The 688,732-nt window shown below is 45.8% G+C and carries 577 protein-coding genes, 3 tRNA genes, 1 pseudogene and 2 riboswitches (1 of these 583 only partly in view); of the genes and pseudogenes, 297 read left to right on the top strand and 284 right to left on the bottom strand.

Annotated features, from left to right (window positions below; genetic code table 11):
* Positions 1 to 318: 318 nt before the first annotated feature.
* Positions 319 to 807: a GNAT family N-acetyltransferase gene (locus tag AC1XUF_RS11930; RefSeq protein WP_483342015.1), complete on the bottom strand. Its 489-nt coding sequence runs from the start codon at positions 805 to 807 to the stop codon at positions 319 to 321.
* Positions 808 to 933: 126 nt separating this feature from the next.
* Between AC1XUF_RS11930 and AC1XUF_RS11925 the strand changes: the two genes are divergently transcribed.
* Positions 934 to 1,647 (top strand): YebC/PmpR family DNA-binding transcriptional regulator, encoded by a 714-nt coding sequence (locus AC1XUF_RS11925; RefSeq protein ID WP_483342014.1) that lies wholly within the window; start codon positions 934 to 936, stop codon positions 1,645 to 1,647.
* Positions 1,648 to 1,649: 2 nt separating this feature from the next.
* Here the strand turns inward: AC1XUF_RS11925 and AC1XUF_RS11920 are convergent, their stop codons facing one another.
* Both AC1XUF_RS11920 and AC1XUF_RS11915 read right to left on the bottom strand, forming a co-directional pair.
* The gene (locus AC1XUF_RS11920) at positions 1,650 to 2,096 is read right to left on the bottom strand and encodes a transcription elongation factor (protein ID WP_483342013.1); all 447 of its coding nucleotides are present in this window, start codon (positions 2,094 to 2,096) and stop codon (positions 1,650 to 1,652) included.
* 83 nt (positions 2,097 to 2,179) lie between these two features.
* Positions 2,180 to 3,892 (bottom strand): T9SS type A sorting domain-containing protein, encoded by a 1,713-nt coding sequence (locus AC1XUF_RS11915; RefSeq protein WP_483342012.1) that lies wholly within the window; start codon positions 3,890 to 3,892, stop codon positions 2,180 to 2,182.
* A 407-nt stretch (positions 3,893 to 4,299) separates the two neighbouring features.
* Between AC1XUF_RS11915 and AC1XUF_RS11910 the strand changes: the two genes are divergently transcribed.
* From AC1XUF_RS11910 to rlmB, 4 genes are all read left to right on the top strand, one after another.
* On the top strand, positions 4,300 to 5,220 hold the full coding sequence (locus AC1XUF_RS11910) for an aspartate carbamoyltransferase catalytic subunit (protein WP_483342011.1): 921 nt from the start codon (positions 4,300 to 4,302) through the stop codon (positions 5,218 to 5,220).
* A 48-nt stretch (positions 5,221 to 5,268) separates the two neighbouring features.
* A complete protein-coding gene (locus AC1XUF_RS11905; protein ID WP_483342010.1) occupies positions 5,269 to 6,159 on the top strand; it encodes an SDR family oxidoreductase in 891 nt (296 codons plus the stop codon).
* A 150-nt stretch (positions 6,160 to 6,309) separates the two neighbouring features.
* A complete protein-coding gene (locus AC1XUF_RS11900) occupies positions 6,310 to 7,524 on the top strand; it encodes a GWxTD domain-containing protein (RefSeq protein WP_483342009.1) in 1,215 nt (404 codons plus the stop codon).
* Positions 7,500 to 8,270 carry a 23S rRNA (guanosine(2251)-2'-O)-methyltransferase RlmB gene (rlmB, locus tag AC1XUF_RS11895; protein ID WP_483342008.1) on the top strand — a complete coding sequence of 257 codons (771 nt, stop codon included), beginning with the start codon at positions 7,500 to 7,502 and terminating at the stop codon, positions 8,268 to 8,270. Before AC1XUF_RS11900 ends, rlmB begins: the two co-directional genes overlap by 25 nt.
* A 105-nt stretch (positions 8,271 to 8,375) precedes the next feature.
* Here rlmB and mnmA read toward each other — a convergent pair whose 3' ends face one another.
* Together mnmA and AC1XUF_RS11885 are read right to left on the bottom strand one after the other, a co-directional pair.
* Positions 8,376 to 9,479 (bottom strand): tRNA 2-thiouridine(34) synthase MnmA, encoded by a 1,104-nt coding sequence (mnmA, locus tag AC1XUF_RS11890; protein WP_483342007.1) that lies wholly within the window; start codon positions 9,477 to 9,479, stop codon positions 8,376 to 8,378.
* A 251-nt stretch (positions 9,480 to 9,730) separates the two neighbouring features.
* Positions 9,731 to 10,774 (bottom strand): hypothetical protein, encoded by a 1,044-nt coding sequence (locus AC1XUF_RS11885; protein WP_483342006.1) that lies wholly within the window; start codon positions 10,772 to 10,774, stop codon positions 9,731 to 9,733.
* A 60-nt stretch (positions 10,775 to 10,834) separates the two neighbouring features.
* Here AC1XUF_RS11885 and mobA point away from each other — a divergent pair, with 60 nt between their 5' ends.
* The 5 genes from mobA (at position 10,835) to AC1XUF_RS11860 (ending at position 15,830) form a co-directional block, all read left to right on the top strand.
* Positions 10,835 to 11,422, top strand: coding sequence for a molybdenum cofactor guanylyltransferase (gene mobA, locus AC1XUF_RS11880; RefSeq protein WP_483342005.1), 588 nt, complete (start codon positions 10,835 to 10,837; stop codon positions 11,420 to 11,422).
* 2 nt (positions 11,423 to 11,424) lie between these two features.
* Complete coding sequence (gene fdhD, locus AC1XUF_RS11875) at positions 11,425 to 12,258, top strand: formate dehydrogenase accessory sulfurtransferase FdhD (RefSeq protein WP_483342004.1); 834 nt, start codon at positions 11,425 to 11,427, stop codon at positions 12,256 to 12,258.
* Complete coding sequence (locus tag AC1XUF_RS11870) at positions 12,255 to 12,623, top strand: DUF7009 family protein (RefSeq protein ID WP_483342003.1); 369 nt, start codon at positions 12,255 to 12,257, stop codon at positions 12,621 to 12,623. The genes fdhD and AC1XUF_RS11870 overlap by 4 nt, the downstream gene beginning before the upstream one ends.
* 2 nt (positions 12,624 to 12,625) lie before the next feature.
* Complete coding sequence (locus AC1XUF_RS11865; RefSeq protein WP_483342002.1) at positions 12,626 to 14,929, top strand: FdhF/YdeP family oxidoreductase; 2,304 nt, start codon at positions 12,626 to 12,628, stop codon at positions 14,927 to 14,929.
* A gap of 133 nt (positions 14,930 to 15,062) precedes the next feature.
* Positions 15,063 to 15,830 (top strand): glycerophosphodiester phosphodiesterase, encoded by a 768-nt coding sequence (locus AC1XUF_RS11860; protein WP_483342001.1) that lies wholly within the window; start codon positions 15,063 to 15,065, stop codon positions 15,828 to 15,830.
* Positions 15,831 to 15,895: 65 nt separating this feature from the next.
* Here AC1XUF_RS11860 and metX read toward each other — a convergent pair whose 3' ends face one another.
* On the bottom strand, positions 15,896 to 16,945 hold the full coding sequence (gene metX, locus AC1XUF_RS11855) for a homoserine O-acetyltransferase MetX (protein ID WP_483342000.1): 1,050 nt from the start codon (positions 16,943 to 16,945) through the stop codon (positions 15,896 to 15,898).
* Positions 16,946 to 17,118: 173 nt separating this feature from the next.
* Positions 17,119 to 17,225, bottom strand: a riboswitch (SAM riboswitch).
* A 165-nt stretch (positions 17,226 to 17,390) separates the two neighbouring features.
* Here metX and treA point away from each other — a divergent pair.
* Positions 17,391 to 18,941, top strand: a complete 1,551-nt coding sequence (treA, locus tag AC1XUF_RS11850; RefSeq protein ID WP_483341999.1) for an alpha,alpha-trehalase TreA — start codon at positions 17,391 to 17,393, stop codon at positions 18,939 to 18,941.
* A 124-nt stretch (positions 18,942 to 19,065) separates the two neighbouring features.
* Positions 19,066 to 19,854, top strand: coding sequence for a PhzF family phenazine biosynthesis protein (locus tag AC1XUF_RS11845; RefSeq protein ID WP_483341998.1), 789 nt, complete (start codon positions 19,066 to 19,068; stop codon positions 19,852 to 19,854).
* 9 nt (positions 19,855 to 19,863) lie between these two features.
* Here AC1XUF_RS11845 and AC1XUF_RS11840 read toward each other — a convergent pair whose 3' ends face one another.
* Complete coding sequence (locus AC1XUF_RS11840; RefSeq protein ID WP_483341997.1) at positions 19,864 to 20,748, bottom strand: DMT family transporter; 885 nt, start codon at positions 20,746 to 20,748, stop codon at positions 19,864 to 19,866.
* Positions 20,749 to 20,821: 73 nt separating this feature from the next.
* Between AC1XUF_RS11840 and AC1XUF_RS11835 the strand changes: the two genes are divergently transcribed.
* Positions 20,822 to 22,210, top strand: a complete 1,389-nt coding sequence (locus AC1XUF_RS11835; protein WP_483341996.1) for an OmpA family protein — start codon at positions 20,822 to 20,824, stop codon at positions 22,208 to 22,210.
* A gap of 576 nt (positions 22,211 to 22,786) precedes the next feature.
* Here AC1XUF_RS11835 and pth read toward each other — a convergent pair.
* Entirely contained in the window at positions 22,787 to 23,347 is a 561-nt protein-coding gene (gene pth, locus AC1XUF_RS11830; RefSeq protein ID WP_483341995.1) for an aminoacyl-tRNA hydrolase, read from the bottom strand.
* A gap of 65 nt (positions 23,348 to 23,412) precedes the next feature.
* Between pth and pyrR the strand changes: the two genes are divergently transcribed.
* Complete coding sequence (gene pyrR, locus AC1XUF_RS11825) at positions 23,413 to 23,952, top strand: bifunctional pyr operon transcriptional regulator/uracil phosphoribosyltransferase PyrR (protein WP_483342028.1); 540 nt, start codon at positions 23,413 to 23,415, stop codon at positions 23,950 to 23,952.
* Here the strand turns inward: pyrR and AC1XUF_RS11820 are convergent, their stop codons facing one another.
* A complete protein-coding gene (locus AC1XUF_RS11820) occupies positions 23,953 to 25,464 on the bottom strand; it encodes a hypothetical protein (RefSeq protein ID WP_483341994.1) in 1,512 nt (503 codons plus the stop codon). It abuts the gene before it with no gap.
* 203 nt (positions 25,465 to 25,667) lie between these two features.
* On the opposite strand from AC1XUF_RS11820, the gene argS reads away from it, so the two are divergent.
* The 4 genes from argS to AC1XUF_RS11800 all read left to right on the top strand — a co-directional run bounded on the left by argS (position 25,668) and on the right by AC1XUF_RS11800 (position 29,389).
* A complete protein-coding gene (gene argS, locus AC1XUF_RS11815) occupies positions 25,668 to 27,446 on the top strand; it encodes an arginine--tRNA ligase (RefSeq protein ID WP_483341993.1) in 1,779 nt (592 codons plus the stop codon).
* Positions 27,447 to 27,548: 102 nt separating this feature from the next.
* Positions 27,549 to 28,106, top strand: coding sequence for a glutathione peroxidase (locus AC1XUF_RS11810; protein WP_483341992.1), 558 nt, complete (start codon positions 27,549 to 27,551; stop codon positions 28,104 to 28,106).
* 174 nt (positions 28,107 to 28,280) lie between these two features.
* Positions 28,281 to 28,478: a DUF5618 family protein gene (locus AC1XUF_RS11805; RefSeq protein ID WP_483341991.1), complete on the top strand. Its 198-nt coding sequence runs from the start codon at positions 28,281 to 28,283 to the stop codon at positions 28,476 to 28,478.
* A gap of 17 nt (positions 28,479 to 28,495) precedes the next feature.
* The gene (locus AC1XUF_RS11800; RefSeq protein ID WP_483341990.1) at positions 28,496 to 29,389 is read left to right on the top strand and encodes a 1,4-dihydroxy-2-naphthoate polyprenyltransferase; all 894 of its coding nucleotides are present in this window, start codon (positions 28,496 to 28,498) and stop codon (positions 29,387 to 29,389) included.
* 114 nt (positions 29,390 to 29,503) lie between these two features.
* On the opposite strand, the gene AC1XUF_RS11795 is transcribed toward AC1XUF_RS11800, so the two are convergent.
* From AC1XUF_RS11795 to AC1XUF_RS11760, 8 genes are all read right to left on the bottom strand, one after another.
* Positions 29,504 to 29,962, bottom strand: coding sequence for a hypothetical protein (locus AC1XUF_RS11795; protein ID WP_483341989.1), 459 nt, complete (start codon positions 29,960 to 29,962; stop codon positions 29,504 to 29,506).
* Between the two features lie 252 nt (positions 29,963 to 30,214).
* Entirely contained in the window at positions 30,215 to 31,999 is a 1,785-nt protein-coding gene (locus tag AC1XUF_RS11790) for an SGNH/GDSL hydrolase family protein (RefSeq protein ID WP_483341988.1), read from the bottom strand.
* Between the two features lie 67 nt (positions 32,000 to 32,066).
* Positions 32,067 to 32,516 (bottom strand): DUF4920 domain-containing protein, encoded by a 450-nt coding sequence (locus AC1XUF_RS11785; protein ID WP_483341987.1) that lies wholly within the window; start codon positions 32,514 to 32,516, stop codon positions 32,067 to 32,069.
* A gap of 75 nt (positions 32,517 to 32,591) precedes the next feature.
* Entirely contained in the window at positions 32,592 to 36,047 is a 3,456-nt protein-coding gene (locus AC1XUF_RS11780; protein WP_483341986.1) for a DUF7948 domain-containing protein, read from the bottom strand.
* A 17-nt stretch (positions 36,048 to 36,064) separates the two neighbouring features.
* On the bottom strand, positions 36,065 to 36,682 hold the full coding sequence (locus AC1XUF_RS11775; RefSeq protein WP_483341985.1) for an ABC transporter ATP-binding protein: 618 nt from the start codon (positions 36,680 to 36,682) through the stop codon (positions 36,065 to 36,067).
* A gap of 26 nt (positions 36,683 to 36,708) precedes the next feature.
* Entirely contained in the window at positions 36,709 to 37,623 is a 915-nt protein-coding gene (gene bla, locus AC1XUF_RS11770) for a class A beta-lactamase, subclass A2 (protein ID WP_483341984.1), read from the bottom strand.
* A 25-nt stretch (positions 37,624 to 37,648) separates the two neighbouring features.
* Positions 37,649 to 38,848, bottom strand: coding sequence for a hemolysin family protein (locus AC1XUF_RS11765; protein ID WP_483341983.1), 1,200 nt, complete (start codon positions 38,846 to 38,848; stop codon positions 37,649 to 37,651).
* 1 nt (position 38,849) lies between these two features.
* Complete coding sequence (locus AC1XUF_RS11760; protein ID WP_483341982.1) at positions 38,850 to 39,089, bottom strand: hypothetical protein; 240 nt, start codon at positions 39,087 to 39,089, stop codon at positions 38,850 to 38,852.
* 237 nt (positions 39,090 to 39,326) lie between these two features.
* Here AC1XUF_RS11760 and fbaA point away from each other — a divergent pair, with 237 nt between their 5' ends.
* From fbaA to AC1XUF_RS11735, 5 genes are all read left to right on the top strand, one after another.
* Complete coding sequence (gene fbaA, locus AC1XUF_RS11755; RefSeq protein ID WP_483341981.1) at positions 39,327 to 40,406, top strand: class II fructose-bisphosphate aldolase; 1,080 nt, start codon at positions 39,327 to 39,329, stop codon at positions 40,404 to 40,406.
* A 205-nt stretch (positions 40,407 to 40,611) separates the two neighbouring features.
* Positions 40,612 to 46,767 (top strand): SpvB/TcaC N-terminal domain-containing protein, encoded by a 6,156-nt coding sequence (locus AC1XUF_RS11750; protein ID WP_483341980.1) that lies wholly within the window; start codon positions 40,612 to 40,614, stop codon positions 46,765 to 46,767.
* Positions 46,768 to 47,175 (top strand): DUF3997 domain-containing protein, encoded by a 408-nt coding sequence (locus AC1XUF_RS11745; protein WP_483341979.1) that lies wholly within the window; start codon positions 46,768 to 46,770, stop codon positions 47,173 to 47,175.
* Between the two features lie 184 nt (positions 47,176 to 47,359).
* The gene (locus AC1XUF_RS11740) at positions 47,360 to 47,881 is read left to right on the top strand and encodes a hypothetical protein (protein WP_483341978.1); all 522 of its coding nucleotides are present in this window, start codon (positions 47,360 to 47,362) and stop codon (positions 47,879 to 47,881) included.
* 26 nt (positions 47,882 to 47,907) lie between these two features.
* Positions 47,908 to 48,558 carry a T9SS type A sorting domain-containing protein gene (locus tag AC1XUF_RS11735; RefSeq protein ID WP_483341977.1) on the top strand — a complete coding sequence of 217 codons (651 nt, stop codon included), beginning with the start codon at positions 47,908 to 47,910 and terminating at the stop codon, positions 48,556 to 48,558.
* Between the two features lie 599 nt (positions 48,559 to 49,157).
* Here AC1XUF_RS11735 and AC1XUF_RS11730 read toward each other — a convergent pair.
* Positions 49,158 to 49,526 (bottom strand): winged helix-turn-helix transcriptional regulator, encoded by a 369-nt coding sequence (locus AC1XUF_RS11730; RefSeq protein WP_483341976.1) that lies wholly within the window; start codon positions 49,524 to 49,526, stop codon positions 49,158 to 49,160.
* 101 nt (positions 49,527 to 49,627) lie between these two features.
* Here AC1XUF_RS11730 and AC1XUF_RS11725 point away from each other — a divergent pair, with 101 nt between their 5' ends.
* The 3 genes from AC1XUF_RS11725 (at position 49,628) to AC1XUF_RS11715 (ending at position 53,730) form a co-directional block, all read left to right on the top strand.
* Positions 49,628 to 50,260 (top strand): NAD(P)H-dependent oxidoreductase, encoded by a 633-nt coding sequence (locus AC1XUF_RS11725; protein WP_483341975.1) that lies wholly within the window; start codon positions 49,628 to 49,630, stop codon positions 50,258 to 50,260.
* A gap of 20 nt (positions 50,261 to 50,280) precedes the next feature.
* Positions 50,281 to 50,988, top strand: coding sequence for a DsbA family oxidoreductase (locus AC1XUF_RS11720; RefSeq protein ID WP_483341974.1), 708 nt, complete (start codon positions 50,281 to 50,283; stop codon positions 50,986 to 50,988).
* A 174-nt stretch (positions 50,989 to 51,162) separates the two neighbouring features.
* Positions 51,163 to 53,730, top strand: a complete 2,568-nt coding sequence (locus AC1XUF_RS11715) for a DUF5686 and carboxypeptidase regulatory-like domain-containing protein (RefSeq protein WP_483341973.1) — start codon at positions 51,163 to 51,165, stop codon at positions 53,728 to 53,730.
* A gap of 1 nt (position 53,731) precedes the next feature.
* Here AC1XUF_RS11715 and AC1XUF_RS11710 read toward each other — a convergent pair whose 3' ends face one another.
* Positions 53,732 to 55,588: a M1 family metallopeptidase gene (locus tag AC1XUF_RS11710; protein WP_483341972.1), complete on the bottom strand. Its 1,857-nt coding sequence runs from the start codon at positions 55,586 to 55,588 to the stop codon at positions 53,732 to 53,734.
* 643 nt (positions 55,589 to 56,231) lie between these two features.
* Here AC1XUF_RS11710 and AC1XUF_RS11705 point away from each other — a divergent pair.
* The gene (locus AC1XUF_RS11705; protein ID WP_138367535.1) at positions 56,232 to 56,396 is read left to right on the top strand and encodes a DUF1328 family protein; all 165 of its coding nucleotides are present in this window, start codon (positions 56,232 to 56,234) and stop codon (positions 56,394 to 56,396) included.
* A 71-nt stretch (positions 56,397 to 56,467) separates the two neighbouring features.
* Here the strand turns inward: AC1XUF_RS11705 and guaA are convergent, their stop codons facing one another.
* Positions 56,468 to 57,997, bottom strand: coding sequence for a glutamine-hydrolyzing GMP synthase (gene guaA / locus AC1XUF_RS11700; protein WP_483341971.1), 1,530 nt, complete (start codon positions 57,995 to 57,997; stop codon positions 56,468 to 56,470).
* Positions 57,998 to 58,338: 341 nt separating this feature from the next.
* Between guaA and AC1XUF_RS11695 the strand changes: the two genes are divergently transcribed.
* Entirely contained in the window at positions 58,339 to 60,792 is a 2,454-nt protein-coding gene (locus AC1XUF_RS11695) for a TonB-dependent receptor (protein ID WP_483341970.1), read from the top strand.
* 119 nt (positions 60,793 to 60,911) lie between these two features.
* Here the strand turns inward: AC1XUF_RS11695 and AC1XUF_RS11690 are convergent, their stop codons facing one another.
* Positions 60,912 to 62,102, bottom strand: coding sequence for a phosphoglycerate kinase (locus tag AC1XUF_RS11690; protein WP_483341969.1), 1,191 nt, complete (start codon positions 62,100 to 62,102; stop codon positions 60,912 to 60,914).
* A 215-nt stretch (positions 62,103 to 62,317) separates the two neighbouring features.
* Between AC1XUF_RS11690 and AC1XUF_RS11685 the strand changes: the two genes are divergently transcribed.
* The gene (locus tag AC1XUF_RS11685) at positions 62,318 to 64,057 is read left to right on the top strand and encodes a VRR-NUC domain-containing protein (protein WP_483342027.1); all 1,740 of its coding nucleotides are present in this window, start codon (positions 62,318 to 62,320) and stop codon (positions 64,055 to 64,057) included.
* Here AC1XUF_RS11685 and AC1XUF_RS11680 read toward each other — a convergent pair.
* Complete coding sequence (locus AC1XUF_RS11680) at positions 64,025 to 64,834, bottom strand: endonuclease/exonuclease/phosphatase family protein (RefSeq protein ID WP_483341968.1); 810 nt, start codon at positions 64,832 to 64,834, stop codon at positions 64,025 to 64,027. The genes AC1XUF_RS11685 and AC1XUF_RS11680 overlap by 33 nt on opposite strands.
* 90 nt (positions 64,835 to 64,924) lie before the next feature.
* On the opposite strand from AC1XUF_RS11680, the gene AC1XUF_RS11675 reads away from it, so the two are divergent.
* Positions 64,925 to 66,247: a M16 family metallopeptidase gene (locus tag AC1XUF_RS11675; RefSeq protein WP_483341967.1), complete on the top strand. Its 1,323-nt coding sequence runs from the start codon at positions 64,925 to 64,927 to the stop codon at positions 66,245 to 66,247.
* A 38-nt stretch (positions 66,248 to 66,285) separates the two neighbouring features.
* Positions 66,286 to 67,662 (top strand): M16 family metallopeptidase, encoded by a 1,377-nt coding sequence (locus tag AC1XUF_RS11670; RefSeq protein ID WP_483341966.1) that lies wholly within the window; start codon positions 66,286 to 66,288, stop codon positions 67,660 to 67,662.
* 65 nt (positions 67,663 to 67,727) lie between these two features.
* On the opposite strand, the gene AC1XUF_RS11665 is transcribed toward AC1XUF_RS11670, so the two are convergent.
* Positions 67,728 to 69,368: a RagB/SusD family nutrient uptake outer membrane protein gene (locus AC1XUF_RS11665; RefSeq protein ID WP_483341965.1), complete on the bottom strand. Its 1,641-nt coding sequence runs from the start codon at positions 69,366 to 69,368 to the stop codon at positions 67,728 to 67,730.
* Positions 69,369 to 69,401: 33 nt separating this feature from the next.
* Positions 69,402 to 72,569, bottom strand: a complete 3,168-nt coding sequence (locus AC1XUF_RS11660) for a SusC/RagA family TonB-linked outer membrane protein (protein ID WP_483341964.1) — start codon at positions 72,567 to 72,569, stop codon at positions 69,402 to 69,404.
* Positions 72,570 to 73,229: 660 nt separating this feature from the next.
* On the opposite strand from AC1XUF_RS11660, the gene AC1XUF_RS11655 reads away from it, so the two are divergent.
* From AC1XUF_RS11655 to AC1XUF_RS11625, 7 genes are all read left to right on the top strand, one after another.
* Positions 73,230 to 74,084, top strand: a complete 855-nt coding sequence (locus AC1XUF_RS11655) for a sugar phosphate isomerase/epimerase family protein (RefSeq protein ID WP_483341963.1) — start codon at positions 73,230 to 73,232, stop codon at positions 74,082 to 74,084.
* Positions 74,085 to 74,245: 161 nt separating this feature from the next.
* Entirely contained in the window at positions 74,246 to 75,202 is a 957-nt protein-coding gene (locus AC1XUF_RS11650; protein WP_483341962.1) for an isopenicillin N synthase family dioxygenase, read from the top strand.
* Between the two features lie 58 nt (positions 75,203 to 75,260).
* Positions 75,261 to 76,403, top strand: coding sequence for a chromate efflux transporter (gene chrA, locus AC1XUF_RS11645; protein ID WP_483342026.1), 1,143 nt, complete (start codon positions 75,261 to 75,263; stop codon positions 76,401 to 76,403).
* A 77-nt stretch (positions 76,404 to 76,480) separates the two neighbouring features.
* A complete protein-coding gene (locus tag AC1XUF_RS11640) occupies positions 76,481 to 79,444 on the top strand; it encodes a serine hydrolase domain-containing protein (protein ID WP_483341961.1) in 2,964 nt (987 codons plus the stop codon).
* Between the two features lie 60 nt (positions 79,445 to 79,504).
* The gene (locus AC1XUF_RS11635) at positions 79,505 to 79,831 is read left to right on the top strand and encodes a DciA family protein (protein ID WP_483341960.1); all 327 of its coding nucleotides are present in this window, start codon (positions 79,505 to 79,507) and stop codon (positions 79,829 to 79,831) included.
* 16 nt (positions 79,832 to 79,847) lie between these two features.
* The gene (locus AC1XUF_RS11630; protein ID WP_483341959.1) at positions 79,848 to 80,777 is read left to right on the top strand and encodes a S66 peptidase family protein; all 930 of its coding nucleotides are present in this window, start codon (positions 79,848 to 79,850) and stop codon (positions 80,775 to 80,777) included.
* 9 nt (positions 80,778 to 80,786) lie between these two features.
* The gene (locus tag AC1XUF_RS11625) at positions 80,787 to 81,587 is read left to right on the top strand and encodes an SDR family oxidoreductase (RefSeq protein ID WP_483341958.1); all 801 of its coding nucleotides are present in this window, start codon (positions 80,787 to 80,789) and stop codon (positions 81,585 to 81,587) included.
* Positions 81,588 to 81,593: 6 nt separating this feature from the next.
* Here AC1XUF_RS11625 and AC1XUF_RS11620 read toward each other — a convergent pair whose 3' ends face one another.
* Entirely contained in the window at positions 81,594 to 82,931 is a 1,338-nt protein-coding gene (locus AC1XUF_RS11620; RefSeq protein ID WP_483341957.1) for an amidohydrolase, read from the bottom strand.
* A 424-nt stretch (positions 82,932 to 83,355) separates the two neighbouring features.
* On the opposite strand from AC1XUF_RS11620, the gene AC1XUF_RS11615 reads away from it, so the two are divergent.
* From AC1XUF_RS11615 to AC1XUF_RS11585, 7 genes are all read left to right on the top strand, one after another.
* Positions 83,356 to 86,619 carry a SusC/RagA family TonB-linked outer membrane protein gene (locus tag AC1XUF_RS11615; RefSeq protein WP_483341956.1) on the top strand — a complete coding sequence of 1,088 codons (3,264 nt, stop codon included), beginning with the start codon at positions 83,356 to 83,358 and terminating at the stop codon, positions 86,617 to 86,619.
* A gap of 7 nt (positions 86,620 to 86,626) precedes the next feature.
* Entirely contained in the window at positions 86,627 to 88,069 is a 1,443-nt protein-coding gene (locus tag AC1XUF_RS11610) for a SusD/RagB family nutrient-binding outer membrane lipoprotein (RefSeq protein ID WP_483341955.1), read from the top strand.
* A 265-nt stretch (positions 88,070 to 88,334) separates the two neighbouring features.
* Positions 88,335 to 91,487 carry a SusC/RagA family TonB-linked outer membrane protein gene (locus tag AC1XUF_RS11605; RefSeq protein ID WP_483341954.1) on the top strand — a complete coding sequence of 1,051 codons (3,153 nt, stop codon included), beginning with the start codon at positions 88,335 to 88,337 and terminating at the stop codon, positions 91,485 to 91,487.
* 11 nt (positions 91,488 to 91,498) lie between these two features.
* On the top strand, positions 91,499 to 93,073 hold the full coding sequence (locus tag AC1XUF_RS11600; RefSeq protein ID WP_483341953.1) for a SusD/RagB family nutrient-binding outer membrane lipoprotein: 1,575 nt from the start codon (positions 91,499 to 91,501) through the stop codon (positions 93,071 to 93,073).
* A gap of 9 nt (positions 93,074 to 93,082) precedes the next feature.
* Positions 93,083 to 93,988 carry a BT_3987 domain-containing protein gene (locus AC1XUF_RS11595; protein WP_483341952.1) on the top strand — a complete coding sequence of 302 codons (906 nt, stop codon included), beginning with the start codon at positions 93,083 to 93,085 and terminating at the stop codon, positions 93,986 to 93,988.
* A 147-nt stretch (positions 93,989 to 94,135) separates the two neighbouring features.
* Positions 94,136 to 95,380: a pyridoxal phosphate-dependent aminotransferase gene (locus tag AC1XUF_RS11590; RefSeq protein WP_483341951.1), complete on the top strand. Its 1,245-nt coding sequence runs from the start codon at positions 94,136 to 94,138 to the stop codon at positions 95,378 to 95,380.
* 53 nt (positions 95,381 to 95,433) lie between these two features.
* Positions 95,434 to 96,222 (top strand): queuosine precursor transporter, encoded by a 789-nt coding sequence (locus tag AC1XUF_RS11585; RefSeq protein ID WP_483341950.1) that lies wholly within the window; start codon positions 95,434 to 95,436, stop codon positions 96,220 to 96,222.
* Positions 96,223 to 96,230: 8 nt separating this feature from the next.
* Here AC1XUF_RS11585 and AC1XUF_RS11580 read toward each other — a convergent pair whose 3' ends face one another.
* Entirely contained in the window at positions 96,231 to 96,995 is a 765-nt protein-coding gene (locus AC1XUF_RS11580) for a TrmH family RNA methyltransferase (protein ID WP_483341949.1), read from the bottom strand.
* On the opposite strand from AC1XUF_RS11580, the gene tamL reads away from it, so the two are divergent.
* The 6 genes from tamL to secG all read left to right on the top strand — a co-directional run bounded on the left by tamL (position 96,986) and on the right by secG (position 104,069).
* A complete protein-coding gene (gene tamL, locus AC1XUF_RS11575) occupies positions 96,986 to 99,454 on the top strand; it encodes a translocation and assembly module lipoprotein TamL (protein ID WP_483341948.1) in 2,469 nt (822 codons plus the stop codon). The two genes, AC1XUF_RS11580 and tamL, sit on opposite strands and share 10 nt — an antisense overlap.
* A 153-nt stretch (positions 99,455 to 99,607) precedes the next feature.
* Positions 99,608 to 101,038, top strand: coding sequence for a tRNA (N6-isopentenyl adenosine(37)-C2)-methylthiotransferase MiaB (gene miaB / locus AC1XUF_RS11570; protein ID WP_483341947.1), 1,431 nt, complete (start codon positions 99,608 to 99,610; stop codon positions 101,036 to 101,038).
* Between the two features lie 47 nt (positions 101,039 to 101,085).
* On the top strand, positions 101,086 to 102,381 hold the full coding sequence (locus AC1XUF_RS11565; RefSeq protein ID WP_483341946.1) for a sigma-54 interaction domain-containing protein: 1,296 nt from the start codon (positions 101,086 to 101,088) through the stop codon (positions 102,379 to 102,381).
* Positions 102,382 to 102,400: 19 nt separating this feature from the next.
* Positions 102,401 to 102,913 (top strand): LptE family protein, encoded by a 513-nt coding sequence (locus tag AC1XUF_RS11560; protein WP_483341945.1) that lies wholly within the window; start codon positions 102,401 to 102,403, stop codon positions 102,911 to 102,913.
* Between the two features lie 54 nt (positions 102,914 to 102,967).
* Positions 102,968 to 103,618, top strand: a complete 651-nt coding sequence (locus tag AC1XUF_RS11555; protein ID WP_483341944.1) for a hypothetical protein — start codon at positions 102,968 to 102,970, stop codon at positions 103,616 to 103,618.
* A gap of 73 nt (positions 103,619 to 103,691) precedes the next feature.
* Complete coding sequence (gene secG / locus AC1XUF_RS11550; RefSeq protein WP_483341943.1) at positions 103,692 to 104,069, top strand: preprotein translocase subunit SecG; 378 nt, start codon at positions 103,692 to 103,694, stop codon at positions 104,067 to 104,069.
* Between the two features lie 76 nt (positions 104,070 to 104,145).
* Here secG and AC1XUF_RS11545 read toward each other — a convergent pair whose 3' ends face one another.
* On the bottom strand, positions 104,146 to 104,853 hold the full coding sequence (locus AC1XUF_RS11545) for a hypothetical protein (RefSeq protein WP_483341942.1): 708 nt from the start codon (positions 104,851 to 104,853) through the stop codon (positions 104,146 to 104,148).
* Positions 104,854 to 105,085: 232 nt separating this feature from the next.
* Here AC1XUF_RS11545 and AC1XUF_RS11540 point away from each other — a divergent pair, with 232 nt between their 5' ends.
* Complete coding sequence (locus tag AC1XUF_RS11540; RefSeq protein WP_031526862.1) at positions 105,086 to 105,382, top strand: co-chaperone GroES; 297 nt, start codon at positions 105,086 to 105,088, stop codon at positions 105,380 to 105,382.
* Between the two features lie 60 nt (positions 105,383 to 105,442).
* Positions 105,443 to 107,074: a chaperonin GroEL gene (gene groL, locus AC1XUF_RS11535; RefSeq protein WP_483341941.1), complete on the top strand. Its 1,632-nt coding sequence runs from the start codon at positions 105,443 to 105,445 to the stop codon at positions 107,072 to 107,074.
* 73 nt (positions 107,075 to 107,147) lie between these two features.
* Here the strand turns inward: groL and AC1XUF_RS11530 are convergent, their stop codons facing one another.
* A complete protein-coding gene (locus AC1XUF_RS11530) occupies positions 107,148 to 107,810 on the bottom strand; it encodes an ABC transporter ATP-binding protein (RefSeq protein WP_483341940.1) in 663 nt (220 codons plus the stop codon).
* Between the two features lie 88 nt (positions 107,811 to 107,898).
* Between AC1XUF_RS11530 and sucC the strand changes: the two genes are divergently transcribed.
* The gene (sucC, locus tag AC1XUF_RS11525) at positions 107,899 to 109,122 is read left to right on the top strand and encodes an ADP-forming succinate--CoA ligase subunit beta (RefSeq protein WP_483341939.1); all 1,224 of its coding nucleotides are present in this window, start codon (positions 107,899 to 107,901) and stop codon (positions 109,120 to 109,122) included.
* A 326-nt stretch (positions 109,123 to 109,448) separates the two neighbouring features.
* On the opposite strand, the gene AC1XUF_RS11520 is transcribed toward sucC, so the two are convergent.
* Together AC1XUF_RS11520 and AC1XUF_RS11515 are read right to left on the bottom strand one after the other, a co-directional pair.
* A complete protein-coding gene (locus tag AC1XUF_RS11520) occupies positions 109,449 to 110,597 on the bottom strand; it encodes an alpha/beta hydrolase family protein (protein ID WP_483341938.1) in 1,149 nt (382 codons plus the stop codon).
* A gap of 68 nt (positions 110,598 to 110,665) precedes the next feature.
* Positions 110,666 to 111,541 (bottom strand): diacylglycerol/lipid kinase family protein, encoded by an 876-nt coding sequence (locus AC1XUF_RS11515; RefSeq protein ID WP_483341937.1) that lies wholly within the window; start codon positions 111,539 to 111,541, stop codon positions 110,666 to 110,668.
* Positions 111,542 to 111,586: 45 nt separating this feature from the next.
* On the opposite strand from AC1XUF_RS11515, the gene AC1XUF_RS11510 reads away from it, so the two are divergent.
* The 7 genes from AC1XUF_RS11510 (at position 111,587) to AC1XUF_RS11480 (ending at position 121,792) form a co-directional block, all read left to right on the top strand.
* Positions 111,587 to 112,621 carry an App1 family protein gene (locus tag AC1XUF_RS11510; RefSeq protein ID WP_483341936.1) on the top strand — a complete coding sequence of 345 codons (1,035 nt, stop codon included), beginning with the start codon at positions 111,587 to 111,589 and terminating at the stop codon, positions 112,619 to 112,621.
* Between the two features lie 62 nt (positions 112,622 to 112,683).
* Positions 112,684 to 113,844, top strand: coding sequence for a trans-sulfuration enzyme family protein (locus tag AC1XUF_RS11505; RefSeq protein WP_483341935.1), 1,161 nt, complete (start codon positions 112,684 to 112,686; stop codon positions 113,842 to 113,844).
* A 26-nt stretch (positions 113,845 to 113,870) separates the two neighbouring features.
* A complete protein-coding gene (locus tag AC1XUF_RS11500) occupies positions 113,871 to 114,557 on the top strand; it encodes a response regulator transcription factor (protein WP_483341934.1) in 687 nt (228 codons plus the stop codon).
* Between the two features lie 9 nt (positions 114,558 to 114,566).
* Positions 114,567 to 115,934, top strand: a complete 1,368-nt coding sequence (locus AC1XUF_RS11495) for a sensor histidine kinase (RefSeq protein WP_483341933.1) — start codon at positions 114,567 to 114,569, stop codon at positions 115,932 to 115,934.
* Between the two features lie 312 nt (positions 115,935 to 116,246).
* Positions 116,247 to 117,494: a TolC family protein gene (locus AC1XUF_RS11490; RefSeq protein WP_483341932.1), complete on the top strand. Its 1,248-nt coding sequence runs from the start codon at positions 116,247 to 116,249 to the stop codon at positions 117,492 to 117,494.
* A 53-nt stretch (positions 117,495 to 117,547) separates the two neighbouring features.
* Entirely contained in the window at positions 117,548 to 118,639 is a 1,092-nt protein-coding gene (locus AC1XUF_RS11485) for an efflux RND transporter periplasmic adaptor subunit (RefSeq protein ID WP_483341931.1), read from the top strand.
* A gap of 45 nt (positions 118,640 to 118,684) precedes the next feature.
* Positions 118,685 to 121,792: an efflux RND transporter permease subunit gene (locus tag AC1XUF_RS11480; RefSeq protein ID WP_483341930.1), complete on the top strand. Its 3,108-nt coding sequence runs from the start codon at positions 118,685 to 118,687 to the stop codon at positions 121,790 to 121,792.
* Positions 121,793 to 121,831: 39 nt separating this feature from the next.
* On the opposite strand, the gene AC1XUF_RS11475 is transcribed toward AC1XUF_RS11480, so the two are convergent.
* The 6 genes from AC1XUF_RS11475 to AC1XUF_RS11450 form a co-directional block, all read right to left on the bottom strand.
* Positions 121,832 to 122,704: a hypothetical protein gene (locus AC1XUF_RS11475; RefSeq protein WP_483341929.1), complete on the bottom strand. Its 873-nt coding sequence runs from the start codon at positions 122,702 to 122,704 to the stop codon at positions 121,832 to 121,834.
* Between the two features lie 98 nt (positions 122,705 to 122,802).
* The gene (locus AC1XUF_RS11470; protein WP_483341928.1) at positions 122,803 to 124,239 is read right to left on the bottom strand and encodes a two-component system sensor histidine kinase NtrB; all 1,437 of its coding nucleotides are present in this window, start codon (positions 124,237 to 124,239) and stop codon (positions 122,803 to 122,805) included.
* 23 nt (positions 124,240 to 124,262) lie between these two features.
* A complete protein-coding gene (locus AC1XUF_RS11465; RefSeq protein WP_483341927.1) occupies positions 124,263 to 125,729 on the bottom strand; it encodes a sigma-54-dependent transcriptional regulator in 1,467 nt (488 codons plus the stop codon).
* A gap of 22 nt (positions 125,730 to 125,751) precedes the next feature.
* Positions 125,752 to 127,197 (bottom strand): RNA polymerase factor sigma-54, encoded by a 1,446-nt coding sequence (gene rpoN / locus AC1XUF_RS11460; RefSeq protein WP_483341926.1) that lies wholly within the window; start codon positions 127,195 to 127,197, stop codon positions 125,752 to 125,754.
* A 486-nt stretch (positions 127,198 to 127,683) separates the two neighbouring features.
* Positions 127,684 to 127,995, bottom strand: coding sequence for a hypothetical protein (locus tag AC1XUF_RS11455; protein ID WP_483341925.1), 312 nt, complete (start codon positions 127,993 to 127,995; stop codon positions 127,684 to 127,686).
* A 60-nt stretch (positions 127,996 to 128,055) separates the two neighbouring features.
* Positions 128,056 to 128,340 carry a YtxH domain-containing protein gene (locus AC1XUF_RS11450; protein WP_483341924.1) on the bottom strand — a complete coding sequence of 95 codons (285 nt, stop codon included), beginning with the start codon at positions 128,338 to 128,340 and terminating at the stop codon, positions 128,056 to 128,058.
* A gap of 357 nt (positions 128,341 to 128,697) precedes the next feature.
* Here AC1XUF_RS11450 and AC1XUF_RS11445 point away from each other — a divergent pair, with 357 nt between their 5' ends.
* Positions 128,698 to 129,063 carry a response regulator gene (locus AC1XUF_RS11445; RefSeq protein WP_483341923.1) on the top strand — a complete coding sequence of 122 codons (366 nt, stop codon included), beginning with the start codon at positions 128,698 to 128,700 and terminating at the stop codon, positions 129,061 to 129,063.
* A 150-nt stretch (positions 129,064 to 129,213) separates the two neighbouring features.
* Here the strand turns inward: AC1XUF_RS11445 and AC1XUF_RS11440 are convergent, their stop codons facing one another.
* On the bottom strand, positions 129,214 to 131,490 hold the full coding sequence (locus tag AC1XUF_RS11440) for a tetratricopeptide repeat protein (protein ID WP_483341922.1): 2,277 nt from the start codon (positions 131,488 to 131,490) through the stop codon (positions 129,214 to 129,216).
* A 380-nt stretch (positions 131,491 to 131,870) separates the two neighbouring features.
* Between AC1XUF_RS11440 and AC1XUF_RS11435 the strand changes: the two genes are divergently transcribed.
* Entirely contained in the window at positions 131,871 to 133,220 is a 1,350-nt protein-coding gene (locus tag AC1XUF_RS11435; RefSeq protein WP_483341921.1) for an IS110 family RNA-guided transposase, read from the top strand.
* A gap of 286 nt (positions 133,221 to 133,506) precedes the next feature.
* Here the strand turns inward: AC1XUF_RS11435 and AC1XUF_RS11430 are convergent, their stop codons facing one another.
* The gene (locus AC1XUF_RS11430) at positions 133,507 to 135,828 is read right to left on the bottom strand and encodes a glycoside hydrolase family 65 protein (protein ID WP_483341920.1); all 2,322 of its coding nucleotides are present in this window, start codon (positions 135,826 to 135,828) and stop codon (positions 133,507 to 133,509) included.
* 255 nt (positions 135,829 to 136,083) lie between these two features.
* Here AC1XUF_RS11430 and AC1XUF_RS11425 point away from each other — a divergent pair, with 255 nt between their 5' ends.
* The 8 genes from AC1XUF_RS11425 to AC1XUF_RS11390 all read left to right on the top strand — a co-directional run bounded on the left by AC1XUF_RS11425 (position 136,084) and on the right by AC1XUF_RS11390 (position 147,529).
* The gene (locus tag AC1XUF_RS11425; protein ID WP_483341919.1) at positions 136,084 to 137,124 is read left to right on the top strand and encodes a hypothetical protein; all 1,041 of its coding nucleotides are present in this window, start codon (positions 136,084 to 136,086) and stop codon (positions 137,122 to 137,124) included.
* Positions 137,125 to 139,770 carry a T9SS type A sorting domain-containing protein gene (locus AC1XUF_RS11420; protein ID WP_483341918.1) on the top strand — a complete coding sequence of 882 codons (2,646 nt, stop codon included), beginning with the start codon at positions 137,125 to 137,127 and terminating at the stop codon, positions 139,768 to 139,770.
* Positions 139,771 to 139,834: 64 nt separating this feature from the next.
* Positions 139,835 to 143,056 (top strand): RHS repeat domain-containing protein, encoded by a 3,222-nt coding sequence (locus AC1XUF_RS11415; protein ID WP_483341917.1) that lies wholly within the window; start codon positions 139,835 to 139,837, stop codon positions 143,054 to 143,056.
* A gap of 5 nt (positions 143,057 to 143,061) precedes the next feature.
* On the top strand, positions 143,062 to 143,451 hold the full coding sequence (locus AC1XUF_RS11410) for a hypothetical protein (RefSeq protein ID WP_483341916.1): 390 nt from the start codon (positions 143,062 to 143,064) through the stop codon (positions 143,449 to 143,451).
* Positions 143,452 to 143,723: 272 nt separating this feature from the next.
* Positions 143,724 to 144,971, top strand: coding sequence for an RHS repeat domain-containing protein (locus AC1XUF_RS11405; protein ID WP_483341915.1), 1,248 nt, complete (start codon positions 143,724 to 143,726; stop codon positions 144,969 to 144,971).
* Positions 144,972 to 145,035: 64 nt separating this feature from the next.
* The gene (locus AC1XUF_RS11400; RefSeq protein WP_483341914.1) at positions 145,036 to 145,260 is read left to right on the top strand and encodes a hypothetical protein; all 225 of its coding nucleotides are present in this window, start codon (positions 145,036 to 145,038) and stop codon (positions 145,258 to 145,260) included.
* A 424-nt stretch (positions 145,261 to 145,684) separates the two neighbouring features.
* Positions 145,685 to 146,860, top strand: a complete 1,176-nt coding sequence (locus AC1XUF_RS11395) for a hypothetical protein (RefSeq protein WP_483341913.1) — start codon at positions 145,685 to 145,687, stop codon at positions 146,858 to 146,860.
* Between the two features lie 210 nt (positions 146,861 to 147,070).
* Complete coding sequence (locus AC1XUF_RS11390; protein ID WP_483341912.1) at positions 147,071 to 147,529, top strand: hypothetical protein; 459 nt, start codon at positions 147,071 to 147,073, stop codon at positions 147,527 to 147,529.
* 8 nt (positions 147,530 to 147,537) lie between these two features.
* On the opposite strand, the gene pgmB is transcribed toward AC1XUF_RS11390, so the two are convergent.
* Positions 147,538 to 148,182 (bottom strand): beta-phosphoglucomutase, encoded by a 645-nt coding sequence (gene pgmB, locus AC1XUF_RS11385; protein WP_483341911.1) that lies wholly within the window; start codon positions 148,180 to 148,182, stop codon positions 147,538 to 147,540.
* Positions 148,183 to 148,326: 144 nt separating this feature from the next.
* Between pgmB and AC1XUF_RS11380 the strand changes: the two genes are divergently transcribed.
* The 4 genes from AC1XUF_RS11380 (at position 148,327) to AC1XUF_RS11365 (ending at position 154,076) form a co-directional block, all read left to right on the top strand.
* Complete coding sequence (locus tag AC1XUF_RS11380) at positions 148,327 to 150,069, top strand: alpha-amylase family protein (protein WP_483341910.1); 1,743 nt, start codon at positions 148,327 to 148,329, stop codon at positions 150,067 to 150,069.
* Between the two features lie 65 nt (positions 150,070 to 150,134).
* On the top strand, positions 150,135 to 152,126 hold the full coding sequence (locus tag AC1XUF_RS11375) for a site-specific recombinase (protein WP_483341909.1): 1,992 nt from the start codon (positions 150,135 to 150,137) through the stop codon (positions 152,124 to 152,126).
* A 79-nt stretch (positions 152,127 to 152,205) separates the two neighbouring features.
* The gene (locus tag AC1XUF_RS11370) at positions 152,206 to 153,024 is read left to right on the top strand and encodes an N-acetylmuramoyl-L-alanine amidase-like domain-containing protein (RefSeq protein WP_483341908.1); all 819 of its coding nucleotides are present in this window, start codon (positions 152,206 to 152,208) and stop codon (positions 153,022 to 153,024) included.
* Positions 153,025 to 153,032: 8 nt separating this feature from the next.
* A complete protein-coding gene (locus AC1XUF_RS11365) occupies positions 153,033 to 154,076 on the top strand; it encodes a mechanosensitive ion channel family protein (RefSeq protein WP_483341907.1) in 1,044 nt (347 codons plus the stop codon).
* A 480-nt stretch (positions 154,077 to 154,556) separates the two neighbouring features.
* Here the strand turns inward: AC1XUF_RS11365 and AC1XUF_RS11360 are convergent, their stop codons facing one another.
* The 3 genes from AC1XUF_RS11360 to AC1XUF_RS11350 all read right to left on the bottom strand — a co-directional run bounded on the left by AC1XUF_RS11360 (position 154,557) and on the right by AC1XUF_RS11350 (position 157,370).
* Entirely contained in the window at positions 154,557 to 155,927 is a 1,371-nt protein-coding gene (locus AC1XUF_RS11360; protein ID WP_483341906.1) for a HAMP domain-containing sensor histidine kinase, read from the bottom strand.
* Positions 155,924 to 156,601: a response regulator gene (locus tag AC1XUF_RS11355; RefSeq protein ID WP_483341905.1), complete on the bottom strand. Its 678-nt coding sequence runs from the start codon at positions 156,599 to 156,601 to the stop codon at positions 155,924 to 155,926. Before AC1XUF_RS11355 ends, AC1XUF_RS11360 begins: the two co-directional genes overlap by 4 nt.
* A 211-nt stretch (positions 156,602 to 156,812) precedes the next feature.
* Entirely contained in the window at positions 156,813 to 157,370 is a 558-nt protein-coding gene (locus tag AC1XUF_RS11350) for a DinB family protein (protein WP_483341904.1), read from the bottom strand.
* 234 nt (positions 157,371 to 157,604) lie between these two features.
* On the opposite strand from AC1XUF_RS11350, the gene AC1XUF_RS11345 reads away from it, so the two are divergent.
* The 3 genes from AC1XUF_RS11345 to AC1XUF_RS11335 are packed head-to-tail and all read left to right on the top strand — an operon-like array spanning position 157,605 to position 161,062.
* Entirely contained in the window at positions 157,605 to 158,219 is a 615-nt protein-coding gene (locus AC1XUF_RS11345) for a DUF4136 domain-containing protein (RefSeq protein WP_483341903.1), read from the top strand.
* Between the two features lies 1 nt (position 158,220).
* Complete coding sequence (locus tag AC1XUF_RS11340; protein ID WP_483341902.1) at positions 158,221 to 158,883, top strand: hypothetical protein; 663 nt, start codon at positions 158,221 to 158,223, stop codon at positions 158,881 to 158,883.
* Positions 158,884 to 158,914: 31 nt separating this feature from the next.
* Positions 158,915 to 161,062: a hypothetical protein gene (locus AC1XUF_RS11335; protein ID WP_483341901.1), complete on the top strand. Its 2,148-nt coding sequence runs from the start codon at positions 158,915 to 158,917 to the stop codon at positions 161,060 to 161,062.
* A gap of 50 nt (positions 161,063 to 161,112) precedes the next feature.
* Here the strand turns inward: AC1XUF_RS11335 and pheA are convergent, their stop codons facing one another.
* The gene (gene pheA, locus AC1XUF_RS11330; protein ID WP_483341900.1) at positions 161,113 to 162,186 is read right to left on the bottom strand and encodes a prephenate dehydratase; all 1,074 of its coding nucleotides are present in this window, start codon (positions 162,184 to 162,186) and stop codon (positions 161,113 to 161,115) included.
* Positions 162,187 to 162,307: 121 nt separating this feature from the next.
* Entirely contained in the window at positions 162,308 to 164,179 is a 1,872-nt protein-coding gene (locus AC1XUF_RS11325; protein ID WP_483341899.1) for a DNA topoisomerase IV subunit B, read from the bottom strand.
* Positions 164,180 to 164,450: 271 nt separating this feature from the next.
* Between AC1XUF_RS11325 and AC1XUF_RS11320 the strand changes: the two genes are divergently transcribed.
* From AC1XUF_RS11320 to nagA, 18 genes are all read left to right on the top strand, one after another.
* Positions 164,451 to 166,970 (top strand): SLBB domain-containing protein, encoded by a 2,520-nt coding sequence (locus AC1XUF_RS11320; RefSeq protein WP_483341898.1) that lies wholly within the window; start codon positions 164,451 to 164,453, stop codon positions 166,968 to 166,970.
* A complete protein-coding gene (locus AC1XUF_RS11315) occupies positions 166,970 to 168,049 on the top strand; it encodes a hypothetical protein (RefSeq protein ID WP_483341897.1) in 1,080 nt (359 codons plus the stop codon). Before AC1XUF_RS11320 ends, AC1XUF_RS11315 begins: the two co-directional genes overlap by 1 nt.
* Positions 168,050 to 168,886: an ABC transporter permease gene (locus tag AC1XUF_RS11310; protein WP_483341896.1), complete on the top strand. Its 837-nt coding sequence runs from the start codon at positions 168,050 to 168,052 to the stop codon at positions 168,884 to 168,886.
* Between the two features lie 17 nt (positions 168,887 to 168,903).
* Positions 168,904 to 170,163: an ABC transporter ATP-binding protein gene (locus tag AC1XUF_RS11305; RefSeq protein ID WP_483341895.1), complete on the top strand. Its 1,260-nt coding sequence runs from the start codon at positions 168,904 to 168,906 to the stop codon at positions 170,161 to 170,163.
* Positions 170,156 to 171,238 carry a DegT/DnrJ/EryC1/StrS family aminotransferase gene (locus tag AC1XUF_RS11300; RefSeq protein ID WP_483341894.1) on the top strand — a complete coding sequence of 361 codons (1,083 nt, stop codon included), beginning with the start codon at positions 170,156 to 170,158 and terminating at the stop codon, positions 171,236 to 171,238. The genes AC1XUF_RS11305 and AC1XUF_RS11300 overlap by 8 nt, the downstream gene beginning before the upstream one ends.
* Positions 171,239 to 171,242: 4 nt before the next feature.
* Entirely contained in the window at positions 171,243 to 173,291 is a 2,049-nt protein-coding gene (locus AC1XUF_RS11295) for an ArnT family glycosyltransferase (RefSeq protein WP_483341893.1), read from the top strand.
* A gap of 6 nt (positions 173,292 to 173,297) precedes the next feature.
* The gene (locus tag AC1XUF_RS11290) at positions 173,298 to 173,996 is read left to right on the top strand and encodes a WbqC family protein (protein ID WP_483341892.1); all 699 of its coding nucleotides are present in this window, start codon (positions 173,298 to 173,300) and stop codon (positions 173,994 to 173,996) included.
* Positions 173,997 to 173,998: 2 nt separating this feature from the next.
* The gene (locus AC1XUF_RS11285) at positions 173,999 to 174,655 is read left to right on the top strand and encodes an acetyltransferase (RefSeq protein WP_483341891.1); all 657 of its coding nucleotides are present in this window, start codon (positions 173,999 to 174,001) and stop codon (positions 174,653 to 174,655) included.
* Between the two features lie 57 nt (positions 174,656 to 174,712).
* Positions 174,713 to 175,936, top strand: a complete 1,224-nt coding sequence (locus AC1XUF_RS11280) for a glycosyltransferase family 4 protein (RefSeq protein ID WP_483341890.1) — start codon at positions 174,713 to 174,715, stop codon at positions 175,934 to 175,936.
* Entirely contained in the window at positions 175,933 to 176,916 is a 984-nt protein-coding gene (locus tag AC1XUF_RS11275) for a glycosyltransferase family protein (RefSeq protein ID WP_483341889.1), read from the top strand. Before AC1XUF_RS11280 ends, AC1XUF_RS11275 begins: the two co-directional genes overlap by 4 nt.
* Positions 176,916 to 177,662 carry a DUF5672 family protein gene (locus AC1XUF_RS11270; protein ID WP_483341888.1) on the top strand — a complete coding sequence of 249 codons (747 nt, stop codon included), beginning with the start codon at positions 176,916 to 176,918 and terminating at the stop codon, positions 177,660 to 177,662. The genes AC1XUF_RS11275 and AC1XUF_RS11270 overlap by 1 nt, the downstream gene beginning before the upstream one ends.
* A 6-nt stretch (positions 177,663 to 177,668) precedes the next feature.
* The gene (locus tag AC1XUF_RS11265) at positions 177,669 to 178,622 is read left to right on the top strand and encodes a hypothetical protein (RefSeq protein WP_483341887.1); all 954 of its coding nucleotides are present in this window, start codon (positions 177,669 to 177,671) and stop codon (positions 178,620 to 178,622) included.
* A gap of 26 nt (positions 178,623 to 178,648) precedes the next feature.
* Positions 178,649 to 179,536 carry a glycosyltransferase family 2 protein gene (locus tag AC1XUF_RS11260; protein ID WP_483341886.1) on the top strand — a complete coding sequence of 296 codons (888 nt, stop codon included), beginning with the start codon at positions 178,649 to 178,651 and terminating at the stop codon, positions 179,534 to 179,536.
* An 83-nt stretch (positions 179,537 to 179,619) separates the two neighbouring features.
* Positions 179,620 to 180,864, top strand: coding sequence for a hypothetical protein (locus tag AC1XUF_RS11255; RefSeq protein ID WP_483341885.1), 1,245 nt, complete (start codon positions 179,620 to 179,622; stop codon positions 180,862 to 180,864).
* Between the two features lie 62 nt (positions 180,865 to 180,926).
* Positions 180,927 to 181,976, top strand: a complete 1,050-nt coding sequence (locus tag AC1XUF_RS11250) for an acyltransferase family protein (protein ID WP_483341884.1) — start codon at positions 180,927 to 180,929, stop codon at positions 181,974 to 181,976.
* Between the two features lie 77 nt (positions 181,977 to 182,053).
* The gene (gene trxA, locus AC1XUF_RS11245) at positions 182,054 to 182,350 is read left to right on the top strand and encodes a thioredoxin (protein ID WP_483341883.1); all 297 of its coding nucleotides are present in this window, start codon (positions 182,054 to 182,056) and stop codon (positions 182,348 to 182,350) included.
* A 30-nt stretch (positions 182,351 to 182,380) separates the two neighbouring features.
* On the top strand, positions 182,381 to 182,944 hold the full coding sequence (locus tag AC1XUF_RS11240) for a pentapeptide repeat-containing protein (protein WP_483341882.1): 564 nt from the start codon (positions 182,381 to 182,383) through the stop codon (positions 182,942 to 182,944).
* Positions 182,945 to 183,003: 59 nt separating this feature from the next.
* Positions 183,004 to 184,128, top strand: a complete 1,125-nt coding sequence (gene nagA, locus AC1XUF_RS11235; protein ID WP_483341881.1) for an N-acetylglucosamine-6-phosphate deacetylase — start codon at positions 183,004 to 183,006, stop codon at positions 184,126 to 184,128.
* Here nagA and AC1XUF_RS11230 read toward each other — a convergent pair.
* Together AC1XUF_RS11230 and AC1XUF_RS11225 are read right to left on the bottom strand one after the other, a co-directional pair.
* Positions 184,100 to 186,298 carry a B12-binding domain-containing radical SAM protein gene (locus AC1XUF_RS11230; RefSeq protein ID WP_483341880.1) on the bottom strand — a complete coding sequence of 733 codons (2,199 nt, stop codon included), beginning with the start codon at positions 186,296 to 186,298 and terminating at the stop codon, positions 184,100 to 184,102. The two genes, nagA and AC1XUF_RS11230, sit on opposite strands and share 29 nt — an antisense overlap.
* 129 nt (positions 186,299 to 186,427) lie before the next feature.
* On the bottom strand, positions 186,428 to 187,693 hold the full coding sequence (locus AC1XUF_RS11225) for a serine hydrolase domain-containing protein (RefSeq protein ID WP_483341879.1): 1,266 nt from the start codon (positions 187,691 to 187,693) through the stop codon (positions 186,428 to 186,430).
* 89 nt (positions 187,694 to 187,782) lie between these two features.
* On the opposite strand from AC1XUF_RS11225, the gene AC1XUF_RS11220 reads away from it, so the two are divergent.
* Positions 187,783 to 189,183, top strand: a complete 1,401-nt coding sequence (locus AC1XUF_RS11220; RefSeq protein ID WP_483341878.1) for a purple acid phosphatase family protein — start codon at positions 187,783 to 187,785, stop codon at positions 189,181 to 189,183.
* A gap of 1 nt (position 189,184) precedes the next feature.
* Here the strand turns inward: AC1XUF_RS11220 and AC1XUF_RS11215 are convergent, their stop codons facing one another.
* The 3 genes from AC1XUF_RS11215 to AC1XUF_RS11205 are packed head-to-tail and all read right to left on the bottom strand — an operon-like array spanning position 189,185 to position 194,864.
* A complete protein-coding gene (locus AC1XUF_RS11215) occupies positions 189,185 to 192,172 on the bottom strand; it encodes a glycosyl hydrolase family 28-related protein (RefSeq protein WP_483341877.1) in 2,988 nt (995 codons plus the stop codon).
* Between the two features lie 4 nt (positions 192,173 to 192,176).
* A complete protein-coding gene (locus tag AC1XUF_RS11210; protein WP_483341876.1) occupies positions 192,177 to 192,956 on the bottom strand; it encodes a ThuA domain-containing protein in 780 nt (259 codons plus the stop codon).
* 33 nt (positions 192,957 to 192,989) lie between these two features.
* Positions 192,990 to 194,864, bottom strand: coding sequence for a CocE/NonD family hydrolase (locus AC1XUF_RS11205; protein WP_483341875.1), 1,875 nt, complete (start codon positions 194,862 to 194,864; stop codon positions 192,990 to 192,992).
* Positions 194,865 to 194,994: 130 nt separating this feature from the next.
* On the opposite strand from AC1XUF_RS11205, the gene AC1XUF_RS11200 reads away from it, so the two are divergent.
* A complete protein-coding gene (locus tag AC1XUF_RS11200; protein ID WP_483341874.1) occupies positions 194,995 to 196,098 on the top strand; it encodes an MBL fold metallo-hydrolase in 1,104 nt (367 codons plus the stop codon).
* A 174-nt stretch (positions 196,099 to 196,272) separates the two neighbouring features.
* On the opposite strand, the gene AC1XUF_RS11195 is transcribed toward AC1XUF_RS11200, so the two are convergent.
* Entirely contained in the window at positions 196,273 to 199,572 is a 3,300-nt protein-coding gene (locus AC1XUF_RS11195; RefSeq protein WP_483341873.1) for a T9SS type A sorting domain-containing protein, read from the bottom strand.
* A 256-nt stretch (positions 199,573 to 199,828) separates the two neighbouring features.
* Positions 199,829 to 199,900 (bottom strand) — tRNA-Glu (locus AC1XUF_RS11190).
* A 254-nt stretch (positions 199,901 to 200,154) separates the two neighbouring features.
* Between AC1XUF_RS11190 and AC1XUF_RS11185 the strand changes: the two genes are divergently transcribed.
* Positions 200,155 to 202,644, top strand: coding sequence for a M14 family zinc carboxypeptidase (locus AC1XUF_RS11185; protein WP_483341872.1), 2,490 nt, complete (start codon positions 200,155 to 200,157; stop codon positions 202,642 to 202,644).
* 64 nt (positions 202,645 to 202,708) lie between these two features.
* Here the strand turns inward: AC1XUF_RS11185 and aroQ are convergent, their stop codons facing one another.
* On the bottom strand, positions 202,709 to 203,125 hold the full coding sequence (aroQ, locus tag AC1XUF_RS11180; RefSeq protein WP_483341871.1) for a type II 3-dehydroquinate dehydratase: 417 nt from the start codon (positions 203,123 to 203,125) through the stop codon (positions 202,709 to 202,711).
* Positions 203,126 to 203,163: 38 nt separating this feature from the next.
* Here aroQ and xerD point away from each other — a divergent pair, with 38 nt between their 5' ends.
* Entirely contained in the window at positions 203,164 to 204,060 is an 897-nt protein-coding gene (gene xerD, locus AC1XUF_RS11175) for a site-specific tyrosine recombinase XerD (RefSeq protein ID WP_483341870.1), read from the top strand.
* 197 nt (positions 204,061 to 204,257) lie between these two features.
* On the opposite strand, the gene AC1XUF_RS11170 is transcribed toward xerD, so the two are convergent.
* Entirely contained in the window at positions 204,258 to 204,764 is a 507-nt protein-coding gene (locus AC1XUF_RS11170) for a SixA phosphatase family protein (protein WP_483341869.1), read from the bottom strand.
* Between the two features lie 195 nt (positions 204,765 to 204,959).
* Between AC1XUF_RS11170 and sppA the strand changes: the two genes are divergently transcribed.
* Positions 204,960 to 206,726 (top strand): signal peptide peptidase SppA, encoded by a 1,767-nt coding sequence (sppA, locus tag AC1XUF_RS11165; protein ID WP_483341868.1) that lies wholly within the window; start codon positions 204,960 to 204,962, stop codon positions 206,724 to 206,726.
* A gap of 48 nt (positions 206,727 to 206,774) precedes the next feature.
* Here the strand turns inward: sppA and AC1XUF_RS11160 are convergent, their stop codons facing one another.
* The 4 genes from AC1XUF_RS11160 to metH form a co-directional block, all read right to left on the bottom strand.
* Complete coding sequence (locus AC1XUF_RS11160; protein ID WP_483341867.1) at positions 206,775 to 207,695, bottom strand: YihY/virulence factor BrkB family protein; 921 nt, start codon at positions 207,693 to 207,695, stop codon at positions 206,775 to 206,777.
* Between the two features lie 92 nt (positions 207,696 to 207,787).
* The gene (locus AC1XUF_RS11155; RefSeq protein WP_483341866.1) at positions 207,788 to 209,026 is read right to left on the bottom strand and encodes a NupC/NupG family nucleoside CNT transporter; all 1,239 of its coding nucleotides are present in this window, start codon (positions 209,024 to 209,026) and stop codon (positions 207,788 to 207,790) included.
* Between the two features lie 94 nt (positions 209,027 to 209,120).
* Positions 209,121 to 209,669: a nuclear transport factor 2 family protein gene (locus AC1XUF_RS11150; protein ID WP_483341865.1), complete on the bottom strand. Its 549-nt coding sequence runs from the start codon at positions 209,667 to 209,669 to the stop codon at positions 209,121 to 209,123.
* Positions 209,670 to 209,875: 206 nt separating this feature from the next.
* Entirely contained in the window at positions 209,876 to 213,700 is a 3,825-nt protein-coding gene (gene metH, locus AC1XUF_RS11145; protein WP_483341864.1) for a methionine synthase, read from the bottom strand.
* Between the two features lie 190 nt (positions 213,701 to 213,890).
* On the opposite strand from metH, the gene AC1XUF_RS11140 reads away from it, so the two are divergent.
* Positions 213,891 to 214,367: an Lrp/AsnC family transcriptional regulator gene (locus AC1XUF_RS11140; RefSeq protein WP_483341863.1), complete on the top strand. Its 477-nt coding sequence runs from the start codon at positions 213,891 to 213,893 to the stop codon at positions 214,365 to 214,367.
* 54 nt (positions 214,368 to 214,421) lie between these two features.
* On the opposite strand, the gene AC1XUF_RS11135 is transcribed toward AC1XUF_RS11140, so the two are convergent.
* Positions 214,422 to 215,036: a hypothetical protein gene (locus tag AC1XUF_RS11135; RefSeq protein WP_483341862.1), complete on the bottom strand. Its 615-nt coding sequence runs from the start codon at positions 215,034 to 215,036 to the stop codon at positions 214,422 to 214,424.
* A 227-nt stretch (positions 215,037 to 215,263) separates the two neighbouring features.
* Between AC1XUF_RS11135 and AC1XUF_RS11130 the strand changes: the two genes are divergently transcribed.
* The 3 genes from AC1XUF_RS11130 to AC1XUF_RS11120 all read left to right on the top strand — a co-directional run bounded on the left by AC1XUF_RS11130 (position 215,264) and on the right by AC1XUF_RS11120 (position 218,427).
* Positions 215,264 to 215,878: an RNA polymerase sigma factor gene (locus tag AC1XUF_RS11130; protein ID WP_483341861.1), complete on the top strand. Its 615-nt coding sequence runs from the start codon at positions 215,264 to 215,266 to the stop codon at positions 215,876 to 215,878.
* Complete coding sequence (locus AC1XUF_RS11125; RefSeq protein WP_483341860.1) at positions 215,868 to 217,451, top strand: hypothetical protein; 1,584 nt, start codon at positions 215,868 to 215,870, stop codon at positions 217,449 to 217,451. Before AC1XUF_RS11130 ends, AC1XUF_RS11125 begins: the two co-directional genes overlap by 11 nt.
* A 91-nt stretch (positions 217,452 to 217,542) precedes the next feature.
* A complete protein-coding gene (locus AC1XUF_RS11120; RefSeq protein ID WP_483341859.1) occupies positions 217,543 to 218,427 on the top strand; it encodes a Ppx/GppA phosphatase family protein in 885 nt (294 codons plus the stop codon).
* Between the two features lie 41 nt (positions 218,428 to 218,468).
* On the opposite strand, the gene AC1XUF_RS11115 is transcribed toward AC1XUF_RS11120, so the two are convergent.
* From AC1XUF_RS11115 to AC1XUF_RS11080, 8 genes are all read right to left on the bottom strand, one after another.
* On the bottom strand, positions 218,469 to 218,837 hold the full coding sequence (locus AC1XUF_RS11115) for an SxtJ family membrane protein (protein ID WP_483341858.1): 369 nt from the start codon (positions 218,835 to 218,837) through the stop codon (positions 218,469 to 218,471).
* Between the two features lie 93 nt (positions 218,838 to 218,930).
* Positions 218,931 to 219,080, bottom strand: coding sequence for a DUF5989 family protein (locus AC1XUF_RS11110; protein WP_015812275.1), 150 nt, complete (start codon positions 219,078 to 219,080; stop codon positions 218,931 to 218,933).
* A 70-nt stretch (positions 219,081 to 219,150) separates the two neighbouring features.
* The gene (locus tag AC1XUF_RS11105) at positions 219,151 to 220,266 is read right to left on the bottom strand and encodes an SGNH/GDSL hydrolase family protein (protein WP_483341857.1); all 1,116 of its coding nucleotides are present in this window, start codon (positions 220,264 to 220,266) and stop codon (positions 219,151 to 219,153) included.
* Positions 220,267 to 220,292: 26 nt separating this feature from the next.
* The gene (locus AC1XUF_RS11100; RefSeq protein WP_483341856.1) at positions 220,293 to 222,155 is read right to left on the bottom strand and encodes a carbamoyltransferase family protein; all 1,863 of its coding nucleotides are present in this window, start codon (positions 222,153 to 222,155) and stop codon (positions 220,293 to 220,295) included.
* A 137-nt stretch (positions 222,156 to 222,292) separates the two neighbouring features.
* Complete coding sequence (locus tag AC1XUF_RS11095; RefSeq protein WP_483341855.1) at positions 222,293 to 223,327, bottom strand: hypothetical protein; 1,035 nt, start codon at positions 223,325 to 223,327, stop codon at positions 222,293 to 222,295.
* A gap of 100 nt (positions 223,328 to 223,427) precedes the next feature.
* Positions 223,428 to 223,814, bottom strand: a complete 387-nt coding sequence (locus AC1XUF_RS11090; RefSeq protein WP_483341854.1) for an acyl-CoA thioesterase — start codon at positions 223,812 to 223,814, stop codon at positions 223,428 to 223,430.
* 92 nt (positions 223,815 to 223,906) lie between these two features.
* Positions 223,907 to 226,234 (bottom strand): 5-methyltetrahydropteroyltriglutamate--homocysteine S-methyltransferase, encoded by a 2,328-nt coding sequence (gene metE, locus AC1XUF_RS11085; RefSeq protein ID WP_483341853.1) that lies wholly within the window; start codon positions 226,232 to 226,234, stop codon positions 223,907 to 223,909.
* A 204-nt stretch (positions 226,235 to 226,438) separates the two neighbouring features.
* Positions 226,439 to 226,675, bottom strand: a riboswitch (cobalamin riboswitch).
* 168 nt (positions 226,676 to 226,843) lie between these two features.
* Positions 226,844 to 227,584 (bottom strand): glucosamine-6-phosphate deaminase, encoded by a 741-nt coding sequence (locus tag AC1XUF_RS11080; protein ID WP_483341852.1) that lies wholly within the window; start codon positions 227,582 to 227,584, stop codon positions 226,844 to 226,846.
* A 155-nt stretch (positions 227,585 to 227,739) separates the two neighbouring features.
* Here AC1XUF_RS11080 and fumC point away from each other — a divergent pair, with 155 nt between their 5' ends.
* The 12 genes from fumC to AC1XUF_RS11020 all read left to right on the top strand — a co-directional run bounded on the left by fumC (position 227,740) and on the right by AC1XUF_RS11020 (position 237,408).
* Positions 227,740 to 229,140, top strand: coding sequence for a class II fumarate hydratase (gene fumC, locus AC1XUF_RS11075; RefSeq protein WP_483341851.1), 1,401 nt, complete (start codon positions 227,740 to 227,742; stop codon positions 229,138 to 229,140).
* 72 nt (positions 229,141 to 229,212) lie between these two features.
* On the top strand, positions 229,213 to 229,743 hold the full coding sequence (locus AC1XUF_RS11070; RefSeq protein ID WP_483341850.1) for a hypothetical protein: 531 nt from the start codon (positions 229,213 to 229,215) through the stop codon (positions 229,741 to 229,743).
* 173 nt (positions 229,744 to 229,916) lie between these two features.
* Positions 229,917 to 230,858 (top strand): D-2-hydroxyacid dehydrogenase, encoded by a 942-nt coding sequence (locus AC1XUF_RS11065; protein WP_483341849.1) that lies wholly within the window; start codon positions 229,917 to 229,919, stop codon positions 230,856 to 230,858.
* 18 nt (positions 230,859 to 230,876) lie between these two features.
* Complete coding sequence (gene galK / locus AC1XUF_RS11060; protein ID WP_483341848.1) at positions 230,877 to 232,067, top strand: galactokinase; 1,191 nt, start codon at positions 230,877 to 230,879, stop codon at positions 232,065 to 232,067.
* A 40-nt stretch (positions 232,068 to 232,107) separates the two neighbouring features.
* Entirely contained in the window at positions 232,108 to 233,250 is a 1,143-nt protein-coding gene (locus AC1XUF_RS11055; protein ID WP_483341847.1) for an aldose epimerase family protein, read from the top strand.
* Positions 233,251 to 233,343: 93 nt separating this feature from the next.
* Positions 233,344 to 233,580 (top strand): DUF4160 domain-containing protein, encoded by a 237-nt coding sequence (locus AC1XUF_RS11050; protein WP_483341846.1) that lies wholly within the window; start codon positions 233,344 to 233,346, stop codon positions 233,578 to 233,580.
* Entirely contained in the window at positions 233,537 to 233,905 is a 369-nt protein-coding gene (locus AC1XUF_RS11045; RefSeq protein ID WP_483341845.1) for a DUF2442 domain-containing protein, read from the top strand. The genes AC1XUF_RS11050 and AC1XUF_RS11045 overlap by 44 nt, the downstream gene beginning before the upstream one ends.
* A 26-nt stretch (positions 233,906 to 233,931) precedes the next feature.
* Positions 233,932 to 234,555 (top strand): beta/alpha barrel domain-containing protein, encoded by a 624-nt coding sequence (locus tag AC1XUF_RS11040; RefSeq protein WP_483341844.1) that lies wholly within the window; start codon positions 233,932 to 233,934, stop codon positions 234,553 to 234,555.
* A gap of 138 nt (positions 234,556 to 234,693) precedes the next feature.
* Positions 234,694 to 235,299 carry a PspC domain-containing protein gene (locus tag AC1XUF_RS11035; RefSeq protein WP_483341843.1) on the top strand — a complete coding sequence of 202 codons (606 nt, stop codon included), beginning with the start codon at positions 234,694 to 234,696 and terminating at the stop codon, positions 235,297 to 235,299.
* Between the two features lie 47 nt (positions 235,300 to 235,346).
* Positions 235,347 to 235,532, top strand: a complete 186-nt coding sequence (locus AC1XUF_RS11030) for a LiaI-LiaF-like domain-containing protein (RefSeq protein WP_483341842.1) — start codon at positions 235,347 to 235,349, stop codon at positions 235,530 to 235,532.
* A gap of 4 nt (positions 235,533 to 235,536) precedes the next feature.
* Positions 235,537 to 236,607, top strand: coding sequence for a LiaF transmembrane domain-containing protein (locus AC1XUF_RS11025; protein WP_483341841.1), 1,071 nt, complete (start codon positions 235,537 to 235,539; stop codon positions 236,605 to 236,607).
* A 51-nt stretch (positions 236,608 to 236,658) separates the two neighbouring features.
* Positions 236,659 to 237,408 (top strand): M15 family metallopeptidase, encoded by a 750-nt coding sequence (locus tag AC1XUF_RS11020; RefSeq protein WP_483341840.1) that lies wholly within the window; start codon positions 236,659 to 236,661, stop codon positions 237,406 to 237,408.
* 2 nt (positions 237,409 to 237,410) lie between these two features.
* Here the strand turns inward: AC1XUF_RS11020 and AC1XUF_RS11015 are convergent, their stop codons facing one another.
* Positions 237,411 to 238,121: a head GIN domain-containing protein gene (locus AC1XUF_RS11015; protein ID WP_483341839.1), complete on the bottom strand. Its 711-nt coding sequence runs from the start codon at positions 238,119 to 238,121 to the stop codon at positions 237,411 to 237,413.
* 189 nt (positions 238,122 to 238,310) lie between these two features.
* On the opposite strand from AC1XUF_RS11015, the gene AC1XUF_RS11010 reads away from it, so the two are divergent.
* Genes AC1XUF_RS11010 through AC1XUF_RS11000 form a run of 3 tightly spaced genes read left to right on the top strand, consistent with a single transcriptional unit; the run spans position 238,311 to position 241,793 of the window.
* Positions 238,311 to 238,931 carry an RNA polymerase sigma-70 factor gene (locus AC1XUF_RS11010; RefSeq protein ID WP_483342025.1) on the top strand — a complete coding sequence of 207 codons (621 nt, stop codon included), beginning with the start codon at positions 238,311 to 238,313 and terminating at the stop codon, positions 238,929 to 238,931.
* Positions 238,932 to 238,933: 2 nt separating this feature from the next.
* Positions 238,934 to 239,959, top strand: a complete 1,026-nt coding sequence (locus AC1XUF_RS11005) for a FecR family protein (protein ID WP_483341838.1) — start codon at positions 238,934 to 238,936, stop codon at positions 239,957 to 239,959.
* On the top strand, positions 239,946 to 241,793 hold the full coding sequence (locus tag AC1XUF_RS11000) for an STN and carboxypeptidase regulatory-like domain-containing protein (protein ID WP_483341837.1): 1,848 nt from the start codon (positions 239,946 to 239,948) through the stop codon (positions 241,791 to 241,793). The genes AC1XUF_RS11005 and AC1XUF_RS11000 overlap by 14 nt, the downstream gene beginning before the upstream one ends.
* Before the next feature lie 130 nt (positions 241,794 to 241,923).
* Here AC1XUF_RS11000 and nadE read toward each other — a convergent pair whose 3' ends face one another.
* Positions 241,924 to 243,984 carry an NAD(+) synthase gene (gene nadE, locus AC1XUF_RS10995; RefSeq protein ID WP_483341836.1) on the bottom strand — a complete coding sequence of 687 codons (2,061 nt, stop codon included), beginning with the start codon at positions 243,982 to 243,984 and terminating at the stop codon, positions 241,924 to 241,926.
* 108 nt (positions 243,985 to 244,092) lie between these two features.
* Here nadE and AC1XUF_RS10990 point away from each other — a divergent pair, with 108 nt between their 5' ends.
* Positions 244,093 to 245,328 (top strand): ABC transporter permease, encoded by a 1,236-nt coding sequence (locus AC1XUF_RS10990; RefSeq protein ID WP_483341835.1) that lies wholly within the window; start codon positions 244,093 to 244,095, stop codon positions 245,326 to 245,328.
* 10 nt (positions 245,329 to 245,338) lie between these two features.
* Here AC1XUF_RS10990 and AC1XUF_RS10985 read toward each other — a convergent pair whose 3' ends face one another.
* The 6 genes from AC1XUF_RS10985 to AC1XUF_RS10960 form a co-directional block, all read right to left on the bottom strand.
* A complete protein-coding gene (locus tag AC1XUF_RS10985) occupies positions 245,339 to 245,809 on the bottom strand; it encodes an RES family NAD+ phosphorylase (RefSeq protein WP_483341834.1) in 471 nt (156 codons plus the stop codon).
* A complete protein-coding gene (gene parS / locus AC1XUF_RS10980; RefSeq protein ID WP_483341833.1) occupies positions 245,806 to 246,240 on the bottom strand; it encodes a type II RES/Xre toxin-antitoxin system antitoxin in 435 nt (144 codons plus the stop codon). Before parS (AC1XUF_RS10980) ends, AC1XUF_RS10985 begins: the two co-directional genes overlap by 4 nt.
* Positions 246,241 to 246,314: 74 nt before the next feature.
* Positions 246,315 to 247,475, bottom strand: a complete 1,161-nt coding sequence (locus tag AC1XUF_RS10975) for a methionine aminotransferase (RefSeq protein ID WP_483341832.1) — start codon at positions 247,473 to 247,475, stop codon at positions 246,315 to 246,317.
* 106 nt (positions 247,476 to 247,581) lie between these two features.
* Positions 247,582 to 248,199 carry a peroxiredoxin family protein gene (locus AC1XUF_RS10970; protein ID WP_483341831.1) on the bottom strand — a complete coding sequence of 206 codons (618 nt, stop codon included), beginning with the start codon at positions 248,197 to 248,199 and terminating at the stop codon, positions 247,582 to 247,584.
* A 273-nt stretch (positions 248,200 to 248,472) separates the two neighbouring features.
* Positions 248,473 to 248,946 carry an NUDIX hydrolase gene (locus AC1XUF_RS10965; RefSeq protein ID WP_483341830.1) on the bottom strand — a complete coding sequence of 158 codons (474 nt, stop codon included), beginning with the start codon at positions 248,944 to 248,946 and terminating at the stop codon, positions 248,473 to 248,475.
* A gap of 11 nt (positions 248,947 to 248,957) precedes the next feature.
* Complete coding sequence (locus AC1XUF_RS10960) at positions 248,958 to 249,998, bottom strand: LacI family DNA-binding transcriptional regulator (RefSeq protein ID WP_483341829.1); 1,041 nt, start codon at positions 249,996 to 249,998, stop codon at positions 248,958 to 248,960.
* 270 nt (positions 249,999 to 250,268) lie between these two features.
* On the opposite strand from AC1XUF_RS10960, the gene AC1XUF_RS10955 reads away from it, so the two are divergent.
* The 5 genes from AC1XUF_RS10955 (at position 250,269) to AC1XUF_RS10935 (ending at position 254,471) form a co-directional block, all read left to right on the top strand.
* Positions 250,269 to 251,039: an SDR family NAD(P)-dependent oxidoreductase gene (locus AC1XUF_RS10955; RefSeq protein ID WP_483341828.1), complete on the top strand. Its 771-nt coding sequence runs from the start codon at positions 250,269 to 250,271 to the stop codon at positions 251,037 to 251,039.
* Positions 251,040 to 251,154: 115 nt separating this feature from the next.
* Positions 251,155 to 251,985 carry a 5-dehydro-4-deoxy-D-glucuronate isomerase gene (gene kduI / locus AC1XUF_RS10950; RefSeq protein ID WP_483341827.1) on the top strand — a complete coding sequence of 277 codons (831 nt, stop codon included), beginning with the start codon at positions 251,155 to 251,157 and terminating at the stop codon, positions 251,983 to 251,985.
* A 7-nt stretch (positions 251,986 to 251,992) separates the two neighbouring features.
* Complete coding sequence (locus tag AC1XUF_RS10945; RefSeq protein ID WP_483341826.1) at positions 251,993 to 252,331, top strand: cupin domain-containing protein; 339 nt, start codon at positions 251,993 to 251,995, stop codon at positions 252,329 to 252,331.
* A gap of 26 nt (positions 252,332 to 252,357) precedes the next feature.
* Positions 252,358 to 253,881, top strand: a complete 1,524-nt coding sequence (locus AC1XUF_RS10940) for a tagaturonate reductase (protein WP_483341825.1) — start codon at positions 252,358 to 252,360, stop codon at positions 253,879 to 253,881.
* Between the two features lie 161 nt (positions 253,882 to 254,042).
* Positions 254,043 to 254,471 (top strand): nuclear transport factor 2 family protein, encoded by a 429-nt coding sequence (locus tag AC1XUF_RS10935; protein ID WP_483341823.1) that lies wholly within the window; start codon positions 254,043 to 254,045, stop codon positions 254,469 to 254,471.
* Between the two features lie 22 nt (positions 254,472 to 254,493).
* Here the strand turns inward: AC1XUF_RS10935 and AC1XUF_RS10930 are convergent, their stop codons facing one another.
* The 4 genes from AC1XUF_RS10930 to AC1XUF_RS10915 form a co-directional block, all read right to left on the bottom strand.
* Complete coding sequence (locus AC1XUF_RS10930) at positions 254,494 to 255,039, bottom strand: hypothetical protein (protein ID WP_483341822.1); 546 nt, start codon at positions 255,037 to 255,039, stop codon at positions 254,494 to 254,496.
* A 227-nt stretch (positions 255,040 to 255,266) separates the two neighbouring features.
* A complete protein-coding gene (locus AC1XUF_RS10925; protein WP_483341820.1) occupies positions 255,267 to 256,481 on the bottom strand; it encodes an ATP-grasp domain-containing protein in 1,215 nt (404 codons plus the stop codon).
* 70 nt (positions 256,482 to 256,551) lie between these two features.
* Positions 256,552 to 257,949: a leucyl aminopeptidase family protein gene (locus AC1XUF_RS10920; protein WP_483341819.1), complete on the bottom strand. Its 1,398-nt coding sequence runs from the start codon at positions 257,947 to 257,949 to the stop codon at positions 256,552 to 256,554.
* A 75-nt stretch (positions 257,950 to 258,024) separates the two neighbouring features.
* On the bottom strand, positions 258,025 to 259,575 hold the full coding sequence (locus AC1XUF_RS10915; RefSeq protein ID WP_483341818.1) for a M20/M25/M40 family metallo-hydrolase: 1,551 nt from the start codon (positions 259,573 to 259,575) through the stop codon (positions 258,025 to 258,027).
* A gap of 141 nt (positions 259,576 to 259,716) precedes the next feature.
* Here AC1XUF_RS10915 and AC1XUF_RS10910 point away from each other — a divergent pair, with 141 nt between their 5' ends.
* Complete coding sequence (locus AC1XUF_RS10910; protein ID WP_483341817.1) at positions 259,717 to 260,637, top strand: UbiA family prenyltransferase; 921 nt, start codon at positions 259,717 to 259,719, stop codon at positions 260,635 to 260,637.
* A 29-nt stretch (positions 260,638 to 260,666) separates the two neighbouring features.
* On the opposite strand, the gene AC1XUF_RS10905 is transcribed toward AC1XUF_RS10910, so the two are convergent.
* The gene (locus AC1XUF_RS10905) at positions 260,667 to 261,566 is read right to left on the bottom strand and encodes an EamA family transporter (protein ID WP_483341816.1); all 900 of its coding nucleotides are present in this window, start codon (positions 261,564 to 261,566) and stop codon (positions 260,667 to 260,669) included.
* A gap of 100 nt (positions 261,567 to 261,666) precedes the next feature.
* Here AC1XUF_RS10905 and AC1XUF_RS10900 point away from each other — a divergent pair, with 100 nt between their 5' ends.
* Positions 261,667 to 262,365 (top strand): hypothetical protein, encoded by a 699-nt coding sequence (locus AC1XUF_RS10900; protein ID WP_483341815.1) that lies wholly within the window; start codon positions 261,667 to 261,669, stop codon positions 262,363 to 262,365.
* 68 nt (positions 262,366 to 262,433) lie between these two features.
* Positions 262,434 to 263,231: an HAD family hydrolase gene (locus tag AC1XUF_RS10895; RefSeq protein WP_483341814.1), complete on the top strand. Its 798-nt coding sequence runs from the start codon at positions 262,434 to 262,436 to the stop codon at positions 263,229 to 263,231.
* A gap of 8 nt (positions 263,232 to 263,239) precedes the next feature.
* Here the strand turns inward: AC1XUF_RS10895 and fabF are convergent, their stop codons facing one another.
* From fabF to AC1XUF_RS10860, 7 genes are all read right to left on the bottom strand, one after another.
* On the bottom strand, positions 263,240 to 264,490 hold the full coding sequence (gene fabF / locus AC1XUF_RS10890) for a beta-ketoacyl-ACP synthase II (RefSeq protein ID WP_483341813.1): 1,251 nt from the start codon (positions 264,488 to 264,490) through the stop codon (positions 263,240 to 263,242).
* A 39-nt stretch (positions 264,491 to 264,529) separates the two neighbouring features.
* Positions 264,530 to 264,760, bottom strand: a complete 231-nt coding sequence (locus tag AC1XUF_RS10885; protein WP_483341812.1) for a DUF2798 domain-containing protein — start codon at positions 264,758 to 264,760, stop codon at positions 264,530 to 264,532.
* 21 nt (positions 264,761 to 264,781) lie between these two features.
* A complete protein-coding gene (locus tag AC1XUF_RS10880; RefSeq protein ID WP_483341811.1) occupies positions 264,782 to 265,531 on the bottom strand; it encodes an SDR family oxidoreductase in 750 nt (249 codons plus the stop codon).
* A gap of 57 nt (positions 265,532 to 265,588) precedes the next feature.
* Positions 265,589 to 266,176, bottom strand: coding sequence for a TetR/AcrR family transcriptional regulator (locus tag AC1XUF_RS10875; RefSeq protein WP_483341810.1), 588 nt, complete (start codon positions 266,174 to 266,176; stop codon positions 265,589 to 265,591).
* Positions 266,177 to 266,322: 146 nt separating this feature from the next.
* Positions 266,323 to 267,588, bottom strand: a complete 1,266-nt coding sequence (locus AC1XUF_RS10870; protein WP_483341809.1) for a PQQ-dependent sugar dehydrogenase — start codon at positions 267,586 to 267,588, stop codon at positions 266,323 to 266,325.
* 95 nt (positions 267,589 to 267,683) lie between these two features.
* Complete coding sequence (locus AC1XUF_RS10865; RefSeq protein ID WP_483341808.1) at positions 267,684 to 268,238, bottom strand: DUF2911 domain-containing protein; 555 nt, start codon at positions 268,236 to 268,238, stop codon at positions 267,684 to 267,686.
* Positions 268,239 to 268,285: 47 nt separating this feature from the next.
* Positions 268,286 to 269,884, bottom strand: a complete 1,599-nt coding sequence (locus AC1XUF_RS10860) for a serine hydrolase domain-containing protein (RefSeq protein ID WP_483341807.1) — start codon at positions 269,882 to 269,884, stop codon at positions 268,286 to 268,288.
* A 59-nt stretch (positions 269,885 to 269,943) separates the two neighbouring features.
* On the opposite strand from AC1XUF_RS10860, the gene AC1XUF_RS10855 reads away from it, so the two are divergent.
* Entirely contained in the window at positions 269,944 to 271,101 is a 1,158-nt protein-coding gene (locus AC1XUF_RS10855) for a DEAD/DEAH box helicase (protein ID WP_483342024.1), read from the top strand.
* Here AC1XUF_RS10855 and AC1XUF_RS10850 read toward each other — a convergent pair.
* The 5 genes from AC1XUF_RS10850 to AC1XUF_RS10830 form a co-directional block, all read right to left on the bottom strand.
* A complete protein-coding gene (locus AC1XUF_RS10850; RefSeq protein WP_483341806.1) occupies positions 271,098 to 272,234 on the bottom strand; it encodes a sialidase family protein in 1,137 nt (378 codons plus the stop codon). The two genes, AC1XUF_RS10855 and AC1XUF_RS10850, sit on opposite strands and share 4 nt — an antisense overlap.
* Positions 272,235 to 272,274: 40 nt before the next feature.
* Positions 272,275 to 273,285 (bottom strand): NAD(P)H-dependent glycerol-3-phosphate dehydrogenase, encoded by a 1,011-nt coding sequence (locus AC1XUF_RS10845; protein WP_483341805.1) that lies wholly within the window; start codon positions 273,283 to 273,285, stop codon positions 272,275 to 272,277.
* Between the two features lie 139 nt (positions 273,286 to 273,424).
* Positions 273,425 to 274,837 carry an efflux RND transporter periplasmic adaptor subunit gene (locus AC1XUF_RS10840; protein WP_483341804.1) on the bottom strand — a complete coding sequence of 471 codons (1,413 nt, stop codon included), beginning with the start codon at positions 274,835 to 274,837 and terminating at the stop codon, positions 273,425 to 273,427.
* A gap of 88 nt (positions 274,838 to 274,925) precedes the next feature.
* Complete coding sequence (locus tag AC1XUF_RS10835; protein WP_483341803.1) at positions 274,926 to 276,416, bottom strand: TolC family protein; 1,491 nt, start codon at positions 276,414 to 276,416, stop codon at positions 274,926 to 274,928.
* A gap of 112 nt (positions 276,417 to 276,528) precedes the next feature.
* Complete coding sequence (locus tag AC1XUF_RS10830) at positions 276,529 to 277,764, bottom strand: nucleoside recognition domain-containing protein (protein ID WP_483341802.1); 1,236 nt, start codon at positions 277,762 to 277,764, stop codon at positions 276,529 to 276,531.
* Between the two features lie 137 nt (positions 277,765 to 277,901).
* On the opposite strand from AC1XUF_RS10830, the gene AC1XUF_RS10825 reads away from it, so the two are divergent.
* A complete protein-coding gene (locus AC1XUF_RS10825; protein ID WP_483341801.1) occupies positions 277,902 to 278,369 on the top strand; it encodes a hypothetical protein in 468 nt (155 codons plus the stop codon).
* A gap of 56 nt (positions 278,370 to 278,425) precedes the next feature.
* On the opposite strand, the gene AC1XUF_RS10820 is transcribed toward AC1XUF_RS10825, so the two are convergent.
* The 5 genes from AC1XUF_RS10820 to AC1XUF_RS10800 all read right to left on the bottom strand — a co-directional run bounded on the left by AC1XUF_RS10820 (position 278,426) and on the right by AC1XUF_RS10800 (position 283,636).
* Positions 278,426 to 279,598 (bottom strand): T9SS type A sorting domain-containing protein, encoded by a 1,173-nt coding sequence (locus AC1XUF_RS10820; RefSeq protein ID WP_483341800.1) that lies wholly within the window; start codon positions 279,596 to 279,598, stop codon positions 278,426 to 278,428.
* A 343-nt stretch (positions 279,599 to 279,941) separates the two neighbouring features.
* Entirely contained in the window at positions 279,942 to 280,628 is a 687-nt protein-coding gene (locus AC1XUF_RS10815; RefSeq protein WP_483341799.1) for a hypothetical protein, read from the bottom strand.
* A 120-nt stretch (positions 280,629 to 280,748) separates the two neighbouring features.
* The gene (locus AC1XUF_RS10810) at positions 280,749 to 281,303 is read right to left on the bottom strand and encodes a Crp/Fnr family transcriptional regulator (protein ID WP_483341798.1); all 555 of its coding nucleotides are present in this window, start codon (positions 281,301 to 281,303) and stop codon (positions 280,749 to 280,751) included.
* 141 nt (positions 281,304 to 281,444) lie between these two features.
* Positions 281,445 to 282,353 (bottom strand): sugar phosphate isomerase/epimerase family protein, encoded by a 909-nt coding sequence (locus AC1XUF_RS10805; RefSeq protein WP_483341797.1) that lies wholly within the window; start codon positions 282,351 to 282,353, stop codon positions 281,445 to 281,447.
* A 23-nt stretch (positions 282,354 to 282,376) separates the two neighbouring features.
* Positions 282,377 to 283,636, bottom strand: coding sequence for a Gfo/Idh/MocA family protein (locus AC1XUF_RS10800; RefSeq protein ID WP_483342023.1), 1,260 nt, complete (start codon positions 283,634 to 283,636; stop codon positions 282,377 to 282,379).
* Between the two features lie 252 nt (positions 283,637 to 283,888).
* Between AC1XUF_RS10800 and AC1XUF_RS10795 the strand changes: the two genes are divergently transcribed.
* Positions 283,889 to 285,484, top strand: a complete 1,596-nt coding sequence (locus tag AC1XUF_RS10795; protein WP_483341796.1) for a Na+/H+ antiporter — start codon at positions 283,889 to 283,891, stop codon at positions 285,482 to 285,484.
* A gap of 2 nt (positions 285,485 to 285,486) precedes the next feature.
* Here AC1XUF_RS10795 and AC1XUF_RS10790 read toward each other — a convergent pair whose 3' ends face one another.
* Entirely contained in the window at positions 285,487 to 287,013 is a 1,527-nt protein-coding gene (locus AC1XUF_RS10790; protein ID WP_483341795.1) for a S8 family serine peptidase, read from the bottom strand.
* 264 nt (positions 287,014 to 287,277) lie between these two features.
* On the opposite strand from AC1XUF_RS10790, the gene AC1XUF_RS10785 reads away from it, so the two are divergent.
* The 9 genes from AC1XUF_RS10785 to AC1XUF_RS10745 all read left to right on the top strand — a co-directional run bounded on the left by AC1XUF_RS10785 (position 287,278) and on the right by AC1XUF_RS10745 (position 296,749).
* Positions 287,278 to 287,655 (top strand): DUF5618 family protein, encoded by a 378-nt coding sequence (locus AC1XUF_RS10785; RefSeq protein WP_483341794.1) that lies wholly within the window; start codon positions 287,278 to 287,280, stop codon positions 287,653 to 287,655.
* A gap of 5 nt (positions 287,656 to 287,660) precedes the next feature.
* Positions 287,661 to 288,290, top strand: coding sequence for an MgtC/SapB family protein (locus tag AC1XUF_RS10780; RefSeq protein WP_483341793.1), 630 nt, complete (start codon positions 287,661 to 287,663; stop codon positions 288,288 to 288,290).
* 194 nt (positions 288,291 to 288,484) lie between these two features.
* Positions 288,485 to 289,333, top strand: a complete 849-nt coding sequence (locus AC1XUF_RS10775; protein ID WP_483341792.1) for an EboA domain-containing protein — start codon at positions 288,485 to 288,487, stop codon at positions 289,331 to 289,333.
* A gap of 12 nt (positions 289,334 to 289,345) precedes the next feature.
* Positions 289,346 to 290,374 (top strand): TatD family hydrolase, encoded by a 1,029-nt coding sequence (locus tag AC1XUF_RS10770; protein ID WP_483341791.1) that lies wholly within the window; start codon positions 289,346 to 289,348, stop codon positions 290,372 to 290,374.
* Position 290,375: 1 nt separating this feature from the next.
* Complete coding sequence (eboC, locus tag AC1XUF_RS10765; RefSeq protein WP_483341790.1) at positions 290,376 to 291,245, top strand: UbiA-like protein EboC; 870 nt, start codon at positions 290,376 to 290,378, stop codon at positions 291,243 to 291,245.
* An 86-nt stretch (positions 291,246 to 291,331) separates the two neighbouring features.
* Positions 291,332 to 292,495: a 3-dehydroquinate synthase gene (locus AC1XUF_RS10760; RefSeq protein WP_483341789.1), complete on the top strand. Its 1,164-nt coding sequence runs from the start codon at positions 291,332 to 291,334 to the stop codon at positions 292,493 to 292,495.
* On the top strand, positions 292,492 to 293,694 hold the full coding sequence (gene eboE, locus AC1XUF_RS10755) for a metabolite traffic protein EboE (RefSeq protein ID WP_483341788.1): 1,203 nt from the start codon (positions 292,492 to 292,494) through the stop codon (positions 293,692 to 293,694). Before AC1XUF_RS10760 ends, eboE begins: the two co-directional genes overlap by 4 nt.
* A complete protein-coding gene (locus AC1XUF_RS10750; RefSeq protein WP_483341787.1) occupies positions 293,687 to 295,051 on the top strand; it encodes an alkaline phosphatase family protein in 1,365 nt (454 codons plus the stop codon). The genes eboE and AC1XUF_RS10750 overlap by 8 nt, the downstream gene beginning before the upstream one ends.
* A gap of 486 nt (positions 295,052 to 295,537) precedes the next feature.
* Positions 295,538 to 296,749 (top strand): saccharopine dehydrogenase family protein, encoded by a 1,212-nt coding sequence (locus AC1XUF_RS10745; RefSeq protein ID WP_483341786.1) that lies wholly within the window; start codon positions 295,538 to 295,540, stop codon positions 296,747 to 296,749.
* Between the two features lie 38 nt (positions 296,750 to 296,787).
* On the opposite strand, the gene folB is transcribed toward AC1XUF_RS10745, so the two are convergent.
* From folB to AC1XUF_RS10730, 3 genes are all read right to left on the bottom strand, one after another.
* Positions 296,788 to 297,138, bottom strand: coding sequence for a dihydroneopterin aldolase (gene folB / locus AC1XUF_RS10740; protein WP_483341785.1), 351 nt, complete (start codon positions 297,136 to 297,138; stop codon positions 296,788 to 296,790).
* A 5-nt stretch (positions 297,139 to 297,143) separates the two neighbouring features.
* Positions 297,144 to 298,136: a DivIVA domain-containing protein gene (locus AC1XUF_RS10735; protein WP_483341784.1), complete on the bottom strand. Its 993-nt coding sequence runs from the start codon at positions 298,134 to 298,136 to the stop codon at positions 297,144 to 297,146.
* A 102-nt stretch (positions 298,137 to 298,238) separates the two neighbouring features.
* Entirely contained in the window at positions 298,239 to 299,141 is a 903-nt protein-coding gene (locus AC1XUF_RS10730; protein ID WP_483341783.1) for a WD40 repeat domain-containing protein, read from the bottom strand.
* A gap of 60 nt (positions 299,142 to 299,201) precedes the next feature.
* On the opposite strand from AC1XUF_RS10730, the gene AC1XUF_RS10725 reads away from it, so the two are divergent.
* On the top strand, positions 299,202 to 299,831 hold the full coding sequence (locus AC1XUF_RS10725) for a 4'-phosphopantetheinyl transferase family protein (protein ID WP_483341782.1): 630 nt from the start codon (positions 299,202 to 299,204) through the stop codon (positions 299,829 to 299,831).
* A 1-nt stretch (position 299,832) separates the two neighbouring features.
* On the opposite strand, the gene AC1XUF_RS10720 is transcribed toward AC1XUF_RS10725, so the two are convergent.
* Positions 299,833 to 300,681, bottom strand: a complete 849-nt coding sequence (locus tag AC1XUF_RS10720; protein WP_483341781.1) for a transglutaminase-like domain-containing protein — start codon at positions 300,679 to 300,681, stop codon at positions 299,833 to 299,835.
* 213 nt (positions 300,682 to 300,894) lie between these two features.
* On the opposite strand from AC1XUF_RS10720, the gene galE reads away from it, so the two are divergent.
* Genes galE through AC1XUF_RS10685 form a run of 7 tightly spaced genes read left to right on the top strand, consistent with a single transcriptional unit; the run spans position 300,895 to position 307,969 of the window.
* Positions 300,895 to 301,908, top strand: a complete 1,014-nt coding sequence (galE, locus tag AC1XUF_RS10715) for a UDP-glucose 4-epimerase GalE (protein WP_483341780.1) — start codon at positions 300,895 to 300,897, stop codon at positions 301,906 to 301,908.
* 2 nt (positions 301,909 to 301,910) lie between these two features.
* Positions 301,911 to 302,966: a dTDP-glucose 4,6-dehydratase gene (gene rfbB, locus AC1XUF_RS10710; protein WP_483341779.1), complete on the top strand. Its 1,056-nt coding sequence runs from the start codon at positions 301,911 to 301,913 to the stop codon at positions 302,964 to 302,966.
* 34 nt (positions 302,967 to 303,000) lie between these two features.
* Positions 303,001 to 303,867, top strand: a complete 867-nt coding sequence (rfbA, locus tag AC1XUF_RS10705; protein ID WP_483341778.1) for a glucose-1-phosphate thymidylyltransferase RfbA — start codon at positions 303,001 to 303,003, stop codon at positions 303,865 to 303,867.
* Positions 303,868 to 303,906: 39 nt separating this feature from the next.
* Positions 303,907 to 304,551, top strand: coding sequence for an O-methyltransferase (locus AC1XUF_RS10700; RefSeq protein WP_483341777.1), 645 nt, complete (start codon positions 303,907 to 303,909; stop codon positions 304,549 to 304,551).
* Positions 304,552 to 304,585: 34 nt separating this feature from the next.
* On the top strand, positions 304,586 to 307,042 hold the full coding sequence (locus tag AC1XUF_RS10695) for a LysM peptidoglycan-binding domain-containing protein (protein WP_483341776.1): 2,457 nt from the start codon (positions 304,586 to 304,588) through the stop codon (positions 307,040 to 307,042).
* Between the two features lie 11 nt (positions 307,043 to 307,053).
* Positions 307,054 to 307,653 carry a DUF3109 family protein gene (locus AC1XUF_RS10690; RefSeq protein WP_483341775.1) on the top strand — a complete coding sequence of 200 codons (600 nt, stop codon included), beginning with the start codon at positions 307,054 to 307,056 and terminating at the stop codon, positions 307,651 to 307,653.
* Positions 307,637 to 307,969 (top strand): MGMT family protein, encoded by a 333-nt coding sequence (locus tag AC1XUF_RS10685; protein ID WP_483341774.1) that lies wholly within the window; start codon positions 307,637 to 307,639, stop codon positions 307,967 to 307,969. The genes AC1XUF_RS10690 and AC1XUF_RS10685 overlap by 17 nt, the downstream gene beginning before the upstream one ends.
* A 48-nt stretch (positions 307,970 to 308,017) precedes the next feature.
* Here the strand turns inward: AC1XUF_RS10685 and AC1XUF_RS10680 are convergent, their stop codons facing one another.
* From AC1XUF_RS10680 to AC1XUF_RS10670, 3 genes are all read right to left on the bottom strand, one after another.
* Positions 308,018 to 308,413, bottom strand: coding sequence for a hypothetical protein (locus AC1XUF_RS10680; RefSeq protein WP_483341773.1), 396 nt, complete (start codon positions 308,411 to 308,413; stop codon positions 308,018 to 308,020).
* A 238-nt stretch (positions 308,414 to 308,651) separates the two neighbouring features.
* Positions 308,652 to 309,233, bottom strand: coding sequence for a hypothetical protein (locus AC1XUF_RS10675; RefSeq protein ID WP_483341772.1), 582 nt, complete (start codon positions 309,231 to 309,233; stop codon positions 308,652 to 308,654).
* A gap of 178 nt (positions 309,234 to 309,411) precedes the next feature.
* Positions 309,412 to 310,878 carry a sodium:solute symporter gene (locus AC1XUF_RS10670; protein ID WP_483341771.1) on the bottom strand — a complete coding sequence of 489 codons (1,467 nt, stop codon included), beginning with the start codon at positions 310,876 to 310,878 and terminating at the stop codon, positions 309,412 to 309,414.
* A gap of 108 nt (positions 310,879 to 310,986) precedes the next feature.
* Between AC1XUF_RS10670 and AC1XUF_RS10665 the strand changes: the two genes are divergently transcribed.
* Genes AC1XUF_RS10665 through AC1XUF_RS10655 form a run of 3 tightly spaced genes read left to right on the top strand, consistent with a single transcriptional unit; the run spans position 310,987 to position 312,631 of the window.
* Positions 310,987 to 311,262 carry an ATP-dependent Clp protease adaptor ClpS gene (locus AC1XUF_RS10665; RefSeq protein WP_483341770.1) on the top strand — a complete coding sequence of 92 codons (276 nt, stop codon included), beginning with the start codon at positions 310,987 to 310,989 and terminating at the stop codon, positions 311,260 to 311,262.
* A gap of 16 nt (positions 311,263 to 311,278) precedes the next feature.
* Positions 311,279 to 311,893, top strand: a complete 615-nt coding sequence (recR, locus tag AC1XUF_RS10660) for a recombination mediator RecR (protein ID WP_483341769.1) — start codon at positions 311,279 to 311,281, stop codon at positions 311,891 to 311,893.
* Positions 311,894 to 311,917: 24 nt separating this feature from the next.
* Complete coding sequence (locus AC1XUF_RS10655; RefSeq protein ID WP_483341768.1) at positions 311,918 to 312,631, top strand: superoxide dismutase; 714 nt, start codon at positions 311,918 to 311,920, stop codon at positions 312,629 to 312,631.
* A gap of 66 nt (positions 312,632 to 312,697) precedes the next feature.
* Here the strand turns inward: AC1XUF_RS10655 and AC1XUF_RS10650 are convergent, their stop codons facing one another.
* Positions 312,698 to 314,041 carry a tetratricopeptide repeat protein gene (locus AC1XUF_RS10650; protein WP_483341767.1) on the bottom strand — a complete coding sequence of 448 codons (1,344 nt, stop codon included), beginning with the start codon at positions 314,039 to 314,041 and terminating at the stop codon, positions 312,698 to 312,700.
* A gap of 195 nt (positions 314,042 to 314,236) precedes the next feature.
* Between AC1XUF_RS10650 and AC1XUF_RS10645 the strand changes: the two genes are divergently transcribed.
* A complete protein-coding gene (locus AC1XUF_RS10645; protein ID WP_483341766.1) occupies positions 314,237 to 314,773 on the top strand; it encodes a TlpA family protein disulfide reductase in 537 nt (178 codons plus the stop codon).
* 62 nt (positions 314,774 to 314,835) lie between these two features.
* Here AC1XUF_RS10645 and azu read toward each other — a convergent pair whose 3' ends face one another.
* Together azu and AC1XUF_RS10635 are read right to left on the bottom strand one after the other, a co-directional pair.
* Positions 314,836 to 315,333, bottom strand: a complete 498-nt coding sequence (azu, locus tag AC1XUF_RS10640) for an azurin (protein ID WP_483341765.1) — start codon at positions 315,331 to 315,333, stop codon at positions 314,836 to 314,838.
* A 103-nt stretch (positions 315,334 to 315,436) separates the two neighbouring features.
* Positions 315,437 to 316,039, bottom strand: a complete 603-nt coding sequence (locus tag AC1XUF_RS10635) for a DUF6962 family protein (RefSeq protein ID WP_483341764.1) — start codon at positions 316,037 to 316,039, stop codon at positions 315,437 to 315,439.
* Positions 316,040 to 316,142: 103 nt separating this feature from the next.
* Here AC1XUF_RS10635 and sucD point away from each other — a divergent pair, with 103 nt between their 5' ends.
* The 8 genes from sucD to porN all read left to right on the top strand — a co-directional run bounded on the left by sucD (position 316,143) and on the right by porN (position 325,296).
* Positions 316,143 to 317,021, top strand: coding sequence for a succinate--CoA ligase subunit alpha (gene sucD / locus AC1XUF_RS10630; RefSeq protein WP_483341763.1), 879 nt, complete (start codon positions 316,143 to 316,145; stop codon positions 317,019 to 317,021).
* Between the two features lie 57 nt (positions 317,022 to 317,078).
* A complete protein-coding gene (locus AC1XUF_RS10625; RefSeq protein WP_483341762.1) occupies positions 317,079 to 318,260 on the top strand; it encodes a DUF4271 domain-containing protein in 1,182 nt (393 codons plus the stop codon).
* A 43-nt stretch (positions 318,261 to 318,303) separates the two neighbouring features.
* Entirely contained in the window at positions 318,304 to 319,086 is a 783-nt protein-coding gene (locus tag AC1XUF_RS10620; RefSeq protein WP_483341761.1) for a uroporphyrinogen-III synthase, read from the top strand.
* Positions 319,087 to 319,217: 131 nt separating this feature from the next.
* On the top strand, positions 319,218 to 320,195 hold the full coding sequence (locus AC1XUF_RS10615) for a PorP/SprF family type IX secretion system membrane protein (RefSeq protein WP_483341760.1): 978 nt from the start codon (positions 319,218 to 319,220) through the stop codon (positions 320,193 to 320,195).
* Positions 320,196 to 320,548: 353 nt separating this feature from the next.
* The gene (gene porK, locus AC1XUF_RS10610; protein WP_483341758.1) at positions 320,549 to 321,622 is read left to right on the top strand and encodes a T9SS ring complex lipoprotein PorK/GldK; all 1,074 of its coding nucleotides are present in this window, start codon (positions 320,549 to 320,551) and stop codon (positions 321,620 to 321,622) included.
* A 118-nt stretch (positions 321,623 to 321,740) separates the two neighbouring features.
* A complete protein-coding gene (gene porL / locus AC1XUF_RS10605; protein WP_483341757.1) occupies positions 321,741 to 322,556 on the top strand; it encodes a type IX secretion system motor protein PorL/GldL in 816 nt (271 codons plus the stop codon).
* A gap of 50 nt (positions 322,557 to 322,606) precedes the next feature.
* On the top strand, positions 322,607 to 324,199 hold the full coding sequence (porM, locus tag AC1XUF_RS10600; protein ID WP_483341756.1) for a type IX secretion system motor protein PorM/GldM: 1,593 nt from the start codon (positions 322,607 to 322,609) through the stop codon (positions 324,197 to 324,199).
* A 38-nt stretch (positions 324,200 to 324,237) separates the two neighbouring features.
* Positions 324,238 to 325,296 (top strand): type IX secretion system ring subunit PorN/GldN, encoded by a 1,059-nt coding sequence (gene porN, locus AC1XUF_RS10595; protein WP_483341755.1) that lies wholly within the window; start codon positions 324,238 to 324,240, stop codon positions 325,294 to 325,296.
* Between the two features lie 75 nt (positions 325,297 to 325,371).
* Here porN and AC1XUF_RS10590 read toward each other — a convergent pair whose 3' ends face one another.
* Complete coding sequence (locus AC1XUF_RS10590; RefSeq protein WP_483341754.1) at positions 325,372 to 325,983, bottom strand: collagen-like triple helix repeat-containing protein; 612 nt, start codon at positions 325,981 to 325,983, stop codon at positions 325,372 to 325,374.
* A 197-nt stretch (positions 325,984 to 326,180) separates the two neighbouring features.
* Here AC1XUF_RS10590 and miaA point away from each other — a divergent pair, with 197 nt between their 5' ends.
* Positions 326,181 to 327,098, top strand: a complete 918-nt coding sequence (gene miaA, locus AC1XUF_RS10585; RefSeq protein WP_483341753.1) for a tRNA (adenosine(37)-N6)-dimethylallyltransferase MiaA — start codon at positions 326,181 to 326,183, stop codon at positions 327,096 to 327,098.
* Between the two features lie 26 nt (positions 327,099 to 327,124).
* Here miaA and AC1XUF_RS10580 read toward each other — a convergent pair whose 3' ends face one another.
* The 4 genes from AC1XUF_RS10580 to AC1XUF_RS10565 form a co-directional block, all read right to left on the bottom strand.
* Complete coding sequence (locus AC1XUF_RS10580; protein ID WP_483341752.1) at positions 327,125 to 327,424, bottom strand: rhodanese-like domain-containing protein; 300 nt, start codon at positions 327,422 to 327,424, stop codon at positions 327,125 to 327,127.
* A gap of 22 nt (positions 327,425 to 327,446) precedes the next feature.
* Positions 327,447 to 329,318 (bottom strand): T9SS type A sorting domain-containing protein, encoded by a 1,872-nt coding sequence (locus AC1XUF_RS10575; RefSeq protein WP_483341751.1) that lies wholly within the window; start codon positions 329,316 to 329,318, stop codon positions 327,447 to 327,449.
* Positions 329,293 to 330,090: a PASTA domain-containing protein gene (locus tag AC1XUF_RS10570; protein WP_483341750.1), complete on the bottom strand. Its 798-nt coding sequence runs from the start codon at positions 330,088 to 330,090 to the stop codon at positions 329,293 to 329,295. Before AC1XUF_RS10570 ends, AC1XUF_RS10575 begins: the two co-directional genes overlap by 26 nt.
* A 67-nt stretch (positions 330,091 to 330,157) precedes the next feature.
* Positions 330,158 to 330,751, bottom strand: a complete 594-nt coding sequence (locus AC1XUF_RS10565) for a riboflavin synthase (RefSeq protein WP_483341749.1) — start codon at positions 330,749 to 330,751, stop codon at positions 330,158 to 330,160.
* A 183-nt stretch (positions 330,752 to 330,934) separates the two neighbouring features.
* Between AC1XUF_RS10565 and hisB the strand changes: the two genes are divergently transcribed.
* From hisB to AC1XUF_RS10545, 4 genes are all read left to right on the top strand, one after another.
* Positions 330,935 to 332,059, top strand: coding sequence for a bifunctional histidinol-phosphatase/imidazoleglycerol-phosphate dehydratase HisB (gene hisB / locus AC1XUF_RS10560; protein ID WP_483341748.1), 1,125 nt, complete (start codon positions 330,935 to 330,937; stop codon positions 332,057 to 332,059).
* Between the two features lie 282 nt (positions 332,060 to 332,341).
* A complete protein-coding gene (locus AC1XUF_RS10555; RefSeq protein WP_483341747.1) occupies positions 332,342 to 332,623 on the top strand; it encodes a hypothetical protein in 282 nt (93 codons plus the stop codon).
* Positions 332,624 to 332,731: 108 nt separating this feature from the next.
* Positions 332,732 to 333,379 carry a carbonate dehydratase gene (gene can / locus AC1XUF_RS10550; protein WP_483341746.1) on the top strand — a complete coding sequence of 216 codons (648 nt, stop codon included), beginning with the start codon at positions 332,732 to 332,734 and terminating at the stop codon, positions 333,377 to 333,379.
* A 49-nt stretch (positions 333,380 to 333,428) separates the two neighbouring features.
* On the top strand, positions 333,429 to 335,006 hold the full coding sequence (locus AC1XUF_RS10545; protein WP_483341745.1) for a SulP family inorganic anion transporter: 1,578 nt from the start codon (positions 333,429 to 333,431) through the stop codon (positions 335,004 to 335,006).
* Positions 335,007 to 335,087: 81 nt separating this feature from the next.
* On the opposite strand, the gene AC1XUF_RS10540 is transcribed toward AC1XUF_RS10545, so the two are convergent.
* From AC1XUF_RS10540 to AC1XUF_RS10505, 8 genes are all read right to left on the bottom strand, one after another.
* Positions 335,088 to 335,546 (bottom strand): hypothetical protein, encoded by a 459-nt coding sequence (locus AC1XUF_RS10540; protein WP_483341744.1) that lies wholly within the window; start codon positions 335,544 to 335,546, stop codon positions 335,088 to 335,090.
* Positions 335,547 to 335,565: 19 nt separating this feature from the next.
* A complete protein-coding gene (locus AC1XUF_RS10535) occupies positions 335,566 to 336,006 on the bottom strand; it encodes a hypothetical protein (protein ID WP_483341743.1) in 441 nt (146 codons plus the stop codon).
* 54 nt (positions 336,007 to 336,060) lie between these two features.
* A complete protein-coding gene (locus AC1XUF_RS10530; RefSeq protein WP_483341742.1) occupies positions 336,061 to 336,603 on the bottom strand; it encodes an RNA polymerase sigma factor in 543 nt (180 codons plus the stop codon).
* 208 nt (positions 336,604 to 336,811) lie between these two features.
* On the bottom strand, positions 336,812 to 337,765 hold the full coding sequence (locus tag AC1XUF_RS10525) for a transketolase family protein (RefSeq protein WP_483341741.1): 954 nt from the start codon (positions 337,763 to 337,765) through the stop codon (positions 336,812 to 336,814).
* Positions 337,766 to 337,824: 59 nt separating this feature from the next.
* Positions 337,825 to 338,682 (bottom strand): transketolase, encoded by an 858-nt coding sequence (locus AC1XUF_RS10520; RefSeq protein ID WP_483341740.1) that lies wholly within the window; start codon positions 338,680 to 338,682, stop codon positions 337,825 to 337,827.
* Positions 338,683 to 338,776: 94 nt separating this feature from the next.
* Positions 338,777 to 339,238: a thioredoxin-dependent thiol peroxidase gene (bcp, locus tag AC1XUF_RS10515; protein WP_483341739.1), complete on the bottom strand. Its 462-nt coding sequence runs from the start codon at positions 339,236 to 339,238 to the stop codon at positions 338,777 to 338,779.
* Positions 339,239 to 339,241: 3 nt separating this feature from the next.
* Positions 339,242 to 341,200, bottom strand: coding sequence for a M23 family metallopeptidase (locus AC1XUF_RS10510; protein ID WP_483341738.1), 1,959 nt, complete (start codon positions 341,198 to 341,200; stop codon positions 339,242 to 339,244).
* Between the two features lie 52 nt (positions 341,201 to 341,252).
* The gene (locus AC1XUF_RS10505; protein WP_483341737.1) at positions 341,253 to 341,864 is read right to left on the bottom strand and encodes a fumarylacetoacetate hydrolase family protein; all 612 of its coding nucleotides are present in this window, start codon (positions 341,862 to 341,864) and stop codon (positions 341,253 to 341,255) included.
* 205 nt (positions 341,865 to 342,069) lie between these two features.
* Here AC1XUF_RS10505 and AC1XUF_RS10500 point away from each other — a divergent pair, with 205 nt between their 5' ends.
* The 3 genes from AC1XUF_RS10500 to AC1XUF_RS10490 all read left to right on the top strand — a co-directional run bounded on the left by AC1XUF_RS10500 (position 342,070) and on the right by AC1XUF_RS10490 (position 345,640).
* A complete protein-coding gene (locus AC1XUF_RS10500) occupies positions 342,070 to 342,714 on the top strand; it encodes a C40 family peptidase (protein ID WP_483341736.1) in 645 nt (214 codons plus the stop codon).
* A 71-nt stretch (positions 342,715 to 342,785) separates the two neighbouring features.
* Positions 342,786 to 343,976 carry a hypothetical protein gene (locus tag AC1XUF_RS10495; protein WP_483341735.1) on the top strand — a complete coding sequence of 397 codons (1,191 nt, stop codon included), beginning with the start codon at positions 342,786 to 342,788 and terminating at the stop codon, positions 343,974 to 343,976.
* Positions 343,973 to 345,640, top strand: coding sequence for a hypothetical protein (locus tag AC1XUF_RS10490; protein ID WP_483341734.1), 1,668 nt, complete (start codon positions 343,973 to 343,975; stop codon positions 345,638 to 345,640). The genes AC1XUF_RS10495 and AC1XUF_RS10490 overlap by 4 nt, the downstream gene beginning before the upstream one ends.
* 9 nt (positions 345,641 to 345,649) lie before the next feature.
* Here the strand turns inward: AC1XUF_RS10490 and AC1XUF_RS10485 are convergent, their stop codons facing one another.
* Positions 345,650 to 346,306: an HAD family hydrolase gene (locus AC1XUF_RS10485; RefSeq protein WP_483341733.1), complete on the bottom strand. Its 657-nt coding sequence runs from the start codon at positions 346,304 to 346,306 to the stop codon at positions 345,650 to 345,652.
* A gap of 198 nt (positions 346,307 to 346,504) precedes the next feature.
* Here AC1XUF_RS10485 and AC1XUF_RS10480 point away from each other — a divergent pair, with 198 nt between their 5' ends.
* From AC1XUF_RS10480 to AC1XUF_RS10465, 4 genes are all read left to right on the top strand, one after another.
* Positions 346,505 to 346,963 (top strand): RNA polymerase sigma factor, encoded by a 459-nt coding sequence (locus AC1XUF_RS10480; protein WP_483341732.1) that lies wholly within the window; start codon positions 346,505 to 346,507, stop codon positions 346,961 to 346,963.
* A gap of 10 nt (positions 346,964 to 346,973) precedes the next feature.
* Positions 346,974 to 347,429, top strand: coding sequence for a hypothetical protein (locus AC1XUF_RS10475; protein ID WP_483341731.1), 456 nt, complete (start codon positions 346,974 to 346,976; stop codon positions 347,427 to 347,429).
* 141 nt (positions 347,430 to 347,570) lie between these two features.
* On the top strand, positions 347,571 to 348,095 hold the full coding sequence (gene ispF, locus AC1XUF_RS10470; protein ID WP_483341730.1) for a 2-C-methyl-D-erythritol 2,4-cyclodiphosphate synthase: 525 nt from the start codon (positions 347,571 to 347,573) through the stop codon (positions 348,093 to 348,095).
* A gap of 11 nt (positions 348,096 to 348,106) precedes the next feature.
* The gene (locus AC1XUF_RS10465) at positions 348,107 to 349,240 is read left to right on the top strand and encodes an amidohydrolase family protein (RefSeq protein WP_483341729.1); all 1,134 of its coding nucleotides are present in this window, start codon (positions 348,107 to 348,109) and stop codon (positions 349,238 to 349,240) included.
* A 3-nt stretch (positions 349,241 to 349,243) separates the two neighbouring features.
* Here the strand turns inward: AC1XUF_RS10465 and AC1XUF_RS10460 are convergent, their stop codons facing one another.
* Positions 349,244 to 350,359: an ABC transporter substrate-binding protein gene (locus AC1XUF_RS10460; RefSeq protein ID WP_483341728.1), complete on the bottom strand. Its 1,116-nt coding sequence runs from the start codon at positions 350,357 to 350,359 to the stop codon at positions 349,244 to 349,246.
* 143 nt (positions 350,360 to 350,502) lie between these two features.
* On the opposite strand from AC1XUF_RS10460, the gene AC1XUF_RS10455 reads away from it, so the two are divergent.
* On the top strand, positions 350,503 to 351,759 hold the full coding sequence (locus AC1XUF_RS10455; protein ID WP_483341726.1) for a M16 family metallopeptidase: 1,257 nt from the start codon (positions 350,503 to 350,505) through the stop codon (positions 351,757 to 351,759).
* A 9-nt stretch (positions 351,760 to 351,768) separates the two neighbouring features.
* Here AC1XUF_RS10455 and AC1XUF_RS10450 read toward each other — a convergent pair whose 3' ends face one another.
* Positions 351,769 to 352,689, bottom strand: coding sequence for a glycoside hydrolase family protein (locus AC1XUF_RS10450; RefSeq protein WP_483341725.1), 921 nt, complete (start codon positions 352,687 to 352,689; stop codon positions 351,769 to 351,771).
* Between the two features lie 12 nt (positions 352,690 to 352,701).
* Positions 352,702 to 353,994 (bottom strand): M16 family metallopeptidase, encoded by a 1,293-nt coding sequence (locus AC1XUF_RS10445; protein WP_483341724.1) that lies wholly within the window; start codon positions 353,992 to 353,994, stop codon positions 352,702 to 352,704.
* Positions 353,995 to 354,083: 89 nt separating this feature from the next.
* Between AC1XUF_RS10445 and AC1XUF_RS10440 the strand changes: the two genes are divergently transcribed.
* Positions 354,084 to 355,202: a glycosyltransferase family 4 protein gene (locus tag AC1XUF_RS10440; RefSeq protein WP_483341723.1), complete on the top strand. Its 1,119-nt coding sequence runs from the start codon at positions 354,084 to 354,086 to the stop codon at positions 355,200 to 355,202.
* 6 nt (positions 355,203 to 355,208) lie between these two features.
* Here AC1XUF_RS10440 and AC1XUF_RS10435 read toward each other — a convergent pair whose 3' ends face one another.
* Positions 355,209 to 356,615 (bottom strand): tetratricopeptide repeat protein, encoded by a 1,407-nt coding sequence (locus AC1XUF_RS10435; protein ID WP_483341722.1) that lies wholly within the window; start codon positions 356,613 to 356,615, stop codon positions 355,209 to 355,211.
* Between the two features lie 72 nt (positions 356,616 to 356,687).
* Positions 356,688 to 357,692, bottom strand: a complete 1,005-nt coding sequence (locus tag AC1XUF_RS10430) for an SDR family NAD(P)-dependent oxidoreductase (protein WP_483341721.1) — start codon at positions 357,690 to 357,692, stop codon at positions 356,688 to 356,690.
* 501 nt (positions 357,693 to 358,193) lie between these two features.
* On the opposite strand from AC1XUF_RS10430, the gene metG reads away from it, so the two are divergent.
* Positions 358,194 to 360,269: a methionine--tRNA ligase gene (metG, locus tag AC1XUF_RS10425; RefSeq protein ID WP_483341720.1), complete on the top strand. Its 2,076-nt coding sequence runs from the start codon at positions 358,194 to 358,196 to the stop codon at positions 360,267 to 360,269.
* Positions 360,270 to 360,341: 72 nt separating this feature from the next.
* Here the strand turns inward: metG and AC1XUF_RS10420 are convergent, their stop codons facing one another.
* The 3 genes from AC1XUF_RS10420 to AC1XUF_RS10410 form a co-directional block, all read right to left on the bottom strand.
* The gene (locus tag AC1XUF_RS10420) at positions 360,342 to 360,677 is read right to left on the bottom strand and encodes a hypothetical protein (protein WP_483341719.1); all 336 of its coding nucleotides are present in this window, start codon (positions 360,675 to 360,677) and stop codon (positions 360,342 to 360,344) included.
* Between the two features lie 268 nt (positions 360,678 to 360,945).
* The gene (locus tag AC1XUF_RS10415) at positions 360,946 to 361,368 is read right to left on the bottom strand and encodes an Hsp20/alpha crystallin family protein (RefSeq protein WP_483341718.1); all 423 of its coding nucleotides are present in this window, start codon (positions 361,366 to 361,368) and stop codon (positions 360,946 to 360,948) included.
* Positions 361,369 to 361,607: 239 nt separating this feature from the next.
* Positions 361,608 to 361,898, bottom strand: coding sequence for an Rdx family protein (locus AC1XUF_RS10410; RefSeq protein WP_483341717.1), 291 nt, complete (start codon positions 361,896 to 361,898; stop codon positions 361,608 to 361,610).
* Positions 361,899 to 362,295: 397 nt separating this feature from the next.
* Here AC1XUF_RS10410 and AC1XUF_RS10405 point away from each other — a divergent pair, with 397 nt between their 5' ends.
* The 5 genes from AC1XUF_RS10405 to AC1XUF_RS10385 all read left to right on the top strand — a co-directional run bounded on the left by AC1XUF_RS10405 (position 362,296) and on the right by AC1XUF_RS10385 (position 365,699).
* Complete coding sequence (locus tag AC1XUF_RS10405) at positions 362,296 to 362,706, top strand: hypothetical protein (protein ID WP_483341716.1); 411 nt, start codon at positions 362,296 to 362,298, stop codon at positions 362,704 to 362,706.
* A 23-nt stretch (positions 362,707 to 362,729) separates the two neighbouring features.
* Complete coding sequence (locus tag AC1XUF_RS10400) at positions 362,730 to 363,428, top strand: hypothetical protein (protein WP_483341715.1); 699 nt, start codon at positions 362,730 to 362,732, stop codon at positions 363,426 to 363,428.
* Complete coding sequence (locus AC1XUF_RS10395; RefSeq protein ID WP_483341714.1) at positions 363,415 to 364,278, top strand: sensor histidine kinase; 864 nt, start codon at positions 363,415 to 363,417, stop codon at positions 364,276 to 364,278. Before AC1XUF_RS10400 ends, AC1XUF_RS10395 begins: the two co-directional genes overlap by 14 nt.
* A 5-nt stretch (positions 364,279 to 364,283) precedes the next feature.
* Entirely contained in the window at positions 364,284 to 364,943 is a 660-nt protein-coding gene (locus AC1XUF_RS10390) for a response regulator transcription factor (protein WP_483341713.1), read from the top strand.
* 75 nt (positions 364,944 to 365,018) lie between these two features.
* On the top strand, positions 365,019 to 365,699 hold the full coding sequence (locus AC1XUF_RS10385; protein ID WP_483341712.1) for a type 1 glutamine amidotransferase domain-containing protein: 681 nt from the start codon (positions 365,019 to 365,021) through the stop codon (positions 365,697 to 365,699).
* Between the two features lie 3 nt (positions 365,700 to 365,702).
* Here the strand turns inward: AC1XUF_RS10385 and rfbC are convergent, their stop codons facing one another.
* On the bottom strand, positions 365,703 to 366,248 hold the full coding sequence (rfbC, locus tag AC1XUF_RS10380) for a dTDP-4-dehydrorhamnose 3,5-epimerase (RefSeq protein WP_483341711.1): 546 nt from the start codon (positions 366,246 to 366,248) through the stop codon (positions 365,703 to 365,705).
* 104 nt (positions 366,249 to 366,352) lie between these two features.
* On the opposite strand from rfbC, the gene pyrF reads away from it, so the two are divergent.
* The 5 genes from pyrF to AC1XUF_RS10355 all read left to right on the top strand — a co-directional run bounded on the left by pyrF (position 366,353) and on the right by AC1XUF_RS10355 (position 372,513).
* Entirely contained in the window at positions 366,353 to 367,180 is an 828-nt protein-coding gene (gene pyrF / locus AC1XUF_RS10375; protein ID WP_483341710.1) for an orotidine-5'-phosphate decarboxylase, read from the top strand.
* Between the two features lie 11 nt (positions 367,181 to 367,191).
* Entirely contained in the window at positions 367,192 to 368,421 is a 1,230-nt protein-coding gene (lysA, locus tag AC1XUF_RS10370) for a diaminopimelate decarboxylase (RefSeq protein WP_483341709.1), read from the top strand.
* A gap of 127 nt (positions 368,422 to 368,548) precedes the next feature.
* Positions 368,549 to 369,016: a YciI family protein gene (locus AC1XUF_RS10365; RefSeq protein WP_483341708.1), complete on the top strand. Its 468-nt coding sequence runs from the start codon at positions 368,549 to 368,551 to the stop codon at positions 369,014 to 369,016.
* 134 nt (positions 369,017 to 369,150) lie between these two features.
* A complete protein-coding gene (clpB, locus tag AC1XUF_RS10360) occupies positions 369,151 to 371,754 on the top strand; it encodes an ATP-dependent chaperone ClpB (RefSeq protein ID WP_483341707.1) in 2,604 nt (867 codons plus the stop codon).
* Between the two features lie 207 nt (positions 371,755 to 371,961).
* Positions 371,962 to 372,513, top strand: coding sequence for a type 1 glutamine amidotransferase domain-containing protein (locus AC1XUF_RS10355; RefSeq protein ID WP_483341706.1), 552 nt, complete (start codon positions 371,962 to 371,964; stop codon positions 372,511 to 372,513).
* Between the two features lie 42 nt (positions 372,514 to 372,555).
* On the opposite strand, the gene AC1XUF_RS10350 is transcribed toward AC1XUF_RS10355, so the two are convergent.
* Entirely contained in the window at positions 372,556 to 373,203 is a 648-nt protein-coding gene (locus AC1XUF_RS10350; protein WP_483341705.1) for a hypothetical protein, read from the bottom strand.
* Between the two features lie 109 nt (positions 373,204 to 373,312).
* Between AC1XUF_RS10350 and AC1XUF_RS10345 the strand changes: the two genes are divergently transcribed.
* Positions 373,313 to 374,821 (top strand): ATP-binding cassette domain-containing protein, encoded by a 1,509-nt coding sequence (locus AC1XUF_RS10345; protein WP_483341704.1) that lies wholly within the window; start codon positions 373,313 to 373,315, stop codon positions 374,819 to 374,821.
* Here AC1XUF_RS10345 and porQ read toward each other — a convergent pair.
* A complete protein-coding gene (porQ, locus tag AC1XUF_RS10340) occupies positions 374,818 to 375,864 on the bottom strand; it encodes a type IX secretion system protein PorQ (protein ID WP_483341703.1) in 1,047 nt (348 codons plus the stop codon). The two genes, AC1XUF_RS10345 and porQ, sit on opposite strands and share 4 nt — an antisense overlap.
* Positions 375,865 to 375,951: 87 nt before the next feature.
* On the opposite strand from porQ, the gene AC1XUF_RS10335 reads away from it, so the two are divergent.
* The 6 genes from AC1XUF_RS10335 (at position 375,952) to AC1XUF_RS10310 (ending at position 384,918) form a co-directional block, all read left to right on the top strand.
* Positions 375,952 to 377,511: an acyl-CoA carboxylase subunit beta gene (locus AC1XUF_RS10335; protein ID WP_483341702.1), complete on the top strand. Its 1,560-nt coding sequence runs from the start codon at positions 375,952 to 375,954 to the stop codon at positions 377,509 to 377,511.
* Between the two features lie 168 nt (positions 377,512 to 377,679).
* Positions 377,680 to 378,954, top strand: coding sequence for a Gfo/Idh/MocA family oxidoreductase (locus AC1XUF_RS10330; protein ID WP_483341701.1), 1,275 nt, complete (start codon positions 377,680 to 377,682; stop codon positions 378,952 to 378,954).
* A 74-nt stretch (positions 378,955 to 379,028) separates the two neighbouring features.
* Positions 379,029 to 382,469 (top strand): 3-keto-alpha-glucoside-1,2-lyase-like domain-containing protein, encoded by a 3,441-nt coding sequence (locus tag AC1XUF_RS10325; RefSeq protein ID WP_483341700.1) that lies wholly within the window; start codon positions 379,029 to 379,031, stop codon positions 382,467 to 382,469.
* 381 nt (positions 382,470 to 382,850) lie between these two features.
* Complete coding sequence (locus AC1XUF_RS10320; RefSeq protein WP_483341699.1) at positions 382,851 to 383,273, top strand: RES family NAD+ phosphorylase; 423 nt, start codon at positions 382,851 to 382,853, stop codon at positions 383,271 to 383,273.
* A gap of 163 nt (positions 383,274 to 383,436) precedes the next feature.
* A complete protein-coding gene (locus AC1XUF_RS10315) occupies positions 383,437 to 384,270 on the top strand; it encodes a strictosidine synthase family protein (RefSeq protein WP_483341698.1) in 834 nt (277 codons plus the stop codon).
* 39 nt (positions 384,271 to 384,309) lie between these two features.
* Positions 384,310 to 384,918, top strand: a complete 609-nt coding sequence (locus AC1XUF_RS10310) for an RNA recognition motif domain-containing protein (protein WP_483341697.1) — start codon at positions 384,310 to 384,312, stop codon at positions 384,916 to 384,918.
* Positions 384,919 to 384,949: 31 nt separating this feature from the next.
* On the opposite strand, the gene AC1XUF_RS10305 is transcribed toward AC1XUF_RS10310, so the two are convergent.
* From AC1XUF_RS10305 to AC1XUF_RS10270, 8 genes are all read right to left on the bottom strand, one after another.
* Positions 384,950 to 385,318, bottom strand: coding sequence for a DMT family protein (locus AC1XUF_RS10305; protein WP_483341696.1), 369 nt, complete (start codon positions 385,316 to 385,318; stop codon positions 384,950 to 384,952).
* Positions 385,315 to 386,505 carry a nucleoside permease gene (locus AC1XUF_RS10300; RefSeq protein WP_483341695.1) on the bottom strand — a complete coding sequence of 397 codons (1,191 nt, stop codon included), beginning with the start codon at positions 386,503 to 386,505 and terminating at the stop codon, positions 385,315 to 385,317. The genes AC1XUF_RS10305 and AC1XUF_RS10300 overlap by 4 nt, the downstream gene beginning before the upstream one ends.
* Before the next feature lie 63 nt (positions 386,506 to 386,568).
* Positions 386,569 to 389,232 carry a DNA mismatch repair protein MutS gene (gene mutS, locus AC1XUF_RS10295; RefSeq protein WP_483341694.1) on the bottom strand — a complete coding sequence of 888 codons (2,664 nt, stop codon included), beginning with the start codon at positions 389,230 to 389,232 and terminating at the stop codon, positions 386,569 to 386,571.
* A 95-nt stretch (positions 389,233 to 389,327) separates the two neighbouring features.
* Complete coding sequence (locus AC1XUF_RS10290; RefSeq protein ID WP_483341693.1) at positions 389,328 to 389,924, bottom strand: pseudouridine synthase; 597 nt, start codon at positions 389,922 to 389,924, stop codon at positions 389,328 to 389,330.
* Positions 389,925 to 389,956: 32 nt separating this feature from the next.
* The gene (locus AC1XUF_RS10285; protein WP_483341692.1) at positions 389,957 to 390,541 is read right to left on the bottom strand and encodes a Uma2 family endonuclease; all 585 of its coding nucleotides are present in this window, start codon (positions 390,539 to 390,541) and stop codon (positions 389,957 to 389,959) included.
* Between the two features lie 101 nt (positions 390,542 to 390,642).
* Positions 390,643 to 391,407, bottom strand: a complete 765-nt coding sequence (locus tag AC1XUF_RS10280) for an exodeoxyribonuclease III (protein WP_483341691.1) — start codon at positions 391,405 to 391,407, stop codon at positions 390,643 to 390,645.
* 23 nt (positions 391,408 to 391,430) lie between these two features.
* Positions 391,431 to 393,263, bottom strand: a complete 1,833-nt coding sequence (locus AC1XUF_RS10275; protein WP_483341690.1) for a hypothetical protein — start codon at positions 393,261 to 393,263, stop codon at positions 391,431 to 391,433.
* A 36-nt stretch (positions 393,264 to 393,299) separates the two neighbouring features.
* Positions 393,300 to 393,932, bottom strand: coding sequence for a hypothetical protein (locus AC1XUF_RS10270; protein WP_483341689.1), 633 nt, complete (start codon positions 393,930 to 393,932; stop codon positions 393,300 to 393,302).
* 142 nt (positions 393,933 to 394,074) lie between these two features.
* Between AC1XUF_RS10270 and AC1XUF_RS10265 the strand changes: the two genes are divergently transcribed.
* A complete protein-coding gene (locus AC1XUF_RS10265; RefSeq protein ID WP_483341688.1) occupies positions 394,075 to 394,584 on the top strand; it encodes a DUF4494 domain-containing protein in 510 nt (169 codons plus the stop codon).
* A gap of 44 nt (positions 394,585 to 394,628) precedes the next feature.
* On the opposite strand, the gene AC1XUF_RS10260 is transcribed toward AC1XUF_RS10265, so the two are convergent.
* A complete protein-coding gene (locus tag AC1XUF_RS10260) occupies positions 394,629 to 395,369 on the bottom strand; it encodes a hypothetical protein (RefSeq protein WP_483341687.1) in 741 nt (246 codons plus the stop codon).
* A 171-nt stretch (positions 395,370 to 395,540) separates the two neighbouring features.
* On the opposite strand from AC1XUF_RS10260, the gene AC1XUF_RS10255 reads away from it, so the two are divergent.
* Positions 395,541 to 396,359 carry a UDP-2,3-diacylglucosamine diphosphatase gene (locus tag AC1XUF_RS10255; RefSeq protein WP_483341685.1) on the top strand — a complete coding sequence of 273 codons (819 nt, stop codon included), beginning with the start codon at positions 395,541 to 395,543 and terminating at the stop codon, positions 396,357 to 396,359.
* Here the strand turns inward: AC1XUF_RS10255 and AC1XUF_RS10250 are convergent, their stop codons facing one another.
* The 4 genes from AC1XUF_RS10250 to AC1XUF_RS10235 form a co-directional block, all read right to left on the bottom strand.
* A complete protein-coding gene (locus AC1XUF_RS10250; protein ID WP_483341684.1) occupies positions 396,360 to 397,109 on the bottom strand; it encodes a carboxypeptidase-like regulatory domain-containing protein in 750 nt (249 codons plus the stop codon).
* Positions 397,110 to 397,276: 167 nt separating this feature from the next.
* A complete protein-coding gene (locus AC1XUF_RS10245) occupies positions 397,277 to 398,110 on the bottom strand; it encodes a phosphatidate cytidylyltransferase (RefSeq protein WP_483341683.1) in 834 nt (277 codons plus the stop codon).
* Positions 398,082 to 398,303, bottom strand: coding sequence for a putative signal transducing protein (locus AC1XUF_RS10240; protein ID WP_483341682.1), 222 nt, complete (start codon positions 398,301 to 398,303; stop codon positions 398,082 to 398,084). The genes AC1XUF_RS10245 and AC1XUF_RS10240 overlap by 29 nt, the downstream gene beginning before the upstream one ends.
* 16 nt (positions 398,304 to 398,319) lie before the next feature.
* Positions 398,320 to 399,285 carry a CPBP family intramembrane glutamic endopeptidase gene (locus tag AC1XUF_RS10235; RefSeq protein WP_483341681.1) on the bottom strand — a complete coding sequence of 322 codons (966 nt, stop codon included), beginning with the start codon at positions 399,283 to 399,285 and terminating at the stop codon, positions 398,320 to 398,322.
* Positions 399,286 to 399,403: 118 nt separating this feature from the next.
* On the opposite strand from AC1XUF_RS10235, the gene dusB reads away from it, so the two are divergent.
* From dusB to frr, 4 genes are all read left to right on the top strand, one after another.
* Entirely contained in the window at positions 399,404 to 400,393 is a 990-nt protein-coding gene (gene dusB, locus AC1XUF_RS10230) for a tRNA dihydrouridine synthase DusB (protein ID WP_483341680.1), read from the top strand.
* Positions 400,387 to 400,920: an acyl-CoA carboxylase biotin carboxyl carrier protein subunit gene (locus tag AC1XUF_RS10225; RefSeq protein ID WP_483341679.1), complete on the top strand. Its 534-nt coding sequence runs from the start codon at positions 400,387 to 400,389 to the stop codon at positions 400,918 to 400,920. The genes dusB and AC1XUF_RS10225 overlap by 7 nt, the downstream gene beginning before the upstream one ends.
* A 63-nt stretch (positions 400,921 to 400,983) precedes the next feature.
* Positions 400,984 to 401,703, top strand: a complete 720-nt coding sequence (pyrH, locus tag AC1XUF_RS10220) for a UMP kinase (protein ID WP_483341678.1) — start codon at positions 400,984 to 400,986, stop codon at positions 401,701 to 401,703.
* A gap of 31 nt (positions 401,704 to 401,734) precedes the next feature.
* A complete protein-coding gene (gene frr / locus AC1XUF_RS10215; protein ID WP_483341677.1) occupies positions 401,735 to 402,295 on the top strand; it encodes a ribosome recycling factor in 561 nt (186 codons plus the stop codon).
* Between the two features lie 61 nt (positions 402,296 to 402,356).
* On the opposite strand, the gene AC1XUF_RS10210 is transcribed toward frr, so the two are convergent.
* Positions 402,357 to 403,349 carry a UDP-glucuronic acid decarboxylase family protein gene (locus tag AC1XUF_RS10210; RefSeq protein WP_483341676.1) on the bottom strand — a complete coding sequence of 331 codons (993 nt, stop codon included), beginning with the start codon at positions 403,347 to 403,349 and terminating at the stop codon, positions 402,357 to 402,359.
* 38 nt (positions 403,350 to 403,387) lie between these two features.
* The gene (locus tag AC1XUF_RS10205; RefSeq protein WP_483341675.1) at positions 403,388 to 404,704 is read right to left on the bottom strand and encodes a UDP-glucose dehydrogenase family protein; all 1,317 of its coding nucleotides are present in this window, start codon (positions 404,702 to 404,704) and stop codon (positions 403,388 to 403,390) included.
* A gap of 208 nt (positions 404,705 to 404,912) precedes the next feature.
* Between AC1XUF_RS10205 and AC1XUF_RS10200 the strand changes: the two genes are divergently transcribed.
* The 3 genes from AC1XUF_RS10200 (at position 404,913) to AC1XUF_RS10190 (ending at position 407,551) form a co-directional block, all read left to right on the top strand.
* Complete coding sequence (locus tag AC1XUF_RS10200) at positions 404,913 to 406,079, top strand: acyl-CoA dehydrogenase family protein (protein WP_483341674.1); 1,167 nt, start codon at positions 404,913 to 404,915, stop codon at positions 406,077 to 406,079.
* Between the two features lie 124 nt (positions 406,080 to 406,203).
* Positions 406,204 to 407,115, top strand: a complete 912-nt coding sequence (locus tag AC1XUF_RS10195) for an SPFH domain-containing protein (RefSeq protein WP_483341673.1) — start codon at positions 406,204 to 406,206, stop codon at positions 407,113 to 407,115.
* A gap of 1 nt (position 407,116) precedes the next feature.
* Positions 407,117 to 407,551 carry an NfeD family protein gene (locus AC1XUF_RS10190; protein WP_483341672.1) on the top strand — a complete coding sequence of 145 codons (435 nt, stop codon included), beginning with the start codon at positions 407,117 to 407,119 and terminating at the stop codon, positions 407,549 to 407,551.
* 34 nt (positions 407,552 to 407,585) lie between these two features.
* On the opposite strand, the gene pafA (AC1XUF_RS10185) is transcribed toward AC1XUF_RS10190, so the two are convergent.
* The 3 genes from pafA (AC1XUF_RS10185) to AC1XUF_RS10175 all read right to left on the bottom strand — a co-directional run bounded on the left by pafA (AC1XUF_RS10185) (position 407,586) and on the right by AC1XUF_RS10175 (position 413,841).
* A complete protein-coding gene (gene pafA, locus AC1XUF_RS10185) occupies positions 407,586 to 409,241 on the bottom strand; it encodes an alkaline phosphatase PafA (protein ID WP_483341671.1) in 1,656 nt (551 codons plus the stop codon).
* A gap of 10 nt (positions 409,242 to 409,251) precedes the next feature.
* Positions 409,252 to 410,925 (bottom strand): alkaline phosphatase PafA, encoded by a 1,674-nt coding sequence (gene pafA, locus AC1XUF_RS10180; RefSeq protein ID WP_483341670.1) that lies wholly within the window; start codon positions 410,923 to 410,925, stop codon positions 409,252 to 409,254.
* 126 nt (positions 410,926 to 411,051) lie between these two features.
* A complete protein-coding gene (locus AC1XUF_RS10175; protein ID WP_483341669.1) occupies positions 411,052 to 413,841 on the bottom strand; it encodes a M16 family metallopeptidase in 2,790 nt (929 codons plus the stop codon).
* Positions 413,842 to 414,049: 208 nt separating this feature from the next.
* Between AC1XUF_RS10175 and AC1XUF_RS10170 the strand changes: the two genes are divergently transcribed.
* Both AC1XUF_RS10170 and AC1XUF_RS10165 read left to right on the top strand, forming a co-directional pair.
* Positions 414,050 to 414,445 carry a hypothetical protein gene (locus AC1XUF_RS10170; RefSeq protein ID WP_483341668.1) on the top strand — a complete coding sequence of 132 codons (396 nt, stop codon included), beginning with the start codon at positions 414,050 to 414,052 and terminating at the stop codon, positions 414,443 to 414,445.
* 21 nt (positions 414,446 to 414,466) lie between these two features.
* Complete coding sequence (locus tag AC1XUF_RS10165) at positions 414,467 to 414,994, top strand: acyl-CoA thioesterase (protein ID WP_483341667.1); 528 nt, start codon at positions 414,467 to 414,469, stop codon at positions 414,992 to 414,994.
* On the opposite strand, the gene AC1XUF_RS10160 is transcribed toward AC1XUF_RS10165, so the two are convergent.
* Positions 414,984 to 419,582, bottom strand: a complete 4,599-nt coding sequence (locus AC1XUF_RS10160; protein ID WP_483341666.1) for a translocation/assembly module TamB domain-containing protein — start codon at positions 419,580 to 419,582, stop codon at positions 414,984 to 414,986. The genes AC1XUF_RS10165 and AC1XUF_RS10160 overlap by 11 nt on opposite strands.
* A 69-nt stretch (positions 419,583 to 419,651) precedes the next feature.
* Between AC1XUF_RS10160 and tsaD the strand changes: the two genes are divergently transcribed.
* Genes tsaD through AC1XUF_RS10140 form a run of 4 tightly spaced genes read left to right on the top strand, consistent with a single transcriptional unit; the run spans position 419,652 to position 424,455 of the window.
* Positions 419,652 to 420,650, top strand: coding sequence for a tRNA (adenosine(37)-N6)-threonylcarbamoyltransferase complex transferase subunit TsaD (gene tsaD / locus AC1XUF_RS10155; protein WP_483341665.1), 999 nt, complete (start codon positions 419,652 to 419,654; stop codon positions 420,648 to 420,650).
* Between the two features lie 25 nt (positions 420,651 to 420,675).
* Entirely contained in the window at positions 420,676 to 422,310 is a 1,635-nt protein-coding gene (locus AC1XUF_RS10150) for a PQQ-dependent sugar dehydrogenase (RefSeq protein ID WP_483341664.1), read from the top strand.
* A complete protein-coding gene (locus AC1XUF_RS10145; RefSeq protein WP_483341663.1) occupies positions 422,307 to 423,629 on the top strand; it encodes an SMP-30/gluconolactonase/LRE family protein in 1,323 nt (440 codons plus the stop codon). Before AC1XUF_RS10150 ends, AC1XUF_RS10145 begins: the two co-directional genes overlap by 4 nt.
* A 16-nt stretch (positions 423,630 to 423,645) precedes the next feature.
* Positions 423,646 to 424,455: an MOSC domain-containing protein gene (locus tag AC1XUF_RS10140; protein WP_483341662.1), complete on the top strand. Its 810-nt coding sequence runs from the start codon at positions 423,646 to 423,648 to the stop codon at positions 424,453 to 424,455.
* A 105-nt stretch (positions 424,456 to 424,560) separates the two neighbouring features.
* On the opposite strand, the gene lpxA is transcribed toward AC1XUF_RS10140, so the two are convergent.
* The 4 genes from lpxA to AC1XUF_RS10120 form a co-directional block, all read right to left on the bottom strand.
* The gene (lpxA, locus tag AC1XUF_RS10135) at positions 424,561 to 425,373 is read right to left on the bottom strand and encodes an acyl-ACP--UDP-N-acetylglucosamine O-acyltransferase (protein ID WP_483341661.1); all 813 of its coding nucleotides are present in this window, start codon (positions 425,371 to 425,373) and stop codon (positions 424,561 to 424,563) included.
* Complete coding sequence (locus tag AC1XUF_RS10130) at positions 425,370 to 426,761, bottom strand: bifunctional UDP-3-O-[3-hydroxymyristoyl] N-acetylglucosamine deacetylase/3-hydroxyacyl-ACP dehydratase (RefSeq protein WP_483341660.1); 1,392 nt, start codon at positions 426,759 to 426,761, stop codon at positions 425,370 to 425,372. Before AC1XUF_RS10130 ends, lpxA begins: the two co-directional genes overlap by 4 nt.
* 49 nt (positions 426,762 to 426,810) lie before the next feature.
* On the bottom strand, positions 426,811 to 427,851 hold the full coding sequence (lpxD, locus tag AC1XUF_RS10125) for a UDP-3-O-(3-hydroxymyristoyl)glucosamine N-acyltransferase (RefSeq protein ID WP_483341659.1): 1,041 nt from the start codon (positions 427,849 to 427,851) through the stop codon (positions 426,811 to 426,813).
* Between the two features lie 70 nt (positions 427,852 to 427,921).
* On the bottom strand, positions 427,922 to 429,154 hold the full coding sequence (locus tag AC1XUF_RS10120; protein ID WP_483341658.1) for an HD domain-containing protein: 1,233 nt from the start codon (positions 429,152 to 429,154) through the stop codon (positions 427,922 to 427,924).
* 188 nt (positions 429,155 to 429,342) lie between these two features.
* On the opposite strand from AC1XUF_RS10120, the gene AC1XUF_RS10115 reads away from it, so the two are divergent.
* Positions 429,343 to 429,416: transfer RNA gene (locus tag AC1XUF_RS10115), tRNA-Ile, on the top strand.
* 216 nt (positions 429,417 to 429,632) lie between these two features.
* Here AC1XUF_RS10115 and AC1XUF_RS10110 read toward each other — a convergent pair.
* Positions 429,633 to 433,499 (bottom strand): hypothetical protein, encoded by a 3,867-nt coding sequence (locus AC1XUF_RS10110; RefSeq protein WP_483341657.1) that lies wholly within the window; start codon positions 433,497 to 433,499, stop codon positions 429,633 to 429,635.
* 814 nt (positions 433,500 to 434,313) lie between these two features.
* Here AC1XUF_RS10110 and AC1XUF_RS10105 point away from each other — a divergent pair.
* Positions 434,314 to 434,589, top strand: a complete 276-nt coding sequence (locus tag AC1XUF_RS10105; protein WP_483341656.1) for a Fur family transcriptional regulator — start codon at positions 434,314 to 434,316, stop codon at positions 434,587 to 434,589.
* A 16-nt stretch (positions 434,590 to 434,605) separates the two neighbouring features.
* Here AC1XUF_RS10105 and AC1XUF_RS10100 read toward each other — a convergent pair whose 3' ends face one another.
* Positions 434,606 to 434,833, bottom strand: coding sequence for a hypothetical protein (locus tag AC1XUF_RS10100; RefSeq protein WP_483341655.1), 228 nt, complete (start codon positions 434,831 to 434,833; stop codon positions 434,606 to 434,608).
* 196 nt (positions 434,834 to 435,029) lie between these two features.
* Between AC1XUF_RS10100 and AC1XUF_RS10095 the strand changes: the two genes are divergently transcribed.
* From AC1XUF_RS10095 to AC1XUF_RS10085, 3 genes are read left to right on the top strand one after another with little or no spacing between them, the layout of a single operon-like run.
* Complete coding sequence (locus AC1XUF_RS10095) at positions 435,030 to 435,416, top strand: BlaI/MecI/CopY family transcriptional regulator (protein WP_483341654.1); 387 nt, start codon at positions 435,030 to 435,032, stop codon at positions 435,414 to 435,416.
* An 18-nt stretch (positions 435,417 to 435,434) separates the two neighbouring features.
* Positions 435,435 to 437,114: a M56 family metallopeptidase gene (locus tag AC1XUF_RS10090; protein ID WP_483341653.1), complete on the top strand. Its 1,680-nt coding sequence runs from the start codon at positions 435,435 to 435,437 to the stop codon at positions 437,112 to 437,114.
* A 16-nt stretch (positions 437,115 to 437,130) separates the two neighbouring features.
* Positions 437,131 to 439,581 (top strand): outer membrane beta-barrel protein, encoded by a 2,451-nt coding sequence (locus AC1XUF_RS10085; RefSeq protein ID WP_483341652.1) that lies wholly within the window; start codon positions 437,131 to 437,133, stop codon positions 439,579 to 439,581.
* A 68-nt stretch (positions 439,582 to 439,649) separates the two neighbouring features.
* Here AC1XUF_RS10085 and AC1XUF_RS10080 read toward each other — a convergent pair whose 3' ends face one another.
* Both AC1XUF_RS10080 and AC1XUF_RS10075 read right to left on the bottom strand, forming a co-directional pair.
* Positions 439,650 to 440,828, bottom strand: coding sequence for a dienelactone hydrolase family protein (locus tag AC1XUF_RS10080; protein WP_483341651.1), 1,179 nt, complete (start codon positions 440,826 to 440,828; stop codon positions 439,650 to 439,652).
* A gap of 357 nt (positions 440,829 to 441,185) precedes the next feature.
* On the bottom strand, positions 441,186 to 441,602 hold the full coding sequence (locus tag AC1XUF_RS10075) for a pyridoxamine 5'-phosphate oxidase family protein (RefSeq protein ID WP_483341650.1): 417 nt from the start codon (positions 441,600 to 441,602) through the stop codon (positions 441,186 to 441,188).
* A gap of 159 nt (positions 441,603 to 441,761) precedes the next feature.
* Between AC1XUF_RS10075 and AC1XUF_RS10070 the strand changes: the two genes are divergently transcribed.
* From AC1XUF_RS10070 to AC1XUF_RS10025, 10 genes are all read left to right on the top strand, one after another.
* The gene (locus AC1XUF_RS10070) at positions 441,762 to 442,538 is read left to right on the top strand and encodes a hypothetical protein (RefSeq protein WP_483341649.1); all 777 of its coding nucleotides are present in this window, start codon (positions 441,762 to 441,764) and stop codon (positions 442,536 to 442,538) included.
* 62 nt (positions 442,539 to 442,600) lie between these two features.
* Positions 442,601 to 443,134, top strand: coding sequence for an RNA polymerase sigma factor (locus AC1XUF_RS10065; protein ID WP_483341648.1), 534 nt, complete (start codon positions 442,601 to 442,603; stop codon positions 443,132 to 443,134).
* 3 nt (positions 443,135 to 443,137) lie between these two features.
* On the top strand, positions 443,138 to 444,607 hold the full coding sequence (locus AC1XUF_RS10060; protein ID WP_483341647.1) for a hypothetical protein: 1,470 nt from the start codon (positions 443,138 to 443,140) through the stop codon (positions 444,605 to 444,607).
* 122 nt (positions 444,608 to 444,729) lie between these two features.
* The gene (locus tag AC1XUF_RS10055; RefSeq protein ID WP_483341646.1) at positions 444,730 to 450,816 is read left to right on the top strand and encodes a polymorphic toxin type 23 domain-containing protein; all 6,087 of its coding nucleotides are present in this window, start codon (positions 444,730 to 444,732) and stop codon (positions 450,814 to 450,816) included.
* Positions 450,804 to 451,421: a type 2 periplasmic-binding domain-containing protein gene (locus tag AC1XUF_RS10050; protein WP_483341645.1), complete on the top strand. Its 618-nt coding sequence runs from the start codon at positions 450,804 to 450,806 to the stop codon at positions 451,419 to 451,421. The genes AC1XUF_RS10055 and AC1XUF_RS10050 overlap by 13 nt, the downstream gene beginning before the upstream one ends.
* Positions 451,400 to 451,621 (top strand): hypothetical protein, encoded by a 222-nt coding sequence (locus tag AC1XUF_RS10045; protein WP_483341644.1) that lies wholly within the window; start codon positions 451,400 to 451,402, stop codon positions 451,619 to 451,621. The genes AC1XUF_RS10050 and AC1XUF_RS10045 overlap by 22 nt, the downstream gene beginning before the upstream one ends.
* Positions 451,622 to 451,697: 76 nt before the next feature.
* Positions 451,698 to 452,480, top strand: a complete 783-nt coding sequence (locus AC1XUF_RS10040) for a hypothetical protein (protein WP_483341643.1) — start codon at positions 451,698 to 451,700, stop codon at positions 452,478 to 452,480.
* 8 nt (positions 452,481 to 452,488) lie between these two features.
* A complete protein-coding gene (locus tag AC1XUF_RS10035) occupies positions 452,489 to 452,914 on the top strand; it encodes a hypothetical protein (protein WP_483341642.1) in 426 nt (141 codons plus the stop codon).
* Between the two features lie 174 nt (positions 452,915 to 453,088).
* Positions 453,089 to 453,610: an RHS repeat-associated core domain-containing protein gene (locus AC1XUF_RS10030; RefSeq protein ID WP_483341641.1), complete on the top strand. Its 522-nt coding sequence runs from the start codon at positions 453,089 to 453,091 to the stop codon at positions 453,608 to 453,610.
* Between the two features lie 502 nt (positions 453,611 to 454,112).
* Positions 454,113 to 454,619, top strand: a complete 507-nt coding sequence (locus AC1XUF_RS10025; protein ID WP_483341640.1) for a hypothetical protein — start codon at positions 454,113 to 454,115, stop codon at positions 454,617 to 454,619.
* 496 nt (positions 454,620 to 455,115) lie between these two features.
* On the opposite strand, the gene AC1XUF_RS10020 is transcribed toward AC1XUF_RS10025, so the two are convergent.
* A complete protein-coding gene (locus AC1XUF_RS10020; protein ID WP_483341639.1) occupies positions 455,116 to 455,241 on the bottom strand; it encodes a hypothetical protein in 126 nt (41 codons plus the stop codon).
* A 484-nt stretch (positions 455,242 to 455,725) separates the two neighbouring features.
* Here AC1XUF_RS10020 and AC1XUF_RS10015 point away from each other — a divergent pair, with 484 nt between their 5' ends.
* Positions 455,726 to 456,538 (top strand): hypothetical protein, encoded by an 813-nt coding sequence (locus AC1XUF_RS10015; protein ID WP_483341638.1) that lies wholly within the window; start codon positions 455,726 to 455,728, stop codon positions 456,536 to 456,538.
* A gap of 70 nt (positions 456,539 to 456,608) precedes the next feature.
* Here the strand turns inward: AC1XUF_RS10015 and AC1XUF_RS10010 are convergent, their stop codons facing one another.
* The 14 genes from AC1XUF_RS10010 to AC1XUF_RS09945 form a co-directional block, all read right to left on the bottom strand.
* Positions 456,609 to 457,499: a caspase family protein gene (locus tag AC1XUF_RS10010; RefSeq protein ID WP_483341637.1), complete on the bottom strand. Its 891-nt coding sequence runs from the start codon at positions 457,497 to 457,499 to the stop codon at positions 456,609 to 456,611.
* Positions 457,500 to 457,582: 83 nt separating this feature from the next.
* On the bottom strand, positions 457,583 to 459,514 hold the full coding sequence (locus tag AC1XUF_RS10005) for a Sel1-like repeat-containing protein kinase family protein (protein WP_483341636.1): 1,932 nt from the start codon (positions 459,512 to 459,514) through the stop codon (positions 457,583 to 457,585).
* Positions 459,515 to 459,564: 50 nt separating this feature from the next.
* Positions 459,565 to 460,608 (bottom strand): PP2C family protein-serine/threonine phosphatase, encoded by a 1,044-nt coding sequence (locus tag AC1XUF_RS10000; protein ID WP_483341635.1) that lies wholly within the window; start codon positions 460,606 to 460,608, stop codon positions 459,565 to 459,567.
* A gap of 6 nt (positions 460,609 to 460,614) precedes the next feature.
* Positions 460,615 to 461,199, bottom strand: a complete 585-nt coding sequence (locus AC1XUF_RS09995; protein ID WP_483341634.1) for an FHA domain-containing protein — start codon at positions 461,197 to 461,199, stop codon at positions 460,615 to 460,617.
* Positions 461,200 to 461,224: 25 nt separating this feature from the next.
* On the bottom strand, positions 461,225 to 462,007 hold the full coding sequence (locus AC1XUF_RS09990) for a hypothetical protein (protein WP_483341633.1): 783 nt from the start codon (positions 462,005 to 462,007) through the stop codon (positions 461,225 to 461,227).
* 98 nt (positions 462,008 to 462,105) lie between these two features.
* A complete protein-coding gene (locus tag AC1XUF_RS09985; RefSeq protein WP_483341632.1) occupies positions 462,106 to 462,675 on the bottom strand; it encodes an FHA domain-containing protein in 570 nt (189 codons plus the stop codon).
* Positions 462,676 to 462,694: 19 nt separating this feature from the next.
* On the bottom strand, positions 462,695 to 463,399 hold the full coding sequence (locus AC1XUF_RS09980; RefSeq protein WP_483341631.1) for a hypothetical protein: 705 nt from the start codon (positions 463,397 to 463,399) through the stop codon (positions 462,695 to 462,697).
* Positions 463,400 to 463,403: 4 nt separating this feature from the next.
* On the bottom strand, positions 463,404 to 463,970 hold the full coding sequence (locus AC1XUF_RS09975; RefSeq protein WP_483341630.1) for an RNA polymerase sigma factor: 567 nt from the start codon (positions 463,968 to 463,970) through the stop codon (positions 463,404 to 463,406).
* Between the two features lie 223 nt (positions 463,971 to 464,193).
* On the bottom strand, positions 464,194 to 465,339 hold the full coding sequence (locus tag AC1XUF_RS09970; protein WP_483341629.1) for a DUF3179 domain-containing (seleno)protein: 1,146 nt from the start codon (positions 465,337 to 465,339) through the stop codon (positions 464,194 to 464,196).
* Positions 465,340 to 465,477: 138 nt separating this feature from the next.
* Positions 465,478 to 466,698 (bottom strand): MFS transporter, encoded by a 1,221-nt coding sequence (locus tag AC1XUF_RS09965; RefSeq protein ID WP_483341628.1) that lies wholly within the window; start codon positions 466,696 to 466,698, stop codon positions 465,478 to 465,480.
* A gap of 12 nt (positions 466,699 to 466,710) precedes the next feature.
* Complete coding sequence (locus tag AC1XUF_RS09960; protein WP_483341627.1) at positions 466,711 to 469,482, bottom strand: TonB-dependent receptor; 2,772 nt, start codon at positions 469,480 to 469,482, stop codon at positions 466,711 to 466,713.
* A 13-nt stretch (positions 469,483 to 469,495) separates the two neighbouring features.
* The gene (locus tag AC1XUF_RS09955) at positions 469,496 to 470,071 is read right to left on the bottom strand and encodes a carboxymuconolactone decarboxylase family protein (RefSeq protein WP_483341626.1); all 576 of its coding nucleotides are present in this window, start codon (positions 470,069 to 470,071) and stop codon (positions 469,496 to 469,498) included.
* A gap of 39 nt (positions 470,072 to 470,110) precedes the next feature.
* The gene (locus AC1XUF_RS09950) at positions 470,111 to 470,665 is read right to left on the bottom strand and encodes a carboxymuconolactone decarboxylase family protein (protein ID WP_483341625.1); all 555 of its coding nucleotides are present in this window, start codon (positions 470,663 to 470,665) and stop codon (positions 470,111 to 470,113) included.
* Positions 470,666 to 470,751: 86 nt separating this feature from the next.
* A complete protein-coding gene (locus tag AC1XUF_RS09945; protein WP_483341624.1) occupies positions 470,752 to 471,306 on the bottom strand; it encodes a hypothetical protein in 555 nt (184 codons plus the stop codon).
* 122 nt (positions 471,307 to 471,428) lie between these two features.
* Between AC1XUF_RS09945 and AC1XUF_RS09940 the strand changes: the two genes are divergently transcribed.
* Positions 471,429 to 471,770: a cupin domain-containing protein gene (locus AC1XUF_RS09940; RefSeq protein WP_483341623.1), complete on the top strand. Its 342-nt coding sequence runs from the start codon at positions 471,429 to 471,431 to the stop codon at positions 471,768 to 471,770.
* A 2-nt stretch (positions 471,771 to 471,772) separates the two neighbouring features.
* Here the strand turns inward: AC1XUF_RS09940 and AC1XUF_RS09935 are convergent, their stop codons facing one another.
* The 23 genes from AC1XUF_RS09935 to AC1XUF_RS09825 form a co-directional block, all read right to left on the bottom strand.
* The gene (locus tag AC1XUF_RS09935; protein ID WP_483342022.1) at positions 471,773 to 473,167 is read right to left on the bottom strand and encodes a Gfo/Idh/MocA family protein; all 1,395 of its coding nucleotides are present in this window, start codon (positions 473,165 to 473,167) and stop codon (positions 471,773 to 471,775) included.
* A 7-nt stretch (positions 473,168 to 473,174) separates the two neighbouring features.
* Positions 473,175 to 474,281: an alpha/beta hydrolase gene (locus AC1XUF_RS09930; protein ID WP_483341622.1), complete on the bottom strand. Its 1,107-nt coding sequence runs from the start codon at positions 474,279 to 474,281 to the stop codon at positions 473,175 to 473,177.
* Entirely contained in the window at positions 474,274 to 475,386 is a 1,113-nt protein-coding gene (locus AC1XUF_RS09925; protein WP_483341621.1) for a hypothetical protein, read from the bottom strand. Before AC1XUF_RS09925 ends, AC1XUF_RS09930 begins: the two co-directional genes overlap by 8 nt.
* Positions 475,387 to 475,416: 30 nt before the next feature.
* Positions 475,417 to 476,160, bottom strand: coding sequence for an SDR family NAD(P)-dependent oxidoreductase (locus AC1XUF_RS09920; protein ID WP_483342021.1), 744 nt, complete (start codon positions 476,158 to 476,160; stop codon positions 475,417 to 475,419).
* Between the two features lie 68 nt (positions 476,161 to 476,228).
* The gene (locus AC1XUF_RS09915; protein WP_483341619.1) at positions 476,229 to 477,185 is read right to left on the bottom strand and encodes a dihydrodipicolinate synthase family protein; all 957 of its coding nucleotides are present in this window, start codon (positions 477,183 to 477,185) and stop codon (positions 476,229 to 476,231) included.
* 15 nt (positions 477,186 to 477,200) lie between these two features.
* Positions 477,201 to 478,127 (bottom strand): DMT family transporter, encoded by a 927-nt coding sequence (locus AC1XUF_RS09910; protein ID WP_483341618.1) that lies wholly within the window; start codon positions 478,125 to 478,127, stop codon positions 477,201 to 477,203.
* Complete coding sequence (locus AC1XUF_RS09905; protein WP_483341617.1) at positions 478,124 to 479,257, bottom strand: mandelate racemase/muconate lactonizing enzyme family protein; 1,134 nt, start codon at positions 479,255 to 479,257, stop codon at positions 478,124 to 478,126. The genes AC1XUF_RS09910 and AC1XUF_RS09905 overlap by 4 nt, the downstream gene beginning before the upstream one ends.
* Positions 479,258 to 479,261: 4 nt before the next feature.
* Positions 479,262 to 480,215 carry a 3-hydroxyacyl-CoA dehydrogenase family protein gene (locus AC1XUF_RS09900; RefSeq protein WP_483341616.1) on the bottom strand — a complete coding sequence of 318 codons (954 nt, stop codon included), beginning with the start codon at positions 480,213 to 480,215 and terminating at the stop codon, positions 479,262 to 479,264.
* 23 nt (positions 480,216 to 480,238) lie between these two features.
* On the bottom strand, positions 480,239 to 480,616 hold the full coding sequence (locus AC1XUF_RS09895; protein WP_483341615.1) for a RidA family protein: 378 nt from the start codon (positions 480,614 to 480,616) through the stop codon (positions 480,239 to 480,241).
* A gap of 198 nt (positions 480,617 to 480,814) precedes the next feature.
* Entirely contained in the window at positions 480,815 to 481,600 is a 786-nt protein-coding gene (locus AC1XUF_RS09890) for a creatininase family protein (protein ID WP_483341614.1), read from the bottom strand.
* Positions 481,601 to 481,700: 100 nt separating this feature from the next.
* Positions 481,701 to 482,135 carry a hypothetical protein gene (locus AC1XUF_RS09885; RefSeq protein ID WP_483341613.1) on the bottom strand — a complete coding sequence of 145 codons (435 nt, stop codon included), beginning with the start codon at positions 482,133 to 482,135 and terminating at the stop codon, positions 481,701 to 481,703.
* Between the two features lie 7 nt (positions 482,136 to 482,142).
* On the bottom strand, positions 482,143 to 484,098 hold the full coding sequence (locus AC1XUF_RS09880; protein ID WP_483341612.1) for a primary-amine oxidase: 1,956 nt from the start codon (positions 484,096 to 484,098) through the stop codon (positions 482,143 to 482,145).
* Between the two features lie 43 nt (positions 484,099 to 484,141).
* Positions 484,142 to 486,490: a c-type cytochrome gene (locus tag AC1XUF_RS09875; protein ID WP_483341611.1), complete on the bottom strand. Its 2,349-nt coding sequence runs from the start codon at positions 486,488 to 486,490 to the stop codon at positions 484,142 to 484,144.
* A gap of 6 nt (positions 486,491 to 486,496) precedes the next feature.
* Positions 486,497 to 488,566, bottom strand: coding sequence for a family 20 glycosylhydrolase (locus AC1XUF_RS09870; protein WP_483341610.1), 2,070 nt, complete (start codon positions 488,564 to 488,566; stop codon positions 486,497 to 486,499).
* A gap of 109 nt (positions 488,567 to 488,675) precedes the next feature.
* The gene (locus AC1XUF_RS09865) at positions 488,676 to 490,565 is read right to left on the bottom strand and encodes a heparinase II/III domain-containing protein (protein WP_483341609.1); all 1,890 of its coding nucleotides are present in this window, start codon (positions 490,563 to 490,565) and stop codon (positions 488,676 to 488,678) included.
* Between the two features lie 255 nt (positions 490,566 to 490,820).
* Entirely contained in the window at positions 490,821 to 492,404 is a 1,584-nt protein-coding gene (locus AC1XUF_RS09860; RefSeq protein ID WP_483341608.1) for a SusD/RagB family nutrient-binding outer membrane lipoprotein, read from the bottom strand.
* A 17-nt stretch (positions 492,405 to 492,421) separates the two neighbouring features.
* Positions 492,422 to 495,616, bottom strand: a complete 3,195-nt coding sequence (locus tag AC1XUF_RS09855; protein ID WP_483341607.1) for a SusC/RagA family TonB-linked outer membrane protein — start codon at positions 495,614 to 495,616, stop codon at positions 492,422 to 492,424.
* A 399-nt stretch (positions 495,617 to 496,015) separates the two neighbouring features.
* A complete protein-coding gene (locus AC1XUF_RS09850; protein ID WP_483341606.1) occupies positions 496,016 to 496,654 on the bottom strand; it encodes a GntR family transcriptional regulator in 639 nt (212 codons plus the stop codon).
* A gap of 227 nt (positions 496,655 to 496,881) precedes the next feature.
* Positions 496,882 to 497,214: a hypothetical protein gene (locus AC1XUF_RS09845; RefSeq protein WP_483341605.1), complete on the bottom strand. Its 333-nt coding sequence runs from the start codon at positions 497,212 to 497,214 to the stop codon at positions 496,882 to 496,884.
* Positions 497,215 to 497,460: 246 nt separating this feature from the next.
* Positions 497,461 to 498,633, bottom strand: coding sequence for a glutathionylspermidine synthase family protein (locus tag AC1XUF_RS09840; RefSeq protein ID WP_483341604.1), 1,173 nt, complete (start codon positions 498,631 to 498,633; stop codon positions 497,461 to 497,463).
* Positions 498,634 to 498,645: 12 nt separating this feature from the next.
* Positions 498,646 to 499,254 carry a Cj0371 family chemotaxis-regulating polar lipoprotein gene (locus AC1XUF_RS09835; RefSeq protein WP_483341603.1) on the bottom strand — a complete coding sequence of 203 codons (609 nt, stop codon included), beginning with the start codon at positions 499,252 to 499,254 and terminating at the stop codon, positions 498,646 to 498,648.
* A 194-nt stretch (positions 499,255 to 499,448) separates the two neighbouring features.
* A complete protein-coding gene (locus tag AC1XUF_RS09830; RefSeq protein ID WP_483341602.1) occupies positions 499,449 to 500,735 on the bottom strand; it encodes an aminotransferase class V-fold PLP-dependent enzyme in 1,287 nt (428 codons plus the stop codon).
* A 69-nt stretch (positions 500,736 to 500,804) separates the two neighbouring features.
* A complete protein-coding gene (locus AC1XUF_RS09825; RefSeq protein WP_483341601.1) occupies positions 500,805 to 501,569 on the bottom strand; it encodes a M23 family metallopeptidase in 765 nt (254 codons plus the stop codon).
* Between the two features lie 159 nt (positions 501,570 to 501,728).
* On the opposite strand from AC1XUF_RS09825, the gene AC1XUF_RS09820 reads away from it, so the two are divergent.
* Entirely contained in the window at positions 501,729 to 502,700 is a 972-nt protein-coding gene (locus tag AC1XUF_RS09820; RefSeq protein WP_483341600.1) for an aldo/keto reductase, read from the top strand.
* Positions 502,701 to 502,743: 43 nt separating this feature from the next.
* Here the strand turns inward: AC1XUF_RS09820 and AC1XUF_RS09815 are convergent, their stop codons facing one another.
* A complete protein-coding gene (locus AC1XUF_RS09815) occupies positions 502,744 to 503,154 on the bottom strand; it encodes a DoxX family protein (RefSeq protein WP_483341599.1) in 411 nt (136 codons plus the stop codon).
* A 261-nt stretch (positions 503,155 to 503,415) separates the two neighbouring features.
* Here AC1XUF_RS09815 and AC1XUF_RS09810 point away from each other — a divergent pair, with 261 nt between their 5' ends.
* Together AC1XUF_RS09810 and AC1XUF_RS09805 are read left to right on the top strand one after the other, a co-directional pair.
* On the top strand, positions 503,416 to 505,629 hold the full coding sequence (locus tag AC1XUF_RS09810) for a TonB-dependent receptor (RefSeq protein WP_483341598.1): 2,214 nt from the start codon (positions 503,416 to 503,418) through the stop codon (positions 505,627 to 505,629).
* Positions 505,630 to 505,777: 148 nt separating this feature from the next.
* Entirely contained in the window at positions 505,778 to 506,086 is a 309-nt protein-coding gene (locus tag AC1XUF_RS09805) for an isoamylase early set domain-containing protein (RefSeq protein WP_483341597.1), read from the top strand.
* A 95-nt stretch (positions 506,087 to 506,181) separates the two neighbouring features.
* Here AC1XUF_RS09805 and AC1XUF_RS09800 read toward each other — a convergent pair whose 3' ends face one another.
* Both AC1XUF_RS09800 and AC1XUF_RS09795 read right to left on the bottom strand, forming a co-directional pair.
* A complete protein-coding gene (locus AC1XUF_RS09800) occupies positions 506,182 to 507,108 on the bottom strand; it encodes a hydroxypyruvate isomerase family protein (protein ID WP_483341596.1) in 927 nt (308 codons plus the stop codon).
* A 115-nt stretch (positions 507,109 to 507,223) separates the two neighbouring features.
* Entirely contained in the window at positions 507,224 to 509,920 is a 2,697-nt protein-coding gene (locus AC1XUF_RS09795; RefSeq protein WP_483341595.1) for a PVC-type heme-binding CxxCH protein, read from the bottom strand.
* Positions 509,921 to 510,083: 163 nt separating this feature from the next.
* On the opposite strand from AC1XUF_RS09795, the gene AC1XUF_RS09790 reads away from it, so the two are divergent.
* Together AC1XUF_RS09790 and AC1XUF_RS09785 are read left to right on the top strand one after the other, a co-directional pair.
* The gene (locus AC1XUF_RS09790; protein ID WP_483341594.1) at positions 510,084 to 510,269 is read left to right on the top strand and encodes a hypothetical protein; all 186 of its coding nucleotides are present in this window, start codon (positions 510,084 to 510,086) and stop codon (positions 510,267 to 510,269) included.
* A 22-nt stretch (positions 510,270 to 510,291) separates the two neighbouring features.
* Positions 510,292 to 510,705: a hypothetical protein gene (locus AC1XUF_RS09785; RefSeq protein ID WP_483341593.1), complete on the top strand. Its 414-nt coding sequence runs from the start codon at positions 510,292 to 510,294 to the stop codon at positions 510,703 to 510,705.
* 56 nt (positions 510,706 to 510,761) lie between these two features.
* Here the strand turns inward: AC1XUF_RS09785 and AC1XUF_RS09780 are convergent, their stop codons facing one another.
* The gene (locus tag AC1XUF_RS09780) at positions 510,762 to 513,851 is read right to left on the bottom strand and encodes a PVC-type heme-binding CxxCH protein (protein ID WP_483341592.1); all 3,090 of its coding nucleotides are present in this window, start codon (positions 513,849 to 513,851) and stop codon (positions 510,762 to 510,764) included.
* A 103-nt stretch (positions 513,852 to 513,954) separates the two neighbouring features.
* On the opposite strand from AC1XUF_RS09780, the gene AC1XUF_RS09775 reads away from it, so the two are divergent.
* The 7 genes from AC1XUF_RS09775 to AC1XUF_RS09745 all read left to right on the top strand — a co-directional run bounded on the left by AC1XUF_RS09775 (position 513,955) and on the right by AC1XUF_RS09745 (position 521,632).
* On the top strand, positions 513,955 to 514,542 hold the full coding sequence (locus AC1XUF_RS09775; protein ID WP_483341591.1) for a hypothetical protein: 588 nt from the start codon (positions 513,955 to 513,957) through the stop codon (positions 514,540 to 514,542).
* 97 nt (positions 514,543 to 514,639) lie between these two features.
* Positions 514,640 to 517,204: an XrtN system VIT domain-containing protein gene (locus AC1XUF_RS09770; RefSeq protein ID WP_483341590.1), complete on the top strand. Its 2,565-nt coding sequence runs from the start codon at positions 514,640 to 514,642 to the stop codon at positions 517,202 to 517,204.
* Positions 517,191 to 518,495, top strand: coding sequence for an exosortase N (gene xrtN, locus AC1XUF_RS09765; protein ID WP_483341589.1), 1,305 nt, complete (start codon positions 517,191 to 517,193; stop codon positions 518,493 to 518,495). Before AC1XUF_RS09770 ends, xrtN begins: the two co-directional genes overlap by 14 nt.
* Before the next feature lie 46 nt (positions 518,496 to 518,541).
* Positions 518,542 to 519,468 carry an alpha/beta hydrolase gene (locus AC1XUF_RS09760; protein ID WP_483341588.1) on the top strand — a complete coding sequence of 309 codons (927 nt, stop codon included), beginning with the start codon at positions 518,542 to 518,544 and terminating at the stop codon, positions 519,466 to 519,468.
* Positions 519,469 to 519,544: 76 nt separating this feature from the next.
* A complete protein-coding gene (gene parS, locus AC1XUF_RS09755) occupies positions 519,545 to 519,976 on the top strand; it encodes a type II RES/Xre toxin-antitoxin system antitoxin (protein ID WP_483341587.1) in 432 nt (143 codons plus the stop codon).
* 2 nt (positions 519,977 to 519,978) lie between these two features.
* Positions 519,979 to 520,428: an RES family NAD+ phosphorylase gene (locus AC1XUF_RS09750; RefSeq protein WP_483341586.1), complete on the top strand. Its 450-nt coding sequence runs from the start codon at positions 519,979 to 519,981 to the stop codon at positions 520,426 to 520,428.
* Positions 520,429 to 520,444: 16 nt separating this feature from the next.
* A complete protein-coding gene (locus AC1XUF_RS09745) occupies positions 520,445 to 521,632 on the top strand; it encodes a glycosyltransferase family 87 protein (RefSeq protein ID WP_483341585.1) in 1,188 nt (395 codons plus the stop codon).
* A 50-nt stretch (positions 521,633 to 521,682) separates the two neighbouring features.
* Here the strand turns inward: AC1XUF_RS09745 and AC1XUF_RS09740 are convergent, their stop codons facing one another.
* From AC1XUF_RS09740 to AC1XUF_RS09715, 6 genes are all read right to left on the bottom strand, one after another.
* On the bottom strand, positions 521,683 to 522,093 hold the full coding sequence (locus AC1XUF_RS09740) for a T9SS type A sorting domain-containing protein (RefSeq protein ID WP_483341584.1): 411 nt from the start codon (positions 522,091 to 522,093) through the stop codon (positions 521,683 to 521,685).
* A gap of 112 nt (positions 522,094 to 522,205) precedes the next feature.
* Positions 522,206 to 523,198: a GTP 3',8-cyclase MoaA gene (gene moaA / locus AC1XUF_RS09735; protein ID WP_483341583.1), complete on the bottom strand. Its 993-nt coding sequence runs from the start codon at positions 523,196 to 523,198 to the stop codon at positions 522,206 to 522,208.
* A 21-nt stretch (positions 523,199 to 523,219) separates the two neighbouring features.
* The gene (gene moaCB / locus AC1XUF_RS09730) at positions 523,220 to 524,128 is read right to left on the bottom strand and encodes a bifunctional molybdenum cofactor biosynthesis protein MoaC/MoaB (RefSeq protein WP_483341582.1); all 909 of its coding nucleotides are present in this window, start codon (positions 524,126 to 524,128) and stop codon (positions 523,220 to 523,222) included.
* Between the two features lie 37 nt (positions 524,129 to 524,165).
* Entirely contained in the window at positions 524,166 to 524,615 is a 450-nt protein-coding gene (locus AC1XUF_RS09725; protein ID WP_483341581.1) for a molybdenum cofactor biosynthesis protein MoaE, read from the bottom strand.
* A gap of 26 nt (positions 524,616 to 524,641) precedes the next feature.
* A complete protein-coding gene (locus AC1XUF_RS09720; RefSeq protein WP_483341580.1) occupies positions 524,642 to 524,881 on the bottom strand; it encodes a MoaD/ThiS family protein in 240 nt (79 codons plus the stop codon).
* 13 nt (positions 524,882 to 524,894) lie between these two features.
* Positions 524,895 to 526,085 (bottom strand): molybdopterin molybdotransferase MoeA, encoded by a 1,191-nt coding sequence (locus AC1XUF_RS09715; RefSeq protein WP_483341579.1) that lies wholly within the window; start codon positions 526,083 to 526,085, stop codon positions 524,895 to 524,897.
* A gap of 511 nt (positions 526,086 to 526,596) precedes the next feature.
* Between AC1XUF_RS09715 and AC1XUF_RS09710 the strand changes: the two genes are divergently transcribed.
* Entirely contained in the window at positions 526,597 to 527,346 is a 750-nt protein-coding gene (locus AC1XUF_RS09710) for a lytic transglycosylase domain-containing protein (RefSeq protein ID WP_483341578.1), read from the top strand.
* Between the two features lie 247 nt (positions 527,347 to 527,593).
* Here the strand turns inward: AC1XUF_RS09710 and AC1XUF_RS09705 are convergent, their stop codons facing one another.
* The 3 genes from AC1XUF_RS09705 to AC1XUF_RS09695 form a co-directional block, all read right to left on the bottom strand.
* Positions 527,594 to 528,481 carry a hypothetical protein gene (locus AC1XUF_RS09705; protein WP_483341577.1) on the bottom strand — a complete coding sequence of 296 codons (888 nt, stop codon included), beginning with the start codon at positions 528,479 to 528,481 and terminating at the stop codon, positions 527,594 to 527,596.
* Positions 528,482 to 528,700: 219 nt separating this feature from the next.
* Positions 528,701 to 528,856, bottom strand: a complete 156-nt coding sequence (locus tag AC1XUF_RS09700; protein ID WP_483341576.1) for a hypothetical protein — start codon at positions 528,854 to 528,856, stop codon at positions 528,701 to 528,703.
* 13 nt (positions 528,857 to 528,869) lie between these two features.
* On the bottom strand, positions 528,870 to 529,406 hold the full coding sequence (locus tag AC1XUF_RS09695) for a P-loop NTPase family protein (RefSeq protein WP_483341575.1): 537 nt from the start codon (positions 529,404 to 529,406) through the stop codon (positions 528,870 to 528,872).
* Positions 529,407 to 529,521: 115 nt separating this feature from the next.
* Here AC1XUF_RS09695 and AC1XUF_RS09690 point away from each other — a divergent pair, with 115 nt between their 5' ends.
* Positions 529,522 to 529,965: a peptidylprolyl isomerase gene (locus AC1XUF_RS09690; RefSeq protein ID WP_483341574.1), complete on the top strand. Its 444-nt coding sequence runs from the start codon at positions 529,522 to 529,524 to the stop codon at positions 529,963 to 529,965.
* Positions 529,966 to 530,033: 68 nt separating this feature from the next.
* Here AC1XUF_RS09690 and AC1XUF_RS09685 read toward each other — a convergent pair whose 3' ends face one another.
* The 3 genes from AC1XUF_RS09685 to purH form a co-directional block, all read right to left on the bottom strand.
* Entirely contained in the window at positions 530,034 to 531,653 is a 1,620-nt protein-coding gene (locus AC1XUF_RS09685; protein ID WP_483341573.1) for a sodium/sugar symporter, read from the bottom strand.
* Positions 531,654 to 531,812: 159 nt separating this feature from the next.
* A complete protein-coding gene (locus tag AC1XUF_RS09680) occupies positions 531,813 to 532,685 on the bottom strand; it encodes a hypothetical protein (RefSeq protein WP_483341572.1) in 873 nt (290 codons plus the stop codon).
* 79 nt (positions 532,686 to 532,764) lie between these two features.
* Positions 532,765 to 534,300: a bifunctional phosphoribosylaminoimidazolecarboxamide formyltransferase/IMP cyclohydrolase gene (gene purH, locus AC1XUF_RS09675; RefSeq protein WP_483341571.1), complete on the bottom strand. Its 1,536-nt coding sequence runs from the start codon at positions 534,298 to 534,300 to the stop codon at positions 532,765 to 532,767.
* Positions 534,301 to 534,489: 189 nt separating this feature from the next.
* Here purH and AC1XUF_RS09670 point away from each other — a divergent pair, with 189 nt between their 5' ends.
* The 5 genes from AC1XUF_RS09670 to AC1XUF_RS09650 all read left to right on the top strand — a co-directional run bounded on the left by AC1XUF_RS09670 (position 534,490) and on the right by AC1XUF_RS09650 (position 543,151).
* Positions 534,490 to 535,278, top strand: a complete 789-nt coding sequence (locus tag AC1XUF_RS09670; RefSeq protein WP_483341570.1) for an SDR family oxidoreductase — start codon at positions 534,490 to 534,492, stop codon at positions 535,276 to 535,278.
* 104 nt (positions 535,279 to 535,382) lie between these two features.
* Entirely contained in the window at positions 535,383 to 536,669 is a 1,287-nt protein-coding gene (locus AC1XUF_RS09665; RefSeq protein ID WP_483341569.1) for a hypothetical protein, read from the top strand.
* Between the two features lie 94 nt (positions 536,670 to 536,763).
* Positions 536,764 to 539,508, top strand: a complete 2,745-nt coding sequence (locus AC1XUF_RS09660) for a TIM-barrel domain-containing protein (protein WP_483341568.1) — start codon at positions 536,764 to 536,766, stop codon at positions 539,506 to 539,508.
* Between the two features lie 3 nt (positions 539,509 to 539,511).
* Entirely contained in the window at positions 539,512 to 540,723 is a 1,212-nt protein-coding gene (locus AC1XUF_RS09655; RefSeq protein ID WP_483341567.1) for a DUF4249 domain-containing protein, read from the top strand.
* Positions 540,724 to 540,760: 37 nt separating this feature from the next.
* Positions 540,761 to 543,151 (top strand): TonB-dependent receptor, encoded by a 2,391-nt coding sequence (locus AC1XUF_RS09650; RefSeq protein ID WP_483341566.1) that lies wholly within the window; start codon positions 540,761 to 540,763, stop codon positions 543,149 to 543,151.
* Here the strand turns inward: AC1XUF_RS09650 and AC1XUF_RS09645 are convergent, their stop codons facing one another.
* The 5 genes from AC1XUF_RS09645 to AC1XUF_RS09625 all read right to left on the bottom strand — a co-directional run bounded on the left by AC1XUF_RS09645 (position 543,152) and on the right by AC1XUF_RS09625 (position 555,097).
* Positions 543,152 to 546,490 carry a VCBS repeat-containing protein gene (locus AC1XUF_RS09645; protein WP_483341565.1) on the bottom strand — a complete coding sequence of 1,113 codons (3,339 nt, stop codon included), beginning with the start codon at positions 546,488 to 546,490 and terminating at the stop codon, positions 543,152 to 543,154.
* 31 nt (positions 546,491 to 546,521) lie between these two features.
* On the bottom strand, positions 546,522 to 549,863 hold the full coding sequence (locus AC1XUF_RS09640; RefSeq protein ID WP_483341564.1) for a VCBS repeat-containing protein: 3,342 nt from the start codon (positions 549,861 to 549,863) through the stop codon (positions 546,522 to 546,524).
* Positions 549,860 to 550,456: a hypothetical protein gene (locus AC1XUF_RS09635; RefSeq protein ID WP_483341563.1), complete on the bottom strand. Its 597-nt coding sequence runs from the start codon at positions 550,454 to 550,456 to the stop codon at positions 549,860 to 549,862. Before AC1XUF_RS09635 ends, AC1XUF_RS09640 begins: the two co-directional genes overlap by 4 nt.
* Positions 550,457 to 550,523: 67 nt before the next feature.
* Positions 550,524 to 552,014, bottom strand: coding sequence for a RagB/SusD family nutrient uptake outer membrane protein (locus tag AC1XUF_RS09630; protein ID WP_483341562.1), 1,491 nt, complete (start codon positions 552,012 to 552,014; stop codon positions 550,524 to 550,526).
* A gap of 20 nt (positions 552,015 to 552,034) precedes the next feature.
* Positions 552,035 to 555,097, bottom strand: coding sequence for a SusC/RagA family TonB-linked outer membrane protein (locus tag AC1XUF_RS09625; RefSeq protein ID WP_483341561.1), 3,063 nt, complete (start codon positions 555,095 to 555,097; stop codon positions 552,035 to 552,037).
* Positions 555,098 to 555,516: 419 nt separating this feature from the next.
* Here AC1XUF_RS09625 and AC1XUF_RS09620 point away from each other — a divergent pair, with 419 nt between their 5' ends.
* On the top strand, positions 555,517 to 558,498 hold the full coding sequence (locus tag AC1XUF_RS09620; RefSeq protein WP_483341560.1) for an FAD-binding and (Fe-S)-binding domain-containing protein: 2,982 nt from the start codon (positions 555,517 to 555,519) through the stop codon (positions 558,496 to 558,498).
* A gap of 47 nt (positions 558,499 to 558,545) precedes the next feature.
* Here the strand turns inward: AC1XUF_RS09620 and AC1XUF_RS09615 are convergent, their stop codons facing one another.
* The gene (locus AC1XUF_RS09615) at positions 558,546 to 559,193 is read right to left on the bottom strand and encodes an NAD(P)-dependent oxidoreductase (protein ID WP_483341559.1); all 648 of its coding nucleotides are present in this window, start codon (positions 559,191 to 559,193) and stop codon (positions 558,546 to 558,548) included.
* Positions 559,194 to 559,319: 126 nt separating this feature from the next.
* The gene (locus AC1XUF_RS09610; protein WP_483341558.1) at positions 559,320 to 560,486 is read right to left on the bottom strand and encodes an acyltransferase family protein; all 1,167 of its coding nucleotides are present in this window, start codon (positions 560,484 to 560,486) and stop codon (positions 559,320 to 559,322) included.
* 161 nt (positions 560,487 to 560,647) lie between these two features.
* Here AC1XUF_RS09610 and AC1XUF_RS09605 point away from each other — a divergent pair, with 161 nt between their 5' ends.
* Positions 560,648 to 561,790, top strand: a complete 1,143-nt coding sequence (locus AC1XUF_RS09605) for an ATP-binding protein (RefSeq protein WP_483341557.1) — start codon at positions 560,648 to 560,650, stop codon at positions 561,788 to 561,790.
* Between the two features lie 15 nt (positions 561,791 to 561,805).
* Here the strand turns inward: AC1XUF_RS09605 and AC1XUF_RS09600 are convergent, their stop codons facing one another.
* From AC1XUF_RS09600 to AC1XUF_RS09580, 5 genes are all read right to left on the bottom strand, one after another.
* Positions 561,806 to 564,589 carry a DUF5686 and carboxypeptidase regulatory-like domain-containing protein gene (locus tag AC1XUF_RS09600; protein WP_483341556.1) on the bottom strand — a complete coding sequence of 928 codons (2,784 nt, stop codon included), beginning with the start codon at positions 564,587 to 564,589 and terminating at the stop codon, positions 561,806 to 561,808.
* A 105-nt stretch (positions 564,590 to 564,694) separates the two neighbouring features.
* Positions 564,695 to 566,620, bottom strand: a complete 1,926-nt coding sequence (locus AC1XUF_RS09595; RefSeq protein ID WP_483341555.1) for an AAA domain-containing protein — start codon at positions 566,618 to 566,620, stop codon at positions 564,695 to 564,697.
* 8 nt (positions 566,621 to 566,628) lie between these two features.
* A complete protein-coding gene (locus tag AC1XUF_RS09590) occupies positions 566,629 to 567,858 on the bottom strand; it encodes a multidrug effflux MFS transporter (protein ID WP_483341554.1) in 1,230 nt (409 codons plus the stop codon).
* 151 nt (positions 567,859 to 568,009) lie between these two features.
* Entirely contained in the window at positions 568,010 to 568,204 is a 195-nt protein-coding gene (locus AC1XUF_RS09585; protein ID WP_483341553.1) for a hypothetical protein, read from the bottom strand.
* Positions 568,205 to 568,231: 27 nt separating this feature from the next.
* Complete coding sequence (locus AC1XUF_RS09580; RefSeq protein ID WP_483341552.1) at positions 568,232 to 568,444, bottom strand: hypothetical protein; 213 nt, start codon at positions 568,442 to 568,444, stop codon at positions 568,232 to 568,234.
* A gap of 384 nt (positions 568,445 to 568,828) precedes the next feature.
* Here AC1XUF_RS09580 and AC1XUF_RS09575 point away from each other — a divergent pair, with 384 nt between their 5' ends.
* From AC1XUF_RS09575 to AC1XUF_RS09545, 7 genes are all read left to right on the top strand, one after another.
* Complete coding sequence (locus tag AC1XUF_RS09575) at positions 568,829 to 570,994, top strand: TonB-dependent receptor (RefSeq protein ID WP_483341551.1); 2,166 nt, start codon at positions 568,829 to 568,831, stop codon at positions 570,992 to 570,994.
* Positions 570,995 to 571,019: 25 nt separating this feature from the next.
* Positions 571,020 to 571,673, top strand: a complete 654-nt coding sequence (locus AC1XUF_RS09570; RefSeq protein ID WP_483341550.1) for a hypothetical protein — start codon at positions 571,020 to 571,022, stop codon at positions 571,671 to 571,673.
* A 42-nt stretch (positions 571,674 to 571,715) separates the two neighbouring features.
* A complete protein-coding gene (locus AC1XUF_RS09565) occupies positions 571,716 to 572,783 on the top strand; it encodes a sensor histidine kinase (RefSeq protein WP_483341549.1) in 1,068 nt (355 codons plus the stop codon).
* A 7-nt stretch (positions 572,784 to 572,790) separates the two neighbouring features.
* Positions 572,791 to 573,543, top strand: coding sequence for a LytR/AlgR family response regulator transcription factor (locus AC1XUF_RS09560; RefSeq protein WP_483341548.1), 753 nt, complete (start codon positions 572,791 to 572,793; stop codon positions 573,541 to 573,543).
* Between the two features lie 117 nt (positions 573,544 to 573,660).
* Positions 573,661 to 574,434, top strand: a complete 774-nt coding sequence (gene ku, locus AC1XUF_RS09555; RefSeq protein WP_483341547.1) for a non-homologous end joining protein Ku — start codon at positions 573,661 to 573,663, stop codon at positions 574,432 to 574,434.
* Positions 574,431 to 575,336: a non-homologous end-joining DNA ligase gene (ligD, locus tag AC1XUF_RS09550; RefSeq protein WP_483341546.1), complete on the top strand. Its 906-nt coding sequence runs from the start codon at positions 574,431 to 574,433 to the stop codon at positions 575,334 to 575,336. Before ku ends, ligD begins: the two co-directional genes overlap by 4 nt.
* A 76-nt stretch (positions 575,337 to 575,412) precedes the next feature.
* Entirely contained in the window at positions 575,413 to 576,576 is a 1,164-nt protein-coding gene (locus AC1XUF_RS09545; protein WP_483341545.1) for a glycoside hydrolase family 18 protein, read from the top strand.
* Positions 576,577 to 576,705: 129 nt separating this feature from the next.
* Here the strand turns inward: AC1XUF_RS09545 and AC1XUF_RS09540 are convergent, their stop codons facing one another.
* Entirely contained in the window at positions 576,706 to 577,446 is a 741-nt protein-coding gene (locus AC1XUF_RS09540) for an endonuclease V (RefSeq protein ID WP_483341544.1), read from the bottom strand.
* 58 nt (positions 577,447 to 577,504) lie between these two features.
* On the opposite strand from AC1XUF_RS09540, the gene AC1XUF_RS09535 reads away from it, so the two are divergent.
* The gene (locus AC1XUF_RS09535) at positions 577,505 to 578,011 is read left to right on the top strand and encodes a hypothetical protein (RefSeq protein ID WP_483341543.1); all 507 of its coding nucleotides are present in this window, start codon (positions 577,505 to 577,507) and stop codon (positions 578,009 to 578,011) included.
* A gap of 258 nt (positions 578,012 to 578,269) precedes the next feature.
* Positions 578,270 to 578,644 carry a hypothetical protein gene (locus AC1XUF_RS09530; protein ID WP_483341542.1) on the top strand — a complete coding sequence of 125 codons (375 nt, stop codon included), beginning with the start codon at positions 578,270 to 578,272 and terminating at the stop codon, positions 578,642 to 578,644.
* A gap of 83 nt (positions 578,645 to 578,727) precedes the next feature.
* Here AC1XUF_RS09530 and AC1XUF_RS09525 read toward each other — a convergent pair whose 3' ends face one another.
* The 6 genes from AC1XUF_RS09525 to AC1XUF_RS09500 form a co-directional block, all read right to left on the bottom strand.
* A complete protein-coding gene (locus AC1XUF_RS09525) occupies positions 578,728 to 580,029 on the bottom strand; it encodes a DUF5690 family protein (RefSeq protein ID WP_483341541.1) in 1,302 nt (433 codons plus the stop codon).
* Between the two features lie 18 nt (positions 580,030 to 580,047).
* Entirely contained in the window at positions 580,048 to 581,406 is a 1,359-nt protein-coding gene (locus AC1XUF_RS09520) for an aspartate aminotransferase family protein (RefSeq protein WP_483341540.1), read from the bottom strand.
* Positions 581,403 to 583,067 (bottom strand): alkaline phosphatase family protein, encoded by a 1,665-nt coding sequence (locus AC1XUF_RS09515; RefSeq protein ID WP_483341539.1) that lies wholly within the window; start codon positions 583,065 to 583,067, stop codon positions 581,403 to 581,405. The genes AC1XUF_RS09520 and AC1XUF_RS09515 overlap by 4 nt, the downstream gene beginning before the upstream one ends.
* 47 nt (positions 583,068 to 583,114) lie before the next feature.
* Positions 583,115 to 584,245, bottom strand: coding sequence for a TIGR03364 family FAD-dependent oxidoreductase (locus AC1XUF_RS09510; RefSeq protein WP_483341538.1), 1,131 nt, complete (start codon positions 584,243 to 584,245; stop codon positions 583,115 to 583,117).
* 27 nt (positions 584,246 to 584,272) lie between these two features.
* A complete protein-coding gene (locus tag AC1XUF_RS09505; protein WP_483341537.1) occupies positions 584,273 to 584,980 on the bottom strand; it encodes an HAD-IA family hydrolase in 708 nt (235 codons plus the stop codon).
* Between the two features lie 163 nt (positions 584,981 to 585,143).
* On the bottom strand, positions 585,144 to 585,719 hold the full coding sequence (locus AC1XUF_RS09500) for a helix-turn-helix domain-containing protein (protein ID WP_483341536.1): 576 nt from the start codon (positions 585,717 to 585,719) through the stop codon (positions 585,144 to 585,146).
* Positions 585,720 to 585,916: 197 nt separating this feature from the next.
* Between AC1XUF_RS09500 and AC1XUF_RS09495 the strand changes: the two genes are divergently transcribed.
* Positions 585,917 to 587,017, top strand: coding sequence for a glycosyltransferase family 4 protein (locus tag AC1XUF_RS09495; protein ID WP_483341535.1), 1,101 nt, complete (start codon positions 585,917 to 585,919; stop codon positions 587,015 to 587,017).
* A gap of 57 nt (positions 587,018 to 587,074) precedes the next feature.
* Positions 587,075 to 588,190, top strand: a complete 1,116-nt coding sequence (locus tag AC1XUF_RS09490; protein ID WP_483341534.1) for a glycosyltransferase — start codon at positions 587,075 to 587,077, stop codon at positions 588,188 to 588,190.
* 126 nt (positions 588,191 to 588,316) lie between these two features.
* Here the strand turns inward: AC1XUF_RS09490 and AC1XUF_RS09485 are convergent, their stop codons facing one another.
* Positions 588,317 to 588,754: a carboxymuconolactone decarboxylase family protein gene (locus AC1XUF_RS09485; RefSeq protein WP_483341533.1), complete on the bottom strand. Its 438-nt coding sequence runs from the start codon at positions 588,752 to 588,754 to the stop codon at positions 588,317 to 588,319.
* A gap of 335 nt (positions 588,755 to 589,089) precedes the next feature.
* Here AC1XUF_RS09485 and AC1XUF_RS09480 point away from each other — a divergent pair, with 335 nt between their 5' ends.
* The 4 genes from AC1XUF_RS09480 (at position 589,090) to AC1XUF_RS09465 (ending at position 596,270) form a co-directional block, all read left to right on the top strand.
* Entirely contained in the window at positions 589,090 to 589,674 is a 585-nt protein-coding gene (locus AC1XUF_RS09480) for an RNA polymerase sigma factor (RefSeq protein ID WP_483341532.1), read from the top strand.
* A gap of 96 nt (positions 589,675 to 589,770) precedes the next feature.
* The gene (locus tag AC1XUF_RS09475; protein ID WP_483341531.1) at positions 589,771 to 590,745 is read left to right on the top strand and encodes a FecR family protein; all 975 of its coding nucleotides are present in this window, start codon (positions 589,771 to 589,773) and stop codon (positions 590,743 to 590,745) included.
* Positions 590,746 to 590,954: 209 nt separating this feature from the next.
* The gene (locus AC1XUF_RS09470) at positions 590,955 to 594,473 is read left to right on the top strand and encodes a SusC/RagA family TonB-linked outer membrane protein (protein ID WP_483341530.1); all 3,519 of its coding nucleotides are present in this window, start codon (positions 590,955 to 590,957) and stop codon (positions 594,471 to 594,473) included.
* An 18-nt stretch (positions 594,474 to 594,491) separates the two neighbouring features.
* On the top strand, positions 594,492 to 596,270 hold the full coding sequence (locus AC1XUF_RS09465; RefSeq protein ID WP_483341529.1) for a RagB/SusD family nutrient uptake outer membrane protein: 1,779 nt from the start codon (positions 594,492 to 594,494) through the stop codon (positions 596,268 to 596,270).
* Between the two features lie 114 nt (positions 596,271 to 596,384).
* Here AC1XUF_RS09465 and AC1XUF_RS09460 read toward each other — a convergent pair whose 3' ends face one another.
* Positions 596,385 to 596,606: a hypothetical protein gene (locus AC1XUF_RS09460; RefSeq protein WP_483341528.1), complete on the bottom strand. Its 222-nt coding sequence runs from the start codon at positions 596,604 to 596,606 to the stop codon at positions 596,385 to 596,387.
* Between the two features lie 143 nt (positions 596,607 to 596,749).
* Here AC1XUF_RS09460 and AC1XUF_RS09455 point away from each other — a divergent pair, with 143 nt between their 5' ends.
* Complete coding sequence (locus tag AC1XUF_RS09455) at positions 596,750 to 596,968, top strand: helix-turn-helix domain-containing protein (protein WP_483341527.1); 219 nt, start codon at positions 596,750 to 596,752, stop codon at positions 596,966 to 596,968.
* Between the two features lie 94 nt (positions 596,969 to 597,062).
* The gene (locus AC1XUF_RS09450) at positions 597,063 to 597,317 is read left to right on the top strand and encodes a helix-turn-helix domain-containing protein (RefSeq protein WP_483341526.1); all 255 of its coding nucleotides are present in this window, start codon (positions 597,063 to 597,065) and stop codon (positions 597,315 to 597,317) included.
* A 228-nt stretch (positions 597,318 to 597,545) separates the two neighbouring features.
* Here the strand turns inward: AC1XUF_RS09450 and AC1XUF_RS09445 are convergent, their stop codons facing one another.
* The gene (locus AC1XUF_RS09445) at positions 597,546 to 597,914 is read right to left on the bottom strand and encodes a hypothetical protein (RefSeq protein ID WP_483341525.1); all 369 of its coding nucleotides are present in this window, start codon (positions 597,912 to 597,914) and stop codon (positions 597,546 to 597,548) included.
* A 194-nt stretch (positions 597,915 to 598,108) separates the two neighbouring features.
* Between AC1XUF_RS09445 and AC1XUF_RS09440 the strand changes: the two genes are divergently transcribed.
* Positions 598,109 to 598,612, top strand: coding sequence for a hypothetical protein (locus AC1XUF_RS09440; RefSeq protein ID WP_483341524.1), 504 nt, complete (start codon positions 598,109 to 598,111; stop codon positions 598,610 to 598,612).
* A gap of 71 nt (positions 598,613 to 598,683) precedes the next feature.
* Positions 598,684 to 598,992: a DUF983 domain-containing protein gene (locus AC1XUF_RS09435; protein ID WP_483341523.1), complete on the top strand. Its 309-nt coding sequence runs from the start codon at positions 598,684 to 598,686 to the stop codon at positions 598,990 to 598,992.
* 267 nt (positions 598,993 to 599,259) lie between these two features.
* Here AC1XUF_RS09435 and AC1XUF_RS09430 read toward each other — a convergent pair whose 3' ends face one another.
* From AC1XUF_RS09430 to AC1XUF_RS09415, 4 genes are read right to left on the bottom strand one after another with little or no spacing between them, the layout of a single operon-like run.
* Positions 599,260 to 600,009 carry a GDSL-type esterase/lipase family protein gene (locus AC1XUF_RS09430; protein WP_483341522.1) on the bottom strand — a complete coding sequence of 250 codons (750 nt, stop codon included), beginning with the start codon at positions 600,007 to 600,009 and terminating at the stop codon, positions 599,260 to 599,262.
* 52 nt (positions 600,010 to 600,061) lie between these two features.
* Complete coding sequence (locus AC1XUF_RS09425) at positions 600,062 to 600,289, bottom strand: DUF2905 domain-containing protein (protein WP_483341521.1); 228 nt, start codon at positions 600,287 to 600,289, stop codon at positions 600,062 to 600,064.
* A gap of 19 nt (positions 600,290 to 600,308) precedes the next feature.
* The gene (locus AC1XUF_RS09420; RefSeq protein ID WP_483341520.1) at positions 600,309 to 600,836 is read right to left on the bottom strand and encodes a YfiT family bacillithiol transferase; all 528 of its coding nucleotides are present in this window, start codon (positions 600,834 to 600,836) and stop codon (positions 600,309 to 600,311) included.
* 4 nt (positions 600,837 to 600,840) lie between these two features.
* Positions 600,841 to 603,327: a hypothetical protein gene (locus AC1XUF_RS09415; protein WP_483341519.1), complete on the bottom strand. Its 2,487-nt coding sequence runs from the start codon at positions 603,325 to 603,327 to the stop codon at positions 600,841 to 600,843.
* Between the two features lie 322 nt (positions 603,328 to 603,649).
* Here AC1XUF_RS09415 and pfkA point away from each other — a divergent pair, with 322 nt between their 5' ends.
* Positions 603,650 to 604,624: a 6-phosphofructokinase gene (pfkA, locus tag AC1XUF_RS09410; RefSeq protein ID WP_483341518.1), complete on the top strand. Its 975-nt coding sequence runs from the start codon at positions 603,650 to 603,652 to the stop codon at positions 604,622 to 604,624.
* 11 nt (positions 604,625 to 604,635) lie between these two features.
* Here pfkA and AC1XUF_RS09405 read toward each other — a convergent pair whose 3' ends face one another.
* The gene (locus AC1XUF_RS09405; RefSeq protein ID WP_483341517.1) at positions 604,636 to 605,409 is read right to left on the bottom strand and encodes a YdcF family protein; all 774 of its coding nucleotides are present in this window, start codon (positions 605,407 to 605,409) and stop codon (positions 604,636 to 604,638) included.
* A gap of 102 nt (positions 605,410 to 605,511) precedes the next feature.
* Here AC1XUF_RS09405 and AC1XUF_RS09400 point away from each other — a divergent pair, with 102 nt between their 5' ends.
* Positions 605,512 to 606,918, top strand: a complete 1,407-nt coding sequence (locus AC1XUF_RS09400) for a redoxin domain-containing protein (RefSeq protein WP_483341516.1) — start codon at positions 605,512 to 605,514, stop codon at positions 606,916 to 606,918.
* Here the strand turns inward: AC1XUF_RS09400 and AC1XUF_RS09395 are convergent, their stop codons facing one another.
* Positions 606,919 to 608,025, bottom strand: a complete 1,107-nt coding sequence (locus AC1XUF_RS09395) for a lactonase family protein (protein ID WP_483341515.1) — start codon at positions 608,023 to 608,025, stop codon at positions 606,919 to 606,921.
* A 103-nt stretch (positions 608,026 to 608,128) separates the two neighbouring features.
* Between AC1XUF_RS09395 and AC1XUF_RS09390 the strand changes: the two genes are divergently transcribed.
* From AC1XUF_RS09390 to AC1XUF_RS09345, 10 genes are all read left to right on the top strand, one after another.
* On the top strand, positions 608,129 to 608,467 hold the full coding sequence (locus AC1XUF_RS09390) for a tRNA-binding protein (protein ID WP_483341514.1): 339 nt from the start codon (positions 608,129 to 608,131) through the stop codon (positions 608,465 to 608,467).
* A 92-nt stretch (positions 608,468 to 608,559) separates the two neighbouring features.
* Complete coding sequence (locus AC1XUF_RS09385) at positions 608,560 to 610,791, top strand: heavy metal translocating P-type ATPase (RefSeq protein ID WP_483341513.1); 2,232 nt, start codon at positions 608,560 to 608,562, stop codon at positions 610,789 to 610,791.
* A 176-nt stretch (positions 610,792 to 610,967) separates the two neighbouring features.
* Entirely contained in the window at positions 610,968 to 611,177 is a 210-nt protein-coding gene (locus AC1XUF_RS09380; RefSeq protein WP_483341512.1) for a heavy-metal-associated domain-containing protein, read from the top strand.
* Between the two features lie 19 nt (positions 611,178 to 611,196).
* Complete coding sequence (locus AC1XUF_RS09375) at positions 611,197 to 611,658, top strand: HYC_CC_PP family protein (protein WP_483341511.1); 462 nt, start codon at positions 611,197 to 611,199, stop codon at positions 611,656 to 611,658.
* 84 nt (positions 611,659 to 611,742) lie between these two features.
* Positions 611,743 to 613,968, top strand: coding sequence for a TonB-dependent receptor (locus AC1XUF_RS09370; protein ID WP_483341510.1), 2,226 nt, complete (start codon positions 611,743 to 611,745; stop codon positions 613,966 to 613,968).
* Positions 613,969 to 614,004: 36 nt separating this feature from the next.
* Entirely contained in the window at positions 614,005 to 614,577 is a 573-nt protein-coding gene (locus AC1XUF_RS09365) for a helix-turn-helix domain-containing protein (RefSeq protein ID WP_483341509.1), read from the top strand.
* A 37-nt stretch (positions 614,578 to 614,614) separates the two neighbouring features.
* Positions 614,615 to 614,863: a heavy metal-binding domain-containing protein gene (locus tag AC1XUF_RS09360; RefSeq protein ID WP_483341508.1), complete on the top strand. Its 249-nt coding sequence runs from the start codon at positions 614,615 to 614,617 to the stop codon at positions 614,861 to 614,863.
* 22 nt (positions 614,864 to 614,885) lie between these two features.
* Positions 614,886 to 615,227 carry a heavy-metal-associated domain-containing protein gene (locus tag AC1XUF_RS09355; RefSeq protein WP_483341507.1) on the top strand — a complete coding sequence of 114 codons (342 nt, stop codon included), beginning with the start codon at positions 614,886 to 614,888 and terminating at the stop codon, positions 615,225 to 615,227.
* A 19-nt stretch (positions 615,228 to 615,246) separates the two neighbouring features.
* On the top strand, positions 615,247 to 616,638 hold the full coding sequence (locus AC1XUF_RS09350; protein ID WP_483341506.1) for a hypothetical protein: 1,392 nt from the start codon (positions 615,247 to 615,249) through the stop codon (positions 616,636 to 616,638).
* 41 nt (positions 616,639 to 616,679) lie between these two features.
* Complete coding sequence (locus AC1XUF_RS09345) at positions 616,680 to 617,423, top strand: class I SAM-dependent methyltransferase (RefSeq protein WP_483341505.1); 744 nt, start codon at positions 616,680 to 616,682, stop codon at positions 617,421 to 617,423.
* On the opposite strand, the gene AC1XUF_RS09340 is transcribed toward AC1XUF_RS09345, so the two are convergent.
* From AC1XUF_RS09340 to AC1XUF_RS09325, 4 genes are all read right to left on the bottom strand, one after another.
* Positions 617,424 to 617,945, bottom strand: a complete 522-nt coding sequence (locus AC1XUF_RS09340) for a DUF6691 family protein (protein ID WP_483341504.1) — start codon at positions 617,943 to 617,945, stop codon at positions 617,424 to 617,426.
* A gap of 16 nt (positions 617,946 to 617,961) precedes the next feature.
* The gene (locus tag AC1XUF_RS09335) at positions 617,962 to 618,537 is read right to left on the bottom strand and encodes a YeeE/YedE family protein (protein ID WP_483341503.1); all 576 of its coding nucleotides are present in this window, start codon (positions 618,535 to 618,537) and stop codon (positions 617,962 to 617,964) included.
* 70 nt (positions 618,538 to 618,607) lie between these two features.
* The gene (locus AC1XUF_RS09330) at positions 618,608 to 619,999 is read right to left on the bottom strand and encodes an MBL fold metallo-hydrolase (RefSeq protein ID WP_483341502.1); all 1,392 of its coding nucleotides are present in this window, start codon (positions 619,997 to 619,999) and stop codon (positions 618,608 to 618,610) included.
* 58 nt (positions 620,000 to 620,057) lie between these two features.
* Positions 620,058 to 621,443, bottom strand: coding sequence for an MATE family efflux transporter (locus tag AC1XUF_RS09325; protein ID WP_483341501.1), 1,386 nt, complete (start codon positions 621,441 to 621,443; stop codon positions 620,058 to 620,060).
* Between the two features lie 322 nt (positions 621,444 to 621,765).
* Here AC1XUF_RS09325 and hflX point away from each other — a divergent pair, with 322 nt between their 5' ends.
* The 5 genes from hflX to AC1XUF_RS09300 all read left to right on the top strand — a co-directional run bounded on the left by hflX (position 621,766) and on the right by AC1XUF_RS09300 (position 628,377).
* Positions 621,766 to 623,001 carry a GTPase HflX gene (hflX, locus tag AC1XUF_RS09320; RefSeq protein ID WP_483341500.1) on the top strand — a complete coding sequence of 412 codons (1,236 nt, stop codon included), beginning with the start codon at positions 621,766 to 621,768 and terminating at the stop codon, positions 622,999 to 623,001.
* Positions 623,002 to 623,426: 425 nt separating this feature from the next.
* A tRNA-Arg gene (locus AC1XUF_RS09315) sits at positions 623,427 to 623,498 on the top strand.
* Between the two features lie 460 nt (positions 623,499 to 623,958).
* Positions 623,959 to 624,306 carry a PadR family transcriptional regulator gene (locus AC1XUF_RS09310; protein WP_483341499.1) on the top strand — a complete coding sequence of 116 codons (348 nt, stop codon included), beginning with the start codon at positions 623,959 to 623,961 and terminating at the stop codon, positions 624,304 to 624,306.
* Positions 624,307 to 624,326: 20 nt separating this feature from the next.
* Positions 624,327 to 626,996 carry an FtsX-like permease family protein gene (locus AC1XUF_RS09305; RefSeq protein ID WP_483341498.1) on the top strand — a complete coding sequence of 890 codons (2,670 nt, stop codon included), beginning with the start codon at positions 624,327 to 624,329 and terminating at the stop codon, positions 626,994 to 626,996.
* A gap of 184 nt (positions 626,997 to 627,180) precedes the next feature.
* A complete protein-coding gene (locus AC1XUF_RS09300) occupies positions 627,181 to 628,377 on the top strand; it encodes a L,D-transpeptidase family protein (protein WP_483341497.1) in 1,197 nt (398 codons plus the stop codon).
* Here the strand turns inward: AC1XUF_RS09300 and AC1XUF_RS09295 are convergent.
* From AC1XUF_RS09295 to AC1XUF_RS09285, 3 genes are all read right to left on the bottom strand, one after another.
* Positions 628,335 to 629,123 (bottom strand): murein L,D-transpeptidase catalytic domain family protein, encoded by a 789-nt coding sequence (locus AC1XUF_RS09295; RefSeq protein ID WP_483341496.1) that lies wholly within the window; start codon positions 629,121 to 629,123, stop codon positions 628,335 to 628,337. The genes AC1XUF_RS09300 and AC1XUF_RS09295 overlap by 43 nt on opposite strands.
* A 161-nt stretch (positions 629,124 to 629,284) precedes the next feature.
* Positions 629,285 to 630,142: a prephenate dehydrogenase gene (locus tag AC1XUF_RS09290; RefSeq protein WP_483341495.1), complete on the bottom strand. Its 858-nt coding sequence runs from the start codon at positions 630,140 to 630,142 to the stop codon at positions 629,285 to 629,287.
* Between the two features lie 30 nt (positions 630,143 to 630,172).
* On the bottom strand, positions 630,173 to 631,330 hold the full coding sequence (locus AC1XUF_RS09285; protein ID WP_483341494.1) for a pyridoxal phosphate-dependent aminotransferase: 1,158 nt from the start codon (positions 631,328 to 631,330) through the stop codon (positions 630,173 to 630,175).
* A 138-nt stretch (positions 631,331 to 631,468) separates the two neighbouring features.
* Between AC1XUF_RS09285 and modA the strand changes: the two genes are divergently transcribed.
* The 4 genes from modA (at position 631,469) to AC1XUF_RS09265 (ending at position 634,552) form a co-directional block, all read left to right on the top strand.
* On the top strand, positions 631,469 to 632,221 hold the full coding sequence (gene modA, locus AC1XUF_RS09280; protein ID WP_483341493.1) for a molybdate ABC transporter substrate-binding protein: 753 nt from the start codon (positions 631,469 to 631,471) through the stop codon (positions 632,219 to 632,221).
* A 33-nt stretch (positions 632,222 to 632,254) separates the two neighbouring features.
* Positions 632,255 to 632,929, top strand: coding sequence for a molybdate ABC transporter permease subunit (modB, locus tag AC1XUF_RS09275; RefSeq protein WP_483341492.1), 675 nt, complete (start codon positions 632,255 to 632,257; stop codon positions 632,927 to 632,929).
* Positions 632,910 to 633,806: an ABC transporter ATP-binding protein gene (locus AC1XUF_RS09270; RefSeq protein WP_483341491.1), complete on the top strand. Its 897-nt coding sequence runs from the start codon at positions 632,910 to 632,912 to the stop codon at positions 633,804 to 633,806. The genes modB and AC1XUF_RS09270 overlap by 20 nt, the downstream gene beginning before the upstream one ends.
* Positions 633,807 to 633,874: 68 nt before the next feature.
* Complete coding sequence (locus AC1XUF_RS09265) at positions 633,875 to 634,552, top strand: SGNH/GDSL hydrolase family protein (RefSeq protein ID WP_483341490.1); 678 nt, start codon at positions 633,875 to 633,877, stop codon at positions 634,550 to 634,552.
* A gap of 79 nt (positions 634,553 to 634,631) precedes the next feature.
* Here the strand turns inward: AC1XUF_RS09265 and AC1XUF_RS09260 are convergent, their stop codons facing one another.
* The 7 genes from AC1XUF_RS09260 to AC1XUF_RS09230 all read right to left on the bottom strand — a co-directional run bounded on the left by AC1XUF_RS09260 (position 634,632) and on the right by AC1XUF_RS09230 (position 641,139).
* Positions 634,632 to 635,531: a nucleotidyltransferase family protein gene (locus AC1XUF_RS09260; RefSeq protein ID WP_483341489.1), complete on the bottom strand. Its 900-nt coding sequence runs from the start codon at positions 635,529 to 635,531 to the stop codon at positions 634,632 to 634,634.
* Positions 635,532 to 635,660: 129 nt separating this feature from the next.
* Entirely contained in the window at positions 635,661 to 635,987 is a 327-nt protein-coding gene (locus tag AC1XUF_RS09255; RefSeq protein WP_483341488.1) for a HesB/IscA family protein, read from the bottom strand.
* Positions 635,988 to 636,067: 80 nt separating this feature from the next.
* The gene (locus AC1XUF_RS09250; RefSeq protein ID WP_483341487.1) at positions 636,068 to 637,003 is read right to left on the bottom strand and encodes a homoserine kinase; all 936 of its coding nucleotides are present in this window, start codon (positions 637,001 to 637,003) and stop codon (positions 636,068 to 636,070) included.
* Positions 637,004 to 637,073: 70 nt separating this feature from the next.
* Complete coding sequence (locus AC1XUF_RS09245) at positions 637,074 to 637,361, bottom strand: HEPN domain-containing protein (RefSeq protein ID WP_483341486.1); 288 nt, start codon at positions 637,359 to 637,361, stop codon at positions 637,074 to 637,076.
* Between the two features lie 26 nt (positions 637,362 to 637,387).
* Positions 637,388 to 637,726, bottom strand: a complete 339-nt coding sequence (locus tag AC1XUF_RS09240; RefSeq protein ID WP_483341485.1) for a nucleotidyltransferase domain-containing protein — start codon at positions 637,724 to 637,726, stop codon at positions 637,388 to 637,390.
* A 41-nt stretch (positions 637,727 to 637,767) separates the two neighbouring features.
* Positions 637,768 to 640,224: a bifunctional aspartate kinase/homoserine dehydrogenase I gene (thrA, locus tag AC1XUF_RS09235; RefSeq protein WP_483341484.1), complete on the bottom strand. Its 2,457-nt coding sequence runs from the start codon at positions 640,222 to 640,224 to the stop codon at positions 637,768 to 637,770.
* A gap of 171 nt (positions 640,225 to 640,395) precedes the next feature.
* A complete protein-coding gene (locus AC1XUF_RS09230) occupies positions 640,396 to 641,139 on the bottom strand; it encodes a hypothetical protein (RefSeq protein WP_483341483.1) in 744 nt (247 codons plus the stop codon).
* 209 nt (positions 641,140 to 641,348) lie between these two features.
* Here AC1XUF_RS09230 and AC1XUF_RS09225 point away from each other — a divergent pair, with 209 nt between their 5' ends.
* Positions 641,349 to 641,603 (top strand): hypothetical protein, encoded by a 255-nt coding sequence (locus tag AC1XUF_RS09225; RefSeq protein WP_483341481.1) that lies wholly within the window; start codon positions 641,349 to 641,351, stop codon positions 641,601 to 641,603.
* Positions 641,604 to 641,605: 2 nt separating this feature from the next.
* On the opposite strand, the gene AC1XUF_RS09220 is transcribed toward AC1XUF_RS09225, so the two are convergent.
* Complete coding sequence (locus tag AC1XUF_RS09220; RefSeq protein ID WP_483341480.1) at positions 641,606 to 644,566, bottom strand: FAD-binding and (Fe-S)-binding domain-containing protein; 2,961 nt, start codon at positions 644,564 to 644,566, stop codon at positions 641,606 to 641,608.
* Between the two features lie 131 nt (positions 644,567 to 644,697).
* Between AC1XUF_RS09220 and AC1XUF_RS09215 the strand changes: the two genes are divergently transcribed.
* Both AC1XUF_RS09215 and AC1XUF_RS09210 read left to right on the top strand, forming a co-directional pair.
* Complete coding sequence (locus AC1XUF_RS09215) at positions 644,698 to 645,237, top strand: hypothetical protein (protein ID WP_483341479.1); 540 nt, start codon at positions 644,698 to 644,700, stop codon at positions 645,235 to 645,237.
* Between the two features lie 83 nt (positions 645,238 to 645,320).
* Positions 645,321 to 646,775: a thioredoxin-like domain-containing protein gene (locus AC1XUF_RS09210; RefSeq protein ID WP_483341478.1), complete on the top strand. Its 1,455-nt coding sequence runs from the start codon at positions 645,321 to 645,323 to the stop codon at positions 646,773 to 646,775.
* A gap of 39 nt (positions 646,776 to 646,814) precedes the next feature.
* On the opposite strand, the gene AC1XUF_RS09205 is transcribed toward AC1XUF_RS09210, so the two are convergent.
* A complete protein-coding gene (locus tag AC1XUF_RS09205) occupies positions 646,815 to 648,071 on the bottom strand; it encodes a sensor histidine kinase (RefSeq protein WP_483341477.1) in 1,257 nt (418 codons plus the stop codon).
* Positions 648,068 to 648,745 carry a response regulator transcription factor gene (locus AC1XUF_RS09200; RefSeq protein WP_483341475.1) on the bottom strand — a complete coding sequence of 226 codons (678 nt, stop codon included), beginning with the start codon at positions 648,743 to 648,745 and terminating at the stop codon, positions 648,068 to 648,070. The genes AC1XUF_RS09205 and AC1XUF_RS09200 overlap by 4 nt, the downstream gene beginning before the upstream one ends.
* A 165-nt stretch (positions 648,746 to 648,910) precedes the next feature.
* Between AC1XUF_RS09200 and AC1XUF_RS09195 the strand changes: the two genes are divergently transcribed.
* Both AC1XUF_RS09195 and AC1XUF_RS09190 read left to right on the top strand, forming a co-directional pair.
* Positions 648,911 to 650,344, top strand: coding sequence for a TolC family protein (locus tag AC1XUF_RS09195; RefSeq protein ID WP_483341473.1), 1,434 nt, complete (start codon positions 648,911 to 648,913; stop codon positions 650,342 to 650,344).
* Between the two features lie 11 nt (positions 650,345 to 650,355).
* A complete protein-coding gene (locus AC1XUF_RS09190) occupies positions 650,356 to 654,717 on the top strand; it encodes an efflux RND transporter permease subunit (RefSeq protein WP_483341471.1) in 4,362 nt (1,453 codons plus the stop codon).
* A 166-nt stretch (positions 654,718 to 654,883) separates the two neighbouring features.
* Here AC1XUF_RS09190 and AC1XUF_RS09185 read toward each other — a convergent pair whose 3' ends face one another.
* The 5 genes and pseudogenes from AC1XUF_RS09185 to AC1XUF_RS09165 form a co-directional block, all read right to left on the bottom strand.
* A complete protein-coding gene (locus tag AC1XUF_RS09185; protein ID WP_483341470.1) occupies positions 654,884 to 655,459 on the bottom strand; it encodes a DUF4136 domain-containing protein in 576 nt (191 codons plus the stop codon).
* A 126-nt stretch (positions 655,460 to 655,585) separates the two neighbouring features.
* Positions 655,586 to 656,524, bottom strand: coding sequence for a glycoside hydrolase family 43 protein (locus AC1XUF_RS09180; RefSeq protein WP_483342020.1), 939 nt, complete (start codon positions 656,522 to 656,524; stop codon positions 655,586 to 655,588).
* A 90-nt stretch (positions 656,525 to 656,614) separates the two neighbouring features.
* Entirely contained in the window at positions 656,615 to 657,982 is a 1,368-nt protein-coding gene (locus AC1XUF_RS09175; RefSeq protein ID WP_483341468.1) for a Gfo/Idh/MocA family protein, read from the bottom strand.
* Positions 657,983 to 658,262: 280 nt separating this feature from the next.
* Positions 658,263 to 658,688 (bottom strand): annotated as a pseudogene (locus AC1XUF_RS09170) (DUF6932 family protein); the annotation flags it as partial.
* Positions 658,689 to 658,714: 26 nt separating this feature from the next.
* Complete coding sequence (locus AC1XUF_RS09165) at positions 658,715 to 659,704, bottom strand: sulfite exporter TauE/SafE family protein (protein ID WP_483341467.1); 990 nt, start codon at positions 659,702 to 659,704, stop codon at positions 658,715 to 658,717.
* Positions 659,705 to 659,834: 130 nt separating this feature from the next.
* Between AC1XUF_RS09165 and AC1XUF_RS09160 the strand changes: the two genes are divergently transcribed.
* Positions 659,835 to 660,104 (top strand): hypothetical protein, encoded by a 270-nt coding sequence (locus tag AC1XUF_RS09160; protein WP_483341465.1) that lies wholly within the window; start codon positions 659,835 to 659,837, stop codon positions 660,102 to 660,104.
* A gap of 106 nt (positions 660,105 to 660,210) precedes the next feature.
* Here AC1XUF_RS09160 and AC1XUF_RS09155 read toward each other — a convergent pair whose 3' ends face one another.
* The 19 genes from AC1XUF_RS09155 to AC1XUF_RS09065 form a co-directional block, all read right to left on the bottom strand.
* Positions 660,211 to 661,146: a sugar ABC transporter substrate-binding protein gene (locus AC1XUF_RS09155; protein WP_483341464.1), complete on the bottom strand. Its 936-nt coding sequence runs from the start codon at positions 661,144 to 661,146 to the stop codon at positions 660,211 to 660,213.
* Between the two features lie 19 nt (positions 661,147 to 661,165).
* On the bottom strand, positions 661,166 to 662,119 hold the full coding sequence (locus AC1XUF_RS09150; protein WP_483341462.1) for an ABC transporter permease: 954 nt from the start codon (positions 662,117 to 662,119) through the stop codon (positions 661,166 to 661,168).
* A gap of 40 nt (positions 662,120 to 662,159) precedes the next feature.
* Positions 662,160 to 663,662 (bottom strand): sugar ABC transporter ATP-binding protein, encoded by a 1,503-nt coding sequence (locus AC1XUF_RS09145; RefSeq protein ID WP_483341460.1) that lies wholly within the window; start codon positions 663,660 to 663,662, stop codon positions 662,160 to 662,162.
* A 141-nt stretch (positions 663,663 to 663,803) separates the two neighbouring features.
* Positions 663,804 to 664,964, bottom strand: coding sequence for a Gfo/Idh/MocA family protein (locus AC1XUF_RS09140; RefSeq protein ID WP_483342019.1), 1,161 nt, complete (start codon positions 664,962 to 664,964; stop codon positions 663,804 to 663,806).
* Between the two features lie 53 nt (positions 664,965 to 665,017).
* Complete coding sequence (locus tag AC1XUF_RS09135; protein ID WP_483341458.1) at positions 665,018 to 666,058, bottom strand: sugar phosphate isomerase/epimerase family protein; 1,041 nt, start codon at positions 666,056 to 666,058, stop codon at positions 665,018 to 665,020.
* A 24-nt stretch (positions 666,059 to 666,082) separates the two neighbouring features.
* Positions 666,083 to 667,297, bottom strand: a complete 1,215-nt coding sequence (locus AC1XUF_RS09130) for a class I mannose-6-phosphate isomerase (RefSeq protein WP_483341456.1) — start codon at positions 667,295 to 667,297, stop codon at positions 666,083 to 666,085.
* Positions 667,298 to 667,317: 20 nt separating this feature from the next.
* A complete protein-coding gene (locus AC1XUF_RS09125) occupies positions 667,318 to 668,382 on the bottom strand; it encodes an aldose 1-epimerase family protein (RefSeq protein ID WP_483341454.1) in 1,065 nt (354 codons plus the stop codon).
* 262 nt (positions 668,383 to 668,644) lie between these two features.
* Positions 668,645 to 669,454, bottom strand: a complete 810-nt coding sequence (locus tag AC1XUF_RS09120) for an alpha/beta fold hydrolase (protein WP_483341452.1) — start codon at positions 669,452 to 669,454, stop codon at positions 668,645 to 668,647.
* A gap of 9 nt (positions 669,455 to 669,463) precedes the next feature.
* Positions 669,464 to 670,291 carry a sugar phosphate isomerase/epimerase family protein gene (locus tag AC1XUF_RS09115; protein WP_483341451.1) on the bottom strand — a complete coding sequence of 276 codons (828 nt, stop codon included), beginning with the start codon at positions 670,289 to 670,291 and terminating at the stop codon, positions 669,464 to 669,466.
* Between the two features lie 25 nt (positions 670,292 to 670,316).
* Positions 670,317 to 671,369, bottom strand: a complete 1,053-nt coding sequence (locus AC1XUF_RS09110) for a ThuA domain-containing protein (RefSeq protein ID WP_483341449.1) — start codon at positions 671,367 to 671,369, stop codon at positions 670,317 to 670,319.
* Positions 671,370 to 671,380: 11 nt separating this feature from the next.
* Entirely contained in the window at positions 671,381 to 672,232 is an 852-nt protein-coding gene (locus AC1XUF_RS09105; protein WP_483341447.1) for a sugar phosphate isomerase/epimerase family protein, read from the bottom strand.
* A gap of 39 nt (positions 672,233 to 672,271) precedes the next feature.
* Positions 672,272 to 673,039 carry a 3-keto-disaccharide hydrolase gene (locus AC1XUF_RS09100; RefSeq protein WP_483341445.1) on the bottom strand — a complete coding sequence of 256 codons (768 nt, stop codon included), beginning with the start codon at positions 673,037 to 673,039 and terminating at the stop codon, positions 672,272 to 672,274.
* A 152-nt stretch (positions 673,040 to 673,191) separates the two neighbouring features.
* On the bottom strand, positions 673,192 to 674,337 hold the full coding sequence (locus AC1XUF_RS09095; protein ID WP_483341443.1) for a glycoside hydrolase family 130 protein: 1,146 nt from the start codon (positions 674,335 to 674,337) through the stop codon (positions 673,192 to 673,194).
* 123 nt (positions 674,338 to 674,460) lie between these two features.
* Positions 674,461 to 675,072 (bottom strand): YceI family protein, encoded by a 612-nt coding sequence (locus tag AC1XUF_RS09090; protein WP_483341441.1) that lies wholly within the window; start codon positions 675,070 to 675,072, stop codon positions 674,461 to 674,463.
* A 99-nt stretch (positions 675,073 to 675,171) separates the two neighbouring features.
* Complete coding sequence (locus AC1XUF_RS09085) at positions 675,172 to 675,732, bottom strand: RBBP9/YdeN family alpha/beta hydrolase (protein WP_483341439.1); 561 nt, start codon at positions 675,730 to 675,732, stop codon at positions 675,172 to 675,174.
* 103 nt (positions 675,733 to 675,835) lie between these two features.
* Positions 675,836 to 676,924, bottom strand: coding sequence for a formylglycine-generating enzyme family protein (locus AC1XUF_RS09080; RefSeq protein WP_483341437.1), 1,089 nt, complete (start codon positions 676,922 to 676,924; stop codon positions 675,836 to 675,838).
* Between the two features lie 25 nt (positions 676,925 to 676,949).
* Complete coding sequence (locus AC1XUF_RS09075) at positions 676,950 to 678,392, bottom strand: phytoene desaturase family protein (RefSeq protein ID WP_483341435.1); 1,443 nt, start codon at positions 678,390 to 678,392, stop codon at positions 676,950 to 676,952.
* 4 nt (positions 678,393 to 678,396) lie between these two features.
* The gene (locus AC1XUF_RS09070) at positions 678,397 to 679,935 is read right to left on the bottom strand and encodes a sulfatase family protein (protein WP_483342018.1); all 1,539 of its coding nucleotides are present in this window, start codon (positions 679,933 to 679,935) and stop codon (positions 678,397 to 678,399) included.
* 204 nt (positions 679,936 to 680,139) lie between these two features.
* Entirely contained in the window at positions 680,140 to 680,703 is a 564-nt protein-coding gene (locus AC1XUF_RS09065) for a DUF4142 domain-containing protein (RefSeq protein WP_483341433.1), read from the bottom strand.
* 293 nt (positions 680,704 to 680,996) lie between these two features.
* Here AC1XUF_RS09065 and AC1XUF_RS09060 point away from each other — a divergent pair, with 293 nt between their 5' ends.
* From AC1XUF_RS09060 to AC1XUF_RS09040, 5 genes are all read left to right on the top strand, one after another.
* Positions 680,997 to 681,440, top strand: coding sequence for a response regulator (locus AC1XUF_RS09060; protein WP_483341431.1), 444 nt, complete (start codon positions 680,997 to 680,999; stop codon positions 681,438 to 681,440).
* Positions 681,441 to 681,467: 27 nt separating this feature from the next.
* The gene (locus AC1XUF_RS09055; protein WP_483341429.1) at positions 681,468 to 682,076 is read left to right on the top strand and encodes a biliverdin-producing heme oxygenase; all 609 of its coding nucleotides are present in this window, start codon (positions 681,468 to 681,470) and stop codon (positions 682,074 to 682,076) included.
* An 11-nt stretch (positions 682,077 to 682,087) separates the two neighbouring features.
* Complete coding sequence (locus tag AC1XUF_RS09050; RefSeq protein ID WP_483341427.1) at positions 682,088 to 684,376, top strand: ATP-binding protein; 2,289 nt, start codon at positions 682,088 to 682,090, stop codon at positions 684,374 to 684,376.
* Positions 684,377 to 684,521: 145 nt separating this feature from the next.
* Entirely contained in the window at positions 684,522 to 685,616 is a 1,095-nt protein-coding gene (locus AC1XUF_RS09045; protein WP_483341425.1) for a DNA topoisomerase IB, read from the top strand.
* A 204-nt stretch (positions 685,617 to 685,820) separates the two neighbouring features.
* On the top strand, positions 685,821 to 686,288 hold the full coding sequence (locus AC1XUF_RS09040) for a ferritin-like domain-containing protein (protein ID WP_483341423.1): 468 nt from the start codon (positions 685,821 to 685,823) through the stop codon (positions 686,286 to 686,288).
* 85 nt (positions 686,289 to 686,373) lie between these two features.
* Here the strand turns inward: AC1XUF_RS09040 and lolA1 are convergent, their stop codons facing one another.
* Both lolA1 and AC1XUF_RS09030 read right to left on the bottom strand, forming a co-directional pair.
* The gene (lolA1, locus tag AC1XUF_RS09035; RefSeq protein WP_483341421.1) at positions 686,374 to 687,024 is read right to left on the bottom strand and encodes an outer membrane lipoprotein periplasmic chaperone LolA1; all 651 of its coding nucleotides are present in this window, start codon (positions 687,022 to 687,024) and stop codon (positions 686,374 to 686,376) included.
* Between the two features lie 141 nt (positions 687,025 to 687,165).
* Positions 687,166 to 688,732, bottom strand: partial view of an FtsK/SpoIIIE family DNA translocase gene (locus tag AC1XUF_RS09030; RefSeq protein ID WP_483341419.1) — the 3' portion only. Its footprint extends 959 nt past the window's final position; the window shows 1,567 of its 2,526 coding nt (coding positions 960-2,526); its start codon lies off the right edge, out of view — the gene reads right to left on this strand; the stop codon is at positions 687,166 to 687,168.

The raw sequence follows: 688,732 nt of genomic DNA, 5'->3' as shown, positions 1-688,732 counted from the left end.
AAAATGGCCTACCGCATTACAGTAGGCCATTCCACGTAAACCCTCCTCTATCAGTGTTCGTCAAAAATGTTATCGGGTTTCTGACAGGGCGTCAGTCCCAAAGCAACAATTTGCTTGACTGAATACTAATAACTAAAATTCTGTGCCAAGTTATCAAACAAAGTTTAAGAGAACAATTTATATCAAAGTTTTTACCGCTTTTTGTAGCAAAATTACTACAATTCTCTCCAGATCACCAATATAAAACCGCTGCTCAGTAATGAAGCTGGCTAAAAAAACATGAGATTGACTGTTTACAAATTCACCAAACCTGGGAAATCATTCCCCATAATTGCGAAAACCCGCTCTTCCAGGTGCTTGTCTGGTCATTTCGATGTGTTCAATGGCATCTTCCAGATACACTTCACTGGACTGTTCGAAATGAAACGATTCGTAAAAATTTTTGAGATAGAGTTGCGCGCCAATTCGAATGACGCTTTCACCATATAGCATTTCCAACTTTTCAATTGATACATTGAGCAGCTCAACGCCAAGCCCCATGCCCCTCCCTTCGCGGGATACAACTATCCGCCCGATCGAAGGATATTCGTAGGACACTCCTGGTGGGACGATTCGGGAAAAAGCCATCAGCTTGCCATTTAGATAACCTGTCAGGTGATGACACTTTTGGTCTTTGTTATCGAGGTCAAGGAAGCAGCATTTCTGCTCCAATATGAAAACCTCACATCGCAGCCGCAGCAACTGATAAAGTTCTTCGTTGCCAAGTTGTTCAAATGTCTTAAAACGCCAGTCTAGCCGATGTGCCATTTTTATACCTAATTCTTGGAAAATTTATTTTTACTTGATTTTGATCGTCTTTTATAAATTTGCGGCATGGTACGCAAACCACAAAGTTTTAAATCTACAAATCTTAACTAATAACGTACAATCAGTATGGGCAGGGCTTACGAATACAGGAAGGCCAGGATGTTTAAGCGCTGGGATAAAATGGCCAAAACATTTACCAGGATTGGAAAAGACATTGTTTTGGCTGTAAAAAGCGGAACGGCCGATCCCAATACCAATGCAAGGCTAAGGGTTCTTCTTCAAAATGCGCGCGCGGCTAACATGCCCAAAGATACGATCGAAAGGGCAATCAAACGAGCAACTTCCAAGGATCAGGAAGATTACAAAGAAATGGTTTATGAAGGTTACGGCCCTCATGGCATCGCTATTCTTGTAGAAAGTACAACTGATAACCCTACGCGCACAGTGGCGAATGTCAGAAGTTATTTCAATAAATTGGGCGGCAGCCTGGGCACCATGGGCATGCTGGATTTCATTTTTGACAGAAAATGCATTTTCAAAGTCAAAAACAATGGCAAAGATCTCGAAGAGCTCGAATTCGAATTGATCGATGTAGGCGGAGAGGAAGTTTTCCTGGATGAAGAATCAGGTCTCATCAATGTATATGGTGAATTTTCAGCTTTTGGGGCCTTACAGCATTACCTGGAAGAAAATGGTTATGAAATCGTGGAAGCTGATTTCGAGCGCATTCCTAACGATACTAAGACATTGACCGAAGACGAGGCGGCTGAGGTAGAAAAACTGATCGAAAAAATCGAAGAGGACGATGATGTGCAGCGTGTTTTCCACAACATGGCTTAGGATCAGGATATACCCACTATTTCGTGCTGTTTTTTCATAAAATCAAATTTACTCCCCGTTGCTTTTCCCAATAACGAGGCGCCCACCGGAGAAGAAGATGAGACTGCCAGCACGGTCTCATCTTCTATTTTCAGGCTACCCCAGCTTACCGCAATAAAAAACCAGCCGGCAGTGGTTTGTAATAAGGAACCAACCGCCACCCTAGTCATAGCTTCATGGGGATTGATCCTCTCAAGGACTAATCTTTCCTGCCTTGTTTGCTCGAATTGGCGCGCATGCATATTTCTATCCAGCTGGCCCATCGACCGCGAAGTTTCATATTTGTCGCCCATCGAACTTTTGCCCTGGTCATTAGCCGATTCCTGCGCGGCTTCCATTGCGTCCCAGGCCGCACGCATGCGTTCTTCCAGAAGTGACTTCAGGCGGTTTATCAAAAGTTTTTTATCCATACCGTCAAAAATAAAGGTTACCAAAACTGGCAACCCTATTGAATTATACTGGATGTAAAGTTAAGCGCAAGACATTGCTAAACTTATAACTTTGTTATTTTCTTTCTGACGGACTGCCCGGAGCTCATTTTGACCTGGATAAAATAATCACCCTTGTTCAATGTGGAAATATCCATTTGGCTGCTTTTGGATTTCCTGATCATTTCAATGCCTTTCAGGTCAAATATGGTCATTTCCTCCACGCTGATACCATTGTCTGTCGCGATTTCGACGTAATGCTCAGTTGGATTGGGAAATACAAATTCATTGAAATTTTCAGGATTGTTGCGTACGATAATAATCCTGGAAAGCGTAGCCGTTCCATCATAATCAACCTGCTTGAGCCTGTAATAGCTCAGGTTTTCGGCGGGAGACTCATCGGTAAACGAATAATTGGTACTTTCTTTACTGTCGCCACCGCCTTGAACTGTGCCAATCGGCTCGAAATGAATGGCATCCACACTTTTCTGAATTTCAAAATAGTCGTTTCCCTCCTCGAATGAAGTGACCCACTCCAATTCATTCCTTTCGTTACTCACTTTTTTACCATTGAAACGGATCAGGGTGACCGGCAATGGAGGACCGGGCAATGGCGGTGCCTGAGCCATAAAGGACTTTGCGTTTTGCAGGATATTGGTCAAAGGGCTTGTTATTGCGTCCCTCCAGTATTCCGCCGCCTTGATCTGCCCGTTTTCATTAAAATGAAGACCATCATACCTGCCCGAATTATCGATCAGATTGAGGTTTGCGCCACGAAAAACGTTAGGTACAGTGCTGATCAGAGACTCCTGAGCATTGGTAATAGCTTGATTAATCCCGTTGGAGTAGCAGGATGTCGCAACCAGCCAGGCCAAATCCTGATAACCGGATTCTTCCCTGGTTTTCTCGATAACCTTTTGGTGTCTGAATTTAAACTCATCGCCTGTTAGGCCTTGATCGTTTTCACCATGCATCGACAAAATCGCCCTTAAACCCGTTTGGGGAACATAAGTGTTCATTGCATTCCTGATGTTTGCATACGGCATCCTAATACTGTATTTGATGAAACCATGGTCAAAAGGAATGTTGTAGGCGGACATATAAGTCTGATCCATATTACTGCCGCCAAACGCCGCACTGTAAAATAGGACAGGAACATTCAGCGCATTAGGGCCGACCAGTAAATCCCCGAGCCTCGACCACAGCCAGGGGTACTGGACCATGGGTGCTATGCCACAGGTCTGGCATAATTTGGTGGGCTTCAAAGGAGCCAGATAATCGGCGGTACCGTTGGTAAGGTATTCCTCATAAAGATTCAAATCCGCATTCGGATTGATCGAATTCACCAAATCACTGTTAGCACCGACCATCTGACTTTCCGCCGCCGCAGCATTGGAATGTCCCACGATGAGGAAAACCTCGCCAACGCCTACCTTTTCAACTTTGGCAGTGCTTCCAACCTGTTGCCCGTTTTTTAGCCCCCGAACTTCCAGGTCATATCGCCCGCCAGAGGCTACTAATGAGCCTGAAAATACACTGCCGCTCACGCCGCCCGCAATTTGGGTCCAGTTAACCTGGGTCCCGGGCTCACCCGCCCTATTGACCAGACGGGCTTCTACGTTGTCGATAGATGACGTGTAAGTGCCAGTTATAAAAACAACCGCGTTACCCGCAGCATTTCGCTGATAGACCATTCTGGTCGGCGGGAATTTAATTTCAATCTGACCAAAAAGAGTGATGGAAGTGTGTAATAACAAGAATAAAGTAAAAAATTTCATGTGCGTAGAATGGGACTATTAATTAGAGAAAACTAAAAGATTGTCTGAAGACCTGACGATTAATAGAAATATAGAGGAGAAGAGGTGTTAGATTGAGCAGTTCAAAGGCCGTCATCGGCGACAAAAATAACGTAAGACTACGGCAGTATCCATCCAGGATTTTCCAAATAGATTCCTTTTATACTTATAAATTATTCTGAGGTAGTTTATATTTATCCTAAGGCATTGTCAGCAGATTCCTCAGGCAAATTCCGGGACCTGAATGCCACCTTCGGCGGCTAAAAAAAGACATCAAAACCCCTCTTGTTTCTATTAAGCAAGCGCAATTGGTCATTTTAAATCTCGATTGCCTTTCCTCATTGAGCTGTTCCTTATTATCTTTGCCAAACTTTCACAGCATATCGGTAATGACAAAACTTTCGGTTCGGCACTTACTTGGAATTAAAAACCTGAACGAGAACGACATTCAAACCATCCTAGATACTGCGACCGAATTCAAGGAAGTGATCAATCGTCCCATTAAAAGAGTCCCGTCGCTTCGGGATATTACGATTGCCAATGTTTTTTTCGAAAATTCCACCAGAACAAGATTGTCCTTTGAGCTCGCAGAGAAAAGGCTATCTGCCGATGTGGTCAATTTTTCAGCGTCAGGAAGTTCTGTAAAAAAGGGAGAGACTCTGCTCGATACTGTAAACAATATCCTGGCTATGAAAGTGGACATGATTGTGATGCGCCACAGCAGCCCGGGCGCTCCACATTACCTTGCCACACGCATATCCGCGAACGTCGTTAATGCTGGCGACGGAACACATGAACACCCGACACAGGCATTGCTGGACGCCTTTTCCATGCGCGAAAAACTGGGCGATCTGACCGGAAAGAAAATTGCGATCATTGGAGATATCACGCATTCCCGAGTCGCGTTGTCCAACATCTTCTGCTTGCAAAAACTGGGTGCAGAAGTAATGGTATGCGGGCCGTCTACACTCATCCCAAAACACCTGGGAGAGCTTGGAGTGAAGGTCAGCCACAACGTAAAAGAAGCGCTCAAATGGTGTGAAGTTGCCAATGTGCTGCGAATCCAACTCGAAAGACAGCAGATCAAATATTTCCCTTCCCTTCGGGAATACTCGCTTTATTACGGCATCAACAAAGCGATGCTGGATAGTCTGGATAGGGAAATTATACTGATGCACCCCGGCCCGATCAACAGGGGAGTAGAATTGTCCTCCGATGCAGCAGACTCCGGCCACTCAATCATCCTGAATCAGGTAGAGAATGGAGTGGCCGTCCGTATGGCAGTACTGTATCTTCTTGCCCAGCAGTAATTAGCCGGATACATACCCTTCTTGTATAAATTCTTCCCATTTTTTCTTATGGCTTATACCGAAGGAATGCTTCGTGACGATGCATTAAAAAACAAAACCATTATAGTCACCGGGGGCGGTACAGGGCTTGGCAAATCAATGGCCGGCTATTTCCTGAAGCTGGGTGCCAACGTTGTAATTTGTAGCAGGAGGCTGGAAGTTCTTGAAAAAACTGCGGCGGAATTGCAGGAAGCAACCGGAGGTCAGATACTATGCGTCGCCTGCGACGTCCGCAAAACGGAACAGATCGAGCAGGTTATTGAAAAAACCATCGAAAAATTCAGGCGAGTGGATGGTTTGGTAAATAATTCAGCCGGTAATTTTATTAGCCCCACCGAGCGTTTGTCGTATAAAGCGGTCGATACCGTAGTTGATATCGTTTTGCGTGGCACCTACTATTTTACACTTGCTTTGGGCAAATATTGGATTGAAAATAACATCAAGGGGACCGTTCTGAATATCTCGACTACTTATGCCTGGACGGGCTCCGGCTGGGTGGTACCTTCAGCGATGGCCAAGGCCGGTGTATTGGCAATGACCAAATCGCTTGCATTCGAATGGGCCAGCCACGGAATACGCCTGAATGCAATTGCACCCGGACCATTTCCGACAAAGGGAGCCTGGGAGCGCCTTTTTCCCCAGGAATTATCCGAGAAATTTTCTTTTGAAAGCCGCATCCCGCTCAATCGTGTGGGGGTCCATCAGGAACTGGCCAACCTGGCGGCATACCTGATGTCTGATTTTTCTGCTTATATGACGGGCGAGGTGATCACACTAGACGGTGGTGAAGTACTTGCTGCCGGACAGTTCAATTTCCTCAAACAAGTTACTGACGATCAATGGGATATCATTGAAGATCAGATCAAAAATGCGAACCGGAACAGTAAGAAACCAGAATAAAAATTTTATTAAGCTTTTATTGGGTAATTTTGGCCGTTCCTTCGTTATTTGACAAATGAAGAAAACACGTCTATGAGATCAGGTTTAAGTTTTTACCTTTATATTTTTACAGTTTTGGGGATCGCCGGTTGTGCTTCTTCAAACAAACCTATGAAGCAATTGCCCGAGGCGCAGGTAAGACCTTCCCAGTTGCAGCAAGCAGCACCAACTGTCAGCGAAGAGCCCTCGTTGGTAGCCATCCAGAGCAAATACCTTCTGAAAGACACCACCCAGACCAAGGTATATCTTTATGTAGACGCTTTTAAAGGTAAAAATCCAATTGAACCTGCTGATTTTATCAAGACTTACAACCTCAACTACGTCATTTATTCCGACTACGGGACAAGAGAGCGGCTTGGGTACGGTAATGTAAAGCTTGATTCTTCAAACGTTTCTCGGGCGGGTGACAAAATCGTGGTCCACTATGATATCAAAAGCCCCAATAGGGAATATGGCGTCCTGCTCAGCGAAATCAGCCAGGTCGGGACTTTAAAAAAAGTACTGAATGACCTGACCATTCATTTTAAGAAATTAGCAGTCAGCCAGGTATACGGCGTTTATACCGCTTCCAGCCCCCAGCCTTTGCAACGTCACTATATCAATATCAATGAGCCTTTTACACTTAAAAAAGTAGGTGAAGGAAGCGATAGGTTGCACGTCCTTTATTACAATCATGAATTCGAGCCGGCTGGTTCTCCCATGAACATCGCTCCTAAAAACGGAAACCGTACATTAGAAGCCGACAGCACCTTCTCGATCAACACCAGCGAAAGCCTGCATTTTACCAAGGAAGGTCTGTACAATATTTTTGCGGACACTACCCAATCCGAAGGCCTGGGCATTCTGGTTGTAAATGAGCGCTTTCCAAAAGTTACCCGGCCACAACTCCTTCTTGGGCCCCTGCTTTACATGAGCACCAATAACGAGATCAACGAAATCAAAAAAGCCGAAGACTATAAGAAAGCCCTTGATAAATACTGGCTGACTTTAATGAATGGAAATGCCCCGCTTGCGCAACAGTCTATCAGGTCCTTTTACGGAAGGGTTGAAGAAGCCAACCAACTTTTTACAACTTATAAGGAAGGCTGGAAAACCGATAAGGGTATGATTTACATTGTGCTTGGTCCGCCTGATAAAGTTCAGCGCAGCAAAGACCGCGAAGTATGGACTTACGACCAGCGCGGGAATGCGCAGAACGTCAATTTTACATTTAATAGAAAAAACAATCAATTTGTGGATGATCATTATGAACTGGTTCGCTATGCCGAATACCAGCCAATCTGGTATCCAGTAGTAGAAGCATGGAGAAACGGAAGTATACGGTAAGGCAACCAGCCCCAAGACAGTCCCAGGCCGATATGGTTTTTGGTATACAGTCTGTATTAGAAACCCTTCGCTCAGGCAAGGAAATAGAAAGATTATTTATTCAAAGGGAACTCGGACTTTCGGAAATTGAAAAGCCTGCCAAAGAACTCGGTGTTCCCTACCAAAGAGTCCCGGTCGAAAAACTGAACCGGATCACACGGAAAAATCACCAAGGTGTTATTGCATTTGTTTCGCCGATCCAATACATGCCGCTGCACAATGTGCTGACCAGTGTATTTGAAGAAGGAAAAACACCTTTATTGTTATTGCTCGACAGGATTACGGATGTCCGTAACTTCGGTGCAATTGCCAGAACTGCGGAATGTGCGGGAGTTCAGGCACTGATTGTGCCTACCAAGGGCGGTGCGCAGATCAACGCCGACGCGATGAAAACATCGTCAGGAGCACTAAACTTCCTGCCGGTTTGCCGTGAGCCTAATCTTTACGAAACACTTCTGTATTTGCGAAACAGCGGCTTGCAAATTATCGCCTGTACGGAAAAAACAGATAAGTCCCTGTATGACATTGATTTTACGATCCCGACCGTCATCATCATGGGCTCAGAAGAAGATGGAATTTCAAAGGAATTTATTCACCTGGCCGATAGCGGCGCGAGAATTCCATTAAATGGGCAAGTCGATTCGCTGAACGTGTCTGTTGCGAGTTCAATTGTACTTTACGAGGCGGTGAGGCAACGGGTGAAATAATATCACTTCTATTAAAGTCGCGAAGCCAACCAGAACTTTCAATGGTAACTGAGCGGGGTCAAAAGTACAAGCGAAGGCGCTTTTGACCCGTTCAGGTTGTGAACTTTACTGACGGAAACTCTTCAGGATCCAGCCTCCACCAACTACATCGTCTCCCTCATAGAATACTGCTGCCTGTCCTGGGGCGATGCCATTTACACCGTCGTGGAAGCGAACGACTACTTTATCCGTTTCGATTTGCTCGATCAAAGCAGGAGTTCCATCATGTTTGTAACGTACCTTGGCTACCGTTTCCATCGGCTTTGCAATCGACTCATATTTTTGAAAGTTCAGTTTGCCCACATACATTCCATCGCGGAACAGATCGGGCAGATCGCCCAGAACCACCTCATTGGTTTCTTTCCTGATTTCGGTGACGAAAGCCGGCTTACCCAATGCAATACCAAGCCCCTTGCGTTGGCCGACTGTATAAAACGGGTATCCTTCATGCTTTCCGACGACAGTGCCGTCCTCGAATACAAAATTCCCACCTGCCACTTCCGCCTCAAGTCCAGGAACCCTTCTTTTCAAAAAACCCCTGTAATCATTATCAGGTACAAAACATATTTCGTAACTCTCCGCTTTACTTACCAAATCAATAAAGCCCCTTTCCCGCGCCATCTCCCTAATTTCCGACTTGTGCAGATATCCGAGTGGCAATTTAGTACGCGACAAGCTCTCTTGCGAAACACCCCAAAGCACATAGCTCTGGTCTTTCCAGCTGTCAATTCCTTTGGAAACATAGTGACGACCATTATTGAACTGCATATTGGCATAATGCCCGGTTGCGATGAATTCGCAATCCAAACGATCCGCTCGACGTAGCAATGCATCCCATTTGATGTGGGTATTGCATAAAACGCATGGGTTGGGCGTTCGGCCTTCGAGGTATTCTCCTGTAAAATGATCGATTACATAATCGCCAAATTCAGCCCTGATGTCCAATATATAATGGGGAAAACCGAGTTCAACGGCGATGTTACGCGCATCGTTGATGGAATCGAGGGAGCAGCAGCCCGTTTCTTTTTTGGTCCCACCGCTGCTTGCATAATCCCAGGTTTTCATGGTCATTCCAATGACCTCATAACCTTGCTCATGTAGCATAACAGCCGCAAGAGAGCTGTCGATGCCGCCGCTCATGGCGACTAAAATTCGTCCGTGTTTACTCATTTTGGTAATCTGCGAAGGTTGAATGCCTTCCGATCATTTAAGGTTGAAATTGGGGAACAGCCAATTCCGGCTGTTTGGTTCCGCAAAGGTATTCCTATAAGTCATGAATAAAAATTAATTGGTAATCATCAATTTGAAACCTCTTTGCCATTAATTCCATAACCGCTATATTATTTATATCGCCGCACGATGGCTTGGTGGACTGACAGCTGATTAACATTAATCAATAAGAAAGCTCCTTACTAACCGAATCAAGCGATAACCTGTCTGATGATGTTCTTGATATTCAACTCGATAATTTCGGTCATACTTTCGCAATGGTGGTAATGGGGATCCTGAAAATGCTTAAAAAGCCCTTCACGCAGCTGATGGATATTATCAACGGTCGATATTTTATCCTTGATGGAGACGTCCCGCAGCTCCTTCAGCCGATACCGCTCGCTTCTCGCCTGGTACATGATCGACGACTGCTCTTCCTGCTGGTATTGCAAGACGGTTTTGTCCGTCAGATATTCCATGGCCAGTTCAACATAAGGCCTGTTTTCTTTAAAAAACTGTGGCATATACACTTTCAGATTACCTTCATAAAACTGCTGATCGAAATCAATGGCCCTCAACCTGAACTGAAAATCATCAAAATCGGGCGTAATCTGCATGACGAAATTGTAGGACCGCATATCGCCCAAAAGCGTAATCATGCAGCGTTCATTGAACTTCACGAATTCTTTGGCAATGCGAATTGGGTTGTAATCGGTGTGACGCAAACGGGTCCTGGCAAACTCGTCGCCCGGTATCCCGGCAATGTGCTCCTCGATCAGCGAATCCCCATCGACGAGGTAATTCACCTGATTGGGTGAGAAAATTTCTTCCAGTTCCAAACCGTAAATTCTGGACGCATCGGCTTTTTTTACATAGAAATAATCATAAATGTCGTTCAGCCGGTTCACGATCTTGATCCGAAACGGATTGGAGTTGCCAAACTTACAATAGTCGATCCGGTCGATGTATTTGTGCTCGACAATACGCAGGTTACCCGATGCTTTCAGCATTGCATATACTTTTTTCAGGCCGTTATGCAGTCGTTCCATTTCATGCGGCGGATAAAGCGGGCTTTCCCAAAGCGTATCTTTTCCATTTTTGTCGCTAACCGGAAAAGATTCATAAAAACTGAGAAGATCATGGTAGCTGACGGGCAGCCGCGCATCGCGCTGGTAAGCCCGCAGATATTTCCGAAGTTCCGGACTGACCGGATAGATCGGTTTCTTTCTTAAAATCGTAACATCCCCCTGTTCCATAAGAGGAAGTTACGCATATTTGGCTGATAGTTTAAAATCTGATTGAATCGAAAAACAATCATGAAACCAATTGGCATTGTAGTTTGCGGCGGCAAGAGCTCCCGTATGGGGACAGACAAAAGCCGGCTGGCTTACTACGGCGTTCCGCAATATGAATATGTAGGGCGTCTGCTTACCCCATTATGTGATAAAGTATTGGTTTCCTGCAACCCACAGCAATATCCCAACTTAAATCCTGGGATTGAAAAAGTCGTTGACCTGCCCGAATTCGCCAACCACGGGCCGATCGCTGCGATTTTGACGGCATTTCACAGCTTTCGAAATAACGACCTGTTGAGTGTAGGCTGCGATTATCCTTTCATAGAGCAGAAAGATTTGTCACTTTTTTTGAGTTCTATTAAAAGAGAATCGCACGCCGCTGCTTTTTACAATAGCGATGGAAAATATGAACCATTGCTTGCCTGGTATTCGAAAAGTGCGGCACCGTTATTGCAGAGCTTTTTTAACCGCGGGAGATATTCGCTTCAGCATTTCCTGGAGGATGTCGGGGCCGAAAAATATATTCCTGAATCGGAAAACTGTATGATTAGCGTAGATACACCTGAGGCTTTTCGCAAAGCCCTCGAAACGTTGTCTGTAAAGAGGTAAATATGGAAACCAACCTGGTATCAAACCAACAAATAAAGCGGGTCAGCAAGGTCGGCTCACTGGACATGGAAGACCATCTTGCAGTGGAAGAACCTCTCGAAATCCGCATAGCCTATTGCAATACCGGTAACAAGACAGAAAAAAGCATTTCTGTTACCATGCGCACACCCGGCTGTGACGAGGAACTTGCCGTTGGCTTCCTGTTTACAGAAGGAATTGTGCGGCAGCCGAGTGAGGTACATAAGGTCCATATACCTTTATTCAGTGACAACAGCGTGCTGGTAACCTTATCAGATACTTTTGAGCCTGCACTCCATTCCCTTGAACGAAATTTTTACACAACATCCAGCTGCGGCGTTTGCGGCAAAGCGAGTATCGACGCCATCAAAACCGTTTCGAGCTATAGAGGATCCAGGAAAGAAATCAGTATTGACCGGGACACATTGTTCCGTCTGGACCAGCAGGTTTCTGCGCAACAACACATTTTTGAAAGCACTGGCGGCTTGCATGCCTCTTCCCTTTTCGATCAAAATGGAGATCTGATCATGCTTCGCGAGGATGTGGGCAGGCATAATGCACTGGACAAGTTAATTGGCGCAGCGTTCCTTGCTAAAACTTTGCCGTTATCCGAGAGTATATTGTTACTCAGTGGCCGGGCCAGTTTTGAGTTGATCCAGAAAGCCTCTATGGCTGGTATCCAAATAGTAGCTGCAATTGGAGCGCCCTCCAGCCTCGCTGTACAGCTCGCAGAGGAAAGTAACATCACGCTTGTGGGTTTTTTAAAAAAAGAAAGATTTAATGTTTATACCGGCTTTCACAGGATTCTTGATATATGAAAATTCGCATTCACGGAAACTCAGTACGTTTCAGACTATCCAAACCGGAGGTCGAAAAGTTAGGCAATGAAGGTGTCCTGGAAGAAAAAACGGTCTTCCCAGAAAATGAATTTCATTATGCAATCAGGCGGGACCCGGAAATTTCAACCTTATCTGCCTCATTTGAAAAAGGAAAAATAACACTGTCGGTACCTGCAGATTTTACCTCAGGCTGGGAGAATAACAATATGACGGGCATAGACGCAAATGTTCCGCTGAATGCCGGACAATCCTTGTATCTGCTTCTTGAAAAGGATTTCAAATGCCTGGATCATGTTTCGGAAGACCAATCGGACAATTACGAAAATCCCAATAAAATCTGCTGACCATGGATGATCAACCTCAAATTATACAGGGTTCCGAAAATCCTGAGAAGCTTACGGGACTAAAAAAAGGCAGTATCAGAAAAGTGGCTGCGGGTATTCCCGCAGTTGTTTCAAGCTTTGAAAAAACATTTGAAGAAGCGGGCTTAAAGCGCGGGATGAAGGCCCTTTTTCATTTAAATAAAAAAGGAGGTTTTGATTGCCCGAGCTGTGCCTGGCCCGATCCGGACGATGAACGGTCGGGAATCGCTGAATATTGTGAAAATGGGGCGAGGGCCGTTGCGGAAGAAGCTACCCTCAAAAAACTGACCGTTGATTTCTTTTCTCAAAATTCGGTCCGTGACCTGGGACGGTTATCAGACTACGAAATCGGAGGAAAAGGCAGAATTGCACAGCCTATGCACCTGCCAGCCGGAGGCACGCACTACCAGCCCATTACCTGGAAGGCGGCATTCGGCAAAATTGCGTCAGAGCTTAATGCTTTGGAAACGCCTGATCAAGCCATTTTCTATACTTCCGGTCGTACAAGCAATGAAGCCGCATTTCTGTACCAGCTGTTTGTCCGCGAATTTGGTACAAACAATTTGCCGGATTGCAGTAATATGTGCCACGAAAGCAGCGGGGTAGCATTAACAGAGTCGCTGGGCATTGGAAAAGGATCGGTTACGCTCGAAGATTTTTATAAAGCGGAGGTGATTATGATCCTGGGCCAGAACCCGGGAACCAATCATCCGCGCATGCTGACAGCCTTGCAGAAGGCAAAAGCCCATGGTGCAACGATCACTGCCATTAACCCTTTGCCTGAGACAGGTTTAATGGGTTTCAATAATCCGCAACGTGTTTCCGGGGTGTTGGGGATTAACCCTTCACTTACCGATATTTTCCTGCAGGTTAAAATCAATGGAGATATGGCACTCTTAAAAGCGCTCCAAGCCTTGTTATTGCAAGAGGAAAAAAGTAACCCCGGGATGGTTTTCGACCAGGAATTTATCCGGAAAAAAACCGAGGGTTACGCATCGTTCATTGAACACATCAGTCCGCTCAATGCGGAGGAACTTGCGCAGATCAGCGGGGTCCCGCTCACCAAAATCCAGGAAACTGCGAGGGTATTGGCATCAAAAAGCAAAATCATTGCCTGTTGGGCGATGGGCCTGACACAGCATAAAAATGCCGTGGATACCATTAAGGAACTGGTGAACCTGCTGCTGCTCAAAGGAAGTATCGGAAAGCCTGGTGCAGGAACCTGCCCGGTAAGAGGCCACAGCAATGTACAAGGCGACCGGACGATGGGCATTTTCGAGAAACCATCTGAAAACCTCCTGAATTCCATTGAGCGAAATTTTCATTTTAGCCCTCCCAGAAAACACGGGTACGATGTGGTGGAATCCATCAAAGCCATGCATGAAGGCAAGGCAAAGGTCTTTTTTGCAATGGGTGGAAATTTCCTTTCTGCTACTCCCGACACCCATTTCACGGCAGAGGCACTGAGCAAATGTAAATTGACGGTTCACGTTTCCACCAAACTGAACCGCAGTCACCTGGTACATGGCGAAGAAGCATTGATACTCCCCTGCTTTGGCAGAAGCGACATGGATATGCTCGAGCATGAAAACCGGTTTGTTTCCTGTGAGAACTCGATGGGTGTGATCCAGCTTTCAAAAGGTGTATTGCAACCAATCTCGGACCAGTTACTGAGCGAGCCGGAAATCGTTTGCAGACTGGCGCAGGCGACACTTGGCAGGCGCAGCCAGATCAATTGGGACAGATATGCCGACTACGACGTGATCAGGGCAGACATTGAACGAACAATACCAGGTTTTGACAATTATAACGAGCGCGTCCGGAAACCGGGTGGTTTTTATTTACCCAATTGCAATCGTGAAGGTGATTTCGAAACTTCATCGAAAAAGGCGCGATTTAACATCGCTCCATTATTTCAACCGGAGATCGCGGCAGATGAACTGGTGATGATGACCATACGTAGCCACGATCAGTTCAATACAACCATTTATGGCCTGAACGACCGTTACCGGGGGATCTACAACGAGCGTCGGGTGATTTTGATGAATGCAAAAGATATTGCAGAAAGAGACCTGAAGAATGGCGATCTCGTCGACTTATCCAATCATTTCGATGGTGTGGAGCGTGTTGCGCGCAAATTCATTGTCATTGAATATCCAATTCCTGAAGGCTGTACCGCAACATATTTTCCTGAAACAAATGTGCTGGTCCCGATTGGCAGCGTCGCAGAAAAGAGCAACACACCGACTTCAAAACATGTGATTATCAGGGTTAATAAACATGCTTAACAATTGCAAACTTAACATTGCCCTAACGCAGCGCCGTGAAAGTTGACGTAATTTTCAACCTTGATTTCCCCGGTATGGCATTGGGTAATGCCAATCAGATATTCACTCTTTTTTGAAGCTTAAATTATAATAAATGAAAAAATTCATCCTAGTGATTGCCGGCCTGCTGAGCCTCACAACTTTTGAAAGTATGTCCCAAAACAAAAATAAAGTGATTGCACATCGTGGCGCCTGGAAAAATACCGGAGCTACGGAAAATTCGATCAGCGCATTGGAACACGCCATCAAGCTGGGTTGCTACGGCAGTGAATTTGATGTACATATGTCTGCCGACTCGGTTCTCTACGTCCTGCATGATCATGCCATCAAAGGAACACATATTGAAAAAACGAATTCGCAGGAGCTGTCGCAAATCAAGCTGGATAATGGGGAAGCGTTGCCGACCCTGGAAGCTTATCTGACAGCAGGTTCAAAACAAAACAAGACCCGCCTGATCCTTGAAATAAAAACTTCGTCTGTCAGCAAAGAAAGATCACTGGCATTGGCTGCCAAATGTGTAGAGCTGGTGAAAAAAATGAAGGTGACCAAGATCACAGATTACATTGCATTTGACTTTGACGTATGCCTGAAAGTGAAGGAACTAGACCCCAAAGCGCATGTTGAATACCTGAACGGGGACAAAACACCTGACGAAATCGCAGCGGCGGGCCTGGATGGAATAGATTACCACTTCAGCGTTTTCAAAAGAAAAGAAGATTATATCCCGGCCATGCGCGAGAAAAAACTGACTACCAACGTCTGGACGGTCAATGATGAAGCAACCTTGAAATGGTTTCTGGAAAAAAATGTGGATTTCATCACCACCAATGAACCTGAATTGCTTTTGAGTCTTTCAAAATAGATGTCCCTCATCAAAAAACTCAGCCCTGGCAGGACTGAGTTTTTTCGTTGATCTACAAACAATGGTCACATCTTGGCCATTTGCAACTGTCCATTGGTCTCCTGCCAGGCACGGATCACTTGCGTGAGTTGCTTATATTCAATTAAAAATCCATCATGGCCATACAGCGAATCGATTTCCTGGAAAACGGCATCGGGTATATGTCTTGCCAAAAACTGTTGCTCGGATAGCGGGAAAAGCAGGTCTGACTTGATTCCCAAAACCAGGGTTTTTGCCTTTACTAAACCCAATGCATGCACAATGCCCCCCCTATTGCGTCCCACATTATGCGAATCCATTATTTTGGATAAAACCCAATAGGAATAAGCATTAAAACGCTTCACAAACTTGTCGCCCTGGTACTGCTGATAGGACGACGCGCGGAAGTCATCGATCTGGTCCGGGTTATCTCTCGCCTGGGTAAAATTATAGGTATCGTAATTGCGGTAAGAAAGCAATGCAATAGACCGGGCCGCCCTCATTCCCATCAATCCTGCTTCGTGATGATCATCCTTAAAAGTAGGATCGGCCTCAATGGCCATTCTCTGGGATTCATTGAACGCGATTCCCCATGGAGAATGCAGCGCATTGGACGCAATCAATATCAATTCCTCAAACAAATCGGGTACTTCTACCGACCATTCGAGCGCCTGCTGTCCGCCCAGCGAACCTCCAATGCAGATTTTGATTTTGCGGATACCCAGTTCCTGCCTGAGCAATTCCATGGCACCCACAACATCCCGAACGGTAATGACGGGAAAATCGCGATAGTATGGCTTGTGGGTCCTCGGATTAACAGATAGTGGGCCAGTCGATCCGTATGCGGACCCCAGAACGTTTACACAAACAATGAAATACCTCGCTGGATCAAAAAACTTCCCCTCCCCCACCAATCCATCCCACCAGTCGGCCGCATTGGAATTTCCGGTCAGGGCGTGACAAATCCAGACGATATTGCTTTCGTCCTCATTTCTCTCGCCGTAAGTGGTATATGACAGTTCAAAGCCTGGCAGTTCCCCTCCCATTTCCAGAGAATAAGCGTATGGATATCTGAATATTTTCTGTTCCGTTTGCATAAGTGCCTTCGCACAAAGTTTAATTCGACAATGTTTTGAGCTGCCATTTCCTTGAAAAACAGGATAGCAAAAAACAGCCCTTTACGCAACTGAAAAAACGATTTTCAGCGGTAGGTGCGAGATTAAAGCCATTCGGCTTACGGAAATTTCTAACAGTAAGTTCACGCGAATTGAGTTTATATCTCCTAATAACTTAGGTGGGAATTAGCACCTTTCTCCAATCGGTAGCAGGTTGCCAGAGGTTCGTTGAGCCCATTCTCTCGCCTCTTCTTTATAAATCAATCGCCGTTTAGTGAAGCAATTGACTTGATGGTGCAATATTAAGCGCGGATGCCCTAAAATGCAAACAATTGCATAAATTCTGCTTTGTGTTGGCAGAAGCGACGTCTATCTTTACTATATTGTCTCAATGCCAATGCTCAGTACCTTTTAATATCAGCCACTTTTGTACGGATTTGTTGCTCCTTCTTATACTTATGGCCAGGCTCACGCCTCTCCGGAAGAATTGTACGGAACCTTGTTTAAGGATGTTCAGAACAGCCATATCTTCAAAGACTCTAAGACTTTCGCTGATTCTATACCATTGGAAGATCCGCTTCTGATCATCGAAAGTTACCACCACGAGAAAGACGCACCGAATTTTGACATAGCCGCTTTTGTCGAAAAATATTTCAGGCTACCCCTCCATATCGCATCCGATTTCCAGACGGACATGAATATGACCATTTCCGACCATATCAAAAGGCTCTGGAATGTCCTGACCCGTCGGCCGGAAAACCAGGAGAGGGGCGGATCGCTCATTCCACTGCCTTTTCCCTATGTTGTCCCAGGGGGCCGTTTTCGTGAGATTTACTATTGGGATAGCTATTTTACCATGCTGGGCTTGAAAGAATCCGGGCGTATCGACTTGATTGAAAGCATGATTAACAATTTTGCATACCTGATCGATAATTTCGGCTACATCCCCACAGCAAACCGGACTTATTATCTGAGCCGGTCACAGCCGCCATTTTTTTCCCTGATGGTCCGTCTGTACAGCGAAATGGGAGGGAAGAAAATCCTGAAACAATACCTGCCTCAAATGCAGAAAGAATACGACTACTGGATGGACCAGGGATCGGCAATCGGTGAGCCTTTTACCGGGTACCGCAGGGTGGTCCACCTACCGGATGGAGGCATTCTGAACAGATATTGGGATGATAAAGCCGTTCCCCGCCCTGAATCATATCGGGAAGATGTAGAATTGGCAGCAGAAGCCGCCGAAAAGCATTGTGCACCAGCTGATGCCGTATTCCGGCACGTGCGTGCCGCGGCAGAATCCGGCTGGGATTTTAGCAGTCGCTGGTTTGCTGACGAGACGGATTTTACGTCAATCCATACCACCGATATCATCCCTGTTGACCTCAATTGCCTGATGTACCATCTGGAGCAAACACTTTCGGAAGCCTACCTCTTAAATGAATCTTTACTGATGCACCAAATTTACGAAGAGAAAGCCCGGCAGAGAGCAGCTATGATACAAACCTATTTCTGGGACGAATCCAAACATTACTATATGGATTTCGATTTCAAAAAGGGAAGTTTCACGAATGCAATAACCTTGGCAGGCACATTCCCTTTGTTTTTCAAACTTGCATCAAAATCCAATTCACACTACGTAAGGGCCTACATCCGTTTGAATTTCCTGAAATCCGGGGGGTTGCTTACGACCACAGTTCGTACCGGTCAGCAGTGGGACGCACCCAATGGCTGGGCACCTTTGCAATGGATTGCATATAAAGGGTTGCGGAACTATAATTTTCATCGCACGGCCAATGAATTATGTGCAGAATGGCTCGGTTTGGTTGAGAAGGAGTTCAGGCATTCGGGAAAAATGCTTGAAAAATACAATGTGTCCGACACCAATCTGATTGCCGGAGGCGGAGAATATGAAATTCAGGAAGGTTTTGGCTGGACAAATGGTGTTTATCTCCGGATGAAAAATAAAAAGCGATAAACTCAAAAAATCTGCGGCGTTTTTATCTCATTCCAATAAATAATATTAAAAATTTACAGATACAACTTCCACGATAGGGAATATTTTTAATACCTTGTAATTACTAAAACGACTGAATCCTTACATGAAACTAGCTATATATCAAATTGACGCTTTTACTGACAAGCTTTTTGGTGGAAATCCGGCGGCAATTGTTCCTTTAGAGGAATGGCTGCCGGAAGAAACAATGATCCACATTGCAGCCGAGAACAACCTGGCAGAAACAGCGTTTTACGTTCCCTCAGAATCCGGTTTTCACATACGCTGGTTCACTCCCACAGTCGAAGTTGACCTTTGCGGGCATGCGACACTTGCAGCAGCGTATGTGATTTTCAACATTCAGAAATACGAAGGGCAAACTGTCGTTTTCCAGTCAAGAAGCGGGAAATTACAGGTCGATTGCAAGGAGGATTGGCTTACGCTCAACTTTCCCGCCGACCATTACCACGTTGCCGTTCCGCCCCCTGCATTGGTTGAAGGCCTCAATACAACCACCTTGCTGGAAGTATACAAAGGCAGAACAGATTATATGGTTGTAGTGGAGTCCGAAGAAGTGGTCAAAAATCTTGACTTTGATATCATCGTGCTTTCTACCATTCCGGCAAGGGGTATCATTGTTACCGCGGCGGGAGATGAAGTAGATTTTGTATCTCGTTTTTTTGCTCCACAATCTGGTATCGACGAAGATCCGGTCACGGGTTCCGCCCATACTACCCTTATCCCTTATTGGGCGGAAAGGCTGTCTAAAGAAAAACTGTCAGCCAGGCAACTTTCAAAACGCGGCGGATTCCTTAAATGCGAATTAAGCGGCGACAGGGTTTTCATCGGCGGCCAGGCCAGGCTATACCTAAAAGGCGAAATTCTCGTCGATTGAGCCAGCTTCTTAATCGCTCGTTTTCGTAGCCAGCTTATTCTTTTGACCGGCATACAATCCGGCAATCACCAGGCATGTCCCGGCAATGGTGTAGACTGTGACGGGTTCGGACATGAGCCACCAGGCGAAGAAAAAGCCAAATAGCGGACAAAGGAAAAGCCAGAGAGATGCCTTAACCGTGTCGAGGCGAAGCAGGTGAAACCAGCATATCAGTCCGGCAATAGACACCGCCAGGCTCAGCCAGAGAACTGAACCCCAAAATGTAATATCCCAATTCGTCGACTGGAAATCGCTAAGCAAAAAGGTGGCAGGAAGCAAAAAAATACCCCCCAAAAATACCTGCCAACCATTGATCAGCAAATTGGGAAGCTCCCAGTTCACAGTAGCATAATAAACACTAGCCGCCGACACCGCGATCATACTGAGCAACAAAAGGGAAATCCCGCCCAATGTAGTAAAGCTATTAGCGAGCAATGGATAGGTGGCAAGCGCAACGCCTGCCATGCCAAGCACAATTCCGATCCACTCCTCTTTCATTGGGCGACGGCCCAGCCACCAGGATGACAGAATAACAATCATGAGCGGATTGGTTGAAACCGCGAGACTGCCAATTCCGGCAGCCGTATATTTCATGGCACACACGTACAATCCTAAATACAACGTTGTATTCAAAAATCCGAATAAAGAAAGCTTTTTAAACTCCCCCGGCGTTGGCATGCGAAAGGATTTTTTGCTGCCAAACAAATAAGAAAATGACAACAATAAGATACCTGCAATGAAGAAACGGATGTTTGCAAGTATCAGGGGAGGAGCCGATAGTACGCCAAATTTGGTTGCTACCGAAGCAGAAGACCACAAAATGGAAAATAGGATACCAATACCAATGTTTTTCACACTCAAAAAGAATTATGCTTCAAAAATACAGGATGCTGTTCGGCTTCGCCCGCCACTTTTCATATTTTTGGCCATGATTAGTAAAAAAAATGTGAAGTGGCTACCGGCGTTTCTGCTAACCGTTCTGGCCGGAAATTCATTTTCTCAAAATCAATGGACCTACGACTTTAACAATGGGCTCAATACAATCGAAAGCGGCGGACCGACATTAAAACCACTTGGCGCGCCCGGCAAATACATCAAGGAAAAAATAACGGGATCCGATTACCTCACACGCACCGTTTACCAATTTGAGAAAAACAGCGGCCTGCAATTCAATAACGCGGAGACGAAGGGCTTTCTGAACAAATCCTTCACCGTTGAGATTTATTTCAAAATGACCGAGCTCGACAGCTGGAAAAGGGTTTTGGATTTTAAAAACCGGAAAAGCGATTATGGAAGCTATATCTATGACGGCAAGCTCAACTTTTATGACTTTGCCATCGGGGAAAAAGCCCCAGTCCGTGCCAATCAATACGTACATTATGTATACTCCCGTGATTTTGAGACGAAGATCATCAAAATGTACATTAACGGGCAATCGAAACTGGAATTCAAAGATCCGGGAACCGAGGGGATGCTCGACAGTGACCAGGTTCTGAATTTTTTCCAGGACGACCTGATCGCCAACCATGAATCGAGTGCAGGCTCCATTGTGCTGATCCGACTGTACGATCGGGTTATGACGCCGGTATTTATCCGAAGAAGTTATCAAACCATCAGCAAGGCTTCCAAAGAACCAGTAGCTCAGGAGGAACAAGAACCGGCGGAAGAAAAACCAGCGCCGGAAGCACCTGGCAGAAACAAAAATCTCGCGCTGGTAACAGGCAGGATTTACGACGGGGGAAATCTTAAACCTGTGCATGACGCGAAAGTACTTGTTCGCAAATCAAATAATGATTCGCTGGTCGCTGAGACAAAGACTGTTCAGGGTGTTTATAATTTTGAGCTTACCCCACACGAATCTTACCGAATTTCTGCTCAGGCAGAAGGCTTTCAGTCGAAAAGCATCCATATCCGGACTAGCAACCGTTTCGAAGAAATCAAATCGCTCATCAGTTTGTCCCCTGAAACTTATTCCTCTGCCCTTTCTACTTTGTATTTTCAACAGGGAAGTGATGTCCTTGAGGGTGAAGCGGCCGCAAGACTTGATTCAGTGATCACTTACTTTCAAAAAAGGCCTGAGCTTAAAATTATGCTTAAAGGACATACTGACAATACAGGCAACTTTGAGAAAAATCTGGAGCTCTCGAACAAGAGAATGGAAGTTGTTAAAAACTATCTGATCGGAAAGGGCATTGCAGGAGCCCGCATAGAAGGTACGGGATTCGGACCTGCGCAACCGAGCAGGGTGAACCAGTCTGAAACGCTCAAAAAATCTAATCGGCGGGTTGAAGTATGGGCAGAGCCAATAAAAAGATAAAGCCACCTCACTGAGATGGCTTTATACTGACTATTCCTAAACCCTTAACCTTTTCTTTTCTTTAATATTTTGGTAACATCAACTGTTACGATAGATCTCTTTGAATATTATAAAGTCAGAGTGCAACAAATAATACTCCAAACTTTCCTTATAAACAAATCTTTAAAAGCCACACCTATATACGAAGGAATTTGCTGTCCAGATTTCGTTTATTTTCCACCCTCTCAATCCTTTTTCATAACTTCAATATCTCATCACTTATTTACCTGAAACAGAGTCAGAAATATTGTTTTGATTCTACTAGCAAATATAAAACTATTTCTATTTGCCTTCATGGTTTTATTCAATTTTTATTTCAATCAACCATGTTGCAAATATCATTATTAATTTCGAAACTACAAATTACCCAAAAATCGTAAAACAAAATTTTATTTGGAATTAAATATTATAATCAGCATTCAATTAGCTACAATATGCTATTTAAGTGAAAAATAAATTAATAAAATTTCAAAAAAAGATGCTCAGGCCAAATATTATGCTATCTTGAAATATTTATATTTTCTTGAATAAATCCAATCATTGGTTATAATTATTCATTGTCGGCTGTATCCCCAAAGTACAAAAAGAAAGTACTATATCAGCCGCCCTGTCCAAAAAGGCTGGAAGTTCGGCCATTTCTTCAGGTGAAAATGCCTTCAAAACATAATCTACTTGCCGCCCCCGGGGAAAATTATTCCCTATACCAAAACGTAACCTGGGATATTCAGAAGTCGCCAGTAATTCTTCAATATTCTTTAATCCGTTATGCCCTCCATGACTTCCTTTCGGTTTAATGCGTAACGTCCCAAAGGACAGTTGCAGTTCGTCAACAATAACCAGCGTGTTCTCTGTTGTCACTTTAAACTGATCCATATAATACCTGACCGCCTTGCCGCTCAGGTTCATATAAGTGGTCGGCTTTATAAAATAGATCTGCCTGCCTTTGTATTTCCATTCAGCTACATAGGCTAACTTTTCGAAGCTGAATTTAAAATCATGCTCCGCCGCCAGGCGGTCGAGAACCATGAATCCTGCATTATGTCTGGTAAATGCATATTCCGGACCTATATTTCCCAGGCCGGCAACAAGATATTTCATTTGGTAAAGTTTTTGATTTCGTCTTCGAGCACTTAATTTAGGCTAAAATTCAGGGAAATTTCATGATAGCCCAAAAACGATTAATACTTAGTAGTCCGCTTCTCGAGATTATGATCAGCCGGTTATGCCAGCAACTCATTGAGAACCACCAGGATTTTTCCAACACAGTGGTGATGGGCCTGCAGCCGAGAGGAATCTTTTTTGCGGAGCGTATCGTGGCCGAGTTGCGCGAACGAACTGCAAAGAATATTCCGCTGGGATATCTGGACGCTACCTTTTACCGGGATGATTTCAGAAGAAGGGAATCTCCGCTGGTACCCAACAAAACCAACGTCCCCTTCCTGATCGAAGGGAAAAAAGTAATCCTGATCGACGACGTGCTCGCAAGCGGAAGAATGGTGCGTGCGGCACTCGACGCAATGACGGCCTTTGGTCGCCCAAAGGCTGTGGAGCTGATGGTGCTCATTGACCGCCGCTATAACAGGGAGCTCCCTATAGATCCCGATTATGCCGGAATGAAGGTAAGTACCGTAGCAAGCCAGCGGGTACAAGTGGAATGGAAAGAACAGGGGTTTGATACCGACCATATTTGGCTGGTCGACTGATTATCTCGGGCGAGAAGCTTCTTCCTTGATACTTGCCTTATCTATATCCTCTGTTTTGTAAGTCAGCTTATTGACATAAAAAACCTCACGACCCTGTACGATCGAAGAAGAGCCGAGCCGCTGCATACCGTAGGCGAGGAAATATTGTCCATACCAGGGTGACAAGTAACCATCTTCATTATTGAGCACCTTGTCTTTTTCCGACTTGGGATTGATCTTAAATTTTTCACTTTCGACCACCACCTTGTTCCGGCTGATGACTTCCGTATGAATTTCTCCCTCCTGTGGATATGCGAGAACAAAATAATCGTCAACCGGCGTCACCTGGACCATTTCCTGAAGATCAAAGCTTGTTAAGTCTTTAATAGTAATGCAGTTATCCCAGATAAACTTGCCGCTTCTGTCGAAAGCACAGATGATCGCGTGCGTGTAACGATATCCCTCCAATGCCCGCGACATGTACGGACGCGCCAACCCACCTGCAATTACCGGGTAGGTTGAGCGTTGGTTGGGATAATAAACTTCCGCGACAAGCACAATTTCATTTTCCATCTGGATCAGCTCATGGACCAATAGCCGGTATCTGAACCTGTTTTCCTTGCCCAGGCTCTTACGTTTGCCGATTTTTTCGAGCATCCGTTGCCTGCGCTTAGGCTTCATGTAATTGAAAAAATTCTGCAATTCCGAGAACTCAATAAACTGAGGATCAGTGGGTTTATCGCTTTCGACACGTGTCACATACAGGCCCTGCGAATACTGCGTGCAACCGACCGAATAGTTTCCAATCAAATAAGAGTCGTCCGGATTCAACGGGACAATCTGGCCGGAAATAAAACTGTATCTAGGGTCACTTAATGTTGTCTTCTTTAAAAACTTGCCGTCATAATTATATGTCTTGATCTCAAAAACGCAGTTTTTCTTTCGGTATGCATAGGTGATTACATTAATGTAACCGTCAATTTCATTGATATCCACATTATTAATTTCCGTATTTTTCTCAAACAGCCCGGGTAAAACCCGGGTCGTATGATCAAAAAATGAATGTACAATAACGATGGGCCTCGACCTGTAATAACCCGAAATGAGCGCTTTGCTGCCTATCACTTTAAATTGCTGCACATCGACACCCGAAAGCAGGTTCCCCTTAAAAGTGTCGATTGAACCATCATTGTAATTTAACTGAAGAAATAGAAACCGATCGGTATCAGGTTCCGCAAAAAGCCAGTATCCAACAGATTCGCCTTTATAGGCCATCACAGGTATATAGCGAAAATCGAGCTTGTAAGTCGCACGCCACACCATATTCAATGTAGTGTCATATTTCACAAAGCGCCATTGCTCGTTTCTCCCGACTGCATAATCATTGCCTCTGATGATCGACAAGATTCCCTGCTCACCCAGGCTAAAAACCTCAAATTGCTCGGTAGTGGAGGTACTGGCAGGAATTTCAAGACGGTCCGATTGCTGCAGTTGTGCCCAAACACACATCAATGGCGCCAGGGCTAGCACCATGGTTATATAAATCCGAAAACAGTGTAGAAAACGGTTATGCATAACTTCTTCCGTCGGGGTATGACTCTCTTCAATATTTACCCTAATTTTGCATCAAAAAGGATAACATTACTATTAATGTTAGGAATAATTTCACTTAAATAAAAACTTCGGGAAACGAAGGTCCATTTTGAACGGATCGTTTCTTGTTTAGCCTATTTTTCATGACGATTGAACACATTTTAAAGTCCGATATTCAAAAAGCAATTGCAACGCATTTTGACATCATCATCGACGATATTCTTTTACAACCTACCAAAAAAGAATTTGAAGGATTTTACACATTCGTTACTTTTCTATTAACCAAAACTACCCGCAAGGCCCCTGCTGAAATTGGTCAGACGATCGGAACCTATCTGGTTGAGAACTCGCCAGTTGTCGACAGCTTCAATGTGGTACAAGGCTTTTTGAATATCAGCCTCAAAGACAGTACCTGGCTCGACCTTTTCAGCGATATTTCGAAAGACGAAGCCTTTGGAACATTTGCTTCCAACGGGCAGTCTGTGATGGTAGAGTTTTCTTCTCCCAACACCAATAAGCCTTTGCACCTGGGCCATTTAAGAAATAATTTTCTGGGTGATTCACTTTCAAAAATCCTGAAAGCAAGCGGATACGAGGTTATCAAAACCTGTCTGGTGAATGATAGGGGTATTCACATCTGTAAATCCATGCTGGCTTACAAGGAATTGGGCGATGGAGAAACTCCCGTGACCAGTGGGATAAAGGGCGATCACCTGGCCGGAAAATACTATGTGAAATTTGACATAGAATATAAAAAGCAGATAGCAGCACTGATTGAGCAGGGGATGCCCGAGGAAGAGGCCGCAAAAAAGGCGCCCTGGATGTTGGAAGCACAAAGATTACTCCTGCTTTGGGAGCAGGGCGATGCTGAAACAGTAGCCTTATGGCAGAAAATGAATAGCTGGGTTTACGAAGGATTTAGTGAAACTTACAACAAAATCGGCGTCAGTTTTGACAAAACTTACTACGAATCCAATACCTATCTTTTAGGAAAAGATATCATTGAAGAAGGGCTTAGGCAAGGCGTCTTTTTCCGAAAGCCGGATCATTCGGTATGGATTGACCTGACCCGGGAGGGCTTGGACGAGAAGTTGGTGTTGCGAGGGGATGGAACCTCCGTTTACATTACCCAGGACCTGGGAACTACGGAACTTAAAAACAGCGATTTCCACAACAACCGTTACTTATGGGTGGTCGGAAATGAACAGGATTACCATTTCAAGGTTCTTTTTGCTATCCTGAAACGACTGGGAAGGACTTACGCGGATGGCTGTTACCATATCAGCTATGGTATGGTGGATTTGCCCTCCGGCAAAATGAAGTCACGGGAAGGAACAGTTGTGGATGCCGACGACCTGGTGGCGCAAATGATCCAAACAGCGGCCAACAGGACTCAGGAATTGGGAAAAATCGACGATTTCAACAGCGATGAAGCCAGGCAACTTTATAACCAGCTGGCCATGGGCGCTTTAAAATATTACCTCCTGAAAGTAGACCCCAAAAAAAGGATGCTTTTCAATCCGGAAGAATCTATTGATTTTCAGGGACATACCGGACCTTTTATCCAGTACACTTACGCCCGCATACGTTCCATTGCGCGTAAGGGCGAGCAAGCGAATATTGAGGCTGCGATACCCGGTCATGATTACCGGTTGCATCCTGCTGAGCGCGAGCTGATATTTATTCTTTCCCAATATCCGGTGAGAGTAACGGCAGCAGCCAGTGAATTTGCACCTTCGCTCATTTCACAGTATGCATTTGAGCTTGCCAAGGTCTACAACCAGTTCTATGCGGAAGTTTCCATCTTCTCTGATCCGGATCAAAAGGCGGTTCGTTTGCGGGTTGCATTATCCGCCGTTGTTTCGGAAACAATTCGGAAGGCTTTGGGGTTATTGGGCATAGACGTTCCTGAGCGAATGTAGAAATCAGTGTGACACCGAAAGCTTGTATTTCAATCGTTTATTATAAATTCGTACTAACCAATAACCAAAACTACTATGAGCTTTTTAAAATCAATTTTAATTATGATTACATCTATGATCAGCGGCTTGACTGCTGATAAAAGTGAAATGGCTTCAAGACCTGCGCATGCGGCTGCGGCTACCCAAACACTTTACGACTTTAAAGTAAAATCGCTTGTTGGCGGTAAAACAGTGGATTTGAGCAAATACAAAGGAAAAAAAGTGGTGATCCTGAACGTTGCTTCGAAATGCGGCTTTACCAAACAATATGCCGATTGGGAAAAATTCAACAAAGAACATGGCGACAAAGTGGTGGTTCTTGGCTTTCCTGCCAATAACTTCGGTGGTCAGGAGCCAGGTACAAGCGAAGAAATCGCAACATTCTGCTCGGCAACTTATGGGGTGACATTCCCGATGTTCGAAAAAGTATCTGTTTTGGGAGATGATCAGGCCCCTATCTACAAATGGTTGTCCACCAAGGAACTGAACGGCTGGAACGATAAAGTACCAACCTGGAATTTCTGCAAATATGTCGTCAATGAAAAAGGCGAGCTGACCAATTTCTTTGCCTCAAAGGTATTGCCAACCGATCCAGAATTCGTGAAGGCTGTTGGAATCTAAAAAATGCCATGGCTGCCAGTGATGACCACTGGCAGCCTTCTCAAATTCCTTTGCCAACCCTCAAATAACACACTCATTATGAGGGAAATTACTGAAACAAAAAGATACCTGCCTACGCGGTAGTGCTCGTGGCATTGGACTACGTCTTGGGCGGCAAGAAAAAAGGCGGGAAAAGTGTCGATTGGTATAAGGAAAGAATTATTTACCCGGGATAAAAAAGTACTAAACATTTTCCCTGAAGCGTACGACGTGCTTCATATTTCAATGAGCTATGATGGCGTTTTAAGCGCTGCCATTTCAGAAAGAAGGGTTCGAGCTGGCCGAGCAAGTTATCAATTGGGCGGAACAAATAGCAACAGCCTGATCAATTAAAAATATATTTATAGTAGATGAATCCCTGGATTGAAGCCGCGCGTCCCAGAACTTTACCTCTTGCACTTTCATGCATTTTAATGGGCTGCTTTCTGGCAGCAGGCCATGGCGTTTTTAGTTGGCCCATCGCTGTTCTGAGCGTACTCACCACGATTATCCTGCAAGTACTTTCCAACTTTGCCAACGATTATGGCGACGCCGTGAATGGTAAGGATACCGAATTACGGCAGGGACCCAAACGTGCGGTCCACTCCGGAGAGATAGCGCCTTCCTCCATGCTAAGGGCTATTGTTATCTTTTCAATACTTGCCCTCATATCGGGCATTTCACTGCTTTTTGTTGCGCTGCGCGATGCCCCCGCCAGCGCCTTCTGGGTATTTCTGGGGATTGGCATTGCCTGCATCATTGCGGCGATCACATACACTGCCGGAAAAAGGCCGTATGGTTATGTCGGTCTTGGGGACTTGTCTGTCCTGATTTTCTTTGGCTGGGTCGGCGTTCTGGGCAGCAGTTATCTGCATACCCATGTCTGGGACTGGGGCCTTTTGCTTCCAGCCACAAGCTGCGGGCTTTTTGCCGTCGGCGTACTTAATATTAACAATATCCGGGATATCGAGTCGGATAAGGCTACGGGTAAAAACTCCATTCCGGTTAGGCTAGGCCGTGAAAGGGCCATCCGGTATCACTGGATTATTCTGATCACCGGAATGCTCTGCGTGCTGGTTTACACTGTCCTGCATTTCTCACATTATACCAGCCTGCTCTTCCTGTTCAGCTTTCCGTTATTCATCAAAAATGGCCTGGCTATTACTCGTTTGACCAATCCAAGTGAATTGGATCCTTACCTCAAACAAATGGCCTTATCTACTTTGCTGTTTGTGATTCTTTTTGGGATTGGGATTGTTCTTTAAATTTAGATCGGTAATACATCTAAATAGACTCTTTGTGGTTTCAGATAAAAATAAAAGCATTCAATTCGCAATTGAATGCTTTTATTTTTATCTCTTGAATGACTAAACTGAATTTCAACTACCACAACGCAATAAGAAGCAGGGAAATCCATTATTAGTCTCATAATCTTGCAAACCCTCAAAGTAAATATGATCTCCGAGATCCTTAGCACTTGTTTGCAGATTGATTTTGTACATCAGCTCTAAGGCAGTAAAATTATGACCATTATCGGCAGTTAACTTGGCGAGAATGTCCGCTTGAAATAAACCATTACTATTTCGGTTGTTCTTATTTTCGAAAAAACCTCTTTTCTCCAGAAGTATTTCATTAGCAACAATTTCCTTTGCATCTTTTAGCCAGGCTCTATATTTGATACCTACGAACCGATGGTTAACCACAATGTCTTTTGGATTCCAACGATCCTTATCTTTCAGGATATCTTTCTGATAACGACTTATTTTTTCATTAAACTCTCCCATATTGGCGCAAGTCTCCCTGTTGAACCGCCAAACAATGTTTGCAAGAATACCCATCGTGTGTTTTGTTGAAGTTTATCTCTTAGTTACGACGCTTGTTAGCACAGGTCAAACTACTCAGAATGAACTTCAACCATTACTAGTACCAGGTCACAGTTTATCAAAAGGCCACATCAGATTTAGCCAGCGGTTTTTTGCATGGCATTCAAAATTTGATAAACGCAAAATCAATCCTTTAAAATGAAAGAGAACCTGATAGCCATAACCTCCCAAATCTGGGGCACGCCAATTATCCTTTCCTTTTCCCGATCATTTTACATAAGGCTTAATCTGCGCGCCCAAAAGCGCATACCCTTTCGCATTGGGATGCAAGCCATCCGAAAATAGCGACTCATCTATCTTGCCGTCCTTTTCCAGGAAAACCTTTCCGGGATCAAGGTAACCTACGTTTTGTTCACCGGTAATCACTGCGAGTCGCTCGTTTAATGCCGCAATACGTTGTTCCTGCTGTCGCCTTGGATAAATGCCCATCATCGTGATCCTTGCACTGGGTTGGCGGTACTTCAAAGCTTCAATCAGCAATTTCCAGCCCTCCACGATTTCGTCATCTGAACTGAGCTGGAGGTTGTTTGTGCCAATGTTTATAAAAATGTTTTTGGCCGAAAAACCGTCAAGTTCTCCGTGGTAAACACGCCATAATACGTTTTCAATACGGTCCCAGCCGTATCCCATATTTCTCGCGTTCTTCCCGAAAGTAGTATTCCAGGAATCTTCACCCGTAGCGTGGCTTGCTTTTGGAGTGCCGCCCCAATAGTGCGTAATCGAATTACCGATTACAACGGTTGCAGGTGCCGATTTTTTGTTCAGTTCAAGAATTTCCCTGTGCCTCGCCTCCCAATCGTAACCACCGAGCTCCCTCGCCTGGGTAATGGGCTTGGTAGTCCCCAAAGTTCCTTTATACTCATGGAGAATATTCCGGATATGCTTCTCATAACCCTCTGCCTGGGTCATCATGCCCATATCGTTGGGATGCGTCCCGTCCACCGTTGATTCTATGTCAAACCCAAAGTCTTCTTTAGGAATTATATAGATATTTCCCACTCCTTCCGCTTTTAACTGACGGTAGGCCTCACCCAGTGTTTCATTCGCCTGCACATAAAACTGCTTTCTCTGGGGATTGATATTTTCGTCAGTATAGCCTGCGTGCGAAGCCAGCACAATGGGAGTTTCGGGGTGTTTGGAACGCAATGTATTGACCGTACTCAGAATACGGCCCTTGATGTCTTCACTGGTCAACCCAAGTTTGGAGTCGGGCTGTATGATCAGGTTCGGCAGGCAGTCCAATACGAATATTTTGGCATCAATTTCCGCTACCATATCTACGACTTCCTTTTCAAGTCGCCCATTTCCAGAAAAACCAAGGTTGATCAGCGGATGGTCCAGTTTCCGACCAAGAATCGCAGTCCACGCCATTCCGGGTCTGGAAGCACAGCCGCCCTGGGCAATCGATGTACCATAAATCACCACCGGTTTGTCCGGTCTTACCTGGAGCGGTGTAAATTCGGTTCCAGCCGGGGTACCGATTTCAAGCCATTTTACGCTGTTATACAATGGGAGAAAGAGCCGGTACTCGCGCCCTTTTTGATGGTATTTATCATTGGGTTCCAGGTTTTTGAAATCGTATACAATCGTGTCCCCGAAAGCATACTTCCCTGCGCACCAACGCCAATCGCCATCACTCGCGATCGCATACATATCTACGCCGCTCACGCCGGTTGCGGGCATATGAGGCAAGCTGTGCTGTTTCCCCCCCACTGTATACCTGATCTTGATTTGGGAAGAATTGGCCCGGAAACGGATCATCAGTCCCGCCGATTGGTTGGAGAGGTTCCAAACCTGGTCCCTCACCAGCTTTTCTGCGCGTGCCGGCAAGCGATCGTATGGATTTTTTAATTCTTTGGGCCAACCCTGACCCTCTATTACTGGAAACGTGGCACTCTGCGGGTTCCACCAGGTTAACTTCTCCGTCTGGGCAGTTACAATTTGTGACAAGCATACCAGGAAACCCAGGAAGGCAAATGACTTTATTTTCATAAACATAAAAATGACGCTCTATATACCTACAAAGCGTCATTTCGTATATTTCTTACTTTCGAAAAATTTATTTGACGATTACACCGTCTGCAATAAAGGTCAATTCATTCTTAGGCTCGGTGATCTTCGCAATTTCCTCCTGGCTCTTCCCCGCGTCCTTAGCATAATGCTGGAGGTGCTCAACCGGAACGCTTTTCTTCTGCGCTTCACCTTCAAAAACGACCGTTCTGCCCGCAATATCTTTGGGTACGAAGAAACCATAATCTTTGAACATCACCCGCATGGTCTCTCCGCCGTCCAGCTTCACTTTCATCCAGCAGCCTTTAACCTGACAAACCGACTCAACCGTCCCTGTTACCTTGGCGGCCATCTCGGTTTTATCGCCCATTTTTGAAGGAAGCACACTTGCCTCGATCGCTTTTTTGTCATTGATTTCCTTACCAAAACGGTTTATGCTTTGTGCCCTGGCAGCTAGTGCAAACGCCATAACCAGCATGAATAAGATCAGTTTTTTCATCAGACGTGTTGTGTTTATTGATCAAATGAGAATTTACCCAAATATAACGCAAGTCACTTGATTGTGAAATACCACCTAGTGTAACACTTCCACCCACCCTTTGCAATGATTTCCCTGCGGCGTGTCCACTACATAAAAATAAGTCCCATTGGAAATGCCCTTCCCCCAGTCATTTTGATAATCGGAGGTTTTAAAAATCGATTTTCCCCACCGGTTGAAAACCTCTAATGACGATGGGGATACCGGAACGACGAAGACATCATTTTTGCCATCCCCGTTTGGCGTGATCACGTTGGTCAATGTGAAGGGAGGCGATGCAGTGATGGTCTTAGAGACGGATAATGCACAACCAGCCGCATTATAGGCCGTTAAGGTCACAGTATACTGTCCCGGTGTATCATAAACGTAGGCATCGATTTCCTGCTCGGAAATTTTTCCGCCTGTACCCAGGTTCCATTCAAAGCGCTGTGCATTGGGCGTTTTGTTGGTCATCGAATAACTGAACGGTTCATTGCAGGCGCCGCCAGATGTGACAATTTCAAATTGCGGTTCATAAGAATTGTCAACCTTCACCGTAATCTCCCGGACCGGCCGACATCCATCCGCATAAATCCCCTCAATGGTATAGGTTGTCGTCTGGGTCGGATTAACAGTTACCGATTTCCCAATCGTTTCCTGCAATCCTGAGTTCGCCAGCCAACGGTACTGCGTTGCGTCACCGGAAACAGATAAAACCACCGAAGCGCCCTGGCAGACTTCCGTGTCGGGCATATCCACAAAATCCGTCTTTTTCTCGACGGCAATCTTCACTTTTTCGGTGGTTTTGCAGCCACTCGCATTGCTGACCTCCACGGCATATTCGGTTGTTTCCTTGATAATCGCTGTCGGGGTTGCACTGGTGGCATTGTCAAGGCCAGTTGCCGGTGACCATTTATATTGGGTTCCCCCGGACGCGAAGAGCTTTAAGGCAGTGTTCTCACAAACGGTAGTGTCGCCAGTAATTTTCGCACTGAGCGTTTCTACAATAATCTTTTTTTCCGCAATATCAATCCTTTTACAGCTCAGCCGGTTGTAGGCTTTCAGAGTGACCACATATTCACCGGGTTTTGTAAAAACATACTCGGCCTGGCCCTCCTCTCTAGAAATCGTGTTTCCGCTCACCTCCCAGATGTAATCCACGCCGCCCTCGCTGGTGTTAACGAACGATAAGGATAAAGGGGCGCACCCACGGGTAACATCCTTTGTTTTCCCGGAATAAACGTCAAAATCAGCCTTCAGCCGATCGATGTCGATCTTGAAAGCCGCATTATTACAATTATCACTGTTATTGGTCTTTGACCAGGCCTGCGGCGTTGTCGGAAAGTAACTGCCGCCGCAAGCACAAGTAGCATGGTAGATGGTCCCATTTTTATCAAACCGGCTAGTGCCCCCGTCGACATGATCACCCTGAGCAACGCCGTCGCGACTGTTGCTACCAAAATAGGTTGCGTATAAGAAAGACTTGGCGCCCTGCTCGAGAATGGCGATATAGAAATTATTTCCGTTCGTTGTTGCCTTCATTGCATCGTCGGTAACTTTCATGCCGGTGGTGCTGCTTGCGGGGTTATTGGCTGTTTGAACATTTACTTTTCCGCCCCACCCTGCAATGTAGATATTGCCGCATTCACTCACCAAAAATGCTGTCGGCGAAATATCTGGAGTGCTTCGTCCTGAGCCAATAACAGTCGAAAAAACGGTCTTGGACAAATTGGCGTCCAAAGCATGGATAAACTGGCCACTTTTTGGATTCTGGTAAACTCCCTGGCTCACAGGATAAGCACCGGTCGTAAGTCCATACACGTAAACGTTGCCGCCCGGGTCTGTATCGATCAGATATCCAGTATCGTGCAGGTCTGTCCCCATGTAGGTCACGGCAGCGAGTTTCTCTCCTGAAAATTTTGCAATAAACGCGTCTTCCGTCCCCTTGAGCTTCTGCTGATAAGACGAGGATGTCGTGGCTAATGAAGTGCTGCTAGTTACCCCTACCACATAGATATCCCCATTTTCCATTGATTTCAGGGAATACGCAGCCTCGTTCTTTTCTCCGCCAAAATAAGTGCTCCAGATCAGGGTATTCAGCCCAGCATCGAGTTTGCTTATGATCCCATCCTGATTGCCGCTTAACTTGTGTTGTATATCGTTTTTTAGCGGAAAATTGCTTGAATTGGTAGAAGAAACGATCAATACTTGATCCGAATTATCAACAACTATTTCCCCCCGCAACGCGTCCCCGTAATTTCGGATCGTAAAGACGTGGGTATCGCTCACGCCATCATTCCCGGTACCTCCCAGATAGGTCGAACCGGTTAATTGCTTCCCGTCCGAACTTAGCTTTGAAATAAAAATATCCCCGCCATTTTCCAACTCAAGACCGGAAAGTGGTTCTACATGCGTACCTCCGGCAAAGCCCGGCTGGAATGCATTTGACCTTGTCGGAAAGTTTTTTGAGGAAGTTGTTCCAAGTATCAATAACTCACTTTTCGAGTTTACAACCAGGCTTGCCGGAATATCGGTGTTGCTACCACCAAGAAATGTGGCATAAAGCAGCTTACTTCCGTCGGGATTGAATTTCATGATGGACACATCCACCATTCCCTCGAATTTGGTCTGAAAAGCGCCCACCGTTGCAGGAAAATTGGCCCCGAACACCGTACCTCCCGAAAAAAGGTTACCCTCTCCGTCATACGTTGCGGTATGGCCCCAATTGTCGGCAATTGAGCCAGAGTAGGTGGAAAATATCAGCTCAGGGTCGATGGTAAGACTTTCATTCTTGTTATACCCTTTTGGAAGCAAAAATTGGGCTGTATTGTCAGGCCTGAGGGAAAAGGGCGAGGCAACTTCGGTAGTACGACCACTTATGTTTTGAAATGAATAAGGTTCTGCTTCTTTGATTATCCCTACGGATGTTTTGATAACCAACTGCCCCTTTTCGTTCAGCGAAACATGGTCCGCACCCGAATACTTTAACATGATGCGGGATGGGTCTGCCTGCGGTTTTACAATGAATTCATATTTTAGTCTGAACTGATACAGGTAAATGCGGAGGTCTATCCCGGGATAGAGGTTTTCGTACAATACTTCCTCGTATCCTTTTACTCCACCCGCCCATCTTTTCTCCTCCTTACCCATAAAGTAGTTGAAATAGGTGGCAACAGGGCGTTTTGCGAGGTGGCCAACAGAAGAAAGGGCATTTTGAAACTGTACCTCAACGCCATGGGCAGCAATGCTTTCACCCGACCCATTTTCTTTAGCCGCGGCAGAGGCGTTGGCTTGCCCCAAATGGTGAGCGGAAACCTGTTTGGCGTCGTATAAAACATAAACGATCGACTGATTTTTTAAGAACAGAAAACCGCCTGGTATCTCGGCCCTGAAAAGCACATCCTTTTCCCACTGGCCGCGGTTTTCAATAAAACACATGCCGCCTGCCAGCAACCTGGTGGCTGAAAAAGAAAGCAAAAAAAAGACGTAAAAGAGAAGTAAAGATTTTCGCATTGGCCCGACCCCGTTTTTTATTTGAACGCAGAAACGGAAATGATATTTTCACAGAATTCATATTCCTGTTTCACATTGGAACCCAGCAAAACAAGCTGATTTTGAGTGCAGTCAAGTACGTTATCAAGGTACCAGGCGATACCCTGGCTGTCGAGATTGGTGGTAGGTTCGTCCAGGAAAATAACCGGCACATCCGACATAAAAGCCAGTCCCAGCTTAACCCTCTGCTTCATTCCAGACGAAAAATGACGGATCGTTTTATTGCTTGCGCGGGATAATTGGATAAAATCTTCAAAATCCGTGAAAGACATTCCGTTTTTTAGCGGCTTGAACTTACTGTGAAATTCAACCAGCTCGCGCAAAGTAAATTCTTCAATCAGCTCGAGGTAAGGGGCCGCGATAACGAGGTGTTTGTACCAGCGATCCTCATCAATGTCCTTGTCCCCCTCACGATAGCGGATCTTGCCTTCAGAAGCAGGGGTTATGCCTGTTAATAATTGCAGCAAAGTTGATTTTCCGCTGCCATTCGGCCCTACAAAAGTGTAGCTCTGGCCGGCAGAAAGTTCGAAGCTTGCGTGGCGGACAATCCATTCTTTTACAAATTTCTTCCCTAAGTTTTCAGCTGATATCCGCACCGGAGCATTCTTTAATTTGGATCAAGTTATTGGGCGGAATAATGGTCGACGGCGGCCTTTGCTATTTTCGCAATCACCAGCTCCGCTGCTTCCGTTTTCATATGCGTATCTGAGACCAACACCACTATGGCCAGTGCCTTATCGCTCTGCAATTTCACAATACCTACATCATTAACCGCCGCAGTAAGTCCTCTGTCATTCGTACCGGAAGTGCCCGTCTTGTGTGCAACTACGGCATGGGGAGGAAGTAAGCCTTTGATTCTTTTGAGACCCGTTGGCCCCTCCGTCAAAATTTTCCAGAGAAAATCGTGACTGGACTTAGACAGTTTTTCACCTTGATAAAAAACTTCAAGTAACTGAAGCATCGCACTGGGCTTACACCAGTTAGTATATTGAACCTCCCATCCCTGGTGCATTTGTTCTTCATTGGCGACAATCGCAATATCTTTGATACCGAGGCTGCGAATATACGCGTTCACCTTCCCCGGACCGCCAACTAGCCTGAACAAGATATCACAAGCAATGTTGTCACTCACGGAAACCGCGTAACTCAATAATTCTGAGAGTGTAACATCGACATCAGCGTTCGGGTACCTGTCGCGCATGGGACTATATGTTTTCGCAAAATAGTCTTTTTGTGTAAGATGGATTTTCTGGTCCAGGCTTAGATTTTTTTTATCAATCTGATCCAGCACGGCCATTGCTAGTGGAAATTTAAAAACACTCTGCATAGGAAACTGATGATCTCCGTTCAGTACCCACGTCCCCCTTGTTTTCAAATCCATTATTCCCACACCCGCAATTCCATCCATATCTTCGATAATGGCATCCAGTTGAGTTTTTAACGACTCTTTCTGAGCAAATGCATCATTTGTATATGATAAGAAGGACAATAGCGGAAGAATTCCCAATACCAAATTCCGGAAAATACTTGCACTCATTTTTAGAATTCTCAATAGGTAATAGTTAGTCCTTGTTATTGCTTTTCTTTTCCTTCTCCCCGATAGTTAGTTTCACCAGTTCAATCCGGGTATCCTGCACAGAAATAATCTGAAATGAATAAGGCGGAATGCTGACTGTTTCGTTCACGTCGGGTAAATCACCGTAGTATTGAATGAGCATACCGGCAAGTGTATCATAATCGCCTTCCGGGAGTTCCCATCCATATTTTTCATTCAAATAATCGAGTTCGTGTCGGGCGCTGAGCATATAGGTTTGATCATCCAATTGCCGCTCCGTCCAATCCTCAGTGGAATCATATTCGTCCTGGATCTCGCCAAAAATTTGCTCTACAACGTCCTCAACACTTACCAGCCCCGAGGTACCTCCAAATTCGTCAACCACCAGTGCAATGCTCCGCCTCTCTTCCAAAAAACGCAGCATCAGGTCCCTCGCGTGCATCGCTTCCGGCACAATCAGTATCGGGGTAATGATGTTGCTGATTTCTTTGGGCTTTTTGAAAAGAGATAAAGCATGGCAATATCCCAGCACCTCGTCTACCGATTCCCTATGCACGATGATTTTGGAGTGCCCGCTGGTCAGAAATGCGGTTCTGAGGTCCTCAATTGTGGCATTAACATTCACTGCCGAGATTTCCGTGCGGGGTATCATACAATCTCTGATACGCAAGTCTTTGAAATCCAATGCATTAATAAACATTCTTTCTTCAATGCTATGATCATCAAAATCCGGGTCGTCCGCGGAAACAATATCGTCACGCAGAGAAGCAGTCAGGATATTTTCTTTTACAAATGGCTCTATAACCCAGTATAAGGGGGTCATCACCCATTCGCCAAACCGCACAGGGAAAGCTTTCAGGTCCAATACATGCGGGAAGCTTCTGCCTAGTTTGATCCAGCTGCTGTACGAGCCCATCCAGATAACCGCCAGCACAACAAAAAGCACGCTAATTGTCAGCAATTCCTGCAACCCCGACGCCAGTGAAAGCGCGGGATAAATGGCAAGGACAGCCATCAAACATCCAAGTGCCACTACCAGCAAACGGATCATCCTCAACACCCTCCGCCAGTAAAGTGTCTGCGCAACCAACTCCGACTTCTCGTGGCGAAGTGCGTAACGATCTGTAGAAAAATCCATGAGCACGGATCTCACTGCGCCGAAATATCCGGCCAGAACAAAAAACAGGAGGGTTAAGCCGAGTGCCATATTATTTCTTAATCTTTTTTCCGGATGTTTTTTTGGGTGAAACGATTTCCTGTTCCCGACTTTTCTGAGCAGAAGTTGCCGCCTTTAACCTGATAAACTGAAAGAAAAGCAGGCAGACAATACTCGCCAACAAAAGCCAGTAACTTTCAAAAAGTCCTGCACGGCGGAATTCGAGGACCCAGACTACAAAAAAACCAAGTGTAAGCGCCAGTAATATGGTCCTGGTAAGTTTGGAATTCATTAATGAAGTTTTTGATAACAAAAACGGGGAAGTTCCGCCCGTGGGTCAATGATCTCCAAAGATACACAGATTGTTCCAAAACGGTTATAACAGGATAAATCTTCGCCGAAACACATAATAAACCATACATATTTCCACCATTTTCTCTAAAATACCTAACTTGCGGGGATTGCCGAACAATTCATTTTCGATAGGTGAATTGTTAAATTATTTCTTGAAAAAATCTTCTTAATTACTATGAGCGAAACCACAAAACGCTTTGCCCCCGGGGTTGTTACCGGCGATGGTGTCAGCGAAATCTTCCGCCATGCCAACGAAAATAACTATGCCCTCCCGGCGGTTAACGTGGTAGGAACCAATTCAGTAAATGCAGTATTGGAAACCGCGAAAGCAGTTAACAGCCCTGTCATTATTCAGTTCTCAAATGGAGGTGCCATATTTTACGCGGGAAAAAGTCTTTCCAATGCCAATCAGCAGGCAGCAATCGCCGGAGGGATTTCCGGCGCGATGCATGTCCATCAAATGGCCGCACTTTACGGAATTCCGGTGATCCTGCATACCGATCATTGCGCTAAGAAATTACTTCCCTGGATCGATGGTTTGCTCGAAGCCGGCGAAAAATATTTTGATCAATACGGCAAGCCCTTGTACAGCTCCCACATGCTGGATCTTTCCGAAGAGCCCATTGAAGAAAACATTGAAATTTCGGCCAAATATTTCGAGCGGATGGCTAAAATCGGTATGACGCTTGAAATCGAATTGGGTGTAACAGGTGGAGAAGAAGACGGCGTGGACAATAGCGATGTCGATAGCTCCAAGCTTTATACGCAGCCGGAAGAAGTGGCTTATGCTTACGAAGAGCTTTTAAAAATCTCTCCGAACTTCACCATTGCAGCTGCTTTCGGAAACGTCCATGGTGTTTACAAGCCAGGTAATGTGAAGCTACAGCCCAAGATTCTCAATAACTCGCAAAACTACATTAAAGAAAAATTTGGCACCGGTGATCTGCCCGTGAATTTTGTATTCCACGGAGGCTCCGGTTCATCCCGTGAAGAAATCCGTGAGGCAATCGAGTATGGCGCGATTAAAATGAACATCGATACGGATATGCAATGGTCCACCTGGGAAGGTATTTTGAAATATTATAAGGAAAAAGAAGGATACCTGCAAACCCAATTGGGCAACCCCGAAGGTCCTGATTCCCCTAATAAAAAATACTACGATCCGCGCGTATGGCTCCGCAAAGGCGAAGAAAGCATGATCCAACGTCTGAAATTGGCGTTTGAGGATTTGAACTGCATTAATCAGCTGGGATAATAAGCGCTGAATTGATATTTGATTTAAGAAAGCAACCTCAAAGGGTTGCTTTTTTTGTGGCCAACGCCATTGACTTTACCAAGTTTTACCGATTAATAATCGGATCCGACCGGCAGATTGTTGGATGCTGTACTTCTACAAAGCTTAACGGATATCACATATAGATTGATGCTCTTATTCATCAATCTATACCATCCAGTTGTTCGTGAGAAAAGTTTATGCAACCCTCGTTCTGGTTTCCTTATTTGTTAATGCTGCAGCTCAGAATATCAACTACACGCCGCTCTATGACGCTACCATTTTAAATAGAAATTTGACCGTCAATGCAACGGTCGGCGGCACTCCCGGGGCAGGAAGCGTGTCAGCAACAGGCGCGGCAGCTTACTCTGTTCCAATATTCATACCACCAGGTACAAATGAAATAAAACCTTCTATTTCAATTAATTACAGCTCAATGGCTGGTAACGGGCTTCTCGGGACGGGTTGGAGCGTTTCAGGATTAAGCTCAATTACCAGGTCTCCGCGGGACTTATTTCACGACGGCGTCGTCGGCGCCGTTGATCTCACTGTCAATGATCGGTTTGCGCTCGACGGCCAGCGTCTCATGATCAAATCGGGAATTTATGGTTCGCCAAATTCAACATATGGACCTGAAAACGAAGACTTTTCGACGGTCACAGCGAAAGGCACCCAAGGCACAGGACCTTTATCTTTCGAGGTAATTACCAAGGATGGCGTCATCATGGAGTTCGGCAACACCAGCGATTCACGCTTTATGGATGCTTCGAACATCAATGTGCTGTTCTGGCGCCTAAACAAGGTTACCAACCCAGATGGGAACTATATTGAGTTCAAATACACAGCCATTGACCGTGATCCTAGAATTGATGAAATTAACTATACAGGAAATACCGCAGCAGGACTTCTTCCATACAACAAAATCAAATTTACCTACAAAATCCGCGCGGATGTAAATACCATTTTCGAGGGCGGTTCTTCCATGGTCAGTAAATACCTGCTTGATAAAATCACCGTAACTACCGAATCAGCGCAGCTGGTTAAAAGCTATCAATTCAATTATGGCTGGGATCATATCAATTCCTATCTTAAAGAAATCATCGAAACCGGCAGCGATGGCACCACTTCGCTGAATGCAACGGTGTTCAAATACGGTGATTCTCCACAGGCCTTTACAAAGGAGGCTGGGCCTGTTCTTCCGAATAACCAGGTCGATTTTTTATCCAGCGATTTTGACGGGAACGGAAAATCTGATTTACTGCTTGCCCATTACACACCCTATGCAATCAATTCTCCAAATGGGTTGATCGTCGATAAGAAATATACGGGTTTCAATGTGTACCGTGACGGAAATCCAAACAAAGCCACCGGACTGATCGCCCTCGATCCCGGAACGCAGATCAAGACTAACCAGAACAGGCCAGGTGGCTACTCTTTTCTACGGGCCGATTTCACCGGCGACGGCCTGGACGATATGCTTACTTCGGTGATCAGCACAACCGGCACACGAGAAGTAATCGGAAACATCAAGGTTTATCAAAGCGGGCTTTCGGGTGGGGGGACTCTGGCAGACCCGCTTCAATTCTCATCTTCCGTTATCACCCGGTCCAATTTCACCTATGTACCCGAATCCAGGAATTACATTCTGAATGGCGATTTTGACGGCGACGGCAAGCAAGACTTTTTCACCTTGCTGGAAAAGCTGAATGCCGATAATACATCTGCAGGCTTTGCAGCTATTATGACAAGACTGGATGAAAATCTTTCCCCTGTTCATCTCAATATCATTAAAGCATCAGATAATAGTAGCCTCGCTGGCAATTGGGCAAAGGCAAAAAAGATTTTCATTCTCGATTTTGACGGGGACGGCAAAGATGAGGTCATGACGATACTCGGTACACTTTGTGAGATTTACACCTGTACAGCCCTGACAGCGACTGACATCTCGTTCAAAACCATATACACTTCGTCATCCTTTCTGAAAGGAGCCGACAATATGATCCTGCTGGGCGATTTTAATGGGGACAGAAAAACGGACATTCTGTATCAGGAATATGCCAGCGGAAATCAAAATAACCTGCCGTGGTACAAGGCTTTGTCGACGGGATCTGATTTTGTAAAGGCCAGTTTCCCACTGGTTTCACCCGACGGAGTATTGCTGGACAACGACATCTTACACGTTGGCGACTTCAACGGAGATGGAAAATCAGACTTTTATCACCAGTACAAACATATCGCCAATCAGCCTTCTATGGCGGATGTATATTATAGCACCAGTGACGGGAGTTATCACGAACAACATACACCCAATGTAGATGCTACCTATGGACTGACCACAGTTCCATTCGATCTGAATGGTGACGGACGTACTGAAATTGTGATAAAAGAAACGACGCTCACAAACCTGAGCATAATCTCGCTCAAAAAATCCGGAAAAGAGCATCTTCTTGAAAAAGTGGAAAACGGGGTAGGACTGGTTACGACCTGGCAATATAAAAATATGACCGAGGGAGAGCCATTCTACAAGAAAGGGGGTGTCAGTGCATTGGTTTATCCTTTTCACAGCATCCAGTTGCCCATGTACTTAGTTAGTTTTTTCGATAACCACGACGACGGTTTCAACGGACAATCTTACTTATACGAGGAGGCCAGGTTACACCGCCGTGGAAAAGGGTTTGCAGGGTTTAAGAAAGTCGCGACACTTGATTTTACAAGCGGATACAATACCGTGTCAGAGAATGAATTTAATACGACGTTTTTTATCCCCATACCCAAGCAGGTTACCACGACCTACGATTATGATGCTCCTTCAGTGTTGGTTAACCAAACCACTTTCACCAATGAGCTGGTCAATCCGGCGTCAAACCGCTATTGGATCAAAACAACAGGTATTAATCAGGTTGATCTGGGTGGTGCATTCACTGCCACAACTCAGGTGTTCGACGGTTTTGGTAACGTCACAAAAAGTACCGTCAATCGAAATAATGTGGAAAATACGGTTTCAGACGTGGTTTTTGCTGCTTATCCGGGAATTATTCCAAATAAATCCACTTCGGTTACCACAACAACAACGCGAAACGGTCAGCCTGCATATGTTGTGAACACCGCATTGGGTTATAATGCGATCGGACAACTGATCTCAAAAACCGACTTCAACGGATTGCCAAAGAACGTAACCACCGCTTATGAGTACTTTCCTTTGGGAAATCTCAAGAAAACGACCATTACGCCTGCTGGGCCGGATGTGTCCGGAGCCAGAAGCACTTCCGCCACCTATGATGCCAAAGGAAGATTTCCCGAAACTTCAACCAATGTACTAAATCAGAGCTCATCGGCGACATACGATCCAAAGTGGGGTAAAACCCTGACAGTAACTGGAATCGACGGGCTGATAACCAGTTCACAATACGATGTTTTTGGAAGAATTAAAAAGACAACCTTGCCGGAAGGCTTCAGCATTGACCAAAGTTATCAATGGGCGGTTGCAGGTAATCAGGTTTGGTCAACAACCGTGGCTCATCCAGGTAAACCTGATGTGAAGACCTGGTATGACAAATATGGACGAGACGTAAAATCAGAAACGGAAGGATTTGGTGGCCAGGCAATCACCAGGGACCAAACTTTTGATTTCAGAGGGAATATTAAAACACTAACCGATCCTTACAAATCCGGGGAGGAGATCGTGACGGAAACGCGGGAATATGACGAGTTCAACCGGCTCAAAACGGTGTATTCAAGCATGTCGCCAACGGTGGGGAAAGTTACCATGTCATACAGCTATAACTCCGGGAATCTTATCACCACCAAAACAAGGACAGGCGTCAGCGAAGACCGGGTTTCATCCGGAGTCACAGACCCTACGGGCAAAACAATAAGCATAACCGATCCGGGTGGGACGCTATCCTATTTATACTACAGTCATGGCGGAGTTAAAGAAATAAAAAACGGGGCATTAACTTTAATCACCAATGAGTATGACAGCTACGGACGGCAAAGCAAAATGGTCGATTTAAATGCCGGAACGACCAGTTATACCTACAATGCGCTCGGAGAATTGGTTTTTCAAACCAATGCGACCAGCCAAACCACCAGCATACAATACGATGTCTCGGGCAGGACAATCAGCCGAAGCGGTGCCGAAGGAACCACCGCATATGAATTTTATCCCGGCAACTCAGGGGCAGCGGTGAACCAATTGAAAAAAGTGAACGGCTTTGCCGGAAACCTTGAAGAATATACCTACGACGGTTTTGGCAGAGTAAAAACCATCAAAGAAACGATAGATGGCACCCCACATACCACCACCTACGATTATAATGCTTTTGGAGATCTCACATCTGTAGCATATCCTTCCGGTTTTGGTATCAAAAATGCTTTTGACGCAAACGGATATCCAACGACGATCAAAAATGCAGCCGGCACCATAACCATTTTCTCGAATACAGAAATGAACGGACGCGGACAAACTACCAGTTACACATTAGGAAATGGTCTGTCTTCGACCAATACCTATGTCTATGGATTTCCCACCAAAATGGAAACTGCCGGAAAACAAAATTTGAGCTTGGCATGGACCTATGGACTTGGGCTGTTGAACAATCGTGGAGATGCCATCAAGGGAAAGGCAGAAAGTTTTACTTATGACAACCTGGACCGGCTGAAAACAAGTACGATAGGCGCCATGACTAACCTGACCAATTATGCGGACAATGGCAATATCACAGAAAAAGCCGATGCAGGACTGTTCACCTATCACCCTGCCAAAACAAATGCGGTAATCGGTGTTACGAACCCGGCACCATCGCCAATACCCCTGTTACAGCAAGACATTACGTACAATGCTTTCATGCAGCCTGAGAAAATCACGGAAATGGGCAAAGGCAATGTTCCCTTCGAGTTGAACTACACATATGGATCCGACTACGAACGAATCAAGAGCATTTCCAAACAAAACGGCAACATCACCAACACCCGATATTACTTTGAAAATTACGAGAAGGATATCACCGGAGCAGCGACCAAGCACCTGCATTACATCGGCAGCACTGCAGGACTTGTGGCCATTGTCGTACGGGAAGGCGGAAGCGACACGTATCATTACACCTACACGGACTACCTGGGATCGATCACGACCCTCACCAACAATGCAGGGACCGTAGAGGCAGAGCAGAATTTTGATGCGTGGGGAAGGCGACGCAACCCGACAACCTGGGTACCCCTGCTACCAACAGCAGCAACAGGGCTTCCTGCATGGCTGACGAGAGGTTACACTGGCCACGAGCACCTGGATAATTTCGGACTGATCAACATGAATGGACGCATGTACGATCCTGTCGTGGGACGCATGCTCAGCCCCGATAATGCGGTACCGGATGCATCCAGCACACAGGGATATAATCGCTACACGTACGCGATGAACAATCCGCTTAGTTTTACTGATCCTGATGGACAGAACCCGTTGCTCATGCTGATGGTCAATGGAGCGGTGACAAGCGGAATTGGCTACATCCTGGGAACCACGGGGTACGACGGAAACAAATTTAATTCCGGGCAGTTTGCACAGTCACTGTTCTCGGGAGCCGTGTCTGCCGGACTTAGTTATGGTATTGGCGAAGTTGCTAAAGACCTGAGAAAGTATCGTGTCACTAGTAACTTGAATATCGGTATCTTTCAAACTGCCTCACATGCCCTTATCCAGGGAGCCGCGTCGAGCACAATGGGCGGAAGTTTTTCAAGCGGATTCGCTGCTGGGCTGTTTGGATCTATTTCCGCGGCAAGCAACGGTTCTATTGGCGGTGCGGCATTCGTGGGTGGCATGTCTGCAAAAGCAAATGGAGGTAATTTTTGGCAGGGGGCCTCGCAGGCGGGAATTGTGGCGGCGTTTAATCACGCAATGCATCAGGATGACCCAATAGAGCTTTTGCGAAAAAGCATTCTGGCGGACGGGCGACTTTCTCTTGCGGAGGCAAATTTATGGTATCGGATGGGGGGCGGGCGACCTCTAACCATTGACGCTGACCAACTTGACTTAGGTTGGGTTAGTGATGAAGGCTGGGATAATGGAACTAAAAACGTCCGTACATTACCATTTTCCAGAGATGGCTTAGTGCATGGATCAATGAGGCTACAAAGAGTAAACTCTCAAACAGCATTAATTATATCAGCCCCTTTCGATTTTGAACAGCATGGAACATACTTCTCAGAACCATTTAGAAATACCTTCACCGCATGTGGCAGGTGGTTAGCAACAAATTTTGGATTTTCCTCAGGAACGGGTTTCCCTATAAACTATAAGGGAACGGCAAAAATAAATCAATATTCCCCCTACATACCATATAGATAAATGAAGAAACAAATAGCAATAGTAATTCTCCAATGCTTAGTCTCTTGCCAGTCAAGATACCTAGAGTACTCAGAAAACTTAACAGGCGGGTATAAATATTCCGCTGAAGGAGAAGGATATGATGGGATAAATAGCGGGTCAGAAAAAGTTCCGCCTATTAATTGGATAAGAAAATACGATGACAATGGAAAATATATTTCCATCTGGCAGGCGGACAGCATTTTGATGCAATCTCCGGATTTCAATTATAGCAATTACAAAGGAAGTTCTTATCAAACCAATGACCGGTTTTACATTATCGATATCAAAAAAGAAAAGCTTTTAGGGCCATATAAAAAAGATGCGTTTTTGAAAAAAACCAAGATGCTTGGGATAACTATCCATTGGAAACCTGTGATAGTAGAATAGCCCCTTTCCGCAGATCATCTACCTTTCCACCAAACAGGCTATTAAACCATGATCAGAAGATCAAAAAACACAACATATATCCGCAGGCCTGACATTTGCCTTTCTTGCCTCGCAATTTTTATTCGGTTGCAACACGGCATATCTGAACTCACATCAGATTACGCTCAATAAGGCAGATACTACAATGGGAGTTGCTATCTTTTCTATTTCAGTAAACAAATCAAACTTCACAGGTTATACCATTAATATTGTTCACAATGAATATAAAATGACCGGTGCCCTGGAAATATATACCCTCGATCCTGACATTAAAAAAGACACCATTGATACCTATTATAAAGCATTGATCTTACCGGCAGGAAAATACAGGATTTACGGCTGGAAAATGACCCAAATTTCCGGAAAGAACGAAACCAGTTACTTCCCTAAGGGTAATTTTTCAATACCGTTCACCATTTACGGTGGACGTATAAACTATCTCGGAGACTACCTGGGCGTACCTGTAATAGACCCGAGGTTTCCTAAGTTCCGAATTGCCTCTGCTGGTTATTATGTTGTTTCTGATCAATTTAATACCGATTACTGGTCGATAAAAAACAAATTCCCGAAACTTGACCTTGACAAAGTGCTCGTCTGCATTCCCGATTTTGCCAGGCACAACAAAAATTATAGCGGTATGTATTTAAAAGGTATCCAAATCCCATAATCATTTCATCAACAAACCAAATTCAAATGAAAAACCTATACACATTATTTCTTTTGGTAGCCGTCCATCATGTTTCCTTCTGCCAAAAAATTCAGTTTGACTACAATGAAGCCGGGTTACGAATAAAACGCACATCGGACAAGGCACTTCCAGTTACCCTCATTGTGTTCACTTTGTCAAAAATGAATGAAGGGTCGGAGAGCCCCCAGGTGACGCTGGAGTGGGCGACTTCCTCAGAAAGCAATAGTGAGCGTTTTGAGATCGAGCGGAGCGAGGATGCCAAACGTTGGGACAAAATAGGTGTGACTGGCGCGGCGGGAGAAGCAATTACAAAAACCAGTTACGATTTCACGGATTCTAAACCAAAGGACGGCGAAAGTTTTTACCGTTTAAAAATGATCGATCGGGATGACTCCTTTGGATACAGCCAGATCAGGAATATTCAGATTACCGCCCTGCTGTCGATTTACCCTAATCCCGCAAATGACTTCTTCAAAATCAAGGGTGTCGCTTATCAGCACCTGCAATTGATCAATGCTGCTGGGAAAATGGTTTATGAATCAGCGCAAATGCAGGAGAAAGGATTTGATATCAGCGCTTTTCCGGCGGGCAGCTACCTCGTCAAAATACTGACAAATACAGGAGAAACCCTCGTCCGAAAACTCATCATGAACTAGTCGCGACTGCTTCACACAATCCTTCGGTTATTTCACCTTTAAATAAATAAGGTTACCGCTACAAAACAGCCCCTACTGGGATATTTCATTTAAAGAGGCGAAAACATATACGCCGGATATACTAAAATCTGCATTTGAATACCGCATGGTCTCTGATGCTCCGGTGGGAATATTCCCGAGTGGCAGGTACGACAGATGTACTACCTAAGCGGTAAAATAGCTAACCAGGGAATTTTTAATCTCAATTTCGTGCGAAAATTGAGGGAAAGCTTTTTTTCAGGCAAAAAAGAATATACAATTAAAATATGGTATCTGCTCATGTTTCAAATGTGGTATGAGAAGGGGGTCGAATACTGACGGCTATTAGGTTATCCACGACAGAAATGGGACAAGCCAATAGCGCAAATTCTAAAAAATACTACTTTCCCTGAGTATGGCTATGCAAAGACGACGAAAGCATGATCCAACGTCCGAAGGTGGCGTTGGAGGATTTGAACTGCATTAATCAACTGGGGTAATAAGCGCTGAATTGATATTTGACTAAAAAAGCAACCTAAAATAAGAGTTGCTTTTTTAGTTATCTACTCAAAAATGATTCCTCAAACGGCAGTCATCATCCGCTCCCTATGCTTCACTCCCCAATCCCGCAAAACTTCAATCACCACCTTTAAAGAATGCCCGTACTCGGTCAGCGAATATTCCACGACGACCGGAATGGAGTCGTAAACCGTCCGCTTAATCAGTTCGTTGCATTCCAGATCCCTTAGTTCCTTGGATAACATTTTGTCGGTGATACCCGGAACCTCCCTTGCGATTTGTGAAAAGCGCTTGTTTCCGAACATCAGCGATATAATAATAGGCAGCTTCCATTTACCGCTGAGAACCTCCAATGCGTCCCGAACGGGCAGAATATTCTTGGTGCATTCACCCAAGGTGCAGCCCTCAATCTTTAATTCGTCGTTTTTCATAGCTCCCCGAACTTGTTTTACTATCCTTTTGTATAGTACTTACAAATGTATAGCATATTTAATTAAGTTTGTATAGGTATTTATTAAAGTGAGATAAAAAAATGAGTGAATTGATAGAAAAGTTGAATTGGCGTTATGCCGCCAAAAGAATGACCGGAGAAATTGTTCCGAAAGAAAAGTTGGATACTATATTGGAAGCGATCAATCTTGCCCCGTCGTCGGCCGGATTGCAGCCTTATAATGTGCTGGTCATCGATAATAAGGAGCTAAAAGAAAAAATCCATAAAATAGCCAATAACCAACCTCAGATTCTGGAATCATCCCATTTGCTGGTGTTTGCCGCCTGGGAAAAGATTACCTCCGAAAGCATTGCCAAATACATGAACTTAATTGCTACTACGCGCGGGATTTCTGTGGACTCATTGTCTGCCTTTCAGAACAGCATTCAGGGCGGGATTCTGAGCAGGACCGAAGAAGTAAATTTCCAATGGGCTGCCCGTCAGGCTTATATCGGACTGGGGCACGCGTTGATCGCCGCAGCAACTGAGCAGGTGGATGCCACTCCGATGGAAGGGTTTAACGCGGCCGCATTGGACGAACTCCTGGGGCTAAAAGAGAAAGGATTGCGCAGCCTGGTCATCATGACGCTTGGCTTTCGTGATCATGAAAAAGATCCCCTGGTCCGGGCTAAGAAGGTAAGAAGACCCCACGAGGAGTTTTTTATAACTGTTTAGACAACAAATATTTATACGCTATGAAAGTAGAAATTTGGAGTGATGTGATGTGCCCTTTCTGCTATATCGGCAAGCGGAGGTTCGAAACAGCACTGGCCCAGTTCCCAGGTAAAGACAAAATTCAGGTCGAATGGAAAAGTTTCCAGCTGAACCCCCAAATGAAAACGGAACCAGGCAAAAGTATCAACGAATACCTGGCCGAAGTGAAAGGATGGTCACCCGATTACGCCAAACAAATGAACGACCATGTTACGAATTTGGCGGCTGAAGTTGGATTGGAGTACAATATGGATAAAGCTGTCGTCGCTAATTCTTTTGACGCACACCGTTTTGTTCAGTTCGCTAAAACCAAGGGACTGGGTGACGATGCGGAAGAACAACTGTTTAAAGCTTACTTTACCGACGGCAAAAATACGGCCGACCACGAAACCCTGATCCAGCTTGGTGTGGAAATAGGCTTAGACCCCAACGAATTAAAGGCTGTATTGGATGGAACACGTTTCGGAGAAGATGTTCGTCGCGATATTTATGAAGCGCAGCAGGTTGGCGCAAGAGGTGTTCCTTTTTTTGTCCTAGATAGAAAATATGCAGTATCTGGCGCCCAGCATTCTGAAACATTCCTGAACGCATTGGAGAAATCATTCGTGGAATGGGAAAAAGCAAACCCACAGCCAATGGTTTCCATCGCCGACGGCGCAAGCTGCACGACAGACGGGGAATGTAATTAAATGATTTGAGCCAAATTTTGACATCGGAAGCAGCATGCTGGTCAGCCAGTTTGCTGCTTTTTTTATAAAAGTGCCTCATAAAACGCTGGTACGGTTATATAGGTAAGGATCAGACCACGGAATTAGTAATTTCGTCCGTTTTATACTTATAGCTGTAAATAACTCCAGACTTTGATGCGCATTGCGTTGCTACTTTTTTTTGTCCTGACATCAGGGATGCTCTGCCAGGCCGGAGGAATCAAGGGACGTATTACTACAAAAAGTGGCGAAGCACTGCCCTACGCAGGAATTAATGTCAATGGCACCAGCAACGGCACCATGGCAAATGCCGATGGTGAATTTGAATTCAGCCTGCCAGCGGGAACCTACGAAATCGTTTTCCAATACCTGGGTTTTAAAACCGTTTACAAAACCATCACGGTAACCAGTGCATTTACCGAGGTAAATATTACCCTTGAGGAACAAGCTTTGAATCTTCAGGAAGCTACAATCGGGAAAGGTAAAGAAGATCCGGCGTACAGCATTATGCGGAGAGCTATCGCCAAAGCCCGTTTCCACCAGTTGCAGGTAAGAGGTTATACCGCAAAAGTATATTCCCGCAGTACTGCCTTGCCCACCAAAATTCCTTATTTGCTGGAAAAAAGGTTGAGAAAGGAGGGCGTACAGGAAGGAAAGGCCATTCTCAATGAAAGCGTTGCCGAAATACGATACCGCCGTCCGGGAAATTACAGCCAACGCATCATTTCCACGCGTAACAGTCTGGATAACAGCATACCTTCTCCCAATGACTACATCCTGGCGAGTTTGTACAGCCCCGAAATCGCGGGTACGATCTCCCCTCTCTCGCCCAAAGCTTTTTCTTATTATAAGTTTGAGTACGAAGGCTATTTCGAAGATCAAGGACGATTGGTAAATAAAATCAAAGTTATCCCAAAAGCTTATGGCGAAGGTGTTTTCAAAGGGAGCTTATTCATTCTGGAAGATCTTTGGTCGATCCATAGCTATGACTTGCAAACGACCACTCAAGGTTTGAACATTTCGGCCAAGCAGATTTTTAGCCCTGTCCAGAATGTGTGGGTACCGGTCAATCAGCAATTCCGACTCACAGGTAGCTATCTGGGATTTGCCGGCGAATTTAAATACCTGGTTTCCCTAACCTACGAAAAGCTGGATGTGGATCCTGGTTTGAAAGAAGATATTGTGATCAAAGACCACAAAAAAGAGCCGGTAGCCGATGCAGGAAAACGCAAAAAGGATCTCGAGGACCTGATCAAAGATCAAAAGGAATTTTCGACCAAAAACTTCCGCAAACTGACCAAAGAGTACGAAAAAGAACAGAAAAAGGAAAACAGGTCTGCTGGAAACAGCGACCGCCTGGTCAGGCAGGACTCGATCGTGATTGATTCTATGGCCAATAAAAGGGATACTATCTATTGGCAACAGCTCAGGCCGATTCCTTTGACCAAATCCGAAGTTTCCAGTTATGTTTTACAGGATAGTATTAAAGTGGTTAAAGATTCGGTCAAGGCAAAATCCAGGCCGGATTCGTTATATTTTAAACCCATCCATATTGCAACCGGCAATACCTACTCGCTTGGCAACCGCAATACTTTCTATTTTAAAAGCCCTCTTCTTTCCATCAGTTACAATACCGTTGAAGGCAATGCCATCAACTTCCTCACGGAGTGGCAGAAAAAATGGGGCAAATCCTATTTCCTGAGCATGAAACCATTGGTCCGCTATTCCTTTGGGCGAAAGCGCATCTATGGAAACCTGGAAACTACGATCGGGAACGATAAATGGAACCTGATGCTCTCGGGTGGCGAAATGGCTAGTCAGATCAATAATAACAACCCGATACAGCCCCTTTCCAACAGTATGGGTGCGCGGTTTTTTGACCGCAATTTCATGAAGCTTTATCAAAAACAATACGGCCGGGCCGACTTTGCACTGCGGAATATCGCCGATATCCTGAATATCAATGCGGGGATCGAATTTGAACATCGGAAAGAGCTCTTCAACCAATCGAGCGCCCGCCCGATCTTTTTCTGGAATGATTACAGCTATACCCCCAACCGGCCTGTTAGCAAAGAACTTGCAGATACCGGCTTTCCGGTACATCATGCTACCTTATTGGACCTCACAGCGACCTTGCGTCCCTGGAGAAGATACCTGATCCGAAATGGCGAAAAGCGCTACCTGCGAAGCAAAGGGCCTGCATTCAGTGCTAATTACAAGAGAGGGCTGGGCTTTGCAGGCGATGTCGACTACTCCATGCTGCAGGCTACAGTCCGCCAGAACATGAACCTCGGGCCGAGGAGCAGCCTCGAATACCTGGTAAACGGAGGCGGTTTTTTGAGCAAGAAGCAAATGTACTTCCCGGATTACCGCCATTTCATGGGCAATGAGTTCTTTTTTCAATATACCTATCCGCCTGACCAATTCCGGATGCTGCAGTATTACCGCTACAGCACTGCTTCCTGGTTTTTCCAGGCGCATGCAACCTGGTCCTCCCAAAACTTTCTGCTGACGAGAGTTCAGGCTTTACGGGTAACAGGGCTGTCCGAAACATTGCAGCTGCATTATCTGAAAGTGCCCACGATCCGTAATTACTCCGAAGTAGTATATGGTATTGACAATATCTACCGTGTCCTTCGCCTGGAAGCTGTCGCCCAGTTCCACGGTAGTCATTTTAAAAGAATGGGATGGCGGTTCGGAACCTCCATCCCGTTTGGCAGATAACTTACCTGACCGCTTCGCCCTTGAAGCGGGGCACTTCCTTGATCAACAAAGGATAGGTATTGTTCTCCGGATCGATATCGGCCATACGCCGACTGGGATCGATGACGATCTGACGGATATCAGCCCTATTTCTGGCAATGGAAAAAGAATATTCTGGATAAGTCCAGCCCCAGTCCGTCAACAAAGTAGTTTTGGAGTAAATCTTTTCGGCTTTTTCCCCACGCATGATTTCCAGCGGAATATAAAAATCCTCCTGGCTGCCATCCTTATAAGTCACTACGACATCCAGGGGCATTGGCATTTGTCCGATCCGTTCAAGAACGACATCTGTTTGTGTTCCATTGGCGGTCACTTCTTTAATACCGTAATCAACGGTTTTGGTCGTCCCTGTAAAGTCTTCCCAGTACCAGTCCAGTTCCAGTCCTGACTCTTTTTCCATGATCCGTTTCAGATCTGTAGGATTTGGATGTTTGTATTCCCATTCAAAGAAGTAGCGCTTCATGCCTTTTTCAAATTTGTCCTTTCCAATTATATAATTCAATTGGTTCAAAAAAACAGATCCCTTTGAATAAGCCGCCACACTGTATGCACGATTGGTATTGTAATGGTCTGAATGTGTGGTCAACGGTTCTTCCAAACCAGATTTGACAAGCGCAAGATAACTGCCGGTGCTTCTTAACTGCGGATTGGGCCGGGTTGGGAACAGTTCGGCCAATACAATGTTCTCGGCATAGGTCGTAAATCCCTCATCCATCCATGCGTACTTGGATTCATTGGTCCCCAGCAACATCTGAAACCAGCTGTGAATAGATTCGTGAACCGTAACGCCAATCAATCCTGACAAATTCTGACGGCCCATGATCAGTGTGGCCATGGGGTACTCCATGCCTCCGTCGCCGCCTTGTACTACCGAGTACTGTTTGTAGGGATAGCGTCCGAATTTTTCATTCATAATCTTGAAACATCTCACCGCATAAGGCTCCATATCCTTCCAAGTCCTCGCAAGGCTGTCGGTTTTGTAAAAGAAATGCAGGTCGAGTTTATCGTCGACCTGCATGATATCGTGTTTGTACTCACGATCTGCTGCCCACATAAAATCATGCACTTCGGGCGCAACAAAATGCCAGGTCAGTTTCTCTCCAGGCTTGTGTGTGACTTCTTTTTGGGTGTAACCGTGCCCGATTTTATCCGGATTTTGCAAATAACCCGTGGCGGCGATCACATAGGCAGCATCCATGGTTATCTTAACATCAAAATCCCCCCAGACACCGTAAAACTCTCTTGCTATATAAGGATTGGAATGCCAGCCTTCGTAATCGTATTCACACAATTTGGGATACCACTGTCCCATCGAATATTCCACGCCCTCGCTGTTGTACCTTCCCGTACGTCTGATCTGAACGGGCACCTGGGCCTCAAACTCCATTTCGAAAGTATGTTGGGTCTTCGGAAGGATCTTTTCGTTGAGGGTTACCTCCAGAATCGTCCCCACTACCTCATATTTAACAGGCTTGCCATTATGCTTTAAAGAAATGATCTTCTCATACCCGATTTCGGAGGGTGCCAGCTTGGAAATGCGGTCTTTAACCCTCGCATCCGGGTCGCTGATGGTTCTGGAACGCACGTCCATCTGGCTGCCCGGCTGGAAAGCGTTGAGATATAAATGGTAAAAAACCTTATGGAGCGTATCGGGAGAATTGTTACTGTAAATCAGCTTCTGCGAGCCCCTGTATTGATGGTTATCCGTATTAAAATCGACATTCATCTGGTACTTTACCCGTTGCTGCCAGCGGTCACTTTGAGCAGACACATTTAAAACCGCTGCGGTGAACAGCAACACACATAGCTTTAACTTCATTCCAATTTGATTAGTAGGTTAGCTTACAAAATAACGGATTTGTCGGGTTAATACGGAAATTTTTCTATTTTGATAAAAACGATTGTCAGGGAAAATGTAGTTGAAATTCCGAAATCGCTTATTTACTGAAGAGTTCGAAGGTCATCTAATTTACAGAAAAAGGATACTGCGACTTCCGGCACGCACCCAGGACGACGGGAAAATAACTGGTACCTATGCTGGTGTGCCGCACTTATTGCCACTGAAATCGACATCAAGGCTGACAAATCTGAGTTCCTCCATAACGAAGTTGAGTAACTTCAGAAAAAAAAAGAAAAACCGCTTCGGTTCGGAGTTCAGCAAGTAGTCTGGATCACCTTCTCCACCCAATGTGCCGCCTCCGACTTGAACAGGTGCGAAACAATTAGCCGGGACACTTCTTTCGAGCTCTTGGCCTGAGAACACATAACTATATGCTAGCTTATAATTGAATGGTTTCTGAGTTAAAGTTGGGAACCAATCTCTACAAAATACCCCTTTTTCCTTCCGTTGAATACCCGATTTTGTCGTTAACGGGCATTTAAAGGACTGTTAAACATCTGGCACATAATTGTTAAGTTCCTTGTCATAATTAATTAACAAGAAACTAAACACTTTGTCAATTATGCTTAGATGGACCGTAATATTTCTGATCATCGCTATCATCGCAGGGATCCTAGGATTCGGCGGAATAGCTGCCGGTGCTGCTGGAATTGCTAAAATTCTTTTCTTCGTATTCCTTGTACTATTTGTATTGAGCTTACTAAGCCGTGGAGTCGGGCGATCCTGACATCAGACGAAGATATGTAAAATGAAAAAAGCGAACCTAGGTTCGCTTTTTTCATTTTTATGGGGTTTTTCTTATTCCCATTCAATGGTTGCCGGTGGCTTAGACGAGATATCGTAAACAACCCTGTTTACTCCTTTGACCCTGTTGATAATGTCATTGGAAACCTCCGCCAGGAACTCGTATGGAAGATGTGCCCAATCGGCAGTCATACCGTCTACGGAAGTTACCGCCCGAAGCGCCACCACGCTTTCATAGGTCCTTTCGTCCCCCATTACCCCCACACTCTGAATTGGCAAAAGCATTGCGCCGGCCTGCCAAACATCCTTATATAAATTCCATTTGCGCAACCCGCCGATAAAGATCGCGTCTACCTCCTGCAGGATGTTTACTTTTTCAGGCGTCACGTCGCCAAGGATACGGATCGCGAGTCCCGGGCCGGGAAAGGGGTGGCGGCCCAGAATTTTCTCATCAATACCTAATGTCCTGCCTACTGCCCTTACTTCGTCTTTGAACAAAGTATTGAGCGGTTCGACCACTTTCAGTTTCATAAAGTCAGGCAGCCCGCCCACATTATGATGGGATTTGATGGTTGCCGATGGTCCTTTGATGGATACTGATTCGATTACATCCGGATAAATGGTACCCTGCCCCAGCCATTTTACTTCCTCAATCAGATGCGCTTCCTGGTCAAAAATATCAATAAAGGATTTCCCGATCGCCTTGCGTTTTGATTCCGGCTCTGTAAGACCGGACAGCGATTTGTAAAAGTGCTCTTTTGAATCGACCCCTTTGATATTCAACCCCATATCCTGATAAGAATGCAGCACTTCCGCAAATTCGTCCTTCCGCAACAATCCGTTATCTACAAATATGCAGTAAAGGTTTTCACCTATAGCCTGATGTACCAGGGTGGCTGCCACCGTGGAGTCTACACCTCCGGAAAGCGCCATCACCACTTTATCATTGCCGAGCTTTTTGCGAAGGTTCGCAACCGTTTGCTCCACAAAAGATTCCGAAGTCCAATCCTGTCTGCACCCGCAGATTTTTACTACAAAATTGTACATCAGTTTTTTACCTTCTGATGTATGGGTTACTTCCGGGTGAAATTGAATGCCGTAAGTCAGCTCGTTTTCAATCTTAAAAGCGGCAACCTTTACGGATTCCGTTGAAGCAATTACATGAAAATTCTCCGGTGCGCGAACAATCGTATCACCATGCGACATCCAAACCTGGGACGACCCGGACAGCCCGACAAGCAAGGATGAATCGGTATCATCAATTACCAGCCGCGCCCGGCCGTATTCGCGATGCTGCGATGGCTTTACATCCCCACCCAGTTCTTGAGCTAATAATTGCGCTCCGTAACATACGCCGAGTACGGGAATTGTTTTACGAAACTGGTCAAGGTCTATTCTTGGAGAATCCGCGTCCCTCACTGAGCATGGGCTTCCAGACAGAATTACACCTTTGATATTGGGAGTGAGATCGGGGAAATTGTTGTATGGGTGGATTTCACAATAGACATTCAATTCACGGACACGTCGCGCTATTAATTGTGTATACTGTGAGCCAAAATCTAAAATCAGAATTTGTTCAGTCATATATATGCTATCTAAATCGCAAAGGTAGGGAGATTGGCCGAAACCAAAAAACTTAGTTCACTCCCGAATTTTAATATTCCACCTTTGGAAAAATCCAGTTTCAAGTCCCACAAAATGGTCTGCGTCATCGTTCGCATTCAAATATTACCATTCAAACTTTTTTTAGCGTTTGGTGCAACTTTACTTATTCCCTTTGTATCTATAAGCCGAAAGTCAGACACACACTGTCCGCTCATCTAACAGAAAAACCACTTATGTATTCCAAGGTTCTATGTTATACCAAGTACTTACATTTGCAGAGTACTTAGTCAAAAGCGGTACAATAACATAATCTATTAGCCATGAAATTCTTTATTAACCTAACTGTAGCATTGCTACTGAGCGGTACTTTTGCGTTTGCACAAACCTCTCAAAATACCACCGGACAAGGCAGAGTATCGGGGACCGTCCTCGACGAAAAGGCTCAGCCTTTTCCATTTGTCAATGTGCTACTGCTCCAAGCCAAAGATTCCGTTTTAGTAAAAGGCCTAGCCGCAGACGAAAACGGCAAATTCCTTTTCGAACAGGTGGCTGCAGGCAAATACCTGACCCTGGTTTCAATGGTCGGGTACCAGAAAGCCTATAGTGCGGCATTCTCCGTACACGACGGGCAAGTTGATCTCCCCGTCATTGCTCTTAAAACAGACATTCAATCTCTCAACGAGGTAACGGTAGTAGCTAAGAAACCATTTATCGAACAGCAAATCGACCGCACGGTGGTCAATGTTGAAAACAGCATTGTCTCGGCAGGCGCTACTGCATTGGAAGTTCTGGAACGAGCTCCCGGGGTGACAGTAGACCAGCAAAATGAACAGCTAAAACTCAGGGGAAAAGCCGGCGTGATCGTTCAGATTGACGGGAAACAAACATTCCTTTCACAGCAGGAACTGATCACACTGCTTCGAAATACCCCAAGCGACAACATTGAAAAGATCGAGCTGATCACCAATCCTTCTGCCAAATATGATGCTGCGGGAAATTCAGGCATCATCAACATCAAAATGAAACGTAATAAGAATTACGGAACCAATGGAAATATCAATCTGGGCGGCGCCTATTCCCGCTACGGTCGCGCCAATGCTACGGCCACGATCAACCACCGGGCAGGAAAAATCAGCACATTCATCAATGGCGGCGCCTTTTTGAACAAAGGCTTCAACAACAACGACATTTACAGGAAGATACCTTATGAGAACAAGGTTACTATATTCGACCAGCACACCGAAAGAGTCAACAAGTCGGAATATTATAATGTACGCGCCGGACTCGATTACTCCGCAACAGACAAAACCACCGTTGGCGTGCTGGTTTCAGGCTTTTATAACAGTTTCAGCAATCCTTTCGGACAAACCAATACCAGAATTTTAAATGAGGACCTAAGTCTCCAAAGAACATTCAGGACCAACGTTTTCAATGGCGGAACGATGAACAACATCAGCACTAACCTGAACTTCAAGCACCAGTTCGACGACAAGGGCAAAGAGATGACTTTCGATGTGGACTATGTGAGATATGGCGGCAAGAAGAGCAGCAACCTGGACACCCGTTATTATACTCCAGACGGACAGCAGGATGGTAACCCGGAAGACGTACGCAACAATATGCCTTCCGATATCAACATCGGCGTCGCCAAGCTGGATTACACACAGCCGCTATGGAAAGGAAAATTTGAAACCGGCCTGAAAACCAGTTACGTAGCTTCTGACAATGATATGGTTTTTGAAACAAAAGCCGATGACTGGGTTCTTGACCCCACGCGCTCCAACCGCTTTAAGTACACAGAAAATGTAAACGCGGCTTATGTGAACTACAACGGGAGCATTTCGAAAAAGGTCAAATACCAACTTGGATTGCGCGGCGAGCATACGCACTCGATCGGCAACTCGGTTACTTTGAACCAGAAACGCGACAGGAATTATGTCAACCTTTTCCCCAGCGTATTCATTTCCAACCAATTGGACACCAACAACGTGCTGAACCTATCGTACAGCCGCCGGATTGACCGCCCGAACTATCAGTCACTCAATCCTTTCGAGTTTTACCTGGACCCGTACACTTTCCAGAGAGGTAACCCTAATCTGAAACCACAATATACCAACTCATTCCAATTGGTACACGTTTACAAAAATTTCCTGAATACCACCTTGGCATATAGCCGGATCAAGGATATGATTGCGGACGAACTGCCACAGCAGATCGCGTCGGAGAACAAAACTTTTGTAACCTCAGACAACCTTGATAACCAGGACAATGTAAGCCTTACCGTTTCATTCCCTATTAAAATTGCCAAATGGTGGAACGTACAAACCAATTTCACCGGAGTATATAATCATTACAACTCGATCTATCTTGAAGAAAAGCTGGAAATCAAGCAGGCGTCCTGGAATATGTATGCAAGCAACCAGTTCACGATATCGAAAACCTGGTCGGGCGAAATCTCAGGATGGTACAACAGCAGGGCTTTCTACGGATTATACGCAGCAAAACCAATGGGAATGATCAATGCAGGATTGCAGAAGAACATTTTGAATAAAAAAGGCACCATCCGCTTCAATGTCAATGATATTTTCTGGACCAACAAGTTCCGTGGAAAAGCGATTTACAAGGACATTGATTTTAGTGTCAAGTCGCAATGGCCAAGCCGCCAGTTCAGACTGACATTCACTTACAATTTTGGCAATCAGAATGTAAAAGGTGCCCGCCAGCGCAATACCGGTTCTGACGATCTTCAGAAACGGGCGAACGGCGGAAGTTAGGATAGGAATTCCGGCCTTCACTGGCCAGTGTTCATAAATTAGTTAGGTTTGTTATGCAGAAAAAGCATCCCGCGATTTGCGGGATGCTTTTCTTTTTATACCCCAACAAAAAATAGCTCTCAGCTTTCCAGCGCGGCAACACCTGGAAGTACCTTTCCTTCCATGTACTCGAGCAATGCGCCTCCGCCAGTCGAAACATAGCTCACCCGGTCGCCATAACCTGCATTGTTGATTGCCGAAGCAGAATCTCCGCCTCCGATGAGTGAGAATGCATCATTTTCTTCCGTAACCGCAACCACCGATTCCGCAATTGCATTGGTACCCTGAGCAAAATTCGGAAATTCAAAAACGCCCATTGGACCGTTCCATAGGACAGTTTTGGAGTTTTTAATAATTTCCGAGAAGATCTTGATGGTTTCAGGACCGATATCCAATCCCTGCCAGCCGTCCGGAATTTCACCAGCGGTGACCACTTTACGTTCCGCATCATTGCTGAACTTGTCGGCAATGACGGAATCTACCGGAAGGATCAGATTAACTCCCTTATCCTTTGCTTTCTGGACCAATTCCAAGGTAAGCTCCTGCTTGTCGGCTTCGAGGAGGGACTGACCAATGCTTCCGCCCTGCGCCTTTGAAAATGTATAGGACATCCCACCCCCGATGATCAGGTTATCCACCTTATCGATCAGACGTTCGATGATCAAAATTTTGTCAGAAATCTTAGCGCCACCCATGATGGCTGTAAAAGGCCTTTCAGAATGTTCCAGCAGTCTCTCCGCATTGTCCAGCTCTGCCTGCATCACATACCCGCAAACCTTGTCTGCAAAGAACTTGCCGATCACCGCTGTGGAAGCGTGCGCACGGTGGGCGGTTCCGAATGCATCCATGACCCACACGTCACCGAGCTTGGAGAGTTTTTCAGCAAACGCTTCGTTTCCTTTTTCTTCTTCCTTATAAAAACGAAGGTTTTCCAATAAAAGAACTTCGCCCGGTTTCAGCGCATCGGCCAGCTCTTTGGCGCTTTCGCCAATGCAATCGTCCGCGAATTTCACAGTTTTACCCAATATCAGGGATAAGGGGTTCACCAGATGTTTCAGGGAATACTTTTCCGTAGGGCCGTCTTTAGGTCGCCCCAGGTGTGACATTAAAATAACGGAACCTCCGTCGTTCAGAATCTTGCTGATTGTGGGAATTGTCGCACGGATCCTTGTGTCGTCCGTGATCTCAAATTTGTCATTAAGCGGGACATTGAAATCCACGCGGACCAAGGCTTTTTTGCCTGAAAAATCATAAGAATCTAATGTTGTCATGGGCAGGTAAAGTTGTTTTCCATAGGCAGCAAATGTAATCCAATTTCTTTATTATATACTACGTATTTGAGAAAACGCGGCTTTCATAATAAGTATAATCCAATTTTTGCTTTCAATTTTTCTAAAAAACAGCATCTTAACCAAATTTTAATAAATGGGATCTTATTGGTAATTTTATTTTTCAAATTAAAAAGATTACCCCCGTTTTGAGCGACGTGTTACAGGATCCATTTGTGCAGAATAGCGAGTTCCCGGCGGATCTTCCACCCAAATACTACCGCGAATATTTCAACTACGTCCTCGACTTTGTCAGGAAACGTTATACACATATTCTGACTGAAACGGAGACCGGATTTCTGGAAAGTTATGACACGCTTTCCGAGGATGCGCAGTGCCTTTTTATACGTTTCAGCAACAGGAGCAAATCGTTTTTCAGGGTTAACAGCCTATCCTACTCCGAAATCACCGATTTACAGGCCGTGTTGAATGAGCTGCTGGAAAACGCATTTATCGAAACCATTTGCGAAGCCCACGAAAGCCGCTTCTCCGAAATCATCGATCTTTTCACAAAGCCCGAATTGCTGGTTTTGACCAGGATACTGGAACCGGAAATCATGCCTTCAAAAAGCATTAAAAAACCGGATCTTGTCCGGTGGCTGTTGCACGAATACGATTTCAAAGCGCTGTGCGAAATCATTTCGCAGATGGAGCCTGTGGTAAAAGTGACTTTCGAAGCGGAGGTCATGCTGATGAAATTCCTGTTTTTCGGCAACAGGAATGCCGATATGACCGAATTCGTGGTCCGCGATCTGGGCCACGTCCGGTTTCAGTCGTTTGACGAACAGCATTTGTCGATCCAGTTTGAGAACCGAAAGGATGTGGACGATACGCTGATGGTTTCGCTGATGAAGGAAACTTTCGACATCATCAAGCAGGAATCGCCTCCCGAAGATATTTTCGACTGGTTTATGAACTGGCAGGCAAGCAGCGGCACAGGCCTCAGTACCAAGGCAGTCCCCTCCTTCAATTCGTTTATTTTAAGGGTAAGTGCCTGGCTCGAACGCAAAAAGATGCTTTCACAGGCACTAAGTATTTACCAGCTGACCAACGATGCGCCAGCCCGGGAGCGACGGGTCAGGCTACTTTATAACCTCGGCGAGATCGACGAAGCGCTGGCACTATGTGAAGAAATGGCAGAAAACCCGCAAAACGCCGACGAGCGTTATTTCAGCCAGGATTTTTATGAAAGAATAAAAAATAAGAAAAGCCGGATCATCAAAAGGACTACTCAAGCTTTGAAAGCCGCAGAAGCGATTGAAGTACCTGTTTTATTCCGCTACCAGGTTGAATATGGCGCACTGGAACATTACCGTGCATTGGGTTACCATGCTTTTTTCAGCGAAAACGAACCCTGGCGAACATTGTTCGGATTGTTGTTCTGGGACATTATTTATGATACCAATGTGCAAACCATTCACAATCCCTTCCAGCGTATCCCGACGGACTTCTTCCTGCCTGATTTCTACTACAAAAGATCAAGTCTGCTGAAAGATCGCCTGAAAGCGGCACATTCCAGGGAAATTATCGACGAAATGGTGAGTCAGACTTACCAGGATATGTATGGGATTACCAATGTGCTGGTACCCTGGTACGACGGCGCATTGGACAAAGTGCTGACATTAACTTCGTTACTTACTCCTGAGCAGATCCACCTTATTATGCTTGAAATCGCATTGAACCTGAGAGAGAATACGCGTGGATTCCCGGATATCCTGGTCTGGAACGAGACCGATTATGCATTTATCGAAATTAAATCCCCTACCGACCACCTTTCGTCCCGGCAATTGCATTGGCAGCACTTCTTTGCCGAGCATGGCGTGAAGAGCCGGGTGGTACGGGTGAACTGGATTAAAGACGAAATATCAATCCAAAGTGAACTGCGCGACGACCGGTAAGTGGTCGGAAGCATACTTTTCGTCTATCACTCTTGTATCGGCGCTTTTAAGCCGCTTTCCTTTCATCGCCATGATGAAATCGATCGTCTTATTGGGTATCTCCACCGGGATCGTCGGCTTGCAGTCCTGGCAGGTTCTGGTGAAATATCTGTCGAAATAAGCAATGACCTGACTTTCCGGCACCGCGTTGAAATCGCCTGCCAGGATCATAGGCAATGTATTTCCATCAAAATGCTTGACTAGCGTTTCCGCCTGTAAAAGCCGGTTGGGTTCTTTCAATCCCAGATGCGTGCTGGCGAAAATCATTTTTTCTTTCGAAGGCAGAACAACCGTTATGGCTGCTACCGTGCGGTTTTCCTCCTTCAGTTCGGGATGGATCGGCAAGTCGTACCTGACAGAATCAACAATCGGGAATCTGGTCAGTACCGCCACGCCATAGTCGCCGCCCTGATGATCGATCGCCTTGGAAAAATAGAATTTCATACCCGTCAGCAGTGCGAGCTGCTGCGCCTGGTTTTTGCCTTTACCAGACCTTTCGGTATTGACGTCGACTTCCTGCAAAGCGACAAAATCGGGTTTTTCGGTATTGATCACCCTTGCGATCGCCTCCACATCGATTTTATCACCGGCAGACGGTGGATTGCAATGGTGAATATTGTAAGTCATCACCTTCAACGACTGCTTTTTGGGCGGGTAATCCGTGGGGATTTTTTCCGTTGTATTGGAATAAGCAGAAGCAGAGAGTAATAACAGCAAATAGAAAATGCCCTTTTTCATCGTAATTTTAAAGGTTTAGAATATAAAGAAAGGCAAAAATAAGAGTTCAGTATTTCCCTATTATTACAAAATCATAAAACAACGCTTTCCATGATGCTAAAAAGACTGTTACTGATTGCTTTCATCGCCGCCGGTTTTGGAAGTGCATCTGCACAAACCAAGCCGGAGGACGTGAAAACGTTTACCCTGCCCAACGGAATGAAGTTCCTGGTCCTGGAAGACCATTCCATCCCCAATGCCAATATGTACATTTTCTGGAAAGTAGGGTCGCGAAATGAAGTACACGGCATCACCGGTCTCTCCCATTTTTTCGAGCACATGATGTTCAATGGGTCCAAGCAGTACGGGCCAAAACAGTTTGATCGGGTGATGGAAGCAAACGGCGGCTCCAACAATGCCTATACCACAGAAAACGTGACTGTTTACACCGATTGGTTTCAGAAAGACGCATTGGAAACGATTTTCAAACTTGAGTCCGACCGCATAGCCAATCTTTCTATCGATCCCAAAATGGTGGAAAGCGAACGCGGTGTTGTATTGTCAGAACGCAGTACAGGATTAGAAAACAGTAATTTCCGGCTCCTCGGCGAGCTTGTGCAATCAGTCGCTTTCCAGGAGCACCCTTATATGCTGCCCGTCATCGGCTTTGAGTCGGATATTAAAAGCTGGACACAGCAGGACCTTGAAAACTATTTCAAAACATACTATTCGCCCAATAATGCCACGGCCGTTGTTGTAGGCGACGTTACGCTGGAGCAAGTGAAAAAGCTGGCCGATCAGTACATTGCGCCCATTGCAGCGAGAGGCTTGCCACCTAAAATCCGGACTGTCGAACCGCCCCAGAACGGCGAAAAAAGGGTTACGACTTATAAAGACATTTCGACGCCCAATGTGCTGATGGCTTACCATGTCCCCGAAACAAAACACGAAGACTATTACGCCATTGATCTGCTGAGCAGCCTGCTTACTTCTGGCAACTCATCGAGGCTTACCAAATCCCTGGTTATGGATTCAACACTGGCGACCAATGTTTCCAGCTTTACCGACCAGAGTTTCGATCCAAGCCTCCTGGTCATTTATGCCATTGCCGGAAACAATGTATCGGCCCCGGACCTTGAAAAGGCAATTGACACACAGATCGCCCGGGTTGTAAAAGACGGGGTAACAGAGAAAGAACTGGAGAAAGTAAAAAACCAGAAACTGATGGAATTTTATCACACGTTGGAAACCATCAATGGGAAAGCCAATAGCCTGGGTACCTACGACGTCTTTTTCGGGGATTATAAAAAAATGTTCGAAGCACCGGAGCTGTATAAAAAGGTGACCAATGAAGATATCAAACGCGTAGCAGCCAAATACCTGAATGAGCGCAACAGGACGGTGGGCTACCTTTTGCCGGAAAAAGCCAAATAACATTTTTAAGCTATATCATTAAAAATCAAATCATACCGATGAAAAATATCCTTATCGCTATGCTGGCACTGTTCTCAGTCTCAGCAGTAGCCCAGAGCAACTTCAAAGTTCCCAAATACGAAAAGTTCAGGCTGAAAAACGGCCTGACAGTGTATCTGATGGAACAGCATGAAGTCCCGCTGATCAACGTATCGGCCGTTTTCGATGCGGGTTCGATCCACGATGGTGAACGCTACGGTCTTGCCAGCCTGACCGCGGACGCGCTGATGTTCGGGACTGAAAAATACACCAAACCGCAGATCGAAGAAATGATCGATTTCGTGGGGGCGAGCATTAATACTTACGCCGGGAAAGATATGGCGGGGGTCACTTCGTCATTCGCCGTAAAAGACCAGGAAAAGCTCTTCGACATCATTCAGCAGATGCTGATACACCCGGTTTTTGACCAAACAGAATTTGACAAACACCGCACAAGGACGGTTCAAGAACTGGTAAGGCAAAAGGAAAGTCCGCGCGCTGTCATCGGCAATTATTTCAATGCGTTCGTGTTCAATAACTTTCCCTATGCCACCCCCGGCGATGGGTCTACATCGACTGTCGAAAAAATCAATGTAGCAGACGCCAAGGCATTTTACCAAAGCAATTATACAACCGGGCGAGGAGCAATTGCGATTGTGGGCGACTTCAAAACCGCCGAAATGAAAGCCAAAGTCACAAAGTTATTTGAACCCTGGAAAACTGCCGAATCGAGGATGATCAAACGGGTAGCACCTAACCTGGATTTCGACAAAAGTCGCGTGCTCCTCGTGGACAAGCCCGACGCCCGCGAGACAACGTTCCTGATAGGCGGAAAAGGCATCGACTATACTTCGCCCGACTATGTGCCGGTCCTGGTGATCAACACAATTTTGGGAGGCAGATTTACTTCCTGGCTCAATGACGCCCTCCGCGTCAATTCCGGCCTCACGTACGGCGCCAACAGCCGTTTTACCAGAATGAAATATGCCGGGACGTTTTCTATTAACACTTTCACAAAAAACTCAACCACCGTTCCTGCCATTGATATGGCACTCAATGTGCTCGACAGCCTGCACAAAACCGGTATTAACGACGAAATCCTGTCTTCGGCAAAAGCATATGTCAAAGCCAGCTTTCCTCCTGGTTACGAGTCTTCCGGCGCACTGGCAAGATTGCTTACCGATATGTTTGTTTACAATTTCGACGAAAGTTTTATCAATACATTCCAGGAAAAAGTGGACGGCCTGACTGTCGCAAAGGCAAAGGAGATTATCGCGGGCTACTTTCCAAAGGATAAGCTGCAGTTTGTCATGATCGGAAAGGCAAGCGAGATCCGCGATCAGGTTAAAAAATACGGTGCGATCACCGAAAAGCAAATCAAGGCGGACGGTTTCTAAGCAACCAAAAAACCCGGGCTGAATAGATCTGCCCGGGTTATTCAACTATTCACGTATTACTAGGACTACAATCCTTTGGGGTTCTGAACAGCCACGCTACCCGCCCCAGCCTTATTATAGGCAAGTTCATTGGCAGGTACATCCCAGTAATCCAGGAAGTTGTAATTAATCGTGGCATTTTTATTCACGACACCTGCTTTATCAATCACTATTGCGCCTTTTCTGCCTCCGCCGTTTGCCACGTCATCGATCACCCCCCAGCGCCGGGCATCATAAAAGGCAAGGCCTCTGAACGGCAAAACAACCCTTCTCTCACTTCTCAGTTCTTCTTTGGCCGCTGCAAGGGTAAGCCCTTTCCCGGCAACGGCTGCCAGGCCCGCACCTTGAAGTGTCCGGATCGCATCAATGATCTTAAGGCCACCTTCGATATCGCCCGTATTGATAAGGGCCTCTGCCAACATAAGCTGGTTTTCCTCATACGTGGTAGCCATGTAGAATTCGTATTCACCAACCGCTTTGCTTCCTAATACAACTACCCCGGGAAGGCCTTTGCCGCCGTCGATCAGACCATAACGGGTATTAAATATGTTTCCGCGGTCGTTGTTACCGATCCAGGGGTTAGCTTCAATCGCAAAATTGTTCTCGAGTCTCTTATCGCCGGGCTTGAAATCCTGTATCAGGCGTTCGCTCACTTTGAAATTACTGGTTTTGGTAGTACCCACGGTCAGCGCGGAAGGCGTGCTCCCGGTCGCAGAAATAAAATCACTCGTCTCATTGGACCTGGCCGTGAATACATAATCCGTAGCCGTAACACCATCTTTTGCCAATGCAATAATCGATGCCCACTGCGCCGGTGTCATCGCTTTAACGGTTGTATTTACCAGCATGTTACGCGCCTTCATCGAGTTGATGTTCCTCTTCCACATGTCGGGAGTAAGGATCCCGCCTTTTCCAACCTGAAAAAACGCGGGAATAACCTTGCCCAGCACGGTTGAATAGTCAGAAACATTGGAAACAGCACTCAATGCAGCGGCAGCTTTGTCATAATTTGCATTGGACTCCGCAATAATCGCTTCTTTACTTACGAAAACGTCATTGGTGCCTACTGGTTCGTCATTGATAATACCAGCATAATAAATAGAACCAATACGGGCATAAGCGTAACCTTTCCACCAGTATGCCCAGGCTTTCAGGGCATTTTTCTTACTTTCGGCATCGCCTGTAAATGTTGTTGCGTCAACCAGCGCCAGAACGTTATTAGCCCCACTATTAAGGCTGTACATATACGCCCACTCGTAATATAACGGGTTATCGCTCGCATTCGCATTGATGTTTACCTGCCTCAACATGTCCAATTGCAGGGTGGGTGAGTTGGGGTTCGTCACCTTGGTACCGTTATCGAGGATCACATAATTGGCTACCCCGATTTCATTCAGCCGTTGGTTGGCCGCTTCCGCACCGATGTTATCTCCCATAATTTCATGATAACCAAACGGATCACCGAAAAAGCCACCGTAGAACCCCCCGTATTTTACGGTTAAAAAACCATTTACATAAATAGCTCCCTGCGCCAGGTTGATCAGGCCGGACTCTGAATTAGCGCTTCCGGTTGTGGGCTGGTTCGGGTTTTTAACATCTAACTGGTCCTTGCAGGAAAGCATAAATCCCAGCAGCACCAACATCGACAGTATTTTTATCTTTTTCATATTTTAATCTTTTGAGAATACAATGATTGGTTTTTAGAAGCCGAAATTCAACGAAACCTGGTATGATCTGTAATTCGGCATACTGCTGTGATCCGTTCCACGGTCCCATGCAGAGTTGTTGGCACCAGATACGATTTCAGGGTCCATGCCGGTGTATTTGGTCAACGTGAACAGGTTGCGTCCGGACAACACCAACTGCAATTTTCTAAATCCTTTGATCGTGGTCAATCTCGCAAAATCCAAACCCAGGGAAATGTTTCTGAGGCGAAGGAAGGAGGCGTCTTCGTAAAAATAATCCTTGGTACCATTTCTGGTAACCGCCGCATATACGCCTCTGTAAAACGCGGTCCAGGCACCGGTTTCACCATCTATAGTAAATGGTTTCGAGTAGTCGGCATGGATACCATCCCTATACATCCATTCTTTGGTTTGGTTGTAAAGGTGGCTTCCCTGAATCCAATCCAATTGAAATCCGAAAGTCAGGTAATTCTTGAAAGTCAAATCATTGATAAACGACATGTTAAACTTTGGATTTGGATCGCCAAAGCTGTATTTGTCGGGAGTTACGTAAGGGAATTTTGTAGCCTTGTTTACCACATATCCGTTGCTGGCGAGCGTATAGTCGCCTTTTTCCGATTCCGTCAGAAACGGTGTTCCGTCGGGTTTTACGGCATCCAGGCTGTGAATCATCCTGTGCCCGTAAAGCTGCCCGATTTTCTCGTCCTTCCGAAGCACATAGTTGGTACTTCCCGCATTGGAAATGACAACAATCTCCTGATCGCCTACAACCGAGTTAATCTTCGAAGTTTGCTTTGTGAAGTTGGTGGTCAGGTTCCAGTTGAAATTTTTCCCGTGATAAATGGCAGCGTTCAATGAAGCCTGCAACCCGTGCGAACCGAGGGAAAAAGCGTTGGTCTTTAACGTTCCCGAACCCGAAGTTGGCGCCACGTCAATGCTCCATATTGCATTATCCGTGGTGCGTTTCCAATAAGTTGCAGACAAACGGACATCGTTCAGCCAGTTTCCGCTTGGCATGATATTGAGCGTAAAATCCGTGCCGATTTCAAGTTCCTTTGATACCTCCACGCCCAAATCGGGGTTATTTTGGTTTGGGTCAAAATAGAAGGCATTACTTGATCCTAAAACTTTAGTGCTTAAAGTTACATAACGGTCAAACGGCTTAGGCTGGATCCCCGCCTCTCCATACGCAGCACGTAGTTTGAACTCGGGAACACGGTCGGCAAGCGCTCCGCCTTTCCAGAAGTCGAAAGACGACATCCTTAAATAGACATCCCCTCTTGGAAAAGTAAACGGTTTGGAGCCTCCGCCGAATGCCGAAGAATAGTCGCTCCGAAATCCTCCCGCAACACCAAACAGTTCGCCGTACTCGATTTTCTGGTTAACCAGGTAACCATAGGTAATAAATGGCTCGCTGTAATCGTAAAGAACTTTGAATGAAGTTCCCTGCGTACTGTTGAACGGTGTGTAGGTGGGCAGTCCGGCAGCTGCTGCCGCATAGAGCGTCTGCTTTTGGTTACGGTAGTCAAAAGAAACCTGCGTAGATGTCGTAATGGGGATGTTCCAGTGGAAATCGTCCTGAAAATTGGTATAGAAGAAGGCGGTGCCCAGGAAGTTCTGGAATGTTTTTGCATACGTATATTTGTCGATACCACCTGTATTGTCGGGGCTGATCGCCGAACCCACCCAAGTTGAAGCGGCGACAGAATTGGCATTATTTGATTGATTCTGTGCGGTGTAAATGAAATCTTCCCTATTATAGTTCAACCCGTATTTCGCGTCCAGTTCGAGATACTTGTTCACTTTATAGTTCAGGTTGAAATTTTGAATGATATCAACCTTTTTATCGTCGCTGTCGGAATAATACTGGGCGTAAATAGGGTTACTGCCGTTCACACCGGCTGCATCCCCCAATTTGTTGATCGGGCTCCCGTCGGGCAATTTGAAGTCGTAATCGACAAAAGCGCGGCTGTTAAAAATAGAGTAGATGTTATTTCCATTGACCGTGTTTTTGGTATAAACGAGCTGTGTAGTGCTCCTCAACCGCAACCCTTTTGCAAGCTGAACGCCAAGGTTCGTCGTGAGATTGCTCCTGTCGTTATAACCATTGTTCAGGAAGTTCGATTTTTGATGGTTATTTGATGCAGAAGCACTGAAATCGAATTTCTCACTTCCTCCAGACAGGGAAACACTGTTGTTCAGGGTATTTGCGGGAACGAAAAACTCTTTAAAATGATCGTGATAAGCAAGATTGGCATTATAAGGCTTATCCGTTTTGTTAAGGGGGTCAGTACTGTTCCAGATCACGTTCTCTGTGTACAAGCCGGTCAGCGGATCAATGGAGATCGGCGCTCCCGATGATCCGATGATGTTGTTATTGGCGTCGGTATTGTACCCGTGAAACTTGGACTTCGCCATTCCACCTACATTCAAGTAGGTGTTGTTGGTAACAGAGGATGAAAAATCGATATTTAGCTGACCGTTTTTACCTCTTTTCGTAAAAAGTTGAATAACCCCGTTTGCACCCTGCGCCCCATAAATAGAAGCCGAAGCGGCACCCTGTACAACCTCGATCCGCTCAATGGTATTGAGGTCGATTGCATTAAGGTCCGTTGAGACCATCTGGATACCGTCGATCAGGATCATGGGGGATGTTCCCCGGTTGACCGAGTTGATACCTCTCAGCAGGATGTTAACCTGCGAGCCGGGCGTTCCGTTTCCACTTGTGATCTGCGCCCCGGGAATTTTCCCTACCAGTGCCTGATCCACGGAGGCAGAAGGTGTTTGCGGCAGATTTTTGGCAGAAATCGTCTCTACGGAAATCCCGAGCTTGGCTTTGGTAGTGGCCACCCCACTGCCCGTAACCACCACTTCGCTCAAAATCCTGGCATCGGACACGAGCTTTACGTCTATGACGCTCAGATTCTCGAAGGTAATTTCCTGGGAGATCATGCCGACAAAACTAAAAATTAACTTTCCCTGGTCCGGAACACTAATTTTGTACTTCCCGTCCATGTCTGTAATCACGCCGTTGTTGGTCCCGGCTACCAGGACGTTCACCCCGGGGATCGGAGATGCATCCTCCGCAGCGGTGACTGTACCCGTTACAAACTTTTCTTGTGCCCATAGCAATGATGAGCAGCAGCACACCAGCAGGGTGCCCAGCAGTAGAATTTTCTTCATCAGTAAGTAATAGTTAGGTTTGGTATCGAGACTTCCTCTAAACAAAGATATTGATTTGCAAATTTGATACAAACAGGTTGTTAACTTCAATATTGGTTACATATTAAACCTGTATAAGTTACTAAAACAATATAATATTTTACAAAATAAGACAAATACGAAATATAATTATAACTTAAAGCAAGTATCTTGGCTTTTGCCATTTTAACATTCTGAATCGCATGTGTACGTGAACAGGCATTCTTAAAAAATATTATGAAGTACCTCGCGAAAAATTCTTGATAATATTCTATACTTCCATTTTATAATGATCCGGAAAACAAGGTAGTCAGGAAAGTCTGAGACGTAAGTATACCAATATCAACTTAATATCAATGAATTATGGCGCCTGTTTTACGGTCCGGCAAACAAGCCCCATTCCGAAATCGCAGCTCGTGTAGTAATATTTTGATATATTATTAGAGAGATCAAGCCATCACATGAACCAGAAAAAGAAAAGAAAATATAAACGGTTTTAATATACGTTTATCAAAAACAGTTAACCGGCATTCCGTCAGTTCGTCTGGCTATATACGTTTAACACTTGCTAATCAGTAGGATTTGCTGAACAGCCTGCTTTTCCAGGAAACTTTTATCCAAATTTTTAACCAATCTTTTACAATGAAGAAAGTAACGAAGATGGTGTATTTTGCGCTTGGCGCTTTGATGTCTTTTCAAAGCTTTGGGCAGGGAAAAGCCGTATACACAAATCCTATTGGCTTGCAGGCATATACCTTTCGCGGCAGTTGGGACAAAGGAATTGAGGCTACCCTCGATACCATCAAATCCCTTGGCGTAAAAGAAATGGAAGGAGGGCCTATTAAAGGTATGACGACGGAAGAACTCCGGAAGCAACTGGACAAACGCGGCATCAAGATGGTATCCATTGGCGCGGATTATAAAATGATCAGTGAAAGCACCGCTGAAACGATCAAAAATTGCAAAATTCTGGGCGCTACCTATGTCATGGTACCTTGGATACCTCACAAAGGCGCATTCGACCTCGCTACTGCCAAGCAAGCTGTGGCTGACTTTAATAAGGTAGGAAAAGAATTAAAGGCGGCGGGTATTACCTTCACCTATCATAATCACGGCTATGAATTTGAGCCTTATGAAGACGGTACCTTGTTTGACTACCTGGTAAAAAATACCAACCCCGAGTACGTCTCATTCGAAATGGATATACTCTGGACAGCGTTCCCGGGACAAGACCCAGCGAAATTGCTCCTCAAATATCCTGGCCGCTGGAAGCTGATGCACCTGAAGGACCTGAAAAAAGGCGTTACGGGAAATTTATCCGGAGGAACACCTACTACCAATGACGTTGCGCTGGGAACAGGCTCTATAGACATTCCGGCCATTTTGAAAGCCGCGAAGAAAGTGGGTGTCAAACACTACTTCATCGAGGATGAAAGCCCGTCGTATCTGAAACAGATCCCGGTTACGATTGCCTACATTAAAGGAATTAAGGAATAATGCCCGGGGGCAAGATTTGCCGGGTCTTCGAGACGCAGCAAATCTTGCCCCCAACTGGTCTCATCGTAGTTCCTGTTATAAAACCGAAGACTTTGCAAGTAGGCCCGCCCAAGACTTGGCAAGTCCACCGATAGTTTTATACTTTGCAAAAAAAAGGATTTATGGAACCAGCATTGTTAGATCAGGTGCCTTCACTGGACCTGGCCGATTTCACTTCCGGCACCACCGGACAAAAGGAAAAATTTGTCGCTGACCTGGGAGCTGCATTCACCAACATCGGCTTTGTTGCCATTAAAAATCACGGCCTGAGCGACGACCTCCGAGCAAAATTATACGACACGGTACGCGAGTTTTTTTCCAAGCCGGACACCATCAAGAAACAATATGAATTCCCTGAACTTTTCGGACAAAGAGGTTATATCAGCAAAGGGAAAGAAACCGCAAAAGGTTTCAAAGTAGCCGATCTGAAAGAATTTTATCATGTTGGCCAGCCAGAACCTACTGGCACCATGCCTTCCAATATTTTTCCTAAAGAAGTGCCCGATTTTGAGAAGTACACACTGGAAGTGTACCGGACCTTTGAAAACACGGGGAAGACACTTTTACGCGCAATCGCCATTTATCTCGATCTTAACGAAGATTATTTTGAAGATAAGGTCAAAAATGGCGACAGTCTGCTCCGTGCATTGCATTACTTCCCGATCCCCAATCCCGAGCTCGTCCCCGAAGGCGCAGTAAGGGCCGCGGCACACGGAGATATTAACCTGATCACCCTGCTCATGGGTGCCAGTGCGGAAGGCCTGGAAGTACTGAGAAGAGATGGCCAATGGATTGCAATAACCGCGCTACCGGATCAGATCGTCGTCAATGTGGGCGACATGTTGGACAGGCTCACCAACCACAAACTGAAATCGACCATTCACCGGGTTGTTAACCCTCCCCGGGAGAAAATGAGCACTTCCCGGTACTCGATTCCGTTTTTCATGCATCCCCGTGCCGATATGGACCTGACAAGCCTCGAAAGTTGCATATCTGCCCAACAGCCTAAATTATATACCAATATGACTGCCGGAGAATTTCTCGATGAACGTCTGAGAGAACTGGGACTGAAAAAATAACCGGCAAAAACTCTTGGCCTATCCACCCATTCGCCGGTTTCGATACATCATTTACCTGATGGATATCCTCTTGCTGTCGCTTACAGCTTTTGGCGGCCCGCAGGTGCATTTGATGATGATGATCGAAAGGCTGGTCAGAAAGCGGAGGTATATTACAGAAGAAGAGCTGCTCGAATTGCAGGCACTTTGCCAGGTCTTGCCAGGCCCCAGCTCCACGCAAACGGTGACGGCGATCGGCCTGAAGATCGGCGGGCAGCCACTGGCTTACCTCAGTCTGATCGTTTGGTCGATACCCGCAATGGTATTGATGACTTTGGCAGCCATCGGGATACATTACATGGAGCGGCACTCGATTTCGTTGTCTTTCACGCGGTTTGTCGGCCCGATGGCCGTCGCCTTTCTGATGTACGGCGCCTATGCAATCGCCAGAAAGGTAATCCACAATGCACAAGGCTGGACATTTCTCATCATCTCCACAATCCTCGCATACTTGTACCCATCGCCCTATATGACACCTGTACTGATCGTTACAGGCGGGGTAGCTGCGTCGCTCAATTTTAAGAAGCACGAAAAAATGGAGAAAGGACCGATCCGGATCTTATGGCGCCCGCTTATATTCTGGATTTCGGTGCTGATTGTGGCTGCGATCATCGGTAAAATCACCAATTCCTTCCCGGTAAGGCTCTTTGAGAACTTTTACAGGAACGGCAGCCTGGTGTTTGGAGGCGGGCAGGTATTGATACCAATCCTTTATAACGAGTTCGTGGAATTTAAACACTATCTGACCGACCAGGAATTCCTGGCCGGTATGGCATTGACCCAAGTAGTGCCCGGACCTGTCTTCTCCATCGCAACCTTTGTGGGAAGCGTTTCCCTGCAATCTCACGGCTGGATCGGGCAAATCGTCGGAGGTTTCGTCGCAACCGCAGGGATATTCCTGCCAGGAACGTTTTTCATTTTCTTTGCCTACCCATTTTGGGACCAGTTAAAAAAATACAGAGGTATCCGAGCCTCGCTTGAAGGAATACATGCTGCGAGCTGCGGCCTGACGATCGCCGCCGCGATTTCCCTCTTCCAACCCATGATGGGCAACTGGCAATCCCTGCTGACCGTGATCGTCACGTTGCTGATTTTGAATTTTGCAAGAATCCCTTCTTATGTCATTATCCTGGCCGGGTTACTGCTGGGGCTGGTATTTTGAGAAAAGACGTTCATGGAAGAACTAATTTCTATTCATATATTTACAAGACTCCAAAAATGACTAGCTTATAAATCCGAATGAAACATTATTTCCTGATACTTCTCTCCCTTTCATTTTTTGTTTCAAAGAATTTAAAAGCCCAAATAACCGCCTCCCCGAGTTTCCTTCACAAAAACCAGCAATGGGTCGATTCCGTTTTTGCGAAACTCACTCCCGACGAACGCATTGCGCAGTTGATCATGATCCCGGCGGTTTCGGATGTAAAAAGGGCATTGATAGATCCAAAAGCAAGTAACCCTGCGATGGTCGAAAAGCTGATCAGGGAAAATAAAATAGGTGGTATCGTCTTTTTTCAGGGCGGGCCGGTTCCACAGGCCAGGCTGACCAATTATTACCAGTCGATTTCGAAAGTTCCTCTGCTGGTTGCCATGGATGCCGAATTCGGGCTTGCGATGCGCATCGACAGCACGGTCAGGTACCCATACCAAATGACGCTGGGCGCCATTCAGGGTAACCATGACCTGATCTATGAAATGGGCGCACAGATTGCAAAACAGGCAAAACGACTGGGAATGCATATCAACTTCGCCCCCGTGGCCGACGTCAACAACAATCCCAATAATCCCGTCATCAGTTTCCGCTCTTTTGGCGAAAATAAATATGTGGTCGCCGACAAAGCCGTGGCTTACATGAAGGGTATGCAGGATAATGGCCTGCTCACGAGCGCCAAACATTTCCCCGGCCATGGCGATACCGGGACAGATTCGCACTACGACCTGCCGCTAATCGCGCATGACGCCACACGCATCGACTCTCTGGAATTGTACCCTTTCAGGGCATTGATTGCTAATGGTATCAGCGGGATCATGATTGCTCATCTCAGCATCCCTGCATTGGACAATACCCCCAACCTGCCATCAACACTTTCCAAACCGATCGTCACCGACATCCTGAGGACCAAGCTGGGTTTCGACGGGTTAATCTATTCCGATGCCATGAATATGAAAGGCGTTACCAAGTATTTCCCAGACGGGAGGGCCGACGCCATGGGCCTGGAAGCCGGAATGGACGTTCTGGAATTTACGGAAGACGTTGGCAAATCAATTGCCGAAATCAAGAAAAGCATTGCAGAAGGAAAAATCACGCAGGCAGAAATCGATTCCCGGTGCAAGAAAGTATTGCAGGCAAAAGCCTGGGCGGGGCTCAATCATTATAAACCGGCTGACCTGAATAACCTTTATCAGGACCTCAATCCCAAATCCGCGGAACTGATCAACCGGCTTTTGACCGAGAAGGCCTTGACAGTACTTAAAAACGACAATTCGATATTGCCCCTGCGTTCACTGGACACATTGAAGATCGCCTCCGTTTCGATCGGTGCGGACACGATCACTACTTTCCAAAAAACGCTTGAATTATACACCACTGTCAAACATTTCCAGATCCCGACTAAACCCACCGATGCACAGATTGCCGCCCTGAAATCGCAGTTGACTGAATACAACCTGCTGCTGGTTGGCGTGCACCTGGGAAGCATTTCTCCCCGGACCAATTACGGGTTGACAGATCAGATGAACGCTGTGTTACAGGACCTGATCGCGACGAACAAAGCAGTTGTCTCTGTTTTTGGAAATCCTTATGCATTAAATAAAATCCAGAAAACCGAAAACGCAAAAGCACTGGTGATGTCGTACCAGCTTACACCTTATACCCAGGATTTGTCTGCACAATTGATTTTCGGGGCAATTCCTGCAAAAGGGAAATTACCTGTCACGGTTAACGCACAATTTCCTTACAATGCCGGTATCGAAACACCTGCATTGGGTAGATTGAAATATACCATTCCGGAAGAGGTGGGACTTGATTCAAAAATCATCACTTATAAAATCGACTCCATCGCGAACGTTGCGATTACCCAGAAAGCGACGCCCGGATGCGTGGTACAACTGGCGAAAGATGGAAAAGTATTTTTCAGGAAGGCATACGGAAAGCATACTTATGAAGGTCCTGAGCCCGTTCAGCTCAATGATTTATATGACCTGGCTTCTGTAACCAAAATCACAGCCTCCACGCTGGCGTTAATGAGTTTATGGGACCAGAAAAAATTCGATCTGGACGCTACGATGAAAGACTATCTGCCTGATTTTGAAAAATCCAATAAAGCCGATCTGCAATGGAGAAGGGTTTTGACGCACAGTGCGCGATTGAAAGCATTCATAGTGCTTTGGAAGGAAGCGCAAAATCCTGACGGAAGCTGGAAAAAGAAGACATTCAGCACAAAACAATCGAAACGGTATCCGACTTCGGTCGTTGGCGACAGCCTTTTCATTTTCAAAAACTATGACCAGAAGATCTTCAGATCCATCCGCGACTCCCCGCTCAATGAAAAAGAAGGATATGTATACAGCGACTTATCCTTTATTCTTTACCCACAAATTGTAAAAAGCCTGACAGGAGAGAATTTCGAAGATTATCTCAAAAATCACTATTACCATAAGCTGGGTGCCAATACATTAACCTTTAACCCAAAAAGGTTTTATAAACTGGAAGACATCGTCCCGACCGAAAGGGACACATTTTTCAGGATGACACAGCTGCATGGACAAGTCCATGATGAAGCAGCGGCTATGCTGGGCGGGTTAAGCGGACATGCGGGATTATTCGGCGATGCCAATGATGTCATGAAAGTATGGCAGATGTACCTCCAACAAGGATATTATGGCGGCGAGCAGGTATTGAGCAAAGATGCTTTGATTGAATTCACAAGATATCAATATCCGGAGTTGGGAAGCCGCCGTGGGATCGGCTTTGATAAGCCCACTTTTAAGTACTCAGGCAACGCGCCGAGGTATGCAAGTCCGTCCAGTTTCGGTCATACAGGCTACACAGGCATCATGACCTGGGCGGATCCCGCGTGGAAACTGAATTACGTTTTTCTATCCAACCGTGTTTACCCTACAAGGGAAAACAACAAGATATCGTCCCTCAATATACGTACTTCGATTATGGATGTGGTGTACCAGGAGTTATTGAAAAAGTAGGGTTGTCCCCTGAAGTTAACTTGCATAACTTCTATATTTGTAATACTCACCTTACTCAATATGGCACAACACTATCGGTTTGACAAGGAAAAAGCATCGAGGCGCCCTGGCGTAACACCATTGAAGGACGCCATTGATCAGATGTTGGACAAGTACCGGCTGCGCAATCGTTTCGACCAGTCTTATGTAGTGGCACATTGGGATAAGATCATGGGCTCAGCGATAGCGACCCGCACTAAAAAAGTTTACATTAAAGACAGCACACTCTTTCTGCAGATCGAGTCGGCACCTTTGCGTAACGAATTATTCCGCGCCAAATCAAAAATCATAGAGCTCATTAACCGGGAAATGAAAAGCAACCTGGTAGAGGACGTGGTTTTTATTTAAGCCATACAAAACTTGCATGAACAAAATTAAACTCCCGCCTTTTTTAAAAAAAGGCGATAAAATAGGGATTGTCGCACCGGCGAGCGTTGTTAAATACGAAGATCTGCTGCCCGGGATACATCTCTTTCAAAACAGCTGGGGCCTTGAGGTCGTGGAGGGAGCAACGTTGAAAACTTCCTGCAACCAGTTTGCTGCGACCGACGATGCGCGGCGCAATGACCTGCAGAATATGCTGGACGATCCATCCATAAAAGCAATAATCGCGGCCCGTGGAGGATATGGCTGCTCCCGCATCGTCGATAGCCTGAACTTTGACAAATTTATTGAATCCCCCAAATGGATTGTGGGTTTTAGCGACCTTACCGTTATCCTGTCGCAGGTTTACAAGCTTGGGTATGCGAGCCTGCATGCCCCGATGGCCAAGTCCATCACCAGCGGCGGCTCGGAAGAAGCGGCAGAATCGCTAAGACAAATGCTTTTCGGTGAGTTCCCTGCCTATTCGGTCCCACATCATCCGTTAAACCGCCCCGGAACTGCCGATGCCCAACTGGTCGGCGGCAATCTTTGTCTCTTTGCACATTTGATCGGCTCTATTACTGAGATCGATACAGCTGGAAAGATCCTGTTTATCGAAGACATCAACGAATATCTTTACAATCTTGACCGTATGATGATCCAACTGAAAAGGTCTGGTAAATTATCCGACTTAGCAGGGTTGATTGTAGGACAGTTTACAGACATGAAGGACAATAAACACCCGACCTTTGGAAAGGATTCCAGCCAAATCATCCGTGAACATGTTGAAGCATTCAGCTATCCGGTTTGTTTCGATTTCCCTGTTGGTCATATCAGCGACAATCGTGCAATGGGGATCGGGATGACAGCCTCATTACAGATCAGCAACGAACTGGTAGAATTCAATTTTTTAAACGAGGTACCGGCATAAAAATAACCTATGGAGAATTTCAGGGGCAAAGTCGTTTGGATCACGGGCGCTTCGTCCGGCATCGGAGAAGCATTGACGCTCGCATTTGCAAAAGAAGGAGCCAAGCTGGTACTGACCGCAAGAAGAGAAGAAGAACTTCAGAGAGTGAAAAAGCAAACCGGCTTGCCTGACCAGGATGTACTGGTCATTCCCATGGATGTGACAAAACTTGAACTGGCAGAAGGAGCGGCAGCCGAGGTTATTGCTAAGTTTCACCGCATCGACATCATGGTGCACAACGCGGGTGTCAGCCAGCGGTCCTATATCAAGGATACCAGCATGGAGGTGTACCAGCAACTGATGAATATTGATTTTTTCAGCACCGTTGCGCTTACCAAGGCTGTATTACCTTACATGACGCAACAAAAGAGCGGGCATTTTATCGTCATGAGCAGCGTGGCGGGCAAAATTGGCACCATTATGCGCTCGGGCTACAATGCAGCCAAACATGCATTGCATGGTTTTTACGATTCCCTGCGCGCAGAAAGCTATCACGACAACATCAAGGTGACAACCATTTGCGCCGGCTACATCCGCACCAATATTTCGGTGAACGCATTAAACGAGTCCGGCAGCAAATTTGGCAAAATGGATTCCAATCAGGAGAATGGTATCCCCGCCGAAGAGTGTGCCCGACGGATTTTAGAGGCGGTCAGAAAGGACAAAAAGGAAATCTATATTGCAGGCTTCAAAGAAGCAGCTGCGATTTATCTTAAAAGATTCTTCCCCAACCTGCTGTTTGAGCAAGTGAGGAAGAATATTCCGAAATAGTCGCGCTTATCTACTTTTTGTTTTGCCCTTTTCAACAGGCCCTGTTTTGCTTTTCTCCATATAATCGGTAGTCAGTCTGGCAAGTGAACGGACACCCAAAACCAGGCTGCCTTCGTCGATGTAAAAGTCCGGCGTATGGTGCGGGGCTGCATCAGCTACACTTTTTCCTTTCGGCATCCCTCCCAGGAAGAAAAATAAGCCAGGCACCTTTTGCTGGTAATAAGAAAAATCTTCTGCACCCGTTTTGGCCGGGATCAGGCTCACATTTTCGCTGCCTGCCACATTTTGCAAGGTACCGATCATCTTTTCAGTCAACGGCACATCGTTAATGGTTACCGGATAAAGGATCCTGATGTTAACTTTCGCAGAGGCGCCCGCGCTTTCGGCAACATTCGTTGCAATATCATTGATCCGCTTGTGGACATACTGATGCATTCCTTCATCGAAAGTGCGGATAGTACCTACCATTTTCACGGATTCCGGAATAATATTCTGCCTGATACCACCATTGATCATGCCAATTGTGACCACAGCGGGTGCCTGGGTGAGATTCAGGTTACGGCTCACAATGGTTTGGAGTGAATTGATGATCTGAGCCGAAGTCACGATCGGGTCCACACCCGACCATGGATAGGCCCCATGCGTTTGCTTGCCCTTTACGTCAATGGTCAGAATATCCACGGCGGCCATGGTTGGCCCCGGCTTATACCCGATCTTACCCACTTCTATTTGAGAATCGATGTGTAATCCAAAAATCGCATCTACCTTCGGGTTTTCCAGTACGCCTTGTTTCACCATTAATTCGGCCCCGCCTTCCTCCCCATCCGGTGCGCCTTCCTCAGCAGGCTGAAATATAAACTTAACCGTCCCAGCCAAGTCTCCCCTCATAGCAGAAAGCACTTCGGCTACTCCCATCAGGATCGCTATATGCGTGTCGTGCCCGCAGGCATGCATTACCCCGGTTTTCTGCCCGTTATAGTCCGTCACGACCGTCGATTTGAACGGCACATCAACCCGCTCTGTGACTGGCAAAGCGTCTATATCGGCTCGCAGGGCCACAACAGGGCCTGGTTTTCCTCCTTTCAGCAATCCAACCACTCCTGTAAATGCAACTCCCGTTTGAACCTCTATCCCCAATTGTTTAAGGTGGTTTGCAATTTTTTCCGCCGTTTTGAATTCACGGTTGCCCAGCTCTGGGTTTTGATGAAAATCGCGGCGCCAGTCCGATAGTTTTTTCTCCAGGCCCTGGGATTTCTGATCGATTTTGGACGGCAGTGATGATTGGGAATAGCCGCAGTAGGCAGCTAACATCAGTACCGGAAAGATTATCTTTTGGGTGAACATGCCATTTTTTGGTTAAGTAAATATTAAAATAGTACAATCAGTAAATCCTGTCCTCGGTAGCAGACGTAACCGGATTTTCCGTAATTCTTAATTTAGATAGATTATGAATAATCCCAACGTATATCAAAGACGTCATGATGGCTGACCGATTAGTAAACTTAAAAGGAGTTCAAGATAATGCTACAAAAAACTTAACAAAAAGATCATTACGTTAACAATTATATAATCAGATCAGGTTTTTGACAAATTTCCAACATTTATAAAAATCGCAAAAAATGCCATTATCCAGATATAATATTTTTCAAAAATGCCAGTGATGCCAAAGTATATTTTGAAAAATCGTAATAAAAAGGTTGTAATGGTTAAACTAATAATTAATTTTGCAACATTATGTTAACATAACAAACTTAATTTTTAATCACGTATGAGGAAGACTCTATTATCCTTACTGGGATGCATGCTGCTTTTGACTGCACAATTGTATGCTCAGGATCGCGCAGTGACCGGTAAAGTCACAGCAGAAGACGGCTCGGTGTTGCCGGGTGTGAACATTTCTTTGAAAGGTACTACTCGTGGTACCACGACGGACAGTCAGGGGGAATATTCTATTTCCGCCGAACAAGGTGCTACCCTGGTGTTCAGTTTTATTGGCTTCCAAAGCCAGGAGGTGATCCTGGGGAGCCAGACTTCCATCAACATCTCTCTTAAGAACGACGTAAGCCAACTGCAGGAAGTGGTTGTTACAGCGTTGGGTCAGGAGAAAAAAAGAAACGAACTTGTTTACGCTGCACAGCAAGTGAGCTCACAACTGCTCACCCAGGGCCGTAACACGAACATGATGAACGCGCTGGCAGGTAAAGTGGCGGGTTTGGACATCAAGGCAAGTAACACGATGGGAGGGTCAACCAGTACCATCATCCGTGGTTACAAATCCATTACTGGTAACAACCAGGCGCTTTATGTAATTGATGGTATCCCGGTTTCCAATGCCAACAACAACACAACAGATCAACAAACAGGTAGGACAGGTTCTGATTACGGTAACGCTGCTGCGGATATCAACCCAGACAACATTGCTTCAATCAACGTATTGAAAGGTGCAGCTGCTACGGCCCTTTACGGATCGCGCGCTGCTAATGGTGTGATTTTGATCACCACCAAACAAGGACGCAAAAACAGCTTCGACGTTACTGTCAACTCAGGTGTTACCTGGGGGAAAATTGACAAATCCACGTACGTGAAATACCAGAAAGAATATGGTGCTGGTTACGGCGGTGCGACAGATTTCTATGAAGGAGACCTTGGGTCAGGTGTAGGCAAAATTGCTTCTTTCGACTCCGATGCTTCCTTCGGCCCTAAATTCGATCCCAGCCTGATGGTTTACCAATGGAATGCGATCGATCCTTCCTCACCTTCTTTCCAAAAAATGACTCCATGGGTTGCCGCCGCAAATGGCCCCGACAAATTTTATGAAACAGGAGTTACCTCAAACCAGAGCATCAACATCACTGGTGGGGGCGACAATAGCACGTTCAAAATCGGATATACCAGAAACGACGAGAAAGGTGTGCTTCCAAACAGTAAACTAGGCAAAAACCTTTTCAACTTCTCCGCTTCTTACGATCTGTCTAAAAAACTGACAGTATCTGCGAACGTGAACTACTCACAAATCAAGGGACTCGGCCGTTACGGAACAGGCTATAGCGGTAAAAATCCTAATCAAGCCTTCCGTCAATGGTTTCAAACCAGCACTGATGTACTGGAGCTGAAGGACGCTTATTTCAGAAACCAGCAAAACGTAACCTGGAACTGGGCCAACCATTCAGGAGCAGGCGCCGCTTTCGCAAACAACTATCCGATTTACGCGGATAACCCATATTGGTCAAGATATCAGAACTACAACAATGACAGCCGCGATAACTTCTTCGGATATGCTACCGGAACCTATAAGATCGCTTCGTGGGTTGACATTACAGGTCGTTTTTCCTACAATGGAACCAGCGATATGCAGGAAGAAAGAATTGCGGTCCTGAGCCAATCCCCTGGTTCTTATGCACGTTACAACCGCTTATTTAATGAAACCAACCTCGATGTAATCGCAAATTTCAGAAAAGAAATCACCAAGGATATTCATTTCCGCGGTTTGTTAGGTGGTAGCATGAGAAGATCTAAAATGACTTCTATCCGCGCACAGACTAATGGTGGACTTGTGGTTGCTAACCTTTACTCTCTGGAAAACTCCAAAAATCCTGTTGAGGCACCCGTTGAAGCCCTGCAAAGAATTGGAGTGGACGGTTTGTACGCACAGACTTCTTTCGGATACAAAGAATTGCTTAACCTTGAGTTAACTGCCAGACAAGACAAATCAACCACGCTGCCTCAGTCCAACAATACCTATTTTTATCCATCTGTAGGAGCAAACTTTGTGTTCTCTGAACTTCCCGGTTTGAAAACCAACTGGCTAAGCGTTGGTAAGATCAGTGCAAACTATGCAGAAGTGGGTAACGATGCGCCATTTGGAGCAACAAGAGATATTTACGACAAGCCTACTGCCATCGGTTCTGTACCTTATTTCTCTCTGCCTAACACAAAGAACAACTCGCAGCTGAAATCAGAAAGAACTAAAAACCTTGAGTTCACCCTTCAAATGGGCTTCCTGCAGGAGCGCTTGGGTTTTGACGTTACTTACTACAAAAGTAACACGCTTGACCAGATCCTTCCGGTTGACGTTACATCAGCAACTGGTTACACTGCGCGCTACGTAAACTCAGGTGAGGTTCAAAATAAAGGTGTTGAAATCTCTGCTTTCATTACCCCTATCAGAACAGGTGATTTCGAATGGACACTGAATGCCAACTTCGCAAGAAACCGTAACCAGGTATTAAGCCTTTACGGAGACGTACAAAACGTACAGATTGCTTCCTTACAGGGTGGCGTAACATTGAATGCGGCCTTTACAAAAGATGCCAACGGAAAAGTACACGGTTTGCCTTTCGGTATCATCCGTGGAACAAACTTCGTCTACAACGACGCTGGCGAGAAAATCGTAAAGTCAAATGGTATGTACCAGGCGAGTGCGAGTTCTGCTGAAATCATCGGTAACCCTAACCCGGACTGGATCGGTGGTTTGAACAACACTTTCAAATACAAAACTTTGTCACTTAGCTTCCTGATCGACGTTCGTCACGGTGGAGACATCTGGTCATTGGATCAATGGTATGGAGAAGGTACAGGTATGTATCCGATCACAGCAGGTCTGAACGACAAAGGTATTCCAAAGAGAGACCCGGTTTCAGCTGGTGGCGGCGTTCTTTATCCTGGTGTACAAGCTGACGGGTCCAAAAATACTGTTTACGCTGCAAACACAGATGGTGGTGGTGCAACTGCTTACGGTTACCCTGCCAACCCTCCGAGAGCTATGTATATCTACGATGCTAGCTATGTTAAATTGAGAGAGGTTGCTTTGACTTTCGGTATTCCAAACGCAATCGTTGCCAAAACCAAAGCTTTCAAAGCAATTGATATCTCACTCATTGGCCGCAACTTGTGGATTATCCACAAAAACATGCCATATCAGGATCCGGAAGATGGCTTAGGATCAGGTATCTCTGCAGGTGCAGGTGGTTACCAAACCGGTTCTTACCCAGCGGTAAAAAATTATGGATTCAATGTTAAATTCCGTTTCTAAAAACAACATGAAAAAATTAATCATATTCTTATTACCGGTTGTGCTGCTTGCGTCCTGCGTGGATAGCCTGGATGATTACAACATCAATGAGAAAAAGGCGACGGTTGTCCCACCGGTAACCCTGTTCTCAAATGCACTGAAAGGCCTGACGGACATTTTGACTACGCCTAGCGTAAACTCCAACAACTACCGTCTGTATGTTCAGCACTGGTCTACAACGACTTACCTTGACGAGCCCCGCTATAACGTCACCGCCCGTACAATTCCTCAGGCTTTGTGGCAGGCAATCTACCGTGATGTGATCTCTGATTTAACAGAATCAAGAAAACTTCTTACTGCTGATGCATTGCTGGACGCCAAAGTAAAAAACAACCAGCTTGCGCAGCTTGAGATCATGGAAGTATACAGCTGGGCAGTTTTGGTAAACACTTTTGGAAACGTCCCTTACTCAGAGGCAATGGACCCTACCAATCCGCTTCCAAAATATGATGATGCCAAAACAGTTTACGACGCGATTCTGGTACGTCTTGACGCTGCACTAGCAATGATCACCCCTGCATCTGCCGGATTTACGACAGGTGACCTCATTTACAAAGGCGATATGGCAAAATGGAGTAAATTCGGGAACTCCCTGAAATTGAAATTAGCCATGATCATTGCAGATTCCGATGCCGCTAAAGCAAAAACATTGGTTGCTGCGGCGGCTCCAAACGTGTTTACCTCAAATGCGGACAAAGCAGCGTTCCCATATATCGCAACGCCACCAAACTACAACCCAGTTGCTCAGAACCTGAACATTCTGTATTCAACCCGTCAGGATTATGTTGGTGCATCTACTTTGATCGATCCATTGAACACGTTAAATGATCCTAGAAGATCATCTTTCTTTACTACAACAGCAGACGGAAAATATGTAGGTGGTAACTATGGTTTCCTGAATACCTATGCTAATTTCTCTCACGTAGGTACCAAAATCATCGAACCTGCATTAGAAGGATTGCTGATGGACTATGCAGAAGTGGAATTCTTCCTTGCTGAGGCTGTTGAAAGAGGCTTCATCGCGAGTGGTACGGCTGCTGATCATTATAGCAAAGCAATTACCGCTTCTATCACCTATTGGGGCGGTTCAGCGGCAGACGTGACAACTTACCTGGCCCAGCCAGCAGTTGCCTATACCACTGCAAAAGGAGATTACAAAGAAAAAATCGGTTTCCAGAAATGGATCGCATTGTACAACCGTGGCTGGGAAGCCTGGGTAGAGTGGAGAAGATTGGATTATCCAAAATTGTCCCCTCCTACCGGTGGAAGCGCTCCTGCCGGCTTGGCAATCCCTGTCCGGATGATTTATCCGATTAACGAACAGACTTTGAACCCAGCCAACCGCGAAGCTGCTGCTGGTGCAATTGGTGGAGACCTTGTCACTACCAAATTGTGGTGGGATAAATTCTGATAAAAAGTTTTTTTTGATATAAAAAAGGCGGACAAAAATGTCCGCCTTTTTTTGTGTATTTACCCAATACCGGTTATCCTCCAAAAGGCACCTTTCGTTCATCAGGGCCTACCGGTCACATTCTGCTTTTGCACAATTTTACCAAATTTTGTATCGAATAATTGCCTTTTCGGTATCATAATCTTCTGATTTACCTGCAAATTTCCTTGTAATTGTCAGGACAATTATTAGCTTTACTGGCAATTCTTATAACAAACCTAACTGAATGAAAAAATTTCTGCTACCATTTTTGGGCGGGTTGCTACTGCTTTGCAGTCAGGTCTCCGCCCAAAGCCGGCAGGTAACCGGGACGGTTACTTCCAAGGACGACGGCTCCCTCCTACCGGGAGTATCCATTCGAGTAGCCGGTACCAATACCGGAACACTCACCAACGACAAAGGTGAATACAGCATCAATGCGCGCCCCGGTCAATTCCTTATTTTCTCTTTTGTAGGCTTCACCAACCTGGAGCTAAAAGCACCTGCCTCGGGCAATCTCGATGTAGCCCTTACACTCGACGAACTGGCTCTAAATGAGGTCGTCATTACCGCCGGTGGTCTCACCGCCCAGCGACGCGAGCTCGGTAACCAGGCAACCACAGTAAAAGCGCAGGACATCGTACAGGGTAAGCCTATCAGTGTGGCGGCCAGTTTGGCAGGACGCGTTCCCGGATTATTGGTAATGGGAGTAAGCAGCGGGGTCAATCCAAGCTATCGACTCGTGCTTCGTGGTAATCGTTCAATTACGGGTAACAACCAAGCTTTGGTGGTAATCGACAACATCATTTCAACAACAGACATCCTGGGTAACATTAACCCCGAGGACATTGAAGACATCCAGATTTTAAATGGGGCAGGTGCTGCAGCACTTTACGGTTCAGATGCTTCCAACGGCGCATTAATCGTCACAACTAAGAAAGGGAAATCGGGCAAAACCGAGTTTAAAGTTTCCAACACCACTACACTTGAAAGGGTGAGTTTCCTGCCTCAGCTACAAACAGGCTTCGGTTCGGGAACAACGCCTGATGATGTACCGAAATATACGCCTTATGAAAACCAGCAATACGGTCCCGCATTTAATGGTTTACCCGTTCAGATCGGCAAACCATTGCAGGACGGCTCCATTCAAACCGTACCCTATTCCACACAGAATTTCCGGGAAGACTTCTGGAACACCGGGATAGCTAACCAGACTGACCTAAGTGTAACATCGGGCGATGAAAAAGGCACTTTTTATCTTTCCGGGCAGTATTTCAACCAAAGGTCTACTGTTCCTTATGACAAATACAAAAGGTATAGTCTGCGTGCGAACATTGTACGTCACATTTACAAAAACCTCACTGCCTCATTCAACACCAACTTCATCGCAAACCGGACAGACCAAAGCAGCCAGACACTAGCTGCCTATCAAAATCTTTTGATGTCGCCCGGCCAGGTTGACGTCACAAAGTATGAGGACTGGAGAAATAATCCATTTGCCAATCCAAACGGATACTTCAATGAATATTTCCAGAATCCATATTTCACGCTGGCAAACAATCGTCTTGCCGACAGAAGTGACTATCTGCAGGGAAATATGGAATTGAAATGGAATCCGATTAAGCCATTGACACTCACTTACCGCGTTGGTATCAGTACGCGTAACCTTTCGGGCAAGGTTACCACAGGTAAATTCATCTATTCTGATTATACCAAAAGCATCTCCGGAAGCTCTAAAACAGACATTGCCGGCTCAGTGGCTGATTATTCCGGCTTTACCACACAGCTTGTCAATGACTTCCTGGCCGAATACAGAGCCAATCTCAATCGTGATTTCAACCTGCATGTCGTGTTGGGTACAACAGTTCGTGAAAACAGCACCAAAGCCGTGGCGATTTCAGCAAATGGGCTTGTGATCGGCGGGCTTTACAATGTCGGCAACAGCCTCAACAACCCGACTGCCATAGAGGGCAACTATAAGGCACGCCAGATAGGCGTATACGGGGAGGCCCGCCTAGGCTTTAAAGAATATCTGTACCTGCACGCAACTGCACGAAATGACTGGCGTTCGATTCTTGCGAAGGAAAACCGTTCGTTCTTCTATCCATCAGTTGACGTTTCCTTTATAGCAAGCGACGCAATTCCAGCGCTAACCCACTCAGATTTCCTCGAAAGCTTGAAACTGCGAGCCGGATATTCGCAGGTTGGTCAGGTGAACCTGGCAACTAATAGAACTTTTGGCCAAATACCATTAAGCAACCTGGGCGCTTATGCGCTTAACAGCACTTTCTCACAGGCGAATGGTTATCCATACACAAGCGGTGCCGGGTTTACATTGGATAACACACTCGTCGCTTCCAATTTGAAACCGGAAATCACAACGGGGCTTGAAGGTGGTGTGGACTTCGAATTCCGGCCGTGGAGTATTGGCGGTAGTTTCACTTATTACAAAACCAATACTGTAGATCAGACCATCACTGTTTTTATTCCCAACTCCACAGGATTCGATCGTTTGACGACCAATGTTGGGGAAGTTCAGAATAATGGTATCGAAACAAGTCTGCGGATCACGCCGATCAAGACCAACGATTTGGAAGTTTCTCTTGGAGCAAACTACACCCACAACAAAAACAGGGTTATTTCCTTATCCGATCAATCCAGCGAACTGAGCCTGTCCGCTTCAGGCGCCGCTGCAAAAGTGATTGCCAAGGTAGGTTCACCATTTCCTCTTTTACAAACAACCCGTTATAACCGCGACCCCGAGGGAAGGATTATTGTTGATCCAAAAACTGGTTACCCTGCTACCAATGGCTCTTTTCAGGATGTAGGCATTACTAACCCGCCACATATTCTGGGAGCCAATGGAACTGTTCGCTTCAAAAAGCTGAGATTCAATGTGCTGTTCGAATATCGGAACGGCCACTATATCTACAATGCGATCTCAACCGGATATGACTTTTCCGGGGCCGGTATTCGAACCGCGTGGTACAACAGAGACCGTTTCGTAATCCCAAACTCTTCATACAAGGATAGCGAGGGAAATTATGTTGCCAACACCAATATCGCTGTAAGAAGCGGCGGCGCCGACTTCTGGACTGATGGAACGAGAAACACAGGTATTGGCGAAAACTATTCCAATTCCGCCGGATTTTGGAAACTGCGCGAGGCTTCACTAGGCTTTGATTTTCCGTCCTCTCTTCTGTCAGCTACCAAAGTGATCAAAGCAGCCAGTCTGAGTATTCAGGGACGCAACCTGTTTATCTGGGTACCCAAATCAAACCTTTACACCGACCCTGAGTACAGCCAAAATGGTGCTGACAACAATGCTGTCGGATTTACGAACCTTGGACAAACACCTCCCGTAAGATATTTCGGAGGTACGTTATCGCTCACATTTTAATTTAAATGATAATGAAAAGATATAACATCAATTGGATGCTGGCGCTGCTCATTACGGCACTGTCGTCTTGTAGTGATTATCTCGATATCAATACCAACCCAAATTCGGCGACCAGCGCCGATGCGTTACTGGTATTGCCACAAGCTATCGTGGGATCCGCTTCTGTGTCGAGCCAGTTTAATAATTATGGCGGGCACTTTGGCGGATACATTGCCAATGCGGGTGGTTTTTCTGGCTTTGGAAATTTGTTCAATTATCAGCTTTTACCTAACGACTACAATGCATTGTGGGTAAATACTTATGACAATTTGAACGATTACAAATACGTCATAGATAAAACTGCCGGCAGCGATGAACAGGCGTATGCCAATGCAACTGCTAAAATCATGACCGCTTTGAACTTTCAACGGCTCGTGGATGCCTTCGGAGACATCCCGTACTCGGAAGCGTTGAAAAACAATGCCAACCTCACACCCAAGTACGATGATGCGGCAACCATTTACCAGGATCTTGTAGTAAAGCTTGATTCAGCCATCAAAATTATTGACGGTGCCCAGTTTCCCAAGTCGCTCAACTCCTCATCCGACCCATTGTTTGCGGGTGATATGACCAAATGGAAGAAATTTGCTAACACCATCAAGCTACGAATACTGGTCCGCGTGTCGGGTGTGGCTGCCCTTTCTTCTTTTGTCACAACGGGTTTTACTGCATTGGACAAAACCCTGGGCTTCTTAACCGACGACGCCATTGTCAATCCCGGATATGTAAAGGACAAACCCAATCCTGTTTGGAATACGTGGGGATATTCCAATACGGGTTCACTTGCCAATTCCTCGCGTGTTGCTACCCAATTTGCGTTTGGCTTTTACAAAGGCCAGAAACTGACCGACCAAGGCAGAGGTTCCGTCATTTATGTAAATTTTGAAACCAATACGCCGGTCAACCAGCTTGGCAATGAGGTGGACGCTCCTACTGTGATTACCAACTACTCTACCTGGTACACAGGGAAATTCAGCAGTTCATCCAGCATCAGCAATGCATTGGGTGTACTTAAAGGTCCAAGCCAGGGGCAGGTACTTATGCTTCTTGCAGAGTCTGAACTCCTGCAGGCTGAAGCAAAGCTGAAAGGGTTTTTGACGGGTGATTTTACCACAAACTTTGACGCTGGCGTCGCAGCATCGTTTCGCTACTTATACAAGGACGTGACGAATGTAGTTGCCGCAGGCAAGAATGTTGCAGCCGATGTAGCCACTTACAAGACGGACAATCCCGACAGTTACCTGGTCAATATCAAACTGGCAACAACACCTGCCCAGAGACTTGAAGCCATCATCACGCAAAAATACATTGCGGTGAATATGATCAATTCCGAGGAGGCCTATAACGAATTCCGCAGGACGGGATATCCGGTAACCGTTGCAAATGGCGACGGGTACCACAACATCGCGTCCTTGCTTTCGACGTCGACAAGAGCCGACAAGCTGCCCTCCCGGATTCTTTACCCTTCTTCCGAGCAATCGTATAATGCCGCCAATTACAAGGCAATCAACCAGTTTACTGACCTGATCTTCTGGGATCCTAACTGAAAACCTGATATGAACCATTCAATAAAAATAGCTGGCGTGCTCCTTTTTGGAATAGCCGTCACATCTTGCCTGAAAGACGACATCACACTGGACCCTGATAAGTCAACCAATGTGGTTGAATTTAAAAACCCGTCCAGCTTTGTTTCACCTTCGGGCAGCACTTATTCCATGTATTCTCAGTCATTTGATCTGGCCAACGAAGCTGACTATCCAGTGACCGTCAGTTACTCAGGAGCCCAGGTTGCACCGGAAGATATCACGGTAACGCTTGGTGTGGACACGGCTGCGGTGACACAGTATAATACCGAGCAACACGAGGAATTCGACGCCATCACGTCTGATCTTTACACGATACCGGCAACAGTAGTAATCCCAAAAGGGCAGCGTACCGCAGAGGTTTTGATCAAGCTTAAAACAGCCCAGTTTGACTTCTCGAAGAACTATGTTCTGCCCATTCAAATCAAATCCGTTTCTACGGGGCTGGTGAGCGGCAACTTTGGGACTATCCTGTTGGCAGTGAAGGCTAAAAATATTTATGATGCCACCTACACGGCAACCGGATACGTTTATCACCCAACGGCCCCACGAGCTGTCGCCAAAGATAAAGCCCTGGTAACGGTCTCGCCAACAACCGTGAAAGTAGAATTGGGTGACTTGGGAGGATCAGGCTATTTTGCTGATTTGACAATTAACCCGACAACCCATAAAGTAACCATCACGCCTTCCGCTGGAGCAGCTGGTGGGGCTTACACGCAATTTGACACCGCATTGCCCTCGCCGTATACCGCCGCCTGGCCCAATGCCGCCAAAGCGAATAACACCTATGATCCGGCAACCAAAACCTTCTATCTGAGATATGGCTATATGGGTTCCAACGGATGGCGTGTTACCGAGGAGATCCTGGTCAGAAAATAAAAGCAGATACAAGATCATTTCAATTTCTCATCGTGATTTTCAAAAGCCGGTCGATTGGCCGGCTTTTCTTGTTGACCAAAAACAGCCTATGTATCAAATCATAATCCTTTTTGGTTAAATTTGCCTTATTACGAGCCAATAGCAAACATGGAATTCCTCAAAAGTCAGCGCCTCAACAACCTTAAATACGAAATCCGCGGCGCTACCTATCAGAAAGCACTGGAACTCGAAAGCCAGGGCTACAAGATTCATAACCTGAATATCGGTAATCCCGCCCCTTTCGGTTTCGATTCTCCCGACGAAATTGTTCACGATATCATCATGAACATGCGCAATGCGCAAGGCTATTCGGATTCGCGGGGTTTGTTTGCTGCCCGTAAAGCTGTAATGCATTACACTCAAACGATTGGTATCCAGGATGTTGAAATCAATGATATCTTCATTGGCAATGGTGTAAGCGAGCTGATCCTGCTTTCTATGCAGGCGCTGCTCAATCCCGGTGACGAAATATTGGTCCCTTCTCCCGATTATCCACTCTGGACCGCTTCCATCGCACTAAGTGGCGGCACCCCGGTGCATTACGTATGTGATGAAGAGTCCGACTGGAACCCTGATCTGGACGATCTGGAAAAGAAAATTACATCCCGTACCAAAGGCATTGTCCTGATTAATCCGAATAATCCGACCGGGGCGGTGTACGAAAAAGATGTTTTAATTCGCATCGCAAAAATTGCGGAAGAGCATGGTCTGATCATTTTCTCGGATGAAATCTATGACAAGATCCTGTACGACGGGGCAATTCATTATCCGATGGGATCGCTGGTGACCGAAACGTTGTGCGTTACATATGGCGGGCTTTCCAAAAACTACCGTTCGGCCGGCTTCCGTGGCGGTTGGATGATATTAAGTGGCGCGAAACAAAAAGCAAAATCGTATTCAGAAGGGCTTTTGCTGCTTGCAAGCATGCGTCTTTGTGCGAACGTTCCGACACAATATGCGATACAGACAGCACTGGGAGGATACCAGAGCATCAAAGAGCTGGTCGTCCCTACCGGAAGGCTGCATAAGCAAATGAACCTGGTTTATAGTCGCCTCGTCTCCATTCCCGGAATCACTTGCGTCAAGCCCAAGGGCTCGCTTTATGTTTTTCCAAAAATTGACCTGAAAAAATTTGGGTTGAAAACCGACGAGCAGTTTGTTTACGATCTGTTAAGCGATCAAAAAGTACTCGTTGTGGCAGGAACAGGTTTTAATTACATATCCGACGATCATTTCCGGATCGTGTTTTTACCGACACTGGACGAACTGAACCAGGCTATGGATAAGCTGGAATATTTCCTTGAAACCCGCCGGGTATTGTCGACACGCACCGTAGAAGAGGTCATTGCCTGAAACACTCCGATCCGATGCTTTGCATAACCTTCCCTTGATCATTGCCCAATCTGATGTCTATACAGGAACCCAACTTTCAGGAAGCCAAAAGACAACGGCTTTTTCTATTGCTTTGTGGAATATTTCTAACCAATGCGATCATTGCAGAGATCATTGGAGGTAAAATTTTCTCCGTGGAATCACTACTAGGAGTTCCGCCGGCGCAATTGCTCATTGGGGGACAGCGCCTGGATTTCAATATGACGGCAGGTGTGATCAACTGGCCGATCGTATTTGTTACATCCGACATTATCAACGAATATTTTGGACGCAAAGGAGTGAAGCGCATTTCGGTTCTCACGGCCTGTTTTATTGGATATACTTTTATTACAATCCTGGCGGCTACGTTACTACCTCCGGCGCAATTCTGGCTGGAACTCAACAAGACCGATAATCAGGGAAACGTGTTCAATATCAATGATGCTTTTACTAAAATATTCAACCAAGGGCTGGGTATCATGATAGGCTCCATTGTCGCATTCCTGTTGGGTCAGCTGCTCGACGTGTTTGTGTTTTCCTGGCTTAGGAGAAAAACGGGAAGCAGGTTTATCTGGCTACGCGCAACAGGATCGACCATGTTTTCCCAGTTGATTGACAGTTTTGTCGTCATTGGAATTGCCTTCTACGTCTTTGGCAACTGGGACCTGAACCAGGTTTTTTCAGTTGGCACCATCAACTACCTTTATAAAGGTGTTGTCGCGATCCTGCTCACTCCAATCCTCTACATTGCACATTATTTTATCGACGGATATTTAGGAAAAGAATACGCCGAAGAATTATCACATAAGGCTGCGCACGAATAAATCCATTGTCAAAACTTATCAGGCAACTGCCTTCTCATATTGTCCAGCATCACTGCTGAGGCAATTCCTACATTGAGGGATTCTGCTTCCCCGAACCTGGGGATGGTTACTTTTTCAGTAACATAACGCTCAACTTTTGGCCCGATGCCATTGGATTCGTTACCCATCACAATAAAACCTCCCTGAGAAGAAAACTGAAATTCATGAAGGGATTTGCCGCCCAGAAAAGCACCAATTACATCCCTGTTTTGCGAGTGATCCTCAAGGTATTTGCCCAAATCGGTGTAAAAAACTTTTATCCGTGTAAATGACCCTTTACTGGCAGCGATTACTTTGGGATTATAAAAATCGGTAGTATCGTTTGAGCAGATCATCTTATGGATGCCGTACCAATCGGCTACCCTGATGATCGTCCCAAGGTTGCCGGGGTCCCGTACATCGTCCAAAATCAACACATATTCGGTTTCCTGCAAAGACAAAAATGCATTTTGCTTCGTTTTAGCAACAGCCAGGCAGGAGTCGTTGGTCTGAAAGGACCCGATGCTTTCCAGCTCCGTCATAGCGACCGTTTCTGTCGGGGCGCTATGTCGGGATAAAATAGTTGAGTATTTTTGCAGGAATTCCTCTGTTGCCAGTACAAACTCAATTTCAAAATCAGAATCCAGCAATTCCAGGACACTCTTGGCACCTTCAATGATAAAGGATTGATGCAACTGCCTGAATTTCTTGATTTTAAGCGAGTTAATATACTTTATCCGATTTTTTGACAGCATTGAATATTAATTGTAAGATTACATACAGCTCATTTTCCTTCCTTTTTCTCCTGGGGCTGCTATCCTGCGCACCCAAGTCTTCTTCACCTGGGAAAAGCTATTTCTTAGGAACTTCGTCGATCAAGGGCAACAAAGCCATCAACGATTCTGAACTCGACGCGTTGATCCCCCAAAAACCCAACAGGCGTCTTCTTGGCTTGCCTTTTTTTCCTTACGTTGGCCTTTATCGCTTTGGTGAATTGTTTTACAACCACGAAGAAAAGCAGCGTAAAGTAATTGAAGTCACACAAAATTATCAGAACGAATCCCGTCTTAACGAAAATAATCCCAAAAAGCTCGAAAAAATACAGCGCAGGTACGCAAAAAAACTGGAAAAAGCGCAGGTAAGGGCTGATCAGGGGAATTTCTGGATGCGTATCCTCGGCGAAGCGCCTGTTTACTACCACCTTACCGAAGTGGAGCAGAATGCCGAGAAAATGCAAAAATACCTCTACAACAATGGCTTTTTCGAAGCCAAGGTTACATTCAAGCCAGATACAATTTTCAATCGAATACGGGTCAACTATCTCGTAACCGAAAATCGGCCGACAATGATACGAGACGTCAAATACCAGGTCAAGAATTATTTTGCCGACAGCATCATCAATGCAAACAGCAAAGACGCAGTTCTGACAAGCAAAAAAAGGTACGACGGCGATTCGTTTGAAGAGGAGAGAGTCAGGATAGAAACTTTGCTCAGAAATCAGGGATATATGGGGTTTTCCAGGCAAAATATTTCTTACCTCGTCAACGATACCATTACAAATGCAGGGACCGACAGCAATTTCAAGTCCGTTGATGTCCAGGTCCGGGTGGATATGGGGCAGGCAAACAAGCTTGCCAGATATAAGGTGAACGCGGTCAGTTTTGAGGTTTTGCCCCCGTCGGGAACGCCCGATTCATTTATCAAAAGGGACACAATCATCCATCAGGGTATCCGCTATGTTTTTTCAGACAAAAAATTTTCTACCAAAATCCTGGACAGCAAGATACAGGTACGGCCAGGGGCATTTTACAGCCAGAAGAAGGAAAGGGACACACAACAGCAACTTTCCCTCACCGACCAGTTCGATTTTGTGAATTACAATTATACATTGGATTCCACCGGAAAAGGAATTAATAGTTATTTCAAAGTCATCCCTCTTAAAAAGTACCAAATATCTACCGATGTCGGTCTGAACGTGATCCAGCTGCAGGGCGCACCCGGCCCCTTCGCCAACCTGTCCTATAAAATCCGCAATGTCTTCAATGGGCTTGAAAACTTCGAGGCAAATGTCCGGGGAGGCATTGAACTGGTACCTGGTTTCCTGGGGAACCAGCAAATTTACCGAAGCGAAGAAATAGCCGTGAACACCTCCCTGATCTTTCCAAGATTGTTAACGCCCTCGGGTCTTTTACAAAAACAAACAGCCGGCTACAATCCGAGGACACAGGTTGGTTTAGGTTATAACTACGTCAACCGGCCCGAATATACCCGTACCAATGTAAAAATCGCCATGACCTATTCCTGGCAGCCAACCAACACGACGCTTTTCAATCTTTCCCTGGTCGACCTGAACATTCTGAACACCCAAAATATCCGCGCCGACTTCAAGAGCCTGCTCGACACTTTGCAGCTACAGGGTAATAACCTGATCAACAGTTTCCAGAAATCCTTTGTATCCGATATTAATTTCAGTTTTGTTTACAATACCAACTCGTTGATCGGCCCTCCCAAAAACGCCCGGTATTTCCGGATCGCGCTGGAATCCGGGGGTACTTCGCTCAATGTCCTGCCCAAACAGGAAGATCTGATCAAAAATGTTTTTGGAGATCTGCAGTTCTATAAGTACTTGCGATGGAACGCGGATTACCGCCGCTATTGGCCGGCAGGAAAAAAGTCAGCTTTTGTGGCGAGGGTTAACACGGGCGCAGTTTACAGTTACGGCGACAGTAAGGTACCTCCTTATGAAAAATACTTTTTTGCCGGCGGATCGAACAGTTTGCGAGCCTGGCTTCCAAGGCGTTTAGGCCCCGGGTCTTCTCCTCCCCGACTGACATCGAACAACTTGTCTATCGAATCCCCGGGTGAATTCCTGCTCGAAGGCAACCTTGAATGGCGCGGACATCTTGCCAAATTCTTTGGGGATATTAACTATGCGCTTTTTATTGATGCCGGTAATGTCTGGAATTTAAACAGTACTGCGACGGAGTCCCAAAAATTCAAAGCCAATAGCTTTGTTCGCGAAATTGCTGTGGGAACAGGCTTTGGGATCCGTTATGATCTTTCCTTTTTCATCCTGCGATTCGACTTTGGCATTAAGGTTTACGACCCTGCCCTTCAGCGCTTTGTGTTGGACGAGTTGCAATTCAACAAGCTCTTTAAAAGAACCCAGTCCAACTTCCTGAACATTAATCTGGGCGTTGGCTATCCATTTTGACACCAGCCCCTCAAGCTTTTTACTCTATGACAGTTTGTCAGTTTTCCCTGATTTCTTTCTACCTTTGCAGTCTTATCTTTTTAGGTTCGGCACGTTAATTGGGTAACCAGGTGTCCCCAAAAAAGTTATTTAGCAGTTAAAGATTCCCTTCCAATGGAAAACAGAGTTGCAAATTCATTGAAAATATTGACTGAGGCAGATAAAGAGGCTTGTGAAACCGTGCGCATTTCAGAAAATGAACCAGTTACCCATAAAAAGAGGCTGTTCATTGAAAGTTATGGTTGCCAGATGAATTTTTCCGATAGCGAGATCGTAGCTTCTGTGATGCGTGAGGCAGGATATTCGACGACATCCGACGTAAATGATGCAGACCTCATATTTTTAAATACCTGTGCGATCCGTGACAATGCCGAGCAAAAGGTGAGAAATCGGCTGGTACATTTGAATTTTATAAAAAAGAAACGACCAGGCACACTGATAGGCGTTTTGGGGTGTATGGCCGAGAGGCTGAAGGCTCAGCTGCTCGAAGAAGAAAAGATGGTCGACATTGTGACAGGCCCGGATGCTTACCGCGATCTGCCACGTTTGGTAACCGAAGCTGAAACGGGGCAGAAAGGTGTTAATGTTTTTCTTTCCAGAGAAGAAACCTACGCCGACATCTCACCTATCCGCCTTAACTCCAACGGTGTCACGGCATTCATTTCTATCATGCGCGGCTGCGATAATATGTGCAGTTTTTGCGTGGTACCATTTACACGTGGCCGCGAACGAAGCCGCGACCCTCATTCAATTGTGAAGGAGGCGGAGGCCTTATTCAATGAAGGTTACCGGGAAGTTACCCTGCTCGGACAGAACGTTGACAGCTACAAATGGCAAAACCAGGTCAACTTCGCCCATCTTCTCGAAATGGTTGCGAAAGTAAACCCTGAGCTGCGTGTCCGGTTCAGCACTTCGCATCCGAAAGATATTACCGACGATGTTTTATACACCATCAAGAAATACGATAACATCTGTAATTATATCCACTTGCCTGCCCAAAGCGGGAACAGCAGGATTTTGGAACTAATGAACCGGACCTATAACCGTGAATGGTATCTCGGCCGAATAGACAGTATCAGAAGAATACTGGGAGAGGATTGTGGTATTTCCCATGATTTGATCTCCGGCTTCTGTACCGAAACGGAAGAAGAACACCAGGATTCCATTTCTCTGCTTGAATATGTGAAGTTTGATTTCGGTTATATGTTCTCCTACTCGGAACGTCCTGGCACCCTTGCCGCCAAGAAGTTCAAAGACGATATTCCGGCGGAGATAAAGCAGCGGAGACTGGCGGAAATCATCGAAGTCCAACAAAGAATTTCGCTCGAACGCAATCAAAGGCTCATCGGTACTGTTCAAAAAGTACTCGTTGAAGGTACATCCAAACGTTCTGAGGATGACTTATCAGGAAGAATAGATCAGAACAAAAAAGTGATCTTCCCCAGGGAAAACTTCAAAAAAGGCGATTACGTCAACGTACTGATCACCGAATGCACTGCCGCTACATTGAAAGGAAAAGCACTGGCGGAAGTTGAAGTTGTGTAATTCTTAACAAGCTAGTAGCCAGCAGCTAATAGCCAATCGCCATTTGAATGGATCTATCGGAAATACAATCAATAAAAAATCGGTTCGGAATAATCGGCACCTCGCCGGGACTTAATCATGCGATCAATGTGGGTGTTCAGGTGGCAGCAACGGATCTGACCGTTTTGATTACCGGTGAAAGTGGTAGTGGTAAAGAGTCGTTTTCGAAAATCATACACAGCCTCAGTTCGAGAAAGCATGGGCCTTTTATTGCTATCAACTGCGGTGCAATACCAGAAGGAACGATTGATTCGGAGCTTTTCGGGCATGAAAAAGGCGCATTTACCGGCGCCCTTGATGCAAGAAAGGGCTATTTTGAGACAACTAATACAGGCACCATCTTTCTGGACGAAGTAGGGGAAATGCCTCTGGGAACACAGGCCAGGTTGCTGCGTGTATTGGAAAACGGTGAATACATCCGCGTCGGATCTTCCAAAGTTCTCAAAACCAACGTCCGCGTTGTGGCTGCTACCAATGTAAATTTGCTGGACGCGGTCAACAATGGGAAGTTCAGAGAAGATCTTTATTACCGGCTTAATACAGTACCTATTTACGTCCCTCCCCTGCGCGACCGCGGAGAGGATATCCTGCTGTTGTTCAGGAAATTCACAAATGATTTTTCGGAAAGATACCGTACCAAGCCGGTAAGGCTCGATAATGAGGCACGGGATCTTTTGTTACAGTATAGCTTTCCAGGGAATATTCGCCAGCTCAAAAATATTGCAGAGCAAATCACCATTCTGGAAACAGATAAAGATCTGCCGATCAGCGCTGAAACCCTGAACGGCTACCTCAATCCGGTACAACCGGCTGGTCGAAAAGCATTGGTGCCGCTCCGGTCCGGAGAAGATTCAGCAAGCTCATTTTCAGAACGGGAACTGCTATATAAAGTTCTGTTCGACATGAGGAGAGATATGACTGAACTGAAAAAGCTGGTCAGGAATGTGCTTGAGAACGAAAAATACGGCGGGGATATCCTTAAAGATCACCAGGACCTTTTCAGTTCTATCAACACCCCCGAGCCGATCATCAACAACCCGACTATCGATCCACCGCGTTTGCTTCCTTCACCGGCGCCCAGAACTGTTGACCTGGACCGTTATTCCGACGAACGGGGCGAAATCGAAGACGTGATGCATGTAACAGCGGAAGAAGAATCGTTATCTCTGGAAGACAAGGAAAAAGAAATGATTATTAAGGCTTTACGCAAAAATAATAACAAACGAAAGTACGCAGCACATGCATTGGGCATATCCGAACGGACGTTATACAGAAAAATCAAGCAGTATGACATTGAAGAATAACAGATTCCCTCGATCCGGAATGAATTTCAAGAAATGGGCCTTCATCCTTTTCTTTCTGCATAGCTCGCTGTTCATTTCAAGTTGCGGTGTCTACTCCTTTACGGGCACCAACTTGTCTCCGGATATCAAAACATTCAGCGTCCTGAATTTCACGATGGGCACGGCAGGCGGGCCGTCGGACCTGCCTCAAAGGCTGACAGAGGATTTAAAAGAATATTTCCAGAGAAACACGAGCCTGACCAGTCAGCCCGGAGGCGGGGACTTAGTATTGGAAGGTTCGATTACCGGATATGATGTACTGGCCGCCGCACCTACGGCAAATGACCAAGCAGGGCTTAACCGCTTGAATGTCACCGTTCAGGTCCGTTATACCAATGCCAAGGACGAAACTAAAAATTTCGACCAGTCATTCACTTACTACGCGGACTTTCCTCAGGACCAAACACTTAATCAAAACGAAGCGCGTCTCTTACCTACAATACGCGAAAATCTGGTGCAGCAAATCTTCAATAAATCGGCAGCAGACTGGTAAGGGCAACTGCTTTTTCTTAATTTCATCACCTTGTCCAAAATTTAAATCCGGATCATGGCAATTATTGAAAAGGAGGCGTTTAGCCAACTGGTTAAACATCCTCATGAAGTGAATGCGGATATTATCGCAAAGCTTGAAGCGACGATCAAAGCGTTTCCTTACTGCCAGATTTCCTACTCGCTGTTGGCAAAAGCACATGCAGGTACAGAAAAACTGGACGAGGCGCGGCCACGGGCAGCGGCTTACGCATTAAGCAGGATTGCCTTACAGCAATTGGTAGAAAACGACACCGAGCGTTATGATGCCTCTGTCAATATAGAAGAAATTATTGATGCTCAGGAAAAGTCCGTACCGCAAAATGGTGAAGATATCCTGATCAGCATTGTAGAGCAACAGGTAACACCTGCGCAGTCGCAAAAGTCTGAAGAACAGCGGCGCCAGCAGCAGATTATCGAGGGTTTTATGAAAAAAAATCCCCGCATGAGCCGCCAGGAAAACAATCTGGAACCTATCGAGATTGATCTGGGCGGAAGGGTTGCAGCATCAGGCCTCGGAAACGTTGAAACCGAAGCATTTGCAAAAATTCTGATACGGCAGGGTAAAATTGAGAAAGCAATTGATGTGTATCAGAAATTGATCTTGAAAAAACCGGAAAAAAGGGATTACTTTGCGAAAAAATTAAGCGAGCTATATCGCGCGAGTTGAAAAACTGGTTGGTAAAAAATGCATCCAGTCATTTGAAATTGAGTTATTCAATCATTAATTAATATTGTAAAGCATGTATTTGGGTTTGATTATTCTGGTGGCGATTGTCGCAGTATTGTTAATTCTGGTAGTATTGGTCCAAAATTCCAAGGGTGGTGGGCTTTCAAGTGAATTTAGCGGCGCTGGCACAACCCAGATGTTCGGTGTAAAGAAGACCACAGACCTTCTTGAGCAGATCACGTGGGGATTGGCAAGTGCGGTGATCCTCATCTCTCTTGCATCATACATTATCGTAGGTGGAAGTAATGAAGGAGGCGGAATTAAAAGTATCAATGTTGACAGGGCGCAAAATGCAGTGGTACCTGGCGGCAAGATTGCTCCCGCAGCTGGAAAACCGGAGTCGACTCCTGCGGCTGCCAAGCCCGCAGCCCCGGCTGACACGTCAAAATAGTTTTCAGACCATTCCGTTGCAATAAAAAATGCCTGCGATTCGATTGCAGGCATTTTTTATTGCAAGCTGCTTCTACCTAAGTCACGTTGATTTCTTTCAGCATCAATTTTTTTGCAACCGGCAACAAGGTTTCGTGCAAGGGATACTCCCGCTTCGACTCGACAATGTAAGTTGCAGGATTAGGAAGCGCTTTGTTTTTTCTCGTAAGATCCACTTTAATTTGCGATACCGTATTCCCGATCCCGATGCGGGTAGTTTCCAGAAACCACGTTTTTAGGTACCGTTCTTTCATTTGATCATAAAGCGCGAGCTGATATTGAAATATGCTCACCAAAGGCTGAAAAGTATGAAGGAACAAAAGATACCCTTCCTGCAGCCTTAGCGGAACAATACCTACCGGCGAAATTGTCACGTTTTCCTGTACTTTACAAAATCGTTCGTTCCCCTCAGTAATAGACTCCGAGAATTTCGGAATCGCGAAATCAAGAATATAATTCAACTCTTCCATGTAAGGATCATCCTGGTGCGTTTCCTCGTATTCAAACTTCCAGGTATTCAAATTGATCCCAGTCAGGTTTCTGGGCAGTGAGGTTTTAATATTTCGTTTACTGGACCTGATATCAATACATGATTCGAAATGCAATTGCAATTCGGGTAGATAGGGATGCAGGCGGTTGTGGACAAACTGGCCATTGATGTGCTGCAAGTAGGCAAGCAAAACGTACTTTTTGTGTTCAAAATCGAAAATCCCTTCTGTTAACCAATTGTTTTGGAGGCTATTCATAAAACGATCACTATTTGGTGCCAATAAAATTTACGCATTTTAAAAATCGGAAACAATTTTTTCATTTTCCTGCCATTTTTATAACCAAATAATGATATAAAGGCCAACCTGGATACAAATTTGTCACACTTCCCGGAAAAAATGTCAGAGCAGGTACAGTTGGCATAGATTGTGCTTAGCGGTTATCAGTCAAATCAATTACTGACAATCAAAAAATAACCGTTTAATATTTATGTCAACTTTAGCAGAAATACAAGTGAACGTACAACCTCTGGCTGATCGTGTTCTTGTAGAACCAGCCCCAGCCGAAGAAAAAACTGCATTTGGTATCATTATCCCTGATACTGCCAAAGAAAAACCACAACGCGGAACCGTAGTTGCAGTTGGTCCTGGTAAAAAAGATGAGCCTCTTACAGTGAAAGTAGGTGATACCGTATTGTATGGTAAATACTCAGGTACTGAATTGGCATATGAAGGGAAAGATATCCTGATTATGCGCGAATCAGACATTTACGCCATTATTGGTTAATTGTCTGACATTTTAAAATCCATAAGTTTCTCTTAAAGTTTTTCCAAATTATTAATTGTTATGTCTAAGAAAATATTTTTTGACACAGAAGCACGCGACAAGATCAAAAAAGGCGTGGATACATTGGCTGACGCCGTGAAAGTTACATTAGGGCCTCGTGGCCGTAACGTGGTAATCGACAAGAAATTCGGTTCTCCAAGCATCACCAAGGATGGTGTTACTGTCGCCAAAGAAATTGACCTGAAAGATCCTATCGAAAACATGGGAGCTCAGCTGGTAAAAGAAGTTGCTTCTAAAACTGCTGACTCTGCTGGTGACGGTACTACTACTGCGACCGTTTTGGCGCAAGCGATTTATTCAATCGGTGTTAAAAACGTAGCTGCGGGTGCTAACCCAATGGATCTGAAACGTGGTATCGACAAAGCTGTCGCGATCATCACCAAAGATCTTGAAGCTCAGAAAAAAAATATCTCTACTTCCAAAGAAATCGCTCAGGTTGCGACCATCTCAGCTAACCATGACGAGGAGATCGGTCAGATGATCGCTGAGGCGATGGAGAAAGTAGGTAAAGAAGGTGTAATCACTGTAGAAGAAGCGCGCGGTACTGAAACAGAAGTTAAAACTGTAGAAGGTATGCAGTTTGACCGTGGTTACCTGTCTCCATATTTCGTAACCAATACAGAGAAAATGGAAGCTGAACTGGAACGTCCGTTCATCCTGATCTCGGAAAAGAAAGTTTCTTCCATGAAAGAGCTTCTTCCAGTTCTGGAAGCAGTGGCTCAAACTGGCCGTCCTTTGTTGATTCTCGCAGAAGATGTTGATGGAGAGGCGCTTGCTACATTGGTAGTAAACAAAATCCGCGGTGCATTGAAAGTAGCTGCTGTTAAGGCTCCTGGTTTCGGCGACCGTCGTAAAGCAATGCTGGAAGATATCGCTATCATCACAGGTGGTACCGTTATTTCAGAGGAACGCGGTTTCAAATTGGAAAACGCTACCTTGGAATATCTGGGTACTTGCGAAAAAGCGATTATTGACAAAGACAACACCACTTTGGTGAACGGTTCAGGTAATTCTGAAGATATCCAGGGACGTGTTAACCAAATCAAAGCGCAGATCGAAAACACAACTTCTGATTACGATCGCGAAAAACTGCAGGAACGTCTGGCCAAATTGTCTGGCGGTGTAGCTATCCTTTATATCGGAGCTGCAACTGAAGTTGAAATGAAAGAGAAAAAAGACCGCGTCGACGATGCATTGCACGCGACCCGTGCTGCTGTTGAAGAGGGTATCGTTGCTGGTGGTGGTGTAGCTTACATCCGCGCTACTGCTGCACTGGAAGGCGTTACTGGTTCAAACGAAGACGAAAAAACCGGTATCAACATCATCCGCGTTGCTCTGGAAGCTCCTTTGAGAACAATCGTTTCTAACTCAGGTCAGGAACCATCCGTTGTTGTTCAGAAAGTGAAAGAAGGAACCGGCGCTTATGGTTACAATGCAAAAGACAATGTTTACACAGACCTTCTGGAAGCTGGTATCATTGATCCTAAGAAAGTATCCCGTCTGGCTCTTGAAAACGCAGCATCTATCGCAGGCCTATTGCTGACAACAGAATGTGTGATCGCTGACGAGCCAGAAGAAGCTCCTGCAGCCGGTGGCCACAGCCACGGCGGTGGAATGGGCGGCATGATGTAATCAAGCCAAACAAATAACACAAAAACCGTCAGAGCATATCTGACGGTTTTTCTTTTTTAGCCTGATAATCAATTCATAAAAGCATTTTTCCATCCTGCATGACCAGCCTGCGGTCTGCCATTTCGGCAAGGTCCTCATTGTGGGTGACGATCACAAATGTTTGCCCGGTCTCATCCCGGAGTTTGAAAAACAGCTGATGCAGGTCCAGCGCATTGTGAGAGTCGAGGTTGCCGCTGGGTTCATCAGCGAGGACGATAGCCGGCTTGTTAAGTAAAGCCCTCGCCACAGCAACCCGCTGCTGCTCGCCGCCCGAAAGCTGCGAAGGCAGATGGTCTTTTCTCCCCGAAAGCCCCAGCAATTCCAGCAACTCCTCCCCTCTTTTTACCAATTCTTTCTCACTGTTCTGACCATTAATGTAACCTGGCATGCACACATTTTCCAGTGCGGTAAACTCCGCCAGCAGGTTATGAAACTGGAAAATAAAGCCGATTTTTTCATTTCTGAATTTAGCCAGATCTCTATCTTTCTGTGTAAAAACATTAACCCCGTCTATAAAAACCTGCCCTTCCTCAGGCCTGTCCAAGGTACCCAGAATGTGAAGAAATGTACTTTTACCGGCTCCCGATGGCCCCACAATCGCAACCACTTCGCCTTGTTTTACTTCCAGATCAATCCCCTTCAAAACCTGTAATGAACCATATGTACGCCTGATTCCGCGCGCCTGAAGTAAATGCATGACCCGAAAAGATAATTGGCTGAATTCCTACGCCCGTTTTGATTAATTCCTTAATTTGCCGTAAAAATACCCATTTACTTTTATACTCATGAATATTCACGAATATCAAGGCAAAAGCGTTCTTAAAAAATACGGTGTGCGTATTCAGGAAGGGCTCGTAGCCGACACGCCCGACAAGGCTGTGGAAGTTGCACGTGAGCTGAGCCAGCAAACAGGCACCAAATGGTATGTTGTTAAATCTCAGATCCATGCCGGTGGCCGCGGAAAGGGCCGTATTGTAGGTACCGAGCAGCGTGGTGTTGCCCTTGCAAAATCCGTTGAAGATGTAAGGACTATTTCCAACAATATTTTGGGTAAAGTGCTGGTAACTCACCAAACAGGACCTGAGGGAAAAAGAGTAAATAAAGTACTGATTGCCGAAGACGTATACTATCCAGGCCCGAGCGAGCCGAAGGAATATTACCTTTCAATCCTTCTGGACCGTGGCAAAAACTGCAACGTGATTATGGCCAGCACCGAAGGCGGTATGGACATCGAAGAAGTTGCTGAACATACTCCCGAAAAAATCATGAAGGAATGGATCGATCCAAAAGTTGGATTGCAGCCGTTCCAGGCCCGTAAAGTAGCTTTCGCTCTGGGGCTTGAAGGTGATGCTTTTAAAGAAATGGTAAAATTCATCACTGCGTTGTATAAAGCATACGTTGAAAGCGACTCAGCGATGTTCGAAATCAATCCGGTTTTAAAAACATCCGACAACAAAATCCTTGCTGTTGATGCAAAGGTGGACTTGGATGATAACGCTTTGTACCGTCACCCGGAGCTCGCTGAAATGCGTGATACCAATGAAGAAGATCCTTTGGAAGTAGAAGCAGGTGCAAATAACCTGAACTATGTGAAACTGGATGGAAACGTAGGTTGTATGGTGAACGGGGCTGGCCTTGCAATGGCTACCATGGATATTATTAAATTGTCGGGTGGAGAACCTGCCAACTTCCTCGATGTTGGGGGTGGCGCCAATGCGAGAACCGTTGAAGCCGGTTTCCGTATTATTTTAAAAGATCCAAACGTTAAAGCGATCCTGATCAATATTTTCGGAGGTATCGTACGTTGCGACCGTGTTGCTGCGGGTGTCGTTGAGGCTTACAAAGCCATTGGCGAGATTCCTGTTCCGATCATCGTTCGTTTGCAAGGTACTAATGCTGAAGAAGGAGCCCGTATCATCAATGAATCTGGCTTGAAAGTGTATTCGGCTATTGAATTTAAAGAAGCGGCTACTAAGGTATCCGAAGTTCTGGCTGAGTTGGGAGTATAGAATTTTTTAAATATGATTGAGGGCGGCTAAATAGCCGCCCTTTTTATTAAATAGTATTGCACATCGGTTTATAGTGGAGTCCATACTGCTTTGTTTCTATGCAAATACTGAAAGTCGGAATATTCTAACTTTAGGTTCTTGTATTGAGATTTAGAAAAAAATTTGCCAGATGAGCCGCTTGATAACATTATCTCGGATAAGGGAAAAATATTAAAAATCATAAATCGAAGTGAGCTATTCGCCGGGGCAGTTTTGAGAGGCTACTTTCCAATCTTTTGCAATGGAAAGGAAACAACGAACATTCGAGCCTTTACAATTCCTCTTTTTTACAAAAGCGCCATAACTGCCTCATCTCCCATTACCGCATTGGCCGGACGCGGATGATCGGCATTGAAAACCTCCAAATCCTTTTGATCTAACACTTTTGCCGGATCTTCGTCAATTTCCCCGTGTGAATCAGTTATTGCTTTTAAGTCCAATCCAACATGTTTAGCCATAAACTTGTACATCGCTTTTCGCTTGGACGGGCCAAAGTCGTGTTTTTCGTCGGCCAGATGAACGCCCTCCAGCACTTCCTTTTTTCCATATAGATTATAAATGTTCTCCATGAAAGGAAATTCCACTTCCGGGGTATTCTTGGTCCAGTCGCCTCCATCTGAAATCAGGATCATGGGCCTTGGAGCTGCCAGAGCGGCGATTTCGACATTGTTGGTCTGATAGTTTCCTTTCTTATGGATGGGAAGCCCACTTTCACATACGCAACCGCCGAAGAAATAAGCAGATACCATCACCACAGGCACAGAAACCTTAACTCGGTTATCCAATGCGGCAAGCAAGAAAGTCTGCGTTCCCCCACCCGACTCACCAGTGACTGCAATCCGCTCCGGATCCACACCGGGGATAGACAAAAGAAAATCCAGGGAACGGATGCTATTGATTGTCTGTAGTTTAAGGCCCTTGGCCATTTTGTGCTCGCATTGACGCGAATCACCCTGTCCTATCATATCCCACACAAATACTACCGCGCCCATGCGCGCCAGCGATGCGCAACGTTTCTGAGTCTGCTCCCGGAATCTTCCGTGCGGATTTTCTCCGTGTCCATGCGGGCACAGGATACCTGCATAGGACTTCTGCCTTTTAAGCGGCTTATACAAATTTCCGGTGACATATATCCCCGGCATACTTTCAAAAGCCACATTTTCAATCGAATAGCCATCCATTTCCTTCCGGCTGTGAATAATCGGTTTAGAAGTTGGTTTGAGAGGCATCGTTTCCAGGCCCATTCCCTCGCGTATCTGTTTGCGAATGGCAACGGCGCGCGCTTCCCACTGTACCTTGGAAGTTACCTTGTGCTTTTCCAGAAATTCCTTGCCTTGCTCTTCGGTAAAATAAGCACCCTGACACAGCTCTGCGCTCTGTGTAAAGCCTTTAGAAACAACAATGCATGTGAACAGAATGAGGATAATCGTTTTCATTTGAGGTAGAAGGTGATTTAGGAATAAAAGATACTGAACACTTTGGGATACTGTCCATTGAGAGAGTCTTAAGGGACCGCTACCTTAATATATTCCTTCAAAATATGCGCCTCAATATCCTTTACCAACCCTTTGTATTCCCCGTCGATCTGAAAATGTGCCTCTTTGTTCAAACATTCTATTTTCGCGCTTTCAACTGAAACAACTTTCATGATTTCAGGATTAAAGTCGGTATTGCCAGCCAGGATCTTGGCAGTTTCAATAAAATCGAGCTTCTTGGCAATGACAAGTTCGAACCTGCCATCTGACATATCTCCTGCTGGATTGATGGTAACGCCCGTTCCGTATTTCTGAGCGTTAGCGATGATCACAATCAAAACATCGGTTTCTATGACCTCTTCCGCCGTCGTGATCCTCACAAGGAAATTTTCATGTTCACTTAAAGTTTTCAGCATTTCCCGGGCATAACCCAGCTTTCCTCGCGTATCGCTGTTTTCGTAATTCTTTACCAGCAATGCATTGAGGCCTATATCGCTGAGATGCAGGCTGATATCACCATTTATTGAAACCGCGTCAATCAAGATATGATGATCCCCAAAGGCCACCTCCAAAGCCTGGTCCAGGGCACCAGAAAGGCCGAAGTCTACTGAGAGGCCATTGGCCGAACCAGCCGGGATGATGCCCAAGATCACATCAACACCGTGAACAGCCTGCGCTACGATGGATATGGTACCGTCCCCGCCCGCAACCAGCACGCGCTCGGGCTTTATATATTGAACCATTTCCCGGACCTCTTCCAGGTCATTTTTGCCCGTGGTCGAATAAATGCGCAAATCATAGCCTTCGGCATTTGTTTTTTCGATGATCTTTTCAAAAATGATATCCTTGTCAACATCCCCGGATATGGGATTTACAACCAGCAAAACTTTTCGTTCTGAAAACATATTGTCTAATTTAGGGACTTAAAGTCAATGGGGATAAAGATAGTTATGAAACGTTGTGACTTAAAACTGTACCGCGGCTATGCCAATAAAAAGGAACTTATTGTTTTTGGGCATATTGTCAAAAAGTATCCTTCCGGTGATCGCAAGTATACCAGGAGCGGTTTTCGTTACGCCCGGACCATCATTGAATTATTCTCGGTCAAAACAATTCCCTTCCTGAAAGTTACCCTCCGTGTGGGAAACCTGATTGCCGAGACACGGGCCGAGGACGACGGCTACTTTCGTTTTCAAGTCCCTTTTGACGAAAACCTGCCCAGCGGCTGGCATACGTACGAGGTCAGTATCGACGATGAGATGAATGGCAGAAAATACAAAGCCAGCAGGACAGAGGAGTTTTTCCTTCCCTATAAAACCTCTTATGGACTGATTTCCGACATTGACGATACTTTCCTGATCTCGCACAGCAGGCGTTCTTTTAAAAAGCTTTTTGTGCTTTTATCTAAAAACGTGCAGGCCCGCAAACCTTTTGACGACGTGGTGAAGCATTACCAGCTCCTTTCATTTGCCAGCAGGTCACATCCGCAAAAGGAAAGCAATATCTTTTTTTATGTTTCGAGCAGCGAATGGAATCTTTACGATATGATTGTCAGATTCGCGGAATTGAATGGTATGCCCAAAGCCGTTTTAAAGCTGAAAAAAATCAAGTCCGGACTGGACGATTTCGTAATGACCGGCACCGGATCGCATTTACACAAGCTTCGCAAGATCCATAATATCATCAATTTTTACCCCGAATTACAGTTCATCCTTCTCGGCGACGATTCTCAGAAAGACCCGGATATTTATGAGGAGATATGCAGAACCTTTCCGTCGAATATCCGGGCCGTTTACATCCGGCAAACCAGAAAAACAGCAAAGGAACTGGCAACTGTGCTTTTGAAAAATATCCAGGATCTCGGCATTGATACCTGCTATTTTGCCCACAGCAACAAGGCCATAATCCATTCCCTTGAACATGGCATCGTATTTCAGACCCCAACTGAGCCGCCTGCCGAAATGACTGCTGAAAATCTTACCTGATTTAATGATAACTTGTCTTCACGCTAAGGGGGCATTAACCTTTACGATTTTAATTTTTATCAATGGATATTTCGCATATCATCAACGAGCTCGGTGAAGACCGCAGTCTTTATTTCAACGCGGTTGCGCCGCCGATTGTCCAGGCCAGCAATTTTGTTTTTGACACTTTCGAAGACCTCCGGAAAGCTTTCGAGGATGAGGATTCGGCATATTTATATTCCCGCGGCAAAAATCCCACCATTGAGATACTCAGAAAAAAACTGGCTGCACTGGATGGCGCGGAAGATGCGCTGGTGTTTAACAGCGGTTCCTCGGCCATTTTCGCAGCCGTTCTTGCCAATGTCAAAAGCGGTGACCACATTCTTTCGGTAGATAAGCCTTATAGCTGGGCCTGGCGCATGTTCGACAATATGCTGCCCCGGTTCAATGTCACCACAACTTATATTGATGGCACTAAAATCGAGCATTTCGAAAAGGCTGTCCGCCCCGAAACAAGGGTTATTTATCTGGAATCGCCCAATTCCAATACATTCGAACTACAGGACCTGGAAGCCGTTGCCCGGCTTGCAAAGGAACGGGGTATCGTGACCATCGTCGATAACAGCTATTCCTCGCCATTGCAGCAGCAGCCCTTGTCTTTCGGGATTGACATGGCGCTCCAATCTGCCTCTAAGTACCTGGGAGGCCATAGCGACACCGTTGCGGGGGTTTTGACGGGCAAGAAGGAAATGCTGAACAAAATCTTTAACGAGCAACTCCTCAACAATGGATCGGGAATTTCCCCCTTCAATGCATGGCTGATCCTGAGAGGATTACGTACCTTGCCGGTCAGACTTGCGCATATTGCCAAAACCACAGAAAAAGTGGTAGCTTTCCTGAAAAATCATTCCAAAATCGAGCGGGTTATCTTTCCATTTGATTCCGACTTCCCACAGATTGAGCTGGCAAAAAAGCAAATGTCTGGCGCATGTGGTTTGCTGACAATTGTTTTAAAAACAGACAGCTATAACAGCATTGAAACATTCGCCTATTCCCTGAAGCATTTTCTGGTAGCAGTTTCCTGGGGTGGGCACGAGTCGCTCATCCTGCCTCAGGCAGCAGGTATTGGGCCGGAGCTGTTTGATCCTGCCATTGAAAAACACCGGATGGCACGCGTTTACATCGGTCTGGAAGATCCTGATTTTTTGATCAGCGATCTGCAGCAGGCACTTACTGTTTTATAAATACATTCCTTTTCGTAGAATTGACCATGAAAAAGATCCTGATTGTGGAAGACGACCGCAGGATAGCACAGAACATTTTCCGTGGATTAGGCACTGAAAATTTTGAAGCAGAGATTGCCTACGACGGCATCACAGGAAAACAGATGGCTCTGGATAAGAAATTCGACCTGGTATTATTGGACGTGAACCTGCCAGGCATGAAAGGGTATGATGTTTGCCAGCAGATCAGGATTTATAAACCGACCTTGCCCATTATCATGCTGACTGCCTACGGTGAAATTGAAGACAAAATTGAAGGGCTTGGCCGGGGAGCGGATGATTATATTGTCAAACCCTTCGATTTCCGTGAGCTGCTCGCCCGGATCAACGCTGCATTGCGATTGTCTGACCTGAACAGCCCGGAAGCGACCGACAAAATACTGCGCATCGCGGACCTGGAAATGAACCTGGGTACCAAGCAGGTAAGGCGTGGCGGAAATGTGATCGACCTTACTGCAAAGGAATTTGCCCTGCTGGAATACTTTCTGATGCACCGCGGCCGGGTGGTTTCCAAAATGGACCTGGCCGAACATGTATGGCACCTGAATTTCGATCCCGGAACGAATGTTGTGGAGGTGTATATCAATTATTTGCGCAAAAAAGTAGACAAGGATTTCCCTGTCAAGCTGATCCATACCCGCCCCGGGATGGGTTACATCATGAAAGAAGAATAAAACGAGCCAATGAAGATCAGGAACCGTATCGCCCTACAATTCACGCTGTTAGTTGCGGCGGTACTGCTGTTCTTTTCCATTGCAATCTACAGCGTATCCGAGCATTACAGGCAGGAGGAATTTTTTGACCGGCTGAGAAGCCGCGCGCGCACCACATGCCGGCTCCTTGTTAAGGTAAAAGGTATCGACAAGGACCTTCTCAAAGCCATTGATCAAAATACGCTTTCCGAAATGCTGGATGAAAAAGTATTGATCTTTAACTCAGAAAATGACCTGATTTATTCCAGCGTTGACGACAAACTGCTTACCTATCAGAAGGCGCTGCTCCAAGAGGTAAGGCAGCAGGAATACATGGAATTTCATCAGGGCGAAAATGAGGTGATCGGGCTGCTGTACCAGGAAGGCGATGAGCCGCTGATCGTATTAGCTTCTGCTTACGATACATTCGGGCACAGCAAACTGGATAATCTCAGAAGTACGCTATTATGGGGACTGGTGGCCGGTATTGGGGTAACAGTCGTTCTTGGCATCTATTTTGCGGGAAATGCCCTGAGGCCTATCAGCCGAATCAATGAACAGGTTTCCCTGATCACTGCCCAGAACTTATCCCAGAAACTGGATGAAGGAAACCGCAAAGACGAGATTGCGCAACTCGCCATTAATTTTAATACAGTATTGTACCGTCTCAACAAGGCATTTGAACAACAAAAAAGTTTTGTGTCACATGCTTCCCACGAACTCCGAACCCCATTGGCAGCATTAAAATCCGAAATACAACTGGGACAAAGGTTTACGAAAAACAACCCGGATCTGAAAGAGGTATTTTCCAATCTTTTTTCGGATACGGAGCGCCTGATCAGTATTACCAATAACCTGCTCTTTCTCGCACGTTCGTATGAAAATATGGGTACGATGAAAATGTCGCCCATTCACATAGAAGATCTGGCGTTTATGGCCAAAGAGGAGCTTTTGTCGTCGCATCCGGGCTATAGCGTTTCAATAGACTATGAAAACATTCCCGAAAATGCAGATGAAACAGTGATCAAGGGTAATGAGGAACTGCTGAAAACGGTTTTCTCCAATTTGCTGGATAATGCCTGCAAATACTCCGCCGACCATCAGGCGCAGATCATCATCTCCTGCAATGATAAATCCTGTACTGTGAAAGTCAAAGATCAGGGAATTGGCATTAGTCAGGAAGACATACCCCATATTTTCAACCCGTTTTTCAGGTCTTCCAATGCTGCCGAGCTCCCGGGCTTTGGTATAGGTCTCTCCATTTGCCAGCGAATTGTAGAACTACACCACGGCGTCATTTCAGTTACCAGTGAAATAGGCAAGGGCAGCGAGTTTCACGTACAGCTCAACCACGTTTGATCCGCCTGTTGCCCCCGACCGGGAAGAGAGGAAGTTTTACTGACCGTAAGCTTTTTCTAGAAAGTGGCATAAAAAAAGTCACCTTCTGGGGATTTCGGGGCAAACCAGCACAGGGCAATTACTCCTTCGGCCCAAAGTAGAGACATTTAATTTGCCGCTCGGTGTTTGGGGAACCAGAGAACGTACCCCAATAAAAGCCCCTTTTTTCGGCAGAATGAGTGGGATTTTTAACATTCTAATTTTTTTCTAAGACTATTTTAAGGTCGCTGTAATACCAGTAACCGAAGTTCGCAACATTATAACCAATAAACCATGCGAACTTACATTATCGGGCTTTTGATTTGCTTATCAACCGGACTACACGCACAAGACACGCTCCGGCTCTCCATCAGGCAGGCCGACAGTCTTTTTCTTCAAAACAATCTTGAAATCCTTGCTGAGAAGTACCAGATAGATATCGCCAAATCCGTTGAAATTCAGGATAAACTCTGGAACAACCCTACTTTCGGCGTAGAGATCAGCGCTTATAACCCTTCCCGCGGGGCCCTGGACGTGGGTAAAAACGGACAAAAGGCTTTTAATATCCAGCAGCTGATCACCCGCGCCGGCAAACGTAACAAGCAGGTTGCGCTCGACGTAGAGTCCACCCGCAAAAGTGAATACCAATTTTTCGATTTGATCCGGACATTAAAATTCGACCTCAGACAGATTTTCTTCGAATCCTATTACCTCGAACAGACCATTGCATTGTACGACAACCAGATCGGCACGCTGAATACAACGGTCGACGCTTTTGAAAAAGAATACAACCGCAAGAACATCTCCCTCAAAGAAGTTGTCCGTCTGAAAGCCCTCCTCTTTCAGCTTACCAATGACCGCGCGAATATCCTTTTCGAATTACAGGAAAACCAGCGCGACCTGCGGACATTGCTCAATACCGAACGACCCGTCAAATCAGTGGTGGACAGTACCGAGATCCAGCGGTACCAGCTCAGCAAATACACGCCGGAGGCGTTGAAGGAAAGAGCCTTGCAAAGCAGGGCCGACCTCAAAGTGGCACAATCTGCCACTAAACAGGCGGAACTCAACCTGACTTTACAAAAAGCACTGGCAGTACCCGACATTCAGGTGGGGGCGGTATACGATCAGGCGAGTAACTATGTGAATCATTATTTCGGCTTAAATGCGTCGATAGCGCTTCCGTTCTTCAACCGGAACCAGGGAAATATCCGCGCTGCGAAAAGCAATATCAGCTATTATAAAACAGCGGAATCGGCTAAACAGAATAGTGTCAGCAATGAGGTAGACGCGGCCGTACAAAAAGTAGGCATTGCTGAAAAGGCTTATCAAAGTGTCGAAAGCCAGTTTACAGATCAGTTTCAGCTGCTGAGCAGCGGCATGTATGAGAACTTCAAAAAAAGGAACATAACCCTCCTCGAATTCATCGATTTTATAGAAACCTACAACGAAAGTATCAAAGAGTATAACCGGTTGCAGGCCGATCGCATCAAAGTCTACGAAGAACTCAATTTCGTAGTTGGCGAAGAGCTTTTCAACTAAGTATTTAAACTGAACAACTTCTTACACCACGGCATCGCCAAACAAAATTTAAAATGAAAAATACCCTGTATGTTGTTATGTTGGCCTCCATTGGTATCTGGCTGACATCATGTGATAAAAAGAAAGAAGATGAAACCGGCGAATCCAAAGCATTTATGCTTTCGGATACGATGATGAGCCGCATTAAAATAGATACCGTCCGCACTGAAGCTGTACGGAACGAATTGACGCTCGTAGGGAAAGTAGTGCCTGATGAAAACAGGGTGATCAAAGTATTCCCGCTCGTTGGGGGCAATGTGGAAGAAGTGGACGTGGAATTGGGGGACAATGTACGCCAGGGACAGAAGCTGGCCGTGATCCGCTCAGGAGAAGTGGCGGACTTCGAACGTCAGAGGATCCAGGCAGAGTCCGATTTACTGATCGCACGGAAGAATTTATCCTCTACCGAAGACCTTTTCGAGAGTAAGCTCGTGCCGGAACGCGATGTGATCACGGCGCGTCAAATGGTCGGTAAGGCACGGGCAGAACTGGACCGCATGAAAGAAATATTCTCGATCTATGGCTTGGGTAAATCTACAAACTACACGGTAACCTCGCCCATCGACGGCTTTATCATTGATAAAAATGTGAACCGGGGTATGCAGTTGCGCTCCGATAATTCCGAAAGCCTGTTCACGGTCGGGCAAATCGCCGACGTATGGGTAATGGCCAATGTGAACGAAAGCGATATTCCCAGGGTCAAGCTGGGCATGACTGCCAACGTCCGGACGATCAGTTTTTCCGATGAAGTTTTCAAAGGTAAGGTGGATAAGATCTACAATGTGCTTGACCCGGATACCAAGGCCATGAAAATCCGTATCCAACTGCAAAATGTAGGTTTGAAACTCAAACCAGAAATGCATGCAACCGTGACCCTGAATTTCGAAGAGGGCAGTAAAATGCAGGCTATCCCCTCTCAGGCGATCATTTTTGACAGAAGCAAAAACTGGGTGATGGTTTACCACAGCCGCACGAAAATCGAAACACGGCCGATCGAAGTATACCGGTCGCTTGCCGACAAGGCTTATATAGCGAGCGGCCTGAAACCCGGCGAGACGATCATATCCAAAAATCAACTGCTGGTATACGACGCCCTGAATGACTAAGCCAGTCAGCCATTCTAACCCATCACCTCATTCAATTATTTAACAATGAATAAATTCATTCGGGGAATCGTAGGGTTTTCTTTGAAAAACCGGTTCTTCATATTCTTCATAACCGGCCTGCTGATTGTCGCAGGGGTTGTCAGCTATCGGGACACGCCACTGGAAGCTTTTCCAGACGTTACCAATACGCAAATTATCATCGTAACTCAATGGAACGGTCGAAGTGCCGAGGAGATTGAACGTTTTGTGACTGTCCCCATTGAGGTTGCGATGAACTCCGTGCAGCAAAAATCCAATGTACGCAGTACAACGATGTTCGGGTTAAGCATCATCAAGATCATTTTTGATGATGGTGTTGAAGATTTCTTTGCCCGGCAACAGGTTAATAATCAATTGAGGAATATTTCACTGCCCGACGGCGTTGAACCCGACGTTCAGCCGCCATACGGCCCAACCGGCGAGATTTTCCGTTACACACTCAAAAGTAACGATCGGGATAGCCGCGAACTGCTTACACTTCAAAGCTGGGTGATAGACAGGCAGCTCAGGAGCATTCCGGGCGTGGCTGACGTGGTGGCTTTCGGCGGCAGACAGAAGATTTATGAAGTGCAGGTAAACCCTACCAAGCTCGTGAAATACAATATCACACCGCTGGAAGTGTATCAGGCTGTTACCAAAAGCAATGTAAACGTCGGCGGTGATGTGATCGAGAAAAACGGACAGGCTTATGTAGTCAGGGGTATCGGTTTGCTGAATTCCATTCCGGACATTCAAAACATCATTGTTGAGTTTGTAAAAGATAATCCGGTACTGGTCAAAGACGTAGCAGACGTGCGGGAGTCGGATATGCCGCGTGTGGGACAAGTCGGACTGGACAAAAATGACGATGTGGTTGAAGGTATTGTCGTGCAAAGGAAAGGCGAAAACCCGAGTGAAGTCCTGGCACGTATAAAGGAGAAGGTTCAGGAGTTGAACACCAAGATTTTGCCGCCCGACGTCAAAATGGTTACCTTCTACGACCGTGATAACCTCATCGAATTTTGCGCGCATACCGTCAAGCATAACCTCGTAGAAGGTATTGTGCTGGTAACCGTAATTGTATTTGTCTTCATGGCCGACTGGCGTACGACCGTCATCGTTTCCATCATTATCCCGTTAGCCCTCCTCTTTGCATTTATGTGTTTACGGCTCAAAGGCATGTCGGCCAACCTACTCTCGATGGGGGCGATTGACTTTGGGATTATTATTGACGGGGCTGTTGTAATGGTAGAGGGGATCTTTGTGGCACTGGACCACCTGGCGCACCGCAATGGGATGGACAAGTATAATAAGCTGTCCAAGCTTGGATTGGTGAAACGCACCGGCGGCGAACTGGGTAAAGCCATTTTCTTTTCCAAACTGATCATCATCACCGCGCTGATCCCGATTTTCAGCTTCCAGAAAGTGGAGGGCAAAATGTTTACGCCATTGGCCTACACATTGGGTTTCGCCTTGCTGGGGGCACTGTTCTATACGCTGACGCTGGTACCGGTTCTATGCTCCATTTTATTGAATAAAAATGTCAGGGAAAAGAGCAATCCAATTGTCCGCTTTTTCGATCGCATGGTAAGCGGAGGGTTTGAATGGTGTTATGCACGCAAAAAGCTGAGCGTTATTCTTGCAATCGCATTCCTTGCCGTCAGCCTGTTTTCAGCCAAGTTCCTGGGTACCGAATTCCTGCCTACTCTGAATGAAGGAGCGCTTTGGGTTGAAGCCAAAATGCCAATGAGCAGTTCCCTGAACGAAACCATTAAGATGGTTACGGTACTGCGGAATAAGCTCAATGAATTTCCGGAAGTAAACGGGGTATTATCCCAAACCGGTCGCTCCAATGACGGTACCGACCCGTCGGGCTTTTATTATGTACAAATGCAGGTGAATTTAAAGCCAAAAGAGGAGTGGACAAGGAAGATCAGCCAGGACGACCTGATCGAAGAAATGGACAAAAAACTGAAACAGTTTCAGGGAATCAACTATAACTATTCGCAACCAATCATTGATAACGTCGCGGAAGCCGTGGCGGGAATGAACGCCAGCAATGCGGTGAAAATCTATGGCGACGACCTCGAAACGTTAAACAACAAAGCCAATGAGGTTCTGGAAGCGATTAAAGATGTTCCTGGTATTAAGGACGTGGGTATCCTGCGGAATATCGGCCAGCCGGAAGTCAGCGTGATCCTGCACGATCATCAGATGGCGCAATACGGCGTCAGTATTGCAGATGCACAGGCCGTGATTGAAATGGCGATCGGAGGAAAAACAGCTTCTATCTTGTATGAAGGCGAGCGCAAATTCGACATCAGGCTGCGTTATGAGCAGCAATATCGCCGCACGGTCGACGATATACAACAGCTGATGGTACCCACATTGACAGGTGGAAAAATCCCACTTAAAGAAATCTCGACCATCAAAACTGTTACCGGACCGGCATTCGTATACCGCGATAACAACAAACGTTTTATCGGGGTCAAGTTTTCGGTCCGCGAAAGAGATTTGGGCAGTACCATAGCGGACGCACAAAACCGTGTAAAGCCGCTTCTTAAATCACTTCCAAAAGGTTACTCGGTGAACTGGTCGGGGGAATTCGAAAATCAGGTACGCGCCACGGCGCGTCTGGGTCAGGTAGTGCCCATTAGCCTCATAGGTATTTTTATATTGCTGTTTATCATGTTCAGCAATGCGAAGGATGCCGGCCTGGTGCTGATTAACGTCCCTTTTGCATTGATCGGGGGTATCCTCGCACTACATGCAACCCACATGAATTTCGGGATCTCGGCAGGTGTCGGTTTCATTGCCCTTTTCGGGCTCTGTGTGCAGAACGGGGTAATATTGATCTCGGTTTTTAACAAGAATCTGGCAGCACGGATGTCTCTGGATGAGGCGATCAGGGAAGGCGTAAAATCGCGGATCAGACCGGTGATCATGACCGCTTTAATGGCTGCAATCGGGCTCTTACCCGCAGCTACTTCTACGGGAATCGGCTCAGAAACACAAAAGCCGCTGGCAATTGTCGTAATAGGCGGATTGATCACCGCGACTACACTTACGCTCCTCATCTTCCCGATTATCTACGGATTTTTCAACCGTAGAAGCCGGACAACAACAGTGAGATAACTTCATCTAAAACTGCCGGCAGTCGCTACTTTGGCTTCTTCATTGGTCCCGCGAGGCCGGCAGTTTTAGGGAAGAGAAATCATAGCCAAGCTGAAATACATAACGAAGCGATATACCGAAATTCCAACCAGTACCATCTCCCTCGATCCTTGCTGTCTGGGTTTCGACATTATTAACCTTATAAACCAGGTCTGTTGTAAGAGAAGTCCCCAATCCCCATTGCTTTCTCACAAAAAGGCTGAGGTCGATGGATTTGGCGACCTTGATCACGTACTCCGCAGAAGCTTCCGCCAAGCCTGTCACCGAAGAATTAACGCGGGTATCGCTGGTGATAAACAAGGTATCGATGCCCAGCCTGCGACCTTTTTCGCGGTAGCCATAAAATTCCATATAATCCTTTTGCCTGCCCGAATTTGGAATCAGCCCTATTCCCCCGCCTATCCAGAACGCGGAGCGCCTGATTTCGGGTTTGCCAAAAAGCAACCGCATTTTCCCCCTCACAATGAGGCTGTTTTTATCATTGGTCATGGCGTAACGCATCGGGTTATCTCCATTGATCAGTAATATGTTGTGTATTGCCGAACGTGCGTATTCCGCTTCAACAGACCAGATTTCGCGATGTACCCAGCCCGTAACAACGCTCCATGCGGGCACGGTCGGGGATTCGGTGCCGATCAATCCATCAAAGTCATTGTTAATGGAGTTTTTATCTTTACGCACAAAACCATCAGCGCCGATGTAAAATCGATTCCTGACACGCACATCACCGAATTTTTTCAAAAGGGATTCCGCATTATAAGGCTTCGTACCTAACGGACGGGTGTATATTTTTTGATAATAGGCATCCGAATCCTGTGCGTAGGATTGCATGATGACAGATATCATAAAAAAGGAGGTAAAAAGTGTCTTCATATCAAACGACGCGGCTGTACCGGCGATCCTGTTTTTTTAGGATTACGCCGGTAAAAGTCAGATCGTTGCAGGGATCATTTATTATAACATGAATTTAATCACTGGGCCCGGTTGTCCTGGAAACTGATTGTAAAAGTGGTCCCTACACCCAGTTCGGATTGTACATCTATGCGTCCGTGGTGAGCGTGTATAATACTCATGGTTGTAGAAAGGCCAATACCCATTCCGTTATTTTTCCCTGTAAAATACGGCTCGAAGATTTTTTCCATATGCTCGTCGCTGATACCTGAGCCATTATCCATAAAAACAACCTGAATCGTATCTCCATGTGTTTTAGTTGTAATCCGCAAGATGCCACGATCTTCCTCCATGGCTTCAATAGCATTGGTGATCAGGTTGAGAAAGGCCATCTGTAATGACACCGAATCCAGCGGCAAAGCCAGGTCTTCCTCAGCAAACTGGCTGACAATCTGTATCCGTTTCAATTGCACCCTGTCCAATGCAGCGCCTATCGCATCTCTGAGCACAGCGTGAATCGAACTTTCGACCAATTCAATATCCGCCGAACTGGAGGGTTGAAGTAATTGCGAAATCAGGTCGTTGATGCGCGTGCAGTTTCGTTTGATGATTTGGGTGTAGAACTTTTGATCCTCGTCTGTAAGCTCCATTTCCAGCTGCTCTGCGGAAAGGTTTACGTTGGTGAGTGGGTTTCGTACTTCGTGGGCAAGCATACGTACAAGCCGGCCGGTAACCGCCATTTTTTCCGAAAAAAGTCTTTCTCTCTCAGATTGCTTCCTCGCTGTCATATCATGTAAACGGCCCTGCACATAAGGATGGTCATCGTCGAATTCCACGGAAGCAGAAAAAAGACAGTATTTCTTATCCCCGTCTTTCGTCAACAAACGCACTTCCTTATCGTGGATCGTATGTTCTCTGATATTTTTCCATAAGAGCTGGAACTGTGGCTCCTCAATGATCTCAACGATGTTTTTCAGCCTGAGATCATCTTCTGAAAAACCTGTCAAGGCACCGGCGGATGCATTGAGATCGATTATATTTCCTTCCAGATCACTGATAAACAGAAAATCGTTGGACTCTTCAAAAATGCGGCGGTATCTTCGTTCGCTGTGTTTCAGCGCCTTCAAAACCGATGTACGTTCCAGTGCGTAACGGATGCTCCTTTCCAGTTTTTCCGCATCCAGCTCACTTTTAATCAGATAATCCGCAGCCCCGACCCGTAAAGCTTCCACGGCGATCTTGGTATCGCCCTTTCCGGTAAGTAAAATAATAGGTTCCTCACATTCAAACCGGGTCGCCAGCTCGATCAGGTCAATCCCTGTATTGCCGCCCAGCAAGTAATCGAACAAATAAAGATCGTATTTTTTATACCCGATGTGCTCCTGGGCTTCCCTGAATGTAGCGCACCAGGTAATGTCAAATTTCCAGTTGACCAAATCCTGGAAATACTCTCTGGTAAGAAAATAATCGTCCTCATCATCATCAACAAGGAGCACCTTAATTAGTTTATTGTTCATCCCGGACCGTTCTTACCTCCCCGCTATATATCGAATTGTTTCATTTTGTTGTAAAGTGTTTTCCTGTCAATATTCAATAAACGAGCAGCTTTACTTTTATTGAAATTCACGTCGCGTAAAACCTGCATAATCATATCATATTCGGCCTCGTTAGCAACAGTTTTAAGACTTGGTTTGGAATCTTCACCATCCGGGACAGGATCTGCGGTGCCGGAGGCTACTGAAGGGGCGGGCGACGATGCGGGCTCTTCATCCAGGTCTTTCAGCCTTTTGTAGTTGACAATTTCAAATGGCAGGGATTTCTCTTCGATCAGATCGCCATCGGACAGCAACGTGGCCCTCTTGATCACGTTTTTCAGCTCACGCAGGTTACCAGGCCACGAATAGTTAAGAAAATCGCTTTTTACTTCGTCTGAAAAACCGCTGACATTTTTGTTAAGCTCTACATTCGTTGTCTCCAGAAACGCACCGGCAAAAAGCATCAGATCGTCTTTTCTGTTTCTCAGGGCAGGAACTTCAATAGTAAACTCGTTGAATCGGTAATAAAGGTCTTCTCTGAACTTTCCGCTCCTTGCAGATTCTAACAGTTTTTCATTACTGGCAACGATGATCCTCACATCCAGATCAATTTCCTTAGATCCACCTATCCTCCTCATCTTTCGCTCCTGCACCACGCGCAACAATGCAACCTGGATTTCATAGGACAGATTGGAAACTTCATCCAAAAATAAAGTCCCTCCGTTCGCCATTTCAAAATGACCGATTTTGGTTTGCAGTGCGCCTGTGAAAGATCCCTTTTCATGTCCGAACAGCTCACTCCCTGCCAGTTCTTTAGAGATGGCCCCGCAATCCATCGCGACAAACGGCATGTCTTTCCGCCGGGAACGATTATGTATCTCCTGCGCGATAGCCTCTTTCCCTGAACCACTTTCTCCGTAAATGATAACGCTGAAATTGGTGGGGGCTACCAGGTCCACTTGCCTGAACAAATTATCCGAGACTTCGCTTTGCCCCATGACGTAACCTGCCTTCATTCCCGACCTGGTTTTCCTGGCTGGTTTTGGGGTGTCGCCCGGCAGGCTCGTGGTTGTCTCCACAATGTACTCCTGCTCTTCGTTTTTGGAGGATTCGGCATCGGCGATCGCCTTTTTTACCGTAACCAATATTTCGTCGGGAAAAAGTGGCTTGGTAATGTAATCATAGGCGCCCAGTTTCATTACGCTGACAGCCACCTTGATGTCTGAATACCCGGTAATGATCAGAACAGGGACATTTGGTCTTTTTGACTTAATGGCGGTAAGCAGATCGGTCCCTGTGATATCTCCGAGACGAAAATCGGTCATCACCAAATCAGGTGATATCGACTCGATCAGCGCCAGCCCGTCTTTGCCATTTTGGGCTGTTTCAACTATGAAATCATTCTTTGATAAAAATCTCTTAAGCAGGAAACATATATCTGCCTCATCATCAACAACAACAATTTTTTTCATGCCAGGTTTTTACGGCTTAGTATTAAATAGTAACTCTTAATCTTGCGGTCGGGATGTTCAGTTGCTCCCGGTATTTGGCAACCGTCCGGCGCGCCACAGAATAGCCTTTCTCCGAAAGCATGTCTGTAATCTGCTGATCATTATAGGGGTGTCTTTTGTCTTCATCACCAACAATTTCCCTGATGGCCTCCTGAATTTCCCTGTTCGAAACCTCGGTGCCATCTTCATTGGTAACTCCCTCAGTAAAGAGGTCTTTCAACAGCACAATCCCAAATGGCGTCTGGACATATTTGTTGGTCGTCACGCGGGAGACCGTTGAAATGTCCATATCGATGATCTCCGCCACATCTTTTAGGATCATTGGCCTCAGTTTCTTGATATCTCCCGTCTGGAAATAATCGTACTGCAGCTTAACAATCGCCCTTAGGGTGCTCAGCATTGTATTTTCTCTCTGCTTGATCGCATCGATGAACCACTTGGCCGAGTTCATTTTGTTTTTCAGGAACTGATTGGTCGCTTTATCATTTTTCTGTTCAGCCATTTGTGTGAACAGCCTGTTCAACTTCAACGCAGGGCTGTTTCCCCAGGTAAGCTGAACTTCAATTTCTCCGTCTTCGGTATACCAAAGCATGAAATCCGGCTTGATGCTTTCGTTGACGATAGAATCGTTTCTAAGTCCCGATGCGGGCTTGGGATTGAGTGTGGTAATGAGTGCTATCGCTTTCTTAAGAGACTCTTCGTCGAGGCCCGTAATCCGCATGATCTTATCGTAATTTCTCGACCCCAGCTCATCAAATGCGTCGCAAACGATACGATACGCCCATTTCCAGGTCTCATTCTGGGTTTCCATCCTGTTAAGCTGGATCAGAAGGCATTGTTTCAGATCGCTGGCGGCAATGCCAGGCGGGTCGAGCTGCTGAATGATCTTAAGCATTGCATTCACCTCGTCCGCTTCGATGAACATGCTGTTTGCAAAGGAGATATCATCCGCTATTACCTCACTTTCACGTCTTAAAAAACCATCCTCATCCAGCGAATCCAGGATAAAATCCGCGACCAGCTGCTGCCTTTCGTCGAGACGCAAAAAATGTACTTGTTGTTTGAGCTCGTCCCGGAAGGAGATGGTTTCCACCATCGGTCGGGTATATAGTTCGTTATCGGCTGACTGGTTATTGGCGTAGGTTTTATAATCGGGAATATCGTCATCTCTAAACTCGTCCCAATCGTAATAATCCTGAACGGAGGGATCGTCACCAGCGGCCTTGGCGTCGTCTGGGTCCTGAAACTCATCCGTGCCGTCCTCGGATGTGTTTTCATCTTTCCCTTCTTCTAATATCGGGTTCTCTTCTAATTCTTCTTTTATTCTCTGCTCCAGTTCCATTGTTGTCAAATGCAATAAATTCAGCATCTGAATTTGCAATGGAGAATATTTCAAGGTCTGTCTTTGCGTCTGCGTCTGTCTTTGCATATAGCAACTAAGGGTAAAATGGTAATTCTCTTAATGCATTAAATTTACGATTCTTTATCCAATCTATCTTTAACGAACCACCGGGAACAAGAAGATTGCGTAGTTATTTCCACAGACTGAGTAACATAATTCAGTATGTAGAGCTAATCCACATGAAGTGTTAGTGTGATCGGGACCTTGGACCCCTCCTATGCCATGCATACGTCACAAGCTGATGGCTGAACTTCCTAAATCCCGTTTGCCTTTAGTAGACCTTCATCTGACTGATAATCAAAAGATTTTAATAAGATTTAAAATCAGTGACGTCAAAAACAATATTGGGGGCGCGGAAATTAATGAATTCTCGACAGCCAAATTTACCTCCCGTCCCCTGGGCGGCATCCAAAGGTCAGAGAGTAATAAACAAAATTCCTGCCTGCAACCCGACCTCATTGCAAACAAAAAAACCCTTCTTTCGGAAGGGTTCGGTTTCAGTAGCAAGTATTGTCAGGCCAGGTAAAGTGGCTTTTCGTCCGTAGCCCTTTTTAGCCATCGTAATCCCTTCAGCAGTATTTCCCTGCCTTCGGGGATGGCGTATCTGACTATCACCTTCTCCACTGCCAGCGGCACAACCACATTCAATGGTGCGGGCAGCCGCCTTAAAGCAGTTCTTGCAAGCACAGCACTTATGCCCATCTCCATACCTATGCCGGGCATACTCTGTGAATTTGTCGCCAACAAATCCTTGATTTCCTTCACAGCATTTGAAACGTTCGATCCTGTCTTCATTTTCGCCAGTGCGCTTATGTCAGTGTCCATCGCTTTTTTAAAAGTAAAATCCGGCCCGGATGCAGGATCCAATGCCGGATTGTTTTTTCACTAAATGTTATCGTATTGCGATTTGGCGGCATCAGCGTATTCAGATGCTTTGTTAACCGCCTCATCTTTGTATTCTTGTCCTTCTTTTTTTAGTTCAGCTGCTGCATTTTCTGCTCTTGCTTTACTTTTTTCCAGTGCGTCGATCAGATCGCTGGCCAGGCTATTCGTTTTTTTCTTGATCTTTTTGATCGTTTTCTGACCATCTTCCGGCGCAAAAAGCAAACCGATAACCGCGCCTGCAACCGCCGCCGCTACTATTCCTAAAAATACTTTGTTACCTGACATGTTTATGCGGATTAATGTGAACAATACTTTTTCAATAAGTAAAAAAACCTATACCACCCGCCATAGCCACAGAACCAAAAGTATAATTATTTAATAATGAACATATTAATGAAAATTAATCTAACCGCGCCATTCAGAGTGCGCATTACTGTAAAATAAAATTCTTAAAACGCGACATTGATTCTACAAAATGACCGACAAAATAGCAATGCGTCTTTTTGACAAGTATCTTGGTTCAACTGCGCCGGATGGCAGGGTTATTGCTCTACAACCTTCAAATTTGTGTTTAATAAACCCGTTTTAAAGCTAAACAACCTCCGCTGCTAATGCCTAAAATTTTATTTCTAAAACATTGCTATGAAAATTGTTATAATTGAAGATGAGCATGATTTGGGGGTGTTGTTGCGCAATTTTCTAGTCAGACAGTTAAATATCAAATCGCCGGATTCTTCTATAAAAGTTGCCTCCTCAATTCATGAGGGGATGCTTTGCATCAGTGCCATCAGTCCGGATTGGATATTCATTGACAATAACTTGCCGGATGGGAAGGGTATCAATGAAATAAGTAAGATTAAAAGTGTGCATCAGGATAAAAAGATGAAAGTGGTGATGATGAGCGCTATGACCAACCTCAAAGACGAAGCATTGAGAAACGGTGCCGACTATTTTCTAGATAAACCCATTAGTTTCGTGGAGGTTAGAAATATATTCACGAAACACTAAGTGCTGTAGCAACCTGATGCTGTCCTAATCAGTCCAAATGTGACAGTAGAAAAAAATTCATGTTTTGTGGAAGAAAGCGAGGAAAGCCGTAGAAAATATTTCTCAGACAATCGCTTCTCCTCCGTTTAGGACCAATTTATTAAAACGGGATTAGAAAAGAATAGGGCATTTTGTACCTGACCTTCCCCGCGATCCGGGCAATTTCACCTTTTGCGAGTGGTAGTGTACCTTCTTTTTTCGACCTTGATCCCCCTTTTTCTTTTCATATGCTACAAGTTTGAGATCATACTCGGGTATGAAGTAATCCTCCTTGTATTCGGCAACTGGCAGGGGCATATAATGCCGCCCTGGAAATGTGAGCACATCGTACTCATAGTCATAAAGGTAGATTGTCACAAAGCCGTCTCTGCTGTATTTGATCCCAATGTCTGAGAACGGACTGTTTTCATCCGATGAAGCTACCAGCCGCATCATTTCCTGTTGCTTTCCTTTTACCAGAATGGTCATATTATACTGGAACACCCTGTGCAGGGAATCGATTTGAATAGCGACACCCAGATAATACTTTGCATCTTTGATCCGTTCCTGCCCCGCAAACATAACGGCCGTATTGTTTAGCGCGCTTTTGTCCTGATAGGTCTGATAACTCAACCTGGCTTCGTCGTATTTTTCCAGATATCTGTAAACGTTCCCTTGGTTAACATGATAGAATTTCCTGGACGGCGCTACGTCCATTGCCTTTTTAAAATCCTCAAAAGCACCATCATACCTGGCATTTGCTTCATTGATCTGGTGCTTCTGATCGTGCCTGTTCCCTATATACGCCTGAACGATACCCCGGTTGTTGTGTAAAAAAGGCAGTTCTGGCTTTTCTCGTACCAGACTGTCAAAGAGCGCCACGGACTTATCCAGCTGATCATTTTCGAGCAGCACGATACCCCATCCGTTTTGCGCGTTCACATTGGAAGGATTTAAGGCAACTGCTTTTCTGAAAACCTGATACCCCTTCTTATACATATCAAAATGCATCAGCAAGTTTCCGTAATTGCTCCACATCAGGTCGTACCCCTGTTCATATTGTAAACCTTTTGCCAGAAACTGCCCTGCCTCTGAATATCTTTTTTGGTCGATCATAATGCTGCTCATTCCTGCCAGGGCTTCATAACGCGCGGGGTCAAGCCTGATCGCCTTCTGAAAATCCTCCTGCGCTTCGCTGCTTTTTTTCAGGTAATATTCCGAGAAGGCCTTGGTTACAAACAGGTCGGCAAAAAACTTGTTGTCCTCGTTTAACGCCTTCTCCCCCTTTTTGAAATCCTGCAGAGCGAGATCGTATTTCTTCTGTCCATAATAGGAGACAGCCCTTCCCAGGTAAGCGGGCAGGTAAGTCGAGTCCTTCTTGATAACCCTGTCAAAAAGCGTAAAAGCCGTCTGATATTCGTGTTTAGAAAGGTGCGTATTGGCTATCCCAGATTGTAATGCAGGAGTTTCCCGCTTCAAAGTAGACGCGAGCTTATAGAAACGTTGTGCTTCACTAATCTGCTGAAGCCCGTAACAAGAATGGGCCATGCCCATGTACGCGTCACCACGAAAAGTTCGGTCGTCGGTCTCCAGGTAAGTCTGAAAAACAGCTTTCGCGGCTCCGAACTGATTGAGTGATAAAAGGGCATTTGCATAACGGATCTGTGCTTTCGGATGTGTCCTGGCGACCTTTTCGAAATCCTTGACTGCCCGCTTTTCATTTCCGGTACGCATCAGCATATCTCCCCGCTGTAACCTGTAGGCCATTTCGTCCTTCTGCCTGATTGCCGTTGTCATTTCGCTCACAGCCTCCTCCATTTTCCCTACATGTTTATACAACATTCCCACATTGTAATTCCATTTACCGCCAGTATTCTTGGCTGAATTATTATTGGCGAAATCAATGGCTTCATTGTATTTTTTCTGCTTGCCAAAGGCCACGATGGTATTCAGTGTTCCCTGCGCACCGCCGGGAGCTTCCGAAAAATCGTTTCTCGCCTGTTCAAATTTTCCAGACAATAAGCCAAACAATCCCCTGTTATAATGCATTTGACCATCCTGGTCGCTCAGATTGAGCTGTTCCATAATGTGCAATGCTTTTTGGTAATTGCCGGAAAGCGCCAGGATCACCGCCTCATTGTTCATGCGCTGGGCAGAGTCCGTGGGTTGGAAAGCTTGTTTGTGATAGAGAGCGTAAGCGGCCTGGAGGTTACGAATGCCCCGCTGGTACGACTCCTCCCTGAGCAGGGCCGGGTTATTTTCTTCAAAAGAGCGGTTAAAAACAGGTAACAGCTCCTTCACTAACTTCTGGCATTCATTAAAATCCTGCGCAGACGCTCGTTTGGGATATAAAGCCGTAAGCATCAACAGAATACCCGAAAAAATAACCAAGTAGATTTTCTGTACCATAGTCAAATTAAATGGCTCAAAAGCTACTAACCTACAAGGAATGTTTCAGATTTGCAATTTTAGCTTTGCAGATTTAACTAACGGCGGTTATTTCTATATTAAAAACCCTTATACCGGAATACGCATATGGCGGCCATGTTTCCGCGGTAATAACCAGTACAGTTATTCGGTGGAAGTTTGTGGATAGTAGATCAGTCGCACAGGAGACTATTACATCTAAGCTTTGCAGCAAAGGCCAAGAGAAATAGTGAATTACAATTCATGCCGGAATATGGTTTTGTTGTCCCTTTAAGTTACCGACTGGGAGTTTAGAGCCCGTATAGAAAACTAGACTGTGATGGACAACGAGCAAAGCATTTGTCACTTTAAACATTACGTCTATGAAAAAGCTACCCAGCAAAAAAGTGAAGGGCACTGTGAACCTTCCTTTAATCCATCCCAACGCCGCGGGCATCGATATTGGCGACAATATTCATTCGGTAGCTGTTCCCGAAGGCCGTGACGAGGTCTGCGTAAAATCCTTCGGAACGATGACTAGTGATCTAAAGCAGATCGCTGCTTGGCTAAGTGATTGCGAGATTGATACGGTAGCCATGGAAAGCACAGGCATCTACTGGAAACCGCTTTTTAATGTGCTTATCAAAGCGGGGTTTGAGGTATCCCTGGTTAACGCAAAACATGCAAGGAATGTGAGTGGCCGAAAAAACGATGAGGATGATGCGAGGTGGATTCAGAAACTTCATAGTTGCGGCCTCCTGAAAAGCAGCTATTTACCAGAAGATGAACAAGAGGCGTTAAGAACCCTTGTCAGGTACCGCAAAACGTTAACGATGGATTGCAACCGGTTTATCCTCCGTATGCAAAAGGCGCTCGAAATGATGAATATCAAACTTCATACGGCAATAAGGGATATCACGGGTAAGACTGGGATGGCAATCATCGAGGCGATAATTGATGGAGAAAGGACCCCGGAGAACTTTATCAAATACGTGGACAAACATATAAGGGCAGATCATGACACTATTGTCAAGTCCCTTGAAGGTAACTGGCGGGATGAGCAACTTTACTTATTACAGGACTGCCATTGCAATTACGTTCACTACAAACAAAGGATAGATGCATGCGACGTAGCGATCGAAAGCCAACTGAAACATTTTAACAGTGATTTGATATCGTCAAAAGCAATGTCCACCCCACATAAACCCACCAAGAGGCCAACCAAAAACAAGCCAAAATTCAACACGGGCGAGTACTTCCGTTCAATCCTCGGCGTCGATGTTACAGCGATCTTTGGAATTAGCGACATATCTGCACTGGAGATATTATCGGAAACCGGGACGGATATGACAAAATGGGAGTCATCCAAGCATTTCGTTTCATGGCTAAACCTTTGCCCGAACCACAAAATCTCAGGTGGTAAGCTGATTAGCAGCATGCTGATGCGCAAAAAGCCAAATCCCGCAAGTCAGGCATTCCGAAATGCGGCGAACGCTGTGCAAAGAAGCGATAATTGGCTTGGCGATTATTTCCGGAGGATGAAGGCAAAAGGTGGCAACAAATATGCGATGGTTGCAACAGCAAATAAGATCGCCACGGTTTATTACAAGATGGTTTCGCAACAGGTTGAATTTAGCCCGCTAGAACTGAGTGCGTACCAGCAGAAATACCGACAGGCTAAAATTGCCTTCCTTGAAAGGAAACTGCATGATCTCAAAAAGGAGGCCGATTGATACGACGAAACGCGTATATTGTTGTAAGCTTTGCCTAGACGTGGAAATCTTTTAGATTCATTGAATGAGACTATTTCTTAAAATTTTATTCTGGCTTGTGCTTATTGTCACAATGCTGTTTCTCTTTATTTGGTTTTGCTTCATAGGGAGCGGACACAATATTCCAGAGGAAACAAATAGATTTTTTTATTTAGGGACACTGATCCTTTTAGTAGCACTACTGACAATATCTTTTTTCAAAAGAAGGTTAAAAGTGTGAGCCATTTTAACCTTTTAGTCTCTGTGGTTATATAGAAATTCCGGCCTTCTCGAACGCATCAATTTTCAATTCTGTTCCTTTGACTAATAACTTCAAAGGGGTCTCTGATGTATTTTCGATGATAATTTCCTCTTTTTTGACAGAGATCTTCAGCCAGCTACCCTGAAAACCGATCCGGAAAGAATAGGCATTCCATTCCTCAGGCACATAAGGATTGAGAACCAACAGGCCATTTTTGACACGTTGACCGGCAAATCCCTTTATAATACTCATCCAGGTACCCGCCATCGATGTAATGTGCAGGCCGTCCTCCGTATCATTATTGTAATCGTCAAGATCCAGCCTGGCGGTGCGGACATACATTTCGTACGCTTTTTCTTTTAGCCCTATCCCCGCTGCCAGAATAGCATGAACACAAGGCGAAAGCGACGATTCGTGGACCGTCATAGGTTCGTAAAACTCAAAATTTCTACGGATGACTTCAGGCGAAAATTCATCTTCGAAGAAATAGAGCCCTTGCAGCACGTCCGCTTGTTTGATAAAACAAGATCTGAGAATACGGTCCCACGACCACTTCTGGTTGATCGGTCGCTGGTCCGCAATGTCGTTGACTGTCAGGATTTCTTTATCCAAAAAGCCCTGCTGCTGCAGGTATACCTTCCTGTTTTCATCGTAAGGGAAATGCATGTTTTCCACAATATGCTTCCAATCAGGCAGTTCCGAATTTAATTTCAAATTGGTTGCGCGTATCACTTCATTCAACCTCTGCGAATCGTTCTCCCAGAGTTTACTGATCACTTCCAGCGTGTAGCGCAACGTCCAGCATGCAATGTAGTTGGTATACCAGTTATTGTTGACATTGTTTTCATATTCGTTTGGACCCGTGACACCCAGCATGACGTACTGGCTTTTATCACCCGACCACGTGATGCGCTGCTTCCAGAACCTCGATATGCCGATCAGCACTTCCAGCCCGTATTCAGACAAGTAAGTCTCATCGCCCGTATATCGGGTGTAGTCATAAATCGCGTAAGCGATGGCACCGTTCCGGTGAATTTCCTCAAAGGTAATTTCCCATTCGTTGTGACATTCCTCGCCATTCATGGTCACCATCGGATAGAGAGCCGCCCCGTCACCGAAGCCAAGCTTTTCGGCATTTTCAATCGCTTTCTGTAAGTGCTTATGTCTATATACGAGCAGATTACGTGCTACTTTTTGCTCGGCAGTCGAGAGGTAAAACGGAATACAATAAGCCTCCGTATCCCAATAGGTACTACCACCATACTTCTCTCCGGTAAACCCTTTGGGCCCGATATTCAATCGTTCATCTTCACCGGTGTAGGTCTGTCCAAGGTGGAAGATATTGAAGCGTATACCTTGTTGCGCGGCAACATTTCCTTCGATCGCAATATCATTTTTAGCCCATTTTTCGGCCCAGGTCTGGACATGCTCCGCGCACATCTGGTGGAAGCCTTTTGCTGCAATGCGTGCAACGTAATTTTTCGCCTGAGCAAGCAAGTGTCCGGCTTCGTAATTGGCGGAAGACAGGTTTACCGCATACTTGAAAATCGTAACCTCCTCCCCTTTTCTGAGGTTTAGCTTAACGCTATCGGAAACATATTTTTCGGTTACAAAAGGCTGTGAATCCGGGCGGACAGCCAAGCCGTTTAATTTCACCTCGAACTTCATCCCGGTAGCGACCTGAAATTGCTCAACCCCATAGGGATTAGCTTTAGTCTCTAATATCAGATACCCCTCATAATCAGCAGCTTCTTTTTTTATTTCATTCCAAAACGATTCATCGTAGTTTGAATCGCGGTTCCTGATGTTTCCATCCAGGTAGGGCGTTATGATCAGATCATCCTCGAAATTCAGGGGGACCAGAGTGTAACTGATGGCACCCGACTCGTCGTCGGCCATGCTGCAAAAACGCTTCGAATGAATTTTCAACTGCTTTCCGCCCGGCAAGGTTACGGTGGCAATGCGCTCCAGGATGCCTTCTTTCATGTTGAGCACCCTGCTGAAATCGTCTATCTGGCAGGTATTTAAATCGAGCATTTGCCCGCCGATCTGCACATCGATACCTGTCCAGTTACAAGCATTCAACACCTTGGCGAAATAGTTGGGGTAGCCGTTCTTCCACCAGCCTACCCGGGTCTTATCGGGGAAATAAACGCCTGCAACGTAATTTCCAAGAAGCGTTTTTCCTGAATATTTTTCCTCGAAATTCCCCCTTTGCCCCATCCTGCCATTCCCCAGGCTCATCAAACTTTCTGTAATCTCATTGTGCTCAGGGTGAAAGCCGTTTTCTACGATACACCATTCATCATGGGTGATGTAATTTTTCATTTAGGATTGGGCGTGTTGGGTGTTAACAGTCATGACGCTTTAAAAGAAGCAGGGTCAAATATGTGAAAATATAGTCTAAACTTCCAAAGAATTCAAAAAAGGCTGCTTCCGCTTGTCCTGGAAGATGCCCCGTTAAAAAAGTCTCCCGACAAATCCGTTACCTCGGATCCTTCCCTTCGTCTAAGCCTCCAAGTCCGGGTTGCGCCGAAAATCGCGTTCGGAGCTTTCACAAATTTTCCCTTCAAAATCTGTTTTATGAAACACACATTACTGCTATCCGTGCTTTTCGTCACATTATCCACCTTCGAAACCACCGCCCAAAATAAGCCCATTCCCAATCCCGGCGACTCTGCCAAAATCGCCGACGCCATGTCCTTTCTCCAGGCGCAGGAACACATCCCCAAAGGGCCGCAGGCCATCCAAAGCCCCAATGCAGCCAGCCTGGGTTCCTTTGGAGAAATCCCGGTTTCGCTCTACACCGGAAAGCCCGAGATCAGCATCAACCTCCACCAGGTTTCCGATGGCGGGGTGACGATACCGGTTTCACTGAGTTACGATGCAGCCGGCATCCGTCCCGACCAGCATCCGGGATGGGTTGGCTTAAATTTCAATCTGTCGACCAATTATTCTGTTACCCGGACTGTTCGTGACGCTCCCGATGATAACAAGCCGGTTGCGAGTACGCTCGGCGAGCATGGTTATGCCTTCAACACGGCCTTGCTGAATAATGTCGATTGGTCTCAAACTGCCGGCATGAAGGGGATAGCCAATGCAACCCTGAACCAGATCTTCATTGACACCGAGCCCGACGAGTTCAGTTTCAATGCGCCGGGTCTTTCGGGAAGGTTTTACCTGGGCAACGACGCCAAATGGAAAATCCAGTGCGACCGGCCCGTGAAAGTGCAACTGATCAATACCGGTGTGGCATTACACCCGCCTTTCACGCCCCCTTCATTCACGGGAAACCAATGGGACGATTTCAATAACCACCAATATGCAGAGCATTTCGAAGGTTTTATCATCACCGATGAATTTGGTACCAAATACACTTTTGGCGGAAGCGACAACGGTTTTATGGAATACAGTATGGATTTCTTTAATCAGGGAAAATCCAACTGGACATGCAATGCCTGGTATTTGAAAAGCATCGTCAGGCAAACCGGCCAGACGACCAGTTTCAGTTACGAGCGGGGCGATTTTGTAGCGCAGATGTATTTCTCAATTCATAACAAAATGGCCAGGATCAATGGCGGCGGCCTGTTTCCGTGCGCCAACTGGTCCTCTCTGATCGGGTAAATGGGGCCTTACAACGGAAAGCTGATTTCACCCATTTATCTCAATCAAATCACTTCTGACAATTTTAAAATCGTTTTTGCCTCAACCATCAGTACGGAGCTGCCTTACAGCCAGGACATTTTTGATCCCTATATCAATGGTCTGTCCGCGACGGTTCCCGGTTTCATGAAGCGGGATTACCTGACTTATCTTTTTGACTGTTTCTATCCCGTCAATTCCGGTCCCGCGAATTGTAATAATCCCACGCTGGCGCAGTTGCTGACCAAACTCAAATGGCGAAAACTTGACAAGATCCAAGTGCAGAATGGCTCCGGGGCCACCATTAAAGAATTTGAATTTACCTACAACAATGTGGCGACAGAAAGGTTGACGCTGTTGAAAATCCAGGAAAAATCGGGCTATAATGCCAATAAGCTTCCTCCTTATGAATTCACCTATTTTGCCGATGCCCTGCCACTCCCCGGCTATTGCAAATCCCACACCGATCATTGGGGTTATAACAATGGCAAGCTCATCAATGCAAACAGCGATTTTGCCGCTTTCGACACCTATGGCGCAAACTTCAGGGTCCCGGCTGCTCTGGAAAAATATTACAGGCTCGGATCATTAGCGCAGATCAAATACCCAACGGGTGGCATAACCAAATTCTGGTTCGAGCCACACAAATTTTCCAAAGAAGTGAAGCTGAAACGCTGGGATGGGGAAGACGCCTATGCCGCCAATCAGGCTTGTGGCGGTCTGCGGATCAAAGAAATCCACAGTTTTGATCCAGCTTCCGCAGATCCTGTGGTGATCAAAAAATACTATTATCTGGCAACATTCAATGCTGCCAGTCCTGATACATCGGTTACCGCACTCTCCAGCGGGGTACTTGGCGGGAAAGCCCAATACTATTGGCCAAACTACAAGCCGCTACCCGAAGACCCGGCTATTGTCGTGGAAGAAGACATTTTCTCGACCCAGTCGGTATTGCCGGCTTCCGAAAACTCCATGGGCTCGCATATCGGCTATTCCCAGGTGGTGGAGCGCTCCTCGGTGGAAGGCTGGAGCGTGCACAAATTCTCCAATTTCGACAATGGTTATCGGGATGAGGCCCCATCGGGATTTTTGCAGCCCAGCGCAACCCCTTACCAGCCGTATAACAACCTGGGTTACACGAGAGGGAAGGAACTCTCCGTCGAACATTTTTACCAGAATGGAACCCTGGCCTCAAAAACCACGCAGGTGTTTGGACCTGTCGGCCCCCTGGGCGATTATTCGGCCCGCTCTGTTAAGACGCTGATTACCTTCTTATGCATGACCAATCAGAAGGTTTATGAAGGGACTGCTTCCGTGATCGATGTCAGGAAATATTTGCCTATCGAGGTGGCTACTTACAGCTATGACGAGGACAACGGGGCGGCAGGCGTTGCTTCGGTCGTCAGCAATACCTATTGGCCCAATGGACAATTGAACATCACATCGCAAAATGACAGCAAAGGCGGCTATCTGAAAACAGGTTATCGGTACAGTTTTAACTTGGGCGACCCGGTCAGTACGGCCATGGCGGCGAAAAATATCGTGGGACCGGCACGCGAAATCTTTTATTATACGGGACCCGACGCGTTTCCTTCGCCCGTGAAGCTGACTACCATTGGGTACGACGTCTTTAACGGATTGCATTTGCCGCAGCATGTCCAGAGCAGGATTGGAAATGCAGCTTCATTCTATACAGATGCGGCATTCCTGAGTTATGATGCGCGTGGTAACCTTCTGACTTACAAAGAGCAAGGCGGACCGAACGTTAAGCTGGAATATTATGGTGCGGCTGATATCGGCAAGACCGACCTGATGAAGAAGCGGGCGCTTGCCGACGGGACTTCCGTCTCGCAATCCAGCTCCTACAATCACAAGCCGCTGATCGGCGTCGAAACCATCCAGGATCCAAATGGTAAAACGACGTTCTACGATTACGATCAGTTCAACAGGTTAAAAAGTATCCTCACTGGTAATGCTGGCGGTGCGGCAAGAGCTACATTCTGCTATAACTATGCAGGACAGGTGGTCGAATGTGCTGCCATTGCGCCAACAGGCAGTATTGCTGCAACGACATTGACGCTTCTGGCAGAACCGGCACTTCCTGTGACGCTGATCAGGTTTTCGGCAATCCGGCAAGAAAAAAGCGCGCTTCTGTCCTGGTCAACATCTAGCGAAAGAAATAGCGATCACTTCGAAATCGAGCGAAGTAAAGATGGCCGGCAATGGCAGCAAATGGGCTCGATCAAATCTCACGGCGAGAGCAGCCGGGAGCAATCGTATTCATTCATTGACCAGAAACCATTGACTGGTGAAAATCTGTACCGGCTCAAAATGGTCGATTCAGACAGCACTTCTGCTTTTAGCCGCATCCAGAGCGTCGTGTTTAATCAAAGCGGTGAGCTAATCCTGTACCCTAACCCCCTTACCATTGGAGATAAGCTGCGTATCCAAACCAATGATCCTTCCAAAATTAGCCAGGTCAGGATGTTCGATACCAGCGGAAAGTTGGTCAGACAATCCTCGTGGCTACCGGAAATGGATGTGAGCACTCTGACCTCCGGATTGTACATGGTGCAGGTCACTTTTTCGGACGGAAGCCAGGTGAACCATCGAATTGTAAAACAGTAGGCTAATAGCTTTCGGCAAACCATTCTTAAAATCTCCTTCAGGTATTCCAATAAAAATCTATGTTATGAAACATATAAAGCGATATCCCATTCTCTTGTTATTACTATTGTTATCCCAGCTTAGCGATGCCCAGCAGACCAACAGCCGCAACTACATCATTTCCCGCACTTACAAACAATCCGGCGCAGACCCCAATGATGTCAGCAAAGTGGTTACCCAGGTCCAGTATATCGATGGCCTGGGCCGTCCTTTGCAAAATGTGACGGTAGGGCAAAGCCCGTCGGGCGAGGATTTTATCCAACCCTTTGAGTATGATGCCGCCGGAAGGGCACCCAGGAAATATTTGCCTTATGCCGCCAATGGAAATGGGGCTTTTCAAAACAATGCCGCCAATAATGCCGCCAATTGGTACACCGCCAATCCCGCCGGTCTCAATCTATCCGATCTGGGCAGGCCTTTTCATGAGACGGCTTTTGAAAAGTCGCCAACCAGCCGCCCGGTCGGCGAGCGCGCCCCGGGTAACAAAAGCGCCGGTTCGGTCATCAGGCACAAAATCAGCATTGCCGGTCAGGTCAACCGGTATGATTATGACCCTGCGGCCAATGCCATTGTGCAGGCGGGCCAGTATGCTGCCGGTACCCTTCAATACCTCAACATCACCGATGAGCAAGGCAATGTCACCAACGAGTTTACCGATCTGTTGGGCCGCATGATCTGCCGTCAGGTTATTACCGCATCGGGCACATTGACAACCCATTATGTTTTTGATGATTTGGGTATGATCCGCGCCGTGCTCCAACCGGCTTATCAGGATGCTGCTTCATTGACGGACTTTGCATTTACTTATGATTACGACGAGCTTGCAAGATTGATTGTCAAAAGAATACCCGGAGGCGCTACCACTGAAATGGTCTATGACCAGTTCAATCGACTGGTCCTGTCCCGCGACGGCAACCAGCTCGCCCGTGGTGTCTGGGCTTTTACCAAATATGATGCATTGGACAGGCCGGTCGTCACAGGCGAAATCATTTCCGCCGCAACCCGCGCAGCCTGGGCAGCCAATGTTGCTGCAATTGCCGAACACCATGAAGAGCGGAGCAACGGCACTGTTGCAGGTTACACTTTGGACAAAACAGCGCCAACCAATGCCAGCGAAGCCAATTTATTGACCATCAAGTTCTACGATGATTATGGTTTTTCAAAAGCCGCAAACCTGTCCTACAATGCCGCTTACTATCCCTCCAACAACCCCAATGTTAAAGGACAAATCACAGGAGGCAGGACCAGAATGCTGCCAGGAAGCGGTGCCGCTGGAGGCTGGCTGACGAGCGCAATTTATTATGATGCTGAATACCGGCCTATTCAAACAATCCGAGAGCTTTATGACTTGGGCGTTGGCTCGGTAGAAAGAGTTTCAAGCCAGTACAAATATGACCTGGCGCCCGTTGTCTCAGAACAAAAAACGGAGCAGTTATTGGCTGGCAATATCACCAACACACATTTGGAAACTTACTCCTATGACCATGCAGACCGGCTGCTGGGTGTGAAAGAGAAGGTAACCAGCGGGGCCAATATGAAGGAAGCAATTACGCTTGCCCAACGGTACAATGCATTGGGACAACTGCAATCCAAATGGTACCATTCTGACAACGGCGCCCAGTTCCGATTAAGGACCGATTATACCAACAACATCCGCGGCTGGCTGACAGATGCAAAAACAGTTTACAAAAAAAATGTCAACGGTGCGGACCTGCCCCACTTTGGGTTTAACCTGGCCTACTCCAATGGCGCCCATTACACCAATGGCAACATCAGCCAGATGCAATGGCAAAACAAGGATGACGCCTCTTTTACAAAAGGGTTAAGTTTCAATTATGACGGCGCCGACAGACTGACTGGGTCGACCGGGCTGTTGGGCTATCTGGAAACAGAAAACGGCATTAGTTATGATAAGAACGGGAACATTAAAACATTGGCACGGAGCGGGGCCGTGGTTGATAACCTGGTGTATGCTTACCTGGGTAACCGGCTTTCGGCTGTCACAGACGCTTCCGGCAATAATTTGGGCGTGAAAAGCGGGCTTAGCAATTATAGCTACGATGCAAATGGAAATATGACCAGCGATGGAAATAGAAATGCGACTTTCACTTATAATTACCTGAATTTACCCAAGACGGTCACGATTGGCGGGAAGACGCTTACTTATGATTATGATGCGGCGGGGACAAAGCACAAGTATGCTGCCGATACATTGACGCTGAAATATGCCGGGAACTTTGAATATCGGCAGGTTGGGGCGGCGAATGTTTTAGACCGCGTAGGTTTGAGTGAGGGACAGGCCGTTTTTAGGAAGGGAGCTCTGAAATTTGAGTATGACCTCAAAGATCATTTGGGAAATGTGCGCGTGGTTTTTGATGAGTTTGGGCAGGTTTTGCAAAGAACGGATTATTATCCGTTTGGGTTGAGCATTAACCGGGATGGGGCGGCACCGAAGGTGCAGAATTGGGTGAATCGGTACACGTTCTTAGGCCGTGAGAGCCAACCGGGAACTGGGTATATGGACCTGAAAAGGCGGTTTTATGATCCGACCGTTGGGCGGTTCATGACGGTCGATCCGCTGGACGAGGAGCGGGAATGGCTATCACCATACAATTATGCTCAAAACAACCCTCTTATTAGGGTTGATCCAACAGGTGCTGCGGATGAACCTTGGTACAAGAGAGTATGGAATACGGTACAATCGGTGGCAGCTTCGGCCTCGTTTACTCTCGTAAAGTCTGAGCAAGTAAGAAATGATTATAAAGACAAAGTATCCAAGCTGGATCCAACAGATTCCAAAGGAAGGACTCAAATAAAGATGGATGCCCGAGAAAAAACTCCTGCTGTAATGAAAGCTGTCGCAGAAGAGATGCGTCCAGCAAGCAAAGAAGCGAGCCGGGTTGCAGGAACAGCAAGCAAAACAAATGCAGGAGTAAATAGCATGGTTGAAGGTCTTGGTAAAGTTGGGAAAGTGGCTGGAGGTCTTGCTGTTGGTATTTCAGTATATAATGTAGCTACATCTGATAACATTCCCAAGGCAGCAACGCATGAAGTAGGTACATTGGGTGGTGCTATTGCCGGGGGTGAAGGAGGGGCTGCGGCGGGCGCAGCGATAGGAGTATGGTTTGCAGGTGCGGGAGCTGTTCCTGGTGCAATAATTGGAGGTATTGTCGGAAGTATTGCTGGTGGGATTTCCGGAGGAATAGTAGCTGATAAAGTATATGAAAAAACGACAAAACAAGATTAGATATCATGGGCTTACTTAATATATTCAGTAGCAAACGGGAAAACCCTTTCTTTACTAAATTGAAGAAATTAAATTCTAAACAGAACTTTGCCCATAGAATTGAAAGAGCCTTTTTTTTAGGAGGTGTAGTTTATACCGCTAAAAATTATGACAATCTAATAAATGCAATTTTATCAAATGAATTAGGCGTTTTTTTAGAAAATAACACCTATGATACGCAAGGAGATAACATAGAACTATATTGGATGGAAGATGACGGTCATCAAGCTAAAATATTGGTTATTCTTGATCCCTTAGAGTTGTACGGTAAGGAAGAGATTCTAAATACAATTCCTTCGACAGTTGATTTTTTAGATAGTGTAATTAAAAAACAACAAATCTATCCTAATTCTTAATGAAGGATTAAATCATAAACAAAACAGGCTCTGGAACCGGTGCCTGTTTTCTTATACAGCATAGTGCCTTTTGGCATTAAATCGCGTATCAGCACATCAATGACCATAAAAATCTGTTTACGGTCGGCGTCGGGCATTTTAGAAACCTCCTGCACCCGGTCAAGGGTTGGCTTGTCGAGTTCCAGGTCTGAGTAGTAATTGACAACCTTACTTACGGTTACCTCTGCAACCGGCTTTCGGCTGTCACAGACGCTTCCGGCAATAATTTGGGCGTGAAAAGCGGGCTTAGCAATTATAGCTACGATGCAAATGGAAATATGACCAGCGATGGAAATAGAAATGCGACTTTCTCTTATAATTACCTGAATTTACCCAAGACAGTTACGATTGGCGGGAAGACGCTTACTTATGACTATGATGCGGCGGGGACAAAGCACAAGTATGCTGCCGATACATTGACGCTGAAATATGCCGGGAACTTTGAATATCGGCAGGTTGGGGCGGCGAATAGCCTTTATCGCGTTGCATTATCGGAGGGCCAGGCTGTTTTCCGGAAGGGAGCTCTGAAATTTGAGTATGACCTCAAAGATCATTTGCGAAATGTGCGCGTGGTTTTTGATGAGTTTGGGCAGGTTTTGCAAAGAACGGATTATTATCCTTTTGGGCTGAGCATTAACCGGGACGGGGCGGCACCGAAGGTGCAGAATTGGGTGAATCGGTATTTGTATAATGGGAAGAAGTTGCAGGTTGGGAGCGGGTTGTTGGATTATGGGGCGAGGATGTATATGCCGGAGGTTGGGCGATTTGGAGCGATCGATAAATACGCAGAGAAGTATTATGGGATTACTCCTTTCCAATATGGAGGTGATAACCCCATCAATTTAATTGATATGAATGGTGATTCCATCTCTGTTAACCTTGCCCGAGGCGGTGGAAGAAATGGGAGAGACCTTTACCAAATTCATGTTTCGGGCAAAGTTGTGGATGAAACGTCAAAGGGTTTAACTGAGAAACAATTGAACAAAATTGCCGCACAAATAAGTAGACAAATTGAAAGGTCCTACTCAGGAGGCGACAAAAATATTGAGTTCGAAGCAACCACAGAGATAACAGTGGCAAATTCTGAAAATCAATTACAATCAGCTGATCATGCTTTTAGAATAGTTGATGATGTCGCCACAGTAGTGGGACAAAAAGATAGCCCTACCAAAAATATAGAAGGTTTTGGACCAGTTGGTCAAAATGTAATTTATATGGGAAAGGGGACCAACTATGCGAGAACTGGCGCACACGAATTTGGTCACAGCGCGGTATTAGGCCATCCCAAGGAGGAAATAAATCCAGCAACTGGAGCTACGTATACTACAGACAATTTCCCCGGAAATCTAATGCACCAAGGGCAAGACATAAATTCTTCTGGGCAACCAGTTGCGGGAACTAGAATAGAATCCTGGCAGATAATAAAAATGCATCAAATGTATAGCATACCAGCAATGAATAGAGGTGAACAAAAATTATAATATGAAAATAAATACCATAATATTTCTTGTCATTGTTTGTTCGACCAGCTGTATTAACAGCGCAATGAAAATCGACAACGAGGTTTCTTTTGAGATCACTCTTGCTTCTTGCTTTCATCAAGATACGGTTAGTCTGTCATTAAATGAAGTCATTGCATTTGAGAATGCGATCCTTGATTCAGATTTCTCAACTGGATTAACCCAAGCCAGTGTTTATCATCATTCAAAATCAATGGAGTTGATTGTATATGTCAATAAAGGAGAAAAAAAATTCCATTCCCAAAAGTAAAGGAACTAAAACTGCTCTTAACGCGAAATGGAAAAAAGGCGCAGCTAAACTTGGTATTATCAAAAGGAAGAAATATTATCATTGACGGTTGCCAATCCAAATTAACATATCGCCAGTTCAATAGAAAAGTGAATTTTGAGTAAAAAAGTATTTTCAACCATACTCAAAAATATTGCAAGATTTCCTATGTGATGTTGTTTATCCCGGGGATTACATGCTGGTCAAATGAACTCCACTTGACCAGCCTACAAAATTTAATCCACCCGCCGGAAGTGATTGTTCTACTAATCTAATTACTAGTCTATCCAAACAAATAAAAAACCAATACATCGAAGAAACCATTTATTGCCTATGAAACAAAAGAAGTTTATCACAAAATATTGTCTTAATCAATTATCCCTACACCATAAACACAAAACACATTATGAAAAATCAATCTACACACACGGGTAACACACACATTCGTAACCTGTTCAAAGTAGCTATTTTATTGTTTTTAACTCATTTAACCACGATAAACCCACTTTTCGCACAAGGTAAACTGGTGGAAGGATACATCATCACAAATCTAAATGATACAATACGCGGATTAATTAAAGATGAAGGTTGGACGCATAGTCCTGAAACGGTTCAGTTTAAGGCTGCGGACAAGGCATTGCAAACATTTTCAACAAATGACATTAAAGGGTTTAGTATTCTGCTGACCAGTGAAATATATAAAGCCAAGAAAATAGGTTTGTTGGATATCACATCCAATCAGGTATACATCACCGCGCCGTCTTTGGAAACAAAGGATTCAGCACAGGTATTTTTGCGGGAAATTGTGACGGGCCGGATTGAATTATACGAGTTTCTTAATGCATCAGAGCAGGCGCATTATTTTGTTTCAAAGAATAATATATTAAAAGAACTATTAAGCTATACATTTCAAAAATCTATAAATGATAAAACTTATCTCCTGGTTTACGATGAGTATAAAAAACAGCTCGCCAAATTGTGTGGAGACGCCAGCGAATTTAAAGCACCTACACCTCCTTATCAAAAGAGATATCTGAAACAATACATTGAAAAATATAATGACTCATTTACCGGAGAGCCCAGGATATCCAGATCGAAAAATGATCGGTTGACGTACGATCTGGACATCAATACTGGTCTTGAAAATTGGAATGCAGATCACGTTGTAATGCACGATAAATGGACCTTCGGTTTCGGTCTGAGGTTAAATTTTCCGAGGAAATTTCAGAATCGCTATATTAAACTAAATTACTTTCTGACCCCGGATGTGCTGACAGGCTATTACAAAAATTCATATGAGAAAATCTCCCTAAAGACATTTGAAGTTGCCGTTGGAACCTACATAGGCGCGGGAAGGATTCGCCCCTATTTTGGCGTTCAGTACAGTGGTGTTTACCGTCATTATCGAAACGATTTTCTGGGATTTCAGGCGGGGATAAGTTATAAAAGACGCATCAATCTTGAAGTAGCACATTTCGCAAATTTCAACTCAATTGCCTCAGAATCCCGTTTCTTCACACCGGCCCGAGTCAGCCTGCATTATCTGATCAATCTGCATTACACGAGCCCCAAAGTTCATTAAGTACTTGGTGAACAAGCGCCCCAATCTCAAATGGCTCGGTTTTTACTGCCTGTGAACGGCGGGGAACTGGTGGAGTGACGACCCTTATTGCGTCGGTCTACGATAAAACTTGAGTACCTAGGCAACGAACGGTTACTCTTTGTGTGTCCATCCTGACATACCCCCAGTTTAAGCCGGAACTACTCAACAAATCACTTAACGCCTCTACAAATGAAACAGCTAAAACAATTACAGGTAGTATGCCTGATGATCCTGGGATGCGGAAATGCTTTTTCTCAAACCACAAAAATCGACCTGGTACTTTGGATGGAAAATGAAATCATTGCGCCGGATGACAAATCTTCAATCAGGGTGGTTTCGGAAAAGGAAACAATCCTGCTGCCTGTAAAACAAGGGAGTTTTATTGTCTCGGATTCCCTGCGAAAACCGCGCCAGAAAGTGATCTTCAATTTAAACGGAAATGAAATGACTTATGACAGTATTCCCTTTGCCTGGAACCCACTCCACCCCAAATGGATCATGAAGGTTGACTCGCCACCATTCTCGGATGAAAACAAATACTTGTTGAAAAAGGCGAAAAAAAAACCCAGGCTGATCTATCTGCTGGACAATAGCACCGGGTCGACTTACATAGGCTATCAGTTTGAAAAGACCAGCCTTCTCAAATAAGCTGGCAGCTAAGGCAAATCCGCAAAGGTGAAATTTTCGAAACCCGGTATTACTTTGTCGGCCTCAGTTAGTACCGACTGCTCCCCCACACCAACGGCCCGCATTCCGGCAGCCTTTGCGGATTGGATGCCGGCCACGGCGTCTTCAAAAACAACACAATTTTCGGGAGCTATATGCAGGTCTTCCGCTCCCAGCAGAAACACTTGTGGATCGGGCTTGCTCTTTGTAACCCGGTTACCGTCCACGATCGTGTCGAAGTAATGGAGCATGTCAATGCTTTCGAGTATGACAGTTGCATTCTTGCTGGCCGATCCCAAGCCGATCAGGATCGATTGCTGTTTCAGCTCGTCCATGAAGCGCCGGACACCGGGGAGCGTGTCGTCGGGAGTCATCTGCTGACATAGTTCGAGATACCGGCGGTTTTTTTCAGCAGCCCTTTCCAATTTTTCCTCTTCACTCAGTTTCACTCCACCGATCGAGAGTATGATTTCAAGTGATTCCATCCGGCTTATCCCTTTGAGTTGCTCATTTTGCTCAAGAGAAATATCAAAACCGAGGTCGTTGGCAAGCCGCCTCCACGCGATATAATGGTATTTGGCGGTGTCTACGATCACACCGTCTAGATCAAAAAGGCAGGCTTTTATTAAGGGCATATTATTTCAAATTTAATATCTTGCAAAATAGTGAAAATTCCCAATCTCCTGCGCCGTGGTGGTTTCGGGCCATCCGCGGACTTATAACCCTTTATCAAATTCCTTTTCGCCGGAACCGAATCCAGGCTGAACAATTAACTCGCTATGTCTCTGATTAATAAAGATAAGTTCGTCATTTACCAGATTTTCACCCGGCTATTTGGAAACCAGACCACCACAAACAAGTGCTATGGGACCATTGAAGAAAACGGTTGCGGGAAATTCAACGACATCACGGATACAGCCCTTACCGCGCTGAAAGATTTCGGTGTCACACATGTTTGGTATACAGGCGTGCTGGAACATGCCACGCTCACGGACTACTCACAATATGGCATCCAACCCGATCATCCATTGATTGTGAAAGGAATCGCAGGATCGCCTTACGCAGTGAAGGACTATTACGACGTGGATCCGGACCTGGCTGTGGATGTAACAAAACGTATGGACGAATTCGAGGCGTTGATCGGCCGTACCCACGACCACGGCATGAAGGCGATCATTGATTTTATACCAAATCACGTTGCCCGGCAATATCACTCGGATGCCCGTGCTTTGGGCGTGAAAGATTTTGGTGAAGACGACGACAATACCGTCTTTTTCAGTCCTTCCAACAACTTTTATTACATTCCAAATCAGGATTTCATCGTGCCTGAAGGCCACACGCCGCCGGTTCCGGTTACGACTCCGTATCACGAGCGTCCCGCAAAAGCTACCGGTAACGATGTTTTCCAGGCGCAGCCGAGCCAGTACGACTGGTACGAGACAATCAAACTTAATTACGGGGTCGATTACCAGCATGGCAACCGCACTAATCACTTCGATCCCATCCCTTCGACCTGGATTAAGATGTATGATATCCTGCGCTTCTGGGTTCAGAAGGGCGTCGATGGTTTCCGTTGCGATATGGCCGAAATGGTACCTGCAGAATTTTGGGCGTGGGTGATTCCCGAAGTCAAGAAGCTGGACAGCCGGATCATTTTCATCGCGGAAATCTACAATCCTTATGAATACCACAATTACATCAACATCGGGAAATTTGATTACTTGTACGATAAAGTCGGGCTTTACAATTCGCTTCGCCGACTAATCGAGGGACACGGGACGGTGGAAGACATCACCAGGATATGGCAACAGGAGTCGGGGGACATCAGCGAAAAGATGCTCCGTTTCCTCGAAAACCACGACGAACAACGCATCGCTTCCCGGTATTTTGCAGGTAATCCGTGGCTGGCCATTCCCGCAATGACGTTGAGCGCGACACTGCACAGCGGGCCCTTAATGGTTTATTTTGGTCAGGAACTGGGCGTTACCCCGATTGAATCCGAAGGCTTCCAGGGTGAAGACGGAAGGACGACAATCTTTGATTATTGGGGTGTTACAGAATTTCAGCAGTGGGTCAATGGCGGGAAATTCAACGCGGATCTTCTTACCGAAGACCAGCAAAAACTTCGCTCTTTTTATCAGGGCCTGAATCACTTTGTACAACAAAATGAGGCGGTTTATGCAGGAAGTTTCTATGATCTTCAGTATGCCAACGTGGACGGGCAATCTTACAATTACGACAAAACACTCATTTACAGCTATCTGCGCTACACCACTGAACAGAAGCTGCTGTTTGTTTACAATTTCGACAGAACAAGGACAATAGAAACTTCTGTTCGAATTCCGCAGGATGCCTGGACTGATTTTTTAAAGCTCGAACAAACCAGTCTGTTTGTCTTGAAACCTATTTTTCCTTTGGACATTACCCTGCCCCGCATGCAGGCCGCTGAAATTACTTCGACGGGTGTAGCCATTGAATTACCACCCGTTTCTGTTTTTGTCTTCGAAATCATGAAAAAATAACGGCAAAGCAGGGCGGTTTGGAATGATGGGAAACAGGGATAACAGGGCTGTTTAAGCCGCGAATTATGGATAATACTATACAATTGGAGAGGGTTGACGATGTTGCGGAATTGGTAGAAATTATCCGCAGCAAATGGAAAGCAAAACAGGCGAGGAAACAATCTTTTGATGAGAAGTTTGGCAGCATATCACTGAATCCCTTCCAAAAAGACCAGCTTGCTGAACAAATCCAGGATATTCTGTTTTCAAGCAAATTTGTTTCGTTACTTACAGAATCAGAAATCGGGTCGAACAAGGGCTTTTTTTCGGACGCGTCTGCAAGGCTCAGCTTCAAATTTCTCCCTCCGGTTGAAGAACCCGACGAACTACGGACGCATTTCGACCGTATTTTTTGTGATAAAAATGATTATCAATGGGTTAAGGCCATTTCCGATGAAAAATGGAGAGATTTCCTGCAAAGTATTTTCCCGCCCATAAGTCCCGCACTTGGTAAACACATTGAAAAGGAAGTTCTCAACTCCGTACTGATCCTCGCCCAAAGGGCTGCGACACTCGGCATAGATCCGGAAGTGGTTTCGAAAATCCCTAGAATGGACGACCTGGATTCTCCTTTTTTGGGGTTAAACCGGGAGGTGATGTTGTATGTGGAGAAAGTCCTCAACAGCCAGGAGTATTTGAATGCCGGGCTGGACAACGATTACAAGCACATTCTGGTTATGATCAGCCAGTGCAAAAGCCAGGTAAGTTACATTTACAGACGGAAAGACGTTTTCGGCATCAGTTTGCAACTGACTTATTTGGTGCGGCAGATTGAGCAATATCTCAAACGCCTGGGCCAATTGCTCGAGGTGTTACAAACGAATGATAGCAACCGCCGCTGGCTGGTTATCGCACAGCTTCTCAAGGAATTTGTTTATGCTGAAAATACGAGGTATAGTCTTCGAAAACACTTTTCGGTGAACCTGGAATTACTGACCTTCAAAGTCATCGAAAACACTTCTAAAACAGGGGAACACTACATTGCGTCGAACCAGTCGGCTTATTGGAAGCTTTTTGGCAGGGCGCTGGGTGGCGGAATTATTGTCGCTTTTCTCTGCGCTAACAAAACCAGGCTGTATTTTCAGCATCTGCCGATTTTCTGGGAAGCGCTTTTTTACAGCCTCAACTACTCGTTCGGCTTTATGCTGATCCACATCCTTGGTTTTACACTTGCCACCAAGCAGCCTGCCATGACAGCGTCGACGATTGCAGCCAACCTTAGCAACAATGGAGAAAACCCTAACTGGCTGAATACGACTACCCAATTGCTAATCAGACTGATCCGCAGCCAGTTTATTTCGCTTGTTGGCAACGCAATGATCGCATTTCCGGTAGCATATGGCATTGACCTGCTCTACTTCCGCGTTTTCGAATACCACATTGCCGATCCCGCAAAAGCCATCCGGCTGATCACTGAATTGAACATTTGGGAGAGCCTGGCGTTACCGCATGCTGCACTGGCAGGTGTTTATCTCATGGTTTCGGGCTTGATATCAGGTTATTATGAAAACAAATGGATCTACAACAAGTACACCTTGCGCATTCAGAAGCACCCTGGGCTGATCCGCTTTTTCGGGCACAATAAATTAAGCCAGATAGCCCGCTATTTCGAAAGAAATTTTGGCGGGCTGGCGGGGAATTTCTTTCTGGGGTTTTTTCTGGGTTCAACAAGCGCGGTCGGTTTTACGTTGGGTCTTCCACTGGATATCCGGCATATTACGTTTGCTTCCGGGAATTTCGGCCTCGCGGTTGCCGGTCTGGAAAACCATGTGTCTACAGATCTGTGGCTTAACTCGATCATAGGCATCGCAGGAATAGGTTTGATGAACGTCCTGGTGAGTTTCGGACTTTCAATCGCGTTTGCCCTTAAATCACGCAATGCCCCGATGAATGAAGTCAGGAGCCTGCTCGGAAATTTGTCCTGGCAATTCTTTCATCATGGTCTGGCGTTCTTCTTCCCCATCAAAAATGCCGCCGAAATCCATGATCAACTGCCCGAAACAGTTCCTAATCGTTAATTTAAGATTGCAAATGGGCTTTCTGATCGTTATTTTTACATGATACCCCAATATTTACCTTGATTTTAAAAACCCCGGTATGCTAAGAATTGCCATCGTTTCTGTTCTGATACTCGTCTCCAATACTATCAATGCGCAGTTGGCCTTGCAAAAGGTTTTCGGGCAAAAAATGGAGTTACCGGATAGCCGGGATATAGGTACTCAGGTCCTGCGGATGAGCGAATCTTTTTTAGGGACCCCCTACGTAGGGGGAACTCTGGAGGGCAACCCTACCGAGCGGCTGGTATGTAAATTTGACGGTCTCGATTGCACCACCTTGGTAGAAAGTGCCATCTCCCTGGCTGTCGCGAAAAGTGAGAACCCCACTTATGAGGGTTTTAAGAGCGAATTGACCAAACTGCGCTATCGCGACGGTATCATCGACGGGTATCCTTCGAGGTTGCACTATGTGCTCGACTGGATGTATGAAAACGAAAAACGGGGAAGACTGGAAGATATCACGGCAAAAGTGGGCGGTATTCCCTACAAAAAGGAGATCAACTTTATGACCAACCACGCTAACCTGTATCCCGCTATGGCAGAAAGCCAGGTCTGGGAAAAAATCAAGGAGCAGGAGAATATCATCAACTCAAGAGAGCACAGCTACATTCCAAAAGAAGGTATTCAGAAGGCAGAACCAATGCTCCATGACGGCGATATAGTCGCTTTCACTTCCTCCGTGGAAGGACTGGATGTCAATCATATGGGTGTGATCAGTAAAGTCGGTAGCCGCGCATATCTGATCCACGCCTCACTGGCTGGCAAAAAAGTGATCATGTCCAACGTCCCGCTCGCCGAATATGTGGCGTCCGTCCCAAAACATACCGGGATGATCGTAGCCCGGCTCAATGATATCTGATGCAATGAATGGATCTTCTCAAAATTCTTGATTACAAAAATTCCCCCTGGTTAATTATTCTCCTGACAGGCATTGCTGGGCTTGTCATCAGTGCATTCCTCATTAACCTGATCAAAATCACCGCTGCAAAAAAACAGTGGAGGGCGGTGCGCGCCATCCGGGAGAACCTCACAAACGTGCTGCATTTCTTCATTCCGATGATCCTGATCACGGCAGTAGCAAAAAGTTATTCCTTAATTCACCAGGATTACGAATGGCTTTTTGCCGTCAGCAAAACGCTTATGATTGCGCTCACAACCTGGCTGATGGTGCGTATTGTGGTGGTAATTGAGCGTATTCTGATTGAGAAGCTGGATTTTGACACTCCGGATAATAATCAGGCGAGAAGGATGTTCACCAAGATCAAGTTTGTGAAGCGGATCGTGATTATCCTGATCATTACCGTGGGTGTTTCCATTCTGCTGCTGAGCTTTGATAGTGTCAGGCAATATGGGGTGGGAATCCTTACCTCTGCGGGAATTGCCAGTGTGATCATCGGTTTCGCAGCCCAAAAGTCGCTTTCCAATCTAATGGCCGGTATTCAGATCGCCTTTACCCAGCCTATAAAAATAGACGATGTTGTGATCGTTGAAGGAGAATGGGGACGGATTGAAGAGATCAATCTCACGTACGTCGTCGTAAATATCTGGGACCTGCGACGGATCGTTTTACCCATCACTTATTTTATTGAAAAGCCTTTTCAAAACTGGACAAGAAACGAAAGCGCATTGATTGGCAGCGCCTTTTTTCATTTGAACTATCACACCCCTGTTGATAAGCTACGCATAAAACTGAAAGAAATTTTGGACGAAACGCCGCTCTGGGACGGTAAATCCTGGGCATTGCAGGTAACCGATACGCAAAATCAGTTCATGGTAGTACGGGCACTGATGTCGGCCCGAAACTCTTCAGAAACGTTTGACCTCCGGTGCATAGTCAGAGAAAAAATGATCGAATTTATATCACGTGAATATCCCGAAGCACTTCCTACAACGCGAATTGAAAACCTGTGACAAAAAATTGGCCTCCGGAAAATCCGAAGGCCAGTCTTTTCTTACTACTCACCTAACTCAATTTAACTCAATACGGTTTTCTTTGATTTTTTTACAGAAAAGCGTGATCAACTTATGCCCACACCCAACAGCTCGTATTTGTTTTTAAATCTTGTTATATTTTTAGTCTCATATGGCCCACGCAAGGATGCGTCTGCGAAATCCAGAACGTGGCTCTACTTTTAAGAATTGCTTCAGGTTTAAATGTTAAAATCCAATTATTGGATAAATCAGCGGCCTCTGGATATTGAAGTAGAAAATCCCACTTTCGCTCTTCACCTCGATTCCTTGATTAAATATGGAGGAGATTTTTATCCCGTAGAATAACCTGATGAGCAACTCTTTTCATACACCAAATCCTTACAAATCACTTCATCTGATTTACTCTACAAAAAACATTTAGGGGTGTTAAAGGGGCATTAACACCGAATTAAAAGAAAATTAAAAAGGCTGGAATTTCAGAATGAAGGTGGTACCGGCACCTACAGTGGACTCAACTTCGATGCTGGCGCCCTGCATGTTAATGATCCGTTTGGTGAGGGCAAGACCTATCCCATAGCCGGGTTTGCTAATGGTTTTGGCACTCCTGTAAAAGGTGTCGAAAATATAGGGGAGCTCTTCGGCGGAGATTCCAATGCCGGTATCCTTGAAGTAAATCCTGATGAAATTATTCTTGATTTCGAGGTAAACGTTAACAGTTCTGTTCCCCGAATATTTACAGGCGTTATCCATTAGGTTAACGAACGCCGTACGTAGCAGACTTTCATCGGCATAACGCTTCAGCTGCTCCTCGTTATCCGGGATCTTGTCGTAGTGGATGTGAACCAGGTATCCCGGGTTTTTCTGTTGAATAGATGCTTTAGCCTGCCATAAAACTTCGTCAATCCTTATTTTGGAAAAGCTGAGCTTAAAGGCATTTTCGTCAGTCCTCGCAAGTTCCAGCAGCCTGCTGACCAGTTCGTTCATCTCCCTGGCCTCAGTCCAGATTCCCTTTAAAGCAGCCTCGTATTCAGTCGTGGTCCTCTCTTTCATCAGACTGAGCTCGGCCTCGCTCATGATGAGTGCAAGAGGGGTGCGGAGTTCGTGCGAAGCGTGGGACACAAAATTTTTCTGTGCGACAAAAGCAATTTCAAGGCGGGTAAGCATTTGGTTGAAAGTCTCCGCAAGAAGCGCCAATTCGTCTTTTTCCCGGCCAACCGTTACCTTTTCATGCAAGTTCCCGGCCGAGATATTGTTCACTTGGTCGATGATGTCGGATACTGGTTTAATGGCATCATTGGAAAACTGCCAACCGGCAACGCCAACCAGCACCAATGACAATAACCATCCAATCACCAGGATCTCCCTCAGCCGCCCAAGCGCATTCATTCCAAGGTAATCATCAGCAATAACCACCACCACCCAAGGTTTGCGATGATCCTGGAGAATGTGCCGGATAATGATCATTTCACGCTTCCGATACTTGGTATGTACTTCCTTCCCGCCTCTGGCTTCTGTTAAAAGAACTTTAGAAAGTTTGAAATTTTCTTTCCCGCTAATAAAAATAACGGAATCCGACCCGTCGTATATCGTTATTTCCTCATCCAGCAGTATGGTCTTATTTTCCTTTTCAATCTTTTCGATATCCGCCTTACTGATCCCGTTGCTGGCCTCAACCAACTGCGCCACGGTTTGTCCGCGTTCATTGAGAAAGGAATAGAATTGCCTCTCGCGGTACTGGTCGTAGAAGAAATAGATGGACAAGCAAAACAATGCCATGATGGAACCTACCAACATGGTAAACAACAGCGTAAGCCGGGACTTGATATTCATTCCTCTTTAAAAATGTAGCCCATACCCACTACCGTGTGGATCAGTTTGTTTGGGTAATCCTTATCCACTTTCTTTCTTAAAAAATTAATATAAACATCGATGACATTGGTGCCGGTATCAAACCTGATGTCCCAAACCTGTTCGGCTATGTCTACCCGAGACACCACACGTCCACGGTTCCGCATCAAATATTCCAGCAGTGCAAATTCCTTAGCGGTGAGGTCTATACGGTTTCCGGAGCGCCGGGCCACTTTTTCATCCAGATTTAACTCGAGGTCGGCTAGCGTCAGCACTTGATTAGACTGCTCTCTCGAACTATTTCTGTTAGAAAGTACTTTAATTCTCGCTATCAACTCCCTGAATTCGAAAGGTTTGACAAGATAGTCGTCGCCTCCCGCTTCGAAACCGTCCAACTTGTCGTCGATCGTACCGAGTGCCGTTAAAAACAAAATAGGTGTCGAAAGGCCATCACTCCTCAATTGCTTTGCGAGGTCATATCCGTTGAGCAAAGGCAGGTTCACATCCAGGATGATAACATCAAAACGATAATTAGAGGCCATCTTTTTACCTACCTGCCCATCATAAGCCAGTTCAACTTCCCATGATTGCTCCTCCAGGCCTCTTTTGAGAAACCCGGCGAGTTTGGGCTCGTCTTCCACTATTAATATTTTCATAAGGTGATATGCTGTTCGTTTGAGTCAAATGTTGCATGGAATTTCGCGTAAAAAAAGGCTGCCCGAAATATCGGACAGCCTTTTTGTCTATATCCACACCATTAGAACATTGGCATTTCTGACCATACCATGCTCTATTATTATGCAAAATAGAAAATTTAAACAATAAACAATAGGCAATCTATCATCTAGGCGAAATTTCATATAAGTATCAATAATAATCAGCTCCGTTGTCAAAATCCGATCTGTCGTCGTAAGCACCAAAATCATCCTCTTCCAGACGCATCCCTTTCAATGCCTTTTTTATCAACCCGATTTGTCCTGCATGGTACACATCGTGTTGTATAACCCCATGTATCAGTGTATAATAGGAATAGTCTCTTCCGGGTACAAAATCCTCCAGAAAGTTGTCGCTTTCAATCTTTTCCAATTCGGAAATCAGCTCTTCCTGCGAGAGACTCAGCTCCATTTGTATCGCCTCCCATTCAAATTCGTCGACAACCTGGAATTTCTTCCAATCCTTATCCTGCGTTTTAATATCGAATTCTGCATCGCCCTGTATCTTCCTGACTGCAAAGATCCGCCAGGTCGTCATGTGATACACGATCTCGGCAATGGAATGCGTGTTGCTGCTAAGCCGGACTTCTGCCATTTTCGGCGTCACATCCCTTAAAGCCTCAACAACCGAAGGACCATACCAGGCTTCTTCGCTTTCGTAGGTATCGTTTAAAACATCTATAATTCTTAAAACTTCTTCTTTAGTTTCCATACATTTAATTGTGTCAATGCGCTTGTACTATTCGTTAAAATCAAAGAAAATCGTAAATATGTTCTCCTTATCAGCACCAATTTTTATGGCGATCCAACCAATTTTTGTGCATTCTGGTCACTTAAAATGCAGCATTTATTTAAAACTAAAAAATTGAACTGAGAAATAGCCAAAATTAAAATCTGCAATTTCAATTTTCGTTTAATTAACAAATTTTAAAATATAAGATCCAAAATGTTAAAAAAAGCCTCAACATTTATTCTCTTAGTCGCCGGCCTGGGGTTAACATCCTGCTCCAAAGATCCGATCGGTGATCTATCGACCGAAGAGTCGCTGGTATATATCACCAACCATGATAAATCAGCCAATTATAACCAATACAAGACCTTCAGTATTGTCGACTCCGTGCTGATTGTAGAAAACGACCGTTCTGGAACTGCGCTAACCGATATCGACAGGAGCCTTCTGCAAAGAATAATTACCAATATGCAAAGCCTGGGCTACAAGTATGTCAGTCCCAAAAGCAACCCTGATGTAGGTATCAATGCCGCCTGGATTACCAATACCTACCTTAACGTGGCTACGAATCCTTATTCATCGTACTATGGGGGATACTGGGGAGGTGGCGGATATGGCTATGGGTACCCCAGCTATTACACCTATTATGAAACCAGTGAAAGCTACTGGCTGATATCGATGGTTGATTTCAAAAATCCCAATACAGCCGACAAAACATTCGATGTCGTCTGGGACGCGCAGATCAGGGGAGCCGGGATTGGTGATTCCCAATACATTGACAAAATGGTGGACTCGATATTTGGCCAGTCTGGTTATCTAAAAATCAACTAAAATGAAAAAATTAACTGTAACTATAGTCCTTCTTCTTACTGGTGTGTTAAAAGGATTTGGGCAGGACGCTCCCAAACTTTACACGCTCCCTTCGCCGTTCGACAGGTATACCCATTATTTAGCGACAGCCCGCTTTATGGGTTCGGTACCATTAGGTTCTTTCGCTGATTCTTATATCGACAAATCGTCTTTTCAGAACGCTTCTATTTCTATTGAATGGGTGCTCAGGAATTCCCCTATTTCGGTGGGCGGGGAAATTGGCTCAACTTACTTTAAGCAGCGGATACCTAGGGCGTTGTACGAAAATGGTGATGAAACTATTTCAGCAGTACAAACCAGGACTTTATCTCAATATCCTATTGAAGTGTTCGGAAACTATCATTTTCTGGGCAAAAATTCTGCCATTCAGCCTTACGTGCAGGTAAGCGGGGGGGCAAGTATCGTCGATTATACCTTATATTACGGAAGTCTTTCAACTCAACACCAGAAAGTAGCGCCCAAATACGGAATTGGATTGGGTTCCAAATTCCTGTTCAAGAAGGACGGCGCGTTCGGATTAGATGTCAGGGTAAAATACGACGGAACTTCTTACAAGCATGAATATATCGAGAAAGGTGTTTCTTCCGTAAATGGCTCGATCGGCGTCTTTTATCGCTGGTGGTAATCATCAGATTGTGGTACGTAAAAACAAAATTTTGTCTAAAACATCTCTTATCTGGATCAGTGGTATCCTGATTTTCCTCGCCGGTTCTGGCCTTTGGGCATGGAACAGGTTCGGCCCTTCAACCAACAAGGCTTATGTTGAAGTAACCAGGGGCCTCCCAGTAGCACAAACCCTTGATTCGTCTTCGTCCACTTGTGACCTGGTGATCCGGCGCTACCGCCAAATCGGAAAGGAAATGCAATTTGAACTCGCCTCCAATGCGGGCGGCCTCGCCCCTTACAATGTCGAGATCTCTCAAAACGGCAAAATTCTTCGGTTCAAAGACCTCCCGCACAGGCTTGGCACCTGGCTTACCCTATCGAAATTGGATCTTGCAGCGGGAAATGCTACAATAAAAGTAACCAGCCTGGGCCGTTCAGGTTGCGAAACGACTGCTTCATTCGCGTTCGATGGTTCTGTCAAGAATGAGATTCCCGACCCTAAAAACTGGATCCGATACGGAAGCAAGGATAACTTCCTCGATGTGAGGCCGGTAGTAAAAAATGGGAAGTTTTACCTGAAAGATTTTTCCAATTACCAGGATGGCCGGACCAAAGTGGTCATGATTGATGGTATAGGGGTCAAGGGACTTGAAAATGGCATTGAAGTCAAACCAGGATTCCTGTATTCAGTCACCGCCCGCTGGATTGATGCCCCATATAACGATTGGTGGAATGCCATTAAGAACCGCTCGGTACGTCAGCAAAATATCTGGATTTCAGGGCGGGCAAAAGAAGAACCCCATTCTGCCCTTACTAAGATTGAGATACCAGCGTGGTTCGCGCCATCCACAGGCTTGAATGTCGATTTTGACACTAAGTTTCCCGAATTCGAACCCATTGAAGGTAAGCTGGTAATGCAATACCGGCTGAATTCGGATGTCCCCCCATCCAATTATTACAATCGCGGAATCGGTTATCTCTATTATGCAGAAAATGAGTTACCTCCTTCTAAAACGCATTATACGGTAACGCCCAACTTCTTTGCCGACAGGGATGATAAATGGTTTGCACAACTCTCAAAGCAGGAAGTAGAGGCAATGGCTCAAATTCCGGGTTTTGGCGTTTATGCGTATGATTTCGAATTCTGGAACCAGCATTACTCTCCGGAAGTAAAGCAAAGGCTGATTTGGTTTTCCGAAGTAATCCATAAAAACCATCCTCAGATGCATTTGATGGATTATTGGGGAGGCGGCGCATACACCAACCCTCATATTAATACTGTAGGAGGCGCTAACCCAAAGGATTTCTTAAAAGATTATAAGGACCCGAAGTCCAACAATCCTAACTTCGACGTGCTGCCGAACGGGGACAGCTTCCATGACATTTTCAATACCACACCCATTGATGTTTATCCAAAGCCCATGTTTGCGATGGATGATCAGGGTAATTCTCCCAATAATTTTGTACTGCTTTCGGCCTTGCATTCACTTCGTATTAACAAGCTGATCCCCTACCAGAAAAATAACAAGTTCATATTCTATGGCTGGAACCGTTACATGCCACTGTATAAGGATCCGATCGTCCCCTGGAGTTATCAGCTCACCGACCCAAAGGGCGAATTGATGATGAACCAGTTGGAAATGATGCCAGCGAGCCAGGCACTCGGCTTCTCGCTGTTTTCTCTGGTTCTGTTTGACGGATATTACCTATGGAACGATGGTGGACCAAGTGGCAGGGACCCGAATGCTTATAAACTTTCAAAAGATGCCCCTGGATGGGGCTACGAATGGTATCCTGCCGATGGAAAAACTCCGGAGAGCGAGGTAGGTAGGCACGCAAAGAAAGCTGACGCTCCCTGGTACTGGGACTTCCCAACCACATATTATGTCCTCGGCAACTGGATGGCCAAGCAAGTGGAAGACGTGATCGTAGGTGGCACAAATCAAGACCTGGCGTTCCAGCTCAACGACAAATGGATTGAACCCAAAAAAGAACAGGCACTGCTGGCTATAGATCAAAAACAACCGTTTATTACATCTGTTATCAAAGGCGATAAAATTGTTGTGCTGGGTGTTGATTCATTCCAGCCCCCCGTTGCAAGTAGGGTTATCAAAGTAAGGCTACCTGACGGAACCGAAACAAGTATTGAACTCTATGGCAACTGGCCTTCGCTTTATCGGGGAACTTTAAAAAAATGAGGCAGAAGATTTATAAAGAAAGATCACAGTTTGGAGCTGTGATCTTTCTTTTATGAGATTCGCACATAGCTTCCAAGCCATTTGAGATGCGTGCCGTATTTCTGTAGTATTTCCTGGACAGGCACATCATCTTTGTGGCCCAAAAATTCAACCAGAAACCAGGTTCTGAATGCTGCTTCCCCTCTTAATGGCCGACTTTCAATCTTGGTAAGGTTGATACCCCGATCGTTGAAGTCCTTCAGAAATTCATAGAGTACGCCGGGCCGGTTGGTATTAGGCAGGTTTGCAATGATGGTCGTTTTGTCATCATCACTTTTTATATTGACAAAATCCTTTGCAAGGATCAGGAACCGGGTCCGGTTCTGGTCACTGTCTTCAATATTGTCGAAAAGAATTGGCACACCGAACAGCCTGGCCGAAATAGACGAGCATATCGCAGCGGCATCAGGTTCTTCGGCAGCCATTTTGGCCGCTTTGGATGTGGATTCAACGGGTATCAGTTCAATGCCCATACCTTCGAGATATTCATTGATAAATTTCCCGCATTGACGAAAAGCTATATCCTTTGAATAAATGCGGCGGATATTCTTCAAAGTATCTGACTGGGATGCAAAGGTGAAATGCACCTGCAGCAGAACTTCGGCCACAATGGAGAGGTTCTTTTCTCTTAAAAAATCTACTGTTTCAATGACAATACCCTCCTGATTGTTTTCGATTGGGACTACACCAAATTTCGCTCTTCCGGTTTCCACACTTTCAAAAACCGAATGGATGGTTGGCAACACCAGGTATTCACTCATCCCGCCAAAACGGCTTTCAGCAGCCTGATGCGAAAAACTTCCCTCGGGGCCTAGATATGAAATCCGTTCCGGCAGCTCGAGATTACGGGACACGGCGAAGATTTCAAAAAAGATAGCATCAATTGCCTGACGTGTCAGCAGACCCGTATTTCGTTTTTCCAGACGGTCAAGGATTTGTTTTTCCCTTTCGGGCCTGTAAATAATAGATTGCGACGATCTCTTCAAATCTCCCACTTTCTTCACAAGCTCCATGCGCTCATTTAAAATGTTTAATAGCTGATCGTCGAGTGTATCTATACGGTTTCTTAAAGTCTGTAATTCCACCGAGAAATGTCTTAAATATTTGATTTGATAATATCAGCCAAAGATCTTTTAAAATTCTTACATCGTAAAGCTATAGCCAGGCTGATATTACTTTATTGCACAAGGCCATGATTACCGCCCATCAACCTGCAAGTGCTAATTCTTCTATATTCTTCTCAATCTTGAGATTGTCAATGATAAAACGCTGTCTTTCGGGCGTATTTTTACCCATAAAATAGCTCAGCAATTTCTGGATTGAGGTTTCCTTTTGGAGGATCACGGGTTCTACATGCATATCTTCGCCGATGAACCTGCCAAATTCCTCGGGTGATATCTCGCCTAGTCCCTTGAACCGCGTGATTTCAGGCTTGCTTCCCAGCTTTTCAACTGCCGCTTGCTTTTCTTCGTCGGTGTAGCAGTAGATCGTTTCTTTTTTATTGCGGACGCGAAATAGCGGGGTTTCGAGCACAAACAAATGCCCGTTCCGTACCAGGTCTGGGAAGAATTGCAAAAAGAAGGTCATCAGCAGCAAACGAATGTGCATACCGTCCACATCCGCATCGGTTGCTATAACGATCCTGTTGAATCGTAGATTCTCAACACCATTTTCTATATCTAAGGCATGCTGCAGCAAATTGAATTCTTCATTTTCATATACAATCTTTTTGGTAAGTCCGAAACAATTCAAAGGTTTACCCCTCAAACTAAAAACCGCCTGTGTCTGAATATTCCGGGATTTGGTAATGGATCCGCTGGCCGAATCACCCTCTGTTATAAACAAAGTACTTTCATAGCGAAACTCATTTTTGAGGTCGGTGAGATGCAACCGGCAATCCCTCAATTTCTTATTATGTAAATTGGCTTTTTTGGCACGATCATTGGCCAGCTTTTTAATCCCCGCGAGTTCCTTTCTTTCTCTTTCAGATTGCTCGATACGCTTCTTCAACGCGTCCCTCGACTCAGGGTGCATATGCAAGTAATTGTCTAACCTTTCCTTTATAAAATCATTGACGAAAGTTCTTATAGTCGTGCTATTAGGATCGGGAGTGATGGTGTTGGATCCAAGTTTAGTCTTGGTTTGAGATTCGAACACCGGCTCCTGAACCCGTATGGCTATGGCTGCAATAATCGACGAACGGATGTCTTCGGGAGCATAATCCTTGTTAAAATGCTCTCTTACCGCTTTTACCACTGCCTCACGAAAGGCAGCCAGATGCGTCCCGCCCTGCGTTGTGTACTGTCCGTTTACAAAAGAATAGTACTCCTCCCCGTATTGGCCGCCATGCGTCATGGCGAATTCGATGTCCTCTCCCTTCAAATGGATGATGGGATAACGCAATGATTCATCATCGGATTTACTTTTTAGCAAGTCTAATAACCCGTTTTGCGAGATGAACTTTTCTCCATTGAAATTGATGGTCAGACCGGCGTTCAGATAACAATAATTCCAGATCATGTTATTCAGATACTGCGGTATGTATTTGAAGTTTTTGAAGATTGTCGCATCAGGTTCGAAGGCGATGTGTGTACCGTTACGCTGACTGGTTGGCTCCTCTTTCGATTCATTTACAATCGCTCCCTGGTGAAACTCTGCGTTCTTTGTTCTACCTTCCCGAAATGATTGGACCTTGAAATACTGCGAAAGCGCATTCACAGCTTTGGTACCTACGCCATTCAAACCCACTGATTTCTGAAACGCGCCCGAATCATATTTACCGCCTGTATTAATCTTAGAAACACAATCCACCACTTTTCCCAGTGGTATGCCCCGTCCATAGTCCCTGACTTCTACTTTATGCTCTGTAATCTTTATTTCAATGGTTTTGCCGTTTCCCATCATGTGCTCATCAATCGAGTTGTCCACGATCTCCTTAACCAGAACATAAATCCCGTCATCAACAGAAGAACCGTCTCCCAGTTTTCCGATGTACATCCCAGGCCTTAAACGTATGTGTTCCTTCCAATCCAGTGATTTGATACTGTCCTCGTCATATTGCACGTTTGTACTTTCCATATTTGTAACTACTCTTTTAGGAGATATTCCTGATTTTGAATATTGTATTTTAATAATTTTAATTTTTTATCGTTAGGCTGTTATAACTTTGTACCAGACCGCCAGGGCACCGATTAATAGAATTTGTTTAAAAATAGGAAAAATCTAATTTACTTTGCCCCAATATACACATTCAGATACGAAGCATGCTCCTGTCACAAATTCAAAAATACTAGCCTTGCACATAGTTTTAATGAATTTAAAGCATTTCAATAGTACAATAATTCTTCATATGAACAGATTCGAATTGGCTAAAAGTTATAAATCTCTACTTCCTTATCTACTTAGTTTACTTATTTCTCTCCCGGCATTCGCACAGGTAACACCCACAGCTCCTTCCACACAAGCACCTGCCGCGACAAGCAACCAGGGAAATACGCAATCTGGGGCCACAAGAGGCAACGCAGCCGGAAACACACAAGGGAATCAACCTGCTAATGCAAATGGCCAGCCAACTGGAAATACACAACAGGGCAACCAACAAAATGCACAACAAGGCAACCAAACCAATGAAAAGGGGAAAGCCGGATCCAATCAGAATAGTCAAAATGCGGACGCTGGCAATGACCAGGCAAAAGCTAATCAGAATACTACGGCAAGTCTGACGCCCGAAGATCAAGAAAAAGAGGCGCTTCGCCAGAGAATATATGGCTATTCCATCTTTGCAAACAAAAACCTGGATCCCATCCCTGACTTACAGATCTCTACGCCAACCAATTATATCGTTGGCCCAGGCGATGAACTGAACATCTACATTTACAATTATGCGGAGAGCACCTACGAAGGAATCGTAAATAAGGATGGTAATATTATGATCCCCAGACTTGGACCTGTCCATGTTGCCGGCCGGACGATCGAAGAAGTACGTAAAATATTGATTGACAAGTTCTCAAAATTTGTCCCCGGTTTACTTGGAGGCGGAGGCGAAACTGCCAGGACAAAGCTGATGGTTACTCTTGGAGCAGTCCGCTCGGTTAAAGTTTTTGTAACTGGTGAGGTTATCAACCCCGGAACGTACATCGTTTCTTCCTTGTCCTCTGCTTTCAATGCCCTTTACCAAGCAGGCGGCCCTAATGAAATTGGATCTTTCCGGGATGTCCGGGTGGTTCGAAATGGTCAGGTGGTTACACATATGGATATTTATGATTACCTGGTAAATGGTAAAATTGATGGGGATATCCGGGTTCAGGACAACGACAACATCGTGGTCGGATATTATCTAAAGAGAGCTGAAATAACCGGTATGGTTAAACGTCCTGGTATTTATGAGTTAAAATCTGAGGAAAAGCTGGGTGACGCATTGCGTTATTCAGGTGGTTTCAAGGACAAGGCATACAGAGCAAGGCTCAAAATTCAGAGAATCACTTCCAAAGAAAGAAAGTTGCTTGATGTTTCGGAAGAAAACTACAATTCGTTTGAGCTCGCCACCGGCGACTCCATTGACGTAGGAACGGTGCTTGACCGCTTTGAAAACATTGTAACTATCGAGGGCGCAGTAATGAGACCCGGTAATTATTCCCTGGATAACAGCCCATCTCTGAAAAAACTCATTGACAATGCCCAAGGATTAAGAGAAGACGCGTTTGTTGGGCGGGTGACCGTATTAAGGACCCGTGATGACCTTGTCATTCAAAGCATTCCAATCAATTTCACGGACATCATTAATAATGTAGCCCCTGACTTGATCCTCACCAGACTTGATCAGATCATCGTTCCATCCAGATTTGAGATGGCAGAAGTGGCTTATGTAAGTGTGGAAGGAGAAGTCAACAACACCAAAATTGGTGAGAACGAAGGTAAATTTCCTTACACAATAGATATGACGCTAGAAGATGTGCTCGTTCAGGCGGGAGGTCTGAAAGAGTCTGCATACACTACCGAGGTTGAAGTGGTGAGAAGGAAGAGAAACAGTATTGCCGGAGCCGCCAATGCGCAGATTTCGGAGGTTTTCAAATTCGATGTAAGCAGGGACCTTTCTCTGAACAGTAAAGCCTCGGGCTTCCCTTTGCTTCCTTTCGATCAGGTAATTGTCCGTAAATCTCCTAACTATGTTGAACAGCAAACGGTATTTGTAGAAGGTGAAGTTCTCGTTAATGGGCCCTATACAATTATCAATAAGAACGACAAAATTAGTGATATCATTAAGAGAGCAGGTGGCTTGACCGATCTGGCTTACCCAGAGGGAGCCACTTTACTTCGCAGGACACTGGTTAAAAATCTGGACGAACCGACTGACTTTGAACAAACTGAAATTACTGAAAGGAGCATCAAACAGGGAACGATTCTCGGTGACCTCCCCAATGTTAAAGAAGAAAAAATCGGGATCGTGCTTAAAAATATTCTCAAAAACCCAGGTTCGTTTGAGGATCTCATTGTTCAGGAAGGTGATATCATCCGCATCCCTAAACGTCTTGAAACAGTTCAGGTAGCAGGATCTGTTCTTTATCCGACCTCTGTCAAATACGGAAAAGGGATGTCGTTTACTGATTACATCTCGCAATCTGGCGGATTCACAGTTCAGTCGCTCCGAAAAAGCTCCTATATCAAATATCCAAACGGAAATATCGATAGGACCAGGCGTTTTCTTTTCTTCAATGTCTACCCGAAAGTTGAGCCGGGCTCAGAAATTTTTGTACCTGTCAGGGCTGCACCGGCACTGAATACCCAGCAAACCATTTCAACTGCTACTGGCTTGCTAAGCTCGGTTATGGGATTAATTGTAACAGTATTGGCTTTCCGCTCTCTCAAATAATGTCAGCAACACTCACGCAACCGCAACAAATACCAGACGACGAATTATCTCCAAAGGAGGTCGTAGAGAAAGTCCTTGTAGTTAAGACTGCAATACTCCGCAACTGGAAAATGATATTACTGCTGCCCATTATTGGATTTGGCATTGGGTATGCAATGGATGCTTACCTGAAAAAGCCGAGTACCTATGAAGCAAATGTCGTATTCAACCTGGGCGGCGGAAGTCAGGGGTCGGGTTTAGGCGAAATGGCTGGGTTACTTGGCTTGGGCTCTACGCCCGATGCTAATATTTTCACTGGCGAGAATTTCTTTTATTTCGTAAAGTCTCGCCCTGTCCTGGAGAGAAACCTAATGAAAGAAGTGGATGTTCACGGAAGAAAGATGCTTCTTGCCAACTTCTATATCGATTCAAGTGGCATTCTGACATCGGACTGGGAGGAACGTACTGATTTACAGAAATTCAGGTTTAAGGAGAATAATATCTCCAAAATGGATATGAATTCCAGAATTATCCTCAACGCGATCGTCCAAAGAGCAGGAGAAGCAACCGAAATCGCTTCACTCGACCGGAAGTCTTCTTTCATTTCGCTTTCGACCAAAATGGAAAATGAGACGCTGGCCGGTTTGTGGGTAACCACTTTGCTAAAAACGGTGGAAGAAATGTATACCGAAAACCAGACTCAAAAAACGCGAAAAACACTCCGGCTACTCCAGCACCGCGCCGATTCCTTAGCTTCCGTCCTTGGTATCGCAGAACATAGATTGGCGAAGCAAATGGATTATAGTGCACAAATTATGTTGCCAGAAGCAAAGGTTTCCACACACAGTATGGAGAGAAAATCCACATTCCTCCAGCAACTATATTATGAGGCGATGGCCAATGCTGAAAAAATGCGCGTATCGCTCGTTCGTGAGGCCCCTCTCTTTACTGAGATTGAAGGAATCAAGGTCCCTCTGGACGTGAAGCATGAAGACAAAAGGAATGCGAAAATAGGTGCCTTGGTGGGATTGATGCTTGCCTTGATTTTTACGTATTTCAGAACCATTTTTAGCAGTGAAGTCAAAGTAGAAAAAGCATAAATGGCAACGGTTCAACACACAACTACGATAAAAGCAGGAGGTTCGGAAAAAGACTATTGGAAAGATTTGTGGTTAAACCGCCAGCTCCTTTGGATTCTGTCCAAACGGGATATTTCGGTTCGATACAAACAGACGTTGCTTGGGGTCGCGTGGAGCGTCCTGAGACCATTGATGACGATGGTTGTCATGGTATTTGTATTCAGTTTTCTAGCAAAAATAAAGAGTGACCCGGGTGTACCCTACCCACTGATGGTATTGAGCGGACTGACTATCTGGACTTTCTTTGCCAACACGTTTACGCAGATCAGTAACAGTATCCTGATTAACTCTAACCTCGTTTCAAAAGTATATTTCCCAAGACTTTTAATGCCGCTAAGCTCGATTGCGGTCGGGTTTGTGGACTTTCTCATCACATTCGGGATATTTTTACTGCTGACATTTTTCTTCCGCCACCCCGTGAGCTGGCAGATCGTGTTTCTTCCTTGCTTCATTTTACTTACATTTATCACATCGATGGGCTTTGGCCTGTTTTTTGCTGTCCTTAATGTGCGCTTTCGTGACATCGGACAGCTCATACCATTTTTAGTACAAGTTGGGATGTACGCTTGTCCCGTTGCCTACAGCAGTACACTGGCAAAGGGAACCTGGTTCGAAAAATATTATAACCTTAACCCCCTCGTTGGAATCATAGATGGTTTTCGATGGTGCCTGCTAGGAGACAAGGCCTATTTTAATCCTGAAAGTTTATACTCGACGGCTATTATTTCCTTTTTGATAATGATATTATCTTTGATTTATTTTCGCAAGAAAGAAAATACTTTCGTAGATCATATCTGAAATAACAACTCTTAGGCATGCCTGTAATTGTAGCTGAAAACATCAGCAAAAGATATATCATAGACCATCAGCGAAAGAGTGGCTCATCGAGCCTGAGGGATATCTTTACGGATACGGTGGACAAGTGGTTTTCCAGCAGGCAGGACAATTCCGGTTTTGCCGAGAAAGAAGAATTCTGGGCACTACGCGATGTTAATTTCAGTATTGAGCAAGGTGACCGTATAGGCATTGTAGGGCACAATGGCGCCGGAAAATCCACCCTATTGAAAATCCTGAGCCGCATTACCGAGCCCACTACCGGGCAGATTAAAATAGAAGGACGTATTGCAAGCTTACTCGAAGTGGGCACAGGATTTCACCCTGAACTGACAGGACGGGAGAATATTTTTCTGAATGGTGCCATCCTGGGAATGTCTAAAAACGAGATCAAACAATCTTTTGATGCTATTGTAGATTTTGCGGGCGTTGAAAAATTCCTGGACACGCCTGTTAAAAGATATTCGTCCGGAATGTACGTGAGGCTTGGGTTTGCAATTGCTGCCCACCTCAATCCCGAGATACTCATTGTGGATGAAGTGCTTGCCGTTGGAGATACCGAGTTTCAAAAGAAATGTCTTGGCAAAATGCGGGACGTTTCGGAAAGTGGCAGGACGCTCATATTTGTAAGCCACAATCTCACTGCCATTCAGGCGCTTTGTAATAAATCCTTTTACTTCGAAAAAGGGCGCCTGATTGATCAAGGTGAAACCACCCATATCGTAACCAACTATCTGAGTAAGGTCTCTCACAAGATGCTAGATAAGCATTGGGACAATATTAATACTGCCCCGGGAAACGATCAGGTACGCGTAAAAAGATTCAAGCTTTTTCCTGAATATCAGGACGACCTGAACCATATTGATGTTCGTACGCCAATCAATTTTCAGTTTGAATTCTGGAATCTGGTCGAAGGTGCCAATATCAATCTCAGCATGCACTTATACACCTTTACCGGTGAATGTATCTTCAATGTCGGCACGCAATCCGAACCCTTTGCCAAGGGATTGGTGAGCGGCACATGCGAAATTCCAGGCAATTTTCTGAATGACGGATCTTATGTGGTTTCTATGATGATTGTCAAAGATACCAGTACAGTCCTTTACAATATGGAGGAAGCACTCGTGTTCGATGTGGAGGATTATCGTGAAAATGTTACCTGGTATGGCAAATGGCCCGGATATATTCGCCCTCAACTCAATTTTTCCATTCGCCAAACTGAACACGTAGTGAATGATTAACGTCACTAAAACCTTTTTACCAGACCAGGAAGAATATCTGCAATACGTCCGGGAAATTTGGGATCGCGGCTATCTTACCAATAACGGGCCGGTCCTGCAAAAGCTCGAAAAACAGCTCAAAGACTATCTTAAGGTAGACTATCTTTATTTTTGTGGCAACGGTACCATTGTTTTACAGATTGCAATCAAGGCCCTTGAAATAACTGGAGAGGTTATAACAACGCCCTTTTCATACTGCGCAACGTCGAACGCAATTCTATGGGAACACTGTACACCGATTTTCGTAGACATTGATCGTAAGACTTTTAATATCAATCCGGAACTGATCGAGCAATCAATTACCCCGGCAACCACTGCTATCCTGGCTACGCACGTATATGGTAATCCCTGCGAAGTAGAAACCATCGAAAAAATTGCGCAAAAGCATCATCTCAAAGTAATTTACGATGCGGCTCATGCTTTCGGGGTAACTTACAAGGGCAGGTCACTGCTATCCTACGGCGACATTAGTACCTGTAGTTTTCATGCAACCAAAGTTTTTCATACCATTGAAGGCGGCGCACTGATTTCCAATCACCCTGAACTTGACAAAAAGCTTGACATGCTACGGGCATTTGGCCATCAGGGAGATGAGCACTATCTTTTTGCAGGTATCAATGGCAAAAACTCAGAGTTTCATGCGGCAATGGGGCTTGTGAACCTACCCCATGTCCCTGAAATTATCGAAGCAAGAAAAGAAGTTTTTGCGGTGTACGATAGCCTTCTCAATTGGGACCTATTATTCAAACCAGAGATTAGTCCGGACATTGAATATAACTATGCCTACTACCCAGTCGTATTTCCTTCGGAAGCAGTCATGTTTAAAGTAATGGATGCTTTACGTGCCGAGGATATTATCCCACGCAGGTATTTCTATCCGTCGCTGAACACGCTGTCTTTCATGCCAAAACAAATTGCCTGCCCGGTTTCAGAAGATATCGCGTTAAGAGTGCTAAGTTTGCCCCTGTATGTCGGCCTGCCTCACGCAGATATCAAACGTATCTCTGGCATTATTAACGGTCATCTATCACCATAATCGCATGGTCTTTCTTTATTGGTTTACCTTTTTGCTGTTCATATACAGCATCGGCTTCGTTGCAAAAAAGGTTGCTCAACCATCCCTGACCGAGTGGATTATCACCTGTTTCGTCTTGTTTACGGGAAGTATTATTCCTACCGGTTTTGCTTTATCGGCACTTGATCTTACCGCAAACGTGTTCGCCTGGATAACAGGTAATTTTGTCACCCTGTCCATACACTGTTTGATTTGGTCGTACCTGGCAGGTCCACCCCAGAATTACTCGGTAAGACGCATTTTCTCCAATAGGATCGCCACTTTCAGGTTATGGACAAAAGAACTGTCACCTTACTTGAAAACGATCTTCTTTTTTATGTTTGGCACGATTGGCTTGATTGCAGTCACCAATCTGATCCTGGTACTTTTTACTGTACCCAATGAATGGGATAGCATGACAGGCCACCTGAACCGTGCTATCCGGTACATTCAGCGCGGAACGATGGAGCACTTCGGAGGCACGAACTGGAATATGGATACCTACCCCAAAAGCCTCACAACGATTCAGATTTACAGTTACCTAATAAGTGGAAAGATTGAAAACGCATTCAAGCTTATCCATCATTTATCTTACTACGTCACACTTGTCGCTGTTTTCGGAATTGCCCAGAGAATCGGCAGGAATCTTTCTGCAAGCCTTTTTTGTGCATTAGCTTATTCAATGTTCCTGGATTTCCTGATGCAGGCGGTTACCACAGAAACAGATATCGTTATGACAGCTTATTTAAGCTGTCTTTTATATTTTCTCTTTACCTATTACTCAACCCGCGCCAACAAATATTTGTATCTGGCTGGAATGACATTCGGAATTGTTCTCGGCCACAAAGTAACATTCGCCTTGTTGCTTCCTTCGGTCTTCGTGATCATGCTCTACACTGTCTTCCTGGCCCCTAATCTGAATGTATTTTTGGGTCGGTTTGTCAAACTGGGGACTTCCATTTTTTTTGCATTGCTCATTTATACACTTCCGACAGGCTACATTAAAAACATCATGATGTTTGGCCATCCAATCGGGCCACCCACTTCACTAAAACATCAATCAATAGAACGGGCTGGGCCACTATCCAATTTGTTTGAGCAAGGTAGCCGCAATGTTGTCAGGTACGCTTATGATTTTTTCAACATGGATGGAATCCGCAACGCGCAGTGGGGTTACGATCTGAACACGACCATCCGGAAACCCATTGCAATGTTGGAAAACAAACTTCATATGCGCCTGGATGAGGAAACAGATTTCTCGATCCTTCCTTTTTCCATGCAAAGGCGTTTCAATAATTACAATGCAAATCCTTATTGGGGCGTGTTTGGGTTTGCGCTAATCATACCGTTGATCCTTCTGGTACTGATCCGTATTTTTCGATCCAGGGTTCATTGGTTTCTCGCCCTCGCATTTTGCCTGCATTTTGCCGCTCTCTCTTACTCTGCGCCTTACGATCCATTTAAAGGCCGGTATTTCATTGAGACTGGGGTATTTGGGGTTCTTTTTTTACTGCTTCTATTCTCTCATCACAGACTGTCCATTATCAAGCCGCGACGTAATATCTGGAAAGGATATATTATGGCGATTGTCGGGCTGGCATGCATTTCGGCAGTGATGTCAGTTTATCTGAACATCCGCTGCCTGCCGTTTCCGGCTTATGGCTATAAATCAGCTCTGACGGAAGAACGTATTGCCTTTCAGACATTCGCCCGGCCCGATATCACGAGGGCTTATCAAACGTACGATTCAATTGTGCCGCAAAACGCGACTGTCGCGCTCGCAACCATCAATGATGATTTTGAATATCCCCTTTACGGTGCCAAGCTCAGCCGCAAGTTGATCACCATTAATCCCTTTGAAAAAGGTCTCCAACCGATTCCGAAAGAAGCGGATTATCTTTTTTATGCAAGAAGTGTTATCAATGATACCAGTAAGATCAGGGCATTACCAACAGACATTCGATTGGGCTCCGACACCACAATGACAAATCTCGACGTCAAAGGAGAAGATTATTATTTGCGGAAACTTAAATAACAGCCGATGACCATAGCCATTATGCAGCCCTATATCTTCCCGTATATAGGCTATTTCCAGCTCATCAATGCAGTTGATAAGTTTATACTTTACGACGACGTCAACTTCATCAATAAGGGCTGGATCAATAGGAACAACATACTGGTTTCCGGTAATGCGCACCTGTTCACCGTACCGCTGAAAGACGCAAGCCAGAATAAGCTGATCAACGAGGTCGAATTGGCAAAAGACGATTCCTGGCAGAAAAAATTCTTAAAAACCATTCAGCAATCATACCAGAAAGCACCATATTATCAAAAGGCTTTTGTTCTCATAGAAGAAATTGTAAATTTAGAAGTTCAAACTATTTATGAACTGGCTCACCAGGCATTGGTCAGGACCTCTGCATTCATGGAAATTGAGACCGAAATAGTCCCCTCTTCAACGATATATAATAATAAGGCCCTGAAAGGACCAGCAAGAATTCTGGATATTTGTAAACAGGAAAAAGCCAGCCATTACATTAATCCGATTGGAGGAATGGAATTGTATGATAAAAGCGTATTCGAAAAGGAAGGGATCAGACTCGACTTCATCAAAAGTGTTTCCACCCCCTACCCCCAATTCAAAAATGCTTTCGTACCTTGGTTGTCTGTTGTCGATATCTTGATGTTTAATAGTCCAGAAGATACCAGAAAACAGTTAGAGGCTTACGAACTTATTTAGGAATGGCGAAAATCATCGTTTTTGGAGTACTTGATACCGCAGAATTAGCCCATTATTACCTCACTCATGACTCCGATCATGAAGTAGTTGCTTTCACTATCAATCGCGAATATATCGAAAACGAATCCTTCAAAGGCCTGCCTGTTGTTGCTTTTGAAGATGTTGAAAGCGTGTTTCCCCCTGCCGAATATGCTTTTTTTGCCCCGATGACCGGTCGGAATATGAATCGGAACAGGGAGGCTATCTATCATAAGGCCAAAGCAAAAGGTTATGAATTTATTTCTTATATAAGTTCCAAAGTAACCTTATTTGGCAACGCAATCGGCGATAACTGCTTTATTCTTGAAGACAATACCATTCAGCCTTTTACTACGATAGGAAACAATGTAGTGATGTGGAGCGGTAACCACATTGGCCACCACGGGCAGATTAAAGACCATGTCTTTTTCACGTCTCATGTAGTTCTTTCTGGACACTGCCTTGTTGAGTCCTACTCCTTTTTCGGGGTTAACAGCACCATACGGGATTATACAACGATCGCCCAGGGGACACTGGTAGGTATGGCGTCGGCAATAACAAAAGATACCGAAGAATGGGGGATTTACATTGGAAACCCGGCAAAGAAGGTACCCGGAAAGCTGAGCCATGAAGCTTACTGACGAAATGATGGTCGTGCAGAAGTAATGATAAGAATATCGCAAGGTTAAGATAGGTCAATGGAGCCGAAGAAAATACTGTTTGTAAGTCATGATGCTAATCGGGCAGGAAGCCAGTTGCTGTTGTTGCAGCTTTTAAGGCTTTTAAAAGAGCGCGGTGTTCCAATGCATTTGCTGCTGTGCAGCGGGGGAGAGCTTGAAAGTGAATTCGAAGCAGTCGTTAGCATCACCCGGCTATATCAAAATTTCAAAATAGCCCCTCCCCAGTTTACCGGGAAGCTGCTTAAGAAAGTGAACCTGTACAAGCTTTACGAGGAGCGTTCTGTTCAAAAAATTAACGAACGGATTGTGGCGGAACTCGAACAGCAGAACATCGGTCTCGTTTTTATCAATTCAATTGCCAATTCAGGGGTCTACCACGATTTCCTAAAATTCCTGCATCACTTGCCGCTGGTGTTGTTTGTGCATGAACTGGCTATGTCGGTCAAGGTTTATTCTCATGACAAGCATCTGAATTTCCTGTTAAAGAAAACGGATCATCTGATTGCAGTTTCTCATGCGGTAGCCAATTACTATGTTAAGAAATACGATTTCCCTGAAAAGCATGTCAGTACATTCACGCTGATCGACCACGAACATATCGACCAGAAACTGAAATCCATTCAGCACGATATCCTGGAGAAGACTTACAAAATTCCGGAAGACGCGATCGTTATCGGCGGTTGTGGCAATGCCGAGTGGCGTAAGGGAAACGACATTTTCAATTGGATCGCCAAAAGGGTTATTCACAAAACCCACCCCCTGCCCGTGTATTTTGTTTGGGTAGGCGCCGGCCCGCAGCACCAGATATACGAGCTCATTGAAAGCGACATTCGCCTGATGGGCCTGAGTACCCGGATCATCCTAGTCCCGCCCACTCCACATGCACTGGATTATATCAACCGCTTCGACGTACTTTTGTTAAGCTCGCGGGAAGATCCCTACCCTTTGGTAGTCCTGGAAGCCGCGTTGCTGGAAATTCCGGTAGTCTGCTTCGAGGATGCTGGTGGCGCTCCTGAGCTCATCGAGTCGGATGCAGGGTTTGTAGTCCCTTATATGGATATTTCTGCCGCCTCCGAAGCAATTATTCAACTCATACTGGATCCTTCTTTAAGGGAATCTCTGGGTCAAAAAGGGCGCACAAAGGTATTGGAAAGACACAATACGGAAAAAAGCCTTGGAAACATCGAAGCCATTATTCAAAAGTATCTACCCTTACAGGTTTCGGAACAACATAATCAATGACTATTGCCTTTACAATTTGCTCAATCAATTATTTAGCTCAGGCCAGGACACTGGGGGATTCACTCAAATCCACTAATCCCAATGTACTGTTTTTTATAGGCCTTGTAGATTCCCTGAAAGATATTGAGTTTGAAGATTCATTTTCACCGGAATTTCCTATGATCGAGATTGATAAAATCGAAATAAGGGATTTTCAGGACATGGCCGACAGGTATGATATTACCGAACTGAATACAGCAGTCAAGCCCTTTTATTTTACTTATTTCTTCAAACATTACCCCGAAGCCGGCAATGTGATCTACTTTGATCCGGATATCATTGTTTTTCAGCCGCTTACCGGCCTGTTAAATTCCCTGAAAAAACATAAAGCCGTTGTCACACCCCACATCTGCACGCCTATCGACGACCGCCTGACGCCAAACGAATTGCATCATTTGAATACAGGCGTTTACAATCTGGGTTTCGTGGCACTTGCGCGAAGTGAAGAGATACTTCGCTTTATTGAATGGTGGGAAGAAAAACTGCGGTATGAGTGCTTTATCGATATTTGTAACGGACTTTTCGTTGACCAGAATTGGATGAATTTCTTGCCTCTGTTCATTTCGAATACGCTTTTAGAAAGAAACCCCGGCTATAATGCCGCCTACTGGAACCTGCACGAAAGAACTTTTTCCTTTCGGGATGGTACTTATTTTGTGAATGAAACCAATCCATTAATTTTCTTTCACTACAGCGGCTACGATCCCACCAAAGTGGATATCCTGTCCAAATACCAGGATCGCTTCAAATTGACAGATCGGAGGGACCTGACTTCTTTATTTGACCTTTACAGAAGTAACCTGATCGGAAATGGTAATGCTTATTACAGAAAATTCCAATGCCATTACATTAAGCCTCCAACCGTCCGCCGTTACCAGCGTGTCAGAAAACTCTTAAAAAAGCCAGTCGAATATATGGCCCGCCTGCTCGAAACGACCTGATGAAAGAATTAGTCACCGTGCTCGTACCTATATTGGATCCGCAGATCAACCCGACGGAAGAGAAACTCTTGCACCATTGTCTCGAAACCCTCCAAAGGTATCCCCTGATCTTTATTACCTATGAAGGGGCAGATCTTTCCATCATCAAGGAGCATCATGAAGAAATTGATGTGATCTATTTTTCGAAAAAGTACTTCCAGTCCCGCGATCATCTGGCAGGGCTATTTTTGATGGAAGACTTTTATGAACGTTTCAACTGGTGTGAATTTCTCTTGGTACATGAACTTAACAGCTGGGTGATCAAAGATGAACTTTATTACTGGTGCAAGCAAGGTTATGATTATCTGAAAGCATCTGCGGCTAGTGAAAAAATAAATGACGGTTTTCTTTCAAGGATCTTGGGCTTGAAAGAGGAGGAAAAACGATTATTCGGGCAAGGCTATACAAACAATGGTCTTTACCTTTGCCGAATTGAACACATGACCAGGACGTTGAAACGCAAGAGAAAAGAGGCCTACGTGTACCGCCACAGCGAGCTACCACATGCCGATTCCCTTTTTTGGGATCTGGAAGCCAACCGTTTCTGGCCTTATCTGAGGAAACCGACGCAGGTTGTACGTCAGCATTTTGCTCAGAATGCTTTAAATTTCAATGGGGAGAAAAATTTGCCTTTCGCTTTAACAGGCATTTCAAGGGCCAATATCCAGTATTTGCCCTATTTCAAAACATTGCCCGAAGCGGATTAACGATACATGAATATTATTTACACCGTTTGTAACAGAACAAACCTGGCTCACGCACTGACTCTGGCAGAATCCGCAGTTGAATATCAACCCGATCATTTGTTTTACTTGTGCTGGGTTGATCCTCTCCCACTGGACCGGTTGCCATCTTATGTTCAAATACTCTCTGTTGCCAACATACACATTCCGCAATGGGAAACTATGGAAAGCCAGTACACCGACTTCGAAGTGTTGCCTGCCTGCCGACCATGGTTCGCCCTGGAACTTTTGAGGAAACATCCGGATTGCAGCCAAATCGCTTTCTTCGCCCCCACCGTGGTGTTATTAAAGACCTTTAACGGGATACTGAACAGCCAATCAAGCGTTTTCCTAACTCCGAACATCATCAAGCCACTCGAAAAGTCTTCCATGCTTGATGACAAACGAATTCTCAATATCGGTATGTTTCACTCGGGAAGCTGGATTCTTAAACCCAGTCGGGAAACATTGAAAGTGTTGCAATGGTGGGCGGAGAGAACTGCTGACAGGGCGAAATTCGATCTTTGCAAAGGGATGAATATGGATCAACTCTGGCTGAACTATGTACCGATCTGGATTGACAAAACAGAAATAATCAGAAATCCCGGCTGGCACTACGGTTTGCATTCCGTATTAAATAAAAAGCTGACTTTCAACAATGTAGCCTACCAGGTCGACGAGAACCCGTTAATTTCAATCGATTTCGCGGGACTGGCTTATTTTGACCCGGTTTGGGCGGATCACGCTGCCTTGCTGTCCATGAACCAAGTGTTCGGTAGTTTATTTAGCAAATATAAAATTAGTGTAAGAAAACACGGAGCTTCGCGGCCCGTTGGAAATATGCCAGGGTACGGAAAACCTGTTCCCATAAAGAGGCTTCGGATTTTACGAAATAACATGGCAAAAAAGCTGAAATCACTTACCAAATACATAGATCAGTTTTAACACATATTTAGCGGAATTACGAGTCTATGCACTTTCTTGAACAAAACACACGGGACCTACGGGAATTTCTGTCGGCCTTACATATTTCTTCCGACCTGCAGGCGGAAGCCCGAAAGCGATACCCAAAGCTTACTGTGATCACGCCTTCCTATAATCAGGCTGCATTTCTGGAAAGAACCATTATCAGTGTTTTAAATCAGGGTTACCCCAATCTGGAATATATCATTGTAGATGGCGGGTCTACTGATTCCAGCGTCGATATCATAAAGAAATATGAAAATTATCTGTCATGGTGGGTATCCGAAAAAGACCGGGGACAAGTTCACGCCATCAATAAAGCACTTGAACGTGCTACAGGCGACTATATCAGTTTCCAAAATTCAGATGATGTATATTTTCCAGGTACTTTCAAACGTTTTGGAGAAGCTGCATTCAAAAAACCCTCAGATATCCTGTACGGTGACCTATATATGATTTCAACCGATGACGAAGTCACTGAAATTTTAAAAACGACTTCTTATAGCTTTAATTGCCAGGTTTTGGAGGGGATGCAAATCCATAACCAGTCTTTGTTTTTCAAGCGTTCACTGGTCCAAAACTACGGCCTGTTCGATGAGAGTTACCGGTTTGCATTTGATTACGAATTCATAACCAGGTTCACTGCTCAGAAGGGTATTAGCATCAGAAAAGTTGAAGGTCTTGCAGGTGCTTTACGGGTACACGAGGATGCAAAATCATCTACCATTGCTTCGGTGGGCCGCGAGGAACATCTTAAAGTACAGAAATTGTACATTTCTACGAACAGTTCCCCCGCTCTGAACAAAATGAAGTATCTTTGGTGCCGGATTCGGAAAATTGCATATTTCATTCTGCGATTGGATATTAAATACATCAGTTTCAGACTATCCAGATGAATTGGAGCTTACTTAATGTAGTTACAAACTTTAACAATCTTCGGTATTCCCTAGGCATCGCGATGATGTTTAATGGGTTTCCGATGATTTTTTTTATCCGGGATACACTAAGAATAGGCCCCGCGAGCAGTGTTTTTACCGCTATTTTCTTCTCATTGGCACTGGTATTCATGCTGCCAATGCATCTTTTCAAAAGATTTTATAAACCAAATGTCATACTCATCAATCTTGGGCTGGCGTTCTTGTTTCTGAGTTTATACTACTTTTTTTTTATAAATTCGACCGGAAAATCGGTAGCCGACATAGGGAACTTCGTTTTCACTTTTGGTTTTATCCTCCTGCTCATCCACGTACCTAATGATGTGAAGGATACGCTCATCGCAGTATTTTTCCTTTTCTCCTTTTTTACCAATATCACGCTAGTTTACTCCCTGATTACTGACCCCAACTGGTCGCCGGGCATGCGCGCAGCTGTAAGCTTCGCAAATGAGGGAGCGCAACCGGGAGGAAATCCCCATATTACAGCGCGTAACGGTGTGATCTGCTTACTTTCCGCGCTAATGATGCTCAATGGGACGAAAGGAATATTCACCAGAATATTTTTGTTCTTTTCTGTGCTTTTCGGTCTCGGCGTATTGGTGATTTCCCTGGCCAAATCCAGTTACCTGGGACTTGGGATCGCCGGATTGGCATATTTCATTTTCCGCTTTAAATTCTCGAATCTAGTTTCTGCAATTGGCGATGCGTTTAAATTACGGAATGTCATCTTTATTGTTCTGATACTTGTCGGCATCAACTACTTTTTATCAAGATACGGCGATATCATAGGCTTGTTGCTGAACTATTGGGACGTTTTCGAAAGCAGGATTATGGATGTCGTATTTACATCAACGGGTGTGAAGCTTTCGGATACTGCAGATGTTGATTATTCGGCTATGGGGCGTGTAAGTGGCTTTGGTGAATTTCTGGAGACACTATTTTCATGGGATGTTTTTCTGGGAAGAGGATATAAAAGCGACTATCTTGATGTTCCCCTTCTGGAAGCCTGGGTTGATCAGGGCGTTTTCGGTTTTATTTTCTTTGCAAGTTTTAATTTCTTCCTGTTCCTTTTTGCAATCCGTGAAATTCGCAGATATACCAATCCGCTTTCCACATTTCTGGCTTACTTTTTCTTATCCATGATGGTCCTGCTAGTTACCGGCGGAAGGCCCTATGATATTGCATTCTGGTTTCCCTACTCCGTCATGATCCGTTTTCTAGGCATACGTTATCTCGACAGTTTTAATAAAAAACCTGCTGTAAATACGCTTGCCACGGTTACAACATAAATCCTCCGAATCCAGAGATAATCAGGCCCCCATCCCGCCGCGATCGGGGCAAAACCAAACGCATGAAAGACAGAGTAGAACAACTGGATGGACTTAGGGGTATTTTTTCTGTGCTGGTGATTGCCCATCATCACAATGCTTTTAAGGATTCACCGCTTTACAATAATTTTTTTGTTATCAATTCCAGCCTATTTGTTGATTTCTTCTTTGTACTCAGTGGCTTTGTGATTGCGCTGAACTATGTGAGCAAGATCCACAACGCACGCGATTTTTTCGTTTTTATTAAAAAAAGATTTATCCGGCTATATCCCCTTTTATTTTTTACAGAGATCGTATTTGTGATAGCAAACCTTTTGGGAGAACTGAGTCCTATGAAGAATGTCGGCAGCCTGGGCTACGAATATTATTTCTTCACCACACTGGATACCCTCACCTTTATGGGGTCAACACCTGTTTTCGGGGCCTGGATCAGCAATAACTATCCCTCCTGGTCCATATCTGCGGAAATGATATCTTATATTGTTTTCGGACTGGTCATCCTGCTGCTTCCCAAACTCAAATATTTGTCCTTTACTTTAATCCTGGTCCTGTCCGGATTATTCATTGTGTCGAGAGGTGAATATCTGCTTGCCTACGATTATGGCTTCGTGAGAGGCTTGCTATGTTTTTGCCTCGGGATATTTACCCATCTTTTGCTTACCAAGAAAACGTTTCTGTTATCTTCTTTTGAAATACCTTTTCTGATCATGCTGGTCCTGGCCATGTATTGCGTACATCATTGGGAACTGAATTTGTGGAAACTGGCCTTCCCGTTCATTTTCGCGATTGGCATCGTGATTTTTACCAGCTCTACTGGGATAGTAACGCAATTGCTGTCCAGTGGCCCGTTTCAGTATCTGGGTAAAATTTCCTATTCCATTTACCTGAATCACGCGATCGTACTGATACTGGTAAATGTAATTCTCTTCCGGCTGTTCAAATCTCCTGAAACAGAGCTGATGATAGCTATTTCACTCACTACGTCGATCATCCTAACCATTTGTTATTCCCACTTTACCTACGAATTTGTAGAGAAAAGGTTCGGTAAATTTCTCCGCTCCAAATGGGGCTGAACCATTTATTGATGTCAAGACAAGTGGCACGATCTTTAATCAGAATTGGTTATTCACCTAAATAACTTTCTCTAAAAATGGCAACATTCAAAGAACTTATCAATAGCAGCAAACCGGTGTTGGTGGACTTTTCGGCGGAGTGGTGCGGCCCGTGCAAAATGATGAAACCCATTCTGGAACAAGTCAAGGCCGATTTGGGTGATGCCGCTACGATCATCAAAGTTGATGTGGACAGCAACCAGTCTGCCGCCAGCGCTTACCGGATCCAGGGCGTCCCGACCCTCATTGTATTTAAAGAAGGCAAAGCCATGTGGCGCCAATCCGGTGTTGTTCAGGCCGACCAATTGAAATCGATCATCAAGCAGTATATCTAAACAGACTCCCGCGAAATCAAAAATTGAAATATGCAGAAAACTGACAACCCGGAAATTATCAAAAGTCAGGATTTTAGTATCGGGGCATTGAATGGTGACCATTTTGAACAGGTTACCTTTTTGCAATGCACCTTTTCGGACGTCTCCGGAATTGATTTTATCGATTGCATTTTTCAAGACTGTAATTTGAGCAACACGGCTTTCAAAAATTGCAAAATATCCGATGTCGCATTTGTGGGCTGCAAGCTGACGGGTGTGAACTTCGCCGAAAGCAAGGATTTTGCCTTTGCGGCCAGATTCGAAAATTCCATCCTCGACTATGCTATTTTTGAAAGGAAAAAATTGAACAAATCGGCATTTACCAACTGCAAAATTCACGGTGCTGACTTCACGGGTGCAGATTTGACCAAGTCCAGGTTCCATAACTGCGATTTCTGGGATGCCGTTTTTGAAAACACCAACCTGTCCGGTGTTGACTTTTCGAGCAGTAAAAACTTCACCATCGATCCTACCAGCAACAATATCAGGAAGACCAAATTCCTTTCCTCAGATCTCGCAGGTTTGCTGACGAAATTTGATATAATTGTCAAATAGGATTTTGAAGCGCTGATCATTTTTCGTTTCTTGGCCTGACTAAATTTTTCAGGTTGCCTATGTCATTCCAACTTTTTGCCGAGAAAGTTTATACAGGAAAGGAAATTCTTAAAAACCAGCTTATTCAAATTCTGGACGGACAGATTGCCGCTATGGAATATGCTGAGCCTGACACCCAGACGACCAAAGTCGCAAACCTTGCGCCAGGTTTTTTTGACAGCCATATCAATGGCGGTGAAAAATATTACTTCACCGAAAGAGCTGACGAAGAAACGATTGAGGACATCTATCAGGCTAGCGTAGCCACCGGAACAGCATACGTTCTTCCCACACTGATCACTTCCCCATTCGAAAACATTCTGAAAGGCATTGAGGCGACCAGAAATTACATATCAAAAAATCCTAAGGCAGGCGTTCCGGGAATGCACCTTGAGGGACCTTTCCTGAACCCGATCAAAAGAGGCGCCCACCTGACCGAATTTGTTAGAAAGCCCACCAATTCGGAGCTGGAAGAAATTATAAAATATGGGAAAGGCGTGATCAAGCTAATCACCATCGCACCTGAGATGTTTACCGACGATCAGCTTCTTATGCTGCTCGAATCGGGCATAACCGTGTCGGCAGGCCATTCCAATGCAACCTATGCGGAAGCCACCAGTGCATTTTCAAAAGGTATTCAACTGGTAACCCACTTATATAATGCGATGTCTGCATTCGGGCATCGTGCTCCCGGACTCGTAGGCGCAACATTCGACTCCGAATCGGTTTACGCGCCGATTATCATAGATGGTGTCCACTGTGATTTTGGTGCGGCGAGTGTCGCCTACAAGATCAAGAAAGATAAACTTTTCCTGATTTCTGATGCCCTTTTTCTCGGACAAAAAGTGACGGAATTCAAATGGGGAGAATTCGATGCCTATCTGAAAGATGGAAGATACACCAACTCTGACGGAAACTTGGCTGGAGCAACCATTTCACTGCCCGACGCTGTACGCAATGCTGTTCAAATTGTTGGAATTCCTCTTCAGGAAGCCATTGAAATGGCAACCATACGGCCTGCCAGCGCGATCGGTCTCGACAAGCAAATCGGGCGCATTGAGATAGGTTATCCAGCAGTCTTCACCGCTTTCGATGATAATCTGGAAGAATTCGAGGTCATATCACAAGCAAGCCTTGGCTTTTGAGATCATTCCATGTCGCCGAACTTTCAAATTCGGCAAAGCTGCCCAGTCCGGCTTCTTCAAAATCAGTCTTCAATTGTTCCAGGAGATACGGTTCCTGGCTTGTGATCAATAATCTTGGAAATACTCTGAGAAGCCACTCTCCTACTGGCACGCCGGTTTCCAGTGCCCATTCCTTTTTCTTGTTATAAAAAACAAGTTCAGCCACCTGTACTGCTTTTTTGCCACGACTTTCTTCAAAAACAGCCATTTCCGGAGGGTTCCCCAACCATACCACGATCGCATTTGAGCGACTGGTCAAATCAGGCAGTACCGAAATGCTTTTTTCAATATAATGCGGAGATATAGAAGGCAACGGCACTTTGAAATCAAACCATCTGGAATGAGGGAAATCCAGGCAAACACCATGCATATAATTGAACAGCGATTTGCGTAGTCCCTCTGCAAATTTATCGTGGTCGGCACCGAGCGGGTCCCGATGTTCCAGGTCATTATTTGCAAAGTGTCCAGGATCAGGTCCAAGCCGCATAACATCAAATTCCTCGGGATGCAAGCCTACCGGGCTATGAGCAGTCATTGCAAACCGATGCCAGAATCCCGATTGCACGATTCCCGCCTGAAACAATTGTCGCACCATCTCCAATGAATCGATGGTTTCCTGGGCAGTCTGCGTTGGAAAACCGTACATCAGATAGGCGTGCACCATAATGCCTGCCTGCGTAAATCCATCCGCCACCCTCGCTACCTGAGCCACGGTAACCCCCTTTTTCATTTTTTCAAGCAGCCGGTCCGACGCCACTTCCAGGCCTCCGGAAATAGCTATGCATCCTGAAGCTTTCAACAACAGGCAGAGGTCATGAGTGAAGTTCTTTTCAAATCGAATATTTGTCCACCAGACAACCGTAAGCTTGCGGCGAATAATCTCCAAGGCCAGGTCGCGCAGCAAGGCGGGAGGCGCAGCTTCATCTACGAAATGAAATCCGTTCTGCTGGGTTTGTGCGATTATTTCTTCGATCCTGTCGCACAGCAAAGCGGCCGTCATGGGTTCGTAGCGACGAATGTAATCCAAAGAAATATCACAAAAGGAACATTTCCCCCAATAGCATCCGTGAGCCAGCGTGAGCTTGTTCCATCTGCCGTCACTCCAGAGCCGGTGCATGGGATTTACTATTTCAATGACCGACAGATACTCGTGCAAAGGCAGATCGCTATAATCGGGAGTTCCGGTGTCCCGCTGCGGTACATCTCTTTCTGGTGCTCCATTATGATAAACTACTTCACCTTCGACGCGCGAATATACCCGTTTCATTCGGGTAAGTTCCCGGCTTCCATCCAGATATTCAAGAAGCGAAAACAGCGGTGCCTCGCCGTCATCCAGACAAATAAAGTCGATATAATTAAAAACCCTTGGTTCTTTCAAAGAACGCAGCTCCGTGTTTGCGAAACCGCCGCCAAGAACGACTTTGATATCGGGATAATGCCTTTTTACATATTGACCGCATTTAAATCCAGCATACAGGTTGCCGGGGAATGGCACCGAAATACACACAAGGTCGGGCTGGTAATCTTGGATTTTCCTCTCAAGAATTTCGGTTAATGTCATTGTCAGGAGCGTGTCCGGCATTTCCAGCGCCTGCTCCATTTCGTCAAAACTTGTTGCCGACCTGCCCAAACGTTCCGCATATCTGCTAAAACCAAAGTGCGGATCAACCGCCTCCTGGATCAGGTCTCCGAGATCTTCCAGGTAAAGGGTGGAGAAATGCCGAGCCTTATCGTGAATTCCCATGGTACCAAAGGCCCAATCCATATCTTCCAATTGCGCAAACCGGCTTGCTTCGGGCAAATAGCTCCGGTCACAAATGCTGTGTGCAAGCGTTGGATTAAGATTTTTGAGAAAACGGATCACCGGATCGATCGTGGCAATGTACTCGTCTTTCAAAGAATAAATCCTGAAACTATTGTCTGTCAGCTCGATATCCGAATTTTCAAGATCTGAAAAGAGTCTCTTCAAACCTTTGGAAGAAAACAATTCCAGAATTACTTCAATCCCCAAATCGGCCTGATAAGACTCCCTTCCCAGGGTGTTCAGAAACCCCTTCAGGTAGGCCGTCGCGGGATAGGGCGTATTCAGCTGGGTAAATGGCGGGGTGATTAAAAGCGTCTTCTTCTGCAAGGCTGAGTGATTTATTCGGATGTAAAGGTACCACTGTGACCGTGATATTGCGCACCCTCCATTTGTAATATACCATATGATAACTGCAAGCCTAACAGCCTAACCGGAGGTAATCACTTCGACTTCAAGTCAATGCGGTTCGGGATTTTTCAGATATTGGTGGTAGTCCCCCGAAATGATCTTCCCATTTCTCTGCTTGGTTTTATAAGCAGAAAATGCCCAGAGCACGTAAGAAGTGATATCCTGATAGGCATCCGATCGGATTGGAAAAAGCCCGTCTCCTTGTCTTAAGGCATTTGTGAAAAGAACCACCACCATATCGTCAGGACACTTCATCCAAACACTTCTGAAACCTTTCGGGTTACCGGCGCCGATGTTGTCATACCACCAGCCATCATGATAACTGAATTTCCCTTCCGGTGTAATAGCGCTGTAACTGGCCAAACCAGCGGTCAGGACCGAATCCTTCAATGCGGCCTCAATGATATCGGTTTCACTGCCAAAAAGTTTCGCGTACACCTTACCCGCATCATTGGCGGAGAGATAAAAACCATATCCGCCCGTCACATCGTTAAAGCTACCCGGGTCGAATCCGTATTCCCCGGTATAAGGATGATTATAGCCAAAAGTGGGGATTGGACTCGAGTTGCTGAGCGGCTCAGCAGAAATGACGCCCGCTTTTTCCAGTATGTTTTCACGAACATATTTCTCATACTGCTTGCTGGTCTGTTCATTATCCTTTGTATCGTCACCCGTAAACTGATATCCGCTTATGGCTGGGAGAAGTACGCGAAACAGCCCAAAGTTTGCATTCTGGTAGCAGAACATATGCCTGTTTTCCGCTTTCACTCCTTTTTCGATGAGTGCTTTGAGTCCGTACCAATAATTCTCGGAGTAAGAACCATTCCGGCAATCATCGCCTAAACCAATGATTCCGCTCTGGTGCGTAAGCAGGTCACGAAAAGTGATCTGATCAATATTTTCACCCTTAGGCCAGGATTGCGGCAGATATTTAATGATCTTATCAGTAGTCCTGACTCCCTTTTCTCTCGCAAGTTTCAGGAATGAGACAGCCGTAAGTGTTTTCGTCATGCTTGCGATCTGCATTTTCGAATCCAGCGAAACAGGCTTATCTCCGCCCACCTCAAGAACTCTAGCCTGCAGGCCTCCATAACCTGACCCCAGTACCTCATTCTTTTTATAAACAATAAAGCTATACCCGAATCCCCGGTCTTTTAAAGAGTCGTTAAGGATTTTGACAAACCGCAGGGCAGGATCTTCTGAGGGCTGAACGGGATCTTTGTCCTTTTTACATGCCCAAATGAATGCCAGGAATAAGATCCCCGACAAAGCGAAGTTGAAGGCCTTTCTTAGTTTTGGTAAAGTGTGTGGCATAACTTGATTTATTAACACAAACTAAACAATGAATAGTCGGATTGTTGTTGAAAGGGGTATTATACTTGTTTGAACTTTCCAAAAATACCATGTCCTGCATTCTAAAGATATATGCTAAACCTGCATTCATTGTTTTTCTACTAGTCAACTCCTGCCTGCCTCTTTATTCACAGCAAAACAAAGCTTATCCACCCTCAACATTTCCCGACCGGGTTATTCTGGGATACAAGGGCGATCCTGCAACTTCGCAGGCCGTCAACTGGCGCACAGACTCGACCGTAAGAGAGTCAGTTGGCGCAATTCATGAGGCCGACCCGTCGCCTGACTTCCCAGCCAAAGCATCCGTTGTGAAAGCACTCAGCCAGCCAATTATCCTGGATGGTAAATCGGTGATATACCATGAAGTCAATTTTACCGGACTTAAACCTGCAACGCAATATGTTTACCGGGTTGGAAACGGGACACAATGGAGTGAATGGTTTCATTTCAAAACGGCTTCCGACAAACCTGAGCCCCTGTCATTTCTCTATTTCGGCGATGCACAGAACGACATTCGTTCGCTCTGGTCGCGGGCGATCCGAGGTGCGTATTCCACCCTGCCAAAGGCTAATTTCCTGATACATGCGGGTGATCTTATTAATAACTCCAATACAGACTTTCAATGGGGCGAATGGTTTGAGGCCGGTGGCTGGGTCAACGGAATGATACCAAACCTGCCTGTTCCGGGGAACCATGAATACTACAAGGAAGGCACCGTTGAAAAAGTCTCCAGGCATTGGAGACCGCAGTTTGCGCTTCCCGAAAACGGGCCGGAACATTTGCTTGAAACCGTTTACTACGTGGATTACCAGGGCAGCAGATTCATTTTCCTGAATTCGGAAGAGGCCAGCATCAGTCCAAAAGATCTGAACCTACAGGCAGAATGGTTTGAAAAAGTCGCTTCCCAAAACCCAGGCAGATGGACGGTTGTAGTGCACCACCATCCCATATATTCCACCAAACAAGGCAGGGATAACGATGAGTGGCGGGACAAAATGGAGCCGCTTTACAGAAAGCACAAAGTAGATATTGTTCTTCAGGGCCATGATCACACCTACGGAAGAGGTATCAATATGCCGGTAGGCCAAAGCAGGAAAAAGCCCGACGGGCCCATTTATGTGGTTTCTGTCAGCGGGCCGAAAATGTACGACATTGGTTTGCAAAACTGGATGGACCGGGCTGCTTCCAATACCCAATTGTATCAGGCGATTACCATTGAGCACAACAAGCTTTCATTTAAAGCATTCACCGTCAATGGAGACCTGTATGATGCTTTTGATTTAAAAAAAGATAAGAATGGCAGCAATACGCTGGTAGAACTTTCCAATAAGCTGGAAATGAAGGAGCGACTGAATTTACCGGAACGCTATGAAAAAAGCTTCAAGGAAGCCGAACTGAAAGAATATAACGACCGGTATCAGGATTATAAAAAACGGAAAGGGATTAAATAGCTCACTTCATCTGCTGGTAATAAAGCCCTGTTCGTGTCGTAATAAACAACATATCTCCATCCTTCCCGCCAAAAAGAATCGTAGTCGGTCGCTCCGGTACTTCTATCATTCGCAACTCTTTACTCGAGTGATCATACACATAAATCTGTCCGTCGGCAATGTAAACGTTACCCTCTTTGTCGACGGCAGAGCTGAATTCTCCTTTCTCAGCGAAAATTTTCGGATCCGTCAAATGCCCTTTGGGGCCGACATTGAATTGATAAGTCCTTTTCAAATATTCATCCGTTCCATAAAGGATTTTCCCTGGAAAGCCTTCAACCAGTGCATTGGAACGGGCAAGGTCGTAAACCACCGGAACGATCGTCACCCCATCCGGCGCAACCCAGCATTCGGTAAAAGTATTGGTGCTGACTTTGCTAAAATCTCCAGAATCTCTCCTGCGGTTGGACGGGTTAAGCGTTTTTTCAATTTTCGCGACTTGATCCAGGCTCGTTTTTTCCAGCAAATGAATGGTTTCCTCAGGTCTGTTCGGGTCCATCGCATAGACTAACGTTCCAAAACCACTGTTTCCCCAGCCACTAAAGGAAGTTCCTGCTGCGTCGGGAGGGTTAGGAAACGTTTCGGGTTGCCCATTTTTCAAATATCCCGCCCTGGGCACATATTTGAAAACAACCAGCAAATTATCTTTCGTATCGCAGGCCAATGAAAGCGGCTCCCACGGAAAATCCGCAATCAGACTGATCGAAACGCCTGAAACCTTATAGATCCGTCGGTTCCGGGCCTCGCTGAAATAGATATTCCCTTTACTGTCCCGGCAAATACCGTCTGCAAACTCAAACCCGTCAAACAGCTTCGTCACGGCACTCATTGGCGGCAGGATCCGCCAGCCTGCTCCTTTCAGGTAAAATCGCTGAAACTCCCAGGGGCGAATTTCCTGATCAGCTTGAATGTCATACAATGGGACCGTCGATGTATATTTGGTCTGACTGTAATGATGGACATTCAGAAACTCAATACCCGAATTGCCCCAGGAGCGGATAGAATAGGGATAAGGCGTTTTCACCCTGATCACCCGGAACATATACAAGTTGGCGAAAACCATATCCTTACAGCGTTCGAGCTCAACGGGCTTGCACTCGGAACTCTCCTTGCTTTCTTCCTCCAATTGCAAAGCATAGACTTTCCAGTTTGATACATTCTTAAATCTGATCTCATTGCGGACATGATGCTCGATGGACATGGCATAAATCCTGCCGGGCGTCGAAGTATTTGAAAAATAGGCCCCCGATGTCGCAAAAGTATTGGCCGACCAGATATTCTTAAACGTTCCGCCGCCGCCATTGGTAACCCACAAACTCCAGTATTGGCTGTCCCAGAGCAATTCGTTGTCCGTGTGTGAAGCATTTGTAATGGCGTTTGGGGCCGGTTTCTTGCGACTGATATTTCCGTGACCGCCCAGGAATTTCACATCATTCAGATAGGAATCAGCCCCGGCCATCCATTTCACCCCTACGGCCCGATTATTACTGGCAGCAGTGGAAATTCCAATCCCTGTCAATACGTTGGTACCACCTTCCGAAGATTCCAAAACCGCCTTCGGCGCTCCAAAACTTCCAAAAGATTCGGTATTATCCGCGATCTGAAATTGGGTAGCAATGGGGTTCAGTCCAATCAAAACCGTCTTCGGCTTCATTTTGATCGTTTCAGAAACCCGGTACCAACCCTGCGGCACATACACGACATCGTTTTGATCAATGGCATGCTGGATCGCCTTTGTATCGTCGGTAATGCCGTCACCCTTTGCCCCCAATGTTTTCAGATTAGCCCAGGTTCTGATATCGGGGAACTCGGGAATATCCGTTTTGGCTGGCGGTGGAAACGATTGGAGTGCCTGTATTTCCTGAGTAGTTTGGTGTATTGGTTTTGCATCAAATCCGTCGATCTGCAATCCGTGATTAAATGTTTTGACTTTATAAATCGCGCCAGCTCCCGCGACTTGCTTCCCGCTGGTTCTGTAATGCGCCAAAACCGGCACGTTACTGCAAGCAATATTCCTTAAACTGATCTGGGTATACGCATTTTCTTCATTGCTGATCATCAAAGCCGGGCCGGATATATTTTCGAACCTGCAATCTTCCATAAACAGCTTTTCGTAGTAATCCGGATTGATTTCCAAAACCGCCGGAGCGTTCTTAACAGCCATTCTGACGATCGTTAAACCCGATTCCTGAGATCTGATTGCAGCCTTGCGCTGCCCTTCAAAATAGGTATCCACCATCATAAACTGCCAGCCTGGGGATGGTTTGAATGTATAGATGCCGTAATCCCCTCCAAAAAAACGGACATCCTCCATTTCATTCCCCACGTCGAACATACCGGCTTTCCCGTTGCCAATGTGAATATCAATATGTGAGGTAAAGCTGTGCTGTGCAAAATGTGTCCGCAATGCGACCGCAAACGGGTTTCCTTCCCCAATGCGGATATCCACATTGGACATGGCACTATAAAAAGTACTGGCACCCGCGTCGGGAATTGGTTGCCCGGATCTGGGAATAGAAGAGGTAAACCAGAACATATATTTGGCCTTACCCTTATCGTCGGGATATTCCTGCTGAAAACCGGGGGCGTTATCTGCCAGCACAAATACTGGCCTTTTTTTCCCATAACCGATCACCCGCACCGCAGTAGGAATATAAATCGTCTTGCTGACCTTGTAGGTACCTTCCGGGATGAAGACAATGCCAAAATTAAAGTTTGTTTTTACTTCATTAACAGCCCTTTGCAATTCGTCAGAGACATCTGTTTTACCATCATTTGTAATTTTAAAATGTTCGGGAGTAAAATAAGTGGCGTCGGAGTCGTCCAATCTTTGTTGGTAAAAAGATCTGCTCTCCTCAGGCATGTCGGTGCCCCTTTTCTTTTGAGAAAAGACGCCATAAGGCATCCAAAGAACCAGGAAAGCCAAGCCGATTTGCTTTGAAAAATTCATTCGATTATTTCTTTGCGGCCCAAAAAATCGCGTTTTTGAACAAAGTCTTATACTCAGTGCTCTCAAATAAAACCGGCGAATGTCCCATGAAAATATAAATGTTCTTCGCCTTCATTTTCGGATTGGACCAGATCACAGGGTGATCTCCCATTTTGATTTTGGAATCGGGCGAATAAGTGGATTCGTCTACACTTGCGATGACCTCCACATGGGGTCTGGGACTTTTGTCGTAGATATACCACTCCTCTTTTTTGACCAGGAAAGAAGCTGGTAACCCTTTCATGACAGGGTGTTTACGGTTTTCCACCTTGACGGTCGCAGCTGCAAAATCGGCAATGTAGTTTTTATAACGGATACCTCCCATAAAATCCGAAAACCATGGCCATATCTTGTAACCATCAAATTCTCCCAATAAAGTGGCGTGGTGAAAGCCAATCCAGCCGCCTTTTCCCTCAGTGATATATTTTTCGAACGCGGAGACAGCCTCGGGCTTCCAGGCATATGGGACATAATCCAACTGGATAATCAGCTGATATTTAGACAAATACTCATCATTGATCGGATCTGTATTTTCGATATAATCAATGGTGAAATTGTTTTTGCCCGCCAGCGAATCCAGCCAAACCCTCGCAACTTTGGAGTAGGCAATATGGTGACCGCCAGGCTCGGCCATGGCCAACACCCTGAATGCCGGCGCTTTGGATTGCGCTGCTAGTTGGAAACAGCTGAGAAAAAGTAACGCAGTAAGCAAATAAGCCGACAGTGTCCGAAACAAGTTTTTCATGATTTTCAGGAGTTTAGGGAATAAGGTAACGCGCTATTTTAGCACTGGCAAAAGTATGTTGCTGCTGTTTTTGGAATCGTGGTAAATTGTGATTTTTGACGTTTGGAAATCGCTTTCACTGGCCTCGAAAATATTGACGAATTTCTGAGGGTTACGGTCCACCAATGGAAACCAGCTGCTTTGGATCTGCACCATGACTTTGTGCCCTTTCTTGAAAGTATGGGCAATTTCATTGAGCTTAACCGTCACTTTTTCGACTTTGCCCTTTACAAACGGTTCAGGTTTGGAAAAACTATTTCTGAATTTTCCCCGTAAAACTTCCGCCCTCACCATTTGCTGGTAACCGCTCATCTGGACAGGCCTATCCCCTTCTTTCGCTCCTGGCACATTGGTATTTGCAGGCCAGACATCGATTACTTTCACAATAAAATCAGCATCCGAGCCAGTCATCGATACCAACAGGTTGGCAACAATTTCTCCTGTCAAAGTCAGATCTTCCGTCAGCGAATCCGTTTGAAAACTCAATACATCCGGTCTTCTCGACGCAAACCGCTGGTCCTCGGCCATATATTCATTGTTTCGGTGTCCGCTGATGGTGCTGGTATACGGAACAGGTTTGGAGGGATCACTTTCATATTCCGAAACGCTTGTGGAAGAAGTTGGTTTCGCAGTGGACAGCTTTCCTTTTGAATGCAGATAGTACGAAGTCGGCTGGCTATTTCTCGGGGGCCAGACGTCATAGTTCTTCCATTTATTAGAACCCGTTTCAAAAACCGTCACTTCCGGCAGATCGAAACTACCCTTTCCTTTGAGGTAAAAATTAAAGAATTTCGTCTCGATCTCTTCCCGGTAATATTTGTTCACATCCTCCCCAAAATGGTATTGCGCAAAGGATTTCCAGCTTGGCCCCGCCCAGCCACCGTGCGTCCACGGACCCATGACGAGCCTGTTGTTATTCCCCGGACTTTGCTTTTCAATTGCCGCATAAGTTTTTAACGCACCGTATAAATCCTCTGCATCGAACCAGCCGCCTACTACTAAAACAGCCGGCTTAATGTTCTTCAAATGGTTTTTGATGTTTCGCGATTGCCAGAAATCATCGTAAACCGGATGTGCGGTAGTTTGTCTCCAGATACTGTTCGCATCGGAAAAATAGGGTGCCGCATTGGATTTTTTCAACGGGCCAAAGTCAAGAAAATATTGGTAAGCGTCGCTGAAATTAGCTTGAAAATGATCTTTGTAGTTTTGTCCATCCGCGCTTTTCGGGCCGTCGAAGCCGCTGTAAAAGCCGAAATTATCCATCAGAAAAAAGGCACCGTTGTGGTAACAATCGTCCCCAATGAACTCGTCGGACATCGGAGCCTGTGGAGAAACCGCGACCAAAGCGGGATGCGCGTCGGGCAATCCGGCCGAGGAATAGTATCCGGGAAAGGAAATGCCCGATTGGCCCACCTTACCATTGTTTTTTGTGTTTTTCAAAAGCCACTCAACGGTGTCGTACGTATCGCTGGATTCGTCCACATCCTTATTATTCTTCTTATTGTCGATCGCTGGCGTCATCTCCCTGAAATTGCCCTCGCTTTTGTAACGTCCGCGGGCATCCTGATACACAAAAATGTATTTCTCGCGCATCAATAACGCATTCGGGCCGAGACTTCTGCGATAATTATTTTCACCATATGGCCGAACTGAATAAGGTGTTCGCTGCATCAGGATCGGATAAGTCTGCGCGGAATCCTTGGGCGTGTAGATCGCGGTAAAAAGTTTGATACCATCCCGCATCGTAATATATACCTCTGTTTTCTTGTAATTACTGCGCACAAAGCCTGTATCGGGAAGCGCGGTGTTTTGCGCATTGGAAACGATCACGGTTAACACAAGCAAGCAGCTCAGGAAACTTATTTTCATAGCAGACGATTGATGGATAAAATATGCTTACCAAAAATACAGAAGAAAGTGCTTGGTAAAGGCAAAACTTTTTACCTTCCAAGCAAATTGGCTTTTACGGCAATTGATGAAACGACTTAAAAAAATCCTCATGATATTCTTTGTTATACTGGCTTTGCTGGTAATCGGCGTGGTGTTATTTATGCGACAACCCCAATTTGGAAGACAACCCTCAGGTGCCCGTTTGGAAAGGATCAGGCAATCACCGAATTACCGCGACGATAAATTTCAAAATGAAAGTTTCACGCCCGATCTGGCTGAGGGATCGAGTTACCTGAAAGTGATAACCAAGTTCTTCTTTGGCAAAAGTAAATACAACATTCCCAGCGCCACCATTCCGTCTCAGAAAACCGACCTGCTGCATTTAAATCCCAATGAAAATGTGCTGGTATGGTTCGGGCATTCCTCCTATTTCATGCAGATCGACGGCAAAAAGTTTCTGGTAGATCCCGTTTTCAGTGGCAGCGCCTCGCCCATAAGTTTCACGACACCCAGCTTCAAAGGAGCCGACGTTTATGCAGTGGAGGACTTTCCTGATATCGACTATTTCCTGATTTCTCATGATCACTACGATCATTTGGATTATGAAACCATTGTAAAGCTCAAATCAAAAGTGAAGAAGGTAATCACGGGCCTTGGCACCGGCGAACATTTCGAATACTGGGGTTATGATCCGTCCGTGATCGTCGAAAACGATTGGAACCAGACAGTGGAACTTGGAGAGGGTTTCAAAATTACAGCAACACCTGCGAGGCATTTTTCAGGCCGCCAGTTCAGCCGTAATAAGGCGCTGTGGGTCTCAATGGTATTGCAAACGCCAACAAAGAAAATCTTCGTCGGCGGAGATTCAGGCTATGATGCCCATTTCAAAAAAATCGGTGAAAAATACGGCCCGTTTGATCTTGCATTGCTGGAATGCGGGCAGTATAATGAAGCCTGGAAGTACATTCACATGATGCCCGAAGAAACCGTAACTGCCGCCAAGGAACTCAAAGCCAGCAAATTAATGCCAGTCCATTGGGCCAAATTCTCCCTCGCCCTCCACGACTGGAACGAGCCCATCCAAAGAGCTGCAATTGAAGCCAAAAAGCAAAATATGCCCCTGGTAACCCCGCTGATCGGGCAGAAAGTGGATTTAAATTCTCCTCAACAATTCCCTGAGTGGTGGAAGGAGAAGGCGCTGCAGCATCCCTGACATCCGGCTTTTCTATCGTTCATTTGTTGCAAATACTCCACGCTATCCAACAAAGACAAAATTTCTCCTATTCGTTCCGGCAAATGAGGCGCCGACATTTTGGGGAGGCATTTTGAAAACAAAAAAACCGCCCTTAGCAAGAGCGGTTTTGAAGATTACATACAACCTATAATATCAATTTATTTTTGCAAAGCGCAACTTGGAAACCTCACCGCCATGCGCGACTTTGATGAAGTAATGTCCGTTGCTCAGTTTCTTCACATTGATGCGATGGACATTCTTCCCCTCGGTGATCTGGATTTCGGAAGTTCCTACCTCTTTACCCGATACATCGAAAATCGTAACCCGGGAAACGCCGGATGTGCGGGAAGAAAACTGAATGTCCACATAGTCCTGAGCCGGATTTGGCGCCAAAACTTTTCCGGTAATTACCCCGGGATTAATCGAAATGATCTTGCTTTTTGTAAAAGTGCCGTCGATATCGATTTGCTTCAATTGGTAATAATTGATGCCCAGCAACGGCTTTTCATCCAAAAAGTGATAAGTGCCAGTCCTTTGGTCCGTCAACGATACTTTCCCCAGTGTCTCGGCATTTTTCAGCTGGTCGTCATAACGAAGCACTTCGAATTCTTTTCCATCTTGTTCAGAAACTACTTCCCAGGACAGCTCCACGCCTTTTTCGACGATAGTTCCTGCAAAGTTTGCGATATAAATCGGCAAAGGCTGCCCTACTGCAAACCGGGCCGATGTCACAGCGGACTTGCAATTCCCTCCCTGGATCTCAAGCGTGTAATCGCCTTTCGGCAAAGTTTCAAACTCAATAGCCGGGGTACTGGACTGTGGCGAAATGCGGTTCTGACGCATCGGCGTGGTGCCTTGCATGATTTTCCAGTCAATAGCGGTAACAGCAAGTCCATCAAACTGGAACGTCAGGCCTGTTTCGCCGGAAGTAGGAATCGAACCCAAAGTAGGGCCTTTCACACAGGCAGAACGGGTGTCGGTACCCGAAACGGTGAAATTTTTGGTGACTTTCGCCGCTTTACAATCCACAGGTGTCAATTCAAAAGTGTAGGTCTTATTGTTCAGGTAATTGTAAGTTAAAGGCGTTGAATTGGAACTAAGAACTCCTGTTTTTCCACTTGCCACGGCATAAGTACCGTCCAAAATCCTCCATGAGAAGACATGCAGGTTGGTTCCGGCAAAATTAACAGTAAGGCTGCTCGGGGTAGGACTGTTGATAGACGATATCGAGGGACCGTTTTGACAATCAGGAGTCCCTGCAACCGGAGGGGTTACCGTAAAGTTGGCTTTGCTTACAACAGATGTACAATTTCCACCTTCTATTTCCAGGGAATATGTGCCGCCAGCCAGTGTGGTGAAGCTGATGTCTACGGTTTTAGCGCTACCCAAATCGCCCGTTGTGCCATTCTTAACATCGGCCACGCCGGATTTAATTCTCCATTTGATGGTACTCACTCCGCTTCCGGTGAAAGTAAATCTCAAACCCGTTTGCGAGATATTGGAAATGACGCCCAATGTAGGACCAGATGAGCAATTCGGTATTGGGCTTGAAACGGTAAACGTCTTTTCGCTTACCGCAGAAGTACAATCACCTCCTTCGATAGCGAGCTTATAAGTCCCTGGCGAAAGCGAGCCAAAAGTCAGGTTAACCTGTGCGCTGGTCAGTTGCGGTGTTGTCCCACTGGCAACAGTAGTGGTTCCTGAAAGAATTTTCCATTTGATCGTACTCACGCCAAGTCCATCAAAACTGAACTGCAGACCAGTTGCCGTAATGTTTGTGACGGCTCCCAGAGTCGGCCCTGAAATACAGTTTGCAACAGGAGGTACTGGCACTGTAAAGTTCTTTTCGCTGAGAGCGGACACACAATTTCCACCTTCAATTGTAAGCTTGTAAGTGCCCGGTGAAAGGGAATTGAAGGTTAAGTCCACCGTGGTGGTGCTCAGATTTCCCGTTGTGCCGCTTGCAACGGTATTTGTTCCGGAAAGTATTTTCCATTTGATCGTACTCACACCGCTTCCGGAGAAAGTAAATCTCAAACTGGTTTGCGAGATATTGGAAATGGTGCCTACTGTAGGGCCAGATGAGCAGTTTGGGGTAGTACCTGGAACGGTAAACGTCTTTTCGCTTACCGCAGAAGTACAGTCACCTCCTTCGATAGCGAGTTTATAAGTCCCGGGCGAAAGCGAGCCAAAAGTCAGGGTAACCTGGGCGCTGGTCAATTGTGGTGTTGTCCCGTTGGCAACAGTAGTGGTTCCTGAAAGAATTTTCCATTTAATGTTATTCACGCCAAGTCCATCAAAACTGAACTGTAGACCAGTTGCCGTAATGTTTGTAACGGCTCCCAGAGTCGGCCCTGAAATACAGTTCCCGATCGGGGGAACCGGTACTGTGAAGTTCATTTCACTCGCCCCGGAGATACAATTGTTACCCTCGATCACCAGTTTGTAATTTCCTGGTGAAACCGAGCTAAAACTCAGATTGACCGTCGTGCCACTCAGGGTTCCAGTTGTATTGCTGGCGACAGTGTTGGCCCCGGAAAGGATTTTCCACTTGATAGAAGTCACTCCGCTACCTTCATAAGTAAACCGCAGACTGGTTTGGTTTACGTTCGTAATCGTTTTCAGAGTAGGGCCGGATGTACAGGGTGTTTCAGCAACTGGCGTGGCAGGTTTGGGTACGATAGGCCAGAAACAGCCATCAACCATCTCTTCGGTTAAAACGCCTTCCCATTTATTGGCTAACTTGCTGTAGGTGTTTGCATGCCGGATTGTAAATTTCAAAAGACTCATGTCGTAAAAGTCGTCACGGGTGTCATTTTCCCCTTGTTTGATAGCGACACGAAGCATGCCGTTCACATACCTTATAGACTGATAAGTGTTACCTTCACTGCCGACAAAAGTTCCTAGAAAGTCCCGATCCGGCATTATAATGCCTTTACAGGTTATTTGGCCATCACTCGTTTTTCCCAATAAAGGATTTGGCACTGTACTCGGGTCGACAGGATTCACACAGTTTGCAATTGTAGCCCCGTCGACAGGATTGTCTTTAAAAGCCCCTGTGTCCAGGTAATAAAGAATCCAGATGTTGGAAGCCACCTCGCCATTCCAGTTGAGGTAAATCCGGTTATCCTGTAAACGCACGCGAACTTGTTTTCCGTCGCCGGTACTCCCAAGATATTGATCTTGTTCCCAGGTCCTGCCCCCGCATGTTACTTTGCTGGCCAATGGTGCAGGGCTTGCCATTAGTGCTTTAGGAGCAATTGTAAACGGTTTGTCAGGTGAATCTGTGTAAGGATTTTTAATGGTGTAAGAGTGATTTAAATCTGCGCCTCCGTTGTTTTGGATAAGCACGCTGTCGGTAACCATTGGAGCGCTGCGACCAGCTTCGTTGGGAGCAGCAGCCAGGGGGCCGGCTATTCCTCCCACGAATAACATTTTCAGTAAAAAATTCATAGAGTGTACAAATTAGTGGGCAATAAATTATGGGTTATGATGTAGTATTATTGTAACTTATTCTATACTATATATCAAATGTACTACAAGTAGATATAAATTTTTCGTCTAACAATAGAATAATATTGTTTTGCCATTAATTTCGAAAGTTAATTCGCCAATAAGGCTGAAAATGAGGGAAGTAAAAAAACAAAAAACCACTCCGAAGACAGAGTGGTTTTGTAATGATTGAAAGTGCTTTCTTCGCACGGTTTTGTGACCCATAGGGGAATCGAACCCCTGTTTCAACCGTGAAAGGGTCGTGTCCTAACCGCTAGACGAATGGGCCGACTGGTCTCCTACTTCGCGCGTTTTTTTAGCACTTTCTTTCACATTTCGCTTCCGCTTTCCGAAAACGTGGTGCAAAGATGCACGGTTGATCTTTAAATTCCAACACTGGGTCTGAAATAAAATTGATTTATTTTATTAGCCATTCATTTTCAGTGAGTTCATTTTGAAAAGTTTTTTTATCCAAATCCGTATGACATTAAATTCAGGTAACTTTCTAAATTTGGGTTTAGGAGTCCTACTAATTTGTTGCTCATGCTAAAATCTATCCGCTTTCTCCTTTTACTTGTATCGTTCAATTCAGTTTTTGCACAAAATACCACTCCCGACGAACATCTTGGGTTTCCACTGGGCTCCAAATTTGCCTTTCACAGCCAGATAATCCAATATTTCAACATCATCCAGTCGCAAAACCAGGATAGGATGAAACTAATGCAATACGGCTCCACCAATGAGGGAAGGCCGCTGATGATCGCATTTGTTTCCGCTCCGGAAAATATGGCCAAACTGAACAGCATCCGTGAGAACCACTTAAAAAGCGTTGGATTACTGCCCGGTAAACCCGACGCCTCTGTTCCTCCGATTGTTTGGCTTAGCTATAATGTCCATGGAAATGAATCTGTTTCGGCCAATACCAGCATGAAAGTGATTTACGAATTACTTAACAAGCAAAACACGCTAACGCAGGACTTTCTGAAAAACATGGTGATCATGATCGATCCATGCATTAACCCGGACGGTTATGAAAGGTATTCGCAATGGTATAACCGGGTTCAAAATGCTGTCCCGGACGTAACAACATTCGCATTGGAACATGATGAGCCATGGCCGGGAGGGCGTTTTAACCATTACCTGTTTGACCTCAATCGTGATTGGGCCTGGCAGACGCAAAAAGAGACGCAGGAACGCATTGCCTTGTATAACCAGTGGATGCCGCATTTCCATGCCGATTTCCATGAAATGGGCCCATCAAGAAGTTACTATTTTCCACCTGCTGCCAAACCCTTTCATAAAGATGTAACGCCATGGCAACGGGAATTCAACGATTTGATTGGCCAATACACCAGCAAGTATTTTGATAAAAACAATTGGGCCTATTTTACCAAATACAATTATGACCTGTTTTACCCTAGCTATGGTGATACCTGGCCGACTGTTAACGGTGCTATAGGGGTCACTTACGAACAAGGAGGTGGCGGCCGTGCGGGAGTGGGAATCAAAAGGAAGGATGAACATGATACTTTAACTCTAGGAAGTCGTATTTCCCACCACTATGCAACTACTCTCGCAACTTTGGAAGCTGTCCTCTCGCAAAAAGAGAAAATTGTTGCCGAATTTATTAAATACCACGACAATGCAGCCAAGGCACCTTCGGGAACTTTCAAAACCTATGTTGTTAAAGCAAAAGGCCACGAAGAGCGGCTCAGGTCATTTGGTGAGTGGCTTACCAAACAAGGCATCACCTATGGGATTTCCGGCAAAACTGCTTCGCTGAAAGGTACAGAGCTGATCAATTCGACAGAGGAGAGCTTTAAAATTGAAAATAACGACTTACTCATCAGCGCTTACCAGCCCAAGTCGAATTTACTGAGAGTGCTTTTTGAACCTAAACCCGTTTTAGAGGACTCGGTGACCTATGATGTGACTAGCTGGGGACTTTCCTACATTTTTGGGCTGAAAGCATATGGTTTGAAGGACAAACTGACTCCCGCAACGTACCAATCCGAAAAAATAGAAAATCCGGTACCTGGGTTTTCTCCCTATGCTTATATCGCACGATGGTCGGAAGTTGAAGATGCGGTTTTCCTGGCCGAATTACTTAAAAATGGCATTTTGGTAAAAACTTCCAATGTCCCTTTTGAAATTGCCAATGCAAAGTTTGACGCGGGAACCTTGATCATCACAAAAAAGGGAAACGAGCGTGCAGATTTTGACAAACTGGTCACTTCCATTGCAACAAAGCATTTTGTCAGACTCCTTCCCGTAAAAACCGGGATGGTTACTTCCGGTCCCGACTTTGGTGATGATCATATTGCAGCGCTGAAAACGCCGAAAGTAGTCGTGCTAAGCGGAGACGGGATCTCTCCTACCGCGTTCGGTGCGGTTTGGCATTACTTCGAGCAGCAGATCAAATATCCCGCTACGATTGTCAATGCCGCAAAGCTGTTATCTCTTCCATGGAATGAAATTGACGTCTTGATATTGCCAGACGGTAAGTACGGCGATCTGTTGGGTGAAAAACAATTAGAAGCACTGCAAAGCTGGGTGAAGACGGGCGGGAAGATCATTGCAATGGAGAGTGCGACAGATGCATTTTTAAACAAACCCGGATTTAACCTCTCTAAAAAAATGTCGGACAAGAAAAAAGATGCCGACTTCTTTAAAAAATATGGTGACCAGGAGAGGGAAGATGCAAGCGACACCTCTCCGGGGAGTATGTTCCAGCTAACCATGGACAAGACACACCCGCTTTCTTTCGGTTGCGGCGACGAGTATATTACGCTGGTTAGGGATGCCTACGAAAGAGAATATTTGAAAGACGGCTGGAACGTCGGTTATCTCACTGAGACAGGTTACAAAGCTGGGTTTGTAGGAAGCAAAATGTCGGCTAAACTCAAAAACACGCTGATACTGGGTGTACAGGAGATGGGCCGGGGACAAGTGATTTACATGATGGAAGATCCTGTTTTCCGGGCAATGCTCTATAACGGAAAGATCCTATTCAGCAACGCGGTATTCAGATAAATGGTTGATTTTGGTTGGCTGAATTGAGTTCCAGCTTTTCAGAGAGAGAAAGGGATCTGGTTACTCATTGAAAGTACCTGATCGCCAATTCATAACCTTTCAGCCCCAAGCCACAGATCATGCCTTTGGAACGGGACGTGATATAACTGTGGTGACGAAAAGTTTCCCGGGCATGAATGTTGGAAATGTGAACTTCAACGGCGGCCGTAGTCACAGATGACAAGGCGTCCGCGAGTGCAATTGACGAGTGGCTGAAACCGCCAGCGTTGATGATGATGCCGTCAAAAGTGAAGCCTACTTCGTGAATCTTATCAATTAACGCCCCCTCATGATTGGACTGATAATAGTGCAGTTCCATTTCAGGAAAAGTGCTTTTCAATATTTCGAAATAATCCTCAAATGACTGGCTGCCGTAAACGCTGGGTTCGCGTTTGCCCAAAAGATTTAAATTAGGCCCATTCAGGATCAATATCTTTTTCATTCCGGTCAATCTTTTATGAATTTATTTTTCTGTTGAATATGTGGCAAAGCTACATCAAACATTTCAAAAACTATCTGCGGCTTGAGCGTTCGCTTTCCGGTAACTCGGTAGAAGCTTATGTGCGTGATGTGGAAAAACTCCAGGAGTTCCTCGAACTCACCGGGGTCGACCTGCCACCTGCACGGATCGAAGAACAGCACTTAACCGCATTTCTGAAATACCTGTCCGAACTGGGGCTCGCTGCTCACTCTCAGGCGCGGATACTGTCGGGAATCAAGGCGTTTTTTAAGTATATGGTTCTGGAAAATGAAGTTTCCGAAGACCCCACTGAATTACTGGAATCACCCCGATTGCCGCGAAAATTACCGGATGTGCTTTCCTACGAAGAAATTGAATCAATGCTGGCGGCTATTGATCATTCTACGCCGGAGGGTACTCGAAACAGGGCGATCATTGAAGTACTTTACAGCTCTGGCTTGCGGGTTTCCGAGCTTACAGGCCTCCTGATCACACATTGCTATTTTGATATAGGCTTTTTGCGTATCCTTGGAAAGGGGGATAAAGTGCGTTTGGTTCCCATCGGAAGGGAGGCAATTAAATACACACAACTTTATCTTGAACATATCAGAGGCGAAATCACCCCCAAAAAAGATAGTGAGGATATTGTCTTCCTTAATCGGCGGGGAGGCCAGTTGACGAGGGTCATGATTTTTCTAATCATCAAAAATCTCGCCGAAAAAGCGGGGATCCATAAGAATGTGAGTCCGCATACTTTCCGGCATTCATTCGCCACTCACCTGATCGAAGGTGGTGCCAGCCTCCGGGCCGTTCAGGAGATGCTTGGACACGAGTCAATCACGACAACAGAAATTTATACCCACCTTGATCGAGATTACCTAAGACAGGTTATCACGGAGTTTCATCCGAGGGGATAGTGTCCTTTAAAAGGGAATCCAGCAAAAGCGAGTCGGCGTCGGGCGTAGCACCAGGTAAGGCGCGCTTTAGTTGCTTCGGTCTATTCCACGGAGCGGTGGTGCGGCTTGACATATCATACGATATGTACGCAAAAAGAGCCACAAACAGGATAAAAACAACGATAAAAATACGGCGGTTCTTATTTGGTTTTTGAGCCTCAGTCATCTTCTCTAACCTGCTTGGGTGTTTTATAAAGAGTGAGGTTGCCTGTTTTTGCAGATATTTCCTCCCATTTCTGATCGTCAAATTCAATAATGGCGACGCTTCCCTTCTTCATGGAGCCCAGGTTAGCACCTGACAGATACTCAGCAAAATAAGTAATGTCCGGATTATGCCCGAAAAGGATAATGCTCGAAAATTTCTCTGGAAGGCTATTTAAAGCACCGAGATAGGCCCTTGGGCCGCCATCGTAAATATTCGCCTGTGAATTGATGGAGGCAGCGCTAACCCCAAGTTCTCCTGCAATGATCTCAGCTGTTTTAAAAGCCCTGGACGCGGGACTCGAAATGAAAATATCCGGCTTGATCTCGTTTTCTGCAAGCCATTTGCCCATTGCTGCGGACTCGGCCAATCCCTTATTGTTGAGGTTACGGTCAAAATCCTTAATCCTGAAATTCTGATCTTCTGCTGTAGCGTGCCTTGCTAGAATAAGCGTTTTTTTCATTGCCTTAATTTTTCTCAAAAGTACTGAATATGCCCCGGGATCTGAACCGGGAACCTTTGAAAAAAATTTGACTTAACAACCGCTTAATGCCATTGAGCAACCTTTTGACATTATTTATAGGTCAAACGACGACAAATAATCCGTAATTTCGTTTCTTACGTAACTAGTGAAAAAAATCATAAGCGATAACATAAAATGCTCCAATTCTTAAAATATGTCCTGGCGACGTTTGTAGGCATCATTCTGTTCATTTTTCTCTCCTTTTTTATTCTCGCAGGTATTGGTTCGATGTTTTCAAAAGAAGACAAGGTCGTGCTGGAAGATAAATCGGTTCTTAAACTTGACCTTAACAAACCAATTCAGGAAGTGGGCGTTGAGAACCCGTTCTCGGATTTCAACGGGATCTTCAATAGCGGGGAGGACGTGGTTGGCCTTAAAGACATTACCGACGCACTCAAGAATGCGCAGATCGACGACAAAATTAAAGGTATCTATTTAAAAACAGAAGGGCCGGAAGCAGGTTGGGCAACGCTGGAAGAAATTCGTAATCAACTGCTTGAATTCAAAAAATCGGGTAAATTCATCGTTACTTATGGCGAATCTTATTCTGAAAAAGGATATTATATCGCTTCCCTCGCAGACAAGATCTATCTGAACCCCGCGGGTGGCCTTGAATGGAACGGCCTTTCTGCCGAATACAGCTTTTTTAAAGGAACATTTGACAAACTTGAAATCAAGCCGTTGGTATTCAGGGTTGGTGAATTCAAGAGTGCCATTGAAATGTTTTCCCGCCAGGATATGAGCGAGGCGAGCAAGAAGCAATCCACTGAGCTGATCGCTGCGATCAATCACAATTTCCTTAAAAATATCTCTGCGTCGCGTAAGGTCTCTGTTGAAGAATTGAAAGGACTGGCGGATTCACTTGCAGTTGAAAACCCAAAATCTGCTTTGAAATACAAATTTGTAACCAACCTGGGTTATCAGGATGAGTTGGAAACGTATCTCAGGAAAGAACTCAAAATAGATGAGAAGAAAAACATCCCTTTTGTGGGCGTCGACAAGTATCTGAAGGGTGAACATACTGTTAAAGAAGGTGATTTCAATACCCGGATTGGCGTTTTGGTCGCAGAAGGAGAAATCACGACTGGTGATGGCAGTGATGAAAACATCGGTTCCGACAAATTTGTAAAGGAATTAAAAGAGATCCGGGAAAATGATAAAATCAAAGCTGTGGTAATCCGGATCAATTCGCCTGGCGGGAGTGCCCTGGCTTCCGACGTGATGTGGCGCGAGATCCAAATTACAGCCAAGAAAAAGCCAGTTATTGCTTCCATGTCCGATGTAGCTGCTTCGGGAGGTTACTACATGGCAATGGGATGTGACAAGATCGTCGCACAACCCAATACGATAACAGGTTCCATTGGCATTTTCGGATTGATCTTTAACGTAACTGATTTCATGAACAACAAGCTTGGCATCACTTTCGATGGAGTTGGTACCAGCCCTCATGCCGATTGGCCAACAGCTACCCGCGAAATGACGGATTTTGAAAAGGCGATGATTCAAAAAAGCGTTAATGAGGGCTACGATACATTCACAAGGAAAGCCGCGGAAGGTCGGAAAATGCCGCTAGAAAAACTGAGAAGTCTGGCGCAGGGCCGCGTTTGGTCAGGAGTTGAGGCAAAAGAAAATGGATTGGTAGATGTTTTGGGGGGAGTGGATGAGGCGATCAAAATCGCTGCGAAAGAAGCCAAACTTAAAGAAGGAGATTACCGGGTTCGCTATTATCCTGAAAAGAAAAGACCTCTGGATGAAATCTTGTCAAAAGTAATGGGCGACGAAGAAGAAAAAGCAACGACAAAGACACTGGGAGAATTAGCTCCCTACGTCAAAATGTATAAAAAGCTGATGAATATGGGTGGTATGCAAACCAGGATGCCTTTCGAGCTAGTAATCCGTTAGTAAAAAAGATTCACCGAATCCCTCTTAGCGATGGCTAGGAGGGATTTTTTATGCCAACTCTTTGCCCGTCTTTTCATCCAGCTCCTGCCTGACAATCAATACCGCATGTTTATTGGGGTATATCCCAACACCGTCCTGTTTGGCATAAACCTTGGTAAACTCAGCCCCGAAATAAAGAATAATGGATGAGTAGTAAATCCAGGTAAGCAGAATCACAATAGATGCGGACGTTCCATAGGCAGCACCTAAGTCGGATTGTCCCAGATAAAAACTGATCGCAAATTTTCCGATAAGAAATAGAGCAGCCGTAAATGCAGCGCCCACTATGCATTCTTTCCAGCGTAGCTCACCATCTGGAAGCACTTTGAAGATTACAGTAAAAAGTGCTGTGATAATGGTTAGTACCAATGCAAGATTCACTATATAGAACACAATCACCGAAGCTTCTGAGAAAATTCTTTCCAACCTGTTACTGAGTAAATCTACCAGCGCGCTTGCCCCAAGTGAAACCACCAGCAAAAATCCCAATGTGAGGATCAGCGAGAAAGAAATCAGCCTGTTCTTGAGATATTGCAGCCAGCCTTTCTTAGGCTTGGATTTAATCGCCCAAATGTAATTGATCGAATCCTGCATTTCGGCGAAAACCCCGGTGGCGCCAATCAGCAAAGTCCCTATCCCGATCGCGGCTGCCAGGCCAGATTTATTTGATAACTCTGCGTTTCTAAGGATTTCCTGCAACTGGGCGGCAGCGCTTGCCCCAACCAATCCACTGATTTGCCCAAACAGTTCCCCCTGGATGGCATCCCTCCCAAAAAAAATGCTGAATATCGAGATGATAACCAGCAACATAGGCGCCAACGAGAAAATGGTATAGTATGACAACGCGGCACTCAGTTTCAGTCCGTTATCGTTCAGGAATTCATTTACGCTCTCTTTAAAGATAGAGAAGTACAGCTTAATGTTTTTCATAAATATAAAATCTGTCTGTCAATGAGTTGGATTCATTGAGCCAAACAAAAATATCCATGCCAACATCAAGGAAACCCGGTCTCTCGAAGTATCTATAATAGCAACCCAGCCAGGGTAGCGGACATATACGAGGCCAATGTTCCGCATATCAGCGACTTAAATCCTAGTCTTGCCAAATCAGCACGACGCGTAGGGGCAAGCTCGCCAATTCCGCCGACCTGGATGGCAATGGAACTGAAATTAGCGAAACCGCAAAGTGCGAAGCTTGTGATCACGACCGTTTTATGATCCAAGGTGTCTTTGATCTTCACCATATCCAGATAGGCGACGAACTCATTAATGACCATTTTGGTGCCCATTAAAGAGCCTGCTACTTCTACATCTTTGGCAGGCACGCCCATTGCCCAGGCAAAAATGGAAAACACCTTCCCTAGAATGAAGTTGAAGCTTAATTGGGGAAAAGAAAAAAGCCCTCCGATGTATCCTAATAAATAATCCAGAAGAGCAACCAATGCGATAAAACCAATTAGCATAGCAATTACATTGAACCCCACTTTAAGTCCTTCGCTTGCTCCAGCCGCAATAGCGTCGAGCAGGTTTGCATGGGTTTTCTGAATCTCCAATTTAACAGCGCCTTTCGCATCAGACTGAAGCGTTTCAGGAAAAACGATTTTTGAGATGACTAAAGCTCCAGGTGCCGCCATCAGGCTGGCTGCAATAAGATAAGGTGCCGGCACTCCCAAGGAAATGTAAACCGCCATAACTCCCCCGGCGATACAGGCAAAGCTACCTGTCATGGAAGCCATTAGCTCAGAATTAGTCATATTTTTCAGATAAGGCTTGATCATGATCTGCGCCTCTACCTGTCCTACAAATGTACTCGCCACATTGGACAGCGCCTCTACTCCGCTCACACCCATCAGCCAGTATACGCCTCTTGCAATGAAAGAAACCACCCTTTGCATGATGCCGAGATGATAAAGCATATTGACCAAAACAGCCACGAAAATGATCGTCGGGATAATTTTGAAAAAGAAGACGAAATCATTGCCGGGGCCGAATGCACGTTGCATCAGGTCCGGCCGTACGAGTGTACTGAAAACAAAATCAGCACCTTTGTCCGAAAATGAAAGTAATTTCTGGACTTTTTCACCAAGCCACTGGAAAATAGCCTGGCCAATATCTGTACGAAGGATAAAAACCGCCAAACCGAATTGCAGACCCAGGCCAACACCCACAGTACGATAATTGATTGCCTTACGGTTGTTTGACATCGCAAAGGCAATGCCCAGGATCAATGCAATACCAAGCAGTCCCGTAAATCTTTCCATAGATATTCTGTTGTCACTTTTAGCCCAAAGGTGCAAAATAGCAACAAAAAGCCAGTATGTAATACAAGGCTTGAAATATCCGGAAACCCGGCAATTATTTAGAAGATTTGTCTGATTCTGAGTGTTTGGAAAGCATATCTTCTTGGCGATGTACTACTTTCCACATACCATTTTCCTTCCGAAACAGTACTGTAACATGCAAGTCGATCGTTTTTCCTTTAGGCCCTTTATAATATTCTTCCTGCAAAAGGTAGGCCTGGTCACTGCCCTCCTGACTCGCTATTTTTTTGTAGCCGTAGCTTCCATTTCCGTCTGGCCGAATCGATTTGTCCAGCTTTGATTCAATGGATTTCCAACCCCTGAATTCTTGGTTGGCTATTCCATCAAAAATCGTAACCTCCTCGTTATGAGACCAAATAGCCTTCAATAATTCAGGATTTCCTTTTGCAAACTCCTGATTAGCCTTTTGGAGCTGAATGACGGCATTCGCAAATGAGAGATGGTTAGTTGGTTTTTTTAGTGCGTTATTGGAGGAATAGCCAGCTGTGATAAGTTGCTGGTCTGTCTCACGGGCTTTGGACCGATATTTAAATGATGAGGCTAACAGGATTAGTAAAATAAAAACGGAAATATTTCTTTTCATGGCTAATAAACTTTCTATCTATTCAAGGCTAAAATCGCTTACAAATATCTTGTGTAAAATATTGAGAAAATAGAGTATAAATACCCGTTTGCACTACGCTATTTCACTTAAATACGTGTTTTGCCATGAAAAAATTATGTCTATGCCCATAAAAAGGAGAATGAAATAATCCATTCTCCCTGAGTATTTCGCGCAACCAATCGTCTCTAATATCCCAAAATAGGCGAAAGCCATTTTTCAGTATCCTCCAAAGTCATATTCTTCCGCTTCGCATAGTCCTCTACCTGATCCTTAAATATCTTACCGACAGGGAAGTACCGGCTATCCGGATGCGAAAAATACCAGCCGCTTACGCTGCTGGCAGGATACATCGCAAAACTTTCTGTCAACGTAATTCCCAGCTTTTCAGCATCCAGCAAATCAAATAGTGTCCTTTTTTCAGTATGGTCCGGACAAGCGGGATAGCCAGGGGCCGGGCGGATCCCCTTATACGTTTCTTTGATTAATTCTTCATTGGTAAGGCTTTCATCCCGATCGTATCCCCACAATTCTTTTCGCACTCTTTCGTGCATCAATTCCGCCAGCGCCTCTACCAGCCGGTCGGCCAATGCTTTCACCATGATGCTGTTATAGTCGTCGTGGTCTTTCTCGTATTTGTCGAGAAGCGCCTCAATGCCAATTCCGGCAGTTACTGCAAATCCGCCAATGTAATCGGTGTGACCTGTTTCCAATGGCGCTACAAAATCCGAAAGACAATAATTAGCCAGATTAGAAGCTTTTTGACTTTGCTGACGCAGGTGGTGTAACACCGTAGCCGTATCAGCGACAAGTTCTCCTGCAGCATGCGCATCAAATCCCTTCCGGCTGATCTTGTATTCAATATGCTGATGCGATCCATGCCGCTCGCAGGGGACACTGCGGGTCTCTTCTTCAAAATGATGTAAAACAATATCATCCTCAATAGAATTTGCAGGCCAAAAGCCAATTACCGCCTTTGCTTTCAGCGTTTTGTCTCGAATAATTTCCCCCAGAAGCACCGCCGCATCCTCAAACAACTTCATCGCTTCCGAACCGACCACTTTGTCCTCAAAGATTTTGGGATACTTCCCGTGAAGCTGCCAGGTTTGAAAAAACGGTGTCCAGTCGATGTATTTGGCTATATCGGCCAGTTCATAGTCGTCATAAACACGGGTTCCCAAAAACTGCGGTTTGGTTGCCTTAAAATCTGTCCAATCAATTTTAGCCTTGTTCGCACGGGCGCGATCAATACCTATGTGCGCTTTTTCTCCGCCTCTTTTGGAATGGTCGTCGCGCAGCTTCGCATATTCTGCCTTGATATCCGACAAAACATTGGCCTGGCTTTGCTCACTCTGTATCAGCTTACCGGCCACGGGAACCGACCGCGAAGCATCCAATACATGGATTACAGCGCCCGAATAGTTCGGATCAATCTTGACCGCCGTATGTATCCGCGAGGTAGTCGCCCCTCCGATCAACAGCGGTATTTTGAAGTTTCTGCGTTCCATCTCCTTGGCGACCCCGACCATTTCATCTAAGGATGGTGTGATCAGCCCCGACAAACCAATGATATCCACGTTGTGTTCTTCGGCAGCCGCCAGGATTTTGTCGGTGGGTACCATCACGCCCAAATCGATGATTTCGTAGTTGTTACATCCAAGTACCACCCCGACAATGTTTTTGCCAATATCGTGGACATCGCCTTTAACCGTTGCCAAAAGGATTTTGCCTGCCGAAGACCCTCCTTCGCTTTTCTCTGCTTCAATAAAAGGCTGTAAGTAGGCCACAGCTTTTTTCATCACCCTGGCCGACTTGACGACCTGAGGAAGAAACATTTTACCCTCGCCAAACAAATCACCGACAATGCTCATCCCGTCCATCAAAGGCCCCTCGATCACCTCTAATGGCCGCGTAAACAAATGTCTGCATTCCTCTACATCCTCGTCAATAAAATCAGATATTCCCTTTACCAACGCATGGGAAATGCGCTCTTTAATCGGCAATTGCCTCCACGACAAATCTGGCCCGCTTTGCGATTTTCCTTTGTCTTTTACAGTTTCTGCATAAGATACCAGACGCTCTGTCGAATCGGGGCGTCGATTGAGCAAAACGTCTTCAACCAGTTCCAATACATCTTTGGGAATTTCATCATAAATTCCTATTTGCGAAGCATTCACAATCCCCATATCCATTCCGGCACGGATCGCGTGGTATAGAAATGCAGTGTGGATAGCTTCCCGAACTGGCTCATTTCCCCTAAAACTGAATGAAACATTGGACACCCCGCCCGACACTTTGGCATGCGGTAGATTCTCCTTGATCCAGCGAACGGCATTGATGAAGTCCACAGCATAGTTATTGTGCTCTTCCATACCCGTGGCAACAGTGAGAATATTCGGGTCAAAAATGATATCCTCAGGAGGAAAACCAACCTCATCGACCAGAATCCGGTATGCCCTCGAACATATCTCGATACGGCGCTCCAGGTTGTCCGCCTGTCCTTGCTCGTCAAAAGCCATCACTACGGCAGCCGCGCCATAGCGCAGCACAGTCCTTGCAGATTCTTTGAACTTCTCTTCACCCTCTTTCAGAGAAATTGAATTTACAATCGACTTACCTTGCACACACTTCAAACCCGACTCAATCACCTCCCATTTGGAGGAGTCAATCATCAGCGGAACTTTTGAAATATCAGGCTCTGATACGATCAGGTTGACGAAAGTTTTCATTGCCTCCACCCCGTCGATCATACCCTCGTCCAGGTTCACGTCAATGACCTGCGCACCGCTTTCTACTTGTTCACGGGCGATGGTCAGCGCTTCATCGTATCTGCTTTCGCGGATCAGCCTGGCAAATTTCTTGGAGCCGGTCACGTTACAGCGCTCGCCAATGTTGACAAAATTGGTTAGCTCATTAATCTTAACAGGTTCCAAACCCGACAACTTCATTACCGTTTCAGCCTGTGGTAAAGGCCTCGGGTTGTATTTTTTAGCGAGATCTGCAATCACCCGGATGTGATCAGGCGTGGTACCACAGCAGCCTCCTATGATATTGACAAGATTGTCTCTCAGGAATCCGTCGATAACTTCTCCCATTTGCTCGGGGGATTCATCATATTCTCCCATCTCGTTTGGCAGCCCCGCATTGGGGTGAGCCGACGTAAAGAACGGCGCTTCTTTGGCAAGAATTTGCACATATGGTCTCATTAAATCCGCTCCCAGGGCGCAGTTTAAACCAACAGATAGCAATGGCAGGTGCGAGACAGAAGTAAGGAATGCCTCAGTTGTCTGACCTGATAAAGTCCGTCCGGATGCATCCGTGATCGTTCCTGAGATCATGATCGGAAGCGATTCTCCCGGCGCGGATTTCCACGATTCCAGTCTTTCGACTTTGCCGTTTTTGGCATCGGTAAAAAATTTATCAATTGCAAAAAGCGCTGCCTTTGCATTCAAAGTATCAAAGATGGTCTCAACGAGCAATACGTCACACCCCCCGTCGGTCAACCCTTTAATCTGTTCGTAGTAGGCGGTAACCAACTGATCAAAACTGATCGCGCGGAAACCGGGATTGTTAACATCTGGCGATAAGGAAGCTGTACGGTTAGTGGGCCCCATAGAACCCGCCACAAATCTCGGTTTTTCCGGTTCTCTTTCCGTGAAATCGTCGGCGACCTGCCGCGCAAGCCGGGCAGATTCGTAGTTTAATTCATAGACCAATTCCTCCATACCATAATCTGCCATGGCAATGGTAGTTCCTGAAAACGTGTTGGTCTCGGCTATATCTGCACCTGCCTCAAAATAAGCAGCGTGGATTTCCTTGATAATATCCGGACGGGTCAGAGAAAGCAGGTCGTTGTTCCCCTTCACATCATGCGCCCAATCTTTGAACCTTTCACCTCGATAATCGTGATCCGCAAGCTTATATCGCTGGATCATGGTTCCCATAGCTCCGTCCAGTACCAGAATGCGGTGTTTCAGAATTTCACGAATATCTACTTTTTGAGTTGCTATCATTTTTGTATTGGATAACTGAATAAATTCCTGGCTGGTGAAGCCGATACCTTTCGAGGCTACAAAATTAAAGCAATAGATGTTTTATTCAATAAATCAAAAAAAATCAGACTAATAGTCTACCATAAACAGCCTAGCTAAATTATTTATCTATATTCGCTGCGATCAAAAAGTGAATTAAGATATTCTATCTATGTATAATCTGGATGAAACCGACGCCAAAATCCTGCATTTCCTTCAGCAGGATGCAACCCTAAAAACACGCGAGCTATCGGAAAAGTTAAACCTGTCTTATACACCTGTTTATGAACGTGTAAGACGGTTGGAAAAAGAAGGGATCATCAAAAAATACGTAGCGCTTGTAGATAGAGAAAAAGTTGGTAAAAAGCTGATGGCTTTCTGCAATATCGCGCTCAAAGAACATTCAAAAGTGATGGGAGAAAAGTTTGTAAAGGCTGTCATCGCGATGCCCGAGGTAACGGAATGTTTTAATATTTCGGGCGATTATGACTTTTTATTAAAGGTAATTGTGGACGACATGTCGCAATACCAACAGTTTTTGATGCAAAAGTTAGGCTCATTGGAAAACATTGGGAGTACGCATAGCCTCTTTGTGATGGGTGAAATCAAGAACTCTTATGCGCTGGAAATGCTTGCCGCAAAAAAATAAATACGGTACCGGAAAATCCAGCACCGTATTCCAACTCACCCCTAACAAAAATTTTTAATGTCTTTTGTGGCCCTTTTCCGGCTGTTCCAATACTTTATTGAAAGAACCATCCGCATTAAAGAGTAACACCTTCACTTTGGTATCCACCAGAATCGCTACAAAATACTCTCCTGCCTCATTGGTCCCAGCACCTTTTATTTCTGCGCCGGCATAGTTCAATGTAATATAGTCCGTCACGGCACTCGGTAAAGCGCTGATGTCAACCTTTGTAAGTTTGGCTTTATGCGCATGTCCTTTTAGTTCTTCTTTAAATGTACCATCAGCGTTAAACATCAGCCCTTTCAAAGTTCCGTCAGCCAATGTAATAGCAACAATCACCTTGCCAGACTGATCCTTCGCCGCATACTTTATCTCCGAACCCGGATACGTAGTGTTAATGTAATCTGTTATCGACGTTGCCAGGTCAGCTGCCGCTACTTCTGCCAACTTACCTTTGCAGTTACCCAGAGTCACCGAATCAGAAGACACAGCGTACCGCGCCGCCGCATCCGTTACACTTTCAAAATCAGCCGACTCAACCGTCGCAGGATCCAGCCCTGCGTTATCCTTCTGACAAGCGCCTAAAAAGACACTTAGCAACACAACCAGCGAAAGCGAGAATCTCTTCATGATAATTAATACATGTTATAATTTTTTGAACTGTATAACGGATTACGCCTTTGCCAAATCTCCTGTTGCAACGGCGGTAAATTTTTGTTGTATTTTTTAAAAAAGTGCTCGTGCACGATGTGCATTTGAGAACCGCGATTTTTTTTGTAAATTTTTGCAACATAAGGGAGCATTACGACGTAAGCCTATTTAGAGAATTCAATCCCTGACAACTTGACGCCCTGACTTTGCTATTTGGAAGAAAAATATCATTTGATGAACACGACTTTGATTCGGTCGTAGCGGCATGCATTGCTGGTAACAATCAGGCGCAGAGGCATCTTTACAAACAATTTTTCGGCTATTCAAAAAGCATCTGTCTGCGTTATACCGCTACCACTGAAGAGGCTGAGGAGGTTTTGAACGAAGGTTTCCTGAAAGTTTTTAACAATTTGGAAAAATATGATTCCAATCACCCCTTCAAAGCATGGTTAAGGACCATTATGGTCAACACGGCGATCAGTTATTATCGCAAGCATAAAAAGCATAGTGAGGATGTTATTTCGCTGGAAGATGCCCCCTATCCCAAGTTTGACGAAGATGTGATCAGTCAGATCACGGCCGATGAAATCCTGGAACTAATTCAGCAGATTAAGCCGGTTTACAAAAATGTATTCTTAATGTACGTGGTAGATGGCTACAATCACCGGGAAATAGCAGATTTGCTGCAAATCAACGAAGCGACGGTGCGATCACATTACGTTCGTGCACGTGCAAGGTTGCAGCATTTAATAAAACAGTATTACCCACATCTCTTCCCAAGTGATTGGGCCGTAAAGTCATTCAGAGGCAATGAAAACTAATAAATTTGAGAACACTATACGCAGGAAATTAGAGAGTATTCAACCAGACTTTCAAGAGCAGGATTGGGCCAAAATGCAGCAATATATGCAGGTCCACACTCCGCCCACTTTCTGGCAGCAATACGGCTCATGGATCGGTTATGCGGCTGCGGCTTCTGTTACGACTGTCATGGCATTTTTGTATGTAAATCAACTTTCACAAAATGACCACCTGGTGGCTGACGTAAAAAGTCTCAAAACTCAGATCGAGGTTATCCGGAATCAATCAGTTCCTGCTTCGAAGACCGATACTATCTATATAGTCCAAAAAGAGTCAGCCGCAGAAAATCAATATATTACTCTCGGGGAGGCAGTAAAACCATCGGAGGTGGATATTCACAATCGGTCAAATGAGCCGAAAGAGCTTTCAGAAACTAGCTCGCCCACGGATAATTTGTCGACCAATGTTACCAGGGATTCCGAAAAAAGGGTCGCATTCAGGCCTGAAACGCCCCTCGCTGAAAGGGTAAGTCCGGTTACAAGTAACCTATCCGGTACCACAGCCCAGTCTATTACCAATAAAAACACATCGTCTTCTGAAAAGGGCACATTGTTGCCGGCTTCCTCTTCGAGCGAAAAATATGTAGAAACAGTGGCTTCACCCGAAAGTGAAAATTCGGAAAGCAAATCGTTTGTTTCAGGCAAGCAGAACATTGAATCAGGCAGTTATGCTTCACCTGCCCTGGGCTCCGACTTTGCGGAAATGAATATAAAAAATGGGATACCGCTCAATAGCGGTTTTAGTGAAAGAAAAATGAATTACGAACTTGCTAACCGGTTGTCGACGAAGCAGGTTCAGCGGGCCCTTACCACACCGGGCACACAGCAATCCGTTAATAACACAAGTACGAAAACGCAGATAGCAAGTGCCACTGCGCCCAACAAGAAAGTCGAGAAAACGACACAGACCGAAAATGTTATCCCAAAACTCAATCTTAAAGTGCCGTATCGTTTTGGGGGAGGTGTCAATATTGAAGGTAATGGTCAGGCTAAGACTGTCGTAGGAGAAGTTTTAGTTGCCAAGAAATTCTCGATTACTGCTGGTATCAGCTGGCTCAAAGTGAAGCCAATGGAGTTTTTCACCGAGAAGATATTCCGTGAAAAGAATCGCCAGGATTTCAAGCGAGCCCACCCTGGCGAAGTTCCGCTTGCTTTTGATGTTTACAATATCAAGGTTAACCCGACATTGGTTCAAATACCGCTTACAGTTGCTTTCCGCAACAATATAAAGGACAATTGGGCGTACTATGCGGGAGTTGGGACGAATATAACCGTTTCTTCAAAGGAAAAGATATCGTTTGACTGCCGCGCACCGAACAACGAGTACTTCAATCAAGCCTTCGATAAAAAAACAGATATCCCTGCCATCAGCTCCGTCAACTTCTCGATGGGTCTAGAAAAAACATGGCACCCAATCGTGATTCAGGCCGAAGGATATCTATATACCTACTTCAAGCCTCTTACGCCATTCAGCCATAGCGCAGGACCTGGAGTAAAGCTAAAACTACTTTATCAAATAGGTGGCAAAATGTAAATAACAACCGCCTTCTTTCACGGACATTGTAGAAACTTGTCCGTGAAAGTCCTATTTTTGGCTTTTATTTACTCCCCTATTATTGAACTCCTTGAAATTCGCCGCAATTGACATTGGATCCAATGGTGCCAGAATGCAAATATCTACCGTTTTGCATGACGAAGGCATTTCACGCTTCAAGAAAATAGAGTACGTACGTTTCCCGCTTCGTCTTGGCCACGACGTGTTCACCCAGGGAAGGATAACTGTTCAGAGTGAGGACAGGATGATGAAGCTCATGCTGGCGTATCAGCTTTTAATGGAACTGCATGAAGTTGATGATTTCATGGCCTGCTCTACTTCGGCCATGCGCGAAGCTGAAAACGGTTTTGAAGTCCGAGATCACATAGAAAAGCGTACTGGCATCCATATTCAGATTATCGATGGCCAGCGTGAGGCCGAACTGGTGAACAATGTTGTAGTAAAGTCTTTGGCTGATGGACAATACCTTCACATTGACGTAGGTGGCGGCAGTACAGAACTCAATTTATACAAGGATCGGGTTAAAATCAACGCCAAATCCTTCAAGCTAGGCTCTGTTCGCCTGTTAGAAGGGAAGGAATCCAAGAATTCCTGGCTAAAAATTAAAGAATGGATCAACCAGAATGTTGATTACAACTTTCCAATCCAGGCAGTTGGAACAGGAGGCAATATCAATAAACTATTTGATCTGTCGTCGAAACTCACGGAAAGCTCCACCAGCAGGCAAGAGATTGAAAGAATGCGGGACTACATCTCCCAGTTTTCTTTTGAAGAAAGGGTCAACAAGCTTCAGTTGAACCCCGACCGTGCTGATGTAATTGTACCCGCAGGTGATATATACCTTTCTGCCATGAAATGGGCAGGCGCGGATATCATACACGTTCCGGATGTAGGACTCAAAGATGGTATGCTGCAATTGCTCTACGATCGTGCATGCCGCAAAAAAAAGGCCTGAAACAGGCCTTTCCAATCAGTTCAGGTTTTTCTCTCTCTCAACTACCAAACCTGTTCTAGGTCTTTGGAAGTGTACTTATGGTTTCTTTCGGTGAAAACAGACTTATTTCCATCACGCTTTAGGCCTAATGGGTTCTTTTTGCTCATCTTCGCTATCATCGCCACAGGAAACAAAACAATAAAGAATACAACGGATAAAAGTATCTTGCCATTTATGGCACCGAGTATCTCGGCTATTTTATACCATCCTTTGACAATCAAATTCCCAGCAGCCGGAATGGCCAGACTGAGAACACCAACCGCTGCGGCTGCAATCAAAAAATAGGGGTATCTGGATTTAAACACGAAGTATAATACCACCAGGCCGGTGACAATGACCAATTGGGCCTTGGTCTTTTCTGATTCACTCATTTGCTATGTAAAAGTTGAACACACTGGTACCGATAAAGGTACCAGCGCAAAATAAATTCCTAATTGAGTTCTGTACAGCAGACTACGCCGGCTTTAAAACAACGTGTAAATAAATGGAGCCACAGCCGAACCGCCACCAATGACGATCAGTACACCGATCAGAAGCAGAACGATAATTACCGGAGCCAGCCACCATTTCTTGCGCTCCTTCATAAATGCAAATAAGTCTGTCAAAAAATCCATCTCCTTTTAATGTTTTAATTCAAAGATAAAATTAAAATACTTTATTCATTTTAAGTCAAAACTCAAACAATCAGTGCATTGCCTTATAAAGACGGTCGGCGATCAGGCTGTTCAATTCTGCACTTCCGTGTCCATCGTTTTTACCGACAACACGCTCCTTTTCAGGAATTTTGACGATTCCGTCATTTATGCCGACCACTTTCACGCCTTTTGACCGCAAAAATGCTTCGACGGGTTTTGTATAGCCCGCACTTTTATCAATCTGAAACAGGAATGGGATAAACACTGCATACATGTCGGCTTTCGTGCTATCCCGGTAGTCAATCATTTTCGACAAATCCCTGAGGTGCGAATTGAGCACTGTTGTATCCGTATAGGCGGTTTGGACGAACTTCTCGAAAGTGCTGAAGCCGGTATGCGGCAACTGCCAGTAAATAAAATTGGGCAGGTAAAATCGTTTAACGATCGTTGCCATTGGCCCATGCAAATCAGCATAAGGTTCAGCGCCTGACAAAGTAAGTCCTTTCTCACGGCCCACTTTTTCAATATCGTTTGGAAAATATTCGAGAATAATAATATCCGGCTTCACGGGAAATTCTGTCAGACGCTTTGCTTCGTCACGCGTATCTGCACCCGACATACCGAGGTTGTGGACAGAGTACTTATTGGTTCCCAATTTTGCTTCCAGAATATTGGAAAAGCGCTCATTCACATCCTTTAATCCATGCCCGGCCGCAAATGAATCCCCAATAACCAATACTTGTTTTTTGCCAGGTTCTTTGGTGATTTCTTTATCATGATAACCCAGTGAATTTACTGGTTTCCAATATTTTTCCCACCAAATCTGCGATGCTTTGGATAATACTCCCTCATGACTTTGAGGTATATACATAAAAATGACCTCAAGAAAAATCAGCGTAACAAACAAAGGAATGAGGATAGTTACCACGTTGGCTACCAGCCCTTTCACTTTGCTCTTCACGATCCCGTAGTAGAAAATCCTGAGGATTTCGATGATCAGCAAAAACCAAAAAGCGAATTTTGCAAGCCGGATATACCAGTTGTCACTCTGAGGAAAGCCTGGATAGTCAAACTTGATTTGAAACTTATCCGGATAAAAAAGAAATGAAAAAATCAGCCCGAGAAAGACAATCCTTATCAGGCTGGTTACAATTTTAGATGCCATTGTTGCTACTGATCATGAAAGGAAAATTAATCCAATACAAACTCTTCCTTCCAGTTGTCTTTTTCGAGCCACTCCGGTTGTAATTTTTTATTGAAAATAAAATTGCCTACAACCAGGTAGTCCATTTCTGTACGCATAAAACAACGGTAAGCGTCATTGGGCGTACATACGATGGGCTCGCCGCGTACATTGAAACTGGTGTTTACGATAACCGCATAACCTGTAAGCGCTTTAAAAGAATTGATCAGGTCGTAGTAACGCGGGTTGGTGTCTTTATGGACTGTCTGAATCCTTGCGGAATAATCGATATGTGTAATCGAAGGTAGATCGGAGCGTTCAAAGTAGAGCTTTTCACGAAGGTCTAGGGAGCCATAGTTTGAAGGTACAGGCTTCCGTCTGTTTTGGGCTACCGGATGTACCAGAAGCATATAGGGCGAAATACCGTCATAATCAAAATAATCCGAACAATCTTCTGCCAGTACCGAAGGGGCGAAAGGACGGAAAGATTCCCTGTACTTGATTTTGAGGTTAAGCTTTTTCTGCATTTCAGCGTTTCTCGGATCGCCCAGGATGCTTCTTCCTCCAAGTGCGCGCGGCCCGAATTCCATTCTGCCCTGCACCCAGCCTACTACATTTCCTTCTGCGAGTAACCTTGCCGCCTCTTCTGTAAGTTCGTCAAAATGATCGTAAAATGTGTAAACAGCTTTGTATTTTTTGGCAGTCAAGGCCACATCCAAATCCGAGAATGTCGGCCCTAGATAGGAACCCCTCATTGCGTCGGCAGTCCAAGTAATTTTTCTTTCCTGCCCAAAATAAATATGGTATGCAGCCTGGGCCGCGCCCAAAGCTCCTCCTGCATCGCCCGCAGCCGGCTGAATGAAGATATCTTTAAAAATATTAGCTTTCTGAAGCTTCCCATTAGATACGCAGTTCAGTGCCACACCTCCTGCCATACACAAATAATCAGCTCCTGTCAGCCTTTTGGCTTCCTTAGCCATACGGATTACCGCTTCCTCCGTAATATTTTGAATGGCTAGCCCAAGGTTGCAATGAACTGCTTCCAGCGGGTCCTCCGGCTTCCTGGTCTTAAAGCCAAAAAGCGCCTCCCATTTATGTTCATTAACCATTTTAAGGCCAGTGGCATAGTCGAAATATTCCTGATCCAGCCAAACCGAACCGTCTTCTTTCAGGTCAACGAGTTCCTTCAGAATAATCTCTTCGTATCTCTTGATATCTGGTGAGTTGGGATCTCCGTAGGGCGCAAGTCCCATTAATTTATATTCTCCTGAATTAACCCGGAAACCCAGAAAATAAGTAAAAGCGGAATAAAGAAGACCTAGTGAGTGAGGAAACCTCAATTCTTTCAAAATGCTGATATCCTTCCCCTCTCCCAAACAAATTGAAGCTGTTGCCCATTCACCTACCCCATCAATCGTGAGAATGGCTGATTTTTCAAAAGGTGAAGGATAATACGCACTGGCTGCGTGGGAAAGGTGGTGCTCAGGAAAGAGCATTTTTACCTTTTTCTTTTTGTCGTAACCCAGTTTTTCAAGCTCCTCGTTAATCAGGCGCTTCAAAAACATTTTCTCTTTGATCCATACCGGCATGGCCGTAAGAAAGGACCTGACTCCTTTGGGTGCGAAAGCGTAATAGGTTTCAAGCAATCTTTCGAACTTCAAAAGCGGCTTATCGTAAAAAACAATGGCATCGAGCTCGTTAATGGAAAGGCCGCCGTATTCCAGGCAAAACGCCACAGCATTGGAAGGGAAACCTGGGTCGTGCTTTTTGCGGGTAAAACGTTCTTCCTGGGCCGCTGCTACAATTTCACCGTTATCAATAAGAGCTGCCGCAGAATCATGATAGAAAGCCGAGATACCTAAAATTTTCATTAAATATTTAAATTATGTGTACAGTTACACCAATACGGTTCAAAGGGCGTGCAAGTTAAGCATTTTGCTCAACCCTGCAATTCTCGCAGTTGAACCGTTATCAAAAGGTCGTTGGCGTTTATTAAACCGACGTTTTGTTATTGCACGATCCTCTGTTGGATAATGAATCCAGCCACCTCCCCCGCGAAACGCCTTGCACCGGGTTCGCTCAGATGACAAACATCACAGAACAAGGTCGAATCTTTTGGCATAGTGGCTTCCATATCCAAAAAAGTAACCTGATTTTCCTTCACCAGTTTCCGGAGCATGAGGTTATGTGTATCAACTCCTTTTTTAACATTCTCTGGTTTACCCCAGATGGTTACAGGTGACGCATACATGCAGCCAGCAAAATGGCTCATATCGGCTTGTTCACCTGTTAGTTTAACATTGGGCGGAAAATACGTGGCATAACTCATCAATATCAGTTTGTCGCCCCTGGCCCCTGCGGTTTTGATCAGGTTCTCTAGGTTTTTGTGATAGGGCCCCGCTGTCTTGATATCGGATCCGTAGACTGCGTACCCAGGATCTACTTTTTCCTGGCTAATGTAAACTTTGTGCTTCACCCTGTCACTAATGTATTGGATGGCGCGATCGATCAGATAAGGAATGACCGTAAAATTGATCTCCGGGTGGGCTTGTAGAAGGTATATGTCACTGTACCATTTAATATGGGAATAATCCTTCCTGAAATCCTTCGCCGGGATGTTATTAGCGCGATTTTCATTGATCGCTTCATAATAAACGACCAGGTCAAACCTTTGTTTATCTAACAATTTGTATTTCAAGTAGTTATCAAGAGAAGTATGGCCAGCTCCCGCCACATTGTAAAACGCAAACTTTTTGCTTTTATATTCTTTTTTCAGGATTGTATCCAGCCTCGCTTCCAGATTAGACCATGGCGTACTTACCACGGATCCTCCGAGAATCAGGACATCAAAAATCTCGTCATCACTTTTGATTGTCTTTTTACGGATCGGGTCCAAAACAGTGTAGTAACTTTTAAAAATATTATCGGAGGGTTTGAAAAAAGGGTAGCCTAAAAATAGCAGGCTTAACCGTAGTAAAATCTCCGTGAGGATAAAGAGAATCAGAAAGAAGATAAAAGAAAAAAGGACTAAGCGTAATTTCATTACGATCTTAATAAGCTGATTAGGTAGGTGCAAAGATAAGAATCGGCTTAATCTTTATGCATTTAAATTACGCAACGGCTAACTTTCCCGATCACTACCGCTAAATAATTATTTTGGTCGGTTTATGGTCTTCATCCAGAGCAACAAAAGTAAAAATCCCAGTAACAGCCTTCTCACGCCCTTCTTCATACATTTTTTCGACAAAAATGTCTACCCTTACTTTCATACTGGTGTTGCCCACTGTCTCAACTTTTCCTACCAATTCGATGATCGTTCCGGCAGGGATTGGATGGGTAAAATCAATGCGGTCGGAAGATACTGTCACGCAACGTAACCTCGAAAAACGGGTGGCGGCAATGAACGCGACCTCATCCATCATGGAAAGCGCAGTACCGCCAAAAAGCGTATCGTAATGATTGGTGTTATTTGGGAAGACGGTCTTAAATACGCGCGCTTCGGATGCAAGGATCTTTTCTTCGAGTGTCAAAATAATAATGGATTTGTTGGTATTAGACCGATGACTGTCATTTTTAGTCAAGACCAGTCCTGACCAAAAATGACAATACCTTAAAAATAGCGCTATTCTGGCTGTGTCACCGCACACGTTTCACGAAGCAAGTTAGCAGCTGTAATCATATTGCGCAAAGCGGCTTCCGTCTCTGGCCATTTGCGCGTTTTTAATCCGCAGTCAGGGTTTACCCATAGGTTCCTTGCCGGAATGAACTTCAATGCCTTTTCGAGCAACGACAACATTTCATCGACCGTGGGTACTCTCGGCGAATGTATATCGTAAACACCTGGTCCGATCTCATTGGGATAATTAAATGTTGAAAATGCGTCCAGCAACTCCATCTGTGAGCGGGATGTTTCAATGGTGATCACATCTGCATCCATGTCGGCAATGGAACTGATGATATCATTGAACTCCGAATAACACATATGCGTGTGAATCTGGGTCTGGTCTGCAACACCGGACGCGCTCAGACGGAACGCGTCCACCGCCCATTTCAGATACTCTGCCCAGGCCGACTTTCTCAAAGGCAACCCTTCACGAATGGCTGGTTCGTCTATCTGAATCACTTTTATTCCGGCTTTTTCCAGATCCACTACTTCATCCCTGATGGCCAGGCCGATCTGAAAAGCGGTGTCCTTCCTCGGCTGATCATCGCGGACGAAAGACCATTGCAAAATCGTAACAGGGCCCGTCAGCATTCCTTTTACCAATTTCTCAGAATTCGCTTGCGCAAATGCCGACCACCTGACCGTCATGGGTTCGGGGCGTTCCACATCTCCGAAAATGATGGGCGGCTTCACACAACGGCTGCCATAACTCTGCACCCACCCATTTTCTGTAAAAACAAACCCCGACAGGCTCTCACCGAAATACTCCACCATGTCATTTCTTTCAAACTCTCCATGTACCAGCACATCAATCCCCAGATCTTCCTGCCAGCGCAAGGAACGCACAATTTCCTCCCGAATTCGTTCCTCGTATTGATCCTGCGTTAGTATATTCCTCTTAAGGTCAGATCTCAACTTCCGCACTTCGTCCGTCTGCGGGAAAGATCCGATCGTGGTAGACGGGAAAAGCGGCAATTTGAGCTTTTCCAATTGTATGGCCTGTCTCGCAGAAAACTCGCTTAGTCTCTCAAAATCACTGTCTTTTACGGAAGCTGCACGGGTTTTTACAGCTGACTTGTGAATCAGCGATGAGCTTTTTCTACGCTCGACGGCCTGCTGATTATCAATGAAGAGCTTTTTCGACTCCCAGTCAGATTTGATAAGATATGTCAACTGCGAAACTTCGTCCAGCTTCTGCTTTGCAAATGCCATCCAGTTTTTGATTTCCGGAGTCAGCACTTCTTCGTTTGTTTCCAGGTCCAGGTCAAGCGGGCTATGGAGCAGCGAACAAGATGGTGCAATCATCACACGATTTTCGTCAAGCGCCTCAATCGCCTGATTGATCAACTCTAATGACTTTTTATAATCGTTTCTCCAGATATTCCGTCCGTCAACAACCCCCAGCGATAATTTCAAAGTAGAATTAATGAAGTCCGCATCATTCAGAAGTGCCGCGAAGCTCCCCGCTCCTCTTGTCAGGTCGATGTGTAAGGCATCAATGGTCAGGCTCGCAGCGGTTTGCAGGTTATCCTCCAATGCGCCGAAGTACGTCGCTACCAGGATTTTCAATGAAGGGACTGCCTCCCTGATCTGCTCATAAGCGCTTCGAAATGCCAGTCTTTGCTTATCAGTCAAATCAAGCACCAGGCCAGGCTCGTCGAGCTGCACCCACTCGGCACCACGTTTTGACAATTCCTTTAATACCGGGATGTAAACCTGCAACAAATCGTCCAAAAGATCGATCCTATCAAAACCCTCTTCCTTTTCTTTTCCTAAAAGCAGGTAAGTGACAGGCCCTACAAGCACAGGTTTTGTCGTTATCCCTTTCTGCAATGCATCTTCAAATTCAAGAAGTACCTTGTCAGAGTAACGTCTGAATTTTTGGTTCTTTACAAATTCAGGTACCAGATAATGGTAATTGGTATCGAACCACTTGGTCATTTCCATAGCCTTAATATCCATACCGCCAAACTGATAGCCTCTGGCCATAGCGAAATAAAGATCCAGCTCACGATTGGATTTGCCGTCGATAAGCTGATGGTAACGCTCCGGAATTGCACCTAGCATTAGAGAGGTATCTAGCACCTGGTCATAAAGCGAAAAATCGTTTGATGGGATCAGGTCAAGTCCTGCGTCTTTCTGAAGATCCCAGTTTTGATGACGGATCTTGCGTGCGACCTTCTGAAGTTCGTCCCTGTTGATTTTACCGGCCCAGAATTGTTCGCTGGCTTTTTTGAGTTCGCGGTGGCTTCCTATACGAGGATAACCCAGATTGTGTGACAACATACTTTTGTGTTTAAAGAGTTAATAAAAACCCTGTGAAAACACCCACCCATCCTGATTTTTGATTTGGCTAGAAATTACTGATCAGTACGAAATACAATCAATGGTCGCCGCACAAAACAGATCCTGACAACTGTTTCTATGCGGTTAACGCGAAAGTTATATTTTGGTAAATCAATACTTGACTATTCTCCATTCGTGAGAGAACAGCCATTGAGCGTAGTGGCAAGTCTCCTGGCTTGTATCAGTTTCCACCGCCCTTCTCGTCGTTTTCAGCCGTTTGCCTTCAACAACAATGGGACGCGAGGGTAAAAACCTGTTCCAAAATGCGGAACGGATACTTACAGTAGCACGACTGCCCGTGATTTCCACACGGTTCCTTTTTGTTTTACTATCATTTGGATGAGGGTTCCAAAAGCAAAAACCACTACCCCGATTGACGGGCGTTCACAAAGAACGGGTTAAATTTAAGTTGAAAATATTCTGTCGGAAATATAGGTCCGGATTTAAGTGAATCGTGCTGAAATTCGGTTTTGGGCCAGGATAAATTATCTTTTTTGACTAAAAAATAATGGCCTCAAAAGTGATTTTTTGAAGCCATTAGCACTCCCGTTATTCATTCGGCACAACTCCCTCCCCAGCTTCGCTATCCAGAATAAACTCTGCATTAAAATGATTTTGCAGGGCCGTCGCAGGAAAGTCGGTAGTCACAGGGAATGCCAGTGCACGGCGGACCACTTCTGCTTTTGACTTTCCTGAAGCCAGCAAGATGGCCGTTTTAGCCTCCAATATGTGCCTGATCCCCAAGGTAATGCCCTTGGTAAGGATTGTTTGCTCCTTAAAGTATTTCTGCCCCACTTCAATCGTAACCGGGTCAAGCTCCGAGATATGCGCATAAGTATCCCAGGGCGTGCCCGGCTCGTTCAATGCAAGATGCCCGTTCATACCTACACCCAGTACGATCAAATCCAGCCCGCCCAAACCAGCAACTATCTTATTCACACGGTCACATTCCGACTGCGGGTCAGGCGATTTTCCGTCAAAATAGACGATCTGCTTGTCCCGCAATCCAATTGGTTTTAGGAAATCCCGGTCGAGTAAATCGCGGCAGCTTCCATCGTCCTCCCCGTTCAGCCCGATCCATTCGTCCAGTCCAATGAAAACACATTGCGAAAAATCGGTCATTCCTTTCTGGTTTGCCGCCGCCAGCAACTGAAACATACCAAGCGGCGTGCTTCCCGATGGCAGGCAAATTACCGCATTGGGCTTTTTAGACAGAAGTGTGGTCACTCTCTCCGCTGCGGCCAGGCTCAGCGATTGATAATCCGGGTAAATACTGATTTTAGGGATCATATTTCAAATGGTCATGAAAGTGCATTGCGACAATCTAAACATTTCTTTCAATCACCTAAACATTTATCCCTAAAAAATACCCAAAAACTGCAAGTCCGATCCTAACTTTACCGCATTATCCGCATTCATCATTTTCATTATTATTATACACTAAAATGGAATACCGAATAGAAAAAGACACCATGGGTGAAGTGCAGGTACCTGCTCATGTATACTGGGGCGCCCAAACCCAGCGCTCGATCCAGAACTTCCCCATCGCCCAGGATATCAATAAAATGCCGAAGGAAATTATCAAGGCTTTTGCATATCTGAAAAAAGCTGCCGCGATCACGAATTATGAGGCTGGGGTACTTCCAAAAGAAAAAAGCGACCTGATCGGCGAGGTATGCGACGAAATCCTTACTGAGCAACTTGACGACCAATTCCCGCTGGTGGTATGGCAAACCGGCTCAGGAACACAATCCAATATGAATTGTAATGAAGTGATTGCTTACAGGGGTCATGTCTTGCAAGGCGGCAACCTGGCCGACAAATCTAAATTCCTTCACCCCAATGACGATGTGAACAAATCGCAATCGTCCAACGACACTTACCCGACAGCGATGCATATCGCCGCATATAAGATCCTGGTGGATGTGACAATTCCTGGCATCATCAAATTACGGGATACATTGAAGGCCAAATCCGAGGCATTTAAAAATGTGGTGAAAATAGGCCGTACGCACTTTATGGATGCGACGCCGCTTACATTGGGCCAGGAATTTTCGGGTTATGCTTCCCAGTTGGATCACGGCTTGCGTACGATTTACAATACTTTGGCCCATCTTTCTGAACTTGCATTGGGAGGAACAGCAGTAGGTACCGGAATAAACACTCCAGAGGGCTATTCTGAAAATGTGGCCATGCATATCGCAAAATTAACAGGCCTGCCTTTTGTTACCGCTGAAAACAAGTTTGAAGCCCTCGCGGCGCACGATGCCATCGTGGAAGCCCACGGCGCATTGAAAACAGTAGCCGTGAGCCTGATGAAAATTGGAAATGACATCCGGATGTTATCGTCAGGTCCTCGTTCCGGAATCGGCGAAATTCATATTCCGGATAATGAACCAGGTAGTTCTATCATGCCCGGAAAAGTAAACCCAACACAATGCGAAGCAATGACGATGGTGGCAGCGCAGGTAATGGGTAACGATGTGGCGATCGGGATCGGGGGTTCAAATGGCCATTTCGAACTTAATGTTTTCAAACCGTTGATGGCCTATAACTTTTTGCATTCGGCCCGGTTGATTGGCGACGTATGCGTTTCGTTCAACGACAACTGTGCTGTGGGCATTGAGCCACTGCATGAGAACATCCGGAAGCACGTCAATAATTCGTTGATGCTGGTAACTGCGTTGAATACCAAAATAGGCTACTACAAGGCAGCGGAAATTGCACAAACGGCACATAAAAACGGCACAACGCTAAAAGAGACGGCCGTTTCATTGGGATATGTAACTCCCGAGGAATTCGACGCCTGGGTGAAACCCGAGGATATGGTTGGCGTGATTAAATAAATTCTGATCTGTAAATCATTAAAAAAGTGCTTCATCCTCCGGACTGAGGCACTTTTTTTGACGATCGGTAACATGAATATCAAAGCAACGTTACTGGCTGACCAGACGCAATCGAAAACAGTAGCGGATCGGGTAGCAGCATATGCCTGTACTTCCGAAGATGCGTTTAAAGAACTGATGCAATGCTTTCTTTCCGAAGATCATCGCCTGGGGCAACGCGCCGCATATAGTCTGGGGATCGCCGCATTGGAACGGCACGACCTGATTGAACCCTACCTTGGCGTTTTGATCAGCCAATTGAAAAGGACCGATGTACATGACGCATTGCCCAGAAACATCACCCGCATTCTTGAAGCCATTACGATTCCCGAAAAATTTCATGGAGAGGTCATGGAGGCTTGTTTTGCCTTTATTCGGAACAGGCAGACAGCCATTGCAATCCGTGCCTATTCCCTGACCATTCTTTTCAAGCTTTCCCAGATTTATCCCGAAATAAAAACCGAATTACGCTATCTGATAGAAGAAGGACTTTCTTATGAAAAGCCTGCCTTTGTTTCCAGGGGCAGGAAAATATTAAACCAGATGACTATTCGCCGCCGATGAAATTGATCGCGGAAAGAATCGGGATCAGCTACAGATTGATTTAAGGCCTAACCTTTTTCTGGTTTACAAAGAGATTTTATATAACATTGCGAGGCATTCCAGGGCAAAGAATGTGTGTGCCAGCCAGGAAAAGTAAATAGCTTTAAGGCATTTCTTTAAATCAAAAAGATTAAATGATTATATACTGTTATTCCATACTGGACGAGCCACTGCGAAACAAGCTCAGCGAAACACTATCTCCGCCACATACGATCTATTTCAGGGCCGACAGTCCTTCTCAGGAAGAAACAATATCCCAATTCCAGCAGGCTGAGTACCTTTTGGGTAATCCGCCGGTCAAGTGGTTCGAAAAGATGCCCCCTGATTTAAAATTCTGGCAGCTGGATTCTGTAGGTATGGACCAGTATTCACCGCTCCCATTACCCCAGGATATAAGAATTGCCAATATGGGCGATTGGTTTGCAAGGCCTTGCGCCGAAACCATCATTGGAGGTATTCTGGCACTGTACCGTGGACTGGACAAGCTGACACTCCTTAAGCAGAAAACAGAATGGGTTGGTCATGGATTACGTCCGCAATTGAAAATCATCTACAAACAGAATGTCGTAATCCTTGGCGCCGGAACAATTGCTCAGGCAATCCATTCAACCCTTACCGGCCTGGGATGTACCATTCACATGTTGGGACGAACTTCACCCGAGGCCGATTTACACAACCGCGAAGATTTATTCACTGAGCTTCCCCACGCAGATGTTGTGATCAACACCTTGCCAGGTACCGCCAGTAATTTTGCAGATGCGCAGTTTTTTTCAAAAATGAAATCGGGAAGTCTCTATGCCAGTATTGGCCGGGGCAATACAACCGACGAAAAAGCCCTCATAGAAGCATTGCAATCGAAGCAACTGGATGGTGCCGTACTGGATGTGACCGAATCGGAACCGTTAGATCCGGAAAACCCGCTTTGGAAAATGGATAACGTGATCCTGACCCAACATACCGGCGGGGGCCACAGATACGAACACATCGGAAAGGTAGACCTGTTCCTCAATAATATTTTTGCAATTGAAAACGGAGGAAATGTAGTCAACCAGGTCGATTTGAAGAAAGGATATTAATAAAGAAACAAATCATCCATGTCGATACCAGAAGAAAACTTAGCTGAGACTGTCAGAGAAAAATACTTTTCAAAATTCGGCCACAATATCCCTGCGGAAAAGGTCAGGATTTTCCGCTCGCCAGGCAGGATAAACCTCATCGGCGAGCATACCGATTATAACAATGGTTTTGTTTTGCCTGCCGCTGTGGATAAGGCTGTCTACTTTGTCGTCGCTCCAAGGGAAGACGACCAGGTTATCCTCTATGCCGCCGACCTCGACGAAATGTACTCTTTTTCGCTTGATGACCTGTCAAAACCAGCTTCGTCGTGGCCCCATTATCAGATCTCCATCATAGACCAGATTCAAAAGAATGGCTTGCGGACTGGTGGTTTTCAGGCGGCATTCGGAGGCAATGTACCTGTTGGTGCGGGACTCTCCTCGTCCGCTGCATTGGAATGCTGTCTTCTTTTTGCTTTGAATGAAATGTACAGCCTCCATCTCGACCGTTTTAAAATCGTCAGAATGGCACAGAAAGCGGAAAATGAGTATGTTGGCGTGCAATGCGGTATCATGGATCAGTTCGCTTCTGCTTTTGGCAAGGAAGAGGCGGTGATCCGGCTGGACTGCCGTTCACTGGAGTACGAGTATTTCCCGTTTCCAATGGATGAGTACCTGATTGTGCTTTGCGACACGAGCGTTAAACACGCTCTTGCCAGTTCGGAGTATAATACGCGCCGACTGGAATGTGAAGCTGGGATCAAAATCCTCCAAAGGTATGATGCTGAAATTCTGAGTCTCCGTGATACATCTCCCGAATTTGTAGAACAGCATCGAGAGGAACTGGGAGATGTTGTTTACAGACGCTGTAAGTTTATAACAGAAGAGATCCGCCGTGTGCAGGACGCCTGCGATTTTCTCGTCCAGGGCAATCTGATCGATTTTGGAAAGAAAATGTACGAAACCCATCAGGGGCTACAGCACGAATATGAGGTAAGCTGTGAAGAGCTTGATTTTCTTGTCGCGAAAACAATCGATGACCTGGCAGTAATCGGTGCCAGGATGATGGGTGGCGGTTTTGGCGGATGCACTATTAACCTCGTTAAAAAAGAGGCCGTCAGTGCTTTTGAAGAAAAAATGAAGCATGCTTATTTGGAAAAATATCAGATAGACCTGCCATGCTACAAAGTGAAAATCACCGATGGTACCGAAGAAGTAATCCTTATGTAAACCTGAAAACCATTTAAGCCACCAACACTAAACCTGTTTTATGAAAAGACTTCCTTTTTTACTCACTGCACTGATAGGCCTTGGCCTTTTCGGATGCTCCAAAACCAAGACCGAAGAAAAAATGATCAGTACGATTTCCAAAGAGGCCTTTGGCGAACTGCCCGACGGACAAAAAGCAGACCTTTACACGCTCACCAACGCAAATGGTATGACTGTAAATATTACCAATTACGGTGGTATCATTACGAAACTGACAGCTCCTGACAAAAATGGCGAATGGGGCGACGTTGTACTTGGATTTGATTCACTGCCGCCTTACCTGGCCGGACACCCGTTTTTTGGTGCATTGGTTGGTCGATACGGAAACAGGATTGCAAAAGGAAAATTCAAACTGAATGATAAGGAATATACACTTGCGATCAATAACGGACCTAATGCGCTGCATGGAGGGACCAAAGGTTTCGACAAGCAGATCTGGAAGGCAACGGAGATCAATAAGGACTCTATTGTCGGACTGGAATTGGAATATGTCAGCAAGGATATGGAAGAGGGGTATCCCGGAACATTATCGGTGAAGATCACTTATACATTGGACAACGACAATGCATTGACGATCAGCTACACGGCTACCACAGACAAAGAAACCGTTGTCAATCTGACCAACCACTCTTATTTCAATCTCACAGGACTGAAAAGGGATATCCTGGACCATGAAGTCTCAATTGTTTCGGACAGCATTGTTCCGGTTGACAGTACCCTGATACCGACCGGCGAGCTTCGGGCTGTGGAAGGAACCCCTTTTGATTTCAGAAAACCTACCAAAGTGAGCGCAGGTATTGACAAAATCGAGGACGAGCAAATCAAAAATGGCGGCGGCTACGACCACTGCTGGGTTCTTAAAAGGTCTGCGCCTGGCCTGATGCTATTTGCTACCGTAAAAGATCCCGAAAGCGGCAGAATCATGGAGGCATTCACCACCGAACCTGCCGTGCAGTTTTACACCGGCAACTTTCTGGACGGGAAACTCAAAGGCAAAAATGCTACTTATGTCAAAAGATTCGGTCTTTGCCTCGAAACGGAACACTACCCAGATTCGCCAAATCATCCGCAATTTCCGACGACAGTGCTGAAACCGGGTGAGACGTATCAGACTACTACTAAGTATCGGTTTTCGGCGAAGTAGAATCAAGAAATTTCTTTTTAGGGCGAGCAGCGGACCCGTAAGGTCTTCCGTTGCTCGCCCTCAGTTTTTAACGGTTTTTGGTTAATTTTGTCAATGCCTACCGTTTTATATATAAATGGATTTCGTTTTTTCTTCTACTTAAATGAGCATGAACCCATTCACATTCATGTTTCAAAGGGCGATAGTGAGGCACGAATTGTGTTAGTTCCGGAATTAGATATCTCTTACAGCCGTGGATTCAAGAAAAATGAACTCCGCGCAATCATTGAAATTGTCGTTAAAAACTATGAAAAAATCATTCAAGCCTGGTACAACACCTTCGATGAGTAAAGATCTGACCAATTTGTTGTCGGATAAAGACGATAGCGACATTGTAATTAATTCCGATGAATTCGACACGATCATTAGCAATAACAATCTGACAATAAAATATTTCATCAGTTTCAGGGATCTGGATTTGGCGGTCTTTATATTGAATAACCGGAAAATAATTCAACGGCCTCTTTCCGCTTATCCTTTGCTTGAAAAGGCAACCGATTCCGATTTGTCGCAATATCAAATTTCCGGATCAGGAATACATTGGCCTGACGTAGACGCAGATATCAGCTTACGAGGCCTGCTTTTGGAAGAAACCGTTAAACTAGCCGTAGTTTAATTTCAGATTTTACATTTCATAATACAATGCTTACTAAAACCGTAAAAATCAGCAATGTCACCAATCTCTCGGATGCCCGCTATTGCGCCGGTATGGGAGTTGAAATGCTTGGTTTTTCTATTGACGAAAATTCCCCCAATTACATATCCCCCAAGAAATTCGAAGATATATGCTCCTGGCTTGCAGGCGTAACATTGGTTGCAGAAACTGCTCAAACCGATCCTGAGCAAATTTTGAAGGCTTTAAGTGATTATCCGGTACATGCCGTCCAGGTTGAAGAGCCCGGCTTATTAAACTATCTCCGTAGCGAACTCAATCTGCCGTTGATACTACGGATAAGTGTCGATTTATATGAATCGGATGAGATCAATTCTATACTCGACCGCTACGGTGATGAGGCATCGCATTTTCTTCTGGAAAGTGATAAAAATGCAGAGCTATCCGATGCATGGGTAAAAGCCCTGGATAAACTTGCCGCCGAATATCCTGTTTTGCTCGGCTTCGGCTTAGATAATGAATCTACTGTAACTGCTTTAACTGAACTGCTTCCTACGATTGGCATCGCATTACGGGGGAGTGAGGAAATTCGCCCCGGATACAAGGATTTCGGTAGCATGATGGACATTCTCGAGGCGCTGGAAGAGAATTAGGCCCGTCTTTTTTCGCTAAAATTTCATTTTCACTAAAAAATATCCGCTCAACACGTCGTTTTGCCGATAATAATTTTCCGGTTTACAGTATCTTGCATTACCTACTACCTTTGAATACAAATAAACGCTAAACTAATCATGGAAAAGAAATTGCACCGCATCCCTGAACACGCAGTTTTTGGAGGAGTTGCCTCAGGAATAGCCCAGTATCTACAAATAGACGTTGTGATTGTACGTGTTCTCTTTGTAGTAATGCTGCTTCTTCCGATTCCTCCAAGCTTTGGATGGACAGGATTTTTATACATCATTCTCTGGGCAGTGCTGCCGACAGGACCGGCAGGCGCTGTTTATACGAACTCCGATCCTGCAAAACCTTCGGAACCATTTTTCGACAAGAAAAAGTCGGACCAGACGGTGATGATCCTGGGTGGCGTGCTGATCGTGTTTGGAGCAGTGATGCTGGTGGATGATTTCCCTATATGGTATGAGTTTAAAAAATATTTCTGGCCAATCGTGTTCATTGCCATCGGTGCATTTTTGATCCTCCGACAAAGAGACAAAGAGCATGAAAGCAATACAACTGTGTATCCGACTACTCCGCCGCCACCGGTTGACCCCATAACTCCTGAGCCTGACCCGCAGCCCTATACACCATTTTCTGGCGAAACAACTACTCATTTCCCCGAGGATCCTCAGACAAAAAGGCCTGATGAAGATGACGACCAGATCATAAAAGTCAACTGAAAAGCTGAAAATACCTTCTCAATTCACATTTTTAAACAAAACTAGCCATGAACTTTCGAAACATTTTCTGGGGAGTTATCCTCATCGTTGCAGGATCCCTTTTGCTGATTGAAGAACTCACCGCATTCGATTTCGGCCGCTTTTTCTGGCCCATTATTCTGATCAGCACAGGAGGCCTTCTGTTGTTACGCAATTTTGTCAACACCGATACAACCAACCGATCAAACATTTAGAACCATGAGAAATTCACGCGGCATAGTTTGGGGCGGATTACTTTTAGTTTTTGGGGTGGTATGGCTTCTTCGAAACATGAACCTGGTGCATATACATTGGGATGAAGTACTTCCCTACTGGCCAGTATTATTAATTCTGGCAGGATTACTGCTTTTGATCCCGGGCAGAGAGCGCGGGGGAGCATCAGGCGGGGCCATCGGGCTACTCATTACACTTGCCGTATTGGGAGGAATTCTCAACCGGACCAACCGGGCCTTCGACGATAAAATCGGCAACTGGAACTTCGATTGGAATGACAATGACCACAATTTTGGGTTCCATAATGACGACGATGGCGACGATAATAACGATGATGACGATGATGACGACGACGATGATAACGACCAGGACGACCGGGATGAAGATTATCAGAAAGATCACTGGAAAGGAAAAGGCAGCACTCCTATCAACGGCTTTTATAAATATGATATGGAAGATTTCATCCAAAAAGCAAATTTCCATTTCGAAGGCGGTGCTGGTTCATTTTCGTTGAATGGCAACACGCCAAGGCTTTTTGAAGCCAATACCAAAAGTACGATCGTAGGCTTTTTGTCAAATACATCTATCAATAAGTTGGATAAATCAGCTACCATTAACCTCAAGATGGAGGAAGGGAACGTACATATCAAGAATGGCGAGATTTCTAACCAGGCTAAAATTCAACTGAATGAAAAACCTGTCTGGAATATTGATCTCGGGATAGGCGCTGGAAAGGGTAATTTCGATTTCAGCAACTATAAAGTTGAAAAACTGAAGGTCAGCACCGGAGTTGCCGATATGGACATCAAAATGGGCGATAAAATGCCGGCAGCTAATGTTGATATTGAAGCAGGCGTGGCATCCGTCACGGTGGAAATACCACGATCTGTTGGTTGCGAAATGCACATTGACGGAGCGTTGAATGCCAAAAACATCGATGACCTGGAAAAAGTGGGTACAGGCCTGTACCGATCATCGGGATACGAAGGCTCGGCCAAAAAGATTATCATCCATTTCGAAGGCGGTCTTACCAGCATTAATATCAAGCGATACTAGGTCCGACGACGGTCGCTTACCCCAACCACTTCGGGAGGCAAGAAATCAAAAATGAATATCTTTGCAGCTTTTCGCAAAGATATTCATTTTTTTATGTTCATAAAGGCCGTTTTTCCCATGGTGCTGATTTTCGTTTCTTGTTTGAAATCATTTGCCCAGGCCGTCGAAAATTCGAAAAACCTACCTGAAATTGAGCAAAAAATGATTGCGCAGGGGTTGGTCAATATTCAGAACGTTGATCCTAAGCTAAAGGTCGAGCTCAAATATTCGACTACTGACAATTTCACCCACAAGGATGTTTATGGCACACTGGAAAGCGCTTATCTACAACCTGAAATGGCTAAAAGGCTCGCGAAAGCCAATTATTTACTAAGCCGGACCAACCCCGGTTACAGCCTGCTTGTTTACGACGCGGCAAGGCCCAACTCCGTCCAGTACAATCTGTGGGATGCCTTGGATGACCTGAAAATTCCAGCCGGAAGCAAAACCATGTATGTTGCAGACCCGAAGATTGGCTCTAACCATAATTTCGGTTGCGCTATTGACCTGACCATTGCAGATCAAAATGGAAATCCATTGGATATGGGGACCAAATTCGACTACTTCGGCCCCCTGGCCTACCCTAGATCCGAGCAGGAAATGCTAAAAAAAGGAAAATTAACCGTCAGGCAAATCGAGAACCGTCAATTGCTGAGAAAAGTGATGACCCAGGCCGGCTTTCGGGCGAATACCACCGAGTGGTGGCATTTCGACGGTATGTCCAAAAGCCAGGCAAAAGCCAGGTATGGCATGATCAAATAGAACTATTCCTGTCTGACGGTACTTCCTCCCGACACTTTCTTGTTTACATTAGGGGTGCCTTTGTACCTGACGGTACTCGCGCCGCTGGCGTCGACTTGTAAAATGCTGGAAGCCGATACTTTCGCAGTACTTGCCCCCGTTGCGTCCAATTTAGATTCTTCTACCGGTAATTCAAATGCACTCAGCTCAGACGCTCCGGACAACTGCCCATCCAGGTATTTGGCTTTTCCCACCAAAGTTAGCTTGGAAGCTCCCGTTAAGTCGAATTTAAAATCCCTCCCAGAACCCTCGAAATCACATTTAGCTGCCCCTGACAAATCAAATTCTATACTTGGCAGACTTTCGAAACCTATGATATCAGCGTTGACTGCTCCGAAAAATTCGACCTTTTCCAGATCTGGCATTGTAAGGTCAATGTCCATTCGCTTCCTGTTTTTCCGGGAATTTTCGTACCGGACCACCAACTCGCGATCCTGGACGAAAATGTCCAGATCGTCAAGATCATTAAGCTCTCCTGTTGCAGATACGGCGAAGCTCGCGCCAGCCCTCACGTGGATTCGATAGGCATCCCCCATGGCCAATTTGTCAAAATCCTTAAAATCAAAAGTTCTGGTGCTTTGTCCCCGAGGCGGAATGTTGTCATCTGAATTGACGTAATCGCAGGATTGCAGACTGGCGAGAATGAAAATGGATGAAAATAATAACTGTTTCATGGCTAATAAAATGTTTGGTTCTGATTTTGCCCTATGACAAACCATTTCTGTAAGCCCCCTATATGAAAAAAATATTTTTATCCGTAGGGGTTAGGCCGGGCCGGGTTGTCATAGTTAAAAAGGATTTCAGACGTGGCAGCAACTGCTTTTTTATTTCCGGAACCACTTATCGAAAGAGATTTTTTATTTTTGACCGAAAATCAAAAAAAGATATCGGTGTATTCTTCCGACCCGGAAATAGTTAACGCGATACGTCGGGGTGAGGAAAAAGCTTTCGAGCTTACTTTCCGCACTTATTATCCGCGTCTCTGCCATTATGCATGCTCATTGTTAAAAGATGAGGAGGAATCGGAAGAAGTCGTTCAAACTGTTTTTTTTACAATCTGGGAAAAACGGGAGGATCTCGAAATTACACTTTCCCTTAAATCCTACTTGTACCGTGCCGTGCACAATCACTGCCTCAACCGCTTTAAGCACGCGTCGGTCCGGGAAGTACACAAGGAGCATACCCTCCATTTCGCATCGCAATCCTATGATTCAGTCACCGAGGTGATCCATGCCAATGAATTGGAAGAGCGTATTGAGAAAGCCGTGCGCACCCTACCCGAGCAATGCCAGAAAGCATTCCGGCTAAGCCGTTTTGAGGAATTGAAATACCAGGAAATAGCAGATCAATTGGGAATTTCTATCAAGACAGTTGAAAATCAGATTGGAAAGGCGCTGAAACTTTTACGTGTCGAACTCGCGGATTATCTCCCGTCGATGCTGTGGTTGGTTTATTTTTTTATTGAACAGTTAATCAGATCGTAACCATGAGCCAACTTCATGAAAACATATCCGAGGAGCTGTTAGCACGCTATCTGGCAGAAACTGCCTCAAAAGAAGAAAAGCAGAAAGTGGACAACTGGCTTGCCCAATCGCCACTTCATCAAAAGGAATTTGCCGCCTATCGCTTGATCTGGGACCATTCGGGTACTCTTGGTAAAAAATTCGAAGTAAACACGGATGCTGCCTGGAGCAAGATGAAAGTAAAAATGACCGCAAGTTCCTCGTCTGCTCCAATAGAAGCCAAATTACAAACGAAGGAAATTTCGCTTGTCACTTCAGTCAAGCGAAAAATGCCTTGGGTACTTTGGATCGCCGCCACGGTAACATTGATATTGGCCGCTTTCAGCTGGTTTCTCTTCCAGTCCGGTCATTTTTCCGAACCTGTGGAGATTGCGACTACCAATCATACCAGCGAGAAAATCCTTCCCGACGGCACCAAAGTTTTCCTGAACTACCATTCTTCCTTAACATATCCCGAAAAATTTGAGGGTGATTTCAGAACGGTATCTCTAAAAGGTGAAGCGTTCTTCGAAGTTAAGCCCGACGCGGAACATCCCTTTGTCATCTCCGCAAAGGGCACTGAAATCCGCGTGCTGGGAACTTCCTTCAATGTAAAAGCATATCAGGAATCACCAGTCAGGGTGGACGTCGCTACTGGTAAAGTGCAGGTGAGTAAGGATAGCAAAAAGGTACAATTGGTAAAAGGCGAAGGAGCCGAAGTTCACAACGATTCTATTATAAGTTTGAGGGCCAACATCAATATGATGGGTTATAAGACGCAAGTTTACGACTTCAACGCAGCCAATCTGGACGATGTAATAACCTCTATAAGAGATGGATACCATGTAGATGTGCGGCTCTCCAATCAGCAGATTGCGCAATGCAGACTGACGATCCGGTTTGAAAAAGAGCCTTTGGATGCGACCCTTTCTGTTATCGCAGAGACCTTAGACCTGAATCTGAGAAAAGAGGGAAAAGTGTATTGGCTGGACGGAAATGGCTGTCAATAAGATTTCATTCCGCATTAATCACCTGATCAGGAGCGATTTGAAAATCACTATTCTACTGATTTTTTTCTTCTCAACAAGCATCCATGGTGCGATAGCGCAGGATTTGCTTGAAAGGAGGATCACTTTAAGAGTCACCAATAAACCTGTGGATGAAATCCTTCAGAAAATCGGTGATCTCGGCGGTTTCAGCTTTTCATACAGTCCTGATATGATTGACGTGAAAGCTAAAGTTTCTGTTCAGGTTACCAATCAAAGTATCCGCGATGTTTTGAACGAGCTTTTTAAAGGAACCGTCACATTTAAGGAACGAAGAAAATACGTGATCCTTCAAAAGAGCAATGCTCCTGCCGAACCCGAAAAACCCGAGAACTTTAACCTGAACGGTTATATCATCGATAATAAGACAGGCCAGAAACTTGCAAACGCCAGTATCTATGAATCGGTCACACTGGCTTCAACGGTCAGCAACCAATTTGGGTACTACAAGATCCGTTTGCCGACAAGTTCTTCCTCAGTAAGGCTTGAAGTGCGAAAGGAAGACTATATCGGCAAAAGTATACCGTTGTCAATCCGGCAGGACACTTACCTGCAGATCAACCTCAATCCTGATACACTAAGGCAGCTGGCAGGTAAAACAGCCCCGCTGATTCCATCAAAAGCCGATTCACTTCATCACAAAATTGTGGTATCTAATGTGAGGTTCGCCTCCACTGTTGAAGTTTTGCCAGACACTATTCCGGATAGCAGCGCCATTGGCCGCCAAACGGAGAAAATTGACTACACAAAACTGAGAACTACCTATCAGAAAGTTCAAAACAGATTTGTGAGCGCATTTGCTTCCGCAAAACAAGCTATCCATACCCGAAATATTCAGGACACTTTATACCGTTCTTTCCAGGCGTCGGTATTGCCATTTCTAGGGACCAATCATGAGCTCAGCGGAAATATCGTAAACGATTATTCAGTGAACCTGATAGCCGGCTACTCGTTGGGCGTCAATAAACTGGAAGTAGGAGGTATTCTAAATGTCGTACGCGGAGATGTGCGAGGATTTCAATTGGCAGGAATCGGCAATATAGTCGGACACCATGTGACCGGATTTCAATACGCCAATTTTTTGAACCTGACGCTCGGCAATTTCACGGGTTTTCAAGGAAGCAATTTCATTAACTATACAGGGCAAAACTTCTCTGGTTTTCAGGTGGCAGGGGTTGGCAATGTGGTAGTGGGAATTTTGGAAGGTTATCAGTTTTCGACAGGCTACAATTACGCCCATACGGTCCGAAGCGGGCACCAGATCGGTGCGGTAAATTATGCCGACTCCACGGCAACTGTTCCTTTCGGGCTTTTTAGTTTTGTTTACAGCAACGGTTTCAGGCGTTACGAGTTCTCTTCGGACGAATTCAACTATTTCAATACGGCATTCAAAACCGGTGTCAGCAGATTTTACAACATTTTTAGTCTTGGTTTCAACGGAACCCTGCCCGATAAACCATTGCTGGGTCTTGGCTATGGATTTGGGACGGCGCAGGGACTTGGCAAGGGCTGGACCGTCAATGCGGACCTCACCTTGAATGCAATCATCTTCAAAAATCAAAGAATTGATGAAATAGATACGGGAATGCTGAAGTTTTCGCTCGGCATTGAGAAAAAGCTTGCCAGGAAGCTTGCCCTTTTTGCAGGCCCGTCGCTTAACTTTTTGGGTAGTGGTTCCAATGTTGTCATCAGTAACGAAAAAGGCCTCAAACCACTCTGGCTTGGACAAACGCCAAACCAGGCACAAGAGAATTACAATTGGCTCGGGTTCCAGGCAGGTGTCCGGCTCTGCAATTAAAATCTAATCCGCGTACTCAACTATTTCTTGGACTATGACTTGCTGTTCTGAATGTCTGACTGTTCGGTTTTGTCATCAGTCTGAACCAGAGATGCTTTCAAAAAGAAGATAAGAATATCTGGTATCAAACTTAAAACCCGATCCGCTTTTTCCCATGTTGCAAAGAACCTTTACTGACGTACTCTCTCAGTTCGCTCAATTCAGTCTCAAATCCGCCGGAAAGGATAGGAAAACGGCACCAGGACCTCGGGTCGAGGTTCAGATCATCCAGGTGGAACGATGGCGCATAACGTTCCCGTTTCCATTGATTACGGCTCCAAAGCTTAAAAAACCGCTCGGTCCAGGTGAGTAGCTGATCGGTGCTGTATAATCCCTTGTAACGCACATATAGGTTCCGGTAGGATACCAGAGGGGACTTCTTGTCACGGATCGCAAGTCTTTCCAAATCATTTAAAAACTCATAAGGCATCAAATCTGCTTCGTCAGTTTGGGTTTGGGACAATGGCCTCAGTTCAGCAGTGGGTTGCAAACTGTTTACTTTTTTGAGGCCCTCAATCCGGATATGCTTGCCTTTCACCTCACAACCAACCGTTTCAAGCCAGCGTAGCCATTGGCGTAAATAATGTTTGTCAATACCGGCCAGCGGACTGATACTTCCCGAAGTGTCTCCATCCATGGTCGCATACCCAACCGCCGCCTCGGAGCGATTGGAAGTCGCCAGCAATAAGTGATTGGACAAGTTGGTCAATAGCCAAACCCCGGGGGCACGAACCCTCGCCTGTATATTCTGCAACGCGATATCATCCTGCTCCCACGAAAGTCTTCTGCCTATTTGCTCCTCAATTAACCCCTTATATGTTTCGACAAGCCCATTGATATTCACATTGTAAAAAGTAGATCCGATAGACTCCGCCAAAGACTGCGCAGATTCCAGCGTATCTGATGAGCTGTTTTCGGTTCCCTGATAAATGTTGTGGATCAGCGCCCTGGCAATATCTTCTTCTGTTTCCGCATCCTGGATCTCCCTGATGTAGGAAAGCTTTTGTTTCAACCGGGCCATTCCAATGCTTTCGTCGGCAAGCCGGATCATTAAACCGCACAATGCAGTGCAGGCGCAGGAATCGGCTCCGCCGGAAAGTGAAATCGTAAATCCATTGGACCGGCTTTTTCTCAGATAGTCGAACAGCGCGAGACATTCTGCCCTGGCGAATTCCTCTTCTTTCAATGCCCCACCTTTTTCAAAAGCCTCTATGTCAGGCACCTGAGATGAAACTGGATCAATTTCTGGAAAATCAAAACGACCGTTGACACGCCACGTCCGATCCTTGGACGGCGTGGCAATTTTACTCTGCACCTGGCTCAAACGGGTATTATCAGTATCAATAACCGCCGTTGTGATCAGATAATCTTCATAGCTGAACCGAGGGCTTGAAGTAAGTAAATCCCCGTTCGACGCGATCATGGCATCACCGTCGTAAATAGCCCTACCGGCCTCATTGCCCAGTAAATTGGTATAAATATAACTGCACGAAAAAGCCCTGGAAGCGTCAACAACAAGTTTTTCCCGCGTCATAAACTTGTTAAAAGCGAAATGGCTGGCGCTGGGATTCAGGATAATGTCCACACCACGTTCGTAATGCCTTCTGGCTGGCCGATTGGACACCCAACCATCCTCGCAAATTTCAAATCCAATCTTGACCCCATTCGAACCTCCCTGTATTGGGCCGCTCGCAACGTCAAAAGTGATATCCCCGATAGGGTAAAACATCTGGTTTACTTCAATACTTTCTACCATACCAGGCTGCCATGGACGAAACCACCGAGCCTCATAATGAATGCCGTTATTGGCGAGATTTTGCTTACAAAAAAAACCAAGGATTTGTTTATTGGAGATCAGGCAAGCTGTATTGTACAAACTGCCGTTATGGCGGACGGGAAGCCCTACAGCAACAATCATCCCGGCCGTTTCCTGAACAATTTCCAGAAGACATTTTTGGGCTTGTTCCACCATATCAGGCGCGAAAAAGTAGTCGTCGCACCCATATCCCGAAATACACAGCTCAGGTAAACAGAGCAAACTAACCTGCTGCCTCCTGGCTTCTTCGATAGCATGAATGATATTTCTGGTATTAGTATCCCAAGCCATGGGCGTTTGGTTTACTACTCCGGAAGCAACTTTGATCAGTGGCATGGATAGTGGATTGTGTTGATGCTGGCAACTTAATAAAAAATTGCCTTTTCATACGGGCAAAGTTTTTGCCTATTTTTGTTAACATCAAAATTAATTAACTGATTCCTCTTGCAATTCCCCTCATTCATCGCCAAACGGATCCGTCATAATGAAGCAGGCTCCTTTTCTGCTACTGTTTCCCGGATCGGAGTTGCCAGTATCGCCATAGGGATTGCCGTCGGGATCATCGCATTTGCCGTGTTGCTCGGTTTCAAACAAACCATTCAGCAAAAAATTTTCCTTTTTGGCGCACACATTAACATCAGTGCATTTTCACAGGGAAATGTTTACGAGGAAGGACCTCTCGCCATCAAAAATCCCGTTTCAGATGTTTTACCCACTATTCCTGAAATAAAACGCTGGCAGACAGTTGCGCACAAATCCGGGATCCTGAAAACACCAGACGAGATCAAAGGTGTTGTATTGAAGGGCGTTGGCAAAGACTATGATTGGGATACTTTTAAAAAAAACCTCAGGCATGGGCGCCTCATCGGCCATAACGATTCCTCTTCCATAAAATATGGTTATTCTTCTGAAATTCTGATCAGCCGGAAAATTGCTTCGCAGCTTCGCTTGCAAGTAGGTGACGATGTGATTATGTATTCTCTGCAGAATCCTCCCCGGCCACGCAAACTGACCATTAGCGGTATTTATGATACCGAAATGGAAGAATTTGACAACAACCTCATCATCGGAGACCTTGCATTGGTGCAGCGGCTGAACAACTGGGGTAAAGATTCCGTGGGGACTTACGAAGTTTATCTCAAGGACTTCAGAAACCTGGACAACGTTACCAATCACCTACGCAGAGTGGTGCCGCCGGGTATCTACCTCTCAAAAGTAACAAGTACTTTCCCCCAGATTTTCGACTGGCTGGTTCTGCTGGACCGTAATACGGCCGTTTTTCTTACACTTATATTATTCGTCGCCTGTTTCAACATGATCTCCATCCTGCTGGTCATGATCATGGAGAGAACCCCGTTAATTGGTCTCTTGAAAACATTGGGAAGCCCGAACAGACAGATCAGAATGGTGTTTTTCAGGGTTGGGCTGCATATGGTCAGGAAAGGCCTGGTTATCGGTAACCTCGTTGGCCTGCTCGTCTGCTGGTTGCAATACAAATTCGAGGTGATCCCTCTGGATCCGGTCAATTATTATATGGATACTGTGCCCATAGTCTTCGACTGGCCGATTTTTCTGATGGTTAATTTGGTCACGGTCGTTATTTCAGCCCTCGTACTTCTGATCCCGACCCTGATCATTAGCAGAATCCAGCCCATCAAGGCGCTGCTTTTCAAAAAATAGCGGCGTAATGCTAGCCAGAAACCAGCTTGCTGAGTAACCTGAAATCCGTTGCAAAATCACTAACAGACAGAAACTTAACCCTGGCAAATTCTGTAGCCTCCGGATTGAGGATCACATTTTTTTCGGTAGGAACAATGGCCGAAGGTACAGTGAAGGCTATCACAGTCGGATCATTCAATATTTGCTCTCCAATCCATTGAGAATAAGATACATCGTCCGGCCAGTTCTTTTTCAGAAGCTTCTCATCCGTTTGGAAAATCGCTGTCCGGTCGTCCGGAATTTCAATACGTAACAACGCGATGCGCTCCATATTTTCCTTATGGCTGGCGTGAACAAATTTCTCTAAAAGGGCCAGGGAGATGTGGGAGCTGGCGTAAATGCATGATTTCCCAATGGGGTTCCATCTGCCCCCAAACAGCTTCGCCCCTGTTCCGCTGGTGTCGTTGATATATTCCTTTGCTGCGAGCCTGTAAACAATCATATATAAATTCCGTGCTCGATCCGGCCCAATTCATTGCAGATAAGCTTAACGCCCCAAAACGATTTCAATGCAGAAAATCCCTGCTCCTGCCCTAAAACCATTCTTGGTTTGCGAAGCCATTCGTCAAAAATCTTAGGAGTTGAAAAAACCTGAAGGCCGAGCGCCGCCATATTTTCGAGCTGGTAGAGATGCTCGGCATGCAAACCCTCAAATGGCTTACCTTCTTTGAGGTACCGCTGCAAAGTCCTGTCACTGATATGGAGGATATCAGCCCACTCTGCTTGCGTAAACAGCAGTTTTTGAGTTAATTCATTAAATAAGGCCACTGAAAATATCTCCACATTTTTTCGTGCTACATACAAAACTTCCGGCTCAGCCGCAATCCTCAGCGGCGCGCTTTCCTCTGGCATTTTATATTGTATGTTTCTCATATTTCCGTATTTTGTCCCTCCAATGTACGACTTTTTTCGCATCCTCAAAACCCTGTCGGTTTTTTACTTTCCAATTACCAGGCTGCTTTTTGTAAAGCGTCAGCAGCCTTTAAAAGAGTATCGTCATTCTTGGCAAAACAAAACCTCAGGGTTCTGAAATCAGTGATCTCGTTATAAAAAGCAGAGACCGGAATAGAAGCAACGCCAGATTCAACAGTCAACCTTTCTGATAAAGTACGGTCATTTTCATCAGACAAATTTTCATAGGATACATTCTGAAAAAAGCTTCCTTCCGAAGGTCTGGTGACAAAGCCGATATCTTTTATTGCATTAAAAAACAGGTCCCTTTTCCGCTGATAAAAATCCGAAAGAGTTAAGTAATGCTCGGGTTCAACAAGATATTCCGCAACGGCATGCTGGAAAGGCGTGATCACGCTGAAAACTACATATTGGTGGATCTTCCGAAATTCGGCAGTCAGTTCAGCAGGGGCGAGACAATAGCCCAGTTTCCAGCCGGTCGTATGAAATGTTTTGCCAAAAGATCCGCAAAGGAATGTCCGTTCAGCCAGAACAGGAATAGAAGCGGCCGAAATATGGGAGAGACCGTCGAAAACGATATGCTCATAAACTTCGTCGCTGATTACAAACAAGTCGTTCTCTTCTGCCAAAACAGCCAGCTGACGCAAATCCGAGTGTTTCCATACATTCCCTGTCGGGTTATGCGGCGTGTTGATGATGATTGCCCTGGTATGAGGGCTCATTTTTGATCGTACCATTTCCCAATCAATCGAATCGTACTGGGGATCCAGCGTCACAAATACCGGGGTTCCGCCATTTAACTCAATGGCTGGCACATAACTGTCATAAGCCGGTTCAAACACAATCACTTCATCGCCGGGATGCAGGATGGTGCTTATCGCTACAAATAAAGCCTCTGTTGCCCCGCTGGTGACGGTTATTTCCGTTTCGGGATGGTACTCATGGCCGGTTGACAAAAAGGTTTTTTCCGAAATCGCTTCCCGCAAAGTCATCACGCCAGCCATGGGTGCGTACTGGTTTTTCCCAGCCCTGACATACTTGTCAACCAGCTTCTGCAGGTCTGGCGCGCAATCGAATTCAGGAAAGCCCTGGGCGAGGTTAATGGCCCGGTGCTCTTCTGCCAACCTCGACATTTTCGTAAAAATTGTAGTCCCTACCCTGGGAAGTTTGGATCGTAAGCCCGCTTTCAAAAACATGTGGTCCGAATTATTTAGTCCGATAAAAATAAAAATCCCGCATCTGGCTGGTTGTCAAAGATAATGGATGACAGCCGCCCTGATGCGGGATTATAAAGTAGATATATTATTTTCGACCCTTCCAGTCGTAAACTTCTTTAAGGACCGCTTTCACTTCAGGGGTATTGTCGAAATTCTCGTCGATGAATGCATAACCGATCCGCCTGTCTTTTCCAATCACAAACAGCGAAGGTGTAAACACATCCTCTGAGATGCCTGCGATTCGGTCCCAAATTGGCGAAGTTTCGGAGTACACGCCATAAGAACGCGCCACATTGTAATTTTTATCGTGGTAAACCGGCAACTCAATTTCCAGTTTCTTGGTGATCCGGTCAATCTCCTTTCGGGGTTCATTGGTCAAGATCAGGAGCTGGCCGCCTAGCGCTTCCACCTGTGGCGCAATTTGCCGAAGCATAGCAAGATGTTTCGGAGCATACCTTCCCCAACAATTACAATAGAAGCTCAAAACAAGCGGTTTGGCTTGCAGCAGGTCGATCAGAGATCGTAAATCTGCCGCATTTGAGGCTCCAGTAATAGAAGTAACCGGAAAACCTTCTTCATTGCCAAGATAAAAGAGCGGCGCAAAATCGCCTTTTTTTAAAATTTCCACTGGCTCAACTACCTCTCTCTGTGCCAAATTCAAGGTTGCAATGTTGCCCAGTTCATCTTCAATTTCGTAATACATGATTTTGTCAGGAATGTGCTCGAACGCTTTGATCTCACAAAGTTATTATTAATCTATTTACTCTACAAATTTAATAGACTATTTTTTGAACCGTTTATTTAAGCTGAACTTTAGGTAGAAGTTTACTATCCTTCGGCTACCTACTTCATAAACAGTGGATGCTGGCATTTATAATAAGAAGCTTTGCTGACATGTATATTTGGCAACCGCATTTTGAGGTACTCATTTATACTAGAAGCCCAAAAAATCCTTTGGCCCCGTTCGAAAAACCGATCATTTGTCCAGGTCAACAAAGTCTGATACAAAATGTTTGTTTTGAAGTGGGTTTTTAATCAGTTCTTGTGCAAGAAACTCGGGGTATATCCGGATAGACTGGAGGTCACTGACGTCAAACCATTTGAAAAGCAATTCTTCCTGACCTTCGGAACCTAGAAAATCGGCCTGGTCTTTTAGATCAACGATTTTCATCAGAAAGTAAAAGCCGATCTCATGATGCCGTGTACCATTGTAATGAAAGAAATTTTCCGAGATCCAGATCATTTCGCCAACATGCACAGCCATGCCGGTTTCTTCTTCCATTTCCCGGACAAGCGTATTCCTGGAAAATTCGAACAGCTCGGCTCTTCCACCTGGCAAACTCCAGAAGTTATCGGCCGGTGTTTTGTGCAAAAGCACTTTCCCGTTCAAAACGGCGACACCGGCAACCCGGTAATTAAATAACGCGTCGTCGACTGGAAGACTGATCATATCATTTTCACTTAAATTTTGAATGCCGCCTTCCCAACTGAAGACTCGCGTAAAATTAAAGAAGTTTGCAGTGACCTGATTTCGTAATCGCCTTTTTTCTGCGGATGTTCAATCAGCCGGATTAGTAATTCGACAGCCTGCTGCCCCATTTCCATGGCAGGCTGCACAACTGCTGTCAACGGAGGATTAAGCAGTTCCGCGACACTGATATTCGTAAACCCCACAATCGCTACCTCGTCGGGGATTTTGAAATTACGTTGCTGAAGAACTGACATACAACCGGTTGTGAGCCGGTCGCTTGCCGTAAAAAATGCATCCGGAGGTTCGGGCAAGCTGAATAATTCGTCCATCGCTGCCTCATTTTCGGCGACCAGTTTCCCGCCGTAGATACAATATTTGACCAGCGATTCATCAAATGGGATTCCGTAATCTTCCAAAGCTTTTTTATATCCCGCCAATCGTTCGGTCGTAATGGATAGGTAAATCGGGCTCGTAAGGTGTGCGATACGCTTCCTTCCGTTCTGGATCAGATGACTGGTTGCTTGATAGCTTCCCGCAAAATTATCGGCAACCACTTTATGTGTTTCAATTTCTTTGGGTACCCTGTCGAGAAAAACGATGGGAAGCCCTTTTTCCATTAAATCCTGGAAATGCAAAAGATTAGTCGTGAGGCTGGCCAGTGAGATGACGAGGCCGTCCACTTTTCTGGAAACCAGATAATTGGTGTTGGCGACCTCACGCTCATAGGAATCATGACTCTGAAAAATAACGACATGATAGCCCAGATTGTAGGCAATGGATTCGATACCGTTGATGAGCTGTGAAAAGAAATGGTTTGCAATTTCAGGAATGATAACCCCTATCGACTTACTCTTGCTGTCTTTCAGGCTCAAAGCAATGGGATTGGGGCGGTAATTCATTCTTTCGGCATATTCCATCACCAACCGCTTGGTCTCGGCATTGATTTCATAGCTGTTTCGCAAGGCACGGGAAACCGTCGAAGTGGAGAGGTTTAATGCTTTGGCGATATCCTTGATCGTAATTGCTTCCAAGACAAAATTGGTTTATTCCAACTTAATATTGATTTAAAATATTCGCTTCTCTTTTTTTCAATTACTGACCAATTGTCAATTCCAATATCCGAAGGCAAAATCTGGTACTTCCGGACAACTGACAACGTTCCCGATAACGATTGCACAAAAAAAGACAATTCACTATTTGATATTTATAATTATTCGATCTAAACTCGTTTGACCGGCAGGCTTTCTACAACGACGCTAAATTTAGACGTTACCCCGAAAAAGACAAATCCGATTTCTTTAATGGCCCTCAACAAATTGTTTGACTTATCAGGGAAGACAGCACTGGTTACCGGATGTAGCCGTGGAATTGGCATGGCAATGACCGAGGCGCTTGCCGAAGCAGGTGCTGATATCATTGGTGTTTCTTCATCGCTCTCAACTTCGGGAAGTACGGTTCAAAAATCCGTCACTGCTGCTGGAAAACATTTTTATCCCTACCAGGTTGACCTGGCAAATCGTGAAAGTCTTTACAGTTTTATAAACCGGGTTAAAGAAGAACATCAAAGTATCGATATCCTGGTCAATAACGCAGGGATAATTTTGCGGCAGCCTGCGGCGGAGCATTCGGATGCATATTGGGATCAGGTGATGCGCATTAATCTGGATGCCCCGTATATTCTATCGCGGGAACTGGGTTATGAGATGGTTGCAAGAGGAACGGGGAAAATCATTTTTACAGCTTCCCTACTCACTTTCCAGGGCGGTATCCATGTTCCCAGTTACACCGCTTCAAAAAGTGCGATTGGGGGGCTGGTCAAAGCATTATCCAATGAGTGGGCAGGAAAGGGTGTAAATGTGAACGCGATTGCCCCCGGCTATATCGAAACGGACAATACCGAAGCTTTAAGAAACGATCCACTCAGAGCCAGGTCCATTCTCGACCGCATTCCGGCAGGAAGATGGGGATCGCCTGACGATTTTAAAGGGCCCGTTATATTTCTGGCTTCTGAGGCGTCCTGCTATGTCAATGGCACCATTCTGACGGTCGATGGCGGCTGGATGGGGAGGTAGCAGCTGCCTCCCCGTGTCCCGACCGCGAAGGACGAAATTTCGGGGTCTCCCCTTAGGGATCGGGGCATCGAGTGGAATAACAAAACACAAATCGACTTCAAATACCCAAAAACCAATGCAAATCCGCTTTCAAAGCAGCCCACGGGAAGTTTCCCAGATGAATACCGAAGCCTTGCGGGGCCATTTCCTGGTACAAGACCTTTTCCAGACAGACCAGATTAATTTGGTTTACAGTCATTACGATCGGGTGATAATCGGCGGCGCAATACCGGCCACGCAAACTTTAAAGCTTGAAACCTACGATGCATTGAAATCAGCGTACTTCCTGGAACGGCGCGAGATAGGCATTATCAACATAGGTGGCATCGGACGGATCATTGCGGACGGCGAATCATTCGACATCAGCAAACTGGAATGTTTTTATGCGGGAAAAGAAACCGAAAACCTGTCCATTTCCAGCAACGACCCCGCCGATCCGGCTGTTTTTTATTTATTATCCGCGCCGGCCCACCAACGCCACCCCAACAGGTTATTCACAAAAGATGATGCTACACCGGTGACAGTAGGAAGCGCTGAAACCTCCAACCACAGGACGATCTACAAATACATTCATACAAACGGTATCCAGAGTTGCCAACTTGTGATGGGCCTTACCGTCCTGCAAACGGGAAGCGTATGGAACACAATGCCTGCGCATTTCCACGACCGGCGCATGGAAGTATACTGTTACTTCGATGTTCCTGATCATCAAAGGGTTCTGCATCTCATGGGTGAACCCTCAGAGACCCGGCACGTATGGGTGGCCAATCAGCAGGCCATTATTTCGCCGCCCTGGTCAATCCATTCGGGATGCGGCACGGCGAGCTATTCCTTCATTTGGGGTATGGCCGGAGAAAATAGAGACTACACCGATATGGATCCGGTAGCAATGCCTGACCTTAAATAAGATAGAAATGAAAGAAACAAAATCATTTATTTCTGATTCTGAAATGCCTTGGGAGGATCTCGGCGCTGGGCTGAAACGGAAGGTAATGGCCTACGATAACAACCTGATGATTGTCAAGGTGGCATTTGAACAAGGCGGTATCGGTACACTGCACAGCCACTTCCATACACAAATGAGCTATGTCGAAAGCGGCGCGTTTGAGATCACAATTGGCGGGAGCAAAGAACGTCTCGTTAAGGGTGACGTTTACCATATTCCTCCGCACGTTGTTCATGGTGCGTTATGCCTCGAAGCAGGTATCCTGATAGATGTGTTTAACCCGATGCGCGAAGACTTTGTCAACTGAATTTCCAACTAAATAAATCAACAGCCATGGGACGTCTATTCCGGGAGAACCTCCGTCAGCTTCGCAACCAGCCTTCGCTGGTCGTTCCGGACGATTCCGTTTTTCATTTGCCGGAGAAAGTGCTGCAATTCGGAGCAGGGGCATTCCTCCGCGGCCTGGCGGATTATTTTATCGACAAGGCCAACAGGAACGGCGTTTTCAATGGACGCATAGTTGTCGTCAAGTCTACTGATGAGGGCAATTTAAAGGCATTTGACCGGCAGGATAATCTTTATACTATTTGTACCAGGGGTACGCTGGACGGCCAGGCCGTTGAGGAGAATATCATCTCCTCGGCGATAAGCAGGGTATTGTCTGCCAAGACGCAATGGTCGCTGGTCCTTGATCTTGCCAAAAATCCCGCAGTCTCAATTGTCATATCCAATACCACCGAAATGGGTATCCAGCTGATACAGGATGACATTTACCAGTGGCCACCGGTATCTTTTCCGGGGAAACTGCTCGCCTTTTTGTATGCCCGCTATGTAGCATTCGGTGGAAATCCGGAGTGTGGCGTCGTGATTATCCCGACTGAACTGATTGCAGATAACGCAAGAAAGCTGGAATCGATCGTACTGGAACTTGCGCATCGGAACGGATTGGAACCCGCATTCATTGATTGGATCGAAAGGAATAATTTCTTCTGCAATTCTCTTGTTGACCGCATTGTTCCTGGAAGGCCCGAGACCGAGTTTCGGAAGAAATTCGAAGCAGAGCTCGGTTACCAGGACGAACTGCTGATCACGGCCGAAAGCTATCACTTGTGGGCGATCGAAGGCGACGAAAGAATCAAGCAAAAGCTGACTTTTTTTGGCGTTGACGAAGGACTGATCATTGAACCCGACATCGAAATGTATCGCGAATTAAAGCTTAGGCTTTTGAACGGTGCGCATACACTGGGAGGGGGCCTAGCTCACTTATGTGGTTTTAAAACCGTTTCTGAAGCCATGGAAGACCCTTTTTTCTCAGCTTATCTCACTCACTTGATGGAGGCCGAGATCGCACCGGCCATTCCGTATCCTCTGAAAGAAAACGTGGCAGTGCATTTTAGCAGGCAAGTACTCGAAAGATTCCGCAATCCGTTTATCATGCATCAATGGCTCAGCATCAATCAAAACTATTCCGCAAAGATGCTGTCCAGGGTAATGCCAGCTTTCCTTAGTTATGAAAGCAAGCAAGCAGCGATTCCGGATTACATGACGTTTGGGATCGCCGCCTACATCTGTTATATGCGCGCAACCAGAAAAGAAGGAGAACACTACTATGGCTCTTTTAACAGCGGCAATTACTTGATACAGGACCAGAAAGCAGCCTACTTTTATCAAAAGTGGCAGATGACCCCGGTTCTTGAAATGGTACGCGCCATTCTGAAAGAGCAGTCTTTCTGGGGCAAGGATCTTTCCAAAAATGAGGAGTTTCTCAATACTGTCACCGCCCACCTGGAATCAATTGTCCAAAACGGTGCGCTGGACACTTTGAAGGCATTTTTGAAAAAAGTGGAATATGTCTAACCCTAAAGCACAGGCCAACTTTTCTTCTCCATTTTGAAGACTCCAAGCAGTAAGGTCCTTTCCTTCGGTACTTTATCCATATCAGGGCAGTTAGCATTTTGCCCATCCTTGTTAATCACCGGATGTTTCCGCCGAAACCCAAAGTCACCTGCCAAACCGACATGAGAAAGACAACATTACTCTTAACCCTTTTCGTGCTTGTCAGCACTGGCCTTAAAGCACAATCCGACGAAAAAGCTGTTACTGAAGCAGTTGAGAAGCTAAGGGTTGCCTTGGTCGACGCGAATGAAGCCGAACTGAACAAACTCACCTCGCCTGCCCTTTCCTACGGACATTCCAACGGGTTGCTGGAAGACAAAAAGGAGTTTATCCGTGCTTTGGTCAGCGGGGACGCCAATTTTACAAAAATTGAGTTGAGCGAGCAGACTATCACATTTTCGGGAGATGTGGCACTGGTAAGGCACAAACTTACCGGAGAAACACATAATAAAGGAAAAGAGCCTGCCCCTATCAATATCCGCGTTTTGCTGGTGTGGCAGAAAGTGAAAGGGAACTGGCTGTTATTGGGCAGGCAGGCATTCAAAGTGTAGACCGTGAAAACAGACAGCTTGCTTACTTTTCGTCATATACTTTCAATGGCCCTTTAAAATAGCCGGTGATATGCTTGCCGCCGGATTCTATGCAATCGAAAGAAATAACATAGTCTGCCCCTTTTCTTTTAACCGTAACCGTTCCCTGTATCATCTCATAGATATTCTTGACCTTTACAAAATCCTGATTGAAAAAGGCGAAGGAATATACAAAGCTTCCCGCCTTGAAAGGCCCTTGGGAATAGTCGAATTTATAATCGCCCTCAGCTAGTTCTCCAACCCCAGCGGTGAAAAGTCGAAAAAAAATGGCGTGTCCCAATCCGTAGATAGAGTCAATTTTACCACCCTTCTCCCGAACAGTGAGCCCGGAGGACGAGAGAAATAACTCCTGATCACTACCTTCATGAGGAGCATATTTGCCATAATCTATCAATAATCCATTTGCCAGCTCGTAGTCTGTACCATCATAAGTCATGTTGCTTTCAGGCTCGATTTCATCATCCTTACAACCCATCAGCAGGGAACTCATCAACAAAGCGGCAATCAGGTATTTCGTAAAAGTTCTCATGCTTATAATAGTTAGGTTAAAAAGGAAAGTGAGTCTTGAGAAAAAGCACCCAGGCTGTATGCTTCAAATTATTACAGCCTGGGTGCTCGAAAAGCAATGGTATGTGATTAGGTATGTTTAGAAATCCAGGGTTTCAGCAAAAGAATCTAAATGATACAGCTGAAAACCAGTGCTCAGGTTACAAATCCCAAGTTAACAAAACATTGCAATTTATTATCAATTGTAAATCAATGCGATGGCCGCTCTGGGGCCGGAGCGGAAGCGTGATAGTGTATTTGAATGATGTCGGCATATTTATCCAGCAGTTCGACCACTCGTTCCCGCGACTTCGAACGGACCACCAAACCAACGTGATAAGGCTCATTCATTCGCCAGACAATCTCCGGATCATTAAACACAGACATATCGGGCCATTCCTGGCGGGTAAGCGAAATAATGATCCCAGAATACTCTTTACGGACCGGGGGCAGCTTGTAATTTTCGCCTTTGGCCTCGGCAGTTTCCATTTTCGCCCATTCCTTCCAAAGATTGATCCCCGACGATGCTTCTACCATTTCAGAAAGATTGGCACCTCCAACCCTCGAGGAAGTTTCCAGAAAATAGTACTTGCCATCATCGTGGCAGCGGATCACCTCCGTATGGGAGGCACTATGCTTCAGTCCAAATGCCTTTAGCAAATCCACAGCCAGCGTTTCCAACGCATGTTCTTCGGAAGAATCAAATGGGACCGTCACCGACCTGAAAATTCCGCCGCCGTGCGCGACATCGAATGGCGGGGCCAGGTATTTGCTGTTCCAGGAAAAGATAACCCGGCCATTATATGAAATGGAATCCACATGGTACACGTTACCTGGCTTGTATTGCTCCACCAGATACGCGTGCCTCTTATCGCCCAGCTCGTGGATAGTCTGCCATAATTCAGCGGCATCATGCATTTTCTTGATACCGGTCGCAGAAGCTTCCGATCTTGGTTTGATCATCCATGGGCCGGGATATCTTTCAATAAACCGGTTGATATCGTCGTCATTGAATAAAGATGAAAAACCCGGAACGAGAATCCCGGATTCGGCTGCTTTGGTGCGCATGGCCAGCTTATCGCGGAAATATCTGCCGGTTGTTTGCCCCATGCCCGGGATACGGAAGTATTCACGTATATGTGCCGCCTTTTCCACATCGAAATCGTCCAACGCCACCACCCGGTCAATCGGCCGGGTCCTCATGACGTACGCGAGACCATTAATGATCTCGGTCATGTCATAGATGCCGTCCTTTCCTTCCTCGACATAAAAAAACTCGTCAACAGCTTCTCTTACCCACGGTTTCTGTTCCAATTTCTTGGCGGTGATCAAGAAAACCTTATTACCGGCTTCCTTACAGGCTTTCAGAAAATCATTACCCTTAAAGTATGTTGATATGCAGAGAAAAGTAAGCGTTCGAGTCATAAAAACAGATTTGGTGGAAAGTAGCAATCGATTTCAATGCCAGAATTTACATAATTATAATCTTATTTCCTTATTCCTGAAAAGCAAGTGCAGATAAATATTGGCGTAACAAACGGACGCCATAGGCCGTTCCTGAGCGCGCAGGGGCGAATTCTGTATCACCGAAAGCCACGCCTGCAATATCCAGGTGCGCCCATGCGTGATGGCCTTCTGTAAATGCTTCGAGGAATTTGGCAGCTACTATGGCCCCTGCCAGCGGCTTTCCATGGTAATTTTTTACATCCGCAATGTCCGACGATATCTCTTCCTTGTACTCGTCCCAGACAGGTAAACGCCATAGCCGCTCGCCGGAAATGTCACCCGCTTTGGTCAGCTCACCAGCCAGCATATCATTGGGCGTAAAGAGCCCTGCCGCTTCGTACCCCAACGTCTGTATCACACTGCCCGTCAGCGTTGCAAGATCGATGATGACGTCTGGCTGGTAATGCCTGATGGCATAACTGAGGCCATCCGCCAGGATCAGCCTGCCTTCAGCGTCGGTATCGATCACTTCGATGGTTTTTCCGGAGTAAGACCCAATCACATCGCCGGGTTTGGTAGATGAGCCATCGATACAATTTTCGGTAGAAGGTATGACGCCAATCAGGCGTATGGGAAGTTCGAGCTGAGCAGCCAGCTCAACCATGCCTAATACTGCCGCCGCGCCACCCATATCGCTTTTCATCAAGTGCATATTGGCCGAAGGTTTTACAGAGATGCCACCGGTATCAAATGTTACACCTTTGCCAACCAGTGCGATTGTCTTCCGGTAGCTTTCAGGACAATACTCTGTCATGATCATCACAGGGGGGGCATCGCTGCCTTTGCTCACGGCCAGCAGCGCATGCATGCCCAATTCTTCCAGCTTTGCCTTATCAAAAATGGTAACCTGGTAGCCATTCTTCTCTCCGGATTCTCTTGCCCAGTCTGCAAGCACCGACGGGGTTTTGTAATTGCCCGGTGCGTTCATCAGGTCCATGACGCGCATTTGCACCTTGCCCGTTTTTGTTGCATTCGAAACAGCTATTTCTACCGACAATCCCGGGTCTGTTAAGATCCACAATGTACCTTCTTTGAAAAAAGTGCTGAACGGCTTAGGTTCTGTTTTATAAAGCTGAAGGTTGTACCCTCCGAGTAGAATACCATTGATCGCATTTTCAACCCAATCTGCTCCGAATCCCCTGGTATCCAATATGATCTGATCAGGCCAGCGGTCTTTTCGTTTAAAAAAAAGCGTTCTGAAAATTTTGATTACCGCGGGAAGCTTTGGGTCTTTACCCAATCCCAGCCACAGCTCTTTAGATGAAAACCACCACAATTCCCCTTTTTCCGCCTTGAACATGGATTGGTTACCGGGTTCGGAGCCCTGTTCAAAAGATCTGATCACTAAGATATCTTCGTCAGCCTCGTTCGTTTGTATGATTTGCATTGTTTCTGAAATTCGGTAAATAAAAAAAGCAAAGACAATATATGTCTTTGCTTTCAATAAAAACATAAGGAATGGTTAATCCAATCCTCCTTTGCGCGTGGGTTTTCTGATCTCCGGCCACGTACCTGGCTTCCCGTCTGCATTCAACGGCAAAACAATCCTTTCGCGGGAAGTCTTTACAGGGTCCTCACTGGCCTGGTAAGCCATGATGGCAGTAAGGATGGCATTGCTGCGTACATCGTCAAACACGACTTTATCGTAGGTGTCGCGATTAGTATGCCAGGTATATGTGCCATACGACCAATTGAGCGAGCTCAGCGAGAACGCCGGCGCACCGGCAGCAACGAAAGAGGCAAAATCGGAACCTCCGCCTCCGGGCGAGCCAGGGAATCTGGTTTCGATCGGGGACTTAATCGCTTCCGGCACCTTCGACAGCCAGCGACCCAGGTAGTCGTACGAATGAAGGAATCCCTGTCCGGCCAGGCTCACGACCCTTCCGGTACCGTTATCCTGGTTGAAAACCGCCTGGATATTCTGGACAATTTCGGGATGGTCTTCCACAAAAGCCCTTGAACCATTCAAGCCTTGTTCCTCGCTTCCCCAGTGGCCCACAAGGATTGTTCTTTTGGGATTTGGGTATACCTTTTTGAGAATCCGCATTGCTTCCATCATCACGATTGTTCCGGTGCCATTGTCTGTAGCACCCGAACCGCCATCCCAGGAATCGAAATGCGCAGAAAGGATCACGTATTCATTCGGTTTCTCCGTTCCTTTGATCTCACCGATGGTGTTGAAAGTCTGGCTGATACCGGTTTCTTTCGCATCGGCACGTACGCTGATTTTAGGCGTGTGCCCCGATTCTGCCAAACGGTAAAGTAAGCCGTAATCTTCTAGTGAGATATCCACAGTCGGTACTACTTTAGTATATGCACCGAAAATCTTGTTCGCCCCAAAACCTTTTGACCAATAAGACATCACCACGCCTGCTGCACCGGCTTTTTCCAATGCGGGCGGTAAAGTACGTGTCGAGTAACCTGTTTTTTTCATTCGGTTTGTCCAGGCCTCGGTCTGTTCATCACGCAGCTTTTTCATTTTGTCGAATGATTCTTTTGTTGCGAATTCCTGCCAGTTGTAATCCGGGCGTCCGGTTGGCTGGTTCATGCTGATCATCACAAACTTGCCTTTAACCGAGGGCAGCCATTTTTGAAAAGCGATTGAATCCGCTACGTCTGGAAGTATAATGACATCGGCAGTAACGGTCTTTCCACCAGTGCCCGGGCTCCATGCGAGCTGCATGCCTTCGAGCGATTTTACTCTCGGGGCTACCATATCAATATGGGATACGCCCCGCTCCCACCCACGCCACTCGCCCCATTTTTCATTTTTGGCGGTAATGTTCCAGCCTTTGTATTTCGCAACAGCCCATTCGTGAGCCTGCATCATTTGTGGCGACCCTACAAGCCTCGGGCCGATCACGTCCATAAGCTCGTGGGCAAGTTTCTCTAATTGCGAGTTCTCTGTAGCTTCCTTTACGATATTTTCCACCACCACATCCTTAGTCTGGGCGGAAAGCGGATGAATATGAAACGCTGCAAAAAGGAATAGCAGTAAGGAGATTTTTTTCATGAAATTGATGATTAAGCAAGTTTCTTTAACCCAATGTATGAAATCCGGCGCAAGTCGCCCATATTGTCAGGGAAAATTCCAAATGGGTATTCTGATTATTTTATTTCAAAAAAGTGTTTATCCTCTGCCCGAACCCATGGTATGCTGAAACGCATTGTCTCTTTCGTTTTTTTTGCCAACTATTTTGTCGGGTTACTGATCGTCGCATTATCCATTGAGACTGTTTTTCAACTAAACCTTCCCGTCAGTTCCCCGGTCTATTACGTTTTGCTGTCTAGCGCCACCGTATTTTATTACACCATCGCCTACTCTACACCCGCGGCACAACCGATTTCGGACAACCCGCGGACGGAATGGTACAGGCAGCATAGCCGCTTCATTCGGCATAGCCAGGTTATTCTGCTGGTCATTTGCGTGGCCGCAATCCTCTGGCTGATGAGTGATAATTTTTCCAAAATCCAGGCCATTCCTGTTTATTATTGGCTTCTGGCTTCCCTGGTGCCGGTTGCCGCATTACTTTACTATGGCCTTCTGCCCGAATCGTTCCTTGCACCCGATCTGAGGCGTACCGGGTGGTCCAAAGCTTTTGTAATCGGGTTCGTGTGGGCTGGGTCTGTTAACCTTTTCCCAGTGATGATGACTGAAATAGAGCATGGCATTTTCATTCGTGAACCCACGTTCATGCTTTGGCTATTTACAAAAAACTGGATGTTTTGCACTGTCAATGCAATCATGTTTGATATCAAAGACTATCGGGACGATGCAAACATCGAACTGAAAACATTTGTAGTCAGGTTTGGACTGAAAAAGACGATCTTTTTTATTCTGATACCGATGCTGCTGATTGGACTTGCCTCGTTTTTGGCTTTTGCCATACACAGAGGATTGCCGTTGGCCACAATCCTCATTAACCTCATTCCTTTCATTTGCCTGTTATTTGTTGCATTCTCATTGCAGAAACCCAGGAAAATCCTCTACTACCTGATTGTGATTGACGGTCTATTGCTTGTAAAAGCAATTTGCGGAATTTTGGGAAGCCTTTTTGTCCAGCCTAACTTTTGACTGTGCCGACTACCCTATTTACCCAAAAGCTATACAACAGCCGCCTGTCTCCTTCGAAAAAGGAACCGCTCATTGAAGACGATAATGGAAAGCAATATGAGTGAGTACGCAATGATCTGTATCACATTGATCGGCTCTTGAAAGTAAACCAATGCAAGCGCGAAGTTCATCAACGGATTAATATACAGCAAAATACCCATTGTAGAAGATGTAACTCCCTGTAAAGCATACAGGTTCATGAACAACGGCACAATGGTGAACAGCACAGCGATCAGGAAAATCAATGCATAAAATGAGAATTCTGTCGGCAGCCCGGCACTGTATTTGGGATAAAACGGGAGGAGGATCAACGCTGAAAACAGGATTTGCACGGTCAGGACAAGAAACTTATCCAACCCGGCATTTTTGCGCTGGCTTACCAGGTAAAACGCATAAGAAAGTGCCACGATCAGACTGTAGGCAATGTCCGCTATGTTGTTGAAAGATAATAATGCGCAACTTAACACGCTTAATAAAACTGCGGTCCATTGCCACTTGCTCAGCTTCTCGTCCAGAACGAAGTAAGCGATAACCGTTGTCATGATAGGACAAACGAGGTACGCGAAGGAGCCTGCCTTGACGCTGATATGGTTCATCACATAAATGAAGAAAAACCAATTGCCGGTAAGCAGCAGCCCGCCGGCCAAAGTCAGTAAGGTCACCTGCTGTTTTTGCTTCGGCGGCATTTCACGGTACTTCCTGATGTTATCCTTTAAAACTTTCCTTCTCACAAAAAGACTGATTACCGCCATGATCACCGCACATAAAAAGACCCTGTAGAAAAGGATGTCCAGCGACGGGTAAGCCTTTAAAGGCTTCAGAGCCAGGCTAAAAAACCCCCAGATGACGAAAGAGCTAAAACCGGCCAGGTAGTACTTTGAAAATTTCATTGGAGATTCGTTACTGAGCCTCAAAATTAGTTCTTTTCGCTTTACAACCTTTTGGCAGCTAACAAAATCCAGTGGATGTAACCACTTTATACGAAACGTCATGAAAATCCTTTATCCGCTCCTGTTTGTTTTTTGTTTCCACCATGCCTTCTCCCAGAAAACCATCTTTTCAGTAAACCTAAACGGCGGCGCGTCGTCCTTTTCCGGCGCATCAACCAGAGGCACCACTGAACTTCGCACGGGTGGCGTATTTTGTCGCTGCGAGGGATCGGGAGCCAGTCCATTTGGCAATAAGGCTTCATTTTCCTATGGTGCAGGGCTTACCATTCAAAGGGAATTTCGGAATGGCATGCTGGTTGGGCTCAATGCCGGTTACGAACAACTCAGGACAAAGCTTTCGATCCATACCTTCGTACTGGACGATATGGTGATGAACGTTAACGGTAAGAACGTAAGCAATAACCAATTTCTGAATTTCTTCCCTCACATCGGATATAGTCTTGCGGCAGGCGAGGAGGTAAAATTGTCGCTGGCCGGAGGCGCTGATTTCGGTGTCGGCCTGAACAGCTTCGACAAACTCAGTATCCCTGAATATTTTAGAAACCAATATTCCAATACTGATTACATTCCCGGATTAGATTTCAGGCCAAGACTTCAATTTCAGGTTTCCTACCGCAAAACAGGTTTTAATATCAGCTACTCTCACGGTCTTACCAATTGGATGGGCGATTGGGTCGGCGGGAAACCGGAGGCTTATATCAGGGCCTTCAGGCTTGGGATGAGTTATCAGCTTAACTAAAAAGCCATTTCAATGGAACCATAGCCAGCTCATTTGCCTTGGTTAATGAGGTAACATTAAAATGGAATATGACTCTTTCGGATATCAGGCTGGTTGCGACCGACATGGACGGTACGCTTTTAAATTCAAAACACGAAGTTCACGAGTCGTTCTACCCGGTTTTCAGAAAGTTAAAAGAACACGGAATTGTTTTCGTGGCCGCCAGCGGGCGTCAATATTATAACCTGACCAAGACGCTCGAGCCGATTAAAGATGAAATTATTTTCGCCGCGGAGAATGGAAGTTATGTCGTTTTTCAGGACCAGGAAATACATGTCCAGGCAACCGACCATAGCATTGTCAGAGAGCTGATCAGAATTTCAGAGGATATTCCTGATACTTATCCAATCATTTGCGGAAAGAAAAAAGCATATGTAGAAGACGACCGGCCCGAATTCATCGACCATCTTAAGCTATATTTTGAACGCTACGAAATTGTAGAAGATCTGATGGAAATTGAAAATGATCAGTTCCTGAAATTCACATTGTGTGATCTGGCCGGTTCGGAAATCAACAGTTATCCGCATTACAAGCAATTTGGGGATCAGCTTCAGGTAAAAGTTTCAGGCCCGATCTGGCTGGATATCTCAGATAAAAAAGCCAACAAAGGAAGGGCTATGGAAGTGATACAGGAAAAATTTAATATCACTCCCGGTCAGACCATGGTTTTCGGCGATTACCTGAACGACCTGGAAATGCTTCAAAAAGCGCATTATTCCTACGCTATGGCCAATGCACACCCCGACGTGAAAAAAATAGCCCGTTTCATCGCCAAAAGCAACGATGAAAACGGGGTTGTGGAAATTCTCTCGGGACTGACAGAATAGGGTTTCTCCTATTCTGTATATTTCTTGAAGATTGAGGTAGCCGTGTGGCCTCCGAATCCGAATGTGTTATTGAGCGCGTAATGCACGGTTTGCTTTACGGAATCGCCCAATATAATGTTCATACCTTCCGGAACATGCTCGTCCAGATTCTCCGTGTTAATCGTACCGGGTATGATATCGTTTTGTACCGCCAATGTGCAGATGATACTTTCTATCGCACCTGCAGCTCCCAGCAAATGGCCTGTCATTGACTTGGTTGCGCTGATCGCAACCGGGTGATCGCCAAAAACAGACTTCATACCGTTCAGTTCGCTCATATCTCCCAAACCGGTTGACGTAGCGTGGGCATTGACGTAATCTATTTTATCCGGCGTAATACCCGCTTCCTTTAAGGCTTTTCTCATTCCGAGCGCGGCACCCATTCCGTCAGGCGGGGTACCGGTCAGGTGATAAGCGTCGGCAGCCATACCGCCGCCCACAATCTCAGCGTAAATTTTTGCACCTCTTGCCAATGCGTAATCCAGATCTTCCAGGATCAATGCGGCAGCTCCCTCGCCCATTACAAATCCGTCACGGTCTTTATCGAATGGCCGCGAAGCTTTTTCGGGTTGGTCATTTCTTTTAGAAAGGGCTTGCGCAGCCCCGAAACCGCCAAGAGAAGAGTAAATTATTGCTGCTTCGGACCCACCTGCGACCATGACCTTGGCCTTATCCATTCTGATGGTATCAAAAGCAGAAATAAGGGCTGTATTAGAAGATGCGCAAGCGGAAACAGTACAATAATTGGGTCCATGCAATTTATGGCGGATCGAAATCACGCCAGCAGCAATGTCCACGATCATTTTAGGGATAAAGAATGGACTGAAACGTGGCACACCTCCGGAAGCATGGAATTCCAGCAACTGATCTTCGAACGTACCCATTCCGCCATTTCCTGTCGCCCAGATCACCCCCATATCGTAACGTTCTGTCACGTCTATGTTTTCAAAATCCAGCCCGGAGTCCTTGATCGCCATATCGGAAGCGGCGATCGCGTATTGGGTGTGCAGGTCGTATTTTTTTATTTCTTTTTTCTCAATATAGTCCTCCGGATTGAAACCCTTTACTTCGCAGCCGAATTGTGTCTTAAATTTAGAAACGTCCATCTTCGTAATGGTAGCAGCACCGCTTTTACCATTGACAATATTTTCCCAGAACTCGTCAACCGAATTTCCGAGGGGAGAAATCACTCCCAACCCTGTAACAACTACTCTTTTCATAAAAGTTTTAGAATTATTTCAAAGACACCGGAAGCCATATCAGGCTTCCTGGTTAACTGTCTCCCTGAACATGGCTTCGACCAGTTTCTGAACCCTTGGACCGACCAGTAAAATCACCGGAATGACGATCAGATAGGCCATGCTCCAAGATTTCAGCCAAATCACCAAAAAATTGGCAACAAATCCAATATTTATAGAAATCAAAGTAAAGGAAATTATACCCGTCGTGATGACTCCCATTACCATGGCAAATGCGATTCTCTGTTTCATTTCAGCGACTTTTATGATAACTTATTTATCGATACCAGGGTTCATTGCATGTAATGCATCCAAAGGAGAACTCAGGAAAAGCTGAAAAAGCTGTGCAGTCCTGCCCACATGGATTTCATAAATTTCGTTTTCAAAAGCTTCAACCAGATCGTCGGCAACCTGCTTTGGTGGAATACCATTTTCCCCGCCGATTTCTGTCGAAAAATCAGTGTTGACCAAAGGAGGCATCAGTTCAAAAACTTGAATGGAAGTCTCCTTCCCCAATGTCAACCTCAGTGATTGCGTATAGGAATGCAAAGCTGCCTTACTTGCAGCGTAAGTGGGTATGACGTGATTAGGTACCAGTGCGGCAATACTCGAAACCGTTACGATTGCTGCATTCGGCTGTTGTTTCAGCAACGGGACCAGTTTCTGATTGAGGCGGACGATCGAAAGATAATTGGTCAGCATTTCTTCTTCGGCATTGCTAAAATTATCTTCCTCGCTGTCCAACTGATAGTAAAATGCCTTACCTGCATTGTTAATCAAGACATTAAGTTCAGGAAACTCGGTCTTCAACCTTGCAACTAACTTGTCGACTTCGTTTTGGTTGGTGACGTCAAAAACGATTGGAGTAACATGATCCAACCTGGAAGCGGCATCCAGCAATCGTTCTTCGTTTCTGCCGGTAATGATCACGTGATTGTCTTTTTCTGAAAATGCTTTCGCAATTTCAAAGCCAATACCGGCACTTCCGCCGGTTATTAAGATGGTATTTCCTGAGGTTTTCATTTTTCGTTCTATTTAAATTAAATATATACCGATCGGTATATTTATGGTTAAAATTTTTTACACCAATTCTTCTATCATTTTTTCAATCGATTGCATGATCGCTTTCCGGTAGTGAAGCTTACCTGTCACCTTTCCGATCATGATCCCGCCCTCTATCAGGGCAATCATTGTGATCGCGATCTGGTCGGGATCAATACTGCTCCTGAACTCATTATTTGCAATACCCTTCTTAACAAGTCCCGACAAGAGGTTTTTCCAGGACTCAATGGCATCTGCCGCTTTTTGTTTTAATGTAGGGTGCGTATCGTCCGCCTCGGTCGACGTGTTGAGTATCGGGCATCCGCCATCAGGAAAAGGGGCATATAGAAAGTTTTCATAAACCCTCGCATACACCAGCAACTTATCCTTGATCGATTCCTCGTGGTCCATCCTTTGCCTGACCGCCGTGTTCATCGTTTTCAGGTTATGGTCAAAAGCTGCAAGCGCCACTTCGTCTTTATTGGCAAAGTTGCCGTAAATGCTTCCCTTCGTCAGCCCTGTTGCATGAATCAGGTCGTTGATCGATGTTCCGGCATAACCCTTCACATTAAAGACAGGGGCCGTCTTCTCAATAATGAATTGCCGCGTTTTTTCTGCTTTGCTCATCGTCTTACAATAACATCACAAAAATATACCGATCGGTATATTTTTCAAAATATTAACTCATTTATTTTCGGATTATTTTTCGTGCCAATAAGAAAAGCGGCCTGATGATCAACCAGGCCGCTCCCCTCTTCCCAATTAGTAATAATCTACTTGGCCGTTACCCGCCAGATGGTGTTGCCGGAGTCATCGTTGACCAGCATAGAACCATCGTCCAGCACCGTTATGCCCACCGGTCTGCCGTAAACCTTGGTTTCACTTTCAACAAACCCCGTAAGGAAGTCCTCAGGTTTCCCGGAGGGCTTTCCATTTCTAAAAGGAACAAACACGACTTTATACCCCGCTAGTTTTGAGCGGTTCCATGATCCGTGCTGACCAATAAAGGCACCGTTTTGATATTTGACAGGAAATTGCGTTTTGTCATAAAATGCCAGGCCTAACGATGCTGTGTGCGAACCTACGGGAACATCCGGCACAATGGCTTTTGCAACAAGATCGGGGCGCTCTCCTTTGCGGCGCGGATCCTCATTTTTACCGAAATAAGCATACGGCCAGCCATAAAAACCACCCTCCTTCACACTGGTGATATAGTCCGGCACCAGATCGTCGCCCAATAGATCCCGTTCATTGACCGCGGTCCAAAGCTCATCCGTGCCAGGCGCCCAATCCATCCCAACAGGATTTCTCAGGCCGCTTGCGAAAACCTTCTCTCCCGTTCCATCCGGATTGATCTGTAAAATATTCGCCCGCCGTTTTTCCTCATCAATACCATGGTCGGCCACATTACTCGCAGAACCTACTGAGATATAGATTTTGGATCCGTCTGCATTGGACAGCAAATTCCGGGTCCAGTGGTTGTTGTAACCACCGGCGGGCAGTTCAACAATTTTCTCGCCTTTGCTCGTGATCTTTGTATCGCCTGATTGATAGGCATATCGATAGAGCCCATCTGTATTCGCAACATAGAAATAGTTTTTCAGGATGAGCATGCCCAGCGGTTTGTTGAGTTTCTCCATAAAGATTTCCCTTAATTCGGGTCTCCCGTCCTTATTGACATCCCGAAGCAAAGTGATCCTGTCAGCACTCTTTTTGGTACCGGATTCAGCTACGAATACATCTCCATTGGGCCCTACGTAAGTCCAACGCGGGCTTTCAAACTTATCCGCAAATTTGGAAACAATAAATCCGGCAGGTGCGACTGGCATTTTACCTTCGGGCCAGCCTACCTCCTTAGGTCGGTTTTCAACAGACTTGGTAGCGAAAGGTGCTGCCAATGCGAGGCTGTCTGTGACGGTTACCACTGAGTCGGGGCCGCTTTGGGCGGCTTCCTTCTCCCTCTCTTTCTCCTTGGTCCCACAGCCATAAAGGGTTATTGCTGCGAACAAGGATACAATTGCAAAGTGATTCGTTTTCATATTTTAGTTGTTGATCAAACAAAAAGCAGGTCGCCGGTTTTACCCGATGACCTGCTTTTGCAATAATAATGCCAGTTTGCTGGCCCCGGAACGTATTAAAAGGTAACCGGGACTTCTACTACCGTGTTATCCCATCCCATAAACATCTTGGCTGCTTTATCCGATGATTTTTCAAAAACGATGGAAAAATTCTCGATTGGTGCTTCTGCCTTTTTTACCAGAGCTGTTGTACGCAATACATCGGCAGATTCCCTGTATTTATAAGCGCCCCAGTAGTCCAGGTCAGAGCTAAGGATTATAGTCCATTCCTTTTCACCCGGGATCGCGAATAACGAGTATGTTCCTGCTTTTACTTTTTTACCACCAAAGGTTGCGTCCTGATAGAACTTGATCTCAGTCGACTCGTCGGCTCCCAACCGCCACACTTTCCCATAGGGTTCTAATTTACCAAAAGCCTCCCTGCCGTTGAGATAAGGACGGCTATAAGAAACTTTTATCAAAGCTTTATCGCCGTCTTTGCGATCGTGGGCAAAATGATCAGGGAAATAAGCAATATCACGCGGGCTTTTATCCAATGGCCTGAATTTCTGAGCCTGGGTCGTTAATGCTGCAATAATGAGTAGTAAGGAAATGCAAAGGTTCTTTTTCATCTGAAATAATTGGTTGTTTCTCAAATATATGCGCAAAAAGCTATTCATCATGCCTTAGCAAGCATTTTGCCTGTCAAAACTGGGCGAGGGTCTTTTGTATTTCCAAGAATAGCGAGACTTCTTTTGAACTCTATCTGCACATCATCGCCATTGAACTTACACTGGACAGTTTCATAATGAGCGGTTTCAATAAAACGCCAGGTCATCTCGAAGGTCGTATCGTCGGCCCAGGCACCGTTTCCGGCTATCTTGGTCCTCACTTCACCAGGCACGGGAGTCAGGACCAATTTTAAAGGCAGGGTGGACAAATCCGTTAATCCGATCTTCCAATTGCCCAAACCATTCACGATCAGGTGCTCCCCTTTATCATCCCGCAACCGAAATAAGCACCAGCCTTTGTCAAACTCAAATGATACTTTGCTGATCTTCATATCATTATCGGCAATACCAAAACTTCTGCCATTCACCTTTGCCGCGAGTTCCGATGCAGGCTTGCCGGCAGTTAAAGGAAGGGCGAGCGTTGATAGTTTCTTCTGGAGCTGCGCCTGGACTTCTTTGTCAGCGGGAATTCCCGTAGCTTTTACAGATTGGAGGATATGGTTCCAAACATGGTCCAGAATGGCCTGCATGTTGCCGGTTTCACTGGTAATCGCCACTACGAGATCTTCCTTGGGCAAAACAATACAATACTGTCCGTAAGCACCATCACCTCTGTAACCATCATTCCGGCAACGCCAGAACTGGTAACAATAGCCCTGCTGCCAGTCATTTTCCTCCTGTTTTCGCGAGCCGCCTTTGGACTGTATGTGTGACCGTGTAGCTTCCTCTACCCAGGCTGCGGGAAGGATCCGTTTTCCGTTCCACTCCCCTTTCTGGAGATACAATTGACCAAATTTGGCAATATCCTCCGTTTTTACCCTAAGTCCCCAGCCGCCGGTATTGATGCCGTTCGGATCTGTCTCCCAATCCACATCCTCAATAGCCAGTGGCTGAAAAAGCCTGGGTTGTAAATATTCAAGTAACGTCTTGCCAGTTACCTTCTGGATGATTGCCGAAAGCATGTAGGTAGCGCCGCTGTTGTAGACAAAAAAAGTGCCGGGCTCATGCTCGACTGGCAGCGATAAGAATGCTTTTACCCAATTGTGATCTTTGCTCTCCCGCAACGAGCCGGTACTGTCCTTATCGTGCCCTGTCGACATGGTCAGCAAATCTTTGATCCTCATGGCGGCCAGGTTAGCACTAACCGTTGAAGGCTTTTCATTTGGGAAAAACGAAATGACTTTGTCGTCCACTTTCAGTTTTCCTTCCGCTACCGCCAGACCGATTGCCGTCGAAGTAAAACTTTTGCTTAAGGAATAAAGCGTGTGTTTCAGATCAGCGGCATAAGGTGCCCACCAGCCTTCCGCAACGACTTTTCCCTGGCGAAGGACCATCAGGCTGTGCAGGTTAAGCTTCTCCGCTTCCACCGCCGTTACAAAATCCAGAATTCCTTTGGCCGACATCCCCTGCGATTCAGGGGAGCTGCGCGGTAACTGCCCATATTGTAAGGACGACGCCCATACTGAGGCTGGAATAGCGCTGATCACACCCAGCTGCAATGCGCCGAATCCCAATTGCTGAAGAAATTCCCTGCGGTTATACGACATGTCTTATGGAAGTAAATGTGATGGGTAATGGTATATTTGTTTCTTAAAAATCTCGATATCTGTTGGAAAACACGACTTCTTTCAAATCGCTTGGCTTGTCCGAACCATTATTAAAAACCATTGCCGAGCAGAATTATACTCAACCCTATCCAATTCAGCAGGAGGCAATTCCTGCAATCCTGAAAGGAAGCGATGTTCTGGGTATCGCAAAAACCGGCTCAGGAAAGACGGCCAGCTTCGTTTTGCCTATTCTCGAATTATTTCAGGACAAACCTTCCGCTCCGAACAGGCACATTTCCGCCTTGGTACTCGTTCCTACAAGAGAATTGGCAGTGCAGATAGCGGTCGTTTTTCAAACATTTGGGGAGAGGCTTCCCAGGAAGGTAAAAACGATGGCGGTTTACGGGGGCGTCTCGGTTAATCCCCAGATGATTGGATTACAAGGTGTTGAAATCCTGGTCGCAACCCCGGGAAGGTTATTGGATCTTTTATCTTATAAAGCGCTAAATATTTCGGAAACGCAGATCCTGGTATTGGATGAAGCCGACAAGATGCTGAATCTGGGGTTTGCTGAGGAAATGAAAGATATCTTTTTCCTTTTGCCTAAAAGGCGCCAAAGCATCCTCTTTTCGGCCACACTGGGAGAGGAAATTGATCAGATCAATAAAACGCAGCTCAGGAATCCCGTCCGCATTGAAATTGAGGAGGAAGAGCAAAATCTGGACCTGATCAGACAAACCGGCTATTTCGTAGATCCTGACCGGCGGGGCCCCCTACTACGTTATCTGATCAAAACACAGGAAATGAAGCAAGTCCTGGTATTCGTTTCAGCAACCCGGACTGCGGATAACCTCGTAGAAAAATTAAACAAAAATGGCATTCAGGCTATGGCCATGCACAGTAAAAAAAGCCAGGGCGCCCGAACAGAGGCGCTTAACAAATTCAAATCGGGAAAGCTCACAGTACTGGTCGCGACCGACCTGGTTTCACGGGGTATAGATATTCAGTTCCTGCCTTATGTGGTCAATTTTGAACTGCCGCGCTCACCCAAAGACTACGTCCACAGAATCGGCCGGACTGGCCGAGCCGAAGCTTCGGGTGAGGCGATTTCATTGATATGCCCGGAAGATGTACATCATTTCAAGATTATCCAGAAAAAAATGGGCAAACAGGTTGAGATGAAAGAATCGTATGACCTGGAGCTAATGGGCTACTAGTTTTTCTTTTTCTCTTTTGCCGAAAGTTCCACAATGTCTTTCTTACTTCCAGTCCAGAAAGCGATTTTCTGGCGGTTGTAAGTATAAGTTACTGCTACCGAATCGCCCCAGCTGATTATTGCGGGGTAAGAATATTCGTCTGTCCTTTTACCAGTCGCAATGTCAGTTTTGTCCGTCCAGTTTTGCCCGTCGTCATAGGACAGGATCAATGAAAGCGGAGAGCGCGAACCCCAGTCCTCGTCGTCCGGATTATAAGCGAGCACTAATGTACCGTCCGACAATCTGGCAAGGTCTATCCCGCTATTCGGGTTGGGCAAGCTTGTTTTTTTGATTGTTGACCAGGTTTTTCCAAAGTCTTTGGAATCGCTGCGTCCAATTACACCGCCTGTGGTCCTAACCAGCATATGAATATTTCCCGGTTCCGACTCCCACAGCGTAGGCTGAATTGCTCCCTTTCCCTTGATTTCTAAGGTATCTATTTTGAAATAAGGGCTTGCAACCCAGGTTTTACCTTTATCAGTACTCCTGTCTACAAATACTTCCCAGCGCTTCACTTCATTAGACGAACCTGCCAGCCAGTCGCCATTGGACAATTCGATCAGCTTATTTTTCACCGGCCCCCTGCCGCCTTTGTCTCCTTTCACCAGTTCATAAGCCTCCGACCAGGTTTCTCCGTCATCAGCAGATGATTTCACCCATGTCTCCCATCTCGGGATTTCCTTCCCAACTTTAAAATACAAATAGACTTTCCCATCATCTGTTTTCTGAAGCACCGGATTCCAATGAGCATCCTCTCTGATCTTTGCCACTTCTTTGGGCTCACTCCAGTTGCCCGGCACTCCTTTGGACAGCCAGATTCCAACGTCAGGATTCTTTTCTTCTGTCCCTCCAAACCAAGCTACAAGGAATTTACCATCATCCAGCCTAACTACTGTGGAGGCGTGACATTGCGCAAATGCGCGTTTATCTCCGAAAACAAATTCCTTTTTGTTAGTCAGTGAGTCCGTAGCCTGATCTGATTCCGCATCTGTTTTTTTCGACCCACAGGATCCAAAAACAATTGAGCTCAGTAAAAAAGCAATGACTTTGCGAAACCTTGGTCTTCTGAAAAACTTCATAATTCTTTTAAACATTGGTTGAGAGAGTTACCCGATTTAAATATAAAGAGGCTATTTATTTCAGCAATTTCTTCAGATCTTCCATGACCGCGGCGGGGGTATGCTCCTCATACAAAATCCTGTGAACGGCCTGGCTGATAGGTAAATTTACCTGATGCACCTTGTTAATTTCGTGGATACTTTTTGTAGCATAATAACCCTCGGCAATCATTTTCATTTCGAGCTGAGCAGCCTTCACACTGTATCCCCGGCCAATCATATTACCAAAAAGCCGGTTGCGACTGAACTGGGAATAAGAAGTAACCAGCAAATCGCCCAAATAGGCGGAAGAACTCAGATTGCGCTCACGAGGATCCAGCGCATTCACCAGGTTTCCGATTTCCTGCATTGCATTGGAAACCAGCACAGCCTGAAAATTATCCCCATATCCTAGCCCATGTGTAATGCCACATGCGAGCGCTACAATATTTTTCATGATCGCGGCATATTCAACACCATACAAATCGTCCAGCGCATGAGCCGCGACATACCGGCAGGTCATTAACGCCGCGAAATCTTCGGCGGCGGGGCATTCGGTAGAGGCGATCGAAAGATAGGACTGCTTTTCCAAAGCGACTTCTTCCGCGTGGCAGGGACCGGCGATTACGCAGGTTTGTTCCGGAGATATGCCAAAGGCAGTGGATATCCAGTCGGTAACCAGGATATTCAAATCGGGAACCATTCCTTTAATGGCTGAAACGACCCGTTTCCCTTGTAGATGTGGCGGAGATAAATGCTGCAAAGCTTCCCTGACAAACGCCGCGGGAACTGCCAGGATTACATAATCAGCTCCTTTTACCGCCTCCGTAGTCTTTTCAAAAACCCTTACTTTTTTTGGAGATAACACAACATCGCTGAGATAGCTCGGATTGTGATGGAATTTCCTGATATGCTCAATATCATTCTGATTACGCAGCCACCAGCGGATCTGAACATTGTTTTGCTCGCACAGGATTTTAATTAAAGCAGTTGCCCAGCTTCCACCCCCTATGACGGCTATTTTGATGGTATTATTTAAAAAACTCATCCCGAAAATTACAATAAACTGATTTGATTGGGGATCAAAATAAAAAATCCTTGCAGCAAAGCCGCAAGGATTTTCTTTTTTAACCTAAACTAAATCGAACTTATTACGATTTTACAACGTATCAATTCGCGTTATCATTTCATTTTTTTTCGTCTTTTTTCACTTCTTCTTTCTTTTTTTCTACCAAGTCGCCATCATTCAGGTTTTTAGAGACCGCAATATATGGCCCTGAAATGATCCGGTCCCCAGGTTTCAATCCCGAAAGAATTTCAATGTTTTCAAAATCGCTGATACCGGTTTTTACTTCTTTCATTTGTGCTTTTCCGTTCAGATCGGTGAAAACCACCTCCTTGATCACCTCATCTTTCTTCTGCTTTTGCTTTTCGCTTTCCGAGGTATTCGCGTCATCCGACGGTGGGCCTTGTGTTGATACAGCGGCGACAGGTTTGTTGCTCCGCGTAGTTACCGCAGCGATCGGAACAGTTACAACACCATTCTTTCTGTCTGTGATAATTTCAACTGAAGCTGTCATGCCCGGCTTGAAAGGATAGGATTTCTTGGATCGCGAAGCCATAAGGTCACTGAACGACTCATTCAGTATTTTCACCTTCACTTCAAATTCCGTAACCGCATCAGCGGAAGTGCTCGCTGCTGATGTACTGGAAGTGGAGGAAGCAAGTCCTGCCGCTGTATTTGCAATTTCTTTCACCACACCCTTGAATTTACGGCCCGACGCACTATACGCGTCAACATCGATTTCGGCGGTGTCTCCTAAACTAACCCGTACAATATCGTTCTCATTGACATTCACGCGCACTTCCATATTAGCCAGGTTGGCAATCCGCATCATTTCGGTACCGGCCATTTGGGAAGTCCCTACCACACGCTCACCCGCTTCTACATTCAGAAGGGATATGATTCCGCTCACCGGGGCAAAAATGCTGGTTTTCCGAAGATTTTCAGTCGCGTCCCTCAAACTAGCCTCTGCGCTTTTGATGTTGAACAATGCTGCCGAAACATTTGCTTTCGTAGACTCGATGTCCTGCTGGGCTACGCCGTATGTGGACGAAAACTGCTCAAAATCAGCTGCTGAGATCACTTTATCCGCAAAAAGCTTCTTATTTCTCTCATAATTGGCTTTTGCCTGAATGAGCCGGGCCTCGGCCTGTGCGACCATGGCCTTAGTCTGCTCATAATTAGCTTTGCTGGAATTCACGGCAGCCTGAGCGCGGGCCATGAGGGACTCGTAGTTGTCTGGACGGATTTTCAAAAGCAATTGTCCTTTTACAACCGAGTCCCCTTCGGCAACATTCAGGCTGATGATTTCTCCGGAGACATCAGGACTTAGCTTCACTTCTACTTCCGGCTGGACTTTTCCCGAAGCGGTCACTCGCTCAACAATATCGGCCGTTTTAACGGTAGCGTACTCGACTTCCGTAGTTTTGGGCTTGCCGATATAACCTGCCTGCTTGGCCGCAAATAAGCCCGCAACCAGAAGTAGTACCAGACCTGCTGTAATCCACCAGATTCGTTTTGAAGATTTACGTGCCATAACTTTTATAATTACAATGAATGATCTGTTGGATAGAAGCGGTTAAAATATTCAAAAGCCAGGAATGGCGGTATTATGCTATGATGGTCTAAAAATCTGAAAGCGGACGATTCATATAAAAATCGAGGATTTTCGTCCGGAATACGTAGTCATATTTGGTTTGGACCAGGTTACCGTTCGCCTTGTCGAGGTTCGCTTTCGCTATGTTATACTCAACAGAATTAATCGCCCCGACATCAAACCTGACCTGTGAAACCCGGAATGTTTCCGTTAATGCCCTGACCTGATTGGCCGTAGCTGAATATCTCTTTGCCGCATTGGTCATATCAATGTAAGCCTGCTCTACGTTTTTGCGTATCGTCAGCTGAACCTGTTGGGCCTGGTATTCATAGGTCTTTTGCTGCAGCTTGGCATTGGCAACATTATATTTCACCCTGAAATTTGAAAAGATTGGTATGGTCAGGTTGAGGTTAATCGCCGAGTTCCTATTGAAGTTCAGCTGATCCAGATAGGTAAAAGTCCTCAAATCTCCGTTCGGCGTCGAAACCTTTTGAATAACTGGGAACTGCTGATTATTGTAAACTATATAGTCCGTCGTGGAAATAACTTCTGTTGTAGTAGATCCCGTACCATTGGAAACAAACCGCTCCTTGGGTGCAGCGCTTGAAAATGTAGTATAAATACCGCCGTTAAGCGTCAGCGAAGGTAAAGCGGCACCTTTTGCAAGATCTACATTGGTACGTGCTGCCTCTATACGCATATTGGCTGCTTTCATCTGCGGAAGGTTACTAAGTGCCGTTTCAAAAATTTCCTGGATGGTGGCGTCGTAGGCAGTTAATGTAGGGTCTTTAACCTCGATCTTCACTACATTGACCCGCTCGCTTCCGGGCATATTCATGTATTGTTTCAAATTAAGCTTGGCTGTTTCCAGGTTGTTTTCCGCGTTTACGAGTGTCAGCTCATCATTGGCAAGCTGCGATTTAAGGTCCAGCAGGTTGCTTTCTGCCAATGAGCCCGCCTCAACCAGCTTTCCTGTTCTTTCAACCTGCAGCTGTGAGGCCTCAACCTGCCTTCTTGCCACTTCTATAAGTTCCTCATTCGTAATTACCTGGAGGTAGGATAATGCTACATTCAGCATGATATCGTTACGGGTGGCTTCGAGGTCCTTTTCGCTGGCTTTGTAATTCGCCTCGTTGAACTTAATGTTATTCTTGATCTGAAAACCATTAAAGAGCGTAACCTGCCCCGCCAGCTGATAGCTATTGGAACTGACATTTTGCTGAACAAACTGGTTGGTAAATGGGTCAATGCTTCTACCAGAACGAAATCCTTGCCCCGCACTGAAACTGATACTTGGCCAGCGCTGCCATTTGGATTGCGCGTAGGTGTTGCCATTGGTTCGTACCAAAATCTCGGACTGTTTGATTTGCGGGTTGGTCTCCAGAGCAATTCGGATGCAATCTTCAAGAGAATAAGTGTTCGCAGGCTGGTTAACATCTTTTTGGGCAAAGGCATTACCTGTAAGCATTGCAAAAAGTGTGACCAACACAACTGTGGAATTGCGTAAAGGATTAAACATATGATGTCCAGAGTTAGATGATCAATATTACTGTTTAACCTAAAAAGCAACCATCCATTTTGTACGGACGGTTGCATATCAGGGTAAAAGGGCAATTTTTAGAATCTCAAAATCAGTGAAAAAACAAGTACCCGAGCCAGATTCCAGCCACAACGCCAACAAAATCGGCGATCAATCCTACTACGATTGCATATCTGGTATTTTTGATGCCCACCGATCCGAAGTACAAGGCGACAATATAGAGTGTAGTATCAGCAGACCCCTGGAAAATACATACCAGCCTCCCGACAAAGGAGTCCGGGCCAAATTCCTTCATTGCATCTATCATCAGTGCGCGTGCGCCGCTGCCGCTCAAAGGCTTCATGAGTGCTACAGGCAGGGCATTCGTAAAATCGGTATTCATTCCGGTCAGGGAGAAAAGCCACTTTAACCCGTCAATCAGGTAATCCATTGCCCCGCAGCTTCTGAACGCACTGATGGCCACCAGTAAACCAACGAGGTACGGAATAATCATGACTGTTGTTGAAAAACCAGCTTTCGCACCCTCTATAAATGATTCGAAAACATTGACTTTTTTGTACATCGCAGTTCCCAAAAAACCTGCAATCACCACCAGCAGGACCGCGTTTCCGACAAATATGGAAACCGCCTCGATTTGTTCTTTTGGGAGTCCAGACAAAGACCATAACAAAAAGCCCAACATCGCGGTGATGCTTCCCAGCCACAACAGGATCGTTTTATTAAATAAATTGATCTTTTGCCAGCTCGCTGTGATGATCATTGCTACCACGGTGGTGATGTATGTTCCTACCACACAGGGTATAAACACATCCGAGGGACTTTCCGCACCGAGAATGGCGCGCTGTGCAATGATGGATAAAGGAATGATCTGCAAGCCTGAAGTATGTAACACCAGGAACATAATCTGCGCATTGGAAGCGGTGTCCTTACTTGGGTTCAGGTCCTGCAGACTTTGCATAGCCTTTAGTCCAAATGGGGTTGCCGCATTATCCAGCCCCAGAAAATTGGCGGAAAAGTTCATGATCATCTGACCGTGCGCCGGATGGTCTTTCGGAACTTCTGGAAAAAGTTTGTTAAAAAACGGCCCGATAATCCTCGCCAACCTGTTGATAATACCTGCTTTCTCGCCGACATTCAAAATTCCTAAAAAAAAAGTCATTACGCCTGTCAGCGGCAACGCAATATCCATTACAGCGACTTCCGCCATTTTTAACATCCCTTCCGTCACCTCTTTAAAAGTCTGGACATCGCCGGTGAGAATAAACTTCAAAAGAGCTACTGCAAAGGCAATTACAAAAAAACCGACAAAAATATAATTTAAAGCCATGCTGGGGTGGGCGGTGAAAAGGCAGGTTTACTTAATAATTTGTTTACAATTCCTGAGTTAAAATATTTCATTTAATGGAAATAACAAAAGTATATTGCAAAGTAGACATCACGCTTTAAACCAAATTGTTATTCCTGATGAAGTATTGGAGTTTCCTGATATTGTTAGCCACGTTTGCCTGCAACCAATCGAATTCGGACCAGTCAACGGATCAGTCCGAAATTGTAGTCAACGACACGATCCCGCTGGTCAGGGCAAAAATCAAAACCGAACCGGTTGCTGCGTTCAGCGAAAAAGTAAAAGATCCACTGAACGATTGGCGCTTTTCGGTTGAACTTTACGAAACCAAAGCCACTTTTGACTATCTGGTCAAGATAAAATATAAGGAACTGGATGCCGAGGATACTTTAAAGGTTCCCAATTTCGGAATACTGCCCAAAGTTGAAATACAAAAAGGGCCCACAGATCAATCGTGCATCCTTGGGTTTCTGGATAAAAAGGGCGAATTCAAAGAATATAAAATGGTCCAGGTCAAAAATCAGCAATTGAAGATCTCGACATTAAGGCATTATGCAAGAACGAGGTATAAGGTGAAAAAACAATAGAGCTAACGCAAAAAAGACCGGATTGTCCGGTCTTTTTGCAAAAAGTTCTGTTCATGTTATCGCTGTAAGACAACCCTGATTTTTTCGGATTCACCGGTTTGCATAAGCAGTTGCAAATAATAAGTACCACTCGGCAAATCGCTTACTTGGATGTTTAAGGTTTTATCGGCTTTAAATGCATCTGTTAAGTAGTCTCCCGTCGGATCGACCCTCCTGACTTCTTTCCCACCGACCTCACTGAAAATCCGGACCAAATCAGGCAAACCTGAAATATCTTCGACCTCGTCAAATGTAATATGGAGGTAATCGCTGGCAGGATTGGGATAAACCTTATAAACTGGTATTTCCTTCGCGCAATTATCCACGCATATCGTGATTCCCTTTTTCACAGACCCAAAGCAGTTACTCACGGTAATATCAATTCCATAGCAGTTGTTTATATAAGAATTAAAGTAGGCAGTGCCTCCATTATAGTTCAAGATGGTATTAGCGGGGTCGCTGGTCGTCCAATTACCAAATTGTGTACCCGGTTCGGCTGTATAAGCATTGAGCGAGACGCCGGATCCGTTACACATGAAGTCGGCTGGTCCTCCGCCATTTGCGGTTACGAGTAACGATGTTGGTTTTGGTGGGCTCTTCTTTACATTGATGGGCGTGCTGGCCGCCGTAGTCATCGCGCAAACTGACGACGTAGCCGATACCTGCACCGTTCCATCCGAAACGCCTGTGATTTGGGCAGAATTGGTATTACCTGGTGAATTTGCTGTAATTCCTCCGGTGGTTGTCCAGTTATAGCTTGTCGCATTGCTTGCTGTGGCAGTGATGGTTTGCGGGCTGCAAAGGAGAATGTCGGCGGAGTTGATGACGGGCTTTGTGGGAGTTGGTCGGATTATAGTGAGTTGAGACGATGTACTTAGACTAGGCACATCATTCCTCGAGGTGGTAACTTTGATGGTCCCGACGGAATTGACATGCGGGGTTAATGTCACGGTATTACCACTGCCACTTAGGCTCCAACCAGCCGGGTAAGACCAACTATAAGCTGTCGCATTGGCAGCTGGCGTCACCGAAACTGTAATCGGAGTTGTACCGCAATTCAGCAGGTAACTGCCTGTATATTCGACACCGTTGATTTTAATATTGCCTGGGTTACCGAGGTATAGGATTGGAATCGTCTTGGTCTGGGTTAAGCCGACTGGGCAGTTTTCGCACCCCTGTAAAGCGCTCACTCGCTTGGCAGTAGTCACCTTAAACGTACCATTTGCGTTGACGTTATTCCATTTACAGTAACAGAGTTATTACCGTCACCTTCGTAAGTTGTTGAATTATTAGCCAAGATAATACCATTGGTAACCTCCCATTTGTATCGACACGAGCTGCCATTATTACAGCTGTTGAAATTGGTCATATCGGCAAGGTAGGCATGCAAATTTGGTCCAGGAAGGGCACTGGCACATCCATTGGGACCACAAGTAATATTAATTGATTGAGCCCATATAGCTGACCCGAAAAAATGGAGGGTCAATAAGATAACACACGATATTTTGAATAACTTATTCATTTGAATTCGACTTAAAAGTGATAAGAAAGGTTTATTGTCCTTAGCGGAACCAGATTGAGATAGATGCCTCTTTGCTTTGCTGTAATGCTCTTGTCAAAATCTAAATTTTGCAATAGGCGAAAAGCAAGCGAAGCAGCGACCTCAGCCGAAATTGATAGACGGTTCAGAACTCTATATTTTATACCGGCAAATGGCAACACGGACAGATCGTACATTCGCGAAGGCAAAATGACAGAGGGCTTCACATAATTGTATGAATAATAAGCTTGCGTGTCCAGGCCATAAAAGAGTTGATGTTTACCAGCATTTTTATGGAATTCATAACCCGCGCTAATACTCATTGATATCCCAGTCATTTTGACGATATAGGGGTCACTGCTAGGATTGCCTATGGAATCTTGATACACGCTAAATTTGTTTTTACCAAAATTGATATTGCTAATCGACAATCTGTAGGCCCCTATTTTATCCGGAGAATATCTCAGCATCACATTGGCGTAACCGCTAAATAAATGATACACGTCCAGACTTACATCCGTTTTATATGATCCTGGATTTGCCTCTGCGAAGTCATTTTTTTCTGGTGGTTTTTCAATCTGTTGGCTTTGAACGTTGTGACTCGAACAGCAGAGTGCCAGTGAGTATACCACAAGCCTCAGGCAAATTGCCCATCCAGGTATTTCCCTTGCCCTTTCCATATTTATTATTGTTTTTATACAAATAAAAAGGGTACAAATGATACCAATCCTGGGAAACCCCAGAATCGGACCTGCAAAAACCCAGAAAATTCAGAGGTATTTCGCTTTGAGTTTGCTGACTTAGTTCTCAGAAATCCCGAGATAGGAGGCGATGTATTTTTGAGGGACGCGGGCAATTAGTTCTTTCGAGCGGGAGCGGAAAACTTCGAACTTCTGAGGAGCTGACAACATGCGCATGTCACGAAGCAACTCTTTGTGCGTCAAAAGCGCTCGCTCGGCAATGATCCTGCCAAGACAACAGATTTCGGGGTGATCAGCGTAGAGCTGATACAGATCCCGGTGGGAAATATAAATGAGGGTAGAAGACTCCAGAACTTCAATATACTCAGTGGCCGGAACCTGGTTGACAAAGCTTTCTGCTGCATGAAAGAAATCGCCTTCCTTAGCAAACCACTCAGTGACATCGTCGAAAATACCGTCGCCGTGGTCAATAAGCTGGTATCCTCTTACCATTCCGGATTTCACGAACCACAGCCTGTCGCAAATGTCGCCTTCCGACAGCAACAGCTTTCCTTTTCTGGCATTTGTGATTTTGAATTTCCGCAGCAATTGTGTGCAAACTGCTTCATTGACAGGAAGAATACCCGTGAGGGAAGAAATCAGTTCAGAATACATAGTGTGAGTTAGAGTTGGGTAATCGCAAGATGGTTATTTTAGCCATCTTTTCCATGCAGGATCCAGCGCTTTTTCAAACCTTTACCCAAACAAAAAGCCTGGCTTTCACCAGGCTCGTTTGCTATTTGTAAATACTGTAAATCACGCTTTAAAAACCTCGTCCATCTTCTCACGGATAGTCAGTAAACGTTTGCGGTCACCGCCCGGTACCTCCGCAGAAGCCCAGCCGGAGTACCCGACCTTTTCCAAGGCTTTGTTTACTTCGGGCCAATTGTTATCGCCTTCCATAAACTCTACATCAAATCCTTTCCAAAGTCCGAGGTCATTCTGTTTTTTAATGCTGAATTCCTTTAAATGGAGCTTTAAGATACGTTTGTTCAACGCTTCGATCCAGGATGTCGGCCAGCTGTAACGAAGCACGTTCCCTATATCCAAGTACCAGCCTACCATCGGGTGCTTAAAGTCATCGACAAACTTTGCCGCCTCCAGGGGACTTAACAGGAACTGGTTCCAAACATTTTCGATCGCGATTTTCACGCCCGTCTTTTCAGCCACCGGAAGCAGCTTACGGATCTCAGCCTGAGAGCGTTCGTATGCCTCAGTATATGTTACACTGGCATTTACAACCCCCGGCACAACCAGCACCGTACTGCCGCCGTATTCTTTTGTATCCCACAGCGCCTTCTCAATCGACCTGGCGCATTCTTCCCTTTTTTTGGGATCTGGATCAGACAATGGCAGTTTCCAGTGCATTGAATTTACCGTGCCCGGAATCAGCAAGCCTGTCTTGTCCCGGGCTGCCAGAACCTCCTTCATTTCCAGTTTATCCGGAGAGTCAAGTTCCACTCCATCGTAACCAAGATCTTTCAGCAATTTAAACTTATCCATTACCGACAGGTCTTCCTTCACCATTCCCCACATCAGGCTCTTTTTTACCATAGGTCGGGCCACTGGCTTTGCAAAAGCTGCTTGGGAATTGGATATAAGAGATGAACCCACAGCAGTAGTTGCCACAGCCATAGCGGAGGCCGCTACAGCTGTGTTTTTCAAGAATATTCGTCTGCGCATGGAGATCAGGAGAATGCGGTGATTCCGGGTTTTGCTACCTCAACCACGGGCGGCTTCATGTCGAAACTGTAAGAATCCGGACCTAACTTTTCGGTCGAGTTCATGGCTTCATCCCAGGTAATACGTTTCCCCGTATAAGCAGCCATCCTTCCCATGATCGCTGTCAGGGTGCTGGTCGCCATAAATTCGCCATCATTCACGAATTTACCGCTCCTAATACCGGCGAATAACTCGTTATGTTCGGTTTGATACATATCATTCTGAAAACCTTCGTATTTCCATGGATTTGCCCCGGTGATTTCGTGTACGTTTCGGGCGCAGTTTACCATTGCGCTTCCTTTTGTACCCAGGGTTTGCACAAGGTAGCTGTTTTCGCAGTTAGCCTGTTGTCTGGAATGGTGGAACCCTTTTACACCGTTATCATAGTCGTAAGTGACTGCGAAGTGGTCGAAAATGTTACCGAACAGCGAGTCGGTACGAACCTGACGTCCGCCTGTTCCTACCGCAGAAACCGGATTTTTTCCACCCATTGCCCATTGCATCATATCCAAACTGTGGACAGCCTGTTCTACAATGTGATCACCTGCCAGCCAGGTATAGTAAGTCCAGTTGCGGAGCACATATTCAGCATCGGACCAACCCGCGACGCGTGGGAACGACCACAATGTACCGGTGTCATAAGTGTTATAGATTGCAGTAATATCACCTACCGCCCCGTCAAGGATTCGGGAAAAGCTGGCACGTTTTGGCTCGTGGTATCTCCAGCAAAAGCCAGACATCAGTGAAACGTTCTTTTGTTTGGCAAGTTTGGCTGCGTCCAGCACTTTGCGAACGCCAGGAGCGTCAACCGCGACAGGCTTTTCGCAAAAAACGTGTTTGCCCGCATTGATAGCCGCGGTGAGGTGCTCGGGACGGAAATGAGGAGGAGTAGCAAGCAACACTACGTCCACTCCCGACTCCAACACTTTTTTGTAAGCATCGAACCCTATGAACTTATGACCTTCATCGACCTTTACTTTCGGACCGTGTACTTTCGTCAGGTTTTCCAGAGAAGCGTCCATTTTATCTTTGAAGATATCCCCCATTGCATGGAGAACAACGTTGGGATCCGCTTTCAATGCCTGGTTAGCGGCACCCGAACCACGGCCACCACAGCCTATCAAACCGATTTTAAGGGTTTCGGCGTTAGTACCGGCAAAAACACGGTTGGGATTAATAATGGTAATAGCTGGTAATGTGCTACCGGCAAGTGCCATGCTCGCCATTTTCAGAACATCTCGTCGAGAAGTACTCATTGTTAACAGGGATTAGGTGATAGAATTACTAAAGTTTTTAAATTTTAAGTATACTGCCACAGATTCAACATCATTAGAGGCAATAAAGATAAACAAATCTGATATTTTTCTGCTAATGTAAAACCAAAAATTCATTTTGCGTGCTCGTGCCCACGCAAAAGTTAATGGATGTAAAATCCTTGGTTGCTATGCTTTTATACTCAAGAACCTTTATCTCATAACATGATCCATGACAATTTATTGCTAATTATTTCGCTGCTTTTCGTTGTTTCCATGTTAACCATGGTAAGTGAGAAAATTGGCGTTTCCTACCCTATTTTTTTAGTCATTGCGGGTTTGCTGATCAGTTTTATTCCCGGCATGCCGCACGTGCAATTGGAACCCGATCTTATATTCCTCATTTTTTTGCCGCCACTTTTGTACATGGCCGCCTGGAACACTTCCTGGAAAGATTTTTGGTTCTGGAAGCGGCCTATACTTATGCTGTCTATCGGGCTCGTTGTTTTCACCGCCACCGCGGTCGCCTATCTTTCCCATGCCATGATCCCCGGCTTTACTTTGGCAATGGGTTTCGTATTGGGCGGGATTATTTCCCCTCCCGACGCTGTTGCGGCCACGTCGGTCTTACAAGGCTTGAAGGTCCCAAAACGCATCGTGACTATTCTGGAAGGGGAAAGTCTTGTAAATGATGCTTCCTCTCTCATTGTGCTCCGGGTAGCGCTGGCCGCCGTTGCAACTGGCAAATTCGTCCTGTGGAAAACCGGGGTGGATTTTTTTACAGTTTCCGTAATGGGTATTATCATAGGCCTGGCGATCGCCCATGTGCTGTATGTGGTTCACCGGTTTTTCCCGACCACGCCCAGCATCGACACTGCCCTTACCTTTATTTCACCCTATCTCATGTACATTGCTGCGGAGCACTTTCAGTATTCCGGCGTTCTCGCAGTAGTCAGTGGCGGATTATTTTTAAGCTTCCGTGCCCACGAGATTTTCTCCTACCAGTCCAGAATGCAAAGTACGTACGTCTGGGAAACCATTATTTTCCTGTTAAACGGAATTGTCTTTATTATGATCGGCCTGCAGTTGCCGGAAGTGGTGAACGGGCTGGGAGGTTATACCGTTCAGGAAGTGATCGGCTACTCGGTGACCATCAGCCTGGCCGCGATCGTGATACGGATTATCTGGGTATATCCGGCCACCTACCTGCCTCGTATTTTAGTTAAATCGATCCGGACGAGAGAGAAGAGACCGAGCTGGAAAACTGTGTTTGTTGTGGCATGGAGCGGAATGCGGGGTGTTGTTTCACTTGCCTCCGCGCTGTCGGTACCACTTGTCCTGAATGGCGCTGCGTTTCCCCACCGGGACCTGATCCTGTTTATCACTTTTGTAGTGATCCTGTTTACACTCGTATTACAGGGACTGAGCTTACCCGTGATGCTTCGCTGGTTGCAAATAGAAGACGACGGCGAGAACCTGGAAGAACAAAATGCAATGATGAATTCCAGGTTAGCTACCGTCAGCCTGGACTATATGCGGTCCAACTACGATGGTGAAATACAGGAATTTGAGCCTTTCCGACTTTTGAAAGACCGTTATGAAAAGATCATCCAAATGGCCGACGCCAAAATGCTGCACATCGAAGATACGCCATCCAAAAGCATGGTGAGAAAATACCGGACCATGTTGGTTGAGATCATTGATGTGAAACGGGCGGAAATTCAGAAACTACGTCGTGAGAAAGTCTGCTCCGATGAACTGATCAGGATCAAAGAGCGTGAGCTGGACCTGGAAGAAGCACGGCTAAGAAAGTCGCCCTGAAATTAATCCCAAGCCACTTCGATCACATAGTCCCTGAGGTCGATCGTGGTAAACTTCTCGTTATTCTGACGCTTAAGGGAAATTTTTCCGTTCTGCACTTTTGCAACCTGCTGCGCCAGAACGTCTTTATCGTTTTTCTTACGATAAATGGCAACCATAGCGTCCGAGCTGGTCACTTCTACTTCGCAAGAGCGTCCTTTCGCATTGATCAGCTTGGCATTGTTGGGCAGATACGGTGCTTTTGCCAGGGCGAGCGCCCGCGACGCTTGCGGCACGCCATAACCTACAAAATTATTCCCGTAGGGATACAAATGTGACGATTTCTCGATCAGTGAAATCAATTCTTTATTCGTCAGCTTTGGATTTGCCTGCAACAGGCATGCTGCAAAGCCGGTGATCACCGGAGCTGAAAGAGATGTGCCGTACAGTGAAAAACAAGAAACATTGGGTTTGACATAATTCAAAAATTCAGGGCCAGTGCTGCTGTATCCGATCCGGTTCCAAAGCTTACCGTTGGTTGCACCCACCGACAGGACGCCTTTTGCATCTGCAGGGGCAGAAACGATTTCCCAGCTCTTGTCATCGCCTTCATTTCCAGCTGAAACGATCAACATGATCCCCTTTCGATCAGAGGCGATCTGGGCTGCGCGGCTAATTGCGCTGGTTTTTCCGTCCATTTGAGCCGGCGTATAATTTTCTTTCGGGTCTGAAAATCCTTTTGCATACCCTAAAGAAGTATTGATTAAACGCACGCCCAGACTGTCCATCCATTCCATGGCCGCAATCCAGTTATCCTCTTCACCTCTGTATTCTCTCATCGAGTAATCCGTTCTGGCCAGGTAAAACTTAGCATTGGTTGCCATGCCGTACTGTATCTGGTCCTGAAAGTCAATTCCTGCAATTGCAGCCAGTACCTCTGTCCCATGCATATCAGAAAACGATTCGGCAGTGCTGAAAAGCAAGTGGCCCGGGCGGCCTGGTTTTACGTAATCACGGATGCCCAGAATCCTGTTATTGGAGAAAATCTGAGTTAGGGAGTAGGACGAATCTGCGCCGTAAAAACCCGCGTCAATAACGCCTATAGTTACGTCTTTTGCCGTGATGCCCTCTTTTAAAAATGCACTAGCCTGTACCTGTGACATGACAGGAGCCATTTGGGCCTTTTCCACACCCTTGGTACTGGCAATATAAAACCCCGGATCAATGGGTACCACTTCCTTTACAAAATCGAGCTCCCTCACTTTCATCGCCTGCTCGCTCGTCAAAACAGCTGAAACAGCGTTAAGCCATTTGGAACGATTGATAATGTTGACAGACTGTTCTCGAAGTGCCTGTTCGTAGTCTTTTTTGATTGGGAAATCGGTTTCGTCGGAGAGTAACAGCCCTAATTTTTGGCGGGTTTCGATTGTTTGTGCAGAAACTGCCGGCCTTGTGTTTAAATCTTTACTTTTCAGGTAAATCCAGTATTTGGGCGAAGCCGAGACGACAAAAGGGATCAATGCAAAAGCAAGCAGAAACAGTCTTTTCATGAAAATATGGTAGTTAGGCACTTCTTATTGGTATCTATAAACAAATCTGAACAAAGCCGATGAACCGTTGTGTTAAACCGGGTTTGTCCAGAATTTTAGAACAATATAAACGTAATTTTACAAATTAAATTACTGGTGACAAAAATTGTCGACCTACGTCGTACGCTTCGTAGCTGAGGTCAATCGAAATTGAGGGGTTTCAGATTACTACTGCAATAGTTATGTTTTGTAGATTTGGCACTTATCTAACATACACTCTAAAAAATGAGCACAGTACAAGAAGCAAGGCGGTATTTAAGTAACGCGAAAGAAATTTTAAGTGAAAAGGCCAGTAAAGAAGACGGCTATTATCAGGACCCAAAATATGTAAAAATGGCAGGCCACACTGCTTACGCCGGCATATTATTGGTTCTGGATAATCTCCTCGGCAAAAAGACGAAAGGTTGTAAAGATGTCGACTGGTATAAGCAACATTTGGCTTTTATGGATAAACAAATACTTAATTCATTTCTGACAGCATATCAGGTTCTCCATTTGGACATGGCTTACGATGGAGCAAAGAGCGCCGAATTAGCCAAAATTGGAATGGAGGAAGCCGAAAAACTCATTAGCTGGGTTGAAACAAAAACAGCTGCGGCGTAAACAAAATGGAGCTCTTACCCGAAGACATCTACAAACTACTCTTATCATTTTTTCTGGGCGCAATCATTGGCACCGAGCGTGAGTATCGCAGCAAATCGGCCGGGCTGAGGACCATGATCCTGATTGCAGTCGGATCCACGCTGTTCACTATTTTGTCTATTAAAATCAGTTCTGACGCCGACAGGATTGCCGCGAATATTGTAACTGGTATCGGCTTTATTGGTGCCGGTATTATTTTTCGGGAAAATAACCGGGTTGTTGGAATTACGACCGCTGCTGTTGTCTGGATTACCGCAGCATTAGGAATGGGCATTGGCGCTGGATTTTACGAAATATCCATTGCTACTTTTATCATCGCAGGACTTTCATTGGTAATCCTGGCACCCATGCAGCAGTTTATCCGGAGAAAAAGCCAGATCCGCAATTATCGCCTGATGTGCGTTTACCAGCAAAAAACCCTCAAAACGTACGAAAATCTGTTCAAGGTATACAACTTGAAAATCCTCTATGGAGAACAGAGCCGCACAGGAAACCACATCACCGGAAGCTGGACTTTACAAGGGTCCGAAAAAGACCACGAAAGTCTGACGCAACATCTTCTGAATGACATAGAGATCAAGGAATTTGATTTTTGAGCAACGATAAGATTAGTTTTTCATTAAAAAATCAAGATTAATGCCCTAAAATGATCCTTATCATGTTGGGTTAACGTTATAATGCCTTAGTTGGAAACTTTATTGAATTGAAGACGCATTATTACAGAATACCCAAACCCATAGAATGATTTGCCTGGAAATTTCCGTGTGAGTCAGATTTATTGCCAAACGTTATGTCAGACATTATTAAAGAAAAGCTTTGGAAGATTGTAGCCGGGAACATCACCGCCACGGAAGCCGCCTGGCTGCAACAAAAGGGGGCATCCGATTCTTTGGAATTGATGACCGCCTTCGTAGCTGTTCCCCGGTTTTTACCAAAAAAAATCATTCATACCAAAGAGGAAACCCTGCTTGCAATTAGTTCGGAAGTGCACGGATTTTCCGTTGACGGCTGGTCGCTGGTCAGGCTTAGCCGGGTGTGGCTTCTCACCCAACTTGATCCATCCGATAAGAGTGAGTATGTCAAAAACATCGAAACGCTCTTCGACACTGCAGAAATGAACGAGCTCGTGGCGCTTTACTCTGCATTACCGCTTCTTTCCTACCCAGAGCAATGGCTTTTCAGGGCCACGGATGCGGTCCGCTCCAATATGGGTTTTGTTTTTGATGCGATTGCACTGCACAATCCCTATCCCGAAAAGTATTTCAATGAACCCGCATGGAACCAGCTGGTGCTGAAGACCATCTTCAATGACAAGCCTATCCACTTTATTGAAGGACTGGAAAACCGGGCCAACGAAAAACTGGCTTTGACACTTTCCGATTTTGCCCATGAACGCTGGGCGGCCGGGCGCACCGTGTCACCACAGGTATGGCGGCTTGTTGGAAAGTATATGAACCCGGGCCTACTCGGTGATATGCAACATTTATTCGATTCCGAAAATCCGGGAGACCAGAAAGCGGCTGCATTGGCATGCGCGGATTCCGGTCTTCCCGCTGCAAATTACTTACTTGCCAAATACACAGACCTGGAAAAATCAGTCAAATCGGGCGAAGTAACCTGGGCCGATCTTGAACTTTGACATTTAAAAATTATGTGCCTAAACCATCACGAAACAGCCCCGAATCCTTCTCACTTTGAAGACAGTGAAGAAGTTGCAACTGCACCCGCACACCGCGATATTGCCTGGAACGATTACAGGGACCTCATTAAGGGAATGCGTTTTTTTGATCCGCATATCCATATGGTCTCCCGGACAACCGATGATTACCAGGCCATGCACCAGGCTGGAATCGTAGCGTTGATTGAACCTGCGTTCTGGGTCGGACAGCCACGTACCGGCCTTTCCAGCTTTAAAGATTATTACAGCAGCCTTGTTGGCTGGGAAAGATTTCGCTCTTCTCAGTTCGGGATCAAGCATTATTGCACCATGGGCCTCAATTCCCGGGAAGCTAATAATGAACCCCTTGCCGAGCAGGTAATGGAAATTCTTCCACTCTATATTTATAAGGAAGGAGTAGTGGGTGTCGGCGAAATCGGTTTCGACGACCAGACACCCGCAGAAGAAAAATACTATCGCCTTCAACTGGAGCTTGCAAAAGAAGCAAAACTACCTGTCCAGATCCATACACCGCATCGAGATAAGAAAAAAGGAACTGAGCGCAGCATGTCCATTGCGTTGGAACATGGTATTGATCCTTCGTGGGTGATCGTCGATCATAATAATGAAGAAACCGTCAAAAGTGTTCTTGATCAGGGATTTTGGGCTGCTTTCACCATTTACCCTTTCACTAAAATGGGAAATGAGCGCATGGTTAAGGTAGTCGAGCAATATGGCCCTGAGCGGATTATGGTCAACTCAGCCGCAGATTGGGGCATTTCGGATCCTCTGGCAATTCCAAAAACGGCAGCGTTAATGAAAATGCGTGGCATTTCGGATGAGACCATTCGCCTTGTTACCTATCAAAACGCGATCGATGCATTCGGGAAAAGCGGCCAGATTGATGTCACTGACTTCGAATCCGGCTATACCATTGACCAAAGCGAGAAATTTCACGGTAATAGTATCCTGCGAGGCGGGCAACAGCCGGCTCATGTAAAAGACTCCCTGGTCATCCGATAACGTGAGCAGCTTAAAGCCTTATCTTCAGTTAACCCGTCCTGCCAATCTTGTTACTGCTGCGGCTGATATCCTGGCAGGGATGGCTATCGCGCAATTCACGTTTTCCAGCTTCACCCCGGGATTTCTGGTTGTTTCCACACTTGGATTGTATGGAGGCGGCGTTGTGTTGAACGATGTTTTTGATGCGAGACTGGATGCCGTAGAACGTCCCGAACGCCCTATTCCAAGTGGCAGGGTTCCTTTAAGATCGGCGGCAATGCTTGGCATCTCTTTATTGTTCCTGGGGATTATTGCAGCAGCACTTTTCAGTTTGCAAAGCGGTATGATTGCAATCATTATTGCCATGCTGACGGTCCTATACAACCGCTTTGCCAAACATCACGTATTTTTCGGGCCGGTGACCATGGGTATGTGCCGGGGAGCTAACCTGATTCTCGGCATGAGCGTTTTGCCTGAATCGTTTCAGAAATGGGGACTTATTGCCTTATTGCCTATTGCCTACATTGGCGCCATTACATTGATCAGCCAGGACGAAGTCCACGGCGGTAAAAAGAGGACATTATATATCGCAGCATTGCTATACCTGATCGTGCTGACGGCACAACTGAGCATTTCGCAGCACGAAGGAAACATACTTATTACATGGCCGTTTGTTCTTTTACATGCCTGGCTGATTGGCAGGCCGCTTTGGAACGCCATTCAAAACCCGATCGGCCCAATGATCGGGAAAGCGGTCAAAGCAGGCGTCATTTCTTTAATCGTCATGAATGCGTCGTGGTGTGTGGCCTTCGGATTCTGGCCCCTCGCCTTGGCAGTTTTGGCTTTATTACCGCTATCAATGCTTCTGGCAAAGGTTTTCGCAGTAACTTAGGGTAAAAAAGGAATTGGGATGAGGGGAATATCCCTGGATTTTAGTCTTTCTATCAATGCATTCTGGAGTATAGCATGTCGAGTTCAATGCAAACCATACAACAACGTTTCAAAGTAGCGTACAACTATTCGGTATTCTTCACCGAAAATCTATTTCATCAGTCAAATCCTATGCTGGCTGATTTTTTCAAAACATTTACCGAAGAAGGCTTTCAACGCAAAGCCGTGGTGATTGTGGATGAAGGATTTGCGGCATGCCAGGAAAATCTGACCGGACAAATTCATAACTATTTCGCCAGTTCAATCCCTACTGTTCAGTTAGCGCCAAATATCATTACAGTACCTGGCGGTGAAGCTGCCAAGAATGACCCGCAACTTTTTGAACTCCTGGTACAGGCTATAGACATCTACGGGATAGACAGGCATTCATTTGTGATTGGTATCGGGGGTGGAGCCGTGCTCGACCTTGTGGGCTATGCTGCTGCGGTTTCTCACCGCGGGATTAAGCTGATACGGATTCCAACAACGGTCCTGTCTCAAAACGATTCGGGGGTGGGTGTCAAAAACAGCATCAATTTTAATGGCAAGAAGAACTTCCTGGGCACATTCGCGCCTCCGGTAGCTGTATTCAATGACCTTACTTTTCTGAGAACATTGGACGACCGCGACTGGCGGGGCGGGATTGCAGAGGCAATTAAAGTCGCTCTGATCAAAGATAAGGCATTTTTTGAGTGGATAGAGGAACACGCAACGGCACTTGCCAACCGTGACGAAGCGGCGATGGCCTACCTCGTTCACCGTTGTGCAGAAATGCATACCGACCATATCGCCGGTGGTGATCCATTTGAATTCGGTTCATCAAGACCTTTGGATTTTGGACATTGGGCCGCTCATAAACTTGAGTATCTTACTAATTTCCAGGTTCGCCACGGAGAAGCAGTAGCGATTGGCATCGCATTGGATTGTGTATATGCTGAGAAAACCGGAAAACTTCCCGAGGCCGATCTCCACAGAATACTGGATGTTTTAAACAAGCTGGGTTTTGATTTATATCATCCAAAACTAGCCGAAAATGACAAAATCAATCTTCGCAACGGATTACAGGAATTCCGAGAACATTTGGGCGGGAGACTGACCATCATGCTTCTTGAAGAAATAGGCCGTGGCGTGGAAGTGCATGAACTGGACGCAGATATGATCGCCCGATCGGTTGATTATCTTGAAAGTTCAAAAATTATCCATTCCCTATGATCACCCCGTACGGTCACCTTACGTATTGCAGTAACATTCACCCTGGCGAAAAATGGGCAGACCATTTTAAGTCTTTGCGTGAAAATATCCCCTATATCCGCGAGCAACTGGCTCCCGGGCAATCATTCGGATTGGGGTTACGCGTCGCCAACGAAGCTTCTATTGAACTTACCAGGCCCGAAGTACTTCTTGAATTCAAGGAATGGCTGGCTGAAAATGACATTTATGTTTTTGTGATCAATGGTTTTCCTTATGGCGGTTTCCATAATACCGTTGTAAAGGACGATGTGCATACGCCCGACTGGACAACCACAGACCGTTTGGAATATACCATCCGCCTGTTCAGTATCCTCGCTGAATTACTCCCCGATGGAATGCACGGCGGTGTCTCTACTCCCCCACTCTCCTACCGGTTATGGTGGAAATCGGATGCAGACAAGTACCAGGCCACACGTACAGCAACCCACCATATATTACAATTACTGGACAAACTGATCAGTATCGAGGCAGAAACAGGTAAATTACTCCACCTGGACATTGAGCCTGAACCGGACGGCTTGCTGGATAATATTTCGGATTTCGTTACCTGGTACAATGAAATATTGCTCTCTGAGGGCATTATTTACCTATCTGAAAAACATGGGTTTGAACCCGGTAAAGCACGTGAACTGATCCTCAGACATATTCAGCTTTGCTATGATATCTGTCACGCAGCCGTGGGATATGAGGATCCATTGGAACTGGTTGAAACACTCAATACCAATGGAATTAAAGTGGGCCGGATACAGGTAAGCTCCGCACTTAAAGTCAATTTTTCAAGTGAAAAAGAGATCAAAATAAAGGCGATCGAGACCTTCAACGAACCAGTATACCTGCATCAGGTCGTTGCCAGAAATGCAGATCAGACTTTTACCCACTATCCCGACCTCACGGAGGCATTAGGCGATTGGGACGAAAACCAGGAGGAATGGCGCGTACACTTTCACGTTCCATTGTTTATTCACTCCTATGGCGTATTGGAATCGACGCAAAGTGATATCGTTAAAACTCTGGCTTTGCATTGTGAAAACCCATTTTCGTCATACCTGGAAGTCGAGACTTATACCTGGGGCGTACTTCCCGAAGATATGCAAAAACCCATCGGTGAATCCATTGTAAGAGAAATCGAATGGGTCAAGAAAACCCTGAACCATGAATAAGACCGTTGTTATTGATATTGTGGCACTCAGCGCCAACCTGATCGGGGAGCATACTCCGTTTCTGGCAGATTATTTAAAAAAGAGACATTTAACTCCCATTAAGCCGGTGCTTCCGGCAGTCACGACTACTTCACAAAGTACTTACGTAACCGGGAAATGGCCCGCGGAAAACGGCATTGTCGGAAATGGCTGGTACGACCGCGAAGATTCGGAAGTGAAATTCTGGAAACAATCCAATAAGCTGGTTAAAGGGGAAAAGATATGGGACGCGGCCAAGAAACTCGATCCTGGCTTTACCTGTTCCAAAATGTTCTGGTGGTACAACATGTATTCCTCCGCTGATTTTTCGGTGACCCCGCGCCCCCAATACCATGCCGATGGCGTTAAGGCACCTGATTGTTATTCCTACCCTCCCGAACTCCGGGATGAATTGCAAAAAGACCTGGGCCAATTTCCGCTGTTCAATTTTTGGGGGCCCAATGCCAATATCAAGTCTACCAAATGGATAGCTGACGCATCCATGTGGGTTGATAACAGGCACGATCCTACGCTTACGCTGATTTATCTGCCGCACCTGGATTATTGTCTTCAAAAGTTCGGCCCTGACTTTTCCAAAATCGATAAGGAACTTAAGGAGATTGATGATATCGTCAAGGAATTAGTTCAGTTTTACCAGGCCAAAAATGCGAAGATCATCCTGCTCTCCGAATACGGCATTAATCCGGTCAGTAACCCCATCCATATCAATCGGATATTGAGGAACGAAGGTCTTATTTCGGTCAGGACCGAGCGCTGGTACGAGTTATTGGATCCAGGCGCGTCGAAGGCATTTGCCGCAGCAGATCATCAGATTGCCCATGTCTATCTCAATGATCCGACAGTCAAAGAACAAGTTGTCAATGTTTTGAAAAAAACTTCCGGTATCGATCTGATCTTGGATAAAGAGGCCCAAAAAGCCTACCACATTGACCACGAACGCTCGGGTGATATTGTGGTAGTTGCCAAACCTGACAGTTGGTTTACTTATTATTACTGGCTTGATGACGCGAAAGCACCCGACTATGCGCATCTGGTCGATATCCACCGTAAACCTGGCTACGATCCTGTTGAGATGTTTATGGACCCAAAGAACCCATTCATTAAACTCCGGGCCGGTTACAAGCTTGCGCGCAAATTATTGGGTTTCCGGTATCTGATGGATGTGATCCCTTTGGATGCAACCCTGGTGAAAGGTTCCCACGGGAGCCCGAACGTCCCCCCGCAATATTATCCTGTCTGCATTACGGATTCTCCGCTGGGAAAAGCTGAAATGGATGCCGTTGATGTATACGATATAATCTGGAAGCATCTTATTTAAGGGCCCTTCAAAGCAGACGGGCTTTGAAAACATTGCAAAAGGAAACTTCAACGTCATGAAGACAGCCTCACTGCAGCCGCTGTTCCCCCTTGCACTCGCGTTGTAAGCTATGACATGCCATTTACCAAAATGAAACCCGCCCCATACCTGAAGATCCCAAGAAAACAGCCAGCGCTACAAAGCTTTTCCATCGCTGACTTTTATTCTGCCTGTTGAAATCAAACAGGCCCTGGCACCCCCGCCTGCTTTTCGTTGACGAGCAAGACGGAGCGATGAAAGTTTCTTGAAAATAACAACGCAGTCCAAACCAGCAGTGTTTCTTTGGATTTCAAAAACAAGGTATAGACCGGTGATGAAAGTGGATGACCTGGCCTGGCATCAAGTGTTCAGGCTTTCGAAGGCAAAATGATAAAACTGGTTAACGGAAATTTAAATTGAAAAATTAACCTGCCATTCTATCTTTGCCGGAAATTTAAAACAAATAAAATGTCCAAGGTTCTTATCATTGGTGCTGGTGGTGTTGGTAGTGTGGTCACACATAAATGCGCATTGAACAGCAACGTATTTACCGAAATATTACTGGCCAGCCGCACGAAGGCAAAATGCGACAAAATAGCCGCTGAAATTCTGGAAATGCATGGCGTAACGATCCAAACCGCTCAGGTGGACGCCGATATCGTTGCGGAAACGGTATTACTCATCAAACGATTTCAGCCAAAAGTCTTAATCAATGTCGCGCTGCCGTACCAGGATTTAACAATCATGGAGGCCTGCCTGGCTACCGGTGTTCATTATCTGGATACCGCCAATTATGAACCAAAAGACGTAGCTAAATTCGAGTACAGCTGGCAATGGGCTTATCAGCAAAGATTTAAGGACGCCGGACTGATGGCCGTCCTTGGCTGCGGTTTTGATCCTGGCGTTACACAGGTTTTTACTGCATACGCTGCCAAGCATCACTTCGACGAGCTGCATTACCTGGACATTATCGACTGTAATGCAGGAGATCACGGGAAAGCATTTGCCACCAATTTTAATCCCGAAATCAACATTCGTGAAATCACGCAGCCGGGCCGTTACTGGGAAAATGGGGAGTGGGTTGAAATTCCCGCTATGTCCATCCATAAGCCAATTGAATATCCCGGAATTGGGCCAAAGGAAAGTTATGTCCTTTATCATGAAGAGCTTGAATCGCTGGTCAAAAATTTCCCAACGTTGAAACGCGCGCGATTCTGGATGACTTTCGGACAAGCCTATATCACGCATTTGAATGTCCTTGAAAATGTGGGTATGACGAGCATCAAGCCGATCAAATTTAACGGAATGGATATCGTTCCCCTGGAATTTCTGAAGGCAGTGCTTCCTGCACCGGATTCGTTAGGAGAAAATTACTCAGGCCAGACTTCGATCGGATGCCAGATCAAAGGAATTGAAGACGGTGAAGAAAAGACATATTATGTGTGGAACAACTGTGATCACGCCGAATGCTATCATGAAGTGAGGGCGCAGGCAGTAAGCTACACCACCGGCGTACCTGCCATGATCGGCGCGATGCTGATGCTGACGAATGAAGAATGGATGAAGCCCGGCGTTTACAATGTAGAAGAACTAAATCCGGACCCTTTTATGGAATTGCTTAACCAGCACGGATTACCGTGGAATGAGCGGATTAATGTTAATCTTCCACACGAATATTAACAAAAAGGGGTGGTTTAAAAACCGCCCCCTTTTTGTTGCTACCCTTCCATCGTGATCACCGCCCGGGTACAAACCCCACCTACCGGCGGATTGAATTTGGATACTCTGACTGTAATGTTCGCGACCAGCGGGTAATGCTGCCTGATCCGCTCGATGACCGTGAAGCCAATATGTTCTAGTAATTTCGCGGGTTCCTGCATCACTTTGGAGGCAATCTGGTATATGGTCTCGTAATTGACCGTTTCACTCAGTTTATCGTTCTGCGCCGCTTCCCGGAAATCAGCAGTAATGGTGATGTCCAAAGCGTATTTGTTACCAATTCTCTGTTCTTCTGGATAGTACCCGTGGTAAGCAAAAAATTCGAGTCCTTCGAGGCTGATCGTTCCCAATGTGACTAGATTTGATCAAAGAATGAGCCGCCGCCACCTGATTTCTTGGGTTGCGCACTTTCGCGTGGCCTGTTAACGCCATTAGACGTCTCCCTTGCTTTTTCGGCAGTTTTATGCATTTCGGCCAGCACTTCGCTCATCTCATCTGCCGCGGTTTTGACAGTTTCTTTGGTGCGGTATTGTATTTTTTCTTCAACCGGTTCGGGTTCGGGCTCCGCTTTTTGCAGGATTTCTTGTTCTTTTAATTCCGCTTCTGCCAATACCTCCTCGTCACTTTCGACCTTGCCCTCGGTATCGATCACCTCAAAAACTACATCTGGCTTATCATCATGCATCAACACGCTCACTTCCGCAACGGGTTCGTCCACTTCCGTTTCCTCGGTTGTTGCCGACGAAATATAGTAAAGTGGTTTTTTAGGGATTTCAATTTCAGAAACATGTTGTTTAATCTCCTCCATTTTATTCAAAACAGACTCCTTATCATATTTCTGCTCGAAGCGCTCAACGGTATCAATGGTATTATTCGCGAGGGACGTCAGCTGCACGATCAGATTATCCCGGAAGTTTTCAATGGCCTTGAAGTCCCTTTCCTGTTTTTTAATTTCGGCGGCAAATTCCTCTTTATATTGTCTCAGGCGTTCTTCCGTCTGACTGATGATCTGGCTCGTTCTGGCTTCAGCCTCCATCACCAAATCGCTTGCGGTAACCTTTGATTCTTCAATTCTTTTTTCTGCTAATTCATTCGCTTCTTTCTCGATCAGCTTGCTGGTATCCTCTGCTGCTTTTAATGTTCTGAACAGTGTGGATTCTATGTCTTTAAGTTTACTGAGTTCCTTTTCAGCGTATTCAAGCTGCATTTTCAGCAGGTTGTTTTCACTCGAAAACCGCTCCCACTCCTGTGACAATGAATTCAGGAAAGCATCTACTTCATCCGGGTCGTAACCTCTGAAAATCTTTTCAAAAGTATGCTTGCGTATCTCTATAGCGGATATTTTCATGATGCTAAATGCTTTGTTACTTATTTAAAAACAGTCGTGTAAGTTAAAGATATATGAGTCATTTTTCAAAGTATTTGCCAATAATACCATATTATAAGTATGCTATTTCAGGACCTCCCAAACCGAGATCATCCGGTCGTCGCTGCACGAAATCAGCTGATTTTCAAAGCTGGTCCAGAGGAGTTTATTAACCGATGTGCCATGCCCAGCATACCTCGCCCTGTCGATTATTTTCCTAAGTTGGAAGGTACCTGCATCCCAGACCTTAATGGATTTATCCATGCTGCAGGTGGCAAATAATGTACTGTCGGGACTAAATACAATGTCGTTGATCGCATACAAATGCGCTGGGATATCAGATACAATGCCGTATGCATCATTTACATCCCATATTTTCAGGTGCGCATCACGCCCTGTTGTGAAAAGGTATTTACCGTCCGGTGAGTACTTAACGGAAAAGACCGAATTTGAATGTGATTGGATCGTCTTTTTTAATTTGAAACCATCCATATCAAAAATATGGATCTTACTATTGCTGTCGCCGGTGGCAAATTCATTGGTGCCCGGATTGAATGCAATGGTCCGGATGCTTTTATCCGATACTTTGATATGCTTTTGGACTGAAAAAGAAGCCACGTCCATGACGATTACAACACCATCGCCCAATGCCAGAAATGCTTTTTCGTCCGAGATCTGGATATCAAATATGGCGGCGGTGGTCAGTTTGGACGTTTTCTCAATCCGGTTATTTGCCGTATCGAGCACTTGTACTCCCTCGTAATTCTGACCGATCCAAAGCGCGTCCCTGTTTTTTTCCAAAGCCAACGCGTAAACAGATGTTCCTGCCTTGGCGACCAGTTTCCCGAGATCGGGCTTGTTCAAGTCCCATTGAATGACAAAGCCATCGCCGCCTGCGGAATAAAAACCATGCAGGGAGCGATCAGAAATAATTGTGTAGACACTGTCCCGATGACCTGAAAAAGTGTCTACTTTGCGAATATTCATCCGATTAGTTTAGTGACGGAAAGTAAGTAACCAAAAATAGAAATTGTAAACAGAATTCTTATGCCGCTCGTTCATTCCGAAATGATTGGAGAAACTTGTACGCTGCTGCTCTGGAAACTGACCGAAACAGAAAGTGAGTTAAGGGAAAAGCTGGGTGACAGCTACATTACAGAAGAGCTGAAAGTGATAAGCCACCCTCAGAAAGTTCGTGAATGGCTGGCCAGCAGGCTCCTTATCAAAACCCTCGCAGAACAGTTTGGCATCGCATATGTAGGGCTTCACAAGGACGAGCATGGAAAGGCATTTCTGATCAATAATGACTCCCACATCTCCATTACCCATACTTTCGAATTTGTTGCAGTGGCATTGAATCCCTTAGCGGCTGTTGGGATTGATATGGAAAAATGCGACGAAAAACTGCAAAGGACGTCTTCTAAATACCTGTCTATCCCGGAATTTGAAAATGCGGCAAATGAGGTATCCTTGCTGTGCATGTACTGGTCGGCAAAAGAGGCTTTATACAAATTACACGGCAAGAAAAAAATCAGCTTCAAAGAGGCTATCCGGATTAGCCCGTTTTCAAAATCAAGCGAAATATTGCAAGGTAAGCTGACCGATGAGCCCCTACTCGTCAAATCCAACATCCATGTCAGATGGTTCGAAAACCATTGTCTGGCCATAGCCCTGTAAGTCAGTGATCATCCTGATCGTCCAATGTAGATTTCAGGATTTTTTCTATTTCCCTGATTTTATCCTGCTCACTCGTTTTTTCGTAAGATAAAATCAGGTTTCTCAGCACCCTTTGGACGATTTCTAGATTGGTACAAGGCTGATAAAAAATATCCTTGGATTTGATGTTCAATTGCGCAATGTAGTGGTCAATGTCCGTTTTGGAGAAGATAATACCCCTGTTGAAAACATTGATATAAAACTGCGTCTTGTCATTTTTATAGGTCAGTACAAACAAATTGGGCAGGTTAACACCATAAACGGGCATTCCGAGCTTGCGGGCGATCAACAGATAAATCACGCAAAGTGTAATAGGATTACCCCTCCTGCTTTCCAGCACCACATTAATCATTGAATTGGATGGGGAATGAAAATTCTTGGTATTCGCCGCGAAGTTCATCATGCCGAAAAAGATGCCGTTGATGCGTTTCACCTGGTCCACCGCATTCATTTCTTCCTGAAACTGTATCCAGATATCGTAATAGAGCTGCTCGATCGTCGTTTTCAGCTTTTCCATTGAGAGGTCGGGATAGTGGTAGGTTGCGATGATCCATAAACCTTCCAGAAGATCCAGACCTCCCCCGTTTTTCCAGGCCTGCAAGCGCTCTATCATGATGCTCAACTGAAGTTCATGGATCAATTCCTCAATTTTCCGCTGAACAATTGGGTTAAAACTCTCCTCCCATTCTGTCTCCAAAAAAGGAATCACATTTCCTCCCAATGACAAGATCTTTCCTTCAACATGCTGGCTTACTTCATGATCTTCGTCATCAAGCAGCGATATCAGCGCTTTGATTTCTCTCTGGTTCATTTTCCTCAAATCTGCATTTAACAACCAACGGATAAATAAAAACATTTTTTTTATATGGATGTCAAATTTTCTACTTTTGCCCGGAAAAAATAAGGTACGGAACCTTCAGTTTTTAATATTCCTGTGCTCAAAATTCCTTTTAATTACATACCTGAACCCGTCTTCGTCCAAGACCCAAACAAGGATATTTCAGAAAAATTTAGATCATAACACATGAAAATTCTCGTTACCGGAGGAGCTGGGTTTATCGGTTCCCACACCGTTGTTGAATTGGATAAAGCGGGGTTCGAACCAGTCATTATTGATAACCTGTATAACTCCAATCTCGGTGTTTTGGAAGGTATTAAAGAAATAACAGGTAAGGATTTCCCATTTTACAAGATAGACTGCAACGACACTGAAAAAGTAAGAGGCCTTTTCGAAAAGGAAAAATTCGATGGGGTTATCCACTTCGCGGCCTACAAGGCTGTTGGAGAGTCAGTCGAAAAACCGCTGAACTACTACGAAAACAACCTTATTTCGCTGCTGGTACTTTTGAGAACAATGAAGGAATTCAACGTTGATAAGTTCGTATTCTCTTCTTCATGTACAGTTTATGGCCAACCCGAGCAGCTACCGGTTACAGAAAACACCCCTCGCCAGCCCGCTGCTTCACCTTACGGCAATACCAAAGCGATTGCCGAAGACATTATCAGGGACCATGTGCATTCCGCACCCGGCATTAAGGCTCTTTCTTTAAGATATTTCAATCCGATCGGAGCTCATGAGTCGTCGTTGATTGGCGAGCTGCCCAATGGCGTGCCAAGTAACCTTGTACCTTACATCACGCAAACTGCCGCTGGTCTCCGCAAATCGTTAACCGTGTTCGGAAGCGATTACAATACGCCTGACGGTACCTGTATCCGCGACTTCATACATGTGGTGGACCTGGCCAAAGCGCATGTGAAAGCATTGGAATTGCTGGAAGCGCAAAGTGATTCGAATTATTATGACGTTTTTAATGTCGGAACTGGCGAAGGTTACACGGTTTTACAATTGATTAACACGTTTGAAAAGGTGAATGGAGTAAAACTGAACTATACAATCGGGCCACGCAGGGAAGGCGATGTGGAGAAGATTTATGCGCAATCCGATAAAGTAAACAATGTAATGAAATGGTACGCTGAGAAAACCATGGCGGATGCGCTCCGGGATGCGTGGAACTGGCAATTAAAAATAACTTCTTAACAATGAAGAAAATCTTAATCACAGGCGGCGCAGGTTTTATAGGATCGCACGTCGTACGACGCTTCGTCAACTTCCACCCTGACTATCATATATATAACCTGGATGCCCTCACTTATGCAGGTAATCTTGAAAATCTCAGAGATATAGAGAATGCGCCCAATTACACTTTTGTAAAAGGCGACATCGTGGATGCCGAATTCATTGACAAGCTGATCGGTGAAAACGATTTTCACGGAATTGTACATCTCGCAGCAGAAAGTCATGTAGACAGGTCGATCACGGATCCCATGTCATTTGTCATGACGAATGTGGTCGGGACTGTGAACCTTCTGAATGCAGCAAAAAAGGCTTGGAAAGACGATTTTTCCGGTCGCCGTTTTTACCACGTTTCTACAGATGAGGTATATGGTGAGTTGCATGACCCAGGAACGTTTTTCGTGGAAACGACGAAATATGACCCTCGATCTCCTTATTCCGCTTCGAAAGCTTCGTCCGACCATTTTGTAAGGGCGTACCATAATACCTATAAATTGCCCGTCGTAATTTCCAACTGCTCCAATAACTATGGCCCCAATCATTTCCCCGAAAAACTGATACCTCTGATGATTCACAATATCATTCAGAAAAAGCCACTGCCTGTTTACGGAAAGGGTGAGAACATCAGGGATTGGCTATTCGTAGAAGATCATGCGATCGCTATCGATGTCATTTTCCATCATGGAGTGAACGGCGAGACTTACAATATCGGGGGCCATAACGAATGGAAAAACATTGACCTGGTCATGCTTCTTTGCAGCATCATGGACCGCAAACTCGGCCGTCAAGAAGGAGAGACTGCCAAACTGATTACTTATGTGACCGACCGGGCAGGACATGATCTTCGCTACGCGATTGATGCGACCAAACTTTCAGTTGAGCTTGGCTGGAAGCCTTCCCTTCAATTTGCGGAAGGATTGGAACGGACTGTTGATTGGTACCTCAACAATCAGGACTGGCTGAACAACGTCACATCCGGCAATTATCAGAAGTATTATACCGAAATGTATTCGGGCAGGTAGCCAGGTCGGCTTACATTCATTTGAACTTGATATTATGAAAGGAATTATTTTGGCTGGAGGCTCCGGAACAAGGTTGCATCCATTGACATTGGCAGTAAGCAAGCAACTCATGCCGGTTTATGACAAACCAATGATATATTATCCCTTATCCATCTTAATGCTGGCAGGGATAAGAGAAATTTTGATTATATCTACGCCACATGATCTGCCGCATTTTGAAAAACTGCTTGGAGATGGCAGCCGCCTCGGCTGTGCATTCAGCTACGCGGTTCAGCCGAGCCCCGATGGTCTCGCACAGGCATTTATAATAGGGGAAGAATTTATTGGGAATGATAAAGTGGCGTTGATCCTGGGAGACAATATTTTCTATGGATCGGGATTATCCCAACTTCTGCAATCCAATAATGATCCGGATGGAGGAGTTATCTTTGCTTATCAGGTACATGATCCTGAGCGATACGGAGTTGTGGAATTTGATAAATCCAACAATGTACTTTCCATTGAAGAAAAACCAGAAAAGCCCAAATCCAATTACGCAGTCCCCGGCCTTTATTTTTACGACAACGATGTGGTCGAGATAGCCAAGACCATCCCTCCTTCACCACGCGGGGAGCTTGAAATCACGGACGTGAACCGTGTTTATCTGGAAAAAGGAAAACTGAAAGTCGGCGTTTTGAACAGGGGAACTGCCTGGCTCGATACCGGAACTTTCCAATCACTTATGCAGGCAGGCCAGTTTGTTCAGGTTATTGAGGAGCGTCAGGGCCTAAAAGTAGGCTGCATTGAGGAGATCGCATATCGGATGGACTTTATTACAGCAGAGCAGCTGCGTGAAATTGCTAAACCATTGGTTAAAAGCGGTTACGGAACTTACCTTGAACGCATAGTAGCCAATTTATGATGGAATAACTAACATTGCGTCGATTCAGATTGGTTTGAAATGAAGTTTTTGGCAGAGGAAATCGAGGAGTATTCTTTATTGCATACGGAGAATGAGAGCGAATTGCTGAAGTCTTTGAATAGAGACACACATGCCCACATTCTTAGTCCCCGCATGTTATCGGGCCACTTGCAAGGCCGTTTCCTGTCCTTTATTTCCCGGATGATCCGCCCGGATCGCATATTGGAAATCGGCACGTACACTGGTTACTCCGCATTATGTCTTTGTGAGGGACTGCAGCCGGGCGGAAAACTGGTTACTATCGATATCAATGAAGAGCTGGAAACTTTTACACGGAAATTTTTCAGCCTGAGCCCTTTCGAAAATTCAATCGACTACCTGATCGGTAACGCCCTGGATATTGTACCATCGTTGTCAGAGACATTCGATCTCGTTTTTATTGACGCAGATAAAATCAATTATTCTTCTTATTTTAACCTTTGTCTTGAGAAAGTCAGAACAGGAGGTTTCCTGATCGCCGATAACGTCCTGTGGAGCGGGAAAGTGATACAGCCACCCAATGCAAAAATAGACAAGGACACTCAGGCGTTATTGGATTTCAACCAGATGGTTCATGAGGACACCCGCGTCTCCAATGTTCTCCTGCCCATTCGGGACGGATTAATGATACTTCAAAAATTATAGGTATTTACTTAAGTAAGCCAAGCACCATTTATTTATGGCAAGAACTTTCATACAAATCCAATACGTCACACTAGCTTTTATCTTATTCGCTTTAGGCGGGGGAAACCTGAATGCGCAAAGCGTCCCTGAAATCCCTGCCAGCGTTTCCTTCGGTGGCATCACTGTCAAATTTGACCGGAGCGCGCAAAATCTGATCGAAGAGGATGTAAAAAGTCTGATGTCCAATAAAAAGTTCTGGGAAGAGAAAATGGACAGAGCTATCCTTCACTTCCCGATAGTAGAAGGCATTTTGATGGATGAAGAAGTTCCCATTGACTTTAAATACCTGGCCGTTCAGGAAAGTTCTTTTAAACCGGATGTTGTATCCACTTCCAATGCAGTAGGCTACTGGCAATTCAAACCGGAAACAGCACGGGGACTGAACCTCCGGGTTGATGGCGAGGTCGATGAAAGAAAAAACATCAGTTCTTCCACGCATGCCGCCGCTTGGTACCTCAAAAAAAACAACCAGCAGTTCAACAATTGGGTAACGACACTATATTCCTATTATCTGGGTGCAGGCGGCGTAAAAAAGGTTGTTCCGGCGAGCTGGGCCTATGCACGTGAGGTAACACTTACGTCCAAGACTGATCGCTACATGTTACGTTTCTTTGCGCACAAAATCGCATTGGAAGCTGGTATCGACAGGTACAAAACGCCGGTCTCCTACATTCTGATGGAATCGGATTTCGGCAAAGGAAAAACGTTTGATGAAATTGGGAACTCTCTCGGCATTGCTGCCGCGGATCTGCGGAATTATAACAAGTGGCTACTCGACGACAAAGTCCCCAATGACCGTGAATATCTGATCACGCTTCCTGTGCCATTAGACCAAGTAGCCACCGTCAGAGAAAAATTATCGCTGCCGCCACGGCAAACCACGGTTGCGTCGGTTTATGAGGATACTGGTTTTCCTGTTCTCAAAAAATCCGCGTCTCAGCCAAAAGATCCGAATGCGCCTCAATTGTATGAAATTAACGGCCTGCCAGGTATAGAAGCGCCTCCTGGCTATAAGCCCAAAAGCTTAGCCCAAGCTGCTGGTTTGCGAATGCCCAAGTTTATGCGTTACAACGATATGCTGGCGGAAATGCAGCTTATACCAGGCAATGTTTATTATTTGGCCAGAAAAAACAAAAAAGCAGCAACCCCATTCCATACTGCCAGACCGGGAGATACCTGGCATAGTGTATCGCAACAGTACGGGATCCGCCTGGTTAACCTTTTGAAATTCAACCGGATTACCAGTCGTAATTATCCAATTCAAACTGGCCAGGTTGTTTTTCTGACGAAAAAGCGTCCGAGAAAACAACCCGTCGAAATCATCGCCCCGCCCCAGCCGAAATCGGTGGTAAAGGACTCTGTTATTGCGGTTACCCCGGAAAAAGCTCCTGTGACGGCCGCAGCAGCTGCCAGCAATATTCCCGACAAGCCTTCTGGAAGAAAAAAATACACGCCGGTATTGGTCGAAAAAACGGATAACTCTGCTGCAACAAAGAACCCTGAGTCGGGCACTGTAGCTACTCCGGCTGTCGGCAGCGTTCCTGTTGCTGCGGCTCCTAAAACAACCACTTCCAAATCCCAGCCTGCCGACGCCGATGACCGCGTGGTAATTATCACCCAGGACAATACGGACGCAACTTTTAGATCTGGAGAAGAAGAAAAACCAACTGCCAAAACCGATGTTCCTTCAAAGGTGATTACGCCGAACGATACCCGTACGACCGCTCCAGCCACCTCGGTATACGCACGCCAAAAGGCGGCGGCAGAAGAAAGAGCGGCCAAAGAAGCAGCTGCAAAAGGCAACGTGGCGGAAAGGAATGCCTATCATACTGTTCAGCCTGGAGATACCTATTTTGGCATTGCAGAAAAATATAAGCTCTCCTTAAGTGAATTGCTGGAATTGAACAAGAGAACCAGCAGAAACCGCTTGATCGCCGGAGAGAAACTGATTGTCACTAAAAATGGCTTCAAGGAAATTGCTGAAACTCCGGAGGAGCCAGTGAAAAAAGCGATACCTGAGCGAATTGAAGTAACCCGGACTGAGCCTGTACAAACATTCAAAACTCCGGAAGAAATCAAGGAAGAAACCCGGCAGGCCGCCAGCTTCGGAAGCGAATTTCACGTTGTCCAGGCCGGTCAGACCTATTATAGTGTTTCAAAAGCTTATGGCTTGACCATTAAAGAGTTACTGGAACTGAACGGCCTTGATGATTCGGACCGTCTGAAATCCGGCCAGCGGCTACGTGTAAGAAAGCCTGAAGCCCAGAGTTCCAACGACGCCGTCAATCAAAACATCAGTGCAGGTAACCATACCCACACGGTGATAGCAGGTGAAACACTTTTCCGGATTGCCCAAACTTATCACACCAACATCGAGGACATTAAGAAATTAAACAATATCTCCGGGAACAGTGTGATGGTAGGACAAAAATTAAAAATACCTCAACAATAGGTAAGCAATTTATGATTCTCATCGACAACACATGCATTAGCGACGATATAGAAGACCAATTCTTCGTTTGCAACCTGGACAAATGCAAAGGCGCCTGCTGCGTAGAGGGAGACTCTGGTGCTCCGCTAGATGCAGAAGAACTTCCGATCCTTGATGAAATTTACCCATTCGTTGAGCCATACCTTTCAGCCGAAGGAAAAGCAGTGATCGCTTCGGAGGGAACATTTACCAAAGACTGGGACGGCGACTACGTAACGCCGATCATCAAAGGCCGCGAATGCGCCTATGCTATCTATGATCAGAAAGGAATTCTGAAATGCGGCATTGAAGCTGCTTATTTAGACGGAAAAATCAGTTACAAAAAACCGATTTCATGCCATTTGTACCCGATAAGGGTAACTAAGTACGAGCAATATCACGCCCTCAATTACGATCGGTGGGATATTTGCAGTCCGGCTTGCGGCTTCGGCAAGGAGCTGGGTGTTCCGGTTTATAAATTTCTCAAAGAACCTCTTATTCGTGCTTACGGCCCGCATTGGTACGACCAACTGACCGAAGAAATCAATGAGCGCCAGGCCGCCAGATCTGCAGGGAATGAAAAAGGGGAATGAATTTTTCAACGATGTCTATGATGTAGTGCGCCAGGTGCCTAAAGGGAGGGCGACTTCCTACGGGGCAATTGCAGCTTATCTCGGTAAGAAACGTGGAGCCAGGCTCGTTGGCTGGGCGATGGGCAACGGATATAACCAGAAAGAGCTGCCTGCGCATAGAGTTGTTAACAGCCAGGGAATACTAACAGCCAGGCACCTATTTGAAACGCCAACCACCATGCAGGACCGCCTTGAAAGCGAAGGTATAGTTGTAAAAAATGACAGGATACAAGACTGGAAGGAGCGCTTTTGGGATCCGGAAAAAGAGTTGTTATAGCAAAAAAATCCCGACCAGCGGCCGGGATTTTGCATTCATGGTGGACCCCTATTGCAATGAAATCAGCTTTTCGCTGGTGCTGTGAATCTGAACTTCCTTTACCAGCTTGTTCTTCTTGTTGAACAACTCAAAATAGTATGTTCCGTCGGTCATCTCTTCCAGGTCAAAAACTCTGCGGTACTTTGCGTCTTTTTGATTGAAGACCTCTGAATAATAGATTTTCCCTCCTTTATCCCGAAGAATAACTCTCAATTTATCACTGGCATTTTTGTCTACCGAAAGCTTCACCTTGTTGGTTTGTGCGACTTTGTACAGGGCAGCATCAAAAACCACCGCTTCAGGAGCAGCTTTTTCTTCATTTTTCTTTTTGTCCGTTGTAAATGAAGCAAGGGACAAAGTGAGCGCCAATGCGCAGAACAGGTTTGAAACGTTTGAAATTTTCATGGCTATTATGTTTATAGTTATCTCCCATGCGTCTTGCATGGTTGATCTCTACATAAAAAAGCATGTGCCAGATCCGGTTTCAAACAACTCACGGCTGACACATGCATGATACAAATTACTGACAAAGAGGATATTACATTATTTTCGAACAATTTTAAATGAAATAAGCTCTGTGTTCGGTAATGTTCAGAAGCGAACATTTGTACTTAAAACCGAACGGTTTAAATCTGAAGTCCCGTCAGATCTTGTTCTTGCCCCTGCTTTCGTTGGCAATCTTCTGGATCATGGGCAGCCTGCTGGCTGGGATCAGGTGTTTATAGTCCCAAAAAGCGGATACGCAAACAATTTTCCATTCCCCGTTTATCTTTTCCATCAACCTTACTTCTTTGCTATGATGGAAATTTTTCTCCTTTTTGTCGCTGTTAAATTGATCCCAGGTAAGATAGGCCACATTGTCATCAAAGAACTTGTATTTCATGTTTTTCCGTTCCACTATGGGGTGACTGGAAACAGGCTCGGGGTTGTCCACGATATATTTCCCGATTTGTTTGTTGATGTCATCCCAGCCAACATTTGAGTCGAAGGTACCATCGTTATTACTCCATGCCTGGAATGCGTAATCAGTTTGGGCGTAGTTCGATTTCCAGGCATTATAATCCCTTGCGAAAAATGATTTGGTTTCGTTCTCGATCACAGTGTTAATGGCTTTCTTTTCGTATTCAAGATCTGCTGCGCGGGTTTCTTCCTCCTCCTCTTTGGCCTTATCCGTGCAGGAAGAACACAGGATAAGCGCTAGTAAAATGACTGACATTGTTTTCATATTATAAAAGTTTAGTCTGTTAAATAATTAACTGAACCCAATCTTTTAAGACAACATCCATCGATACCGGAAGGTATTATTTATTATAAAGTTAATATTTTTTTGAACTAAAAAAAGAACAAAATCACAAAATTTGTAACCAAAAGCCAGAAAATTGTTTACCTCAAAAGGAGAAAGATTATTTGGAAGGCAAGTAAGGTTTTGATTTGCGATCGTATAGGAGCCAAAGTCCGATAAATGTAATCAATCCGTTGATAATCAATCTCTCAAAGCCAAATTTGTAACCATTGAACCACTCGGCAGAATGGTCGTTGATGACATAGGTGCATATGGGAGCAAGTATGCAAACAAGCGGCACCCAACGGTCTTTGACAGGTCTTTTCAAAAAAGCACCGTAGGAGAACAATCCAAGCAGTGGCCCGTAAGTGTAGCCTGCAAGATCAAACACTGCAGTTATGACTTCTTTGCTATTTAATCGATTGAAAATCAATATAACCAGGTAAAAAACAACTGAAAATCCAATATGTACCCAAAACTTGATGGAGGACCTGCTTTCTTCCGGCCTGTTCTCAATATTCATAAAATCGATACAGAACGCAGTTGTCAATGCGGTCAATGCCGAATCGGAGCTGGCATAAGTAGCCGCAGTAATCCCCAGGAGGAAGGTAATCCCAACCACTAATCCCAGGTGATTGAGCGCCAGCATGGGGTAAAAATCATCCGTTTTGGCCGTCACCGGGATACCCTGCGCTTCTGCATATACGTAAAGCAAGGCGCCAAGTGAAAGGAACAAAAAGTTAACCATGACCAGCACCACCGTAAACCAGAACATATTCTTCTGCGCCTCTCCGATGTTCTTACAGGTCAGGTTCTTCTGCATGAGATCCTGATCGAGCCCCGTCATCACAATAGCAATGAAAACCCCGGCAAAAAACTGTTTGAAGAAGTTTTTAGGGTCGTTGGTATCCCAATAGAAAATCTTGGAGTATCCACTGGTTTGAACCCTGTCCCAGATATCTCCGATACCGTTCAAATGCAGTTCATTAGATACAAGAACAATTGTGAGGATAACTGCTGTGATCAGAAAAAACGTCTGTAAAGTATCTGTAACAATAATGGTTTTGACCCCACCTTTGAAAGTATAGATCCATATCAGGAATATCGTGATGGCCACGGCAACTTCGAACGGTATACCGAGCGGCTTGAACAATGCGAGCTGCAGAACCTGGGCCGCCACATATAGTCTGACCGCGGAGCCGATAGTCCGCGAAAGCAGGAAGAAACCTGATCCGGTTTTATACGACCAAAACCCAAATCGTTGTTCGAGATAAGAATATATTGATATCAGGTTAAGTCTGTAATAGAGTGGCATGAGCACAGTACCAATCACTAAATATCCCAGTATATACCCTATAACAACCTGGAAGTAAGAAAACTGAATATTAACTACCGCTCCGGGCACTGATACAAATGTCACTCCAGACAGTGAGGTCCCAATCATTCCAAACGCAACGAGATACCATGGTGATTGCCGATTTGCGGTAAAAAAAGTATTGGTATCTGCTCCCCTGGAAGTGTAAATGGAAACCGTAATCAGCATTCCAAAATAGACGATCAGGATAAGCAGCGAAATGTATGGATTCATCAAAAGTGGGTATTAGAATGGATGGAGAAGCGGATTAAAAGGCACTTAAAACTTCTAATCATCTGCGTTTTTAATTAGATTTGCTAATCAAACAGAAATTTGGTTGTTATGCAAGCGCTTACAGATACGGAAGTAGAAATTCTGGACAAGACGGTTGATACCGATATCAAAAAGCTCATCATCTATAATGACGACATTAATACTTTTGACTGGGTTATCGACACTTTGATTGAAGTTTGCGGTCACTCCAATGAACAGGCGGAGCAGTGTACCATCATTATTCATTACAAAGGAAAGTGCGCTGTGAAAGAAGGGGCTTTTGATGAACTGGCGGGCATGCGCAACGAAATCTGCAGAAGGGGCATCTCTGCAGAGATTCACTAAACCACCTGGCCATCCCATGAATTATCCCTCACGCCTTATTGAGGATGCCGTTGGTGAAATTTCCCGCCTCCCGGGAATTGGTAAAAAAACAGCTTTACGTTTGGCATTACATTTGCTGAAGAGAGAGGAAGAGCAAACCCGCTCTCTTTCGGAAGCATTGGTGAATATGCGTACCAAAACGACCTATTGCGTGAAATGCCATAACATCGCTGACGACAAGCTTTGTAATATTTGCACAAATCCAAAACGCGATCAGTCGATCATTTGCGTAGTAGTTGATACACGCGACGTACTCGCCATTGAGTCTACCAATCAATACAAAGGCCTTTATCATGTTCTTGGGGGGATCATTTCTCCCTTAGAAGGCATTGGGCCTGCCGATTTGCAGATCGACTCCCTGGTTGCAAGAGTCGAAGATCAAAGAACAGTAGAGCCTGTCTGTGAGGTCATTCTTGCACTAAGTCCAACTATGGAAGGGGATACGACTGCATTTTATCTTCAGAAAAAGTTAAAATCCACAGGAGTAAAAATGAGTACAATCGCCCGCGGCGTCCCTATCGGGGGCGATCTTGAATATGCCGACGAAATCACGCTGGGGCGGAGCATCGTAAGCCGGGTGGCTTATGACTGATTAACAATACTTATAATCACGGTTATGAATAGAACAGATTTTTTGAAAACGTTAGCCGGTAGCACATTTGCCGTCGGAGCATTGGCTGAACAAACTTTCGCAGCATCGCCAAGCGGCGGATTAAACGCAGAAATGGCCCCTTTTAAACAGGCACCCCTTCTTTATGACTTTGGGGCATTGGAGCCAAGCATCGACAAAATGACCATGGAAATTCACTATGGCAAACATCATGCTACCTATGTAAAAAATCTCAACGACGCAGTTAAGGGCACGGAGTTCGAGAAAAAATCTCTTGATGATATCATTAAGTCTGTCGGCAAAGCACCGGTAGCGATCCGTAACAACGGAGGAGGACATTGGAACCACACGTTTTTCTGGGAAGTGATGGGCCCAAAAAAGAGCATGGCCCCTACCGGTGCCGTTGCTGACGCGATCAATGGGCAATTTGGGTCATTTGATAAATTTAAAGAGGAATTTACAAAAGCTGCCACTACCCGTTTCGGATCGGGTTGGGCCTGGTTGGTTGCTAAGGGAGGAAAGCTGGCAGTAGGCTCTACCCCAAATCAGGATAATCCATTAATGGATATTTCTGATTTTAAAGGCACCCCTGTATTGGCTTTGGACGTTTGGGAACATGCATATTATCTGCATTACCAAAACAAACGTCCGGATTATATCAAAGCCTTTTGGGACGTCGTCAATTGGGACAAAGTCGCTGAAAACTTAAAAAAGGCGTAGTATCACAGCAGCATAAGAAACGGGATAGGAAGAGTCTTCCTATCCCGTTTCTTATGCTAGTGAACCCTAGTTACAGTAAATGCTGATTACTTTATAAGCCTGCTGATAACCCAGTTCTCCGGCTTTGCTAAGATCCAGACAGCCATCATTCACTTCTCCCAGACTGTTTTTTAGAATCCCACGCAAATAGTATGCTTCCGGGTAGTCCGACCGTAGCTTTATAGAGCTGCTGAAATCCAGTACGGCACCCATTTGGTCACCACTAGCCGATCTGATCATTGCGCGCGAAAAATAGGCGTCAGAATAAGTGGGGTTCAATTCGACAGCCGTTGTCAGATCTTGTATAGCTCCTTTTATCTCCCCTACCTTAGATTTGCTAATCCCCCGGATAAAATATGCTTCTGCCCGCTCGTTAGTAAGATTTTCAATTTTAATATGATCGTGCACCTGATCTCTTAACTCATCCAGTTTTTCACGGTTTATTTTCCCATTGTAAGCGATTTTTTTGGGATCCCCCACATAGGTATTTTTCAATTCAATAGCTTTCGAAAGATCTGCAATTGCCCCTCTCGGATCATTGAGCTTGCCTTTCGAGAAGCCCCGGCCATAATAGGCGCGGTAGTCCTCAGGATTTAACTGAATTGTTTTATCGAAGTCAATAATTGCTCCTGCATAGTCCTCTACTTTATTTTTGGCAAAACCTCTGTTGCTATAGTACTCGCTGTCATTGGGACTTAACTCGATGGCCCTGGTAAAGTCTGCCGCAGCACCCTGGTAATCGCCCAATTCCAGTTTAGCCAATCCTCTGCCTGCATAAGCACCCGTCCTCTTAGGACTTAACTCAATTACTCTGGTAAAATCGGCCAGACTACCCGCATATTCCTGCAAATCCTGTTTGCAATTTCCTCTTGCATAAAGAGCGGCAAGCTCGTCTGGATTGATGGAAAGTGCATGGTCCAGGTCTACCAATGCGCTACGATGGTTCTTTAACTTCGCGTAGCTGACGCCCCGGTTATAGTAGCCTTTCGGTTCATCCGGCTTCAATTCAATTGCTTTAGAGTAATCTTCAATTGCAGAACGGTAATCTTCCTGCATACTCTTGCTGACCCCCCTGCTTTGGTAATACATAGCTTCCCTGGAATTCAGCTCAATCGCTTTGTCATAATCCAGTATCGCACCTCGATGGTCTTTTAAGTTGGCTTTCGCAAGCCCGCGGTTAAAGTAACTTGGCGCATGGTCCGGGTTCATTGAGATAACCGTGGTATAGGCCTGCATTGCTCCATTGAAGTCACCAGTGCCTGCTTTGGTGTTTCCTTCTTCAAAAAATTCTGCTGCGGAGCGTTGGGCAAAAGTGTGGTTTGGGAGAATGAACGCAATAAGGGAAGAAATGCCAAAAAATAGAATTTTCATGAATGTAAACCTTTTCCTCAAATCAAATATTTTTTACAATTAATGTATAAAAGTATTCAAATTCCGACGTAGCATCAAAAAAAGAAAAGCGCTATTTTCCGAGCCTGCTATTTAGAAATCTTTACTCGGAATATGGTTACCTTGCGGTATTACCCGATCATTTCCAATATATTTCTCACCTATCGCAGTTGCTTTATGAATTCTACTTCGAAGAAAATACTATTGATCGTCCTGGTCCTGGTTGGACTGGCGGCTATCTACCTTTCCTTCTTTAAAACTGGTGCAGAAGTCAAAATTGCTGAAGTGGAGCCGACTGAGGGCGTCTCCTCGTTATATCTGTCCTCACTACAAGACCTGGAAGGAAAATCGGTGGCAATGGATCAGGAAAAATTGATTTTTGTCAATGTGTGGGCGACCTGGTGCGGGCCTTGCAACATGGAAATGCCTGGTATTCAAGCGCTGTACGACAAATATAAAAACGAGAAAAAAATAGCCTTTTATATTATTTCGGATGAAAATGCTGAAACTGTGACCCCGTTTGTTGAAAGGAAGGGCTACACGCTGCCATTCTATCAGTACGCCGGGCCCTATCCTCCCGCGCTGGATGGAAACGCAATTCCAAGGACTTACATCATTTATAAAGGGAGAATACTTACCCAGGAAATCGGTGCATCCAAATGGGACCGCCCCGAGGTAATGGACCTGATTGACAAACAGTTGGCTGATATCTGATTTGTATAAACAAAAATAGGCGTCGGGGGTATACGACGCCTATTTTTGTTTATACCTGAATCTTATTCTACTATGAAGCTACCTTTCATCAGGGCATAGTGACCTGGGAAACTGCAGATAAATGTATACGTACCTTTTGCGGGGGCAGTAAATTCAATTGTATCGCTTTCCCCACCACCAACAAGTTTGGTATGTGCGATGATATTAGCTTCTTCTGATTTAGGAATATATTCCGTTTCTCTGGCCGCGGCTGCCTTAGATCCGAAAGCAGCAATGTCAACACCTGGTTTCAAAAGAACCCAGTTGTGTCCCATTGCGGTTTTCGCCAGCTTGCCTGAGTGCGTCAAAGTAAGCTTCACTTTCTGCCCTGCCTTTACTTTTATTTCTTTCAGGTCGAACTGCATTGCATCGCTGCCTTTGATCACGATGGTCTTCGCTTGTTTCACATCACTTGCAATTTTGTTTGCAGGAGATATTTTAGCTTCGACAGGGTTCATAGTAACAGCTCCGAAAGCCAAAATTGAGGCAAGAAGCATTACGCCATACTTGGTCCTTTTCATATTCTGAGTATTAGTAAACTTGTTTATTTAAAATTAACCGGTGCAATTTACGACACGACATTTTAAAAAAGCAATTCATTAACAATTGTTTGAAAACTAAATCTCAGAACAAGATTTTGTACTGATCGCGTACCGCCCTGCCTACGCAAACAATCGCAAGGGCCATCATATAATGATTGATGTCAACTGGGTCCATGGGGATAGGCAACTTACCCGATTTGGTAGACAAAGCGAGCAGCATCATGGAAAAAACAACCCAGAGCGCGCTTTTTTGCTTACTCGCCAGACCCACGCACGAAATCAGGAGCGTGACCAGAATACACAGAGACTTGATGATTAGCCCTACATATTCGACGCGGAACCAGGTGATGCAATAAAACAAAAGCAAGCCCAATGCCACTGTAGAGGATAGCAAGAAAGTGCCGCCGTTATACCGCATGATTAGGCACCATGAAGCCGATACCAGGCACATCGCCCCTAGGGTCATTTCACCGGCGACCATCATTTCATGCGCTTCTTCCAATCGTTCAATACCCGCGTAGAGAAGCAAGTCGGTTAGCGAAACCAGCGCGATACTAAACAGAAAAATCCCCCAAAGCCATCTGTTAACAGTGGCTTGCTGCTTAAAATATCTAGCAAAAATGAATAAACTGGTGAAACTTAAAACGAGGTTTGAAAATATATGTGGATTGCGAAGAATATCCATAAACACACGTCAAATTATCAAAAAAGCAATTTACAAAATCTGGCTACATTTTGCTACTTCGTGCTTTTCGTTCTACTTTTACCAAAAAAACTGATTTACCAACATGAGCGTTTTAGTCAATAAAAATTCTAAGATTATAGTTCAGGGATTTACCGGTTCGGAAGGGTCCTTTCATGCCCAGCAGATGATTGAATATGGCACAAACGTTGTTGGTGGTGTAACTCCTGGTAAAGGTGGACTTTCTCATTTGGAAAGACCTGTTTTTAATACAGTTGACCTTGCAGTGCGCGCTACCGGAGCCGATGTGTCGATCATTTTTGTTCCGCCCGCATTTGCCGCTGACGCAATCATGGAATCTGCCGATGCTGGTATCCGCGTTATCGTATGTATCACCGAAGGAATCCCTACCAAGGACATGATGCAGGCGAAAGAATATTTGAAGGGTAAAAATTGCCGTTTGATCGGCCCAAACTGTCCGGGAGTGATCACGGCCGAGGAGTGTAAGGTCGGTATCATGCCAGGCTTTATTTTCAAAAAAGGAACAGTGGGTCTGGTTTCTAAATCAGGCACGCTCACTTACGAAGCAGTAGATCAGTTGACCCGCGCCGGGTTGGGCCAGACCACTGCGATTGGTATCGGAGGAGATCCAATTATTGGTACCACAACCAAAGAAGCGGTAGAACTATTGATGAACGATCCCGAAACCGAAGCAATCGTAATGATTGGTGAAATTGGCGGAAGTATGGAAGCAGAGGCAGCTCATTATGTGAAATCGACTGGAAATAAAAAGCCGGTGGTAGGTTTTATCGCTGGCCAGACTGCTCCAAAGGGACGTCGTATGGGTCATGCGGGCGCGATTATTGGTGGTGCTGACGATACCGCGGAAGCAAAAATCAGGATTATGAAGGAGTCAGGAATATTTGTTGCAGAGTCTCCTGCGTTAATTGGCGAGACAATGCTTCTAGCCCTTGGAAGAAAATAACCCTATTTGAATAAAATAAATTTGAGGGCTGAGGAAACTCCGCCCTTTTTCATACAAATGAAGTCCATATCAGCAGCTTCCTTTTGGGCTTTTTTCATTGCATTAATGCTTTCAGGGGAAACTGCGCAGAGTGCAACCACGCCTACACCTCCAGGGAGGTTTTTTCCAATTTACAATTATCAGAACGATTGGCTAGTGTATAGCACCCAGTACAGAAACTATGTACCTTTCTCTCAGGGAATTAACGAAAGCTCCAGGTTTGTAAGTCTGTATCTTGATCCGATCAAGAATAGAAAATACGCCTTATTAATTCGCGTCGAAACTGAAAGTTATCTGTTTTTAGAGGGTGCTTTACAAAACAAGATAAATCCGAATCAATGGCAAGAACTGAGCGTTGATAGCCTCTACAAAATTTATAAGACTGATGAATTGTTACTCACTATCTATGGAAACCCCGGAATTGGGGATAAAACGGTTTTGCTTTGTAATAAAAAGGGGCAAAATCAGTCAACCCTGCTCAGTTCTACCCGACCCAATTTTATCAATATCAAACCAATTCTATTTTCACCCTTCGGTAACTTTGCCGCATTGACATTGATCATCATACTTATACTCAACGCGTGGGTTTTCAACCTCAATCCGCTTTCTTTTATACGTTTGATAAATCCAATTGAGTTTTTTAACAGCGACCCCAGAGATCAACTCTCGAAAATCAATAAGCCTTACAGCAATACGATTATTTTCTTTGTAATCATCTGTTCCATGCTGATGAGCTTTACAGCTGTTTTTCTTTCTACAAATAAGCTTAACCTATTTTCTCTCAGCACTATTTTATCGGAACAATCGTCTACATTGTTGGTTTTAGGTGATTTTTTAATCCTAACCGCTATCTTTTTTATACTTGTGTACGTTAAGTACATTTGTATGGTCCTTGCCGGAAACATGCTAAATCTAGAAAAACAGGTCGACACCATCTTTATCAAAATAGTACAATCATCCTATCTATTTTATGCGGCTATCTTCCTTCTTATTTTCACGCTCAGCTTCAACCAAGTCAACTGGATCGGTGCTGTAAGACCATACATCCTATTCCCCTTCCTTTTCTTCTACCTTGCCCGTTTCATAGGGCTATATGTCGTGACCAGGCCTTCCGGCTCTTTGATTAATCTCTATTTATTTTCTTACCTTTGCGTCATTGAAATAATCCCGCTTATTGTTAGTATGAAATTTGCATTGTAATTCAGAATAAAGATATCGGGAATAAACTAATTGAGGATTATACATGAGTGATACCATCAATTTTGATCAGGACAGACTTAAAAAGGTAACCAGTCTTCTAGTAAGTCAATCCAGACCAGCCGACGAGAATTCACCCTACTATGAATTGGCAAGGAAGTACAATATTAAAGTTGATTTTCGCCCTTTCATACAAGTCGACGGCATCTCTTACAAAGATTTCAGAAAGCAAAAAATCAACATCTTAGACCACACTGCGGTCATATTTACCAGCCGCAATGCCATCGATCATTTTTTCCGGATCTGTAACGAGGGCAGGATTGAGGTTCCTCCGACGATGAAATATTTCTGTATTTCAGAACAAACTGCGAATTATTTACAGAAATACATTGTGATTCGCAAGAGGAAAATCTTCACAGGCACAAAAACTGCTGCCGAACTGATCGAGCTGATGCGTAAGCACAAAAAGGAAAAATTTCTATACCCTTGTTCGGATGTCAGAAAAAACGACATACCTGAATTTGCGGACACAGAGGAATTTCATTTCACCGAAGCCACTATGTATCAGACCGTGTCAGCAAATCTCTCTGATCTTGAGGACGTTTATTACGATATTATTGCGTTTTTCAGTCCTTCCGGGATTAAGTCACTTTTTGACAACTTTCCCGACTTCAAGCAGAACTCTACAAGGCTTGCCGCTTTCGGCCCCACCACGGCGAAAGCTGTAGAAGATGCAGGGCTCATCCTTGATATCCAGGCACCGCTACCTAATGCACCTTCCATGACCGGCGCGCTGGATCTCTACATTCGTAAAGCGAACAATATTTAACTAAAGAAAGCATGAAAAAGCCCCGGAAATTTTCCAGGGCTTTTTCATGCTTTTGTCAATTTTTTTAAGCAATATGCGTTATGAATAAAATCCGCAAACTATCGGCAAGTTCCTTTAACTAACCCAGTGGCATGACTTCGACGTTTACTATTAGAAGTGTTAAATATATCCGGCTGTCCGCCATTTTGCTGTTAACCTCGTTTAGTGCAGTTGCTCAGAAAGACGCTCAATTCAGTTTATTTTCCCTAAATCAGCTTTACCTCAATCCAGCTTCCGCGGGCGCCGATGGGTTAACCAAATTTCAACTGACTCACAGGACCCAATATGCAGGCTACCAAGGCACTAACCTGGATGATACAGGAGGAGCCCTTTCAACCCAATTATTTTCATTCAGCATGCCAATCAAGAACTTCGGGATTGGTTTTTATGCGTTAAATGACAAAAGCGGCCCAAGAACGGATCAGGATTTTAAGATCTCCGCTGCCTATCACATACCTTTCGGGGGTGGAAACTTTCAGCTTGGAGCCAGTGCAGGCCTGTTTCGTCAGGCCATAGACTACGGTAAACTCCGCGCAAGGGATCCGGACGATCCATTGATTCAGACCGGGGTCATATCAGAGATCAATCCTGACTTCTCCGTCGGCGCTCGTTACGAGAATGAGACATTTTACGCAGGGATTTCCTTAAATCATTTTCTAAAACCTAAATATCAGCTCGGATCAGAAACCGGCACAAATCCATTACCAAGAACACTTTATTTTAATGCTGGGGTTAATATTGAGTTAGGGTATTTACTTGATATACAGCCCATTGTACTCGTCAAATCTGACATAAGCACGATTTCCGTGGAAGGAGGTGCTACCATAACATATGGTAAACGCTACTGGATAGGGGGCACTTACAGACAACAGGACACTTACTTTATTATAATGGGGGGAGTGTATCTCCTGAGTGATCAATCTCTTCGCCTTTCCGGAGCGTATGACTTAGTATTAGGAGGTAACCGTTCCAAAGCACCATCATCTTTTGAAGTAATGCTTTCGTATGCTCTTCCCTCTCCCAAATTTGGTAAAAAGACAATCATCCGAACCCCGCGTTTCAGATTCTAGAATACGAAAGGGCCACCAAACCATATTGATATTAAATATTGAAATTATTCAAAATGAGCTAACCTGGGTTGATAAGAAGTCTTTTTTGTAAACCAGAAGGTAACTGACCTGAACCAGTTTGCGAAACTTTAATTTATATTTGTAAAACAATCGGCGCTCATACCATTTCACTTTTTCTTACGTTAAGTCGATAAATATTTGATTTAGTAACTGATCCGATAGAAAATTTAGTGCGGATCGTTGCGAATCACCCCTGTTTCAGATTGATTTTTAGTTTTTTTTAAAGCATAATATATATCATTGGTCGTCGTTTTTAGGCTAACATTTTATTACTCAAATTTTACAAAACCACTATGAATGTGAAAGTGTTCTATCGGGATGGAGTCAAAAGTCTGCTTTTGATAGCCGCTCTTATGCTCATGCAGAGTTGCGGATTTATTAAGAGTAAGTTTGGCAAGGGAGGAAAAGAAGAAAGCGGTATTTCAAACGGAGAAATTACAGCAACCGCCCGGAAGGGATTTAAACAAACAACTCCTGCGGGTATGGTGGTTATACCTTCTGGTTCTTTTGTCATGGGCCAGGCGGACGAAGACATTGCCTCTTCTATGAACAACATGAACCGGCGTGTTACGATCAGTTCTTTCTTTATGGATGATACTGAGATTACAAACAATGAATACCGTCAGTTCGTAAATGCCCTTTTGGTTGATTCCGTTTCCGTTTTAGGCGAAGAAGAAATTATGTCAAAGTACTATCCAGATACAACTGTCTGGAAAAAAGATTTTGCCTATTCCAATGGAGATCCTTTCGTAGAATACTATTACCAACATCCTGGGTTTGATACATATCCCGTTGTAGGAGTCAGTTGGTTAGGAGCTGAATACTTTTCAAAATGGCGCACTAATTTACTACACGACTATCAAAATAAGGAAGGCCAGTTTAATTCAACAGGTTTCCGTCTTCCTACAGAAGCTGAATGGGAATGGGCGGCCAGAGGTGGTCGTGCAGTCGCTAAATATCCTTGGGGAAATCCATATACAATGAATGCGAAAGGTTGCTTTTTGGCCAACTTTAAACCGCAGAGAGGAAATTATGATGCCGACGGATATCCATATACCGGCCCAGCGAATGCTTACAACCCGAATGATTTCGGACTATACAACATGGCTGGAAACGTTGCCGAATGGACATCTGATGCTTACACGGACAATGCGACAGCGATCGTTTGGGATATGAACCCCCAATATAATAATCCAGATGAACCCCGCAAAGTGGTTAAGGGTGGATCCTGGAAGGACATTGCCTATTATCTTCAGACAGGCACCCGTACTTTTGAGTACGAAACCGAACGCCGCGCATTTATTGGCTTCCGTTGCGTAATGGATAACGTAAATGACCGTGGTGGAGCCCGCGCTCGTCGCCGCTAGACATTTTCTCAATGTAAAAAAGAAGCAGCGTTTTTACTCTGCTTCTTTTTTACGATCTCCTCAAATCAAATAACATCTATTAATCTTTAATTTTTCACTGTAACCGATTTCAATTCGTATGGCTAAGAATAGCGGACCTAATTATTTTTGGGATAAACTAGTACCAACAATATATAGCGCGGGTGCTGCCGTTGTAATTTTAGGAGCCTTGGCAAAAATTCAACACTGGGATTTTGGAGGACCTCTGCTGACGGCTGGTCTAGGCACTGAAGTGTTGATTTTCTTATTATATGCTCTTCAAACATTAACTCAAAGCTCTGACAAAGAACCAGATTGGACGCGTGTTTACCCGGAACTTGCAGATGATTACAACGGTCCCTCCATTACCCGTGGTTCAACGCAAAGCAGCAATATCACTGCAAAGCTTGACAACATGTTGGATAACGCAAAAATCTCACCTGAGATTTTTGATAGTCTTGGTAAAGGCTTTAGGAATCTGTCTGAAACAGTGGGTAAGATATCAGACTTAACAGACGCTACTGTCGCTACAAATGATTATGCGAAAAATGTTAAGAATGCTTCGACTGCAATAAACGACATGAACAAATCATACGGTGTTGCTATCAGCGCAATGAGTTCTATGGCCGATGCTACAAAAGATGCACAATCATACCGCGATCAGTTCCAGCAGATTACTAAAAACATGGGCGCTTTAAACGCTGTCTATGAATTGGAACTTCAGGATACGACCAAACATCTTAAGGCTATGAACGCTTTCTATGGCAACCTTACCGCTGCTATGGAAAACATGGCAGATGCTACAAAAGAGTCGCAGATATTCAAAAGTGAGATGTCCAAGTTGACAACTAACATTTCGTCTTTGAATGGTATCTATGGTAACATGCTTACTGCCATGCGTGGAGGAAACGCATAGAGACACCCCCTTAAATTATTTAATCACAGAAAACCGACTACGGAAACAATATGGCAGGTGGAAAAGAAACACCCCGTCAAAAGATGATTGGAATGATGTATCTGGTACTTACCGCGATGTTGGCATTGCAGGTAAGTTCAGCCATTATAGAAAAATTCATTCTTCTGAACAATTCTTTGGAACTATCCTCCGGAGCAGCAGATAAAATTAACCAGGAAACCGTCCTTAAAATTAAGGCCGCAGTTGAAAAATCTGGTAACCGCGCCGCGGATGTTGCCGTAATTAAGCAGGCAGACGAGGTTAGGAAATTTTCTGCAGATATTACCAATGAAATCAATGCACTAAAGCAAGAAGTCATCAACAAAGCTGGCGGAGGTTTAAATGAAGAAGGCGGCATCAAGAATCCCCAGGAGGAAGCAAAAGTTGCCGAGATGATGATTGGCGTTGGAAAAAATGGTGAAGCCTACAAGCTAAAACAAAAATTGAATGCCTATACATCTCAATTAAACGAACTTTCCCCAAACAAATTCCAGCTTTTGGCACTTGACGGTAGAGAGGACCCTGTTGTAAAAGGTAATAAAGAACAACGTAATAAGGATTTTGCCGAGTTAAATTTCGAATCGACGCCTGTTGCGGCCGCTCTTGCTGTACTTAGCCAGAAGCAAACAGATATTCGCCGAATGGAAGGTGAGGTATTAAATTATCTTGCTAGTAAAGTTGGAGCTGCGGATATTAAGTTTGACCGCGTGCTGGCAATGGTAAGCGCCGACGCAAAAACCGTTGTAGCCGGTACAAAATTCAAAGGCCAGATGTTTATTGCAGCGTCAGCGTCAGGTATTACTCCTAAAATGAGTCTGAACGGCGCTCCTATTAAAGTGGAAAACGGCGTAGGTATCATTGAATTTACCGCGCAAGGCGGGGGCTATAACGCAGAGGGGGTCGCTAAGAAAGAACTACAAGGCTATATAACTATCCCAACTCCATCGGGAAAAGACACAACATATAAATTGACTCAGGAATATTTTGTTGTGAAGCCGTCCTATCAGATCGAGACGGGAACGCTTCCTCCTTTGTATCTGGGTTGTGCGAATAAGCTGAGCATACAGAGCCCTGCGTTAGGACCGCTTTGGGCTCCTAGCTTTTCCACAGACGGGGGTGAAATTATTCCGAGTGGACAGAAAGGGAAATTCACTATCGTTCCTAACCGAGCTCAGTTGAATATTACAGTAAGCAACGCGGGTAACGTTTTGGGTTCAGAACCCTTCCGGGTTAATAAAGTTCCGAAACCTTCGCTTGAAGTCCGTGTTAACGGAGCTGTTTTCGACGAAAGAAGAGGTGCTCCCGCTAGTGGAACGCGTAGTATTCAGGTGATTGCTGTCCCGGATGAAAGCTTCAAGAATTTTTCTCCAGAGGATGCCAAGTTCCGCGTTGCAGAAGTTGAAATTTCTTTGGCAAGAGGAAACAGACGTATTAACGGTGTTACCCTGAATGGCGGAGGAGGATCGATCTCTTCATTGGCGCAACAGGCACAACCTGGTGATCGCTACGTCATTACGATTTTAAAAGTAGAGCGGCAGAATTTCAAGGGCGCTGTGAACGAAGTTGAGATGGGTAACCAATTCAGACAAGTGACGCTATACTAATAAATCAATTTTAGTCGTTGATTGGACAATACAACTTTATGTATGATATGAGAAGAATGAACGGAAAAACGATCGCATGGTCTTTGTTAACCTTGTCACTTGGAACAGGTGCTGCCTTTGCTCAGGAAAAAGAAGATTCTACGGCAAACCAATTCTCGTCCCGTCCAATCCCCGACGGTGACGTGATGATGAAAAGAACGCTTTGGAGACGGGTCGACTTAAAGGAGAAACAAAACATTTCGATGTTCTCCAAAAACAATGAAATCACGCGCTACTTACTCGAAGCAGCAAAAGCTGGTTTGATCGACGCTTATACCAATGACTCATGCGCTACCAAGATTACATCGGATGAGCTTCATAAGCGAATTCTTATTCCGAATCAGACAGCGGGCCTTTCGGCTGAGGAAATTGCTGCTGGTTTCGGAGAAACTGCAAAAACTGACGACGGATGGGGTGCAAAATCTAAAACTGACGCGTCAAAACAAACATCTGCAACAAGTGACGCGGTAACCAAAAAGGGTTCCAAAAAAGAGGAGATTGTTGAAGATGATGGATGGGGGCCTCCTAAAAAGAAGACCGCTAAAAAAGGCACAAAAAACGAGGTCGTAAAAGAGGAAGCACCAGTAGTTGAGCCTCCGAAAGTAGAATCTTCTTTTGATACCCAAGTTGCCGCATCAGACGAAGAATATTTCCCTGAGCAACTTAGCATTCTAGAAATTAAAGAAGACTGGACTTTTGATAAGAAAAGATCCCGCTTGTATAATGATATTCAAACTCTTTCAATAATTCTTCCTTCTGAGCAGACCGCTACGGGGCTAGAACTACCGGTAGCGTCATTCAGATATAAGGATGTGGAAAGGTTATTCAGAAGCGACCCGAAAAAATACATATGGTATAATACCCACAATACTGCCCAAAATAAAAACCTGGCTGACGCGTTCGACCTTCGCTTATTTTACGGAAGGATTACCAAGTTTTCCAATGCAAGCGACAAAGCATTTTTGGATATTTATAGTGGCGAGAAAGAAGCACTGATCAAATCTCTGAATTATGAGCAGGAGTTAATGGAACTTGAACACGGTCTCTGGGAATACTAGTTTCTTTCAATCCAGGCACATAAAAAAGAGGTTGTATCATCAAATACAACCTCTTTTTTATGTGCCTGGATTTACTCAATGTTTCGACAATTTCAATTTGAGCTTACCCCCTATCCTGACATCACTTTCAGTCAATCCAAGTGCAGCAATCGTTTTCTCGTAGCTTTTAAGAATCTCGGCGTCCAAGCGCCCTCCTAATACTGTGCCGGGTATAATTACGACACGAACGTCTTCAAAGTTTCTTGCAGGTGGATTATCCCCAGTCTCAGACCAGCCTCTTTGAAACAATTCCACAAAAAAAGTAGCGTCTTGTATTCCGTGCACAAAAGTGAATTCGCTGGCAGCATCTGCCGAGAAAACGACCAATCCTGGCAAAGGCCAATAAACACCTTGCGCCTTTATATAAACCAAAACTGCGGATGATTGCAAAATACTGTCTTCTTCTGCTGAAAGATTGGCTATACCGGTAATATAACCTCCCGTCGAATCCGTTTTGTCAGCCCCGGAAGATATAATATATGCTCCACCTCCACTTGTACCATCCTCGCCGTCCGCTCCTGCAGGCCCGGTAGCCCCCGTAGCCCCTGTATCACCCTTCGGTCCGACATCTCCCTGAGGTCCCTTACAGTTGCTTACCAATGCAATCATCAATCCCACCCAGGCAAAAAGTAATAATTTCTTGAACATAACTGTTAACGTTTAAATTGTGAATTAGAAAGAACTTGTAAGAGCTAATACGCATGCAAAATTCAAAATGACGAGCAAATCGACGTTTAACGCATAAATTATGCAAAAAAAATTATTAATCCTCCTGCCATCCAAAGATTAGGCAGTCTCTTGACAGTTGTCATAACTATTTTTGCAATCCAGAAATAACACAAAAGATGGGAATATCAAAAGGCAATAATAAGCACCTTATTGTAGTTGCCGGACCTACTGCAGTGGGTAAGACAGAACTAGCCATACAACTTGCCAAAAACCTAAACACCGAGATTATTTCCGCCGATTCCCGCCAATTTTTTAGAGAATTGCAGATAGGAACCGCGAAGCCCAGCGAGTTCGAATTAATGCAGGTTTTCCACCACTTTATCAATTCTCATTCAATCAACGAGAATTACAGTGCGGGAGATTTTGAACGAGACGTGTTACGCTTGCTTGACTCCCTGTTTCAAAAGTATGATCAGATTGTAATGGCGGGCGGTTCAGGGCTTTACATCAAGGCTGTACTTAACGGTTTGGACGATCTTCCTGCCCCATTACCCGGTCTCCGCGAGTTCCTGACGCAGCGGCTTTTTGATGAGGGGCTTTCCGCATTGCAAAAAGAGGTTAGCATTGTCGACTCTTCTTTTGCTACGACCAAGGAAATACTCAATCCCCAACGTGTTTTGCGTGCACTCGAAGTCTATCTAACTACCGGAATTCCCATTAGTCAATATCAGCGCAGAGAAACACAGGAGAGACCTTTTAATACCATCTGCATCGCTATAGAACGCGACAGAAAGGAACTATATGACCGTGTTGACGCCAGAATGGAACGAATGCTGGCCGATGGATTGGTGGAAGAAGCCAAAAATCTAATTGCGTACAGGTCACATCATGCTCTTCAGACCGTAGGGTACAAAGAAGTGTATGGTTTTCTAGATGGACTGTATAGTGAAGAGGAAATGGTGCGCCTTTTAAAGCAAAATACCAGGCGCTATGCGAAAAGGCAATTAACCTGGTTCCGGCATCAGGGAAATTTCGAATGGTTCAACCCCACAGAATACAGTAAAATCCTGTCCTATGTTCAGGACAGGATCTAAATGATGTATGCAAGCTACCAGGTAACTTAATCCTCTAATTCTCTGTAGGCAAGGATTCCGCCCAAAACATTTCTCACATTTGTAAAGCCCTGCGATTCCAAGAATTTTGCTGCCTTGCCGCTTCTCGCGCCTGAACGGCAATGAATGATTATTTCCTCATCTTTCAGCGGTTCAAGCTCTTCCAGATGATCAGGAAGGTCACCGAGAGGTATTAAGATAGCACCCAGATTATCTTCCTCATATTCGTGCTCCTCACGAACGTCATAAAAATGCAATTCCTCTCCTTTATCCAGGCGTTCTCTTAATTCTTCGACGGTAATATCCATGGTTTGTAAATTTTGATAAAAATTAATCCTGTTTGAAAAATAACATCTTTTGGGTAAAAGTTCGTTTCCCGTCCGAACCCCTCAATATATATATCCCGTCAGCCAAGTGGTTAACCGCTGCCGAGCGCTCTGCAACTTTCGGAATAACAGTCTGGACAATGTTCCCCTGATTTGTAAAGATATCTATCCTCTTCATTGACTGGTTTCTCCAATAGATTGTACCCCTGTTAGGATTAGGATAAAAATATTCTTCAATCTCAGGTCCTGGATCATTACCAGTTACAATACTTTGGGCCTTTTTACCGAGATATGGCCTTAACATAATGCTGCCATTCAGTGAAGTCTCTTTCGCCCATTCAGTGCCAAGATTATAAAAAATCGCATTTTTCCCCAGCACCGAGTTCCGATCAAAACCCACCGTTACAGGCTGTTCATTGATCTGCAGCCAACCCACGTAAAATGTATCTGGAACTGCTACCGGATTACTGAAGGGATAGTCGATAAACTCATTGCGGCTGGCAGGATAACGTACTGCCACAGATCGTTGAGCTATCATTTGGCTAGGCTTTCCATTTTTATTGTTGAAGATCTGAATTGTAAAGCTTTGCCCGGAGATATCCTTATTGAACGGCACCATTGCAATACGTACTCCACTAATGGTATCAGGCTTGGAAAGCACGTATTGGATGCCAACTCTGCCAAGCTTTTGATTCACTTGAACCCCATACTCTGCGCTGCCATCGTCATATGCGAAGTAATCACTCAACGCAACCCTGGAATAGATTGTGTCATTATTTTTCAAATTAACACCGGGAATCGTGTCTGTCGTCACAACGAAAAATTTAGCGAGCAAATGAACGCTATCTGATGCAGCGCCCAGCGACAGAGGTGCAAGCTTTGCCGACAAAGATTTCGATTTGAGCGATTCCACATAAATAGACCGTTGAACGGCTCGCAAAAACTCAGCTCCTCGCTGTTCATCCGTAATTGTCAGAGTGCTGGTAAGAATGTTAAAATTATTAAAATGGTTAACCACATCAGTTCTGGCCGAATCCGCCGTTGCTGCAATGGGGTTAACCATGTAGTGCCTGAGCGGCATCGCAGTATATTTCCTAAGGAATGGCGAGATAGGCTTCCTGATGGACACATCAAAAAGATAAGGTTGCTTGACAGATCTTTTCGCATTGAGGTAAACATAATCCAGATGCCAGGTATCATACGCTCCTGTGTTTCTGCCGTATGACCTGAACCTGAATTGAAACGCATCATGAAAAAAACCGGGATCGGTAATTGCAATGAACTGCTGGTGAAATAAGGTATCCACCTCATATCCTAACTGGTTCCAAATCGTTACCCAACCGGCGGTTTTGCTAAAAAATTCAAGCCGCAGGAAATCGCTTGAATCGGGCAGTTCGCCCAAGCCCTTAGCCATCCAGTAAAAACTTAAATAAACGGAGTCGGCTGCTGTTCTCCCGGCTAGGTTGACAGGCTGTGAAGTGAGCGTGTCGGTAAAATTCTGTGTGAGCGGGTTTACTAGACTATACGGTATCCCACTTGCGTTGAGCCCGTCGAAAGTTGCGACATTAACAGAAGGATGCGAAGTGGTAAGGGTATTGTTGATGTAAACTCCGCTGCCCGGCACCCAATAAGTACTACTGGGTGAAGAGGTTTTTGTGGTGGCAAAATCATCAAAAAAAGGCAAATTTACCGACGCGCCAGTTCTTAATAAACCTTGGTCATCCTGTGCACCAATGGACTTTATTTCCATCTCCAGCGGTACTATCCTGAGCTGCGCAAGAAGAGGCACACACTGAATCAAAGTCAGTATACAGGTGATCAGTAGAAATCTATTGCCGATGAAGAAAAAATTACTGTTCTGGTTGAATACTTTCATTCCCACTTGGTTCAACTGCTTGCGGCGTTACCCAAAGATCAATTACATCCCCGATCCTGACATTATTGCCCGCATCAGGGTTTTGCCTCACAACTGAGCCAGGTGCCTGACCCTCTTCCGCCGGTACCTCCATTTGCTGGCCTACTTTCAGGCCCGCCCCAATAATAGCAATTTTGGCTTCATCCAAAGGCATTCCAACTACCGAAGGGGCTTCAAACTGAGCCGTTCCCAGACCTTCACCAAGTTCGAGGTCTATTTTCGATCCCTTCGCTATTGCTTGCCCGGGCAGAATCTCTTTCCCATTGTACAACTGTCTTAGCACGGCATTCTGGGCCATATCGGGAACATAAGATATATTTCCCTCCTCCAATCCGACACTTTTGAGCAGCATTTGGGCGCTACGGTGTGTCATATCCGTCAGCTTTGGCATTTTAATCAAAGGGGCTGTGCGGGATACCACCGTAACGTATATTTTTCTGCCCTCCTTTACTTTGGAGCCCGGCAAGGGGTACTGTGAAATGATCGTTAATGGCGGCGCGTTCGTTACAAAAGTACAGTCAACTTCATATCGCAAGTCTCGCTCCCCCAGAAAATCTTCCAGGTCCTCTACATTTTTCTTTTTAAGATCGGGCACGGTAATCGCCTCCCCATGATTAGTGGTAAAAGGGAGATAAACAAAAAAGAACCCCAGAAAAAGTACTAAAAGCAGTGAGACGATTATTCCGATATGTATGAAGAGATCCTTCCGGGACTGTGTACTTATTTTGGCCATGAATGTACTGATACGCGAAATTTATAAACGGGTAAAAATAAACGTAATATTCCAAGAAGCCAATATACTATACGCGATATGAGCCAAGAATTCTTTTGATGTATTTACCTAAGATATCGAATTCCAGATTAACTGAATCTCCCGCTCTCAAGGAATGAAAATTGGTAAATGAGTAAGTATAAGGTATAATCGCTACTCTGAATGCATTGCTTTCGGAGTTAAAAACGGTAAGGCTTACCCCATTAATACATATGGAACCTTTTTCAACTGTGATATTGCCCGTTGACGGATCATATTCGAAGTCAAATAACCAACTGCCCTCACGTTCTGTTATCCCGGTGCAAATACCCGTCTGATCCACATGTCCCTGAACAATATGACCATCAAACCTGCCATTGGCCAGCATGCAGCGTTCAAGGTTCACTTTATTTTGTGGCCCCAATAAGCCAAGGTTTGTCTTCGATAAGGTTTCCTCGATAGCCGTCACTTTGTATGTATCCTCTTCAACGGCTACAACTGTCAGACAAACGCCGTTGTGATTAACGCTTTGATCAATTTTAAGCTCCCTGGCGAGAGACGAGCGAAGGGTAAAAGTTTTATTGGTTCCCTCAACTTCCATAGTGACAATCTCTCCAATTGATTCAACTATTCCTGTAAACATGCTTAATTACAATTTTGAAAAACAAAGTTACGATATGTTCACTACTCTTGAATGCAATAAAGCGGGTCTTTCGGGTATGTTTGGCACACTATTGCTTTCCAATTTGATATAGTTTGCGAACTTTGTACGGATAGGCGAAGACATCGCCGCACTCAGATTGCGCTAAATCTCTAATCATAATTAATGAAAAAAGTCCTGTTTATCGATCGTGACGGAACGATCATTGTTGAACCCAAGACCGACTTTCAGGTTGACTCTCTGGAAAAGCTGGAATTTCTGCCAAAAGCCATTTCCAATCTTCGCAGGATTGCCGAAGAAACAGACTATGAACTCGTTATGGTAACCAATCAGGACGGATTAGGAACAGATTCTTTTCCTGAAACAACTTTTTGGCCCGCTCAAAATAAGATGCTTGCGACCCTGGCAGGGGAAAACATTCATTTTGCGGAAATATACGTCGATCGAAGCTTCCCCGAGGACAATCTGCCAACCCGCAAGCCAGGGATTGGCATGCTGACCTCCTATTTCTCCACTGACTACGATTTGGCAAATAGCTATGTAATCGGAGATCGTTTAACAGATGTTCAATTGGCTATAAATCTGGGAGCGAAAGCCATTTTGATTGCCAATGCATTTCCCGAAACTGGAGTTTCTGAGCAGATGAATGCTACGACAGCGTTGATTTCCAGCGATTGGGATGCCATTTATGAACACTTGAAACTGCCTTCCAGAACCGCGTCGGTTGAAAGGAATACCAAAGAAACCCAGATCAAAATAGACCTAAATCTGGATGGAAGTGGAAGGTCTGCTATTCACACAGGCCTTGGCTTTTTCGATCATATGCTGGACCAGCTTGCGAGACATTCGGGAGCTGACCTTTCCATTCATGTTGCAGGAGATCTGCACATTGATGAACACCATACGATTGAAGATACAGCACTTGCACTTGGAGAAGCCTACCGTCAAGCAATAGGCGACAAAAGGGGAATCAGCAGATATGGCTTTTTACTTCCCATGGACGAAGCTTTGGCACAGGTCGCCATTGATTTTTCGGGACGTCCATGGATCGTCTGGGATGCCGAATTCAAAAGGGAAAAAATCGGCGAAATGCCTACTGAAATGTTTTTTCATTTTTTTAAGTCGTTCTCAGATACCTCGTTATCCAATCTGAACATCAAAGTTGAGGGCCAAAACGAGCATCATAAAATTGAATCAATTTTCAAAGCGTTTGCCAAAGCAATCAAAATGGCGGTTAAGAGAGATTTGAAGGCACTTGATTTTATGCCCTCTACAAAAGGAGTTCTTTAATTTTTTAAATTGAAAAGTCACGCATCGGCATTTTTTAGTTATTTTTGCCCTCATCAAGTCAGATACTAATTGAATATTTCTATGACAATGACCATTATAATGATCGCTTTTTACGTTGTCCTCTTAGGTTCGGCGTTTTTGGTTGGGCGCTGGTTGGAAAACAACGAGAAGAACTGGAAAGTGAATAAATAATTTGATAACTGGAACATTTTGTTTATGCAGGGTGTTCCAGAATCGTTTCACAAATCTCCGTACGCTTTGTTCAAAAAGCTTTGCCTTATATTGCTCACGACCTTTCTCATCTGTAAAGCTACAGGTATTGCCACCCTGTTGCTGATTAAAGAAAAGTCTTCGCAAGTATGTGAAACCGGCACATGTGACAATGAGAAAGACAGCGAAAAGGAGGTTGAGAAAGTCAATGACGATCAGCTCATGACCTCGGAAATTGTGGATTTCGGTAAGTTCTGTTTATCCATTCCTCTTAAAAACTCCTTTTCTTACACCATTCAGTTCCAAAGCGAGATCTACTACAATCTCCTTTCTCCCCCCCCCGAACTGGTCTGATTTCCTGCTGAAATTTATATCCAGAGGTATTGCCTTGTTTGATGAATTTTCTATTCACCAGCGACAGCTCGTTTACCTACATGTGTTATTCCAATCTATCCAGAAATCATGATCAATTCATTCAAAGAACTTTTTGAAAATAATAAAAAGTGGGTCAAAGAAATGACGACTCAGAATCCGGACTTCTTCAATAACCTGGCTAATGGGCAAAGCCCTAAATTTTTATGGATAGGGTGTTCCGACAGCCGTGTGCCTGCTAATGAAATAACCGGAACCCAGCCAGGCGACATTTTCGTGCACCGCAATATTGCCAATATGGTGATCCACACAGACATGAGTATGTTAAGTGTCCTCGATTACTCTGTCAATGTACTTGGCGTACAGCACATTATCGTTTGTGGACACTATGGCTGCGGCGGCGTACTGACTGCCATGGGGAATAAGCAAGTCGGACTAATAGACAACTGGCTGCGCCACATTAAAGATGTTTATCGCTTGCATCAGGAAGAACTCAATTCCATAAACGATCCGCACAAAAGAAGCGACCGCCTGGTCGAACTGAATGTACAGGAACAAGTTCGAGATCTTGCCAAAACGTCTATCGTCCAAAACGCATGGGCAAATCAAAAGCCCCTACTCGTTCACGGACTGGTATATGACATCAAAAACGGAATTCTAAGGGATTTGAAAGTCACCGTTGATGACCGCACGGACGTCGAGGAAGTTTACCGTCTCGATACCCCTCAGTTGGCTTAAAATTGCTATCTGGCAAATACCTCCTAAATCTTCCAACTGAATCAATCGTATGGCATTGAATAAAAATAATTGGTTGTCCAATATCAAATACGATTTTCCGGCCGGGCTGGTAGTGTATCTCGTTGCACTGCCGCTTTGCCTGGGAGTTGCATTGGCTTCCACTGGGCGTTCCGATCTGCTTTTTTCCGGTATCATCGCTGGTGTTATCGGAGGTATTGTAGTGGGCTCCCTTAGTGGCTCTGCCCTGGGCGTTGCGGGACCAGCGGCAGGTCTGGTTGTGATTGTGCTCAATGCGCTCGATACATTGGGCAGTTTCGAAGCATTTTTACTTGCAGTAGTCATCGCCGGGTTGCTGCAGGTAATTGCCGGATTTTTAAATGCAGGAATTATAGGCTACTACTTCCCTTCGTCCGTGATCAAAGGAATGCTTGCGGCTATTGGTATCACGCTCGTTCTCAAAGAAATTCCCCATGCATTTGGCTATGACGCCGATTTTATGGGTGACGAGGCGTTTGACCAGACCGATGGGCAAAACACTTTTACAGAGTTGTACAATTCGGTTAAATACAGCAGAACAGGCGCAATGGTTATTTCGGCGGCTTCCTTGGGTTTGCTGATCCTTTTTGATAAGCCGTTCATGAAAAAGATACAGCTCTTCCGGTTCTTCCCAGGTGCATTATTTGTAGTCCTGATCGGTGTAGCACTTAACTTTGCGTTCGCAGGCTTGGTGCCTGCCTGGACTTTATCCGGTGATCATTTAGTTCAGTTACCTGTAGCCTCTAATGCACGGGAGTTCTTCGGCTTTTTCAAAACGCCTGATTTTTCGGCTGTTACCAAAGTCGAAGTATATACGGTCGCTGTTACGCTTGCCATTGTGGCTAGTTTGGAAACATTACTCTCTGTCGAAGCAACCGACAAGCTTGACCCGTTTAAAAGGGATACACCCACCAACCGGGAATTGATCGCACAGGGAATCGGCAATATGGCGTCAGGATTGATTGGCGGATTACCCGTAACACAAGTGATTGTCCGCAGTTCGGCTAATATCGATTCTGGTGGCAGGACCAAAGTAGGCACCATTGTTCATGGTTCCATATTACTTTTATCGGCAGTATTTATTCCGAAATTCTTGAATTTCATCCCCCTGGCATCCCTGGCGGCAGTACTCTTGATGGTAGGTTACAAGTTGTCAAAGTTGTCTCTTTACCAAAGAATGTACAAGCTTGGTAAAGAGCAATTCATTCCCTTCATTGTAACTATCATTGCGATCTTAAGCACAGACCTGTTGAAAGGCATTGCTATAGGGATGGTGGTAGCGATTTATTTTATTCTTCGCAAAAACTACAAGCACTCCTATCATTACATCAAGGAAAAACATCGCGACGGGGATATTATTACGTTGATACTGTCTGAAGAAGTAACTTTTTTGAATAAAGGAAGTATAAGCGCCACGCTAGAAAATCTCCCGGCAGGATCAACAGTTGTAATCGATGGTAGCAAATCATTGGACATTGATTACGATGTATTGGAAATCATTCAGGACTTCAAAAATCATTCGGCGCCGTTGCGAAGTATCACCGTTGAAACCAAAGGCATCCCTAGCGTAGAAGTCGTGGGGGGCCATTAAAAAAATCCCACAGTCCCTATGCAGGATTGTGGGATAACTACTTGTAATAAGTCAGATAAGCAGGCTATTTATTTCTCCTAATCATCGTTGTTTGAGGCGCTGAATCAACATGTCGTTAAATGTGCGTTCAGCTTTGTATAATTCGATGACCTGACTTGCTGAAATTACTTTCAAAAATCTGTTCTGGTATTCTTTTTCAAGATCCAGGTCCTTTTGTCTCAGATCCTGCACTTCCTTGAGGTTATTCAGGACCTGTTCATCCGTCTGGCCTTCCGCCTTCTTATCGTTAATGATTTTCCGTTGTGAGCGGTGAATATCCCTCCGTTTCTGGGAATACTCGTTATAAATCGGCCAAAAACCTGCCGACTGCTCGGGTGTGAGGTTCAGCCTGTTGGTGATGATGGCCACTTTTGCGTCTTGTATCCGCTTGATTTCTTCTTCGGAACGGTGCTGTGCCTGCGTAGTAGTAATAGCACCGAACACAATGATCAGGATAGCAGAAATGTTACGATATCTTCTGAATTTAAGTTTTAAGTTCATTTGATTGATATTGTTGAGGTCAAATGGTCTCCGATGTGGAAACACTTTCCTGTATTTGCTGGCGAAGCACTTCATCATCCAGCCCATCCAGATAGTAAAGTACGGTTGAATCTGTAACAAACGCCTTTTGCACAACCTTATGTTCGCTCAGATCATAATAGCTGATGTTTTCCTCCTCCAGATAACTGACAATAGAGGCATTGCTGACGTTGCTCAAAGGCTCTTGGCCCAGCGAACCTTGGCGCTCGGGAACAGTAACCCATACCAGCACGAGTATAAGCGCCATTGCAGAAACCAACCCGGCCGCACGCTGCCATGTCAAGTTGATCATAGGCTTACGAACAGGCCCTGAAGGAATTCTCGACTGTATAAGCTGAGGTAACTTATCAAAATAATCCTCGGGTACAGAAAAGGGGACTTCCCTTTTGAGATCTTCCAGCCGTATCCGCTCTTTATCCATGATTATTTATATTTCTAAACTTGCCTGAATTTGACCAAACTAATCACAAATGGTTTAATCCGTTTCATTTAAAAAATCCTCAATTTTTTTGGTAGCCCAATGATATGAGGCTTTTAAGGCTCCAACAGACGTTCCGGTGATCTCCGAAATCTCTTCGTAAGGCAAATCTTCAAAGTATTTGAGGTTAAAAACTAGCCGTTGTTTTTCCGGTAATTTTAATAAAGCCTTCTGTAATTTGAGCTGGATGGCATCACCACTCACCTCCGGGTCTGCTTCCAGTTTTTCGCTCAGTTCATTTTCCACATCATAGATCGGGATAAAGAACTTGCGCCTTTTTTTATTGAGAAAATTGATCGCTTCATTGCTGGCAACACGATAAAGCCAGGTATAAAGCTTTGAATCACCCCGAAAGTTTTCAAGGGCAGTCCACGCTTTGATAAATACATCCTGAGTTATATCATTGGCATCGTCATGATCCACAACCATTTTGCGAACGAGCCAATATACTTTTTGCTGATACTTGCGCACCAATTGGTTGAAAGCGTTCCGACGCGTTTCGGGATTCTCAAAAAGAGATAATAATTCTTCGTCAGACATTTAATCCGTACTATACTGATCACCAACTCCAGCTAAACAGCCACACGTCACTGCCACGAATCCGGAATTAATGCAATTCAATAATAATTTATTTTTCACATCGCGACAAATAAAATTTGAGTCCTGCAGAAGTAAAACCTTTGTCTTACTTTCCGCAGGACTCCACAAACTGGCTCCCTCTTCTTGAAATACCTAAGTCTCAGAAACCCTATTTCCTTGCGATTGCACGTTTGGCAGCCTCTACAATATGTTTGGCGGTTAAACCATATTTTTCCAAAAGCTGTGCCGGCGTTCCGCTTTCGCCAAAGCTATCGTTCACCGCAACGTATTCTTGCGGAGCCAGCCTGTGCTTAACCAAAACCTGAGCAACACTGTCTCCCAAACCGCCAATACGGTTGTGCTCCTCAGCAGTAACTACACAGCCGGTTTTTTCAACTGATTTCAGAATAGCCTCTTCATCCAGCGGTTTGATGGTGTGGATGTTGATAATTTCGGCGTTGATACCTTCTGCTTCCAGTAACTCACCAGCCTGGATTGCTTCCCAGACCATATGACCTGTAGCGAAGATACTTACATCGGTTCCTTCGTTGACCATCCATGCTTTACCGATCTCGAATTTTTGATCAGGATCTGTAAAGACAGGAATTACCGGGCGACCGAAACGCAGGTAAACCGGGCCCTCGTAATCCGCAATTGCAATCGTTGCAGCCTTGGTTTGGTTAAAGTCACAAGGGTTAATCACTGTCATGCCTGGCAACATCTTCATCATGCCAAGATCTTCCAGAATCTGGTGGGTTGCACCATCTTCTCCCAATGTAAGACCTGCGTGTGATGCGCATATCTTTACATTTTTGTTGGAATATGCCACACTCTGACGGATCTGGTCATACACACGCCCGGTGGCGAAGTTGGCAAAAGTCGTGGCAAAAGGAATTTTACCACCGATCGTGAGTCCTGCCGATAAGCCGATCATATTAGCTTCAGAAATACCGCATTGAACAAAACGCTCAGGGTTTTCTTTGATGAACGGTTCGAGTTTCAGAGAGCCAACGAGGTCGGCACAGAGTGCAACAACATTGGGATTTTGTTGACCGAGAATATGCATTCCGGCACCAAAACCAGAACGGGTATCTTTCTTTTCAGTGAAAGTGTATTTTTTCATTTGAGTATAAAGTCAGTTTATGAAATCAGGATTGATTTGATAGCCCCTGATCCGTTCAATTAATAATCTCCCAAAGTTTCGTCCAATTGCGCCAGTGCCGCAGCCAGTTGTTCATCATTAGGCGCTACTCCATGCCATTTGTGGCTGCCCATCATGAAGTCCACGCCGAAGCCCATTCCGGTGTGAAGCAACACCAGGATAGGACGACCATGTCCCAGGCGGCTTTTAGCTTCGTACAGACCTTTCAATACAGAAGCCATATCGTTACCTTCCTCGATGGATATCACTTCCCAGCCAAACGCTTCATATTTTTTGCCCAGGTCCAGGTTATTCATCACTTTCACAGTCGGGCCATCGATCTGCTGGCCGTTTAGATCGATGAATGCGATCAGGTTATCTACCTGATGGTGGGGCGCAAACGTAACGGCTTCCCAAACCTGTCCTTCCTGTTGCTCTCCATCTCCCATCAACACATATACCAGGCCTTTGTCATTATTCAGTTTTTTTGCAAGCGCTGCTCCAAGTGCTACGGATAAACCTTGCCCAAGTGACCCGGAAGCGATCCGGATACCCTCAAGGTGCTCGTGCGTGGTCGGGTGGCCCTGCAGCCTCGAATCCAGCTTACGGAAAGTGGCTAGTTCAGGAACCGGAAAATACCCGCGACGGGCTAGCACACTATACCAGACCGGAGAAATATGACCATTGGACAAGAAGAAAAGATCCTCGTCTATTCCATTCATGTCGAACACAGGCTTACCATCCTGCTCTTTCAGTTTCAGGCGCTCGAAATACAGCGCTACCAATAATTCTGTACAACCCAGTGACCCGCCCGGATGTCCTGACTGGCAACCGTGTACCATCCGTACAATATCCCGACGAACCTGCGAGGCAACTTTTTCTAATTGTTCAATTTCCATTTCTGTTTTCTATTGAGTTGTTCTTACTCTGATTGTTATAAACTCCTGACTTAATTTATAAATGTCCCGTTAATGCCAGTGCCTGAATGACTCTTTATTGTTGAATAGTTCCAAGAATTTGATCAGTGTGGTGCTTCGATTCAACCTTCCGGATAATTTCTTCGATTACCCCATTTTCGTCAATTACAAAGGTAGTGCGGAGGATACCCATATAAGTGTGCCCGAAAGTCGTCTTTTCGCCCCAGACACCATAGGCCTCGACCATTGCGTGTTCGGTATCCGCCAGCAAAGGAAAGGGTAGTTTGTATTTTTTAATAAACTTTTGATGAGTTTTTTCGTCGTCAACACTGACGCCTAAGACTTTATACCCTTTTTTCAAGAGCAATTTGTAATTATCCCTCAGGTTGCAGGCCTGCGTGGTGCAGGTAGGCGTATCGTCTTTGGGATAAAAATAAAGGATCACTTTCTTTCCCTTAAAGTCCGCCAGCTTGACGATCTTTCCATTCTGGTCTTTTGCAGCGAATGCAGGTGCTTGATCACCGGCTTGAAGTATCATATTCTATCTTTTCCGTTTTCTCACTTTTTTGCGGACCACCACCGGGTCCGCCAATTCTGTTCGCAAGATAGTACTATTTCCCGCCCTGTCCGTAACTTCCAGCATAAGCTCTCCTTCAAATGGCTTGGTATCGTCCAGTTTCTCCGACCAGATATAGCCTTTTTTATAATCATAATTCATCAACACCCATTCGCCATTGATCAAAGCCTTAAAGTGGTCGATCCCGGAAGTACCATCTCCGACATATGCTCTTATCCTGTTCTTGCTGTGTTCGATCAGATTGACTCTGGGAGGTAACGTATCTTGCTGGATTACAAATGTGCCTAGCTCCCGGGTATCAAACTGGATCTGGTCTTCGTTCCAGATTCCCCCTAAAAACCTGTAATAACCATCCAGATACCGGTAAACATGTGTTCTTGCTTTATTTTCGGGGACTTTTTCCGGCTTAAAAGAAATTGCGATATTGTCATTCAACGCGGTGCCACGGTTATTGATGGTCAGCGCGTTGAAGTTCTTCTGCCCCGTCAGAAACAAAGTATCAAACAAACTGGTATTCTTAAAATCGACAGACCATTGGTCTGCTTTGTAAGAGGATGCTATCCCCGGGAAGATCTCGGCCCTCAGATAAGTCCTGACCGTCGTATTGTTAATTTTGACAGAATCGGGCTTGTATTTCCGTAAATCAGTTAAAAAAACCGCCGATTCCCCTGCATAAAGGTCCGGTTCTTTCTTGACTTCTTTTCCTTGTGCATAATAGGTCGCGAAGGGAATCGAACTCCTGTAAAATTTGGCTTTAACAATCAATGTATTTTCCTGAACTTCGGTACTAACCCACTCTGGATTCACTTCCGTATCATAAACAGGCAACGGTGGGTTTTGAGGTTCACCCTTGATACTGAAAGCCAGCTCCGACGAATTTTCGTAAGAATCCGAAATATGAATCCTGACCTCGTGACTGAGCGTGTCGGTGATATTGAGCTTGCCTTTATAAGAATCAGTTTTATATAAATTGAAATTATTCCCATCCGGAACATAGCATTTCAAGAAACGCTGGCCCGTCTGTTGCTCAGTTTCATAGTCGATCAGGTTGTTATAGTCGCGGGTCGAAGCACTCGGGAAAATTTCCATGTTGTAAGAAAACACTTCCCGGCCATCCATTTTTATCTCAATACATTGGAGCCCGTAACGGAAGCCTGTGCCGGTCATCTGGTCATGAGCCACGAGATCAATCCCAATAATTCCCGTGGCGGTAACCGGATAAGGCAGTCGGTACGACCCGTCCGATTGTTTAACAGGAGCATACACCTTTCTGTCGAACTGACCATTGACACGACCATTAATATCCAGGGGACGAATGGCCAGGTTCACAAATTTGGGCGGAGTAACATCCCTTATTTCATTAAAACCAAAATACAATGGATTCAGATAATTATTTTGGGAATCTCTGATCTCAAAATGCAAGTGCGGGCCCGCCGATCCGCCGGTATTTCCTGAAAGCGCAATCAGCTCGCCCTTTTTGAAAACATACTTTCCTTCCTCGGGGAACAATTCTATTTCAAACGTCTGCTGCTTGTATTGTTCCTCTCTTACATAAGCAGCCAAAGCGCTGCTAAATTTTAATAAATGTCCATAAACAGTGGTTTGTCCGTTTGGATGGCGCAGGTAGATCACATTCCCGTAACCGCTACGCTGAACTGCGACTTTAAAAACATAACCCTCGGCAGCAGCATAAACGGGCAAGCCCTCGCGTTGCTCAGTTCGGATATCAAGTCCGGCATGGAAATGGTTGGTACGTAAATCCCCAAGGCCGCCAGCCAGCGAATTGGGTAATCCGGGACGTATCGGAAATTGATAATAACCCTTGGGGTAGGATTGCTTCTGGGCCAGAGCCCATTGAAAAATGCCCGGAAAGCCTAAAATGAATAAAACAGTCGTGACTAGCGTCCGAAGAACATATTGCATGAAAGAAGTGTATGATAGACCGGTGCACCGACCGTAGATTGAAGAATACGGTTTATCTAACGAATAATTCCAGCATCTTCTTGCCCTCGATTGACGCTGTAAGCTTATCTCCTATTTGCACTGCTGAGACACCTTTGGGCGTTCCAGTAAAAATGAGGTCTCCCTTTTTCAGAGTGAAGTACCTGGAAACAAATGAAATAAGGTAGTTAATACGATAAAGCATCATGGACGAATTGCCATTCTGACGTGTCTCCCCGTTCACGTCCAAACTGAAATTGATGTTTTGAATATCTTCGAAATCGCTCACGGGTACAAAATCGGATACAGGGGCTGAGCCATTGAATGCTTTGGCAAGTTCCCAAGGTAATCCCTTGCTTTTCAATTCAGATTGCAGGTCGCGCGCTGTGAAATCAATCCCGACACCGATCTCATCGTAGTACTTGTGTGCGAACCTTTCCTCGATATTCTTCCCGACCCTGTTTATTTTAACAACCAGTTCTACTTCGTGGTGCACGTCTTTGGAAAAGTCGGGATAAAAAAAGGGCTCCCCCTGACGGATCTGTGCCGTTTCGGGTTTCAAAAAAATAACCGGTGCATCGGGTTTTTCATTATTTAATTCAGCGATGTGCTCAGTATAATTCCGGCCTACACAAATTATTTTCATTAGAAGCAAAGAAGATTAAACGGGATGAATGTCAGCGGCAAAACTAATTACTAAGCCGTCAGCCGCATAATATTTACCACAATTTTTCAATTTAAAAGCTGTTGAATAGATAGTGAATGCCGATTACCCAAATTCAATTCTGCGTTTTCAGGAAAATATTCCTGTTATTTTTGAAGTAACCATTTTGTCAAAGCGAAGCGTGCCCATGAAGAAGCAGATTTCCTTTTCTATTCTTTCATTTATTTATATCCTATCCTTTTTGATCCTGTTTTCTGCCTGTGAAACGCTCAGGAAGACGCCGGATAAATCTACCTCTTCCTATTCCGGCAAGCGAAGAACGCTTACAGACCGCAAACCTGTAGCCCGGGCACCGATTAAAAAACCGGTACCTCCCTCATCAAGAAAAACTTCAACCACTCCAAATTCTGCATATAATCGTACTTCCACAACTTCCTCCGCAAATATTCCGGAAGTTGTGCAGGTTGCGCGCACCTATACAGGTACTCCTTACCGCTCGGGAGGGAATGATAAAAATGGTATCGATTGCTCTGGACTGATTTGTTCTGTTTATTCAGAGGTTGGCGTGAAAGTGCCCAGGATTTCCTGGCAACAGTCGGAATTCGGACAGGAAATCAGCAGGCTGGAAGACATCCGCGCCGGGGATTGGCTCTTTTTTGTTCCCGAAGCCGGGAAGGAAGGGTATGTATCCCACGCCGGCATTGTTACCGATGTACGGAGTGTACAGGAGATTATTTTTATTCATGCATCAACTTCGAAGGGAGTTCGTGAGGATAATCTATTTTCTACGTACTTTAAAGGTAGGTTTGTAAAGGCAATGAGACCTTTCTGATCTTAAAAACACGTTTATAACCTAATATCCATCCCAGCAAAGTGCCTACTGTCCTTACCCCTCCGCCAACTTTGACCGGACAGACAACTTCTATTGAAGGAAGTCCGGGGATTCCCGTTTATATTTTCGCAACCGTATTTTCGTCTTTTTGCGTGATCACCGGGCTGATCTGGGATATCTGCTGGCATCTCAGTATCGGCCGTGACGGCTTGTTATCCCCGCCCCACCTGGTCATTTATCTTGGCGCGGTGGTCGCGGGCTTGTTTTCAGGTTATGAAATCCTACGGAAAACGTTCTTTGGCAACAGTGAAGAAAAGGCTAAAAGCGTAAAAATATGGGGCTTTTTTTACAGCTCCCTCGGATCATTATTCTGTGTCTGGGGCGCATTATCCATGCTTACTTCTGCTCCATTCGACGACTGGTGGCATAGCACCTATGGTTTGGATGTAACGATCCTATCACCGCCACACACCGTCCTGATTCTTGGAATTATCGGAATCCAGTTTGGCGCGATGATCAGCGTGATCGCAATAAAAAACCAGATCCGCTTTCTGCAAAATATGAATTTCATCAGCAAAAAATCTCTGGATAAATTACTGTTCTGGCTGTTTGCGCTCTCGGCGGGCTTTTTACTTACGATCTGGTACACATTGATATCTGAGGAATTGGGACGAATGCGTGTCCACAGATCCAGCTTTTATATTTTCGGCGGAGCTGCTTTTCCCATCTTGCTAATGGCCGTTGGCAAGGCAGTATCCCATAAGTGGGCAACGACAGCAGTTGCAGCAGTATACACGATCCTGATGCTGGGCACATTGTGGATTATTCCCTTGTTCCCGGCAGAGCCCAAGCTAGGTCCGATCCTGAACCATATCGACCATTACCAAGGGTTCCAATTTCCGCTTTTGCTGATTATACCCGCTATTGTCATTGACTTACTCCGGCACCGTTTCGCCTATCTGAACGATTGGAAGCTGGCACCTATCCTGGCTGTCGGATTTTTGCTTGTCTTTTTGATAGTCCAATGGTACTTCGGCGCTTTTTTAATGGAGTCACCCTATGCACGTAATTGGGTGTTCGGAAGTCATTACTGGTATTTCGGGAACAATCCCGGCTGGGAATACAGGTACAAATTCGGGCCATGGATGGTCGAAAGCGCCCCGGAACTAATCAAAGGATTAGGGATTGCATTAGTCGCTACATTAGTATCTGCCAGGATTGGTTTGGCATGGGGGAACTGGATGCATAAAATTCAACGATGAGAAAGCTTTTATTCACTTCATTCCTATCCGCAGCCTTTCTAATATGGGCGACCCTGCTTTCTATGGCGCACGTCGGCAGCTCCGGCGTTCAGATGCAGGGCCAGGCAGGGCCATATAAAGTTCTGATAAGTGTTCAGCCGCCTGATGTTATCCCGGGAACTGCCAGCATTACGGTATTTGTAGAGGAAGGCCACGCAAAGAAAGTCTTTGCCCGCCCCATTTATTTTTATTCAGGAGACAAAGGCGCACCAACAGCCGACGAACTTCCACAAGTAGCGGGTCAGGCGGGCCAGTTCAAGGGAATTGTATGGCTCATGCAAACAGGCTCTTCCAGTGCGCAGATCGAGATCGAGGGAGATCAGGGAAAAGCAGAATTGATTGTACCGATCGTTGCCGTTTCCACCGCAGAACGCGCTATGCCGAAAGAATTGGGGTTTGGATTGAGCATTTTGGGCTTACTCCTGTTTTTGTTAATGATCACGACCATTGGGGCCAGCGTGAGCGACGGGTTACTGAAGCCGGGAGAAGCGCTCAATCCCAATCAAAAACGCAAGAAGTGGATCAATATGGGCGTTGCAGCGATCTTATGCACCCTGATTGTTTACGGCGGAAGCAGCTGGTGGGATAGCTGGGCAGCCGAATATAAACAATGGCTTTACAAGCCGCTCAAAGGATTTGCAACGGTCCATACTGAAAAAGACCAGCGGATTTTTCAGCTAAGGATAGATACAGCCGACTGGGCAGCCGTTCTTCGCGGAAGTATGCTAAGCACGCTTGTTCCCGACCACGGCAAACTGATGCATACGTTCCTGATAAGAACTCCCGGCCTGGATGCTTTTGCCCATATTCACCCCGAACGAAAAGATAGTACAACATTCGAAGCGTTTTTGCCAAAGCTGCCGGCAGGAAAATATCTTGTTTATTCGGACATCGTCCAATATTCCGGCTTTGCCGAAACCATCGTCGATACTTTGGAAATACCTGCCCAAAAAGAGCTGATCCCCTTGGAGGTAACGGCTGCGGAGGATACGTATGTGGTAACAGACCCCATGGATTCGCCCGGCAAGGTCCCGCTTGACGAGAATGTTGTGATATGCGGGAAACCGGGTACTAAAACAGTCTTTAAAGATAGTTCCTACGCGATTTGGGAAGGCAAGCCAGACCGTCCGCTGGAAGCTGGCAAACCATATCAGTTGAATTTTGAAATTTTCAATCCCGACGGTAGCCCCTGTTTCCCTGAGCCATACCTTGGTATGACAGGCCACGCAGTAGTGCTGAGATCCGACGGTTCTGTATATATCCATTTGCATCCGACGGGCTCATTTGCAATGGCGGCAGAGAGAACTTTCAAAAACCGGATTTCAGATACTGCCAGAGTAGCACCAAAACCGGCACCGGTCGCATTCAGGGACAGCGTCGATCATCATCTTGCCCGATTGAAAGCAATGTCGATGCTGGAAAGAGAGCAATTCCTGATGACGGAAATGGGTATGTATGATCCTGAAGGAAAAGGAATGTCGGGCATGGAACACGGTAACCGGATCTCGTTCCCCTATTCATTTCCAAAAAGCGGGCGCTACCGTATTTTCCTGCAGGTCAAACGCAATGAGAAAGTACTGACAGGCGTATTTGACGTGAAAGTGCAGGATATTGCAGCGCTATAAACAAGAAACTTAAAACAGCTCCCTGATCTTTTCGAAACACATCTCCCTGTAATCTTCTACGTAAAAATGGCAGGGAGGCAATTCATCCTTGGAGTGTGAGCTTAATACCCCTACAACCCGCATCCCAGCATTGAGGCCAGCCGAAACGCCCGAGAATGAATCCTCAAAGACCAAGCAACGATCGGGGCGGACACCCAGATTTTTAGCCGAAGTAAGGTAAACTTCCGGATCGGGCTTATGCTTTTTGACGTGCTCACTGGCGAGAATGGACCCCATGTAGGGCCCGATCGGCACTTTACTAAGTATCATTTCCAAATTGGCAAGCGGCGCGGACGTCGCAACTCCCAACTGAACGCCATTGCTGTTGAGATCCTTCATAAACGGCACAATTCCGCTTATTGGCTCCACATAAGGTTCATAAATCTGGCGAAACAGGCTTTCCTTTTCATCTTCCAGTTGCAGCAGTTCGTCGCCCTCAACCCGCCTGTTCAAGAAATGACTGAGAATGTAACTGTTGCTTTTACCAAACATGTGCTGCGCAAATTCCTCATCAGTAGGAGCGAGATTTCTTCTTGAAAAAAACTCTCGGAAGGCACGGGAATGATAAGGGTTAGTGTGACAAATTACACCATCCATGTCAAAAATGACTGATATTTTTTCTCTCATCCCGCAAAACTAAACATTGAAATAGCATCCTTGAAACAAACCAGTTAGATTTGTCATAAGACGACCAAAATAATCCCGCAGGCTCTGCGACTTTTCTGTTATTTATAGGAATTTATGAGGTTATTATATTAGATTTACCAGGCACACTTCCTCTAATCTCCTTACCCAGTCACCATTTGGTTTAATTTATTACAGTGTATGAATGAATTAGAACGGATTAACAATGGAGTCGACCTACAACCCGTTGCTAAAAAGAATAAACTATCTTCACTGGAAGTTTATGACCAGTTTGGAGCCATGGCGTATGGCATTATCCTACAAATTTTGCCACAGCCTCATATCGCTCAGGAAGTTTTGATCAATGTGTTTTCCTCGGCCCAATTACAATCCTGCAATAGTTATCCCTTTACGTTCGCAGCGTGCGTAATCAAGCTGGCCAGAGCCAAAGCAGTAGAAGCAAAAAGGAGATTGACCGCTTTGGTCCCTATTGACGAAGATGCCCTAACCCCATTAGATTCCTCTTCTCCTCAGGCTATTTTCGATCTGGCTTTCCGCCAGGGCTTTACGCCAGACGAAGTGGCCAGAAAGCTCAATATCTCCAAGTCGGAAGTGCTACGCAGTTTCCACGAATTTTTCAAAGCTTACAGACACGTTTAATTGTTGCACCTTGAAAACACAAGATTTCATCGAAAGCGGTATGCTAGAATCCCATCTGCTAGGCTTCACAAATGAAGAGGAAAGAACGCAGGTGAGAAAGATGATGCAGGCAGATAGCGAACTGGAAAGCTATGTCGGAGAACTAGAAGCAGATATCAAAAATTACTTTGTTCAGGAATCCGTGCCCCCACCCTCAGCGATTAGAGAAGTGGTTGAACTCAGAACGATGAGGGACAAAAAAGAAAACCACCATTTCAGCGATAACAAGGCGGCTAGAACCCAATATCTGGATATCGAAGTCAATGAGACCTTTATTAAAGTCCATAAATTCTGGCGCCCGGCATTCATCGCCGTATTTATTCTCTCAAAGATTTTCCTGATCGCCGGCCTCTATTATTATTTCAAATCTGCCAGCCAGCAAGAAGAACTCGACAAGCTGAAAACACAAATCGAGCAGACCAGATAAAGATTTTCAAGCATGAACCAAAAGCCGGTTTGATCGCATGGATCCGAGGGTCGATACTATCCAGGACGAAATCGAAATTTTGAAGAAACGTTGGGCACTTCATCTAAACCATAACCAAATACACAACCATAAACGCTGAGTATGTTCCCTTTTCGCGTAGGTCAAGGCTACGACGTTCATCAATTAACAGAAGATCGCCCGTTTTGGCTAGGCGGTATATTAATTCCTCACACGCATGGTGCAAAGGGGCATTCGGATGCAGATGTGGTTTGTCATGTTATTTGTGACGCGCTGCTTGGAGCAGCAAATCTCAGGAACATTGGCTATCACTTCTCAGACAAAGACCCGCATTGGAAAGGCGTAGACAGTAAGATTCTCTTATCCAAAGTGATGGAGATGATCCGTGAAAAGGGATTTGAAGTTGGTAATGTCGACGTGACAATTGTTTTGCAAAATCCAAAACTGAACCCCCATATCCCCGCAATGAAAACCTGCCTCTCTGGCGTAACAGGACTTTCGGAAGAGGATATATCGATTAAAGCCACCACATCCGAACATTTGGGGTTTGTCGGAAGAGAGGAAGGAATTGCCGCCCATTGCGTGGCGCTGATTTATAAAATTGGTTCATTAGATCCAGTTCCGGTTACCACAATAGAAAACATCTGAAAAAACCTTTCATGAAAAAACCGTTACTCTTCGCTACGCTTCTGACAATTGCTTCAATGGGCTGTAAGGCCCAGGAATCTTCGCAGATTACCCAGCCTCTGGGTTTTGAAGAATACGATCCTATCTCAACTTTGAAAGTCCCGGAACACCCGTTGAAGCGTGCGAAATTCCCTTTTATTGATGTCCACAACCATCAATATCAAATGCCTACACAGGATCTGAAAGCGCTTACCGCCCAAATGGATAGCCTTAATATGGGCATCATGGTCAACCTCAGCGGACGCGGTTGGTCGCAGGAATGGAGCGAAGGAACAGCAACTTTAAAGGGCTCCCTCGAAAACGTGGCGAAAAACGAGCCAAAACGCATCGCCGTTTTCACCAACCTGCAATTTAAAGGATTTGGGGAAAAAGACTGGAGCGCGAAAGCGGTGAAGCAGTTGGAAGACGATGTAAGAATGGGCGCAAAAGGCCTTAAAATTTATAAAAACCTTGGTTTCAGCGGCATTAAAGACGACAAAGGCAATCGCGTGCCTGTGAGCGATCCGCGCTTGCAGCCTGTGTGGCAAAAATGCGGAGAGCTGGGTATCCCTGTCCTGATCCATACGGCCGACGTTCCGTCCTTCTGGGATCCGATGGATCGGTATAATGAACGCTGGCTGGAACTTAAAACACATCCAGGCCGCAAAAGAGGCCCCAATGATCCGGTGCCTTTCGATTCTCTCATTGCCGAACAGCATCATGTATTCCGCACTAATCCAAAAACAACATTCATCAACGCGCATATGGGCTGGTATCCGAATAATTTAAAGAAACTCGACAGCCTGATGACCGTTTTTCCAAATATGTATGTAGAAATCGGCGCCGTGATTGCAGAGCTCGGCAGGCAACCCAGAACAGCTAAAAAATTCTTTGAAAAGTATCAGGACCGGGTTTTATTTGGGAAAGACAGTTGGGTGCCTTCGGAATATGCGACCTATTTCCGGGTTCTGGAGACAGAAGACGAGTATTTTCCATACCACAAAAAATATCACGCTTTCTGGAGAATGTATGGAATGGGTCTATCGGACGACGTTTTGAAAAAGCTTTATTATAAAAATGCGTTGAAAATCATCCCCGGACTGGATAAAAGCCTCTTTCCTAAATAATCCTTATTTGAAAGATTTAGCTTCTTTGATAACAGAACGGTATTCGGCTTTATCCAGGCATTTTTTTGCATATTCTTTGGTCTTTCCCTTGTTGCCTGCGCGCGCAGAAATCCTGGCCAGCCCCAGGTACGCAAGTGCATGGTACTCTTTGGTATATTGATCGTCGTGAGGCGTTTTCAATGCGAGGGTATATTCCTTTTGGGCCGCGACGTCGTTCTTTCCGTCGCGCTCGTCCAATATCCCCTGGAATGTATGCCAGGCAGCCGGATAAAAACCGGTATTGAGTTTTTTAAGACTAGCCAATTCCTTTCTGGCAGGTTCATATTTCCCCGACAGCAACATGGCCTCGATGCCCTTCATCCTGTAAATGGGGTTATTAGGGTAAAGTTCTGTCAGCTTATCCATATAAAAAACAGCCTTTTCCGGCTTCATTTCATATTTAAGATAGATGTGAGAAATGTAGTAGCAGGATTCCGCACGCGTGATCATACCCATTTTGGTCGCAGTATCTATTTGTCGTAAACCCAATGCTTTATCCCCACTTTTAAAAAAAACCAGCAGTGGTTTTACGATCGGGTGCTCTTCGGGATATACCTCGACATAATAGTTATACATACCCGATGTAAAATAGAACTCCGGGTTTTTATTGATCAGCTTCAATCCTTCAACAAATGCATTATAGGCCTTCTTCCCTTCTCCGGCAGCATTCACCATTTCACCGCGGTAATTGTAGATCATCGCCATGTAGCCCCTGGCGACCATTGTATAGAAAACCGCTTCGGGGTCCAGGCTGTTTTTTCCGTACTTCTTGTTAATCGCTTCCAGGCATTGATCCAATTTCTTGATATACTCCTTCGATTTTACCGGATTGTCCTTAATGGGAAGGTACTTCCAATAAAGAATGAAAGAGTCAAGAATATATGAAACCGGATGATTGGGATATCTTTTTTCGACCTGTTTAATGATTTCCTCCGCTTCGTCAAATTCATAATTATAGATTTTATCAAGACTATTCTGAATGCTCTTCATCGACGACGGATCATTGAGCAATTGGCCTTTAAGCGGGAAAAAGCAAAGAATAAAAATGGAGGAAAGCAGTAACCGTAACGTATTTTGCATGGCTTTGACTATTAACTCAAAATGGTTTGGTGGTATCCCAACTGAACAGTAGCTTTGTTTATAACCGTAATTTCTAATCCGGGGTTTCGGTTGCAGGCTTTATTTGGGTCAAAAACATGAATTAAAATACACCAGATTAATATATGATTCGCTATAAGCAGTTTATGTTGGCTAACGGCCTGAAAGTATTTGTCCATGAGGATTTTTCAACGCCAATGGCAGCAGTTAACATATTATACAATGTTGGATCGAGGGATGAGGATGAAGAACGTACGGGATTTGCCCATTTGTTTGAACACCTGATGTTTGGTGGCTCGCAGAATATCCCTAATTATGATATCCCCGTGCAGAATGTCGGCGGTGAAAACAATGCTTTCACTTCACCCGATATTACAAATTACTATATCACTTTGCCCGCTGAAAACGTCGAAACCGCTTTTTGGCTCGAGTCCGACCGCATGCTAAGCCTTTCCTTTGACCCCAATGTGCTGGAAGTGCAGCGAAAAGTAGTTATTGAGGAATTCAAACAACGTTATCTGAACCAGCCTTATGGCGACATGTGGCTAAAACTCCGGCCACTCGCCTACAAATTGCACCCTTACCGCTGGGCAACAATCGGAAAAGATATCGAACATATCGAAAGGGCCACAATGCAGGATGTGCAGGATTTCTTTTTCCGTTTTTACAGACCGAACAATGCGCTGATGGTCGTAGCCGGTGCGGTTACTTTTGAGAAAATACAAGACTTGGCGGAGAAATGGTTTGGCAATATCCCTTCCGGCCCGGCCTATGTACGAAACCTTCCGAAAGAACCCAAACAAAGTGAAGCGCGCCATCTGGAAACCTCCGCAGCGGTCCCACTGGATTCGTTGACCAAGGTATTTCACATGCCGGGCAGGTATGACGACGGTTTTTACGCTGCCGACTTATTGAGCGATGTGCTGGGCAGGGGAAAATCATCCAGACTATATCAGAAACTGCTGAAAGAAAGGGCTCTTTTCAACAGTATCAGTGCGAGCATTACCTCTTCATTGGATCCCGGTTTATTGTTGATCAAAGGGAATCTCAATCCGGGTGTCAAATTGGAAGATGCGGACGCTGCCGTTAAAGATATCTTGCAGGAAATATCGGAATTCGGCGCTTCCGAAGAAGAGGTTATAAAGGTCAAAAACCAGTCGGAAGCCTCGCTGGCTTTTTCAGAAGTAGAACTGCTCAACAGGGCAATGAATCTTGCATTCGCGGCCAATGCAGGCAATGTGGATTGGGCAAACCACGATGCGGAAATCATCAGGAGCCTGACAGTCCGGGATATTCACGATTCGGCCAGAAACATTCTCAGACCCGAAAACGGTTCGACCTTGTACTACCGCGCTGAAAGCAAGCAGGAATCGTTAGTTTAGACGCGGGCACTAACGAGCATCCGGAAAGTAAACATTCACTTCCGGATGCATGGTATAAAGCCGGTATTGCGAACCGTCCTGAACCAGGATCCCGCTGGATCTATCATCGCCAATGATTGGGTTTTTCTCGTACTTTTTCCAGTGTATCAAGTCTTTGGAAACTGCTACGTTCGTGGACCATTCGCGCCAGTCCTTGAAAGCCGATGCATGGTAATAGCCATAATAAAGCCCATTGTACTTGATAATCTGGTTCATAGCAACGGCAAACTGGTCATATTTCTCAGGACCCATTTTCAATACCGGCTCATCCTGCACGTTTGTCCAAACTTTCAGGTCTTGTGAGGTAGCAAGCCAGATACCCAGGTCACTGCGTTCATAAAAAAGATACCATGTCCCGTTCTCTTTCCAAATTGCGGGTGTTCCAAAAGCGCCCTTATCAATAGCATCGCCATGCTTTTTCCGGATGTCCAATGCGCCCTGGTCCTTCCAGCTGATCTTATCGGAAGAGGTCAGAAGATGGGCAGAATCGCCCCTGCTTTCCGCGAACATATAGTAAATACTGTCGTCTTTGATCACCGACATATCTTCAATCCAAAGTGAAGTATGAATGGGATGACCAGAGAACCTCTTCCAGGTCAGACCATCCTTCGAAGTAGCCAGGCCAAGGTACTTCATAGCATCGCCCGTCTTTCTGGTATAGCCTGTATACCAAAGAAAATAGGTACTATCTTCTTTGATAATATAACCTCGCTCCCTGATTTTCTCGTCCCAAACCGTAGAATCACCGGTTCCTTGAAATACCGGATTTCCCGAATAGGGTTTGAAGCTGACCAGCTCTTTCGGAAATTCATTCGTTTCTTCTTTTGGCTTGTCCTTTGTACAAGAAAGTGCAGCCAAACCAACGATCATGGCCAATAATCCCTTTTTCATTCTTTAAATCAATTATTCTTCAGGTAAAAAAGTAAGGTAGCTGAAATGCTGCTCGTTGAACATTTCCTGCGCGATCTCCTGCAGTTGCTGCGATGTGATCTGCTCTATTTCTGTAAAAATTTCGGGAAGTGAATCAACCCGTCCGGTGTCCAGCAGGCTTTTTGCCATCATTAACATAAAGCTCATGTTACTTTCCTCCGACATCGCCAATTGGCCCATCAGCTGAACTTTCGTCTGGTGCAATTGCAACACCGAAAGTGGTATCTCACGTACTTTCTTTAACTCTTTATGGATCAGAGCAATGCTCTTATTTAATTGCTTTTTCTCTGTTCCAAAGAAAATACCCATAAAGCCGGTATCCAGGTAGGGCGTGTAATTTCCTTCAATCGAGTAAACAAGCCCATACTTCTCGCGGAGGGAAAGGTTAAACCTAGAATTCATTCCAGGACCACCCAACAAGTTCACGAGCATAAAAAACGGGAGCCGACGGTCGTCCAGTAAGGAATATGCTGGCTGCCCCATTGCACACTGTGCCTGTTGTATCGAACGGTCTTTTTGCTGACTTACCGGCACATACGAGAGAGGGGCTGTTCTTTTACGGGTTGTGGTGCGGTGCGGCACATCACCCAAATACTTTTCTGCGACTTTAACCACCTTCGAAAATGGCAATCGGCTCACCGACGAAACGACGATCCGCTCGGTGTCAATATTCTCATTGATAAAACGATAAAGCTGTTCGCGACCAAAGGAATTCACGGTCTCGGCAGTTCCCAGTATATTATTGCCTAATGCATGGTCGGGAAAAACCAGCTGGTCAAAATCATCCTGAATCGCATCCTCGGGAGAGTCAATATACATCGACATTTCTTCCAGGATTACATTCCGTTCGCGCTCGATCTGTTTGTCAGGAAAGACGGAATGAAACGTAATATCTGCAAGGAGGTCCATTGCCTTTTCAAAATGGTCATCCAGTACTGAGGCGTGAAAACAGATTTTCTCTTTGGTTGTATAAGCATTTAGTTCACCGCCGACATTTTCAAGGCGGTTGATGATATGATATGAGCTGCGTTTTTCGGTTCCTTTGAAGGCCATATGCTCCCAAAAATGTGCAAGCCCCTGCTGAAAAGGCAATTCGTCACGGCTGCCGATATCCAGCATAATGCCGCAATGCGCTATCTGTGTGTACGGCACCTGCTTATGTGCAATCCTGATCCCATTGGCGAGCGTATGTATCTGATATTCTTCTGTAAGTGTAATGGAAGTAGTTTTTGGGTTTCCCCGCTTGCGAATGTTGTTTCTCTTCATTCCTTTTGAACACAAAATACCTACCGATAATTTTCGGTCGTATCCACAAAAATACGGACTTTTGCTTGTAAACCCTTGCACAGTGACTTATGCGTGTTGGATTTGATGCCAAGAGAGCCTTTGCCAATAAGACCGGACTTGGAAATTACAGCCGGTTTGTGCTGGGCGCACTGATCAATTTCGAAAAAAATAATGATTACATCGCCTACACGCCCAAAGACAACCAGTATCTTTTCCCCTATTTCCCCGAAGATGCAATTCATCTTCCCGAAACATTCTTAGACAAGAAATTATCTGCTTACTGGCGCTATTCGACGATCTCGAAACAGCTAAAAAAAGAAAGGATCGAGTTATTCCACGGACTGAGCAATGAACTCCCGAGAGGATTACAACCAACCGGTATTAAATCCGTGGTGACAATACACGACCTGATCTTTGAAAGGCTCCCCGAACATTATAAACCGGTGGATCGAATTATTTACAGACACAAATTCCAGTCTGCTTGTTACCGGGCGAATGCAATTATCGCAGTCAGCGAACAAACGAAACGTGACTTAACTGAACTTTATAAGGTCGACAAGGAGAGAATTAAAGTCATCTACCAGGATTGCAATCCGATTTTCAGACAAGCGATTAAGCCAGAGGATCAGAGCAGAACTCTCCAACAATATGGCATTCAAAAGCCATATATCCTAAGTGTAGGAACCTTGGAAGAGCGCAAAAATCAGCATAGGCTCGTACAAGCTTTTGCGGACTTGAAAAACCGCGACTTTACGCTCGTCCTGATTGGAAGGGCCACGCCTTACGCACAAAGAATAAAAGACAGCATCAAACTACATGGCCTCGAAAAGCAGGTGCTTATTCTCGAAAACATCCCGACGCAGCACTTGCCGGCGCTGTATCAGTCCGCAGAAATATTCGCTTACATTTCGGTTTACGAAGGTTTCGGAATTCCTATTTTAGAAGCCCTGCATAGTGGGACACCGGTACTCGGCGCAAAAGGTTCATGCCTGGAAGAGGCTGGCGGTCCCGGTGGCTTGTACGCCGATCCGTACAAAACAGAAGACATCCGCAACCAACTTGAAAGATTGATTACGGATGCCCAATTAAGAAAATCTCTGGTATCTGCCGGTCAGGTCCACATTCAGCAATTTGCAGCGCCTCACATCGCAAAACAGCTTGTCGGACTTTACGGGGAGTTAATTTGACAAGGCTCACTTATCCCTGTATTGTTCAATGATCCTGAAAAGCGCTTTTTGTTTTTCCAGGTCAGGAAAGAAATCGAAAAGCTGAACGTGCGCGTCATAATCAAGCGTCAACCCAACTTCCAGATTGATCAACGCCTCCCGATAATCCCCGGCATGGATCTGATACACCGACATGCGATAATATAAGTCCGCTTCTTCCGGCATTTCATCGATTGCTGCCTGAAGAAGGTCACAAGCTCTTGCATAGTTTCCCTGCTCAAACAGAACATGTGACCATTTAAGCCAGATATCAGGGTTCGACGGTTCAATTTCGGCTGCCTTTTCAAAAGCTTCAAAAGCAGAGACAACATTGCCTACCTTAAATTCGGTTTCAGCCAATGCCAGCCAATAGTCCGGGTTGAGCTCCGTAATTTGAATCGCCTTTCTTAAAAAACCGACAGCCTCGTACCAACGACCTAATTCACTGAAACAAATCCCCATTCCATACCAGCCGTCGTCCCACTGGTTATCGAGCTTGACAGTCTGACGATAATACTTAATGGCCGTTTCAAACTCACCCAGTTTTTCATAACAGGTCCCCAGGCAGCAGCAGGTTTCCGGCTGCTCACCTTCTAACTCAATAGCACGAAGATATTGCTCTTTGGCCTGTTCATACTGTTCCAGGTTCATATATGAATTGCCGAGCTGGAAAAAAGCCGACGCAAAATCGTCCTTGACCAGGGTAGCATACTCGTAGGCATTTACCGCATCCTCGTAGCGTTCCAACTTGCTGAACGCGATTCCGAGATTGTACCAGGCGTGGTGCGAAAACGGGTCACGATCAACCAGTTCATTGTAGTATTCCAGATGGCTTTCCAACTGACCAACCAGGTCGAGGCAATGGGCCAGCTCGTACAATGCACTCTCGTTATTAAGGTTATTTCGAAGCGATTTCTTGTAATATTTAATGGCGTCCTCGTATTTTCCCCAATTTTGATAGGTCTGCCCAATTTGGAAATAAATCTCGTCTTGGTCTTCCACGCGTTGCAGAAGTTCTTCAAGGAGCTCGATCGCTTCCTCGTATTCTCCCATCATATTGGAAATCGCAACCTGCATAAAGGAGATTTCGATATCGCCCGGATGAAAAAGAGAGGCCCGTTCGAGTATTTCCTGGGCCATTTCATGTTCGCCCCGGTTGGAATGGAGCTGGACCATACTAAGCAGCAGATCAAGCGAATATGGATAATCCGACAATCCCAGTTCGCACGCCTTGAAGGCCTTTTCCCAATCTCCTTTTTCTATGTAATGAACGGTAACCTTTTCGTAAGTATCTAAATCAAAAAAGACCGGCTCACTGGTTCTCAACATTTTTTCAAACCTGAGCAATGTCTCTTTCATATAATCCTTTCTTTCCCCAAAATTTTTCTCCATCATACGAACTACCAGGTTAGAATTGAGGGCTAACGCACCACATAATAATAAGAGAAAGTTATAAAATTATTTCTCTTATTTCAAACTCTTACCGAGCAAACTTTCGCTCACACGGGCGACAGTGTTTTCAATTGTCTGAAACTTAAAATGCAGTAAATTTCGAATTTTGTCGTTGCGGTAACTAATATTCCGAGCCGCAGACTGTGCAGTTTCTTTCGTAATCAATGGCTTCTTGCCGGTCAAAAAAGTCCTTACAGCTTCAATGCGCCAGATCATTCCAGCCAGCCAGGGACCCACCCTCAACCAAGGTCCCTTCCTATTCATTGCAGTGGCGATAAGATTGAACAAATTCCGGTAAGAAATACTTCCCGCATTCAACAAAAACCTTTCACCGGACACATCTGATTCTAACAGGAGAAAAACAATTTCTGCTACATCCTTCACATCAACATAATTGGCGACACCGTCTGTAAAAAACGGCTTTTCCCTGTAAACGTAGTGAAAGAGCTGGGTGCTGCTTTTGCTCCAATCGCCCTCGCCCAAAATCAGCGTAGGATTTACAATTACTGCGTTCAGCCCTTCTGCAATCCCCCTCCAGACTTCCAACTCTGCCAGATGCTTTGTCTTCGCATATTCGGAATTTTCAGGAGAATCCTCCCATCGCTGGCTTTCGTCGAGAATAGTTGTTTGTCCAGGCACTAGTTTCCGGGAATCAGGCCTCCCCAATGCAGCGATGCTGCTTACGTGACATAATTTTTTGATCGGGTATTTCAGGCAGATGTTGACCAGGTTTGCCGTTCCTTCAACATTGACCTTGTACATCATTTTGCGGTCCTTCGGAATGAAAGACACCACGGCTGCGGTGTGCACCACAAAATCGACACCCTCGATTGCATTCTCTAAAGAACTTATATCCAGAATATCGCCTTCAAGCCATTGAACCTGCGACGAGATATCCGCTAAGAGGCTTCGATCCGAACTGGAGCGGGTTAGTGCGATCACTTCGTGATTTTCGGACAAAAACTTTCTCGCTACTGCACTGCCCACAAGTCCGGTAGCACCGGTGATAAGAACTCTCATAACTTTGATAACAAAATGTCAGGATCAAAGTTCGCAATTGGATGGCATGTACAAAAAAGATTCCTTCCGCATGCGAAAGGAATCTGTCCGTTTTTATATTCAGTATCGCGTAACGATCTTCACATTTGTCAATGATACTTTCCACGCTCTTGGAAGCATGCGGAGAAGCCATCTTCCTGTAGTAACTTCTTGTCTCAGCAAGCCTTCATTTTGAATTATACGATCTTTCAGCTTTCGAGTCAAGTCCTTCATTTTCAGCTGTTGATCTTATGTAGATGTATACCAGTTTCGACCTGTCTTCCGGTCACCTTTTCAAAACCTGCTATTTTTTATAAGCGTGCTTTAAAGGTCTATTTTCACAACTATATCGAATTCAGTTACACGCAAAAGTGAAAATCGCGTTGGCGGAATCTCACGATGAAAGCCTTTTTACTACTTTTACGTACAACAACAGATCATGATTTGCTCCGGCAACAGATCTCAAATCTCTTTTTATCGACGATGCCTATTTTGAATCCCAGAAGATACACCGTTACAGCAGCCCTCATTTATGCCAATGGTCCCATTCATATTGGTCACCTGGCCGGTTGCTACATACCAGCCGATATCTATGTCCGTTATCTCCGATCGAACGAAAAGGAAGTTGCTTTCATCAGCGGCACCGATGAACACGGCGTTCCGATCACAATCCGTGCTAAGAAAGAAGGGCTTACACCTCAGCAGGTTGTGGATAAGTACTATAAACAAATCGATAAGTCATTCCGCGATTTGGGTATTTCGTTTGATATTTATTCCCGCACGAGTCGCCAGATCCATCACGAGACCTCTCAGGAAATATTTAAAGATCTGTACGACAAGCATGTTTTTATCGAGGAAACCACGGAGCAATACTACGATGAAACTGCCCAGCAATTCCTGGCTGACCGATATATTGTAGGCACCTGCCCTGTTTGTGCGAACCCGAATGCTTATGGTGACCAATGCGAAAGATGCGGATCGACATTAAGTCCACTGGAACTGAAAGATCCGCGGTCCACTTTATCCGGCGCTCAGCCTGTTTTGAAAGCCACTAAAAACTGGTACCTTCCATTGGACGCCATGCAGCCTCAAATTGAACAATATGTCAATAGCCATACGGAATGGAAAACCAACGTATTCGGGCAATGTCAGTCCTGGCTGAAAGATGGTTTGAAGCCTAGAGCCATGACGCGCGATCTGGACTGGGGGATCAAGGTTCCGGTAGCAGATACCGAGGGCAAAGTTTTATACGTATGGTTTGAAGCGCCGATAGGGTACATTTCGGCTACGAAAGACTGGCTTATTCAGCAAAATGGGTCAGATGAGGGCTGGAAAAAATGGTGGCAGCCGGCGGCGGATCCCGAACAGGGAGAAACCAAGCTCGTCCATTTCATCGGGAAAGACAATATTGTGTTTCACTGTATTATTTTCCCCGCGATGCTAATGGCTGAAGGCAACTACATACTTCCAGATAATGTGCCTGCCAACGAATTCATGAATCTGGAAGGAGACAAAATCTCAACTTCCAGAAACTGGGCTGTTTGGCTGCATGAATATCTTGAGGAGCTTCCCGACAAGCAGGACGTGCTCCGCTATGTTCTTACCGCCAATGGACCTGAGACCAAGGATAGTGAATTTACCTGGAAGGATTTCCAGACGCGGAACAACAGCGAACTGGTGGGTATTTTCGGAAATTTTATCAACCGCGCGGTTGTTCTGACGCACAAATTTTGTGAGGGCAAAGTTCCAGCCGTAGCCGATTTACATGAAATCGACGAACTCGTTCTCAAAGAATTACAAGCTTTTCCTGGAAAGATCGGAGAGGCCATGGAGAACTATAGGTACCGCGAATCTTTGGCCCTGATTATGGACCTGGCCAGACTGGGTAATAAATACCTGGCAGACACCCAGCCGTGGCACGTGATCAAGACAGATCCTGAGCGGGTCAACACCATTCTAAACATTGCGCTGCAGATTTCGGCATCGCTGTCCATCGTGTCAGAGCCTGTTCTCCCTTTTACCGCAGCCAAGATCCGGGCGCAATTTGGGTTGGACGATTGCCTTTGGAAAAACGCGGGGAAACCTAATTTACTGAGAGCGGGGCAACCGGTATCGGAGGCCAGACTTCTTTTTGAGAAAATCGAAGATCACGTTATCGAGAAACAGATAGAAAAGCTTCATCAGGCAAAAAGACTAAATGAGTTGGACGGCAAAACGGTAACACCAGTAAAGCCAGAAATACAGTTTGATGATTTCGCAAAAATGGATATCCGCGTCGCCACCATTATTGCTGCCGAAAACGTACCCAAAAGCAAAAAGCTTTTAAAGCTGCTTATTGATATTGGGACAGAGCAACGGACCGTTTTGAGTGGTATTTCGGAACATTTTAAGGCGGAAGAAATTGTTGGAAATAAGGTGCTGTACCTGGCAAACCTGGCACCTCGCAAAATGATGGGAATGGAAAGTCACGGAATGATCCTGATGGCGGAAGATCGGGATGGGAGCCTGGCTTTTGTGCAACCCGGTAAAGAAGTGTGGAACGGAGGGCTTGTTAACTAAATTCTTTATATAAAAGGCCTGCAAATCTTCAAATCGATTTGCAGGCCTTTCCTTTTATCAGAAATTCCCTTCCTACTGAAATTCCTTTGCAACCTGAGCATATACGGTCTGAATCTTATCCACCAGCACCTGGCATTCCTTTTCGCTGAGCTGTTCAATGGTGTTACTTACCGCATTGGAAATTATTTTTCCCTCATCATCTGTCTTTGCGCCTTTTTGCCTGACAATGCTAAGAATATTTTCCCATTCGTTGACTAGTCCATCGGAGAAGTACCTCGGTTCCAGAATGTTAAAGTAAGCAGATTGTGACCTTAGTTTTTGTTTGAGTTTCCCTGGTTCTGCTGATGATTTCAATTCATCCACCAGCTTCGTCAGTTCGATGTAAGCGAAGATATTAGATTTTTTCATAACGTTGAGTTTGGAAGGGTAATTTATAAATATCGTCACTAAGATACAGACATGTACCTCCATTTTTTTATAGTCTCGGCAATCTTTACTTTATCTTAATATAATCTATTGGAAGGATACAATTCTCAAATTACCGTTGAGAAAAGTTGGTTTGCGGGCTGGAAAGCCTTATACTCACTCTTTTCTGCTAAAATTGTGAGATTGCTAAACACAAAAAACCTGACAACGGGAGCTGTCAGGCGTATTAATAAGGTACAATTTCCGGAATTTACCAGCGCTCGATTTCAACCTTACGGTGAAAGTCTCCCTGTTCATTTCCATAGGGAAGAAACAAGACCAGATGACGAAGGGTGTCGTCGTATTTCGCAGAAATATTTTCTATATCTACTCCATCCGGGATGACAAAAGTATTAATGAAGCGAACTGTTTTCCACTGCTCTTCTTCGGAAAGGTTGTCTTTTGAAAATATGGGTAACAAATGAAAAAGTTTGAGATTACTTGTATTTCTTTTTCCTTTTACCACTTCCAATTGCAGATCCTCAACCTCGATGCCAGGAATTTTCACGACTACTTCAAAACCATCCGACCCTCTGTCAAGCTTAATTGCAGGCTCACTCATTCCACCATTGACCGTGTTGATAAAGTCTATATTCATCAACATTTCCTGAGGGATTTTTAGTTTGCTTTCCATAGCTATCGCGTTTTAGGTTCACAAGTTTTAGAAGATGAACGAAAAACTACGTGCCAAAGATCGGATTAGCAAGAAAAAAGACTCATTAATAGATTTCATCAAAAAGATAAAATACTAATAATTAGCCCCTTGTAGCCAAAAATAGTATTTTAACAATCAACTCCTCAGCAGACAACCATACCTCATTCGGCCAAAATTACAGGTTTCAAATCCCCAATACGACAGAATGTCTTGTTGCATTATTCCGTAGCATGCCGGCGATCACTATGTCCAAGGCTGCGTTCGGGAGCGATAATGTCACGAACCAACTGTTTAATCTCCTTTGGCTCAGGGAAATGTCCCTCTCTTTTTCTATCCCAGATTAATTCGTCCCCAAGCCGGATCATATACCGTCCGCTTACTTCTGATGGTACCAGGCTTACTGCGTGAAGATGTTCCGTGAAAGTAGTCAGCAACTCCTGCGCTATCCATGCAGCCCTTAAAAGCCAGCCGCATTTCGGGCAGTATTCTATAGTTATTGTGGGTTTCATCCGATCATATTTCAAACCAAGGGCTAAAAATAAACCCAAAAAATCAAAAAGCCGCGAAGGAGCTCCCTCGCGGCTTTCACATATGCTAACCTAACCCTCTAATCTTGTGAGAAATCCATGTGATTCTCTAACGCTTTACAAATGTATATGCGCCTGTGCTTAGTTTTTAGCGTTGAATTCCCCGTTTTCAAGATTGGGTAAGCTTACACGGCGTTAAAAGTATTCTTGCTCGGCTCGACACGTAATAATACGTATTTTTACCGCCGATGAACTACAAAATACCTGATTAACAATTCATTAGATACTACCGTTTAATCAAAACAAGCTACTTCACTTGTCGATAAAAAGGACACTGGCTACATTTACACCTATTCGATAATATCAATTTTCAATACTTATGAACCCTGTAAAATTTACTGGAAAAGAAGGAGAACTCGTTTCAGCAGAAAAAGCATTGGCTTTGACCATCCCACACCAAAGAAAAGAAAAGGAATGCCGACAACGGGGCGAAAACTTTGTAAGAGCCGAGTTCTTTGGAATTCACACTTTCAATGAGATGATTGGTATCCACGGTGATAATTGTGTTGGATTTAGAGCTTATTACGGCATGAGCGACGAAGAGGACACCGATCCAACACAAGCATCAGGCACAAAGGCCTCTAAAAGGCCGACACCGCGCCTAATTCTTGTTCCCGTTGACGCTTATGGAAAGGATTTGACAACCACAGCCCACTTGGGCGGCATGAAGGACATGCCTGCCCAAGGTGAAGTTATGAAAGGTGGGCCACTTTGCCCAAATCAGTGTTAGAGGAGTAGTTAAATTTCTTACACATGCTTGAAATTTACGTTGCCTATGGTTTTCGAAATCCAATACTTTGCATTGCAGTTTTTATCACCATTGTCCCAATTATTTTTCTAGCCGTAAAAAGAGCATATTCTGATCCATCTTTCAGATTGCTCTTTTTATATCTTATTTTCAAGCTGGCGACTGATCTAATCATGTTTCACTCTGCCTGCCTGCAAGAAAATAATCTAGTTGTTTACAATCTAAGTATTCCCGTTTTCTATGTATTACTAAGCGGAATGTTCTATTATAAACTCAACTCGAAAAGTTTTAAAGTACTGCTCATAGTTTCAATGCTCGGTTTCTCCATATTTACATTTTGGGATATTGTCGATTCCAACCCTAAGATAGGTGACCTTCATAACCATCGGGCAGTTCTTTTTGCAAAAACGGTAGAGGGTGTCCTGATTATAGCTATAATTCTGTTGTATTTTTATGAAGTAATTAAATCTTTACAAATACCTAATTTACTTACTTTCCCTTTTTTCTGGATATGTTCAGGGTTACTGCTATACTATTCAAGTTTCATATTTATAGCTCCAGTGCTGCACTATGTAGCCATTTGGAACAGTCCGGTAGATTTAGGCATAACACAGATCATACCAACTATTTTTGAGATCATATGTGCCATTTTTTTTAGTATAGGTATTTATCATTTTTCCGCCGACAAACATGCAAAACAGTGAGGAACTGAAATGGGCTTTACTTGTCGCCTCGCTGGGGATGCTTGCTATGGCATTTTGCATGATCTCATTTGTAATGTATTATCAAAAAAGACGGTTCGAGGAAGAAAAGAAAATCAATGACATCGAAAAGAATTACAATCGTCTGCTTTTAGATACAGCCCTCAATTCTGAAGAAACCGAAAGACGCCGCATTGCCCAGGACCTGCACGATGACATCGGCACCATGCTGTCGCTCACAAAATTAAGCCTCAACCAATTAAATAAATTAATTAGTAAGAACGGGGACGACAAGGAGGACCTTATCATGAAAAAATCCCAGTCCCTGGTAGAGGAAACGATACTGCACGTCCGCAGAATAACCCGCGACCTTGTCCCGACCACCCTGGAGCGTTTTGGGCTACTGGAAGCAATCGAGGAATTCATTAACAAGTTAGAAGAGGACAATAACCTGGTGATTTCATTTCAGGCCAATACGGAGGAATTCCCGCGCCAGGGGCAGAAACTGGAACTTACACTTTATCGTATTATGCAGGAATTGGTCAACAATGCGATTAAACATGCCAATTGCTCTAAGATCGAAATAGCGCTCGAAACCAACGACCAGTTTATTGGATTGAGAGTTACTGATAACGGGATGGGGTTTGACCCCGAAAAAATCAAGGAAAACAATCTGGCCGGACTCGGGCTACTGGGCATTGAAAGCCGCCTGGCTATCGTGAATGGCACGGTGCATTATGAAAGACCGGCAAAGGGAGGTTCCAGTGCTTTTGCGCAAATACCGGTTATGCCGATACCCGAAAACAAGCCCGAACCTTTACATCCGTTCCGAAGAGAACGTGTGAACATCTAGAAATTATGAAAACTCTTAGACTAGGAATTGCAGACGATCACGAATTATTCAGAAAGGGATTTATCTCCATGCTGAGCGGAATTCCTGATTTCGAATTTGTATTGGAAGCTGCAAACGGCCAGGAATTGCTCGACCGGTTAGCAGCCAATACACCTGACATCGTTTTTATGGATCTGCAAATGCCAGTCATGGACGGTATCCAGGCAACGGAAGCAGCATTTGAAAAATTCCCGAATATCAAGGTGATAGTAGTATCAATGTATAATGAAGACCGTTTCGTTATTCACATGCTTGAAAAAGGTGTACAAGGCTACCTATTGAAAGATACAAGTCCTGACGAAGTAGAAAAGGCGATCCGTCGGGTGGATGAGGAGGGATTCTATTATAACGACTTTGTTTCCAAGGCCATGCACCGTAAAATGGTGACCCGCCAGGTGAACAAACACCCATTTTTCCCTAACGCGTGCAATGTAGCCCTGTCATCCCGCGAAAAAGAAGTATTGCAATTGATCTGTGATGGCCTTTCCACAGCCGAAATCAGCGATAAGCTATTTATTAGCATCAGGACAGTTGAAGGGCACCGTTTACGGGTACTCGAAAAAACTGGGACAAAAAGCACTGCGGCAGCCGTGGCCTTTGCTTATAAAAATCAGTTGTTATCCTAAGCTCGGGCATCCGGTCAACGCTACAATGAGTTGGATTTTATAGTATCTTTCACGAAGAACATCCTTCGACCTACTATGAAAGTCCTGATCGTCTGTACCAATCACGACACATATCCTACCAAATCTTCCAAAACAGGTTTGTGGCTGAGCGAGCTCACCCATTTTTATGATGCAATGGTCAAAAAAAAAGTTCTGATCGACATCATGAGCCCGCTTGGTGGAAAAATCCCTATCGACGACAGAAGTATCGATCTGAAAGACGATTGCAATGCCCGCTACTGGGAAGATGAAGTGTTCAAAGAGAAACTTCAAAATTCACTCAACCCGTCGCAAATTCATGCCGGGGATTATCGATTGGTTTATTTTGCAGGCGGCCACGGCGCTATGTGGGACTTTCCCGAAAATTCCGAGATACAGAATATTGTGCAATACATATATGAACATAACGGAATGGTATCCGCAGTGTGTCACGGCGTCGCAGGACTTTTGAATGTCAAACTTTCGGACGGTTCGTGGTTGATCCAGGACAAATACCTGACCGGATTCTCTAATGTGGAAGAAGCACTGACAAGCTTTGTCAGTGAAGTGCCTTTTTATCTGGAAGATCAGTTAAAAGAACGGGGCGCCCATTACACCAAAGCCATTATTCCATTTATGGAATTCATCGAAATGGATGAAAGGCTCATCACCGGACAAAACCCCAATTCCGCACGAAAGGTTGCTTCCAAGGCATTGGAAGAGCTTTTCGAGAAATAGCCGTTAAACCTTGAAGTCAGAAAACAATGTTCTGAAAGTTGGTAAAATCTCATCCTTATCTGAAACAAGGGGATTAGAGATACCCCAGTCAATCCCCAGGTCAGGATCATTCCATAGCAAACCCGATTCTGATTCCTTGTTGTAGATATTGGTGCACTTGTAGCTAAAAATAGTATCCTCCAGAGCCACGAAGCCGTGGGCGAAACCCTCTGGTATGTAAGCAAAATTGTTCAGGTCACCTCTGAGTTCGAAAATCTCATGTTGTCCAAACGTTGGTGAATCGGGACGAATATCGACTCCGACATCCAAAACCCTGCCGGAAATTACCCGTACCAGTTTTCCTTGTGCAAATGGAGCTTTCTGAAAATGCAGCCCTCTGACCACTCCTTTTTTCGAAAACGACTGGTTATCCTGTACAAAGTTGGAAGGAAGCCCCATTTTCTCAAAAACTTGCTGATTGAAAGATTCAAAAAACATTCCACGATCATCTTCAAAAACCCGTGGAAAGATTTCAACTAAGCCGGCAATAGACGTTTCTCGAATTTGCATAAATATAATTTCCCCGCGAAATGAACGTGCAGAGGTTAATGTTCCCGGCAAATTTATGAATCTATTGTTAGAGGTTGTAATTTCGGCGCATTATTTCCCAAATCATGACTTACAAAGAGCTTTTTCAACAAATTCTGCAGAAAAAATCTTACTTGTGTGTTGGCCTGGACACCGATGTCCGAAAGATCCCATCGCACTTACTTAGAACAGCCGACCCGGTCTTCGAATTCAACAAGCAAATCATCGATGCTACAGCCGATCTTTGCGTATCCTATAAACCAAATATTGCATTTTACGAGGCCTTAGGCCCAAAAGGCTGGGAAAGTCTCCAAAAAACCATCGAATATATACCTGAAACGCATTTTTCTATCGCAGATGCCAAGCGGGGAGACATAGGAAACACCTCTGGCTTGTACGCAAGAACTTTTTTTGACCCTACATCTTCCGGTCTTGACTTCCATTCAGTGACCGTAGCGCCCTATATGGGAAGCGATTCCGTTAAGCCGTTTTTGGAATTTGAAAATAAATGGGTCATCCTGCTTGCATTGACTTCCAATCCCGGCAGTTCTGATTTTCAGAGACTTCGTTTCGAAGCGTCGGCACTCTTTGAAGAAGTTCTGCGGACATCATTAACCTGGGCAGGCCCCGATCGGATGATGTATGTTGTTGGCGCAACGCAAGCAACCGAATTCCAAAAAATAAGGACCATTGTACCAGATCACTTCCTTTTAGTGCCTGGTGTCGGTGCACAAGGCGGCAATCTGGAAGAGGTTTCGAAATTTGGAATGAATTCGAATTGCGGGCTTTTGGTGAATGCGTCGAGAAGTATTATTTACGCAGGAGACGGTTTGGATTTTGCAGAAAAAGCGAAAAAGGAGGCGTCCGCGCTCCAGAGTGAGATGGAAATTTATCTAGATAAATATTGTAATTAAGTATTCTCTTCATGCATCTTAACGAGCTAAACCAATATTCAATTCAGGGAATCGACCCTATACAATTGACCGTCCGATATGGAAGCCCGCTCTACGTTTATGACGGAGGTACGATCCGGCGCAAAGTGTCTGAATTACAACATGCCTTTTCGGGCATCAATATGAAGATTAAGTATGCGTGCAAGGCAAATACCAACCTGGCAGTCCTCAAATTGATGCGCGAGATCGGTGTCGAACTCGACGTTGTTTCGCCGGGTGAGCTTGAAATGGGAAAAATCGCCGGGTATGATGCTGGCCAGATCACTTTTACGCCGAGCGGCGTCCCTTACGAAGAAGTTGGGGCGGCGGTGGAAGCCGGAGCTATTGTGAATGTGGACAGCATTCCTTTACTCGAATGGTTTGGTCAAACATATGGCAATACCAAACCTTGTCTGATCCGCATTAAGCCCAATGTTGCGGCTGGCGGAAATGCCAAAATCATGACGGCACACGCAGACTCAAAGTTTGGAATTTCGGTGTTACTGCTCGATCAGATACTCGAAGTCGTAAAAAAATATAATATCAGGGTCATCGGGCTGCATCAGCACACCGGCTCAGATATCAAAGATGCAGAGCCATTTTTGAAAGTAGCCGATATCCTGTTCGAAACTGCCAAGCGTTTTCCCGATCTCGAAATCATTGACCTCGGTGGCGGATTTAAGGTGTCTTACATGCCCGGGGACGTAATTACAGATATGGATTTGCTCGGCAAAAAAATCTCCGAAAGATTTCAGACATTTTGCAAGGAATATGGCAAAGAGCTACAGCTCTGGTTTGAACCCGGAAAATTTCTGGTCAGCGAATCGGGGTACCTGTTGGTAAAAACAACGGTGGTCAAAGAAGATCCGGCCAGAAATTTTGTCCATGTGGATTCTGGATTAAACCATTTAATCCGTCCGATGATGTATGGATCTTATCATCATATGCTCAATTTATCTAATCCGCAGGGTAGTCCGCAACCTTACAATGTAGTGGGCTATATTTGCGAAACCGACACATTCGCTTCTGACCGTGAATTGCCGGAAGTTCGCAGAGGTGATGTACTGGCCTTTCTGAATGCCGGTGCCTACGGATTCACCATGAGCTCAAATTACAATGCAAGACTGCGCCCCGCCGAAGTATTGATCGACAATGGTGAAGCCCGATTGGTTAGACGACGCGAGACCCTGCAAGATTTATTAAAGACGCAAATTGACATTTAGGTATACAAAGACAACAAATTGGCTGCATTCGCTCATCGGATGCAGCTTTCTTTTTTTACAGCAGTCAGCAATTCATTTTCAGCAAACTATTGGGTATATTTATTCAGGTAACAAACTAAATCTTAAAATGATGAAAACACTGTACTACACGCTCTTAGCTATTGTATGTGCCTCGGTTTGCAACGTCTCCGTTGCTCAGTCAACCAGTTCGGCTTATGATTCAACGCTGGCGAAAAAACTGAAAGCTGACGATTATGGAATGAAAACATATGTCATGGTTTTTCTCAAAACCGGTAGTGTAACCGATCTTGATAAAGCCAAAACGGACAGCCTTTTTATGGAGCACATGCATAATATCGGCAGACTCGCCGAAGAAGGGAAGCTGGTAGTGGCAGGGCCGTTTTTCAAAAATGACAAATACCGTGGCCTTTTTATTTTGAATGCCATCTCCATCGAAGAAGGCAGAAAACTGGTTGACACAGATCCTGCGGTTCAAGCCAGGCTATTGGAACCAGAATTACTGCTCTGGTATGGCTCCGCTGCATTGGCGGAAACGCTGGCAATTCACAAGAAGATCGAAAAGAAAAGCATGTGAAAGATTGCTTCAACAACGGCCATTTTGTCCGATATTTTTCGCCCGCTTGCTTTTTAATGCCAAAATTTCCGATCAGGCGAAGCGGCACATGTTTTTGGTGATTTGAAACATTATTAACAAAGAATTGAAACGCCGTGAACTTTAACCAATACACCATCAAAGCGCAGGAAGTAATACAGCATGCCGCGCAAATGGTCCAAGGCAATCAGCAGCAAGCGATTGAAACCGGCCATGTACTGAAATCCATATTAGAGGAAGATCCGAATACCTCTCTTTTTCTTCTTAACAAACTGAACATCAGCCCAGATATTCTGAATAGCCGTTTACAAAAAATTCTGGATGGTTACCCCAGAGTGAGTGGTGGACAGCCTTATCTGGGTAATGATATGGCGGCAGCAAGCGGCAAAGCACAGAACTACCTGAAAGAATTCGGAGATGAATTCATCAGTATAGAACTTCTTCTGCTCGGGATTCTAAGCGGAAAAGATTCCACTGCCAGCTTGATGAAAGAGGTTGGTTTCAAGGAAAAAGAACTTATTAACGCCATTAAAGAACTTAGAGGAAAAAATAACCCTGTGAAAGATCAAAATGCAGAAGCTAAATACCGTTCACTGGAACGATATAGCAAAAATTTGAATGAACTGGCCAAAGCCGGTAAGATTGACCCGGTGATTGGTAGGGACGAAGAAATCAGGCGGGTTTTGCAAATACTAAGCCGTCGTACTAAAAACAACCCTATTCTACTCGGCGAACCCGGTGTTGGCAAAACAGCCATTGTTGAAGGACTTGCCCAACGCATTGTTCAGGGAGACGTTCCTGAAAATCTGAAGTCAAAAATAATCGTGTCGTTGGACATGGGCCTTTTGATTGCAGGTGCCAAGTACAAAGGCGAATTTGAAGAACGTTTGAAAGCGGTTATCAAAGAGGTAACTGATTCAGAAGGGGAGATTGTTTTATTTATCGACGAGATCCATACTTTGATAGGTGCTGGCGGCGGGGGTGAGAGTGCGATGGACGCAGCCAACTTGCTGAAACCTGCCCTTGCCCGCGGTGAATTACACGCGATTGGTGCAACTACGCTCAAAGAGTACCAGAAATACATGGAAAAAGATAAGGCGCTCGAGCGCCGGTTCCAGGCTGTTATGGTAGATGAACCCAATATTCCTGACGCGATTAGTATTCTTAGGGGTATCAAGGAGAAATATGAATTGCACCATGGAGTCCGCATCCAGGATGACGCTGTCATTGCGGCGGTGGAGCTCTCCAACCGGTACATCAGTGACCGCTTCCTGCCCGACAAAGCCATTGACTTAATGGATGAGGCTGCCTCGAAGCTAAGACTCGAAATGGATAGCGTACCGGAGGAATTGGACGAATTGAACCGTAGGATCATGCAGCTCGAAATTGAGAGAGAGGCGATCAGACGGGAAAATAATAAGGATAAAGAAACCGTCCTGAACAAGGAAATTGCTGATTTAAGTGAGGAAAGAAACACATTAAAAGCACAATGGGAGAACGAAAAAGGCAAAGTCAACGAAGTAAGGACGCTCAAAGAGCAGAGTGAGCAATTGCGCCTCGAAGCCGAACAAGCTGAACGTGCCGGCGATTTTGGAAAAGTTGCAGAAATCCGCTACGGCCGCATCCCCGAAGTGCAGCAGAAATTAACACAGCTTCAGGATTCCGAAAATGAACAGAGCCTGATGCAGGAAGAAATTACACCCGAGGACATTGCAGAAGTGGTAGCCAAATGGACAGGCATTCCGGTGAGCAAAATGCTGCAAAGCGATCGTGAGAAATTGCTGCAGCTCGAAGAACATTTGCACCAGCGGGTCGCAGGACAAAATGAGGCCATCGAAGTGGTATCCGACGCGGTACGCCGTAGTCGGGCAGGTTTACAAGATTCAAAAAGACCGATCGGAAGCTTTCTTTTTCTTGGACCCACTGGTGTCGGTAAAACTGAACTGGCAAAAACGCTGGCCGAGTATCTCTTCAATGACGAAAACGCCATGGTACGGATTGATATGAGCGAATACCAGGAACGACATGCGGTAAGCCGTTTGGTGGGAGCTCCTCCGGGATATGTGGGCTATGACGAAGGCGGACAGCTTACAGAGGCCGTTAGAAGAAAACCATATAGTGTAATCCTGCTCGACGAAATTGAAAAAGCACATCCGGATGTTTGGAATATTTTGCTGCAGGTTTTGGATGAAGGTCGTTTGACGGACAACAAAGGACGGGTAGCCAATTTCAAGAATACGATTATTATCATGACATCGAATATTGGCAGCCATATTATTCAGGAAAAATTTGCCGAAGACGAAGGCTGGAACCATACCCTGGTGGTTGAAGAAGCGAAACAGGCCGTACTTGATCTTTTGAAAGCCTCGGTAAGGCCGGAATTCCTTAACAGAATTGATGAAATCGTTCTTTTTGAACCGCTTAGCATGAAGAACATTCGCAAGATTGTGGATATACAGTTCAAAGGAATCCAGAAAATCCTGCAGGATCAGGGAATCACATTGGACGCCACAGACGAGGCTCTGACCAAATTGGGAGAAGACGGTTTTGATCCGGCTTTCGGTGCACGGCCTTTGAAACGTGTTTTGCAGAGAAGGATCCTGAACGAACTTTCAAAAGGTATCCTGAGTGGACAAGTTGCTAAAGATTCGGTTATCATGATGGAATTGAATTCCAAAGGCGACTTGATTTTCGAAAATGTGGGTGGGGTCGAAATTTAAGATCCGACAATAGTTATAAATTTCGAGAGCGGCCAATAGCCGCTCTTTTGTTTTTCTGCCCCGTGGGGAAAAGCAGTGAATCCACACCTGTGGCTTGTCGTCAACAGTTTACTTAACTGAACTATGCAAACGATTGAATTTAGAATTGGCATAATTTTTGTACAATTATTTGACTAAATAATCTAACCCTTATAACAATTCCAATCCATGGAACCGTCACTAAATTCATTCAAAGTTGCAATTCTAGTTGCAGATGGATTTGAGCAGGTAGAAATGACCTGCCCTAGAAAAGTCCTAAATCAAAACGGCGCGACAACTCACTTGATCTCTCCCAACAAGGACTGGGTCAAGGGATGGAACCATTTGGACTGGGGGGAAGAATTCGGCGTAGATGTGCCGCTCAATATGGCGAGACCTGAATATTACGACGCACTTTTGCTGCCGGGCGGCGTAATGGGGACAGATGCTTTAAGAATGAACCAGCATGCGGTGGACTTTGTAAAATCTTTCTTCTCTGCCGGAAAACCCATCGCTGCGATTTGTCATGGACCGCAGATCCTGATAAATGCAGATGTTATTCTGGGTCGGACGCTGACTTCTTACGCTTCTATCCGGCATGATCTCGAAAACGCGGGGGCTATTTGGGTCGATCAGGAAGTAGTTACGAACAATGGCTTGGTTACCAGCCGTACTACCGACGATCTTTCCGCATTTACAGGCACAATGATCAAAGAATTTAATCTGGAACTTCATCAATAAACATATCCGGAAAGCGGAATACAGAATTCTGTATTCCGCTTTTTAATGCCCTTTCTGCATCAAAATCCCTAACCTCAAAACCTGCCCGGCAAGGCCAAAAAGGGTAATAGCGATAAACGGCCCTAAATCAAACAGTCCGCTATCAGCTGGTGGCAGCGGGAACGTCATCACATTCAGCACGATAAGCCCTATTCCCATTAAGCCTAAGGCAAGGCCCCAGAACTTCAAAACGGGAACCTTTTGAGTGCCTAACCAGAACAGGATCAGAAAAGTACCGATGAACATATCCCAGGCTACATCCATTCCCATATCGATCAGCCTGACCGACTCCTTGATGACACGCAGGTTATCAACATTCTCTTTGATTACTGAAAAGTCCATCTCGCTTTGAACGGCCAGTTGGGCCGATAAGAAAATCGCGCAAATGGTGAATGCAAAACTCCCAAAAACAAAGCCCAGGTCATTGAAATAAGAGGGATTTTCTTTATTGATCAATTCTTTGATAGCGAACAAGTGTATAATGCCAAAAATGGGAAACAGCATTGCGAGCAAAAAAGTGATCTGGTTGGATAAAGAAGTAAATGCAATAACGAGATAGGACGCAACCGAAAGAAGGCCGCATATCCCTCCTGATAAGGTTAGATTTTTGAGATTATGTTGTTGTGTCGAAATTTTTGGAGCTGCTTCCATGACTATTTGTATAATTTTGAATGACTATGAAGCTAATTTTTTTTCATTTAATTATTGGGCGAAGATTAGTTTGCGGTCACTTTGAGTCAATTAACGGTTTTCAAAAAGCATGTCCCCCATTTCGCTCCAGAACGTTTCGGTTCGCAAATACGATTCTATAGTTCTTTCTGATATATACTGGGAGATTCAGCCTGGTGAAAACTGGGCGGTTATCGGGCCGAATGGTTCCGGAAAAACAATTTTACTTGAAATACTTGCGGGCAAATGGCCCGTACTTTCAGGCAAAATCATCTACGGGCTGAATGCCCCTATTCGTGACTGGGTCGAGCTGGTTTCCAATGATTACTCTTTCAATCGCATCGTCAGTGCCGGAGCAGAGTACTACCAGCAACGTTTTCACGCCTATGAGGCCGAGCGCGCGCCAACCGTGAGGGCCATACTTACGGATCAGCTTAAACCGGTCGGTACGGTTGATGACAGGTCTGTGAAGTTGCAACCGTCGAAAGTAAGCGAAAAGGATCTCAGGCTGGTTTGTGAACTGCTGTCCATTACGCATTTACTAGACCATGCTTTCGTGACCTTATCCAATGGGGAAACAAGGAGAATGTTACTGGCAAAATCTCTGCTTAAAAAGCCCAGGATACTGATGCTGGATAATGCTTTTAGCGGTCTTGACGTACATTCCAGAGAAGTATTAAGAAATGCACTGACGAGCCTGTCGAATGAAGGTGTAACCATCGTCATGGCGACCACAGCGGCCGAAATTCCGCCGTGTATAACGCACGTAATGGAACTCGAAACCGGAAAAATCAGGGAAACGTCCGCTGTAAATGATTTTAAGGCAAAATCAGAGCACTTTGATTTGCCCAGGCCGGACGCGCAGGCTCTGGCTCATTTTGGGCATCCTGAGTTTACAGACTTCCGGTTCGCACTTGACCTTCGGAACATTGTAGTAAAATACCATGATCAGCTCATCCTGGATCGTGTAAACTGGCAAATCGCAAAAGGGGAAAAATGGGCACTATCGGGACCAAACGGCTCGGGGAAATCCACACTGCTGAGTATTATCACGGCCGATAATCCACAGCGCTTTGCAAATGATTTTGATTTATTTGATCGTAAACGGGGAGGAATTGGCGCATCCATATGGGATATCAAGCAAAAGATCGGACACGTCTCTCCCGAACTGCACCTCTATTTCCCCCGAAACACTACCGTATTTAAAACCGTTGCATCGGGATTTTTTGACGCTACCGGTGTCTTTTTCAAAAAGCTCACAGCAGTGCAGATCGAGCGGGTTAGAGAAGTCGCTGCCCTTTTGCATGTCGGACACCTGGTGGAAAAGGATTTTTCACAACTGTCCAAAGGCCAGCAAAGAATGGTGTTACTAGCCAGAGCGTTAGTTAAAAATCCGCCACTGTTAATCCTGGACGAACCTTGCCAGGGATTGGATGCGGAATCTATCGAGTATTTCAAATCAGTGGTCAACGCGGTTTGCGATACCCCTGAGCGAACTCTAATCTATGTTTCGCACTATCCCCACGAAATTCCAGGCTGCGTAACCCATTTTTTAAAACTGGAAAAAGGAATGGTTGTTAACAGATTTTCAAATCGCTAACCGCTTTTTTTGAAATTCATCACAATGGAAAACGAGCTGCTTCCAAAGCCGGGAACATATTGAGCCCTTCCATAAACGATATCGAAACGTTTGATCTTTAAAGCAGCACCAACTGAAAATCCGGCAAGAGCCCCTTTGTTAGCCAGCCGCAATTCCTGACGACGCAGGTGGTCGTACCCCAGTAGCAGATGAAAATTGCGATGCACCAGTGCTTCTGCTCCTATCGAAAGATGTCTGCCTAATTTCTCAGCCAGTCCGACTTTCCTGGCCATTTTATTTCCCAACAAGTCATAGGTATAGAACAGCGCCGGGTCATTGTATACCATATCGAATTTGTTGAGGTGATGGGCGGTTAGAGAGAACCGGATCGGCATGTATTTCGGCTTAAACGTAACACCAGCACGTACGTCCAATGGCAAAGCAGGTGTAGTTGCTCCTGTATAGTTCTGCTTCAGAAAACCCATATTTTTGATCACAAACCCAACGGTCAGCTCTTCATCCGGATGCTTGAATACGCCTCCCCAGTCAAATGCAACTCCCCAGACGTGGTAAGCTTCCACCGACGCCCCAACGAACTTCGCAGTCCCTCCCAGTGTGAAGGCTCCAATGGTATGCGCATATCCTGCTGAAAGTCCATGATCGGCTGCTCTAAACTCCCCTATCACATTTCCCGCATCGTCCGTCTCGACCATCGTTCCATAATTCATATACTGAAGTCCCAACGCCCAAACGCCCCCGGATCTCCCCAAGTGATCCGCATAAGCCAGGTTCACAAACTTTGTATCGGCCAGGTACGGCATTAAATTAAGGGAAGCGTGATCGGCTTTTGAACTGTCGAGAAGCGCCGGATTCTGTAGAAACAACCCCGGATCGTTGCCAGGGACGGTAATATGATTGGTGCCTAAGGCGGTACTGTTTGCCTGTCCCGGCAATTGCAGAAAGTCGAGTTTACTTCTGCCGCCCGTTGATTGAGCCGACACAAGTTTTTCACCTGCCACCAAAAGGCCCATTAAAATAAATACCAACCGGCCTATCTCCCGCATAAGAATCCAATAATTTCCCGAATCAGTAAATTGACACTATATTTATAAACCGTTCAAAACAAAAGTAACCATATCGGCCTGTATTACATGGATTCAGTATCTGCTGCCAGTTTAAAAAAAGCATTTTTAGATGAAAGAAATCGTGAAGCCGATTTGGGCGGAGGAGAAAAAAGGATCCAGGCGCAGCATCAAAAAGGGAAATTAACTGCCAGGGAGCGCATCTCTGTTCTATTGGACGAAGGTACTTTTGAAGAGATAGGTAAGTTCGTGCTACATCGCAGCAACGATTTTGGATTGGACAAAGAACATTACCTGGGCGACGGGGTAGTGACCGGATATGGCAAGATCAGTGGCAGGCTCGTCTATATTTTTGCGCAGGATTTTACTGTTTTTGGTGGATCATTATCAGAAACCCACGCGGAAAAAATATGCAAGATCATGGATCTTGCTATGAAAAACGGGGCACCATTAATTGGACTTAACGATTCTGGCGGGGCGAGGATCCAGGAGGGGGTGGTGTCACTGGCTGGCTATGCCGATATTTTTTATAAAAACACGCTGGCATCCGGCGTTGTGCCTCAAATATCCGCGGTAATGGGCCCTTGTGCCGGCGGGGCTGTATATTCTCCTGCGATCACTGATTTTATTCTGATGGTTGAAAACACCAGCTATATGTTTGTGACCGGTCCTAATGTCGTAAAAACGGTTACCCATGAGGAGGTGAGTTCGGAAGAACTGGGAGGCGCGATGACCCATGCTTCCAAATCCGGGGTTACACATTTTGTTTCTCCCAATGAAGTGGAATGTCTTATGTCCATCAAAAAACTGCTTAGCTATATCCCTCAAAATTGCGAAGATACAGCTCCGCGGTACCCTTATTCCCACGCCGACGAATCCCGGCCCGCATTGAATAATATCATCCCTGAAAGCACTAACCAGCCATATGATATCAGGGAGGTGATTTCAGAACTTTCCGACACAGATAGCTTTTTTGAGGCACACCAGCATTTTGCTGAAAATATAGTAGTTGGTTTCGCCCGCATAGCCGGGCGCAGCATTGGCATTGTCGCCAATCAGCCTGCTGTGCTGGCAGGGGTGCTCGACATTCACGCAAGCCAGAAAGCCGCCAGGTTCGTGCGCTTTTGCGATTGTTTCAATATTCCGCTGCTCGTATTAGAGGACGTGCCTGGCTTTTTGCCAGGTACCGACCAGGAATGGAATGCAATTATCACCAACGGTGCCAAATTACTCTACGCTTTTTGCGAGGCGACCGTCCCGCGGATTACCGTAATTACCAGAAAAGCCTATGGCGGCGCTTATGATGTAATGAATTCCAAGCACATTGGCGCCGATATGAATTTCGCCTGGCCCAGCGCAGAAATAGCAGTAATGGGTGCAGGGGGAGCAGCCGAAATCATTTTCAAACGCGAAATTGCCCAGGCGGAAAACCCACGGGAAAAATTGGAGGAAAAAATAAAAGAGTACACCGAGAAATTCGCCAACCCCTACCGTGCCGCACACCGGGGATATATCGACGAAGTCATTTACCCGGAGCAAACCCGTGAGAAATTGATCCGTGCGTTTGAAATGCTTGAGAATAAAGTAGATGTACTGCCCCGCAAAAAGCACGGCAATATCCCGCTCTGATCATCAGCCCGGATTGTTTTTGGAATGTTAGGGGAAATGTTGTTCCATTCCGAAGTAATTATGACATTATAGGTTAGCAAACTAGGCTTGCTTTGCTACATTCTAAATATTGTCATAATTTCACAAGTACTTAATAATAATTTTTATTTTCCTAAACATCCTTAACTAATGGAAGAAAAAAAAGGCACGTCCGCGTCCAGGCGGAACTTCATCAAAGGTTCACTGGCAACGCTGGCCACATTTTCAATTGTGCCCCGCCACGTCCTAGGCAAGGGCTACCTCGCCCCGAGTGACCAACTTACAAAAGCAATTGTGGGTACCGGCTCCATGGGGCGCGGGCACATTCCCTATGCCGGAACAAAAGTGGTTGCATTGTGCGATGTGGATAAAAAGCATCTGGAAATAGCCGTGGGAATGGTTGAAAAGGGTGTTAAAACCTTCTCCGATTACCGCGAAGTGATCCAGCTTCCGGAAGTTGACATTGTTCACGTAGCTACTCCCCCCCACTGGCACGGCATTATCGCAGCGGACGCAGCCAGGGCCGGAAAAGATGTTTGGTGCGAAAAACCAATGACCCGTACGATTGGAGAAGGAAAGCGTCTGGTGGAAGCCGTTCAACAGCATGGAAGGATTTTCCGTCTCAACACCTGGTTCAGGTTTGAAGATAATTTTTATGGTATGAGAACGACTGTGAAGCCAATCAAAAAGCTGGTCCAAAGCGGATTGCTTGGCTGGCCGCTCAAAGTGACCGTAAGCAAGCATACCGGTTTCGACTGGAAATTCTATTGGGTTGGCAAAACAAACAATGCGCCGCAACCTGTGCCGGCCGAACTGGATTACGAAATGTGGCTCGGACCTGCCCCATATAAACCGTATAGTGAACACCGGGTACATCAGACTTTCCGCGGCTATTGGGACTACGATGGTGGCGGGCTAGGCGATATGGGCCAGCATTACATTGATCCTATCCAATATTTCCTTGGAAAGGACGATACAAGTCCGGTCAGTGTGGAAGTAGATGCGCCCCAACAGCACACAGAGGCCGTGGGAACTTGGAGACGTATTACTTATACTTATGCCGATGGCTGCCAGATCGTTTTGGACGGCGAAGCCAAGGATGAAAAAGTAGCCTATATCGAAGGGCCAAAAGGAAAACTCTACCCTAATTTTAAATCGGACATTCCTGACCTTGAAAAGAAATTAGCCGCCTTCCCCGACCCAGAACCTCAGGTTACCGACTTTGTGGACGCCGTTAAAAACCGCAAAAAATTTGCCCTCAATGAAGAAAATGGGCATCGCTCCTGTACCATTGTCAATATGGGCCTTGCCGCGTTAAGACTCGGACGCTCTCTAAAATTCGATCCTGAGAAACAGGAGTTCATTGACGACGAAGGCGCAAACCGCCTGATCAACCAGCCCATGCGCGGCCCCTGGACGATTTAAAGGAAATGAAATACGTTTATTCAAGATCTAAAAAAGCTAAACGGTTAAAAGCCATTAGCTAACAGCTTATACCAATGAAAAAGACATTTTGTACCATTGCGGCTTCTCTGCTGCTTGCATTGCAGGTTCAGGCCCAGACAGATAATTCCCTAACCAGCAAAATCGAAGTACTGTTTTCAAAAGTCCCTTCAGAGAATGAAGCTGGATTGAAAAAGAATATGGAGGCACTTGAACAGCTCGGTAAGCCGGGACTAGTCCAAATCGCATCCATGCTGACGCCGCCCGGCAAAGGCGACAATACAAAAATCCAGTACGCGTTGGGCGGATTTACTTACTACGCTTCCCAGGCCGGTAAAGAAGCTGCGCGCAAAAATGCAGCCGAGGCCTACGGTGAAGCATTAGGCAAGGTTAATGACCCAGACAGCAAAAACTTTTTGATTTACCAGCTTCAGACAGTTGGCAAAGACGAGTCGGTAGAAGTACTGAAGTCCTACCTGAAAGATGAGAGATTATCAGGTCCGGCTGCGAGAGCACTGTCGCGCATCGGGTCGCCTGCCGCAGGTAAAGCTTTACTAGAAGCATTGAACGGAGCATCGGGAAACATTCAAATTGCCATTACCGAAGCATTAGGAGGAAGTCGTTACAAGGAGGCAGCGGGGGTTATCGAAAAAACGGCTGCAAGCAATGAGATTAACTTGCGCAAGGTAAGTCTGTTTGCGCTTTCCGAAATTGGAGTACCTTCTTCGGAGCCAGTCCTGGCTTCGGCAGCCCAGAAAGTGGCTTATGGTTACGATGAGGCCGACGCTACGGCTGTTTATCTTAAATATCTGGGACGGCTGGCGGAAAACGACCATGCGGCTATTGCTGAAAAATCGGCTTTGGCCTTGCTGAAGAATACCCCTGATGCAAAACAGAGTTCGACACATTCTTCTGCACTGAAAGTGTATGCGGATATCAAAAAACGCGAATCGGTACCCATGCTGGTGAGTGCCATGCAAAGTGCAGATCCGCAATACCGTGCTGCGGCACTCAAGATTGGGCAAAAATATCTGATGGCCGATGGCGCCAGGCCCTGGGTGACTGCTCTGAAAAAAAGTAAGCCGGAGGTTCAGGCGGAAATAATCACCATGCTTGGCCGCGCAGAATCGAAGGATGCACTGCCTGAGATCCAGAAAATGCTGGGCTCCAAGGATCCCAAAGTGAAAACCGCCGCAATATGGGCAACAGGCAAAATCGGACAGGAAGGCAGTGTTGCGAGTCTGATACCGATTTTAAAAACCGGCAATCCAGAAGAAGTCAATGTTGTAAAAGGTACTCTGCTCACCACGAAAGGCGCTGGGGTGGTTGACCAGATCACCACCGTCTTACCAAGCCTTCCGGCAACCTCGCAGTCGGCAGTGATAGATGTCATTGCTGCAAGACAGGCCAATACAAAACTTCCGGCGGTTTGGGCTTTATTGAAAAGTAACAACCCGGAGGTCAGGAAATCTGCTTTCAATGCATTAAAATCCCTTGCTACCAGCAAAGACCTTCCGCAACTATTTACCTTGCTGAATTCGGCGAGTTCGGCTGAGGAAATTACAGCCGTTCAAAAAGCGGTCACGGCTGGGGTGAAAGAGTCGGGCACCGCAAGCGCGCAAACAGACCTGATCCTGAAACAAATGCAAGCATCTCCTGCTGATAAACAGGCCAACTATCTGGCCATATTCGCGAGCATTGGAGACAGAAAAGCATTGAATACAGTGGTTGCGGCTTATAACAGTGGCGATGCTTCAATCAAGAAAGGTGCGATCGCCGCATTGTCGTCCTGGAATGACGGAAGTGCCGCAAATGATCTGCTGGCTATTGCCACGAAAACCAATGATCCAGATGACTTTAATGCAGCTATTTCGGGATATATAGCAGCAGCTTCCAAGTCGGCAAAAACTCCGGCTATCAAAGTGATCATGTTGCGTGATGCGATGGCCCTGGCCAAAACAGACGCTCAGAGGGAGTCGGTCCTGAAAGAACTGTCACGATATAGAACCTTTAACGCTTTACTTTTTGCCGGAAAATACCTCGATAACCCCGCAACCCAACAAGCAGCGGCCCAGGCAGTAATGAGTATCGGGCTTTCAAGCAAAAACTTTTATAGCGCGGAGATTCGCGAATTGCTGACGAAAGCTGCGTCGGTTCTGACAGGTAAGGACAGCGATTACCAGAAGGAAGCCATCCGCAAACATCTGGCCGAATTACCTGCCGGAGAAGGATTTGTTTCTTTGTTTAATGGAAAAGACCTGTCGGGCTGGAAAGGGCTGGTTGAAAATCCGATTGCACGGAGTAAAATGAGCCCTGATACACTGGCGGCCAAACAGAAAAAGGCCGATGAAGTTGCTAAATCGGGCTGGTATGCCAAAGATGGCGAGCTGGTATTCTCGGGGCATGGCGACAACCTCTGTACCGTTAAGCCCTACGGCGATTTTGAAATGTATGTAGACTGGAAAATCCAGAAGGACGGCGATGCCGGGATTTATCTTCGCGGCACACCGCAAGTCCAAATCTGGGATACGGCCAGAGTTGACGTAGGCGCGCAGGTTGGATCCGGCGGACTGTACAACAACCAGAAAAATCCAAGCAAACCAACAAAACTTGCAGACAATGCTATCGGAAGCTGGAACACTTTTCACATAACCATGATCGGCGACCGCGTTTCAGTAGATTTAAATGGCGAAAATGTGGTCGACAATGTAGTACTCGAAAACTATTGGGACCGCAATCTGCCGATTTTCGCGACCGAACAACTGGAATTACAGGCACACGGAAACCTGATCAATTATCGTGATATATATGTTCGTGAGATCCCTCGCCCCGAAACTTTTACTTTGTCAGAAGCCGAGAAAAAAGAAGGGTTTAAAGTACTTTTCGACGGCACCAATATGTTTGAATGGACTGGTAACAAGACCGATTATTTTATCGAAAATGGCGAGATGGTCGTTGATCCCAAGAAAGGCGGAAAAGGAAACCTCTACACGAAAGACGAATACAGCGATTTCGATTTCCGTTTTGAATTTCAATTGACACCAGGTGCAAACAACGGGCTGGGCATCAGAACGCCTATGGAGGGTGATGCGGCGTATGTCGGTACCGAAATCCAGATCCTGGATAACGACGCGGATATCTACAAAGACTTGCATGAATATCAGTATCACGGCTCAGCGTACGGAATTATCCCTGCTAAAAGGGGATTTTTGAAGCCGCTGGGAGAGTGGAACTATGAAGAGGTGCGGGTTCAGGGTTCCAAAATCAAAGTCACACTGAACGGGACCGTGATACTGGACGGCGACCTTGCCGAGGCCAGTAAAAACGGGACCGCCGATCACAAGGAACACCCTGGATTAAAGCGCACAAGCGGACACCTCGGATTTTTGGGCCACGGATCGGAACTGAAATTCAGGAATATCCGGATCAACGATCTCACCAAAGTAAAAGAAGCGCCGGTGGTCACCACCAAGAAAAAATCAAAAAAACAGAAATAATTACTTCTGTTCCAATTTGGAAAATACCTCGTCAGCCGGCGAGGTATTTTTTTATCTTAGGTAAAGTATGAATTCGAATTACCGAAAGTATATAATAATCGTTCGTGCATAAAAATACAAACCGAAGCCCTACTCAACCTCGAAGAAGACGGCTCTAGTGGCAAGTCTCTTCCCGAACCGTGTATTGGTTATTACAGCATTGTCTTCCAGCATCATCATCAACTCCCCCTCTCACAAATCAGAAAGTCAGACGACTGGTTTTGAAAAAAGTGAATATAGTACGTGAGGTAAGGAAGCTGATAGGCCTGATCGACGATTGCGTCTTTTCATAAGCATCAGAAGCACTTATGATCTGATTTCGGGTCGGTCGGACAAATATATATGCACGCGACGTTACCGGCGAAGGTGCCAGGCTTTTTGGCGGGCGCTGTAACCACAAGCCCGTTCTCTGTATTTATAACCTCGGAATGCCGGGCGCTTGCCTTATTAGAACATACCGCTAATACCAAAATAGACGAGATTCCCGTGCACTGGGCATTACTACGTTTGAATCGTCGGGACTTATATTACATACATTCCGGTCCGTTAGCTCCCTGGCAATTGGACCACCGCGCCTGCCCCGGCACCCGTGAAGGATTTGGGGACAACACTTTAAAAAAGAACATTGCCGCCCATTTCCAAAATTCACGCTGCGATCTGCCTGAGGAATATATTTATCTTCTCAACCCGCTCACCGGAAATGACGCTATTTACCGTATTGCAGGCATCCGTGATTTTGTGTACGACATCAGGTTAAAACTTTAAAAAAAATTAAAGTACGGCACAAGACAGGTAGGGGCATTTTTATTTAGCTTTATTGTGATGACGCGAAAACGACGATTCGGAAAAGTAAATAAACTTTATTTCGTCTTTGAAATAAATATCAACCCGGAATTAATCAACTTGTATCGTACAAACTGAACCTCATATGAAAGCCAAAAACATTCTGCTTGCATCACTCTTATCCGCTTCTACTTTTTTTGCTGCTCACGCGCAGCACACGCTTACTCCATTGTGGTCCACAGAAGCTACTCTCCCAATCCCTGAATCGGTTTTGTACAGTGCAAAAAATAAGGTATTATACGTGGCCCTGATTGATGGTAAACCTGGCGAGAAAGATGGTGTGGGCGGAATCGCAAAGGTTGGGTTAGATGGAAAGATTATTACAAAAGACTGGATAACAGGACTTAACGCGCCAAAAGGAATGGGTGTAGCGGGTAACAAGCTTTACGTAACTGATTTAACCGAGGTAGTTGAGATTGATACAAAAACCGGCAAAATCATCAAAAAACATCCGGTAGAAGGGTCAAGCTTCCTGAATGACCTTACAATTGATTCAAAAGGAGACATATATGTATCCGATTCAAATACGAAGAAGGTACATTTGATCAAGGATGGAAAAGTATCGACCTATCTTGAAAACCTGACCGGACCGAATGGTCTGCTAGCTGTTGGTTCCGATCTGCTGGTAGCGGATGCCGGAACATTGAAAAGTGTCAGTAAAACCAAAGAAATAAAAATCCTGGCGCAGGGGATGGAAAAAAGCACGGACGGTATTGAACAGGTTGTACCTGGCGAATATATTGTATCTTGCTGGGCAGGGGTTGTTTATTATGTAAAAGCAGACGGAACAACCGAAAAATTATTGGATACGAGCGCCGATAAAACCAATTCTGCCGATATTGGTTATGATTCCGTTAAAAAAATAGTCTATATCCCGACATTCATGAAGAACAGTGTTGTCGCTTATCAGCTAAAATAAATATATTTATAACCTAAAAATCAAAAAACAGGCGTTTTCATGGACATTTTTGTTGGGAGTCTTTCTTTTAAGTTAAAGGAAAGCGAATTGCGTGAAGCTTTCGAAAAATATGGTAAAGTGAGCTCCGCAAAAATTATAATTGACAAGATCACACGTCAAAGCAAAGGTTTCGGGTTTGTTGAAATGCCCGATGAAAATGAAGCAAAATTGGCAATTAGTTCGTTGAATGGCGCAGAAATGTACGGAAGGGCTCTTGTCGTAAACGAATCGCAGAAAAGAGAACCGAGGACTGATGGCGGGACGGGCGCTCCAAGAGGTGATTTCAAAAGAGAAGGTTTCAGCAGACCAAGACCGGCCGAAGGCGGAGAAACCAGGCCCAGCAGCCCCGATACCGGCAGTACCGCAGGCAGCGGTGAGAGGAGCAACTTTGGCGGAGGAGGATTTGGCAATGACAAACCGAAAGGCGGTAATGATAGAAAATTCAGCGGAGGTAACGACCGGGGTGGTCATAGTGGTGGCGACCGTGGAGGATATGGCAATAAATCCAGGTCCGAGGGTCGTTTCGGTAAAAGCGAACCCCATAAAAAAGGAGGCGGCGGCTCCAAAAGAGATTGGGGCCGGGGAGACGACGACGACAGCTGGTATTAAGATTCAAACCTGTAAGAGATTACAGGTTTTTTTATTTACGGAAAATAAAATAAACGGCCAGCACGAGGAAGACAAAACCTACCAGATGGTTCCAGCGGAACGTTTCCGTTTTGAAGAAAATAAGCGTAAAAACGGTGAAAATGACCAGTGTAATCACTTCCTGGATTACTTTCAGCTCTACTAAAGAAAAAGGGCCTCCGTTTTCCTTAAAGCCAATCCGATTGGCAGGTACCTGAAAACAATATTCAAAAAGAGCTATTCCCCAACTGATCAGGATCACGGAGAATAGCCCTAATTTGCTAAACCACCCAAGCTCCTTAAATTTCAAATGCCCATACCACGCCATCGTCATAAATGCATTGGATAAAATAAGCAAGCCTATGGTTATAAAAGATTTCATGCGTCCGCCTTGATCTTATTGTCTTTAAAAAATAGAACGAATAATACGAGAACCACTGCAGCAATACCCGCCGGTACCATCCAGATACTAGTCCAGTTTTTTACACCACCCACCGTGTACATATCTGCTACCAAACCTGCCAGCCAGGAACCAATTCCCATACCAATACCATAAGTGGCAATGGAGATCAGGCCTTGTGCAGAAGAACGGTATTTTTCTCCGGCCTTGCTATCCGTATAGATTTGTCCGGTAACAAAGAAGAAATCGTAGCAAACACCGTGTAGAACGATTGCCAGATAAAGCAGCCATTCGTTGTTTACGTCGCCATAGCCAAAACCAATGAAACGTATAATCCAGGCGATCAATCCAACAATTAACATCCATTTTACCCCCAGACGACTAAAAGCCAGTGGAATCAACAACATAAAAACTACCTCTGATGCTTGTCCAAGAGACATTTTGTTTTCTACGTTGGTCATCCCCGAATCCGTGAGTGACGGATTGGCCATTGCGTAATAAAAAGACAACGGGACACAAATCAGTAGCGAAGAAATAAAGAAGATGGCAAAAGAGCGGTCCTTGAACAATTTGAAAGCATCCAAACCAAGAATATCCGCAAACGAAGTCTTCGTGCTTGGCTTTGGCGGCGTGTCCGGAAGGAAAAAGGAATATACGCCTAATAGTGCGGAGGCAACCATAGAAATCTTGAAAATCATCACATTATCCCCAAAGCCATAAAATCCGATGATGTTGGAAACAACAATCCAGGAGATAGTACCCATTACACGGATCGCTGGAAAATCTTTTTCAGAGTTGGTTACCTGCTGCATCGCAATGGAAGTCGTGAGAGACATCATCGGCGCGAAAGACACACAGTAAAGCAATATGACCCCAAAGAAATGGTCCGCGTCGGTAATATTGGAAAGAAAGTAAAGAAGCACTGCCCCCGCCAAACTTAAGACACCCAGCACCTTTTGAGCAGCGAAATACCGGTCGGCAATCATTCCGACGAAAAAAGGGGCGATGATTTGTGCAATTGAAAAAGCGGCATAAGCATTACCCACCTGGCTGCCAGTTGCGTGGAGTGCGGTAAACATATATTTACTCATTTGCCCATACCACGACCCCCATATGAAATAGAGCAGGAACATCATGGCCATCAATTGGAAACGCGTTGAATTTTTCATAGAAACTAGCAGGAGATTAAAGGTATCAGGAGATTATTGGTGATAATAAATGATGGTCTGGCGTTATTTTTTGATCAATCTTTGAAACTCGTTCAATTTCAAAAGTGCTTCGATGGGGGATAGCGTATTCACATCGACCAGCGACAACTTCTCTTTCAATTCTTCCATCCTGGGATCGGCAGGCTCGAAAATACTGAGCTGAAAATTATTCTTCGGCACTTCTTTTACCCGCTTCTTGTGATCCTGGGTAACATGGTCCTTTTCCAGATGCTGCATGATTTCGCTTGCGCGCAGCACAATCGGCTGGGGCATACCTGCCATTTGGGCAACGTGTATCCCGAAACTGTGCGCGCTTCCGCCCGGTTTGAGCTTGCGCAGAAAAATGACTTTGTTATCGACTTCCTTCACAGCCACATTGAAATTCTTGATTCTCGGAAAGTCTTCGGCAAGCTGGTTCAATTCGTGATAGTGAGTCGCAAAAAGCGTTTTGGGCCTGCAGGCGTGTTGGTTATGCAGATATTCGGTGATTGCCCAGGCGATAGAAACACCATCATAGGTACTGGTGCCTCGCCCAATTTCGTCCATTAAAACCAAACTGCGATCGCTCAGGTTATTCAGAATGCTGGCGGTTTCGGTCATTTCCACCATGAAAGTACTTTCGCCACGGCTGAGGTTATCGCTCGCCCCTACCCTGGTAAAAATCTTGTCAACCAGGCCGATCGAAGCCGATTTGGCGGGAACATAGCTTCCCATTTGCGCCATGAGGACGATCAGGGCGGTCTGGCGTAAAAGGGCAGACTTACCTGCCATATTAGGACCCGTGATAATGATAATCTGCTGGGTCGAATCATCCAAATAAAGATCATTGGGAACGTAACTCTCACCCAATGGCAACTGCTGCTCAATCACAGGGTGGCGCCCGGCCTTGATATCCAATTCATTGCCTTCAGTGATGACAGGCTTTACATAAATATTTTTGCGCGCCGTAACGGCAAAAGAACTTAATGCGTCCAGCGTCGAAATAATCACCGCATTTTGCTGGATTGTGCTTACATATTCCGCTGCTGTAAGGATCATTTCACTAAAAATCCTGAATTCGATTGCCGCTATCTTATCCTCGGCATTCATGATCTTTTCTTCATATTCCTTTAACTCCGGCGTAATGTAGCGCTCGGCGTTCACGAGGGTTTGCTTGCGGATCCAGTCTGCTGGAACTTTGTTCTGGTGTACGTGGGTAACTTCCAGATAATATCCGAAAACTTTATTGTAGGCAATTTTGAGAGAACCGATTCCCGTACGTTCTATTTCCCTGTTTTGCAGTTTCAAGAGGTAGTCTTTGCCTTCGTATGAAATTGCATGCAGCTCATCCAGCTCCGGATCCACTCCGCTTTTGATCATCCTGCCCTGATTAGAGAGTACCGGCGCATCTTCGCGCAGCTCGGTTTCGATCTTATCAATTAAAAAAGAACATGGATTAAGCTGGTCCGCATACTTGTTCAATATGGCCAGGGCTGGCGCCAAGGTCTTTTTTGGTCCTTCAGGCTTTCCAGCTTTGCTTTCCTCTTCTTGCAAAAGTCTGGATAAAATATCTTTGATCGGGCCAATCTGCTTGAGTGATTTTTTGAGCTGGACCAGTTCCCGCGGGTTAATCCTTCGGACAGCAACCTTTGAAATAAGCCGTTCCAGATCACCAATCTGCTTTAAGTACTGGATAACCGATTCGTGCAAATCCTCATGGTTCAAAAAATGCTCGACGGTATTGAGGCGCTCTTCGATCGGAAGTTTCTCTTTCAAGGGTAACACCATCCATTTCCTCAGCATCCTGGCACCCATTGGCGTGACGGTCTGGTCCAGAATTTGAATTAACGGTATCCCGCCTTCTTGCTGCGGATATACCAGTTCCAGATTCCTCACTGTAAACCGATCAAGCCAAACGTATTTCTCTTCTTCCAGACGGGTAATACGTCCGATATGTGCAATTTCCTTATGCTCGGTTTCCCTCAGATAGTGAAGTATTACGCCGGCCGCGATAATGCCCATAGGCAGGGTTTCGATTCCGTAACCCTTTAAAGTGGTGGTCTGGAAATGGGTGATCAGTTGCTCGTAGCCATAGTCGTACCCGAAACACCAGTCTTCCAGCTGAAAAGTATGGTATTTGCCCCCGAAAAGCTGATTAAATTCCTGTTTGTGTTTTTTGCAGAACAAAACCTCTGCGGGCGCAAATCCTTGAAGCATTTTATCAACATAGGCCGCATTTCCCTGCGATGTCATAAACTCTCCGGTGGAAATATCCAGGAAGGCTACGCCGTAAAGCTCCCCCTCACCCACATGGACGGCGGCGAGATAGTTGTTTTTTCGGATGTCCAATACATTGTCATTGTAAGAAACACCTGGTGTAACAAGCTCGGTTACTCCTCTCTTTACAATGCCTTTCGCGAGCGCTGGATCTTCGAGCTGATCACAGATCGCAACCCGTTCACCGGCGCGGACCAGCTTCGGAAGATAATTATCCAGAGAATGATGGGGGAAACCGGCAAGTTCCTCGTGGGCGCCGCCGTTGTTCCGGCGGGTCAGGACAATACCAAGGATTTTAGAAGCACGGATTGCATCCTCCCCAAAAGTTTCGTAGAAATCCCCAACCCTGAAAAGCAGCAATGCGCCCGGGTACTTTGCTTTGATTTGGTTATACTGTTTGTTAAGCGGGGTTTCTTTGTATGCCTTTGCCAATTATTAGCCTTATTTTAAAACTGGGTATTTACAAAATTAAGCCTTCTCTCCGGTTTGGCAAGAACGTTCAGGCCTTTTATCGACGCCCGTTCCGATCATTCATAAAATTGCTTCGCTTCTTCGGCCGTAACTTCCCATACGTCCCCGGGTTTAGGAAAACTATCTTTTTTGTCGGCCAATGAAATTTTTCCAATAGACCAGCGAACAAGGCGGAGCGTAGGAAACCCCACGCTTGCAGTCATTTTGCGAACCTGGCGATTTTTACCCTCGCGCAGGGTCAGGGACAACCACGAAGTCGGGATGTTTTTGCGGAATCTGATGGGCGGATTTCTTTCCGGAAGTTCCGGCTCATCGATCGGGTTTGCGGTTGCAGGTAGTGTAAGGTACTTTTTGCCCTCAATTGCAATGGTGACACCTGCACTTAGCAACTGGCAGGCCTCACTGGTTATGACGCCTTCGACCTGGACGTAGTAAGTACGGGTATGTTTGTGACGGGGTTCGAGCAGTTTTGTTTTGAGATAATTATCATTGGTCAGCAGGAGCAGACCTTCGCTATCTGTGTCCAGACGGCCAACCGGATAAATATCTTTTTTAAAATCAACACCGAGATCGGCCAATGTTGCATGTTCGCCTTCGCGGGTAAACTGCGAAAGCATGCCGAAAGGTTTGTAAATGAGGTAGTATTGAAACAAATGAGATAGGATTGACTATGTTATTGGCTTAGTTATTTAATGATTTTCCCAAGGTCCAATGTAAAACCGGGTAACAGAGATTCGCCTGAAAGTTTGATTTTAACAGTATTATAAATGACAGCAGGCGAGCCTGGTTTGTAGACATAAACTTTCGTGTCAATTAGATCAATCAGCCAGGCAAGCATTGTGCCATTGGCAATGTACTCATCCATTTTATCCAGCAGATATTTTAAATCATCTGATTTGGAGCGAATTTCGACCACAAAATCAGGGCAGATAGGAGCGAATTTCTCCTGTTGCTCTTCCGACAGCTTGTTCCACCGATCTGCCCTAATCCAGGAGACGTCCGGAGAGCGGACAGCTCCATTAGGTAATGTAAAGCCTGTCGATGAGTCGAACGCTTCGCCCAAACCCATTTCTTCATTCCATAAGAAAAAATGCCCTGATACTTTGAAATTGAACCCTCCTATAAATGATCCTGTTGGTGACATGACTATAATATTCCCATGCGAGTCCCTTTCGAACTCTAGTGTGTCGTTTATTTGGCAAAACTGAAAGAATTCCTCCTCACTCATCAGGTCACCCATTTTCAAAGTCACTGGCATTTCTACCTTCATAACTCAGTTATTTGATTCCTCTTTAACCAAAAATACAAAAATATCCCGGGGCATAGAAAAAAACGTCGGGCATTTCCACCTGGCCTAAGGCATTTGCAGGTCTACGCTATTTCCAACAACACTGGGCAATGGTCCGAATGTACGGCATCGTTGTATTGTCTACTAGCTACGATCCTGTCTTTCAGGGTATCGGCGACTGATATGTAATCAATACGCCATCCTTTGTTATTAGCCCTGGCTCCGGCCCGGTAGGTCCACCAGGAATATTCCCTCAGGTCGGGATTCTTGAAGCGGAACGCATCTGTATAACCATTCCCGAACCACTTGGTCATCCATTCGCGCTCCTCAGGCAAAAAGCCTGAGGACTTCTTGTTCCTGACCGGATCGTGAATATCGATTTCGGTGTGGGCAATGTTATAATCCCCACAAATGATCAGGTTGGGCCGTGTTTTCCGTAGCTCGTTAACCCAGTCGTAAAAATCGGCCAGAAACTTCATCTTCACAGCCTGACGGATTTCCCCGCTGGTACCCGATGGAAAATAGCAATTAAGCAGTGTAATATCTCCAAAGTCGGCTCTCAGAATCCTGCCTTCCATGTCATAAACGGGAATATCGCAGCCCACTGCAACGAGGTCAGGTTTCGCTTTTGAAAAAATAGCGACGCCGCTATATCCTTTTTTCTCAGCCGCGTGCCAGCCGATCAGCTCATATCCCAATGTTGCAAATCCGGAAAGATCAACGACATCGGGCGTTGCTTTCACCTCCTGAAAACACAAAATATCAACTGGTATGGTACTCAGCCATTCGATCAGGCCATTTTTCAAGGCAGCACGGATGCCGTTCAGGTTATAGGTAAGTATCTGCATAAAGACAAGATTTGCTAGTTCCTTCAATCAATTAAAACCTTCGTTCCTGTCGAAAGGGATTTCCAGTAACCCGTTTCAGGGCTGTTTTGATACATCACCCACACATCAAACCAGCCCGGTGGAAGTTTTGATTTAAAAAGAGCGTAGGAGTAACTATGACTGTAATAAGTCCTTTTTTTCAGAAATTCCGAAAATGTGTTGGGCACGGGGACCGCGGGAAGAACGAGGTTGATATGAGGCGAGGCAAATACAAAGTAAGACGGCTTTGCGCAATCGCCATATGTGTTTACTTTGAATTGATAGTATTTGGACGGAATGTTATTATCCGTGTTCCGGTATTGAAAACTTGCCTGAAAATTTCCTTTGAATTTCGACTTTTTATCGGCAGTTTTTGTGATCAGGCTCTCAGGTTCCGGAATGGTAAGGAACTGATAAAAATCGCTCAAACCCTCCTTCTCAATCGCAATGACCAGGTTTTTCATTCTTGTTGGATGGTTCCAGAAAGGTATGTCCCCAAACTTATCCCCGGCGGTCAGGAATGTCGTATAGTTCTTCCAGAAATAGCTGTCGATCACCAGGGCGTCGTGCAATTTCCTGACCTGCACAATGGACAGATAATAACTCATGAAATTCAGGGCCACAAAACCAGTCATTCCCAAACTTGCACATGTCCTTTTAACCCATTTGAAATCCTTGACAAAGATGATGATGCATACATAAAAAACCGCCAGCAGTGCGATCCCGAAAATCATGTAGCGCCTGGAAAATACATTACCGCCATACATGAAATAATTGTTCAGCGGTCGGCTGATTACAAACATCGCACCGGTTCCCAGTATAAACATCATCGCTCCCCAGAGAAACCAGTCGCTCCAAAACAGATTCCTCTTTATCACTATGCGCAAAGCCCAGGAAATAAATAGTGCTGCCATTGCCCCGCCAAGCAAAACGCATAAGATCAGGTCGACTTGAAAGCTGCTGACCAACGGATGCCTCACATCCAGGAACAATGCGTTTCCCCAAAAACCGAATACGAATATGAGATTGAATAAAGGATGCTTCCAGACCTTGTCCCCGCCTGAGGGAATGACGTAGTAATCAAACAAAAAGTAAAATGAAATAACCAGAACTGCACCAAACAGCCACCAAACCAGCAATTTGTATCTCTTCTGGAAGAGCAGCAGGATCGTTCCGATAATCCAGGCCAGCAGTCCGCTGCCGCTTGTGAAAGTAGTAAGCAATGCAGCAACAATTCCAAGATAGAAACCTTTCTGATCGCATCTTCCGATTCCATATGCCGTCAGAAAAGCAAAAAAGATCAATGGCGTATTTTGCAATGCCGCTATACCCCAGTAGGCATTCTCGAAGTAAACGAGGTTGAAGATGACGTAGGGAACAGGAATGAAATAATACCAGCCAATATGCTCCTTTCTGAAAGTCCGGAATAAAAGATAGGATATCCCCAACAAGAACAAGTTGCCTAGCATAATCTGCATCTTGATGTTAACGGTACCCGTCAGCAAAACCATGATCAGCATGACAGCCCTTTCAAACCCAAAACGATGCTGGTTTACCTGCGAAAAAAGGATTTTCACCCCGGTCACGAAATCAGATGCGTGCCGGAAATTATAAATAGTTTCGAGCAGATTGAAGTCGTCGGTGTAGGGTATGTTGACGACGTGTGCTTCCAAAAGCACATAAAAATAAACAACTGGCACGAGCATCAAGCCTATTCCAGACCATTTCCGCAGGGGTACCAGCTGTTTGGTAAAAAAAGAAGTGCAAAAGATAATCAGAAGGACGATAACCAGTCCGAAGTATTCAAATAAATGAGGATTATCTAAAAATAGCTTCAAAATAGGGTTCGATTGTTATCGTTTATGCAGGCAAAACTAGCGACCACCTATGATCATTTGGCTGGTGATCTCTTTTTCAAATGTGATATAACCCGGATAATTGATCTGTTTTCCGGCCACATCCAGTGTGGGTCTTACTTTGACAGTGAATTTTGTGGGTTTCACGCCGGATTTCCCGGCAAGGGACATAATCATGTTAATGAACTGATCACGGGTTTTATCATTGGTGATCAGCTGATAAGCATTGGCTGTCAATCTTACAGGCACTCTGGTACTTCCCGTCCCCGGTAAAACCTCGATCAACTGGTTCATATAACCGTTGAATATTTCACTATCGGATAACAGCACTTTATATTCCAGCTGATTGATCGCAGCACGCTTTTTAGTAGGATTAGTAATGTCCACATTGACCCTCAGGTCGAGCGGCACATTCCTTTTGAGAAGCCCCATGGCCAACCCCGGATATCTTGCCAGGTCAAAATCGTTGAAACCTCTGATATTCTTAAATTCCCTGACGTCAATTCCAGCAAGATAGACGCTGTCGACGGATCCAATATCGTATTTACAATCTCCGAATGTTTTGGCTTCCGACACCTGACGCCCGACACCACAACCTGCCAATACCGCCGCAGCGAACAATATCACAGCAACACAAATGTTCTTTTTCATTCCAGATTATTTTTCGCAAGTTAAACAGTAGCTATCAGAACGCACACTGAGTTTTCGGATTATTACTTTGCAGGGATATTTTTTTGCATGCATTGGCACAAGCATCTACATTTGCAGACTTTATTAAACAACACAATTACTTATGGCTAGCTGGTATTTAGGAAAAATCAGGTATCAAAAAGAGGATGAAGCAGGAAGCCTTAAAACGATCAACGAAGTCTATCTTGTTGATGCCGTTTCCTATACGGAGTCGGAAGCAAGATTGTACAAACAGATTGTTACCGGTGCAAGCGATTTCAGCGTAACCAGTATTACAAGAATGCGACTGGCCGATTTATTCGCCTATGAGGAAGGTGAGCAATGGTTCAAAGCGAAAGTGATCTATTTTTCGTTGGACGAGAAAAGCGGCAAGGAAAAGAAGATTGTTAACTATATGCTAGTCAACGCCGAAGGCATTCAACAAGCCCTCGACCGGATCAACGAAAGCATGCGTAATTTCCTGATCCCCTACGAAACTACCGACATTAACCTGACGCCGATCCTGGACGTTTTCCCGTATACCGCCGAAGAAGAACAACCCGAAATTCCGGCCAATATGCGTCCGCTCTCAGAAGTAATGGCAGAACGTGCTGCCGCTGAAACCACCGCATAGTGACTAGATCCGGTTTCGAATCCCAAGCTGAGACCGGATCTGTTTCAATCATTAACCTTTACTTCCTGATAACCTTTTGTGCGCGCCGTAAACGGTTCATGAACAATATCGGTCAGCTTAAAAACAAGGTCTTTTGAGCTGATCTCCGATATCAGCTGACTCGGTGTCAGCAAATGCATATAATCAAACGAAACGGGTAAACTGACGGCTCCTTCCACAAATTCAATACCATAAAGCGGATAAACGCTGAATGGCGTTTTGGTAATCCAGATTTTATCCTTCAAGTCGGAGGTAGCGTAACTCAAATCATATTCCAGGCTTTCCAAACCAAAATCGACCCGCCTGTTCCCTGTTGGGATGCAATAAGTATCGAAATCGGCCTTTTGCTGCGCTTTTGTTTCCGCGTCGGGTTTCAATTCTTTGACTATTTCGTTGACCCTTATCTTCTTGTCCTGGTCGTTTCCACAAAAGATATATTTGCCGTCCGGAAAACCAATGATGAAGTCAAAAGTCTTGCCACCTTCTCCAAAGCTGCTTTCCTTCCTGAAACACATCGCACCGGTCACCGGATCGAGATATATCTTCAATTTTCCACTGGTTTTGTCGGCCTTGTTCTGGTAATCAAAAACCATTGCGTGGCTGAAATAGTATTGCCCTGCCTGCGGTTTCCATTGGATGGCCCTTTGCTTGTCGGAAACGATTTTCCCGGTAACCTGCGCAGATGCCTTTTCTGAAACGGACAAAAATGCCAGCATCATTAATACTGAAAGTGGGTATTTCTTCATGATTTGATCAGCTTAAATAGCCGCAATCTAGAAAGAGCAGCACTAAAAATCCAGCAAAAGAAGTTTTACATTTTCACAAGCTGATAACCAGACATCAATTAGTCCCTCTACGATATGGAGAATGTCATTTAGGCAGAACATTGTAAATTGCAATTCATTTGCATCAATTTCATGAATCCCCAATTTGAAAAAAGGACCATTTCGATCCAGCCGGGCAAGCGTATTTACTTTTCATCAGATTATCACCTGGGCGTACCAACTCCGGCTGGCAGTCGGGAACGCGAAAAATTGATCATCCGATGGCTTGAATCAATTCAGCATGATGCCCAAACCATTTTCCTGGTAGGCGATATTTTCGACTTCTGGTTCGAATATAAAAAAGCGGTCCCAAAAGGCTTTGTTCGTTTCCTGGGCAAGCTAGCCGAGCTTGCCGACAACGGGATAGACATCGTTTTCTTTACTGGGAATCACGATATGTGGATGTTCGATTACCTTAAGGATGAAGTCAGCGCGGTGATTTGCCGCGATCCTGTAAGCTTTACCTTTCATTCGGAAAAAACCACAAGCAGGATACTGATTGGCCACGGAGATGGTCTTGGCCCTGGGGACCACACTTATAAGTTTTTAAAAAGGATCTTTAGAAACCCTTTCTTTCAATGGGTATTCAGGATCGTTCATCCGGATGTGGGCATGTGGATTGCCATGAAATGGTCCCGCGGAAGCAGACTTGCAAATGTCAACAAGGGAGAAGAAAAGTTTCGGGGAGAAGACAGTGAATGGTTATTTCAATATTGCCGCAATATCGAATTACTGGAACATCACGATTTCTATATTTTCGGGCATAGACATCTGGTGCTTGATTTGCAGGTCAACGCCAAAAGTCGTTATATCAATTTGGGGGAATGGGTCACACAACAATATTTTGCCGTTTTTGACGGGAAAAATCTTGAATTCAAGAAATTGGCACTTACAGAATATGAAGCGAGATAGTTAGTTACTGCCGTTTTTGCGAGGTTCACTCTCTGGTGAAGGCGGAATAAAATCCTGTTTTGTAATATTTTCTCTCGGAGCCGCATTGAGATCCTTTCTCCAATCCTTTTGTTTCAAATCACCTTTCTTCACTGATTTGATAAAGTTAGCCCAGGCAAAGGGGTTAAGAAAAGGGAAAGTCGTCGCAAAGCTCTTGTTAGCGGCAGACTCACGCCCAAACAACAATTGATCCATGGAATACCTGTAGTTGGTCTGCGCGTTATTGGGTACCTGCGCAGCCATCCTGTTGATATAGTCCGGATCGGTACTTTTCGCAAGCGCATCACGGTCGGCCTGATCGGGCAATTTCAAAGCCAAAAAAGCTTTCTTGAATTCTTCCTCTGTTGAATAAGGATAAATGGTAACCCCCGAAAGCGTAACCACATCCTCTCGCAAAGCGACAATCGCAGAATAGATATCAGAATTGTAGTTCCTGGGCACTATATGGTATTGCTTCTTAAAGCCTACATAGCTGAAAACAATGCTATCCCCCGGGAAAACAGGGATTGTAAATGAACCGTCACCCTTTGCCAGTGTCCCCCGGCCAGCATTCACAATGAATATGGTAGCTCCTCCAAGTCTTTCGGTGGTTTTACCGCCCACGACGACACCAGAAAAAATAATCGCTTTTTGTTCACCCTGAGCATATACATCCCGGACATCCAATATTCCCGCAATCGCCAGGATAAGTATAAAAAAACTCCGTCTCATTCTTTCCAGATTATCCTCCGGGACCCATGCATAGTCCTCAAAGTTTATTGATCAAGATGTCGTGCCGCAACAGCACAACAATATCCAATTCGCGTAAAAACTGTTCCTGAATTAAAAACGGCCCGCTGACCAGGCCATTGCCTGTATTATCTATAAAGACAATTTACTCAGGAAAATAACTTTAAAAAAGTAACAATAAACGGTGCCGAAAGCAAAAGTCCGTCAAAACGATCCAGAAAACCGCCGTGCCCCGGTATGCTGCTTCCAGAGTCCTTGATAGCGATGCTTCTTTTAAACAGGGATTCTACCAAATCCCCATAAGTACCCACCACTACAATGATTGCTCCGATACAATACCATTTCCAAGGTTCGAAGGTACGGAAATAATACCCCAGAGCAAATGCAATAACTGCTGCAAAAGCTGCGCTTCCCATGGCGCCTTCCCAGGATTTTTTGGGAGATATGCGCTCAAAAAGCTTTCTTTTTCCAAATTTGGTCCCTGCAAAATAACCACCGATATCCGACGCCCAGAGCAATAAAAGACTGCCCAGCACGATTTCATAATTATAATGTCCACCGCGCAAAGCCATTACGACGATCAGAGCAAAAGGTAACGCAACGTAAATAATCCCCAGAAAGGTAAAACCGATATTGGTGAAAGGCTTCAGATCATTCTTTTTATATAGCTTGATAAAGAAAATCATCGACAATAGCGGACTGATCAGGAAGTAATTCTCAAACTCTACTATATCCTGTTCTACCAGATACGCAAGTAAGATCATAATTGTGCCACAGAACGTACCATAATAAGTTAAAGGCTGATTCCCGTCGAGGCCGAGTAACTTGTAAAATTCAAGCTGAGTTAGTGAGCTTATGGCACAAAAGAGCAATAAAAACGTCAGGTCACTGTAAATGATACTGCTGATGATAACAAAAACACCTGCCAGAGCGGTAATAGTCCGCTGCTGAAGATTATTCAGATTCCTTAATTGCGTCTTCATTATTCAGAATTATTTGAGCCTGGGGCAGGTCGCTGGCCGGAACGTGTACTTCACACATCCCAAAAATAGGGTAGCTGCTATCTTTTTTATTGACGATCACTGCGGCTATTCCATTCTGTTCCAATAATTCCCTGGCGATCTCCGCACGGATCATTTGCGTGCTTTGATACGCCTTGGCCCAATTCTCATCCATTGTTTCTTTAATTTAATTATTGCTCTGCGTGTAAAATGGCTTTTTTTGAAAAACGCTCCTTCCTGATAAACCTGAGTATTGCAATCGTGAATAGTAAAGAAGAGACAACGATGACCGTTGGCATCGACTTGGTTTCTTCAATATTGATTTTTACCAAATGAATGTTGTGCAGGTACATCATCACAAGTACAAACCCATTGTTAACAGAGTGGGCTAATACCGCAACCCACAAACTCCCCGTCCAGTAATAAAGATAACCGAATAATGCGCCAAGCATCATTCGTGGTAAAAAGCCGTAAAACTGAAAATGTATCGCACTGAAAATCGCCGCTGATATCCAGATCGCCACATGCGGGTTGGCAAGTTGCTGCGTGAGTTTCGTTTGGATCACACCTCGGAACAATACCTCTTCACCTAGCGCAGGAAGCAATGTTACTACAAATAAAGCGATAAGCAACTGTTCAAAACTGCTATAATTTGTTAAAAATGCAGTCATCAAAGATAGCTGGTCCTCTTTTTCGCGCATCCACAATTCAATTCCCGACCAGGCGTCAGGCAATTTCATGGCTGCGTTCCATTCAATGAATTTACTATTAACCGGAATGAAGATCAGTACCAGCAGGAAAACAAGGATCCAGACCCTTGCGGACGAAACTTTACCGACACTAAACTGCGAAAATTTCTTACGTTCGATATATACCCAGTAAATAAGCGATGGCAGAAGATAAGAGAAAAAATGTACCGTCCCCTGGAGGATCATTAATGCATACCAGCCATTGGGTACTTTTGCTGGGTTGGTGATCAATTGGTTGAGGAGCCCGCTGACGCTTTGTGCATCCGACGACAAAAATATAGCGAGGACCATCACTGCCAAAATATTGCCCACTGCCATTCCGATAAGTACAAAGCCAATCAATACCAATAAACTGCCCCAGGTGCCAGGCACACGGGAAACAAGTTGCTCAGGGTTACTATTTTGCATAATTGGTGTAAATTTACAGTTTATTATCAATTTTAAAATATGGAGTTAACAAGTGACTACCTGAACCTGCAGATGGAACTCGCATTTCTTGGCTCCTGGCACTTCTTACTAAACTGAAATGGTCAAAATAGGAAATATCGAACTTGGCGACTTCCCACTGCTGCTTGCTCCCATGGAAGATGTAAGCGACCCTCCCTTTCGGGCAGTGTGCAAGGAGAACGGGGCTGACCTGATGTACACCGAATTTGTGTCGTCCGAAGGGCTGATCCGGGACGCCGCCAAGAGTGTCCAGAAATTGGATATTTTTGAATACGAACGACCTGTAGGTATCCAGCTTTTTGGAAGCGATATCGAAACAATGGGCTCCTGCGCAGAAATTGCTTCTAGGGTCAATCCGGATCTGATCGATATCAATTACGGCTGTCCGGTCAAAAACGTGGCTTGTCGCGGCGCAGGCGCTGCACTGCTGCAGGATGTGCCGAAGATGGTAAAGATGACCGAAGCTGTTATTAAATCCACACACCTTCCTGTTACCGTCAAAACCAGGCTCGGGTGGGACGAAACTACCAAAAACGTACAGGAAGTTGCCGAACGTTTGCAGGATATCGGCATCCAGGCGTTGTCGGTTCACGGAAGGACCCGCGTACAGATGTACAAAGGCTCCGCGGATTGGACATTGATTGCTAAAATCAAGGAAAATCCGCGTATTACTATTCCTATCTTTGGAAACGGTGATGTTGATACACCCGAAAAAGCATTGGAATACAAAAACCGGTTTGGTGTGGATGGCATCATGATCGGCAGGGCCACGATCGGCAATCCCTGGATATTTAACGAGATCAAGCATTACATGCGCACCGGGATGAAACTTGCGCCGCCGACCATGGAACAGCGGGTGGATGTTTGCCGCCGGCACCTCGAATTTTCGATCCGATGGAAAGGGCCTGTTGCAGGCGTTTTTGAAATGCGCAGACATTACACCAATTATTTTAAAGGCCTGGAGCATTTCAAACCATACCGCATGCGGCTGGTAGAAGCGATGACTTTTGATGAACTGGATCATGTTTTAAAAGAAATCTCTCACGATTACAGTGAAGTAATATGCTAAAAGTCACTGTATCAGATGCGCCGTCAGCAGGTCACGCAAGTTCAACGAACTCTAAGGTTTTTGATATCGACAAAAAAAAGGACGACTGGCTGATCGGTGATGAAATTTTCAATGGTGACATCACTGTATTGGATCATAACCATTTTCACGTGATCTGGCAGGCAAAGTCCTACAATATTGAAATCCTTGAACAGAATACGGCAGAGAAAAGCGTCCACCTGCTGATCAACGGCGTACACTATTACACCTCTTTAAAAAACCGCCTTGACCTTTTGCTGGAAGGCATGGGGATGCAGAGCAATTCCGCGCAAAAAATAAACAATGTGAAAGCTCCTATGCCTGGCCTGATCCAGTCCGTTGCGGTGTCCGAAGGCGATCAAATCAGCAAAGGGGATAACCTCCTTGTATTGGTCGCCATGAAGATGGAAAATATCATCAAATCATCTGGAAATGGAATTGTTAAATCCCTGAAGGTAGCTCCCGGAGAAATTGTTGAAAAAAATCAGGTATTACTGGAGTTTCAATAAATAACTTGTTAATCTGAACCTCCCGGCCTTATTTTTACGGACGAAAACACCACCATCATAATCATGCCCGAACCAAAATATAAACGTTTACTACTTAAACTGAGCGGAGAAGCGCTTAACGGAGGCGACAAGGGCCAGGTTATTGATTTTAATATTCTCGATAATTATGCCAGAGAAATCAAAAGGATTGCGGAAGTCGGCGTTCAGATTGCCATTGTAATTGGCGGCGGGAATATTTTTCGTGGAGCGTCAGTTGAAAAATCAGGAATTGACAGGGTACAGGGAGACCACATGGGAATGCTTGCGACCGTCATCAATGGTATGGCGATCCAGAGTTCTCTTGAAAAACATGGCATGAACACCCGCCTCATGTCGGCTATCAAAATGGAACAGGTATGCGAACCATTGATCCGCCGTCGCGCAGTCCGTCACCTTGAAAAAGGTCGTGTCGTTATTTTTGGTGCGGGGACCGGAAACCCTTATTTTACAACTGATACGACTGCCGGGCTTCGCGCTATTGAATCGGAATCCGAGGTTGTATTGAAAGGGACCCGTGTTGACGGGGTTTACACGGCCGACCCTGAAAAAGATCCACTTGCCATTAAATATTCCCAATTGACGTTTGATGAAGCATTGTCCAAAAATCTAAAGATTATGGACCTGACCGCCTTCACGTTATGCAAGGAAAATAACCTTCCTATTATCGTTTTCGATATGAATAAACCGGGTAATCTATACGACCTGGTAATGGGCGAAGATGTGGGTACTTTGATATCTAACTAGCAGAAACAGAGAATATTTTACTTTAATATCAATGGAAGAAATAGAATTGTATCTGGAAGACGCCAAGGACACCATGGATGGCGCTATCAAACACCTCATTATCGAATTAGGAAAAATCCGTGCTGGAAAAGCGTCACCGCAAATGCTGGAAGGTCTTCAGATTGAATATTACGGATCCATGACGCCCCTGCAGAATGTTGCGACAATCAACACGCCGGACGCAAGGACTATCGCAATCAAACCCTTTGAAAGAAAGATCATCAACGACATAGAAAAAGCAATCCGTAACGGCAACCTCGGTTTTTCTCCTTCCAATGACGGGGAAATGATCCGGATCTCAGTCCCGCCGTTGAATGAAGAGCGAAGAAGGGAATTGGTAAAGCGTGCCAAAAACGAAATTGAAACCGCAAAGATCAACATCCGGAATATCCGCCAGGATGCTAACAACTCGCTTAGGAAATTGACAAAAGAAGGAGTGGCCGAAGATTTGGTAAAAGTGAGCGAAGACCGCGTTCAGAAACTGACCGATGGCTTTGTATCCAAGGTTGACCAGATATTTGCAGCCAAAGAGAAAGAAATCATGGAAGTTTAATACTTATGTGATGTATAGATGTATAAAAGAAAACCCGCCGAAGCGGGTTTTCTTTTATACATCATTTGATATTGCTGAATCCTTCAAAACCCCTGTGATTAGACTCCTCGTACAACCGCTCGGTTGGCAGGTTGCGGAAGTAATCATAGGTGATGCGTAAGCCTTCCTCCCGCGAAACCTTAGGTTCCCAGCCCAGGATCTCCCGGGCTTTTGTAATGTCGGGCTGGCGTTGCTTTGGGTCATCCTGCGGAAGTGGCTTATACACCACTTGCTGATCAGTTCCCGTCAGCTTAATGATTTCCTCAGCAAACTGTCCGATGGTGATTTCACCGGGGTTACCAATGTTTACGGGCAATGCGTAGTCACTCATCAGCAATCTATAAATCCCTTCAACAAGATCGTCTACATAGCAGAATGATCGGGTTTGGCTTCCATCGCCGAAAACTGTAATATCTTCTCCACGTAAAGCCTGGCCTATGAATGCCGGTAACACACGCCCATCGTTGAGCCTCATTCTGGGTCCGTATGTGTTAAATATCCTGACAATACGAGTTTCTAGCTCGTGATAGCGATGGTATGCCATTGTGATGGCCTCCTGGTAACGCTTCGCTTCATCGTAGCACCCTCTCGGACCAATCGGGTTTACATGTCCCCAGTAATCTTCGGTTTGCGGGTGAACCAGTGGATCACCATATACCTCAGATGTGGAAGCGATGATAAAGCGGGCCTTTTTCACGCGTGCAAGGCCTAGCAGGTTATGCGTGCCCATCGCCCCTACTTTCAATGTCTGGATAGGTATCTTAAGATAATCGATTGGACTGGCAGGCGATGCAAAATGCATGATATAATCTAGTTCACCCGGCACGTGCACAAATTTAGTCACATCGTGGTGATTAAATTCAAAGTTTGGGTCTGGCATCAGGTGCTCGATGTTCCGCATGTCGCCGGTAATGAGATTGTCCATCCCGATCACATACATTCCTTCTTTTAAAAACCTTTCGCAAAGGTGTGAGCCCAAAAAGCCAGCTGCCCCCGTAATTAATACTCGTTTCATTAATAGTGAGATAGGTTAAATGTAAATGTTCGGTTTTGTCAGGCTGGGATTACCTTCTCGCGGCCTATGCTGTAATAAGTATAGCCCATCTCACGCATTTGATCCAGTTCATAAAGATTCCTCCCGTCAAAAATCACCTTGTTCTTAAGCAACTTGCCCATTTTCTCAAATTCCGGTGTCCGGAACTGTGGCCATTCGGTGAAGATCATTAGCGCATCAGCATCGTCCAAAGCTGCATAAGGTGTATGACAAAAAGTAACTTTTTCTCCTAGAATACCTTTCACATTGTTCATTGCCTCAGGGTCATAAACCGTGATTTTAGCTCCTGCTTCAAGTAAAACCTCGATATTTTCCAATGCAGGTGCTTCTCGGATATCGTCGGTGTAGGGTTTGAAAGCAAGGCCCCAAACCGCAATGGTTTTACCTTTAAGGCTGCCGTCGAAGTAACTTTCGATCATAGGAAGAAGCTTTTTCTTCTGATCGTAATTCACATCCATCACTGATTTCAGGATGCGGAAATCGTAATCATAGTCTTTGGAAGTTTTGGCCAGAGCCTGTACGTCCTTTGGAAAACAGCTGCCGCCATATCCGATCCCGGCAAAAAGGAAGCGTTTTCCAATGCGGCTGTCTGTCCCGATCCCACGACGGATATCGTCCACATTTGCACCCACTTTCTCACAAAGATTGGCTATTTCATTCATGAAGGTAATCTTCATGGCCAGGAACGAGTTTGCCGCATATTTGGTCATCTCAGCTGAGCGTTCATCCATAAAGATAACGGGATTACCCTGCCTTACGAGCGGAGCGTAAAGTTTCTCCATGGTCTTCTTTGCTTTCTCGGAAGAAGTACCCACTACAACCCGGTCGGGTTTCATGAAATCTTCTACCGCAACACCTTCTCTCAAAAATTCCGGATTGGAAACCACATCAAACTCCACCTTGGCATTCTTGGCGATGGCGGCGCGCACTTTTTCGGCAGTTCCAACGGGAACTGTACTTTTATCAATGACCACGGCATAGGTTTCAAGAATATGTCCAAGGTCATCGGCAACTTTCAGTATATATTTCAAATCTGCAGAACCGTCTTCCCCTGGAGGAGTAGGAAGTGCCAGGAAAATAACCTGCGCATCCTTAATCCCTTCGGCTAGGTTAGTAGTGAACACCAGGCGTCCCTCTGCAACATTACGGTCAAAAAGCACGTCAAGGCCCGGCTCGTAAATGGGAATATCCCCTTTTTGCAGACGTTCTACTTTTCTGACGTCAATGTCCACACATGTTACCTGGTTGCCCGTTTCGGCAAAACATGTCCCGGTAACCAAACCTACGTAACCTGTTCCTACAACTGCGATTTTCATAAAATGTGATAGTAATGATATATAACTTAATGACTTTTTTCTAACTAAACCAAAGGCTATATTTAGCTAAATCACCTAAATTGTGGCGATTGCAAATGTAATTTTTTTAGGTGAATCTTTGCTCTTCACATTTTGATTTGTCCAATATCCCCTATTGAGTTAATTCGATACGAAGTAATGAATATCACAAATATAATCATCATCAACTATGGACATAGCAAAATCAGATTTAACTGAAAGTCAAAGAGAAGAAACCTGTGAAATGATCAGGCACACCGTTAGAGATTTTACAGCTTTACATATCAGACCCAATATCCGGGATTGGGATGAAAAACAACAGTTTCCAAAATCGATTTTCCGGAGCCTCGGGGAATTAGGCCTGATGGGTATGCTGGTCCCGGAACAATATGGCGGTTCCGGTCTGGGCTATAGGGAATATATTACTGCAATTATCGAGCTTGCCAAAGCTGACCCGTCCGTCGGGCTTTCCATGGCTGCTCATAATTCGCTTTGCACCAATCATATTTGCATGTTTGGCAATGATTATCAAAAACAAAAATACCTTCCGAAACTTACAACCGGAGAATTCGTGGGTGCCTGGGGATTAACGGAGCCTAATACCGGCTCAGATGCGGGAAATATGCAGACCGTAGCTGTACAGGAAGGCAATGACTGGGTCATCGACGGTTCGAAAAATTTCATAACCAACGGGAAAAGCGGCGATGTGACAGTATTGATCGCCCGCACCGGGGAGCCGGGGAACAAGCACGGGGCCACCGCCTTCATCGTAGAACAGGGTACTGAAGGTTATACTTCGGGAAGAAAAGAGGACAAACTGGGCATGCGCGCCTCCGAAACCGTTGAACTGATTTTTCAAGGCTGCCGAATTCCCGACAGCCAGCGGCTGGGAGAAATCGGTGATGGTTTTATACAGTCCCTGAAAGTCCTGGACGGAGGACGGATATCCATTGCGGCACTCGGCGTGGGCACTGCACTGGGCGCTTACGAAGCGGCACTTGCTTACTCCAAGGAACGTAAACAATTTGGAAAAGCGATTTGTGATTTCCAGGCCATTGCATTCAAGCTGGCAGATATGTACACCGATATTCAGGCTTCCTCCCTACTCACTTTCCACGCGGCGGCTTTAAAAGACAAAGGAGAAAAAGTGACCCTGGCAAGTTCAGTCGCCAAATACCATTCTTCGGAAACAGCCGTCAGGGTTTCCAATGAGGCTGTCCAGATTTTTGGCGGGTATGGGTTTGTAAAGGACTATCCGGTCGAAAAATTCTATCGGGACAGCAAGTTATGCACGATCGGTGAGGGCACAAGTGAGATCCAGAAAATGGTAATATCAAAAGAAATATTAAAAGATTAATATTTCTTCAACCATCCATCCTAGGTTAAAACCGACGAGCAAGTTTCTGACGCGTTGGAAAAAGAAGAATTGCAAGCCAAAAAGTATATGGTTACATTCGCAATATACCTTAATCTGACTTGTTATGACTCCACTTTTGGTACTACTGGTGCTTGTGGTCTTTACCATTCTAATGACTGTGAAAGTCATTCCGCAACAAACTGCATATATACTGGAGAGGTTAGGCAAGTTTTACGGTGTGTTGCAACCCGGTATTAATTTCATTATTCCTTTCTTTGATCGCATCGCCTACAAATACACGCTCAAAGAAACTGCCATTGATATCCCCGAGCAGATCTGTATTACCCGTGACAATGTGCAGGTACGCATGGACGGTGTTATTTTTATCCAGGTAATCGATCCGAAAAAAGCAGCCTATGGCATTGCCGACTATACCTTCGCTGTGATCCAGCTCGCACAAACTACCATGAGAAGCGAAATCGGCAAGCTGGACCTCGACAAGACATTTGAAGAAAGGATGACCATCAACCGGGCGGTTGTGGAATCTATTGATGAAGCTGCAATTGGATGGGGCGTTAAGGTGCTGCGCTACGAAATCAAGAACATTACTCCTCCACAGAGTGTGCTGAACGCTATGGAAAAACAAATGCAGGCCGAGCGGGAACGCCGGGCTGTTATTTTGCAGTCAGACGGTGAGAAACAAGCAGCCATCAATGTAGCTGAAGGGCAGAAGCAAAAAGTCGTTCTCGAGTCAGAAGGTTTGCGTTTAAGGCAGATCAACGAAGCGGAAGGAGAGGCTGCGGCATTACGCTCCGTAGCAGAAGCAACCGCAGACAGTATCCGGCTCATCGCACAGGCGATCCAGACCGATGGCGGATCCGAAGCAGTTCAGTTGAAAGTCGCTGAAAATTACGTGGAGCAATTTGGAAAACTCGCCAAAGCTGGCAATACACTGATCCTACCGGCAAATCTGGCAGATATGGGCTCTCTAATCGCCACAGCATTAACTGTTGTCAAATCCGAACCAAAGAAATAGCATGGAACTGACCTTACCGCAAATATGGCTGATTGTAGGGCTGATTATGCTTTTGGCGGAACTAGCGAGCGTTTTACTTGTATTTGTATTTTTTGCAGCAGGTGCGCTGCTCACTTCCCTGTTGACGACGGTCGGCTTGCTGCCAAGTACAGAAAGCCAGATCCTGGCGTTTTCTGCTATCTCGCTGATCTCGTTAATGGTTTTCAGAAGGAACGTCCGAAATCTGCTCAGCCGGAGCAATGGAGTCGGATATAATGAGTTTATTGGAGAAACTGCGCTGGTCATTAAAGACATCCCCCCCAACGGCGAGGGCAAAATCTATTACCGGGGTGCAGAGTGGAAGGCCATTTCCGTCAATCACAACTCTATTTCAGCCGGGAGCAAGGTTATCATTACAAAAACAGACGGGATTATCCTGACTGTTGAAGAGTCCTGACAATCCCGCCGCGTAATCTATTTCTTGCAAAACCTTACTTCTTCAGCGCTTCTTCTACTGCATTTCCAATATTTCCGCTTCCGGGCAGAATGTGAAGAAGTGCGGCAATTGTTGGCGCAATATCAGAGACATAGGTCCTGCGTAAAGTTTCCCCTTTTTTGATCCCCCATCCAAAAATCACAAACGGCACCTGCGTATCATAGTTATAAGGAGTTCCGTGCGAAGTGCCGGTTGCAGTTCCGTAAAACCAGCCCGGCTGCGAAATGATTTGAATGTCCCCGCTGCGCTTGGCGTTAACATTATTTTTATATAATTCCAGCTGATAAGTATTAAGCGGTGCTTTACCCATATCGGTAAGATTCAGCACATCCGCTACGCCTGGGATCGTGAGTGCCGCATCTTTGACTACCTCGGTGATTGCGGCCACAGAAATATTTTTCTTTTTCAATAAAGCATGATCGAGGTATATCTGGTTATTCTCCGAGGCGATCATGTATTTATCCTTCCCAAATGATTCATCCAATGCAGTTGTAATGGCGGCATTGAGCTGCCTTCCGCTGATCAAACCTGCCGGAAGCTTATGTTCTTTTGCAAATCCCGGAACATCCACAACGCCATGATCTGCAGTCAGGAAAACTGTGTATTCACCTTTGCCAACCCAGCCGTCAAGGAAGTTAAAGAGGTCTGCGAATTCACGGTCAAGTCTCAGGAAATCGTCCTGCTGCTCTATGGCATTCGGGCCGACCCGGTGCCCTATCCGGTCGGGTGAAGAAAAACTCACGGCAAGGAAATCGGTATCCTTCCCTTTTCCCAGGTTCTCTCCCTTTATTGCTTCAATGGCCATTTCCTTAGTGAGGGTGTTACCCCAAGGTGTATCCAATACCACACCGAAAGGATCGCCGGCTGTCCCTGCAAGCTCGTAAGGGAATACCGGCTTTTTTGCGCCCGACAAAACCCCTTCCCAGGCAACATCGTCGGGTGAACTCTGAACATACTTATCCGGAGGCAGCAGCAGCTGCCAACCCTTAGTCAGGTAAACCGAAGGCATCTTCTTCGCATTGTAATCTTTGGCCCATTGGGGCAGCTCGTCCATATAATAAGTGCTGGTTACCCAATTTCCCGTTTTGGAGTCGAACCAATATGCTGCATTGGCTGCGTGGCCTGCAGGCAGTATGGAACCCCTGTCTTTAATCGCGACGCCAATGGTCTTGGACCTAAAATTGGTTGCGATCCTGAGCTGATCCGTCACGGTGCTCGTCAGCAAATTGCGGGGCGACATTTTCCCCACAGTTACGTTATTGCTGCCCACGGTTTTCACGGTACTGTCTTCGGCACAATAAACCACCTGCTTTGCATTTGGGTCATACCATTCGTTGCCGACAATTCCATTGATTGCGGGTACTGAGCCAGTATAAACCGAAGCGTGTCCAGGACCGGTGACCGTCAAGGCATAAGCATAATGGTTATTCCTGCAATTGAAGCCTTCGTTCATCATCCGCTTAAAACCGCCTTCGGTATAAAGATCATAGTAGCGGAACAAGTAATCATAACGCATCTGGTCAACGATGATCCCGACTACCAATTTAGGTCTGGCTATTGAGGACGGTGCAACAGGCGCCTTTTTGACATTTTGTGCATGGGCCGAAACGGAGATCAGCAGGGCCAGCACCAACAAATTTAGTTTCTTCACAATCAAGTAGTTATTTTTTTAGGGCTTCTTCAACTGGATTTCCAACATTGCCACTGGGCGGGAGAATATGCAGGAGCGCGGAAATGGTTGGCGCAATATCTGCGATGGTAGTCCGGCGCAAGGTTTCGCCTTTGTTCACGCCCCAGCCATAAAGCAGAAAAGGGACGTGCGTATCGTAGTTATAAGGGGTACCGTGATCCGTGCCTGTTTTATAGGTCGCGGCAAACCAGCCTGGCTGCACAATTATCTGTAAATCGCCGCTTCTCCTGGCATTCACATTGTTTTTATACAGCTCTAACTGGTAAGTGTTCAGAGGAGAGCGCCCCATATCTCCTAAATTAATTACATCGGCCACTCCATCCATTGTGAGCAAAGCTTCACGCACCACCTGAAAAGCATCGGCAACGCTGACTTTTTTCTCTTTTAGCAATGCTTTGTCAAAATACAGCTGGTAGTTTTCAATAGCAGAGATATATTTAGCTTCCCCATAAGCATCATTAAGCGCCTTTACCGCAGCACGCGTTAACTCCGTTGCGCTCATCAGGCCTGCAGGTAGCTGATGTTCTTGCCAGAAGGCCGGAACATCCATGGCGCCGTGATCAGCCGTAAGGAAAACGGTATAATTTCCTTTACCAGCCCAACCGTCCAGGAAGTTCAGCAAATCCGCAAATTCCGAATCGAGTTTGATGTAGTCATCTTCCTGTTCCACTGAATTAGGACCGAACATATGTCCGATCCTGTCCGGGGAAGAAAAACTTACCGCCAAAAAATCAGTATCCGTTCCCTTACCCAGGTTTTCACCTTTGATTGCGGCTATCGCCATTTCTTTGGTCATGGTATTTCCCCAGGGTGATGTGGTCATTACCCCAAAGGCATCCGAAGCGGTACCGATCAGTTCATGTGGAAAAACCGGTTTGGCGGCACCGGATAAAGTGCCTTCCCAAACCACGTCGTCCTTTGTGCTTTGGGTATATTGTTCAATGGGAAGCCCGGTGTTCCATCCGCGGCGCATATATTCGGCGGGCATTTTCTTACTATTGTAATCATTCACCCAGGCTGGCAATGATTCCATATAATAGGTACTGGTCACAAAATTCCCGGTTTTGGAGTCGAACCAGTAGGCACCGGAAGCGGCGTGGCCTGCAGGCAGAATAGAAGCCCGGTCTTTGATGGCGACACCAATGGTTTTGGAACGAAAGTTGGTTGCAATTCGCAACTGATCGGTAACCGTGCTCACCAGCAAATTTTTCGGGGACATTTTCCCGACCGTTACATTATTGCTCCCAACAGTAGTGACGGTGTTGTCGTCTGTGCAATAAACCGTCTGGCCTGTGCTTTTATCGTACCATTCGTTCCCAATGATACCATTGATTCCTGGGATGGAGCCGGTATAAACCGCGGAGTGCCCGGCGGCAGTAACGGTCAGCGCATAATGGTAATGGTTATTCCGGCAATTGAAACCTTCATTCATCAACCGTTTCAATCCTCCTTCCTTATATTTATCATAGTAGCGGTACAGATAATCGTACCGCATCTGATCTACTACGATACCGACAACCAGTTTCGGGCGGGCGAGCTTAGAAGCTGCCGGTGCGGCTTTTGATTTGTTTTGTGCGTGGATAATGGGACTGATAATGGTAAAAAGGAGCGCAAATGTCAGGCTCGGACTGGGAAACAGTTTCATTTGAGAAGGTCTTGAAGTGATAGGACTTCGGCTTGAATATTTGGCAAAGATAAAAATGTCCCGGTAGTAAAGCAGAAAACCGGTCGCAATTTGCAACCGGTTTTCTGATCCAATTTTATCTGTATTTTATTTTTTCTGACTGCCGCCGATTTGCGCCGGGGCACCTTCGGCAGGAGCGCCTTTTTTAGCTTTCGCAAAATCGCCCGCTTTGATAATCACCAGCTTGTTGTAGTCAATGTATTTATTGAAAGCTGCTTTGATTTGCTCTGGTGTCAGCGATTCAATTTTCTTTTCAAAGTCCGCATCCCACTGCATGGTCCTGTTGAGGTAGAGGTTATTGACCAAGGTATTGGCCAACGAAGCATCCTGAGATCTCGCAACCTGTCTCGATTGGAGATACCCGGATTTGGCGGCCTTTAATTCCTCAGCCGTAAAGCCCTCTTTCAACGCTTTGTCGATTTCTTCTTTGAAAGCCGCTTCCAGTTTCTCTGCATTTTGAGGCGCATAAATGGCATAAGACATAAACGTACCATTCTTGTCCAGCGAGCTGGCGGAGAATTGCGACCCCACTCCATAACTCAATCCTTCTTTTTGGCGAATCCGTGTTGCCAGACGCGAATTCAGGAAACCGCCGCCCAGCATATAGTTCCCCATAACCAGCGCAGGATAATCCGGATCCGTGTCCTGCAAAGGCATGCCCATTCCTGCCACAAACATTGCATTTGCCTTGTCCGGCGTTTCCACTGACTTATTTTCAGCTTTCACCGGGATGTAAGGCGAGGCGATCCTTGTAAATGGCTTGCCACTTTTCCAATTGCCAAATTCTTCTTTCAGTATTTTATCAACTGCTGCTTTATCAAAATCTCCAACCACTGTCGCAGATGCATTGTTAGCACCATAGAAATCTTTGTGAAACTGTCTGATCTGGTCAATGGTCGTAGCTTTGATACTTTCCACATCTTCGTCAAACGTTCCCACATACCGGATGTCAGATTTTGGATAAGGCGATACGATCCGCCTGTACTGGTTAAATGCAATCGCCTGTGGTTCACTTCTCTGCGACTCGATTCCCGCCAGTTCTTCCTGCTTCAGTTTTTCAAATTCACTTTCATCGAGTGATGGTGTTTTCAAAACCTCGGCAACCAGTTTCAGCACAGCAGGCAGATTTTCCTTTGTGGTTTCGATGCTCGCGCCAGCCTGGTTATTAGCCCCGAAGAAGCTGACCCTAGCTTTCAGTTTATCAAACTCATCTTTGAGTTGCTGACGTGTCTTAGTCTTAGTCCCTTTGTCCAGCATCGAGCCGGTCAGGTCCGAAATGGTCGCTTTGTTCATCAGGCTTTTTTCATCCCCATAACGCAGGGTGATCCGCGCTGCAACCACGTTGCCTCGTGTTGTTTTCGGCAAAAGGGCCGTCTCAATGGTATTAGGTTTTTCGGTCCTTGTCGTACGGCTTTCCACATTCAGGGGCGACGGGTCAAATGCTTCCCCTTCTGCCACAACCGCTTCGCCTTTGTAATCTTTTACAAGATCTTCTACTTTGGGCGCTTCGGGAATTTCCGCACGAACTGGATTGGCCTCGGGCACGAACGTTCCCAATGTCCGGTTAGATGGTTTGAAATAATACTGGGCTACCCGAAAAACATCTTCGGGCTTGACCTTACGGATATTGTCCCTGAAAAGAAATGCCAGGCGCCAGTCACCAGTTGCAATGGATTCGCTGATACTTAAGCCTACCCTTTCCGAACTGCGGAATTCCAGGTCCCAGTTTTTCAGGATGGTTGTCTTTGCCCTCTCCACGTCTTCTACCGACGGTTTCAATACAACTGCGGAATCAAGTGTAGCGGCAAATGCCTGCTTTGCTTCGTCAAGCGATTTTTCCTTTAAAACTTCTGCACCAAACAATACAAAACCGGGATCGTAAAGCTGAAAAGGAAATCCGAATATCGAAGACGCTTTCTTGGTGTTGACCAGGTTTTTATACAGGCGGCCATTCGGCTCAGTCGTTAATATTTCGGTAAGTACTTCCATAGCAGGGTAGTCTGCGTGTGAGCCTGGCATAATGTGGTACAAAGCCATCACCATTTGCACGTCACCTGTTCTTTTAAGTTCAACAAGGCGTTCTCCATCCTGAGTGGGTTCCACGGTGTACGATTTGGGAAGTACCCGGGTCGGTTTGGGGATTTTGCCAAAGTAATCGTTAACCAGCGCAAGCGTTTTCGCTTCATCTATTTTCCCGGCAACAGTAACTACCGCATTGTCAGGCTGATAAAACCTCTTATAAAAGGCCTGCAGATTATCGATAGGCACCCTTTCGATATCCGAACGGTTCCCAATGGTCGATTTTCCATAATTATGCCACAAATACGCACCCGAAATGACGCGTTCCATCAGCACCCTGAAAGGGCTGTTCTCTCCCGATTCAAACTCATTGCGGACCACACTGAATTCGCTGTCCAGGTCTTTCTTAGCTATAAATGAATTGACCATCCTGTCGGATTCCAGGTCGAGTGCCCATTTCAGGTTTTCCTCTGTCGCAGAAAACGTCTCAAAATAGTTAGTCCGGTCATACCAGGTGCTGCCGTTGGGTCGTGCACCATGCTCTGTCAGCTCCTGTGGAATGTTGGGATGGTTGGGCGAACCTTTAAAAACAAGGTGTTCCAGCAAATGCGCCATACCTGTTTCTCCGTAACCTTCGTGGCGCGAACCCACCAGATAGGTGACGTTCACTGTAATGGTAGGTTTGGAAGGATCGGGAAACATGAGCACCTTCAGCCCGTTATCCAGATTGTACTGCGTGATCCCTTCAACCGAAGTTACTTTTGTAACGCCTTTCGGCAGTTGTGCAAGGGCGGGACTGGTCAGCAAGACTGCGAAAAGCAATCTCAGCAGCCGGCTTCTTTTAGATTTCATGACCATACTTAAGGAGATTATATAGAGTTAGAATCCTTGAAAATAATGTACAATCTTACATTTAACAATCACTTCATGATAAATGGTGAAATAAAGTAAATGCAACAGAACGGTGTTCTTGGTATGTAATGGTGCAAACCAGCTATCTTTATTCCGGCTGTTGGTTCGACATGATAACCGGCATCCCGATTTCAATAATTTGATATTTAATGCAATGACACCATTCCGCTTTTTTACCCGCGTATCCTTGTTCCTGACTACCGTCCTGCTTTTAAATTGTGCCGGCGGCGGAATCCCGATTTCAACCAATACGAAATATCCCATTGAAGTGCTGTACGATAACCAGTTGCTCGAACGCCCCTATTCTGAAATAGGCGTGATCGAGATCAGCAGTGAAGATTCGCTTACGGAAAGACAAACGCAGGACAAACGAATGATGTACCGCGGAAACGATGCCAAAACCAAGGAACTGCTGACTGCCAGGCTGGTGATCAAAGCCCAGAAGATCGGGGCAGATGCATTAATCAATGTCAAATACAAGTATTATACGAGTGTCAAAAAAGAAGGGTACATGCTGAGCGGTCTTGCCGTAAGGTACCGCGGGGAATAACACTTCTAACAAACAACCATCATGCTTTTTACTGCCGACTTATCGGATATGCCTGTCGAGGCAGAATCGAGGGTTATTATCCGTTTCCAGGATTGCGATCCTTTGATGCACCTGAACAACAGCAAATACTTTGAGTATTTTTTCAATGCACGGGAAGATCAGGTTTCCAAACTTTACGGTTTCAGTTTTGAGGCTATGTTCAGGGAGCTGAAAACAAGCTGGGTAGTGTACCAGCATCAAATCGCCTATGTAAGGCCTGCATTGATCAGCGAATGGGTACGCATCACCTCCAGGGTAATTTTTTACAATGAAGATACCATGGTCACAGAATATTTCATGACAAATGATCTTCGTACTGAACTGAAAACGATGCTCTGGACCACTTCCAAACACATCAGCATTATCAACGGAAAGAGGATAGCTCATCCCAAAGAAGTCATGGATTATCTGGGTGCTACCTGCGTGCCCGGCCTGGATTTTCCAAACATGAAATTCAACGACCGTATCCACGAGATCAAATACGGCTTATCGACCGGCACTAGCGTGTAGAGCTCTTTTCCGAGATCATCTTCTTACCTGTCGTATCCTGCCGGGTAGAATCATTGGGAACGATATAAGGGATTTTTACAGCAGGTTTGGATAATGGCATAAACCGGTTGAAGCTATGGGTGAATTGCATGCTTACGCCGCCTGTTGTCACTGTATTGTTGAGATAAAAGCTATTCTGAACATTTCGGTTATACGCTTTCACTTTCACTGATCCCCGGCTGTTCAGCCAGTACTCTAAGGTCCATTCTCCTAACAGGCTCGCCGCATTATAGGCAGTAGCTCCTGTTTGGCTTTGCGTTCCCTGCGAAATTCGGCCGTCCCTTGTAACACGGAAACGGTCATTGAGAAAACGATAAGAAAACCGCAATTGCAGGTTATTAAGCGCATTTTGATCCAATGACAATCCCGAAACGCCCACCTCCAGGTTCTCATTAATCCCCGACGCCCAGCGGCTGATCTGATTGGAAACGAGCTCGCTGATGCTGCTTCCCAGGAAATTCTGGCTTCCCACCGTAGCCAGACTGGTCTCAGGAAGCAACTGATTGACAACCAATAAACTGCTGACCTGCCTGCTCAATTCCTGTTCATCCGATTTCAATTTATTCTGAAAAGCTTCCAGTTGCCCCCGATAAGCACTCAATGACGGGTTATCCAGGATTTTGAGATCGTATTTGATGGTGGGTGACATTAACTTTTCCGATAAGCCGATGGTTACCTCTACGGGGTATCTCCTCGACAATGCGTCGTTGCCCGTATTGGATGAACTGGTCGTAGGTAGCACGCCAGCCAATGAAACCAATTGGGTATAACCCGCTTTCACATCCAATTGGGCCCCATAGGGATCGCCGGACCAGACGATCCTGCTGCCAGGCTTGATATTGAATTTCTTGTTAATGACATTCTGAAGGGTGAAATTGTATTCGCCGCGTTCGATTTCGTAGGTGCCTGCCATTGTGAAATCACCTTGCGTATCAATGTTCAGGTTCAACCGGCCGGTACCATTGCCTCTGATGATATCGCCTGTTTGCCTGTCAAAAATAATTTCGCAGGTAGCGTCCGGTGTCAGGTTAAAGTTAAAGTCCATTTTAATGCCGCCCGCTATCTCTCTCCGACTGGCCGAATCGGCAGCACTGGTCCCCAAGCTGTCAACGGCTGGCATTTTACTTACAAACTGAATGTAGTCCTGGGTAGCCACTTCCGTTGCCCCGTCCAGCGGGATATGGATTTTGGTACCTTTATTACTGGTTACGTTCGCTTCGATGTTGAGGTTGTCGATAGGCCCGAAAACAGCTACCGGTCCGGTCACGTAGGCCGTTCCGTAGAACAAATCGTTGTCCTTCGTAGTTGTGTTCAGTATTTTGAAATTATGGAGGTCGGCATTGAAACCCAGCGAAAAATACTTGAATCCATCATGAAAAACCCCGCCACGCAATGCGGCCGTGTTACCATCGGTATCGGTGAGCAGGATATTATTGACCGTGATTTCACTTTCTGTAAAATTGATCTTGTCATTGAATGTAAAAACCGATTGCAGATAGTCAAACTTCATCCTGCCCTTCTCCACCATCAGTGAGCCTTCCAGCACGGGTGCATTGACAACGCCTTTGATCAGCACTGTTCCCTGCGCCTTTCCTCCAACGTCGGAAATCAATCCTTCGGCGAAAGGCTCAAGCGCTTTGAAGTCTATCTGGTTAAAAATAGCTTTGAGGTTCAGCGTGTTAGTTGCCTGCTTTGGTCTATAGGAGCCTGCCAGGTTGAAAACCCTCCGCGTGTTTTTGCTCAGTTGCGCATCAATTTCAAGTTCACTCCTTACCTGGTCCCAATCCGCATTTCCCGACAGGTTTCCAAATTCATATTTGGCGTATCCCAAACTTTCCACATTGAAACTCGCATCGAGCATGACGCTATTGTAAATATCCTTTACTCTCGCGGTGCCGTCCATGATCCCACTTAACTGTGTGTTGAACACCGGATTAAGGCTTCCTAATTTAAAATTCCTGATGTCGAGCAAAAGGCTTTTCTCTGGGTTCTCGGAAGCTGTCCCACTGAGAAAGATCCGCTGTTTCCCACTGATCAGGCCCAGATTTGACATGGTGACATTTGTACCCTCAACAGAAATCAGGCTTTCCGATGGCACAGTCCATTCCTCATCCAGCAAATTCATTTTCGAATTTTTGAAACCAATATCAAGTCCGGCAGGTAAAAACCTGATTTCACCCGCAAGGTTAGCCTTGTTGGTACTTTTAACTTGATGGATCGCTCCATTGAAATCGATGTGGTCCACATCCCAGGTTCCTTCGAGCTCCATTTTTTCGGTAGGTACCAGCACGCTAATCTGCTGTTTTTCGGAAGTAACCAATGCAGAAGCCAGTACCTCTGCGCTATTCACGAATTTGGAGGTAGTAACATCAACTTCGGATTTAAAGAACTGATTGGCGCCATAACGGACAGTGTCAGAGACTGCATTCAGTGTCAAAAAAGCAGTGTTGTCCATCTTGAAGGTGCCCTCCGCCTTTGCCCCTTTTGAAATATAAATATCCGGGCTCAGAAATGCGAGAAAACGCGACAGGTTCCTTGTTTCCAATTCATAGTCAATCTGATAGCGATTTCTAACAGGCTGAACAGGCTTCCGTGCATAATATTCTGCACGGTTCGCCGCATTTTCGAAAAAATAGAGCTTATACTCATCCATCACCTGACTGACATCCTTCCACGCTCGTGTAGGAAGAAAGTTACCAGTCACTTTGGCGGTCAGAAACTCACTTTCCAATTGGAGAATTCGCCTTTCCGGTTCCTTCCGGGACGAAAACACAAGCGTATCGATGACCAGATTCCGCTCCTTACTGGTCATCAGCAAGTAAGTATTGAGCAGCCTGGCATCGCCGGTCAGCTCGTCGAAAGTATTCCCCGAGACATTGATATTCAGCTGTGTCCGAAGGGTGATTGGGTCATTGGAGTATCCCAGTTCCTTCAGATTGGCCTTTTCGATAATCCCCTTGAGGTCAAAAGAATTCTGCGGCTTGGAAAGATCAAATTCTCCCTCAACACTCACTACAAAATTAGTATCCTTGGCACTGACGAAACCATTGAAATACTGGTTCTGAAGATTTCCTTTGAGCCTGATATTGCGATAGTCATATTTCCGGAAGCCTACCCTGCCGACTATGGCATTGAGATCCGTCGAGGCAAATTTCAGCTCCAGTCCTTTTCCGACAATTTTTCCGTCAAAATCAAGCTGCTGCCATGTTTTCTCGTCATCAAGAATTTTACCCAATTCAAAATGAGATGTTTTTACGGTTCCTGAATAGGTGGTGGTTTTAGGATCTGCAATATGGAAGACCAGGTCGCCCGCCAGGTCGCCCATCTGAGAGGATGTCGACGCATCGACGGTAAAATCTTCCAGCGTACCTTTAAAAGTTCCATCAAGCACTGTCTGTCCAAACTTCTGCAGCGTCGAATGCATCTCCCATTCAGGATAATACTGGACAATATCCGCAGGTTGAATCTTAGAAAGTGACAGCCGGATATCCATTTGCACGCCTTCGATTTTCGGCAGCCCTTTAAATCCAAGATCACCAACCAGCCTGCTTCCTCCGCCAAAAGACAGGTCGGTGTTGGAAAGCATAAAATCGTCGACTTTTCCGTTGAAATCTCCCGAAATCTTCCAGGTTTCATTCAGCCTGTCTACATACCCGGAAAACAAACCCAAATCCCTCGAATCGATGTGGCTGCCGACCAGGTGCCCCTTCATCCTGATCTTATGGTTAAAATCGCCCAGCTCGCCGGAGCGGTTGTAGTAAAAAATAACCTCCTCTTTCAGACGGGAATGGCCGATATGTGCATCTAGTTCTTTCAATTCCATCTTTTTCTGGCAGAACAAGAAACGTGTGTCCAGGTCGTGCATTTCAAGGCCGGTTTGTCTGTCAACCGTTGTCAGGTTCTTGGCTAAAAAAGAAATAGTATCCCCCTGAACGAGAAAATCTTTCAATTCTCCGTAAAGGTGGTCGAGCTTAAAATGTGAATAATCAAAAACCCGCTCACCCCCGTCCCTGCCTTGCCTAGGGTCGTCGTAGCTGAATTTACCGTCTATGACTTTGGATTTGCCAATAATGAAAGGCGTGTTGTTTTCGGGCGCATTGGCCGGGCGCGGAACTTTAGGTGCGGTAAGCTCATTGATGCGATCGATAAACCCATCGATATTCAAAGAGCCGGATTCCGGAATGATCGAAAGCTGTACGTCGGGCTGAAATACCATCACTTCGTCCAGAAAAATCTCTTTCGAAGAGTTTTCGATGATGTTATTCACATTCAGGTTGACATCGATGCGTCCGACATCGATCATGTCTTTATGACTGATGTCTTTCACCGAAATGCCTTCGAGCGACACTACATCAAACCATTTGATGTTAACCTTTTCGATGGTGACCGGGTATCCGAGCTTTTCCGAAATGGTGGACATAGCCCTTTGAACAGCCCAGGTTTGTACGGCAGGGAGCTGAAGAGCGATGGTGGCAATTCCCAGTGCAAGGAGCGCAAAGATGATAACAACAACCAAACCATTGCCAAACGCCTTTAGGAATTTTAACATATACAGCTTCGCAGACGGATACTGCTTATCTTATTGTTAATGCTTAGTTTTGCGATTAATTCAACAGATATGAACATCCTCGCCATCGAGTCTTCTTGTGACGAAACCTCCGCAGCCGTAATCATAAACGGGAAAATCGGTTCCAATGTTGTTGCTACCCAGCTCATTCATACCCAATACGGCGGGGTAGTTCCCGAACTCGCATCGCGTGCCCATCAGCAACATATTTTGCCTGTCGTCGATAAAGCACTGAATGATGCAAAAGTAACAAAAAAAGACCTGGATGCCATTGCTTTCACGAAGGGGCCTGGTTTATTGGGTGCTTTGCTGGTAGGTACCTCGTTTGCCAAATCGATGGCACTGGGCCTGGGCTTGCCGCTGATTGAGATCAACCACATGCAGGCGCATGTGTTGGCGCACTTCATTGATGACCCCAAACCAACCTTCCCTTTTCTCTGCCTGACTGTCAGCGGAGGTCACACGCAGATCGTGAAAGTAGCCGGGCCATTGGAAATGGAAATCATTGGAGAAACGCGTGACGACGCAGTGGGAGAAGCTTTTGACAAAACCGCAAAATTGCTGGACCTGCCTTATCCCGGTGGCCCGTTGATCGACAAGTACGCTTCACAGGGAAATCCACTGGCGTATCCCTTCCCGTTGCCTGAAATGCCAGGCCTCGACTTTTCATTCAGCGGTATCAAGACGTCCTTTTTATATTTTCTACAGAAGCAGGTCCGTGAAAATCCGGAATTCATTTCCCAAAACCTGAATGATATCTGCGCCAGCATTCAATATACATTGATCGATATCCTGCTTAAAAAGCTGAAAAAAGCGGCGCGGGAAACGGGTATCAGGGAAATCGCGATCGCGGGCGGCGTTTCTGCCAATTCGGGGTTACGTAAGGCCTTGATCGAACTTGGTGAAAAACTGGATTGGAAAGTATACATTCCAGCATTCGAATATTGTACCGATAATGCGGCCATGATCGCAATCGCGGCCCATTACAAGTTTCTCGAAAATGACTTTTCCGACCAGACGGTAAGCCCGCTGGCGAGAATGGAATTCTGATCAAAAGGATCATAACAAGCACTGCATGAAACACATTTCCTTCTGTTTGGCAATAGTAGTATCCTCGCTGTTGGCGTCAAAGACATTTAGCCAGACGCCGAATGTGCTCCGAAATGACATTACCATCCGCCCGTTTTTCAAAATTGAGAATACCGACACGCAGACCCGGATTGTTTACGACGCCTCCGACAAGTCGTTTTACACCATCGCCTGGAACGGTGACCTTTTCCATCTGACTTCCGACGCCGCCGGAAATTATTCGATAACCAGATTGGCTAGCGCAGAGGATCACCAGATCAACTATTTACAAGGGCTCGCTCTGCACGATGGCAACATTTACCTGGTAGGCAATGTCGTGATCCAGCAGGGTGTTTCGGGTTATGGGAAGGCGGTGAAAGCGAAAATCACTTCGGGAAAACTGGCCTGGACGGAGCTATTCAAAACCGCCGACCATGCGTCTTCCAAAACATTGTTCGACCATGCGTTCAGCGCAATCTGTTTTTCGCCCGACGGTAAAGACATCTTCATCGCCAGCGGTTCGCGGACCGATCATGGAGAAGTGAAAGATAATGAAGGCCGCTATCCGAATTTGCGCGAGATCGCTTTGACAAGCTGCATTTTCAAAATTCCGGCGGCTACCGAAAATCTGGTTTTGCCTAATGATTCCGCTGCATTAGCCCCTTACATATATGTCCGTGGGGTTCGCAATGCGTTCAGTCTTGCGTTTGCGGCAAATGGAGATTTGTTCAGTGTCGAAAACTCTGGCGACCGCGACGATCCTGAGGAAATGAACTGGCTCAGGCCGGGCGCGCATTATGGGTTTCCCTGGGAAATGGGCGGAAATGATACGCCTATGCAATTTACCGGTTATGATGCCGAGGCGGACAAGCTGCTCAACCACGCTTACACAGGTTATCAGATTGGCGCTTTCCACGACGACAAAAATTATCCGCAAAAACCCAAGAACTTGACATTCCGCAAGCCCATCCAGAATGCGGGTCCGGATGCCGACAAGTACCGCGACGCCACCACAGGAAATGTGTTCGACGCCAGCGACCAGGGAAAGACGATCAGCACATTCACCGGCCACCGCTCGCCACTGGGCCTAGTTTTTGATATCAAGTCAGATTTTGGTGGGGAATATGGCGGTAAAGGTTTTATCGTGAATTACCAGGAAGGTTCGGCTTCCTACGGCCCTATGAATGATCCGGGGCAAGACTTATTGATGCTCGACCTGAAAAAGAATGCAGCCGGCGACGATTACACTTTGAACGCGTATGCCATTGCAAGCCAGTTCAAAAACCCGACCGATGCACGGATCGTAGATAATAAGTTATATGTGCTGGAAGGTCAGGGGCAGATATGGGAACTCACTTTCCCAAAAGAAGTGATCACCGCGATATCTCCTTCTGCAAAAGGACAGTTCAAAGCATATCCCAATCCCAGCCAGGGAAAAATGCTGATCGAGTGTCCTGCTAAGCTTCAATCGGTTGATATTTATGTGACTGATATTTCAGGAAGGCTGTTGTTGAAGGAAACCAGAAAAGCGGTTGATGGCAAAACCGACCTGGACGTTTCGTCACTTCGGAGTGGTATTTACACTTTAAAAATTGAGGCGCAATCAGAACAAATGACCACCAAATTTCTCGTCAATCCATGAGGTTTTTCGTCATTTTATTGGTGATAACGCTTTCGTTTGCCGGGTTTTCATGCAACCAAACCGACGATCCCGTAAAGGTTCCGGATCCCGCAAGTGAACTGACTGGTTTTTCTCCCCTAACTGGTGGAAAAGGCACGCTGGTCACATTGCAGGGCAAACATTTTGGAACTTCGGCCGCAGATATATCCCTGAAAATAAATGGGTTATCTGCCAGTATCAAGTCAGTCACAGAAACTGAGATCACTGCAATTGTCCCGGAAAAGTGTGGTCTCGGAGCATTGACTTTATCAGTCAAAGGAAAGAATTTTATTTCCAAAGAGCCGTTTCGTTACATTTATAAGGCGACCAGCAGCAACTTTACCGGCGGCGGGAAAGGGTATGCAGATGGCCCGGCTGACTCGGTTAAATTCGAAGGTCCCTACAAGATCATTTTTGACTCAAAACAAACTCTGTATTTGACCGATCAGGGCAATTGTATGGTTCGCAAAATCGCTCCTGATGGCTCCGTTACTACGATCGTCGGCACACCTCACTCCGGTTTCAAGGACGGCAAAGGCGACCAGGCGCTGATGAAATTCCCGATTGGAATTGAGCTGAGCCCGGACGGGACCATATATGTTGCCGACCATCAGAACAATGCGATCAGGAAATTATCGTCTGACGGAACATTAACCACTCTCGCCGGTGCGCCGGACAAGGAAGGTTCAGCAGACGGAGATTTGAAAACCGCCACATTTAAAAAACCTTATGGCGTAAAACTGGACCAGGCGGGAACATTGTGGGTTTGCGATACCGAAAACGGATTGATCAGGAAGATTTCTCCGGAAGGCCAGGTAACTACTTTCGCCGGAAGCACGCCAGGATATGCCGATGGAAAACTTAGAGAAGCGAAATTCTATTTTCCATCCAATCTGACCTTTGACGAAGCTGGAAACATTTTCGTGGCCGACAAACACAATCATTGCATCCGAAAAATAAGTCCCGACGGAAACGTAACGACTTTTGCAGGAAAGCCGGAACAAAAGGGTTTTCAAGATGGAAGTTCAAAAGAGGCGATGTTTGACCAGCCTAGCAATGTTCAGATTGATAAGCTGGGAAATTTATATGTTGCGGATTTGTACAATCATTGCATCCGGCTGATCTACCCCGACGGTATGGTCACCACCCTGGCCGGGCAGCCCGGCATCTCCGGCTATGCAGAAGGTTCGGGCGCGGAGGCTAAATTCTATTATCCGCAGGGAACTACATTTGATAACGAGGGTAATCTGTATGTTACGGATTCTTTCAACAATCGCGTCAGAAAAATTAAGATTGAATAACCATAAACAAGAAGTCATGCTTCTCTCGGAAATTTGGATATACCCTGTAAAATCTCTCGGAGGTATCCGGCTCACGGAAGCCATCGCTGAGCACAGAGGTTTGCAATACGATCGGAGATGGTTGATTATCGACGAAAATGACAAGTTCGTTACCCAGCGGTTTTTCACCAGAATGGCACTAATCGACGTGTCGCTGGGAGAAAATCACCTTAAAATATCAAACCGGCTCGAACCTGGAAATGAAGTTCTTGTGCCATTTGAACCTATCAGCGCAAATCCTGTGACCGTGACAATATGGGACGATGTAGTGGAGGCTGTCACTGTGAGTAACGAGGCGGACGAGTGGCTGAGCCGGGAGCTTGGGCAAGATCTGAGGCTGGTCATGATGCCTGAGTCCACCAGACGTCGGGTTGATCCTAAATATGCAAAAAATGATGAATATGTAAGTTTTGCCGACGGGTATCCCTACCTGGTGATTTCGCAGGCTTCTCTGGACGACCTGAACGCCCGACTGACCGAGCCAATAACGATGACCCGTTTCCGTCCCAATTTCGTCATCTCGGGCACCATGCCTTTTGAAGAGGATCAATGGAAGAAAATTGCTATCGGCAGCCTGAACTTCGAAGTGTTAAAACCCTGCGCAAGATGCGTTTTGACGACCATCAATCCGGAGACTGCGGAAAAAGGTCCCGAACCGCTGAAAACGCTGACTACCTACCGACGGGTCAACAACAAAATCCTTTTCGGGCAAAACGTCGTGGCGAAAGATTTTGGCCAGGTTAAAGAAGGTGATTTGCTTAAAGTTTTAAGTTACCGGGAAGAGTAAAGTTTAAGCATTAAAAGGTGAAGGGTAAACGGCTTTCAGACAAAAAGAAAAAGGGTCAAAATTCACTTAACTGAGCTTCAACCCTCCCCTTTTCTCGTTTTCCTTTCAAGTCTGGGCTTCTGATTCAGTCGTCCCGTTTGTCTGGAACGGGCTTTTCATGATCCCTCTTTCTGAGTTACGGATAAAATTGATTACCTCGTCCCTTTCATTAGAAGGCGGTAACTCAAGTTCGATTTTCTGCAGTGCCTCAGCATTATTCAAGCCGCGCATGTAGATGTAACGGTATATATTCTGTATTTCTACAATCTTCTCATTGCTATAACCCCTGCGTCTGAGGCCCACCGAATTGATCCCCACGTAGGAAATCGGTTCGCGGGCAGCTTTGGTAAAAGGAGGCACATCCTTTCGAACGAGCGACGCTCCCGACACGAATGCGTGAGGCCCGATTTTTACAAATTGGTGAACCGCGCTCAATGCGCTGATGATAGCCCAATCACCCACATGAACGTGTCCTGCCATCTGCACATTATTACCAATAATACAATTGCTCCCGACCCGGCAATCGTGGGCAACGTGCGCATAAGCCATGATCAGGCAGTCGGAACCAACAACGGTTTTCCAATGCTCCTCTGTCCCTCGGCTTATGGTCGCGTATTCACGAATTGTTGTATTGTCTCCGATGATCGTCAGCGTATATTCGTTATTGTATTTCAAATCCTGTGGGGTTGAAGAAATAACGGCACCGGGAAAAATACGGCAGTTTTTGCCTATCCTCGCTCCCGAATTAATGACTGCATGTGATCCTATCCATGTTCCCTCGCCAATTTCAACATCGGAATGGATCATTGCGAATGGTTCAATTTCCACATTCTGAGCGATCTTAGCGCTAGAATGCACGTAAGCTAACGATTGAGTCATTTTTTCTTTACGAGGCTTGCTATCATATCCGCTTCACACACCAGTTGACCGGCAACATAACCACGGCCACTCATTTTTACTATGCCCCGTTTCATCGGAGATGTAAATTCGCATTTAAATATCACGGTATCTCCCGGAAAAACATTACGCCGGAAGCGGCAGGCATCGATACCAATCAGATACGGCCAGTAATTATCAGGATCAGGAACGCTGGTCAAAACCAGGATACCTCCTGTTTGCGCCATAGCTTCCAGCTGCAAAACACCCGGCATCACCGGGTTACCTGGAAAATGCCCCAGAAAGAATTGCTCGTTAATTGTCACATTTTTTACGCCAACTACACTGTTTTCATCCAATGCGATGATTTTATCGATCATCTGGAAAGGGTAACGGTGCGCGAGCAACTGACCGATCTGGTTGATATCGAAAACAGGTGCCTTATTGGGGTCGTATTGCGGAATATCTCCTTTCCCGGATTTTATCAGCTTTTTGATTTTCTTAGCCAAAGCTACATTCGCAGCGTGACCCGGGCGGGCAGCGAGGATCTGGGCCTTAATAGGGCGTCCGATCAACGCAAGATCCCCCACAAGATCCAGCAGCTTGTGCCTTGCCATTTCATTGGGATAATGCAAATCAACATTATTCAATACCCCTTTGGACTTATTGACACTCACTTTTGGCTTATTCAAAAGCTGGGAAAGATGATCCAACTCACCATCCTGAACTTCGCGGTCCACGATGACGATTGCATTGGTAAGGTCCCCGCCTTTGATCAGGTTTTGTTTATAAAGTGCTTCAAGCTCGTGTAGGAACACGAAGGTGCGGCACCTTGCGATATCGTCTTTAAACAGTGTAATGTCATTCAAAGAGGCGTGCTGGCTGCTGATCACGGTAGAGTTGTAATCCACCATGACTGTTAGCCGATAGTCCGAAAGTGGCAGTGCAGCCAGTTCGGTATCTTTCTCTTTATTGATATAATGAACGTATTCCGGAACTTCGAAATAGTTGCGGTATGCGTTTTGTTCCTCGATACCGGCGTCCAGCAATGCATCTACAAACTTAATGGAACTGCCGTCCATGATTGGTGGCTCCGGACCATCCAACTGAATCAGCACATTATCAATCTGCAGTCCCACCAAAGCTGCAAGCGTATGCTCAACAGTATGGATACGGGCGCCGTTTTGCTCAATGGTAGTCCCCCGAGAGAGATCCACTACATTGTCGACATCTGCATCTACAATGGGTTGGTCGGGCAAATCGATACGTTGAAATTTATATCCGTGATTAGCCGCGGCAGGCACAAATGTCATTGTAGCAACGACTCCTGTATGTAAACCTACGCCCGTTACGGATACGGACTTGGAAATGGTTTGTTGTTTTTCGTTCATTATAAAATATCCTTTCTACTTAAAGGCGCGTTGGGATGCCGGGCTTATTCTATTGAAAATCGGACGTCTCTTGTTTACTTTCCAAATCTTTCAGCCTGTCTTCCATATCTGGAAGCCGCCTGACCAATGCCATGGAGCGTAAATGTTCGTTAAGGTCTCTCGCCGGCGAACCTGAAAGGGACAAACCTTCTTTCTTGATGGATTTGCCCAAACCGCTCTGGGCTCCTATTTTAGTTTTGTTGGCAACGGTTATATGTCCTACGATACCAACCTGGCCCGCAATCACACATTGTTCGCCTATCGTGGTCGACCCCGAAATACCCGATTGCGCTGCAATTACGGTATTTTTTCCAATCTCTACATTATGCGCGATCTGAACGAGGTTGTCTATTTTAACACCTTTTCTGATAATGGTAGAGCCCATGGTCGCACAATCGATCGTCGTATTCGACCCGATGCTTACATTGTCTTCGATAATGACATTACCTAGTTGAGGGATTGTCTTGTAAGTACCATCGGCCTGGGGAGCAAACCCAAAGCCATCACCTCCTATAACGGTATTGGCGAAAATAGTGCAGTTTTTACCGATAACGGTATTATCGTAAATTTTGACGCCTGGATGAATGATTGACGAATCGCCCACGATGACATTGTCGCCCAGATAGGCGTTTGGGTATATTTTAACGTCGTCCCCTATGATACAATTTCTTCCGATATAAGAGAATGCACCCCGATAGCAGTCTTCGCCTATCTGGCTGTTCTCTCCAATAAAACTAGGCTGCTCTATACCTGTTTTGATACTGGATAGTCGTTTCTGATATTCTTCAAGGAGGACTGTAAAAGCGGTATAAGCGTCCGCTACATAAATAAGTGTTGCGGCGATTTCCTTTTTTGGAACAAAGTCCTTGTTGACGATGACCGCAGAAGATTGTGTAGCGTAAATATGGGGTTCGTATTTACTATTAGCCAAAAAAGATATACAACCCGGTCGCCCTTCCTCAATTTTAGCAGCCGAATCAATTGTTATTTTATCATCTCCAACAATGGTTCCATCAAGCATTTGAGCAATCTCGCTGACAGTAAATTTCATATTTTTCGGCTAATGTATTTCGAGAATGTTGTATAATTTCCTTAAACTTTCTTTCTTGTTTATATGCTGACTAACCACGCAAAGATACATTTTTACCCCAACATACATAGTACTTGCGTACAATCTTAGTAAGTGCTTCAATGGTCGGAATATCAGATGCGTCAGCTATATCTACCAGATCTCCATTCTTCATTTTAACCCTTATCGGATCCTGTTCTTTTTCATAGGCTGAATTCGTGGTTTCGCCTGTTACCAAAAAATACGGTATTTGTTCTTTGCCAACTCCCGACAGAATGAGTTGATCCTGTAACGGCTTCAGTATCTCCGGTCCGGGAGGCGTGTTATAGAATTGGATTTTGAATAATTCCCGGTTTAGCAGCTTATCGCATAATGTAGAAAGCACCGGGTCCCCGTGGTACCGCCAGCCTTTTACAGAAGCCCATACGTCATGATCATCCAAAGCGTTGAAGGATTGCAACAAATCGGGTTGTTCATCAAAATCGTGCAGAGAAAATTTCCCATGGAGAAACCGGGCAAAATCGGGTGTAGCAAACAATTCAACACCATCCTCCGCGAGCTGCCTCGCCCTGTAAAGAATTTGTGTCAGCATGGCTTGCGCACTTAGCAAGGTCTTATGCAGGTACACCTGCCAGTACATCAGTCTGCGCGCATGCAGGAAATTTTCAATACTCAGCAGGCCCTTCTCCTCCACAACAAGCTGATCCCCGCTAATATCCAGCATTTTGATCAGGCGGTCCGCCCCGATAGAACCTTCAATTACCCCGGTATAAAAACTATCCCGGTTCAGATAGTCCATCCGGTCCATATCCAGCTGGCTTGATATCATCTGGTGGAAGAATTTACGGGGATAAGAACCCTGGAACATTTGAATGGCAATATCCAGACGCCCATTCATCTGTCTGTTAAGGTCTTTCATCAAAACCAGGGTAATATCTTCGTGGGCTACCCCTGGCAGCATGACACGTTCCAGTACATGCGAAAATGGCCCATGACCGAGATCATGAAGCAAGATAGCTGCCTGTGCAGCTTCCAGCTCAGGTTCCCAGATCAGATGCCCTTTCTCCTGCAACGCCTTCAGGGCCTGGCTCATCAGGTGCATCGCACCCAAAGCATGATGAAAACGCGTATGCAGCGCTCCGGGATAAACAACATCGGCTAAACCAAGCTGCTTGATCCTCCTTAAACGCTGGAAATAAGGGTGGTCAACTAGATCGTAGAGTAAATCAGAAGATATAGAGATGAATCCGTAAACCGGATCATTGATTATTTTCCTTCTATTCAAAACGTATTTTTTTGGTAAAAGTAATAAATCTAGCAACGGACAAAAGAAGATATTCTTGTCGTCTGGGTTTGGAGATTTCGACTGTTTTACTAATTTTGCGCTCCCAACTATGTTTGGAGAAGGGCCTATAGCTCACAAACCGTTTGCCCGGTCGCTTAGAGCAACTGACAAACTAGTGGACATAAGAAGGGCCTATAGCTCATTCGGTTAGAGCAACTGACTCATAATCAGTAGGTGCCTGGTTCGATCCCAGGTGGGCCCACTTCAACAAAAAGAGGTTAGCAAACATTTGCTAACCTCTTTTTGTTGAATAACAGTGATTGGGTCTATTAAAGCCTAAGCTTACAGCAGTTTTGTATTTCGCTATGGATTTAAAAATCAGGTTCTCCAGATTCCTATCTGGCCAATACTAAATCAACCCCTGGATTTTGATCGAGGGGTTGATTTAGTATTAGCCTCTTTGCCGAAACTTATGTCCCTATTGTAGCACATTATTAATCGTGATAGCAACTCCCTTACCCTTCAATATTGCTACATAAGGGTCAGAAACAGCGGTACGATTGGGCAGTGGGAAAGTATTTTCAGTTAACGTTAATGTATTACTGGAGATATTTATAATCTTTTCTCCTGTCCAAGTGGGCACAGAAAGGTCTTGCAAAAGCTGATCCACCATGTCCGATTCCCACCATTGTCTCAAAGAGATCTTGAAAAACAGTTTACGCATATTCGCAGGCCAGACTTTGGTCGAATATATATACATCCCGGCTTTTGTCTCATCATGAAAATATGTACATGCAGGCGGTAGATCTGCCAAATCCCCTTTCAGGGTGGGAGTGGTGTTATATTGCATCGGAAATTTCAGATGGATGAAAGTCAAAAACCGAGGCAACCCAGCAATTTTACCCTCGATCAGGGATTTACTGTCATCTATTTGCAGCGTCAGAAGATTTTCCGGAAGATTATTCACATTACCCCTTAAACTCAATGATCCTGAAATTTGCTTTACCTGTGTAATACCCTTGGGAAGAAATCTAACTTTCTGAATTACCAGATCTGGAGAATTACTTGCGTCATATCTCAAGATTGCATCAGCCGTACCTCCTAAATGGGTAATCACTGATGCATTAGAAATCACAATGTTAGCTGGCCCGTTAAAACATTTGAAGTACAAGAAAACGTCTGTACCGATAGCCGAAATTGTTTTGGTTTTACTCTGACCATCTCCTGATGTGTTATCGTAAAATGAGGCATTGCCTGAAATTCGGGCGGCGATGCTACCACTCCCTATTCTAAGTGTTATTCTCGTATAACCCGAACCACTACCATTTGATACAATCGGCATAAGCATGCTGTCGTTAGCTTCCGCTGAAGCCAGCAGATCATCCAAGGCGTCGTTGTTCGGCTCATCTATGTAAATATTTGAATTGACAATAAAGGTTGTATCAACAATCTCTTCGTCAACATTTATCAATGTATTTCCCTGATAAATTGTGCCTCTCAACCCTTGCAGCCGGACATTCGCATTTCTGATTGTGTTGTTTCTAATGATCGTTCCCAGCTCTCCGTCTTCGGATATTGTAGGATCCTCGTCTAACTGTCCCGCATTAAGCCAGGGATTGATGTATTCTCGAAGGTGTTTCGCGTCAATGATCTGCAATCCGTTTCCATCGGACAAATTATCTTCATAGACATTATCTATGCAAGGCGCTATATAGCAACCTTTTCTACCGGCAGAATAAGATAACTGCCTGATATTGCCTTTGTTTCCATAGAAATTACCCTCGATTGTGTTTCCTCTTATAATATTCCGGAAAGAATAGAGATAGAGTAAAATCGGAACATTACAATTTGTGAAAGTCACATTCTCTATAATGTTGTTATAGAATGCGTACGTTACCGAATACTTATCTCCGATTGCAGCTCCCTCGAAATATCTGGAAGATCCTTTTATTGTAAATTCCTTAAAATCTGTGTTACTGCTTGAATGCGAGACATCCAATATTTTTGTATACCTGCCAAACTTACCTTTGGTTATCGAAGTCATCATTGTATTGACTAATGTCTTGTGGTTCTTTTCATCGGCAGTTGCCAATCTGACAAGAGCATGTTCATTGTCAATAAGCCCGATTATCTCAAACCTATTTCTGTTCATCGTTACGGTTGGAAAATCAGAGTCGGTAGAGTCACATGTAAAGCCTTCCTCAAGCATATTTACCATATTGCCTCCCCGAACCGTGTTACCCTCGTGGCCTTTAAAATCCATCGCATGGTCCTCAATCCAATCAGCAAAACCAGTAATAGTTGAGGATAATTGAAAAAAGAACATCAAACCACTATCCCCACTAAACATCCAGTTGTCCTCATAGAGTGAATTTATTGAACTCAGGAGGATAAGCGGTTGTCCCCCGTCATCTTCACCATAATTTGGATAAGAGAACCGGTTATTTCGAAACAAAGCATTATTTACCGAGATGAAGTAACAGGTAAACGTGCCAGGATCTGGCGTAACGAAGTTGCTATTGGTTACATTTGGCCGTAAAATTAGGCTCTGAGCGGCCGGATGAGGTGTTATATTGTCAATACGTATAGCCTCAAAATCGCACGCATCGATATTAAATTCTAGCGGCCGCAAATACATATTGCATATATTGATTCTTCCGTTAATAACCTTCACATTTTTGAGCATGAAATCTCCTGTCGCGTATACAAAAAGATTCGTAACAGTTATCCCTTCTACCCCTTCGATACTACATCCCTCGGAAAGGCCTTTGTAATTCTTGTAAATAACATTATCAAGTCTGGCAGAGATGTTAGACGCATTATAACCCGATTGGGCCAAACTCTTATCGAAGACGAATTTTGTCTTGGTGAACGAATCAAAAAAGACGTCATTATAAAAATTATCCGGGAAATAGTCCGACATGTAAATCACATCACTGGAAACTCTGAACATTCCATAAAGTAATGCACCTAACACTGCTGGATTTCCTTTGGGATTATCTATGATTGGAAAGGCCTTTTCATCAGTGCTGCCGTAATCGATCGGAGAATTAATTCCAAACGTTTCAGACACTTCAAAAATATCAATATGGGTAGATCCATTGCCGTTTGAGCGTATCGCTATTGTCCCGGATGATCCGGTATACTTTACAATATGCGTTGCATCAAAATTTCCCTTTACCTGATTACGTATAAAAGTTGTGTTCGTCGCTGAGTCAATGACGGTTATAAAATTGGCCGTTGTACTGCCCTTGATGCGGACTTTATAGAACCTGCCATTAACTAAACCAATGAGTCTCAAAACCCTCCCCTCAGAGGTTGTTGAAAAAGTATTGCTATCAACGATGGTCGCATTACTAGTTGTCCAGTTTGGGTCAAAACTTGTGAACACCAGCCTGGAAATGAAGGTATTAATAAACTTGGCCCCTGGCTTGAATTTAAGGTGTATTCCGCTTGGCAAATTGATGTTCCCAACCATAGCATGTTCATGCGATATGATACACTCAGTATTCGCCAAAAAAGATAAATCGTAGTTCCAATGGTAATCAGCAGGCACAACGAAGATTTTGGACTTTAAAGCAGCAATTTGATCCGCAGAAGATTCAATAACGTTCTCACTTCCAAAAAACTTCATTGCCATTTCACGACCAATTACGCCGCTACCCAGAGGGTTGTCAGGAAAACCAGAGTTGGTAAAACTATAATCCCCTTCTGCTGATGCCGCAGCAATTTGCGTCGACTTCCCTGTTACGCCTTCGGTTCGATAAAAGGTTGAAGTGATTTTTCGTACCCCAAAGCAATCATCAGGCTGGACCTGTATGTTGAATGAGGTTACATCAATTTCATTATAAGCTGTATTGGAAGCTATACTTGCGGAGAGTTCATATCTATCCAACTCCAACCATGAATTTGCCGCCGATTTACGGAAATGAATTAGATAAAAAGTGCCAACCGCTGCGCATAATATGTCGACGCGATTTAGCCTGCAAGCATTGGAAAATACTGAGAAATCTAGGTAGCAAGATGTATCACTGCTTATTGAGCCACTTGCAGAAGCCGGCTTGTTACCTATTTCGTAAAATCGATAAGCGGATGATTCAAGCGCTAATACCTTTGTCAGTGCCAGGTCGCTATGGGGTATTTTGACCCACTCTGTTCCGTTCCAGACAACCCCATCTCCGATCGCGTAGACTAAGGAAGTACCGGTTATTGTATTGGTTCCAGCTACAACCGCAACCCACAGTTTAGATTTGTCGGTGGTGCTGTTAAGCGTCATTGAAGCAAGGTCCGGAAAGTTGGTCGCTGGATTCCACTCGTCTTGAAAATTGAAAGCTAAGTCTGCCATAAAATGAAAAGGTGTTGAGTAAAATCGAATAAAATAGACATAGAATTTCCTGGACAGCGAATTTCAGGTTCGCTGACGAGGATAATTTGTACTTGATTGCCTGATGGTGTGTGATCAACTGCGGTTGACAGTTGACTTGGGAACCGCAAAATGTAACTGGTTTGCTACATTACAATACTACTCAATTTCCAGGTATTTGTAGAAATATCTAACATTAAGAAAGGAGGTAACTTATTAACCGGTAAGTGCACAACCAACTGATACTCTTGCGAGCGATACAATCTAAAAATGTATGCAAAACTGACTTCATCGATTGGATGAAGAGAATGATAGATTATGGATGAGAAAGACTCTACCTCAATTTTAGAGAAAAGTAGCGCCCGTCGTCCAAGTATATTAGGCCAACAGTCGCCGGGACTTTTCATCGCCCGAACCAAGGACATCAATGGGGACAGGGTTATTGACATTATCCTAGGCGCAGGTAAAGCCGAATGTGAACATTGCGGCCCGCTGTGATTGAACTCGATGGTAAATCGGGAGGATTAATTTGGGAACATTCTCAGCCGCCGTTAAAAATCCAATTAAGTGGGGCGCCCATATGGGCAGCAATGATGACGGCGTTTTCAAAATGATCCACACTAGAATAAGCCATTATATACAGAGTCAATGCCTACCGCCGTTTCCTTTATTTTGAATTACTTATTTGGACTTAATACAAATAGGGAGCTATATTTACCAGACTAAAGCAGGTTTCGCAGGTTGACGATGACAGTTATCCGACTTACGCTCCGGCCAGACTTAAACAAATGGTTGCATGTCATTGTATCAAGAAATTGAATCCTATTGCTTGGGTCACCAGGTACGGCCCTCAGCAAAAAGGGTTATCGTAGCTGACGAGTTACTCCACTCCAACGAATTTGTGGACGGAGATACGCTATGGAGGTCCCTGCGGAGCAAAGGTGTCAAGATTAGCCCCACAACCGTTTACGATTCCCTGAACTGGCTCGTGAACGCCGGTTTTGTCGAGCGCAAAAATGAAGGAAACAGAAAAAACCTGTTCAATCTCAGGGAACATTTCAGAAGGTCCTGACAAAAACCAGGGCCGGTTACAGGATCACCATGATATCGCTGTTAGGCTTGTCCTTCTTTTCCAGATACTCCCAGGATACGATGTCCTCCTGAGGATAAATATTGCCGGTGTCTTCCGGGCCCTCATCGCCGATGACTTCCACAAATGCCTTGGAGCCTTTTTTGTAAATCCCCTCTCTTGAAATCCCGTTGATGTCGGTAAATAATACCAAGGCCTGGTCTTCGGGAAGCTTTTCGTTTTTCATGGTGATATGTTTTTTGTTAAAACTAGTATTCAATTTTAGTGCCACGAAAGCACCGCGCGGCGTCCGCGAATTAACCCGGATCGGCATTAGTGGCCTATTCGTGTCTTCGTGGCATTAAAAAAATAAAAATCCCAAGCCTAATATTTGTATCGTACGATGTAAATCGTACCTTTGATGTGTCAAGAATTTAAATGCTATGAATACCGAAAAATCTGAACCGACAAAAGCCGAACTGGACATTCTCACAGTGCTATGGAAACAAGGCCCCTCCACAGTGCGCGCTGTCCATGAAGAGCTGAATAAATTTAAAGAAGTGAATTATACCACTACTTTGAAACAAATGCAACTCATGGCCGAAAAGGGATTCCTGAAACGCGACGAGAGCAGCATGAAACACATTTATGAAGCTGTAGAAGAGGAGCAAAAAACAAAAGGCCTCATTTTGGATCGGTTTGTAGATCAATTATACGGAGGCTCGGCGGGAAATCTGGTGATGCAATTGCTGGACAATAAAAAAGCCACAAAGTCCGAATTGGATGCGATACGGGCTATTCTGGATCAGTTGGATCAAGAAAATCAATAACATAAAAATACAACAGCCATGGATTTCTCTTTGACAAACGAAAACATCGAAATGCTGATCCGGAAAATCGGGTTAACCCTCCTACACTCGTTGTGGCTTGGTGTGTTGCTGGCAATCGGCGCCGGATTGGTGCTTTTGCTTACCAAAAAAGCAAAGCCCGAGATTCGGTATAATTTGCTGACGGGGCTACTTTGCCTATTTGTAATTGCTGTTGGATTCACATTTTTTTTAATTGTCCCAAATCCTGGCACCTCGCATATAACCCATAACCAGGCCGTACCTAATCCGGTTATCACGCACGTATTTGCCACCAACCCTGCCGATTTCCAAAACAATTTCATAGCAGCTGTTTCTGATTTTCTGACACGCAATGCAGGGACAATCACCATCTTCTGGCTGCTGGTGATTGCAATTAAAAGCCTGCGACTGGGAATTGGTTTATACAGACTGGAATATCTCAAAAGAAATCAGGTATACCCGATAGGCAACGAATGGGAAAAGAAAGTAGCGCGGTATGCAAGTGAAATGGGTATTTCAAACCCGGTAAAAGTATTGCAGTCAGGTCTGGTCAGGATTCCAATGGTGCTGGGTCATTTCAAGCCGGTCATATTGGTCCCCCTCGGCGTGATTTCTGCTATTCCTTCAGACCAGATAGAAATGGTTTTGCTCCATGAACTGGCCCATATCAAACGTCTGGACTTCTTCGTCAATTTTTTACAACACCTAACCGAGCTTTTATTTTTCTTCAATCCGGCGTTATTATGGATTTCTTCGCTGATCCGGAAAGAGCGGGAAAATTGCTGTGACGACATGGCATTACGTTACTCGGGAAACAAAATTGTTTATATCAATGCATTGCTGTCATTCCGGGAATACCAGCTGGCGAATCCCGTATATAGTGTTGCGTTCAACAGTGAAAGCAGCCTGGTGCAGCGTGCACGGCGGATCGCTTCCCGAACTAATGCTACTCTTAAACTTTCTGAAAAGATCATACTGGCGGTGTCTGTTTTAATGCTCTTCACATTTACCGTCCTGTTCGCACACAACGGAGCACAGGTTGGACTGATGCATTTGTTAAAAGCCAGGATTCGCAAAGTACGCCAGGAGGTGCCCGTGCCTGCTCTTGGCAAAGCAGCCCCAAAAGCAAGGCAAAATACTGTTAAAGATAATGGTATGATAGCTTCTCCTGATCTCACAGCAGACAGCTCAAATCAAAACGAATATCCGGTTCAGGAATTAAAACCTCTGATAGGCCCGATCCAACCGGATACTTTAAAACCATTGAAATTACAGCATTTGCAACCATTGCAGCTTAATCCCCTTAATTTAACATTGCATAATGACTTGTCCGATGCAAAAGCATACGCTGAATATGAAAACGTTTCGCGAACCTATGATAGCCTTGCGAAAAAATACGATGTCGGGAAACGGCTTTCCTTTGAACCTGTCCATCAGCAATATAAGCCTTATAAGCTACAGAAAAACGAGCGCCTTGCTGCTTTCAACGAACGTATCCTGAGTGAAATAGAGAAGAACGGGATCAAGATCTCAAGGGACAATGTCGAATTTCATATTACCAATAACGAGCTCATTGTCAATGGCATAAAAGTCTCCGATGAGATCCATCGCAAAGTCATTTCCACGGTAATTGGGCCTGACGACCACATCGATTTTACCTACGGAAGCAGTCACAAATAATTCCTGAAAATCAGCCATGAAAATTTTTAGTACGGGCAAATTTGCCCTGGGGATTGCTGTTGCCCAAATAGCATGTTTGGGGACAGTTTACGCGCAATTGAATGGAAAAATCCTGAACGCCGATCATAAACCAATTGAAGGCGCGGCGGTTTCCGTGTCGCTCTCGAACGACTCGAGTTTGGTTAAAACTGAGATCAGCGACAAAGACGGCGCATTCATTTTTACCAATCTCAAAACCGGGGAATATCTGCTTTCTGTTTCGATGATGGGTTATAAATCTTACCAAAGCGCAAAAATCGGCGTTTCTGAAAATCGACAAGCAATTGCATTGGATCCTATCATTCTGCGGGCTTCGGACATTCAGTTGAAAGAAGTCCAGGTAACCGCCCAGAAGGAATTTGTGGAATACAAGATCGACCGGACGGTTGTGAACGTCGATGCGCTGATCAGCAATGCCGGTGCCAGTGTACTGGAAGTCCTGGAAAAATCGCCGGGTGTAATGGTCGACCAAAATGGCAATATCAGTCTCAAAGGCCAGTCTGGCGTCCTGGTTATGATCGATAACCGGCCCACCTACCTCTCGGCTGCGGCGCTGGCTGCGTATCTCAAATCTCTGCCGTCTAATACTGTCGATCAGATTGAGCTCATTACCAATCCTCCGGCCAGGTACGATGCGGCCGGAAGCGCGGGAATTATCAATATCAAGACAAAGAAAACCAAGACGAAAGGGCTCAACGGGAGCATTACCCTAACTCCTGAACGCTCCTACTACGGGCGACACAACGAAGCCCTGAACCTGAATTACCGCAACAACCGGTTCAACTTTTTTGCCAACACCAGTTTCAACAGGCAGAAAAGCTGGCGGCAGCTTGACATTGAAAGGCGTTATTATTCCGAGAGCAATGCGCTGCTTTCCTCATTTGTCCAGACCACTTTATTCTATCCGGCCAGCAAGACTGTCAATTTCAAAGGAGGGGTTGACTTTTATGCCGACTCAAAAACCACCTGGGGTATCGTATTCTCAGGCTCTGAATCGCATACGAAGGAAACCAGGCCGGTCAACAGTGCGGTCATGAACGCGGCCGGGAGCATCGACTCGCTTATTGAAGCCCATAACAGTGAAAATAAACGTTTCCGACAACAGGGTATCAACCTCAATTTCAGTCACCAATACGACAGTACCGGCCGCATGCTTACGTTTGATCTTGATTATATCAACTACAGTATTTCAACCACTCAAAGTTTTCTGAACAACTTCCTCGGACCGGACCGGGGCCTCAGATACCAGGAAGAAATCACTACTAACCTTCCAGCCAGGATCCATATTTATTCGGGAAAGGCAGACTATGAACGTCCGTTGAAAAATAAAGGAAAACTCGGCGCCGGCTTTAAGAGCAGCTACGTGGATACAGACAATGCAGCCAATTACTTTTTGCACAAGAATGGAGAATTAACAATCGATTACGACAAAACGAACCGCTTTCGCTACACCGAGAACATTCATTCGGCATATGTCAATTTCAACAAATCACTTTCTTCAGTTACCATTCAAACGGGCATTAGATTGGAAAACACACACGCCAATGGTCATCAGCTTGGCAATGCCATGAAAAGGGATTCTTCGTTTACATTGAGATACACCAGCCTGTTTCCTACCATTTACGTTTCGTACAAACTGGACAGCAACAACACCAGCCTCAATTTCTCATATGGTCGCAGGATCGGCCGGCCTTATTACCAGGACCTGAACCCGTTTGTTTTCTTATTGGACAAATTCTCCTACTTCGCCGGTAACCCCTATCTGAAACCTGAATTCGGAAACAAGTTTCAGGTGGCACTGAGCTATAAGAGCCGTTTCAACCTATCCCTATTGTATAATTTCACCAATCATATGCAGAGCGAAGTCATCGAACAGGTTGGAAATATTTTCATCAGCCGTACGGGAAATGTGAGCCGGCTGATCTGGGGAGGCATCACGCTGTCGGGCAAGGTCATGGCCGGAAAATGGTGGACCTGCAACTTTTATGCAGAACTGATCAGCAACCGCTTCAAGGGAATGCCGGGCGATGCTAACCGTGTGACAGGCTCTACCTATGGCTTAATCAATCCGAGCAACCAGTTTTTGTTCAAAAAAGGGTGGAGTGCTGAACTGGGCGGTTTTTACATTACAAAAAGTCAGAGCGCACAATTTGACAAATCCTCCCTCTTCCTGATGAACATAGGTGTGCAAAAGAAAATACTGGACAATAAAGGCAGCGTCCGTCTTACCATCCGGGACGTTTTCAGTTCGTTGGAACCGTACGGAACGATCCTCAACATTCCCAATACCTCAGCCTCTTATCGCAACAATGCCGACACCCGGGTTTTATCGCTGAGTTTCATGTACAGTTTCAGCAAAGGCGCATCAAACCGGCAGAAAAGAAATATCGGTGGCTCGGGTAGCGAGGAGCAGCGGGTTAAAAACTAGGGAAAGAATTGAGGATTAAATAGTTAAGAAAAAAAATTAGTCTTTTTAACCGTTAACCTTTTAACCCTTCAAAAACCAGAGGCTCTGGCAAACCTGATGAAATTTCCCCAGTCATATGCAGTCAGATTGTGCTCGCCCTCGCGGTTGTGGTAAGCGAGCGGTGGGTTCGGCAGCGGTTTGTTAATACCGGGAGGCGTTGCCGGCAACACCGATTTCATTTTATACAACTTGTATACGCTTTCGGCATGCTTTAAGGATAGATACGTGCCGGTGGGGTCGGCCCACAGATCTTTGGAAGCATTGGTCGCGTAAACGGGTCGCGGAGCAACCAGTGCGATGAGCATGTGCTGATCTACCGGCAACAGATTTTCTTTATCATTGAATTTCTTAAAGTTATTATTAAACCAATAGGGAAATGAAGTATTGATCCGCGCAACCCTTTCACCAAACTGGCGCCGGGACAACGCTGCTCCCGAATTTCCGGAACAATTGGTAACACAAGCTGCAAACCGCTGATCCTCAGCCGCTGCCCAAAGAGATGCCTTTCCTCCGCGTGAATGCCCTACCACAATCACTTTGTTGGCGTCGATGTCGGGTTCCTTTTCAAAATAGTCCATAACGCGGCTCGCTCCCCAGGCCCACGCACCAATTGCTTTCATCCCATTGTCTGCTTTCAACTGTTCGGGGTATAACTGCAACACACCATTCATATAGGTGTCCTTATGATCCGGAGCAACATCATCGACCTGAAATGCCGCAATGGCAAAACCACTGTCTATCAGCATCTCAGCCGGCCAGAACTCGCTTTTCTTTTTACGGGTCGGATCCGTGTTTTCCTTTCCCCTGTTATTGATCAATAAAAAAGCGGGTACGGGTTGGGAAGTATTTGCCGGAACAAAAAGGACGAGGTTGATTTTAACAGATTTTCTATTCTTAAAAACTTCGATCAGCACTTGTTTCAATTTAGCCTTCCCATCCATCGCCACGCCTTCCTCACTCACAATCGTACGCCTTACACTATCATAAGAAGTGGGCATTTGCCCATAAATATTGTCCTCGAACATCTTCAGGATTTCCGGTCGCCTTACCCTTTCCCAGGTTTTGGTTTTCTTTACTTTTTTGCCCGAGATTGTTTTCAGCACATCGGGTAAAACATAGGAAGGCACTTTGGATTCATCGTAATTCTGAGCCCGCACGTCTGCGCATGCGAGAACCAGCAGGACTATTTGAATAACAATTTTTGACATCGGGAGGTATTTCATGATCACTTACAAATCACAAATTCTCAAGAACCGGGTTCTCCTGTGAGCACACCGGTACGGATCTGAACAGCAGGGTTCATAATAACACTTTAACATACGCGCTGCGGGTTGGTGCGCAAATGTTGCCGGGCTAATCCAAAAGCTTGTTTATGATAAAGTATCATCCTTCCAAATTCCTACCTATCAACTCGGCACTCTACCTGCCTGGGGAAATATCCAATATGATGCGATGGGAATAACTGGCAAAGGGACCATGGAGCGAAAAACCCAGGAGGGTGTTCCAAAGCGGAGGCACTGCCGTATTTAGCAGCAACCTCGCTTTGCATACAGATCAACTGTTCACTATAACTTCACTTCTCCTTCTTCCTCGCCCTGCCAATATTTGATCTGCTTAGCTACAACTGTGATCATAGCCAGACCGGGCGTGTCCAAGCCTTCCTCAAACCAGTCTTCCAATTCGTCCACCCAATGCTCTTCCATTTTTTCGCGGCTCCGTATAACTTCTGCCTTTCCTGTTATGGAAATGAAAAGTTCGTAACCCTGCTGAAAACCCAGATTAACACCATTGTCCAGTTCGATATCGGCAACCATCCGCGAACCTTCCCAGGTAAAAAAGTGGGAGTTCCCGTCATATTCCACTTGCCTGTTGTTGCTCATCGGTCGTGATGCGAGCATGCCGTTTGATGTAGTGGTGGTAAGCATGCAAATGTCAAGATCTTTCATAATCTCGCTTACGTCTTTCAGTGTCTTGTCTGCCATGGCTTTTGTTTGTTGATGAAGTTTAGCCGTAAGACATAATAAAATAATGCCATAAAAATTAATTCCCTCAGGTACCCAACCTGGCGGTCATCCCTTGTAGTTTATTTTATTGACAGGGAATCACCCGATCAGTATTGTTCAAAACTTAACCAGACAGTCGTGAAAACAGAAAAGTTAATCCTGCTATGCATTGTATTGTTCTTTATCCAGCTTGTTGCCTGTGAAAGAAACAAAATGGAAAATGAGGCACCTGCGCCAGTAACCGCACGAACCAGTGCAGATGACGGCACAGGCGCGCCCAGGATCACTACAGAAAAAACAACCGGGATCAAACAAAAAGAACCCGCCGGTTTTACATTGTTAGACCCCAAAAGCCCTTTCGTCATGTGGCGTGTAATCCCCGCTCAGATCGTGATCAACAATGGTAGTCAAAGCACCATTTACTTTCAAAAGGCCGGAAACTACCGTGTGTTTGCGATCGACAGCATGAGTTACGATACTGCCTACCTGGATGTGCAGGTAAGCGACGAAATCTACACGCCGCCGAGCGGGGAACAAGCTTTTAAAGAAAACGAAGAATTGCAGGTAACGCCAAGCTTCTATGCGGACTCTTCAAATGTATTGGTACTCAGCAGTGTGACAAAAGGAACTTATGATTGCAAGAATAGTCAACTGGTAACTTCCACGAATCAAACCGGCGCCTTGTTTCAAATTCAATTCCGCAGTATAGCCACAAGCACGATGTGCCAGCCTGGTGAAAACAAACCCAAAAGTGTACTTTATCTCACCAATCCGAATCAAGCAACATATAATGGAGAGATTGAGGTTTTATTTAACAATAAAACCTATAAGGGTTCCTTTAAGAAAACAGGAAACAAATATGAATTTGATTGGCCTTACAGCAGCGGTGTAGTGTTTACAACCAAATCCATCTAAGACAACTCAACAGAGAAAGTAGCAGGCTGGCAAACGTTTTGCCAGCCACCCTAACCCTAATTTTGAAGAATTTAGAGCAAATATTGGCCGGATGTCGGCGCAAGGAGCGCCAGAGTCAGGAAAAATTGTACCGGCAATTTTATCCTGTTCTCTTTGCGCTTTGCAAGACTTTTTTCGAAGAGAAACACGACATCCTGACTGCGATCAACAACGGAATGCTGAGGGTTTTTCAAAATATCGAACAATATGACCCAGGCAAAGGCGAGTTTTTCAGCTGGATGTATACGATTGTCAGAAACGCAGCATTAAGCCTGCTTCGGGACCGCAAAACCCAGGCATTTGACTATGACGAGATAGAGGATAAAATGGGATATGAGTCTGCCGAAAATCCTTTCGACCAGCTTTCGGGCGGTGATATTCACGTATACCTTCAACAGTTGCCCCTGGCGACCAGAAGGATATGCGGGCTGTATTATCTAGACGGCTTTTCGGTTAAGGAAATCGGGGAGGCGTTGGGGATCAGCGATGGAACTGTGAAATGGCATCTGAGCGAAAGCCGGAACAAGCTGAGGATCATTTTTGAAAAATCACTTTGAAACGTGAAAGAAAGAAACAGACATATCGATAAGTATCTTCGCGACCAGCTTCCCCAACCTGAAGTGCCGGCTGACGACGCATGGGCGGAAATGAGCGGTATGCTGGATGCAATGCCGGTAAAAAATGTGCACGTCGGAAAAGCTGGAAAGGTGATCTCTCACCTGATGAAATTCAAATGGATGATCGCTGGTGTGCTGAGTACCGCTGCATTGTCCGCATGGATCCTTTTCACACAGGATCCGGACGTCCCCTTTCAGAGCCCGAACAAGTCTCTAGCCAGAGACTCCGCGATCTCCAACCCTACCCAGACTGACGTTTCCAATCCGAAAGTTTCCAGGGGGTATCATGGCGGTCAAGCTTTATCCGATTCCCTCACCCCGTTGACTAGCCACACAAATTCTGAACCTTCAACCCCAGCCACCGCAACTGATCCGAAAGAAAAGAGTACTCCGGAGGTTCTCATCGACAAAGTTTATGACCGGAAAGAGCAGGTTAGCGCATCAAAAAATCGTGAAAATAACATGAGCCGACTTTCACAAAACGCCAGGTCATCAAAAACAAAACCTCGTATTGCAGAAAGAAACGCCTCTGATGTTCGAGCGGGTTCGGAAGGCAAACATTCGCTGGTCGGCGTTACCTATGCCGAACAAGTGGATAAAGCATTCAATCATCTCATTTCCAACCCGCCGGTAGCTGAAAATCCGGCTAAAGTCCCGGCCCGTTTTTCAGTTCTCATGCTAAAATCCATGAGGGTTCAGCTTCCCGTGCACGATCCTGATTTGAAAAATAAGATCGTCAGCCACGATTTTCTCAAGCAAACCGGCAAAACAGCCCATCAAAAAAATGGCCGTACCAGGACGTTCCATGTTGGCTTGGAATGGAATTTCAACACATCTTTCAAAGGAACAGACTACCTCTTCACAGGCGCGGACAGCACCCAGGGATTTCCCAAAACCCTGATCCCCGGATTATTTCTGTCGAAAAGCTGGCAAAAGCACTCGCTGACGGTCAGTATGCTGCCCTACCAGTCATACTTTGGCAACAACACGGAGATCAGCCACGAAATCGATTCAACCATCAGCACCGACTCCTCCAAGTTTTATAACAACAAAAGGTTCATCAAGGCCGTCGGTGCGACGTTCAACCTGCAATACCAGTACCAGATTTCCCGTCTGTTCGCGTTGGATGCGGGGGTGTCATACTTTACCTTTTCCAGAGCCTTAGTCCGACGGGAGGGCGAAAATTACAGAGGTGATATTCTTCCAGGGCAATTAGCAATCCTCGGGAAATCAGCATTAGGGGCAAACATCAATCCCCGCCTTGTTACATTCAAAGCGGGGATCATGTTTAATCCAGGCCGTTTTCAAGCAGGTTTAAATGTTATTTTACCCTTATCAAATGTTTCAAAATCTTCACAATTCCCAGTTAAGGCTTTGAATGGGCAGGTTTTTCTGAGGTATTTGGTTTGGTAATACCGAATGCCGTTTCAAAAGCAGCCGTTAGAAAAATAGATACGAGAAATTTCATGCCGTTCCGTTACTTCCGCCGAAAAGGCTACCACTAGGCAAAAAAGGAATTAACGAAACACACTGAAATGAAAAAATTCTCCTTATTCGTTCTTACCCTCATTCTTACAAGTCAAGCGATTGCACAAAATGTGGATTACAATACGCCGCTTTATACCAATCAGACTTTCACTAAAACAGTTAACCCGGCATTGCCGGTTGGCAGTATCCCCTCGAGTGGAAATGTATCGTCTTCTGGCGGTGCTACTTATTCTATTCCAATCGCGGTCCCGCCAGGTACAAATGGCATTGCTCCCTCGTTTTCAATCGATTATCATTCACTTTCAGGAAGCGGACCGGTAGGAAATGGCTGGAATATATCCGGGCTGTCAGTCATCAGCCGGTCGGGTCAGACTGTTTACCATCATGGACAAGTTACCCCGGTTGACCTCAGCACCAATGACCGTTTTACGCTGGATGGGCAAATGCTCATGGGCTTGTCGGGAAGTTACGGAGCAAATGCCGCGACGTATGGGACAGAGAGTGAGAATTTTGCAATTATAACCTCAAACGGCATCAGCGGCACAGGCCCGACCTGGTTTAAAGTGGTGACCAAAGATGGCATCGAAATGGAATACGGCAACACGGCCGATTCCAGGGTGATGGACGAGGCCAGCGTGAATGTGCTTTTCTGGAGAATGAATCGCCTGAAATATCCCGATGGCAATTACATCGACTTCAAATATACTTTCACCGACCGGGATTCAAGGATTGATGAAATCAATTACACAGGAAACACTATTACCGGACTTGCGCCTTACAATAAAATTAAATTTGACTACAAAGTAAGAGGAGACATCAATGGCCAGTATCTAGCCAGTTCGCTCATAACCAGCAAATTCTTGCTCGACAAAATCTCAGTCACAGCAGAAGGCAGTATTTCCAAAAGCTATCAGTTTAATTACGGCTGGGATAATATTAATTCCTATCTGAGGGAAGTGGTTGAATCGGGGGCTGATGGGAGCAGCCTGAACTCGACTATTTTTAAGTATGGTGAAGTTCCGGTCCCATTTCAAAATGCAAGTTTATCGAATGGAAATTTTCCGGCCCATGATCCTTTTTTCGGGGATTTTAACGGGGACGGAAAAACGGATGTGATTACCGCGGTGTCGGTCAATTCCGGGATCCCCTATGTGAATTATCACGACACCCTTGCTCTTCATTTATCGCAACCGAACACACCCCTGCTTTCGAACGGGGCAAAATTCAAGTTAAGTCCCAATTATTCGCTCGTTCGGGGTGAGAAAATTCCCAACGATTATAACATCCTGGCAGGCGACTATACCGGAGATGGTCTTGACGATATCGTTACCCTGAAAATAACGAACGCCGGCTCGTATAGTAAACTCGACAGCGTAATCATCTATGAAAGCACCAATGCTGCGCAATCTTTCATCAAACACCGTCGGAGCGTTCAGCCCAATTTTTATAAAATACCCTCCAAATTAAACTATTTTCTTCCTGGCGATTTCGACGGTGACGGGATCAACGAATACATCACGATCCTGGGCAATGACTTAAACAGTTACCTCCCGTTTTTATGCACCAATTACATCCAGGGTGGCGCCTGTGGGAGTATTGGTGTTGCTGGCGCGACTGGATTTCCCATTGCTGACTGGGCCAATGCCGATAAAATCTATGTCCTGGATTTCAATGGCGACGGCAAAAGCGACCTGATGCTGATCAAAGACAATCTTTGCGAGATATTTACGCTGGACGCAAACGCCGCCCGCCGCATTTACTCCTCCAATTTCCCGACCAAAGACCACCTGGTTTATTTCGGGGATTTCAATGGCGACCGCAAGACCGATTTATTGACCCGAAGCTCGCTAACCGATAATGCGGCAACCTGGACGAAAGCACTGTCCACCGGGGCCGGTTTCATACCCTCAACCTTCACCTGGTCGCAAATTCCGAACATTACCAATGAATATTATAAGAACCATCACGTGAACCTGGCCGATTTCAATGCGGATGGTAAAACGGATATTTATCACGGAAAGAATAATGCGAATTTCAGTGCCGCAAAGCTGGATATCTATTACAGCAGGGGTGTCGACTTTTTCGATATTCAGAGCGACCTGGCAGAACCCGTCTCTTCTTCTCCCTCCTACATGGCAGATCTGGATGGGGATAGCCGGGCCGAGGTAATCAGTGTGGATTTTTATGCCAATCCTTATAAACATTTCAAATTCAAACCTTCGGGTAAAGAGAACCTGATCCATAAAGTCGCCAACGGCATTGGACATATCTCCACCTGGAATTATAAAAGCATGTCCGATGGCGGGGATTTATATACCAAAGGAGCAAGTTCAGCCTATCCCTTCAACAGTGTGCAGCTTCCGATGTATGCGGTTTATCAGTTTGTCAGTCAAAATGGTGTTGGTGGTGAGAATACGATCCAATACAGTTATGAGGATGCCAGAATACACCGGGCGGGGAAAGGCTTGCTGGGATTTTCAAAAACAACCAGTTTCGATCTGGTCAGCGGCACGAAGTCCGTGTCTGAAAATGAATTCAACACCACTTACTATGTATCCGCTCCCCAAAAAAGCAGGACGTACTGGATAGCAGGCAATAAACTGATCAGTGAAAATACCATTGTCGACGAATTTATCCAGCAGGGTGCCGCAGGTAACAAACGCTTTTTGTACAGGGTCAAAAGCAGCAGCGAAAACAACGCTTTTGAAGGCAGAACGGCAAGTTCCGTTAACAATACGTTCGACAACTACGGGAATGTAACCCAAAACACGGTAAACCATAACAACGTTGAAACGACCGTCACAACCACCGTCTACGGTGCTTATCCCGGTACAATCCCTAACAAGCCCACCTCAGTGACAGTCAGTAAAACCAGGGGCGGGCAAGCTGCCTTTGCCGTAACAACCGGCATGGGGTACAACAATCTCGGTCAGCTCACCTCCAAAACAGACTTTTCCGGGCTGCCCAAAAGCGTCAATACAACTTTTGACTACCACCCGCTGGGAAATCTGAAGAAATCAACTGTTACACCATCGGGGCTTGCGGCCCGCGCCACGTCTGCAACATATGATGCCAAAGGACGTTACGCCGAATCTACAACCAATGAGCTGGGGCAGGTTTCAACAGCCACCTATGACCCCAAGTGGGGAAAACCGCTGACATCAACCGGCATTGACGGCCTTACTACCACTTTTACCTATGATGCTTTTGGAAGGGCGGCCACAACCGCTTACCCGGAAGGATATACGGTCGTCAATTCTTTTGGCTGGGATATGGCCAACGGGGCCATCTGGTTTAATCTCGTTGCCCATCCGGGAAAGCCCGATGTGAAAACCTGGTTTGATGTTTTGGGAAGGGAGATCAAAACACAGACCGAAGCATTCCCTTCCGGATGGACCACGCAAACCACCTCGTACGACAACCGGGGCAATGTGGCAACATCAACACAACCTGCCAAATCCTGGGAGCCGGTACTGACGACCACCCATACTTACGACGCTGCCGATCCATATAATCGCCTGATTAGCACCTCCAATGCATTGACCAGCACGACACTGTCTTACACTTATAATGCTGGCATATTAACCACAACCCGTACAACAGCCGGGCAATCGGCCTCAACCGGTACGGATGCAACCGGCAAAACGGTGAGCGCGACAGACAACGGCGGTACACTTACCTACACGTATTACAGCCACGGCGGTCTCAAAGAAGTCAGTAACGGGACCGTCATCACCAGCAGCCAATACGATGTACAAGGCAGGCAAACTTCCCTGACCGACCTCAATGCCGGTACCACCGCTTATGATTACAATGCGCTCGGACAACTCGCCTCGCAGACCAATGCGAACAACAAAACCCACACGATGCAATACGACCTGCTGGGCCGGACGCTCAACCGGACAGGGCCAGAAGGCGCAACGGTTTATGAGTTTTATCCTACTGGCAGCGGCGCTTCTACCAACCAGCTCAAAAAAATAACCGGCTTTGCAGGCAACCTGGAAGAATTTACTTATGATAACTATGGCAGGCTGCAGACTTCCAAGCAAACCGTGGATGCAACCGCCTACACGACCACTTATGGTTACAACCTATACGGCGATATAACTTCGGTCCTTTATCCTTCCGGCTTCGGGACCACACACGGCTACGACAGCAATGGTTACCCGACCACCATTAAAAACGGGAACAGCTCGGTAACACTCTACACCAACACCGACATGAACGGGCTGGGCCAAAACACGGCCTATGCATTGGGGAATGGCAAATCGTCCGCAATCACCTACAATTACGGCATCCCCAAACAGTTCACAACTGCGGGCATCCAAAACCTGGAACTGACCTGGGATTATGCCAAAGGCAACCTCGACAAGCGTAAGGATTACATCAAAAACAAGGAGGAAAGCTTCACTTACGACAACCTCAACCGCCTGCTCACAGCGACGGTTTTGGGCAAAGCCGCCCAGGTAACTACTTACCAGCCCTCGGGAAACATCAGTTCCAAAAGCGACGCCGGGGAGACATTCAGCTACCACCCGACGAAGTCCAATGCATTGACAGGGATCATTTCCCCCACAACAGCCATCCCGGTCCTGACCCAGGAAATTACCTACACGGCATTTAACCAGCCCGAAAAAATCACTGAAAACGGCTCAGGACAGCCTTATGAACTGACTTACACCTATGGCGCCGACTACCAAAGGCTGAAAGGGGTCATGAAAAAGAATGCCGCGCTGATCAACACCCACTATTATTTCGGGTCTTACGAAAAGGATATAACACCCGGTGTCGCCGACAAGCACCTGCATTACATCAGTTCTCCGGCAGGATTAATCGCCATCGTGATCCGCGAAAACGGAGCCGACCAATACTATTACACCTACACCGACCACCTGGGATCACTGCTCACCATGACCGCCCTCAACGGAACCGTCCTTCTGGATCAGAACTTCGACGCCTGGGGCAGGCTCCGCAACCCGACGGATTGGACGTTCGTGAATGTCCCTGCACCGACGAGCTACCTCTATCGCGGTTTTACGGGGCACGAGCATTTGACTAATTTTAATTTGATTAATATGAATGGCCGGATGTATGATCCGGTTGTTGGGAGGGTTTTGAGTGTTGATAATTATGTGCAGAACGGCTATTCGACGCAGGGGTATAACCGGTATAGTTATGCAAACAATAATCCCCTAAAGTATACAGATCCAAGTGGTCAAATTCTTCAAATGGCTTACTTCGCCATGGCTTTCACCGCAGATTTCGCAAGTAATCTGCTAAATGGGGTTGATAAGCCCGGAAAAGTAGCCTACCGAAACGCTTCGAACGCCACGAACGCACTGAGCAATTCCCTGCAATTTCAGATTTACAACAACGGGACGACTTCCGTTTCAGCAGGTATAAACCCATTGGGTATGGGGATTTCGGCAAGTGTTTCTCATACCCAGGGAAATGTTACTACTGGGGTTAACGTGGGTGTCAATATAACCGGTGATTTCACAGTCAATGGAAGCACGTCAATCTCCGCTGGTGGTTGGAATTTCAGCGTTGGCGGCGGCGGCGGCAATAATCACTCTGCCTATGGAGGCAGCATTAGTTATAAAGGCTATGGCGCTGGTTATTATCAAACACGCTATGGTGATGATATTGGACCCGATGGAAAGCCCAATAACCAGGTTGTTGGAGGAGCCAGTTTATCACTAGGTAAAGTCTCCTTCCGAATAGAGAATGACTTTTTCGCATTTAATCATCAGGATCGTTGGCGCTCGAATTCTCTAGAAGTAGGCATTGGAAATTTTGTTATTGGGACGAGGCTTTATAATAATGATCCAAATACTGAGGGATTAGGGACAGAAAACAGCACTGATCGCCTTGGTCACTACAATAAGGATGGGCGAGGTGCCTGGATAAATGGCCAGACATACAGTGCACCCTTGTGGGTGGGATATCGACTTGGGAATACAATAGAACGCATTGGGTACAGTCACCCGCTATTCCAAGACAGAACTCAAAACTTCATACACCTAAGATTTCCTCCTGGATATCAAAACTTTTACAACAAATATGACTCGTTCAAATATGGAATGATGTTCCAAAGTGGCTTTTACAATCCGTATTCATTATGGGGAAGATAAATATTTCAAAAGTAAGCGTTCTACTTGCGATTCTAATCGTCGGCTGCTGGCGTGACGCTCCAAAAAGGTTGAAGGTACGAGAAACTAATTTCTGTTTTTCACCAACTAGAGACAACTCGAAAATTATTCAATCCAACGGCGTTTATTCATTTTACCATAAGGCTCCAAATAAATTGGAATCTTTTGAAAGAATACGCACAAGTGATTACAGCGAAAATTTCATCTTTTTTCCAGCTGGGGAATTATACACATTTCTTAGTACCGACTCTTCTTATGGCCTATGGGGTAGTTATTACATTGATAAAAATATAGTCAAAACGCAATATTTTTCCCCTCCCATTACTGTGTCATGGGACAGAGAAGAAGTATGGTTTGAATTAGTGGACGATCACAGAATGAAAGTAATCGGTAGAACATGGGATAAGATCTTATCCAAATCCGACTTGGATAAATATCAGCGAAACAATAGAAATACGGATGCTGTACTTAGTCAATTTAGCAAGCAAGACACTTTGCCCGATCCCGACAAAAGTTGGCTAAAAAAGCGCAAATGGTTTTGGTGTGACGAGATCGAATACCGGCGATGGAAAAAGGCACCTATATAGCTTGTTTTACATCTATCCTGCTCGACCAAAACTTCGACACCTGGGGCCGGCTTCGCAACTCGACGGATTGGACATTCGTGAATGTGCCAGCGCCTACGAGTTATCTCTACCGAGGTTTCACCGGGCATGTGCATTTGACCAATTTCAATTTGATTAATATGAATGCAACGCGGTTGGCGGCAGGATGTATGATCCGGTAGTTGGAAGGATTTGAGTGTGGATAATTATGTGCAGGATGCTTATTCGACGCAGGACTATAACCGGTATAGTTATGTGATGAATAATCCGTTGAGGTATACGGATCCGAGTGGCGAGACTTGGAAGAGCAATTTTGAGGATTGGGTTGGGAAACGAAGTCCTTTTTTACGCGCCACGTTGTTCTTGCCCACCCTCATGACTCTGAATCCATCAATTGCAATAGTTGATGCCGCTACTTTGGGTGGGTTTTCGACGGGCTTCGTTCAAAGGGGATTTGATGCAGGAACCAACAAAATAAAGAATTTCAATCAATTACTTGGTGGCCAATTCACAGGAACACCGAAGCAGGTCGCCAGTCGCCATTTATGGGAACCTCTTCAAAACGCATTTGGGCTGGGCTTCGCAACTTTGTACAATAATATTGACCCTGATATTGATGTTGATTGCTTTGAAGGCGCGACAGTAGTTAGAGGCTCCAAGGTTTTCCACGACGGCGCTGCGGTTACAATTGGATCATATATCTCAGCAAACAGAGATGACATTAGAGGACCATTACTAGGAAATAATTTGCTTCTGCACGAATACGGGCATTATCTGCAAAGTCAGGAAAATGGCCCTATCTGGATCAATAAATATGGATTGCCTAGTCTAATATCAGCAAGTGGTTCAGGCGATCATAATAGCCTGTGGGTTGAACAGGACGCCAATAGGAGAAGTTTTGAACATTTTGGAAGTAGGATAATTATTAGACAGGGATGGAATTTCGAAGATTTTCCACTTGGAGATATAAAAGCAAAAAAATGGGGCAACGTCGCTGGATTTATTTTCGATCCGCTTGCCATAACAAGATTTTACAAATAAACATAAATATGAAAAATTTAATAATCACATCATTACTGGCTTTGATTTCCTGCGATCCCCCGGTGGATTCACGGCTGATGCTACAAAATCATTCATCAACGCCTATTGCTTTTGTATCGGGAGCGTATCAGGGAGATTCTCTTGAACCTTACAAATTTCACTATTGTAATGCCGGTAAAATGGCTTACTCCCCTGTAGAACCCGACGAGGAAAAGTTGGATCCGACAGGGAATGGCGAAAGATGGGAAGACAAACTTTCCAAATTTTCCAATAGCACCGAAGTGTTCCTTGTTTACCATGCAGATTCCGCAGCTAAATACATAGATAAGTATGGCTGCGATAGCCTGGGAAAACGGAAAGATCTTGTATTAAAACGATTTGATGTTACAATCGATTACCTCAATAAAAACAATTGGACGCTTATTTATCCATAGCATTGTATTAGAAAACGTATTATCTCAACCAATCTTGTGGATCGCCACTCTGCCAACTGGGATTACAGCAATGTGCCTGCGCCAACCAGCTATCTCTATCGCGGCTTTACAGGCGCCTGAGCATTTGACCAATTTTAACCTGATCAATATGAATGCAACCCGCCCCACCGCCGGATGTATGATCCGGTGGTGGGGCGGGTTTTGAGCGTTGATAATTATGTGCAGGATGTTTATTCGATGCAGTCTTATAACCGGTATTCTTATGCAAAGAACAACCCGCTTACATATAGGGATACAGACGGGAACAATCCTTTAATTGGCGCCCTGATTGGCGGGGCCAGCTATACATTGAGTGTTGGTTTCAGCAAAGGAGGGTTCAAAAACTGGGATTGGAATGAGTTTGGCGTATCTGTGGCCGTTGGCTTTATCACGTCGGGAGTGTCTTCCCTCATTGGAGGCGCAACCTCCGGAATTTCCAGCGGTTTGTTGCAGGCTGGGGTGCAAGCCGCAGCACATGGCACTTTTGGAGGTGTTATGTCAGCAGCTCAGGGAGGAAGTTTTAAAACTGGATTCCTCACCGGGTTAGCCGGTTCGGTAGTAGGTTCTGCTACCGCAGGGATGAGCACAGCATTGCAAATTGGCGCGTCCGCAGCATTTGGCGGCGTTGTCTCGGAATTGAGCGGAGGCAATTTCTGAAAAGGGGCTGCGCAGGCTGGGATTGTGGCTGGGTTTAACCATGCAGCGCATGCACTAGATGACCGTGCGGCGGCCAGATTACAGAGACGTATTTTAGCAGATGGCAGGCTGAGTTTAGGGGAGTCGAATGAATGGGCACGGAGAGGCGGAGGACGAGATATAATGATCGATGCGAGCAAACTAGATTTGGGGTGGGTTAAGGATGAGGGTTGGAATAGCGAAGGCGGAAAACATGTCCAAACACTCTATAATTCAGAAGACGGATTAGTTCATGGGAGAATTTATATGGAAAGGTTAAACTCTCAAAGAGTCAAAATACAAAATAGCGAATACGACTTTGATCAAAAGGGGGCATATTTTGACAATTTCTTCAGAAACACCTTCAATACTTGGGGAAGGTGGACTGCCACTCAATTGGGGACGTCGCAGATAATGAAATACATGATCCGATATAGTGGTGAGGGTATAATCAATCAGTACAAACTATATAAACCTTATTAAAATGAGATACTTAAAGCTAATTTTCGTAACGGCATGTATAAGCTGCGGAGGTGGCATTTCCAATTATACCGAAGAGCTAAGCGGTGGCTTTATCTATGTAAATTATGGCGGCATACTTAATATAATCCAATCTCCATCAACAGACTTATTTCCAAGTATTTACGGAGAGGTTATCGACTATACATATGATAATTATTTCATTATTGCAGTTCAACGACCAAGCAAAAAAGGCCATGAATCTCAAATTTCCTTTAAACTCCGAAGCGCCGATCGAAAACGGTACCCTACCAATTCGGAAAAAGAAATGCTAGACAGTGATTTAGTCGCAGATAGTATCATTACCCACGACCCGTACTATCAAAAAATATTCTTACACGAGGTGAACTATTGGATTATATCTCACAAGAAAAAAAAACTGTACGGCCCGCTAACCAAAACGGAATATCTGTCAAAAAGAAAAGAATTAGATGTGCCGGTCGATTTGAAATTGGACGAAGAAAATAAATAAAATAACCTACCCTACTTGATACAAGAAGCTCAATCAACTTTTTGCAATATTATTTTAATCCTTAAAGACCGCTAACAGTTTTCGATTTTGCTTTATGGAAAAGTATTAAGAAGATATTAGTGAATAAGAGCGTGATAATCTTATCCTCTTAGCGCTAATAGCTGGATATGAGCTGACACATTCAATCAACACCATACCGTTAAAAAAATCAAACCACCGTTAAAAAACTCTTGCACAACAAATAGTTATTTTAACAATATTATTGACAACCAAATAATAGCGAAACAAAAAGAGAAATCACAACAATATTAACTGGCAATTCCCCTAAAACAGTAAATATTTCACGGAAAAAGTAAATATAAAAAATTTCTTAGCCAGTAGGTACTTTCGAATTGCGGATCGGTCATCAAGCCCTCACGGTTCGCAGATTCGACATTTCCAAGATCATTCATCATCCCAAATAACCACTTTCACGAACCTGAAACACACGCTACAACTAGTCCTGCCCGCCCTCCTGACACTCGGGCTGCAATCCTGCCCAGCGCAAACGGAACCAGCACAGCCGATTCCGGAGGGTTACGAATCCTGCTGTGGCACCCAGCCGGTTGTTTTTAAAGATCATGGTACAAGCATTTACATCCCTAATGTTTTCACGCCTAATGGGGACGGCATTAATGATCTTTTTATACCTTCAATCAATTCCGAAGTTCTTGCCCTGGTCAACTTAACGATCCTAACCCCGGGAAAAGACACATTACTATGGAGAGGGGTTACGTTTGTCCATTCCGGCAATCTGAGAGAAAATGCCTGGAATGGAAAGCGTTATGATGGAACCGTTTACAGCGGACCGTTCTGGTTCGGAATGGAGGTTCAGAGCCGCGACCACCATATCAGCATTGTGGAGGGAGTAGCATGCGCAATACCCTGCAAAAAGGACATGACTGTGTTCAAAACAAAAGACGGGTGCTATTATCCTGCACAGGCAACGAAAGACGGAACGGTCGATCCTGGAATTCCAAATTCAGAAAAGGACTGTCTTTAATTGCCTCAATGAATTAATAGAAAGCATTCTCCCTTCACTCAAAAAGAATTCAAACACATACTCCATGAAAATCCATTGCCTGATTATAGCACTTTTGCTATCCAATGTCTGCATAGCCCAAGTCAAATTCGCCTACGACAATGCCGGCAATCGACTTAAAAGAGAGTACGATGGTTCTCTGGTTCAATTAGATGCAAAAGTCTATTTAAAAGGGGCATACCGTAGTGGGCAAGTTGATATGGCTAACGATCTACAGATCTATTTCACAGCCACTTCAGGTCTGTTGCCCTCAACTGACCCTTATAACGGGGGTGCAACTTATCCCAACATTGGAGACCCCGCGGGTGTAGCCGGAGCCTTGGTAGACTGGGTAAAAGTCGAGATCCGAAATGCCGCAAATCCGGCGGTGATATTGCAATCCAAAAGCCTGTTATTGAAAACAAATGGCAGCATTGTCGATGTTGATGGGGCCGTTCCAAAATTTGTTGCGCAGCCCGGCCCTGTTCATGTTGCCATCAAACACCGGAACCATGTAGCAATTATGAGCAATGCAATCGCAGCTTTTAATTCCGGGACTGTGCCCTATGATTTTACCAATGACCTTACAAAAGCTAATAAGCTGGCAAGCGATCCTCCTCAAACGACTAATCTCAATGGGAAATGGGCAATGTGGTCGGGAGATCTAAACGGGGATTATGTAGTACAATCGCTTGACCTTGTAAAAGTAAGGTCCGCATTCAATAAGGGGATTTTTGCGACCTATGTTCCGACAGATCTGAACATGGATGGCGTTGTGGCAGCGGTTGATATCGCCATCATACGTAACGCATTCAATGCAGGGCACTTTTCAACATTATCCAATTACGATCCTAATTAAGTCGTTGCCAAAGCTGAGGAGCGAGGAACGTTAGGCACTCTTTAGGCTTTTCTGATTCTGTACTGAACCCCTACGCCGACTTCAACCACGACACAGGCATATTCTCATCGTATTTTCCGAAGATTACCGGGATCTGGCCTTTGTCCTCAGGGCCGTATTTCGGTAATGTGGACAAGTGCAGGTACAAGTAGTCGAATGCTTCCTTGATCGTCACGAGGTCATCTTTGTTTTTGTCAGCTGGTCCCTGCATGCCGTCGACCAGGAATTTCGTAAAGTAGCCATGCTGGATATCGGGGTTTTCGGACGAATATTGGTAAGAACGTGCTGCCATCAAGACCACCAATCCCGACTCTACATCTTCAAAAGAACGCAAGGAAATGCGGGGATCCTGAGCTATTTGCTGATCCGGACCTTCCACCGCCGCCCTTTCCCTGTTTTTCATGCTGCCCGACATACATGCATCCGCAAAGCAGAGCCTGGTTTTGGCATGACACTTTTTGAATGCATTTTTAATGTCCTTATGTACCAGCTCGGTTTCTTTGTTGCCCAATACCACGTCGTAAGGAACAAAGATGCCGTTGGCACCATGGCCTGCAAAGTAAAAGATCACGCGGTCATTCGAAGTAGATTTGGCAAAGATCTCATCCAGCTTGCTCAATATCTGAGACTTACTGGCTTGGCTGTCGATCAGTAGCGAGATATTTTCTTCCGGAACTGAGCCGCCTGCCGAACTTTTTAGAAAATCGTAGAACATCTTGGCGTCGTCGTCGCAATAACTGAGGTCGTTCAACTGGCCATTGCCTGCCTTTTGTGGATCTACGCCGTTCAGATAATCAGATATTCCCACCACCACTGCATAGGTTTCGCCATCGTATTGCTCGGAGCTTTTGAACCATTTGTAGCCAAAAAATATACCGCCGGCTACGACTAGAAAGATCAGGACACTTGTAATATTTTTCATTTGGGAGAAGATTAATGAGTGAATGAATGAGTCCGCCGTGGAACTGGAATGTGGCAGCCTTGGAATGGGCGTGTAGATTTTTTTTATCTGCGGATGGCTTGGTTGAAAAGGTCGTTTCCTACTTTTTGCCAAAATGCACCAGCATTGCTCTTGGGTTTGTTGTGCTTGGCTTTGGCTGTGGTATAAGGATTGATCGCGGCCGTATAAGGGTTTTTCCTCCTTTTGCCCATACTGTACAGTGACTGCTGGGCATTCCAGTTGCCCTGGGCGGCGGACAAACCGTAGTAGTACTTTGCTTTGGTTTCATCTTTGGGAACACCCAATCCATCCTGATAAAATCTGCCCAATTCGAATTGTGCCAGGCTGGATTGAGCAAGTGCAGCACGTTCAAACCATGTCCTTGCCCGTGGATAATCTTGCTTCACTCCAAAACCGCCCTCTGCGTAAATGTAACCCAGACACTCTGCTGCCCTTAAAATTTGCTTTTGATTGTAGGAAGCTTCATAATATTCCGCCGCAGTTTCGTAATTGGTCCTTGTGCCTTTACCTTCGAAATAAAGCTTAGCCAGGCTGTATTTAGCCCATTCATAATCTTCTCCCTTTTCAAAATAGTCCATGGCCTTCTTAAAATCAGGCTGTGTGCCTGCTTTTCCATCTTTGTAAAATACCCCAAGCATGTAATTGCTGGTATCGTCCATGGCGATTGTGCCGGAATATTTATCAAGGATTTGAAATATTTCCTGATTGATCCTAACGGAATCCCGAGCGGCGGCTGTTGAGAAAAATGCTGACTTAGCCCACGAAAGATCTTTTTCAGCAGCAGACTGCCAGTAAAAAAAAATGACGAGAACGATTCCCAATACCCCGGCAGCGCCAGCCCAGGCGACTTTTTTAGAAGGAATTTTAAAAGGCGGTGCCCCTTTTTTCATCTTCGCTGTGCATATACCGGCCTGTGTTTTTGCGTACACATTGGACGGATCGATACCAAGGACCTCCTGGTATTTTTTGAGCGCTTCGTTGAACAAGTGCTCTTTTTCAAAACCTGATTTATTTTCCGCAGCCCTGAAAAATTCATCCGCCCGGCTAGTCAGTTCTTTTACATTGGAAAAAGGCTCGTCGAGGCGGATCGTATTTTCGTCGTTCAAAACCTGCTTTTCGACCTTTGGAGCCGGGGACACCCCCAAGATAGCGAGCAGCTCTTCTGCTTTTTGAACCCTTTTGGTGTTGTCGGCCACCAAAGATTTCTTGATAATCGTCCTAAACGGTTCCGGTACCTGGCCCAGCTTCTCAGGTACTTTTCCTTTCACGATCAGCTTGCTTACTTCCAAATTCCAGCTCTCCTGGCTCGTGGAGCGGGTTGCATCAAAAGGCAAATCGCCGACAAACATGTGAAAGGCAATAATTCCAAATGCCCATAAGTCCACATTATGCCTGATCTCGCGGTTCTGGATCTGCTCTGGGGCCGCATAAGCAATGGATAACCCGATGGACGAATTTTCCACCGGCCTGGTATTGCTATCGGCCAGTTTGCTCAGCCCAAAATCCGTCAGCTTGGGTACCCAGCGATTTCCCTGACGGTCCATCAGGATATTTTGCGGCTTCATATCCCGGTGGATAATATGGTGGCGGTGCAAATGGCCGATACCTTTCAGGATACCTTCCAGTATCTCCTGTTTTTGACCCATGGTAAGCGGGTATTTTTTCAAAACATCGGCCAGATTTCCTTCTTCATAAAAATTGAGGATCGCATAATCGTAACGTACAGGCATAAACTGAAAGCGGTAACAGTTTCCGTAGCGTGCCACATGCTCATGCGAATCGAGCTCGTCCACAATTTGCTTTTCATAAAGCAGGTTAAATTTTTCGTGCTTTACTTCTGCAATTTTCACCGCCACATAACGCTTCTGAACTGAATCGAATGCCTTGTGCACCGAACCGAAACCACCCGCACCCAACAGGGCCTTTTTATCCTGGGTATCGAACTCGTATCTCTTCAAAAATTCTTCGTAAGTCATGATCTTGATGTTTTGTTCTTTGTGACTTTGTCGGAAGTCAGGCCAAGAGGTCACCGCACTTTTTGAGCTTTTTTCCCTTTGACCGAAAGTTTTTTGGATTTGGTATTGGTGTGTACCGCAATGATGGTGTCCGTCTTGGCAGTAACCTGTTCTGCTTTGGCTTTATCCTTCCCGACGGAGTCCTTTTTTCTGCCCAGCAGATAACCTCCCGAGCCAATCATGAGCAGCAAGAGTACCAGCCACAGATTCACATTACGAGTATTCTTTGTGGGTACGGCTTCGGTTTTGGCAACCTCCGTTTTTTTAGCGATGAGCGTTTCCGGTATCAGCTCCACGGTGAGCCGCTCCACCGATTGGATCCCTACGAGATACGCCGTGAAGTTATCATTGCTGTGTTCCTCGCATTTTCTTTGGATCAGCCGCATTTTCGCTTCATCGCTCATATCCCCACGCAGAATATCCGTCAGTTGTTTTTCGTCGATACTTTCAAGGATACCATCGGAACAGAGGAAGAAATAATCCCCCGCCGACAGGTCGGCGATGTGATGAACGTCCGGCTGTACGTCACCGGATCCTCCATGCAACGCCCGCATAATCACATTTTTACGTGGGTGTGTCCGGGCTTCCTCGTCAGTGATCACTCCGGCCTTAATCAGATCATTGACGTAACTGTGATCGCGGGTATGCCACAGAACTGCACCATCACGAACATGGTAAACACGGCTATCGCCCACATGAGCCACCGTGGCGCCTTTCTCGTGCAAATGAAGGAAAGTCAGCGTGGTGGCCATTTCCTGTGATGCGGGATTGGTTTCGGCAAACCTCCTTATTTCGGCCTGTGCACAAGCAACTGCGCTATTTACACTCGCCGTTGTACTTTCCGGAATTCTGTTGCGCTGATAATATTCAGGGATGGTTTTACAGGCAATTTCACTGGCGACCTCCCCCTTTTCACTGCCTCCTACCCCATCGCACACGAGGAACATGTTGTCCTGTGCGGTAGCTTTCCCATGGGTTGGGAAAAGGTTATCCTCGTTATTGCCTCGCTTCCCCATCCCATGAATGGAGAGCGGCGCCGCTATTTCAATCTTCATACATTGTCAAAAAAGTATGGTCTTTGCAAAATCCGTGTTTTGAACTTCCTCGGAAGCTTTACGGGCTGTTCCGGAAGCGGCAGCAGTCTTCAGTGCGACTTTGGTTTTCCCCAATTGCATCATCGCCCCGTCCACCAGTTCTAGCGTAGTCCCGCGTTTCAGCGGATAAGTGTCGACGAAGGTCGGATTAGTGCAGTCGGGATGTTCCGACACCCAGTATTTGTAAATCCCTTCTTTACTTTTAACCACTTCGATCACCAGGTGCCTCCGGCTCATAAACCGGTCGTCCGAACGTATCATCACCTCACAAGGCTTACTTTCCGAATACCTTCCGACGATCTGGGCACCGGGCTTCAAAGGTAGGGTCTGCGATTCGGTAAACTCGTCGTGCACGATGATCCAGCCTACTTCTGAGGGTTCAAAAACAATCGTGGATTCATCCCTCGCCGATTCAACTGCAGCGGACGGCGCGGGCAGGTTTACTTTGATCGGCGCCTTGCAGCGCACGCAGGTGATCAGCGGGTTTTGCACATTGAAGGCTTTTTCATTAACCCTGAGCTGTGCATTGCAGGAAGGACAGACAACGATCATCAATTAGTCAGCTTAAAAGTGAGCATTAAGCCACATCGTCCTCGTTAACCCATTCGTCCGCCCCGTCGAAGTTGTTATCGAAATCTTCCTCGGTATAGGTGAAGTCGTATACCTCGTTATCCATGGTTACGCTGTCGGGTTGGGCTACGGTTTCTTGCGTTACAGGTTCCGGTGCTGCCGGTGATCCGTCTGTTGTATCCATGTTTTCCGTGATCAGGATATCATGGGATGCAGGATCGATGTCGAGGTCGTATACCACTTCATCTTCTGAAAATCCGATAACAGAAAAGCTTTCAGCTTCATTGGCAGTCCAAAGGGTTTCGAAAACGGTTTTGAGGTCTTCTGGCAATGCTGCGTATTCATTGGCATGGCAGGTATGGTACAACTCACCATTCCATTCGAAAAGCTGCGCAGGGCCTTCTGTTTCCCTGGCCCAGTTAAAGGCTTGTTCGAATGTCATGCTGTCCGGAGCATTGACGACGTGTATGTGATCGGGCAGCAACGCCACATCAGGTTGACCGGGAATAGACGAAGCGGGCGCTGGTCCAGGATGACTATCGGATGGCACCGAATCGGCCTGAACGTGAGAACTGTCGGAGGGGCCAGCCGAAGAGCTCTCCCCTGATTTATCGGGAGCGGTCAGTCTCGCCAGCTCATCCGCATTGGCATCGTAAGCGATTGCCCCCATTCCTGCCACGGCACCTGCGGCAACTGCAGCCAAACCTTTTCCTTTTTGTGCTTTTTTCCCGGTTACCTGCACCGGCACCAATTCATTGCTTTCCTCGATTACTTGTGTTTCGTCTGACATGGTTTTAAAATTTAAAAGTTAATAAATGGGCCAACCTGGCCGTTCTGAACCTTTGTCGTAAAGCCTGGTAAAAGGTCACCGGATTTTTTGGGGGAAATTTAAAACCACCTGGCTTTGCATTTCGGGCATTTTCTTAAATGCTCGCAATCATTCCAGGTCAGCCAGTCGTAATCGCGCAATGGTTGCTGGCAAGCCGGGCATACCCAAAGTCTGCGGATATCTTCTTTCCATTTGACCCTTCTTTCCTCAATTTGATAATGCTTGTTCATGATCAGGATGATGAGCCTGCCGATGTACGGAATGGCCAGCATCACGTCGATCTTTTTCTGGATCTCGAGCATCGCTATGCGCTCTTTTTCCAATGCATCCCACACGGGGCGCATTTCCCGGAATTCGGAGATGAAGTCGTCGGGCCGCTTGTTGTAGCGGAAAATTTTATTGGCATCAAAGGGAAGCTTGCCCAAAAGAATGCTGCTGCGCGGATTAAACTCGGTTTTCCTGATCCGGACACCATCTACATAAGTGCCATTCGAAGAATCGTTATCTTCCAGTAATCCCGAATTTTCGGGGCCCAGGGTAGCAAATGCATGATACGCGCTGACGCTCGGATGATCGACAACAATATCGTTATCCGGCTTACGCCCAATACGGAGTTTTTGCTGGTTCATTGCGTAGAGAAACGAAGCGTTATTTGGACAGAGGTAAAGGGATGACCTGATCCGTTTTTTGTATAGGGTAGCTGAGCTCGCCGATATGCAACAGGTATTGGCGGGCATCCAGATCATACGCTAAGCTGATCTTCTGGTGCTTTTCTGTAAGCGTATCGGAGTATATTTCCAAAGTATTCGTAAACCGGTAATTTTGTTTGTATTGCTTGCTCCGGAGAATGGAGACATCGATCTGCTGCCTGGCCCGCAACTCGGGCTTGAAATTTTCACTCTTCCAGATCAGTAACGGCACCCTGAAAGTTTCCGACTTTTTCTCCTGACGAACCTCCACCTGGTCTCCGATCTGGTCTCTTTGTTTTAAAACCGTCCATATCCCGATCATGGTAAGCGCAACGGAGGCTGCAACAGCCATATACGACCAGTTGCCCCAGGTCACTTTCGCATCCATCTTTCTCTTTGGGTTATTCAGCTGTATAACCGGGATTTCCCTGGCCTCCTTCCGTTTTTCCTCCGCCATTTCGGCCTGAAACCTGTTGAACAGATTACGCAGCTTATATTTTTCCGTCCTTACCGCGATCAGGTTTCTGACTGCGCGCTGGGCCTCTACTTCCAGCCTGAGGTCTCTGTCCTGCAACATCTGGTTTTCGAAGGAATATTTTTCAGCTGCCGGCATCTCGTTGTCGAGGTACTGGTCTATCCATTCGGTTTTGCTGTCATTTTCCATGGTATTAGCTGTAAAGTTGTTGCAATACGTTTTTGCCCAGTAAACGCGCTTTATCCATACACTTGTTTTTCTGACTTTTGGCGGAATTATCGTCCATAAAGCCTAGTCTGGATGCGATTTGGGACATGGTCAGCTTTTCATAATAAAAGGCCTGTAACAGCATCATACACTTCTCCCCAATTTGTCCGAGCACCTTTTCCAGAGCCCGCATATAGGGCGAATCGTGATCTTCTTCGATGACAGCCCTATCCAGTTCTTCATCAAATCCCGATTCTACTACCTTCCCCTTCTGCCTCAGCCGGTCGATCCATTTGTAGTAGCAGATCGAATAGAGGTAAGTCGACAGCCTGCTGCTTAACTGGTCCAGCCTGCCTTTTCTGACTTGCAATACCACCTCCATCATCGACTCCTGGTAAACGTCCTGGGCATCGTCCTGTCCTCCGCTGTTTTTCAGCACCATGTGAAGGATTTTCCCAAAATTGTCCTTGTAAAAAAGGCCCATAGCCTTTTCATTTCCATCTTTGATAGCCTGGATTAGCGGAGAGTCCGGAGAACCAATTTCTGTTACCATAGTGGATCGTTCAGAAGAGGGAAAAGTCACTTCTAATCCAGATTATTTTTTCCATCGCGGCCAGTATCTCATTCCGAAACAAGTAAAGGATAACACGATATAATTCAGGCTGCCTAAGCAACCTTCTACATCGAATTATCCTTTACAATCGGCCAGACAAATTTCCCCTCGGGAGAAGTCCGGTTCAATACCTAGTTCTAACTATTTTATGGAATGGCAGCAGCTAATATTTCTGAGTATCCGGATGAAAGGTGCGCCAGCTATGCCAGAACTCCTGGTAGGCATTCACCCGCTCCAGGTCCTCACCAGTGCCCGTCAGGCGTTTTCCAAGGAGGTTGAATGGGGTTTGATCCACAAAAAGTGTATCATTTCTGATTAAAAACTGCTGATCTTTCGAGGGTCTTTCGAAAGCAAAAAAGCTCTGGTTGTCCGACGCCATCGCAACAACTACGGGGACCTGCCCAACCTGGTCATTAACTACCCTTTCCTTTTTCAGGCGCTGCCAGTCGAAAGCCTTGCTTTTACCTTTCACCTGCACACCCACCACCCAGGATTTGTCCTTCCAGCTTGTTGTATCGGTCTTAGTAAGCACTGATCTCCCCCGGCCACTTTCATAGCGGCTCATCGAATCGTACTTAGCCTGATAAACCGGATCGGGCTGCATGACTTTGCTGTCCGGATGCAATTTCAGCCACTCCGCCAGGGACGTTTGTGTACTGGGCAATTCCGGCAACATTTTGCCTTTCAAAGGCCCTGCAATCGCTTCTCCGTTTGCCTGCCGCCACCAGCTTCCGGTAGCTTCATCTTCGAACATTGCATTGAAATGGTCCATACCCACCAGCCTGAATGACGCTGGCTTCCGGTCGACAGTCGGCTCAAAAATCCGTCCTGTCCGGCAGACCGTGCAATAGGTGACCATAATGGGTTGGCCGCCCAGCGTATCCCTTACCTGGTGGTGATACCCGATGTACTGGATCGGATAAGCTTTGGCCTCTCCATTGATTTCCGCCCCGATCACCAGTCTTTCCAGGCCCACTTTATTTGACGCAGAATCCCGGGTCATAACCGTTTCGGGCTGATAAAACATCGTATCCGCCGCCATTTCGTAGTTGGTCGCATACGTTAGCCCGACAGCCAGTAAAAGAAACAGCGCCGGAACCCATTTTCTTTTTCCGCCAAAAACAGAAAAAGACCCGATCAGGATCAGCGCCCAGAAAAATATCCTGAATTCCCATCGCCAAACGTGCAGAAAATAAGCGGCATCAATGCTGTTCATCTGCTGGCTGCCCGGCATAGGCATAATGAAATAGACTTTTGCAATTTCGTAAAGGATAATGCCAAGGATTCCGAGGTAGAAGAGTTTTTTCATATATGTAAAAATAGTATCTATTTCTCAGTTGGGTTGTTGGTGACAACACCAACAATGGCCATAAACAAAGAAACGGGTTCGCCATATGGCAAACCCGTTTGCCTAATATATTAACCTATGATAATGCAATTACATGGATCATTTGCTTCTTGCAGCTACGATCAGCGCGACGAGAAAAGGGACCGTAAACACAAGCAATGCATTTCCGAAACCTCCCAGCACACTCACCATTGATCCGATAAAAAATACTGCAGTCGCAGTAAAAAACCTCCCCACATTAAAACAAAAACCCGTTGCCGTACCCCGGATAGAAATCGGGAATAATTCCGGGATATAGCTCGACAAAGCGCCCTGGCTGATGCCGAAACCAAAAGCGAGCATGGCGGTTTCGACGTAGATGATCGTTGAAAAATGACTATTGGTCAGGAACAGAACACCGCACATGACCACACACAGGCTGAACGTGCCGATCAATGTTTTTTTCTTACCAAAACGGTTGATCAGCATTCCGGAAAATATGCCGCCGATGATACCGCCCATACCAAGCAGGATCATGATCAGCCCACGTTCTTTTTGCCCCACTTCCCCCTTTGCCAGCAAGGTTTGCGCCCAGGTAGGCAGCCATGAAAAAATCCCCCAGAGCCCGATGAGCACGCAACCGAAAATGAGTGCACCTGAAATCAGGTTCGGCCGGTTGTTTTCATCAAAAATACCCGCAGTATCCTTGGTAACAATCCTTGTAATCTTCCATTTGCCGGATTCAGGGGCCAGAAGAAAGATCAGCACCGCCGCCAGCACCGGGATAATGCCAATGCCGAAAGCTGTGCGCCAATGAGAGAAGATCAGGTTCAGGCTTCCCGTGGTTACAATTCCTACCGGAAAACACACCGCCAGGATTCCCAGCATTACAGCCCGGCTGCGTTCCTCCCAGATCTCGGAAATATAAACTGTTGAGATCAACAATACGCCGCCGACGCCCATACCGGCAAAAAAACGCAGTACCAGCAATGAGTACCAGTCGGGAACAACAGTAATAAGACAAGTGCAAAGCCCATATAAGCCCGTCACCAGGGCCAGTGACCTTACCCTGCCGATACGGTCACTTACCAGCCCAAAAAACAAGCCGCCCACCATCCAGCCATACAGGTAAATGGCACTTACGTAAGCACCCATTTCACCTAATTGTGCCTGGCTCACGGCCACACCTTTCAGTTCAGGAATCGCAATAGGCAGGTATACCGACATCAGGGTCGAAACCGTACCACTGAGAACATAACTCACTACGCACAACCCAAAGGCAAGCCATTTCCCCGAAACACGCTTGGCTTCCAAATCAACTACGTCCAGTGTCTGCATCATTGCTGTTGAGGGTTATCTGAATAACTGATCAAAATTCAAGCTGACATAATACAAGCCTCCGACAGCCGGGGATCCGTATGCCTGTACAATGTATTTGTTGGCAATATTGGAACCGCCCACTTTAACAACCGTCTTAATACTCGGGATCCGGTAGCTCACTTGAGCGTCGAGCAGGTTGTAAGCATTTACTCTTCCGGGACGGAGTTCTGTGAATGTTCCGTACCAGTCAAAAGCGCTTTGCCAGTGCCAGGCCACGTTAAAGCCCAGTTTATCTGTCAGTTTCGCGTTGCCGAACGTCACATTGGTTTTCGTTTTTGGTGTGTTAAATGCCGGGATGTTGTTCGGATCTGCATTTTTGAGGTTAAATTCAATGAAAGTGGCATTCACCCCCAGCTTGTAATTTTTAGGCAATGAATAGGTCAACCCCGCACTTACACCCTGGATCGAAACTTTGTCGGCAGCATTGGTATACAACTGGAATAGTTGTCGGTCTGCGCCCAGAAGCTCCGCGGCTGCGGCAGGGTTAATCGATCCATCGGCTAATAGAATATTGGATTTCGCTCGGGCAACCACGGTATTGATCATAAAATCCGTGTATTCGCTGTAATAGTAGTTGATGTCAAACAGCAGCTTCTTGGCGATAATACCTTTGTAGCCAATCTCGTAACTTTTTACTTTTTCAGATTTGATGTAAGGCACGTTCGACTTCACCAATTTATCCTTGTTATTGGCAACAGCTTGCGGGAAAGGCGTTCCTTTTTGCAGATCAGCCCCGAAAGCGCTTGCAAAAGCCGAAAAAGAAGCGATGGTTACCGAGTTTTCGTAAGCGTTCAGACCCGCCGAATTCACAGGCGCCCCGCCGAGAATGATGATCGGGCCTACATTCAGCTTAATATACTGGTCACCGATAGTCGGGTTACGAAATCCGGTTTGGTAAGAAACCCTGAAATGATGGTTTTCCGATGGCGAGAATACCGCAGAAGCCCTTGGTGTAAACCGGCCGTCAAAGTTTTCATTCTTATCGTAACGTCCTGATAGCGTCACTTTCAAAACATCTTTCCAGAATGACTTCGAAAGTTGAGCAAAGGCGCCGTACTCGCTGTTGGTAAGATTTTTATCTTTATCATCGAAGAGCGTCCCGCCTGTGTTGAGATAATATTTACGATAGTTTCCGCCCACCTGCAAGTTGACGAATTTCAATGCTGAGCTGAAATCATACATCCCCTCCACGTGGCGGAGACTGCACTCGCTCAGAATCCCTGCCCCTGCCAGTCCGCGTGTCTGGATCAGCCGTTCCTTTGCGGCATCAAATGCAGCGGTCCCCGGCATGATCATCCCCTGGTCTGCGAACGCCCGGGCAGCGTTGTGGTCTTTTGTAGTAACGCCCGTTACTGTTCCATTGTAAGCCGCTGCATATCTATCAAACCAGGTTGCGTCGGCTTTGTCAGGTGTAACGGTGTTGCCGCTGAGGTCTTTTACCCAGGTCCGGTTGATCTGCTGACCCAGTGCTCGGGTATTGTATGAATTGGTGGAATATTCATTATTGGTATAGGCTCGCACATAAAAGTTGCTGCCTTTCAGCTCAAGCTTGTGTTGCATGAACTTAAAATCGTTGATCACAAAACGGTTACTGCCTGTATACTGGGCCGTGCCTTGGTTGAAGTTAGCCTGATAAATCAATTCGAGCTTATCGGTAATACGATAATGCAACGCGGCGCTGGATTTGAAGCTGTAGACGCCATAGTTTGCCAGGTCTTTTTCTTCGTAACCTGTACGCGACACGCGGCCAATGTTTGGAAGTGTCTGCGCTACCTCGTCACCGTAAATATTCAGCTGGTTCTTGCCCGGATTGTTCGGGCCGCGGTCTGCAGCAGGCGTATTGGGGTCGATATCGGTGTAATCATTTGCATACCAGTCTGTTCCTTTGAGATAGGACACATTGACCTTGAATGCAAATTTATCGTTGAAAGCTTGTGCATAGCGTATGGCCAGGTCGTACATTGGTTTCGCTCCGAGTCCGGTTCCGTCGCCAATGTGGTTCACGCCAAACTTGGTTTGAGCGCTCAATCCCTGGTATTCAAACGGGTTTTTTGTCCTTGTATTCAACATTCCATTAAATGCGATCGGGCCATACAATGCGGAGGCCGCGCCTGGGATCAGTTCCACACTTTCCACATCGATATCATGCGGTCCAAAGAGGTTACCCATTGCAAACCCAAGACCGGACGGCTGGTTATCAACTCCGTCCACCAACTGCAGAAAACGGCTGTTTCCGGTGCTGTTGAACCCTCTTGTGTTGATTTGCTTATAAGTCAGACTGCTGGTTACCATATCCAGCGATTTCATATTCACTAATCCATCAAAATAATTGGCGGAAGGCGTCTGCTGCACAGCCCGCGAATCCATTTTCTCTATGCTGACCGGCGAGCGCAGAATGCTTTCTTCCACACGGGAAGCGGTGATCACCACCTGATTCAACTCCTCAATGGATTGGGTCAGATTAATACGCAGGCTCTCCGTAGAAACAACTTCCGTCTCCTGAGTTGCATACCCGATCAGGGAGACAATCAGCGTAGCAGGTGTCGACGATTTTAATTCGAAATAACCTTCGGCATTGGTAATTGCGCCGGTGTTTTTTCCTTTCACTTTAATCGAAACACCAGCGATGGGCTTTTGAGAATCATTGTCATAAACGTTACCTGAAATCTTAGTCGATTGCGCGTGAACACTTTGCGCTAAAAACAAATGAAGCAGGGCATAGAGAACGAGTAAATGTTTTTTCATAGGTTATGAAATCTTAGGAGGGTTGGTTTTCTTTTTTCAAATGGTCGTAACCGTTGGGTAATCTGTTGTAGCCATTGTCTTTCAATCGTTGTCCCAGACCTTTATAAAAAGCTGGATCAGCGGGCGCGACGGTGGCCATCCCGTCGACATAGCGGTTGTACAGGCAAAACAGGGCGGCGATCAGCACGGTGTCGTGGATTTCGAGATCGGTCGCACCGCGCTCTTTGGCCAGTGCAATCGCATCTTCAGTAACCGCTTTTCCGCTTACCTGAACCTGCCTGGCTATTTTTAGCAATGCTTTCATTTTCTCGCTTACCGGCGCCAGGTCGATATCCTGCTTCATGATCTCGCAGGTTTCGCTTTCGCCCAGCAATACATCGGCAGCAGCGGTGTGAGCGGCGGTGCAGAATTTGCATTCATTGTGATGCGACACGATCGTAGCGATCAGTTCGCGTTCGGCGGGCGTCAACGACGACTCGCCGCGCAATAACGTCTGCGTCAAAATCCGGATCGGATGCGCAGTGACCTGGCTGTATTCCAGCAAGCCTGTGATACCCGGCAAATGCTCGGGCAGTGGGATATAGGGCATTTTGTAAATGCTTAATGATGATAAACGGCGACGAAAAGCTTAGTCTTGCAAAACCGGGTACCGGACATAACCTGTAAACGCCATACGCTGACCCATTTCACGGTACGCCTCATTGTCTTGTGGCGCCCAGGTGCCCAGTCCGTCGACGTAGCGGTTGAACATGCAGAATGCTGCAGCAATAAGTACGGCATCGTGGATTTCACGATCGGTAGCACCTTCTTCGCGGGCGGCAGCGATGTCCTCCTCTTTAACTTCCTTGCCGCTTTTCTGCACTTTGGCAGCGATGTTAAGCAGGGCGCGAAGCTTAGGGGAAACAGGTATCTCGTTGAACCCCTGCTTGATGTCGTCGATCAGGCCCAGATCGCAATTCAGATGCGCCATAGCGGCTGATGCGTGGGACGTGTGGCAAAAGTGGCAGTTGTTCAGGTATGAGACGTGCGCGGCGATCAGCTCGCGTTCGCCGCTGGTTAGGGTGGATTCGCCCCTCAGTAAAGTTTCAGCCAGCAACTGCAGCGGCGTGGCTGTTTCAGGGCGAAAATTGAATAATCCTACGATGCCCGGAAGGGATTCATCGGGTAATGAAATATGTGCCATTTGAAGATATCTGTTTTAGTAAATCAGTTCTACTCCTGTTGGCGCGTGCAGAGCAGCTCGCCAGAGGTTGTAAACGAATGATATAACTAAGCCAGATTGGGTGGCGGGGATGGAATTTTGAAATGCCTCTCAGGCAAGACAGAGCAAACAGAAGTATGAAAAGGGTGTTGGGCGGGCGTCCATTCCAGCACATAAAAAATGTGCTTCCGGTCCCGGCTCATATATTCTTTCAATAAATTTTTTAAAATATGGGAATGCTGGCCTTTTTGCGAATCAGCGGACTGACCGGTAACCTGGTCATTGATTTTGGAAACCAACTCACTGAATCGATCCCTTGCATTCTGATCGACTTCACATTGCACGTACAGTGTATCGTTGAGCAGCTGCTGGCTTTTCATCTGGTAAAACTGGCCCTCGTGCTCAATTTGACCGTGAACCGGTTCCGGCGCATCCCAGTTGTTCTGGTAAGGCACAGCGACAGGCACTTTAATGATAAGGTCCCCGGATCCTGCTGCTTGCTTTACAAAATTTTTACCGGTTTCGCTCACAGTAAGCCGCTCTTCCGACAGGTAGACCAGCGAGTAGCCTATCATGTTGTAAAGCAGAAGCCCTAGAAGCAATATGGATAAAATCCTGCGCAATGCTTAAATATTGAAATTTTCTTGTGGTTCTCGCAAATGTATAAAAAGCTTTTGAAGGTTTCGCAGCTTTTCACCCTATTTTTGTATACAAATTATTGAAAAATCAATTACAAATATACAGCATGCCTTTTATAAATTTCAATACCAATAAAGTGGTCAAGATCTGGGACGGAATTTACGGGACGCTGGCGCATTCCGAAAAGCAGACTTTCGCGCACTTCACGATAGACCATGGGACTGTTCTGCCGGAGCACAGCCACTTCCACGAACAATGGTGCCACGTGCTCGAAGGCGAGCTTGAATTTGTGATCGACGGCGAGAAAATGCTGCTGACCAACGGGATGACCGCATATATCCCTTCCAATGCCCCACATTCGGCAGTCGCACATACCGCATGCAAAGTGCTTGATTGCTTTACTCCTGCCCGCCAGGATTTTATCGAGCTGGAAAAACAACAGGAATAGTGTTATAACCGTACCCCTGTATTCCCCCCCTTTTCCATCGAGATATCTACGGGGATATTGGTTTTCCAAGCACCCCGGGTAAAATCAGGGACATCGATGGAATGAGAGCGATGCGCAACTGACCATTCGCTGAGCGGCGATATGGAACTCCACAACGCGGCATCATATACATCCTGATCGAGCGGCAGGCCATTTCTCAGGCAATCGATTGTGCGCCAGTCCATCAGAAAATCCATGCCCCCGTGTCCGCCGACTTTCTTTGCCATTTCACCTATTTTTTTAACAATCGGCGGTGTGTATTTGGCCTCGATTTCTTTATATGCTTCCGGCGAAAGCCATTCGTGGCCTTGTGAATACCTGGCCGGCTCGGGGTACTTCTGCGCAGATCCTTTGGTGCCGCTGATCGTCTGGATCCGGGAATAAGGCCGTGGCGAGCTGATATCGAACTGTACCATGATGGTTTTCCCTTTCTTAGTCCGGATCGTAGAGGTGTTCATAGTCCCATTGTAAGGCCTGCCTACAAATGGCTTAAAAAATGCATCGCCGGCTGCCAGTCGCTTCGCCATTTCATTCATTATAAAATCCCCGGACGACATCGAAACCAGATAGTCCATGGCATCGCCCCTGTTAATGTTCATCACCTGACAAATCGGGCCCAATCCATGTGTGGGGTACAGGTTTCCCGTCCGCTCGGAGATTTCTTTTAATTCCCACATCTGATAAAACCGCTCCTTGTCGAAGACATATTCCTGCAGATTGTGGATGTAAGCACCCTCCCCATGGACAATCTCGCCGAAAAAGCCCTGCCTGGCCATATTCAGAGTCAGTAGTTCCGAAAAATCATAACAACAATTTTCGGTCATCATGCAGTGCTTTTTGGTCTTTTCCGATGTTTCCACCAGTTGCCAGCACTCTTCGATGGTCTTAGCCGCAGGCACTTCCACGCAAACATGCTTACCATGTTCCATGGAGAAAACGGCCATCGGCGTGTGCAGTGCCCAGGGGGTTACAATGTATATCAGATCAATGTCTTCTATTTCACAAAGCTTTTTCCAGGCTTCGGGGCTCGTGTGGAAACCTTGCGGATTGTGGCCGGAAGCGGCTGTCATTTTTGTAGCTTCGGCCACTTTCCCGGGACGCAAATCGCACAGTGCCTTGATCTCTACACCCTCGATCTTGTTCATCCTTTCCACTGCCGCCATACCCCGGTTACCCAAACCGATAAACCCTATACGCACCGTTTGCAGCTTTGGGGCCGCGTAATTACACATATTGAACTCCTGCTTTTTAACAACAGGCAAATCCTGTCCGCTCACTTTTTTGTTTACAGACAGTAAGTCACCAACGGCAACCCCCAATCCTGCGATCTTCAAAAAGTCCCTGCGATTCTTGTCCATCATCCGATTATTTGCTTTGATTTTGTGATGAATTCCAAAAAAGTGCCTGATCAATAAACTGATATGCTTCTTTGCGGACCTCTGCCGGGAAATCGTGCAAAGCATCAGGATAGGCTACTGATAGGTTTTTTTCTTTACCAAATAACTTATACACCGGCAGCACTTTTTCGATGCCAGCCTTTACACCTTTTACATCAAAATTGCTGTCCCGCAAAGGCGAATTGGAAAAGAAAGGCCGTGGGGCGATCGCGCCGATCAGCTCATCGTAGTCAAATGGGATACGGTCATCTTCCAGGTTGTACTTTTCTTTAAAAAGCGGCATGTAACGGTCCTGCGCATACGGGCCCAATCGTCCGCCATACCTTTTGGAAGCTTCCTCTCCGATGTTATAGTAATCCAGCATGGTCCAGCCACAACTGGAAACGACTACTTTTAATCTCTTGTCAAAGGCTGCCACAAACATGGCATTATGGCCGCCCAGGGAATGCCCGATCACGCCTATGCGCCTGGAATCGACATCTCCCCTGGACACCAGGTAATCCACACAACGGATATGGTTGAAAATGCCCTTCATGGTACCCGACTGGTACCGGTCATTTTTAAAATCATAATTCTGTGAATCCCCGAAACCCGGATAATCCGGCGCAATCACCACATATCCTTTTTCGGCAAGTTCCCTGGCATAGCCCAGGTTCTTGTTCTTTCCCTGTCCATCCACGCTCCTTTTGCCAATCGCGTCGGTTTCATGCAAGGCAAGCATGGCAGGACGGCGCTTCATCAGTATTTTTCCCTGGATCGGTAAGTACAGGTAAGCGGTTAATTCTTCCCCATCCGCCACATTCAGGATCATGGTATAGCGTTTGTAATTTTTCTCGCGCAAACTGTCCACAAAACGGACCGAAACCGGCTCACGGGCTACCGGGCCGGGCAACCTGCCCATCACGGCCTGCATGCTATCGAGGATCTGGGCGCGTTTTTTCTCCCAGGCTTTGGCCGTTGTTACCGGCCTCACCTGTCCTGCCCTATTCTTGTAGCTGAGCAATTCCAGCCTGCCTGGCATCAGACTGGCAGAGAAGCCGGTCAGGAGCAAGAATATCGCAGCAATTTTATGCATCCGGGCTGACATAATCGCGGTCGCTTTTGGCTGCTAGCGACTCAGTCAAAAAAGCGGGCGTATAACCGTTGTCATCCGCCCACTTGACGGCTGTCAGTATCCGCTCGCGGTAGTCGGGCTCGTACGCTTCGTAAAACGGGTAAAAGTATTGCTCGTGCACCAGCAGGTCCACAAAGGGCGGCTTAGTACCCTTTCTTTCATGACTTTCCAGATGCGGCACGATTTCGTCCAATTCCTTTTTATCGATCACTATGCTGGCCCTGACGAAAGTAATGTCCTGGGTGGTATCGCGCCATACAAAGCGTTTCTTAATGTTACGCCTTTGTTCTACGCTCAGATAATATGCAGCCGGGTATTCGTCATCGTCTACGTTAAAGTAACCTAGTTGTCCGGTGTAGCCGGCGTCGCGCATGGCCCGGGACCCTTCCGCAGTTGCCTCGCCCCAATGGATGGTCGTAACAGAGCCCATCACTTCTTCTCCTGCAAACCGTCGTATCTCGCCCATAATCAGGTCACAATCCCTTTTTACCTCGTCGTAACCTGCGTTGATATAAGGTCTATCCGGAAACTCCCCCAATGCATGGAAACTCAGGCGCAGCCAGCTGGAATTGTCCTTCCACTCATTTTTATACTGGTCTGTAAAATCAGAAAGATTGAAACCGTCGGTCTGATAAAAAAGATTCAGGTGGATTTTGGTACCGTACTGAATGTTGACTTCCCTCAGGAAACCCAGATAAGGGTTGTCGAAAAGTGATTGGTACACGTCCTTATTTTGCTGAATATCCCTTAAAAACCAGATATTATCGTCTATCGATAGCCGGTAGTGCCCTGCAAAATCTTTCAGCCAGAAAACGGTCACATTTGCTTTTTCACCCGTACGCAGATTTTCCGCCTCAATACTGTTTTCATATCCGGTTAACCTGATCTCCGCATAAAAAGCATCTTTCTTAAAAACAGCCTTGACATTGTTTACTAAAATCTCCGCATCTTCAGGCGCGGAAATTTTCACAGTGAACTGTAAATAGTCGTCCGTCATTACTCCATCGCGCGCATGCAGCACATCACCTTCAACCGGGAACAAAAAGTTGATCGGGTTATTTTCCATTATAAAGAACTGATTTTTTTCTGCTGGATATCAATAAGTAGCCCGTCCACCGGAAAGGTCAAAAGTGAAGCCGGTCGTGAAACTGCTTTCGGGCGAAACGATAAACGCGGCCATATTCGCGGCCTCCTCCAGGGTTCCTGTACGTTTCATCGGGATCTTGTCCGTCATGTATTTCACTTGCTCAGGCGGCATGGCGTCAACCAGCGGCGTTTGTATCACCGCGGGGGCCAACGCATTGACGGTTATACCGGTTTCGGCGTACTCTTTTCCCTGCACTTTTGCCATCCCGATAACTGCTGCCTTGGACGACGAGTAAGCCAGCATCCCTGCGTTACCTTCTTTTCCCGCGATGGAGGCAATGTGTAAAATCCGTCCGTAATTGTTGGCAAGCATGTATGGCAGTACGGCCCTGGCAGTATAAAAGCTGCTCATAAAATTGATTTCAAATACCTTACGCAGGTTTTCCGGATCTACTTCGTGGCTTTTGATGTTGGTCGCCCCCGTGATCCCGGCGCAATTGATCAGGATATCTATTTTGCCAAAACGTTCATTGATCCGCGCAACCCCGGCCTCCACCTGTGCCTGGTCGGTAAGATCCAGTGCTACAAGCTCTTCATATTTTTCATGATCGACAAATTGTTCCCGAAGCGCCTTTTCATTGATATCGAAAAGGCCTACACATGCTCCCTCGTTCAACAATTTATGGGCGATCACCAAACCTAACCCGGATGCGGCCCCGGTGATAATTGCAACTTGCTTAGAAAAAGTGGTCATCGTCCCCGGTGATTGTTTAGTCATATTTAGCTTGCCGGATGTAAAAGTACATTCCTTAAAAAATTTAACTATTCTTTGGTCAATGTTGTTTCCAAAGGCCTGATTTCCCAGCTCTCGTCATTGATTATGTCCATGACCCTCTGATTCAATTCTTTGATATATGCAATTGACGAAGCATCGGGAATGTACGCTGCCTTGCGTGCAATGCTGTTCTTTAAAACCCCTCTTGCAATGAGTAGTTCCTTCTCCGCATAATGGAAAAGCTCCATGTTCTGCAGGGAGAAAAAGATCTGGGGCATTACTTTTTCGAACAGATCAAAGGCCCGGGCATGTTCGCCATTCCTGCGCAGGTTAAATACTTTCTGAAGTATATCGGCTACCGCCAGTCCCGGCATTACACCACGGATACCGATGGGGACAAGTTCCAGCATGTACAATCCACCCCAACCTTCAAACAAGCCCACTTTATCACCGGTAGCCTTGATAATGCTTTCGAATTTCGGTGCACAAAGCGGTTCTTCCAGCTTCAGGTACTTAAAGTTCGGGTTCTCATCCATCAGTTCCTTGATGAATTCAACGCTGATCGACGCACCGCCAGGATTGAAATCCTGGATCAAAACAGGGGTATTGGGTATCGATTGAAGAAATTCGGAAAGATATTCTTTGAGGGATGCTTCCGGCAGGCCGAAGATCCGTGGTACCGCCAGAGAGATCACATCAGCACCTGCCTTCACATTGGCTTTTGCCAACCGCATCGCAATTTTCAGGGAAGGGTGGTTGGACTGCGCCACGATCTTGATCCGGCCTGCCGCGTGCTCTACGGCCACACGAACGACCTGCAGCTTTTCATCGTCGGTCAGTTTGTAAAATTCACTCGCGTAGGCGGGCAGGCAAACCGCTTCAATCCCGCCGGCAACGGCAAAATCAATCAGGCTGCGGAGGGCGTCTTCGTCAATCTCCTCATTTTCAGTAAATGGAGTCGGGATAATGGGTACCACTCCAAACAATTCGTTTTCTGAATTCATCTTCATAAATTATGTTTATTGACTGACTTTAACCAGTTTCTTTTGTTGAGCTTTATTGTCCACAATGGTGAGTATCAGCGTAGACGCCAGCACCAGTATTCCCCCAATGATTGCCTGTGTTTTCAGGGTCTCCCCTAAAATGAACGCTGCGATCGGCAAACCCATGAATGTGATCAGATAATTGGAAAGCGCTACTTGGGTGGCATCCAGGTATTTGAGTACGCTGAAAAACAGGATCATGGACAAGAAGTTGTGGAACAGCGTCAGCGCGATCATGCCTGTCCAGGTTTGTGCCGTGTAATCCGGGATTTTCGAGAACATTTCGGGCTCGTAATACCACACCAGCGGCGCCAGCATGATCACCAGGACGAGGTAGGTGTAAAAAACCATCTCCATCTCCGTGTATTTTTCAGCCACCTGCTTACAACCCACGTTGTAATAAGCATTGCCGATGATCGCCAGGAAAATGAGCAGGTTGCCTAATGCATAGCGCGAACTGAGATCCATTTTCTTGATATCGTCGGTCGAACAGAGCAAGACCCCGATGATCGCTATGGCAAAGCTGATCCAGCGTATCGTATTCATTTTTTCTTTCAGCAGAAAGAACGCAAACACGGCTGTAATGACCGGCAGCGCTAAAACAAGTATGGCAGCATTACTGGCCAGTGAATATTGGGTACCGTAGGTCATCAAAACCTGCGAAGGAAATGCGCCCAATGCGCCAAGCTGCACGAAAATCAGTACGTCTTTGATCTTCTTTTTGCCTTTTCTAAAATCCTTGATCACAAACGGGGCCAGAAAAATTGTTGCCAGCAGCATCGGCAGCCAGACCGTGAAATAAGGCCCTACCTGATCCTGTACGAGCTTAATGCAGGTAAAATGAAACGACCAGATGAGGTTACACAGAAATAATATCGTCCAGGACAGAAATGCTCTTTTCATTGATTCACAATTAAATATTGGCCTGTTTTATATTTCTCAATCGCCTGCTGGTCCAGTTCTATACCCAATCCGTTGCCCTGAGGTACTTTCGCCGCTCCATGCTCAAATGCGATGGGGTTTACGATCAGGTCATCCACTCTTACCAGTTCCCCGAAAATGTCCGAAGGTATCGTGCAATTGATACTGGCTGCCGCGATATGCAATCCCATAGTCTCCGAAATTCCGAGGTCCACCTCCGATCCGCGCCAGCAAGGCTTTCCTTCCAGGTGCGCGACTTCCGCCAATAGTACCGAATTGTATGCCGAACCGTTAAAATTGTAGCCGTCTACCGCGTCGCTTCTTACAAATGCGATCATATCGCGGATATCCTGGGTGTAAGGCAGGGAAATGTGGCGGTAAAGCGGTATGCCGAGTTTTTCCTTCAGGTATTTAAAACCCTGAACATCAGCATGAAGGATTGGATCTTCAAGCCCCAGCATCACCGCCATTTCAACCCCTTCCATCAGTTTCAATGTCGTCTCCACATCGTTCCAGCGCTGGTTGGGATCTAACAAGACCTTGATACCGTCGCCGCATTTCTTCTTAATTTCTTCCGTCCAAAGCCGCACCGGATCTTCGTCGGAGCATTTGAATTTGAACACCTTATGGCCTTTTTGCATCGCCTCGAAAGCTTTTTGAGCAGCATCTTCCGGTGTCCGGCGGCCTGTCCAGCCCATGCAGTCGATTGCATCGCGGTAACCTCCGCCGAGCAATTGATATACAGGTACCTGCAAAATCTTTCCTACCAAATCCAGCACCGCACATTCAAATGCCTCGTAAATCCGCTGGTCGGTTACGGGCAACCTCCGCCAGTTCAGCTTCAAAATATCTTTACCCGAAAACAGCTTCATGCTTTCCCGGATCAGCGCGGGAGAAGCGCTTCTATAGGTTTCGCCAATGCCGGTCAGGCCATTTTCCAGGATTATCTCGATGATCCATTTGGGTTGGTTTGCAAATTCCGTCCAACTTTCACCAGTCATGAATTTCTTTGCAAACTCGGTGTCCTTGTCCAGCACCATTTCGGAGTTCAGGCTGCCGGGTTTGGCAGGCACGATCACTTCCGTGGCTTTGATGGACGCTATTGTTGTCATTTTACTATTCTCCAATGTTTTGCGGGTATTTTTCAGCCAGCTTCCGGATGTCGTAGCTGAAATCAATAAATAATTTCTCCCATTTTTCGGCTGTTTCCTCGGTATATGGGTAAAAGCCTTTTGCATTGCTGACGCCTTTTGCACCCGATGCGACGAGCTTTTCCATCATCTCCGGGGTTTTGGTCGTATTGTCCAGTTCAGGGAAAAGGTCCCTCATCACAGTCAGGTAAGCAGGTATGCCCGTCAGGTCCATAAACCGGAACGGTCCGGCAAATGTGATCCAATAACCCAGGTCATTGCGCAATGAACGGTCCACATCTTCCACGGTTGCATAGCCGTTTTCAACCAGATTGAAAGCTTCCCGCAGCATTGCATACATGATCCTGTTGGTGATAAAACCCCGAATGTCCTTTCGAAGCAGCGACGGTTCTTTGCCCCAGGATTCGGCCAGCTCAACAATCTGATAGGCATAGTTCACATCCGAATCCTTCCCGCAAATCACTTCCATAAAACGGGTAATATGTGCAGGCTCAGCCCAATGGATTCCAAGCAAACGTTCGGGGAACGCCAATCCTTCCTGCAATACCGAAACCGGGATGGCCGAGGTATTGCTCCCGATGATCGCCGTGGAGGAAAGCACGGTTTCCAACTGCCTGTACACACTTTTCTTTTCCTCTACACTTTCAGTAATCGATTCAATCACTACTTCATGACCGGCCAGCAAGGAAACATCATCTGTAATCGTAATCCTTTCAATAACCAGTTCAGGCGATTCAGTGAGCAATCCTTCTTCGGAAAGTTCAGTCAGGAAACCCAAGATACGTTTTCTGGCACCGACCGCCTCCTCCTGGCTTTTCACCAGGGAAGTCACTTCGTGACCTGCCGCCAGGATGCAGGTAGCAATGCTGCTACCCATCAAACCTAATCCTACTGTCCCGATCCGCTGTTTTGCACTCATATTTTTAACAAACTCAATTCCGATTAACCAATGATCGCGATGGCGTCGATCTCTATTTTAATCCCGTCAGACAGAACCGATTGAACGGTAGTCCGGGCAGGACGGATCCCTTTGAAAAATGAACCATAAGCTACATCATAGCGGTCGAAATCGTTGATATCTTCCAGATGCACCGTGCATTTCATAATATCATCAATGGTGCCACCCGCCGCCTCAACTACTTTCTTGACGTGTTCCAACGTCAGCAAAGTTTCTTCCTCAATGGTCCCATGGATCACCTCGCCCGTTGCCAGGTCCAAAGGTCCCTGGCCGCTGATGAACAACATACCATTTTTCAAAACACCGGCAGAATAGGCGCCGGTGTTTGCACTTTTATCGGGATGCGTAATTTCTTGTTTCATTTTGAGCTGTTGGCTATTCGCTGTCTATCTGTTTTTGTTGCGGTGCTCTGCACCTTGCTTTATACTTTATTGAATGCTTTGCTACAAATCTTTCGGTGCTCTGCACCTTTTGATCTGGGTGCAGAGCACCATAAGATTTGCAGAATTATCAATATTCCGGTTCACCCCCAAGGTGCAGCGCACCGTAACAACGAACCGCTAAAACCTTTTTTCTAACTCCCACTTCCCAAACTCCTCCAAAAACGCCACCAACGCTCCCACAGCCTTCCCGATCAAATGCTCACCCTTTTCCGCAGTCGCTTTTTGCGGTTCCCCGCTGCTGCCGTTGCTCGAGATAAAAGCCGTTTGTTTGAAAAGCGTTACGCCCCTGTACGGTTCGTCGTCTTCCCAGGCAATGTATCCGTTGCTTTCCGGGCGCAATGCGCGTTCCGCCTTTTCCATCCATACTTTTTCGGGAAAAATGTGCAGCATCATGCTGGTTTCGTATTCGCAGGCGTGGCTCAATGCCGGACTTTCCATCGGCGCTTCTCCCGCAAAAGGCTTTCCGCCCAATTCCCAGTAGGTTACCAATGCAATGTTAGGCTGTAAATCCTGATCATACTTTTTACTCAAAATGGCCAGCGCTTGTTTGACCGGCGTAATATTTCCGCCATGCCCGTTGAGCAGCACAATTCTTCGGAAACCATTCTGTAAAAATGAACCTACGAGGTCTACGATCACCTGCACATACAATGCCGGATTGATGCTGACCGTACCGCCAAAAGACAAGTGATGATCACTGGAACCGAACGGCAACGTGGGGCAAAGCAATACCTGATCCGGCAATGTGGCCTCTGTTAAACCCGCAATCTTCGTTACGATATCCGTATCGGTAGAAACCGCCATATGGGGACCATGCTGTTCTGTTGCGCCCAAAGGGAGCACCAATACGGACTTGTCAATTTGCAGGTTAATACTCGGGTAACTCAGATTTGAAAACAACATAGGTACTCTTCAAAAGGAATATTCAAAAGTATAAATTAAGTTTTTTGTTTACAAAAAATATAAAAAATAGTTTACAAAAAATTAAAATTGAACTTATCCATTAAATTTTAAAAATATCCTGATCACAAACACGTCTGGACTGAACCAATTGCACGATTGTAGCGCTCAGTATCAGGGCGAACGCAATCCAGTTTAAAATAGCTGATAATCCCTCAAATTTGACAACAAGCAGCAAACCAGAACCGGCGGCCAACAGGGCGAACGCGCGGTAATCATGCAGCTTTCTTGCCTTTAAAAACGAGATCACCAGGCTGAACAAAATAACGCCGGACAAAACCGGCAAAACCCAGGCCGCATACTTTGCAACCGACAGGCCCATCAAACTGAACACGTTCAGATAAGCCGCCAGACAAATGCTGCATTTGGGCATAAGAATGATCAGAAAAGCCGATGCAGCCTGGATAACCCCCCGAAACGCATTGAGCAGTGCAGACTTTCCTGCACGCTCAAACGAAACATTGCGACTTTGCTCCATAACCAATTCAATGACAGCAGCTTGAACCATTACCAGTGGACCCGACATTCATTTCTTTCGCTTTGGAGGGCGGCACATCATTCGCTGGGTTCATATCGAAAAATCCGTTTGGCTTCAACAAAAACCCGATATAGGCGGTCGGCATCACAGGATAATCCTCCGGTCTCGGAATGTGGGTATGGCCCATTGTGTACCACACCACCAGGTCGGTATCGGCAACTGGCCGGTCCTGCTGCGTCCATTTGATCAAACCATCGCCGCCTTTGTGCTGATTGGGATAGTTTCCTGCCGCAAACTGCTCATTTTCATCAAATGGGGTCACCCAAAGGTGATTCTGAACAAAACCTGCGCGGCGGTACCAGCTGGTGTCGTCATCGGCAAAAGGATAGCAGTTATCACCGGGCATGAGCTTATACCCTACCGGTTCGCCCATTGCGTTCTTCGATTCCGGATTGACTATTTTCCACGTCCTTGCCGATTGCAGGTTCAGTTGTCTGCGTGCATTCAACTCGGTATCCAGCAAGGTCGGCTGTGCGTAAAATGCGTTAGCGAATGGATTGTCGGGGCCTTTTTCCCCTCTTTTTACATCAATTTCGTAAACAGAATTGGCGGCACCATCAATGTCAAAGTCAAGCCTCACATTGAAGAAATGCTGGTGGTTTGGTGCGTATAACTGCGGCGCGACCAAGGTGCCATATTTGGATTTCACGCCTTCGGGCAATGCTCCCAGCGAAAGGATACCTGTTAATTTAATCTCAAACTGAATATTCCCGTCCTGGTACAAATACCAGAAAAAGCCATATTCATAATTTTCCACGGTCGAAAAAGAAGATACCACCAGCCTGCGCGAGCGGCGGACTTCGGGAATACCGTCGCGACGGTCGGTATGTTTCCATAGGATGCCGTAGTCCTCCTCGTGCATGCAAATGGCATTTTTTATCGTAAAAATCTCGCCGCGGCTATCATTCATCACGGCATCGAAATATTGGATGTAGCCCAGGCAATCGCAGCCCAATGTCAGGCTGTTCGCACACTGGCCCATGCCGTATTCCCCGGAATCAAAAGCATTCTTGCGTTTTTGGGTATCAGTAGGATCTCCGTAAGGCACGACCATTTCGGAAAGCGAGGCGCGGTAAAGGATCGGCCGAACTTTGCCTTCATCATTGTAAGTCAGGTAATGCAGGGTAAGTCCTTCGCGGGAGTTGAAACCGATATGGAAATTCCATTTCTGCCAGCTTACTTCATAACCATTGATAGAAAAACTCGGCCCCTCGGGCTGCGTGATTTCCAATGGCTTGATATCAGTCCGCATTGTCTTGACGCGCTCGGTTTTATAATTACAATCCTGCGGCGGCAAAGCGGTATAACCATAATCCTCTACGCGAAGCAGCTCCATTTTATTGAGATCGACAACCGGACGGATACCTTCTATCGGATGCGCATAACCATTATCGGTGGCGTCGCTTCTCACAAAACAAAGCGGCCTGGCCAGCCTCACGGTATCCTCTTCCTCATCCCCGTAATTACCCGCTGTCCAGATATCGATCATGACCAGGTCGGGGTTGGTAATCCCGTATCGCTTTAATGCTTCATGAAATTCAGGTGCATTTTTGATCACTTCTTCGCACTCGATCTGCTCATCGGCAGTCATGGTCGGCTGCACGCCGGGGATATGCTCCCAGGAAAGGACTTTTTTGTCCGACAATGAAATGACGGATTCGTAGGTGTTTCCCGAAGCGCTGTCGAGAATGACAGCGAATGCCTTGCGATCGAAAGGCCTTCCGGGGACAAACTGGTAAACAACCTCCTTGGCAGGCTCTTTTAATACGACCGAAACAAAGCGGGTTGTCTCATAAGCCAGATTTTGCTCTTCCCGCACGATCGCAACAGCAGCTTTGATCTCATCGGATGTGAGCGGGTGCAGCGGGTGAACCACCGCCTTCCCTGTTGATACGTTTTCCATGTGACATTAGTAATAGTTGAGTGAAAATGATACTAATTCCAATTTATAAGGATTTCGGAGGAATGTTGTTCATGGTATACCAGGCTTCTGTCGACCATAACTTATTCTCTGTCGTGCTTATGATGGTTCCACGGCTCAATCGGAGGTATATCACATGCCCGGGCTTCATTTTTGGTAGGCCCAGCGTCACTTTTCTTCTGTCCGCAGATACTTTGATTTTATCAATTGTAAGTACTTCTTCATCCATTTTGGGGCCGCCGTAGTTTTCGGTAGGCTTGTACCACCATTGCTTTACCTGGTAATCAGACGACTTATTCCCCGACCCAGCTTTGAGCGGTTCGGTCAATTCTATTTCGATTCCACCGGATTGCGCCCTTACAGCCAGCATTTCAAAAGTACTGGTCCCGTTAAAGGCCAGCCTTTGAAGCCCGTAACGCAGTTTGCCCTTCTTCCCCCAACTCCAGTTAAGACCTACGCCACCGGCATAAAGCGAGCCATCGGGGCCCCAGACGAGCCTGTTGATACACGCTTCCAATCCTTCGCTGAAACGAAAAACCGCTCCCTGATACTGGCCATGCACTTTTTCGAGAAAAACCCTTTGCAACCCTCCATAAGATACATCTCCGTAAACCATTTGATTACGATACGGGCCTATGTCGAGTAAAACGGGTTGGCTGGGCGAATTCGCAATATCGCCCTGTTGGAGCCAGACAGCCGGCGGCGTTTCTTTTTTAGACTTTGTTCCTTCAAAATCTACCACCCTCGAGCCATACCAAGCGCCCGGCTGCAAGTGAATGACCTTGTTTGCTGGCAGCCAGTCGCCCTGGTTGTCTGTAATAAATATCTCATTATCAACACCAAATCCAATCCCATTGGGTGTTCGCAAACCGGTTGCAATGAATTCCAGCGAGCCGGTTTCCTTCGAGATCTTCATCACTTTCCCCCGGTCGGGTACCTGCGGTTGCGTACTGGCCCCTCCATTGTTGATATCCGTGGCGAGTGTTGCATAGAAAAACCCTTCCTTGTATATCAACCCAAAAGCGAATTCATGAAAGTTATCCGACACTTTCCAGCGATTGCAGACAGTCTGGTATTCATCGATGATATCGTCATGGTCCAGATCTACAAGCTTTGTCAGTTCCTGTTTCTGGACAACATAAATGTTTCCGTCTACGACTTTCAATCCAAGCGGTTCTGCGAGGCCTGTTGCAATGCGCTTCACTTGGAAGTCGTCCTGGCTTTTGCTTTTCAAACCATCGACAATGTACACGGATCCCAGGGAATCCCAGGTACTTACTACCAGCCTGCCATCCGCCAGAAAATCCATTCCGCCCACGCGCGGCTGAAACCAGTCCGGCCTGGCCTGAGAAAGCGTGAAACTGGGATGCACAGATTTCAGAGGAAATTCGTCCCCCGGGACCGTGTCCGTTTTAACGGACGATTGCGTTACAGGAGCAGCAGTGACGACTCTTTTTTTCGGCTCGACAGACAGAATATAATGGACCAGAGCAGCCGCATCCTTCATGGAAAGATCCGGGTGGGGAGGCATAGGAATGCTTCCCCAGTTACCGGCACCTCCATTGATAATCTTCAAAGCCAGCCGATTCGCATATTCCTCCCCATTCTTTTTATAGCGATCAGAAATCTCCGCAAAAGCAGGGCCTACCGTTTTCAAATCCTGATTGTGACAGCTGTAACAATCACTTTTCTCTAAAAGCGTCGTCGCGGCAACCTTGCCGTCAGCCAGCACAATCGTTTGCGGAGTGGTATCCTGAATAATCCTGAATGTCTGCGCCAGGGTTGTACTTCCTGTCCGGTTGAGGGTCAATGCTCCTGAATTGATACCGGGACCCGGCTGCATCGAAAGCGAAACAACTGCATTACCGGGGTTGCTTCGAATGATAAAAATGCGTTGGAAACCTACCAGTGTTGTATCCGCATCCACCGGAAAGTATTCGGGCGTTTCTTCAATGCTTACTTTCTGACCTTCAAAAAGCAGGTCGTATTTGAGTGTAATTGTTTCTTTTGAAATCCGGTGACCACGGTATGCGGCTTCCGGTTTAATTGTCTTTCCGTTGTATCGGATACTCCAGAGGTCTTCCCCATTCTCCAGAAGGAAAGTCTGGCCCTGGGAGGTGGGCTGAAAACCGTGCACTCCATTAAATACCGATCCGTCAAAATTGACTTTGCCGAACCAAGCCTTGTAAATGGTAGCCGACTGGGTATTGTAGGCTACATACAGTTTCTTATTGAGCGCAATACTCAGCATCCGCGGCTTTTTATCCAGCACCGAACGCATTGCCCAGGCCTCTCCCGGCCGCTCAATCTTCGGAGCATGAGGGGGCTTATCGTCCAGGAAAAACCCTAAAAGCATCAGGAGTATTCCGATCATTGTTTCTTAAAAGTCAGGCTTAAATAATTCCTCGAAAGACTGGCTTGCAACGTGTTCCGGCTTATTCTCGATGCGGTATCCGATGACTTTCAGAAAGAGCTTTTGCCATAAGGCATATTCCACATCAAATCTGCCCAGAATGGTATTCATCCTGTACGGCATATTTTCGGTAAGCCAAGCTTGCTGGTATGCTGTTTTCAGTTCGCCGCCTTCATCCATGACATCGATGAGCAGGCCATGACAAATGTGGGTGATATCGTACACCACAAAGTCATTCTTCTTGCGCAAAAGCATGGATTCATTCCAGCGGTCGCACATGGTTTTGGCCCAGAGAAACCGGGTAGCAGAGTAGGTCATTAACCTGGCTGTAACCAACATGGAATTAATAAAAGCACTGTCTTTCGCGCTGCATTTTGCCATGGCCTGGATCAACATTCCTTGCGCTTCCTCGCTCATTTTCCGTGCGTTACGAAAATCCTGCTCATGTTCTTTGGTATTTTTGAGATAGTAAGGCAGGAAAGGGTTCGACCAGCTTTCAATGATGGTCCCACGCGGCATTCCGGCTGTATTCTTACCCAGACATTTGTTCAAATACACATTGGAAAGTGCCAGGTATTCAAATGCCTTTTCCATTTCGTCAGCCACTTTCGGGTACAGGATCGAGCTGTAATCCTTGGAGAAAGTCTTTTTATCCGGCACTTCACCCTGCCACGCGCCGATGCAGCCGTAAGCCATAAACATCCACGAAGGACGCACAAAGGGCTCCACGGCATCTGTCCAGACGGAGTTGATAAAACCCAATGTTTTATTTTTCAAACCCGCTTTCAGGCACAGGTCAATGTTGGTATAGGTATAGTCGACATCAGGATAAATGTGGCCCCAGCCAGAAACTGCAGGTTGGATAAAAAATGGCTTTTTCTCCTTGAGTACGGGATTGAGATAGCGGTTGATCTCCACAGTGTCGGGCTTATACTCCCAAATAACCGGAATCACTTCTTTCGGCAGCTTTTTCATGATATCCGGATAGTAATTGTTCATATCTGTCCAGGCCATCACGGTTTTGCCATACTTTTTTAGCTCCGCCTGCACGAAAGTGAGCTGCTGCAGCCAAAGTTCTTCTGAATTGATTTTGCCGTCTTTATCATCCGCGATCCTTTTGGTTTCCCAGGTTTCGTCAAAACCAACGTGGATAAACGGGCTTGGAAAGAGGTCGGTGTATTGCTTGATCCAGTTTTTAAGCATTTCATTGGCGCCTGGCTTACGCGGATCGAGCTCGTGACCGTAGTTCCCGATGGACAGATCGGCGTATTTTTCGTTGCGCAGCAATTCGTGCAGGTGACCGTACAAATTCAAAAACGGCACGACATCCATATGCCTTTGTTTCCCATAAGCAATAATGTCGCGAACCTGCGCCTGTGTATAACCCGATTTGTAAGCGACTGTAGGAAAACCTTTAAGCTCCATACTTACCTCATTATAGAAATAGTATTGATTGGTTTTCCATACCGCCAGGAAATCGATCTGCTTTTTGATTTCGTCGATTGTCGGCAGACCGCCATGCGCGAAATCCATCATGATACCGCGATACGCCAGCTTCGGTCGGTCGGCGATGGTAACGTAGGGAAGAAATGCTTTTTTTCCATCGCTTTGGATCAATTGCCGGATCGTCTGCACGGCATAGTACAGGCCCGCCGTGGTCTGAGCTTCGATTTTGATTTTGCCGGCGGAAATGCTCAGCTTGTAGTATTCCCTGTTGCTTCCGCCAGCCATTTCACCGACTTCCGGTATCTCATGGCCTTTTTCTTTGACCGAAAATTCCAAAACCGCCGCGGGAGCCGATGAAACGGTTTTTGCCTGCTGCCCCGATTTTTCAAGAATGATGGATTTGAGCTCATTAAGCGCGAACACCTCTTCCTTTGAAGCGGCTTTGGGAACCAAAATGCTTATTCCGGCCAGGGGTAATGAGCCGGGACCATACTGGATCGACTCCGGGTTAGGAAATAAAACGGGTTTGTTTTGCGCAAATGCGGAAACTGAAAGGATAAAGAAAAGAATTAGTGGGTTCTGGAAACGCATGCGAAATGAATAGGTGAGTGATTAAATGAATCGAACTGTCAAAATTGTAAGACATCAGATCAATACATCAATTGCTGCGAACGAGGCGCTCGGGCAATACAGGCGGATTTCAATGCCAATCTTTTAAAGGTTTAGGATTAGTCAATATATGTTGGGATGTGCTGCCAGGAATCAGGAACACGTTGAATGTACGCTTCGAACGGGCGGGAATTTTGACTTCGAACCCTACCAGCGTTGTTCCCGGATTGGGCTCGTCATAGTCCTTGGGAGGTGTTGTTGACCAGGTTTGCATCGTGATATTTGCGGGGTCAGGCACCCGAATCGTTAATTTCTTGCCGCTCTGGGTTAATTCGGCGAGGTTGCCGTGTACTTTCACTTCCGCGGACGTAAGCATTGCCCAACGAATGGTGGTTTCGGTATCCAATGTTTCTATCTCGTCTTTGACCAAGGCATATTTCCCGTCAACTATCGCTGTCCCTCGCACTGCCTGCGCAAGCTGGCCTTTGTATAAAGTTGAAATATCGGTCACTGCGCTTAAGAAAGCCGGGCCGGAGGTCGTGCTGGTAATGATACCCTTGCCTTCAACCCGCTGCAGTTCGTTATTCACAGTTAAAGTATTGTGAGAAAAATTGTTATAACGAAATATCTGCCAGCGCTGGCCATCCTGCTTATCTGCCCACAAGTTGATATTTCTTAATTCCAGTGCGGTGTATTCCTGAAAACCAAAGTCCTTAGCCCACCTCACTCCGTCGGATTCCAGCACAAAAGCCCCGGCATCCATATGTCCGTGCGTAACGAGTGGCGATCCTCCTTTTACCCCAAGAAAAATAGCATTGGGATCGGTCCAGGAGGAGCGCATCAAAGCTACCGGATTTCTGCCGGCTCCGGTCCAGAGATGCGTTTTGGGCGCAGCTATTTTTTCCGGATCCATTCCATTTCCCCAGATCAGGATCGCCGGGAGCAGCCGATCTGAATTCTTTTTGATATGGTCGGACGTCAGGTAAAAACGTTCATTCCAAAGCAGGGACGGGTCTTTCAGCTTATTGGCAAACCAAAACATCGCCGGCTGCAGCGTTGAAATTTCAGAAGCGTCGGAATAGTTGAAGTTACGGCCTGTCGGGCCGACCATGTTTTCGAGATAGCCGGCTGTTTTCAGGAATCCTTCACTTTTACTCAAACCAAAATCGGTTTTAAAAATCTTTTCAATGGCGCTCAGGAACATGATGTTAAAGGTTGTTCCGTAACCCCAATAGGTATATCCTTCGGCGAAAGCGCCATCCGGACCGTAATCTTTCATGGCAATACCGATGCTCGCCACAGAGCGGTTGACGACTTTTCTGGCCAGTTCAGGATCGCTCTCCCAGGTCGCAATAGCGCCGAAAGAGATACCTGCATTGCACACCTGATTCCAGTTATTGGTCACAGACAGCCATTTACGATAATTGGGATAGGCACTGTCGAACGACGTGGCTACCCCTTTTTTCAATATCGCTTCCCTGATCGTCTCGCGTGATTTTTCGGAGAGGTCGTGATAGAGCCAATCGTAGCCTATCGCCACGCCCATGGTCATTTCGGCCACATCCAGATAATGGCCCGGGTTCCAGTCGCTGAAATTGGAAACGGCCAGCAGCTCTTCTTCCGCACGTTTCAAATATTTCTTGTCGCCAGTCATCCGCCAGGCATAACTCAGGTTAAAAACCCGGTACAAACAATCCCTGGATTTTGCGAGCAGCCTTACGCCGAATAATATCCTTTCAACCGGCTTAGTAAAAAGCAGACTATCGCACTGACGCAGGATAGCCCCATGAACCTCCATCCATATACGGTTCGACCGGACCGACTTTCTCAACAGTTCTTCCTCGCCCTTCAACAAAAGTAATCTGGGATGATCCTGGATAACCGTTTTCGGATTGATAAACTGGACGGTATCCATCTCATGCACCTGGGCATGGGCCAGGCTGGCTATGAGAAAGAGGATAAGTGTTGCAAGTAATCTCATAAAATTCAGTATCCATTAAGAGCCCGAGCCTCGAACGACCGCGGCCCGACGATCTCCTAACTACGGTTTTCAATCCGTAGATCCATGGAGGTCGATAGCGCCAGTGTCATACCTATGTGACCTATCGCGGCCATCTCCGCAGTGCTGCTTTGTGCCTGTGACCTGCGACCTGCGACCTGCGACCCCGGGTTGAAACCCGGGGTTAGGATATCGGTCGTACCTCTGGTACTTATTTGTTAGCTAGCCTTTTGTGACCTAGTTTTTATCCCACCAAAGCGGTGTTGACACTTTATCAGGGCCTTTCAACATTTCAACAGCTTTGGCTGTAGCCGCTGCATTGGTTTGCTTTTCAGTATCCAGAAAAGGCACACGCCGGATAAAGGTACCCGCTGGCAGATCGGTGTTTTCGCTGTGGACAATCGGGTATAGTTTCGGAAGTCCAGACCGCCGTACTTCCGCCCAGCCTTCCATGGCGTCGGGGAACAAGGCAAGCCATTTTTGTTGTGCTACCTGTTTGCGTTGCATCGTCGGGTCCGAGCTAAATTTAGCGGGATAATCGTTTACGGGAGGTGAATTTTGTCCATCCTCAGGAGCAATAGGTACCGCAGGATTGGCAATGTATTTCGCAATCACTGCCTGATCGGTGATCCCCCATTGTTTCATCGACATTTTGATACCTGTTTCATACAGGTTCTGGGCATTATCCCCCATATTCCAGCCATTGAGCGCACCTTCCGCACGAAGGAAATAGGCTTCAGCAGCATGCATGATATTTTGCGGTGTATTGAAAACCGCTGTAAAACTGCCATTGTTGCCGGTTGCCCAGCGTGACCCCAGATTGGAAGTATACTTTCTCGAATTGATATCCATCTGTTTTTCAGCCACCAGCAATCCATTTCTCACGCCATCGTATTTTCCTGTAAAACTGGCAGGCTGAAAGTAAATCGGCATCCGGGGATCTTCGTACCCCTTCAGTATCGATTCCATGGTTGAGCTCATCCGGATTTCATCCCAGGCCACGATCTGTGAAAGACCGTTGTATTCGGCATAAACGGTATTGGATTTCGGCATAAATGCATCGTCCGTCGTTTCTGTCATGACGCCAGCGGCTACGGCTGCTTCTGCCTGTGCCTTGGCAAGTACAGGGTCCACTTTGGAGATACGCATAGCCAGGCGGAGCCTTAATGTATTTGCAAACTTCATCCATGCGGTGGTGGACTGTGCCCCTTTTGCATTATAGATCAGGTCAAATTTTCCGTAAGGCGTTTTTCCGGCACTGTTCTTCAAGACCGTTGAAGCCGCGTCCAGCTTTTTGAAAAAATCGTAGTAGATCGAGTCCTGGGGAGTAGAAGCTACCGAACCGAGACCATTTGCCGCCTGGAAATAGGGGATTGGCCCAAAATAATCCGTAACGCGATGGAACATCCAAACCCACCAGATTTTTGCTAATGCATTCTCAGGAGTTTGCTCGTCGGTATTGTCAAGGATTGTTTTCAGCGCTGGCGCCGATTGAATATATACCGGGTTCCAGGCAGCCGGAAGCCAGTCAAGACGCATCACATAGCGGTCTGTAGGAAAAGACATGGCAGCCTGTGAGTAGAACTGGGAGTAAACGCCTGCGTATGTCCCCTCGCCAATTTCAAAATTGTTGGGGGCCAGAGAGGAGCTCATTAGGGCATTGGAGAACATATACGGATACTCGGCGGTACTGACAACACTTAGCTTGGTATTGTCCGTGTTGACAGAGTCAAAGTCATTGGTGCAGCTGCCCAGCCCGACGATCAACGCCAGTAAAGAGGCAAAAGACAGCATTTTAATGTTTTTCAGGTTGTATTGCATGACAATCATTATTTTAATTAAAATGACAGTTTCAGATTAAGTCCCATACTTCTGGTAGAGGGCAGGTTATTGTACTCGATACCCTGATAGTTACTGTTACCAATACTCACCTCCGGATCGAAGTCCATCTTACGTTTGCCGATTCCGGGAATATCGAGGATCGAACTTCCCCTGTAAAGGAAGAACAGGTTACGGGCAACAAAGGAAATTTTTGCGCCTTTGATGAACTTGGGCAGCGATTTGAACTCATAACCAAAAGTAAGCTCCCTCACACGTACCGAAGTTGCGTTGTAAGTGAAGAATTCGGCCCAGGAGTAATTGTTTTGTGAAACTGTCTGCCAGAATTTCTCCGCATTGACTGCCACAGTGTTCGCAGCACCTTCGGCCGTCACGCCAGGCACTACCCAGGAACCGGCCTCGCGGTACTTCGTTGTGTAATCTGCATTACCAAAATAAGCATTTTGAGCAGCGGTACCGGATGTTACCACGCCGCCAAATTTACCATCGACCAGCACGCCCAAAGTAAAGTGTTTATAAGAGAATGTGTTGTTGAAACCTGCGGTATATTTCGGGTTGAAGTTTCCTACTTTCTCAATGGAAGTGGTTTGAACCGGAACTCCAGCTGCGCTAACCAGGTATTGTCCATTCAGCTTTTGCCATTTGTACCCGTATAGGTCCCCGTAACTGCCACCTTCCACGATCACAGGCGTCGCAGTCCGCACATTCTGTGTGGAACCCAGGTATACACGAGCTATACCAGGATAGAGTTCAACAACCTTGTTTTTGTTGCGGGCATAATTAAGCCCCATATCCCATGTAAATGCGCTGGCATGCAGTATTTTGGCAGAAAGCACGATCTCGATACCGCTGTTTTGAATGTTACCTGCGTTGAGGTATCTGGAAGCATAACCGGATGATGCCGGTGCGCCGACAGTCAGCAACTGGTTTTTCGAATTGGTTTTGTAATAAGTCAGATCAATTCCGAAACGGTTTTCCATGAACCGCCAGTCCGTACCGAACTCTATAGAATTGGTCAGTTCGGGTTTCAGGTTCCCAATGGATTTGGTCGCGCTGCTGCTTACAAAACCGCCGAACGATCCCCTGCTATACGTATAAGTCTGATTGATCAGGTAGGGATCGGCATCGTTACCCACCTTGGTGGCAGACGCCCGAACTTTTGCAAGACTGATCCAGTTCGGCAGCCGAACCATTTCGGACAAAATCGCCGAAAGGCCAACAGATGGATAAAAGTAAGAATATGGTTCAGGAAGGGTACTCGACCAATCATTTCTAGCCGTTACGTCCAGGAACAGGTAATCTTTATAGCCGAATTGCGCTGTTCCGTAAATAGAATGGAGGTCCCTCTTACTGGTTGCACTCGTTACGCCAAGTGTAGTCGCGAAGCCCAGATCATATTTGTTTGGGATACCCAGACCATCCGCATAGTTGACGCGTCTTCTGGAACTTCTAAGCAGCATTGAACCACCAATATTGTAATTGATTACCAGGTCCTTCGTAATGTTATTTGTACCGTTCAGCAAGATATCGATGTTTCTTTCGCTTACCTGCGCGCCTTCCTCAGCATAGTAACCGCCCGGCTGGCGTGCGTAGTTGGCTGTATTGTTGGCATATGCGTGGGTATTGAAATCGTTGTAAGTATCTGAACTGATCCGGCCCTGAATATTCAGCCAATCGGTAAACTTATATTTCAACGCGAGCAACGAAGTGACCCTGCTGCGGTTTTCAATATGTCTTGTGTTGTGAATGGTCCAGTAAGGGTTCATATATACCGGATCGGGGTTGGTCCAGTATGTTGGAGTTTCGATACCTGTTGAGCTTACCTTTTTATATTCTTCGAGATCTGCCAGGTTGACCGTCCTTGGGATGTGCGATAAGTTGGCTACGACGAATCCGTCCCCTCCTACACCAGGCTTGTTTTTAATTTGCTGGAGCGTGTACGTTACCTTTGCATCCACCGATAATTTGCTGGTGATGTTCATACTCATCCGGCCATTAAATGTATTGCGTGTCAGGCTGTTGGTAGGAACAATTCCATTTGCGTTGTTATTTGCGTACGAAAGATAGGTCGTCATTCTATCGGTTCCGCCACCCACGCTCACGGCGTTATTACTCGACAATGCTGTTCTGTAAAAACCAGAGATATTGTCAGGATAGGCTTGAAGAGAAACCGTTTTACCTGCCCAGTCCACCACGCTCTGACCTGCTACTGCCGCGCCCCAGCTTCCTGTTGCTAAAGCCGAATAGGTACCTGCCGAACCCTGACTGTACTGATTTTGTAAACTCGGTGTTGTTAATGCTTTGTCAAAAGATACGCCCGAATTCACGTTAACCGCCAATCCACCGCTTTTACCTTTTTTTGTGGTGATCATCATCACACCATTTGCCGCACGACTGCCGTATAATGCAGCTCCGGCAGCTCCTTTCAGCACGCTGATCGACTCAATATCGTCCGGGTTAATGTTGGAAACACCGTCGCTTCCGCTGGTTCCGCGGTTGTCATCACCCGAATCGTTTCTTACTTGTCCTGAGATGGTTGAGTTGTCGACTGGAACACCATCTACAACGATCAATACGTTGTTGGTACCTTGGATAGACCTGTTTCCACGCAGGACAATCCTGGTAGCCCCGCCTGGTCCGCTGGCAGAAGGGGTAACTGTAAGTCCGGCAATTTTTCCGGATAATGTGTTGGTGAAGTTCGCATCCCGAACTTCATTAATCTGTTCGTTACCCACTTTTTGCGTTGCATAAGTCAGGGTTTTGGCCGACCGCTCGATACCAAGCGCGGTTACGACTACTTCCTGCAATCCTACGCTCTCTTCCTGCAAAGTTATGTTATCAAGTGTGGTCCTGTTTCCAATCGCAACTTCCAGTGTTTTCATTCCTATGTAAGAGATCACCAGAATGTTTGCATTATCGGGCACGGAAATGCTGAATTTCCCGTCTTTATCCGCAATTGCACCGGCGGTAGACTGTTTTACAACGATAGATGCACCGGGAATTGGCGCACCTTTCTGATCGATTACTGTACCAGACACTTTTTTTACTTGCTGCGCGAAAGCCGCATCAGAAGCACCTGTGAGTGTAAAAAAGCAAATCGACAACAGAAGAACAAAGAAGTGGCGGAAAAAGCAGGTTTTTATGATTGAGGCTTCTTTAAAGGGTAACCTCAATGGTTCTAGAGATTTTTTCATATTCAAAGTTTTCAGAACGGGATATTGAACTAATGGGTAAACTGGGAAATACTAGCAAGTACCGGGATATCTTCATAGGCAGGCAAGTTTAATGGCTTAATGATAAAGTCATCGAAAGAGGGACAGTTCTAATGGTAAATAATAATGAAGTATTTATGTCAACAAATATATTATTTTTTTGTCAACAAAAAAATTTGCAAAAAATTATTCAAAACAACTTCTATGAAATTATTTACGGCAAAAAGGGAATGATGCGAAAGTGTGTCATGCCGGTCGGCAAAGCAGCGAAATGATATTTGGTGGGCTACCAAACAAAATAAGCCGATTTCAGGACGCTGAAACCGGCTCGTATATAATGATATGCTCTGATGTTAAAAATCGTCCGAAATGGCAATGTTGTCAGACAAGATCCATAGATGCTACTTCCCCACGTATCAGGTGTTTCATCAAAGCCTCCTCTGCTCTTTTGATGTCTTTCGCCTTAATTCCCGCTACGATTTCCCTATGTTCCAGATCAGTAAGCTCGTAATCATCCATATGGGTCTGGGTTTTACCTAACTTCTGGTGGAATAGCGGGATGTTACTCGCCTTGTAAAGATCTACAAGCTTTTCATTACCAGCACTTTCTATAATTGTTTCGTGAAATTTGACATCCGCCTCACAAGCTCCGCCGAAATAGCCCCTTTCTACCATAGAAGTAAAATCGTCGCAGATCCTTTCCAGCTCTTCGATCTGGGGTTCCTCAATTTTCTGGATAAGCAGCCTGAGGGCGCCTACTTCCAGAATCTCGCGAAGCTCCCGGATTTTGTGACTATCCTCGATTGTAAGGGTTTTTACAAAAAAACCACCTTTCTCGCCCTGCACGATCAGTTGCTCGCCCAGTAGCCTCGTCAATGCTTCCCTGATGGCCATCCGGTTCGCATCCAGTTTTTTCGACCATTCATCCTCTTTTAACCTGGTTCCTGAGGTAAGCTGATTGGAGAGTATTTTCCTTCGTAATTCCGCGTAGGCTTTATTCGACAGAGAGTCTTCTTTCATTTTTTATGTAAACAATAATCAAAAATCCTGTAAACCAAATATGTTATAAAGATAGGAAATAATTATAATATAGTACGAGCAGAGAACTCCCTAAAAAATGACCGGTTACAAAAAAAGACCGGGCAAAAGAAGAACTGATTGCTACAGTCTGGTTCTTTCGCCCGGTCGTTGGTGTGCTGTGCTGTTAACAGAAAAGACGCCAAATGTCACTGGCCGCCTCAATGATATTAGAGTAATTCGCTTTCATAATGCAATCCTATCTGTGCAGGATGATAGCTGATGATCCGGTTGAATTCGGATAATGCCTGATTGACTTGCCGTTGTGAAACGCCACTGTATTCGAGCATCAACATTTTGGCCTGGTTGGTACTGGAACGTTTCATTTTCCAATACTGGGGATGGTTCACCCCAATGGGAGTGCGGAAATATTTTTCCTTTGGCTCCTTGATCAGGATTTCATACTCTGTGCTGAACTGCGGACTGTCGTGCAGGAAGATACCTTTCACAATTACTTTTACCTCTCTGCCACTTTTTAGCTGGAAAATTTTCTCGTGTATCATAACGGGTTTTTGTTTAAGAATGTCGGAATCGATTAAATGCCGAGCTGGGTTTGGAATCGAATTTGTTTACAAAAAATTCATACCAGCATCAGCAAAACGTAAACAGTACAAACATGCCCTCTGAAAACGATTTTTTCTCATTAAGTTTAGCTAACGGTTGATTATGTTAGCATGCGGTCATTTTCTGATGACTTTCGGAAAAATAATTCCCTCAACATCCTGGCTAAGAAGACAGGCAAATCGCACTCAGGTAATCAGATGGCCGACAAACTGTGCCGTGTTGTCCAATATCTTACCGCCCCTGCGAAACCCCAGCCCACAAGCCTCGCCCGCATAAAAAACGCCGGCCTGGTAGGAATTTCCTGTTGAATCGGTCGGGAAAGCCACGTATTCCTGGTAAATACGTTTCTGACCTTCATACTCTCCTTCTACCGAATGCGCTATTTCGCCCCCTTTTTCCAGAATGGATACATTGGCCCCCTCTCTCCCGAACAACACTTTGCTAACCGACTTTTTATGAGGCAAGGCGTACCTTTCTGTCTGGAGTAGAAGCGGATGGTAAGGATACAAGTCCCAGAGGATTTTGAGGATGTATTTTGACTGAAAAAGAAGCGTGTAAGCGGGGTTAAGGATCAGCGCTTTACGATTCCTGACAATTTCCGTCAACATTCCGGCAAGCTCGGGCTCATCAAACCCAATATACTCCCAGGGCACGAGTTTAAACCAGAAATCGAAGCGGACGAAATGGCCGGTTTCCGGATCTTGGAAGAAGATGCCATCGCCGTTGGAGAACTCTACGTCATCAATGAACGCAAATTCGGTATCAAAACCTGCCTCTTTTGCGGCTTCTGCCAGCAACGCCACATTGGTATCGTCTTCTGGATAACCGCGCATCGTTGAGAACAATATCGAAGGATTGAGGTCACTATTGGCCTCACGGATAAAGCTGAACTGATTAACGAGGCTCTCATATAGGGAGTTGAACTGCTGCGCATCGTCCAACCCATTCATCCGAAGATGTGCCCATTGCACTACGGCGGTTTCGGGCAGGCAGGTTGCTGTATCCGCATTAAACTCGATCAGTTTTACGGCCTCGCCGCCGAACCCGCCGGCTAGGTCGAACCGACCATATAAATGCACATGTTCCTCGTTTTCCCATGATAACCGGATGAGCTCAACCAGATTATCTGGAATACCCAGGTCTTTGAACAAATGATTGTCGATAACATACTGCCCAGCCTCTACAAGCATATCATAAAGGGTATTGGCAGCCTCGTAATAGGAGGCTGCCTGCTCTTCACTGATCTCCACGATATCGTTGACCACGTAGGGGGTCGTATCGGTGCCCAGCATCCAGCTCCATCCCGCATTCCGCAATGCCTGCTCGGGCGGATTGGGCAATGATTTTAAATTTACCATGACCGTTTGCTGTTAACCCGCGCTTCTTCCCGATGAACGCCCAAAGAACCCTTTTCTGCCTCCGCTGGGGCGGGAAGTGACCGTACGCGTGGTACGGGAGGCGTTCACCTGCCGGACTGCAGTTTGCGAGCGCTCGTAGGTAGCCGGATTGCTATAGAAGCCCCGGCTCACATTGGGGTCCGTGCGATAATTATTCATATACGCATTATTGGAATTACGGCCCAGCATATAACCGATCCCGCCATAAAGCAACATGCTGGATAATCCATGGTGATGGCCGATATATGCATGGTTTGTCCGGATTTCTTCGTCGATCAATGCTTTGGCCGCCGATGTGCTTAGGGTGTCCACATGGCCGTCGAGATAAGTAACAATGGCCATGGAGCTGTCTGCCCCGACGTTTTCTTCGTCTGTAATTTGAAACTCCCCTGGTTTGACTTCCCTGATGTGCGACCTAATTCCTTTGGTATAGGTTGTTTCTTCGTAACTGTAAGCTTCATCGTCTTCGTCGGATGAGCAGCTGCTCATACCGACGCCCGATAGTAACGCCAAAGCCAGCGCACCACCGATACTGATATCTTTTACACTTTTTATAAAAGACCCTTTTCTTATCCGCGTCATTTTGTTTGGTTTTTATGCTGAGATTGCCCCAAAACTAACGCTTTTAATTGCAAACCAGGATTGCTTTCTTTGGAAAGGCTTTTTTAACTGATTTAAAATCCGTCCGCTTTATAAACGGTTTTGAGTCAGTGCCTTAAAAAGAAAGCATAACCCGCAGAACAGGTTATGCTTTCCTTTTACGACCAGATTACCACTTATGCCTTTTTGGCAATTTTTTCTAAAGCGCCAACCAGCTTGTCCAGGTCGCTTAGTTTGGTATATACATGTGGCGTAACGCGCACCACATGTATATTTTCCCAGTTAACGCCCACGGTATGGATCTGATAATCCTTCATTAACCTGCCATCCAGCTCTTCGGGTTTCATGCCGTCGATACTTACCCCGGCAATTGCGCACGAATATTCGGGTTTTAAGGACGTATGGATTTTCACGCCGGGTATTTGCGCAGCCTTCTCTGCCCAGTATTTTTTCAGGTAATGAATCCTTTCCTGCTTTCTTTTTGAGCCTATCCCTTCCTGGAAATTAACCGCTTCTCCGATTGCCTGCTCAATGCAAAAGCTACGGGTGCCCAATGTTTCAAATTTTCGGATATTGGCACTCTTGGGCTCGCCATTACAAAGCAGCGGCCATATTTTCTCGATCTTGTCTTTCCTGACCCACATCATCCCGCTACCTACCGGCGCGCTCAGGAACTTGTGTAGGCTTGTCCCGAAATAGTCGCATTCCAGGTCCGGGATTTTGTAATCCAATAGCCCGAAGGTATGGGCCCCGTCCACTACTACTTCGATGCCTTTGCTATGCGCCATCTGGCAGATCTTCTTCACCGGCATGATCTGCCCCACCCAGTTGATGATATGCGTGACGTGGATAATCTTTGTTTTAGGTGTGATGGCATCCGCATAAGCCTTTACAATTTGCTCGTCGTTTTCTATGGGAAAGTCGAAGGATAGTTGCTTGTAAACAACCCCTTCGCGCATCTGACGCTGCTTGTAGGCCTGGATCATATTTGGGTAATCCTGGATAGTCCCTATGACTTCGTCACCTTTTTGAAGCGGCAAACCGAAAATAATGGTATTCAATGCTTCGGTCGCATTGCGGTTGATTGCAATCTCTTCTGCGTCGCACCCGGCCAGCTTAGCCAGACTTTGCCTCAAAGGCTCGCGGCCTTTATCCATAATACGCCACATATAATAGGATGGCCCCTGGGCAGCGGCTTTGTTATACTTATCAAGCGCCTGCTGGACTACGATAGGCGAAGGTGATACGCCCCCGTTATTCAAAATAATGATTTCGCTCTTGCTCGCTGTGTAAGCATCCTGAATAACCGACCAGTAATCTTCATTGTCTTCACTATCGGCATTCCATAATTTTTCCGCTTCGAGGAAATCCTCGGCGTGCAGCTGGTTGAAGAGGCTGTTCATGCCAAATGCGCCCATGCCGAGGGCGGCGCTTTTTCTAAAAAAGGACCGGCGGTTGTTCATAGAAAATGTTTTAAGGGGAATAGTAATTGAGTGAGCTACAATTTATTAATTATATACCAGGAATCACAATTATTGATTTTCAATGCCATCTCTCAAAGTTGATTGGAGTAGCCACTCATAAGTATTGTAAGGCTCGGGCATGCCGTAGCTGTCGAGCTGAAGGTACATCAGGTGCAAATGGGTTGGCGAGCGCTTCATATAAGCATTATAACCGCTCCTTCCCATTTCCGATATCTTGTGGCCTGCATTCACCCATTGTCCCGGCTGCACTTCCACGATGTTGTTGTGTGCGTAGTAGAAGAGTCCGTCCAGGCAGGGATCGTAAATCCAGATCCAGTTCCCGCCCCTGAATTCGCTGTCGTATTTCCAGCCCGTTTCGGTCGCTACCACCACTCCCGATGTAAAAGCCAGCACATCAATCGGTTTCCAGGTTCGGTCGTCGAGGTTATCCTGGTCTTTGTCCCTCACAAACAGGTCATGAGCGGGGTGGCTTCCGCTGACATTCATATCGAAAAGATCGAAGCCCTCTCCGCGGTAACCTTTGCCTTTTGCCCCAATGGTTTCCCTGGGAGAGTAAGATCTGATTGGAAATACAAAATAGGAAGAGTCAATGGCAGGACAGGAATCTCTTTTAAAAGCGCCCCGAAAATCCATCATGACGGCCCGGAAGGCACTCCTTGCCGAATCAGGGGTAATCGCACCATCCCGGATATCCATCTGTATCTGATGAAATGTCGCACAATACTCGGCTATCTTTTGAGAACGGTCATTTTGACCAACCAAGCCGGAGATACTGGCAATCAATACAACCCCGGCAAATCGTTTCACTGTCATTAACAAAAGTTTTGACATCCAGCCATTTTCTTTCACTTCCAATGATTTTAAAGAACGTTAACGTGAGGCTTTACAGATTAAAATTCTACAAATGTATTTCTTAAACATTAAAAAGCTGCAACCGTATACTTTAAACCGGGAACACTAAACTTTTTTAAGATGCAATATCGTCGTTTTGGACGCACAAACTGGCAGGTAAGCGAGATTGGTTACGGTATGTGGGGGTTGGCAGGCTGGACGGGTTCCGACCGCAAGGAAACGGATGACTCATTGAACCTGGCGGTAGAATCAGGTGTCAATTTCTTTGATACAGCCTGGGGTTATGGCGAAGGTTTAAGCGAAAGGATCCTTGGAGAACTGATCAAAAGATATAGCGACCGCAAGCTCTATGCCGCCACCAAAATCCCTCCCAAGAACCGCATCTGGCCTTCCAAGCCTGAATTTAAACTAAAAGATGTTTTCCCGGCCGATTACATTGTGGAATATACCGAAGAAAGCCTTAGAAACCTGGGTACCGAAAAAATTGATCTGCTCCAATTCCACGTTTGGGAGGATCATTGGGCGCAGGAAGACGAATGGAAGGAAGCCATTCAAAAACTAACCAAAGAAGGAAAAGTGGAAAGCTGGGGGATCAGTATCAACCGCTGGGAGCCGGACAACTCTCTCCAAACACTCAAAACGGGTTTGATTGACGCGGTCCAGGTTATTTATAACATTTTCGATCAGGCTCCGGAAGATCACCTTTTCCCTCTTTGCAAAGAGATGGACATTGCGGTGATTGCCCGGGTCCCTTTCGACGAAGGCACATTGACCGGCACATTGACCAAAGAAACTGTTTTCCCTGCCGACGACTGGCGGTCTACCTACTTCGTTCCCGAAAACCTCCATTCCAGCGTAGACCACGCCGAAGCATTGCGGAAAGATATACCTGCGGGGATGACCATGCCGGAACTTGCTTTGCGATTTATATTGAACAATCCTGATGTGCATACCACGATTCCCGGAATGCGGAAATTGCCTCATGTAAGATCCAATGTCGCGGTGAGCGATGGGCAGGCACTTTCACAGGAAGTCGTCGAAACGCTGAAATCACATCGCTGGGACCGTGAGCCAACGGAATGGTCCCAGTAGTAAATCAAACACCCTGTTCCGGAATCGAAACAGGGTGTTTTGCTTATCTGTACAAGCTGCTGTCAACCGAAAACTTTCCCGGACCAGTCAGAAACAGCGCCAGATAAGTGATCAGGAAAGCAGTAGCGTGCTCCTTTTTGTCAAAGGAGTCCCCTCCGTGCACAATGAATACGATCACAAGCATATTAATCAGCAATGGGATCAACGCGGCCCGCGTGACGAGCCCCAGCATCATCAGTATTGAACAAACAAATTCCGCAAAAATCGTAAGGATATAGGAAACCTCCGGACCAAGGCCAATCGGGTCCGGAAACGAATGGTCGCCGCTCAAAAAGCTGGTCAGCTTGGCGTATCCATGTGTGATCATCAGTGCAGAAATCCCCACTCTCAAAATCAGGATTCCCAGGTCCGCCGCTACGGGCAGTTTGATTGGTTTCAAAAATTTCTTCAGCATCGCTATGTTTTTTGGGTTGTTAATTATGGGTCCTTATCCATCTAAACTTAATGTCTTGTTTGATCATGACCGTAAATTTTCCTTGGAAATCAAAATAGCTCAAAAATAATTTAGCTGGCATACAGTTTGTGATTTTTATTTATCGAGTAATATTTTTAGGTTTGTCTAAATTATATTTAAGATCAAATTAAAAATCATTTTGAGCTGGCCCATATGAAGACACTCATACTATTCATTTGCTGTGCATTATCCATGCCATCTATGGCACAGCACACATTGTCTGGAAAGATAATCCTGGATAGCCAGACTGAAACTGCATTCGGCGCATCGGTCTACATTGTCGAATTAAAAACGGGCACCACGGCCGACACACTCGGAAATTACCGGCTCACCAACATTCCAACGGGAACATATACGGTAAAAATCAGTTACATTTCGATGCCCCCAGTCACTGAGAAAAATATCCGCATCGCACAAAATCTGGCAAAAGACTTTACATTAAAACCTGGGGCTAATTCACTGAACGAGGTGGTCATTACCGGCACGATGAAGGAAGTTTCCAAACTGGACAGTCCGGTTCCTGTGGACATCATTACCTCCAAATTCATTTACAAAAACCCAGTCCCAAGCATCTTTGAAGGTTTAAGCTACGTCAATGGCGTACGGCCGCAGCTCAATTGCAATGTATGCAACACGGGCGATATCCATATCAACGGCCTGGAAGGTCCTTACACCATGGTCCTGATCGACGGCATGCCCATGGTAAGCGGGTTATCGACGGTTTACGGGCTCTCCGGCATCCCGAACAGCCTGATAGAAAGAGTTGAAATCGTAAAAGGGCCGGCATCCACACTTTACGGCTCCGAGGCAGTAGGTGGCCTCATCAATATTATCACGAAAAACCCATCGAAAGCTCCGGTATTTTCGGCCGATGCTTTCAGTACGACCTGGCGGGATTATAATGTAGACCTTGGCATAAAAATCACAGCTGGCGAGAATGCGAGCGCATTGCTGGGGGTTAATTATTTCAATTATCAAAACCCTGTCGATCACAACGGCGACGGCTTTACCGACCTTACTCTGCAAAACAGGATCTCCATTTTCAACAAATGGTCCTTTAACCTAAAAAATGACCGTCACGCCAACATAGCAGCCCGCTACTATTATGAAGATCGCTGGGGAGGCGAAATGACCTGGAACAAATCCTTCCGCGGTGGCGACCAGGTTTACGGCGAAAGCATTTATACCAAGCGTTTCGAAGTCCTGGGAAATTACCAGTTGCCTGTTTCCGAAAAAATTACCCTCCAGTATTCTTTCAGTTCGCATGATCAGAATTCGGTTTACGGCCACGTCCCCTTTATTGCCGACCAGAAAATCGCCTTTGCGCAATTGCTTTGGGACAAGGAAATCGGGAAACACAACCTGCTTTTTGGTACACCATTCCGCTACACATTCTACAATGACAATACTACTGCCACCCGCTACATCGATGGCAAAGATCATCCTGACAAAATCTTTCTCCCCGGCTTTTTTGTTCAGGACGAAATCAAATCGGGCCCGCACGCTTTGCTGCTAGGCGCGAGATACGATTACAATAGCCGGCACGGCAGCATTTTCACCCCCCGGCTTGCTTATAAATTTAAATTCAACCAGACTGATGTGGTCAGATTGAACATCGGACGCGGCTTTCGAATTGTGAACTTGTTTACAGAAGATCACGCTGCTTTAACAGGATCGAGGCAGGTGATCTTGAAAGAGGCTTTAAATCCCGAACAAAGCTGGAATGCCAATATCAACCTGGTGAAAAAAATAGTGACGGGCAATTCCTTTATCGGCTTCGACGCCTCCGTATTCTATACCTACTTTACTAATCGCATTCTCCCTGATTACGATACCAATCCGAATCAGATTATTTATGATAATCTCGACGGTTATGCCATTTCCAAAGGAATAAGCCTTAACCTGGATTTTAATTTTCCATTCCCATTAAAAATCATTGCCGGAGGGACATTTATGGACAATTACCAAAAAGAAAATGGTGTCCGCTTCCGGCCCGTTCTGACCGAGAAATTCACAAGCGTTTGGTCTGTTAGCTATGAAATACAAAAGGCCGGTGTATCATTTGATTACACCGGCAATATGTACGGCCCCATGCGTCTACCGGTGCTCAGCGAAACTGATCCCCGTGCCAGAATATCGCCGGTATGGTCGTTACAGAACATTCAGATCACCAAGAAATTCAGCAACGGTCTCGAGATTTATGGCGGCATCAAAAATCTGCTCAATTTCACACCGCCCGCCAATTCCATCGCCCGGTCGAACGATCCCTTTGATAAAAATGTCAAGTTCGACGCACAAGGACAGGTGATCCCGACACCGGATAACCCATACGGACTGACCTTTGACCCGTCGTATGTTTACGCTCCCAATCAGGGACTTAGGGGCTTTCTGGGACTGAGATATACCCTCCGGTAAAAGCCTGTTTTAACATGTCAAAAAAGTGTCAAAAAACGTTATTATATGATTATTCAAAGACATTGATAGTTTATAGCACTGATAGTCATTGCTTTGAATAATTATTGATTGTATCTTCGTGCCATCAACTAATTAACACTACTTGATTATGGCATTAACAAAACAATTTGTAAAGAGTAAATCTATTTACAAAGTTACCTTCACAGTACCTGCCGAAGCGGCAGCAGAAACCAAGAAAGTGGCCCTTGTTGGAGAGTTCAACGGATGGAATCCTGAGGAAGCTATTGCATTAAAAAAACAAAAAGACGGCTCTTTCAAAACGAGCCTGGAACTTACATCTGGTGAATACCAGTTCCGTTACATCCTGGATGACGAGAAGTGGGAAAACGACTGGGAAGCAGACAAATACGTGCCTGCAGGAGTAGCTGCAACCGAGAATTCGGTGGTAGTACTTTAATAGGTTGTTAGCTAAAAAACCGACAAGTAAATCACTACTTGTCGGTTTTTTTAATTTTATAAAAAGTAAGAAAGCTAATGGCTGGCAGCCAACAGCTAAACAACAAAGCTATCGCTCTCCACATACGCCTTGATCAGGGCATCTTCTCCTTCCGCTCCCGATTTCGAATTGCCGTGCTCCATACCCATGATGAAAGAACGGTTTTCTTTTTTACTGCGCTCGTAAATGTATTTGAACACGTTTTTATAATTGATTTCCCCCGTAGTCGGTTCTTTACGGCCCGGTTCATCGCCGATCTGGAAATAATCGATCTCAGTCCATGTTTTTTCAATATTGTAGATCAGGCGGCCTTCGTTTTTCTGCATATGGTAGATATCATACAGGATCTTGCACGACTTGCTGTTCACTGCCCGGCAGATTTCGTAGGTCTGCTCCGAAGTCCTCAAAAATAAATCAGGCGAATCACTCAAAGGCTCCAAAACCATCACCAATCCATGTGGTTCCAGGATTTCGGCTCCACGGCGCAATGCATCAATGACATTGCCGGTTTGAACCCCTATCGGCAGGCTTCTTTCAAAGTTGCCCGGCACGACTGTCATCCATTTGGCATTGACACGTTTGGCAACCTCTACTGCCTTTTTACAACCATTCAGGAAAATGTCAACATATTCCTGCTTGCCTGCTGCCAGCGTATTAGCTCCATTACCTCCCTTGTCTACCACAAAAACGCCCATTTGCATTCCTAAGCGGGTCATTTCTTTTGCAATCGCCTCCTGCTGTTCCACTGGCCTGCCCATCATACCATTGTCTTCCAATGCCATAAATCCATTATCCGCCATGAATTTCAGCTGGTCGATATTGTCCTTCCCGGCTTTATTCTGGAACATGCCAAAGTGCGGTGCATATTTAAGCTTGAACTGATTTTTAGCGAATGGAGCTGCCTGTCCGGCAAAGGCCTCACCGGCTGCCATAGCAGCTCCGGCAATCCCCAAAGTAGATTTCACAAAATTTCTGCGAAGCATGTCTTTCTTTTAAAGTTATGTTTCAAATGTAAAGGAGGAATGCACCCTGATATACCTCAAAAAGTGGCTCCAATATTTTCACAATGGCCTTTTTGAGGTTAAAATGATCAGCATGTCAATCCCTGTTCCGGCGCCTTTTCCGTTTTGGGCCAACCTTCGCCGGTTCCGCAGGTGCTTCTTTGATTTCCTCTTTGGGTTTCGGGAAATAAGGTGCAAGCTGTGCTTTGATATCCTCCCGGAACGCATTTTTCACGCCTTCCAAAGCCGCCTCTTTCACGTCCCCGCTGAGTTGATCCTCTCTGAGCAGCCTCACCACAGCTTCTTCACCAGGCCAGCTGGCGCCCAGGTACCTCGCTGCATTTGTCCGGACGGATGCCGGTTGGTTGTTGTCCAATGCAACCGACCGCAGCAAATAAACCGATTCGGGGCTTCCGACAGTTTGAATAGATGCCAGCAGCGAAGATTTCTTCGACTCGTTCAATGTTCCGAGCTTTTCGGTAACATACGAAATGCCGGCCTGTTCCAACAGCAATGCACCCGCATCGCGGCCTAATACCTCATTGGATTTATCGAGCGCAAGTTTCAGGAGCCTGTCATTTTCGGATTCCAGCTCGTATCGGGTCATCAGATCAATGTAGTGCTCGGTCCCGTAAGTTTCGTCAAGCAGCTTATTCAGCGCGTTGCGTCCCTGCTGCGAATTGGTTACAAATGATTTGTCCAGATGCAGCAAAGCCAGCTTACTTACCTCAATGCGATCGGACGAATTGACTGTCAGTACATTCAGCAAAGCCTGCGACTTTTCGTATCCGGCCCGAAAAAAGTCAAAAGCACGAAAATAACGTAGCCGACTTTTAAAACTGACACTCGTATCCGCCGCGAGATCAGTAAGATAAGGAATGGCCTGCCTTGTACGTGCCAGCCAGATAATGTCCTTACCCGCATCCGTTGCGCCGGGTTTCGGGCCAGCTTTCTCCAGCCAGGCCGGGAAAATGCGCTCCCACTGATCGTACGCGCCAATGCTCAATGCTTCAACCGACCAGCGATCCTTGCCTTTGTACTGTTTGGCCAATTGCAGCCATACATCCAATGCTTCATAAGTATGGTTATGATTGATCGCCAATGCACATTCGCGCCTTACCTGTGGGTCGGGATCAGCAGTAAGGCGCTTGATATATTCTGTGGGGTCACTATTTCTCTGCCGCACGGCGCGTAGTGCAGCAATGCGGATATTCGGATTGATATGCCTGAAAGCGATATCCAGGTTACGGTAGTTAAAACCTTCAATTCTATTCAAAACCCACAATGCGCGGACCCTCAACCTTGGATTGGCATTGTACTGGTTAAACAGATCTTCCAAAAAGGGCTCAGCATTCCAGCCGTGTTTTACGCAGGCGTTCCAGGCCATATAACGCATCGACAGATTGGGGCTCTGCAAAGCTTTCACCGCCTGCTCGGGGTTACTAAGATCAAAAACCGGGATTTTGTAAGGCGTTGCAAGCGGAGCGATCCTGAAAATCCGGCCCCGACTTTTGTCCTTCATTTGATGGGAGCCGATGACCGGATCATACCAGTCCGAAACGATCAGCGAGCCGTCGGGCGCCACGCAAACATCTGTCGGGCGAAACCATTTGTCCCTGGTACCTTCAACGATAGGAATGATCCCGTTGGATTTATAACCTGCACCATCGTTCGCCACCGGGTACCCGCTTACATTATTTTGCCCTGCATCTGCCAATAAAATTTGGTCCCAATAGCGGCGAGGCAATAAATCGCCCTCGTAAATGGTCATTCCCATGGGAAAGCCCGAACCCGTTTCCAGCAAATCCGGCACTACGCCCGGGTCGTTCTGATGCCAGTGACGACGCGGGATTTCATCCTCAACGTTTGTCCGGTTAATCCGCCAGCTTGCCCCGGTCATCTCATCGATATAGCCAAAATTCCCGTTTTCCATGACGTAAGACACCCTGTCACCGCCATTTCCGGGTTCCTCCTGGTCGGATTGCCACATGGTGCCATAGCTGTCCACAGCTACCTCGAAACCATTGCGAAAATTCTCCGCCATGATTTCAACTTTCGTAAAATCCTGTTCACACCTGAACACGACGCCCTGCTTAAACTGTCGGAAGTCTATAGGCCTTTCGTATTTGTCAAGAAGCGGACGATCCTGGCCATCTACAAGCTGTCGGCCTGCATTTCCGTAGTTGAAATAAAACTTACCGTCCGGCCCAAAAACAAATGCATGTATGCCGGCGTCGTTCTGCGTACCGCCGATACCTTTGAATAAAACCTCTTTGGTATCGGCCTTATCGTCACCATCCGTATCAGTAAAAAGCCACACATAAGGACTTTGCGAAACCACTGCTTTGTTCCCCATTACCCAGATCCCAAGCGGCGAATTGATTTCCGGCCCCTGGTAGAACACTTTGGTAACGTCCGCCTTTCCATCTCCGTCTTTGTCTTCCAGAATCAGGATCCGGTCGCCCATTCCCAGCTCCGATTTCCCATTCATGGCAGGCCGGTAATTATATGCCTCGCAAACCCAGACCCGCCCTTTATGATCGACGTCTATGTTAATCGGATTGACAACGTTGGGTTCCGAAGCGAATAAAGTTGCTTCAAGACCCTCGGCTACCTTAAGTCCGGCAACCGCATTCCTGGAAAACCGTTTCTCCGGTTCAGAAAGCGAAGCATAGACACTATCAGGATCGGTAACTTCTAATGAATCAACAACTTGACAAAACCCGTAAACTTGAAAGAAGAAAGAATTTGCAGCGAGTAATAGGGCAAATCTTTTAAAATTGAATTGTTTCAAAACAAAATTTGATGACGCAGACTTCACAAAAACCGATTAAAAATACGGCTTGTTTGCTGAATAATGAAAGGAAGTTTTAAAGTTGTTGCGGATTTAAATCAAAAATGTTTTGTTTTATCACAAAACAATATAGCTTCGAGCTTTCAATGTTGTTTCAATTGTTGTGAAAGAAAAAATAAAACAACTTATAGCAGAACAAATAATCAGAAGAGGTGCGTTGAAAATTACTCTTCACAATCTTGAAGCCGTCGGAGCACTTACGGAGAGCCGCAGGGATGAAATTCTGGATCAAATAAATGAAACTGACGAAATAATTGAAAAGTTAAAAGAAGTGCTGAAAGCTATCTAGCAAATATTAACTGATTTACTCAATGGAAGATTTGATTAAAAAATTAAGCGAGGCAAATAGCCTGGAAGACTATGAGTCAGCAAGTAAAGCTTGTCTGGACTATTTTTCGAAAGCGACGGAAGCCGAACGTTCCGAAATAAGAAAAGTAATGATTGCGAAAGGTGATGAAATGATGCTGAAAGCGAAAGAATCGCGTCAAAAGGCTGCTGACCTCATTGCGGAATACGAAAATTCAGAAGTGAACATTGAAATTGACGGCAAAAAATATCCGTTGAGCGAATGGGTTACTTTGAAAGAATATTGCCGCCGCTTTGGGCTTAAAAATACAATGGTGATCAACAACTGGATCAATCGTCAGATCATTCCGGAAGAAAACATCCTTAATATCAGCCAGTTAAATGATCTCCGATTGATTAAGGCCGTTCCTTACAAATGATTTGTATTATTAAAAAAGAGAAGGGAGCGATTTTTGGTAAGCGCTCCCTTCTCTTTTCATTTCTTCCTAAGACTACTCAAATACTCAACCAGACTCACCAATTCCTCCGTACTCATTGCGTCCTGCAAGCCGGCCGGCATCATGGAATCCGTGAGCTGCTTCATCGATTTCACTTTCGACATTTTGTATTCCTGGGTTGAACCTCCTGGAAATTTCAGGATCAGGTCGGTTTCTGTTTTGCTGGCGACGATCCCGGTAACTGCCGACCCATCTTTAAAGGTCACCTCAAATCCCTCATAACCAAATCCAATACCCGCACTCGGCTCGAAAATGGCCGCATATTGCGCCTCTTTGGTCAGTTTACCCCCGATCTCCGAAAGTTTAGGACCAAAATCCATTCCCTGACCATTCACCTGATGGCAAACGGAACAATAGGAAGTAAATACCTCTTTGCCCTTTGCAACGTCCCCCTTCATGGTAATCAGTTGTTTTACATCGGGGTGTTTGCGGGTGGAGGTACTCACGCTTCCTGCCTCCATGTATTTGGCAGCTTCAAGTTTCACCGACTTTCTCCAGGCGCCGCTGAGGCCCTGCACGGCGGCTGTTTTTGCTTCACCGTCCAGTTTGCCTTCTTTTAACAACACCAACACCTGATCTTCCCCGGCCATGGTGCCCCCGAGTGATTTAGCGGCTGTTATCCTTAAGGCAGCCGGATAGTTGTTATCGGTTGCCACTTTTTTCAATATTTCCAATGATTCTTTGCCACCGGCCGATTTCAATGCTGTCAAAATCCCCTCGCTTTTTGCCTCGTCACCGCCCTTAATGACTTTCCAGACCAAATCCCCCCCTCCCTGTTTCATCAACTGCGAAGCCGCGGCCGCGCCATTCCTGGTTGAGGATTGATTAACAGCCATTTCCAGCAAGCGTTCGTTTTCAGAGCTTAGCTCATATTTGGCTACCAATTCCAGATAGGCCGGCGTGCCGAATGTAGTATCCAGCATTTTTTTCAATGATGCCATTGCCTCGGGGTTACCTTTTACAAACGTAGGGTCCAAATGACGGAAAGCCAGTTCGTTAATCTGGATTTGGTCTTTCGCAGTCCCTTTCATCAGTTTTAGCAAAGCCATTGATTTTTCCGTCGCTGCCGGATTGAAATCAAAAGCGCGAAAATAGCGCAGGCGGCTTTTAAGATCGGTATTGGGGTCCCCTGCCAGCGACGCCAGCAAAGGGATCGACTCTTTGCCGCGTGAACGCCATACGATGTCTTTACCTGCCTGGGTAGCCGTAGGATTAGGCCCCACTTTGGCAAGCCATTCTTTAAAAAATGGGTCCCACTGGTTGTCGGCTGCGATGCCAAGGGCTTCCAGGTACCAGCGGTCCTTGCCATCGTAATGCTTAGCGAGTTCTGCCCAGATCGCCGGGGCTCCTGCTGAAGTATTATGATGAAGTACCAATGCACATTCCCTGCGCACCTGCGGTTCCGGATCTTTCGACAATAATTTCAGGTACGTGATGATATCGGCATCTTTTACTTCGCTGGCCGCCCGCAATCCCGCAATCCGCATGTCTGAATTGGGATCTTTGACCGCCTGATCGATTGCCTTTTTGCTGGTCGAAGGCCATTTGCTCAATAACCACAAAGCTCTTGCCCGCATACGATAATCCGCTTTTTTATCGGCAAAAAGCTTTTGCAAAGGCGCTACCGCCTTATCCCCCATTTTATTCAGTGCTTCCCAGGCGAGATACCTTACCGATAAATTGGGGCTCTGCAATGCCTCAACTGCCCCTTGCGGGGTACTTAAGTCTGTTTTCGGCGCGCGGTAACGGATATTGGCAGGTGCTATACGGTACACGCGACCTCTTGCCTGGTCGCCAGCCTGGTGACCGCCAACACCCGGATCATACCAGTCGGATACGATCAGCGAACCGTCGGGTGCCACACATACGTCGCTTGGCCGGAACCATTGGTCCCTTTTTCCGTCGACGATATTGACGATTTTGGCCGTATAGCCGGCGCCTGACTTCTCCACGGGATACGACCGGAGCACATTATGTCCCGGTTCGCAGTGGATCATCTGCCCCCTGAATTCTTTTGGCAATAAACTGCCTTCGTATACCACCATCCCGGTCGGCGAGCCCGAACCGGTCTGCAATAAATTAGGGACTACACCCGGGTCGTTCAAATGCCAGTGACGGTAGGGAATCGAGTCCTCTATATTGGTACGATTGGCACGCCAGCCCGCACCAGTCATCTCATCGGTATAGCCATAATTACCATATTGCATTACATAGTTAATGCGCACGCCTTTATTACCATCATCGTCATTGTCCGACTGCCACATGGTGCCGTAACTATCCACCGCTACCTCGTAATTGTTCCTGAAATTATTCCCCAGTACCTCCACATTCTTAAAATCTGGATCGCAACGGAACACCATTCCCTGTTTTAGTTTCTTAAAATCAATGGGTTGCCCATCCTTCCCAACAATCGGATTCCCTTTTCCATCCAATAACTTTCCCCCCTCATTCCCGAAGTTGAAATAGAGCTTTCCGTCAGGGCCAAAAACAAATGCATGCATGCCGTGATCATGCTGCTCCCCGCCTATACCTTCAAAAATAACTTCCTTTTTATCGGCTTTGAGGTCGCCATCCTCGTCGGTAAACAACCACACATACGGGCTTTGCGACACAATCACCTTATTTCCCATTACCCAAACCCCCAGCGGCGCATTGATTTCCTTGCCCTGATAAAACACCGTGGTCTTATCCGATTTGCCGTCGCCGTCTGTATCTTCAAGGATCACAATGCGGTCGCCCTCGTTTTTGGTAGGATTACCATTGACGGCCGGGCGATAGTTATACGCCTCGCAAACCCATACACGCCCCAGATGGTCCACGTCGATATTCGTAGGATTGGTGATGGTGGGTTCGGAGGAGAAAAGAGTAGCTTCGAGGCCTTCGGTCACAGTTAATCCCGCAACCGCGTATTTAGGTGAACGTTTCTGGGCGTCGGTCAGGTCCTTATATAAACTATCGATCGTCGGGCTTTGAAAGGTACTTGGATTTGACTTCTGGTAACCCGCGATCATTAGCCCCGCCAGCATGCAGCCCGCCGGAAAGAGCAACAGATTTTTTCTGAAATTCATAGGTGAAGTAATTGTGTTCCTGACCGAAACGAATTGTGTTATTTCTAATTGAAAGATTCCTAATTTTAGAGTATAAGAGACAATCCACCTGTCATTTACTATCATGAACAAGACTTTTTTTTCCTTAATCGCTGTTTGTCTGGCACTTCCGGTTGCAGGACAAAACATTCCTTCTGCTGATATTCAGATTAAAACGGCGGTGCTCGCAGCCCCTTCTGAAAAGCAGGCCGGGGCAAAAGTTTATGGCTATGCTCCGGACGGCTCTTTTACAATATTGCGAAACGGAAGCAATGATTTTGTTTGCCTCGCAGACGATCCCAAAAAAGAAGATATCAATGTTTCATGTTACCCCGCCATCCTGGACCCGTTTATGGAACGTGGACGGGTGTTGACAAAAGAAGGCAAAAATCCCAAAGAGATTTTTGACATCCGCGAAAAGGAAGTAAAAGACGGGAAGTTGGCGATGCCCAAACAATCTTCCACGCTATATGTACTTTCGGGTTCAAAAGACAACTATGATCCTGCCACCGGCATCCTGAAAAATAGTTACCTGCGGTACGTGGTTTATATTCCTTTTGCCACTGCTGAGAGCACCGGCCTGCCTCTTAAACCCGATATGCCCGGAATGCCCTGGATCATGGACCCCGGCACACACCGCGCGCATATCATGATCAATCCGGCCAAGCCCTAAGGTTGTCATCCTGAAAATAATGTCGGCACAAGCATTGTTTTATTCGGTTTTTAAAAAGTACTTTGTAATACAAAGTACTTTTTAAACTAATGAGCCAATGAAAAACAAAGCTACAGTCGCAGAATTAAAGTACAGAACCGAGCCAGAATATGCTGAAAAGAAGCTACTTGAGGAAGCAAGAATCTTCGACACCGATTATATTATTGGCCTGGTGTGCCTGGTCTTCAATTTCGGATTGCTTATCCTCAGCAAGGAAAAGCTCTTCGCGCCGCTCGAATCCAGCGCTTTTGTCATTTCCTACCCGGTTGCCATTTTCTATTTCTTCTGGCTTCTGGCAAAAGGAAAAATAAAATTCTTCTGGAAAAAGCAACCGGTTGCGTATCAGGCCCACCGTTTGCTTTTGGGGTTTGTCTGGGTAGCGAGTTGCTTTGTTTTGAACATTTCTTTGCCGATTTTCAGCGAGTCAGCCTCCTGGCTCCATGTTGCCCTTATCGTTTCTGCCTGTACCTGCATCATATATGCCTGGAAAACGGTTTTACCGTCGCCAGCAAGAAAACTCCTGTTTCTTTTCCTGGGCGCTTCCACCCTCCTCTGGAGCTACTATGCTATTTACCTGTCATGGATTTATCCGCTTGGCCTGGTGGCACTGGTATTTCTGGGTCTATCCCTCCACAGCTTTATACCGTTGTTTCTTTGCATTGCGCACTTCCAGATATTGTCGCGCAACTGGACTGCCTACAAACTCTACATAGCGGCAGGCGCGGTTTTGCCCCTGCTTTTCGTAATTTATTTCAGCATCAAATGGCATTGGATCAACACCGAAATCCGGGATAAAACCAATGAAATTGCCGTAAGTACTACGGCCACATTGCCCGATTGGGTTTCATTAGGACAGCAGATTGGCACTGACTGGATCACCAAAAGGGTCATCATGGGGGATATCGTTTACCAGATGCCCGGCGCTGCGTTCAGCATGGTCCCGGACAACCTGAACACGGGTGAGCTGGTACGGCACGACCCACTGATACTGATTGCGTCGCTCTTTACGCCTAAAACAGACCTGCCAAAGGCCGAGCGGATTAAATTGCTGGATGTGCTGTTCGACAGCCGCCATTACAAACAGGAAAGGCTTTGGACAGGGAGTGACCTCAAAACAAAAAATGTCGTCACCCAGGCGCGGATTTATCCGGATTTCAGGCTAGCCTATACGGAGAAAACCATCACCATCAGAAGTTACGCGGAAAGTCAACGGCAGGAGGAAGCTTTGTATACTTTTCATATGCCCGAAGGCTCGGTAGTAAGCTCCCTTTCATTATGGATCAATGGCAGAGAAGAACAAAGCCGCTTCGCTACACAAGCCAAAGCGGATTCGGCCTATAAAACGATTGTTGGGGTCGAAAGCAGGGACCCGTCTGTCATTCACTGGCAGGAAGGCAATACGGTAAAACTGAAAGTTTTCCCCTGCACCTCCGAAGAAGACCGCAAATTCAAAATAGGCATAACTTCCCCCCTGAAATTTGAAAACAACCAATTGGTTTACGAAAATGTGTGGTTCCAGGGACCGGATGCCGCCAATGCTTCTGAAATGATCAAACTCGATTTCACAAAAAAAGTGACTGGCCTGGGAGTACCTTCCGGGGCGGAAGAGAAGGGAATCAACAGCATGGTAGCCAATGGAAAATACCAGTCTGTCTGGAAGGCACGGTTCGGAGCTATACCCCTTTCCTCCGACGGCTTCAGGTTTAATGGAAAGTCCTATTCGATCAATCCCCTAGTCCAGGCCCCCGAATCCTTTTTTGCAAGAAATATTTATCTGGACCTTCATCAGGGCTGGTCAAAAGACGAGTTTGATAAGGTTCTCGGATTACTTGAAAACAGGGCTGTTTATGTTTTCAACGAAACATTCGTCCGGGTTTCCAAAGCTAACCGGGACGAGATTTTTAAGAAACTTGCTGCTCATAACTTCTCCCTTTTTCCGGTACACCAGGTTGAAGACCGCCAGCATGCATTGCTGATTACCAAGGCAAACCCTGTTTCGCCCAACCTGAAAGATCTGGCCGAAAGCCATTTTTCAAAAGCGCTCAGCAATGATCGTGACAGTACTTCACTGAGGGTATTCAGCTTGGGGGAAGAGCTTTCACCCTATTTAAGGACATTAAATGAGCTCCGTCTCATCCGCTGTGAGCAAACGGACCTGGCAGGATTGAAGAAAATGTTGTCCCTCAATCAGTTTTCAGCCGATGAGGAGAAAGACAACTCTGTTTTAAATATTGCTTATTCCAAAATAACTATTCAGGAAACCAGTGACACTCTCAAATACGCTGCACCAGATCATTTGCTCCGCCTGTTTGCCTATAACCATATCATGAAGGAAGCAGGCAGGCATTACCTGGACAATAGTTTTCAAAATGATTCTCTTTTGAACCAAAAACTGGTCCGTGAAGCGGAGGAAGCACATATCGTCACTCCTGTCTCGAGCATGATCGTACTGGAAACCCAGAGGGATTACGATCGTTTTGACATCAAGAAAAGCAAAAACAGCCTGGACAACGCGACTTTAAAATCCTATGGCGCAGTACCCGAACCACACGAATGGGCACTGATCCTGCTTTTTGGATTACTGATCAGCTACTATACTTTCAGGAATTATGTCCGCTGGTAATAAAGTCCTTACAGTTCTGGCAGCAGGCTACGTCATCTTGTTCGGGATACTTTTCATGAATGGTTATCTGCGGGGCGACGCGACCTTTTGGATCGGTACCGGCATGATTCCCTTTATACTTTGGAATGCACCGGCCGGCCATAGGGGCATGTCGCTGACGCCATGGGTTTTGCTCCTGCTTGTGATTTGCTCGGTCAGGACTGAATTATCGTTCCGGTATTTTTTATTGATAACCTCACTGCTTTTTGCCGCTCAAAATCTGAATGGCAAGGCCGATATTTTAGTTGGCTTTGTCATGCTCATGATCTCTCCATTATTTAGGTATGTGTCTGAGGTTTTCACCTTTCCCATAAGGCTCTGGCTCAGCGACTGGTCGGGGATGCTCCTTCGGGCTGCACATATTCCAGTGCAGGTATCGGGCAACATCATTCAGGTCAATGGGTCCGATTTCTCCGTTGAGCCTGCTTGCATGGGGTTACAAATGACCGGCTTTTCATTGCTGGCAGCTGTCTTTCTGATTGTCCACACCCAAATGAAAGATAGTAAACAACTGCAGTTACATTGGAAAATCCTGGTTTTGTCCGGCGCCTTTGGACTCAACATTTTCAGCAACCTCATGCGGATCATCACGTTGGTTGTCTTCGGCATCCAACCGGAAAGCCCTTTTCACGACCTGGCAGGAATCATCTGCCTGCTCCTTTATGTGTGGCTGCCTGTGTCGTTTCTGGTCCAATACCTGCACAACCGCTTTTCAAAACCCATAACCAGGCACCCGGAGACTGAATGGAGGCCTGCGCCCGCTCTTGTTGCAACGCATTTCGTCCTGCTGGTCCTTTGCAGCTATTTTACCTTGCAAGAAAGGCCGTCGGAAAAGGCGGCTTCCGCAAGTATTGCCGACAATCCTGTTCCCGATTATAAAATGAACCTGCTGGGAAATGGCGTCTCGCGGTTCAAAAATCAATATGCTTTGGTGTATGTCAAATCCATTCCGGGATTTTACTCCACTGAACATAATCCTGCTATCTGCTGGGTAGGGTCAGGCTACAAGCTCACCCGTGTGAGAGAACAGGTGGTTTCCGGAAAAACGATTTATGTGGGCACTTTGAGAAAAGGAAAGGAGGAACTGCTGACGGCCTGGTGGTTTTCTAATAAACAACATATTACTATAAGCCAGCTGGACTGGCGCTGGCGGGCCATGCTCGGAGAAGATGGTTTTCAGTTGATTAACGTGACCAGTTGCAATCAAAAAGACCTGAACTCTGCGGTATACCAATGGTTACAGCTGATTTGAGGGTATATTGCCTGAACTGACGTCTTTTGGATGAAAATACAGATCAATGAAAACAACAAAAAGAATTCTCATCGCTTTGGGCATTTTGGGCTCTTCTTATACTGCAATGGCACAAACGGAAACAATCAACCTCTGGCCGGAAGGCAAAGTACCCAATTCTAAAACGAACACCATTCAGGAAAAGTCAGAGACCGACGCCAGCGGCATTCTGCGGATCAGCGGAGTTACTGTCCCTACGCTCACCGTTTATCTTGCTCCAAAAGAAAAGGCAACAGGCGCTTCTGTCATGATATGCCCGGGAGGAGGTTATGCAATCCTCGCGGCATCCCATGAGGGAAGCGATTTCGCCAAGTGGTTCAATGACCGTGGCATTACAGCTTTTGTTTTAAAATACCGGCTTCCTACGGCGAAGGCGATGATACATCCGCATGAAGCACCCTTGATGGACGCCATGCAAGCCATGAAACTGATCCGGCAAAATGCTTCAAAATGGAATATTGATACCAAAAAAGTGGGCGTCATGGGTTTTTCGGCTGGCGGGCACCTTGCGGCGACGCTTTCGACGCATTACAATGTGGGTTCAAAGGGATCGGAGGAAGCGAAACCTAACTTCTCTATTTTGCTTTACCCGGTGATTTCCTTCATGCCAGGCATTTTGCATGCCGGATCACGGAATAATCTTTTGGGACACGAGAAATCAGAACAACTGATCAGATATTACTCAAACGAATTGCAGGTAAGCAGCCAGACACCCCCTGCGTTTCTGGTCCATGCAACGGATGATACGGGCGTACCTGTTGAAAACAGCATCGAATATTATCTGGCCCTTAAAAAGTTTAAAATCCCCGTGGAGATGCATTTGTACCCGAAAGGCGGTCACGGCTTCGGCATGCGGACCGAAGGAAAAGGTTCACTTGCGGGCTGGCCCGCGGCAATGGAGGGCTGGCTAAAGGCAATGGGTTATATGAAGTAAGAATTGCATTTTGATTTCGAGTATATTTTACTAAATTTACTGTCAAATGACCTATCAAATACAATCATTTGACAGTATGACAACTCAAGTTATAGATGTTTTAGGAGGGCAAAAGGCTTTCAAACAACCGGTTGACAGCTTTTTGTCTTTTATTGAAATTACCGAGAAGGGCTTCCCCATAGCAGTTGCGCAAAGGATACAAAAGCAACTGGAGCTTTCCAACAAGCTATTCAGCCAGATGCTCAACCTATCTGAAAGCACCTTTCAACGCCGGATTAAAAATCAATCAACATTATCGGCAGGAGAAAGTGAAAAGGTGGTAGACCTTTCTAAGATCATTGCAAAAGGCCTGGATGTATTTGAAAATGAGAATGATTTCAAAGTCTGGCTTAACAGCCCGGTCCTTGCATTGGGGAATAAAAAACCGATTGAACTGCTTAGTTATTCCATTGGCAGAGAGGAAATCCTGAACGTCTTATTCAGGATAGAGCACGGAATTTTCTCTTAAAGATGCGCCTTTACCGAATCGCGTCCCCTCTTTATGCAAATGATCTTTCAGGAACGGGTTGCCTGTACACCAGTGGGCGCTGGCATTTCAAGGGAACGCGGATACTCTACACTTCGGAACATATTTCCCTGTCAAAACTTGAAATACTGGCGAATTCGCCGGTAATCCCAAAAAATCAGGTTTTGGTAACCATCGAAATTCCGGATACCGCATCCATGACGGAAGTCAATCCCGCACAACTTCCTTCGAATTGGTGGGACTTCCCCTACTCCACTTCGTTAGCTACGATCACAGAAGCCTGGATCCAGGAGGGACTTTACTGGGTTATGAAAGTCCCTTCCGCACAAAGCCTTGAAGAATACAATTACCTTTTAAACCCGTCGCATCAGGAGCATCTGTCTGCACGTATCACGAAAGTCGAACCAATCCATTTTGACAAGCGATTGAAATAACCTTTCTTTATTGCCTATGAATGCGACCAACCGCTTTTTAGTAAATCCCAGGGCAATTCTTATCGTTTTTCTTGGAATAGCCCTGTTTGCCAGTCTGCAATCTTATTTTACGGGCCCGAAAAGCTTTGTCGCAGGCGGCAGGCTCTATACCAGCTACAATAACTACGTCATTTTCAGGCAATCCTTTTTTCACCTTATCCAGGGAAAGGACTTGTATGCACAATTCATAGAAGAACAAGGAGACTTATTTAAATACAGCCCGGCATTTGCCTTGATTTTTGGTGCATTGGCTGTTCTACCCGACGTTCTGGGCTTATCCTTATGGAACTTGCTCAATGCCGCAGTCCTTTTTTACTCTGTATATTATTTGCCAAAACTCGACATCCGTACAAAAGGATTGATTTTGACATTTATGCTGGTTGAGCTTTTGACTTCTGTTCAAAATGAGCAAAGCAATGCACTCATAGCCGGATTACTGCTTTTTACATTCGGATTTCTGGAAAGAGGCAAGTACTGGATGGCCTCCCTTTGCCTGGTTTCTACGATCTATATCAAGCTCTTTGGAATTGTGGGACTGGCACTTTACCTCCTCTACCCCGACAAATTGAAGTTAACTTATACAACTGCATTCTGGGTTGCGCTTTTCACATTCCTACCCCTGCTTGCTGTCAACACCGAACAATTGGTTTTCCTGTACAAGAGCTGGGCAAACCTTTTGTCAAACGATCACTCCATTTCAGACGGCCTTTCTGTAATCGGCTGGCTTAAAGCGTGGTTTGGCTGGCAGGTCAATAAAACTTACGTGAGCGTCATTGGCGCAATATTGTTTTGCGTACCATTTTTGAGAATCAACCAGTACCATCATTTTGTATTCAGGGCCCTGATACTTTCCTCAGTACTGATCTGGGTGGTTATTTTCAACCACCGCGCCGAGTCACCAACCTTTATTATCGCGATCAGCGGCGTTGCGCTTTGGTATTATTCCCAATTTCCTTCGAGAGCAAACTACGTTTTGCTGGCGCTGGCCTTCATTTTTACCACGCTATCGCCCACCGATCTATTTCCAAGATTTATCAGGGTCGAGTGGATGCAGCCTTATGCGATCAAGGCGGTCCCATGCATTTTGGTTTGGGGGAAAGTCAGTTTTGATCTGATATGCGGAAAGCTCATATCCAGACCGCCGACGGAGGAGACTTTGTATTAAACAAAATGGCAGGACAGACGCGGCTCCTGTCCTGCCAAGCACAATTACCCTTAATTTACGCCTACCAACTTGCGGTTCACTTCCCGCACTTCGTTGGTTGATAAATAAATGCTTTTGACAACCTTCTCCGTTCCGTCAGCTACTTCAAGCGTGTAAATTCCATCCTGGATTTCCGAAAAATTGAGTTTTCTCCCGAATTTATCCATTTGTTTGGGTACGATATCCTCCATTAATACTTTGCCTTTCTGATCCATTACCCTAATGGCCAGGCGCTCCCCTTTTTCCTTCTCGATCAAAAGATTCATGGTCACAGTGTCCTTCACACGATACATACCTACCCTGAATTTTCCGCAGGTGTTATTCTTGCATTCTTTCAGTTCAATGGTGTTAGCGGCAAGATTGTTGGTCAGCAGGAGGACTGCAAAGGCTCCAGGGGCAAGGTACTTCATCACGTTTCGCATGGCTTCAAAGGTTTAAATTGGTAAAAAAGGATTGAGTTTTCACCAATGATGTAACCTTTCAGGCTATGTTGCACACATTATTTAAGCGGCTAAAAATGCGGGCTGAATGGTTTCAGCCGCCAATTGTGATCATATTGCGATTTTGCTCGTATTCGGATTTAGCCTGTTTTTCTGAGAAATCGGCGTGGCCGCCGTGAGCAAAATGTTTTTTGTGGAAATGGGCATAAATCAATTCCCTCACATTCATCCCATCACGCAAAGGCGTCAAAAGATCAATTTCGGATGTATCAAAAAGACAATTCTTAAGTTTTCCGTCAGCGGTAAGCCTAATCCGATTGCAGCCGGCACAAAACGGATGGGTCACTGTTCCGATAATGCCAAATGTCCCTGCCCCGCCATTGACCCGAAAGGTATGTGCGGTATCATGCAGCTCGCCAGGAAGTTTTACGAAATCGTACTCCCCGCCAATAAATGTCAAAAGCTCTGCATACGAAATGATTTTCAACATATCCCAATGATTGCCTTTGAAAGGCATAAACTCAATAAAACGGACATGCAGATTAGGCTCGCCCAGTGTAAGCCTCACAAAATCATTCACTTCGTCATCGTTGACCCCCTTCATGACGACCATATTGATCTTCACAGTGAAATCCTCGGCAAGCAAAAGCTTGATATTATCCAAAGTCTTCGCAAAGTGCCCGCGTTTCGTAATGCTATAAAACCGGTCTTCTTTCAAAGTATCCAAGCTTACATTCAGCGAACCCACACCCGATTTTTTCAATTGCTCAACAAACTGATCTATGAAAACCGCATTGGTGGTTAAAGTGAGCGAGGTATCCAATTGGCCCAGTCCTTCAATGATCTGTCCTACATCCTTCCTGATTAGCGGTTCACCACCCGTCAAACGGATTTTATCCACACCCATATCGACAAAAATCTCTGCTAATGCCTGAATTTCATGGGCTTGCATTAACCATTTGGAAGGCATAAACTGCATATCCTCTTGCGGCATACAATAGGTACATCGCAAGTTGCACTTATCCGTCAGCGAGATGCGCAGATAAGTATGCTTGCGACCGAATGTATCAACGATTGGTAATGCCATTTATAGAATATCAACCTGCAATTAAGAATGTCTGTTTCCTTCCAGGACACTGAAAACATGCAGAACATGTGGAAAAAGGGCATCCATATATTCTGTTACCCCACCCGTGCTTCCCGGCATGGCAATGATCAGTGTTTCACCGGAAAACCCTGCCACCGATCTCGAAAGCATGGCTGTAGAGATCCTTTGTTGCCCATAATTCCTGGCCGTTTCCGAAATCCCCGGGATCTCGCGGTCCAACAATTCCGAAACCGCTTCCGGGGTAACGTCACGATGCGAGAGCCCGGTTCCACCCGTAACCAAAATTAACTGATAACCGGCCCTTCGAAGCGCTATAATCTTGTCCTGAATATTTTCTTTATCGTCCGGGATAATGCTGTAATCACTGACAGAAAGCTTTAATACATCAAGCTTTTCAATAATTTTTGTTCCGGACTTGTCACTCCCTATACCTTTTGAAATGCTGTCGGAACAAACAATTACGGCTATTTTAAGGTTTTCGGGAAGCGCTTTCCGGTCGCTTTTACCCCCCTTTTTTTCCAATAACCTGATATTTCTGATCTCCACACCTTTGTCAATCGGTTTGAGCATGTCGTACATGGTCAATGCAACCACCGATGCACCGTGCATAGCCTCCACTTCCACCCCTGTTTTGTATATGGTCTTGACCGTCAGCTCAATGATGACAGACAATCCCTCGATTTTGTAGTTAACTGCTGTATATTCTACCGGAATAGGATGACAATCCGGCAAAAGATCCGGCGTCTTTTTAACCGCCAGGAAGCCTGCGGCCTTGGCCATTTCAAAAACATCCCCCTTCGGGACAGTTCTATTTTCTATGGCAGATATGGTCTCGGGCTTACTTACCTGGACAATCGCCTGCGCGGTTGCAATTCTTAGTGTATTTGTCTTATGGGTAATGTCGACCATTTTTCAAATTTTGAATGAGGGATGGAACCCATGCAGGCTAATTATTTTCCTTCCAGAGATAATCCCCATCTTTTCCTAATAGCTCCTTTCCAAAGATCGGCACATTCGCTTTAATCTCTTCCACAATAAATTCCGATGCTTCAAACGCAGCACGGCGATGAGCCGAGGATACAAAAACAAAAAGGCTGATTTCTCCCGTCGGCACAATACCCAGGCTATGATAAATGTGCAGGCACGTCAGTTCGAATTTCGTGAAGGCAGCTTCGCGGATATCGTGAAAAGTCTTTTCGGCCATTTCCTCATAAGCCGAATACTCGATAGCCGTCACCGCCCCCGCCTCCTTCTGATCAGCCCTAATTTGGCCCAAAAAAATAGCATGCGCACCGATGCCTGTTTTAGACTGATGGCTGGCAATGGATTTTGCTACAAAATCCGGGCTGATCGGCCCCTGAACAAAAACCTTTTTAGGTTTATGGTTTTTTTCCATTCACTTTCGCTTTATTGTTTTGATCTTCAACCTCCTGCAAAAGGGGGCAATACAGCTATTTCTGCTGACATTTCAATCGGCACGAAATCTTCCGAAATCTTCTGGTTCACCGCGATCTTGAATTTCTTTTCGCCCATAAGAGGATATTTCTCCAGTAACAAACTCCGGAACCTGCCCACCGTCAGCTTTTCGTCGGCAATCCAGCTCTCATCGGCCCGACCTGCGATCTCCGCCAGCATACCGAAATAGGTAATGTGAATGCTCATTTCTGTTTTATTTTTAAAAAGGGAGCAAATGTACTTCCACCAGGTCACCCGGCTTCACTGCATTTTGAGTTCCAGGCAAATAAATGATCGCGTCAGCAACCGCGAATGACCTTAATGCAAACGATTCCTGCCCATCCAATGGTATCACTTCATCTCCCGCAATCAAACCTTTCAGGAATTCATCGCGCTCGCCATCAAAAGAATAGGCATACTTCACGGGCATCTTCAATGATTTCAAAAACACATTGTCCCTGCCCGTCATTTTTCTGATTGTAGGCAATACATATTCGTAGTAACACACAAGGGATGAAGCTGGATTCCCGGGCAATGCAAAAAATAAGGTCTTCTCCCTTTTGGCGAACATCAGCGGCTTGCCCGGCTTTTGTCTCACTTTGTAAAATATCTGTTCTGCACCGATATCCTGCAATGCTGTTCCAACAAAATCATAGTCTCCTACCGAGATGCCACCCGAAGCCAATATTACATCGTTTTTGTCTGTCAAATGCTTTAATGCTGCGATCGTGGAAGCCAGGTCATCACCTGCATACATCAGTTCGGTTTCATAAATTCCTTCCTGGGCCAAAGCCGCGATCAACATCGCCGAATTGGACTCATATACCTTTCCTTTCACCAAAGGCTCCCCCGCCTTCAATAATTCATCCCCGGTCAGAAGCAACCCGATTTTAGGTTTCCGGTAAACTTTCACATCGCTTATATGCATTCCCTGCAAAAATCCGATGCTGCCCGGAGACAAATAGGTGCCCCGAGATAAGGCAACAGCCCCTTCGCTAATCTGTCTGCCCATTTCACGTACATTTTTGCCTTCCTGCACCGGAAATGCATGGATCACAACAGCCCCTCTTGTAAGCTCGGTTTGCTCCTGCATAATCACCGCCGTTGCTTCCTCAGGAACCAGGGCACCTGTGAAGATGCGTATAGCTTGCCCCGACCCAAGGCTCGGTGTCGTGGTTTGTCCGGCTTTGGATTCTCCGATCAATGTCAGAGCGGTGCCTGCATGCTGAATATCGGTATGGATCACTGCGTAACCGTCCATAGACGACTGCCTGAACGATGGCAGTGAAATCGGTGCCAGGATATCTTCCGATAAAACATATCCCAATGCATCCGAAAGTTTCTTTACCTCGCCCGATAGCACCGGTGTATTTGCAATAATTTTTTCCTTTGCCGCGTTTACACTTACCATGTCAACAATTGGATTTGCTTCCTGGAACCAGTAAAAAAATGGTTCTGATATCGCAAGTTAACCATCAATTCATTAAAAAGGCAGTTCGAATACAGGCTTCTCATTTACGCTCATTTTACACGACACCTCGCTTTTCAGCAGAAAATACTGAAAGCAAAAAGCGGCAAATTTTTGTAAAACACTGACTATCAGAGTTAATCAATTTTTATAAATAACTTTATCTCAATATAATCCTATTTGCAAATTTAACTTACGTTTGGTGACAAGTGGTTTTTACCAATCATTATTTTACATTTTGTAATAAAAGCAAATATTTGGCAAGTTTTGACCGTGAAACACCAAATTGCAATATCGCAAATTAGTACTAATATTGTTTTAACAAGTACCTATAAATCAGGTTTTTACTTATTAAGGAAATATTTTAAATACAATACCGTTATCTTTGCACTTTGGCAAATCGCCTGAGTAATATGTTTCACGAAATAACAAATGGATGATTAAACTTATCTTTATGGCCTTCTCAATCGCAATATGGGGCAAATCACCAATGAGCGAGGTGGGGGTGGAAAAGAAGGAACTGAAAGAAACAACTATTATTGATTCAGATCTTCTTGCTATTGACTTCTGTGGCGAAGCCATTCCACTTTCGGAGCTTCGAATTGCCGAGCGATATCAGAACATGATCAGAAATTACGACAATCCCACTTTTCGTAAGCTGATGACAAAGACCCAAAAAAGAATGCGGATCATCGAACCCATTCTAAAGAAGTACGGAGTACCAGCCGATTTTAAATATATTCCTCTCATTGAAAGCGCAATGAGCGATGAAGTAACTTCACGCAGGGGCGCAGTCGGCTACTGGCAATTGATGCCCTCAACAGCAAAAGCACTAGGGCTGGTCGTTAATGAAACCAGAGATGACCGAAAACACCTGATCAAATCAACACATGCTGCCGGAAAATACCTGCGCAACCTGCATCGTCAGTTAGGGTCATGGACGCTCGTTGCAGCCGCCTACAATGCCGGCCCCACACACATCCAAAGCAGAATGGATTCCCAGAACAAGGACAGTTACTTTAAACTTCGTTTAAATTCGGAAACTGCAAGGTATATCTACAAGCTCCTGGCAGTAAAAGAATGGTTCTCGAACCCGGAAAGAAGCCGCGAATGGGGAAGCGGCGACGTAGTGGACCGCCTGGCGGATTTTAAAATAGAACAGAAAAAAGCAGGCGCTTTGCTCGCCAAGGCCGCAGGGTCATAAATCTTATTGTCACCAATCAACAAACGAAAAGGCTGTCTCAGATCAAATGAGATGGCCTTTTTCATGTTATATTTAGATTTATTTTATGAAATTGCTGACACTCTGCAAAGACAATGAAATGTCAGAGTCGGCTATGTGGGATCCGTAGCACACACTTTTTTATGGCTGGATTGAGAACAAACAATGAACGAAACCTGAGGACAAAAAACGTCCATATGGTACTGTAGTTATGAGATCAAAAGAGCATTCACTCATAGATAAAATTTAGAATTTCGAGTTCGCCAGTAAAAACCAATAATTTCTCGCCTACTTTGAAATTATTAGATTTTTGATATTCCGCAAACGAGCTCCAGAACACCGTACTTTCAGGTTCTTCAATTTTTTCAAAAATGGCACCAGGTAGAAAATGGTAAGCTAGATTGTACAAGCCATGCATGTATAATCCAAATACTTTAAGAAATGGACTTCTGAACTCGTGTAAACTTTTTGCACCCTTGTATAAATGACAAGCTTCTGATAAATAGATGTTCGCTTTACAGCCGTCATTTTCAACAACACTTATTAGAAAATTGATTACAGCGCGATCGAAGCTTCCAATTTTTTGAATAATACATTGTCTTGCTTTCAGCAAACTCTCTTCCAGCCAATCGACGTGCTGATATAGCAACGAAATAATAAGGTTACCAGCAATAACTGAATACTTATGCCCCTTGCTGATAAGCCCATTTTTTTCTTCAAACATCTTGTAGACCATTGAAAGATCGTTTCCGGCAAAACACTGAACCACAGCTTCCAAGCATACGTAACGGTCTGCCACAGATACATTAAGCAAAAGTCTGTGACTGGCAAGTCGATTGTATGAAAACAAAGAATCGTTCAGCAAGGACATGTCCTGACAATTATGGGAATGGTAAATTCCCAAGTTTAAGACTCTCTGAATATCTGTTGGCAATAAACAATAAAGTAGTGCAGATCCTCTGTTTAGGCGTGTGAAGTGCGCCGGAATTACCGGCCTGTTTAAAGTCTCTTGCAAAGAATGATTTCTCTTGACGAAGCGGGCATGGATATCCGATACCGACTTGCAATCTGATTGCTCATATAAGCTTTCTAAAAGTGTGATGTCTCTTTTGTCCACGGAATAGTTTGTGTTAAGATATAGTGGCATGGATTTGAACTTGATGTAATAATTTGCATTTCTGACGCTGGACTGTCAAATCCATTTATCCAACGGCGCTCGCTAATCACGCTACGGTTCTTCACCCGTACGATTGACCGGACAACATTGAGTTAGTGCGTCTACCCGACAACTACTCCGTCTGCCCAGAAACCTTGGGCGATCAGGTGTCAGGAAGATTCAAACCTCTCCTACGGCCCGCCGGATGCCTGCCAAACCAAATGCAACAGCTTCAACTGGAAAAGCCTCTGCCCAGATACAAATTACCGGGGCAACCAGGCCGGTCGCAATGTGTCTGAAAGTCCTGATGATGGCGGACTCGCTTCTGCGGATCAAAGTTCCTCTGTTATCATTTGGTCATCGCCTCCTCAACGAGCCGCAGTCGCTCCTCTACCGAAGTATCTCCCCTAATTTCCAGCACCTTACCTGTCACATCTTTTAACCAATCCTCATGAAACTTGATGCTCCGGCCTTTAAAAGTCGGATCATCGTATTGGGCTGCCCAGGTAAGGAAATCCTTGAACAACTGCGCCCTGTATGGGCTTGTATCAATTTCGCATCCATAACGTTCGTATTCACGGTTGATCAGACGTTGTAATCTGATTTCTTTTGGAACATATAAAAAGACGACCAGATCAAATAGCCGCTTCCACTCGTCTCCCCAGCTTACCAGCGAGCCGCCGACGATGCAGCTGCCTGCCAGGTAAAAATCATTTTTTAGCATTTGGGTGCGAATTTCCAGTGGACGCTTGACGGTATATGGCACTTCGGTTGGTTCCCAGAAATACGAGTCTGTGTCGAAATAGGGTATTTCCAGTTGTTCAGCGAGCGCATTTCCAAGAGTTGTCGAACCCGCGCAGGAGGCCCCCATGATCAGGATTTTCATATGATTGCAATTTCGTACCTTCGCTTTTAATTGAACATTATCCTTTTTTTTGTGTTTCATAACAAGCTGATTCCACGTTGAAGAAGCATTACATTTTACCAACTACTCTTTTACAATGACAAAAGCAGAAATGATCACCGATAAAGGCACGATGCTGATCGAATTTTACGATGAGGATGCGCCTATTGCTGTGAAAAACTTTGTTGACCTTTCTAAAAAGGGCTTTTACGACGGATTGATATTCCACCGCGTTATTCCTGATTTCATGATTCAGGGTGGTGATCCTACCGGCACGGGTCGCGGCGGTCCTGGTTACAAGATCAAATGCGAGCTAAGCGGCGGCAATCAATACCACGACCGTGGCGTACTGTCGATGGCACATGCGGGACGCGATACAGGCGGTTCACAGTTCTTTATCTGCCATAGCCGCAGAAACACAGCTCACCTCGATGGCAACCATACCTGCTTTGGCAAAGTAGTTGAAGGCGTGGATACGGTTGATCTGATCCGTCAGGGAGATAAGATCCAAAAGATCACGATTATTGAAGAAGAAGCCTGATCAGCGAAAGTTCAAATCAAAAAGGCCCGAAAAATTCGGGCCTTTTTGATTTACTAATGTGCGAGTTCCTACCAAAAATGGCTGTATAAATAGGAGATAATAGCCAAAACAACCACCGCGCCGATAATAAAAGTGCGGTGTGGAATGAACATGCTGGAATCGATTGCCAGACCTTTATTTTCGTCAGGCATTACAAGGCCCAGGATAAACATTACTACCACGCAAATCAGGAATACCAAACCCATTCGGTCCAGGAACGGGACCTGCGTCCAGTCGGCAAAAGGGAAATAATTGTTATGCATGGCCAAAGCAATCAGAAAACCTCCCACGATTGCGAATAAAGCGCCGGCGGAATTCGTGCGTTTCCAGAAAAAGCCCATGATAAACGAGGCGAAAATGCCAGGAGAAAGTAAGCCTGTCATTTCCTGGATGAATTGAAAGCCTCCTTTTTTGTCGATTCCCATATAAGGCGAAACCAGAATCGCGAGGATCATCGAGATGACTACAACCAACCGGCCGATACGCACCAATGTTTTTTCGTCCGCATTTTTACCGATATAGTTTTTGAAAATATCCAGAGTAAAAATCGTTGAGATGCTATTTGCTTTACCAGCCAGCGAGGCTACAACGGCAGCCGTGAGTGCTGCGAAAGAAAGGCCTTTCAGACCTGCGGGAAGCAGATTGAGCAATACGGGATATGCCTTGTCCGCATTAATAACGCCGTCGTCGCCCAGCATTTCTGCCTGGAACATCCCCTTACTATACAAAGCATAAGCGGCAATACCTGGCAGAACCACGATTACCGGCATCAGCAATTTCAAAAATGCCGCGAAGAGAATGCCATTGCGGGCAGTTTTCAAATCCGCGCCCAAAGCCCTTTGCGTGATATACTGGTTACAGCCCCAATAGTTAAGGTTTACAATCCACATCCCCCCCAGCAATACGGTAAGGCCAGGTAACTGCATGTAAAACGGACTTGTTTTTGGGAAAATCATGTGAAAATGGTCGTCATGATTATCGCGCATCATTTTGATACCGCTCGTGATACCTTCTATTCCATCCACTCCTGAAACCAGGTTAATGGCAAGATAGGTAGTTGCCAATCCGCCGATGACCAGGAAGAATACCTGAATTACGTCCGTAAATCCGATCACTTTCATTCCCCCAATCGTAATAATGATAGCGAAGCAGGCCAGCGCAATCATACAGAACTGGAAATTCAGACCCGAAATACCTGAAACCGCCAATGCTCCCAGGTAGAGAATGGAAGTAAGATTGACAAGAATGTACAACGCCAGCCAGAAAACGGCCATGATCAAACTCACCGTTGGGTTATACCGCTGGCTGAGAAACTGGGGCATGGTGTAGATCTTGTTCTTTAAATAAATGGGCATAAAAAAAACCGCTACAATCACCAGCGTTGCTGCCGCCATCCATTCGTAAGTAGAAATCCCCAAACCCATCGAAAACCCGTTTCCGGACATCCCGATAAACTGTTCGGCAGAGATGTTCGAAGCAATCAGCGAGGCACCGATCGCCCACCAGGTAAGGGAGCCTTCTGCCAGAAAAAAGTCTTTGGTGGATTCTGTTTTTGACTTTTTCCGCTGATAAATCCAATAACCGTAACCGGAAACTACAATGAAGTAAAAGAAGAAAACGATATAATCGAGGGATTCTAATTGCTGCATTTCAAATGATTAGATAGATGAATGGATGAGGTTTTTGGTACAAATCGAAAGGTACATTATTTTCGGAAAATAGTACAAAAAGACAAGCTTGCAAGCACATGAAATCTGTTTTAGGGTGCGTCCGTTGTTTTACCTATACAAGTAAATATTGCCAAAGCTTTACTCTGATATTTTTACCGAATCCCTGTAACGAAGCGGGTTTGAGGGTAATTTTCTATAATATCTGATCCGTTTTTCTTTTTCGGCATTCCTGTAAGCATCTTCAAAACTGCCACCCGCCTTCATCTTTTTGATAAAATCTGCCAAACCACTTTCTCCGGCCATGGCCAGCCAGTAAGAAATTTCCATACCGGACGACATATAAGCAAGCATCACATGCTTTTGATTACCATTAAAAAATCCTTTGATAGAATTGATCGCAGCGAGTTCCAGTACTTCCTGGCCACCGCCCGTGTAGTACTGCCACTCGTCCATATATTCAAGGTAACGGTCTGCGGGATCGGTACTGTTGACGAACCGGCGATCGAGCATCAGCGCGAGGCCTTCGTTAAACCATTGCGGGATTTGGGTTGTGGTGGTCCACCAGCCCAGTCTTTTCAGCAATTCAATGTGGCTCATTTCGTGGCTGATCACGTCTGTATTGATTTCCTGTGCATTCAGGATCACATACGAATCGCCCCAGGGTGTGCCGAGGCTGCATCCCGCGCCTTCGGTGCTGCTGCAATAGCGACGGTATTCGTTTGGGTTGGCGCAAAGAATAGTGACCGGGCTTGATTCCCGCCCCGAATAAAACGAATCAATTCGCGCCTCCGATTGCGAAATGAGCGCTTTCAGGATTTTGTAATGCCGGGGCTTTATTTCAGGACTGAAATAGATTTGTCCATTTGCTGTAAAGCCTGAGAAGCGAATGAGCTCGCAGTAGAAAATTTGAGGGTATAAATAAAAAGGGCTCAGTACTAAACCCAAACAACCAATCAAAAGGAATTTCCCAAAGCGGAAAACCGGATTTTTGATGGGTTGATAGGGTTTCAAGAGGTACTTTTTTTGCCAAGAAAGCACGTATTACATTAATGTATTCGTGCTTTTATGGACGTAAAAAAATCAATGTTTATCAATGTTTAAAATGACGGATCCCGGTGGTGACCATTGAGACGCCATTGGCATTGCAATATGCAATAGAATCTTTATCGCGAATGGAACCGCCCGGCTGAACTACCGAAGTAATCCCAGCCAATTTTGCGATCTCCACACAATCGGGAAACGGGAAAAATGCGTCCGATGCCATCACAGCTCCGTTCAAATCAAAACCAAAAGCGTTTGCTTTATCGATCGCCTGACGCAATGCATCTACACGCGAGGTCTGGCCGGTACCGCTTGCCAACAACTGGTTTTCTTTTGCCAAAACGATTGTATTGGACTTTGTATGCTTGCAAACCTTCAATGCAAACTCCAAAGCCGTCAACTCGCTTGGGGTAGGTGCTTTTTCTGTGACAGTCGTGAACTGTGAAGAAACCTCCGTCGACAAATCCTTATCCTGGACAAGCACGCCGTTCAGGATCGTTTTGAACAGGATCTGCGGCAGGTCCACCGGGTTACGTTTTAGCAAAATCCTGTTTTTCTTTGATTTCAAAAGCTGCAATGCCTCTTCGTCATATTCAGGCGCGATTAATATCTCCATAAAAAGCTTGTTCAACTCCTCCGCTGTCGCCTGATCAACTTTGGCATTGGTGATTACAACACCTCCAAAAGCCGACACCGGATCGCAAGCCAGTGCATTATCATAAGCCTGCTTGGCGGTGGGTGCAGTCGCAATTCCACAGGCATTGGTATGCTTGATGATTGCAAAAGTAGGATCTGCACCAGCGAATTCATCGATCAGATTCACGCAGGCGTCTACATCCACAAGGTTGTTGTAAGATAATTCTTTGCCATGCAGTTTTTCGAAAATCCCTTCCAGGTCGCCATAGTAAGTGGCATTCTGGTGCGGGTTTTCCCCATAACGCAACGTCTGAGAAGCGAGGCTGGTGAAATCAAACAGGCCTTTATCTGCTTTTTCTTTGCCTTCGGTGAAAAAGCGGTTAATTGCTCCGTCGTAATGTGAAGAAACCGAAAATGCCAGCCCGGCATAATACCTGCGGTCCTCCAGGTCTGTTGCGCCCGCTTTGGCTGTCAGCAGTTCAACAACCTCAGCATATTGGCTGCGTGAAGAAACGATCAGGGTATCCTTGAAATTCTTTGCGGTAGCACGGATGAGTGAAATACCGCCAATGTCTATTTTTTCAATGATATCCTCTTCTCCGGCACCGGATGCAACGGTCTCTTCAAAGGGATAAAGGTCCACAACCACCATGTCAATGGCAGGGATATTGTATTGCTGTGCCTGTGCAACGTCTCCGGCATCATCACGACGGTAAAGGATTCCTCCCATAATCGCAGGGTGAAGGGTTTTTACCCTTCCTCCAAAAATGGACGGATATCCTGTAAGCTCTTCCGCGGCGGTTACAGGAATGTTCAGATTTTCAATAAAAGTCTGGGTACCGCCAGTGGAATACAGTTTAACACCCTCGTTATGGAGCAGGCGGACCAGGGGTTCTAGTCCGTCCTTGTAGTACACTGAAATGAGCGCGGATTGGATTTTTTTAGACATTGTGCAATGTTAACGATAAGATTATAAACCAGAGATCCGGTCAACCGAAGCGCATGCTACGCGGGAATCTCCTCTGCCATTTTGAAAAAATAAACCGCAAAGATAGCCGAAAAAAGTACGAAGTTTGAAGTAGAAACACTTTAAATCCAAGATAGATCTTCACCAAAACCCTGTTTAAAACAAATCATTATGAACCTCGACCTGACCGGAAAAACTGCGCTGGTTTGCGGAAGCACCCAGGGTATCGGATTCGCCACCGCCATAGAGCTCGCCCTATTGGGAGCCAATGTCACCTTGATTGCCCGAAATGAAGAGAAACTGAGGGAAGCAGTTGAAAAGCTGGACCTTTCGGCCGGTCAGCTGCATCGTTATGTAGTCGCGGATTTTACAGATAACCAGCAAGTTAAAGACGCCATCGAAAATTACTTACGGCTTTGCCCCGACGTACATATCCTGGTCAACAACACTGGCGGACCAAGTGGCGGGCCGATCATTGAGGCAGAGACCGACCAGTTTTTGAAAACTTTCCAAATGCATCTGATCAACAATCAAATCCTCGTCCAGGCCGTAGTGCCGTCCATGAAAAGAGCGGGTTATGGCAGGATTGTCAATATCATCAGCACTTCGGTAAAACAGCCTATTGTAGGATTGGGCGTTTCCAATACCATTCGCGGAGCGGTGGCGAGCTGGTCAAAAACATTGTCGCTCGAATTGGGCCAATATGGCATCACCTGCAATAACGTGCTGCCGGGTTTCACGGAGACATCAAGGTTGGACTCGGTCCTGGAAATGCGAAGCAAATCATCCGGCAAATCCACGGAAGAAGTAGCAAAGCAAATGAAGGACAGTATACCAATCAAAAGATTCACGCTTCCGGAAGAAACCGCGGCAGCGGTAGCATTCCTTTGCAGCCCAGCCGCGGGGAGTATCAACGGAGTGAACCTGCCGGTAGATGGCGGGAAGACTGAAAGTATGTAGAATTAAATGGCTGGCGGATAAGTAAAATGGGGTTGACTTCTATTTACTTGATAAAACCTCCTTAAATCACGTTCATGCGCCTTCTCAACATTCTTGCAATTTGCATGTTATTTGCATGCATCTCCTTTCCAGGAAATGCGCAAAACGATTCGGTATTTGTTGAAAATCAGAAAGATCCAACAATTGGCAGCGCGATTATCAACAATAAGAAGCAAACTGTCCTAATCAAAACATCAGGCAGAAATAAATTAACAATAGGTGTTGAGAAAATATCTGAAATCAAGTTGAGTTCCGGGAAATACTATGTTACCAGAAAAATCAATTCGGATCCTCAAATACTTACTGTATTGGTTAGAGGCAAATTCAGCTTGCTTTACCTGGGAAGTAAAAAGCTTTTTTATATAGAAGAAAATGGGATGATGAAAGTCATTTCGCATGAACATTTAAAACGTGCGTTACCCCTCATTTTTGGGCAGAATTTATTGGATGAATATTATGCCAAATCCAATGTTCAGCCACAATACTCCGCGAAATATCTAAAAAAACTGGTTTCATATTTCAATGGGTTATCGGGATCTCCTGAAGCGGTTTATGAGGAGAATCTGAGGCAATTTAAAACGACTGTTTCAATCGGCCCGTCTCTGGGTTTTGGATACAACCGTACAGCGTTTGACATTCTCCGGGGTTATGTTGAGGGAAAAGCCACCTACAAAAGAACCGGGTATTTCGGCACCACATCAGTTCCATTGGGAATCCGGGTCAATGTGGGCATTTTTCCAAGGGTAAGCCTGGATTTGAATGTCTTTATAAATAACCCTTCCAACGATAAATTACATTTAGAAAACTTTGGAACCTACGCGGTTAATTTCCCTTCCTCAATATTAATTCCTGAGAAATTTGACCCTGATCTGAAACTCAAAGCTTTTTCCTTCAATACCATTCATCTTGATTTGTCAGCGAATTACATGTTGACGAGAAACGGGGCGGCGCGAATTCGTCCGTACGTCTTTGCAGGTCCCACAATTGTGCGCTTGACCAACATGAAATTTACAGCTCAAGCCCGTTTTATGGATAATCCCGAGGATCCGGGAACATATATCAAAAAATCATATCAATCACAGATTAAGCAATATATGGTTGGGTTTAACGCAGGTTTTGGGGGAAATTATACTTTAAACAAGCGCATCACACTTAACATTTCAGGAAAGTTCGTCGGCGGTATTTATCCAAAAATTGAGAGCCATTCCATGTTCTTATCTGAACAAAATGACACTTCCGCACCCAAAAATGCCTTCGGTGGCTTTGGCTCCATGTTCGAAAACCGATATGACCAATACTCACGGCAAATTTTCGTCGTCGCGTCGGCTGTTTACAAGTTGCAGGCAAACTAGAAGTAACCGACAAAAAATTAGACAATAGGAAGGTTATTTTGTTTTATTTGGCTTAAATTTAGGAAGGAGGGTGGGTTCCGGTCGATTTAAGTCTATGAAATACAAATACTTCGTTGCCTTTGGTTTTATATGCATTCATTTAATGTCTTTTGGGCAGGGAGCCGGCAATTTTGTAAGCTTTCAACAATCAAAACAAACCATACTGATCCGGGGAAGCAAGGGAATTTTAAGGGTCACAACCCTTACTCCGGACATTTTCAGGGTCGAAACCACTCCCACCGGCAGCAGCACGCTTGATAGCTCGTTGTCGGTCGTCCTGCAACCATCTTACATTCCCGACGACATCACGGAAACGAAAACATCCCTTTTGATCCGTTCGGAAAAATGCGATCTGGAAATCACCAAATTTCCACTTTCAGTTGCGTTTAAATCCGGCGGTGAGATCAAAATCAGGGACACTGGCGCGTTTCGCCAAACCAAAGATTCTGTCAATTTCACATTTGACATTAATCCACAAGATGTTTTTCACGGTGCAGGAAGCCGGCCTTTCGGCCCCGATCTGAATCGGAAAGCTTTCGATTTCTATAACACCTGGGAATACGCTTATTACGATCAGGCCACCGGATTGGCCCAAAGCTTCAATGTTCCTTTCCTTGTTTCCTCCCACAAATACGGCATCCTTTTCGACAGCAATTTCCCCGGGTCTATGCGCATGTATGTGGGCGCAACAGATTCCACACGTATGACCGTCGAATCCCTGAGTACCGGCCGATGGGCTTATTATCTGATCAATGGGGACAGCAATGATGAGATTCTCGAAAACTACACACTGCTTACAGGCCGGCAGCCCTTGCCGCCGCGCTGGGCGCTGGGCTATATCCAATCCAAGTTCGGCTATAAGAATGAAAGCGAGGCGACTGTGGCTGTGACCAAGCTGCAGAATGAGGGGTTCCCCTTGGACGCCCTGGCTCTGGACCTGTACTGGTACGGCGACCAGACCACGATGGGCAATTTCGACTGGAACGCACAAAACTGGCCCAATGCAACGGATATGATCGGAAGGCTTAAAGCAAAAGGCGTCAAGACAATCCTGATCACCGATCCCTATATCACAACCCAATCCTTCAATTTTCGCATCGCCGATTCGCTTTCGTTTTTCGCCAAAAAGCCCGGATCCAATGCGGTATATACCCAGGACATATGGAACGGCACAGTGGGTTTATTGGACATTTTTAAAACCTCAACACAAAACTGGCTGTGGCTCCAGTACAAACGGCTTGCCGGCCAGGGCATATCAGGCTGGTGGACGGATAAAATAGAGCCTGACCACGATCCGAAAGATGCCTCTTACGCTTTGGGCTCTGGAGCACAGATCCATAATTTGTATTCTTTGTTCTGGTCAAAAAATCTGTATAATCAGCACCAAAGAGATTTTCCCGACCAAAGACTTTTTAATCTGACACGCTCGGGCTGGGCGGGATCGCAAAGGTTTGGTGTATTGCCATGGAGCGGTGACGTGGCCCGGTATTGGGCGGGGTTCAGGCTGCAAATTCCGATCATTATTCAGGCGGGAATGTCCGGGATCGGCTATATGCACTCCGATGTCGGCGGGTTTGCGACGATGCCCGACAAAACGGAAAAAGATGAAGAACTGGACCTGCGGTGGTTTCAGTTTGGCACATTCACGCCGGTTTTACGGTCTCACGGCGAAAGGTCCAATGTCGAGCCATTCAATCTGGCGGAACCTTTTTATAGTACCGTCAAAAAATACCTCAATATCCGCTACCAGTTGCTGCCGTATATTTACTCGCTTTCCTGGAAAAACAGCACCTCCGGCCGGCCGCTGTGCATGCCAATGGATTATTTTACCAATAACAGAACATTGGGTAACATCAACGACCAATACTTTTTCGGGGAAAACCTGCTGATTGCACCAGTACTATTGCACGGTATGCCCTCCCGGAAAGTGGTGCTGCCGCCCGGCAAATGGTTTGATTTCTGGACTAACGTACCGTTCAACGGCAATGCGAATATTTTCCCGAATCTGACGGTCAATGACATTCCGGTTTACGCCAAGGCCGGAAGTTTTATTCCGATATCCGCATCGGCTTCCCTCAAATCGACGGATTACTATTTGTCGGATAGCCTGTCGGTCAAATTTTTCCAGGACATATCGGTAACCAATTCAGTATTTACGATGTACCACGACGACGGCGCTGATCCCAATGCTTTGACCAACGGGAAATATGAGCTGATCGATTTCAGAGGTGAAGTTTCAGAAGACAGTATCCGGGTACTGATCCAAAGAAAAAAAGAGCACAGCGGTGCGCTGGCGAAAAGGAATATTTTGGCAGAAGTGGAAAATCTTACATCACCACCTCTTGCAGTCGCCTTAAATGGCAAGTCGGTTCCTGTTGTTTATCTAACAACCGATTTTAAAAACGGGACGGCTTTTTACGATCACTTGACCCGACAATTGAAACTCAGGTTTGATTGGGATTGCGAATCGCCAGCCTCCATCGCGATTGTCCGCGACGGCCTGGCCGTGGTTACAGGCGTAGAGTCGTGGGTTGAGCAAGATGTGCTGACTGTTTACCCTAACCCAAGCCAACTGCAACGGCCGTTGTCAGTCAAAACCAAAATCCCAGAAGCAGGTACCTATACGCTTGAAATCTACAATCCTTTGGGAACCCAGGTGTTGATCAAAGACTTGGGAAGGCAGGCTAAGGGAGCTCTGGTCAATTCCGTGGTTGATGTCGGAAACCTGACGGGTACATGCATTTTGAAGTTGAAAAACGATAACAACCGGTTCTCCACCAAGTCAATCATCATCGAATAAGTTATGAATTACAGGCTTTTCGTCGCATTACTCATCCTGACAACCGGCCTTGCAGCCTGCGTTGAGCCTTTCAGCGTCAACTTTGGGAGCGCGAAAGAGTATGTGGTCGTGGATGGCGTGGTGACGGATATGGACGGGCCACAGATCATAACCCTTGCCAAAACAAATCCAGAGGCCAGCAACGAAAGCTCTGAATTTACCCAAACCATCTGGACCAAAGGACAATCCACCTTGCCACTTTCCAAAGCAAAAGTGAAGATTACCGTAAATGGCACCCAAACATTCGATCTTACGGAAACAGATCCCGGCAGCTACCAGTTGCCTCTCTCTTTCAAAGGAAAAGTGGGTGATTCCTATCAACTGCAATTCGTGACGGAAGACGGCAAAAGTTATGAATCCTCGGCAGAAACGATGCTTCCGGTGACACCCGTCAAGCGCGCTTACGATGTTTTCAATCCGCAGGGTATCTCCAAACTGTCTGAGTATTATGGCGATTATACGCCCAGCAACGACATTTATCTGGATTTCGATGATCCGGCTGGCGAGAAGAACTTTTACCGCTGGCAATGGACCTTATGGGAGATCCAGAAAACCTGCACGACCTGCAATCAGGGAAAATACTATCTTTTTGAAACCGAAAGCGGCACTGACGGTGATTGCTTCAAAGACCTTACGCTGAAACCCAATAACATTTTCGATTACACTTGTGAAGACCTTTGCTGGGACATTTTTTACAGTACCGATATTACCATTTTCGCCGACACTTATACCAATGGACAGAGCCAGAAAGACAAAATGGTCGCGCAAATTCCTTTGCTTCAGGCTAATCCCTGCCTGGTTAGTCTGCAACAGAACTCGCTGACCCCAAACGCCTACCGCTTTCTCAAATTGATCCAGGACCAGGCTGTCAATTCCGGCACGCTGGCCGACACGCCACCTGCGCCCATCCAGGGAAATGTGGTAAATGCTAAAGACAAAAACGAACTGATCATCGGGTTTTTCACGGCTTCTTCAGTGTCGGAATATAAAACCATGCTCTGGCGTAAAAACATCCGTAATGCGGCCGTTTTGAACCAGCTTTTCAAAACCGTACATAACCGCGATCCCATATTGGAAGAGCGCTCCAATGAGCGGCCTTATATTCCTTTGGCGATTTGTAAAAAGAGCCGGTCGAGGACGCCATTTTTGCCGAAAGATTGGAAGTGGACGCAGTAGTTGATGCCACGAAATCACGAATTGACACGAATTATTCATGAGTAAATTTTACCTGATAATCTTATTGCTGATCACTACGGCCCAGGGATTTTCTCAGGGACTGACGATAACAGGGACTGTCAAGGATTCCGCGACGCTGGCTCCTTTGTATGGCGCCTCCATTGTGATCGACTACCGGCGTAACTGGTCGGTCGCGAAAATGGATGAAAAAGGAAATTTCTCCATTGAACTGCCTTCCGGGGACCATGTGCTGGTGATCAGACATGTGGGATACGAATCGTTCCGGGTGTTTATCAAGGACGGGACGGACAAAATTCACTTTGATGTAAGAATGGCTACCACTTCCAGCCAATTGGAGGAGGTGATCATCACCAGCAAAGGTTTCGACCAAACGATCCGGCAGCCCATTTTGGGTTCATTGCAGATCAACATCAAAACACTGGAGAAACTGCCGTCGGCTTTCGGCGAGCTGGATATATTGCGCAGCCTGCAAATGCTGCCCGGTGTTTCCAGCGTTGGCGAGGCTTCAAACGGCGTTAATATTCGCGGCGGTACCACGGACCAGACGCTGATCTTATTGGACGATACCCCCATTTTCAACCCTACCCACATGTTTGGCTTATTTTCGGTGATTCCGCCCAATACGGTTAATAACCTCGATTTGTACAAAGGCAATGTTCCGGCGCGGTTTGGGGGACGGGTGGCTTCCGTATTGGACATATCGACCAAAAACCCAAACCTGGAAAAACTGAAACTGGCAGGCGGTGTCAGCTTAATTTCCAATAGACTGATGATCGATGCGCCGATTATTAAGGGTAAACTGGGTATTTACGTGGCGGGTAGGGGCGCCTTCAATGATTTTATTTTACCAAAATTGGATAAGCAACTGCAAAACATCCGGGCGCGGTTTGGCGAACTTTCGGCCAAATCATTTTGGCGGGTGAACGATAAAAATACAGTAACCTGGATGGGTTATTACAGTGACGATTACTTTAAAACCGATCTTTTGACCAATCTTCCCAATGTTGTCGGGACAGATACCTACTACAAGCATATCACTACCAACTCGATGCTCCGCTGGCTGCATGTGATCTCTCCCAAGCTGAACCTGCAAACTACGGCCGTCTATGCCAAATACGCACCGGATATCGGAACGGCTGAAAAAGCGACCGGCAACATTGTCAAATTGCGCTCTTCGACGGAGCAGCGGCAATTGAAATCCAACATCAATTACCAGCTTTCTAATCATAAGTTTGAAACGGGGATCGCCGCGACGCAGTACGTGATCAAACCTGGTACGCTGTTTCCCGGTGCGAGCGAAAGTGTCAATTACATCGCAACACCTACTGAAAAAGCGAATGAACTGGCCTGGTATGTGGATGATGAGGTCAACTTCTCGAAGAAATTTGCGGTTTCTTTTGGGCTGCGCTATTCCTTGTTCATGTCGGTCGGCCCGTCGGTTGTGCGCCATTACCAGCCGGGGCAGCCCCGCGACGAGTTTTCCGTAACGGATTCTACCATTTTTGGCAAGGGAAAAATCGCTGAATCGTATGGCGGACTGGAGCCCAGACTGGGCCTGAGATATGCGTTAAATGACAATATATCGCTCAAATTCGGCTATAACCTCATGCGCCAATACATCCAGGTGGTATCCAATACAGCTACGCCAATCCCGACTTCCCGCTGGAAAACGAGTGATACGCACATCAAACCGCAGATCAGCAATTTGTTTACGGCCGGGTATTACCAATCTTTTGACGATAATATCTATGAAGTTTCGCTCGAAGGTTATTATCGTAATGCCACCAACATCATCGATTACAAACCGGGAGCGGATTTTCTTTTACAACGTTTCCCTGAAACGCAATTGATCCAGGGCAGGAATAAGTCATACGGCGCGGAACTGATGATTTCCAAGAAAAAAGGGACTACCAAAGGATGGGCGAATTACACCTATGCACGTTCCCTAAACATTGTAGATAAAGGTGCCGCATTGATCGAACTGGTGAACCGGGGCGGCTGGTATCCTGCCAATTACGACAAGCCGCACAGCTTCAATGCGTCGCTGGATATTACGGTGGATTCCCACAATTCATTTGGATTTACTTTTGCCTACAGTACAGGAAGGCCTTATACGGAGCCGATTGGCTTTATCAATTACCAGAATAATGTTTATCCATTCTACGACAGGCGCAACAACAAACGTATCCCCGATTACCACCGGCTCGACTTTGCCTGGAATATCTACAACCCCAGCATGAAAAACAGAAGATGGCAAGGGCATTGGACGTTCTCGGTATACAATGTATATGCCCGGAAAAATGCTTACTCGGTGTTTTTCAAAACAGAAAACGCGGTTAGCAAAAGCTATAAGCTCAATATCTTCGCTGCACCTATCGCCACGATTGCCTACAATTTTACATTCTGATCACTTTTTCCTGCTGATCACCACGAGCTCATCGTCGTTTCTGGCGGCGACTATTGCCTCGCCGGTTTTCAGTTTTATTTTTCGAAGCTTTTTCACCTGGCCTTTTACCTGCAATCCATTCAGCGATTCAGGGCTGAAATTGCAGTTTCCATGGTTGATCAATACCGTTCCAAAATCGCTGTCGTAACGTCCCATCTGAATATTGCAGTTGTAGAAATTACCCATGATCAGCACGTCGGGGAGCTTATCGCCATTGGCGTCGATAATCTGCGCGTCGTAAAAGGGTGTCCATTGCGCTTTGAAAGGCAACGCTTTCAACTGAAAACCGCCTTTTCCATCATTGACCAAAACTGCGTTCTCGAAGTAATCTGCCGACAAAACCTGCGCCTCTTTCAATTTATCATCGCCTACCAGGTCGCCCGTGCTTGCTTTGGCAAACTGGGCTGCATAGATATATTTTTTGCGGATCATCGGAATCTGCTTTTCCATTTCCAGCTTGGTTGGAAACAGTACTTCCTGCGCATTGAGATAATAAGTCAGAATGGGCTCCTTACGGCCATTTCCGTCATAATCATTGATATACATTTTCACCGGCTGCTCTGTATTTGCCTTCAAGCGACTGTTCAGGCCCAGATTTCCGGCAAGGATATCGGTATCTCCGTCGCCGTCAAAATCATAAGGCATCACGAAATTCCACCAGCCTCTCTTGTCGGTCAGCATTTTCTTGGTGAAACTCCCGCCTTCATTTTGCATCATGCAAATCCCGTCCCATTCCAATGCCAGCAGCAGGTCTTTGTCGCCGTCTTTATCCAGGTCTGCCAGCTTCGCATTTCTGACATACCCTATGGCCTGCAAATCTTTCGCATATTGCTGTGTAACATCAATGAATTTACCGGAGCCGTCGTTTTTCAGTAGATACGATTTAGGTATTTCACCATAATTCAGGGGGACCGCCCGCCCTCCGATAAAAAGATCAGTAACTCCGTCACCGGTAAAATCAAATGGGACGATGCAGGAAGCCGTGACGTAAACATCTTTGAAAGCGTCGGCTTTGACACTCAGGTTACCTTTGCCGTCATTAAGATAAACCCTCGGCAATTGGAATTCTGAATTGTGGCTGTACTCATTTCCGCCCGTCGCTACGACCAGATCCGGGTGGCCATCTTTGTTGACATCCACCCATTCCGCATCAATTTCCTCGTAAGTGCTGTCTTTTACCAAAGCCGGTTGAACCGATTCTTTGAAATTCCCAGCCGTAGTCTGGACAAATAAATGGCTGCGCAGCTTCTTGGAAGAACCTACAAAAATATCTTCCAAACCGTCGTGGTTAATATCCGCGATCGCCAACGCCGGCCCGTCTGCTGTTACTTCGAAAGGGATCAGCGAATTCCGGTCAAATTCAATGAAATTGTTTTCCTCGTGACGGACATCTACACCCAATTCAGCTGCAATATCTTCGTATGTAAATGACTTGCTCCGCTTGCTTTCCTTCAATTTCTGGTAGTCAAAAGCAGGAAGACCGCCTTTGTACGCGACGGAAAGCGAGTCTTTTAAATCGGCATTCCTCAAAACCTGATACCGGTTGTTCGGCCAGATGATCAGCATGGAATCCACATCAGCCCTTTTACCAAATCCAATATTCAAAGGGATTTCCATGCTGGATTGGAAACCGCGGACAGGAAATTTTTCAAAAGTCAGGGTTTTATCCTTCTTAAAAACCAAACATTTTGTGCCGATCGCATTGAGATTTCCGGGCGCGCCTTTGAGATATAACCTTGTGAAATCATTTTTAGCTGCTTTTTTCTCATTCAGGTTTTCATAAACAAATGCCTTCTCGTTGATATTGTTCGTTACAATATCCATATCCCCGTCGTTATCGAGGTCCGCATACACAGAACCATTGGAATAGGAAACCTGATCATTACGCACCAGCCCGGCCAAATCTTTGAACATAAGGTCACCCTGGTTCCCGAAAAACCTGTTCAGCAGTTTGATTTCAGGCAGCTTATCCGCCAACCCTGGATCGTTTTCATCAAAATTCTTATTGCGGATCTTTTCCTGTACCACGTCGTCTGACATGAATTTGATATAGTCCGTATCGTTCATCCGCTTGGGAATTCCGTTGGAAATAAAGAGGTCCTTTAAGCCGTCATGATCAAAATCCGAAAAAAGAGCCGCCCACGACCAATCTGTCGCATGAATGCCTGCATACATCCCAATCTCGCTGAAAGTGCCGTTCCCATTGTTGTATTGCAGGTTATTCCGGGCAAACTGGTAATTGTACCCCTGCCGGATCTTGTATTTGAAAATGCTGTAAACATCCTCTCCCTCCGATTTTTTAAGGATTTCATAATCCGAAGGCAGCATATCCAACGACACGATCTCCGGAAAAATATCGTTGTTCAGGTCACCTATATCCACGCCCATTGAAAACTGGCTGGTATGCATCAGCGAAGAATCCGTCATATCCCTGAAACTGCCGTTTTTCTGATTGATGTAGAGGTAATCATTCTCGTGAAAGTCGTTCCCGATGTACAGGTCGGGATAGCCGTCGAAATTAATGTCTCCAACTCCCAGTCCAAGTCCATACCCCAATGCAGAACTGTGAATACCTGCCGTTTTTGTAATCTCAATGTATTTTCCGCCATCATTCCGGAAAAGTTTGTCGCCAGCCAGCGGATGATAGGTGTTGTCAAAAAACGCCCGCCTCCCAAATGTTCCGTTCTGGTGCACCGAGTGATTCAGCTGGAACATATCCAGGTCGCCGTCCAGGTCGAAATCGAAGAACAAAGCCTGGGTACCGAAAACAACCAGGTCCAGACCGTATTCTTTTGATTTTTCTGCGTAAACCGGAACGCCTTCCTTGGTGATTTCCTGACAAACAAAAAGCAGGTTATGCCCCTTCATCGACTCAAAATCACCGACCTGGCTGACATAAATATCCAGCATACCGTCCTGGTTGATGTCTACAATGGACACGCCATTGGACCAGCCCTTACCGCCTTTGAAATTCGCCTTCTCGGTAACATCCTCGAACTTCAGCCCAGACTTATTGAGATAAATCCGGTTCTGCTCCTGATTGGCGGTGAAGCATAAGTCAACCAATCCATCATTGTTCAAATCGCCTGCTCCAACCCCTCCACCATTGTAAAAATACATGTAGTAGAAAATGTTAAAATCTTTGGTCGGTTTGAGGGTATTGGAGAAATCGATCCCGGTTTTTTCGGAGGTAAGCAAATCAAACTGATAGTCCTGCAAATTCTTTTCCGGTGAACAGGAAATACCCGCCCAGCAAATAACCAGGCCAAAAACCGGCCCAATCAGCTTTTTAATATACATTAGAAATATATCGGACAAAATAATGGCAGATTTAAAGCTTGTTGATCCTGAACAATACCGGGGTAGCATTGTTGACGAGATTGATCAGGTAGGGTGCTCCCTGGATCGTCAATGGGCTGATTTGCTTCACCTCGCCGTCAATGGCGAAGCCGCTCCGATTGCTCAGCAAAACGTCGAATTGCATGTTGCCTTTGTTGATCAGCACGTTACCACGGCATGCGTCCAGTGCTCCGAGCTGCGGAATGAAATGTGTGAAATTCCCGCCCACGATCAGGTCCGGCTTCCCATCGTGGTTCACATCTTCGCTTTCGATGGCATTCAGACAAGAAATCTGCACCATGTCAGGTAGCGGAACGAGTTTAAATTTTCCTTTTCCGTCATTGACCGCAATCGCGGATTTCAGGTAAGTCACCGATTTCTCGACTGCCGATTTCAGCAAGTCCTCCGGGAACAAATCTTGCACCGACTTGGTGGCATATTCTGAATGCTTGATGCTTTTTTTCTTCAGAAACGGAAACTGGGTGGTTAACTCCCTTTTCAACAAAATCGGCATATCCTTCGAATCCACCGTTTTGGACATTACTTTTTCAATAGTACCGTTTTTATTGAAATCGTTAATCCAGATTTTCAGCGGGGCTTCAGAGCTTGCTTCCAGCGAGAAATTCTCTCCCAAGTTCCCCAAAGCAATATCCTGGTCCCCGTCCCCGTCCAAATCAGCCACTTTGACTGCGCCCCAGAAGCCCGAAAATCCCTCCAGGCCGGAACTTGTCTTCACAAATTTTCCGGCACTGTATTTGAAGATCACCGGTGCCATCCAGTCGCCTGCCACGATCAATTCCTTTACCTTATCTCCGTCCACATCCGCCCAATACGCATCGCGAACCATTCCCAGCCTTGCGAATTCAGGTGCTATGGCTTTGCCTACTTCTTTAAAAATACCTTTTCCGTCATTCTGATAGAGATAACTTCTCGGACTGGAACCATATTCGCGGGGAACGCTCCGGCTACCCACAAACAAGTCGAGATCGCCGTCCTGGTCGTAATCATTTGCCGCGATCACAGCGGTATTCATTGCATTGGGCGGCAAAGCCCTCGTATTGATCGTAAAATTTCCTTTCCCATCGTTCAGATAAAGCCTGGTCGGCAGTTCAGGGCTGTTTTTCTGCGTTTCGTTTCCTCCACTGCCAACCACCAGGTCCAGGTCCCCGTCTCCGTCCGCATCCAGCAGTGCCGCCGCCGTATCCTCAATTCCGGCCAGATCGGAAAAAATTTTCTGTGGTGATTTTACGAAGCCGGCACCTTTTTGCAAATACAACTGGCCACCCTGACCTTTTGCTCCACATATAAAAATATCTTCTTTCCCATCTCCATTCACATCGCCGATCGCTGCTTTCGGCCCTTCCTCGGACAGCATTACAGGAATATTCCTTTCATTATAAAAGTCCTCATACCGGTTTTCGCGATGCGGCTCAAAGCCTGATATTTCCGCCTTTGTTAAAATCGATTCATTTTTTACTGGATTGATCTCGATAGCCCGATCGGCCTTTTCAATGGAAAAAATCAAAGTCGTATCTGCCTTCCTCTGGGCTACGCTGGTCATTTTCCGATTTGGCCACATAATCCGGATCGAGTCGATGGTACTTGTTTTGCCCAGCCCGATCGTGATCGGATATTCGGTACTGGATTGGAAGCCGCGTGCAGGGTTTACCTGTTTGCCAAAAATCTCTTTTCCGGCATAGACCTCAATCTTGGCACCGATCGCGTAAGTGTTCATACCCTCGCCGGTCAGCCTGAGCTTGATGTAATGGTTCTTTTCTTTTTTGCTTTCCGACTTATTGCGGTACACAAAACAAGGCTGGTTTACATTATTCACTACCAGATCCAGGTCACCATCATTGTCGAGATCGGCATAAGCGGCACCATTGGAAAATGACTTTGTAGTAAAGCCAAACTCCTCGCCGCGTTCCCTGAACTGCAGGTTACCCTCGTTATGGAAAAAGTTATTGAGGATCGGGGTCGACGGCATCCTGTCGATGATGTTCTGCATGTTTTGTTTTTCACCCGACATCACCATTTTTTGGGTTACCTCGTTGGCAAAAAAATCGATGAAATCCTGGTCGAGAATGTCGTGATAGATCCCGTTGCTGACATACACATCCGTTTTGGAATCATTATCGGCATCAAACATCAAAGCCCCCCAGCTCCAGTCGCTGGCGGCGATGCCCGAGTAATTGGCAATTTCGCTGAAAGTGCCGTCCTGGTTATTGAGCTGCAGGCTATTCTGCATGTATTGGTTATAGAAACCCTTCTCTTTCTTAAGGTTAAAAAGGTAGTGGTTTTCAAATGATGTCGTGGTTTTGTAGCGGTATTCGTCGCGTGGCAGCATGTCCGTCACAAATAATTCAGGGTAACCGTCATTGTTGATATCCGCCATATCTGCGCCCATGGAAGCCAGACTGGTATGTTTCATTCTTTTTTCAAGCTCCTCGGAAAATGTGCCGTCCCTTTGATTAATATATAAATAATCTTTTTCGTAAAAATCATTGCAGATGTAAATGTCAGGATACTGGTCGCCATTGATATCGCCCACAGTAATGCCTAGGCCAAAACCGATCAGACTGCCATAAATGCCCGCCTTTTCGCTGACATCGACAAATTTACCATTGTCATTTCGCAATAATTTCGCGCCGCCGCCTTTTAAAAAGTCCTTTACTGGCCAATCTTTTGCCCTCAAATTACGGTCATTGGCATAATTGAGCGTATTGACTGGAATAAAACTATTATTGAGAATGTAGGCGTCCAGATCACCGTCCAGGTCGTAATCCAGAAAAGCGGCGTGGGTAGTGTATCCGGTTTCGTCCAAGCCATATTTTTTGGCCGACTCCGTGAACGTTTGGTTGCCGTTGTTGATATAAAGCGAATTGCCCTGCTTATTGACAAATTTCTGATAACCCGCATTGCAGACATAAATGTCCAAAAGGTTATCCCCATTGACGTCCACCATCACCACGCCAGTGCTCCATTTATCAGGCTCGCCTACTCCAGCTTTCTCGGTAATATCTTCAAATTTCCAATTGCCTTTGTTCAGGTACAATTTATTTTCACCCATGTTGGCCGTGAAATAAATGTCGGGCAAACCATCGTTGTTGATATCCCCAATGGCCACGCCGCCTCCATTATAAAAATTCCGGTAGTTGAAAATGTTAATGTCTTCACGGTCCTCGACTTTATTGACAAAATCAATACCGGTTTCAGAAGCATCAAGTTCTTCAAACAGGCCAACAGGCTTATCTGCGTTCCGGCAACTAAAGAGAAACAGAAAGAGGGTAGCGAGAATGCCTGTACAAACAGGCCGCGTATTTTTGGTTATCATTTATTTGTTGTCGAAGAACTGAAAGCTTCTTTTTCAGTAATATTTGCCAGGCTGACGGCGGGTTTCTTATAAACAATTACACCTTCAAGAGGAAGCAACTTATCCGGTTGCTGAAAATCACTGTATTTGCCAACCTTGCCGGTCAGTTTAAAAACCATCTTATCTTTTGAGAAACTGCTGGCTGTGATCTCCCCTTCTGTCATCATATATCCCTCACCGATCATTTTCTCACGGTCCGTGATCTTACCTATTTTCAGATTGGTATTGGCTTCGCTGGTCTTACCAGCGCTGCCTTTAATCGTCTCAGCGGCATACCATCGGTTCTTTCCAATGTTCAGGATCGTTTTGCCGTCAAACTGGTCGGTTAAGGTAACATTCATCGCCTGATCAGACATCAGTATCTGCCCTGTAAAAACGCTCTCTGGCGCATAAAATTCTTTGCCATTGATCTTCACCAAAATATGGGCCTGATTGTCCGTCAACGATTTAAATAACTCCTCAGTTTGCTGGTCTGTTGAATCCCCTCGCTGGCATGCCCCGTTGATGCTGATCATCAATATAAGCCCATACCATATAATTTTCAAGCGTTTCATTTGATCAATAAAAAACGAAAATGCTCGAAAGCTTCGAGCATTTTCGTTAAGAAACAAGCATTTATAATCAATAACCTGGGTTCTGCGTAAGGTTTGCATTAGATACCAAAGCTGCAGAAGGTATCGGGTACAGCACGGTGTATGGCTCTTTTACAGAAACACCCTCACCCGTGATAAATTTCCCGAAGCGAATCTCGGTGGTTCTCTTTCCGCCCTCCCAGTAAAGTTCGCGGCCGATTTCCGCAAAAAGGCTTTCTTCGTTCAGGGAAGCCAGAGTGGTTGCGCCACGGGTAGTCCTCAGCGTGTTGATCTGCGTCAAAGCACCCGCTGCATTTCCTGCTCTCAGTAAGGCCTCGGCTTTCATCAGGTATGCTTCTGCGTAGCGCATCAGGATGTATTTTCCCGAGTTAGCAGGGTGATACTTGATAACGCGGATACCCTTATCAGTGGCTGCGCCAGCCAAAGGCACATCTCTTGTGAATTGCAATGGTTTCTGAGTCCTGGTGTCCACAATCGCCGCTCCTTTGTCGTTATATTGCTGCCCAATTAAAAACCCTAAACCTACACCTGAATAAGCGGTACCGTCCTTTTTAGCCGGTGAGCCAATTCTTGTATCTTTGGCTTCAAATGTATCATAGAAGTCCGCCAGTGTCGCGAACCCGTTCCAGCCCGAAGGGTTCTGGTCGTAGTGAAGTGTCATAAACCAGCGGTTCTGAGCAGTTCCTTCCAGGACGACAAAAATAGGCTCAGTTTTGGCAGCCGATGAAAATGCGCTGAAATAATCCTTTTCAAGTGAATAACCGTCGGCAGTAATCGCGTCGACATAACTCACCACTTTATCCATATCAGCTTTGTCGAAAGTATACGGACCCTCTGGAGCTGCACTTTTGTAAACTGCTTTGTTCAAATAAAGCTTAGCAAGCAAAAAATTGGCAGCAGCTTTGGTTGCGGTTCCGTTTGTCACCGAAGGGCCTGATTTCGGCAGCGCCGGAAGGGCCTCCTCCAGGTCTTTTACGATATAATCAAAAGCTTCTGATCTCGTCAGAATTTTTGGAAGCTCATCAGCGCCCTGGGTTACCTCCCTAAACGGAACCACTCCCCAATAATCCATTACCCAAAACATATTGTAAGCGCGAAGGAACTGTGCTTCGGCCTTTTGCACCGCGGTTGGATTTGAAGCGATGATCTCAGTGGAGCGGTAGGCCCGCTGGTTCAATGCGTTCCAGGCACTTAGGATGTACGAGTGGGAAGCGTCCCACGTATGCGCGTCCAAAGTACGCCACACTCCATTATCACCCCAGTCAACACCCCGGGTTGGAGGAATCATTTCGGCCGTTACGTGCTCTCCCAATGCATAAATACCAGCCTGGTCCGAGTATGTCGAGAGATCCTTGTAGGCAGAAGACAACGCTTCCGAGACGATTACAGGGGCAAAACCGCCATCGGAATCTTTATTGACAACTGAATCTTTTTCTTCATTGACAAGGTCTGTGCAAGCGGACAAAACCGCAATGCTCATCCCCGCAACCAATATTTTATAAATTTTACCAGTTTTCATTTTTACGAGTTTTAAATGATTTAGAATGAGACATTAACACCAACTGTCCATGTCCTTGCCCTTGGGTATGCCGTATAGTCGATACCAAACGAGGGAATGTCATTCAATGATTTGTTAGTACTCACCTCAGGATCCTGACCACTGTACTTGGTAATAGTCAGCAGGTTTTGTCCTGAAACAAAGATACGTGCATTACTCAGGACTTTATTGCTTTTCATAGGGATACGGTACCCGAGTGAGAAGTTTTGAAGCCTTACAAAATCTCCTTTTTCCAAAAAGCGGGTAGAAACGTCAGGGGCATTGAGTGCTCCCTCTCCGTTACCAATCACATTCTTAGTCACATTACGTCCATTGGCAAACGATCCTTGGGTGAAAAACGCATTAGCTGTGTTGGAATACAGATAATTACCAAATACACCATTAAAGAAAATACTCATATCAAAATTCCCATACTTGAAATTGTTGGTCAAACCTGCGTTCACTTTTGGAAGCGGGCTCTTTCCATTCAGGAATTGCTGGTAATCCCCATTAGGATAAATCGAGTTCCCATTTTCGTCGAATCCGCCAAACTCACGCAGGAACCATGCAAACAGTGGCTGTCCCTCTGCCAAACGTTGTGCAAATGCACCTGATAGCCCTTGTCCGTTGATCTCGCCGGTATCATATGTACCAACCAGGTTTTTCACAAGGTTTTTGTTGTAAGAAGCATTTACCAAAACTTCCCAGGTGAATTTTTTACCATCTACGATCGCTGCATTCAAAGCAAGTTCGATACCTCTGTTTTGAATATCAGTGTCAAGGTTCCGATAAACAAATGGGTTCGGAGCCGGCTGCGCTGCAACTACTTTAAACAGAAGATCCTTTGTGCTTTTGTTATATACATCGATGCTACCGCCCAGTCTGCCTTTCAGAATAGAGAAATCCAAACCGAAGTTGAAAGCTGCCGTAGATTCCCATTTTAAATTAGGGTTATTGAAAGCCACTGCGCTCAAACCACCTCCGGAGATATTGGTACCCGTATCGTTGATCGAATAATCCCCGTAACGGTCTCTTCTGTCATATACATTGTGAGGAATGGCCTGATTACCCGTAACACCATAACCTATTCTCAAAGCCAGGTCCGTAAATACTGTTTTAGGAATAAAATCTTCTTCTACCAGTTTCCATTTAAACGCTCCCGACGGGAAATAACCATATTTGTTATTACCCCCGAATTTGGATGACCCATCCACACGCAGTGTACCGGTAAACAAATACTTGCTGCCAAAACCAAGGTTCACACGACCAAAATAGGACTGCAGCTCGTCTTTAGTATAGCTTGAATTCTGAATTACTGAACCTACAGTTGCTACTGCCGTTTCGTCTTTCGGAGTCACACTCCCTGCAATAGCCAGGTTATTGATCATCAGATCCAGGTTGCTTGTCCTGAAACGGGTAGCGGCCACATTCTTGGTGCCATATTCAAAGCTTTGATAAGAATATCCCAGCAATGCGTTCAACGACACGTTGCCTATCTCTTTGTCATAAGTAAAGTAGTTTTCCCACAACTGGTTGTTGGTTTCAACATCCCTGATGTAAACACGGCCCAGGTCCCGGATACCTGTTACATACAAATCTCTCGAGTAAGCCTGTTTTCTCGAAGCCATTGATTTGTCAAAGCCAAGCACGGTCTTGAATTTCAATCCTTTGATAATTTCCAGTTCCGCATTGATATTACCCAGTGCACGCAATGTATTGTTTTTATCTTTCGATAAGTTCACAAATGCAGCTGGGTTTGGCTCCGAGTTAGTTACCTGGTTATAAACGCCGGGTGCCGAGAAAACCGCCCTTGTTGGATTGGCTTTCAATATGCTGCCCATCAAATCACCTTCAAAACCAATGTTTTCCGAAATAGGTACGCCTGTGTCCTGTGTATTGGCAAAGTTCAGGTTGCTACCGATAGTCAGTTTATCCCCGATGAACTTCTTTTGGCCTGAAAAACCAACGCTGTACCGTTTTACATTGGAAGTTTGAACAATACCATCCTGGTTCAAATAACCGAGGGAGAAACGATAATTCCCTGAAGCGTCGCCGCCGCCATAAGAAAGGTTATGCTGTTGTGTTTTGGCGGTTCTGAACAATACGTCCTGCCAGTCCGTATTGGAACCCTGGTCCTGCCCGCCTGCAGCCCTGTACTCATCGGCGTTCAGCAAGTCATACTTCTTGGTAATGTTGCTGATACCATAAGAGTAACCGTAATCAAGTGTTCCTTTTCCTCTTCCTCTTTTGGTTGTGATCAAAACCACACCATTGGCACCCCTCGAACCATAGATAGCCGTTGCAGAAGCATCTTTCAGGATGTCCATGCTCTGAATATCATCGGGATTCAAAAAGTTCAGCGGATTTTTGGCTGGCTGACGTCCCACACCCTGGTTATCTCCACCGCTGGAAGTATTATCGCCGCTAAGCGGTACCCCGTCGATCACAAACAATGGGTTGTTGCCGCCTAGTACCGACGATGTTCCGCGGATACGTACGTTAATACCGCCGCCCGGCTCACCACTTTGCTGGGTGATCTGCACACCTGCAACCCTGCCCTGCATTAACTGTTCAGGCGAAGTAACGATACCCTTCTGAAAATCCTTGGAGCCCAGCGCGGATACTGCTCCGGTAGCATCTTTCTTTTTAACTGTTCCGTACCCCACAACCACGACCTCTTCCAGTGCTTTCACATCTTCCGAAAGTGTCACGTCTAGAATAGATTTGTTTCCAACGGGAACATCTTTGGAGATAAAACCGATTGCGCTGAATGTCAACGTAGTATTGGCCGGAACGCTGATCTGATAGTTCCCTTCAACATCCGTATTGGTCCCGCGCGTACTCCCTTTCACTGTTACGGTAACGCCCGGAATGCCTCCGGCCTTAGAATCCGTCACTTTACCAGCCACATTTACGTCCTGCGCAACAACCATGGCTACATTCAGGATTCCTAGCAGAAGCGTTAACAGAGCAGATCTTTTGACTGACGATTTTTTCACTGCAACATGAGCGGACCCATCCGGAAAATCATGTTGACGAAGGGCAAGAATGGATAATTGCATCATAGGTTAGATATTTGATAGTCGATTTTTCACCATTTCTTGTATCATTTTAACATCATCTCCGGAAGTCCAAAAAGCCCCTTAGGAGCGTTGAAAAGGCCTTTTTCTGAACTTTCTGGCGATAAAGTGTAAATTTTACATCATGGTTCACGCAAAATAATATAAAACAACCTAATAATGCAATAATAGGTGACTAAAATTGGTACATTAAAATCATTTTAATTTCCTATAATCCTAAATATCCGGGCAGAGTTCAAATAATCTATTTGAGAAATACAATATTGGATTCTGGCACTAAAAAATTAATATTTTTTTAATTTCTGGCGCCCGCATATCCCGCCGATAGTAATCCAATTTTTATTGGCAAACCTTTCCGGTTGTCCGTAACTTTGGGGCCTGAATTTCTCCAGTAAATTATACTTATGACATTGCTGTCTCCCGTATCGGACATTGACCTGAGCTTGCTTGCAAAAAATCTGGAAGGTGATCTTTACTACGATAATACCATGAGGACCTTGTATGCGACAGATGCCTCCGCTTATCGCGAGATGCCGCTGGCCGTGGCGATTCCGAAGTCCGAAAAAGATATCAAGACCCTCATTTCCTACGCCGCAAAGCACAGGATCTCGCTTATTCCCAGAACCGCCGGAACATCGCTGGCGGGCCAGGTCGTAGGTAACGGTATTGTAGTAGACGTATCCAAAAACTTTAATAAAATCCTTGAGATTGATCCAGAAAGAAAGTGGGTCCGTGTACAGCCCGGAGTGATAAGGGATGAACTAAATATGGCCTTGAAGCCTTACGGACTTTACTTCGGTCCTGAAACTTCGACGGCCAACCGGGCTATGATAGGTGGCATGGTGGGTAACAATTCCTGCGGGTCCAATTCCATCGTTTATGGCAGCACACGCGAACATACGCTTGAAGTAAAAGCGATCCTGTCCGACGGCTCTGATGCCGAATTTAAAAGTATGGAAAACGGCGATTTCCGGGCCATGCTCAATCGTGCCAGCCAGTTAAACGGCAGCGCCGCCTTGCTGGACAAGATCTATCTGAAGACGAATGAAATTCTGATTTCTCCAAAGAATCAGGAGGAGATCAGGAAAAATTTCCCTAAACCTTCCGTAGAGCGACGCAATACCGGATATGCATTGGATATGTTGCTCAATTCCACACCCTACACCGGCGTCGTTAAAAATGACAAAGCAAAGCCATTTAATATGTGCAGCCTGATTGCCGGCTCGGAAGGTACGCTTTGCTTTCTGACAGAGATCAAACTAAACCTGGTTCCATTACCTCCTAAAACACAGGGATTGGTTTGCGTGCATTGCGATAACATCGACGAGGCGCTGCGTGCCACCATACTTACCTTAAAATACGGCCCTCAGGCAGTGGAGTTGATCGACGATTATGTGCTCGAATGTGCCACAACCAATGCCGAACAGAAGAAAAATGCATTTTTCGTAAAAAATAAACCGGACGGAAAATTCCCCGCAATCCTTGTCGTCGACCTGTCGCGTGATACAAAAGAAGAGGTTGAATCTTTGGCCTCGGCATTGGAAACAGAGTTGAAAGAAGCAGGGATTGGGTTCCATTATCCACTGCTTTTTGGCGACGACACCAAGAAAATCTGGACATTGAGGAAAGCAGGACTAGGTTTACTCGCCAATATTCCTGGTGACGAAAAGGCGGTCGCGGTGATCGAAGACACGGCGATCGACGTGTACGACCAACCTGAATATATCAGAGATTTTAATGAAATCCTTAAAAAGCATGGCATGTCTGCGGTGCATTATGCCCATGCAGGCTCGGGAGAATTGCACTTGCGGCCTATTATTAATTTAAAAACCGCCGAAGGTCATCGCCAATTCAGGATGATTGCCGAAGAAATTGCGAACCTGGTAAAAAAATACGATGGTTCGTTGTCGGGCGAGCATGGTGACGGACGTTTACGGGGTGAGTTTATCCCTAAAATGGTCGGTGAACATAATTACCAGCTTTTTAAGGAAATCAAGAAGACCTGGGACCCGAATAACATTTTCAATCCCGGCAAAATCGTGGATACGGCGCCCATGGACACATTCCTGAGGTATGAGCCCGACCAGAAAACGCCGGAGTTCAAAACTTATTTCCGCTTTCACGACCAGGATATCCTGCAACATGCCGAACAATGCAATGGATCGGGTGATTGCCGGAAGACTTCGCTGAGCGGCGGCACCATGTGCCCCAGCTTCATGGCCACCCGCAATGAAAAAGATACCACCCGTGCCCGTGCCAATATCCTGCGAGAAATGCTGACGCGCTCTCCGAAGGAAAACCGGTTTGATAATCAGGAAATTAAAGAAGTTTACGATCTGTGCCTGGCTTGTAAAGGCTGCAAAGGCGAATGTCCGTCCAATGTGGATGTGGCTAAGCTGAAAATGGAATTTTTGCAGCAGTACCACGATGTGCACGGCGTGCCGGTACGGTCTTGGCTGGTCGGTAATTTTTCCAAAATGACCGGTATTGCGAGTTATGTGCCCTGGGCTTATAATCTGATCTATAAAAATGCGCCCCTACGGAAGCTGGCGAACAGCTTGGTAGGGTTTCACCCCGAGCGCACGATGCCGCTTTTGCACAGCACCACTTTAAAAAAATGGTATGAAGGCCGCAAAAAAGAAGCCGTGAAATCCGAGCGGAAAGTCTATCTTTTTTGTGATGAGTTTACCAATTATAATGATGTTGAAATTGGCAAAAAGTCAATTCTGACATTGGAAAAGTTGGGCTATGAAGTGATTATCCCAAATCATGCACCGTCTGGACGTCCGCAGCTGTCCAAAGGCCTTTTGAAAGACGCGAAGAAAATTGCCGAAGAGAACATTCACCTGCTGAAAAATCTTATTTCTCATAATACTCCGCTTGTCGGCATAGAGCCGTCCGCGATCCTGACTTTCCGTGACGAATACCCAGATCTCGTTAGTGACGGCCTGGTAGAAGATGCAAAAAAGCTGGCGCAGAATGCTTTGCAATTCGATGAGTTTATTTCCCGCGAAATCGAGCTGAAAAACATTTCTAAAAATCAATTTACGACTGAAAAACGCCTGATCAAGCTTCATGGGCATTGCCAGCAAAAAGCGATTTCCAGCGTGATACCTACCAAAAAAATGCTTTCGCTGCCTGAGAATTATACCGTGCAGCTCATCCCATCGGGCTGCTGCGGCATGGCGGGGTCATTCGGGTATGAAAAAGAACATTATGATATCTCCATGCAGATCGGCGAACTGGTACTGTTTCCGGCCGTGCGCCAACAGCCTGAGGAAGTCATCATCGCCGCGCCTGGAACAAGTTGCCGCCACCAGATCCACGATGGTACAGGCCGGAAGGCGCTGCATCCGGCGGAGATCTTGTGGGAAGCGTTGGTTTAAAATGACAGGTCTTACAGGCCTTTGCAACCTATTAAGACCTGCCTATTCTAGCCAGCGATAAAAGGTGATTTCCTGACGTAGGCATCATCAGCCAATTGCGCGATCATAAAGCGTGCAATATCTCCTGCGCTGATTTTCTGTCCCGGGCAATCTTCCAGACTGACTTTCAATTCGCTTCTTGCATTGTCAAATTCAATAAATGGCACTCTGACCATCGTCCAGCTTACCGTACTATTTTCCAGTAGCGAATACGCTTTTTGCCTGTCTTCCTGAATTTCAGGAAAGGTAGCTTTCATCCAATCAGTGGCTTTTTGTGTTTCCGGCCCCTTCTTATCAAAAGGCGTGTCCAGATTAAGTCCAGCAAGTAAAATGTAACGGATTTCTTTGCCGGCAATCTGATGCTTCCCGATCGCCTGGAGAATGTTGCTGGTAGCTGCGCTTGCAACCAGCGGCTCGCCTTTTCGCTGGCCCACTGTACTGATCACAGCATCGCAGCCTTCAAGCAGACTATCGGTTATTTCAGCATTCAGCACATCACCTTTGATGATTTCAATAAGTGGACTGGAAATGGAAAATACGTCAGGATTTCGAAGCAGCAATTTTAGATAAAACCCTCTGTCAAGCAGTTGTTGAACAAGGTATTGGCCTGTCCGGCCGGCACCGCCGATGACGGCAATTTTTGGGAATTGTTTCATTTCTTCTAATAAAAAAAGGAATATGTATACACACCCGGACTATTTGTACGGGAATACAGAGATTACTCATCTGTAACAGAGCCTTATTTTATCAGTAGATTTTGATGTTGCAATATATAAATCTCTTTACAAATACTTCCTGAAAAACGCATTTTTTCGGATTACGTAACTTAACAGCCAGCTTCCTGAGACAGCGACCGTAAAGGCGATCAAAAACTTGAGAAATGCGTGCAAGTCAGCATTCAGCAAAGCAAACTGGCACCAGGTCACAAACCCAAAATGGACCAGATAAATGAGATAAGCATGGTCGGAAAGCGAACTCCACCACTGTTTTGGTGACCGAACGAGCGCGCGGAAAGTGGTTAAAAAAGCGATGCAGCTGAATGTTGACGAAGCTACATAGATCGAAAAATAGATCAGATAACCCTTGATTTCTGCAAGCCTGCCTTCGTTGACGAGTTTCGTTAATGTTTCGGGTACAATTGTCAGAACTACATAAATGGCCAGACAAAGAATTGCCCAAAGCCACCAATTTCTGACCAGAAATGATTGAGAGGAGAATAGTCCGTCATTAAAATTGGTATTCCCAATCGCAGTCCCCAGTATAAAATAACCGAAGTAAAGAACGATCCGGCTGAGCTGAAAGTCAAAAGGTCCAAAACCAGTCCAGGAGCCTGGGCCAGCCCACATCGCAAAAGGTACGTATAAAACAAATGTGAAGAGAAACCAACATGCGATCAGGTTTTGCGGTTTGTTCATCAACTGCATTGTAAACTTCTGTTCGTAAAATCGCCTTCCAATTAAACCATAAATGACGGCAAACAGCATATTGAACAAAAACAAAACCCATATAAACCAGGGCGGCCCGACAGGCCATTGCTCAACAGCGAAGAAATCGATGATGTAGGCCCAAACATCATTTTTGTGATGGGCAAGCAAATAGGAAGGATAGTATGCCAAGAGGTTCAGCAGCGTCCCCAAAACCAGAAAAGGAATCAACAGCCTGTAAATCCGCTCTTTTATAAAAGTCGTCGCCCCTTTTTTCAAAATGCTTTTTACGACGAACAACCCGGAAATGAAAAACATCAGCGACATGAAAAATACGTCATTGAAATTTTCGAAAATATCCATCCCCACCCACCTTTGGTTATCCACGATTGCATGCGTAGACCGGATGTAAGCCACTTGGTCAAAAAAAGCAAATGTGGTATACGCCAGTGAAGAATGGTGCGCTACAACCAGAACAGTGATAAAAGAGCGGAGGTAGTCAAGCCAGAGGGTTCTGTTTGGCATCGGGTTTGTTTAAAAGGTTCATGAGGGAGGAGGCCCGAGTCACAATGTATGCCGCATCTACGAAAATAAGAAATTCCTCAGTTTTTGAAAACCGCACTTTTAGGAATGGATTCCCAAAAAGTCATGACTTTTTGGGAATCCATTCCTAAAAAGTTGTATTTTTGACTTTATTTCTACACAAAATGATCGAACGGAGTCTTCAGGCTAATATCGAATCCAAATTATACGACGGGAAAGCCATCATACTTTTGGGCGCTCGTCAAGTGGGTAAGACAACGCTGCTATCAAAACTTTTTACGGATCAGCAGACAACCTTGTGGCTAAATGGTGACGAACCAGATGTAAGAGCCCTGTTCGAAACAGCAACATCCTCGCGTCTCCGACAGTTATTCGCTGGTAAACGTAACATTATCATAGATGAAGCCCAAAGAATTTCAGACATCGGTTTAAAATTAAAACTCATTACCGACAATATAAAGGATGTTCAATTGGTTGCCACTGGAAGCTCTTCATTTGAGCTTGCCAATAAAGTAAATGAACCACTAACGGGGCGAAAATGGGAATATAGAATGTTCCCAATATCATTTGGGGAGATGGTCGCCCATCACGGCCTGCTAGAAGAAAAGAGATTGCTGCCCCAGAGGCTTATCTATGGCTACTATCCGGACATTGTTAATCACCCTGGCGAAGAAAAAGATATTTTAAAACAGCTCACAGACAGTTATTTATACAAAGACATACTGAGCTGGGAAAATATTCAGCGGCCGGAAAAACTATTGAGATTACTTCAGGCGCTGGCTTTCCAGGTAGGTTCACAAGTGTCATTTAACGAACTCGGCCAAGTTTGCGGACTCGACAATAAGACCATTGAAAAATATATCAATCTCTTGGAGCAGGTCTTTGTTATTTTTAGGTTAGGATCTTTCAGTAGAAATTTAAGAAACGAACTCAAAAACAGCCGTAAATTCTATTTTTATGACAACGGGGTCAGGAATGCTTTGATTGCAAACTTTGCTCAGCCAGAACTCCGGACAGATATCGGAGCTTTATGGGAAAATTTCATTGTATCGGAGCGAATGAAATTTATCAATTACAAAGGCATTTGGGCAAACTATTATTATTGGCGGACCAAACAACAAACCGAGATTGATTATCTGGAGGAAAAAGATGGCAAACTCTATGCTTATGAGTTCAAATGGGACCCAAATGCGAAGGCGGCATTCCCCAGGACGTTTTCCAATGCATACCCCCAAAGTGAGTTCAAAGTGATACACAATGAAAACTTCGATGAATTTCTTCTTTAAGCATTCCCAGATCGTTTAATTCCTGCCCAAATTAATATTCATCGTAGTCCCGATCCTGAAAACGGTGTGTTTGTAACTAAACCCTTCAAAGCTGTTTGCTACCTCAATGCGGAATGGGAACCGGATACCTACATCCAGCCCATAGCCCAGTTCGGTGTAATTATCCGATGCAGGCGTAGCCAGATAATGCAGAAAGAAATTTTCCTTGATCCCCATGATCCTGAACCAGGTGATCTGGGTTAACAGGAATTTACGGAATTCGCTCAGCAAGTGCGCTTCGAAGAATTCTTTGGATGTGCTGTATTTGTAATAATCCAGCATTCGGAATGTGCCAACAGGATCTCCAAATTGGAAAAAGAACTGATTACCCGCGAAATGCTGGAAATCAGAAAAAAATACGTTTGCATCATTCAGGAATTTCCCCGCAGCCAGCTTATACCGGAGCTTGCTCCTCACACCTGTTTCAAAACCGTGCTGGATGCCCACTTGGACAAAATCATAATCTACATCGCTGCCAAATGCTTTGTTAATACCTTTTCGGTAAGTCAAAAATAGTTTGGGCGAATCGTCATCGTAGAAAGTCGTTTTCCCACTTTTGATTTTGTACTTCTGCCACGGTTTATACGATGCCGTCAGGCCTAATGTCAACGCCTGGTGGGCGGGCATTTCGTAGGATTTGGTGAGGGTCTCGTCTGTGTTCTCAGCGCTGAAGGGAATGTTTGACGTAAACTCCCGGCGCTTCCAGTCGATCCAGCTGTAAGGACTGGTGTCGTGCACATTTCTCAGTGCGCTACGGTCGGCGTATTCCATATTGGCTTTGATTTCAAAATGTTCGTTTTCCCGATCGGTTTTGAAATTCAGCCTGACGAAATTCTTCTGGTAAATTTTGATAAAATTCCTTTCCAGAAACAATGTTGTGAATGTATTCAGCAGCGGGTGCATCGGATTTTCGCCATTAAATTGTGACACCGTACTTCCGCCGATCAGGTTGAACGTGCTTCGGCCGGAGGTATAATCCAAGCCGCCCGTCGCCAGCAATTTCTGCCTTGCAAATGAATAGCGCGTCAATGCATTGATCGACAAATCCTGCTTTCTTGTTTCCTGCCTGGTGCGTTTTACGCCATTCGCGCCGATCTCAACCTGCTCTGCGCCAATCTTTTTGCCGCCGCCGTAATGTAATTTCAGCCCTCCCCCATTCAAAGCCAAACCTTCAACCGTATTGACTTGTGCCCCAAAAATCGGACTGACGTAATCCAGCCGCCACGGACTTTTCTTGCCCAATTTAAAGCTATGCCCCGTCAACACATCACCCAAAAACCCGGAAAAGCTTCCGCCGCTTTTCCCACTTTTCGTGGTGTCGGATTTTGCCTTGGTTTTGGTATTGTTTTCAGGTTTCTTGTTTTCCTGCACCACGATAATGCTGTCGAGCCGCGTGTAACTTTTCACCTCCGCGGTTGTCAGCGGCACGGTGCGGATCGAATCCCAGAATGCCATCGTCCGCCTGCCCGCCATCGAATCCACCACGGTCGAATCATTTCTGCTGAAATTCAGGTCGATATCCTCGCCTTTTTCCTCTTTGGCTTTCAAATCCTGCTTTTCATACTCTTTCATGAGCTTGCGCAGGTTTTTGGCCGAAAATTCCTTCTGCTTGCTCACTACCTCTTCCAGTTTCTGGGTTTTGATCTCGCGGTTGGTCAGCTTTACTTTTTTAGCTTCGTCTTTCTCTTTTTTGCCATCCACGACCACAATGTCAGGCCGGAATGTCGGGTTGATCTTTACATTTGAAAATGACTGAGAGATCACAAAATCACCTTTCCCCTTTAATCCATAGATCCCGCCAGCTACATGAAACTGCTGGTTAACAGGCATCCATACGCCCTGTACCGGACTATAAACCTGCTTGATGGATATCGTAAAACCGGTATTCACGGTTTCCAGATCGAGGCTGTAAATGGCCCACTCGTCTTCGATAATGTGGATCGTACCACGATAGACGCCCTCACCATAAGACCGCGGCGTCACTTTGATCTTGTTCACCTCAATCCCATTTTCCCGGAAGGACCCCTGATATTCAAACTTATAGTAGGCAAATGCACGTGGCGACAGCGGAGAAACCGCCTTTACCACCTCGGGCTGATAAAAACTCGCAAGGAGATAGGCATTGGGATTAGCGAAATCTTTATCCTGGCTGTTTCGCGAAGCAATTACCTTTTGTTTGTAAAAATTCGGCTGCCGAAAAGTCACTTCCGTCACGCTCTCATTTAAAATCGGGACGCCTTTTTTGAAATTCGTTTCCTGCTCGGCTTCCTTTAATTGCTTTTTATACAAAAACTCCATCGGCAAATCGGTGATCACGATGGAGGATTTGGAATATGCTTTTGCGGTGTAACTATCTACCTGCAATAAATGGTAGCGGCTCTTGGCGATCGCCCGGCGCATGATGGTGTAGGCCGGATCTTCATCCCGGCTGCCGATCCGCACCTCGCCCAGGTTCAGCGCCTGCTCCTCCATGGTGAGATCAAAAGTCTCCATTTTATTCTCAATGGTAAAAGCCTTCATCCCGGTTTTGAAACCCAGATATTGAAAAATAACTTCGTGATAACCCGGTTTCAGATCGAGCTGGTAGCGCCCTTCTTCGTTGGAGATCGTACTGATCTCGGTGCCTTTCACAATGATTGCGGCAAACGGCAGCGGTTCGCCCTTAGTGGTTTTTATGAGCCCTTTTACGCCGGTCTGTGAAAATGAGTAACCTGCTGAAACTAGTAAAAGAAGTAAAATAATGGCGTAGCGTTTTTGCATAAGCGTTTTTCTGGTCCGCGATGAATATAGGTTGCTGAGCATCTTTCCCCAAGATGCTTTTAAAGATAAACCGGTTGCATGGAAAACAAAACCAAAAAGCACAAACTATATGTCTGCAAACTCCCAGGCACTTTGGTAAGCATTCAGATGCTCCGCATAAGTAACAAAATCGGTGTAAAACTGAAGTTGTGAAAGCGTCGCGCTGTCGCCGATCACCACAAGCTTTTTCTTTGCCCGGGTCATTGCCACATTCATCCGGCGGATGTCGGACAAAAACCCGATTTCGCCCTCCGCGTTGCTTCTTGTCATGCTGATATAAACTACATCCCGCTCCTGGCCCTGAAAACTGTCAATGCTATTGACCGAAATTTTACTCAAAAAGGGCTGTAAAGCCAAAGAATGGGCCAATTGATCTTTCAGGACGTTGATCTGCTCTTTGTATGGCGAGATAATCGCAATCGTTGGGAAATGGTTCGGGTTGTTCACTAACGTTGCTTCCGTCCCTGCGAGCGAAGTAACGAGCTGGGACAAATGTCTCAACAGAAATGCAGCCTCGTCGGGGTTCGTTGAGCTGGTACCTTCCAGCTTTTCGTCAAATCCACAGCCTGCCGTATCAATAAAAACGAGCGGGAGGTCCTCAGCAAACAACTTTCGTTTTGCTACCGACGAATGTGCCTTTAATTGATCCTGATAAAATTCTTTGGAAGAAAATCCCATGATCTGCTCGTTCATACGGTACTGCTCTTCCAATAAAACTACCGCGTCGGGATGCAATTCTACAGATTTTTCCAGCAACGTTTTGCTTAGCCCATTCCTCGCCGCTTCGGTCGACTTGATCGTCGGAGCAAGCTGAAAATGATCCCCTGCCAGTATCACTTTCTCCGCCTTCAAGATGGGGATCCAGCAGGCAGGCTCCAATGCCTGGCCGGCTTCATCAATAAAAACTGTATCGTATCTAAGATTCCGCACGGTATGGTGATGGGAACCTACCAGCGTGGCGGTGATTACCTGGGCTTTTTCCAATATATCGTCAATCACATATTGCTCGATTTTCCCCAGGTCTTTCATGATCCTGTGCGCTTCGTCGAAAAGCGCTTTCCGCTGATCGCGCTCGGCTTTTCCAAACTGACGTTTGTATTTATGCGCCAGGTTCTTGTACTCGCTTGCTTGTTTTTTCAAGGTTTTTACATCCTTCATGCCAGCATGCGCAGTCATCTTACTGTCCAATGTAAGCGACATCAGCCGCTCCGAAACCCGCACCGGATTGCCGACCCGGACGACATTCAAACCTTCCTCGCTCAGTTTTTCACTCAGCAAATCCACAGCGGTATTGCTGGGCGCCACGACCAGAATTTTCTTGCGGTCTCTTTGGGACAAAGCTTTGATCGCCTGGACCAACGTGGTGGTTTTTCCTGTGCCCGGAGGGCCGTGCACAATCGCAAGTTCATTGGCTTTTAGGATTTTACTTACTGCCTCATTTTGAAATTCGTTCAGAGATGAAACAGGTTGTGCAGGCTGGCTGTCGTTGAAAGTGGCCGGTTTTTCTCCGGTTAACACCTTTACCAAATGTCCTCCCTGATCATTTTCAGAAATTGCGGAAGCTGCTTTGAGCGCATGCTGCATTTCGTCGTAACTATTGTCGTCAAACAGCAGATCGATCCCCAGCTTGCCATCGCGGGACCATTCGGGTAGCTCGTCGGTACGCAAGGTGATTTTAAGCCGGTTTCCGCTCTGGTGGGATATAACCCCTTCAACCCGGTCATTTTTCGCATCATGGTTACTGAACAAAACCGCAGGTACGCCAAAACGTAATTGGTGCGGAATATCCTGATGTGTGGTGCGCTCCACTTCCACCGCCAGGTATTCGCCGCGTGTCATCTCATTTCCACGGATCGCAATAGGATACCAGGCCAGTCCGTTCGCCCGACGTTCTGAAACAGACGACATTGCGGTGAGCCTGATATAGGACTGACGGTCTTCTTCCCTTTCAATTTTCAGTAAATCGAGTAGCTTTTTGAAATATGCTGTCATTGTCAATATCAATGTGCCATTCCGGCATCCGCTCCTTCCTGGACTTCTATTTTCTCTGTAATGAAACGTCTTCCCACCAGCAGGACCATCAGTGCAAGCGATGCCGAAATCGCCATCGAGCCTACCATCGGTACCACCGACGGAACTTCAAACATACTGATTGCGATAGAGATGAGAGTGCCTGCGCCCATTTGAAATGCGCCCATTAATGCGGAGGCGCTGCCTGCATTCTTGGTAAATGGCGCAAGCGAAAGTGCGGCTGCATTGGGGTAGGTATAACCCACACAGCAAAGGAAAAAGAACAGAAAGACAATCGTAACCGGCAAGGTGAGCAAGCCATTTAAAGCCGCAGCCAAGAAGGTAAACGAAATAACCACCTGGGAAATCAACGCGATATTCACAACCTGTTCGCTGCTGAACTTTCGCAGGAACAACGTGTTAAGCTGGCTTGAACCAATGAAACCGACCGATAAAAAGGCAAATATCCAGCCATAGACTTTTTCGTCGGTATGAAAAACCTCCATGAATACCAATGGTGAGCCAGAAACATAGGCAAACAGCCCTGAGAATGCGACGGCTCCCGTTACGGCGTACGTGAAGAATTGTGGGTTTTGAATGACCGCGATAAAATTCTGCATGATAGGCTTGGGTTTTAAAGACATCGTTTTGTCCGGCTTGTAACTGTCCGGGAGCCAAAAAACAGTCGCTGCCAAAATCGCAATGCCCATAACGGCCAATATCCAGAAGACGGTATGCCACCCAAATTCGGCAGTCACGTAGCCACCCACCGTAGGCGCGATCATGGGCGAAACGCCTACAACCAGAAGCAGCAACGAAAACACCTTGGCATTTTCGCCTACCGGAAAAAGGTCCCTTACCATCGCTACTGAGGCGACTGTGGCGGCACAGCTTCCAATGGCCTGGACCACCCGAAGTACAATTAATCCTTCAATGCTATTGGTCACAGCGCAACCGATTGACGCAACGACATACACGCAAAGACCTACAAAAAGGGGTTTCTTTCTGCCGAACCTGTCCAGCAGCGGGCCATATAATAATTGTCCGAATGAAATGCCGATAAAGAAGCCAGACAAGGAAAGCGAAACCTTCGCAGCGGTGGTGTGCAGGTCTTTGGCTATTGCCGGAAAACCGGGTAGGTACATATCAATCGAAAAAGGACCAAGTGCTGTGAGACTTCCTAAAATCAGGATTAAAAAGAAATAGGTATTTTTGGACATGAGTATGATTGTGGTGTAGAAACCGGATAACGCCGATAAATCCGGGCGGGTTCGGCAGCAATGCAATATTCCGGATTTTTGATAAAGCTGTACAACAAATAAGGCGCCGGTTTTGCCGACGCCTTCTTCCATTTTCCACGGTAACAGAATGTTATGCTGCGACCCAGTCCAGCTTCTTGTACACTTCTCTTTCGGTTTCACTAACCGCATAAGGAACTTTGTTTTTGAGATAAATAATGCATCCGCGTCCCTTTTTGATCGGTGCTATTTTGACTACGTCGTCTCTGTGAATGATAATATTGATGAGCTTCTGCCCAAGTAATTTGAAAGTACCTGATTGTACCATATCTGTTTGATCAAAAGAGTTAATGCCTTACGCAATTCCACTTGATGAACTTCCCGACTTCAAATACAACAAAAAGTAATCTTTTGAAATGAGGAAATAACCTAAGTCGTCCCTGTTACTTGATTGTAGAAATGCTGCCACCTCTTTTTGGGCATCTGTTTCAGTTTTGGCGCCTGATACGGTTAGAACTGCGCCTGGTTTTAAAGTACTGATTGCGTTGTTACCTAATGAAGCTACCATAGTGATATTTGGTTGAGATTTATTCTTACAGTGAAATTGTTTTCGGTCAGTCGATAAATAAATATGCCAGACCAACAAAATTTTTAAACGTATAGAATCTCCAAATACCGCCGATGTTTAAGTTTCCACTGAAAATACAGAACTAAATATTTGAATACAAGCAATTTGTGAAATTTTATAAATTTTTTAAAATTTTCGGCTGAATAACCTGGAATGGCCCCGCCGCAGTCCACAGTTCCGACCGGTTGCACTGGCAGATTCTGGTATTCCCGGCTACACTTCGTAAGCCTCATTTTACGCTTCAGCCTGCTAATTCTAAACTTGGGTTAGCTTCGTTTCCCGCTGGTTTCCTTTCTGCTCAATTTTGGATAAACCAAGGCAAAAATGAAACTGTACCTGACCATCTTCCTCCTGTTCGTCGCTACGATCGCTTCCGCGCAAACAACGATTTCCGGAAAAGTTACGGACCAAAAAGGCGAAGCGATCCCCGGCGCCAATGTTACCCTGAAAGGGACTTATGATGGTACCTCTTCGGACAGCAACGGAAATTTCTCATTTCAGTCCGAGGAGACGGGCAATCAAACCATTACCATTCAGGCGCTTGGATTCAAAACACAGGAAATGAGCATTAACTGCTCGGGACAGCCGGTTTCACTGACAGTAGCTTTGGCAGAAAGCATTAACCTGCTTACCGCAGTCACCATTACTGCAGGCGCCATGGAGGCCAGTGATCAGAAAAAATCCGTCGTACTGAAACCCATTGATATTGTTACTACTTCCGGCGCAATGGGTGATATCACCGCTGCTTTGCTCACTTTGCCCGGGACATCCACGGTAGGTAACGACGGACGGTTGTTCGTAAGAGGTGGGGACGCTTCCGAAACATCCATTTTTATTGATGGATTGCAGGTGGGCAATGCATTCGGCAGCACGGCTTCCAATGTGCCGACCAGAACGCGTTTCAGTCCCAATCTTTTCAAAGGATCGTTTTTCAGCACCGGGGGATACTCGGCCGAATACGGGCAGGCACTTTCCTCGGCGTTGGCGTTAAACACTTTGGATATGCCGCTGCGAAATCAGGGGGACATCAGCGTGATGTCATTGGGCGGCGGATATTCACAGACTTTGGTGGGGAAACAAAATGCATTGACTGCATCCGGAAACTACTATAATCTCGCTCCTTACCAGTCCTTGGTCAAACAGAATTTTGATTGGGAGAAGAGCCCGGCCAGTTGGGATTCGGAGATTTCATTGAGGCAAAAATGGGGAAATGCAGCGAAAGCAAAATCGGGTTTTATCAAAGCTTATTTCCATACCGAAGGAAACGGCATGGCGATCTGGCAAAGGGTTCCGGGCGATGAGGGCCGCGGTGATCGCGTCCAACTGAACAACCGGTATTCTTATGGCAACATTTCGCTGAAACATTCCGGAAACAAAGGCTGGTTTTTCTACGGCGGCATTGCCTATTCGCATAACCGCGACAAATACAACATTAACTTCCAACCGATCCGCCAGATGAACCGGCTGGCCCATACCAAAGCAGTCGCCGTCAAGGATTTCTCGCCCCAGTTCTCCTTGAAAAACGGTTTGGAATGGTACATCAAATCATATTCCGAAGCATTGCCCGACGAAAACCGCAAAAGAAGCTACTCCGATCACCAGTTCAACCATTTCATTGAAGCGACTTACTATTTCAGCAACCGGCTGATTATGGTAGGCGGATTGCGTACAGGGCACAGTACATTGGCCCATCAAACCTGGGTGACACCAAGATTTTCGATAGCCTATCAATTGGAAAATCGGGGGCAGTTTTCATTTGCAGCGGGAAAATTCAGGCAGTTACCGGAAGAAAAAATAAGGGTTCTGCAAACAGACCTGAAAAATACAGCCGCCACGCATTACATCTTTAATTACTTCATTGTCAATAACAAACGCACATTCCGGGCTGAATCTTTTTATAAAATATATGATAATCTGATCACCTACAAAGGTTTAGCCACCGACCCAAGTAACATTGCCGAAAACGGAGCCGGTTATGCAAGAGGCGTTGATTTTTTCTACCGCGACAAAAAAACGATCAGTGGTACCGACTTCTGGGTCACTTATAGTTTCGTAGACAGCAAACGCCGGTTTGCCAATTATGAAACCAAAGTGCAGCCATCCTTTGCGCCCAAACACAATGGCTCGGTCGTCGTCAAACATTTTGTAGGTGCGCTGAAATCCCAATTGGGCGGCTCGTGGTCCTGGAACAGCGGCTATCCTTACAATAACCCAAACCTGGCCGGTGAAATGCAGGGTAAAACCAAAATGTACAGCGACTTGAGTTTGAGCTGGAGTTACCTGCCCAAACCGAATGTAATCATCCATGCTGCATGCTCTAACGTACTGGGCAGAAGCAATGTTTTCGGCTATCGGTACGCCGCGCAGCCCGACGAAACCGGCACATTCGCCAGTTTACCTGTCGGCCAGGGTGCCAAACGGTTTGCATTTGTCGGGCTATTTATCACCCTATCCAAAGACAAGTCCGCCAATAATCTGAACAACTTATAAATCAAACATTTAACCAACCAACAAGATGAAAAAGCTAACCATTACCCTGACACTCCTGCTCCTGACTGTATTTTCTGCCATCGCCCAGGATTCGCCTTATCAAAAAGCCATGAAAAAGGAAATTGCCAAGCTCATAGAATCCGACTCCCTGCCCCAGTTGCAGCAATCGGCCAATGCATTTGCAAGAATCGTCGAACTGAACCCGAATGAATGGCAGCCGCTTTATTATCAATCACTGGCTTACACCTATCAGGGCCTCAACGGCACTCTGACGCTGGACAAAAAAGACCAGGCACTCGCAAAAGCCGACGAACTGGTCAAAAAAGCAGAGGGTATCTCGCCCAATAATGTGGAAATCGTGACTTTACAGGGATTTGTGACCATGGCGAAATTGAGTGCAGACCCAGCCAGCAGGGGACAAAGCTTATCGGGACAGGTGATGCAAACGTTCGGCCGGGCTTTGGGCATTGATCATAAAAACCCACGCGCTTTGGTACTGATGGCGCAAATGGAAGCGGGTATGGCCAAATTCTTTGGATCAGGCACTGAAAAAGCATGTGGGTTGGCAAAGCAAAGCGCCGATATATTTGCCTCCCAGGATGAGCAAGCATTAAAAGCCGCTATCTTACCAACCTGGGGAAAAAACCTCGCGGACCGAATGGTCAAAAATTGCAAGTAAGAATCCCCGCCTGTAACTTAACCTGTAAACTGCGCTTCCGATATGCTGGGCAAGAAATCGACCAAAGGCACCAAAAAATTCTGGAATTTTTCCCCTGCCTTTTTGGGCGTCAACCTGCTGATTGCACTGGGGCTTGCATTACTCGGTTGTCCCGAATGCTTCCTTAGCCTGGACGGGTTGAAAGCGATTTGGGACGATATACTGATCTCGTTTGTGATGTCCTGCGTACTGAGCTACGGCGGTTTCCTCTTTGAAGATTATTTCGACAGGACGATTTCCTGGATCGAATTCCCCATCAAAAGGCTGATATTGGAATGTTTGTGTTATTTCCTATACGTTTTCGTCACCAGTTTCATCATCATTTTCCTTGACCTTTACCTGCTGCGAGAAGCATTCACATGGCATGATATTCCGTGGAAAGACCTGGTCAAGTGGACGAAATATCCTATGCAGATTTCTTTCGTCATCAGTTTTATCCTAATCAGCCGATCGTTTTTAATAGAATGGAGAAACGCGGCCATCGAAGCCGAACAGTTGAAAACAGAGCGTTTTGCTCAGCAATTCCAATCCCTCAAAGACCAGCTGAACCCGCACTTTCTATTCAACTCACTGAACGTTTTGAGCAACCTCGTTTATGAAAATGCGGACACTGCTGCAAGGTTTATCAATAAGCTGTCAAAAATTTACCGGTACGTACTGGATGTTCAGCAGGAAGAACTGGTAACCCTGGAAAAGGAACTGGAATTTGCGGAGAACTATCTGTCGCTGCAGAAGATCCGGTTTGAGGAAAGTTTGCAATATGAAATCCTTGTTCCTGACAATCAATCAGGTTACCTGCCTCCGCTGTCGCTCCAATTGCTATTGGAAAATGCGGTCAAGCATAACATTGCGTCAGTCGGAAATCCGCTAAAAATCCGCATCACACTGGAAAACAATGAATTGGTGGTCCGGAATAATCTCCAGCTAAAAAGCAGTATGCCCGGGGAATCGGCGGGGATTGGACTCTCCAACATTAGTAAGAGGTATGAATTGCTTTGCCCAGAACGAATTTCTGTTTCGAATGACGGGATGTTCTTCGCTGTGAAATTGCCATTGTTGAAAATTGCTTAACTATTCCATGAAAATTCTGATCATCGAGGACGAAAAACCTGCCGCGCGACGCCTCACGCAACTGATTTCCGAAAAACTGCCGCAATCTGAGATCCTGGGTAACCTGGATACTGTTACAGCCTCGGTAGATTGGTTCAGTAAAAATCCTCAGCCCGATCTGGTATTTCTGGATATCCAGCTCGCCGACGGGATCAGTTTTGAAATTTTTGAAAAAGTAAAAGTTACTGCGCCAATTATCTTCTGCACGGCTTACGATCAGTACGCAATCAAGGCATTCAAACTCAATAGCATTGATTATTTACTAAAACCAGTCGATCCCGAGGAGCTGGGTAATGCATTGGACAAATTCCAGGCTGGACGAAAAGAGCCTGCGATTTCACTGGACCAAATTCGAAATCTGCTTCAACCAGCTGCCAGGACATTCAAAACCCGGTTTCTCGTCAAAATCGGGGAGCGCATTCAAACCGTGGATATTTCGGACGTCGCCTTCTTTTTCAGCGAGGATAAGGTGACTTTGCTGCAAACCAGACAATCCAGAAAATACATCATAGACTATACGCTCGACGAAATTGAAGATATGGTTTCACCGGAACTGTTTTTCAGGCTGAACCGGAAGTATATCAGCTCGATTGGGGCGATCAAGGATGTTTTTACTTACTCTAATAGTCGGTTGAAGATTCATCTTGAAAACTGTACGGATCATGATATTCTGATCAGTCGGGAGAAGATGGGGAGTTTTAAGGATTGGTTGGGGCAGTAGGTTGCTGCTTTTTTGATGCCACGGATACACCGCGCGGCGGCCGCGCGGTGTATCCGTGGCAAAACCTTAAGGCACGAGTTTTGAGTATTCGTTCTCATAAACCTTTTCAAACAGATTATGAGAGCAATATGGTCCGGGGCGATTGGGTTCGGCCTCGTTAATATTCCCGTTAAATTATTCAGCGCAACGCAGGGCAGCGAACTGGACCTGGATATGCTGGATAAGAAAGACCACGCAAACATCAAATTCCAGCGTGTCAATGCCAATACCGGCAAAGAGGTAGAATGGGAAAACATTGTGAGAGGCTACAAGGTAGATGAAGAATATGTGGTTTTGGATGAAAAGGATTTTGAAAAAGCCAGTCCGGAAAAAACCAAGATCATCGAGATTGCTGAATTCATCAATGAAAAAGAGATCGACAGTATCTACTACGAAACCCCCTACTATCTCCAGCCCGAAAAATCAGGTGCTAAACCTTATGCGTTGCTGCGAGAAGCATTAAAAAAAACAGGCAAAGCCGGCTTAGGGACTTATGTGCTCCGAAACCGGGAAAGCCTGGTACTGATTAAGCCGCAGGATGATTTATTGATCCTGAATAAAATCCGTTTCCAGGAAGAAATCCGGGACACCGAGGACCTCAACATTCCGGATATCAAGGTGAAGCCCGCCGAAATGAACATGGCAATCCAGCTGATCGAACAGCTTACAACAGATTTTGATATTGGCCGATACAAGGATACATACAATGAAAACCTGCTGAAACTGATCATGGCGAAGGCCAAAGGCAAAAAACCAGCCGCGCCGAAAATGAAGATTGTCCATTCTAAAAGCAAAGATCTCATGGCCCAACTGAAAGAAAGTCTGGCCGCCCCTAAACGCAAAGCATCGTGAAAAAGAAAGCGGAACTGACACATCTGGACAAGATCTATTGGCCGGATGAAAAAATCAGCAAAGGTGATATGCTCGAATATTACAGTAAAATCGCTCCTTACATTCTTCCCTATCTCAAAAACAGGCCCCTGTCCCTCCGGCGACAGCCCAATGGAATCCAAGACGAAGGCTTTTTCCAGAAAGATGCCGGCGACCATGTTCCGGATTGGGTGAAAACGTTTGAAATCCACGCGGAATCGACCGGTAAAATGGTCAACTACATCATCTGCAATGATGTCGAAACGCTGCTGTATGTTGGTAACCTTGGTTCCATCGAAATGAATCCTTGGAATTCTACCATCAACAAACTCGACCATCCGGATTACATTGTGATGGACATCGACCCGTCTGACAAAAACACTTTCAATGATGTCGTGGACGTTGCGCTGACTATCAAGGAAATACTTGACCAGATCGGGGTGGAAGGCTATTGCAAAACTTCTGGTTCGAGCGGACTGCATGTTTATATTCCCTTTGGTAAAAAATACAGCTACGATGAGGCCAAAAATTTTGCCCAGATCCTGGCCAGCATGGTAACCGATTACTTACCGACTCTGACCACTCTGGAACGTTCACTTTCGAAAAGAAAGAAAAACCACATTTATGTTGATTTCCTCCAGAACAGGATCGGCCAGACGCTAGCGAGCGCATACAGCGTACGCCCGAAACCCGGCGCAACGGTTTCGGCTCCGTTGGAATGGAGCGAAATGAAGCACGGTTTGAGCCCGAAGGATTTTACGATTAAAAACATGCTGCCTAGGGTAGAGGAAAAAGGCGACCTGTTCAAAGGCATTCTGGGCAAAGGCATTGATTTGCATAAAGTCATGAAAAAGCTCGAAACCCCGCACGAAACGGAGGATTAAGCATTTTCTTCAGGCGCAGATTAGGAGTTGATTTGAAGTAATATTTACTTTATTGCCTCAACTATTCCAAATACCTATGCTCCCGTCGAAAACAAAAAGAAGCCTCTGTTTCTCGCTCTTTATCGCCCTTTCGTTCACATCCCTGATTTCTGGCTGCAAATCAGAACATCAAAAAGAGGGAGTGGCCGAAACCCCGAAAAAGAAGGCCGTCGTGATAGGCTATGTAGGCGGTTTTCACGGTTTATTGGATACCAAAAACATCGAAGCCGATAAACTGACGCACATCAACTACGCTTTTGTCGACGTCAAAGACGGCAAAGCCTTTCTGTCCAACATGAAGACAGATACTACCAACTTCCGCAACCTCAATTTACTGAAAGAAAAAAATCCGGACCTCAAAATCCTCATTTCCCTCGGCGGCTGGACATGGAGCGAAAACTTCTCCGATGCTGTTTTGACAGACGAATCCCGCAAGATTTTTGCCAAAAGCGCAGTCGATATCATCAAAAAATACAACCTGGACGGTGTCGATATCGACTGGGAATATCCGGGAATTCCGGGTGAAGAAGGCAATATCTACCGGCCCGAAGATAAGCAGAACTATACGCTGATGTTCAAGGCATTACGCAACGAACTGGACTTACTGGACGAAGAAACGGGCAAAAAGAAATTGCTGACCACCGCAACGGCTGGTTTCATTTCATTCCTCAACACTACTGAAATGGGCAAAGCGGCAAGTTACCTGGATTATGTGAATTTAATGACGTATGATCTTTTCCAGGGCGATACCGTAGTACACCACGCCAATCTTTACCAGAGCGACAAATACAACTCTCAACATTCCGTAGATAAGGCAGTAAAAGCTTTCAACGAAGCCGGTGTCCCATTGGAAAAATTGGTGGTGGGGATTCCGTTTTATGGCCGGATGTTTAAAGTGGCCAAGCTTGAAAAAGGCTTTGGCCAAAAACAGCAGTCGCAGCAATACCGCGAAGGTTATACGTATTTTAAAGACAGCCTGGTTAACCAGAAGGGCTTTAAAGCCTTCCGTGACGAAGTGGCCAAGGTTCCCTATCTCGTCAATGAAACCACCGGCGAAATCCTGATGTACGAAGACGAAGAATCGGTGAAAGAAAAATGCAAATATGTGTTAGACCACAAACTAGGCGGCGTGATGTTCTGGGAGTACGACTCGGATCCCAAGCATTACCTCCTGCATGCAATTCACGACGTTATGAAATAACTGATTTTCCCAAGAGCCAGAGGCCCCGGCAATTCCTCAAGACGGATCTCAATCCGTCAATACAAGCTGCACGCCGCACCGGGTAAGAACCGGTCTCTGGCTCTCCGCCTTTGGCGGGCACGATCCACGTCAAAACAACCGCAGCTCTTTCACTTCGTGGTAACCCTCCTGCAGCTCGCCTGTCCGGAATAAATTCACAAATTCGTGCGCTCTCCGGGTCGGTTCCGGCAAGCGATGCTTTCCAGTACATTTCATGGCCAATTCGAGGCTGTCCTGCAGGCTCATATTGTTACCCGGAGAAATGAAGACGGGCTTCACATGCTGCTTGGTTCGCAACGCGTATCCAATCACTTCGCCTTTGTCAGTCACCATCGAAAATTCGTTCTTATCCTCTCCGGGATCCTCGTACTTCCCGGCAAGTTTCTTCTTGGCGCAACCCATTGTAACCGCTCCGGTCAAGACCCCAAAATGGGATGCAATGCCCATTCGCCGCGAGTGCAGGATGCCATTCCCATCAAACATCACCATATCCGGCTTAATTGGAATTTGCTCATAAACCTTTAACAGTGAAGGAATTTCGCGAAATGCGAGGTAACCCGGCACATAGGGAAAGATCGTACTGCTCTTCACAAGCGAATAAGCCAACGGTATTAAATCCGGGAAACTCAGAATAACCATTCCCGCATACACGGTTTCGCTGTAAAGGGATAAGGAGATATCCGCCCCGGCTATGGTGGTCACCGGCTTCTGAAATGCGTTCAGTTTCAGGTATTTTTTCAATTCCTGCTGAATCTGAGTGGCCTCAGCAATCGTCAGTTGATCGTAATTGGATTCCGGCGTCTGCGTTGTCTGGATTAATTCAGCTGGCATGATATTTCGTTGTTAGTGTTGTAATTAATTCAGTTATATAAAAAACCAGACCATCTTCATGGAACATGCTACCGTTAAGCGCAAATGGGCAAATTGGAAGTTTATCGCATTTATCGTAATTCTCATCGCCATTTTTGTAAAATTCTTTGTGCTCAACGAACATGACGAAAATGCGCCTGTCATAGTCGAGTTGGATCTTGCCCAGGTTGCATTCAGGAACCAGGACGAAGTGGAGGCGGTACTAGGCAAAGGCAATCTGGACAGTTACTACAAAGATGAGGAAGCCGGTTGTGATAAATGCCCGAAAATCACCTACCGGGAGGGCAAAATTGAGATCATTTTCATCAATGAAATTGCAGACCGGATTATGCTTAAAGGCCTCTCGGATTATGATTTCGAGGACCGGGTTATTCTGGGCCTCTTGAATTTGAAAGAAAACATTGACCCTAAATTAGATGAAGACGGATTAAAAAGGTGGGACAATTATGAAAAGTATACCCAGATCTCCGCATTTGCATCCGGCAATCACCTTGATTACATCCTGATCAAAGCGAAAACCAAGTAGCACTCGATATTGCGGCCGGTCCGATTTCGAACAAAATTGAACTTTTAAAATATTAACCTTTCATTTCTTTATAGCTATTTAAATTCTCAACCAAATAATATTTGGCCAGAGAAACGATCACAAACTGCTCATCATCAATAAAAACCATTCAACATACCGTTAGATCACTTATTAAAATATCTTAAAACGCTATCAGAAATTGGATTTAGATTTGCAGAGTCAAATAAGACAAAGACAAGATTTAAAACATATATAGCTATGAAAAACTTAATCACAACATTCGTTTGCGCACTGGCGCTCAGTACTACTTTGGCATTTGCTGACAGCAATGAAGAAACCAAAACAGAAACCAAATTGGCATTGCCTGCTTCAAATCTCGTAATCGAAACACCGGCACCGGAAAGTTCTAAAATGAACAACGAGTATACAAAATACACACCGGCACAAAAAGCGGCAATCGTGGGGCTTTCCATATCAGAAAATGAAGGGACCGCGGAATCTAAAATCGCTTTACCCGCCCCAACTCCTGCAATCGAAACGCCGGCACCTCAAAACGTAAATTCAGCAAACGACTACGCACAATATAGCCCGGCACAGAAAGCCGCCATCGTAGATCTTAAAGTGACAAAATAAGTTGAAATAGAATAAGAAAGGTGAAATTGAGATTTAAAAAGGAGAACAATTGATTCTCCTTTTTTTATGCCCGAAATTGAAAATCAGACGGTCGCAAGACTCGGGCTATTCGCCCGGCCCAGGTTATTGATACGGTAGCGCTCAAAGTAAATGTGGCTTAATATCAGCAGGACCGCGCCGACCCCAAACTGTAAATACGCAAACTGCGTCAGCACGTGTGACCAGCTCAGCTCTTTCATAAAGAATTCCTTGTAAAGCAATAATCCAACGCTGCCCAAATAACCTATGCTTTCGCAGATATATACAAAGTAACCCGCATTAGCCTTCACACGCAGCAAAGCGATCATACGATCAAAGACAACGGTTTGTAAAATGGTGTAAGCCAGGAACATACCCAATCCAATCAACAGCATCCAGTAGTACCCGCTGATCAGCCCTTTTTCAAATAGATAAGTAGAAAGCCCGATCAGTGAAACTGCGGAGAGCAGGATCAGGTTCGTGAGCCGGAAACCGATCAGGTTATCCCGTACGAATGCCAGTGAACCAATCACGATCAGGACGATCAGCCCGGTGATCATTTCAGTGGTGGCCAATACGCTGCTGCTCCATTTCGCCTCAATTTCGTTCCAGATCTCGATGGTAAAATTGTCCCGAAAATCGCGCACGACGACCAATGCGGCGTAAAAGACGACAATGCAAATGATCGGAAAACCCAATTGCTTCATCACGAGCGCCTTGTCGTGTTTACTCATCGGAAGCCGCTCAGTCCGCAGCCTGATATCCTCCTCGGTAGGCTGGGGAATAACAGATAACATCCACACAAAAAGCAGGAATAGCGGCAGAAAAAGCAACCCCATCAAAAACGGCATCCAGAACTCGGAGACTGCCGGGAGCAACGTATGCACTTCAATGTAAGTCGTTTTCAGGATACCGGAAGCGATTACCACGCTGATATTCAATCCCATCGAAAGCATTTCCGTAAATTTCCGGCCTTCCAGGAAACTAAAAATCACGCCCCATACCATCCCCAGCGGCAGTCCATTGAAAAACAGGAAAACAAAATTATACGGATAAGGGACAAGGCCGAAGAAAAGCAGCGCCGCTTCCGCAAAGAGGATCAGCCCAATGACCAGCGTAATCCTGGAACTGGCTTTCAACTCTGAAATGATCTTGATCCCGGCAAACTTGGAAAGCGTATAGCCGGCAACCTGGGAAATAATGAGAATAGCCTTATAGCTCATATCCCACAATTCGTAGCCTTTGTAAAGTCCGGCATTGAAAGGCTTCCGGAACGCATACATGCAGAAATACGCCCCGAAAGAGGCTACCAGCGCCCAAATAATAAAGAAAGTATTGGAACGAAGGAGTGATTCTTTCAGGCGCATAACCTTTATTTTGAGGGGTTAAACTAGTTCAGATGCTTTTTCCAGTGCATCTTCCAGGATCTGCACGGCTTTGGTGAGCTCGTCGCGGGTGATGATAAGCGGGGGCGATAACTGCAGTACATTACCCTGCGAAACTTTAAAGCTAAGGCCATTTTTCAAACATTCATACATCACGACTTCTGCCTGCCTGACAGCCTTCACCCTCGTTTCGCGGTTTTTCACCAGTTCGATCCCCCATAACAAGCCCACGCCACGGATATCGCCTATTAAAGGGAACTTCTCTTTCAGTTTTCTCAAGGCGGCCTGCATAAACAATGCATCCTCTTCCACTTTGGCAAGCACGTGATTTTGCTCGATATATTCCAGCATCGCCAATGCTGCCACGCTTCCGAGCGGACTTTTCTCATGCGTAAAATGTCCCAGAGAAACGCTCTGCGCCACATTGTAACGGTCCCGCGCAACGATTGCCGCCATCGGCATGATACCGCCGCCCAGCCCTTTGCCGAGACAAATGATATCCGGCTCAATCCCATACAATTCAAATGCGAACATTTTGCCGGTCCGGCCAAACGCGATAGGTATTTCGTCCAAAATCAGTAGCACATTGTGTTTGGTGCAAATCTGCCGCACTCTTTGCCAATATGCCAGAGACGGAATCTGGACATCGGTATTCCGGATGGTCTCAATGATAAATGCGCCAATATCACCCTCTTTTTCAATAACATATTCCAGGTAATCCGCGTAAGGCAAGTCGCCGTTACGGGCATCGGCAAATGGGCCTCGGTAAGTCATTGGCGGCGGGATCCTTTCTACTCCAGGCATCATAGGCCCCATATCCTTTCTGAAATCCAGCTCGCCGCCAGCAGAAATCGCGTCCAGCGAAGCGCCATGAAATGAATCCCAAAGCGAAATCACCTTATGTTTCCCGGTCACGATCCGCGCCAGCTTCAATGCCATACTGATCGCCGAAGTACCTCCCGGCGCAAACAAAACACGGTTCAGATCACCAGGAAGCAGGCTTCCCAGTTTCTTAGCCAGTTCGATCGCCGGAACATTGGTATATCTCCTCGGAGAAAAAGGCAGGATATCCATCTGCTCTTTCAGCTTTTCAACAATATATGCATTACGGTAACCCAGCTGATGCACATTGTTACCGTGAAAATCCATGTACTTCTTTCCCTGGATATCTGTCAGGTAAATGCCTTCACAGGAAGCCAGCACATCCAGACAAGGTGTAGAAAGTGATTGGTGCAGAAAATGCTCCTCGTCCTCATGTAAATATGAAACTGTTTCGGGATCGCTGATCACCGAATACCAATCCCGCCTCGCCGATGACAAATTGATATCGCCTTCCGTTCTGTTGTGTGCTTCGATCATTTGATAAACAATTTATCAGCCGGGATTAATTGTTTTGCAATGCCCGGGCCTTTGTAAAACGCATCCAGCCAAAATCCGCCGCCATTATTATAATATTCCACCCGGATCGGATGTTTCCCTGCCGTGAGCTCGATGGTACCGGTTTCCTCCTTCACACCATGGTTGCCGTCATTATCCACCACTTCTTTTCCGTCTACATACAATTTGCTGCCATCGTCGGACTGCGTAGTGAAAAGGTATTTTCCAGGCTGCTCAATGAAGATAAAACCTTCAAATTTAACTGCGAAACTTTCCTTGTCTTTTGCGACCAGCCTATTGATCTGATCACGCTCCAACACAAATTCAGGACTTGTCCATGAAGCGCCTTTTTTCATTTTGGATAAATCAGGCAGTTTTCTCAGATCGTCGCCCTGGTAAAAAGTAGCGGACAACCCATTACCCAAACCTGACTTTACTATTCTGAAATAAGCCGTAGTGAGCATGCTTGGATTTCCTTTTTCGTCATACGTCCTTGCTTTTACAACCGATGTTTTATTTAAAGTAAAGGGCTTTTCATAGACAGGCGACTTCGCATCCGGGTTCGAACCATCTGTGGTGTACCTGGTAGTGCTTTTATCCACTCGGCGCTCGATCTTGACAGTCGGGGTTTCGTCAATATACAACCCACCAGCCTGCTGATATAATTTCCTGTCCGGATAAATAACCGGGGCTTCCACCGCTTTTTCACCAAGCCAGAGGTTTTGAGGCTCCTTAAATCCTTCAAAAGCCGCTTTAACCGGTCGGCCGGTCCAGGCATAAGGTTGCTGGATGCCCAATGCAAATGCCATCGTTGAAGCCAGGTCATAGGTGTAAACCTGTTGCTCTATCTGATATCCTTTTTTAACATCAGCTCCATAAAAAACGCCGGCAATTTCAGCCTCTTGCGGCGTTGCACCTCCATGTCCGTAACCAATACCGCCGTGATCCGCCCAGAGGATTACCAATGTTTTGTCCATCATCCCCGCCTCTTTAATTCCTGCCAGAATCTTCCCGATCAGCGAATCCGCTTTAGTCACGGATTTATAATATTCGTCGGAACCGTGCCCACTGTGATGTCCCGCATGATCGACATGGTCGAAATGCACAAAGCCAAGCACCGTTTTTTTTGTTTTGATATAATTGATAAAATCGGCGGCAGTGGAATCTTCCGTAGAAAAACGCTTGTCATAATTTACTGCGTTTTTCTGAAACAACCTTCCAAAGCCATCCCAATGATACACAGCGCCAATTTCGGCTTCGGGTTTGGCTTTGTGTAAAATACTGAAGATGGTGGGGAAGCGTCCGTCTGCCTCATTGACGATGGGCGGGAGGGTATGATCATCCATTTCCCAGTCATTGTTGATGACACCGTGCTGCTCCGGGCCAGCGCCCATGATCATAGAAGCCCAGTTCTGGCTGCTGGACGAGGTAAGGACAGTCCGCACATTCCATTTCACACTGCCGTTTGCGATCATATCGTCGATCACAGGCGTTTCGGCTTTTTTAATACCGTCGGGACTCAGCCCATCGACACCGATCACGATGACATGCTCGATCCCGGCAGGCTTTTCGTCTGACTTTTCTTTACAAGACATTGAAAACAGCAAGGTAGCTGACAGCAAACATGCGGTTTTGAAGGACATAATAGGAAAGGGTTAAGGGTTAAGGAGGATTAGGTCGGGTATTAAGTTTATAAAGGGGAGTAATTACCCGCTACTACTTCGTCGCAGAGGCCGAAGGATAAGGTCATTCCGTTACCACCCAACCCGTTGATAATCGTCACGCCGTTTTCCGGCTTGATAACGATCTCGGTGGCTCCATTGGTCATTTTGGGATAGATGCCGTGCCAGGTCTGGAAAACCTTGGGTGATTTGAACTGCGCAAATGTCGCCAGATAGTCCAGGATCATGGTATTGATAAATTCCCGGTCGAACGGATCGAAAGTCAGCGCATATTCGTGGGAGTCGCCCACTGTAATTTCGCCCAAGCCGTTTTGAGATGCCATGACGTGAATCCCCCATTTCAAATACTCGGCATATTCGGCTTCATACCTGGCTTTCAGGCCGGGCAACGATGCTGCCGCCTTGAACCCGTGGTAATGGATCAAAGAAAGTCCGCCGCAGAGGGCCGGGCCAATTTTCCAATTATCGGGCTGTGCTTCCAGACGCAGCATTTGCAGTTTACATTTGGTTAATGGCGCTAAGGAAAATTCCTCGGGGTATAATGTTTCAAAATCCTGTCCGCTGCAGACGAAAATTTCATCCGCAGACCAGCTTTTTGTGCCTGAAAGTACATTGGGATACGAAACTTCGGAAATCGCTGTGTCCCAGATGAAGGTTACCCCCAGTTCGTCAGCCAGATAACCAGGTATTGCGGCAATGGCTTCCCGCGGATCGACGATCATTTCGTCCGCGGAATACAGCGAACCCAGCAATCCTGTTCCGTTTACGGCTGGTGATTTCTCCAATGTTTCAGCAGCACTGAGCACACGCACCGGGCGATAAGGGCTTACGTCCACAAACTGTTGCAGCACTTCCAGTTCATCGTTCTGATAGGCCATATGCAAGCTTCCGCCTTCATACGACCAGCATTTCGCCCCGGCAAGTGTCTCTTTCCAGATACTTTTTGCATGAAGCGCTCTCTCATACAATTTACCTTCGGGCTGCCCGATGGGCCACACCATTCCGAAATTCCGGATGGAAGCGCCTACCGCCTTCGAAGACCTTTCTATCACGGTAACCTGATAACCTCTTGCAGCTAAGGCCCTCGCGGTCGCCAGCCCGACGATCCCCGCCCCGATCACAATCGCAGATTTACTCATTCCAATGGATTTAAATTGATATTCAGATTAACCCTTTTGAGCCACAAAGGCGTGACTTGCAGAAATGATCCCGATCACGTCCGAGATATCGTCGATGATGTGCGTCGGCTTATAGGGAAGCAATTCCTCACGGGTAAACGCCCCGGTAGTGATCCCGATCACGTATTTGCAACCGGCGTTAAGACCTTCATTTATATCCACTTCCGTATCTCCAACCTTAGCGATACTCTCGGCAGATTCGACACCCAGCTTTGCCATAATTTTCCGGATCATATCCGGATAGGGACGGCCAGACGCCACTTCATCACTTGCCACCATCATGTCAATCCGATCAGCCCAGCCCAGGCGATCAATGATCACATCCGCTATATCACGTGAAAAACCCGTGTTGAGGGCGATTTTGATACCATCTGCCCGTAAGGCTGCAAACGTCTCTTCCACATGCGGAAGCGGCGCGATTTCCTGGGTGGTTTTATAAAACGCAATCATCCCTTCCACGAAGTGGGTATGGATCCGGTCCACCAGCTCATTCGTCATTTTTGCCTTGTCTGACTCCCTGGCTTCAAGCATCATTTTGATAGCCAGCGGCTTCTCATAACCCATCAGCGGGTTAACATCTTCAATTGCTATATCATAACCTTGCGATTGCATCGCCTGCTGAAAGGCGATGCCGACAAAATTCTTATCCCTGACAGTGGTTCCCGCCATGTCAAAAACAACCAGTTCTATTGACATTGTCTTACTATAATTGGTGAACTAATACTGAACATATGAATACAGTATTTCATGTATATAGCAAAAATAGAGACTATTGCCGAAAAATACATTACCGAAATGTTAATTAATATTGAACTTTTGTTGAAGTTTTCAGGACTAAATTCAATCCGGCTCAATAGCGCTAAGCCTCGTTAAAAAAGTAGATAACCAGCAGCAATACCTCATCTCCGTTCACACACTTGGGGTTATGGAGTTCATTGGCATCGAAAAACATCGAGTCGCCCTGGTTCAGCACATATTTGTTTTTGCCCACGGTATATTCCACGGAGCCCTGCAGCACATATTTGAATTCAAAAGCATTGGTACGCACCATCGGGCGCTTTGCATCTTTTTCCAACCGGAGCAAGACTACATCTATGTGATTGTCCTTGAACTGCTTACTGAATATCCGCTGGTAATAAAACCCCTTCGCGTTTTCCTTGGTAAAAGGCTGATAATCTTCTTTCCTGCGGATCAACACATTTTCTCCGGGCGCTGTTGAAATAATATCCTTAAAAAAGACATTCAAATCGATGTCCAGGGCCTTGATCAGCCCGAGCATTACAGGCAAGGAAGGGATCGTCCGGCTGTTTTCAATTTGGGAAACAAGGCTTTTGGTCACCCCGGCTTCGTCCGCAATTTCCTGAAGAGTAACCCCCTTATTTTTTCTTACCTCTTTGAGCTTATTACTGATCTGGAAAAGAATATCCTCCTGCATCCTATAAGAGCTGTTTATATTTTTTGATTGGACTCAATGTAACAACAAGGTAAGTTTTAATCTGAAAATATGCGAAAACCCGTAAAAAGAAGCCTTTGGAAAACTCCCGCCTACCGGTAGAAAGAAATAATTGCTGCACAGGGGGTCAAATTACATTTTCGCGCCAGACAATCCCGTCTTTTCTGACTTGATATAATATGCTCCCAAAAAAAGCAAGGTTGCTTTACATTTTGCACGACATTCAGATAGGTGGCGTTGAAGTTGCGCTCGTCTCGGCCATCCCAGCGCTTCAAAAAAACTACGATCTGAAAATTGCCGTCCTGGGGAAAATTGATTTCAATATGATCCGGCACCTTTCAAAGGAGCAGCAAGCATGTTTTCGATCCTTTCCTTACCCTTTATTCACCTATCCTCTGACAATTTTCAGGATCATATTCTATATCCTGCACTTGCGCCCGGATATCATGGTGTGCTCGCTATGGCGGGCTTCCCTTATGGGCGTAATCGCAAAAAAGCTGAATTCGAACATCAGGTTCGTGTCGTTCGTCCACAGCACCCGTTTTTCTCATCAGTGCGATGCCATTTTTACAAAAGCTGCGATGCGCCAATCCAATTACATATTCGCTGATTCAATCGCAACATCACAATTCATTCACCATACATTCAGCCCCAGATCTCCTGTTGAAGTTATATCATTTTTTACCCAGAAATCCCCACACTATAGGATAAATCCAAAGCTTGATATGCAGGAGATCAGGTTTATGTTTCTGGGAAGAATTTGTAAAGTCAAGAATCTGCATTTCGCAGTAGAGGCGATAAGCTACCTGCGCTCACGCTGTCTGAATGTTCATCTGGATATTTATGGCCGCGACGACGGCGAATTGAAAGACCTGCTTGTACAAATTGTAAATAACAATTTACAACCCTTCGTCAAATACAAAGGCGAGCTCAATACCGATCAAAAATCAAAAGCTTTTAGCGAGCACCACTTTCTGATCCAACTTAGCTCAAGGGAAGGTATGGCGATGAGTGTGGCCGAGGCCATGCAAAACGGTCTGGTATGCTTCGTGACGCCCGTAGGCGAAATAAAAAACTATGCGGAAGATATGCAGACAGCCGTTTTCGCCAACATCCAGAACAAGCAGGACTGGAATAAATCATTAACAAAGATCGAGGCAGTTATTCGCGACCCACTCCTGTACGAAGACATTTCACGTCGCTGCTTTAAACATTTTCAGTCGGTAAAAACCTTTTCTGACTCCCTCTCAGAAGCCATTTTCAATATCTGCCGGGACTAATTCCATCCGAAGATCCCTGATCCACGATTCATTTTCTACCCTCTTCAAACACACTTCATGAAAATACTGCACGTAGTCACACTAGCCGAACTCGGCGGGGCACAAGCCGTAGTGCTGAATCTGGCCAAAGAGGCTACCTTAAATGGCGAAGAAGTAATGGTGGCATCCTCTATGTGTGGCGAACTTTGGAATACCCTGCCAAAAAATATTGCTCAATGGAAAATTAAATCCTTACATCGGAAGATTAACCTATACGACGACCTCAAAGTGATTCTTGAGTTGAGAAAGATCAATGCTTGTTTTCGGCCTGATGTCGTCCACCTTCATTCTTCCAAAATCGGGATATTGGGCAGACTTGCCTTCCCGGCTTCAAAAATCATTTACACAGTCCATGGATTTGACTCTGTAAGAATAGCCTTCCGCAAATTTCTATATCTGGAGAGACTACTGCAGACCAGGGCAAAGCACATTGTAAGTGTAAGCCAATATGATTTCCACAATCTGGCCAATGAGGGGATTAATCGCAACCTTAGTTGCATTTATAACGGTATTACCGATTGTTGCCAAACCGCCAGGCTACCTGAAACAGAATACCTCGGAAGGCTGAAAGAAATAATTGCGAGCACAAATGGATTTAAGGTCTTCTGCATCGCAAGAATTTCACCGCAGAAAAAATTCGACCTTTTTTGTGAAATAGCGGAGCGAATGAAGCACTACCCCGTACAATTTTTCTGGATTGGCAACAAAGAGACCGTGTACAATGCTCCGGCAAATGTGCACTGCCTGGGGCAGGCCGAGGACGCCCACCTACTTTTGAAGTACGCCGACCTATTTATGCTCCCCACCAATTACGAAGGGATGCCAATCTCAATTATAGAGGCGTTATGTTATTCGGTACCTGTTGTAGCTTCGAATGTGGGAGGTATCTCCGAAATGCTGGACGGAAGTAACGGATATGCCGTAAACAGCGACCCAAAAGATTTCATCGAAGCAATTCTGAAATATGTTCAGAACAAAAAATTTCTTGAAGCATCGAAGCTGGCAGCCCGAAAATCATACGAAAATCAATTTACAGCCCGAAAAATGTTCACAGCATACAACGAACTGTACCTTTCCATATCGCAAGGATCCGGCCATGAGCCTCAACATGCGGATCTCCGCAAATGGAGCTAAACAATTGGGACTAATTTGACATCGCGATGACCCGAAAAATAACTCTCACCTTCTTCGGCAGTGTTTTCAAAGCCAACACAAAAACAACTTTCTGAAAATTCAGGCCGGAACGTACACAGACAACCCTTAATCAGGCAAAAGCTGGTCTGTAATAGCAATGCGATTCCAGGCGTTGATCGTCACAATGGCCATAATCACGGCCCTGGTGCATTCGAGGCCCAGCAACTCAACGGCTTTGTCATAAACCGGATCGCTTACGCCGCGATGGGCGATCAGCGTAATTTCTTCCGTCAATGCCAGAATCGCCCGCTCCTGCTCCGTGTAAAACTGCGTTTCCCGCCAGGTACTTAACAAATACAGCTTTTGCTCGCTCACACCCAAGTTTCTGGCATCGCGGGTGTGCATGTTGACGCAATAGGCACAGCCATTGATCTGGGAAGCGCGGATCTTGATAAGCTTATAGTGAATTTGGTCCAAAACACTTTCGGACATATATTTTTCCAGTTGACGGATCGCACCATAAGTACCAGGATCGATCCTGTTGGAAGGATTTCGTTGCGGCATATCGTTTTCACTTTTAATTTCCGATCTGCCAAAAGTATACGTTAAAAGGACTACACAAATGATCCATTTTTGATATTCCCAGTAGTCCAAAGCAAAAGCAGGGGACTATTCGCCCGGACATGGCGGAAGGTACCGCCAAGGCGCAATGGAGATCGCTGGTCGCTGACCGTTTGCAAAATAAAATATTGCTATTCAATGTATTTATGTTAAAATATCTTTCAGTTTTAGCTTAGCACCCATTTTAATACTGTTCTTATATTAATTTACCGTTCATCGGTGATTAAATTATTTTATATTTGGATAAAGGATACCAATTCTTAATGACCTGACCATTCATGACCGATCTTCGAAACTATTCCGATGATGAGCTAACCGCTTTGATAAAGGAGGGCGAAGAAGGCGCATTTGACGAAATATATAACAGGTATTGGGACAAGCTCTTTTACGCCGCGCACCGGATGGTGAAGTCGGCGGAGGTCGCAGAGGAAATTACCCAGGATACTTTTATGCTTTTTTGGGCAAAAAGACAAAGCCTTGAAATCCAGTCCCTGAAACCTTATCTGGCCGCCATGCTTCGCTACGAAGTGTACAGGTATCTCGCCAAATCCAAACAAAACCTCGAACTGGAAACTTCTATTCGCCAGCAAGCTGTGACTTCCGTTTCGATAGACCAGGAAATTGAGCATAAGCTTCTGATTGAAATCATCACCAACCTTACCAACCGCCTCCCCGAAAAGTGTCGGCTGGTTTTTCAATACAATAAATTGGAGGACAGATCTTTGCCGGATATCTGCGAAGAGCTGAAAATTTCCCAAAAAACGGCCGAAGCACATCTCACCAAAGCCCTAAAAATGGTGCGCGCAAACCTGAGCAACGCAGTTCATCTTCTTCTGCAAATCATTATTCTTGCCAAATTTTAAACTCTCTGAATAAAATCTCAAAAATTTTATTTCCTGGCTAAGGGGTTTTACCTCTTACACCCCTCTAAGTACTGCAAAGGGAAAAATCCACTTGCAATGACACAGGAGTACATCCGACAATTGGCCAGAAAATTCTTTGACGGAACTGCTACCGAAGAGGAAAAACAAATATTGCATGACTGGTACGACCGCCAGAATTCGGAAATGCCGGAATCGGAGATGGTTTTTCTGGAAAAAACTGAAACGGCCGAAGAACTTAAGAACCGGATGCAGCAGAATCTCAAAGCGCTGAGAGGGCCCGCGATGAAGAAATCCAAATTGACGTGGGTTGGTCGGTTGTCATTCTGGACCAGCGCCGCAGCGGCTGTGGTGATTGCAGGATTTTTATTTTGGACAAATCAGCATAAACCCGTCAAACCGGGGCTCACTATTGCCCAGGCACCCCTGGGCAAAACATTAGAAGTTACGCTACCCGACGGATCATCGATCTGGCTCAATGCCGGTTCCGTTCTTACCTACCCCGATTCATTTTCGGGCAAAACGCGTGAAGTGGTTTTAAAAGAAGGGCAAGCATTTTTCGATATCGTGCACATGTCCGAAAAACCGTTTATTGTTCATGCCAAAACATTAGATATCACCGTATTGGGAACTTCATTTGATGTAAAAGCTTATCAAAACGATCCTGACATTAAGGTTACTGTCAAAACTGGGAAAGTTGGTGTGACAGTCCGTGATCAGCCCGAAAAACCAGCCGTGATGCTGCTCCCAGCCGAACAGGCCGTAGTGCCTCAAAAAGCTGAAAAAATCCATATCAACGAAATTAGTAAACCTGCAATCGCACCCTGGAAGGACAACAGAATGGTGTTTGAAGATGAGCTTTTGGTGGAAGTTTTCCATGCGCTGGAAAGAAAATATAACCTCCATATCGTGATTGAGAAAAAGGATCTGACGCAGGAAAAAATATCATTAACCCTTGATAATCAACCGGTGGGCGATGTATTAAAGGTGCTTGGCTTTTCTAAAAATTTCAATTATTCGCAATTAAACGACAGCACGATTGTAATCAAATAGGAGACAAAAAAAGGGGGTCGGTTTTCCAGGAAGATTGGCTCAAAAATACAGGGAACACGGCAAATGTCCCCTGTACGAGAAGTCCACCTGCTATGCTATGCTTGGAACCATGAATAGTCAGGAGGGACAGGTTTAACAGCTTAACCATTAAACATCAGACAAATATGGTGAATTATTACCATAGGGGAATTCCCTTATTCAAAAAATGTATGCGCATTTCTACGCTAGTATTGGGTCTTAACGTACTGACCACCGCCTTATTAATGGCCGGAACCAGCGAAGCCCAGCGCGTTAATATGGACGTGAGGCTGACAAGGGTAAAGGCGGTTTTCAGACAGATTGAACAGCAAACCGGGGTCACTTTTGCATTTGACGAGAAACTTGTCCGCAATGCCCCGCAGGTAACCCTCTATGCATTGGGCTTGCCAGTCCCCGAAATTCTCAAAATGATCGAAAAGCAGACCTCCCTGGAATTCAGACAGGTGGGAAAAATGATCGGGGTTACCGAGAAACCAAAGACTGAAAAAGCATTGGAAATGCAAGCTGCCGCTTTGCAGGTAGCAGTCCGGCCGATTAAAGGGAAAGTAACCGACGAAAAGGGCGAAGCCATGCCTTCCGTGGCAATACGGGTGAAGGGTACCAATGATGGTACCATGACAGACATCGACGGAAATTATTCCATCGATGTGGCAGGCGACGAATCTATCCTGATTTTCAGCTTTATCGGATTTATGGGACAGGAAATCATGGTCGGTGCCCGCACCACGTTGGATGTCTCATTGAAGCCCGACGTGTCCACCCTCTCGGAACTGGTCGTAACCGGTTATGGCGCACAACGAAAGAAGGATTTGATCGGAGCGGTTTCGGTGGTGGATGTGGATCAGTTGAAACAAACTACGGACGGACAGGTTACAAACCAGTTGCAGGGACGTGCTTCCGGAGTAACGGTGGTCAGTTCGGGACAGCCGGGTGATGCGCCCCAGGTCCGTATACGCGGATTGAATACTTTTGGAAATAACAATCCATTGTATGTGGTCGACGGCGTTCCTACTACTTCCATTGCCGACCTGAACACCAATGATATCGCGAGCATGCAGGTTTTGAAAGATGCGGGTTCCGCCTCGATTTATGGTTCTCGCGCCGCGAATGGAGTAATTATTATTACCACCAGAAAAGGCAAAGACAAGGTAAAAGTCAATTACAGCGCATGGTATGGAATGCAGACGCCACCAAAAGGCAACGTCTGGAACACATTGAACCCGCAAGAACAGGCGCAACTTAAATTCCAGGTACAGAAAAATTCCGGCCTGACTGTCGGGGATGACCAGTACGGCTATGGCGCAACACCCGTTTTGCCTGATTATATCCTGCCGACGGGAGCCAAAGAAGGTGATCCGGGCACAAATCCCGACTTATATTACGTCAACCCGAACTATACTTCGGTTGACGATTTCAATACCTTTAACCAAATCGTCAAGGCGAATAAAACCGGTACCGATTGGTTTCACGAAATTTTCAAGAACGCACCTTCTACGAGCCACAACATTTCATTGAGCGGCGGCAGCGACCAGGGCAGCTATCTGTTTTCGATGAATTATTTCAATCAGCAGGGCGCACTGGAGAACACGTATCTGAAACGCTACACCCTGCGATCCAACAGCCAGTATAACATTGGCAAGCACATCCGCATCGGGGAGAACCTGGCTTTTTCTATTTCGGATAACCCCAAAAGTTCCACTTCCGACGGAGGCTCGGCGATTGCATTCTCTTTCCGTATGCAACCGATCATTCCTGTACACGACATCATGGGCAATTACGCGGGCAGCCGGGCTACCGGTATGGGCGATGCATTTAATCCTGTAGCTATGCGCGACAGGACGCGTTATGACAAAGGATTGGATAACCGCTTGTTTGGAAACGTCTTTGCCGAAGTAGATCTGTTCAAGGATTTCACTCTACGCACCAGCTTCGGGGGCGAAAATTATTCGGGACGCTGGAATTCGTTTTCTTTCCCAACTTATGAAAACAAAGAAAACAGCAACACCAATACGTACAGCGAAGGATCATACAGCGGTTTCAACTGGACCTGGACCAATTTGCTGACGTACCATAGGTCATTTGGAAAACATGAACTGACCGTTGTAGCTGGCACAGAAGCTTACAACAACAAATATTGGGAAGTGGGCGGCAGCACACAGGGATACTTCTCTTTTGATCCCAATTATATGAATCTCGGCACAGGTTCGGGAACACGTAGTAATTACAGCAGCCGCTCACTGGACGCGCTTTACTCACTCATTGGGCGTGCGGATTACATTTACAACGATAAGTACCTCTTCGGCGCAATCCTGAGACGTGACGGATCTTCTAAATTTATCAACCAGCGCTATGGTTACTTTCCGGCCGTAAGTGCCGGCTGGCGGATTTCAAAGGAGGACTTCATGAACAATATCACCTGGCTGGACGATCTGAAACTCCGCGCCAATTACGGTGTGATGGGTAATCAGATCAACGTAGGTTCGGGCAATGCATTTACCACATATAGCTCAAACCGGAAAAGCTCGTATTACGACCTGGCCGGCACCAGCGGGACCGGCGCACTGGAAGGTTTTGAAAAGAACCAGATCGGTAACCCCAACGCAATCTGGGAAAAGGATATTAGTACTAACATTGGTATCGACGCGACTTTTTTTAAAGGCAGATTGGACGTCATTGCGGATTATTATATCAAGGATATCAAGGATCTGCTCTTTAATCCTTCCCTAATCGGAACTGCGGGTGGTGGAAATGTGCCTTATGTAAACATTGGTCAGATGAAAAACAAAGGCATCGATTTGCAACTCAACTCCAAGTTTGATATTGGCCGCGACCTGAAACTGAATGCGACGCTGACCTTTACGAGCTACAATAACAAGATTAAGAAGGTAACCAATAACACCAATTATTTTGATCTGGAAGGACGAGGCTTTGACGGTGCTTCCATTGTTCGTAACCAGGTAGGCAGCTCTATCGGGCAGTTTTTCGGATACAAGGTAATTGGATTCTGGAATTCGGATGAAGAAGTGGCGGCGGCCAATGCGCAGGCGGTCCAGCAAACAGGCGACCCAAATGCAGTTTACCAGGATGGCGCTGCGCCGGGACGTTTTAAATACGAAAACATCAATGGTGACAATCAGATTACGGCCGCCGATCGTCAGATGCTGGGTAACCCCAATCCGGATTTTAGCTATGGTCTGAACCTTGCATTTAACTACAAACAATTTGACCTCAGCGTGTTTTTCTATGGGGTACAGGGAAATCAGATCTGGAACCAGACACTCTGGTGGAGTGATTTCAACTCTTCCCGTTCCGGGGCAAAAAGCAAAACTGCACTCTACGACTCCTGGACGCCCGAAAACCACAATGCAAAGGCGCCCATCCAGGAAAATTCCAGTTCTTTTAGTACGATCAATGTTCCTAACTCCTATTTCATAGAAAATGGATCGTACCTCAGGGCGAAAAACGTGCAGCTTGGCTACACACTGGCACCTGCGTTTTTGAAAAAAATGAAAATGCAGCAATTGCGCTTTTATCTGCAGGCGACCAACCTGTTTACGATCACGAAATACTCAGGATTGGATCCCGAAGTAAGCCGGAATACCAGCGGCAGCCAGATCGTATTCGGCATCGACGAAGGCTCTTATCCTTCTTCCAAACAGTACACAGTTGGTCTTAACCTTACTTTTTAATCATCATCTGAAACCGATATGAGAAAGTTAACAAGATATATGGCCGCACTATGCTTTGCAGGCAGCCTCATCATTTTACAGAGTTGTAAAGACCAATTTCTGGACAAGCCCGTACAAGGTGCATTGGGTGACGAAGTTTTGGCGACTGCAAAAGGAATTGACGGTTTGCTGACAGGGGCCTATGCTGCATTGGACGGGCAAGGGGATTTTACCGGCGGAAACGGATGGGAATCACCGCCGGATAACTGGATTTACGGTGCCATCACTGGCGGCGACGCGCATAAAGGCAGCGACGGAGGTGACCAGACGCCCATCAATGCCATCGCCACATTTGCTACCGGCGGCGACAACGGTTTTTTTAATACCAAATGGAAAGCGTTGTACGAAGGGGTCTCCCGGGCGAACGCCGTTTTGCGGGTATTGGCATTAGTAACAGATATGAGTGACGAAGCAAAGGCCAATGTAGAAGCACAGGCGCGCTTTCTGAGGGGACATTACTATTTTGAATTGAAAAAAATGTGGAATATGGTACCGTACATCGACGAAACCACCACGGATTTCAATCAGCCCAACGACAAGGACATCTGGCCGATGATCGAGGCGGATTTCAAGGCGGCTTACGACAAACTTCCCGAGACTCAGGATTTGGTGGGACGGGCCAATAAATGGGCTGCGGGCGCCTACCTTGGCAAAACTTATTTATATCAGAAGAAATTCGCTGAGGCAGTAACGGTCTTTACGACCGTAATCAATAGCGGCGTAACCACCAATGGGCTGAAATATGACCTGGTTTCGTTCAAAGACAATTTTGACGCGGCGACAAAAAACAATGCAGAGTCGGTTTTCGCGATCCAGATGGTGGCCAACGATGGCACTTTGGACATTACCAATGCCAACCAGGGCAGTATGCTGAATTTCCCCTACGGTACCGGTGCACCTTTCGCCTGCTGCGGTTTTTTCCAGCCTACACAGATGCTGGTCAACATGTACCGAACGGACGCAACCGGGCTGCCTTACATCACGGATTTTAACAGTCATGCCGTTAAAAATGATATGGGGTTAACGTCTTCCGCCGCATTTACGCCGGATGCAGGAACGCTGGACCCTCGCCTCGACTGGACAGTCGGTCGCCGGGCAATCCCCTATCACGACTGGGGCCTGTTTCCAGGTATGGATTGGGTGCGTGACCAGCCCTATGGCGGACCTTATGCTCCTAAAAAGAACATTCACCGTCAGAAAACACAGGATTTGTATGCCGATCTTAGTTCATGGGCACCCGGAAATGCGATCAATGTATTGGTGATCCGTTTTGCGGATGTGCTTTTGATGGCGGCAGAAGCGGAGGCAAATGCAGGAAGCCTCGCGAAAGCCGAAGAATATGTTAACCGGGTAAGGGCGCGCGCTGCAGATAAAACCGGCTGGCTGTACAAATACATCAACGATAAGAATCCATTAGCCGGCTTTTCCACAACGCCTGCTGCCAATTACGTAGTAGCCCCCTACCCGACCGGCACATTGGCAGCCAAAGGAAAAGAAGGCGTGCTACAAGCTGTTTATTTTGAGCGCGGGATCGAGCTCGCCATGGAAGGCCACCGTTTCTTCGACCTGGTAAGATGGGGAATTGCCGAAACCAGCCTGAACGCATATTTCAGCTACGAATCCAAGATTACCACCGACCTGGCCGGCGGTAAATATCTCAATGGGAAAAACAATTATTTCCCCATTCCGCAGTATCAGATTGATATGAGTGTTTCGGGCGGAGCGCCGCTTTTGAAACAAAATCCAGGATACAATTAAACTGACGGGCTTCGGCCCGGGTATAACCTAGAAATTAAGCCTCTGTGAGTCTTTGGATTTACGGAGGCTTATTTTGTGTAGGGTGCTGGAGGCCAGAGGGCTTGCCTCCGGCATTTATACTGCTTGTCTCTCTGTCGCTGCTGTGCCTGATTTTCTTTTGGCTGTGAAATTGTACTCCTTCTTTTCAAATTTTATAATCTGATTTTGCAGTGCGTTATTGGCCCGTTGGAGCAGTTCATTTTGGACCTTCATGATTTTTAACAGGTCATGCATTGCGTTTAGATTTTCCAACTGCGTGTATACGATCATTTCGAGGTCGGCTTTTGTATAGCTCATTGACATGATAGATTTAATTAAAAATAGTTACGATTTTCTATATAAATATATTTAATTCATTTTAAAGGTTAAATACTGTTTAGAAACTCAAGACAGATGACTTTATAGTCTTTAATTTGTTTTCGAAAATCTAAACGCATCCAATGACCAATCTTGGCAAATTCCTTTTTAAAAAATCAGTCAACAAATCAGAAGTATCCAGAAGGACAGGCTTAAGCAAAGCGAGGCTAAATGAACTTACCTTGAACGCTTCTGCCAAACTAAGAGCAGATGAGTTATACCTCATTGCATTAGCAATCCACATTGATCCCTGCGAAATGCTGGAAGAAGTCTGCGGACATCTAAAACTGGAAAGCCAATAAAATGCCAGAGGCATGACCAATCTCCCAGCCCCAGACTTCAGTCTGGGAGACGGAAATGTAGCACACATACCAGCTTTTACGCACACGAACCTTGATGCGAAAGCATCATCGGGATAACCAAAAGCATCCAATGACCAATCTTGGCAAATTCCTTTTTAAGAAATCAGTCAACAAATCAGAAGTATCCAGAAGGACGGGCTTAAGCAAAGCGAGGCTAAATGAACTTACCTTGAACGCTTCTGCCAAACTAAGAGCAGATGAGTTATACCTCATTGCATTAGCAATCCACATTGATCCCTGCGAAATGCTGAAAGAAGTCTGCGGACATCTAAAACTGGAAAGCCAATAAAATGCCAGAGGCATGACCGATCTCCCGGCCCCAAACTTCAGTCCGGGGATACCAAGGTAAGTCGCCGCAAGTTGTTGGTGACAATGCCAACAACGGCAGGTAACATGAAAACATCAGCAAGGTCGAAATGCCTTCAGGCATAAAGTCAATGACCCTGGCCTTCAGGCCGGGGACCGGAAGCTAACGCAAACGGCCCCGAAGCAAGCCTGGGCAGAAATGCACGCGAAACTAAATCCGTTTCAATTCAGGATCATAAAACCCTTTCCAAACCGCCACAGCCTCTTTCAAAGTCTCAGGTGGTGACTGCAAATAGGCTCTTATCTTTTCAAGATTTTCCGAAGTAACGCCTTTTGCTGAATATTTCACGAGATCAACCAGCAGCCGATCGATCTTGGCAGTACTTACCCGCCAGTTTTGATCGTATTTGGTAAACCATTCTTCATTCAGAAAAACAACACCCGAATATCTGTAAACGTCCGAGAAACCAAAAGCGTCGATCACTACGGGTTCTGTAGGCCATTCTGCATCTAGTTCCTTATCGCTGAAACGCTCTCTGCCGTCGCCGAGGAGAGCTATGAATCTGTATGTTTTCACCATTTTATAATTAGGGAAGTTATTTTGAAAAGCAATTTAAAGATCGTGCCTTAATTACAGGTCCCGTTTCCGAAAAAATTCCCGTCATGATGTTTGCCTGTTTGCCGATATGTCCAATTTTTATCAAAAACCGGACATCTTCCGATTTCTGTCCAATTTTTGAACATACCTTTGTTTAATCCCTGCTGACACTGATCATGATACGCATCTCAACACTCCCGCTCGTCGAAAACCTCTCTCAATTTTACGCCTCAAAACTGATACTTCTGCTGGACGTGTTACTTGTCGGCGATGCGCCGAGAAACATGCGGGAACACATCAAAAACAACTATGGCGGGTTCATTGTTGATAAAAAGACCTACATACCAATCACGCTGACAGGTAATCCGGAGAGTCTCCTGGCCAATATCGGAAAACCCATTCACTTTAAATTCGACCATGGTTTTGAAAATCAGTATCAATTTGACGGCAATCTGAATGCCGCTTTCTGGTATAAGAAGCTTTACGACATGTCGGAATTTGCCGGGGCAACTTCCATTGCATTCGAGCGTGAGGAAAGCTTCATCATTGAACGGTATATCACCGGAAAGCAGGAATACGTTGAACCGGAAGTTGAGACTAAATTGCTTGAAATGCCTGCCATTATTCCTTCAACAATTGGGTTGAAAGCAATGAAAGGGTTGAAACCAGTCAGGAAATAGACATGTCCAAATCCAAGCTATCCAGCATTGTACAATGCAAATGCCCTCATTGCCGCAAAGGAAATCTTTTTGTGAAGCGAAACCCCTACAGCTTCAAAGCCAGCCTGGAAATGCCCGATCGTTGTCTCATTTGCGGCCAGGATTTTAAAATCGAACCCGGGTTTTACATTGGCGCGTTATGGACCAGCTTTCCGATCGTGATCATCATTATGGCACTGCTGTCGGTGCTTTTGCTGGTTTATTTCAAAATGGATATGAACTGGTTTTTTGTGGCTTTGACAGTTATCCTCTTTTTACTGCAGCCAATCATCATCAGATTGGGAAGATCCATCTGGATCCATGTTTTTGTGGATTATGAGGAGGATGCGGAGATTAGCTAATCATCAAGATTTCCTGATAGACTTTTTGCATTTTCAGGATTAAGTACGTCAATTTCTCCATTCTTGGAGAAATTCATAAACCTTTTCGTCTGCTATACTTACCGGCCCGAGCCTTCTCAATAAATTCTATTAGTACTTCTGGTTTTAGGAGCCTTGGAGAAAATCCAGGTTTAAGTCGTCCTATTTCAGCGCAAATTCAATGTGTTTAAGAGGGGTTCGTAAAAATTGGTTTCAGATAGTTAGAAGTAAATGTGCGATAAACCACCTTCACAAAACGGCCTTCGCAATCGCTTTCCCCCAATATTCTCCCAAAACAGCCACTCCTTCTTCGTTGGGATGCAGATAAAACACCCCTTGCTGACCGTTTTCAGGCTTGAATAATTTCAGATAATGCTTCTTGAAATACCTGAAAGCTTTGGTATCCCCCTTGAAAACCTGACCAGGATTGGAGTTCTTGTATTCCGAAACCATGGCATCAATTTCAGGAATGTAGGTCTGCAGTCTTTCCAATCCTTCCGCCAGGTATTTGGAGCGATTGTAGGTATTCTTGCTGTACCAGATCGGGTGATGCACCACCACCTTGCTTCCGGGGTATTTGGTAAGCAATTCAGAGATAATGGTTTGCATATTTTTCTTGTAATTCTCTTTGGAAACCGGCGAACCGTTCGGGCCTTCGATCGCACTGTCGTTGGTACCCAATTTCATGGAGAAGATCAATTGATGGTCTTTGTTTGCGAAAAGGCTGTCCGCTGCTTTAGTGGCAAGTACAAAGTATTTCCCGCTGCCCGGAAGCCAGTCTACCGTGGTAGATCCGCTCCTGCCGACATTGACAAACATGACATCCCCGACGCCTTTTTTTGCTTTGAGATAATTAACTGCATGCGTCGGCGGCGGAAAACCGTTATCGCCGCCCTTGCCTTGCGTAATGCTGTTGCCGATGAAGACAATGGAGAGTTTCTGGGCTTGGATTTGAAAAGTTAAAAAGAAAAATAGCAGTAGTCCGGAGCAGGTTTTCATAGTATATTTCAAACATCATGTCGCAGACATACAAGGACATTTATTTTAATTTCTACCCCAAAAATCTCCTGACCAACCAAATAATGAGGTTCAGCAACCCGCTCAGAAGCAGCATGGTCGTGAGCGGAAAATAGAATCTAAAGTTCTCCTTTTCAATGCGGATATCACCGGGCAGACGTCCCAACCAATGCAGCTTGTCACTGAGAAAATAAATGATTATCCCAACCAACATCACCGCCAGACCAATCAGGATGATGTATTTGCCAGTAGATTGACACATAACCGTAAAGCTTTACACACTACAAAACATGCCCCGTGGCAATCTGAATATGGGCAAAATGATGCCTCACGTGCCAGGCCGACATCGCTAATGCGTGACGCTGGCTTAGCCATATCTTGCGAACGGGATGAAAGTAAGAGATATCGAGCTGTTCAGGTGTCAGCGTTTTAGCAAGATAAACATACCTGTTCCCAACGCTTTCAAAAATGGTCAGCGAATCTTCAATAGGCATCCGTTTAGCGTCCGGTGTTTTCGCCCAGCCATCCATATTGATCAGCGTAACTTCCTTGTAGTCCGGCTCAGTAAGCGCCTTTTTCATACGAAAAAAATGGACTATATGGATGTCGGCCACATGATGGACCAATTGCCGGACATTCCAGCTTCCCTCGCGATAAGTCTTGTCCAGGTCACTTTCAGAAAGGTTTGTTACAAGATTGCGATAGTCTGCCGGGGCTTTTGCAATCGTGGCAATGAGATCGGAAAGCTCTTGCTCCGAATAATTTTCCTGAGCACTAAAAGTGCCGATCGGGTATCTGCTGTCTTCCATGAGACTACGCTTTTTTACTTTTAACTTCCACAAAAACAGCTCCGACAATTAACCCAAGCAGTAAAATGGAACTGACCAGATCGATTTTGCTTCCCGTGGCGACAGAAACAGGTTCGAAACGGAACTGGATCGTGTGCTTCCCGGCGGGAATACGCAGCGCGCGCAGGACGTAATTAGCTCGCAGAAGATCGGCAGGTTTGCCATCAATGGTAACCTTCCATTCGTTACGGACATTGTAATAGATCTCCGAGAAAACAGCCAGGCCCTCGTTTTTAGAACTACTCTCATAAACGAGCTCGTTGGGCTTGTATGTGATCAAACTGATCTTATCAGTCGAATCGGCCTGTAGTTTCAGACCGTTTAATTTAGCAGCAAAACGCTGATCCAAAACCGCTTCCTGCCGAAGGTTCACTGTAGTCAATGCGGTCATTTCCGCGTCGGCGTTGGGTACAACTTTATAGCTTTTCACAAACCATGCATGGCCATAAGCCTGTGGGTTGGGTTGTGCGACTTTGTTCCCTTGCTGATCCGCCGTAAGAAAGTACTTGGTATTCAACATATTGATCACTTCCAGATTCGGTTTTTCCGAGTAAATCTGACGCTCGAATAATTCCTGGTAACGCCGCATTTTGGCGCCATGATATCCCCCAAGCGACTTATGGAAATACGAAGCATCGGCACTGTTGAAAGGTCCCTGGGCCGACGCAACATCATAAACGCGGTAGTCGGGATCCTTATCCTGCAATATCTGCTCGTCGGCCGGAGATGGCGTGATATTCCCCTGGGCAACATAGTTGCTGACAAAATCTTCATTGTTCAGATACCTTTTGTCAATCCCAAAAAGGTCAAAAATGATCAGCGCCAGCAAGATTCCATACATGACCACTGACTTGATCTTATCTTTCATCCAAAGCCAGATCAGTCCGGCGATCAGTAATACAAAAATCAGGCTCCTCAGCGCATCGCTTTTCATCAGTCCGGCCCTGTCCTGTACGATTGCATTCATAATCTGCTGTGCAAACGCCTTGTCCTGTGTCTGCTGAGCAAAACGTTCTAGATTCTGACTGTCGCTCGCCGCCTGAAAACTGAAGAAAATCGTCGGCATGAGCGCCAGTATCAGCATTAAACCGCCTGTTATGCCCAGTGTAATAATAAAAGGTCTTTGAAGCTCATTCCAAGTGATCTTTTTCTGAATAATGTTGATCAATGCGAGCACACCGAGCAGCACCATCAGCAGCTGGGCCAGCGATACGACCATGGTCATCGCCCTAAACTTATTGAACATCGGAAAGTAATCGAAAAACAGGTAATTGACTGGTGCAAGGCTCTTGCCCAATGCCCAGATAATGTAGAGCAATACGACACCTACCGCCCAGTTTTTCAAAGGGTTTTTTACGATAAAGATCCCTAAAACAAAGAGGAAGAATACAATCGCGCCAATGTAATTAGGTCCTCCCATAATGGGCTGATCTCCCCAATAAAGCGGCATCTGCTTGATGATATTCTGAGCGGCAGCCGGGTCCACTCCTCTGCCGGTCAATGTCTTGTAAGTCTCCGAATTGGTCGAAAGAGGTCCGTAAGAAGTTCCCCCGTAAGCATTTGGAATAATGAGTGTCAGCAATTCCCCAACCCCATAACTATAAGTAAACGCATATTCCTTACCAAGGCCATCGCCTTCGGCAACCTGCTGCGACTTTTCCCGGGCAGTCAGTTCCGATTTTCCGCGGATTGTCTCCTTGGTATAGTCATAAGCGTTCCAAAGCCTGGTTGTATGTGTGCCTATGGCCACAACCGCAGCAAAAGTAAGCCCCACCAGAATGAGTGAAAGATCCTTCAACAACCCTTTTTTGATGTAAGGAATACTTTCGATAATAACCAGTATCACCACCCCGATTCCCAGGTAATAGGTAATCTGGACGTGGTTCGCATAAAGTTCAAGTGAAAGGAATAAACCTGCAACAGCAGATCCGGCAAGCCAATGTTTCCGAAAAGCCAGGATCACACCCGCAATGACGCCGGGAGCGTACATAATGGCAATCACCTGCGACACATGCCCGGCTTCGAGGTTGATTACATTAAAAGCTGAAAACGCAAATGCGACTGCCCCAATCGCGGAAAGCCATCCGCCTGCACCTATCACAATAAACAGAATGTAAGCGCTGACAAGCCCGATCAGAAAGTAATTGGCTGGGGCTGGCAATATCTTATTAATCCCCTGGCCCAGCTTGGTAGATATGCTGGTGGGATAGTCCGCCGCTACCAGGTAAGCTGGCATACCGGAGAACATACCATTTGTCCAGGCCGACCATTCTCCGGTTTGCTTATGGTAATCCAGCACTTCACGGGCAGCGCCCTTGGCCATATAATCATCTGTTGCAACCAATTTTTTACCCTGCAGAACAGGTGCAACATACATGAGGGATAAAATGATAAAGCCTACTACAGCGATCAGATGCGGCCAGATGCGTTGCCAGGAAAATAGATTTTTCATTGGGATATTTTTGAACTGCCAGGGTTGGTTTTAGGTCTCGAAAAATGGTATGAATTAAATAACTAAAAATATAACTTTTCAAACAACCGCCGTTGATTAGAAATAGCTTGAACGAATATTAAATTTCTATTAACCGGCGCAAATATATAAGTATTGATATATGTTTGAGGTTTAAAATCCGAATCTTCTTTCCGTATTTTTTTAACATAATTAAGAATTTGGACATATATTTTAAGTAAATACCGGATAAATTTGCGGAAATTGTGCCTTTATGGTTTGATTGCAAGAACACAAAGTTAGCTTAGAAGTAACCCGAAATTAGATGAAAAGAATTGGAGTATTTACCTCAGGAGGAGATGCCCCTGGTATGAACGCCTGTATCAGGGCGGTAGTTCGTGGGGCTGTCTACCACGGTATTGAAGTATTTGGAATAAGACGAGGATATAGCGGTATGATTGCGGGGGATGTCTATAAAATGGAATCCTACTCTGTCAGCAATATAGTGCAAAGAGGGGGTACGATCCTTAAATCGGCCAGAAGTAAGGAGTTCATGACCCCTGAAGGCAGAAAAAAAGCGTATGATAACCTGGTTGAACTGGGTATTGAAGGACTAGTGGCGATTGGGGGCAACGGTACTTTTACCGGCGCGATGATTTTTGGAAATGAATATGGCATTCCCACCGTTGGTGCGCCCGGGACCATTGACAATGACTTATACGGAACAGACTACACGATTGGGTTTGACACGGCAGTGAACACGGCACTTGACGCCATCGACAGGATTCGCGATACGGCCAGCTCTCACGACCGTATTTTTTTTATTGAAGTAATGGGCCGCGACTCGGGGTATATTGCCGTGCAATCAGGTATTGCCGGTGGCGCAGAGCTGGTTATGGTACCAGAAGTGCTCACGCCGATTTCAGAAGTCGTTGAAACACTGAAACAAGGGTGGAGCCGTTCCAAATCCTCTTCTATCATCATTGTAGCGGAAGGCGATGAAGAAGGCAGCGCGCAGGAAGTAGCGGATAAAATCAAAGTCCAGGTAGACGAGAACGCCGATATCCGGGTTACTACGCTGGGACATACACAACGTGGCGGCCCCCCTTCTGCCTATGACCGCATTCTGGCAAGCCGTTTGGGCCTCGGAGCATTGGAAGGATTAATTGGAGGTCAGAAAAACGTAATGGCTGGTATCATCAACAACGACCTGGTTTATACGCCTTTCGAAGATACGATCCGACTGCCCAAGCCAATCAACGATGATCTCTTGAGGATGGTCAAAATACTGAGTGTCTGATTTCATCCTGCTCAGCAGTAACCAACTGCTTTATAAACAATGAACCCGATCACCTCATGCCATAACGTGCTGAAATCAGCAATGGCGTCAGGATCGGGATGAAAAGCGTTCTTAAAAGTCAATTCATTATAACCTCCGTAAAAGTCGGCCGGGAAAATGTCTGTTTTGATTCCAGCTTTTTCAAAACAACCCGCCGACCTCCTCATGTGGAAAGCGGAAGTAATCAGCAGATATCTGCCCCCTGGAAATTTACTTTTGATTATTCTCGCCGAAAAAACGGCATTCTCGTGTGTATTTCGGGCCTTCTCCTCAAAGACAATATCTTTCGCTCTGACGCCCCATTGAACCAGCAATGAAGCCGCCTCCCTGGTTTCGCCTTTACGTTCTCTCATCATAAAATTCTGACTTATGCCGGTAATGAGAATTTTCTTTATTTTGCCCGCCTTGTAAAGCTGGAAGGTTTGCAATACCCTGTCACCATGGCTTCCCAGGAAAGGCTGGTTCGCTTCGGGCTTTTTAGAAGCGATTAACCCGCCGGAAAGCAGAATGCCCACGTCATAATCATTTTCCAGGGCGTCGATATCAACATGCGTTGGTTCCCACCAGTTGAATGCCTTCATGACCAGATAGGTGTTCGAGATTAACAGCAAAAGAATTAAGACCAAGCCGACGACTTGCTTACGCCTTGCTTCATTTTTTACAAGAAAAGCATACAACAACAGCACAAGAATGATGCTCAGTGGCATAACCAGAACGTCAATTGCTTTAGAGAGAAAATAAAACATTTAGATAAGAAGCTGACAGAAGTTGTCGTTTTGAGATTAATTTCGTGACTTTGACGCTTGAAGTAATTAAATAAACAATTCATAAGCAAACTCCCTTATCGGATGAGAAGTTGTATCCACACTGCTTTCCTGGCCCTGATTTTTGCCTGTTTATTTTTCACAAAACTATCTGCCCAGGGTTACCAGATCGAGGCGACCATTAAAGGCATCAGGGACTCTTCGCTCGTCATTGGGCATTATAGCCGCAGCCATAACCAATTTGTACCTAAGGATACTGCAAAGGCCGACATGAATGGAAGAATGATCTTTGAAGGGATGACCAACCTTGCCGGTGGCCTGTATGTCATTCTTTTCCCGGGTAATCAGCGCTGGATCGAACTCGTTTATTCAGGCAAGGAAACTAAGTTTTCTATCGAAACCGACACGGTTGATATCATTGGAAACGCGAAAATAACCGGCTCCAAAGAGAACGAGCTTTTCTATGATTACCAAAAGGAATTGAGAAACAGCTCTAAACAAATTGAGCTGCTCAATAAAGAAAGCAGCCCAGATTCTAAGGCTAAAATCAAAGCCATTCAGGACAGCTTTGCCGCATACCGTCTGAAATTATTGAAGGATCACGCGGATAGCTTCACAGTAAAACTTTTAAAAATGTCGGCGGATCCCGAAATTCCTGCGGCACCAAAGCTGGCCAATGGCAAAGCGGATTCGATATGGGTATTCAATTATTACAAGGCACATTACTGGGACAATTTTGATTTTACTGATAGCCGAATCGCCAATACACCCTTTCTGGAACCCAGAATGGAGCGTTACTTCAAAAATCTGGTTGTTCAGACACCCGATTCGCTCATCAAGGAAGCCGATTATATGGTCAAAAAAACCTCGCCCAGTAAAGACATCAGGAACTGGGTGATTTACTATATAACCAACCAATACGAAAACCCTAAAACAGTCGGAACAGAGGCCTTGTGGGTTTACATGGCCAATAAATATTATGTTTCGGGCGAAATGAATATTTCGGAGGAGAACCGCAAGCGAGTGGCAGAAAAGGTGAATACGATGAAAGATCTTCTGGTCAACAAAACATTCCCCGCGCTTACGCTGACCGATCCTGACGGTAAAAAAGTCAGCCTACAAGCCATTGAAGGTAATTATACAGTACTTTTCTTTTTTGCGCCTACCTGTGGCCACTGCAAAGAGGCGTCCCCGGCGCTCAAAGCATTTTACGATAAGAACAAAGCGAATGGTGTCAAGGTCATGACCATTTCAACCGAGCATAACATGGAAGAATGGAAGTCCTTTATCAAAACTTATCATCTCGAGGAACTTACCAATGGCTTCGACGTGCTTCAGCAGATCGATTTCAACAGAAAATTCGACGTGGTTACCACTCCCACTATTTACGTTCTGGATAAAAACAAAAAGATCATCGCCCGCAAAATGCCTGTCGAGCAATTGGACGACTTTTTGAAATACTATCAGAACAAAATCGCAAGAAAGCTCTGATCAAAGAAAAGTAACACAGATTGGTAACTTAATGCCGATGCTTTCGTGCTTGAAAGTGAATTTGCCGGTAGATGCATCTATATCGTATACCACCAGATTGTCGGCAGATTGATTCGCGATGATCATAAACTTGCCTGTGGGGTCAATATTGAAATCCCGGGGCGTTGCAATGGATTTGGTTTGCTGGTCCACCATTTCCAATTCACCGTTTTCCTTTATTTTAAATGCGCTTACTGAGTTGTGTCCCCTGTTGGAAACATACACAAACTTGCCATTGGGGTGCAAATGGATTGCGGCACTTGTGTTAGTCGGCCCCTTGTAGTCTGCAGGGATTGTTGGATAAGTTTTCAGCGCTTTAATGACCCCATTTTTATCAATTGTGCAGGAAGTGAGCGACGCTTCCAGCTCGTTTAACAAAAACAGCGATTTTCCGGACGGATGGATGATCAAATGTCTTGGTCCGGAGCCCGCTTTTGCTGAAAGAAATGGCTGGGACGGGTTTGGCGTTAGTTTACCATTTTTTGCATCCAGCATGTAATTCATCACTTTGTCGCTTCCGAGATCCGTTACAAATACGAATTTACCGTCCGGGGTCGCCGTCGCGAAGTGCGCATGTGCTTTTTCCTGCCGCTTCTCGTTTGGCCCTGTTCCGGTATATTGTTCTTTGTAAACAGCCGGGGCCAATTTTCCATCCGGTTGCACAGAATAGGCCGAAAAACTCCCTCCGCCATAGTTGGACACAAAAATCATCCTGCCCGACGGGTCCACCGATACATGGCAAGGCCCGGTGCCTTCCGATGGCTGGCTGTTGAGGTAAGTCAGCTTTTTATCGCTCCCGATCGCAAACGCTGATACCTTGTTGTCACTGGAAATGGCATAAAAGTGCCTTTTATCTGGTGAAACAGCAACATAACCAGGTCCGACGCAATTATTGAAAGTGTCCACCAATGTGATCTGTCCCGTCGAGAGATTTAATTCACATAAGCTAATTGAAGAACTGGCCCCTTTGTCCTGAGTCCCGACGTAAAATGGAATGGTCTTATCCTGAAAAGAAACAGCCACAAAACAAAGTATAGCCAACACCGGTATCCCTAATCGCTTTTTCATAGATCTGATTTAAAATGAATGCAGTCAGTTCATGAAAGTGGTATCGCGGCTCTTTTTAATGTTACTTTGCCCGATATAAAGTTCGTTAGACCGATTTTAATTAATGGAAACAATCACCTGGCAAGATTTTGAGTCTGTGGACCTACGTGCGGGGACTATTGTACGTGTTGAAGATTTTCCAAAAGCCAGGAAACCCGCTTTCAAGCTCTGGATTGATATGGGCCCTGAAATAGGTATTAAACAAAGCTCTGCCCAGATTACTAAAAGATACACGAAAGAGCAACTCCTTGGCAAACAGGTATTATGCGTAACCAATTTTCCTGTAAAGCAAATTGCTGACTTCCGCTCCGAAGTGCTGGCTACAGGATTTATCCTGCCCGATGGCGAAGTGATTCTTGCCGCGCCCGATTTTGAAGTTCCAAACGGCACCCGATTGGCTTGAATCCAATTACGAATCTTGTAATTCATGGCCATAATTCTGTAACACCGACCAGCTGTCGCCACGGTATTTTTGCATGATCAAATATCAGGGCGATGCAATCAACAATCAACACCTATAAAACAACAGCACCAGTAACGGGAATGTCGTGCGCCTCCTGCGCCGTAAGCGTAGAATCCATGCTCCAGCATTCGCCGGGAATCAGGAGCGCGGCCGTCAATTATGCCAACCAGTCCTTGCAAGTCGAATTCGACCCACAAATCACCAACCTGCAAAAAATGGATGAGATACTCCAGGGCATTGGCTACGGACTCATCATTGAGGACGATGAAGAAACAGCAGCCGTTGAACAAGAGAAAGCCCAGAAGCTGCATTACGAAGACTTGAAAAAGAAAACGATTTATGCAGGCATCCTTACCATTCCGATTGTGGCGCTCGGTATGTTTTTCATGGATAGGCTTGTATTCGGAAACTACATCGCACTTGCATTGACCGTTCCTGTACTGGCCATTTTCGGAAAAGACTTTTTCGTAAATACATGGAAACAAGCCCGCAACCGCAAAGCAAATATGGACACGCTCGTCGCGTTGAGCACAGGAGTTGCGTTCATTTTCAGCACATTCAATACCTTTTATCCTCAATTCTGGCACTCACGGGGATTACATCCGCACGTTTATTTCGAAGCGGCGGCAGTTATTATTTTCTTTATTCTTTTAGGTAAACTATTAGAGGAACGTGCCAAAACAAGCACTTCCGATGCATTGAAGAAACTAATCGGACTGCAACCGAAAACCGTTGTCGTGAGCAGGAATGGCCAGGAAAGCGAACTGCCGCTGAAAGAGGTAGTACCGGGTGATAAAATCATGGTCCGGGCCGGCGAAAAAATACCTTTCGACGGCAGGATACTATCAGGAAGCTCATTTATTGACGAAAGTCTCATGACAGGAGAGCCAATACCTTCGGAGAAAAAACCGGGTGACCCGGTTTTTGCCGGGACGCTCAACCAAAATGGCAGTTTCACGTTCTCCGCCGATAAAGTTGGGAAAAACACGGTTTTAGCACAGATGATCAAAACGGTCCGGGAAGCACAAGGAAGTAAGGCGCCGGTGCAAAAGCTGGTCGATCGGATTGCCGGAATATTTGTGCCGGTCGTCATCGCAGTCGCCGTTTTGACATTTTCGGCCTGGCTGGTTTTTGGAGGTCAGAATGCAGTTACCCACGGACTATTAGCGGCGGTTTCCGTATTGGTTATAGCTTGCCCGTGCGCACTCGGCCTTGCTACGCCCACTGCGATTATGGTAGGTGTGGGGAAAGGCGCCCAAAACAACATCCTGATCCGCGACGCGGAAAGCCTCGAAAAAGCATACCAGGTAGACGCCATCGTGCTGGACAAAACCGGAACCCTGACGGAAGGAAAGCCTAAAGTGACTGACTGGATCTGGGCGAAAGACGTAAAGGAAACCGAAAAGTATTTACAAGACATTCGTACGCTTGAATCCAGATCCGGGCACCCTCTTGCGAAAGCTATCGTGGAATATATCCCTGACAAAGCCTTTTCAGCAGTTAACAGCTTCGAGTCTGTGACAGGGAGCGGCATACGCGGCATGGCGGACGATAGCAAATACGTGATCGGCACCATGTCGTTTCTAGAAAGCGAACGCATCCCGCTTGATACATATCTTAAAAACCAGGCAGAGGGTTTGAGTTCGCAAGCCAAAACCGTCGTAACCATTGCCGCCAATAATCAGGCCATCGCAATTGTGGCAATTGCCGACCAGTTGAAAGCTTCCTCAGCCCAGGCCGTCTACCGGCTTCAAAAACTGGGGATAGAGGTATTCATGCTCACAGGCGACAATGAGCAAACCGCCTCGGCCATAGCGAAGGAAGTAGGAATCCTATCCTATCAGGCGCAAGTGAAGCCGGATCAGAAAATGGCATTTGTCAAAAATCTTCAGGCAGAAGGAAAAACCGTCGCGATGGTGGGTGACGGCATCAATGATTCGCAGGCCCTTGTGCAATCTGACGTGAGTATTGCGATGGGAAAAGGATCAGATATTGCCATGGGGGTTGCCAAAATGACGCTGATCACTTCCGACCTGCTTACTATTCCCAAAGCGTTGAATTTGTCCCGAAAAACAGTAAGTACAATCCGCCAGAACCTGTTCTGGGCTTTTATTTACAACCTGATAGGCATTCCCATTGCGGCCGGAGTGCTGTACCCGTTCAATGGATTTCTATTGGACCCGATGATCGCAGGAGGTGCGATGGCGCTGAGTTCGGTTTCTGTTGTGATGAATAGCCTGCGATTAAAGAGTACAAGGTTATGAGGTTAACCATCAGTTCTTTTGACTAATCAGGCTCATTACAACCGACCCTTTAATTAACAACCAAAAACTCTGTAACTCATTTATAAAATTCTGTAACATTCCGGTGGTCATTCAATGCGATATTTGCAGAGTAGTAAATTTTACAAAGTCCGGACAGAAACCGGCGACGCTTATAAATGGAAACTCTAAAGTTCAAAACCAATATCAAATGCAGCGGCTGCATCGATACGATCACGCCGTTTTTGAATAAGGATCATGCAATAGAAAACTGGCAGGTAGACCTTCAAAGTCCGCAAAAAACGCTGAAAGTTCAAACCAGTCATTCGCCTGAAGAAATCGCAGAGCTTATGAAAAAGGCAGGGTATGTCGCCGAAGAAATAGCCTGAGAATTAATATCTTTGAATCATGAAAAAACACTTCCACAGATCGATCACCATTTTCATGGCCTTTCTGGTTCTGCTCAGCAGCACCGGATTCGGGTTCATCGAACATGAGTGTATGTTCAAAGGGAAGTCATTGCAACTCTTACAAGGCACCGAAAATGGGAAAGGCAGCGACAAAAAAATGTCTTCCTGTTGTGCCAGAAGCAAGCAGTTAAAAGAAGCCAAAGGCACGTTCATCAAGAAAACCGATTGTTGTAAAGAAAGTCAAAAATTTGAAAAGCTGGATGTCTTTTCAAGCGCACAGTCGAATACCCATTTTCTAAAAGCTTTTGCAGACCTTATCCCCTGGTCAGTAAAATTCTACTCTTTTATCCAGGCTCAATGGATAGTGCCTTCTTCGGTTCCTGTATCTCCTGATATTTCCTTCTCTTCCGTCTTCCATGGGAGAACCATGCGCTGTTTTATTCAGTCGTTTTTGATTTGATTTTATTGATTAACAGTCATTTAAGCAAATCCCAATGATAGGATTTGCCCAATATCCCTATTAATCAATGAATCGAGAAAAGACATGGCTAAGTACCTGGTAGCAGGAATTTACCTTTTGATTTCCCTGGAAATCTCAGCCCAACGCATCACCGGCTCGGTTAACGAGCAGGTTTCCAACACAAAAGATATCAAACCCATCACGGGCGCCAATGTCTATTGGTCGGGTACGTCGCAGGCAACCTCCACGGATAGTTCCGGGAAATTTACACTTCCAAGGTCCGCCCAATCCAATCTGTTGGTTGTCAGTTATGTAGGCTTTCGCAACGACACGATCAAAATACGTTCAGAAAGCGAATTGCAGATTGTTTTGCAAAATGACCAAACGCTCGGCGAAGTTACTGTGCGCGGAAGCAGCAGTTCCATCGATAGGCTGTCGCCGCATCAGAGCGAAATAATTACCACCCGGGCCCTGGCCAAAGCCGCCTGCTGTAATTTGTCCGAAAGCTTTGAAACCAACGCGTCTGTTTCCGTTTCGTACAGCGATGCCGTTACCGGTTCCAAGCAAATTCAGATGCTGGGTCTAAATGGAACTTACATTCAGACCAATGTGGAAAATATCCCTTCCCTCCGTGGCCTGGCCTCAACTTTTGGCTTAAACTTCATTCCGGGCACCTGGATCCAATCGATTGATGTAGGTAAGGGGGCAGGTTCGGTTGTGAACGGATATGAATCTATGACCGGACAAATTAATGTTGAATTACAGAAACCAGATACACGGGAAAAGCTCTACTTAAATACCTACGTCAACAATTTTGGGCGCGCCGAGGTCAATCTCAATGTAGCCCATCAATTGAACAAAAAGTGGAGTACCGGCTTGCTGACGCACGGCAGCACACTGAAAAGCAGGATCGACAAAAATGGCGACGGTTTCCTGGATTTGCCGCTTTATACCCAGTATAATGCGATCAATCGTTGGAAATATCAGGGTGAAAAGCTGATGGCACAGTTCGGGATCAAAGCTTTACATGAAGACCGTCTTGGCGGGCAAACAAATTTCGAACCTGGAATGAAAGGGACAACCCAGGCTTACGGCTTTGGTGCGGGGATAAACCGTTACGAGTTTTTTTCAAAAATTGCACGGCTTTTCCCAGACAAACCATACAAAGGTCTAGGCCTTATTATCAATGCATCTCTTCATGATTCCAAATCCTTTTTTGGATTAAATCATTATGATGGCCGCCAGAAAACGCTTTATGGGAACCTGATCTATCAATCGATTATCGGGAACACCAATCATTCCTATAAAACAGGCCTGAGTTACCTGCTCGACAATTATCAGGAACAATACAAAGATATCCGGCTTGCCAGAAATGAGTCCGTGCCAGGCGCATTTTTCGAATATACCTATAACAACCTCGACAAATTCGTACTCGTCGCCGGAGGCCGCGTGGATTTTCACAATCTTTACGGGACCCAATGGACTCCCCGACTGCATTTGAAATACAAGCTCACTGAACAAACCACGCTCCGGGCATCCACAGGCAGGGGATTCAGGGTATCGAACCCGCTGGCTGAGTATTATGGCAACCTGGTCAGCTCACGGACGGTTCTTTTTCGGGAAAGCATCAGACCAGAGATATCTTGGAATTTTGGGTCTAGCCTGACTCAGGAATTTAATATCGGCGAAATGAAAGGAAACCTGATTGTTGATTACTACCGGACGAACTTCGAAAATCAGCTGGTCGCTGACCTGGAAGACCCGCGCTATATGAAGTTCTACAATCTGCCGGGAAAGGCTTATGCAAACAGTTTCCAAGCAGAAGCTAACATTACGCCCATCAAACGTTTTGAGCTAAAACTAGCTTACCGACTGTTTGATGTAAAGCAAACGTTACGAAACAACCTGGATGAAAACGTACTGCTGCCGCGCATGATGGTCAGCCGCGACCGTGTTCTTTTCAATGCCGGTTATGCGTTGCCCTATGATAAATGGAAGTTTGATTTCACCATGCAATGGAATGGGAAAAGGCGAATTCCCTATATGGGATCCGTTGCCGACCATCATGTTCCGGCAAGTCTGCCTTCGACCATGTCGCCGTCCTTCTATAATTTCAACGGACAGGTAACCCGGACATTCCCAAAATGGGACGTATACCTGGGCGGTGAGAATCTCGCGAATTTCCGGCAAAAAAATCCGATTATCGGTGCTGCTGAACCATTCGGGCAACATTTTGACGCTGGCATGGCCTGGGGACCGGTCGTAGGAAGAATGATTTACGCAGGAATACGTTATAAAATTATCCGCTGATGCTGAACTTGAAGTATCTCAAATCTGATCTCATTTATGAAGGTATATATTAAAAATATGGTTTGTGACCGGTGCAAGCGGGTGGTCCGTGAAGAACTGGAACAGCTCGGAATTGGCCTTAAATCCGTTGACCTAGGCGAAGTTGAAACAATAGAGAATATAGGTCCTGAAAAATTGAAAGCGGTGAAGTCGGCATTGATTGCAAACGGATTTGAACTGCTGGATGACCGCAGATTGGCACTGGTAGAAAATATCAAAACACTGGTTATAGATGAAATTCAAAATTTCAAAGGCCATAAACCCGCTCAGATGAATTTTTCCGATTATTTGTCCGAGAAAATCGGTTACGAATATTCGTATCTCAGTAACCTGTTTTCTTCAGAGACCGGGCAGACCATCGAGCATTATATCATCGCTCAAAAGGTGGAAAAAGTGAAAGAATGGCTTTCATATAACGAACTCACATTGAGCGAGATGGCCTGGCGGCTTTCGTACAGCAGCACCGCCCATTTAAGCAACCAGTTTAAAAAAGTCACCGGAATGACTCCCGGGGATTTCAAAAAGACCAGCGCTTCAAGAAAAGCCCTTGACAAAGTTGGACTGAGTTAGAAGATTTTAAAGACAAACATCATAACCTTCAATAACCATGAATAAAGTTCTTTTGGCATCATTAATGCTCTTTACAATGGCATGCTCGGGAAATAGCGGGAAGTCGGAGCAGAAAACAGATTCAATTTCGCCTGCGGCTACGGTTTCCGCTGCAAAGAAGTATGCCTGCCCCATGCAATGCGAAGGCGACAAAACTTATCCGGAGGCGGGCAAATGCCCTGTTTGTAAAATGGATTTACAGGAAGTAGCAATGGCTGAGCCTGATTCAGCGGCGCATACACATTAATCAATTTCTAACGATCAGCATCATGAAAACGACCATCTTCACAATTCTTACAATCCTGTTTCTTGGGCTAAAAGCAGGCCATGCAGGCGACGACAAGGAGATTAAAATTAAAACCTCGGCGATTTGCGAAATGTGCAAAGCCCGCATCGAACGTAATCTGGGGCTTTCAAAAGGCGTAAAGGAATCTAATCTTAACCTGAAAGATAAAGTCGTAACCGTGAAATATAACCCCAACAAAACGACGCCCGAAGCCATTAAAGCAACGATTGTCCATACAGGCTATGATGCGGACGAGCAAGTTGCCAACCAGAAAGCACACGACAAACTACCGGAATGCTGCCGGAAAAGCGCGGCGGGACATTGAGATTAAATTACACTTCATCATGCTACGCAACAAGCTAAAATTCATAACCGCAGGTCTGGCAGCTGGAATAATCCCGGCATTTGGGCAGCATGAACATCATCCTGAACCCAAGAAGGACTCTGCAAGTCATGAAATGCACCAAATGCACGACATGAACGAAATGGAGAACATGGACCATGGGAAGAGCAAGCAGCAAGCTTCAATGCACATGGTCCATAGTTTTTCGCTTAGTCTCCCGATGACAAGAAATGGTTCAGGTACGGGCTGGCAGCCAGATGCTACGCCTATGTATGCCTACATGAAGCATAGCAGTAAGTGGAATTACATGGTTCACGGAAGCATCTTTCTGAGGTATACTGCCCAGAATTTTAATAATAAGGGCCTGAGAGGAAACGATGACAGGTTCAGTGCTCCGAACTGGGTTATGGGTATGGCGCAGCGACAAGTCGGAAAAAATGGCTTGTTTAATGTTCGTGCGATGATTTCACTGGACCGGATCACCGACGGTGGAAAAGGATACCCGCTTTTGTTTCAGTCGGGCGAAAGCTGGAAAGGCAGCCCGCTGGTAGACCGCCAGCACCCCCACGATCTTTTTTCGGAGCTATCAATAGGCTATACGCAGCGCGTCAACGATAAGCTCGATCTCACGATTTATGCCGGGTACCCAGGCGAACCGGCATTGGGGCCAACCGCTTTTATGCACCGAATGTCTGCCTTTAACAATCCTGACGCCGTTTTGGGCCACCATTGGCAGGATGCTACGCACATTACATTCGGAGTCGTGACCGCCGGGGTACGTTATGGAAAGTTCAAATTGGAAGGCTCGTCATTTACAGGTCGTGAACCAAACGAGAACCGGTACAATTTCGACAAACCGCGTTTTGACTCATATAGTTACAGGCTATTGTTTAATCCCTCCGGAAACTGGGCATTGCAGGTTTCCAGAGGTTTTATCAAAAATCCCGAACAATTGCACCCCGGTCAAAATATCAACCGGACAACCGGTTCCGTGCAACACTCCAGTCAATGGGGGGATCAGAAATGGATATCTTCCACAATTGTCTGGGGCTTTAATGATGCCGGAGGGCGGCATAAAGAGCACTCGGTTTTGGCTGAATCCAATTTGCAGCTGAACAAATGGGCAATATATGGAAGATTCGAATGGATACAGAAAAGTGACGAGGAACTGGAAATCGTATGGTACGACAAAGTTGAAAAGGATAAATTCCCTGTTTCTCTTTTCTCAATTGGCATCAATCGCCAGTTATATTCTTTCAAAAGCACCATTCTGCAGGCAGGCGGGCAACTCGGACTTTATTCAATAGATCCGCTTTTGAAGAGTTTCTATGGTAGCTCACCGGTATCGGGGCAGGTTTATCTCCGCATTACTCCTGGCTTAATGAAGATATAAACAGCTTTCGCTATTTTTGAGCCCCATTAAACAATCCTATTTTGGCCTGGTACCATTCTTATTTTAAAGGACTTCCCCAACGCGCCTGGAAATTGCACCAGGATGAAGAATACACCGATTTTGAAGTTGATTTTCTGCACGATGTATTCGAAATGAAAGAAGGCAGCAAAGTTTTGGATGTTTTGTCGGGATACGGAAGGCATGCATTACCGCTCTCCGAGGCCGGGTGCGAGCTCACCTGCGTTGACATTTCCAAGGAATACTGCGACGAACTGCAATCGGTCGTGGGTAAGAAGGGCCTGCATATTGAAGTGATTTGCGCAGATGTATTGGAAATAGATTTTGAGGAAAATTGTTTTGATGCGGCCTATTGCTTTGGGAACAGCTTCAGTTTTTTTCCCAGAAAGGAAATGCAGCATTTCATCAACAATGTAGCAAAAGCGTTGAAAAAGGATGGGTACTTTGCCATACAAACCGAAAACCTTGCGGAAAGCATTTTTCCGAACTTCCAGGTCCGCAATTGGATGCCTGTAAAAGACGGGATCATTTATCTGGCCGAAAATGATTACAAACCGGAAGAAGGATATATCGAAGCCGAACAAACCTTCATTTCCGGCTCGCAAAGCGTTACTCATATAGTTCGTCAGCACATTTATACACTTTCCGAAATTACTTACATGTTTGAATGTGCGGGCCTGCAGGTCACAGGTACATTCGGAAATCTGGAAGCTGATCCTTTTGTACTGGGTGATGAGCAACTGTATCTTGTTTCGAAGAAAATATAATCAATGTGGAAGCTTGGGCCTCAGCCAACCGTAAACCCACGTTCCCGCGATTGCGCTTAATAAAGTAACTGTTACGGCTAGAAATCCGCTCCCGATCTGTGCATACAAAGGCCCCGGACAGGCCCCGGTAATTGCCCAGCCAAACCCGAAAAGTACACCGCCATAAATTTGTCCCTGACTGAAAATTTTATCTGCAATGGTTACCTCTTCACCTGCAATCGTTTTTACCTTAAATTTCTTAATGATCCAGATCGAGACCATACCCACTGCCAAAGCGGAACCGATTACACCAAACATGTGAAACGAATCGAACCGGAACATTTCCTGAATTCTGAACCAGGAAACGATTTCAGCTTTCACAAAAACAATCCCGAAAAGCAGTCCCACAAATAGATATTTGAGGTTTCCGACAACCGTCTCAGATGTTTTTTGCTGGTTAGCTCCGTCGAAACCATCTGCCAGTAGCAGTTCATCATCGCCGTAATTTGATTCGGCAGCCGAATGATTCTTTATTTTTTCCATTTACGAGTCCTATATTTCAGATAACCCACTTTAATAAAACCGGAAGCAGCAGATGGGTACATACCAATCCGCCTATCATAAAACTAATTGTGGCTACCAGGGAAGGCCATTGCAAATTAGAAAGTCCCATAATGGCATGTCCCGACGTACAGCCTCCTGCATATCGTGTTCCGAAACCCACCAGAAAACCGCCGAAGACCAGAAAAATAAGCCCTTTTAAAGAGAATATATTAGATACTGCGAATAGATCGGCGGGCAACAGGGCTGAAAAATCCTTGATTCCTAAAGAAGCCAGATCATTTTGCGTGGAAGGGGCGATCACCGGCGGGTCGGGGTTCGCAAGAAGAAATGTCGCTACAAACCCGCCCAACGTAATTCCTGCGACAAAGAACAAATTCCAGGATTCCCTGCGCCAATTGTATTTAAAAAATGGAATATTGGCAGGGATAGCCGCTGCACAAATATGCCTGAGCGTCGAAGAAATGCCAAAAGACTTATTCCCTAGCAGCAGCAACGCAGGAACTGTCAATCCGATGAGCGGCCCTGCGACATACCAGGGCCAGGGTCTCCGAAGCAACTCGATGATTTCCATAATTAATATATAGAGTTTATAGAGTTAAAGTTATGGATTTATTCCCATTCGTTTAGCAAATTCCAAATTACTACACTCCAGCTGATACCGGCACTTCCGTCTTCAAAACCGCCCCATAACCTCCTTCAATGTTAACAACATCGTCTACTCCCCTCGATTTGAGGATAGAAGCTGCAACCATAGACCGGTAACCGCCGGCGCAATGGATATAAAGCGTTTTATTTTTCGGAAATTCGGTCATCAGGTCATTGATATAATCCAGTGGGAGGTTTTTAGCATCTTTTATATGTCCCGATTTGAATTCGTCGGGCTTCCGGACATCAATAACTTCTAAATCCCCCGATTGAAAACGAGCTGAAAATTCGCCTGCATCAATGGATACCACGGTATCAATTTCCTTGCCCGATTTTGCCCAGCTTTCAAAACCGCCATTCAGATAACCAATGGTATGGTCATAACCCACGCGTGCCAGCCTCGTCACCACTTCCTCTTCCTTGCCGGGGTCAGTAATGATGAGCAGGTTTTGCTTCAAATCCGGGATTAATGCCCCAACCCACGGGGCAAAGCTGCCATCCATTCCAATGTTAATTGAATTTGGAATAAATCCCTTCGCAAAGTCAGACGCTTTTCGGGTATCCAGTAACAATGCGCCTGTATTGTTGGCCTTTGCTTCAAACGCTTCGGCCGACAATGCCTGGTGACCGCGTTCGAGTACATCGTCGATACTTTCGTAACCATCGCGGTTCATTTTGACGTTTTCGGGAAAATATTGAGGAGGTTCGGCCAAACCCGCAGTAACCTCTCGGATGAACTCTTCTTTGGTCATATCCGCCCGCAAAGCGTAATTGAACCGCTTCTGGTTGCCCAGTGTATCCGAAGTTTCCTTGCTCATATTTTTCCCGCAAGCCGATCCGGCTCCGTGTGCCGGATAAACGATCACATCGTCTGGCAAAGTCATGATCTTTGAGCGCAGGCTTTCATAAAGCATACCCGCCAAGTCCTCCATGGTGAGGTCACATTTCTGGGCGAGGTCCGGCCGGCCAACGTCGCCGATAAACAGGGTATCACCGCTGAAAAGCGCCGTTGGCTTTCTGTTTAGATCTAGAAGCAAATAACTTGTTGATTCCAAAGTGTGGCCTGGAGTGTGCAATGCTTTGATCACAATTTCACCCAGCTGAAACTCCTCTCCGTCCGTAGCAATATGCGCCTTGAACGCGGTATTTGCATTGGGTCCATAGACAATTTCGGCACCGGTTTTCTCAGACAAGTCCAGGTGCCCGGATACAAAATCCGCATGAAAATGGGTTTCAAATACATACTTGATCTTCGCACCGATTTTGGCCGCCTTCTCAATATAAGGTGCCACTTCACGCAATGGATCAATAACCGCTGCCTCCCCGTTGGAAACAATGAAATAAGCTCCTTGCGCGAGGCATCCGGTATATATTTGTTCTATTTTCATGCAGACTCTTTGTGAGGTTTTGTAGGTAGTAAACCAAGACACCGCCGTTTTTGTTTCGCTATACTTTCACTGCCTTCCAGCCGCCGATCCGAAAACGCCATATTCCCAGCAACGCCAGCGCCGACTCCGCGATAGGTACCGCGGCAAAAACACCCACAGGCCCTAATTCCAAAACAACGGCCAGCAAATAAGCCGAAGGGATCTGGATAGTCCAGAAGCAGATCAGGTTTAAAACCGTGGGTGTTTTTGTATCGCCAGCACCATTCAGCGACTGGATCACCACCATACCATAGGCATAAAAGCCATAACCCATACACAAGACCCGCAACGCCAGCTTGCCCGTTTGCACCACTTTTTCATTGGTACTAAACCAGCCAATGATCGTTTCAGCACCTGCGAACATAAAAACGGACAAGCCTACCAGGAATATGAGATTGTAAAACGCACACTTCCAAACGGAAGCTTCCGCTCTTTCGGGCTTTTCAGCCCCGAGATTCTGCCCGACCAATGTCGCAGCCGCATTGGCCAATCCCCAGGCTGGCAGTAACGTAAACATGATCACACGGATTGCGATCGTGTAACCCGCCACCACATCGCTGCCGAACTCCGATAGTATACGCGTCAGGAAAATCCAGCTGGCCGAGCCGATCAGGAATTGCACGGTACCGCCAGCCGCTACTTTTAGGATAATCCTGATCGTTTCCGGATTTGGGCGAAGGTCTTCCCAGATCAGTCCGAGCATTTTGTTGACCCTCGTCAGAGAAAACAGCTGATAACCAACCCCGATAGACCTGCCGATGGCGGTGGCAATGGCAGCGCCCGTCACGCCGAGTTCAGGAAAAGGCCCAACTCCAAAAATAAGGATTGGACCCAACAGCATATTGAAACCATTTGCAACAATTAGCGACCGCATCGCAGTGGCCGCCGAGCCTGCACCACGTAAAGCACCGCTTAATGAATACAATAAAACAACGACCGGACTGCTCAGAAACTGGATTCTCGCGAAATTGGTACCCGTTTCAATCACCTTTGCATCGGCACCCATAATCCGCAGGATATCACCCGCGAACGTGGCACCAATCGCTGCAATAACAGAGGAGATCACAAGCGAAATGAGGATTACCTGCCCAATGGCATGCCTGGCCTGCGCGGGGTTACCTTCCCCGATACGGCGTGCAATGGTTGCGGTGGCAGCAGTGCTCAAACCGATTGCAACAGAATACATCAACGTAATTACAGACTCGGTGAGGCCAACGGTCGCAACAGCCTCCGTACTCACTTTCGAAACGAAAAAAATATCAACGACAGCGAACAGCGACTCCATGACCATTTCCAGGATCATGGGTACGGAGAGTAAAAATATAGCGCGATTGATACTGCCTTCGGTAAAACTTTCCTCGGAGCCACGAATGGCCTGACGAAGCAGTTGAAACCACTTTTTCATGGATAAAAAATTTGAATTTTGTAATAAATAGAAATGTACGACCCGAATGGATCGCTAAAAAGGAACATGTAAGTTGACCCGGAAGGTCGTCAGACTAAGCTTGTAGTCCGAGGTCAGAGAGCAGCATCGGCTTTGAGAATTTCCGCAAATATACAAAACTGATCTTCTTAGAATCAAACTTAAAAATGGTTTTATTAAAACTAAGTGTAATTTCACATTTCGGACCGGTGAACTTTTGAAGATCATAAACCGTTGCCACTCTACCCTTTTCTAAAACTCATAGTAGGTAGTTAAAGGGTTCTTAGTTCATAAATAACACTGCATGATCGATAAAACGAAGTTATATTCTACCGCTGCCAAGCCGGAAACAGCTGTTTTGGTTGCGGTAAGTACCCAAAAACAACCTGCGGAAAAAACCAAGGAATATTTGGACGAGCTGGCTTTTCTGGCTACCACTTTGGGCGTTGAAACCGTGAAGACGTTCACCCAAAACCTGGAACGTGCGGACATACGCACTTACACTGGAAAAGGAAAGCTAGATGAAATCCTCACTTTCGTGACCGCCGAGCCCGTCGATATGATCATTTATGACGACGATCTGACACCTTCTCAGGTAAGAAACCTGGAAGCTACCTTCAAAGACATTAAGGTAATTGACCGAAGTTTGCTGATCCTGGCCATATTCGCCATGCGGGCACAAACCGCCCAGGCGAAATTGCAGGTGGAACTCGCGCAATACCAATACATGTACCCCAGGCTGACCCGCTTATGGACGCACTTAAGTCGCCAGTCGGGTGCGGGCGTAGGGATGCGCGGGCCAGGTGAAACAGAGCTGGAAACGGACAGGCGGATCGTGAAAGACCGCATTGCCTTTCTGAAAGAGAAGCTGGAAAAAGTTGACAAACAAAGTATTACACGCAGAAAGGAACGCGACAGGCTGGTGCGGGTGGCCATTGTAGGTTATACCAACGTTGGGAAATCCACCTTAATGCGTAGCCTCTCAAAAGCGGATGTTTTTGCAGAGAACAAACTTTTCGCGACGGTCGATTCGACGGTCAGGAAAGTAAATATGGAAAATATTCCATTCTTATTGACTGACACCGTCGGCTTTATCCGCAAACTCCCGACGATGCTGATTGAATCTTTCAAATCTACATTGGACGAAGTGCGTGAGGCCGACATCCTGTTACATGTTGTGGATATCTCGCATCCTTCTTTTGAGGAACATCTGGATGTGGTTAATAAAACCCTCGAAGAAATTGGGGCTGCCAATAAACCTGTGATCCTGGCCTTCAATAAAATCGACCTGTACAAACCAGCATTTAACGCGGATGACGAGGAAGAAGAAGTAGTGCAATCTAAGGAAACTACCCTGGAACAACTAAAACGGAGCTATATCGCTGACAAAGCAGATCATGTGGTATTTATTTCTGCCGAGAAAAAGGAAAATATTGATGAATTAAAGCAGATACTTTTTTCATTAGTAAAAGAAAAACACTTCTCAATCTATCCAAACTGGCTTGATCTGGGCTACACAGCAGTACAAACAGAAGAATAATCATTTGTAATTCAAATGATTTTTTGCCAGTTTTGCACCCCAATTGGACTGCGTAGTTCAACGGATAGAGATAGCAGTTGTCACGCGCAACCTAAACTCTAGATATGGCCGGGCGGCCGGTGCCGTTCGATTCCCGTCGCGGTTAAGGGGTTAGAATTTAATAAGTGAACGACTGCGTAGTTCAACGGATAGAATAGGAGTTGTCGGGCGCGACCCCGGCCTAAACTCTAGATATGGCCGAGCGGCCGGTGCCGTTCGATTCCCGTCGCGGTTAAGGGGTTAGAATTTAAAAGTGAACGACTGCGTAGTTCAACGGATAGAATAGGAGTTGTCGGGCGCGACCCCGGCTAAACTCTAGATATGGCCGGGCGGCCGGTGCCGTTCGATTCCCGTCGCAGTTAAGGGGTAGAATTTAATAAGTGAACGACTGCGTAGTTCAACGGATAGAATAGGAGTTTCCTAAACTCTAGATATGGGTTCGATTCCCGTCGCGGTCACTAAGCCAGGTTATAAACCTGGCTTTTTTATTTTCCTCCTTCTTCGATACTAGGAAGCTTACGTTAGGACCGAAATTTCACTTTTTTTCAATAACTGATAAGCGATCCCATAAATGAAAGCTACTGCCAGGACGAAATGCCTGAATAAATATCCGACAAATACCGCTATTCCTATTTTTGAATAAAAAGTAAGGAAGGAAAACAGCAGTACGTCAGAAAGATCCGCAAAACCGACCACGCCAGTACAGATTGATCCGAGCGTGATCCAAAAAAAACGACGACGATTTTTAATTCCAGTTGTAATGTGTGCAGGCGCGTACATACCCTGTTCGCTTCCGAACAATTATTTCATTTCAAAAGCCACTTAATGAGTCAAAAAAGCAGTTTTTTGATCTGGCAAGGTATTTTACATACGGAAATAGATAAAATAGGCCCCTATCTTAATTTTTGCTGAAAAACCATGAGAAGAAGTGACTTGGGTGAATTCGAAGAAATTGTACTGCTGACTGTCGCTGCTACCTCGCCGAAGGCTTATTCGGTAGTCATTGCAGAGGAACTGGAAAAAGAAACCGGTTTCCCGGTCAGCACCGGTGCCGTGCATGCTGCGTTGCAACGGCTGGAACAAAAAGGTTTTCTCACCTCGCACCTGGGCGAGGCTACACCGGAGCGTGGCGGCAGGCGCAAAAGATTGTTTACCATAACCGCTTACGGATCCAAAATCCTGAATGATGTAAGGTCGGTACGCGAGAATTTGTGGAAGCGCATTGAACCCGAAACGCTTACAGAAATGAGCGCCCACTTTTCCTGACTTCAAAACCCAACGATACCATGAGCCATAATGCCCCCCTTCCTCCCAAATGGCTGAATAAGCTAGCTACGAAAATTTGCGCCCCGCATTTGCGGGAAGAACTCATCGGCGATCTCCAAGAACGTTACGCTATGCGTTTCGAGCGCCTGGGGCCTCAAAAAGCTTTTTTCTTTTACCTGAAAGAAGTGAAAGAACTGCTGCGGCTTTCTGTTATCAAAAGAAAATCTTCCGAATATCCATCCATTTCTTTGTTCAGTGGTGAAATGATCCTAAACTATTTCAAAATCGGTTCGCGGGTACTTTTGAAAAATAAAGGTTACTCTTTTATCCATCTGACCGGGTTAACCATCGGGCTCTGGGCCTGTATGATGGTAGCAACTGTCGTAATCGACAGCCTATCGTATGACCGCCAGTGGAGCCGCAGCAATGATATTTACAGGATTCTATCAGTGTTTAAAAACGCAGATGGCCTTGAAGGGTATATGTCGTCTTCCCATGCTGGTCTGGCCCCTGAGCTTCAAAAGCTGTTTCCTGAGGTAGAATCCTGGTCGGAGCTTTCAAGCACAGAACGCCATTTTAGATTAACTGAAACAGATTCAGAAGGGATGAAAGGCCAGGTGCTCATAATGGATACCGCCGCCTGGAATATGCTGGATATCAAAATTTTATCGGGAAATCCCAGACATTTTGTACCCGGAACCAGCAACCTTGTCGTTTCTAAAAATTTTGCCAACCGTTTCTTTCCAGGACAAGATCTCACCGGAAAGGTTATTTACGATATCCCAAGCTATGAGGCAGAAGCCAATCCATATCTCGTAACCGGTGTTATGGAGGACCTTCCTTATAACAGCCATTTGCGGGCCGATGTGATTCTCGTACAGCAAAACAAGCCGGAAAGTTATTCGCCGAATGGATCTGCCACATTCTCTCAAAACTATATCATGCTACGCCGCGGGACCGATATCAACGCATTTTCCGGCAAGATTAACAAATGGCATAAGTCACTGACCAAAAGCAATTTAACAAAGGAAATTGAGTTTCAGCCATTGAAAGACATTTACCTGCACTCTGATTTCCCCGACCACCAGAAAATTAAGGGCGACGCGCAGACTATCTATATTTTTTCCGGTATCGCAATGCTCCTGCTATTTATTGCCTGTGTGAATTTCGTGAACCTGAGCACAGCGCGGGCATTTGCAAGACTGAAAGAAGCTGGCGTCCGCAGGATATTAAGCGGTTCGAGATATCAGATTATCCTCCAATTTTTGATGGAAACCTTCATTCTGTTTGGAATATCGGTAGTCATTGCGACCTTTCTGTACTATATCTCCCTGGGCTCGGTTGAAAGTTTTCTTGGCCATCGGCTGGTGCAAACTTTTATTATCAATCCGCAGCTGGCGCTGTATGCTTCTGTCATTGCTATGCTTACTGCCCTGCTCACAGGACTTTATCCCGCCTGGCTCATTTCTGGTTTCAAACCCGCCAACACGTTACGAGGAATTATTACCGGCTCTTTTGGTCAAAACCGCCTTCGGAAAAGTCTGGTGGTATTGCAGTTTTCCATCTCAATTGTCGTCCTACTGGCAACGATCGTGGTCTGGAAACAGCTTGATCTGATGAAAAACAAGGATATCGGGTATGATAAAAAACATTTATTGGGCATTGATTTTGTTTCCTGGGACGGAAAAGCGGACGCATTTAAGGGCGAGTTATTACGAATTCCGGGCGTAGTCCGTGCCAGCATAGCACATTGGATGCCCACACAAGGCGGGGGATTTATGCAAAAAGAGATTCCTGACCCTATTAATGCCGGGAAGCGACTGAAAGTTTGGTATATCGCGGGGGACGTAGACCTGGCCGAAACAATGGGGTTAAAGCTGGTAAGCGGGCGAATGTTCAGCAATCAATATTCGAGCGACGCCCTCAATGCTGATTCGCTGCAAAAAGTGGATTTCATGAAGTTTGATCAGGCCACGCTTTCCCAGGCTTCATTGCTCACGAGATCGGCAGCTAAAATGCTGAATGTTAACAATCTCAATGAGAAAATCAGACAGGCGAATACGGTGCCTGTTGGGATTATCAATGATTTTAACAATGAATCACTGTATGAACCTGTGAAACCGACCCTGATTGTAGCACATCGGTCGCCGCAATACGGCGGCATGCTGATCAGGGTTCAGCCGGGGACGGAAAAGCAGGTTAACAATGCGCTTCACAAACTTTGGAAACAATTCTATCCTTCAAAATTGCTCGAAGTCGATGCGATTGAAGATCTGCTTGATCAGCAATATGAGTCCGAGAACAAACTTCACCAGCTATTTATGTTTTTCAGCGGACTCACAATGTTTTTGTCCGCACTGGGCATCTTTGGGTTGGTCGTCCAGGCGGCAGAGCAGCGTTCGAAGGAAATAGGCATCAGAAAGGTATTGGGTGCCTCTGTGGCAGGGATAGTGGCACTACTGTCCAAAGATTTCATAAAACTCGTTTTGGCAGCTATTTGCCTCGCCTCCCCGATTGCTTGGTTCAGTTTGAACAAATGGCTCGAACATTATCCTTACCGGACCGAGATCAACTGGTGGATATTTCTGGTGACTGGTATGAGCGCCCTGGTCATTACCTTTGTTACCATCAGCTTCCAGGCCATGAAAGCAGCCATGGCCGATCCGGTCAAAAGCCTGCGGACTGAGTAACTTGTAATCATAGAAAGGGGAGTTGTAGTGCAGGCACTGGCACTATAATTCCCCATTTTTATTAGTATACGACAGAAAACTAAATTTTAAAAGGTTAAAAATCAATTATTTAAATATTCCTATCCCGGTGAGATCCGTGAGCACGACAATTGCATAGGTTATTGTGTTATTAAACCGCAAAACAATGCAACTATTATCAGGCAGAGGCCGGTCGAGGTACATTCCCCTTCTTATTTTATTTACACTTGCACTACTTCAATCCTGCCGAAAGAACCCCAAAGAGATGACAAACGGGGAACTGTCCAGAGAAATTGGAAAAAAGAAAAGTTACGGGGAGCTGCTTGAGTTTTCAAAAAAGGCTGGGATCAATACAGAAAAGTTTGCAAGTGTGGGCGACTCTGTGCCTGTATTTGCTTTGCTGGAGGAGGCAGGTTTTGGACATAAACCCAATATCAGGTATACAGAGAAAAAAATAGCTGCGGATACAGCCTCTATTCGTGAAGCGGCCGAGAAACTATACGAGGGCGAACCGATCGAAAAAGTCCTGGAAAGGCTTGAACCTGTTTTTCCGGTTTACCATCATTTAAAAATCCACTATACCCGGTTGATTGAAGCGAAAAAAACCGATAGTGCAGCATATGTAGCGGAAGCTTTGAACGCCTATCGCTGGATCCATCGCCAAACCAAAAATGCACCGCGTTTTGTAATGGTCAACATCCGGGGTGCTTATCTCACGGCCATGGATTCCGCAGGCCAGAACGTGTTGACAATGCGCACAGTGGTAGGCAAAATAGATACTCCCACCCCAACGATCGATACCTATGCGACAAGCATTGTAACACACCCGTACTGGAACGTACCCAAAAGCATCGCGATCAAAGAAATTTTTCCGAAAGCATTAAAAGACCCGGAATATTTATCGAAGCAAAGGATTGCCATTATCGACAAAGATGGCCAGGAAATCAATCCAGAAGACCTTGACTGGAATGAACTTACTGCCGAAAAATTCCCGTACCGGTTCAGGCAGGAGACAGGAGAGGATAATTCGCTTGGGTTACTGAAGGTGGAAATCAAGAACCCGCTGGCCATTTATCTGCATGATACCAATGCGAGGTACCTGTTTGCAGGTAACCAGAGGTGGAGAAGTCATGGCTGCGTGCGCGTGCAGAAACCGACTGATCTTGCCAACTATATGGCCGGAACTACCTTGCTAAGCAGCGATTTCATGACTGAACCAGACACCATTTCAACGCCTCCCCAATGGCACAAGCTTAAAGTGAGAATACCTGTTTTTCTGCTGTACCTGGGAGCGGATTGCAATGAGAAAGGAGATTTACTTTATTTCCCGGATGTATATAAAAGGGGTTCTCCTAAGGTCTGACCCTGGGGTTTTGACGGAAAGAGACCCGACAGCAGCGGCGATGACTTGAAATAGGTTTGGTCGGCAGAATAGATGAACAGTCCTGCGCCGTTGTACATTAAATTGATCAGCCGTTTGCAATCGGCGATCGATACGGCCGGGCATCCCTGGCTTCTGCCAAGCCTGCCTGTATTTTTGATAAAAGCCTCACTGACATAGTCCGCGCCGTGCATAACGATCGCTCGTTCCAAGGCACGGTCGTTAATGCCTTTTTCTAACCCCTCCAGACGGAGCGACAGGCCATGCTTTCCCTGGTAAGTGCCCAATGTCTTGTAAAATCCCAGACTGGACTGGTACGAAGAATTGTTATTGGAAAACCGTTCGGCAAACTCCTGTCCGGAATTGCGTCCATGCGCGACATACGTATTCAGCAAAACCTTTCTCTTGATCAGATCTATCACGTAAAGCCGTTTGTTGCGCGATGATTGAGTAAAGTCTGCAATCGCCATCACCGGGTTATGCAGCTTCATTTTCTGAAAACCATACCAGGCCAAATAGAAGGCTTTTTCGGATAATCCCTGCTTTTTAAGACCCAGCGAATCGTAAACCGACTCCCACTCTGGCTTCAAAACCGAATCGGGACTGGATTTGGATACCGTTAAAGTCTTGGATGTAAAGAAATCAGAAAACGGATTGATTTGTTGAACTCCTAAGGAGACACTAAGCGCAATGATCACCGCTGCAAATACCGCCTGGGCCTTCGTCATTTCTTATCGTTTTGTTGAAAAAATATGCTGAACAATCGCATTGGGAATTAGCGAAGCACTGAGTTTCTGGGATGTTAAGTGAACAGCAGCTTTTGCCGTAATGGTTCCTATAAACTTTATATTGATCAGCAATGTACTGATTATCAATACATTAAAATCGACTATTTGCGTTCAATACCTGCAAGGATACGTCCGATATCATTGGCCCGGCTCATATAATTAAGGCTGGTATTGAGATCCTCATGATCGATGGCATCCTTGAATTTTTTCAGGAGTTCGATGTAATCGCCCAATGCTTTCGAGACATTGGCTTTGTTTTGATCAAAGATGGGCGCCCACATTTGCGGCGAGCTTTTCGCCAGACGTACGGTCGAAGAAAAACCCGTGCTTGCCATATCGAAGATCGCACGTTCGTCCTGTTCCTTATCCAATACGGTAAGCCCCAGAGCGAAAGAGCTGATATGGCTCAAATGGGACACGTAGGCCAGGTGCAGGTCGTGCTCGACAGGTTTCATGTAATGGATTTTCATCCCGGTGTCTCTCAGAAAGGTTTCGACCAACACCAGCGACTCCGGGTCGCTCTTTTCCTTATCGCAAATGATGACGTTTTTATCAATTAAAAGCTCCTTAAAGGCAGCACCCGGACCTGAATTTTCCGTTCCGGCCATAGGGTGTACCGCCACGAACTGGCCACGTTTGGGATGCGAATCGGCAAGTTTGCAAATCAATTCTTTTGTGGAGCCAAGATCCATCACTGTCCTGCCTTCGGGAATCAGGTCCAGCAAATGCGGCAGCAGACTGGTAATTGCATCCACAGGTGTAGCGAGTACATTCAATTCTGAAATTTGCAGCGCTTCGTCCAGCGAAACAATTTCGTCGACAATGCCTTTTGCAAGTGCGACTTTCTGGTTAACCAAAGATTTATCGACACCGACAAATTTGATATTAGGATATTTTTCGCGCAGCCCCAATGCAAAGGACCCGCCCAATAAACCGACGCCTATGATACTGATGATCATTTTTATTTATTTATAAAGATAAAACCGGCATTAACCCTTTATCCGCTCCGCTGCTTCCCAAATTCTTTCTTTGGGCAAACAAAGCGACAACCGGATGTAACGTTGGCCTTTGGGCCCGAAAATAAAGCCGGGTGCAATAAATACATGCTTTTCAACCAGTAACTGATTGACGAGTGCCTCGGCAGATTCTACCGACCCGGGCAGCTTTCCCCACAAAAACATCCCCTCCTGCTTCTTGTCCCAGGTACAGCCCAATGCGCTCAAAATCGCCTCAGCAGCATCCAGTCGACCCTGATACACCGCATTTCGTTCCGCGTGCCAGGCATCGGTATTTTGCAAAGCGGCTACAGCAGCTTCCTGCATCGCCCAAAACATTCCCGAGTCCACGTTACTCTTAATGGTCAGCACTGCATTGATATATGCTTTGGAAGCCGAAAGCCAGCCGAGCCGCCAGCCGGCCATATTGTGCGATTTGCTCATCGAGTTCAGTTCAACGGCAACATCCTTCGCTCCTTCAACAGAAAGCAGACTGATAGGCTCTTTCTTGTTCAATATCAGGCTATACGGATTGTCGTGACAAAGCAGGATTTTATGCTTCTTTGCAAAAGCGACGGCTTCTTCAAACAGTTCCCGCGTTGCCGGGGCACCCGTAGGCATATGTGGGTAATTGAGCCACATGATTTTTGTCCGGGCAGTCACCAGCGATTCGATGGCATTCCAGTCGGGCTGCCAGCCATCATGTTCCCGTAGCGGATATTCCTTCACAACTGCGCCAACCATCTGGCTCACGGCTCGATAAGCAGGGTAACCCAGCTCGGGCACAAGTACCTCGTCGTCCGGGTCCAGAAATGTCAGTGATATATGTGTAATACCTTCTTTTGAGCCCAATAATGGCAATATCTCAGAGGCAGGGTCTAATTTAACGCCGTAAGTATGATCATAAAAAGCTGCGATAGCATTCCGAAATGGAGGAGTTCCTACATAAGGCTGGTAACCGTGCGCTTGCGGTTTTTGAGACGCTTCCGCCAATGCAGTCAAAGTTTCTTTGGACGGCATCATATCGGGATTTCCGATTCCCAGGTTGATCACATCATTTCCTTCGGCAATCAGTTTGCGCACCTCGGCCAGTTTCACGGAAAAATAGTATTCGGAAGTCTGCTTCGTGCGCCGGGCAGTGTCTATTATCATTATTTGTATTGAATAAGCTGTTGGCTTTGGCGGCAGGCCACGCTGGCTTGTGCCGAAACGGGGCGCAATTTACGATATTTTCCCAAGCGGGCATTTTTGATAGATGTTAAAGAGATGGTTTTCATTTAAATTGCAATCATGAACATTCTACGGACCTCTCTTTTGCTTTTAATGCTTCTGGCGGGTTGCTCCAAACCTTCCGAGAAAATCATAATTGCAACTGCTGCCAACGTGCAGTATGTGATGAAAGAAATTCAAAGAGAATTTGAAAAAGAATCAGGCAAACAAATCCAGATTGTTGTGGGCTCCTCGGGAAAGCTTACCACCCAAATCCGCGAAGGAGCACCATTTGATGTATTCGTCTCCGCTGATCTGAAATATCCCCAGGAAATCTTCGAAAAGGGCGGTTCAGAGGAGAAGCCTAGAGTTTATGCGTTGGGAACACTGGTTCTTTGGTCATCAACGATCCCGGCACCAGAGCTTAAATTGGAAATCCTCGATAAGGAGAAAATCAAAAAAATCGCCATCCCAAATCCCAAAATCGCCCCTTACGGAGAAGCGGCAGTCGACATTTTAAAAGCCAAAGGCCTTTTTGAAAAAGTGAAAAAAAAACTGGTATACGGCGAAAGCATCGCTCAAACTGCCCAATATATTACTTCCGGCTCGGTTGAAGCAGGTTTCAACGCATTATCCATTGTTCTTTCCGATGAAATGAAGGGCAAGGGACATTACGCGATCGTAGATTCCACGCTATACAAACCGATTCAGCAAGCGGCTATTTTATTGAAACACAGTGAAGATTCTCCCAAAAAAGAGACCAGCGAAGCTTTTTACAAATTTCTCTATTCCGATAAAGCAAAAGCCATTTTCAAAAAATACGGATACAAGTAAAGCTGATTCAATTATTAACCATACAAAATGAAGATGGACTGGCAACCACTCTGGCTCACTTTTCGCCTGGCAACAGTTACCTCGCTGATCTTGTTGGTGTTTGCTATCCCTGTGGCTTATTGGCTCGCATTCGGGAAGTTCAGGGGCCGCGGCATCGTGGAGGCGATGATTGGTATGCCGCTGGTTTTACCTCCGTCTGTAATCGGTTTCTACCTGTTGCTGGCATTTAGTCCTTCTTACTGGTTTGGGGCGTACATCGAGGAAATACTTGGCATAAGGCTGGTTTTTTCATTTGCTGGCCTTGTTATCGCTTCTGTTTTATATAGTCTGCCTTTTATGGTTTACCCAATCCGTGCAGGGCTTCAGTCATTACCAGCATCCCTGCGGGAAGCTTCCTATACATTGGGTAAAAGTGAATGGGAAACATTTTCGAAAGTCCTTCTTCCAAACTGCAAACCCGCGATATTAACGGCCTTCGTACTCACGTTCGCTCACACCGTCGGGGAATTTGGCGTGGTATTGATGATAGGCGGGAACATTCCGGGAGTTACCAAAGTGGCTTCCGTCGCGATTTACAATGAAGTGGAAGCATTGAATTACCCGGTAGCCAACCAGTATGCCCTGGTGCTTTTCGCGACAACATTCGCTATTTTACTGATTGTTTATTCCGTCAACAACAGCCTGCTTCGTGTCCGACAACCTTCTTGACCTCCACATCCGGCACTCCCTTCACACAGCCAACGGAATTTTGCCCATGGAGGTTTCTTTTCAATTCGGCAAAGGAGAAATCATGGCGCTAACCGGACCGTCGGGTGCCGGAAAGACAACCCTTCTGAGACAAATTGCAGGTTTGGTAACTCCTCAATCAGGAAAAATTACTTTTGGGGATACGGTGTGGCTGGATACCGGCCAGCAAATCCAATTACCCGCGCAGCAGCGGAATATCGGGTTTGTATTTCAGGATTATGCCCTTTTTCCCAATATGTCGGTCAGGGAAAATTTGCAATTTGCTCTACCAAAAGGTGAAAGTGGGCAAATGATCAACGACTTACTAAAGGCCACCGAACTGTCCCGCTTGGAAGGAAGAAAACCCTTTCAGTTATCCGGCGGCCAGCAACAGCGTGTCGCCTTGGTAAGAGCATTGATACGGAAGCCTCAGTTGCTGTTACTTGACGAGCCATTTACCGCCTTGGATTATGTCATGCGCTATCAACTGCAGGAACTGCTTCTGGAATTTCAGCGGCGATATCAATTTTCCATGATCATTGTGACCCACGATATCGGCGAGATTTTTCGCCTCGCTCAAAAAGTGGCTGTCATGGTAGATGGTAAGCTGGACGGCATGGGAACGCCCTCCGAAATCTATTTCAACAAAAAATCGTCTTCCAATCAACTCCTTATTCACGGCGAAGTGTTGATCTGCGTGAAGCAAAACAATTCCCTGCAAGTTCACGCGCTTATTGATAACCATATCAAAAAACTGGAATTACCGCTTGAAATGGAACATACGCTGGCTCCCGGGGCGCATTTCACGTTACAGTACAACCTGGATTCTGCCGATATCGATGTGATCAGGGTGCATTGATCGGGTCTCTGGCAAAGGGTAACTTTGTATTACTCCCGTCTTTTCCGATAAAACCTTTTACGATTTTTATGAAAATATTTTTCAAGATTTTACAAGTTGCATTCTTTGCATTGCCCCTGCTAGCCATGCGGGCAGATAAGCCACTAAGGGTGATTTTCTTCGGAGATTCCATCACACAGGCCGGTGTAGGCCCTACCGGTTACATTACTCAGGTCGGCGAAATGCTAAAAGCCAAAGGCCAGGATGGCCAGTATGAGCTGATTGGCGCCGGAATCGGTGGCAATAAGGTTTATGACCTTTATTTAAGGCTGGAAGACGACGTACTTTCCAAAAAGCCGGATGTTGTTTTCATCTATGTCGGGATCAACGATGTGTGGCACAAGGCCTCCTCGGGCACAGGAACCGATCCCGATAAATATGTAAAATTCTATGAGGCTTTGATCAAAAAAATGAAGGCGCAGAACATCCGGGTGATCGTTTGCACCCCTACCGTGATCGGCGAAAGAAATGATAATTCCAATGCCCAGGACGGCGACCTAAACCAATACTCCAAACTGATCCGCGAGATCGCGACCCGTAATGGTCTACAACTTTGCGACCTGAGAAAATACTTCCTGGATTATTTAGCCCAAAACAATCCTGAGAACAAAGAGAAAGGAATATTAACCTCCGATCGCGTGCATTTAACGGATGCTGGCAATAAGTTCTTGGCTGAGAAAATGCTGGAAGCGTTGGTTCAGAAGTAGGTGAAGATTGAAATCAGACAAAACAAATAGAGGCTGCCTTTGAGGCAGCCTCTATTCGTTTCTTAGTGTCAGAATTTTCTTAATCCCAAAGCTTTGCCGGATAATCCCCCAGCACATGCAACGCAGCCAATGAGGCCTGCACAGAAGGTTTATCCTCCGGATAAGTAACCCCAAACCAGTCTGACGAAGTCCGGAAAACGCGGCAATCGCCTAAACCGTTCTTGATAATGTGGGTCATCACCGTCGGAATGTAGAATTCTGCTTTGGGGGTGTTGATATTTGCTCTGGAATAGGTGTCAAATAAGTCCTTTGTAATGGGGAACATAGACGGCTTAAAGCCCCAGAAGTTCATAGAAACGGGAGTTTCAGGCGCCAACGCTGTTTTGACTCCCTCCTCTTCAAAATAAATGTGACCGTTTTCTTCGAAAATTTTCGTCCTTTCCACAACCGATTCTAGGTTATGATCCTCCCGCTCCACGCAAACGCCTCTCGAAACGGTTCCGTTTTCGGATAAGGTACGTTTTAACTCATAACCGATCATGGCGTGCTGGTTAGGGTTCATGTCGTTTTGCAAAAAAGCAGACATGGTTACGAAAGCGTCCAGCCCGTAAAAATCATCCGCATTGATCACTGCAAAAGGCGTCTCTGTTTGCTTCCAGGCGCATAAAGTAGCGTGGCCTGTACCCCAGGGCTTGGTCCGCTCCACAATTCCCAGATCTTCCGGGACATAAGATTGGATACCTTGTATTGCAAAATCATATTCAATTTTCCCAGCGAGTTTCGGGGCAAAAATGGCCTCTGCACTATCCTTGATTTCCTGGCGAACGATGAATACTACCTTTCCAAAACCACTTCGGATCGCATCAAATAAGGAATAGTCTATGATTGTTTCTCCATTGGGGCCAAACTGGTCCAATTGCTTGATGCCCCCGTAACGGCTGCCGATGCCCGCAGCTAAAATCAAAAGAGTTGGTTTCATTCAAATCATTTTAAACAGCTGAGCTGCCGTGTGTAAACGCTGGCAAAATAAATTCTTTCAGCACTATAAAAAAAACGCACCCCGGAATTTCAGGGCGCGTTTTGTAAAATAAAATATTTTAAAATTCACCTAAACCGCAAAGCTTTCGCCGCATCCGCAGGTGCGGGTTGCATTGGGATTGATAAACTGAAATCCCTTTCCATTCAAGCCGTCTGTGAAATCCAACGTAGTACCCGCCAGATATAGAAGGCTTTTTTTATCAACAATGATTTTCACCCCTTTGTCCTCGAAAACCATATCATTGGGCTTCGAATCTGAATTAAATTCAAGATTATAGGTCAATCCCGAACAGCCTCCGCCTAAAACACCTACCCGGATCTGATAATCATCCACAAAACCGTCGGCATGACGAAGTTCCACAATCTTATTTTTGGCAGTATCGCTTACAGTAACCATGATCTTTTATTTGCTATTCAAAAACTAAACAACCGCACGCTTTGGGAAAGTTCACACTAATTTTAGAAAAAACCTACCCATCAATCCGAAAGGACCATAGCCCCCCCCTGATTGATCGCTGAAATGTGTAAACCGGCCTCAATGCCGGCGGATGCAAATCGCTGCTGCATCGCCTGCCCAGCACTTTTCGCGTTTTCGATTCCCCTCGACAAGGCAAACATGGATGGTCCTGCTCCTGAAATGCTGCAACCCAGTGCCCCGTTGGCGATAGCCGCCTCTTTAACTTCTTTGAATTCAGGGATCAAAATCGAACGGACCGGTTCGATAATCACATCCACCATGGAACGGCTGATCAGATCATAATCCGATTTCATCAGACCGGCGACCAGCCCTGCCACATTGCCCATTTGGGCGATCGTATTTTTGAGCGAGACTTCATTGCGTAGAATAAAGCGCGCATCTTTAGTATTGATTTCAATATCAGGATGTACGAGCGTACAAAACAAATCATCCGGGACAGGGATTGTGAAAATATCCAGGGGACTATAACTTCTGATCACGACAAAGCCACCCAAAAGCGATGGCCCCACATTATCCGCATGCGCCGAGCCCGAGGCAATGCGCTCGCCTTCCATCGCAAAGGGCAGCAACTCCTTACGGGAGAGCGGATTCCCGAGCAGCTGGTTCATTGCGACCACTCCCGCAACTGCGCTGGCCGCGCTGGACCCCATTCCACTGCCAAGAGGCATATTTTTATGAAGCACCACCTCGCAACCCAGGTCCCTAATGCCCAAATGCTTAAGCAAATGCAGCATCACAACGGTTACGGCATTTTTTTCGGCGCTGCGCGGCAACCGACCTTCGTCCCCAAAAATATCTGTGATGACAATTCCCGGCTCGTCTCTTTTACGCACCTCCACTACATCACCGGGTTCTTCGATGGCAAATCCGAATATATCAAACCCGCAGGCCACATTCGCAACCGTAGCCGGGGCAAAAGCTTTAACTGAATTCACTTTAAATGGTTGTTTTCTTTTAGGTATTGCATGGTGGGGTTGATGAAAACACGGGCGTCTTCAATAGATTCTATCGCCTGATCCTCAGTAATCTCTTCATAGCATAGTCCCCAAATTGCCTTTTCACAAAGGACCGCTGTAACCTATCACTGAGTGTAATTTCTAAAAGCCCTGTTTTGATAAATATTTCGCGAAATTTATTGTGCGCACCAACATGTGTCTTTGAATGGAAACCTTGAATGAATAACAAAGCTTGAACCGAATGAAACATGGCATAATATGATCTATTAATACATGCTTCAAAATGCTTTTCTTTAAAAGAGTCCTCGCTAGATTCGACACATTCCTCAACCTTCATCAAAATCCTTGGTAAAGATACCTCAATCATAACTCAATACCTTCCAAGATTACATGATGCCCCAGAGGAGTATTTCCAAAATATAATTTTTTGTTGGTATAAGGGATCGCTGAAACCCAGAAGCCGTGTTTCAAGCCGAGATCGTGCATGACGGGTGATAGGTTGCTAATTTCCGAGTAAGATCGTATTTCCTCATCGTTCAAAACCACCATTAGATCAACATCCGATTCTTCGTGCTGCTCGCCCCGTGCATATGAACCAAACAAAATGACTTTGCTAAGTCGGCTTCCATATAATTGACGCACCTTATCGATAAATTCATCTGTAAGTGCAGATATTGATTCCGGAACTTTCCTGTTGCTCATAGCTCAAAAGTCTTTCTGAAACATTTGCAATTTAAATTCTTCTAACCCAAATAGCTACTGATACTCATGATATCGGCAAAAACGCCCGAGGCGGTAACTTCCGCGCCGGCACCAGGGCCTTTAATCACGAGCGGACGATCCTTATACCTTTCAGTTGTGAAAGAAACAATGTTGTCGCTGCCTGATAATGTGTAGAATGGATGCTGCGCATCAACCGTTTTCAGTTCAATGCTGGCTTTTCCATTTTCCAAAGTCGCAATGTACCTCAGCTTCTCACCCTTTGTTTCCGCATTCGATTGTTTTTCAGCGAAATAAGCGTTAGATATTTCCAGCTCCTTAAAAAAAGCATCCACTGTAGGGGCACTCAGGCAGTTATCCGGCAATATTTGCGAAATCGTAATTTCTTCCGGCTCCAGCGGGACGCCCACCTCCCTGGCCAGAATCAGAATTTTACGTCCCACATCGGCTCCGCTCAGGTCATCTCTTGGATCAGGCTCCGTAAAACCTTTGGCTTTCGCTTCTTTTACAATATCCACAAACCGATTTTCGGAATTGAAATTGTTAAAGATATAAGACAGCGTGCCCGAAAGGATCGCCTCGATTTTCAAAAACTTATCCCCGCTAGACATCAGCCCCTGGATGGTATTGATAATCGGCAACCCTGCACCCACATTGGTCTCATATAAAAACTTCACCCCTCTTTGCAGTGCCGTACGTTGCAGGGACAGATACTCGGAATAGGAGCCTGAATTGGCTACTTTATTGGGTGTCACCACAGAAATGCTGGCATCCAGCAGCATATGGTAATATTGGACGATGTCCTTATCCGACGTGCAATCTACAAAAACGCTGTTGGGTAGGTTGAGCTCAATCATGCGCTGCACAAATGCAGGAAGGCTCGTCTTCACACCCTCATCCATCACCCGGTCACGCCAGTTTTCTGGTTTGATACCCTCCGGGTCCAGCAGCATTTTCTTGGTATTGGAAAGCCCGGCAATGTTCAGGTTCAGCAGTTTTTCTTCACGGAGGTATTGGGTCTGGTTCCTGATCTGTTCCAGCAATGTGCCGCCGATCAGCCCAACCCCCACGATAAACAAGTTCAAGGAACGTGTCTCCGACTGGAAAAATACCCCATGAATCGAGTTAAGCGCCTTGGACAAATCGCTCTTTGCAATCACGACGGAAATATTGAGCTCAGAAGAACCCTGGGCAGTAGCCACTACATTGATCCCGTTTTTACCTAAAACCGAAAACAGCTTGCCCGATACGCCAGTGCTTTTTTTCATTCCTTCGCCCACAATGGCAATGATCGACAGGTTTTTCTCAATCGAAATACTGTCTATATGGCCAAGGGCGATCTCGACGGCGAATTCTCTTTCCAATACCTCGCTCGCACGCTGCGCATTTTTCGGATCAATAGAAAAACAGATCGAATGTTCCGAAGAAGCCTGGGAAATCAGGATCACACTGATCGCATGATTGGAAAGCGCTGTAAATAATCGCCCAGAAATGCCCGCGACGCCGATCATCCCACTGCCCTGAATATTGACGAGCGCAATCTCATCGATAGAAGAGATGCCGGTGATCGCGTACTCCTTACCATTAGCAGATTTTTGAACATACGTGCCTTCAAAATCAACATTGAAAGTGTTGAGCACTTTTAATGTAATATTCTTGGCAAAAGCAGGTTGCAAACTGGGCGGGTAAATCACCTTGGCGCCAAAATGCGACAATTCCATCGCTTCCGCGTACGAAATCGAAGGAATAGTGAAAGCGTTGGCTACTTTGCGCGGGTCGGCTGTCATCATACCGTCCACATCCGTCCAGATCTCAATCGAGTCAGCATCCAATGCCGCCGCTATGATCGAAGCCGTATAGTCGGAACCACCCCTGCCCAGCGTGGTGGTAACCCCCTCTGCCGTAGAAGCGATAAATCCTGTCACACATTGCACTGCAGATGTCTTTGCAAAATATTCCAGGACCTGATGATTGGTTATTTCAAAATTCACGTCACCCATACCGTAGGTCGCGTTGGTATGGATGATCTGCCTCGCGTCGCAGAATTCCGCCTGAACTCCCTTGCTCTTCAATATCTCCGTGATCACCATCGTAGACAACCTTTCCCCGAAACTCATAATCAGGTCCAACGTCCGTTCCGACAGCTCCTTAATCCAGGAAACACCTCTTAATATATCTTCAAGCTCATTAAAAAGGCCCCTGATCGATGCGAACGTACTGCTTTGGCTTTTAACCGGAATTAGCCCTCTTACCACTGCAAAATGACGCTCTTCCACACCCTTGAGAAAATCGATATAATCGGTGTTCCCCGCCGCTGCCATTTTGCCTATTTCGATCAAACGGTTGGTCACCCCTCCCATAGCAGAAAAAACAACCGCAAAGCGCTCTTTTTTTTCCAGATTTTCTTCAAGGATTTTGATTACTGTTTTGATACTGTCGACCGAACCGACAGAAGTACCGCCAAATTTAAGAACCTTCATTTAAAGCTATTTCGAATGTGCATTTAAAAACGGCCTGAGCGCCTGCTTCGAACCGGCTGCAAATATAACAATTCAAACGCCGCTTACCTCGATAAGCCGCCCAAATGACGTGACTAGGCCACCTTGTACAGGCAATCCGGAAAAAACGAAGGAAAATAGAGTAAGACTTATCTAAAAAGCAATTCCAAAACCGGCACCGGCATTCACCACACCCACAAAACGCTTTTCGTGGATCCGGTCGTCATATTTAAATGTACCCTTCCTGACCTGTACAGCTACATTTTTGATCTCGGCTTCCGCTCCGATCATATCTGCACCCATCTGAAAATACAGGTTACCGGCCAATGGTAAACGCAGACTGAACCCACCGGAGAGACCAAATGCGGACGTGGAAGCGGGTATCAGGGTCACATTCAGCTGCTCTCCGCCCGACTCGGAAGTACCCACCAATTCGACAGACGGCGAGTTTGCCCAGATCTTGCCAGCCTGGGCGTGCAGTTCAATTTGGACTCTGTTCATATTGATATATAAAGCCGGCCCGAACATGACTGCGTTTAATTTCCAGCGGGACACTTTAGACTGCCATACATAGGTATCGTTCAGCAGCTCGGCATAGGTGTCCGCCTTTTCAAGGATCGGTTTGGAATTGGTGTTATTCATATTCATACTCCCGGAAGCACGCAATCCGAGCCACCGGGTAATGCGGAAATCATAATTGGCCTGCCCGAAATAGCCGGAGCCTGTGAGGCCCGCAAAGGGGTCATCCAGTTTTTCCCGGGCCAGTTCGCCGACCGGAAGACTATATCCGCCGGATACTGAAAAGAAACTTCTGTTGTTGTTTTGAGCTTGTGATTGTAATTGGAGCAGTGTTAAAAAGAGGATTGTGAGTGCCTGGTATCTCAGGGAAATTTTCATGAATATGGCTTTGAGTGATGGTTTGCTGGGGCTTGAAAACTAGAATTCACCTAAGCTAACATCAAACAGGCCGGTTTTATTACATTTTTCACAAATGACTTTGTTTGGGGAAATTTTATCAACACTATGTCATATAAATCTCCTCAAAAGCCTGCGTTTGCACTTGGTACAAAAATGGTACGGGTTCATACAAACTAAATCAATGAACCATGAACAGGCAAGAAACTGATAAAGAAGCCAAGGCAACCAAAAACACCGGGAATGTATGGAAATGGATCCTGGGCGTCGGTGTTGTACTAATGCTCGTTGCTTTCTGGGGAGGATTTTTCAATCACAATGAAAACTTCAGTGAAGCAGAAACCCCTTCTCAGAATTCCGGAGTAGTTGCCGATTCGGCAGCTTCCGATACCACACAGGAAATGTCAACCGACACGATCAACAAGAGCGTCAGGGATAACCAATAGAACTATTTTTCCAGCGCGTGCCAGAGGATTTCAACAGGATGTAATGCCTTACGTCCTGTTCCATCTTTGATCTGGTGCCTGCAGCTTGTGCCTGCCGCGGCAATGATCACTTCCTCTGGCTGCATCCTTATCGTTGGGAAAAGCACCAGTTCCCCTATTTGCATCGAAACATCATAATGTTCTTCTTCATAACCAAATGACCCGGCCATCCCGCAGCAGCCCGACGGGATGAGTTGCACCTTGTAATTCTCAGGAAGCGACAATGCCTTTTTAGAAGCCGTCAAGGTGGATAACGCCTTTTGGTGACAATGACCATGAAGTTTGATCAACCGCTTTTTTTGTGTAAAAACACATTTGTCGATCCTTTTCGCATCTATTTCGCGGGCTACGAATTCTTCAAAAAGCAATGCATTCTCGGATATTTTCCTGGCGTCACTGCGCTGGTTTTCGGGAACAAGGTCCACGTATTCGTCCCGGAAAGAAAGTATCGCGGAAGGCTCTATGCCGATTAGAGGGGTCTCGTAGGTAATTTTATCTTTTAAAAGGGACACATTTTCAATAGCCAGTTTTTGGGCTTCCTTCACAAAGCCTTTGGACAAATAGGATCTTCCGGACTCCTGGTGCTCCGGTATCACAACCTGGTAACCAAGTATCTCGAGGAGCTCAATTGCTTTTTTACCAACCTCTACGTCATTGTAATTGGTAAACTCGTCACAAAAGAGATATACTTTTTTGGAAGATTCTGTTTGTTTACCCAATGCCTTGTTCCGCTTACCCCACCACTGTTTTAATGTCTGACTATGTAAAAGCGGCATGGTGCGCTCGGGATGAAAGCCGACCATCTTATTGGCTACCCGACGCAAAGCAGGCGTTCCAAAGACCCCGTTAAAGGCCCAGGGAGCAATAGAAGCCAGTTTCATTTGTTTGGAGAAATGGGCGATCAGCCGGCTTCGAAGGGGGGCACCGTGCGTTTCGTAGTATTGCTGCGTGAACTCCGCCTTCATTTTTCCAATATCTACGCTCGAAGGACATTCGGACTTACAACCTTTGCAGGACAGGCACAAATCCAATACCTCCTTCACCATTTCCTGGCTCGCACCAATGTGTTCCTTTTTGTCGGGCGGGGTCAGGTACTGCCTCAAAATATTGGCCCGGGCTCTGGTCGTATCCCGCTCACGCCGCGTGGCCATATAGCTTGGGCACATGGTGCCTCCCGTCAGTTCAGTTTTGCGGCAATCCCCTGAACCACTGCATTTTTCAGCCAGGCGAAGCATCCCTTCCTGCCTTGAAAAATCGAAAGTGGTTTTGATCTCCGGTTGCTTCTTGTCCTGCTGATAACGGAGGAACTCGTTCATCGGAGGTGTATCGACAATCTTATTGGCATTGAAAATCCCCTCCGGGTCCCAGATACGCTTCACCTGCCTGAACATCTCATAAACTTCCTCCCCCATCATAAAGGGAATGAATTCTCCCCGAAGCCGCCCATCTCCATGTTCGCCAGACAGCGCTCCATTGTATTTTTTAACCAACTTAGCGGTATCCGCCAACACACTCCTGAATTGTTGTTTACCTTCTGCGGTTTTCAGGTTGATCATCGGCTCTACATGCAATTCACCGGCTCCGGCGTGTGCATAGTAGGAAGCGTGCAAGCCATAACTTTTCAGAAGCGCAGCAAGGTCTTCAATGTAAGCGGGCAGGTCTTCCACGGCAACGGCGCAATCTTCAATGAGGTTGACCGGCTGGATGTCGCCCGGCAAATTTCTGATCAAACCCAGCCCGGCTTTGCGAATATCCCAGGCCTTATTGGCATCGGCGCCAAACAGCAATGGATATGCATATCCAAGGTTTTTACTTTTCAACTCATCAATTAAAGCCGAAGCCTGTACTTCAACCTCTACGTCGGATTTGCCCCAAAATTCCACCATTAGCAGCGCAGCAGGGTCCCCCTCCATGAAAAAGCGGTTCTGCGAATAAACGGTATGGTTCTTGGTAAAATCCATGATATACCGGTCCACCAGCTCCGAAGCTTTAGGGCCGTATTGCATCGCTACCTGATTGGCCAGCAGGGATTCGGCCAGTGAATCCGCATGGACGCAAACAACCCCCACCGATGTCGGCGGCACATCCACCAATGCGAGCTTTGCCTCGGTTACAAAGCAGAGAGTGCCTTCAGAACCCGCTATCAGATTACAGAGATTGATGTCTCCATTTTCAAAGTCCCTTACCAATGCGTCCAGCGCATAACCCGAGTTCCGGCGGGTTACGGTCGGTTTTGGAAACTGTTTTTTGATCAATTCCTGATCAACCGGATTTGAGATAAGCCCTAACATTCCGGCCAGGATAGCTTGCTCGCGGTCGCCTTTTAGCTGTTTTTGTCCCAGCTTTTGCGTGTACTCGGCGATGCCTTGTTGATTAAAAACAACCTCTGATCCATCCGAAAGCAATGCTTTCACTTCAATCAAATGATCCCTGGTGGCTCCCCAGGTAATGGAATGCAATCCGCAAGAATTATTTCCGATCATCCCTCCGATCATCGCCCTGCTGGCAGTGGAAGTTTCAGGACCAAAAAGTAACCCGTACGGCGCCAAATGTTTGTTCAGATCATCCCTGATCACGCCCGGCTGTACCCTCACCCATTTCTCCTCTTTGTTGACTTCAAGTATTTGACCGAAATGCTTGGAGATATCTACGACAATACCATTACCGACGACCTGCCCGGCAAGCGAGGTTCCGGCTGCTCTGGGGATGAGGGTAGTTTTGTTGTTTTTTGCAAAACGGATCAGATTCTGGATATCCCCGACCGTTCTGGGCAGCGCCACAGCGAGCGGCATTTCCTGGTAAACAGACGCGTCCGTAGCGTAAATGGACTTTTGCGCGAGATGCAAGGTGGAGTTATCAAAGTAGAGCTCCCCTTCAAATTGCGAGCGCAGGGTATTAAACTGGTATTGGGAAACAGGATTCATCAATGAGTACAGGAATATAACCAGCTAATTTAGGGCACAAAAATTATTTATAATCGTCGAAATGAAATTTGCTTAAATTGATTCAAAATCTGCTTTTTCAATTGTAATCAGACTAACCACCTTACTTAAAAATGAAAAAAGTATACGCCATGATCCTGCTCGCACTACCGATGGTATTGGGAGGATGTAAAGACAAAAAAGAAGCAGAACCGGCATTTCCCTTTTATCAGGTACTCGGCGGCGATAACGCCCAGGGTAAAGATTGGGAGCTGACTCATTTTTATTCTCTATCCGGAATTTCAACCTCCGAAAATGTCATTGAAAATGGCTACGACGGCTTCCCTGACATACCCAAATGGGCAACAGACAATTATTACAAGTTTTTCAAAGACGGTTATGGCGTGTGTTATGAAGTAGGACTCATCAATCCCCAGGTCGGCGTCGAAACTCCCGAGTCCTGGGACAGCTCGAAAAACGCCTATAAGTACATCCAATTCAATTACAAGGGCGGAAAAATGGTGAACATTGTCAATCGGATTCAAAAACCGTCGTTTTTCGGAGATTGGGAAATCGTATCATTGAAAGCGAACGAAATGGTCCTGTACAAGCAAGACAAAGCCTTCAACCAGGAACTTGTCATTGCATTCAAACCAAAAGACGGCGGCATCTAAACTCAATTACCGCGCTGGCATTACGTATATTGGCACAGTTTTTACATCAATCTTTTTTTAAGAACTGTTACTAATCCGTACACATGAAAAAATTCAATATACTGATCCTCACACTATTCAGTTGCTATGTTTCTGCTCAAAATACCGCGACAATAACCCTGACTGCCTCAAAGCAAGGGCCCGCGACGGCGACTTTGGTCCAGGAAGATGTTCATTTTCACCCCAATCTGGGCATAGGGCTGGCAGATGTCGAATTGAAACCTGTAGTATCTGTCGATTTCAAAGAGAAGACTTCCGAGAAAACGGTTATCCAGCTGAATGAACCCAAAATGATGCGATTGCAATATGGCGGCACGGTTAACAGAACCTGGATGCTGTTTCTTCAGCCTGGTGACGATCTGGCCATCCATTTTGCAGATAACGCCGATGTTACTTTCAATGGAAAAAACGCCAATTACCAGACTTTCCTGAAAAATTATTTTCTCGAAAACCAATACCAATACCTGCCTGTTTTTGGCTACAAGCCATCGCAGATCGATAATAAAAGTGTAGTTCAGCAAAGTGATAGCCTCAGGAAAGTACGTATGGAAGCTTTTGAAAAATTTAAAACCGCCAATCCGTCCTCGCCTGCGTTTGAAGCATATGTGATAGCGACTGCTACAACCGAGCCGGCACTGACCCGCCGGGCTATCCAGGAAAAACTGATGCGCCGGAACAGGGTTGTCATGCTCGACGCCGCGCAACGTAAAGAATTGGAAGACGCCACATTGGCTGACTTCAAAATTCTGGCAGACGACGCATTACTGAGCCAGGCATACCGCGACGAATTGCGCAATTGGGCACTGATCCCTTCGACGCGGAAGTTTCCCCTGCAATCGCAATCAAGGTACGAGATCAGCCCGGAAGCATTGAAGGATGTATATGCTTTCAGCAAAGAAAAGCTGGCTGCTTATCCCAGGCAAAAAGAATATCTGCTGACTTACTGGCTGAACTATTCCGCCACGGCGATCCCCACAGTTGAAACGAGCAAGGCTTTATTGGAAGATTATAAAACTACTTTCCCCCAATCACCCAATACCGAATATCTTTCAAAGCTAATCAAGCTCAAAGAATCGCTGCAACCAGGAGCGGCGGTTCCCGACGTAACACTTTTGAATACCGACAGCTCCTCAGTTACCGTATCTTCCCTCCAGGGCAAGCCTGTTTGTATGGTTTTCTCGTTCAGTATCGGCCAGCATGAGCCAGGGCTGAAGGGTTTGGAAGACAAGTATGGCGCGAAGGTCTCGTTTGTCTACGTTTCGGTCGCCAACGGTATTCCGCTGGGAACATGGAAGCAGTATGCCAAAGACCGGCCCAATGCGAAACATTTATGGGCTTCGGACGAAAATATCGAACTACTGAAAAATACCTACGCCATTGATATCCGGTACCCCTATCTCGTGCTCAATTCCGCAGGAAAAGTGGTTAACCGCTGGATCCCGCAGGAATTTCCCGATAACAAAGCATTGGAAACAGAATTGCAAAAGGCAACCATGTAACTGGTGCCGGGCTGGCGCGGGGCTTATGCTTTGCGCCAGCTATTGAATCAATATCTTATGCACCGTATCGGTGTTAAAATAGGCAATCTGCAAACCATAGTTGTCACAGATCTGCTTCGCAATGGCCAGCCCCAAACCCAGCGATTCAGGCCCGGCAGATTCCTTCTTAAATCTTTCAAATAACCGTTCAGGATTTCCTTTTAAATGCATACCCGTATTGCTGACGCTCAGGTGATCAGGCCCCGATTCGATATCCAGTGTTCCTTCGGGATAATTATGCCGGATTGCATTACTCAGTAAATTCGACAATAGAATGTCCGCCAATGCGGGCGACATGCTTTTCCGAAAGTTGCCATTTGAATGCATGCGGACACTGATTTGTTTATGGGAGAGAATATCTTCAAAATCCTTTAATTTATGCTGAACCAGGTTGGTCAGATCCACCTCTTCCTGTTCTGTGAACTGCTGGTTCTCGATTTTTGCTAAAAGCAAAAGTCCCTGATTCAATCTCGACATCCTTCTGGCTGCATGGTAGATTTCCTCAATCCAGTACGTATGCTCCTGGCCCAGGTCTCTGGTCTGGATAAATTGCTCCACCCTGGCATTGATCAAGGCAAGCGGCGTCTGGATTTCGTGTGATGCATTTTCGGTAAACTCCCGCAGGCTTTTATAGTCGTGCTGCATTTTGGAGGCCATTTTTTCCATCACATCGCCGAGTTCGTTAAACTCTGTAATTTCACTTGGGACCATTTCCAGTTTGTCGCTTCTTGTCCAGTCAAAATGCTTGATCCTCGAGAGAGAATCGTAAAAAGGTTTCCACAATTTTCCGGACATCCGTCTGTGAAACAGGTACATACTGATCATTAAGAGTCCCAGGAAAGTGATCATCGCCGCTGAAATGGCCTCAATCAGCTTATAGGATTCGATCATGGATTTGCGGATCGCCACTTTGTAGGGAGAGCCGCCGATCAGGGTGTAAAAAGTGAGCTGCCGGAATGGGTCTTCACTGTCTTCATAGCGATTGCCGATCAGCGTATCGACGAACGTTACTTTATTTTTGAAAGACCCGAAAACCGGCGTCACTTCAATTTTATTCTCTACAAAATAGGAGTTATTGGTCCAGGTATCGTTCGTCCTCACATAGGTTTCAAAATCTCTTTTTTCGACGATCAGCCTATTTTCAATCTCGTCATAGATCATGAACTTGATGATCCAGTAGAATGCAATCCCTACCGCCAGGTAGATAAACAGGGAGGTGATCAGGTAAATCCGGCTGGTCTTTTCTAGCAGTTTCAAGGTGCGGTGAATTTATAACCGATTCCATAAATAGATTGAATGTAATCCTTTCCGCCTTTTTCGATGATCTTCCGGCGCAGGTTTTTGATATGGGAATATACCATATCCAGCGAATCGGACGAATCCATATGATCACCCCAAAGATGCTCCGCAATCGCTTCTTTTGTGAGCGCAACGTCGATATTGGAAAGAAAATAGAGCAAAAGATCATACTCTTTACGAGATAAAACGGTTTCCTTTTCACGGATAAAAACGCGCCGTGATTGCAATTGGACCCGGATATCCTTCCATGCCATATCATTGTTCCCGCCAAAATTCCTGCGACGGATCAGCGACTTAACCCGTGCGTTCAGCTCAGACAGATGAAAAGGCTTGGTCATATAATCGTCGGAACCGATTTCCAGTCCCTTGATCTTGTCTTCCAATGTATTCCGGGCTGATATAATGATGATCCCTGTCGCAGCAGCGATCTTTTTCAGAGTTTGAACGATGCTGAATCCGTCACCGTCGGGCAAGGTCAGGTCCACGATCGTGCAATCGTACTGGTACAGGCTGATTTTTTCGTCGGCCTGCCAAAATGTATTCGCCACTTCACAAATAAACCCCTCTTTGGACAGGTAATCCACGATGCTCTCTGCCAATCCTTTTTCATCTTCGACAACCAATATTTTCATTTCTATTTCATAAGCTACCTGCCAAAAATAGTCCGGGAAATTGGAAACATTTAGGAAGATAATAATTTATCATACAGCGGCTTGCCAACCGGCCTTTTCCCAAATGTTTCCCAAATTGGCATCTAATTTCGGCTGAAAATTTCTTTTAGGATTTATTCAGCGTCCATGTTTCAATTCAAAACTGCCCCACTCTTTTACAGGCAAAAGTACCCTGTCGTTATCAAAAAGGCCCTTTTGCTGATTGGCGTACTGGCATTGCCGCCAGCCGCCTTCTCGCAGACCGGAAAAATCAAATTGCCGGAAATTCTTGAAGAGGGTAAGCGAAATTTTCCCTTTTTAAAGGCTAAGCAAGCCGAGATCAGGGCTGCGGAAAGCCGCATTCAATCTTCCAAAACAGATTACCTGCCCAATCTGATCGTGCAGGACCAATACACGTTTTCTACCAATAACAGTGTCGCAGGCGCCTTCTGGCCCAACGAGGGAAGCGCCATTTCACCATCGGGCGGCATAAGGCCCGAAAATAACTATACCGGCGTTTTTGGAAGCTTCACCACTGCTTTGGTGGATTGGAGGGTTTTCAATTTTGGTAAAGTCAAAGCCAACGTAAATGCCGCCAAAGCCGACCTGAACCGAATCCAGGCTGACTTCGAAAACGAGCTTTTCCAACACCAGGTAAGGATTGCAGATGCTTATCTTGTTTTGCTGATCAACCAGAAACTCGTGGAAGCGCAACGCCAGAACTTACAGAGGGCATTGGTTTTCAAACAGGTAACCGATGCGGCGGTCAGCTCGGGTATGCGGCCGGGAGTAGACAGCTCACTTGCGGCGGCGGAATATGCCAAGGCCCGACTACTTTTATTGGAAAGCCAGCGTGCCGAAAAAGCACAGGGGTTAAGGCTTTCTGAACTCACAGGCCAGCTTCGGGACAGCATCCAGATCGATACAATGGGTTTTTATTCACAGCTGCCCGTTGTCAATAAACAGACAGATTCTTTCCTAAAAAATCCGGCCCTCCTCTTTTCTCAGGCGCAGGTCGACGCTTCCAATGCAAGAAGCATGGCCATTAAAAAATCTCTTCTGCCGTCGGTTTCAATATTAGGCGCTGGCTGGGCCCGTGGCTCGGGCGTTTCCAACAAAGACGACTCTTTCCGAACAGACTTTACAAGCGGGGTCAATTACCAGGTTTACAATTATTTGTTCGGCATCTCTACGCGATGGAACCTTACAAACATCATTAAAGTCCGGAATGATTACAAAAGCGAGCAGTTCCAGGTCGAACGGTTCAAGGAACTTTATAACACCCAGAAACTGCAGCTCGACCGCCAGACGCGCGAAGCCGAAATCCAATTGGAGCTTTCACTGGAGCAGGCCAGGTTAACCCCCGTCCAGCTGGCTGCTGCGCGTCGCGCATTCAATCAGGCGGAGGCAAGGTACCAAAGCGGCCTTACCGACTTGTTCACTCTGGCCCAGAGCGTCAACGCTTTAAACCGGGCCGAAGTAGACCGCTTCGTAACAAATGGTAATGTTTGGCGCTCGCTGCTCGTGAAAGCTGCCGCTGCCGGCGATTTATCCCTATTCCTGAACCAGATAAGCAATTAAATTTCAATCATATGTATCAACTCATTCGGACTGCGCTACGGCAGCCCATTTCTATCGTCGTCGTGGTGATTGGCATTCTGTTCTTTTCCATTCTGTCGATCCGCAGTATCCCCGTCGATATTTTCCCAAATCTGGACCTGCCTACGATCTATGTGGTCCAGCCATACGGTGGTATGGCCCCCGACCAGATGGATGGTTTCATCGCTACCCGTTACCAGGACCACTTTCTGTACGTTTCCGGGATCCGAGATGTGGATGTGAAAACCATTCAGGGCTTATCACTGATCAAATTATCGTTCTATCCCGGTACAGATATGGCGCAGGCAGCGGCGGAAGTCGCCAATAACGTCTCCCGCGCCAAAGCTTACATGCCCGAGGGAACAGTACCCCCGCAGGTAGTCCGGTTTGATGCCAGTTCGGTACCGATCGGACAAATGGTTTTTGAAAGCTCTTCCCGTTCACTGAATGAAATTCAGGATTTCGCTTCTTCGAGGGTACGTCCGATGTTCAGCCGCATTGAAGGGGTCTCCAGCCCGCCGCCATTTGGAGGAAACCAGCGTACAATTGTTATCCGCGTTGATCCCGAGCGTATCAGAAGCTACCACCTGACGCCGGAGGAAATCATCAAGTCCATTGTAACCAATAACCAGCCATCGCCCGCCGGCAACATCCGTATGGGCGACCGCACCTTGATGACGCCTGTCAATTCATTGATTTCCAAGCCACAGGATTTCCTGAATATCCCGATCCGCGTCGGTGCAGGGCCTACTGTTTTTATCCGTGACGTAGGAACTGTGGAAGATGGCGCCGATGTGACGGTAAGTTACGCTTTGATTAATGGACGCCGTGCGGTATATATTCCTGTGGTGAAAAAATCCGATGCATCCACGCTGGATGTAGTAAATAATATCCGCGCAGCATTACCCCAATTGCGCAATGCTGTTCCTGAGGACGTAAAGATTTCTTATGAATTTGACCAATCCGTATACGTTACCAACTCCCTGAAAAGCCTGATCACCGAGGGTATCCTGGGCGCATTACTGACGGGTTTAATGGTATTGCTGTTCCTCCGCGACTGGCGTAGCGTGGTTATCGTGGTAGTTACCATTCCAATTTCAATTCTTTCGGCGGTGATATTGATGAATTTGTTTGGCCAAACCATCAATATCATGACATTGAGCGGACTTGCCCTTGCGATTGGAGTTTTGGTAGATCAGGCTACGGTTACCATCGAAAACATTCACCAGCACCAGGAAATGGGCAAGCCCAAAGAACAGGCGATCTGGGATGCGTGTAAGGAAATCGCTTTTCCCGAATTTCTGATCCTGCTGGCAATCCTGGCTGTTTTTGCACCTTCCTTTGTCATGAGCGGAATACCCCGATCCATGTTTTTGCCGCTTTCGCTTGCCGTGGGTTTTGCCATGATCGCCTCGTTTTTGCTATCCCAAACATTGGTCCCGGTTTTATCAAACTGGCTGCTGAAGGACCATCCGCATCACGAAGCGCCCACTTTGGCACTGGATAACCAGGAGGTAAAAGATGTCATTGAAGAGGGTGTACATCCTTCGCTGCCTCCGACCGGTTTTGAGAAATTCAAAAGAAGATATGTAAACTTTCTTTCCGGCATGATGGACCAGAGGAAGCTGGTGGTACCGGTATACCTGTTTGTTACGGTTGCATTGATTGTCGGGGGCTTTTTCCTGATCGGTACCGACATTTTACCCAAAGCCAATAGTCATCAATTCCAGATGCGGCTGCGCGTGCCGGACGGAACACGGGTGGAGCGCACAGAGGCAGCGACCTTGAAGGTACTTAACCTGATCAAATCCGAGGTGGGTCCGGAGCATGTGGAGATTTCTTCAGCTTATGTGGGTACGGTTCCTTCCAGCTACGGTACTTCCAATATTTTCGTGTTCAACAGCGGGCCTCACGAGGCTGTTTTGCAGGTTTCATTGCATGAAGATTTTCCGGTACGAATGGATGCATTGAAAGAAAAGCTCCGCGCTGCGATCGGCAAGGAATTGCCTTCTGTTAAAATATCATTCGAACCCATTGAGCTCGTGGATAAGATCATGAGTCAGGGAGCTTCCACGCCCATCGAAGTAAGTGTTGCTGCCAAGGATGTGGCCGAAGCAGGACGATTCGCCAGGAAAATCGAGAAGGAAATGAAGCATATCGCGTTTCTCCGCGACGTACAGATTGCGCAGCCACTTTCCTATCCCGTTCTGGATGTCAAAATAGATCGCGAAAGAGCCGGACAATTGGGCATCACCTCCACCCAGGTTGCACGTTCCATGGTGGCCGCGACATCGTCCAGCCGGTTTACGGATAAAAACCTGTGGCTCGACGACGCAAAAGGGTTGGCCTATCAGGTACAGGTTCAAATTCCCGAATACCAGATGACCTCCATGGAGGATATCGGAATAATTCCGTTGAAAACAGGTGCCAGCAATCCGTTATTGGCCGATGTAGCCACTTTTTCGGAAAAAACGGTCCCTGGGGAATACGACCGCGCCGGCCCGAACAGGTTGGTTACGGTAACGGCCAACATTCATAAAAAGGATTTGGGTGCAGCTACTACGGCGGTCCAGAATGCAATGAAGAATGCGGGCGAACCTCCAAGAGGAGTGATTGTTGAATTAAAAGGCCAATCGGATCTTTTGAGTGAAACATTGGGCAGCTTGCAAACCGGTTTATTGATCGCGGTGGTGATCATGTTCTTGTTGCTTTCTGCGACTTACCAATCCTTCAAGCTTTCGCTGGTCGTGCTTTCTACGATCCCCGCGGTAGTTGTGGGTTCAATTGGCTTGCTGTTGATCACCGGGGCTACACTGAACCTGCAATCTTACATGGGGTTGATCATGTCCGTCGGTGTGTCGGTGGCGAATGCGATCCTGATGGTTACCAATGCCGAGAATGTGCGCCTCAAAATTCAGGATGCGCAGAAAGCGGTACTTCTGGCAGCAGGCAGCAGGATCAGGCCGATCCTGATGACCAGTATCGCAATGATTGCCGGTATGATCCCCATGGCGTCCGGACTGGGTGAAGGCGGAGACCAGATCGCGCCGCTGGGCCAGGCCGTTATAGGTGGTTTAATGGCCTCTACGCTAGCCTCTCTGCTTATTCTTCCGGCCGTATTCACAATGGTGCAGCGCAAGGCCTCCGTACTCTCGGTATCCCTTGATCCCGAAGACCCAGACAGCAATTTCTTCCGCAAAAAATTTCAAACCTCCATTTCAATGAACACCCTGAAATCCATTTTAATCATTCTTTCGGTGAGCGTTGGAATGACTGCCTGCAATAGTGAAGCCGAAACAAAAGAAACGCACGAAAACAAAGCCGCCGAAAAGGCACCTGCAGTGGAACTGGCTTATGTAAAAAGTATGAAACCCGCCAAACAAATTACGCTTCCAGGCGAGCTGAAACCCTGGAATAAGGTCAGTATTCACCCAAAAGTAAAGGGTTTTGTGAAAACGGTCCATGCAGATCGCGGCACTATGGTCAGAAAAGGTCAGGTATTGGCGGTGCTGGAGGCACCCGAAATCCTTTCGGAACTAAGCCAGGCCAAGGCCCAATTGATCGCCTCAAAAGCATCGTTAAATGAAATTGCTACCCGCTTTCGCGCGAGTTCGCTGACATATAGCAGAATGCTTCGCACCAACAAAACCGAAGGTGCCGTTTCCCTTAACGAACTGGACTTAGCCAAAGCAAAGGCTATCACCGACAGCTTGGCTACGGCCGTGGCAACAGGAAATGTACAGGCTGCTGAATCTTTTTTAGAAACCAAGTCAGAACTGGCTCGTTACCTGACTGTTACTGCTCCATTTGATGGTGTCATCACCGAAAGAAATATCAGCCCGGGGGCTTTGGTCGGGCCGGGTGAAGGCGGGGCTAAACCATTGTTTATTCTGGAAGACAATAAGAAGCTGCGTTTGACCCTTGCCATTCCTGAAAATATGTCTGGCGCGATTTCGACAAAAGGAACCGTCAGCTTTACAGTTTCGGCCAACCCGGAAAAGCAATTCAAAGCAGTGTTCGCAAGAAGTTCACGGACGTTATCCGAGGAAAACCGCGCTATGATGACTGAATTTGATGTAGAAAACCGTTCCAACGAATTAAAAGCCGGTATGTACGCCCAGGTTTCGCTCCAAACCGAACGTTCGGGCAATACGCTGTTTGTTCCTGTCACTTCGGTCGTCAGTTCCAGCGAACAGGTATTTGTGATCCTCGACAAAAATAAAAAGGCAGAATGGGTGCAGGTTAAAAGAGGCACCGTAGTGGATACGCTGGTGGAGGTTTTTGGAGATTTGCATGAAGGTGACGCAATTGTGAAAAAGGCGTCGGAGGAATATCGAAACGGCGAGACCTTGTAAGGGTTTATTTAATCAAAAATACAGGGAGATAAAGTGGCTGATCCGACAACTTTATCTCCCTGTGTTTTTTTTAGGCATTATACACCGTTTAATTCGATGTGATTAGTTTTAAAAAAAGGCGCGAAGCTTTCGCCTCGTGCCTTCTTAATTGACCTCAAATTCTCCCTTATTTTCTGCTGTAAGTATCCAGCGTAGCTTCCGGGAAAGTTCTTAAAATATCAGCCATGGTATTTTTTACCATCGATTCGCGGTCGTCTTTTTTGGTCGGCGCTTTTACTTTGCCGGAGGCCCATCCCTGCCAGATCATGCGGTCGCTGTTTTTCTGGTAGATGTTCAGGATAAACCGGCTTTCCTGGTAATTATAGGTAGAAATATTGTTTCCCCCGCCATACCACCACATATAAGGTGAATACATGTTGTTGGATCGGACCTGCTGACGGTCCTTTACGTCGGTCATGAACCTCACGATGATCTCAGGATTTTGGGTATCCATCTTATAACCTTTGGATTCCATCACCTCCACCACCGCATCACCTAGCCTTCTTCTGTTCAGTTCGCTACCCAAAAGAGGGTCTTGATCGATATTACGCTCCGCTTCTACCTTAAAGGTCTTGAACTGCTTCAAATTAACGGACGAATCGTAATCGTAACTGACTTGAAGGGCCTGGCTGCACGCCATGACTAAGATCCCCGCCAAAACCGCCACACCGGCGGTTTTTATCAACTTCACTATGCTTTTCATTTTGTTTGAACGTTTTAGGTTTGATAATCTTTCTGACAGCCTCCGAGGGCAAAAGGTTTAAATATCCGGAAAACAACTATAAAACTAGTAAACAAATAAAGTTGGTATGTTGATCCGAAAATTTCCTCAATAAGCCTTATAAAGACGATCAAAAACCTGGCGAGGCACTTTCAAAACCGTTCCATGCCTGGTTCCCTCCGGGAATATCACCTCTCCCGAAATATCATCCCAATGTTCCATATCCTTTGATCTTACCGCGCCGTATTTGTGGTCCAGGTATTTATCAAAATAAACATAAACGAACCCATTTATCTCCGCTGCGGTTGGACCTTCCGCCCAGTAATCTCCTGTAATAGGCGATGAAACCTGGATCGGATAAGGTCCAGACGCACTTTTCGACTTTGTAATCCTGATATTCTTTTCCGCAGGTTTTGGATTCTCATTTTTCAAAAACATATAATACCAGGCACCCTTCTTCAAAATCGTAGCGTCGATCACGCTGAAATCGGGATTGAAGAACATTTTAGTCTCGCTGAAAGTCTTGAAATCGGGCGTGGTAACGTAGTAAATCCGGTGATTCAGCCCTTTCTCGCTTTCCGATTCCGCTACTTCAGCATGTCTCCCGGGGATGGTAGTAGCCCAGTAAATGATAAAATTCTTTTTCTGGTCATCATAAAAGACTTCTGGCGCCCAGCTGTTCTTCGCATCCGCCTCATGCTCCATCACCGGCACCGCCTTTTGTTCAGACCAGTTGATCAGGTCCTTGGAGGAAGCATATCCAATGATCTTATCGTGCCAGCCAGTGGTAAAAACCAGGTGGAACATCCCGTCCGGACCCTGGATGATGCATGGGTCGCGCATTAATTTATCCTTGCCTACCGTCGGCGTCAAAAAAGATTTCCCGCTTTTCAATGCTTTCCACGTCAGCCCGTCCCGGCTATATGCCAAATGCAAACCATCCTGGCCGTTGTCTGTGAAGTAAGAGAAAAGGTAAATGCTGTTTTGTGCGACAACCGCGCTATTCAATACAGCCCAAAATGTCAGAGTAAAAAAAGACAAACGCATCATTTGAGGATTTAAACAAATACGCGCCCGGGGTTTCCGGACGCGATTTACTGGGATTTATACGGGGACCACAAGCTTTTAAATTCAGGATTAAACCTTTTTATAGTCGGGATGTTTGTAGGGAGAGCGGTAAGAACGGGCCAGAAGAGCATTTGCTTCTTTGTCACCCACAATTTCGCGTTTTACAGGATCATAAACAATAGATCTGCCGGTTTTCATAGAAAGATTTGCAAGAATACAGCTCGCCGTCGAGATATGGCCTTCTTCAATATCAGCTACCGGCTTGCTACTGTTGTCGATCGCACTCAGAAAATCGAGCATATGCAAACGTGTTGCAGGGGCAGCATTCAATTCTATGTCCTTCTCTTTCAGGTCTTCCGGGTATTTTTCTTTTTCGAAAACAACATCCCTGTGAATTTTGTCTCCTTTGCCCTGCGGGATAAAATCATACGCCATTGTACTCGCCCAAAGTGTACCTTTTTCGCCATAAAGCGTAAAAGACCAGGGATAGTCGGGGTTATTAGGTGTTCCCCAGGTGCGATGCTGCCAAACACAGTTTACCTCGGGATATTCAAAAATCGCCGACTGCGTATCCGAAATATTGGATTTCCCCTCCTTCTGAACATAGATACCACCGGTAGAACTAATTTTTGTAGGCCAGCCTAGTTTCAACATCCATCGCACGGTGTCGAACATATGGACACACATATCGCCGGTAATGCCATTGCCATATTCCATAAAAGTTCTCCACCAGCGAACATGAGGTATGCCGTCATAAGGCCTGAGCGGAGCAGGCCCGGTCCAGCCTTCATAATCAAGGAAATCGGGGACCTCCTGAACAGGAGGATTACCATTGTTCCGCATATGGTAATAACAGCACATTTCCACGTGGGATATCTTGCCTAGCAAACCGGCATCCACAATGTTCTTTTTGGCGTCTATGAGGTGAGGGGTGCTTTTCCTCTGGGTTCCTACCTGCACCACTTTCTTATATTTCCGGGCTGCGGCCACCATCGCCTCTCCCTCCAAGACGTCGACGCTGATTGGTTTTTGCACGTAAACATGCGCTCCGGCTTTCACCGCATCGATCATTTGCAGTGCGTGCCAGTGATCTGGCGTGCCAATGAGAACGATATCCAATTCATTTTCTGACAGAAACTTTTGATAGTCGCCATAAAGTTTAGGGACTTTTCCCGACTTCTGACGCTGACTTACCAGCTTTCCTGCCTCGGTCAACTGGTTCTTGTCGACGTCGCAAAGTGCAATTACTTCCACTGGGGCGACCTGTATCAGCCGGAACAAATCACTTTTCCCATACCAGCCCGTGCCAATTAATCCAACCCTCCATGTTTTAGCGGGATTGATCAGGTCCATGCCATGTGCCCCAAAACTTGAAAGCGCCAGGGCTGCCGTCGCACCGTGAAGAAAGCTGCGGCGATTGATGTTGAAAGTGTTCATTTGGGGAAAGCCAGTTGGTTTTAGGATAAAAAAAAGCGTTCGCTGGTGCGAACGCTAATACAAAGAATGTTTTTCGGAATGTTTACTTTGAATTGTGTTGATTTAAACCGCACCCTTCAACCTGATATCCATTTCAGCCAAAAGTAAAAGTAGCTGCTCCGTAAGTTGCTTTTTGAAATCTCCGAATTGCATCAGAGCCAGATTATCGGAAAAATCTTGTGCTTCATGCCTTGCAATTGAAGCATTCAGTCTTGCAATTTTTTCAAGGGTATCTTGAATTTCAATTTGTAGTTGATCCTAAGGTTTCATTATCCACTGTTAATTTCAGAATGCCATTTCTATTATTATTTCGGTCTCTGATAAAAAAATGAAGCCAGTCAAGCTGATCAAAGTTAGTTAAAAAGTATTTTGGATGATCCTTCGGGTACGACTTCAGAAAATAAATATCCAGGAGAGAAAAATGATCCCTTAACCATATAAGCTTAGATAAATTCTCATCGTGCAGCTTGGCATCGATGAGGCAAAGCAAGTCCATATCATTAGGATTCAATTTGGTACTCGCAAATGACCCATCAACCCAAACATCAAATGACTCTATCCCACTTTCTGTAAGAATCAGCCGTTTTAAATCTTTGAAAATACTTGCCATGGTATGGCTGAAAATCAAAAGTTCTTCCAAATCAGTCCAGCCAATTTCTATTAGTTCATAAGGAAGTTGCTGGCTGCCCTAAGTCACTCCGCCGCCCTCTTCAACTTCGCCAGATAAACAAACAACCCCAGCCCCGCTACCAAAGTAGCGGCACACATTAAAATCTGCATCGGGTTAGGCTTGATCACGAACATGGCGCCGATAAACTGTACAATCAGGATAACGTAGAGAATCCTTGCAATCCCTTCACGAGGCAGCTTGGTAATCACAAAAGCACCCAACGGAGCGAAAAACACAACCACAGGCACACAGGCAATCCACAGTTCAAATGATTCCTGACTGAAATCCCCAAGAATAACTACGTGCAGGAAAAAGCCCAGGAGCGTCTCGATCGTCATAATGATCACAGAGGACGGGGTTGCTACCTTTTCGCTGACCCTGTAATAAATTGTCATCAGGCAAAAAGTGAATATGTTGATACCTGTTCCGAAAATGGAAGAAATGATTCCGCCGATCAGTCCGAATATGGCTAAACGTAACTGGTCTTTTGAACTAAAATTGGGAATAGACTCAAAAACATTCCGTTTCGGGCGACTATTTTCACGCCAGAGCGCAATTCCGAAACTTAGCCAAAGCGACACAAAAAACAATTTGGCCATGACCGGAGAAATGAGCGGAACCACGTAGTAAGTCCCGAAAACCAACCCAAAAATACCTCCCAGCGTGACGAATCGGATGTAATTCCATTCAACTTTAACCCTTAGCCCCAAAATGAGCAGCGAAGCTGAAGTCATCCCGATACTCTGAATGGCAAATGCGAAGTTACGCGCGACGGGTGGCGGAATTTTCAGCAACAACGTAAAAACAGGGTATGCGATAGCAGCGCTTCCTTCGGGACTGGAACCGGCAATGAAGGAACCAAACACCATCGTGAGCATGGCGGCCCATTTTTTCTGCAGAAACTGAAGGTCTGGATAAGCAGAAACGTAATAGAACCAACTGCTCAAAACAGTGATCAGAAAAATGAAGTACAGGATTGGTAACCTTCGTTGTTTTTGAGAGGATTTAGCCATTTGATAAATCGGGTAGATCTGGGCCCACTTATTAATCCTTTAAAAGGTAAAAATATTTACAATCGTATAACTTTACGGTTCTTATTGCCCGCGTTAAAACTCCATTTGTTAACCTCAAAATCGAAAAGCAATGTCAAACATCGAAAGTAGCGAAGTGATTGTTGGTAATCAACAATCAATATTGGGAAACCAGGATACAATACTGGAAAATCAAAATTTCCTGAAAGATAATCAGGCGTCGATCCTGGAAAATCAAAAAATTATCACAGACAATCAAGCTGCCATTCTGCAGAACCAGGAAACCATTGTCAAAAATCAGGAATCAATACTGAACAACCAGACAAACCTGGAACTGATATTGAAAAACCAGGAAAGGATTTTGGCTTTGCTTGAAAAATAGTTTTTAAGTTCCCCATAAAAAATGCCTGCTACGTACGGGATGGAGCAGGCATTTTTTGTTGCCCGGAGGCCAGTTGATTTTCGATTTGCCAATCGAAAGTTATTGTTTATTTCAAAAAGTCCCCCACATTCTCCTTTGTCACCAACTGGAAAGGAATCAGGACTTCTTTCTCAAAAGCCTCTTTTTTCGCCGCCTTTACAGCAGTCTCAATCGCCTTGCTGCCCTGTTCTTTCGCATTTTGAAAAACAGTGGCGTCCAAAGTGCCCTTCTTAACGGCTTGCAAAGCGTCGGGAATCGCGTCCACACTGACCACGAGTACCTTACCTTTCAATCCAGCGGCTTCCAATGCCTTTACAGCGCCCATTCCCATTTCGTCGTTCTGCGCGAAAATAGCGTTGACCTGGTTCCCGTACGATTGGATCCAGTTTTCAGCAAGCGACATGGCTTTGGCACGGTCCCACTCTCCCGTTTGTTCCGCCAGGAGCTTCAATCCCGGGTTTGCTTTCAAAATTTCTTTTGCCCCCCTATCTCTTTTAATTTGAGCAGCCTGACCCATAAAACCGTGCATCATGAGGATATTGCCTTTCCCTCCCAGCTTTTCGGCTATATATTTCATTGCAATTCGGGCGGATTCTGTGTCATCAGAACCAACGAAGGCAGTAGGTTTCGTGCTGGTTTCCGAATTGACGTTGATAATGGGGATCTTCGCATCCATTGCAAGTTTTACGGCCGGTGAGCTCGCTTCCACTTCACAGGGGTTCATAATGATCGCATCTACTCCCTGCGCAATAAAGCTCTCAACCTGCTCCACCTGTTTCAGAGCGGAACGCTCGGCATCAACCGTGATCAGTTCCACATTCAGTTTCTTCGCCTTAGCCTCCATTTCATCGCTGACGTTTACAATGAATTCGTTTTGCATGCTGAGCATGGTCGCGCCGATCAAAAGTTTCTTGTCCGAACCCCCTCCGGACTCGCCCTTTTTTGATTGGTTACAACCAAATAAAATTGCCGTGGCAAATAAAATGTAGCAGCTGATTTTCATAATGATGATTTCTGTCTTCTTATTCTCTTTCTTTTTTTCCTGCGCTGTCCAGCACCACGGCACCGATGATGATAACCCCCATCACAACTTGCTGATAATAAGAGGTAACATTCAACAAATCCAGACTATTGCTGATCACGCCAATGAGCAATGCACCGATCAATGTTCCCGTCATCGTGCCCGTTCCTCCCGAGGTACTTGTTCCGCCGATGATGGCGGCTGCTATTGCGTCGAGCTCGAACCCTGCGCCCGCGTTAGGCTGCCCGGTAGTAATTCTTGATGTAAGTAAAATACCACCCAGAGCGGAAAGCAGGCCACAAATGGTATATACCCACATTTTAATCCTATTCACATCGATCCCGGAGGCCCTCGCCGCAGGCTCGTTACCCCCCACGGCGTACATATACCTTCCCAGAATGGTTTTGTTCAAAACAATGGAACAGACGATAAAGGCGGCGATTAAAATGATGATCGGGAAAGGGATACCGAAAATGTTCCCGCCCCCGATAAAGTTGAAGGAATCGGATAAATTAGAGATCGGCCGTCCTTTGCTCAGGATCAGGGCCAAACCTCTGCCAATTGTCATCGTCCCCAAAGTGACGATGAAGGGAGGCACTTTGCTTTTGGTAATCACGAGTCCATTAAACCCCCCAAGCGCCAGCCCAGCTGCCAAACCGGCCAGCAACGGCACAATTAACGGGTAAGTATCCGGGTGGGCGAACATCGCAGTGATCACCCCGGCAACCGCAACCATGGACCCGAGCGACAAATCAATCCCGCCAGTGATGATCACGAATGTAACCCCAAAAGCGAGCAACGCATTAATGGACACCTGGTTACCAATGATCAGCAGGTTCGACAGCGTAAAAAACCGCGGGGTACTCAGCGCGAGTACCAGGCAAATCAATAAAAATGCCAGGAAAATACCGTAACGGCTCAAGCTGGCGAAACGGGGGCTTAATTTTATTTCCATAAAGGAGGTCGTTTTTCACTACGGCAACCGGCCATCAGCCCTATGCCACCGCGTATTTCATAATCAGTTCCTGCGTTGCTTCCTCTTTCGAAAGCAATGCGGTTTGTTTTCCTTTTGATAAAACCAAAATCCGGTCGCTCATACCTAGTATTTCGGGCAATTCCGACGAAATCATGATAATAGCAATGCCGCTGTCTGCCAGACTTCTGATCAGTTTATATATTTCAAATTTCGCCCCTACATCCACCCCTCTGGTCGGTTCATCCAGAATAATCATTTTTGGCGATGCCTGAAGCACTTTCCCAATGACTACTTTCTGCTGATTTCCGCCGCTAAGGTTGATTACTTTCTGATTTCCGCCGGAAGTTTTGATTTTCAGGTCCAGGATCATCTGCTCCGTTGTGTATAGCTCACTTTCCTCATTGATAAACAAGCCCTTCCTGTGTTTTGAGAGGCTCGCAAGCGTGATATTATCTTTTACAGACATTTCAGGGATAAATCCCAATTTTTTTCTGTCTTCGCTCACATAACCAATACCATACTTCAAGGCCTGCTGAGGGGATCTTATTTCTTCTTTCTGTCCGTGCAGATGAATTTCACCATCATCGAACCCTTCCAGCCCAAATATCGCCCTTGCAATCTCCGTCCTTCCGGCCCCCATTAATCCCGCCAGCCCGACAATTTCCCCGGCTCGCACCTTGAAACTGATATCTGAGAATTTACCCTTTTTACCCAGGTTGATGACCGATAGCACATCCTCACCAAAGACACCCGTTTGTTCCGGAAACATCTGGTCAATTTCCCGGCCTACCATCATCGCGATCAGCGAATTTTTATCAAGTTCCGGGGCGGGTTTTGTTCCGATATACTTACCATCCCGCAAGACGGTGATCATATCCGATATCTCAAAAATTTCATCCATTTTATGAGATATATAGATGATGCTTACACCCTTTTCACGAAGATTTCGTATGATATTAAAAAGCATAGCAACTTCTCTATCGGATATCGCAGACGTCGGCTCGTCCATGATGATCACTTTGGCATTATTGGAAATGGCCTTGGCGATCTCCACCATCTGCATTTGAGCAACACTCAGGTGTTTCATTTGGGTATCCGGGGCGATGTCAACACCCAATTGCTCCATCAGCTGGGATGCTTTCTGATTGATCAGGGAGTCATCCAGCCAGCCCGTAAACCAGCCTTTCCGGTCCGACACCTCTCTTTCCCGACCCAAAAAAATATTCTGTGCGATAGTGAGTTCCGGAATGATCAGGATTTCTTGGTGTATCATCGAAAGACCCTTTTTCTGGATCTGATGAACATTACCGCCCCTGACATTTTCCCCTTCAAAAAGAATTTCTCCCGAATCCGGTGTTAACAAACCGATCAGGATCTTCATAAAAGTAGATTTGCCTGCGCCATTTTCGCCCATCAAGGCATGTACCTCGCCTCTTTTCAGATCAAACTGAATGTTGTCCAGCGCTTTGACACCGGAAAAGGACTTGGACAGCTGATGAACTTGCAGAATGAAATCAGACATATCATTTTATTTAAAAAAGGCCCCGGCCAATTCTGTAAAAATCAGCCAAAGCCTTTCTTTTTTTCTCTCATTTTCCGTCGGCTTAAGCCGACGGCAATTGGATGCGATGCGGCATGAGCCAGGAATTTTGGGGCTCTTTCTTTATCCTTCCCAGACGACTCCTGTATCTTTCCAGGTTTTTGCCGCTGCGGAATCCAGTACCGCTTCGCAGACTTTTTGGGTCTCGTAAGCATCCCTGAATGTGGGCTGGCAAGGTTTGCCGGTTTGCAGGCTTTCGAAGAAATCGGCCACCTGGTGGATGAATGAATGTTCGTAACCAATGCTGGTCCCGGGAATCCACCATCTTTTCATATAAGGCTGGTCGCCGTCTGTTACAAGGATCGATCTCCATCCGCGGACGATCGAATCGTCGCTGTGGTCGAAATATTCAAGACGGTTCAGGTCATGCAAATCCCATTTGATGGATGCATGTTCCCCGTTAATTTCAAATGTATACAAAGCTTTGTGACCACGTGCATAACGTGTTGATTCAAAGAGCCCTAGTGAACCATTATCAAAATGGCAGTGGAAAATACAGGCATCGTCGATACCCACTTTCTGCACCTGGCCGCTTTCCGAGTGAACACGTTCTTTAATGAATGTTTCAGTCACCGCCGACACATCTTTGATGCCTCCGTTGATCCACATGGCCGTATCGATACAGTGCGCCAGCAAATCGCCGGTCACACCGGAACCTGCGGCGTCCACATCCAGGCGCCAGGTAGCAGTACCACCTTGCGGAACGTCCGGGTTGATCGTCCAATCTTGTAAAAAGTTAGCGCGATAATGGAAAATACGTCCCAATTTACCTGAATCGACGATTTGCTTCGCCAAAGTCACTGCAGGAACACGACGGTAATTATACCAGACCGTATTTTGAACACCTGCTTTTTCAATGGCATCCACCATGGTTTTAGCCTCAGCCAGCGTCCGCGCAAGCGGTTTTTCGCAAAGTATCATCTTTCCAGCCGCTGCCGCCGCTATCGCGATTTCCGCGTGGGTATCATTCGCTGTACAAATGTCCACAGCGTCTACATCGTCGCGGGCGATTACTTTTTTCCAGTCTGTTTCAAATGACTCGTAACCCCATTGCTCCGCAAAAGCCTTTACTTTTTCTTCGTTGCGGGAACATGCCACTTTAAGTACCGGTGTATATTCCAATTCCGGAAAAAAATTTGCAATTCTGTTATATCCATTGGAATGCGTACGGCCCATCAATCCGGTACCAATAAGCGCAATTCTGATTTCTTTCTTTGCCATAATTTCTATTTCTCTATTTCCGTCGCCATAAGGCGACGGCAAAGGGTTTGATGATTTTATGATTCCTGGTACCAGCCGTGTGCTTTGCGGACATTTACCAGCGCCCGCAGAATGTCGTTCCAGGTTTGCTGGTTGTACATCACGTCGTTCGGGAACATACAGCCGTCCCAGCAAATATGACGGAATGCCTTGGTCACATTGCCATTTTCATCCCTCAGCCAATATCCTGCATCGTGGACAATGTCCAGCTTCCCGTTTGGATCTGTAGCCAGACAGTGGCGGCCTGTTTTATCATGCGAACCAGTTCCATGAACGGTTCCATCATTTTGGGCAACGTGGAAATCGAATGTCCAGGGACGTAGCGCAGCAGTCATCGTTTTGAGACCTTCATCCAATGCAGCGCGGTTACTCCACTCAAAATCAACCGGCAATACGCGGTGTTCAGGAGCATTATAACCCAGCAGATAAAGGAAAGTATGCGACATATCTGCCTGGAAACCCATATTGGGGCGATCCACCGCTTCCAATGTTTCCAGCATGGTTTTCCAGCTGTGCATCGCGCCCCAGCATATCTCGCCTTCGGCTGCGATCTTTTCGCCAAAGTCGGCTGCTACATCGCAGGCTCTTCTGAATGTTTCGGCAATCTGCTTGGTGTTTCCGGCAGGATCAACAGACCACGCTTCCGGTGAGGACGCCGAATCCACACGGATCACCCCACCCTGGCGAATGCCCAGCTCACGCAGTTTTTGACCAAAAACACAAGCTTGGCGTACCTGCTCGATGAATTCGTCGCGGGCTTCTTTGGTACCCATCGCCGAGCCAGCCCAAATGTTGGCGACAAGGCTTCCTACTTCGAGGTTATACCCGCGCAGTTTGTCGGCCAGGCGCGCCGGACCGTCACCATCAGCCATATAAATGCCGACGTGCGGTTCAAAAAGGCCCAAATCGATACCGTCGAATTTCACGCCGTCCACCTCAGCGGCGGCGGTTTTTTCGAGCATGGTATCAAATGCAATAATCGGTTCAGAATCAGAACCTTTCCCCACAATCCCAGGCCATGTGGCATTGTGAAGTTTGGGATAATTATTTTCAGGCATGGTTTAAGAATTATTTGGTTGGTATTACAAAATCAGGTCAGGGTTACCCGGACCGAAGTGTTTCAAAATCACGATCGGATCAGTTTTCGACGGGTTGCTGATCACAACACCTTCGACCGCTGCCTTTTCGCTTACAAAAAACTCATCATTCGTCAGTTGTCCGTAGCGGATCAATGCAGGTGTTTCGATATCCCACTCCCCAAACTTGCCGTGGCCCTGCATCACGATCATTCCGTATGCGCCACCGTCTTTAATGGTCACGGTTTGCCCCGGGAAGACGGTCAGTTCCTTGGCACTGTAAGCTTCGTTTTTATAGCAAATCCAGTTTTCGCTATATCCTTCCGCTTCCATCTCGGCAACATCTTTCACCGGTTTCGGACGCATGAAATGTTTCTCCATCAAATTAGGATTGACATTCAAATCCCAGTCGATTACTTCCATCAACAAATCGTAATCGCCAATTCTGTCTTTCGGCGTACCTTTCCAAAGCAACTCCTCAGGAATAACGGCCTCGTTCACAAGCGATTGATACATAGCAAAAATATCTGATGCTTTCTGTGGCTCATAAGTACATAAGCTGCCAGGCGCGTGCAACATGCCGGGAGGCACATCCCAGCCAGTTCCCGGTTCAAGACGAAATGCCTGAGAGTAGTTCGTGATTTTATTGTCACCCTTGGTGAAGTTCATCAGACACTCCTTGATTTGCTCTTTGGAAGTACCGGGAGCGATACCAATGAATGTATAAGGAAAATCACCGCCATGGTTATTGAGTTGTGGCGGGAAATAGTAGGCTTCCGGCTTTCCATTCTGGCCCACCATCGCAGCGTGCTCGTCTCTGTGGTGGATATGGTGTGGAAGCGGTCCCATATTGTCAAAAAACTTGGAATACATCGGCCAGCTTTTGTATTGGTCCCAAAGTCTGTCGCCTATGATTTCGCCTTTCAGCTCTTCCACCGCGTCCCGCAATGTCACTTTCTGAACCCCTGATTCGTCTTCCAAAACGATTTGACTCAAACCTTCATTTTCGCCCGTAAGTGGCCCATTTTCCGCAGGCGTTGTGGACGACAGCCAGCGCTCGTCGATCCCGCCACGCTCTCCGCCCAATACATAATAGTCATCAGGGTGTAATTTGATCCTGCGGCCAGGAACGCAGAAAGAACGTGGTACCCACGTAGGCGCCAGACGTAAAATCCCTTTTCCCTGCTCTAATGCCTTTTCAGCTATACTTGAAAGTCCCATTGTTGGTTTTAAAATTGGTTTTATATAAAATACTCCTCAATTGTTTCCTTATCAGTCAATACAGTCAGTTCCAGATCATAAGACCGTGTTTCTTCCGGTTCTATAAAAATCAATGTCCCATCTTTTCTAGCTTTTGCCTGCCCGGAAAGCGGGTGCGTGCTGGGTTCGAGGCCTGTCACATATTCGCCCTTACCCCAATGCTGCCAGTTAGCCATCCAGGGGAGCTGTTCTTTTTTGAATTTCAATCCTACCGCGAAGCCTATCTTCTCATTATGAATCCCGCAAACACTATCCCCGAAAATATCCGCTTCAATATCCACCAGCGCCACTTCCTCGCCGCTGCCCAAATGATCGTCGAGCGGAGCGGGGCATTTTTTAAATTCATTTCCTTCCTTGAAAATCTTTGCATTCTCCTCGCCATTTCGCGGGTACCATTTTCCTTTCCAGAGCATGTCCGCACCTTCGTCGGCCAGCGGCCAGCCGAAATTGAAATGGTATAGCAGCATGTGTGGGGCTGCGGTATTGGCTTTATTAATGACCTCGTCGTGAATTCGGATACCGGGCTGTCCCAATGTGGCGGAAATCGTCCTTTTCAATTCCAGGCTCGGGCCAAATGGCTTGGTTTCGCGGACAATGCCGGTAATGCTCATTTCCAGTTTTCCAGCCCGCAGATCCGGCTGAATGATCGATACCACTTCGGCAGGTGTATTGCTAATCAAACCATGCAAACCCCGGTCGCCGAAATCATCCGATTCCGGGCCGCCGGCGTGCGAAAGTCCGCAGGTAGTCAGCAGGCCGCCGCCGAATGTTCTCAGCCAATCGATGCCTTTGTCCGAAAACGGCTGCGAATAAGTAATCCCGCCATGACTGATCCACGCCAGACTATGCTGATTATAAAATGCCTCGGCAATATCCATCGCCCGGTCGATCACGATCTTGATCCGCAGTCCCGCCCCGGTATTCAGCCAGGCAATGCGTGTGCCCCTTCCGGCACCATTATCCAGTACAGAAGTCTCGATCCCGCCAACCTGCACATGATTGGACACTTTATCTTTCCAGTCCGGATTTGAATCGCTACGCTCCATTTTTATACTTTACCTGAAATTTGTTTCGGTGCGCCGCACCTTATTCTCATTTTATATTTAGTGCTACAAATCTTTCGGTGCTCTCCACCTTATTCTCAATTAACACTTTTACATTTCTACAGGTCTTTGGGTGCTCTGCATCGTTCAAAAGGCGCAGAGCGCCGGAAGATTTGTAGCAGCGTTTCTAAACATCCTCAACCGGAAGGTGCAGAGCACCGCAACAAAACGCACAAGTACTTGTATTAACATCCCTCAATTGCTCTCAGGCTGACAAATCTTTCAGCCAGCCTCTAACCCGCTCATTAAAGTCCGGCGTATCTTCGAAATGAAACGCATGCCCCAGTTTCTCATACAAAAACAACTCAGCCCCTGGTATCCCATTCGCTACTTCCTCCGCCATCCAGACCGGCGTAAATATGTCTTCCCTGCCACCAATCACTAATGTTGGCGCACTGATTTTACCAAGATCCGGCAGTGCATTGTGATTGATACAAGCCGCTGCCTGTCCTTCCAGACCATGCAAAGGCTGAGGGTGCGGATTTACGGCATCCTGCTTTCTGCCCAGTTCCAGTTCTTCGTGTTTTTCAGCATTATCCCAGGAGGATTTTGAAAAAATCAAAAGCTGGATGTACAGGCTGAATTCCTCCGGCCTGAACCTCGCCTTGCTATTCATAATGTGCTGAAAAAGCGATTTGGCGTAGTGATCGCATCTCGCCCAGGGACACATTAAAACCAGTGATTTCACTTTATCGGGGTGACGTATTGCAAGCTGCTGCGCGATCGTGCTGCCCATCGAGCAACCTACCACACTCACTTTTTCCAGACCCAGAAAATCCAGCAGCCCGGCATAATCATCCGCCATCTGTTCCGAAGAATATGGACCGGTCGGTTTATCGGTCTGCCCCACACCGCGGTTATCCCCTATGATGCAGCGAAAATGATGTTTCCAATCGGCCACATGCACATTCCACACCGAGCCGGGCGCGGTAATGCCCATGATCAAAAGCAATGGTTCACCCGAACCACGCTCTTCATAGTACATATTAATTCCGTTGGTTTTGATGGTCGGCATGGCGGAAGGCTATTTCAGTGCGGGGATTAAATCTTCCTGGATCCACTTGCCATCGTGCAGCGTCACAAAATCGGGATCTTCCAGCGCCTCTTCGCCTTCGTCTTCACAAATGATCCAGCCGCTGTAGTTGATATCTTTCAACCATTGGGTAACGCCCAAAAGATCAACTTTTCCTTTACCCATCAGCGTAAATTCCGGCTCGCCGTCCCAATCTTTATAATGTACGTGGTTGATCAGCGACTGATATTCCTTCATTTTGGCAAGCGGGTCCATGCCACCATTAATGATGTGGCCCACATCAGGCGTCCAGCCGGTAACCGACGAATCCAGCGATTCAAGCACAATTTTGTAATCTTCCTCAGTGCGGATAATGGAGGTATGCGGTGAATTCGGGTGGTAGCTGCAAGGCACGCCTTTGTCAGCAGCCCTTTTTGAAACGGTATTGACAATGTTGACGAGCCGCTTTTGACGCTCGGCCAGGTCATGTCTTCCGGTGGGTATCTGCACGGTATTCAAAACCGCGCCCGGGAATCTTTGCAACACCTTAATAGCATGGTCGGCTACTTCGCGCTCGCGCTCGGTTTCTTCCGCTTCATTCCAATCCAGGGCGAGGGCCAACGCGGCCAGCTCAATACCCTGTTCTTTTAATTTAGCTTCCAGTTTATCCGGATCGACCAGATCGCCCATCCAGGTGAAAATGGGCTGTATTCCCGTGAAACCGGCTTTTGAAATGATCTCGATCATGTGTCCCAGGCGGCCCTTGTGGGTTTCTCCGCTGCCACTCATAAACCAGGTATAAACTTCTGACCCAAAACGAAATGGAATTTGCACCGACATTGAATTTTTATGAATGTTTGAAAAATTATTTCTCTTTCTTTTTGACAACTTCGCCCGGCATGATCAGCGATTCAAATCCCGCCAGATCCGAAGGTTTTACATTGGCCTTGTATCCTGTAAAATTGAATGTGGTCGGCTTGTACGGACCAACAAACGCAATGTCGTTATTCGCCTTAATGTCTTTCTCCATTCCCAATCCCCAGAACATCGCATTGATCACCATTCTCCTGAAACCTTCATTGAGAATGTCTTCGGAAGCCCCATGGGTAGTCGTAAATGCACGTCCGGATTTCCTGGAATCCACTTTATAATCGCGAATCCAGGCAACCGGCAGCAATTTCTTGGTTTTATCCGGCTCCGAAGTGGCGGTCATACCATTCAAAACCTCGCCCCGAGCCAGCACGGTACCCTTAGGCTCAGCCGTATATCCTCCCGATTGTACCCACATATCCTTCACGCCGCGCATGATCGGATGGTTCTTTTCGGAAGGTTCAATGATGATCCTCGACGATTGTTTGTGATTGGTGCCATAATGTGAAACCCAGGTTTCGCCCAGCACATATTCGCCAAAACCATCTTTCCACTCGGCTTTCGGGCCTTTGTAGTTCCAGGTGTAATGTTCCCATTTCGGGTCATTTTTTATTTCAAAAGCGTGGGTAGAAGTCCGGAAAGCGACAATCGGCCCGCCACGTTTGATGTAGTCGTCGATATGCTGCATTTCCTTATCCTCGAAATGCGCAAAGCGCATGAACATGACGAGCAGGTCCGCTTTGTCCAGTACTTCAAGTCCTTTCAGATTCGAACTTCCGGGATAAATGTGATCGGTGCTATCCAATGCCCACACCACCGTGCAGGTAAAACCGTAACGTTTGGCAAGAATACGGGCCAAAGCCGGAAGCGATTCCTCTCCGCGGTATTCATGGTCGGTAGCGATGAAAACAATGTTTTTGCCCACACCCGGGCCTTTATCGCCTTTGTAAACAACCCGGTATTTAGCCGCGTCGCCCTGGGCAAAACTTGCCGTCTGAATGCAAAGGAAAAGCAAAGTGCACAGGACCGGTTTCAAAACCATTTTCATAAGCATATCGGTTAAAGGCCGTGTTTCAGAGACATTTCACGGATGAATTTGTAGCCGCTCTCGGCAATGTCCCAGGGATCATTAAACTCCCGCCAAACGCCGATGGCATTGGCAAAGCCCGGATCATTTCTGGAAAAAGCCTCAATCGTAAGCCAGCCCTGGTAGTTGATCGCAGCCAGCCCGGCGAATGCATCGTCCCATTTCACCTGCCCGGTGCCGGGGGTTCCGCGGTCGTTTTCACTGATGTGTACGTGGGCTAACACGGGTGCTATGGTCTGCAGCGCGGAGACATAACTTTTCTCCTCGATATTGGAATGATGGGTGTCGAACATCGCCTTCACATTGGGGTGGTTTGCGGCCTTCACCAGTTTCAAAAGCTGCTCCATTGTATTGCAGAGATAACATTCGAAGCGGTTCAGCGCTTCCAGCGCAAAGGTAATGTTGGCTTGGGCAGCATAGTCCGCAGCCGTGCTTAGCACTTCTCCGGCCAGCGCATATTCCTGATCTTCGGCAGGACGGTTTACAAAAATGGTGTGCCCCGAGTGAAACGGACCGCAGATGATTTTTGCGTTCAGCTCATGCGCGCGGTCCACGGCCCATTTGATTTTATCCAAAGCTTTCTGGCGCACGTCCGCCGATTCACTCACGGGATTGTCGTCTTTACCCAGCGTCATTACAGCCGTGGTTTCAAGGCCTAGGTCTCTGGTAAAATTACCCATCCGCTGGTAAGCGGCCGATTCCTGAGGGCCGAGATAAAATTCAACACCGTCATAACCGATCCCTTTCAGTCTTTCGATGATCGGAAAAAGGTCGTCCGAAACCGCCGCCGTCCAGGCGAGTACATTAAATCCAATTTTGTTCATTGTTGCTGATTTTGCCTAGCTGTTAGCTTTCAAAAAAACTTACAGTTGTTTGATGCGCAGGTCCTTGTATTCCACCTTCATAGGCGGTCCAACGTGAACCTGTACACCTAAAAGGCCTTTTTTAGCTCCATTTACCGTGTCATTATCGGTAACATCGCTCATGAGGACGTCATTGATGTAATGTTGTAAATGATTTCCCTTGATCACCAGCCGGAAGGTATTCCAGTCTTCGCTCTTAATCAGGGTTTTAAGCGAGTCGGAGCTACCGAGTGAACCTACTACTTCAAAGCCCGTCCAGGCATTGGCTTTTACGCCAGCGCGGATTGCCTCAGGTGTTTTTTCGCCAGTGTATTGTTTGATTACGGTTTTCTGCCCGCGGTAAGCCAATGTTGTTCTTTTGCGCTCCTCGTAGTTCTGACCGGTGTAGTTAATTTTACCGTCGATATCGGCCTGGTAGCCTTTTAATGCAAAAGGGACATCGGTGAGTTGTTCGCTGCGGTAGTTGATACCGGAGTTACCGTCTTTTGCAATTTTAAAGGAGCCTTTAAATTCAAAATCGCCTGGTTCGCCGCCACGCCAGATGATGAAAGAATTGGTCTTAAGAAGCGTTTCGGGAGTAATCTCCCCTACCAGATTACCATTTTCCACCCTCCAGTATTTGGGATCTCCATCCCAGCCTTTCAGCGTTTTACCATCGAAAATTGAAACGAACCCTTTTTCTTTCTTTTGGGCTACACTGGAAACATGCGTGCCTATTGTCAGCAACGCAGCTATGACAAATCCGGCCTTGATAAATCTGGAACTCATTGGAGATTAAATTATAGGTTTAGTGACTTTTCAGGTAATTATTACCCTTACAACAAGGTTTTCTTTCCACCTTAATACTCTTAAAAAAGCAGAAAATAATATCCAAAAATTCCTAAAAATATCTAAGCGACTATCCTGTACTAACCTGCTTGTCAGGGAAGAGGATCACCCGATATTTTTTGTGCCGGATCATAAACGGCGACACCTACACGGGAATCTGCACAGCCGTAGTACAATAGCCATTTCTTTTTGAAATACACCATACCCTCAATAAACACAGTACCAGCCACATACTGACCGCTTTTCTCGAAAGCTTCCATCGGACGAAAGAACGGAACGTCCAGCCTGGCGAGCAGTTTGGTCGGGTCATTCTTATCAAAAAGAACCTGGCCGGCACAGTAACTATTGGGCGTAAACCGTTTATCACCGTCTTCGCCCTTGTCGTTTTTGCCGTTGTATAAAAGCACAATTCCCTTCTCGGTAACAATTGCAGGCGGTCCGCATTCGGTCAGGTTACTGTCAAAATAGCCTTTCCTTGGTGAGATCAGGTTTAACGGATTCTGGTCTTTGCCAACCACCGGTTCCCAGTTGATCAGGTCGGTTGAAGTGGCAACATTTACGTTGGCCTCGCCGAAATACAGCCAATATTTGCCATTGATTTTTGCAATGACCTGTTTGTCGCCGACCAGCTTTGTCACAATGGAAGCAGACTTCGTCCAGATCTGGTTGAATTTGCCGTTATAGGCTTGGGCAAATGCAGGTCCGTGTTTTTCCCATTTGATCAAATCCCTCGATGTGGCAACGCCGATCCGGGCTTTATCCTGATTCCATTGGGTATAAAAGATGACATACATGCCATCCTCAGTCACTGCAACTCTTGGATCCTCGCAACCGCCTGGCCACTCATTGGCTTTCTGGCTGTCCTCTCCCGGATACAGAACAGGTTCTTTCCTTCTTTTAAAAGTGATGCCATCTTCACTTTCAGCATATCCCAATCGCGACGTACGCTTTCCTATCTCGCGGCCGGCTTTGTCCTCGGCGCGGTACAGCACTACTATTTTGCCATTTTTGATCGTGGCCGCCGGATTAAAAGTGTCGTTGGATTCCCAGTCGATGTTCTTTTTGTTCATTGGACAGAAAAATATGGAAGTTGCATCGGGAGAAATAACCGGGTTGACACCCTCCGGACGTCTAAAACCACCAAATGTCCAGTCCGGAAGCCTGTTTTCTTTCTGTGCATAGCTTTCACCAGAAAATACCGATAGTGCAATCAGCAATCCAGCAATAAAATTTTTCATAGATATTCTTTAAGTTATCAAATAGAATCTCAAATATAGATTTTTTAGAATCAAATCAACGGCAATAAAAAATCCGGCAAGATTTCTCTTTCCGGATCGGATTTATAATGAATGTGAATGGTTTTATTTATTGGCGACCAAATTCACATCCAGCGTAAAATCGTTTTCAATCGCCTTATCTCCCAGATTTTCGAAGAAATTGGCGGAGCGAAACTTGATATCATATTTAGTGCGGTCAACCACTACTTTTGCGCTTGCTGTTACTTTCTTAGCATCGGCTTTTACAGTGGCCGGGAATTTCACATCCTGTGTAATGCCTTTGATGGTCAGTTTCCCGGTTACGTCGTAAGCATCGCCGCCTTTTGGAGTGACAGAAGAAATAACCAGGGTCGCCTGCGGATGTTTTTCGACAGAGAAAAAGTCATCGCTTTTAAGGTGCCCGGTCAGCTTGCCATTCATTTCTTTATCGGTTACGTCTGTAACCACCAGGGATTTAACATCGGCTGTAAAGCTGCCGCCTTTCAGTTTATCACCATCCACGATCAATGACCCGCTTTCCACAGGTACGGTACCAGCGTGCGTTCCGGTTACTTTTTTGGCACCCCATACGATCTTGCTGCTTTTTGTATCTACAGCCAGCGTCTTATCCTTAGCCGTAACCTTACCTGGTCCGCCAGCAATCGCAGCAGCATTGATTAACAAGCCTGCCACCACAAATACAAACATTTTTTTCATAGTCATTTTCATTGTTTAAAGTGTAGAAAGAATTTTTTGTAATATAAAAAGATACTTCAAATTAAGAGAATCGCACAGAACGTTGTACGTGGTTTCCGGTTACCTCGTTGCTTCCTGCTGCAGAAGTTTGAAATTAGCGAGTTGTTCCAGGATTTCCTTGCCTTCCGGCCAGTCGCCCAGCCCGGAAACTGCATTAATATGCCCTTTTTTACCAATATTGATAAAATTGCTGCCCCAGTTGCCTGCAAACACTTTGGACCGTCCTATGCTGGCATAAATATCATTGGTACTGGCAACCACAATGCTTTTGAAAGGAAGCGAACGCACCGGAATAGGTGTAAAACCCACTACAAAGTTGAGGCGTTTCGAAAGCTCGGCATCGGCAGGTGCAACCAGCAACGCCCCTTTTATCCATTCAGAAGTATGAGACTGTGCCCAATGGGCAACTGTGATACATCCCAGGCTGTGCGCTATTAAAATGGTCGGCTCGGTCAACGCGCTGATTTGCTTTTGCAGCTGCGCCACCCAATCCTCCCTCACAGGCCAGTCCCAGTTTTCCTGCTTTACCCTGCTAAAAAGCTGCGGATGTTGTTCTTCCCAAATCGTCTGCCAATGTTGCGGACCGGAACTTGCCAGACCGGGAACAGTCAGAAAATGCATGCTCATTATGGTTATACCCTCATTTAAATGATCTTGTAAAGGTATCGACCGCTATTTATTTATTCTACTACAATAATAGATTAAACTTCGAGCAGCCAGGTTTTCACTTCCGTGCCATCACACACCTGAAACCGAGGTTGTTGCTTCCACTTGTCACCTCCCCTTTCCCCCTGCTTCCTGCCTTATACCTGATGCAATATTCATCACTGCACAAGAATGATCCGCCTCGCTGGACACGCTTAACCGCCCCTGGTTCATCAGGATCGTAGCTGTCTGACGGGCCTTTAGGATTGTCCTTGGGGCTTTTTGCATAGTAATCCGGGCGGTAAAGGTCCTCGCACCATTCCCATACATTGCCGTCCATATCGTACAGCCCGTACGGATTAGCAGGAAAAGTTTTGACCGGCGCGGCGGTCAGAAATCCATCTTCCTTTGTATTTTTATCCGGAAAACTTCCCTGGTAAATATTGGCGACCCATTTGTTGCCCGGCTTCAGCTCATCGCCCCAATAGTAGGTATGGTTTCCCCGTCCTCCCTGCGCCGCAAATTCCCACTCTGCTTCTGTCGGCAATCTCTTGCCAGCCCATTTGGCATAAGCTGCGGCATCTTCATACGAAATATGGATTACAGGATAATTTTCACGTCCTTTTGTTGAGCTCGACGGCCCCTCGGGGTGTGCCCAATTGGCACCAGGCACGTACGACCACCATTGCAGGGGGTTGTCAAGCGAAACCCGGGTGGGCGTGGGTGTAAAAACAGCTGAGCCGGGAACCAGTTTGTCGGCAGGGACTCCGGGATAATCAGCAGGATTCAACGGGCGCTCGGCAACCGTTTTGTAATGGGTTGCCTTTACAAATGCTGCAAATTCGGCATTGGTCACCTCATGCTCGTCCATATAAAATCCATTCACCGAGACCTCGTGCATAGGCCGGGAATCAGGAAATTCATCTGCCCCCATCAAAAATTTACCTCCCTTGATCCAAACCATTCCGCTGGTGTCGCCTTTCACTTGGGTAACATAACTTGCGTTTGTGATCGCGGAAGCCCGGGATGGGATGCCGTCCGCAATACAATGTGCCAGGCTGTCCGCTTTTCTTTCTTCGGCAGTCTGCTTTTTCTCGCACCCCAACAATACAAAACCGAATAGCCCCGCAATACTTATTCTGAAAAAAATGTTTTTTGAAAATTTCATATCCTCAACTATTAAACTCGTGCTCCTAAAACTCACTGCTTTTTATCTGGAATACATCCTGCAAAACCTGCTTTGCTGCATGATAACCGCACATACCATGCACACCGCCGCCCGGAGGCGTTGACGAGGAACATAAATAAATATCCTTTGCTGAAGTACGGTAAGGCGACACTGCCAAAACCGGCCTTGAATACAATTGAAAAATATCCTGCACTCCCCCATTGATATCCCCACCCATGTAATTCGGGTTGTAAGCCTCCATTTCCACTGTGTTCATGCTGTGTTTTGCTTTAATTAAATCCCTGAAACCCGGCGCAAAGCGCTCCACCTGATTTTCGATGGCTGAGGTCATATCTACAGTGGAGCCGTTTGGAACGTGGCAATATGCCCAGGCGGTATGCTTTCCCCGGGGTGCCCGGGTGCTGTCGAATGAACTCTGCTGAGCAACCAATACAAATGGTTTTTCGGAATGTATGCCTTGGGAAATGTTCTTTTCATAATCTGCGATTTCCTCCAGCGTATTACCCAGATGTACCGTTCCCGCTTCCCTGCATTCTTTGGCTGTAAATGGTATGACACCATCCAAAGCCCAGTCTATTTTAAAAACGCCTGCGCCGTATCGGTATTTTTCCAACCTCCTTTTGTACGACGAACTCAGTTGACCGCCGGCGATTTTCACCAACTGTCTGGGCGTAATATCTGCCAAAACTACCTTCGACCGGGGTAATTGTGACAAAGTACTCACCTCGAAACCTGTTGCAATCTCGCCGCCCAGGGACTGAAAATAAGCTGCCAATGCATGTGCAATAGATTGGCTTCCACCTTTTGGGACAGGCCAGCCGGTGAGGTGTGCAGCGGCCATCAGCATGATCCCGAAGGCTGATGTAGCCACATTTTGCAAAGGCTGTATCGCGTGTGCCGCCATTCCCGCCCATAATCCCCGCGCTTCCATTGTTTTAAATCTTTGCCCGCCCCTTATCGCCGAAGGCAGCGCTTTCAAACCAAATTTTACCAGCGCACCTGGCCTGTCGGGCCAGGTCAGCGGGCCTAACAACGCGGGTAAAAGAGCAGGTAGATCGGCAACCAGCGGTCCCATAAAATCGCGGTATACGGATGCATCACCTTTTAATTTGTCGGCCGTATCTTCCAACGACTGCTCTAACGTAGCCGCTGTCCCGTCATCAAAAGGATGTGCCGCTGCCCGGGTCGGGTGTATAAATTCCAGCCCAAAGTTGCTTAACGGCAGTTTTTTAAAAAAAGGCGACAGCAATGCCATCGGATGAACTGCGGAACAAACATCATGCACATAACCGGGCAATGTTAACTCCTGAGAACGCATTCCGCCACCAACGGTTGACTTTGCTTCCAAAATCAAAACAGAAAGCCCCGCCAGCTGCAGTGTGATCCCCGCCGCCAGTCCATTTGGGCCGGATCCGATAACAACCGCGTCGAATTCTGTTTTATACACGTTACTATTTTTTTGCGGAAGCGAGGATTTTCAAAGCTTCGTCGTCCTTATATTCTGTCATTAGTACCTTCAGCTTCTCCTTAAGATCCGCAGTTATTTTTTCGGTACCCCTGGTACCATAAATGTTGGCAACTTCCGTCGGATCTTTCTGCAGGTCAAACAATTCCCAAGAATCGGCCCCGCCATAAAAATAAGCCAGTTTATACCGGCTGGTACGCAATCCGAAATGAGGATAAACGTGATGAGGCTGCGGGAATTCGTAATAATGGTAATAAGCCTCTTTGCGCCAGGGAAGCTTTGCATCAGGGGTTTTCAAAAGAGATAGAAACGATTTCCCCTGCATATCCGCTGGCGTCTTGGTGCCGGCTATGTTCAGCACAGTGGGAGCCCAGTCGATGTTCAGGACCAGGTCGTCCACCTTGGTGCCTGGTTTGATCACTCCTGGATAACGGATCACAAAAGGCGTTTTCAGGGATTCTTCGTAAATAAAACGCTTGTCGAACCACCCGTGCTCGCCCAGGTAAAAACCCTGGTCAGATGCATAAATAACAACTGTATTCTTTGCAAGACCGCTCTTATCGAGGTAATCCAGCAGCTTACCAATATTCCTGTCCAACGAATTAGCAACCGAAAAATAGTCGCGCAGGTAACGCTGGTATTTCCATTCGGTCAGCGCTTTTCCTGTCAGCTTTTTTTCATCAAATTCTTTAGTAACCTTATCGTAATACGCTTTAAATATTCCTTTTTGCTCCGGATTAAAACGGTTATAAGTCCCGTCCTTCTCATAATCGGCATTTACCTTCAGATCCTGTTTCAACCGCATCGTTTTATCGATTGTCATATCCTGCTGTAAAGCTGCGGATCTTCCTTTGTAATCATCGTAAAAATTAGCCGGCAGGGGAAATGTCACATGGTCATAAGCTCCCAGGTCCTGCAGGTCCGGAAGCCACTCGCGGTGGGTAGCTTTATGCCCAACAATCAGGAAAAATGGTTTTGAATTATCCCGCTTTTCAAGCCATTCTGTGGAAAACTTCGTGATCAGGTCCGAAACATAACCAGTGTATCGCGTGGTGTCATTGGGCTGCCCGATAAAATCGGGGTTATAATAATTCCCCTGGCCCGGCAATACTTTCCAGAAATCGAACCCAGCCGGCAGACTGTTCAAATGCATTTTTCCTATCCAGGCAGTCTGATAACCACTTTTACGTAAGGTTTCCGAAAGCAAGGTCTGATTGGTGTCGAACCGCGTGTTGTCATTTCGCTTGTAGCCATTCAGGTGGCTGTATTTCCCTGTCAGCAATGTGGCACGACTGGGCCCGCAGATGGAATTGGTAACCAGGTTATTATGCAAAATCGCACCCTCCCTCGCGATACGGTCAATGTTGGGCGTCTTAACAAGCTTGTTACCATACGCGCCGATGCCCTGGTAAGCGTGATCGTCGGAAAAAATGAAGATAATATTCGGCCTCTCAGGGGGTTGTGCAATAGACTGCCCTGCGAAGATCAGCAATAAAAGCAAACTGAAACAGCCAATACGGCGCATCTGAAAAAAAAGGGCAAAAGTGGCCTGCATGAATTACTCTATTAAATTGGTAGACAAAATAAACTTATCAAAAAGTCTTAAGCAAACATTTCCCGGTATAACTTGGGAATATAACTGAGAATGTCTTTAAAACAAAAGCCCGGAACCTGTCAATCAGGATCCGGGCCTTCGTCATAATAGTCTGCGTAATATAATATTGGCCTGTTATTTTTTAGCGTCGTTAATTGCTTCTGCCATTTCAAGATGGTGCTTTAAAGCGGGCACTTTACCAGCTGCCCAGGATTTAACGTCCGGATCTTTGGCATCTTTTGCAGCTTCTTCGAATTCACTGATGTCCTCTTTGTGATCATCAACCATAAATGAGATGTAAGCCTTATCAAAATCAGCTCCTTTTTTTGCAGCCAGGTCATCGTATTTTTTTTGCTTGTCGTCACTCAATGCCATAGGCAGTGAGATATTTTTCTTTTCAGCAAGCGCTTTCAGTTCGTCATTCGCTGCACCGTGTTCCTTGCTCATCGTGGCTCCAAACTTTTTGACAGCTTCGCTTGAAGCATTGGCTTGAGCCAGCTCCCCAAGTTTAACTTCCATCATTCCGCCATCTGCGGCTGCAACGGCAAATTCCGAATCATCTTCCAGTTTTGTATCGTCCAGTTTCTGTTCGTTTTGCTCCTCTGCAACTTCCTTCGAGTCTTCCGACTTGTTGCTGTTACATGCCGTGAATGCCATCATCGAGGCTAAAACAAGGGCACTTAATGTTATCTTTTTCATTTTTACTTTCATTTTTTTGTGACTTATGGCGACATGGTTTTAAAAAAGCATGCCAGAACCCACGAAAAGTCAAACGCTCACCGATTGCATGTCAAGCACGCCATAGTCCCTCAAATGCTAGCATCCCGTTTTTTGCCTTTTACCGTTCACCCATTCGCTTTTTGCTATTTTGGTCTTACTGAAGAATATATTTATTCTTGATGAAAGATGTATTAATTTTGAAAACACATTGCTTCTTCAAAGCGAATGCTGCTTGCCATTGATCAACCAGACCCCCGCTGTTTAAACCTATAATGAGTTACGTTAAATCCTTTCGGATTCTTCTTGCGGACGACGACGACGACGATACTTTTTTATTTCAGGAGGCTCTGCAGCAGCTGCCTGTGCCCATGGACCTGCTCATCGCGGACAATGGGATGGAGCTTATGAATATCCTTGACAGCGAAACGGCCAAGCCCGATGTAATCTTCCTCGATATGAACATGCCGGTGAAAAATGGCCTTGAATGCCTGACAGAAATCAGGTCGACACCCGGATTCGAGAAAACGCCTATCATCATACTTTCCACATCAGTCGCACAATACCTGTGGGAATCCGCATACAGAGGTGGTGCGAACCTTTATATTCAAAAGCCTACCAGTTTTGACGGTCTGGTGGAGATTCTGAAAAAATGCCTGTTTCAACGGCTCGAAAGAAGCAATACTTTCGATGTGGAACAATTTTTGATTACCAATTAAAATTACCGGTATTGAATTTTCATTTATATGAGTGAACCGACTGTCTTCAGCAAGGATCAGGAGTATTTTATCAAAAATCTAAGGCAAGAAACATCGTACAGCCATCAAAAGCTGGAAGATAATAAGCTCTCAAAAGCAATTCTTGATCCCGCCGTGACTTTAAGCGACTATCAGAAGTACTTAGCCAAAATGTATGGCGTAGTTATCGCATGCGAAGACCAGGTGTTTCCGGCCATCAGTCATGTGATAACTGATCTTGCGGACAGATATAAATCCAGTCTGATCATCGAAGACCTGGCGGCAACCGGGCTATCTGATTCAGAAATCGACTCGTTACCGGTTTATCAGTTTAAATTTTCTACAACGGCCGAGGCGCTCGGAGCAATGTATGTGCTGGAAGGATCAACCCTGGGGGGAAAGATTCTTTACAAGCACATTCATGATACGCTCGGGCTCAAGCCTGAGAACGGTGCCGCCTATTTTTGGGGATACGGTCCACAAACCGGAACGCTGTGGAAATCTTTCATCTCTTGCTTTACACAATTTGCTGCTGAATCCACTGAAGGTAAGCAAATGATCGAAAGCGCAAAACAAACATTCACAGCCATAGACAACTGGCTCAGCAGCAGTAATTGAATAGCAGCATAATGAATATCAAAGATATCGTCAACCGGGATATTGTCAACCTGACAAACTGCGAGAGCGAACCTATACACATTCCAGGCAGTATTCAGCCACACGGATTTTTATTAGGCTTAAAAAAAGGAGTAAACCTCATCGAATATTGCAGCGGCAACACGTCCGATTACATCGGGTTAAGCCCTGAGATGGTTTTAGGAAAGTCGCTATGGGAAGTTTTTTCCGCTGCTGAACAAGATGAATTTGACAAATACGTCAGCGTTGGGAAGATCGATTCCGCCCAGCCTTTTGTATTTACGTTTAATGAAATCCCCTACAATACGACGGTCCATGAAAGTGGCGAAAACTTGATCCTAGAACTCGAACCGTTCCCGGACGGGACGCTCAATCTGCCCAATCTCTATAACCAGACGAGGACGTTTGTTTCCATCATGGAAAAATCGACCTACCTGCCCGAGCTTTGTCAGGAAATCGCAAATAAAACGCGGTCGATTACTGGGTATGACCGGGTCATGATCTATAAATTTGACGAGGATTATAATGGCGAAGTGATTGCGGAAAGCAAGCGCGAGGACCTGAATTCTTTTGCCGGGCAGAAATATCCGCATACAGATATCCCTGTTCAGGCCAGAGAGCTTTACATCCGCAATCCGCTGCGGATGATTGCGGATATACATTATACGCCGGTACCTTTGCTGACGGTTGATGACGCTTCCGATAAGAGCAACAAATCCCTTGATTTAAGCCTGTCGATCCTGAGAAGTGTGTCCCCGATCCATATCGAGTATCTCAAGAACATGGGTGTTGGCGCAACGCTGACCATATCTTTACTAAAAGACCAGAAACTGTGGGGGCTCATTGCCTGCCATCATTATTCGCCTAAAATCCTTCCGCACTACACCAGGCTATCGGCACTTCTACAGGGTAATTTTCTGACATCACAGATCGCCGTGCGTGAGGTTGCCGAAGAATTTGACGTAACCCAGCAGGTAGATAAAGCATTGGTGGAATCGTTGACTTTGCTGCACGAAAACGAGAATTTCCTCGAAGCCTGCCACCAGTCTACATCACTGCTGGCACTGGCCAACGCAAGCGGGGCCGTCGTTTACTACAACGGGGTTTTATATAAAAACGGGGTTCTGCCCGCGGAAACCGAGTTACTTCCTTTATTAAAATTCCTGGCAAAAAAGTACCCCAACAACGGCTTTCACACCAACAGCCTGATTGAAATTTATCCGCAGGGCGAGTCCATAGCCAAATTCGCGGCAGGGATCATTTACCACTCAATGGCTTCCGGCAATCAGGACGGTATAATTTGGTTCAGAAAAGAGAAGCTCGAAACCATCAACTGGGCGGGAAATCCGGACAAAGCTATCTTGCCTAATGAGGACGGCGTACGTTTGTCTCCGCGAAAATCCTTTGAGCTATGGATGGAGGTGGTCAAAAATAAAAGCCTGCCCTGGAGAAAGTCAGAACTGAACGCAGCCAGCAGTTTTTCCTATGCCTTGCAGAAGCACGTTAATTTCCAACTGATACGGAAGCAGGAAGATAAAAACCGGATACTGAATGAGGAGCTCCAGACTGCCAACAAAGAGCTTGCCAATCTGAATTGGATCAGCACGCACGATTTGAAAGAGCCATTGCGAAAAATCCAGATTTTCGCATCGAAGGTACTTGACCGGGAAGATCCGGACCTATCGTTGCAAGTGAAAGACTCGGTAGAAAGGATGCGGTTTGCAGCCGAGAAAATGCAGTTGCTCATTGAAGATATCCTGGCCTACTCCAAGGCTGGCAGCATGGAAAAGGTTTTTGAAAAGACCGACCTTAACGAGATCCTGGCAGGGGTTCTTAACGAACTGAGTGACGCCATTGAAGAGAAGAAAGCCGTTATCAAGTCGGCAGGACTTCCCGTTCTTTCTGTAATCCCGTTCCAGGTGCGCCAGCTTCTCGTGAACCTTATCAGCAACGCGATCAAGTTTACAAAACCAGGGATTGAGCCAATTGTCCGAATTACGTCCGAGGCAGTTACGGGGGCAGAAATCCCTGCTGAAAAGGCTGTCAAGGGTAACGATTATTACAAAATTTCTCTTGAAGACAATGGTATCGGATTTGAAACGGAATACAAAAACAGGATCTTTGATGTCTTCCAAAGGCTTCATCCCGCACACAAATATCCGGGAACGGGCATCGGACTTGCGATTTGTAAGAAGATTATGGAAAACCATCAAGGCTTTATCCTGGCCGAATCCGAATTGGATAAAGGTTCGGTCTTCAGCGTTTATTTCCCTGTTGAATAAACCGCCGGTCAACACTGGATCAAATTGAGTACATACTTCCTCAGCCATATTTCGAAAAGAAATACGGCTGAGGTTTTTTAATGCACTTTTGAACTGGTATCACTTTGTTATGCAAACGCGGCACACAGTTTAATGTAAACCACACATGTCGCTAGCCGCAGCCGTTGGAACGTTAACAGCAGAACCTGTTATCACGTCCAGACAATTCAAGAAGCTCAGAAAAGACCCTGCCCTGACCGCCTCGGCGGCAGGATTAAACTATATATCGGGAGAGGCACCCGGCTTTTTTCGCAAGGGAAAATCTCCCCGCTTTTATTATCAGGACAAAAAGGGCGAGCGATTAACGGATAAGCAGATCATCCAAAGAATCAAAGCACTGGTCCTCCCGCCAGCCTGGAAGGACGTATGGATCAGCTCCGACCCAAATGCGCACCTGCAGGCTACGGGCATAGACGATGCAGGTCGCAAGCAATACCGTTACCACCCGCATTGGAACCTGATCCGCAATCAAACGAAATATTATAAGTTGCTGACTTTTTCCGAAGCACTCCCACTACTGCGCGAACGGGTGGAACACGATCTGAGAAAAAGAGACCTGGATCTTCATAAATCCATTGCGCTGGTGATCAAGCTCATGGATAAAACCTGTATCCGGGTAGGTAACCAAAGATATAAGGTCAAACATGGATCTTCGGGCATCACCACATTGGACGCACGTTGCGCGACGGTCACTGGAAGCAGAATCAGGTTCATGTTTACCGGAAAAAAAGGAATCAAACAAGATATTACACTCCGGGACGCCCAGTTGGCGAGACTCGTGAAGCAATACAAAGAGCTGCCCGGAAAAAGACTTTTCCAGTACACAACCGAAAATGGAAGGTGCGCTTTAAATGCACGGCAGGTAAATGACTATATCCGTGAGCACACAGGCTCCCATTTTTCGGCCAAAGACTTCCGCACATGGATGGGTACAGTCACAGCTTTCGAATACCTGAGTATGCAGGAGAAACATCAGTCGCAGAGACAATATACACGAACCGTCAATACCTGCCTGGATGTTGTGGCAGCGCATTTGGGCAATACCAGGGCAGTTTGCAAGAAATATTACGTACATCCGGCGGTTTTCCGGGCATACGAAAATGGTAAGATCCAGCGGTTCCTGAATAAGCCCACCGACGAAATGCGATTCTTCTCAGCAAGCGAACAGCGTGTAAAATCGCTTCTGGCGCACCAGATCTAAGAATTGTGGGTTCGCCAGCGGGTCAGGAACATTGGAAGTGGTGACAAGGGAATGCCGCCTTGCAGCGCGGGTAAAAACAGCAACATATACGTCTGAAATTCTCACCCGAAAAGCGCACAAAGACACCTTTCAGTTTATGGCACAAGATTTTATCTCTCCCAATCAAACCATTAAAAATTATCACAAACTATAAATTTAATTCGTATGGAAACCAATGAAAATCTTGTCGAGGTCCTGAATGACCTGATCAGAATCAACAATGATCGTATCGACGGTTATGAAAAAGCTATTAACGAAGTGGAGGATATCGACGTGGACTTAAAAGGTATCTTCCAGAAAATGGCCAACGAAAGCCGTGAAAATATCAATGAACTTAGTGCAGAGGTAAGAACCCTGGGCGGCGACGTAGCAACCGGAACTACCAGTTCAGGTAAAATTTATAGGGTATGGATGGATATCAAAGCAACTTTCACAGGCCATGACAGGACATCCGTTCTGGAAAGCTGCGAGTATGGCGAAGACGCTGCGCAGGAAGCTTATGATGACGCATTGGCCTCAGACGTAGATCTCCCTGTCAACGTAAGACAGATTATCGCCAACCAAAAAGCCGAATTGCTTGAGTCACACAACCTGATCAAAAAATACCGTGACTTGCATGAAGCGGTGAATTAAGGTATTGCCACACGAACGCATGCTATCAAAAAAGGTGAAATCGATCGATTTCACCTTTTTTTGTATCCAAGCTAGCATTCAAAGTTTATCGGAGATCCACCACTTCCACGCCCGGATATTGTTTGGAATTGAAAGCGAAAAAACTGTCGGCTACATTCACATCGGGCTGAAACTGCTCCACTTTATAAACCACTTCCTGTCCGTTTTTATGAAATATTCTCCAGCTGTTAATCGATTTATCGACCTTATTTACTTCAATTTCTACTTTGTCAACCTGGCTGCTCTTGTTTGTTGAAGTCAGCTCGACTACCTCCAATGCTTTAGTCCCTTCCTTTTTTTCTTTCAAAAAGATATACTTGAACCCTTTTTTGTAAGCGGAGTATATCTTGGTAGGGTCGAGGTCACCGCCCGCTGTCGGGTCGGGATCCTGAAGGTTGACCTCATTCGTTTCTTTAATATAAGTCGCCATCAGCTTACCATCATTGAAGATCTCCTGACCAGCCATTTTCAGTCTGAATTTGGTACCTTTTACGGTAGCTTCGCCTTTCAATGGTTTCTCGCCCTTGGGGGTATAAGTAAACACAGCCTTAAAGGATTTGATCTGCTGATACTTCTTACTCATTGCTTCCAGGATTGCAGATGACTTTTTATCTCCCTGTGCATGGGATGTAAAAGAGGCCATTAAAGCAACCAACATGATGGCAATCGTGTAATACTTCATTTTAACGTTTTTCATATTAAACATTCTGGCTTTTAGTGGGTTAATTTATAAGGGAATACGTGAGGTCATATATAATGTTACAAAATTTAGACCAACCTTGTCAAGGAAGGTTTAACAGCAAATTTTATATGTTGGGAAAAATTGCATCTCCTGCCACTAGCTTACTCCCATTACACGGAGATGTTCTTCAAGCCCGCTGAGATCGTGAAACATCACGTCCCGGGCCTTGCTTCCTGTAAATGGCCCCACTACGCCAAGGATTTCGAGCTGATCCATGATCCGGCCCGCGCGATTATATCCCAGTTTCATTTTACGCTGGATTAACGAAGTACTACCCTGCTGGTGCGTAACGATCAGGCGGGCAGCGTCGGGGAGCAAACCGTCAAAATCATCGGGATTGAGATCCGCTTTTCCTTCGGCCGCGTCTTCCCCTTCATACTCCGGAAGCGCATAAGCTTCGTCATATCCGCGTTGCGATCCAATGTATTCGCATACATCCTCGATTTCGCGGGTATCGATAAACGGGCATTGAAGGCGGATTACCTCCGAGTTGATGGCCAGCAGCATATCACCCTGCCCCACTAGCTGCTCTGCGCCGCCCATATCCAGGATCGTCCGGGAATCGATACTGGATGTAACCCGGAAAGATAACCTGGCCGGAAAGTTCGCTTTAATCAGACCGGTAATGACTTTCACAGAAGGCCTTTGCGTCGCAACGACCAGGTGAATCCCCACTGCCCTCGCCAGCTGCGCCAGGCGTGCAATCGGCGTTTCTACCTCTTTACCTGCGGTCATCATCAGATCCGCCAACTCATCAATTACAAGAACAATGTATGGAAGGAAGCGGTGGCCTTTTTCAGGACTCAGCCTTCTTTGAGCAAACTTTGCATTGTATTCTTTCAGGTTCCTTACCGCAGCCTCCTTGAGCAGATCATACCTCGAATCCATTTCGATACACAGGGAATTCAGGGTAAAAATCACCTTTTTAGTATCGGTGATAATGGCTTCCTCTGCACCGGGAAGCTTAGCAAGGAAATGCCTTTCCAGCTTATTGAAAAGGGTCAGCTCCACTTTTTTGGGATCCACAAGAACGAATTTAAGCTCAGCAGGATGTTTCTTGTAAATCAGGGAAGCAAGGATCACGTTCAGTCCAACTGATTTTCCCTGCCCGGTGGCACCTGCCATCAGCAAGTGGGGCATTTTCGCCAGGTCCACGATGTGAATTTCATTGGAAATGGTTTTTCCAAGCACAATAGGAAGATCGTAGTTGGATTTTTGGAAACGCTCGTTTGCTAAAACAGATCTGACAAATACGGTCTCCCGATTTTTATTGGGTACCTCAATCCCAATCGTGCCCCTACCAGGCATCGGAGCGATGATCCTGATCCCCAGTGCGGCCAAGCTCAGCGCGATATCGCCTTCGAGGTTTTTAATTTTCGATATTCTGACCCCGGCTTCCGGAATAATCTCGTAAAGTGTAACGGTTGGCCCAATGGTCGCTTTGATTTTAGAAATATTGATCCCATAACTTCCAAGCGTATCAACAATCTTAGTCTTATTCCCTTCCAGCTCTTCGTGGCTGACTTTTTCATGCTGGTTTTCAAAGACCTCATTCAGGAGATCAATGTTTGGAAACTTGTAAGTCGGCAGGTCCAGTGTGGGATCGTATTGTCCAAACTCCCTTAATATGGATGTATTGATATCCTCATCTTCCAATTCTTCG

This window comes from Dyadobacter sp. HNCC25DJ185 (genome assembly GCF_056895195.1).
The sequence above is the reverse complement of the archived record's forward strand: the minus strand, read 5'-3'. Positions and strand labels throughout refer to the sequence as shown.

Bases quoted from the DNA above. Each gene is read 5' to 3' on its own strand.
- AC1XUF_RS09190 (WP_483341471.1), top strand. From the start codon at position 650,356: ATGTATCAACTCATTCGGACTGCGCTACGGCAGCCCATTTCTATCGTC.
- AC1XUF_RS10175 (WP_483341669.1), bottom strand. From the start codon at position 413,841: ATGGTCATGAAATCTAAAAGAAGCCGGCTGCTGAGATTGCTTTTCGCA.
- AC1XUF_RS10540 (WP_483341744.1), bottom strand. From the start codon at position 335,546: ATGAACTTAAAACTTAAATTCAGAAGATATCGTAACATTTCTGCTATC.
- AC1XUF_RS09485 (WP_483341533.1), bottom strand. From the start codon at position 588,754: ATGCCGCAACGAAATCCTTCCAACAGGATCGATCCTGGTACTTATGGT.
- AC1XUF_RS11400 (WP_483341914.1), top strand. From the start codon at position 145,036: ATGAAAATCGACAACGAGGTTTCTTTTGAGATCACTCTTGCTTCTTGC.
- AC1XUF_RS09310 (WP_483341499.1), top strand. From the start codon at position 623,959: ATGAGAAGAAGTGACTTGGGTGAATTCGAAGAAATTGTACTGCTGACT.
- AC1XUF_RS09905 (WP_483341617.1), bottom strand. From the start codon at position 479,257: ATGACAACAATAGCGTCCATCAAAGCCACGGAAGTGATCGTGCCTGCC.
- AC1XUF_RS10895 (WP_483341814.1), top strand. From the start codon at position 262,434: ATGACTCTTTCGGATATCAGGCTGGTTGCGACCGACATGGACGGTACG.
- AC1XUF_RS11000 (WP_483341837.1), top strand. From the start codon at position 239,946: ATGGCTGTCAATAAGATTTCATTCCGCATTAATCACCTGATCAGGAGC.
- AC1XUF_RS10260 (WP_483341687.1), bottom strand. From the start codon at position 395,369: ATGAAGAAATACCCACTTTCAGTATTAATGATGCTGGCATTTTTGTCC.
- AC1XUF_RS11545 (WP_483341942.1), bottom strand. From the start codon at position 104,853: ATGAATAGCCTCCAAAACAATTGGTTAACAGAAGGGATTTTCGATTTT.
- AC1XUF_RS09600 (WP_483341556.1), bottom strand. From the start codon at position 564,589: ATGCAAAAACGCTACGCCATTATTTTACTTCTTTTACTAGTTTCAGCA.
- AC1XUF_RS09525 (WP_483341541.1), bottom strand. From the start codon at position 580,029: ATGCGCCTGAAAGAATCACTCCTTCGTTCCAATACTTTCTTTATTATT.
- AC1XUF_RS09405 (WP_483341517.1), bottom strand. From the start codon at position 605,409: ATGTTTTATTTTCTCTCTAAAGCAATTGACGTTCTGGTTATGCCACTG.
- AC1XUF_RS10280 (WP_483341691.1), bottom strand. From the start codon at position 391,407: ATGCAGATACTTACCTATAACCTGAACGGCATCCGTGCTGCCTTGAAA.
- AC1XUF_RS10190 (WP_483341672.1), top strand. From the start codon at position 407,117: ATGGAACTGACCTTACCGCAAATATGGCTGATTGTAGGGCTGATTATG.
- AC1XUF_RS10845 (WP_483341805.1), bottom strand. From the start codon at position 273,285: ATGAGTTTTTTAAATAATACCATCAAAATAGCCGTCATAGGGGGTGGA.
- AC1XUF_RS11740 (WP_483341978.1), top strand. From the start codon at position 47,360: ATGGGAGTTGCTATCTTTTCTATTTCAGTAAACAAATCAAACTTCACA.
- AC1XUF_RS09290 (WP_483341495.1), bottom strand. From the start codon at position 630,142: ATGATCATCAGTATCATAGGCGTCGGTTTATTGGGCGGGTCCTTTGCA.
- AC1XUF_RS09220 (WP_483341480.1), bottom strand. From the start codon at position 644,566: ATGAATCCTGTTTCCCAATACCAGTTTAATACCCTGCGCTCGCAATTT.
- AC1XUF_RS11005 (WP_483341838.1), top strand. From the start codon at position 238,934: ATGAGCCAACTTCATGAAAACATATCCGAGGAGCTGTTAGCACGCTAT.
- AC1XUF_RS11310 (WP_483341896.1), top strand. From the start codon at position 168,050: ATGGCAACGGTTCAACACACAACTACGATAAAAGCAGGAGGTTCGGAA.
- AC1XUF_RS10325 (WP_483341700.1), top strand. From the start codon at position 379,029: ATGAAAAAGACATTTTGTACCATTGCGGCTTCTCTGCTGCTTGCATTG.
- AC1XUF_RS10510 (WP_483341738.1), bottom strand. From the start codon at position 341,200: ATGCAATATGTTCTTCGGACGCTAGTCACGACTGTTTTATTCATTTTA.
- AC1XUF_RS09265 (WP_483341490.1), top strand. From the start codon at position 633,875: ATGAAAATATTTTTCAAGATTTTACAAGTTGCATTCTTTGCATTGCCC.
- AC1XUF_RS09340 (WP_483341504.1), bottom strand. From the start codon at position 617,945: ATGGAAAAAATAAAGAATCATTCGGCTGCCGAATCAAATTACGGCGAT.
- AC1XUF_RS10850 (WP_483341806.1), bottom strand. From the start codon at position 272,234: ATGTTTAAAAGAATTATGAAGTTTTTCAGAAGACCAAGGTTTCGCAAA.
- AC1XUF_RS10420 (WP_483341719.1), bottom strand. From the start codon at position 360,677: ATGAAAAAATCTAATATCTTCGCTTACATCGAACTGACGAAGCTGGTG.
- AC1XUF_RS10720 (WP_483341781.1), bottom strand. From the start codon at position 300,681: ATGAACCAGAGAGAAATCAAAGCGCTGATATCGCTGCTTGATGACGAA.
- AC1XUF_RS10680 (WP_483341773.1), bottom strand. From the start codon at position 308,413: ATGAAAATTTCAAACGTTTCAAACCTGTTCTGCGCATTGGCGCTCACT.
- AC1XUF_RS10520 (WP_483341740.1), bottom strand. From the start codon at position 338,682: ATGGAAATTGAACAATTAGAAAAAGTTGCCTCGCAGGTTCGTCGGGAT.
- AC1XUF_RS09135 (WP_483341458.1), bottom strand. From the start codon at position 666,058: ATGCCTGAAAATAATTATCCCAAACTTCACAATGCCACATGGCCTGGG.
- AC1XUF_RS10615 (WP_483341760.1), top strand. From the start codon at position 319,218: ATGACTTCGACGTTTACTATTAGAAGTGTTAAATATATCCGGCTGTCC.
- AC1XUF_RS10235 (WP_483341681.1), bottom strand. From the start codon at position 399,285: ATGCAAAATAGTAACCCTGAGCAACTTGTTTCCCGTGTGCCTGGCACC.
- AC1XUF_RS09995 (WP_483341634.1), bottom strand. From the start codon at position 461,199: ATGATCGTTGTCTGTCCTTCCTGCAATGCACAGCTCAGGGTTAATGAA.
- AC1XUF_RS10835 (WP_483341803.1), bottom strand. From the start codon at position 276,416: ATGTTTAATCCTTTACGCAATTCCACAGTTGTGTTGGTCACACTTTTT.
- AC1XUF_RS11020 (WP_483341840.1), top strand. From the start codon at position 236,659: ATGAATATCTTTGCAGCTTTTCGCAAAGATATTCATTTTTTTATGTTC.
- AC1XUF_RS11115 (WP_483341858.1), bottom strand. From the start codon at position 218,837: ATGAGTGAATCAGAAAAGACCAAGGCCCAATTGGTCATTGTCACCGGC.
- AC1XUF_RS11910 (WP_483342011.1), top strand. From the start codon at position 4,300: ATGACAAAACTTTCGGTTCGGCACTTACTTGGAATTAAAAACCTGAAC.
- porL (WP_483341757.1), top strand. From the start codon at position 321,741: ATGGCTAAGAATAGCGGACCTAATTATTTTTGGGATAAACTAGTACCA.
- AC1XUF_RS10110 (WP_483341657.1), bottom strand. From the start codon at position 433,499: ATGGCAGACTTAGCTTTCAATTTTCAAGACGAGTGGAATCCAGCGACC.
- AC1XUF_RS10005 (WP_483341636.1), bottom strand. From the start codon at position 459,514: ATGACTTACGAAGAATTTTTGAAGAGATACGAGTTCGATACCCAGGAT.
- AC1XUF_RS10330 (WP_483341701.1), top strand. From the start codon at position 377,680: ATGGAAGAAAAAAAAGGCACGTCCGCGTCCAGGCGGAACTTCATCAAA.
- AC1XUF_RS09575 (WP_483341551.1), top strand. From the start codon at position 568,829: ATGAAACTGTACCTGACCATCTTCCTCCTGTTCGTCGCTACGATCGCT.
- AC1XUF_RS11195 (WP_483341873.1), bottom strand. From the start codon at position 199,572: ATGAATTTTTTACTGAAAATGTTATTCGTGGGAGGAATAGCCGGCCCC.
- AC1XUF_RS10935 (WP_483341823.1), top strand. From the start codon at position 254,043: ATGAGAAAGACAACATTACTCTTAACCCTTTTCGTGCTTGTCAGCACT.
- AC1XUF_RS09490 (WP_483341534.1), top strand. From the start codon at position 587,075: ATGAAAATACTGCACGTAGTCACACTAGCCGAACTCGGCGGGGCACAA.
- AC1XUF_RS11795 (WP_483341989.1), bottom strand. From the start codon at position 29,962: ATGGGTATTCTTGCAAACATTGTTTGGCGGTTCAACAGGGAGACTTGC.
- AC1XUF_RS10810 (WP_483341798.1), bottom strand. From the start codon at position 281,303: ATGTATTCTGAACTGATTTCTTCCCTCACGGGTATTCTTCCTGTCAAT.
- AC1XUF_RS09770 (WP_483341590.1), top strand. From the start codon at position 514,640: ATGAAAAACAAAGCTACAGTCGCAGAATTAAAGTACAGAACCGAGCCA.
- AC1XUF_RS10735 (WP_483341784.1), bottom strand. From the start codon at position 298,136: ATGAAAATATCCGCTATAGAGATACGCAAGCATACTTTTGAAAAGATT.
- AC1XUF_RS09720 (WP_483341580.1), bottom strand. From the start codon at position 524,881: ATGAGCATTCACATTACCTATTTCGGTATGCTGGCGGAGATCGCAGGT.
- AC1XUF_RS11630 (WP_483341959.1), top strand. From the start codon at position 79,848: ATGAACAAAATTAAACTCCCGCCTTTTTTAAAAAAAGGCGATAAAATA.
- AC1XUF_RS09215 (WP_483341479.1), top strand. From the start codon at position 644,698: ATGAAAAAAGTATACGCCATGATCCTGCTCGCACTACCGATGGTATTG.
- AC1XUF_RS10080 (WP_483341651.1), bottom strand. From the start codon at position 440,828: ATGTCAAAAATTGTTATTCAAATAGTCCTGCTGGTTCTCGCATGCGCA.
- AC1XUF_RS11860 (WP_483342001.1), top strand. From the start codon at position 15,063: ATGAAAAAATTCATCCTAGTGATTGCCGGCCTGCTGAGCCTCACAACT.
- AC1XUF_RS11440 (WP_483341922.1), bottom strand. From the start codon at position 131,490: ATGGTACAGAAAATCTACTTGGTTATTTTTTCGGGTATTCTGTTGATG.
- xrtN (WP_483341589.1), top strand. From the start codon at position 517,191: ATGTCCGCTGGTAATAAAGTCCTTACAGTTCTGGCAGCAGGCTACGTC.
- bcp (WP_483341739.1), bottom strand. From the start codon at position 339,238: ATGATACTTCAAGCCGGTGATCAAGCACCTGCATTCGCTGCAAAAGAC.
- AC1XUF_RS10500 (WP_483341736.1), top strand. From the start codon at position 342,070: ATGAAGAAGCAGATTTCCTTTTCTATTCTTTCATTTATTTATATCCTA.
- AC1XUF_RS11160 (WP_483341867.1), bottom strand. From the start codon at position 207,695: ATGAAAAACATTAAGCTGTACTTCTCTATCTTTAAAGAGAGCGTAAAT.
- AC1XUF_RS10880 (WP_483341811.1), bottom strand. From the start codon at position 265,531: ATGAAAACCTCAGGAAATACCATCTTAATAACCGGCGGAAGTGCCGGT.
- AC1XUF_RS11365 (WP_483341907.1), top strand. From the start codon at position 153,033: ATGGATCTTCTCAAAATTCTTGATTACAAAAATTCCCCCTGGTTAATT.
- AC1XUF_RS09970 (WP_483341629.1), bottom strand. From the start codon at position 465,339: ATGAAAAAACTCTTCTACCTCGGAATCCTTGGCATTATCCTTTACGAA.
- AC1XUF_RS09420 (WP_483341520.1), bottom strand. From the start codon at position 600,836: ATGGAAGACAGCAGATACCCGATCGGCACTTTTAGTGCTCAGGAAAAT.
- AC1XUF_RS11665 (WP_483341965.1), bottom strand. From the start codon at position 69,368: ATGAAAAAGATAAAAATACTGTCGATGTTGGTGCTGCTGGGATTTATG.
- AC1XUF_RS09455 (WP_483341527.1), top strand. From the start codon at position 596,750: ATGACCAATCTTGGCAAATTCCTTTTTAAAAAATCAGTCAACAAATCA.
- xerD (WP_483341870.1), top strand. From the start codon at position 203,164: ATGTGGCAAAGCTACATCAAACATTTCAAAAACTATCTGCGGCTTGAG.
- rfbB (WP_483341779.1), top strand. From the start codon at position 301,911: ATGAAGAAAATCTTAATCACAGGCGGCGCAGGTTTTATAGGATCGCAC.
- AC1XUF_RS10160 (WP_483341666.1), bottom strand. From the start codon at position 419,582: ATGTTAAAATTCCTAAAGGCGTTTGGCAATGGTTTGGTTGTTGTTATC.
- AC1XUF_RS09545 (WP_483341545.1), top strand. From the start codon at position 575,413: ATGCTCCCGTCGAAAACAAAAAGAAGCCTCTGTTTCTCGCTCTTTATC.
- AC1XUF_RS11080 (WP_483341852.1), bottom strand. From the start codon at position 227,584: ATGATCCCTAAAATCAGTATTTACCCGGATTATCAATCGCTGAGCCTG.
- AC1XUF_RS09065 (WP_483341433.1), bottom strand. From the start codon at position 680,703: ATGAAAAAGATAACATTAAGTGCCCTTGTTTTAGCCTCGATGATGGCA.
- AC1XUF_RS09505 (WP_483341537.1), bottom strand. From the start codon at position 584,980: ATGTCAATAGAACTGGTTGTTTTTGACATGGCGGGAACCACTGTCAGG.
- AC1XUF_RS09425 (WP_483341521.1), bottom strand. From the start codon at position 600,289: ATGTGTCAATCTACTGGCAAATACATCATCCTGATTGGTCTGGCGGTG.
- AC1XUF_RS11100 (WP_483341856.1), bottom strand. From the start codon at position 222,155: ATGAAAATTTTAGGTATCTCGGCTTTCTATCATGATTCTGCGGCAGCT.
- AC1XUF_RS11925 (WP_483342014.1), top strand. From the start codon at position 934: ATGGGCAGGGCTTACGAATACAGGAAGGCCAGGATGTTTAAGCGCTGG.
- AC1XUF_RS10905 (WP_483341816.1), bottom strand. From the start codon at position 261,566: ATGAAATTTTCAAAGTACTACCTGGCCGGTTTTAGCTCTTTCGTCATC.
- AC1XUF_RS11660 (WP_483341964.1), bottom strand. From the start codon at position 72,569: ATGAAGAAAATTCTACTGCTGGGCACCCTGCTGGTGTGCTGCTGCTCA.
- AC1XUF_RS09800 (WP_483341596.1), bottom strand. From the start codon at position 507,108: ATGCTTCGCAGAAATTTTGTGAAATCTACTTTGGGGATTGCCGGAGCT.
- AC1XUF_RS09325 (WP_483341501.1), bottom strand. From the start codon at position 621,443: ATGAAAAAGTGGTTTCAACTGCTTCGTCAGGCCATTCGTGGCTCCGAG.
- AC1XUF_RS09980 (WP_483341631.1), bottom strand. From the start codon at position 463,399: ATGGAAAATGACAGCAAAACCGAATGGATAGACCAGTACCTCGACAAC.
- AC1XUF_RS09880 (WP_483341612.1), bottom strand. From the start codon at position 484,098: ATGGAAAACGTATCAACAGGGAAGGCGGTGGTTCACCCGCTGCACCCG.
- AC1XUF_RS09885 (WP_483341613.1), bottom strand. From the start codon at position 482,135: ATGGAGCAAAGTCGCAATGTTTCGTTTGAGCGTGCAGGAAAGTCTGCA.
- AC1XUF_RS09105 (WP_483341447.1), bottom strand. From the start codon at position 672,232: ATGAACAAAATTGGATTTAATGTACTCGCCTGGACGGCGGCGGTTTCG.
- AC1XUF_RS09895 (WP_483341615.1), bottom strand. From the start codon at position 480,616: ATGAAACAAGAAATTACGCATCCCGATAAAAGTGCAAACACCGGCGCC.
- AC1XUF_RS10285 (WP_483341692.1), bottom strand. From the start codon at position 390,541: ATGAAGGTAGAAATGCCAGTGACTTTGAAAATGGGTGACCTGATGAGT.
- AC1XUF_RS11155 (WP_483341866.1), bottom strand. From the start codon at position 209,026: ATGGAAAGATTTACGGGACTGCTTGGTATTGCATTGATCCTGGGCATT.
- AC1XUF_RS09850 (WP_483341606.1), bottom strand. From the start codon at position 496,654: ATGAAAGAAGACTCTCTGTCGAATAAAGCCTACGCGGAATTACGAAGG.
- AC1XUF_RS11125 (WP_483341860.1), top strand. From the start codon at position 215,868: ATGAAAACTAATAAATTTGAGAACACTATACGCAGGAAATTAGAGAGT.
- AC1XUF_RS09840 (WP_483341604.1), bottom strand. From the start codon at position 498,633: ATGGTAAATTTAAAATCATTGCCCAATCCGCCCGAGCAGGCATTGCGG.
- metE (WP_483341853.1), bottom strand. From the start codon at position 226,234: ATGTTGTCACACAATCTGGGTTATCCTCGTATAGGAAGCCACCGCGAA.
- AC1XUF_RS09855 (WP_483341607.1), bottom strand. From the start codon at position 495,616: ATGAAAAAATCTCTAGAACCATTGAGGTTACCCTTTAAAGAAGCCTCA.
- AC1XUF_RS10525 (WP_483341741.1), bottom strand. From the start codon at position 337,765: ATGAAAAAATACACTTTCACTGAAAAGAAAGATACCCGTTCTGGTTTT.
- AC1XUF_RS09910 (WP_483341618.1), bottom strand. From the start codon at position 478,127: ATGAAAAGAGCATTTCTGTCCTGGACGATATTATTTCTGTGTAACCTC.
- AC1XUF_RS10840 (WP_483341804.1), bottom strand. From the start codon at position 274,837: ATGGCACGTAAATCTTCAAAACGAATCTGGTGGATTACAGCAGGTCTG.
- AC1XUF_RS11485 (WP_483341931.1), top strand. From the start codon at position 117,548: ATGAAAAATACCCTGTATGTTGTTATGTTGGCCTCCATTGGTATCTGG.
- AC1XUF_RS09870 (WP_483341610.1), bottom strand. From the start codon at position 488,566: ATGCGTTTCCAGAACCCACTAATTCTTTTCTTTATCCTTTCAGTTTCC.
- AC1XUF_RS09355 (WP_483341507.1), top strand. From the start codon at position 614,886: ATGAAAACGACCATCTTCACAATTCTTACAATCCTGTTTCTTGGGCTA.
- AC1XUF_RS11110 (WP_015812275.1), bottom strand. From the start codon at position 219,080: ATGGATTTTTTGACAGACTTATTTGCATTTATGAAGGAGCGCAAGAAA.
- thrA (WP_483341484.1), bottom strand. From the start codon at position 640,224: ATGAAGGTTCTTAAATTTGGCGGTACTTCTGTCGGTTCGGTCGACAGT.
- AC1XUF_RS09780 (WP_483341592.1), bottom strand. From the start codon at position 513,851: ATGAATTTCAGAAAAAATCTGTTGCTCTTTCCGGCGGGCTGCATGCTG.
- AC1XUF_RS11595 (WP_483341952.1), top strand. From the start codon at position 93,083: ATGAACCATTCAATAAAAATAGCTGGCGTGCTCCTTTTTGGAATAGCC.
- porQ (WP_483341703.1), bottom strand. From the start codon at position 375,864: ATGCGGGAGATAGGCCGGTTGGTATTTATTTTAATGGGCCTTTTGGTG.
- AC1XUF_RS10955 (WP_483341828.1), top strand. From the start codon at position 250,269: ATGGCCCTCAACAAATTGTTTGACTTATCAGGGAAGACAGCACTGGTT.
- AC1XUF_RS09570 (WP_483341550.1), top strand. From the start codon at position 571,020: ATGAAAAAGCTAACCATTACCCTGACACTCCTGCTCCTGACTGTATTT.
- pth (WP_483341995.1), bottom strand. From the start codon at position 23,347: ATGAAATATCTTGTTGCCGGCCTGGGAAATATAGGTCCGGAATATGCA.
- AC1XUF_RS10455 (WP_483341726.1), top strand. From the start codon at position 350,503: ATGATTCGCTATAAGCAGTTTATGTTGGCTAACGGCCTGAAAGTATTT.
- AC1XUF_RS10580 (WP_483341752.1), bottom strand. From the start codon at position 327,424: ATGGATATTACCGTCGAAGAATTAAGAGAACGCCTGGATAAAGGAGAG.
- AC1XUF_RS10350 (WP_483341705.1), bottom strand. From the start codon at position 373,203: ATGGAAGCAGCTCCAAAAATTTCGACACAACAACATAATCTCAAAAAT.
- AC1XUF_RS10335 (WP_483341702.1), top strand. From the start codon at position 375,952: ATGGATTCAGTATCTGCTGCCAGTTTAAAAAAAGCATTTTTAGATGAA.
- AC1XUF_RS09805 (WP_483341597.1), top strand. From the start codon at position 505,778: ATGGCATTAACAAAACAATTTGTAAAGAGTAAATCTATTTACAAAGTT.
- AC1XUF_RS09665 (WP_483341569.1), top strand. From the start codon at position 535,383: ATGTTATTTGCATGCATCTCCTTTCCAGGAAATGCGCAAAACGATTCG.
- moaCB (WP_483341582.1), bottom strand. From the start codon at position 524,128: ATGGTCGACATTACCCATAAGACAAATACACTAAGAATTGCAACCGCG.
- AC1XUF_RS10390 (WP_483341713.1), top strand. From the start codon at position 364,284: ATGAAAACTCTTAGACTAGGAATTGCAGACGATCACGAATTATTCAGA.
- AC1XUF_RS10685 (WP_483341774.1), top strand. From the start codon at position 307,637: ATGAAAAAGGGGAATGAATTTTTCAACGATGTCTATGATGTAGTGCGC.
- AC1XUF_RS11240 (WP_483341882.1), top strand. From the start codon at position 182,381: ATGCAGAAAACTGACAACCCGGAAATTATCAAAAGTCAGGATTTTAGT.
- AC1XUF_RS10590 (WP_483341754.1), bottom strand. From the start codon at position 325,983: ATGTTCAAGAAATTATTACTTTTTGCCTGGGTGGGATTGATGATTGCA.
- AC1XUF_RS09610 (WP_483341558.1), bottom strand. From the start codon at position 560,486: ATGCCAAACAGAACCCTCTGGCTTGACTACCTCCGCTCTTTTATCACT.
- AC1XUF_RS10140 (WP_483341662.1), top strand. From the start codon at position 423,646: ATGCTTCTCTCGGAAATTTGGATATACCCTGTAAAATCTCTCGGAGGT.
- AC1XUF_RS10400 (WP_483341715.1), top strand. From the start codon at position 362,730: ATGCTTGAAATTTACGTTGCCTATGGTTTTCGAAATCCAATACTTTGC.
- AC1XUF_RS11185 (WP_483341872.1), top strand. From the start codon at position 200,155: ATGCTAAAATCTATCCGCTTTCTCCTTTTACTTGTATCGTTCAATTCA.
- AC1XUF_RS10030 (WP_483341641.1), top strand. From the start codon at position 453,089: ATGTATGATCCGGTGGTGGGGCGGGTTTTGAGCGTTGATAATTATGTG.
- AC1XUF_RS11280 (WP_483341890.1), top strand. From the start codon at position 174,713: ATGGAGCCGAAGAAAATACTGTTTGTAAGTCATGATGCTAATCGGGCA.
- AC1XUF_RS09640 (WP_483341564.1), bottom strand. From the start codon at position 549,863: ATGATAACCAAAAATACGCGGCCTGTTTGTACAGGCATTCTCGCTACC.
- AC1XUF_RS10800 (WP_483342023.1), bottom strand. From the start codon at position 283,636: ATGGCGAGCATGGCACTTGCCGGTAGCACATTACCAGCTATTACCATT.
- AC1XUF_RS11250 (WP_483341884.1), top strand. From the start codon at position 180,927: ATGAAAGACAGAGTAGAACAACTGGATGGACTTAGGGGTATTTTTTCT.
- groL (WP_483341941.1), top strand. From the start codon at position 105,443: ATGTCTAAGAAAATATTTTTTGACACAGAAGCACGCGACAAGATCAAA.
- AC1XUF_RS09480 (WP_483341532.1), top strand. From the start codon at position 589,090: ATGACCGATCTTCGAAACTATTCCGATGATGAGCTAACCGCTTTGATA.
- AC1XUF_RS10975 (WP_483341832.1), bottom strand. From the start codon at position 247,475: ATGTTTTTGAAAGCGGGCTTACGATCCAAACTTCCCAGGGTAGGGACT.
- AC1XUF_RS09900 (WP_483341616.1), bottom strand. From the start codon at position 480,215: ATGAGTGCAAAACAGCGGATCGGGACAGTAGGATTAGGTTTGATGGGT.
- AC1XUF_RS11055 (WP_483341847.1), top strand. From the start codon at position 232,108: ATGAAAAGACTTCCTTTTTTACTCACTGCACTGATAGGCCTTGGCCTT.
- AC1XUF_RS10035 (WP_483341642.1), top strand. From the start codon at position 452,489: ATGAAAAATTTAATAATCACATCATTACTGGCTTTGATTTCCTGCGAT.
- AC1XUF_RS11105 (WP_483341857.1), bottom strand. From the start codon at position 220,266: ATGGCATCTAAAATTGTAACCAGCCTGATAAGGATTGTCTTTCTCGGG.
- AC1XUF_RS10670 (WP_483341771.1), bottom strand. From the start codon at position 310,878: ATGAATCCATACATTTCGCTGCTTATCCTGATCGTCTATTTTGGAATG.
- AC1XUF_RS09390 (WP_483341514.1), top strand. From the start codon at position 608,129: ATGGAAACAATCACCTGGCAAGATTTTGAGTCTGTGGACCTACGTGCG.
- porM (WP_483341756.1), top strand. From the start codon at position 322,607: ATGGCAGGTGGAAAAGAAACACCCCGTCAAAAGATGATTGGAATGATG.
- AC1XUF_RS09660 (WP_483341568.1), top strand. From the start codon at position 536,764: ATGAAATACAAATACTTCGTTGCCTTTGGTTTTATATGCATTCATTTA.
- AC1XUF_RS10625 (WP_483341762.1), top strand. From the start codon at position 317,079: ATGAAGTCCATATCAGCAGCTTCCTTTTGGGCTTTTTTCATTGCATTA.
- AC1XUF_RS11455 (WP_483341925.1), bottom strand. From the start codon at position 127,995: ATGGACACTGACATAAGCGCACTGGCGAAAATGAAGACAGGATCGAAC.
- AC1XUF_RS10695 (WP_483341776.1), top strand. From the start codon at position 304,586: ATGGCAAGAACTTTCATACAAATCCAATACGTCACACTAGCTTTTATC.
- AC1XUF_RS10480 (WP_483341732.1), top strand. From the start codon at position 346,505: ATGAATGAATTAGAACGGATTAACAATGGAGTCGACCTACAACCCGTT.
- AC1XUF_RS11915 (WP_483342012.1), bottom strand. From the start codon at position 3,892: ATGAAATTTTTTACTTTATTCTTGTTATTACACACTTCCATCACTCTT.
- AC1XUF_RS09750 (WP_483341586.1), top strand. From the start codon at position 519,979: ATGCGCCTTTACCGAATCGCGTCCCCTCTTTATGCAAATGATCTTTCA.
- AC1XUF_RS09645 (WP_483341565.1), bottom strand. From the start codon at position 546,490: ATGTATATTAAAAAGCTGATTGGGCCGGTTTTTGGCCTGGTTATTTGC.
- AC1XUF_RS10440 (WP_483341723.1), top strand. From the start codon at position 354,084: ATGCGTGTTGGATTTGATGCCAAGAGAGCCTTTGCCAATAAGACCGGA.
- AC1XUF_RS11490 (WP_483341932.1), top strand. From the start codon at position 116,247: ATGCGAACTTACATTATCGGGCTTTTGATTTGCTTATCAACCGGACTA.
- AC1XUF_RS10930 (WP_483341822.1), bottom strand. From the start codon at position 255,039: ATGAGAACTTTTACGAAATACCTGATTGCCGCTTTGTTGATGAGTTCC.
- galE (WP_483341780.1), top strand. From the start codon at position 300,895: ATGAAAATTCTCGTTACCGGAGGAGCTGGGTTTATCGGTTCCCACACC.
- sppA (WP_483341868.1), top strand. From the start codon at position 204,960: ATGCTCCAATTCTTAAAATATGTCCTGGCGACGTTTGTAGGCATCATT.
- AC1XUF_RS09400 (WP_483341516.1), top strand. From the start codon at position 605,512: ATGAGAAGTTGTATCCACACTGCTTTCCTGGCCCTGATTTTTGCCTGT.
- AC1XUF_RS11580 (WP_483341949.1), bottom strand. From the start codon at position 96,995: ATGCTGTCAAAAAATCGGATAAAGTATATTAACTCGCTTAAAATCAAG.
- AC1XUF_RS11625 (WP_483341958.1), top strand. From the start codon at position 80,787: ATGGAGAATTTCAGGGGCAAAGTCGTTTGGATCACGGGCGCTTCGTCC.
- AC1XUF_RS09450 (WP_483341526.1), top strand. From the start codon at position 597,063: ATGCGAAAGCATCATCGGGATAACCAAAAGCATCCAATGACCAATCTT.
- AC1XUF_RS09865 (WP_483341609.1), bottom strand. From the start codon at position 490,565: ATGAGATTACTTGCAACACTTATCCTCTTTCTCATAGCCAGCCTGGCC.
- AC1XUF_RS11900 (WP_483342009.1), top strand. From the start codon at position 6,310: ATGAAGCAATTGCCCGAGGCGCAGGTAAGACCTTCCCAGTTGCAGCAA.
- lpxD (WP_483341659.1), bottom strand. From the start codon at position 427,851: ATGAAATTTACTGTCAGCGAGATTGCTCAAATGCTTGATGGAACCATT.
- AC1XUF_RS11015 (WP_483341839.1), bottom strand. From the start codon at position 238,121: ATGAAACAGTTATTATTTTCATCCATTTTCATTCTCGCCAGTCTGCAA.
- AC1XUF_RS11505 (WP_483341935.1), top strand. From the start codon at position 112,684: ATGGATATTTCGCATATCATCAACGAGCTCGGTGAAGACCGCAGTCTT.
- AC1XUF_RS09540 (WP_483341544.1), bottom strand. From the start codon at position 577,446: ATGCCAGCTGAATTAATCCAGACAACGCAGACGCCGGAATCCAATTAC.
- porK (WP_483341758.1), top strand. From the start codon at position 320,549: ATGAATGTGAAAGTGTTCTATCGGGATGGAGTCAAAAGTCTGCTTTTG.
- AC1XUF_RS10635 (WP_483341764.1), bottom strand. From the start codon at position 316,039: ATGGATATTCTTCGCAATCCACATATATTTTCAAACCTCGTTTTAAGT.
- pfkA (WP_483341518.1), top strand. From the start codon at position 603,650: ATGAAAAGAATTGGAGTATTTACCTCAGGAGGAGATGCCCCTGGTATG.
- AC1XUF_RS11650 (WP_483341962.1), top strand. From the start codon at position 74,246: ATGGAACCAGCATTGTTAGATCAGGTGCCTTCACTGGACCTGGCCGAT.
- AC1XUF_RS10385 (WP_483341712.1), top strand. From the start codon at position 365,019: ATGAAAGTCCTGATCGTCTGTACCAATCACGACACATATCCTACCAAA.
- lysA (WP_483341709.1), top strand. From the start codon at position 367,192: ATGCATCTTAACGAGCTAAACCAATATTCAATTCAGGGAATCGACCCT.
- AC1XUF_RS10195 (WP_483341673.1), top strand. From the start codon at position 406,204: ATGACTCCACTTTTGGTACTACTGGTGCTTGTGGTCTTTACCATTCTA.
- AC1XUF_RS09965 (WP_483341628.1), bottom strand. From the start codon at position 466,698: ATGATGCAGACACTGGACGTAGTTGATTTGGAAGCCAAGCGTGTTTCG.
- galK (WP_483341848.1), top strand. From the start codon at position 230,877: ATGTCGATACCAGAAGAAAACTTAGCTGAGACTGTCAGAGAAAAATAC.
- AC1XUF_RS09430 (WP_483341522.1), bottom strand. From the start codon at position 600,009: ATGAAAACCTGCTCCGGACTACTGCTATTTTTCTTTTTAACTTTTCAA.
- AC1XUF_RS09950 (WP_483341625.1), bottom strand. From the start codon at position 470,665: ATGGCACATATTTCATTACCCGATGAATCCCTTCCGGGCATCGTAGGA.
- metX (WP_483342000.1), bottom strand. From the start codon at position 16,945: ATGCAAACGGAACAGAAAATATTCAGATATCCATACGCTTATTCTCTG.
- AC1XUF_RS11305 (WP_483341895.1), top strand. From the start codon at position 168,904: ATGCCTGTAATTGTAGCTGAAAACATCAGCAAAAGATATATCATAGAC.
- AC1XUF_RS11435 (WP_483341921.1), top strand. From the start codon at position 131,871: ATGAAAAAGCTACCCAGCAAAAAAGTGAAGGGCACTGTGAACCTTCCT.
- AC1XUF_RS11470 (WP_483341928.1), bottom strand. From the start codon at position 124,239: ATGAACAATAAACTAATTAAGGTGCTCCTTGTTGATGATGATGAGGAC.
- AC1XUF_RS11260 (WP_483341886.1), top strand. From the start codon at position 178,649: ATGCACTTTCTTGAACAAAACACACGGGACCTACGGGAATTTCTGTCG.
- AC1XUF_RS10570 (WP_483341750.1), bottom strand. From the start codon at position 330,090: ATGGCCAAAATAAGTACACAGTCCCGGAAGGATCTCTTCATACATATC.
- AC1XUF_RS09515 (WP_483341539.1), bottom strand. From the start codon at position 583,067: ATGTCCTTCAAAACCGCATGTTTGCTGTCAGCTACCTTGCTGTTTTCA.
- AC1XUF_RS11370 (WP_483341908.1), top strand. From the start codon at position 152,206: ATGCTAAGAATTGCCATCGTTTCTGTTCTGATACTCGTCTCCAATACT.
- fumC (WP_483341851.1), top strand. From the start codon at position 227,740: ATGGAATACCGAATAGAAAAAGACACCATGGGTGAAGTGCAGGTACCT.
- AC1XUF_RS10165 (WP_483341667.1), top strand. From the start codon at position 414,467: ATGCTTTTTACTGCCGACTTATCGGATATGCCTGTCGAGGCAGAATCG.
- AC1XUF_RS11500 (WP_483341934.1), top strand. From the start codon at position 113,871: ATGAAAAAGATCCTGATTGTGGAAGACGACCGCAGGATAGCACAGAAC.
- AC1XUF_RS11865 (WP_483342002.1), top strand. From the start codon at position 12,626: ATGGATGATCAACCTCAAATTATACAGGGTTCCGAAAATCCTGAGAAG.
- AC1XUF_RS10865 (WP_483341808.1), bottom strand. From the start codon at position 268,238: ATGAAAAAGAACCTTTGCATTTCCTTACTACTCATTATTGCAGCATTA.
- AC1XUF_RS10970 (WP_483341831.1), bottom strand. From the start codon at position 248,199: ATGTATTACGAAATTGAAGATGAACTGGGCAACATTGCAACCTTGAAT.
- AC1XUF_RS10465 (WP_483341729.1), top strand. From the start codon at position 348,107: ATGAAAAAACCGTTACTCTTCGCTACGCTTCTGACAATTGCTTCAATG.
- AC1XUF_RS09460 (WP_483341528.1), bottom strand. From the start codon at position 596,606: ATGAGCTATACAAAAGCCGACCTCGAAATGATCGTATACACGCAGTTG.
- AC1XUF_RS10345 (WP_483341704.1), top strand. From the start codon at position 373,313: ATGTCCCCCATTTCGCTCCAGAACGTTTCGGTTCGCAAATACGATTCT.
- AC1XUF_RS11710 (WP_483341972.1), bottom strand. From the start codon at position 55,588: ATGAAGTTAAAGCTATGTGTGTTGCTGTTCACCGCAGCGGTTTTAAAT.
- AC1XUF_RS09625 (WP_483341561.1), bottom strand. From the start codon at position 555,097: ATGATGCAATTATCCATTCTTGCCCTTCGTCAACATGATTTTCCGGAT.
- AC1XUF_RS11290 (WP_483341892.1), top strand. From the start codon at position 173,298: ATGACCATAGCCATTATGCAGCCCTATATCTTCCCGTATATAGGCTAT.
- AC1XUF_RS10575 (WP_483341751.1), bottom strand. From the start codon at position 329,318: ATGAAAGTATTCAACCAGAACAGTAATTTTTTCTTCATCGGCAATAGA.
- AC1XUF_RS10875 (WP_483341810.1), bottom strand. From the start codon at position 266,176: ATGAGCAAAGCAGAAAAAACGCGGCAATTCATTATTGAGAAGACGGCC.
- AC1XUF_RS10910 (WP_483341817.1), top strand. From the start codon at position 259,717: ATGCTGAAACGCATTGTCTCTTTCGTTTTTTTTGCCAACTATTTTGTC.
- AC1XUF_RS09330 (WP_483341502.1), bottom strand. From the start codon at position 619,999: ATGAAAATAGAACAAATATATACCGGATGCCTCGCGCAAGGAGCTTAT.
- AC1XUF_RS11355 (WP_483341905.1), bottom strand. From the start codon at position 156,601: ATGAAAATATTAATAGTGGAAGACGAGCCCAAACTCGCCGGGTTTCTC.
- fabF (WP_483341813.1), bottom strand. From the start codon at position 264,490: ATGAAAAGAGTAGTTGTTACAGGGTTGGGAGTGATTTCTCCCCTCGGA.
- AC1XUF_RS11340 (WP_483341902.1), top strand. From the start codon at position 158,221: ATGAAAAAATTAACTGTAACTATAGTCCTTCTTCTTACTGGTGTGTTA.
- AC1XUF_RS11345 (WP_483341903.1), top strand. From the start codon at position 157,605: ATGTTAAAAAAAGCCTCAACATTTATTCTCTTAGTCGCCGGCCTGGGG.
- AC1XUF_RS10795 (WP_483341796.1), top strand. From the start codon at position 283,889: ATGATCCATGACAATTTATTGCTAATTATTTCGCTGCTTTTCGTTGTT.
- AC1XUF_RS11025 (WP_483341841.1), top strand. From the start codon at position 235,537: ATGAGAAATTCACGCGGCATAGTTTGGGGCGGATTACTTTTAGTTTTT.
- AC1XUF_RS10870 (WP_483341809.1), bottom strand. From the start codon at position 267,588: ATGAAAACGAATCACTTTGCAATTGTATCCTTGTTCGCAGCAATAACC.
- AC1XUF_RS09785 (WP_483341593.1), top strand. From the start codon at position 510,292: ATGGAAGATTTGATTAAAAAATTAAGCGAGGCAAATAGCCTGGAAGAC.
- AC1XUF_RS09930 (WP_483341622.1), bottom strand. From the start codon at position 474,281: ATGCATAAAATTGCTGCGATATTCTTGCTCCTGACCGGCTTCTCTGCC.
- AC1XUF_RS09860 (WP_483341608.1), bottom strand. From the start codon at position 492,404: ATGCAATACAACCTGAAAAACATTAAAATGCTGTCTTTTGCCTCTTTA.
- AC1XUF_RS09360 (WP_483341508.1), top strand. From the start codon at position 614,615: ATGAATAAAGTTCTTTTGGCATCATTAATGCTCTTTACAATGGCATGC.
- AC1XUF_RS09115 (WP_483341451.1), bottom strand. From the start codon at position 670,291: ATGTCGGTGCAAATTCCATTTCGTTTTGGGTCAGAAGTTTATACCTGG.
- AC1XUF_RS10090 (WP_483341653.1), top strand. From the start codon at position 435,435: ATGGATTTCTCTTTGACAAACGAAAACATCGAAATGCTGATCCGGAAA.
- AC1XUF_RS09775 (WP_483341591.1), top strand. From the start codon at position 513,955: ATGAACAAGACTTTTTTTTCCTTAATCGCTGTTTGTCTGGCACTTCCG.
- AC1XUF_RS10105 (WP_483341656.1), top strand. From the start codon at position 434,314: ATGTCATTGTATCAAGAAATTGAATCCTATTGCTTGGGTCACCAGGTA.
- AC1XUF_RS10395 (WP_483341714.1), top strand. From the start codon at position 363,415: ATGCAAAACAGTGAGGAACTGAAATGGGCTTTACTTGTCGCCTCGCTG.
- AC1XUF_RS09150 (WP_483341462.1), bottom strand. From the start codon at position 662,119: ATGGAAATAAAATTAAGCCCCCGTTTCGCCAGCTTGAGCCGTTACGGT.
- AC1XUF_RS10145 (WP_483341663.1), top strand. From the start codon at position 422,307: ATGAGGTTTTTCGTCATTTTATTGGTGATAACGCTTTCGTTTGCCGGG.
- AC1XUF_RS09085 (WP_483341439.1), bottom strand. From the start codon at position 675,732: ATGCATTTTCTGACTGTTCCCGGTCTGGCAAGTTCCGGTCCGCAACAT.
- purH (WP_483341571.1), bottom strand. From the start codon at position 534,300: ATGTCTAAAAAAATCCAATCCGCGCTCATTTCAGTGTACTACAAGGAC.
- AC1XUF_RS10815 (WP_483341799.1), bottom strand. From the start codon at position 280,628: ATGGAAAGGGCAAGGGAAATACCTGGATGGGCAATTTGCCTGAGGCTT.
- AC1XUF_RS09210 (WP_483341478.1), top strand. From the start codon at position 645,321: ATGAAAAAATTCAATATACTGATCCTCACACTATTCAGTTGCTATGTT.
- AC1XUF_RS11885 (WP_483342006.1), bottom strand. From the start codon at position 10,774: ATGGAACAGGGGGATGTTACGATTTTAAGAAAGAAACCGATCTATCCG.
- AC1XUF_RS09630 (WP_483341562.1), bottom strand. From the start codon at position 552,014: ATGAAAACTGGTAAAATTTATAAAATATTGGTTGCGGGGATGAGCATT.
- parS (WP_483341833.1), bottom strand. From the start codon at position 246,240: ATGAGAAACATACAATATAAAATGCCAGAGGAAAGCGCGCCGCTGAGG.
- metG (WP_483341720.1), top strand. From the start codon at position 358,194: ATGCCTATTTTGAATCCCAGAAGATACACCGTTACAGCAGCCCTCATT.
- modA (WP_483341493.1), top strand. From the start codon at position 631,469: ATGAACATTCTACGGACCTCTCTTTTGCTTTTAATGCTTCTGGCGGGT.
- AC1XUF_RS09740 (WP_483341584.1), bottom strand. From the start codon at position 522,093: ATGCGAAACGTGATGAAGTACCTTGCCCCTGGAGCCTTTGCAGTCCTC.
- AC1XUF_RS09055 (WP_483341429.1), top strand. From the start codon at position 681,468: ATGAGTGAACCGACTGTCTTCAGCAAGGATCAGGAGTATTTTATCAAA.
- AC1XUF_RS11205 (WP_483341875.1), bottom strand. From the start codon at position 194,864: ATGAAAATAAGTTTCCTGAGCTGCTTGCTTGTGTTAACCGTGATCGTT.
- AC1XUF_RS09520 (WP_483341540.1), bottom strand. From the start codon at position 581,406: ATGATCGAAGCACACAACAGAACGGAAGGCGATATCAATTTGTCATCG.
- pyrH (WP_483341678.1), top strand. From the start codon at position 400,984: ATGCCCGAACCAAAATATAAACGTTTACTACTTAAACTGAGCGGAGAA.
- AC1XUF_RS09535 (WP_483341543.1), top strand. From the start codon at position 577,505: ATGGAACATGCTACCGTTAAGCGCAAATGGGCAAATTGGAAGTTTATC.
- AC1XUF_RS09445 (WP_483341525.1), bottom strand. From the start codon at position 597,914: ATGGTGAAAACATACAGATTCATAGCTCTCCTCGGCGACGGCAGAGAG.
- AC1XUF_RS09985 (WP_483341632.1), bottom strand. From the start codon at position 462,675: ATGAACCAGCAAAAACTCCGTATTGGGCGTAAGCCGGATAACGATATT.
- AC1XUF_RS09475 (WP_483341531.1), top strand. From the start codon at position 589,771: ATGACACAGGAGTACATCCGACAATTGGCCAGAAAATTCTTTGACGGA.
- AC1XUF_RS11210 (WP_483341876.1), bottom strand. From the start codon at position 192,956: ATGAAAAACTTGTTTCGGACACTGTCGGCTTATTTGCTTACTGCGTTA.
- AC1XUF_RS10915 (WP_483341818.1), bottom strand. From the start codon at position 259,575: ATGAAAAAAATCTCCTTACTGCTATTCCTTTTTGCAGCGTTTCATATT.
- AC1XUF_RS10750 (WP_483341787.1), top strand. From the start codon at position 293,687: ATGAATAAGACCGTTGTTATTGATATTGTGGCACTCAGCGCCAACCTG.
- AC1XUF_RS11820 (WP_483341994.1), bottom strand. From the start codon at position 25,464: ATGGTGCTAGCCCTGGCGCCATTGATGTGTGTTTGGGCACAACTGCAG.
- AC1XUF_RS11380 (WP_483341910.1), top strand. From the start codon at position 148,327: ATGTCTCTGATTAATAAAGATAAGTTCGTCATTTACCAGATTTTCACC.
- AC1XUF_RS10730 (WP_483341783.1), bottom strand. From the start codon at position 299,141: ATGAATATTCGCAAAGTAGACACTTTTTCAGGTCATCGGGACAGTGTC.
- AC1XUF_RS11780 (WP_483341986.1), bottom strand. From the start codon at position 36,047: ATGCGAAAATCTTTACTTCTCTTTTACGTCTTTTTTTTGCTTTCTTTT.
- AC1XUF_RS11765 (WP_483341983.1), bottom strand. From the start codon at position 38,848: ATGGCACTCGGCTTAACCCTCCTGTTTTTTGTTCTGGCCGGATATTTC.
- AC1XUF_RS11690 (WP_483341969.1), bottom strand. From the start codon at position 62,102: ATGACAACATTAGATTCTTATGATTTTTCAGGCAAAAAAGCCTTGGTC.
- AC1XUF_RS11050 (WP_483341846.1), top strand. From the start codon at position 233,344: ATGCCTACCGTTTTATATATAAATGGATTTCGTTTTTTCTTCTACTTA.
- AC1XUF_RS10205 (WP_483341675.1), bottom strand. From the start codon at position 404,704: ATGAAAATCGCAGTTGTAGGAACAGGTTACGTAGGTTTGGTTACCGGG.
- AC1XUF_RS11410 (WP_483341916.1), top strand. From the start codon at position 143,062: ATGGGCTTACTTAATATATTCAGTAGCAAACGGGAAAACCCTTTCTTT.
- fbaA (WP_483341981.1), top strand. From the start codon at position 39,327: ATGAGCGAAACCACAAAACGCTTTGCCCCCGGGGTTGTTACCGGCGAT.
- lpxA (WP_483341661.1), bottom strand. From the start codon at position 425,373: ATGACTCAATCGTTAGCTTACGTGCATTCTAGCGCTAAGATCGCTCAG.
- sucD (WP_483341763.1), top strand. From the start codon at position 316,143: ATGAGCGTTTTAGTCAATAAAAATTCTAAGATTATAGTTCAGGGATTT.
- AC1XUF_RS09595 (WP_483341555.1), bottom strand. From the start codon at position 566,620: ATGACAGCATATTTCAAAAAGCTACTCGATTTACTGAAAATTGAAAGG.
- AC1XUF_RS09890 (WP_483341614.1), bottom strand. From the start codon at position 481,600: ATGTTGTTTTCAAATCTGAGTTACCCGAGTATTAACCTGCAAATTGAC.
- AC1XUF_RS11810 (WP_483341992.1), top strand. From the start codon at position 27,549: ATGATTACATCTATGATCAGCGGCTTGACTGCTGATAAAAGTGAAATG.
- AC1XUF_RS09530 (WP_483341542.1), top strand. From the start codon at position 578,270: ATGAAAAACTTAATCACAACATTCGTTTGCGCACTGGCGCTCAGTACT.
- AC1XUF_RS11565 (WP_483341946.1), top strand. From the start codon at position 101,086: ATGGATCTATCGGAAATACAATCAATAAAAAATCGGTTCGGAATAATC.
- AC1XUF_RS11715 (WP_483341973.1), top strand. From the start codon at position 51,163: ATGCGCATTGCGTTGCTACTTTTTTTTGTCCTGACATCAGGGATGCTC.
- AC1XUF_RS10945 (WP_483341826.1), top strand. From the start codon at position 251,993: ATGAAAGAAACAAAATCATTTATTTCTGATTCTGAAATGCCTTGGGAG.
- AC1XUF_RS09495 (WP_483341535.1), top strand. From the start codon at position 585,917: ATGCTCCCAAAAAAAGCAAGGTTGCTTTACATTTTGCACGACATTCAG.
- AC1XUF_RS10100 (WP_483341655.1), bottom strand. From the start codon at position 434,833: ATGAAAAACGAAAAGCTTCCCGAAGACCAGGCCTTGGTATTATTTACC.
- AC1XUF_RS11325 (WP_483341899.1), bottom strand. From the start codon at position 164,179: ATGGAAAGTACAAACGTGCAATATGACGAGGACAGTATCAAATCACTG.
- eboE (WP_483341788.1), top strand. From the start codon at position 292,492: ATGATCACCCCGTACGGTCACCTTACGTATTGCAGTAACATTCACCCT.
- rpoN (WP_483341926.1), bottom strand. From the start codon at position 127,197: ATGCAAAGACAGACGCAGACGCAAAGACAGACCTTGAAATATTCTCCA.
- AC1XUF_RS11585 (WP_483341950.1), top strand. From the start codon at position 95,434: ATGTCTATACAGGAACCCAACTTTCAGGAAGCCAAAAGACAACGGCTT.
- AC1XUF_RS11600 (WP_483341953.1), top strand. From the start codon at position 91,499: ATGAAAAGATATAACATCAATTGGATGCTGGCGCTGCTCATTACGGCA.
- AC1XUF_RS10300 (WP_483341695.1), bottom strand. From the start codon at position 386,505: ATGAAAAATTCAACGCGTTTCCAATTGATGGCCATGATGTTCCTGCTC.
- AC1XUF_RS11445 (WP_483341923.1), top strand. From the start codon at position 128,698: ATGAAAATTGTTATAATTGAAGATGAGCATGATTTGGGGGTGTTGTTG.
- AC1XUF_RS10505 (WP_483341737.1), bottom strand. From the start codon at position 341,864: ATGAAAATAATTTGTGTAGGCCGGAATTATACTGAGCACATCGCTGAA.
- AC1XUF_RS11140 (WP_483341863.1), top strand. From the start codon at position 213,891: ATGTATAATCTGGATGAAACCGACGCCAAAATCCTGCATTTCCTTCAG.
- AC1XUF_RS11350 (WP_483341904.1), bottom strand. From the start codon at position 157,370: ATGGAAACTAAAGAAGAAGTTTTAAGAATTATAGATGTTTTAAACGAT.
- AC1XUF_RS10015 (WP_483341638.1), top strand. From the start codon at position 455,726: ATGAAAATCCATTGCCTGATTATAGCACTTTTGCTATCCAATGTCTGC.
- AC1XUF_RS10415 (WP_483341718.1), bottom strand. From the start codon at position 361,368: ATGGAAAGCAAACTAAAAATCCCTCAGGAAATGTTGATGAATATAGAC.
- AC1XUF_RS10785 (WP_483341794.1), top strand. From the start codon at position 287,278: ATGAGCACAGTACAAGAAGCAAGGCGGTATTTAAGTAACGCGAAAGAA.
- AC1XUF_RS09810 (WP_483341598.1), top strand. From the start codon at position 503,416: ATGGCACAGCACACATTGTCTGGAAAGATAATCCTGGATAGCCAGACT.
- AC1XUF_RS09585 (WP_483341553.1), bottom strand. From the start codon at position 568,204: ATGGTACAATCAGGTACTTTCAAATTACTTGGGCAGAAGCTCATCAAT.
- AC1XUF_RS09845 (WP_483341605.1), bottom strand. From the start codon at position 497,214: ATGATACACGAGAAAATTTTCCAGCTAAAAAGTGGCAGAGAGGTAAAA.
- AC1XUF_RS11560 (WP_483341945.1), top strand. From the start codon at position 102,401: ATGAATTTCAAGAAATGGGCCTTCATCCTTTTCTTTCTGCATAGCTCG.
- AC1XUF_RS11300 (WP_483341894.1), top strand. From the start codon at position 170,156: ATGATTAACGTCACTAAAACCTTTTTACCAGACCAGGAAGAATATCTG.
- AC1XUF_RS11225 (WP_483341879.1), bottom strand. From the start codon at position 187,693: ATGCCACACACTTTACCAAAACTAAGAAAGGCCTTCAACTTCGCTTTG.
- sucC (WP_483341939.1), top strand. From the start codon at position 107,899: ATGAATATTCACGAATATCAAGGCAAAAGCGTTCTTAAAAAATACGGT.
- AC1XUF_RS11395 (WP_483341913.1), top strand. From the start codon at position 145,685: ATGAAAAATCAATCTACACACACGGGTAACACACACATTCGTAACCTG.
- AC1XUF_RS11705 (WP_138367535.1), top strand. From the start codon at position 56,232: ATGCTTAGATGGACCGTAATATTTCTGATCATCGCTATCATCGCAGGG.
- AC1XUF_RS09080 (WP_483341437.1), bottom strand. From the start codon at position 676,924: ATGAAATTTTCAAAAAACATTTTTTTCAGAATAAGTATTGCGGGGCTA.
- AC1XUF_RS09500 (WP_483341536.1), bottom strand. From the start codon at position 585,719: ATGCAGGAGGATATTCTTTTCCAGATCAGTAATAAGCTCAAAGAGGTA.
- AC1XUF_RS09060 (WP_483341431.1), top strand. From the start codon at position 680,997: ATGAGTTACGTTAAATCCTTTCGGATTCTTCTTGCGGACGACGACGAC.
- AC1XUF_RS11785 (WP_483341987.1), bottom strand. From the start codon at position 32,516: ATGAAAAAACTGATCTTATTCATGCTGGTTATGGCGTTTGCACTAGCT.
- AC1XUF_RS10095 (WP_483341654.1), top strand. From the start codon at position 435,030: ATGAATACCGAAAAATCTGAACCGACAAAAGCCGAACTGGACATTCTC.
- AC1XUF_RS09350 (WP_483341506.1), top strand. From the start codon at position 615,247: ATGCTACGCAACAAGCTAAAATTCATAACCGCAGGTCTGGCAGCTGGA.
- AC1XUF_RS11495 (WP_483341933.1), top strand. From the start codon at position 114,567: ATGAAGATCAGGAACCGTATCGCCCTACAATTCACGCTGTTAGTTGCG.
- miaB (WP_483341947.1), top strand. From the start codon at position 99,608: ATGGAAAACAGAGTTGCAAATTCATTGAAAATATTGACTGAGGCAGAT.
- AC1XUF_RS09380 (WP_483341512.1), top strand. From the start codon at position 610,968: ATGGAAACTCTAAAGTTCAAAACCAATATCAAATGCAGCGGCTGCATC.
- AC1XUF_RS11730 (WP_483341976.1), bottom strand. From the start codon at position 49,526: ATGAAAAACGACGAATTAAAGATTGAGGGCTGCACCTTGGGTGAATGC.
- azu (WP_483341765.1), bottom strand. From the start codon at position 315,333: ATGAAAAGGACCAAGTATGGCGTAATGCTTCTTGCCTCAATTTTGGCT.
- AC1XUF_RS09975 (WP_483341630.1), bottom strand. From the start codon at position 463,970: ATGGTAACAGAAATTGGTTCTCCGGACTCTCCGCTAATCCAGGCTATC.
- AC1XUF_RS09470 (WP_483341530.1), top strand. From the start codon at position 590,955: ATGCGCATTTCTACGCTAGTATTGGGTCTTAACGTACTGACCACCGCC.
- AC1XUF_RS09090 (WP_483341441.1), bottom strand. From the start codon at position 675,072: ATGAAAAAAATGTTTGTATTTGTGGTGGCAGGCTTGTTAATCAATGCT.
- AC1XUF_RS10310 (WP_483341697.1), top strand. From the start codon at position 384,310: ATGGACATTTTTGTTGGGAGTCTTTCTTTTAAGTTAAAGGAAAGCGAA.
- AC1XUF_RS09110 (WP_483341449.1), bottom strand. From the start codon at position 671,369: ATGAAAATGGTTTTGAAACCGGTCCTGTGCACTTTGCTTTTCCTTTGC.
- AC1XUF_RS09245 (WP_483341486.1), bottom strand. From the start codon at position 637,361: ATGAAGGTTGAGGAATGTGTCGAATCTAGCGAGGACTCTTTTAAAGAA.
- AC1XUF_RS09255 (WP_483341488.1), bottom strand. From the start codon at position 635,987: ATGGTTACTGTAAGCGATACTGCCAAAAATAAGATTGTGGAACTTCGT.
- AC1XUF_RS09285 (WP_483341494.1), bottom strand. From the start codon at position 631,330: ATGATAATAGACACTGCCCGGCGCACGAAGCAGACTTCCGAATACTAT.
- AC1XUF_RS09095 (WP_483341443.1), bottom strand. From the start codon at position 674,337: ATGAAAAATTTTATTGCTGGATTGCTGATTGCACTATCGGTATTTTCT.
- AC1XUF_RS09125 (WP_483341454.1), bottom strand. From the start codon at position 668,382: ATGGAGCGTAGCGATTCAAATCCGGACTGGAAAGATAAAGTGTCCAAT.
- AC1XUF_RS09045 (WP_483341425.1), top strand. From the start codon at position 684,522: ATGTCGCTAGCCGCAGCCGTTGGAACGTTAACAGCAGAACCTGTTATC.
- pafA (WP_483341670.1), bottom strand. From the start codon at position 410,925: ATGAAACTGTTTCCCAGTCCGAGCCTGACATTTGCGCTCCTTTTTACC.
- AC1XUF_RS10725 (WP_483341782.1), top strand. From the start codon at position 299,202: ATGCCGCTCGTTCATTCCGAAATGATTGGAGAAACTTGTACGCTGCTG.
- AC1XUF_RS09920 (WP_483342021.1), bottom strand. From the start codon at position 476,160: ATGACCACTTTTTCTAAGCAAGTTGCAATTATCACCGGGGCCGCATCC.
- AC1XUF_RS10775 (WP_483341792.1), top strand. From the start codon at position 288,485: ATGTCAGACATTATTAAAGAAAAGCTTTGGAAGATTGTAGCCGGGAAC.
- AC1XUF_RS09745 (WP_483341585.1), top strand. From the start codon at position 520,445: ATGAATGCGACCAACCGCTTTTTAGTAAATCCCAGGGCAATTCTTATC.
- AC1XUF_RS11555 (WP_483341944.1), top strand. From the start codon at position 102,968: ATGGCAATTATTGAAAAGGAGGCGTTTAGCCAACTGGTTAAACATCCT.
- AC1XUF_RS09835 (WP_483341603.1), bottom strand. From the start codon at position 499,254: ATGACGCGGATAAGAAAAGGGTCTTTTATAAAAAGTGTAAAAGATATC.
- AC1XUF_RS11510 (WP_483341936.1), top strand. From the start codon at position 111,587: ATGAAACGTTGTGACTTAAAACTGTACCGCGGCTATGCCAATAAAAAG.
- AC1XUF_RS09130 (WP_483341456.1), bottom strand. From the start codon at position 667,297: ATGGGACTTTCAAGTATAGCTGAAAAGGCATTAGAGCAGGGAAAAGGG.
- AC1XUF_RS11285 (WP_483341891.1), top strand. From the start codon at position 173,999: ATGGCGAAAATCATCGTTTTTGGAGTACTTGATACCGCAGAATTAGCC.
- AC1XUF_RS11845 (WP_483341998.1), top strand. From the start codon at position 19,066: ATGAAACTAGCTATATATCAAATTGACGCTTTTACTGACAAGCTTTTT.
- AC1XUF_RS10535 (WP_483341743.1), bottom strand. From the start codon at position 336,006: ATGGATAAAGAGCGGATACGGCTGGAAGATCTCAAAAGGGAAGTCCCC.
- AC1XUF_RS09615 (WP_483341559.1), bottom strand. From the start codon at position 559,193: ATGAAACAATTCCCAAAAATTGCCGTCATCGGCGGTGCCGGCCGGACA.
- AC1XUF_RS10250 (WP_483341684.1), bottom strand. From the start codon at position 397,109: ATGAGACGGAGTTTTTTTATACTTATCCTGGCGATTGCGGGAATATTG.
- AC1XUF_RS10055 (WP_483341646.1), top strand. From the start codon at position 444,730: ATGAAAAAATTCTCCTTATTCGTTCTTACCCTCATTCTTACAAGTCAA.
- AC1XUF_RS11515 (WP_483341937.1), bottom strand. From the start codon at position 111,541: ATGTTTTCAGAACGAAAAGTTTTGCTGGTTGTAAATCCCATATCCGGG.
- AC1XUF_RS11220 (WP_483341878.1), top strand. From the start codon at position 187,783: ATGTCCTGCATTCTAAAGATATATGCTAAACCTGCATTCATTGTTTTT.
- AC1XUF_RS11605 (WP_483341954.1), top strand. From the start codon at position 88,335: ATGAAAAAATTTCTGCTACCATTTTTGGGCGGGTTGCTACTGCTTTGC.
- AC1XUF_RS11030 (WP_483341842.1), top strand. From the start codon at position 235,347: ATGAACTTTCGAAACATTTTCTGGGGAGTTATCCTCATCGTTGCAGGA.
- moaA (WP_483341583.1), bottom strand. From the start codon at position 523,198: ATGGCATTACCAATCGTTGATACATTCGGTCGCAAGCATACTTATCTG.
- AC1XUF_RS09580 (WP_483341552.1), bottom strand. From the start codon at position 568,444: ATGGTAGCTTCATTAGGTAACAACGCAATCAGTACTTTAAAACCAGGC.
- nadE (WP_483341836.1), bottom strand. From the start codon at position 243,984: ATGCCACTGATCAAAGTTGCTTCCGGAGTAGTAAACCAAACGCCCATG.
- AC1XUF_RS10435 (WP_483341722.1), bottom strand. From the start codon at position 356,615: ATGATGGAGAAAAATTTTGGGGAAAGAAAGGATTATATGAAAGAGACA.
- AC1XUF_RS11200 (WP_483341874.1), top strand. From the start codon at position 194,995: ATGATATTCTTTGTTATACTGGCTTTGCTGGTAATCGGCGTGGTGTTA.
- AC1XUF_RS09725 (WP_483341581.1), bottom strand. From the start codon at position 524,615: ATGGAAAAAAACCATAAACCTAAAAAGGTTTTTGTTCAGGGGCCGATC.
- AC1XUF_RS11315 (WP_483341897.1), top strand. From the start codon at position 166,970: ATGTCAGCAACACTCACGCAACCGCAACAAATACCAGACGACGAATTA.
- rlmB (WP_483342008.1), top strand. From the start codon at position 7,500: ATGGAGAAACGGAAGTATACGGTAAGGCAACCAGCCCCAAGACAGTCC.
- ku (WP_483341547.1), top strand. From the start codon at position 573,661: ATGAGAGCAATATGGTCCGGGGCGATTGGGTTCGGCCTCGTTAATATT.
- AC1XUF_RS11480 (WP_483341930.1), top strand. From the start codon at position 118,685: ATGAATAAATTCATTCGGGGAATCGTAGGGTTTTCTTTGAAAAACCGG.
- AC1XUF_RS10485 (WP_483341733.1), bottom strand. From the start codon at position 346,306: ATGAGAGAAAAAATATCAGTCATTTTTGACATGGATGGTGTAATTTGT.
- can (WP_483341746.1), top strand. From the start codon at position 332,732: ATGATCAATTCATTCAAAGAACTTTTTGAAAATAATAAAAAGTGGGTC.
- AC1XUF_RS11725 (WP_483341975.1), top strand. From the start codon at position 49,628: ATGAGTGAATTGATAGAAAAGTTGAATTGGCGTTATGCCGCCAAAAGA.
- AC1XUF_RS11745 (WP_483341979.1), top strand. From the start codon at position 46,768: ATGAAGAAACAAATAGCAATAGTAATTCTCCAATGCTTAGTCTCTTGC.
- AC1XUF_RS10780 (WP_483341793.1), top strand. From the start codon at position 287,661: ATGGAGCTCTTACCCGAAGACATCTACAAACTACTCTTATCATTTTTT.
- AC1XUF_RS09465 (WP_483341529.1), top strand. From the start codon at position 594,492: ATGAGAAAGTTAACAAGATATATGGCCGCACTATGCTTTGCAGGCAGC.
- AC1XUF_RS09050 (WP_483341427.1), top strand. From the start codon at position 682,088: ATGAATATCAAAGATATCGTCAACCGGGATATTGTCAACCTGACAAAC.
- AC1XUF_RS10460 (WP_483341728.1), bottom strand. From the start codon at position 350,359: ATGCAAAATACGTTACGGTTACTGCTTTCCTCCATTTTTATTCTTTGC.
- AC1XUF_RS11695 (WP_483341970.1), top strand. From the start codon at position 58,339: ATGAAATTCTTTATTAACCTAACTGTAGCATTGCTACTGAGCGGTACT.
- AC1XUF_RS10365 (WP_483341708.1), top strand. From the start codon at position 368,549: ATGATGAAAACACTGTACTACACGCTCTTAGCTATTGTATGTGCCTCG.
- AC1XUF_RS11425 (WP_483341919.1), top strand. From the start codon at position 136,084: ATGAAACACACATTACTGCTATCCGTGCTTTTCGTCACATTATCCACC.
- AC1XUF_RS09375 (WP_483341511.1), top strand. From the start codon at position 611,197: ATGAAAAAACACTTCCACAGATCGATCACCATTTTCATGGCCTTTCTG.
- hflX (WP_483341500.1), top strand. From the start codon at position 621,766: ATGATCGATAAAACGAAGTTATATTCTACCGCTGCCAAGCCGGAAACA.
- AC1XUF_RS10445 (WP_483341724.1), bottom strand. From the start codon at position 353,994: ATGAAGAGAAACAACATTCGCAAGCGGGGAAACCCAAAAACTACTTCC.
- AC1XUF_RS10920 (WP_483341819.1), bottom strand. From the start codon at position 257,949: ATGCAAATCATACAAACGAACGAGGCTGACGAAGATATCTTAGTGATC.
- AC1XUF_RS10000 (WP_483341635.1), bottom strand. From the start codon at position 460,608: ATGAAGATTGAAATAGCGGCGCCGCTCTCCATTCATGGGATGGGGAAG.
- AC1XUF_RS10790 (WP_483341795.1), bottom strand. From the start codon at position 287,013: ATGAAAAGACTGTTTCTGCTTGCTTTTGCATTGATCCCTTTTGTCGTC.
- AC1XUF_RS09510 (WP_483341538.1), bottom strand. From the start codon at position 584,245: ATGAGTAAATCTGCGATTGTGATCGGGGCGGGGATCGTCGGGCTGGCG.
- AC1XUF_RS10040 (WP_483341643.1), top strand. From the start codon at position 451,698: ATGAATAATCCGTTGAGGTATACGGATCCGAGTGGCGAGACTTGGAAG.
- AC1XUF_RS11930 (WP_483342015.1), bottom strand. From the start codon at position 807: ATGGCACATCGGCTAGACTGGCGTTTTAAGACATTTGAACAACTTGGC.
- pyrF (WP_483341710.1), top strand. From the start codon at position 366,353: ATGACTTACAAAGAGCTTTTTCAACAAATTCTGCAGAAAAAATCTTAC.
- AC1XUF_RS09335 (WP_483341503.1), bottom strand. From the start codon at position 618,537: ATGGAAATCATCGAGTTGCTTCGGAGACCCTGGCCCTGGTATGTCGCA.
- AC1XUF_RS09365 (WP_483341509.1), top strand. From the start codon at position 614,005: ATGAAGGTATATATTAAAAATATGGTTTGTGACCGGTGCAAGCGGGTG.
- AC1XUF_RS10745 (WP_483341786.1), top strand. From the start codon at position 295,538: ATGTCCAAGGTTCTTATCATTGGTGCTGGTGGTGTTGGTAGTGTGGTC.
- AC1XUF_RS09175 (WP_483341468.1), bottom strand. From the start codon at position 657,982: ATGAACACTTTCAACATCAATCGCCGCAGCTTTCTTCACGGTGCGACG.
- parS (WP_483341587.1), top strand. From the start codon at position 519,545: ATGACAACTCAAGTTATAGATGTTTTAGGAGGGCAAAAGGCTTTCAAA.
- rfbC (WP_483341711.1), bottom strand. From the start codon at position 366,248: ATGCAAATTCGAGAAACGTCTATTGCCGGCTTAGTTGAAATCTTTCCA.
- AC1XUF_RS10130 (WP_483341660.1), bottom strand. From the start codon at position 426,761: ATGAACGAAAAACAACAAACCATTTCCAAGTCCGTATCCGTAACGGGC.
- AC1XUF_RS10075 (WP_483341650.1), bottom strand. From the start codon at position 441,602: ATGGCAGACAAGACACTGAAAGACGTAAGCGAGATTATGAAAGATCTT.
- AC1XUF_RS11735 (WP_483341977.1), top strand. From the start codon at position 47,908: ATGAAAAACCTATACACATTATTTCTTTTGGTAGCCGTCCATCATGTT.
- porN (WP_483341755.1), top strand. From the start codon at position 324,238: ATGTATGATATGAGAAGAATGAACGGAAAAACGATCGCATGGTCTTTG.
- AC1XUF_RS10825 (WP_483341801.1), top strand. From the start codon at position 277,902: ATGAAGTATTGGAGTTTCCTGATATTGTTAGCCACGTTTGCCTGCAAC.
- AC1XUF_RS09830 (WP_483341602.1), bottom strand. From the start codon at position 500,735: ATGAACAACCGCCGGTCCTTTTTTAGAAAAAGCGCCGCCCTCGGCATG.
- AC1XUF_RS10770 (WP_483341791.1), top strand. From the start codon at position 289,346: ATGTGCCTAAACCATCACGAAACAGCCCCGAATCCTTCTCACTTTGAA.
- AC1XUF_RS10050 (WP_483341645.1), top strand. From the start codon at position 450,804: ATGGGGAAGATAAATATTTCAAAAGTAAGCGTTCTACTTGCGATTCTA.
- AC1XUF_RS10150 (WP_483341664.1), top strand. From the start codon at position 420,676: ATGAAACACATTTCCTTCTGTTTGGCAATAGTAGTATCCTCGCTGTTG.
- frr (WP_483341677.1), top strand. From the start codon at position 401,735: ATGGAAGAAATAGAATTGTATCTGGAAGACGCCAAGGACACCATGGAT.
- AC1XUF_RS10170 (WP_483341668.1), top strand. From the start codon at position 414,050: ATGACACCATTCCGCTTTTTTACCCGCGTATCCTTGTTCCTGACTACC.
- AC1XUF_RS10430 (WP_483341721.1), bottom strand. From the start codon at position 357,692: ATGAGAGTTCTTATCACCGGTGCTACCGGACTTGTGGGCAGTGCAGTA.
- AC1XUF_RS09100 (WP_483341445.1), bottom strand. From the start codon at position 673,039: ATGAGTTCCAGATTTATCAAGGCCGGATTTGTCATAGCTGCGTTGCTG.
- guaA (WP_483341971.1), bottom strand. From the start codon at position 57,997: ATGACTGAACAAATTCTGATTTTAGATTTTGGCTCACAGTATACACAA.
- AC1XUF_RS09825 (WP_483341601.1), bottom strand. From the start codon at position 501,569: ATGACAGTGAAACGATTTGCCGGGGTTGTATTGATTGCCAGTATCTCC.
- AC1XUF_RS11420 (WP_483341918.1), top strand. From the start codon at position 137,125: ATGGGGCCTTACAACGGAAAGCTGATTTCACCCATTTATCTCAATCAA.
- AC1XUF_RS09145 (WP_483341460.1), bottom strand. From the start codon at position 663,662: ATGTCTGATTTCATTCTGCAAGTTCATCAGCTGTCCAAGTCCTTTTCC.
- AC1XUF_RS09935 (WP_483342022.1), bottom strand. From the start codon at position 473,167: ATGGACAAGAATCGCAGGGACTTTTTGAAGATCGCAGGATTGGGGGTT.
- argS (WP_483341993.1), top strand. From the start codon at position 25,668: ATGACGATTGAACACATTTTAAAGTCCGATATTCAAAAAGCAATTGCA.
- kduI (WP_483341827.1), top strand. From the start codon at position 251,155: ATGCAAATCCGCTTTCAAAGCAGCCCACGGGAAGTTTCCCAGATGAAT.
- AC1XUF_RS09955 (WP_483341626.1), bottom strand. From the start codon at position 470,071: ATGCCCTATATCCCACTGCCCGAGCATTTGCCGGGTATCACAGGCTTG.
- AC1XUF_RS11465 (WP_483341927.1), bottom strand. From the start codon at position 125,729: ATGAAAAAAATTGTTGTTGTTGATGATGAGGCAGATATATGTTTCCTG.
- AC1XUF_RS10490 (WP_483341734.1), top strand. From the start codon at position 343,973: ATGAGAAAGCTTTTATTCACTTCATTCCTATCCGCAGCCTTTCTAATA.
- AC1XUF_RS10200 (WP_483341674.1), top strand. From the start codon at position 404,913: ATGGACATAGCAAAATCAGATTTAACTGAAAGTCAAAGAGAAGAAACC.
- AC1XUF_RS11540 (WP_031526862.1), top strand. From the start codon at position 105,086: ATGTCAACTTTAGCAGAAATACAAGTGAACGTACAACCTCTGGCTGAT.
- AC1XUF_RS10020 (WP_483341639.1), bottom strand. From the start codon at position 455,241: ATGATCTTTAAAAACAACCGGCTGGGTGCCACAGCAGGATTCGTAACC.
- AC1XUF_RS11920 (WP_483342013.1), bottom strand. From the start codon at position 2,096: ATGGATAAAAAACTTTTGATAAACCGCCTGAAGTCACTTCTGGAAGAA.
- AC1XUF_RS11035 (WP_483341843.1), top strand. From the start codon at position 234,694: ATGGAAAAGAAATTGCACCGCATCCCTGAACACGCAGTTTTTGGAGGA.
- AC1XUF_RS11065 (WP_483341849.1), top strand. From the start codon at position 229,917: ATGATTATATACTGTTATTCCATACTGGACGAGCCACTGCGAAACAAG.
- modB (WP_483341492.1), top strand. From the start codon at position 632,255: ATGGACTGGCAACCACTCTGGCTCACTTTTCGCCTGGCAACAGTTACC.
- AC1XUF_RS09655 (WP_483341567.1), top strand. From the start codon at position 539,512: ATGAATTACAGGCTTTTCGTCGCATTACTCATCCTGACAACCGGCCTT.
- AC1XUF_RS10530 (WP_483341742.1), bottom strand. From the start codon at position 336,603: ATGTCTGACGAAGAATTATTATCTCTTTTTGAGAATCCCGAAACGCGT.
- AC1XUF_RS09260 (WP_483341489.1), bottom strand. From the start codon at position 635,531: ATGAAACCAACTCTTTTGATTTTAGCTGCGGGCATCGGCAGCCGTTAC.
- AC1XUF_RS10265 (WP_483341688.1), top strand. From the start codon at position 394,075: ATGGCTAGCTGGTATTTAGGAAAAATCAGGTATCAAAAAGAGGATGAA.
- AC1XUF_RS09185 (WP_483341470.1), bottom strand. From the start codon at position 655,459: ATGAAAAGCATAGTGAAGTTGATAAAAACCGCCGGTGTGGCGGTTTTG.
- AC1XUF_RS11610 (WP_483341955.1), top strand. From the start codon at position 86,627: ATGAAAAAATTAATCATATTCTTATTACCGGTTGTGCTGCTTGCGTCC.
- AC1XUF_RS09370 (WP_483341510.1), top strand. From the start codon at position 611,743: ATGGCTAAGTACCTGGTAGCAGGAATTTACCTTTTGATTTCCCTGGAA.
- AC1XUF_RS11430 (WP_483341920.1), bottom strand. From the start codon at position 135,828: ATGAAAAATTACATCACCCATGATGAATGGTGTATCGTAGAAAACGGC.
- AC1XUF_RS10405 (WP_483341716.1), top strand. From the start codon at position 362,296: ATGAACCCTGTAAAATTTACTGGAAAAGAAGGAGAACTCGTTTCAGCA.
- AC1XUF_RS09990 (WP_483341633.1), bottom strand. From the start codon at position 462,007: ATGTCAGACGAAACACAAGTAATCGAGGAAAGCAATGAATTGGTGCCG.
- AC1XUF_RS09415 (WP_483341519.1), bottom strand. From the start codon at position 603,327: ATGAAAAATCTATTTTCCTGGCAACGCATCTGGCCGCATCTGATCGCT.
- AC1XUF_RS09925 (WP_483341621.1), bottom strand. From the start codon at position 475,386: ATGGAAAATAACCCGATCAACTTTTTGTTCCCGGTTGAAGGTGATGTG.
- AC1XUF_RS10885 (WP_483341812.1), bottom strand. From the start codon at position 264,760: ATGAAACAGAGAATCGCATTTGCCATGGTAATGGGAGTCATCACGACG.
- AC1XUF_RS09650 (WP_483341566.1), top strand. From the start codon at position 540,761: ATGAGTAAATTTTACCTGATAATCTTATTGCTGATCACTACGGCCCAG.
- AC1XUF_RS10665 (WP_483341770.1), top strand. From the start codon at position 310,987: ATGCAAGCGCTTACAGATACGGAAGTAGAAATTCTGGACAAGACGGTT.
- AC1XUF_RS11760 (WP_483341982.1), bottom strand. From the start codon at position 39,089: ATGAATTCCAAACTTACCAGGACCATATTACTGGCGCTTACACTTGGT.
- AC1XUF_RS11170 (WP_483341869.1), bottom strand. From the start codon at position 204,764: ATGAAAAAAACGCTTATTCTAGCAAGGCACGCTACAGCAGAAGATCAG.
- AC1XUF_RS10620 (WP_483341761.1), top strand. From the start codon at position 318,304: ATGAGTGATACCATCAATTTTGATCAGGACAGACTTAAAAAGGTAACC.
- trxA (WP_483341883.1), top strand. From the start codon at position 182,054: ATGGCAACATTCAAAGAACTTATCAATAGCAGCAAACCGGTGTTGGTG.
- aroQ (WP_483341871.1), bottom strand. From the start codon at position 203,125: ATGAAAAAGATATTGATCCTGAATGGGCCTAATTTAAATCTTTTGGGC.
- AC1XUF_RS11520 (WP_483341938.1), bottom strand. From the start codon at position 110,597: ATGAAAACGATTATCCTCATTCTGTTCACATGCATTGTTGTTTCTAAA.
- AC1XUF_RS09305 (WP_483341498.1), top strand. From the start codon at position 624,327: ATGAGCCATAATGCCCCCCTTCCTCCCAAATGGCTGAATAAGCTAGCT.
- AC1XUF_RS11135 (WP_483341862.1), bottom strand. From the start codon at position 215,036: ATGAAGAGATTCTCGCTTTCGCTGGTTGTGTTGCTAAGTGTCTTTTTA.
- AC1XUF_RS09760 (WP_483341588.1), top strand. From the start codon at position 518,542: ATGAAAACAACAAAAAGAATTCTCATCGCTTTGGGCATTTTGGGCTCT.
- tsaD (WP_483341665.1), top strand. From the start codon at position 419,652: ATGAACATCCTCGCCATCGAGTCTTCTTGTGACGAAACCTCCGCAGCC.
- AC1XUF_RS09160 (WP_483341465.1), top strand. From the start codon at position 659,835: ATGTCAAACATCGAAAGTAGCGAAGTGATTGTTGGTAATCAACAATCA.
- mnmA (WP_483342007.1), bottom strand. From the start codon at position 9,479: ATGAGTAAACACGGACGAATTTTAGTCGCCATGAGCGGCGGCATCGAC.
- AC1XUF_RS09440 (WP_483341524.1), top strand. From the start codon at position 598,109: ATGATACGCATCTCAACACTCCCGCTCGTCGAAAACCTCTCTCAATTT.
- bla (WP_483341984.1), bottom strand. From the start codon at position 37,623: ATGAGTGCAAGTATTTTCCGGAATTTGGTATTGGGAATTCTTCCGCTA.
- nagA (WP_483341881.1), top strand. From the start codon at position 183,004: ATGTCATTCCAACTTTTTGCCGAGAAAGTTTATACAGGAAAGGAAATT.
- AC1XUF_RS09165 (WP_483341467.1), bottom strand. From the start codon at position 659,704: ATGGCTAAATCCTCTCAAAAACAACGAAGGTTACCAATCCTGTACTTC.
- AC1XUF_RS09635 (WP_483341563.1), bottom strand. From the start codon at position 550,456: ATGAAACGCTTGAAAATTATATGGTATGGGCTTATATTGATGATCAGC.
- AC1XUF_RS11530 (WP_483341940.1), bottom strand. From the start codon at position 107,810: ATGCATTTACTTCAGGCGCGCGGAATCAGGCGTACATATGGTTCATTA.
- AC1XUF_RS10320 (WP_483341699.1), top strand. From the start codon at position 382,851: ATGCACGCGACGTTACCGGCGAAGGTGCCAGGCTTTTTGGCGGGCGCT.
- AC1XUF_RS11255 (WP_483341885.1), top strand. From the start codon at position 179,620: ATGATTTTTTTTATCCGGGATACACTAAGAATAGGCCCCGCGAGCAGT.
- AC1XUF_RS09685 (WP_483341573.1), bottom strand. From the start codon at position 531,653: ATGCAGCAATTAGAATCCCTCGATTATATCGTTTTCTTCTTTTACTTC.
- AC1XUF_RS11320 (WP_483341898.1), top strand. From the start codon at position 164,451: ATGAACAGATTCGAATTGGCTAAAAGTTATAAATCTCTACTTCCTTAT.
- AC1XUF_RS09180 (WP_483342020.1), bottom strand. From the start codon at position 656,524: ATGCGTTTGTCTTTTTTTACTCTGACATTTTGGGCTGTATTGAATAGC.
- AC1XUF_RS09620 (WP_483341560.1), top strand. From the start codon at position 555,517: ATGACATTGCTGTCTCCCGTATCGGACATTGACCTGAGCTTGCTTGCA.
- AC1XUF_RS09670 (WP_483341570.1), top strand. From the start codon at position 534,490: ATGAACCTCGACCTGACCGGAAAAACTGCGCTGGTTTGCGGAAGCACC.
- AC1XUF_RS11655 (WP_483341963.1), top strand. From the start codon at position 73,230: ATGAAGAAAGTAACGAAGATGGTGTATTTTGCGCTTGGCGCTTTGATG.
- AC1XUF_RS10315 (WP_483341698.1), top strand. From the start codon at position 383,437: ATGAAAGCCAAAAACATTCTGCTTGCATCACTCTTATCCGCTTCTACT.
- recR (WP_483341769.1), top strand. From the start codon at position 311,279: ATGAATTATCCCTCACGCCTTATTGAGGATGCCGTTGGTGAAATTTCC.
- AC1XUF_RS10450 (WP_483341725.1), bottom strand. From the start codon at position 352,689: ATGAAAAAGGGATTATTGGCCATGATCGTTGGTTTGGCTGCACTTTCT.
- AC1XUF_RS10410 (WP_483341717.1), bottom strand. From the start codon at position 361,898: ATGAAACCCACAATAACTATAGAATACTGCCCGAAATGCGGCTGGCTT.
- AC1XUF_RS10940 (WP_483341825.1), top strand. From the start codon at position 252,358: ATGGGACGTCTATTCCGGGAGAACCTCCGTCAGCTTCGCAACCAGCCT.
- AC1XUF_RS10925 (WP_483341820.1), bottom strand. From the start codon at position 256,481: ATGACTCGAACGCTTACTTTTCTCTGCATATCAACATACTTTAAGGGT.
- AC1XUF_RS10965 (WP_483341830.1), bottom strand. From the start codon at position 248,946: ATGATCAGTCTTCCAGTCGACGACGCGTTATTTAATTACCGGGTTGCC.
- rfbA (WP_483341778.1), top strand. From the start codon at position 303,001: ATGAAAGGAATTATTTTGGCTGGAGGCTCCGGAACAAGGTTGCATCCA.
- AC1XUF_RS09295 (WP_483341496.1), bottom strand. From the start codon at position 629,123: ATGACGAAGGCCCAGGCGGTATTTGCAGCGGTGATCATTGCGCTTAGT.
- AC1XUF_RS10025 (WP_483341640.1), top strand. From the start codon at position 454,113: ATGAGATACTTAAAGCTAATTTTCGTAACGGCATGTATAAGCTGCGGA.
- chrA (WP_483342026.1), top strand. From the start codon at position 75,261: ATGGATATCCTCTTGCTGTCGCTTACAGCTTTTGGCGGCCCGCAGGTG.
- AC1XUF_RS11270 (WP_483341888.1), top strand. From the start codon at position 176,916: ATGAAAGAATTAGTCACCGTGCTCGTACCTATATTGGATCCGCAGATC.
- AC1XUF_RS10045 (WP_483341644.1), top strand. From the start codon at position 451,400: ATGGAAAAAGGCACCTATATAGCTTGTTTTACATCTATCCTGCTCGAC.
- AC1XUF_RS11450 (WP_483341924.1), bottom strand. From the start codon at position 128,340: ATGTCAGGTAACAAAGTATTTTTAGGAATAGTAGCGGCGGCGGTTGCA.
- metH (WP_483341864.1), bottom strand. From the start codon at position 213,700: ATGATAGCAACTCAAAAAGTAGATATTCGTGAAATTCTGAAACACCGC.
- AC1XUF_RS10860 (WP_483341807.1), bottom strand. From the start codon at position 269,884: ATGTCGTATAACCGCAGGGAATTTCTTCAGCAATTGGGATTCGGCGCA.
- AC1XUF_RS11095 (WP_483341855.1), bottom strand. From the start codon at position 223,327: ATGAAATTACGCTTAGTCCTTTTTTCTTTTATCTTCTTTCTGATTCTC.
- AC1XUF_RS11295 (WP_483341893.1), top strand. From the start codon at position 171,243: ATGGTCTTTCTTTATTGGTTTACCTTTTTGCTGTTCATATACAGCATC.
- AC1XUF_RS09710 (WP_483341578.1), top strand. From the start codon at position 526,597: ATGGCCTTCTCAATCGCAATATGGGGCAAATCACCAATGAGCGAGGTG.
- AC1XUF_RS09590 (WP_483341554.1), bottom strand. From the start codon at position 567,858: ATGTCCAAAAATACCTATTTCTTTTTAATCCTGATTTTAGGAAGTCTC.
- AC1XUF_RS10700 (WP_483341777.1), top strand. From the start codon at position 303,907: ATGAAGTTTTTGGCAGAGGAAATCGAGGAGTATTCTTTATTGCATACG.
- AC1XUF_RS11720 (WP_483341974.1), top strand. From the start codon at position 50,281: ATGAAAGTAGAAATTTGGAGTGATGTGATGTGCCCTTTCTGCTATATC.
- AC1XUF_RS09225 (WP_483341481.1), top strand. From the start codon at position 641,349: ATGAACAGGCAAGAAACTGATAAAGAAGCCAAGGCAACCAAAAACACC.
- AC1XUF_RS09695 (WP_483341575.1), bottom strand. From the start codon at position 529,406: ATGAAAATCCTGATCATGGGGGCCTCCTGCGCGGGTTCGACAACTCTT.
- AC1XUF_RS10245 (WP_483341683.1), bottom strand. From the start codon at position 398,110: ATGAAGACGCAATTAAGGAATCTGAATAATCTTCAGCAGCGGACTATT.
- AC1XUF_RS09300 (WP_483341497.1), top strand. From the start codon at position 627,181: ATGCAACTATTATCAGGCAGAGGCCGGTCGAGGTACATTCCCCTTCTT.
- AC1XUF_RS10305 (WP_483341696.1), bottom strand. From the start codon at position 385,318: ATGAAATCTTTTATAACCATAGGCTTGCTTATTTTATCCAATGCATTT.
- AC1XUF_RS09395 (WP_483341515.1), bottom strand. From the start codon at position 608,025: ATGAAAAAGCGATTAGGGATACCGGTGTTGGCTATACTTTGTTTTGTG.
- AC1XUF_RS09195 (WP_483341473.1), top strand. From the start codon at position 648,911: ATGTTTCAATTCAAAACTGCCCCACTCTTTTACAGGCAAAAGTACCCT.
- AC1XUF_RS10225 (WP_483341679.1), top strand. From the start codon at position 400,387: ATGCTAAAAGTCACTGTATCAGATGCGCCGTCAGCAGGTCACGCAAGT.
- lolA1 (WP_483341421.1), bottom strand. From the start codon at position 687,024: ATGAAAAACGTTAAAATGAAGTATTACACGATTGCCATCATGTTGGTT.
- AC1XUF_RS09875 (WP_483341611.1), bottom strand. From the start codon at position 486,490: ATGATCGGAATACTCCTGATGCTTTTAGGGTTTTTCCTGGACGATAAG.
- AC1XUF_RS09200 (WP_483341475.1), bottom strand. From the start codon at position 648,745: ATGAAAATATTGGTTGTCGAAGATGAAAAAGGATTGGCAGAGAGCATC.
- AC1XUF_RS09155 (WP_483341464.1), bottom strand. From the start codon at position 661,146: ATGAAAATCAGCTGCTACATTTTATTTGCCACGGCAATTTTATTTGGT.
- AC1XUF_RS10255 (WP_483341685.1), top strand. From the start codon at position 395,541: ATGAATCCCCAATTTGAAAAAAGGACCATTTCGATCCAGCCGGGCAAG.
- pgmB (WP_483341911.1), bottom strand. From the start codon at position 148,182: ATGCCCTTAATAAAAGCCTGCCTTTTTGATCTAGACGGTGTGATCGTA.
- AC1XUF_RS09915 (WP_483341619.1), bottom strand. From the start codon at position 477,185: ATGAATTCAGAAAACGAATTGTTTGGAGTGGTACCCATTATCCCGACT.
- AC1XUF_RS09070 (WP_483342018.1), bottom strand. From the start codon at position 679,935: ATGCGCCGTATTGGCTGTTTCAGTTTGCTTTTATTGCTGATCTTCGCA.
- AC1XUF_RS11045 (WP_483341845.1), top strand. From the start codon at position 233,537: ATGAAAAAATCATTCAAGCCTGGTACAACACCTTCGATGAGTAAAGAT.
- AC1XUF_RS09385 (WP_483341513.1), top strand. From the start codon at position 608,560: ATGCAATCAACAATCAACACCTATAAAACAACAGCACCAGTAACGGGA.
- mobA (WP_483342005.1), top strand. From the start codon at position 10,835: ATGAAACCAATTGGCATTGTAGTTTGCGGCGGCAAGAGCTCCCGTATG.
- AC1XUF_RS10210 (WP_483341676.1), bottom strand. From the start codon at position 403,349: ATGAAACGAGTATTAATTACGGGGGCAGCTGGCTTTTTGGGCTCACAC.
- AC1XUF_RS11670 (WP_483341966.1), top strand. From the start codon at position 66,286: ATGAAAAATATCCTTATCGCTATGCTGGCACTGTTCTCAGTCTCAGCA.
- AC1XUF_RS09120 (WP_483341452.1), bottom strand. From the start codon at position 669,454: ATGCCGACCATCAAAACCAACGGAATTAATATGTACTATGAAGAGCGT.
- fdhD (WP_483342004.1), top strand. From the start codon at position 11,425: ATGGAAACCAACCTGGTATCAAACCAACAAATAAAGCGGGTCAGCAAG.
- AC1XUF_RS10545 (WP_483341745.1), top strand. From the start codon at position 333,429: ATGGCATTGAATAAAAATAATTGGTTGTCCAATATCAAATACGATTTT.
- AC1XUF_RS09960 (WP_483341627.1), bottom strand. From the start codon at position 469,482: ATGAAAAAACATTTACTCGTTCTCTATGCCCTGCTTCATTTGTTTTTA.
- AC1XUF_RS09240 (WP_483341485.1), bottom strand. From the start codon at position 637,726: ATGAGCAACAGGAAAGTTCCGGAATCAATATCTGCACTTACAGATGAA.
- AC1XUF_RS09815 (WP_483341599.1), bottom strand. From the start codon at position 503,154: ATGCTGAAGAAATTTTTGAAACCAATCAAACTGCCCGTAGCGGCGGAC.
- AC1XUF_RS09230 (WP_483341483.1), bottom strand. From the start codon at position 641,139: ATGAAAATTTCCCTGAGATACCAGGCACTCACAATCCTCTTTTTAACA.
- hisB (WP_483341748.1), top strand. From the start codon at position 330,935: ATGAAAAAAGTCCTGTTTATCGATCGTGACGGAACGATCATTGTTGAA.
- AC1XUF_RS11620 (WP_483341957.1), bottom strand. From the start codon at position 82,931: ATGTTCACCCAAAAGATAATCTTTCCGGTACTGATGTTAGCTGCCTAC.
- AC1XUF_RS11680 (WP_483341968.1), bottom strand. From the start codon at position 64,834: ATGAAAAAGGGCATTTTCTATTTGCTGTTATTACTCTCTGCTTCTGCT.
- secG (WP_483341943.1), top strand. From the start codon at position 103,692: ATGTATTTGGGTTTGATTATTCTGGTGGCGATTGTCGCAGTATTGTTA.
- AC1XUF_RS11675 (WP_483341967.1), top strand. From the start codon at position 64,925: ATGATGCTAAAAAGACTGTTACTGATTGCTTTCATCGCCGCCGGTTTT.
- AC1XUF_RS11375 (WP_483341909.1), top strand. From the start codon at position 150,135: ATGGATAATACTATACAATTGGAGAGGGTTGACGATGTTGCGGAATTG.
- AC1XUF_RS10355 (WP_483341706.1), top strand. From the start codon at position 371,962: ATGGAACCGTCACTAAATTCATTCAAAGTTGCAATTCTAGTTGCAGAT.
- AC1XUF_RS11415 (WP_483341917.1), top strand. From the start codon at position 139,835: ATGAAACATATAAAGCGATATCCCATTCTCTTGTTATTACTATTGTTA.
- AC1XUF_RS11905 (WP_483342010.1), top strand. From the start codon at position 5,269: ATGGCTTATACCGAAGGAATGCTTCGTGACGATGCATTAAAAAACAAA.
- AC1XUF_RS10645 (WP_483341766.1), top strand. From the start codon at position 314,237: ATGAATTCTACTTCGAAGAAAATACTATTGATCGTCCTGGTCCTGGTT.
- AC1XUF_RS11800 (WP_483341990.1), top strand. From the start codon at position 28,496: ATGAATCCCTGGATTGAAGCCGCGCGTCCCAGAACTTTACCTCTTGCA.
- AC1XUF_RS10985 (WP_483341834.1), bottom strand. From the start codon at position 245,809: ATGATTGTTTACAGGCTCGCAGCAAAGGAATATATCAACGACACCAGC.
- ispF (WP_483341730.1), top strand. From the start codon at position 347,571: ATGTTCCCTTTTCGCGTAGGTCAAGGCTACGACGTTCATCAATTAACA.
- AC1XUF_RS11790 (WP_483341988.1), bottom strand. From the start codon at position 31,999: ATGAAAATAAAGTCATTTGCCTTCCTGGGTTTCCTGGTATGCTTGTCA.
- AC1XUF_RS10010 (WP_483341637.1), bottom strand. From the start codon at position 457,499: ATGAAAAATATTACAAGTGTCCTGATCTTTCTAGTCGTAGCCGGCGGT.
- AC1XUF_RS10240 (WP_483341682.1), bottom strand. From the start codon at position 398,303: ATGGATGAGAATTGGGCCAAGGCGTATCAAAGCACGCAAATGATCCGT.
- AC1XUF_RS10650 (WP_483341767.1), bottom strand. From the start codon at position 314,041: ATGAAAATTCTATTTTTTGGCATTTCTTCCCTTATTGCGTTCATTCTC.
- AC1XUF_RS10655 (WP_483341768.1), top strand. From the start codon at position 311,918: ATGAATAGAACAGATTTTTTGAAAACGTTAGCCGGTAGCACATTTGCC.
- AC1XUF_RS11590 (WP_483341951.1), top strand. From the start codon at position 94,136: ATGGAATTCCTCAAAAGTCAGCGCCTCAACAACCTTAAATACGAAATC.
- miaA (WP_483341753.1), top strand. From the start codon at position 326,181: ATGGGAATATCAAAAGGCAATAATAAGCACCTTATTGTAGTTGCCGGA.
- AC1XUF_RS11870 (WP_483342003.1), top strand. From the start codon at position 12,255: ATGAAAATTCGCATTCACGGAAACTCAGTACGTTTCAGACTATCCAAA.
- AC1XUF_RS10085 (WP_483341652.1), top strand. From the start codon at position 437,131: ATGAAAATTTTTAGTACGGGCAAATTTGCCCTGGGGATTGCTGTTGCC.
- AC1XUF_RS11215 (WP_483341877.1), bottom strand. From the start codon at position 192,172: ATGAATTTTTCAAAGCAAATCGGCTTGGCTTTCCTGGTTCTTTGGATG.
- AC1XUF_RS09715 (WP_483341579.1), bottom strand. From the start codon at position 526,085: ATGGTAAGTGTAAACGCGGCAAAGGAAAAAATTATTGCAAATACACCG.
- AC1XUF_RS10900 (WP_483341815.1), top strand. From the start codon at position 261,667: ATGAAAATCCTTTATCCGCTCCTGTTTGTTTTTTGTTTCCACCATGCC.
- AC1XUF_RS11265 (WP_483341887.1), top strand. From the start codon at position 177,669: ATGAATATTATTTACACCGTTTGTAACAGAACAAACCTGGCTCACGCA.
- AC1XUF_RS11390 (WP_483341912.1), top strand. From the start codon at position 147,071: ATGAAACAGCTAAAACAATTACAGGTAGTATGCCTGATGATCCTGGGA.
- AC1XUF_RS09560 (WP_483341548.1), top strand. From the start codon at position 572,791: ATGAAAATTCTGATCATCGAGGACGAAAAACCTGCCGCGCGACGCCTC.
- AC1XUF_RS11040 (WP_483341844.1), top strand. From the start codon at position 233,932: ATGCTTACTAAAACCGTAAAAATCAGCAATGTCACCAATCTCTCGGAT.
- AC1XUF_RS11615 (WP_483341956.1), top strand. From the start codon at position 83,356: ATGAGGAAGACTCTATTATCCTTACTGGGATGCATGCTGCTTTTGACT.
- AC1XUF_RS10760 (WP_483341789.1), top strand. From the start codon at position 291,332: ATGCAAACCATACAACAACGTTTCAAAGTAGCGTACAACTATTCGGTA.
- AC1XUF_RS11475 (WP_483341929.1), bottom strand. From the start codon at position 122,704: ATGAAGACACTTTTTACCTCCTTTTTTATGATATCTGTCATCATGCAA.
- AC1XUF_RS11275 (WP_483341889.1), top strand. From the start codon at position 175,933: ATGACTATTGCCTTTACAATTTGCTCAATCAATTATTTAGCTCAGGCC.
- AC1XUF_RS10675 (WP_483341772.1), bottom strand. From the start codon at position 309,233: ATGAAAACAATGTCAGTCATTTTACTAGCGCTTATCCTGTGTTCTTCC.
- AC1XUF_RS11835 (WP_483341996.1), top strand. From the start codon at position 20,822: ATGATTAGTAAAAAAAATGTGAAGTGGCTACCGGCGTTTCTGCTAACC.
- AC1XUF_RS11150 (WP_483341865.1), bottom strand. From the start codon at position 209,669: ATGAAAAGAAATATTTCCGTTTTTATTTTACTAATCCTGTTAGCCTCA.
- dusB (WP_483341680.1), top strand. From the start codon at position 399,404: ATGGTCAAAATAGGAAATATCGAACTTGGCGACTTCCCACTGCTGCTT.
- AC1XUF_RS11640 (WP_483341961.1), top strand. From the start codon at position 76,481: ATGAAACATTATTTCCTGATACTTCTCTCCCTTTCATTTTTTGTTTCA.
- AC1XUF_RS10565 (WP_483341749.1), bottom strand. From the start codon at position 330,751: ATGTTTACAGGAATAGTTGAATCAATTGGAGAGATTGTCACTATGGAA.
- AC1XUF_RS10690 (WP_483341775.1), top strand. From the start codon at position 307,054: ATGATTCTCATCGACAACACATGCATTAGCGACGATATAGAAGACCAA.
- AC1XUF_RS09040 (WP_483341423.1), top strand. From the start codon at position 685,821: ATGGAAACCAATGAAAATCTTGTCGAGGTCCTGAATGACCTGATCAGA.
- AC1XUF_RS09565 (WP_483341549.1), top strand. From the start codon at position 571,716: ATGCTGGGCAAGAAATCGACCAAAGGCACCAAAAAATTCTGGAATTTT.
- AC1XUF_RS10270 (WP_483341689.1), bottom strand. From the start codon at position 393,932: ATGAAAAAGAACATTTGTGTTGCTGTGATATTGTTCGCTGCGGCGGTA.
- AC1XUF_RS11360 (WP_483341906.1), bottom strand. From the start codon at position 155,927: ATGAATATCAAGTCCCGGCTTACGCTGTTGTTTACCATGTTGGTAGGT.
- AC1XUF_RS09690 (WP_483341574.1), top strand. From the start codon at position 529,522: ATGACAAAAGCAGAAATGATCACCGATAAAGGCACGATGCTGATCGAA.
- AC1XUF_RS09820 (WP_483341600.1), top strand. From the start codon at position 501,729: ATGCAATATCGTCGTTTTGGACGCACAAACTGGCAGGTAAGCGAGATT.
- AC1XUF_RS11635 (WP_483341960.1), top strand. From the start codon at position 79,505: ATGGCACAACACTATCGGTTTGACAAGGAAAAAGCATCGAGGCGCCCT.
- AC1XUF_RS10830 (WP_483341802.1), bottom strand. From the start codon at position 277,764: ATGGCTTTAAATTATATTTTTGTCGGTTTTTTTGTAATTGCCTTTGCA.
- AC1XUF_RS09940 (WP_483341623.1), top strand. From the start codon at position 471,429: ATGCCTTTTATAAATTTCAATACCAATAAAGTGGTCAAGATCTGGGAC.
- AC1XUF_RS11070 (WP_483341850.1), top strand. From the start codon at position 229,213: ATGAATATCAAAGCAACGTTACTGGCTGACCAGACGCAATCGAAAACA.